The sequence below is a fragment of the Sulfitobacter aestuariivivens genome (genome assembly GCF_014763045.1).
GTDB classification, from domain to species: Bacteria; Pseudomonadota; Alphaproteobacteria; order Rhodobacterales; family Rhodobacteraceae; genus Sulfitobacter; species Sulfitobacter aestuariivivens.
Window position 1 is genome coordinate 56,637 of sequence record NZ_JACTAG010000001.1, and the last position, 895,824, is coordinate 952,460.

865 protein-coding genes, 11 tRNA genes, 2 other RNA genes and 9 pseudogenes (2 of these 887 running past the window's edge) are annotated in these 895,824 nt (G+C 59.4%); 487 read left to right on the plus strand and 400 right to left on the minus strand.

Annotated elements, in window-relative coordinates:
• The 5 genes from hisD to H9Q16_RS00280 all read right to left on the minus strand — a co-directional run.
• Nucleotides 1–423, minus strand: partial view of a histidinol dehydrogenase gene (gene hisD / locus H9Q16_RS00260; protein WP_191073391.1) — the start only. It extends 885 nt beyond the left edge of the window; 423 of the gene's 1,308 nt are visible here — the first part of the coding sequence; the start codon lies at nucleotides 421–423; its stop codon lies off the left edge, out of view.
• Nucleotides 424–435: 12 nt separating this feature from the next.
• Complete coding sequence (locus H9Q16_RS00265; protein WP_191073392.1) at nucleotides 436–1,764, minus strand: TRAP transporter large permease; 1,329 nt, start codon at nucleotides 1,762–1,764, stop codon at nucleotides 436–438.
• A 12-nt stretch (nucleotides 1,765–1,776) separates the two neighbouring features.
• Nucleotides 1,777–2,289 (minus strand): TRAP transporter small permease, encoded by a 513-nt coding sequence (locus H9Q16_RS00270; protein ID WP_191073393.1) that lies wholly within the window; start codon nucleotides 2,287–2,289, stop codon nucleotides 1,777–1,779.
• Nucleotides 2,290–2,405: 116 nt separating this feature from the next.
• A complete protein-coding gene (locus H9Q16_RS00275; protein WP_191073394.1) occupies nucleotides 2,406–3,557 on the minus strand; it encodes a TRAP transporter substrate-binding protein in 1,152 nt (383 codons plus the stop codon).
• Between the two features lie 23 nt (nucleotides 3,558–3,580).
• Nucleotides 3,581–3,769 carry a hypothetical protein gene (locus H9Q16_RS00280; protein WP_191073395.1) on the minus strand — a complete coding sequence of 63 codons (189 nt, stop codon included), beginning with the start codon at nucleotides 3,767–3,769 and terminating at the stop codon, nucleotides 3,581–3,583.
• 141 nt (nucleotides 3,770–3,910) lie between these two features.
• Between H9Q16_RS00280 and H9Q16_RS00285 the strand changes: the two genes are divergently transcribed.
• Both H9Q16_RS00285 and H9Q16_RS00290 read left to right on the plus strand, forming a co-directional pair.
• The gene (locus H9Q16_RS00285) at nucleotides 3,911–4,936 is read left to right on the plus strand and encodes a LacI family DNA-binding transcriptional regulator (RefSeq protein ID WP_191073396.1); all 1,026 of its coding nucleotides are present in this window, start codon (nucleotides 3,911–3,913) and stop codon (nucleotides 4,934–4,936) included.
• Between the two features lie 373 nt (nucleotides 4,937–5,309).
• A complete protein-coding gene (locus tag H9Q16_RS00290; RefSeq protein ID WP_191073397.1) occupies nucleotides 5,310–5,795 on the plus strand; it encodes a GNAT family N-acetyltransferase in 486 nt (161 codons plus the stop codon).
• Between the two features lie 689 nt (nucleotides 5,796–6,484).
• Here the strand turns inward: H9Q16_RS00290 and H9Q16_RS00295 are convergent.
• Nucleotides 6,485–7,300 carry a GntR family transcriptional regulator gene (locus H9Q16_RS00295; protein WP_191073398.1) on the minus strand — a complete coding sequence of 272 codons (816 nt, stop codon included), beginning with the start codon at nucleotides 7,298–7,300 and terminating at the stop codon, nucleotides 6,485–6,487.
• Nucleotides 7,301–7,386: 86 nt separating this feature from the next.
• Between H9Q16_RS00295 and H9Q16_RS00300 the strand changes: the two genes are divergently transcribed.
• The 11 genes and pseudogenes from H9Q16_RS00300 to H9Q16_RS00350 all read left to right on the plus strand — a co-directional run bounded on the left by H9Q16_RS00300 (nucleotide 7,387) and on the right by H9Q16_RS00350 (nucleotide 17,985).
• Nucleotides 7,387–8,565, plus strand: coding sequence for an FAD-dependent oxidoreductase (locus H9Q16_RS00300; protein ID WP_343067716.1), 1,179 nt, complete (start codon nucleotides 7,387–7,389; stop codon nucleotides 8,563–8,565).
• Nucleotides 8,562–9,284 carry an SDR family NAD(P)-dependent oxidoreductase gene (locus H9Q16_RS00305; protein WP_191073399.1) on the plus strand — a complete coding sequence of 241 codons (723 nt, stop codon included), beginning with the start codon at nucleotides 8,562–8,564 and terminating at the stop codon, nucleotides 9,282–9,284. Before H9Q16_RS00300 ends, H9Q16_RS00305 begins: the two co-directional genes overlap by 4 nt.
• Entirely contained in the window at nucleotides 9,281–10,792 is a 1,512-nt protein-coding gene (locus H9Q16_RS00310) for an aldehyde dehydrogenase (protein ID WP_191073400.1), read from the plus strand. The genes H9Q16_RS00305 and H9Q16_RS00310 overlap by 4 nt, the downstream gene beginning before the upstream one ends.
• Nucleotides 10,793–10,810: 18 nt before the next feature.
• On the plus strand, nucleotides 10,811–11,806 hold the full coding sequence (locus tag H9Q16_RS00315) for a TRAP transporter substrate-binding protein (RefSeq protein WP_191073401.1): 996 nt from the start codon (nucleotides 10,811–10,813) through the stop codon (nucleotides 11,804–11,806).
• A 53-nt stretch (nucleotides 11,807–11,859) separates the two neighbouring features.
• Entirely contained in the window at nucleotides 11,860–12,366 is a 507-nt protein-coding gene (locus H9Q16_RS00320; protein WP_191073402.1) for a TRAP transporter small permease subunit, read from the plus strand.
• Nucleotides 12,366–13,679: a TRAP transporter large permease gene (locus tag H9Q16_RS00325; protein ID WP_191073403.1), complete on the plus strand. Its 1,314-nt coding sequence runs from the start codon at nucleotides 12,366–12,368 to the stop codon at nucleotides 13,677–13,679. The genes H9Q16_RS00320 and H9Q16_RS00325 overlap by 1 nt, the downstream gene beginning before the upstream one ends.
• Nucleotides 13,679–14,449 carry a maleate cis-trans isomerase family protein gene (locus H9Q16_RS00330; protein WP_191073404.1) on the plus strand — a complete coding sequence of 257 codons (771 nt, stop codon included), beginning with the start codon at nucleotides 13,679–13,681 and terminating at the stop codon, nucleotides 14,447–14,449. Before H9Q16_RS00325 ends, H9Q16_RS00330 begins: the two co-directional genes overlap by 1 nt.
• A gap of 179 nt (nucleotides 14,450–14,628) precedes the next feature.
• Nucleotides 14,629–15,120 (plus strand): annotated as a pseudogene (locus tag H9Q16_RS00335) (IS5 family transposase); the annotation flags it as partial.
• Nucleotides 15,060–15,674 carry a LysR substrate-binding domain-containing protein gene (locus H9Q16_RS00340; protein ID WP_191073405.1) on the plus strand — a complete coding sequence of 205 codons (615 nt, stop codon included), beginning with the start codon at nucleotides 15,060–15,062 and terminating at the stop codon, nucleotides 15,672–15,674. The pseudogene H9Q16_RS00335 and the gene H9Q16_RS00340, both read left to right, overlap by 61 nt.
• 375 nt (nucleotides 15,675–16,049) lie before the next feature.
• A complete protein-coding gene (locus tag H9Q16_RS00345) occupies nucleotides 16,050–16,832 on the plus strand; it encodes a lysophospholipid acyltransferase family protein (protein ID WP_191073406.1) in 783 nt (260 codons plus the stop codon).
• A gap of 256 nt (nucleotides 16,833–17,088) precedes the next feature.
• Complete coding sequence (locus H9Q16_RS00350) at nucleotides 17,089–17,985, plus strand: methyltransferase domain-containing protein (RefSeq protein WP_191073407.1); 897 nt, start codon at nucleotides 17,089–17,091, stop codon at nucleotides 17,983–17,985.
• A 256-nt stretch (nucleotides 17,986–18,241) separates the two neighbouring features.
• On the opposite strand, the gene H9Q16_RS00355 is transcribed toward H9Q16_RS00350, so the two are convergent.
• The 5 genes and pseudogenes from H9Q16_RS00355 to secG all read right to left on the minus strand — a co-directional run bounded on the left by H9Q16_RS00355 (nucleotide 18,242) and on the right by secG (nucleotide 23,915).
• Nucleotides 18,242–19,876, minus strand: a complete 1,635-nt coding sequence (locus H9Q16_RS00355) for a hypothetical protein (RefSeq protein ID WP_191073408.1) — start codon at nucleotides 19,874–19,876, stop codon at nucleotides 18,242–18,244.
• A 3-nt stretch (nucleotides 19,877–19,879) separates the two neighbouring features.
• Entirely contained in the window at nucleotides 19,880–20,620 is a 741-nt protein-coding gene (locus H9Q16_RS00360; RefSeq protein WP_191073409.1) for an ABC transporter ATP-binding protein, read from the minus strand.
• Nucleotides 20,621–20,760: 140 nt separating this feature from the next.
• Nucleotides 20,761–21,481: pseudogene (locus H9Q16_RS00365) on the minus strand (IS3 family transposase); the annotation flags it as partial.
• A 242-nt stretch (nucleotides 21,482–21,723) separates the two neighbouring features.
• Nucleotides 21,724–23,370 carry a CTP synthase gene (gene pyrG, locus H9Q16_RS00375; protein ID WP_191073412.1) on the minus strand — a complete coding sequence of 549 codons (1,647 nt, stop codon included), beginning with the start codon at nucleotides 23,368–23,370 and terminating at the stop codon, nucleotides 21,724–21,726.
• Nucleotides 23,371–23,552: 182 nt separating this feature from the next.
• The gene (gene secG, locus H9Q16_RS00380; protein ID WP_191073413.1) at nucleotides 23,553–23,915 is read right to left on the minus strand and encodes a preprotein translocase subunit SecG; all 363 of its coding nucleotides are present in this window, start codon (nucleotides 23,913–23,915) and stop codon (nucleotides 23,553–23,555) included.
• Nucleotides 23,916–24,213: 298 nt separating this feature from the next.
• Here secG and nthA point away from each other — a divergent pair, with 298 nt between their 5' ends.
• The 3 genes from nthA to H9Q16_RS00395 all read left to right on the plus strand — a co-directional run bounded on the left by nthA (nucleotide 24,214) and on the right by H9Q16_RS00395 (nucleotide 25,917).
• A complete protein-coding gene (gene nthA, locus H9Q16_RS00385) occupies nucleotides 24,214–24,831 on the plus strand; it encodes a nitrile hydratase subunit alpha (protein ID WP_191073414.1) in 618 nt (205 codons plus the stop codon).
• Between the two features lie 85 nt (nucleotides 24,832–24,916).
• Nucleotides 24,917–25,591, plus strand: a complete 675-nt coding sequence (nthB, locus tag H9Q16_RS00390) for a nitrile hydratase subunit beta (RefSeq protein WP_191073415.1) — start codon at nucleotides 24,917–24,919, stop codon at nucleotides 25,589–25,591.
• Nucleotides 25,588–25,917: a nitrile hydratase accessory protein gene (locus tag H9Q16_RS00395; protein ID WP_191073416.1), complete on the plus strand. Its 330-nt coding sequence runs from the start codon at nucleotides 25,588–25,590 to the stop codon at nucleotides 25,915–25,917. Before nthB ends, H9Q16_RS00395 begins: the two co-directional genes overlap by 4 nt.
• Nucleotides 25,918–25,944: 27 nt before the next feature.
• Here H9Q16_RS00395 and H9Q16_RS00400 read toward each other — a convergent pair whose 3' ends face one another.
• The gene (locus H9Q16_RS00400) at nucleotides 25,945–26,157 is read right to left on the minus strand and encodes a hypothetical protein (protein WP_216859271.1); all 213 of its coding nucleotides are present in this window, start codon (nucleotides 26,155–26,157) and stop codon (nucleotides 25,945–25,947) included.
• 12 nt (nucleotides 26,158–26,169) lie between these two features.
• Nucleotides 26,170–26,565, minus strand: coding sequence for a DUF6524 family protein (locus tag H9Q16_RS00405; protein ID WP_191073417.1), 396 nt, complete (start codon nucleotides 26,563–26,565; stop codon nucleotides 26,170–26,172).
• Between the two features lie 184 nt (nucleotides 26,566–26,749).
• Between H9Q16_RS00405 and H9Q16_RS00410 the strand changes: the two genes are divergently transcribed.
• Nucleotides 26,750–28,045, plus strand: coding sequence for an adenylosuccinate synthase (locus H9Q16_RS00410; protein ID WP_191073418.1), 1,296 nt, complete (start codon nucleotides 26,750–26,752; stop codon nucleotides 28,043–28,045).
• A gap of 9 nt (nucleotides 28,046–28,054) precedes the next feature.
• Entirely contained in the window at nucleotides 28,055–28,276 is a 222-nt protein-coding gene (locus H9Q16_RS00415; RefSeq protein WP_191073419.1) for a DUF2842 domain-containing protein, read from the plus strand.
• Between the two features lie 90 nt (nucleotides 28,277–28,366).
• On the opposite strand, the gene H9Q16_RS00420 is transcribed toward H9Q16_RS00415, so the two are convergent.
• A complete protein-coding gene (locus H9Q16_RS00420; protein WP_216859272.1) occupies nucleotides 28,367–30,976 on the minus strand; it encodes a prolipoprotein diacylglyceryl transferase in 2,610 nt (869 codons plus the stop codon).
• A gap of 138 nt (nucleotides 30,977–31,114) precedes the next feature.
• On the opposite strand from H9Q16_RS00420, the gene H9Q16_RS00425 reads away from it, so the two are divergent.
• Nucleotides 31,115–31,807: a thiamine diphosphokinase gene (locus H9Q16_RS00425; protein WP_191073421.1), complete on the plus strand. Its 693-nt coding sequence runs from the start codon at nucleotides 31,115–31,117 to the stop codon at nucleotides 31,805–31,807.
• On the opposite strand, the gene H9Q16_RS00430 is transcribed toward H9Q16_RS00425, so the two are convergent.
• Together H9Q16_RS00430 and H9Q16_RS00435 are read right to left on the minus strand one after the other, a co-directional pair.
• A complete protein-coding gene (locus H9Q16_RS00430) occupies nucleotides 31,740–32,666 on the minus strand; it encodes a DMT family transporter (protein ID WP_191073422.1) in 927 nt (308 codons plus the stop codon). The two genes, H9Q16_RS00425 and H9Q16_RS00430, sit on opposite strands and share 68 nt — an antisense overlap.
• 209 nt (nucleotides 32,667–32,875) lie before the next feature.
• Nucleotides 32,876–34,279: a diguanylate cyclase gene (locus tag H9Q16_RS00435; RefSeq protein WP_191073423.1), complete on the minus strand. Its 1,404-nt coding sequence runs from the start codon at nucleotides 34,277–34,279 to the stop codon at nucleotides 32,876–32,878.
• A 99-nt stretch (nucleotides 34,280–34,378) separates the two neighbouring features.
• Here H9Q16_RS00435 and H9Q16_RS00440 point away from each other — a divergent pair, with 99 nt between their 5' ends.
• The 12 genes from H9Q16_RS00440 to H9Q16_RS00495 all read left to right on the plus strand — a co-directional run bounded on the left by H9Q16_RS00440 (nucleotide 34,379) and on the right by H9Q16_RS00495 (nucleotide 46,088).
• Nucleotides 34,379–34,663, plus strand: coding sequence for a DUF3572 domain-containing protein (locus H9Q16_RS00440; protein ID WP_191073424.1), 285 nt, complete (start codon nucleotides 34,379–34,381; stop codon nucleotides 34,661–34,663).
• Nucleotides 34,660–35,364: an HAD family hydrolase gene (locus H9Q16_RS00445; RefSeq protein ID WP_191073425.1), complete on the plus strand. Its 705-nt coding sequence runs from the start codon at nucleotides 34,660–34,662 to the stop codon at nucleotides 35,362–35,364. The genes H9Q16_RS00440 and H9Q16_RS00445 overlap by 4 nt, the downstream gene beginning before the upstream one ends.
• Before the next feature lie 101 nt (nucleotides 35,365–35,465).
• Nucleotides 35,466–37,025 carry a trimethylamine methyltransferase family protein gene (locus H9Q16_RS00450; RefSeq protein ID WP_191073426.1) on the plus strand — a complete coding sequence of 520 codons (1,560 nt, stop codon included), beginning with the start codon at nucleotides 35,466–35,468 and terminating at the stop codon, nucleotides 37,023–37,025.
• Nucleotides 37,026–37,145: 120 nt separating this feature from the next.
• Nucleotides 37,146–37,733: a heme NO-binding domain-containing protein gene (locus tag H9Q16_RS00455; RefSeq protein WP_191073427.1), complete on the plus strand. Its 588-nt coding sequence runs from the start codon at nucleotides 37,146–37,148 to the stop codon at nucleotides 37,731–37,733.
• Nucleotides 37,733–38,764, plus strand: coding sequence for a diguanylate cyclase domain-containing protein (locus H9Q16_RS00460; RefSeq protein WP_246455393.1), 1,032 nt, complete (start codon nucleotides 37,733–37,735; stop codon nucleotides 38,762–38,764). Before H9Q16_RS00455 ends, H9Q16_RS00460 begins: the two co-directional genes overlap by 1 nt.
• 85 nt (nucleotides 38,765–38,849) lie before the next feature.
• The gene (locus H9Q16_RS00465) at nucleotides 38,850–39,563 is read left to right on the plus strand and encodes a GntR family transcriptional regulator (protein WP_191073428.1); all 714 of its coding nucleotides are present in this window, start codon (nucleotides 38,850–38,852) and stop codon (nucleotides 39,561–39,563) included.
• A complete protein-coding gene (locus H9Q16_RS00470) occupies nucleotides 39,560–40,477 on the plus strand; it encodes a dihydrodipicolinate synthase family protein (protein WP_191073429.1) in 918 nt (305 codons plus the stop codon). Before H9Q16_RS00465 ends, H9Q16_RS00470 begins: the two co-directional genes overlap by 4 nt.
• Nucleotides 40,478–40,481: 4 nt before the next feature.
• Nucleotides 40,482–41,978 (plus strand): aldehyde dehydrogenase, encoded by a 1,497-nt coding sequence (locus tag H9Q16_RS00475; protein ID WP_191073430.1) that lies wholly within the window; start codon nucleotides 40,482–40,484, stop codon nucleotides 41,976–41,978.
• Complete coding sequence (locus H9Q16_RS00480; protein ID WP_191073431.1) at nucleotides 41,978–42,733, plus strand: NAD(P)-binding domain-containing protein; 756 nt, start codon at nucleotides 41,978–41,980, stop codon at nucleotides 42,731–42,733. The genes H9Q16_RS00475 and H9Q16_RS00480 overlap by 1 nt, the downstream gene beginning before the upstream one ends.
• On the plus strand, nucleotides 42,733–44,067 hold the full coding sequence (locus tag H9Q16_RS00485; protein ID WP_191073432.1) for an NAD(P)/FAD-dependent oxidoreductase: 1,335 nt from the start codon (nucleotides 42,733–42,735) through the stop codon (nucleotides 44,065–44,067). The genes H9Q16_RS00480 and H9Q16_RS00485 overlap by 1 nt, the downstream gene beginning before the upstream one ends.
• A gap of 36 nt (nucleotides 44,068–44,103) precedes the next feature.
• Nucleotides 44,104–45,147 (plus strand): glycosyltransferase family 2 protein, encoded by a 1,044-nt coding sequence (locus H9Q16_RS00490; protein ID WP_191073433.1) that lies wholly within the window; start codon nucleotides 44,104–44,106, stop codon nucleotides 45,145–45,147.
• Complete coding sequence (locus H9Q16_RS00495; protein ID WP_191073434.1) at nucleotides 45,144–46,088, plus strand: glycosyltransferase family 2 protein; 945 nt, start codon at nucleotides 45,144–45,146, stop codon at nucleotides 46,086–46,088. Before H9Q16_RS00490 ends, H9Q16_RS00495 begins: the two co-directional genes overlap by 4 nt.
• 42 nt (nucleotides 46,089–46,130) lie before the next feature.
• Here the strand turns inward: H9Q16_RS00495 and H9Q16_RS00500 are convergent, their stop codons facing one another.
• Nucleotides 46,131–46,883: a WecB/TagA/CpsF family glycosyltransferase gene (locus H9Q16_RS00500; protein WP_191073435.1), complete on the minus strand. Its 753-nt coding sequence runs from the start codon at nucleotides 46,881–46,883 to the stop codon at nucleotides 46,131–46,133.
• Nucleotides 46,884–47,080: 197 nt separating this feature from the next.
• On the opposite strand from H9Q16_RS00500, the gene H9Q16_RS00505 reads away from it, so the two are divergent.
• The 8 genes from H9Q16_RS00505 (at nucleotide 47,081) to H9Q16_RS00540 (ending at nucleotide 65,753) form a co-directional block, all read left to right on the plus strand.
• Entirely contained in the window at nucleotides 47,081–48,538 is a 1,458-nt protein-coding gene (locus H9Q16_RS00505) for a hypothetical protein (RefSeq protein ID WP_191073436.1), read from the plus strand.
• A 268-nt stretch (nucleotides 48,539–48,806) separates the two neighbouring features.
• Entirely contained in the window at nucleotides 48,807–55,211 is a 6,405-nt protein-coding gene (locus H9Q16_RS00510) for a type I polyketide synthase (protein ID WP_191073437.1), read from the plus strand.
• Nucleotides 55,212–55,213: 2 nt separating this feature from the next.
• On the plus strand, nucleotides 55,214–56,215 hold the full coding sequence (locus H9Q16_RS00515; RefSeq protein WP_191073438.1) for a glycosyltransferase family 2 protein: 1,002 nt from the start codon (nucleotides 55,214–55,216) through the stop codon (nucleotides 56,213–56,215).
• Nucleotides 56,212–60,816 (plus strand): MupA/Atu3671 family FMN-dependent luciferase-like monooxygenase, encoded by a 4,605-nt coding sequence (locus H9Q16_RS00520; protein WP_191073439.1) that lies wholly within the window; start codon nucleotides 56,212–56,214, stop codon nucleotides 60,814–60,816. The genes H9Q16_RS00515 and H9Q16_RS00520 overlap by 4 nt, the downstream gene beginning before the upstream one ends.
• Entirely contained in the window at nucleotides 60,809–61,483 is a 675-nt protein-coding gene (locus H9Q16_RS00525) for a 4'-phosphopantetheinyl transferase family protein (RefSeq protein WP_191073440.1), read from the plus strand. The genes H9Q16_RS00520 and H9Q16_RS00525 overlap by 8 nt, the downstream gene beginning before the upstream one ends.
• A gap of 3 nt (nucleotides 61,484–61,486) precedes the next feature.
• On the plus strand, nucleotides 61,487–62,413 hold the full coding sequence (locus tag H9Q16_RS00530) for a hypothetical protein (protein ID WP_191073441.1): 927 nt from the start codon (nucleotides 61,487–61,489) through the stop codon (nucleotides 62,411–62,413).
• Nucleotides 62,410–64,926: a hypothetical protein gene (locus H9Q16_RS00535; protein ID WP_191073442.1), complete on the plus strand. Its 2,517-nt coding sequence runs from the start codon at nucleotides 62,410–62,412 to the stop codon at nucleotides 64,924–64,926. The genes H9Q16_RS00530 and H9Q16_RS00535 overlap by 4 nt, the downstream gene beginning before the upstream one ends.
• Nucleotides 64,923–65,753, plus strand: coding sequence for a glycosyltransferase family 2 protein (locus tag H9Q16_RS00540; protein WP_191073443.1), 831 nt, complete (start codon nucleotides 64,923–64,925; stop codon nucleotides 65,751–65,753). Before H9Q16_RS00535 ends, H9Q16_RS00540 begins: the two co-directional genes overlap by 4 nt.
• A 28-nt stretch (nucleotides 65,754–65,781) precedes the next feature.
• On the opposite strand, the gene H9Q16_RS00545 is transcribed toward H9Q16_RS00540, so the two are convergent.
• A complete protein-coding gene (locus tag H9Q16_RS00545) occupies nucleotides 65,782–66,969 on the minus strand; it encodes a glycosyltransferase (protein WP_191073444.1) in 1,188 nt (395 codons plus the stop codon).
• A 163-nt stretch (nucleotides 66,970–67,132) separates the two neighbouring features.
• On the opposite strand from H9Q16_RS00545, the gene H9Q16_RS00550 reads away from it, so the two are divergent.
• Nucleotides 67,133–68,428 carry an oligosaccharide flippase family protein gene (locus tag H9Q16_RS00550; RefSeq protein ID WP_191075097.1) on the plus strand — a complete coding sequence of 432 codons (1,296 nt, stop codon included), beginning with the start codon at nucleotides 67,133–67,135 and terminating at the stop codon, nucleotides 68,426–68,428.
• A 34-nt stretch (nucleotides 68,429–68,462) separates the two neighbouring features.
• Here H9Q16_RS00550 and H9Q16_RS00555 read toward each other — a convergent pair whose 3' ends face one another.
• From H9Q16_RS00555 to H9Q16_RS00565, 3 genes are all read right to left on the minus strand, one after another.
• Nucleotides 68,463–69,779, minus strand: coding sequence for a GumC family protein (locus tag H9Q16_RS00555; RefSeq protein WP_191073445.1), 1,317 nt, complete (start codon nucleotides 69,777–69,779; stop codon nucleotides 68,463–68,465).
• Nucleotides 69,780–69,875: 96 nt separating this feature from the next.
• Nucleotides 69,876–70,769, minus strand: a complete 894-nt coding sequence (locus tag H9Q16_RS00560) for a CpsD/CapB family tyrosine-protein kinase (protein WP_191073446.1) — start codon at nucleotides 70,767–70,769, stop codon at nucleotides 69,876–69,878.
• 74 nt (nucleotides 70,770–70,843) lie between these two features.
• Nucleotides 70,844–71,614, minus strand: a complete 771-nt coding sequence (locus tag H9Q16_RS00565) for a sugar transferase (protein WP_246455394.1) — start codon at nucleotides 71,612–71,614, stop codon at nucleotides 70,844–70,846.
• Between the two features lie 570 nt (nucleotides 71,615–72,184).
• On the opposite strand from H9Q16_RS00565, the gene H9Q16_RS00570 reads away from it, so the two are divergent.
• Nucleotides 72,185–73,303, plus strand: a complete 1,119-nt coding sequence (locus tag H9Q16_RS00570) for a GSCFA domain-containing protein (RefSeq protein WP_191073447.1) — start codon at nucleotides 72,185–72,187, stop codon at nucleotides 73,301–73,303.
• On the plus strand, nucleotides 73,287–74,057 hold the full coding sequence (locus H9Q16_RS00575) for a hypothetical protein (RefSeq protein WP_191073448.1): 771 nt from the start codon (nucleotides 73,287–73,289) through the stop codon (nucleotides 74,055–74,057). Before H9Q16_RS00570 ends, H9Q16_RS00575 begins: the two co-directional genes overlap by 17 nt.
• Here the strand turns inward: H9Q16_RS00575 and ugpC are convergent.
• Genes ugpC through ugpB form a run of 4 tightly spaced genes read right to left on the minus strand, consistent with a single transcriptional unit; the run spans nucleotide 74,054 to nucleotide 78,210 of the window.
• Nucleotides 74,054–75,100, minus strand: a complete 1,047-nt coding sequence (gene ugpC, locus H9Q16_RS00580) for a sn-glycerol-3-phosphate ABC transporter ATP-binding protein UgpC (RefSeq protein ID WP_191073449.1) — start codon at nucleotides 75,098–75,100, stop codon at nucleotides 74,054–74,056. The two genes, H9Q16_RS00575 and ugpC, sit on opposite strands and share 4 nt — an antisense overlap.
• Before the next feature lie 2 nt (nucleotides 75,101–75,102).
• The gene (ugpE, locus tag H9Q16_RS00585) at nucleotides 75,103–75,939 is read right to left on the minus strand and encodes a sn-glycerol-3-phosphate ABC transporter permease UgpE (protein ID WP_191075099.1); all 837 of its coding nucleotides are present in this window, start codon (nucleotides 75,937–75,939) and stop codon (nucleotides 75,103–75,105) included.
• Between the two features lie 20 nt (nucleotides 75,940–75,959).
• On the minus strand, nucleotides 75,960–76,841 hold the full coding sequence (gene ugpA, locus H9Q16_RS00590; RefSeq protein WP_191073450.1) for a sn-glycerol-3-phosphate ABC transporter permease UgpA: 882 nt from the start codon (nucleotides 76,839–76,841) through the stop codon (nucleotides 75,960–75,962).
• A gap of 55 nt (nucleotides 76,842–76,896) precedes the next feature.
• Nucleotides 76,897–78,210 (minus strand): sn-glycerol-3-phosphate ABC transporter substrate-binding protein UgpB, encoded by a 1,314-nt coding sequence (ugpB, locus tag H9Q16_RS00595; RefSeq protein ID WP_191073451.1) that lies wholly within the window; start codon nucleotides 78,208–78,210, stop codon nucleotides 76,897–76,899.
• Between the two features lie 245 nt (nucleotides 78,211–78,455).
• Between ugpB and H9Q16_RS00600 the strand changes: the two genes are divergently transcribed.
• The 4 genes from H9Q16_RS00600 to H9Q16_RS00615 are packed head-to-tail and all read left to right on the plus strand — an operon-like array spanning nucleotide 78,456 to nucleotide 81,090.
• Complete coding sequence (locus tag H9Q16_RS00600) at nucleotides 78,456–79,805, plus strand: selenium-binding family protein (protein WP_191073452.1); 1,350 nt, start codon at nucleotides 78,456–78,458, stop codon at nucleotides 79,803–79,805.
• A 32-nt stretch (nucleotides 79,806–79,837) separates the two neighbouring features.
• A complete protein-coding gene (locus H9Q16_RS00605; RefSeq protein WP_191073453.1) occupies nucleotides 79,838–80,251 on the plus strand; it encodes an ester cyclase in 414 nt (137 codons plus the stop codon).
• A gap of 20 nt (nucleotides 80,252–80,271) precedes the next feature.
• Nucleotides 80,272–80,622 carry a 2Fe-2S iron-sulfur cluster-binding protein gene (locus tag H9Q16_RS00610; protein ID WP_343067723.1) on the plus strand — a complete coding sequence of 117 codons (351 nt, stop codon included), beginning with the start codon at nucleotides 80,272–80,274 and terminating at the stop codon, nucleotides 80,620–80,622.
• A gap of 3 nt (nucleotides 80,623–80,625) precedes the next feature.
• Nucleotides 80,626–81,090 (plus strand): CoA-binding protein, encoded by a 465-nt coding sequence (locus H9Q16_RS00615; RefSeq protein WP_191073455.1) that lies wholly within the window; start codon nucleotides 80,626–80,628, stop codon nucleotides 81,088–81,090.
• A gap of 51 nt (nucleotides 81,091–81,141) precedes the next feature.
• Here the strand turns inward: H9Q16_RS00615 and H9Q16_RS00620 are convergent, their stop codons facing one another.
• The 3 genes from H9Q16_RS00620 to H9Q16_RS00630 form a co-directional block, all read right to left on the minus strand.
• Nucleotides 81,142–82,905 carry an adenylate/guanylate cyclase domain-containing protein gene (locus H9Q16_RS00620; RefSeq protein ID WP_191073456.1) on the minus strand — a complete coding sequence of 588 codons (1,764 nt, stop codon included), beginning with the start codon at nucleotides 82,903–82,905 and terminating at the stop codon, nucleotides 81,142–81,144.
• Nucleotides 82,906–82,948: 43 nt separating this feature from the next.
• Nucleotides 82,949–87,760, minus strand: a complete 4,812-nt coding sequence (locus tag H9Q16_RS00625; RefSeq protein WP_246455604.1) for a PKD domain-containing protein — start codon at nucleotides 87,758–87,760, stop codon at nucleotides 82,949–82,951.
• 98 nt (nucleotides 87,761–87,858) lie between these two features.
• Nucleotides 87,859–90,195, minus strand: coding sequence for a FecR domain-containing protein (locus H9Q16_RS00630; protein WP_191073458.1), 2,337 nt, complete (start codon nucleotides 90,193–90,195; stop codon nucleotides 87,859–87,861).
• 873 nt (nucleotides 90,196–91,068) lie between these two features.
• Here H9Q16_RS00630 and H9Q16_RS00635 point away from each other — a divergent pair.
• Together H9Q16_RS00635 and H9Q16_RS00640 are read left to right on the plus strand one after the other, a co-directional pair.
• Complete coding sequence (locus H9Q16_RS00635) at nucleotides 91,069–92,856, plus strand: autotransporter assembly complex protein TamA (protein ID WP_191075100.1); 1,788 nt, start codon at nucleotides 91,069–91,071, stop codon at nucleotides 92,854–92,856.
• Entirely contained in the window at nucleotides 92,856–97,025 is a 4,170-nt protein-coding gene (locus H9Q16_RS00640) for a translocation/assembly module TamB domain-containing protein (protein WP_191073459.1), read from the plus strand. Before H9Q16_RS00635 ends, H9Q16_RS00640 begins: the two co-directional genes overlap by 1 nt.
• A gap of 44 nt (nucleotides 97,026–97,069) precedes the next feature.
• Here the strand turns inward: H9Q16_RS00640 and H9Q16_RS00645 are convergent, their stop codons facing one another.
• Entirely contained in the window at nucleotides 97,070–97,651 is a 582-nt protein-coding gene (locus H9Q16_RS00645) for a flavin reductase family protein (RefSeq protein ID WP_343067725.1), read from the minus strand.
• A 208-nt stretch (nucleotides 97,652–97,859) separates the two neighbouring features.
• Between H9Q16_RS00645 and H9Q16_RS00650 the strand changes: the two genes are divergently transcribed.
• A complete protein-coding gene (locus H9Q16_RS00650) occupies nucleotides 97,860–98,363 on the plus strand; it encodes a DUF992 domain-containing protein (RefSeq protein ID WP_191073460.1) in 504 nt (167 codons plus the stop codon).
• Between the two features lie 53 nt (nucleotides 98,364–98,416).
• Here the strand turns inward: H9Q16_RS00650 and acs are convergent, their stop codons facing one another.
• Nucleotides 98,417–100,366: an acetate--CoA ligase gene (acs, locus tag H9Q16_RS00655; RefSeq protein ID WP_191073461.1), complete on the minus strand. Its 1,950-nt coding sequence runs from the start codon at nucleotides 100,364–100,366 to the stop codon at nucleotides 98,417–98,419.
• Nucleotides 100,367–100,686: 320 nt separating this feature from the next.
• On the opposite strand from acs, the gene H9Q16_RS00660 reads away from it, so the two are divergent.
• The 4 genes from H9Q16_RS00660 to H9Q16_RS00675 all read left to right on the plus strand — a co-directional run bounded on the left by H9Q16_RS00660 (nucleotide 100,687) and on the right by H9Q16_RS00675 (nucleotide 105,300).
• Nucleotides 100,687–101,784, plus strand: coding sequence for an alcohol dehydrogenase family protein (locus H9Q16_RS00660; RefSeq protein ID WP_191075102.1), 1,098 nt, complete (start codon nucleotides 100,687–100,689; stop codon nucleotides 101,782–101,784).
• Between the two features lie 361 nt (nucleotides 101,785–102,145).
• Entirely contained in the window at nucleotides 102,146–103,162 is a 1,017-nt protein-coding gene (locus H9Q16_RS00665; protein ID WP_191073462.1) for a C4-dicarboxylate TRAP transporter substrate-binding protein, read from the plus strand.
• A 102-nt stretch (nucleotides 103,163–103,264) separates the two neighbouring features.
• A complete protein-coding gene (locus tag H9Q16_RS00670) occupies nucleotides 103,265–103,900 on the plus strand; it encodes a TRAP transporter small permease subunit (RefSeq protein WP_191073463.1) in 636 nt (211 codons plus the stop codon).
• Nucleotides 103,900–105,300: a TRAP transporter large permease gene (locus H9Q16_RS00675; RefSeq protein WP_191073464.1), complete on the plus strand. Its 1,401-nt coding sequence runs from the start codon at nucleotides 103,900–103,902 to the stop codon at nucleotides 105,298–105,300. The genes H9Q16_RS00670 and H9Q16_RS00675 overlap by 1 nt, the downstream gene beginning before the upstream one ends.
• On the opposite strand, the gene H9Q16_RS00680 is transcribed toward H9Q16_RS00675, so the two are convergent.
• Nucleotides 105,286–106,389: an AI-2E family transporter gene (locus H9Q16_RS00680; RefSeq protein ID WP_191073465.1), complete on the minus strand. Its 1,104-nt coding sequence runs from the start codon at nucleotides 106,387–106,389 to the stop codon at nucleotides 105,286–105,288. The genes H9Q16_RS00675 and H9Q16_RS00680 overlap by 15 nt on opposite strands.
• Nucleotides 106,390–106,597: 208 nt before the next feature.
• Nucleotides 106,598–110,263, minus strand: a complete 3,666-nt coding sequence (putA, locus tag H9Q16_RS00685) for a bifunctional proline dehydrogenase/L-glutamate gamma-semialdehyde dehydrogenase PutA (protein ID WP_191073466.1) — start codon at nucleotides 110,261–110,263, stop codon at nucleotides 106,598–106,600.
• A 393-nt stretch (nucleotides 110,264–110,656) separates the two neighbouring features.
• Here putA and dusA point away from each other — a divergent pair, with 393 nt between their 5' ends.
• The 4 genes from dusA to H9Q16_RS00705 all read left to right on the plus strand — a co-directional run bounded on the left by dusA (nucleotide 110,657) and on the right by H9Q16_RS00705 (nucleotide 113,700).
• Nucleotides 110,657–111,640, plus strand: coding sequence for a tRNA dihydrouridine(20/20a) synthase DusA (gene dusA, locus H9Q16_RS00690; protein WP_191073467.1), 984 nt, complete (start codon nucleotides 110,657–110,659; stop codon nucleotides 111,638–111,640).
• Nucleotides 111,641–111,706: 66 nt separating this feature from the next.
• Nucleotides 111,707–112,084, plus strand: a complete 378-nt coding sequence (locus H9Q16_RS00695) for a hypothetical protein (protein ID WP_191073468.1) — start codon at nucleotides 111,707–111,709, stop codon at nucleotides 112,082–112,084.
• Nucleotides 112,085–112,105: 21 nt separating this feature from the next.
• The gene (locus tag H9Q16_RS00700; RefSeq protein ID WP_191073469.1) at nucleotides 112,106–112,927 is read left to right on the plus strand and encodes a sulfite exporter TauE/SafE family protein; all 822 of its coding nucleotides are present in this window, start codon (nucleotides 112,106–112,108) and stop codon (nucleotides 112,925–112,927) included.
• Nucleotides 112,924–113,700: a hypothetical protein gene (locus H9Q16_RS00705; protein WP_191073470.1), complete on the plus strand. Its 777-nt coding sequence runs from the start codon at nucleotides 112,924–112,926 to the stop codon at nucleotides 113,698–113,700. The genes H9Q16_RS00700 and H9Q16_RS00705 overlap by 4 nt, the downstream gene beginning before the upstream one ends.
• Before the next feature lie 270 nt (nucleotides 113,701–113,970).
• Here H9Q16_RS00705 and H9Q16_RS00710 read toward each other — a convergent pair whose 3' ends face one another.
• Genes H9Q16_RS00710 through ccmI form a run of 3 tightly spaced genes read right to left on the minus strand, consistent with a single transcriptional unit; the run spans nucleotide 113,971 to nucleotide 115,902 of the window.
• Nucleotides 113,971–114,207, minus strand: a complete 237-nt coding sequence (locus H9Q16_RS00710; RefSeq protein WP_191073471.1) for a DUF1289 domain-containing protein — start codon at nucleotides 114,205–114,207, stop codon at nucleotides 113,971–113,973.
• Nucleotides 114,197–114,679, minus strand: coding sequence for a Holliday junction resolvase RuvX (gene ruvX / locus H9Q16_RS00715; protein ID WP_191073472.1), 483 nt, complete (start codon nucleotides 114,677–114,679; stop codon nucleotides 114,197–114,199). The genes H9Q16_RS00710 and ruvX overlap by 11 nt, the downstream gene beginning before the upstream one ends.
• Nucleotides 114,676–115,902: a c-type cytochrome biogenesis protein CcmI gene (gene ccmI / locus H9Q16_RS00720; RefSeq protein ID WP_191073473.1), complete on the minus strand. Its 1,227-nt coding sequence runs from the start codon at nucleotides 115,900–115,902 to the stop codon at nucleotides 114,676–114,678. Before ccmI ends, ruvX begins: the two co-directional genes overlap by 4 nt.
• A 197-nt stretch (nucleotides 115,903–116,099) precedes the next feature.
• Between ccmI and H9Q16_RS00725 the strand changes: the two genes are divergently transcribed.
• From H9Q16_RS00725 to rarD, 10 genes are all read left to right on the plus strand, one after another.
• A complete protein-coding gene (locus tag H9Q16_RS00725) occupies nucleotides 116,100–117,344 on the plus strand; it encodes a sarcosine oxidase subunit beta family protein (RefSeq protein WP_191073474.1) in 1,245 nt (414 codons plus the stop codon).
• Nucleotides 117,345–117,438: 94 nt separating this feature from the next.
• A complete protein-coding gene (locus H9Q16_RS00730) occupies nucleotides 117,439–117,723 on the plus strand; it encodes a hypothetical protein (protein WP_191073475.1) in 285 nt (94 codons plus the stop codon).
• Between the two features lie 156 nt (nucleotides 117,724–117,879).
• Nucleotides 117,880–118,041 carry a hypothetical protein gene (locus H9Q16_RS00735; protein ID WP_191073476.1) on the plus strand — a complete coding sequence of 54 codons (162 nt, stop codon included), beginning with the start codon at nucleotides 117,880–117,882 and terminating at the stop codon, nucleotides 118,039–118,041.
• Between the two features lie 171 nt (nucleotides 118,042–118,212).
• The gene (locus H9Q16_RS00740; RefSeq protein ID WP_191073477.1) at nucleotides 118,213–118,536 is read left to right on the plus strand and encodes a sarcosine oxidase subunit delta; all 324 of its coding nucleotides are present in this window, start codon (nucleotides 118,213–118,215) and stop codon (nucleotides 118,534–118,536) included.
• A gap of 63 nt (nucleotides 118,537–118,599) precedes the next feature.
• The gene (locus tag H9Q16_RS00745) at nucleotides 118,600–121,617 is read left to right on the plus strand and encodes a sarcosine oxidase subunit alpha family protein (RefSeq protein ID WP_191073478.1); all 3,018 of its coding nucleotides are present in this window, start codon (nucleotides 118,600–118,602) and stop codon (nucleotides 121,615–121,617) included.
• Nucleotides 121,610–122,179 carry a sarcosine oxidase subunit gamma gene (locus H9Q16_RS00750; RefSeq protein ID WP_191073479.1) on the plus strand — a complete coding sequence of 190 codons (570 nt, stop codon included), beginning with the start codon at nucleotides 121,610–121,612 and terminating at the stop codon, nucleotides 122,177–122,179. The genes H9Q16_RS00745 and H9Q16_RS00750 overlap by 8 nt, the downstream gene beginning before the upstream one ends.
• Before the next feature lie 115 nt (nucleotides 122,180–122,294).
• Entirely contained in the window at nucleotides 122,295–122,741 is a 447-nt protein-coding gene (locus H9Q16_RS00755) for a hypothetical protein (RefSeq protein ID WP_191073480.1), read from the plus strand.
• Between the two features lie 138 nt (nucleotides 122,742–122,879).
• Nucleotides 122,880–123,479: a superoxide dismutase gene (locus tag H9Q16_RS00760; protein ID WP_191073481.1), complete on the plus strand. Its 600-nt coding sequence runs from the start codon at nucleotides 122,880–122,882 to the stop codon at nucleotides 123,477–123,479.
• 280 nt (nucleotides 123,480–123,759) lie between these two features.
• The gene (locus tag H9Q16_RS00765) at nucleotides 123,760–124,215 is read left to right on the plus strand and encodes a host attachment family protein (RefSeq protein WP_191073482.1); all 456 of its coding nucleotides are present in this window, start codon (nucleotides 123,760–123,762) and stop codon (nucleotides 124,213–124,215) included.
• A 68-nt stretch (nucleotides 124,216–124,283) separates the two neighbouring features.
• The gene (gene rarD, locus H9Q16_RS00770) at nucleotides 124,284–125,204 is read left to right on the plus strand and encodes an EamA family transporter RarD (RefSeq protein ID WP_191073483.1); all 921 of its coding nucleotides are present in this window, start codon (nucleotides 124,284–124,286) and stop codon (nucleotides 125,202–125,204) included.
• Here rarD and H9Q16_RS00775 read toward each other — a convergent pair.
• Complete coding sequence (locus H9Q16_RS00775) at nucleotides 125,135–125,692, minus strand: LOG family protein (RefSeq protein WP_191073484.1); 558 nt, start codon at nucleotides 125,690–125,692, stop codon at nucleotides 125,135–125,137. The two genes, rarD and H9Q16_RS00775, sit on opposite strands and share 70 nt — an antisense overlap.
• 106 nt (nucleotides 125,693–125,798) lie before the next feature.
• Between H9Q16_RS00775 and H9Q16_RS00780 the strand changes: the two genes are divergently transcribed.
• The 3 genes from H9Q16_RS00780 (at nucleotide 125,799) to H9Q16_RS00790 (ending at nucleotide 129,549) form a co-directional block, all read left to right on the plus strand.
• Nucleotides 125,799–127,262, plus strand: a complete 1,464-nt coding sequence (locus tag H9Q16_RS00780; protein ID WP_246455399.1) for a LysM peptidoglycan-binding domain-containing protein — start codon at nucleotides 125,799–125,801, stop codon at nucleotides 127,260–127,262.
• Nucleotides 127,263–127,345: 83 nt separating this feature from the next.
• Nucleotides 127,346–129,202, plus strand: coding sequence for an ABCB family ABC transporter ATP-binding protein/permease (locus H9Q16_RS00785; protein ID WP_191073485.1), 1,857 nt, complete (start codon nucleotides 127,346–127,348; stop codon nucleotides 129,200–129,202).
• Entirely contained in the window at nucleotides 129,202–129,549 is a 348-nt protein-coding gene (locus H9Q16_RS00790) for a hypothetical protein (protein WP_191073486.1), read from the plus strand. The genes H9Q16_RS00785 and H9Q16_RS00790 overlap by 1 nt, the downstream gene beginning before the upstream one ends.
• Here the strand turns inward: H9Q16_RS00790 and H9Q16_RS00795 are convergent.
• Together H9Q16_RS00795 and H9Q16_RS00800 are read right to left on the minus strand one after the other, a co-directional pair.
• The gene (locus H9Q16_RS00795) at nucleotides 129,546–129,866 is read right to left on the minus strand and encodes a hypothetical protein (protein WP_191073487.1); all 321 of its coding nucleotides are present in this window, start codon (nucleotides 129,864–129,866) and stop codon (nucleotides 129,546–129,548) included. The two genes, H9Q16_RS00790 and H9Q16_RS00795, sit on opposite strands and share 4 nt — an antisense overlap.
• A 75-nt stretch (nucleotides 129,867–129,941) precedes the next feature.
• The gene (locus tag H9Q16_RS00800) at nucleotides 129,942–130,295 is read right to left on the minus strand and encodes a helix-turn-helix domain-containing protein (RefSeq protein WP_191073488.1); all 354 of its coding nucleotides are present in this window, start codon (nucleotides 130,293–130,295) and stop codon (nucleotides 129,942–129,944) included.
• 111 nt (nucleotides 130,296–130,406) lie between these two features.
• Here H9Q16_RS00800 and H9Q16_RS00805 point away from each other — a divergent pair, with 111 nt between their 5' ends.
• Nucleotides 130,407–130,748 (plus strand): hypothetical protein, encoded by a 342-nt coding sequence (locus H9Q16_RS00805; RefSeq protein WP_191073489.1) that lies wholly within the window; start codon nucleotides 130,407–130,409, stop codon nucleotides 130,746–130,748.
• Nucleotides 130,749–130,870: 122 nt separating this feature from the next.
• Here H9Q16_RS00805 and H9Q16_RS00810 read toward each other — a convergent pair whose 3' ends face one another.
• From H9Q16_RS00810 to H9Q16_RS00820, 3 genes are all read right to left on the minus strand, one after another.
• Nucleotides 130,871–131,323 carry a DUF302 domain-containing protein gene (locus H9Q16_RS00810; RefSeq protein ID WP_191073490.1) on the minus strand — a complete coding sequence of 151 codons (453 nt, stop codon included), beginning with the start codon at nucleotides 131,321–131,323 and terminating at the stop codon, nucleotides 130,871–130,873.
• A gap of 87 nt (nucleotides 131,324–131,410) precedes the next feature.
• The gene (locus H9Q16_RS00815; RefSeq protein ID WP_191073491.1) at nucleotides 131,411–135,280 is read right to left on the minus strand and encodes an efflux RND transporter permease subunit; all 3,870 of its coding nucleotides are present in this window, start codon (nucleotides 135,278–135,280) and stop codon (nucleotides 131,411–131,413) included.
• Nucleotides 135,277–136,542, minus strand: a complete 1,266-nt coding sequence (locus H9Q16_RS00820; RefSeq protein ID WP_191073492.1) for an efflux RND transporter periplasmic adaptor subunit — start codon at nucleotides 136,540–136,542, stop codon at nucleotides 135,277–135,279. Before H9Q16_RS00820 ends, H9Q16_RS00815 begins: the two co-directional genes overlap by 4 nt.
• A 229-nt stretch (nucleotides 136,543–136,771) precedes the next feature.
• Between H9Q16_RS00820 and H9Q16_RS00825 the strand changes: the two genes are divergently transcribed.
• The 3 genes from H9Q16_RS00825 to der are packed head-to-tail and all read left to right on the plus strand — an operon-like array spanning nucleotide 136,772 to nucleotide 140,381.
• Nucleotides 136,772–137,473, plus strand: coding sequence for a tetratricopeptide repeat protein (locus H9Q16_RS00825; RefSeq protein ID WP_191073493.1), 702 nt, complete (start codon nucleotides 136,772–136,774; stop codon nucleotides 137,471–137,473).
• Between the two features lie 52 nt (nucleotides 137,474–137,525).
• Complete coding sequence (locus H9Q16_RS00830; RefSeq protein ID WP_246455401.1) at nucleotides 137,526–138,878, plus strand: PQQ-like beta-propeller repeat protein; 1,353 nt, start codon at nucleotides 137,526–137,528, stop codon at nucleotides 138,876–138,878.
• Between the two features lie 39 nt (nucleotides 138,879–138,917).
• Nucleotides 138,918–140,381 (plus strand): ribosome biogenesis GTPase Der, encoded by a 1,464-nt coding sequence (gene der / locus H9Q16_RS00835; protein WP_191073494.1) that lies wholly within the window; start codon nucleotides 138,918–138,920, stop codon nucleotides 140,379–140,381.
• A gap of 58 nt (nucleotides 140,382–140,439) precedes the next feature.
• Here der and H9Q16_RS00840 read toward each other — a convergent pair whose 3' ends face one another.
• Entirely contained in the window at nucleotides 140,440–141,156 is a 717-nt protein-coding gene (locus H9Q16_RS00840) for a tryptophan-rich sensory protein (protein WP_191073495.1), read from the minus strand.
• A 323-nt stretch (nucleotides 141,157–141,479) separates the two neighbouring features.
• A complete protein-coding gene (gene serS, locus H9Q16_RS00845) occupies nucleotides 141,480–142,772 on the minus strand; it encodes a serine--tRNA ligase (protein ID WP_191073496.1) in 1,293 nt (430 codons plus the stop codon).
• Nucleotides 142,773–142,968: 196 nt separating this feature from the next.
• Here serS and yajC point away from each other — a divergent pair, with 196 nt between their 5' ends.
• The 11 genes from yajC (at nucleotide 142,969) to H9Q16_RS00900 (ending at nucleotide 151,229) form a co-directional block, all read left to right on the plus strand.
• Complete coding sequence (yajC, locus tag H9Q16_RS00850) at nucleotides 142,969–143,247, plus strand: preprotein translocase subunit YajC (RefSeq protein ID WP_191073497.1); 279 nt, start codon at nucleotides 142,969–142,971, stop codon at nucleotides 143,245–143,247.
• A 34-nt stretch (nucleotides 143,248–143,281) separates the two neighbouring features.
• Complete coding sequence (gene secD / locus H9Q16_RS00855) at nucleotides 143,282–144,931, plus strand: protein translocase subunit SecD (RefSeq protein ID WP_191073498.1); 1,650 nt, start codon at nucleotides 143,282–143,284, stop codon at nucleotides 144,929–144,931.
• A 4-nt stretch (nucleotides 144,932–144,935) separates the two neighbouring features.
• Nucleotides 144,936–145,904 carry a protein translocase subunit SecF gene (gene secF / locus H9Q16_RS00860; protein WP_191073499.1) on the plus strand — a complete coding sequence of 323 codons (969 nt, stop codon included), beginning with the start codon at nucleotides 144,936–144,938 and terminating at the stop codon, nucleotides 145,902–145,904.
• On the plus strand, nucleotides 145,897–146,652 hold the full coding sequence (locus tag H9Q16_RS00865) for a sulfite exporter TauE/SafE family protein (RefSeq protein WP_191073500.1): 756 nt from the start codon (nucleotides 145,897–145,899) through the stop codon (nucleotides 146,650–146,652). Before secF ends, H9Q16_RS00865 begins: the two co-directional genes overlap by 8 nt.
• Nucleotides 146,653–146,655: 3 nt before the next feature.
• Complete coding sequence (locus H9Q16_RS00870; protein WP_191073501.1) at nucleotides 146,656–147,009, plus strand: Mth938-like domain-containing protein; 354 nt, start codon at nucleotides 146,656–146,658, stop codon at nucleotides 147,007–147,009.
• Between the two features lie 190 nt (nucleotides 147,010–147,199).
• On the plus strand, nucleotides 147,200–147,820 hold the full coding sequence (gene ccmA, locus H9Q16_RS00875) for a heme ABC exporter ATP-binding protein CcmA (protein WP_191073502.1): 621 nt from the start codon (nucleotides 147,200–147,202) through the stop codon (nucleotides 147,818–147,820).
• Nucleotides 147,817–148,473, plus strand: a complete 657-nt coding sequence (gene ccmB, locus H9Q16_RS00880; RefSeq protein WP_191073503.1) for a heme exporter protein CcmB — start codon at nucleotides 147,817–147,819, stop codon at nucleotides 148,471–148,473. Before ccmA ends, ccmB begins: the two co-directional genes overlap by 4 nt.
• Nucleotides 148,474–148,525: 52 nt before the next feature.
• Entirely contained in the window at nucleotides 148,526–149,260 is a 735-nt protein-coding gene (locus H9Q16_RS00885; protein ID WP_191073504.1) for a heme ABC transporter permease, read from the plus strand.
• A 1-nt stretch (nucleotide 149,261) separates the two neighbouring features.
• On the plus strand, nucleotides 149,262–149,417 hold the full coding sequence (gene ccmD, locus H9Q16_RS00890) for a heme exporter protein CcmD (RefSeq protein ID WP_191073505.1): 156 nt from the start codon (nucleotides 149,262–149,264) through the stop codon (nucleotides 149,415–149,417).
• Nucleotides 149,410–149,952 (plus strand): DsbE family thiol:disulfide interchange protein, encoded by a 543-nt coding sequence (locus H9Q16_RS00895; protein ID WP_191073506.1) that lies wholly within the window; start codon nucleotides 149,410–149,412, stop codon nucleotides 149,950–149,952. Before ccmD ends, H9Q16_RS00895 begins: the two co-directional genes overlap by 8 nt.
• 332 nt (nucleotides 149,953–150,284) lie before the next feature.
• On the plus strand, nucleotides 150,285–151,229 hold the full coding sequence (locus H9Q16_RS00900; protein WP_191073507.1) for an NAD(P)-dependent oxidoreductase: 945 nt from the start codon (nucleotides 150,285–150,287) through the stop codon (nucleotides 151,227–151,229).
• A 507-nt stretch (nucleotides 151,230–151,736) separates the two neighbouring features.
• Here the strand turns inward: H9Q16_RS00900 and H9Q16_RS00905 are convergent.
• Nucleotides 151,737–153,110, minus strand: coding sequence for an L-serine ammonia-lyase (locus H9Q16_RS00905; protein ID WP_191073508.1), 1,374 nt, complete (start codon nucleotides 153,108–153,110; stop codon nucleotides 151,737–151,739).
• Nucleotides 153,110–153,805, minus strand: coding sequence for a glutathione S-transferase family protein (locus H9Q16_RS00910; RefSeq protein ID WP_191073509.1), 696 nt, complete (start codon nucleotides 153,803–153,805; stop codon nucleotides 153,110–153,112). Before H9Q16_RS00910 ends, H9Q16_RS00905 begins: the two co-directional genes overlap by 1 nt.
• 224 nt (nucleotides 153,806–154,029) lie before the next feature.
• Here H9Q16_RS00910 and rpiA point away from each other — a divergent pair, with 224 nt between their 5' ends.
• The 6 genes from rpiA (at nucleotide 154,030) to H9Q16_RS00940 (ending at nucleotide 160,447) form a co-directional block, all read left to right on the plus strand.
• Nucleotides 154,030–154,818 carry a ribose-5-phosphate isomerase RpiA gene (gene rpiA, locus H9Q16_RS00915; protein WP_191073510.1) on the plus strand — a complete coding sequence of 263 codons (789 nt, stop codon included), beginning with the start codon at nucleotides 154,030–154,032 and terminating at the stop codon, nucleotides 154,816–154,818.
• Between the two features lie 91 nt (nucleotides 154,819–154,909).
• Nucleotides 154,910–156,388 carry an FAD-dependent oxidoreductase gene (locus tag H9Q16_RS00920; protein ID WP_191073511.1) on the plus strand — a complete coding sequence of 493 codons (1,479 nt, stop codon included), beginning with the start codon at nucleotides 154,910–154,912 and terminating at the stop codon, nucleotides 156,386–156,388.
• Between the two features lie 74 nt (nucleotides 156,389–156,462).
• Nucleotides 156,463–157,683: an FtsH protease activity modulator HflK gene (gene hflK, locus H9Q16_RS00925; protein WP_191073512.1), complete on the plus strand. Its 1,221-nt coding sequence runs from the start codon at nucleotides 156,463–156,465 to the stop codon at nucleotides 157,681–157,683.
• Nucleotides 157,683–158,582, plus strand: a complete 900-nt coding sequence (hflC, locus tag H9Q16_RS00930; protein ID WP_191073513.1) for a protease modulator HflC — start codon at nucleotides 157,683–157,685, stop codon at nucleotides 158,580–158,582. The genes hflK and hflC overlap by 1 nt, the downstream gene beginning before the upstream one ends.
• Nucleotides 158,579–158,773 (plus strand): DUF2065 domain-containing protein, encoded by a 195-nt coding sequence (locus H9Q16_RS00935; RefSeq protein ID WP_191073514.1) that lies wholly within the window; start codon nucleotides 158,579–158,581, stop codon nucleotides 158,771–158,773. Before hflC ends, H9Q16_RS00935 begins: the two co-directional genes overlap by 4 nt.
• 189 nt (nucleotides 158,774–158,962) lie before the next feature.
• Nucleotides 158,963–160,447 (plus strand): DegQ family serine endoprotease, encoded by a 1,485-nt coding sequence (locus tag H9Q16_RS00940; RefSeq protein WP_191073515.1) that lies wholly within the window; start codon nucleotides 158,963–158,965, stop codon nucleotides 160,445–160,447.
• 65 nt (nucleotides 160,448–160,512) lie between these two features.
• Here H9Q16_RS00940 and H9Q16_RS00945 read toward each other — a convergent pair whose 3' ends face one another.
• Entirely contained in the window at nucleotides 160,513–161,067 is a 555-nt protein-coding gene (locus tag H9Q16_RS00945; RefSeq protein ID WP_246455403.1) for a peptidoglycan-binding domain-containing protein, read from the minus strand.
• Between the two features lie 173 nt (nucleotides 161,068–161,240).
• Here H9Q16_RS00945 and H9Q16_RS00950 point away from each other — a divergent pair, with 173 nt between their 5' ends.
• The 4 genes from H9Q16_RS00950 to H9Q16_RS00965 all read left to right on the plus strand — a co-directional run bounded on the left by H9Q16_RS00950 (nucleotide 161,241) and on the right by H9Q16_RS00965 (nucleotide 165,359).
• Nucleotides 161,241–161,564, plus strand: a complete 324-nt coding sequence (locus tag H9Q16_RS00950) for a 2Fe-2S iron-sulfur cluster-binding protein (protein ID WP_191073516.1) — start codon at nucleotides 161,241–161,243, stop codon at nucleotides 161,562–161,564.
• Nucleotides 161,564–162,268: an FG-GAP repeat domain-containing protein gene (locus H9Q16_RS00955; protein ID WP_191073517.1), complete on the plus strand. Its 705-nt coding sequence runs from the start codon at nucleotides 161,564–161,566 to the stop codon at nucleotides 162,266–162,268. Before H9Q16_RS00950 ends, H9Q16_RS00955 begins: the two co-directional genes overlap by 1 nt.
• The gene (locus H9Q16_RS00960; RefSeq protein ID WP_191073518.1) at nucleotides 162,262–162,660 is read left to right on the plus strand and encodes a hypothetical protein; all 399 of its coding nucleotides are present in this window, start codon (nucleotides 162,262–162,264) and stop codon (nucleotides 162,658–162,660) included. Before H9Q16_RS00955 ends, H9Q16_RS00960 begins: the two co-directional genes overlap by 7 nt.
• A 107-nt stretch (nucleotides 162,661–162,767) precedes the next feature.
• Nucleotides 162,768–165,359: a methyl-accepting chemotaxis protein gene (locus tag H9Q16_RS00965; RefSeq protein ID WP_191073519.1), complete on the plus strand. Its 2,592-nt coding sequence runs from the start codon at nucleotides 162,768–162,770 to the stop codon at nucleotides 165,357–165,359.
• A gap of 236 nt (nucleotides 165,360–165,595) precedes the next feature.
• On the opposite strand, the gene metG is transcribed toward H9Q16_RS00965, so the two are convergent.
• Nucleotides 165,596–167,308 carry a methionine--tRNA ligase gene (gene metG, locus H9Q16_RS00970; protein ID WP_191073520.1) on the minus strand — a complete coding sequence of 571 codons (1,713 nt, stop codon included), beginning with the start codon at nucleotides 167,306–167,308 and terminating at the stop codon, nucleotides 165,596–165,598.
• Nucleotides 167,309–167,384: 76 nt separating this feature from the next.
• The gene (locus H9Q16_RS00975) at nucleotides 167,385–168,605 is read right to left on the minus strand and encodes an MFS transporter (RefSeq protein WP_191073521.1); all 1,221 of its coding nucleotides are present in this window, start codon (nucleotides 168,603–168,605) and stop codon (nucleotides 167,385–167,387) included.
• A gap of 134 nt (nucleotides 168,606–168,739) precedes the next feature.
• Between H9Q16_RS00975 and H9Q16_RS00980 the strand changes: the two genes are divergently transcribed.
• From H9Q16_RS00980 to H9Q16_RS01000, 5 genes are all read left to right on the plus strand, one after another.
• Entirely contained in the window at nucleotides 168,740–169,783 is a 1,044-nt protein-coding gene (locus tag H9Q16_RS00980; protein WP_191073522.1) for an aldo/keto reductase, read from the plus strand.
• 128 nt (nucleotides 169,784–169,911) lie between these two features.
• Nucleotides 169,912–170,826: a 3-dehydrocarnitine:acetyl-CoA trimethylamine transferase BcoG gene (gene bcoG, locus H9Q16_RS00985; protein WP_191073523.1), complete on the plus strand. Its 915-nt coding sequence runs from the start codon at nucleotides 169,912–169,914 to the stop codon at nucleotides 170,824–170,826.
• A complete protein-coding gene (locus H9Q16_RS00990) occupies nucleotides 170,823–171,386 on the plus strand; it encodes a lipocalin family protein (RefSeq protein ID WP_343067736.1) in 564 nt (187 codons plus the stop codon). Before bcoG ends, H9Q16_RS00990 begins: the two co-directional genes overlap by 4 nt.
• Nucleotides 171,383–172,852, plus strand: coding sequence for a carnitine 3-dehydrogenase (locus H9Q16_RS00995; RefSeq protein WP_191073524.1), 1,470 nt, complete (start codon nucleotides 171,383–171,385; stop codon nucleotides 172,850–172,852). The genes H9Q16_RS00990 and H9Q16_RS00995 overlap by 4 nt, the downstream gene beginning before the upstream one ends.
• Nucleotides 172,849–173,595 (plus strand): SDR family oxidoreductase, encoded by a 747-nt coding sequence (locus tag H9Q16_RS01000; RefSeq protein WP_191073525.1) that lies wholly within the window; start codon nucleotides 172,849–172,851, stop codon nucleotides 173,593–173,595. Before H9Q16_RS00995 ends, H9Q16_RS01000 begins: the two co-directional genes overlap by 4 nt.
• 10 nt (nucleotides 173,596–173,605) lie before the next feature.
• Here the strand turns inward: H9Q16_RS01000 and H9Q16_RS01005 are convergent, their stop codons facing one another.
• On the minus strand, nucleotides 173,606–174,466 hold the full coding sequence (locus H9Q16_RS01005; protein ID WP_191073526.1) for a helix-turn-helix domain-containing protein: 861 nt from the start codon (nucleotides 174,464–174,466) through the stop codon (nucleotides 173,606–173,608).
• Between the two features lie 101 nt (nucleotides 174,467–174,567).
• On the opposite strand from H9Q16_RS01005, the gene H9Q16_RS01010 reads away from it, so the two are divergent.
• The 3 genes from H9Q16_RS01010 to H9Q16_RS01020 all read left to right on the plus strand — a co-directional run bounded on the left by H9Q16_RS01010 (nucleotide 174,568) and on the right by H9Q16_RS01020 (nucleotide 177,442).
• Nucleotides 174,568–175,527, plus strand: a complete 960-nt coding sequence (locus H9Q16_RS01010) for a fatty acid desaturase (RefSeq protein WP_343067737.1) — start codon at nucleotides 174,568–174,570, stop codon at nucleotides 175,525–175,527.
• A gap of 15 nt (nucleotides 175,528–175,542) precedes the next feature.
• Nucleotides 175,543–176,457: a DMT family transporter gene (locus tag H9Q16_RS01015; protein ID WP_191073527.1), complete on the plus strand. Its 915-nt coding sequence runs from the start codon at nucleotides 175,543–175,545 to the stop codon at nucleotides 176,455–176,457.
• A 121-nt stretch (nucleotides 176,458–176,578) separates the two neighbouring features.
• Complete coding sequence (locus tag H9Q16_RS01020) at nucleotides 176,579–177,442, plus strand: metal-dependent phosphohydrolase (RefSeq protein ID WP_191073528.1); 864 nt, start codon at nucleotides 176,579–176,581, stop codon at nucleotides 177,440–177,442.
• Nucleotides 177,443–177,458: 16 nt separating this feature from the next.
• On the opposite strand, the gene H9Q16_RS01025 is transcribed toward H9Q16_RS01020, so the two are convergent.
• Nucleotides 177,459–178,154, minus strand: coding sequence for an NUDIX hydrolase (locus H9Q16_RS01025; RefSeq protein ID WP_191073529.1), 696 nt, complete (start codon nucleotides 178,152–178,154; stop codon nucleotides 177,459–177,461).
• Between the two features lie 33 nt (nucleotides 178,155–178,187).
• Complete coding sequence (locus tag H9Q16_RS01030; RefSeq protein ID WP_191073530.1) at nucleotides 178,188–178,595, minus strand: DUF983 domain-containing protein; 408 nt, start codon at nucleotides 178,593–178,595, stop codon at nucleotides 178,188–178,190.
• Nucleotides 178,596–178,788: 193 nt separating this feature from the next.
• On the opposite strand from H9Q16_RS01030, the gene H9Q16_RS01035 reads away from it, so the two are divergent.
• The 5 genes from H9Q16_RS01035 (at nucleotide 178,789) to H9Q16_RS01055 (ending at nucleotide 181,365) form a co-directional block, all read left to right on the plus strand.
• Nucleotides 178,789–179,334, plus strand: coding sequence for an EF-hand domain-containing protein (locus H9Q16_RS01035; protein ID WP_191073531.1), 546 nt, complete (start codon nucleotides 178,789–178,791; stop codon nucleotides 179,332–179,334).
• Between the two features lie 55 nt (nucleotides 179,335–179,389).
• Entirely contained in the window at nucleotides 179,390–179,965 is a 576-nt protein-coding gene (locus H9Q16_RS01040; protein ID WP_191073532.1) for an RNA polymerase sigma factor, read from the plus strand.
• Complete coding sequence (locus H9Q16_RS01045; RefSeq protein ID WP_191073533.1) at nucleotides 179,958–180,302, plus strand: hypothetical protein; 345 nt, start codon at nucleotides 179,958–179,960, stop codon at nucleotides 180,300–180,302. The genes H9Q16_RS01040 and H9Q16_RS01045 overlap by 8 nt, the downstream gene beginning before the upstream one ends.
• Nucleotides 180,303–180,306: 4 nt before the next feature.
• Nucleotides 180,307–180,807: a periplasmic heavy metal sensor gene (locus tag H9Q16_RS01050; RefSeq protein ID WP_191073534.1), complete on the plus strand. Its 501-nt coding sequence runs from the start codon at nucleotides 180,307–180,309 to the stop codon at nucleotides 180,805–180,807.
• A 63-nt stretch (nucleotides 180,808–180,870) separates the two neighbouring features.
• Entirely contained in the window at nucleotides 180,871–181,365 is a 495-nt protein-coding gene (locus tag H9Q16_RS01055; RefSeq protein ID WP_191073535.1) for a hypothetical protein, read from the plus strand.
• A gap of 61 nt (nucleotides 181,366–181,426) precedes the next feature.
• Here the strand turns inward: H9Q16_RS01055 and H9Q16_RS01060 are convergent, their stop codons facing one another.
• From H9Q16_RS01060 to H9Q16_RS01070, 3 genes are read right to left on the minus strand one after another with little or no spacing between them, the layout of a single operon-like run.
• A complete protein-coding gene (locus H9Q16_RS01060; protein ID WP_246455405.1) occupies nucleotides 181,427–181,999 on the minus strand; it encodes a TadE/TadG family type IV pilus assembly protein in 573 nt (190 codons plus the stop codon).
• Nucleotides 181,999–182,538 (minus strand): TadE/TadG family type IV pilus assembly protein, encoded by a 540-nt coding sequence (locus H9Q16_RS01065; RefSeq protein WP_191073536.1) that lies wholly within the window; start codon nucleotides 182,536–182,538, stop codon nucleotides 181,999–182,001. Before H9Q16_RS01065 ends, H9Q16_RS01060 begins: the two co-directional genes overlap by 1 nt.
• The gene (locus H9Q16_RS01070) at nucleotides 182,535–184,358 is read right to left on the minus strand and encodes a TadE/TadG family type IV pilus assembly protein (protein WP_246455409.1); all 1,824 of its coding nucleotides are present in this window, start codon (nucleotides 184,356–184,358) and stop codon (nucleotides 182,535–182,537) included. Before H9Q16_RS01070 ends, H9Q16_RS01065 begins: the two co-directional genes overlap by 4 nt.
• A 338-nt stretch (nucleotides 184,359–184,696) precedes the next feature.
• Between H9Q16_RS01070 and H9Q16_RS01075 the strand changes: the two genes are divergently transcribed.
• Nucleotides 184,697–186,127 carry a Glu/Leu/Phe/Val family dehydrogenase gene (locus H9Q16_RS01075; protein WP_191073537.1) on the plus strand — a complete coding sequence of 477 codons (1,431 nt, stop codon included), beginning with the start codon at nucleotides 184,697–184,699 and terminating at the stop codon, nucleotides 186,125–186,127.
• 21 nt (nucleotides 186,128–186,148) lie between these two features.
• On the opposite strand, the gene H9Q16_RS01080 is transcribed toward H9Q16_RS01075, so the two are convergent.
• The gene (locus H9Q16_RS01080; RefSeq protein ID WP_191073538.1) at nucleotides 186,149–187,825 is read right to left on the minus strand and encodes an adenylate/guanylate cyclase domain-containing protein; all 1,677 of its coding nucleotides are present in this window, start codon (nucleotides 187,823–187,825) and stop codon (nucleotides 186,149–186,151) included.
• Between the two features lie 128 nt (nucleotides 187,826–187,953).
• On the opposite strand from H9Q16_RS01080, the gene H9Q16_RS01085 reads away from it, so the two are divergent.
• The gene (locus H9Q16_RS01085) at nucleotides 187,954–189,021 is read left to right on the plus strand and encodes a bifunctional transcriptional activator/DNA repair enzyme AdaA (protein ID WP_191073539.1); all 1,068 of its coding nucleotides are present in this window, start codon (nucleotides 187,954–187,956) and stop codon (nucleotides 189,019–189,021) included.
• Nucleotides 189,022–189,023: 2 nt separating this feature from the next.
• Nucleotides 189,024–189,782 carry an isocitrate lyase/PEP mutase family protein gene (locus H9Q16_RS01090; protein WP_191073540.1) on the plus strand — a complete coding sequence of 253 codons (759 nt, stop codon included), beginning with the start codon at nucleotides 189,024–189,026 and terminating at the stop codon, nucleotides 189,780–189,782.
• Here H9Q16_RS01090 and H9Q16_RS01095 read toward each other — a convergent pair.
• Together H9Q16_RS01095 and H9Q16_RS01100 are read right to left on the minus strand one after the other, a co-directional pair.
• Nucleotides 189,776–191,119, minus strand: a complete 1,344-nt coding sequence (locus tag H9Q16_RS01095) for a TadE/TadG family type IV pilus assembly protein (protein WP_191073541.1) — start codon at nucleotides 191,117–191,119, stop codon at nucleotides 189,776–189,778. The genes H9Q16_RS01090 and H9Q16_RS01095 overlap by 7 nt on opposite strands.
• A 9-nt stretch (nucleotides 191,120–191,128) precedes the next feature.
• Complete coding sequence (locus tag H9Q16_RS01100; protein WP_191073542.1) at nucleotides 191,129–191,539, minus strand: TadE/TadG family type IV pilus assembly protein; 411 nt, start codon at nucleotides 191,537–191,539, stop codon at nucleotides 191,129–191,131.
• 276 nt (nucleotides 191,540–191,815) lie between these two features.
• On the opposite strand from H9Q16_RS01100, the gene H9Q16_RS01105 reads away from it, so the two are divergent.
• The 11 genes from H9Q16_RS01105 to H9Q16_RS01155 all read left to right on the plus strand — a co-directional run bounded on the left by H9Q16_RS01105 (nucleotide 191,816) and on the right by H9Q16_RS01155 (nucleotide 203,467).
• On the plus strand, nucleotides 191,816–193,072 hold the full coding sequence (locus H9Q16_RS01105) for a sarcosine oxidase subunit beta family protein (protein WP_191075110.1): 1,257 nt from the start codon (nucleotides 191,816–191,818) through the stop codon (nucleotides 193,070–193,072).
• Nucleotides 193,073–193,219: 147 nt separating this feature from the next.
• Nucleotides 193,220–193,492 carry a sarcosine oxidase subunit delta gene (locus tag H9Q16_RS01110; protein ID WP_191073543.1) on the plus strand — a complete coding sequence of 91 codons (273 nt, stop codon included), beginning with the start codon at nucleotides 193,220–193,222 and terminating at the stop codon, nucleotides 193,490–193,492.
• Nucleotides 193,489–196,425 carry a sarcosine oxidase subunit alpha family protein gene (locus tag H9Q16_RS01115; protein WP_191073544.1) on the plus strand — a complete coding sequence of 979 codons (2,937 nt, stop codon included), beginning with the start codon at nucleotides 193,489–193,491 and terminating at the stop codon, nucleotides 196,423–196,425. Before H9Q16_RS01110 ends, H9Q16_RS01115 begins: the two co-directional genes overlap by 4 nt.
• Before the next feature lie 37 nt (nucleotides 196,426–196,462).
• Nucleotides 196,463–196,960: a sarcosine oxidase subunit gamma gene (locus tag H9Q16_RS01120; protein ID WP_246455410.1), complete on the plus strand. Its 498-nt coding sequence runs from the start codon at nucleotides 196,463–196,465 to the stop codon at nucleotides 196,958–196,960.
• A gap of 55 nt (nucleotides 196,961–197,015) precedes the next feature.
• The gene (locus tag H9Q16_RS01125; RefSeq protein WP_191073546.1) at nucleotides 197,016–197,330 is read left to right on the plus strand and encodes a hypothetical protein; all 315 of its coding nucleotides are present in this window, start codon (nucleotides 197,016–197,018) and stop codon (nucleotides 197,328–197,330) included.
• Nucleotides 197,331–197,448: 118 nt separating this feature from the next.
• Nucleotides 197,449–199,413, plus strand: a complete 1,965-nt coding sequence (gene dnaG / locus H9Q16_RS01130; protein ID WP_191075111.1) for a DNA primase — start codon at nucleotides 197,449–197,451, stop codon at nucleotides 199,411–199,413.
• Nucleotides 199,414–199,551: 138 nt separating this feature from the next.
• Complete coding sequence (rpoD, locus tag H9Q16_RS01135) at nucleotides 199,552–201,531, plus strand: RNA polymerase sigma factor RpoD (RefSeq protein ID WP_191073547.1); 1,980 nt, start codon at nucleotides 199,552–199,554, stop codon at nucleotides 201,529–201,531.
• A 245-nt stretch (nucleotides 201,532–201,776) separates the two neighbouring features.
• A complete protein-coding gene (locus H9Q16_RS01140) occupies nucleotides 201,777–202,190 on the plus strand; it encodes a hypothetical protein (protein WP_191073548.1) in 414 nt (137 codons plus the stop codon).
• Between the two features lie 12 nt (nucleotides 202,191–202,202).
• Entirely contained in the window at nucleotides 202,203–202,598 is a 396-nt protein-coding gene (locus H9Q16_RS01145; RefSeq protein ID WP_191073549.1) for a hypothetical protein, read from the plus strand.
• Nucleotides 202,595–203,002, plus strand: coding sequence for a hypothetical protein (locus H9Q16_RS01150; protein ID WP_191073550.1), 408 nt, complete (start codon nucleotides 202,595–202,597; stop codon nucleotides 203,000–203,002). Before H9Q16_RS01145 ends, H9Q16_RS01150 begins: the two co-directional genes overlap by 4 nt.
• Nucleotides 203,003–203,044: 42 nt before the next feature.
• Nucleotides 203,045–203,467: a secondary thiamine-phosphate synthase enzyme YjbQ gene (locus H9Q16_RS01155; RefSeq protein WP_191073551.1), complete on the plus strand. Its 423-nt coding sequence runs from the start codon at nucleotides 203,045–203,047 to the stop codon at nucleotides 203,465–203,467.
• Nucleotides 203,468–203,475: 8 nt separating this feature from the next.
• Here the strand turns inward: H9Q16_RS01155 and H9Q16_RS01160 are convergent, their stop codons facing one another.
• Both H9Q16_RS01160 and H9Q16_RS01165 read right to left on the minus strand, forming a co-directional pair.
• Nucleotides 203,476–203,679: a dodecin family protein gene (locus H9Q16_RS01160; RefSeq protein WP_191073552.1), complete on the minus strand. Its 204-nt coding sequence runs from the start codon at nucleotides 203,677–203,679 to the stop codon at nucleotides 203,476–203,478.
• Between the two features lie 71 nt (nucleotides 203,680–203,750).
• Nucleotides 203,751–204,422, minus strand: a complete 672-nt coding sequence (locus tag H9Q16_RS01165) for an SDR family oxidoreductase (RefSeq protein ID WP_191073553.1) — start codon at nucleotides 204,420–204,422, stop codon at nucleotides 203,751–203,753.
• Between the two features lie 190 nt (nucleotides 204,423–204,612).
• Between H9Q16_RS01165 and nrdR the strand changes: the two genes are divergently transcribed.
• Both nrdR and ribD read left to right on the plus strand, forming a co-directional pair.
• Nucleotides 204,613–205,080 carry a transcriptional regulator NrdR gene (gene nrdR, locus H9Q16_RS01170; RefSeq protein ID WP_191073554.1) on the plus strand — a complete coding sequence of 156 codons (468 nt, stop codon included), beginning with the start codon at nucleotides 204,613–204,615 and terminating at the stop codon, nucleotides 205,078–205,080.
• 14 nt (nucleotides 205,081–205,094) lie between these two features.
• Nucleotides 205,095–206,165: a bifunctional diaminohydroxyphosphoribosylaminopyrimidine deaminase/5-amino-6-(5-phosphoribosylamino)uracil reductase RibD gene (gene ribD, locus H9Q16_RS01175; protein WP_191075112.1), complete on the plus strand. Its 1,071-nt coding sequence runs from the start codon at nucleotides 205,095–205,097 to the stop codon at nucleotides 206,163–206,165.
• Here ribD and H9Q16_RS01180 read toward each other — a convergent pair.
• The 3 genes from H9Q16_RS01180 to H9Q16_RS01190 all read right to left on the minus strand — a co-directional run bounded on the left by H9Q16_RS01180 (nucleotide 206,162) and on the right by H9Q16_RS01190 (nucleotide 210,742).
• Nucleotides 206,162–208,198, minus strand: coding sequence for a capsular polysaccharide biosynthesis protein (locus H9Q16_RS01180; protein WP_191073555.1), 2,037 nt, complete (start codon nucleotides 208,196–208,198; stop codon nucleotides 206,162–206,164). The two genes, ribD and H9Q16_RS01180, sit on opposite strands and share 4 nt — an antisense overlap.
• A 4-nt stretch (nucleotides 208,199–208,202) precedes the next feature.
• Nucleotides 208,203–209,333, minus strand: a complete 1,131-nt coding sequence (locus H9Q16_RS01185; RefSeq protein WP_191073556.1) for a polysaccharide biosynthesis/export family protein — start codon at nucleotides 209,331–209,333, stop codon at nucleotides 208,203–208,205.
• 116 nt (nucleotides 209,334–209,449) lie between these two features.
• The gene (locus H9Q16_RS01190; RefSeq protein ID WP_191073557.1) at nucleotides 209,450–210,742 is read right to left on the minus strand and encodes a capsule biosynthesis protein; all 1,293 of its coding nucleotides are present in this window, start codon (nucleotides 210,740–210,742) and stop codon (nucleotides 209,450–209,452) included.
• A 130-nt stretch (nucleotides 210,743–210,872) separates the two neighbouring features.
• Here H9Q16_RS01190 and H9Q16_RS01195 point away from each other — a divergent pair, with 130 nt between their 5' ends.
• The 5 genes from H9Q16_RS01195 to H9Q16_RS01215 all read left to right on the plus strand — a co-directional run bounded on the left by H9Q16_RS01195 (nucleotide 210,873) and on the right by H9Q16_RS01215 (nucleotide 214,244).
• Nucleotides 210,873–211,460 (plus strand): riboflavin synthase, encoded by a 588-nt coding sequence (locus H9Q16_RS01195; protein ID WP_191073558.1) that lies wholly within the window; start codon nucleotides 210,873–210,875, stop codon nucleotides 211,458–211,460.
• Nucleotides 211,461–211,738: 278 nt separating this feature from the next.
• Entirely contained in the window at nucleotides 211,739–212,863 is a 1,125-nt protein-coding gene (ribB, locus tag H9Q16_RS01200) for a 3,4-dihydroxy-2-butanone-4-phosphate synthase (RefSeq protein ID WP_191073559.1), read from the plus strand.
• 4 nt (nucleotides 212,864–212,867) lie between these two features.
• Nucleotides 212,868–213,419, plus strand: a complete 552-nt coding sequence (locus H9Q16_RS01205) for a 6,7-dimethyl-8-ribityllumazine synthase (RefSeq protein WP_191073560.1) — start codon at nucleotides 212,868–212,870, stop codon at nucleotides 213,417–213,419.
• Nucleotides 213,416–213,883: a transcription antitermination factor NusB gene (nusB, locus tag H9Q16_RS01210; RefSeq protein WP_191073561.1), complete on the plus strand. Its 468-nt coding sequence runs from the start codon at nucleotides 213,416–213,418 to the stop codon at nucleotides 213,881–213,883. The genes H9Q16_RS01205 and nusB overlap by 4 nt, the downstream gene beginning before the upstream one ends.
• A 52-nt stretch (nucleotides 213,884–213,935) precedes the next feature.
• A complete protein-coding gene (locus H9Q16_RS01215) occupies nucleotides 213,936–214,244 on the plus strand; it encodes a hypothetical protein (RefSeq protein WP_191073562.1) in 309 nt (102 codons plus the stop codon).
• A gap of 303 nt (nucleotides 214,245–214,547) precedes the next feature.
• Here the strand turns inward: H9Q16_RS01215 and H9Q16_RS01220 are convergent, their stop codons facing one another.
• From H9Q16_RS01220 to H9Q16_RS01235, 4 genes are all read right to left on the minus strand, one after another.
• Nucleotides 214,548–214,964, minus strand: coding sequence for an SRPBCC family protein (locus tag H9Q16_RS01220; protein ID WP_191073563.1), 417 nt, complete (start codon nucleotides 214,962–214,964; stop codon nucleotides 214,548–214,550).
• Nucleotides 214,961–215,281 (minus strand): ArsR/SmtB family transcription factor, encoded by a 321-nt coding sequence (locus H9Q16_RS01225; RefSeq protein WP_191073564.1) that lies wholly within the window; start codon nucleotides 215,279–215,281, stop codon nucleotides 214,961–214,963. The genes H9Q16_RS01220 and H9Q16_RS01225 overlap by 4 nt, the downstream gene beginning before the upstream one ends.
• 92 nt (nucleotides 215,282–215,373) lie before the next feature.
• Nucleotides 215,374–216,126 (minus strand): COG3904 family protein, encoded by a 753-nt coding sequence (locus H9Q16_RS01230; protein WP_191073565.1) that lies wholly within the window; start codon nucleotides 216,124–216,126, stop codon nucleotides 215,374–215,376.
• The gene (locus tag H9Q16_RS01235; RefSeq protein WP_191073566.1) at nucleotides 216,123–217,418 is read right to left on the minus strand and encodes a hypothetical protein; all 1,296 of its coding nucleotides are present in this window, start codon (nucleotides 217,416–217,418) and stop codon (nucleotides 216,123–216,125) included. Before H9Q16_RS01235 ends, H9Q16_RS01230 begins: the two co-directional genes overlap by 4 nt.
• 106 nt (nucleotides 217,419–217,524) lie before the next feature.
• On the opposite strand from H9Q16_RS01235, the gene H9Q16_RS01240 reads away from it, so the two are divergent.
• A complete protein-coding gene (locus H9Q16_RS01240) occupies nucleotides 217,525–217,986 on the plus strand; it encodes an MmcB family DNA repair protein (protein WP_191073567.1) in 462 nt (153 codons plus the stop codon).
• A gap of 85 nt (nucleotides 217,987–218,071) precedes the next feature.
• Here the strand turns inward: H9Q16_RS01240 and H9Q16_RS01245 are convergent, their stop codons facing one another.
• Nucleotides 218,072–218,269: a DUF6324 family protein gene (locus H9Q16_RS01245; RefSeq protein WP_191073568.1), complete on the minus strand. Its 198-nt coding sequence runs from the start codon at nucleotides 218,267–218,269 to the stop codon at nucleotides 218,072–218,074.
• A gap of 79 nt (nucleotides 218,270–218,348) precedes the next feature.
• Here H9Q16_RS01245 and H9Q16_RS01250 point away from each other — a divergent pair, with 79 nt between their 5' ends.
• Both H9Q16_RS01250 and H9Q16_RS01255 read left to right on the plus strand, forming a co-directional pair.
• On the plus strand, nucleotides 218,349–218,831 hold the full coding sequence (locus H9Q16_RS01250) for a GNAT family N-acetyltransferase (RefSeq protein ID WP_191073569.1): 483 nt from the start codon (nucleotides 218,349–218,351) through the stop codon (nucleotides 218,829–218,831).
• A gap of 52 nt (nucleotides 218,832–218,883) precedes the next feature.
• Nucleotides 218,884–218,960: transfer RNA gene (locus tag H9Q16_RS01255), tRNA-His, on the plus strand.
• A gap of 103 nt (nucleotides 218,961–219,063) precedes the next feature.
• Here the strand turns inward: H9Q16_RS01255 and H9Q16_RS01260 are convergent.
• Nucleotides 219,064–219,348, minus strand: a complete 285-nt coding sequence (locus H9Q16_RS01260; protein ID WP_191073570.1) for a DUF6476 family protein — start codon at nucleotides 219,346–219,348, stop codon at nucleotides 219,064–219,066.
• Between H9Q16_RS01260 and H9Q16_RS01265 the strand changes: the two genes are divergently transcribed.
• From H9Q16_RS01265 to H9Q16_RS01275, 3 genes are all read left to right on the plus strand, one after another.
• Nucleotides 219,347–220,378, plus strand: coding sequence for an RluA family pseudouridine synthase (locus H9Q16_RS01265; RefSeq protein WP_191073571.1), 1,032 nt, complete (start codon nucleotides 219,347–219,349; stop codon nucleotides 220,376–220,378). The two genes, H9Q16_RS01260 and H9Q16_RS01265, sit on opposite strands and share 2 nt — an antisense overlap.
• 164 nt (nucleotides 220,379–220,542) lie before the next feature.
• The gene (gene rpoH, locus H9Q16_RS01270; RefSeq protein ID WP_191073572.1) at nucleotides 220,543–221,439 is read left to right on the plus strand and encodes an RNA polymerase sigma factor RpoH; all 897 of its coding nucleotides are present in this window, start codon (nucleotides 220,543–220,545) and stop codon (nucleotides 221,437–221,439) included.
• 74 nt (nucleotides 221,440–221,513) lie between these two features.
• A complete protein-coding gene (locus tag H9Q16_RS01275) occupies nucleotides 221,514–221,783 on the plus strand; it encodes a DksA/TraR family C4-type zinc finger protein (protein WP_191073573.1) in 270 nt (89 codons plus the stop codon).
• A 62-nt stretch (nucleotides 221,784–221,845) separates the two neighbouring features.
• On the opposite strand, the gene H9Q16_RS01280 is transcribed toward H9Q16_RS01275, so the two are convergent.
• Nucleotides 221,846–222,328 (minus strand): fasciclin domain-containing protein, encoded by a 483-nt coding sequence (locus tag H9Q16_RS01280; protein ID WP_191073574.1) that lies wholly within the window; start codon nucleotides 222,326–222,328, stop codon nucleotides 221,846–221,848.
• A gap of 217 nt (nucleotides 222,329–222,545) precedes the next feature.
• Here H9Q16_RS01280 and H9Q16_RS01285 point away from each other — a divergent pair, with 217 nt between their 5' ends.
• The gene (locus H9Q16_RS01285) at nucleotides 222,546–222,788 is read left to right on the plus strand and encodes a CDGSH iron-sulfur domain-containing protein (RefSeq protein ID WP_191073575.1); all 243 of its coding nucleotides are present in this window, start codon (nucleotides 222,546–222,548) and stop codon (nucleotides 222,786–222,788) included.
• Here the strand turns inward: H9Q16_RS01285 and H9Q16_RS01290 are convergent.
• From H9Q16_RS01290 to H9Q16_RS01315, 6 genes are all read right to left on the minus strand, one after another.
• The gene (locus tag H9Q16_RS01290) at nucleotides 222,783–223,262 is read right to left on the minus strand and encodes a GNAT family N-acetyltransferase (RefSeq protein ID WP_191073576.1); all 480 of its coding nucleotides are present in this window, start codon (nucleotides 223,260–223,262) and stop codon (nucleotides 222,783–222,785) included. The two genes, H9Q16_RS01285 and H9Q16_RS01290, sit on opposite strands and share 6 nt — an antisense overlap.
• Complete coding sequence (locus H9Q16_RS01295; RefSeq protein ID WP_191073577.1) at nucleotides 223,259–225,079, minus strand: M3 family oligoendopeptidase; 1,821 nt, start codon at nucleotides 225,077–225,079, stop codon at nucleotides 223,259–223,261. Before H9Q16_RS01295 ends, H9Q16_RS01290 begins: the two co-directional genes overlap by 4 nt.
• Nucleotides 225,080–225,205: 126 nt before the next feature.
• Nucleotides 225,206–226,804: an ATP-dependent DNA ligase gene (locus tag H9Q16_RS01300; RefSeq protein ID WP_191073578.1), complete on the minus strand. Its 1,599-nt coding sequence runs from the start codon at nucleotides 226,802–226,804 to the stop codon at nucleotides 225,206–225,208.
• Nucleotides 226,801–227,814 carry a ligase-associated DNA damage response exonuclease gene (locus H9Q16_RS01305; protein ID WP_191073579.1) on the minus strand — a complete coding sequence of 338 codons (1,014 nt, stop codon included), beginning with the start codon at nucleotides 227,812–227,814 and terminating at the stop codon, nucleotides 226,801–226,803. The genes H9Q16_RS01300 and H9Q16_RS01305 overlap by 4 nt, the downstream gene beginning before the upstream one ends.
• Nucleotides 227,815–227,855: 41 nt before the next feature.
• The gene (locus H9Q16_RS01310; protein WP_191073580.1) at nucleotides 227,856–228,803 is read right to left on the minus strand and encodes an alpha/beta fold hydrolase; all 948 of its coding nucleotides are present in this window, start codon (nucleotides 228,801–228,803) and stop codon (nucleotides 227,856–227,858) included.
• Complete coding sequence (locus H9Q16_RS01315) at nucleotides 228,803–229,093, minus strand: SCP2 sterol-binding domain-containing protein (protein WP_191073581.1); 291 nt, start codon at nucleotides 229,091–229,093, stop codon at nucleotides 228,803–228,805. Before H9Q16_RS01315 ends, H9Q16_RS01310 begins: the two co-directional genes overlap by 1 nt.
• An 84-nt stretch (nucleotides 229,094–229,177) precedes the next feature.
• Between H9Q16_RS01315 and H9Q16_RS01320 the strand changes: the two genes are divergently transcribed.
• The 5 genes from H9Q16_RS01320 to H9Q16_RS01340 all read left to right on the plus strand — a co-directional run bounded on the left by H9Q16_RS01320 (nucleotide 229,178) and on the right by H9Q16_RS01340 (nucleotide 234,240).
• Nucleotides 229,178–229,735 carry a tetratricopeptide repeat protein gene (locus tag H9Q16_RS01320; protein WP_191075113.1) on the plus strand — a complete coding sequence of 186 codons (558 nt, stop codon included), beginning with the start codon at nucleotides 229,178–229,180 and terminating at the stop codon, nucleotides 229,733–229,735.
• Between the two features lie 15 nt (nucleotides 229,736–229,750).
• Nucleotides 229,751–232,654, plus strand: a complete 2,904-nt coding sequence (locus H9Q16_RS01325) for a helicase-related protein (protein ID WP_425507681.1) — start codon at nucleotides 229,751–229,753, stop codon at nucleotides 232,652–232,654.
• Nucleotides 232,654–233,040 carry a S4 domain-containing protein gene (locus H9Q16_RS01330; protein WP_191073582.1) on the plus strand — a complete coding sequence of 129 codons (387 nt, stop codon included), beginning with the start codon at nucleotides 232,654–232,656 and terminating at the stop codon, nucleotides 233,038–233,040. The genes H9Q16_RS01325 and H9Q16_RS01330 overlap by 1 nt, the downstream gene beginning before the upstream one ends.
• 52 nt (nucleotides 233,041–233,092) lie before the next feature.
• The gene (gene fdxA, locus H9Q16_RS01335; RefSeq protein ID WP_191073583.1) at nucleotides 233,093–233,431 is read left to right on the plus strand and encodes a ferredoxin FdxA; all 339 of its coding nucleotides are present in this window, start codon (nucleotides 233,093–233,095) and stop codon (nucleotides 233,429–233,431) included.
• Between the two features lie 296 nt (nucleotides 233,432–233,727).
• A complete protein-coding gene (locus tag H9Q16_RS01340) occupies nucleotides 233,728–234,240 on the plus strand; it encodes a CarD family transcriptional regulator (protein WP_191073584.1) in 513 nt (170 codons plus the stop codon).
• 11 nt (nucleotides 234,241–234,251) lie between these two features.
• Here H9Q16_RS01340 and H9Q16_RS01345 read toward each other — a convergent pair.
• Together H9Q16_RS01345 and H9Q16_RS20555 are read right to left on the minus strand one after the other, a co-directional pair.
• A pseudogene (locus tag H9Q16_RS01345) lies at nucleotides 234,252–234,662 on the minus strand (integrase core domain-containing protein); the annotation flags it as partial.
• A gap of 21 nt (nucleotides 234,663–234,683) precedes the next feature.
• A pseudogene (locus H9Q16_RS20555) lies at nucleotides 234,684–235,577 on the minus strand (IS3 family transposase); the annotation flags it as partial.
• 200 nt (nucleotides 235,578–235,777) lie between these two features.
• Here H9Q16_RS20555 and H9Q16_RS01360 point away from each other — a divergent pair.
• Nucleotides 235,778–236,071 carry a hypothetical protein gene (locus H9Q16_RS01360; RefSeq protein ID WP_191073587.1) on the plus strand — a complete coding sequence of 98 codons (294 nt, stop codon included), beginning with the start codon at nucleotides 235,778–235,780 and terminating at the stop codon, nucleotides 236,069–236,071.
• Nucleotides 236,072–236,130: 59 nt separating this feature from the next.
• Here the strand turns inward: H9Q16_RS01360 and H9Q16_RS01365 are convergent, their stop codons facing one another.
• The 3 genes from H9Q16_RS01365 to H9Q16_RS01375 are packed head-to-tail and all read right to left on the minus strand — an operon-like array spanning nucleotide 236,131 to nucleotide 240,420.
• Complete coding sequence (locus tag H9Q16_RS01365) at nucleotides 236,131–237,885, minus strand: adenylate/guanylate cyclase domain-containing protein (RefSeq protein ID WP_191073588.1); 1,755 nt, start codon at nucleotides 237,883–237,885, stop codon at nucleotides 236,131–236,133.
• Between the two features lie 16 nt (nucleotides 237,886–237,901).
• Nucleotides 237,902–239,293, minus strand: coding sequence for a pyridoxal phosphate-dependent decarboxylase family protein (locus H9Q16_RS01370; protein WP_343067744.1), 1,392 nt, complete (start codon nucleotides 239,291–239,293; stop codon nucleotides 237,902–237,904).
• Between the two features lie 44 nt (nucleotides 239,294–239,337).
• Nucleotides 239,338–240,420, minus strand: coding sequence for a PLP-dependent cysteine synthase family protein (locus tag H9Q16_RS01375; RefSeq protein ID WP_191073590.1), 1,083 nt, complete (start codon nucleotides 240,418–240,420; stop codon nucleotides 239,338–239,340).
• Between the two features lie 208 nt (nucleotides 240,421–240,628).
• On the opposite strand from H9Q16_RS01375, the gene H9Q16_RS01380 reads away from it, so the two are divergent.
• The gene (locus H9Q16_RS01380) at nucleotides 240,629–242,167 is read left to right on the plus strand and encodes a winged helix-turn-helix domain-containing tetratricopeptide repeat protein (RefSeq protein WP_191073591.1); all 1,539 of its coding nucleotides are present in this window, start codon (nucleotides 240,629–240,631) and stop codon (nucleotides 242,165–242,167) included.
• A gap of 311 nt (nucleotides 242,168–242,478) precedes the next feature.
• Here the strand turns inward: H9Q16_RS01380 and H9Q16_RS01385 are convergent, their stop codons facing one another.
• The 5 genes from H9Q16_RS01385 to H9Q16_RS01405 form a co-directional block, all read right to left on the minus strand.
• Nucleotides 242,479–242,952, minus strand: coding sequence for a GNAT family N-acetyltransferase (locus H9Q16_RS01385; RefSeq protein WP_191073592.1), 474 nt, complete (start codon nucleotides 242,950–242,952; stop codon nucleotides 242,479–242,481).
• Between the two features lie 252 nt (nucleotides 242,953–243,204).
• Entirely contained in the window at nucleotides 243,205–243,861 is a 657-nt protein-coding gene (locus tag H9Q16_RS01390) for a methyltransferase domain-containing protein (protein WP_191073593.1), read from the minus strand.
• Nucleotides 243,862–243,911: 50 nt separating this feature from the next.
• Nucleotides 243,912–244,331, minus strand: coding sequence for a DUF6326 family protein (locus H9Q16_RS01395; protein WP_191073594.1), 420 nt, complete (start codon nucleotides 244,329–244,331; stop codon nucleotides 243,912–243,914).
• 62 nt (nucleotides 244,332–244,393) lie between these two features.
• On the minus strand, nucleotides 244,394–245,050 hold the full coding sequence (locus tag H9Q16_RS01400) for a DUF2306 domain-containing protein (RefSeq protein WP_191073595.1): 657 nt from the start codon (nucleotides 245,048–245,050) through the stop codon (nucleotides 244,394–244,396).
• 34 nt (nucleotides 245,051–245,084) lie between these two features.
• On the minus strand, nucleotides 245,085–245,705 hold the full coding sequence (locus H9Q16_RS01405; protein ID WP_191073596.1) for a class I SAM-dependent DNA methyltransferase: 621 nt from the start codon (nucleotides 245,703–245,705) through the stop codon (nucleotides 245,085–245,087).
• Nucleotides 245,706–245,894: 189 nt separating this feature from the next.
• On the opposite strand from H9Q16_RS01405, the gene H9Q16_RS01410 reads away from it, so the two are divergent.
• Both H9Q16_RS01410 and H9Q16_RS20840 read left to right on the plus strand, forming a co-directional pair.
• Nucleotides 245,895–246,809, plus strand: a complete 915-nt coding sequence (locus H9Q16_RS01410) for a LysR family transcriptional regulator (protein WP_191073597.1) — start codon at nucleotides 245,895–245,897, stop codon at nucleotides 246,807–246,809.
• 627 nt (nucleotides 246,810–247,436) lie between these two features.
• Entirely contained in the window at nucleotides 247,437–248,801 is a 1,365-nt protein-coding gene (locus H9Q16_RS20840; RefSeq protein WP_191073599.1) for a GMC family oxidoreductase N-terminal domain-containing protein, read from the plus strand.
• 427 nt (nucleotides 248,802–249,228) lie between these two features.
• On the opposite strand, the gene H9Q16_RS01425 is transcribed toward H9Q16_RS20840, so the two are convergent.
• On the minus strand, nucleotides 249,229–249,777 hold the full coding sequence (locus H9Q16_RS01425; RefSeq protein WP_191073600.1) for a Crp/Fnr family transcriptional regulator: 549 nt from the start codon (nucleotides 249,775–249,777) through the stop codon (nucleotides 249,229–249,231).
• Nucleotides 249,778–249,854: 77 nt separating this feature from the next.
• On the opposite strand from H9Q16_RS01425, the gene H9Q16_RS01430 reads away from it, so the two are divergent.
• From H9Q16_RS01430 to H9Q16_RS01455, 6 genes are all read left to right on the plus strand, one after another.
• A complete protein-coding gene (locus H9Q16_RS01430; RefSeq protein WP_191073601.1) occupies nucleotides 249,855–250,451 on the plus strand; it encodes a Spy/CpxP family protein refolding chaperone in 597 nt (198 codons plus the stop codon).
• Between the two features lie 64 nt (nucleotides 250,452–250,515).
• Nucleotides 250,516–250,851 (plus strand): hypothetical protein, encoded by a 336-nt coding sequence (locus tag H9Q16_RS01435; RefSeq protein WP_191073602.1) that lies wholly within the window; start codon nucleotides 250,516–250,518, stop codon nucleotides 250,849–250,851.
• A 58-nt stretch (nucleotides 250,852–250,909) separates the two neighbouring features.
• Nucleotides 250,910–251,377 carry a DUF411 domain-containing protein gene (locus H9Q16_RS01440; RefSeq protein WP_216859275.1) on the plus strand — a complete coding sequence of 156 codons (468 nt, stop codon included), beginning with the start codon at nucleotides 250,910–250,912 and terminating at the stop codon, nucleotides 251,375–251,377.
• Nucleotides 251,378–251,475: 98 nt separating this feature from the next.
• Nucleotides 251,476–251,841 (plus strand): c-type cytochrome, encoded by a 366-nt coding sequence (locus H9Q16_RS01445; protein WP_246455414.1) that lies wholly within the window; start codon nucleotides 251,476–251,478, stop codon nucleotides 251,839–251,841.
• Between the two features lie 12 nt (nucleotides 251,842–251,853).
• The gene (locus tag H9Q16_RS01450) at nucleotides 251,854–252,198 is read left to right on the plus strand and encodes a copper resistance CopC family protein (protein WP_191073604.1); all 345 of its coding nucleotides are present in this window, start codon (nucleotides 251,854–251,856) and stop codon (nucleotides 252,196–252,198) included.
• Between the two features lie 41 nt (nucleotides 252,199–252,239).
• Nucleotides 252,240–253,073 carry a CopD family protein gene (locus tag H9Q16_RS01455; protein ID WP_343067745.1) on the plus strand — a complete coding sequence of 278 codons (834 nt, stop codon included), beginning with the start codon at nucleotides 252,240–252,242 and terminating at the stop codon, nucleotides 253,071–253,073.
• Between the two features lie 4 nt (nucleotides 253,074–253,077).
• Here the strand turns inward: H9Q16_RS01455 and H9Q16_RS01460 are convergent, their stop codons facing one another.
• Nucleotides 253,078–253,365, minus strand: a complete 288-nt coding sequence (locus H9Q16_RS01460) for a metal-sensitive transcriptional regulator (protein WP_246455416.1) — start codon at nucleotides 253,363–253,365, stop codon at nucleotides 253,078–253,080.
• A 117-nt stretch (nucleotides 253,366–253,482) separates the two neighbouring features.
• On the opposite strand from H9Q16_RS01460, the gene H9Q16_RS01465 reads away from it, so the two are divergent.
• Together H9Q16_RS01465 and H9Q16_RS01470 are read left to right on the plus strand one after the other, a co-directional pair.
• Entirely contained in the window at nucleotides 253,483–254,268 is a 786-nt protein-coding gene (locus H9Q16_RS01465) for a MauE/DoxX family redox-associated membrane protein (RefSeq protein WP_191073606.1), read from the plus strand.
• Between the two features lie 127 nt (nucleotides 254,269–254,395).
• On the plus strand, nucleotides 254,396–255,028 hold the full coding sequence (locus H9Q16_RS01470; RefSeq protein WP_191073607.1) for a tyrosine-type recombinase/integrase: 633 nt from the start codon (nucleotides 254,396–254,398) through the stop codon (nucleotides 255,026–255,028).
• A gap of 404 nt (nucleotides 255,029–255,432) precedes the next feature.
• Here the strand turns inward: H9Q16_RS01470 and H9Q16_RS01475 are convergent, their stop codons facing one another.
• The 4 genes from H9Q16_RS01475 to H9Q16_RS01490 form a co-directional block, all read right to left on the minus strand.
• Nucleotides 255,433–256,038: a CBU_0592 family membrane protein gene (locus H9Q16_RS01475; RefSeq protein ID WP_191073608.1), complete on the minus strand. Its 606-nt coding sequence runs from the start codon at nucleotides 256,036–256,038 to the stop codon at nucleotides 255,433–255,435.
• A 564-nt stretch (nucleotides 256,039–256,602) separates the two neighbouring features.
• A complete protein-coding gene (locus H9Q16_RS01480; RefSeq protein ID WP_191073609.1) occupies nucleotides 256,603–258,132 on the minus strand; it encodes an alpha/beta hydrolase in 1,530 nt (509 codons plus the stop codon).
• A gap of 1,392 nt (nucleotides 258,133–259,524) precedes the next feature.
• A complete protein-coding gene (locus tag H9Q16_RS01485) occupies nucleotides 259,525–259,929 on the minus strand; it encodes a hypothetical protein (RefSeq protein ID WP_191073610.1) in 405 nt (134 codons plus the stop codon).
• On the minus strand, nucleotides 259,926–260,558 hold the full coding sequence (locus H9Q16_RS01490) for a TetR/AcrR family transcriptional regulator (RefSeq protein WP_191073611.1): 633 nt from the start codon (nucleotides 260,556–260,558) through the stop codon (nucleotides 259,926–259,928). Before H9Q16_RS01490 ends, H9Q16_RS01485 begins: the two co-directional genes overlap by 4 nt.
• Nucleotides 260,559–260,690: 132 nt before the next feature.
• Between H9Q16_RS01490 and H9Q16_RS01495 the strand changes: the two genes are divergently transcribed.
• From H9Q16_RS01495 to H9Q16_RS01515, 5 genes are all read left to right on the plus strand, one after another.
• Nucleotides 260,691–261,155: an MAPEG family protein gene (locus H9Q16_RS01495; protein WP_191073612.1), complete on the plus strand. Its 465-nt coding sequence runs from the start codon at nucleotides 260,691–260,693 to the stop codon at nucleotides 261,153–261,155.
• Nucleotides 261,156–261,612: 457 nt separating this feature from the next.
• Entirely contained in the window at nucleotides 261,613–262,026 is a 414-nt protein-coding gene (locus H9Q16_RS01500) for a DUF7282 domain-containing protein (RefSeq protein ID WP_191073613.1), read from the plus strand.
• Between the two features lie 157 nt (nucleotides 262,027–262,183).
• A complete protein-coding gene (locus tag H9Q16_RS01505; protein ID WP_191075117.1) occupies nucleotides 262,184–262,699 on the plus strand; it encodes a sigma-70 family RNA polymerase sigma factor in 516 nt (171 codons plus the stop codon).
• Nucleotides 262,696–263,382, plus strand: a complete 687-nt coding sequence (locus H9Q16_RS01510; RefSeq protein WP_191073614.1) for an anti-sigma factor — start codon at nucleotides 262,696–262,698, stop codon at nucleotides 263,380–263,382. Before H9Q16_RS01505 ends, H9Q16_RS01510 begins: the two co-directional genes overlap by 4 nt.
• A 60-nt stretch (nucleotides 263,383–263,442) precedes the next feature.
• Nucleotides 263,443–264,282, plus strand: a complete 840-nt coding sequence (locus tag H9Q16_RS01515; protein WP_191073615.1) for a DUF4198 domain-containing protein — start codon at nucleotides 263,443–263,445, stop codon at nucleotides 264,280–264,282.
• A gap of 52 nt (nucleotides 264,283–264,334) precedes the next feature.
• On the opposite strand, the gene H9Q16_RS01520 is transcribed toward H9Q16_RS01515, so the two are convergent.
• Complete coding sequence (locus H9Q16_RS01520) at nucleotides 264,335–264,553, minus strand: hypothetical protein (RefSeq protein WP_191073616.1); 219 nt, start codon at nucleotides 264,551–264,553, stop codon at nucleotides 264,335–264,337.
• 440 nt (nucleotides 264,554–264,993) lie between these two features.
• Between H9Q16_RS01520 and H9Q16_RS01525 the strand changes: the two genes are divergently transcribed.
• Nucleotides 264,994–265,470 carry a hypothetical protein gene (locus tag H9Q16_RS01525; RefSeq protein ID WP_191073617.1) on the plus strand — a complete coding sequence of 159 codons (477 nt, stop codon included), beginning with the start codon at nucleotides 264,994–264,996 and terminating at the stop codon, nucleotides 265,468–265,470.
• A 661-nt stretch (nucleotides 265,471–266,131) separates the two neighbouring features.
• Here H9Q16_RS01525 and H9Q16_RS01530 read toward each other — a convergent pair.
• Nucleotides 266,132–269,491, minus strand: a complete 3,360-nt coding sequence (locus tag H9Q16_RS01530) for an ATP-binding protein (RefSeq protein ID WP_191073618.1) — start codon at nucleotides 269,489–269,491, stop codon at nucleotides 266,132–266,134.
• Between the two features lie 753 nt (nucleotides 269,492–270,244).
• Here H9Q16_RS01530 and H9Q16_RS01535 point away from each other — a divergent pair.
• The 4 genes from H9Q16_RS01535 (at nucleotide 270,245) to H9Q16_RS01550 (ending at nucleotide 276,633) form a co-directional block, all read left to right on the plus strand.
• On the plus strand, nucleotides 270,245–270,559 hold the full coding sequence (locus tag H9Q16_RS01535) for a hypothetical protein (RefSeq protein WP_191073619.1): 315 nt from the start codon (nucleotides 270,245–270,247) through the stop codon (nucleotides 270,557–270,559).
• Nucleotides 270,560–271,257: 698 nt separating this feature from the next.
• Nucleotides 271,258–274,488, plus strand: a complete 3,231-nt coding sequence (locus H9Q16_RS01540) for a CHASE domain-containing protein (protein ID WP_191073620.1) — start codon at nucleotides 271,258–271,260, stop codon at nucleotides 274,486–274,488.
• Between the two features lie 106 nt (nucleotides 274,489–274,594).
• The gene (locus tag H9Q16_RS01545; RefSeq protein ID WP_246455419.1) at nucleotides 274,595–276,256 is read left to right on the plus strand and encodes a sensor histidine kinase; all 1,662 of its coding nucleotides are present in this window, start codon (nucleotides 274,595–274,597) and stop codon (nucleotides 276,254–276,256) included.
• A gap of 11 nt (nucleotides 276,257–276,267) precedes the next feature.
• Complete coding sequence (locus tag H9Q16_RS01550; protein ID WP_191073621.1) at nucleotides 276,268–276,633, plus strand: response regulator; 366 nt, start codon at nucleotides 276,268–276,270, stop codon at nucleotides 276,631–276,633.
• 36 nt (nucleotides 276,634–276,669) lie between these two features.
• On the opposite strand, the gene H9Q16_RS01555 is transcribed toward H9Q16_RS01550, so the two are convergent.
• The 4 genes from H9Q16_RS01555 to H9Q16_RS01575 all read right to left on the minus strand — a co-directional run bounded on the left by H9Q16_RS01555 (nucleotide 276,670) and on the right by H9Q16_RS01575 (nucleotide 281,194).
• Entirely contained in the window at nucleotides 276,670–277,029 is a 360-nt protein-coding gene (locus H9Q16_RS01555) for an Hpt domain-containing protein (protein WP_191073622.1), read from the minus strand.
• Nucleotides 277,029–278,030: a response regulator gene (locus H9Q16_RS01560; RefSeq protein WP_246455420.1), complete on the minus strand. Its 1,002-nt coding sequence runs from the start codon at nucleotides 278,028–278,030 to the stop codon at nucleotides 277,029–277,031. The genes H9Q16_RS01555 and H9Q16_RS01560 overlap by 1 nt, the downstream gene beginning before the upstream one ends.
• 144 nt (nucleotides 278,031–278,174) lie before the next feature.
• The gene (locus tag H9Q16_RS01565; RefSeq protein ID WP_191073623.1) at nucleotides 278,175–279,152 is read right to left on the minus strand and encodes a response regulator; all 978 of its coding nucleotides are present in this window, start codon (nucleotides 279,150–279,152) and stop codon (nucleotides 278,175–278,177) included.
• A gap of 1,223 nt (nucleotides 279,153–280,375) precedes the next feature.
• Complete coding sequence (locus tag H9Q16_RS01575; protein ID WP_191073624.1) at nucleotides 280,376–281,194, minus strand: alpha/beta fold hydrolase; 819 nt, start codon at nucleotides 281,192–281,194, stop codon at nucleotides 280,376–280,378.
• Nucleotides 281,195–281,658: 464 nt separating this feature from the next.
• On the opposite strand from H9Q16_RS01575, the gene H9Q16_RS01580 reads away from it, so the two are divergent.
• The 9 genes from H9Q16_RS01580 (at nucleotide 281,659) to H9Q16_RS01620 (ending at nucleotide 289,836) form a co-directional block, all read left to right on the plus strand.
• Nucleotides 281,659–282,174 carry a DUF805 domain-containing protein gene (locus H9Q16_RS01580; protein ID WP_191073625.1) on the plus strand — a complete coding sequence of 172 codons (516 nt, stop codon included), beginning with the start codon at nucleotides 281,659–281,661 and terminating at the stop codon, nucleotides 282,172–282,174.
• 73 nt (nucleotides 282,175–282,247) lie between these two features.
• Nucleotides 282,248–283,018, plus strand: a complete 771-nt coding sequence (locus H9Q16_RS01585) for a hypothetical protein (protein WP_191073626.1) — start codon at nucleotides 282,248–282,250, stop codon at nucleotides 283,016–283,018.
• A gap of 31 nt (nucleotides 283,019–283,049) precedes the next feature.
• Nucleotides 283,050–283,562, plus strand: a complete 513-nt coding sequence (locus H9Q16_RS01590) for a hypothetical protein (RefSeq protein ID WP_191073627.1) — start codon at nucleotides 283,050–283,052, stop codon at nucleotides 283,560–283,562.
• A gap of 11 nt (nucleotides 283,563–283,573) precedes the next feature.
• Nucleotides 283,574–283,900 (plus strand): hypothetical protein, encoded by a 327-nt coding sequence (locus H9Q16_RS01595; RefSeq protein ID WP_191073628.1) that lies wholly within the window; start codon nucleotides 283,574–283,576, stop codon nucleotides 283,898–283,900.
• A gap of 518 nt (nucleotides 283,901–284,418) precedes the next feature.
• Complete coding sequence (locus H9Q16_RS01600; protein ID WP_191073629.1) at nucleotides 284,419–286,881, plus strand: zinc-dependent metalloprotease; 2,463 nt, start codon at nucleotides 284,419–284,421, stop codon at nucleotides 286,879–286,881.
• A complete protein-coding gene (locus tag H9Q16_RS01605; RefSeq protein WP_191073630.1) occupies nucleotides 286,878–287,270 on the plus strand; it encodes a hypothetical protein in 393 nt (130 codons plus the stop codon). The genes H9Q16_RS01600 and H9Q16_RS01605 overlap by 4 nt, the downstream gene beginning before the upstream one ends.
• Before the next feature lie 13 nt (nucleotides 287,271–287,283).
• Entirely contained in the window at nucleotides 287,284–287,580 is a 297-nt protein-coding gene (locus tag H9Q16_RS01610; RefSeq protein ID WP_191073631.1) for a hypothetical protein, read from the plus strand.
• The gene (locus tag H9Q16_RS01615) at nucleotides 287,567–288,790 is read left to right on the plus strand and encodes an MFS transporter (RefSeq protein ID WP_191073632.1); all 1,224 of its coding nucleotides are present in this window, start codon (nucleotides 287,567–287,569) and stop codon (nucleotides 288,788–288,790) included. The genes H9Q16_RS01610 and H9Q16_RS01615 overlap by 14 nt, the downstream gene beginning before the upstream one ends.
• Nucleotides 288,787–289,836: a hypothetical protein gene (locus H9Q16_RS01620; protein WP_191073633.1), complete on the plus strand. Its 1,050-nt coding sequence runs from the start codon at nucleotides 288,787–288,789 to the stop codon at nucleotides 289,834–289,836. The genes H9Q16_RS01615 and H9Q16_RS01620 overlap by 4 nt, the downstream gene beginning before the upstream one ends.
• A gap of 1,529 nt (nucleotides 289,837–291,365) precedes the next feature.
• Here H9Q16_RS01620 and H9Q16_RS01625 read toward each other — a convergent pair.
• Nucleotides 291,366–292,817 (minus strand): ShlB/FhaC/HecB family hemolysin secretion/activation protein, encoded by a 1,452-nt coding sequence (locus H9Q16_RS01625; protein WP_191073634.1) that lies wholly within the window; start codon nucleotides 292,815–292,817, stop codon nucleotides 291,366–291,368.
• A gap of 261 nt (nucleotides 292,818–293,078) precedes the next feature.
• A pseudogene (locus tag H9Q16_RS01630) lies at nucleotides 293,079–294,105 on the minus strand (IS3 family transposase); the annotation flags it as partial.
• 192 nt (nucleotides 294,106–294,297) lie between these two features.
• On the opposite strand from H9Q16_RS01630, the gene H9Q16_RS01635 reads away from it, so the two are divergent.
• A tRNA-Gly gene (locus H9Q16_RS01635) sits at nucleotides 294,298–294,371 on the plus strand.
• Nucleotides 294,372–294,730: 359 nt separating this feature from the next.
• Nucleotides 294,731–296,533, plus strand: coding sequence for an ABC transporter transmembrane domain-containing protein (locus tag H9Q16_RS01640; RefSeq protein ID WP_191073635.1), 1,803 nt, complete (start codon nucleotides 294,731–294,733; stop codon nucleotides 296,531–296,533).
• A gap of 30 nt (nucleotides 296,534–296,563) precedes the next feature.
• On the opposite strand, the gene H9Q16_RS01645 is transcribed toward H9Q16_RS01640, so the two are convergent.
• On the minus strand, nucleotides 296,564–297,448 hold the full coding sequence (locus H9Q16_RS01645) for a LysR substrate-binding domain-containing protein (RefSeq protein WP_191073636.1): 885 nt from the start codon (nucleotides 297,446–297,448) through the stop codon (nucleotides 296,564–296,566).
• A 106-nt stretch (nucleotides 297,449–297,554) separates the two neighbouring features.
• Here H9Q16_RS01645 and H9Q16_RS01650 point away from each other — a divergent pair, with 106 nt between their 5' ends.
• The 4 genes from H9Q16_RS01650 (at nucleotide 297,555) to H9Q16_RS01665 (ending at nucleotide 301,321) form a co-directional block, all read left to right on the plus strand.
• Complete coding sequence (locus tag H9Q16_RS01650) at nucleotides 297,555–297,779, plus strand: hypothetical protein (protein WP_191073637.1); 225 nt, start codon at nucleotides 297,555–297,557, stop codon at nucleotides 297,777–297,779.
• Nucleotides 297,780–297,905: 126 nt separating this feature from the next.
• Complete coding sequence (lysM, locus tag H9Q16_RS01655; protein WP_191073638.1) at nucleotides 297,906–298,337, plus strand: peptidoglycan-binding protein LysM; 432 nt, start codon at nucleotides 297,906–297,908, stop codon at nucleotides 298,335–298,337.
• 183 nt (nucleotides 298,338–298,520) lie between these two features.
• Entirely contained in the window at nucleotides 298,521–300,386 is a 1,866-nt protein-coding gene (locus H9Q16_RS01660) for an acyl-CoA synthetase (protein WP_191073639.1), read from the plus strand.
• Nucleotides 300,383–301,321: an alpha/beta hydrolase gene (locus tag H9Q16_RS01665; RefSeq protein WP_246455421.1), complete on the plus strand. Its 939-nt coding sequence runs from the start codon at nucleotides 300,383–300,385 to the stop codon at nucleotides 301,319–301,321. Before H9Q16_RS01660 ends, H9Q16_RS01665 begins: the two co-directional genes overlap by 4 nt.
• A gap of 21 nt (nucleotides 301,322–301,342) precedes the next feature.
• On the opposite strand, the gene H9Q16_RS01670 is transcribed toward H9Q16_RS01665, so the two are convergent.
• Together H9Q16_RS01670 and H9Q16_RS01675 are read right to left on the minus strand one after the other, a co-directional pair.
• The gene (locus H9Q16_RS01670; RefSeq protein WP_191073640.1) at nucleotides 301,343–302,179 is read right to left on the minus strand and encodes an alkaline phosphatase family protein; all 837 of its coding nucleotides are present in this window, start codon (nucleotides 302,177–302,179) and stop codon (nucleotides 301,343–301,345) included.
• Nucleotides 302,180–302,235: 56 nt separating this feature from the next.
• Nucleotides 302,236–303,192: an NAD(P)H-binding protein gene (locus H9Q16_RS01675; RefSeq protein WP_216859277.1), complete on the minus strand. Its 957-nt coding sequence runs from the start codon at nucleotides 303,190–303,192 to the stop codon at nucleotides 302,236–302,238.
• 147 nt (nucleotides 303,193–303,339) lie between these two features.
• Between H9Q16_RS01675 and H9Q16_RS01680 the strand changes: the two genes are divergently transcribed.
• The gene (locus tag H9Q16_RS01680) at nucleotides 303,340–303,843 is read left to right on the plus strand and encodes a thioredoxin domain-containing protein (RefSeq protein WP_191073641.1); all 504 of its coding nucleotides are present in this window, start codon (nucleotides 303,340–303,342) and stop codon (nucleotides 303,841–303,843) included.
• A gap of 117 nt (nucleotides 303,844–303,960) precedes the next feature.
• Here the strand turns inward: H9Q16_RS01680 and H9Q16_RS01685 are convergent, their stop codons facing one another.
• From H9Q16_RS01685 to H9Q16_RS01705, 5 genes are all read right to left on the minus strand, one after another.
• Nucleotides 303,961–305,601, minus strand: a complete 1,641-nt coding sequence (locus tag H9Q16_RS01685) for an ABC transporter ATP-binding protein (protein ID WP_191073642.1) — start codon at nucleotides 305,599–305,601, stop codon at nucleotides 303,961–303,963.
• Nucleotides 305,602–305,671: 70 nt separating this feature from the next.
• A complete protein-coding gene (locus H9Q16_RS01690; RefSeq protein ID WP_191073643.1) occupies nucleotides 305,672–306,487 on the minus strand; it encodes an ABC transporter permease in 816 nt (271 codons plus the stop codon).
• Nucleotides 306,484–307,503, minus strand: a complete 1,020-nt coding sequence (locus tag H9Q16_RS01695) for an ABC transporter permease subunit (protein WP_191073644.1) — start codon at nucleotides 307,501–307,503, stop codon at nucleotides 306,484–306,486. Before H9Q16_RS01695 ends, H9Q16_RS01690 begins: the two co-directional genes overlap by 4 nt.
• Before the next feature lie 10 nt (nucleotides 307,504–307,513).
• Complete coding sequence (locus H9Q16_RS01700) at nucleotides 307,514–309,121, minus strand: ABC transporter substrate-binding protein (protein WP_191073645.1); 1,608 nt, start codon at nucleotides 309,119–309,121, stop codon at nucleotides 307,514–307,516.
• 118 nt (nucleotides 309,122–309,239) lie between these two features.
• Entirely contained in the window at nucleotides 309,240–311,234 is a 1,995-nt protein-coding gene (locus H9Q16_RS01705) for a CocE/NonD family hydrolase (RefSeq protein WP_191073646.1), read from the minus strand.
• A 313-nt stretch (nucleotides 311,235–311,547) separates the two neighbouring features.
• On the opposite strand from H9Q16_RS01705, the gene H9Q16_RS01710 reads away from it, so the two are divergent.
• The 4 genes from H9Q16_RS01710 (at nucleotide 311,548) to H9Q16_RS01725 (ending at nucleotide 319,519) form a co-directional block, all read left to right on the plus strand.
• Nucleotides 311,548–314,715, plus strand: a complete 3,168-nt coding sequence (locus H9Q16_RS01710; RefSeq protein ID WP_191073647.1) for a BapA prefix-like domain-containing protein — start codon at nucleotides 311,548–311,550, stop codon at nucleotides 314,713–314,715.
• A 117-nt stretch (nucleotides 314,716–314,832) separates the two neighbouring features.
• Nucleotides 314,833–316,119: a TolC family protein gene (locus H9Q16_RS01715; protein WP_343067750.1), complete on the plus strand. Its 1,287-nt coding sequence runs from the start codon at nucleotides 314,833–314,835 to the stop codon at nucleotides 316,117–316,119.
• A complete protein-coding gene (locus H9Q16_RS01720; RefSeq protein ID WP_191073649.1) occupies nucleotides 316,116–318,332 on the plus strand; it encodes an ATP-binding cassette domain-containing protein in 2,217 nt (738 codons plus the stop codon). Before H9Q16_RS01715 ends, H9Q16_RS01720 begins: the two co-directional genes overlap by 4 nt.
• On the plus strand, nucleotides 318,329–319,519 hold the full coding sequence (locus H9Q16_RS01725; RefSeq protein WP_191073650.1) for a beta-barrel domain-containing protein: 1,191 nt from the start codon (nucleotides 318,329–318,331) through the stop codon (nucleotides 319,517–319,519). The genes H9Q16_RS01720 and H9Q16_RS01725 overlap by 4 nt, the downstream gene beginning before the upstream one ends.
• Nucleotides 319,520–319,557: 38 nt before the next feature.
• Here H9Q16_RS01725 and dtd read toward each other — a convergent pair whose 3' ends face one another.
• From dtd to H9Q16_RS01790, 13 genes are all read right to left on the minus strand, one after another.
• Nucleotides 319,558–320,004 (minus strand): D-aminoacyl-tRNA deacylase, encoded by a 447-nt coding sequence (gene dtd / locus H9Q16_RS01730; RefSeq protein WP_191073651.1) that lies wholly within the window; start codon nucleotides 320,002–320,004, stop codon nucleotides 319,558–319,560.
• Nucleotides 320,001–320,678 (minus strand): nitroreductase, encoded by a 678-nt coding sequence (locus H9Q16_RS01735; RefSeq protein ID WP_191073652.1) that lies wholly within the window; start codon nucleotides 320,676–320,678, stop codon nucleotides 320,001–320,003. Before H9Q16_RS01735 ends, dtd begins: the two co-directional genes overlap by 4 nt.
• Entirely contained in the window at nucleotides 320,675–321,808 is a 1,134-nt protein-coding gene (locus tag H9Q16_RS01740) for a TFIIB-type zinc finger domain-containing protein (RefSeq protein WP_246455423.1), read from the minus strand. The genes H9Q16_RS01735 and H9Q16_RS01740 overlap by 4 nt, the downstream gene beginning before the upstream one ends.
• A gap of 31 nt (nucleotides 321,809–321,839) precedes the next feature.
• Nucleotides 321,840–322,391 (minus strand): cytochrome b/b6 domain-containing protein, encoded by a 552-nt coding sequence (locus H9Q16_RS01745; RefSeq protein WP_191073654.1) that lies wholly within the window; start codon nucleotides 322,389–322,391, stop codon nucleotides 321,840–321,842.
• A complete protein-coding gene (locus tag H9Q16_RS01750; protein WP_191073655.1) occupies nucleotides 322,391–322,852 on the minus strand; it encodes a hypothetical protein in 462 nt (153 codons plus the stop codon). Before H9Q16_RS01750 ends, H9Q16_RS01745 begins: the two co-directional genes overlap by 1 nt.
• Nucleotides 322,853–323,014: 162 nt before the next feature.
• Nucleotides 323,015–324,136, minus strand: coding sequence for an SPFH domain-containing protein (locus H9Q16_RS01755; RefSeq protein WP_191073656.1), 1,122 nt, complete (start codon nucleotides 324,134–324,136; stop codon nucleotides 323,015–323,017).
• A 93-nt stretch (nucleotides 324,137–324,229) separates the two neighbouring features.
• Nucleotides 324,230–325,249 (minus strand): radical SAM protein, encoded by a 1,020-nt coding sequence (locus H9Q16_RS01760; RefSeq protein WP_191073657.1) that lies wholly within the window; start codon nucleotides 325,247–325,249, stop codon nucleotides 324,230–324,232.
• Between the two features lie 12 nt (nucleotides 325,250–325,261).
• Nucleotides 325,262–325,582, minus strand: a complete 321-nt coding sequence (locus tag H9Q16_RS01765) for a hypothetical protein (RefSeq protein ID WP_191073658.1) — start codon at nucleotides 325,580–325,582, stop codon at nucleotides 325,262–325,264.
• A gap of 189 nt (nucleotides 325,583–325,771) precedes the next feature.
• A complete protein-coding gene (locus H9Q16_RS01770) occupies nucleotides 325,772–326,650 on the minus strand; it encodes a DUF2927 domain-containing protein (protein WP_246455616.1) in 879 nt (292 codons plus the stop codon).
• 90 nt (nucleotides 326,651–326,740) lie between these two features.
• Nucleotides 326,741–327,937 (minus strand): toxic anion resistance protein, encoded by a 1,197-nt coding sequence (locus tag H9Q16_RS01775; protein WP_191073660.1) that lies wholly within the window; start codon nucleotides 327,935–327,937, stop codon nucleotides 326,741–326,743.
• A 38-nt stretch (nucleotides 327,938–327,975) separates the two neighbouring features.
• Complete coding sequence (locus H9Q16_RS01780) at nucleotides 327,976–328,860, minus strand: 5-bromo-4-chloroindolyl phosphate hydrolysis family protein (protein ID WP_191073661.1); 885 nt, start codon at nucleotides 328,858–328,860, stop codon at nucleotides 327,976–327,978.
• 4 nt (nucleotides 328,861–328,864) lie between these two features.
• On the minus strand, nucleotides 328,865–329,095 hold the full coding sequence (locus H9Q16_RS01785; protein ID WP_191073662.1) for a hypothetical protein: 231 nt from the start codon (nucleotides 329,093–329,095) through the stop codon (nucleotides 328,865–328,867).
• Between the two features lie 48 nt (nucleotides 329,096–329,143).
• On the minus strand, nucleotides 329,144–329,962 hold the full coding sequence (locus H9Q16_RS01790) for a TerC family protein (protein ID WP_191073663.1): 819 nt from the start codon (nucleotides 329,960–329,962) through the stop codon (nucleotides 329,144–329,146).
• A 136-nt stretch (nucleotides 329,963–330,098) separates the two neighbouring features.
• Between H9Q16_RS01790 and H9Q16_RS01795 the strand changes: the two genes are divergently transcribed.
• A complete protein-coding gene (locus H9Q16_RS01795; RefSeq protein WP_191073664.1) occupies nucleotides 330,099–330,620 on the plus strand; it encodes a hypothetical protein in 522 nt (173 codons plus the stop codon).
• Between the two features lie 19 nt (nucleotides 330,621–330,639).
• Here H9Q16_RS01795 and H9Q16_RS01800 read toward each other — a convergent pair whose 3' ends face one another.
• Complete coding sequence (locus H9Q16_RS01800) at nucleotides 330,640–331,476, minus strand: pseudouridine synthase (RefSeq protein ID WP_191073665.1); 837 nt, start codon at nucleotides 331,474–331,476, stop codon at nucleotides 330,640–330,642.
• 62 nt (nucleotides 331,477–331,538) lie between these two features.
• On the opposite strand from H9Q16_RS01800, the gene H9Q16_RS01805 reads away from it, so the two are divergent.
• Entirely contained in the window at nucleotides 331,539–331,994 is a 456-nt protein-coding gene (locus H9Q16_RS01805) for a nucleoside deaminase (RefSeq protein WP_191073666.1), read from the plus strand.
• Nucleotides 331,995–332,095: 101 nt separating this feature from the next.
• Here H9Q16_RS01805 and H9Q16_RS01810 read toward each other — a convergent pair whose 3' ends face one another.
• Together H9Q16_RS01810 and H9Q16_RS01815 are read right to left on the minus strand one after the other, a co-directional pair.
• The gene (locus tag H9Q16_RS01810; RefSeq protein WP_191073667.1) at nucleotides 332,096–333,067 is read right to left on the minus strand and encodes an adenylate/guanylate cyclase domain-containing protein; all 972 of its coding nucleotides are present in this window, start codon (nucleotides 333,065–333,067) and stop codon (nucleotides 332,096–332,098) included.
• Between the two features lie 4 nt (nucleotides 333,068–333,071).
• Nucleotides 333,072–333,764, minus strand: a complete 693-nt coding sequence (locus H9Q16_RS01815; RefSeq protein WP_191073668.1) for a metal-dependent hydrolase — start codon at nucleotides 333,762–333,764, stop codon at nucleotides 333,072–333,074.
• Nucleotides 333,765–333,912: 148 nt separating this feature from the next.
• On the opposite strand from H9Q16_RS01815, the gene gatC reads away from it, so the two are divergent.
• The 5 genes from gatC (at nucleotide 333,913) to rnpB (ending at nucleotide 337,610) form a co-directional block, all read left to right on the plus strand.
• The gene (gene gatC, locus H9Q16_RS01820) at nucleotides 333,913–334,200 is read left to right on the plus strand and encodes an Asp-tRNA(Asn)/Glu-tRNA(Gln) amidotransferase subunit GatC (protein WP_191073669.1); all 288 of its coding nucleotides are present in this window, start codon (nucleotides 333,913–333,915) and stop codon (nucleotides 334,198–334,200) included.
• Nucleotides 334,200–335,687, plus strand: a complete 1,488-nt coding sequence (gatA, locus tag H9Q16_RS01825) for an Asp-tRNA(Asn)/Glu-tRNA(Gln) amidotransferase subunit GatA (RefSeq protein WP_191073670.1) — start codon at nucleotides 334,200–334,202, stop codon at nucleotides 335,685–335,687. The genes gatC and gatA overlap by 1 nt, the downstream gene beginning before the upstream one ends.
• A 41-nt stretch (nucleotides 335,688–335,728) precedes the next feature.
• Nucleotides 335,729–336,532 carry a hypothetical protein gene (locus tag H9Q16_RS01830; protein WP_246455425.1) on the plus strand — a complete coding sequence of 268 codons (804 nt, stop codon included), beginning with the start codon at nucleotides 335,729–335,731 and terminating at the stop codon, nucleotides 336,530–336,532.
• Nucleotides 336,533–336,543: 11 nt separating this feature from the next.
• A complete protein-coding gene (locus tag H9Q16_RS01835) occupies nucleotides 336,544–337,191 on the plus strand; it encodes an N-acetylmuramoyl-L-alanine amidase (RefSeq protein ID WP_191073671.1) in 648 nt (215 codons plus the stop codon).
• A 48-nt stretch (nucleotides 337,192–337,239) separates the two neighbouring features.
• An RNA gene (gene rnpB / locus H9Q16_RS01840) (RNase P RNA component class A) lies at nucleotides 337,240–337,610 on the plus strand.
• 92 nt (nucleotides 337,611–337,702) lie between these two features.
• Here rnpB and H9Q16_RS20895 read toward each other — a convergent pair.
• A pseudogene (locus tag H9Q16_RS20895) lies at nucleotides 337,703–339,121 on the minus strand (adenylate/guanylate cyclase domain-containing protein); the annotation flags it as partial.
• 262 nt (nucleotides 339,122–339,383) lie between these two features.
• Here H9Q16_RS20895 and rpmG point away from each other — a divergent pair.
• From rpmG to H9Q16_RS01865, 3 genes are all read left to right on the plus strand, one after another.
• Nucleotides 339,384–339,551, plus strand: coding sequence for a 50S ribosomal protein L33 (gene rpmG, locus H9Q16_RS01855; RefSeq protein ID WP_007119221.1), 168 nt, complete (start codon nucleotides 339,384–339,386; stop codon nucleotides 339,549–339,551).
• Nucleotides 339,552–339,628: 77 nt separating this feature from the next.
• The gene (locus H9Q16_RS01860) at nucleotides 339,629–340,132 is read left to right on the plus strand and encodes a GNAT family N-acetyltransferase (protein ID WP_191073672.1); all 504 of its coding nucleotides are present in this window, start codon (nucleotides 339,629–339,631) and stop codon (nucleotides 340,130–340,132) included.
• Between the two features lie 229 nt (nucleotides 340,133–340,361).
• On the plus strand, nucleotides 340,362–340,511 hold the full coding sequence (locus H9Q16_RS01865; protein ID WP_191073673.1) for a hypothetical protein: 150 nt from the start codon (nucleotides 340,362–340,364) through the stop codon (nucleotides 340,509–340,511).
• Here the strand turns inward: H9Q16_RS01865 and H9Q16_RS01870 are convergent.
• From H9Q16_RS01870 to H9Q16_RS01880, 3 genes are all read right to left on the minus strand, one after another.
• Entirely contained in the window at nucleotides 340,508–340,789 is a 282-nt protein-coding gene (locus H9Q16_RS01870) for a DUF1272 domain-containing protein (protein ID WP_246455428.1), read from the minus strand. The genes H9Q16_RS01865 and H9Q16_RS01870 overlap by 4 nt on opposite strands.
• A gap of 91 nt (nucleotides 340,790–340,880) precedes the next feature.
• A complete protein-coding gene (locus H9Q16_RS01875; protein WP_191073675.1) occupies nucleotides 340,881–341,657 on the minus strand; it encodes a Bax inhibitor-1/YccA family protein in 777 nt (258 codons plus the stop codon).
• Between the two features lie 141 nt (nucleotides 341,658–341,798).
• Nucleotides 341,799–342,026, minus strand: a complete 228-nt coding sequence (locus H9Q16_RS01880) for a DUF1127 domain-containing protein (protein ID WP_191073676.1) — start codon at nucleotides 342,024–342,026, stop codon at nucleotides 341,799–341,801.
• Nucleotides 342,027–342,150: 124 nt separating this feature from the next.
• Here H9Q16_RS01880 and H9Q16_RS01885 point away from each other — a divergent pair, with 124 nt between their 5' ends.
• The 5 genes from H9Q16_RS01885 to H9Q16_RS01905 all read left to right on the plus strand — a co-directional run bounded on the left by H9Q16_RS01885 (nucleotide 342,151) and on the right by H9Q16_RS01905 (nucleotide 346,551).
• On the plus strand, nucleotides 342,151–343,026 hold the full coding sequence (locus tag H9Q16_RS01885; RefSeq protein ID WP_191073677.1) for a LysR family transcriptional regulator: 876 nt from the start codon (nucleotides 342,151–342,153) through the stop codon (nucleotides 343,024–343,026).
• A 441-nt stretch (nucleotides 343,027–343,467) separates the two neighbouring features.
• Nucleotides 343,468–343,842 carry a helix-turn-helix domain-containing protein gene (locus H9Q16_RS01890; RefSeq protein WP_191073678.1) on the plus strand — a complete coding sequence of 125 codons (375 nt, stop codon included), beginning with the start codon at nucleotides 343,468–343,470 and terminating at the stop codon, nucleotides 343,840–343,842.
• 41 nt (nucleotides 343,843–343,883) lie between these two features.
• Entirely contained in the window at nucleotides 343,884–344,684 is an 801-nt protein-coding gene (gene hisN / locus H9Q16_RS01895) for a histidinol-phosphatase (RefSeq protein ID WP_191073679.1), read from the plus strand.
• A 98-nt stretch (nucleotides 344,685–344,782) separates the two neighbouring features.
• Entirely contained in the window at nucleotides 344,783–346,123 is a 1,341-nt protein-coding gene (locus H9Q16_RS01900) for an 8-oxoguanine deaminase (RefSeq protein WP_191073680.1), read from the plus strand.
• On the plus strand, nucleotides 346,123–346,551 hold the full coding sequence (locus H9Q16_RS01905; RefSeq protein ID WP_191073681.1) for a CAP domain-containing protein: 429 nt from the start codon (nucleotides 346,123–346,125) through the stop codon (nucleotides 346,549–346,551). The genes H9Q16_RS01900 and H9Q16_RS01905 overlap by 1 nt, the downstream gene beginning before the upstream one ends.
• On the opposite strand, the gene guaD is transcribed toward H9Q16_RS01905, so the two are convergent.
• Entirely contained in the window at nucleotides 346,548–347,876 is a 1,329-nt protein-coding gene (gene guaD, locus H9Q16_RS01910; RefSeq protein ID WP_191073682.1) for a guanine deaminase, read from the minus strand. The genes H9Q16_RS01905 and guaD overlap by 4 nt on opposite strands.
• A 113-nt stretch (nucleotides 347,877–347,989) precedes the next feature.
• Between guaD and mgtE the strand changes: the two genes are divergently transcribed.
• On the plus strand, nucleotides 347,990–349,399 hold the full coding sequence (gene mgtE / locus H9Q16_RS01915; protein ID WP_191073683.1) for a magnesium transporter: 1,410 nt from the start codon (nucleotides 347,990–347,992) through the stop codon (nucleotides 349,397–349,399).
• Nucleotides 349,396–349,950, plus strand: a complete 555-nt coding sequence (locus tag H9Q16_RS01920) for a 5-formyltetrahydrofolate cyclo-ligase (RefSeq protein WP_191073684.1) — start codon at nucleotides 349,396–349,398, stop codon at nucleotides 349,948–349,950. Before mgtE ends, H9Q16_RS01920 begins: the two co-directional genes overlap by 4 nt.
• A 61-nt stretch (nucleotides 349,951–350,011) precedes the next feature.
• On the opposite strand, the gene H9Q16_RS01925 is transcribed toward H9Q16_RS01920, so the two are convergent.
• On the minus strand, nucleotides 350,012–350,845 hold the full coding sequence (locus H9Q16_RS01925; protein WP_191073685.1) for an SDR family NAD(P)-dependent oxidoreductase: 834 nt from the start codon (nucleotides 350,843–350,845) through the stop codon (nucleotides 350,012–350,014).
• Nucleotides 350,846–350,948: 103 nt separating this feature from the next.
• On the opposite strand from H9Q16_RS01925, the gene H9Q16_RS01930 reads away from it, so the two are divergent.
• The 3 genes from H9Q16_RS01930 to H9Q16_RS01940 all read left to right on the plus strand — a co-directional run bounded on the left by H9Q16_RS01930 (nucleotide 350,949) and on the right by H9Q16_RS01940 (nucleotide 354,506).
• Complete coding sequence (locus tag H9Q16_RS01930) at nucleotides 350,949–351,761, plus strand: TIGR00282 family metallophosphoesterase (RefSeq protein WP_191073686.1); 813 nt, start codon at nucleotides 350,949–350,951, stop codon at nucleotides 351,759–351,761.
• Nucleotides 351,758–352,666 carry a DMT family transporter gene (locus tag H9Q16_RS01935; RefSeq protein WP_191073687.1) on the plus strand — a complete coding sequence of 303 codons (909 nt, stop codon included), beginning with the start codon at nucleotides 351,758–351,760 and terminating at the stop codon, nucleotides 352,664–352,666. The genes H9Q16_RS01930 and H9Q16_RS01935 overlap by 4 nt, the downstream gene beginning before the upstream one ends.
• A 61-nt stretch (nucleotides 352,667–352,727) precedes the next feature.
• On the plus strand, nucleotides 352,728–354,506 hold the full coding sequence (locus H9Q16_RS01940) for an SLC13 family permease (RefSeq protein ID WP_191073688.1): 1,779 nt from the start codon (nucleotides 352,728–352,730) through the stop codon (nucleotides 354,504–354,506).
• Nucleotides 354,507–354,602: 96 nt separating this feature from the next.
• Here the strand turns inward: H9Q16_RS01940 and H9Q16_RS01945 are convergent, their stop codons facing one another.
• The 4 genes from H9Q16_RS01945 to H9Q16_RS01960 all read right to left on the minus strand — a co-directional run bounded on the left by H9Q16_RS01945 (nucleotide 354,603) and on the right by H9Q16_RS01960 (nucleotide 358,527).
• Nucleotides 354,603–355,460: a bile acid:sodium symporter family protein gene (locus H9Q16_RS01945; protein ID WP_191073689.1), complete on the minus strand. Its 858-nt coding sequence runs from the start codon at nucleotides 355,458–355,460 to the stop codon at nucleotides 354,603–354,605.
• Between the two features lie 42 nt (nucleotides 355,461–355,502).
• Nucleotides 355,503–355,934 carry an ion channel gene (locus H9Q16_RS01950; RefSeq protein WP_191073690.1) on the minus strand — a complete coding sequence of 144 codons (432 nt, stop codon included), beginning with the start codon at nucleotides 355,932–355,934 and terminating at the stop codon, nucleotides 355,503–355,505.
• Complete coding sequence (locus H9Q16_RS01955; RefSeq protein WP_191073691.1) at nucleotides 355,934–357,706, minus strand: SLC13 family permease; 1,773 nt, start codon at nucleotides 357,704–357,706, stop codon at nucleotides 355,934–355,936. The genes H9Q16_RS01950 and H9Q16_RS01955 overlap by 1 nt, the downstream gene beginning before the upstream one ends.
• Nucleotides 357,707–357,780: 74 nt before the next feature.
• Complete coding sequence (locus tag H9Q16_RS01960; protein ID WP_191073692.1) at nucleotides 357,781–358,527, minus strand: 1-(5-phosphoribosyl)-5-[(5-phosphoribosylamino)methylideneamino]imidazole-4-carboxamide isomerase; 747 nt, start codon at nucleotides 358,525–358,527, stop codon at nucleotides 357,781–357,783.
• Nucleotides 358,528–358,694: 167 nt separating this feature from the next.
• On the opposite strand from H9Q16_RS01960, the gene H9Q16_RS01965 reads away from it, so the two are divergent.
• Nucleotides 358,695–359,435 (plus strand): YebC/PmpR family DNA-binding transcriptional regulator, encoded by a 741-nt coding sequence (locus H9Q16_RS01965; protein WP_191073693.1) that lies wholly within the window; start codon nucleotides 358,695–358,697, stop codon nucleotides 359,433–359,435.
• Between the two features lie 103 nt (nucleotides 359,436–359,538).
• Here H9Q16_RS01965 and H9Q16_RS01970 read toward each other — a convergent pair whose 3' ends face one another.
• The gene (locus H9Q16_RS01970; protein WP_191073694.1) at nucleotides 359,539–359,781 is read right to left on the minus strand and encodes a hypothetical protein; all 243 of its coding nucleotides are present in this window, start codon (nucleotides 359,779–359,781) and stop codon (nucleotides 359,539–359,541) included.
• A 317-nt stretch (nucleotides 359,782–360,098) separates the two neighbouring features.
• Between H9Q16_RS01970 and H9Q16_RS01975 the strand changes: the two genes are divergently transcribed.
• The 7 genes from H9Q16_RS01975 to H9Q16_RS02005 all read left to right on the plus strand — a co-directional run bounded on the left by H9Q16_RS01975 (nucleotide 360,099) and on the right by H9Q16_RS02005 (nucleotide 368,465).
• Nucleotides 360,099–361,001 (plus strand): DMT family transporter, encoded by a 903-nt coding sequence (locus tag H9Q16_RS01975; protein WP_191073695.1) that lies wholly within the window; start codon nucleotides 360,099–360,101, stop codon nucleotides 360,999–361,001.
• A gap of 96 nt (nucleotides 361,002–361,097) precedes the next feature.
• Nucleotides 361,098–361,673, plus strand: coding sequence for a choline-binding transcriptional repressor BetI (gene betI / locus H9Q16_RS01980; RefSeq protein ID WP_191073696.1), 576 nt, complete (start codon nucleotides 361,098–361,100; stop codon nucleotides 361,671–361,673).
• The gene (betC, locus tag H9Q16_RS01985) at nucleotides 361,670–363,178 is read left to right on the plus strand and encodes a choline-sulfatase (RefSeq protein ID WP_191073697.1); all 1,509 of its coding nucleotides are present in this window, start codon (nucleotides 361,670–361,672) and stop codon (nucleotides 363,176–363,178) included. Before betI ends, betC begins: the two co-directional genes overlap by 4 nt.
• A gap of 75 nt (nucleotides 363,179–363,253) precedes the next feature.
• Nucleotides 363,254–364,435, plus strand: a complete 1,182-nt coding sequence (locus tag H9Q16_RS01990) for a BCCT family transporter (RefSeq protein ID WP_191073698.1) — start codon at nucleotides 363,254–363,256, stop codon at nucleotides 364,433–364,435.
• Nucleotides 364,436–364,499: 64 nt separating this feature from the next.
• Nucleotides 364,500–365,954, plus strand: coding sequence for a betaine-aldehyde dehydrogenase (gene betB / locus H9Q16_RS01995; RefSeq protein ID WP_191073699.1), 1,455 nt, complete (start codon nucleotides 364,500–364,502; stop codon nucleotides 365,952–365,954).
• Nucleotides 365,955–366,040: 86 nt separating this feature from the next.
• Nucleotides 366,041–367,699 (plus strand): choline dehydrogenase, encoded by a 1,659-nt coding sequence (betA, locus tag H9Q16_RS02000; protein ID WP_191073700.1) that lies wholly within the window; start codon nucleotides 366,041–366,043, stop codon nucleotides 367,697–367,699.
• 61 nt (nucleotides 367,700–367,760) lie between these two features.
• A complete protein-coding gene (locus tag H9Q16_RS02005) occupies nucleotides 367,761–368,465 on the plus strand; it encodes a thermonuclease family protein (protein WP_191073701.1) in 705 nt (234 codons plus the stop codon).
• Here H9Q16_RS02005 and H9Q16_RS02010 read toward each other — a convergent pair whose 3' ends face one another.
• Nucleotides 368,466–369,866, minus strand: a complete 1,401-nt coding sequence (locus H9Q16_RS02010; protein ID WP_191073702.1) for a helix-turn-helix domain-containing protein — start codon at nucleotides 369,864–369,866, stop codon at nucleotides 368,466–368,468.
• Between the two features lie 64 nt (nucleotides 369,867–369,930).
• Complete coding sequence (locus H9Q16_RS02015) at nucleotides 369,931–371,148, minus strand: multidrug effflux MFS transporter (RefSeq protein ID WP_191073703.1); 1,218 nt, start codon at nucleotides 371,146–371,148, stop codon at nucleotides 369,931–369,933.
• A gap of 169 nt (nucleotides 371,149–371,317) precedes the next feature.
• On the opposite strand from H9Q16_RS02015, the gene H9Q16_RS02020 reads away from it, so the two are divergent.
• The 9 genes from H9Q16_RS02020 to H9Q16_RS02060 all read left to right on the plus strand — a co-directional run bounded on the left by H9Q16_RS02020 (nucleotide 371,318) and on the right by H9Q16_RS02060 (nucleotide 378,657).
• Complete coding sequence (locus H9Q16_RS02020; protein ID WP_191073704.1) at nucleotides 371,318–372,850, plus strand: acyl-CoA carboxylase subunit beta; 1,533 nt, start codon at nucleotides 371,318–371,320, stop codon at nucleotides 372,848–372,850.
• Nucleotides 372,851–372,858: 8 nt separating this feature from the next.
• Complete coding sequence (locus tag H9Q16_RS02025) at nucleotides 372,859–373,275, plus strand: hypothetical protein (RefSeq protein WP_191073705.1); 417 nt, start codon at nucleotides 372,859–372,861, stop codon at nucleotides 373,273–373,275.
• Between the two features lie 303 nt (nucleotides 373,276–373,578).
• Nucleotides 373,579–373,974 carry a cupin domain-containing protein gene (locus H9Q16_RS02030; RefSeq protein ID WP_191073706.1) on the plus strand — a complete coding sequence of 132 codons (396 nt, stop codon included), beginning with the start codon at nucleotides 373,579–373,581 and terminating at the stop codon, nucleotides 373,972–373,974.
• Entirely contained in the window at nucleotides 373,971–374,393 is a 423-nt protein-coding gene (locus H9Q16_RS02035) for a DUF6497 family protein (protein ID WP_343067757.1), read from the plus strand. The genes H9Q16_RS02030 and H9Q16_RS02035 overlap by 4 nt, the downstream gene beginning before the upstream one ends.
• Before the next feature lie 214 nt (nucleotides 374,394–374,607).
• A complete protein-coding gene (locus H9Q16_RS02040; RefSeq protein WP_191073707.1) occupies nucleotides 374,608–374,748 on the plus strand; it encodes a hypothetical protein in 141 nt (46 codons plus the stop codon).
• A gap of 78 nt (nucleotides 374,749–374,826) precedes the next feature.
• Complete coding sequence (locus H9Q16_RS02045) at nucleotides 374,827–375,171, plus strand: hypothetical protein (protein ID WP_191075124.1); 345 nt, start codon at nucleotides 374,827–374,829, stop codon at nucleotides 375,169–375,171.
• A 325-nt stretch (nucleotides 375,172–375,496) separates the two neighbouring features.
• Nucleotides 375,497–375,709 carry a hypothetical protein gene (locus H9Q16_RS02050; protein WP_191073708.1) on the plus strand — a complete coding sequence of 71 codons (213 nt, stop codon included), beginning with the start codon at nucleotides 375,497–375,499 and terminating at the stop codon, nucleotides 375,707–375,709.
• A gap of 117 nt (nucleotides 375,710–375,826) precedes the next feature.
• Entirely contained in the window at nucleotides 375,827–377,872 is a 2,046-nt protein-coding gene (locus H9Q16_RS02055; protein WP_191073709.1) for an acetyl-CoA carboxylase biotin carboxylase subunit, read from the plus strand.
• A gap of 5 nt (nucleotides 377,873–377,877) precedes the next feature.
• Nucleotides 377,878–378,657: a hypothetical protein gene (locus tag H9Q16_RS02060; RefSeq protein WP_191073710.1), complete on the plus strand. Its 780-nt coding sequence runs from the start codon at nucleotides 377,878–377,880 to the stop codon at nucleotides 378,655–378,657.
• Between the two features lie 85 nt (nucleotides 378,658–378,742).
• Here the strand turns inward: H9Q16_RS02060 and H9Q16_RS02065 are convergent, their stop codons facing one another.
• Nucleotides 378,743–379,204 (minus strand): DUF4174 domain-containing protein, encoded by a 462-nt coding sequence (locus tag H9Q16_RS02065; RefSeq protein WP_191073711.1) that lies wholly within the window; start codon nucleotides 379,202–379,204, stop codon nucleotides 378,743–378,745.
• A 99-nt stretch (nucleotides 379,205–379,303) separates the two neighbouring features.
• Between H9Q16_RS02065 and H9Q16_RS02070 the strand changes: the two genes are divergently transcribed.
• Nucleotides 379,304–380,317, plus strand: a complete 1,014-nt coding sequence (locus H9Q16_RS02070) for a hypothetical protein (protein ID WP_246455429.1) — start codon at nucleotides 379,304–379,306, stop codon at nucleotides 380,315–380,317.
• Complete coding sequence (gene scpA, locus H9Q16_RS02075) at nucleotides 380,280–382,409, plus strand: methylmalonyl-CoA mutase (protein WP_191073712.1); 2,130 nt, start codon at nucleotides 380,280–380,282, stop codon at nucleotides 382,407–382,409. The genes H9Q16_RS02070 and scpA overlap by 38 nt, the downstream gene beginning before the upstream one ends.
• Nucleotides 382,410–382,457: 48 nt before the next feature.
• Here scpA and H9Q16_RS02080 read toward each other — a convergent pair whose 3' ends face one another.
• Both H9Q16_RS02080 and H9Q16_RS02085 read right to left on the minus strand, forming a co-directional pair.
• Entirely contained in the window at nucleotides 382,458–383,087 is a 630-nt protein-coding gene (locus H9Q16_RS02080) for a phage tail protein (protein ID WP_191073713.1), read from the minus strand.
• 75 nt (nucleotides 383,088–383,162) lie between these two features.
• Nucleotides 383,163–383,795, minus strand: a complete 633-nt coding sequence (locus H9Q16_RS02085) for a phage tail protein (protein ID WP_191073714.1) — start codon at nucleotides 383,793–383,795, stop codon at nucleotides 383,163–383,165.
• 220 nt (nucleotides 383,796–384,015) lie between these two features.
• Here H9Q16_RS02085 and H9Q16_RS02090 point away from each other — a divergent pair, with 220 nt between their 5' ends.
• The 6 genes from H9Q16_RS02090 (at nucleotide 384,016) to H9Q16_RS02115 (ending at nucleotide 387,648) form a co-directional block, all read left to right on the plus strand.
• Nucleotides 384,016–384,627 carry a VOC family protein gene (locus H9Q16_RS02090; RefSeq protein WP_191073715.1) on the plus strand — a complete coding sequence of 204 codons (612 nt, stop codon included), beginning with the start codon at nucleotides 384,016–384,018 and terminating at the stop codon, nucleotides 384,625–384,627.
• Nucleotides 384,624–385,109: a GNAT family N-acetyltransferase gene (locus H9Q16_RS02095; protein WP_191073716.1), complete on the plus strand. Its 486-nt coding sequence runs from the start codon at nucleotides 384,624–384,626 to the stop codon at nucleotides 385,107–385,109. Before H9Q16_RS02090 ends, H9Q16_RS02095 begins: the two co-directional genes overlap by 4 nt.
• A 31-nt stretch (nucleotides 385,110–385,140) precedes the next feature.
• Nucleotides 385,141–385,821, plus strand: coding sequence for a molecular chaperone DjiA (locus tag H9Q16_RS02100; RefSeq protein WP_191073717.1), 681 nt, complete (start codon nucleotides 385,141–385,143; stop codon nucleotides 385,819–385,821).
• Entirely contained in the window at nucleotides 385,821–386,846 is a 1,026-nt protein-coding gene (locus tag H9Q16_RS02105) for an endonuclease/exonuclease/phosphatase family protein (RefSeq protein ID WP_191073718.1), read from the plus strand. Before H9Q16_RS02100 ends, H9Q16_RS02105 begins: the two co-directional genes overlap by 1 nt.
• A 47-nt stretch (nucleotides 386,847–386,893) precedes the next feature.
• Nucleotides 386,894–387,259 carry a hypothetical protein gene (locus H9Q16_RS02110; RefSeq protein WP_191073719.1) on the plus strand — a complete coding sequence of 122 codons (366 nt, stop codon included), beginning with the start codon at nucleotides 386,894–386,896 and terminating at the stop codon, nucleotides 387,257–387,259.
• Nucleotides 387,260–387,348: 89 nt separating this feature from the next.
• Nucleotides 387,349–387,648 carry a VOC family protein gene (locus tag H9Q16_RS02115; protein WP_343067816.1) on the plus strand — a complete coding sequence of 100 codons (300 nt, stop codon included), beginning with the start codon at nucleotides 387,349–387,351 and terminating at the stop codon, nucleotides 387,646–387,648.
• On the opposite strand, the gene H9Q16_RS02120 is transcribed toward H9Q16_RS02115, so the two are convergent.
• The 5 genes from H9Q16_RS02120 to H9Q16_RS02140 all read right to left on the minus strand — a co-directional run bounded on the left by H9Q16_RS02120 (nucleotide 387,633) and on the right by H9Q16_RS02140 (nucleotide 394,161).
• Nucleotides 387,633–389,231 (minus strand): Ppx/GppA family phosphatase, encoded by a 1,599-nt coding sequence (locus tag H9Q16_RS02120; RefSeq protein WP_191073720.1) that lies wholly within the window; start codon nucleotides 389,229–389,231, stop codon nucleotides 387,633–387,635. The two genes, H9Q16_RS02115 and H9Q16_RS02120, sit on opposite strands and share 16 nt — an antisense overlap.
• A 186-nt stretch (nucleotides 389,232–389,417) precedes the next feature.
• A complete protein-coding gene (locus tag H9Q16_RS02125; RefSeq protein WP_191073721.1) occupies nucleotides 389,418–391,592 on the minus strand; it encodes an RNA degradosome polyphosphate kinase in 2,175 nt (724 codons plus the stop codon).
• A gap of 66 nt (nucleotides 391,593–391,658) precedes the next feature.
• Entirely contained in the window at nucleotides 391,659–392,342 is a 684-nt protein-coding gene (locus tag H9Q16_RS02130) for a P-loop NTPase family protein (RefSeq protein ID WP_191073722.1), read from the minus strand.
• A 1-nt stretch (nucleotide 392,343) separates the two neighbouring features.
• Complete coding sequence (locus H9Q16_RS02135) at nucleotides 392,344–393,426, minus strand: AI-2E family transporter (protein WP_191075126.1); 1,083 nt, start codon at nucleotides 393,424–393,426, stop codon at nucleotides 392,344–392,346.
• 219 nt (nucleotides 393,427–393,645) lie between these two features.
• A complete protein-coding gene (locus H9Q16_RS02140; protein ID WP_191073723.1) occupies nucleotides 393,646–394,161 on the minus strand; it encodes a fasciclin domain-containing protein in 516 nt (171 codons plus the stop codon).
• Nucleotides 394,162–394,307: 146 nt separating this feature from the next.
• On the opposite strand from H9Q16_RS02140, the gene pepT reads away from it, so the two are divergent.
• The 5 genes from pepT to H9Q16_RS02165 all read left to right on the plus strand — a co-directional run bounded on the left by pepT (nucleotide 394,308) and on the right by H9Q16_RS02165 (nucleotide 400,238).
• Complete coding sequence (gene pepT / locus H9Q16_RS02145; protein ID WP_191073724.1) at nucleotides 394,308–395,549, plus strand: peptidase T; 1,242 nt, start codon at nucleotides 394,308–394,310, stop codon at nucleotides 395,547–395,549.
• Between the two features lie 166 nt (nucleotides 395,550–395,715).
• Nucleotides 395,716–397,056, plus strand: a complete 1,341-nt coding sequence (gene proS / locus H9Q16_RS02150) for a proline--tRNA ligase (protein ID WP_191073725.1) — start codon at nucleotides 395,716–395,718, stop codon at nucleotides 397,054–397,056.
• Between the two features lie 214 nt (nucleotides 397,057–397,270).
• Entirely contained in the window at nucleotides 397,271–398,563 is a 1,293-nt protein-coding gene (locus H9Q16_RS02155) for a lipoprotein-releasing ABC transporter permease subunit (RefSeq protein ID WP_246455435.1), read from the plus strand.
• Nucleotides 398,556–399,245 (plus strand): ABC transporter ATP-binding protein, encoded by a 690-nt coding sequence (locus tag H9Q16_RS02160; RefSeq protein WP_191073726.1) that lies wholly within the window; start codon nucleotides 398,556–398,558, stop codon nucleotides 399,243–399,245. Before H9Q16_RS02155 ends, H9Q16_RS02160 begins: the two co-directional genes overlap by 8 nt.
• A 12-nt stretch (nucleotides 399,246–399,257) precedes the next feature.
• Nucleotides 399,258–400,238 (plus strand): Ldh family oxidoreductase, encoded by a 981-nt coding sequence (locus H9Q16_RS02165; protein ID WP_191073727.1) that lies wholly within the window; start codon nucleotides 399,258–399,260, stop codon nucleotides 400,236–400,238.
• A 55-nt stretch (nucleotides 400,239–400,293) separates the two neighbouring features.
• Here H9Q16_RS02165 and H9Q16_RS02170 read toward each other — a convergent pair whose 3' ends face one another.
• Entirely contained in the window at nucleotides 400,294–400,728 is a 435-nt protein-coding gene (locus tag H9Q16_RS02170; protein ID WP_191073728.1) for a DMT family transporter, read from the minus strand.
• A gap of 100 nt (nucleotides 400,729–400,828) precedes the next feature.
• Here H9Q16_RS02170 and H9Q16_RS02175 point away from each other — a divergent pair, with 100 nt between their 5' ends.
• Nucleotides 400,829–401,239, plus strand: a complete 411-nt coding sequence (locus H9Q16_RS02175; protein ID WP_246455437.1) for a c-type cytochrome — start codon at nucleotides 400,829–400,831, stop codon at nucleotides 401,237–401,239.
• Here H9Q16_RS02175 and H9Q16_RS02180 read toward each other — a convergent pair.
• From H9Q16_RS02180 to H9Q16_RS02200, 5 genes are all read right to left on the minus strand, one after another.
• Complete coding sequence (locus H9Q16_RS02180; protein WP_191073729.1) at nucleotides 401,236–401,898, minus strand: DNA-3-methyladenine glycosylase I; 663 nt, start codon at nucleotides 401,896–401,898, stop codon at nucleotides 401,236–401,238. The genes H9Q16_RS02175 and H9Q16_RS02180 overlap by 4 nt on opposite strands.
• The gene (locus tag H9Q16_RS02185) at nucleotides 401,898–402,575 is read right to left on the minus strand and encodes a hypothetical protein (protein ID WP_191073730.1); all 678 of its coding nucleotides are present in this window, start codon (nucleotides 402,573–402,575) and stop codon (nucleotides 401,898–401,900) included. Before H9Q16_RS02185 ends, H9Q16_RS02180 begins: the two co-directional genes overlap by 1 nt.
• Nucleotides 402,576–402,616: 41 nt before the next feature.
• Nucleotides 402,617–403,090: a YybH family protein gene (locus tag H9Q16_RS02190; protein WP_191073731.1), complete on the minus strand. Its 474-nt coding sequence runs from the start codon at nucleotides 403,088–403,090 to the stop codon at nucleotides 402,617–402,619.
• Nucleotides 403,087–403,488: a PaaI family thioesterase gene (locus H9Q16_RS02195; protein ID WP_191073732.1), complete on the minus strand. Its 402-nt coding sequence runs from the start codon at nucleotides 403,486–403,488 to the stop codon at nucleotides 403,087–403,089. Before H9Q16_RS02195 ends, H9Q16_RS02190 begins: the two co-directional genes overlap by 4 nt.
• Before the next feature lie 157 nt (nucleotides 403,489–403,645).
• Entirely contained in the window at nucleotides 403,646–403,849 is a 204-nt protein-coding gene (locus tag H9Q16_RS02200) for a hypothetical protein (protein ID WP_191073733.1), read from the minus strand.
• Nucleotides 403,850–404,438: 589 nt separating this feature from the next.
• On the opposite strand from H9Q16_RS02200, the gene H9Q16_RS02205 reads away from it, so the two are divergent.
• Entirely contained in the window at nucleotides 404,439–404,837 is a 399-nt protein-coding gene (locus H9Q16_RS02205; RefSeq protein WP_191073734.1) for a cytochrome c, read from the plus strand.
• Between the two features lie 17 nt (nucleotides 404,838–404,854).
• Here the strand turns inward: H9Q16_RS02205 and parE are convergent, their stop codons facing one another.
• On the minus strand, nucleotides 404,855–406,819 hold the full coding sequence (gene parE / locus H9Q16_RS02210; protein WP_191073735.1) for a DNA topoisomerase IV subunit B: 1,965 nt from the start codon (nucleotides 406,817–406,819) through the stop codon (nucleotides 404,855–404,857).
• Nucleotides 406,820–407,046: 227 nt separating this feature from the next.
• A complete protein-coding gene (locus H9Q16_RS20720; RefSeq protein WP_281403085.1) occupies nucleotides 407,047–407,178 on the minus strand; it encodes a hypothetical protein in 132 nt (43 codons plus the stop codon).
• Between the two features lie 153 nt (nucleotides 407,179–407,331).
• On the opposite strand from H9Q16_RS20720, the gene H9Q16_RS02215 reads away from it, so the two are divergent.
• On the plus strand, nucleotides 407,332–409,062 hold the full coding sequence (locus H9Q16_RS02215) for an adenylate/guanylate cyclase domain-containing protein (RefSeq protein WP_191073736.1): 1,731 nt from the start codon (nucleotides 407,332–407,334) through the stop codon (nucleotides 409,060–409,062).
• A 4-nt stretch (nucleotides 409,063–409,066) separates the two neighbouring features.
• Entirely contained in the window at nucleotides 409,067–409,675 is a 609-nt protein-coding gene (locus H9Q16_RS02220; protein WP_191073737.1) for a carboxymuconolactone decarboxylase family protein, read from the plus strand.
• A gap of 114 nt (nucleotides 409,676–409,789) precedes the next feature.
• Here the strand turns inward: H9Q16_RS02220 and H9Q16_RS02225 are convergent, their stop codons facing one another.
• From H9Q16_RS02225 to H9Q16_RS02245, 5 genes are all read right to left on the minus strand, one after another.
• A complete protein-coding gene (locus H9Q16_RS02225; protein ID WP_191073738.1) occupies nucleotides 409,790–411,079 on the minus strand; it encodes an adenylate/guanylate cyclase domain-containing protein in 1,290 nt (429 codons plus the stop codon).
• Nucleotides 411,076–411,369 carry a nitrate/nitrite transporter NrtS gene (gene nrtS, locus H9Q16_RS02230; RefSeq protein ID WP_191073739.1) on the minus strand — a complete coding sequence of 98 codons (294 nt, stop codon included), beginning with the start codon at nucleotides 411,367–411,369 and terminating at the stop codon, nucleotides 411,076–411,078. The genes H9Q16_RS02225 and nrtS overlap by 4 nt, the downstream gene beginning before the upstream one ends.
• A gap of 133 nt (nucleotides 411,370–411,502) precedes the next feature.
• Nucleotides 411,503–412,378 carry an alpha/beta fold hydrolase gene (locus H9Q16_RS02235; RefSeq protein WP_191073740.1) on the minus strand — a complete coding sequence of 292 codons (876 nt, stop codon included), beginning with the start codon at nucleotides 412,376–412,378 and terminating at the stop codon, nucleotides 411,503–411,505.
• A 1-nt stretch (nucleotide 412,379) separates the two neighbouring features.
• Nucleotides 412,380–413,519 (minus strand): alpha/beta hydrolase family protein, encoded by a 1,140-nt coding sequence (locus H9Q16_RS02240; protein WP_191073741.1) that lies wholly within the window; start codon nucleotides 413,517–413,519, stop codon nucleotides 412,380–412,382.
• Between the two features lie 40 nt (nucleotides 413,520–413,559).
• Nucleotides 413,560–414,426 (minus strand): LysR family transcriptional regulator, encoded by an 867-nt coding sequence (locus H9Q16_RS02245; protein WP_191073742.1) that lies wholly within the window; start codon nucleotides 414,424–414,426, stop codon nucleotides 413,560–413,562.
• A gap of 87 nt (nucleotides 414,427–414,513) precedes the next feature.
• On the opposite strand from H9Q16_RS02245, the gene H9Q16_RS02250 reads away from it, so the two are divergent.
• On the plus strand, nucleotides 414,514–414,903 hold the full coding sequence (locus H9Q16_RS02250; RefSeq protein WP_191073743.1) for a DUF4260 domain-containing protein: 390 nt from the start codon (nucleotides 414,514–414,516) through the stop codon (nucleotides 414,901–414,903).
• Between the two features lie 45 nt (nucleotides 414,904–414,948).
• Complete coding sequence (locus tag H9Q16_RS02255; protein WP_191073744.1) at nucleotides 414,949–416,331, plus strand: MATE family efflux transporter; 1,383 nt, start codon at nucleotides 414,949–414,951, stop codon at nucleotides 416,329–416,331.
• Nucleotides 416,332–416,416: 85 nt separating this feature from the next.
• Here H9Q16_RS02255 and H9Q16_RS02260 read toward each other — a convergent pair whose 3' ends face one another.
• From H9Q16_RS02260 to H9Q16_RS02270, 3 genes and pseudogenes are all read right to left on the minus strand, one after another.
• Nucleotides 416,417–416,818, minus strand: a complete 402-nt coding sequence (locus H9Q16_RS02260; RefSeq protein WP_191073745.1) for a hypothetical protein — start codon at nucleotides 416,816–416,818, stop codon at nucleotides 416,417–416,419.
• Nucleotides 416,819–416,981: 163 nt separating this feature from the next.
• Nucleotides 416,982–417,183 (minus strand): annotated as a pseudogene (locus H9Q16_RS20900) (VOC family protein); the annotation flags it as partial.
• Between the two features lie 10 nt (nucleotides 417,184–417,193).
• Nucleotides 417,194–418,396: a pyridoxal phosphate-dependent aminotransferase gene (locus H9Q16_RS02270; protein WP_191073747.1), complete on the minus strand. Its 1,203-nt coding sequence runs from the start codon at nucleotides 418,394–418,396 to the stop codon at nucleotides 417,194–417,196.
• A gap of 93 nt (nucleotides 418,397–418,489) precedes the next feature.
• Here H9Q16_RS02270 and H9Q16_RS02275 point away from each other — a divergent pair, with 93 nt between their 5' ends.
• The 3 genes from H9Q16_RS02275 to H9Q16_RS02285 all read left to right on the plus strand — a co-directional run bounded on the left by H9Q16_RS02275 (nucleotide 418,490) and on the right by H9Q16_RS02285 (nucleotide 420,069).
• A complete protein-coding gene (locus tag H9Q16_RS02275) occupies nucleotides 418,490–418,882 on the plus strand; it encodes a helix-turn-helix domain-containing protein (protein WP_191073748.1) in 393 nt (130 codons plus the stop codon).
• Complete coding sequence (locus H9Q16_RS02280; RefSeq protein WP_191073749.1) at nucleotides 418,875–419,132, plus strand: succinate dehydrogenase assembly factor 2; 258 nt, start codon at nucleotides 418,875–418,877, stop codon at nucleotides 419,130–419,132. Before H9Q16_RS02275 ends, H9Q16_RS02280 begins: the two co-directional genes overlap by 8 nt.
• Before the next feature lie 484 nt (nucleotides 419,133–419,616).
• Complete coding sequence (locus H9Q16_RS02285) at nucleotides 419,617–420,069, plus strand: MarR family winged helix-turn-helix transcriptional regulator (RefSeq protein WP_191075129.1); 453 nt, start codon at nucleotides 419,617–419,619, stop codon at nucleotides 420,067–420,069.
• Between the two features lie 105 nt (nucleotides 420,070–420,174).
• Here the strand turns inward: H9Q16_RS02285 and H9Q16_RS02290 are convergent, their stop codons facing one another.
• The 6 genes from H9Q16_RS02290 to H9Q16_RS02315 all read right to left on the minus strand — a co-directional run bounded on the left by H9Q16_RS02290 (nucleotide 420,175) and on the right by H9Q16_RS02315 (nucleotide 424,950).
• Nucleotides 420,175–420,624, minus strand: a complete 450-nt coding sequence (locus H9Q16_RS02290; RefSeq protein ID WP_191073750.1) for a YHS domain-containing (seleno)protein — start codon at nucleotides 420,622–420,624, stop codon at nucleotides 420,175–420,177.
• A gap of 79 nt (nucleotides 420,625–420,703) precedes the next feature.
• Nucleotides 420,704–421,411, minus strand: coding sequence for a DUF1194 domain-containing protein (locus H9Q16_RS02295; RefSeq protein ID WP_191073751.1), 708 nt, complete (start codon nucleotides 421,409–421,411; stop codon nucleotides 420,704–420,706).
• Nucleotides 421,408–422,121: a DUF1194 domain-containing protein gene (locus H9Q16_RS02300; protein ID WP_386260220.1), complete on the minus strand. Its 714-nt coding sequence runs from the start codon at nucleotides 422,119–422,121 to the stop codon at nucleotides 421,408–421,410. Before H9Q16_RS02300 ends, H9Q16_RS02295 begins: the two co-directional genes overlap by 4 nt.
• Nucleotides 422,115–422,549, minus strand: coding sequence for a VOC family protein (locus H9Q16_RS02305; RefSeq protein ID WP_191073753.1), 435 nt, complete (start codon nucleotides 422,547–422,549; stop codon nucleotides 422,115–422,117). Before H9Q16_RS02305 ends, H9Q16_RS02300 begins: the two co-directional genes overlap by 7 nt.
• 65 nt (nucleotides 422,550–422,614) lie before the next feature.
• Nucleotides 422,615–423,943, minus strand: a complete 1,329-nt coding sequence (locus H9Q16_RS02310) for a tetratricopeptide repeat protein (protein WP_343067760.1) — start codon at nucleotides 423,941–423,943, stop codon at nucleotides 422,615–422,617.
• Between the two features lie 101 nt (nucleotides 423,944–424,044).
• Nucleotides 424,045–424,950 carry a HupA family protein gene (locus tag H9Q16_RS02315; protein ID WP_343067761.1) on the minus strand — a complete coding sequence of 302 codons (906 nt, stop codon included), beginning with the start codon at nucleotides 424,948–424,950 and terminating at the stop codon, nucleotides 424,045–424,047.
• Between the two features lie 206 nt (nucleotides 424,951–425,156).
• On the opposite strand from H9Q16_RS02315, the gene thyX reads away from it, so the two are divergent.
• From thyX to H9Q16_RS02340, 5 genes are all read left to right on the plus strand, one after another.
• Nucleotides 425,157–426,068 carry an FAD-dependent thymidylate synthase gene (gene thyX, locus H9Q16_RS02320; protein WP_191073754.1) on the plus strand — a complete coding sequence of 304 codons (912 nt, stop codon included), beginning with the start codon at nucleotides 425,157–425,159 and terminating at the stop codon, nucleotides 426,066–426,068.
• An 18-nt stretch (nucleotides 426,069–426,086) separates the two neighbouring features.
• Nucleotides 426,087–427,592, plus strand: a complete 1,506-nt coding sequence (locus H9Q16_RS02325; protein WP_216859280.1) for an RNA-directed DNA polymerase — start codon at nucleotides 426,087–426,089, stop codon at nucleotides 427,590–427,592.
• A 75-nt stretch (nucleotides 427,593–427,667) separates the two neighbouring features.
• A complete protein-coding gene (locus H9Q16_RS02330; protein ID WP_191073756.1) occupies nucleotides 427,668–427,994 on the plus strand; it encodes an arsenate reductase family protein in 327 nt (108 codons plus the stop codon).
• 67 nt (nucleotides 427,995–428,061) lie between these two features.
• A complete protein-coding gene (locus H9Q16_RS02335) occupies nucleotides 428,062–428,421 on the plus strand; it encodes a putative quinol monooxygenase (RefSeq protein WP_191073757.1) in 360 nt (119 codons plus the stop codon).
• A 1-nt stretch (nucleotide 428,422) separates the two neighbouring features.
• Entirely contained in the window at nucleotides 428,423–428,752 is a 330-nt protein-coding gene (locus H9Q16_RS02340; protein WP_343067763.1) for a TraR/DksA family transcriptional regulator, read from the plus strand.
• A gap of 48 nt (nucleotides 428,753–428,800) precedes the next feature.
• Here H9Q16_RS02340 and H9Q16_RS02345 read toward each other — a convergent pair whose 3' ends face one another.
• Entirely contained in the window at nucleotides 428,801–429,007 is a 207-nt protein-coding gene (locus H9Q16_RS02345) for a cold-shock protein (protein ID WP_191073758.1), read from the minus strand.
• Between the two features lie 156 nt (nucleotides 429,008–429,163).
• Between H9Q16_RS02345 and H9Q16_RS02350 the strand changes: the two genes are divergently transcribed.
• Nucleotides 429,164–429,487 carry an ArsC/Spx/MgsR family protein gene (locus H9Q16_RS02350; protein ID WP_191073759.1) on the plus strand — a complete coding sequence of 108 codons (324 nt, stop codon included), beginning with the start codon at nucleotides 429,164–429,166 and terminating at the stop codon, nucleotides 429,485–429,487.
• 7 nt (nucleotides 429,488–429,494) lie between these two features.
• Here the strand turns inward: H9Q16_RS02350 and H9Q16_RS02355 are convergent, their stop codons facing one another.
• From H9Q16_RS02355 to thrS, 5 genes are all read right to left on the minus strand, one after another.
• Entirely contained in the window at nucleotides 429,495–430,034 is a 540-nt protein-coding gene (locus tag H9Q16_RS02355; RefSeq protein WP_191073760.1) for a DoxX family protein, read from the minus strand.
• Nucleotides 430,031–430,789: an HvfC/BufC N-terminal domain-containing protein gene (locus H9Q16_RS02360; RefSeq protein WP_191073761.1), complete on the minus strand. Its 759-nt coding sequence runs from the start codon at nucleotides 430,787–430,789 to the stop codon at nucleotides 430,031–430,033. The genes H9Q16_RS02355 and H9Q16_RS02360 overlap by 4 nt, the downstream gene beginning before the upstream one ends.
• Nucleotides 430,786–431,634 (minus strand): MNIO family bufferin maturase, encoded by an 849-nt coding sequence (bufB, locus tag H9Q16_RS02365; RefSeq protein WP_191073762.1) that lies wholly within the window; start codon nucleotides 431,632–431,634, stop codon nucleotides 430,786–430,788. Before bufB ends, H9Q16_RS02360 begins: the two co-directional genes overlap by 4 nt.
• 65 nt (nucleotides 431,635–431,699) lie before the next feature.
• On the minus strand, nucleotides 431,700–432,005 hold the full coding sequence (locus tag H9Q16_RS02370) for a BufA1 family periplasmic bufferin-type metallophore (protein ID WP_191073763.1): 306 nt from the start codon (nucleotides 432,003–432,005) through the stop codon (nucleotides 431,700–431,702).
• Nucleotides 432,006–432,226: 221 nt separating this feature from the next.
• A complete protein-coding gene (gene thrS, locus H9Q16_RS02375) occupies nucleotides 432,227–434,173 on the minus strand; it encodes a threonine--tRNA ligase (RefSeq protein WP_191073764.1) in 1,947 nt (648 codons plus the stop codon).
• A gap of 139 nt (nucleotides 434,174–434,312) precedes the next feature.
• On the opposite strand from thrS, the gene H9Q16_RS02380 reads away from it, so the two are divergent.
• From H9Q16_RS02380 to H9Q16_RS02390, 3 genes are read left to right on the plus strand one after another with little or no spacing between them, the layout of a single operon-like run.
• Nucleotides 434,313–435,128 (plus strand): creatininase family protein, encoded by an 816-nt coding sequence (locus H9Q16_RS02380; RefSeq protein ID WP_191073765.1) that lies wholly within the window; start codon nucleotides 434,313–434,315, stop codon nucleotides 435,126–435,128.
• 50 nt (nucleotides 435,129–435,178) lie between these two features.
• On the plus strand, nucleotides 435,179–436,453 hold the full coding sequence (locus H9Q16_RS02385; RefSeq protein ID WP_191073766.1) for an MFS transporter: 1,275 nt from the start codon (nucleotides 435,179–435,181) through the stop codon (nucleotides 436,451–436,453).
• Nucleotides 436,454–436,801 (plus strand): hypothetical protein, encoded by a 348-nt coding sequence (locus H9Q16_RS02390; RefSeq protein WP_246455441.1) that lies wholly within the window; start codon nucleotides 436,454–436,456, stop codon nucleotides 436,799–436,801.
• Nucleotides 436,802–436,879: 78 nt separating this feature from the next.
• On the opposite strand, the gene H9Q16_RS02395 is transcribed toward H9Q16_RS02390, so the two are convergent.
• Together H9Q16_RS02395 and H9Q16_RS02400 are read right to left on the minus strand one after the other, a co-directional pair.
• Nucleotides 436,880–437,314, minus strand: coding sequence for an MAPEG family protein (locus H9Q16_RS02395; protein ID WP_191073767.1), 435 nt, complete (start codon nucleotides 437,312–437,314; stop codon nucleotides 436,880–436,882).
• 11 nt (nucleotides 437,315–437,325) lie between these two features.
• Nucleotides 437,326–438,075 carry an ArsR/SmtB family transcription factor gene (locus H9Q16_RS02400; RefSeq protein WP_191073768.1) on the minus strand — a complete coding sequence of 250 codons (750 nt, stop codon included), beginning with the start codon at nucleotides 438,073–438,075 and terminating at the stop codon, nucleotides 437,326–437,328.
• Between the two features lie 110 nt (nucleotides 438,076–438,185).
• On the opposite strand from H9Q16_RS02400, the gene H9Q16_RS02405 reads away from it, so the two are divergent.
• The 5 genes from H9Q16_RS02405 to H9Q16_RS02425 all read left to right on the plus strand — a co-directional run bounded on the left by H9Q16_RS02405 (nucleotide 438,186) and on the right by H9Q16_RS02425 (nucleotide 441,785).
• Entirely contained in the window at nucleotides 438,186–438,938 is a 753-nt protein-coding gene (locus tag H9Q16_RS02405; protein WP_191073769.1) for an alpha/beta hydrolase, read from the plus strand.
• Nucleotides 438,935–439,915, plus strand: a complete 981-nt coding sequence (locus tag H9Q16_RS02410) for an alpha/beta hydrolase (protein WP_246455442.1) — start codon at nucleotides 438,935–438,937, stop codon at nucleotides 439,913–439,915. Before H9Q16_RS02405 ends, H9Q16_RS02410 begins: the two co-directional genes overlap by 4 nt.
• The gene (locus tag H9Q16_RS02415; RefSeq protein ID WP_191073770.1) at nucleotides 439,915–440,340 is read left to right on the plus strand and encodes a VOC family protein; all 426 of its coding nucleotides are present in this window, start codon (nucleotides 439,915–439,917) and stop codon (nucleotides 440,338–440,340) included. The genes H9Q16_RS02410 and H9Q16_RS02415 overlap by 1 nt, the downstream gene beginning before the upstream one ends.
• 17 nt (nucleotides 440,341–440,357) lie before the next feature.
• A complete protein-coding gene (locus H9Q16_RS02420; protein ID WP_191075135.1) occupies nucleotides 440,358–440,972 on the plus strand; it encodes a hypothetical protein in 615 nt (204 codons plus the stop codon).
• Nucleotides 440,973–441,074: 102 nt separating this feature from the next.
• Complete coding sequence (locus H9Q16_RS02425; RefSeq protein WP_191073771.1) at nucleotides 441,075–441,785, plus strand: alpha/beta fold hydrolase; 711 nt, start codon at nucleotides 441,075–441,077, stop codon at nucleotides 441,783–441,785.
• A 2-nt stretch (nucleotides 441,786–441,787) separates the two neighbouring features.
• On the opposite strand, the gene H9Q16_RS02430 is transcribed toward H9Q16_RS02425, so the two are convergent.
• Together H9Q16_RS02430 and phaZ are read right to left on the minus strand one after the other, a co-directional pair.
• Nucleotides 441,788–442,360 (minus strand): DUF6151 family protein, encoded by a 573-nt coding sequence (locus tag H9Q16_RS02430; protein WP_191073772.1) that lies wholly within the window; start codon nucleotides 442,358–442,360, stop codon nucleotides 441,788–441,790.
• Between the two features lie 2 nt (nucleotides 442,361–442,362).
• Nucleotides 442,363–443,661, minus strand: coding sequence for a polyhydroxyalkanoate depolymerase (gene phaZ, locus H9Q16_RS02435; RefSeq protein WP_191073773.1), 1,299 nt, complete (start codon nucleotides 443,659–443,661; stop codon nucleotides 442,363–442,365).
• Nucleotides 443,662–443,767: 106 nt separating this feature from the next.
• Between phaZ and H9Q16_RS02440 the strand changes: the two genes are divergently transcribed.
• The 3 genes from H9Q16_RS02440 to phaR all read left to right on the plus strand — a co-directional run bounded on the left by H9Q16_RS02440 (nucleotide 443,768) and on the right by phaR (nucleotide 446,983).
• Nucleotides 443,768–445,573: a PHA/PHB synthase family protein gene (locus H9Q16_RS02440; protein WP_191073774.1), complete on the plus strand. Its 1,806-nt coding sequence runs from the start codon at nucleotides 443,768–443,770 to the stop codon at nucleotides 445,571–445,573.
• Between the two features lie 142 nt (nucleotides 445,574–445,715).
• Nucleotides 445,716–446,159, plus strand: coding sequence for a phasin family protein (locus tag H9Q16_RS02445; protein ID WP_191073775.1), 444 nt, complete (start codon nucleotides 445,716–445,718; stop codon nucleotides 446,157–446,159).
• A gap of 260 nt (nucleotides 446,160–446,419) precedes the next feature.
• Nucleotides 446,420–446,983 carry a polyhydroxyalkanoate synthesis repressor PhaR gene (phaR, locus tag H9Q16_RS02450; protein WP_191073776.1) on the plus strand — a complete coding sequence of 188 codons (564 nt, stop codon included), beginning with the start codon at nucleotides 446,420–446,422 and terminating at the stop codon, nucleotides 446,981–446,983.
• A 3-nt stretch (nucleotides 446,984–446,986) separates the two neighbouring features.
• Here phaR and H9Q16_RS02455 read toward each other — a convergent pair whose 3' ends face one another.
• The 13 genes from H9Q16_RS02455 to H9Q16_RS02515 form a co-directional block, all read right to left on the minus strand.
• Nucleotides 446,987–448,165, minus strand: coding sequence for a DegT/DnrJ/EryC1/StrS family aminotransferase (locus H9Q16_RS02455; RefSeq protein WP_191073777.1), 1,179 nt, complete (start codon nucleotides 448,163–448,165; stop codon nucleotides 446,987–446,989).
• A gap of 105 nt (nucleotides 448,166–448,270) precedes the next feature.
• Nucleotides 448,271–449,575, minus strand: coding sequence for an NAD(P)/FAD-dependent oxidoreductase (locus H9Q16_RS02460; RefSeq protein WP_191073778.1), 1,305 nt, complete (start codon nucleotides 449,573–449,575; stop codon nucleotides 448,271–448,273).
• On the minus strand, nucleotides 449,572–450,930 hold the full coding sequence (locus H9Q16_RS02465) for a glutamine synthetase family protein (protein ID WP_191073779.1): 1,359 nt from the start codon (nucleotides 450,928–450,930) through the stop codon (nucleotides 449,572–449,574). Before H9Q16_RS02465 ends, H9Q16_RS02460 begins: the two co-directional genes overlap by 4 nt.
• Nucleotides 450,930–451,607 (minus strand): type 1 glutamine amidotransferase, encoded by a 678-nt coding sequence (locus H9Q16_RS02470; protein ID WP_191073780.1) that lies wholly within the window; start codon nucleotides 451,605–451,607, stop codon nucleotides 450,930–450,932. Before H9Q16_RS02470 ends, H9Q16_RS02465 begins: the two co-directional genes overlap by 1 nt.
• 11 nt (nucleotides 451,608–451,618) lie before the next feature.
• A complete protein-coding gene (locus tag H9Q16_RS02475; protein WP_191073781.1) occupies nucleotides 451,619–452,953 on the minus strand; it encodes a glutamine synthetase family protein in 1,335 nt (444 codons plus the stop codon).
• Nucleotides 452,954–452,986: 33 nt separating this feature from the next.
• Complete coding sequence (locus tag H9Q16_RS02480; protein WP_191073782.1) at nucleotides 452,987–453,793, minus strand: ABC transporter permease subunit; 807 nt, start codon at nucleotides 453,791–453,793, stop codon at nucleotides 452,987–452,989.
• Between the two features lies 1 nt (nucleotide 453,794).
• Nucleotides 453,795–454,676, minus strand: coding sequence for an ABC transporter permease subunit (locus tag H9Q16_RS02485; protein WP_191075136.1), 882 nt, complete (start codon nucleotides 454,674–454,676; stop codon nucleotides 453,795–453,797).
• Between the two features lie 84 nt (nucleotides 454,677–454,760).
• Complete coding sequence (locus H9Q16_RS02490) at nucleotides 454,761–455,495, minus strand: transporter substrate-binding domain-containing protein (protein WP_191073783.1); 735 nt, start codon at nucleotides 455,493–455,495, stop codon at nucleotides 454,761–454,763.
• A 30-nt stretch (nucleotides 455,496–455,525) separates the two neighbouring features.
• The gene (locus H9Q16_RS02495; protein ID WP_191073784.1) at nucleotides 455,526–456,302 is read right to left on the minus strand and encodes an ATP-binding cassette domain-containing protein; all 777 of its coding nucleotides are present in this window, start codon (nucleotides 456,300–456,302) and stop codon (nucleotides 455,526–455,528) included.
• Between the two features lie 113 nt (nucleotides 456,303–456,415).
• Nucleotides 456,416–456,856, minus strand: coding sequence for a tellurite resistance TerB family protein (locus tag H9Q16_RS02500; protein WP_191073785.1), 441 nt, complete (start codon nucleotides 456,854–456,856; stop codon nucleotides 456,416–456,418).
• A gap of 36 nt (nucleotides 456,857–456,892) precedes the next feature.
• Complete coding sequence (locus H9Q16_RS02505; protein WP_191073786.1) at nucleotides 456,893–457,330, minus strand: tellurite resistance TerB family protein; 438 nt, start codon at nucleotides 457,328–457,330, stop codon at nucleotides 456,893–456,895.
• Nucleotides 457,331–457,339: 9 nt separating this feature from the next.
• Nucleotides 457,340–457,990, minus strand: a complete 651-nt coding sequence (locus H9Q16_RS02510; protein ID WP_191073787.1) for a hypothetical protein — start codon at nucleotides 457,988–457,990, stop codon at nucleotides 457,340–457,342.
• Nucleotides 457,991–458,047: 57 nt separating this feature from the next.
• On the minus strand, nucleotides 458,048–458,824 hold the full coding sequence (locus tag H9Q16_RS02515) for a 23S rRNA (adenine(2030)-N(6))-methyltransferase RlmJ (RefSeq protein WP_191075137.1): 777 nt from the start codon (nucleotides 458,822–458,824) through the stop codon (nucleotides 458,048–458,050).
• Nucleotides 458,825–459,284: 460 nt separating this feature from the next.
• Here H9Q16_RS02515 and H9Q16_RS02520 point away from each other — a divergent pair.
• Nucleotides 459,285–459,530: pseudogene (locus H9Q16_RS02520) on the plus strand (transposase); the annotation flags it as partial.
• Nucleotides 459,531–459,788: 258 nt separating this feature from the next.
• On the opposite strand, the gene H9Q16_RS02525 reads toward H9Q16_RS02520, so the two are convergent.
• Nucleotides 459,789–459,862 (minus strand) — tRNA-Cys (locus H9Q16_RS02525).
• 143 nt (nucleotides 459,863–460,005) lie between these two features.
• Here H9Q16_RS02525 and H9Q16_RS02530 point away from each other — a divergent pair.
• From H9Q16_RS02530 to H9Q16_RS02540, 3 genes are all read left to right on the plus strand, one after another.
• Nucleotides 460,006–460,659: a protein-L-isoaspartate O-methyltransferase family protein gene (locus tag H9Q16_RS02530; protein WP_191073789.1), complete on the plus strand. Its 654-nt coding sequence runs from the start codon at nucleotides 460,006–460,008 to the stop codon at nucleotides 460,657–460,659.
• Nucleotides 460,660–460,727: 68 nt separating this feature from the next.
• Nucleotides 460,728–462,125, plus strand: coding sequence for a TolC family outer membrane protein (locus H9Q16_RS02535; protein WP_191073790.1), 1,398 nt, complete (start codon nucleotides 460,728–460,730; stop codon nucleotides 462,123–462,125).
• Nucleotides 462,126–462,199: 74 nt separating this feature from the next.
• Nucleotides 462,200–463,249, plus strand: coding sequence for a hypothetical protein (locus H9Q16_RS02540; protein WP_191073791.1), 1,050 nt, complete (start codon nucleotides 462,200–462,202; stop codon nucleotides 463,247–463,249).
• Between the two features lie 13 nt (nucleotides 463,250–463,262).
• Here the strand turns inward: H9Q16_RS02540 and H9Q16_RS02545 are convergent, their stop codons facing one another.
• Nucleotides 463,263–464,729: a cobyric acid synthase gene (locus H9Q16_RS02545; RefSeq protein WP_191073792.1), complete on the minus strand. Its 1,467-nt coding sequence runs from the start codon at nucleotides 464,727–464,729 to the stop codon at nucleotides 463,263–463,265.
• Nucleotides 464,730–464,795: 66 nt separating this feature from the next.
• Between H9Q16_RS02545 and H9Q16_RS02550 the strand changes: the two genes are divergently transcribed.
• A complete protein-coding gene (locus H9Q16_RS02550; RefSeq protein ID WP_191073793.1) occupies nucleotides 464,796–465,371 on the plus strand; it encodes a cobalamin biosynthesis protein CobQ in 576 nt (191 codons plus the stop codon).
• 55 nt (nucleotides 465,372–465,426) lie between these two features.
• On the opposite strand, the gene H9Q16_RS02555 is transcribed toward H9Q16_RS02550, so the two are convergent.
• Nucleotides 465,427–465,750, minus strand: coding sequence for a DUF6280 family protein (locus H9Q16_RS02555; protein WP_191073794.1), 324 nt, complete (start codon nucleotides 465,748–465,750; stop codon nucleotides 465,427–465,429).
• Nucleotides 465,751–465,971: 221 nt separating this feature from the next.
• On the opposite strand from H9Q16_RS02555, the gene efp reads away from it, so the two are divergent.
• Nucleotides 465,972–466,535, plus strand: a complete 564-nt coding sequence (efp, locus tag H9Q16_RS02560; protein WP_191073795.1) for an elongation factor P — start codon at nucleotides 465,972–465,974, stop codon at nucleotides 466,533–466,535.
• 117 nt (nucleotides 466,536–466,652) lie between these two features.
• Here the strand turns inward: efp and ygfZ are convergent, their stop codons facing one another.
• Nucleotides 466,653–467,399 carry a CAF17-like 4Fe-4S cluster assembly/insertion protein YgfZ gene (gene ygfZ, locus H9Q16_RS02565; protein ID WP_191073796.1) on the minus strand — a complete coding sequence of 249 codons (747 nt, stop codon included), beginning with the start codon at nucleotides 467,397–467,399 and terminating at the stop codon, nucleotides 466,653–466,655.
• 68 nt (nucleotides 467,400–467,467) lie between these two features.
• Here ygfZ and H9Q16_RS02570 point away from each other — a divergent pair, with 68 nt between their 5' ends.
• Nucleotides 467,468–468,154 carry a TIGR04283 family arsenosugar biosynthesis glycosyltransferase gene (locus H9Q16_RS02570; protein ID WP_191073797.1) on the plus strand — a complete coding sequence of 229 codons (687 nt, stop codon included), beginning with the start codon at nucleotides 467,468–467,470 and terminating at the stop codon, nucleotides 468,152–468,154.
• Here the strand turns inward: H9Q16_RS02570 and H9Q16_RS02575 are convergent, their stop codons facing one another.
• Complete coding sequence (locus tag H9Q16_RS02575) at nucleotides 468,155–470,011, minus strand: ABC transporter ATP-binding protein (RefSeq protein ID WP_191073798.1); 1,857 nt, start codon at nucleotides 470,009–470,011, stop codon at nucleotides 468,155–468,157. It lies immediately after the preceding gene.
• Nucleotides 470,012–470,147: 136 nt separating this feature from the next.
• Between H9Q16_RS02575 and H9Q16_RS02580 the strand changes: the two genes are divergently transcribed.
• Nucleotides 470,148–471,356: a pyridoxal-phosphate-dependent aminotransferase family protein gene (locus tag H9Q16_RS02580; RefSeq protein ID WP_191073799.1), complete on the plus strand. Its 1,209-nt coding sequence runs from the start codon at nucleotides 470,148–470,150 to the stop codon at nucleotides 471,354–471,356.
• Nucleotides 471,357–471,363: 7 nt separating this feature from the next.
• Here the strand turns inward: H9Q16_RS02580 and H9Q16_RS02585 are convergent, their stop codons facing one another.
• Both H9Q16_RS02585 and H9Q16_RS02590 read right to left on the minus strand, forming a co-directional pair.
• The gene (locus H9Q16_RS02585) at nucleotides 471,364–471,546 is read right to left on the minus strand and encodes a hypothetical protein (RefSeq protein ID WP_191073800.1); all 183 of its coding nucleotides are present in this window, start codon (nucleotides 471,544–471,546) and stop codon (nucleotides 471,364–471,366) included.
• 52 nt (nucleotides 471,547–471,598) lie between these two features.
• On the minus strand, nucleotides 471,599–472,702 hold the full coding sequence (locus tag H9Q16_RS02590; protein ID WP_191073801.1) for a pyridoxal phosphate-dependent aminotransferase: 1,104 nt from the start codon (nucleotides 472,700–472,702) through the stop codon (nucleotides 471,599–471,601).
• A gap of 99 nt (nucleotides 472,703–472,801) precedes the next feature.
• On the opposite strand from H9Q16_RS02590, the gene H9Q16_RS02595 reads away from it, so the two are divergent.
• On the plus strand, nucleotides 472,802–472,966 hold the full coding sequence (locus H9Q16_RS02595) for a Tat pathway signal protein (RefSeq protein WP_191073802.1): 165 nt from the start codon (nucleotides 472,802–472,804) through the stop codon (nucleotides 472,964–472,966).
• 62 nt (nucleotides 472,967–473,028) lie between these two features.
• A complete protein-coding gene (locus tag H9Q16_RS02600) occupies nucleotides 473,029–473,817 on the plus strand; it encodes a crotonase/enoyl-CoA hydratase family protein (RefSeq protein ID WP_191073803.1) in 789 nt (262 codons plus the stop codon).
• Between the two features lie 123 nt (nucleotides 473,818–473,940).
• Here the strand turns inward: H9Q16_RS02600 and H9Q16_RS02605 are convergent, their stop codons facing one another.
• The 6 genes from H9Q16_RS02605 to H9Q16_RS02630 all read right to left on the minus strand — a co-directional run bounded on the left by H9Q16_RS02605 (nucleotide 473,941) and on the right by H9Q16_RS02630 (nucleotide 480,082).
• Entirely contained in the window at nucleotides 473,941–474,270 is a 330-nt protein-coding gene (locus H9Q16_RS02605; protein WP_191073804.1) for a DnaJ family domain-containing protein, read from the minus strand.
• A gap of 10 nt (nucleotides 474,271–474,280) precedes the next feature.
• On the minus strand, nucleotides 474,281–477,214 hold the full coding sequence (locus H9Q16_RS02610; RefSeq protein WP_191073805.1) for a valine--tRNA ligase: 2,934 nt from the start codon (nucleotides 477,212–477,214) through the stop codon (nucleotides 474,281–474,283).
• A gap of 92 nt (nucleotides 477,215–477,306) precedes the next feature.
• The gene (locus H9Q16_RS02615) at nucleotides 477,307–477,720 is read right to left on the minus strand and encodes a response regulator (RefSeq protein ID WP_191073806.1); all 414 of its coding nucleotides are present in this window, start codon (nucleotides 477,718–477,720) and stop codon (nucleotides 477,307–477,309) included.
• Nucleotides 477,721–478,081: 361 nt separating this feature from the next.
• The gene (locus tag H9Q16_RS02620; protein ID WP_191073807.1) at nucleotides 478,082–478,687 is read right to left on the minus strand and encodes an HD domain-containing protein; all 606 of its coding nucleotides are present in this window, start codon (nucleotides 478,685–478,687) and stop codon (nucleotides 478,082–478,084) included.
• On the minus strand, nucleotides 478,687–479,568 hold the full coding sequence (locus H9Q16_RS02625; protein WP_191073808.1) for a phytanoyl-CoA dioxygenase family protein: 882 nt from the start codon (nucleotides 479,566–479,568) through the stop codon (nucleotides 478,687–478,689). The genes H9Q16_RS02620 and H9Q16_RS02625 overlap by 1 nt, the downstream gene beginning before the upstream one ends.
• A gap of 79 nt (nucleotides 479,569–479,647) precedes the next feature.
• A complete protein-coding gene (locus H9Q16_RS02630) occupies nucleotides 479,648–480,082 on the minus strand; it encodes an Lrp/AsnC family transcriptional regulator (RefSeq protein WP_191073809.1) in 435 nt (144 codons plus the stop codon).
• 111 nt (nucleotides 480,083–480,193) lie between these two features.
• On the opposite strand from H9Q16_RS02630, the gene H9Q16_RS02635 reads away from it, so the two are divergent.
• The 3 genes from H9Q16_RS02635 to H9Q16_RS02645 all read left to right on the plus strand — a co-directional run bounded on the left by H9Q16_RS02635 (nucleotide 480,194) and on the right by H9Q16_RS02645 (nucleotide 484,767).
• Nucleotides 480,194–481,324, plus strand: a complete 1,131-nt coding sequence (locus H9Q16_RS02635) for a type III PLP-dependent enzyme domain-containing protein (protein WP_191073810.1) — start codon at nucleotides 480,194–480,196, stop codon at nucleotides 481,322–481,324.
• 76 nt (nucleotides 481,325–481,400) lie between these two features.
• Nucleotides 481,401–483,701, plus strand: a complete 2,301-nt coding sequence (locus H9Q16_RS02640; RefSeq protein ID WP_191073811.1) for a xanthine dehydrogenase family protein molybdopterin-binding subunit — start codon at nucleotides 481,401–481,403, stop codon at nucleotides 483,699–483,701.
• Nucleotides 483,676–484,767 (plus strand): DUF2235 domain-containing protein, encoded by a 1,092-nt coding sequence (locus tag H9Q16_RS02645; RefSeq protein ID WP_191073812.1) that lies wholly within the window; start codon nucleotides 483,676–483,678, stop codon nucleotides 484,765–484,767. Before H9Q16_RS02640 ends, H9Q16_RS02645 begins: the two co-directional genes overlap by 26 nt.
• Before the next feature lie 54 nt (nucleotides 484,768–484,821).
• Here the strand turns inward: H9Q16_RS02645 and H9Q16_RS02650 are convergent, their stop codons facing one another.
• Nucleotides 484,822–485,304, minus strand: coding sequence for a PaaI family thioesterase (locus H9Q16_RS02650; RefSeq protein WP_191073813.1), 483 nt, complete (start codon nucleotides 485,302–485,304; stop codon nucleotides 484,822–484,824).
• 61 nt (nucleotides 485,305–485,365) lie between these two features.
• A complete protein-coding gene (metF, locus tag H9Q16_RS02655) occupies nucleotides 485,366–486,232 on the minus strand; it encodes a methylenetetrahydrofolate reductase [NAD(P)H] (protein WP_191073814.1) in 867 nt (288 codons plus the stop codon).
• Between the two features lie 95 nt (nucleotides 486,233–486,327).
• Between metF and H9Q16_RS02660 the strand changes: the two genes are divergently transcribed.
• The 3 genes from H9Q16_RS02660 (at nucleotide 486,328) to H9Q16_RS02670 (ending at nucleotide 489,504) form a co-directional block, all read left to right on the plus strand.
• Nucleotides 486,328–487,233, plus strand: a complete 906-nt coding sequence (locus H9Q16_RS02660; protein WP_191073815.1) for a LysR family transcriptional regulator — start codon at nucleotides 486,328–486,330, stop codon at nucleotides 487,231–487,233.
• A gap of 279 nt (nucleotides 487,234–487,512) precedes the next feature.
• Nucleotides 487,513–488,325: a class I SAM-dependent methyltransferase gene (locus H9Q16_RS02665; RefSeq protein WP_191073816.1), complete on the plus strand. Its 813-nt coding sequence runs from the start codon at nucleotides 487,513–487,515 to the stop codon at nucleotides 488,323–488,325.
• A gap of 393 nt (nucleotides 488,326–488,718) precedes the next feature.
• Nucleotides 488,719–489,504: an inositol monophosphatase family protein gene (locus H9Q16_RS02670; RefSeq protein WP_191073817.1), complete on the plus strand. Its 786-nt coding sequence runs from the start codon at nucleotides 488,719–488,721 to the stop codon at nucleotides 489,502–489,504.
• A gap of 82 nt (nucleotides 489,505–489,586) precedes the next feature.
• Here H9Q16_RS02670 and H9Q16_RS02675 read toward each other — a convergent pair whose 3' ends face one another.
• From H9Q16_RS02675 to H9Q16_RS02685, 3 genes are read right to left on the minus strand one after another with little or no spacing between them, the layout of a single operon-like run.
• Nucleotides 489,587–489,970 (minus strand): GFA family protein, encoded by a 384-nt coding sequence (locus tag H9Q16_RS02675; RefSeq protein ID WP_191073818.1) that lies wholly within the window; start codon nucleotides 489,968–489,970, stop codon nucleotides 489,587–489,589.
• Complete coding sequence (locus tag H9Q16_RS02680; protein WP_191073819.1) at nucleotides 489,967–490,710, minus strand: rhomboid family intramembrane serine protease; 744 nt, start codon at nucleotides 490,708–490,710, stop codon at nucleotides 489,967–489,969. Before H9Q16_RS02680 ends, H9Q16_RS02675 begins: the two co-directional genes overlap by 4 nt.
• 49 nt (nucleotides 490,711–490,759) lie before the next feature.
• Complete coding sequence (locus H9Q16_RS02685) at nucleotides 490,760–491,251, minus strand: cupin domain-containing protein (protein ID WP_191073820.1); 492 nt, start codon at nucleotides 491,249–491,251, stop codon at nucleotides 490,760–490,762.
• A gap of 106 nt (nucleotides 491,252–491,357) precedes the next feature.
• Between H9Q16_RS02685 and H9Q16_RS02690 the strand changes: the two genes are divergently transcribed.
• Both H9Q16_RS02690 and H9Q16_RS02695 read left to right on the plus strand, forming a co-directional pair.
• The gene (locus H9Q16_RS02690; protein ID WP_343067767.1) at nucleotides 491,358–491,915 is read left to right on the plus strand and encodes a tetratricopeptide repeat protein; all 558 of its coding nucleotides are present in this window, start codon (nucleotides 491,358–491,360) and stop codon (nucleotides 491,913–491,915) included.
• A gap of 39 nt (nucleotides 491,916–491,954) precedes the next feature.
• Nucleotides 491,955–492,041 (plus strand) — tRNA-Leu (locus H9Q16_RS02695).
• Nucleotides 492,042–492,311: 270 nt separating this feature from the next.
• Here the strand turns inward: H9Q16_RS02695 and H9Q16_RS02700 are convergent.
• The 7 genes from H9Q16_RS02700 to H9Q16_RS02730 form a co-directional block, all read right to left on the minus strand.
• A complete protein-coding gene (locus H9Q16_RS02700; RefSeq protein WP_191073821.1) occupies nucleotides 492,312–492,986 on the minus strand; it encodes an ankyrin repeat domain-containing protein in 675 nt (224 codons plus the stop codon).
• A 170-nt stretch (nucleotides 492,987–493,156) separates the two neighbouring features.
• A complete protein-coding gene (locus tag H9Q16_RS02705; RefSeq protein ID WP_246455445.1) occupies nucleotides 493,157–494,089 on the minus strand; it encodes a formylglycine-generating enzyme family protein in 933 nt (310 codons plus the stop codon).
• A 15-nt stretch (nucleotides 494,090–494,104) separates the two neighbouring features.
• The gene (locus H9Q16_RS02710) at nucleotides 494,105–495,034 is read right to left on the minus strand and encodes an AEC family transporter (protein WP_191073823.1); all 930 of its coding nucleotides are present in this window, start codon (nucleotides 495,032–495,034) and stop codon (nucleotides 494,105–494,107) included.
• 77 nt (nucleotides 495,035–495,111) lie between these two features.
• Nucleotides 495,112–495,912, minus strand: a complete 801-nt coding sequence (locus tag H9Q16_RS02715; RefSeq protein WP_191073824.1) for an MBL fold metallo-hydrolase — start codon at nucleotides 495,910–495,912, stop codon at nucleotides 495,112–495,114.
• Complete coding sequence (locus tag H9Q16_RS02720) at nucleotides 495,912–496,718, minus strand: TatD family hydrolase (protein ID WP_191073825.1); 807 nt, start codon at nucleotides 496,716–496,718, stop codon at nucleotides 495,912–495,914. The genes H9Q16_RS02715 and H9Q16_RS02720 overlap by 1 nt, the downstream gene beginning before the upstream one ends.
• A 6-nt stretch (nucleotides 496,719–496,724) precedes the next feature.
• Entirely contained in the window at nucleotides 496,725–497,837 is a 1,113-nt protein-coding gene (locus H9Q16_RS02725) for a DNA polymerase III subunit delta' (protein ID WP_191073826.1), read from the minus strand.
• 127 nt (nucleotides 497,838–497,964) lie between these two features.
• Nucleotides 497,965–498,978, minus strand: coding sequence for a LysR family transcriptional regulator (locus H9Q16_RS02730; protein ID WP_191073827.1), 1,014 nt, complete (start codon nucleotides 498,976–498,978; stop codon nucleotides 497,965–497,967).
• A gap of 139 nt (nucleotides 498,979–499,117) precedes the next feature.
• Between H9Q16_RS02730 and H9Q16_RS02735 the strand changes: the two genes are divergently transcribed.
• A complete protein-coding gene (locus H9Q16_RS02735; RefSeq protein WP_191073828.1) occupies nucleotides 499,118–499,402 on the plus strand; it encodes a DUF4242 domain-containing protein in 285 nt (94 codons plus the stop codon).
• Between the two features lie 84 nt (nucleotides 499,403–499,486).
• On the opposite strand, the gene H9Q16_RS02740 is transcribed toward H9Q16_RS02735, so the two are convergent.
• From H9Q16_RS02740 to H9Q16_RS02755, 4 genes are all read right to left on the minus strand, one after another.
• Nucleotides 499,487–499,939 (minus strand): DUF4304 domain-containing protein, encoded by a 453-nt coding sequence (locus H9Q16_RS02740; protein ID WP_191073829.1) that lies wholly within the window; start codon nucleotides 499,937–499,939, stop codon nucleotides 499,487–499,489.
• 64 nt (nucleotides 499,940–500,003) lie between these two features.
• Nucleotides 500,004–500,639: a dTMP kinase gene (gene tmk / locus H9Q16_RS02745; protein WP_191073830.1), complete on the minus strand. Its 636-nt coding sequence runs from the start codon at nucleotides 500,637–500,639 to the stop codon at nucleotides 500,004–500,006.
• The gene (locus tag H9Q16_RS02750; protein ID WP_191073831.1) at nucleotides 500,636–501,790 is read right to left on the minus strand and encodes a D-alanyl-D-alanine carboxypeptidase family protein; all 1,155 of its coding nucleotides are present in this window, start codon (nucleotides 501,788–501,790) and stop codon (nucleotides 500,636–500,638) included. Before H9Q16_RS02750 ends, tmk begins: the two co-directional genes overlap by 4 nt.
• A 16-nt stretch (nucleotides 501,791–501,806) precedes the next feature.
• Nucleotides 501,807–502,691 (minus strand): SPOR domain-containing protein, encoded by an 885-nt coding sequence (locus tag H9Q16_RS02755; protein ID WP_191073832.1) that lies wholly within the window; start codon nucleotides 502,689–502,691, stop codon nucleotides 501,807–501,809.
• A gap of 231 nt (nucleotides 502,692–502,922) precedes the next feature.
• Between H9Q16_RS02755 and H9Q16_RS02760 the strand changes: the two genes are divergently transcribed.
• Together H9Q16_RS02760 and H9Q16_RS02765 are read left to right on the plus strand one after the other, a co-directional pair.
• Nucleotides 502,923–503,012, plus strand: a tRNA-Ser gene (locus tag H9Q16_RS02760).
• A gap of 142 nt (nucleotides 503,013–503,154) precedes the next feature.
• Nucleotides 503,155–504,378 (plus strand): MFS transporter, encoded by a 1,224-nt coding sequence (locus H9Q16_RS02765; RefSeq protein ID WP_191073833.1) that lies wholly within the window; start codon nucleotides 503,155–503,157, stop codon nucleotides 504,376–504,378.
• Between the two features lie 34 nt (nucleotides 504,379–504,412).
• Here the strand turns inward: H9Q16_RS02765 and H9Q16_RS02770 are convergent, their stop codons facing one another.
• Nucleotides 504,413–504,724: a hypothetical protein gene (locus tag H9Q16_RS02770; RefSeq protein ID WP_191073834.1), complete on the minus strand. Its 312-nt coding sequence runs from the start codon at nucleotides 504,722–504,724 to the stop codon at nucleotides 504,413–504,415.
• Between the two features lie 197 nt (nucleotides 504,725–504,921).
• Here H9Q16_RS02770 and H9Q16_RS02775 point away from each other — a divergent pair, with 197 nt between their 5' ends.
• The 4 genes from H9Q16_RS02775 to H9Q16_RS02790 all read left to right on the plus strand — a co-directional run bounded on the left by H9Q16_RS02775 (nucleotide 504,922) and on the right by H9Q16_RS02790 (nucleotide 510,749).
• Entirely contained in the window at nucleotides 504,922–505,434 is a 513-nt protein-coding gene (locus H9Q16_RS02775; protein WP_216859282.1) for a MarR family winged helix-turn-helix transcriptional regulator, read from the plus strand.
• Between the two features lie 68 nt (nucleotides 505,435–505,502).
• A complete protein-coding gene (locus H9Q16_RS02780) occupies nucleotides 505,503–506,552 on the plus strand; it encodes a TAXI family TRAP transporter solute-binding subunit (RefSeq protein ID WP_246455447.1) in 1,050 nt (349 codons plus the stop codon).
• Between the two features lie 74 nt (nucleotides 506,553–506,626).
• Nucleotides 506,627–508,963 (plus strand): TRAP transporter permease, encoded by a 2,337-nt coding sequence (locus H9Q16_RS02785; protein ID WP_191073836.1) that lies wholly within the window; start codon nucleotides 506,627–506,629, stop codon nucleotides 508,961–508,963.
• Nucleotides 508,964–509,186: 223 nt separating this feature from the next.
• Nucleotides 509,187–510,749 (plus strand): sulfatase-like hydrolase/transferase, encoded by a 1,563-nt coding sequence (locus tag H9Q16_RS02790; protein WP_191073837.1) that lies wholly within the window; start codon nucleotides 509,187–509,189, stop codon nucleotides 510,747–510,749.
• A 2-nt stretch (nucleotides 510,750–510,751) separates the two neighbouring features.
• Here the strand turns inward: H9Q16_RS02790 and H9Q16_RS02795 are convergent, their stop codons facing one another.
• The 3 genes from H9Q16_RS02795 to H9Q16_RS02805 form a co-directional block, all read right to left on the minus strand.
• Nucleotides 510,752–512,992, minus strand: a complete 2,241-nt coding sequence (locus H9Q16_RS02795) for a mechanosensitive ion channel family protein (protein ID WP_191073838.1) — start codon at nucleotides 512,990–512,992, stop codon at nucleotides 510,752–510,754.
• Nucleotides 512,989–514,080, minus strand: a complete 1,092-nt coding sequence (locus H9Q16_RS02800; RefSeq protein ID WP_191073839.1) for a 2Fe-2S iron-sulfur cluster-binding protein — start codon at nucleotides 514,078–514,080, stop codon at nucleotides 512,989–512,991. The genes H9Q16_RS02795 and H9Q16_RS02800 overlap by 4 nt, the downstream gene beginning before the upstream one ends.
• A gap of 164 nt (nucleotides 514,081–514,244) precedes the next feature.
• Nucleotides 514,245–514,320 (minus strand) — tRNA-Thr (locus H9Q16_RS02805).
• Between the two features lie 287 nt (nucleotides 514,321–514,607).
• Between H9Q16_RS02805 and H9Q16_RS02810 the strand changes: the two genes are divergently transcribed.
• The gene (locus tag H9Q16_RS02810) at nucleotides 514,608–515,483 is read left to right on the plus strand and encodes a hypothetical protein (RefSeq protein ID WP_191073840.1); all 876 of its coding nucleotides are present in this window, start codon (nucleotides 514,608–514,610) and stop codon (nucleotides 515,481–515,483) included.
• A gap of 57 nt (nucleotides 515,484–515,540) precedes the next feature.
• Here H9Q16_RS02810 and hpaH read toward each other — a convergent pair whose 3' ends face one another.
• The 6 genes from hpaH to H9Q16_RS02840 all read right to left on the minus strand — a co-directional run bounded on the left by hpaH (nucleotide 515,541) and on the right by H9Q16_RS02840 (nucleotide 521,585).
• Nucleotides 515,541–516,341: a 2-oxo-hept-4-ene-1,7-dioate hydratase gene (hpaH, locus tag H9Q16_RS02815; RefSeq protein ID WP_191073841.1), complete on the minus strand. Its 801-nt coding sequence runs from the start codon at nucleotides 516,339–516,341 to the stop codon at nucleotides 515,541–515,543.
• On the minus strand, nucleotides 516,338–517,186 hold the full coding sequence (locus H9Q16_RS02820) for a fumarylacetoacetate hydrolase family protein (protein ID WP_191073842.1): 849 nt from the start codon (nucleotides 517,184–517,186) through the stop codon (nucleotides 516,338–516,340). Before H9Q16_RS02820 ends, hpaH begins: the two co-directional genes overlap by 4 nt.
• Nucleotides 517,183–518,580: a pyridoxal phosphate-dependent decarboxylase family protein gene (locus H9Q16_RS02825; RefSeq protein ID WP_191073843.1), complete on the minus strand. Its 1,398-nt coding sequence runs from the start codon at nucleotides 518,578–518,580 to the stop codon at nucleotides 517,183–517,185. The genes H9Q16_RS02820 and H9Q16_RS02825 overlap by 4 nt, the downstream gene beginning before the upstream one ends.
• Nucleotides 518,581–518,704: 124 nt before the next feature.
• A complete protein-coding gene (gene hpaD, locus H9Q16_RS02830) occupies nucleotides 518,705–519,685 on the minus strand; it encodes a 3,4-dihydroxyphenylacetate 2,3-dioxygenase (protein WP_191073844.1) in 981 nt (326 codons plus the stop codon).
• A complete protein-coding gene (gene hpaE / locus H9Q16_RS02835; protein WP_191073845.1) occupies nucleotides 519,685–521,196 on the minus strand; it encodes a 5-carboxymethyl-2-hydroxymuconate semialdehyde dehydrogenase in 1,512 nt (503 codons plus the stop codon). Before hpaE ends, hpaD begins: the two co-directional genes overlap by 1 nt.
• Complete coding sequence (locus H9Q16_RS02840) at nucleotides 521,193–521,585, minus strand: 5-carboxymethyl-2-hydroxymuconate isomerase (RefSeq protein ID WP_191073846.1); 393 nt, start codon at nucleotides 521,583–521,585, stop codon at nucleotides 521,193–521,195. The genes hpaE and H9Q16_RS02840 overlap by 4 nt, the downstream gene beginning before the upstream one ends.
• Before the next feature lie 71 nt (nucleotides 521,586–521,656).
• Between H9Q16_RS02840 and hpaR the strand changes: the two genes are divergently transcribed.
• Complete coding sequence (hpaR, locus tag H9Q16_RS02845; RefSeq protein WP_191073847.1) at nucleotides 521,657–522,085, plus strand: homoprotocatechuate degradation operon regulator HpaR; 429 nt, start codon at nucleotides 521,657–521,659, stop codon at nucleotides 522,083–522,085.
• A 54-nt stretch (nucleotides 522,086–522,139) separates the two neighbouring features.
• Here the strand turns inward: hpaR and H9Q16_RS02850 are convergent, their stop codons facing one another.
• The 9 genes from H9Q16_RS02850 to H9Q16_RS02890 all read right to left on the minus strand — a co-directional run bounded on the left by H9Q16_RS02850 (nucleotide 522,140) and on the right by H9Q16_RS02890 (nucleotide 532,483).
• Entirely contained in the window at nucleotides 522,140–524,029 is a 1,890-nt protein-coding gene (locus H9Q16_RS02850; RefSeq protein ID WP_191073848.1) for a beta-galactosidase, read from the minus strand.
• Nucleotides 524,026–524,883 (minus strand): SMP-30/gluconolactonase/LRE family protein, encoded by an 858-nt coding sequence (locus tag H9Q16_RS02855; RefSeq protein WP_191073849.1) that lies wholly within the window; start codon nucleotides 524,881–524,883, stop codon nucleotides 524,026–524,028. Before H9Q16_RS02855 ends, H9Q16_RS02850 begins: the two co-directional genes overlap by 4 nt.
• Nucleotides 524,880–525,485, minus strand: coding sequence for a 2-dehydro-3-deoxy-6-phosphogalactonate aldolase (locus tag H9Q16_RS02860; protein WP_191073850.1), 606 nt, complete (start codon nucleotides 525,483–525,485; stop codon nucleotides 524,880–524,882). The genes H9Q16_RS02855 and H9Q16_RS02860 overlap by 4 nt, the downstream gene beginning before the upstream one ends.
• The gene (locus tag H9Q16_RS02865; protein WP_191073851.1) at nucleotides 525,482–526,384 is read right to left on the minus strand and encodes a 2-dehydro-3-deoxygalactonokinase; all 903 of its coding nucleotides are present in this window, start codon (nucleotides 526,382–526,384) and stop codon (nucleotides 525,482–525,484) included. Before H9Q16_RS02865 ends, H9Q16_RS02860 begins: the two co-directional genes overlap by 4 nt.
• A 1-nt stretch (nucleotide 526,385) precedes the next feature.
• The gene (locus H9Q16_RS02870; RefSeq protein ID WP_191073852.1) at nucleotides 526,386–527,156 is read right to left on the minus strand and encodes an SDR family NAD(P)-dependent oxidoreductase; all 771 of its coding nucleotides are present in this window, start codon (nucleotides 527,154–527,156) and stop codon (nucleotides 526,386–526,388) included.
• Nucleotides 527,157–527,244: 88 nt separating this feature from the next.
• On the minus strand, nucleotides 527,245–529,326 hold the full coding sequence (locus H9Q16_RS02875) for an alpha-galactosidase (RefSeq protein WP_191073853.1): 2,082 nt from the start codon (nucleotides 529,324–529,326) through the stop codon (nucleotides 527,245–527,247).
• A complete protein-coding gene (locus tag H9Q16_RS02880; RefSeq protein WP_191073854.1) occupies nucleotides 529,326–530,174 on the minus strand; it encodes a carbohydrate ABC transporter permease in 849 nt (282 codons plus the stop codon). Before H9Q16_RS02880 ends, H9Q16_RS02875 begins: the two co-directional genes overlap by 1 nt.
• Nucleotides 530,174–531,106, minus strand: coding sequence for a carbohydrate ABC transporter permease (locus tag H9Q16_RS02885; protein WP_191073855.1), 933 nt, complete (start codon nucleotides 531,104–531,106; stop codon nucleotides 530,174–530,176). Before H9Q16_RS02885 ends, H9Q16_RS02880 begins: the two co-directional genes overlap by 1 nt.
• Nucleotides 531,107–531,217: 111 nt before the next feature.
• Nucleotides 531,218–532,483 carry an ABC transporter substrate-binding protein gene (locus H9Q16_RS02890; RefSeq protein WP_191073856.1) on the minus strand — a complete coding sequence of 422 codons (1,266 nt, stop codon included), beginning with the start codon at nucleotides 532,481–532,483 and terminating at the stop codon, nucleotides 531,218–531,220.
• A gap of 145 nt (nucleotides 532,484–532,628) precedes the next feature.
• Between H9Q16_RS02890 and H9Q16_RS02895 the strand changes: the two genes are divergently transcribed.
• The 17 genes from H9Q16_RS02895 to H9Q16_RS02975 all read left to right on the plus strand — a co-directional run bounded on the left by H9Q16_RS02895 (nucleotide 532,629) and on the right by H9Q16_RS02975 (nucleotide 549,662).
• On the plus strand, nucleotides 532,629–533,423 hold the full coding sequence (locus H9Q16_RS02895) for an IclR family transcriptional regulator (protein ID WP_191073857.1): 795 nt from the start codon (nucleotides 532,629–532,631) through the stop codon (nucleotides 533,421–533,423).
• A gap of 4 nt (nucleotides 533,424–533,427) precedes the next feature.
• Complete coding sequence (locus H9Q16_RS02900) at nucleotides 533,428–534,486, plus strand: ABC transporter ATP-binding protein (RefSeq protein WP_191073858.1); 1,059 nt, start codon at nucleotides 533,428–533,430, stop codon at nucleotides 534,484–534,486.
• Between the two features lie 173 nt (nucleotides 534,487–534,659).
• Nucleotides 534,660–535,988, plus strand: a complete 1,329-nt coding sequence (locus tag H9Q16_RS02905) for an adenylate/guanylate cyclase domain-containing protein (RefSeq protein WP_191073859.1) — start codon at nucleotides 534,660–534,662, stop codon at nucleotides 535,986–535,988.
• Between the two features lie 180 nt (nucleotides 535,989–536,168).
• Nucleotides 536,169–538,460, plus strand: a complete 2,292-nt coding sequence (locus H9Q16_RS02910) for a bifunctional salicylyl-CoA 5-hydroxylase/oxidoreductase (RefSeq protein WP_191073860.1) — start codon at nucleotides 536,169–536,171, stop codon at nucleotides 538,458–538,460.
• Nucleotides 538,457–539,176 carry an SDR family NAD(P)-dependent oxidoreductase gene (locus H9Q16_RS02915; protein WP_191073861.1) on the plus strand — a complete coding sequence of 240 codons (720 nt, stop codon included), beginning with the start codon at nucleotides 538,457–538,459 and terminating at the stop codon, nucleotides 539,174–539,176. The genes H9Q16_RS02910 and H9Q16_RS02915 overlap by 4 nt, the downstream gene beginning before the upstream one ends.
• On the plus strand, nucleotides 539,173–539,631 hold the full coding sequence (locus H9Q16_RS02920) for a MarR family winged helix-turn-helix transcriptional regulator (protein WP_191073862.1): 459 nt from the start codon (nucleotides 539,173–539,175) through the stop codon (nucleotides 539,629–539,631). Before H9Q16_RS02915 ends, H9Q16_RS02920 begins: the two co-directional genes overlap by 4 nt.
• Nucleotides 539,621–540,421, plus strand: a complete 801-nt coding sequence (locus H9Q16_RS02925) for an enoyl-CoA hydratase family protein (RefSeq protein WP_191073863.1) — start codon at nucleotides 539,621–539,623, stop codon at nucleotides 540,419–540,421. Before H9Q16_RS02920 ends, H9Q16_RS02925 begins: the two co-directional genes overlap by 11 nt.
• A gap of 57 nt (nucleotides 540,422–540,478) precedes the next feature.
• On the plus strand, nucleotides 540,479–541,624 hold the full coding sequence (locus H9Q16_RS02930) for an acyl-CoA dehydrogenase family protein (protein WP_191073864.1): 1,146 nt from the start codon (nucleotides 540,479–540,481) through the stop codon (nucleotides 541,622–541,624).
• A gap of 3 nt (nucleotides 541,625–541,627) precedes the next feature.
• A complete protein-coding gene (locus H9Q16_RS02935) occupies nucleotides 541,628–543,244 on the plus strand; it encodes an AMP-binding protein (protein WP_191073865.1) in 1,617 nt (538 codons plus the stop codon).
• Complete coding sequence (locus H9Q16_RS02940) at nucleotides 543,241–544,068, plus strand: tryptophan 2,3-dioxygenase (RefSeq protein WP_191073866.1); 828 nt, start codon at nucleotides 543,241–543,243, stop codon at nucleotides 544,066–544,068. The genes H9Q16_RS02935 and H9Q16_RS02940 overlap by 4 nt, the downstream gene beginning before the upstream one ends.
• A gap of 70 nt (nucleotides 544,069–544,138) precedes the next feature.
• Complete coding sequence (locus H9Q16_RS02945; RefSeq protein ID WP_191073867.1) at nucleotides 544,139–545,284, plus strand: ABC transporter substrate-binding protein; 1,146 nt, start codon at nucleotides 544,139–544,141, stop codon at nucleotides 545,282–545,284.
• Complete coding sequence (locus H9Q16_RS02950; protein ID WP_216859285.1) at nucleotides 545,272–545,904, plus strand: LysE family translocator; 633 nt, start codon at nucleotides 545,272–545,274, stop codon at nucleotides 545,902–545,904. Before H9Q16_RS02945 ends, H9Q16_RS02950 begins: the two co-directional genes overlap by 13 nt.
• Nucleotides 545,901–546,818 (plus strand): branched-chain amino acid ABC transporter permease, encoded by a 918-nt coding sequence (locus H9Q16_RS02955; protein ID WP_191073868.1) that lies wholly within the window; start codon nucleotides 545,901–545,903, stop codon nucleotides 546,816–546,818. Before H9Q16_RS02950 ends, H9Q16_RS02955 begins: the two co-directional genes overlap by 4 nt.
• Nucleotide 546,819: 1 nt before the next feature.
• Nucleotides 546,820–547,803 carry a branched-chain amino acid ABC transporter permease gene (locus H9Q16_RS02960; protein ID WP_191073869.1) on the plus strand — a complete coding sequence of 328 codons (984 nt, stop codon included), beginning with the start codon at nucleotides 546,820–546,822 and terminating at the stop codon, nucleotides 547,801–547,803.
• Entirely contained in the window at nucleotides 547,796–548,548 is a 753-nt protein-coding gene (locus H9Q16_RS02965; protein WP_191073870.1) for an ABC transporter ATP-binding protein, read from the plus strand. The genes H9Q16_RS02960 and H9Q16_RS02965 overlap by 8 nt, the downstream gene beginning before the upstream one ends.
• Entirely contained in the window at nucleotides 548,545–549,234 is a 690-nt protein-coding gene (locus H9Q16_RS02970; RefSeq protein WP_191073871.1) for an ABC transporter ATP-binding protein, read from the plus strand. Before H9Q16_RS02965 ends, H9Q16_RS02970 begins: the two co-directional genes overlap by 4 nt.
• Nucleotides 549,235–549,260: 26 nt before the next feature.
• Nucleotides 549,261–549,662, plus strand: coding sequence for a RidA family protein (locus H9Q16_RS02975; protein WP_191073872.1), 402 nt, complete (start codon nucleotides 549,261–549,263; stop codon nucleotides 549,660–549,662).
• Here the strand turns inward: H9Q16_RS02975 and H9Q16_RS02980 are convergent.
• Genes H9Q16_RS02980 through H9Q16_RS02990 form a run of 3 tightly spaced genes read right to left on the minus strand, consistent with a single transcriptional unit; the run spans nucleotide 549,659 to nucleotide 551,654 of the window.
• Nucleotides 549,659–550,447: a metal ABC transporter permease gene (locus tag H9Q16_RS02980; RefSeq protein WP_191073873.1), complete on the minus strand. Its 789-nt coding sequence runs from the start codon at nucleotides 550,445–550,447 to the stop codon at nucleotides 549,659–549,661. The two genes, H9Q16_RS02975 and H9Q16_RS02980, sit on opposite strands and share 4 nt — an antisense overlap.
• Nucleotides 550,447–551,181 (minus strand): metal ABC transporter ATP-binding protein, encoded by a 735-nt coding sequence (locus H9Q16_RS02985; RefSeq protein WP_191073874.1) that lies wholly within the window; start codon nucleotides 551,179–551,181, stop codon nucleotides 550,447–550,449. Before H9Q16_RS02985 ends, H9Q16_RS02980 begins: the two co-directional genes overlap by 1 nt.
• A complete protein-coding gene (locus H9Q16_RS02990; RefSeq protein WP_191073875.1) occupies nucleotides 551,178–551,654 on the minus strand; it encodes a transcriptional repressor in 477 nt (158 codons plus the stop codon). The genes H9Q16_RS02985 and H9Q16_RS02990 overlap by 4 nt, the downstream gene beginning before the upstream one ends.
• A gap of 79 nt (nucleotides 551,655–551,733) precedes the next feature.
• Here H9Q16_RS02990 and H9Q16_RS02995 point away from each other — a divergent pair, with 79 nt between their 5' ends.
• Nucleotides 551,734–552,789, plus strand: coding sequence for a zinc ABC transporter substrate-binding protein (locus H9Q16_RS02995; RefSeq protein ID WP_191073876.1), 1,056 nt, complete (start codon nucleotides 551,734–551,736; stop codon nucleotides 552,787–552,789).
• Between the two features lie 61 nt (nucleotides 552,790–552,850).
• Here H9Q16_RS02995 and H9Q16_RS03000 read toward each other — a convergent pair whose 3' ends face one another.
• Both H9Q16_RS03000 and H9Q16_RS03005 read right to left on the minus strand, forming a co-directional pair.
• Nucleotides 552,851–554,878, minus strand: coding sequence for a PhoX family protein (locus tag H9Q16_RS03000; protein ID WP_191073877.1), 2,028 nt, complete (start codon nucleotides 554,876–554,878; stop codon nucleotides 552,851–552,853).
• A gap of 126 nt (nucleotides 554,879–555,004) precedes the next feature.
• Nucleotides 555,005–555,301 (minus strand): ArsR/SmtB family transcription factor, encoded by a 297-nt coding sequence (locus H9Q16_RS03005; RefSeq protein WP_191075141.1) that lies wholly within the window; start codon nucleotides 555,299–555,301, stop codon nucleotides 555,005–555,007.
• A 417-nt stretch (nucleotides 555,302–555,718) separates the two neighbouring features.
• On the opposite strand from H9Q16_RS03005, the gene H9Q16_RS03010 reads away from it, so the two are divergent.
• From H9Q16_RS03010 to H9Q16_RS03020, 3 genes are all read left to right on the plus strand, one after another.
• A complete protein-coding gene (locus H9Q16_RS03010) occupies nucleotides 555,719–556,363 on the plus strand; it encodes an ATP-dependent Clp protease proteolytic subunit (RefSeq protein ID WP_191073878.1) in 645 nt (214 codons plus the stop codon).
• A gap of 135 nt (nucleotides 556,364–556,498) precedes the next feature.
• Nucleotides 556,499–557,764 carry an ATP-dependent Clp protease ATP-binding subunit ClpX gene (gene clpX, locus H9Q16_RS03015; RefSeq protein ID WP_191073879.1) on the plus strand — a complete coding sequence of 422 codons (1,266 nt, stop codon included), beginning with the start codon at nucleotides 556,499–556,501 and terminating at the stop codon, nucleotides 557,762–557,764.
• 75 nt (nucleotides 557,765–557,839) lie between these two features.
• The gene (locus H9Q16_RS03020; RefSeq protein ID WP_191073880.1) at nucleotides 557,840–558,196 is read left to right on the plus strand and encodes a RidA family protein; all 357 of its coding nucleotides are present in this window, start codon (nucleotides 557,840–557,842) and stop codon (nucleotides 558,194–558,196) included.
• Here the strand turns inward: H9Q16_RS03020 and H9Q16_RS03025 are convergent.
• Nucleotides 558,193–559,950 (minus strand): FkbM family methyltransferase, encoded by a 1,758-nt coding sequence (locus tag H9Q16_RS03025; protein ID WP_191073881.1) that lies wholly within the window; start codon nucleotides 559,948–559,950, stop codon nucleotides 558,193–558,195. The two genes, H9Q16_RS03020 and H9Q16_RS03025, sit on opposite strands and share 4 nt — an antisense overlap.
• Before the next feature lie 165 nt (nucleotides 559,951–560,115).
• Between H9Q16_RS03025 and H9Q16_RS03030 the strand changes: the two genes are divergently transcribed.
• Together H9Q16_RS03030 and H9Q16_RS03035 are read left to right on the plus strand one after the other, a co-directional pair.
• Nucleotides 560,116–560,499 (plus strand): NADH:ubiquinone oxidoreductase subunit NDUFA12, encoded by a 384-nt coding sequence (locus tag H9Q16_RS03030; RefSeq protein WP_191073882.1) that lies wholly within the window; start codon nucleotides 560,116–560,118, stop codon nucleotides 560,497–560,499.
• A gap of 31 nt (nucleotides 560,500–560,530) precedes the next feature.
• Complete coding sequence (locus tag H9Q16_RS03035; protein WP_191073883.1) at nucleotides 560,531–560,884, plus strand: DUF2155 domain-containing protein; 354 nt, start codon at nucleotides 560,531–560,533, stop codon at nucleotides 560,882–560,884.
• Here the strand turns inward: H9Q16_RS03035 and aat are convergent.
• Genes aat through accB form a run of 3 tightly spaced genes read right to left on the minus strand, consistent with a single transcriptional unit; the run spans nucleotide 560,848 to nucleotide 563,348 of the window.
• Nucleotides 560,848–561,483: a leucyl/phenylalanyl-tRNA--protein transferase gene (gene aat, locus H9Q16_RS03040; protein ID WP_191073884.1), complete on the minus strand. Its 636-nt coding sequence runs from the start codon at nucleotides 561,481–561,483 to the stop codon at nucleotides 560,848–560,850. The two genes, H9Q16_RS03035 and aat, sit on opposite strands and share 37 nt — an antisense overlap.
• On the minus strand, nucleotides 561,476–562,828 hold the full coding sequence (gene accC / locus H9Q16_RS03045) for an acetyl-CoA carboxylase biotin carboxylase subunit (RefSeq protein WP_191073885.1): 1,353 nt from the start codon (nucleotides 562,826–562,828) through the stop codon (nucleotides 561,476–561,478). The genes aat and accC overlap by 8 nt, the downstream gene beginning before the upstream one ends.
• A 10-nt stretch (nucleotides 562,829–562,838) precedes the next feature.
• Nucleotides 562,839–563,348: an acetyl-CoA carboxylase biotin carboxyl carrier protein gene (gene accB / locus H9Q16_RS03050; protein WP_191073886.1), complete on the minus strand. Its 510-nt coding sequence runs from the start codon at nucleotides 563,346–563,348 to the stop codon at nucleotides 562,839–562,841.
• Between the two features lie 141 nt (nucleotides 563,349–563,489).
• Here accB and H9Q16_RS03055 point away from each other — a divergent pair, with 141 nt between their 5' ends.
• On the plus strand, nucleotides 563,490–564,986 hold the full coding sequence (locus H9Q16_RS03055; protein ID WP_191073887.1) for a class I adenylate-forming enzyme family protein: 1,497 nt from the start codon (nucleotides 563,490–563,492) through the stop codon (nucleotides 564,984–564,986).
• 241 nt (nucleotides 564,987–565,227) lie between these two features.
• Here H9Q16_RS03055 and H9Q16_RS03060 read toward each other — a convergent pair whose 3' ends face one another.
• The 5 genes from H9Q16_RS03060 to H9Q16_RS03080 form a co-directional block, all read right to left on the minus strand.
• Complete coding sequence (locus tag H9Q16_RS03060; protein WP_191073888.1) at nucleotides 565,228–565,980, minus strand: ABC transporter ATP-binding protein; 753 nt, start codon at nucleotides 565,978–565,980, stop codon at nucleotides 565,228–565,230.
• 73 nt (nucleotides 565,981–566,053) lie between these two features.
• On the minus strand, nucleotides 566,054–566,818 hold the full coding sequence (locus H9Q16_RS03065; protein ID WP_191073889.1) for an ABC transporter ATP-binding protein: 765 nt from the start codon (nucleotides 566,816–566,818) through the stop codon (nucleotides 566,054–566,056).
• 11 nt (nucleotides 566,819–566,829) lie between these two features.
• Nucleotides 566,830–568,041 carry a branched-chain amino acid ABC transporter permease gene (locus H9Q16_RS03070; RefSeq protein WP_191073890.1) on the minus strand — a complete coding sequence of 404 codons (1,212 nt, stop codon included), beginning with the start codon at nucleotides 568,039–568,041 and terminating at the stop codon, nucleotides 566,830–566,832.
• A 3-nt stretch (nucleotides 568,042–568,044) separates the two neighbouring features.
• Nucleotides 568,045–569,076, minus strand: coding sequence for a branched-chain amino acid ABC transporter permease (locus tag H9Q16_RS03075; RefSeq protein ID WP_191073891.1), 1,032 nt, complete (start codon nucleotides 569,074–569,076; stop codon nucleotides 568,045–568,047).
• Nucleotides 569,077–569,184: 108 nt separating this feature from the next.
• Entirely contained in the window at nucleotides 569,185–570,525 is a 1,341-nt protein-coding gene (locus tag H9Q16_RS03080; protein ID WP_191073892.1) for a substrate-binding protein, read from the minus strand.
• 228 nt (nucleotides 570,526–570,753) lie between these two features.
• Here H9Q16_RS03080 and H9Q16_RS03085 point away from each other — a divergent pair, with 228 nt between their 5' ends.
• The 5 genes from H9Q16_RS03085 to H9Q16_RS03105 all read left to right on the plus strand — a co-directional run bounded on the left by H9Q16_RS03085 (nucleotide 570,754) and on the right by H9Q16_RS03105 (nucleotide 576,814).
• The gene (locus H9Q16_RS03085) at nucleotides 570,754–572,052 is read left to right on the plus strand and encodes a short-chain fatty acyl-CoA regulator family protein (RefSeq protein WP_191073893.1); all 1,299 of its coding nucleotides are present in this window, start codon (nucleotides 570,754–570,756) and stop codon (nucleotides 572,050–572,052) included.
• 107 nt (nucleotides 572,053–572,159) lie between these two features.
• Complete coding sequence (locus H9Q16_RS03090; protein ID WP_191073894.1) at nucleotides 572,160–572,528, plus strand: response regulator transcription factor; 369 nt, start codon at nucleotides 572,160–572,162, stop codon at nucleotides 572,526–572,528.
• Between the two features lie 13 nt (nucleotides 572,529–572,541).
• The gene (locus H9Q16_RS03095; protein WP_191073895.1) at nucleotides 572,542–572,814 is read left to right on the plus strand and encodes a hypothetical protein; all 273 of its coding nucleotides are present in this window, start codon (nucleotides 572,542–572,544) and stop codon (nucleotides 572,812–572,814) included.
• On the plus strand, nucleotides 572,814–575,549 hold the full coding sequence (locus H9Q16_RS03100) for an ATP-binding protein (RefSeq protein ID WP_191073896.1): 2,736 nt from the start codon (nucleotides 572,814–572,816) through the stop codon (nucleotides 575,547–575,549). The genes H9Q16_RS03095 and H9Q16_RS03100 overlap by 1 nt, the downstream gene beginning before the upstream one ends.
• Nucleotides 575,550–575,584: 35 nt before the next feature.
• Entirely contained in the window at nucleotides 575,585–576,814 is a 1,230-nt protein-coding gene (locus H9Q16_RS03105) for a FliM/FliN family flagellar motor switch protein (protein ID WP_191073897.1), read from the plus strand.
• A gap of 2 nt (nucleotides 576,815–576,816) precedes the next feature.
• On the opposite strand, the gene H9Q16_RS03110 is transcribed toward H9Q16_RS03105, so the two are convergent.
• The 5 genes from H9Q16_RS03110 to H9Q16_RS03130 form a co-directional block, all read right to left on the minus strand.
• Entirely contained in the window at nucleotides 576,817–577,245 is a 429-nt protein-coding gene (locus H9Q16_RS03110) for a protein tyrosine phosphatase family protein (protein ID WP_191073898.1), read from the minus strand.
• Nucleotides 577,246–577,254: 9 nt separating this feature from the next.
• Complete coding sequence (locus H9Q16_RS03115) at nucleotides 577,255–577,686, minus strand: DUF6691 family protein (protein ID WP_191073899.1); 432 nt, start codon at nucleotides 577,684–577,686, stop codon at nucleotides 577,255–577,257.
• Nucleotide 577,687: 1 nt separating this feature from the next.
• A complete protein-coding gene (locus H9Q16_RS03120; protein WP_191073900.1) occupies nucleotides 577,688–578,116 on the minus strand; it encodes a YeeE/YedE family protein in 429 nt (142 codons plus the stop codon).
• Between the two features lie 10 nt (nucleotides 578,117–578,126).
• Nucleotides 578,127–579,011 (minus strand): MBL fold metallo-hydrolase, encoded by an 885-nt coding sequence (locus tag H9Q16_RS03125; RefSeq protein WP_191073901.1) that lies wholly within the window; start codon nucleotides 579,009–579,011, stop codon nucleotides 578,127–578,129.
• Nucleotides 579,012–579,086: 75 nt separating this feature from the next.
• Nucleotides 579,087–579,326, minus strand: coding sequence for a hypothetical protein (locus H9Q16_RS03130; protein WP_191073902.1), 240 nt, complete (start codon nucleotides 579,324–579,326; stop codon nucleotides 579,087–579,089).
• Nucleotides 579,327–579,427: 101 nt separating this feature from the next.
• Here H9Q16_RS03130 and H9Q16_RS03135 point away from each other — a divergent pair, with 101 nt between their 5' ends.
• Together H9Q16_RS03135 and tig are read left to right on the plus strand one after the other, a co-directional pair.
• Complete coding sequence (locus H9Q16_RS03135; protein WP_191073903.1) at nucleotides 579,428–579,712, plus strand: DUF2312 domain-containing protein; 285 nt, start codon at nucleotides 579,428–579,430, stop codon at nucleotides 579,710–579,712.
• Nucleotides 579,713–579,867: 155 nt separating this feature from the next.
• Nucleotides 579,868–581,199 carry a trigger factor gene (gene tig / locus H9Q16_RS03140; RefSeq protein WP_191073904.1) on the plus strand — a complete coding sequence of 444 codons (1,332 nt, stop codon included), beginning with the start codon at nucleotides 579,868–579,870 and terminating at the stop codon, nucleotides 581,197–581,199.
• A gap of 102 nt (nucleotides 581,200–581,301) precedes the next feature.
• Here tig and H9Q16_RS03145 read toward each other — a convergent pair whose 3' ends face one another.
• From H9Q16_RS03145 to H9Q16_RS03175, 7 genes are all read right to left on the minus strand, one after another.
• Nucleotides 581,302–581,778 carry a transglycosylase SLT domain-containing protein gene (locus H9Q16_RS03145; RefSeq protein ID WP_191073905.1) on the minus strand — a complete coding sequence of 159 codons (477 nt, stop codon included), beginning with the start codon at nucleotides 581,776–581,778 and terminating at the stop codon, nucleotides 581,302–581,304.
• Nucleotides 581,779–581,918: 140 nt separating this feature from the next.
• On the minus strand, nucleotides 581,919–582,206 hold the full coding sequence (locus tag H9Q16_RS03150; RefSeq protein WP_191073906.1) for a hypothetical protein: 288 nt from the start codon (nucleotides 582,204–582,206) through the stop codon (nucleotides 581,919–581,921).
• Between the two features lie 130 nt (nucleotides 582,207–582,336).
• Complete coding sequence (locus tag H9Q16_RS03155; protein WP_191073907.1) at nucleotides 582,337–582,957, minus strand: hypothetical protein; 621 nt, start codon at nucleotides 582,955–582,957, stop codon at nucleotides 582,337–582,339.
• Between the two features lie 1,029 nt (nucleotides 582,958–583,986).
• Nucleotides 583,987–584,628 carry a 50S ribosomal protein L9 gene (gene rplI / locus H9Q16_RS03160; protein WP_191073908.1) on the minus strand — a complete coding sequence of 214 codons (642 nt, stop codon included), beginning with the start codon at nucleotides 584,626–584,628 and terminating at the stop codon, nucleotides 583,987–583,989.
• Between the two features lie 11 nt (nucleotides 584,629–584,639).
• A complete protein-coding gene (gene rpsR, locus H9Q16_RS03165) occupies nucleotides 584,640–584,867 on the minus strand; it encodes a 30S ribosomal protein S18 (protein WP_005982441.1) in 228 nt (75 codons plus the stop codon).
• Nucleotides 584,868–584,896: 29 nt separating this feature from the next.
• Nucleotides 584,897–585,250, minus strand: coding sequence for a 30S ribosomal protein S6 (rpsF, locus tag H9Q16_RS03170; protein ID WP_191073909.1), 354 nt, complete (start codon nucleotides 585,248–585,250; stop codon nucleotides 584,897–584,899).
• A gap of 154 nt (nucleotides 585,251–585,404) precedes the next feature.
• Nucleotides 585,405–586,799: an MATE family efflux transporter gene (locus tag H9Q16_RS03175; protein ID WP_191073910.1), complete on the minus strand. Its 1,395-nt coding sequence runs from the start codon at nucleotides 586,797–586,799 to the stop codon at nucleotides 585,405–585,407.
• 302 nt (nucleotides 586,800–587,101) lie between these two features.
• Between H9Q16_RS03175 and H9Q16_RS03180 the strand changes: the two genes are divergently transcribed.
• Nucleotides 587,102–587,695 (plus strand): YceI family protein, encoded by a 594-nt coding sequence (locus H9Q16_RS03180; protein WP_191073911.1) that lies wholly within the window; start codon nucleotides 587,102–587,104, stop codon nucleotides 587,693–587,695.
• Nucleotides 587,696–587,754: 59 nt separating this feature from the next.
• Here the strand turns inward: H9Q16_RS03180 and H9Q16_RS03185 are convergent, their stop codons facing one another.
• Complete coding sequence (locus H9Q16_RS03185) at nucleotides 587,755–588,954, minus strand: cytochrome b/b6 domain-containing protein (RefSeq protein WP_191073912.1); 1,200 nt, start codon at nucleotides 588,952–588,954, stop codon at nucleotides 587,755–587,757.
• 144 nt (nucleotides 588,955–589,098) lie between these two features.
• Here H9Q16_RS03185 and fabD point away from each other — a divergent pair, with 144 nt between their 5' ends.
• The 25 genes from fabD (at nucleotide 589,099) to cysE (ending at nucleotide 610,547) form a co-directional block, all read left to right on the plus strand.
• Nucleotides 589,099–590,031 (plus strand): ACP S-malonyltransferase, encoded by a 933-nt coding sequence (fabD, locus tag H9Q16_RS03190; RefSeq protein ID WP_191073913.1) that lies wholly within the window; start codon nucleotides 589,099–589,101, stop codon nucleotides 590,029–590,031.
• Entirely contained in the window at nucleotides 590,031–590,606 is a 576-nt protein-coding gene (locus H9Q16_RS03195; RefSeq protein ID WP_191073914.1) for an alpha/beta hydrolase, read from the plus strand. Before fabD ends, H9Q16_RS03195 begins: the two co-directional genes overlap by 1 nt.
• Before the next feature lie 18 nt (nucleotides 590,607–590,624).
• Entirely contained in the window at nucleotides 590,625–591,362 is a 738-nt protein-coding gene (fabG, locus tag H9Q16_RS03200) for a 3-oxoacyl-ACP reductase FabG (protein ID WP_191073915.1), read from the plus strand.
• Nucleotides 591,363–591,567: 205 nt separating this feature from the next.
• A complete protein-coding gene (locus H9Q16_RS03205; protein WP_025048350.1) occupies nucleotides 591,568–591,801 on the plus strand; it encodes an acyl carrier protein in 234 nt (77 codons plus the stop codon).
• 180 nt (nucleotides 591,802–591,981) lie between these two features.
• Entirely contained in the window at nucleotides 591,982–592,515 is a 534-nt protein-coding gene (locus tag H9Q16_RS03210; RefSeq protein ID WP_191073916.1) for a GNAT family N-acetyltransferase, read from the plus strand.
• Between the two features lie 101 nt (nucleotides 592,516–592,616).
• Nucleotides 592,617–593,876, plus strand: coding sequence for a beta-ketoacyl-ACP synthase II (fabF, locus tag H9Q16_RS03215; RefSeq protein WP_191073917.1), 1,260 nt, complete (start codon nucleotides 592,617–592,619; stop codon nucleotides 593,874–593,876).
• Complete coding sequence (mltG, locus tag H9Q16_RS03220) at nucleotides 593,876–595,060, plus strand: endolytic transglycosylase MltG (protein WP_191073918.1); 1,185 nt, start codon at nucleotides 593,876–593,878, stop codon at nucleotides 595,058–595,060. Before fabF ends, mltG begins: the two co-directional genes overlap by 1 nt.
• Nucleotides 595,061–595,493: 433 nt before the next feature.
• Nucleotides 595,494–596,873: a DNA-packaging protein gene (locus H9Q16_RS03225; protein ID WP_484600466.1), complete on the plus strand. Its 1,380-nt coding sequence runs from the start codon at nucleotides 595,494–595,496 to the stop codon at nucleotides 596,871–596,873.
• 154 nt (nucleotides 596,874–597,027) lie between these two features.
• The gene (locus tag H9Q16_RS03230; RefSeq protein WP_191073919.1) at nucleotides 597,028–598,200 is read left to right on the plus strand and encodes a phage portal protein; all 1,173 of its coding nucleotides are present in this window, start codon (nucleotides 597,028–597,030) and stop codon (nucleotides 598,198–598,200) included.
• Nucleotides 598,193–598,417: a GTA head formation protein, RCAP_rcc01685 family gene (locus H9Q16_RS03235; RefSeq protein ID WP_191073920.1), complete on the plus strand. Its 225-nt coding sequence runs from the start codon at nucleotides 598,193–598,195 to the stop codon at nucleotides 598,415–598,417. Before H9Q16_RS03230 ends, H9Q16_RS03235 begins: the two co-directional genes overlap by 8 nt.
• Before the next feature lie 28 nt (nucleotides 598,418–598,445).
• Complete coding sequence (locus tag H9Q16_RS03240) at nucleotides 598,446–599,066, plus strand: HK97 family phage prohead protease (protein WP_191073921.1); 621 nt, start codon at nucleotides 598,446–598,448, stop codon at nucleotides 599,064–599,066.
• Between the two features lie 35 nt (nucleotides 599,067–599,101).
• Nucleotides 599,102–600,268, plus strand: coding sequence for a phage major capsid protein (locus tag H9Q16_RS03245; protein ID WP_191073922.1), 1,167 nt, complete (start codon nucleotides 599,102–599,104; stop codon nucleotides 600,266–600,268).
• 171 nt (nucleotides 600,269–600,439) lie between these two features.
• Nucleotides 600,440–601,039: a head-tail connector protein gene (locus tag H9Q16_RS03250; RefSeq protein ID WP_191073923.1), complete on the plus strand. Its 600-nt coding sequence runs from the start codon at nucleotides 600,440–600,442 to the stop codon at nucleotides 601,037–601,039.
• Nucleotides 601,036–601,374 carry a head-tail adaptor protein gene (locus H9Q16_RS03255; protein ID WP_191073924.1) on the plus strand — a complete coding sequence of 113 codons (339 nt, stop codon included), beginning with the start codon at nucleotides 601,036–601,038 and terminating at the stop codon, nucleotides 601,372–601,374. The genes H9Q16_RS03250 and H9Q16_RS03255 overlap by 4 nt, the downstream gene beginning before the upstream one ends.
• Nucleotides 601,371–601,787: a DUF3168 domain-containing protein gene (locus tag H9Q16_RS03260; protein WP_191073925.1), complete on the plus strand. Its 417-nt coding sequence runs from the start codon at nucleotides 601,371–601,373 to the stop codon at nucleotides 601,785–601,787. The genes H9Q16_RS03255 and H9Q16_RS03260 overlap by 4 nt, the downstream gene beginning before the upstream one ends.
• Before the next feature lie 34 nt (nucleotides 601,788–601,821).
• Entirely contained in the window at nucleotides 601,822–602,244 is a 423-nt protein-coding gene (locus H9Q16_RS03265) for a phage major tail protein, TP901-1 family (protein WP_191073926.1), read from the plus strand.
• Between the two features lies 1 nt (nucleotide 602,245).
• Nucleotides 602,246–602,560, plus strand: a complete 315-nt coding sequence (locus H9Q16_RS03270) for a gene transfer agent family protein (RefSeq protein WP_191073927.1) — start codon at nucleotides 602,246–602,248, stop codon at nucleotides 602,558–602,560.
• A complete protein-coding gene (locus tag H9Q16_RS03275) occupies nucleotides 602,557–602,769 on the plus strand; it encodes a rcc01693 family protein (protein WP_343067774.1) in 213 nt (70 codons plus the stop codon). The genes H9Q16_RS03270 and H9Q16_RS03275 overlap by 4 nt, the downstream gene beginning before the upstream one ends.
• Nucleotides 602,762–603,421, plus strand: coding sequence for a phage tail tape measure protein (locus tag H9Q16_RS03280; protein WP_191073928.1), 660 nt, complete (start codon nucleotides 602,762–602,764; stop codon nucleotides 603,419–603,421). Before H9Q16_RS03275 ends, H9Q16_RS03280 begins: the two co-directional genes overlap by 8 nt.
• Nucleotides 603,422–603,434: 13 nt before the next feature.
• Entirely contained in the window at nucleotides 603,435–604,070 is a 636-nt protein-coding gene (locus H9Q16_RS03285; RefSeq protein WP_191073929.1) for a DUF2460 domain-containing protein, read from the plus strand.
• The gene (locus H9Q16_RS03290; RefSeq protein WP_191073930.1) at nucleotides 604,070–604,957 is read left to right on the plus strand and encodes a DUF2163 domain-containing protein; all 888 of its coding nucleotides are present in this window, start codon (nucleotides 604,070–604,072) and stop codon (nucleotides 604,955–604,957) included. Before H9Q16_RS03285 ends, H9Q16_RS03290 begins: the two co-directional genes overlap by 1 nt.
• The gene (locus H9Q16_RS03295) at nucleotides 604,954–605,400 is read left to right on the plus strand and encodes an NlpC/P60 family protein (protein ID WP_191073931.1); all 447 of its coding nucleotides are present in this window, start codon (nucleotides 604,954–604,956) and stop codon (nucleotides 605,398–605,400) included. Before H9Q16_RS03290 ends, H9Q16_RS03295 begins: the two co-directional genes overlap by 4 nt.
• On the plus strand, nucleotides 605,400–609,332 hold the full coding sequence (locus tag H9Q16_RS03300) for a baseplate multidomain protein megatron (protein WP_191073932.1): 3,933 nt from the start codon (nucleotides 605,400–605,402) through the stop codon (nucleotides 609,330–609,332). Before H9Q16_RS03295 ends, H9Q16_RS03300 begins: the two co-directional genes overlap by 1 nt.
• Nucleotides 609,332–609,625 carry a DUF7742 family protein gene (locus H9Q16_RS03305; RefSeq protein WP_191073933.1) on the plus strand — a complete coding sequence of 98 codons (294 nt, stop codon included), beginning with the start codon at nucleotides 609,332–609,334 and terminating at the stop codon, nucleotides 609,623–609,625. Before H9Q16_RS03300 ends, H9Q16_RS03305 begins: the two co-directional genes overlap by 1 nt.
• Before the next feature lie 103 nt (nucleotides 609,626–609,728).
• The gene (gene cysE, locus H9Q16_RS03310; protein WP_191073934.1) at nucleotides 609,729–610,547 is read left to right on the plus strand and encodes a serine O-acetyltransferase; all 819 of its coding nucleotides are present in this window, start codon (nucleotides 609,729–609,731) and stop codon (nucleotides 610,545–610,547) included.
• Nucleotides 610,548–610,664: 117 nt separating this feature from the next.
• Here cysE and H9Q16_RS03315 read toward each other — a convergent pair whose 3' ends face one another.
• Genes H9Q16_RS03315 through pdhA form a run of 5 tightly spaced genes read right to left on the minus strand, consistent with a single transcriptional unit; the run spans nucleotide 610,665 to nucleotide 615,270 of the window.
• Complete coding sequence (locus H9Q16_RS03315) at nucleotides 610,665–611,987, minus strand: pyruvate dehydrogenase complex dihydrolipoamide acetyltransferase (RefSeq protein WP_191073935.1); 1,323 nt, start codon at nucleotides 611,985–611,987, stop codon at nucleotides 610,665–610,667.
• Between the two features lie 12 nt (nucleotides 611,988–611,999).
• On the minus strand, nucleotides 612,000–613,379 hold the full coding sequence (locus tag H9Q16_RS03320) for a pyruvate dehydrogenase complex E1 component subunit beta (RefSeq protein ID WP_191073936.1): 1,380 nt from the start codon (nucleotides 613,377–613,379) through the stop codon (nucleotides 612,000–612,002).
• 1 nt (nucleotide 613,380) lies between these two features.
• Nucleotides 613,381–613,767 (minus strand): VOC family protein, encoded by a 387-nt coding sequence (locus tag H9Q16_RS03325; RefSeq protein ID WP_191073937.1) that lies wholly within the window; start codon nucleotides 613,765–613,767, stop codon nucleotides 613,381–613,383.
• A 34-nt stretch (nucleotides 613,768–613,801) separates the two neighbouring features.
• Nucleotides 613,802–614,236: a hypothetical protein gene (locus tag H9Q16_RS03330; RefSeq protein ID WP_191073938.1), complete on the minus strand. Its 435-nt coding sequence runs from the start codon at nucleotides 614,234–614,236 to the stop codon at nucleotides 613,802–613,804.
• A 14-nt stretch (nucleotides 614,237–614,250) separates the two neighbouring features.
• Nucleotides 614,251–615,270 (minus strand): pyruvate dehydrogenase (acetyl-transferring) E1 component subunit alpha, encoded by a 1,020-nt coding sequence (gene pdhA, locus H9Q16_RS03335; protein WP_191073939.1) that lies wholly within the window; start codon nucleotides 615,268–615,270, stop codon nucleotides 614,251–614,253.
• 688 nt (nucleotides 615,271–615,958) lie between these two features.
• On the opposite strand from pdhA, the gene H9Q16_RS03340 reads away from it, so the two are divergent.
• Nucleotides 615,959–616,564, plus strand: coding sequence for a PIN domain-containing protein (locus H9Q16_RS03340; RefSeq protein WP_191073940.1), 606 nt, complete (start codon nucleotides 615,959–615,961; stop codon nucleotides 616,562–616,564).
• A 393-nt stretch (nucleotides 616,565–616,957) separates the two neighbouring features.
• Here the strand turns inward: H9Q16_RS03340 and H9Q16_RS03345 are convergent, their stop codons facing one another.
• The 3 genes from H9Q16_RS03345 to H9Q16_RS03355 form a co-directional block, all read right to left on the minus strand.
• Complete coding sequence (locus H9Q16_RS03345; protein ID WP_191073941.1) at nucleotides 616,958–617,257, minus strand: FtsB family cell division protein; 300 nt, start codon at nucleotides 617,255–617,257, stop codon at nucleotides 616,958–616,960.
• Nucleotides 617,258–617,410: 153 nt separating this feature from the next.
• A complete protein-coding gene (locus H9Q16_RS03350; RefSeq protein WP_191073942.1) occupies nucleotides 617,411–619,021 on the minus strand; it encodes a hypothetical protein in 1,611 nt (536 codons plus the stop codon).
• 81 nt (nucleotides 619,022–619,102) lie between these two features.
• Nucleotides 619,103–620,299, minus strand: coding sequence for a phosphoglycerate kinase (locus H9Q16_RS03355; RefSeq protein ID WP_191073943.1), 1,197 nt, complete (start codon nucleotides 620,297–620,299; stop codon nucleotides 619,103–619,105).
• A 131-nt stretch (nucleotides 620,300–620,430) separates the two neighbouring features.
• Between H9Q16_RS03355 and H9Q16_RS03360 the strand changes: the two genes are divergently transcribed.
• From H9Q16_RS03360 to H9Q16_RS03370, 3 genes are all read left to right on the plus strand, one after another.
• Nucleotides 620,431–620,937 carry a peptidylprolyl isomerase gene (locus tag H9Q16_RS03360; RefSeq protein ID WP_191073944.1) on the plus strand — a complete coding sequence of 169 codons (507 nt, stop codon included), beginning with the start codon at nucleotides 620,431–620,433 and terminating at the stop codon, nucleotides 620,935–620,937.
• On the plus strand, nucleotides 620,930–621,484 hold the full coding sequence (locus tag H9Q16_RS03365) for a peptidylprolyl isomerase (RefSeq protein WP_191073945.1): 555 nt from the start codon (nucleotides 620,930–620,932) through the stop codon (nucleotides 621,482–621,484). Before H9Q16_RS03360 ends, H9Q16_RS03365 begins: the two co-directional genes overlap by 8 nt.
• A gap of 62 nt (nucleotides 621,485–621,546) precedes the next feature.
• On the plus strand, nucleotides 621,547–622,515 hold the full coding sequence (locus H9Q16_RS03370; protein ID WP_191073946.1) for a DUF3179 domain-containing protein: 969 nt from the start codon (nucleotides 621,547–621,549) through the stop codon (nucleotides 622,513–622,515).
• A gap of 54 nt (nucleotides 622,516–622,569) precedes the next feature.
• Here the strand turns inward: H9Q16_RS03370 and H9Q16_RS03375 are convergent, their stop codons facing one another.
• From H9Q16_RS03375 to H9Q16_RS03395, 5 genes are all read right to left on the minus strand, one after another.
• Nucleotides 622,570–624,030 (minus strand): MFS transporter, encoded by a 1,461-nt coding sequence (locus H9Q16_RS03375; protein ID WP_191073947.1) that lies wholly within the window; start codon nucleotides 624,028–624,030, stop codon nucleotides 622,570–622,572.
• Nucleotides 624,031–624,042: 12 nt separating this feature from the next.
• The gene (locus tag H9Q16_RS03380) at nucleotides 624,043–624,564 is read right to left on the minus strand and encodes a bactofilin family protein (RefSeq protein WP_191073948.1); all 522 of its coding nucleotides are present in this window, start codon (nucleotides 624,562–624,564) and stop codon (nucleotides 624,043–624,045) included.
• A complete protein-coding gene (locus tag H9Q16_RS03385; RefSeq protein ID WP_191073949.1) occupies nucleotides 624,554–625,882 on the minus strand; it encodes a DUF5930 domain-containing protein in 1,329 nt (442 codons plus the stop codon). The genes H9Q16_RS03380 and H9Q16_RS03385 overlap by 11 nt, the downstream gene beginning before the upstream one ends.
• A 198-nt stretch (nucleotides 625,883–626,080) precedes the next feature.
• Nucleotides 626,081–626,872, minus strand: coding sequence for a ferritin-like domain-containing protein (locus tag H9Q16_RS03390; RefSeq protein ID WP_216859344.1), 792 nt, complete (start codon nucleotides 626,870–626,872; stop codon nucleotides 626,081–626,083).
• Nucleotides 626,873–626,886: 14 nt separating this feature from the next.
• On the minus strand, nucleotides 626,887–627,348 hold the full coding sequence (locus H9Q16_RS03395; protein ID WP_191073951.1) for a peroxiredoxin: 462 nt from the start codon (nucleotides 627,346–627,348) through the stop codon (nucleotides 626,887–626,889).
• 95 nt (nucleotides 627,349–627,443) lie between these two features.
• On the opposite strand from H9Q16_RS03395, the gene H9Q16_RS03400 reads away from it, so the two are divergent.
• The 8 genes from H9Q16_RS03400 (at nucleotide 627,444) to uvrA (ending at nucleotide 640,162) form a co-directional block, all read left to right on the plus strand.
• Nucleotides 627,444–630,812 (plus strand): YhdP family protein, encoded by a 3,369-nt coding sequence (locus tag H9Q16_RS03400; RefSeq protein WP_191073952.1) that lies wholly within the window; start codon nucleotides 627,444–627,446, stop codon nucleotides 630,810–630,812.
• Nucleotides 630,813–630,822: 10 nt separating this feature from the next.
• Nucleotides 630,823–631,875 (plus strand): tRNA preQ1(34) S-adenosylmethionine ribosyltransferase-isomerase QueA, encoded by a 1,053-nt coding sequence (gene queA, locus H9Q16_RS03405; protein WP_191073953.1) that lies wholly within the window; start codon nucleotides 630,823–630,825, stop codon nucleotides 631,873–631,875.
• 85 nt (nucleotides 631,876–631,960) lie between these two features.
• Entirely contained in the window at nucleotides 631,961–633,220 is a 1,260-nt protein-coding gene (locus H9Q16_RS03410; RefSeq protein ID WP_191073954.1) for an MFS transporter, read from the plus strand.
• A 105-nt stretch (nucleotides 633,221–633,325) separates the two neighbouring features.
• Nucleotides 633,326–633,913: a DUF924 family protein gene (locus H9Q16_RS03415; protein ID WP_191075144.1), complete on the plus strand. Its 588-nt coding sequence runs from the start codon at nucleotides 633,326–633,328 to the stop codon at nucleotides 633,911–633,913.
• An 88-nt stretch (nucleotides 633,914–634,001) separates the two neighbouring features.
• Entirely contained in the window at nucleotides 634,002–635,396 is a 1,395-nt protein-coding gene (gene lpdA / locus H9Q16_RS03420) for a dihydrolipoyl dehydrogenase (RefSeq protein WP_191073955.1), read from the plus strand.
• A 54-nt stretch (nucleotides 635,397–635,450) separates the two neighbouring features.
• Nucleotides 635,451–636,014 carry a methyltransferase domain-containing protein gene (locus H9Q16_RS03425; RefSeq protein WP_191073956.1) on the plus strand — a complete coding sequence of 188 codons (564 nt, stop codon included), beginning with the start codon at nucleotides 635,451–635,453 and terminating at the stop codon, nucleotides 636,012–636,014.
• Nucleotides 636,015–636,047: 33 nt separating this feature from the next.
• Nucleotides 636,048–637,211 (plus strand): MFS transporter, encoded by a 1,164-nt coding sequence (locus H9Q16_RS03430; protein ID WP_191073957.1) that lies wholly within the window; start codon nucleotides 636,048–636,050, stop codon nucleotides 637,209–637,211.
• Between the two features lie 77 nt (nucleotides 637,212–637,288).
• On the plus strand, nucleotides 637,289–640,162 hold the full coding sequence (gene uvrA / locus H9Q16_RS03435) for an excinuclease ABC subunit UvrA (protein ID WP_191073958.1): 2,874 nt from the start codon (nucleotides 637,289–637,291) through the stop codon (nucleotides 640,160–640,162).
• Between the two features lie 27 nt (nucleotides 640,163–640,189).
• On the opposite strand, the gene H9Q16_RS03440 is transcribed toward uvrA, so the two are convergent.
• The 7 genes from H9Q16_RS03440 to H9Q16_RS03470 form a co-directional block, all read right to left on the minus strand.
• Nucleotides 640,190–641,194 (minus strand): transketolase, encoded by a 1,005-nt coding sequence (locus H9Q16_RS03440; RefSeq protein WP_191073959.1) that lies wholly within the window; start codon nucleotides 641,192–641,194, stop codon nucleotides 640,190–640,192.
• Between the two features lie 83 nt (nucleotides 641,195–641,277).
• Complete coding sequence (locus H9Q16_RS03445; protein ID WP_191073960.1) at nucleotides 641,278–642,615, minus strand: MmgE/PrpD family protein; 1,338 nt, start codon at nucleotides 642,613–642,615, stop codon at nucleotides 641,278–641,280.
• A 67-nt stretch (nucleotides 642,616–642,682) separates the two neighbouring features.
• Nucleotides 642,683–643,558, minus strand: a complete 876-nt coding sequence (gene mmsB / locus H9Q16_RS03450) for a 3-hydroxyisobutyrate dehydrogenase (protein ID WP_191073961.1) — start codon at nucleotides 643,556–643,558, stop codon at nucleotides 642,683–642,685.
• The gene (locus H9Q16_RS03455) at nucleotides 643,555–644,598 is read right to left on the minus strand and encodes an enoyl-CoA hydratase/isomerase family protein (RefSeq protein WP_191073962.1); all 1,044 of its coding nucleotides are present in this window, start codon (nucleotides 644,596–644,598) and stop codon (nucleotides 643,555–643,557) included. The genes mmsB and H9Q16_RS03455 overlap by 4 nt, the downstream gene beginning before the upstream one ends.
• A complete protein-coding gene (locus H9Q16_RS03460) occupies nucleotides 644,595–645,737 on the minus strand; it encodes an acyl-CoA dehydrogenase family protein (RefSeq protein ID WP_191073963.1) in 1,143 nt (380 codons plus the stop codon). Before H9Q16_RS03460 ends, H9Q16_RS03455 begins: the two co-directional genes overlap by 4 nt.
• A gap of 70 nt (nucleotides 645,738–645,807) precedes the next feature.
• Nucleotides 645,808–646,905, minus strand: coding sequence for a carboxylate-amine ligase (locus H9Q16_RS03465; protein ID WP_191073964.1), 1,098 nt, complete (start codon nucleotides 646,903–646,905; stop codon nucleotides 645,808–645,810).
• Nucleotides 646,906–647,009: 104 nt separating this feature from the next.
• A complete protein-coding gene (locus H9Q16_RS03470) occupies nucleotides 647,010–648,509 on the minus strand; it encodes a CoA-acylating methylmalonate-semialdehyde dehydrogenase (protein WP_191073965.1) in 1,500 nt (499 codons plus the stop codon).
• Between the two features lie 150 nt (nucleotides 648,510–648,659).
• On the opposite strand from H9Q16_RS03470, the gene H9Q16_RS03475 reads away from it, so the two are divergent.
• From H9Q16_RS03475 to H9Q16_RS03490, 4 genes are all read left to right on the plus strand, one after another.
• Nucleotides 648,660–649,556, plus strand: a complete 897-nt coding sequence (locus H9Q16_RS03475) for a LysR substrate-binding domain-containing protein (protein WP_191073966.1) — start codon at nucleotides 648,660–648,662, stop codon at nucleotides 649,554–649,556.
• Nucleotides 649,557–649,620: 64 nt separating this feature from the next.
• Nucleotides 649,621–650,055 (plus strand): CBS domain-containing protein, encoded by a 435-nt coding sequence (locus tag H9Q16_RS03480; protein ID WP_191073967.1) that lies wholly within the window; start codon nucleotides 649,621–649,623, stop codon nucleotides 650,053–650,055.
• Between the two features lie 98 nt (nucleotides 650,056–650,153).
• Nucleotides 650,154–650,645: a pantetheine-phosphate adenylyltransferase gene (coaD, locus tag H9Q16_RS03485; RefSeq protein ID WP_191073968.1), complete on the plus strand. Its 492-nt coding sequence runs from the start codon at nucleotides 650,154–650,156 to the stop codon at nucleotides 650,643–650,645.
• Nucleotides 650,642–651,451: an alpha/beta hydrolase gene (locus H9Q16_RS03490; protein ID WP_191073969.1), complete on the plus strand. Its 810-nt coding sequence runs from the start codon at nucleotides 650,642–650,644 to the stop codon at nucleotides 651,449–651,451. The genes coaD and H9Q16_RS03490 overlap by 4 nt, the downstream gene beginning before the upstream one ends.
• A gap of 23 nt (nucleotides 651,452–651,474) precedes the next feature.
• Here the strand turns inward: H9Q16_RS03490 and gap (H9Q16_RS03495) are convergent, their stop codons facing one another.
• The 3 genes from gap (H9Q16_RS03495) to gap (H9Q16_RS03505) all read right to left on the minus strand — a co-directional run bounded on the left by gap (H9Q16_RS03495) (nucleotide 651,475) and on the right by gap (H9Q16_RS03505) (nucleotide 653,823).
• Nucleotides 651,475–652,473: a type I glyceraldehyde-3-phosphate dehydrogenase gene (gene gap / locus H9Q16_RS03495; protein WP_191073970.1), complete on the minus strand. Its 999-nt coding sequence runs from the start codon at nucleotides 652,471–652,473 to the stop codon at nucleotides 651,475–651,477.
• A 120-nt stretch (nucleotides 652,474–652,593) separates the two neighbouring features.
• Nucleotides 652,594–652,737, minus strand: a complete 144-nt coding sequence (locus H9Q16_RS03500) for a hypothetical protein (protein WP_191073971.1) — start codon at nucleotides 652,735–652,737, stop codon at nucleotides 652,594–652,596.
• A gap of 78 nt (nucleotides 652,738–652,815) precedes the next feature.
• Nucleotides 652,816–653,823 (minus strand): type I glyceraldehyde-3-phosphate dehydrogenase, encoded by a 1,008-nt coding sequence (gene gap, locus H9Q16_RS03505; protein ID WP_191073972.1) that lies wholly within the window; start codon nucleotides 653,821–653,823, stop codon nucleotides 652,816–652,818.
• A 183-nt stretch (nucleotides 653,824–654,006) separates the two neighbouring features.
• Between gap (H9Q16_RS03505) and H9Q16_RS03510 the strand changes: the two genes are divergently transcribed.
• On the plus strand, nucleotides 654,007–654,987 hold the full coding sequence (locus H9Q16_RS03510; RefSeq protein ID WP_191073973.1) for a DUF808 domain-containing protein: 981 nt from the start codon (nucleotides 654,007–654,009) through the stop codon (nucleotides 654,985–654,987).
• Nucleotides 654,988–654,989: 2 nt separating this feature from the next.
• On the opposite strand, the gene H9Q16_RS03515 is transcribed toward H9Q16_RS03510, so the two are convergent.
• The gene (locus H9Q16_RS03515) at nucleotides 654,990–655,178 is read right to left on the minus strand and encodes a hypothetical protein (RefSeq protein WP_191073974.1); all 189 of its coding nucleotides are present in this window, start codon (nucleotides 655,176–655,178) and stop codon (nucleotides 654,990–654,992) included.
• Between the two features lie 215 nt (nucleotides 655,179–655,393).
• Entirely contained in the window at nucleotides 655,394–657,412 is a 2,019-nt protein-coding gene (gene tkt, locus H9Q16_RS03520) for a transketolase (RefSeq protein ID WP_191073975.1), read from the minus strand.
• A gap of 259 nt (nucleotides 657,413–657,671) precedes the next feature.
• Between tkt and H9Q16_RS03525 the strand changes: the two genes are divergently transcribed.
• Both H9Q16_RS03525 and H9Q16_RS03530 read left to right on the plus strand, forming a co-directional pair.
• Nucleotides 657,672–658,169, plus strand: coding sequence for a hypothetical protein (locus H9Q16_RS03525; protein WP_191073976.1), 498 nt, complete (start codon nucleotides 657,672–657,674; stop codon nucleotides 658,167–658,169).
• Nucleotides 658,169–658,558, plus strand: a complete 390-nt coding sequence (locus H9Q16_RS03530) for a cell division protein ZapA (RefSeq protein ID WP_191073977.1) — start codon at nucleotides 658,169–658,171, stop codon at nucleotides 658,556–658,558. The genes H9Q16_RS03525 and H9Q16_RS03530 overlap by 1 nt, the downstream gene beginning before the upstream one ends.
• Nucleotides 658,559–658,757: 199 nt before the next feature.
• On the opposite strand, the gene grxD is transcribed toward H9Q16_RS03530, so the two are convergent.
• Genes grxD through H9Q16_RS03545 form a run of 3 tightly spaced genes read right to left on the minus strand, consistent with a single transcriptional unit; the run spans nucleotide 658,758 to nucleotide 659,700 of the window.
• On the minus strand, nucleotides 658,758–659,120 hold the full coding sequence (grxD, locus tag H9Q16_RS03535; RefSeq protein WP_191073978.1) for a Grx4 family monothiol glutaredoxin: 363 nt from the start codon (nucleotides 659,118–659,120) through the stop codon (nucleotides 658,758–658,760).
• Nucleotides 659,117–659,464, minus strand: coding sequence for a hypothetical protein (locus H9Q16_RS03540; RefSeq protein ID WP_191073979.1), 348 nt, complete (start codon nucleotides 659,462–659,464; stop codon nucleotides 659,117–659,119). The genes grxD and H9Q16_RS03540 overlap by 4 nt, the downstream gene beginning before the upstream one ends.
• On the minus strand, nucleotides 659,464–659,700 hold the full coding sequence (locus H9Q16_RS03545) for a BolA family protein (RefSeq protein ID WP_191073980.1): 237 nt from the start codon (nucleotides 659,698–659,700) through the stop codon (nucleotides 659,464–659,466). Before H9Q16_RS03545 ends, H9Q16_RS03540 begins: the two co-directional genes overlap by 1 nt.
• Nucleotides 659,701–659,932: 232 nt before the next feature.
• Here H9Q16_RS03545 and H9Q16_RS03550 point away from each other — a divergent pair, with 232 nt between their 5' ends.
• The 8 genes from H9Q16_RS03550 (at nucleotide 659,933) to H9Q16_RS03585 (ending at nucleotide 668,150) form a co-directional block, all read left to right on the plus strand.
• Nucleotides 659,933–660,901: an XdhC family protein gene (locus H9Q16_RS03550; RefSeq protein ID WP_191073981.1), complete on the plus strand. Its 969-nt coding sequence runs from the start codon at nucleotides 659,933–659,935 to the stop codon at nucleotides 660,899–660,901.
• Nucleotides 660,898–661,887, plus strand: coding sequence for a molybdopterin-binding protein (locus H9Q16_RS03555; protein WP_191073982.1), 990 nt, complete (start codon nucleotides 660,898–660,900; stop codon nucleotides 661,885–661,887). The genes H9Q16_RS03550 and H9Q16_RS03555 overlap by 4 nt, the downstream gene beginning before the upstream one ends.
• Nucleotides 661,888–662,040: 153 nt before the next feature.
• A complete protein-coding gene (locus tag H9Q16_RS03560; RefSeq protein WP_191073983.1) occupies nucleotides 662,041–662,526 on the plus strand; it encodes a (2Fe-2S)-binding protein in 486 nt (161 codons plus the stop codon).
• Nucleotides 662,527–662,856 (plus strand): VOC family protein, encoded by a 330-nt coding sequence (locus H9Q16_RS03565; RefSeq protein WP_191073984.1) that lies wholly within the window; start codon nucleotides 662,527–662,529, stop codon nucleotides 662,854–662,856.
• A 65-nt stretch (nucleotides 662,857–662,921) separates the two neighbouring features.
• Nucleotides 662,922–665,342, plus strand: a complete 2,421-nt coding sequence (locus tag H9Q16_RS03570; protein ID WP_191073985.1) for a xanthine dehydrogenase family protein molybdopterin-binding subunit — start codon at nucleotides 662,922–662,924, stop codon at nucleotides 665,340–665,342.
• Between the two features lie 97 nt (nucleotides 665,343–665,439).
• Nucleotides 665,440–666,228 carry an FAD binding domain-containing protein gene (locus H9Q16_RS03575; RefSeq protein WP_191073986.1) on the plus strand — a complete coding sequence of 263 codons (789 nt, stop codon included), beginning with the start codon at nucleotides 665,440–665,442 and terminating at the stop codon, nucleotides 666,226–666,228.
• A 245-nt stretch (nucleotides 666,229–666,473) separates the two neighbouring features.
• Nucleotides 666,474–666,641, plus strand: coding sequence for a hypothetical protein (locus H9Q16_RS03580; protein ID WP_191073987.1), 168 nt, complete (start codon nucleotides 666,474–666,476; stop codon nucleotides 666,639–666,641).
• Nucleotides 666,642–666,749: 108 nt separating this feature from the next.
• Nucleotides 666,750–668,150, plus strand: a complete 1,401-nt coding sequence (locus tag H9Q16_RS03585) for an OmpA family protein (RefSeq protein WP_191073988.1) — start codon at nucleotides 666,750–666,752, stop codon at nucleotides 668,148–668,150.
• Nucleotides 668,151–668,240: 90 nt separating this feature from the next.
• On the opposite strand, the gene H9Q16_RS03590 is transcribed toward H9Q16_RS03585, so the two are convergent.
• Nucleotides 668,241–669,077, minus strand: a complete 837-nt coding sequence (locus H9Q16_RS03590) for a class I SAM-dependent methyltransferase (RefSeq protein WP_191073989.1) — start codon at nucleotides 669,075–669,077, stop codon at nucleotides 668,241–668,243.
• Between the two features lie 64 nt (nucleotides 669,078–669,141).
• Nucleotides 669,142–669,723: a translation initiation factor IF-3 gene (gene infC / locus H9Q16_RS03595; RefSeq protein WP_191075145.1), complete on the minus strand. Its 582-nt coding sequence runs from the start codon at nucleotides 669,721–669,723 to the stop codon at nucleotides 669,142–669,144.
• A gap of 173 nt (nucleotides 669,724–669,896) precedes the next feature.
• Between infC and H9Q16_RS03600 the strand changes: the two genes are divergently transcribed.
• Together H9Q16_RS03600 and H9Q16_RS03605 are read left to right on the plus strand one after the other, a co-directional pair.
• A complete protein-coding gene (locus H9Q16_RS03600; RefSeq protein ID WP_191073990.1) occupies nucleotides 669,897–670,889 on the plus strand; it encodes a translation initiation factor 3 in 993 nt (330 codons plus the stop codon).
• 95 nt (nucleotides 670,890–670,984) lie between these two features.
• Nucleotides 670,985–671,821: a TauD/TfdA dioxygenase family protein gene (locus H9Q16_RS03605; RefSeq protein ID WP_191073991.1), complete on the plus strand. Its 837-nt coding sequence runs from the start codon at nucleotides 670,985–670,987 to the stop codon at nucleotides 671,819–671,821.
• 74 nt (nucleotides 671,822–671,895) lie between these two features.
• On the opposite strand, the gene H9Q16_RS03610 is transcribed toward H9Q16_RS03605, so the two are convergent.
• The 6 genes from H9Q16_RS03610 to cysG form a co-directional block, all read right to left on the minus strand.
• Entirely contained in the window at nucleotides 671,896–672,744 is an 849-nt protein-coding gene (locus tag H9Q16_RS03610; protein ID WP_191073992.1) for a ferredoxin--NADP reductase, read from the minus strand.
• A 67-nt stretch (nucleotides 672,745–672,811) separates the two neighbouring features.
• Nucleotides 672,812–673,225 carry a DUF934 domain-containing protein gene (locus tag H9Q16_RS03615; protein WP_191073993.1) on the minus strand — a complete coding sequence of 138 codons (414 nt, stop codon included), beginning with the start codon at nucleotides 673,223–673,225 and terminating at the stop codon, nucleotides 672,812–672,814.
• The gene (locus tag H9Q16_RS03620; RefSeq protein ID WP_191073994.1) at nucleotides 673,222–674,010 is read right to left on the minus strand and encodes a phosphoadenylyl-sulfate reductase; all 789 of its coding nucleotides are present in this window, start codon (nucleotides 674,008–674,010) and stop codon (nucleotides 673,222–673,224) included. Before H9Q16_RS03620 ends, H9Q16_RS03615 begins: the two co-directional genes overlap by 4 nt.
• Nucleotides 674,000–675,664, minus strand: coding sequence for a nitrite/sulfite reductase (locus H9Q16_RS03625; RefSeq protein WP_191073995.1), 1,665 nt, complete (start codon nucleotides 675,662–675,664; stop codon nucleotides 674,000–674,002). The genes H9Q16_RS03620 and H9Q16_RS03625 overlap by 11 nt, the downstream gene beginning before the upstream one ends.
• A complete protein-coding gene (locus H9Q16_RS03630; protein WP_191073996.1) occupies nucleotides 675,664–675,960 on the minus strand; it encodes a DUF2849 domain-containing protein in 297 nt (98 codons plus the stop codon). Before H9Q16_RS03630 ends, H9Q16_RS03625 begins: the two co-directional genes overlap by 1 nt.
• Complete coding sequence (gene cysG, locus H9Q16_RS03635) at nucleotides 675,911–677,365, minus strand: siroheme synthase CysG (protein ID WP_191073997.1); 1,455 nt, start codon at nucleotides 677,363–677,365, stop codon at nucleotides 675,911–675,913. Before cysG ends, H9Q16_RS03630 begins: the two co-directional genes overlap by 50 nt.
• A 142-nt stretch (nucleotides 677,366–677,507) precedes the next feature.
• On the opposite strand from cysG, the gene H9Q16_RS03640 reads away from it, so the two are divergent.
• Nucleotides 677,508–677,969, plus strand: a complete 462-nt coding sequence (locus H9Q16_RS03640; RefSeq protein WP_191073998.1) for an Lrp/AsnC family transcriptional regulator — start codon at nucleotides 677,508–677,510, stop codon at nucleotides 677,967–677,969.
• 238 nt (nucleotides 677,970–678,207) lie between these two features.
• Here the strand turns inward: H9Q16_RS03640 and H9Q16_RS03645 are convergent, their stop codons facing one another.
• The gene (locus H9Q16_RS03645; RefSeq protein WP_191073999.1) at nucleotides 678,208–679,383 is read right to left on the minus strand and encodes a cytochrome P450; all 1,176 of its coding nucleotides are present in this window, start codon (nucleotides 679,381–679,383) and stop codon (nucleotides 678,208–678,210) included.
• A gap of 71 nt (nucleotides 679,384–679,454) precedes the next feature.
• On the opposite strand from H9Q16_RS03645, the gene H9Q16_RS03650 reads away from it, so the two are divergent.
• The 5 genes from H9Q16_RS03650 to H9Q16_RS03670 all read left to right on the plus strand — a co-directional run bounded on the left by H9Q16_RS03650 (nucleotide 679,455) and on the right by H9Q16_RS03670 (nucleotide 685,924).
• Nucleotides 679,455–681,197 (plus strand): sensor histidine kinase, encoded by a 1,743-nt coding sequence (locus H9Q16_RS03650; RefSeq protein WP_191075146.1) that lies wholly within the window; start codon nucleotides 679,455–679,457, stop codon nucleotides 681,195–681,197.
• The gene (locus H9Q16_RS03655) at nucleotides 681,194–682,423 is read left to right on the plus strand and encodes a sigma-54-dependent transcriptional regulator (protein WP_191074000.1); all 1,230 of its coding nucleotides are present in this window, start codon (nucleotides 681,194–681,196) and stop codon (nucleotides 682,421–682,423) included. The genes H9Q16_RS03650 and H9Q16_RS03655 overlap by 4 nt, the downstream gene beginning before the upstream one ends.
• Nucleotides 682,424–682,784: 361 nt before the next feature.
• A complete protein-coding gene (locus tag H9Q16_RS03660; RefSeq protein ID WP_191074001.1) occupies nucleotides 682,785–683,789 on the plus strand; it encodes a DctP family TRAP transporter solute-binding subunit in 1,005 nt (334 codons plus the stop codon).
• Between the two features lie 73 nt (nucleotides 683,790–683,862).
• Nucleotides 683,863–684,543 carry a TRAP transporter small permease gene (locus H9Q16_RS03665; RefSeq protein WP_191074002.1) on the plus strand — a complete coding sequence of 227 codons (681 nt, stop codon included), beginning with the start codon at nucleotides 683,863–683,865 and terminating at the stop codon, nucleotides 684,541–684,543.
• 4 nt (nucleotides 684,544–684,547) lie between these two features.
• Nucleotides 684,548–685,924 (plus strand): TRAP transporter large permease, encoded by a 1,377-nt coding sequence (locus H9Q16_RS03670; protein ID WP_191074003.1) that lies wholly within the window; start codon nucleotides 684,548–684,550, stop codon nucleotides 685,922–685,924.
• A gap of 201 nt (nucleotides 685,925–686,125) precedes the next feature.
• Here H9Q16_RS03670 and tpiA read toward each other — a convergent pair whose 3' ends face one another.
• Complete coding sequence (gene tpiA / locus H9Q16_RS03675; RefSeq protein ID WP_191074004.1) at nucleotides 686,126–686,875, minus strand: triose-phosphate isomerase; 750 nt, start codon at nucleotides 686,873–686,875, stop codon at nucleotides 686,126–686,128.
• 123 nt (nucleotides 686,876–686,998) lie between these two features.
• On the opposite strand from tpiA, the gene H9Q16_RS03680 reads away from it, so the two are divergent.
• Nucleotides 686,999–687,904 carry an isopenicillin N synthase family dioxygenase gene (locus H9Q16_RS03680; RefSeq protein ID WP_191074005.1) on the plus strand — a complete coding sequence of 302 codons (906 nt, stop codon included), beginning with the start codon at nucleotides 686,999–687,001 and terminating at the stop codon, nucleotides 687,902–687,904.
• Entirely contained in the window at nucleotides 687,901–688,533 is a 633-nt protein-coding gene (locus H9Q16_RS03685; protein ID WP_191074006.1) for an HD domain-containing protein, read from the plus strand. Before H9Q16_RS03680 ends, H9Q16_RS03685 begins: the two co-directional genes overlap by 4 nt.
• On the opposite strand, the gene H9Q16_RS03690 is transcribed toward H9Q16_RS03685, so the two are convergent.
• The 8 genes from H9Q16_RS03690 to H9Q16_RS03725 all read right to left on the minus strand — a co-directional run bounded on the left by H9Q16_RS03690 (nucleotide 688,526) and on the right by H9Q16_RS03725 (nucleotide 695,544).
• Nucleotides 688,526–688,855: a TfoX/Sxy family protein gene (locus H9Q16_RS03690; protein ID WP_191074007.1), complete on the minus strand. Its 330-nt coding sequence runs from the start codon at nucleotides 688,853–688,855 to the stop codon at nucleotides 688,526–688,528. The two genes, H9Q16_RS03685 and H9Q16_RS03690, sit on opposite strands and share 8 nt — an antisense overlap.
• Entirely contained in the window at nucleotides 688,852–689,214 is a 363-nt protein-coding gene (locus H9Q16_RS03695; RefSeq protein WP_191074008.1) for a HesB/IscA family protein, read from the minus strand. The genes H9Q16_RS03690 and H9Q16_RS03695 overlap by 4 nt, the downstream gene beginning before the upstream one ends.
• 56 nt (nucleotides 689,215–689,270) lie before the next feature.
• Nucleotides 689,271–689,633, minus strand: coding sequence for an SUF system Fe-S cluster assembly protein (locus H9Q16_RS03700; RefSeq protein WP_191074009.1), 363 nt, complete (start codon nucleotides 689,631–689,633; stop codon nucleotides 689,271–689,273).
• Nucleotides 689,634–689,841: 208 nt separating this feature from the next.
• Entirely contained in the window at nucleotides 689,842–691,221 is a 1,380-nt protein-coding gene (gene rimK, locus H9Q16_RS03705; RefSeq protein WP_191074010.1) for a 30S ribosomal protein S6--L-glutamate ligase, read from the minus strand.
• A 105-nt stretch (nucleotides 691,222–691,326) separates the two neighbouring features.
• Nucleotides 691,327–692,481 carry a hypothetical protein gene (locus H9Q16_RS03710; RefSeq protein WP_191074011.1) on the minus strand — a complete coding sequence of 385 codons (1,155 nt, stop codon included), beginning with the start codon at nucleotides 692,479–692,481 and terminating at the stop codon, nucleotides 691,327–691,329.
• A 212-nt stretch (nucleotides 692,482–692,693) separates the two neighbouring features.
• Nucleotides 692,694–694,340, minus strand: coding sequence for a mechanosensitive ion channel family protein (locus H9Q16_RS03715; RefSeq protein WP_191074012.1), 1,647 nt, complete (start codon nucleotides 694,338–694,340; stop codon nucleotides 692,694–692,696).
• 35 nt (nucleotides 694,341–694,375) lie between these two features.
• The gene (locus H9Q16_RS03720) at nucleotides 694,376–694,654 is read right to left on the minus strand and encodes an NfeD family protein (protein WP_343067781.1); all 279 of its coding nucleotides are present in this window, start codon (nucleotides 694,652–694,654) and stop codon (nucleotides 694,376–694,378) included.
• The gene (locus tag H9Q16_RS03725; RefSeq protein ID WP_191074013.1) at nucleotides 694,651–695,544 is read right to left on the minus strand and encodes an SPFH domain-containing protein; all 894 of its coding nucleotides are present in this window, start codon (nucleotides 695,542–695,544) and stop codon (nucleotides 694,651–694,653) included. Before H9Q16_RS03725 ends, H9Q16_RS03720 begins: the two co-directional genes overlap by 4 nt.
• A gap of 113 nt (nucleotides 695,545–695,657) precedes the next feature.
• Between H9Q16_RS03725 and tgt the strand changes: the two genes are divergently transcribed.
• Complete coding sequence (gene tgt / locus H9Q16_RS03730) at nucleotides 695,658–696,785, plus strand: tRNA guanosine(34) transglycosylase Tgt (RefSeq protein WP_191074014.1); 1,128 nt, start codon at nucleotides 695,658–695,660, stop codon at nucleotides 696,783–696,785.
• 57 nt (nucleotides 696,786–696,842) lie between these two features.
• On the opposite strand, the gene H9Q16_RS03735 is transcribed toward tgt, so the two are convergent.
• Nucleotides 696,843–697,736 (minus strand): hypothetical protein, encoded by an 894-nt coding sequence (locus H9Q16_RS03735; RefSeq protein ID WP_191074015.1) that lies wholly within the window; start codon nucleotides 697,734–697,736, stop codon nucleotides 696,843–696,845.
• Between the two features lie 100 nt (nucleotides 697,737–697,836).
• Complete coding sequence (locus H9Q16_RS03740; protein ID WP_191074016.1) at nucleotides 697,837–698,490, minus strand: isochorismatase family protein; 654 nt, start codon at nucleotides 698,488–698,490, stop codon at nucleotides 697,837–697,839.
• 292 nt (nucleotides 698,491–698,782) lie between these two features.
• Here H9Q16_RS03740 and lon point away from each other — a divergent pair.
• A pseudogene (gene lon, locus H9Q16_RS03745) lies at nucleotides 698,783–701,214 on the plus strand (endopeptidase La).
• Nucleotides 701,215–701,293: 79 nt separating this feature from the next.
• Here the strand turns inward: lon and H9Q16_RS03750 are convergent.
• Nucleotides 701,294–701,482: a hypothetical protein gene (locus H9Q16_RS03750; protein ID WP_191074017.1), complete on the minus strand. Its 189-nt coding sequence runs from the start codon at nucleotides 701,480–701,482 to the stop codon at nucleotides 701,294–701,296.
• Between the two features lie 294 nt (nucleotides 701,483–701,776).
• Here H9Q16_RS03750 and H9Q16_RS03755 point away from each other — a divergent pair.
• The 7 genes from H9Q16_RS03755 to H9Q16_RS03785 all read left to right on the plus strand — a co-directional run bounded on the left by H9Q16_RS03755 (nucleotide 701,777) and on the right by H9Q16_RS03785 (nucleotide 705,110).
• Nucleotides 701,777–701,851, plus strand: a tRNA-Val gene (locus H9Q16_RS03755).
• Between the two features lie 86 nt (nucleotides 701,852–701,937).
• Nucleotides 701,938–702,405: a YybH family protein gene (locus H9Q16_RS03760; protein WP_191074018.1), complete on the plus strand. Its 468-nt coding sequence runs from the start codon at nucleotides 701,938–701,940 to the stop codon at nucleotides 702,403–702,405.
• 103 nt (nucleotides 702,406–702,508) lie between these two features.
• On the plus strand, nucleotides 702,509–703,090 hold the full coding sequence (locus tag H9Q16_RS03765; protein ID WP_191074019.1) for a histidine phosphatase family protein: 582 nt from the start codon (nucleotides 702,509–702,511) through the stop codon (nucleotides 703,088–703,090).
• A complete protein-coding gene (locus H9Q16_RS03770; protein ID WP_191074020.1) occupies nucleotides 703,087–703,644 on the plus strand; it encodes a histidine phosphatase family protein in 558 nt (185 codons plus the stop codon). The genes H9Q16_RS03765 and H9Q16_RS03770 overlap by 4 nt, the downstream gene beginning before the upstream one ends.
• Nucleotides 703,645–703,687: 43 nt before the next feature.
• Nucleotides 703,688–703,763 (plus strand) — tRNA-Val (locus H9Q16_RS03775).
• A 231-nt stretch (nucleotides 703,764–703,994) separates the two neighbouring features.
• On the plus strand, nucleotides 703,995–704,933 hold the full coding sequence (locus H9Q16_RS03780; RefSeq protein ID WP_191074021.1) for a pirin family protein: 939 nt from the start codon (nucleotides 703,995–703,997) through the stop codon (nucleotides 704,931–704,933).
• Between the two features lie 100 nt (nucleotides 704,934–705,033).
• Nucleotides 705,034–705,110 (plus strand) — tRNA-Asp (locus H9Q16_RS03785).
• 252 nt (nucleotides 705,111–705,362) lie between these two features.
• Here H9Q16_RS03785 and H9Q16_RS03790 read toward each other — a convergent pair.
• Nucleotides 705,363–706,355 (minus strand): NAD(P)H-dependent flavin oxidoreductase, encoded by a 993-nt coding sequence (locus H9Q16_RS03790; RefSeq protein ID WP_191074022.1) that lies wholly within the window; start codon nucleotides 706,353–706,355, stop codon nucleotides 705,363–705,365.
• Between the two features lie 102 nt (nucleotides 706,356–706,457).
• Nucleotides 706,458–707,327 carry an alpha/beta fold hydrolase gene (locus H9Q16_RS03795; protein ID WP_343067784.1) on the minus strand — a complete coding sequence of 290 codons (870 nt, stop codon included), beginning with the start codon at nucleotides 707,325–707,327 and terminating at the stop codon, nucleotides 706,458–706,460.
• Nucleotides 707,328–707,398: 71 nt separating this feature from the next.
• On the opposite strand from H9Q16_RS03795, the gene H9Q16_RS03800 reads away from it, so the two are divergent.
• Both H9Q16_RS03800 and H9Q16_RS03805 read left to right on the plus strand, forming a co-directional pair.
• Nucleotides 707,399–708,346, plus strand: coding sequence for a DMT family transporter (locus tag H9Q16_RS03800; protein WP_191074023.1), 948 nt, complete (start codon nucleotides 707,399–707,401; stop codon nucleotides 708,344–708,346).
• 101 nt (nucleotides 708,347–708,447) lie between these two features.
• On the plus strand, nucleotides 708,448–710,124 hold the full coding sequence (locus H9Q16_RS03805; RefSeq protein ID WP_191074024.1) for an alkaline phosphatase PhoX: 1,677 nt from the start codon (nucleotides 708,448–708,450) through the stop codon (nucleotides 710,122–710,124).
• Here H9Q16_RS03805 and H9Q16_RS03810 read toward each other — a convergent pair.
• Nucleotides 710,121–711,011 (minus strand): LysR family transcriptional regulator, encoded by an 891-nt coding sequence (locus H9Q16_RS03810; RefSeq protein WP_191074025.1) that lies wholly within the window; start codon nucleotides 711,009–711,011, stop codon nucleotides 710,121–710,123. The two genes, H9Q16_RS03805 and H9Q16_RS03810, sit on opposite strands and share 4 nt — an antisense overlap.
• A 481-nt stretch (nucleotides 711,012–711,492) precedes the next feature.
• Between H9Q16_RS03810 and H9Q16_RS03815 the strand changes: the two genes are divergently transcribed.
• Both H9Q16_RS03815 and H9Q16_RS03820 read left to right on the plus strand, forming a co-directional pair.
• Nucleotides 711,493–712,278 (plus strand): class I SAM-dependent methyltransferase, encoded by a 786-nt coding sequence (locus H9Q16_RS03815; protein ID WP_191074026.1) that lies wholly within the window; start codon nucleotides 711,493–711,495, stop codon nucleotides 712,276–712,278.
• 173 nt (nucleotides 712,279–712,451) lie between these two features.
• Nucleotides 712,452–713,312: a glycosyltransferase family 17 protein gene (locus tag H9Q16_RS03820; RefSeq protein WP_191074027.1), complete on the plus strand. Its 861-nt coding sequence runs from the start codon at nucleotides 712,452–712,454 to the stop codon at nucleotides 713,310–713,312.
• Between the two features lie 69 nt (nucleotides 713,313–713,381).
• Here the strand turns inward: H9Q16_RS03820 and H9Q16_RS03825 are convergent, their stop codons facing one another.
• Complete coding sequence (locus H9Q16_RS03825) at nucleotides 713,382–714,752, minus strand: M20/M25/M40 family metallo-hydrolase (RefSeq protein WP_191074028.1); 1,371 nt, start codon at nucleotides 714,750–714,752, stop codon at nucleotides 713,382–713,384.
• A gap of 222 nt (nucleotides 714,753–714,974) precedes the next feature.
• Here H9Q16_RS03825 and H9Q16_RS03830 point away from each other — a divergent pair, with 222 nt between their 5' ends.
• The 4 genes from H9Q16_RS03830 (at nucleotide 714,975) to ispG (ending at nucleotide 719,557) form a co-directional block, all read left to right on the plus strand.
• Nucleotides 714,975–715,565, plus strand: a complete 591-nt coding sequence (locus tag H9Q16_RS03830; protein ID WP_191074029.1) for a cytochrome P460 family protein — start codon at nucleotides 714,975–714,977, stop codon at nucleotides 715,563–715,565.
• Between the two features lie 195 nt (nucleotides 715,566–715,760).
• Nucleotides 715,761–716,984 (plus strand): 5-aminolevulinate synthase, encoded by a 1,224-nt coding sequence (hemA, locus tag H9Q16_RS03835; protein WP_191074030.1) that lies wholly within the window; start codon nucleotides 715,761–715,763, stop codon nucleotides 716,982–716,984.
• 121 nt (nucleotides 716,985–717,105) lie between these two features.
• Entirely contained in the window at nucleotides 717,106–718,365 is a 1,260-nt protein-coding gene (locus tag H9Q16_RS03840) for a helix-turn-helix domain-containing protein (protein WP_191074031.1), read from the plus strand.
• A gap of 64 nt (nucleotides 718,366–718,429) precedes the next feature.
• The gene (ispG, locus tag H9Q16_RS03845) at nucleotides 718,430–719,557 is read left to right on the plus strand and encodes a flavodoxin-dependent (E)-4-hydroxy-3-methylbut-2-enyl-diphosphate synthase (RefSeq protein WP_191074032.1); all 1,128 of its coding nucleotides are present in this window, start codon (nucleotides 718,430–718,432) and stop codon (nucleotides 719,555–719,557) included.
• 45 nt (nucleotides 719,558–719,602) lie between these two features.
• Here the strand turns inward: ispG and H9Q16_RS03850 are convergent, their stop codons facing one another.
• A complete protein-coding gene (locus tag H9Q16_RS03850) occupies nucleotides 719,603–720,346 on the minus strand; it encodes a DsbA family protein (RefSeq protein WP_191074033.1) in 744 nt (247 codons plus the stop codon).
• Between the two features lie 86 nt (nucleotides 720,347–720,432).
• Here H9Q16_RS03850 and H9Q16_RS03855 point away from each other — a divergent pair, with 86 nt between their 5' ends.
• From H9Q16_RS03855 to H9Q16_RS03880, 6 genes are all read left to right on the plus strand, one after another.
• Nucleotides 720,433–721,575: a pyridoxal phosphate-dependent aminotransferase gene (locus H9Q16_RS03855; RefSeq protein ID WP_191074034.1), complete on the plus strand. Its 1,143-nt coding sequence runs from the start codon at nucleotides 720,433–720,435 to the stop codon at nucleotides 721,573–721,575.
• Between the two features lie 65 nt (nucleotides 721,576–721,640).
• The gene (locus H9Q16_RS03860; RefSeq protein ID WP_191074035.1) at nucleotides 721,641–722,852 is read left to right on the plus strand and encodes an N-acetylmuramoyl-L-alanine amidase; all 1,212 of its coding nucleotides are present in this window, start codon (nucleotides 721,641–721,643) and stop codon (nucleotides 722,850–722,852) included.
• Nucleotides 722,853–722,957: 105 nt separating this feature from the next.
• Complete coding sequence (locus H9Q16_RS03865) at nucleotides 722,958–725,510, plus strand: PBP1A family penicillin-binding protein (RefSeq protein WP_191074036.1); 2,553 nt, start codon at nucleotides 722,958–722,960, stop codon at nucleotides 725,508–725,510.
• A 143-nt stretch (nucleotides 725,511–725,653) separates the two neighbouring features.
• Entirely contained in the window at nucleotides 725,654–726,778 is a 1,125-nt protein-coding gene (prfB, locus tag H9Q16_RS03870; RefSeq protein WP_191074037.1) for a peptide chain release factor 2, read from the plus strand.
• 124 nt (nucleotides 726,779–726,902) lie between these two features.
• Entirely contained in the window at nucleotides 726,903–728,321 is a 1,419-nt protein-coding gene (locus tag H9Q16_RS03875) for an amidase (protein ID WP_191074038.1), read from the plus strand.
• A gap of 32 nt (nucleotides 728,322–728,353) precedes the next feature.
• Nucleotides 728,354–729,142, plus strand: a complete 789-nt coding sequence (locus H9Q16_RS03880; protein WP_191074039.1) for a DUF2189 domain-containing protein — start codon at nucleotides 728,354–728,356, stop codon at nucleotides 729,140–729,142.
• A gap of 10 nt (nucleotides 729,143–729,152) precedes the next feature.
• Here H9Q16_RS03880 and H9Q16_RS03885 read toward each other — a convergent pair whose 3' ends face one another.
• From H9Q16_RS03885 to H9Q16_RS03895, 3 genes are all read right to left on the minus strand, one after another.
• Nucleotides 729,153–729,383, minus strand: coding sequence for a hypothetical protein (locus tag H9Q16_RS03885; RefSeq protein WP_191074040.1), 231 nt, complete (start codon nucleotides 729,381–729,383; stop codon nucleotides 729,153–729,155).
• A complete protein-coding gene (locus tag H9Q16_RS03890; RefSeq protein ID WP_191074041.1) occupies nucleotides 729,380–730,543 on the minus strand; it encodes an aromatic ring-hydroxylating oxygenase subunit alpha in 1,164 nt (387 codons plus the stop codon). The genes H9Q16_RS03885 and H9Q16_RS03890 overlap by 4 nt, the downstream gene beginning before the upstream one ends.
• Before the next feature lie 96 nt (nucleotides 730,544–730,639).
• Nucleotides 730,640–731,398, minus strand: a complete 759-nt coding sequence (locus tag H9Q16_RS03895) for a helix-turn-helix domain-containing protein (protein WP_246455453.1) — start codon at nucleotides 731,396–731,398, stop codon at nucleotides 730,640–730,642.
• Nucleotides 731,399–731,666: 268 nt separating this feature from the next.
• Here H9Q16_RS03895 and H9Q16_RS03900 point away from each other — a divergent pair, with 268 nt between their 5' ends.
• Nucleotides 731,667–732,023, plus strand: a complete 357-nt coding sequence (locus H9Q16_RS03900; RefSeq protein ID WP_191074043.1) for a hypothetical protein — start codon at nucleotides 731,667–731,669, stop codon at nucleotides 732,021–732,023.
• A gap of 9 nt (nucleotides 732,024–732,032) precedes the next feature.
• Here H9Q16_RS03900 and ilvN read toward each other — a convergent pair whose 3' ends face one another.
• The 5 genes from ilvN to H9Q16_RS03925 form a co-directional block, all read right to left on the minus strand.
• The gene (gene ilvN, locus H9Q16_RS03905; protein ID WP_191074044.1) at nucleotides 732,033–732,593 is read right to left on the minus strand and encodes an acetolactate synthase small subunit; all 561 of its coding nucleotides are present in this window, start codon (nucleotides 732,591–732,593) and stop codon (nucleotides 732,033–732,035) included.
• Between the two features lie 71 nt (nucleotides 732,594–732,664).
• Nucleotides 732,665–734,407: an acetolactate synthase 3 large subunit gene (locus H9Q16_RS03910; RefSeq protein WP_191074045.1), complete on the minus strand. Its 1,743-nt coding sequence runs from the start codon at nucleotides 734,405–734,407 to the stop codon at nucleotides 732,665–732,667.
• Nucleotides 734,408–734,684: 277 nt separating this feature from the next.
• Nucleotides 734,685–735,431 carry a methyl-accepting chemotaxis protein gene (locus H9Q16_RS20730; protein ID WP_191074046.1) on the minus strand — a complete coding sequence of 249 codons (747 nt, stop codon included), beginning with the start codon at nucleotides 735,429–735,431 and terminating at the stop codon, nucleotides 734,685–734,687.
• A gap of 43 nt (nucleotides 735,432–735,474) precedes the next feature.
• Nucleotides 735,475–736,113: a response regulator transcription factor gene (locus H9Q16_RS03920; protein ID WP_191074047.1), complete on the minus strand. Its 639-nt coding sequence runs from the start codon at nucleotides 736,111–736,113 to the stop codon at nucleotides 735,475–735,477.
• Nucleotides 736,110–737,534: a cache domain-containing protein gene (locus H9Q16_RS03925; protein WP_191074048.1), complete on the minus strand. Its 1,425-nt coding sequence runs from the start codon at nucleotides 737,532–737,534 to the stop codon at nucleotides 736,110–736,112. Before H9Q16_RS03925 ends, H9Q16_RS03920 begins: the two co-directional genes overlap by 4 nt.
• Nucleotides 737,535–737,786: 252 nt before the next feature.
• On the opposite strand from H9Q16_RS03925, the gene H9Q16_RS03930 reads away from it, so the two are divergent.
• From H9Q16_RS03930 to H9Q16_RS03940, 3 genes are all read left to right on the plus strand, one after another.
• Complete coding sequence (locus H9Q16_RS03930; RefSeq protein ID WP_191074049.1) at nucleotides 737,787–738,869, plus strand: TRAP transporter substrate-binding protein; 1,083 nt, start codon at nucleotides 737,787–737,789, stop codon at nucleotides 738,867–738,869.
• Nucleotides 738,870–738,972: 103 nt separating this feature from the next.
• Nucleotides 738,973–739,860, plus strand: coding sequence for a TRAP transporter small permease subunit (locus H9Q16_RS03935; RefSeq protein ID WP_191074050.1), 888 nt, complete (start codon nucleotides 738,973–738,975; stop codon nucleotides 739,858–739,860).
• Nucleotides 739,860–742,214, plus strand: coding sequence for a TRAP transporter large permease (locus H9Q16_RS03940; protein ID WP_191074051.1), 2,355 nt, complete (start codon nucleotides 739,860–739,862; stop codon nucleotides 742,212–742,214). The genes H9Q16_RS03935 and H9Q16_RS03940 overlap by 1 nt, the downstream gene beginning before the upstream one ends.
• Nucleotides 742,215–742,332: 118 nt before the next feature.
• On the opposite strand, the gene H9Q16_RS03945 is transcribed toward H9Q16_RS03940, so the two are convergent.
• From H9Q16_RS03945 to H9Q16_RS03960, 4 genes are all read right to left on the minus strand, one after another.
• Nucleotides 742,333–743,154 (minus strand): arginyltransferase, encoded by an 822-nt coding sequence (locus H9Q16_RS03945; protein ID WP_191074052.1) that lies wholly within the window; start codon nucleotides 743,152–743,154, stop codon nucleotides 742,333–742,335.
• Nucleotides 743,155–743,227: 73 nt separating this feature from the next.
• Complete coding sequence (locus tag H9Q16_RS03950) at nucleotides 743,228–743,659, minus strand: RDD family protein (protein WP_191074053.1); 432 nt, start codon at nucleotides 743,657–743,659, stop codon at nucleotides 743,228–743,230.
• Between the two features lie 73 nt (nucleotides 743,660–743,732).
• A complete protein-coding gene (locus H9Q16_RS03955) occupies nucleotides 743,733–744,149 on the minus strand; it encodes a DUF2852 domain-containing protein (RefSeq protein WP_191074054.1) in 417 nt (138 codons plus the stop codon).
• Between the two features lie 136 nt (nucleotides 744,150–744,285).
• On the minus strand, nucleotides 744,286–744,762 hold the full coding sequence (locus H9Q16_RS03960; protein WP_191074055.1) for a YbaK/EbsC family protein: 477 nt from the start codon (nucleotides 744,760–744,762) through the stop codon (nucleotides 744,286–744,288).
• A gap of 28 nt (nucleotides 744,763–744,790) precedes the next feature.
• Here H9Q16_RS03960 and H9Q16_RS03965 point away from each other — a divergent pair, with 28 nt between their 5' ends.
• Genes H9Q16_RS03965 through H9Q16_RS03980 form a run of 4 tightly spaced genes read left to right on the plus strand, consistent with a single transcriptional unit; the run spans nucleotide 744,791 to nucleotide 749,676 of the window.
• Nucleotides 744,791–747,613 (plus strand): [protein-PII] uridylyltransferase family protein, encoded by a 2,823-nt coding sequence (locus H9Q16_RS03965; protein WP_191074056.1) that lies wholly within the window; start codon nucleotides 744,791–744,793, stop codon nucleotides 747,611–747,613.
• Nucleotides 747,600–747,869, plus strand: a complete 270-nt coding sequence (locus H9Q16_RS03970; RefSeq protein ID WP_191074057.1) for a hypothetical protein — start codon at nucleotides 747,600–747,602, stop codon at nucleotides 747,867–747,869. The genes H9Q16_RS03965 and H9Q16_RS03970 overlap by 14 nt, the downstream gene beginning before the upstream one ends.
• Before the next feature lie 50 nt (nucleotides 747,870–747,919).
• Nucleotides 747,920–749,131, plus strand: coding sequence for an RSP_2647 family RNA methyltransferase (locus H9Q16_RS03975; protein ID WP_191074058.1), 1,212 nt, complete (start codon nucleotides 747,920–747,922; stop codon nucleotides 749,129–749,131).
• Nucleotides 749,128–749,676: an RSP_2648 family PIN domain-containing protein gene (locus tag H9Q16_RS03980; protein WP_343067787.1), complete on the plus strand. Its 549-nt coding sequence runs from the start codon at nucleotides 749,128–749,130 to the stop codon at nucleotides 749,674–749,676. Before H9Q16_RS03975 ends, H9Q16_RS03980 begins: the two co-directional genes overlap by 4 nt.
• A 103-nt stretch (nucleotides 749,677–749,779) precedes the next feature.
• Here the strand turns inward: H9Q16_RS03980 and H9Q16_RS03985 are convergent, their stop codons facing one another.
• Both H9Q16_RS03985 and H9Q16_RS03990 read right to left on the minus strand, forming a co-directional pair.
• Nucleotides 749,780–750,463, minus strand: a complete 684-nt coding sequence (locus tag H9Q16_RS03985; RefSeq protein WP_191074059.1) for a M48 family metalloprotease — start codon at nucleotides 750,461–750,463, stop codon at nucleotides 749,780–749,782.
• A gap of 78 nt (nucleotides 750,464–750,541) precedes the next feature.
• Nucleotides 750,542–751,693, minus strand: a complete 1,152-nt coding sequence (locus H9Q16_RS03990) for a cytochrome P450 (RefSeq protein WP_191074060.1) — start codon at nucleotides 751,691–751,693, stop codon at nucleotides 750,542–750,544.
• Nucleotides 751,694–751,746: 53 nt separating this feature from the next.
• On the opposite strand from H9Q16_RS03990, the gene H9Q16_RS03995 reads away from it, so the two are divergent.
• The gene (locus H9Q16_RS03995; RefSeq protein WP_191074061.1) at nucleotides 751,747–752,253 is read left to right on the plus strand and encodes a DUF421 domain-containing protein; all 507 of its coding nucleotides are present in this window, start codon (nucleotides 751,747–751,749) and stop codon (nucleotides 752,251–752,253) included.
• Here the strand turns inward: H9Q16_RS03995 and H9Q16_RS04000 are convergent.
• From H9Q16_RS04000 to H9Q16_RS04025, 6 genes are all read right to left on the minus strand, one after another.
• A complete protein-coding gene (locus H9Q16_RS04000; protein ID WP_191074062.1) occupies nucleotides 752,250–753,437 on the minus strand; it encodes a VWA domain-containing protein in 1,188 nt (395 codons plus the stop codon). The two genes, H9Q16_RS03995 and H9Q16_RS04000, sit on opposite strands and share 4 nt — an antisense overlap.
• A gap of 5 nt (nucleotides 753,438–753,442) precedes the next feature.
• Nucleotides 753,443–753,613, minus strand: coding sequence for an apolipoprotein acyltransferase (locus H9Q16_RS04005; protein ID WP_191074063.1), 171 nt, complete (start codon nucleotides 753,611–753,613; stop codon nucleotides 753,443–753,445).
• Nucleotides 753,614–753,628: 15 nt separating this feature from the next.
• The gene (locus H9Q16_RS04010) at nucleotides 753,629–754,993 is read right to left on the minus strand and encodes a DUF2927 domain-containing protein (protein ID WP_191074064.1); all 1,365 of its coding nucleotides are present in this window, start codon (nucleotides 754,991–754,993) and stop codon (nucleotides 753,629–753,631) included.
• 317 nt (nucleotides 754,994–755,310) lie between these two features.
• Nucleotides 755,311–756,867 carry an alanine/glycine:cation symporter family protein gene (locus H9Q16_RS04015; protein WP_191074065.1) on the minus strand — a complete coding sequence of 519 codons (1,557 nt, stop codon included), beginning with the start codon at nucleotides 756,865–756,867 and terminating at the stop codon, nucleotides 755,311–755,313.
• An 11-nt stretch (nucleotides 756,868–756,878) separates the two neighbouring features.
• A complete protein-coding gene (locus tag H9Q16_RS04020) occupies nucleotides 756,879–757,310 on the minus strand; it encodes a universal stress protein (protein WP_191074066.1) in 432 nt (143 codons plus the stop codon).
• Nucleotides 757,311–757,622: 312 nt separating this feature from the next.
• Complete coding sequence (locus H9Q16_RS04025) at nucleotides 757,623–758,462, minus strand: AAA family ATPase (RefSeq protein WP_191074067.1); 840 nt, start codon at nucleotides 758,460–758,462, stop codon at nucleotides 757,623–757,625.
• A gap of 173 nt (nucleotides 758,463–758,635) precedes the next feature.
• Here H9Q16_RS04025 and dksA point away from each other — a divergent pair, with 173 nt between their 5' ends.
• Complete coding sequence (dksA, locus tag H9Q16_RS04030; protein ID WP_191074068.1) at nucleotides 758,636–759,058, plus strand: RNA polymerase-binding protein DksA; 423 nt, start codon at nucleotides 758,636–758,638, stop codon at nucleotides 759,056–759,058.
• A 68-nt stretch (nucleotides 759,059–759,126) separates the two neighbouring features.
• Complete coding sequence (locus tag H9Q16_RS04035; RefSeq protein WP_191074069.1) at nucleotides 759,127–760,305, plus strand: FAD-dependent monooxygenase; 1,179 nt, start codon at nucleotides 759,127–759,129, stop codon at nucleotides 760,303–760,305.
• A 3-nt stretch (nucleotides 760,306–760,308) separates the two neighbouring features.
• Here the strand turns inward: H9Q16_RS04035 and H9Q16_RS04040 are convergent, their stop codons facing one another.
• Both H9Q16_RS04040 and rocF read right to left on the minus strand, forming a co-directional pair.
• The gene (locus H9Q16_RS04040; RefSeq protein ID WP_191074070.1) at nucleotides 760,309–761,361 is read right to left on the minus strand and encodes an ornithine cyclodeaminase; all 1,053 of its coding nucleotides are present in this window, start codon (nucleotides 761,359–761,361) and stop codon (nucleotides 760,309–760,311) included.
• Nucleotides 761,362–761,372: 11 nt separating this feature from the next.
• On the minus strand, nucleotides 761,373–762,293 hold the full coding sequence (rocF, locus tag H9Q16_RS04045; protein ID WP_191074071.1) for an arginase: 921 nt from the start codon (nucleotides 762,291–762,293) through the stop codon (nucleotides 761,373–761,375).
• Between the two features lie 107 nt (nucleotides 762,294–762,400).
• Between rocF and H9Q16_RS04050 the strand changes: the two genes are divergently transcribed.
• Nucleotides 762,401–762,826: an Lrp/AsnC family transcriptional regulator gene (locus H9Q16_RS04050; RefSeq protein ID WP_191074072.1), complete on the plus strand. Its 426-nt coding sequence runs from the start codon at nucleotides 762,401–762,403 to the stop codon at nucleotides 762,824–762,826.
• A 77-nt stretch (nucleotides 762,827–762,903) separates the two neighbouring features.
• Here the strand turns inward: H9Q16_RS04050 and H9Q16_RS04055 are convergent, their stop codons facing one another.
• From H9Q16_RS04055 to H9Q16_RS04065, 3 genes are read right to left on the minus strand one after another with little or no spacing between them, the layout of a single operon-like run.
• Nucleotides 762,904–763,713, minus strand: coding sequence for an isocitrate lyase/PEP mutase family protein (locus tag H9Q16_RS04055; protein ID WP_191074073.1), 810 nt, complete (start codon nucleotides 763,711–763,713; stop codon nucleotides 762,904–762,906).
• Between the two features lie 33 nt (nucleotides 763,714–763,746).
• On the minus strand, nucleotides 763,747–764,208 hold the full coding sequence (locus tag H9Q16_RS04060; RefSeq protein WP_191074074.1) for a disulfide bond formation protein B: 462 nt from the start codon (nucleotides 764,206–764,208) through the stop codon (nucleotides 763,747–763,749).
• Nucleotides 764,205–764,783 (minus strand): VTT domain-containing protein, encoded by a 579-nt coding sequence (locus H9Q16_RS04065; protein WP_191074075.1) that lies wholly within the window; start codon nucleotides 764,781–764,783, stop codon nucleotides 764,205–764,207. Before H9Q16_RS04065 ends, H9Q16_RS04060 begins: the two co-directional genes overlap by 4 nt.
• A gap of 136 nt (nucleotides 764,784–764,919) precedes the next feature.
• Between H9Q16_RS04065 and H9Q16_RS04070 the strand changes: the two genes are divergently transcribed.
• Together H9Q16_RS04070 and H9Q16_RS04075 are read left to right on the plus strand one after the other, a co-directional pair.
• A tRNA-Leu gene (locus H9Q16_RS04070) sits at nucleotides 764,920–765,003 on the plus strand.
• 423 nt (nucleotides 765,004–765,426) lie between these two features.
• Nucleotides 765,427–766,521 carry a Hint domain-containing protein gene (locus H9Q16_RS04075; RefSeq protein ID WP_191074076.1) on the plus strand — a complete coding sequence of 365 codons (1,095 nt, stop codon included), beginning with the start codon at nucleotides 765,427–765,429 and terminating at the stop codon, nucleotides 766,519–766,521.
• Here the strand turns inward: H9Q16_RS04075 and H9Q16_RS04080 are convergent.
• The 3 genes from H9Q16_RS04080 to H9Q16_RS04090 all read right to left on the minus strand — a co-directional run bounded on the left by H9Q16_RS04080 (nucleotide 766,514) and on the right by H9Q16_RS04090 (nucleotide 770,462).
• Nucleotides 766,514–767,140 carry a nucleotidyltransferase family protein gene (locus H9Q16_RS04080; protein WP_191074077.1) on the minus strand — a complete coding sequence of 209 codons (627 nt, stop codon included), beginning with the start codon at nucleotides 767,138–767,140 and terminating at the stop codon, nucleotides 766,514–766,516. The genes H9Q16_RS04075 and H9Q16_RS04080 overlap by 8 nt on opposite strands.
• 57 nt (nucleotides 767,141–767,197) lie before the next feature.
• Nucleotides 767,198–769,615 carry a GcvT family protein gene (locus tag H9Q16_RS04085; RefSeq protein ID WP_191074078.1) on the minus strand — a complete coding sequence of 806 codons (2,418 nt, stop codon included), beginning with the start codon at nucleotides 769,613–769,615 and terminating at the stop codon, nucleotides 767,198–767,200.
• A gap of 91 nt (nucleotides 769,616–769,706) precedes the next feature.
• On the minus strand, nucleotides 769,707–770,462 hold the full coding sequence (locus H9Q16_RS04090; RefSeq protein ID WP_191074079.1) for an HpcH/HpaI aldolase family protein: 756 nt from the start codon (nucleotides 770,460–770,462) through the stop codon (nucleotides 769,707–769,709).
• Nucleotides 770,463–770,580: 118 nt separating this feature from the next.
• On the opposite strand from H9Q16_RS04090, the gene H9Q16_RS04095 reads away from it, so the two are divergent.
• Both H9Q16_RS04095 and H9Q16_RS04100 read left to right on the plus strand, forming a co-directional pair.
• Complete coding sequence (locus tag H9Q16_RS04095) at nucleotides 770,581–771,927, plus strand: DUF2254 domain-containing protein (RefSeq protein WP_191074080.1); 1,347 nt, start codon at nucleotides 770,581–770,583, stop codon at nucleotides 771,925–771,927.
• 93 nt (nucleotides 771,928–772,020) lie between these two features.
• On the plus strand, nucleotides 772,021–774,444 hold the full coding sequence (locus H9Q16_RS04100; protein ID WP_191074081.1) for a GcvT family protein: 2,424 nt from the start codon (nucleotides 772,021–772,023) through the stop codon (nucleotides 774,442–774,444).
• 163 nt (nucleotides 774,445–774,607) lie between these two features.
• On the opposite strand, the gene H9Q16_RS04105 is transcribed toward H9Q16_RS04100, so the two are convergent.
• Nucleotides 774,608–775,915, minus strand: coding sequence for an HlyC/CorC family transporter (locus H9Q16_RS04105; protein WP_191074082.1), 1,308 nt, complete (start codon nucleotides 775,913–775,915; stop codon nucleotides 774,608–774,610).
• Between the two features lie 100 nt (nucleotides 775,916–776,015).
• Between H9Q16_RS04105 and H9Q16_RS04110 the strand changes: the two genes are divergently transcribed.
• Entirely contained in the window at nucleotides 776,016–776,843 is an 828-nt protein-coding gene (locus H9Q16_RS04110) for a metallophosphoesterase family protein (RefSeq protein ID WP_191074083.1), read from the plus strand.
• On the opposite strand, the gene H9Q16_RS04115 is transcribed toward H9Q16_RS04110, so the two are convergent.
• Genes H9Q16_RS04115 through H9Q16_RS04125 form a run of 3 tightly spaced genes read right to left on the minus strand, consistent with a single transcriptional unit; the run spans nucleotide 776,780 to nucleotide 779,484 of the window.
• Nucleotides 776,780–777,766, minus strand: coding sequence for a site-specific tyrosine recombinase XerD (locus tag H9Q16_RS04115; protein ID WP_191074084.1), 987 nt, complete (start codon nucleotides 777,764–777,766; stop codon nucleotides 776,780–776,782). The two genes, H9Q16_RS04110 and H9Q16_RS04115, sit on opposite strands and share 64 nt — an antisense overlap.
• The gene (locus H9Q16_RS04120) at nucleotides 777,759–779,327 is read right to left on the minus strand and encodes a hypothetical protein (protein ID WP_246455454.1); all 1,569 of its coding nucleotides are present in this window, start codon (nucleotides 779,325–779,327) and stop codon (nucleotides 777,759–777,761) included. The genes H9Q16_RS04115 and H9Q16_RS04120 overlap by 8 nt, the downstream gene beginning before the upstream one ends.
• A gap of 4 nt (nucleotides 779,328–779,331) precedes the next feature.
• Nucleotides 779,332–779,484 (minus strand): hypothetical protein, encoded by a 153-nt coding sequence (locus H9Q16_RS04125; protein WP_191074085.1) that lies wholly within the window; start codon nucleotides 779,482–779,484, stop codon nucleotides 779,332–779,334.
• 76 nt (nucleotides 779,485–779,560) lie between these two features.
• Between H9Q16_RS04125 and H9Q16_RS04130 the strand changes: the two genes are divergently transcribed.
• Entirely contained in the window at nucleotides 779,561–780,157 is a 597-nt protein-coding gene (locus H9Q16_RS04130; protein WP_191074086.1) for a shikimate kinase, read from the plus strand.
• Nucleotides 780,150–781,262: a 3-dehydroquinate synthase gene (gene aroB, locus H9Q16_RS04135; RefSeq protein WP_191074087.1), complete on the plus strand. Its 1,113-nt coding sequence runs from the start codon at nucleotides 780,150–780,152 to the stop codon at nucleotides 781,260–781,262. Before H9Q16_RS04130 ends, aroB begins: the two co-directional genes overlap by 8 nt.
• Nucleotides 781,263–781,356: 94 nt before the next feature.
• On the opposite strand, the gene H9Q16_RS04140 is transcribed toward aroB, so the two are convergent.
• Nucleotides 781,357–781,863: a single-stranded DNA-binding protein gene (locus H9Q16_RS04140; protein ID WP_216859288.1), complete on the minus strand. Its 507-nt coding sequence runs from the start codon at nucleotides 781,861–781,863 to the stop codon at nucleotides 781,357–781,359.
• Between the two features lie 235 nt (nucleotides 781,864–782,098).
• Between H9Q16_RS04140 and H9Q16_RS04145 the strand changes: the two genes are divergently transcribed.
• Entirely contained in the window at nucleotides 782,099–782,707 is a 609-nt protein-coding gene (locus H9Q16_RS04145; RefSeq protein WP_191074088.1) for a lytic transglycosylase domain-containing protein, read from the plus strand.
• Nucleotides 782,708–782,910: 203 nt separating this feature from the next.
• Here H9Q16_RS04145 and H9Q16_RS04150 read toward each other — a convergent pair whose 3' ends face one another.
• From H9Q16_RS04150 to miaA, 5 genes are all read right to left on the minus strand, one after another.
• Nucleotides 782,911–785,001, minus strand: coding sequence for a dipeptide ABC transporter ATP-binding protein (locus tag H9Q16_RS04150; RefSeq protein ID WP_191074089.1), 2,091 nt, complete (start codon nucleotides 784,999–785,001; stop codon nucleotides 782,911–782,913).
• Nucleotides 785,002–785,078: 77 nt separating this feature from the next.
• Entirely contained in the window at nucleotides 785,079–786,545 is a 1,467-nt protein-coding gene (locus H9Q16_RS04155; protein ID WP_191074090.1) for an ABC transporter permease, read from the minus strand.
• A 12-nt stretch (nucleotides 786,546–786,557) separates the two neighbouring features.
• The gene (locus tag H9Q16_RS04160; RefSeq protein WP_191074091.1) at nucleotides 786,558–787,667 is read right to left on the minus strand and encodes an ABC transporter permease; all 1,110 of its coding nucleotides are present in this window, start codon (nucleotides 787,665–787,667) and stop codon (nucleotides 786,558–786,560) included.
• A gap of 305 nt (nucleotides 787,668–787,972) precedes the next feature.
• Nucleotides 787,973–788,761 carry a helix-turn-helix domain-containing protein gene (locus H9Q16_RS04165; protein WP_191074092.1) on the minus strand — a complete coding sequence of 263 codons (789 nt, stop codon included), beginning with the start codon at nucleotides 788,759–788,761 and terminating at the stop codon, nucleotides 787,973–787,975.
• Nucleotides 788,762–788,838: 77 nt separating this feature from the next.
• Nucleotides 788,839–789,723, minus strand: a complete 885-nt coding sequence (miaA, locus tag H9Q16_RS04170) for a tRNA (adenosine(37)-N6)-dimethylallyltransferase MiaA (protein WP_191074093.1) — start codon at nucleotides 789,721–789,723, stop codon at nucleotides 788,839–788,841.
• A 99-nt stretch (nucleotides 789,724–789,822) separates the two neighbouring features.
• Here miaA and pyrH point away from each other — a divergent pair, with 99 nt between their 5' ends.
• From pyrH to lpxB, 14 genes are all read left to right on the plus strand, one after another.
• The gene (gene pyrH, locus H9Q16_RS04175; RefSeq protein WP_191074094.1) at nucleotides 789,823–790,551 is read left to right on the plus strand and encodes a UMP kinase; all 729 of its coding nucleotides are present in this window, start codon (nucleotides 789,823–789,825) and stop codon (nucleotides 790,549–790,551) included.
• 7 nt (nucleotides 790,552–790,558) lie between these two features.
• Nucleotides 790,559–791,722, plus strand: coding sequence for a DUF3095 domain-containing protein (locus H9Q16_RS04180; RefSeq protein ID WP_246455458.1), 1,164 nt, complete (start codon nucleotides 790,559–790,561; stop codon nucleotides 791,720–791,722).
• Nucleotides 791,723–791,811: 89 nt separating this feature from the next.
• Complete coding sequence (gene frr, locus H9Q16_RS04185) at nucleotides 791,812–792,375, plus strand: ribosome recycling factor (RefSeq protein WP_191074096.1); 564 nt, start codon at nucleotides 791,812–791,814, stop codon at nucleotides 792,373–792,375.
• 105 nt (nucleotides 792,376–792,480) lie between these two features.
• On the plus strand, nucleotides 792,481–793,227 hold the full coding sequence (gene uppS / locus H9Q16_RS04190; RefSeq protein ID WP_191074097.1) for a polyprenyl diphosphate synthase: 747 nt from the start codon (nucleotides 792,481–792,483) through the stop codon (nucleotides 793,225–793,227).
• 17 nt (nucleotides 793,228–793,244) lie between these two features.
• Nucleotides 793,245–794,036: a phosphatidate cytidylyltransferase gene (locus H9Q16_RS04195; RefSeq protein ID WP_191074098.1), complete on the plus strand. Its 792-nt coding sequence runs from the start codon at nucleotides 793,245–793,247 to the stop codon at nucleotides 794,034–794,036.
• A 10-nt stretch (nucleotides 794,037–794,046) separates the two neighbouring features.
• The gene (gene dxr, locus H9Q16_RS04200) at nucleotides 794,047–795,219 is read left to right on the plus strand and encodes a 1-deoxy-D-xylulose-5-phosphate reductoisomerase (RefSeq protein WP_191074099.1); all 1,173 of its coding nucleotides are present in this window, start codon (nucleotides 794,047–794,049) and stop codon (nucleotides 795,217–795,219) included.
• Nucleotides 795,220–795,223: 4 nt separating this feature from the next.
• Nucleotides 795,224–796,579, plus strand: coding sequence for an RIP metalloprotease RseP (gene rseP / locus H9Q16_RS04205; protein ID WP_191074100.1), 1,356 nt, complete (start codon nucleotides 795,224–795,226; stop codon nucleotides 796,577–796,579).
• Between the two features lie 93 nt (nucleotides 796,580–796,672).
• Entirely contained in the window at nucleotides 796,673–796,798 is a 126-nt protein-coding gene (locus tag H9Q16_RS20735; protein WP_281403087.1) for a hypothetical protein, read from the plus strand.
• A gap of 234 nt (nucleotides 796,799–797,032) precedes the next feature.
• Nucleotides 797,033–799,297: an outer membrane protein assembly factor BamA gene (gene bamA / locus H9Q16_RS04210; protein ID WP_246455460.1), complete on the plus strand. Its 2,265-nt coding sequence runs from the start codon at nucleotides 797,033–797,035 to the stop codon at nucleotides 799,295–799,297.
• Between the two features lie 4 nt (nucleotides 799,298–799,301).
• A complete protein-coding gene (locus H9Q16_RS04215) occupies nucleotides 799,302–799,874 on the plus strand; it encodes an OmpH/Skp family outer membrane protein (protein ID WP_191074101.1) in 573 nt (190 codons plus the stop codon).
• Nucleotides 799,875–799,942: 68 nt separating this feature from the next.
• Nucleotides 799,943–800,413 (plus strand): 3-hydroxyacyl-ACP dehydratase FabZ, encoded by a 471-nt coding sequence (fabZ, locus tag H9Q16_RS04220; protein WP_191074102.1) that lies wholly within the window; start codon nucleotides 799,943–799,945, stop codon nucleotides 800,411–800,413.
• The gene (gene lpxA, locus H9Q16_RS04225) at nucleotides 800,410–801,192 is read left to right on the plus strand and encodes an acyl-ACP--UDP-N-acetylglucosamine O-acyltransferase (RefSeq protein ID WP_191074103.1); all 783 of its coding nucleotides are present in this window, start codon (nucleotides 800,410–800,412) and stop codon (nucleotides 801,190–801,192) included. The genes fabZ and lpxA overlap by 4 nt, the downstream gene beginning before the upstream one ends.
• Nucleotides 801,189–801,983, plus strand: coding sequence for an LpxI family protein (locus H9Q16_RS04230; protein WP_191074104.1), 795 nt, complete (start codon nucleotides 801,189–801,191; stop codon nucleotides 801,981–801,983). Before lpxA ends, H9Q16_RS04230 begins: the two co-directional genes overlap by 4 nt.
• Complete coding sequence (lpxB, locus tag H9Q16_RS04235) at nucleotides 801,980–803,125, plus strand: lipid-A-disaccharide synthase (RefSeq protein ID WP_191074105.1); 1,146 nt, start codon at nucleotides 801,980–801,982, stop codon at nucleotides 803,123–803,125. Before H9Q16_RS04230 ends, lpxB begins: the two co-directional genes overlap by 4 nt.
• 111 nt (nucleotides 803,126–803,236) lie before the next feature.
• On the opposite strand, the gene mnmA is transcribed toward lpxB, so the two are convergent.
• The gene (mnmA, locus tag H9Q16_RS04240; protein WP_191074106.1) at nucleotides 803,237–804,379 is read right to left on the minus strand and encodes a tRNA 2-thiouridine(34) synthase MnmA; all 1,143 of its coding nucleotides are present in this window, start codon (nucleotides 804,377–804,379) and stop codon (nucleotides 803,237–803,239) included.
• Between the two features lie 123 nt (nucleotides 804,380–804,502).
• Here mnmA and sciP point away from each other — a divergent pair, with 123 nt between their 5' ends.
• From sciP to H9Q16_RS20740, 5 genes are all read left to right on the plus strand, one after another.
• Complete coding sequence (gene sciP, locus H9Q16_RS04245) at nucleotides 804,503–804,781, plus strand: CtrA inhibitor SciP (RefSeq protein WP_191074107.1); 279 nt, start codon at nucleotides 804,503–804,505, stop codon at nucleotides 804,779–804,781.
• 95 nt (nucleotides 804,782–804,876) lie between these two features.
• Nucleotides 804,877–805,584 (plus strand): response regulator transcription factor CtrA, encoded by a 708-nt coding sequence (gene ctrA / locus H9Q16_RS04250; protein ID WP_191074108.1) that lies wholly within the window; start codon nucleotides 804,877–804,879, stop codon nucleotides 805,582–805,584.
• Nucleotides 805,585–805,722: 138 nt separating this feature from the next.
• Nucleotides 805,723–807,816, plus strand: coding sequence for an NAD-dependent DNA ligase LigA (ligA, locus tag H9Q16_RS04255; protein WP_425507682.1), 2,094 nt, complete (start codon nucleotides 805,723–805,725; stop codon nucleotides 807,814–807,816).
• The gene (gene recG / locus H9Q16_RS04260) at nucleotides 807,813–809,903 is read left to right on the plus strand and encodes an ATP-dependent DNA helicase RecG (protein WP_191074110.1); all 2,091 of its coding nucleotides are present in this window, start codon (nucleotides 807,813–807,815) and stop codon (nucleotides 809,901–809,903) included. Before ligA ends, recG begins: the two co-directional genes overlap by 4 nt.
• A gap of 97 nt (nucleotides 809,904–810,000) precedes the next feature.
• The gene (locus tag H9Q16_RS20740) at nucleotides 810,001–810,129 is read left to right on the plus strand and encodes a hypothetical protein (protein ID WP_281403088.1); all 129 of its coding nucleotides are present in this window, start codon (nucleotides 810,001–810,003) and stop codon (nucleotides 810,127–810,129) included.
• Nucleotides 810,130–810,375: 246 nt separating this feature from the next.
• Here H9Q16_RS20740 and H9Q16_RS04265 read toward each other — a convergent pair whose 3' ends face one another.
• Nucleotides 810,376–810,837, minus strand: a complete 462-nt coding sequence (locus tag H9Q16_RS04265; protein ID WP_191074111.1) for an iron-sulfur cluster assembly scaffold protein — start codon at nucleotides 810,835–810,837, stop codon at nucleotides 810,376–810,378.
• A 75-nt stretch (nucleotides 810,838–810,912) separates the two neighbouring features.
• Between H9Q16_RS04265 and hisI the strand changes: the two genes are divergently transcribed.
• Nucleotides 810,913–811,269, plus strand: coding sequence for a phosphoribosyl-AMP cyclohydrolase (gene hisI / locus H9Q16_RS04270; RefSeq protein WP_191074112.1), 357 nt, complete (start codon nucleotides 810,913–810,915; stop codon nucleotides 811,267–811,269).
• Between the two features lie 71 nt (nucleotides 811,270–811,340).
• Entirely contained in the window at nucleotides 811,341–812,105 is a 765-nt protein-coding gene (locus H9Q16_RS04275) for a hypothetical protein (protein WP_191074113.1), read from the plus strand.
• A gap of 9 nt (nucleotides 812,106–812,114) precedes the next feature.
• On the opposite strand, the gene gluQRS is transcribed toward H9Q16_RS04275, so the two are convergent.
• The 4 genes from gluQRS to H9Q16_RS04295 all read right to left on the minus strand — a co-directional run bounded on the left by gluQRS (nucleotide 812,115) and on the right by H9Q16_RS04295 (nucleotide 816,165).
• Nucleotides 812,115–812,954: a tRNA glutamyl-Q(34) synthetase GluQRS gene (gene gluQRS / locus H9Q16_RS04280; protein ID WP_191074114.1), complete on the minus strand. Its 840-nt coding sequence runs from the start codon at nucleotides 812,952–812,954 to the stop codon at nucleotides 812,115–812,117.
• Nucleotides 812,951–813,565, minus strand: a complete 615-nt coding sequence (locus H9Q16_RS04285) for a class I SAM-dependent DNA methyltransferase (protein ID WP_191074115.1) — start codon at nucleotides 813,563–813,565, stop codon at nucleotides 812,951–812,953. The genes gluQRS and H9Q16_RS04285 overlap by 4 nt, the downstream gene beginning before the upstream one ends.
• 39 nt (nucleotides 813,566–813,604) lie before the next feature.
• Entirely contained in the window at nucleotides 813,605–814,942 is a 1,338-nt protein-coding gene (gene trmFO, locus H9Q16_RS04290) for a methylenetetrahydrofolate--tRNA-(uracil(54)-C(5))-methyltransferase (FADH(2)-oxidizing) TrmFO (protein WP_191074116.1), read from the minus strand.
• A 437-nt stretch (nucleotides 814,943–815,379) separates the two neighbouring features.
• Nucleotides 815,380–816,165 (minus strand): enoyl-CoA hydratase, encoded by a 786-nt coding sequence (locus H9Q16_RS04295; RefSeq protein WP_191074117.1) that lies wholly within the window; start codon nucleotides 816,163–816,165, stop codon nucleotides 815,380–815,382.
• Nucleotides 816,166–816,224: 59 nt separating this feature from the next.
• Here H9Q16_RS04295 and H9Q16_RS04300 point away from each other — a divergent pair, with 59 nt between their 5' ends.
• Complete coding sequence (locus H9Q16_RS04300) at nucleotides 816,225–816,653, plus strand: PaaI family thioesterase (protein WP_191074118.1); 429 nt, start codon at nucleotides 816,225–816,227, stop codon at nucleotides 816,651–816,653.
• A 66-nt stretch (nucleotides 816,654–816,719) separates the two neighbouring features.
• On the opposite strand, the gene H9Q16_RS04305 is transcribed toward H9Q16_RS04300, so the two are convergent.
• Nucleotides 816,720–816,950, minus strand: a complete 231-nt coding sequence (locus tag H9Q16_RS04305; protein ID WP_191074119.1) for a YjiS-like domain-containing protein — start codon at nucleotides 816,948–816,950, stop codon at nucleotides 816,720–816,722.
• A gap of 96 nt (nucleotides 816,951–817,046) precedes the next feature.
• On the opposite strand from H9Q16_RS04305, the gene H9Q16_RS04310 reads away from it, so the two are divergent.
• Nucleotides 817,047–818,459, plus strand: coding sequence for an aminotransferase-like domain-containing protein (locus H9Q16_RS04310; RefSeq protein WP_191074120.1), 1,413 nt, complete (start codon nucleotides 817,047–817,049; stop codon nucleotides 818,457–818,459).
• On the opposite strand, the gene H9Q16_RS04315 is transcribed toward H9Q16_RS04310, so the two are convergent.
• Nucleotides 818,456–818,599 carry a hypothetical protein gene (locus tag H9Q16_RS04315; RefSeq protein ID WP_191074121.1) on the minus strand — a complete coding sequence of 48 codons (144 nt, stop codon included), beginning with the start codon at nucleotides 818,597–818,599 and terminating at the stop codon, nucleotides 818,456–818,458. The two genes, H9Q16_RS04310 and H9Q16_RS04315, sit on opposite strands and share 4 nt — an antisense overlap.
• 203 nt (nucleotides 818,600–818,802) lie before the next feature.
• Between H9Q16_RS04315 and rplM the strand changes: the two genes are divergently transcribed.
• Complete coding sequence (rplM, locus tag H9Q16_RS04320; RefSeq protein WP_191074122.1) at nucleotides 818,803–819,264, plus strand: 50S ribosomal protein L13; 462 nt, start codon at nucleotides 818,803–818,805, stop codon at nucleotides 819,262–819,264.
• Nucleotides 819,265–819,266: 2 nt separating this feature from the next.
• Nucleotides 819,267–819,773, plus strand: a complete 507-nt coding sequence (gene rpsI / locus H9Q16_RS04325) for a 30S ribosomal protein S9 (protein WP_191074123.1) — start codon at nucleotides 819,267–819,269, stop codon at nucleotides 819,771–819,773.
• Nucleotides 819,774–820,115: 342 nt separating this feature from the next.
• Here rpsI and H9Q16_RS04330 read toward each other — a convergent pair whose 3' ends face one another.
• The 10 genes from H9Q16_RS04330 to guaA form a co-directional block, all read right to left on the minus strand.
• On the minus strand, nucleotides 820,116–820,484 hold the full coding sequence (locus H9Q16_RS04330; RefSeq protein WP_191074124.1) for a hypothetical protein: 369 nt from the start codon (nucleotides 820,482–820,484) through the stop codon (nucleotides 820,116–820,118).
• Nucleotides 820,477–821,094 (minus strand): TetR/AcrR family transcriptional regulator, encoded by a 618-nt coding sequence (locus H9Q16_RS04335; RefSeq protein ID WP_191074125.1) that lies wholly within the window; start codon nucleotides 821,092–821,094, stop codon nucleotides 820,477–820,479. The genes H9Q16_RS04330 and H9Q16_RS04335 overlap by 8 nt, the downstream gene beginning before the upstream one ends.
• Nucleotides 821,087–821,956 (minus strand): polyphosphate kinase 2, encoded by an 870-nt coding sequence (gene ppk2 / locus H9Q16_RS04340; RefSeq protein WP_191074126.1) that lies wholly within the window; start codon nucleotides 821,954–821,956, stop codon nucleotides 821,087–821,089. Before ppk2 ends, H9Q16_RS04335 begins: the two co-directional genes overlap by 8 nt.
• Nucleotides 821,957–822,005: 49 nt before the next feature.
• Nucleotides 822,006–823,016 carry an alpha/beta fold hydrolase gene (locus tag H9Q16_RS04345; RefSeq protein ID WP_191074127.1) on the minus strand — a complete coding sequence of 337 codons (1,011 nt, stop codon included), beginning with the start codon at nucleotides 823,014–823,016 and terminating at the stop codon, nucleotides 822,006–822,008.
• A complete protein-coding gene (gene metA / locus H9Q16_RS04350; RefSeq protein ID WP_191074128.1) occupies nucleotides 822,967–823,884 on the minus strand; it encodes a homoserine O-acetyltransferase MetA in 918 nt (305 codons plus the stop codon). The genes H9Q16_RS04345 and metA overlap by 50 nt, the downstream gene beginning before the upstream one ends.
• Before the next feature lie 78 nt (nucleotides 823,885–823,962).
• Nucleotides 823,963–824,820, minus strand: a complete 858-nt coding sequence (locus H9Q16_RS04355; RefSeq protein ID WP_191074129.1) for an ATPase — start codon at nucleotides 824,818–824,820, stop codon at nucleotides 823,963–823,965.
• A gap of 27 nt (nucleotides 824,821–824,847) precedes the next feature.
• Nucleotides 824,848–825,762, minus strand: a complete 915-nt coding sequence (locus tag H9Q16_RS04360; protein ID WP_191074130.1) for a DMT family transporter — start codon at nucleotides 825,760–825,762, stop codon at nucleotides 824,848–824,850.
• A gap of 51 nt (nucleotides 825,763–825,813) precedes the next feature.
• The gene (locus tag H9Q16_RS04365; protein WP_191074131.1) at nucleotides 825,814–826,683 is read right to left on the minus strand and encodes a DMT family transporter; all 870 of its coding nucleotides are present in this window, start codon (nucleotides 826,681–826,683) and stop codon (nucleotides 825,814–825,816) included.
• Nucleotides 826,684–826,852: 169 nt separating this feature from the next.
• Nucleotides 826,853–827,074 (minus strand): hypothetical protein, encoded by a 222-nt coding sequence (locus tag H9Q16_RS04370; protein WP_191074132.1) that lies wholly within the window; start codon nucleotides 827,072–827,074, stop codon nucleotides 826,853–826,855.
• A gap of 389 nt (nucleotides 827,075–827,463) precedes the next feature.
• Nucleotides 827,464–829,038: a glutamine-hydrolyzing GMP synthase gene (gene guaA / locus H9Q16_RS04375; protein ID WP_191074133.1), complete on the minus strand. Its 1,575-nt coding sequence runs from the start codon at nucleotides 829,036–829,038 to the stop codon at nucleotides 827,464–827,466.
• Nucleotides 829,039–829,244: 206 nt separating this feature from the next.
• Between guaA and H9Q16_RS04380 the strand changes: the two genes are divergently transcribed.
• Complete coding sequence (locus H9Q16_RS04380) at nucleotides 829,245–830,783, plus strand: trimethylamine methyltransferase family protein (protein ID WP_191074134.1); 1,539 nt, start codon at nucleotides 829,245–829,247, stop codon at nucleotides 830,781–830,783.
• Here the strand turns inward: H9Q16_RS04380 and H9Q16_RS04385 are convergent.
• Entirely contained in the window at nucleotides 830,776–831,075 is a 300-nt protein-coding gene (locus H9Q16_RS04385; protein WP_191074135.1) for a DUF6477 family protein, read from the minus strand. The two genes, H9Q16_RS04380 and H9Q16_RS04385, sit on opposite strands and share 8 nt — an antisense overlap.
• Before the next feature lie 243 nt (nucleotides 831,076–831,318).
• Between H9Q16_RS04385 and H9Q16_RS04390 the strand changes: the two genes are divergently transcribed.
• Nucleotides 831,319–832,440 carry a DUF6456 domain-containing protein gene (locus H9Q16_RS04390; protein ID WP_246455464.1) on the plus strand — a complete coding sequence of 374 codons (1,122 nt, stop codon included), beginning with the start codon at nucleotides 831,319–831,321 and terminating at the stop codon, nucleotides 832,438–832,440.
• 91 nt (nucleotides 832,441–832,531) lie between these two features.
• On the opposite strand, the gene H9Q16_RS04395 is transcribed toward H9Q16_RS04390, so the two are convergent.
• Entirely contained in the window at nucleotides 832,532–833,350 is an 819-nt protein-coding gene (locus tag H9Q16_RS04395) for a cyclase family protein (RefSeq protein WP_191074136.1), read from the minus strand.
• A 210-nt stretch (nucleotides 833,351–833,560) separates the two neighbouring features.
• On the opposite strand from H9Q16_RS04395, the gene lipA reads away from it, so the two are divergent.
• Both lipA and H9Q16_RS04405 read left to right on the plus strand, forming a co-directional pair.
• On the plus strand, nucleotides 833,561–834,511 hold the full coding sequence (lipA, locus tag H9Q16_RS04400) for a lipoyl synthase (protein WP_191074137.1): 951 nt from the start codon (nucleotides 833,561–833,563) through the stop codon (nucleotides 834,509–834,511).
• Between the two features lie 52 nt (nucleotides 834,512–834,563).
• Nucleotides 834,564–835,430 (plus strand): endonuclease/exonuclease/phosphatase family protein, encoded by an 867-nt coding sequence (locus H9Q16_RS04405; RefSeq protein WP_191074138.1) that lies wholly within the window; start codon nucleotides 834,564–834,566, stop codon nucleotides 835,428–835,430.
• Here the strand turns inward: H9Q16_RS04405 and H9Q16_RS04410 are convergent.
• The 4 genes from H9Q16_RS04410 to hpt form a co-directional block, all read right to left on the minus strand.
• Nucleotides 835,427–836,317, minus strand: coding sequence for a c-type cytochrome (locus H9Q16_RS04410; protein WP_191074139.1), 891 nt, complete (start codon nucleotides 836,315–836,317; stop codon nucleotides 835,427–835,429). The genes H9Q16_RS04405 and H9Q16_RS04410 overlap by 4 nt on opposite strands.
• 3 nt (nucleotides 836,318–836,320) lie before the next feature.
• On the minus strand, nucleotides 836,321–836,797 hold the full coding sequence (locus tag H9Q16_RS04415; RefSeq protein ID WP_191074140.1) for a c-type cytochrome: 477 nt from the start codon (nucleotides 836,795–836,797) through the stop codon (nucleotides 836,321–836,323).
• A gap of 114 nt (nucleotides 836,798–836,911) precedes the next feature.
• Nucleotides 836,912–837,085 carry a hypothetical protein gene (locus tag H9Q16_RS04420; protein ID WP_191074141.1) on the minus strand — a complete coding sequence of 58 codons (174 nt, stop codon included), beginning with the start codon at nucleotides 837,083–837,085 and terminating at the stop codon, nucleotides 836,912–836,914.
• Nucleotides 837,082–837,615, minus strand: coding sequence for a hypoxanthine phosphoribosyltransferase (gene hpt, locus H9Q16_RS04425; RefSeq protein WP_191074142.1), 534 nt, complete (start codon nucleotides 837,613–837,615; stop codon nucleotides 837,082–837,084). Before hpt ends, H9Q16_RS04420 begins: the two co-directional genes overlap by 4 nt.
• 99 nt (nucleotides 837,616–837,714) lie before the next feature.
• On the opposite strand from hpt, the gene H9Q16_RS04430 reads away from it, so the two are divergent.
• Genes H9Q16_RS04430 through H9Q16_RS04440 form a run of 3 tightly spaced genes read left to right on the plus strand, consistent with a single transcriptional unit; the run spans nucleotide 837,715 to nucleotide 840,406 of the window.
• Entirely contained in the window at nucleotides 837,715–838,626 is a 912-nt protein-coding gene (locus H9Q16_RS04430; protein ID WP_191074143.1) for a tetratricopeptide repeat protein, read from the plus strand.
• Between the two features lie 56 nt (nucleotides 838,627–838,682).
• On the plus strand, nucleotides 838,683–839,135 hold the full coding sequence (locus H9Q16_RS04435; protein ID WP_191074144.1) for a type II toxin-antitoxin system RatA family toxin: 453 nt from the start codon (nucleotides 838,683–838,685) through the stop codon (nucleotides 839,133–839,135).
• On the plus strand, nucleotides 839,132–840,406 hold the full coding sequence (locus tag H9Q16_RS04440) for an MmgE/PrpD family protein (RefSeq protein ID WP_191074145.1): 1,275 nt from the start codon (nucleotides 839,132–839,134) through the stop codon (nucleotides 840,404–840,406). The genes H9Q16_RS04435 and H9Q16_RS04440 overlap by 4 nt, the downstream gene beginning before the upstream one ends.
• On the opposite strand, the gene H9Q16_RS04445 is transcribed toward H9Q16_RS04440, so the two are convergent.
• The 4 genes from H9Q16_RS04445 to H9Q16_RS04460 all read right to left on the minus strand — a co-directional run bounded on the left by H9Q16_RS04445 (nucleotide 840,388) and on the right by H9Q16_RS04460 (nucleotide 843,808).
• Entirely contained in the window at nucleotides 840,388–841,569 is a 1,182-nt protein-coding gene (locus tag H9Q16_RS04445) for an ammonium transporter (RefSeq protein WP_191075154.1), read from the minus strand. The genes H9Q16_RS04440 and H9Q16_RS04445 overlap by 19 nt on opposite strands.
• A gap of 136 nt (nucleotides 841,570–841,705) precedes the next feature.
• Nucleotides 841,706–842,203 (minus strand): CinA family protein, encoded by a 498-nt coding sequence (locus tag H9Q16_RS04450; protein ID WP_191074146.1) that lies wholly within the window; start codon nucleotides 842,201–842,203, stop codon nucleotides 841,706–841,708.
• Entirely contained in the window at nucleotides 842,193–842,681 is a 489-nt protein-coding gene (locus H9Q16_RS04455) for a phosphatidylglycerophosphatase A (protein WP_191075155.1), read from the minus strand. The genes H9Q16_RS04450 and H9Q16_RS04455 overlap by 11 nt, the downstream gene beginning before the upstream one ends.
• A complete protein-coding gene (locus H9Q16_RS04460; RefSeq protein ID WP_191074147.1) occupies nucleotides 842,678–843,808 on the minus strand; it encodes a bifunctional 2-C-methyl-D-erythritol 4-phosphate cytidylyltransferase/2-C-methyl-D-erythritol 2,4-cyclodiphosphate synthase in 1,131 nt (376 codons plus the stop codon). Before H9Q16_RS04460 ends, H9Q16_RS04455 begins: the two co-directional genes overlap by 4 nt.
• Before the next feature lie 178 nt (nucleotides 843,809–843,986).
• Between H9Q16_RS04460 and dusB the strand changes: the two genes are divergently transcribed.
• From dusB to H9Q16_RS04490, 6 genes are all read left to right on the plus strand, one after another.
• A complete protein-coding gene (gene dusB, locus H9Q16_RS04465; RefSeq protein ID WP_191074148.1) occupies nucleotides 843,987–844,973 on the plus strand; it encodes a tRNA dihydrouridine synthase DusB in 987 nt (328 codons plus the stop codon).
• A complete protein-coding gene (locus H9Q16_RS04470) occupies nucleotides 844,970–846,034 on the plus strand; it encodes a two-component system sensor histidine kinase NtrB (protein WP_191074149.1) in 1,065 nt (354 codons plus the stop codon). The genes dusB and H9Q16_RS04470 overlap by 4 nt, the downstream gene beginning before the upstream one ends.
• Before the next feature lie 39 nt (nucleotides 846,035–846,073).
• Nucleotides 846,074–847,435, plus strand: coding sequence for a response regulator (locus tag H9Q16_RS04475; RefSeq protein ID WP_191074150.1), 1,362 nt, complete (start codon nucleotides 846,074–846,076; stop codon nucleotides 847,433–847,435).
• Between the two features lie 101 nt (nucleotides 847,436–847,536).
• The gene (locus H9Q16_RS04480) at nucleotides 847,537–849,786 is read left to right on the plus strand and encodes a sensor histidine kinase NtrY-like (RefSeq protein WP_343067789.1); all 2,250 of its coding nucleotides are present in this window, start codon (nucleotides 847,537–847,539) and stop codon (nucleotides 849,784–849,786) included.
• Nucleotides 849,779–851,191: a nitrogen assimilation response regulator NtrX gene (gene ntrX, locus H9Q16_RS04485; protein WP_191074152.1), complete on the plus strand. Its 1,413-nt coding sequence runs from the start codon at nucleotides 849,779–849,781 to the stop codon at nucleotides 851,189–851,191. Before H9Q16_RS04480 ends, ntrX begins: the two co-directional genes overlap by 8 nt.
• Nucleotides 851,192–851,216: 25 nt before the next feature.
• On the plus strand, nucleotides 851,217–851,999 hold the full coding sequence (locus tag H9Q16_RS04490; protein ID WP_191074153.1) for a class I SAM-dependent methyltransferase: 783 nt from the start codon (nucleotides 851,217–851,219) through the stop codon (nucleotides 851,997–851,999).
• 26 nt (nucleotides 852,000–852,025) lie between these two features.
• On the opposite strand, the gene H9Q16_RS04495 is transcribed toward H9Q16_RS04490, so the two are convergent.
• On the minus strand, nucleotides 852,026–853,030 hold the full coding sequence (locus H9Q16_RS04495) for an ester cyclase (RefSeq protein ID WP_191074154.1): 1,005 nt from the start codon (nucleotides 853,028–853,030) through the stop codon (nucleotides 852,026–852,028).
• Nucleotides 853,031–853,116: 86 nt separating this feature from the next.
• On the minus strand, nucleotides 853,117–853,593 hold the full coding sequence (locus tag H9Q16_RS04500; protein ID WP_191074155.1) for a hypothetical protein: 477 nt from the start codon (nucleotides 853,591–853,593) through the stop codon (nucleotides 853,117–853,119).
• A 128-nt stretch (nucleotides 853,594–853,721) separates the two neighbouring features.
• On the opposite strand from H9Q16_RS04500, the gene trkA reads away from it, so the two are divergent.
• The gene (gene trkA, locus H9Q16_RS04505) at nucleotides 853,722–855,098 is read left to right on the plus strand and encodes a Trk system potassium transporter TrkA (RefSeq protein WP_191074156.1); all 1,377 of its coding nucleotides are present in this window, start codon (nucleotides 853,722–853,724) and stop codon (nucleotides 855,096–855,098) included.
• A gap of 99 nt (nucleotides 855,099–855,197) precedes the next feature.
• Here the strand turns inward: trkA and H9Q16_RS04510 are convergent, their stop codons facing one another.
• On the minus strand, nucleotides 855,198–856,007 hold the full coding sequence (locus H9Q16_RS04510) for a M90 family metallopeptidase (RefSeq protein ID WP_191074157.1): 810 nt from the start codon (nucleotides 856,005–856,007) through the stop codon (nucleotides 855,198–855,200).
• Between the two features lie 165 nt (nucleotides 856,008–856,172).
• On the opposite strand from H9Q16_RS04510, the gene H9Q16_RS04515 reads away from it, so the two are divergent.
• From H9Q16_RS04515 to H9Q16_RS04530, 4 genes are all read left to right on the plus strand, one after another.
• Nucleotides 856,173–857,711: a TrkH family potassium uptake protein gene (locus H9Q16_RS04515; protein WP_343067790.1), complete on the plus strand. Its 1,539-nt coding sequence runs from the start codon at nucleotides 856,173–856,175 to the stop codon at nucleotides 857,709–857,711.
• 152 nt (nucleotides 857,712–857,863) lie between these two features.
• Nucleotides 857,864–858,103 carry an RNA chaperone Hfq gene (hfq, locus tag H9Q16_RS04520; protein ID WP_007119530.1) on the plus strand — a complete coding sequence of 80 codons (240 nt, stop codon included), beginning with the start codon at nucleotides 857,864–857,866 and terminating at the stop codon, nucleotides 858,101–858,103.
• Nucleotides 858,100–859,398 carry a GTPase HflX gene (gene hflX, locus H9Q16_RS04525; RefSeq protein WP_216859290.1) on the plus strand — a complete coding sequence of 433 codons (1,299 nt, stop codon included), beginning with the start codon at nucleotides 858,100–858,102 and terminating at the stop codon, nucleotides 859,396–859,398. Before hfq ends, hflX begins: the two co-directional genes overlap by 4 nt.
• Nucleotides 859,399–859,470: 72 nt before the next feature.
• Nucleotides 859,471–859,872 (plus strand): DUF2177 family protein, encoded by a 402-nt coding sequence (locus H9Q16_RS04530; RefSeq protein WP_191074158.1) that lies wholly within the window; start codon nucleotides 859,471–859,473, stop codon nucleotides 859,870–859,872.
• Between the two features lie 98 nt (nucleotides 859,873–859,970).
• Here the strand turns inward: H9Q16_RS04530 and H9Q16_RS04535 are convergent, their stop codons facing one another.
• On the minus strand, nucleotides 859,971–860,549 hold the full coding sequence (locus H9Q16_RS04535) for a pseudouridine synthase (protein WP_191074159.1): 579 nt from the start codon (nucleotides 860,547–860,549) through the stop codon (nucleotides 859,971–859,973).
• Nucleotides 860,549–863,014, minus strand: a complete 2,466-nt coding sequence (locus H9Q16_RS04540; protein ID WP_191074160.1) for a penicillin acylase family protein — start codon at nucleotides 863,012–863,014, stop codon at nucleotides 860,549–860,551. The genes H9Q16_RS04535 and H9Q16_RS04540 overlap by 1 nt, the downstream gene beginning before the upstream one ends.
• Nucleotides 863,015–863,074: 60 nt before the next feature.
• Here H9Q16_RS04540 and H9Q16_RS04545 point away from each other — a divergent pair, with 60 nt between their 5' ends.
• Complete coding sequence (locus tag H9Q16_RS04545; protein WP_281403089.1) at nucleotides 863,075–863,983, plus strand: NAD(P)-dependent oxidoreductase; 909 nt, start codon at nucleotides 863,075–863,077, stop codon at nucleotides 863,981–863,983.
• A gap of 152 nt (nucleotides 863,984–864,135) precedes the next feature.
• Here H9Q16_RS04545 and H9Q16_RS04550 read toward each other — a convergent pair whose 3' ends face one another.
• The 3 genes from H9Q16_RS04550 to hemB form a co-directional block, all read right to left on the minus strand.
• Entirely contained in the window at nucleotides 864,136–864,702 is a 567-nt protein-coding gene (locus tag H9Q16_RS04550) for a lipid-binding SYLF domain-containing protein (RefSeq protein WP_191074161.1), read from the minus strand.
• 129 nt (nucleotides 864,703–864,831) lie between these two features.
• The gene (locus tag H9Q16_RS04555) at nucleotides 864,832–865,632 is read right to left on the minus strand and encodes an endonuclease/exonuclease/phosphatase family protein (protein ID WP_191074162.1); all 801 of its coding nucleotides are present in this window, start codon (nucleotides 865,630–865,632) and stop codon (nucleotides 864,832–864,834) included.
• Nucleotides 865,633–865,639: 7 nt separating this feature from the next.
• Entirely contained in the window at nucleotides 865,640–866,635 is a 996-nt protein-coding gene (gene hemB, locus H9Q16_RS04560) for a porphobilinogen synthase (protein ID WP_191074163.1), read from the minus strand.
• Between the two features lie 123 nt (nucleotides 866,636–866,758).
• Between hemB and H9Q16_RS04565 the strand changes: the two genes are divergently transcribed.
• Both H9Q16_RS04565 and H9Q16_RS04570 read left to right on the plus strand, forming a co-directional pair.
• Nucleotides 866,759–867,286, plus strand: coding sequence for a component of SufBCD complex (locus H9Q16_RS04565; RefSeq protein ID WP_191074164.1), 528 nt, complete (start codon nucleotides 866,759–866,761; stop codon nucleotides 867,284–867,286).
• A gap of 315 nt (nucleotides 867,287–867,601) precedes the next feature.
• A complete protein-coding gene (locus tag H9Q16_RS04570; RefSeq protein ID WP_191074165.1) occupies nucleotides 867,602–867,946 on the plus strand; it encodes a hypothetical protein in 345 nt (114 codons plus the stop codon).
• Between the two features lie 85 nt (nucleotides 867,947–868,031).
• Here the strand turns inward: H9Q16_RS04570 and ssrA are convergent.
• Nucleotides 868,032–868,379: a transfer-messenger RNA gene (gene ssrA / locus H9Q16_RS04575) on the minus strand.
• A gap of 233 nt (nucleotides 868,380–868,612) precedes the next feature.
• Nucleotides 868,613–869,344, minus strand: coding sequence for a FadR/GntR family transcriptional regulator (locus H9Q16_RS04580; protein ID WP_191074166.1), 732 nt, complete (start codon nucleotides 869,342–869,344; stop codon nucleotides 868,613–868,615).
• A gap of 90 nt (nucleotides 869,345–869,434) precedes the next feature.
• Here H9Q16_RS04580 and H9Q16_RS04585 point away from each other — a divergent pair, with 90 nt between their 5' ends.
• From H9Q16_RS04585 to H9Q16_RS04615, 7 genes are all read left to right on the plus strand, one after another.
• Nucleotides 869,435–870,220, plus strand: coding sequence for a DUF2182 domain-containing protein (locus H9Q16_RS04585; RefSeq protein WP_191074167.1), 786 nt, complete (start codon nucleotides 869,435–869,437; stop codon nucleotides 870,218–870,220).
• A gap of 16 nt (nucleotides 870,221–870,236) precedes the next feature.
• Nucleotides 870,237–870,947 (plus strand): DUF1326 domain-containing protein, encoded by a 711-nt coding sequence (locus H9Q16_RS04590; protein WP_191074168.1) that lies wholly within the window; start codon nucleotides 870,237–870,239, stop codon nucleotides 870,945–870,947.
• On the plus strand, nucleotides 870,944–871,453 hold the full coding sequence (locus H9Q16_RS04595; RefSeq protein ID WP_191074169.1) for a DinB family protein: 510 nt from the start codon (nucleotides 870,944–870,946) through the stop codon (nucleotides 871,451–871,453). The genes H9Q16_RS04590 and H9Q16_RS04595 overlap by 4 nt, the downstream gene beginning before the upstream one ends.
• Nucleotides 871,453–872,556, plus strand: coding sequence for a dimethylsulfoniopropionate demethylase (locus H9Q16_RS04600; RefSeq protein ID WP_191074170.1), 1,104 nt, complete (start codon nucleotides 871,453–871,455; stop codon nucleotides 872,554–872,556). The genes H9Q16_RS04595 and H9Q16_RS04600 overlap by 1 nt, the downstream gene beginning before the upstream one ends.
• Before the next feature lie 78 nt (nucleotides 872,557–872,634).
• On the plus strand, nucleotides 872,635–873,621 hold the full coding sequence (acuI, locus tag H9Q16_RS04605; RefSeq protein ID WP_191074171.1) for an acryloyl-CoA reductase: 987 nt from the start codon (nucleotides 872,635–872,637) through the stop codon (nucleotides 873,619–873,621).
• The gene (locus H9Q16_RS04610; RefSeq protein WP_191074172.1) at nucleotides 873,618–874,106 is read left to right on the plus strand and encodes a hypothetical protein; all 489 of its coding nucleotides are present in this window, start codon (nucleotides 873,618–873,620) and stop codon (nucleotides 874,104–874,106) included. Before acuI ends, H9Q16_RS04610 begins: the two co-directional genes overlap by 4 nt.
• Before the next feature lie 40 nt (nucleotides 874,107–874,146).
• Entirely contained in the window at nucleotides 874,147–874,566 is a 420-nt protein-coding gene (locus H9Q16_RS04615; protein WP_191074173.1) for an HIT family protein, read from the plus strand.
• A 115-nt stretch (nucleotides 874,567–874,681) separates the two neighbouring features.
• Here the strand turns inward: H9Q16_RS04615 and H9Q16_RS04620 are convergent, their stop codons facing one another.
• A complete protein-coding gene (locus H9Q16_RS04620; RefSeq protein WP_191074174.1) occupies nucleotides 874,682–876,535 on the minus strand; it encodes a BCCT family transporter in 1,854 nt (617 codons plus the stop codon).
• 370 nt (nucleotides 876,536–876,905) lie between these two features.
• Here H9Q16_RS04620 and H9Q16_RS04625 point away from each other — a divergent pair, with 370 nt between their 5' ends.
• From H9Q16_RS04625 to H9Q16_RS04670, 10 genes are all read left to right on the plus strand, one after another.
• Entirely contained in the window at nucleotides 876,906–878,582 is a 1,677-nt protein-coding gene (locus H9Q16_RS04625) for a BCCT family transporter (protein WP_191074175.1), read from the plus strand.
• A 73-nt stretch (nucleotides 878,583–878,655) separates the two neighbouring features.
• Nucleotides 878,656–879,879 carry an aminotransferase class V-fold PLP-dependent enzyme gene (locus H9Q16_RS04630; RefSeq protein WP_191074176.1) on the plus strand — a complete coding sequence of 408 codons (1,224 nt, stop codon included), beginning with the start codon at nucleotides 878,656–878,658 and terminating at the stop codon, nucleotides 879,877–879,879.
• 83 nt (nucleotides 879,880–879,962) lie between these two features.
• Complete coding sequence (locus H9Q16_RS04635) at nucleotides 879,963–881,387, plus strand: FAD-binding domain-containing protein (RefSeq protein WP_191074177.1); 1,425 nt, start codon at nucleotides 879,963–879,965, stop codon at nucleotides 881,385–881,387.
• Nucleotides 881,388–881,454: 67 nt separating this feature from the next.
• Nucleotides 881,455–882,663: an SAM-dependent methyltransferase gene (locus tag H9Q16_RS04640; RefSeq protein WP_191074178.1), complete on the plus strand. Its 1,209-nt coding sequence runs from the start codon at nucleotides 881,455–881,457 to the stop codon at nucleotides 882,661–882,663.
• Nucleotides 882,664–882,694: 31 nt separating this feature from the next.
• Nucleotides 882,695–883,135: a TrgA family protein gene (locus H9Q16_RS04645; protein ID WP_191074179.1), complete on the plus strand. Its 441-nt coding sequence runs from the start codon at nucleotides 882,695–882,697 to the stop codon at nucleotides 883,133–883,135.
• A 1-nt stretch (nucleotide 883,136) separates the two neighbouring features.
• Nucleotides 883,137–884,243 carry an NUDIX domain-containing protein gene (locus H9Q16_RS04650; protein ID WP_191074180.1) on the plus strand — a complete coding sequence of 369 codons (1,107 nt, stop codon included), beginning with the start codon at nucleotides 883,137–883,139 and terminating at the stop codon, nucleotides 884,241–884,243.
• A 41-nt stretch (nucleotides 884,244–884,284) separates the two neighbouring features.
• On the plus strand, nucleotides 884,285–885,319 hold the full coding sequence (locus H9Q16_RS04655) for a cysteine synthase A (RefSeq protein WP_191074181.1): 1,035 nt from the start codon (nucleotides 884,285–884,287) through the stop codon (nucleotides 885,317–885,319).
• Nucleotides 885,319–887,652, plus strand: a complete 2,334-nt coding sequence (locus H9Q16_RS04660) for a DUF3772 domain-containing protein (protein WP_191074182.1) — start codon at nucleotides 885,319–885,321, stop codon at nucleotides 887,650–887,652. Before H9Q16_RS04655 ends, H9Q16_RS04660 begins: the two co-directional genes overlap by 1 nt.
• On the plus strand, nucleotides 887,649–888,368 hold the full coding sequence (locus H9Q16_RS04665) for an alanyl-tRNA editing protein (protein WP_191074183.1): 720 nt from the start codon (nucleotides 887,649–887,651) through the stop codon (nucleotides 888,366–888,368). The genes H9Q16_RS04660 and H9Q16_RS04665 overlap by 4 nt, the downstream gene beginning before the upstream one ends.
• Before the next feature lie 59 nt (nucleotides 888,369–888,427).
• Nucleotides 888,428–888,517: transfer RNA gene (locus H9Q16_RS04670), tRNA-Ser, on the plus strand.
• 21 nt (nucleotides 888,518–888,538) lie between these two features.
• Here the strand turns inward: H9Q16_RS04670 and H9Q16_RS04675 are convergent.
• The 5 genes from H9Q16_RS04675 to H9Q16_RS04695 all read right to left on the minus strand — a co-directional run bounded on the left by H9Q16_RS04675 (nucleotide 888,539) and on the right by H9Q16_RS04695 (nucleotide 894,526).
• Entirely contained in the window at nucleotides 888,539–889,363 is an 825-nt protein-coding gene (locus tag H9Q16_RS04675; protein ID WP_191074184.1) for a class I SAM-dependent methyltransferase, read from the minus strand.
• Nucleotides 889,364–889,434: 71 nt separating this feature from the next.
• Nucleotides 889,435–890,001, minus strand: coding sequence for a sarcosine oxidase subunit gamma (locus H9Q16_RS04680; RefSeq protein WP_191074185.1), 567 nt, complete (start codon nucleotides 889,999–890,001; stop codon nucleotides 889,435–889,437).
• Nucleotides 889,994–892,939, minus strand: coding sequence for a sarcosine oxidase subunit alpha family protein (locus H9Q16_RS04685; protein WP_191074186.1), 2,946 nt, complete (start codon nucleotides 892,937–892,939; stop codon nucleotides 889,994–889,996). The genes H9Q16_RS04680 and H9Q16_RS04685 overlap by 8 nt, the downstream gene beginning before the upstream one ends.
• Nucleotides 892,936–893,214, minus strand: a complete 279-nt coding sequence (locus H9Q16_RS04690) for a sarcosine oxidase subunit delta (RefSeq protein WP_191074187.1) — start codon at nucleotides 893,212–893,214, stop codon at nucleotides 892,936–892,938. Before H9Q16_RS04690 ends, H9Q16_RS04685 begins: the two co-directional genes overlap by 4 nt.
• A gap of 61 nt (nucleotides 893,215–893,275) precedes the next feature.
• On the minus strand, nucleotides 893,276–894,526 hold the full coding sequence (locus H9Q16_RS04695; protein WP_191074188.1) for a sarcosine oxidase subunit beta family protein: 1,251 nt from the start codon (nucleotides 894,524–894,526) through the stop codon (nucleotides 893,276–893,278).
• 173 nt (nucleotides 894,527–894,699) lie between these two features.
• Between H9Q16_RS04695 and nagA the strand changes: the two genes are divergently transcribed.
• Nucleotides 894,700–895,824, plus strand: the 5' portion of a protein-coding gene (gene nagA, locus H9Q16_RS04700; RefSeq protein ID WP_191074189.1) for an N-acetylglucosamine-6-phosphate deacetylase. 12 nt of this gene lie beyond the right edge of the window; only the first 1,125 of its 1,137 coding nucleotides appear in the window; its start codon is at nucleotides 894,700–894,702; its stop codon lies off the right edge, out of view.

Here is an 895,824-nt window from a genome sequence, read left to right on the forward strand (position 1 = left end):
CGCGACCTTGGCGGTGGTGACGGTCATGATGGCGCTGGCGATGTGGCTGTAGCGCCCGCCGGGCACATAACAGCCCGCCGCATCGACAGGAATTGCCTTTTGACCTGCGACATAGCCCGGCTGGATCTCCATCTCGACATCCGCGACGGTGCTTTTCTGCAGTTCGGCAAACCGCTTGACGTTGTCATGCGCAAACCGAATGTCGGCCTTGAGTTTTTCCGGTACCAACGCGCAGGCGGCGTCGATTTCGTCGGCCGTCAGCAGGACGTTGCCTTCGTATTTGTCGAACTTGGCGGCATACTCCCTGGCCTTTGCGTCGCCTCCGGCCTTGATATCGTCAAGGATCGAAACAACGGTTTCATGCACATCCGACGCGCCGGAGGCGGACGTCAGCGTTGCTTTCTTGAGATAGTCGCGAGTCATGTAGGGGGTGTCCTATTTATAGATATCTGGAAGAAGGGTTGTCGACACAGCCGGAACGTAAGCGATGAACAACACGATCACAAACATACACAGCACGAAGGGAACCGCGCGCACCGCAATTTTGAGGATCGATTCACCGGTGATGCCCGACACGACGAAGAGGTTGAGCCCAAGGGGCGGTGTAATGAAGCCCACGCCCAGGGCGGTGATCATCATGATGCAGAACTGGATCTCGTTCATCCCGATGTTTTCGGCCAGGGGCTGAAGGATCGGTGCAAGGATCACGATATTGGGCGTTGTTTCCATCACGCAGCCCGCTGCAACGAGGATCCCGATCATCAGGAGGATAAGGACCCAGGGTTCGTTCGTCAGGCCTGTGACAGAGGTCACGAAACCTTGCGGTACCCCCATGATCGCGAGTGCTTCGGCCAGGGGGGCCGAAAAGGCGATGATGGGGAGGATCACACCGTTGACCTTGGCCGAACTGACCAGCATCGCCGGGAAATCCGCCCACTTGAGCGTGCGCAGGATGAACCCCATGCCGATCGTGACGACAACGGCTGTCGCGCCGGCCTCTGTCGGGGTCAATCGGCCCGAGAAGATGCCGTAAAAGATGATGCCGGGCACGATAAAGGCATACCAACCGGATTTCAGAGAACGGCCCAGATTGCCCAACCACTCGCCCATGGTCAGATTGCCGCCGCCCTCATAGGCATAGATGCGGTTCACGACGAGGTTTGTGATCAGGATTGCAAAAAGAATGCACAGGCCCGGGATCAGCGCGGCCAGAAACAGTGTCGAGGCGGATATGCCCAGCACAAGGCCAATAATGATGTAGGCAATGGACGGTGGGATCAGGATGCCGGTACAGGCACCAGCAGCCACAAGGGCGCAGGCGTAGGGCCGGGGGTAGCCCGCCTCTACCAGACGCGCGATGGTCATGCGGCCCACGGCAGCAGCACCCGCCGCGTCCGATCCTGAAATGGCCGCGAACATGCCGCACACCAGTACGGTGGCAGAGCCAAAGCCGCCCTTGGTAAAGCAGGTTAGCGCCTCGGCCACGTCCAGAAACTTGCGACTGAGACCGGTTCGGACCAGCACGTCACCGGTGAGGATGAAGAGCGGGATCGCGGTCAGAGCGAAGGCGTCGATGCCGGTGAAGAGCCGTTCACCAACCAGCGACAGCGGCAGATCGCCCGACATGAGAAGCATCAGGATCGCGGAGGATCCGATGGCGGCCCAGACAGGAACGGCCAGGGCGATGAGGCCGATGAAGATGAGCACCGGCAGGTAGAAATCCCACCCAAGCTCAACCGTTTGCGCGACAGTATTCCAAAGCATAACTCGCGCTCCCTAGTCGAACAGAGTGTCACCCTCGTAGACGGGCTTGCCCGTCCGGAGGGAAGTGAAATCACGGCGCATTGATTGCAGCAGGCGCCATATCATGAGACCGAACCCGGTTGGCACGGCCATCAGGAACCACACCTTGGAGATGCGCAGACCATCGGTGACAGAGCCGAACTTGGCCGAGACATGCACGGATTCGTATGACCAATAGAGCGCGATCACAGCAACGAGCATCATCACGACGTCGCCGAAGATGTAGAGCAGCGCCTTGGGCCGTGGTGGCAGGTAATGCATGATCACGTCGATGCGGATATGCGCGCGTTCCTTGACGGCGGCAGCAGCACCGATCCAGGCAAGGTAGATGAACGCATAGCGCACGATCTCTTCACCCCAGATAGAGGAGTAGGCGAATATCTCGCGGCGCAGCACTTCGACGGCCATCGTGATGACCAGCATCACGTAAAAGGTCAAAAGCAGCCAGCGCTCGGCGTTTTGGTCAAGTTTGCGTAGCAATGTCATGACGGGGCCCGTTTGGCTTGCACAACTAAAGAGGGCGCTTGCCGCGCGCGGTCCTTGGTCGTGTTCAAAAGAGAATGTCGGGCGCCCCCGGAAAGGGAACGCCCCAAAAGTTATATTTAGGCGTCGTGGACGTAGTACTTGCCCTGGGTGCCCGCGGCCTCTTCCATCTGGGCGAAGGCATCCATGGAGCCCGCAAGTTCGACCTTGAACTCGTCCCATTCGGAGCGCTGGAAGCCGCCTGCGTCTTTCCACTCTGCCAGCTGATCGTCGCTGAGGCTGTGGAATTCGACGCCTGCCTTGGTCAACTCTGCCATAGCGTAGGCACGTGCGGACGGTACTTTGGCCAGGTTCTGGTGCGCCGTCATTTCGGAGCCCCACATGATGCCTTCCTGAACGTCGGCGGGCATGGAGTTGAACCATTCGAGGTTGCACGAGTAGACTTGGCTGTCCGGGACGGCCTGCGTGAAGGTCACATGGGACAGGATGTCCTTGAAACCGAACACATAAAGCGCGCCGACGGAGGGGTCGAGCGCATCGGCCACACCCTGCTGGATCGCCGAAGGTGTTTCACCCCAGGCGACCGGCGTCGGGTTGGCACCGACCAGGCGGTAGTATTGTTGCAGCATCGCCGAACCCGGCACGCGGAACTTGACTCCGCTCAGATCGCCGGGCGTGATAACAGCACCTGCGCCGCCCTTGCGGACCGCGACAACGCGCGGGTCGATGTTGACGTAGAACAGAGGTTTGAAACCATTTTCCTCGATCTTGGGCGTCACGTTGCTGTTCCAGAAGTCGGAATTCACAAGGTTGGTGAACCGCTGGTTTGAACCACACAGATACGGCATGTTGATCAGGTCAACGGTGGAGGCAAAGGGGGCGAAGTTGGACAGCGAATGCTGAGCCGCCTGAATTGTGCCGCCTTGTACAGCCTGCACCAGCGCGCCGCCGGCACCAAGCTGACCACCGGGGGCCAGTTTTACGTAGACTTTACCGTTGGTGGCGTTCTGGATGTTTTCCTTGAGGTCCAGCTGCATGATCGGATAGCTGCGCGATGCACCCAGCACATAAGCTGTGGCAAGCGTCATCGTGTGCTCTGCTGCTTTTTCGCGCTCGCGCTCTTCGTTTGCGGATTGAGCTGCGGCTTCCGTGGACCACAGCGTGCCAGCAGCACCGGCCACGACCGCGGCTGTAAAGCCAGCTGTCGATGCGATCTTCAGGAAATTCCGGCGTTCTGCCGACGCAATTTCATTGCGGTCTTTATTATCCATGTGGTGTTCCTCCCGTTAGGACTTTAGTTGCTGTCGTCGTTTTTCGAGCGATCAGCTTCTTTCTTCAGAATGGCGACGACGAACAACACCGACGCTAAAAACAGAACCAACATTTCTCCGACATCCCCAAGGAATGCGCTGTTTGCGAACGCCCCCAAAGCGACGTTGAGAAAGAAAACCGCAAAAACAATGAATGAGCTGATGAGGAACATGGAGCCTCCACGGTGACTGGTTCACTTACCTGTGTAAGCGCTTACAGTTGATTCGTGCAAGCCCTTACATTTTTTCAATGCGATTTTTTGAAATGGCCGTATGATGCAAGGCAACCAAACAAACACGGGTTTGCCACATTCATGTCCGACACGACCCATATTCCAACGCTGGACGATGTTGCGCGCGTGGCAGGGGTGTCGACCGCAACGGTTTCACGGTGTCTGAACGAACAGCAAAAGGTCTCTGCCAAGACCCTTGAGCGGGTCATGAAGACCATCAACGATCTTGGATACACGCCAAACTTCAACGCACGCGCTATGGCGGCCAAGCGGACGCATACGATCGGTGCGATCATTCCGACGATGGAAAACGCGATCTTTGCGCGGGGCCTGCAGGCGTTTCAGGAAACCCTTCATGCGTCGGGGTATAACCTGTTGGTCTCAAGCAGTGCATATCAACCCGACCTGGAGGCTGAACAGATCCGCGCGCTGGTTGCACGCGGCGCGGATGGGCTGCTGCTGATCGGGTACGAGCGCGGTCAGGACATCTATGATTACCTCCAGCGCCGTGGCGTTCCGACGGTGCTTGCATGGACCTCTCATCCTGATGGGGGCCATGCGTCGGTGGGGTTCGATAACTGCGCAGCGATGCGCATGCTCGCGGACCGCGTGCTTGCGATGGGGCACAGAAGAATTGCCGTCATTTCGGGGATCGTGGAGGGGAATGACCGTGCAGAGGGCCGTTTGCGGGGGATTAGGGAAAGCCTCGTGGCACACGGTCAGGATCCGGACGCGCTGCCTGTCATCCAAACGGCCTATGAGATTGAAAACGGGGCAGCCGCCTTTGAAACGCTGATGGCGCAGGACCCCAGACCGACGGTGGTGATGTGCGGCAACGATGTTCTTGCGGCAGGCGCGATCAGTCGCGCGAAACACCTTGGTCTGGCTGTCCCTGAGGACGTGTCGATCACCGGTTTTGACGACATTGAATTGGCCAGCATCCTGCATCCCACCCTCACGACGGTGCATGTTCCGCATCGGGACATGGGCTGTATTGCTGCGCAAGAATTGATCGACATGGTCGAAAAGCGCAGCATGGGGGCCACGCGCAAACTCGAAGTCTCGCTTGCGATGCGCGAGTCACTGAGGCCGGTCGTCGAGCCCTAGGATCAGATCGCCAATGGGAGGGCAGGGGGAGTGAGCGCTGAGCGCGGTCTTGTCGCTCTGTATGGTTCACCCGCGCAAAAGTTGATCCCGTCTCGCGCAATGTTTGGTCCGGATTGTCGTGAATTGGCTTTCCCGGATGACTGTCGACAGACATGATGCGTGTTGATGCCAAATCGCCGCGGATGTCCGACCGGAATTCAAGCCGCGCCTGCGCCTCCCCCTTTGAAGTGGGCCGCCTACAATCTGCTTGGGATAGCGCGGGTAACACATGCTGTGTTGCCCGGGCGGTCCGCAGTGAGCGCTCAGTATCCAATTCTGCGACGAGTACGAACGGCGGCTTTGCAACTCGATCCATCCCGGATAACTTAGGTAGATGATTGAGTTTCGCAACGCTAAACCTCCCGACGCAACGCGCTGCTTTGAAATAGAGATTGATGCCTACCAAGGCGACGAGGCAGCAACGCTCGAAAAGATTTCCAAAAGGATTGAGGTCTATCCTGATGGCTTCCTAATTCTATTGATGGAAGGCGAGATAGTTGGCTTTATAAATTGCGGATGTGCTCATGAGGTCGAAATGTCTGACGAAGAGTTCAAAGAGCTCGTCGGCCATGACCCCGACGCCCCAAATGTTGTAATACTGTCTGTTGTTGTCGATCCCGCGCATCAGGGCAAGGGCCTATCCCGGGCATTGATGACCGAGTTCGTGGGACGCATGAAAAGGTTGGGTAAATCCACAATCCATCTCATGTGCAAAGAGCATCACGTCCCACTCTACGAGAGATTTGGATACAGCTACTTACAGCCATCCGCTTCCAACCACGGTGGAATGACTTGGCAGGAAATGTCCATGAAACTTTGAACTGCCCGATTAGGGTCAGGACCCATTAATCTTGCACCTCTGGTTTGACAGATTTTTCTCGTGACAAGAAGCATCTGCGCAGGAACTCTCGTTGAATTTCAAGCAGATACGCCGCAGCTCACGGGGAAAATCTGTCAAATCCGAAGGACGACAAAACCGCTTCATTTCAACGGCTTGAGCCATTTGCAATTAACCCGTTAGTCGCTGCATGTCTCAAACCGCTGAACTTTCGCGGTTTTGTCGCCAGCGGCGCAAGATTAATGGGTCCTGACCCTAGCTTAGCCGTGCAGACAGCCACCCGGCAATTAGATAGCCGCAGGCGATGGCCCGGCGCAGGTCGGGATGGTTTGCACGGGCATCAGAACGTTGATTTGTGCATCACGCGCTTGCCAGGGCGGAATTGCCTACGCAATTGTCACTGGGCGCAACGACAGTCGCTCCCCGACCGAGCGTGAAGTTCAGTCGATTGACGTAAAAACTACACCAAGGGCGGCAAGTGGAAGTCCGCGGCGGAGTGGCAGTATACCCGTCCGCATCCCCATAGCTGACGCTCAGCCCCATCAACGTGTGCGTTACTTTCTGAGCTTTGGGGGCTGACCGCCCTCCGCCTTTTGGCACTAAACCGGCTTACTCCATTGGGGATACAAGCAGTTTATGCCTGTTTCCGCCCTGCCTTAGGCGGTCGGGCCTTAAAGGCTGCGCAGGTGATCCGGTGCCTCGGATTCCCAGGTGCGGCCGGTCTCGGCGGTGACACGGCGCATGGTAATCTCGAACCGATAAAGTTCAGGTCGATATAGGACGCGGATCATTTCGACTGGGCGGTTGTCCGCGTCACGCACAAGCCTGTTCACCTCGATCAGGGGAGACCCCGCAGGGACAGTGAGCGCGTGGGCGACTTCGGCATCGGCGACTGTCGCACTGATTGTTTGCGTGGCAGATGCCACCTGAACGCCTGCTTCTTCAAGCAACAGCAGGAGGGGCGTCCGCGACAGATCCTGTCCCTCAATTTGTGTGGCGATTTGTTTAGGTACAATGGTGACTAGGTATGACATCGGCGCATCGGCCAATGCCCGCACCCGCACCGCGCGTTGCACGACTGCGCCCTCTTCAAGCTCCAGCATTTCCGCAACCTCAGCCGTCGCAGGAATGTTGCGTGTCTCCAGGACCTTTACCGTCGTGACGCGCCCCATGTGTCCGACGTTCTCCAACAAACCGTCAAGCGACGCTTTCATCGCAGCAGGTGAGGCTTCGAACGGAAGCACGCGCGTGCCTTTGCCGCGCTCTCTGACAACACGACCCATCGCCGCCAATTCATTCAGCGCCCGCCGTGCCGTGATCCGAGAGACACCGAATTCAGCGCAGACGGCCGCCTCGCCGGGGACCACATCTCCGGGGCGCAGGGTGCCTGCGTTCAGTCGGTTGGTCAGGATGACAACGATCTGCCGGTAAAGCGGCATGCCGCTGGTGGTATCAAGCGGCATCGGCGTGGTTTGGGGCATCGACATCGGTTACATCGCCAGCTTGGGACAAAGTCTATTGCTATAATGATATACTATAATAACATTATGGGACACCGAAAGGGGATCGCAGGGTGAATGTGACGCGGGAGCCGCTATTGATTGTCGGCGCAGGGCCGGTTGGGCTGGCCCTTGCGTGGCGGCTTTCGCAGGCGGGCTTTTCGGTTCAAGTCTTTGAAGCGGAAGACACAATTCCCGATCAGTTGCGGGCGTCGACGTTTCATCCGCCAACGCTTGATTACTTCGACGAAGGCGGGATCACCGCCGAACTGATCGCTGCCGGCCGGATCACGCCGACTTGGCAGATTCGCATGCATACGACCGGAGAGCGTGCCGAGTTTGACCTGGCCGTACTGAGCGAGGACACGGGTCATCCCTATCGCTTGCAATGTCCACAGGCGATGCTGAGCCGTGCGTTGGCGGCGCGTTTGCCACAGGGGACAGTCCATTTCGGCGCTGCGGTCACGGCAGTGGCGCAAGATGATGCCGGTGTGTCTGTCACGGTAGACGGAGAGACCATTCGCGGCAGTCTGTTGATCGGCTGCGATGGCGCGCGCAGTCTGGTGCGCAAGGCGATTGGGGCAGAGTTCGAAGGGGCCACCTATCCCGAGAACACGATCCTTGTGACCACTCAGTTTCCATTCGAAGAGCATCTGAGTGGGCTTTCCGGGGTGAATTACATCTGGAAACCCGGAGGGACCTATTCGTTATTGCGCCTGCCTGATCTTTGGCGGATCTCGCTGCATCCGACAGAAGGGCAGACACCAGAAGACGCCTTGGAAGATACGTCTATCCGCGATCAGACAAGGGAGGTTCTGCCGCAGGCCGGTGACATCAACATCGTTGAAAAGCGCATCTACCGCATTCATCGGCGGGTCGCGACGCGGTATCGCAAGGATCGCATGTTCATCGCAGGGGATGCGGCGCATCTTAACAGTCCGAAAGGTGGGATGGGCATGAACGGGGGCATTCATGATGCCTGGTGTCTGGCCGACCTGCTGATTGAGGTGGCAAATGGGGGTGATCCTGCACGGCTTGAGCGCTATGAGGCGCAGCGCAGGCCGATTGCGCGGGATGACATCGTGGCGCAAGCAGACAAGAACCGCGCGCGCATGAACACCACGGACGAGGCCGAGCGTCACGCTTATCTGAAAAGCCTGCAGGAGATCGCAGCGGACCCCGTCAAGGCGCGGGAGTTCCTGTTGCGCTCTTCGATGATCGAAGGACTGCGGCGGGCGGAGGCTTTGGCATGAGTGGCACTTTGGCCATCCTTGGCGGGTGCGGCGGCATCGGGCGCGTTCTGGTGGCTGAGGCCGCTGGCGCAGGCTACGACGTGCAGGTGATTGACCTGCCGCAGTCAATCGAGGCGCATCCGCCCGATGTGCCTGCGCTGGCCGCAGATGCGACGTCGGTCGCGGACCTTGAGCGCGCCGCACGTGCGTTGCCGGATGGTCTGGTGGGTCTGGTCAATTTGTCGGGCTTTATGGCTGATAACCGGCCGGTAATAGAGACAGATTCGGATACGTGGAACGACGTGTTGACGGGCAACCTGACGGCAAGCTACAACGCGGCGCGCATTTTCCGTGCCAAGTTGGGCAAGGGGGCGTCAATGGTCATGACAGGATCGGGCCTGGGCCATTTTGCGCGTCCTGGCTATGGGCCCTATGCCATTGCAAAGGCGGGGATCGCGGCGCTGACGCGACAGTTGGCGCTGGAATGGGCACCCGATGTCCGTGTGAACGCGGTGGCGCCTTCGGCTGTGGATACGGCCTTTCTGCGTGGTGGCACCGGGCGGTCGGATGAGAACGGCGACGTGCGGTTGGATCTTGAGGCTTATGCCCAGGCCATCCCCCTTGGCCGGATCGCGGAACCGAGGGACGTGACCGGCCCCATCCTTTTCCTTTTGTCGGCGGCGTCCCGGTACATGACCGGGCAGGTTCTGCACGTGAACGGAGGCACGTACATGCCATGACCGAGATACCCCGTTTTGAACTGCCCATTGTCCCGCCTGAACGGGTTACCGGCTGGGCCGGTGACAGCGCCACGCCGGGCGGTGGGCCAGAATTGCCGGTGTTCTATCCGGCGACGGGGCAGCAGGTATCGGTGCTGGTCGAGGATAACGCGGCGGCGGTGGATGTGGCCGTGCAGGCGGCGCGCCGGGCGTTTGACGACGGACCATGGCCCCATCTTTCCACGCCCGAGCGGATCGCGGTGCTGGAACGCTGCGGTCAGGTGATCCGGGAGAATGCGGATGAACTTGCGCGGCTGGAATGTGCGGCCACGGGCCTGCTGCTACGCGAATTGAAAGAGCGGCACATGGCGCGTGCCACCCATAATTTCCGTTTCTTTGCCGACTACATTAGTCAGCGCCGCGGCGAACGCTATGACCAGATGCCGGGATATCTGACCACGGTCGTACGCGAACCTGTGGGCGTTGCGGCCCTGATCGCGCCGTGGAACGCGCCTGTTGCGCTGGCGACAATGAAGCTGTCTGCGGCACTGGCGTTCGGGAACGCATGCGTTCTCAAACCGTCGGAGCAGACGCCGCTGGCGCTGGCCCGGCTGGTTGGATTGTTACAGGAGGTTCTGCCCGAGGGCGTGCTGAACCTCGTGAACGGGCGCGGGCCGGTGACGGGGGCGGCACTGGTCGCGCATCCGGGGGTCGATCTGGTCAGCTTTACCGGGGGGACGGAAACCGGGCGCGCGATCATGTCGGCTGCAGGCCAGCGGCTGGTGCCATGCACGATGGAACTGGGTGGCAAATCGGCGAACGTGATTTTCGCCAGCGCCGATCCTGAACGCGCGCTTGATGGCGCGCTCTTGGGGATCTTTTCTAACAATGGGCAGCAGTGCCTTGCCGGATCTCGCATTCTGGTCGAAAGGCCGATTTTCGACGATTTCGTGGATCGCTTCGTCGATCGCGCGCAACGCATTCGCGTGGGCGATCCGATGCTGGCGGAAACGGAGCTTGGGCCGCTGGCCTCGCATCCACACATGCAGCGTGTTCTGGCGTTTGTCGAGACCGCGCGTGCCGATGGCGGATCGCTTTTGACCGGTGGCGTTCGGCGGGAGGATTTGGGCAAAGGCTATTTCGTGGCGCCGACTGCAGTCAGCGTGCCGGGCAACGACGCGCGCACGGCGCAAGATGAAATTTTCGGGCCTTTTGCGACCTTCCTGCCTTTCGACTCCGCAGAAGAGGCCGCCGCAATTGCCAATGACACGCAGTTCGGGCTGGTCTCTTATGTCTGGTCCGATCACCTGCCCACGGTCATGACAATGACCGAGCGCCTGCGCTCAGGCGTCGTTTGGGTCAACACGCCGATGGTGCGCGAACTGCGCGCGCCCTTTGGCGGATACAAGAACTCGGGAGTGGGCCGCGAAGGCGGCGCGGCCTGCGAAGCATTCTATACCGAGGAAAAAACCGTCACCCTGCCCAAAGTCCCTCCGCCGCTGCGGCGGCTTGGGGACACCGGCGGATAACCCGACAAGGAGTATGAAATGAAACACTTCAAGACCCTATTGGCCGCGACAGCGGTTGCCCTCGCGGGGCTGCCGGCAAGTGCGCAGGACCTTGTGAAGATCGGCACCTTTGTGCCTGAGAAATCGGTGGGCGTGGCCCGCGTGATCAAACCCTGGATGGAGGCCGTCAGCGGTGAGACCGACAGCGTCACGCTGCAGGGTTTCTGGGGCGGTACGCTGGGCAAATCGCCGTTCAAGCAGTTCGAACTGGTGCAAAACGGCGTGATGGATGTCAGCTGGGTCTTGCCCAGTTACACCGCCGGACAGTTCCCCGAGATGGGTGTGTTTGAGTTGCCGTTCCTGTTTCGCACTGCCGATGAGGCCAGTATTGTTGGCTGGAAACTGCACGAACAGGGACTGCTGACCGGATTTGATGGTGTGCATGTTCTCGGTTTTTTCGCCGCCGAGCCAAACGCGCTGTTCATGAAAACCAAGGTTGATGATCTTTCCGGGCTACAGAACATGAAAATCCGGGCGGTGGGCGGCATCCATGCCTCCTGGCTCGAAAGCCTTGGCGCTGCCTCAGAGACGCTCAGCTCTGCCGAGATGAACGAAGCCCTGAACCGCGGCACGCTTGATGGTGCTGTGCAGGGCTGGACGGGCATGCGGACCTTCAAATCCCTTCCGCTGGTTGATCAGGCGCATGCTGTTCCTGCGGGTGCGATCCCGTTCCTGCTGCTGATGAACAAGGGCAAGTGGGATGCCCTCCCGGCTGAGGCGCAGGAAAAGATGATGGCGCATGGCGGCATGGCGATGGCCGAGATGGGCGGCGGTGCCTATACCGCCGTGGGCGAGGAGATCCGCGCCGGTGTGGTTGATGAGGGCCGGATTGAGATCATCGACTATTCGGATGAGCAATTGGCGCAGTGGGCCGAAGCCGCACAAGGCGTGCATCAGGCCTGGATCGAAGCGACGCCAAATGGGCAGGCCGTTTATGACGCGGCTGTCGCGGCGCTGGCTGAGCTGCGCGGCTGAACGTGACGGAACCCACGGCCACGGCCCGGCGGCTTGACCGCATAACTCAAGCAGTGGCTCTGATCGGCTTTGCCGGGTTGGTGGTCGTGGCGTTCCTCATCTTTTATGACGGCGGGGCGCGCTATCTTAACGCGCCCCGTATACACGGGCTCAAGGACTACGGAGAGGTGGTCTATCCGCTGGTCATCGCCAGTTGCTTTCCGGCAGTCCTGCTGCGCCAGACCAACGTGACCGTGCGCGTCTTTGGCAAGGTTGGGGGCGGTCGGCTGAACGCATGGCTTGAGACGTTCGCCGCCCTTGTGGTGCTGGCTTTCTTTGCCATCCTCGCCTGGCAGTTCGTCAATCTGACCGGCAAATACGCCGACGCGGGCCGAACAACCCGCACCATCGGTATTGCCTTGGCACCGTGGTGGTGGATCACGACGGCGATCATGGCCATCTGCGTACCGGTTCAGTTCTATGTCTTTGTCAGCTGGCTTCGCGCCGCGCTGTCGAACAGCCCTGCTGATCACGAAGGGCTGTCACAGGCCGAAATCGACACATTGGGCGGGGCAAGCTGATGGTCGCCGATCCTCTGACGACTGGACTCCTGGGTCTGGCGGCGATGTTTGTGCTTATTGTCCTGCAGGTCCCTGTCGGCATTGCGATGGGCGTTGTTGGTGTGGCGGGCACGGGGTTGATTATCGGGTTTGAGCCGGCTTTGACGCTGTTGGCGACCGAGCCCTCCTCGGCCATGTCCGCCGAAGGACTTGCGGTGATTGCGCTTTTCCTGCTGATGGGCAATCTGGCGCATGCAGGCGGATTGTCGGATGAACTTTACCGGCTTGCCAATGCCTTTCTGGGCCATCGCAAGGGCGGTCTGATCTTTGCCACCATTGGGGCCTGCGCGGGCTTTGGTGCCATCTGCGGATCATCAGTGGCGACGGCGGCGACCATGGCGCGGATCGCTCTGCCGCAGATGATCGAACGCGGCTATGCGACATCGCTGGCGGCGGGGGCCATCGCGTCGGGCGGCACGCTGGGCATGATCATCCCGCCTTCGGTCGTGATGATCCTATATGCGATCCTGACCGAAAACTCGATCATCACCCTGTTTCTGGCAGCCGTTGTGCCGGGGCTGCTGGCGGTTGTCTTTTACTTTGTCGCCATCGCAATCGTCGTTCGGATTTTTCCCGAAACCGCCCCCCAGGGAGAGCGGACAAGCTGGCCGGAGCGTCGCCGCGAGGTCCGTGCGAGTTGGGCTGTCGTGTTGCTGGCGGTGTCCGTGTCGGGCGGTATCTACACGGGCATTTTCACCGTCACCGAGGCCGCTGCGGTAGGTGCGTCGATGGCCCTCATCATCTCGCTGGTACGCCGCCGCCTGACCGGGCGGAGCTTTCTTGCAAGCCTTGGCGACACGGCCTCAAATACCGGGCTGATCTTTGTCATCATCATTGGCGCATCGGTGTTTTCCTATTTCGCCACGCTCTCCGGTCTGCCGGCCGCCATCGTGGCCTGGATCGAAGCGCTGGGCCTGCCGCCGCTGGCGGTCATCGCCTTGCTGATGGTGTTCTTTATAATCCTCGGATCGATCTTCGACACAATTGCCGCGATGGTGCTGACGCTGCCCTTTGTCTATCCGCTGGTGATCGGGCTTGGCTATGATCCGATCTGGTGGGGTGTCGTCAATATCGTGGTGATCGAACTGGGCATGATCACGCCCCCCATCGGGATCAACGTCTTCGTGCTGCATGGCATGGCGCGCGATCTGCCGCTGCGGACGATCTTTCGCGGGGTCACGCCCTTTCTTCTGGCCGACCTGGTGCGGCTCATCGTATTGATCCTCTTTCCGGCGCTCAGCCTCTGGCTACCGGGCGTGCTTGGGTGGCTGTGATGGCGGTGGAATATGGACCGAACGGGCTTTGGGGGGTGCTGACGCCGCAGGCCAACACCACCGTCGAGCCAGAGCTTTGGGCATTGCTGCCCCCGGGGCAGTCGCTGATCAACGCGCGGCTGGTTTCAGAGCAAGATACCATCGAGGAGCGATTGGTCGACTACACCACGCGGTTTGGCGAGACAGCCGCGCGGTTTGCGAATGCCCCGGTCAGTTGCATCGCGGCGGCCTGCACCGGAGCATCCTATCTGATTGGTGCCAGACGCGAGGCTGAGATCGTGGAGGAGATGCAGGCGCGTTTTGGCGTCCCCTTTCTGACCGCAGCATTGGCAACAGTCGCGGCGTTGCGCGCGCTGGGCGCAGCGCGGATCGCACTGCTGACCCCTTATCCCGAGACGCTAAACAAAGCCTGCACACCCTATTGGGAGAGCTTTGGGTTTGAGGTCGTGGCCAAGGCCGGTCCCGCGCTGGAGGACACCGCCTTTCACCCGATCTATGCGATGGCGGGGTCAGGTGTTCTGGCCTCCTACCGCGAGTTATCAGCCACAAGCGCAGATGCGGTCTTGATGCTGGGCACGGGGATGGCGACGCTTGAGCCGATCCTGACCGGGTTGGAAGAGGGCCTGAAGCCGGCGGTGTCGTGCAATCTAGCACTGGCCTGGGCGGCATCGCAGGCGGTGCCCTGGGATGCTTTGAATGAGACGACATTCGAAGACTGGCGACAGGCGACACATTGGAAGCGGCGGTACAACGCGCTGTTTGGCAGCTAGGGTCAGGGCCCATTGATTTCCGCTTGGCTGCTTGATTCACGGCTCGAAAACCGAGCGGTGACCATGTCTGATCTTTTCTGGTTGACCACTGCCCGGCAGTGCAATGCGCAGCAATGTCACGGGAGGGGATGCGCAGATGGCGCGTCATGAGCCCTTCTTCCCCAAGTCCCACGGCAAGCCACGCGTTGATGATCGACGCCACCTACCTGAAGGCCCACCTCGATCAGTTTGGGCGTCAAAAAGGGGGCCGTGGACGCCTGATTGGCCGGACCAAGGGCGGCATGAACACCAAGCTGCACGCCATCTGCGAAAGCCAAGGACGCCCGTTGAGCTTGTTCGTGACCGCAGGACAGGCCAGTGATCACATCGGTGCCCGTGCATTGATGAGCAGTTTGCCCAAAATGGACTGGTCCCTTGGAGATCGTGGCTATGACGCCGATTGGTTCCGGGAAGCATTGAAAGACAAAGGGATGCGCGCCTGCATCCATGACCGGAAACAGCGTTAGAAGCCGGTGAAGTACCACAAGCGTCGCTACAAACGGCGCAACCGGATTGAGATGATGTTCGGCAGATTGAAGGATTGGCGGCGTGTGGCAACCCGTCACGATAGATGCCCGAAAGTCTTCCTCTGTGCCATCGCCCTCGCAGCACTCGTCATTTATTGGCTATGAGTCCTGACCCTAGCGTCGCGCCAGGGTTGAAAGTGGTCGTTCAGAGTTTTCTTGGCGAACTCGGCGTTTCTGATAAACGGTTGAGCGGTGTCGATCTCGTCCTGACCGTGCCCGAACTGATGCCACGTCAGCTGCACACAAAAACGCTGTTTTCTGATCGCTACATCGTCACAATGCGGCGCGATCACCCGCTTGCGGGAAATCGCGTGCCGCTCGATGATTTCTGCACAGCGGAACACCTGTTGGTATATCCCCACGAGGCGGTTAGTTTTGGAGTGACGGACGCGGCACTGGCCACACTTGGCCGATCCAGAAGAGTGCGGCTGGTTGTGCCGACGTTTTCGCTAGTGCCCAAAGTCCTTTTGGAAACCGATTTGGTCGCGGTCTTGCCAGAGCGGTTGGTTCAGGATTACCCCGAAACGCTCGTCGTTCAAGAACCGCTCCTCGACCTCGATCCCTTTGAAATTGCAGCTGGCTGGCCTGACCGTTTGAATCAATCGGACATGCACAGATGGATCCGCGAAATCCGTCGCGTAAACGTTGGGGACCGCTAAACAGAGTTGCGTTGTGGCGGGCGTGTCCGGTGTCCAGACAGACACCGATGCCCAAAGCGAGCAGGTGCGACGAACGACAGCGATGAGGGCTGCGATTGCAGCATTCGACAATCTCGCCAACCTCTGGTCAGGGGGGTGTGAGCAATGGCCGAAATATCCTGTTACGATCGCACACAGCACTCAGCATCGAGCTCGACCAGTCATTGTGGTCAATCACCTGTGTCAGACTTTCTATTGATGCGCTGCGCCCATTGCCCCATAGAGACAGAGCGCAGGGTGCTTGTCGGGCCACGCGTCGAGAGGCCGGGCAGCAATAAGCCCAACTAGTAATCCTCGTGAACATCCCCCGGCAGACAGCATTTGCGACGGGGAACCATGTCACTTCAACCTCTGAGCGGACGGGCCGCTCCAGCGGCCATCGACCCGGCTTTCCGGCGCACCAAAAAGCGCGCCGTGCTGTTTGTGCTGGGACCTTTCTATTTCCTCTACATAGCGTTTGTGCCCCTGTTTTGTGGTAAACGGCAGGGGTTTCGCGGCTGGTACTGGCCGCTGATCAAACAGGCCTGTTCGCGCCTGCTGTGGCTGCTGAGCATACGAACAGAAATGACAAATGCCGACAGGACCACGCTGGCCGCTGACACGGGCAGTATCATCGTCATCAACCATCGCAGTCATCTGGATGGCTTTGCTCTGATGGACGTGATGCCTGACGCCAAGTGGATCACCTTCGCCGCCAAGAAGGAGCTGTGCGACGCGGCGCTATTGCGAAGCGGGTTCAAGGCTGCAGGCCTGGTTGAGATTGACCGCAAGAGCGGCACGGTTGCGCTTGAGACCATTACCGCTGCTGTTCAGGCAATGCCGGCGCGCCGCTCCGTCGTGCTTTTTCCCGAAGGGACGCGCACCGGATCCGAAAGCCTTGGCGCGTTCAAGGCAGGTGCGGTCATTGTCGCCCGGACTACCGGCCGGACAATACGGCCCATCGTCATTCACGCCTCTGACAGCCTGCTGCCGCGCGGCAAGTATCTTCCTAAAAGCGGAACGATCCTGGTCGAGGTATTGCCGTCCTTCGAGTGCGATCTTTCCGCATCTGTTGACAACGATGTTGCCCGCCTGAGAGGCGCCATGATGGCTGTTTTTGATGAACAGGCAGATCGGTAAGTCGGGAAGACACATGTTGAGCCATACGAGAAGGCGGGCTGGAGCAATTCCCCCATTTTCCAATCCATCTGTGCTGTGTGATTTCGAGCGGCTTCAGATTTTGAATGCGCGGCAACTTCTCAGGCAAAAACCGTCACATCCTCTGCGTAATTGTATCAGCATTGCAGCTGAAGTCGCTGAGGCTGTCGTTGAACCCCACCAGAAGATATCAAACCTAAATCGCTCTCACACTGCGGTCGGTTTTTGCCATTAAGACGTGGAAAATGCTGACATTCTGGTTTCCTGCGTGTATCCTAACAGCGTCGAACGGGGAGGCTTCGAGATGACTGATCAAAAGCAAGTCGCGCACCATTATCATTCCGGACAATTGCTCAGGAGGATCGCCGATGGTTGCGCCGCACTAGACTTGACCCCACCAATCTCTCACGACGCTTTAGCACCTGTTGATGAGTTTCATATCGGCGGGCGGCTCGCGACCGAACCTTTTGTAAAGGCTCTCGGGCTCTCGCCTGAAAGCCGGGTTGTTGATTTTGGATGCGGCCTCGGCGGGCCAGCTCGGTATGTCGCGTCAGCCACCGGCGCGCACGTGACTGGCGTCGATTTGACTGCCGAGTTTGTGGAAACTGGGCGCGCCCTTACCGAATGGACAGGTTTGTCGGATCGGGTTCAACTCATCGAAGGCAGCGTGCTCGATTTGCCGCTGGAAGCTGGTTCTATGGACGCCGCGTATATGATCCACGTTGGCATGAACGTCGCGGACAAGCTCGGCATTGCTCGTGAGGCAAAGCGGGTGCTCAGGCCAGGGGGCATCTTTGCAATTTACGATGTGATGCAAGTCGGAGAAGGGCACATGGACTATCCGGCACCTTGGGCTTCTACTTCAGATCAGAGCGCGCTTGAAACGCCGCAGACATATGAAGCGGCGCTGAGATCCGCGGGTTTCGAGGTGAGTGATCGGATAGACCGTACTGAATTTGCTAAGCAGTTCTTTGCAGATCTGGCCGCTGCACAAAGCCGTGCGGAAGGTCCCCCACCATTGGGTCTGCATCTGGTCATGGGCGATGACACGGCGCTGAAGGTACGACACATGGTTCAAAATGTCGAAAAAGGGTTGATTGCCCCGATTGAAATCCACGCCCGTCTCGCAGTTTAGCTTTGCATAGGTTTCCGGTTGCCCCAAGGCGACCTGATTGGTTTTGATGAGCTGAACCAACACGGATCAGCACTAGCATAATACGCATTTTTTGTATCACCGTCGACACGGCGCTTGTGAGAAGTATAGGGTTCGCTGAGGTCACCTCGCTTTCGATCAAGGGCCACGATGACGGGATCTCCGTTCACTATTCCTACGTCAAAGGACCTTTAGAAACCGCCATTTCCGTCTCAGCTTGGTTCGTTTGGAAGTCGCTCTACTCGAAGGTCTCCGCCACTGCGAACCGATTGTAGGCGTATCGCAACGCTACAGTCGTCAGCATCCCGATGATCGCCATCGTCATCCAACTGATTATCCCAGAATGAAACCAGCTGTTCGTAATCTTGGCAAATGTGAAAATTCCTGCGCCAATCGCGGCCAGTGAAGCACCCAGAATGATCACCGTCTTGACTATGAATTCGACGATCGCACGACCGAGAAATTCAAAATCCGCCCGCCCCATGGGAACGAGTTTTGTTGGAAAAAGCAGAAAGATCGTATTCTCGACCGTGTAGATCAGGACGCTAATCGGAAGCGCAAAGATCGCCAGGATCAGCGCGATGTCGGCGGTGACGCCATCTGCAAAGAACAAAATGCTGGCAATCATCGTCAATGCGATGACATAGGCCAGACCCACTTGAACCAAGAGTTGGCTGACGCAAATGCGCCATGGCGCAATGGGGAGAGTCTTGTAGATTTCCATCCGGCTCAGGTCGCCGCGAAAGTCGCAAATCAGCGTGCGCGGCACGATGAAAGTGAAGAAGAAATATATGACCGCCAATACTCTGGTGTCTGTAACCGTTAACTCAAGTATTGAATAAAGCGGCCCGGTGCATGCGGCGATTACAACGAAAACGGCAACGACCTTGGCGGCGTTGCGCCTCGCGTTAATGACCTGTCGCCAGGCAATGGGCCCCAGGCCGCCGAGCACCGGCGGATGACGGAGCGAGCGGACCTCGTTCCGCTCCGTTGCCCAGAACGAACCGTCCTGCTTCATCCGGTCCCAGCGGGCGTTTTGTCGACTGTTTTCCGCCAGAGAGCTGTCGGTTGTACGACCGTCGAGCTTGATAATGGCCTGCAACAGCGCAGCATTGATCACGACTGCGAGCGTTGCCCAAGCGATCATGTTTGGGAATAAAGGGTGCGGCACAAAAAGCTGAGCAAACACGATGTAGGGTGCCAAGATGACGGTACCGATCCAGGAATGGCGGAAATCAGCGAGACTGTCGAAAATGCTGTGGCCAGCTACTACCCAGACGGAGAACGCTATGGCGACGGCCAACGTGAATAGCATCGCAACGGCGAGCCGTCGCATCCGGGCTCGTCTGTTTCCGCCAAATGCCTGCCATGCCATCCCTGCGGCTGCGCTGTTCAGTTGAATGAACACCAGCATCAGAAAAGTGGCGACAAAAGCCGACAGCGCCGTACCCGTTTGCTCAAGCGCAAAGGGAGTGACGATTGCCGCGGTCAGAAAGGCGCCTGCGAGGTAGGCAGTAAATTTGTAGACCATCAAATCTCGGCGGCTGAACGGCCCGACAAAAAGAAAATTGATCTCGTTTGGCGAGAAATGGAACGAGGGGCCCGTCGTCAACAATACTGTAAACAATGTCATCCCGAGGAGCCCGAGAGGCATGAATGTGTCGACATTTTCGCGAACGGTCTGCGCGTCAAAGATTGCGTCGCCAAACAGGGCAAGGTCCGGGGATGACCTGCCTCCGACGACCAGCAGCCAAATGATCCCGCCGATGGCGAGCAGAAAAAGCGCGCCACGCAGGCTTGCCAGCTGCGTCAGCCGCAGGCGAACGCCGCCGCGCAGTCGCAGGATAAGCAAGCGAACCAGAGCTGCATCCATCGTTCAGGCCTCACCCTGCGCATCATCTTTGGTCATCGTGAAGTAAGCCGCTTCAAGGGACGAGTTCCCGTCAGTATGGCCAACGTCACCGAGCACCTCGCTCATCGTGCCAAAGCGGCGGCACTCGCCGAGGTTCAGCACCAGCAGATGCGTGCACAAGGCCTCGACGAGGCTCAAAAGGTGCGAACTAATGATGATCGCAGCACCGGCGCGTGCGCGCTCGCGTATCGCCTGTTGGATGTTGCGGATGCCCTGCGGATCAAGACCGGTCAGCGGTTCATCAAACAGGATCACCGTCGGATCATGCAGGAAGGCGCATGCGATCGCTACCTTCTGGCGCATGCCGCGTGACAAATTATGCGCGAGCGTGTCGCGCTTGTTTGTTAGGTCGAACGCCTCAAGAAGTGCTTCGGCGCTGCGCTCGAAATCTGAGACCCTGTAGGCGGCGGCGGTAAACGCCAGATGTTCCCAAACCGTCATCGTGTCGAAGAGCCGCGGATCATCGGGAATATAGCCAAGGCTTCGTTTGGCGGCGATCGGTGCCTTCACGATGTCATGGGTCGCGATAGACAGCTGCCCCGAGGACGGAGGAATGATGCCGCATAGTGTACGCAAGGTTGTCGTCTTGCCCGCGCCATTCGGCCCGACCAGCCCAAGGATTTGCCCAGGCGCAACCGTGAAGCTGAGATCCCTCACGGCCGTGAAATCGTTGTAGCGTTTGGTGAAATTCGTGACTGTGATCATGTGGAGTTTGCCTGAAGACTTATCGGGCTTGTAAGGTTCGCCCTCATTGCGGTTTCCGTGATGTCTAGCACGTCGTGAATGCCAATAGCTGAGGTGCCCCTTATTTCCCAGACACCTTGCCCCATTCAGTTTCTGCTGTCTTACTGCGAAGTCAACCATTGCCAGCTACACATGCAAAGCATGTGTAAGAGGGGCGACAGCATTCCGTTGTTCATGTGCTTGCGCCTTTGGTTGTGGAACAGCTCGATGTGTTCCAACACATCCTGTCTGGCGGCATCGCGGGTCGGATAGGGCCGAGGCCGAATGCGCTCGCGCTTGAGTTGTGGGAAGAAGCTCTGAGCCACGGCATTGTCATGGTAGGTGTCGCGCCGGCTCATGCTGGGTTTGAGGGTGTGTTGGCGCAGGAATGTCTGCCACTCACGGCTGGTGAAATGCGAACCCTGATCGGAATGCATCTTGATCTGGCCAACGGGCTTTCGTGACCAAACGGCCATCAACAGGGCCTGCAGGGCTAGGTTCGTGGTCATGCGGTATTTTGTTGACCAACCAACCACGCGGCGCGAGAACAAGTCGATGACGACGCAAGGGCACAGCCAGCCTTCATAGGTCTTGATACTCGTGATGTCGGTCACCAAGACCTGGTCGGGCTGAGACGTCTCGAACCGCTGCTCCAGCCTATTCTCGGCCACCACGGCGGGCTTGCGACCATATCGGTCAGGACGGCGCCTGTAGCCCATCTGCAGCGATCCCGACCAGCGAAGGTCGCCGGGCAACACGGTTTTTAGAAACGCATTCGCCTTGATCGCGTAAATCGTTCGTTAGCTTGCGATACCCATAGATCCTGCCGCTCTCGGACCAGGCCAGGACAATCTTGATCTTCTTCTCGGGTGAGTAGTGATTGCGGGTCTTGCGTTTGATGCCTCTGACCAACTTGTCAGCGGCGTCTTTCGATGTTCCGGGTTTCTTGCGCGCCTTTGCTCCATATTGGCTTCGATGAACCAGAAACCCTTCGTTACTCAAACCCTTAAATCTGTCCGCTAGGCGCTGGCGTCAGACAACACCTGCGATTTACCGCTCAATCCCAACACGCGCGCGGCGGGCAGTCAGACCAGGCGTGACATTTCCTTGGCGGCGCGCACGAAGTCCTTGAACAGGGGATGGGGCGCGAAGGGTTTGGATTTAAGTTCGGGGTGAAACTGCACGCCGATGAACCACGGGTGGTCTGTCCATTCGACAATTTCGGGCAGCTTGCCATCCGGTGACATGCCGGAAAAGCGCAACCCTGCTTCTTCCAGCTTGTCGCGGTATTTTATGTCGACCTCATAACGGTGACGGTGCCGTTCATCGATTGTGGTGGTGCCATAGGCCTCTGCCACCTTGGAACCGGGGGTGAGCGTGGCGTCATAGGCGCCAAGCCGCATGGTGCCGCCCTTGTCGTCGCCCACCTTGCGCTCGACCTTGTGATTGCCCTGTACCCATTCCTTGAGGTGGTAGACCACCGGTTCGAAGCGCTTTCTTCCTGCTTCGTGGTCGAATTCCTCTGATCCGGCGGCTTTGACGCCTGCGACGTTGCGCGCGGCCTCGATCACGGCCATCTGCATGCCCAGACAAATGCCCAGATAGGGTACTTTGTGTTCGCGGGCGTATTGCGCGGCCTTGATCTTGCCCTCGGTGCCGCGTTCGCCAAAGCCGCCGGGCACGAGGATCGCATGGAAGCCTTCGAGATGCGGGCCGACATCATCGGCGGTATCGAAGATTTCTGCATCGACCCAGTCGACGTTGACCTTGACCCGGTTGGCCATACCGCCGTGGGTCAGCGCCTCTTTGATGGACTTATAGGCGTCTTCAAGCTGGGTGTACTTGCCGACGATGGCGACAGATACCTCGCCTTCGGGGTTATGGATGCGGTCATAGACATCGCGCCAGACGCTGAGATCGGGTTTGGGGGCCGGCGAGATGTCAAAGGCATCCAGAACGGCCTGATCGAGACCCTGCTTGTGATAGGCCAGCGGGGCCTCGTAAATGGATTTGAGGTCATAGGCGGCGACAACGGCCTCTTTGCGGACGTTGCAGAAGAGCGCGATCTTTGCACGTTCCTTTTCGGGGATCTCATGTTCGGAGCGGCAGACCAGAATGTCGGGCGCGATGCCGATGCTTTGGAGTTCCTTGACGGAGTGTTGGGTGGGTTTGGTTTTTAATTCGCCTGATGCCGCCAGATAGGGCAGGAGCGTCAGGTGCATGAAGATACACTGGCCGCGCGGTTTATCGTGGCTGAACTGGCGGATGGCCTCGAAAAACGGGAGGCCTTCGATGTCGCCCACGGTGCCGCCGATTTCACAGAGCATGAAATCGACCTCGTCTTCGCCGATGTGCAGGAAGTCCTTGATTTCATTGGTCACGTGGGGGACGACCTGGATCGTTTTTCCCAGATAATCGCCGCGCCGTTCTTTTTCGAGCACGTTGGAATAGACGCGGCCTGATGAGACAGAGTCGGTCATGCGCGCAGGCACGCCGGTGAAACGTTCGTAATGGCCCAGATCAAGGTCGGTTTCCGCGCCGTCGTCGGTGACGAAGACCTCGCCGTGTTCAAAGGGGGACATCGTGCCGGGATCGACATTGAGGTAGGGATCAAGCTTGCGCAGGCGCACCGAAAAGCCGCGCGCCTGCAACAGCGCGCCAAGAGCGGCAGATGCCAGGCCCTTGCCAAGGCTGGAAACCACACCGCCGGTGATAAAAATATAACGCGCCATATGTGTCGAAAGACCCCCGTGAATTCCTATGCAGCCAAAGCAGACTCAGCCAAACGCGCAGTGGAAAACCACAGCACCACGGGATTTAAGCCTATCAGGATTCGGCGCGCCAAGGCAAGGTTCCACCGCAACATGATGTTGCAAAAAAGCGCCTGCCCTCAAAGTTTAGTGTTATTACGTCCTTAGTCCGCCGCAGGCACCAGTGGTGCGTTGTCATCTGCGGTGGGTGGCAACAGGTTGTCGCCCAGTGGGGCATCATCGCTTGCCGGTGCAGATCGTGTCGCGGGTGCATCTGTCAGGCGGTCCAGTACGGAGGCACCTGCCGATTGCTGGGCCACGATGATGGTCAGCGTGATCGAGGTGATCAGAAACCCGACGCCCAGGATCCAGGTCAGTTTACCCAGTGCGGTCGCAGCCGAGCGGCCTGACACGGCGCCGCCGCCACCGCCCATGCCCAGACCACCCCCTTCGGAGCGCTGCATCAGCACCACGGCGATCAGGGCCAGAGCCAGAATCAGGTGGATGATCAGTACGACGTTTTCCATGGGGCAGGTCCGTTTGGGCTTTTGATTGGGGGTATCTAGGCATCTTTGCGCGTCGGGGCAAGGGAGGATTGCAGACCGCCTTCAAGCACGAACCGCCGCGTAATTGCGACGGTTCGAGGTGCAAACGGTACTCTACCACGCCATGTAAGAGGGCTATCCTGGAATTGAGGTGGATCAGACTCGTTTCGCGTCTTGAGTGTACCACAAAAAGGGGCAGATTTCGCGCCCTTTGTTTTCAGTGTTTCGAGGGGGTTGGCGGGGAATGGACATGGCGGGCTGGCTGAGGCAGTCTGCGGTCATGCCTCATGATCATTCAGACCACGACCATCCCCACAGCCTGCTGCCGCCCGAGCCTGCGCTGCGCCTGAAGGCGCTTGAGACCTTGCTGGTGCGCAAGGGGCTGGTCGACCCGGCGGCGATGGATGCCATCATCGACACCTATGAAAACCGCATCGGGCCGCGCAACGGGGCGCGGGTGGTGGCCAAGGCGTGGGTGGACCCGGCGTTTCATGCGGCCCTGATGGAGGATGCGACGGCGGCGGTGTCTGAGCTGGGATACTATGGGCGGCAGGGCGAACATATGGTCGCGGTGGAGAATACCGCCAAGGTGCACAACATGGTCGTGTGTACCCTGTGCAGTTGTTACCCTTGGCCGCTTTTGGGGATACCGCCCGGCTGGTACAAATCCGATGCCTACCGCGCCCGTGCGGTGCGGGAGCCGCGCAAGGTATTGGCCGACTTTGGTGTCATCCTGCCGCAGGACACGGCTGTGCGGGTTTGGGATTCGACCGCCGAGGTGCGGTACTTGGTCATTCCGCAACGACCCGATGGGACGGAAGGTCTGGACGAAGAGACACTGGCCGCACTGGTCACCCGCGACAGTATGATCGGCACCGGGTTGGTGGTGAGCGCATGATGCAGCACGCAAACTCAACCAGGGCCGAACGCGCAAGGCAGACATGCGCTGCCTCGGCCGCGCCGCTGATGACGGAGCGTTTGACATGAGCCGGGTGCATGACATGGGCGGGCGGTTTGGCGACGGGCGCGTGGTGCCTGAACCGGAGGCGGAGGTGTTCCACGAAGAGTGGCACGGGCGGGCTTTGGCGGTGGTGCTGGCGGCGGGATTTCTGGGCAAGTGGAACATCGATGTGTCGCGCCATGCGCGCGAGTGTCTGGCACCGACGGATTATGCGCGGTTTTCCTATTATGAAAAGTGGATGGCAGGACTGGCTGATCTGCTGGTCGCCAAGGGTATCGTGACGCCTGCTGAACTGGCGGGCCACGCGGATGCGGGCCTGAGCGCGCTGGCAGAGAAAAAGCGCGGTGCAGCAGAGGTGCCGGGCGTTCTGGCCACGGGCGGGCCCTCAGAGCGCGACAGCACCATCGCGCCGCGGTTTGGCCCCGGTGATGAAGTTGTGACACGCGCGATTGCCGAAAATACCCTCGTTGAGGGGGGGCATACGCGTTTGCCACAATATGCTGCTGGCGCGCGGGGGCGCATTTTGCGGCTGCACGGGAGCCACGTCTTGCCCGACAGCAGCGCGCATGGGCTGGGCGACGCGGCAGAGCCGCTTTATGCGGTGGTCTTTCCGGCCGCCGCGCTGTGGGCACATCCTGAGCATCCCGGCGACGAGGTGGTGCTGGATCTGTGGCAAAGCTATCTGTCGCCCGCATGAGTGCCGCGCCCGAACCCGTTTTTGAGGCGCCCTGGCACGCGCAGGTCTTTGCCATGACCGTGCACCTTAATGAGACCGGGCTTTTTGCTTGGGATCAGTGGGCGCAACGGTTCGGAGCGACGCTGGCCCGGCACAGGGTCGACCGGGATCTAGACGGAGGCGAGGATTACTTTGTCGCCTGGCTTGAGACGCTGGAGGGGTTTCTGGCGGAGCTTTCGGTGGCCGATGCGGCCCAAGTGGAAAAGCTGCGCGCGGCCTGGGAAGAGGCCTATCTGTCTACGCCGCATGGGGCGCCTGTGCGGCTGGCGGACGGCGCTGTTGGCTGACGCCAAGGCGTCCCGCCCACCATCCCGTTAAGATCTGGAATAAAGACCGGCCTTGCGCAGGAAACGTCTTGTTGCGCCTTTGCGCGGGAGCCAGCCGGTGACCAGACGAGAGGCCCCCGCAAGGCGGTTGAATTCGTGCGTGTCGATGATCCGTTCGGCACAGCCGCAGCCTTCACCGGTGGCGACCTTGTCGAAGTAGAATTTCTGGAAGTCTTCTGGTTTTTTGATCCCTCGGGGCATGGCCGTCCTTTCCTATTCGTCGACGTCATCCATGTCGGACTGGCCCGAGAGGGCGCGGCGGACATGGCTCCAGCTGAGGCCGATGCCCAGCACGAAGCTGAGGGCGGCAAGGCCCAGCCAGACATTGAAGCTGGTATTCTCGAGCCTCAATACACCAAAATCGTAGAGAACCCAAAGCAGCGCGGCCACGACTGCCCCTACCAGCAGCATGCCGAAAGGGCCGATCGAGCGCAGGGTGGCGCGCAGGTAGATGATGTAGCCGATCAGCAGGACAAGACCTGCGAGAACGGCGATCGACATGTTGTTGCCACCGTAGGTGCGCACCCAGTCCGTGTAATTGTATTGGGTCGGGTTGAATGTGGCGGCGAGCAGCAAGAAGGCGAAAAGCCAGCGCATGACAAATCCCATGTGCAGTCTCCGTGAATTTTTACCAACGCTAGCGGCTGGGTCGGGGCAGGTAAATGGGGGGCCGGCCCCCCAGACCCCCCGGGATATTTGGGCCAGAAGATGAACGTGCGCGGTTTTCGTGGTTTCCTGTGCCGCGCGGGACCGTTAAGAGGGGCGCGGTTCAATCTCTGAAAGGAAGCGCGTCATGGCCAATGTCGTTGTTGTCGGGGCTCAGTGGGGTGACGAGGGAAAAGGCAAGATTGTCGACTGGCTTTCGGAGCGGGCGGATGTAATTGCGCGGTTCCAGGGCGGGCACAATGCCGGTCATACGCTGGTGATCGACGGCAAGGTCTACAAGCTGAATGCGCTGCCGTCCGGTGTTGTGCGAGGCGGCAAGTTGTCGGTCATCGGCAATGGCGTGGTGCTGGACCCTTGGCATCTGCTGGGCGAGATCGAGACGATTCGCGCGCAGGGGGTCGAGATTAGCCCCGATGTGCTGATGATCGCCGAGAACACGCCGTTGATCCTGCCCATTCACGGAGAGCTGGACCGCGCACGCGAGGAAGCGGCCAGCAAGGGAACCAAGATTGGCACCACCGGGCGTGGCATTGGGCCGGCCTATGAGGACAAGGTGGGCCGCCGGTCTGTCCGGGTTGCTGATCTTGCAGATGAGGCGACGCTTGAAGCGCGCGTGGATCGCGCTTTGCAGCACCACGATCCGTTGCGCCGGGGGCTGGGGATCGAACCGATTGACCGGGATGAACTGCTGGCGAAGCTGCGTGCCATTGCGCCGGGGATCCTGGCCTATGCGGCGCCGGTGTGGAAGGTGCTGAACGAAAAGCGCAAGGCGGGCAAGCGGATCCTGTTTGAGGGCGCGCAGGGCGCGCTGCTGGACATTGATTTTGGCACCTATCCGTTTGTGACGTCATCCAACGTGATTGCGGGGCAGGCCGCGACCGGCGTCGGGATCGGGCCGGGGTCGATTGATTATGTGCTGGGCATTGTGAAGGCCTATACAACGCGCGTTGGCGAGGGACCGTTTCCGGCAGAGCTGGAGGATGAGGATGGTCAGCGGCTGGGAGAGCGCGGCCATGAATTTGGCACCGTGACCGGGCGCAAGCGGCGATGCGGCTGGTTTGACGCGGTGCTGGTGCGACAGACCTGCGCGACGTCGGGGATGAATGGGATCGCCTTTACCAAGCTTGATGTGCTGGACGGGTTCGAGACGCTGAAGATCTGTGTTGCCTACGATCTGGATGGGGAGCGTTTGGAGTATCTGCCGACAGCGGCCGACAGCCAGGCGCGCTGTACGCCCATTTACGAAGAGATGCCGGGCTGGTCGCAGTCTACCGAAGGCGCGCGCAGCTGGGCGGATCTGCCGGCCGAGGCGATCAAGTATGTGCGGCGTGTGGAAGAGTTGATCGATTGCCCTGTGGCGCTACTTTCCACATCACCGGAGCGGGAGGATACCATTCTGGTCACCGACCCGTTTGCCGACTGAGGAGAATATATGGCGCTGAGTTACAAGGCACGCCGGCGATGGGCACTGGTGATCCTGCTGGTGGGATTGCCGCTGTATATCATTCTGGCTGTCAATTTGGTTGCGCTGATCGACCGGCCCTCGATCCTGGTTGAGCTGGCGATTTACATCGGGCTTGGCATTGTCTGGGCTATTCCTTTCAAGGCAGTTTTCAAGGGTGTCGGACAGGCGGATCCTGACGCCGAAGACTGAACGTGCCTGCGGGCCGGGCTGGCCGCGCGGACGCGAAAAAGGCGACGCGGGGCACACGTCGCCTTTTCCTTCCGGGCAGTGTTAATCTTTTTAGCCGGCGGCGCGGGCGTCGGGGCGAAAGCCGATGTCGTCCGAGACGGTAAAGCGACCGCCTTTGATCTTTTCGATTTTCCCGGCACGCAAAAGCTGGCCAAAGGAGCGCAGGCCGTCTTCGCGGCTGAAGCCTTCGGGGCCGACCTGGCGCACCTTGGTCATCAGCTGCGGACGGGAGAACTGTTCGCGGCCTTCGACAAAGGACATGTAGGCGGCGGCCGCTTCAAGCAGTTCGGGCAGCTTGGTCGCGCCCATTTCTGCGGCGAATTCGGCAAAGCTTTCGGCGTCCGAGTTTGGGGCAGGCGTGTCATCGTCAAGGGCTGCGACACGGCGCGGCTGAACCGGGACGCTGGGGCGTTCCACATCGATGCGCTGTTCTGCGACCAGTTTCAGAGGGGCAGGGCGCCCTTCGCCGGGGCGTTGGGTGCGGGTGCTGCCTGAAACGGGACGGCGCGGGCGCACCACGTCGGCCAGATCGCTGCGGTAAGCGTCATCTGCGACTTCGTCGTCGGCATCGCTGCCAAGGGCCTCGTCCGCCTTTTTGGCGGCGACGGCGGCGCGCAGGTGGGCAAAGGCATCGCGGCGGGTCGCGCTTTCGGGTTCATCCATCTGCTGCTCTGCTTCGGCCAGCAGACGGTCCACGTCATCGCTGCTGTCCTCGCCCAGTGGCTGAAGCTTGGCGCGGCGCGGGGCGTCGGCGTCTTCCGGCATGTCTTCGGCTGCGTCGGATTCGTCTGCGGTGACAGAGATCTCATCCTGGCTGATTTCTTCGATCTGGGGGTCTTCCTGGGCTTCGTCCAGTGCGGTCTCGGCCTGCGCCAGCTCTTCGGTCGCCGTCGCGAGGTGCTCTTGCGCGTCTTCAAGGGGATCCGATGTCGGGTCGGCGACTTCTGAATCCGCGCTCTGGTCGGCGTCTTGCGGTTCATCCCGGCTGGCGTCGTCGTGATCTTGTGCAATATCTGCTTCGAGATCGGCCAGTTCACGGGCGAGGTCGGCCTCTTCCTCGGCTGAAAGCGAGGACGTCGCGACCCGGGCCGGGGCCAGATCGTCAAGTGCGGGGGTGCTGGCGGCGGTGTCGTCGTCAGCGTCGTCGTCATCGTATTCCTCAAGTTCGCCACGTTCGATTGCGGCTTCGAGGTCGGCGCGTTTGACCTTGATCACCCGGGCGCGTGGCATTTGCGGCTGAATGGCGTCCTCGTCCTCGTCCATGTCCGCATCGTCGGATGCTTCGCTGGGGTCGACAGACAGATCTTCGGATGCGTCGGTTTCCGCCATGCCGGCGAAGTCGTCGGCGTCTGCGTCGGTTGGCGCATCATCCTCTTGCGCCATCACGGCGGCGATGTCCGCGATTTCGGGCGCGTCCTGGTCAAAGAGGTTTTCGACCGCGGCGGCGTCCTGCTCTTCGATCATCTCGGCAGCGGCGATATCTGCGATCAGGGTTTCGGCGTCTTGCTGTTCGGCCTCGGCTTCAGCTTCGACTGTTTCTGACGCATCAAGGCGGGACAGGATATCGGTGATATCGTCTGCTTCGGCCTCTGCGTCAGCTTCAGACATATCATCGAGGGCCGCTGCGTCATCGGCGGAAAGCGCCTCTTCGAGGTCTGTGCGGGCTTCGGCGATGACGTCGGATGGCGCCATGACGGGGGCCGGCGTGTGCTCTGCAAAGGTGTCCTCAGCGGGCATGTCGGACATGTCGTCGTCAAATGACACATCATCGACCAGGGCATCGTGAAGGTCCTGAGAAGGCTCGGACGATTCTGCGTGTTCGTCTTCGGTGTAATCAGTTTCGGCAGCTTCCGCATCGTCATGTTGTGCCACAACGGCACGGATACGCTGGAGCTTTGCGGCGATGCTGTCTGCGGCGATCTGAGCGGGCTGCGGGATGGGGTCTGTCGCGACCTCGTAGTCGGCCACGTATTCAGATCCATACTCGGCGACGTCATCGTATGTGTCGGCTTCGGCAGATTCGGGGATTGCGAAGAAGGCCTCGACCTCGGCATCGGGTTGGCCGGGGACGATGTCGTTTTCGTCTTCGGCCATCAGGGGCTGGTCCGCGACGGCCTGTGCCAGTGCGTCGGCGGTGCCTTCGACCACTTCCGCAGCAACGGCGTCGGCGTCGTCAGTCGGTGCTGTGTCCTCGGCGTGGTCTTCGTCGTGCTGGATTTCCTGCTGAGTGGACGTGTCTGTTGTCTGGTGGTCGGCCTGCAGGCCGATCTCCGCTTTGGCAACGTCTTCCATGTCCTGTGCAGGAACCTCCGCATTGTCGGCGGGCTCTTGCAGGGTTTCGGTTGCGGCAACGGCGGCCACGGCTGCGCCGGGCGCGTCCAGTGCGCGGGGTGTTTCGGCCTGTTCGTTTGTGGCACTGAGCACGATCTTGCCTTCGTGTTCGCGCGCCTCGACCCGGCGGGAAATTTCGTTCTGCGCAATCCGGGCGAGCATTTCGGCATCCGGCTGCGGGGGTTCTGCACCGAAGTAACGGTCATCTGCGGCCAGATCGCGGAAATACTCCGCAATTGCCTTCATTGTACCGAAGGAATCATCAAAGCCTTCCAGCGTGCACGAAAATGTGCCGTAGGAAACGGTCAGGATCTTGTTATTATTCATCATCGGATGCTCGTCCTCTGCGATTTTGTGATCTACCGTTTACCATGATGTCCGAGACCAAAGCGGCCCGAATCTGTGAAATCCACCGTATCATTTCAAGGCGAAGTTGTGATCCGTTTCCGGAATGGGCACTAATTGGCCATGATTGAAAGCATTGTTGATTGTCTGGAACCAGTAACGTTGATTGGTGGGGGGCAGGCTACCCCAGAGGATTTGGAGATTGCGTTAACGCTGGCGCCGACCTGTATCGCGGCAGACAGCGGTGCCCATTTTGCCCGGGAGGCCGGGGTGTCGCTGGCGGCTGTGATCGGAGATTTCGATTCCGTCTCGCCCGATGTGCTGGCCGGGATCGCGGCGCACCGGCAACATCGCATCGCGGAACAGGACAGCACCGATTTTGAAAAGGCCTTAACGCGGATCACGGCGCCGGTGGTTGTAGGCGTTGGGTTCACCGGTGGGCGGGTGGATCACCAGCTGGCGGCGTTCCATACGTTGGCGGCCTATCCCGCACGGCGCTGCGTGTTGTTGGGACCAAGCGAAATTGTGTTGCTGTCGCCGCCAAGGCTGGCCCTGCCAACGCAAGCGGGGGATGTAATATCGCTTTTTCCGCTGGGGCCGGTGCAGGGGGGCAGCACGGGTCTGGAGTGGCCCATTGACGGGCTGGCGTTTGATCCGCTGCGTCAGATCGGCACGTCCAATCGGGCGACGGGCGCTTGCGAGATTACCATGCAGACCCCGGACATGCTGATGATCTTGCCGCGGCGCCTTATTCAGCCGGTTGTGGCGCAGTTGTTGCGGCCAGATGCTGCGCAGTGGTCCGCTCGCGCAGGATGATGTAGAGGCCGGCGCCCATGGTGACCCCGATGCCAAGCGTGGCCAACGGATCGGGCAGGTCGCGGAAGACGACAAAGCCAAGGGCGGTTGCAAAGGGGATTTCGAGATATTGCATGGGGGCCAATGTGGTCGAAGGGGCGTAGCGCAACGACCAGGTCATCAGCAGGTGTGCCACTGTGCCCAAGAGGCCGATCGCCAGCAACAGCGACCAGTCCTGGGCCGTGGGCGTGATCAGCTCAAGCGCCGCGATCTGGGTCGTGCTGCCCCACCACAGGATCGGGGCCATCAGGACAACGGCCATCACGCCGCTGACCGCCTGCAGGCCGATGGGGTCGGTTTCCTTTGCGATCTGGCGTGTGACCAGCATGAAGACCGAGAAATTCGCGGCGACAAAGACCGGCAACAGCGCAGGCCAGCCGACGGTGGCGAAGCTGGGCTGGACGATCATCAGCGTGCCCAGAAATCCGACAGAACACGCGATGAGGCGGCGCGGGCCGACCTCCTCGTGCAGGACATAGTGGCCCAGTACCAGCATGAAGAAGGGCATGACAAATACGATGGCCACCGCGTCGGCAAGGGGCAGGAATTTGAGCGCTGTGAACATGGCGGCAATGCCAAGGACATGCAGGACCGTGCGCAGGGCCGTCAGCGCCAGCACCCGCCCGCGCATGCGCCACATCCGGCCCGACCACCACACCAGCGGGATCAGCACGATGGCCTGGACGGCAAAGCGGATGGCGACCACCATACCCAGGGGCACAGACGCGCCCAGCACCTTTGCCACGGCGTCGCCGATAGGGGCGACGATGCAAAAGCCAAGCATCAGGGCGATGCCAAGAATGGGACGGTCCAGGGTCATGGATGGACGTTAATCTGGGCCTCTGAAGATTGCAACCAAGGGTTGCGATGGATCAGTGGTTTTTTGCTGTTAGGGCGGAGCGTCACGTAAGCCTGAGTCAAACCGCCAAAAGTTTGACTTGTTCTTTGGTGCGCCCTCGCTTTTTTCGTTGGAAGTTAGGGTGCCATGCGCCCCGAACCTGTCAGCGCGTCACACAACTTTAGCGAGTATCATGCGGCGGGACGGCTGAAGGTGACACGGTTACGGCCGCGCATCTTGGCCGAATACAGCGCCTTGTCGGCCTGATCCATCAACTTGGCCCCTTGTTCCATCGCCGTGGTGTCGCGTGGGGTCGCGGTGTCGCCGATTGCCATGCCGATGCTGATGGTCATTTGCACAGGCGATGCGCCGCCCGCTAGTTCGAACGGCTTTAGGGCGATATCGTTGCACAGCCGCACGGCGGCTTCCCGGGCTTCTGCCGGGGTGGTGCCGGGCATGACGATCATGAATTCTTCGCCCCCGATCCGCGCCACGACGTCGGACGCGCGGACGGCGGCGCGCAGGCGGCTGGCAACCTCAACCAGGACCGCATCGCCAGAGGCATGACCATAGAGATCGTTAATTCGTTTGAAGTGGTCCAGATCGGCAACCATGACCGCAAACGGGCGGCCCGAGGCCTGTGCGTGCTGTGCCACGCGGTTGAGATACGGGATGGCGTAGCGTCTGTTGTGCAGCCCGGTCAGCGGATCGCGCACCGAGGCTTTCACGCCCGACCGGATGCTGTCGCGCAGCCGCGCATCCATCCGCTTGCGGCGCATCAGCATAGTGAGGCGCAGGGTCAGTTCGGCGGCGTCAAAGCCGTCAGTCATCAGGTCATCTGCGCCAAGATCGAGGGCGTCTGCGGCAAGACCGGCGTCGGGGCGTGTCTGCAGCACCAGCACACCGGCGTGGCGCGTCAGCGCGTCGGCCCGCAGGGCGCAGATCAGCCGCAGGGTCGGGATTGCCGCAACCCGGTCTTCGGGCAGGATCAACACAAAGACATCGGCCGCCTTGCCACCCGGTGCGTCACGCATGACGTTGGTGACATTTGCCAGCGTCAGGCGGGACCGCAGCAAGGGGCGCAGTTCCATGATCCAGAGCTGGGCGCGGCCGCTGTCGGTGCTGACCAGCATGCAATGGCTGGCGGGCACAAATTCAAGCGCCGGTTCGGCAAGGCCCAAAGCCTGACTTGTGTCCTCGCGCATGCGCCATTCCGCCGTTGCATTCTGGGCCCGGATCAGGCTGCGCACCCGCCCCAAAAGCAGCTGGTCATCCACAGGTTTCATCAGCACGTCCTGTACCCCCGCCTCAAGCGCGGCCATGCGGGCCTGAGCGTCGGGACGGCATCCGATGGCCATCAGCGGCGTGTGGCGGGTTTCCGGGGTGGATTTCAGGGCGGCACATAGTTCTGACGCGTCCATATCCGGTAGCGTAAGGGCGCAGACGATCAGGTCCGGCGCTTCTTGGCGGGCGAGGGCTGCGGCCTGTGCGCCCGTGGCGGCCTGCACCACCTGATAATAGGCCGAGGCCAGCTTGACCTTCAGCACGATACGGTTGGTTGCAATGGCATCCACGATGAGGATCTTGCCAGTCACGGTCAGACGGGCTCCGTTCTTGTTTTTGATTTCTCCTCCTCGTTTTTGCGCCTATTGGTTAACAAAGCGTTTCCAGGTTTTCTAAAAGAGTGGGTATCGATGGGCTTTACGCAAGAAACCGCCGAGGTCATCGCGCTCAAGGCGTTGGCGTGGCTGGCGGGCAACGATGATCTGCTGCCCGCGTTTCTGGGCAGCACAGGCGCGTCCGAGGGCGATCTGAAAGCGCGCGCAGCCGATCCGGTGTTTCTGGGTGCTGTTCTTGATTTCCTGATGATGGATGACGCGTGGGTGGTTTCCTTTTGTGATGCCAATGCGCTGCCCTATGACCAGATCATGCCGGCCCGTGCCGCATTACCGGGCGGGCAGGAGGTAAGTTGGACATGACACCTGCGCGCGACATTAAGGCGTTGATCTTTGATAAGGATGGGACCCTTTTCGATTTCGCCGCGACTTGGGAGGCCTGGGCGCAGGCATTCTTATTGCGGCTTTGTGATCAGGACCGGGCCAAGGCCGTGCGCATGGGCGCGCAGATTGGATTTGATCTGGAGGCGGCAAAGTTTGCGCGCGACAGTGTCGTCATCGCCGGAACGCCCTTTGCCATTGCAGAGACGCTGCATCCTTTCTTTCCCGAGATGTCCCTGGCGGACCTCATGCGGGTTCTGAATGACGAGGCGGAACAGGCGCCCCAGCAAGAAGCGGTGCCGCTTGTGCCGTTCCTGACAGACTTGCGGGCGCGGCATTACAGGGTCGGCGTTGCCACCAATGATGCCGAAGCCCCGGCGCGCGCGCATCTGGGGCAGGCGGGGGTGACGCACCTTTTTGACTTTATTGCAGGCTTTGACAGCGGCCATGGTGGGAAACCCGAACCGGGGCAGTTGCTGGCCTTTGCGGCCAAGACCGGGGTGGCGCCTGCGCAGACGGTCATGGTGGGCGATAGTCTGCATGATCTGCACGCGGGGCGCGCGGCAGGGATGGCGACTGTGGGTGTGCTGACGGGGATGGCCACACAAGACGAACTGGCCCCCCATGCCGACATTGTTCTGCCCGATATCGGGCATATTCCGGCTTGGCTCGGGCACAGCTAACGACTTTCCTGCAAGGAAAACGACATAGATCGTCGCGAACGGGACGGATGCGGCGCGCCGGCTGAGGCCTTCTTCTTGCAACATCAAGGGGAGAGTCTCACATGGCACGATCATCCACACGCAGAACCCGAAGTGGTGGACGTGCAGGCGCACAGGACCGCCGCGGGTCGGCTGTTATTGAGCAGATGCCGTGGAAGCCGCCGGTCAACATTGACCGCCCGACAGAGCCCCTGGGGCCTGAAGGGGTAGAGGCGATCCACGACGGGGCCATGCGCATTCTCGAAGAGATCGGCATCGAGTTTCTTAATGATGAGGCGTGCACCATCCTCAAGAAGGCGGGCTGTACCGTGGACGGGCAAAACGTGCGCATGGGCCGCGATTTTGTGATGGAGTGGATCGGCAAGGCCCCGTCGGAATTCACGCTGACCCCGCGCAACCCCGATCGCAAGATCGAGATCGGCGGCAAGAACCTTGTCTTTGGCAATGTCTCTTCGCCGCCCAACTATTTTGACATGGCGATTGGCAAGAAAGTCCCCGGTACGCGCGAGATGTGCAAGGACCTGCTGCGGCTGACGCAGTACTTCAACTGTATCCATTTCGCGGGCGGCTATCCGGTGGAGCCGGTGGATATACACGCCTCTGTGCGGCATCTGGACGTGCTTTATGACAAGCTGACGCTGACGGACAAGGTCATGCACGCCTATAGCCTTGGCAAGGAACGGGTCGAGGACGTGATGGAGATGGTGCGGATCAGCCAGGGGATCTCTCACGAGGAATTTGACGCCTCGCCGCGCATGTACACCAACATCAATTCGACCTCGCCGCTGAAGCATGACCATCCAATGATGGATGGCTGGATGCGGATGGCCAAGCGGGGGCAGGGGCTGGTGGTGACCCCGTTCACGCTGGCCGGGGCGATGGCACCTGTCACCATGTCGGGTGCTGTGGCCCAATCGCTGGCCGAGGCGCTGTGCGCCGTGGTGCTGGCGCAGATCATCCGGCCCGGCTGCCCGGTGGCGATCGGGACTTTTACATCGAACGTGGACATGAAATCGGGCGCGCCCGCGTTTGGCACGCCGGAATACATGCGGGCCACACAGATGACAGGGCAGATGGCGCGGTATTACAAACTGCCGATGCGGTCGTCGGGCGTTTGCGCGGCCAATGTGCCGGACGGGCAGGCAATGTGGGAGACGTCCAATTCGCTTTGGGCGGCGGTGCAATCGGGCACCAACATGGTCTATCACGCGGCGGGCTGGCTGGAGGGCGGGCTGATCGCGAGCCCTGAGAAATTTATCATGGATTGCGAGGTGCTTCAGCAGATCCAGCGGTATATGGAGCCAGAGATTTGCGCGACCGGCCCCGATGAGATCGCGCTGGACGCGATCAAGTCGGTGGGCAATCAGGGGCACTTCTTTGGCATTCAGCATACGCAGGACCGCTATACCACCGCGTTTTACCAGCCTTTCCTAAGCGACTGGCGCAATTTCGAAGGCTGGGAGGTCGCGGGCGGCATCTGGACGGCGGAGCGGGCGCATCACATGTTCAAGGAGATCGTCAGCAGCTTTGAGCCGCCCGCGATGGATGACGCGATCCGCGAGGAACTGGCGGATTTCGTGGCACGTCGCAAAAGCGAGGGCGGCGCGCCGACGGATTTCTGAACCCGGTGCCCGCGCTGTGGCTGATCAACGCGCCGGAATATCCGTAAAATCCTATATGTCAGCACGGCATTAACCTGTCGTCAGGCAAGGTATGCCGAACCGCAAGGCAGTGAGGGACCCATGCACGGGCTGATCAATCGCAGTATCCAGCGCTTTGTTTGCGATGGATACGGCACCGAAACCTGGGAAGAAGTTGCCGCGCGCGCGGACCTTGGATTGTCCGGGTTTGAATCGATGCTGACCTATGAGGACGCCCTGACCCCACGGGTTCTGGATGCGATGGCGCAGGTGGTGGGGCGCCCGCGCGAAGAGCTGATGGAGGACTTGGGCACCTATCTGGTAACCAATCCCGACTTTGAAGCCGTGCGCCGATTGCTGCGCTTTGGGGGGGTGGATTTTCAGGATTTTCTGTTTTCGCTCGACGATCTGCCGGATCGCGCACGGCTTGCGGTGTCGGACCTGCATCTGCCCGGGATCGAACTGCGTGAACATGCAGCAGCGCGGTTCAGCCTGATTTGTGAGGCGCCCGTTGTCGGGTTCGGCCACGTGATGATGGGTGTATTGCGGGTGATGGCGGATGACTATGGCACCCTCGCGCTGTTGGAACATACCGGCAGCGGGCAGGGTTTCGAGACGCTGACTATTCAGCTCGTGATGACCGACTTTGCTGAGGGGCGCCATTTTGAGTTGGGCGCGCAGGTGGGGTGATGGACAACGCCATTGTGGATGTACTGGATGTGTTGTGCCCGATGCACCTGCTCGTAGGGCCGACGGGCCATATCACCCACGCGGGTCCGACGATTGCGAAACTGCGCGCGGAGCAATCTTTGATAGGGCAGCGGTTTCTTGAGGTGTTTGCGATCAACCGCCCCCGCGCGGTCGCCTCGATGCAGGATCTGGCAGCAAACGTCCGCAAAAAGCTGCATCTTGAGTTGCGCGATGCGCGGCGGACGTCGCTTAAGGGGATCATGGTGCCCCTTCCGGAAGACCCGGACAGCATGATCCTCAACCTGTCTTTCGGCATCTCCATCGTAGACGCGGTGCGCGATTACTCCCTGACCAATGCAGATTTTGCCGCCACCGATCTTGCCATTGAAATGCTCTATCTGGTGGAGGCGAAAACCGCGGCCATGGCGGCCTCGCGCCGTTTGAACATGTCGCTGCAGGGGGCCAAGATCGCGGCGGAGGAACAGGCCTTTACCGACACGCTGACCGGGCTCAAGAACCGGCGTGCGATGGATACCGTGCTGGCGCGGATGATCGCTGGCGGGGGAAGTTTTGCGGTGATGCATATCGATCTTGACTACTTCAAGGCGGTCAATGACACGCTTGGCCATGCCGCAGGTGACCACGTGCTGCAGGAAGTGGCGCGCATCATGGTCGACGAGACCCGCGAGAGTGACACGGTCGCCCGCGTGGGCGGCGACGAATTCACGGTGATCCTGCCAAACATCGCTGGATACCAGACCCTGCAGCGCGTGGGCGAGCGGATCATCGAACGGCTTGAAGTGCCAGTGCCGTTCCAGGGGCAGGAATGCCGTATCTCGGCCAGTATCGGCACTGTCTGGATCCGGGCCGGCACCCCGGCACAGGCCGAAGAGGTCCTCGCGGATGCGGATGTCGCGCTTTACGCGTCAAAGCGTGCCGGGCGGGCGCAGCAGACCTTTTATGCGCCGGAATTGCGGCGTGCGGCTAACGCAGAGGGTCCGCCGGCGGGACGGGACAGCCGGGCCGGCTGACGCCGCGGGAAATAATTGTACACAAATTGTATTCAATGCTAAAGCTGCGGATGACCGTGAGGGAATCGTTTCGGAGCACAGCATCATGGCGGGCACGTCAAAACCGACCAAGACGGACGTTCTGGACGCGCTGCGGCATCTGATCCTGGTTCAGGAGCTGGCACCGGGTGCCGATCTGGACGAGGCATCGCTGGCGGCGCGCTACCAGTTGTCCCGCACACCGCTGCGCGATGTGCTGCGGCAACTGGCGGGGGAAGGCTATGTCGAGATCCGCGAAAACCGTGGCGCCCGCGTCGCCGCAATGAGCCATACCACGTTGCGGGACTTTTTCCTCGCGGCACCAATGGTTTATGGCGCGATCCTGCGGCTGGCCGCACGCAACGCGCGGCCCTTGCAGATCGCTGCATTGAAAGAGGCGCAAAAAACCTTCCGGGCCAGCCTGCGCAGCGGAGATATCGCGGCGCGGGCACTGGCCAACAACCATTTTCACGATGTCACCGGCCAGATGGCCGCCAACATCTATCTGCAGCCGAGTTTTCAGCGGCTTTTGATCGACCACGCGCGGATTTCGATGACCTTTTTCCGGCCCGCTGACCCCGAAATGGCAGAAAATCTGGACAAGGCCAGCCAACAGCATGACGCCATCATCGCGGCCATCGAGGCCGGTGACGAAGCCGCCGCCGCAGCACTGGCAATTGATCACTGGAACCTGTCGCGCGACCGGATCGAGCAATTTGTCATGCCTGCCGCACTTGACATGACCCTGGGCGACGCCGCCCCGCAGACGAGGACCCTATGACCCCTATTTTCACCTTCGAGGGGATCTACACCCCCATTGTCACGCCGCTGCGCCTTGACGGCAGTTTCAACCGTGATGCGCTTGCCGATCAGGTGGAACATCTGGTCGACGCAGGTGTGCATGGCATCATATCCGGCGGGTCGACGGGCGAAAACTATGCCCAGACGGTCGAGGAACGTCTGTCGCTTGCGACATTTACCAAAGAGTGCCTGAAAGGCCGTCTGCCGCTGATCGTCGGGACGGGCACGATGCGCACGCCGGATTCCATTGCCCTAGCTAGTGGCGCGCGCGAGATGAAGGCGGATGCGATTTTGTTGGGCACACCGCCCTATGCGGTGCCGACGGCGCGCGAAAATGCCTTGAATGCGCTGGCCATTGACCGGGCGGCAAATCTGCCGGTCATTCTGTACAACTATCCCGGTCGCATGGGTGTTTCGATGGATGAGGAATTCCTCGACCGGGTGGGGCGGTCGCGGAATTTCTGCGCGATCAAGGAATCATCGGGGGATATCAACCGTGTGCATCTGCTGGCGCGGGACTATCCGCATATCCAGATGTCATGTGGCATGGACGATCAGGCGCTGGAGTTCTTTGCCTGGGGCGCGCGCAGCTGGGTCTGTGCGGGGTCGAATTTTCTGCCCCGTGAACACGTCGCCCTTTACGAGGCATGCGCCGTTGAGGGCAATTTTGACAAGGGTCGCCGGATCATGTCAGCGATGATGCCGCTGATGCGTGTGCTGGAGCAGGGCGGCAAATTCGTGGCTTGCGTCAAACACGGCACGACGATGGCGGGCATTGACACGGGCGGCATGATGCCGCCGCTCAAACCGCTGAACAAGGATGACAAGCGTGCGCTTGAGCAGGTCATTCGCGTGCTCAAGACCACCATCAGCAACATTCAGGCAGAAGGGTAAGATTATGGGATTGCTTACAAAAGAAGAATACGCCGCGATTGCCGCAGAGCTTGAGTTGCCCACCGCCGCCTTTATTGACGGCAGCTATCGCCCGGCGGCGTCCGGCAAGACGTTTGCGACTGTGAACCCCGCCACCGACACACCGCTGGCCGAGATTGCCGCCTGTGGCTCGGAGGATGTTGATTTCGCCGTCGCCAAGGCGCGGGATGCGTTCGAGGATGGGCGGTGGTCGCGGTTGCATCCCAGCGCGCGCAAGGACGTGTTGATCCGGCTGGCCAAGCTGCTGACCCGCAACGCCCGCGAACTGGCCGTGATGGAGAGCATCGACAGCGGCAAGACCATTTTCGATTGCGAGACGGTGGATATTCCGGAGGCGATCAACTGCATCAAGTGGCACGCGGAAGCCATTGACAAGATTTACGATTATACCGCACCAGCATCGGATGATCACATCGCCATGGTGGTTCGGGAACCGGTTGGTGTGGTCGGGCTGGTGCTGCCGTGGAACTTTCCGTTGCTGATGCTGGCGTGGAAGATTGCGCCGGCGCTGGCGTCGGGGTGTTCGGTGATCGTGAAACCCGCCGAAGAGACATCGCTGACCGCGCTGCGGGTGGCCGAGCTGGCGCATGAAGCGGGCGTGCCGCGCGGGGTGTTCAATGTGCTGCCGGGGTCGGGACCTGAGGTTGGCGAACCCCTGGGACGGCACATGGATGTAGACATGGTCAGCTTCACCGGCTCGACCGTGACGGGCAAACGGTTCTTGACCTATGCGGGCGAAAGCAATGCCAAGGAGGTGGTCCTTGAGATGGGTGGCAAAAATCCCTGCGTGGTGATGGACGATGCCGAAAACCTCGACCGGGTTGCGGCGCATGTGGTCAACGGGGCGTTTTGGAACATGGGGGAAAACTGTTCAGCCATCAGTCGGTTGATCGTGCACAAGGCGGTCAAAGCCGAGCTGTTGGACAAGATCGAAGCGCATGTGCGCGAATGGCCGCTTGGCGACCCGCTGGATCCCGAGACACGGCTGGGGGCAATGGTGTCGAAAGCGCATTTTGCGAAGGTTTCCGGGTATTTGAAAGATGCGCCTAACGTCCGGGTTGGCGGCGGTGCCGAGGGCGGGTTTGTTGAAGCGACCGTGTTGGAACTACCTGACAATGCCCACAGGCTGGCGCGCGATGAAATCTTTGGCCCGGTCCTGAGCGTGATCGATGTGTCGAGCTTTGATGAGGCGATTTCAGTGGCGAACGACACGGATTACGGTCTGTGCGCGTCGCTTTTCACCAGCCATGCCAAACGCGCAATGCGCGGCGCGCGGATGCTGCGCGCGGGTACGGTCACGGTGAACAGCTATGGGGAGGGCGATATCACGACACCCTTTGGCGGGTACAAGCAATCCGGGTTCGGAGGGCGCGATAACGGCATCTTTGCCCATGACCAATATACCCAGCTCAAGACCATATGGCTGGATCTGGCGGATGATGCGGATGAGGCGGTGGTCTGATGCGCATTGGCTTTATCGGGACCGGAGAGATTGCCGGTTACATGGTGCGCGGCCTTGCCGGGCGGGGGCATCAGATCCGGGTGTCTGCCCGCAACGCGCAAAAGGCGGCCGCGCTGGCAAAGGAAGTCGCGGGTGTCGAGGTGGCCGAGAATGCGGAGATTGTGGCCCGTTCGGACGTGGTGTTCTTGTGCCTGATGGCGGGCGTGGCGCGCGATGTCCTGCCAACGTTACCGTTTCGCGCGGATCAGGCCGTGGTGTCGGTGATGACGGACATGCCGCTGGCCGCACTGCACGAGCTTTGTGCGCCGGCGGTGGACATTGCCTGCACAATCCCGCTGTCGGCGATTGCGACGGGGGGGGGGTCGATGTTGCCGGTTTATCCGCAATCGGCCGCGCTGGAGGCGCTTTTTGGTCAAACCGACACCCTGGTGCCGGTGGCATCCGAGGCAGCGCTTAACGCGCATTTCGGAGGCTCGGCGCTGTCTGCGCCATTGATCGCGTTGATGCAGACGGGGGCCGCGTGGCTGGCCCGGCAGACCGGTGACAAGCAGGCTGCCGAATCCTATGTGGCGGGTGTGTTTGCGGGGTTCCTGCGACAGATGCAGGAGACCGGCGCAGATTTCGAGACGCTTTTGCAAGGGTTGGCCACGGAAGGCGGTCTTAATGCCTCGCTCAAGGCGCATATGGCGCAAGCGGGGGCGCATGACGCGCTGACGGACGGGCTGGATGCGCTCAAACTGCGGCTTGGCCTTTGATGTACCGCGCGGCGTGCACGCCTCATTTCGATACGCCTGCGGCCTGGGCGGAAATTCTTGGGCCCTACCCGGCGGTGCAATCGCTTGAGGCGGACGCCACGGCGGATGTCACGGTGATCGGTGCGGGGTTTGCCGGGCTGTCTGCGGCGTGGCGGTTGCATCAGCTTGATCCCACCCTTGATATCATCGTGCTGGACGCCCAGCGGATTGCCGAAGGGTCGGCGGGGCGCAATTCGGGGTTCATGATTGATCTGCCGCATGATCTGGCCTCGGATGATTATGCGGGGTCGGGGGATGATCGGGCGCTGACGGCTCTTAATCGTGGGGCGATCCGGTTTGCGCGCGACGCGGTCGAGGCTTTGGAGATAGATGCGGCCTATGCCGATCCGGCGGGCAAGGTGAACGGGGCGGCGTCTGCGGCGGGGGATGCGCACAACCAAAGCTATGCGCGGCATCTGGCGGGCCTTGGTGAGGCTTTCGAGATGCTGGATGCGCGGGCGATGCGGGAGCTTACCGGCAGCGCATATTATACCTCGGGTCTTTACACGCCGGGCACGATGATCCTGCAACCGGCGGGCTATGTGCGCGGGCTTGCCGCAGGGCTGCGACGCAACGGCGTGCGGGTTCTTGAGCGCACGCCTGTGCGCGCGTTTGACCGGGCGGGAGATGGCTGGCAGATCACGACGCCCGGGGGCAGGATCAGCACCAACCGGATCATTCTGGCCAATAACGGCCATCTGGAAAGCTTTGGCGTGGCCAAGGGCCGGTTGATGCAGCTTTTCCTCTATGCCTCGATGACGCCGGAGCTGTCGGCGGATCAGATAAAGGCGCTGGGGGGCGCGCCGCGCTGGGGTGTGACCCCGGCTGATCCGATGGGCACGACCATGCGGCGGATTGATACCGCACAGGGGGGCAACCGGATCATCACGCGCACCTGTGCGACGCTGCGACCGGGGATGCGCGCGTCGGCGCGGGATGTGGCCCGGGCGGCGGCCACCCAACAAAGAAAGTTTGACGCGCGTTTTCCGCAGTTTGCTGGGATGTCGATGGCATATGCCTGGGCCGGCCACCTGTGCCTGAGCCTGAATGGCGTGTCGGTCACGCGGCAGATTGATCACAACCTGCGCGCGGCCTGCGTACAGAACGGGTTGGGCACCGCGCGGGGCACGCTGAGCGGGATTGCCGCGGCTGAGGCGACGCTGGGTCGCAGCAGCGATATCACCCGCTTTTTCGAAGCGCAGGACGCGCCCCGGCGGCTGCCGCCGCAGCCCTTTGCCACCTGGGGCGCAAATGCCTATCTGCGCTGGAAAGAGTGGCGCGCCGGGGCAGAATAGTGGACGTGCCCAGACCGCTGGCGTACACCGCAGCGCATGAAAGACCCGGTTCATATCATCCGTCGCCTGTGGCAGCGCAGCAAAGAGCATCGCCGCCGCGCCCGATTTGCCGCGTCGCTAAGGCATGTTCATGGTGCGGAGACGCTTGAGACCGGCCCGGATGATGTGATCGCCATCGTTCTGGTGCGCAATGGAAGCTACTATTTGGATGCGTTTCTGGATTATTACCGCGCTATGGGGATCCGGCATTTTGCGGTGATGGATAATGGATCGACCGACGACACGATCGCGCGCCTGTCGCGCGAACCGGGGGTTGTGATCGACCAGTGCAGCTTGCCCCTGGCTGGTTATGAGCATTTGTTGCGCGCATACCCTGCACAGACCTACGGGCGCGACCGATGGTGTCTCTATGTCGACATGGACGAGATGCTGGATTTCGAGGGCCGCAAGACCCACGGGATATCTGCGTTGACCAGCTATATGCAGGCGCAGGGCCACACCGCGCTGGTGGCGCAGATGCTGGAAATGTTTCCCAAGGGTCCGCTGTCACAGGCGGCAGGGATGACGTTTCAGAAGGCGCTGGACTCCTTCCTCTATTACGATATCTCTGCGCTTGAGCGGTTTGGCTACCACAGCCAAGCCATTGAATTTTCGGCCCTGCTGGCGGCAAATGAAACCGCAAATCCGGATATTCCGTTTCTGTTTGGCGGTGTGCGCGGCAAGGTTTTCGGAGAAGCCTGCTGTCTGACGAAACATCCGCTGATATTCAACGGCGACGGGGTGCAGCCGGCCCCGCATCCGCATCTGTCGATGGGTGTTGTGTGTTCAGACGCCACGGCGGTGCTCAAGCACTACAAGTTTGCCAATGATACCTTGGCGCGCGATGCGGCAAGCCTGAGGAGCGGTGCGGTTGCGCATGGCGAAGATGAGGCGCGGGCGAAAGTCATGCAGGTGCGCCCCGATGTTTCGCTGTTTTCGCTTGATGCGCAACGGTGGGGTCGGGTGGAGCAATTGTACAAGGCTGATTTTTTGCAACGCGCGCCCACCTACACGGCACATCTTGAGGCGACAGCGCGATGAAACCTGCCGCAGTTGTCATTGGTCGCAATGAAGGGGCCCGGCTTGTCGCCTGTCTGGCATCGCTGGAAGGCGAGGTGGGGCAGGTGATCTATGTCGATTCAGGGTCCACCGATGGGTCCATCGCGGCCGCACGCGCGCACGGGGCCCGGGTTGTTCTGTTGGATCAGGACGCTCCTTTCACTGCCGCGCGGGCGCGCAATGCGGGCTTTGCCGCCATCGATCCGGGCACCGAATATGTTCAGTTTCTGGACGGAGACTGTGCCTTGCGCGCAGGCTGGATTAGCAAGGCTGCAGCGTTTCTGGACGCGCATGCGGATGTGGCCGTGGTGTGTGGGCGGCGGCGCGAGCGCGCACCAGGGGCATCGATCTACAACGCGTTGATTGATCGGGAATGGGATACGCCCATGGGCGCGGCTTTGGCCTGTGGCGGGGATGCCTTGGTGCGGGTTGACGCACTTGCGGATGTGGGCGGGTACCGCGATGACCTGATCGCGGGGGAAGAGCCCGAGCTTTGTGTGCGGTTGCGCGCGGCGGGGTGGCGCATCTGGCGGCTGGATGCAGAAATGACCTGGCACGATGCTGCGCTGACGCGGTTTGATCAATGGTGGCAGCGCTGCCGTCGTGCAGGGCATGCCTTTGCCGAAGGTGCCGCTCTGCACGGTGCGCCGCCGGAACGCCACTGGGTGACAGAGACACGCCGCGCAATTGTCTGGGGGGCGGTCTTGCCACTTGCGATTATTCTGGCCGCGCTGCTGTTCGGCCCCTGGGCGTTGGTCGGGTTGGGGGTCTATCCGGCGCAGGTTGTGCGGTTGTCATCGCGCATGGGGTGGATGCAGGCTTTCTTCACAACGTTGGGGCGGTTTCCGGAAGCCTTGGGTGCGCTTGGATATTGGAAAAACCGGCTTTTGGGCAGGCGTAGACACTTGATCGAGTATAAGTGAAGAAGATCTGTTAATGCTTTGATTTCAAATCCTATGGGGCTTTCAGCCAATCCGCTGCCGCAGGGCCTGTGCTACAAGCCGGGGCAGGATCGCAAAGCATTTGGCGTAGCGCGGCACCATCCGGCGGGGGTTTTCCGCGGCGCGCCATAACCATTCAAGCGCGAGAACGCGCAGGATCTTCGGCGCGCGGACCTGATGGCCCGATAAGAAATCGAGACCCGCCCCGATGGAGGCAAACCCGACCCGGGGCGCCTTGTCGCGGCCAAAGGCTGCAAAGATTTCCTGCTTTGGCGCCCCCAACGCAATGAAGCACAGGCCAGCGCCACTGGCGGCAAGTTCGGAGAGGATGGCGGTTGCCTCGGCCCCTTCGGGATCAAATCCATAGGGCGGGGCAGAGACATAGGCGACGGCCAGACCCGGAACCCGCGTCGTCAGCGCCTTAGACGCGCCGGCCAGCGCCGCGTCACTGCTGCCGACAAGTGCCACGGGCACCTGCAGTTCTGCACAAAGCGCGCACAGCGGGACGATCAGTTCAGAGCCCGGCATCAGGTCGACCGGCGTGCCTGCCAGCCGTGCCAGCCAGACGATGGGGCGTCCGTCAGCCACTACCAGATTATGCGCCTTGTAGGCCTTCAGAAACGCGGGATCGACGGGCAGTTTGGTCAAGTGATCCAGATTGATAGTGGCCAGCGCGAATCCGTCGCGGCGGTTCAGCCTGTCGCGCAGGGTGTGAAACAATGCCGAACGGGTGGGAACATTGACCGCAATTTCACTGGAACCCGTGCCAAATTTCACACGGCACCTGTGCAAGTCAGGGGCAGCATCGCCGTCTCGAGAGAGGTCTTGCGGTGTGGTATTTGCAGTAATTCTCGCATCTTACAGGAAAGACTTCACCCATCACGCCGCCATCTGGGGAAAATCTAGCGGGATGACAGCGCCAGTACCAGATGATAATTTCCGGCCACCGCCCGGTGCCATCCAAAAGGACGTCCATGCCCAACGGTATCGCATATCTGATGCTGCTCTTGTGGCCGCTGGTCTGCCTGATCCTGTTTCGCACCCAGAAGCTGGAGCGCGCGCTGATCTGGTCGATCCTTGGGGGGTATCTTTTCCTGCCGCCCCTGACGGAGTTTAACCTGCCGCTGGTTCCCGCGATGGACAAGGTATCCATACCGAACCTGAGCGTGCTGCTGATCCTGCTATTCGCAATGAAGGAGAAAGTCAGGCTGATCCCGGCGTCGCGTCTGGCGATTTGGCTGGCGGTCGGGCTTATTCTGTCTGCGGTTCCGACGGTGTTGACCAACGGCGATCCGATCATTTTCGAGGTCTTGCGCGATGCGGACCCGATTGTGTTCATGATTGATGCGCTGCCCGGCCAGTCGGTGCGCGATATCGGGTCGGTGCTGATTGCGCAGGTGCTGACGCTGGTGCCCTTCCTGCTGGCGCGGCAGTTCCTGAGCTCTGAAGACGGGTTGCGGGAAATTCTGCTGGCGCTGGTGGTTGGCGGGCTGATCTATTCGATCCCGTCACTGATTGAAATCCGGTTCAGCCCGCAGATCAACATCTGGGTCTACGGGTTCTTCCAGCATTCCTTTGAGCAGATGATGCGGGGGGGCGGGTTCCGGCCGATCGTGTTCCTGCCGCATGGGCTGTGGCTGGCGTTGTTCATGTGCACGGCGCTGTTGGCGGCGGCGGCCCTGACGCGGACGGTGTCGTTGGTCGACCGCTGGAAGATGGTCCTGATCGTGGGCTATCTGGCGGTGGTGCTGGTGCTGTGCAAGAGCCTCGCGTCGCTGGCCTACGGGATCGTGCTGACACCGCTTGTTCTTTTTGTACCCGCGCGCTGGCAGATCCGTCTGGCCGTGGTGTTTGCGGTTGTTGCGGTTGGCTACCCAATGCTGCGCAATGCGGGTGTCATTCCAACTGATGACATTGTGGCCTGGGTTGCCTCGTTCAATCCCGAGCGGGCCCAATCGCTGGGATATCGGTTCAACAACGAAGAGCAACTTCTTGTTCGCGCGGCAGAAAAGCCTCTGTTTGGCTGGGGGGGCTGGGGCCGCAGCCTGATCCGGCATACAGAGACCGGTGAAATCCTGTCGATCCCGGATGGCCGCTGGATCATCGTCTTCGGGACGTTTGGCTGGTTGGGCTACGTCTGCGAGTTCGGACTGCTGGCGCTGCCGCTGGTGCTGATGGGGCTCTATGTGTTTCGGCAGGGGGATCGGCATCTGTCGCCCTATGTTGCGCCGCTGACGCTGATCCTGGGGATCACCATGATGGACATGCTGCTGAATGCGACGCTGACGCCGATGACATGGCTGACTGCGGGGGCTATTCTGGGGCATGCGGAGAAACTGATGCCGCGCAAGGTGGCCATGCCGCATCGCCTTGAGATGCAGGCGGCGATGGGCGGGCAGGACGGTGCCAAGGGCAAGCGAACGGTGATGTGACGCGCGCCCGTGGCCGGGGCCACAGCACGGCAATTCAGGCAAAAGTGTTGCGACAGAGGGAAAAGTCCCCGCAAAAACACCGTTGTGATGTGTTAGAATACTCTTTGAAAGGTTGCCGGATACGCAACAATCGGCTGCAAACCAGCCCATTTGGCGATCTTCTACCTGGGGTTAGGCGGGATTCCATCTTTTCGTCATAGTTGACACATATGAAAAGCTGCAAGTGACCACCCTTTGACGAGTAGAATAGTAAGAAGACGTTGATGCAATGAACGAAACAGGCAAAGCAGCACCCTCGGGCGATATCGCCATTGTCGGCATGTCCGTGGATGTCCCGGGCGCGCGTGGCGTTGAGGCCTATTGGGCCAATTTGCGCGACGGTGTTGAGTCTATTCGGCGTCTTTCCCAAGACGAGCTGCTGGCCCAGGGCGAAAAGCTCGAGACGATCGCCCGCAAGAACTATGTGCCTGCCGCTGCCGATCTGGCCGGGTTCGCCGATTTCGATGCCGACTTCTTTGGTTTTTCGCCCAAAGACGCCGCCATTCTGGACCCGCAGCATCGCAAGTTCCTTGAAGTGTGCTGGACCGCGATGGAGCAGGCGGGCCATCCGCCGGAAAGCATCGCCGGCCCTGTGGGCGTCTATGGAGGCTGCGGGATGGGCAGCTATTTCTATTTCAACATCTGCTCCAATCCCGATCTGGTTGACGATGTGGGCATGTTCCTGCTGCGCCATACCGGAAACGACAAGGATTTTCTGACCACGCGGGTCAGTCACGTTTTTGATCTGCAGGGGCCTTCGGTTAGTGTTCAGACCGCCTGTTCGACATCGCTGGTGGCGATCCATTATGCCTGCGAAGCGCTGCGCAGGGGCGAGATCGATATGGGCCTTGCCGGGGGGGTGACGATCGAACTGCCGCAGGGTCGGGGGTATCTTTTCAAGGAAAACGAGATCCTTTCGCCTGATGGTCATTGCCATGCATTTGATCACCGGGCGCAGGGCACTGTCTTTGGGTCGGGGGCAGGGGTTGTTGCGCTGCGCCGTCTGGAAGATGCCATCGCGGATGGGGATCATATCTGGGCCGTGATAAAGGGCTCGGCCATCAACAACGACGGGGCTGCCAAAGCGGGCTATCTGGCGCCCTCTGTCGACGGGCAGACCGATGCCATCGCAAAGGCGCTGGATGCCGCAGGGGTCGCGGCACAAAGCATCGGCATGGTTGAATGCCATGGCACCGGCACCTATCTGGGCGATCCGATCGAGGTTGCGGCGCTGACAGAGGCTTACCGGTCGGAGACGGAGGCGACGGATTTTTGCCGCATCGGTTCGGTGAAGACCAACATCGGGCATCTGGATACGGCGGCTGGTGTGGCGGGCTTTGCCAAGGCCGCGCTGGCGCTGCATCATGGCCAGATACCGCCTTCGCTGGGGTTTGAGGCGCCGAACCCCGCGATCCCGTTTAAGGGCAGCCCGTTTCGGGTGAATGACGCACTGCATGACTGGGTGTCGGACACCCCGCGCCGGGCTGCGGTCAATGCGCTTGGTGTAGGGGGGACGAACGCGCATATCATCCTCGAAGAGGCGCCCGCGCGTGCCGCATCGGACGAGAGTGACTGGCCGTTTCAGCCGCTGGTGATCTCGGCCCATTCCAAGGCCGCCCTTGAGGCCAACACTGCGGCCCTTGCGGCCCATTTGCGGGCCCATCCGGAGCAACCCCTGGCCGATGTCGCCTATACACTGAAGGAAGGCCGCCGGGCCTTTGCCCACCGCAGGGTTGTCGTGGCCGAAAGCCATGCAGAAGCTGCCGATCTGCTGGAGGCGGCGGACACCCGCCGTGTCTTTACACACGAGGCTTTGGGCGCCGACCCCGACGTGGTCTTTATGTTCCCGGGCGGTGGGGCGCAATATGCGGGCATGGCGCGGGACCTCTATACAACCGAGCCGGTGTTTGCCGACTGGATGGACCGGGGCATTGCGCATCTGCAGCCGCAGCTTACCTATGACATTCGCGCGCTCTGGCTGCCTGAGGCCGGGCAAAGCGGCGCTGCGGACGCGGCCCTCAAGCAGCCGTCGGTTCAGTTGCCGCTGATTGCAATTACAGAATACGCGCTGGCCCGGTTATGGCTGAGCTGGGGTGTCACACCTGCTGCCATGGTGGGGCATTCGATGGGGGAAAACGTTGCGGCCTGCCTTGCGGGTGTGATGCGTTTTGAAGATCTGATCGACCTGGTGCTGCTGCGGGGGCAATTGTTCGATGAAGTTCCCGCAGGGGGCATGCTGTCGATTTCTGCCAGCATGGACCAGATCGCGCCACTTTTGGGTGACGATCTGGACATTGCCAGCATCAACGCGCCCGAGCTGATTGCCGTGTCCGGCCCGCAAGCCGCGCTGGATGCAATGCAGCGCCGGTTGGAAGCCGCCGAAATTGACAGCCAGCGCGTTGCGATCGACATCGCTGCCCATTCGCGGATGCTGGAAGGTATTCTGGACCGCTATCGCGCCTTCCTTGCCACGCTGGATTTGCAGGCGCCGAAGATGACATTTGTATCCAACCGATCTGGCGCGACGATCACGGCCGAAGAGGCCACGGATCCTGACTATTGGGTGGGGCAGTTGCGCAACACGGTGCATTTTGCCGAGTGCATCAAGACGCTGAGCGCGGCGAGCCCACGGGTTTTCCTTGAGGTCGGGCCGGGCAAGGCGTTGTCGGCCCTTGCGTCGATGAACCCAGGCGTGCGGCCGGGGCAGGTGATGTCCACCTTGCGCCACCCCGAGCAGGACGTGGCCGATGATGTCTATTTCATGAGCGTGATCGCGCGCCTCTGGGCCTGTGGCTGCGCGGCGGACTGGTCTCAGATCTGGGGGACTGCGCGCCGCAACCGCGTGCTGCTGCCTAGCTATCAATTCCAGCGCAACACCTATTTCATTGAGCCGGGCAAGGCAGCAGCGCAGGGTGATGCCCCTGCACTGGCGCGGCGCGACGACATGGCAGACTGGGGATATGCGCCCACGTGGAAGCCCGCTTTTGCCGATACCGACGCCGATGCGCTTGCCACGTTGGCGGACCGCCCGCAGACCTGGCTGATTTTTGCGGACGACGCGGGCCTTGCCGCTCCGGTCAAGCAGCGGTTGCGGGTTGCGGGCCACAGGGTGATTGCAGTGCGCGCGGGCGATGCCTTTGCGCAGATTGATGAGGATCGCTACACGATTGCTGCCGAACAGGGGCGCGCAGGTTATGACCAGTTGATCGCGGCCCTTGGCGCGCGCGGGGTGATGCCGGACCGGATTGCGCATTTCTGGCTGACCGATGATCATGTGGCCCCGCGCCCCGGCTCATCTGTTTTTGATCGTAACATCGAACAGGGGTTCTGGAGCCTGACGTGGCTTGCACAGGCATTGACCGAAGCGGGGCTGGAAGGTGACCTGCATCTGGATGTCTTCACAACCGGCGCAGCACAGGTGGCGGAAGAGGCGTTGACCCATCCTGAAAAGGCGCTGATAGCCGGGCCTGTTGGTGTGTTTGCGCGCGAGATGCCCGGTGTGAGCGCTGCGCAGATCGACGTTGAGGAATGGGTGGAACCACCTGCGGAACGCAGGCTGTTTGCACGGGCTGCCCCGGCACCACAACGACCTGACATCACGGACCGGTTGCTGGAGGATATGCTGGCCACGCCCGCCAATACGGTCGCTGCGCATCGCGGCGATCGGCGTTATGTTCTGGGCTACAAGTCCATTGATCTGCCATCTGATACCGATCCTGCGTTTCGCGACGGAGGTATCTATCTGATCACGGGAGGTTTCGGCGGGATCGGTCTGACGCTGGCGGCTGACATCCTGCAGCGCCATGACGCCACGGTCGTTCTGCTGACCCGGGACGGGCTGCCGGACCGCAAGACCTGGAAAGCCTACCTTGACCGCAATGGCACCACCGACCCCATCGCGCGGCGCATTCAGGCGGCCATACGACTGGAAGACCTGGGCCGTGTCGAGGTGGCCGGGGCCGATGTGGCCAACCTTGCCAAGATGCGACGCGTTGTGCAGGACCTGACCGACCGCCATGGGAGGATCACGGGCGTGATCCATGCGGCTGGCGTGCTGGACGATGGTCCGCTGCTGGGCAAGACAGACGCCCAGATGGATGCGGTGCTGTCCCCCAAGGTGCAGGGGCTGCGCGTGCTGGATCATCTGTTGCCCGATGGCACCTGCGAGATGATGGTTCTGTTTTCATCGACCTCAACCGCGACCCGGGCGGCGGGGCAGGTGGATTATGTCGCCGCGAACGCCTGGCTCAACGCGTTTGCCGCGTCACGGAAGGGCGGCAAGACCCGTGTGACAGCTGTCAACTGGGGGATATGGGCGGATGTCGGCATGGCCACCAAGGCGCTGCCGGGAGCGGCGAGTGACGTGATGCCCGCCCGCCCGCTGGATGCCGCCCTGTTGGAAACTGCGGGGGTGGATGATGGCGGGGACCCGATCTTTGCCACGACGCTCAGCACGGATGACTGGGTACTTGATCAGCATCGCACGAAGAACAATCAGGCGCTGATGCCCGGCACGGGCTACCTTGAATTGCTTGCCGAAGCGGCGGCGACGCAAGGTCTGGCGCAATTTGAGATCAAAGACCTGTATTTCCTGCGTGCGATGCCGGTGGCTGATGGCGCCAGGCGCCAGGTTCAGCTGACCCTCAAGAGGGACGGCACAGGCTATGCCGCAGAGGTGCGCAGTGATTGCATGTTGGATGGCCGGACGGGGTGGCAGTTGCACGCCCAGGCCACGCTAAGCGGGCATGTTGAGACACCCGTATCGCTGGATCTGCGTGCGATTGGCGCAGACTGCAGCCCCCCGACAAAATCTGCCGAGGGCCGCCTGCGGTCGTCACAGGAAACACACCTGAATTTTGGTCCCGAATGGCACGTTCTGCGGGAAACCGCCTTTGGCAAGCGGCAGGGCATAGCAACGCTGCGCCTGCCTGAAGACCATGTTCTTGGCACTGTCCTGCATCCTGGGCTGATGGATCTTGCGACAGGCTGGGCGATGGAACTGATCCCTGAATACGGGGCTGCGCATCTTTGGGTGCCGGTGTCCTATGGTCGCGTGCGTGTGCATGAGGCCTTGCCCGCCGATATCCGGTCTGTTGTGAGGCTGGTAAGCCATGGCGATGGCTTTGCCGAATTTGACGTTACTCTTTGTGCACCCGATGGCTGCGTGCTGGTCGAGGTCAGCCGATTTGCGATGAAGCGGCTGGAGGGTGGGTTTGCCAACCCCGCGCCGCTGGACGTGCGCGAAGTCCGCTTTGATGAAGATGCTGAGCAGGTGGTGCTGAGCCCTGCCGAAGAGCGCTTTGCCTATCTGGTCTCGCAGGGCATTCGCGCGGCCGAAGGGCCCGAGGCCTTGCGGCGCGCGCTTGGGTCGGATCGTGCGCAGGTGCTGGTGTCTTCGATGCCGCTGGAGGCGCTGATCGCGCAGGCCGATACGGCGGTGGTTGAACAGGCCAGTGGCGGTCAAAGTTTCGAACGGACGGATCTGGAAGGTTTCGTCGCTCCGGAGGGGCCTGTCCAGACACGGCTTGCTGAAATGTGGGAAAACCTGCTGGGCGTGAGCCCGGTCGGTGCCGAGGACAGCTTTTTCGATCTGGGGGGTCATTCGCTTATTGCGGTGCGCCTTTTTGCGACAGTGAAGCGTGAATTCAAGGTCGAATTTCCAATATCTGTCCTGTTCGAGGCACCGACGATCGCCAAGTGCGCGGCCCTGATCGCGGCAGAGGTGGGTGAGAGTGATGCGGATGCCGAGAGCAGCGCGGCACCAGCCCGAAAATTCGACTATTTGGTACCGCTCAATCAGTCAGACCAGAAGGACGCACCACCACTCTTTGTGATTGCGGGCATGTTTGGCAATGTGCTGAACCTGCGCCATCTGGCGCTGCCGTTTTCGTGTGAAAGGCGCGTCTTTGGCGTGCAGGCGCGCGGGCTGATCGGCGACACCGCGCCGCACACCGATGTGGCGACGGCGGCGGCTGACTATCTGGCTGAGATTCGCGCGGTCCAGCCGCATGGGCCCTATCTGCTGTCTGGTTATTCCGGCGGCGGCATCACGGCCTATGAAATGGCGCAACAGTTGCGCGCGGCAGATGAAGAAGTGGCTGTGCTGGCGATGCTTGATACCCCGTTGCCCGTCAGGCCCACCTTAACGCGGGCCGACAAGACCTTGATAAAAATGGCTGAGTTGCGGTCAAAGGGTCCGGCATATCTGGTTGAGTGGGCGCGCAATCGCTGGGCATGGGAAAAGGAAAAGCGCGCAGGACTGCATATGGATGGTGGCAATGCGCCGGGTGCGGAATTCAACAATCAGAAGATTCAGCAGGCGTTCCTGACAGCTGTCGGTGCCTATGATACCCCCCCCTGGGACGGCCCGCTGACCCTGTTCCGCCCCGCCCTTGACCGGCACTGGAAAGTTTCTGACGGGCGCTGGGTGTCTTCGGAACGCGAATATGTTTTCGAAGACAATGACTGGCGGAAATATGCGCCCGACATGGAGGTGGTCGAGGTGCCGGGCGATCATGTATCGATGGTGCTGGCCCCCAATGTGACCGCGCTGGCGCAGGAACTGCGCGAAGTGATCGCAGCGGCGCTTGACGACAACAGCATGGGATGGCCGCGGGCCACGGCGGCGGAATGAGCATGTCGGACACCCCCCGCCTGCTGGTGATTATCCTCAATTACCGCACCGCAGAGATGACGCTGCGCGCGGCAGAAGCGGCATTGGCCGACATGCCCGAAGGCGCGGAACTGGTGCTTATCGACAATGCGTCGGGTGACGGGTCAGCGCGCGTGTTGCAAGAGGCACTTAGTGCGCGGGGTTGGGATGCTGAGGGCCGAGTGCGCCTGATCTTGTCGAATGAAAATGGTGGCTTTGGGGCGGGCAACAACCTGGGCCTGCGGGCTGCGATGTCAGATGGCACCCGGCCCGATTACTTTTATGTCCTGAATTCAGATGCCTTTCCGGATCGCGGTTGTATCGGGACATTGCTGGACCACCTGCAAGTCCATCCCACAGCGGGCTTTGCCGCCTCGCATGTGCGGGGAGAGGACGGGGTCGATCACACCACGGCGTTTCGGTTTCCCAGTATCGCGGGAGAATTTGAAGGCGCGGCCCGCATCGGCCCGATCTCAAAGCTGCTGTCGAAAGCTGTGGTGGCGCCCCCCTTGCCAACGACACCGACGCAGGTCGACTGGGCTGCCGGGGCCAGCATTCTGATCCGTGCAGAAACACTGCGTGATGTCGGACTTTTTGACGAAACCTTCTTTCTCTACTTTGAGGAAACAGATCTGATCCTGCGTGCCGCCCGCACAGGCTGGACCTGCTGGTTCGTGCCGGATGCGCGTGTGGTTCATGTGGGCTCTGTGTCGACGGGCATGCGGGAATGGGCGCGGATGCCGGACTATTGGTTCGCCTCACGTCGGCATTACTTTGTGAAAAACCACGGGCGTGTCTATGCAGCCCTTGCGTGGTGTGCCCGGATTTCAGGGGCCACGATCCATGCTGTGCGATGCCGTGTCACGGGTCAGCCGTCACAGGATGCGCCGCATTTCCTGCCAGATTTGTTCCGATTTGGTTTGGGCCTTGGCCCTGCCGGACGCCGCCAGATCACCCCCCGCTCCCCTTCGGAGGATACCTTATGACCGCCGCTTTCAGACCTGCGCCCGTTTCAGCCATCTTGATCGGAGACGAGAGCCTGACGATAGCCTGTGGGGACACGATGATAGCGGGCGGCCATGCGATTGTGGCCGTGGTGACCCGCGACGAGGCGGTGCGCGACTGGGCCGCAGATCGAAAGCTGCGCGTCTTTGCAGCACCTGGTGATCTGCCGGGGGCTGGCGTGCAGGCCGATTGGTTGCTGAGCATTGCCAACCTGCGGATCATTCCGGATGCGGTTCTGGCGATCCCTGCCAAGGGCGCGATCAATTTCCATGATGGTCCGTTGCCACGGTACGCGGGCTTGAATACGCCAGCCTGGGCGATCATCAATGGTGAGACGACCCATGGCGTCAGCTGGCATCTGATCGAAGGCGGCGTGGACGAGGGCGATCTGCTGGCGCAAAAGCTGGTGGAGGTGTCGCCGGATGAAACGGCATTCAGCCTGAACGCCAAATGCTATGCCGCCGGGCTGGAAAGCTTTGCCGGCGTATTGGCGCAACTGGAAGCCGGGACCCTCAACCGTCGCCCGCAGGACCTTTCGCAGCGCAGCTATTTCGCCCGAGATGACAGGCCTGCACACATGGGCGTCCTGGACTTTGATCACGAGGCCGAAGTGCTTTCGGCGCTGGTGCGCGGACTGGAGTTTGGCGGGTACTGGAACCCTCTGGGCATCGCGAAAGTGCAGGCTGGGGATAAGCTTTTCCACCTGTCCGGGCTTGAGCTGTCGGCGGCGGCGTCGGGCGAACCGGGGCTGATCATCGAGGTCACTGCGGATGCGGTGACAGTGGGCACCAGAACCAGTGACGTCATCCTGCGCGGTGTGACAGACCTTGGCGGGACAGCGGTCGATCTGACCACGATTTTCACGGTGGGCGAGACATTGCCGTGTCCGGATATCGCAGCTTTGCCCGTGTCGGATGAGGCTCGGTGGCGCGGTGCCTTGCGGCAAGACATGCTTGCGCTGCCGCTGTTGAAGGCATCGGATCGCGCGCCGGCAACTCTTACCTTGCCCATTGATATCAATGGCTTGAAGCTTGAGGCTCAGGCCGTTGCAGCGGCTTTGGTGCTTTGTCGTTCCGCAGATCCTGAGGCGGGATGCCGTATCGCCCTGGCGAAGGTGACCGATCATCCGCTTGCTGCTGACACCGTTCCGTTGCTCTTGCCGGAAGGACCGCTTGATACCGTTCTGGCCGGGATGGGCAAGGCGATTGACGCGGCCAATGCCTCCGCTGGGATGGCCCGCGATTTGCCGTTGCGCGACCCGCTGATCAACGCGGGCGCGGTCGAGTGTGCGATCAGCCTGGATGGATCGATCCCTCAGGAGGCCGCGATCACCGTTGCGCTGGCTGAAAATGGTGCCGCGCTCCACTATGATGCTGCGCGCCTGACCCTTTCTGCGGCGAAACTGCTGCAAGTACGCCTGAATGCGGCGTTTGCGGCCTATCCCAATGCGAAGACACGTGACGACATTGCTGCCCTGCCGCAAACCGAAGAACATATGTTGCGTGAAACCTGGAATGACACGCAGCGCGGGTACGAGCGGGTTACCATCCATGCAGCCTTTGAAGCGCAGGTTGCAGCAACGCCTGACGCGGTGGCGTTGGTCTTTGAAAACCAGTCGCTGAGCTATGCGCAGCTTAATGCCAGGGCCAATCGTGTGGCGCATACCCTGCGCGGCATGGGCGCGGGGCCCGACACGCCCATTGGCCTCTACACTGCGCGCGGTATCGACCTTTTGGTGGCCACATTGGGCATTCTCAAGGCGGGCGGGGCCTATGTGCCGCTTGATCCGGCGTATCCTGCGGACCGCATTGCACACTACATCGCCGACAGTGATGCGCCGATTATCGTCACGCAAGCTGCACTGCGCGCGCATCTGCCGCCACACGCAGCCGAGGTGCTTGAGATCGACAGCGATCCGCGCTGTGCACAGGCCCCGGAGACCAATCCAGAACCCTCGGCGGGCATGGATGATCTGGCCTATCTGATCTACACTTCAGGTTCCACGGGGACGCCGAAGGGTGTGATGGTTACCCATGGCAATGTGGCGAATTTCTTTGCCGGGATGGACGACCGGATCGATTTTGAGGCGGGCGCGGTCTGGCTTGCGGTGACCTCGCTCAGCTTTGATATCTCGGTGTTGGAGCTTTTCTGGACGCTATCGCGCGGTTTCAAGCTGGTGCTGGCGGGCGACGAGAGCCGCACGATGATGTCCAATGGCCCTGTTACGTCGGACCGGGCCATTGATTTCAATCTGTTTTACTGGGGCAATGACGACGGTGTTGGCCCCAAGAAGTACGAGCTTTTGCTGGAAGGGGCCAAGTTTGCTGACGCGCATGGGTTCAATGCGGTCTGGACGCCCGAGCGGCACTTTCACGCCTTTGGTGGGCCCTATCCAAATCCATCGGTGACCGGGGCTGCCGTAGCAGCGGTGACGCAGAACCTCGATATTCGCGCCGGATCCTGTGTGGCGCCGCTGCACCATCCTGCGCGCATCGCCGAAGAATGGGCGGTTATCGACAACCTGACGAACGGGCGTGTGGGGCTTGCGATTGCCAGTGGCTGGCAGCCCGATGACTTTGTGTTGCGGCCTGAAAACACACCGCCTGAGAACAAGCCGGCGATGTATGCGACAATTGATCAACTGCGCCAGCTTTGGGCGGGAGAGGCTGTGGCGTTTCCCAAAAAGGACGGCACGCCCCATGCGGTTCTGACCCAGCCACGCCCAGTTTCAAAGGAATTGCCCATTTGGGTGACGACCGCCGGCAATCCGCAAACCTGGAAAGAAGCCGGGGAGATCGGGGCGAATGTGCTGACGCATCTTCTGGGACAAACGGTCGAGGAGGTCGCGGGCAAGATCGAGATCTACCATGCGGCCCTGCGTGAGGCGGGTCATGATCCGGCGGACTTTAAGGTGACTGTGATGCTGCACACCTATCTGGCCGGGACCCGGGAAGAGGCGGAAGAGATCGCGCGCGCCCCGATGAAGGATTACCTTCGGTCTGCGGCGGGTCTGATCAAACAATATGCCTGGGCGTTTCCTGCCTTCAAGAAACCTCACGGGGCGACCAACCCGTTCGAGATCGATCTGGAGGGTCTGTCGGCCGAGGAAATGGACGCGATTCTGGAGTTTGCGTTTCAGCGGTATTTCAATGACAGCGGTCTTTTTGGCACCATCGATGATGGCGTGGCGCGCACGGAAGAGCTGAAGGCGATCGGGGTGGATGAGGTTGCCTGTCTGATCGATTATGGCATCGCGCCGGATGTCGTGATGGAAGGTCTCAAACCTCTGGCCGAGGTGTTGCGCCTTGCAAATGAGGGGGCGGTTGTGGCGCAGGATGATTTTTCGCTTGCCGCGCAGCTGATCCGCCATGATGTGACCCATCTGCAGTGCACGCCGTCGATGGCGCAGATGCTGGTGACGAACGATGACGCGCGCCGCGCGCTGGGCGGGCTGTCGCACCTGATGGTGGGCGGCGAGTCATTGCCGGGATCGCTGGTTGCCGCAATGCGCGACGCGACGCAGGCGCAGATACACAATATGTATGGCCCGACCGAGACGACGATCTGGTCCACGACGCAGCCCGTTATGAAAACGCCAGCGGCGACCGCCCCACTGGGCACCCCCATTGCCAATACGAAGGTCTTCATCCTGGATGAGAAGAAATCGCTGCAACCTGTTGGTGTTGCAGGGGAGTTGTGGATTGGCGGCGCGGGAGTCACGCGCGGCTATTGGCGGCGCGAAACATTGACCGCAGAGCGGTATATCGACAACCCCTATGGGCCGGGACGACTGTATCAGACCGGGGATCTGGCGGCCTGGGGCGCGGACGGCACCTTGCATTTCATGGGGCGCGCTGACGCGCAGGTCAAGATACGTGGCCACCGGATTGAGCTGGGCGAGATCGAGGCGTGCCTGTCGGCGCTGCCCGGCGTGACGCAGGCAGTTGTCATCGCGCGCGATGCACCGGGCGGGGCGCAGTTGGTCGGCTATGTCACGGCTAGTACGGCGTTTGACCCGGATGCGGCGCGCCGAGCATTGGCTGCCGATCTGCCCGCCATCATGGTACCCACGGCGATTATCAGGCTGGATGCGATGCCGCTGACGCCTAACAAGAAAATTAATCGTAAGGCACTGCCCGCACCGCAGGTGGCAAGGCCCGTGCGCGCCGCTCCCAAGGTGCAGGCGGCGGCAGAGGACGCTCCGCAGGCACGCGAGGAAACGCGCGCGCGCATTTCCGAGATCTGGCAGGGGATTCTTGGGGTCGCCGACATTCAGGGCGACGATAATTTCTTTGATCTTGGGGGGCATTCGCTGCTGGCTGTGCAGGCGCATCGTGACATCAAGGCGGCGCTGGGCGCGGCGAAACTGTCGATCACGGATATCTTCCGCTTTCCGGTCCTGAATGCGCTGGCCGCACATATCGACAGCAGGCAGGGCCGTGTGGCCGTGAGACCCGCCCGACAAGAACGCGGCACGGCGATTGCGCCAACCCGGTCGGTGCGGTCGATAGATCCTGAGACCGCCGATCTGATTGAGCGTCGGCGTGCGATGCGCACCGCGCGCATGCAGGCCCATGCCTGACAATGCGCAGATTGCACAGGCGATACGGCGCCTGTTTGACGTGCCAGTGGGCGTGGTACTGACGGACCCGCGTCAGCCCCAGCCCGATCTCTGGCCGGGTGAGGATGCCGGGCAAGGGCGGGTGACCCCGAAGCGCGCGCAGGAATTCGCGGCAGGTCGAGCAGCCGCGCGTGCCGCGATGACGCAACTGGGGTGCGCCCCGGCGGCGATCCCGGCGGCGGTGTCCCGGGCGCCGGTCTGGCCCGCCGGTGTCCACGGAAGCATTTCGCACAGCGCAACGCTGTGCCTTGCTGTTGTGTGTCGGCGCCCGTGTCTGTTGGGCGTGGACATTGAACCGGCGCAACCGATGGAGTCTGCGCTTATTCCGCATGTGCTGGGCCATGACGCGCCTGTCGGCCTGAACAAGCCCGGTACCGGGTTGGTTGCCACCTACAAGTTTTCGGCCAAAGAAGCGGTTTTCAAGGCTGTCTTTCCCCAATGCGAGCAGGTGTTTGGCTTTGACGTGGTGCGGATTGCGCTGCTGGCGCAGGCGGGCCACTTTCAGGCGAGGTTTCAGTCCCGGATTGGGCCGTATGACGTTGGCGACACGCTGCGGGGACGCTATCTTGAGATTGCGGGTCATATCGTGACCGCCGTGACGGTCGATCCGACCCTATCGGGACATTGAAAAATGCAGATTTCACGCCGCATGACGCTTGCCGGATTGGCCCTGGGTGGGGCTGGTGCAGCATATTGGTGGCGCAATCGTTTGCCGGAAGGCGTGCCCAATCATGCCGTGAGCGCCCATTTCGAAACGCCGCTTACGCCGCCCGCGGCGCCGCTTAGCGTGTATCATCTGGGGCATTCGCTGGTCGGACGTGACATGCCCGCGATGCTGGCGCAACTGGCGGGGCACCCCTATAACAGCCAGTTGGGCTGGGGCACCTCGTTGCGGGATCACTGGGAGCCGGATGTGCCGATCAATGGCTTTGATGTCGAGAATGATCACCCCCGGTTCAGGCCCGCCAAAGAGGCGTTGGGGTCGGGACGCTACGATGCGGTCGTTCTGACCGAGATGGTCGAGATCCGCGACGCGATCCAATATCATGCCAGCCCGGAATACCTTGTCCGGTGGGCGGCCCTGGCGCGGGCCGCGAACCCCGACACCCGACTGTATCTTTATGAGACCTGGCACCATACCGATGATGGCAATGGCTGGTTGACCCGCATCGACCGCGATCTGGAGGCGTATTGGCAAGAGCTGGTGAAAAACCCCGCGATCACGCAACTGGGCGCGCCGGTTTACCTCATTCCGGCAGGTCAGGCGATGGCGGCCGTGGTGCGGACGGTATCAGATGGCAAGGATCCTGACATGCTTTTCTCCCGGCATGCGGATGGCAGCAGCGACACGATCCATTTCAACGATCTGGGGGCCTATGTGGTCGCCCTGACGCATTATGCGGTGCTGTATCATCGCTCGCCCCTTGGTGTTCCACATGATCTTGAGCGGGCAGACGGGACGCGGGCTGAGGGCCTGGATGCAGCACTGGCGCGTCAGATGCAGCAGGTCGTCTGGGATGTCGTTACGCGCCATCCCGAGACCGGGGTCGCGGTATGAGCGGGCTGGGCACGGTCTTTTCGATTTTGATGGTTGGCCACAGCCTGTTTGGCACTGACGGTCCCGACATGTTGCAGGAAGTTTTGCGCGCGGGCACCGGGGAAGGCACGGTGCGCGCGCAGATCATCAATGGGGCACCGCTGCGCTACAATTGGGACCACAGCGGTTCCGCCGAAGGTGTCGATGCCCGCACGGTACTTGCTGAAGGGGGCACGACCCACCTTATACTGACCGAGGCGATCCCGCTTGACGGGCATCTGCAGTGGTCCGAGACATCCCTTTTCGCACAGGCCTTTGCGGGGCTTGCGCTGTCGGCGCGCCCGGACGCACGGGTTTATGTGCAGGAAACCTGGCACAGTCTGAAAAGCGGCACAGGCGTTGCTGTTGAGCACGATCCAGGCGCGGATGTGGCGTGGCGTATCAGGTTGGATCGCGACCTGCCCAAGTGGGAGCATCTGGTCGCGCAGGTCGCGGCGGTGCGCGGGGCGAATGAAGATCGGGTCGGGCTGATCCCTGCAGGTCAGGCGATGGCGCGTCTCTACGATCAGATCGCAGCGGGCGAGGTGGCCGGGCTAACGGATATCGCGGCGCTGTTCTCTGACGACATTCACCTGAGCGACCTTGGACACTACTTCGTCGCGATGGTGCAATACGCGACCCTCACGGGGCAAAGCCCGCTGGGCCTGCCGACGGATTTCAGTGACCGGTGGGGCACGGCATTTGATGCGCCCGATCCGGATCTTGCGCGGGCATTGCAGCGCATCGCCTGGGAGGCGGTGCAGGCCTATGGCGGTGCTGTACCAGCGCCGCCACCGGTCGCAACACAGCCCGCCCGCGCAGTCACCGCACCCGCCGTGCCAACGGGACCGCCGGTTATTCCTGTGCAAGGGCAGGCAGTTGCGGTCGACGGGACGCCCGCGATAGGCATCGGCCTTGCCGCTGTGACGGATTGGAGCACGCAGCAGCCATTCATCGATGTTATGAAGACCGCGCGGCCCTGGATCGGGCACAAGCCCGGCCAGTTCGGCGGCATGGAACTGGAGGCGTTGCGGGCGGAGGGATATCTGGATGACGCTGGTTGGCCCGTCAGAATGCCACCCGAATTGTCGAGCATCGGCACCTTGATTCTGACGGATATGCCACCCGACGCCGTTTCCCTGAAGGGGCGCTATGTGCTGCGGTATGAGGGCACCGGTGTGATTGAAGTTGCCGGCCGCGCAGAGCGGGTGCGGTATGGCAAGAACGAGGTCACGTTCGATTATGCCCCCGGTGCCGGTGGGGTGGAAATACGCATCCAGCGCATCAACACCACTGATCCCCCGCGCAACATCAGCGTGGTGCATGCCGACAATCTGGACCGTTTGCGTGAAGGTGTCGTGTTCAATCCTGCGTGGACCGCGAAGGTCGGCCAATTGCGGCTGTTGCGTTTTATGGATTGGATGCAGACGAACAATTCCACCCAATCGGTCTGGGCGGATCGCCCGAGGCCCGCAGATGTGACGTATCAGGGAGGCGTGCCTGCCGAGGTCATGATTGCGCTGGCCAATGAGCTGGAAAAAGACGTCTGGTTCAACATGCCGCATCTGGCAGATGACGCATATGTCCGTGCCTTTGCCACGCTGGTGCGCGATACGCTCGATCCGGAACTGGAAGCCTATGTCGAGTTTTCAAACGAGGTCTGGAACTGGCAATTCGGGCAGGCTCGGTGGGCCGATGTCACAGCTCGTGCGCGCTGGAGTCAGAAGGACAAATGGATGCAGGCCTATGGTCTTCGGGCGGCCCGGGTCGCGCAGATCTGGTCCGAGGTTTTCGGCGACGAGGCCGAGGCCCGGCTGGTCAATGTAGTCTCTTCCCAGACTGGCTGGCCTGGGCTTGAAAGTGAGGCGCTGAACGCGCCATTGGCCGTCGCTGAGGGGGAGCCAAAGCCGGTGGAGAGCTTTGATGCCTATGCGGTGACAGGGTATTTCGGCGGCGTTCTGGGCCGCGAGGACCGCGAGGGGCTGGTCATGGGCTGGCTTGAGGAAAGCCAGCGCGATGCCGAAGCGGCGGCACAGGCGCAGGGCCTTGAGGGGCAGGCGGCCAGTGCGTACATCGCGGCGCATCGCTATGACACTGCTGTTGAATTGGCAGAACGCGAACTGCGCGACGGCGCACTGAGCGGCGACCGTTCTGATACGCTGGCCGATCTAGTGGGCCGTGTCTGGCCTTATCACGCAGGGGTGGCGCAGGCGCATGGGCTGGACCTGGTCGTATACGAGGGGGGCAGTCATATCGTTGGCATCGGCGGTCAGGTCGAGGATGAAGAGCTCACCGCGTTCTTCCAGCATTTCAATTATACGCCTCAGATGGGGGCGCTTTACCAGACGTTGCTGGAAGGCTGGACCGCCGTGGGTGGGCAGCTTTTTACGCATTACTCCGATGTCTACAATCCGACCAAATGGGGCTCATGGGGCGCGCTGCGGCATCTGGATGATACGACTGCGCGCTGGGATGCACTGGTGGGAACGCCATGAGCACGTCGGTTTTGATCCCGGCACATAATGAGGCCGCTTATCTGCCTGCTTGCCTTGGGGCCCTGTTGGCCTCGGACCCGGTTGATGGCGCGGTCGAGTTAATCGTGATCGCCAATGGCTGCAGCGATGACACGGCCCGCATCGCACGCAGTTTTGAGGAACAGGTGCTGCTGAAAGGCTGGTCGTTGACAGTGCTGGACCTGCCTGAGGGCGGCAAGTTGCGCGCCTGGAACGCAGGCGAGGCGCGGGCAACGGGGGACGTCTTGATCTATGTCGATGCGGATACCAACGTGTCGCCTGCGCTGATCGGGCAATTGGCAGAGGTGTTGCACGTGCGCGTGCCGCGCTATGCCAGCGGCACGCCGGTGGTCACGGTGGGCGCGGATGCCTTGACGCGCGCCTATACCCGCTTTTGGAAAACCACGCCCTTCATGGTTCACGGAGTGCCGGGATTTGGTGTTTTTGCCATGAACCGGGTGGGCCGGGCGCGCTGGGGAGAGTGGCCGGATATCATTTCTGACGACACCTTTGCACGGCTCAACTTCACCCCCGAAGAGCGGTTCGACGTACCGGCGACGTACGACTGGCCGATGATCGAGGGGTTTGCGCAACTGGTGCGCGTGCGCCGGCGTCAGGACATCGGCGTGGCGGAGGTGGCAGAGCAGTTTCCGCATCTGATGCAGAACGATGATCTGCACGACAAGACCGTGCCGGTCTGGCAGCGGGCGTTGCGCGACCCTGTCGCGTTTCTGGCCTTTGCCACCGTGCGCGCCGCCATTCGGCTGCCGGTTCTGCGCAGCAAGAGCCGCTGGGTGCGCGGGCGTTGATACCGCACCGCGGGCATCGGGACCGGATCTAGCCCTGCATATGCGCAGCCAGCCTGGCGGTTTCGGCGGCCACATCGTGGCGTTGCAGGACGCGCGCGCGCCCTGCAGTGCCCATGCGTGTCAACTTGGACAAGGGTGCGCGTGCAAATGCATCCATCGCTTCGGCCAGCGCATGGACATCGCCCGCCGGGACCAGCCAGCCGGTCTTGCCGTCCTGCACCAGTTCGGGCGTGCCTGCGATGTAGGTGGCGATGACAGGGCGGGCGGCGGCCATGGCTTCCATGACGACCATGGGCAGACCTTCTGCAAAGCTGGGCATCACGAGCGCATGCGCGGTTTCCAATTCCTGCATGATCCGGGTCTCGTCCACCCAACCGGTCAGGGTAACGCGCTCTTTGAGCGATCTGTGCGCTATAAGCGCTTCGATCGCGCTGCGCATCTCACCGTCGCCGATCAGGGTGAGGTGTATGTCCTCCTGAACCTCGGCCATGGCCTGCACGAGTGCCAGCTGACCCTTTTGTTCCACCAGTCGTCCGATGGCGACCAGTCGGCGCGGACCTTTAGGCAGCGGCGCGGGGGTATCAAATTTTGCGGGTTCAATGCCACAATGGACGACGTGAATGCGCCCCCAGTCGTCGGGGGCCGCCCAGCGGCAAAGCTGGCTGCGTCCGAATTGGCTGATGGCAACGGTAAAGTCGGCCGCCGCCATTTTCTGGCCCAGAGATAGCGCGCGCGGCGCGTCGAATTCTTCGGGCCCGTGCACGGTAAAGGAAAACTTTGGCCCGCCGATCCGTGCGGCCAGCAGGGCGACTGTAGCGGCATTGGTGCCGAAATGGGCATGGGCATGGGTCACCGCCTCTTCGCGGCAGCGTTCCGCGACAAACGCCGCTTCGGCCAGATAGATGAGATGCCGCAGGCGACCCACGTCAGAGACGCCCCCCATCTGCCATGCGATTTTGACCGCGCCCCACAAATCGCCCGCGTCCCGGCGCAGGCTGCGCCAGCTGGCCCCGAGCAGGGCGCGCGGACCGGCGGCCAGCACATATTCCGTCTTGTCCTTTTCCGCGCGGTCCTGAGGGTCTGTCAAAGGCAGATCGGATGCGCGCATGGCAAACCTGAGCACATCGTGCCCGTCGTCTTCCAGCGCCCGGATTTCGCGCCGGATGAAGCTGTGGCTGGGCTGTGGATAGGTATTGAGGATATACGCGATCTTCAAAACAAGCCTCCGAGGGGAGAATTACCGTCACCTTCCCATTGCCTTGTTGCGGCCCATGGGGCAATCCCGTTTGTGAAGTTTGACCATGGCATGAGTGAGGCGGTTTTTGGTGTTTGCGCGGCTATCACACGCCCTTGAAGGCAACGCGCTGGGCGCGCGGGTGATGCGCTCGGCCTCGTGGATCGTGCTGGGATACGGTGCGTCACAGGCCATTCGGTTGGCTTCGAACCTGATCCTGACGCGGCTGCTGTTCCCTGAAGCCTTTGGTCTGATGGCATTGATTTCGGTCATCACGGTGGGGCTGACATTGTTTTCGGACGTGGGCATCGCGCCATCCATCGCGCAAAGCAAACGGGGGGATGATCCGCCCTTTCTGAACACAGCCTGGACGATCCAAGTGGCGCGCGGCTTTCTGCTTTGGGGGTTGGCCTGGCTGCTGGCTGCACCTGTTGCCGCATTCTACGGGCAGGCCGATCTTGCGGTATATCTGCCAATAGCGGCGATGGCACTTGCGATACAGGGTTTCAGCCCCACGCGAATTGAGACGGCGCATCGACATTTGCTGATGGGCCGGGTGACAGCGCTTGATCTGATCAGTCAGGTGATCGGCATTGCGGTGATGATTGTTCTTGCGGTGATCTGGCAGTCGGTAGCCGCGCTCGTTGTCGGCGGTGTTGTGCAAGCGGTTGCCCGGTTGGTGCTGATGCACTTTGGCCTGCCCGGCGTGCGCAACCGGTTCGGATGGGAGCCCGCCGCGGGCCGCGAGCTGGTCAGTTTTGGCAAATGGATCTTTCTGTCGACGTTGTTCTGGTTCTTTGCAAGCCAGGGGGACAAGGCGATCCTTGGCAAGTTCCTGACGCTTGAGAGCTTGGGCATCTACAACATTGGCTATTTTCTGGCCAGCTTTCCTTTGCTGCTGGGCCTTAATGTGACCGGGCGGGTGATGATCCCGGTTTACCGTGAGGGGGCAGCACCCGCGCGGGTCAGCCGGTTGCGGTATGCGCTTTCAGCCGGGGTGATTGGCCTGCTGATGGTCATGGCGCTGCTGGGCCCTTGGCTGACGGACCTGCTTTATGATGCGCGGTATGGCCATGCGGGGGGCATCATCGTGATCCTGTCCGTGGCGCTGATCCCGCAGGTGATTGGCATGACCTATGATCAGGCCGCGCTGGCCGCAGGGGATTCGCGCCGTTTCTTTATGTCTTCAGCGGCCCGGTCGAGCCTGCAGGTGGGGTTCTTGCTGATCGGGGCCGCGCAGGCGGGCGTGTTGGGGGCGATGATCGGTATGGGGCTGGCGCTACTGATTTCGCACGCCGTGCTGATCTGGCTGGCGCGGGTGCATGGGGTCTGGGACGCACCGCATGATCTGGTCTGGGCGGTGCTTGGGCTGAGTGTCGGCATGCTGGCGCTGTGGCTGCACTGGGATGCAATTGCCGCGATGGCCGCGGCGACTGTTTGAGATCGGATAGCCCGGCACCAGGCGCCGTGATCGTTCAGCTTTTGGTCATATCCGGGCCCCGTGCCAGCCGTGCTGCACGCCCGCGTTGCCCTGACAGACGCCTGTCTTCCCAAATTTTTGCAAACCCCTTTTTGGGGCGCATCTGGCGCGGGCGCATTTCAGGGATGGAAACCACGGGCCGCAGGCCGGTTTCGCGCTCCATTTGACGGGCGGTACGCAGTACCGGGCGACGCAGTTCCAGCAGGAAGGCGATCACCAGCCCCAGAGCAAGCGCGCCTGTGGTGCCCAGAAAGACACGGCTTTTGCGGCTGGTGGTGATTGGGTAGTCGGGCAGGGAGGCTTCTTCGATGGTGATCAGGCGCTCGCCCCGCGCAGCGGTTTCGAGGGAATTGCCAACCTCGGCCTCATTTCGGCGGGTCGAGATGACGTCAAGCTGGCCCTGCAGCAGTTCCATGCGCCGCTCGAACTCAGCCAGCGTCCGCTCGACCTCGGGTGTGGTCCGGATGCTGGCGCTGAGGGTGTTGCGCCGGTCCTGCAGCAAGCTGCGCTGTGTGGTGAGGCTTTCGAGCGTTGCGTCCAGTTCGGTCTCGAGCCGGCGGACGGTGTCTGCGCGCTGGTTGGGATCGATACGGGTTCGGGCAAGTTGCGCGGCGATGATTTCGCGGTCCAGCGCCAGCAGGGCGGTGTTGAGGCTGGCGATTTCGTCGCGGCGGAAATCGAGGCTGCCTTCGATGCTGAGATCGTTTTCTGAGCGGAAGGCGGCCAATTCCACCTCAAGCGCTGCGATGTCGCGTTCCAGGTTCTCTTCTTGTTGCGTGAAGAATGCCAGGGTCTCAGCGGTTTGTTCCTGCCGCTGGGCGGCGGAAAGGGCCCGGGTGCGGTCGGCGAATTCCTGTGCGACCGCCTGGGCAAGGGCCGCTGTCTCCATCTCAGCCGAGATGGTCAGGACAGAGATGGTGCCGTCGTCGGCAAACCCTTCGCGCACCGCTGCCACACCGGCAATGCTGACCGATTGGCGCAGCAGATCGACCTTTTCAGATGGGCGCAACGCGTCGAGATGGTCGTAGAGGCCGAATTGGTCGATGATATCCGTCAGACTGTTGCGCGACATCAATTGCTGTTCAATAAGTTGCAGGCGGCGCGCCGAAGATCCGGCGACCGTGGTCGGTGCCAGCTCACTGTCGATTTTGGGCTGCTCAATCTGGATCACTTCGGCTGAGCGGTAGAGATGCGGGATCGAGAGCGCCCAGATCACTGAGGCAAAGCACCCGGAAATCACGACAAACGAAATCACCCCCACCCGACGGCGAAGCATGTCCAGAAAATCAGCAAGCGAATAGATCGGACCCATATCCGTTCTTTCCTAATCCTTCGGGCGGAGTGACGAAAGAGCTCGCCCTGTCAAATCCGGTCAAATCAGAACAATTGGGCGATTATGCGGCGTTTTTCACCGATATGACGGGACTGAGTCCTTGCGGGCACGGTTGAGAACAACGCCAAGCAGCGGCACCTGTCCGTCAAGCATGCGTTCGCATTCCACCAGTTCGCGCGCCATCGTCTGGGTGCCGTCACTGACCAGCAGAACCCCATCCAGCTGCGGCAGGAATGCCGTCAGATCATCGTTGGCAAGCATTGCCGGCATGTCATAGATGACCAGTTCGGGCCGCAAGGACGCGCGCATGCGTTCCAGCGTCAGGGCGGTTGCAGGATCCTGCAGCGTCTCTGAGGGGTTCTCGTGCACATCCTCATTCAGGGCCAATGCCAGAGTGTCGCCGACGCGCACGATCGCATCCCCTAGCGGGATGGTCCCGTCGAGATAATCGCGCATGGTGCTAGGCGCCTTCATGTCAAACGCGCGTGCGACGCCGGGGCGGCGCAGATTGAGATCCATCAGCACCGTGCGGGAGCCTGCGATGCGGCTGAGGCTGAGGGCAAGGTTCACGGCTGTGAAGGTGTTGCCGCAGCCTGAGGTCGGTGCGGTGACGGCGATATTGCGCCAGCCGTGTTCCTGTGTGGTCTGGCGCAGACGTGTGCGCAGTAGATCGAAGGCCCGCACAGACGGGGTGTCGCGGCCCGCATCGACAACCGGCATCGCAGAGCTGAGCGCGCGGCGGGTGCCGGGGTCCGCCAAGGGCAGGTCGTCCCAGCGTGATGATCCGGCATCTGCAACAACGCGGCTGTCAAAGGGGGTATCGAAGGCCTGTGCCATCGCACGTTTCTGCGCCTGCTCCACCACCGCGCGGCGGGGCCGGATCGAGTGGCGAAAACCGGTGCCGGTCTGCACTACGTCCGCATGACTGATTTGATCGGAGGAATCGTCAAAAAGATACGAATCGCGCATCACATCCCCCTTCGGTTTCTTGGGCATGGTGCGATACTATCGCTCTGCACGATTGAGGAACAGCATGTCATCATTCAGTACCCCGTGCCGCGAAGGACGACGCCGATTGTCCGGAATACGATCCGTAAGTCCGCGCCGAAACTCAGTGTGATTTCGTAGGTGGCGTCGACGGTGTTGCGATGGGAAAACCGGTTTCCATTGCGTGCCGATACCTGCCACAGCCCCGTGATCCCCGGGCGCAGGGCCTCGTAGGCCGCCATATCGCCGTAAAGCGGTGCCTGCTCGGGCATCATGGGGCGGGGTCCGACCAGGCTCATGTCGCCTTTCAAGACGTTCCAAAGCTGCGGCAGCTCATCAAGGGAGGTGACGCGCAGGACCTGTCCCACACGGGTCACCCGCGGGTCTGCCTTCAGCTTTTGCAGGGCATCCCATTCGCGACGCTTTGCAGGATCTCTGTCCAGGATATCCTTGAGCACGCTGTCGGCGTCCCGCACCATGGTGCGCAGTTTGAGGATCGAGAACCGATCCCCGCGACGGCCGATGCGCTGCTGTGTATAGAAGGGGCGGCCCCCTTCGATCCAGAGCGCCAGCGCACAAAGGGCGATGACAGGCAGGACAAACGGTGCGCTGGCAAGAACCAGCAGGATATCAAAGGCCCGTTTGACGAAAACGCGGTAGAATTGGTTGCCGATCCGTCTGGGCGCGAGATCATCGTCATCCCAGACGGACGGAGCCATTGTCACGATCGGTGCATTGCCGTTTTCGAATGCGAGCCCCAAATTTCGTTTTGGTTCCACAAGATCGAAAAGGCCGTACTCAGGCCCTTCGGCATTGAACTTCTTCATACAAACCCTCCAAGGGCCTAGAACTCGTTAAACCTGTGCCAACATGGCGCAGGGCCGTGTCGATCTCGGCCCGCGAAACCCACCGGTTTGTTGGTACGGCCGCGGCCTGAACAGGACGGACACAGCCGATGATCCTGTACCAAGCCCCGTCGCCTATCCGAACCCTGAAAAAGCGACGCAGATCATTCGTAATTATTTCCGCCATATCCCTAACAGATTTTCGCCACAGTTGAGCGAATTTTTCTGAAACAGATTGTTTCTGCATCCGAGGCGGTTATGGACCTGGGCAATTGCCAGTTTAGGGGGAAATTTTTCGAAAAAAGGAGCCGTTTTGGCGGGTTCGGGGCCTGCATATCGTGAAGCGAAGCATTTTGAACGTCACGCTTTTGCCTCATTTGGGCTGTGCCAGCGTGGAGATTCGGCCCTAGTTTCGGCGCGATCCCGCAGTTGGCACAACTGCCGCAGGTGTCGGGATATTGCACAAATCCGCTCTGAATTGCTTGTCAAATGGCAACGGCCGCTTCACAAAATGATGCTAAAACACTCAATAACAATTGAGAGCAGGTGACGATGTCAGGCAAGACCCCCAACGCGCGCACGCGAGCGGCGCCTCAACCCAATCCGTATACCGACTTGGATGACAAGGCGTTCTGGAAAACGGCAGTGGCTGGTCGATCGGCCTTTGACATTGAAGGGCTGTGGCAGCCGAAATTCCGCATTTTGCCAAAACATCGGATCGTCACGGCGGGGTCCTGTTTTGCGCAGCATATCGGGCGGGCACTTGCGGCGCGGCGGTATCATTGGGTCGATGCGGAGCCTGCGCCTTTGGCTCTTTCTGCCGAAAGCCGTAAACACTTCAACTACGGTGTATTCAGTTTTCGGACCGGCAATATCTACACCGCCACTGCGTTGCTGCAATGGGTCAGCTGGGCCTTTGGCGAGGCCACGCCGCCAACAGAGGTGTGGGAGAAAGACGGCCGCTTTTATGATCCCTTCCGTCCCGCAATCGAACCGGGCGGGTTTGAAAATGCGCAAGAGCTTTTTGCATCGCGCGAAGTGACCCTTGCGGCCATCCGGCGGGCAGTGCGGGAAAGCGACATTTTTGTCTTTACGATGGGTCTGACGGAAGCATGGTACAATCTGGCGGCGGGCCATGAATATGCCATGTGCCCCGGCACGCTGGCCGGGACCTTCGATCCGGCGGAACATGCGTTCCGTAACCAGCCGTTCAATCAAATCCGGCGTGATCTGCGGGCAGCGCTGAACATCATGCGCGGGCACAACAGGGGGTTGCGGTTCCTGTTGACGGTGTCGCCTGTGCCGCTGACGGCGACGGCGTCGGGAGAGCACGTGCTGACGGCGACGACGCTGTCAAAGTCGACCCTGCGCGCCGTTGCCGGTGACATGGTCAGCAGAAGCCGTTTCACGGACTACTTCCCCTCATACGAGATCATCACCTCATGCCCTTATCGGGGAATGTTCTACGAGCCCAATATGCGTAGCGTTTCCCCCCATGGTGTGGCGCATGTGATGAACACTTTCTTTGCGGATCAGGCCGCGAAATTCGGCGCGCAGCGTTATGCTGATAATCCGCAGACGGAGGGTCACGAGACAAGCAAAGATACCCCGCCGCCCTCGGTGGAAGATCTGGTTTGCGAAGAGGAAATGCTGAATGCCTTCCAGCGCTAGACCCCGCAGGATATGCGTTTTCGGTGACAGCCATATCGGATGCATCAAGCGTGCCGTGACGGAGGCGCTCTTTGAGCCGCCCGGTGGCATCGAGATTGAATTCTGGGGGGCGGAGGGACCACTGTTTCGCCAGTTGGCCTATAGGGATGGGAAGGTGGTGCCCAGCGACGAGGCATTGCCGTCTGTTCTGGCCGTGAACGACGCGGGGCGCCCGGCGCTGGACCCGGATGATTTTGACGTGATCCTGTTCATGGGCGCGCGCATCCGGTCGCTGAATATTTTTGAGCCCGAATTGAGGCGATTTCAGCAACCGGAGGCATTCACATCGCAGGCGGTTTTCGCGCAGACCTGTGCGGACTGGCTGCGCCGTCAGAGATTCTACGGTGTTGCGCGCGCATTTGCGAAAACGACGGGCTGTGACATTCTTGTGGCGCCCAGCACCTTCCTTGCAGAAGGGTCAGCCCCGCAGAAGGGTCCTGAGTATACGCTCGCCCAGAAACCGAACCGGGAAGGGGTGGATCGGATCTGGACAGCATTAGAGCAGGCGGCGGCAGAGGATGGCATCACGTTGATCCGCCAGCCGCCGGAAACCTGTGGTGACGGTTGTACCAGCAAACCCGAATACAGCCGCCGCGCCGCTGATGACACCATCGATCCCGTGCACCGCAATCCGGCCTACGGTGCGCTGATCCTTGAGCGCGCGCTGTGCGCGCTGGCCTCGCGGCAGGGTAGAGAGCATGTGCCCGCAGGCTAGGTCCTGCGCACGCCTGTGGCCGCATCAAAGACGTGGGACTGGCCCTTTTGCACGGCAAAGCGCATCTCGGTTTTCGGCAACGCATGAACGCCGGGCAGGCTGATGGTGAAACTGTCATGATGGCCCGGCAACTTGCCATGGAGCAGCGTATTTGCCCCTAGGGGTTCGGTCATTTGCACCGCAACCACGAGGGGGCCTGCATCATCCGGCAGCATATGTTCTGGCCGGATGCCAAACTTGACCGGGCCATCGGGACCGTTGGCCCGCGCGACCGCGACACCTTGCAGCATGACCTGTCCGTTCTCGACCACTGCATCGAGTATGTTCATCGCCGGGCTGCCGATGAACTGAGCGGCAAAAAGAGTGCGCGGTGTTTCATATACCTCAAGCGGTGTGCCGATCTGTTCGGCGATGCCCGCGTTCATCACGATCATGCGGTCGGCCATTGTCATGGCTTCGACCTGATCGTGGGTGACATAAAGCGATGTGATACCCAGCTTGGCCTGCAGTTCGCGGATCTCAAGCCGCATTTGCACGCGTAGCTTTGCGTCGAGGTTCGACAGGGGTTCGTCAAACAGGAACACCGCCGGTTCGCGCACGATGGCGCGCCCCATGGCGACACGCTGACGTTGCCCTCCGGAGAGTTGCCGGGGCTTGCGGTCCAGCAGCGGTTCAAGCTGCAACAGGCGGGCGGCCTCTTCCACCTTGGCATTGATCTCGTCTTTAGGCAGTTTGGCGATCTTCAGCCCGTAGCCCATGTTCTGGCGCACCGACATATGCGGATAGAGCGCGTAATTCTGGAAAACCATGGCGATGTCGCGGTCCATCGGTTCAAGGTCGTTGGCCCGTGTGCCGCCGATCAGCACGTCGCCCGCCGAGACGGTTTCCAACCCTGCGACCATGCGCAGCAGAGTTGACTTGCCGCAGCCCGATGGGCCAACGATCACGATGAATTCTCCATCCGCGATCGCCACGTCGATGCCATGAATGACATCGGTGGGGCCAAAGCTTTTCTTGACGCCTGCTAGCGTGACTGTCGCCATGATTATTTCTCGCTGTCTACAAGGCCGCGGATAAAGAGCCGCTGCATCCCCACCACCACGATCACCGGCGGGATCATCGCAAGGATGGAGGTCGCCATGATCGTGGGCCAATGGGCAAAGTCGTCACCGCTGGGGAACATCTGTTTGATGCCCATCACGATGGTGTTCATTTCGGGGTCCGTCGTGATCAGAAGCGGCCAGAGGTATTGGTTCCAGCCGTAGATGAAGAGGATCACAAAAAGGGCGGCGACGTTCGTGCGGCTCATCGGGACGACGATGTCCCAGAAAAACCGCATTGGCCGTGCGCCATCCACGCGGGCGGCTTCGGCCAATTCGTCCGGTATGGTGAGGAAGAACTGGCGGAAGAGAAAGGTGGCCGTGGCTGAGGCGATCAACGGGAAGATCAGCCCGGAGTAGCTGTTGAGCATGCCAAAGCCTGCGACGACTTCGTACGTGGGCACGATGCGCACTTCGACGGGCAGCATCAGGGTGAGGAAGATCATCCAGAAGAAAATCATCTTGCCCGGAAACTTGAAGTAAACGATGGCAAAGGCGCTGAGCAAAGAGATGATGATCTTGCCCACGGCAATGCCGATGGCCATGACCAGTGAATTGAAGAGCATGGTTGCCACCGGCACGTTCACACCGGAAAAGAGGGCATTCTTGTAATTGATCCAGAACTGATCGCCCGGCATCACCGGCATGGGAGGCTGGATAATATCCTGTTGGGTGACCGTGGAGGCAACGAAGGCCAGCCAGATCGGAAAGAAGATCACCAGCACGCCGATGATCATGAACGCATGCGTCAGCCACAGGCCCGCGCCGCGCTTTTCCACCATGCCATGTACTTCGCGGGCCATCAGTAGTGCACCCGCTTTTCAATGAATTTGAACTGGATCACGGTCAGCAGGCCCACGACGAACAGCAAGATCACTGACTGTGCGGAAGAGGAGCCAAGATCCTGACCGACAAAGCCGTCCGAAAAGACCTTGTAGACCAGAATGGTGGTCGATTGCTGGGGGCCACCGGCAGTGATCGTGTGGATCACACCGAATGTTTCAAAGAAGGCATAGACCACGTTCACGACCAGCAGGAAGAACGTGGTGGGCGACAGGAGCGGCAGCACGATGGTCCAGAACCGGCGCCAGAAGCGGGCACCGTCGATGGCGGCCGCTTCGATCACTGATCTGGGCACCGCCTGCAGGGCGGCAAAGAAGAACAGGAAGTTGTAGCTGATCCGCCCCCAGGCTGAGGCGACCACGACAAGCCCCATCGCCTCGCTGCCGTTGAGTACGTGGTTCCAGTCATAGCCCAGCGTGCCAAGATACCACGAGATCACGCCAACGCGGGTGTTGAACATGAAGAGCCACAGCACGCCCGCGACGGCAGGGGCCACGGCATAGGGCCAGATGAGCAGGGTGCGATAGACGCCTGAGCCCTTGATCAGGCGGTCGGCGATGACGGCAAGAAACAACGCCGGAACCATTGAGCACAATGTAACGAGGATCGAAAATACCGCCGTTGTCAGGAATGATGCGCGGTAGAATGGGTCGCTCAGCAGATAGTCGAAATTGCCAAGTCCGACATATTGAGACGACAGGCCAAAGGGATCGGGAATGAACAGAGATTGCCAGATCGCCTGTCCCGCAGGGTAAAAGAAGAAGACGGCAGATATTACGACCTGAGGTGCGATCAACAGCAGGGGCAGCATCCAGCCGCGAAACGTGACGCGCTTTTCCATCTCTCAAGCCCCCCGTCAGAAAACGGGCAGGCCACGTGGACCTGCCCGATGTCGCTTACTTGTTTGCGCTTTCAAAACGGCGCAGCAGTGCGTCACCGCGTTCCTTGGCGCTGTCCATGGCTTCCTGCGCAGACTTGTCACCCGCCCAGATCGCTTCCAGCTCTTCGTCGATGATGCCGCGGATCTGATCAAAGGAGCCCAGGCGCAGGCCTTTGGAGTTGGCCGTGGGTTCTTTGGCGGTCATCTGGATTACGGCGATATCGGTGCCGGGATTTTCATCATAGAAACCGGCTGCGCGCGTGGCGTCGCCTGCTTCGGAGGTGATTGGCAGATAGCCGGTGTCCTGGTGCCATTGGGCCTGCACGTCTGACGACGACAGGTAGGCCAGAAACTCGCCCACGCCTTTGTATTCTTCGGCTTCATGACCTTCGAGCACCCACAGCGAAGCACCGCCGATGATGGTGTTTTGCGGGCTGTTGCCGACGCCTTCCCAATAGGGCAGCGGGCGGACGTCAAAGTCGAATTGTGCCTCGGCCTTGATGCCTGCATAGCCCGCAGAGCTTTCGGTAAAGAGCGCGCATTCGCCTGAGCGGAAGTTGGCGCCGCCTTCGTTGCGGCGGCCGGTATAGATGAACTTGCCGTCCTGCGCCCACTGACCCATCGCCGTCAGATGCGCGACCTGCGCCTCGCCGTTCAGCATCAGTTCGGTGTCGGTCCCGGCAAAGCCGTTGTCCTTGGAGGCAAAGGGCACGTCATGATAGGCCGAGAAGTTTTCAAGGTGGATCCAGCTTTGCCATGCGGTCACCAGCGGGCAGTCTTCGCCCCCGGCCTTGAGCGCGTCCAGCGTCTCGCCCACTTTCTGCCAAGTGGACAGATCCGTGTCGGGATCAACGCCTGCAGCCTCGAACGCATCGCGGTTCACCCAGAGAACGGGGGTGGATGAGTTGAAAGGCAGGGACAGCATTTCGCCGTCGGTGGAGGTGTAATAGCCCTTGACCGAGCCGATGTAGGCGTCCGGGTCGAAGGTGGCGCCGCTTTCGGCCATGACCTCGAAGACCGGCTTGGTCGCGCCCGTGGCGGACATCATCGTGGCTGTGCCGACTTCGAACACCATCAGGATGTGGGGTTGTTCACCCGCGCGGAACGCGGCGATGCCTGCGTTCAGGGTTTCCGAATAGTTCCCTTTATGGCTTTGCACGACGACGTAATCGTCCTGGCTGGCGTTGAAATCCTCGACCTGCGCGGCGACAAGCTCACCCAGGCGCCCGGTAAAGGCGTGCCAGAACTGAACTTCGGTTTCGGCATAAGCCGAGAGGGGCGACAGAGCCGTTCCTGAAGCCAAGATCGCGCCAAAAAGTGATTTTTTCATAGTTCCTCCCATGCACAGATGTTTGTGCTTTTCCATCGCGCGACTTAGGTCGCTTCATTTTCTTAGAAGTCAGACGATACAATTGTGTGACGGCAATGCAAGTGCCACGGGAATTCCGACTGTCCGATGGTCAGTGATGCCGATGGGGTCCATCAGATCGTTATGGATGGCAGGCTGGCGCGAAAACTTGTAATGAGGACCGTAGGGCAGATCGCTGCCATAGCTGATTTAGGGAGGACCAGCGCATGGAGTGTTGCGGACCGGGATATGCATCGCCTGCCGACGCGATCAAAGCGCCGCGCGAAAAGCTGCTTTACACGATTGCGATCTACACCGGCACCGGCATCCAAAAGCCGGATTATCTGGCGACCATCGATGTGGACCCCGACAGTCCGACCTATAGCCAGGTCATCCACCGACTGGAAATGCCCGGGATCGGGGATGAGCTGCATCACATGGGGTGGAATGCGTGTTCGTCGTGTTTCGACGATGGCTCAATGAGCCGCAAATACCTGATCCTGCCGGGGGTGCGGTCAAACAATCTGCATATCGTGGATACGGCGACAGACCCGCGCGCGCCACGCCTGCACAAGGTGATTGATGGAGCGGACATCAAGGCGAAGGCGGATCTGAGCGGGCCGCACACCGTGCATTGTCTGGGATCAGAGATCATCATTTCGTTTTTGGGCAATGCAAAGGGAGAGGCGCCGGGCGGCTATCTGCATCTCAACAAGGAATTTGAAATCCAGGGTCGCTGGGAAAGCTCAATGGGTGACATCAAGTTCGGCTATGATTTCTGGTACCAGCCCCGCCACAATGTAATGGTCAGCAGCGAATGGGCCGCGCCCAATACCTTCATGCCGGGCTTTGATCTGGAAGAGGTGGGTCACTTGAAATACGGGCGGGAACTGCATTTTTGGGATTTCGAGAAACGGGAACCGATCCAGAGCATGTACCTGGGCGAGGACGGTCTGATCCCGCTTGAGGTCAAGTTTCACCACGATCCCGACAGCACCCACGGCTTTTGTGGTGCAGCGCTGAGCGCGAATGTCATTCACTGGTGGAAGGACGATGGCGGTGAATGGCGTTGGGAAAAGATCATCGACGTGGAGAACGAACCGCACCCTGAATGGCCTATCCCGGTGCCCGGCGTCATGTCGGCCATTCTGGTGTCGATGGATGACAAGTATCTTTACCTGAACAACTGGCTGCATGGCGACATGCGCCAGTACGATATTTCAGATCCGCATCATCCGGTGCTGACCGGGCAGGTGTGGATGGGTGGGTTACTTGGCAAGGCGACGCATGTGAACGGCGTAGAGATGGCAGGCGGGCCGCAGATGTTTCAGCTCAGCCTTGATGGCAAGCGGCTTTATGTGACGACCTCGCTGTTCTCGACCTGGGACAATCAATTCTATCCGGAAATCCGCGAGAAAGGTGGGGTGATGGTGATGATCGACTGTGATCCGGTCAATGGCGGCATGAAGATCAACGAAGACTTCATTGTCGATTTCGGCAAGGAACCCAACGGGCCCAGTCGCTGCCATGAGGCGCGGTATCCGGGGGGCGATTGTACGAGTGATATCTGGTTATGACGATTTGAATTCAAAACTTGGGAGATTCTTTTATGTCTATTACTGAGACGGCACATGCCTTTTTTGATGCCTGTGAAACCGGACAGGGGTGGGAAGTTTGCGCGCAGTACTGCCACGCCGACGCCAGCTTTGCCGCACAATCCGAAGCCATCGCCGAGATCACTACGCTGGAAGGCTATTGCGACTGGATGAAAGGCCTCTTGACCATTCTCGAGGATGGATCCTATGAGCTGAAGTCCTTTGGCACAGACACAGAGCGCGCTTGCGTTGTTGCCTATGCGGTATTCACGGGGTCGCATTCCGGCGACGGCGGACCGGTGCCTCCGACGGGCAAGACCACGTCGAGCGACTATGTCTATCACATGGCGTTTCGGGACGGGAAAGTGGCGCATATGACCAAGATCTGGAATGCGCCCTGGGCCCTGCGGGAGCTTGGGTGGGGGTGAGTGCGGGCCAGACGTATACCGTGACCCTCGCCAATCGCGGGAATGAGACGTACCGCGTGGATGCGCGCCGCGCCTTGCTGGACAGTCTGCGCGATCAGGGCGTCGATCTACCCTTTGGCTGTCAGTACGGCGGCTGCATCACCTGCGCGGCCAAGTTGACGGCGGGGGCTGTGGATCAGCGCCGTCAGGTCGCCCTGAACAATCGCCAGATCAACGACGGCTATGTCATTCTGTGCGTGGCGCGCCCGGTCAGTGACATCACCTTGCAGATCGGGGTTGAGGCGCACGACAGGCTTTATCGTAACCCGTTTCTCGATCCGCTCAAAGCCCACGAACTCAAGGCAGATATCGCCACTCCGAAGGAGGTCTGACCCATGCCTGCCACCGCGCTTGATGATCTTTATGACTATAACCAGAAGTACCTTGCGGACATTCTGAAGTCCGTGAAGTCGATTGCCATGGTGGGGGCCAGCGCGGACAAGACCAAGTTCAGTTACGGGGTACTGCGGGTGCTTCACGAGACCGGATATGACATGATCCCGATCAATCCCAATCCTGCATTGAAAGAGATCCGGGGCATCAAGGTCTTTCATTCGTTGGCGGAGGTGGATCGCCCAGTCGACATGGTTGAGGTCTTTCGGCCCAAGGAAGAGTTCTACGGGTTTGCCGAACAGGCAATTGAGATAGGGGCCAAGGTCTTGTGGGGTCAGATCGGCGTTTACGACGATGCTGCCGCCAAACTGGCAGAGGATGCAGGCCTTAAAGTGGTGATGAACCGTTGCCCCAAGATCGAGCTGTTCCGGCCGTTCTGGAAGCCGCGTCTTGATCTGGAAATCTAACGTGACGAACGGATTGAAGGTCTGTGGTTGCGGCAGACTGGCGCAGCGCGCTTATTCACCAACCTTGGCTGGCTGCTTGTCCGGCTGGGGCGGTGATGCGGACGTCTTTATCTGCGTGGCTGCGAATGTCGGGACCGGGTCGGCGTAGCCTTTGAGTTCAATGGCGTCCAGTTTCTCGAACGCCACATTATCAAGGCCTGCGCAGGCGTCTTTGGTCGCGGTGTCGATCAGCACCTGATCCGGTTCGGCCTTTGAGCACAGGCGTGCTGAGAGGTTTACGGTTGACCCCAGGACGGTGTAATCCATCCGGCTGGCGGCCCCCATCGCCCCCATCACGACTGCGCCGGAGGCGACGCCGATGCCCACATGCAGGTTGTAGTCCGGAAAACGTTCAAGCAGGACGTTCATCGCGTCAGTGATGTGCACGGCGCATTCGACGGCGCGCTCTTCCATTCTGTCGCCCTCAAATACGGCCACAAGGGCGTCGCCGATGAACTTGTCAACGTCGCCCTCGTATTCTTCGACGATGCGGGTCTGTTCTTCGAAGTATTCATTCAGCGCTTCGATAACGACCTCTGGCGCAACCCTTTCAGAAAATTCAGTGTAGCCGCGGATATCGGTAAAGATGACGGATACGTTTTTGCGGATGCCCCCGCGAGACATGCCCTCATCCGCGCTTTGGATGGCTTCGACTGTGCCGTGACTGACAAATTTCATCAGTTCGATGCGTTCGCGTAACTCGTCGATCATTTCGTTGACGCGGCGGGCCAGGTGCCCGATTTCGTCGCGCGACTTGACGCCCTCAACCCTGACAGAGAGTTCGCCGGATCCGATCTGGTTGACGACGGAACTGATCTTGAGAATGGGGCCCGTCAGTTGGCGGGCGAAAAACAGCGCGCCGATGCTTGCAAGGGTGAAACCCAACCCACCGACGATCAGGATCTGCCGGGTGATCGCATTGACCACGGCATAGGCTTTGGCCTCGGTCAGCTCTGTCACGACGGCCCAGGGAAACCAGTCGGGAAAAGCCAGAGCGCCCAGAACATCTGTTCCATCCGGGCGGGTGTAGGCCTGAAGGGTGTTGGCCCGCACACCGGCAACGATCAGGGGCAGGGCGGCCTGAACGATCTCTCGTTCAATGATGAGGTCCTGTTCATCCACCAGAACCGTGCGCCCGGCAGGGTCGATGATCGTGATATTGCCGCGCTGGGCGAAGGGGTGCCGTTCGACCAGTCGCGCCAGAGAGGAAAGTTCGATCCGTGCTGCAAGGGTTACCTGCCGCCCGGCAATGGTCGTGTTCAAGGGCAAAGCAAGCGTTGCAATCCACTCTCCCGTTTGGGGAAGCTGTGAAATCAACGGCCGGCCGAATTGATCGGTCGCCTCAATTGACTGAATCAGCTCATTTGGAACGGTCAGGATCGCGACGGGATCAAGGCCAACGCTTTCCAGTTTTTGAGAAAACGCCTGGTCTGTCGCCATGATCGGCAGATTAGACCCAGCCACAGCAAGCTGCAGCGACAGGACGTCAGGAAGTTCCTGCAGCCCCAGCGTCAGCAGCGATACCTTCTGGGGCACGTCCAGCTCATCGCTGTCGATTCCGTTTCGGATGACCATCAACGGCGAGAGCCAGCGACCCTGATAGGTGGCGTCGAACTGGTTCTGGACCTGTGCGGCGACGGTGGTGAGGTCTTCGTTTGCTGCCGACTTCAGCTCATCGCGGGTCAGTTGGGTCAGATTTTGCCCGACAATGACCAAAGGGGCCACGGCCAGAAGCGTGGCAAAGAAGAAGAACTTCAGGCGCAGGGGGAACCACATGTGTAATGTTACCTTGGCATGGGTGCGTCTAGGTTCTTTCGTTTCAATTACCACGCGGTTGCGCGACGACAGTAACCGTATCCGAACTGACCCCGCTGGCCAAACCGGTTGTATCGCGTGCGGTGACGGTCACCTCGTAGGTGCCGGGGCTGCCATACGCATGGCGCACGATGCTGCCCGATGCGGTGCTGCCGTCACCGAAATTCCAGGCAAAGGTCAGGCCGTGTCCGTCTGCATCCGTCGCATTGCTGACGTCAAAGACGACCACGTCATGGGCCGCACCAACACGCACTTCCCTGTCCGGCCCTGCGTCCACCTGCGGGGTTGAGTTGACCAGCACGCTCAGTGTGTCGGTCCCTTCTGCACAGGCGGATCCGCTGTCATCGCGCACGCTTAGTGTGACGTCGACGGGTCCGCTGGTGTCGAACTGGCGTTCGACGATCGGCCCCTGAAGGGTTTCGCCGTCGCTGAATTGCCACGTGTAGGACAGGATCTCGCCGTCCAGATCGCTGGAGGCTGTCGCATCAAAGGTGACTGGCGCGCCGGGATCAACCGTGCGGCTGGGTCCTGCAATTGCCTTTGGCACTGCGTTGATGCGTGCATAAACCTCTTCCACACGCTGGCTGTTCAGCAGCCCCTTGCCGTCATCGAGCGCCACGGTGATCGGGTAGAGGCCTGCTTTGGCATAAGAGTGGCTGACAGAGGCGCCCGACGATGTGTTGCCGTCCCCGAATGTCCACGCGACCTGCGTGTCTGGTCCGACGTCCACCGACAGCGGCAGTTCAGCCCCCGTACAATACTGCTGCGCCATCTGGAGGTCCGCCTTGGGCGCGGGGTTCACCATAATCTGTTGGCTGCTTCCCGTGACGGAGTTTTCGACCCCCGCTTCATCCCTGACCGCAAGTCGGACAGTGTACGTACCTGCCGACGCATAGGTGTGCGACGCCACAACACCGCGCGCAGAATTGCCATCGCCGAAATCCCAGGTGAAACCTGTGATTGCGCCATCAGGGTCGCTGGAGGCAGAGGCATCAAAGACCACTGCCGTGCCGGCGGCCGCGACATCCGGGCCTTCGAACGCGGCCTTTGGTGGGGCATTTACGATCACCTTGCGGCGGCTCTCGATCTTGTCGAGGCCGGTTTCGGTGCCGGTCAGACGTGTCACGAGGATCGCGCTATGGACGCCGGGTTCGTCGAAGCTGTGCATCACCTCTGCACCGGTGGCGGTGCCGCCGTCCGAGAAAGTCCATTCATGACTGACCACTTCGCCGGTATCAAGATCTGTCAGCGATACTGCATAGGGGGCTTCGGTACCCGCAGCGGCCCTGTCGGCTGCGATGATATCCTGAGAGGGGCCTGCCAGCACGGTGATTGTCGCTGTGTCCGTATCTAGCGGGCTGCAACTGCCGACCGCCTCGCCCTGAATGGTCAGGGTGACCTCATAGGTGCCGGGCTTTCTGAACCGGTATTCTGGCTGCTCGCCACTGGCGGTGCCGCCGTCACCCATTGTCCAACTGAAGGCGTTGACGGCGCCGTCGGCATCGGTTGATCCCGATCCGTCAAGGCGAATGGCCTGATTGGTATACACGGTCAGGTCGGGCCCCGCGCTGGCAATGGGGCCCTCTTGTACAAGCACGGCCACCCGGTCTACATCGCGGCCCCATTCGGAGCTTTTGCCGTTGCGTACCCGCAGCGTCACCGAATAGGCACCTGGCTGTTCGTAGATCATCGTGGGGTTCACGAGGTCAGATGTAGACCCTTCCCCAAAGTCCCATTGATAGAGCAGCAGCCCGCCATCCGGATCAACGCTGTTGGATGCATCAAACAGGAGCGGGGCGCCAGAGCACACATCGCGGTTGCCGCCGGCATCCGCGACAGGGCGCGCGTTTACAACAACAACTGTTGCGTCAATGGCGCGGGCGTTGCGCAGGCCGGTGCCGTCGTCAACCCGCAGCGTGACCGGAAACGTGCCGGACTTTGGGTAGACATGCGTGATGATCTGGCCCGAGCGGGGTGGCGTGCCATCGCCAAAGTCCCAAGTGTAGATCAGCGCATCACCATCCGCATCGGCAGAGGCAGAGGCATCCAGTGTGACCTGAAGAACATCTGTTTCTATCGCGGGTCCGGCCTCGGCCACGGGGGCGGCGTTCACCCGCACCGACACCACGTCCGATACTGTGGAATTGGCCACACTCGCGTCATCCGTCACCACAAGCTGTGCCGTCCAGGTGCCCGGTGTATCGTAGCTGCGTGAAACCTGTGCCGCGCTTTGCGCGGGCAAACCGTCATCAAATTCCCACTGGTAGCTGACAATCCGGCCGTCGGGGTCATAGCTTGCGCTGGCATCCAGTTGAACGGGATCGCCCGGGGCGACCAGCAGATCAGGACCGGCCTCTGCGACCGGGGCCGCGTTTACGGTCACGAGAACATCATCGTCATCGCGCGCGGCACCGCCCCTGAAGCTGTCATAAACGCTGAGCCCGATGCGGTAGGTGCCTGGCGTGTCAAAGCTGTGTGCAAGGCGTTCACGGTCGCGAACGTCTCCGCCCGGCAAGCGCCATTCGTATCGGCCGATTGCACCATCGGGATCAACCGAGGCGCCCGCGCTTAGCACGAATTCCTCGCCGGGGGCGACTGTCACTGACGGACCCGCGTCGGCGATCGGGGCGGTGTTCACGGTCACCAGCATCGTGTCACGATGGACATTAAGAGGGGCACCACTGGCGTCCCGTACCACCAATGCGACCTCATAGACGCCCGGGCGCGCATAGGCGTGTTGCGGGCGCGGTCCGGTGGCGCTGCTGCCATCGCCAAAGGTCCATTCGTATGAGGAAATCGTGCCATCGGTATCAACGGAGCCGGTGCCGTCAAATTGCACATCCGACACGGTCACAAACTGGTCGGGACCAGCGTTGGATACCGGTGCCGCGTCCACGACGATATTGCGTGTGGTGCGCTGCACGGCAGAGGCGGTTCCGCTGTCATCGGTCACGGTCAGGGAAACGGTATAGACACCCGGTGCTGTCCAAGCGTAGCTGACGGTTTCGCCCTCGCCGATTGCGCCATCCCCGAATTCCCAGAGATAAGAGAGGATTTCGCCATCCGCGTCGGTACTGCCGCTGCCGTCAAGCTGCGCGGCCTCGGACACAGATACCGGACGTTCAGGAATCACGATCGCGGGTTCGGGTGGGGCATTTACCGCAATGGAAAGCGTGTCATTAGACCGCGCATTCGCCACGCCACTGTCGTCGGTGACGGTCAGGGTCACGGTATAGGTACCCGGTTCGGTATATTCATGCGCGACCTTCGCGCCATCAAGCACGGTGCCGTCGCCCATATTCCAGGCATAGGTCGATACGGTGCCGTCAACGTCATAGCTGGCACTGCCGTCAAGGGTCACCACCTGATCCACCTTGGCAGTCTGATCGGTTCCGGCCTCAGCCACGGGGGGGAAGTTGACCTGGACCACGCGCGTGGCCACGCCGAAGTTACAAGGATGATCGCTGTCGTCTGCCACACGCAAGGCGACGCGGTAGAGACCGGGTGCGTCGTAGGCTTTCTGAGCCTGCGGTCCATCCACGATTGTCCCGTCCCCCAGGGTCCAGCGGTGGCTGGTGATCGGACTGTCGGAAGGCTGCGAGGTTGAGCCATCAAAGGAGATTACCTCACCAGGGGCGACGACGATGTCATCGCCGGGCATTGCGATGGGTGCGCGGCGGACGTGTACGGGCACCTCTATGGCGTCTCCTGCGCCTGGGCGCGTGCCCTCTTCGCGCACTTTCAGCATCGCGGTATAGCGGCCCGGTGTGCGATAAAGGTGGGCGATGACAGGTTCGGTCGAGCTGTTGCCGTCACCGAATTCCCAGAGAAAGCTCAGCGGCTTGCCGCCCCGGCTGGTGCTGCCGTCAAAGGCGACCGACTGGCAGTTCGCCAGCGGGCGACCGGTGCCTATGGCCTCGGGTCTCGATGGGCTCGGTGCGCGGGTCGGAGGCATGTTCAGGGCAACCGGGGCACCGCTGTTGTCAAAGAGCGCCAGTGTGACGTCGTTGGGGGTCTCAAAGCCTTCTTTTAGGCGCAGGGCCAGATTGGTGTCACTGGTGTCGACCGTGTCGACGGACCAGAAATTCTGGCCTGAGGCCCGCACCGGGATATCGGCGTAATCCGTCACAACTGCAATGTCGCCGTTGGCTGCATCAAAGCTTTGAACGGTGTAGGGACCTGCCGTGCCGTCAAAGGTAAGCTGCGTCGCGGTCCCGCCGGACGTCCAGCGGATCGTCGGCTGATATGAGAACATTTCAAGCCCGTCGGGCGCGCGCGCGCGATCCCGGGCCCGGCTTACGCCAACCGAATAGCCGTTTCCGTCGTTGCCCCGGGTGCCCTCGATGTCGAGCCTGAAGTACACCCGGTCGCCGATGGGTTCCCCCTGCCGGGCGGTCAATGTGCCCAACGTGACCCAACGCCCATCCGTGGCGCGATCAGAGTCAAAGACGCGTTCATTCACCATGCGGCCCGGGCCGGTCACGGGGAAATCAGGCACGTCATCACTCGCGGCAGCCAGATCCTCGACTGCGACGGGTCTGTCTGCCGCGCTGTACGCGCCTTCGCCGCCAAACACCCGGAACGTTGTTACAGCATCTCCGGAACCCGCATAGATAAAGTCATCCGAGCCAAAGGTTTCGGGATCGAAAAGCCGCACATAAAAGCGACCTTCAGTACTGGCGGGAACGGAAAAGAAGATCTGCTCGCGATTGTCCACGTCCCCTTCACGGGTCGGGGATTGCGCGCCGTAAATGACCAAAAGTCCTTCGTCGTCAGCCGCATGCGCCTGTATCGGCGCCGCCGCAAGAGCAACCATCACGGCCAGGCACTTTTTCAAACTGGTTTGCAGAAATATCTTCATCATCACTTTTCCCCCAACGGCATGACCGCTTTACGCGGCAATTCCGGTCTTCATTATTGCAGGCTCACATTGCCCGCATAGTCTTCGACAACAACTTCGATCAATCGTAACTGCCCCGGCTCTGGCGGCAGGCTGGCACGGCAGATGCCCGCCTCTGTTTCGCAGCGCAGGAAACCTTCGCGTTCTGTATCGCCAATGCGCAGCACAAAGGATGCCGCTTGCCGCAACCCGCTTTCATCACTGGCGCGCAGTGTGATCTCAATGGGGCCGCCGTCCCCCTCGGGGCGTCCCAGATCCACAGAAAGGATCTCCGGCGGGTCCACATCATAAAGCGTCTGGACGCGCGTCTTTTGCACGTTGCCCACCGCGTCGGTCGCGACAATATCAATGATGTTCGCGCCCGGAACGATGGCTAAGGCATGGGCAAAGCTGCCATTGCTTAACACGATATCCTGTCCATTGACCGTCAGCGTTTGCGCCCCGTCAACGCTGCCCTCGAGCAAGATTTCATCAAGGTCAGTTGCGCGTGGCGGCGGTACATCAAGTGTAATCTGCGGCGGTACCTCATCGCGCACCGCAAGAAAATCAACCGTGCCCTCGACCGCGCCTGTCGGGCTAAGCACAGCAATTTTGAAGGCATGCGGTGATGTGGTGACGGGCACCGAGAAGGAGATCGCGCCATCCGCATCTACGCGCGTTTGCAGCGGTTCTTGTCCATCGGCCGATACGATTACGGTGGCACCCGGTGCTGCGGTCGACTGGGCAAAGACAGGCAATTCTTCTGATCGGGTGGCCAGCGCGTCGCCGTCTCGTGGCAGGTCAGCGTCTAGGGTAATCTCGATCTGGGCCGTCGGGCGATAGACCACTGTTTGCGTCAATGTGCTTTCGTTGCCTGCAGGATCAACCGCTTTGAGGACCAGCACGTTTTCGCCAGGCTGCAACGGGGTCTCGAAAATAAAGCTGCCGTCGTCGCCCAGCACGACAGGCGTTTCATTCAAAGCAACGGTTGCCAGCGGTTCGGAAATGCCGAAAATCTCTGTAGTTGGTGTGCTTACGATCACACCGTTTGCAGGCCCCAGAAGGGTCAGGAAGGGCGGGGCGTTGTCGGTGCGGACCTCAAAGGAACGCGCCGTGCTCCACTGACCTGGCAATCCCAGACGATCCAACGCGGCCACGCGCCAGTGATAGGTGCGCGGTGCGAGTTGTGGCGTGTCAAAGCGGGTGTCACGCAGACCCCATTCGGATATCTGCATCTGATTGAAGCCCGCGTCTGCGGCCACTTCAACCCAATAGCCTTCGGCGCCTTCGAAGGACGACCATGTAAGCGGTGCGGTGCCATCATACATGATGGAACTGGCGGTCGGTTCGATCAGACTGGGTGAATTCAGGATTTCAGATTTTTCCACCTCGCCGTTACTGAGCAAGACACCCTCGTCTTCGGCCACTTCAATAACCTGATTTCCGTCGGATACCTCTAGAACGGGCGTATCGTAGTTCACAAACCGGGCACCGGTCACATCGTTCTTGATCCAGAAATCGGATGAATTGGTCTTGGTTTCGAGGCCAGGTACTTCTACCTCGAAACTGGTTTTGTCAGAGAGCTGGTTCAGAAGCGCGTAAAAGTCGCCGTTGACCAGGCTGACCTTGGTCACCTCGTCGCCGGTCAGAGGATCGGCACGCATACGCTGGATCGTTGCGTTGGAATTGGCGTTCAGTCGTAGGCGGCTGAGATCACGGAATGTCACTTGTGTGGTGCTGCCGGACAAGGTGCGGACCCGTTCGAACTCGACAAGTACATCATTCTGATCGCGGCCCGTCCAGCGCGCCTCTTTCGGGGATCGCCCCTCAACCCGGCCATGAACGTCCGAGACGACGGCTTCGGCGGACCGGTCGCGCTGAGCGATGGAAATTTCCAGCGCTTCCAGCGCCAGCACGGTCGCAATATCGGAAAGATCGACGACCTCTACCCAACTCCCGATGCTGCGCTTTTCGACAGCCCCTTCACGATTTTCGATTGCGGCGCTGATTTGGATCGGCGCAAAGACCTGCGCGCCTTCCGCGTTTGCCTTCTGAATCGCCTCAAGCGAAGCGGCCAGAGCGGCATCAGCCGCGCGCACCTGCTTTATGGGCAATCGCAGCTCTGTGTTCGGCACCACATCTGCAGGCGATGTGATTGCGTTAAGTTCCAGCACGTAGGGCCAAAGATCGGGGTCTTTCAGGTGTGTTTCAACGACGCCCCGCAACGTGTCATTTTCCTGGAAAACGACAACTTCGAGAGGCGCATCCAAATCACTGCGCGACTGAGCATAAAGAGCAGAGGCACATAGGACAGCAAATGCAGCTATCGCTGCTGATCGCACCCGAAATAAGGCGCGTTTTGAGAGGGTCATCGGTGGTTTCCTACCGTTGAACAAAAAAAAACATCTAAAAGGACAGCTAATTCTTCCGCGCCGGACATATTATTGCAAGCCCCGTGTGTCCTTGAAAAATGGCGCTTTCAGGCGATTCAGGGCATTTTGAAGCGTTGAATGCCTGTCCTTGGGCAAGTTAAACAGTGCTTTGGTCCAGGGATGCGTCGGGTTGGTTTTTTGGGGCGGCCGCGCGACTACTAATTTGATTCAAAAGTAAAATTCTTTCTTCTGACGAAACTTCAAAACCGAATTGTCCGAGTTTTCTCGCTATTCCTGAATGCTGAGGTGGTTTGTGTCAAAATGGGAAACGGGTCGCGGCGAGACTTTGTTAACTTTTATTTCCGGAATTTACGTTTCTACCTGAGGGTAGTTGTAAATTCTACCTGAGCGCGAATATTGCGATTGAGCCCGCCGAAGTGGTGGCGGTTATTCGTTTCCGAAATTGCAACAATCGGCAATAAGTGCCCCGTTTGTCGACGAATTTGAAGGTGCCATGCAAAAACAGCTGTATTGGCGCACAACGGATCACCACAGCGTATTGTCGCACGTTCTCGAAGATCGAATGGCTTAGTTTGACGACCTTTGCGAGGTGTGGATCTGCTCCTGATCACACATCGCGTGAGCCTCGATTTGACCGGATCAGCAAGGGGTCGATCCGGCTTTAAATTCCGTATCTGTGATCACAATCTCGCCGTTCCACAAGATGTGGATTGCGGGGACGCTGGAAAAGCCGCTAAAACAGCTACATTGCACCTAAGAAAACCCGGCGCACAGACGCATTTTCAAGGGTTGTGCAGGCGGTAGAGTAAGGGGGCGCGTGTGGCGTTTTTTCAGGCACGATTTCAGTGGAAGATGGCAGGGGCTCGGGCGCTCACGGCAGCGGTTTTGAGCGTGGGCGCTGCGCTGGCCAACGCAGCGGAGTTGCGGCTGACAGGAATTGGGCCGGATGACCCGCTCTATGACACCGTGCTGGGTGGCTCCTTGCTTGCTGAGCAAACAGACGACGATGCGACGCCGACGACCCAAGAACTGGTCGCTGCTGCGCAGGCTGACTATGCCCGGCTGCTGGCCGTGCTCTACGACAATGGGTATTACGGACCGGTGGTTCGGATCACGCTGGATGGCATAGACGCCGCGCGCATTCCGCCGGTTTCGCCGCCTGCGAAAATCGACTTGGCCGTGATCAACATCGATTCCGGCCCACAGTTCCGCTTTGGGTCGACGCGCATCGATCCGGTTGCCCGCGGTACTGAATTGCCGGAAGGGTTTGCCCCCGGCCAGATCGCGGAACTTGGTGTGTTGAAGCAGACTGTTGCTGCCGGGATCACTGGATGGCGCGATCAGGGCCATGCCAAGGCGGAATTGGCTGGGCAAGACGTTACGGCCCGTCATACCGACCGCACGATCATCGCGGAATTGCAGCTGGCCCCCGGCCCACGCCTGCGGTTTGGTGCGTTGCGCGTGACCGGCAATCAAAACGTGCGCACGCAGCGGATCATCGAGATCGCGGGCTTGCCAACCGGAGAGGTCTTTTCCCCTGAAGAGCTGCGTCTGGCGCAACGTCGATTGCGCAGAACCGGGGCGTTTGAATCCGTCGCGTTGATTGAGGCTGATCAGGCGACGGGCGATACCCTGCCCATCACGGCGCAGATGTCAGAAGCAACGCCGCGTCGCTTTGGGTTTGGCGCCGAATTGTCATCGCTTGAGGGGCTGACACTGTCCACGTTCTGGTTGCACCGGAACCTCTTGGGCGGGGCGGAACGGTTGCGCCTTGAGGCCGAGGTGAGCGGGATCGGCGGCAACTCAGGGGGCGAAGACTATACGTTGGCCGCGCGGTTTGATCGTCCCGCGACCTTCAATGAAGACACGAACTTCTATGCGCTGGCAAAGCTCGAACAGCTTGATGAGGTAAACTTCTTTTCCCGCCAGCTGGATATCGAGGTCGGCATCGAGCGCTTTGCGAATGAAAACCGGACCTATGCGCTGGGCGTTGGTCTGCGCACCGCTGAAACCCGCGACGCATTCGGAGAGAACAAGTACACCCTTTTGACCCTGCCGCTGAGCGCCGAGTTCGACTATCGCAACAACTCTCTTGATGCGACGGACGGGTATTATGCCCGGGCAGGGTTCATACCGTTCGTGGCCATCGACGGGTCAGATACCGGCATGCGCAGCTATGTGGATACGCGCCTTTACCGCACGTTCGGTACAGCGCGGCCAATTACGTTGGCGCTGCGAGGGCAGATGGGATCGGTGTTTGGGCCGGAACTGAGCACGGCACCGGCTGACTATCTTTTCTATTCGGGCGGGGGCGGCACTGTGCGGGGTCAGCCCTATCAGGCGCTGGGGGTGGATCTGCCCAGCGGCGAGACCGTCGGTGGTCGGAGTTTTGTCGGTCTTTCGGCTGAGGCGCGGCTCAAGATCACCGACACGATCGGCGTCGTGGGATTTGTTGATGCAGGCTATATCGGAGCCGAGGAGTTTTATGACGGGTCCGGTGAATGGCATTCCGGCGCCGGGCTGGGGCTGAGGTACAACACCGGGATCGGGCCGATCCGGCTGGATGTTGCCGTGCCGACATCGGGGCCTGAAACAGATGAGGATGTGCAGGTCTACATCGGCATCGGGCAGTCGTTCTGATGCGTGCGCCGAGATATATCGTAACCGCCTTTTTGATCTGGCTTGCAAGTCTGGTCGGTGTCGCCGCCCAGGAAGATGACAAGGGGTTTCTGACGCGCACCATCCAGGATGCGCTGAGCGGGACAGGGCGGACCGTGTCCATCGACGGTTTTGCAGGCGCGCTGAGTTCAGAGGCGTCATTTGACCGCATGACGATTGCGGACAAGGACGGGATATGGCTGACGCTCGAGGACGTGGTGCTGGTGTGGAACAGATCGGCGTTGCTGCGCGGCCGTCTTGAAGTAGAGAGGCTGCGGGCGGGCCGACTGGATTTGCCGCGGCTGCCGGTCAGCGAAGATGACGCCTTGCCAGATGCAGAAGCCACGCCGTTCAGTCTGCCGGATTTGCCGGTCTCTATCGACATTGCCGAATTTGCCATTGATCAGATCAATCTGGGCGCACCGTTGCTGGGCGAGGACGCGCAACTGAGCATCAATGCGCAGGCGCGTTACACCGATGCCGAGGCCTTTGCCGATTTCACAGCAGAGCGTACCGACGGAAAGCGCGGCGCGTTCGAGGTCAAGGCGGATCTGAACCGCAGTGACGATGTACTCTCCCTTCTCATCAAGCTGAGCGAGGAAGAGGAGGGGCTTGCGGCACGGCTGTTGAACCTGCCCGGTCAGCCGTCGGTTGACATGACCGTCGCGGGCGACGGGCTGTTGGACGATTTCACGTCTGACGTCACCATTGCCACAGACGGCCAGGAACGTCTTGCGGGGCAGATCGTGCTTTCCACGCAGGCTCCGAGACGCGCGTCGGATCATCCGGACCGGCGGGTGCAGGCAGACATTGGCGGCGATATCACGGCGTTGCTTGCGCCCCGCTTTCGCGCGTTTTTCGGCGAGGATGTACAACTGACGCTTGATGCACTGCGCGAGGGGTCGGGTGCCTTTGAAATCAGCGATTTTGCCCTGACTGCGCAGGCCGCGCAATTGCAGGGAAAGGCGAATATCAATCAGGAGGGTTGGCCCACGCTGCTGGACATCACCGGGAGCATCCGCAACCCAGACGGCACGCCGATCTTGCTGCCTGTCGGAGGGGAGGGCACGACGGTCGAGGCCGTGCAATTGCGCGTGGATTACGACGCGGGCGACGGAGAGGTCTTTGACGCTGATTTCACCATTGATGCGCTTGCCACCCAAGGGATCACCATCACACAGACGCAGCTGGCGCTCGACGGTACATTGCAGGGCAATCTGGGATCGGTCGGACAGTTTTTGGGGGATGTCACTTTTGCCGCGGAAGGTCTTGCACTGACAGACCCCGCGCAAGCCGAAGCCATCGGTGATGCAATCACAGGGCGCGCGAACATCAACTATATCGAGGGACAGCCTACACGGATCAGCAACCTTGATCTGTCCGGTACGGATTACAGCCTTGCAGGTCAGGTTATCATCAATGGTCTGGAGCAAGGGTTCCTGACCCGGTTGGATGTCGCCTTGCAGGCAAGCGATCTGAGCCGGTTCTCGGCCCTGATCGGTCGAGAAATCGATGGCCAGACGGGGTTGGCGCTGAAGGGATCTGTGACGCCGCTTGGCGGGCTTTTTGATCTGCAGGCATCGGGGACGACGCAGGATTTACGGGTTGGCATTGCGCAGGCCGATGCAGTTCTGGCCGGTCGCACAGAGGTGTCGGTCGCGGCGCAGCGCAACGAAACCGGGACCTTCTTGCGCGATCTGGCGCTGGAAAATGACGCGATATCGCTGACCGGTTCGGCGGAATTGCGGACCGATGACAGCCGGGCGCAGGCGCGCTTTACCCTTGCAGATGTCGGGTTGGTCGTGCCGGAGTACAGCGGCCCTGTGACGGTGACGGCCACCGCCACGCAGGACAACCGCGGCTGGACAATTGATGCTGCAACTGACGGACCCTACGGCGCGCAATTGACTGCCAAGGGGCTGGCCACGGGGCCTAACGCTGCGCTGACAATTACCGCTGATGCGCCCAACGTGACTCCTTTTGCAGCGCCTTTCGATCAGGATATCAGCGGGCCTTTGCGGGCCGAGGGTGTATTGCGTAACAGTGCCGACGGGTGGTTGCTGCGGGCCGATGGGAGTGGGCCATTCGGCGGTGAAGTGTCGGTAGATGGCCAGATCACACCCAGGGTTGATATGCAGTTTGATGTCTCCCTGCCCGACATACAGCCGCTGGTGCCGCAGGTGAAAGGCCCGCTGTCTGCAGAGGGACGGGTGCGGCAGGAGCCGCAGGGATTCTTTATCGACGCGACGGCCAGTGGACCTTACCGCGGGCGCGCGGCCGTCGAAGGGCTGGCAACCGGACCAGATATGCAGTTGACCTTCGAGGTGTTACTGCCCGATGTGCGCCCGGTTGTGCCCGGCGTGTCCGGGCCGCTCAATGCCAGCGGGGTGGTGCGCCAGACACCGGACGGGATTGCCGTCGACACCAATGCCAGTGGACCTTATGGGGCGCAGGCAAACGTCGCCGGGATCGCAACCGGACCGCAAATGCGGCTGACATTCGATCTGGCCCTGCCCAATGTGAACCCCGTCGTGCCGGGCATGTCCGGTCCGCTGAATGCGACGGGCGTTGTACGGCAGACCCCGGACGGGATCGCGGTTGATACCAATGCGACCGGGCCTTACGCATCTCGCGGGTCCTTGCAGGGTGTGGTGACCGGGCCCAATGCCAACGTGGATTTCACGCTGGCAATGGCTAACATCGGGGCTTTGGTTGAAAAGGTATCTGGTCCGCTGGATGTGACCGGCTCGGCCGCGAAAAGCGGCGGGGGATGGCAGGTAAGCACCCAGGCACAGGGCCCGTCAGGCACTCAGGCAACGATCACCGGACAGGTCAGCGAGGCCGGAACAGCGGCACTAGATATTGTCGGCACGGCGCCTTTGGGTCTTAGTCGTCCGTTCATTGCCCCGCGGAACCTGCAAGGTCAGGCCCGGTTCGATTTGCGCCTGGACGGGCCGCTTGCCCTGTCATCGCTGAGCGGGACAATTCAGACAACCGGTGCAAGTCTGAGTGCGCCAAATCTGCGGGTCGCCGTCACCGGGATCAACGGAAACGTGCAACTTGCGCAAAACCGCGCGCAGGTTGATCTGACAGGCGAGGCAACCAATGGCGGGCGGGTGCGTGTCGGCGGCGGCATCACGCTGACCGGGGCCTTGCCGGCTGATTTGCGGGTTGGTCTGCAAGATGTCGTGTTGATTGATCCGCGTCTCTATCGCACGTCCGTGTCGGGAGATTTGAGGGTTGCAGGGCCGTTGACCGGGGGCGCTGTGATTGCGGGGCGTGTCAATGTTGCGGAGACGACTGTCAACGTGCCCTCGACGGGATTGACCAGTATAGGTGACATCCCCCCGATCACCCATATCGGCGCGCGCCCAGGTGTCGCGGCGACACGTCAACGGGCCGGTCTGACAGGGGCGGGCGCGGGCGATGATCCCGCGTCAGGCGGAGACGGGCCGGGCTTTGGGCTGGATGTCAGAGTCAATGCGCCCAATCGCATTTTCGTGCGGGGGCGGGGCCTTGATGCGGAGCTGGGCGGTGCATTGACCCTGACGGGCACAACCAACCGGATCATTTCGACGGGGCGGTTTGAACTGCTGCGCGGGCGGTTGGATATCTTGGGCAAGCGCTTCAATCTCGTTGAAGGGTTCATCCAGTTTCAGGGTGACCTTATACCGTTCATCCGGTTTGTATCCGTCACGGACAGCGCGACAGGCGAAGTGCGCATTATTGTCGAAGGGCCTGCAGACGCACCCGAGGTCAAGTTCGAGGCCACGCCCGAGGCACCAGAAGACGAGGTGCTGGCACAGCTCCTTTTCGGGCGCAGCATCAGCGACATCTCTGCCTTTCAGGCGCTGCAACTGGCAAGCGCGGTTGCCACGCTGGCCGGGCGCGGTGGTGGGGGGCTGATCGGGAACCTGCGCGAGGGATTTGGGCTCGACGATCTGGATGTGACGACGACCGAGGATGGCGCAACGGCGTTGCGGGTTGGGAAATACATCAGCGACAACATTTATACGGATGTGACCGCGGCCTCGGACGGGACCGGGGAAGTCTCGCTGAACCTTGATATCTCAAAGAACCTGACGGCACGGGGCACGCTGGAATCCGATGGGAACACCAGCATTGGTATCTTCTTTGAAAAAGACTATTAGCGCGCCGGGACCGGGCAAGATCGCGGATTGACCGCCGCGTCTTCTTAGGCGTCGGGTTTGAATTGCCCGAACTGACCCTCATTAAACAGCAGGGCCTTTGCCGTGCCGGGTGTCTCAGCGGCGTGTTTGACGTGACCAAGGATCAGCGAATGATCACCAGCCGGGTGCACCGCGTAGGTCGTGCAATGGAAGGTGGCAAGGCAACCGCGAAACGTTGGCACGCCATCTGGTCCTTCGATCCAGTCAAACCCGGCGAAATCATGGCCTTGCTTTGCAAAGTGCTGTGCCAGCATTAGTTGATCGGCTGCCAGCACATGGATGCAAAAGGTTGAAGCCGCCGCGAAAGCATCGTGGCGCAACGAGGATTTTGCCGGCGACCAGAGCACCAGCGGCGGATCGAGCGAGACAGAAGAGAATGAATTGGCTGTCATGCCAAGCGGCCGGTCATCAGACAGCACTGTCACGACAGTCACACCCGTGCCGAACCGTCCAAAGGCGCGGCGCAGATCGTGGGCTGTGTCCGAGCCCGGCGTGAAGGTTTTCATGTTCTGATCCATCCCGCGCAGCGGTGCCACGGCGGGTCGGGATTGTCCAGCGGTCGGCTTGAGCCTGAGATCACGCGACATGTTGAAAAGGCCGCGCTGAGATCGTGCCCCGAGTCGTGTAGTGTGGCGCGGCAGACGCATGGGCTGACGGGATTGGCTGCCTTCCGTTCCGTCACCGGAACTCGACCGTCCGCCAGAGCGTTTTGACAGTGATCGCCAGCGCGGCCCGAAACGTGGTCGGCATCACTCTTGAAACCAGAGGTACCGATGAGTGCCGGAGGAGAAAAGTATGACCAATACGCTGAAAACCACGTTTGCTGCCGCGTTTGTCTCGGGTATTGCCCTTGGAGGGATGGCGATGGCCGACGGTGAAACCGTTGACCACATAGAGGTCGGCTCATTGAGCTGTGATGTCGGGGCCGGGACAGGGTTTGTCTTTGGGTCCACCAAGACCCTCGATTGCACGTTCAATCCAACCCAAGAGGGTCTTGCGGATGAACGCTACGTTGGTCGGATCGACAAATATGGCATCGATATCGGCCGCACCGAAGGGGGTAAGCTGTCCTGGTTGGTCTGGGCGCCGACCGAGCAGGAGTTTGTTGAAGGGGGTCTGAACGGTACTTACGGCGGTCTTTCCGCCGAAGCGACTATTGTCGGCGGTCTGGGTGCGAACGTGATGACTGGCGGTTCAGAGAATACACTGGCACTGCAGCCCGTAAGCCTGAGTACGTCGGAAGGGCTGAACATTGCACTGGGCGTTGGTGCCATTACGCTCGAGCGCGTCGACGGCTAACCCTGCGACGCTAAATTGCGGAACGGGCGGCCCTCGGGGCCGCCCGTCTGTTTTTAACGGTTCATCCGGTTTTTGATGAGGTCATCCACTACCGACGGATCGGCCAGCGTAGACGTGTCCCCCAAGGCGCCATAATCGTTCTCGGCGATCTTGCGCAGGATGCGGCGCATGATCTTTCCCGAACGTGTCTTGGGCAGGCCCGGCGCCCATTGAATGAGGTCAGGTTTGGCAATGGGGCCGATCTCAGCACGGACCCATGCCTCCAGTTCCTTGCGCAACTCTTCGGAGGGCTCTTCGCCGCCCATGAGGGTGACGTAGCTATAGATACCTTGCCCCTTGATTTCATGGGGGTAGCCCACAACCGCACTTTCGGCGACCTTGGGGTGTGCGACCAGCGCGCTTTCCACCTCGGCGGTGCCCATTCTGTGGCCCGAGACATTGATCACGTCATCGACGCGGCCTGTGATCCAATAATCGGCGTCAGCGTCCCGCTTGGCGCCGTCACCGGTGAAGTAGTAACCCGGATAGTCTGCGAAATACGTCTTTTCAAAGCGTTCGTGGTCACCCCAGACGGTGCGCATCTGGCCCGGCCAGCTGTCGGCGATGCAAAGCACCCCTTCTGCCGGGTTCTCGGTGATGACTTCCGCTGTTGTCGGCTCGAGAATGACGGGCTGGATGCCAAAGAAGGGCTTCATCGCCGATCCCGGTTTCATCGCATGCGCGCCGGGCAGGGGGGTCATCAGGTGGCCGCCCGTCTCGGTTTGCCACCAGGTATCCACGATGGGGCAGGTGCCACCGCCGACAACCTCATTGTACCAGTTCCATGCTTCGGGGTTGATCGGCTCTCCCACGGTCCCCAGAACCTTGATGCTGCTCAGATCGCATTTGGTGACAAAATCCTTGCCCTGACCCATCAGCGCGCGGATGGCGGTGGGGGCGGTATAGAACTGGGTGACCTTGTGCTTTTCGCACACTTGCCAGAAGCGCGAGGCGTCCGGGTAGGTGGGGACGCCTTCGAACATCAGCGTTGTGGCCCCGTTGGCCAGCGGTCCGTAGACGATATAACTGTGGCCGGTGACCCAGCCCACATCTGCCGTGCACCAGTAGATATCCCCGTCATGGTAATCAAAGGTGATTTCATGGGTCATGGCGGCGTAGACCAGATATCCGCCCGTGGTGTGAACGACGCCCTTGGGCTGCCCGGTGGAGCCTGACGTGTAGAGGATAAAAAGCGGGTCTTCGGCGTCCATGGTTTCAGGCGGGCAGTCGTCCGAGACTTTGTCGAGTTCTTCGTGCAGCCAGAAGTCGAGATCGCCGCGCCAGGCAACCTGCTGATCTGTGTGCTTGACCACGAGGCATTTCACCTCGTCGAAGTCATTGAGCAGCGCCTGATTCACGTTGTCCTTGAGGTTGGTCACCCGTCCCCCGCGTGGGGCACCGTCTGACGTTATGACCACCTTTGCGTTGCAACCGTTGACCCGGGCACCTAGCGCGTCGGGTGAAAAGCCGGCAAAGACAATGGAATGGATCGCGCCGATGCGCGCGCAGGCCAACATAGCATAGGCGGCTTCGGGGATCATCGGCAGGTAGATGACAACACGATCCCCTTTGCCGACACCCAGCGATCGCAGCACATTGGCCATCTTGCATGTCTCGGCGTGCAACTGCGTGTAGGTAATGTGTTTCGTGTCATCGTCCGGGTTGTCGGGCTCCCAGATGATGGCGGTCTGATCGCCGCGAGTCTCAAGGTGACGATCGGTGCAATTGGCAGAAACGTTGAGTTGTCCGTCAGCGTACCAATTGATTTTCACATTGCCGAGGGTGAAGTCGACGTCTTTTACCTGTGTAAAGGGCTTGATCCAGTCCACGCGTTTGCCTTGTTCGGCCCAGAACCCGTCAGGATCATCAAGCGAAGCCTGGTACATCTTTTCGTAGGCGTCGGCGTTCACGTGGGCATTGGCGATCATATCATCGGATGGCGGATATGTTTTGGCGTCGGACATCTTTGTTCCCCCCTATCAATATTGTTGGCGCGATCATAACGCGGTCTGAAAAGAAGGGAATAAGCAACTCAATATCAAGGGCTTCAGTGTAAAGATTTTTCTCATAGCCCAAGCATTTTGTAAATTTCTGCAGGTGGACGTGATGAATCCCCACGGTTTGGAACGGATTGCCTGTCAAAGAGAAAGGCCATGGCGTTTGCAAAAGCTTTTGCGCCTGTCACTTGGGGCCAAAATCAAGGTATCCTTGCGCCGCAACCCGCACTTCACTGTGGGTTGGCGTTGCCAAAAGGATCTACTCAGTGACTGAGATACCCACCACCATGAGTGCCGTTGTCCTGCATGCCCACGGTGGCATGGAGGCCTTGCAGTACCACACCGATTGGCCTGTCCCAAAGCCCGGGCACCGGCAAGTGTTGATCCGTGTCGGGGCTTGCGGGCTGAACAATACCGATGTGAATACCCGGACAGGCTGGTATTCCAAGGCGGTGACAGGGGGCACCGACAGCAACGCCGGTGCGGCGGCAGATGACGCCGACCCTGCATGGGGCGGCGCCCCGGTGGGTTTGCCCCGGATTCAGGGAGCGGACGCCGTTGGTCTGGTCGTCGCCGCAGGGGCGGAGGCCGATCCATCGCTAGTCGGCAAGCGCGTGATGATCGACTGCTGGATGCGGAACTGGGACGATCCGCTGAACCGTGAAACGACCGGCTACTTCGGTTCCGAGATCGATGGCGGTTTTGCGCAATACACCGTCGTTGATCACCGCAACGTGGCTGCTGTTGACAGCCCGTTAAGTGATGCGGAACTGGCGACGTTCTCGTGTTCTTATTCTACCGCCGAAGGGATGTTGTGGCGTGCGGGCGTGCATGCGGATGACAGGGTGCTGATCACAGGTGCGTCCGGCGGGGTCGGGTCGGCCCTGGTGCAGCTGGCCAAGCGGCGCGGCGCCTTTGTGATCGCGCTGGCAAGCCCCGCCAAGCATGAGGTTCTGCGTGATCTGGGCGCTGACCTGGTGCTGGAGCGCGCCCCGGCCGATTTGCCTGTCGCGCTGAAGGAAAACACAGGTCACGACAAGGTCACTGTCGTCGCGGATGTAGTCGGCGGTGACTATTGGCCCCACCTGATCGACACATTGGTACGAGGCGGACGCTATGTGACGTCCGGTGCAATCGCCGGGCCGATTGTCGCGCTGGATCTGCGCACCCTTTATCTTCAGGATTTGACCCTGCACGGCTCAACCGTGATCCCGCCGCAGATATTTGCGGACCTCGTGGGCTATATCGAGAGGGGTGAGGTTAGGCCGTTATTGGCTGCGACCTACCCATTGCAGGACCTCAAACAGGCGCAAACCGCCTTTATCGAAAAACGGCATGTGGGCAACATTGTTGTCGTGCCGGAATTGCCCGTAGAACCGGAATAACTGAAGGCGGAGTTGATGGAGAGGCGTTGTCACGGTGGTCCGCCCGCAGGACCATCCTGCGTCGGCTGTGCGAAAAACCGCACAATCGCGGGCGTTACCATCTTCCTGAAATCGGCAGCGCTTTCTGGTAATCTTTTGAAGTAAAATAATAAAATGAGATGGCGTCACTTGCGGCGACATAAGGCGTTGCAACCCGCCAGAGCTTGGGTTTTCTTATGCGCAGGGGTCCGGCTGCCACTGGATCGGGAGGGGAGCAGAGCATGGCCATCCAACGCGATGCCTGTGATGTCCTGATTTCGCACGCAGCCGGATATGAACCGAAAACGAGATGCGGACCAATAACCGCAAAGGGAGAAGATCAATGACCAAGTATCTATCAGGCGCCGCAGTCTGCGCCATCAGCTTTGCCTTCGTCACTGAGGCCGCTGCAACCGAATGGAATGTCTCTGTCTGGGGCAAGCGCCGCGCGTTTACGGAGCATGTTGAGAAGATCGCTGAACTGGTGTCTGAAAAGACCGGCGGCGAATTTACAATGAACGTGAGCTACGGTGGCCTGTCAAAGAACCGCGAGAACCTTGATGGCATTTCCATCGGTGCCTTTGAAATGGCGCAGTTCTGCGCCGGGTATCACCGCGACAAGAACCGGGTGATCACGGTGCTTGAGCTGCCGTTCCTCGGGGTTGAAAACCTGGAACAGGAAGTTGCCGTATCCAAGGCCGTTTATGCGCACCCCGCTGCGGCCGAGGAAATGGCACAGTGGAACGCCAAGCTGCTGATGACCTCGCCGATGCCGCAGTACAACCTTGTTGGCACAGGCGAACCGCGCGACACGCTGGACAAGTTTGACGGCATGCGTGTGCGTGCGACCGGCGGTCTGGGACAGGCGTTTGAGGCTGTGGGTGGCGTGCCCACGTCCGTGACAGCCACCGAGGCCTATCAGGCCATGGAAAGCGGCGTGGTTGACACGGTCGCCTTTGCACAGCATGCGCACTTGTCCTTTGGCACAATCAACCAGGCGGACTGGTGGACAGCCAACCTGAACCCCGGCACAGTCAACTGCCCGGTTGTGGTCAATATCGATGCCTACGAAAGCCTCAGCGATGCCGAGCGTGAAGCGCTTGACAGTTCCGTGGACGAAGCGCTGGAGCACTATCTGGCCAACTACGGCGAGCTTCTCAAGAAATGGGACAGCGTGTTGGAGGAAAAGGGCGTGCAGAAGGTCGAGATTGCGCCCGCAGTGATCGACGAATTCCGCGCCAAGGCGGCTGATCCGATCCGGGATGCGTGGATCAAGGACATGGAAGCGCAGGGCCTGCCTGGCCAGGAGCTGTATGATCTGGTGGTCAAAACACTGGACGAAGCCAAAGGCGGCAGCTGAACCACCTAACAAGGTGCAGGCGAGGGGTGGGCGGATTGCCCACCCTACCAGCGCCCGTAGGGTGGGCAATCTGCCCACCTTTTCCATGCCGGGGGGAATATCATGGCAGGCTCTGCTGCGGTTCTGGAAGATTCCAGTCTGTTATCAAAACTTGACCGGGCTCTGCTGCCGTTGGAACGATTTTGCGCGCTTCTGTCGGGACTTGCGATCTTTTCCCTGATGTTTTTGGCGGCCTATTCGGTCACCGGGCGTAAATTTTTTGCCTCTCCGCTTGCTGGCTACGTCGATTACATCGAAGCGGCGATGCCGATCATAGCGATCATGGGCGTGTCCTACGTCCAGCGCGACGGCACACACATTCGCATGGATATGCTGGTCGGCGCGCTCAAGGGACGTTTGCTTTGGCTCTTCGAACTTGTTTCCGTCCTCTTGATGCTGCTTCTTATCGTGGCATTGACCTGGGGCGCGTGGGAGCATTTTGATCGTTCGTTTGACTGCAGTCGACCGTTTTGCAGTCGCGATAGTTCCATCGACATCGGCATTCCCATCTGGCCCTCAAAACTTGTCGTGCCCATCGCCTTTGGTGTGCTTGTCTTGCGCCTGATCCTGCAGGCTTGGGGGTATGGTCGCGCCTTGGTTCTTGGGCTGGAAAACCCTGTCGCGGTGCCACTCACCCTGTCTATCGAAGAGCAAGCCATGGCCGAAGCCGCCATCCTTGATGACGAGGAAGCACGCTGATGGAACCCATCGACATCGGCTTGTGGGTCTCGGGCGGGATGCTCGTTATGGTCGTTCTGGGCATGCGCGTGGCTTTTGCCGCCGGATTGGCAGGATTTATTGGATTGGTCTGGCTGCGGTGGAACGGCTTTGACTATGATCCCGAACGTTTTTGGAAAGCGGTGGAAATCAGCGTCAAGGTTGCAGGGCTGACGCCGCATTCAAAGGTTTCCGCCCAGGTGCTGAGCCTCATTCCTGTTTTTATCATGATCGGCTATCTGGCCTATTACGCAAAGCTGACCACAGCGCTTTTTGAGGCCGCAAAGCGCTGGATTGCCTGGGTGCCGGGAGGCCTCGCAGTCTCAACCGTTTTTGCCACCGCAGGCTTTGCCGCCGTTTCCGGCGCGTCGGTGGCTACTGCCGCCGTTTTTGCCCGCATTGCCATTCCTGAGATGCTCAAGATCGGGTACAACAAGCAGTTCGCCGCTGGTGTGGTTGCGGCGGGCGGCACGCTGGCATCGCTGATCCCGCCCTCTGCCATTCTGGTGATCTATGCGATCATCGTGGAACAGGACGTGGGCAAGCTGTTGCTGGCGGGCTTTATTCCCGGCATGTTCAGCGCCATTGTCTATGCCACCATGATCATCGGCATTGCGATGATCTGGAAGAACGTCGGGCCCCCCGTCGGTGGTTTCACCTGGCGCGAGAAATTCGAGAGCCTGCCCCCCGCATTGCCCATCGTGGCGGTGGTCGTGATCATCATCTTCTTTGTCTACAACCCCTTCGGAGATGCCTGGGGCACCCCGACAGAAGGCGGGGCAGTTGGTGCCTTTATCGTGTTCCTGATGGCGCTCTGGCGCGGGATGCGCTGGGGACAACTGAAAGAGGCGTTGCTGGAAACGGCCAAACTGACGGTGATGATCTTTACCATTATCTGGGGTGTGCTGATCTATGTGCGCTTTTTGGGTTTTGCAGAACTGCCCGATGCCTTTGCCGACTGGATCACAGCGCTTGAGATGTCGCCGTTGCTGATCCTGGTCTGCATCTTGCTGGCTTACGCGGTGCTTGGCATGTTTATGGACGCCATCGGAATGCTGCTGTTGACCCTGCCTGTGGTCTATCCGGCGGTGATGGCGCTCAACGGAGGCGAGGCGGTTGCCGCGGCTGACAGCGCGTTTGGTATGTCGGGACCGATGTGCGCGATCTGGTTCGGCATTCTGGTGGTCAAGATGGCAGAGTTTTGTCTGATCACACCGCCGATCGGTCTGAACTGTTTTGTCGTGGCGGGCGTGCGGGACGACCTGTCAGTGCAGGATGTTTTTAAGGGTGTGACCCCGTTCTTTGTTGCTGACGCAATCACAATTGCGCTTTTGGTGGCCTTTCCGGGAATTGTGCTTTGGTTGCCGTCACTGGCTGGCTGAGGCGGGCTGGGAGTCATCGTTGCCCTTCGCCTCGTTCAGGGGGCCCTCATCGCCAGAGAGGAAAAAGCCGATGGTCTTGAGCGGCTCGAAGTTTTCACAGATGACCTTGAAAACCACCAGAACCGGCACCGCGACCAAGGCACCGGGCACACCCCAAAGCCAGCCCCAGAAAACCACTGTGATAAAGACAGCAACGGTGTTCATCGCCAGGCGACGACCCACCAACCACGGCGTGACCAACTGACCTTCGATTGAGGTGATCACAAGGTAACCCAGGGGGGCAAGCAGGGCATATCCGACGCTGTCAAATTCGGTGATCGCCAATACTGACACCAGCAGGGCGCCAAAGAAGCCGCCGATGTAGGGCAGGAAATTGAGCAAAAAGGCCAGGACCCCCCAGACAAGCGCATTTGGCATTCCCAGCAGCGCCAGGTAGGTTCCGATCACAACGCCAAGGCCGGCGTTGATCACCGTGATCGTCAGAAGATAATGCGACACACGCCGTTCGATTGCGTAAACAGTCGAAAGTGCGCGCTTTTTACCTGTCATGGTCGGAAAGACCTGCACCAGTTTGCGATAGAAGAGGTCGCCTGATGCCAGCAACAGCATGGCAAGGATGAGGGTGACGGCAACGGTGGCACCGACCCGTGTCAACGTGTCAAAGGCGGAACTGACAATGCCGGGCTGCTCTACCGCGACGGTTTGCGTCTTGTTGGGGCCGTCGCCGATGGCTTCGACCTCTTCAGTGACGGACCGCACCTGTTCGACCGCATCATTCATGCCGCTCATCTTGTGCCGGATATCTGAGATGATGCGGGGGAGTTCATCGCTCCACAGAGCCAGCGTGCCAGCCGTTCCGCCTGCAACCAGCAGAATGCCAACGGCGGCGGAGGTAATCAGGATCGCTGCAGAAAGGATCGCCGGAATGCCAACGCGCGTCATCCCGCGCGAAAGGGGGCTGAGGGTCAATGCCAGCAAAAAACCAAGTATGAGGGGCAAAATGAGATCCCGGGCAAAGTACGCTGTCACAAACAGGGCAATCAGTACCAGAAACCGGAGCGAGTATTTGATAGATGTCGTGTCGTCCACGAAGTATTCCCCTTCAGGCGCGAAACAGGCCCGTCAAGCCTAACGCTCAAAAGGCTGATTGGTTCATTTGTCTGCCCGAATGAGCAAGGCTTTCGACGCACCATACGCCTTTGGGCCAGATGGGGTCCGACCATCCTGCCTGCACCCATGCTACCTTCGAATTGGCACAACTGACATGAGGATCTGTATCACTATCCCCGCTGGCGCCTCACGAGGACGACGCAAGTAAACTGGCGTTACCTCCTGCGGCCGTCGTGTCGATACACAAGTGGCGCTCAAGCACGTATCGTTCGGGCGCGATCGGATCGGTCACGAAGGGAATGATCGGCCCGTCACGTTCGGACAGGGCCACGCGCAGGTCCCGTGACCAATCCGATGCGCCAGCAGCACTGACAACTGCGATGCCATCCACTGTCTTCAGCGTGTCAGCCGACACAGTTCCATCAAGCGATACAATCGGGGCACCGACCGCAGCAAATGCCTCTGCCATTTGCGCCGCGCCCGACACAGCAACGACGGCACCGCATCCGGCGCCGAGCGCTTGGACGGCCTGGGCAATCGCAAGGTCGGGCGTCGGCCCAAGGCACAGAACATTGCCTCGTGGATACATGCGCAGCCGGTTGCTTTCGCCAGTGGGACCCGGCAACGTTTGTGGCGACATGTCGAAGGCGGCCGTTTCCGCCAGCGCTTTGCGAATGACGCCTTTGAGGCCGCTCGCGGCCGTGCGCAGAACATGCACCCGGTCCGCGCGTGCCGCCCAGTTTCTGGCATCAATCGAAGACAAGGCCTTTTCAAGCGCGGCCCCGCCCACATTGGCCCCCTCTGGTGCCGAATGATCCCCGACTTTCCCGACACGCCGAAAGCGCGTGAGATAAAGGGGCCCACCAGCCTTGGGTCCGGTGCCTGACAGACCTTCACCGCCAAAAGGCTGGCTGCCGACGATCGCGCCGATCTGATTGCGGTTCACATAAGCGTTGCCAACCTCGATACGTTCCACGATCTGTTCGACGCGGTCGTCAATCCGGGTGTGCAGGCCGAAGGTCAGGCCATAGCCGCGCGCATTGATGTCATCGACGATACTGTCGATATCGCGCGCCTTGAAGGTCGCAACGTGCAGCACCGGCCCAAAGATTTCCCGTTCCATATCGGCGATACCATCCACCTTGACGATCGCGGGCGTGACATAGGTGCCCGTGTCGGGAGCAGGCAGGGTTTTCTGGAGCGCACCTGCCCGTCGATGGGCGTCGATGTAAGCCATGATGTCTCTCTGTGCATCGGCATCGATGACCGGAGATACATCCACATCCGGTTGCCATGGATCTCCGATGACTAGCGCATCCAAGGCCCCGGAGAGCATGTGCATCAAGCGGTCGTGCACTTCCTTTTGCACATAAAGCAGGCGCAGGGCCGAACACCTTTGTCCGGCAGATTGAAATGAGGAGATCAAGATGTCGCGTACCGCCTGTTCCGGCAGCGCGGTTGAATCCACGATCATCGCGTTCAGGCCGCCCGTTTCGGCAATCAGCACGGCGTCCGGGCCCGCGTTGCGCGCCAGCGCCTTGTGGATAATCTGCGCCACCTCAGTAGAGCCGGTAAAGCAGACACCGGCGATGCGCCGGTCGCTGGTCAGCGGGCCGCCGACTGTTGGGCCGTCCCCGGGCAGTAGTTGCAGCGCGGCGTCTGGAAGACCTGCCTCGCGCATCAGTGCTACGGCACGGGCTGCAATCATCGGCGTCTGCTCAGCCGGTTTGGCGATCACGACATTGCCTACGGCCAGGGCTGCTGCGATCTGGCCAGAGAAGATGGCCAGAGGGAAATTCCAGGGGCTAATGCACACGAAGATGCCGCGCGGGGAACCTGGCTCTTCGTCTTCCAGCCGTTCAGCTTCGTTGGCATAATAGCGTAGGAAATCAACCGCTTCGCGCACTTCCGCAATCCCATCGAGCACAGTCTTGCCCGCCTCGCGGGTTGTGATTGCGGTCAGCTCTGCGATGTTGTCTTCATAAAGATCGGCAACCTTGCGCAGGATGTCGGCACGTGCCGTAACGGGGTGGGCGGACCAATCTGCAAAGCCGGTCTCTGCGGCCTTGAGGGCGGCTTCCACATCAACGGCGGACGCTTCGCGCACCTCGCCCACGACCCTGTCACTGTCGGCTGGTGAATAAAGAGTGCGCAGTTTGCCGTCGGACTGCGGGTTGCCCGATATCATCGGGCCAGCCGACCACGTTGTGTTGTGGAAGTCCTGGCGGGCCGCCAGCAGCGGCAGAATGGACGCCGGTTCATTGACACGGAAACCTTTTGAATTGCGACGTTCCGGTGCGAACAGCGCCGCCGGTTGACGGATCGTCGGGTTCGCAATGTCCGCCCCCAGCTTTTTCATCTCGGCCACCGGATCGGCAGATATATCCTCTGCCGGGATGTCGGGATCCACGATCTGGTTCACGAAAGAGGAGTTCGCGCCATTTTCCAGCAGACGTCGGACAAGATAGGCCAGCAAATCCTGATGCGCCCCGACCGGCGCATAGATGCGGCACCGAGTGCCTTCTGACTGTTTGACGATTTCGTGTAGGGATTCGCCCATTCCATGCAGTCGCTGAAATTCAAAGCTGTCCTTCTGGTTGCCTGCCATTGCCGTTACGGCCGCACAGGTATGCGCGTTGTGGGTGGCGAACTGGGGATAAATGCGGTCGCGCCGGTCCATCAGCATCTGTGCGCAGGCCATATAACTGACGTCGGTGTTGTTTTTGCGGGTGAAGACAGGGAAGCGTTCAACACCTAATTCCTGCGCGAGCTTGATTTCTGTGTCCCAGTAAGCGCCCTTGACCAGCCGGACCATGATCTTGCGATTATATCGTTTGGCCATGTCGTAGAGTGTCTCGATCACCGGTGACGCGCGGCGGCCATAAGCTTGTACCACCACGCCAAAGCCGTCCCAGCCGGCTAGTTCAGGGTCAGATAACATCGCCTCGATCACGTCGAGTGATAGATCAAGCCGGTCTTGTTCTTCAGCGTCGATGTTGAAGCCGATATTGGCTTTCGCGGCCTGCCGTACCAGTTCCTGTGCGCGCGGCAGCAGTTCGGCCATCACGGTTTCGCGGTGGGTGTATTCATAGCGCGGATGCAGGGCCGAAAGCTTGACCGAAATCCCGGGGCTGGAACGCACGTCTCCGGTTGCCTGCTTGGCAATGGCGCTGATTGCTTGGGCATAGGCCTTTTGATAGCGCACAGCGTCTTCATCTGTGCGGGCCGCTTCACCAAGCATATCGTAGGAATAGGTATATCCCTTCTTTTCAAGCTCGCGCGCGTTTTTGATGCCTTCCTCTATGGTCTGACCCAGCACGAACTGACGCCCAAGGATTTTCATCGACTGACCAACCGCAGTGCGGACCACAGGCTCGCCCAGGCGTTTGACAAGGCTGCGCAATGCGCGCGCGGGCCCTTTTGGGTCGTCATCCAGTACCTTGCCCGTCAGCATTAAAGCCCAGGTAGATGCATTGACCAGCGAAGAGGCAGAATGCCCCAGATGGGCCCCCCAGTTTGACGGTGCGACCTTGTCCTCGATCAGGTCGTCAATGGTTTCTGCATCTGGTACGCGCAACAGCGCTTCGGCCAGACACATCAGGCCCACGCCTTCTGCCGTTGAAAGACCGTATTCGGCGAGAAACGCTTCCATCATCGATGGCGAGGTCTCATCGCGCACCCGTTTGACGTATTGTGCCCCGGCGGCGGCGGCCTTCGCGCGATCGGCCTCTGACAGTTTTATCTGTTCCGCGAGGGATCTGATCAGCTCGGCCTCATCCGCGAAATAATTCTCGCGGACCCGAAGGCGCAGTGGATCGGCATGGGTCTGAAACGCTGCTGTGGCCTTGGTCATGTTGGTATTCTCCCTGGGTCGATCTTGCCCTGCGGGGCGTGTCTGCCGTGATTATCCTGCCGAATGGGTGGCGTCTATCATGCACTTGGGTTTTTCAATGTGTAAACACCGGGGGCAGGGCGCTGTACCGGGCGCCTTACCTAAGCTGATGAGTGAGCCGTAGGCCAACGGGCAATTTCACCCGGCTGACGGTATCGCACCTGCAATGCCAGACCGGGTGATCCAGAGTGGCCCGCGTCTTGGCGGTGGCGCGTGGTGCTGTCAGGACCGCGCGCCAATGCCGCATCGAAAGTCGCCGCCAAATCGTTGCAGCTCTGGACGACCATCGCGGCTCTGGAGTAAGCGTGCCTTATCCTCGATCAGGACGGCGGCATTCAATGCAGGAGAAACCCGATGCCAAACAATGCGGCTGCCCTGGCATCCCGGTTATCCGTCGCGCCCATGATGGATTGGACAGATCGGCATTGCCGCTATCTGCACCGGCTGCTTAGCACGCGAACTTTGCTTTATACTGAAATGGTGACCGCACCTGCGTTGGTGCGCGGTGGCGCCCTGCATCTGCTTGACTATAATGTGCAAGAGCATCCCGTGGCGTTGCAGCTTGGGGGGGCCGATCCAGTTGAACTGGCCGAGGCTGCGCGGATGGGCGCAGAGGCAGGCTATGATGAGATCAATCTGAACGTCGGCTGCCCGTCAGATCGGGTCCAATCGGGCACCTTTGGTGCGGTGCTCATGAAAAACCCGGCACTTGTCGCGCAATGTGTGCGCGCTATGCGCCACGCCGTCGATGTGGATGTGACGGTTAAGTGCCGCATCGGTGTGGATGATCAGGACCCGGACGTGGTCCTGCCGGAATTCCTGTCCCAGATGGTTGGTGCGGGCTGCACACGGGTCATTGTTCATGCGCGCAAGGCCTGGCTGCAAGGGCTAAGCCCTAAGGAAAATCGCGATATCCCGCCGCTGGACTACGCTTTGGTGCAGCGAATGAAAGAGATTTTTCCGAACCTGCATTTGTCGATCAACGGCGGGGTCACATCGCTTGATCAGGCCGAGGCCTTGCTGGACAGCGGGCTTGACGGCGTCATGATCGGGCGCAGCGCATATCACCAGCCTACGGATATCTTGTGCGCAGCGGATCGCAGGATGTTCGGGGCAGGGCATGACACGACGGCCGAGGAGGTGGTTCATGCGATATTGCCCTATATCGAAGCGCATGTGGCCTCTGGTGGCAAGCTGGGCCAGATCACGCGCCACATGCTGGGGCTTTTCGCTGGGCAGCCCGGTGCGCGGCTTTGGCGGCGCACCTTGTCCGAAGGCGCGCATCGCCCCGGTGCGGGCACGTCATTGGTTCTGGAGGCACTGGACGCGGTGGCCTAGGCCAAAGAAGCGACGGCGGTCGGATAACCTGATCTGGCCGGCAACACAGAGACGGGAAAGCGCTTGATGCACCACATCCCCTACATCTTGAATATCCTCATTCTTTTGCCTGTTCTGGCGCAGTTGCTGAGGCATCGGGCAGGGACGCCCTTGGTGGCCTTCGGCGGCGTGCCGGACGTGCCGGTATTGCGGATGCTGGTGGTCAGTCTTTGGGGGGGTGTCCTTATCATGTCGGTGATTGCTTTGGCCGCACCACTGACCTTCTGGCCACTGCTGCTTTTCCAGGTCATCTATAAAACCCTCTTTCTGGCCGTCTTTTGCGGACCAATCTGGCTTGGCAGGAGCAACGGGGTGATACCAGTTGGTCCGGTCGTGGTCTTTATCTTCATCATCGCGGTCTGGCCCTTTTTCATTGTGACCGCATTGCAATCGGGGCAAGTGTAGGCAAAACGCCAGAGAACCATCATGCCTGAAATGTCCTTGTTGTTGATGATGGCCGCTTTGCTTGCGGCGATCGGTGCGTTTGCGGGGGTGCTGGCCGGGCTGCTCGGAGTGGGGGGCGGCATCGTCCTGGTGCCCGCGTTCTTTTATGCCTTTCAAACGCTTGGCTATGACGGTCCGCAGTTGATGCAGATGTGTCTGGCCACGTCGCTTGCGACGATCATCATCACCTCACTGCGGTCGGTGAACGCCCATAACAAGAAGGGCGCGGTGGATTGGGACATCCTGCGCAGCTGGGCGCCGGGGATTGTCGTTGGGGCGATCATCGGCGTTGCATTGGTCTCACAGCTGCGGTCGACAACCCTGCAGGGCATTTTCGGCGTGCTGGCGTTGATCGTTGGGCTCTACATGGGGTTTGGCCGGATGGAATGGCGGCTGGGGCAGGCCATGCCTTGGGGCATTCTGCGGGCCGTCCTGTCGCCAGCCGTCGGGTTTCTGTCCGTCCTGATGGGAATTGGCGGGGGCAGCTTTGGCGTGCCGCTGATGAGTCTCTTCAACACCCCCATTCATCGCGCGGTTGCGACGGCGGCTGGATTTGGCGTGCTCATTGCGGTGCCCTCAGTAATCGGATTTCTGTTTGTCGAAATCGATGCCGGCAGGCCACCACTCACCATAGGGGCGATCAACCTTGTGGCGTTCGTGATCGTCATTGCCATGACGCTGATCACCACGCCCTGGGGTGTGAAGCTGGCCCATGCGATGGATCCCAAACCATTGAAGCGCGTCTTTGCGGTGTTTTTGGTGCTGGTGGCCCTTAACATGTTGCGCAAGGCGCTGGGGGGGTGACAGGGGCGGATGGGTTCAGGGTCTTTGAGCCTGACGCGCAGACGCTGGTATGGGCCCAATCGGCACATGCGCAAGCGCTCAGAATTTCCGCCGATCCGGGGATGCGCGCAGCGAACCTGCGTCACGGAGAAACATGGTTTGTTGGTGTCGATGCCCTGCCCAACGCGGCAGATGGCAGTATTGCAGGTGCTGCTCTGCAAGGACCATGGAGCGCACATGTTCCGACCGTGGATCACTGGCACCCTGCACAAGTGTCGATCGTCTTTCCCGGCTATCCGAAGCAGGACAGGGGCGAGAGCGATGCAAATCATCGCTACCGGATCACACGGTTTGCAGCCCACGTGGACGGGCTGTTGCCGGAAGGTCCGGCGCGCCGCCGGTACCTGCGCGAGCCGCACGCATTCATCCTGGGGCTGCCGCTGAACGTCTCAAACGCCGCGCCACTGACGGTATGGCCGCGCAGTCAACGGATAATGGGACAGGCATTTCGGGACGTGACAGCAAACAAAGACCCTAGCCAGGTCGATCTGACCCAGGCCTATCAAGCGGCGCGGCGCAGGTGTTTTGAGCAGATTGCGCCGCTGACCATCACGGCGGCACCCGGTCAGGCTATCTTGCTACACCGGCATCTTCTACACGGCGTCGCACCATGGGCTGAGGATCATACTGCCCCGCCGGAGGGGCGCATGATTGCCTATTTCCGACCGCAATACTCAGCGGCGCGTTGGCTCATTGATGATGATCTGGAAACAAGGAATTTTGGAAACGCGTAAAAATAGCCGTGATATTCCCGCTATAGTAGCAAATTTCAAACAAGGACCCTGCTCGCGCCCCATTGTTGCCACTTCAGACACAATACTGTTTCTCATCGACGTTAAGTTATCGAGGCAGAAAATGGTGATCACAGGCATCAACAGCGTAAGACAATGCGGGGGCACCGTCCTTGTCGCAAGCGCAAACGCCAATGAAGCACCATCAGGTCTAGACCGGGCAGTCAAACCTGAACAATCGCTGGTGCTTTTGCACCGGATCGTCGATTCCTCCTAACCCCTCCGGGACAACCGAGCGGCGCGGCCTCCGCGCCGCTTGGAAAACGCCCCGGAGCGGGTGGGAAGCTCTGCCATCACCGCGCGACGTTCCTCTGGTGTCATGCGGGACCAGCGACCGATTTCATCGATGGAACGCAGGCAGCCGGTGCACAACCGCGCCTCCGGATGGACGACGCAGATCTTGATACAGGGGCTTTCCACCTCTGCGCGTTTCCAGACCTCATCCGACATCGGCTTCCCTTATGACCCGCAAACGATCCAGCACGCCTTGCAGGATATACCCTGCAGCGACGTGGTCGATCACCTCTGCGCGACGTTTGCGTGACGTATCCGCCTCTAGCAAGGCCCTTTCGGCAGCGACTGTGGACAAACGTTCATCCCAGAAGGTGATCGGGAGCGCCTCCAGCCGTTCAAAGTTGCGCGCAAAGGCGCGCGTCGACTGGCAGCGCGGCCCTTCGGTGCCGTCCATGTTGCGCGGCAATCCCAGCACCAATCCGCCAATTTGTCGTTCCGCGATGATTTCTGACAGACGCGCAGCATCCAGTCCGAACTTGCGCCGCTTGATTGTCTCAAGCGGTGTTGCAACGGATAAGAAATTGTCGCTGACCGCGATGCCAATTGTCTTTTCGCCAAGATCGAGGCCCACAAGCGCGCGCAGTGGCGGCAAAGCGGCTGCGAATGCTGGGGTATCCTCAAGGATCATTCAGCCACCCCGGCCTGCTGACCCGCCCGCCGGATGATATCCACGGCGCTGGGGCTGTCCGCGAAAACCTGCATCGCATTGTCGTAGATCGCGCGTGCCTGGCCGCGCTGACCCAGCACGCCAAGCGATGTGATCAGCCGGGCCCAATCCTCGGGCGGTCCCCCGTCGGTCGCCAGCCGATCAGAAAGGCCCGCGACCATGCCACCGATCATGTCCATACGCTCTTCGGGCGTCATGTCGCCTGCGGCCTCGATGTCGTCGGCCGATGGTCCGGCAGCTGCGCGGGTGCCGGCACGGGGCAGGGTGTAGTCAACCCCAGCAAGCTGCGCAACAGCCATGATCTGTGCGCGAATGGGATCATTCCATGCCGCATCCGGATCGCCCCGGCGCAAGAGTTCGTCCCAGATGCGAAATGCAAGATCGGGTCGCCCGGTTTGCGCCATCATCAGACCAAGATAATACCGTGCCCGTCCATCTGTCGGTGTCTCTTCAAGCACTGCGCGCAAGGCGACTTCTGCCTCTGGCGACACATAGCCCCCAGCGGACAGAACCAGCAATTCGCCATAATCGCCCAGATCCTTTGGCGTCACTTCCGCGCCCTTTATCCGCAGCACGGTTTCTTGCGCGCGGGCAGCCGCTGCAAAATTGCCGACGTTGGCCTCGTTTTCCGCCAGCAGGACGTGACCCTGCAGATCGTCAGGGCGTTCTGCGACCGTGGCACGCAATTGCTCAAGCAAGCGCGCATACCGCGGCTCGATCTGTGCGGCTTCGGTGGGCGCGGGCAGGCTGTCGATGGCTGCTTGCTGACTGGGGCGGGTCTCGCGCACCTGTTGCGCAAAGGCGATCCGATCTTCCAGGGCAAGATCACCATATCCCGGCTGCCCCAACCACGCATAAAGACCAAGCGATCCTGCGCCCAAAAGTGCCACCAGCAATACAAGGGCCACGGGGCGCGGGCCGGTATCTGACGGTGAGTCGTCGCTGGCCTTGGCGTCGGCCGACAGGATACGGCGCGATATCTCTGTGCGGACACGCTTGGCATCCTCGTGTGGCACAACGCCGCGGGCGACGTCGCGGTCCACCTCTGCCAACTGGTCGCGATAGACCTGCATGTCGAGTTCCGCCGCGCCGGGCAGGGCGCTATCCGCCCCACGCCAAAGCGCACGTGCCAGCAAAAGCGTGACAATGGCGGCCATGGCGATGGTGATGATCCAGAAACTCATATCCCCCTACTTAGTCGTCCTGCCGGGTGTGCAAAAGAGGTCATATGGGCGCGTGGCCCCCGTGACTTTCGCCAATTGCGGCCCATGTCGCAAAATTGATAGAGAGTGCCGTGGGGAGTATCCTTTTTTCTGCCCATCACTCCAGAACGGACCCAACGCCGGTTGTCTGCGGCGAATCCTTGGCCAGAGGTCATAGAATGAAGAAATATTCAGTATTTGCCGTCGCGCGCGAAGCGATGCGCCATCATACCGGCTGGAACCGCGCATGGCGCGATGCGCAGCCCAAGAAGCGCTATGATGTGATCATCGTCGGCGCTGGTGGGCATGGACTGGCGACAGCCTATTATCTGGGTAAGAATTTCGGCATCACAAATGTTGCGATCATTGAAAAGGGCTGGCTGGGTGGCGGCAATACAGGCCGCAACACGACCATCATCCGGAGCAACTATCTGCAGGACCCCTCGGCGGCAATCTACGAAAAGGCCCGGAGCCTGTACGAGACAATGTCGCAGGACCTGAACTACAACGTTATGTTCTCGCCCCGTGGGGTGATCATGCTGGCACAGACAGAGCATGAGGTGCGCGGGTATAAACGAACAGCCCATGCGAACGCGTTGCAGGGGGTCACGACCGAGTTCATCGGTCCTGAGCGCGTGAAGCAGCTGGTGCCGATTATCAACCTTGATGGTCCACGCTATCCGGTGCTGGGTGGGCTTTGGCAGGCGCGCGGCGGTACCGCGCGGCATGATGCGGTGGCCTGGGGCTATGCGCGGGCGTGCTCTGACATGGGCATGGATGTCATCCAGAAATGCGAAGTCACCGGCGTGCGCTCAGAAGGCGGCAAGGTCACGGGCGTCAGCACAAACCGCGGCGATATCGATTGCGACAAGCTGGGCATTGTTGTCGCGGGCCATTCCGGACATCTGGCCGACATGGCCGGTTTCCGGCTGCCGATTGAAAGCGTTGCCCTGCAGGCTCTGGTGAGCGAGCCGATCAAGCCCTGCATGGACGTGGTTGTCATGGCCAACACGGTGCATGGCTACATGAGCCAGTCTGACAAAGGCGAAATGGTTATCGGTGGCGGCACAGATGGCTACAACAATTATACCCAGCGCGGGTCCTTTCACCATATCGAGGAAACCGTGCGGGCGCTGGTCGAAACCTTTCCGATGGTGTCGCGCCTCAAGATGCTGCGGCAGTGGGGTGGGATTGTGGATGTGACGGGAGACCGCTCTCCGATCCTGTCGAAAACACCGGTCGAGAATGTTTTTATCAATTGCGGCTGGGGTACGGGCGGGTTCAAGGCGATCCCTGGATCGGGCTGGGGCTTTGCCGAACTGATGGCGAAAGGGCAGTCACCATTGACCGATGCCTTTGGGCTGAACCGATTCCAGGAAGGCCGCTTTATCGACGAAAGCGTTGCTGCGGGTGTGGCACACTGATGCATCAGGATGATCTGATAACAGTGGAACGGCGGAACCGGCAAATGAACTCGTGCGTTGTCTGTGCAGAAATACCATGCACAGGAGATGCAACATGGCCGAATCTGATCAGACCCGTTCGGAGCATACGACGACCACAACAACAACGACCACTGGCGGTGGCGCCGGAATGGGGTTCATCATCGGTGCCCTTGTCGTTGTTGTGGCAGGAATTGCCTACTTCATGTTTGCCGGCGGCAACGTCGCGAACGAAGGAGGCGGTGATGTCAATGTCACCATCGAAGGTGCCGGCGACGCGGTCCAGGACGCTGGGGAAGCCGTTGAAGGCGCTGCCGAAGCTGTCGAACAGGAAGCGGAAAGCGCCACAGAAGGCAACTGAACTATATAAAACCACAGGGTCTGGCCCCCGGCAGGAGGCCGGGCCTTCGGGCAGTACGTCGGCTCGATTTGGCCGATTGGACGCGAATTTCGCCCCGAATTTTGAGAATCTGCGCAATCATGGCATCCTGACGTCCTCTGAGACGGAGGACAGATCATGTCAGAGGAAACCTTCCAAAGCGGCAGAGGCAGCCAACGCGGGATCATCATTGCGGTTGTCGCCCTTGCAATTTTCGTCATCGGGGTCGCCATGCTGGGCAATGGATCAACCCCAGACGACGCCGCGACGGCAACCGGTAGCGCGACCTCAACAGACTGACGGCGCGCTTACAGCCTGCGGGCCTACCGCTGGCCCCCGACGCGGGGCCGCAGGCGCGGTTGTGACCGGCGTCAGGCAAACACTTCACCCCAACCCCATACGATCTTTGCTCAAAAGCCGAACCGCAACCGCGCGATCGGTCACCTTTTTGCCCATGACTGGAGCGCATCCATGCTGGTCCTGACCTGTCACGCCTGCGGGGTCACCGCAGAGGAAACCGAATTCCACGCCGGTGGTGAGGCGCATCTCAAGCGTTTCGGACCCGGGTCGTCAGATGAAGACTTTGAAGAGTACTTGTTCATGCGCGCCAACCCAAAGGGTGTGCATTTCGAACGGTGGCGTCATGCAAACGGGTGCGGGAAATGGTTCCATGTGGCCCGCGACACCATGACCCTCGAAGTATTTGGCAGCTACAGCGCACAGGCCTTCGCCCCACCTGAGGAACTTCTTTCCCGGATCGAGGACAGGCGTCCCGGCTGGCGCGGTCAGGACTGATCCGATGCTTTCTTTTGCCCATAAAATCATTCGCCACCCCCACGCACACGAAGGCCCGCACTCATGAGCACCAGACTTGCCACAGGCGGCCGCCTGCTGAACAAAGCCAAACCGGTCAACTTCACCTTCAACGGCAAGAACCTGCGCGGCTACGAGGGCGACACCCTTGCTTCGGCGTTGTTGGCCAATGATCAGATGCTGGTTGGCCGGTCCTTCAAGTATCACCGCCCGCGCGGGATCGTTGCGGCTGGCCCGGAAGAACCGAATGCCCTTGTTAATCTTGGCGCAGAGGGTCGGTTCGAGCCCAATGCCCGCGCCACGACCACGCCGTTGTTTGACGGGTTGCAGGCGGCAAGCCAGAACCACTGGCCGAGCCTCGAATTTGACGTTGGTGCGATCAACAAACACCTCAGCCGTTTTCTGCCTGCGGGCTTTTACTACAAGATGTTCATGTATCCGCGTGCCGCCTGGAAACATGTCTACGAGCCCTTCATTCGCCAATCGGCGGGACTTGGCAAAGCGCCCAAGGCCACGGATGTGGACACGTACGAACATTTCTACGCGTTCTGTGATGTGTTGATCATCGGTGGTGGCGTTGCCGGACTGCATGCGGCGCTGACCGCCGGCAAAAGCGGTGCGCGCGTCATTGTTATGGAACAATCAGATCACTGGGGGGGACGCGCCCCTGTTGACGGTGGTACTGTCGATGGTCAGCCTGTGGATAAGTTCGTGGACGGAATGGTCACGGAACTGGAAACACTGGAAAACGTGACCCTGCGCCGAAACTGTATGGGGGCAGGAGTTTATGACCACGGCTATGTGCTGGGTTATGAGCGCCTGCGCGATGACAGCCCTCACGTGCAGGGCCCAAGGCACCGCCTGTGGCGGGTGCGGGCGGCACATATCATTACCGCCACCGGGGCCATCGAACGCCCCCTCAGCTTTGCCGGAAACGACATTCCGGGCGTGATGCTGGCGGCAGCTGTGCGCGACTACCTGGTGAACCATGGGGTTTCGGTCGGTGACCGTACTGTTGTCGTCACCAACAACGACAATGCTTACCTTACGGCAATTGCGCTCAAGCATGCTGGGCTGGACGTGCCTGCAATCGTCGACGCGCGGGTCTTGCCACAAGACAGCCAGTTGATGGAGCAAGCCAAGGCGCTGGGTATCCGCGTCATGATGGGTCATGGCATTGCAAGCGTCAAAGGCGGCAAGCGGGTCACGGGTGTCGAGATCTGCGCACAGGCCGGTGAAGGGGCCGTGCTGGAGGAAATCAGCTGTGACGCGGTCGCGATGTCCGGGGGCTGGTCTCCGGTCGTGCATTTGTGGTCTCACTGTGGTGGCAAGTTGCGATGGGATACGACCCAGGCGTGTTTCAGCCCTGATGTGGATAACCCTCCGCTGGGCGCAGATGGGATGGGCTTTGTGACACCTGCGGGTGCCGCCTCTGGGGTCTTTGCGCTGGATGACGTGCTCAACGATGCGTTTGCGGCAGCTGATGGTGTGATGACTTCGCTGGGCTTTGATGTGCCACGTGACCTGAAATCGCCCGAGGCTGAGCGACGGCAGGATGCCCCAATGATGCCGGTCTGGCTGATGCCGCAAGGCGCATCGGTCAAGCTGCGTGAAAAGGCGTGGCTGGACTATCAGAACGATGTCAAGGTGTCGGACGTGCGACTGGCGGCACAGGAGGGATTTGTCAGTGTCGAGCACGCCAAACGCTACACCACGCTAGGGATGGCGACCGATCAGGGCAAGCTGAGCAATATCAACGGTCTGGCCACGCTCGCCGGCGCATTGGATGCAGATATCCCATCGGTCGGCACGACGACCTTTCGGCCCCCCTATCATCCGATTTCGATGGCCTCGATCGCCGGCGAGGCCCGGGGTACCGTGTTCCAGCCGATCCGTCGCACGCCGATGCATGACTGGCATGACACCCACGGCGCAGAGTGGGAGCCGGTAGGCCACTGGCGGCGTCCCTATGCCTATAAGCAAGGCGGTGAGAGCACGTATGATGCCGTGATGCGTGAGGTGACCAACACGCGTGAGAAGATGGGTCTTCTGGATGCATCGACGCTGGGCAAGCTTATTGTCAAAGGTCCGGATGCGGGGCGTTTCCTAGACATGATGTACACCAACATGATGTCCACACTGAAGGTAGGGAAATGCCGCTACGGGCTGATGTGTTCGGAAAACGGCTTTCTGATTGATGATGGTGTTGTGGCCCGCTTTGATGAGGACACGTGGCTTTGTCACACGACCACCGGTGGTGCTGAACGCATTCACGGGCATATGGAAGAGTGGTTGCAGACCGAATGGTGGGACTGGCAGGTCTACGTCGCGAACGTGACAGAGCAATATGCCCAGGTGGCCGTTGTTGGCCCCAATGCGCGCAAGGCGCTGGAAAAGCTTGGCGGCATGGACGTTTCCAAAGAGGCGCTTGGGTTCATGGACTGGGCCGACGGCGAACTGGGCGGCTTCAAGGTGCGCGTATATCGCATCTCTTTCTCTGGCGAATTGTCCTATGAAATTGCTGTTGATGCCAGCCATGGGCAGGCCTTTTGGGATGCGCTGATGGTCGCGGGCCATGATCTGGGCGTGATGCCATATGGCACGGAATGTTTGCACATTCTGCGTGCTGAAAAGGGCTTTATCATGATCGGGGATGAAAGCGACGGCACGATTATCCCGCAGGATCTGGGACTGCACTGGGCGATTTCCAAGAAGAAGGAAGACTATCTGGGGAAACGTGCGCAGGAACGCTCGCATATGACTGACCCCAACCGCTGGCAGTTGGTGGGGCTCGAGACAACTGACGGCTCTGTCTTGCCAGACGGGGCCTATGCGGTGGCTGAAGGTGAGAACGAGAACGGACAACGCAATATGCAAGGCCGCGTGACCTCGACCTACCATTCTCCCACATTGGGCAAAGGGATTGCCATGGGGTTGGTCTTGAATGGGCCCGACCGGATGGGCGAGACGCTGATCTTCCCCGGAACTGACGGCAAAGAGTATCAGGCCAAGATCGTGAACCCGGTTTTTTACGACCCGAAAGGGGAGAAGCAAAATGTCTGAACCCGTGAGCGCGCTTAAAAACATCAGTGACCTTAACGGCATCGCGGCTATTCGAGAGATTGGGCCCCTTGGCATGATCACCCTGCGCGGTGATTTGTCCGATCGTGCTGTGCAGGACGCCGCAAAGACCGCTGGTGGGGCCAATGCCCCGGATCAACGGAAGATCAACGCTGAGGGAGACGGCGGTGTCGCCTGGATGTCCCCGGATGAACTGCTGATCCTTTGTCGCTATGACGAAGTGCCCTTGCGGATGACCAATCTGCAGGCGGGCCTGTCGAAGGGGCATGCGCTGGCGGCCAATGTCTCGGACGCGCGGGCAGTATTCGAAGTTTCCGGACCGCGCGCCCGGGAGGTGCTGGCAAAGCTCGCACCAGTTGATCTGACACCGGGCCAGTTTGAGCCGGGCATGATGCGGCGCACGCGCCTAGCACAGGTTCCGGCCGCTTTCTGGATGACCGATGCTGAGACGTTTCGGATCGTCTGTTTCCGCTCTGTTGCTCAGTATGTCTTTGATTTGCTGAAAATCGCAGCGCAGCCCGGATCGGAAGTCGATTTCTTCTGACCCTGTGCCATAAAGACGCAAGCTGCGTTGATGCGCTCTCGTAAGGGTTGTGGCCGTTTGGTGATGCGATATAGCATCGAATGCCAGAGAGGCGCAGCACTTAGGAGAATGTGACGTGAAGAGCAGTTTGGTTGGCCTTGTAATGGCAACGATCATTTCAGGGCATGCCCTCGTAACGCAAGCAGCGGCACAGGACGGCGTGTTTTACGAATGCGATATGAACGTGAAGCTGCCCAATGGCTGGGTCTCGCCCAAGATCGGCATCGTGATTGATGTGGCGGGCAAGGTGCGCGTGATTGACAGCGTGACGCTGAATTTCCTGAAAGCGCCGGCAAAGGCAGGTCGCATGGACAAGGGCAACAAGATGCGTCTGACGTGGTCCATACCCGCGGCGACCGACAGCAGAGGTCAACGTATCCCAACGTTTCGGTATGTCGCCAATCTTGACCGTGACACCGGGGCGATCCGTGTGATCGCCAAGCCGACAGGCGCGCCTCAAAGCTGGCGGGGCAAGGGAACCTGCAAGACCCGCTCAGGCCCGCCGCCCAAAATCCTGCGATAGCGCTGCCGTGATCCGCCATCCGAATAAGGGCGGCCAAAGCGCATATTTCATAGTCTATCGTTCCCGAATGACTTGACCTTCTGCTCTTACGGGCTTTCTTGTGCGTCATGCTCACTGAAATACAAGGAGGGCCCCAGAATGGCTTTTGAACTTCCCGATCTTCCATATGCACACGACGCGCTGGCATCCAAAGGGATGTCCAAGGAAACGCTCGAGTATCATCACGACAAGCACCACAATGCCTATGTCACAAATGGCAACAAGGCGATCGAAGGCACCGAGTGGGAAGGTAAATCCCTCGAAGAGATCATCAAGGGCACATATGATGCCGGTGCTGTTGCGCAAAGCGGCATCTTCAACAACATCTCGCAGCTGTGGAACCACAACCAGTTTTGGGAGATGATGGGCCCCGGCGATGCGGGCATGCCCGGTGAACTGGAGAAGGCGATCGTCGAAAGCTTTGGCTCTGTCGACAAGATGAAGGACGAGTTCAAGGCAGCAGGCGCGGGCCAGTTCGGCTCTGGCTGGGCGTGGCTGGTCAAGGATACCGACGGCGGTCTGAAAGTCACCAACACGGAGAACGGTGTCAATCCGGTCTGCTTTGGTCAAACGGCGCTGCTGGGCTGTGATGTATGGGAGCACTCCTATTACATCGATTTCCGTAATGCGCGGCCGGATTACCTCAGCAATTTCCTCGACAACCTGGTCAACTGGGAAAATGTCGCTTCGCGGATGTAAACCCGTATGCACGTCGCGCTCATGCGCTAGAGATTGGCCCCGCGATTAAGTCTCGCGGGGCTTTTCTGTTGGAACTGTCCTGATCCCCAAGGCGTTGATCCGGGGACGGTAGGTTGCCGGGAGGTCGATCAGGCCAAACGATCCTGCGCATGGTCTGGCCAGGCACTATGACGCGACAATCCTAAAGGCAATGACGCAGGTCAGCCAGATGGGTTCTGCGTTTCAAAGGCTCGCACCTTGAATGTGTGCGCACGAAAATCCACAGCATGGGAGAAACTGAATGACACATTTGAGAAACGGCACGTGGGTGTTGGTTGCAGACGGTGAAAAGGCCCTGTTCCTTGTGAACCAGACCGATGGCGAAAACCCGTTTCTGGATGTGATGCGCCGAGAAGAACAGGAAAATCCTCCGAACCGAGAACAGGCTGCGAATGAGCGGGGCAGGTTCAGTGATGGCCCGTCCGGGCATCGGTCGGCTGTGGAGGATACGGACTGGCATCAGCTTGCGAAAGACCGCTTTGCCAAGGATATGGCCGATATCCTTTACAAGGAAGCGCATGCGGGCAATTTCGATCATATCGTGCTGGTGGCCGACCCCGGCACGCTGGGCGAGTTGCGCGCGGAATTGCATCAGGTTGTTACTGAAAAAGTGATCGGCGAAGTGCCAAAGACCCTTACAAACCACCCAATCGACGAGATTGAAAAGATCGTTGCAAAGGACCTGCAAGTTACCTGATGTTGCGAGGGTAGGGACAAGCGGCTACGCTTTGCCGTCTGGTTCCTCTTTTCAGTACTGGTGCTTTCATGTCCGACGCGACCAAAGGCCTGATCGCGATGATCGGCGCCTGCATCATATGGGGTTTGTCTCCCATCGCTTTCCGGGCCATGACAGGCATCCCGCCGCTCGAAGTGCTTGCGCACAGAGGTATCTGGTCATTGGTCATCTTTGCCGTTGTTTTGCTTTTGCAGGGCCGGATCTTCGAGCTTTGGACAGCCCTGACGCATCGTCAAAATCTGCTGCTGATTTCGACGGCTGCCTGCCTGATCATGGGGGGGTGGTGGTTGTTTATCTGGGCCGTTCAGACCGGAAAGACCACACAGACCGCGCTGGGATTCTACATTTTCCCTCTTGTGGCAGTTTTGTTTGGCAGGGTGATCTTTGGGGAGCGTTTGTCACCGCTGAGATGGGCTGCTGTGGCCATGGTGGGGCTTGCCGCGCTATTGCTAACCTACGGAGCCGGTACTGCACCTTGGATTGCGCTGATCCTGGCGACAAATTTTGCCCTCTATGGCGTGATCAAGAAACGGCTGGACATGGGGCCTGTGGTATCTGTCACCGCCGAGGTGCTGATCATGGCGCCAGTTTTGGTGCTGATATTGTGGCAATCGAGCCACAATAGTGCGGGGCATTTTGGCGGCTGGAATAGCGATACCGCGCTGCTGATCTTTGCCGGGCCGCTCACCGCCATACCGCTTATCCTGTTTAGCTACGCCACGCGCCGACTGACAATGACGAGCACGGGGCTGATCAGCTATATCAATCCGACGCTGCAGTTTTTCTGCGCGGTCGCCTTGTTCATGGAGCCTTTCACGACCTGGCACGGGGTCGCATTCGCGCTGATCTGGGCCGCGCTGGCGCTCTATTCCTGGGCAAGCTATGGGGCGGAAAACGCGGCCACCAGGCCCGCCAGTGCTGCGTCCGCATCCGGCACAAGGTCAAGATAATCCAGCAGTGTCACGTCAGCGAATTCCTGCGTCACCACGTGGTTCATCAGGTCCATTAATGGGTCCCAATATCCGTTTGTATTCACAAGAAAAACCGGCTTTTTGTGCAGGCCAAGCTGGCGCCATGTCAGGACCTCAAAGAGCTCATCCAGTGACCCGGCGCCGCCCGGCAGCACGACCACGGCATCACTGTTCATGAACATCACTTTTTTGCGCTCGTGCATTGTTTCAGTGATGATGTAAGAGGTCAGATCGGTCTTGCCGACCTCCCAATCCACCAGATGCTTGGGGATTACGCCAAAGGTATCCGCACCGGCTTTCTGGGCGCTGCGCGCAACGCTTCCCATGAGCCCGACATCGCCTGCGCCGTAGACCAGCCGCCAGCCGTGTGCGGCAAGGCCCGCGCCCACAGCCTCGGCATCGACGGTATATGCAGGATCTGTGCCGGGTCTCGAACCGCAGTAAACGCAAACCGATTTTGCCGTCATGACAGGGCCTTTCAGGATCGAGGAAAAAATACAGGCGTGATGTGCTGTGTTTTGACCCGTGTTATCGCGCTTGTTAAAGAGGCTCAACCAGGGGGGACGCAATCGGATGAGCATATTCTCAGGCAGACTGGGAGTTTTCCTTGCTGCTGTTGCGGGCGCCGTCGTCGTGACAGCTGCCGCATATTTCGAATTTGGCCGCACGGCTGAGACGCCGCCGGCGCCGTTGGTCGCCGTAGCCCCCGAGGTCAACGCGCCGCAAAGCGCTGTCGAAGAAGAGACCACCGAGCCGGTCATCGCAACAGCCGAGCCGGAAGAAGTGGTCATAGACGACGCGACACCACCTGATAGAAAGGAAGCTGCAAGCGCAGCTGATGATGCCGCAGATCCGGCGGTTGATGAAGCCAGCATTGCGGCGCAAATCCAGCACCCCAGCTTTGACGAAGTGCGGCGCGAAGCGGATGGAATGACCGTCATCGCGGGGCAGGGCGCGCCGGGCGCGGATGTGCAGATATTGCTGGATGGCACAGAGGTGTCCCGCACACAAACTGATGGTTCGGGAAAATTTGCGACGCTCGTCATGATTGCGCCGGATGGGCAAGGTCACGTGTTGTCTTTGCGCCAGTCGGTGGACGGGGAAGAGCAAGCCTCGGTTGATCAGATCATTCTGGCACCGCTGGACCCGCCGGTGATTGTTGCCGAAGCGAGTACGGAGGACCCTGCGCAACCGGTAACGGCACAGGCTGACGCTGTGGAAGAAACGAATGCAGCTGAGCCAGTAGTGGTGGCGTCAGAGACCAAGCAGGAAGAAGCGGAAAGCGTGCAGACTGCGCAGGCAACGCAGGTACCGGCACCTGTTACCGATGAAGCAGTGCAGACGCCAGTTGATGAAGACAGGGCTGCTGCTCCGGTCCAGACCGCAGAGCCTGTCGCGGAAGAAACCGTCGCAGCAACCCAAGACACGTCCGCGCAGGTCGTGCAGACAGACGAAAACGACGAAGCGGAACCGCAATTGGCTGACGCGGAGACTTCAGCGAACCAAGAGGTTGCGGTCTTGAAGACCGGTGAGGACGGGGTGGAGTTGCTCAACACCGCCCCACCAGAAGTCATGGCCAATGTCGAGCTTGATACAATCAGCTATACTGATGTTGGCGAAGTCCAGCTATCGGGGCGGGCGCAACCGGATACGAAAACCGTCCGAGTCTACCTCGACAACGCTTCTATTGTGAACCTGGCAGTGGATAGTGCCGGACGCTGGCGGGGCGATCTGCCCGACGTGGACGAAGGCATTTATACGCTGCGGGTCGATGAAGTGGCTGCCGACGGTCGTGTCACCAGTCGCGTGGAAACACCATTCAAGCGCGAGTCGCCTGCGGTGCTGGCAAGTGCAGCAGCTGAGCAAGCAGGGCCGCTCAAGAAAATCACGGTTCAGAAGGGGGCAACCCTCTGGGCCATCGCAAACGAGCGCTATGGCGACGGGCTGCTCTATGTGCGGGTTTTTGACGCCAACAAGAGTGATATCCGCGATCCTGATCTCATCTACCCCGGGCAGGTTTTCGATTTACCGGACTGATCTATCTGTGTGGAATTCTGCGCCATCGCTGGCAAGTCCCGATTGGTCGACCTATGTAAGGGTCCAAGCGAATTGGAACATGCATGCCCGCCGATACGACCTCTGCGCAACCTGCGCAAAATCCTGAGAACAAGCAGACCCTGACCGAAGAACAGTTGGCCGACCAGGCCGAGCGCCAGTCGGCGCTGATTGTTCTGCGTAAAGTCGCGCCGTATCTGTGGCCCGCCGACATGGCGTGGGTCAAGCGCCGCGTGGTTTGGGCGATGATTGCGCTCTTGGCGTCGAAACTGATCACCGTGGCCACGCCCTTTTTCTACAAGGGCGCGGTTGATGCGCTGGCAGAGGAAGGCGTGCCCATGCTGGCCCTGGGGGCCGTAGGGCTTACGGTGGCCTACGGCGTGGCGCGTCTGATGGGCGTCGGTTTCCAGCAATTGCGTGATGCGATCTTTGCACGCGTGGGTCAGCGCGCGTTGCGCATGCTGGCGCTTGAGACGTTTGAGCATATTCACAGGCTGTCTATGCGCTATCACATTACGCGCAAAACGGGTGGCCTGAGCCGCATCATCGAGCGCGGTGTGAAGGGCGTGGATTTTCTGCTGCGGTTCTTGTTGTTCTCAATCGGGCCGCTGATACTTGAATTGTTGCTGATCGGTATCGTCCTCGCCGTGGTGTTCGACATTTGGTATCTGGCCGCCGTTGCCGTGACGATTGCCCTTTATGTCTGGTTCACGTTCGCGATCACGGAATGGCGCGTAAAGCTACGCCGTCAGATGAATGATCAGGACACCGATGCAAACCAAAAGGCGATAGACAGCCTGCTGAATTATGAGACCGTGAAATATTTCGGCGCCGAGGGCCGGGAAGCGGCGCGGTATGACGCCGCTATGGAAGGGTACGAAGCCGCCGCGATCAAAACCAACTACTCGCTTGCCTTTTTGAACTTTGGTCAGTCGTTGATCATTACTTGTGGTTTGGTGGCCGTGATGGTGATGGCGGCTTACGGTGTACAATCTGGTTCGCTGACGGTGGGTGATTTTGTCATGGTCAACGCGTACATGATCCAGATAACCGTGCCACTGAACTTTCTGGGCACTGTCTACCGTGAAATCCGGCAGGCGCTTGTCGATATGGGCCAGATGTTCGGCCTGCTGGAACAACCGGCAGAGATTGCAGACAAACCCGACGCACCCGCGCTTGAAGTGACGGGCGGGCAGGTGGTGCTTGAGAATGTGACTTTTGGTTATGATTCCGACCGCGTTATCCTTCGCGATGCCACGATCACGGCTGAGCCGGGTCAGACCGTGGCCATTGTCGGCTCTACCGGGTCTGGGAAGTCGACCATTGGGCGACTGCTGTTTCGGTTTTATGATGTTCAGGAAGGTGCCGTGAAAATCGACGGACAGGATGTGCGCGACGTCACGCAATTGAGCCTTCATCAGGCCATAGGCGTGGTGCCGCAGGACACGGTCTTGTTCAACGATACCATTGGGTACAATATTGCGTACGGGCGTGACGGGGCGACGCGGGCCGATATCGAAGCGGCCGCGCGGGATGCACAGATACATGATTTCATCATGACACTGCCGAACGGTTACGAGACAACGGTGGGCGAGCGCGGGTTGAAACTTTCGGGCGGCGAAAAGCAGCGCGTCGGTATCGCGCGCACGTTGCTCAAGGACCCACCGATCCTGTTATTGGATGAAGCCACATCGGCGCTGGATTCTGATACAGAACATGAAATTCAGGACGCTCTGAACCGGGCCGGTCAGGGACGCACGGTGCTGACCATCGCACACCGGCTCAGCACCATTGCCGATGCGGACAAGATCGTCGTGTTGGAAAAGGGCCGTATCGTCGAACAGGGCAACCATGAGACCCTGCTGGCACAGGATGGGCGTTATGCCCAGCTATGGCACCGCCAGCAGGCCGAAGAGAGCTGATGCCGCGCAAGGACTATCCGACCACCCCCGACGGTCGCTATTTTGTAGCAAAATCGCGATTGTGGCGGTGTACGGATCCGGGCCTGGGCGAGAGTGAACGACGCGCAGCCATCAAAGCGCTGATGCAGGCGCGTTTGCGCGTAAAACATGCCACGGACGAAGCCGAAACACGCGCGGCACGGTCCGCCGTAGACATCGCGAAACGCGCATTGGGCGAACGTGGGCCGGTCTGGTGGGACGATGGCGCGCCAGATGAGGGTGGTAAGCACCCCAAGAATTCGGGTTACGCGCATTGGTGGCGGTCGCTGGACAAGGCGATGCAGGCCAAGGGCGAGGGGCGAAATTAAGCCGCAGCATCCTCCAGAAACCTGCGCGTGGCCTCGTCCGTCGGGAAAAATAGCTCAATCTTCAACGCGTCCAGCAAAACATCTTCGGGCGTGCCGAACTGTGCAATTGTTCCAAAGAGTGACAGATGCTGATCGCCCAGACAAAGGATCAGGGGCACAACCGCGCCCGCAGCTTGTCCGGTTGGCTTGCCAACTTTTGCGAGATCGGCTGCGACCCTATCAAATGCCGGAATGCCACCTTGAGCGGCGCTCTCGGTGCGCAGGCGCAAGGCGCTGTGATGGGCAACCTCGGCCCAGTTCTCGACAACCTGCGGCATCACGTCTGACGTGAGCAGGTCCAGCAGGCTGTCTCCTTCTCTGAGGCCCAGAAGTCCGTATAGATGCGCCGCCGGTCAATTTAGCTGCAGAATGCGCCACGAGGCATCAAGGGCAAGGGCGGGGTAGGGCGCATGAACCTGAAGCGTATGAGAGATTGCCGCCCGTATCGGTGCCATATCGGCGTCTTCCCAAGCACGTGCGGGAAATCTCGGCGCAAACCCCGCATGTGTCAGCAGCGTATTGCGCGCAGTCAGCGGCAGATCCATCGCGTCACCAAGACGGCGGATCATATCCCGGCTGGGTTGCGCACGCCCTGTCTCCAGAAACGAGATATGCCGGGCGGAAACATCAGCCTCCAGTGATAAATCAAGCTGGCTGAAACGTCGTGACTGGCGCCAGTCACGCAGGGTCTGGGCAAACTGCGTCATGGCATCACCCTACCTGCGGAAACTCGCGTTGCCCATTACCTGCGAAGTAATTGCGAGGATGACCTTAGCCGGTCTAGGCAACGCAATGTTCATTCAAAAGAAAGTGAAGTCATGACATATCTACGCACTGGTCTGATCGCGATGTGCGCGCTATTGGCGACATACACGCTGATCGTTGTTTTCCGTGAGGGTACGGGCCTTGTCGCAGTCTTCTTCGGCGATCTGATTTCCGTCACGTGGCGTGGTCAGTTCAATCTGGACTTTGCATGCTACCTTATGCTGTCTGCGCTCTGGGTGGCATGGCGCAGCGGTTTTAAGGCCGCAGGCATTTTCACCGCCCTTATCGCATCGGTCGTGGGTATGCTGTTCTTTGCGCCCCTTGTGCTGGTCTACGCATCGCGCGCAAGCGGGGACCTGAAGAAACTCCTCTTGGGTGTTCACGCCAGTTCGTGAGGGTGGCATTGCCTGCCATGCGACTGTTTTCCAAAGGGCCTCAACGATAACGCCGACACCAGCTTTGGCCCGGTCTATCCAAACAATGGGACGATTTTGGCCCGCCGCCGCCCGGTCAGGGTTCATTCTTCCGCAATGGCCTTTGACGTCAGCTTGTCCAACGCGCCGGTCATCTTGGCGATGTATTCCGCATCCGCGGGCAGGCCATGGGCGGCAGCCAGATCAACAGGCGCGTGGTATGTCAGATGCACAACGCCCTCTCCGTCTGCGTAGGCCAGGACACGCAGCGGTAAATCAAGGCCAGCCGTCTGGTTGCCCTGCATCGCGGGGGTCCCCAGCTTGGGATTGCCAAAGATCAGAAGCTGCGTGGGCCGCAGTTCCATCTCTACCTTTGCTGCTCCGGCTGCATGATCGACGCGGGCAAAGACTGTGGCACCTGCGCCTTCAACGGCGCTTGCAAGACGGTCGATGGTCTCCGAGACAGAATGCGGGCTGACTTTCTCGATCATCTCTGCTGAGGCGGGCAGGGCAAGCGTGGCTGCGGTGACGGCGGCAACAAGGGCTGCACGTTTCATAGGTGTCTCCTTTTATCGCATGACCCAAGGATAGAGCGTTGGCGCAAAAGAACGAGGGCACGGCCCCTCACAAGCGCTTGATCAGCCCTATTCCGCCGGTTTCAGTGCGACGGGCGCAGGCCCCGCCAGGTCTTCGTCCCAGATGATTTCCTGTGCCTTGGACCGCCGGGCGTCGCGCTGCAGCGCCCAGTCACGTGCGGCCTTGCTGGCCCGTCCCATGGACATGCGTGCCAGCAGGCGCGCAAACCAGCGCACATATGTCGTGGCCCAGATCCGGATCGCCAGCATTGACGGGGTCACCATGAGCGTCAGCACCGTGGCGATGCCAAGGCCAAAAACCACTGCCGTCGCCAGCTGCTTCCACCAAAGTGCGGTGGGGCTGTCGATGGTATAGCCGCCTTCTGCGAAATTCAGCGAGAGGCCGAACATCATCGGAGCGAGCCCCGCCATTGTGGTGATCGTGGTCAACAGAACGGGTCGGATCCGCGCCTGTGCGGTGCGGATGATCGCCTCGATCCGGGGCATGTATCGCTCGTATTCCTGGTACGTATCGATCAGAATGATGTTGTTGTTCACCACAATCCCCGCAAGAGCGACGATCCCAGTTCCGGTCATAATGATCGAGAACGTCTGATCCATCACCAACATGCCTATCAGTACGCCGGTGGTGCTGAGAACCACGGCCAAAAGCACCAGGATCGCATTGTAGAAGCTGTTGAACTGGGCCAGCAGAATAATGAACATTAGCCCCAACGCTGCTGAAAAGGCGGAGGAGAGGAATGCCTGGCTTTCTGCCTGATCTTCCTGATCACCGGTCCATTCAGTCGTCACGCCAAGGTCGAAAGGCTTGGTGTCGAGCCACTTATCCAGTTCCGCGATACGTTCGTTGGCATTGACGGGAACCATGCGGATGCTTCCCTCGGTCCTGACTGCATCCCACAGATCCATCCCTTCTGCCGCCGCTTCACGATCAATGATCTTGTAGGCAATACCATCGTCCGACGTGAATTCAGCATCCGCGCCTGCGGGCCTGGCGGTGCCAAGCGTTTCAAGGGTTTCTACGCCGTCTTGGCGCGTGGCCCGAACGATCTTCATCAGGCCGGGAATCACATCTGCCTTCACGTCCAGATACCGCTTTTGATCCACGCGACTGATCTCGGCCAGTTTGGGCACTGGTGTGCGCGTGATGAAATTGCTGAGCGGTATGAGCCCGTCCGGGGTGCGGACCTTGAGCGTGTCCAGCGTGGACAACACCCGGTCTTCCTCAGGCAGGCGCACACGGATTTCGATCTCTTCGTCAGAGGTATCGACCCGCATCGTGTCAAGCAACAAACCACGTGTGACCAACTGCACCATCGCACCGACTGTCAGAACATCGGCACCGTATCGGCCCGCTTTTTCGACATCGACGTCGATCTGCCAGTCGATGCCGGGCAGGGGGCGGGTGTCTTCGATCAGGGTCAGACCCGGCGTGCGCTCAAACTGTTCGCGCGCCATACTGGCAGAGGCAACAAGGTCCTCCCAACTGTCTGATTTCAAGCGCAAATGCACGGGCTTGCCCGAGGCAGGTCCGCGCGAGAGGTTCAGGATCTCTGTGCGAATGCCGGGGATAACCTCTAACTGCTCCAACAGGTCCGCAAGAACCACATCGCCATCAAAGGCCGGGTCCTGCACGTCTCGGGTCACCTCGAAGTTTATGAACGGTATGGTAAACAGCACGCTGGATTGGTTGGGACGATCTTCCCAGGGTATCGTTTCAAGCTGTATCTGCCCCACGGTATCCTTTGGCGCCTGCGCGCCACCGGTGTTGGAGTCCAACCCGCCTTCGCCGGCAAAGGCAAAGGCTGTCTGTATACCGGGATGTGCGCGGACGATATCCTCGGCTTGCTGGAGCAGGCTATCCTTTTCCTCCAGGCTCAGGTTGCCGCGCGCCAGCACATAGACGATCGCCTGTTCGGGCTCTGATTCAACAAAGAATTCGACCCCTTTCGAATTGCTCGAAAAGTAGATAAGGACCGTGCCCACAAAAGTGAAAACCACACCAGCCAGAACCAGTGGCATCACCGGATTGCCCACAATACCTTCAATCAGCCGCCCGAAAAAGTTTCGGCGATAGCCTGCATGGATGCGGTCGGGTTCCTTGCGAAAAAGCCGCGATGCCAGCCAGCGACCACCCCGCCCAAGGCGCAGCAACTCAGCGAAAAGCGCAATAAGCAGCAACAGGAAGCCCGACAGCAGGCAGGCGATCAGGACTGCGGCCAGCAGCACCAATGCAAAAACAACGACAAAGGTCGGGATCACTGACCCAAGGATGTTGGCCGTATCCATCTGAGCGAATTGCGCGCCCATACCGCCAAACACAGGCTGCAAGAACATCATAGGCAAGATAAAGAGCACGAGCGCAGGTACAAAGATCAGCTGATGCAGATACCATTTGAGGTTTGCGAAGGCCTTCATTTGTGCGGCGATCCACTGCTCAAGACGTCCTGTCACACCCCCCAGAACAGGAAGATAAATCAGGGCCACGACCAGAGAAGCTGACAGCACGAAGATCAGCGTGACAGGAAGCATCCCCATGAATTCGCCTGGCACACCGGGCCAGAAGAGCATCGGCAGAAAGGCGCAGAGCGTCGTCGCAGTAGAGCTCACGATGGGCCAGAACATGCGCTTTGCGCTTTCGACATAGGCGTGCATGGGCCCCACGCCCTCTTGCTGCCGTGCGTCGGCGTATTCGACCACGACGATCGCGCTGTCGACCAACATCCCCACGGCAAGGATCAGTCCGAACATCACGATGTTACTGACAGAAATGCCCATCAGCGCAAGGAACGCGAAACACAACAGGAACGATGTGGGGATTGCAAAACCAACCAGCAAAGCTGCCCGGATGCCCAAGGCGGCCAGGACCACGATCATCACCAGCGCAATCGCGGTAAAGACGGATCCCAACAACTGCTGAACCATGGAATTGACCACACGGCTTTGGTCGTTCGATGTGCCAACGGTCACCGCTGCCTGCAATCCTTCCGGCCAGTCGGCTGCGCGTTCCTCGACGATTTGTTTTACCGTCTCAGCGGTGTCGATCAGGTTGAAGCCCTTGCGCTTGACCACCTGCAAAGCCAACGTTTTTTCACCGTTGAACCGCGCAGTTCCTTCGCGGTCTTCGAAGGTCAGATTGATCTCTGCCAGATCGCCCAGCGTCACAACCCGGTCGCCATTGGTCTTGACCGGTAAGGCGTAGACATCCCGCGCTTCATCAAAGGACGAGGGGATCTTTACTGCAAAGGCACCTTGCGCCGTTTCGACCACACCCGCAGCGATCAGCTGGTTGTTGTTTTGTACCACATTGATCAATTCGCCGGCGGTGACGTTGTAGGCTTCAAGCCGCAATGGATCGATCAACACCTCGAGCATTTCGTCGCGGTCACCCGCGAGGGCCGCCTCAAGCACAGCGTCCAGCCCTTCAATATCGTCCTGCAGGTCGCGGGCAACGCGTGCGATTGTGCGTTCGGGCACGGGGCCGGTCAGATTGACGATGATGATGGGAAATTCGGAAAAGTTGATTTCATTGATGGTGTAGGTTTCAGCGCCTTCTGGAAATTTCGATTCTGCTGTACCCATGGCATCGCGCACATCGGCCATGACTTTCGTCTTGTCCCAGCCGAACTCGAATTCCAAGGCAATACCGGCGTAGTTCTCGGCGGCGGTACCCGACATGGTTTTCAGCCCGTCGAGGTCGGCCAGTTCGGCTTCCATGGGTTTGACCAGAAGGGTTTCACTGTCTGCAGCAGAAATGCCCGGGAACTGGACCGATACGAAAAGTGCCGGAATCTCGATGTCCGGCTCACCTTCCTTGGGCAAGGTTGAATAGGCGTACCCGCCGACCACAAGGCTGAGCAGGATAAACGCCATGACCATCCGGGCACGGCCGGCGGCCCAATCTACAATGCCGCTCATTGAGTGACCTCACGCCAGGTCGGGGCCACGGTGACGCCAGCGGTGACGAATTCCTGTCCCACCACGATCACGTTTGCCTCAGCGGGCAAGTCTGTCACCCAGATCCCCGCGTCGGTATCGCGCATGACACCAACGGGCGCAAAGGACACAAGGTTCTTATCGCCGACCAGCCGGACGCCCAGCGCCCCGTCATCGTTCAGGGTCAGTGCAGATTGCGGTATCAGGTGCGCCGAAACCCCTGCGGAGGCGATTGCGATTTCCGCCGTCTGACCGTCCCGGATCGCGAAATCGTCGTTGGCAACCTCGATTTCGACGCGAAAAGTACGGGTCGCGGGATCGGCAGAGCGGGAAATGAAGGTGACCTTACCACCAACATCGTTGCCACCAGCCGCCAGCCGTGCCCCTGCCATGGCCCCGAGGCTGACCCGGTTCACTTCGGTCTCGGGCACAAAGGCCACTAGCTTGATCGGATTCAGCTGGATAATCGTCGCGCAAAGTGCGCCGGGCTGCAGCAGGCTGCCAAGCTCGGCCGTATCGCTTTCCAGCAGCCCAGAGAAAGGCGCCTTGATGGTCAGCCGGTCGATTTCCGTTTCCGCACCGGCGACTGCCGCTGTCGCCGCTTCAATACCGGAGCGGGCCGCGCGCAGGCCAGCGGTCGCCGATGTGACACCCGCCTTTGCGGCCTCCACAGAGGCATTCGCGCTTGCCAGGCGGGTTTGCGATGCAAAACCATCTTCGCTCAATTTTGAGGCAGCGTTTTGATTGATCTCGGCCTCTTTCAGGCGGGCCTCGGCCTCGCTGACGCGAGCCTCCGCTTCGGGAACACGCGATTCAGCCTCGGTCAGGCGCGCGCGTGCTTCTTCAAGCGCCGCGCCGCGCGTGCCCGGATCAAGCACACAAAGTGCATCGCCGTTCTCAATCTGTGCACCTTTGCGCAGCGGTTCAGAGGTCACCACAGCCGAGGTTTCGGCCCGAACATCGACCTGCCGTACTGCCGAAGTCTGACCGCGCAGGATGACGGCGCTGTCAACCTGCTGGGCTGTAAAGCGTTCAACCATCACCTTGACCAATGCGGACGTGTCTGGCGCATCCGCTGTTGCAGTTTCGCTGTCGGCATTAATGCTGCTTTGTGCGTTTTCAGGCTGGGCCGCCTCTGCGGGCGAATTCATGCCCAGAAGGGCCATCAGTTGCGGACGAGCCAAGATGGACATGGCCAATACAATCGAGACCACAACTGCGGCCAGAATGGAGAATATGCGCATGGCGCGACCTCTTCTTATTCACTTTCCGCCAAGCATGACGTGGCGGCATATGCGCAGTATATAGGGAAGGACAAGTGAACTGACCAGTTCAGATAGCACCTTTTTTCTGAACCCCGTGCGGTATGCCCAGGATTTGGACACAATACGGGGCGCATCCTGCTCTTGGCTTGGTCCGACGTGCACGCTATGAGGGGCAAAATTCATCCCCATGGGTGAGGGAGCCACCGCAATGAGCGACACCGACAGTTTTATCGACGAGGTCAATGAGGAGGTCCGCCGCGACCGCCTTTATGGCTATTTGCGGCGCTATGGATGGATTGCAATTCTCGCCATCGTGCTGATTGTCGGGGGCGCGGCTTGGTCAGAATACCAAAAGGCGCAGGCCCGGGCGCAGGCAGAAGCGCTTGGTGACGCGATGTTGGCGGCACTGGCAAACGACGAAGGCGTCTCGCGGGTGGATGCGCTGGAGGCGATTGATGCACCGGATAGGGCGACAGGGGCGGTCTTGCGGCTTTTGACGGCGGCAGAACAGGCCGATGCGGGCCGGACGGAAGACGCCGTCGCAACGCTTGACGCCATTGCGAGCGACGGAGACGTATCCGCCATCTATCGGCAAATCGCGCAATTCAAGTCTCTGACCCTGCAAAGCGACCAGACACCTGTCGAAGATCGCCTTCTTGCATTCGAATCCATGGCGCAGCCGGGTAACCCGATGCGCTTATTGGCGGAAGAGCAGATTGCCTTGATTGAGATCGCGCAGGGCAAGGATACCGAAGCGATTGCGCGGTATCAGGCAATTCAGGAGGACGCTGAGGTATCCTCGGACTTGCAACAGCGCGCGCTACAGGTGATTGTGGCGCTGGGGGGCGAACCTGAATTGGCCGATGATGAAACATCGGACGCAGGTACGGTTTCCGGGAGCGATAACTGAGGCACAGGCCAGGCTTGTGCCACACGGGCAAAAGACAAGAGTGAGCAGCGCCATGATCAAGCAAATGGGTGTCTCTTTCAGGGGATGGACCGCAGGGCTGATGACTGGTGTGTTGGTCCTCGGCGCTTGCGCCGAAGACCAGACATATCTGCCGGGCGAACGCGAAGACATCAGGTCCGTCTTGCAAAATCCCGATCTCGCGCTTCCCCTTGATGGGCCGACGCCGCAAAATCAGTCGCGCGCCATTGCACTCGGCGCAGCAACGAACAACGCGAGCTGGACCCACAGCATTGGAACGGCACAATACCGCATAGCCCATCCGGCCCTTGGCAGCGTGCCGCAGTTGGCATGGTCGGCCGATATCGGAGCAGGCGACAGCCGTCGCCAGAGGATCACGGCTGATCCCGTTGTCGCGGCGGGCCGCGTCTTTACCTTGGATGCGGATGCGCGCGTCACAGCAACATCGACCAGCGGCGCAACCTTGTGGACGCGCGATCTGACGCCAGCAAGCGACCGACAGGGCCAAAGCAGCGGCGGCGGCCTCGCGGTGGAAGGGGACACGCTTTATGTCAGCGTGGGCTACGGCGTTCTGGCGGCCCTTGATGTGGCAAGTGGAGGCGTTCGATGGGAGCAAAAGCTAGAAGCGACAGGCACTGGCACGCCCACAGTCTTCGGTGACCTGATCTATCTCACTTCGGGCGATGACACCGGCTGGGCCGTGCGAAAATCAGATGGCCGGGTTGAGTGGCAAACCGCAGCGACGGCAAGCATCAACAATGTGCTGGGAGCCCCGGCGCCCGCGATCACATCGCAGTTTGCAATCTTTGCCTTTGGGTCTGGCGAAGTGCAAGGCGTCTTTCGGCGCGGAGGCGTCAACCGGTGGAATTCCGCTGTTGTCGGGCGCAGACCGGGGCGCGCGTCTTCCTTGATATCGGACGTGACAAGCGCGCCGGTCGTATCCGGCGATCGGGTCTATGTTGGCAACCAGTCGGGACGTCTGGCTGCGCTGTCCATCGATTCCGGTGTACGGCTTTGGACCGCGCGTGATGGGGCGATGGGCCCGGTGTGGCCGGCAGGTGGCAGTATATTTGCGATGACGGACCTGAATGAACTTGTGCGGCTCGACGCCTCAGACGGTAGTCGCATCTGGGGCGCGCGTCTGCCAAATTTTGTCAAAGACAAGCCCAAGCGTCAGTCCGAAGTCTTTGCTCACTATGGACCCGTCATTGCAGGCGGTCGGGTGATCATCGCGTCGAATGACGGGCTTTTGCGCAGTTACAGCCCGGTGGACGGCACGTTGATCAGCAGTGTCGAGATCCCGGGCGGGGCCACCACGGCACCGGTTGTTGCGGGTGGCACGCTTTATGTGGTTTCCGCCAAGGGCCAATTGCACGCCTATCGCTAATGGGCTAAAGCGCGGATCTGCCTTTGGAGCCATTGTGCCATGTCCTTTACCCTCGCCATCGTGGGGCGCCCGAATGTGGGCAAGTCCACGCTGTTCAATCGCCTTGTCGGCAAACGGCTGGCGTTGGTCGATGACCAGCCCGGCGTGACGCGCGATTTGCGCGAAGGCGCCGCACGGTTGGCAGATCTCAAATTCACAGTGATCGACACGGCCGGACTGGAAGAAGTCACTGATGACAGCCTTCAGGGCCGAATGCGGCGGCTGACCGAACGGGCGGTCGACATGGCCGATGTCTGCCTCTTCATGATTGACGCGCGTGTGGGGGTGACACCCTCTGACCTGGTCTTTGCCGATATCCTGCGTAAACGGTCGGCGCATGTGATCCTTGCGGCCAACAAGGCCGAAGGGAAGGCCGCGGACGCGGGCGTGATCGAGGCCTATTCGCTGGGGCTGGGAGAGCCTATACGCATGTCAGCCGAACATGGAGAAGGTCTTAATGACCTCTACACGTCTCTGATGCCGATCTCGGACGGTTTTGCCGAAAAGGCGATGGAAGATACGCCGGAAACGGACGTTGATCTGACAGAGGAAGACGCAGCGGAAGGTGACGTCGTTCCCCAACCCACAGACGCCAAACCTCTGCAGGTAGCCGTGGTCGGGCGGCCCAATGCGGGCAAATCCACACTGATCAATCAGATAATGGGCGAAGACCGGCTTCTCACGGGGCCAGAGGCCGGCATCACCCGGGACGCGATTTCGCTGCGGATGGACTGGAATGGCGTGCCAATGCGCATCTTTGATACCGCCGGCATGCGCAAAAAAGCCAAGGTTCAGGAAAAACTCGAGAAGTTGTCGGTCTCTGACGGGCTGCGCGCTGTAAAGTTTGCTGAGGTCGTTGTGGTACTATTGGATGCCGAGATTCCGTTTGAGCAGCAGGATTTGCGCATCGCTGACCTGGCCGAGCGTGAAGGCCGCGCAGTGGTTGTGGCGGTGAATAAGTGGGACGTCGAAGACGACAGACAAGCCAAACTGAAGTCTCTGAAAGAGAGCTTTGAGCGGCTCTTGCCGCAACTGCGCGGCGCGCCGCTGATTACCGTTTCAGCCAAGACGGGCAGGGGGCTTGACCGTCTGCATGATGCAATCATGCGGGCCTATGACGTCTGGAACCGTCGCGTCAGCACGGCGCAGCTGAACCGTTGGCTGACGGGCATGCTGGAACAACATCCGCCACCTGCACCGCAAGGCAAGCGGATCAAGCTGCGTTACATGACGCAGGCCAAAACGCGTCCCCCCGGCTTTGTTGTGATGTGTAGCCATCCTGACAAGGTGCCTGACAGCTATAATCGCTATCTGGTCAACGGCCTGCGTCTGGACTTCGACATGCCGGGCACACCGATCCGGCTTTGGATGCGCGGTCAGAACGACGCCAACCCGTTCAAAGGACGCAAGAAAGCGCCCCCATCGAAACTGCGCAAACACACGTCCAAGCGACGTCGCGATTAGATCGACGGATCCGGGCTTTTGAGAAGTTCGGACCGGTTTTGTTACAAGAGAACGGCGGCTACCCGGTGCGCAGGGTGCGGAGTGTCGCAAGGGCGACGATTACGGCTCCGGCCAGCGCGACATAGGCCACGTCGCGTGCGTCGGTCCAATTGGCGACAATCACGGCGATCAACGCCCAGATCACCGCGATGCCATAGGTTGGCGTGCGCCCCAGTGCGGCCTGAACCGCCGCACCGATCAGGGCGGCGAGGGCCACAAAGATCAGTCCTGCGATGTTTTCATCCAGATACCCGTAGCCCGCGGCAAGCAGGCCCAGTGACACACAGGACGCAGCGGACAGCCAGCCTGCATAGAGCCCAACCGGGTAGGCCGCCCACGCCCGGTCCCGGACAGGCGCGACAAAAAGCGCACCGAGCGCGCTGAGCAGCATCACCCAGATCAGCACTGCCGCCCATACCGGGCTTTGTGTTGCGACCCATAACCACGTGGACCCGACGGCCAATGAAAGGCAGAGCGGCAGGCGCATGTCGTGCCATTGCCCGTCCTGTCGCGCTTTGAACAGTCCCCAGGCCGCGCCGAGGATCAACCATAGATAAATCGCTCCCCAGATCGCAAAGGCGTAGCCCGCGGGCTGTACGGGTGGATTATCCTGCGGCACCGGGAACTGGTTGGGATCAAACCCGTTGAAGCTGTCCACAAAGTAAGGAGAAGCGGCAAAGGCGATCGCCAGCAAAAGTGTGAGGATAGCAACCGCAGGGCGCAAGGGACCGGACATTCGTGGCTCCTGTTGATCGTTCATGTCACACCGCATTTGGGGCGATGGCAGGAGGGTAGCGGGATCCGGCGGGGTTTCAACCGATGGGGCCGTGATCCAATTGCCGCGCCATGCGGCGCGATCGTTCTTGCGGGTGTCCGGGTCAGCCGTGAGCCCAATATCGCGGCCCGTCAAAGAGGCCGCGCAGGTTTCCCTGATTGCCGAGAAGCGCTTGAGGGCGCATTACGTCCTCATGGCGCCTTCTCAAGGGGCAGGGCGATTCTATCTGGCCTCAGGGCCTGGTGCCTGCAGCAGTCTTGACCCCGGAGCAAATCCCCGTGGTGTCAGATCAGCGTACCGTCCGTGCTAAGTGTTGATTTCCCACGCAGATAGGGGCCGAGCGCCTTGGGCAGCGTCACGGAGCCGTCCGCCTGCTGACCATTTTCCAATACCGCGATCAGGCAACGGCCTACGGCCAACCCCGACCCGTTCAGCGTATGCAGAAACTGCGGTTTGCCCCCATCAGCGGGCTTGAACCGCGCATTCATGCGCCGCGCCTGAAAGTCACCTGTGTTCGAAACAGAAGAGATTTCGCGGTACGTATTCTGGCCTGGCACCCAGGCTTCGATATCGAAGGTGCGGCGTGCCCCAAAGCCCATGTCGCCCGTGCAAAGAATGACTGTTCTGTAAGGTATTTCAAGGCGTTCCAGCAAATCTTCGGCACACCGCAGCATGCGCTTTTGTTCCGCATCGCTGTTATCGGGATGTGTGACACTGACCATCTCGACCTTCTCGAACTGGTGCTGGCGCAGCATGCCCGCGGTGTCGCGGCCAGCGGATCCGGCCTCTGATCTGAAGCAGAGGGTATGCGCGGTGTAGCGTCGCGGCAGATAGCTTTCTTCGACGACGTGACCAGCCACGATGTAGGTCAGGGGTACCTCGGACGTTGGCACCATCCACCAGCCGTTTGTTGTCTGATAGCTGTCCTCGCCGAACTTCGGCAACTTGTCCGTGCCGTACATCGCGTCATTATTGACGAGGACAGGCGGGTTCACTTCTGTCAGGCCGTTTTCATCCACATGGGTGTCGATCATGAACTGTGCCAGCGCGCGGTGAATGCGGGCAACGGCACCCGAGAGCAGCACGAAACGGCTGCCGGACATCTTTGCGGCGGTCTCAAAGTCCATGCCATGGGCGACGCCTTTGATCTCAAAGTGTTCCTTCGGCTCGAAATCAAACGATTTGGGTTCACCCCAGCGGCTGACCTCGACGTTGTCGTTCTCATCTGCCCCATCTGGCACATCATCCGCCGGAGTGTTGGGAATGCGCGCAAGCATGTCGGTCAGTTGAGCGTCCAGCTCTTTGGCCTCGGTCTGCATCGCCGCAACTTCGGCCTTTTTCTCGCCCACCAAGGCGCGCAGGCGTTCAAATTCAGCCTCATCCCCGCTGGCCTTGGCAGCGCCGACCTGCTTGGAGGCTTTGTTTTGCTCTGCCTGGGCCGCTTCGGCGGCTGTAATGCATGCGCGTCTGGCGGTATCCAGCTTGAGGACCTGTGATGACATTGGCGCATCCCCGCGGCGCGCCAGAGCGGCGTCAAGGTGGTCGGGATTTTCGCGGATGGCGCGGATGTCGTGCATGAGAGGCATTCCTCGGCAAGAGTGAGTCGTGTGGTGGCGGTTATGCCCCAAACCTTTGAGGGAGTGTAGGGGGCGCCCAAAGGGCGAAATCGCCCCTTTGCACCTTGCGCCCCACCCCTGCCACGCATAGGTTCTGCCAAACTTTGCGGACCGGGGCCAAGGCACCCCTGAGCGCTCTCAGAAAAAGGACCCTCCCATGGAAGGCATCGGCCAATTCATTCCTCTCATCCTGATCTTTGCGATCATGTATTTCCTGCTGATCCGCCCGCAGCAGAAAAAGGTGAAAGAGCATCAGGCGATGGTTGCGGCACTGCGCCGGGGCGATCAGGTTGTCACCCAGGGCGGTGTGATCGGCAAGGTCGTCAAGGTCAAGGATGACGGCGAGGTCGAGGTCGAGATTGCTGATGGCGTCAAGGTGCGCATCGTGCAATCCACCATTGCAACGGTTGTGTCCAAGACCGAACCCGCAAAGTAAGCGCATCCGCGCACCTTCAGCATAAGGCGGACCCATGCTTCATATCGATATGTGGAAACGTATCCTGATCGTGCTCGTTTGTGCGACAGGATTGGGTCTGGCGCTGCCCAACGCGTTTTATGGACCGGTCGAGCAGCACAACGACGCCGTTGCAGCAATCGAATTGCGCGGCAGCACGGCCGAGCTGGAGGCACAAAAGGCGCTTTGGCCTGAGTGGATGCCGTCAGGGCTGGTTAATCTTGGCCTTGATTTGCGCGGTGGCGCGCATTTGCTGGCAGAAGTCCAGGTCGAAGATGTCTACGCCAGCCGGATGGAAGCCACATGGCCCGAAGTCCGCGATGCGCTGCGCAGTCTGACACCAGTACGCCGTCAGCAATCACCGGCCGATGAATTGCGCGTTCGCCTGAATGACCCCGAAAAGATGGCCGAGGCGCTGCAGATCGTCCGCGGGCTGGCCCGTCCGGTGGTGACCCTGACCGGGGCTGGTGCGGATGACATCGACGTCTCGGGCGCCGAAGGTGTGATCACCGTCACCCTGTCAGATGCTGAGCGGATGTCCACGGACGAGCGCACAATGCAGCAATCGCTGGAGATCATTCGCCGCCGGATCGACGAGGTTGGCACGCGGGAGCCGACAATTCAGCGGCAGGGCGCTGAGCGTATTCTCATTCAGGTCCCGGGCATCGGATCGGCGGCAGAACTGAAAGACATTATTGGCACCACGGCCCAGCTGACTTTCAATCCGGTTATCAGCCGGGGAGCGGATGAAAATGCGAACCCCGGTATTGGCAATATGCTGGTGCCGTCGCTCGACGAACCGGGCGCATTCTATACGATTGAAGCCGCCCCTGTGGTTACGGGTGAGGAACTGGTCGATGCGCAGCCCAGTTTTGACCAGAATGGCAACCCGGCGGTGAACTTCAGATTCAACACCACGGGCGCCCGTAAGTTCGGCGATTACACGGCTGAAAATATTGGTGCGCCCTTTGCCATTGTGCTGGATGACGAGGTCATCAGCGCGCCGACGATTCAAAGCCATATTCCCGGCGGTTCGGGGATCATCACGGGCAATTTCACGGTTGAGGAAAGCACCAATCTGGCGGTGCTGCTCCGCGCAGGTGCCTTGCCTGCAGGGCTGACGTTTGTCGAAGAACGGACCGTTGGTCCGGAACTAGGCCAAGACAGCATCGATGCCGGCAAGGTGGCCACATTGGTGGCGTTCGTCGCAGTCCTTTTCTTTATGTTCGCCAGCTATGGCCTTTTCGGGATCTTCGCCAATGTCGCGTTGATTATCAACGTCGGCTTGATCTTTGGCTTGCTCAGTCTCATTGGGGCCACGCTCACGCTTCCCGGTATTGCAGGCATTGTTCTGACCGTGGGTATGGCGGTGGATGCCAACGTGCTGATTTTCGAACGTATCCGAGAAGAGCTCAAGACGGCCAAGGGGCCTGCGCGCGCGATTGAGCTGGGTTATGAAAAAGCGCTCAGCGCCATTCTGGACGCCAATATCACCACCTTCATCACCGCCGTGATCCTTTTCGCCATGGGCTCCGGTCCGGTGCGTGGCTTTGCGATCACGCTGGGGCTGGGCATCCTCACATCCGTTTTCACCGCGATCTTTGTCACCCGTTTGTTCGTGGTGATCTGGTTCGAACGCCGTCGCCCCAAAACGATCGAGGTCTGAGCATATGCGTCTACGTCTGGTTAAGCAGGATACGAGCTTTGATTTCTTCAGCCGCTGGAAGATGTGGCTGGGCATCTCTGGCATTCTTATGGTGATCGCATTTGTCAGCTTCATGCTGCAGGGGTTGAACTTTGGCATCGATTTTCGCGGCGGCACTACGATCCGCACAGAAAGCCCGGTCGTCGTGGACGTGGCGGGGTACCGCGAGGCGCTGGCGCCGCTGGAGCTTGGTGACATTTCGATCACGGAGGTCTTTGACCCCAATTTTAGGGATGATCAGAATGTCGCGATGATCCGGATTCAGGCGCAGGAAGGGCAAGAGGCGGTGACCTCGGAAACCACCAAGGCCATCGAAGCAGCCATGAAAGGTTACGAGCCGGGGATCAAGTTCACTTCTGTTGAATCCGTCGGTCCCAAGGTGTCAGGCGAATTGATACAGACTGCTGTGATTGCGGTGGTTCTCGCCATCGGGGCGGTGCTGATCTACATCTGGTTGCGGTTTGAATGGCAGTTTGCAGCAGGCGCGGTGCTGGCACTGGTGCATGACGTGTTGCTGACCATCGGGATATTCTCGGAACTGCAGATCAAGTTCGATCTGGCGATTATCGCAGCACTTCTGACCATCGTTGGCTATTCGCTGAATGACACCGTCGTCGTCTTTGACCGGGTGCGCGAGAACCTGCGCAAGTACAAGAAACGGCCGCTGAACGAAGTGCTCAATATCTCGATTAACGAAACGCTGAGCCGGACGTTTATGACTTCGGTCACGACCTTGTTGGCGCTTATTGCACTGTTCGTTCTGGGCGGTGATGTGATCCGGGGGTTCGTCTTCGCGATGATCTGGGGCGTGATCGTGGGGACGTATTCATCGATCTTCGTGGCCAGCGCCATTCTGCTTTACCTCGGGGTCAAACGGGACTGGTCCAAACCCGACGCCAATGCGGGTAATCAATACGCAAACATCGATGCCTGATATCATCCTTGAGGCCTTCGCGATCGAGGGTCTGGGATGGCTGGTACTGGCGGTAATTGCCGCAGGCCTTGTCCGCGGATTTTCCGGATTTGGGTCGGCCATGATTATCATGCCGGTCGCCTCGTCCGTTCTGAGCCCGGTGGAAGCGGTCATCTTTCTGGTCGCGACCGAACTCTTGGGTCCGCTGCCCAACCTGCGTGGTGCGTTGCGCGAAGGTGAGGTGCGTGATGTGGGGCTTTTGATGCTGGGGGTGGTGATCGCGCTGCCGTTCGGGCTTTGGTACCTTTCAAGTGTTGATCCGGTCATTTTCGGCTGGATGGTGTCGTGTTGCGTGATCGGGCTGTTGGTGCTTGTGATGATGGGGTGGCGCTTCAAGGGGGAGTTGACCCGGGCGATGACCGTGGGCGCGGGCGCTGTCGGCGGATTCATGATGGGCATTGCAGGCATACCGGGGCCGCCGGTGATCATGCTTTATATGGCCAGCAAACTGCCCGTGTCGGTCATCCGGGCGAATTTCCTGCTTTATCTTGTCGCGATTGACCTCCTGCTTTTTCCATTGTTGTGGTTGGCGGACATGCTGGTCTGGAAGATCGTGGTGCTGGGCCTGCTGATTGGCGTGCCCAACCTGATTGCGAATTATGTCGGTGCTTTGTTGTTCAAACCGGGCGCTGAGAAAGTTTTTCGCGCCGTGGCCTACAGTGTTATCGCCGCATCCGCTATCATCGGTCTGCCGGTCTGGAAGGGATAAGCCATGCGCCTTAATGAGATTGTCTTTACCGATGCAAGTCCGATCGAAAGCTACGGGCCGGGGTTCTTTCGTGTGGGCGGCGCGGTGATCGAGGGTCCCATGATCACAAGCCCTAACGGGACGCAGCCCTGGGCGGGCTATGAGGACACCGAAAGCCTGCTGGCGCTTGCAGGCAAGGTGGATGTGATCTTCTTGGGCACCGGTGCAGATGTCGCGCACCTGCCAGATGTACTGCAATCGCAGTTGGATGACGCAGGCGTCGGGGTTGAAGCGATGGCCTCACCGGCGGCCTGCCGCACTTACAATATCCTGCTGAGCGAAGGCCGACGGATTGCGCTTGCCGCACTGCCGGTATGAGCGGTCACTCTCTGCGCCAAGGAGAAATCAAGGATGAGTTTAAGAGAAAGATGAAGGAAAACGGTGCGTGCTTCATCTTTCCAATAAACTCATTTTGACAGAGCAGACCGGGTCGAAACCTTCGTTATGGAGGTGTGCTGTGGGCCAAAGATGCTTTTGCCCGCCCTATCAATAGGCTACGGCTGACGGTATGGAACTGCACGTCGAAAATCTAAGCCTTGCGCGTGGCGGTGTGCCGGTGCTGACGGATGTCTCCTTTGTTCTGCGATCCGGACAAGCGCTGATCCTGCGCGGGCCCAACGGATCGGGTAAGACCACGCTTTTGCGTACCATTGCCGGGTTGCAACCTGCCTTGCGGGGTCAGATCATCGGGGCCGAAGATCAGATCGGATATGCGGGTCACGCGGACGGATTGAAGGCGATGCTGACCGTCGCCGAAAATCTGACATTCTGGGCGGAGGTCTTTGGACAGACTGACATTACCGCTGCACTTGATGCCTATGCGCTGCATCCTCTGGCCGACCGTCTGGCGGGCACTTTGTCTGCCGGACAGAAACGGCGGTTGGGCCTCGCACGGCTGCTTGTCACTGGTCGCCCGCTCTGGGTTCTGGATGAGCCCACCGTTTCTTTGGATACCGACGCTGTGGGTCTTTTCGCCGCAGCGGTTGAGCGACATATGGCGGAGGGTGGCGCGGCATTGATGGCCACCCATATCGATCTTGGACTAACCGCTGCCGATGTGCTGGACATTACGCCGTTCCGCGCAGTGTCAGGCACCCGTGCCGGGGCGAGTGACGAGGCCTTCCTGTGACGGCGCTGCTGATCCGCGATCTGCGTCTTGCGATGCGCGCGGGCGGAGGTTTCGGCCTGGCGCTTGCCTTCTTTCTTATTGTGGTCGTCTTGATACCTTTCAGCGTCGGCCCGGAGGCCTCGTTACTGAGCGTCATCGCGCCGGGGGTCCTTTGGTTGGGAGCACTGTTATCCTGTCTGCTGTCCTTAGACCGCTTGCTGGCAATAGATTTCGAAGACGGAACCCTTGACGTGCTTGCAACCGCGCCACTGCCATTGGAGGCCGCACTGAGCATCAAGGCGCTGGCGCACTGGCTGACGACTGGTTTGCCTTTGGTGCTGGCCGCGCCGGTTTTGGGGGTTTTGCTGAACTTACCCGGTCAGGGGTACCTTTGGTTGGTTGCATCACTCGCGCTGGGTACGCCTGCGCTGTCGGTCATCGGCACATTCGGCGCAGCGCTGACCGTAGGCATCAAGCGGGGTGGTTTGTTGCTGTCGCTGTTGGTGCTGCCTCTCTACATCCCCACTTTAATTTTCGGGGCCGAAGTCGCGCGTCGAGGCGCCCAAGGCACGGACGCGACAACACCGCTGCTGATGCTGGCCGGGATCACGCTGGCCACCATCGCGTTGCTGCCCTTTGCGTCAGCCTCGGTATTGCGGCGCGGTCTGCGATGAGTTCACGCGTTTCTGCATTGAGGTCGCCCGACGAGGAGACTAGATAGCCTGCATGTCGATCTGGACCTATGCAAACCCGGTCAAATTTCTGGCCCTCAGCACCCGCGTGCAGCCCTGGCTCTGGGCGGCTGCGTCGATTGCAATCGGCGTCGGGTTGGTCTGGGGCTTTTTCGGAACACCCGACGACTTTCGGCAGGGTTCCACGGTCAAGATCATCTATCTGCATGTGCCTTCAGCGCTGATGGCCATTAACGCGTGGTTCATGATGCTGGTCACATCGCTGATCTGGCTGATCCGCCGCCACCACGTCAGCGCACTTGCCGCCAAGGCGGCGGCACCTGTGGGTGTGGTGATGACACTGATTGCGCTTGTAACAGGCGCGATATGGGGACAGCCGATGTGGGGTACGTGGTGGGCATGGGATCCGCGCCTGACCTCCTTTTTGATCTTGTTCCTGTTTTACTTGGGCTACATCGCCCTGTGGGAAGCCATCGAGGATCCCGATACCGCCGCTGATCTGACCTCTATCCTGTGCCTTGTCGGGTCTGTCTTTGCCGTCCTCAGCCGCTATGCAGTGCAGTTTTGGAACCAGGGTTTGCATCAGGGTACCTCTGTCCCGGTTGCCACGGGAGGGCGCACAGTGGCGGACGTTTTCTGGTATCCGCTCTTATTGTCGATGATCGGCTTTGCGTTGCTTTTTGTTGCTTTGGTTTTCTATCGCACAGGCACCGAGATCCGGATCCGCCGGGCCGCGGCGTTGCGGGCCCGCGCGGGCAGAGGGCTTTAGAATGCCGGAGCTTGGCAAGTATGCAGTTGAGGTGCTGTCGGCCTATGCCGCATCGCTCGCTCTTTTGGCCGTGCTGATCCTGTTGACGCTGCGCCGTGGGCGCGCCGCACGTGCAGATCTGCGGCGTGCGGAAGCCGAAGGAAACAGCGATGCCTAAAGTCTCTCCGATGATGGTTGCGCCACCGCTTATCTTCGCAGCCTTCGTGGCCCTGGCAGCGGTTGGCATGTTTCGTGACGACCCTGACGGTTTGCCGTCGACGCTGGTCGGGCTACCCGCCCCCGGGGTGCCGGAAAAGGCGCTGGAAGGGTTTCCGCCCGCGACGGCAGAAATGCTCGCGTCGGGCGATGTGACACTTGTCAACTTCTGGGCCAGCTGGTGCCCACCCTGCCGCGCGGAACATCCTAAGTTGCTCGAGATGCAAGCCGCCGGCATCCCGATCATCGGGATCAATTTCAAGGACAAGGCATCCGCGGCAGCCGGGTATCTGATCGAAGATGACAATCCGTTCATTGGCGTCGGCTTTGACCCGCAGGGCCGCACCGCTATTGACTGGGGCGTAACAGCGCCCCCTGAGACATTCATTCTGGCAGGCGACGGCACGGTTCTTTATCGGTTTGCGGGCCCATTGGTGGGCAGTGATTATGAGCAGCGGTTTTTGCCAGAACTGAAGGCAGCGTCGGGTCAGGATTAAAGTCCTGCAGGCCGGTATCTGGCCCCTATCCTTGATAGTGTTGATCCTGCTCTGGGCTGAAGGTCGTCGTGCAAAAGCGATCTGAAATTGGCGGCAGAATATCTGAATTCTCAGGAACATGTGCGCGCACCTGGCATGGCCAGACCTTCAGCATTTGGACCTTGGCTGGACTGATGCTGGGCTTTGTGTGCGAACCATCCCTGTGGGTCTGTGTCCTATGCAGGTCAATCGGGCCCTCTCTGAGCCTTTTTGGCGTTGGATCCGGTCGCATTTAAGCGCGACATGTCGTGGACTGCCGCTGCACATGATGCAAACAGGATCAGGAGATGCAGATGAAGGTCGGATTTATTGGGCTTGGCAACGTGGGTGGAAAGCTGGCGGGGTCGTTGCTCAGGAATGGCGTGGATCTTTATGTCCATGATCTAAATGCGGATTTCGTGACCACAAAGGTCGCGGATGGCGCGAAGGACGGGCTGAGCTCTGCACACATGATGCAGACGTGTGATGCCGTGATCACCTGCCTGCCGTCGCCCGCCGCCTGTGCTGCGGTTGTCGCGGAACTGTTGCCACATGTGGGGCCGGGCAGGGTCTGGATGGAAATGTCCACGACGGATGCGGATCAGATCAAGGAACACGCGAACGCGGTGATCGCGCGCGGGGGCGAAGCCGTGGACTGCCCGGTTTCCGGTGGGTGCCATCGGGCGGATACGGGGAATATCTCGATCTACGCGGGCTGCACGCGGGATACGTTTGAAAAAGTGCTGCCGATCCTCACCCACATGGGGCGACGGATCTTGCATGTAGGGGATGTGGGGGCCTCCAGCACGCTCAAGGTGATGACCAATTATCTGGCCACCATCAATCTGCTGTCGCTTTGCGAGGCGTTGACGGTGATGAGAGCCGCGGGAATGGATCTGGGTGTCACCTATGAGGCGATTGCAGCGTCGTCAGGGAATTCCTTTGTGCATGAAACGGAAAGCCAGTTGATCCTGTCCGGGTCTCGCGATGTCAACTTCACGCTGGATCTTGTGCAAAAGGACGTCGGGCTGTTCCAGAAACTGGCGGACGATCATGGCGTGCCGCTTGAGATGTCGCCTCTGATGATCGAGATGCTGAGCGACGGGCAAAGGCGCTATGGGGACCGCGCGCAGTCCGATCGGATGATCGAACGGCTTGAGGAGGCGACGGGCCTTAGCATCACGGCACCCGGTTTCCCCACCGAACTGGTCGACGACGAACCCGAAGAGCGTGGCTATGAGGTGCCAGTACGGCGTTGAGCGTTTGGGCGAAGATGCATCGATGGCAGGCACACCTGCAGCCTCTCAAACGCCGCACCGGCCCATTGTCTGCGACTTGAGGATAGGTTTAGGGCAATTTTGGAATGGCAGGTTTGAGCCCATTGTGTTGAATGCTGCGGATTGTTCGAATGTCTGCTAAACGGTGGAGCAAAGAAGTTGTAAGGGCATGAAAGTTGCTGAGTTGGAACTCTGAAGATGGATGGCAGTTTAGCATTTTCGGCGCAGTTTTAGTCGCTGCCGTTGTCGCCTTTACAGTCTATCGCAATCGTGTCCGTCGCAAATCACTACGGAAACGCGAAGATGGAATGTACGTTTGGGTCGAGTGGCACGGAGGTGAACGAATTTCACACCGAGACCCTTCCGAACCGGGTGGCGAGTGGGACAGCGATGGCGATGGAGACGGCGGCGACTGAATAGCGGTCATTCAAAGCCCAACACTGGAAGGCGGCAATGTCCCGCGATCCAGTCCTTCAAACCGCCCCACGCTCAGCAGTTCGGTACGTTCACCGCCAATCCACCCAGCGAGGTTTCCTTGTATTTTTCGCTCATGTCCGCGCCCGTTTGACGCATGGTTTCAATACAGGCGTCGAGGGGGACAAGGTGGGTACCGTCGCCTCTGAGCGAAAGGGAAGCTGCCGAGACGGCTTTGATTGCGCCCAATCCGTTGCGCTCGATGCAAGGGACCTGCACAAGGCCTTTAACCGGGTCGCAGGTCATCCCGAGATGGTGCTCCAGCGCGATTTCAGCCGCGTTTTCCACCTGTTCCGGCGTACCGCCCATCACAGCGCAGAGACCGGCGGCGGACATCGCGGCGGCGGAGCCTACTTCGGCCTGGCAGCCTGCTTCGGCGCCTGAGATTGACGCGTTGAATTTGACCAAGCCGCCGATGGCGGCAGCGGTCAGCAGAAAATCCTCGACATGGGCCTCGGACGCGCCGGGCACGTGATCAAGATAGTAGCGCAAGGTCGCTGGCAGGACGCCAGCAGCCCCGTTGGTGGGGGCGGTCACGACCTGCCCGCCAGCAGCGTTTTCTTCGTTCACCGCCATTGCGTAGACACTCATCCAGTCGTTGATTGTGTGCGGGGCGTTCAGGTTCATGCCGCGTTCGGCTTGCAAGGCATCATGGATGCCTTTGGCGCGGCGCTTTACGTTTAGTCCGCCGGGCAGGATGCCGTCGGTCGTCAGGCCGCGGTCAATGCAGTCATTCATCACTTCCCAAAGGCGTCTGGTCCCGGTCTTGAGGCGTACCTCGCCGTTGCGGGATACTTCGTTATCGCGCTTCATGGCGGCGATGGTTTTGCCAGAGGTTTTTGCCATCGCAAGCATTTCAGCGGCGGACTTGAAGGGGAAGGGCACCGGGGCGCCCTCGTCTGTATCCTTGCCGGCGGCCAGCTCCGCTTCGGTCATCACAAAGCCACCGCCGATGGAATAATACGTCTCCCGCAGGGTCACGTCGCCTTGGGCATCTGTGGCCATCAGCATCATGCCATTGGCGTGGCCTTCCAGGCGGGTGTCATAGTCAAAGATCAGGTCGGTCTTGGGATCGAAAGACAGTGTCGGCAGACCGTCGACCGAGAGTGTCCGGTTGTCATGGATCTCTTTAAGCGTATCTTCTGCGCGTTCGGCGTCGTAGGTCTCTGGCGTAAAACCTGCCAACCCCAATATCGTTGCCCTGTCCGTGGCATGTCCGACGCCAGTGAAGGCCAGCGACCCATGCAAAGAGGCGCGCAGTCCTGAGAACTGGAAGGGTGAGGCACGCATCAGGTCGAGAAAGCGCGCGGCGGCCACCATCGGTCCCATCGTGTGGGAAGAAGAGGGGCCGATGCCCACTTTGAACATGTCGAAAACCGAGAGAAACATCAGGTTGCACTGCCTTCCGGTGGATTTGGGGGTTTGGGGGCCGTAAAGGGCGTCATGCCCAGCCCTTCAGCTTTTTGCAAGGCTGCGGTACAGGGCAAGGATTCCAGCCGCGCACATAGATCGTGGAGTGCAGGGTAATTGGTCAGGCGAAACCACCCGCGATTACGATCCTTGGGATAAAGCGCGGGCCAACGCAAGGTTCCTGCGCTGTAAAAATCCAGCACGGTCGGATGGTGCGCACCGAGAAACGGAGGGTTTTCGGCGGCGACCGCGTCAAGGGTTTTGAAGCTTTGATGCACGCCTGCCTCTGCGCCCACGCTCAGTGCTTCTTTGTGGTCGGGGGCGATGTATTTGTCCGGGTAGAACAGCATGCGCAGCGCTGGGTGAATGGTGTTTGAGAGAAAGAACAGCCACTTCAGAAAGGCGCCTCGGTCTGGGTCATGTGGGCCCGGGCCAAGCTGTCCATGTTTATCCGCCAACCACAGCAGGATCGCGCCTGTTTCAAACAGCGGGCCTTGCGGGGTTTGCAGCACCGGGATCAGCCCGTTGGGATTGAGCGCGCGATATGTGGCGCTTTCCTGCGCACGGGATGCGCGGTCAACCAGTTGGCCGGTGTAGGGGATGCCGCGATGCTCCAGCGCCAGTCGGATCACCAGCGAGGCATTGTCGGGCGCGTAATGGAGGACATACGTCATGGGGGTGTCCTAGCGCAGCGGTATGATCCTGCGTGCCTCATTGCGACCTGTTACGGTACGAAGTGGACGTGGTCTGATTGGTCGCGTTTCGCACATTGATCTGCCGCGTCATGTGCATTCGGTTCAGCATACCCTCCGCGGAAACCGGAAAAATACCATTGCGGGTATCGCCCCGTAAACGTTCGGGGGCTATAAGCGCACAACCAAAGATCAGGAGCGCGACAATGTCAGGAGATCTCTCACCCATCGACAGGGCCAAATTTGTGGCTGCCAAACGCGCGACAGATTTCGTCGATGATGGCATGCGTGTCGGGCTTGGAACCGGTTCAACCGCAGCCTGGCTGGTGCGTTGCCTTGGAGAAATGGTGCGCGATGATGGCCTGCGGATAAAGGGCGTGCCGACATCAACCCGTACCGCCGAACTGGCGCGGGACGTGGGGATCGACGTCATTTCGCTTGATGAAGCCAAGTGGCTCGACATCACCATTGATGGCGCGGATGAGTTCGATGGCGATCTCAATCTCATCAAGGGCGGAGGTGGGGCGCTCTTGCAGGAAAAAATCGTTGCGACGGCGTCGGATCAGATGATCGTTATTGCAGATGCGGCCAAGGAAGTGGAACATCTGGGCGCATTCCCTCTGCCGGTCGAGGTGATCCCATTTGGTTGGCAGACTACGCAGGCCCTGATCGAGGAAACGCTGATCAGCATGGATGTGATGGGGCGGACGTCAAGCCTTCGGATGAACGGTCAGGTGCCTTTCATCACCGATGAAGGCAATCACATTCTCGATTTGCATCTTGGCCGGATTGGCAATGCGCGACAACTGGCATTGGTGTTGAACCAGATGCCCGGCGTTGTGGAAAACGGGTTGTTCATCGATGTTTGTGACATCGTGATCATCGGCTATGGCAGTGGCAAGGTTGAAGTGCGCGATATCAACGAGGGCACCGTCTCATCCCAGCAGATAGATTTCGTGGAAAATGACAATCTTTTTGCCGATCTGGCGGATTGAGCTCCGCCAGACCCACAAATCTGCGCTGTCCTGTGGTCTTTGCGAAATCACGCCCATATAGAAGAGGGCGCAACATCAGCCGGAGCCTGTGATGAGCAACGACACTTTCGACTACGACCTTTTCGTGATTGGCGGCGGCTCAGGCGGCGTGCGTGCAGCACGCGTCGCAGCAGGAGAGCACGGTGCAAAGGTCGCGTTGGCAGAGGATGATCGCTATGGGGGGACCTGCGTCATTCGGGGCTGCGTGCCCAAGAAGCTGATGGTCTTTGCCTCCAGCTACAGCGGGATCGTGGAAGAAGCCAAGGCCTATGGCTGGGACCATTCAAAAGGTCCGTTTGACTGGCATGGATTTCGCGACCGTCTGAACAATGAACTGGACAGGCTGGAAGGCGTTTATCGCAACCTTTTGAAGGGCAGCGGGGTAGAGACCTTTGACATGCGTGCCCGTCTCAAGGATGCCCACACGGTCGAGCTCTCTGACGGAACCACAAAGACCGCCAAGCACATTCTTGTCGCAACAGGCGGACGGCCTGTGAGGCCCGATCTGCCTAATGCCGACCTTGGGATCGTGTCGGATGATATTTTCCACCTCGAACAATTGCCAAAGTCCCTGCTGATTATTGGCGGGGGGTATATCGCCTGCGAATTCGCCTGCATCATGAAAGGTCTGGGCGTCGAGGTGACGCAATATTATCGCGGCGCTCAGATCCTTCGCGGATTTGATGAAGAAGCCCGCGGGCTGGTTGCGGAAAGCATGCGTGAGAACGGCATCGATCTGCACGTCGGCACCAACATTGTCGAAATGCAGCTTGCGGGCGATCAGGAAGACGGCTCGATGCCGACGCAGTCTGATGCCGCCATGGGGGCATCGGCCCAGCAACGCGCGCAGATGCGCAAAGACAGCGACGGTGCTGCGGCAGGTCAGTCCGGCCCGATCTGGGTCAAGTCGACCAATGGCGGGCAAAAGGTCTTTGACATGGTGCTGTTCGCCACGGGCCGCGTGCCGAATACCGATGACATGGGTCTGGAAGACGCAGGTGTGAAAATCGGCCGACGGGGCGAGATAGAAGTGGACGAATTCAGCCAGACGGCAGTGCCGTCGATCTATGCCATCGGCGATGTCACAAACCGGGTAAACCTTACGCCCGTCGCAATCCGGGAGGGCATGGCCTTTGTTCAGACCGTCTTTGGCGGGGAGCCGACGCCAGTTGATCACGACCTGATTGCCAGCGCGATTTTCACGCAGCCCGAAATGGGGACTGTAGGCATGTCAGAGGAAGATGCACGCGACGCGGAAGAGGTCGAGGTGTATTGCACCTCTTTCAGACCCATGCAGACGGCCTTTGCTGACAAACCAAACCGCGTGCTGATGAAACTGGTGGTTTCAAAGAAGACACGGGTGGTACTGGGCTGTCACATTGTCGCTCCTGCGGCCGGGGAACTCATCCAGATGGCAGGTATCGCGATCAAGGCAAAGCTGACCAAGGAACAATTTGATGCCACCTGCGCGGTGCATCCCACGATGTCCGAAGAGCTTGTAACCATGCGTTCACCGATGCGGACAGCTTGATTTTCGGACCAAAGACACACATTTGAAGCACAACGGGTTCTCATGGCGGGAACCACTTAGGGGAAAGGCAATCGATGGCTGGGAATTCAGGCGGCCCATGGGGCGGCGGCGGCGGAAACAAAGGCGGGGACAGGGGGCAGGATGACGGCCCTCGTGAACCGCGCGGTCCAAATGGCGGCGGGCGTGGTCCCGGCGGTGATGGTCCACAAATTCCTGAAATCGATGAACTTGTCAAAAAGGGGCAGGAGCAGCTGCGCGTCCTGATGGGCGGCGGTGGTCGCAAACGTGATCGCCCCAATGGCGGCGGTGGCGGCGGTGGCACGGGCCCTGCGATTACCGGCGGCACGATTGGTCTTGGACTTGTTGCAGCAGCGGTGCTTTGGGGCTTTGCAAGCTTCTACACGGTTCGCACGGAACAGCAGTCCATCGAATTGTTCCTTGGCGAATTTTCCGAGATCGGCACCGAAGGTCTGAACTTTGCACCCTGGCCTTTGGTCACGGCAGAAGTGTTCGACGTGACCACCAACCGCACGGAAGAGCTCGGCATTCGTCGGGGCAATGACGGCAACGAGGGTCTGATGTTGACCACGGATGAAAACATTGTGGACATCGACTTTCAGGTGGTCTGGAACATCAAAGATGCCAAGGACTTTAAATTCTCTCTGCGTGACCCGGATGCGTCTGTACGTGCGATTGCAGAATCTGCGATGCGCGAAGTTGTGGCGCAATCTGAACTGGCTCCAATCCTGAACCGGGATCGTGGCGTGGTTGAAGAGCGCGTCAAGGAACTGACCCAGTCGACGCTGGACAAGCGCGACAGCGGTATCAACATCCTGCGTGTCAACGTGAACAAGGTCGATCCGCCATCGGAATCTGTGCAGGTCACAGATGCCTCCGGCAACACGACGACGGTGTCGGTCGTGGACGCCTTCCGCGACGTTCAGGCCGCAGAACAGGAACGTGACCGGGTGGAACGTCAGGCTGACGCCTACGCCAACCAGCGTACCGCCGAAGCGCGCGGTGAAAGCGCAAGATTGCTTGAGGCTGCGGAAGGTTACCGTGCGCGTGTGGTCAATGATGCCATCGGTGAAGCCAGCCGTTTCGAGGCGGTCCTTGAAGAGTATACCGCCGCACCGGAAGTGACTCGCAAGCGTCTTTACCTTGAAACCATGCAGAAGGTGCTGGGCGACGTGGACAAGATTATCCTTGAAAACAATACCGGCGGAAATGGCGGGCAAGGTGTCGTACCTTATCTGCCGCTGAATGAGCTTCGGCGCAATGGAGGGTCAAACTGATGCGTGCAACAAGATTCCTGATCCCCATTTTGGTGGTCGCCGTCGTCGCTGTTCTGATGGCCATTTACGTGGTCGATGAACGCGAAAAAGTGCTCGTGGTCCGTTTTGGTCAAATTGAACAGGTCCGCACGGAACCTGGTATCGGCTTTAAAGTGCCTCTTCTTGATGAGGTGCTGCGGTTCGAGGACCGGGTCCTGTCGCTTGAAACCGAAGTGATCGAAGTTACGCCAGCCGATGATCGTCGCTTGCGTATTGACGCTTTCGTTCTCTACCGGATCGACGACATCGTGCAGTATCGTCAGGCGATTGGTACCGGCGGTCAGGGGCGTGCCACGGCTGAACTGAGCGGTATTCTGGAATCCCAGATCCGCGCCGTGCTTGGTGCGCAGGGTGTCACGTCCAACACCATCCTGTCCCCGGAACGGGCTGATCTGATGGATCAGATCAGGGTGCGGTCTGACAGCCGCGCCTCGGCGCTGGGCCTTGAGGTTGTGGATGTGCGTCTGCGCCAGACCAACCTTCCCGACCAGAACTTTGACGCAACCTTGCAGAGGATGATTGCGGAACGTGAACGTGAAGCAACCGACGAACGCGCCCGGGGCCGCGAGGCCGCACAGCGTGTAACGGCGCTTGCCGACCGGACCTATGAAGAGATCCTGTCGGAAGCCAATCGGGACGCGCGCATCATCGAAGGTGAAGCGGACGCGGAGCGGAACCGCATCTTTGCCCAAGCCTATGGCAAAGATCAGGAATTCTTTGAATTCTACCGCTCGCTTTCGGCTTACGAGGAAGCGCTTCAGGGGAAGAATTCCACGATGGTGCTGTCACCGGATTCCGAATTCTTCAACTACCTGCGCTCTGATCAGGGCAGCCGGTCGGAAGAAGGCGAACTTCGTTGAGCCTGCTGCTGCTGGCCTTCGGGCTGGTCATGATACTTGAGGGGCTGGTCTATGCGCTGGCCCCTCAGCTTTTGGAGCGTATGCTGGAAGCCATGCGCGCCATGCCCGAAGCCGCCATCCGCCAGATTGGTGCGCTGGTCGTGGTAGGAGGTCTGATCCTTGTCTGGGGTGCGTTTCAGATCGGTTTGTGACCAGATCCTGCATGAGGGCACCAATTGTTGATCCCGCCGGTTTTGGAAATGCCGGGTAAGACGGGAAAGCTTGTGTTGAAAACACCGTGATAAAGCACATCTTTGATGTTGCGATAGAAGGCGCGACAGCGCACTCTTGCGCGGGAAAGCAAAGACAGGACCTTTTGTGGTCTGATTGAGGAGAAAGCGATGCAGCCAAGGGCACGCACGAAAGCCAGAAAATTTCACGAAAGCAAAACCTTCCGCGCAGGAATGGTGACGCTGCTGGCCATGGCTCTGGTTGTGGCGATGGCGCTGCAAGCCTTTGCCAAGCCCGAGAGCCTTGCCCCGCTGGCCGAGCAGATCAGCCCTTCGGTTGTCAACATCACCACCTCGACCGTGGTCGAAGGCCGCACCGGACCGCGCGGTATCGTGCCCGAAGGATCACCGTTCGAGGATTTCTTCCGCGAATTTCAGGACCGCAACAACGATGGTGAAGGCCCGCGTCCGCGCCGGTCCTCTGCGTTGGGTTCAGGCTTTGTGATTTCCGAAGATGGCTTTGTCGTGACCAACAACCACGTGATTGACGGTGCGGACGAAATCACGATCGAATTCTTCTCCGGACAGGAATTGAAGGCCAAGGTGATCGGGACCGACCCCAATACCGATATCGCGCTCTTGAAGGTCGAGGCGGAAGAGCCATTGTCCTTTGTGAACTTTGGCGACAGCAACGAGGCACGGGTGGGCGACTGGGTTATCGCCATGGGCAACCCACTGGGGCAGGGGTTTTCCGTTTCTGCGGGCATCGTGTCTGCACGTAACCGCGCGCTTAGCGGTACCTATGACGACTACATTCAGACTGATGCCGCGATCAACCGGGGCAATTCCGGGGGTCCGCTGTTCAATATGGACGGTGATGTAATTGGCGTGAATACCGCAATCCTCAGCCCCAATGGCGGCTCGATCGGGATCGGTTTTTCCATGGCCTCCAACGTTGTGACCCGGGTTGTTGATCAGCTCAAGGAATTTGGCGAAACCCGTCGCGGGTGGCTGGGCGTGCGTATTCAGGACCTGAACGAAGATCTGGCGGAAAGCATCGAAGGTCTGACAACAGCCAAGGGCGCTTTGATCACCGATGTGCCTGAAGGGCCTGCCAAAGAAGCGGGTCTTGAGACCGGAGACGTTATCCTTCAATTCGATGGCGTGGACGTAGAAGATACCCGCGGCCTGGTGCGTCAGGTGGGGAACAGTCCCGTCGGTGCCGTGATCCGTGTCACTGTTTTGCGGGACGGGAAAAGCCAGACTTTCAAGGTCACTCTGGGACGTCGCGAAGATGCGGACAGCGACGCAACGCCAGAGGCCACGGATGAAGACGAGGCAGATGAGGGCGCGCAAACCTCAGAAATGCTTGGCCTGACCCTGACCCCGCTGACCGATGCCCTGCGCGAGGAGTTGGGCGCGGACAGCAAGATGGTTGGCCTTGCCGTGACGGCGGTAGACGAGAGCAGCGAGGCTTATGAGAAGGGCTTGCGCACGGGCGATATCATCACCGAAGCCGGCCAGCAGAAGATCACCAGCTTCGACGACTTGCAAAAGCGTCTGGCCGCGGCCAAGGACGCCGGGCGCAAATCATTGTTGCTGTTGGTACGCCGGGCAGGCGATCCACGTTTTGTGGCGCTGACCTTGACCGACTGATCGTAAGGTCTGATTGGCACAGAACGGCCCCTTGCGGGGCCGTTTTGGTTTTGAGGGTGCTGATCTTAGCTGCGCGGAACGGCGACTAACCCCAGAAGGCGGGCTGTCGCAAGGGCCAAAACCGGGCTGTCAGGGCCGCCGTTCTCACGCTGATAATTGCGCATGGCAGCCCGCGTGGGTGGGTCGAATACGCCTGTCGCCGTCCCGCCATAGTAGCCGCGCGCGGCCAGTGCCCGTTGCAGTGAGGCATAAAACTCAGGCGTCAGGACGTTTCCACAGGGCGTTTCAAACCAGTTATCGACACGCGGCGTGACGATCTCTTGGCGTTCTTCGGTGCGGTATTTGGGCGGTGCGGCAACGGTGCCATCGGGATTTACCTGTGCGGGCTTCACCTGCACCTGTTTCACGACCGTCTGAACCACAGCGGGGCTAACGGTGCGTCCCCAGCACGTCCCCTCGGCTGCACCCGGCGGACCGTCGCGTGTGGCAGCCATAACGCCCGGTTCTTTGCGCGTGGGTGCGACAGGGTCGCTGACAGGATCGCATCCGGTCAGCACCACGGCAAGTGTGATGATCAGGGAGGCGGCATAGCGCTTTGAGTTCATTTTTGCCTGCGTCATGGCCCAATGCCTTTGGGTCTGGTCTTTCGCGCACCCTAGCGGCTTTCCAGCAGCAAGGATAGCAGCCTGTGGCATTTGTGATCCCGGTGAATGCGATGGGGAAAAAGGGGGGTGGCATGGCTTTGCCATCGCTACTAGATATGGCGAAGCGGATCACGGAAAGGGGCTTACGAATGGCCAAAATTACTTATGTCGAACACGGCGGTACCGAACACGTCGTAGAGGTGGCAAACGGCCTGACGGTCATGGAAGGCGCACGCGACAATAACATACCAGGCATCGAAGCCGATTGCGGCGGCGCCTGCGCCTGTTCGACATGTCATGTCTATGTTGACCCCGCCTGGGTCGACAAGCTGCCGTCCAAGGACGACATGGAAGAAGACATGCTTGATTTCGCGTACGAGCCCGATCCCGAGCGGTCCCGTTTGACCTGCCAGCTCAAGGTCACGGATGCGTTGGACGGATTGCGCGTTCAGATGCCCGAAAAGCAAATCTGATGCGGCTTGCGGCGATGCTGATTTGCCTTTTGGCAAGCAGCGCCTTCGCCGAGACAATCGTGGGCGCGCGTTTTATTGCGCCCACTCAGCACTACGCCCATGGCATTCTTGGGGACACCACCGAATACGGCGGCATGATGGTCGAACTGTCTAGCGGACAGGATTTTCTGGTGGGGTTTCCACCGCGCTCGCGTGTTTTCGAAGACATCGCACCCAGACTTTGGGACCTGACAGGCGATAGCTCCCCCGAGGTTGTGGTCATTGAGACCAACCCACCGGAAGGCGCACAATTGGCGGTTTACGGTGTCCGGGAAGGGGCGGTGTTCAAAATCGCGGCAACCCCTCACATTGGACGCACTAACCGCTGGCTCGCCCCCATAGGTGCGGCTGACCTTGACGGTGACGGACACATCGAAGTCGCCTATATCGACCGCCCGCATCTGGCCAAGACCTTGCGCGTCTGGCGTTTCAAGGACCAGATGCTGGAACCTGTTGCCGATCTTCCGGGCTTTACCAATCACCGCATTGGCGAAACTGATATTGCAGGTGGCATACGCGTCTGTGGCGGTGTGCCTGAAATGATCGTAGCCCGCAGCGATTGGGCGCGGGTGATGGCCATCACCTTTCAGAACGGTACGTTCGCCGCCCGGGACCTGGGCCCGCACAAGGGTCGCGAGAGTTTCGCGCACGCGCTAAAATGCTGAGCCGCGCCTTCGCTCTGTCAGCGCTGTGCATCTGCGCCGGGGCGGCTGTGGCACAACAGCAGATATCGCCTGAGGCATTTCTTGACCGGGCAGAAGGCAAAACGTTCACGTTCCGGCAATATCAGGGCAATGCTTACGTCGGGACAGAGCAGTTTCTGCGCCGCGATCTGTCGGTCTGGGCCACGTCAACAGGGCGCTGTACATACGGCACGATCACTGTCCGCGGGCCGCAGGTATGCTTTCTCTACGATGATTTTCCGGATCCTGAAAATTGCTGGCTCCCGTTTGAATATAACGGTGACTTGGTCGTCATGGCGCCCACGGGGGAAGTTCAGCGCGTCACGAAGATTACAGAACGCCCCATCAGCTGCGAAGGTGCGCCCGTCTCCTGAGGGAAGATCAGTCTCTGCTTGCACGTTAATCAGGATGTAAGACCTGTCGACCTAGTGTCATCCGAGGGTTCGGCATTGGGCCGTTTTCATCCCGGAGGAATGGCAAAATGGCGCGAGAGACTGCACAGTTCAGTGAGGTGCATCCACTGCGCAGTCTGTTCATTGCCTGTACACTAGTGGTCGCGTGCTGTGTCGTTGTCGTGGCATTTACCATCGAAACCAAAAGCTATCTCAACGAAGAAAGATACGTGAAGCAATCGGTGGCAGAGCGGGCCGCCGAAGTGACAAATCTGCTATCGATGCAGTTGGGCGGTTCCGTTCAATTTGAGAACAACGAAGCGCTGGACCGGATAGTTGGGAATGTGATGGCCCAGGCGGGACAGGATGCGCTGGGTGCTGTGGTCTATGACGCGCAGGCTAACAAGCTCTATCAGACACCGCTTAAGGGTAAAGATGCTGCCGTGATTGACCAAATCGCGCTGCAGGTTCTGGAGAGCGGCGCCAATGTGCTCTCTGAAAGCGGCAATGCTAAAGGCGTGCCGATCACATTCGGTGAAAACAATCAGGTCGTTGGTGTTGTCGTCACCGAATGGACGGAGCAATTCCGCCTTGAGGGAATGTTTGCGCGAAGATTGCAGTCTCTGGCCGCAGGGGCCGGTGTTCTGGCGCTCGCACTTGTCGCCGCAGCGTTGTTTTTGCGATGGCACATGTCACAGCCTTTGACACGCCTTCAGAGTGCCCTGTCGACCATTGCCAGAGGCGATTATGGTGGAACAGTGACCGAAACCCATCGCCCGGATGAAATCGGCACAATGGCGATCGGTCTGGAGCACGTCCGCATTGCGCTTGCTCAGTCGCAGGACCTTGCCCGCGAGACGGATTTCAAAAGCACGGCTTTTGTCAGCTCATCGGCCCCCATGATGATGGTGAACGAAGATTTTGAGGTGATCTTTGTCAATCCGGCTTGCGAAGCGCTGATCGGCAAAATCATGACTTCGCTTGTGGAAGTCTGGCCGGCAATTTCCCCCCAAAATCTGGTCGGATGCAACATGTCCGATCTTGATGGGATCGAGGACTGTATCGCCGCAATCAAAAGATCTGACGCGGGAAATCCGATGGGGCGGCGGTCGGTCGAAAAGGATCTGAGGCTTGACGGGCGTATCGTTCAGATCCGACTTAGCCCTGCCGTCGACAATACCGGCGAGATGATTGGCTGTGTGATCGAATGGAAGGATCGGACCGAAGACCAGCGCAACGCGGCCCTCATCGCGGCAATCAATGCCAACCAAGTGCGGATAGAATACGATCTGGACGGCAGGATCGTCGACGCAAATGACAACTTCCGGAAACTGATCAAGGGACAATTCTCTGATGCATCTCTTTGTTCGATTGCAACCATGTTTGCAGGAAACCTGGAGGGGGATGAAACAGGAGAGACGTTTGCCGCAAAAGTGATTGGCGGCGTAATTCAGCGTGGCCGGTTTACCCTCAATATCCGACAAGCCCCAGAAGGGTTTGTCATGGACGGCAGCTTTGCGCTGCTCAAAAACGAGGACGCACAAACCGAAGGCGTTATCTTCCTGGCCAACGATGTCACAGAACAGGCAACAAACATCGCCGCCGCAAAAGCGGAGCGATTGAAGAATGCGCGCGGGCAGGAGCATGTCGTCGCCATCCTGGGGCAGGCGCTAACGACACTGTCGCAGGGTGATTTGAACGCGCGCATCACCCAGGACGTGCCAGAAGCCTATGAGAAACTGCGCAGAGACTTTAACGCAACCGTCGAAGCGCTGCGCGGTGCAATCGTCGCCGTTGTTGAGAACAGCGATTCGATCCGCAATGAAACGGCTGAAATCACCTCCGCTGCGGACGACCTGTCGTTCAGGACAGAAAAGCAAGCCGCGACATTGGAAGAAACGGCGGCGGCGCTGGATGAGTTGACGGTGTCCGTCAAGTCAGCGGCAGAGGGTGCCGACGAAGCCAGCAGCATGTCTGCGGATGCGCAAAAGAACGCAGAGCAGGGCGGCGATGTGGCGCGCAAGGCTGTCGCCGCCATGGACAGCATCAAGGCGTCGTCGCTGGAAATCTCCAAAATCACGACAGTTATCGACGACATTGCCTTTCAGACAAATCTGCTCGCGCTTAACGCCGGGGTAGAGGCGGCGCGTGCGGGCGAGGCGGGGCGGGGGTTTGCCGTAGTCGCCACCGAAGTGCGCGCTTTGGCCCAGCGCTCGTCCGATGCAGCCAGGGAAATAAACGCGCTGATTTCCTGTAGCGGTGAACAGGTGCAGCAGGGCGTTGAACTGGTTGACCGCACCGGGGCGGCGCTGGCCTCAATTGTGACGTCGGTTTCGGAGATTTCCAATCGGGTTTCCGCCATCGCCGTCTCCGCACGCGAGCAATCGAGCGGACTGGCTGAAATCAACGCCGCTGTGAATGAATTGGATCATGTCACCCAACAAAACGCAGCCATGTTTCAGGAAACGACAGCCGCAAGTCACGCGTTGACATCGGAGGCCGATGCGCTTGCCAATGCCGTTTCGCGCTTCAAGCTTGATGGAATATCAGCAACACCAAAAACCGCTGCCCCGACCGCATTTTCCACGCCCGTGACGTCTGCATCAGGGCCATTCTTGGAAGGAAGTGCTGCGCTCGAACTATCGGAGTATCCTGAATCGGACGGATGGGAAGAATTCTAAACCCGGTTCGTGGATTGCGAGTACAATTCGGGTCAGGTTTTTGGTGAGAATTGCCAGCTTTTTCCGCCGGACCCCGACAAAATCACCACATGCCAGATTGGATCAATGGCACGTCAATCGCAGCGAAGGGATTAAGGTGGTCTGCTCGGTTTCTGAAACCAAAAGTTGCATCGCTAAACGAAGGGCCGCGGACGATGTTCGCCCGCGCCGGATCTCATACAGCAATGCTTGGCCTATCAGGTCCTGTCGCCAGCAAACCGTTCAGCCCATGCTTCGCGATTGTCGTCACTGATTTTGGCGAACAAGACTTCGGGCACCTCGAATTCATGGCCCGGCGAGAGGGTCGCGAGTGCCGCTTCAACGCTGTCGGGCCAGCCGGCATCGGGCACTTTCATCGCGTCCAGCATCCGCGCCGCAGCTGTCGGAATGAAAGGCGCGGACAAGACCGCGTAGAGCGGAATGAGATTGAGCGCCAGCCGCACCTGAGCGGCAGCCTTGTCGGGATCGGATTTCACCGTGGTCCAGGGCGCCTCGGCTTGCAGATATTCGTTGCCTGCAGCCCAGATCGCGCGCAGTTCAGCCGCGGATTTGCGCACTTCCATTGCGTCCATCTGGGCCTCATAGCGTGCGACCCGCTGCGCCAGATCGGCGATCAGCGCGTGTTCGGCCTCTCCGTATTCCCCCGCAGCGGGCACGGCCTCACCAAACTTGGAACGGCAGAACTTGGTAATCCGGCTGACGAAATTGCCCAACACATCCGCAAGGTCCTTGTTCACGGATGCTTGGAAGTTCTCCCAGGAAAACTCTGCGTCCTGCGTTTCCGGCGCATGGCTCAAAAGCCACCACCGCCAATAGTCGGCGGGCAGAATGTCGAGCGCCTGATCCATGAAGACCCCCCGCCTGCGGGAAGTGGAGAACTGCCCGCCATCGTAGTTCAGAAAATTGAACGACTTGATGTAGTCCACCAGCTTCCATGGCTCGCCCGAACCCATGATCGTGGAGGGAAAGCTGAGCGTGTGGAAGGGGACGTTATCCTTGCCCATGAATTGGGTATAGGTCACGTCGTCCGCCCCCTTGTCGGTGCGCCACCATCGTTCCCAATCGGTCCCCTTGCCCGCGTCCACCCACTCCTGCGCGCAGGCGATGTATTCAATCGGCGCGTCGAACCAGACATAGAACACCTTGCCTTCCATGCCCGGCCAATCAACATCGCCCCGCTTGACCGGGACACCCCAGTCAAGATCGCGGGTGATCCCACGATCCTGCAAGCCATCCCCGTCATGCAGCCATTTCTTCGCAATGGATGTGGTCAGGACCGGCCAATCGGTTTTGCTGTCGATCCATTCGTCGAGCGTGTCCTTCATCGCTGACTGGCGCAGCATCAGGTGTTTGGTCGCGCGCATCTCAAGGTCGGTGGCGCCAGAGATGGTCGAGCGCGGGTTGATCAGGTCTTCGGGATCCAGCTGCTTGGTGCAATTGTCGCACTGATCGCCGCGCGCGTCTTCAAAACCGCAGTTGGGGCACGTGCCTTCGACATAACGATCGGGCAGAAAGCGCCCATCGGTGGGCGAGTATATCTGGCGCTGGTCAACTTCATCGATCAGACCCTGATCGGCCAGCACACCCGCGAAATGCTGTGTCAGCGTGTGATTCTGCGCACTCGAAGAGCGCCCGAAATGATCAAAGCTGAGGCCAAAGCCTTCGGCGATGCGCGCCTGAACTTCGTGCATTTCGGCGCAGTATTGGGCGACAGGTTTGCCCGCCTTGGCAGCGGCCAATTCGGCGGGTGTGCCATGTTCGTCAGTGGCGCACAGAAACAGCACCTCATGCCCGCGCATGCGCAGATACCGCGCATAGAGGTCCGCAGGCAGTTGGCTGCCCACGAGATTGCCCAGGTGTTTGACCCCGTTGATGTAGGGGATCGCCGAAGTGATGAGATGTCGCGCCATGGTGCCGTCTTTGGTCTGGAATGAAGCACCGCTTTAGCAGGGGCGGGTACGGTTCACCAGTCTTTAGCGCGGCCGCTTATTCATCGCGCGACCGGCCCAGCAATCGGCCAACGATGAAACTGGTGCGCGGGGCATAGACGTAGCGGGTGCGATCGGGTCGGGTCGACCGGGCACGCATGCGTATGAGGCCAAAGACAACCAACCCGCCATGCGCCACGCTGATCATCAAGAAAAGGGCGGAGGGACCAAAATTCTCAATCAGGACGGAGGCGAGATACGGCGCAAATATTGCGCCCAAGGCAAAGTAGAACATCAGGGCTGCCGATAGTTCGACCCGTTCCTCGGAGCTGGCAAAGTCATGGGCGTGAGCGGCGGCAACAGAGTAGATCGGAAAGGTTGTCAGGCCGAAAAGGGCTGCGGTAAGCATGATCCCGGTGGTGCCCAGTCCGCTGCTCATCATTGTGATCCCGCAGCTGATCATCGCCGCAATCGACAGCCAAATCAGCACCCAGCGGCGGTCATATTTATCGGCCAGCCAACCGATTGGAAACTGGGCAACCGCCCCCCCCAGCACAAACGCAGACAAAAACCAGGCGATCTGTCCTGCGGTCAACCCGACCTCCTGACCATAGATCGGGCCCACCATGCGGAAAGAGGCGCTTGATACGGCGGCAACAACGACGCCAGCCGCGGCAAGAGGCGAGCGTTCAACCGCCAGTCTTGGGCGCAAACGAGGTGAGGCCGGCGTTTCGGGCTGGGCGACTTTGGTCAGCGTGATGGGCAGAAGGGCCGCGATGCATCCGATAGCCAGCAGGTTGTATGAGACGTAGGACGCCGGAGCGAGAATGCCGATGATCATTTGCGCGCCCAGTGATCCGGTCATGTCGACGACGCGGTAGATGCCCATGGCTCTGCCGCGCGTTTCGTTGGTGACTTTGGCTTGCAGCCAGGCCTCTATCACCGTGTAGCAACCCGCGACGCACAGACCCGAACCCACGCGCATCACCGTCCAGGCGTAGGGGTCCAATACCAGCATATGTGCCATCAGGCTGATCGCCCCCACTGCTGTGAAGGCGGCAAAGGCACGGCTATGGCCAATTGACCCCATTAGACGCGGGGCCCACCAGCACCCGATGAAAAAGCCAAAGAAATGGGCGGACCCCAACAGGCCGATCTGCTGTCGTGAAAAGCCCAGTTGGGTGCCGGAGAGCACATCGAGAGGTCCAACGCCGCCAGAGCTTAGCTGCAACAGGATGACAGAGAAAAACAGGGCGGCAAAGGAAACCAAGAGGCGCATGAGACCGCTCTACGCCTCTTTGCGGGCCGTCCCGCGCGGGAATGCGACGGCAGCAGCGTCGTTTTTGCCTCTTTGGGTTGCGGTCGTGTGCCATGCGGCTAGGTTGCCCGGAACCACCATTGGAGCCGTGCGAGATGAAAATGAAGACTCTTGGCCGTAGTGATCTAACCGTGTCCGAGTTTTGCCTCGGGTCGATGACTTGGGGCAGTCAGAACAGCTTTGCCGAAGGACATGCGCAGATTGATGCGGCTCTGCAGGCGGGAATCAACTTTGTCGATACCGCAGAGATGTATCCGGTCAACCCGGTCAGCGCAGAAACGACCGGGCGTACGGAAGAGGTGATTGGCGACTGGTTTGCTACCCGCAAGGGGCGTGACCGGATGGTGTTGGCGACAAAACATTCCGGGGAGGGCATGATGCATGTGCGAGACGGTGCGCCGATATCATCGGCAACGATCCCCGAAACCATTCAGGGGTCGCTGAGACGTTTGAAAACGGACTATATCGACCTCTACCAATTTCACTGGCCCAATCGCGGCAGCTATATGTTTCGGAAGAATTGGACCTTTGACCCTTCTGATCAAAGCCGTGCAGATACGATCGCCCATATGGAAGATGCGCTGGGCGCATTGCAGCGCGAAGTCGAAAAAGGCACGATCCGCGCCTTTGGGTTGTCCAACGAAAGCGCCTGGGGGTTGGCGCAATGGGCGGCGGTGGCGGACCGGGTTGGGGGCCCTCGACCGGTGTCCGTACAGAACGAATATTCGTTAATGTGTCGTATGGCAGATACGGATGTTTCAGAGGCTTGCATCAATGAAGACATTGATATGTTGGCATTTTCGCCGCTCGCTGCGGGATTGCTAAGTGGCAAATACCGTGGTGGGGCGATACCCGACGGATCCCGCGCGACCTATGTGGCGGATTTGGGCGGGCGCAAAACCGAACGCGCGGCAGAGGCGGTTTCGGCCTATCATGCGGTGGCCAACGAACACGGGCTTGATCCGATTCACATGGCATTGGCATGGTGCACCACCCGACCCTTTATGGGGTCGGTAATATTCGGGGCAACGTCGCAGGCGCAGCTGGAGCACATCCTTTCGGGCTGCGATCTGATCCTGAGCGATGAGGTTCTGGCGGCGCTGGATGAAACGCATCGGGCGCACCCCATGCCATACTGAGGACCGCAGGAAATCGGCGGCCAACCGGCCCCGATGATCTGTTTGCGGCATGCGCCTTCGTTTTTTGCTTGGCGCGCCGGTAATCCTCGCGCCAAGGTGCCTCGAAAGCCACAAAAGGATTCCCACCCATGCCGCTGTCCATGAACAAAGACGTCTTCATCACCTGTGCCGTCACAGGCTCCGGCGGCACGCAGGACCGCAGCCCGCTGGTGCCGCGCAGCCCTCAGCAGATCGCGGACAGCGCCATCGCGGCGGCCAAGGCAGGGGCGGCAATTGTGCATTGTCACGTGCGTGATCCTGAGACGGGCAAGCCTAGCCGGGATCCGTTGATGTTTCGTGAAGTCACCGAACGGATCCGCGACAGCGACACCGACGTTGTGCTGAACCTGACTGCGGGCATGGGAGGGGACATGGTTTTTGGCCCTACCGAAAACCCCATGGCGCTCAGTCAGGAAGGGACTGATATGGTCGGCGCCTCAGAGCGGGTACAGCATGTTGCCGAGTGCCTGCCTGAGATCTGCACGCTGGATTGCGGGACGATGAATTTTGCCGAGGCCGATTACGTCATGACCAACACGCCCGGAATGCTGACGGCCATGGGGCGGATGATGACGGATCTGGGTGTAAAGCCAGAGATCGAGGCATTTGATACAGGCCATTTATGGTATGCAAAACAATTGGTTGCCGACGGGGTGCTGGAAAGCCCAGCCTTGGTGCAGCTCTGCATGGGGGTGCCTTGGGGCGCGCCGGATGATCTGAACACCTTTATGGCGATGGTGAACAATGTGCCCAATGACTGGTGTTTTTCGGCCTTTGGGTTGGGGCGCAATCAGATGGCGTATGTGGCTGCTGCGGTGCTGGCGGGGGGAAATGTCCGTGTGGGGCTAGAGGACAACCTTTGGCTGGACAAAGGGGTTTTGGCAGAGAACTGGCAGTTGGTCGAACGGGCGCAGAACATTATTGAAAACATGGGCGCACGGGTCATTGGGCCTGGGGAAGTGCGCGCGAAACTGGGGCTGGAAAAGCGGGCCCCGAAGGGGTGAAAAGGCGGGTCGGTATCACGTCGGTATCACGTCGGTATTACGTCGGTATTTTTCTGATTTTGGCACTGGCTGCCTGCGACGCGCGCCGTGACACAGCCCAAAGTGGTGCAAGCTACCGCGACCAGGATGTTTTGATCGGCGTGACCTCGCGGTATGACGAAGCCCGGTTTTTGGGGCAATGGTATATGCGCGCGGCGTTACCGGCGAACGAACGGATCGAACGGGTCAGATTTGAAAACCGGGCCACCGGCCTGCAGATGCAGATGGCGCAATATGGGTGTGATCCGGGCGGCACCTGCGGCACAATCAGCGACACGCTGAAAGTCGAACGCGAAGGTGTGGGGCGCTATGCGATCGACATGGCCGATGGCACGACCCGGACCTTATGGGTGCTGTGGGTGGATGAGAGCTTTCGCACAGCACTTGTCGGAAATCCGGAAGGAGCCTTTGCCTGGATACTCGATCGGCAGCCCACGGGGGGCGCTGACCGGATCGCAGCGGCGCGCGAAATACTCGATTTCAACGGCTACGATGTGAGCCAACTGAGGATGAACGAATGACAAGAACGGCGGCAATCATTGGGGGTGGGATTATCGGCGGCGGCTGGGCCGCGCGGTTCCTCCTGAATGGCTGGGATGTGCGGGTCTATGACCCGGATCCAGAGGCGGAGCGCAAGATCACTGAAGTGCTTGTCAACGCGCGGCGGTCCCTGCCGGGGTTGACGGATGTTGCTTTGCCCGCGGAAGGGTGCCTGAGTTTTGGCGCAAGCCTTGCCGAGGTGGTGGCGGATGCCGAGTTGATCGTAGAGGCCGTGCCTGAGCGGCTGGATGTTAAGCGCGCGGTCTATGCAGAGATTGAGGCCGCAAATACGGATGGCATCATCGCCTCTTCCACCTCGGGCATCATGCCAAGCGATCTGCAGGCAGAGCTTGCCTATCCGGGGCGGTTGATCGTGGCGCATCCATTTAACCCGGTTTACCTGCTGCCGCTCGTTGAACTGGTGGGCGGCGCGCAAACAGATGCGGCCCATATCGAGAAAGCCAAGGGCATCTACAGCGATCTGGGCATGTATCCGTTGCATTGCCGGGTTGAGATCGAAGGGTTCCTGTCGGACCGACTGCAGGAGGCGCTGTGGCGCGAGGCCTTGTGGTTGCTCAAAGATGAGGTCGCCACGGCAGAGGAGATCGACGCGGCGGTTGCCTACGGTCCGGGCCTGCGCTGGGCGCAGATGGGCACGATGCAGACCTTTCATCTGGCGGGCGGTGAAGGCGGCATGCGCGCTATGCTGGCGATGTTTGGCCCCTGTCTGAAATGGCCCTGGACCAAGCTGATGGATGTCCCCGAGCTTACCGATGATTTTGTCGAGATGGTCGGGGATCAGTGCGACACTCAGGCCGGGGCATTAAGCCCGCGCGATCTGGAGGTCATCCGCGATGACAACCTTGTCGGGATCATCCGGTCGCTGAAGGCCCAGAACTGGGGTGCAGGGGCGGTGGCGCAGGCGCATGACCGAAGGCTGCGCGCCGGCACCGTGCAGGCCGCGCGTGCCGCCGACCTGCCTGCTGACCAGCCGGTGCTGACGGCGCGGCGTGTGGTGCCGCTGGACTGGACAGATTACAACGGACACATGACCGAAAGCCGCTATCTGCACGCCTTTGCAGACGCCACCGACAGGTTCATGGAGATTATCGGCTGCGATGCCGACTATATCGCCTCTGGCGGCAGCTATTTCACCGCTGAAACTCACATTCGGCATCTCGATGAAGTGCATGCAGGTGCCCGGATCGACATCACGACGCGTGTTATTCTTGGAGAAGGCAAGAAAATGCACCTTTGGCACGAAATGCGCGAAGGTGATCGGTTGCTGGCCAGCGGAGAGCATTTTCTGCTGCATGTCTCGCTAGAAACACGCAAGCCGACGCCGCCGTCCGAGGCCATTGCGGCCGCACTTGTGCGCTTTGCGGCGGGGCATGCGGATCTGCCTGCGCCGGAGGGGCTGGGCAGAGCCATCGGCGGGCCGAGGTGAAACGTGTTTTGATCACTGCCGGGGCAGGCGGCATTGGGCGGGCGATGGCCGAAGCCTTTGAGGTGGCTGGCTATGAGGTCTGGGTGACAGATGTAGACGCCGATGCGCTGTCGGGGTGCCCGGCAGGGTGGCAGTGTCATCAGGCAAGTGCGGCAGATGAGGATCAGATGGCAGCGGTCTTTGCGCAGATCGACCGCCTGGATGTGTTGTGTGCCAATGCGGGTGTGGCAGGGCCGACAGCACTGGTCGAAGATATTGAATTGGCAGATTGGCGCAGTTGCGTCAGCGTCAATCTTGAAGGGGCCTTTCTGGCGGCGAAATACGCGGCCCCCCTGATGAAAGAGGCGGGACGGGGCGCGATCACGCTGACGTCCTCGACTGCGGGGCTGTTCGGGTACCCGAACCGCGCGCCTTATGCGGCGGCGAAATGGGCGGTTATCGGATTGATGAAGACCCTCGCGATGGAGTTGGGGCCTTTCGGCGTGCGCGCCAATGCGATCTGCCCCGGCGCGGTGGAAGGTCCGCGCATGGAAGGCGTGCTGGCCCGCGAAGCCGATGCCAAGGGGATGACCCGTGATGAGGTGTATCGCGGCTATGCTGCCGGCACCTCGATGCGGTCTTTTGTAGAGGCCTCCGATATTGCCGATATGGCTGTCTTCCTGGCCTCGGATCAGGCGCGGATGGTATCGGGTCAGGTCATTGCCGTGGATGGGCATACGGAAAACCCCGACCCCAGGATCTGACCCGCGCCGCTTAGCGGATGAGGGCGCGCATGTCTGACAGGTAATCCGGGAAATCACGGGCGGTGCGGCTGGCTTCGACCACAAGGACGTCAAAGTCGGTCATGAGGGTATCGATCCGGTTGCGGTCGCGAAAAGCCATGTAGTGTCCGCCCGTATAAATCACGGCCAGAAGGCGGCCAAAAACCGTTACCGGTGCGGAATAGAGGCGGCGGGCGTCGAACTGGTAGATCCGCATGCGGGGATACAATTGACGACTGAGCGTGATCAGATGGTCGGTCTGGGCGATGCGCAGGGGGGCGGGCAGACCGGCGTAGTACCCTGCGCCGCGAATGAAGCAGGTGATTTCGTAAAGCGGCATGGCGATTTCATATTCGGAACCGACCTGACGCATCCAGTCCAGGCGGTCACGGCTGGCGTTGATGGCCTGTTGCGTCGTGCGGCCCAGATGCGGGCCATATTCCCACTCAAGCATCTCATCGGTTTTCAACATGTCGGGCAGGGTCGCAGGAACATGCCGGATCTTCGATCCTGCCGCTTCGCGATGCCAAGCAAAGATCTGTTCGTCCACAAGCGCGCGGGGGGCGTGGGAGACCTCGAAACTGTTGGACAGCAGATCGGCGGCGGATTCCGGTCGGTCTGACAGGCCCAGCAACCAGTCGCTGGAGACACCCAGCACCGAGGCGCATGCCCCGATCACATGCGCACCGGGCATGCGCGCGCCGCTATCCGTAAGGGCTTGGGACAGGGTCGAGCGGTCGGCCCCGATGCTGCGCGCAAGCGCACTTTGGGTCATGCCAGAGGCGTTGATCGCTTCGGCCAATCGGGTGCGGAACAGAGTTGCGCGGGCATGTTTGTCAATAAAAGAAACCATTGGTGATTTTTATCACGTTTTGGGGTGAAAGTTAATCATTATCTGAATGGGCGCACGTCCCGAGACCTGTCACGAAAGTGTCATAAAGAGGGACACACATCGTGACGGCACTACCGCCAGAGGTGCAGGGCACACCGCCGGCCAAGACAATTGGACAAACTATCATTGGGCGGATCGCCCATTGGGACTGGCCGACGCTTTGGCTTTTCGCCGGTGCGGTATTGGTCTTGGGCATTGCTTTGCTGCTGCCCGAGGGGTGGGGGGCGCTGGGCTTCGTGTTGCTGGTGCTGGGTCTTGTATTGCATTCGTCCCTAAGCCACGAAATTCTGCATGGCCATCCATTTGCGTCTGAGCGGGCGGGCACTCTGTTGGGGCTTGTTCAGCCGGGACTGGCCATTCCCTACCTGAGATTCAAACGTCTGCATCTGGATCACCATATGGATGCGCGGCTGACCGACCCTTATGATGATCCTGAATCCAATTATCTGGATCCGGCAGTCTGGGCGGGGCTGTCGCGATTTTCAAAGATCACGCTGCAGTTCAACAACACGCTGCTGGGCCGGATGCTGATTGGGCCGTTGATTGCGCAATGGGCGTTCATGCGCGGTGATCTGGCGCGGATCCTAAAGGGCGACCGGCAGGTGCTGTGGGACTGGGTCTTACATATGCCGGGCGCGGTTTTGGTGGTCTGGCTGGTCACGCTGTCTGCCGTACCGCTGTGGCTTTATCTGTTAGCGTGTTACGTGGCCCTGTCGGTTCTGAAGATCCGGACGTTTCTTGAGCATCAGGCTCATGAACATTGTGCCGGGCGTACGGTGATCATCGAAGACCGCGGATTGTTGGCGCTTTTGTTTCTGAACAATAATCTGCATGTGGTGCATCACATGCATCCGACTGTCGCATGGTACCGTCTGCCGGACCTCTACCGAAGCCAGAAACAGCGGTTTCAGGCGCGCAATGACGGGTATGTCTACCAGTCATACAGCCAGATATTTCGTCGTTTCTTTTTGCGCCGCAAGGACCCGGTGGCGCATCCACTCTGGCGGGGCCCGTCGGAGTAGGGCACAAGACGGGTCATGAGCGCCCTTTTCGAGCTTTGGATCATCGTCACGCTGCTGGCCGCTACGTTCCAGACAGTGCGGTTCATGCTGCAAAAGCAATTGGCCACGGCCACGCTGAGTGCTGCGGGGGCGACGTTTTCACGCTTTGTCTATTCGGCACCATTCATCCTTGTCTTGTTGCTTGTCTATATGGCCGCAACTGGAGTCGCACTGCCCGCGATTGCGCCATCTTTCTGGGCATATGGATTGGCAGGAGGCACGGCACAGATCACGGCGACAGTGTGCGTCGTGCTGCTGTTCAAACAGCGCAACTTTGCGGTGGGGATCACGTTCAAGAAGACCGAAGTGATCCAGACCGTGCTGGTCGGGTTTGTGGTCCTGGGCGAGGGGGTTTCGGCCATGGGATTTGTCGCGATTGCATTGGGGGTTGCAGGCCTGTTGCTGTTGTCGGGCGGGCCGGAGGCCAAGGGGCTGCATTTAAGCGACTTTCGCAATCGTGCGGCGGGCCTGGGCATCGCGTCGGGCTTTCTTTTTGCGATTTCGGCGGTCTGTTATCGCGGGGCGACCCAAGGCGTTGCGGCAGAAGATCCGATCCTGCGCGCGGGCGTGACGCTGGCGGTTGTGGTGCTGATGCAGACGCTGATCATGTTGGTCTGGCTTCGGGCACGCGAACCGGGTGAGATCGCGCGTGTCTGGGATGCCCGCAAGGTCGCGGTATGGATCGGGCTGACGTCCATGGGGGGGTCGTTTTGCTGGTTCGTGGCCTTTGCTGTTCAGAATGCGGCCTACGTCAAGGCGCTGGGACAGGTGGAACTGATCCTGAGCGTGGCCGCGTCCACCCTGTTTTTCCATGAAAAGATCAGCAACAGGGAATGGGCGGGGATCGTGGTTTTGATGGCGTCGATCGTGCTGCTGGTTTTGGTGGCGTGATGATCACTTTGGTGCGGTACGCGGCGCGCCGGGCGCGCGCATCAGCGGATTGTGCAAAAAGCTGACATTTTGATTTCAAACGGATACTATCCCGACGGGTATCCTGAATTGCGAGATGATCATGTTCAATCCTACCGCTGTCGTTGCTACAGAATTCGGCGATCATCTGGCAGAGACCTACTTGCAGTATTTTTCCGGACGGAAGGCCGAATACGCGGCTTTCATCAGCGGCAGTGCGCGCATGATACTTGAGCGGCTCGGCAATTCGGATGCGCTTTATCACAACGCCGAACATACGATGATGGTGACGCTGGTGGGTCAGCAGATCATTCGGGGCCAGTTGGTGACGCGCGCGGTCCAGCCGGAAGACTGGCTGCATTTCATTGTGTCTCTGCTGGTGCACGACATCGGGTACTCGCGCAACATCTGTGAAGGGGATTCCGATACAGAGGTTGTGATCAACGAAGCCGGAGACAAGATCTGTCCGCCGCGCGGGGCGTCAGATGCGTTTCTTGCGCCGTATCATATCGAGCGTGGGAAGATTTACGCCCGCCAACGCTTTGAGGGGTCCGGGCTGATTGACGAAGAGCGGATCGCCGATGCCATCGAATACACGCGTTTCCCGGTTCCTGATGACAAGGCCTATGCACAGACAACGACGGAGGCGGCTTTGGTGCGCGCGGCTGACCTAATCGGGCAGATCGCAGATCCGTTCTATCACAGGAAGATCACTGCGCTTTATTATGAGTTTGACGAGACCGGGTTTGCGGAGAAGCTGGGCTATGAAACGCCAATGGACCTGATGGAGCAATTTCCGCAGTTCTTCTGGCGACAGGTGCAACCCCTGATCGGCCCCGCGCTGACGCATCTGGAGCAGACGATGGAGGGCAAGCAGTGGGTGGCGCAGCTTTATAACCACGTCTTTCAGGCGTCCCATCGTGCAAGTTGTCTTGGGCCCTTTCCCGGTGCCGTGGATACCAAGTAGCCGGACCGGGTGGCGCTTAGTCGGGCTGTGGAAAGCCGCGCAGGCGCAGGAACAGGCTTTCTTCATCGTTGTTCTTGAAAAAGGGAACGGACGCAGGCGGGGCGGTGTCGCCGGCGCGTGCCTCGATTTCGGCGAGCACGACTTCGGTGATGAAGGGCATGTCAAAGGCGCGTGCCTCAGAAAGTTTCACCCATTGCAGATGCGAAAGTTCATCGCTCGCGGCTGAAAAATCATCAAGATCGCCTGCAATGTCCGCGGCATCCACCAGAAAAAAGCGCGCGTCGAACCGGCGTGGGCGACCCGGGGGTGTGAGCGCGCGAAAGACAAACTGCAGCGGCGCGGCATGGGGCAGGTGACCGGTTGCGGCATAGCTTTCCCAATCGGCGGGTGGATGTGCGGCCCATCGACCGGGATGCCCCAGCACGAGGCCGGTTTCCTCCCACAGTTCGCGGATGGCCGCAGCCGCCAGCGCGTGGGCCAGTGATGGGTCGGCATCCTCTGCAAGACGCGCAGCGCATGTCCCCGTCAGGGCGGTTGCCAGCGGGATATCGGCATCACCTGCATCGACCGCACCGCCGGGAAAGACGAATTTGTTGGGCATGAACACCGCCTTTGCGCCGCGCTGGCCCATCAATATGTGCGGTTCTTCAAATCGGTTGCGCAGCACGATGACCGTGGCTGCGTTCCGGATTTGTGATTTGTCGATACTCATGCGGCTCTCCGGTATGACGAAAAGGCGCGCCGGTCAGGTGGAAGGGGCAAACCCGCCCATACCCTTGGCCCATTGAAAGCCGATCATGGCCCCCTTCAGTCTGGGCAGAAGGTAAAGCGACAACCCGGTACAGCCAACCGCAAAAATGGTGAACAGGGTCAGCGGCTCTGGACGCCAGGTCACAAAGACCCAATGCAGCAGCGGCGCCATCAGATGGCCCACGAAAAGGATGGTCAGATAGGCAGGCCCATCGTCGGCACGATGATGATGCAATTCCTGCCTGCAAACAGCGCAGTCGTGGTTCACCTTGAGGTAGCCATTGAGCAGCGGACCACTGCCGCAGCGTGGGCATTTGCCGCGCCATCCGCGCACAATCGATCCCCACCGCGGCCGGTCTTCATCGGCGTTCTCGATCTGCTGCGCCAGGGTGATGGGGGACATAGAGTGCTCCTTTGCGTCCCGTCTCAAATGCGCTTTCTGGCGGGAAATTGGAAGGGTCTTGCGCCCCGCCGCGTCGCGATGTCGCGCAGGCGGATGCGGCTGCTGAACTTTTTTCGACGGAAGTCGGAATGTGCTGCGTTGAAAGGTGGACCGGGCCAAGAAGGAGCCGGGCAGAGCAAAGAGGAAAGATGTTATGAAACTACGGGAAAATCTGCATATCGCGACGCTGGTCAGCTTGATTGCGCTCGGGGCGGGAGCGGCGCATGCCAAATCCGGCAACCACGCGGAACGCTTTGGAGAAATCGACGCCGACGGCAACGGTGAGATCACCCAGGCTGAGCTGAAAGCCCATGCAGAGGCGCGGTTTGCCAGTGCCGATACGAATGGTGACGGCCTGCTGGACAACGCGGAAATGGCCGCTGCACGGGCAGAGCGGGGCGGAAAGCGCGCGCAGAAAATGCTGGAAAAGTTCGACGCGGACGGCAGTGGCGCACTTGATGCCGCAGAGTTGCAAGAGGCCGCCAAGGGCCGCCATGGCAAGCGTGGCGATCGGATGATGAAGCGTCTGGATGCCAACAATGACGGCAAATTGTCGATGGCAGAGATGACCGGCCGCCGCGACCCTGCAAAGATGTTCGAGCGGCTGGATGCGGATGAGAATGGCACGCTGAGTGCTGAGGAATTCGCCAAGGCGGGCGAGCGCATGCGGCATCGCCACGGCAAGAAATCCCGCGACTGAGACTGTTTGCGGGCGTGGTTGTCTTCTGCGCCCGCAGACCCTAGCCAAGACCGTGATGCATGAAAGAAACGAGCCAGACGCCGATGCCGCGCTGTTGGCGCGATATGCTGCCGGGGATCCGGCGGCGGCGGCGCTGTTGGCGCAGCGTTTGGGGCCGCGCGTCTACGCGCAGGCCAGTCGCATTCTGGGCGATGCAACCGAGGCCGAGGATGTGACCCAGGATGCAATGATGCGGCTGTGGCGCGTGGCGCCTGACTGGCAGACCGGGCAGGCAAAGGTGACGACATGGCTTTACCGTGTGGTTGCAAATCTGTGCACCGACCGCCTGCGCAAGCGGCCTGCGACGTCGCTGGACGCAATTGCTGAACCTGCCGATCCCGCGCCTTCTGCGGCGCAACACCTGCAGAACGTGGCGCGTGCAGACGCGCTTCAGACGGCGCTTGATACCTTGCCAGAGCGGCAGCGGATGGCCGTGGTTCTGCGGCATATCGAAGGCTTGGCCAATCCGGAAATTGCGGCCATTCTTGATGTTGGCGTTGAAGCGGTGGAAAGCCTGACCGCGCGTGGAAAAAAGGCTTTGAAGGGGGCGCTGGCGGGTCAGCGCGATGCATTGGGGTACGACGATGAGTGATGTGGACAAGACAATCAGCGATGACGCCCTGGAAGCCTGTTTCGAGCAGGCCCGTGTGACGCAGGCCCCTCTGCCAGAGGCTGCAATGGCGCGCATTCTGGCCGATGCCGCGGCGGTTCAGCCACGCGCCCCTCGGATGGCGTGGCGCGCTTGGGTGCGTGCATTGGGAGGGGCCCCGGGGATCGGTGGCCTGATCACGGCGACCTGCGTTGGCTTCTGGATCGGGATTGCACCGCCCCAGATGCTGCCCGATGTGGGCGGTATCGTTCTGGGGGCTGAGGTGTCTGCCTTTGATCTTGATGCCGATGGATTTGGCTGGGATCTTGAGGAAGGATGATAAAATGACAACCACGCCCCCGACCGCGCGGCCGCGCCGCCTTTTCAAGATTGCGCTTGTTGTCTCGCTTGCACTGAATCTGCTGTTTGTGGGGCTGGTGGCGGGTGCCGCGTGGCGGTTTGGGGGCGGGGGTCCATCCCGCGACCATGGCGGACCCGACTGGCAGGGGTTTGCGGCGCCATACGTTTGGGCCTTGCCCAAGGCAGAGCGGCGCGCGCTTTTTGGTGAGTTGCGCCGCGTGCATCCGCGACGCGACAGGGACGCGCGGCGCATGACGTACGATCAGATGCTTGCCGCCCTGCGGTCCGATCCCTACGACGCGGCGCGTGTCGAGGCGATCCTGACAGAGCAGCAGTCCGGGATTGTCGCGCTGCAGTCGGCGGCGCGAGATCGGTGGCTTGGCACCATCTCTGAAATGTCGGATGCGGACAGGGTTGCCTATGCAGACCGGTTGGAAAAGATCATCGAACGCGGTCCGCGCAGGCGCAACAAGGATCGGCGCTGATGCGTGCGCTTGTCAGCACATGGCCCGCAGGATAGACCCCGGCCAGCAGCATGCGGGGGCGACGTGGCAACAGAAGATCACAAAGATGAGGTGCTTGCCGTCGTTCAGGCGTCCCGGGGCAGACGCTTTCTGGGGATGACATCGCTGACGTTGCTTGGTGTTTTGCTGATTTATGTCGCCATCGCTCAGCCTCCGACGCCGGTTTGGCAAGTTTTCCTGATTGTTGTGGGGCTTGCCGCATTGTGGTGTGCGGATGCGATGCGCAAGGCGACCGCAAGTCAGGTTGTTCTTACAGAAACCGAACTGCGCGATGGTGACGGGACGCTGATTGCACCGCTGGAAGATGTGATTGGCGTCGATCGCGGCTTTTTCGCGTTCAAACCGTCGAACGGGTTTCTGCTGAAGACACGGTCCCGGGCACCGCGACGGTGGCGACCGGGATTGTGGTGGCGGATTGGCAACCGTGTGGGCGTGGGCGGCATGACGGCGGCGCATCAGGCCAAGAACATGTCCGAGATCCTGGCGATCATTCTGGCCCGCCGCGATATGTCGCCGTAGGCCACGTGGCACGAAAAAAGGCGCGCCCCGGGGGCGCGACTTTCAGAGCAAAGGCATCAAATCAGTTGCAGGCGTCAAAGCAGACCGCAGGCGCATAGCGCGGGCTGGTAAAGACATATGTCCTGATCTCGTCCGCCGTGAGACCGGTCTCGAAAGGCGTGTCGTAATTGCTCCAGGTTTCGAGAAGCACGATCCGTTCATTGTCGGGCATGACCGGCAGCTTGTCGTGCCAGTTAGACACCTGCGCGTCCGACAGGGGCGAGATCGAGCCGCGCACTTCGGACCAGTCAGCGCGGTAGCTGTCGTTGTCCTCGTCGTACCAGATCTGGCTGACACGCATGCTGGTCTGGCCCTGGCTGCGCGACAGGTATTCAAACAGATCGTGGGTGCCGTCCAGATAGTCATCGTCGATCGGCATCGTTTCGCGCGAGATTGCATCGCTGATGGTAAAGGCTGCCTTCTGGTGCACGCTGAACATCCGGTAGGCGTCATATATGGCGAACATGCACAGGTAGGCCCAGAAAATCACCGGCAGGATGATCATGGCCTCAACGGCCACAGACCCGTCTTCACGGCGCAGAAAAGAGCCGCGCATCCAGTCCTTGCCGGTTTGGAGAAGGTGTTTGATATACATTAGCTTGGCTCCTGTACAAAGGCGGCGGACGAGATCATGCGTACCCGGCCTGAGCCGTCGTCGTCGAATGCATACCCAAGGCCCGTTGTCGCAAAGACCGGCTTGAACTTGACGCAGGCGCGCAAGATCATCAGCTCGTGGGACTCCCCCAGGGTAAAGCCGCGCTCTGGCTCGACCGGTTGGCTGAGATCGATGCAATCGGGTTGAGGGTCGAATGCCGCAAAGGCACGTGGGTTCAGGGGCTGCATTTCAAGCCGCAGGGTCGTGTCGCAGTCGTCGATGAAGCCCGCGTTGCGGCAGATCATGTCCTTGAGCTGCGGATGCGTCATCGGCGTATTGGTGTTGAGCCGCACATAACGCACTGTCAGATCAAGACCACGGTCGAGGAACATGTGCCGCATGGAGTACAAACCCATTTCCACGCCCATCAGGAAACAGCCGATGATCAGCGGTGTGAAGATCACGAATTCGACCACGAGGGCGCTGCCGTCTTCGTCGCGGCGAAACTGCCGCAGGTATGATGTGAGTGTGCGTATCATTGGGTCAACCTCAGCTGATTGATTTGCCCGGCGATGGCGCCGAAGGCCTCCTTAATCTGTTCGCTTCCGGCGACGCGGAAGAAATGGCTAGGCGATGAGGCGCAATCCTCCATCACTGTGGCGCCGTGATCGAGCACCTCAAAACCGATGGTCCAGACGATGATCTCTCTGGCTTTGGCAGCGTCGCAGATGTTCTTAAGGAGCGCGTCGCCTTTGGCCTCAGTGTATTTGTTGTAGTAGTATTGCGTGTGATTACTGGAGCTTACGTTGTTCCACAGGTAATATTGCAGGTTGTACTCTTCCCAATGGGTGTAGTGTCGGGGTGTGCCGATGTCCGCGTCATTGGTGGTGTAATACGCATCATAAATGCGGTTGGCTTTTGAATTCTGGCCATCGGTCATCAGGACGACCGTCTTGAGCGTTTCATCATCGGTATAGGCGGCGGGTCTGTCACTGAAGGCGGCATCTACGTGGCCAGCGGTGGACAGATCTGCTGTCATGGACCTGAACGAGGGATCCAGCATCGAAGCCGCCCATTTCATGCCGATGAAGATTTGCGTGCCTGCGCGGGGTTTCATCGCATTGATCTGCGCCTTGAGCTGGCTGGCGTTCTGGCTGAAAGGCCGGATTTCCTCATAATCGTTACGCGGGCAGACCGTGTCGTACACCGTGTTCAGTTGCGACCCGGATTCGATGGAGTACCAGTTCCACTGATAATGCTGCATCTGAGCATAGGTCTTGTTGCGCTCGAAGTTTGCCGTCTGAAAGTCCGCATCGGTAAATTCAACGCAATGGGAATAATCATGTGTCGTCACGATGTTCGGCATCTGGTCATAGATCTTCGGGCCGGCATTGACGTGCTGGGAGTAGGGGATCAGCGAAACAGAGACCAGATCCCGGTTTTTGGGTTTCAACACTTCGTCAATGAATTCGCCAGCCGCGGCCTGCATGTCGGCCATCTTGGTGCCGTTCTTCATGGAGCCTGAAACGTCAAGCACCAGCGAGATTTCGACCTTGTTCACCTTTTCCTGCGCCTGGGAGGCCGCAGGGACGACAAGCGTATCAACACCCACCATGTTCATGAACTGGGTGTTCATTGTGGTGGTTGCGTCCACATTCACCGTTCGAAAATTGAGCCCTTCGACGACAGTGACGTTTGAGACATAGTCGCCCATGCCGGATTTGACGAAATAGTCCCGTACGACCGCTTCTGGATCGAGGGTCTGGTCGAGATCGGCTGCTGCGAGCACGGCACGGTCAGACACGGCCTGAAGGCGGGTGCGCTCCATTTCGTTGCGCATCAGGTCAACGCCGATACCACCCACCATCAACATCATGAGGATCATGAAACAGGCGAAGATGGTCATCGTCCCGTTTTCATTTCTGGCAAAGATTTTTAGGAATCTTTCTTCATCGCGAATACGATCGCGATGGCACAACGTGCCACAGTTTACCATAGTCTTACCTTTCACTCCGGTGACCGAACACTCGGCCACCGGTACAATAGTCGTCAGTACCCAATGTTTACCTCTGCGCTTGAAATCGGGCTTAATTGGGGCTTGAGCGTGGCACGCCGAAAAATTTCCTAAAATGTTCAATAACACTGAGTTTTGCCGTTTCTGGTCCACGCGCTTGACGCTGATCAATCTGACGCGGTTTGCGGCCGGGGTCGGGCATTTGCGGGTGCTGTTTATAAGATGAGAAAGCGCGCGCAAAGCACTCTTAAATATGAAAGAAAGTGGGATGGAGATGCTTTCGCCACCCCCGGTTGTGCCAGGGGATGGATGGCCGCGAAGCTTTGGTTCGCGATTGTTGGTCATCTGATTTGTCATGTCGCGCTCTCAGCAGCAGGCCCCCAAGCCAGCTCGGATCGGGCATGAACAACGATCCGTGGCGCATAATATGCGGTATAAATGCGGCCAAACTGAGGCAAATGGTTCAAAATTGAGGAAACCCATGGCTTTTTCGCGGCGGTTGGTTTCGCGTTTGGAAACGGTCGGCGCGATCCATGCGGATTGGATATCTAGCTATAAAATGAAGCGCCGAGCTAAATAAAGTCGCACGTTTGAAACATGATCGTTAGGGTGGTGTGAGTTCAACTGATTGAAGTGAGTCGTGCCCGGCAAGGGTGACCACAAATTGCCAACAGGAGAAATCTATGTCCCCAGCCAATGAACCAAGCTTTCGCGAAAGTGTGGATATCATGTTCAACAGGGCGGTTGCCCTGATGGATCTGCCGCCCGGTCTGGAAGAAAAGATCAGGGTGTGTAATGCCACCTATACCGTGCGGTTTGGGGTGCGCCTGCGCGGCAAGATCCATACGTTCACCGGCTACCGGTCCGTGCATTCGGAACATATGGAACCGGTGAAGGGCGGCATCCGCTATTCGCTTGGCGTCAATCAGGATGAGGTTGAGGCGCTCGCGGCGCTGATGACCTACAAGTGTTCATTGGTGGAGGCCCCCTTTGGCGGCTCCAAGGGCGGGTTATGCATCGACCCACGTGAATACGATGATCACGAAATGGAACTGATCACGCGCCGTTTTGCCTATGAGCTGATCAAGCGCGACCTGATCAACCCCGCGCAGAACGTGCCCGCGCCCGACATGGGCACCGGTGAGCGCGAAATGGCCTGGATCGCCGATCAGTACAAACGCATGAACACGACGGAATTGAATGGTGTGGCCTGCGTGACCGGCAAACCGATCAACGCAGGCGGCATTCAGGGCCGCACGGAGGCCACGGGCCGCGGCGTGCAATATGCCCTTCACGCGTTCTTCAACGATGAAGAGGGCATGAAGAAAGCCGGGATGACCGGGACCATGAAAGGCAAGCGCGTGGTCGTGCAGGGCCTTGGCAACGTGGGCTATCACGCGGCCAAGTTCTTGCAGGAAGAGGATGGCTGCAAAATCACGGCCATTATCGAACGAGACGGCGCGTTGCACAACGAAGACGGGCTTGATGTTGAGGCCGTACACCAGTGGATTGCCAAGCACGGGACCATCACCGGCTATCCTGACACCCATTGTGAGGAAGACGGGGCAAAATTGCTGGAAGCGGAGTGCGATATCCTGATCCCGGCGGCCCTAGAGGGGGTGATCAACCTGTCAAACGCCGCGAACGTCAAAGCACCGCTGATCATTGAGGCCGCAAATGGTCCGGTCACCGCTGGTGCGGATGAGATCCTGCGCAAGAAAGGCTGCGTGATCATCCCTGACATGTATGCCAACGCTGGTGGTGTGACTGTCTCATATTTTGAGTGGGTCAAGAACCTGAGCCACATCCGCTTTGGCCGGATGCAACGCCGCCAGGAAGAGGCCCGGCACCAATTGGTGGTGGATGAACTGGAACGGCTTGACCGCTACATGGGCGATGCCTGGTCGATGACGCCGGACTTCAAGGAGAAGTATCTGCGCGGCGCGGGAGAGCTGGAACTGGTCCGGTCGGGTCTCGATGACACGATGCAGACGGCCTATCAGTCGATGGCCCGGGTCTGGCATGACCGTGATGACGTGGATGATCTGCGCACTGCGGCCTATCTGGTGTCGATCGAAAAGGTTGCGGCCAGCTATCGCGCCAAAGGGCTGTAGCGTTAGCGGCGGGGATTTCTTTCAAGGCATCCCCGCCATCTTCATACCCTCGAAATAGCGCTTGCCGCCTTCTGAGCCGCCGTAGTTATTGGTGGCCGCCCAGTTCGCCAATGTGCGTTCCGGTTCGAGTTTGCGGTATTCTTCCAGCGCGATGCGCGCTTCATCCAGCCGACCCAGATGCGCCAGTGCGGCAGTGCGCACCATGTAGAAGGTGGGATAAAGGTCTGACAGGGCCAGACCCTTATCGACCAGCGCCAGCGCCTTCTCATCTTTGCCCAGTTGCAAGCTGGCGCTTGCGGCCCCACCCAGCGAGGCAACATAGAACGGGCCCAACCGCCCAAATTCCAGAGACTTGTGAAAGCAGTCGTAGGCGTCTTGGGTCTGCCCTGACCACAGGTTCGCCCAGCCGCAAAAGCTGAGAACGCGGGCATCGAAGGGGGCAAGGCGCAGGGTTTGTGCGATGGCCTCCTTGAGCGGGATAACTTTCTTTTCTTGGGCGTATGTGGCGACGGCAATAGCAAGGGTCAGCATGGCATGTCCGGGTGCCAGGGGGCGCGCAGCTTCGATCCAAGCAGGTATCTTGTCAAAGTATTCTTGCAAAATATCGCTACTGGTGACGGTACGCCCGGCCTGTAGCACGATAAGTGCCTCAGCATAGGCGTCAGCCATGTCGGGCTTTGCGATCATGGCGCGTTCGTGAAATTGGACTGATCGGATGTAGGAGTCTCTTCCAAAGTCGCGCCAGGTGATGATACCCATCAACAGGCACTGTTCGGCGGTCAGGTCTTCGTCAGGTAGAGCCATGATGCGGGTGGTTTCGGCCTCTAGAATCAAACCAATGCAATGATCCGCGATTTCGGCGATGACGCTATCCTGCCAGTCAAATGCTTCATCCAGCGTGGTATCAGATTTGTGGGTCCACAGTGTATCGCCCGCCGGACTGTAGAGCCGCGTTTCCAGCCGTATCCTTTCCCCGCGCGCGCGCAGGACGGGGCGCAACGCATAGGCATCGGGGATGGGTGTGCTTTTGATGTTCGCCTGCAGCCAGTTGATACTGCTGAAATAGGTGTCAAAGTCAGCCGAGAGGGCATCGGCGGTGTCGCGCAATTCTGCGCGCGGGTCGCTGTTGGCGGTCGGTTCAATCCTGAGACGCGGGAGGGCAGAGACGACGTCTTGGGCCGGCGTGCGCTGTTGTATCGCGCCGCCGCTGGGAGTGCGCACCCAGGTAATGATCGGGCGGTCGATGTTCTTGAGCTTTTGCGCGCCTGCCGCCTCGAAAGAAGGCGAGAGTGTGCCATCAAGGCTGGAGTAGACGGCGTCAGAGATGGTGATCCCGCCTTTGGGCGCAATGCTTTCCAGACGTGCGGCGATATTGATGCCGTCGCCGTAGAGGTCGTGTTCATTGTGGACAACATCACCGATGTGGATCCCGATGCGCAGGGTGATGGTGGGGTGATCTGTCAGCCTGTCTTGCACCTGCATTGCGGCATTGACGGCTGCTACCGCGCTTTCAAAGGCAACCAGCCAGCCATCGCCCATGCTTTTGACGATCGTCCCATGGTGATCGGTGAAGACGGGGCCGAAAACCTCGGCGCGCAAGGTGTCGAGGGCATCAAGCGTCGCTGTCTCGTTCGCGGCGATCATGCGCGAATAGCCCACGACATCGGCGGCAAGGATGGCGGCAAGTTTGCGGGGCATGGGGGGCGCGGGTCTCCTGTCGACGCGTTCATCTTAGGGGGGCATCACGTCCTGTGCCAGACATGAAAATCGAATAGACGCCCGATACGAGGCGGACAAGGGCGCGGGCAGCGGGTATGCCTGTGCGCATGTTACTTGACCTGCCCGACGAAGACAGCCTTTACGCCGCCTTGCTGGCGCGCGATGCGTCGTTTGACGGTCGCGCTTTTGTTGGGGTGACTTCGACCGGGGTGTTTTGCAGATTGACCTGCCCTGCACGCAAGCCAAAGCGCGAAAATTGCGTATTCTTCGACCGCATAGGGGCATGCATCGACGCTGGCTATCGTCCCTGCAAGCGCTGTCATCCGATGGCACCGGCAGCGCAGGCCGATCCGGTCATAATGCACCTGCTGAAAGCGCTTGAAGCTGATCCGGTGCGGGTGTGGCATGAGCGGGACATCATCGCGCTGGGTCTGGATGCGTCGACGGTTCGACGGGCCTTCAAGCGGCATTTTGGCACGACCTTTCTCGACATGGCGCGCCAGATGCGGCTGCGTACGGCGGCCGCTGAATTGCCGCAGGGAGCCAAGGTCATCGACGCGCAGATGGTCGCGGGATATGACAGCCCTTCGGCATTTCGCGCGGCCTTTGGGCGGATCATGGGGCTGGCGCCGGGTGCATTTGTGAAAGACGCCTTGCTGAGGGCAGATTGGATCGAGACACGGCTTGGCGCGATGATCGCGGTCAGTTCTGCCAGTCATCTGCATCTGCTGGAGTTCGTGGAGCGAAAGGCGCTGCCGGCTGAGCTACGGCGGTTGCACACCGCGGCAAAGGGGAGCCTTGGATTTGGTCGGTTTGATCCGACAGATCAGATCGAGGCGGAGATGACAGCATTTCTGCGCTTGGAGCAGGATCACTTTGCGACGCCAATCGCGCCGCATGGCACGCCCTTTTCCCAGTCTGTCTGGCGTGCACTTCGCGACATTCCCGCAGGCGAGACGCGTAGCTATTCCGATCTTGCGCGGTCTATGGGCAGACCAGATGCCACGCGCGCAGTGGCGCGCGCGAACGGGGCAAACCCCATCGCGATTGTTGTGCCATGTCACCGTGTGCTGGCTGCGGATGGCGCGCTGACGGGATATGGTGGTGGGCTTTGGCGCAAGCAGGCTTTGATTGAACTTGAACAGGGCTTTGCAGCCCGCAGACAGGAGAGTTGAGGATGGATCAGATCGGCAAGGCGAAGGCGTTCAAAGCGTTGCATGTGAAGGGGCGACCGCTGGTTCTTTACAATATCTGGGATGCCGGATCAGCAGGCGCGGTGGCCAAGGCCGGGGCACCTGCACTAGCCACTGGCAGTTGGTCGGTAGCGGCGGCGCAGGGTTTTGCCGATGGCGAGCAGTTGCCTTTGGTGGCCGCCCTGCGCACGGCACGCGAGATCGTGCAGGCCGTTGATGTGCCGGTGAGCGTGGATTTCGAAGGCGGATATGCCGAAGACCCCGCGCGCGTCGGGGAAAATGCGGTTGCTTTGATTGAAACGGGCGCCGTGGGTCTGAACATGGAGGACCGGATTGTAGGCGGCAAAGGGTTGCACGCACCGGATGTGCAGGCCGCCCGTCTTGCGGCAATCCGCGCGCGTTCAGATGCAGCGGGCGTTCCGTTTTTCATCAACGCGCGGACAGATGTCTTCTTTTCGGGGTACGAGGGCGATGCCGTCGATCTTGTGCCGGAAGCGATTGCGCGGGCCAAGGCCTATGCCGATGCCGGGGCGGATGGGGTGTTTTTGCCGGGGCTGGATGATCTGGCGTTGATCGCGCAGCTCTGCGAGGCGATTGATCTACCGGTGAATGTCATGCGCCTGAGTGAGGCGCATGACATTGAGGAGATCGCCAAAACCGGTGTGGCCCGGATCAGCCATGGCCCCGCACCTTATCGCGCGGCCATGAAAGCGCTGGGCGCTGCCGCCCAGGCGCTTTACTGAACCATACGGAAGTAGGGGGCGCGATAGGCGTTTTCCATGCCATCGCCGTTGCAAAAGCCCATGTTCATGTTGCTGGTGCCGTCGATTTGGCCATAAGACACAAATGACGCGCCCTGGATGCCATTTGCCTCCGCTGCGAATTCAATATCGCCGATGGCCAGGATCTGGCCGTTATAGACGCTGAGCGATGCAGCGGCATTAAAGCCACCCAAAGTCATCAGCGTGGCACCGCCACCTTCGGCGCAATTGTCATTGCGGCCGATCTGCAGCCCGGCAGGTGTGTTGAACGATGTGGCGCCTGTATGTGTGGTGGCGACAACAACGTCTTCAAGAACCACGCCGTTCGCGAACTTCACTTCGCAATCGCTGACGAACAGCATTTGCGAATAGACGCCCGCGTTCATGGTCATTTTGCCGGAGCCGGAGCAGGTGAGGTAGTTCACCGCATTGGGCACAAAATCAACAGGGTCAAGCGTTTTGCCGTCGGGTCCATTGCTCAGGCTGTTTGACAGATCGTACAAGCTGGAACCTGAGATGTACGGCGGCAAATGCTTTGGATCGGCGGACCAGAAGCTGTCGATCATATCGGGCAGCTTGTTGAGAAGCCGCATGCGGTATTCGCCCTGACGCAGAGCGGTCTGGAGACCTTCGTTGGTTTCAAACCCGGAGTTGGGGATATCCAGCTGGTCCAGGTTTGGCATCGAAACGACGGTGCCGGGTTCGAAGAAGTTATTCGAGTTCAGGCTCACGTAGTCGTTGGAATGGATGCAGAACCCGTTGAAGAAGTTGTTGTTCGACTGGATGTCCACAGGTTCCTGCGCCACGAACCCTTCGGTAAGACAGGGAGGATAGTATGTGGAATAGATCGATTCAGCTGTCACATCGAATGTGTCCTGGCCCACCATGCTGAGCAGGATGGTATTGGATGGATTGCTGCGGGTCTCGTTCATCTGGGCATAGACCCGCACCGCCTTGTTGGAGGTGCTGTCAGCGGTAAAGAGGTTGAGATCAAAATCCCAGGTGCCGAAGGTCACATCAGCAACCGTCACAGGATTGGCGCCGAACTGGTGTTCAGGCAGGAACCCGTCAATGGTGTTCATCGCGGCAGTTTTGGACGTCGACACGTCTTCATCTTCGCGGGTGTAGAGCGCGGCATGCGCGGCGGTGTCTGCGGCGATCTGCAGATGGGTCCGTTCGGACATCACCTTGTTAAAGTCGACAGCCAGGCCACCCATCACGAGGAAAATCATGGCGAAAAGCACAGCGAGGATTGTCGCTGAGCCATCTTCTTTTTCGATGAACCGACGTGCGGCCCGCGGGACGAGTTTGATGATCATGGTTCTCTCCTAGAACTCGATGATGTGCTGGGCGTTGACGCCGACCTGGATGCCACTAAAGGCACCGGTCATAAAATTGAGGGGCATCAGTTCTGAAGCGGCCACAGTCAGATCAGTTTCGATCAACCCGCCAGCGACAGCAGAAGTCACGTTCAGGTTGACGTCTAAATAGCTTAACTCGGTAAGGATGTATTGCTCGACCTCTGCTGCACTATCAAGGCGGCCCAGGGAAAACGCGCGATTGCCGTCCTGGACGACCCGCAGCATCTGAGATTCATTGAAGAAGACCATCGAGATATTCATGATGAAAGCGAGGAGGATCGCGAAGATCGGAAACCAGATTACCGATTCAATGGTAACGCTTCCGTTCTCGTCCTTTACAAACGCGCCAAGGCGTTTTTTTGTAAGGCTCTTTTTCATAACTCTGGGATCCATCACTCTGGGCACATTGATAGCGGCGAGGTTCCTTTTCGCACGCAATGATGGAATGACTTGGACTCGAATGTGTTGGATCAAAGGTCTTTTTCTGCACTTTTGCCACAATTGGGTAGAATTGCGGACGATTTTTGCCACAATTGAAAGCAGTCTGTGCAGATGCTTTTCCGCGCTTTGAAACATTGGGCTTGCGTCTGGTGTCCGTTGCCTGTCAGCATTGAAACTGCTTAGATGGACAGACCTGTCCAATTGGGGGAGACGATGCGTTTTTCAGGGCTGCGCATTCTGCGCGAAGGCTTGACCGGCAACAAAGGCTGGACGCCCCATTGGCGTGATCCCGAACCCAAGGCCGAATATGATGCCATCATCATCGGGGGCGGCGGGCACGGTCTGGCCACGGCGTACTATCTGGCGAAGAACCATGGACTTACCAATATTGCGGTTCTGGAAAAGGGATATCTTGGCGGGGGTAATGTGGGGCGCAATACCACCATCGTGCGCGCCAATTACATGCTGGACGGCAACAGCCAGTTCTATTCGCATTCGCTGAAGCTGTGGGAGAACCTGGAGCAGGAACTGAACTACAATGTCATGCTGTCCCAGCGTGGGCATCTGATGTTGTGTCATTCGGACGGCCAGCGCGACGCCTATGCGCGCCGGGGCAACATGATGCACAGCCAGGGCGATACGGATGCCGAACTGTTGGACCGAGACGGCGTGCGCCGCATTCTGCCCTATCTGGATTACGACAACACCCGGTTTCCGATCTATGGGGGGCTGATGCACTGGCGCGCGGGGTCGGCGCGTCACGATGCTGTCGCATGGGGATTTGCGCGCGGGGCGGATGCGCGGGGCGTGGATCTGATCCAGCAGTGTGAAGTCACGGGCATCGACATTGAGGACGGCAAGGTCACGGGTGTGCAAACCACCCGCGGGGCCATCCGGTCCCGAAAGGTCGGCATTGTGGTGGCGGGCCGGTCCGGTCAGGTGGCCGCCATGGCGGGGATGACACTGCCGATTGAAAGCCATGTGTTGCAGGCCTTTGTGACCGAGGGGCTGAAACCGGTCATCAACCATGTGGTCAGCTTTGGCATGGGGCACTTCTATATCAGCCAGTCCGACAAGGGCGGATTGGTCTTTGGCGGGGATCTCGATTTCTATGCCTCGTATGCCCAACGCGGCAACATGCCGATGATGGAACATGTGATGGAGGCGGGCATGACGCTGATGCCGATGATCGGCAAGTCGAAGGTTCTACGCAGTTGGGGCGGCATCATGGACATGACGCCCGACGGATCACCGATCATCGACAAGACAGAGACAGAGGGGCTCTTTATCAACTGCGGTTGGTGTTACGGCGGGTTCAAGGCGGTGCCTGGGTCGGGCTATTCCTTTGCGCATCTGATGGCCAGGGATGAGCATCACGCCCCGGCGGCGAAGTTCCGGATGGACCGGTTCCGAACCGGCTATGGGTTGATGGACGAGGAGGCGACCGGTGCGCAGCATAATCTTCACTAGCACTTGGCCGCAGGAGTGCGCGGGGCCTTCGCGGCATGCCTCAGCCGGGCTTTGCTTGTCTAAGGCGCTGGTGGGTGCGGCGGGATCACCGCAGAGGTATTTGAAAAAGGGTGAAACAGGGGATGCGCCCCTGCACGGAGGTGTGGCGTGAGAATTGAGTGCCCGATCTGTGGATCGCGAGAGCGGCGCGAGTTTTATTATCAGGGGGCGGACGGGATGATTGCGCGGCCCGACCCGGATGCGGGCGGAGAGGTGTGGCATGCGTATCTGCACCTGCGCGACAATCCCGCGGGAGAAACCCGTGATCTTTGGTATCACGAGGGCGGGTGCGGCGCGTGGATCGTGGTGACCCGCAATACCGTGACGCATGAGGTTCTTGGCACCAGGCTTGCTTCGGACGCCCGGGAAGCGGCGTCATGAGGGTCGCGGGAAAAGGCATCATTGACCGCAGCGCGCCTGTGACCTTTCGCTTTGATGGGGCGTCTTATCAGGGCTACGCGGGCGATACGGTGGCATCTGCGCTTTTGGCGAATAACGTGCGGCTGATGGGCCGGTCGTTCAAGTATCACCGGCCGCGCGGCGTGCTGACGGCTGGCTCTGAAGAGCCTAATGCGCTGATCACCACCGGGACGGGTGCCGGGGCTGAGCCGAATGTGCGCGCGACAGTGCAAGAGATTTTCGACGGGTTGGTGACCACGTCGCAAAACGCCTGGCCTTCGCTTGAGTTTGACGTGATGGCTGTAAATGATCTGGCGGCACCCTTTCTTGGGGCGGGGTTCTATTACAAGACCTTCATGTGGCCTAAACGCTTTTGGGAAGCGATTTACGAGCCGGTGATCCGCAATGCGGCGGGTCTGGGCGCGCTGAGCGGCCAGACCAACCCGGACACCTATGAAAAGGCCTTTGCCTTTTGCGATGTGCTGGTGATCGGCGCAGGACCTGCGGGTCTGATGGCCGCCTGGGCTGCGGCTGAGGCCGGGGCGGATGTTATCCTGGCGGACGAGGACGCGATAATGGGGGGGCGGCTTTTGGCCGAGACCCATGAGATTGACGGGCGCCCGGCGTCGGTCTGGGCGGCCGGAATGGTCGACAGGCTGGCCGAGATGGAGAATGTCCGGCTGATGACCCGCACGACCATCACGGGCGCTTATGATGGCGGGATGTTCGGGGCACTGGAACGGGTGAACCAGCATCGGGCGCCAAGCGCGGATAGTGCCCCGCTGGAGTGCTTTTGGCGTATTCATGCAAAGGCATCGGTGTTGGCTGCTGGCGCGTTGGAGCGGCCGGTGGCGTTTCAGAACAACGACCGGCCCGGGGTGATGATGGCGAGTGCGGTGCGGGCCTATCTCAATCGCTGGGGCGTTAGCCCCGGTCAGAGGGTCACGGTCTTTGGCAACAATGACGACGCGCATCGTACGGCGCGGGACTTGCACGCGGCGGGTGTGCATGTGGCCGCCCTGATCGACAGTCGGTACGACGCGGAGGTGGGCGATGTTGATTATCCGGTCTATCGCGGCGCGCAGGTCTGCAATGCGAGCGGGCGCAAGGAACTTGAGGCGATCACCATTCGATCCGCGAGCGGCGAGCAGGCGATCCAGACAGACTGTCTGGCAGTGTCAGGCGGCTGGAACCCCTCTGTGCATCTGACCTGTCATATGAACGGGCGGCCTGCGTGGCATGCGGATCTGCAGGCCTTTGTGCCCACCCCGGGGGCTATCCCGGGGATGATTGCCGCCGGTGCGTGCAACGGCAGCTTTTCGACGCAGGCCTGTCTGGAGGCAGGGGTGTCGGCGGCAAGAGAGGCACTGGATGCGCTTGGCAAGACCGTTGCGGACGTGCCGCTGCCTGAGGCCGAGGATGCGCCCTATCGCCTGACGCCGCTTTGGGCGGTGGCGGGTAAGGGGCGCGCATGGCTTGATTTTCAGAACGATGTGAGCGTGAAGGACATCAAACAGGCTGCGGTCGAAAACTTCCGCTCGGTTGAGCATATGAAGCGCTATACCACACAAGGGATGGCGACCGATCAGGGGAAGAATTCCAACGTTGCCGCCCTGGCGGTACTTGCCGACGCCACCGGACGCGGTATTCCGGAGACGGGGACAACGACGTTCCGGCCGCCCTACAGCCCTGTGGCTATTGCGGCGATGGGAGCCGGCGCACAGGGCAAGGGGTTTGCGCCGGAGCGGTTGACGACCAGCCACGCCCGGAGCCTTGCCATGGGCGCGCCGATGATCGAAGCGGGGCTTTGGTATCGGCCCAGCTATTTCCCCAAGGCTGGTGAGACAACATGGCGGCAGTCGTGCGACCGCGAAGTGGGGTATGTCCGGCAGAAGGTTGGGGTCTGTGACGTGTCCACGCTGGGCAAAATAGACATTCAGGGGCGCGACGCCGCGAAGCTGCTTGATTTCGCCTATACGAACACCTTTTCGACGCTGAAAGTCGGTCGGGTGCGGTATGGGCTGATGCTGCGCGAGGATGGGCATGTCATGGATGACGGCACCTGCGCGCGGCTTGGTGAAACGCAGTATCTGATGACGACAACGACGGCTGCGGCGGGGCTGGTAATGCGGCATCTGGAGTGGATCACTCAGGCGCTGCATCCGGAGTGGGAGGTATCGTTCACCTCTGTCACCGAACACTGGGCGCAGTTTGCCGTGGCAGGCCCGGAGGCGCGCACGCTGTTGAATGGTCTATTGGACGCGCCCATCGACAACGACAGCTGGCCCTTCATGGCCTGCGGCGCGGTGGGTGTCGCGGGCGTGCCGGGGCGGCTTTTTCGGATCTCGTTCTCGGGGGAGCACGCCTACGAGGTTGCCGTGCCCGCGCGATATGGTGCGAGCCTGTTTGATCTGCTGGTGCAGAAGGCCGAGGGGCTGGGCGGCGGGGCCTACGGCATGGAGGCGCTGAACGTGCTGCGTATCGAAAAGGGCTTTATCACGCACGCTGAGATCGACGGGCGCGTTACGGCATTTGATATTGGCATGCAGCGGATGGTGTCGGACAAGAAGGATTGCATCGGCAAGACGATGTCAGAGCGGCCCGGTCTGATGGACCCGGATCGCCCGCAACTGGTCGGCCTAAAGCCTGCGGGCGCGGTCAAGCAACTGACGGCGGGTGCGCATCTTTACGATGCGGGCGCTGAGGCCGCGCGGGCCAACATGCAGGGCTATGTTACCTCGGTCGGGTTTTCACCCGAGCACGACAGCATGCTGGCTTTGGGCTTTGTGGCGCGGGGGCCAGACCGGATGGGCGAGGTCATTCGCATGGTGGATGCCGTGCGCGGGATCGAGGCGGAGGTCGAGATTTGCAGCCCGGTCTTTGTGGATCCTGAAGGAGGGCGGGTGCGTGGTTGAATTGAAAGCACAGACGCCCTGCGCTGGACTGCTGCCGATGACGATCGGGTCGGTCACGGTGGTGGAGGCCGACCTGGGGGTGCTGACATCGCTGTCACCAGTCGGGGACGGCAAGGACTTTGCCGCTGCCCTCAAAGCCGCACATGGGCTGGGCGCACCCAAACCCGGGCGTGCGACCGGACGCGACGGCCAGCGTTGTTTGTGGTTTGCACGCTCTGAGGTGCTGCTGGCGGGGCCCGTGCCGGACAAGACGCTGGAGGCTCATGCCGCGGTGGTGGATCAGTCTGATGGCTGGGCCTGCGTCACTTTGAGCGGGGCAGGGGCGGTGGATGTTCTGGCGCGGCTGGTGCCGGTTGATTTCCGCGAAAGCATTTTCAAGCGCGGCCACACCGCGCGCACGCTGGTGCAGCACATGAGCGCATCGATCACGCGCACGGGTGCAGATACGTTTCTGATCCTTGTCTTCCGGTCGATGGCAGGCACGCTGGTGCACGAGCTAAAGGTGGCTATGGAAGCTGTTGCATCGCGCGGGTAATCTGGCGAATGAGGACCCGAATCCTCTTTTTGTGACACGCAATGGAGCACGTTCAATGTTCAGGACAACGATCATGGCAGCCGCCGCTGCCGCACTTGTGGCCACGTCGGGTCCGGGCCTTGCGGCCTCGAAAAAGGAAACCGATTGCACGCATCAGGCTGCCGTGGTGGCCGCCGTGCAAAAGGCGCGCCTTGACCGGGTGCGGGAAAGACAGGTGAAGGAAACGGTGCTGGCAGGTGAGGTCACCTGGCCCGAGCGGTACAACGCCGCGATCCCATTGTTCACCGCCGAGGTGTACAAGCTGAAGATGAAGGATGTGAAAAACACCGACATCAGCGCGCAATGGATGGACGTCTGCATGGCAAACTGAGCGGCTTTGCGGCGGGGCTCCTTGGGGGACCAGTCCCCCAATCCCCCTGGGATATTTGGGCCTGCAAAAGAAGATGGGGTGGGATGCGCTTGGAGGATTGCTGGTCTATGATGCACGCATGAGCCTGCCACCCGGATTCTTGGATGAACTGCGGACCCGTTCCAGCCTCTCGCAGGTGGTCGGGCGCAAGGTCATGTGGGACAACCGCAAGTCCAATCAGGGCAAGGGGGATATGTGGGCCCCGTGCCCGTTTCACCACGAGAAGACGGCCAGCTTTCACGTCGATGACCGCAAGGGATATTATTACTGCTTTGGATGTCACGCCAAGGGGGATGCGATTTCGTTTGTGCGTGAGACGGAGAATGTGAGCTTTATCGAAGCGGTCGAGATTCTGGCCCGTGAGGCCGGGATGGAAGTGCCCAAGCAGGACCCGCGCGCGCAGGAGAAAGCGGACAGGCGCACGCAACTGGCCGAGGTCACAGAAATGGCGGTGCGTTGGTTCCGATTGCAACTGCAGACCGGGGCGGCGGGCGAGGCACGCGATTATCTGGCGCAGCGCGGGCTGTCAGAGGCGGCATTGGAGCGATGGGAGATCGGTTTTGCGCCTGACAGTTGGCAGGGATTGTGGGATGCGCTGAAAGGCAAGGGGGTCGAGGACGATCTGATACTGGGTGCCGGGCTGGCCAAGCCGTCGGCCAAGGGCGGCAAGCCCTATGATACCTTTCGGGGGCGTATCATGTTTCCCATACGCGATGCGCGGGGCCGGGCGATTGCCTTTGGCGGCCGCGCGATGGACCCAAATGACAACGCCAAATATCTGAATTCGCCCGAGACGGAGCTTTTTGACAAAGGCCGCAGTCTTTATAATGTGCGCGAGGCGCGCACGGCGGCCGGCAAAGGGCAGCCATTGCTGGTGGCCGAAGGGTACATGGACGTCATCGCCCTGGTGGAGGCCGGGTTTGAGGCCGCTGTTGCCCCCTTGGGCACTGCCATTACCGAAAGCCAATTGCAGATGTTGTGGCGTATCGCGCCCGAGCCGATCATCACGCTTGACGGGGACACGGCCGGACAGCGCGCCGCAATGCGGCTGGTCGACCTGGCTTTGCCACAGTTGGAGGCGGGGCAAAGCCTGCGCTTTGCGGTTATGCCCGAGGGGCAGGACCCTGATGATGTGCTCAAGACGCAAGGGGCAGGCGCGGTCCAGAAGCTGCTGGATGCGGCGATGCCAATGGTCAGATTGCTTTGGCAGCGCGAGACGGAAGGAAAGGTTTTTGACAGCCCCGAACGCAAGGCGGCGCTCGACAAGGCGCTGCGCGAAAAGATCACCCTGATCAAGGACCCGTCGATCCGCGGCCATTATGGGCAAGAGATCAAGGATCTGCGGTGGCATTTGTTTCGCCCCGCAGCAAAGTCGCGCGGGCAACAAGGCGCGCGCCGTGTCTGGGGCAATGCGGCGCCACAGGCGCCGATGCCCAGCACCAAGGCCTCTGTTCTGGTGACGGATACGGAGGGGCGGTCAGCACAGCACCTGCGCGAAGCGGTGATTCTGGCGGCCTGTTTTCAATGCCCCGAGGTTGTGGAGGATTTTGAAAGCGGGCTGGAACAGATGATCTGTGCTGATCCTGCACATCGGGGCCTGCGTGATATCCTGTTGCGCCATGCCGATGACGGGGCTGCAGCGTTGCGTGAAAAAGTTTCCGCAGTTCTGGGGCCTGATGCCCTTGAAAACCTCACGGCACAGCGCCATGTCGCCATCACACCGTGCATCCGCAATCCCGGCAACCGGGAAATGGCACAAATGACGGTGGCCGAAGAGTTGGCCAAGCTGGAGGCAATGCGCGGGCTGGATGCCGAGATTGCCGAGGCGGTGGAAGACCTTAGTGGCGTGCCGGACGAGGGCGTTACCTGGCGACTGAGCGAAGCTGCACGCGCCGCAGATCGCGCCCGGCGCACCGGGCAGGAAGACAAGGCTGAATACGAGGTGGGTGACAATGGTGCCCGCATCAGCCGCGACGAACGCAGCGCACTGGACGCGCTGCTTGGAACGATTAAGTACGAAAAGAAGAAAGGCCACGGCAGATAGACGGCGTGGCATTTTCGCAGAGAATTTAGGAAAAATAAGGGTATCGCCTTTAAGAATCACTGCGGAACCCGCATGATTCGGAAAAACGAATCACTTTCGCGGGTGATTCGTTCAGGGACCCGCTTGAGGAGCATCATCATGGCTGCGAAAGACACCAACGAAGACGCCAAGCAGGAAGGCGACGGTCACTCGCTTGATATGAGCCAGGCGGCGGTCAAAAAGATGATCTCCGAGGCGCGCGAGAAGGGCTATATCACGTACGATCAGCTGAATTCGGTCCTGCCGCCGGATCAGGTGAGCTCCGAACAGATTGAAGATGTCATGTCGATGCTGTCGGAGATGGGCATCAACATCATCGAAGATGAGGAAGCCGAAGAGGAAGAGCAGAAAGGCTCGACCGAAATTGCGACCACTGACAGCGCCAAGGAAGTGGCGCTTTCCTCCGGCACCTCCGAAAAACTGGACCGTACCGATGACCCGGTGCGCATGTACCTGCGCGAGATGGGCAGTGTCGAACTGCTGAGCCGCGAAGGCGAAATCGCGATTGCCAAGCGCATCGAGGCTGGCCGCAACACGATGATTGCCGGCCTTTGTGAAAGCCCGCTGACCTTTCAGGCGATCACCATCTGGCGCGACGAATTGTTAAGCGAAGACATTCTGTTGCGCGACGTTATTGATCTGGAAGCCACCTTTGGCAACCAGCTTGGCGAGGAAGAGGAAACCACACCTGTTGTCGCCCCGGGGGGCGAGGCTAAGAAGGCCGATGGTGAGGAAAAGCAAGAGCTGGACGCAGACGGCAACCCGATCACAACCGATGATGACGACGACGACGAGGATGATCAGGCCAATATGTCGCTTGCCGCGATGGAGGCCGCGCTGAAGCCGCAGGTGCTTGAGGCGCTGGATATCATCGCAGACGATTATGCCAAGCTGAGCGACATGCAGGACAGCCGCATTTCCGCGACGTTGAATGAAGACAATTCGTTCAGCAACAAGCAGGAAGACAAGTATCAAAAGCTGCGCGCCGAGATCGTGTTGCTGGTGAATGAACTGCACCTGCACAACAACCGGATCGAAGCGTTGATCGACCAGCTTTACGGGATCAACCGCCGGATCATGCAGATCGATTCCGCGATGGTCAAACTTGCCGATCAGGCACGGATAAATCGTCGCGAATTCGTGACCGAGTATCGCGGGTATGAGCTTGACCCGAACTGGCTTGAGCGGATGGGCGAAAAGTCTGGTCGTGGATGGCAGATGTTCATCGAACGCTCGACCGACAAGGTCGAAGAACTGCGCGCCGACATGGCACAGGTAGGTCAGTACGTTGGTCTTGATATTTCTGAATTCCGCCGCATCGTGCAGCAGGTTCAGAAGGGCGAAAAGGAAGCGCGTCAGGCCAAGAAAGAAATGGTCGAGGCGAACCTGCGTCTGGTGATTTCCATCGCCAAGAAATACACGAACCGCGGCTTGCAATTCCTTGATCTTATTCAGGAAGGTAACATCGGCCTGATGAAGGCGGTGGACAAGTTCGAATATCGTCGCGGCTACAAGTTCTCGACCTATGCCACATGGTGGATCCGGCAGGCGATCACGCGGTCGATTGCGGATCAGGCGCGTACCATCCGTATTCCGGTGCACATGATCGAGACGATCAACAAGCTGGTGCGCACGGGCCGCCAGATGCTGCACGAGATCGGTCGCGAGCCGACGCCAGAAGAACTGGCCGAAAAGCTGCAAATGCCGCTGGAGAAGGTCCGCAAGGTGATGAAGATCGCCAAGGAGCCGATTTCACTGGAAACACCGATCGGCGACGAAGAAGACAGCCAGCTGGGTGATTTCATCGAGGACAAGAATGCCGTGCTGCCATTGGACAGCGCCATTCAGGAAAACCTCAAGGAGACCACGACGCGGGTACTGGCCAGCCTTACCCCGCGCGAAGAGCGGGTCCTGCGGATGCGCTTTGGCATCGGCATGAACACCGATCACACGCTCGAAGAGGTCGGACAGCAGTTTTCGGTCACGCGCGAACGCATCCGGCAGATCGAGGCGAAGGCGCTGCGCAAGCTCAAGCACCCAAGCCGCAGCCGCAAGTTGCGTAGTTTCCTCGATCAGTGATCTTTACTTATTGATGCATTCTTATAAGGCCGCCCACTGGGCGGCCTTGGCTTTTGGAAACCCTGATTTTGCTGGGGGTCCTTCGGGCTGTTGCGCGGGCAATTCATAACCTGTGCCGGCCAGCGGATTGGCGCGTCCGGCAGCGGTTCCCATCGCAGTGGAGTCACCCCAAGTGACGCGGACGTGATTTTGACGTGGGTCGGTGACGACCTATCTTGAGGGTAACTGAAAAAGTGGTCCCCAAGATGCGTTTTTTGATCCTTGCTTTGATGCTGCTGCTGTTGCCGCTGACCTCTGCGCAGGCGCAGGCCTACCGCGCGGAGAATCTGCTGATCGTGGTGCCATTGGGAGGCACAACTTTCGAAGTGATCGAAAGCCGTGGCGAAGGTCCGCGCGGCATTTGGTGTGCTGCGGCGAGTTTCGCCATCCATGCCTTGCGCACGCCGCGCGCCGAGCGGTTGTATGTCAAGACGCCGCGCGGCCCATCTGTCAGTGGTGTTGGCCGCACCTCTGTTGTCTTTACAACTGACCCTGCAGGCATTGTGGCACGTGACACCTATTCCCCGAGTTTGCGTCAGGCGGGGCAGACCCTGCCGGTGCACCACGCATACCAGTTCTGTAAGGATTACCAGTTCGAGCTTGAAGACATTTTTCCGTAGAAAGGGATTTCCATGAAACATTCAATCTTTCTGATATCAGCGCTGGCCTTGTTGGCAGCACCACTGTCGGCGCAAAGCTTGCGCGTCGAAAACCGCATCAATGTGAGCGCTGTCGCCGGCGGGTTTTCTGTTGCGACTGGCGGCGGATTTGGTGCGCGTGGCATGTGGTGTGGGGCAGGCGAATACGCGGCACGGGTCCAAGGTGCCTCTGGCACGACCCGGGTCTATGTGGCACAGCCACGCACCTCGGCCAATCGCGACGCGGTTGTCTTTACCACTGACCCGGCCGGTCTGACGCCAGTGCGGGTCTTCTCTGTCGGGGCCTCCATCCGGGATGCGGGCGCAAACCTGTCTGTGGATCACGCGCGATCGTTCTGCCACGATTTCCGACTGTCGAGCGGACGATGATGCGATTTGTCTGCGCACTGTGCTTTGGCATTCTGCCGGGTGTCCTGCCTGCCGCAACATTGGGAGAGGAAGACGGGATCACGGTCAACCGTTTGAATCAGAACGATTTTGAGGTGATTGACGGCAGCTTTTCCGGCGTGGCTGAGTATTTCTGGTGCGGTGCCGCGACCTTTGTCGAGCGTCGTAGTGGATTGCCCGGTCTGACAGAGATTTACATCAAGCAACCCATTGGCCCGAGCGTGACCACGCCGGGGCGCAAGGGAGTGGTGTATTCCTTGTCCGATGCCGGTTTGCCGCCCGGACAAGACAGTTTGACGCTGTCGCTGGATCGTGCCGGTGCGATGATGACGGCTGTGAAAGCGCGCAGTTATTGCCGTGATGCCTTTACGCGGTCGACCAAATAGCGGCCTTGCCGGACAGTCGACAGATCGGGCACCATCACACACATGCAGACGTCCTTTCGCATTCGTACCACAGGCCAGGGCCTATATGAGTTTACCCGTGACGCCGCAACGTGGGTTGGAGGGCAGGGGACCGGTCTGCTGACGCTGATGGTGCGGCATACCTCGGCGTCCTTGCTCATACAGGAGAATGCCGACCAGGATGTGCAGCGCGATTTGAAAAGCTATTTCGGGCGGCTGGTGCCGCCTGCGACGGATCCATCCATGTCGTATTTGCGGCACACGATGGAGGGGCCCGACGATATGCCTGCACACATCAAGGCCGCGATGATGCCGGTCAGCCTTTCGATACCTGTGCAGGGCGGTCAGATGCAGTTGGGTACCTGGCAGGGGATCTATCTGTTTGAGCACCGCGATGCGCCGCACACCCGTCAGGTGGCGGCGCACTTTTCAGTGGATCGGCTGTAATCGTGTGATTAGTCGTCCAGCATGAAAGTGACCATCAGGTTCACCTGATAGTGCGAGATTTTGCCGTCTTCGATCTTGCACCGCTGTTCTTTAACCCACGCGCTGGTCACATTGCGCAGGGTCTTGTTGGCCCGGTCAATGCCTTCCTTGACGGCGGCATCAAAGCTGTCGGGGGACGTTGCGGAAATCTCTGTTACACGTGCGACGCTCATGGTGGTCTCCTTTGTTGGTGGGTTATTCAGGGATGCCGTGCCGCGCCCACCGCGCGGCCTGGCGATGGGTGTTAGCCTGTGGGCATGAGATGAATCTCACGGATGCTGGCCCGGTCGGGCGCATCGAGCGCGTGCATCACAGCACTTGCGACATCTTCGGGCTGCAGCTTTTCAGGCTTGGCCTCATCGAAAAAGCCGGTGTTGACCATACCGGGCGACACGACCATGCAGCGGCCCCCCCATTCTGCCATCTCGTCCGCAAGGTTGCCGGCGAAACCGTGGATGAACCATTTGGTCGCGCCATAGATCGACCCCTTGATGTGCCGCCGCCCCGCAGCAGAGCCGGTGACGACATATTGTCCCTTGTTTTTTCGCAGGTGAGGCATTGCTGCGTGGGCCGTATAGAGCGCGCCCATGATGTTGATGTCGACCATGCCTTTCCAGTCTTCGGGGTCGCCCTTTTCCGTGCCCGGTTTGTCCGTCCCGCGCCCGGCATTGGCAAAGGCGGCATCGACGCCACCGAAGGTATCGGCCAACTGGTCGAGCGCCTTTTTCTGATCTCTGTAGTTTGTCGCGTCACCCGGCAGGACAACCGCCTGCGCACCGATATCTTTGGCAAGGCCTTCGAGGACATCCTTGCTGCGCGAGAAAAGCCCGACGTTCCAGCCTGCGGTGACGGCGGCACGTGCGGTTGCAGCGCCAATTCCGCTGGAGGCGCCGGTGATGAAAAGCGTTCTGGCCATGATCTTCCTGTCCGTTTGAGAGTGTCAAAAGGGTAACGCGCGAACAGACCGTTGGGTTCAGGTCACATTTTCACACGCAAGATGTAGAGCCGCATTTCGCCTCTACCCAAAACCTAGAGAACCCCCTATAAGTCTGCGCAAGAGGGCGGTACGCCCCACAAGCGAGGCAGGATAGAAAAGGGGAACGGCTATGCGCTGCCCATTTTGCGGAAATATTGACACCCAGGTAAAAGATAGCCGACCCGCGGAAGACCACGTGTCTATTCGCCGTCGTCGCTTTTGTCCGGCGTGTGGCGGAAGGTTTACCACCTACGAACGCGTCCAGTTGCGTGATCTGGTGGTGATCAAGACCAGCGGCAAACGCGAAGACTTTGATCGTGACAAGTTGGAGCGATCGATCCGCATCTCGATGCAAAAGCGGCCGATTGAGCCAGATCGTATCGACCAGATGATTTCGGGCATTGTCCGGCGACTTGAAAGCATGGGCGAGACGGATATCAACTCCAAGCAGATCGGTGAGATCGTGATGGAGGCTCTGGCCCGGATCGATACGGTTGCCTATGTTCGTTTTGCCAGTGTTTACAAGAACTTCCAGGCGGCTGACGATTTCGACAAGTTCGTGCAGGAACTGCGGCCCGAACAGCCCAACGAGGAGTGAGCGACAGCCGCTTCATGACGCTGGCCCTGTCTTTGGGCCAGCGCGGGCAGGGCCGCACATGGCCCAACCCGGCAGTCGGATGTGTCATTGTCAAAGAGGGTCGGATCATCGGGCGCGGCTGGACCCAGCCCGGTGGCAGGCCGCACGCGGAAACCCAGGCATTGGCGCAAGCCGGGCAAGGTGCGTATGGGGCTACGGCCTATGTCACGCTTGAACCCTGTGCCCATCACGGCCAGACCCCCCCCTGTGCAGAGGCATTGATCACCGCAGGCGTCGCGCGCGTTGTTGTGGCCCTGACGGATCCGGATCCGCGGGTCAGTGGTAAAGGGCTGACGATGTTGCGCGATGCAGGGATCGCGATCACCACCGAGGTTTGTGCGGCGCGCGCGCGCCGGGATCTGTTGGGGTTTTTGCTGCGCAACGAGGTTGGGCGGCCTGCGCTGACGCTCAAGCTCGCCGCGTCCTTTGACGGCCGGATTGCGACCGGAAGCGGAGAGAGCCAGTGGATCACAGGGCCAGAGGCCCGTCGACTAGTGCACGCCATGCGCGCCAGTCATGACGCGGTGATGGTCGGCGGAGGGACAGCGCGCAAGGACGATCCCAGCCTGACGGTTCGTGATATGGGGATCAGCCACCAGCCCGCGCGGGTTGTGATTTCTCGTCGGTTGGACTTGCCGTTGATGGGGAAACTGGCCCGCACCGCATCTGACACGCCGGTGATCCTGTGTTGTGGCCATGATGCGGACAAGACGTTGATGCGGACATGGACCGATTTGGGGGCCACCTTGCTGCCCTGTGCGGCCACGGCGGGCCAACTTGATGCAACTGATGTCATGCATCAATTGGCCAGTCACGGTTTGACACGGGTGTTTTGTGAAGGCGGTGGCGCGCTGGCGGCGTCTTTAATCGAAGCCGATCTGGTCGATCATCTTATCGGATTTACCGCAGGAGTGGTGATCGGGGCAGAGGGGCGGCCGGGGATCGGTGCGCTGGGTATCGCCAACCTGTCACAGGCGCCGCGATTTGATTTGCGCGAGACGCGAACTGTGGGCGCAGATACCCTGCACGTCTGGGACCGCCTTTAGCCACGGCGCCAGAGGTGGGCCTGACTGGCAAAGACACCCTGAAGTTTCGAAAGCAGGCGGTTGCCAGTGTCGGGGTGGGGGACATCGCCCGTTGCCAGCCGATCCACCACAACCTCTACCGGACAGGCCAGCCCGGTTCGGGGATCCAGATAGCGCGGGTAGTCGATCAGCGCTGCATGCACCAGCCCGTCGAGCGTGGGCTGAGCACGCCTGCGGGGGGGCACGTCGCCCAGATCTTCGGTCAGGCCCCATCCCGCGTAAAACGGCACGCCGAGGGTGGTGACCGAGACACCGCGCAGCAGTGCTTCAAAGCCAAGGAGCGATGTCATGGTCCAGACGGCATCGACCTTGCCTAGCAGTGCCACCGGGTCGGCCCGTTCCACCACATGATCGGCCATCTGCGTGGCATCGATGGCTCCTTTGCGCAGACCTGCCTCCACATCCGGATGGGGTTTGTAAAGGATCACAGCGTCGGGGTTGGCGGCGCGTGCCGCCTGCAGCAAGGCAAGGTTTGTCGACACCGCATCGGTGCCCTTGAGGATAGACGCATCGTCTTCAACCTGCCCGGGGACCAGAATGCGCCTGCCTGCCCGGAGTCCGTCAAGTTCAGGATCGCCGCCAAGATTGTATTTGCTGACCCCTTGGGCCGACAGCGTCTCGATCAAGTGGCGGGCGCGTCTTTGCTGGTCGGGGCGCAGGGTGGCGCGGGCTGCGATCCACTTTTCCAAACGGCTGGGCGTGCCGGGGTCGTAGTAAATGCCCAGATCGTCACACACCAGTGACAGGGGGGGGACCAGCTCTGCCCCGAGCCCTTTCGAGCGCAAAAATCCATCCTCGACACGCAGGGCATCGGCATGACCGACGTCGGCCTTGCCAGCCCAGACCATCCAGGGTTTTTCCTTTGCGCGCGCTTTTGCGGGGTGGTCCTCAAAAACGATGGGCTTCACGCTGCCAAAGAAGCGTTGCAATGGCTTGCGCTTCCAAAGCCGCATGTCAGAGGCGACCCAGCCATGGCGATCTTCGCGCCAGGCCCGGGCCTGCGCGGCGAACCCTTCGATGGCATCCTCAAGCGGGCACAATTGGTCCCGGTAGGGATCATGCCACGTAGGATAAAGGATCATTGCAGCCGCAAACAACTGCGCGCGCGTGAGCGTGCGCTGGCGGCGCTGGACGGGGAATTCATCTGCTGTCAGCCCCCATCCCGCATAAAATGGCTGCCCAAAGACCCGTGGCTTGTGGCCTGCGAAAATCGCCTCGAACCCAAGTTGAGAAGAGACAGTGTAGACACCGACGGCGCCATCAAACAATGTCCAAGGACTGATCGGATCACTGAGAAGTGAAATTCGGTCATTGACCACTTCCGCGCCTAAATGCCCGTCGCGAAAGCCCTTGGCGGTTTCGGGGTGTGTCTTGATGATAACCCGTGCGCCGGGGTGCTCTTCCTGAGCAAAGACCAGCATTTCAAGAAACCGGCCCAGATCTGCCCCCGATGCGGTGACAGACGCATCGCCCAGCGTCTGATCGATGACCAGCACATAGCCGGGCTCTGGCGCGGGCGCCAGCGTGTCGACGGCGGCGTATTTGGTCAGGTGCGCCTCAGCCATGCGCGCGATGGCGCCGCGCGCACGGTTCAGGAGGGCCGTGTCATCCAGCGGATGTTCAGCCAACAGGATTTCGAGGTCAGAGGGTTGGGCAGGGTCAAAATGGACCCCACGGTGATCAATCAGCAGACCAAGCGGTGGCGCGCCGCTGCGGCCGGGATGCAGGGAGCGCAAAAATGCGTCCTCGACGCGGACCACTGGCACCTCGCGCTGTGCGGCGACCTTCAGCCCCCGGTGTGCGGTGGGTGAGTTGCCCCAGACGGCGACGGCGTCCCCGATCTTGGGCATGCCGAGATGAAGCGAATAGCCCGCAAGCTGCAGGATCCGGCGCACGCGGCGTTGGGTCAGAAAACCGCCGTTATACGTAAAAAGCCGCCGGACCTTCTCAGGACCGGCGGCGGGGGTGTCATATATCTCAGGCCCTAAGCCCATGCGCCTATTCGGTCACCGCGGTGATGCTGGCAGCCGAGCTTGCGGTGCCGGTGATGGCAGTGATGACCTTGCTCCATTGGGTGAAGGGGGCTTCGGTCACATACAGCGTGTCGCCATCACGAATGACGAAATCGCGCGCCATGAACATGCCGTTGGGCTGCGTCAGGTCCAGCACGTAAACCATGCGCTGTGCGCCTACCAGATCGGCACGGCCGAGCACCTGATTGGCAATATCCTGCGGTTCATTGCGGAAAACAAACACGCCCGTGGGATCCGCGCTGCTGGCGCTAAGCCCGCCAACCTGTGCGATCCCCTCAATAGCGGAAAGCGTCTGGGTTTCGAACGGCACCAGGGCCTGCCCGCCTGTCGCGCCAAGGGCGGTGAAGGACCGGGTGTCTTCCTCGACCAGAATTTGATCGCCGCCGCGCAGGGCGATGTCCAATTGCGGGTTCTTGTACAGATCGTTGAACCAGATCTTGTCGCGCATGTTGCCGCGCACAACGGTGACCTGGGCGATTTCCGGCTCAATCGTTACGCCGCCCGCGCGCGCCAGCATCGTGCCAAGCGTGCGGGTGGGGCGTTCGATGGGATAGACACCGGCGGCACCTACCGACCCGATCAGCGCCACGGTTGACCCGTCACCCGCCGCGCGGCGCACTTCGACCTGAGGGTCTGGCGTTTGCTCGCCCAATTTATCGGTGATGATGCGACGGATGCCGTTTGGTGTATTGCCCGCAGCCTTGATACGGCCAGCGTAGGGGATGAAGATGAACCCGGCGCCATCGACCTGTACTTCCTCCAGGAGCGTCGCAGGCGCGCCTTCGACACCCAAAAGCGGATCATCGACATTCTCATAAACGGTGATGCCCAGCACGTCGCCGGGGCGGATCACATCCGACCCCAATTGTGCGGCATTCTTGAAGCTGTCGGAAAATCCAAGGGCGGGGACCACGGCGGTTGCGCGAGTGACCCTGTCATTGACCGAGACAACAAAAGCGTCGCCCTGCTGCTGGACCGAGCCTGAATATATCTGACGTTTGTTGGGACCCACCTGCGGCAATCCACATGAGGATATGACGGCCAACGCCGCCACTGCTGCGATGGGGCGCGCCCACCGGAAAACTAGGGATTTCACTGCCCGGTCTCCTCGACCTGTTCAACTCTGCCTCGGTATTCGCCGATTTTTCCGGCGTATTTTGTCGAACGCTATCGCAGGTTTTGTAGAAAATCCAGCGTTTTGCGCGGGCAAGCTCAGGTCACGACGCGCAACTGTTGCCTTGGGGCCGCGGTGCCTGTGGCGAAGGCATCATAGGGATCTTCCGCACTTAGCATCATGTCCACCACGTGTCGCAACAGCTGTCTGCGCCCGCGTGCGGCATAATACCCGCCGGGAAGCTGCGAGGTTTCAAGCAGATAACGGCGATAGTCTTTGTAGGCGCGATTGTCGGGACGGCTGGGGGTTGCAAAGAATTCTGCCAGGGGCTGGTCGGAGACAAATTCAGGTTGCGCATAGACGGCCCGCCCGAAAACCTTGAGCGGGATGCCGCGCCAGAGCACCTGTTGGCCTGCGGTAGAGTTCACGGTGACGGCTGTGCGCGCGTCGTTGAGAAGCTGCGCCAGCTTGCCGCCGCGCACATAATGGACCCGGTCGGCCACGCCGTGCTGGCGCGCCAGACGGCGCAGGTCACGGCGGACCGGCACGCGGCCGTCTTCCAGCGGGTGCGCCTTGACCACCAGATGGTGGTGGCGCGGGGCACCTTGTGCAAAACCCTCGATTACCACTTCCAGAAAATCGGACATCGTCTTGAACGGCGAATGCATCTGGAAAGAGCTGTCGTGCTCTAGCTGCAAAAGGGCAAGATGGTAGGGGAACCCCCCCAACCTGATGCGCAGCGTGGAAATGATACGATCCGCGGCAAGGGCGGGTCCCAAGAACAGGCGTTTGACGTAAAGCTGAAATTCCTTGCTGACGCTCAATGATCGATGCGGGCGAAAGTTGCGATAATCGCCGTTCCGGAACATCACGAACCAGTGGTAGAGCGCGCCGTAGAACACATGATGGCGCATGTCGCCCCAATGGGCCGGGGGCAGGGGCGCTTCCATATCTGATTGCGCCAGGGCGTGCTGCATCTGCGGGATGCTCATCTCCATCAGGCGCGAGTTGCCGTTGGAGCCGTCCCTTTCGTAGGTGACCCAATAGGGGCGCATGTAGCCCTCTTCGAACACATGCACAGACAATCCTTGTTCTTGTGCTTCTTTTATGGCCTCGGCATGGATCGGCCGGGTATCGCCATAAAGAACGATGTCGGTGATGCCCTTGTCGGTGATCAGGTTCAGAAAGGTTTCGCGCCACTCTGATGCCGTGCCGCGAAAGGGTATGTAGCTGCGCGGATGGAACCAGAAGGCCCGGTCGCCCGCGTTAAAGCCCACACGCCACACTTCGGCCCCTGCCAGCCGCAGCATCTTGCCCAGCCGGTTGAAGAAGGGTCCATGTGGCCCTTGCAGGAACAAAAACACCCGCTCTTCTGGGGGCCGTGTGGTCATCGGTGTCCTTTGTTGGCGTGTCTTTGCAGGTACAGGACCATAAAAGCTGGGCGAAATTGTGGCCCATGCCCCTCTTGTCAGAGGCGCGGGCGAGGGGTACGTCCCTATGAGGATAGGGGAAAAGACGCTTATGTTCACGGGGATAATCACCGATATCGGCACCGTCTTGGCGGTTGAACAGGAAGGCGATCTGCGGGCGCGTATCCGGACAGGGTATGACACGGCCAGCATCGATATGGGCGCCTCCATTGCCAGCGATGGCGTGTGTCTGACCGTCGTGGGCCTAGGCGAGGACTGGTACGAGGTCCAGATCAGCGCGGAAACGGTTGAAAAGACGAACCTGGATGGCTGGGTTGCCGGCACACGGCTAAACCTTGAGCGCGCGCTCAAAGTTGGGGACGAATTGGGCGGTCACATCGTATCGGGCCATGTCGATGGCGTGGCAGAGGTTGTGGCCATGCAGGATGAAGGCGACAGCACCCGCGTCACCTTGCGCGCGCCCGAAGCACTGGCGCGGTTTATCGCACCCAAAGGATCAGTGGCGCTGAACGGGACCTCCCTCACCGTGAACGCGGTCGAGGGCTGCGACTTTGGCATCAATTTCATTCCGCACACCAAGGAAGTCACCACATGGGGTGATGTGGCGGTAGGTGATCGGATCAATCTGGAGATTGACACGCTGGCCCGTTACGTCGCGCGTCTGGCAGAGATGTCATGACACCGGCGGTGTGGACCTGTTGGAAAGATATCTCTGGCTGCCGTTGCGATCACATTCAGGGGCGTTCTGACACCACTTCATTTCACCCTTTTGAAAATACCTGATCCGACGCGTGCGGCCGGAAAACGGCATAACTTATAGATGCGCAGCACCCGCAACCTGCGCCACTAACAGCACCCTGCCTTTGCGCTGCCCGGCAGGGGCAATCCCTATCACGAGGTCTGGCCTTCCCCCATGCCCTGCGATATCAGCGCGTCAAAGCCAAAGGGATAGGCCCCATGAACTTTGAAACGCCAGGCGCGGTCGAGACAAGCCTTTCTGACGCGATTTCACCGATTGCGGACATTATCGCGGATGCCAAGGCCGGGCGCATGTTTATTCTGGTTGATCATGAAGACCGTGAGAACGAAGGCGATCTGGTGATTGCCGCGGAATTCGCCGACGCCGATGCGATCAATTTCATGGCGACCCATGGGCGCGGTCTGATCTGTTTGCCGATGACGTCCGAGCGCATTGATCATCTGGGTCTGCCCATGATGGCTGTGAACAACTCCTCGCGGCATGAAACCGCCTTTACCGTCTCCATTGAGGCCCGCGAAGGCGTGTCCACAGGCATTTCCGCTGCGGACCGGGCGCTGACCATTGGCACGGCGATCTCAAGCCAGTCCGGACCGCAGGACATCGCGACGCCCGGCCACGTCTTTCCGCTGCGTGCGCGCGATGGCGGTGTGTTGGTCCGTGCTGGGCACACCGAGGCGGCGGTGGATATCTCGCGGCTTGCGGGCCTCCATCCGTCTGGCGTGATCTGCGAGATCATGAAGGAAGACGGCACCATGGCGCGGCTGCCCGATCTGGTGGCTTTTGGCAAAGTGCACGGCCTCAAGATCGGTACGATCAGCGATCTGATTGCCTACCGCCATAAACATGACAACCTGCTGGTGGAACGTGACAGCCGCACGGTGACATCGGCCTATGGTGGCGAGTGGCTGATGCGGATTTTCTCGGATCAGATCACGGGGACAGACCACGTTGTTCTGAGCAAGGGGGATCTGACCACCGGTGACCCTGTGCTGGTTCGCACCCACGCCATAAACGCATTGGAAGATATCCTTGGTCTGGGTCCCAGCCCGGCGGATGAGTTGCCCCGAGCGATGCAAATCGTTGCAGATGAGGGGCGCGGCGCGGTTGTGCTGTTCCGCGATCCCTTTCCCCGCCTGCGTCTCGAAGAAGATGAAGACGAGGGTCCGCGCACAATCAAGCGGACAGGACTGGGCGCGCAAATTCTGTCGTCCATGGGACTGAGCGAACTTGTGCTGCTGACGGACAATCCCGAAACCCGCTATCTGGGGCTGGACGCTTACGGTCTCGAGATCGTCGGTACCCGGCCCATCACATCGGAGTAGAGACATGGCATCAGCAGAAGCACACACCGTCCTGCCGCGCCCGACCTTTGACAAGCCTGTAAAAGTGCTGATCGTGGTTTCGCCCTATTACAGTGATATTGCTAAGGGGTTGCTGACCGGCGCCAAGGCCGAGCTTGACGCGGCTGGGGCCACCTATGATGTGGTCGAAATGCCCGGCGCGCTGGAAATCCCCACCGCTATTGGTATTTCGGACCGGCGCAGCAATTTCGATGGCTATGTGGCATTGGGCTGCGTGATCCGGGGCGAGACCACGCATTATGAGACCGTCTGCAATGACAGCAGCCGCGCACTGCAACTGCTTGGTTTGCAAGGGCTTTGTATCGGAAACGGTATCCTGACCGTTGAAAACAAGGGCCAGGCCGATGTACGCGCCGACCCGGCAGGCCAGAACAAGGGCGGAGGGGCCGCAGCGGCAGCCTTGCATCTGATCGCGCTGGCCCGTAAGTGGTCGCGCGAAACAAAGGGTATCGGTTTCATGCCACGTGGCGAAGATACGCTGATGGCAGGTAACCCGGGCGGAAACACGACCACATGAGCCTTTCCGGCAATCAAAAGCGCAAGATGAAATCCGCCGCCCGGCTTTATGCCGTGCAGGCGCTTTTTCAGATGGAGCATTCCAGTCAGACCATTGATCAGGTCCGCCTGGAATTTCTCGACCACCGCTTTGGCGCGACATATGAAGGTTCCGAAATGCAGGAGGGCGATATCGACCTCTTCAGCCGCGTGCTGGAACAGGCCGTGAATTATCAGGCCCCAATTGACCAGCAAACCGACCGCGCTTTGGTGGCGAAATGGCCGATCGCCCGCATCGATCCCACGCTGCGTGCCCTTTTCCGCGCGGCCGGGGCAGAATTTCGCGAAACCGGCACGCCGCCCAAGGTTGTGATCAGCGAATATGTTGACGTGGCACGTGCGTTCTTTCCGGAAGGGAAAGAACCCAGTTTCGTCAACGCCGTACTGGATCATATGGCGCGCGAGGCGCGGCCAGAGGCGTTTTGACCGCTTGAGTGGCGACAATAGGCTGCTATCTTGAAGGCAGGAGGGACTTATCATGCCCCGCATCGTCCGATTTTACATCATGCACTGTATCATTGGGTTCGCGATAGCGGCCGCTTTCGTCGCTGCGTTATTGTGGACCAACACCGCCAATCTTTGGCACCTTATCAGCACTTCTGATATTGGCGTCATGGCCGTCGTGGTATTCTGGGTTCTGAATGGCATCGTCTTTGCCGGCGTGCAGTCTGCCATAGCGATCATGCTACTGGCAGAGCGCAAGGACAAAGGCCCGAAAGGTGGCGCCGGGATATCAGCAGCGGTTCCTGCCAAGGCACAGGTCGCAGATATTCAAGGTTCACGGTGACCCGCGTTTAGGTCCACTGCAACCAACGGTCTGGCCTGCGCTAGTGGTTCAGGAACGACCTGCAAAATATTGTTATAAAAGAAAAATGTGTGATGGGACCGCGCTTGCCGGTCGGTTTTGATTCCCGAGGACCTGTATATACAGGTGGGCGCCGGGTAAACGAACCAGGGCTCGGACAGAGCCAGCTCCCTCGGATTTGCTTAAGGCCACTGGAATGCTACGTCACACGCGCAAGGCAGAACCCATCACACGACTCCATTTAAGACGACATGGCGCGCCCGACAATGGGCGCGCGCATGTTTGTCAGTCATTGATGTCGTCGCGCATCCGACCCAGGTGACCGTCCCACCCTTTGTCGAGCGCCATCATCAGACCGAAGGCTTCGGCGCCTTCCGGCAGACCCTCATGCTCCAGTGACAGCTGTGTGCCGCCCGGGACCTCGGTAAGGGTCCATTTTACGCGGCTTACGGTGTCCCCCATAGGTTTAATGGTAAACGTGTATTCCAGATAGCTGGGCGGCGTTGCTTTCAGCACCTCACCCCAGATCAGCAGGTCACCTGAATCGGTGCCGTACATCTCAAGCTTCTTGCCTTCCTCCAGCGGGATCTTGGGCGCATGGAACCAGACAGCCAGCTTTTCGGGCTGGGTCAGGTAGGCCCACACCTCCGCGCGCGGGGCGGCCAGCATAATGGATTTGCGCAGAATGGTCTTTGTGGTCATGTCTTGTCCTTTTCAATGGTCGTTTTGAGGGTCGACAGGCGGTCATCCCAAAATTGGTCGAAGAATTCGAGCCAGCTGAGCACGGGCGCAAAGCCCGCAGGGTTGATCCGGTTGATGCGTTCGCGTCCGCGTGCCTCGACGGTGATCAGGCCGCCATCGCTAAGGACGGTCAGATGCTTTTTGACAGCCGCGCGGGTCATGTCGAAGTGCGATGATACATCGGCGATTGTCATTTCATCCCGCGCCAGCATCCTCAGGATGTCGCGACGGGTCGGATCCGCCAGCGCGCGGAAACTGTTCTGATCAGAGCGGTTCATATGATGTAATACCTTTCGGTATCATTTATATGAAACCATATGGTACTATGTCAAGGCTAACCTGAAATGATCGAGATCGCGCGAGAAGCTCCTCAATTCTCTGGAATAAAACCGTAAGCCCTCAGTTCTTCGGGAAGCAGAATGTAGATTTCATCAGGCGGTGTGACCAGAGCGTGCTGCATGACCATTGGATCGATTCCCATGCGGTCGAGGTACTGCATGACCTGTCCCTGACGGCGCTGTATGTCCTCTACCGCGACAAAGGCGGGCAGAAGCGTGTTTTCCCCAAAGAAGTGTTGGTGCACGCCGACCGAGGCCGTTTCCGGGATGTTCCGCACGGCTCCGCCCGCCAGAATGTACGGACAGGCGGAATAGCAGATGTCGCCATCGCGCATCGTCGTTTCCATCTCTGCATCACGGATAAACCGGCCCAGATCCAGTGCGTCCTGCACGGAACCGCCGGGCGAGTTGAGGATGATGCGGCCCGGAGACGTGTTGAGACCTTCAAGTACACTCACGATCCGAGCGGCATCTCCGACGGAGATGCGACCTTCCAGCAGCGCTGACTGGCCCGCCTCCACCGGGGTGAGCACCAAACGTTCGGGTAGGGGGCTGGTGGGCATCGGTTGACCCGGTGCGGGTGCACGGTCAGTGCGAAAGCGGCGGGTCTGGTCGCCTGGGCGGATCGGTTCAGTCAGGGCTGGCGCCTTGGGCGCAAAAGACGGCAGGCGCAGACCATCGCGCAGATCACCCCAAAAGAGGAGTACCGCCAGCCCAAGCTGGAAGATCAGGACGCCCATCAGCACCCGGCCGACCGTGCCACGTTTTTGCGAGGCTGCGGTCATGAGGACTTCAACGGGGTGATTTGGGCTGGTGCTTCGGTTGGTTCGTCCGGGCTGTCTTTTGAGGGGCGCTCAAGCGCGCCGTCGATATCGCGCATGACCGCGACAGCGGCGCGCAGTTCGGCGAGGGTAAGCGTGTCTTCTATCGAGGCACCTTCGCGGCCTGACCGGATGGCGCCATGGGTGATCGCCAGAATGAAGACCAGAACACCCGGCAGAAGATCGATGGCAATCGCGCCGGCCCAGGATGGCACGAAATTGCGCGCATAGAGGATCACCGCGTCCGCGCTGGAGATCGGCGTGTAGGTTGTATCGCTTGGCGATGGCATGCCCATGACCGTCTGAGCGGCGCGCTCAAGCGTTGTCGCGCGTTGGGCAAGGACATCGAGCACGGATGTGATCGTGGCCCCCTGAGCGGTGCGGTCTGCGGCGTTGCTCGCATCCAGCTCTGGCAGGACGACGGAGGCGGCCAGGTCCTGTGCGGCGCGTTCCACAAGGGGGGCAACGGACAGTTGGCGCAATTGGGTGATCAGCCCAGCCAGACGGACGGCCTGCTCGGAAAATTCGACTGATCGTGCCTCAACCGGGCCCGGTTCCACCGTCAGGGCGCGCATTCGGCTCAGGATCTGGTTGCCTTCTGCAAACGCGGCGTTGACGAGCGGCGTTTGCGTGGCAATCTGCGCTTCCAACCCGCTGAGTTCGCTGGCTTTTTGCCGCAAGACCCGAAAGACCGCGCCGCGCCCTGCGAGGCCTGAAAGATTACCTGTGGCTTCCTGTTCACTGAGATCTTCAAAAGACTGCCGTACGCGGGCGACATCCCGCTCCAGCCCTTGCGCAGAGAGCGCAATTTCATGGGCGCGCTCAAGGGAAGATTGGTAGTCCTGCACGGTTTCTGCCAGATGCTGCTCTACCGCGGCAGAGCCCGCGAGTGCTGCGGCATTCAGCCAGCTGGACATGGCGACGATGGCCAATGAGCCCAGGCCCATCGTGCCCAGCAACCCCATGCGCGCGCGCGGCGACCGAACTGCAGGAAAGAGCCGTAACATATAGGACCAAAAGACAAATACCCCGACGGACACAGCGACAGAATAGGCAATAGCGGCAAAGGCCGACATCGCGCCGTTATCATCAAGCAACGACTGAACGCCGAGGTACGTGTAGATGCCGGAGGCCACGGCGAGCACGCCCAGGGCGGTGCCGGAAAACGTGTCGAGCCAGCCAAGGTGCCCTTCGAGCTCACGGGCATATCGCACGCCGCGTGCCTCTGCCTGGGTCAGTTTATGCGGATTGTCCATCTCGTTCCCCTTGCTCGCTTGCTTTCAAGATAGGGGTGATGCGTGTTTTCGCCAGCGGTCCGCTGTCGGGCTTGCAAATGTTCACGAAATGTTCATAAACTTTGGGATGCTTCATGATGATGTCCGATCGCCGCTCGCGGCCTTGCAGCCTGGTCAGCTTTTGGCCCGGGGTGTGGCGCGGCATCTGGCCAGCTATGGCTTCGCCTGTGTTGAAGAACTGGTGCCCAGCAGGGGTATGCGTGTCGACGTAATGGCACTTGGACCCAAGGGCGAAATCTGGGTGATTGAATGCAAATCATCGCGGGCTGATTTTACCTCGGATGCGAAGTGGCAGGGATATCTGGAGTGGGCGGACCGTTTCTTCTGGGCGGTAGACGAACATTTCCCGACAGATCTTTTGCCTGATGAGTCTGGTCTCATCATCGGCGACGCCTATGGGGCAGAGATCATCAGAATGCCGGATGAAACCAAACTGGCACCTGCGCGGCGCAAGGTGATCATACAGAAATTCGCCGTGCACGCCGCGCGCCGGCTGCATGCACTGCGTGATCCGGAAATGCTGTTGTAAGGTCAGGTCGGGTGCGATCGCCGGATCGGGCGTGGCGCCGCCGCGCTTATGGCCCTGCGGCGTTTTCTGTCAGCCGGTGCGATGGCTACTTTCGGCCCGCACGGCCGCCCCCGACGCGGTGGGCTGCCGCAGTAATCTCCTCGGCGATTTCCAGCGCTTCCTCAACTGTGAAATCCATAGGGATTTCAAAGCCTTGTCCTTCGATATAAAGGCGCACCATACCTTTGTCGGTTGGTCCGATCTGAAGGTTGGCTTCAATGTCACGTTCGTCGTTGATGCCCATGGGGGTGTCTCCGGTGTTGAGGGCTTTCGCTAACCTGCGCGGTCTTGAAAAGCAAGATGCACGGGGCGATGGTACGGTCATGGCTGATATCGAGATCAAGTCTTTCACCGCCGCTGACCGTGATTGGCTGGTGGCACAACATGAAGTGCTTTACGCGCGCGACGAGGGTTTCGACGGGACATTTGGCCCGCTGGTGGCGGGGATACTGGACGAATTCCTGGCAACCAATGATCCCGCCTGCGAGGCGGGCTGGATCGCCTGGGACGGGGAACGGCGGCTGGGCAGTATCTTTTGCGTGCGGCTGGATGAGGCGACGGCCAAGCTGCGGTTGCTCCTGCTGGTGCCAGAAGCGCGGGGCAAGGGATTGGGTCTTCGATTGCTCAGGCAGTGCATGGGCTTTGCAAAAGACCGGGGATACGAGGGCATGCAGTTGTGGACCCATCAAGAACATCGGGCGGCAGGCGCGCTTTATGCAAAGAATGGCTGGGAATGCGTGGATGAAAGACCCGTCACCTCCTTTGGCAAACACCTGATCGAACAGACCTGGGTGATCTCGTTTTGAGCGCTTCCGGGGTCTTGCATTCTGCGCGGCCCTTGGCTAAATCCCCCCCAGTGCCGCCTTAGCTCAGTTGGTTAGAGCGCTTGATTGTGGATCAAGAGGTCCCTGGTTCGAGACCAGGAGGTGGTACCACTTCTGTCAGACTGCCTTTTGCTGCAATGGTCAGCCATATGCGCGGCTGATTGGAGGCTCTGCCTCCAGATCTCCGGGATATTCTTCGCCAGAAGATAGAGGGCTATTCGATTGTGATTGTCTGGCGCACTGCGCCCGACGCGCGGTCGTAGATCAGAATGGTGTCATCGGTTGTGACGATGGCATACCAATCGCTTCCCACCGTATAGGCGGAGGCCTTGGTTCCGTCGGGAAGGGTGATGTTGGGTGGCATGACGGTTTGGGTTGGGCCCAGACGCGTGACAAAGAGACCTATGATCACTAGAAGACCGCAAATCATCACGGCGGTCAGTACCGTCACCAATCGCCGCAGGAACCGCAGGTTCGCAGGCTCTACCGGGTTTTCCATGATGCACCGCCTTGTCACATTTACCATTGCGGACGCGCCGCCATCGCGCCTTGATAAGGCGCTGGCGCGTGATGTTCCAGAGGGTGCCGCCTTGTCGCGGACACGGCTTGCCCGGTTGATTGCGGAAGGGGCGGTGTGTGTTGGGGGCAAGATTGAGAACGATCCCAAGGCGAAAGTCCCTGCTGGATGCCTGATCGAGATATCGGTCGAGGAGGCGGAGGACAGTCATATCCTGCCTGAGGATATCCCGTTGGATGTCGTGTTTGAGGACGAGGATCTGGTTGTTGTGAACAAGCCCGCGGGAATGGTTGTGCATCCGGCGCCCGGCACGCCGTCGGGGACGCTGGTCAATGCCTTGCTGCACCATTGCGGGGATACGCTGTCGGGTGTCGGAGGAAAGAAACGCCCGGGTATCGTGCACCGGATAGATAAGGAAACCAGTGGCTTACTGGTTGTTGCTAAATCTGACGCGGCGCATCATGGACTGGCAGAACAATTTGCGAAGCACAGTGTTGAGCGGTACTATCAGGCGCTGGTCTACGGCGTGCCTGATGCCAACGATCCGCGTTTGCGGGGTATCAAGGGGGCCTCGTTCGAACCAGGCAATATCCTAAAGCTGACCACCCAACTTGCGCGCCACAAGACGGATCGTCAGCGGCAGGCGGTCTTGTTTCATGGTGGGCGCCATGCCGTCACCCGTGCGCGGATCGTTGCACGGTTCGGCACGCCACCAGTGCTTGCCCTGATGGAGTGCTGGTTGGAGACGGGACGGACGCACCAGATCAGGGTGCATATGGCGCACGCCGGTCATGGGCTGGTCGGCGATCCCACCTATGGCGGGAAGCGCAAACTGGCGAAACGTGCGTTGTCTGAAGTAGCTTCCGAGGCGGTACAGCGCTTTCCGCGACAGGCGCTGCATGCCGCAGTGCTGGGATTTCGACATCCTATAAGTGCGGAAATGGTGCGTTTTGAGGCCCCGCTGCCGCAGGATATGGCGGATTTGCTGGAAAAACTGCACAGATCGGGATGAAATAAATCGCACAAAGGCGAGATATCACGGACCCGTGCCTCGCCCTTTACCGCTTGTTAGCTATTATGAACTAAACGACACCGTTTAGCTCTTGAAACGAGCGCGCTTGCTGACCATATCTATGTTAATCCCGTAAACATCGGGTGACAGGAAGGGACTTTAAGATGGCAAATTATGCAAATCTGCCGGCACCAACCCCGGAAGGCGGTCTGAACCGCTATATGCAGGAAATTCGTAAATTTCCTCTGCTTGAGCCAGAGGAAGAGTACATGCTGGCCAAGGCATGGGTTGAGCAGGAAGACACCGAGGCGGCCCATAAGATGGTCACGTCGCATCTGCGTCTGGCCGCCAAGATTGCCATGGGATACCGCGGATACGGCTTGCCGCAGGCGGAAGTGATTTCCGAGGCCAATGTGGGCCTGATGCAGGCTGTAAAACGCTTTGATCCTGAAAAGGGATTTCGCCTCGCGACCTATGCGATGTGGTGGATCCGCGCATCTATTCAGGAATACATCCTGCGCTCTTGGTCGCTGGTCAAACTGGGCACGACGTCTGGCCAGAAGAAGCTGTTTTTCAACCTGCGCAAGGCAAAGAACAAGATTGGCGCGTTGGAAGAGGGCGATCTGCGGCCGGAAAATGTCAAGACGATTGCCACGCAGCTGGGCGTGACCGAGGAGGAAGTGATTTCCATGAACCGACGTATGTCCGGTGGAGATGCGTCCTTGAATGCGCAGGTCGGCTCTGAAGGTGAAGGCACCATGCAGTGGCAGGACTGGCTGGAGGACGAGGACGCTGATCAGGCCGGGGATTACGCTGAAAAGGATGAGCTCGAAACCCGCCGGGAAATGCTGGCTGAGGCACTTGAGGTGCTGAACGACCGGGAAAAGGACATCCTGACCCAGCGCCGGTTGAGTGATGAGACAATCACGCTTGAAGATCTCAGTGGTCAGTATGATGTCAGCCGCGAACGTATCCGCCAGATCGAGGTGCGCGCGTTTGAAAAGCTGCAAAAGCGCATGCGTGAGCTGGCGAAAGAGAAGGGCATGCGGGTCGACGCCTGATCTGCAAGCGACTTGACGCAACAAAAGCCCTGCCCACATGATGGGCAGGGCTTATTTCATGCGGGAGACCCTTGATGGCTGGCGGGTGGGCAAAGGACGGCGCGGTTTCGGAACAAATCGAAGCGTCGATCAGCGACGAATTGGCGCGTATGAAGGCACGCAAGCAGCCGCAGGGCGAAAGCCTGACCAATTGTGCTGAATGTGAAGAGCCGATCCCGGAGGCACGTCGTCAGGCGCTGCCCGGCGTGAAGCTGTGCGTTGACTGTATGTCCGAGCGTGATGCCACGTTCAAAAGGCGCGGAGGGATCAATCGGCGGGGGTCAAAGGACAGTCAGCTTAAATAGATCCCAAAGCAAGAGAGCCCCGGCTGTGAGGCCGAGGCTCTGGTCTTTCGGTTCCATTCCGATCAGGGCAGCAGCACCGTGTCGATAGCGTGGATGACGCCATTGGACGCGGCCACATCGGGAATGATCACCGTTGCGCCATTCACTTTGACACCGTCAGTGCCGTCGACGTTCAGCCGGCCACCCTGTGCGGTGTTAAGCGACCCGGTCTGGCCAATAAGAGCAGAAGCAGGATAGACACCCGGTACGACGTGATATGTCAGGATGCTGATCAGCTGGTCCTTGTTCTCAGGCAGCAGCAGGCTGTCGACCGTGCCCGCTGGCAGTGCGGCAAACGCATCGTTGGTCGGGGCAAACACGGTAAACGGGCCGGGACCGGCCAGCGTGTCAACCAGACCTGCGGCAGTGACGGCGGCCACGAGTGTGGTGAAAGCGTCGTTGCCTGCAGCGACATCAACGATGGACCCACCGTTTGCTGTGGCGCAGCCGGCAAGGCCAAGTAGGCCGACGGCGGCGGTGGATTTAAGGACAAATCTGCGGTTCATGAGGAAGCTCCCTGTTAGTGATACCATGTGCAATACGCATCAGAGCTAGGGCTGGATCAGTCTTAGGCAAATTTAGTTTTATATGGGCCGCCCTTTGCACTGGAAACCGACGGCTGAGGCGCATCTACGTTTGGGGCATCACGATCAGTGCACAATGGCCTTGCCGATCTGAAGTTGCAGTGGTCTGATTGCACCCTATTCCCTAAGGAGGGTTCTGATGGCAGATACGCCCAAAAACATGCGCAAGAAGCCTTATGCGATGGAAGTGGAGGCGGGCAAGTCTTATTTCTGGTGCGCCTGTGGCAAGTCTTCGACCCAACCGCTGTGCGATGGATCACACAAGGGTACGGAGTTTGCGCCGCACAAATTCGAGGCCACCAAAGACGGCAAGATGATGTTCTGCGGGTGCAAGAAATCGACGACGCCGCCGTTGTGCGATGGAACGCACGGAAAGCTATGAGGCAAGCACCATCCGCATGATGTTTTGCGGCCCTGCGTCGCCTTTCGGCCATTCCTGCCCGGTATCCGCGAAACCGCCACCGAGGTATGCGGCATAAGCTGCCGGATTGCTCTTGTTCACTGTCAGCCAGAGTGCCTTGGCGTGCAGATAGCGGGTCGTCAGGTACGGGGGCAGGGCAAGGACGGCCTGGGTCGCAATGCCCTGGCCCTGGCAAACCAGATCAATGATGAACGCTCTGAGCCCCAAATCACCGTTTGAAGCAAAGGGATATTTGCGGCCATAGGTCGTATCGATCTTGAAGAAACCCACCGCGGTCTGCCCCCGGAAGATGCCGTGAAAATCCACGCCATCCTCTGCTGCCTCAAAAGCCTCTGCGACGGTTCCCGAGAACTTTTTCTGGTGCTCTGAAACCGTGATATGAGAGACGCGGTCAAAGTCGGCGGGGCCAATGGGGGCAAGCCGCAGGGGCGTCACCCCTCCATTGCTTCCAATTCATCGATAAAGCCTGAAATCATGCTGAGGCCCTTGTCCCAGAACGCGGGATCCGAGGCATCCAGCCCAAAGGGGGCGAGCAGTTCTTTGTGATGCTTGGAGCCACCGGCCTTGAGCATGTCGAAATACTTCTCTTCGAATCCCTCTTCGCCCTCGGCGTAGACCGCATAGAGGGCGTTCACCAGCCCGTCGCCAAAGGCATAGGCGTAGACGTAGAAGGGCGAATGCACAAAGTGCGGGATATAGGCCCAGAAGGTTTCATATCCGTCCATGAACTCAAACGCCGGGCCCAATGATTCTGCCTGTACAGACATCCACAGCGCGTTGATGTCTTCTGGTGTCAATTCTCCGCTACGGCGGGCTGCGTGCAGTTTGCATTCGAAATCGTAGAACGCGATCTGGCGGACGACGGTGTTGATCATGTCCTCGACCTTGCCGGCCAACAGTACCTTGCGTTGCGCGTCGTCTTTGGCCCCGTCCAGCATTTTGCGGAAGGTCAGCATTTCGCCGAACACGCTTGCAGTTTCAGCCAATGTGAGAGGGGTAGAGGACAGCATCTCGCCCTGTTCTGCTGCGAGAACCTGATGGACACCGTGACCCAGTTCATGAGCCAACGTCATCACGTCGCGGGGTTTGCCCAGATAGTTGAGCATCACGTAAGGATGGACGTTCGTAACCGTGGGGTGGGCGAAGGCCCCGGGCGCCTTGCCCGGTTTCACGCCCGCATCAATCCACCCTTTGGAAAAGAAGGGGGCGGCAATCTCTCCCATACGCGGATCAAACGCGTTGTAGGCATCCATCACGGTCTTTTCAGCGGCGGCCCAGTCAACGACCCGGGGGTCTTCCATGGGCAGGGGCGCATTGCGGTCCCAGACCTGCATCTTGTCCAGCCCAAGCCACTTGCGCTTGAGCTCGTAGTACCGGTGGCTGAGCTTGGGGTATGCCTTGACCACCGCGTTACGCAGCGCCTCGACCACCTCGGGCTCTACCTGATTGCTCAGATGGCGGCCGGTCTGTGCCGTTGGCATTCCCCGCCAACGGTCGATGATTTCCTTTTCCTTTGCCTGCGTGTTATGAACGCGCGCGAATGTCTTGATATTGCTCTGGAAAACCTCTGCCAGCTCACGCGCCCCCGCTTCACGGTTGTCCCGCTCCGGGTCGGTCAGCAGATTAAGCGTCCCTTCGATATTCAGCGTTTCACCGTTCACCTCAAAGCTGAGGCCGGCGATGGTTTCATCAAACATCCGTTCCCAGGCGTCACCCACCACGCCAAGGTCATGGAGGAACTTTTCCAGTTCATTGCTTAGCTGGTAGGGCTTCATCGCGCGAATACGGTCAAAGACAGGCTTGTAACGCGCCAGATCAGCATTGCGGGCAAAAAGGCCGTCCAGGTGGTCGTCTTCCAGCTGGTTCAGCTCGAGCGTGAAGAACACCAACGGCGTGGTGTAGTTGGTGATCTTTTCCTGGCAATCGGACATGAACTTGGCGCGTCCTGCGTCCGTGGTTTGCTGGTAATAGCGCAGCCCCGCAAACGACATGATCCGGCCCGCGATGTTGTTGATCTTTTCATTGCGCAGGACGCATTCGAGAAAGCCAGCCGCGTCGAGTTCTGCCAGTTTGCCTTCGTAATCGGTCGCAAAGGACCCGCAGGCCTGCTCGAGCCAATCCAGATCGCGCTTGAGTTCGGGGGCGTCCTCGCCCGTATAGAGATCATCCAGATCCCATTCAGGCAGATCGCCCAGGTCCTTGGTGCCAGACCCGGCATTGGCGTCGCGGACGGGGAAGGGGAGTTGGAACATCGCGGAACCTCTTTGCACTGTTTCGCCTTACCTATGATGCGCAGCACTTCAGGGCAAGGCGGGGGAGGCTGCCTGCCTCCCCCGAGCCCCCACCGGGGATATCTCCGGCCAGAAGAGGCAGGGACGTCAGCCGTAGATGCGAAGCATTTCGTTCAGATCTGCGAGGGTATTTGCCTCTTGCAGGGGTTTGTCCTTGCGCCAGCGGCTCATGCGGGGAAACCGCAGGGCGACACCGGATTTATGGCGGGAAGAGGCCTGAATGCCTTCGAAGGCAATCTCGAAAACGTGGTGCGGGGTGACCTGGCGCACGGGGCCAAAGCGCTGGAGCGTGTTTTTGCGGACCCAGGCGGTGATTGATTTGAATTCCGCGTCGGTCAGGCCGGAATACGCTTTGGTGAACGGCACCAGATCATTGCCGTTCCAGACCGCAAAGGTGAAGTCGGTGAAAAGGTTTGCGCGTCGTCCGGACCCTGCCTGCGCATAGATCATCACCGCGTCGATGGTCAGCGGATCGAGCTTCCATTTCCACCAGTCGCCCTTTTTCCGGCCTGCCAGATAGGGGCTGTCAGCCCGTTTGAGCATCACGCCTTCTGCCTGCACCTCGCGGGCCGCATCGCGGTAGTCGCCCAGGGCGCTCCAACTGTCGAAACGCAACTGGGGGGATAGCCTGACCGGGACATCACCCGGCAGATTGTGAAGGGCATTTTCAAGCAGGGCGCGTCTCTCTCCGAAGGGGGTGTCGCGCATGTCTTTGCCCTGCCATTCCAGCAGATCATAGGCGTGCAGAACGACGGGGGCCTCTGACAGTAGCTTTTTGGGGACGGTTTTGCGCCCGATGCGGGGTTGCAGGGCGTTAAAGCTGGAGGGGTGATCGGCCTCAGCCTGCCAGACCAGCAATTCCCCGTCGAGCACTGTCCCGGGCGGGATATGGTCAATTGCGCGTGCAAGCTCGGGAAAGCGATCCGTCATCAGCTCTTCGCCACGCGACCAGACGTAGTAGGCACCATCCCGCAGGATAAGCTGACCGCGAATGCCGTCCCACTTCCACTCCGCCCGCCAATCGTCTGGGTTATCAAGGCTTTCTGGTCCGTCCTCCAAGGCGTAGGCGAGATAGAACGGATAGGGCCGTGATGCATCGGCTGAGGCGTCTTCGGCCTCAATTAGCGCGTGCCAGCTGATGTCGTCCGGGTGCCAGTTCCCCATCAGGCGGTGAGCAAGCTCAGGCTCAGGCTTGCCGGTGGCCTTGGAAAGGGCACGTGTCATCAGTTTTTGGCTGATCCCTACACGAAAGCCACCGGTGATCAGCTTGTTGAACAAAAACCGCTCTGTGCCGCCAAGCTGTTGCCACGCATCGAGGACAAATGTCTTTCGCGCGGGCTCTTCTACATCCGATAGGGCGCGTAAGGCGTTGATCCAATGTGACAGGGTCAGATCTGACGTGGTTGTGTTCGCGGGCAGGACAAGGGCAATGGTTTCGGCCAGGTCGCCAACGATCGGATAGGCCTCTTCAAAAAGCCACAGCGGGATGCCGGCGGCTTCGGCACCCCATTCACGCAGCCGGGTCGTAGTAACCGCGCGCTTGGGTCTGCGGCCCGAAAACAGAGCGATGGTCCAAAGCTTGTCGTCTTCGTTGGCGTCGCTGAAATAGGCCGCCAGCGCCTCTACCTTGACGGTGGTCTTGTTGCTTTGGTCAATGGCGTTGAAGAGCGCGGCAAACCGTTTCATGCCGCATCTCCGGCATCGAGCGTCTCACCTTCGAATTCCGTTGGAACGACTTGCGCGTTCCACCCATTCTCATTCAGGTATCGCGTAAAGATATCCGTGTAACCATGTGTTACATAAATGTTTTCAGCACCTGTTTCGCGGATGGCCCAGAGCAACCCACCCCAGTCCGCGTGATCGGAAATCACGAAACCTCGGTCCCCCGCGCGCCGTCTGCGCACCCCGCGCAGGGCCATCCAGCCCGAGGCGAAAGCACTTTCCTGTGGACCGAAACGCCGCGCCCATTTGCTGCCCAGGGCAGACGGGGGCGACAGGACCAGCGCGCCGGAAAAGTCCTTGGGCGTAAGCTCAGCCGTTACAGGGACGGTTTCGGGCAGGGGGATGCCCTGATCACGCAGCACAGCATTGGTGTTTTCCACTGCACCATGGGTCAGGATCGGACCGATATCGGGGTCCAGCATGGTCATCAGGCGCTGCGCCTTGCCCAACGCGTATGCGCCCAGAAACGCCGTCTTTCCAGCCGCGGCGCATCCGCGCCACCACGCATTCAGGTCTGCAGCCACATCGGATTGTTCCGTCCAGCGGAATACCGGCAGTCCAAACGTGCTTTCAGTGATGAAGTGATGACATTGCACAGGCTCGAAAGGTTCAGACAGCCCATCGTCAATCACTTTGTAGTCGCCCGAGGCAACCCAGACCTCGCCCGCGACTTCGATCCTGATTTGGGCAGAACCCGGTACATGACCTGCGGGGTGAAACGAAACTTTGGCGTCGCCTATCTGGCGGATCTCTCCGAAACTTATGCCTTCGGCAGTGATATCGCCCAGGCGGTGGCGCATGACGGGCAGGGCGGCGTGAGTGGCCAGATAGCTGCCCATGCCGTCGCGGGCGTGATCCGCGTGACCATGTGTGATGAGCGCGCGCGTAACGGGCCGCCACGGATCGATGTAGAAATCGCCTGCCGGGCAGTAGATCCCTTTGTCAGTAAAGCGGAGAACCGGGTCGCGTGTCATGCGCAGAGTGTAGGGTGGCGCGCAGCCTTCTCAACCTCGGATCAGGAGATTACCGGGGCCAGAAAGAGTTTTTCCAGACCATCGAAGATCGGATCGCGCATGCTCTCAATCTCCATCAGGACTTCGTGTTCGCCGCCTTTTACGGTCTCAAGCTTGCCGCCTTTCCAGCTTTCCATGCGGGCATGGATGCGGGGCACATCTACGATGCGTTCATTGCTGCCGACCCAGGTTGCGGCAGGCAGGTTGGGGGCGGACCGGCTTGCCAGATGCTTGGTCTCTGCAATCGCTTCACGCAGCCACACAAAACTGGGGCCGCCAAGGGACAATTCCGGATGCGCGGCAAGCTGATCGCGCATCATGTCGTACATCTGGGCATCCGTGGTCAGCATGTTGTCTTCAAAAGGCTGTACTTGCACGTACGGGGTGGTCACTGACCCCGGAGGCAGCAGATGCCCACGCCCAACACGCGGCATCACCTTGGACAGCACATTGGCGACAATGCGCAGATGCGGCGCGATGTAGATGCCCCACATCGGCCCGGTGAACGCGGCGGCCTGTACCGGCAACCCCTCCATCACAGCGCGCAGCCCGATGCAGCCGCCCATGGAATGTGCCAGCAGGTAATAGGGACGCGGCAGGCCAAGTTTCCGCGCCGCACGCAGCAGCGTTGCCACGTCTTTCTGGTAATCGGTAAAATTGTCTACATGGCCTACCAGGGGGTCATCCAACAGACGGTCGGCCAGTCCTTGTCCACGCCAGTCGATGGCCATGCTGGACAGGCCGCGACGTGCCAGTTCAGCCGCCGTCACGCCGTATTTTTCAATATATTCGGTGCGGCCGGGAAAGATCAGGACCGTTCCCTTGGCCCCATCAACCGGCCAATGGCCAACCCTGATCCGCTTACCATCGGACGTCTGCGCCCAATGCGCTTCCCCCCCGGCGGGGCCGGGGTGGATGTCGGTGAAAAACGGGGCTGGCGCCAGTTGCATCAGGACAGAACAGTCGCCAATTTCATCGCGGTGCCCATGTCGCCGTCAACCTTGAGCTTGCCGCTCATGAAGGCGGCGGTTGAATTGGTCTCGCCGTCCATGATGGACTGAAAGGTGTCGACATCCGCCGTCAGGGTGACGTCGGTGTCTTCATCGCCGGCATGTGCGCCGTTGCTGTCGATGACAACACTGCCTTCGCCTTCGATGTCAAACTTGGCTGTGCCATCAAAGGATTCGCCTGCCAGTTTTTCGTTCAATGCGGCTACCGCTTCGTTCACAATATCGCTCATGATCTGTTCCTCCCTGCCGAATTCGGCAAAATGGCCCCGTCACGTCTGGAATTGCGGCGGCAGCCTGTTACATTGAGTTTTGTTATGCGTCTGATTAGCGTCAACCTCAAACGTCACCTTACGGCACTTGGGCTCACAGTGTTGCTGTGCGGCACGGCTATGGCTGAAACCGCCCCGCCTGAGATGATCGAAAAACTGCGCAGTGCAAGCGAGGGTGAAGCGCCGCGTGTCGCGCGCGAGCTTGAGCGTGTCTGGGCGCGTTCGGGATCTGCGGCGATGGATTTGCTGCTCAAGCGGGGCCGCGACGCGTTGGAGGCAAAGGAATTTGGCAAGGCGATCGAGCATCTGACGGCGCTGACCGATCATGCGCCGGATTTTGCCGAAGGGTTCCATGCCCGCGCCGAAGCTTATTTTCGAGCTGATCTTTACGGCCCGGCGCTCGACGATCTGCAAACGGCGCTTGAGCTGAACCCGCTTAATTACAACGCGATCTTTGGCCTGGGGGTTATGATGCAGGAATTTGGCGACACCCGCCGCGCCGCCGATCTGTATCGCCGTGCGCTTGCGATCCACCCGCACCACAAGGATGCGCGCACCGCGCTCGATTATCTCAAACGCGACGGCATCGGACGCGAACTTTAGGTCGGGAAAACAATCGTGACACGCAAGGGTAATGTGGTCGCCGTTCTTGGCCCCACCAATACCGGCAAGACCACTTATGCCATTGAGCGTATGCTGGCTCACCGTACAGGGGTGATCGGTCTGCCGCTGCGCCTCTTGGCGCGCGAGGTTTACGACCGGATCGTTGACTTGCGCGGGCCGTCGGTCGTGGCGCTTGTCACGGGCGAGGAACGCATCGTTCCTCCGCGCACGCAGTATTGGGTTTGCACGGTAGAGGCGATGCCGCAAGGCATGGGTGCCGACCTTGTCGCGGTCGATGAAATCCAGCTTTGCGCTGATCCGGAGCGCGGGCACGTCTTTACCGACCGGTTGCTGCGCGAGCGGGGCCAGCACGAGACGCTTTTTCTGGGCTCAGACACGATGCGGGGGACCATTGCAGCCCTTGTTCCCGAAGCCCAGTTCATGCGTCGGGAACGAATGTCCGAATTGACCTATTCTGGTCAGAAAAAGATAAGCCGAATGCGACCTCGCAGTGCAATTGTCGGTTTTTCGGTTGAAAATGTATATGCGATCGCAGAGCTTATTCGCCGCCAAAAGGGCGGGGCAGCCGTTGTCATGGGCGCATTGAGCCCCCGGACGCGGAATGCTCAGGTAGAAATGTATCAGTCGGGTGATGTGGATTTTCTGGTGGCGACGGATGCCATCGGTATGGGGCTCAATCTGGATGTGGATCACGTTGCCTTCTCCGCGCTTAGCAAGTTCGACGGTCGCCGGATGCGACCGCTTGCGCCGAATGAACTTGCGCAGATCGCCGGCCGGGCCGGGCGCGGGATGAAATCGGGCACCTTTGGCGTGACCGGAGATGCACCGCCGTTGCAAGACGATGTCGCGCGCGCGATTATGGATCATTCCTTTACGCCGCAGAATAAGATCAACTGGCGCAACCCAGCGCTGCAATTCGGCAGCATCGACAGGCTGATTGCCACGCTTGAGTTAAAGCCCGACGATGAGCGCCTTATGAAAGCGCGTGAGGCGGACGATTTACGCGCTCTCAAGGCCTTGGGTGAGATCACAGAGGTTCACGCGCGTTGCTCGGACGGCAATTCGGTGAAACTGCTGTGGGATGTGTGTCGTATTCCGGATTTTCGGGGTATCAGCCATGCCGAACATGCCAGCCTGCTGGAGGACATTTTCATTGATCTTCATCAGCATGGCGAGGTCCGCGAAGACTGGCTGGCACAGCATATTAGGCGCATAGACCGAACCGATGGCGACATTGACGCGTTATCAAAACGATTGGCGTTTATCCGCACTTGGACTTACGTTGCGCAGCGCAAAGGCTGGACACGTGACGAAAGCCATTGGCGTGGGGCGACCCGTGTCGTAGAAGACCGCCTGTCAGACGCGTTGCACGAGCGTTTGACCCAAAGATTTGTAGATCGGCGCACATCCGTGCTTTTGCGCCGGCTAGGACAGAAGGAAGCCATGGTGGCCGAAGTAAGCGAAACCGGTGAAGTCACCGTTGAGGGTGAATATGTAGGCAAGCTGGACGGTTTCCGTTTCCGCGCTGACAAGGGCGCTGGCGGGGCCGAGGAAAAGGCGATCAAGTCTGCGTCTTTGCAGGCATTGGCACCTCAGTTCCATCTGCGCGCGGATCGGTTCTATAACGCCCCCGATACCGAAATTGATTTTACGGAACAGGGCGGCTTGATGTGGGGCTCTTCTGCTGTCGGCAAACTGGTTGCAGGGGCGGATGCCCTGAAACCGAAGGTCGAGGTTTTCGTCGACGATGTGGCCGGTGCAGAGGTTGCCCAGAAGGTGGAGCGGCGGCTGCAGCATTTCATCGACCGCAAGGTTGCGGCCCTTTTTGAGCCCTTGATTGCGCTGTCGCGCGATGAAGAGCTTGGCGGCCTGGCCAAGGGCTTTGCCTTTCGCATGCTCGAAGCCTTTGGCATTCTGCCCCGCGGGGATGTGGCAGAAGAGGTGAAGGCGCTGGATCAAGATGCGCGCGGGGCCCTGCGCAAGCATGGTATTCGCTTTGGTCAGTTCACTATTTTCATGCCGCTTTTACTGAAACCTGCCCCGACACGTTTGCGGTTGGTGTTGTGGTCCCTCTCCAAGGGCCTGTCGGAATTTCCTGAATCCCCCCCCCCGGGGCTGGTGACCGTCCCCGTAGCCGCGGACGCGCCCGAAGGGGCGGACACGATGTCAGGATATCGCAACGCGGGCACCCGGGCCATTCGCATCGACATGCTGGAACGCCTTGCGGATATGCTGCGCGCGGAGGATTCGCGCGGCGGTTTCGAGGCCAAGGCGGATATGTTGTCGATCACCGGCATGACGTTGGATCAATTCGCCGATCTTCTGCAAGGTCTTGGGTACAAAGCCGAAAAAGGTGAGCGCGCCAAGGTCAAGACAGTGACTGAGGTGATGCCGGAAGCCCCAAAGGACGTCGCTGAAGACACGCCTGTCATGGATCTGGCTGACACTCCGCCAGAAGGCGGGATCATCGAAAAACCTGAACCGCCGCAAGCCGCAGACACGCCCAAAGACGTGGCTGAGATCATCGACGAGGGGCTGGCCCCGATCATCGAAGAGCCCGAAGAAGCCGCTCAGGTGCCAGAAACGATGGAAGGCATGGACCCGGCGGAAAATCCGCAAGGCACCGCGCCGGATGCCGAGATCGCCGGTGCGGAAATGGAAATCTTCTACACCTTCACCTGGGGCGGAAACCGGGGTGCGCGCGGCAAACCGCAAGGTAAGCCTTACGACCGGACAAAGGCCAAGCGCGGCCCGCGCCACGATAGTGGCAAGGGCGGCAAAGGCCCGAAGGGGAGCAAGCCACAGAACTTCTCTGCCAAGCCGCCGCGCCGCGAAAAGCAGATCGACCCCGACAATCCCTTTGCTGCCGCCCTTATGGGGCTCAAAGACAACAAATAGTGTCGGACCGGGCCGAGAAACTGCGGCTCGACAAATGGCTGTGGTATGCCCGGTTCTTTAAGACCCGCTCTTTAGCGTCGACAATTGTCGGCGACGGAAAGGTGCGTATCAACGGCACGCCCACGTCGAAACGCAGTGTCACAATCAGCGTCGGTGACGTGCTGACTTTTCCGAAAGAAGATGACATTCGCGTGATCCAGATCGATGCGCTTGCGACGCGACGAGGCCCGGCATCCGAAGCGCAGGGGCTTTACACGGACCTGCACCCCCCCGAACGCAAGCCACGCGAGAAGATCGCGCGCAATCCGGCCTTTGAGGGCAAGGGGCGGCCGACCAAGAAAGACCGTCGGGTGATGGATGAATCAAGGCAGCGCCATCTTGAATGATCCTGCCCCCTGATTTAGCTACACCTCGAACTCAAGCGCATAAAGAGCCCACATGACCTATATCGTCAACGACAGCTGCATCGCCTGCAAATACACCGACTGCGTCGAAGTCTGCCCGGTGGATTGCTTTTATGAAGGCGAGAACATGTTGGTCATCCACCCAGACGAATGCATCGACTGTGGCGTTTGCGAACCGGAATGCCCGGCTGATGCCATCCGGCCGGATACCGAACCGGACATGGAAAAATGGGTCGAGTTCAACCGTAAGTATTCCGAGCTTTGGCCCGTCATCATCACCAAGAAAGACCCGTTGCCGGATGCGGATGAACGCGATGGCGAAGCGGGAAAGATGGAAAAGTATTTCTCGGAAAATCCGGGCGAGGGGGGCTGATTCGCGCGTGTTGACCGGGCGGAACGCGGGATTTGGGCCATAAATCGCTGACCAAAAACGATTTTGGTGCGACTTACCTAGCGACAACTTTCAGCAAGGTCGTTTTTGTGATATAGTTCGCCCAAAGCTGAACCAGTCGTTGATTGAGAAATGCAAACCCGCCTTTCGGGTTTGACGTGAAAATTCAAACAGATCGCAGCCGGACGCGAGCCACCAGCGCTTCGCCCGCCTGTGATCTTTACGGTCTGGCAAAGTATCATTTTATGCGGGGCGACCCGCGCTACAGGAGCTACTCTATGTCCAAGTCGAAAAAGCTCGATTTTCGTCCCAACGAATTTGTTGTCTACCCTGCCCACGGGGTCGGGCAGATCGTATCCGTTGAGGAGCAGGAAGTCGCCGGCATCACGCTGGAGCTCTTCGTCATATCCTTTGAGAAAGACAAGATGACCTTGCGGGTCCCCACGCACAAGGCGACCGAGATCGGGATGCGTGCCCTGTCATCCCCTGATGTCATCAGCCACGCGATGAAGACGCTCAAAGGCAAAGCCAAGGTCAAGCGGGCCATGTGGTCTCGTCGCGCACAGGAATATGAGCAAAAGATCAACTCTGGTGACCTGATTGCGATTGCCGAGGTTGTGCGCGACCTGCACCGCACCGATGACCAGCGTGAACAAAGCTATTCCGAGCGCCAGCTTTATGAGGCGGCGCTGGAGCGGTTGACGCGTGAAGTCGCTGCGGTCGGCGGGGGCGATGAGATCGCTGCTGCCAAACAGGTGGGTGACGTGCTGGAAAGCCGCGTGGCAGCGTAGGCCGTGTCCCATTACTGACCGGAAAGCCGCCCCAAGGGGCGGCTTTTTTGTGTTATGGCCCGGACTCTGGGCCCTTGAACTGTTCCCCATTGAGTCCGTTGATTTCGGTTAACTCTGTTCAGGATTTGGTCTTCTTTTGATCGGTTCACATATTCAGCAGGCGTCAGGCCAGCGAGGCTTGTGTGCGGGCGGAAATGGTTAAAATCGTCGCGCCAGGCTGCGATGAGATTGCGTGCGTGATGGATGTTGTCCAACAGGTGCTCGTTCAGATATTCTTCGCTCATACGCTCATTGAAGCTTTCTACGAACCCATTTTGCAGCGGCTTGCCGGGTGCGATGTAATGCCAGTCAACCTGCCGGTCTTCCTGCCACTTCAGGATCGCATTGGACGTCAGTTCCGTGTCGTTGCCTGAGACTACCAGTTCCCCCGGTTTCGTGGCCGGTTATGGGCTTAGAGATTCCAGCCCTTCAGCGGCGGCCCTTTCGTAGTTGATTGGTGACCTATATCCCAAAGCCGAATGTCGGCGAGAGGGGTTGTACCATCCTTCGATGAACTCGAAGCAAGCGACACGGGCCTCTGCTTTCGTCGCGAACTTGCGGCGATCCAGCAACTCACATTCGAGGGTGGCAAAGAAGCTCTCAAACACGGCGTTGTCAAAGCAGTCACCAACCGATCCCATCAACGGCCGCACACCCATTTCCTTATATCGCAGACCAAAGGCCACGGATGTGTATTGGGAGCCCTGGTCGCTAGGGTGAATGACGCTTTCCGGTTTGCGATGCGTGATCGCCATATTCATCGCATCGATGACCAGTTGCGCCTGCTGATTGTTGCCCATTGCCCATCCGATGATACGGCGGCTGTAGGCGTCCAGCACGACCGCCAGATATAGAATGCCCACCCAAGTCGGCACATAAGTGATGTCTGCACCCCAGAGCACATTTGGCGCATCCATTGCCCGGCAGGCGATTTGCACAGCAATTCTGCCGAGAGGGGGCATAAAAGTTGCGGTCCACCAAATCTGTGGCCGGTCGCATGCGCGGGTCGCGCTGTGTCGTGATCACGAACTTACGGCGGCTGACGCCTCGCAAATCCTTGGCTTTCATAAGGCGCTCAACAGGCTGCGACCCACACTGACACCCTTATCAGCCAGTTCAGTGTGAATGCGGGGCGCACCATAGGTTTCTTTCGAGGCCTTGTGGATCTTGGCGATGCGGTCGCCCAAGGCTTCATCCGCAACTGATCGGGCACTGGGCGGACGGCTGTGATGGGCATAAAAACCACGACGCGATACACCCAGTGTGCGTGACATCAACTGGATGGAATAATCGGCCTCCCCTCTCGGCAGATTTGGCTTTGCCAAATCGCCTGCCGGGCAACGGTATCGCGGTCATGAACTGGAAGACCTCCGCGATGTCACGTCGAGTTGTGCAAACCAGGCGTCGCCTGTGGTTTCTCGAACCAGTGGCGCAACCACTGGCAACCCTATGACAGGATATCACGCTCCTGACGAAGCTGCTTAACCTCCCGTCGAAGATGGCGCAGCTCTTCGCGTTCCTCGCTGCTCAGGCCATCCTGGCGGTCGTCATCGTCGACCTCGACCTGCTTAACCTAGCCATAATGTTCGCGGCACAGGGCTCAAACTCCCGCGCCAAGCTTTCGACACTGCGCCCAGCTCGCGCCAGCGCAACAATCCGATCCTTGTATTCCGTCGGGTACGGGTTCCTCGTTCTCGGCATGAAAAACACTCTCCTTCATCAAGTGAAAAGTGTCCGTCAAACCGGGGGAACTCCAGTCGGTCGCATGGTCTTCATTGCTTTCGGTGCGTGATGTTGTTCTGCGCTAGTTTTTGGTCCTAACTCAGGCGATGTCTGGCATTGCGTAAAAGTCTATTCTTCCGGAATACCAAGCTTGCGCATGTAGATGGCGACGTCCTCCAACGCCGTTGACGAAAATACCATCGCCTCCTTGTAACGCTTGATGGTCAGGTCGGGGTAGGCCTCTAACATCGCAGCCTTGGAAACGTCCGCCTCGTCGGCGCGTCCAGCGGCCAATAGTACTGGGGCAAGATTGCGGTGTATCCAAAGGGCATTGGGTCGCTCCATCAAAGCGCGTAGAAACAGATCGGCAGCGGCGTCGAAGTCGCCGGAAATCTGATGCGCAGAGGCTATTCCAACAAGGTTATTGAAATTCATCGGATCAAGCGGGCTCAGGCGCATCGCATGTTCGAAATGGCCGAATGCTGCAGCAGGACGGTCTGCATAGACCTCCAGCCAACCCAATCTGCTGAGTGCCCAAGCGGAATTGGGATCAAGCGCGATTGCCCGCTCCAGCAGAATGCGTGCGGTACCGTGGTTGCGGGCAAAGGTATGCACAACACCCAGCACTGACAAGATCAGCGGATCATCCCCTGAAAGCCCCGCAGCCCGTTCCGCCATCTCTAACGCGCGGTCCCTGATCGCCACAATATCATCGGACCAATTGTAGACAGAATGCTGCGACCAGCACCAAGCGGACAATGCCAACGCCAGAGGATAATCAGGATCAATCTTTAAAGCGTTATCCAGCAAGCTCAGCGCTTTGGTCGATGCATCCTGATCTTGCATCCAGACATGTCGCATGGCTCGCATGGCATAGTCATAGGCCCCCATATCGTGGGGGCGTTTGCGTGCTGCGCGGTCTATTTCGGCGCGCTGGATTGACGGCTGCAATGCGCCGGCAACCTGTTCGATAATCCGGTCCTGCAGATCGAATAGCTCGCTATCTGCACCATCGTATTTTTCAGCCCAAAGGTGGGCACCGGTTGTCGTCTCAATCAACTGAACAGTGATCCGCAACTTGCCGCCTGCACGCTGCACCGATCCTTCAAGAACATAGCCGACGCCCAATTCACGTCCGATGTCGATGACGTTCATGTGCCGCCCTTTGTAGGCAAAGGAGGAATTACGGGCGATCACAAAAAATGATCGGATGCGCGACAGAGCAGCGGTCAGCCCTTCGACCACGCCATCCGCAAAGTATTCCTGGTCTGGATCGCTCGACATATTGTCGAACGGCAGCACCGCGATGGAGGGCTTGTCGGGCAAAACCAATCTTTGGGCACTGTCGTGGGCTTGCGTATCTGGCCATCGGAACACGCGCACCTTGCGCACAATATTTTTCAAGACCCGTTCGCCCACATCGGCAAACTCTGCATCAATCTTGCCGTTCACGTGTTCATAAGCCGTAGCACTGAGGGCCACTCCGCCGGGGGTGCAGACCTCTTGGATCCGCGTGGCAACGTTCACGCCGTCGCCAAAGATGTCTGTTCCTTCAAGGATCACATCGCCCAAATTAATCCCGATGCGCAGGGCAATTGCCTTTTCGGGCGGGACACCCTCATTAAAACTGCGCATCTGCTCCTGAATAGCAATGGCAGCACCCACCGCATCAACAACACTGGAAAAGATGATGATCGCCCCATCCCCCATCAGCTTGGCAATACGCCCTTGATGCTGCATCACCTGTGGCGAGACGATGGTTTTTTGCAGCCGCTTCAGGGTCGCCAGCGTGCCGTCCTCATCCGCCCCCATCAAACGGGAAAAGCCCACAACATCGACCGAGATGATCGCCGCGAGTTGCCGCTGCGTGCGCCGTGGGGACATCAGATTTGGCTCCTTTTCATCGACTTACTGCAGTTTCAGAAGGCGCATTGCCCAAGACATGTGTCCAAGCCGCGCGGATCGCCCCTGTTGTAATCGCGACGTCCTCATCAGAGATAGCTCCCGAGATCACGGAGATCCGCATAACCCATTCACCGCGCCAAGCAGCGCCAGCAACAAAGATGGTACCGTCTGCAACCACGCGATCCATGACAGCCGTAGCCAAGGCCTTGCGTTGCTCAGCGCTATCGGTGTCATCGCCAAACCGCAGAATGACCTGATTGAGGACCACGTCGTTCATCACCGATATGCCCGGCACCTGTGCCAAGTCCGCTGCAATCTGCCTGGCCAGCCCACAGTGCTGACGTACCATGGCCGTAACGCCACTGCGCCCCAGCGACTTCAAGGCAGCCCAGGTCGGCAACCCGCGTGCTTTGCGCGACAATTCCGGCACTAAATAAGACGGGGGCCTGTCGCTAACGCCTTGAGGGGGCAGATAGCTGGCGCAGATTGCCATACTGCGCTGAAGCGCATCTGCATCGCGGACAATCGCATAACCGGAATCAAAGGGCACCTGCAGCCATTTATGTCCGTCCACGACCCAGGAATCTGCTCTCTCGATACCTTCTGTCAGGGATCGCAGTTCAGGTACCGCCCGCGCCCAAAGTCCAAAAGCGGCATCAACATGGAGCCAGGCATCATTTTCATGGGCGATATCCGCGAGCCTCGCAAAAGGATCAAAGGCACCCGTGTTGATCTGCCCTGCCTGCGCAATGATAAGCTTTGGGCCATCGCAGCCAGCGCAATGGCGCGCGAGGTCATCCGCCAACATCCGGCCTTCGCTGTCTGTGTCCACGCGTATCACGCGGCGTTCCCCAAAGCCCAGATAGCGCAGGGCCGACAAAACCGACGCATGCAGATCGTCACTGATAAAGACATGTACCTCAGGCGCGCCAAAAAGCCCGTCAGCTTCGCAGTCCCACCCGCTCCGCCGGAGTAATGCGCCGCGCGCAGCGGCGAGCGCTGCAAAGCTGCCTGCGGTGGCCCCGGTGACAAATCCTACAGCGGCTTCACGCGGCAGATCCAAAACTTCTAGCAACCAACCTGCCGCAGTTTCTTCTACGGCTGCGGCTGTCGGCGTTGCCGAATGCATCGCTGCATTTTGTCCCCAGGCCGCAGCCAGCCAATCAGCTGCCACACTCACCGGGGCAGAGGCACCCATCACCCATCCAAAGAACCGAGGGTGGGTGATTGGCATCAGGCCTGCTTCGCCACGGTCGGCAAGTTCATTGATCACCGCACAGTCAGGAATACCCGTTTCCGGCAAGGGCTCCGCAAAGCGTGCACGCATTTGGTGATAGTCAAGCTGTGGCTTTACCGGATGATTGGCAACCTCAGATCTGTACGCCACGGCCCGCTGACAGGCGGTTTCAAAAACATCCATGATCGCTCTAGTCACCCCATCTGCGCGTCAGGTGTCGACAATGAAATGGCGACCTCTTCGGCATCCATGTCCTCAGCAATGTTCTCAAACATCGGCGTGCTCAGGTACCGCTCTCCGGTATCGGGCAACATGCACAAGATGACTGAGCCCGTTGGTGCCTTTTCGGCAAGCGCCAAAGCTACGGCAAAAGTGCTCCCGCCGGAAATACCAGTAAAAATTCCCTCTTTTTGGGCAAGATCTTGTGCGCATTTGATCCCATCAGGACCCGCTACAGGGATCAGCTCATCATAATATTCACCATCAACTGCCTCTTGCAGGACTGCCGGAATGAAGTCAGGCGTCCATCCCTGTATGGGATGTGGCTCAAATGCCGGGTGACTGACAGCAGGCGCACCGTTGGCATCACGTTCCTGCGCATGGCCACTACCCACCAGCTGCGCGTTGGCAGGCTCCGTCAGGACAATCCTGGTCTCGGGCCGTTCTTTGCGCAGCACCCGTCCGATGCCGGAAATCGTTCCACCTGAACCATAGCCAGTGACGAAATAATCCAACGCTGAACCGGCGAAGTCGGCAATAATCTCGCGGCCTGTGGTTGTTTCATGGATGTCAGCATTGGCGTCAGTCTCAAACTGTGACGCCAGAAACCAGCCATGTTGCTTGGCCAAGGCAGCGGCCTTTTTGTACATGCCAACACCCTTCAAAGCACGCGGGGTCAAGACCACTTTTGCCCCCAGCATCCGCATCAGCCGCCGCCGCTCAACGGAAAAGCTATCTGCCATGGTCACGACAAGTGGGTAGCCTTTTTGGGCGCAAACCATTGCCAACCCAATCCCGGTGTTCCCGCTGGTGGCTTCCACGACTGTTTGACCGGGTTTAAGCGCACCAGACCGCTCTGCCGCCTCAATGATGTTGACTGCCAGCCGGTCCTTGACCGACCCACCGGGATTAAAAGCTTCAGCCTTTACATAGATTGTCGCGCCTTTTGTGGGGATGTTGTTGACGCGTATCGCCGGCGTGTCGCCAATTGTGTCCAAAACGCTGTCAAAGAGTCGACCGCGTCCATGCGTTGTTCGGATACCTTGATCGTTTCCCATTAATCATTTCCCTGTTGTTGAATGGTCTGTCGTTAAATCGATGCGTTTTTTTCTTCGTGGCTCGAACCAAGAGTGAGGCAAAGAGGTGCATGATGAATGTCTGACAGATCGCTGCACACGCTGCTTGAGGAAAACTTGAGTTTTTCTTGGTGTTTCCCTCAGGCGGCATTAGTCTTTGCGGATGCGATATCACTTTGACCCTTTCACATTGGACGCCACCCGGGGTCTGCTCCAGGTTGCCGGTCAGGACATCGCAATTGAGCCGCGCGGATTTGCACTTTTGGTACTCTTGGTCACGCACCACGATAGGATGGTGACAAAGGACGAGATCGTCGAGGCGGTTTGGGACGGCCGGATCGTGTCAGATGCCGCAATTGCCACAGTGATCAAGACAACGCGAAAAGCCCTTGGTGACACTGGAGTGACGCAAAAGTACATTCGCACGGTGCGTGGACGGGGTGTGCGTTTTGTCGGGACACTTGCGCCAGTTATCCCTGCTGAGGTGGGCCGTCCTGCAACGGTAGCTGAACCCTCTTCGCTGGTAACATCCAAATCGCGCCCCTCCATCGCCATCCTGCCCTTTCGTATGGTTGGGTATTCACAAACTTTCAGCGCAATTTCTGATGCCATCCCTGCAGAGCTGATTTCATGCCTATCGCGCCTGCGCTGGCTGACGGTCGTGTCGCGCGGATCAACCTTTCGTTTTCGCGACAGTGAAACTGATCTCGAAGCGGTTCATTCCGCTCTTGGGACTAAGTACTGCCTCACGGGGTTGGTCGAGATTTTCGGCGCTGTCATCGCGGTTTCGGTCGAATTGTCAGACACCCGCAGCAAGGCTGTCGTCTGGAGTGAACGATTCTCAGGCACTGTCAGTGACGTAAATGAGACCCGAAATGACATTGTGACTCATGTGATCTCAGCACTTGAACTTCACGTTCCGCTGAACGAGGCAAAACGGGCGCGCTTGCGTCCTCCCGAAAATCTGGATGCATGGAGCATGTATCATCTGGGCCTTCAGCACATGTACCGGTTCAACAAGGCCGATAATCTGGTCGCCGCCAGCCATTTTGAACGGGCCACACACCTCGATCCTGACTTTGCCCGAGCCTACGCTGCACAGTCTTTTACCAGCTTTCAAAACGCCTTTCTTAAATACAATGCCAATGCTGTGGCGGAAATTGACAACGCGCGCCGGTTCGCTGAGAAGGCAGTTGAGCTAGACCCGATTGACCCATTTGCAAATTTCACGCTTGGCCGCGCGCACTGGCTCAAAAGCGACCCTGAAGCGGGAATGCCCTGGATCGACCGCGCAATTGAGCTTAGCCCCAATTTTGCGCAAGGTTTCTATGCGCATGGCTGGGGCGACGTCATGGCGGGGCGCGGTGCAGAGGCCTTGGAGCAGCTTCAAAAGGCCATTGCCCTCAGTCCGTTGGATCCGTTCTTGTACGCAATGCAGAGTGCCTGTGGTTTGGCCTGCCTGCAATTGGAAGACTACGATAACGCTGTGCTCTGGGCGGAAAAGGGTGCACGCGCCCCGGGTTCGCATTTTCTGATCGGAGCTATTGCCGCAGTGATCTGCAAAATCAACGGTGACGAAGAAAAGGCCGCCCATTGGGCAATGACAACGAAAACCCGCAGACCCGACGCCTCTGTGGCGATGTTTTTCGATGCCTTTCCCTTTCAAGATCAACACATGCGTTCGCAGATGACTTCTGCTTTGGTCTCAGTTGGGTTCCAAGCCGACTAAACTTTGATGATCAAAACCTTTAGCTGTTAGCAGATGCACATTGAGGGGACGGATACCATATTCTTGATCCAGACAGCCCTAAATCAAAACATCAAATCTTGAATGGAGATAGCTTCCATTGCAGGAAGTGAAGCGAAATGCCAATTGATCCGCTGACCGACGTTTAAGCGTTCAGAATGCGGAAATATGTACGAATAGGCCCGGTGCAAAAGCTGAACCGTCGCGTTCGATAGTACGTCCAAAGTCCGCTTTCGGCCGCGCGCTACGACATATTCTGAAGCTGGCGATGTGCCAGAAATCGGACAATGCTGTCACTCTGTCGCAAGTTGAAATTTGAGAAAGGTCGCCCCGTCATAATCGACTTCGCCAACCCGCCAAGCACCAAGTCTGTCGAGTGCCCGCAAGTTCGTTCGTGACGGTGGTAAAAGGAAGGTTACATACGGGATGCGTCTATCGGAAATCGCAAAGTCGATCGCCTTTCGCGCGATGCGCGGCCCGAGGCCAAACGTGTCGGGCCGCAAGACGAGTCCGAAATCCCACTCGGCCCCTTCTTTTTGAAATCCACCCCAGCCGACATATCGATCATCAGACAAAAATGCCCAATGTCCAAGTCCGTCACGGTGCCAACACTCCTCCTTTTTGGCGACAAACTGCGCCACTGTCTCGGCATTCCAAGCAAATTTCAGAAGCGGCATATGCTCGGCCACACGAGGGTCGGACATGTGCGCCAAGATTTCGGCTGGGTCGATTTCCGACAATCGGACGAATCTAATTTCAGATCTCATTGCGACGACTTTCCATGTGTTCGTCGCCCATTGTCCGCTGGGCGCGCTATTTCAACAGTTAACTCATTGTCTGGCATCGTGCTGGGACATATGCATTCAATTTGTTGCTATCCAGATCCCGGAAATACCCTCCGTAGAAACCATGATTTCCGCGTGGGCCGGGGTGGCCTCATCTGATCGGCCAAGTTCGAGGCTCCTGACGTGAAGTGTATCGAAGGCCTCTATGTTGGTCACTTTCAACTCCAAGCTCGGCTACCAAGACGCCCGGGTTACTGCGCCAGACCGCCTTGCAAGTAAGGTCGAGGCCGGACCATGGCTTGGAATTGCCCGCACTTCAAAACCGTCGAAACGCTCGATTGCCTGCATCAATCGGGGACGGGACATAAACCGACCGGTCCCGCGAAACAAAAGCGCCTGGCGCATTAGGCTGTCGGCAAGGCCGCGGGCAGGCTCATCCGCGCAAAACGCGAGACACAGCGCGCCGCCGACCCGAACAACCCTGCAAAGCTCAGTCAAGGCCAGATAGGGATCGGGGACGGTTTCCAAAGCCCAAGCACAGGTTACAAGATCGAAGGTGCCATCCTCAAAAGGCAAGGACTCCAACCGTCCGTTTACCTTTGGCACAGGGATGTCGGCGCAACGTGCAAGCATCGCTGCGGACGGGTCGAGAAGGGTCATCAAATTCGGGGGCATTCCCTCCGCAATCAATGCACGTGCCAGATTGCCGGTGCCGCAGCCAGCATCCAAAAATTTCGAATTCGGCGTCGCAAGTGCACGCACCAGGCCTTCCAGGGCGGCCTGCGCCTCGCCGCCTGCATGACGCAGCCAGCGATGATGAAGTTTGTCATAATGCGGTGCGAGTTTGTCATAAAGATCAACCGCATCGCTCACAGGCGTTTCTGCCAACATCTCTTTGGTCCTATTACTCGATGATAGTGACTGCGATGCGCGCACGTTTTTTACGAAGAACTTGCGTCGGATTGCGGCGCGGTGTGTTTGTGCTCGGGCCACCTCCATGCGGTCCAGAGAATTGCCATTAGTGCCGCGATCTCGATGATGAGGTGAAAGGTGTCATCCATGTCGGTTGGAGACGAGGAAAGGAGTGTCCCCGTCGTGACGATCGCTGCAAGAACGGTGACAGGGCGGCAGATCCTGCGTTTCAGCAGGAGCGAAAAGAGCACCATCGCAATTGGCACTTGGACGAGGAAACCGCCCAGAAGCATCAGCCCTTCGGTAATCTCGATGCCGTTGTAGTAGCCAGTCATCAGCATCTCGATATGGGACGCGAGGACAAACTGGTGAATGTCGCGAAAGATGATGTTGAGCAGTATGAACAGCCACAGGGCCGACAGAAGAATATGGGGATCGAGCTGTCTCATTTCGGTGTCTTCTTTCAGTGTTTCAGGAGTTTGCCGGTATCAGGCCGGGAGCACGGTTGGGTTCAGATCACGGCGCCTGATGTGCGCGTTGCGAAAGCGCGGCGTATCAGGAGTTCCGCAATCGCAAGGTTGATGGCCCAGGCCCCAACCATCAGGACGTCTCGCGAAAATCCCTGCAGTTCAGTGTCAAAAAGGGCCATTGCGACCAGAAAGAGCGCGGTCTGCGTTGAGGCCCCTTGGCCGATGGCATAGGCGCGCAGCATTGCAGCGCGGTGCGCGGCGACGTCTCGCGATCGGATCGCAATGATGGCCCACGCGATGAGGGCGACCATTGCAAGGCTAAGCGTGACCCTCGCCCCGTAAAGCAGTGGTCCCTGCAGGGCTTCGGGAAATGCGAAAGCTACCGTCATCCAGAGCCCGGTAAGCGCGCTGACGCATCCCGCTACCGCTACGACCCGCCCGAGAGTCCGGTGCAGGGCGGGACGGTAGCGCCTCAGGCTCGGCAGGAACTGCACAGCCCCCACAAGGCAGAAAACTGAACTGCCGAGGATATGCAATGTGATCGGGAGGGGCTCGATCACCGCACGCGGGTTCGGCGGTATGATCGCCGGAGCGCCGAAAAGTTCCGGAAGCCGGACCAGCCCGACGACTGCCGGAATGAATGAGTAGAGGAACACGAGGGCAAGGAACGCCCATTCGCGACGGCTGATAAAGTACATGCTTTGGTCTTTCAGTATAAGGTGGCGGTCTGCCTCAAGCTGGCTTGCGCGCGACGATAAAGGGGTTCAGTTGGTTCTTTCCGAAGTACCGCGTCTGCTCTATTTCGAAGCCGGCCCGGATCAGGTGCCGAGTCAATTCAGCACGGCTCAAGATGATCACATTAGGCGCGATCCGCACGGCCATGAGCACACGAACCATGGCGCGCATCCAGCGCGGCGCGTCCTTCAGACAAACCGTCTTGGATATGAAGTAACCGCCAGGTTTCACTTGGCGGAATACTGCATCCAGCACGGTGGGTATGTCATCCACCAGATGAAGCATGCTGAACGCGCAAATGACCTCGAACGGTTGGCCGGGAAGGTGTTGCGCCGCCTCCGCCTGAAGAAATTCTGGTGATACTGCGGCATCGCCGCCTGATCGTGACCGGGCGATTCGGATCATCTCGGCAGAGAGGTCGGTTGCTGTCACATGAGCGACGACAGGCGCGATCTTTCTCGCTGTGCCGCCGGTCCCGCAGCCGATTTCAAGAACGCGATCGGTCGATCGAAGAAGCGCCGTGACGCAATCCAGCTTTTCTTCGTAGGCGGTGACATCGGCGATGGGCCTTTTTGCGTACTTGGGCGCATGCCGGTCCCAGAAGGCTTGGGCAGTCATGTCGGTTTCCTTTGCGTGTTAAACGTCGTGTTTGAAGCCGCGCGGATGCGCCAGCCGTAAGAAATTGCGGAATACATTGTGTCGCTTTCGATTGCCGAGACCGGGCCGATCTCGTTTCGCAGCCGGTATCATCCATGCGCCAGTGAAAGGTCGATTGTCTAAATTTGTCCATCTGCTATACGCTCATGAATGAACTGGCAGGCCATCTCCTTCGATTGGAACCAGGTGCGCGCCTTCCTCGCGACGGCTGAGGAGGGCTCGTTCAGCGGTGCTGCGCGCGTGCTGAAGACAACACAGCCGACGATAGGGCGGCAGATTGGTGCGTTGGAGGAGGCACTTGGCGTCACGCTGGTAGAACGCAGCGTCCGTGGACTTACCTTGACGGAAGCAGGGCGCGATCTGATTGATCACATGCGCTCGATGGGCGAGGCTGCGACGCTCATCTCGATGGTGGCCGATGGTAAATCTCAGGATGTCACCGGCGAAGTCACCGTTACGGGAACGGACCTCTTGTCTGCAGCGATCCTGCCTGGTGTGCTCAAGCCGTTGCGACAGATGGCGCCAGGCATCCGCGTGCGCATTCTTGCGTCGAGCGAGATGCAGAATTTGACGCAGCGCGAGGCGGACATCGCGATACGCCACGTCCGCCCAGATCAGCCGGACCTGATCGCACGGCACTTGGGCGACTTTCGCGCCAACCTCTATGCCGCGACCGACTATCTCGATCGTGCAAGCCGCCCACGGACACCGCGCGATGTGGCCGCACTCGATTTCGTCGGCAATGCCGACCCAGAGCGGCTAATGGCCCCACTGCACAACATGGGTGTGCCCGTACGCGCAGAAAGCTTCGTGATGTCGAGCGAGAGCGGTGTCGTCGCATGGGAATTGGTGAAAGCGGGCTACGGCGTCTCGATGCAGCCCGAAACGTTGGGCGAGGCTGAACCTGGCATAGAGAAGGTCTTGCCGGATTTCCCTTCGCTTGAGTTTCCAATCTGGCTGGTCACCCATCGGGAGTTACAGACCAGCCGTCGTATCCGGATCGTATTCGACCTGCTGGCCCGAGGTCTGACTGACGTTGCGAAGCGCCGAGGTGTTGGCGACTGACAGGTCCAAAAGCGCCGAACCCGGAACAAGTGAGGTCGCGTGGCAATAATGAAGCTGCGGTTGCACGAGTTCGTTTTGCCCGATTAGTGTACGTTGATGTTGGAAATGCTGCGCAATCGATCAACGTTCTCTTTGGGGAAGCTGCAACGCGGCAAAGTATCTCGCCATGAACGTCCGGTTAGGGCCGTCCTTGCTGGCGCAGCTTTGTCCTGAAGTTCGACATGCCGCGTGCGATCTAATGACCGCGAAGAGACCAGAGTGACGGATGCTGCGTCGTTCACGAATGCTGGGTGTTATGGGGTGCCGTTCAGGCACACGAGATTTAGCAAAGAGTATAAGTGTGCGGTTGTACCGTTTTCTATCCACGACTTAGCTTAAGTGCTACGTTCAAATGAGCTTTCTGAAATTTGGGGGATTAACATGACGGCCTTTGATTTTGTGATTTGTGGCGCGGGCACGGCAGGGTGCATTTTGGCCAATAGGCTTTCGGCTGATCCTACCAACAAGGTCCTCTTGCTTGAAGCCGGGCGTGAAATGAAAGGACCGCTTTTAGAAGCGTATGGAGCGTCCGTGGATCAATGGGACACACCGCTAGATTGGGCATTTCGTTCAGAGCCTTAAAGACATTTGGACAACAGGCGCATCCTGCTAAATCGCGGCAAGGGCCTTGGAGGATCAAGCGGCATCAATTGGGGCATGTATGTACGCGGCAATCGCGGCGACTTCGACCACTGGGCGCAACTTGGAAACACGGGTTGGTCCTATGGTGACGTACTGCCGTTCATGAAACGGTCAGAGGCCAGCAGCGTATTTGACGACGATTTTCATGGCACCGATGGCGCTATCTCTATCGAGATGCCGCACAACCTGCATCCACTTCAAGAGATGTGCTTTAAAGTCTATGAAGACCTCGGAGTGCCACGAAATCCAGATTACAATGGCAGGACGCAGGAAGGATGTTTTCACTATCAATTCACGACCAAAGACGGACTACGCGTCAGTGCGGCTGATGGTTTTTTGAAACCTGTCAGACAGCGTCCCAATCTGACCGTTGTTACTGGGGCATTGATTACAGGGGTAACTTTTGATGGCAAACGCGCTCTGGGCGTGAGCTATGCCAAGGGCCGCGAAGCTGCGTTTGTGTCAGCGGGCGAAGTCATTCTTTCGATGGGAACAATTGGATCACCTCAACTGTTGATGCTGTCGGGTGTTGGACCTGAGGCGCATTTGGAAGAGCACGGCATTCAATACATTCATGACCTTGCAGGCGTCGGGCAAAACTTGCTTGATCACTTCGCCGGGCCGGGTGTCGGGTTTAGACTAAAGGAGCCTGAGAAGTTTGGGTTTCCGATCCCAGATGAGGCGGCGAGTTTGCGAGAGTTTGAGTCCAAGCGGACTGGACCGCTTGCCACCACAGGTGTGGATGCCGGAGCCTTTGTAAGATTGAGAGACAGCGATGAATACCCGAGTGCTCAGTCTATTTGTTTTGTTGCCAATACGCATTTGGACCGTGCGATGGAAACACCTCCCGGCGTGAGGTTCGGAGGTTACGTATGCAGGACAGTTTCGCGAGGGAGTGTTCGGCTTGCTTCGGCCAGCCCATTTGATCGACCTTTCGTTGATCCGAACTATTTGTCGGACCAAATAGATCTTGATACCCATGTTGAACTCATACGTTTTCATCAGCGTGTTGCGGAGCATCCGGTCTTTGAGAGCATCAGGGATCAGGTCGACGGACCCGGGTATGACAAGGACGCCATCATCGCCGCAACTCGAGCCGAGGCGAGAACCACCTGGCACCTAACCTCGACATGCCGGATGGGCTCAGATCAGACGGCCGTTGTGGGTCCAGATTTGAAAGTACGCGGGATCGAGAACCTGCGCGTGGTGGATGCATCTGTGTTTCCAACGATGACTAGCGGCAACACCAATGCCCCGACGATGATGGTCGCTGAAAAGGGTGCTTCACTAATTCTGGGTGAAACCGTCTAGGCAATTGGCAAAGCGGTTTTGTCAAATCTGATACTTTTCCGTCGCCGGTTTTAACCATCGTTCTTGGCGCAAACACTGAAAGCCGCCATTGGTTTAGCAGCAGTGAAAGGCAGCAAAGTCCCGCGACTTGATCCTTGCCTCCAATATATTCGCTGCATCCTGAACGAATGGCCGGTATCTGTGCTGCCGCGCGGCGCCGCGAAGTGAGCACATGAAGCGATTTCCGCGCTGCGAGCGCACGCAGCAAGAATATCAAATTCACAGGTTGGGCTCTCACCCGCCGTTAGATCGGTCGCAGCATATTCAAACGAAGGATCGTGTCGTGCCAGCAAGCACGGCCCAAACCAGACACTCTTCTTGGCAACTGATGCTGCGGTGCGGCTTCCCGAAAGCAGACATTAGAAATTTCCAACTTCCTTCTAGTCAATCAAATGCGACCAGGATTGTTCGTCCGCCGTTCCGCTAGCTCTCGATAGAGCGCTGGAGGCGACACTCCGATCCAATCAGCGACACGCACCCACCCGCCTAATTCCGGCGGACCGTAAAGCTCGAGATAGGCATCAAGGCGATCTGCCACCTTCCGCAAACGCATGATCTCAATGCGGGTCCGGAGGTTCTGCAGCTCTCTCGCGGTACGTTCAAAGGCTTTGACCGAAAGTCGCTTTGATGTGGCAGAGTTCTCAAGGCTCGCCTTCAACTCGGTCTTTGAAATCAGAGAGACCTTTGTCGGCATTTCGGTGACAGCATCGCAATGATAGCGATCCGCAAAGAGGGATGCTTCGGCAACTAGTTCTGTTGCCTCGGCCGTGTGCAGGGTCAAGAGCCCGCCGTCTTGCAGCGTACGCCTAAGGGAAATCTGCCCTTCACGGACCAAGAAGGCCCATTCAACTTCATCGTCCCGACGAAAAAGCGTTTCGCCTTCGTCCAGCGTGCGTTCTGGCGCGCCATCAAAACAGTTGAGCCAATGATCCGACATGATTTCTATCATGCCCTTGGAGGCGCAGATTGTGCAACAACTTCGGGCCAATCCCGGATCAATCAAGGACTTCACTCATGGAAACAAAACACGTCGCAATGTTGATGGTTCTCATCCCCACCGCAGTCTTTGCCCAAACACACGATGAAAACCATAGCACATCGCCGTCAGCTTACGCGGGTGAGGAAACACGCTTAATCAAGTCTCTTTCGGAGCAAGACTTAGAGGAAATCGCACGTGGCGGCGGATGGGGGCTTGCGCGTGCTGCCGAACTCAATGGTGTGCCGGGGCCGACGCATCTGCTTGAGCTTGCCGAAGAGATCGCTCTGACTGAGCAGCAGCGCGACGACATCGAGGCGATCCGAGCGCAGATGCAGGCAGACGCCATAACTGCCGGGGAGCGGTTCGTCGCAGCTGAACAAGCGCTGGACGCAGCCTTTCAAAACGGTGCGCCTGGTGCTGAGGCGCTTGAACGGCTGGTTACTGAAGCGGGGCAAGCGCGGGCAGCCCTCCGCCTCGTTCATCTGAATGCTCATCTGTTGACATTGCCACTGCTGACTGATGCCCAAGTCAGCCAGTACGCGGTGTTGCGTGGTTATTCAGATGATCCATGCGCCTCTGTACCAGACGGGCACGACCCGGACATGTGGCGCAGTCATAACGGATGCAACTAAGCTCGATCGCGGCGACACATCCTCGTGACTTGTCAAAGCCATATACCCCCAGTAGGTATTGGGGATGTTTCGCTTGGTTCTGTCAATCATTCTTGTTGTTGCATTCTCTGGTGCATCAGCCGCATCTGTAATGCATGGCTTGAACCATGGATCGGATCATGCAGACAACCACGCCCAAATGTCTGAAAGCGATCCTTTGACTGATACTGAGAAGGCGCTCGCGGACTGCTGCGACGCCACCAGCGGCATGGGATCAATGCCCTGTTTTGGCGATCTCGCGGCCACTTCTGTTATTTTGCAGGTCATTCCCGCGAGCAGATCGGTTGTTAGTGTTCTGTACGCTGATTTCGACTTTGCAAATCTGACGCTCGCTGTCCCAACCGGTCCTCCGAAAGTCTGAGCGGCAACGGGCGCTGGCCCGCAGTCCAATCAACTTTCAAATCAAAGGACCGACAGACATGATCACACGTCGTTACTTCATTACCCTATCCGCAACTGCTCTTGTCATGGCTGCTCTGCCTGCGCGTGCAGGCACGCCTATGCGCGTTCTCGCCTCACCGGGCTGCGGGTGCTGTCACGCCTGGGCTGACCTAGCTCGCGCACGCGGCTACGCCGTCACCGTCGAGGAACTGACCGATCCCGAGGCGCAAAAGTCAGAGCGCGGCATTCCGCTTGAGCTCGCCTCCTGCCACACCATTGAAGCGGATGGTTATGTCTTCGAAGGGCATGTGCCGTTCGAAGCATTGGAAGCAGTCTTGCAGGATCGCCCAGACATCACTGGGCTTGCTGTTCCGGGCATGCCGATGGGCTCTCCTGGCATGGGCGACGACCCGTCCGCCCGCTACGATGTCATTGCATTTGGTGGAGAGGCTGGCACCGGCACGGTATACTACCGCGCTGGCACGGCGCAGCCGTTCGACACCTGATGGTAAGTCCAAAAGCAGTTTTGCTATCCGGCGGGCTCGCGCTCGCCGGTTTCGCCGCCGCATTTGTTCTGGCTCAACCTTCTGAAGCGGTTGGTATTTTGACACCTGATGACGCCGAAGTGGTCGCCATGGGCCAAGACATCTACGCGACTCAATGCGCCGCTTGCCATGGCGCGCGCCTGGAGGGGCAGCCAAACTGGCGGATGCGTGGCGAGGATGGTTTGCTACCTGCGCCGCCGCATGACGCCACCGGGCATACCTGGCACCATGATGACGAAACGCTTTTCACCCTGACCAAATACGGACTTGCCGGTCTGATGGAGAACGCGCCACCATCTGGCATGCCTGTCTACGAGGGCGTGCTCAGCGATGATGAGGTCATTGCGGTGCTGTCCTTCATCAAGTCAACTTGGCCTGATGACCTTCGTCAGTATCACGATGAACTGAATGCCCAGTCCGAATAGAGGAAAATTCAGATGATCAAACAAACTCTTCTCGGCTTGGCCGTTGTAGTTGCTCCCGCTCTTGCCTTTGCGCATTCGAAATCTGAGGCCACAACACCCGCCAACGGTGCGACAGTCACGGAAGTGCCCGAGCTTTCAATGCGCTTCGATGATCCGATGCGCATCATTTCAGTCACGCTTACCTCTCCAGATGGCGATGTCGAAATCGAACGCGAGACAGGTATGGACCCCTCTACGGAGTTCCGGGCTTTGCCATTGGAAGAGCTTGCGCCTGGAAGCTATCGCTTCGACTGGCGCGGTATGGCGTCGGACGGTCACCCTATGCAGGGTAGCTTCTCCTTCACGGTCGCTGAGTGACCGGACTCGCCCACATCGACGGCCTTGTCGTTTTGGCCATCGTGGCCAAAGCGCTTGGCTATAGCGCGGCACTGCTCGCGATGGGGGGCGTGCTCTTTGCAGCTGTCTTTTCTCAGAGGGCTGAAGCATCGGTCCTGCGCCTTGCGAGGCAACTTGCAGTCGGTGCGGCACTTGTCGGTCTCGCCGTGCTGGCCGTACGGTTCGGCATCCGCGCGGCACGGATTTCCGGGATGGGCATTGAGGGCGCGACTGACGCAATGATGCTTGGCTTTGTATGGGAGAGCCCTCTAGGCACCGCTGCGATTTGGCGAGGGTTAGGAGAAGTCGCGATACTAGCACTTTTGATCCCCCGTTTCGGACAATGGATCGCCATGGCGGGGACCGTTGCTGTAGCAATATCCTTTGCTCAGGTGGGCCACGCTCTTGGAGAACCAAGAGCGGCGCTGGCCGTCTTGCTGGTACTGCATCTATTAGCCGCTGCTTTCTGGGTTGGTGCGCTTGTGCCATTGTACAAGGCGGCGCGTGATCCTGCGGGCGCTGAACTGTTGCACCACTTTGGAAACGTCGCCGCTTTTGGTGTCGCCATCGTGATTTTTGCAGGCACATCGCTCGCCTGGCTGCTTTCAGGCTCCGTCACTGCGCTACTCGGGACAGCCTACGGTTTGGCGCTCTTACTGAAAGTCGCGATTGTTGCAGTTCTCTTGTGCTTTGCTGCTTTCAATAAAATGAGGCTGGTTCCGGCGTTACGTACCAAGAAATCTGGAGCAATACGTGCCCTGCAACGGTCTATTTCCCTAGAGATGCTAGCCGTCACCGTGATCCTTTTAGCAACAGCAATAATCACCAGTGTAACCGCGCCACCCGTGAATCTGTGACAGCTTAGCCGCGCGCCTTGTCGAGCAATTCAAGGAGTTCGGTGAACTTCACCCGCTGGTCCTCCCGATTGCCGGATTCAAGCGCATCTTCGATGCAATGGGATGCGTGATCATCGATCACGAGCTTTTCGACACCTTTTAACGCTGCGCGTACAGCCGCAATCTGTGTCAGGACATCAACGCAATAGCGGTCCTCTTCCACCATCCGGGCGATCCCGCGGACCTGACCCTCAAGGCGTTTCAGACGTTTCAAAGTGGCTTCGCGGTTTTCGTGCATGGTCTCTTTTCGCATGGTGGCAGACAAAAAGTCGAGTGAGTGCGGAACCAAAGCTCGCACTCTTGATTATATACCCCATGGGGGTATATAGAAATGAGATATGCCCACGCAATTAAATCGTCGGAGAAGCCAATGCCCAAAGACAGACGCGACGTTGCAGACATTGATACAAACCCGGCCGACGTGGCGGTGGGCAAGACAGCTGTGCTTTACCGGATGGCTCTAACAGATCATCTGTGCCCATCCGGTCAAAAGGCGCGCTGGCTGCTGGAACGTCAGGGATATGATGTCGATGACCGGCTTTTCCGAACCCGTACTGAAGTTGACGCTTTTAAGGCCGAGCACGACGTCAAGACGACGCCCCAAGCATGGATCGAAGGCGAACGCGTTGGCGGCTATACGGACCTGCGCGAAAGGCTGACTGGCTGGGACCCGAAGGCAACCACCTACCGGCCAGTGCTTTATCTCTTCGCCGTAGCTGCGCTCACCGCCATCGCGCTCTCCATTGGGTTCCTTGGCGCAATTACATGGCAGACACTCGGTTGGTTCATCTCTGTCTCGATGATCCTTCTCGGCATGCAGAAACTACGCGATATCGAGGGCTTCTCCACGATGTTCCTCAACTACGACCTTCTCGCGCGGAAATGGGTGCCTTACGCCTACATCTATCCGTTCGTGGAAACAGGCGCAGGCATCCTCATGACCGGCATGATGCTGACCTGGGTGTCAGCTCCCGCAGCGCTTTTCATCGCGAGTATCGGAGCCATCAGCGTCTTCAAGGCCGTCTACATCGATAAACGTGAGCTCAAATGCGCCTGCGTCGGTGGAAATTCAAACGTCCCGCTTGGGTTTGTGAGCCTCACCGAAAACCTGATGATGGTCGGAATGGCGGTCGTGATGCTTTGGCTGATGGTTTGAACCAAAGCGGCTCATCTTTCTGACTGGTCATCTAGGCGCCAAGACGGGAATTGGTGTTCTATGTTATTCTTCTGTGTCAACAAAGGGTTGTCGTTTCGGGAGGGCATGGCGGATCGGAGGATCAGTCATGGAAACACCAAACCTACCAGCCATTCGCGCACTTCGCCCTGCATGGAACAAAGGTCGCATCGTCGGTCAGAAACGACCTCTAAAACCCAAGCATGTCTGGGCGATCCGTGTCCGCCTTGAATTGGCAGAAAACCATCGCGACCTCGCTCTCTTCAACATGGCGATCGACAGCAAGTTGCGCGGTTGCGATTTGGTCAAGATGAAGGTCGTCGACGTCATGGCATCTGGCCAGGTCAAAGAACGTGCATCGGTGTTGCAAAGCAAGACGAAGAAACCTGTGCGCTTTGAAATTTCCGAAGGCACCCGGGCCTCGGTCGAGAAGTGGATGGAGGACGAGCTCATGGTCGGCTCCGAATATCTATGGCCTGGCCGCTTCCACGAGCGCCTGCATATCTCGACACGCCAGTATGCACGGATCGTCCGCGATTGGGTCATATCCATCGGTTTAGAAGCGAGCGCATACGGCACGCATTCGATGAGGCGAACGAAGGTGACCCAGATCTACAAGAAGACCGGCAACCTGCGCGCCGTTCAACTTTTGCTCGGCCACACGAAGATGGACAGCACGGTGCGATACCTAGGCGTCGAGCTTGAAGATGCGCTAGCCATTGCGGAGGCCATTGAAATCTGAGCCTACCGGGCCGTCTTCACTGGCGGCCCTGAGCTGCCTTTCATTGGGTTAGGCCACGCCGCAATGCAGCGTCTCGGAACTTACCATCAGCAGCGCCAGCGAGATCGATGCTGCTGTGCAAACAGAAGCTTCCCCGTTCGGGGCTAGTTTTTTCGCACTATAGTTTCAGAGACAGTCTGGATGCGTTCGGCAATATCATGATCGCTGCCGGGTCCTTGTTCCCGAATGCGAAACAGGAAGGTCGATAATGCGATTGGAGATGGCCATCCTTAGCGCTGGCGAGAAGACGCATCTCGCAGGGTTAGGCAATCAGGTGAGGGCAGCTTCATAGAACTAGGTAAGGCCTCTGCGCCGCTGCAATCGTCATGAATCTGAAACCCGCGACGGCGCCCAACTCGGAGCGGTCAGATGTTTGCGGAAAGCCAGTGAACTTTACCCACCCCACCTTTCACAGCCCGCGGCACCAGGCGTATCTGCTCTGGCTCCAATCGTTTCACATGTAGCGCATGGGCGATCAGTGCGCCATCCACTCGAATGTCGATCCCACACCCGTCAGGACCACTAGCCAGGTCGATTGCGCGATGCAGAGCCTCGTTGTTGTCTACTTCCACTTCGATACAAATCGAGTCATGCGCATCAATTATTGCATCTATGATCGGCACATCGCTGGGCCGCTGATATTTGCCAAAATTCTTGCGAGTTTCAGGAGATGTCGCCACCGTGATTTTCAGTGGCTGCGACGGTTTAACAACAGCCACTACGATCCCAACAACAGAAATTCCTATCCAGAATGTCTGGATCATGGCTGAGGGAAGGTTAAAACTGGCGGTCAAGCTGATCAGAACCAAAGTCGCAGCAACAAGATTAATCGTGAAATGCGCTATCGAGCCACCGGTCAGCCTCCGTAGCGCGATCAAGAGATAACCCACCACATACAAAACGAATCCTAGCAAGCCGATGACTTCAAGAAACGGAAGGCTTCCCGGATTGTTAGAAAATGACTCAAGCATCTGTCTCAACCGGCTGCACGCTGTATGCAGTCTCGGTTCCTACGACTGCATGACGTAGTGGATTAACCATTGCCGCTACCTTTGAATATTCGGACTGAGTCGAATATTGCCGGATCAAGCAAATCGCTTCATGGTGCAATTGCCCTATGACCTGACTGGCGATAGCGGCCCGTCCTCTAGCCTGCTGAGCGCGAAAAGCTGGGCCTTTGTGTCCACTAGGTGACTATGCACGCGCGGATCCAACCGCGACACGCAGAGGATCCAGCCGAGTCGACAACGCTGGATCGAGAACATCGCCACCAGACTCCAGCCGCCGAAAACGCCCAATGATAACTTGGCTCTCTATCCAAGAATGCTTCAGCGCTGCGAAGTGACCTGCATTGTGGCCACAAGAGCCTTTTTGGATTTTAGGAGCCCGCAACTGTAGCAAGGGGGCAAATCTGAAACCTCTGCCCAAAGCCATCGAGACAACAAATGGCGGATCGAGAGACGGGCTGGAGCTACGGCATCAAAACCAGGCAGGTCTGCGACGGTGCTGGCAATCTTGGTGGCTGCCAAAAAGCGTTAGGTGCCAAGAGTGGACGTGAGAATTTGGCCAACATCCCGCCACCACGTCAGATTGCCCCTATTTTCCAGGACATTGAGCCGTGCCTGCGGCAAAGATTGGGCGAGCCTCTCGATGACCTGCAACCGTGTAATTTGATCCTCTTTACCATGAATGAAATGTATCGGCACATCCAATCCTGCGAGGTAGGTCTCCCACGGATGGAGCACCACACGCATATCCGCATCCAGACCGCCGATGCTTTCGCGCAAGCTCAAAGGGGGGACAGCCAGCGCGAGCCCTTGCTGTGCAGTAGACTCAACGACCGAGAGGTCTGCGGGGCAATTCTTGTAGGTTTTGTGGAGGGTTTTGATACATGTATCGATGTCATGGACCCGGGCTGCATGCAACTGCGCAATCGGTTTTGAAAGCCAAGGCGCCTTTTTGACGATGCCAGCCAACGAATGAAGGAACGACGCCGTGCGCGCCTCGGTCTGCCACTGGCTGCTGGGATGTGGCGGCGAGAACATAACCATGCTCTGCACGCGCTCGGAATAGCGACGCGCAAAGTCAGTTGCCCAAACTGCGGCGTAGTTGATACTCGCGACATGTACTCTGTCGAAGTTTAGAAATGTCAGGAGCGCGTCACATCGTTCCGACCAAACCGCCAGCATTTCCTCAGAGTTTGCTCTGCCGCGCCATTCGGGCGCGTCAAAGAAGCCTGGGCGAAACGGTACGATGACCCGGAAACCAGCCTTGATTACTTCCGCGATCGCCGTTGGAGGCAAGCCGCATGGAAATAGCATCATGTGGTGCAATAGTATCGGCTGTCCTCTCGGGTCGCCGTATTCGACCACGCGGATAGGGGGGTGCCCTGACAAGTGGATCCAGTGAAACCGGACGTCTTCACCATGTAACTCCGCGAGTTTTGAGATCCCTGCTCCGGGAGCGTCAGCTTCGCCCAAAGCCAACAAGAGCCTGTCGACCATCGTGACAAAAACGAGCCGAATAGCCTCCAACTGCGAGTGGACACCCAACTTTCCAAGAAGAGTTTCAGTCTGCCGACGACGGGTGTTGTAGGACACCCCGTCAGCATCCGAGATATCGCGCAAGCTGTGACCGTTCATAAGCCCAGCTAAAACGGTAAATTCTGCTTGGGTCAGACGGGTGGTTTCGGGGAGTACGACATGCAGATGCTCGGCATCAAGGCCCATGCACAGCTTGCACGCCATTCCCTCTAAAACGATTGGCTGGAAAAACAAAAGTTCTCCGCGCGCTCCCACGTAGGTCTTTGTCGATAAACCGCGCGGCAAGGACACATTTTCAGGAAAGCCGTCGGGGCCAAGGATACGGGAACCATTCTCATCATAAATGGCGGCCGGTAAACCGACACACTCCAAGGATTTTTTCTGGGGTACCGCAGACACCAAACTGGCTGCGTTGATCAGGTGGTCCGGATCTTGGCCATCTACGGGCATGCCCGGCATATCTGCTATGATCTCGGTCGCCTTATCCCAGATATCTGGTTTGATTTCTCGATCTACAGGCATTGGTGTACTAGCTCTAAATGGCTGATTTCGCTCGACCTGATTAAGTTCGACTAGATTCTGTCACAGAGTTTCCCTTTAGCCAAACGATAATCCTTCAGGCTTGGCATTGGAAACGATAGCGCACTGCGCCTTCCACCAACCGCTGATGCCTATGCAAGCGTGTCAATGTCCTTGATTCATTGTGATTTTTTTTTCGAGCGGGCCGACTGGCTGAACCGATTTGGCCTCGCGGCTATCTTGATTTGCCCTTGCCACAAAGGTCCGCTTCCCTGAAGAACTGAGCAAAAACAAGACAACACAAAGACCTCGGTGACGATGGTCCGTTTTCGCGACTGCTCAGATTCCCGCTGCATTGCAGCGAATTCACACTTTCCGCCGAACTTGCCGGCCCGATCAAAGCACCTACTCTTTGGTCACCGTTTGAAGTTGGCCTGTTCCCCCACTGATGAAGTAGAATTCAAATATAGCGCGCTCATTTCGCATTAAAGTGGAGCGGCTTGGTTCGGAGCCTGGAAAAAAATTTGATGGAGCGTTGGCTTTTCAAACGTCCAAAGGGAAAAATGATCTCTGAAATCGTGTACAGACTGTGGAACTGAACGAACTAAGGCAACCCATGGCAACGCTCCAGTGTGAGCTTCCTCAACTCATTGTTATAATGTGATAAATTATAAACTCTAGCAAAAACAATAGAAGACTTCTACCCGCAAGAGGAAAGTCGCAGTCTACTCAGCGCGTCTAAGATAAACGGAGGTTCACGGGAAAAAAATTCTGCGCGTGCTAGGGAGACGGGTTTGAACGTCGCGCCGTTTGAGGGATATGGCCCCCCCTCCCTTATTAAATCGCCAGAGGATCCTCCAAATGTTCGAGCAGTCTTGGCAAGGTGATCAACAACAACCCCAATCTCAACCCTGACCGAATTCGACATAGACCGATAACACGGGGTGCGAATTACCAGCATGAAGGAACGCCTTTGGAAGGACCCGAACGACAAACAAGCGAGACCAGGCTACTCAGGTGGATGCGGGCCGTTGTGAGACATCGGACGCAGTCAGAACGAGTGGCCGGTGTTGGCATAAAGCGGGCGTTGCGGCGGCGCGAGCCAATCATGAGTGACCGGTTACGCTGGCTAAGCGGTCATCTGAGAGAAACACTCAGATGTCGGCTTCGGGCCGTGCGTGTCGCCAGCCGGAGTAGGGTCTGAGCCGATGCTGCAATGCATCCAATGGCCGGAATGAGCCCATGCCGCCCTGATTGCTATTGTGCAGCGAACGTCCGCTTCTGCCAACATCCCATGCTGGCAGCAGTTCTGGGCACTGATAAGTTCACACAGGCTCCAGCAGGTTGAGCTTTACGGGCAGGCGCAAGATTGACATGCAGACGGGAGCTATGGGTCTAGTTTTCCTGTCCATCTGTCTTGGCGGCGACAAATGGCCCGACGCCATAACGCACAATCGTAAAAGCAAAGAGCGCCATAGATAGGATCGCTAAAAGTGACCCGATTTGGGCTAACAACTCTCCGCGATCCGTAATTGCAATAACGATCCCCGGCGCCAGTAATACAACTGCCGCCGTTGCTATCCAAAAATGCAACTTGGCCAATGGCCTATCCGCAGCGCGCGGCGTCAATGCATAGTAGGTGCCGAAGATGGACATTGTGACAAATCCGATGAGATTGAGATGACCGTGTGCAGGTGAAAGCGTGTAGTCGTGACTGGCGGACATTTGAATGCCCCAGATCATTCCGAAGAGCGCCGCGACTGCTGCTAGGGCAAGAAATCTTGTCGGAATTTCTTTCATATGACGTCTCCTTTTGTGTATGTATCTCCATGCCTTGTTTGATTTTGCTCGGCGGTGAGACTCCCAATCAGCGCGTCTACTAAATCTGTCTCGGAATGCTTCAGTGGATCGCCGACCGCGTCAGCCAGAGCAAACATAAGAATAACCCCAAGGACAGCAGAGTGGATTGCTACAGCTTTCTTTCGGGCACCCCTTTGGTCGCCAGACAAGCGACTGGCAAGCGCACCGTAAAGCCGGTTTGTGATCTGATGGATGCTATCATCGGGCGTAATCTTGGATCGATGTTTAAGTTTGGCACTGATGGTCTGTGGCAAAAGGTACATCATGCGGAACCGGTTCAGGTCATCGAAGTGAAACATAGCCATGCCGCTGACAAACGATGCGATAGCTTCATCGCTATTTGTGGCGTTAGAGACCGCAGCTTCAGCCGCGTCTGCTTCGGCTGAAAGCCATGGTACGAACATAGCGTTCAATAGGGCGTGTTTGTTTGGATACCAGTACAAAACGGCCTGTTTGGAGTAGCCGATCCGCCGCGCAATTGCGTCAAACGAGACTGCATCAAGCCCATCCTTTGCGAGTATCTGCCGCGCTACGGACAAGATTTGCGCTTTTGTATCCTTGTCTTGCATGCGGGCGATCCTTGACTGCTTACCATTGGTAATGGTAGATCACTTACCAATGGTAAGTAAATGGTTATCTCAAGATTTTCGCCTCGACGTTGGCGATAAGAATAAGAGCCAGTCCCAACATAAGGACAGACAATGAACCTGCTGAATTTGGATAACCCGGTCTTTGAAGTCTATGCGATTGCTGCCGCGCTCATGGTATTGAAAGTGATGCTGCAAGGCTGGATGACAGTCTACCGAATGCTGAAAATCGGCTCCGGTTGGGCCAGCCCCGAAGACTTGCGCAAAGGCCCTATCAACAAACATCCCAGTCCGGAACAACTAGACTCCAACGAATATGTCGAACGATCACGCCGGTTGCATCGCAACGACCTTGAGAACATTCCAGCGTTTCTGGCTGCTGGCTTGCTATTTGTGGTCATCGACCCGATTTTGTGGGTCGCACAAGTGCTGATGTATGGATTCGTGTTGGCACGGACAGCACATTTCATTGCCTACGCCACTCAACAATCTCATGAGCTTAGGGCTACGTTCTACTCTGTCGGCTCGCTCATTGTTATCTATATGGCCTTTCACGTCATGTGGTCGGTGATGTTTTAGCGGCAATCGCTTCACGACACGTTCTTCCCAGAGTTTGTTGGAAAGGTCGCGTTCCGAAATACTAAATGTTCCGATTTGGTCCACACGATCCGAAGACGGCGGGATTCCGGACCTTCGCCGCAAGTGCGATATCTCATGATGCAATCAGATACAGCCGACATTCAGAAGACCTCAAAAGCTCGCTTTTCTCCGCACTGCCGCAAGGCAGCTTCGAGTCATAAAGCAGCAATTGACGCCGGGACCCGTTAACAGGTCCAGAGCCTAGCGATGTGCAGCGAACAATACTTGTGCCGATTAGTGACAAGTAGCTGAGAGTACAAAATGTAGCTTAACCTTGGATCCAAGGAGCCACGACACCGGCATTGCTGGTTTCCGAGCTTCGTCCTTTTTCAATGTTGGTGAAACTTTTTCGGCGCCTACCGCGTGGCTTTCTGCGTACAAAAAGGAGAAATGTCACATGAAATACGTCATTCTTGCAGCATTAATCGGAACGATGGGTGGCGCCGCTCTTGCCGATGGGCACGCCGCGAAGCCGATGGTGCTCGCCATGGATCAATCAGTTGCAAACGGAATTGTCAGCGCGGAAATGATCGCTGCGAATGAGAACGGCTGGATGGTTGTGCACCGCACCGACGCAAATATGAAACCGGGGCCGGTTGTTGGATACGCACCGTTGCGTGCGGGCGACAATGCAGACGTGGCAGCCATCCTGATGGAAGCCGTTGCGCCGGGCGACATGCTCATGCTGATGGTCCATGGCGAAGCTGGCGGGAACTCCACCGGCGTTTTCGAATACACGCTTGGGGCCAAGGAAGACGGGCCAATCAAGATTGACGGCAAACTTGTCATGCGTGTGATCACCGCGATGTGAGGGTAACGGCGGCAAGCCTTTGTTCGCGACTGCGTCCCCGATACGATTTCCCGGGGACGCGGTACCCTTTTGTTTGACATTGGCTGGCGGCTGGCAAACTCTCGACCGAGGGGGGGGGTGGCAGAACGTGGCGACGACAAGAGCACAGATCGAAGACATGATCGCGCGCATTAAGTTGCGCGACCGAGACGCGTTTGCATTGCTCTACGACGCGACGAGCACAAAGCTCTTTGGCGTGTGCCTGCGTATCTTGAAAGACCGCGGCGAAGCCGAAGAGGTGTTGCACGACGTGTTTCTGAGGGTTTGGCACAAGGCCGACACTTACGCCATCACGGGCCACAGCCCTATGACCTGGCTCATCACGGTTGCGCGCAACATGTCCATCGACCGATTGCGCAAGCGGCGGCCCGATGGTGGGTCAGATGCTGTGATCGCACGTCTCACTGATACCGCTCCGGGGCCCGAGGCAATTGCCATTGCGCGATCTGAGCGGGCGAGGATTGACGCCTGCCTTGAAGAACTGGAGCCGGAAAAGGCGGCGTCAGTACGCGGTGCGTATCTGGATGGCGAGACCTACAAATCCTTGGCGGCGCGCCACGACGTTCCGTTGAACACCATGAGAACCTGGTTGCGGCGCAGCCTGATGAACCTGAAAGACTGTCTGACGCGATGAGCGAACCCGAAGACGCATATGATGACGACACCCGCGCCGCGGAGTATGTCTTGCGTCTGCTCGAAGACGACATGGAGCGGGCCTTTGAGGCGCGCCTGGCGAATGACCGCGATTTGCAATCCCTGGTCCAGTCCTGGGAATACTATCTTGCGGATTTGGCCGTCGACATAGAGGAGGTAGAACCGCCGAAGGCTGTCAGGTCGCGCGTGCTGGCGTCCGTCGCGGACCGTGCCGGGCATAGGTCGTGGTCCCCAATCTGGTCATGGCTCGCCGGTGGTCTGGTTGCGGCCGGTGTCATGGTCGCGGTTGTCCTGGGAGGACTGTTCGACGGGTCAGACGACCTCACGCCGTCTTTCCGCGCTGAATTGATCTCAGAAGACCGGTCGGTCATCCTGACGGCGGGGGTCATACCTGCCACGCATGAAATTGTTGTTGAACGCGTTGCAGGCGCGCCGCCGGCGGAGCAAATCCACGAATTGTGGTTGATTGCCGACGGGGCTGACGCTCCGGTGTCGCTTGGCCTGCTGCAAAATGAAGGTACGACGCGCATTCGGGTCCCCGATGAGATCGCGCCCGGCGTGCGGACAGGAACGATAGCGATATCAATTGAGCCGCCGGGCGGTTCGCCAACCGGCGCGCCCACCGGACCTGTGGTGGCTGCAGCGCAATTCTCTGACCTGTAATTTCAACGAAACTATTTGACCGTCCGCTGCGTGGTTTCTGAAAGATCAGGAGAACCCGCAATGAAGACCGGACCCAAAGCAACCTTGGCCCTCGCGGCGATACTCACATTCGCGTTTGTTCAATCGCCGCAAGCACATGAGTTCTGGATTGATGTGGGCGCGGACATTGTTGAAATCGGCGACACGCTTTCAGCACATCTTCGCGTCGGCCAGGATCTTTCCGGATCATCGATCCCGTATCTGGACTCCACAATGAAGTCGATGAAACTGCACGCGCCGGGCGGCACACAGGCGATTGAGGCCCGGTTGGGAGACCGCCCGGCAATCGCCGATCTGCCAATTGTGGATGAAGGGCTGCACATTCTGACGGTGGAAACAAACCCGTCCTACATCGAGTTTGACACGATGTATGAGTTTGAGGACTACCTTGACTATGAAGGTCTGGGCCACATCGTGGAGGCGCATGGCGAACGTGCACTGCCCGATACCGATATCGCCGAAGCGTACATTCGCAATGCCCGCGCACTCATTCAAATCGGCGCCCCCACCGCACATGAGTCGGACCGGCGGACGGGACTGCCATTCGAGATACGCGTTGACGGGTCACCATTTGATCCTGACGTCACCGAGCTCAGCGTCGTTCTCGAATGGCGCGGTGAGCCGCTCGCCGATGCGCAGATTGCCATGTTTCACGCGCCCATTGGTGCCAATGCTCCGCAAGATACGGTGCGGACATTGGCTCGAACAGGCGAACATGGTCGCGGTCGATTTCGGATCGCTGCTGCAGGGGACTACATGTTCAACGCCGTTTACATGGCACCGGTAGAGGGACCAGGCAGTGTTGTGTGGGAAAGCCACTGGGCCTCACTGACCTTTGTCAGAAACGAACCCCAAAAATAACAAGGCCCGGTTGGGGAACCGGGCCTGAGTTACTCGTTAACAACCCCCAGAATTAACGGCCGGCTTTGTCTGATGCCGGGTTATCTGCCGACGGACCTTTGCCGCCCGGCCGTTCTCCGACGGCTCCGCCAAGCGATTGGGCAGAACTCACGGTGCCCGACCCAACATTGTCAGCACCCGGAACGTCTGTGCGGCCCTGGTCGTGTTCCTTTGCAAACGCGCCACCTGCCACCAGGCACAGCGTCACACATGTCATGGTCATGAATTTCATAATCCGTCCTCCTATTGGTTCAGTTTAGGAGCCACGTAAGAAGTCGCGAAAAAGTTTCACCCAAACTTGCGCGCATTCGATTTTCTCAGCTTACAGCCGGTTCCGAGTTGTGCAACTGCAGCGAATGGCGGAATTGCGGGCTGCGACTGCGGCATCTGGACAAGCGGGTGGACGGCAACTCAGGGCCGCTCACGTCGCTGAAGAACGGCCTGATAGGGGCGATGCTGCGCTGCATCCGAGGTCGGTTGTGAGCCCTAATTGACTGATGTTGCAGACCTAACTGTCGGCGAAAAGTGACAAATTGCAGCCATCTCTCATGGGGGCACAACTTTTTGCTATGACGATAATCATAATTAAACATGCCTTCGCTTGTGGTCAAAGACGTTAGGGTACTTCCAGCCTACTTTAAGACCTACTCAACGCGCTTAAGGAGAAATAATTTGAAAACCGCACTTTGCTCACTCGCTGCCCTGCACCTGCTGTCGGGACCAATTCTGGCACAGTCGTATGACGTAGATTTCGTCGGATATGGGCAAGCGGAAAACTTCTTTGAGCCCCTGTCTGGAGACTTGATGGTGGTAAGGAGCGGTTCGACAATGGATCGCTTTGAGGGGCTGGAGGAAACTCCGCTTGAGGGCATGACAATGCGGTGTTTTGGGGCAACGACGATCCTGAATGGAATGACTGGCGGCTCTGGAAACTGTGTTTTGACGGATATCAATGGCGACAAGATTTTGCAGGCATGGACAGTAGATGAAGTCGGAACAGGCAGCGCTTATGGAACATGGCATTTTGTAGGCGGGACAGGCAGGCACGAAGGCGTTCGAGGCAGAGGACACTATTCGCAGTTGACTGTGGCGACCACAGGATCGAAGGAAATGTCTATCGTTGGCATAGCAAGCTGGCCGGAAAAGTAGTTAGATTCTCGCAAGACCACTCCCACGTCACACGGAGGCTTTGCCCGCACTGTACGAATTCGCCCATCGCAGATTTCGCAGTTGCAGCGAATTGCCGGAATGGCGTGCCGCACCGTAGCATTGGTAAGGCTTGGTCAAAGCCCGCTTAGGGCCGTCCTTGCCGGGGCGGAAATGCTTGGCGAACCGATATGCTGCGACTGATCTAATGACGGCAACGAGCCCAACCGGTGAATTTGATATTCTTGCTGCGTGCGCTCGCAGCGCGGAAATCGCTTCATGTGCTCACTTCGCGGCGCCGCGCGGCAGCACAGATACCGGCCATTCGTTCAGGATGCAGCGAATATATTGGAGGCAAGGATCAAGTCGCGGGACTTACCGGACATTCGACTGCGGGCAAGTTCAGTAAGTCGTCGTCCTGAAAGCCGTCATTGGTGGAAGGTGCAGCATTTTGGTTTGAGCGGGCGACTGCATCGCGGAACTTTCTTGCCTTTCGCTGCAACCGCATCATCCCGGATTTCGGAATTGTGTTCGCGATTAAGTGAAATCGGCCTCGGCTGATAGCGAATTGAAAACTCAAAATCGATAAAGCGGCCGTCCGAAGAGGTCATTGGCTGACACCACAGCCGAAACGCGTCGCGACTGTAATCCGTCGGCATTAGATTTACGCCGCCAATTCGGCGAGCAGTTTGCGGGCCGTTGCCTGATCTTCGGGGCAATTTCCTTCGACGATGCTGTTGTGGATGGGGTCGAGAAGGGTAATGGCCTCATTTATCCGACCCTGCTCCTGCATATGGTGAGCGAGGTCGATGGCTGCGCGCAGTTCCCAAAGTTTCGCCCCCTGTTGTCTGGCGACATCCAGGGCCGTGCCTAAGTGTCTTTCCGCAGCCTCTGTATCATCATCCGCTCTTGCTATTGCCGCGTTCAACCGGTGGAGGTCGGGCAGAGCGTAAGTCTCACCTGTTTCATTGATTAACTTTTCCGCCATCATGGCCAGTTCGGCCGCATCTTCGCGAAGGCCCATCGCTAAGGCTGACCAGCTTACACTTATGCGCATGTGGGGCACAAAGAATGTGCAGTTTATCGAGACAAGGTCTGCGTCTCTTAATTTGTATCGCTCGACGCTGTTTGTATCGCCATATTCAGCAGCGATGACCTCGCTGAACATTGCCACATATGCGAGCCAGAGCGTCAGATTATGTTCTTTAGCAATTGGCTCCAGTTCGGACATACAGCGTCGAACATCGGCCTTGTCACCACTCAAATGACTGGCAACGCCGCCTCGCATCACCTTTAAATAGCAAATTGTTGGAACGTGCCCTGATTTTTGTGCAATGCGTTCAGCCTCCTTGGCGTGCGTCCTAGCGCGTTTTGTCCGCCCTAATAGCACTGAATTACACGCCTCGAATATGTGAACCGTTACACCGATATCCTGTCCAAACTTGTTGGCGAGGCCCGCGTGCTTGACAGGGTCAAAACGACTTAGCGCAATTTCCAGATGACTCTCAGCCAACGCAAAATTTCCCATGAACCAGTGCGAAGCTGCTGCGACCCGATTGGCGACAACAAGCGAGGCAGAATCTGAGGACTTACCCGCCAGCTTGACTAGCGCCTCAGCGGTTCTCAAGGCTTCTACGTGCTGCCCCCTGATCGCCGTGCTCACCCACAACCCATAAAGAATTGAGTAACGCATCGGCGTTTCGCCAACCCTATCAGCCAAAGCCAGCGCGTATTCAAACGCAGACACAGTTTCGTCAGCACCGTAGCCCCTGCGTGTCAGCAATGCCATGCCGAGAGGTACCTGCAGAGCAAGTGCACGTTCAAACGGGGGGATGTTGTGGGTTTCCAGTTGGGGCTTGATCAGTTCAATCGCCCGGCCAAGGTGAGAGATCGCTTCATCGAACGCCGGTCGCGCAATGGCGGTTTTGCTCGCCGCTTCCCAAAGGTCGATAGCGCGGTCAGTTAGCCCGGCTGCCTCGGCATGTACGGCGAGGACTTCCGGGGCAACGTCAGCGTCGGCCTCCAGCGCCGTTTGGATTCGCGCGTGGATTGCGCGGCTCTTTTCCTTGAGCAGGCTTTCGTAGGCGGCGTCGCGCACCAGCGCGTGCTTGAACAGATAGGTCGCCTCGGGTGGCAGACCCCGGCGGTAGATCAGTTCCGCCTCGATAAGGCCTTCCAGAGCGGCGGCCAGTTCGACTTCGGGCAATAAAGAGATCTGCGCCAGCAGGCTGTGGCTGAACTCGCGTCCAATACAGGCAGCCGTCTGCGCCACTTCCTTGATCGGTTGCAGACGGTCGAGCCGCGCCATCAGGCTGTCATGCAGTGTGGTAGGGATGGCAATGGTGCTGAGCGGTCCATTCAGAACCAGCCGGTCACCGTCCTCTTTCAACGTGTCGGATTCAAGGATTGTCTTGGTTAGTTCCTCGACAAACAACGGCACACCATCCGTGCGGTGCGCGATGATCGCCATGATCTCGTCCGGCATCGCCTTGCCGCCAGTCAGCTTAGAGACGATGTCTCCGATTTGATCCTTGCCCAGCCGGTTTAGAGCAAAGCGCGTCACGATGGGATGACCGCCAAAACCATACCCAAAGCTGGGACGCGCCGTGGCCAGGATCATGATCTTCTGATTGGCAACAGTATCCAACAGCAGGTCGAGCAATTCCAGCGAGGTCGGGTCGATCCAGTGCAGGTCTTCGTAAACCAGCAGTACAGGCTTGTCCCTGCTTTGCTGAACCAGCAGCTTGGCCAGCGACTGCATCGTGTGCGCCCGTTGTTGCGCCGGCGTCAAATCAAGCGCACCGTATCGCGCTGTACCGTCGAGACCCACCATCGGCGTGATCAGCTTCAGCATCTCGGAGTCCTGACCGAGCAGCGCCTCCAGCTTGTCCAGCCGGGTATCCAGCCCGTCCGCCGATGTGAACCCGGAGGCGAAAGCGATCTGCTGAACGACCGGATAGAACGCTGAATCAGCGTGATAGGGCGAGCATTGATAGGTGATGCGGGTGTGGTCATCCTTCCCAACCTCGTCGATGACCGCTCTGGTGATGCGCGACTTTCCGATGCCGGCCTCGCCGCTCACAATGACCATCTGGCCTTGGCCGGATTTGGCAAGCGCCCAGCGTTCCAGCATAAGCTCGATCTCACGGTCGCGCCCGACGATAGGGGTCAGGGCGCCGGACTGGCGCGCCGCAAAGCGGCTCTCGACGGATGTCTCTCCTACAACAACGAACGCCTCTAGAGGCGTGCTCATGCCCTTCAGTTCCTGTTCGCCAATTGACGTCAGCTTGTACGTGCTGCCCAGCAGACGACGTGTTTCGCTGGGTAGGACAAGCTGGTTCGGCCCTGCAACGCCTTGCAGTCGCGCAGCCAAGTTGGGCGTCTCTCCGACAACGGCTGCCTCCTGAGTTGCGCCGCTGCCGATCAGGTCTCCAACGATCACGACACCCGTCGCGACACCGATGCGGGTTGCCAGCGCTGAACCGTCGGGCGCTTTTGTCGCTCTGACGCTGTCGATGATTGCCAGGCCAGCGCGAACCGCGCGTTCTGCATCGTCTTCATCTGCGCGGGGCCAGCCGAAGTAGCACATCACGCCGTCGCCCATGAACTTAGCCACAAACCCCTCATAGCGGCTCACCACACCAGCGACCGTGTTCTGGTAGCCCGTGATGACATTCCGCATATCTTCGGCATCCAGGCGGGTTGCCATCTCGGTCGAGCCCACAAGGTCGACGAACATGACTGTCAGGTGGCGGCGTTCGGCGTCGGAGGAAGGTGCCGCTGTGTCAGCGACGACCTCTTGTGGCGCGTTGTCTTTCGCTGCGCCTCCTGGGGAGGCGGGCGGGTCTCCAAGGCGTTGGATGGCGGCCCAGATTTTGCGACGCGGCCCGATGGGCAAACCCAGCTCTCTTAGGTCATCTTCGACTAAATCGGCCAAAACCTCAGAGTCGATCTCTGCCTCGGCAAAAGCTGGGGCATACTTCTCCAAGCCAAGTTCAGCGAGCCAGCTTTGAATGTCCTGCAACTTGATCCCCCACGGATGCCGGTGTCAGCAACCGACACTTCCCAAAAACCCGACAGTAACTCATTTTTGTTTTATGTCATGCTTTGATAGTACGCGATTAATCTGACCGTTTGACGGCTGATCAGCCCGTCGGCGACAAATGAATCTAGTTAATCCAGCCAGTTGGACTGACCTCTGATGGTCGGAAAAGCTGCGGATTAAATGAGCGTACGTAAAGCGAAAACGGTATAGAAAATGCAAGATGCAACTGACCGGCAGGTCTGGTCTGGCCGTGGATTTGCAGGTCGTACTGCAACCGCCAAATGAACGTATTCCTGCGCGACCGTTTTGAGCTCACAACCGCCCTTAGATCGGTTGCGGCATGTACGACAGACAGGTCATCCATTCACAGTAGGTCGGCCCAGACCCGACATTGGGCACCCAGCCTGAATGCTGCAGCTGCAGCCCCTTTCAAGACATTCGCTGCCGGCGCAAAATTCAATGCCGGTCGAAATTTCAGATAGCGGACGAAGCGGAACCAACCTTCAGAAAGTTGAATTTCCGCCAACCTACCAGCGATTCAAAGTTCCATCGATATCGCATGCCAAGTCATTCCGCCATGGTCAGAAGTCGATGGATGTAGATATCTGTACCCAAATCCCTCATAGCGCGGGACGTGATGTTCTTTGCACATTAGGTAGATTGTAGATTTCCCCATCTTTTTCATGCGTTCTACGAACTCGACCATCAACGCCCTTGATAGGCCCTTTCCTGTTGAGCCGGATCAACGACAACAGACATAATTACGACATTTGGTACGTTGGGGTCATGCCCTGCAAGCTCTTTGAACTATTCATCAGAAATTTCGACGCCCTACGCACATCCGCGATTCAAAAAAATAACGATCTCGCCTTCGACCTCAAGAATCAGGAAGCCATCAGGATAGATCTCTATCCTCTTGGAAATCCTTTCCAAGGTCGCTGCTTCATCGCCTTCACAGGCAGCCGCCTCGATCTTAAAGCATCAAACTGCGTCAGAGTGCTGGGCTTCTCGAAATTCGCTCATACACAAAAAACTATGCGTCAATGAACAATTTGCAAAAGCCAGTTGTCGAAGATGGCCGTAGCCACTGCTTAGGAAAAGAAGGCAACAGTAGCGAGGGCCAACACAACCAAGCCGATACCAGTAAACACACACATCCGAAGACTGTTTTCCATACCGTCCGCCATCTCTTCGATTGCAGGGTTGGTTGCGCTGTAGGACTTGCAGAGTTTCATTTCGTTTCCAGTTCATTCATCTAGTGGTGTGCTCCGGGTATCTCGTCGAATGCAGAGCTGATTACTTGTTGGTTACGTTTTGCCATTCCAATCAATCTTTTCCAATTGATTGAATATTCAAACTTCGGGAACACGAATACGACCAAGACCGGTGATTGCTTTAGCATTACATCTGGAAACAGTGGGCGCTCAATGTCGCATCAGATGCGATACTGTTTCCGAAGCGATAGGTAATCGCGTTTCTCAGTGATCTGAAGTGAAAGCACACTTTCGATAACGCCGCCCAGGGGTTTCAATCGATGGACGAAGAAGCCTACCGAACGAAACGCTGATTCTTTGACCAATCAATGGGCAAAATTGCCACAACCTGTGGTTTGGTTTCCTCTGGATCGATCGCGTCTATGGTAACGGATGTCACAACAACTTAACGTTGATGAGAAGTAATAATGGCCTACTGAGGGTGGGGCATAAAACCCGTCGTAAGGCCACACATTTGTTGAATGGACAGGCATGAAGCGTCTGGAATTAGTGTTGGTGGTTCTATGCTTGCTTCTGGTCGGTAGCCTCGTTGCTCTGAGCAACAAGCTTAACACAAACTATGCTGCCAGTGAATTTACCCGATTGGCTGAAGATGGCGTGCAAGGCCTCGATTCCCGAATAGAAACTTATGTCCAAAGCCTGCGCGGCACGCTGGCCTTCCTTAACGGCAATTCCAACGTCTCAAAGGAACAATTCAGCAGGTTCGTGGAAGACCTGAAGCTCGCGGAGTTTCTTCCAGGTATAAACGGCATCGGCTTTATTGAGCCGGTGATGGAAAGCGATCTGGTCGCTTATGCCGAAGAGGCGCGCGCGTCCGGGTACCCGGAATTCCAGATCAAGCCGGACACACCCTTTGAGGAAAACTTCGTTATCCGTCATGTTTTTCCAGAGGAGCCGAACGCCAAGGCGATCGGGTTGAATGTAACTTTCGAGAGCGGGCGCCGAAACGCCGCGCTGAAAGCGCGCGAGACCGGGAGCCCGCAGCTGACGCCCAAGATCAACTTGGTTCAGGACGAAATGCAGGAAGCGGGTTTCCTTCTTTTGTTGCCGCAATATGCAGAGGCCGGCGATCAGGAGGGAATGCAAGGTCAGTTCTTGAGGTGGGTCTATGCGCCGTTCGTTGCGCGGAACCTCCTTGCGGACCTGACACCAAGTCTGTCGCGGGACTACGACCTTGAAGTATTTGATGGTCGATCTGCGGTAACGGATGCCCTGATTTTTGAAAGTGCGTCGGAGCAGGATCGCACCGGAGACTACATAGCGAGTTTTACAACTGAAATGTATGGTCGGCCTTGGACCCTGCGGTTTACGAGCACGCGCAATTTCGACGTCGCATTCGCGACATTTACACCGCAGGTCATTCTGGTAGTCGGACTGATTTCCACCGCTTTTCTTGGTTACCTGCTCAAGAGCATGCGGCTGCGTGCCGAAAACCTGCGCAAGATCGCGAATACCCGCGCGCGCCAGATCGCCGAACGGGAGGACGAAACGCGGTCGCTGATCGAGAACGCGATCACGCCGGTTTTCCTGCTGGATGAAGCGGACCGTATCATTTTGGCGAACGAGGCGGCACGGAACTGCTTCGACATCGGAACGCGCAAAATCGAAGGGACCTCATTCAGCGCCTTTGTGGAGCAAGTCCCAGATACCTCGCCAAAAGATAGTAATAATGCGGTCGGGCTAACGACAGATGGTAGGCGATTGGCGCTCAACCTGCAGCGCAACGAGTGGATCACCCATGATGGCACCCGGCGCACCACTGCGATAGTGCGGGATATCTCTGCGGAAATAGCAGCCGTGCATGAGCTTTCACGGACCAAGACGCTTTACGACCAGGCACTGCAGGGGGCGCGTATCGGGGTCTTCGATATCGACATTTCGTCGGGTCAGTCGGATGTGTCCGATACTTGGTGCTCGATCATGGGCCTCAAGGCCGGATGCAATGAGATTGACACGCAGAGCAACTTCATGTCCCGCATACATCCCGAAGACAAATCGGTGCTGGAGCAGGCCGATAAGGACTGCATTAGCGGAAAAACTAGCCGTTCGATCTCGGAGTTCAGGCTGCGTTTCGGCGCCGAGGAATGGCGATGGATGCGGTCTGATGCCGTGATCGTTGAGCGGGCAAAGGACGGTACCGCGCTTCGTCTTATCGGCACGCAACAGGACATCACCGAAGAGCGGCATGCCCGCAATGCGCTGGAGGCGAGTGAAAGCCAATTCCGGCAGGTCATCTCCGCGGCGCCGATCGGCATGGCGCTGATGGACTCAAGCGGAAAGTTCGCCGTGGTAAATCATGCATTCTGCGAGCTTTGCGGCCTCAATGAAAAAGAAATTGTCGAGGAAAAGACGCTGCCAGACCTCATGCCGACGGAGGACATGAAGAACATCGTCAGAGCGGTCGATGGTATGATCAAGAATGGGGACAGTACAACCTACGAAGGAGAGCATCGGCTTCTGCGTTCGGATCGGACGACGCGGGAATGTCTGTTCCACGTGTCCTGGACCTATAACCGAAACACCGACAGTAACCTCTTTATCGCGCAGATCATCGACATCTCTGAGCAAAAGCGGGTCGATCGGATCAAGGATGAATTTGTCTCTACCGTCAGTCACGAGCTGCGCACGCCGCTGACGTCCATCAAGGGCGCACTCGGGCTGATAAAGGCAACGGCGGAGGGCAGCATGAGCGCGTCCTTCAGTCGGCTTTTGGACATTGCAAGCACCAACGCCGAGCGGTTGACAACAATCGTTAACGATATCCTCGATCTGGAAAAGATTTCCTCTGGCGAAGTCAACTTCGATTTCCAGCCGGTCGATCTGGGGTCACTCATCTCTGAAGCCATCGGCGAGCTGACGCCATTTGCCCTGCAGCACCAGAACGAACTGAGAACCTCGCTTGCGGAAGAGGCCCTTGTCGTCGACGCGGACCCGACGCGCCTGCGACAAGTACTTGCAAACCTGATTTCGAATGCTTGCAAGTACTCCACCCCGAACACTGAGGTAAACCTCCTTGTAGAACGGATCGACGATGTCGCCATCGTCTATGTCCAGAACGTCGGGCCTGGCGTGCCTGAGGCGTTCCGGCCACACATCTTCGAGGCCTTCTCGCAAGCCGATGCTTCAGATACCCGCGCGCGGGGTGGTACAGGCCTTGGGCTAAATATTTCGAGGCAGATCGTTAAACGGCACAATGGCAAGATCGGGTTCGAAAGCGTGGCGGACGGAGTTACTGTGTTCTGGTTCACTTGTCCAATGTCGGTTCGCGCCAGCCAACCATCCGATCGGACAGCCGACGAAGGCACGGAACATCCCAAGCGCAGAAAGACTGTTCTGCACGTAGAGAACGATCTGGATTTTGCGGAGGTCATCGCATCGGGGCTGGTAAGCAAGGCGAGAGTTCTTCAGGCCACGACAGTCGCAGAGGCACGAAAACTCATCGCAAGCAAGAACATAGACGTCGTGCTTTTGGATTGGCTGCTACCTGATGGAGACGGCCTGGAACTGATTGGCGAGATCACGGCAAAGCTGCCCGAAGCACGCATCGTCAGTTTGTCGGCAGACAGTGATCGTAAGCCCGATCCTAGAGTGGCAGTAAACCTCATCAAGTCACGCTCCGCGATCAGCACTATCGCCGAAAAAGTTTTGGGAATTGGGCATAACGATCCAAAAATGCGACACTATCAGAATAATCTGACCTAGAGGCGCACGACATAATTTGGCCAGAATACTCAGGCATGCATAGTAAATCGAAGCAGCGCCAAGATCGAAAAACAAGGATACATCTGAATATCCACCGGATCCTGGCTTGAAGGAACTGAATGTGAGGAAAGGGCGGTCATTGACCAGTGCAGGCACGTCGTTCGCTATTGGATCAATTTTTTCCGGCGTAACCTACGCAACGTTGGCACAGTTGCTTGGCGGTACCGGCATAGTTCCCGTGGCTGGCGCAATTGCTGTTGCAGGCCTCGCCCCTTTACTGCTGTCTGCAAGGATATTCCCTGCGCGTCCGTCGAGCGTGCAATTCGAGACCGCGCAGCGCCTCGTTGCGCTGGACCAGCACGCGATGGTCAATATCGTCGATAAGAACAACATACTGACCGAAGTGAACCAGCAGTTTCTCGATCTGACGGGGTATGCCCGCGAAGATGTGATTGGGAAGCCTGTTGCGGTCCTCTATGACGACAACAGCAAATCGCTGGCTTTGGACATTCGCGGCCATCTTGCCCGAGGGGAAACCTGGCAAGGGGAAACGCCGTTGCGGCATGCGGATGGTAGCATGTTCTACACTCAGGCCACCATCATGCCGCTCTACGATGAGCAGGGGAACTGGTCGGGGTCCATCAGCGCAAGAACAGATGTTACCCATACGAATGAGCTTGTAGCCCAACGGGATACCGCACAGACGTTGCACGAACTGCGCGACGACATCTGGATTGTTGACGCTCGGTCAGAGCAACTTGTCTACATGAACAAGGCGGCGAAATCCCGATTTGGCTGGAGGCCCGAGGACATCGCCGGGAAGTTCGCAAAAGACATTGGCGAGGCTGCGGAAGGAAGCATGATCCTCGAGGCCTGCCGCAATCTCATTGAAAAAGGCGAGAGCTTTTCGAGTTTTGAGATGACATATCTCGGCTTGCCGTTCCAGATCAGTGTCAAATACCTTGCAGATCGGAACCGTAGCGGTCGTTTTCTGGTCCTGTTGTGCGATATCTCCGAGCAAGTCGAGCAGGAACGTCGCAAGTCGGAATTCATCTCGACGGTCAGCCATGAATTGCGCTCCCCGCTTACGGCGATCAAGGGGTCGATGGGCCTGCTGCTTTCCAATGCCGTCGGAGAATTGCCGTCCAAGGCGCACGAACTCCTCGAGATCGCACATCGGAATGCGGATCGTCTTGTCCTGATCATCAATGACATACTCGACCTGGAAAAGATTTCGAGTGGTAACATGGATTTCGACAGCCAGGCAGTCGATATCTGCGCACTTGTGCGCGAAAGCAACGCCGCGAATGCACTTATTCAGAACCGGTTCTCCCTAGATGTCCAGACGACCGGTATCGGGACGCCGATCATTCTTCACACGGATCCAGATCGGATCATTCAGGTTCTTAACAATTTCCTGTCGAACGCCTGTAAGTTTTCCAAGCCGTCCGGACGGATCGAGATCGCGGTGGCAGACACCGATGATCATGTGCGTGTCTCCGTCAAGGACGAAGGCGCCGGCATCCCAATTGAGGATCAGCAGAAAGTCTTTGCGCGCTTCGCCGACATGGCCAACTCCGACCGTTCCAAGAAGGGCGGAACTGGCCTTGGTCTGAGCATCTGCAAGGCGATCATCGATGGGCTAGGCGGTACGATCGGGTTCGACACCCAAGAAGGGATCGGCACGACCTTTTACTTCGTGCTTCCGAAAAATGCTGAAGAAACAAGGGCTGCTCCGTCAGGAGACGGTCTAGCCCAAGTTAGTTGAACGGGGGTGCGATGATCAAGATCCTGCACGTAGAAGACGACGCCGATATACGTGAAATTGCGCAGCTTTCGCTTGAGCTTTCCGGGGAATTTGAACTGGTTCAGTGTGAATCGGGCGAAAAGGCGCTGGAAGCAGTCAATTCATTCACTCCTGACGTACTACTGCTAGACATGATGATGCCCGGCATGACGGGCAGGCAGACACTTGAGCTGATGCGCCAGATCCCGGCCCTGTCGGAAACCCCCGCGATCTTTATGACCGCCCGCGCGCAGCACGCCGAGATTGAGGAGTTGCGATTTGCCGGGGCTGCGCACGTGATCAGCAAGCCTTTCGATCCGGTGTCCCTGGGGTCAGAGATCATGGAAGTTCTCGGCTAAAGACTGGCCTGTGAGGTTGTCTGCCAATACGTCCAACTAACCGGTTCGATCACTTTTCACAGTCAGCAGATCGCCACACATCCCGACAAACACATCCAACTGTTCGATCAGGGGCAAAAGGTTTGCACTGCTGAAGTTTTGCAGCGTCGCGATGATCGCTTCCTCTGAGGCGCGCGCCTCATTGCCGAGGGTGTCGAATCCTAGCGACCCTGCGGTGCCCGCGATTTTGTGAAGTATGTTCTGGGCCTCCAGCAATTCCGCTTCAGTCTCGGCCGGGCTGTGGGCGTCAAGCGCCGCAAGTGTATGCAAAGCGATGGCCGACCGCCGTTCGGCCAAGAGCCCGAGAAACTTTTCCCTCACACGCTCAAGGCCCGGCATCGCGAGGACGCCCTCCATCAACCGTATTCCCTCACCATCCAGATATTGCCGAGATCCTGTTCTTTTCGGACGGCGGCTTCCTCGGCGCTCGAATGTGCATCGGCTAGAGACTGCAGGATGGAACTGCCGACTTTCCATACCAGTCGGATAGGTTTGCCGGTGACTACGCGCGGTTGAAGGCGTTCGCCGCTGTTGTCGTAGATCTCCGTCTGGGCAAGTGCGAGGTTTACGGCATCCTTCAGCTTTTCCATATCGGGCCGCCAGCCGCTTTCGGTCACGACGACGAAAATGCCGTTTCCAGCATAGGACATGAGAAATTGGTGCCCTTGCATCGTATTGGAGATCACCTCGGCGGTGTCAGCGAGGAGCCCTCGGAATTCGAAGCCGCTCAAGGCGTCGTAGAAGCTTTCGATCCGGCGAACAGAGAAGGCGAATATCGTCGACCCGAAAAGAGAATTGCGCGAGAGCTGCGTCACGTAGTTCTCGAGCGCGGTATGGCGGATAACGTTGTCGACATCTGGTATGGAAATCGGCTCGAAGAGTGCGATCTCCTGCTCCTGTGTGGGCAGGGGGGCCGCTTCTGTCTGCGGGGTCGCCGCGAAAATCTTCTTCGTGGAAGGTTGAGCAGCCGGAACAAGCCGTTGGACAAGACCCAACCGCGTCTTGAGTTCGGTCACTTCGAAGGGTTTGGTGACATAATCCGTAGCACCGGCGGCGAATGCTGAGTCGATATAGCGCTTTTCCGACATAGCCGTCAGCATGATCGCGGGCGTGTGTGCGTGGGCCTTGAGCGCACGAATGGCCCGTACCAGTTCAACACCGTCCATCCCTGGCATCTGTATGTCGAGAAGGAAGCATTCGAACGGCGCCATCGCGTGCTGCTCGATTACCTCAAGCGCCTCGGCTCCGGATTCCGCAGTGACCAGTTCATGACCGCCAACTGCGTCCATGAATTGCGTCAGCAATTCCAGAATAATTGGATCATCATCAACCGCCAGTATTTTCATTTTGGCTTCCATGACTAAGGGCCTCCATCTTAGATTACGCACCGCTCTTGGCGATCAACCTTATGGCGAAATGTGGCGAAAATTCGGCATCTCATTACAATTCGGTCGATTTTTTTCAATTGTTTCCTAGACGTAACGTAAAGGTTCTTCCGCTGGTCACGACTTTTTCCGGATCATCCTGTCTTCGGGGCCGGCAAAAAGATTTCGCTCCTCGTCTATGCCGATGGAGGCAAGAAGATCCAGGTTTTGCGCCTGCTGTCGGAGGAACAGGCTTGCTGAGTAGCCAGACCAGAACCGTTGATGTGAAAGTTCATCGATGTACAGCGATGGCCGCCTTGGTGCCTTACCGACGGCGTCATACCACGTAGTCTCAAGAACGGCTTCGATTTCGCCGATTAGCTCAGACGGTTTCAGCCGCCCGCGCCCAAAGGCGATGCAGACAAAACGGCCGAAACCGGCGTAGCCCAACTTCATGCGGCCATTGGAGTTATGATGGACGATTGCCTCGGCGACCAGTTCCATGCTCTTGCGAAAGAGCGTGGGCGAGACAATGTGGTGGATATCCCTTGCACCTTCGACCTGGACGGCAAAGAAATGCATCGCAAAACAGCCAGTTTCCAACCGCAAGAGCCAGTTCTCGATTGCTGCCAGTGTTTCGGTCCCTTCCACACGCAATGCGAAGGGCTCCTCGAGCCCCAGCATCATTGAATCCGTCATGTCGATCAGTGACTGACGCGCTTCGATCTCCCGGGCGATGCTCTTGCTGAGTAAAGAGGCCGAACGGACGCGTGCCATGAGTTCGATCTGGTGAAGTGGCTTTGAAATGAAGTCAGTCGCGCCGGCCTGAAAAGCCTTTTCCATAAGCCCAAATTCACGACTTGCAGTTATCATGATGATGGGCACGGCACGGTAGGCTGTGATATCGCGCATTTTCCTACACAATTCTATTCCGCCACCACCCGGCAGAACGATGTCGAGAAGAATGCAGTCGTATTGTACGCCCTCATTCTGGACCGCGTTGGTAGCTTCTTCAAAACTGCTCGCGCAGGTGAGATAGAATCCATTCGCGGCGCTGAGGCAGACCTTGAGAAGGTCGAGGACCAATGGATCATCGTCAACAGCCAGAATTCGCATACAATCACCTTTTGGTTGAGATCACCCTTTTGGATGAACCGATATGTTTTACAGAGAAGCACACGCATAGCTGGCAATATTGTGGAAAGTTGAAGGTTATTTGTTGTGGCGGATGTGTGTTGCGTGACAGAGTTGGCCTAATTAGAACTTGTGGTTCTTCACCGCCAAGCGAACCCATACAAGGGTCCTCGCTGTGCCGTCGTCTCCTCGCGCATACGCAGTCTCATCAGGCGACGTTTCCAGCATAGTAGCCATCGCTGCATTGACGTAATTGTATAATTGCGCTGAATTATGCGTTGGTTAAGACTTGAATTTGTGAAGGTTCCTAGAACTGCCATTTAACGTTGCGAGGTCGTTTAACAACTGCGAGAGAAGACCTCGGAACTAGCGAGGATAAGTGAACAACAAGCAACGGCCCAGAGCTGCCGTTGAAGAAGAAGGCCTTCGCTGCAGTGCGGCCCGTGAAGGCTTTGTTGCAGAGATCCAAATCCGTATCGCAGTCCTCAACCGCTATACCGCCCTTGGCATTCCCATCACGAAAGCCGTGGGCTAAATCCGTCCGGAAAAGGGGGAAGTCCGATCCTCACAGGATTTGTGCAACAAAGCCACTATCGAAACAAGAATGGTGGAAGGTTGATTTGTGCCGTTTGCGATTTTGATTTCGCCGCCTTCTATGGCTCCCTAGGCGAAGGTTTCATGCACGTTCATCACCTAGATCCCATCTCGGAAGCGCGCTCTTCGCGGATCGTATCCCCTGAGTTTGAACTTGTTCCAGTTTGCCCAAACTGTCACTCAATGATCCATCGAAGAGGCAAGAATAGATCAATCGCTGATATGCGCCGGATTCTGGTTCGAACCTGATGCCTTATAGCAAGCGGCCCATCAGAGACATTCACCGCCAATCAGAAATGCTGCGGTTGCGGCCCGCATAGCGGAAATTGACCTTTGAGCGTAGCACTGCAGCAAGTTGGATAACTGCATCGCGGGACTTTGCTGCCTTTTGTAGACGCAGCTAATGCTCATGCAGCATTTCCTCGCACTCGCGGCAGCATATTTTCGGTGGTGCAGTGGAATTCACCGAACTGGGCCTTCAACGGTGTCAATTTCGGAAAATTTCAAACCGCCGATTCGCTGCGGTAAGATTCGACAATCGAGACGCAGACGAAGCGGTCGCCTTGTGGCATCGCGAGCTAAGGCTCGGGGCGGCTGTTCGGATTTTGTGATTATCGAGGTGACAACTGCTCTCCTGCCCGAAGCCGTCGAGCGAAGGCTGCAACAAAAGCCGCGATCTCTCTCGGTTTTTCGGTGCAAAGGGCGTGACCTGCTCCGTCAAGGTCAACTATCTGAACGCGGTCGGGGAACTTGGCTTTAAGAAGATAACCGTTGGCGGGGGGAGCGATACGATCCTGCAAGCCTTGAATGGCCAATATCGGGCAGCTTCCACCCGCCCACCAATCGCCCACCGGAGTGGCTGCCAGAGCAGCTGAAAATGCCCGCCCGAATTCAGCCGAACGGTCTGGTACCTCGAAATACTCATCCGGAATCTTACTGTCGGGCGCAAAGAGCGCGGTGCGGTATAGCTTGTGTCTCTCAGCCTTTTCGACACTACCTGACATAATTTGAGATAAAGCTGCTTGCGCCTCCTCGTCTGGCGGGACCATCCCACCCGCGGCCAGCAGAACAACTGCCGTGATCAGATCAGGCCTCATGCTAGCGGCCATACGCGCCACTCTATTCCCTCCAGCATGTCCGATAAGGAGTGCAGGTGCGTCGCAAAGGACGCTCAAAACCTCAATTACGTCTCCAGCCAAATCCCGTAGTGTGACGTTTTCGAGAGATGCCTGGCTGCCTCCGCACCCTCTGGGATTCATGCCCGCAACTCCCAGTCCAAGGGACTGGAGTTCGGCACCCAGCGCACCATAACCGCGAATACCGCCCGTAGCTCCCGGCAATAGAAGCGCTTCTGGAATATCTGAGGACCAACGGATAATCTCGAAACGGTGGCCGTTCGATTGGACGATCTGGATAGTCGGTCCAGTCATTTTGTGCCCCTTGGAGATGGTGCTGGCCTACCGGAAAACCGCGACTCGATGTCCGGCACGCTAGTTGCGAAGTGCATTTCAAAGCATACTACAGAAATGCCGAGCAACGAGCCAATGGGTGAGGGCCGGCCGGCGTCGCGTGAGGACAGGTTCCTATCGGACCAACGTCCACAAAGGGCTCCAAGCCGCCCTTAGATCGAGTGCAGCAATTTCTCGGGACTGCCCAGTCCGTCTTGTCATGGACGGCCCAGAGCTGCCGTCCAACAACGACCCTGGTTTCTGCAATCGCAGCCCGCTTTCCGGCCATTCGCTGCATGAGTAAAACTGGTGGATGGATGAACTCACTGTTTGCGGGACGAAGCAGCCGATTGCAGGTGCCGCATCTGAGTAGGTTCACCAATGGTTGCAAAATGTCTTCTCGTGGTAGATGATTTTTTGGCAATCTTTTCAGGGAGTGAGCAAACATGGGTTTGGTTGAAGCCATCAAGACGTGCCTCGCAAAGTACTTTGTCTTTTCGGGGCGCGCGGTGCGGTCCGAGTACTGGTGGTTTGTGTTGTTCGTAGTTGTCGTGAGCCTCGTCTTGGCAGTCATTGACGCCTCCCTGTTTGGCATGGACCCGGAAACTGGAGAGAGCAGCCAAGTCCTCACCCCGATATTCCAACTTGCCGTTGTCGTACCCATGCTTGCCGCTGGATGGCGTCGACTTCATGACACCGGAAGACCAGGCTGGTACTTGCTTTTGCCTGCAGCACTAAGCATCGCAACCATGTTCATGCTGTTCAGTGGCGTCGCTGTATTCTCAGTGCTCGAGCAAGGCGCGGGCGACCCTGAAGCGTTGAGAGGCCCAGCGGCACTACTTGGCGTCACCGGCGTGATGGTTGTGGGTGTCCTTCAACTTATACTCTCGGTGCTGATGATCTGGTGGCTAAGCCGACCGTCACAGCAAGGTACAAATGAATATGGTCCACCCGCAGCTTGAACTTATGACGTGGGTCATCATTGCTTTCGCAGCGACATTGCGAAACATGGCTAAACTGCCAAGGGGGTTATATATGAAGACGCATCTAGTCGCCGGCACGGTCCTTACATTCATGCTGTCAACACCTGCGACGGCTGACTGGAACTTCAGTGGGCCTCCGAATGCCAACGCCTTCATCCAGACAGACAACATGACGCTGGAGTTGCAATGTGATTGGGTCCGTTTTGCGCCAGCAGGTTACGAGGACTCGCAAGACATCGTTTCCAAGCAAGGCCTGTCCTTTCGGTTCATGAAAGATGGTTCGACCGAGGTGGGTGCGTTTCAGGCAGGATCAGTGAATGCGGATATCTCGCTCGTCGACAACTATCCTGTTGAGGTCCGTTTCTTCGATCAGGGCGACTATGATTTCGTTTTGGATCAGATCGCGCAGAACGCCGTTCTGAACCTTTCGATGGCTGACCAGGATGTCTCTTATGGCATCTTTACACTCAAAGGATCATCTGCAGCGGTGAGATCCCTGCGCGCGGCCTGCGGCTCTAACGCGTCGACATCACAGAGCATGGAGGCGCCAGAAGGCATTGTGTATTGCGGTGGCGGTGCGGTGCAGAGGGTCATCGAATACGCGATAGTAGGTCAATCAGGTGACCAGTGGGATGCCGTTGTGACCGTCAATGGTGAGACCGTACGCGCGATGACCTCATACAGCTTCTTCGGAAACTCCGAACCACCGGCAGGCTTCCAGGTGGCGCTCTTGGGTGAAGATCGGTCAGAGTTCCTCGTCTTCAGCGATGGGGGCCGGAACTGGATCGAGTTTGGCGATTACACCTACGATCAGTGCAATTGAGCCGCATGAGAAGGCCGGAAATACAGACATGGTGAGCCGACTAGTTGAAAAGGGAGAACGCGCTGGTGCCGGCACAGGATTGGTTGTTTTCTGTGTGATCTCCGCAGCTTTCAACACTGCTTCGGCTCATGCGCAGGACTTGTCTGGTCTGCCCACACAGTTGCTTGAGAAAGTCGAGGCCGCGCAGCAGGCATGCTCCGATTTCGAAAATGGACAGTTCGCCCTTGAATTGGGATCTATTCACCGCATCGATCTCGATGGAGACATCCAACGGGGCTGGGTTCTGGACGAGGCGGGTTTCGCCTGTTCCACCGCTGTGTCGCTCTATTGCGGGACAGGCGGTTGCATGTCTCACTTCTTGGTCGAAGAACATTTGTTCTCGCTTCTCAATCAGGGATGGGACATGGCGAACATTAGCCCATTGCGCGTGCTTTTGGCGGATGTGCATGGCTCGCAATGTGGTGGGATCAACCCAACGCCCTGTGTCGTGGCCAGTGTTTGGGATTCAGATGAAATGGTCTGGCGCAGCACGGGTGCAGAGTAAGAGTAGAATATATGGAAAGGCACCTCGAAAAGGTCATGCGTGCCATCTGTGCCTGCGCTTTGGCGCTGACGGTGACGGGATGCGTCGAAACCGCTCCAAAGGTCGCGATCAGCGAACCTGACCCGGAACTGAACTTCGTTCGCGGTTACCGAAGTGTTGCGGACGAGTGCCAGCTTGTCGGCGAAACGGCGTTCACTGTCGATTTCTTAGACGACGCGTCTGATCTCGTGGCCTGTCCGACGGGAAGCGCGGCAATGGCTAGCCTATTGGCGGAAACGGGAGCGGCCGTAGTCACCCAGACGAACAGCTTCACGTTCTTTCGCTTTCCATATCGCTGAACCAGATAATTGCAGAATTTGGCACGAGCAAACCTCGGTTCCGCTTTGGTGCCTGACGGCTTGGCTGGAAGGCTTGGTGCATTGCTGCATCTCCCAGCATTATCAGTCGACCACTTCCGGTTTCGGCCCAAAGCGGACACCACGCCGCTCAACTTGGCTGCGATGCGGCGTTTTCTGGAGCAGACATTCGCTGCGGTAGCGATATCGAACGGAGAGTGAAATAAGCAGTCGAAGGCTATCCGCCTTTTGCGACTTCGCTACAATTGACTGCATGACTTTTCATCTGTGATCGCCCTTCGAGTCCATTGAGCATGCCTCAATTGTTTGCATTTGATTGCTGGCAGAGGGCAAACTTAAAGCAATCATTATTGCTCCAACCAAAGATACCTCGGGAAGTGATCTTGTAAGTCACGAGAAGAACACTTTGCGGATCACCAGCATGCCCGCATTTTCGACTTGTGGATGTGTGAAACTCATGTTCGATTTGTCTTATGAGCATTTGGTCTGAAAGGAATTCTATGCGAATTGCATTCGCAGTCGCTATCCTTATCTGTCATCTTGTTCCTTTGCCCACGTCAGCGCGTGACACTGAGGATTATCAGCAGATCGTCGCGGGTGCGAAGTTGAGCGATGGACCGGTCCAGATTTTCGCAAAGGACGCGCACCATTATCTATCACTCCCGCCTGACATCTTCGACCGGACCCTGATTTGGTCCGCGGAGGTGGCGCGATATCCGGCGGATGCGATTTCATTGGCCGGTACGGAGATTGCAACCCGAGCCATAAAACTGGAACGACAAGGCAACCGCGTGCTTGTGCGGTCTCTTTCATCGGGGTCGATCCGCGCAAGCGGTACGGCAGGGTTTCCGACCGAAAGCCTGAAGATGACCCCAATCAATATTGCTTTCGCGAATGCCCAGATCGGTCCGGTTCTGCTCTCGTTCGACATTCTGGCAGAGAATTCGGACGGCCGGATCCTTCTGGAAACGACGGGGCCGTTCACATCCGATATCGCAGACTACTCGGTGAAGGGCCAATTGAGCAGCACGGGGATGACATCGATTGCGGTCGATCCTGCGAGGTCCTACATTGCACGCGCCTCTGCCCATCCAACGAACATCTTCCTCGTCTCGCATCTGACGTTCATGGCACAGGATCAACTGGGGCAGGATCGCGCGCTATCAATCGAAGTTGCCCATACCATCACGATGCTGCCTAAGGACCCGATGGAGCGTCGGCCATTTGATCCGCGCGTGGGATATTTCGCGACAGAAGTGCTCAACTTCGAAGGCGATGACGGATCGCCAGCAAGTATCCTTCAACTCGCTTTGCGACACCGTCTTACACACGCCGATCCGGACGCCCCGCGCCCGTCTGATCCGGTTGAGCCGTTGGTCTACTATCTCTCGCCGGAAATCCCCAAAAGATGGCGTTCCTACATCCGCGCCGCCATTGAAGACTGGCAACCGGCCTTCGAAGCGGCAGGTTTTTCCAATGCTATTGTAGCACGAGACGCTCCGACACAGGAAGAAGACCCCGATTGGTCAATCAACGACGCCAGCAACAATGTCATCCGGTGGCTCACACAACCGATTGCCAATGCACTTGGACCAAACGTCCATGACCCCCGCACGGGCGAGATCATTTCTGCACACATTCTGGTTTGGCCTGATGTACTGAACACCTTCTCAGACTATTACTATTTGCTGATGTCGGACATTGATCCCCGGGCGCAGTCGCTGCCGCTTCCCGAAGAAGTTCAGGGCCGCATTCTTCGCTATGCGGTCAGCCACGAAGTGGGCCATACGCTTGGGCTACGCCACAATCACCATGCCTCAACTGCATGGAGCACAGATCAGCTACGTGACGCGGCCTTCGTGGCTGAACAAGGATCGACATCATCAATTATGGCCTACGGTCGGTTCAACTATGTCGCGCGGCCCGAAGACGGCATTGATCAGTTTTTTCCGTTGATCGGCAGCTACGATTCTCATGCGATTGAATGGGGCTACACACCAAACCTCGACGCCGCAGAGCTGGACACAATTGCATCCGCGTCGACCGAGAAACACGAGCTTGTTTGGGGTGCGGGTGAGTTGCCATCCGAGGGCTATGGACGGCTCGATCCAAAAATCCTCACCGAAAACATCGGTGCAAATCGTATCGAGGCCACCCGCGCGGGCGTGGCCGCCCTTCAAAGCTCTCTTGCCCGATTACCGGACGCCATTGCGCCATCACCTGCGAAAGCCGACATCATGGGCCGCGTCTTTGATCAGGCCAAGGAGCGTTACCTGGGTTTCATGGATAGCGTGGTCCAGATGGTTGGCGGTTTGACGTCGACCGCATCGGATGGTCTGCCGACCGGATACTCACGCGTTGAGGATTCAAAGGCCGCCTTGAATTATCTGATCTCCGAAGGCGTTTCCGGCCTCGACATGTTTGCCGATCCGAAGCTGTTGGCAGAGTTCCGACCTGTTGGCGGATTGGAAGGGGCCGACGCCATGGCGCGAAAACTCCTATCGGATATACTCGAGCCGTCCAAAATTCGGTTGGTCTACACGCAGAATGAGCTGCGCCCTGATCGAAATTTTGGCGTGGCTGAAATGCTCGCAATCATCACTGATGCCTTTTTGCAGGATGCGGAAGCGATTGAGAATATGGCCTCGCCTAAACGTGCAGCGCTGGCGCAGTATGTCGAACTGCTGCGAACCTTACCCTCATATGAGGGGGATCCATCGGTCGAAGTACTGGCAGTCCTTGGTTTCCCGCAAGGTCTTGTCGATCTGAGCGCTGCGGGCTTGACCGACACAGGTCTTGATGCAGCGGCGGCGCGGGAGTTGGAACGACTGGTCGCAGCGCTGGCACCCCAGGGAGACGGGTTGGCAACCCGGTTATTCAAAGATGTTGAGCGTCTAATTGGGATCGATCCGGATGCGGAGAAAACAACAGCGACACCCCCCTCTGGAGGAAATGGCCCATGAAACCAATCGTCTCATTGCTCGGAGGCCTGGCACTTGCTGCATGTAGCGTGTCCCAATCCAGCGAAGAAACCCTGCGTCAGCATGGATATTCGGCAACTTATGTTGCGGGTTACCACGACGGCTGCCCTAGCGGGAAACGCGCGGGCGGGGACATGTTTTCCCAACGGATGCAAAACGCTTCAGCCTATGCTGCCGATGGCGACTACAAAACCGGTTGGGATTTTGGATTTGTGCAGTGCCGTGAGATCGAGGCACGTAATGAAGCAATAGCAGGGGCAATCGGTACTGCCATTGCATCAGGGGCGGGGCGTAGCCATGGCGCAGATGGCGTTGATGTGCGTAAGATCATGTCGGGGATTGATACCTCGGGCCTCGAAAACCTCAATTGAATAGGAAAGAAACATGACTTTACTCCTTCGCACAATTTCGCTCGTCGGCATTGCCGTCGTCTCGATGTCTTCGGCCGTTCTCGCTTTTGACCGAGAGACGACAGATGCTCTCAAGGCCTGCCATGACCACCTTTGGGAGGTATCGGAATTCGCCGACCTGCCAAATGCCGCGCTGTCTGTGTGGCCCGCCTCATCCAATGACGGCGTGACAAAAATCTATTGGGTGGTGGACTGGTCCGACCCGGACATCCGCGCTGCCGGTCAGTGTGAATATAGCGGGGATGAAGTCACCGGCTATGAGCGCTTCTGATCGCGTCGGCACGACTGGTGCGCTGATCGCCCTTGTTCTTGTTGCGGCATTCTTTCTGTTTGAATTCGTTGCCCGCATTTTGCCAAGCTTGGCCATCGACCAGATCGCATCCGACTTCGGGCTGTCGAATGCGCGTTTTGGCACCTTGTCTAGCGTCTTTTTCTGGGTCTACGCGCCGATGCAGCTTGTTGTCGGGGCGCTTCTTGACCGTTTCGGCGCCAAGCGGCTAGTTTTCCCCGCCTGTGCGATTTGCGCACTCGGCGTACTTCTGTTTGGCGTTGCTGATGCGCCTATGCTGGCCACTATAGGTCGTTTCCTGACAGGCCTCGGTGCCTCATTCGCTTTCGTGTCCGCCCTGTTTGTCGTTACACATCAATTCCCGGCGGAACGATTTGCCATGCTCTCGGGCGTAGTGAACATGGTTGGTATGATCGGCGCGGCGATCGGGGCCGTTGTGCTGACTGACATGATGGTTACGACGGGCTGGCGGATCGCCTTTGTTGCAACAGGCGCAATTGGTCTGCTCATTGCAGCCTTGATGGTTGTGTTCGTTCCTGGAGTGGCCCCAGCCACCCGTGAGGCATCTGCGCCTCCATTAGTTTCGGGCTTCGCATCGATTTTTCGCAATCGGCGTCTTTGGATCATCGCGCTTTGTGGTGCGCTTTATTACATGCCCATCAATGTATTCGGCGGGCTTTGGGGGCAAAGCGACCTGATGCAGGACCATGGCCTGTCGCAGGTCTCGGCTGAATTCGCGGTCTCAATGGTCTTTTGGGGTATGGCTTTGGGAAGCGTCGTCGCTGGTATTGTCGCCGACCGCTCCGGGCGTCCACGCGTTATCATTGTCAGCAATGCCTGCCTTGCCGCCATCTGCTTTGGCTTTGCAATCTATTCGGCCACTTCGTCCGTCGCACTCTTGAGTGCAGCGCTTTTTCTGGGCGGTGCTTTTTCGGGTGCACAGATTCTGACATTCGCCATGGCCAAGGAAGGGGCGGAAGCAACCGAAACTGGCAAGATTATCGCCTTCGTGAATATGATCGGCATTGCGTCAGCCGTTATCTTCCAGCCACTAATTGGTGAAATGCTCGATCAGTCCAGCGGCAACTATCGTATCGCTTTGTCGCTCGTTCCAGCCTGTCTGGTCTTGTCGGCCTGTCTGATGTGGGTGGGCGTCAAAAGTAACGGTCCAAAAGCGGTGAAGAAACCGTGAAGTCGCTTCTCGGTGTTGCGCTCTGCGCCGTTGCCGCAGTTGCGGTCGCAGTGTTCTTGGTGCAACGCGAGATCATCGACGTTACAACCGATCCGCCCCGTTCCCTCGAACCGCGTTCAACGCTTGTTGGCGATGATGCGACGCCGGACACTGTCCGTCGCGCGCTCCTTGAGGCTGGCCTGAATGACACGCCGGTATTGGGCGACACGGGTGTGACCGCGCATCTCGCACGACTGGAACGTGGGCAAGTGAGTTCCGCATCGCTTTTGGAATATGCAGAGGACCTGAACACTCTGTCACGTCTGTCTGCCGTGCAAGGCAGATCAATCCCCAGCGCATTCTGGGACGTAGAGACGCCTGCCTTGATCAAAGACGGTTGGACACCCCACGCGATTGTCGCGCATCTGGCGGATGATCGCGGCCGTCCCTATGTTGATGTGCTCTCAAGAGCTTATGGGCGTTTCTATGAGTATCGCGCGGGGGCCAATCCCGATGACACGGCATTAAACGCCGCCTTCGACATTCTGGATGTATCGCACAGCTATATCCTCTCGTTGCCAGAAGACCGTCGATTGCAACACGGGCCAAAGCTCCGCTCGGTCGAAGCAGCCACGCTGATGTCCTGGCAGACGCTCGTCGCTGGCACGACGCGACGCATCCCGGGACTTGGCCGACCGATATTCGACCATGGATTTGTCGGACGGTTTAGCGTCAAGACGATCTACCAATATGATGTCAAAACCCCAATGTCGGTTGGCGAGGTTTGGGGAACGAGTGGTTTCAAGGAGCGATTTGTGGGGCCCGCTGAGAACAACAACCAAGTAGAACATTTGACCATCAGCGCACTGCTCCAAGCCGTCGCAGGAACGCCCGCAGCCGTTCTCAACGCAGTGGAGTTGGAGAAAGCCGCTTCCGCTCAGGCCAGCCCGGGAGAAGCGCGGGCCGACATGAGGCTCAACAATGCAATCAGGCAGTTCTTTGTGCCAACAGTGTTCGACGACTTAGGGATTGCTTCACGCAATCTCAAGGCGGCGTTGCAGGACTGATGGAATACAGACTGTTGTTGGGTCAGGATTGGGGCGAGGAATTGTAGCGGGCAGCCAATATCAAAGGACAAAGACGAGCCGGCTAGAGACCGCGTACATTCGGGTAAGCCTTCAGCTTGCAACGTCCAAGCAATCCCAACCGCAAAGACAATCGGCAAGGGTCTAACACGCTACTGTTTTCGCCGCTTAACCGACACAATGCAGTGCGAGTGCCGTGGGTGCAAAGCTGGAAGATCGCGCCCAAGCACGTCAACCGATCCCACATGGCGTAGCGCACCCGATGAAACGACTTTTCCATTCCGCACAGATTTGCGCTTACCGTGACCGCTTGCCAAACAGTTCCAGGTTTCCCCGTCTGCTTTGCCTCGGAACGCCGGAGGATTATGCGCGGGTTGGCGTCCTGGCGTTGCGGTGATCAACTCGCGTCCGATGCCGTCTGGCCTCGGTTTCGGCCTATGCACGATCTTGGGCACTGCGGTCGGGACCATTTGAGGAATCGTTTGCGGTCTGGCTTGGGGCCGCGCGTTCGGAACGATTTGTGGGATCATCAGCGGAACGGATACGGGTACAGTGACCTTGGCAGGCACAGTCTGTGGCACGTTCGGTAAGACAGGTTGCCCGGTTTGAACTGTACCGGAAGGAACACTCACGGTTTGACCGAGGGGCAAGGGAACGCGGTTGGGCACCACTGGTTTTGGTCTGGGAAGTACAAGAACCGTTTGCGGAACTTGGCCTGGCACTCTCCCTGGCACCGCGACTGGGACTTGACCAGGGCCCGGCTGCGGCACCTGGTTCGGTACGGCCAGCGGCGTCGGAACCTGACTCGGGATCGGCTGCGGCACCTGGTTAGGCACGGCCAGCGGCGTCGGAACCTGACTCGGGATCGGCTGCGGCACTTGGTTAGGCACGGCCAAAGGGGTCGGAACCTGACCCGGGATCGGCTGCGGCACCTGGTTCGGTACGGCCAGCGGCGTCGGAACCCGACCCGGGATCGGCTGCGGCACCTGGTTAGGCACGGCCAGCGGCGTCGGAACCTGACTCGGGATCGGCTGCGGCACTTGGTTAGGCACGGCCAAAGGGGTCGGAACCTGACCCGGGATCGGCTGCGGCACCTGGTTCGGTACGGCCAGCGGCGTCGGAACCCGACCCGGGATCGGCTGCGGCACTTGGTTAGGCACGGCCAGAGGGGTCGGAACCTGCCCCGGAATGGCCTGTGGGACCTGATTGGGCACAGCAATCGGTACTTGGCCGGGAACAGCATTCGGAGCAATCGACGGCACGAGAACAGGCGCTACCGAAGGCGTCGGAACGCTTCCTTCTGTGGTAGGTAAGGGGTTCGCTGTGGGAACTTCGCTTGGAGACATAGTTGGCCCTGGGGTGTTTGCTGACCCTCCGCTCGAACCACCACATTGTGTGCTGGCGTGTGGGTTCCCTCGGCCATTGCACCATCCGTAATGACTGCCAGCCGCGATCGCGGTAGTTCCGCAGGACAATCCGATAAGAAATGTGACAGCGGCCAAATGTTTCACTTACCAGCTCCTTGTCAGACCAATATAGAGAGATGGGTCGTGTTCATTCGTCGTTGGACCATCAGTCAGAGGTACGGCTACATGCGTGGTCGCGAACAAATTGTTGGTAAAGTGCGTATCTAGGCCGACACCCAGAGATGCGAACGTGTCATCCCCGTCATCGCTATTTCTTACCACGTATCCCACATCCGCAAATATGAAGGGACGCATGCGTTCGACAGCAGCCGAATTCGGAAATAAGTCTCGTCCGATTGAGACGGTCGCTGAAAGGCCACTGTCGCCCTGCGCTTCCGCAAAGCGATATCCCCGCTCATCAAAGCGTCCGCCGATGTAGAACTGTTCCGCTGAGGGGAGTTCATTGTTGGTCACCTGCCCCCAGAATTCGGCATGCAGATAACTGTGTTCACCCAGCCAATTATTCGGAACGTTGACCCCGGCACCAAAACGCAGATGCGTGAAGCTTTCATCACCATCGGTGAATCCATCCAAATCGGATGCGCGCGCTCCGTAGGTCAATGACGCCGCATATTCCCATGCGGCCCCATTTTCGAACGCTTTACCGTAAATCCATGTTGCCGAAATTGCATTGATCTCACTGTCGAATTCCTCTCCAGCGACATCAATCTCTGTGCTGGAATGGCGAAATTCTAACAACCCGTAGCCATAAGTATCGATGTCCCGGAGCACGGGGTATCCCAATGCGAAGATCGCAGTTCGCCCGGCGATATCTGTTTCCTGCAAGGCACCATCAACATCACGGCGCGCCCCGACGTTGCCGAGATATGTCTCTGCATAGGCCCCACTACCACCCAAAGGTAGGCGGTATCGTAGTGCCCCAAACAATGTATCATCACCTGAAAAGTCACTCGTCCCGGAGAGTTCGATCCCCAAAAGGTCGCCGGGTGTGAACGCACTCAGGAAGGTTTGGCCGAAAGTTAAGGTCGCTTCGTTGCCAAGTTCGCGCGCCGGATGGTCCAGCGTGATGAAACCGCTGGACCTCTGTTCATCGATCGCAACAACGCGAAGCTCTGCAGGACCATTCGGATCAGGATAAGCGACCTCTGCTGTAACAGAAACGGACCCAATGTCATCAGAAAGCATCAAAGCCCGCTCGAAATCAGTGAGTGTCGTTGGCCGTGTCTCAAGGAGAGGTTGCATATACCGCATTATCAGCGATGCCGCATCAGCGTCAGAGCCCTCAATAACAACGCTGCCAATGGAGCCCTCATCGACGAACAAGGATGTCCCATTGGGCTCCAGGAAAACTTCGGCAAGAAAATACCCATCTTCGCGATAAATGACCTCAATCACGTCGATCAACGTGGATACATCAACCACGCCGTACCGCGAAAGTGAAACCTGTGTGGCGAACTCAAGAAGCGCTTGCGGATCATACGCCGTCACACCGTCCAGCGAAACGGACCGCGACTGCGCACCAGCTGACGTGGACATCGCGCCGATGAAAACGGCCAATAAAATGCGAGCAAGCATTGGAGCACTTTCTTTCTACAGCTTTAGGGTGAGTAATACATACTCTTTCAGCACCCGACCAGACTTGCATAAATGGCACATGCGAAACGATCCGCCTGACGTATTTTGGTAACGGTCCGACCTTGATGGCGGGTCGCAAGATCCTCCAACAATTCTTGTGTATCTAAGACTGTCCCAGATGGATTGGACCTGTCCCGCTTTTGTGCCGCCCCAAGTGCTCGTTTAGGCCACTTTCCGTTCGAAGGCGACCGGGCTTTTCCATCCCAAGGCTGAATGCCGTCTTCGTGGATTATGGAAGCCGTTGATGTACTGGAAGATCGCCGCTTCGGCCTGCCGTCTGGTTTCCCACGAACGCCGCCAGATCAATTCTACTTTGATCGTTTTGAAGAAGGTTTCGACGGCGGAGTTGTCGTAGCAATTTCCTTTGCCAGACATCGATACTTTGAAGCCGTGCTGGCGCAGGATTTTTTTATAGTCATGCGAACAGTATTGCGACCCACGATCTGTGTGTTGAATGCAGCCTTTGGGCGGTTGCCGCAGTGCCACAGCCATCTTCAATGCCCGGATCGCCAGGTCACGCTTCATCCTGTTGCTGACCGCCCAGCCGATCACGCGGCGAGAATGAAGGTCAAGGATCACTGCCAGATACAGCCACCCTTCTCGGGTCCAGACATAGCTGATGTCGCCTGCCCATTTCTGATTGGGGCCATCAGCATAGAAGTCTCGGTTCAGCAGGTTCGGCGCGATGTTGAAGGCATTGTTGCTGTCCGTCGTGACCTTGTACTTCTTCGACCGCTCAACGCGGATGCCATTCTCACGCATCAGCCGACCGACACGACGATGCCCCACGCTCAGGCCTAGCTCCTTCAGTTCTTCGGTCATCCTTGGACGACCGTAGCTGCCTAGACTGAGACGAGATTGTTCCTTGATATGCGCCAAGACAACCATGTCAGTCCGTTGCCTTTGGCTGGCCGGGCGACTGCGATATGCGCATAGGCCGCGTTCGCTGACATCCAGCAAGACACACATCCGATTGGCGCAAAACGCATCGCGGTGTTCTTCAATGAACTTAAACCTCATGGTTTTTGGCCCGCGAAGAACTGCGTTGCTTTTTTAAGATCTCCCTCTCCTCCTTGAGAATGCAGTTCTCGCGTCGAAGCCGTTCATTCTCGCGGGCAAGGTCGAGGTCCTTATCAGACACGACATCCGTGTCACGATGTGCCGTCACCCATTTGTTCAGCGTCGACAGGTCATTGTCGACCAATGTCCGTTTTGACCTTGCAATTGAGCTCATGTGGCACTCGCAGAGAAGTTCCGCTTTCCGCCCTTGTTACAATTTCCCGACTACGACGGATGCGCAGCAAAGATCGCTATTTCTTGGTGTTATTGGCTGGTTCGCTTGACGCTGCTACAGCCATCAAATACTACCAGATTCTGTCGAGCGGGCGTTGTGTAATGGTAAGACCCTTGCCTTCCAAGCAAGAGATGCGGGTTCGATTCCCGCCGCCCGCTCCAGAAATTCTCCACCGACACACCACCTACAAAATGGATTGTGTAGTTGGCATAAGCAATATGCTAACATGAGGTTATATTCATTTTAAAGCATTGCCTTCCAAGCTGATGACGCGGGTTCGATTCCCGCCGCCCGCTCCAGGAACCCATTTTCCCGCCCGTTGGTGAAAATGGCTCGGATGGAGCCAGGTAAATCGTGAGCAGCGCTGCTTTATTGCGGATGTGTGGGTTTTCGCGCCAAGCGTGAGGTGCGGGCTCGGCCCTAGCCGTCTGCGACACGTATACTTAAACCCTGACACTCTGCCGCCTTGACCCCGCGGCGCGTGCGGTCCATCACACGGGCGATCAGACAAGGACACGCCATGGCGCAGGCTCCAACACCGGCAAATGCAGCATCCGAAGAGCGCGAAAAGTCACGCGAGATCCGTGCATTGCGCGCGCTGTTGCCATTCATGTTTCCCTATCGTGGTCTGATGGCCGCAGCCGTTCTGGCGCTGGTCATGACGGCCGTGATCTCGCTCACGTTGCCGCTGGCGGTACGGCGGGTGATCGATAATTTTGGGACAAAAGATGTCGGGCTGCTGGATCTGTATTTCATGGCCGCCTTGGGTATTGCGGCGCTTTTGGCCATTGGTACCGGCTTGCGGTACGCGCTGGTAACCCGGTTGGGGGAGCAGGTCGTGGCGGATATCCGCAAGGCGGTCTTTGACCGTGTGATCGGGATGAGCCCGGCCTTTTATGAAAAGATCATGACCGGCGAAGTCCTAAGCCGGATCACGACGGACACCACTTTGATCCTCAGCGTGATCGGATCATCGGTGTCCATTGCGCTGCGGAACGTGCTGATCTTTGCGGGCGGGCTGGTGCTGATGATGCTGACCTCGGCCAAGCTCACTGGGCTGGTGCTGCTTATTGTACCTGCGGTGGTCATCCCGATCTTAACACTGGGTCGCCGTTTGCGGGTGATTTCGCGCGAAAACCAAGACTGGATCGCGGCCAGTTCCGGCAACGCTTCGGAAAGTCTGAGCGCGGTACAAACCGTTCAGGCCTTTACCCATGAAATTGCCAGCCGGGGGCAGTTTGCGCAGATGACTGAGGCGTCCCTTGACGCGGCCCGCCGCCGTATCTTTACCCGAGCGTTGATGACGGTGATCGTGATCTTTCTGGTGTTTTCCGGTGTTGTCGGCGTTCTGTGGATCGGTGCACGCGACGTGCGGGCAGGGGACATGAGCGCCGGCGCGTTGGTTCAGTTTGTGATCTATGCCGTCATGGTCGCCGGTGCCGTCGCAGCCCTGTCGGAAATCTGGAGCGAATTGCAGCGCGCTGCGGGAGCCACCGAACGTTTGGTGGAGCTTTTGCAGTCCAGGGACAGCGTCCAGGATCCTGATACCGGCGCCCCTTTGCCCGATCCTGTTACGGGCCGTATCACCTTTGAGGATGTACATTTTTCCTATCCCGCGCGCCCCGACATGCCCGCGCTTGCCGGTGTGGACCTAGAAATCAGGCCGGGCGAAACAGTTGCCTTTGTCGGGCCCTCAGGGGCCGGCAAAACGACGATCATCCAGCTGATCCTGCGCTTCTACGACCCTTCGGCGGGACGTATCATGCTTGATGGTATGGATCTGCGCGACATGGCCCGAAATGCGTTTCGCAAGGCCATCGCGCTTGTCCCGCAGGACCCGGTGATCTTTGCCGCTTCCGCATCGGAAAACATCCGCTTTGGCCGCCCCGACGCCACCGACGCCGAAGTGCAGGCCGCAGCCCGCGCGGCTGCGGCGCATGACTTTATCACTGCATTGCCGGAAGGATATGACAGCTATCTTGGCGAACGTGGCGTGATGTTGTCAGGCGGGCAAAAACAACGCATCGCCATCGCCCGCGCAATCTTGCGCGATGCCCCCGTGCTGCTGCTGGACGAAGCGACCAGCGCACTGGACGCAGAAAGCGAACGTGCGGTTCAGCAGGCGGTGGATCAGCTTAGCGCAGACCGCACGACACTGATCGTCGCGCACCGTCTGGCGACGGTCAAAAAGGCGGATCGGATCGTGGTGTTGGAGGCCGGACAGGTTGTGGCCGTTGGCACCCATGATGCACTCGTGGCCAAGGGCGGGCTTTATGCGCGGCTGGCACGGCTTCAGTTCACGGATGGGATCGCGGCAGAGTGAGCGGTTCACTTTGGTTCCTCGTCGCCGCGCTCAATTGACAGTCGGTTGGCTCTCATCCAGTAGCCACTGCCGCACGGCCCGCACAGATTTGCGCCGCCGCGCCTGGCTGTTTATGGCCAGATAATACCCGCCATAGCGGATCGAGACAGGGGACAGGGGAACAAGCGCACCTGATTGGACTTCCGGCTCACAGAGGTGCTTGTCCATCAGCACGGCCCCAAGGCCGGAAACCGCGGACTGAATGGCAAGCAGCGCAGTGAGCGGATGGGGCAGATCAAGGGGACCAACGGAAGCTAGGCCCGTCCGCGCGAACCACTCCGGCCAAAGGCGAAATGTCGCATCTTGAATCAAGGGCCCCTCAGCCAAGGCACGCAGATCCACCTGACCGTCAATCATTGTAATGAACCCCGGTGCGGCAAACGCCTGAACGGTCGAGGGGAACAGCAGATCATGATCCTGCGGCGGCTCCGTCCGCAAATATCTGATTCCGATGTCAAATTCATGGGCCTCGACGTCCATGACCTGCGGGTTCACCGAAAGCTTGAGGTCGATGTTCTCGTGTGCCTGCTTGAGTCTGGCCAATCGCGGGACCAGCCACTTCTGCGCGAGCGTGCTCTCTGTGGTCAGGGTTACTGTGCCCTTGGACGGCGCGGCAAGCGCCTCAGTCGCCAGTGCAATCCCGTCAAAAAGCGGCGTGATCTCTGCCAGATACCTCTGGCCCACCTCGGTCAACTCAACGCCTGTGTTTTTGGTTCTGAAGAACAGCACATCCAAGCGTTTTTCCAATCCACGCACATGCCGCGATATGGCCGAATGGGACACATTCAACTCTTCTGCCGCCTTTGAGAAGCTGCCAAGCCGGCCAGCGGCCTCAAAGGCGCGCAGCGCATTCAGCGGGGGAAGGGTACGTGGCATGCCCCTTTGTGACTTTTTGGAACAATTGATGTCAAGGAACGGCGTTTGATGCAGATCGGGGCCAGGGCCACGTTGTGTGCAAGGAAGCCATCAAAGGAAAGATTACATGCACACCTCAAGAAAGACCGCTTTTACGGCTATCGGGGGCCTGACACACCGGGGCAAGACAGTTCTGGCCCGAGGTGCCTCTAAATGTCGCGACTTGGTTCGGCTGTCATTCCAGCAAGAGGCAGACCTTGATCGGCTGAGCGAAAGACTGCAACGCGATGCGGGGCTGGATGCGCAAAATCTTGAGATGTCTCGCATTAGCCGCGCGCCACTCATTCGCTGACGACAAAGACTGCCGGCCATCGGCGCAGGGTAAGAATTTAAAGGGGAATTGTCGCGGGATTGTAGCCTTGTGGGGGAACGAAAGACTCTTCAGATCGTTGTTCTCTTAACCTTAAGGAGGTCAATCATGGGTTTGTGGAGTTTCGTAAAAGACGCCGGCAAGAAAGTCTTCGGTGGCGGTGGTGACGATGAAGTATCGGGCGGCGCGCTGAAAGACGAATTGAAAGAACTCGGACTTGATTCCGACGATATCCAAATTTCTGTCGAAGGGGACAAGGTTAAGGTATCGGGAAAGGCTGCAAGCCAAGAGGCCAAGGAGAAAGTGATACTCGCGGTGGGTAACGTTGAAGGCGTCGCCGAAGTCGAGGACGATGTTGAGGGTGGCGAGGGTGAGCCGGTTTTCCATACGGTGGAAAGCGGTGATACCTTGTGGGCCGTGGCGGAAAAGGCTCTTGGCAACGGCGCGCGCTACACAGAGATTTTTGAGGCCAACAAGCCGATGCTCAGCGACCCTGACAAGATTTATCCCGGTCAGGTTCTGCGGATCCCAACCGCCTGAAACAACATCCACGGGAGAACTGGGTGGGGCGCTTGCGGAGGCATGCGCCCCGTTTTATTTGGCGGCCCGATTTGACGCCACGTCGCTCCGCCCCATGTTTCCTTGTGTATTGCGACATTACAACGCATGCTTAACGGCACTTAAAACATCGCTGGTCAAACCGGCGCTCATGGGAGGATGAAGATGGCGTACAGTGGGCTCGCTGACAAGCTGGCGATTGAGAATGAAAAACCGTGGGCGGACAGAGATGTCCCTGTCACGTTATATGGCCAGCTAAGCCAGACTGCAGGCAAGTTTCCTGACTACAAGGCGATGAGTTTTCAGTTGTTGTCGGGTGCGACAGACAAGGCCGAAACACTGAGCTGGAAGGATCTGCACGGCAAGGTATCTCAGGCGGCAAACCTGTTCCGCTCTTTGGGTATCGGGCCCACCGATGTTGTGGCCTATGTGCTGCCCAACTGTAACGAGACACTGCTGACGCTGTTGGGCGGAGCCGTTGCCGGCATTTCCAACCCGATCAACCCGCTGCTGGAACCCGAGCAAATCGGTTCGATCCTGCGCGAGACCGGTGCGTCTGTGGTTGTCACACTGCGCCCCTTCCCAAAGACGGATGTGGCGGAAAAAACCGCTGCCGCGGTCAAGCTCGCGCCCGGCGTCCATACCGTTCTTGAGGTTGATCTTGTCCGCTACCTGACGCCGCCAAAATCATGGATCGTGCCCTTCATCAGGCCCAAGAACAATACGCAAAATCAAGCCAAATACCTGAATTTTAACGCGGAACTGGCCAAGCATAACACCACGCTCGACTTCGAAGACGTGCAGGAAGACCGCGTTGGCTTCTATTTCCACACCGGCGGCACCACGGGCATGCCAAAGGTGGCACAACACACATATGGCGGCTCAATCTACAATGGTTGGGTCGGCACAACGACGCTTCTCAGCGAAGACGACGTGCTGCTGTGCCCCTTGCCGCTCTTTCACGTGATGGCCTGTCAGGTGATGGTCATGGGGGCGTTGGCCTCTGGTGCCCATGTCGTATTCCCGACGCCGCAAGGCTACCGCGGCGAAGGCGTTTTTGACAACATCTGGAAGCTGGTGGAGCGGTGGAAAGTGACCTTTGTGGTCTCTGTGCCGACGGCGCTGGCCGCAACTATGCAGGTGCCGGTGAATGCCGATATCTCGTCGGTCAAGACGGCGTTCTCTGGATCCGCGCCACTTCCGCTCGAGCTGTTCAAGCGGTTTGAAGACAAGACCGGCATGACCATCGTCGAAGGTTACGGCATGACCGAGGCAACTTGCCTTGTTTCCGGCAACCCGATTGATGGTGAAAAGAAGGTCGGTTCGATCGGTATTCCGTTCCCCTACACAGACATCAAGATCATCAAGAACGGTGAAGAAGCCGGGGTTGATGAGATTGGCGAGATTTGTGTGTCCAACCCGGGTGTATATGTCGGCAATACCTATACAGAAGCAGAAAAGAACGCGAACCTTTACCACGATGGAAAGTATCTGCGCACAGGTGATCTGGGCCGGGTCGACGCCGACGGTTACATGTGGATTACGGGCCGCTCCAAAGACCTGATCATTCGCGGCGGTCACAACATTGACCCCGCCGAAATCGAAGAGGCGCTTTTGGGGCATGAGGCCGTGGGCTTTGCCGGGGCCATTGGCCAGCCCGATGCCCATGCAGGTGAATTGCCCTGTGTGTACGTCGAACTGGTGGAAGGTGCATCAGCAACCCCCGAAGAGTTGATGGCGTTCTGCAAGGAGAAAGTGACGGAACGTGCCGCACATCCCAAGCATGTCACGATCATGGACGAACTGCCCAAGACGGCTGTCGGCAAGATATTCAAGCCCGATCTGCGCAAACAGGCCATCACTCGGATCTTCAACGCCGACCTGGAGACCAAGGGCCATGCCGCCCGCGTAACCAACGTGATCGACGACAAAAAGCGCGGTCTGGTGGCACAGGTGACCATGAACGGGTCCAGCAAGGCGGATGTTGACGGCGCACTTGGATCCTACACTCAACCTTGGGAAGAAGCTTGAGCGCACCGGACTACCGCACTCTCATAGATGCTGACATGTGGGCGTTCATCGACAAGGTGAACGCCCTCTATCCGCCTGGTGCGGTCGACTTTTCCATCGAAGAACAGCGTGCGCTTTACAACGACGTGTGTCGGGTCTTCTATCAGGGTCGACCCGCGGGTGTGTCCAGCTGGGATGAAGATCACGGCGGTGTCCCTTGCCGCCGTTACGAGCTGTGCGAAAGCGACGTGACCCTCATTTATCTGCATGGCGGTGGCAACGTTGTCGGCGATTTGGACTCGCACGATGATGTCTGCGCAGAAATCTGTGACCGCACCGGATACCGCGTCATTGCGGTGGACTACGGGCTTGCACCAGAGGTGGTTTACCCGGGCTGCTTCAATGATGGCTGGTCGGCGTTTACAGCCGTGGCAGAGGCCTTTGACGGTCACTTGATGTTGGCAGGTGACAGCGCTGGCGGCACCCTGGCAGCCGCAATTGTCCACCACGCACGCAGACGGGTCGCGGGCCGCATTATCGGTCAGATCCTGATTTATCCAAGTCTGGGCGGCGACATGACGCGCGGCAGCTTTGTCCGGTATGCCAACGCGCCACATCTTACCACCCAGGACGTGATCTATTTCATCGACCAGCGTTTGGGCGGGGCGGAACCGCCCAAGGGTGACGGGTGCTTTGCGCCGCTGCAGGACGCGGAATTCTCTGGTTTGCCCCCGACAGTCTGCATCTCCGCGCAATGCGATCCTCTGGCGGGTGAGGGGGAAACCTACTGCGACAAACTCCGCGCAGCCGGTGGGCGTGCAGAATGGATCAATGTGCCTGGCATGGTGCACGGATGCCTGCGCGCGAGGGGCATATCTCCGGCCGCTGCGGGGTTCTTTGACACGGTGGTTGAGGCGATAGATGCGCTCGGACAGGGCAGGTGGCCCTATCAGTAGGATCCGGGGCAGGCGGTTACTCTAGCTCAGAAAGCTATCGGCCTTCATCGAACCGGCGATCGGTGCGCCAAGCCTGTTGAGGATCGTCGGGGCCAGCTGCAACTGATCAATGACCACGTCTTCCGCTGGTCCCTCTGCAGGCCCGAAGTAGTAGAGGGCTGCCTCCTGCTGCAGCGCGCCGCGTCCGCCGTGATGACCGCGCTCGTCCTGCCCGTGATCCGCTGTCACGATCACTTCATAGCCCGCCGCAAGCCACTTAGGAATAAAGGGGGCCAGCATCTCGTCCATGACGGCACAGGCGTGGTCCATTTCCTGACAATCATGAAAGAACCGATGGCCCATGCTGTCGAGCGTACAGGTGTGCAACATTCCGTAGTTCAGCCCGAACCGCTGGCACAGGTTTGTCAGCGTGCCGAAAAGATCAACATCAGAGGGGGTCATCTGGTTGATCATCCCGTAGCCCGTCATCGTATGAAAGCGGCCATGATTGATAGTGTCACTGTCTGGCTCATCATATTCGATATCGCGGACATAATCGAAAGGATGGCGGTTGAAAAATTCAGACCAGAAGGAATGTGCGACCGCGCCCGTGACCCCACCGCCTGCTCGGACCTGGGCAAAGACATCCTTTTCCTTCAGGCGAAAGACGTTGCCATTGCCCGTGCAGCCATGCACCGCCGGTGAGACACCAGTATGGATCGATGCATAACATGAGGCCGAGATGGATGGCAGCACCGCGCGCAGTTTCCAAACCCGCGCATCGCCGCTGTCTACCCAGCCTTCCAGATTGCCGAAAAGCCTGCGCCAGTTGCGCCACGGCACTCCATCAAGAATGATCAGCAGCAGTTTTCGATTCATGAGCGTTGTCCTTTTATTGAGAGCACGCTGTGACAGGACAGGTGATTTTGCAAGTCTTAGAAAACCGCGTGATCGCCGCGCTCTGGGGTTGCCGTGCCGTTGATCAGACTTTCGTAATGATCAAACAGCCGATCGCTGCCAAATTCAGGTGTGGCGTCCGCGTCGTAGCGGCGTGATTCCGGGTCCCAGACCAGCATGGATTCCGTCGCGTAATACTTGCCGATCTGCGCCAATGCGGCCTTGGCGCGCAGCGGCGGGAGGATCCGGCCCCCGACACGCAGGGCGCTTTCGATCCCCGAAAGCAGGCCTATCGGCACATGCCGGAATTTCTGAGGCTGACCGGTGAGCTCAAACAACCGGTTGCCCATGTCCAACGGTGTCAGGGCCGGGCCGGGCCCGCCGATGGGCAGGGTGCGGCTCTGCCGGGTGGTATCTTGCAGGCAGGACACCAGATAAGCGGCGAGGTCACGGTCAGAAATCGGTTTACAGGCCGTCAGCTTTCCGTCCTCAAACACTACATAGGGCCGACCGGCCTGTACGCGGCCAACCTGCCCGGAAAGCGATTTGAAAAGGGCTGTAGGGCGCACGATAGTATGGGTCAGGGAAGACGCGGCGAGCGCGGCCTCAAAAGCCAGTTTGGCGTGCTGAAAGGCAAGCCGCGGTTTTTGTACGCAAATCGCAGACAGCAGAACGAAGTTTTCAACACCGGCTGCTTCGGATGCCCCCAGAATGGTGACGTGCGCATCGTAATCGATGGCCCAGGCATCCTGCGGAACGCCGGTGCGGGACGCAAGGCACGACAATACGCCACGCACGCGATGGGCGATCATGGCCTTGGTTGCAGCCGCCCGGTCGGTGATGTCCAGCGCCACGAACCGCACGCCCGGGACGGCAGGATCGCGTCGGCCTGCCGCAATCACCGGGTAGCCTTCATCGCGCAGCCGAAGAGCTGCGGCTCGGCCCGCCGTTCCGGTCCCCCCCAGTAGCATGATGGTGTCATTTGTGGTGTGCATTTGCGTCCTTCATTCCCCCCACTATAGCCTCAGCCAGTGGCCGTGCGAAACCACTGTCATCGCGGGTTTGTGAGAGGCGCGTGACGAACTGTCATGAGGTCATGCTGCGATCCCGGGTTAAGGTGGCGCAATTGCAAGGAGAGGCAGATGGCCCGGAAAACGAGCAAACGCAAATCGGCGCAGGCCGCGCAAGTCTCACGGGCGGTGGGATGGTCTCGGCGCGATATGCTGCGGATGGGACGCAATGGGGCAATCGCAACGGTGCTGCTTGCCGGTGCGGGCTATGCCGGAAGCCGCTGGTTCGCGGCCTATCAGCATGAGCATGACCTTGCGCGCATCGGTCAGGGCAAACCTGCGGTTGTGCAGGTACATGACCCACTGTGCCCCACATGCACCGCGCTGCAGCGCGAAACCAAAAAGGCAATGAAGCGATTTGGCGAATGTGATCTGCTTTATCTTGTGGCCGATATCCGGCAGGATACCGGTGCCGCCTTTGCCGCCGTTCATAATGTCCCGCATGTGACACTCGTCCTGCTGGATGGGGCCGGAGAGGTCACGCAGGTGTTGCAGGGAATGCGCTATCATGACGAGATAGAACCCATTCTCGCGGGTCATTTTGCAGCCCATGGGAACGGCGCGCAGCGCTCCTGAGCCTGAGGGCTCAGATCGCCCCGCCCGCCGTCCCGATTGCGCCACGCCAATGACCGGTGTGTCTGCACCCGGCGCGCCGAGGTATTTTCAAAAGGGTGAATAGGATGTGGAGGCGCCCTAGTTGCCAGCGCTTTCCATTTTGCGGTGTTCCAGCACCTCTTCGAGCCATCCAAGCTTCATTTCCGGCACCGAGCTCAGCAAAAGATCCGTGTAGTCGTCGAATGGCGGCGACAGGACCTGCGATTTCGGGCCGTAACGGACAACCTCGCCCTGAAACATGACCGCAATGCTATCTGCGATCGCTTTCACAGTGGCCAGATCGTGGGTGATGAACAGATAGGCTACATCTTCGATCTTTTGCAGTTCCAGCAGGAGCTTGAGAATGCCATCGGCCACCAGCGGGTCAAGAGCTGAGGTGACTTCGTCGCAGATGATCATCTTGGGCTTGGCAGCCAGCGCCCGGGCGATACACACGCGTTGTTTCTGCCCGCCGGACAGTTCCGCCGGATAGCGGTCCTGAAACCCGTCACCCAGTTCGATTTCATCGAGCAGTTCCTGAATGCGTTTTTGTTTTTCAGCGCCCTTCAGCCCGAAATAAAATTCGAGAGGCCGTCCGATGATGGTCCCAACCGTCTGCCGGGGGTTCATCGCGGTGTCCGCCATCTGATAGATCATCTGCAGCTCGCGCAGGTCTTCAAGCGGGCGTGTTGGCTGGTCAGGTGTCAGCGTGCGACCGTCAAACGTGATCTGGCCCGCCGAAGGCGGCAGCAGACCCGTGATGACGCGTGCCAGCGTTGATTTGCCCGAGCCGGATTCGCCAACGACGGCGAGGGTCTGGCCGCGGTACATCTCAACGCTGATATCCTTGAGAACATCAAAGTCTGTGCCCTTGTAGCGCGCCGTGATGTTTTCGACCTTGAGAATGGGCGTATCGCCCGGCTGCTTTTCTTCGTGCCGGATGGATCTTACCGACACCAGCGCCTTAGTATAGTCCTCTTGCGGGTCGTTGATGATCTGATCAACGGTGCCGTATTCCACCATCTCGCCCATTCTGAGGACCATGATGTGGTCTGATACCTGTGCCACGACTGCAAGATCGTGCGTAATATAGAGGGCGGCGACACCCGTGTCGCGGATGGCGTCCTTGATCGCTGCCAGCACGTCGATCTGGGTCGTCACGTCAAGCGCCGTGGTCGGTTCGTCAAAGACCACGAGGTCGGGTTCCGGGCATAGCGCCAGTGCGGTCATGCAGCGTTGCAGCTGACCGCCGGAAACCTGATGCGGATACCGCGAGCCAATATTTTCCGGGTCCGGAAGGCCCAGTTTGCGGAAAAGTTCGACGGCGCGGGCTTCGGCGTCTGATTTGTTGAATTTCTTTTGCAGCACGGCGGCTTCGATCACTTGTTCCATGATCTTCTTGGCCGGGTTGAAGGACGCGGCAGCCGATTGCGATACATAGGTCACTTCCGCGCCGCGCAGACGGCGCACGTCGCGCACGCCCGTCTGGAGAATGTCGCGGCCGTTTACATGGACTTCGCCACCAGTCAGTTCCACGCCGCCGCGACCATAGGCCATGGCCGCAAGGCCGATGGTTGATTTTCCGGCCCCGGATTCACCGATCAGGCCCAGAACCTTGCCTGGGGCGAGATCGAAGTCCACGCCGTGCACGATTTCGATGTCTTTGGGGCGTTCGCCGGGGGGGTAAATCGTGGCACCAATCTTGAGGCCGCGGACTTTGAGAAGGGGGGTGTCGGTCATCTCGGGCTCCGGTGCCCGGATGCGGGCGTTGGATGTGCATATTTTTGGAACATTGAAAGGCGCGTGTGCATCATCCCCGGCCGCCTTTCAGCGATGTGGTGCGGTTGAGGATCCAGTCGGCCACGAGATTGATGGAGATACACAAGGTGGCGATGGCGTAGGCCGGATAGAGGGCCGCCTGGATGCCGTAGTTGATCCCTTCCTTGTTCTCTTTCACGATACCGCCCCAGTCTGCTTGCGGGGGTTGGACGCCCAGGCCCAGGAACGAGAGGGTGGAGATGAAAAGCACCATGAAGATAAAGCGCAGTCCGACCTCGGCCACCAATGGGCTGAGCGCGTTGGGCAGGATCTCACGGAAGATGATCCAAGCCGTTTTCTCACCGCGCAGGCGGGCGGCTTCGACATAGTCCATTACCGTGATGTCCACTGCCACCGCGCGTGAGAGGCGGTAGACACGGGTAGAATCCAGCAGGCCCATAAGAATTATCAGCGTAATCATGTTCGTCGGCATCACCGAGAGGACCACGAGGGCGAAGATAAGCGAAGGGATCGACATGATGAGATCTACGAACCGGCTGAGCACCTGATCTACCCAGCCCCCGGAGACGGCTGCAAAAAAGCCAAGGACCGCGCCGGTCACAAAGCTGAGGGCCGTGGCGGCGGTAGCGATGAAGATTGTCGTGCGGCCGCCGTAGATGAGACGGGTCAGCAGGTCGCGGCCAATACTGTCGGTGCCCAGAAGATGCTCTGACGACGAGGGTTCCCACACATCGCCGACAACTTCGGCCATGCCGTAGGGGGCGATGAGGGGTGCGAAGATCGCGGCGAGAAAATAGATGCCCGTAAAAAACAGGCCAATCATGGCTGAGATGGGTATGTTCTTCATTTGGGATGCCTCAACCGCGGATTGGCCAAGATTGAGACGACGTCGGCAATCAGGTTCAGGCCGATGTAGACCGCCGCAAATATCAAACCGCAGGCCTGCACAACGGGCACGTCTCGTTTGCTGACGTGGTCCACAAGGTACTGCCCCATGCCTGGATAGGCAAAGACGACCTCGACCACCACAACGCCCACGACCAGATAGGCCATGTTGATCATCACCACGTTGACGATAGGCGCGATGGCGTTCGGGAAGGCGTGTTTGCGGATGATCTTGAGCATCGCCATGCCCTTGAGCTCTGCGGTTTCAATATAGGCGGACTGCATCACATTGAGGATCGCAGCGCGCGTCATACGCATCATATGCGCCAGCACCACCAGCGTCAGTACCATGATCGGGATGGTTATCGACTTGATCTTGTCGATCAGGCTCATGGAGTCGTTGATCAGCGCGACGGACGAGAACCGGAAGTTCGAAAGCAGCCATTGCTGCATCGGGTCGCCCAGGAATTCGGCGGCATTGATCCAAGCGGGCAACTGGATGGCCAGCACGAAAATCAGGATATAGCCGATCATAAATTCAGGGATCGAAATGGTTGTGAGGGTCACGGCCGAGATCAGCTTGTCCGGCCAGCGGTTCTTGTAGCGGACCGCGACAAGCCCCAGTGTGATGGCCAGCGGGACCGAGATCACGGCCGCCCAGAAGGCCAGGAACAGCGTGTTCTTCAGGCGCGTGCCGACACTATCGGCAATGTCGCGGCCATTCGTAAGTGCGGTGCCAAGGTCACCTTGCAGGAACCCACCAAGCCATTGGAAATAACGGGTCACAGGCGGGTCGTTCAGACCCAGCTCTGCACGGAGGTTGGCCAGCGACTCAGGCGTGGCCGACTGGCCAAGGATCTGCTGTGCCACGTCCCCGGGCAGCATCATCGTGCCCGCGAAGATCAGTATGGAGGCTGCAAAGAGCAGCAGGATGCCCAGCGCAATGCGCTGGGCAACCAGTTTGATGACGGGATGCACGCGCTACCCCTTAGGCCGCTTTCCAAGTCTTCTTGAAGGCGTACCAGTTCATCTGCGGGCCATTGGGATCGCCTTCAAAGCCAAGAACGTCATTCGACACAGCGTCGATGAAGTCATTGAACATCGGCAGGATCAGGCCGCCTTCTTCACGGAGCATGCGGCCCATCTTGGAGTAGATCTCCTTGCGCTTGGCCTCGTCCAGCTCGGCGCGTGCCTCCAGCAGCATCGCGTCGAACTCGTCGCGCTTCCAGCGGGTATCGTTCCAGTCGGCGGTGGACAGATACGCGGTGGCGTACATCTGATCCTGAACCGGACGACCGCCCCAGTAAGAGCAGCAGAAGGGCTGCACGTTCCACACTTCGGACCAATAACCGTCGTTGGGCTCACGCTTGACTTCCAGCGGGATACCCGCCGCCTGGCAGGACTGCTGGAAAAGCGCGGCAGCATCGACCGCACCGGGGAAGGCACCATCCGCAGTACGCAGAATGATGGGGCTGCCATCATGGCCGGATTTCTTGTAATGCTCGGCCGCTTTCTCAAGCGAGAATTCGCGCTGCGGGATCGTGTCATCAAACAGCGGATAGGCCGCGTTGATGGGCATGTCATTGCCGACACCACCATAGCCCTGAAGGATCTTGTCCACCATTTCCTGGCGGTTCATGGCGTATTTCAGCGCAAGACGCAGGTCGTTGTTGTCAAACGGCGCCGTGTCGATATGCGCGATGAATACATAATGGCCCCGGCCTGAAACGTTCTGCACGCTCAGTGTTGGTGCGCGGTCAAGGAGCTTGGCGATCTTGGGTTCAACGCGGTTGATGGTGTCAACCTGACCGGACTGCAACGCCGCAGTACGTGCAGTGGCGTCGTTCAGAACGATCACTTCGACACGGTCATAGTGTGCGGTTTGGGTCTGGTCCCCGCCCCAATAGTCGTCGCGGCGCGTCGCCGTGGCGCGCACGCCGGGCTCGAAATCTTCCATGACGTAGGCACCGGTGCCAATCGCCGCCGCAGGATCGTCCATGCCGCCACCGGGCTGGATCATCAGGTGATAATCAGCCATCAGATAGGGCAGGTCAGCGTTGCCGGTTTCCAGTTCAACGACGAAGTTCATACCGTCGACGGACATCGCCTTGATGCCCTTCATGATGCCAAGCGCACCGGATTTGGAATCTTCGTTCGAGTGCCGCTCCATTGTTTGCATCACGTCTTCGGCGGTCACGGCATTGCCGTTTGAGAACATGCAGTTCTCACGGATCTTGAAGGTCCAGGTGGAGGCATCGGCGGAGCCTTCCCAGCTTTCGGCGACCAGACCGGTGAGCGAGCCGTCGGCCTCAACCTCGACCAGGGTTTCGCCCCAGAGCTGACCGATGGCAATCGGCACGTCGGAAGCCCATGTCGCGGGGTCTTGCGTATTGGTGGATTCACCGCCCTGCACACCCATGCGGAAGGTGCCGCCAGCTACGGGTGTCGCGTGGCCATCGGCCTGCGCCTGCTTGGCCAGCATGGAATTGGCAACCGCAGCCGTCACGCCGAGTGCCGCCGCGCGCGCAACGAATTCACGGCGGGTCATGTTGCCCGCGGCAACCTCACCTGTGAGGTGCTTCAAGTCGTTCTTCATCTAGGTTCTCCCAATTGGAATCATGCGCTTTTGCGCTTGTTTATTGATTGATGGGCCAAGTTTGCGCATCCCGCGCTATATCGCAAGTATTAATGCGCCCTTTTGTACGACGCCTGTGTCACGTTCCGAAACGCTCAATCCTGTCTTCAATCTCACGTTGGTAGATCAGCGCGTCGTTTTCGTAGGCTTCCAGTGTTGCGGTAAGGTGAAAATGTGTGGCGTCAGACCACATCTGGCTGCGGGTCTCGGTGCGTAGCCTGATGTCATCTCGCTCCAACTCATCGGTCCAGTGACAGATGCCGCGGGCGCTCAATGGATCGTCTGGACAAATGTCCCAGCGTTCGCGCGCGACAGAGCCGTTGATCAATCCGTGATCGCTGTCTCGGACCTTGCCAAAGTCATCCTCGATGATCAGCGATACCCTACCGGTTGCCATATCGACCTCTTGGCGGCGGACATGGATTTCATCGCGCAGCGTTTCGGTTTCCCACGCAGGCGCGGCATCGGGCGGTGGAAAGGATACCTCATCCCGCGTTCCCGAAGGACGTTGGGGCAGGGTGATCTGACCCTCCTGCAGGGTCAGGGTGGCTGCTGTCGGTGCGGGCCAGATCAGGGGCCAGTACGCCGTTGAAATTGCGATGCGCAGCCGGTGCCCCTTCGGCACACGGTAGGCAATGTGATCGAGGGCAAGTGCCACATCTGTCTGAGATCCTGCAACCATAGGTTCTGGCGCAGCGTGGTCTTTGCGGTGGCTCAGGTTGAGAACTCCGTAAGTGATCCGTGTGGATGCCCCATCCGGATGGATATGGTTCAGCCGAACGGCAATCTGTCCATGCGGCTGGTCACTGGTCACCTTGAGCGCGATACGCGGGGCCCCGACGATATCCATGTCCTGCGCCAATGGCCCGCTGTCAAAGCAGGCCGAAAGCGCATCGTCTTCCCGCTGATCCCCGGGCAGCTCCGGCCCCAACCAGATCGCGCAGTACTCACCACCTCCCGCACCGCAATGGGCGGGCGAGGCGACCGAGACAGCAAGCGGATCCTGCTGGGGATGCAACCCCTGATCCGTCAGATAAAGCGTCTCGAGATCCAGATGCGATGTGGCGCCGGTTTCTTCTGCAATCCAGAGTCCCGGCCGTTCCGCATACCACCGTTTCGGGCGCACACCGTCCATAAGGTATGCGCGATAGTCCGGATCGTCTTCAACACCGGTGTCGATGTCCTTGAGCCAGCGATCCCACCATCTGAGCGCCTCTTGCAAAAAGCCAATACGCGGCTCTGGCACGGCAAAATGCGGATACTTGTGCACCCACGGTCCCACAATCCCCTTGGCACCGGGCAGCGCCTCGACCAGTTGCGGCACCGCGTTTTTATAGGCATCGCCCCAGCCGCCGACGGCCAGCACCTTGGCCTTGATCGTGTCGTAGCTCTCGATGACAGAGCCGTGTTTCCAATAGGCGTCCCGGGTCTGATGGCGCAGCCAGACCGACGGCAGAAAGGGCTCATTCTCCAACCGATCGAGCCAGATCGCGCGCCAATCGTCACGCAGCGCCGGATCCGGCGCGCGGCTGGAGTAGGACCACATTGTCGCCCCCCAGCCAAGATTTTCGTTTAGCAGGCAACCGCCCTTGTAGTGAATGTCATCCGCATAGCGATCCACGGTAGAGCAAAGCGTCACCACCGCTTTCAACGCATCGGGAGCCATCGCGGCCACCTGCAATCCGTTAAAACCTCCCCAGCTGATCCCCATCATCCCGACGCGCCCGTTGCACCACGGCTGGGCCGCGAGGTGCGCGATGACTTCGACGGCATCGTCGAGCTCTTGTTGGGTGTATTCATCCTCCATCAGGCCGTGGCTATCCCCATTACCGCGCATGTCGACCCGCACGCAGGCATAGCCGCGCGCGGCAAACCACGGATGGGTCAGCGCATCACGGGCTGTTGTGCCGTCGCGCTTGCGGTAAGGCAGGTATTCCAGAATGACCGACACCGGGTCATCACCCGCGTCCTGTGGCATCCAGACCCGGGCCGACAACCGGCATCCGTCCGACATCACGATGCCCCTATCCGGGTCTTCGATCACGTCACGTAAGGTGTTGGAAGAAGTATGCATGTGCGGAACGTCCCGACCGCCAGAAGATTTGTCAACTGCTGTATCGCGGTCTGTGCGTCCGAAAGCGACCATTAGTCCTTTGAAATGAATCGCATAACCCCGGTCTGGCATCGACCAGCGGACCGGCACGCAACACATCTGCAGGTTTAGGGGAACGATAGAAATAAAAAGACTCTAGCCTTGTGAAGGCTTTAGCGGTATCCAAGTCCCACGAACACGAATGCACGGCGCGCTCGAACGGGCCGGCTTTGTCAAAAAAGAAAACATAAGAAGGTCCGCATAGAACGGGCCTTTGAGGTAGAGTGGTGGTGTTATGAAGGCGATTGATTTCGTCGTCCGCGATGGTGCGGGCGGACTGGAACGTGGTACGGTATCGAGTGATGCAAGGTCCTACGTGATCACGGCCGAGACGGGCCAGGAAATTTCCCTAAATCTGCGACAGACGGACCTGCAAGGACAGGTGCGCTCGGGCAATGATCTGGTGATCACGCTGGCGGACGGCAGGGTCATCACCATTGATAACTTTTTTGACGGTGGCGCAAATCCCAATCGGCTGTTTGTGTCTTCCGATGGCTACCTCAATGAGGTGACCCTGGTCGATCAGGGCACCGGAGAGCTTTACGCACAGTTCGGACCGACCGAGCAGTGGGGCAAATGGAGCCCGTCAGACGACCTTATCTATCTTGGCGGAACAGAAGTGGCGAATGTCGGCGCGGACAACGAAGTGTCCATGCTGGGCGCACCTTTGCTGGGCGGCCTTCTGGGCGGCGGCGCGGGTGTCGCAGCGGCGGTTGTGGGCGGCGCTGGTGTCATCGCCGGCGTTGGCGGCGGCAGCGGCGGCGACGGCGCCCCGGGACCAGTCGCGCCCTTCGTTGACGATCCTGACAGCAATACGAACATCGGCGGCGACGATACGGCGCCGCATGCCATCACTGTCACCGGTGGGGGGGCACCCGGCGATGCGGTGCTCATCATGATCGGGGATGCCCAGGTCGAAACAAGCATCGGCGATGACGGGACGTTTGAAGCCATCTTTGAAGGCGACAATTTCCCTGCCGATGGCATCTATGAGACCATTGTCGTGGTGACCACCGCAACCGGGGATGAAACGCTTGATGGCCCGGGTTATCACATCGATACAACACCGCCCGACGTGGCCGTGTCCTCAGGCACTGATTCAGTTGGGGACTTTTTCAACGCGGCGGCCTTTGAGGACGGCGTGTTGCTTACCGGCACAGGTGAGGCGGGTGCGACCCTGTCGCTGACAATTTCCGGGGTCACACAGACCACAGTGATCGATGCAGACGGCAAATGGTCTGCACTCTGGGCAAACGGCACGCTTGATGCAGGCGAATACACCTCCGGTGTTACCATTGTGGCTGCGGATGCCTTCGGCAACACGACCACGATCACCGATACAGTCGTGATCGACACCGTAAGCAACGTCACCATCGATACCGAAAACGTTGAGACCGACGGCATCGTCAATGCGGATGAACGCGAAGATGGCGTGACCCTGACCGGCACCGCGCAGGCCGGATCGAGCGTTTTGGTCACTTTTGGCACGGGGTCGCATCAGGCCACGGTCGATGCGAATGGGAACTGGTCGGCTGACTTTGCCATGAGCGAAATACCAACCGGAGAGCTTGCCGCGACGGTGACCGCCGTGGCGACTGACAGCTTTGGCAATACGTCGACAGCCAGCGGCGAGGTTGATATCGACACATTGGTGCGCGACTTTGGCTTTACCGGAACTACCGGTGGCGCAGATGGTGTGATCAACATTGCCGAGGCCGCCAGCGGGTTCACAATGACAGGGACAACCGAACCGGGTGCGACCGTTTCGGTAACCATGAACGGGTTCACTCACCAGGCCACGGTGGCCGCGAATGGCACCTGGTCGGCGGATTTCGCCGCAAGCGAGATTCCCACTGGCGAACAGACGGTTGTCATGTCGGCGACCGCCACAGACATCGCCGGCAACACCGAGACAATCACCCAAAACGTGATTGTGGACCGCGATGCTGGTGTGCTGACCATCGACAGCCCGATCGAAGGCGATGACATCGTCAGCGCCGCAGAGGCCAGCGATGGCGTCATTCTGACAGGCACCACAAATCCCGGTGCAACTGTCACCGTGACCATGGGCGGCTTTACTCACGAAGTGCTTGCCAATCCCAGCGGACAATGGGCCGCGAATTTCGCAGCAAGCGAAGTCGCACCGGGCGACTACATCGCCAATATTCTTGCCACGACTGTGGACAGTGCGGGTAACCCGCTGAATGCGACCTCCTCTGTGCGCGTAGATACGCGCGTCGACAACCTCAGCATCGATACCGGCGCGGTCGGGGGCGGCGACAATATTCTGAATGCGGCTGAGCGGCTTGCAGGTGGCGGTGTTCAGATCACCGGCACGACCGAAGTCGGTTCGACTTCTGTCATCGTGGATCTGGGCGGGCAGCAGGTGAATGCGGCTGTGGATGCGGCAGGGAACTGGACGGCTGTCTTCAGCGCGGCGCAACTGGCACGGGGCACCTACGAGGCGCCGATCACGGTCACCGCGACGGATCATGTCGGCAACGTCGACAGCGTCAGCGGCACGATTCAGGTAGATACCGAAGTTGTGCCGTTCTCTATGACCGAAACAGGCGGCGGCGCGGATGACTTTGCCAACGCGGCGGAGGCTGCAACAGGTATCGATCTTGGCGGACAGGTCGAAGCGGGATCAACTGTGGTCGTGAACTTTGACGGCACGGATCACGCGGCGAGCGTGGATGCGGCGGGCAACTGGTCGCTGACAATCCCACCGGTCGCTATCAGGCCCGGCACCTATGCGGCAGCGATCAGCGTGACAGCGACAGATGCGGCAGGCAATGTCGCGACGATCAATGACACGCTGGGCATCGACACCGAAGCGCCCGAAGGGCCGGTCATCGCCTCGTACACACGTGACGGCGACGGTATCAGGGGCATCTCGACCGAGATGAGCGAAGATGATCTTGGCGTCTATCAGGTGACCGATGCGGGTGCCGTAAATGCGATCAACGCCCTTCAGGCGGATATCCCCGTGCTGGGCGAAACCGCGTTCCAATTCAACAGCGAGGTGCCGGATGGCTCTCATCTGGTGATCACCGCAACGGATGATGCGGGTAACTCTTCGGGCACGTATGTCGTGCTGGACGACGAGGCCGCAGCGACCCAAGTTACGCTGGACGCCAGCGCGCTGGGTAGTTTCAACATCGAAACGCTGGATCTGAGCTTTGCGGAAGAAGGCAATCTGACGATAGACGCGGCAACGCTGCTTGCACTGTCATCGAACACCAACGAATTGCAGATCAATGGTGGTGCGGATGACACGGTCACGATCTCCGACGCAGTCGCCGCAGGAAGCGAGGTACGCGATGGCCAGACCTATACGATCTACACGTTGGGTGATGAAGGCACGCTGATCATCGATGATAACGTCAACGTCGTCATCTAGGCACTGAAGAAAAGACTGGTAGGCGCGGGCACCAAACGATCCGGGCCACCACAAAAAACATAATAATCCGCACGTTAGAGGCAGGACATGGGGCACGGTGTAACAAGGGCAGGATTGGTGTGCGCAACTGCGTTCATCCTGACAGGTTGTCTGTCGGATATGGGTGGCAATGGCGAAGGCTTTGTGTCGCGGTTGATGACCACGGACCACACAAAGGTCGGCAAACCTACACATGCTGAGAAGGTGAATGCTGAAAGCGTAATCATTCAGGGGCTCACCGCGCGCCGCTCTGCACTGCCGGATGGCAGCACCTTTGATCAGGTCGCCACCTCAGTTCTGGCCGCGTATTCGCGCGCCGCAGAAGCCGAATTACGCGCCGCGCGCCTGCGGTCCGAGGCCGCCTCCAAGAATTGGCTGCCCAAAATCGGGCCCAGCATTTCCCTGACATCGCTCAGCTCTGTTGTGGCCAATCTGGTCGTGGATCAGGTGCTCTTTGACAATGGTCGCCTGAAAGGCGAACGCGCGTTTGCCATTGCGGACGTTGAAGTTGCCGCTGTGTCGCTGGCACAAGATACCAATGCGCGGGTCCATTCGGCACTTGGCCTTTACACTGACGCGGTTGAAGCACGCGAGAAAGCAGCCCTGGCTCAGACTGCCCTGCAGGACATGGGCCATTTCGCCTGGATCATGGAAGAACGTGTGAAAGGCGGCGTGTCAGATTTGTCTGAGTACAATGTCATGATCCAGAAACTTGATGAAATCAAAGCGGAAAACCGTGCCAATGCCGAACACGCGGCGACCTCATTGGCCGAACTGAATGCCATGTCGATCCAGCCGTTGGATGACCTGCGCGGTGTGCCGCGCTTTGCGGTTTCACCCGATGCCGCCCAACCATTGACAGTCACCCTGGCCGAGGCTGAAAAGACGCGCGCCATCGCCGCCGCCAAGGTGGAGCGTGCTAGCAATCTGCCCGGACTTTCCGCCGGAGGAACTGTGGGAGAGGAGGCGACCTTTGGGCTGCAGGTGAAATCCGAGAAACTGCTGGGTCTGGGCACCGGGGCATCATTGGAGGCCATCGAAGCTGCCAGCGAAGCAGCCGGGCGTCGCGTCAGTCAGGCCAACGAAGATGCCAACCGCACCTTGCGCAAACTCGAGGGTCAGATTGCAGCCAAGCAGCGCCAGTCCGATGAAGCGGCGCAACTGACCATCAAGGCCAAGGAAAACCTGCGGGTCTTCCGCGCACAGTTCGACGCGGGCCAGCGGCAGGTGCTGGATGTGGTCGGGGTCTATGAAATCTATGCCCGTCAACAACAGGCCGAGGTCACGCTCAAGTACGAGGCTGTGCGCATGCGCCTTGAGATGGCCGAACTGTTGGGCGTTCTCGCGGATGGGGATGCAATTTGACCAACACACCTGCGTTCACTTTAACCATTGCCAACGGAAATCAGGGGCGGATCGTTCCGGTCAACAAGGAAGCCAGCGCAAACAGCGCGTCCAATCGCTTTGCCAATCGCATTCACGCCCGCGCCACCCTTGCCGCGACCTATGCCGGGATCTTGGGTGTGGAGGCCGTACCACGCGATCTGGTTGAGAGCATCGGCAGCGCAATCCGTGAAGGGGCCTCTGCTGGCGAAGATGCCCGGGCAATCGCACAGGGTCTTACCGGTCTGGGACTGTCTGCGGAAACGGTTCGGGTTGATGGTTTGCGCGCCGAATTCTGGCCCGCTCTCGCCTATATGACCTCTGGTCAGGTACTGCTGGTGCTGGGGCAATCGCGTGGCGACCTGATTGTTTTCGACAAGACCTGTCCCGATAACCGCGCCTATGTACCCCTGCGCGACTTTGAGCCGTTCTTTGCGGGCATTCTCGTGCGGGCGGAAACACCGCTGGAAAAAGTGGCAGAAACCCACAAGACCGAAAGCGCCGCGCCGCATTGGTTCTGGGGGCAATTCACCCGTTTTCGCCGCCAGCTGGGCGAGGTCGCGCTTGGGTCATTCGTGGCAAACCTTCTGGCCGTCGCCGTGGCGCTTTTCTCATTGCAGGTCTACGACCGCGTCATTCCCCACCAATCCGAGGCGACCCTGTGGGTGCTCGCCGCCGGTGCAGCGCTGGCGCTGTTGATGGAGGCCTTCATCAAAATCGCCCGGGCGCAGATGATGGACGGGGCGGGGCGGCAAATTGAACTGTCCGTGCTGCACATTCTGATGAACCGCATCCTTGGCATGCGCTCTGACACCAAAGACCGCGCCCCAAATGAAGTCTTCTCGGCGATGCGCGAATTCGGATCTGTGCGGGAATTTTTCACCGCCTCGACGATCGGCACGATTGCCGACATTCCCTTTATCTTCGTGTTCCTGTTTCTCGTGGCCTCCATCGCGGGCAACGTGGTGTGGGTCTTGGTGCTGGGCGGCATCCTGATGGTGGTGCCGGGGTTCTTCTTGCAGCGCAAGATGATCCGCCTGACCCAAGAGACCCAAGGGGCCTCAGCCAAATCCTCGCGCCTGTTGCACGAGGCGATTTTCGAACTCGATACGCTCAAGACACAGCGCGGCGAAGATCGCGTGCTGCGCCTTTGGAACGAACTGAACACCTTGTCCGCCCTGAAATCATCGGAACAGCGTCGGCTCGCCTCCACACTGACCTTCTGGTCACAAGGCGTCCAGCAAGCCACCTATGTTGCCGCCGTAATCGCGGGCACCTATCTGGTCTTTGCTGGCCAATTCACCGTGGGCTCGATCATCGCGACAGGCATCCTGACCGGCCGCACGCTGGCCCCGCTGACCCAGCTTGCCGGCACCATGGCGCGCTGGGGTAACGTCAAATCCGCTCTTGACGGTTTGGAAAGCATCGCTGGCGGGGCACAGGACGCGGACGATACGCGCACCTATCTGCGCCGCGAAACGCTCACAGGCCATTTTGAGCTGCGCGATGTGACCTTCCGCTATGAAAACGACGGCCCGCCGACGCTGGACATCAAAGGCATGGCGATCAAGCCGGGTCAGACGGTGGCGGTTCTGGGGGCAAACGGTTCCGGCAAATCCTCGCTCTTGAAAGTGCTGAGCGGGCTTTACGCCCCAGAGACCGGCCGCGTGATGATAGATGGCGCAGAAATGAGCCAGATTGAACCGCGCGATCTGCGCCGCCTGATCGGATATCTGGGACAGGACGTCCGGCTCTTTTCTGGCACGCTGCGCGACAATCTGAACCTCACGATGCTGGAACGCGATGATGACCGACTGCATGCGGCCCTCGATTTTGCGGGATTGGGGCCATTTGTCAGGGCCCACCACAAAGGGCTGGACCTGGAAATCAAGGATAACGGCGCGGGGCTTTCCATAGGGCAGCGCCAGTCCATCGGCTGGGCCCGGCTGTGGTTGCAGGACCCCAAGATTTGCCTGCTCGATGAACCCACAGCGGCCTTGGATCAAATGCTGGAGGCCACGTTGGTTTCCCGGTTGGAGAAATGGATGGCTGGTCGGACCGCCGTGATTGCCACGCACCGCGCGCCGATCCTTGCGCTGTGCGAACGGACGATGCTGATCCAGAACGGACGTATGACCATCGACGGTCCCAAGGACAAGGTCCTGAGCCATATCGCCGGGGGTCGTGCGGCATGAGTTTTGCAACCCCCCACGACTTCGACGCCCAATTGGGTAAGCACCTCCGCAGACCTTCGATGGTCATCTGGCTTTCAGGCGGTGCGGTGCTGGTGTTCGTGATCTGGGCGGCATTCGCATGGGTCGATGAAATCGTGCGTGCCGAAGGGTCGATGATCTCATCATCACGGCCCCAGATCATCCAGAACCTGGAGGGCGGTATTCTCGCCGAACTGGCGGTTGCCGAAGGTGATATTGTTGAAACTGGCGCCGTGCTGGCCCGCCTGCATGGCACGCAGTTCCAATCGTCCGTCGATGATCTGCAGGATCAGATCGCCGCATTTGATATCCGCCGCTTGCGTCTTGAAGCTGAACTTGCCGGCCAGTTCGATTTCGATGTGCCGACGGATCTGGCCGCCCGCACGCCCGGCATCGTCGCATCCGAGCGGGCGCTGTTACAGGCACGCCAGTCCGACTTCGTGTCCCGCACCGAGGGCGCGCAGCGTGTGCTTGCCGAGGCGGCTGAGGAACGGCGTCTCTTGGAGAATCTCCTAGAACGCAAGATCGTTGCGCTGATCGAGGTGACCCGCGCGCGCAAGGTCCACGCGGACGCACGGATCAAATATGACGAGATCGTCACCCAGACCGAACTGGACCGCGCGCAGGAATTTTCTGACGTGCTCAAGGAACTGGCCACACTGCGGCAGAACCTCAAGGCCAGCACGGATCAGCTGAACCGTACCATTTTGGTCAGTCCGCTGCGCGGCATCGTCAATAACCTGTCCGTCACGACCATCGGCGGCGTGGTCCGGCCCGGTGAGGAAATCCTGCAAATCATCCCGCTGGACGAGGAATTGTTCGTTGAGGCCCGCGTCAAGCCCGAGAACATTGCCGGGGTGCGCCCGGGACAAGAGGCAAGCATCAAGCTTAGCGCTTATGACTACACCGTTTTTGGATCACTGAAAGGCACCGTCAAACTGATTTCAGCCGACACCTTCAAAGACGACCGCGCCCGTGATCCAGATGGCGATCCGCACTACAAGGTGACGCTGCAGGTCGACACCGACAACCTTACGGACAGGCAGGCATCTCTGGAAATTCGCCCCGGTATGCAGGCTTCCGTCGAATTGCACACCGGGTCCAAGACTGTGCTGCAATACCTGCTCAAGCCGCTTTACAAATCCAAGGAAGCGTTTCGAGAGCCGTAGTGTGATCTGGCTGAACGGCTGCTCCGTACACTTGAAACTCAGGCTTTGGCGGTATCAAGCCAGATCGTGACCGGCCCGTCATTGGTTAAGGCCACCGACATGTCCGCGCCAAACTGACCGGTCTCGACGGTATGACCAAGTTCTATGAGTTGGGCCGCGAAATGCTCATAAAGCGCTTTGGCCAAGTCAGGTTTGGCCGCATAGGAAAAGCCGGGACGGGTTCCGCGCGACGTGTCTGCGGCCAGGGTGAACTGGCTGACCACCAAGGCTGCTGCGCCCGCTTGGGCAAGGTTAAGGTTCATCTTGCCATTCCCATCCTTGAAAAGACGCAGCTTGGAAACCTTGGCTGCAAGGGCGTTGACGGCCGCTTCATCGTCATCTGGCATGGCGCAAACGAAGATCAGCAAACCGGGGCCGATCTGACCGATGACATCCCCTTCCACCGTTACAGAGGCTTGGGTGACCCGTTGCAGCAGCGCTTTCATTCGTCGTGCCAGCGAATGATGTCGTCTGAGGCGGCGCGTTCCGTGCGGAATTGGTTTACCGGCGCATCCTCGTCCGCATAACCAAATGAAATTGCACACAAAACAATCCGATCATCCGTAATGTCCAGATGATCGCGTACCAGCGGCGCATAAGCGGCGATGGCCGCCTGGGGGATCGTGGCGACACCAAGGGCCGTAGCGGCCAACGTGAAGGCGGTGACGAAACCGCCCGTGTCCATTGCGCCGTAAGGTCCAAGTTCATCCGGCGCATGCAGGATCGCTACATGGGGCGCATCAAACAGTGCGTAGTTGCGCAGCATCTGTGCCGCGCGCGCGGCCCGGTCCGATTTTTCAATTCCGGCAGCATCGTAAAGCTGAAAACCACAGGTCCGGCGCCGTTCGGCGTATTCCCCGGAATACCCTTTGGGCCAGGGCAGATCCGGCGCGGGTGGTTTGCCAGACATCGCGGCATCAGTCAGGGCTGTGCGAAAGGTGTCCGTGGCGGCACCGCGGGTGATCTCTACCTGCCAGGGTTGGGCATTGCACCAGCTCGGCACGTGGCGCGCGGCATCCACGATTTTTGTGATGATCGCATCGGGCACAGGATCTGGCTTGAAGGCTCGGCAGGAATAGCGTGCGGCCAGCGTGTCTTTCAGGGTGTCGTATTCAGTCATTGGTTAAGCGCCACTCCGTATCCGATTCCTGCCGCCAAGATCAGGCCGATCACTACCGCGATGGTGATCTTGATGGCGGAATAGGGCCGTTCGCCCTGGACCCGACCGGTACGGCCATTCACCACAAAGCGAAAGGTCCGCCCCCGATATTTGTAGGCCGCCAGCCATACCGGCAACAAGATGTGCTTGAACGTCAGCCCATCCATCTGGGTTTGGATGTCATGCACACGCTGGCGGTCACCACCGATATCGAACTTCACGTCGCGTTCGATGACGCGGTCCATATAGCCGCGCGCCTCGACAAATCCATCCTCCAACGACACCTGATAGGCTTCGGCCCGGAACCCGGCGAGGAATTCGGGCGTGTAAGGTTCTAGCGCAGACAAGTCCCACGGCTCCAGCGCATCGGTAAAGGTCTTGGGCAAGGACGTAGACGCCAGCACCAATACGTCGTCAAAAAACCTCGCGACACGGCCACTTGCACCGCGCCACCGCACCTTCGGCACCTTAACCTGCCGCTGCTTGCCGTCCCGCACGACGGTGCGTGTCACATAGTATACCGTGCCGCGCTCCCCTCTGTAGGCCGATTGCGTATCCGCATCAAAAGTCCAATAGGGCACATAGATACCCTGCATCCGGCGGCCCCTTCTGGCGTACTCCTGCAACCCGTTCGGCGCAAACCACAAACGACCCAGCCAGTTACTCATTGCATCGCGCGCGACTTCTTCGGTCAGCGCAAATGGCAGGACGGCCCGCGGCTTGATATGCCGGTTGGTGCCCGTATCCACCACCAGAGGCGTGGCACAAAAGGGGCATTCGGTCGCGTGTTCGCCGTCGCCGATTTCAACCTGAGCGGCGCAGTTCGGGCATGACGTGACACGCGTCTCCTCCATCTGATCCTCAGAGAGATCGGCCGCCAGGCCTTTTCGCAGATCAAGCTCCCGAATGGGCTGCAGGTGGCGCCCGCTGCCCGCGATTGTCTCGACATTTCCGCAATGATCGCAGACCAGTTGCCCCGCCGTCGGGTCAAACCGCAGATCCGACCCGCAGGTGTCGCAGGGAAATCGGTGTTCGTCCTGCGGTGCAGCGGGTAGGTCAGGTATCGAAGTGTCGGTCATGCGCCAAGACATAGCGCGGTGATGCGCACTCTGCCAGATGCTCTCAGAGAAACCGGTGCAGTGCTTTTGGCGCCATGATCCTGAGCGCGTTGTCACGCAGGCGCAGATGCCGCCAGATGTGAAAGACAGCGTGAATACCCGCCAGAACGGCGACCAGGTAGAATTCATAGATGTGCAGGGTGCCGATGATTTCGTTCGCCTCCCGCAGGTTCATCGGCGGGGCGATGGGCAGGAACCCACCGGCCTTCAGCAATCGCGGCGATGTCAGACCCAACGCGAAACCGCCCACCGCAACCAAAAACAGCCCCCAGACAAGCGCGATATGCAGCCAGCGGTGTACGCGCCGGGCCCAGGGCGGCAACTTGGGCCCCGGTCGACTGGCCAGACCGCGGCGCAAAGTGTCAGCCGCCCACAACAGGCAAATCGTGACAAAGACCAGCGCGAGGATCGAATGCGCCTGAAAGGCCTTGGGTCCGAAGGGCAGCACATCATCGGGCGTCACCAGTATGAACCAGATCAGCAGCGGCACCATCGACCAGTGCATCACCTTCAGCACGGTGCGTCGACGGGGAAGGGAAGCGGAAATGCGTCCCATCACAGCCACTTGTGCATGAAGCGCGGTGTGATGAGGCGCAACGCCCCATCATAAAGTGCGGTATGCCGCCAGAAGTGAAACATTGCGTGGAAGGTGCCCGCACAGAGCGTGACCAGCAACAGGATCCACGCATCGAGCCACGCGAGCGGGTGGCCAATAAGCCGAAGGGCGATCGCACCAGCGGTCAGTCCCAGCAGCAGGTGCAGCAACCGGTGAATCCAGGGGTAGGCACGGCGCATCGGCGCGGACAGCTTTGGTCCGGGGCGACCCAGCAGTCCGCACGTCACCGTGATCGCAGACCACAGCGCGATGACGGCGACAAAGATCGACAGAACCCATGGCGCAGAAATCCCGCCCTTGACCATGGTCAGGATCAGCATGACCGCTGACCAGTGCAGGCAAATCACGACTGTGCGGCGGTGTGCTGTCAATCGGTGCAAGGCGGGCGTTTGCGTGGGCATGTCATTCTCATTGGGCAGCAAAATGCAAAATATCAGACCTGCGCTGGACAGATTCAAGAGCCGGCAAGCGGCACCATTTCGAGTGCCCGACGCCTTATCCACCGCTCCCGTCCACGGGATCGGTACTTGGCTTGCTGAAGGTCTCCTAAGCGCCCTGCTGCATCAGCTTCCCGGTGGCGGCGGCGGCAAGACGGTGAAAAGCTGCGCCAGTTCCATCACATCTTCCGCGCGTTGCCAGCCGTCCTGACCAGGGGTCCAGACATAGCTTTCGCGTGTCAGCGATCCGTCAGCGGCCATGCGACCCAGCTTGGCTTTTGAGTAGGGGCCAGAGGTCTGCCCGCCTTCCGCCACATGCCAGACATGTTCAATTGGGGGGGGCGGAGGGGCGATCTGCGCAGGGGCAGGGGCGCCCCCTTGAGATCGTGCGCCCCAGGGTCCCGCCGCCGCAGCGGCCTGATGCCCGATCTGCATGCCAAGGCCTGCGCCCAAACCCGCCTGAATAGCCGCAGCGCCGCCGCCGTCACGCCCCAGCGCTTCGGCAGCCTGAAACTGCATGTACTCGTTGAGGTTGCCGATCACCCCCATTGAGGACCGCTTGTCCATCACGTCTTCGACCGCAGGGGGCAGCGAGATATTCTCAATGTAGAGTTCGGGCATCGCCAGACCGTACTCGGCAATGGTCGCGGCAATCTCGCCTCCGACCAACTGACCCAACTCGCGCGTGTTGGCGGCCATATCAAGCACCGGGATTCCGGCGCGTGCGATGGTGCGCGAAAACTCCTGCACGATGATGTTGCGGATCTGATAGCTGATCTCGTCCATGGTGAACTCACCATCCGTGCCAACAATCTCAACCAGAAACTTGGCCGGGTCCGCGACCTTGACGCTGTACGTCCCAAAGGCGCGCAACCGCACCGGTCCGAATTCAGGATCCCGCACGATAATCGGGTTCTTGGTTCCCCATTTCAGATCATTGAACCGTGTCGTGTTGACGAAGTAAATCTCGGATTTGAAGGGGCTTTTGAACCCATGATCCCAGTGCTGCAATGTCGTCATGATGGGCATGTTGTTGGTCTCAAGCATGTAGAGGCCCGGCGTGAAAACATCCGCCAGCTGACCCTCATGCACAAAGACCGCTGCCTGACCCTCGCGCACCGTCAGCTTGGCACCGTACTTGATTTCATGGTCCTCCCGCTCGAACCGCCAGACCATTGTGTCGCGGCTGTCGTCAGTCCAGTGGATGACGTCGATAAATTCGCCGGAGAGGAAATCGAAAATGCCCATGGGTGTGCGTCCTTCGTTAAGCTTCCGACAAAGCCTATTGTGCCGCCGGGCGGTTATCAAGGCGGGCAGGTGGCACCGCCCGGTCAGGCGTGTTCACACCAGCGCCGCATCCACCAGTTCGCGCGCGTGATCACGGGTGTGCGCGAACCAGTCGATGAAATCGTCGCGCCCCTCAAGTTCCTCAAAGACTGAGTGCAACAGGTCTTTTAACTTTGGGGCTGATTGGGTGATGGCACCGATAGAGCCTTGGGCCAGCTCGCTGATGTGCCCAAGTGTGAACTCTTGAGGAAAGTCGTAGGTATAGGGCAGCATCCGGCCCTGCGGAGTAATGACCAGCGGATTGACCAAATCAGAAAGCGTGGGCGAACATCCGTTCAGCACAGCATCGAACGCACTTCGATTGGCGACAATATTGCGCGCATGGGCAAGATCAGTGTGCACCGCAATCTCGCCTTCGTAGGCTGAGGCAAGCGCCTCGCCAATCAACCACAAGCGATGGCGGTCCGCCTTGTTCAGCGCAAAATCGGTGTAATCGTCGGTGGCACGCCCCGCCATCACCAGGGGGCGCAACTGTACCGCACGCACGCCAAGGCGCGCGGCGTCATCGACAAAAGCGGGAATGTCCTGCACGGATTCCTTTGACACCGTATAGGCCGCCGCCACCGGCTTGCCGATGCCCGTCAGATATTCGAGACCCTTCATGGCCATGTCGTATGCACGCGGATTGCAGCGCACCTTGTTGTGCACGTCGCGGCCCCCGTCAAAACTGATGGCAAGACCATCAAATCCGTCGATCAAATGCTGAAACCGCGCGTTCAGGCGAAATCCGTTGCTGATTGCCACAACGCGAAAACCGAGAGACCGGGCATGAGATGTCAGTGCGCCCAACTCCGGGTAAAGCATCGGCTCTCCGCCAGACAGGCTCAGCACCTCATAGCCCTCAGCCCGCAAGCGCGCCAATGCGGGGGCCAGAACCTTCATATCCAGCAAATCGGACGCCTGAGGATTCGAGTGGGAATAGCAATGCTTGCAGGCCAGATTGCAGCGCGCCAGCGGGTGAAGATGCACAGTGCGGTCGGGCAAATAGCCCGACCTTGACTGTGGTGCAGCCATTTTCACCATGGCTCAGCCCCGCAGGCCATGTTGGGCCAATTCGGGTACGTGCATCTCGACCTGAACGCGGAAGAGATCGTCAACCAGAATGCCATACGGGAACAGCTTGACCACCCGGTACTTTTCCTTGACCAGCAGCTCGTCAATCGACAGCTCCTTTTCGCAGAAATAATCGATACAGATGCCGTAGGGGCAGAAATCGACGCCCCCGACCTTCAGTCCGTTGCGCGCCACGCGTGCAGATACCTTCTCAAGCACGTCGTCGCGAATATCGAACCGGGCCAATCGCGTCGCAATGGCCTTGTGGACTTCTTTCTCGGAAGTGGCTTCCATCTTATCCTCCAATTTTATTGATTGAAAATATACAGTTACAAGTGAACTGCAGGATAAGAATATGATAAATATTCTACCCCAGGTAGTCTGGAATTCCCTACCTGAGGTTGAATTGCGCGCACGGCGCCGACTGGCCTGCGCACATCAGCGCGGATTACGTTCGAAAAAGCCGGCCAAAAACCGCGCGTTTTAGAGAGGGCCGCCGGTCAATTCACGCGCGATAATGCGCGTGATCGGCCGTGCCTCTGCTGCGGTCATTCCCGGGCGCAGACGGTCATCATAAAGCATCTGCAAAAGCAGTTCGTCATGATTGGTCAACAGCGCGAATTCGTCGTCGTCATTAAAGATCGAAGGCCGCGCGGCGGGGCTGTCATTAGCCAGCCCAAGTCCCTGCGCCAATTCTTCGTGAATGCATGACAGGCGCAGCAGATCGGGGTTTTCGCCACGGATCACTGCAACGGCAGCCGTATATGTGTTTGCTTTCGTGCCCGACGCATAGGCCGCGACGGCGCAATAAGTGTCACGCCGCATCGAATCAAGCGCGCGCAAAGATGCGGGTGATATATTGGGAATACGGTTTGCCGCTTCTGCCAGTGCCGCACTGCGGTCGTCTTCACCGGCGATGATGACGATGAAATTCGGCGTGCCGATGGTTGAGACAGGATGGCCAGTGACGCGGCTCAGCCGGTTGGCATATCTGCGCACGTCGAAACTGTCGCTCTTGCGTTGCGAAGGCGGGATGCCGGCGCCAAAGATCACTTCCATACGCACCGGGTCGGCCCATCGGCGCAGCGGGCTTGCCCCGCCGCGACGCGAAAAGCTGCCGTCGTATTCGTTGAAAAACGCAATTTGCTCAAAATTGGTGGTAAGCATGTCGGCAGTAAACGGCGTGTCTGCCCCACCACCATCACGGCGCAGCAACCCTTGGGTCAGCTGCGCCACTTCGACCTGGCTCAGATAGCTGCGCAGGCTCGCGCTTTTCTGGCTTGTCGGCTGTGCCACCGTCGGTTCGGGCAGGGCGGCCTGCGTCGGCCGGTCGGGTGGTTTGAGCGTTGGCTCAACTGGCATCAGCCCGTCACAGGCCGCAAGGGTCAGCGCCGCTGCCAATGCGACCCAGAGTGATCCAAATTCATACCGCACCCCGGCGATCATTTCCGGCTACCCCGGCACCGCACCGCCAGCGGTATCGCCCAGCCCGGTCTTGCGCGCCTTGGCCGAGGCCAGCGTATCGCGCAGATTAGCTTCCATCTCCTGCAGGTCTTTTTCAGCAGCAGCGCGGCGCGCCTTGCCTTCGTCAGCAATCTGCAGGCTCTCTTCGATGGTGCCGATCAGGTCCGCATTGGCTTGTTTGACGGCTTCGATGTCAAAGACACCCCGCTCCATTTCCTCGCGGATGATCTTGTTGCTGTCGCGCAGGTTCTTCGCATTCGAGGTCAACAGCTCGTTGGTCAGGTCATTGGCCTCGCGCACGGCCGTCGCCGCCTCAGCCGAACGCTGAATTGTCACAGCCTGCGCCAACTGGGTTTCCCACAGGGGGACTGTGTTGACGAGCGTCGAGTTGATCTTGGTGACCAGCGATTTGTCGTTCTCCTGAACCAGCCGGATGGAGGGCAGGGACTGCATCGTCACCTGTCGGGTCAGCTTGAGATCATGCACCCTGCGTTCCAAGTCATCGCGCGCTGCACGGATGTCGCGAAGCTCTTGTGCAACCATGACCTGATCGTTCTCAGCAGCGGCTTGCACGTCCTTTTCCTTGGCCGGAATGACGGTCTTATCCAGGTCCTTCAGCTTGGCCTCGCCTGCGGCGATGTAAAGCGCCAGCTCATCGTAAAACTGCAGCGTCTTTTCATATAGCAAATCCAGCGACTTGATATCTTTGAGCAGGGTATGCTCGTGGTTCAGCAAATTGTCGGTAATCCGGTCAATCTGCCCCTGAACTTCTTCGAACTGTGCCGTGAACTTGGCAAACGGGGCCGCGCGACCCAGCAGCTTTTCCCACCAGCTGCGCTTGCGCCGCACGTCGAGTTCCGAAACAGAGAAGCCGCGAATGGTGGTCACGATGTTGCGCAGACTGTCGCCCGCAGGACCGACGTCCTTGTTGCGCACGTCAGCCAGCATGGACTGCGAAATCTCCTGCAATTCGGCCTGAGCAGCAGACCCGAAAGAGACGATGGATTGCGTGTCTTCCATGTCTATCTCGGCCATGCGCCGGGTGATCTCTGCTGAAAGCGGCGCATCGGCCTGCTCCAACGGGACGATGGCACCAGCGTCGATAGGTTCGGGCAGGACAACGGCGTTGACCTCTTCCACAAGGGCGACAGATTCAGCGGCCTTTTGGCGGACAGTTTCAGACATAGATTTTGGTCCTTGGTACTAGTGTTACTCTGGCGGGCCTAATCAAGGCGCACGCCTTCTCGTGAAAGCCGCTCGCGCAGCACTTCGATTTCAACGGTGAGATCACCGCGGTCGTCCAGCAGCGATTTGCGGGTGCGGGCGGCAAAGTTCTGATCCAGATCCTTGAGCAGCGCGAGATAGTCATCGCGCGCCTGAACATCCTGCGTGCGGCTGTAGATATCGGCAAATTTGACCGTCGCATCCCGCGCACCGCGCAGGTAGACACCCAGATATTTCCGCGCAGCAGTCAGGTCGCGCGGGTCCTCTTCGACGGTCCGGATCAGGGTGCGGGCGGTCTGTTGAAACTTGCCAAGCCCCTCGGCCGCGCGGCGATCATTAGCGCGTCTGATGGCATCAGACATGGCGGCAAGATGTTTCTCAGCCTCATCCACAACCCGCGCAACGCGGTCTTGCTGGAAGGTGTCGATGCCCTCCATCCCCTTGGATTTCAACGGATCAATGCCAAAGGCTGCCACATGCAGGCCCGCGGCACACAGTCCAAAAAGCAGGGGTGCCAGGATATCGGCAAAAGAATTGAGATGCGCCAGCACGGCAAAGACCGTCCCAATGCCCGTCAGCGCAGAGGACAGGATCTTGCGCGGAACTGCGGGGCGACGGGCCACCTTGCGCGCATGGTATTCCGCTTCGGCCTGCAACCCTTCGCGTAGCATCCAGGCGGCCAGCGTCCAGACGCCCGCACCAATCAACCCCGCCGTCAGGCCAAGCGCACCGCCGCTGAATGACGTCGCAACCAGCACGACGGCCGGGATAAACAGCACATTCGCGCGCCCGCCCACAGGATCGACCTCAACCCGTTCCAAATGAGAGGTTTGCGGCCCGGCGTCCGTATCTGGGCTGTATTTGCCGCCAAAGCGTTTCGCCATGCTCTCAAAGGCCTCCCAGCCAACCTGTAGCCACGCCAAAAAGCACAACGATCAATGCGACATAGGCCGCTTTCTGTAGTCCTGTCGGCGCCATCACACCGTCCTTTCCAAAGCCACCATAGGTCCTCAGACCATCCCGGCCTGCGGCGAAAATCGTGTTCCAGACTGATACCAGAATGGCAACAAAGGCAACGATAACTGCCAACAGTGCAAAGATAAGAAACAATCGTCCCATCAGGTCTCCTTTGCCGTTAACATAGGCATTCGTTGGCTTTCTTGCCAGTTAATGCCGCGATGCAGTGCGCCTTTCAGCGTTCAGTTTACGGGTATAGCCCGACTGGATGATCTCAACCGCGACCAGCACAACTACCGAGAAATAGAAGGTGGTCTTGGACATCGGAATAACCTCATATCCAAAGAACCGCAGCGCCAGATCATCGTCGTGCATGGCATGCGCGGCGGCCTGACCGGCCTCCCCCAGCAGAACGATGCCAACAATCAGCAGGATAAACAGCCCCAGCACCTCATACATTCGGTTCCTTTCCAGAAACTCCGTCACCCGATCTGCAAGCAGCAACATTGCCAGCCCCGACAGGATGATCGCCGTGGCCAGAATGATAAACACATCCGTAATCGCAAGCGCGGAAAGTACTGAATCAAAAGAGAAAATCAGATTCATGAAGACAATCAGCATGACAACCTGCGCCGCTGACTTGCCTGACTTTCCGTCCACATCCGTATGCAGATCCTCGATGGCCAGCATATGGCCGATCTCTTTGACCGCAGTGTAGATGATAAAGACACCGCCGATGATAAAGACCAGCGTGGCAAAGTTTACACCGCCAGTCAGCACGCCTTCCCAATTGAGAATAAAGAAGGGTTCGGCCATCGCATCGATCAACTGGATCATGGTGAAAAGCAAAACGATGCGCAGTGCGACCGCGATAATAATACCCCATCGCCGCACGGCGGCTTGCTGGGCCACTGGCGCGCGCTGGCTCTCGATCGAGATGTAAAGCAGGTTGTCAAACCCCAGCACGGCTTGCAAAAAGCACAGCATGATAAGGTTGCCAAGATTTTCGAATGTGAGCAGGTCAGCCATCAGATCCCCCAATTTATGTCTTGGCCCAACGTCTTAGGGCGATAGTGGTTCAATGTGAATTGGCTGTGACGGGGAAAACCGTTGAATTTGGATCATGTCTTGGCCAAGCTGAGCCAACTTTAGGGGGATATTTCGCATGATCGCCGCAATGAAAGTAATCTCTGCGTCGCTGGTCGCCCTTGTGATCAGCCTGCAATGCGCCGTCGCACAGGACGGCCCCCCGACATTTCCCACATTCGGTCCCGATGACCCACAACGTATCAGCTTTGTATCAAGGCTCAGTCCAGAACGTCGCGCGGCGCTGGCCGCTGCCATCGACCAGGCGGACACTGTGGGGTTTTTCCCACCAGACGTCGAAGGGCGTGGGAATGTTGATGTCGGAATGGTGCTCTACCTGCTGCCCACATGGGAGGAAGCTGACGAAATCCCGGATCAGGTGTTGCCGCCTGTCGCCAAGGATCGGCTCGAGACCATCAATCCGGCCTATTTCCGATATGCGATGCCTGTGCGCAACAAGAGCGGCAAAACCTATGTATTGATGTTCTACATCATCGGATCGGATGACGACGCGACCCTGACATGCCTCGCACAGGATCTTGTGATCGTCCTGATCGCCGGATTTGACTCCGGTCGTATGGCAGAATGCGTGCGCGGCTGACGCAATCCCGGAAGTTTCTTCAGGACGTGCGGCGGGTGCGCACAGGCCGACGCTTGGAAGATCGTGCAACGCTTTTGGGCTTCTTGGTTGCGGTGCCTACTGGGGTTTCGATGTCCAGTCCCAATTGATCCCGCACGATCTTGCGGCGCACTTCTTCGACCGCTCCGGACTTTAGCTCGCCCAGCTGGAAGGGGCCGTAAGACACCCGGATCAAACGGTTGACGCTTAACCCCACGGCCTCCATCGCACGCCGGATTTCGCGGTTCTTGCCTTCGCGCAGGCCAATTGTCAGCCAGGCGTTCGCCCCCTGCTGTCGGTCCAGCGAGACCTCCATCGGTTGAAACCGCTCCCCGTCGATTGTGAGCCCCCGGCGCAGCGGCTCCAGCGTCTTGTCTTCGGGCCGTCCGTTCACGCGGCAGCGATACCGCCGCAGCCAACCGGTCGAGGGCAACTCAAGCTTGCGTTTGACGCCGCCATCATTAGTCAGCAGCAGCAATCCTTCTGAATTGATATCAAGCCGCCCCACCGACATCACACGTGGCATGTCGCCGGGCAGGTCATCGTAAATTGTGCCGCGCCCTTTTTCATCGCGTGTCGTCGTCACCAGACCGGTCGACTTGTGATACAGCCACAGCCGCGGTGGTTCGGGCTCAGACACGCGCTTGCCATCGACCGTAATCTCGTCGGCCGGGGTCACGTTCAGCGCGGGCGACAGGATCTGATCGCCATTGACACGGACGCGACCCGCTTCGATCATCCGCTCGGCCTCGCGACGCGAGGCGATACCGGCGCGGGCCAGCACCTTGGCAATGCGGTCACCGGGCGGGGGCGTGTCAGAAGGGGGTGTTTCGCTCATAGGCGGCACTTACCCGCTTTGCAGCGCTTGCGAAAGGGGGGCGATTGGGTGCTAGTGGGGCCATGACGTTTCGATCTTACATGGATGTCGCATTGCAAGAGGCGCGCGCCGCCGGGGCGCGGGGCGAGGTGCCGGTAGGCGCTGCAATCGCCGACGCAACAGGAACGCTGGTCGCAAAAGCGGGCAACCGAACGCGCGAATTGAACGATCCTACCGCCCATGCCGAAGTGCTGGCAATCCGCGCCGCCTGTGCCGCCGCGGGTTCTGAACGCCTTGTCGGTCACGCATTGTACGTCACGCTGGAGCCTTGCGCGATGTGTGCCGCGGCGATCTCGGCGGCACGGATCGCGCGGCTTTATTATGGCGCGGCTGATCCGAAATCCGGTGGCGTTGCCCAGGGCGCAAAGGTTTTTTCGCATCCGCAATGCCACCATGTTCCCGAGGTATTTGACGGCATCGCCGGGGCCGAGGCCGAGAGCCTTCTCAAGACATTTTTTGCACAGAAAAGAGAAGGCTAAGGATGCCTATCCAGAGGGCCCATGAATAAACGCATTCACCAATCCCGAATGCCTCGCCCCGCGGCGCTGCCTCATGGCCGTCGACTTTGGATCGGGGTGAGCTACGATTGCCATTCCAGCCGGTGGACCAGATGATCGCCCTCCAGACCCTTAAGCGGCACGGTCACGGGATCCACGAACTGGAATTCCGTACTGGCCGACACCATGACACGGGTGGCATCCGACACGGTGATCTGGCCCGGACCTGCCAGTGACATCAGGCGCGCGGCCTTGTTCACGACCGTGCCAAAAAAGTCGTCCTTTGATTTGACCACATCGCCCGTATGAACACCCACTCGCAGCAGCAGATCAGGTCCGTCCGCGTCTTCCGAGACGGCAGTCTGCATCGCTTTTGCCGCCCGCAGCGCCTGACGGGCCGATGCAAACCGGCTAAGCGTACCGTCCCCCATGGATTTGACCAATTTGCCATCTGCCCGTTCGATATGGACTCGCAGCATGGCAAAGTGATCTTCCATCGTCGCCGACCACAGCCGGTCTCCCAGCACCTCGGCCATTCGTGCCGAGCCCACGATATCGGTGAAGACGACCGATGCCAGCCCCTCGGTCTGGTCGTGAACGTAGCTGTCTCTTGCCGCCTCGATCAGGGCGGTCAGGCTGACTACCTCGAGGCCAAGAGAGTCTGAATTGGCAACGGGGATCGACCCGTGCCGATGAACGATTTTCCACTGACCTTCTTCCGGCGCAAAAATCAATGTGGTGCGATAAACCACTGGCGGCCGGGTTGCCATAGGAAACTGAATAGCATGGGTAAGGAAGGACCAGCCGACGCTGCCGTCCTCGAATGCTTCGCTGTTTTCCTCTATGAAGGTCGATCCTTCGGGAATGACGTCAAAATAGGTGCCGATGGCCTGATTGATATCTGCGCTGCTCCAGTTTTCCGCCTCGGCGCTGCCCAGAAATCTGACGTACGCACGCGCGGAGACGAAATTTTTCAATTCCTTCAATCGTTTGTGTTCGATGGTTGAAAACCAGCGACGCGAGATGGCCAGCAACTCTGGTGACGCACGTACCAAGTGCTCAGACCTCAATCGGGATCATCACCTGAGGTTCGATCACGTCGACCCCCGGCAGGCCGTCGGCCAATACCGTGGCCGATTGTTCAAGGGCGGGAAAGGTGCGGTAATGGCAGGGGATAACAGTCTTGAAATCAAAATAGCGTTTGGCGGCATAGGCCGCACCTGCCATGTCCATCGTGTAAAACCCTCCCGCTGACAGAATGCCGATGTCTGGCTTGAAGTAGTCCCCCATCCACTCCATGTCGGCCATGATGTCGGTATCGCCCGAATGATAGAGCGTCCTGCCCCCGGCCTGGATCATGAACCCTGTCTCCTGCCCGGTGTAGACGGGCCCGGCATCCCCCGCCACGGATGAGGAATGCGACGCCGGTACCATCGTGATCTTCACATTGCCCGCCATGATGCTGCCGCCCTTGTTGAAGCCCGTGGGCGCGTTTACGCCTTGGGTTTCAAACCAGTTCATCAACTCGTACATGCCTGCCACCGGGGCACCGGTTTTCTGCGCGATCATCGCAATGTCGGTGGTGTGGTCAAAGTGCCCATGTGTGACCATGATCTGCGTGGCCCCGGCGATGGCCGCATCGTGCTGATCTTCGTCCAGCATCGGATTGCCGTTCAGCCAGGGGTCCATCAGGATCACCTGATCTTCGATTTCAAAGCGGAACGAGCCGTGGCCAAGCCAGATGATTTTCATGATAGGTCTCTCCTTTTTGGTGGATGATAGCGTGCTTGGCCCGCGCTGGAACAGGTATTTTCAAAAGGGTGAAATGGACAAGCGTCCCGTGCTCTTGCGAGGCGCGGCGCGGGGCGGTAAGGGACGGGCAGGAAAACGGAGACAGCCCATGTCAATTGACGAGAGCACAGCCGCGCGCGTCGCCAAGCTGGCGCGGATCAAGGTGGAACCCGAAGCGCTGGGCGCTTTGGCGCAGGAATTCAATGGTATTCTGGGGTTCATCGAACAATTGAACGAGGTGGACGTCGAGGGTGTTGAGCCGATGACATCTGTCACCCCTCAGCGTTTGAAGCGCCGTGAGGATGTGGTCACGGACGGCGATCAGCAGGACAAAGTTCTGAAGAATGCGCCAGACGCCCGCGAAGGGTTTTTTGCCGTTCCGAAGGTGGTGGAATAATGTCTGATCTGAACAAGCTTGGTCTTGCCGAGGCGCGCGATGCGCTGCGTGCCCGTGAGACATCATCAAAAGAGCTGACCAACGCCTGCCTTGCGGCGATTGATGGGGCAGGGGCGCTTAACGCCTTTGTGCACCATACGCCCGAAAAGGCGCTGGAACAGGCCGCGCAGGCGGATGCACGGTTGAAAGATGCAGATGCCCCCGCAATGTGCGGTCTGCCGATCGGGATCAAGGATCTGTTCTGCACCAAAGACGTTCCCAGCCAGGCGGGCAGTCGCATCCTCGAAGGGTTCCTGCCACAATACGAAAGCACGGTTTCCCAAAACCTCTTTGATGCAGGGGCCGTGATGTTGGGGAAACTCAACATGGATGAATTCGCCATGGGCTCGTCCAACGAGACGTCTGTCTACGGAAATGCCGTGAACCCGTGGCGGCGGGGCAATGATGCCGCACAGCTGACACCGGGCGGGTCCTCTGGTGGCTCTGCCGCAGCTGTTGCTGCCGATCTTTGCCTTGCGGCGACCGGGACGGATACGGGCGGATCCATTCGCCAGCCAGCAGCTTTCACCGGGATCACGGGCATCAAGCCAACCTATGGCCGGTGCTCGCGCTGGGGCATCGTGGCCTTTGCCTCAAGTCTTGATCAGGCGGGTCCGATGACCAAATCGGTGCGCGATGCGGCGATCATGCTGGAAGCGATGTGCGGGCATGACCCAAAGGATTCCACCTCTGCCGATCTGGCGGTCCCTGATTTCGAAGCAGCGCTGACCGGGGACGTGCGCGGCAAGAAAATCGGCATCCCGAAAGAATACCGCATGGATGGCATGCCCGAAGAGATCGAAACGCTTTGGCAGGACGGTATCGCGATGATGCGCGATGCCGGGGCTGAGATCGTGGATATCTCGTTGCCGCATACCAAATACGCGCTGCCCGCCTATTACGTGATTGCACCTGCCGAGGCATCGTCAAACCTCGCGCGGTATGACGGGGTGCGCTACGGCCACCGTGCCAAGCTCGATCAGGGCGACGGCATCACCGAGATGTACGAGAAAACCCGGGCCGAAGGGTTCGGGCCCGAGGTCCAGCGGCGCGTGATGATCGGCACCTACGTGCTGTCAGCAGGGTTTTATGACGCCTACTACAACCGCGCCCGCAAGGTACGCACGCTGATCAAGAAAGATTTCGAGGATGTTTTTGCGCAAGGCATCGACAGTATCCTCACGCCTGCCACACCTTCCGCGGCCTTCGGGCTGGGCGAAATGGCCGATGCGGATCCGGTACAGATGTACCTTAACGATGTCTTCACCGTGACGGTGAACCTTGCCGGGCTGCCCGGCATTGCGGTGCCTACCGGGCAAGACCGCCAGGGGCTGCCGCTGGGCCTGCAACTGATCGGGCGCCCTTGGGAAGAAGCCGATCTGCTGTCTTCCGCCTATGCGCTGGAACAGGCCGCCGGGTTTGTGGCCAAGGCCGATAAATGGTGGTAAGGCCGGGGGCAATTCAGCAGTCCGTAGACAAAGCAGGTCTTATGATACCACGTGTTTTCCTTGTGCTGGCCGCAAGCGCGGCCCTGTCGGCCTGTCAGCCTGCGGTCCCGGATTCGGGCGCAGGTGTGGGGTTTGACGACAACTTCGCCCGCCAGCAAGCTCAGCGCGATGCCGCATTGGCCGCCTCTGTGCCGCCGCCCCCTCCGGTGACGACCGACCCTCTGACGACACCAATCGACACCTCGGTTGATGCCTCTACCGCAGCAACCATCGCAGAGACACAACGCGTTCTGGCGGCGACCGATCCCAATCGTACCGCTGTGCCCACACCCCCTGCATCCACCGTTGCAGCGGTGACGCCAGCGGCAACAACAGCCGCCACGGCGCCTGCGGTTCTGAACAGCGACGGGATCAGCCAGGAAAACAACTTTGACGCCGTATCGGCCCAGCGCGGCATTCAAAGCGATGCTCAGCGGCTGGCCGCGGCACGCGCCCAGTATCAGGTCGTGCAACCTGAAGCCCTGCCAAATCGCGGTGCGACGGGACCCAATATTGTCGCCTTTGCGTTGTCCAGCAATCATCCGATCGGCACAAAGGTCTACAGCCGCTTCGGTTTTGGCGGTCAGTCCAAATACACCCGCGCGTGCAATCGATATAACAGTGCGGATCAGGCGCAGATCGATTTTCTTGCTCGAGGGGGGCCCGAACGGGACCGTGCGGGCGTCGATCCTGACGGTGACGGGTACGCCTGCGCCTGGGACCCAACCCCGTTCCGCAACGCCCGGTCTGCGGCTGAACCTGCAGCGGTGGCGGTCGATCCGCTTGCTATCTCCGACGAGGGCTAGCATTGGCAGCGATGCAGGTCGCACAGCACCTTTCAGCGAATTGCGGGCCGCGCCGGGATGGTTTGCGGCCCGAATTGGTTGTCATCCATTACACGGCAATGCAGACCGCAGCCGCCGCAATCGCGCGGCTGTGTGACCCGGCAGCAGAAGTTTCGGCGCATTACGTGATCAGCCGTCATGGCGCAATCACCCAGCTGGTGGATGAATCCATGCGCGCCTGGCATGCAGGCGCGGGTTCCTGGGGCGGGCGCGGGGATGTGAATTCCCGCTCCATCGGGATTGAGCTGGATCATCGCGGGACCCATCCTTTTGCCGCGCCCCAGATAGACGCTCTTGAAGAGATGCTGCACGCGATCATGGCGCGATGGGACATCGCGGCTGAGGGAATCATTGGTCATTCTGACATGGCGCCGGGTCGCAAGAGCGACCCCGGCCCCCGGTTTGACTGGCGGCGTCTGGAACGGCAGGGCCTGGCGCGGCGGCGCGGACAAGGAGCCGCAACCGGGACAGTCACGCCCGAGACCTTTCAGGCCGCCGCTGTGGCCGTCGGATATCCGGCGGACGTGTCGCACGAGGCGTTGCTTGAGGCAGTGCGCCATCGCTACCGCCCCGGGGGCTGCGGGCCAGTAAGCACGGCAGATATCATCCCGCTGTTGTAGCAATTCCCATTGACCGCGCCCCCGCCAAGCCGCTAGGGCAAAACCTGCGCGGAAGGCTGGATGGCCGCGGCCCAGCCTTGGGTCGAGGAAAGTCCGGACTCCATCAAGCAACGGTGCCGGGTAACGCCCGGGCGGGGCAACCCGACGGACAGCGCCACAGAAATCAGACTACCCTGCATGCAGGGTAAAGGTGAAAAGGTGGGGTAAGAGCCCACCGCGCCGCTGGCAACAGGGGCGGCATGGCAAGCCCCACCGGGAGCAATGCCAAATAGGAACCGCGTGCCGTAAGGCGGGGTGGCTTTGCCCCAGCGGTTCGGGTTGGCAGCTATAGCCTGTGTGGCAACGCACAGGTCAGATGAATGGTCATCCATGGAAGGCAACTTCCGGGACAGAATCCGGCTTACAGGCCTTCCGCGCGCCTAATCGCCTGAAACGCCGTCACATCCGGACCAATCCCTTTCAGCTCGAAAGGGCCCACCGGTGCCAATTCGTTTTCGACTTGCCATGCCGTGGCGTGCGATACAAGGATTTGCCCGGCCGCGGCCTTGTCACAAAGACGCGCTGCCAAATTGGGCGCAGGTCCGATAGCCGAATAATCCTGCCGACCCTCAAAGCCGATCTGGCCCAGGGTCGCCACACCGCTGCCAATCCCGATGCCCAGACCCATGGAGGCCCCGCCCGGCGCTGAGGCAAATGCCGCAAGCGCCGCTTCCACGGCATCCATCATGGAAAGTGCTGTGTCGAGAGCGCGTTGTGCGGCGTCGTCCATGGCGACAGGAGCACCAAATAGCACCATCACGCCATCTCCCAGAAATCTCTCTATTGTGCCGCCGTGTGCGTCGATGATTGGTCCGGCACTTGCGTGAAAGGCGTTCAGCGCGCCGATCACCTGCTTTGGTGGCATGGCGTTGGAAAAGGACGTGAACCCACGAAGATCTGCAAACAATACGGTGATCTCGCCGCGCCGCACGCCCAAGGGGTCGTCGCTGCCATCCCCTTCTACGATCAGGTCGGCAACCTGTGTCGGCAAAAAGCGGCGCAGACGGTTGGTGCGCTCGATCTCGTCCACCTGCTTGGCGACCTTGCCTTCGAGAGACGCATTCCAACTCTGCAACTCGGCCTTTTGGGCCTCGACCTCTTCGTAAAGCGCACCAAGTTGATCGCTCATGGAATTGACGCCTGCCGCCAGATCACCCAGCTCGTCACGGTTCGGTACGGCGACCTGTGCATTGAATTTACCAAGCGCGATCGTCTGTAATGTGCTGCCGATCCTCCGCACGGGCCAGATCAGGGCCGAGGACATGGCAAAGCCCGTTAGCAATGCCAGCCCGATCGCGATAAGTGCGCTGGCAATGACCTGCTGGCGCGACGCCAGAAAAGCTTGCGCGGTGATCCTAGCGGTCTGGGCCATCTCCTTTTCGATGGACTGGATAGTGGTATAGGCCTGACCCCGAACACTGAAGATAATGGGCAGGACCTGCTCCAGCACGATGTTACTGATCGCTTCCAGGTCGCCCGCCCGTCTTAGCTCCAGAATGGTCGAAGCATGCGGCCTGAGTCCCCTGATATCCGCAATGAAATCAGTCAGTCTTTCGGTGTCTTCTTCATCCGCCAGGCGGCGGCGTATCCGCGCGATGTCGCCTTCGGCCGCGCCAACCCTGCTGGCAAAGATCGCACTGGGGTTTCGGGTCAGATTTGACTGGCCGTATTCCTTGTTCGGGTCAAAGGCCGCAGCCGACAGGGCAAAAGTAACCAAGTCCCCCATATAGCCCTGGATATCGCTGTAGGCCGACAGGCGTTCCTGATGTCGGATAAGCGCTTCGGTGCGTTCATTTGCTTTTTGCAGCGCCGTCAATCCAAAGAGCGCCAGACCTGCCATCAAAAGGGTGATACCCAGAAAGGCAATCAGCAGCTTGGATCGGATCGACATACCCGCCCGCGCGACCAGCCGCGACAAGGGATTCAGCGGCCGAGCAGTTTTCTGTGATGGGTTGTCCTGGGGCACGTTACCTCTCTTGTCGCAGGTCAGGGTGAAGAGGAAAGGGGGCTTGGGCAAGAAAAATCCACCACTGAGCGGTGTTGTGACCCTTTATCGCCCACTTTGCCGTTGACTCTGTCTGCTGGCCAATTAGAAGCCGAGTTTCAGAATTCACGCGGGGCGCCAGTGGCATCCTTGCAGCAGGAGACATCTCATGGCGAAGCCAACCACGATCAAGATCCGTCTGAACTCGTCCGCGGGCACAGGCCATTTCTACGTCACAAAGAAAAATGCACGCACCATGACCGAAAAGATGGTCATCAAGAAATACGACCCGGTGGCGCGCAAGCACGTGGAATACAAGGAAGGCAAGATCAAGTAAGATCGCCTTTCGCTTGAGTTTCAAAGGCCGCGCCATCGGGCGCGGCCTTTTGCGTTCTATATCGGAGACATGTACCCATGTCCGACATCGTCATCAGACCCGGCGAACATCGAGACATCGCGCCGCTGGATGCGCTCTTTGCGCGGGCCTATCCCAAACTTCTGGCACCTGACTATCCGCCCTCCGTTCTTGTCACGGCGATCCCGCTGATATCGCGCGCGCAGCCCCGGCTGGTGACCTGTGGCACCTTTCAGGTCGCTATTATCGGCGACACGTTGGTGGGTGCGGGCGGTTGGACGCAGGCCGGGCCCGGTGGCCGTGGTGCGGGTCAGCGTGGCAAGGGCAACATCCGCCACTTCGTGACCGACCCCGATCACACACGCCGTGGGGTCGCCCGCGCCGTGATGACCCGTGTCTTGCAGGACGCAGCCGCCCGGGGCGTGCGTGACATGGCATGCATGTCGACCCATACAGCTGTGCCGTTCTATGAAAGCATGGGGTTCAGGGCCATGGGGGCCATCATGATCCCGCTGGCGCCCGGGATTGATTTCCCGGCCCAGCGCATGCAGCGCAGATTGTAAGTGCGCCCAGTCTGAGCTGTTTCGATGAGCCCATACCCGATACGGACGCGCAGTCAGGAAAGACCAACGCACTGGTTGCGTGGATCAGTCTTGCGCAGTCATTTAACCCGAGTATGTCGCTCTGATGACATCTTTGCATTGAGGGTCAGGTCTCGCGGCCACAAGACGCGCTTGCGCCCTGCCAGCGCTGCGGCAATACTCGCATTATCCTAGCTGCCAAGGAATGATCATGACTGCCAAGATTCTCGCGCTGTTTTGCGCCGCTGCTCTGCTCTCTGCTTGCGGGGGGCGCTTTGTCGGACCGCCGCCGCAGCCGGGGATGAGCGATGCCTATTCCAACAGTGTTGGCTTTACCGGGGTCAGCACCACAAACTCCTAACGATCCGCAGGGGGAATATTACGCGTCGCTTCGACCAGTTCAGCGATGCTTTCCCGGTCATGCTTCAATGCGCGCCGTTTGGTGCCGGCAGGCTGATGTGTCAGGCTGACACCGGCCCGGCGCGCTGTGGCAGGCCGGATCGGGCGCGGCACAAAGCCGCCAGCGCAGTTCGGGCAGACGTTGTGCAGCACATCGTCAACGCAGGCGGCGCAAAATGTGCATTCATAGGTGCAGATCCGGGCGTTTTCCGCATCAGGCGGCAAGTCCGTGTCGCACATTTCACAGTTAGGTCTGAGTTCCAGCATCGCGTGCTCCAAAGAAAAAGGGCCGGTCAGTTGACCGGCCCCAATAGTACGTATCAGTGCCTGCTTACTCGCGGTTACCGAGCAGTTGAAGCAGCAGTATGAACATATTGATGAAGTCGAGGTAGAGGTTCAGCGCGCCCATGATGGCCGCCTTGCCCAGCCACTCGGTATCACCGGTATGTGCATGTGCCAGATAGTCGGTCTTGATCTTCTGGGTGTCGTAGGCGGTCAGGCCTGCAAAGATCAGAACACCAATCATGGAGATGGCGAACATCAGCGCCGAAGAGGCGAGAAAAATGTTCACGATCGACGCCACGATCAGGCCGATCACACCCATGATCAGGAAGCTCCCCCAACCTGAGATGTCCTTTTTGGTGGTGTAGCCCCACAAGGACAGACCAGCAAAGGCAATCGCGGTGATCAGAAAGACCTGCGCGATGGAGTAGCCGGTGAACACCAGGAAGATGGAGCTGATCGAGATGCCCATCACAGCCGCAAAGGCGTAGAACACTGTCTGTGCAGTGGCCGCCGACATGCGGTTGATCATGGCACTAAAGCCAAAGACAAAGACCAGCGGCGCAAACATCACAACCCATTTCAGGGGCGAGGCGTAAAGCGTGTAACCGAACTGCGTCAGATACTCGCTCGCGCTCAACTGGGCGACACCAGCGGCGGGATCAGTTGTCACTGCAAGGCCAGAGATGGCCCAGGCAGCGGCGAAGGTGATCAGCATGCCCACGGACATGGTGCCGTACACCTTGTTCATATGTGCGCGCAGACCCTCGTCGATTGCGGCGGCGCGGGTTCCGGCGGTTGTCCGGATTGTATTCACGTCAGCCATTAAAAGTGACCCTCCAATTGGCAAATGGTTCCGCGCAGGCGACTGCCCACGCGGTATTGCCTTGAATATCGGTGCAGACCCGCGCCATTTCAAGGGTTTTCGTCAGGAATTCCGACCGATTTGATCTGCTTTATGGCTGACTTAGCGCATCCAGTAGTCTGGAACGTCCCAGACCGGGCGGCGCGCCTCGCGCTGGGCAGCGTCAGCTGTCAGGCCAATATCCTTCAGCTCCGCATCGCTGAGCGCTGCAAGCGCCCTGCGGGACCGATAGAGTGCGATCAACTGATGGAATGTGTGCAGCAGGCTGCTGCGCCGGGGAATGTGCCGGATAGCCGGTGTGTGCGTGCAGGTGGAGGAGGGGGAATGCATCAGATGTATCCTTTCCATTCTGTGATGTGTTGTCGTTCTTGTATACTGATGCTTGATATATCGGTTTTTCGGAGGCATAATGAAAACGAATGTTTGTTATGTGTCACATCAAGGATATTGATCTATGCGAAACCTCGACATCACCACCTTGCGATCCTTCGTCGCGGTTGCGGATTCCGGTGGCGTGACCCGCGCGGCGGGTTTTCTGCACCTGACGCAATCGGCTGTTTCAATGCAGCTTAAACGGCTTGAGGAGTTGCTGGGGCTCGATCTGCTGGACCGCAGCGGGCGCACGATTGCGCTCACCGCTTCCGGAGAACAATTGCTCACCTACGCGCGCCGGATGATTTCCCTGAACGACGAGGTTGTCACTCGCCTGACCCACCAGGCCTACGAGGGTGAGATTACGCTCGGCGTCCCGCACGATATCGTTTATCCGGCCATCCCGATGGTCCTCAAACAGTTCCACGCCGCCTATCCACGGGTGAAGGTCAACCTTGAGGCGTCCAACACGCGCGAACTGAAAGAACGCTTCGGCAAAGGGGACTGCGATCTGATCCTGACCACAGAGACCGGCCAGCACAACGGCGCAGAGGCACTGGTCAGCAAGGCATTGATCTGGGTCGGTGCCCCCGATGGCTCTGCCTGGCGGCAGCGACCCGTGCGGCTGGCGTTTTGCCGCCTCTGCACGTTCCGGCCACACGTCATAAATGCGCTCGATACGGCGGATGTGTCTTGGGAAATGGGGCTTGAAACCGACAGCGACCGCACAATCGAAGCCGCCGTGGCCGCCGATCTGGCAATTCATGCCCTCATCGAGGGCACGGAACCGCCCTATCTCGAACGCATCGACCACGGGGGTGCGCTGCCTGATCTGCCGCGTCAGCAGATCAACCTTTACGGTGCCGCCGCCGGCGCGGGCGAATTACAGGATCAGTTGGCGATTCTCTTGCGCAACGCGTTTACCGATGGAAAAACAGCCCGTTTACGCGCTGTGTGACGGTCTGAATGCAGATCATGGGCGGAATTTACACGCTTATGGGATTTACATCGGCGGAAAACAGCTTATGCGTGTGCTATGCAGAGGCTGGTCGCGGGGAAACCGACTTGAATTTTCCCCGGTGGCGCGTTTCTGCTACCTATGCGTGCATTTTTTCATGTTTAAACATAAGTTATATGGGAACTTTTCGTTCAGGATCAGCAAATTTCGCGCATAACCGGGCAATTATCCGGATGAACGCGCCCCAACGTTAGGGCTTAAATAACACCTAAGGTTGTAGATCTTCCGCATATCATGAAATGCGGCCCGGCGAATACTAATTGCCGTGTGGTAAATATTCCTTATGTTGAATGCTGTGTTGCTTTGCGAAAATGTTGCGCGGCAGACGGGAAGCGAAACAAATGGCATGGAGTACGTGCCGAGACTTGAGGAAAGATAAAAATGGCCCACAAGGTTGATGTACATGTCGGCAAGCGCATCCGCCAGCGCCGCTGGCTCACCGGAATGACGCAACAAAAACTTGCCGAATTGGTCGGGATCAAGTTCCAGCAAATTCAGAAATATGAAACAGGGGCCAACCGTGTCAGCGCTTCGCGGTTGTGGGACATCGCTGATGCCCTGGACGTGCAGGTGTCGTTTTTTTTCGAGGGCCTGAAGACGGAAGGCGTTGAAGAGGGTGCGGCAAACGATCCCATCCCTGTTGATCTGATGAGCGACAAGGAAGCGATGGATCTGGTGCGCTCCTATTATTCTATCCCCGAAAATCAGCGGCGTCGGTTGTTTGAACTGGCACGTGTGCTTAGTGACGTCGCCTAAGCCACCTTGCAAAGGCCTGCTCAAGCTGGCAGGCCGACTGCATGACCCATCAAGAACCGTTTGATCCCGATATCGCCCGCGTTGCCCATCTGTTAGCGGAGGCAGCGCGCAGGGCGATTTTGCCGCTCTTTCGCAGTGCGTCCCTTTCCGACGACAACAAAGAAGACGGCGGATATGACCCCGTGACCGAAGCAGATCGCGCGGCAGAGCGTGCGATGCGGGACATTCTTGGCCGCGAACGTCCCCACGATGCTATTTTGGGCGAAGAATACGGCGCTGAGCCCGGCACCTCCGGCCTTACCTGGGTGCTGGACCCCATCGACGGCACCCGCGGCTTTGTCAGCGGCACGCCGACGTGGGGCGTGCTCATCGCCGTCTCGGATGCCGCCGGGCCGTTCTATGGAATCATCGACCAGCCCTATATTGATGAGCGGTTCGAAGGAACGCCCCATGGCGCGGAAGTCGTCTGGCAGCAACAGCGCCGACCCCTGCGCACTCGCACCGCCCGCGATCTGAGTGAAGCTATTGTCTTTACGACCTTCCCCGAGGTGGGCAGCACAGAGGAAGGTCAGGCCTTTCATGCTGTGGCCCAGCACGCCAAGCTCACACGCTATGGTATGGATTGTTATGCCTATGCGCTGGTGGCCAGCGGTCAGGTGGATCTGGTGATCGAGGCAGGCCTTGCCGCCTATGACATTCAGGCGCCCATTGCGGTCGTTCAGGCTGCAGGTGGCATTGTGACCGACTGGCAAGGTGGCCCTGCCCACGAAGGCGGACGGGCCATCGCCGCCGCGAACGCCCAAGTTCATGCGCAGGCACTCGAGATTCTCAAGGCGTATTGACGCCCAAGCAGTCCCCATCGTAGGCCTTTGATGCCGGTTCTTGGCCCGCTTTCCACCGGCACCTCTCACAATCCGCAGGCGGGCAGGAGGCCTGTGAGATGCAAGATATCGTCATCAAGAATGCCCGACACGTCCTGACAATGGATAACACGCGCCGCGAATTGCACGGGGTTGACCTGCATCTGCGTGACGGTGTGATTGCCGCCATCGGTGCTGGTCTCACCCCAGACGGGGCTGACATCATTGACGCCCGGACCTGCGTTGTCACGCCCGGACTGGTCAACACCCATCACCACCTCTACCAGACTCTGACCCGCGCGGTGCCTGCCGGTCAGAATGCGTTGCTCTTTGGCTGGCTGCAGACGCTCTACCCGATCTGGGGGCACCTGACGCCGGACCATTTTCATGTCTCGACGCAGATCGGGCTGGCGGAACTGGCCCTATCTGGCTGCACGCTCAGCTCTGACCACCTTTACCTCTATCCGAACGGCGCACGGCTTGAAGACACCATTCATGCCGCTGCGGAACTGGGCCTGCGGTTCCATCCGACTCGCGGCGCTATGAGCATCGGCGAAAGCGAAGGCGGCTTGCCCCCGGACGCGCTGGTCGAAAAAGAGGACGCGATCCTGCGGGATTGCATGCGCGTCATCGACGCCTTCCACGATGCCGCCGAAGGATCCATGTGCCGCGTAGGTATCGCCCCCTGTTCGCCGTTTTCCGTCAGCCGCGATCTGATGCGCGAGGCCGCTCTGCTCGCGCGCGACAAGGGCGTGATGCTGCACACCCATTTGGCCGAAAACGAAGAAGACATTGCCTATTCGCTGGAAATGTTCGGCTGCCGCCCCGGTCAATACGCCCAGGACCTCGGGTGGGTAGGCCGCGATGTGTGGCATGCCCATTGTGTCAAACTTGACCCCGCCGAGATCGCCCTTTTCGCCGAGACCGGCACAGGTGTAGCGCACTGCCCCTGCTCAAACTGTCGGCTTGGGTCGGGCATCGCACCGGTGCGGGCGATGCGGGATGCAGGCGTGCGGGTCGGTCTGGGCGTGGATGGCTCTGCCTCCAACGACGCGGGCAATCTGGTTGCCGAGGCCCGTCAGGCGATGCTGCTGCAACGCGTCGCCCGCGGCGCTGATGCCATGTCCGCCCGCGAAGCGCTTGAAATCGCAACCCGCAGCGGCGCTGACGTATTGGGCCGCGCTGATTGCGGGCGTCTTGAGGTTGGCAAGCGGGCCGATATCGCCCTTTGGGACGTCTCCGGGCTGTCTTCCGCCGGCAGCTGGGATCCCGCTGCGCTGCTTCTTGCCGGTCCCACAGTGGTGCGCGATCTCTTTGTTGAAGGCCGCCAGATTGTGCGCGATGGACAGATCACAACGCTTGACCTGGGCGCGCTTGTGGCGCGGCAAAACCAGATGGCAGTGGATTTGGGGAATGCGTGATGAAACGCGGCCTTGCAATATTCGTCCTTTCGGCAGCCCTTTGCGGCGCGCCCCTGCTGGCCAATGAAACGGCCACACGGGCGCTGAACGGCATTCGCGCAGAACGCGGACTTGCCCCGGTGACGTATTCCCCGCTTTTGGAAAAAGCGGCCATGCGCCACGCCAGCGACATGGCGCGCAAGGGCTTCTTCTCCCATCGCGGCAGCGATGGATCACGCATGATTCAGCGCATCCAGGCAACAGGGTATCCTGCGTGCTATATGTCTGAAAACATTGCCAAAGGGACGCAGACTATCGCCAAAACCATGGCCGCCTGGACGGCCTCGCCCCCACACTTGCGCAACATGGTAAACCGCAAGGCGCGCGAATTCGGGATTGCACGCGGGCAGGGGGATTATTGGGTCATCGTGCTCGCCGCACCCTGCTAGCGCCAACCCTCCGACACGAGTTGTGCGTCGGCCCGGCGTTGCACCCCTGCCACCCACACATCCTCTACCGCGCGATCATCGCCCATCATGAGAGTGGCAAAAACCGCCTCCCATATATCGCCCGCATTCTCCACCCTCTGTGCAATGGCTGGTGTCGAGGCAAGATCAAGCACGGTGATATCCGCCTCCATCTCCGCCGCCAACGTGCCGATGCAATCGCCCAAATGCAACGAACGCGCCGATCCCGCCGTCGCCAACCACATCAATTGCGCAGCATGCAACGGCGCATGACGCAGCTGCCCGATCTCATAGGCCGCCGCCATGGTCCGCAACATCGAAAATGACGATCCGCCGCCGGTGTCCGTGGCCAGCCCGACCGGAATGCGCCGTGCTGTGAGGCCCGCCATGTCAAACAGGCCGGATCCGATAAAGGTGTTGGACGTGGGGCAATGCACCAATGCCGCCCCCACTTCTGCCAGCTTGTCCACCTCGCGGGGCTCCAGATGAATCGCATGGCCGTAAACCCCGCGCGCCCCAAGCAAACCATGTGCCTCATAGGTATCAAGATAATCCCGCGCTTGCGGATAAAGCCCTTTGACCCAGGCAATCTCATCAATCTGTTCGCTCAGGTGGGTCTGCATCAGGCAGTCGGGATACTCTGCCCAAAGTGCGCCAAGCGCCGCCAGTTGATCGGGCGTTGAGGTTGGCGAAAACCGCGGCGTGATCGCATAGCCCGCACGGCCCTGTCCGTGCCAGCGCGCGATCATTGCCTTGCTGTCGTCATATGCCGACTGCGCTGTGTCCAACAGACCCTCCGGTGCATTTCGGTCCATGCAGGTCTTGCCCGCCACGATCCGCTGACCGCGCGCTGCGGCTGCCTCAAAAAGCGCGTCGACGCTGTGCGGATGAATGGTGCAATAAGAGGCCACCGTGGTGGTGCCATGCGCCAGCGTCAGATCAAGATAACGTGCAGCAATGCTGGCTGCATACGCGGGATCCGCCAGCCGCATCTCTTCGGGAAAAGTGTAGTCGTTCAACCAGTCAATCAGGCGTTTGCCCCATGACGCAATCATCGCGGTCTGCGGGTAATGCGCATGGGCATCGATGAAACCGGGGCAGATCAGCGTGGTCTTACCATACCGTGTCACCGCTGCCTCCGGATGTGCCTTCAGCAACGTCGCCCCGCTGCCAACCTCCACGATACGCCCGCTCGCCATCAGCACGCCGCCGTCGGTATCAATGCGTACCGCATCGTCCCATGGCTGCTGCATAGGGTCGCCATCAAAGCGCAACGTCGGGCCGATCAATAAGGTCATTTCGGTCATGCGCTGACATTAGAAGCGCAGGCCACCGGCGACAATCGCAAAGACCGGCCCGCCTGCCATTGTCAGGCCCGCACACCCTGCCTATGGTCCGCGCAATAGGGGAGGACGCCCGCATGGCCGATCAAATAGAAGAATTGGATGTCCCGCCCGAAGAGGACGCGGAAGAGGGCGAGGTTTACGAACTGGGCCGCCGCCAGGTCGACGGCATCCTTTATGCCGTCGAAATCGATGACCGCGACAAGCTGACCGAGCTGATGGACCCGCTGCACGCAGCCGACATCGCCGACCTTCTGGAACAAATTACCCCCTATGACCGCGCTCACCTGATTCGGCTCTATGACCGCGAATTTGACGGCGAAATCCTGTCCGAACTTGACGAAAGCATCCGCGAAGAGGTCATCGGCGTTCTCAAGCCGCAAGTGCTGGCGCAGGCCGTGCGTGACATGGACAGCGACGATGTCGTCGATCTGGTCGAAGACCTGGAGGACCACCAGCAAGAGGCGATCCTCGACGCACTGGAAGACGCAGACCGCGCCGCCGTAGAGCAATCGCTGGCCTGGCCCGAGTACTCCGCCGGTCGCCTGATGCAACGCGAGGTCGTGATGGCCCCCGAGCACTGGAACGTTGGTCAGGCGATCGACCACTTGCGCGGCACGCCCGAAGACGCATTGCCCGCGCAATTCTACCACATCGTGATGGTCGACCCGCGCCTGCACCCGGTGGGCAACATCACGTTGGGCAAGCTGATGCGCTCGCGCCGCGAGGTGCCGCTCAGTGACCTGCTGGAAGAAACCTTTCAGATCATGCCCGCCACGCTGGACGAGGGCGATGTGGCCTATGCGTTCAACCAGTATCACCTGATCTCTGCACCCGTGGTCGATGCCGAAGGGCGTCTGATCGGTGTGATCACCATCGATGACGCCATGGTGGTGCTTGATGAAGAACACGAAGAAGACATCCTGCGCCTTGCGGGCGTTGACGGCGAATCCACACTGTCGGATTCGATCCGCGCCACGACCCGGCGACGTCTGCCGTGGCTGGCGGTCAATCTGGTCACCGCGATTGCCGCCTCCCTCGTGATCGCGCAATTCGAATTGGCCATCGCCCAGATTGTGGCATTGGCCGTGTTGATGCCCATCGTCGCCTCCATGGGCGGTAATGCAGGTACGCAAAGCCTGACCGTGGCCGTGCGGGCCATCGCAACCAAGGACCTCACCGGCTCCAACGTCTGGCGCGTGATCCGCCGCGAATGCGCCGTGGGGCTGATCAACGGTCTGGTCTTTGCTGTGGTCATGGGGATCGTCGGCGTGATCTGGTTTGGCTCGCCCGCGCTGGGCTACGTGATCGCGGTGGCGATGGTGATCAACATGGTGGTCGCGGGGCTTGCGGGCACCGGCATTCCCATCGTGCTGGAACGCATCGGGGTGGATCCGGCGTTGGCCTCCGGCGCCTTTGTCACGACTGTCACGGACATCGTTGGTTTCTTTGCCTTTCTGGGGCTGGCAGCTTTGGTATTGCTGTGAGCCTCTCCGAGATCAAAACCGCCGCGCGCAAGGCCGCCTTCGCGCGCCGCAAACCCTTGTTTGACACCGCCAATGAGGCTCAGGCCGGATACCTCAGCGAAGTGCTTGCAGGCTACCGTGGCGTGCCGCTGTCAGGCTTTATGCCCATCCGGACAGAGATCGACCCGACGCCCGCCATGGCCGAAGCCAGCGCCTACGGCCCCGTCGGCGTGCCGGTCATCATCGCCGAAGGGCAGCCGCTGAACTTCGCCGCCTGGACGCCGGATACTGAAATGGTTTCCGGCGCATTTGGCGCAGCGGTTCCCGTCGATCCGCAGTTTTTCGAGCCGGAAATCGTGATCGTACCTTTGCTCGCCTTCACCCGCGCCGGGGCGCGATTGGGCTACGGAGGGGGTTTTTATGACCGCACGCTGCAAGGGCTGCGTGCCAAGCGCCCGACGCTGGCCATCGGTTTTGCCTTTGCCGGTCAAGAGGCCGACGTGCCGCTGGAGCCAACAGATCAACCACTGGACCTGATTGTGACCGAAGCAGGCGTCATCGAAGTCGGATAGGACAGGTACTCGGCCCCGATCACCGTCAAGGTCGGCAGACTGACCAGCCTATGCCCTGATCTCAGTCCGCCGCTTCAAACGCTGCAAACGCATCCGCCCAATCCGGATGCCAGCGCGACAGGGGCGGACGGTTCTCCACAATATCCCCGGCTGACCACGCGACCCTTTTGCGATCGGTCACCTCATCCACCATGTTATCCGGGCACAGAACATAAAACTGGCCCTCACCAACCTTCTCAAACAGGTAATCAACCGTCTCTTCGCTGGTCCACGCGCCATCCGGCTTCTCCGGCATGAACCGCGCGACCATCCCCGTATAGGTAAACCCCGGCACAAACAGGTGCACCGCAATCTGCGCCCCGTCTTCGCGCAATTCATGGGCCAATTGCTCGCTCAACACTTTGACTGCGGCCTTTGAGGCATTGTAGCCCGGATTACCCGGCGGGCATGTGATCCCCTGTTTTGAACCGGTATTGATCACCACCGAAGCGTTTCCTGCCGCCTTCATGCGGGGCACAAAGGCCTGCACGCCGTTGAGGATCCCAAAAAAGTTTACCTCCATCATCTGTCGCCAGGTGTCGCCGATGTCCAACGTGCTGGACTGCAGGCCGATGCCCGCATTGTTCATCAGAACCGCGACCGGACCCAGCGCGAACGCTTTGTCGGCAAGCGCCCAAACCGCCGCTGGATCGGCAACATCTGTGGCGTGCGTGTGTACGTTGATTCCTGCCGCGCGCAATGCGTCTGCTGCCGCATCAAGCGCCGCGGCCGCGACATCCGCGATCAGGACAGTGAACCCCAATCCACCGAGGTGATGCGCTGACGCAAGCCCCACGCCGCTGGCGCCGCCGGTGATGACCGCAACGCCCTTGTCCGCTTTGATTTGATCCCACATGGTGCACTCCCTTCTGATCCCGCCACAGCCTGCGCTTTTGGCATTCAATTCACAAGCCATCCGCCCTTGCACTGCCGGGCCACTCGGCCTAACGCTTGGGCGCATGAAAATACTCTTTCTCGGCGATGTCATGGGCCGTGCGGGGCGCCGTGCGATCACCGAAAACCTCGCAACACTGCGCAGCGACTGGAAGCTCGACTTCATCGTCGTGAATGGTGAAAATGCCAGCGCTGGTATGGGCCTGACCGGTGCACACGCCAAGACATTGCTGGACGCAGGCGCCGATTGCCTGACTCTGGGGGACCACGCCTTTGACCAAAAGGACATGCTCAGCTTCATCGAACAGGAACCGCGCATCATCCGGCCTCTGAACTTTTCCAAAAACGCTCCGGGCAGGGGGGCTCGACTATTTACCGCGCAAAACGGCAAGAAGGTGCTGGTCACTCAGGCACTGGGACAAGTGTTCATGAAGCGCCCCTTTGATGATCCATTTTCAGCCCTCGATCCGGTGCTCAAAGCCCACCCTTTAGGGGGAATGGCCCAGGCGGTGATCGTTGACATGCATTGCGAAGCCACGTCCGAGAAGATGGCCATGGGCCACTGGTGCGATGGTCGTGCCAGTCTTGTTGTGGGCACACATACCCACGTTCCCACAAGCGACGCCATGATCCTGCCCGGCGGAACGGCCTACCTTACCGACGCGGGCATGTGTGGTGATTACATTTCGGTCATCGGCATGGAAAAGACAGAGCCGATGCGCCGTTTCATCACCGGCATGCCAAAGGAACGCTTTACCCCTGCCAACGGCGAGGCGACGGTGTCAGGCGTTTATATTGAAACCGACGATCGCACCGGTCGGGCGACGCGCGTTGTCCCCGTCCGGCAGGGCGGTGTCTTGCAGAGCGCCGCACCTTGAGCGGACGCGATGTCCTTTTCTACACCGGCATCCTTGTCCTGATGGGCGCAGGCTGGGGCATGACCCAGCCGCTGACCAAGATCGCCGTCAGCACCGGTTACGGCCACTACGGACTGGTTTTCTGGCAACTGGTGCTGGGGGCGACCCTGATGGCGGCAATTTGCGGGATCAGGCGATTGGCCGTTCCCTTTACCGCGCCGGCACTTCGCCTCTATCTGGTGATCGCCCTGACCGGCACCGTCTTTCCCAACACATTATCCTATCAGGCAGCGGTCCACCTCCCGGCAGGCATCATGTCTTTGTTGCTCAGTGTGATCCCCATGTTCGCCTTTGCCATTGCGTTGCTGATGGGCAATGACCGCTTTGCCCTGCGCCGCCTGATCGGGCTTATCGTGGGGCTGATCGGCGTTCTTATGATCATCGCCCCTTCCGTCGATCTGGGGCAGCCCATCCCGGTGTTCTGGGCCGTGATCTATCTGATCACCGCACTGTTTTATGCCTTCGAAGGCAACTACGTGGCCAAGTTCGGCACGCAGGGGCTGGGACCGTTCCAAGTGATGCTGGGGTCTTCGCTGGTGGGCCTGGCAGTGATCACACCCTTCATGATTGGCGCCGGCCACTACATCCATCCTGTCTGGCCCCTGCCACAGGCCCAGCAGGCGCTGGTGGGCGCCTCAGTCGTGCATGTTCTGGTCTATGCCACATACGTCTGGCTGGTCGGCCGCGCTGGCGCTGTCTTTACCGCGCAAGTGAGCTATCTGGTCACAGGCTTTGGTCTCCTGTGGGCCTGGCTACTCCTGAGCGAAGCCTATGCTGCCAGTCTCTGGCTGGCACTTGGGGCGATGTTCGTGGGAATGTATCTGGTGCAGCCAACACGGTCCAAGACGTCCACAGCGACGGCATGACCGCTTGCCGCAGCCCGGGACCTGAGACAGAATTGACCTATCCCGCCCGAAAAGGTGCACCATGCTTGACTACCTCGATCTGACCGATACGACCCGCGCGCTGGTGACCCTGGGCGTGGTGGCGGTGATGTTTGCGCTCTTTGTACGCGAAAGCTACCCGACCGAGGTCGTCGCCCTGATGGGGGCGGCGCTGATGCTGGTGCTGGGCGTGCTGCCCTATGCGGACGCGCAGGCCGTGCTCAGCAATTCGGCCCCCTGGACCATCGCCGCGATGTTCATCGTGATGGGGGCGCTGGTGCGCACAGGCGCGCTGGATGTGCTTACACGTCTGGCCGAACGCTATGCGCGCACCAATCCGCGCTTGGCCGTGGTCGGCGTGATCCTGTCGGTGATGGGCGCAAGTGCCATTATGAACAACACACCGGTGGTCGTGGTGATGATCCCGGTTGTCGTGCAACTCAGCAAGACATTGGGAACAAAGGCTTCCAAGCTGTTGATCCCGCTCAGCTATGCCGCGATTATGGGCGGCTCGCTGACACTGCTGGGGACCTCGACCAACCTGCTGGTGGATGGCGTGGCGCGCACGCAGGGCCTCGCACCTTTCGGTATTTTTGAAATCCTGCCCGTCGGGCTTGTGGTCTGTGCCTGGGGGCTGACTTACATGGCGCTTTTTGCACCCAAACTCTTGCCCGAACGCGACAGCATGGCCGGAATGCTGGGTGGCACAGGCAGCAAGAAAAAATTCTTCACCGAAACCGCCATTCCCGAAGGATCGAACCTGATCGGCGAACGGGCATCAGAGGTGCCGCTTTTCACGCGCGACGGTGTGCGGCTGGTAGACGTGGTGCGCGGCGACAGATCCCTGCGCCGTGCCCTAAAAGAGGTCGAGCTGAAACAGGGCGATCGCGTCATCCTGCGGACTGACATGGCGGAACTTCTGGGCCTGCAAAGCAGCAAGGACCTGCGCCCGGTCGATCAATTGTCATCGGTGGAAACCACCACCGTCGAGGTCCTGATCACCCCCGCCTGCCGCATGGTCGGGCGCACACTGGGCGAGTTGCGCCTGCGCCGCCGATACGGTGTTTACGCACTGGCCGCGCACCGCCGCAACCAGAACATCAGCGGCCAGCTTGACGAACTCACGGTCAAGGTCGGCGATACGCTGCTGCTCGAAGGTGCGGCCGAAGACATCCAGCGCCTGGCAGCAGAGATGGACCTTGGCAATGTCAGCCACCCCTCGGACCGCGCCTACCGCCGCAGTCACGCCCCCATCGCGATCATCGCCCTGCTGGGCATCGTCACGCTTGCCGCCTTCAATGTCGCGCCCATTCTGATGTTGGCCGTGATTGCCGTGGCCCTTGTGCTGGTCACCGGCTGCATCGACGCGGAAGAGGCGTTCTCGTTTGTCGATGGCCGCCTGCTGGCCCTGATCTTTTCCATGCTCGCGGTCGGCGCCGCCTTGCAGGATTCCGGTGCCGTGGCTCTGATCGTTGACAGCATCTCGCCCACGCTGGGTACGATGCCACCCACCGTCGTGATCTTCTGTGTGTTCCTGCTGACGACGATCTTCACTGAAATCGTTTCAAACAACGCCGTTGCGGTGATCATGACGCCCATCGCCATCAGCCTTGCCGCAGCCCTTGGCATGGATGCACGGCCCTTGGTGGTCGCCGTGATGATCGCTGCGTCCTGTGCCTTTGCCACGCCCATTGGCTACCAAACCAACACGCTTGTCTATGGCCCCGGCGGGTACAAATTCACCGACTTCATGAAAATCGGCATCCCTCTCAACCTTAGCATGTCCCTGCTGGCCTCAGCCACAATTCCGTTCTTCTTCTAGGCCCGGCACCGCAAAGGCACCAATCCCTTCATCTTTCCGATTAAACTCATCCAACCGTGGTTCCGCACGGTTTGCGCTGATCAGGCCAGACCAATTCTACCGACTGCGAAACCACGCAACAAAGGGCAGGGCCACAAAGTACATCGTGATCCCATAGATCGCCGAAGGCAGCGCCATGGGTGAAAACCCCTCGGGCTGGCCTGTGATCAAAGCTGCCAGCGTGATCCCCAGGGTGGCATTCTGAATGCCCGTCTCGACAGAGATCGTCTTGCGCGCCTGCCACGCCAGCCCGGCAAGAGCGGCCAGCACGAAACCGATGATCATCAGGCCTGCATTCAGGGTGATCAGGGCAGGACCCAGCAAGGGCAGGTTTTCGACGAAGGTCGACCAGTTCCCGGCCAGCGCTGCAATGACGATAACGACAAACAAGACCGTGGCGAGGGTGGACAACACCGGCTCGACCCGATCCGCAAAAACAGGCGCTAAATGCCGAATGGCCACGCCGATAAGGACTGGCAGCGTGGTGATCAGGAACATCGCAATCGCCAATGAGGTCACGGAAACATCCGGTGCCGCATCCCCCATGAACCTACTCACCGCCCAGGCGGCAAGCACCGGCACCGTCAGGATGCTGAGCAGGGAAATCACCGCCGTCAGGGATACGGACAGGGCCACATCCCCCCGCGATAGCTTGGATATCATGTTTGACGTCACACCTCCGGGGCAAAAGCTGATCAGCATAAAGCCCACCGCCAGTTCACCCGGCAATCCAAACAGCGTCACAACCAGCAAGGCCGCCAGCGGCACCAGTACGACCTGACTGACTGCACCCACCGCAAAGGCACGCGGGTATCGCGCAACGCGTGCGAAATCGGCCCACGTCAGGCCGATGCCCAGGCTCAGCATGATAATTGCCAGCGACAGCGGCAGCACGACGTTGATCAGAAAATCCATGAATCCCCCCGACTTTCAGGCACGCTAGTGGGGAAGGGCGCGCTAGTGCAAGCCTTTCGGCAGCACCCGCCCGATGATACCCACCAGATAAGCCGTGCTGACACCAAAGATCAGCATCCCGTTCACGGACGCAAACGCCCCGAACAGCCGCAGATCTTCGCCCAGCACCAGATCGCCGTAGCCCAGCGTGGTGTAGTTCGACAGCGAGAAGTAAAGCGCCGGTTCCAGCCCCCGCATCGCCTCCAGCCACAGATAGGACACCGCCCAAAGCCAGACCTGAATCACATGACCCGTCAGCACGATCACAAAGGCAAATCCGATGACCCTGGCCGCCCGCCGTCTGCTGAACCGCGCCCGCTGTGCCTCGGCGATCTTGTTGAGATAGGGCAGCGAAAAAATGATCAGGCCCAGATGGATCGCAGAACACAACGCCAGAATGATCGATCCGTAGGCGATTTGCTCCCAAAGCCCCATCAGAGCGGCCAGAAAACCAGAATGGCCGGGATCGAAACCGCCACCACGATAATCTCAAGCGGCAGACCCATCCGCCAGTAATCCCCGAACTTGTAACCCCCCGGGCCAAGGATCAGCGTGTTGTTTTTGTGCCCGATCGGGGTAAGAAACGCGCTTGATGCCGCGACGGCCACAGCCATCAAAAAGGGATCCGGGTTCACATTCATCGTCTGCGCCATCTGAATGCCCACAGGAGCGGCGACTATGGTCGTGGCCGTGTTGTTCAGCACATCCGACAGCGTCATTGTCACCACCATAAGCACTGTCAGCACGATCCACGGGGCCATCCCCTCGGTCAGCCCGACAAGCGCCCCGGCGATCAGTTCCGTCCCCCCCGAGGTCTCCAGCGCCGCCCCCAGCGGGATCATTGACCCCAGCAGGACCACCACAGGCCATTCGATGTGGGTATAGAGCTCTGACAGGGGAACGATCTTGGCCAGCACATAGGCCACGACTACGATTCCCAGTGCGATGGGCAGATAGATCAGTCCAACGGAGGCGGCCACAACAGCCGCGCCAAACAGACCAATGGCAAGCCAGACCTTCGAGTTCTCCGTCACCGCCAGACCCCGATCCGCAAGCGGGAGTACGCCAAGCCAATCCGTCACATGGCTGGCCGTGTCGCGCGGCACCAGCAACAATAGAATATCGCCTGCTTTCAATGGGGTCGTGCGCAGATGTGAGGTGATCTTGCGGCCCTGCCGCGAGATGCCCAGCAACACCGTACGCTGACGCCATGCCAGCCCGACTGTTTGCGCTGTGCGCCCATCCAGACGCGAACCATCCGGGATGACAACTTCAATAATCTCAACGCCTTCGCCGCTGGCCTTGAGTTTCTCTTCGCGGTCGCTGTCTGATAGGGCCAGATCCAGGGTCGAGCGGAATTCATCCAGCGCATCCGGTGCCGCCTCCAGCACCAGCGCATCGCCCGCCTGCAGCGTCACGTTGCGCGCCGTCCCATACCGTCGCTTGCCGTCACGGATCAGCCCAAGGATCGCCACATCGGACTTCTCCGCCGCCTCGGTGAGTTCCGACAACCGTTTGCCAATGTGCTTACTATTTTCGGGCACCGTCAGCTCGGCAATATATTGCGAGATATCTTCGGTACTTATCACCGCATCTTCACGCGCCGGAATCAAACGCCAGCCAACCAACGCCACAAATGCCAGACCCGCAATGGCCGCCACGCCGCCCACAGGCGCGAAATCAAACATGCGAAACGGCTCACCCAGCGATTCCTGCCGGATCGAGGCGATGATGATGTTGGGCGGCGTTCCGATCAGCGTCACCATGCCCCCCAGAATCGTCGCGAACGACAGCGGCATCAGGCTCAGCCCCGGTTGACGTCCTGCCTTGCGTGCCGTTTGGATATCCACCGGCATCAGCAATGCCAGCGCCGCGACATTGTTCATGAAGGCCGACAGAATGCCGCCCACGGCCCCCATCAATGTGATATGCGCCCCAAGCGAACGGGATGCATCCACCAGCGTGCGCGTGATCAGCAACACCGCCCCCGATCGTACCAGACCGGCTGAGACCACCAGCACCAGCGCCACCACCAGCGTGGCTGGGTGACCAAATCCGTCAAAGGCGTTCTTGCTGTCGACCACGCCCAGCAACACCCCCGCCATAAGGGCCGAAAAGGCGACGATGTCATAGCGGAACCGCCCCCACAGCAACAACCCAAAGACCGCCGCAAAGAGAGAGAAAAGGATAATCTGATCAGTCGTCACAAGGCCTGCTCCGCTTTTTGCCAGAGGTTAGGCCGGGCGGAGGGCAATGTCATGCCCTCCGTTTCGTCACGCGGTCAGAGGAATTCCGCCTCGTCCTCGCGCGGGGCGGCAGCCACGGCGACTGCATCCCCCAGCGACAGGCTGCGATCAAACAGGGCACGACTGACCAGCGCGCCCGCCACGTGCGGCACGTATTTCAGCCGCGCCACGTCATCCAGCCCGCGAATGGTGCCGCGCGCGATGACGGGCGCCTCGGCCTCTGCCGCCAGTTGCGTGACCAGCGCAAGCGAGGCATCGCTGTCTTCAATGTCCGCGTCAATGTCCGTCACGATCACAGCCGCCAGCGGATCGCCATTGAAATGGCGGATAAAGGTATCGGGCTCGAACGCCGATTGCTGTTGCCAGCCGCCCGCCATGACCTTGCCCTGATAGACGTCCACCGCCAGGGCAATCCGGTCGGGCCACTGGGCGGCGGCCTGTTTGACAAGTTCAGGCTGATGCACGGCGGCAGAGCTAAGAACGATGCGGTCAGCCCCGGCATCAATCCAGTGACGGATGGCGTCCATGCTGTGCAGGCCGCCACCGAACTGTACCGGTAGCCCAGCGTTCTTGATGATGTCGGTGATCAACGCGCGATTGGTGTCAGGGCGTCCTGCCACCGCGTCAAAGTCGGTCAGATGCAGGCGCTCTGCACCGGCTTCGGTCCAGGCCTTTGCACGCTTTATCGGATCCACATGCCAGATCTGCGGCTCATCCAGGCGACCCCGGTTCAGGCTGACGCAGCGACCGTTTTGAATTTCAATGGCAGGAATGACGAACATGGGCGGTGTCCTTTTGGCTGAAATGCCCACCTGCTATTGCAGATTCGCCGCGCCCCCGGAGGTAGAAAAACGGCATTTCAGGACGCCATGGGGTCAACACGCGGGATTGCGCCTGCCCGCAGCCCTGTCTTATAGAGGCTCCCGCAGTCATCGCGCAGGAGACCACCATGGCAGGCCATTCCAAATGGGCAAATATCCAGCACCGCAAAGGGCGGCAGGACAAGATCCGCGCCAAGATATTCTCCAAGCTCAGCAAGGAAATCACCATCGCTGCCAAGATGGGCGACCCGGACCCGGACAAGAACCCGCGCCTGCGGCTCGCCGTCAAGGAAGCCAAGGGGCAGTCCATGCCCAAGGACAACATAGAACGCGCCATCAACAAGGCTACAGGCGGCGACAGCGAGGATTACGAGGAAATCCGCTACGAGGGATATGGCCCCAACGGGGTCGCGGTGATTGTCGAAGCGATGACCGACAACCGCAACCGCACCGCGTCAACCGTGCGCTCAACCTTTACCAAGAATGGCGGCAATCTGGGCGAAACGGGCAGCGTCGGTTTCATGTTCGAACGCAAGGGTGAGGTCACCTATCCGGCAGAGGTTGGCGATGCCGATACGGTCATGATGGCCGCGATCGAGGCCGGGGCAGAAGACGTCGAAAGCTCTGAGGATGGCCATACCATCTGGTCCGCCGATACGGACCTGAACGAGGTGTCCACCGCGCTTGAAGCTGAACTGGGCGAATCTGAGCACACCCGCCTCACTTGGCGCCCGACCACCACGACAGAAATGGATCTGGAAAGCATGCAAAAGCTGATGCGCCTGATCGAAGCTCTGGAAGACGACGACGACGTCCAGCGCGTCACCGCCAATTTCGAGGCCTCGGACGAGGTAATGGAACAGCTTTGATTGACCGTGATCGAAAGCCTGTCCCGGCTTTCATAAGGCGCCTATAGAAAAGGCCCCCTGCGATCATCGCAGGCGGCCTTTAACAAAAAAAACAGCGCCCAGTTCAGGCCGATGGGCGCACCCGCCAGATCCAGCCGAAACCACGACGCAGTTCCTGCGTCTCTTCAGGGGCCTTCTGCTGAGAGAAACGCGCCAACACCCGCTTGACCTCATTCAGACGTCGCCGTGCGCCGCTGCCGCCCGCGCTTGCCTGAACGGTCAGAATCTTCGCTTGCGTTTCCAATGCCGCCTCAATCACGGTGAATTCCTCAGCCGTCATTTCTATCTTTTGCTGGCGGTCAAACATCTCCGGCTCCTTAAACTTTCCTACATCAAATAGGGTCGATGCATGGGTTACGCCAGAACCTCGGGATTGGATCACTGACAATTGTACGTGCCGTGAATGCCGCAAACCTATTTTTGCGATTTTTTCCTTGGGCGCATCGCGAATAAAACATTTATAATACAATGAATTACAGTGTATTGTGCAAGCACTTGTTGACCAAGGTAACCTCGCGGAATAAACGGGCCAACTTTTCGAAAAAATCGACGTGATTGCCACCAATCCGCATCTCGCGGCCAATCGGCCTTGCCCTTGCCCGTCCCTTGGCACAGGGTCTGCGCATGACCACAGCGCTCCCTCATCGCCCCCTCACGGGTATCTTCTGGATGCTTGTGACGGGGCTGTGCTTTGTCGCCGTAACAGCGCTGGTCAAATATATGGGACCGCGTCTGCCGGCGGCTGAATCGGCCTTTCTGCGCTATGCCATCGGGCTGGTGTTTTTCCTGCCAGCGCTGCGTGCGTTTGAACTTTCAAGCGTCACACGCCGCCAGTTCACAATGTGCGGTCTGCGCGGGGCCCTGCATGCGGTAGGGGTCAGCTTGTGGTTTTTTGCCATGACCCGCATCACCATAGCTGAAGTCACGGCGATGAACTATCTCGCGCCCATCTATGTCAGCATCGGTGCGGCGATATTTCTGGGCGAGAAACTGGCCCTGCGTCGCATCGTGGCGGTTATCCTGGGCTTGCTGGGCGCCGTGATCATCCTGCGCCCCGGTTTCCGAGAGGTCAGTCCGGGCCATATTGCCATGCTGATCGCGGCAGTGGTCTTTGCCGGGTCCTACCTGCTGGCCAAGTTGCTCGCGGATGAGATGAAGCCGGGCGTGGTTGTGCTGATGCTGTCGATTTTTGTGACCATTGGTCTTGCCCCCATCGCACTGCCCGTCTGGATCATGCCGACAATGCGCGAGATCCTGATCCTCACCGCCGTGGCCGTCTTTGCCACCGCAGGTCACTACACCATGACGCTTGCCCTTGCGGCGGCCCCCGTCACCGTGACGCAGCCCATCACCTTTCTGCAATTGATCTGGGCCACGCTTCTGGGCACGGTCGTATTCCTTGAGCCGGTGGACATCTGGGTCATCATCGGTGGCCTTGTGATTCTGGGGTCCGTGACCTTCATCACCTGGCGCGAGGCCACGCTCAAACGTCAGATCACCCCCATCTCCAACGCCACAAAACTCTGACATATCAGCACCTTCGCCCCCGAATTCTTTATTGATTGACGGATCAATAAAGAAACCCCTAGGATGCTCCATCCAAAGGGGGGAGCCTGCACAACCATGCCCAAACTCGGAATGGAACCGATCCGCCGCTCGGCGTTGGTGCAGGCCACGATTGCCGAAATCGGCGAAGCGCATTCGCTCGACGTTACTGTCGGTCAGATCGCAAAACGGGCAGGCATGTCGACCGCCCTGGCGCACCATTACTTCGGCGGCAAGGATCAGATTTTCCTGGCGGCCATGCGCCACATCCTGAACGAATACGGTGCCGAAGTGCGCGCCCGCCTGTCCGAGGCGCGCAGCCCCCGTGACAGGGCCGCCGCGATCATCATCGCAAGTTTCGACGAAACCTGCTTTGCCCCCGCCACGATCAACGCCTGGATGACGCTTTATGCTGCGGCCCCCAACAACGCAGATACCAAGCGCCTGCTGGTTCTTTATCAGAACCGGCTGCGCTCAAACCTGACCCATGCCTTGCGCGGCATTAGTGCCAGTCCAGCCGTTGACGCCGAAACGCTCGCGGCACTGATCGACGGCCTCTACCTGCGCGCAGCACTGAGCGAAAAGGCATCTGCCAACGCCGCACGCGTCTCTGCGCTCTCCACGCTTGATCTGCTGCTGAAAGACCCTGCATGACCTCCCCCAACATCCTGATCTTGATGGTCGACCAGCTGAATGGCACCTTGTTCCCCGACGGTCCGGCTGAATGGCTGCACACGCCGAACCTGCGCAAGCTGGCGCAACACTCCACCCGGTTTCGCAACGCCTACACCGCGTCGCCCCTGTGCGCGCCGGGCCGGGCCGCGTTCATGTCCGGGCAACTCCCGTCCGCCACCGGCGTCTATGACAACGCCGCCGAATTCCCCTCGGCGGTGCCCACGTATGCGCATCATTTGCGCCGCGCAGGCTATCACACCTGCCTGTCGGGCAAGATGCATTTTGTCGGCCCCGACCAACTCCACGGGTTCGAGGAACGCCTGACCACAGATATCTACCCGGCTGATTTCGGCTGGACCCCGGACTACCGCAAACCGGGCGAACGCATCGACTGGTGGTATCACAACATGGGCTCCGTCACGGGCGCTGGTGTGGCTGAGATTTCCAACCAGATGGAATATGACGACGAGGTTGCCTACAATGCGACCCGCAAGCTTTACGACCTGTCACGCGGACAGGACGACAGGCCGTGGTGCCTGACGGTCAGCTTCACACACCCGCATGATCCTTATGTTGCGCGCAAGAAATATTGGGACATCTACGCCGATTGCGATCATCTGCAACCGCGCGTACCGGCCATGGACTACGACGATCACGACCCCCATTCCCAGCGCATCTTTGACGCCAACGACTGGCGCAACTTCGACATCACGGATGCCGACATCCACCGTTCGCGCCGCGCCTATTTCGCCAATATCAGCTATCTCGACGACAAGATCGGAGAGATCCTGCAAACCCTTGAAGATACCCGGCAGGAAGCGATCATTGTCTTTGTCTCTGACCACGGTGACATGCTGGGTGAACGGGGGCTTTGGTTCAAGATGTCCTTCCTCGAAGGTTCGTCCCGCGTGCCCCTGATGATCAGCGCCCCGAACATGGAGCCGGGTCTGCACACCACACCCGTCAGCACCATCGATGTGTGCCCGACGCTGTGCGATCTTGCAGGTGTCAGCATGTCCGACGTGATGGAATGGACCACCGGCACCTCGCTTGTCTCTATGGGGCAGGGGGTGGAACGCACCGCACCCGTCGCCATGGAATACGCAGCAGAGGCATCCTACAGCCCGCTGGTGTCGCTGCGCTATGGAAAATGGAAATACAACCGATGCCTTCTGGACCCGGATCAGCTTTTTGATCTTGAAGCCGACCCAGACGAGTTGAAGAACCTCGCCGAAGTCCCTGAACATGCTGGTACCTTAAAACAGCTGCAGGCCAAGTCCGAAGCCCGTTGGGATCTGACATCCTTTGACGCGGACGTGCGCAAATCACAGGCCGCGCGCTGGGTTGTCTACGAGGCGCTGCGCGAGGGGGGCTATTACCCGTGGGACTACCAGCCGCTGCGCGATGCCTCTCAACAGTACATGCGCAACCACATGGATCTCAACGTGCTGGAAGAAAGCAAACGCTTCCCAAGGGGCGAATAACCAATCATCGTAGCCGCGAGGGTGCCGCCACACGATGCGAACAATATGCACTCAAAACAACAAACGAGGGACAAAATGCTAACGTCAATTATTTCATTCGGGGTCATCATGGCATTCGTGCTGGTGATCTTCTGCGTGATCAAATGGTGGGATTTGCCGCTGACGGGTGTGACGCCCGTGCCGCTATTCACCTTTATCGCGATCCTGTTCACGTCCGGCCTTGATGTGGGACTGATCATGTTCCCCTTGGCCTTTGACTATCCGCTTTATGCCGATACGGCCACGGAACCGGCTTATGCCTTTACCAACCCGCTGGCGCTTGAGTTCGGGTTCTGGGGCTTCCTGATCTGGGCGTTCTACTTCCTGACCACATTCTATTTCTGCGCCATCGAACCGCGCGTGCGGTTCTTTGAAATCCCTTTCGTAAAGGTGCTGAATAACATCGTCATCATCACGACATGTGCCTTCACCGGCGCATTGTTCCTGATCTACATGCCATACTACATCGCCGAAGTGGGCGACGGTGAAACGATCCTGCCGGTCTTCTACCTGATCTGCTTCCTGGTCATTCTGGTCGCGGCGTTCAGCTCCACGGATCTTAAGTTCGTGAAGGTCCTGTCGGTCAGCTCAACCGTGCTGTTCTTCTTGCTGATTGCCTATATGTGGGCCAACGCGGGCATGGGACTGGGCGAATTCGCCTCCACTGCAGGCAACATCGGCGGCTATTTTGCCAATATCCACAAGTTCATTGTCCCATTGACGGAATACCACGAATTCTACCTTTTCTGGTGGTTCGCCTGGTCGATCATGATCGGCCAGTTCGTCAGCCGCTTTGTTGGTGGCCTCAAGACATGGCAACTGCTGGCAGCCCTGCTCATCTTCCCGTCCATCCCGCTCGCGATGTGGTTCTCGGTACTTTACTATTACCACCTCAATGGCATTGGCACGGCAGGTTTCCCGAACTGGGCCATGACGATCGTGGGCATCGTGTTTGTGATCAACTCGTTTGACTCGCTCATTCGCCTTTACACCGACAACCTGAACCTGACGCCAGCGCGTTTTGGAACGGTGGTTTATGTGCTGGGCAATGCGATTGGACTGTTTGTCCTGACGCTGCTCTTTCAGTCGCAGTGGCTACAGATCCAGTGGGTCGGCACAGTGGTGATCGTGATCTATCTGCTGGCACTTGCCTACATCTTCTTCATGAAGCGCGACAAGCTGTCAAAGCTCGATGGTCAGCCGATCCCGGCTGAATAACACCTTGAAAAACGGCCCCGCCCGATGCGTCGGGCGGGGCCTTAAGAAAGACGAAAGAACCCCCATGAAAACCCAGCCTACCGCCAGTCATTTCATTGACGGCGCCTACGTCGAGGACGCAACCGGTGCGCCCATCGACGTGATCTACCCGGCCACAGGCAAGGTCATCGCGACCGTGCACGAAGCAACGCCCGCAATCGTGGCGCAGGCAATTGACGCGGCACGACGCGCGCAGCCGGTCTGGGCCACTCTCAGCGGCACCGAACGCGGGCGGATCCTGCGCCGGGCGGCGGATATGATCCGCGACCGCAATCACGATCTCAGCGTGCTGGAGACTTACGACACAGGCAAACCCTATCAGGAAACCTCCGTGGCGGATGCCACATCCGGTGCGGACGCGCTGGAATACTTCGGCGGTATTGCGGCAACGCTCACAGGCGAACACATCCCGCTGGGCGGGGACAACTGGGTCTACACGCGCCGCGAACCATTGGGAATTTGTGTAGGGATCGGCGCGTGGAACTACCCCACCCAGATCGCCTGCTGGAAAGGTGCACCCGCGCTGGCCTGCGGCAATGCGATGATTTTCAAACCCTCCGAGACAACGCCGCTCTGCGCGCTCAAAGTGGCCGAGATCCTGCACGAGGCGGGGCTGCCAGCCGGTCTCTATAACGTTGTTCAGGGCAAGGGCGCGGTGGGCGCCGCGCTGGTGACAGACCCGCGCGTCGACAAGGTATCACTGACCGGATCGGTGCCCACGGGGCGCAAGGTCTATGCGGCGGCCGCCGAAGGGATCAAACATGTGACCATGGAACTGGGCGGCAAATCCCCGCTGGTGATCTTCGAGGATGCCGACATCGAAAACGCAGTCAGCGGCGCGATCATGGGCAATTTCTACAGCTCCGGCCAGGTCTGCTCAAATGGCACGCGCGTGTTCGTGCACCGCGCCATCAAAGAGGCGTTTCTGGAACGGCTTTCAGCCCGCCTTGGCAACGCTGTGATCGGCGACCCGATGGCGCCAGAGACCAGCTTTGGGCCCATGGTATCCGAACAGCAGCTCAACATCGTGCTCTCCTATATCGAGAAGGGCCGGGCAGAAGGCGCGCGACTGGTCCACGGTGGCGCGCGGCTGGATCGGGAAGGGTACTATGTTCAGCCATCGGTCTTTGCCGATGTCACCGACGACATGGCAATCGCCCGCGAAGAAATCTTTGGCCCTGTCATGGCGGTGCTGGATTTCGAAGATGAGGACGACGTCATCGCCCGTGCAAATGCCACTGAATTCGGGCTTGCCGCAGGCGTCTTCACCCGCGATCTGGCCCGCGCGCATCGCGTTGCCGCCCGGTTCGAGGCCGGGACCTGTTACATCAACTCCTACAACGACGCGCCGGTCGAAGCGCCCTTTGGCGGCTCAAAGCTATCGGGCGTCGGGCGCGAGAATTCCAAGGAAGCCATCGCCCACTACAGCCAGGTCAAATCCGTCTTCGTGCGCATGGACGATATGGAGGCCCCGTTCTGAGATGACGCTGTCAAAAGGCGCGCTTACGCGCATTACATTTCTGGTGCCCATCGCGGGGCTGAGCCCATCACCACAAGGGGGGCACCATGCAGGCTGAATTCGTCATCGTGGGCGCCGGTTCTGCTGGCTGCGCCATGGCCTACCGTCTGGCCCACGCCGGGCGGCGTGTGATCGTCATTGAATACGGTGGCACGGATGCGGGCCCCTTCATCCAGATGCCCGCCGCCCTCAGTTATCCGATGAACATGAAGCGCTACGACTGGGGATACACCTCAGAGCCTGAGCCGCATCTGGGCGGGCGCAGGCTTGCCTGCCCGCGCGGCAAGGTCATCGGCGGATCATCGTCGATCAACGGCATGGTCTACGTGCGCGGACACGCGATGGACTTTGACCATTGGGAAGAAAGCGGCGCACACGGCTGGGCCTATGCCGACGTGCTGCCCTATTTCAAGCGGATGGAGAACTGGCACGACAGCGGACACGGCGGCGATCCATCCTGGCGGGGCACCGACGGGCCACTGCACGTTAGTCGCGGCCCGCGTGAAAACCCGCTTTTCAACGCTTTCGTCGAGGCGGGCAAACAGGCCGGATACGAGGCCACCGACGACTACAATGGCCGCAAACAAGAGGGTTTCGGCCCGATGGAACAGACCGTCTGGCAGGGGCGGCGCTGGTCAGCGGCCAATGCCTATCTGCGTCCGGCCCAGAAAACCGGCAATGTCCAGATCGTCAGGGCACTGGCGCAGCGCGTTCTTATCGAAGACGGGCGCGCCACGGGTGTCGAGGTGCTGCGCAGCGGCACCACCCAGATTATCCGGGCTGAGAACGAGGTCGTGCTCGCCGCCTCGTCCATCAACTCCCCAAAGCTGTTGATGCTCTCGGGTATCGGCCCCGCCGCCCACCTCAGGGAACACGGCATTGACGTGGTTGCTGATCGCCCCGGGGTCGGGGAAAACCTGCAAGACCATCTTGAACTTTATATCCAGATGGCCGCGTCGCAGCCCATCACGCTTTACAAGCACTGGAACCTCTTTTCCAAGGCGATGATCGGCGCGCAGTGGCTCTTTACCAAAACCGGCATGGGCGCGTCGAACCAGTTCGAAAGCGCCGCTTTCATCCGCTCAGCCCCCGGCGTGCCCTATCCGGACATCCAGTATCACTTCCTGCCCATCGCCGTGCGCTATGACGGCAAGGTTGCCGCCGAAGGGCATGGGTTTCAGGCCCACACCGGGCCGATGCGCTCAAAATCGCGCGGCTCGGTCACCTTGCGGTCGAACCGCGCTGCGGATGACCCGGTGATCCGGTTCAACTACATGTCCCACGACGATGACTGGGACGAGTTTCGCACCTGCATCCGCCTCACCCGCGAGGTCTTTGCCCAAGACGCCTTCAAGCCCTTCATCAAACATGAAATCCAACCCGGTGCAGCGGTGCAGTCGGATGCCGAGCTTGATGCCTTCATCGTGGAACATGCCGAAAGCGCCTATCACCCCTGCGGCACCTGCAAGATGGGCAGCACGGATGACCCCATGGCGGTGGTCGACCCCGAGGCACGCGTGATCGGCGTCGATGGGTTGCGCGTGGCAGACAGTTCGATCTTCCCGCGTATCACCAACGGCAATCTGAACGCACCGTCGATCATGGTGGGCGAAAAAGTATCGGATCATTTGCTGGGTCTTGACCCATTGGCACGGGCCAATGACGAGCCCTGGATTCACCCGAACTGGCAAATCGCACAGCGCTAGATCTTAACCTTTCTTAACAAATTGGCTTGGTAGGGACGGCGGGCACAGTTATCTTAACCAAATGTTAAGAATTGCTTCATGGTGCGTCCTTTGCCTGTGCCTCGCTTTACCGGCGCGGGCGGACATCACGGGTCCGGTCCGGGTGATCGACGGGGATACCATCGACGTGGGCGATACCCGCATCCGGTTGCATGGCATTGATGCGCCGGAACGCGAACAGACCTGCACCACCAAAACCGGTCAGGCCTGGGGCTGCGGCGACTGGGCCACGCGACAGGTGCGCGACCATTTCGAAGGGCTACCCGCCCGCTGCGAGGCGCTGGATACCGACCGCTATGGGCGCACGGTCGCGCGCTGCACTGTGGCTGGGCATGACATGGGGCGGGTGCTGGTTCAGGCCGGTTTCGCGTTGGCCTATCGCAAATACTCTCTGGACTACGATCTGGATGAGAAGGCCGCGCTCGTGAGCCAGCGCGGGGTGCATGGGTTCGACATGCAGGCCCCGGCCCGCTACCGCGAAGTAAGACGGGCCGAAATGGTCAGCCGCGACCGTCAGTCCGGCCTAAAGAAAAAAGATACGCCGCCGGCCCTTCAAGGTGCGACCTGCCGGATCAAGGGCAACATCAGCCGGGATGGCAAGCGCATCTACCACATGCCGGGTCAACAGTATTATACGCGCACCCGGATCAATCGCCTGAAAGGCGAACGGTGGTTCTGCACCGAGGCTGAGGCGCGCGGGGCGGGTTGGCGACGCTCAAAAGTGTAGCTATTCCACTCTGTAAGGCAGCACATCGCGCCGGTCAGGGTCGACGACCAAGCGCCGCTCCAAGGGGGGCACCGCGCGTTGATGGCATCCTTTGCGCTCACAAATCCGACAGGAGATCCCGATCGGCTCGAACGCCGCATCGGCCCCGGTGTCCATGTCGTCGGCATAGACCAATGCGCTCGCATGGCGTACCTCGCAACCCAATGCGATCGCATAGCGCCGCACGGGCGCGCCATAGCGCCCGGCAGGTTTCGTAATGTCGCGCGCCAGACTGATGTAGCGCACCCCATCGGGCGTTTCGGCAAGCTGGCGCAGAAATATGCCCGGTGTCTCAAACGCCCGATGCACATTCCATAGCGGACAGGCCCCGCCAAACCGCGCAAACTGAAGGCGCGTGGCAGAGTGCCGCTTGGTAATTGTGCCCGCGCGATCCACCCTTACAAAGAAGAACGGAATGCCCTTGGCACCGGGCCGCTGCAACGTTGACAGCCGGTGCGCAACCTGTTCGATCGAGGCGCCGAAATGCCCGCCCAACAGTTCCAGGTCATGCCGCCATTCCTGCGCCTTGCCGTGAAACGCCGTATAGGGCATCAGGGCCGCGCCTGCGAAGTAATTGGCCAGCCCGATCTTGGCGATCCCCCGCGCGGCATCACTGTGAAAGCGGGCAAGATCAAGCGTTGCTTCCAACAAGGCATCCTGCCGGGTCAGCGCTACCTGCAGCAGCATCTGAAACGTCTGGGTTTCCGGGGCCGCACGGTTTGACAAAAACAACGTGCCAGCCTCGGCATCCAGACGGCGCAGACTGTCGCTATCGGCAAATTCAACCGCAATTCCGGCATTTGCGAGCGCCGCGACGGCCGCCACGCGAATACTGCCGGGTCCGCCCTCGCGGGTCGCGAAATGCTCCGCAGCGCGGTCGACCGCGTCGATGTAGTTGTCGCAATAATGAAAGAAATCCCGCACTTCCTCCCAGGGGCTGGGGGCGGCCCGCGCATCTTCGCGCCCCAGCGCCTCATCCAGCGAGGCGAGCCGCTCGTGGGTTTGCCGGTAGCTTTGATGCAAATCCAGAAACGCGCGCACCAGCGCAGGCGCGTTCGAGGCGGCAAGCCGCAGATCAGCCAGCGGGGGCAGATCGCCTGCAAAGACCGGGTCGGCCAGCGCCTCGCGCATGTCACTGACCAGCCGCTCCCCATCGCCACTGCCCAGCTCTGTCACATCCATCCCGAATTCCGAGGCCATCGCCAGCACGACGGTCGTACTGACCGGGCGCTTGTTGTTTTCCATCTGGTTAAGATAGGGCAGGGACACCCCAAGCCGTGCGGCAAAGTCCTTTTGGGTCAGCCCCACCCGCGTGCGCAATTCGCGCAGCTTGGCACCGGCATAAAGTTTCTGGGGGGGCATGGGCGGCCTTTGCAAATTTGCAGTTAGCCCCAGCGTACCTTTGCAAAGTCAGTGTCGCAATGGGTCAGCGCAGCCCAAGCGTATATTCGCGGTGGATCACCAGCATAATCGAGGCAACCCCTGCAAACGCGGTCAGCAGCATCAGCCACAACAAGGGGTAGGCGCCTGACTCAACAGACAGCAATGCACCGGCCAGCGCCGCAAGCCCCGCACCGCCGCCAATCATGATCGCACCGCCAAGGCCCGATGCGGTCCCTGCCAGATGCGGCCGCACCGACAACATCCCCGCCGTCGCATTGGGAATGCACAGCCCGTTCCCGACCCCGACAAACGTCATCATCCCAAAGAACGTCAGCGCTGAGCCATAACCGCTCATGAAGATCAGCAACGAGATGGAGCTGCCCACGGCGTTGAACACACAGCCCGCCAGAACCAGCGAATTGATACCAAAGCGCGTCGCATAGCGCCCGGTCAGGAAGTTCCCCAGAAAATACCCCACCGCAGGCGCGCCAAAGATCAGACCCAGCCAGAAGGGATCCAACCCAAACACCACGCTGCCCACAAAAGGCGCGCCCCCCAGATAGGCAAAAAACGCCCCCGAACAGAACCCGGCCGCCATCGCATATCCCCAGAACCGGGGCGAGGTCAGCAACTCAGGATATTCCTTGAACTGCGCCAACATGGAATTGGAGGTCTTGGGCGCGGTCTCACCCATGTCGCGCAATACCAGCATCAGCATGCCAAGGCCCAACAGGAACATCAGCCAGAAGGTCGCCTTCCAGTCAAAGAGCTGCTCCAGCGCGCCACCAACCAATGGGCTGACCATCGGCACCACGGACATTCCCATCGTGACATAGCCAATGACAGACGCGGATTTGTCCTGCTCATAGATATCCCGGATGACCGCCCGGCTCAGGACCATCGCCGTGGCCACGATCGCCTGCGCCATGCGGAAAAACAGGAAAACCGACGTGTTGGGCGCAAAAATACAGCCCAGCGTGGCGATCATGTAAAGTACCAGCGCATAAATCATGACCTGCCGCCGCCCCAGATTGTCTGATATCGGTCCGACAAACAGCTGGATCACCGCGCTGAACCCAAGATACAGCGGGACACTCAGCTGCATCACTGCATAGCTTGTGCCAAAATACTCGGCCATGCGCGGCAGGCTGGGCAGAAAGATGTTCATCACCATGGCCCCGATCCCGGCAAGCAGGATCAGCGTGGCGATATGGGGTGGGGTGGTCTGATCGAGAAACCGAATGACCGGCGTTTTTTTCATGAAAGTTTGCTATGCCCGTGTCGCAAAGATGTCCATCGCAGGTTGGGACATTTGCAAGTTTGCAATTAGCTGTCCTTTGTGTGTCATGAATTTGCAAATTTGCATCATTCACCTTGGGTCCTTGCGCGCGCTCGATTAGACTGCGGCAAATTCAACGCAGGGGACAGCCATGAAAGACATTCTGACAGAGCTTGAGCAGCGCCGCGAAACGGCCCGCCTTGGTGGCGGACAGGCCCGCATCGAGGCCCAGCACGGACGCGGTAAGCTCACGGCCCGGGAACGGATCGATCTGCTGCTGGACGAAGGCTCTTTTGAAGAATTCGATATGTTCGTGGCCCACCGCTGCACTGACTTTGGCATGGAAAAACAACGCCCTGCGGGCGATGGCGTCGTTACAGGCTGGGGCACGATCAATGGCCGCCTTGTCTATGTGTTCTCACAGGACTTTACGGTATTCGGCGGGTCCCTTTCAGAAACCCACGCCCAGAAGATCTGCAAGATCCAGGACATGGCCGTGCAGAACGGTGCGCCCGTCATCGGCATCAACGATTCCGGTGGCGCGCGTATTCAGGAAGGTGTGGCCTCCCTTGCCGGATACGCCGAAGTCTTCCAGCGCAACATCGAAGCCTCTGGCGTGATCCCGCAAATCAGCGTGATCATGGGGCCTTGCGCAGGCGGTGCCGTCTATTCCCCGGCGATGACCGACTTCATCTTCATGGTCAAGGAAACCTCCTATATGTTCGTGACCGGCCCCGACGTGGTCAAAACTGTGACCAACGAGGTTGTCACAGCCGAAGAACTGGGCGGTGCCTCCACCCACACCCGCAAATCCTCCGTCGCCGATGCCGCATTTGAAAACGATGTCGAGGCCTTGGCCGAGGTTCGCCGTCTCGTCGATTTTCTGCCCGCCAACAACCGCGAAAAACCACCGGTGCGCCCCTTCTTTGATGCACCCGACCGGTTGGAAATGTCATTGGACACGCTGGTGCCCGCCAACCCGAACACGCCTTACGACATGAAAGAACTGATCCACAAAACCGCCGACGAAGGCGACTTTTATGAGATTCAGGAAGATTTTGCCAAGAACATCATCACCGGCTTCATCCGTCTTGAGGGGCGCACCGTGGGCGTCGTGGCCAATCAACCAATGGTGCTGGCCGGGTGCCTTGATATCGACAGTTCCCGCAAGGCCGCGCGGTTCGTGCGCTTCTGCGATGCGTTCGAGATCCCGCTCCTGACCCTCGTGGACGTCCCCGGCTTCCTGCCCGGGACGTCACAGGAATACGGCGGCGTGATCAAACACGGCGCCAAGCTGCTCTTTGCCTATGGCGAGGCGACGGTGCCCATGGTCACAGTCATCACCCGCAAGGCCTATGGCGGGGCGTATGACGTGATGGCGTCAAAGCATCTGCGGTCCGATTTCAATTACGCCTGGCCCACAGCCGAGGTCGCGGTCATGGGCGCGAAAGGCGCCACCGAGATCATCCACCGTAAAGATTTGGGCGACGCCGAGAAAATCGCCCAGCACACGGCGGATTACGAAGACCGTTTCGCGAACCCGTTTGTGGCCGCCGAGCGGGGGTTCATCGACGAGGTGATCATGCCGCATTCGACGCGGAAACGGGTCGCGCGGGCGTTTGCCTCATTGAGGAATAAGAAGGTGCAGATGCCGTGGAAAAAGCACGATAATATTCCGTTGTGAGGTGTGCAATGAAATCCATCTGTTTCTATTTAGCGGCACTCATCTTCATGGGATTGGCGTCCAGCGCCGATGCAGCAAACCCCTGTAGAGGGAAGGATACATTTAAGCTCTCCGACGGTACCGTGATGTGTTTCGAAAAGTTTGGCGTATTGGCATTTACAAGCGGCGATCGTGCTGTATCCGCGCGTTTCCTCATTCAGAAAGCAGCGGATCTTTCCGAAAGTGCGTTTCGGCAACGGGGAATTGGGCTGTGCCGGGCGTTTCAGGAGCAGATGCAAGGTGTAGCCCAGCAGTCTGGGCAAAAGGTTTCAACTTTTGTGATTATTCAGAGCGCGCCCTCAAGCGGCACAGTTGTAAACGGTCTGAAGATCACGGGGCAAAGCTACAATGTTGTGACCGACAGTCGTTGTCGGGAGCAGCGTTGAGTATGTTCCATTCGTGTTTGGTATGCCGCTCTTTTTTATGAAATATGCGGAGAACAATATCATGCAAAAAGCGCTGGGCCATACGCTTGAGAGATGCACCAAGGGCACGGAACAAGGCCGCTTGCGGCCGCCGTGCCCATCGCCTGCCCCCCGGATGGGCAGGCGATTGAGCGCCGCATATACTCCGTTCAATCGTCGCGGTAACGCCGCATCCATAAAGTGGCAAAGCGCTGTCGTCGGATCGCCTCCCCGGGGCAGTCGATGGGCACAGCGCGCGTTTCATCTGGTCGAGAGGGCCTCACAATGACACTTTGGAAAAATCAGGCCTTCACCATTGCCCACGCCGATGATGGCAAATTCGAAGGACAGGGCCTGCGCCCCTTCTTCGAATACCGCGACCTTGGCATCAAGGATGCCACCAAGGGCCAATATGGTGCCCACGTCATCCGCGCTGTCCCCGGCATGGAAAGCCCCGGCGCGTGGCATTCCCACGACCTCGATTTCCAGATGGTCTATGTCACTAAAGGCTGGGTCGTCTTTGAATACGAAGGCGAGGGGGAGCAAACCCTCCGCGCCGGGTCCTGCGTCCTGCAGCCCCCCGGCATCAAGCACCGCGAGGTCCGCCATTCCGATGACATGGAACTGATCGAGATTATATCTCCTGCCGAGTTTGACACCGCAGAGGAAGCCGCGCCGTGAAAATACCGGCGCGATACCGATGTAATACCGACGTGATACCGACGTTGGTTTTGGCCGGTATGCTGGCCTTGACCTCGCCCGCGCTGGCGGTTGATGTGCCTTCCGGTCAGCCGGTGGAACTGCAAGAAGTGCTGGTCGACAATCTGGGAACGGAGACCTGGCTGCGCTTTCGGTTCATCGCCCCGCGCATTGCCCGCGAATGGGGTGAGATCGGCTTTGCCGACGCCGAGCCGGACATGGTGCATCTGTGTGAAACGCTGGCGCTTCCGTATATTGCCGAATACGGACTGAAAGGTGAGGTGATTGTCATTTCGCTGGCCGACCGCGCCACCGAATTTGGTGTCGCCGACCCCGACGCAACCCAGTTCTTTGAGGCATATCGCCCTGTGGATAACACCTGCATTTGGGAGGGATTATGATGGAACCACAACATCTTGCGCCCGGATGTTCACCTGTGGATGGTTTTGAGGCTTTACCGTCACAGACCCGCCGATTGCCGCGCTTGCGGTATCAATCCTGCGCGCTAGCTTCTATGCTGGGTTTCGGAAATGTCGAGGCATTTCTAACCTCAACAAGGGGGTGTGCGCAGTCATTAAGCCTGCCGCGCCCTGTAACGCGTATCAGGAGAACCAGATGTCCAAGAGCCTCAAACTCGTGGCGATGTTTGGCATGGTTGCGGCAATCGCAGCCTGCACAAGCGGCCAAACCGAAGAAGAATTCGTGGTGGTCGAGCCGATCTCCACTGAGCCTGTGTTCACAGGTAAGTACGACTAATGTACTGACGGGGCAGGCGTTTATGCCTGTCCCACCCCAAACCGCCACCCTTCGGGAGGGCGTATGATGCCAGCCTACATGCTGAAACATCGCGGGTTTCCCGGGCGTTTGCCCGGCACCGATTTCCAATTCACCATCCGCCGGCCGAACCCCAAGGGGGTCACGCCGCTGACCCGTCGCGAACGTCGTCATGACCGTCGCGTGCCAGACCGTCGCGCGGACGTGGCCTTTATGAAAGCACTTTGGGACCAATTTGGCGACCAGCCTTTTGAACGTGGCAATCTGGATGCGGGGCGATTGTCGTGGCTCTTTGGCCGCGAAGTGCTGCCAGCAACCGATCCCTTCGATCCGGCCCATTACGAATCTCTGCTTGTGATTGACGAAGCGGTGGCACGGGCCGCTTTTCCGGAGGCTTTTGAATGACTTTCGGCAGAATACCGCCCGTAAAGCGGCCCGATCAGCGACGGATGGCCGATTTTGATCTCTCGCAATACGTGTACTTGGCGCAATGGGATTCTGCTGGGAAGCTCGCAAATGACACTGGCGCACCTTTCCCGGTTTCGCCCGTGACACACCAAGACCATACCCCTTCCCCTCATGGGCAGCATGTCGCGCAAGCGGTCATGCTGCCCCCCTTTTTCAATGGTCGGGGAATGGTGTATGGTGCGACAGATAAGGGTGTCGGATCAAAATCAGCCATCAGAGCAGATGCCGGACAGCCCCGAAATAAGACCAAAGGAGCAGGTCCATGTCATTCAAATCCATCGCCCTTGTGGCGGTTCTATGCGGCACCCTTGCCGCGTGCGGCGATACCATCAGCGAACAGGCCCTTGCAGGTGGCGCCATCGGGGCGGGCACAGCCGTTCTCGTCAACGGTAGCCTTGCCAAGGGTGCGGCGATCGGGGCGGCAGGCAACCTTGCCTATTGCCAACTCAACCCAGGCAAATGTCGCGGCTACTGACACCACTGATCTTTCACGCCTGACCCACCCTCGGGTCTCTCACCACTCAATCCCCCCGCGCAGCTCCCGCTGCGACGGGTTTTTCGTGCTTCAATCAAGACCCATAAAGGACTGCGCATGTTCGACAAAATTCTGATCGCCAACCGCGGCGAAATCGCCTGCCGCGTCATCAAGACCGCCCGCAAAATGGGGATTGGCACCGTGGCCATCTATTCAGATGCCGACGCGCAGGCGCTGCATGTGCAAATGGCGGACGAGGCCATTCACATCGGCCCACCCCCTGCCAACCAGTCCTACATCGTTATCGAAAAGGTGATGGAGGCAATCAAGGCGTCTGGCGTGCAAGCCGTGCATCCAGGCTATGGTTTTCTTAGCGAAAACAGCAAGTTCGCCGAGGCGCTGGCAGCCGAAGGGGTCGCCTTTGTTGGCCCGCCCGTAGGTGCGATTGAAAAGATGGGAGACAAGATCACTTCGAAAAAGATCGCGCAGGAGGCCGGTGTCAGCACGGTACCGGGCTACATGGGGTTGATCGAGGACGCCGATGAGGCGGTCAAGATCTCCAACGAAATTGGCTATCCGGTGATGATCAAGGCCTCTGCCGGGGGCGGCGGCAAAGGCATGCGAATTGCATGGAACGATGATGAGGCCCGCGAGGGGTTTCAGTCCTCCAAGAACGAGGCCGCGAGCAGTTTTGGTGATGACCGGATTTTCATTGAGAAATTTGTCACCCAGCCGCGCCACATCGAAATTCAGGTGCTCTGCGACAGTCACGGCAACGGTATTTATCTGGGCGAACGTGAATGCTCGATCCAGCGCCGGAATCAAAAGGTCGTTGAAGAAGCGCCCAGCCCGTTTCTGGATGAAGCCACACGCAAGGCAATGGGTGAACAGGCCGTGGCACTTGCGCAGGCGGTGGATTATGCCAGCGCCGGGACGGTCGAATTCATCGTTGATGGCGACAAGAACTTTTATTTCCTTGAGATGAACACGCGTCTCCAGGTGGAACACCCGGTGACAGAGCTGATCACCGGCGTTGATCTGGTTGAGCAGATGATCCGCGTTGCCAATGGCGAGAAGCTGAGCATTGCCCAAAGCGATGTCACACTGACAGGCTGGGCCATCGAGAATCGCCTCTATGCCGAAGACCCCTATCGCGGCTTTCTGCCCTCCATTGGCCGTCTGACCCGCTATCGTCCGCCGATGGAGGTGGCAGCAGGCCCCATGCAGGACGCTGGCACCTGGCACGGTGACGCGCCCGTAGGCACCACTGCAGTGCGCAACGACACCGGCGTCTATGAAGGCGGTGAGATCAGCATGTACTACGACCCGATGATTGCCAAGCTGTGTACTTGGGGGCCCGATCGCGCGACGGCCATCGAGGCGATGCGCGTGGCGCTCGACAGTTTTGAAGTTGAGGGGATTGGCCACAATCTGCCCTTCGTCGCGGCCGTCATGGATCACCCAAAGTTTGTCTCAGGCGATATGACCACTGCATTTATCGAAGAGGAATATCCCGATGGTTTCCAAGGGGTTGATCTGGGTGACGACGCCCTGCGGCGCATCGCGGCTGCCACGGCCGCCATGCACCGCGTCGCAGAGATCCGGCGTGCACGGGTATCAGGACGGATGGATAACCACGAACGCAAGGTGGGCAGCGATTGGGATGTTACGCTGCAGGGTCAGTCTTTCAACGTGGTAACCAGCGCTGATCGTGAGGGGACAACAGTCACCTTCGCGGACGGTGAGGCGCTACGGGTCACTGGCGACTGGACACCGGGCGATCAACTTGCCGAAATGAGCGTGGGCGACGCACCACTGGTGATGAAGGTCGGCAAGATTTCAGGCGGGTTCCGCATCCGGTCACGCGGAGCGGATGTGCGCGTTCACGTCCGTACGCCTCGGCAGGCTGAACTGGCTCGGCTGATGCCTGAAAAGGTGGGGCCGGATACCTCCAAGATGCTGCTCTGCCCGATGCCGGGCCTTGTGGTCAATCTTGCTGTGACTGAGGGCGACGAGGTACAGGAGGGACAGGCCCTGTGCACCATCGAGGCCATGAAGATGGAGAACATCCTGCGCGCCGAAAAGAAGGGTACTGTAACCAAGATAAACGCAGCAACAGGCGACAGCCTGGCTGTTGACGATGTCATCATGGAGTTCGAATAGGCGCGATGGTTCACGCGGTCCCCCCCTCATTGGTGATGCTGCTGATCGGTGCGAGCCTTTGCGCCGGGCTCTTCGCACTTTGGGGCGAGGCGCGCACGGCCGGTCGTGTGATTGCGCAATTTTTTCTTACCATTGCGCTGCCGGTGTCACTGGTGGGCGCTGGGCTGGCTCTGGCGGCCCGACCCTTTATGGGAGAGGTGGATGCGCGTATTGGACAAGCGCTTATCGCAGGTTTGGTGATCGCCATCGGCTGGCTGACGACAGCGATTTTTGCTGAGCTTGGCAAGCGTCGCGCGCGCGCCGAAAAACTGCGGGATTACCACAAGGCGATCTACGCAGAGATCGGCAACACCCTTGAATCGCTTTGGGTGCCAAATGAATCAGAGGCTTACGTTGCGAAGCTCATCAAAAAGATGAAACAGGACGAAAGTTATGTCCCCTTCATTCCGCGTGAGCAGCACGACCATGTCTATGACGCCGTCATCGCCGAGATCGATGTGCTGCCGCGTCAGACCATCGATGCGATCGTGGCCTATTACAGCCTCACCAAATCGTTGTCTGCGCTGGCGGATGATATGCGTGGTGAGACATTTCGCGGCCTCGAAGCTGAACGGCGCGTCGCAATGTATTCAGATTATGTAGGGATGCGTAAGCAGGCATTCGTGTTCGGAAAATACGCTTTGCGCAGGATCAAGGCCTATTCAGACGGCGGCCCTAAGGCCGCAGAACGCGTCGTCAATACCCAGGGCGCGGGCCCGTCCGCCATGTCACCGGAATCGGCGTGAACGGAATGTCGGGATCTCTTTCCATCATAAGCCTTTCAGGCTGCTGCAGTCTAAATATAAGACCTGAAGTGGCATTTCACAAGGATCAGTCGACCGCATCGCGCTGGGCATCCTTGGCATCCCGGATCTCGCGTTGGCGCATTGGCATCTTGTCGATGCTGCGTGAAATCTCTCGGACATCCCATGGAAAAGGCTTGCGCAGCTTGACGCCACCGTCCTTGCCGACAAGGACCAGCATGAACCCACGCGGGCGCATTTTCAGCCGCAACGGGCTGCGCGCGTCCGGGTCGGTATCGGTCAGGACAACAACGTCGCGTTCCTGCAAAGCCTCGATACGCGCTTCCAGCAATTCGATCTGTTCGATGAAGGCGGGATCATTTTCGCTGTCTGCAAAGACCAGAACCGGCCTTTTTTTCCAGCGAAATTCGCTCAAATCTGCCATATCGGCGGTGAGAAACAGCGCAGGCTCCGCGGCTTGCACATCGGATTGGGCACCAGCGCTGCTTGCAAAAATTGCAGCAAAAACAAGGGGTATAAGGTTTTTCATTCAGGCTCCTGTTGATCAGAATATAGGGGCCAATTGGCGTTTTGCGAGAGGCATTTGGGCGCATTTCGCGTTTAAGCACAATGCAAGGGAATGCGCGCAATGATCCGGGCATTCCCCGCATCAGGGCCGAACGGGGCGGTCGCACTGACCAGAATGGGCACGCCTTCAATGAATATCACGTTACACATCGGCGCACATCGCACCGCAACCACGACATTTCAGCATTATCTGGGCACCCGAACGGACATGCTGACCCAGCAGAGCGCCCTTTTGTGGGGGCCGGGGCGGACGCGTAAGGGCCTGATCAACGGGCTTTATCATGCGGCACCACAAGGGTGGAAAGCGCGCAAAGACGCGCGCAAGGCCAGAGGGCGGGTACGCCTGCAGGTTCGACAAGCGGCGATGAGTGGCATCGAACACCTGATTGTCAGCGATGAAAACATGATCGGAAGCACGTGGCAGTGTATCCGCAGTGGCAGGCTTTATCCCTCTATTGGCGAACGTCTTGCGCGACTTGGGGATGCTTTTGGGCAAGACATAAATCGGGTGGTTTTGTCGATCCGGTCACAAGAGCTTTGGTGGGCCTCGGCGATGGCTTATGCGGTGTCGCGCGGACATCCCGTACCGTCCGGACAGACAATGACCAAGATTGCCGATGACACACGAAGCTGGCGCGATGTTATCACCGATGTGTCTTGCGCGATTCCGGATGCGGATCTGCGTGTCATCACGTTCGAGGAATTCGCAGGGCAGCCGCACCAGACATTGGCCGTTGCCGCAGATGTCGATGCCCCGTTGGACCCAACTGTACCTTGGCTCAACCGCAGCCCCGACCGCCGTGCCTTGCGCATCTTGCTGCAAGAGCGGGGGGAGGACGTTGACCTGATCCCGGACGGCGTTGGCCGCTGGCAACCCTTTACTGACGCGCAGGCCGCCTGTCTGCGCGAACAATACGCAGACGATTTGCACTGGCTGATCGCCGGGGCCGATGGTCTGGCAACACTGATACAAGACCCGGCCCGCATCGAGACAGGCACAAGCCTGCAAGTGGGCGCACTGACAGAAGGACATGGGAATGACAACGGACAAGAAAGACTGGCGCGACCTGGCTGAGGCGGAACTGCGCGGCCGGTCGCTGGACGATCTGACATGGGCGACCCTTGAGGGCATCCAGGTGCAACCGCTTTATACAGCCGATGATCTGGAAAGCGTCGATCATCTGGGCACGGTACCGGGCGCTGCGCCCTTCACGCGCGGTGTCAAGGCAACAATGTACGCAGGGCGCCCCTGGACCATCCGCCAGTACGCCGGCTTTTCCACGGCCGAGGAATCCAATGCATTCTACCGACGGGGGCTCGCGGCGGGGCAGCAGGGTGTCTCGGTTGCGTTCGATTTGGCAACGCACCGTGGGTACGACAGCGATCACCCCCGCGTCGAAGGCGATGTAGGCAAGGCAGGCGTGGCCATCGACAGCGTTGAGGACATGAAAATCCTGTTCGATGGGATACCACTGGACAAAGTCAGCGTGTCGATGACGATGAACGGTGCCGTGATCCCGATCCTTGCCAGTTTCATTGTCGCTGGAGAAGAGCAGGGGCATGATAAGAGCGTGCTTGCCGGGACCATCCAGAACGACATTCTGAAAGAGTTCATGGTGCGCAACACGTATATCTATCCGCCAGAACCCTCGATGCGGATTGTCGGTGATATCATCGAATTCACTGCCGATCACATGCCGAAATTCAACAGTATCTCGATTTCGGGCTACCACATGCAGGAGGCTGGCGCGAACCTGGTGCAGGAGCTGGCCTTTACCCTGGCCGATGGTCGCGAATACGTCCGCACGGCGATTGCCGCCGGCATGGATGTGGATCGCTTTGCGCCCCGCCTCAGCTTTTTCTTCGCCATTGGCATGAACTTCTTCATGGAAGCGGCAAAGCTGCGCGCCGCGCGGCTGCTGTGGCACCGCATCATGTCAGAGTTTGAGCCCAAGAACCCCAAGTCCAGCATGCTGCGTACTCATTGCCAGACGTCGGGCGTTAGCCTTGCCGAACAGGACCCTTACAACAACGTCGTGCGCACCGCTTTTGAGGCGATGAGCGCGGTTCTGGGCGGCACTCAATCGCTGCACACAAATTCGCTGGACGAGGCCATCGGCCTGCCCACTGACCATTCCGCGCGCATTGCGCGCAATACACAGTTGATACTGCAGGAGGAAACCGGCGTGACCAATGTGGTGGATCCATTGGCCGGTTCATATTACGTGGAAAAGCTTACCCATGACCTGGCTGAGGCGGCCTGGAAGCTCATCGGCGAGGTTGAAGAGATGGGCGGTATGACCAAGGCCGTTGCCTCAGGCATGCCCAAGCTGCGCATTGAAGAGGCCGCCGCGACCCGGCAGGCCATGATCGACCGCGGCGAAGAAGTCATAGTGGGGGTCAACAAGTACCGCCGCGACAAGGAAGAGCCCATCGACATTCTGGATGTGGACAATGTCAAAGTTCGCGATGGTCAGATTGCGCGGCTGGAACAGATCCGGAGCACGCGCGATGAGGGGGCTTGCAACGAAGCGCTCGACGAACTGACGCGCCGCGCGCGCGACGGCGGCAATCTTTTGGAAGGGGCCGTGGCAGCGGCACGCGCACGCGCCACAGTCGGGGAAATCAGCATGGCGATGGAAAAGGAATTCGGACGGCACCGGGCAGAGGTCAAGACCCTTGCTGGGGTTTATGGCGCTGCCTACGAGGGCGATGCGGGCTTTGCTGATATCCAGAACTCGGTTGAGGCCTTTGCCGAAGAGGAAGGCCGCCGTCCGCGCATGCTGGTTGTCAAGATGGGGCAGGACGGGCACGACCGCGGGGCCAAGGTGATAGCGACAGCTTTCGCCGACATCGGCTTTGACGTCGATGTGGGCCCTTTGTTTCAGACCCCTGCTGAGGCCGCGCAGGATGCGGTGGACAACGATGTTCATGTCATCGGTATCAGCTCGCAAGCCGCTGGCCACAAGACATTGGCGCCGCAACTTGTGCAGGCCCTCAAGGATGCGGGCGCCGGGGATATTCTGGTGATCTGCGGCGGTGTGATCCCGCAACAGGACTACCAGTTCCTCTATGATGCTGGCGTCAAAGCGATTTTTGGCCCGGGCACGAATATCCCTGCGGCGGCTCAGGACATTCTGAAGCTGATCCGCGCGTCACGCACCTGACTGGAAAAAGGGGCCGTCGCCAATCGCGGCGGCGGCCAAGCACACAGTTCAGTTGCGAGAGGGGTACAGCCCGTCTAGGGCGACACACCAGCGCATCACTAGTGTCGGCGACATGTTGTCATGGCTTTGGTTGCCACCGGCGAAAGCGATCATATTGGGATCCATAGTGCGGTCTGGCGGGCCGTTGTGATAGATGTCCAGATCGTCATATTTGGTGCCGGTTGCCGCGTCGCTGGGCACCGCGAGAAAATCGCTGCCAGGACCGTTCTTGTCACCGTCAGCGAAGGTCGAATTCACGATGTGACGGTGTTGCGGCATCTCGGCTTCGCTCAGGGTTACGCGTTCCTGCCCGATCTCCTGACCAATCGAACGAGGGGTCAGGCCAGGTCCGGCGCCGGCGTGCATCGGAACCCGCCCACGCAGATCAGGCAGGGCGAAGGTCGTGCGCCCATCGCCGCCAAAATTTGTCCCTAAAAGGGAAAACAGCGGGGTATTCGACGAGATCGCCAGAAGTTGCCCATTGGCTTCAGCCCAGCCACGGGGACAGAACGTATTACCGACCAGCATTAATTGTCCGATAAACGGGGTGGCTTGTGCCTGCGCCTGTTGCGGGACAGAAAGACCCAAAGTGACAACAATTGGTGCCGCCAAGGCCGTAAGTTTCTTTGATAAAGTCATGGTGTTTCCTTTTGATTCAGGCAGGTTGGCAATATCCAACTTTGCCTTTTGAAATTTTCGGTTTCGGCAGTCGGATCAATTCCGTGAAGGAAAAATCCCGGTCAGGGCGACACACCAGCGCATCACTAGTGTCGGCGACATGTTGTCATGGCTTTGGTTGCCACCGGCGAAAGCGATCATATTGGGATCCATCGTGCGGTCTGGCGGGCCGTTGTGATAGATGTCCAGATCATCATATTTAGTGCCGGTTGCCGCGTCGCTAGGCACCGCGAGGAAATCGCTGCCAGGACCGTTCTTGTCACCGTCAGCGAAGGTCGAATTCACGATGTGACGGTGTTGCGGCATCTCGGCTTCGCTCAGGGTTACGCGTTCCTGCCCGATCTTCTGACCAATCGAACGAGGGGTCAGGCCAGGTCCGGCGCCGGCGTGCATCGGAACCCGCCCACGCAGATCAGGCAGGGCGAAGGTCGTGCGCCCATCGCCGCCAAAACTTGTCCCTAAAAGGGAATACAACGAGGGGTATTGCGAGATCGGCAGAAACGTCCCATTGGCTTCAGCCCATTCGCGGGGACAGAACGTAAAGCCGACCAGCATTAATTGTCCGATAAACTGGTCTCCTCCTTGGGCGTTAGCAGGCGTCGGCCCTGACAGGCCCACCGCCAGTGCGGCAGGTAGCGCCAACGTTGAAAATACTTTGGATTTAAACATATCGGTCATCCTCAAATGCGACATTGTGCCGATGAAAGACTGATAATCGTCGTCTAATTCGAACGCATCGGCCCCACGATAGTGCGAAATTCAGGATGATCCGTCAAATCACAATGGCCAGTTAGGGTTTCGTTTTGTTCTTCGCCTGCTGGATGCCATGTGTGGTTCTCGCTAGGGTGATGGGAACGGCTCATGTATCCCTTAAGGACAGGAGTGCCTCATGGAACTCGACCATATTGCGATCTCCGCACTGACGCGCGCGGCGGCAACAGCCCATGTAGAGGACACCTTGGGTGTTTCGCTGCAGCAGGGGGGCGAGCATGCGGTCTTTCATACACACAACATGCTCTTGGGACTTGAAGACGGCCTTTACCTTGAAGCGATTTCGACCAATCCCGATGCGCCCCGCCCAGGCCGCCCGCGCTGGTTTGATCTGGACCGGTTTGATGGACCGCCACGGTTCAGCAACTGGATATGTCGATGTGCGGACCTAGAGGCGACATTGTCTGTTTTACCCGATGCTTTCGGAAAACCGGTGTCGCTGCAACGCGGAGATTTGCGCTGGCGGATGGCAGTGCCGGCGAACGGTATCCTGCCGTTTGACGGATGCGCGCCGGCGCTGATGCAATGGGACGGCGACGCCCATCCTGCCGCGCGGCTTACCCCGTCTCGTTGCCGCCTGACAGCACTTCAAGTGGCCCATCCCGAAGCCGAAGCGCTGGCCATGTTACTGGCCCCGCATCTTCAGGATGCCAGGGTCTCATTTGATAGCGGGCCCGCCAGGTTGGTGGCGCGGTTTGATACCCCGACCGGCGAACGGGTTCTGGTGTGACGATCCGTCCTGCAGTGACGGGCGACGCGGCGTGCATTTGCAGCCTTTGGAATGCCATGATCCGCGATACCCTGGCCACCTTCACCACCGAGCAAAAGACACCGGAGGAAATCGCGGATCTGATTGCCCAGCGACATGATGCCTTTTGGGTGGTGGGTGCAGACAAGATCACCGGCTTTGTAACATATGGCGCTTTTCGCAGCGGCCCCGGTTATCTAGCAACCGTAGAACACACAATCATCCTGTCACCCAAGGCTCAGGGGCAAGGAACCGGGCGGGCGCTGATGGAACGCGCACAGATTACTGCTACTGCACAAGGAAAACACATCATGGTGGCGGGCATTTCGTCGGCAAACCCCGATGCCGTCGCTTTTCACGAAAAGATTGGCTTTACCCAAACCGCCCGGATGCCAGAGGTCGGGCGCAAGGCGGGTCAGTGGCTTGACCTGATTTTGATGCAGAAAACGCTTGCAACACGCTGACTTCCCCGGCGCCAACGCCTAAAGTCCCCTCATGTCGATCTGGACCCGCATAACCGAGGCGCTGTCAGCGCTTTCATCTGGCGAAAGCCTCGCACTGGTTTTTGACCGGTTGCGCAGCCCACCGGAGCGTTCAGTGGCCTTTACCATTGCCGTGATTGCGCTGGGGGCAAAGATGGCAAAGGCGGACGGGCTGGTCACCCGCGATGAGGTGACTGCCTTTCGCGAAGTGTTCCAGATCGCGGATGATGACACGGCCGGAGCGGCCAGGGTCTTTGACCTTGCACGTCAGGATGTGGCGGGATTTGATGACTACGCGCGGCGGATCACCGCGATGTTTCAGGGCCAGCCCGAAATGCTGCATGACCTGATGGAGGGTCTTTTTCACATTGCGATGGCTGACGGGATATATCACCCGAACGAAAACGCGTTTCTTGAAGAAGTGGCCGGGATTTTCGCCCTGTCAGACGATGAATTTGCCGCGCTTAAGGTTCGGTTTGTACCAGATGCATCCCCCCTGCCGCACACGGTATTGGGCGTGCCGGCTGATGCTTCGCTGGAAGAGGCGCGGCACGCGTGGCGCAAACTGGTGCGGGCAAATCATCCCGATGCGCTGGTCGCGCGTGGCCTGCCGGAAGAAGCGATCAGCATGGCGCAAAAGCGCATGATCGATATCAATCGTGCGTGGGAAACCCTGTCTGGCAAACACAGCTGATGCGGATTGCAACCTATAACGTCGAATGGTTTGCCGCCCTTTTTGACCAGCACAATCAGCTATTCGATGATGGGGAATGGTCCGCCCGCTACAAGGTTACGCGGGCTGAGCAGACAGCGGCACTGGGTATCGTGTTTCAGGCGTTGGATGCTGACGCGGTGATGGTGGTAGAGGCACCAGATCAGAGTAAAAACCAGTCCACCGTCCAATCGCTTGAGCATTTTGCCGAGCGATTTTCGCTCAGGGCCCGGCATGCGGTGATGGGTTTCTCAAACGACACGCAGCAGGAAATCGCGCTGCTGTACGATCCTGACGTTTTGACGGCCACCCATGCCCCCCAAGGTGTCTTCAGCGGATCAGACGGGGCACCGGGCGCGCCACGCTTTGACGGGGCGCTGCGGATTGATCTCGACATCGACAATACCGAAGACCTTGTGGCGTTTTCCAAGCCGCCGCTGGAACTGAATTTGCAAACGGTGAATGGCCTCGCGTTTCATATGATCGGTGTGCACCTGAAGTCCAAAGCACCTCATGGCGCGCGCTCACCGGCAGAGGCGCTGCGTTTTGGCATTGCGAACCGGCGCAAGCAATTGGCGCAGGCAATCTGGCTTCGAGGCCGCGTTGAGGAACATTTGCAGGCGGGCACACCGCTGATCGTGGCCGGGGACATGAACGACGGACCGGGCCTTGATGAATTTGAAAACCTCTTTGGCCGATCTTCGGTTGAGATCGTTCTGGGCAATGACGGACCAGACATGTTGTTTGATCCGCATGCAAAACAGGCGCTCAGCCGCAATCTTGCGGCCATGCCCACGACGTCCAGATTTTGGATCCGGCAGGAAAAGCGGTACTTACAGGCACTGTTGGATTACATCATGGTAACACCGCATTTCCGACAACGGGGTGCCCGTTGGACCATCTGGCACCCTCTGGATGACCCCGATTGCTGGCGGCAACCCACGTTGCGTGATGCGCTGATCACAGCATCGGATCATTTCCCGGTAACCATCGATTTTGACGATTGACCGGGCAAACCTCGAAATCTGAGCGCGGGACTGCTATATTGAAGGGTATGAAACCTATTATCGCCGCCATTATTGCTATCGCGCTTCTCGCTCCTGCTGCGCGGGCGCAGGCAGAGGGTCCGTCATTGATGGAGCGGGGTGCCGAGTTGTTTCTTGAGGGGCTGCTGAAAGAAATGCAGCCGGCCATTGAAGAGTTTGAAGGGCTGGCCGATCAGATGGGCCCCGCGCTGCGGCTTTTTGCTGATGAGATGGGCCCAAAGCTGGCTGAGATCCTGGAGGAGGTGGAAGATTGGAGCGCGTATCAGGCACCCGAGATTCTGCCAAATGGCGATATTATCATTCGACGAAAGCCGGATCATCCGTTGACGCCACCTGCGGAAAAGACCGAACCTGAGCCGCAGATCGAATTGTGAAAAACCCTTTCGATGCGATCAGTTCGATTGATTATACGGTCATCATTGTCCGCGACATGGCCGCGATGCGGGCCTTCTAGGAAGGTTTCCTGAACTTTAATCTCACGCGGCAATTGTCTGATAACTGGTTCGAATATGAGATTGGCGGAAATACGCTGGCGTTGTCTGCACCGGGATTGACGGCGGCGGATACCCCTGTCCCCTATGGGACAGCCGGGTTGCAGCTGGCGTTCTGTGTTTCAGTCGACGATGTCGATGCCTGTCATGAGGTGCTGACCACGCAGGGGGTGGATGTCGTATCGCCGCCAACGGATCGGGATTTTGGCCACCGCACGCTTTTCTTTTGCGACCCCGATGGCAATCTGCTGGAGATTTACGCCGAAATCTGATCTGGGACGCGTTTGCCGCGCTTACGGGTTTTTACTGTCACGTTCGCCCCGAGCGAGCTGGCCAGCGAACTGAGCCGCGCCTCTGCCACTTCGCCAAAAAGCGGTACCATGTCGGGCGTCAGCCATAACTCAAGCTGTTTCTTCTGAGGAAACCAGCGCAGTTCGCCGCGTTCTTCATCCTTATTCATCCACAACATCGCCCCGAAACGCATGGCTTTGCCCAGCACTTCGGCCTCGAGCCGCGTCCGTTCGTCGATCATCCCGTAAAGGTCTTCGAAGCGCGTGTTTTCGCGCTTGTTCGAATACCGATGCAGCAGCGCCAGTCCCAGAAATATGCGCTCAGAGTGTTTCAGACCGCCAAGGTTGGCGCGTGTGGCGTTGTCGAAACAGACCTCGGCGCGGTAGTCGGGATGCGCGCGCCAGCTGACATCGTGAAGAAGGCAGGCCGCCTTGACCATGCGTTTGCGCGGGCCGGAGGCGGATTTGTAGAGCGGCGCGATGAAGGAATTGAGAGCCTTGCCAAAGCCTGGCATGCGGGCGTCCTTGGCTTCGGCAAAGCGGCAGGCCTCGATCAGAGGGTCGCGGTCGCGCAGGCGCTGTGGCATCTGTTCGTAGAGCATCCCTTCACGGATACCATAGCTCGAGATCGCGATGTCCTTTGGCTTGAAGGTCTTGATCAGGCGGCCCAAGACTTCGGCGGCATAGGGCACAAGCGCGGCACGGGTGGCAGAGACCCCGGCGAGCGTGCGCAGGTCTTCGACGTCGTTCTTGCGGATATACTCGACCGTTGCAGAAACGGATTTTCGGGTCATGCGGTATTCATGAAGCACATGCAGCGGATAGCCGCGCCGCAACATGTCGATGCGCGCGATAGCCCGCCAGGAGCCGCCCACCAGAAACAGACGGTCGCGTTGACTGCCCATGCGGTCTTCGAGCGTTTCCATGACCTCTTTGATGTGGGCCTTGCGCGCCTTGGCGCCGCCCTTGATATCGCGCAGTTTCAGCGGGCCAAGCTGGCTGGTCACGCGGCGGCCCACGCGGCCACCCGAGATCTCGGCAAGCTCCATCGAAGAGCCGCCGATGTCACAGACCAGCCCATAGGCCCCGGGCCAGCCCAGCAGCACACCTTGTGCGGAAAGCCGGGCCTCTTCTTCGCCGTCGATGACCCAGATGCGAAGGCCAGTCGCTTGCCGCACCTCTTCGCAGAACGCCTTGCCGTCGGTTGCATCGCGGACGGCTGCTGTTGCCACGCAGGTCAGTTCGCTTAACCCCATACCATCGGCCAACTTTTTGAAGCGCTTCATGGCCGACAGGGCCCGGGCGCGGCCCTCGATGCTGAGGTGCCCTGTGTCGGCCATGTCGGCCCCCAAGGCGCACATGATTTTTTCATTATAGAAATAGGCAGGCGACCGGGCGGCACCATCAAAGACCACCAGCCGGACGGAATTTGAGCCGACGTCGACCACGCCCACGCGGGCAAGTTTGCGCGCACTTGGGTCTTCGAACAGCGGCTTTGAGAAAGGCCCCAAATCGGCAACCCCGGTTTCGGGGACGGGGGGTGAGTGTTCGGTCAACTGGGCCATGCCGTCTCCTGCCGGTTGATGGGGTGCAAGATGGGGCAGGGGGTGGGGGAGGTCAATCGTGATCCGAAAGAGAGGGCCCATGGGCCCTCAAGACATATCGGTTTTTGTGGCGTGTCTGAGCCCCCGCTTTCGACGGAGCGTGCGCGTTTGGCGTTGTGCAGAGGTATTTGAGAAAAGGGTGAAACATCAGTCTTCGGTGTGCGTCAGCTTGGGTACATCAGAGGCGCCCGCCGACCCACGACCGGAAAGGGACGGGTTTTCCATGAAAAAGCGGTGGCAGTTGAAGGCAAAGCGTCCTTCTTCGAGGGCAGGGCGTTGAAAGCTTCCGTCTGGCCCCATGACCCAGCTTTGAGCCACATCGGCCAGGTTGGCGGCCATGATCTGACTGGTGATCTGCGCTTTGACGGTGGGGTTCTCGATCTCCACCAGGGTCTCGACCCGCCGGTTGAGGTTACGCCCCATCCAGTCTGCGGACGAGATAAAGACACGGGCTTTCTTGTGAGGCAGGCCCTTGCCGTTGCCAAAACAGACGATACGGGAGTGTTCGAGAAACCGGCCGACGATCGATTTGACACGGATGTTGTCGCTAAGCCCCTGCACGCCCGGCCGCAGACCGCAGATGCCACGGATGATAAGGCTGATATTCACGCCCGCCTGAGAGGCCGCGTAAAGCGCGTCGATGACCTCGCTGTCGATCAGGCTGTTCATTTTGGCCCATATTTCCGCCGGGCGACCTGCCGCTGCGTGATCTGCCTCGGCCCGGATCATTTCCAGCAGGCGGGGTTTCAGTGTGGTGGGTGAGATGGCCAGATTGGCCAGCGCTTCTGGTTGTGCATAGCCTGAAAGGTAGTTGAAGACTTTGGTTGCATCGCGTCCGAGCGTCTGATCGCAAGTGAAGAGGCTCAGATCTGTGTAGATGCGGGCCGTGATCGGGTGATAGTTGCCGGTGCCGTAGTGGGTGTATGTGACCAGCTGACTGCCTTCCCGCCGCACCACGGTTGATATCTTGGCGTGGGTCTTGAGATCGATAAAGCCATAGACCACATGCGCGCCCGCGCGTTCCAGACGGCGGGACTGCCGGATGTTGGCGGCCTCATCGAAGCGGGCCTTGAGCTCTACCAATGCGGTGACGGATTTGCCATCTTCGGCAGCTTCACAGAGGGCCTCGACGATGGGGCTGTCACGTGACGTGCGATAAAGGGTTTGTTTTATCGCCACGACGTTCGGGTCACGGGCGGCTTGATTGAGAAAGCGCACTACCATATCGAAGGTTTCATAGGGGTGGTGCAGTAGCATGTCCTTTTGGCGGATCGCCTCGAACATGTCGCCGTCATGGTCCATCACACGCTCTGGCACACGCGGGGTGAACTGAGGCCAAAGCAGGTCAGGGCGCGCATCGGTCACCAGTTCTGACAGATCATCAACACCGATCATGCCATCGATTTCGATCACGTCACGGGGTTGAACGCCCAGTTCGTCCATTACCACCGCTTTGAGCTTTTCCGGCGCGCCGGAGGAATGGGTCAGACGAACGACCTCTCCCCGGCGACGGCGTTTTAGCGCGACCTCGAATTCGCGCACGAGGTCTTCGGCCTCATCCTCCACTTCCAGATCGCTGTCGCGCAGGACGCGGAATTCGAAGTGGGATTTCAGCACATACCCCGGGAAGAGGTCCGGGATATGAAGAACCAGCAGGTCTTCGAGCGGCAGATACCGCAACACGCCCTCTGGTGCGGGCAGGGGCATGAAACGATCGATCTGGGCAGGGATCGGCAGCAGCGCCTGCAGCGGGCGTTTATCGCTGGTGCGTTCAAGTTGCAGTGCCAGCGCGTAGCCAGTGTTGGGGATAAAGGGAAAGGGGTGCGCGGGATCGATCGCCAGTGGCGACAGAACTGCGAAAACCTGATTGAGAAAGACCTCGGCCATGGCAGCACGGTCTTCGCTGGTCAGGTCCGCGTTGCGTTCCAGCATGATGTTTTGCGCGTCCATCTCAGCCATCAGATCGACGAGTACACGCTGTTGCGTCATCATCAGATTGCGCGCGTTTTCGTTAATCAGCACCAGTTGTTCGGCAGGGGTCAGCCCGTCAGCCGCGGGCGTGGTGTTGCCTGCCTGCGCCAACTCGCGCAGGCCCGCGACGCGTACGGTATAGAATTCATCAAGGTTATCGGCCGAGATCGACAGGAAGCGCAGGCGTTCCAGAAGTGGCACGCGGGGGTTTTCGGCTTCCTCCACCACGCGCCAGTTGAACGCGAGCCAGCTCAGCTCTCGATTGAAGAACCGGCCCGGACCGTGGATGTCGAGGTCTTGCAGATGCGCGGCCTTCGGAAACGGGGCCTTGAGGAAATCGGCTTGGTTCATTGAGGCCTTGTGGCGTTGGATTATGACAGTTTTACGAAAGGTTGGCGGATGCGACCAAGGCTGGCATTATTCCTCGGGGGCATCGCCTTTGTCCAGCACTTGAGCCGCCAGCGCCCGGGTAACGGGCCGTTTGAGCGCGATGGAGGCGGAATCAAGCTGTTCAATCACCGCAATTGCTGCGGCAAAAGAGCGGTCTATACGGGGCAGCAGATAGGGGACCAGATCCGGCTTGGGTGTCAGTTGACGGTCCGCGAGGAGTTTGACCAGCAGAGCGGACAATAGTACATCATCGGGTGGCTCCAGTGCGACAGCAGTTGCGCCGCGCAGGCGGCTGACAAGATCAGGCAGCGTGAGGCCCCAGTGCTGCACCGGGCCCGTGCCCGTCAGCAAAAGCGTATGTTCCTCAGCCAGAACGAGATTGTGGAGGTGAAACAGGGCGACCTGCGCGCTTTCATCTGATGCGATGTCGGGGATATCTTCCACCGCCAAGGCACTGCGGCCCAAGGTCGGGATATCGGTTGCTGAAAGGTCGCGGGCGGATAGGATCGTGGCCTTTGCCCTTTCGGCCCAGACGTGGGTCAGGTGTGTCTTGCCCGATCCTGCAGGCCCGGTGAGGGCCAGCTTTCCGCCTGCCCAGTCGGGCCAGGCGTCGATCATTGCCATCGCCATCGCGTTTGACGGGGCAACAAAGAAAGCGTCGCGCCCCAGCGCAGTGCGGCTGGGCAGGTCAAGGCCAAGCTGTTCGATCATGTCAGCGTTTGTCCGGCGTTTCGGTTGGGCCAGCGTCGACCCCGCGATAGAGCAGGCTTTGTTGATACCGGTCCACTGCGAAACGCGCGATCACACCAATTGCGGCCGCAACCGGTACGGCAACCAGCATGCCGATAAATCCAAAGAGCGTGCCGAAGACCGAAAGCGAAAGGATGAGCCAGACCGGATGCAGCCCAACCGAGCTGCCGACCAGTTTGGGGGTCAGCACATTGCCTTCGACCACCTGACCAAGTCCGAAAATGCCCGCGACCATCCCGATGGACACCCAATCGCCCCAGAACTGGAATAGCGCCAGCCCGATGGCCAGCGCACCCCCCAGCAGGGCGCCCAGATAGGGGATAAAGGTGACGAGACCCGCGATAAATCCGACGACCAGGCCAAAGTTGAGCCCCACCAGCATCAGCGCGATCGCATAGTAGGTCCCAAGGATCAGACAGACCGTGCCCATGCCCCTGATGAACGACGCCAGCGTGCCGTCGATTTCCCGCGCCAGGTGGCGGATCGTTGGCGCGTGATCGCGTGGAAGCATGTCGTCGATGGCGGCCACCATGCGGTCCCAATCCAGCAGAAGGTAGACTGCGACAACCGGAACAATGACGAAAAGCAGAATGATATTGAGAATTGAAGAGACAGAGGCCAGCGCCGCCTCAAGCACCTGCCCGCCGCGTTCCTGAATGGTGGCGCCGATCGAATTGATCGACGAGCGCAAGGTAGACCCCTCTTCAAGGATGGAGGGGAAGCGCGTCGTCAGGAAATCGGTGAAATCGCGGGTAAGCTGTGGGGCGGTTTCTATCAGATTGGCTGTCTGATTCACCAATGTCGGCACTACCAGCAAGGCCATGATCACGAATATCAAAATAGCCACGACCGTAATCACCGCCGTCGCCAGTGCACGGCTTAGTCCCATGCGCTCAAGCCGGTCGGCAACTGGGTCTAGGAAATAGGCAATTGCGCCACCCAGAACAAACGGCAGCAGGACATCTCCCAGAAACCACAAGATCACCGCGAAAACGGCAGCGGTCAGGCCCCAGTATTTCAATTGATCCTTGATCGGCAATGCCATGCGCAGCTTCCGTGATTGCTCCACTTTGACATCGCCCATGCAGCGGCCCGTTTCAAGGGTTTGCAGGGAAATGGGTGGTTAGGAAGTCAAACAAGGGATAGAACCGCCGGCCAGTGTGGGGGTATTTGCCACCTAGGGCTGGTCCATCGTGGGCGTGCTAAACTCATCCGGTCAGGGTGCGATGGCGTACCGCACCCTGCATGTCTGTGTCGGGAAGGGTCAGTGGCAGGCCGGACGAGTGCCGGGCAAAAGGACCTTGTCAATCACATGGATCACGCCGTTGTCGGCCTGAATATTGGCGATCACCACATTGGCTGTGTCACCGGACCCATCTGCGATGGACACGCCTTCGGCATTCTTTGTGATGCACAACCGCTCTGATGCAAGTACCGGCTTGAAATAGTTGGAGCCTTCGGGGATCGCTTCAGCTTGCAGGTTCCGGTCGTCGACGTGATACAGCAAGATGTTGGTGAGTTGATCTTTGTTCTCGGGCTTCAACAATGTTTCGACAGTGGCGTCAGGCAACGCGGCAAAGGCGTCATTTACTGGGGCATAGACAGTAAAGGGGCCGGGTCCCTGTAGAGTGTCGGCGAGGCCGGCTGCCCCCAAAGCTGCGACGAGTGTGGAAAAGCGATCATCACCTGCGGCGATTTCTACAATGTTGGCGGCCTGAGCCGTGGAGCTGAGTGTGAGTGCGGCTGCTGTCGCGGCGGCCATCATGTGAAGTTTCGTCATCTTCTATTCCTTCCTTGTACGTACCTGTCATGCCGTGTTGACATGCAGGAGGGATACGCCAGTGAAAGCCGCCTGGATCACGGTGCTCGCAAAGCTGTCATGTCCCTGAAATGTTTGATCCGACGAGCACGGAAGGGAGTACGCGCGTGCGGACATCTTTTGATGATGAACTTGAGGACAGACTGGTGCGCTATGCTGCCGTCGATACCCAGAGCGATGAAACATCTGCGGATAAGCCCAGCACGGACATTCAGCTTGTTCTGTCGCGCATGCTTGTTGCGGAGCTTGAAGAGATGGGTGCCAGTGACGTCTCTCTGACAGATTATGGCGTGGTCCTTGCGACAATCCCGGGGACTGTCGATGGGCCCACAATGGGGTGGCTGGCCCACGTAGATACCGCGCCACAGTTCCATGCCGCAGGGGTAAAGCCTGTGGTGCACCGACACTATAACGGTGGAGACATAACCTTTGCTGATGCGCCCGATCTGAAGCTATCGCCGGAAAACGCGCCTTATCTGGCGGACAAGGTGGGTGACGACATCATAACCGCATCTGGCCAGACGTTGCTGGGAGCGGATGACAAGGCGGGTATCGCCATTGCGATGACAGCGGCCCGGCATCTTATTGCGAACCCGGATATCCGGCACGGACCGATCCGGTTGGCATTTACCCCCGATGAAGAGATCGGCCGCGGTGTTGATGCCCGCCTGCCGGCTGAACTGGGCGCGGATTTTGCCTATACATTTGACGGCGGGCGCCCGGGTGAGATCGAGTATGAGACGTTCTCGGCGGATCGTGCAGTGGTCGAGATCACGGGTGTTTCTGCCCATCCCGGCTTTGCGACCGGGAAGATGGTGAACGCATTGCATCTTGCTGCGCGGATCCTGATGACCCTTCCACAGGCTACAATGACACCGGACACAACCAAAGGCATGGAAGGTTTCATTCACGCGACGGATCTGAACGGAGGATCGACGGAGGCGGAGTTGAAGTTCATCCTGCGTGATTTCGAAGTTGAGGGCTTGGCGCAGAAAGGGGAGTTGTTGCAGTCAGTGTGTGACACGGTGGCTTTGACAGAACCGCGCGCAGAGATCACCTGCACCATCACGCCGCAATACCGCAATATGCGGTATTGGCTGGAAAACGACATGACGCCAGTGGAATTGGCGCGCAAGGCGGTGGCCGCAGTGGGGCTGGAGCCTGTTAGCGTTCCCATTCGCGGTGGAACGGATGGGTCGCGCCTGACCGAGATGGGGGTGCCATGCCCCAATATCTTTACCGGCATGCAAGAAATACATGGCCCACTGGAATGGATTTCGGTGCAGGATATGGCGCTGGCAACACGTGTTGCACTGGAATTGGCTAAGGCCGCGGTGACAGCGGGCTGAGCGCTGGCGCGCCTTCGACTTTATTGATTTGTCTGCGACAAATCGCTGTGCGAGACGCTGTCTCGCGCTCTGGGAATATTCTGGCCAGAGAAAGAACAGGTTTGTGTCGGGCGGTGGTTTGACATAGCAACGGCCTCGCACCGTCAATACCAAGGAGAGTGCCCCCATGCGTCTGTCGAGATATTTCCTGCCTGTGCTCAAGGAAAACCCAGCAGAGGCACAGATTGTCAGCCATCGGTTGATGTTGCGTGCCGGTATGATCAAGCAGGCCTCAGCGGGCATCTATTCCTGGCTGCCGCTGGGGTTCAAGGTGTTGCGCCGGATTGAGAATATCGTACACGAAGAACAGGCCAGGGCCGGACACATGGCAATGTTGATGCCGACTATTCAGTCGGCTGATCTATGGCGTGAAAGCGGGCGCTATGATGCCTATGGTGACGAAATGCTGCGCATCACAGACCGGGGTGGGCGGGATATGCTGTTTACGCCTACCGCTGAGGAACTGATAACAGACATTTTTCGCGCACATGTCAGCAGTTACAAGGACTTGCCGCTGACAATGTATCAGATCCAGTGGAAATTTCGGGATGAAATCCGGCCGCGTTTTGGTGTGATGCGAGGGCGCGAGTTCCTGATGAAGGACGGCTACAATTTTGATCTGAGCAAAGAAGACGCGTTGCATGCCTACAATCGGCATCTGGTCAGCTATCTGCGGACCTATGAACGCATGGGATTGCAGGCTATTCCGATGCGCGCCGACAGCGGGCCTATCGGTGGGGACGACACGCATGAATTTCTGGTGCTGGCCGAAACCGGTGAATCCGAGGTGTTTTATGACAGCGCGGTGACCGATCTGACATTTGGCGATCGCGACATCGACTTTGACGATGTGGCGCAATGTGCGGCGATCATGGAAGAATTCACAACCAGATACGCCCGGACCGACGAGACCCATGATGAGGCGCTGTTTGCCGAGGTGCCCGAAGAGCGCCGGCGCACCGCGCGTGGGATCGAGGTCGGACAGATATTCTATTTTGGTACCAAATATTCAGAACCATTGGGCGCTACTGTCCAAGGGTCAGACGGCAAGCCGGTGCCTGTGCACATGGGCAGCCACGGAATTGGTGTCAGCCGTCTTTTGGGCGCGATTATCGAGGCAAGCCATGATGACAAGGGCATTATCTGGCCTGAAGGAGTCACTCCGTTTCATGCGGGGATCGTAAACTTGCGCCAAGGCGATGCAGAGGCCGATGTAGCCTGTCAGGCGCTTTATGACAGCCTGACCGCTTTGGGACTTGAACCGCTTTATGACGATCGCAAAGAAGGTGCGGGAAGCAAGTTCGCAACCATGGATCTGATTGGCTTGCCGTGGCGGATCACCGTAGGGCCGCGCGGGTTGAAAAATGGCGTGGTTGAGCTGACATCGCGCCGCAGCGGAACAAGCGAAGAAATGGCGCCTGAAGAGGCGGTTCAGCGCATTGCGCAAATATATGCCGGGATCGCCTGAGAGAGTTGGCTGATCGGCCGAGAAAACGGCACAATTCTGCACAGGCAACCACAAGAGCGGTCTGCGGCAGATCGTGATGCGACGCAGAGCTTGAGTTTTAAGGCAGTGCCCAGCGGCAGATGGCCGGGTTGTTGCGGTGCAGCGCATTCGCAAAGGCCGCTTGACGCGCCTGCGCCAAAACAGCAGTTTGCGCGCGATCCAAGGGAGCTTTTTCATGGCCACGACCACCCGCACAGCGCCATTCGCCCCCTTTGAGTGGATGATCGCCTGGCGTTATCTGCGTGCACGCCGCGCGGAGGGCGGGGTCAGTGTGATGACGTGGATCAGCCTGATCGGAATAACGCTGGCGGTCTTTGCATTGATCGCCACGCTGGCAGTGCGATCAGGGTTTCGAGCGGAGTTTGTGGATACGATCCTGGGGGCGAATGCCCACGTGACGATTTATCAGTTCGGCGAAGTTCAGGCGAGCGGGCGGGTCGACCGCTCGATCTCCGAGTACGAGGCCATGGCAGCTTCTGTTGCGCAGGTGCCGGGTGTGACGCGTGTTGCGCCGCTTGTTCGGGGGCAGGTCATGGCGAACAAGTCTCAGGCGAACGCAGGGGTGGAAATCTATGGGATCACGCTGGAAAACCTCAAGACGATCCCCCGCGTTGCCGGATCGGATCAGGCACTGGGTGAGATTGATCGGTTCGAAGAGGGGATTGCCGTGGGCATCGGTGTGGCGCGCACATTGGGCGTCAGCGTCGGCGATACCATCAAGCTGATCTCCCCCAATGGGGTGCGTACCGCCCTTGGCACAAGCCCGAGGGTCAAAGCCTATGAGATCGTCTATGTCTTTGCTGCCGGGCGGTATGACATTGATCGGACGCGCATCTACATGCCATTCTTGGAAGCGCAATCCTTCTTTAATCGTGACGGGATAGCGGATGAACTTGAGGTCATGGTCGAAGAACCCGAAAGGGTTGATGACATGGCGCCTGATCTTTTGCAGGCGGCAGGTGAACGGGGGCAGGTCTGGACGTGGCGAGATGCGTCGGGATCGTTTCTCAATGCGCTGGACATCGAGGATCGCGTGATGTTCGTGATCCTCAGTGTGCTGGTTCTGATTGCAGCGATGAACATCGTGTCGGGCCTGATCATGCTGGTCAAAAACAAGGGCCGCGATATAGGCATCCTACGCACAATGGGCCTGTCGGAAGGGTCCGTTCTGCGCGTGTTCTTCATCTGCGGTGCTTTCACGGGCATCATCGGGACGGTGTTGGGTGTGATCCTTGGCTGTTTCTTTGCGATTTACGTCGACCAGATCTTTGGTTTTGTGAATTACCTCTCTGGGGGAACAGCCTGGGATGCTTCGATTCGCGGCATATACTTTCTGCCGGCCAAACTGCAATTCGCCGACGTGATGTCGGCGGTGGCGCTTTCGCTCGGGCTCAGTTTTGTCGTCACGATCTTCCCGGCACGGCGAGCCGCCCGAATGAACCCGGTGGAGGCGCTGCGCTATGAGTAAACCGGTGCTGCGTCTTGCAGGGATCGCCAAATCCTACAACCACGGCAAACCAAATGAAATCAATGTCTTGCGCGGTGTTGATCTGGAAATTGCCACCGGAGAAATCGTTGCGCTAGTTGCACCCTCCGGGGCCGGTAAATCGACGTTGCTTCATATCGCAGGGCTGTTGGACACGCCGGATCAAGGCACCGTTCACGTCTCAGGCGACGACATGACCGGTCAGTCCGATCGCATACGCACGCGGGTTAGGCGGGGAGATGTGGGGTTCATCTATCAGTTTCACCATCTGTTGCCAGAGTTCACGGCGTTGGAAAACATCACGCTGCCGCAACTGGCCAACGGAGTGGGCAAAAGCACCGCAGAGGCGCGTGCGCGCGATCTTCTGAGGGAAGTCGGTGTGGAGGACCGTGCCGGTCATCGTCCCGCCGCACTGTCGGGGGGCGAACAGCAGCGTGTGGCTTTTTGCCGGGCGCTGGCAAACCAACCACAATTGCTGCTGGCAGATGAACCGACGGGCAATCTTGATCCCGCGACCGCCGATCAGGTCTTTGCGACCTTGATGGGTCTGGTGCGCGGCACCGGGCTGTCGGCGTTGATTGCGACGCATAACCTTGAACTGGCTGCGCGGATGGATCGACAAATCAGGCTTGAGGCGGGGCAGTTGGTGCCCATGGTTTCTTAGAAAGGACACATCATGGTTCAAGTTTCAGTCCCTGAGATTGAGAAGACGACACGATCTGCGCTGATAACGCATGGTGCGGATGATTTTGTTGCCGCCGAAGTTGCTCGGGCCGTGGCTGTTGCAGAATCTGTCGGCAATCGCATTTGCGGCCTGTACTACGTGGAAAGCTATTGCCAGCAATTGCGCACAGGCCGGGTGAACGGCACCGTCACGCCATTGGTCAGTACCCCGCGCCCAGGATTGGTGCAGGTCGATGCGAAATTCGGCTTTGCCCAGCCGGCATTCACCCGTGGCCTGCCCGACGCTTTGGACGCCGCGCGCGCCTGTGGTGTTGCCACGCTGGCGGTTGCTCATGCGCATACCTGCACGTCCCTGGGGTTCTTCACAGAGCAGATTGCACGCGGCGGAATGGTTGGGATCGGGTTCACCAACGCCTCTCCCATTGTGGCGGCACCGGGAGGAAAAACGCGAGTAATCGGCACCAATCCGATCGCCTTTTCAGTGCCGGATGGCCAAGGCGGCGTTGCCATGCAGTTTGATCAGTCCACCACAACCGTGGCGCTTGGAAAGATCACAATGGCCAAGGCTGCTGGCACGCGCATCCCTGAAGGATGGGCCGTCGATGCGGACGGCAATCCAACGACCGACCCTGAGGCAGCACTTGGTGGCTCACTTGTGTCCATGGGCGGATACAAGGGCTGGGGTTTTGGGCTGATGGGTGAAATCCTCGCTGCGGGCATGACAGGCGGTGTGCTTTCACGCGATGTCAAACCGCTCAAGGCCCCCGAAGGACCGCCGCATGATCTGGGACAATACTACATTCTGATCGATCCTTCGGCCTCGCCTGATTTTGGCGAACGGCTTCATGCGCTGGCGGCCGCAGCATCTGTCGACGAAGGCGCGCGAATGCCAGGTCAGGGCAAGGTGCCGCAGGATGTGGTTGCGGTGGACGATGCTGTGTGGGCAATGCTCAAGCGTTTCGCCGACGGTTGATGGGGGTTAATTCCTGGAGGGAGTCCGAGAAGCAGTATCCGTCCATCCCTATGCTTCAGGCAAGTTGGGTCAACCAGACACCTGCTGCCATCACGGCAATGCCTGCTGCGCGGGTCAGTCCAATGGGCGTGACCTGTGCGCCGAAAAGTCCAAAGTGATCAATGGCGGCAGCCGACATCAACTGTCCCAGCAACACAAAGAACACCGCGTTACCGACCCCGAAATGAGGTGCAATAAATGTGATTGTCAGCACGTAGAACGCAATCAATACCCCCGCAAGAAACAGATGCTTTGGCACTCCTGCAAGTCGCGCAAACCCCTGGGGTCCTGCGACAACCGCCACGATCAGACTGCTTAGAAAGGCCACCACGAACAGCACAGTTGCAGCCGCCGCAGGTGATCCGATCCGTACGCCCAACGCGGCGTTGAGCGCTGCAAGGATCGGAATGCCGACACCCGCCACCAGCATGATCAGCGCGTAATGGGCCATTGGACGTCTCCGTTGTGTTGCGGCACTTGATCTGGATCATGGCCGCTGTCATGCAAAGGGGCAAGGCTGCTGCTGACCCGTCAATTTAACGGAGACTTCCATGATCAGACTGATCTTCACCCTTTCTGCCGCATCTGGTTTGGCAGTTCTTGTGGCGTGCACTGCTCCTTCCATGCCCGAGCCAGAGGAGGGCGCGCTGTTTTTCGTTGATAACTGCCAGTCCTGCCACGGTCCGACCGGGAAGGGGGATGGCCCCTTGGCGGCTGACCTGGCCGTCAAACCGCGCGATCTGACCCAGCTTGCCCGTGAGAATGGCGGCGTCTTTCCCACCGCCCGGGCGCTAAGCTATATTTACGGTGACCCGGGCAACAGCCACCTGTCGCGTGTGATGCCGGAATTCGGCGGCGCGATGGCAGATGATTTGGTGCCGCTGGAAGTAGACGGTATCGACACCCCAACGCCGCGCGCGTTGGCCGCGTTATTGGCCTATATGGAGGCCATTCAGCGCTAAACGCTCATGGCCAGAACACGGCTGATCTCAGTCAGACTACGTCCGGACTGGTCCATCCAAGTATTGAATGCATTCTGCGTTGCCCTCAGCGCCTTCTTTGAGGTTGGTGCTTTGTCGATGATGCCCTCAGCAATGAGCCGCGCTGTCACATCCCGGCTGAGGATGAAGCTGTCGCGCCCCATGAACCGCATGGCGTATTGCCCGGTGGCCGCACCCAGGCGGGATCCGTCTGCTTTCAAGCGCTCCAGCAATCCGATGAAGTCGGTAGAGGGCCAGCCACCCAGAACCTCACCCGCGCCGCCTTGTGCACGTAACTCCAACAGGAATGCCGCGTTGTCGCGCACGGTGGCGATCTTGGTACCATTGCGCACGATCGCAACATCAGTCAGCAGGCGGTCAAACCATTCATCATCCATGAAGGCGCATTTGCCCACGTCGAACCCTTTGAACGCGGTCTCGAAGCCGTCCCACTTGTTTTCGATGACTTTCCAGTTGAATCCGGCCTGAAAGATCGACTTCGTCATCTGAGCCAGCCATCGGTCTTCGGGCACCTGAGCAAGTGCAGTGGCCGTCAGGGGTGCGGTAAGCATGCTTTCCAACGCTCCCGGTCCGCCCTTACGTTCTGCCGCTATCGCAAAAATCTCAGAGAAATCCCGCATCAGCCGCAAATGCCTTCAATCTTGACGCCATCCCAAGGCAAAAGCACATCAGACTGGCGCCCCTGTGTCAGCGGCGCGACTGGCATCACCTGCCCGATAAGGGCATGCAGGCGCTGCGTGCGCGGCGCAGTTGGTGCCAACGCGCGGCAACAGACGAATTCCTCAACGATGGATCCCTGTTGCTCATACCCGTAGTCAAAGAAATTGGGCGTGCTGGAGATATCGAACAGATATGGGTCTTCTGTCACAAATTGTTCAGACGCGGCGCGCAATGGCGAATAGCCCGTGCGCGCGCGGTTTTGCCACTGCCAGACATGGGTCATTTCGTGCGCAAACAGCATGGCGGCGATCAGTCCAACCTTGTCGGGGTAGTCGGGCAAGTAATCCTCGACGTACCAGTCCTTGTCGAAAAGCACGGCGTTATAGATGGCAATTGCCGCCGGTTTCGTGGTCACGATCGCCTCTTCGGATGGCGGCAGGATCAGCTCTCGACAGGTTGTGCGGGGACGCGGCTTGCGTCTGAAAGTGACCGCACGGGTCGGTGCTCCATCAATCACCCGCACCCGGTCCAGATTAAGCGTGTCCCCATGGATCGTGTCCAGAAACGCGCGTTCGTTCACCGTCAGGGGGCGGCCACAAGAGGCCAACAACAAAACCAAGAGCAACGCGCGGATCATTTGCGCATTAGGGGGCGACCATGGCCGAGGCGCAAGCGAAATCAGTTCACTTTCAGGATATGATACATGTCCCGGGTCAGCAGCAGCGAGCCATCTATCACCTGCCACAAATGCATGTATCGCCCGACGATGCGATCACGCCCTACCATGACAACCGTTTCGCCGATTTCAGTCGCGGCCGTGTCGCTGTGTGGGCGAATGTCGAAGGTCTTGAACTGCAGTTCCCGAGCGCCCGCTTTAAAGGCGGCCGCGTAGTGCGCCGCAATCGCTTCAGAGCCGAGTATTGCCTTTTGTCCCGGTGGTAGCAGAATGCCGTCTTTCGCATAAAAGCTGGCGACTGCCTGCGCGTCCTGTGCGTTGTAGGCGGCGACCAACTCGGCCATGCGTGCGATGATGGGGTTGTCCTCGGCCATGGCAGAGATCGGTAGCTGCAGAAAGCAAAGAAGGGCCAGCAGACGCACAAGCTTTCCTATGGGCCTGAAAAGCGGTTTGCTGACATGCTTCGCAGTCATCATCGCGCAAATGTCGCCGTTGCCAACGCTACGGGTTTTTCCGATGGCTCCGCAATCAATGTGCAGCGTGTGAATATCATCGAGCGACCAGCTCGGGTGACCTCGGCTTCGGCCCGGATCGCGTCACCTGTACCGGGGCGCAGGAACTGCGTGTCGAGCGTGACTGTCCCAACCGGCATCATCTCGCCTGCGTGACCGCCACAGGCGAGAACCATTGCGGTATCCGCCAAAGCGGTCAGGGCTTGACCTGAAATGATGCCCCCGGTTCGGTTAAGGGCATCCGTGATCGGCATGCGCAGCGCCGTCTTTTCTGGCGTCACCTCACTGACGCAGATGTCAAGCGCGCGGACCCAAGGGGCGAAATTATCATCAAGAAAGGTCTGGGCGTCCGCAGGTGTCATTGCAATTTCTCTTGGTGGATTCCTTTACCCTAAGGGCATTGACGCCCTTTGGGTAGGTCGGGATTCACCAGAGATGAGGTGCTTTAATCGGATAATTATGGCCGTTCGGAATACCGATGGGCATGCACCCTAAGCCGCCCCATTGCGCTTGACCAGACTAGCCCTGCGCGCTTGGCGGACCAAGGGACAAACTGATCCAGGCGGACCACTCTGTCCAGCTCTCTCCGAATGTCAGACCGACGACGACAGCCGATAGGACAATGGCCGCTAGCACGAATGCGGACAAAATCAGAGTTTCAGTGGCGGGAAGGCGGGTAACGTCATCACGGTATGGACCGGTCTGCGAGTGGAAATAATCCATCTGGGCACTCTCTAACAATACAAAACGAAGGTTCAAATGTCAGGAAATTGTGGTGGTTTCATGGCGGTTTTGTGGTGGGATTGGTGCCTTTGCAAGGCGCTCGCATGCCATTTTGCCGATGGCTGTGGAGGCGTGCTTTTGATCCAAAGGCGGATACCCCTTTACGACAGAGCGGGGTCCAAGTGCCGGCAAGGGCCTTGCAACGTTCTGATACAGAATAATTTTCCCATAAACGCGCCATACTGTTTCAGGATGATGCCGGGGAGGTTACCATTGGTGACCGGCCGGTCCCTTTTCAATTCACCGCTGCGCCCATATCTCTTCCACAGATCGCAGGGGCAAGCAGCTTTTGCGGCACGCACCGCAGCCCAAGGGTTGCCCGGAAAGGAAAAACAATCATCAAAGTCATCCTCCCTACCGCCGTTGGTTTTAGCGCAATGATGACCGTCTGGGTTTTGACGGCGGCGACATACATGATGTAATCCCGTGATCCCGCGGCGGCCTGCTGTCGGTGCGGGATTGATCCAGATCAGGGAATGTGCGCAAGGGCTCCGGTATCTTTTGACTGAACAGCCAAAGGAGACGCCGCATGAAGCCTACCCTCATCGCCCTCACATGCCTTTTCGCCTTGACCGGAGCCGCCCACGCCCAAGGCGCGGGTCGGGGGCAGGACCTTTTTGAAACCCACTGTGCCACCTGCCACGGTCTCGAAGGGACGGGCAAAGGCCCTATGGCCCCTGTCCTGTTGCTGCAACCAACAAATTTGCGCGAACTTGCCGCGCGCAACGATGGGATCTTTCCTACCGCCCGCGTGGTTATGCGCATCGACGGGCGTGATCCCTTGGTAAGCCATGGCTCGCCAATGCCGATCTACGGGGATTTCTTCGAAGGTGACGATACACCTTTGAAGGCGGAGACCGGTCAGCCGATCATGACCAGCCGCGCGATTGTTGATTTGGTGGACTATCTTGAAAGGTTGCAGCAATAGAGGCGCCAATCCGGCCCTCAAACATCCATCTCGTCCAGATCCACGAACTTCGCGTTTTCCTGGATGTATTGAAACCGCAGTTCGGGTTTTTTGCCCATCAACCGCTCGACCAAATCGCCGGTCTCTCCGGGGGTATCCTCTTCCACTGTCACCCGGATGAGTTTGCGGGTAGCGGGGTCCATCGTGGTTTCTTTGAGGTCCTTGGCGTCCATTTCTCCCAGGCCTTTAAAGCGCTGCATGTCGATCTTGCCTTTGCCGCCCAGGCCCTTCTCCATCAGGCGATTTTTTTCGGCGTCGTCAGCGACATAAACGCGTCTTGCTCCTTGCGTCAGACGGTAGAGCGGCGGGCAGGCAAGGTAGAGGTGGCCGCCATCAATCAAGGGGCGCATCTGGGTAAAGAAAAAGGTCATCAGCAGCGAAGCGATATGCGCGCCGTCAACATCTGCGTCCGTCATGATGATGATCTTTTCGTACCGCAAATCATCAAGATTGAATTTGGTGCCCATGCCGACACCAAGCGCCTCGCAAAGGTCCGAGATTTCGGCGTTTGAGCCCAGTTTGGAAGACGCCGCCCCCAGCACGTTCAGGATTTTGCCCTTAAGCGGCAACAACGCCTGCGTCTCGCGATTACGTGCGCCCTTGCCGGAGCCGCCCGCCGAGTCCCCCTCAACGATGAACAACTCCGTGCCCACACGGTCCTTAGACGTGCAGTCAGTCAGCTTGCCGGGCAGCCGCAGTTTTTTGGTGGCAGACTTGCGGGCGGTTTCCTTTTCCTGCCGACGGCGCAGGCGCTCTTCGGCGCGCAGAACGAGAAAATCGAGGATTGCGCCCGCCGATTTCGTATCAGAGGCAAGCCAATTGTCGAAATGATCCCGAACGGAGTTCTCGACCATCCGTTGTGCGTCGACCGTGGCCAAGCGGTCTTTGGTCTGGCCGACGAACTCGGGCTCGCGGATGAAGCACGATACCAGTGCGCAGCCCCCGGTGATCAGATCTTCACGCGTGATTGAACCGGCTTTTCTGTTGCCCACCAGTTCGCCGTAAGCCTTGATACCCTTGAGGATTGCAGCCCAGAACCCAGCCTCATGTGTACCGCCTTCGGGGGTTGGGATGGTGTTGCAGTAGGACTGGATGAAGCCGTCGCGCGATGGCGTCCAGTTGATCGCCCATTCGACCTTGCCAGGCGTGTTGAACTTGTCCTTGAAATCGACCAACCCACCGAACGGTGCCTCGGCATAGGTCGTGGCGCCGCCAAGGGTTTCGTTCAGGTAGTCGCTGAGCCCACCGGGGAAGTGGAAAGTTGCTTCTTGCGGGGTTTCGCCGTCCTGCTGGGTGGTCTTCCAGCGGATTTCGACGCCGGAGAAAAGATACGCCTTGGACCGCGCCATCTTGAAAAGCCGCGCTGGCTTGAGTTTGAGCGCACCAAAAATTTCAGGATCGGGGTGGAAGGTAACAGCCGTGCCGCGTCTGTTGGGGGCTGCGCCGATCTTGGCCAGTGGTCCCTTTGCGATACCTTGGGAAAAGGTCATGGCATAAAGTTCGCGATTGCGCGCTACCTCGACGTGCAGGTGATCTGAAAGCGCGTTCACAACTGACGATCCGACGCCGTGCAATCCGCCTGAGGTCTCATAATTGTCGCCAGAAAACTTGCCACCTGCATTCAGGGTGCAGAAAATGATTTCCAATGCCGATTTGGAGGGATCCTTGGGATGTGGATCTATGGGGATCCCGCGCCCATTGTCACGCACGGTGACGTGCCCGTTGTCATGGAGCTCAAGCTCGATCCAGGTCGCATGGCCTGCAACGGCTTCGTCCATCGAGTTATCGATGATCTCTGCCACCATATGATGCAATGCACGGTCATCCTTGCCCCCGATGTACATGCCCGGGCGCAGGCGAACATGTTCCATGTCCTCCAACACTTCGATGGAGGATGCATCATAGTCCTTAACGGGCTTTGCTCCGGCCAGAAGATCGTTCATTGCACTGCACTGCTCTTTTGTTGTTTGCCGCGCATTTTGGCAGGGTGGGTGCCATTCGGCAATCACCAGATGGGTTTCATCCACAGTATTTTGCGTCGCCAAGGTCCGTAGCCCCAGCCAATGGTGGCCAGTCTACGGATTTCATCATTCCCAGAGCACCCCGGCGTCCCCCTCGCGACATCGTCGATATAGAAGACGGCCGCGTTCGCAAGCCGCTTTGGCGACTGTCAAAGCCACCCGCGCGCTGTGTGTGCAGGGGCATTAAGGCCATCCTGAGAGTAGGGCCGCCAATCCGCAGCAAAGAGCAGGGCAAGTATGGTGATGATGACGGCGGTCAGGGGGATAATGCGCAGCAACATTGTAATAACCTTCATATTAAATACTGAAAGCCTGCCGTGGCTGCGCATTTGGCACAAGTCAGGTTTTCCTGACCGCCAGCACCGGTGCCGGGCACGGCGCGCGTCGGTAAATTTGCTCTGTTCAGGATCGGATACCGCCGTTAACCTTGCGTTATGTCCGCTCCCCCTGCCACCAGACGTCTCGCCGCCGTGCTTGCAGCGGATGTGGTCGGCTATTCGCGCCTCATGGGAGAGGATGAAGCCGGTACGCAACGCAAGATGACAGACTGGATCGCGCAAACGGTGCGGCCGCTGATCACATCGCACAATGGCAGAATATTCAAACTGATGGGTGACGGCGTGCTGGCGGAATTCGGCAGTGTGGTTGATGCGGTGCAATGCGCACTTGAGTGGCAACGCCTGCCCACACCAGCCTTCGCCGTGCGCATCGGCGTCAATCTGGGTGACATTATTGTCGAAGGAGATGATATTTTTGGCGAGGGCGTGAACATTGCCGCCCGGCTTGAAGCGCAGGCCGATCCTGGTACCATTTGTATCTCTGACGTCGTGCATGGCCAGATTAAGAACAAGGTGGACGTTCGGATGGACGATCTTGGGTCCCTGTCGCTCAAGAACATCGCAGACCCCGTGCGTACCTGGCAGATCGCGCCGGAGGACGATGCAGCGCCCACCGCCGCTTTTGAGCTACCGGAAAAACCATCGATTGCGGTCCTTCCGTTCGACAATATGTCGACGGACCCAGAGTATGCCTTCCTCGCTGATGGTATCTCCGAAGACCTGATAACGGCATTGTCCAAGGTCCGCTGGTTCTTTGTGATCGCACGCAACAGTACGTTCACCTACAAGGGCCAAGCCGTTGATATCAAACGGGTAGGGCGCGAACTGGGCGTCAGATACGTCATGGAAGGCAGCGTCCGCAAAGCGGGCAACCGGGTGCGCGTCACCGCTCAGCTGATCGAGGCCGCCACCGGGCATCATGTCTGGGCGGAACGCTATGACCGCGAGATCGAGGACATCTTCGATCTGCAGGACGAAATGACCCAGACGATCATCGGTGCGGTGGAGCCGGAAATCTCTGCTGTCGAACGTGCCGCAGTATCTTCCAAGGCGCCTGAGACGCTGGATGCCTGGGAGATATTCCAGCGCGGCGTTTTTCACATGTGGTCCTATAGCCAAGAGGACCATGCTAACGCTTTGAAATTTCTGACCCGCGCAAGCGAGCTTGACCCGAACTTTGGCCCGGCTCATGCCTATCGCGCCTATGTGCACTATCAGGGCGTTGTGATGCACTGGTCTGATAATTTTGAGGCTAGCCTGCGCGAAGGCATGATCGCGGCGCGCAAGGCCTTGGCGGCAGACCCCCGAGATGCGGTTGCCTTCTTCGCCATTGGTCGCATCCACATGATGCAAGGCAATCAGGCCGATTCAATTGCTGCACTTGAGAACTCGGTCAAGCTGAACCCGAGCTTTGCACAGGCCTATCATGGGCTGAGCATGTCGCTGGCACTGGATGGACGGTACGACGACGCCACCGCTGCCGGGCAGCAGGCTGAACGGTTGAGCCCACGCGACCCGATCATGTGGGCGACATTTGCCGTCCAGGCCTTTACCTACCTTTTGGCCGAAGATTTTGAGAATGCGCTGGATTGGGCGCAAAGAACACTACGTCACCCCAATGCGGCAGGGTATTGGCCAAGTGCTATGATGGCAGCGTCTCTTGCCAATCTGGGCCGGATCGAAGATGCCCAAAGATACGCCAGAGATGTGTTGGAAGAGGTGCCTCATCTCACCGTCAGCGAACTTTCTGGCCTGTACAGAACAACCAAGCCCGGCGCATTGGAGCCCTACCTAAAAGGTTTGCGGATCGCGGGCATACCGGAGTAACCCCATGCCTTGGATCAAGACCATTCCGTTTGCTGCCGCCACCGGACATCTGAAAACCCTCTATGAGCGGGTGACGGGCCCGGGCAACAATGTCGACAACATCATGATGATGCATTCCCTGCGCCCCCACACGATGGAAGGGCACATGGCAATCTACAAATACGTGCTGCATCATCGGGATAACGAGATCCCAAAATGGTTTCTGGAGCTCTTGGGCGTCTGGGTATCTTCGCTCAATCACTGCGACTATTGTGTCGAGCATCACTTCGCCGGGATGAAACGCTTGATGCGCGACGACGCGCGCGCAGACGACATCCGCACCGCGATCGAGGCGCGGGATATCTCAGCGACGCCGCTGAATGGCGGCCAGCAGGCTGCCATGCGCTACGCGCAACAACTCACCGAAGCCCCGGATGAGATGGTCGCCACGGACGTGGATGCATTGCGTGCAGCTGGATGGGACGATGGCGAAATCCTCGAAATCAATCAGGTCAGCGCGTATTTCTCCTATGCCAACCGCACGGTTCTGGGGCTGGGATGTTCGACAAAAGGGGATATCATCGGCTTGTCGCCTGGCAACAACGAGGACCCTGATGACTGGGGGCACCACTGACGAACGGTGCGTCTATCCCCTCAACCGACTTATCAAGAGCAACCTCTCGATAGTTGCAGGGTCAGCTACAAGGCGGGCCTTCGCGCAGTTCATTCAGGCCGCTTGGCTTCGTGGCTATTTCTCATTTGTTGAGTTAATGAGTTGCTTTTCGAACCGCTTTTGAATTTCGGCAAGTTCTTCGATTGCTGCGCGGATATCCGAGCTGTCGAGCACATTTACCTCGACGCGTTCACCGACGTGGGACAACTCCCGCTCTCTTTTTCGTGTCGTTGTCTCTGCCAGATCGCTGATCTCGAAATAGCTGACTTCACGCGCAAATCCCTTTGGGATGAATGCGCCTTTCAGTTCGCTGCGGACGTGTTTGTTGATGAGTGAGAGCGTGTTCTGATCGGTAAGTATCTTGCCGGGTTCAGCAAGCTCCTGCAACCGGGCGGCGAGATTCACAGGCCGTCCCAGTACGGTGTAGTCCAGCCGTTGGTCCGATCCAAAGTTGCCGACCGTACAATATCCCGTCGCAACGCCCATCCGAACCCGCAAACCGTTGGGGACACCATTCTTCTTCCAATAACCCTGGAGCGCGGTAATGCGTTCCTGCATCCTAAGCGCCATTTCCACACAGCGCAGAGCATCCTCAAAGTCGCCTTGAGATTCTGGATCTCCGAAGAACACAAGAACCGCATCCCCGATAAACTTGTCGATGGTTCCGCCAAACTCCAAAGCGACATTCGTCATTTCAGAGAGGTAGGAGTTGATCACGACCGCAAGCCGCTCGGGCTCCAATGTGTCGCTGAGATCTGTGAACTGCACGATATCGGAGAAGAAAACGGTCAGGTTCTTTCGCTTGTGGGTATGCGAGGAATCTTCGGTCTCGGAAAAGATGCTGCTGTAGATTTGCGGCGAGAGGTACTTTGCAAGCCTGTTGGCAAGGCTCTCTAGCTGCCTGCTTTTCTCCTCGATCAGCTCGCGGTCCTTGACCTTCTGACTGAGCAACGCGTCATGCTGGCGGCGCAGTTCCCACTCGACTGTGCGGTCCACAAACTGCCCTTGCACGCCGTTGAGATAGCTGAAGTCTTTGTCTGACGTATGTGCCGACAATAGCGAGAAAATGCGTGTTGCACCGTCAACTGAAATTTCTACCTTCGGCAGCAGTACGGAACCTTTGGTGTTCAGCTCATCCCGGTACAGGTCGATCTGATCGCCGGACACACCCAGTTGCTCCAGCACGTCTGGCATTGATGCATTCGTGACATTGCCCAGGATCGGAAAGAACTTGCGGAAGTTCTCGTTTACTCGTTGGATTTGCAGATCGCGGTTTGCGAAATACGCGGCTGTTATGGCATTCCGGAAGTTGAAAAAGCTTAGATCCAGAATTGTTTTCTGATTGAAGAACTGTTCGGCATTCATTGATGTATGACCTTTTTTGCGCCGTTCGGCGCTTTTGCGGCCCGAGCGCGCCGGATTTGCGCACGCTTGCCTGTATAGGCGCCCCAGGATGTCACGCAATATGGCACGCAGTAGGTCAGTGCCACCTTCCAAAAAGGCGGAAGTTCACCGGCCAGCACACCGTCACCATGGTTGATGATTGTCAGGACGGTTCCAACAATAATAGCTGTAAGAAAAGCCTTCTTAGGCGTGCCGTCGCCGAACAATAGCTCTGCGACCGAGGGGGCGTGTTCCTCTTGAGAGGATGTCATGGCATTCAATCAGGATGTCTTAAGTTAACCCTTAGTGTCACTTCTTGGAAAAAAGAGCAACTCGGACAAGGTTTTGAACCCACGGTTGCAGGGCTTGCCAGTGGTCTGGGTGTTCTGTTTTTCGGACGCTATGTCAGGAACGCGCTGTGACCCACCCGTGAATGGCCTGCGCAACCTCGCGAGGTTTCTGGTGATGAAGCCAATGGTCCGCCCCTTGAATTTCTATGCGCGTGAGATCAGCGGCAAAGTCCTCCAATCCGTGCGTTGCTTCTGGCAGTAGGGCGGTGTCGTCCTTGCCCCAGATCAGCAGGTGTGGGCAGTGCACCTGCAGTTTCTCTACCCGAAACTGCGGAATGTCTGTCAACGGCACTCCGGGCAACGCGACGCGAAGAGGCGAGGCGCGATACCAATTCAGCATCCCCCTAAGCCGCCCGTCGCGCGCCCATTCGCGCAGGTACGCAACACGGGTTTCGCCTGCCAGCCACGACATATCCATGTGTGCCGAGAACAGTGAGAGCAGCTTGGCAAAGCCATCTGCAGCCAACTTTTCTTCGGCGTCGTCGCTGCGCAGGAAATGAATGTATTGTGAGGCGCTGGTTTGCGCGCCCCCTGTGGCGAGGGCCCGCTGAAACGGCACGGGATGCACCCCGTTCATGATGATCAACCTTTCGACCAGCTGCGGCTGGAACATGGCCAGACCATAGGCCACTGCGGCCCCCCAGTCATGACCTACAACGGTCAGGGCCTCGTTTCCGACCAAAGTGGCCATATCACCGACGAGGGCAGATGTGGTATAGTCAGATACCTCGGGCGGTGCCCAGCTTTGACCAAAACCGCGCTGGTCGGGGGCGATGCAATGATAGTTGGCCGCAAGGCGGTGCGCCAGATCTCCCCATGCACCGCCGAATTCGGGAAAGCCGTGCAATAACAAGAGTTTTGGCAAAGATGGATCACCCCACCTGCGCACATAAAAGGGGCGGCCATTCAGGGGGACAAAACCGGCTTCCATCTTATTTTCCTTGCCCCGCAGCCCGTCGCTCAAGGCGCAGGCCAGGTGCGCCGGCCTCACCGAACCCGGGCCAATCGTCGGTTTCGAGAAAAGGGATCATGGTGTCGTCCTCGTGCAAATATTTACCCAAAAAGGCAGTGGCAAAGTGTTGAGAGATGTTGTTCATCCGAACCGTGTCCCAAACCGGATCGGCATAGTGACGGAATGGTGCCCAGCCCAGATGCGCCGAGTGCGCCCAGCTTTCTTCTGGGGCACGGATGGGGGCGGCGGCGTTGTGCCCGGCGCCTTCAAAGCTTAGCAGATATCTTTGAATGTGTGTCGCACCCTCAAAAAGCGACCGCATGCCGACGTAACCTGAAATTCTGTCCTCGGTGCCTGCCATCAGCAGCATGGGCACTTTAAGGCGTTCAAGTCCTGCGGCGTCCCAAATTGCCGCCGCGCCGCCCCACGGGCCGATGGGGATCACCGCTTTGACGCGCGGATCTAACAACGCATCATGCGTGGGCGTTCCGGCAAGATGTCGTGACAGTGCATTCCCCTTCGGCGCACGTGCGTGACCCAAGGCGGAGTGCGCCAGCCCCGCGCCTGCCAGTATCAACGCCCCGTAGCCGCCCATGGAATAGCCGATAACGCCGATCCGGTTGAGATCCAGCAGGTCGCCCAGATCGCCGTCGACCCCTTCCAAAGCCTCGATCACGCCGCGTTGGTCCAGAGGACGGTACAACAGGGTTTCCCCGAAAGGCTGCTGATTGTCATAGGTGCTGCCAACGTGGTCAGGTGCCGCCACTGCAAACCCATGCGAGGCGAGGTGTTCGGCCAGATGCACCATGAGAAAGCGGTTTCCGGGATATCCGTGCGATAGAACAACGAGCGGCGCGCGCACGTCGGGTGCGACGTCGGCGCCCCGGCACGCGGCCCCGTGATAGGTCACGGGCGTGCGCCCATCGCGCAATAGGGTGTTGTAAGCCGTTCCGGGCTTGCTACCGGCCTTTGCAGGATACCAAAGTTCAACATCCAGCATCCGTTCCGGCAGATCCTTTGCCCAACTGGCATCGCATTTCAGGTGCCTGACGCCGACGGGGTGCGGTTTTCGCGTAGCCAGGGCGGGGGCGTCCGGGCGGATACAGTCAATACGGTTCATGGGGTGAGCGTGGCAGGCAGCCGACGGCAACGCAAGAGCGCTACATCTGCCTGGGCAGGCGCGCTTTCAGCAGATCAAAGACGTGGCGAATGCGAGCGATCTGTGCCTGATCCTCGTGCACCACTATCCAGGCCGGCATGCGGTGTTCGAACACCGGCAGGACCCGCCGCAGACCTAACCGGTCGGCCAGTCTGACCTGGCAAACGCCGATGCCAACCCCTGCACAGATTGCGCCAATCTGTGCCAACGCATCATCACATCGCAGCACGACATTCTGCGGTGACGGTACGCCGATAGCCGCCAATGCCGGGCCGATCCGGCCCTCCCGATCATCCAGTATCAGCGGCGCATCCCGCAATGCTGCAAGCCCGTCGATGTCAGCAAGGCCCGGCACCGCAAAGAGCCCGAGCGCCACATCCGGTAGTTTTTGCGCCACAAGCGCCTGTTGGGTGGGTGGCGTGAACCGGATGGCAATGTCCGCTGCCCGCCGTGCAAGGTTTTCGGGCCTATCCGTCGCCGCGATTTCTGTTGTGATGGCAGGTGCGCTTTGCCGCAGGGCCGCTAGAACAGGCGGCAGAACATGTGTGGCCACAACCCGGCTGCTGGTCACACGCACAACGCCCTCCAGGGCGTCGCGGTGTGCGGTCGCGACACGCCCCAGCGCGCGGGCTTCCTCCAACACAGCCTCGGCAATCGGCATCAGGGTGTGTGCCATTGCAGTCGGTGTCAGCCCGTTGGCTGCGCGGGTAAAAAGTGCTGTCTCAAGATTGCTTTCCATAGCCTCGATATGGCGCCGCACCGTCGGCTGCGCGAGCCCCAATACGCGGGCGGCACCACTCAGGCTGCCGTGGGTCATGACTGAGTGAAAGGCAGGAATATGATCCAACGGAGGCAGCGAAATGCTCATCAAAATATGTTAGCTGATTATACGCCTTTGATCAATTTCTTTCAGGTTGGGGTCATGGCAACCTGCGCAGAACCAAGGAGGAATACCATGACATCATCATACACAGATCAAATCACAAGCTCTCTGGGGGGCGTTCGATTCACGCTGAGAGCAGAAGGAATCGCGCTGGCAGCGATCTGTATCGCGGCCTATACGCAATTGGGAGGAAGTTGGGGCTTCTTTGCTCTCCTGATTCTTGCCCCAGACGTGTTTATGATCGGATACCTTCTAGGAAATCGTTTGGGCGCTTTGGTCTACAATATCGGACACAGCACTTTGATCCCTGCAGCGCTGGGAATTCTTGGGTTCTCGATGGATGCGCAGGCGATGATCGGGCTGGCACTGATCTGGGGCGCGCACATCGGGATCGACCGGGCACTGGGCTATGGTCTGAAATACGCCGCCGGGTTCAAGGAAACCCATCTGGAAAGGGTCTGAAGATCGCCCCTTTTCACCGCGCAGGTCCAGGCGTAAGGCTGGGCCATGTTCAAGCAAATGTCATACGCAGGCCATGGCCGCGCCATCCTGACTTTGGGCCTGCCACTGATTGGCGGGCACCTGGGTCAGACGGCTATCGGAGTGACCGACACTGTGATGCTGGGCTGGTACTCGGTTGAGGCACTGGCAGCCGTCACCTTGGCAAGCAGCTATTTCTTCGTGATTTTCCTGTTTGGGTCCGGCTTTGCCATGGCGGTCATGCCGATGGTTGCGTCCTATGATGCGGAAGGGGATGAGACGTCAATCCGGCGCGCGACACGTATGGGGATGTGGCTGTCTCTGGGTTTCGCGGTGATCAGCCTTCCACTGATGATCTGGTCAGGGCCGATTCTGTTGCTAATGGGGCAGGGCGACAGCATTGCTGCAGACGCAGCGCGCTATCTGCGCATCGCGGCCTGGGGGATCGTGCCTGCGTTGATGGTCATGGTGTTGAAAAGTTATCTGGCGGCATTGGAGCGCACTCAGATTGTCTTTTGGATCACCGCTGGGGCAGCGATTTGCAACTTTTTGGCAAACTACGCGCTGATTTTTGGCAATTGGGGCGCGCCGGAGCTGGGACTGCAAGGTGCCGCGCTCGCGTCCGTTATTACCCAGCTTGTGTCGCTGATTTTTGTTGTGCTTTACCTCATTTTTGTTGTGCCACAGCATAGGCTTTTCAAACGGTTCTGGCGCAGTGACACAGCGATGCTGGTCGAGGTCTTTCGGCTGGGCTGGCCCATCGGCCTGACGATGCTGGCAGAGGTCGGCCTGTTTGCGGCATCAGCACTGATGATGGGCTGGCTGGGAACGATACCTCTTGCGGCACACGGCATCGCCGTGCAACTCGCCTCAATCACATTCATGGTGCACCTGGGGCTGAGCAATGTCGCCACGATCCGGGCTGGCAATGCCTATGGGCGGCGTGATGTTCCGCATCTGGCACGCGGGGCCGGAGTGACGTTAATGATGTCACTGGGGTTTGCGGTGCTGACGATTATTGCCTTTGTCACCTTCCCTGAACCCCTTATCTCGCTTTTCATGCAAACGGACGAACCTGCGCGGGCCGAAATCTTGGCAATCGGTGTCGGACTGCTGGTCGTGGCCGCCCTGTTCCAGCTGGTGGACGGTGCGCAGGCGATTGGATTGGGACTGTTGCGCGGGGTTCTGGACACCAAGGTGCCGATGGTATTGGCCGCGATCAGCTATTGGATCGTCGGCATTCCGTGTTCGTATCTGCTGGGCTTTACGCTGGGCTTTGGCGGCATCGGGGTCTGGATGGGTCTGGTGATCGGTCTTTGCCTTGCCGCAGTGCTGCTGAATGGACGTTTCTGGGGAATAACCCTGAAGCGTTTGCGCAGCGGTGACTTGCAGATTGAAGCGCCCGGTTGAATAGAACTGGCGTGACACGCGACTATTCCTCGTCATTTCGCGGTTTCGCAAACAAGAAAGCCCACGAATGCAATGAAAAGCAGCGCTACTTTTTCACCAACCGATCCGCCTTTTTGCGAACCAGCGTGCTGCGCAGATCGTGCATGGCCAGCAGCAAGTGATCTGTCACAGCCTCAAGCTGCGTTTCGGTAGCCTTTGATTGCACCCATTGGGTCGTGAGGTTCAAGTGATCTATTGACCGAAAGATATCGTCCAGGTCGCGCTGTGCCAGCAACTTCTGGCGCGCGTCGATCCAGTCACGGATTGCGGTTTCGTCCGCAGGGCTAAGCGTGCGATCACCTTGCGGTTTGATGTCACCTTTGCGGATGTTTACAACCGCAATCTGATCCATCTCGATCCGGCGTTGTCGGTTCTCGGTGTCTACACGGAACACAGCCGCCCCGTTTTCGCGCACACGGAAATAGTACTCAGGCAAGGCATCTGTCATTGCAGGCTCCCGTTCTCGATGCAGCGTAGCAGACTGCCATCGCAGTCAATGAGGGTAAAAAACCGGACCGGCCCGCCGTCTTCGATGATCCGCTGGTCGCGCGACCGTCCCATCGGATCATCTGGCAGGTTCAGGGCCTGCCAGACGGTCTGCAGGGCCGTGATGTCATCGACACGGATGCACGCAGAATGCCAACTTTCAAATGGGTCGAGCTTGGGGTGTGCAAAGAATTCAATCTCAAGCTTTTTGCGCCGCAGGATCAGCCATCCCTCGTCCCGGTACTGCGTGGCAAATCCCAGCTGCCCGTAAAAGGCGACCGTCGTATCGAAATTGCGGCTGGGCAGGTTTGCGGTGATCCGGTCCATGCCTGTCCCTTTAGCTCAACCCGGCACAGAAGGTCTGGATGCGCGTGCAGGCCTCCTTGAGGGCATCATCGGATGTGGCATAGCTGACCCGAAAGTTGGGCGAGAGGCCAAAGGCTGCGCCAAAGACAACCGCCACCCCTGTTTCCTCGAGCAGTGCCGTGGCAAATGTTTCATCATCGGTGATCGTGGTACCGGCGGGGGACGTTTTGCCGATGCAGCCCGAGATTGAGGGGTAGACATAGAACGCTCCCTCCGGCGTTGGGCAGGATACCCCTTCGGCAGCGTTCAGCATGTCCACGACCAGATTGCGGCGGCGGACAAACATTTCGTTGTTGGGCGCAATGAAGTCTTGCGTACCGTTCAGCGCCTCGACGGCGGCCCATTGGCTGATCGAGCACGGATTAGATGTGGATTGCGACTGGACCTTTCTCATCGCCGCGATCAATTTCTCGGGTCCTGCGGCATAGCCAATGCGCCAGCCGGTCATGGCGTATGCCTTGCTGACGCCATTGACCGTTAGCGTACGGTCATAAAGTTGCGGTTCTACTTCAGCCGGAGTGCAGAACGTGAAATCATCATAGGCCAGATGTTCGTACATGTCGTCTGTCATGACCCAAACCTGCGGGTGGCGCAGCAGAACGTCGGTCAGTTCTTTCAATTCCGACCGGCTGTAGCCCGCGCCTGTGGGGTTGGAGGGAGAATTGAAGATCAACCATTTGGTGTTGGGCGTGATCGCCGCTTCCAACTGATCTGCAGTCAGCTTGTACCCGGTCTGGATCGACGCTTCTGCCACGACAGGCGTGCCGCCTGCCAGCAGCACCATGTCGGGGTAGCTGACCCAATAGGGCGCGGGTATGACAACCTCGTCGCCTTCGTTCAGCGTTGCCATCAAGGCATTGTAAAGGATTTGTTTACCACCCGTGCCCACACTGACCTGCGATGGGATGTACTCTAGACCATTGTCGCGTTTGAACTTGGCGCAGATCGCTTTTTTTAGTTCCGGGATGCCGTCGACGGCGGTGTATTTCGTTCTACCTTCATGGATTGCAGCAATAGCGGCGTCCTTGATGTTCTGGGGCGTGTCGAAATCAGGCTCGCCGGCGCCCAGACCGATGATGTCATGACCTGCAGCCTTGAGTTCGGCAGCCTTGTTGGTCACTGCGATGGTGGGTGACGGTTTGACGCGGGCAAGTGTCGCGGAGAGCAGTTCCATCGGGTATCCCTTGGCGTTATGTGTGCCGCATACTCATAGGGGTCCCCCCAACAGCGATCAAGCACGATTGGCGCAAACGAGGAGAGCGATAATATGATGGATGATATGGATTGGTACGGGCCCGATGCCGCAACCTTCGGTGACCGTGTCGCGGCAGCGCGTGAACAAGCGAACATGACGCAGGAAGCGCTGGCAAAGCGGCTGGGCATCAAAGTGAGCACGTTGCGCGGTTGGGAAGACGACCACTCTGAACCCCGCGCCAACAGGCTTTCGATGCTTGCCGGGGTGCTGAATGTCTCGATGATGTGGCTGATCAACGGTGAGGGCGAGGGTATCAGTGGCCCGGATGAAGTGATTGATGGTGATCTCAGCGACGTTCTGGCGGAAATGCGTGCCTTGCGCAGTGATATGCTGAAGAAGGCAGAGGCAATGGGCCGTCTGGAAAAACAGATGCGCCGCCTGCTTGCCAAGCCGGTCGATGCCTGAAACCACCGAACACCGGATCAAGCGGCTGCAGATGCGTTCCATGCGCCGCGGGATCAAGGAAATGGACCTCATCCTGTCGTCCTTTGCAGCGGCACATCTTCCGCAGCTGAGCGAGGCCGATCTTGTTCTGTACGACCAATTGCTTAATGAGAACGATCACGATATTTATCAATGGGTTACAAGACAGGTTGATGCGCCTGACCGATACCGCTTGTTGGTAGCGGCAATTCAGAACCATATGGACGCGTAACCGGCATTCCGGACCTGCTTTCGGACGTCGGGATGATCAAACTCAACGAGAACCCGGATCAGGGTTTCTGCGTCGAGCCTGACGGTTTCCAGCAGTCTACGTCTTAGGTGACTTTCCTTATAAACGCGCCGCCTTTGATGGCGATCGCGACCGTTAAGCGCGTAGGCGCGCCAACATCTGCGGCGCTCGCATCAAAGGTCTCACAATGCGATAATTTCGCAAGCAGATGCCGCCAGATCGAATCGTTTCATGAGCGAAAAGATACGATCAGGTGTCAGCTACGAAAAGCCTTTCCACCCGTCAGCAGCGCCAGTGAGAGCATCAGCGGATATCACTCCTTTCCGCGTTTAACGAAATATTCTGTTTTATTCATCAGTTTCCGAACAGCAGAACCGATCGGAGTATGAAGATGAACATTCAAGAACAGCCCATTGCTGACCACCCATCCGCCAATGGCGCGATCGTCGCGCGAGATCAAAGTTTCATGACCGGCTATCTGGAGGCGCTGTCGCTGGTGGAACGGTTGCACAGGTTGCTTCTGGACGTGATCAAGGACGAATTCGAACGTGTCGGTGTACTTGAAATCAACGCGGTGCAGGCGCTGCTCTTGTTCAACATCGGTGACAATGAAGTAACTGCGGGTGAGTTGAAAAGCCGTGGCTATTACCAGGGATCAAATGTCAGCTACAATCTGAAAAAGCTGGTGGAAATGGGTTATATGCACCACCAAAGATGCGAGATCGACCGCCGCTCGGTGCGGGTACGTTTGACGCAGAAGGGCCGCGAGATCCGAGATGTGGTTGCGGGGTTGTTTGAGCGTCATGCTGATGGTTTGGAACACAAAGGGGTGCTTGGCCCTGAAGGTATCTCTGACATCACCGGATCGCTAAAGCGGATGGAACGCTACTGGTCCGATCAGATCCGCTATATCTATTAGTGGGTGCTTTGGCATCTGCGGACGCAATGCAGCGCAACGTATCGAAAGAAAACAGTCAACACTGCGTATCGCACACAGTTGCTTCTGGAAGGGCGTTAAATGCGTTCAATCCAGCGCATCCCAAAATTTTTGCGCCTTGGCGATCATGGCCTCTGGGCCCTTGTCAAAGTGCTTTCCCCCAATGGGTCGTGCAAACAGATAAAGCTTGTCCTTGTGGATGCGCCAGACCTCCGGATCGCCATCAACAACCTTGCCCAGCGACATCGCGCGGGTGCAGAAAGCGCCAAAACCTGGTGCATAGGCGTCCGGATCTGCACGGAAAATCTCGGCGTCCTGGGCCGTTGCGAAATGCCAGGGGACACCGCGCCATTGCACGACAAATGCCTCACTGCCTGGACGTGCAGATTGGGTGATCCAATACGCATGGGTATCATAGCCTTGCATCGCGATGCCGTTGCGACCCACCGAGACGCGGTCGGACGCTGCCCGGGCCAAATGGGCAAAAGGCAATGTCATCATGGCCGTCAAGACAGTGCGGCGGGTCAAAGTAGTCATCTGAAATTCTCCAAACATCAATTTGCCCTACTTTATCAGAGGGGTCGGGATCAGAAGATGCACATTCGCGTGACGCAGATCACAGTCGCGATAACACGAGCCCTTCCAATTCGCGCAAGAGCTTTTGCTTCATGGCCCGCGCATAATCCGCGAATCCGATCGCTGTCAGAACAAATGCGTCGGCCCCCAGTATCACTTCTGCATTGAAGTACGAAGAAAGCTCCCCAATCTCAGCCTGCCGCACATCGCCGGTGTTGGGATTATCAGCGCCGATAACCAGGGCATTTATCGTAATGTCCCTGTCTTCAAGCATTGGTTTGACCTCGCGCGGGCGCGGCCCGAGGTTCGATTTTCCATCACCGGAAATGTCCAAAGTCATTTTCCAGCAATCGGACTGCTGGTCCAGATAATGCGCACCCAACGTCATTGCTGTACCCAATGCGGTGCCGGGTGTCGCAGGCCGCCGCGCAGTCTGGCGCAGCGTATCGATGACAATGTCTATGGCGGCCTGATCGGCGATCACTGTCCAAGGCACAAGCACGGCTTGATCAGCTGGACCGCTCCATTCAAAAATCATCAGCCGCACAGGCGCGCCGGGCATCGCCAAGAGCTTTTCGCGCACCTCAGGCGCATCAAGCGCCTGCGCGACGCCCCCCAGTTGAAGCCGGTACTCGCGCGCGTCGACCGAACCCGAAACATCCAGCGCAAGGGCCAGCGCCTGGCGACAATTGGCATGTGCCGCACCGGACAACACGATCAATGCCATAACGAGTGCTGCACGGATCATCCGGCGCTGCCCGTCTCAACCGGCAACGCGCCTATGGCAGGGGGTGTCAACTCGCGCTCCAGCTTGCGGCGCATGGCATCCTCATAGTCCTCAAAACCTTCTGCAATGACCAAGAACGCGCCGGGCCCATGCAGCACCTCTCCGCGATAATAGGCGATCAGTCCGACCTCGCTTTGGGATCCGGCTTCATTCACCACCAAACCGTTGACAGTGACATCGGCAAAGGCAAATTCGCGATAGGCGGCCGCTGGCCCAAACCCATCATTGTTCTGCCCGTCCCCGGCCACATCGAGCGTTTGACGCAGGCAAGGTGGTGCTTTTCGGAAAAGATTAGCCCCGAAGCCAAGTGAATGACCCATCGCTGTGGGGAAATCACTATGGCTGCGCTTGCTGGCAGCGATGACTTCGGCTGCCTTAATCAAGGCGGCCCGCCCATCAATCAATGTCCAGTCAAGCAGGACAGACTGATTGTAGCGTCCTGACCATTCATACACTGCAAGTGCAACAGGCTGGTCTGCGGCAAAAAAGGCTGCCTCGACTTCCGGGGCAATCAGTGCAGACACCAGTCCGCCCCGTTGAAGCTGGTCTTCGGCAGCATCGACCGAACTGGAAACATCCAGCGCCAGCAGCAGAGCGAGGCGGCACTCAGCCGCCTGTGCCGATGCGCCCGCCCAGAACAGCGCGCTGATCGCTAGCCAGCGCTTTACCAATGGCCTGTGTTTTCCATGCTGGACCAAGGCTCAGCTGGTTCAAGCGCATCTCCCTCTTGCAACAATTCCACAGAAATGTTGTCCGGGCTGCGCACGAATGCCATCCGTCCGTCGCGGGGCGGGCGGTTGATGACCACGCCGTTATTTCTAAGGTGGCGACAGGTATCATAGATGTTTTCAACGGTGTAGGCGAGGTGGCCGAAATGGCGGCTGTCACTGGGCAGGTCGTCGTCGCCGTCCCAGTTGTAGGTCAGTTCAATGTCGGCGTGACCATCATCCATGCCGGGCGGGCACAGAAACACCAATGTGAAGCGCCCGTTCTCATGTTCGACGCGGCGCCGTTCGACCAAACCCAAAAGTTCGTAAAAGGCGATGGATTTTTCCAAATCCAGCACACGAACCATAGTGTGGAGATATTTGATGGGCATCTGCTATCCTTTGTTGTGCTTTTGACGGCAAAGGTAGCATGCGCGCACAAAGACTCCACCCGCTCTCAGAATTTTGACTGAATGCCGAAAGAGACCGAGACCTCGCGCGTGTCAAAGCGGCTTACGTTGGAAAACTTGCGTCCTGCGGCAATCCGCAAGGTCGGGGCAAAACCTGCGTAGTCGACATCGGGAAAGAACAGGTTGAGATTGGCATAGATCGATTTATCCTGCCGCCCCCCCGGCACTGCAAAAACAACGACATAGTCAGGATAGTCAGAATAGCCTGCAACCAGGCCCGCAGAAACTTTGACTGGTCCCATCTGCTGTCCAAAGCTGTAGCTCGTACTCAGCGTGGCTGATCGGGTCCGGGCATTTACGAAATCGCTTTCTGTGTGCCGAAGGTTCAGCGCAAAGGACATACTGTCGCCATTGCCGCGTGCCTGTGAGACCCCCGCCACGAACGCCAGCGATGTGCTGTCGAACGGCGCATCGCGCGCTGACTGCCGCTGCTCTGCCGCAGCATCAAGCCGAAACTTGGTTGCTTTGCTCAAAGCCCAGTCGCGCCCCGCCTCAAGCCGAGCGAAATCGTAACTTCGCTCACCTCCAAACCAGAACTGCCCAAATGCGCCTGTAATGTAGGCCTGATTGCCGGTCTGCCCCAGCAGGAAGTCGTGCCTCAGGCTTGCTTCGCCATAGGTTGTACCGAGATCGCTGTTGCGCACGGAAGGGGCCAGAGCTTGGGCATTGCTGTCCAGCGCCACGCGCTTGACGAAAAGGCGCCCGCCGATGGTCGTTCGGCTGGTCGCATTACCTTGCAAGCGGTACCCCAGAGAGGCATCCATGGTGGCGACAGTGCCGGACAAGGCAAGCGCGCTGCCACTGAGTGTGCCGGTAAAGGGCAGCCCGTCGATGATTTGAACCGTGGTGTCGGACCCGTTGTTGACATTGTTGGACGGGCGCAGCCCGCCACGAAGCGAAAATGACACCGGATTTTGTGCGCGCACCGTGCCATAGTCGCGGCCCAACCGCGCCTCTATCTCCTTGTTAGGCGCATGCTGCACGGCCCGGCGCAGCCAGAGCTGTGTCAGCGTGGGGCGCTGCTCTGCATAGGATAGTCGGGCCGCCAGCTCAGCCGCCTCAAACCGATTGAGAGTGGTATTCGCGTACCGATACGATTTGGCTGCCGACTTTCGTGCCGCGCGGGGCTGGCCCAAAAGGGCTTGCGCGTTCGCCCTCGTGAAGTAGGCAAAGGAGGACGTGGGATCGGCCTTCAGCAACCCTTGTGCCAGCGTGTAAGCCAGTTCGGGCCGCCCCGCCTGCAAAGCCTGCACGGCCACCTGCCGAACCTGCGGCAGGGTCAGTTCGATCCCGGGCGTCGTTGCCGGCGGGGGCACCGATTGTGCCAACGCGGCTGTGGGAAGAAGACAGAAAAACGCAAGGGCCGCAGGGGCCCTTGCTATCATATTCCATCTGGAAAGCGCCACGCGCCCGCCCCCTACGGGACAGGCTGATTACACAGCGGATCGGCTCCCTCAGTACCACATTGCGCCAGCACGAAAAGACCGTATTCCTCTTCGTTTTGCAGCGTGGCGATGTGCTCTTGGGCGTGGACCACACCGGCGATCTCGGTGGCATCCGGGCCGCCAAAGATGCCGCCGTATTCACCGCGTACCTGATTGCCCACTGTGGCTTGGCCAAAGAAGGTGCCGTCCGCCTCGATACCTGTAGGCGCCAGATCAAGGTCGGCCACATCGATGGACGGAATATCCACGATCACGCGGTCCGTAATCGTGCCGTTGACTGTGCCGTCAGAAAAGCTCGCGTTGACCAGAATGGTGCCGGTAATCTCAGCGGCCTGTGTGGGCCGGATGCCTTCTGGCGTGCCGGGCGTGACCGGGATCAGATCCTCGCCGCTGCCCTCGACATTCAGCATCCCAATGTAGTTGCCCGCATAGCTGACCAGCCCGCCTTCAATCTGCGACCCGGGCAGCACCGGGGCCGTATAGCTTTGATTGGCATAAGACCCGCCGGCGAAAATATATGTGAACTGACCGCCGGTCACCGCAATCGCGGCACGTGTTCCGCGAATGTCACGCACATAAGCGGTGGAGTGGCGATCAAGCGATCCGTCCTGCGCCGTGTAGGCCTCGTAATCGCCCCGATCCAACGCGGGACGACGGCGATAAACGTCTTCAAAACGGCCATCCTCCAGGTTGATCCCGCGAATGGTCAGCGTCTGGTTGTCGGGGTTATACGTGAAACTCTCCAGATCCGACGCCAGCTCTTCGGGGATGCCCGCTGTATCGGTTTCATCGCCGGGCGCCTGACCAAAGGGCGCATCGCCCCCGCCACAGGCGACAAGGCCCAGCCCCAGCATCAGGCTGATAAATACACGTTTCACGATGGCTGCCCTCAATTTGTTATATTTGCGCTACAGTGTCCGCGCGGCGCGGTCCTTGTCAACGTGCCGCTCTGCCCGGTGGCGATTTTCCACCCTGACTGCTACCAAAAAACAATACCGCATATTGCGGTTCCTGCATTGGATCGGGGCAGATATAGTGGTTCGCGAATCCTGACCCTAAAATCTCACCAAACGGAAACCCGTCCATGTCGCTGACCCCTGAACAACGTGCCGAAATCGATGACCTGCGCAGCCAGGAACACACCACGCTCCGCGCCACCGTCGCGGGGATGGAAGCGCATCTGTACAAGGCGCACGAGGTGCTGGATCACGGGTTCATCCGGGTCATCGACTACATGGGCGATGACGCCGCGATCTGCCAGGCCGCGCGGGTGTCGTATGGCAAGGGCACCAAAAGCGTCCAGAACGACGCGGGCCTGATCCGCTACCTGATGCGCCACTGGCACTCGACCCCGTTCGAGATGTGCGAGATCAAGCTGCACGTGAAACTGCCCGTCTTTGTCGCCCGCCAATGGATCCGCCACCGCACCGCCAACGTCAACGAATACTCCGCCCGCTATTCGATCCTGGACCGCGAATTCTACATCCCCGCGCCCGAACACATCAACGCGCAATCCGTGGTGAACAATCAGGGCAGGGGAGGTGTACTGGAAGGCGAGGAAGCCGCCCGCGTCCTTGAAATCCTGAAAGCAGACTCCAACCGCTGCTATGACAACTACGAACAGATGATCAGCCAGGACGGTCAGGACGGCCTGGCCCGAGAGCTCGCCCGCATGAACCTGCCTGCCAATGTCTACACCCAATGGTACTGGAAGGTTGACCTGCACAACCTCTTCCACTTCCTGCGCCTGCGCGCGGATGCCCACGCCCAATACGAAATCCGCGTCTACGCCGACGCCATCTGTTCGGTAGTCGCCGACTGGGTTCCCGCGGCCTACGGCGCCTTCGAAGACTACCGCCTGGGCGGCGCAACTTTATCGGGTAAAGCGCTGGACTGTATCAAGCGTATGTTGAAAGGTGAAGAGGTCACGCAGGAGACTTCGGGGATGTCTGTTGGCGAGTGGCGGGAGTTTGAGGGGGTTTTAGATCGAAGCTAAATGTGAATAGTATGTAGCATGTCATTTAATTCAGTTTGTTTGTTTGATCTCAACGCAGATGCTGCAAGAGAGCACATGTTGAAGTCAGCATCTTATTTCGATATTACCTTGCCTCCCTATTTTAACTTCGGGCCGATCTTGAACGCAGCATTTGAGATTGCAAAGCACACTGGTCTGAAAGAAATCCGCAATTGGAAGCCCCAAGACTGTTCTGGAGTAAACTACACATTCTTAAGCAACAAGGATGGAAAGTTCTCTTGGCGCCCCTTTGAGCTAATTAACCCTCTCATATATGCGAAGTCTGTTCACTTATTGACTGAGCCAAACGCTTGGAAATTGACTCAAAACCGACTAAAGTCATTTTCGGGCGGGATTGTAGAGTGTTGTTCGCTCCCAGTCGTTGCGACGGGCGTCATGAGCGACATCGCTGAGCAAATTTTGATGTGGTGGCACAAAATTGAACAACGTTCTTTAGAGCTTTCCTTTGAATATTCTCATGTGGCAGTGACGGACGTTACTAATTGCTATCCTTCGATCTATACGCACTCTATATCTTGGGCTTTCCATGACAGGCCGTTCATTAAATCAGGAAATAACCGCAACAAAGACAACTTGATCGGAAATCGTCTTGATCGGCTCATTCAAATTTCAAGAGAGGGACAAACGAACGGAATCCCTCAAGCATCTATCTTGAGCCATGTTCTTGCTGAACTCATAATGGGTTACTGTGACAAGGGTATCAATGAGCGGTTGAAGGACAGCAATATCAGTATTCTGCGTTATAGAGATGACTATCGAATTTTTGGTATGTCTGATGCAGACTGCAATGAAGCACTCAAAGTTGTCTCTGAAGAATTATTGATTTTTGGTATGCGGCTTGGTGCCGCTAAAACAAGTGAATCCAGTAATTTGGTATCGGCAGCTGTGAAGCGAGAAAAAGTAGACGCACTAGGTTTGCAAGTCGCGCAAAAAACACTCCAAAAGGAACTCTTGGTAATACACAATTTTGCACTTGAAAACCCAAACACTGGCGCACTCAAGGTTCTCTTGAAGACTCATATCTTGGAGATTGAACGACAAATAAAGAAGGACCGATATGAGTTTGAGAACAAGAAGGTTCTAGTTGCGATCCTTCTGGATCTTGCAGCAATTTCACCTAACGTCTTGCCTGCGATTGCGCGGGCCGTGAGTCTGATTTTGGACAAGATGCAGCCCGAGGAAAGGAATGAACTTTTCAGACTTGTTTTGAAGAAGGCCGAGCGAATACCAAATAGTGGATATTTTGAAATTTGGCTGCAAAGGATGGCTCTACCTAACGGAATAGCTTTCCAACCGACGGATGCGCTTTGCAACTCTGTATTGGCTGATAGCGCAAACCTCTGGAACTTTGACTGGATTGAAGACGAGAAAGTGAAAGCAACTCTGTCCAACTTTTCTGTCGTTGATAGATCGCAGGTTGATGAAGTCACGCCCGTGATCAAAGAGGAAGAGATTGATGATTTTTGGAAAGACAATCCAAGCTGAACAATCGTCACTAGGCTGGGCCTACCCCGCCTGCTCCAACCGTGGGACAAATCCCACCCAACCGAAAGTCCCCCAATGATCCTCTACGGCCTGCCCACCTGCACCACCTGCAAACGCGCTCTGAAAGATCTCGAAGCCGCAGGCCTCAAAATCACCTTCCGCGACATCCGCGCCGACCGCCTCACCGAAGCTGAATGGGCCCCCCTCATCGCTGAATTCGGCGACAATATCATCGACCGCACATCCCAAACCTACCGCAACCTCAACGCATGGATGCGCGAATCCGAGGCCGAGGCGCAATTGCTCGACCAACCCGCCCTCATGGCGCGCCCCATCCTCACCGACGGCGCCAGATACACGCTGGGCTGGGACGATGCCGCGCAGGCTGTCTGGCTGTCCTGACCCCGCCGCCATTGCCAGCCCACACCCCCTCCACTACGCTTTGCCCTTTGAAAGGGAGGGACGGCATATGAGCGACGTGATTGAATGGGTGCTGGAGATGGACGTGCAGGACGGGCAATGGGACAATGTGGGCCCGCTGCTGGACGACATGGTCGCCGCCACCAAGGCGGATGAGCCCGGTGCGATGCATTACGAGTATTACACCGATGCCGAACACACCAAGGTCACGGTTCTTGAGCGCTATGCCGATAACGCCGCCGCGATGATCCATCTGGGCAATTTCGGTGCAAAGTTCGCTGAACGGTTCCTCGCCGTATTCGCGCCCACGCGCATCGTGGTCTACGGCCCCGCCGAAGACGATCTGCGCGCCGGCATGGCCGGGTTCGGGGCCATGCATATGGATTACCTCAAGGGCTTTGCCCGGTAGCGTGGATATCACCGCCGCCCGTGCCGCGCTGACCGCGCGCCTTGCTGCGCTGGAGGCAGAGGATGCCGCAGGCGACGCGGCCACCAAAACGGTAGAGCTTGATCAGCAGGCCGTCGGGCGCTTGTCCCGAATGGACGCCTTGCAAAATCAGGCGATGGCGCAGGCGCAGGTTCGGCGGCGACAGGCCGAGCGTCAGAAAGTCCGCGCGGCGCTGTTGCGGATCGAAGAGGGCGAATACGGGTTTTGTACCGACTGCGGGGAAGAGATCGCGGCAGAACGGCGCGCGGCAGATCCCGCCATCGCGCGCTGTCTGGATTGCACGCGTGGTTGAAAACGTCGCTTGGGTGGTTGCCCGGTGCGACAGCGCCGGGCAAGTCTGTTAGAGCAGTTGCAGATCAGACGCCATCTGGCGCCCGTCGCGGCCCTCTGTCAGTTCAAAACTGACCTTCTGGTCGTCGGCAAGCCCGGTCAGACCTGATCGTTCCACGGCAGAGATGTGCACGAACACATCATTCCCGCCGTCTTCAGGGGCAATAAAGCCGTAGCCTTTGGTGGTGTTGAACCATTTCACGGTGCCATTCGGCATAATTTCCGCGCCTCCTTTGTCTTGTCAGTACCTGCGCATGCAGGGTGAGGCGGAGCGTGAACTTACCACCTGCACGCCCTAAGAGATTGATCTATTCTGTAGAATATCAAGGCTCGGAATCAGAAATCTGCACCCCGATATATCATAGGACATATCATGTACGTTTACGGACTTAAGAACTGCGATAGCTGCCGCAAGGCGATGAAGGCCTTTCCACAAGCGATCCTTGTCGATGTCCGGCAAGAAGGCGTGCCCGACGCGGTGCTGGATCAGGCGTCAGAGGTTTTTGGGGACGCGCTGGTCAATACCCGATCCACCACCTGGCGGGGGCTGGATGCGTCAGAACGCGAAAAGCCGCGAAAGATACTGCTACAGTCCCATCCGACGCTGATGAAACGCCCGTTGATCGCCGTGGAGGGGCAGCTGTTCTTGTCCTGGAACAAGGATACCGAAGCGGCCCTTCAGTCGACTTTGGGCTGATCTGCGGTCATCGCGTGGGCCTGATCGCCCGGTCGAACGACAGGGGCCCCGCGCCCTTGATCACCAGAACAACGAACAGGAAGACCCACAACGCCCGCTGATCCAACATGATCGCGTCCGGAAAGCGGTCGAACCATGCGCCGATCTCGCCAGTCTGTCCATGGCCGTAAACGTCCGTCAGTGACTGGACGACGACAAAACCGATCATGCCAAGCGCCGCGAGCCGTGTAAGCAAGCCCAGTACGATCAACGCCGGCAAGACAAACTCGGCCCATGTCCCCAGCACCACCACCACGCGATGCCACAGGGACAGCGCCTCGGCATCATAGCCGACGGCCTCGAAGGCTTTGGGAAAGATCTGGGCATAAGCGCCGGTTGAGGGCGTCCAGAGGCCTGCAAACCCATCGCCAAGCTTGGTCATCCCGGCGTTGAGGAAGTAGACCAAGAGGATCGCCGCGAAGAGAACTCTTGCCAGCGTCGGAATGAGCCAGTCCAGATGTTCAAGGCGCGCAGCGACTGCGGCATGTGCAGAGGTCAAAGAATTCATGTGTGGTCCTTATTTGTCGTCATCGTCAATGCGCCCGTCTCAAGCGCGAGGGCCAAGGCGGCGGTCAGGTCAAAAGTGTCGCACGCGGTCAGCGTGCGCTCGTGCGCCTCGCCAAATGGTATGCCGTCTTGCAGCGCGGCGAACCATGTTGCGGCCCCCAGCGGAAGTGCGTGCGGCACGGGATCAAAGGCGGGCCGGGTGACCAGGACATTCTGCGCGGTATCGCGCGGCTTTGCCGTGTCGTCCTCAAAATTGAAGCGCCAGATATCATAAAGTGGCCACCGCGATCGAAGAATGCGTGTCGCAGGTGCCAGCGCAAAGGTCGCGGTCAGCAGGCGCTCTTCAGACAATGCTTGGAGCTCATAAGCGGTCAACGCTTTCGCGTCTGCGGCATGGTAGGCGGCTCGGATCGCCAGATCCAATCTTGCAGCATCGGGCAGATAGCCGAGGTGCGATAAAGGGGAAAAGTTCTCAAGAAATGCGGGGAATTCGGCGCCATAGAACATCATCAGCGGAGAGGAAGGGGGATGGTTTCGAACGAACACCGCAGCCAGGTTGTCAAAGTTCGGGGTGCCGATCAGCTTAACTATCAAGGGAAATGCGGTGTGCATCGCCTGGATCAGCGAATGCGTCACATTGTTGCGATAGACATCATACCGCTTGCCTGCGGCCAGATCGCCCGCACCTTTCAGGCCATCCGGGGCAGGCACCGCCGCGTCCAGCAAACCGGCACGAAAGGCAGTTTGCGAGATCATGCGGCAAGCACGTTTGCAGCGCGCGCGGCCTCGTGTCGCAGCACGGGCCAGTCAGGCACGTCGTTGTCCCATTCAACCAAGACGGGCCGGGGCCCTGACCTTGCGAGCGTATAGTCTAACAGCTGCCACACCGGGTCGGCCACCGGCTTGCCATGGCTGTCGATCAGCAACGCGGCACCTTGGTCGTCTTCGTCTTCATCGTGGCCACCGATGTGGATCTCACCAATTGCGTCAACGGGAAAGGCATCGATATAGGCTTGGGGTGAAACCTGCAGGTTCGTGGCTGAAATAAACACGTTGTTCACATCCAGCAAAAGACCGCAGCCGGTCTGGTGAACCAATGCACCAAGAAAATCCGTTTCAGAAAGAGTGGAGTCTTCAAACCGCAGGTAGCTTGATGGGTTCTCGAGCAGCATCTGTCGCCCAAGAGATTCCTGCACCTGTTTAATATGATCGGCGACGCCAGCCAGTGTTGCAGGCGTATAGGGCAAAGGCAGGAGATCGTTGAGGAATTCGGCCCCGTGTGTCGACCACGCCAGATGTTCCGAAAAGCTGGCAGGGTTCAACCAGTCGCACAACTTTTTCAGTCTTGCCAGATGGTCTCGGTCAAGGGGGCCTTCACCACCAATGCTCAGGCCGACGCCGTGTACAGAAATGGCGAATTCTTCGCTGAGGGTGCGCAGTTGAGCAATCGGTCGCCCCCCATCCCCCATATAGTTTTCGGCGTGTATCTCCAACCACTCCACAGGGCCGGGATCCGCGCGTAAGCTGCTGAAGTGCTGAGGCTTATATCCCACGCCCACAGCAGGCGGCAGGCGGTCAAATCGGCGGGATGTATCAAGCATGTTGACCCTCTAGCCTAAAGCGTCAGCGGGTGTCCCGGGCAAGGGCGCTGCCCGGGACAAGGACGTTATGCAGGAAGGTCGCGATCAAGCGCTTCCAGAGAGCCTTGGCGATCTGTGCCGTCTGCCATTTTGGGCAGATCGATGCTTTCGCAGGTGCCGGCATCCACAAGGGTCCAGGCATTGCCCTGATAGTCGGTCACAGATGTGCCGGCGCATGTGGTGCCGGGGCCCGCGGCACAATCATTTTCGCCCGCCAGGGAAACGCCATAGCATTTTTCCTTGGACGCGGCAGAGGCTGTTGTCGTTGTGTGTGCGGTCATCGCGGCAGCTACGGCCGAAACGATGGCGACTGTTTTCAGTGTGTTGGACATTTTCATTCCCTTTAACTGGTTCTGTTTGAACAGGTAATGAGGCATATAGACCACCCGTCCGAGCATTACACCATTCACGAGCCTGTGTGTCACGCATCCGTCAGGAATTCAGCCGAAAGTTACAAGTTTGCGTGGGTCAGGGCCGATAATTGCCTGCCACTTGTAACAAATCGCGCCGGAATTGCGGTGCGCAAATGGTAGCACACCGCAAATGTTTCAATTCAGCGCAGGTCTGGCGGCGTTGCCTCAATGCCCAAAGCATCGGCGACGTCACTCAAGGGCTGTACAGACGTGCGCTTGTCGCCCAGACGACGTACGGACACTGTCTTTTCTTCCACCTCGCGCGCGCCAACCGCCAGGATGACCGGCACTTTTCCTACCGAATGCTCGCGCACCTTGTAGTTGATTTTCTCGTTGCGCATGTCCGCTTCGGCGCGCACGCCGGCTGCGGTCAGGGTATCCACAACTTCCTGCACATAGGCATCGGCCTCTGACGTGATCGAGGCGACAACCACCTGACGGGGGGCAAGCCAAAACGGCAGCTTACCTGCATGTTCCTCGATCAGGATGCCGATGAACCGCTCGAAAGAGCCAAGGCAGGCGCGGTGCAGCATATAGGGACGATGCTTTGCGCCATCCTCACCAATATACGTCGCACCCAACCGTTCCGGGGTGTTGTTGTCGACCTGGAACGTGCCGCACTGCCAGACCCGGCCAATGGCGTCGGTAAGGTAGAAGTCCAGTTTGGGACCGTAAAAGGCACCATCGCCCGGCTCCAGCTCAAAGCTGCGCCCCGTCGCCTCGATGGCTTTTTCCAAGGCCCCTTCAACGATATCCCAGCTTTCATCTGAGCCCACGCGCATTTCGGGTCGGGTCGCAAACTTGATATCGAATTTCTCGAACCCAAGGTCAGCGTAGACGCCTGCAAGGAAGTTGATGAACTTGGCGCATTCGGCCTCAATCTGGTCTTCAGCACAAAATATGTGAGCGTCATCCTGAGTAAACCCGCGCACGCGCATGATGCCGTGCAATGCGCCGGAGGGTTCATATCGCGAACAAGAGCCGAATTCGGCAAGCCGCAGGGGCAGATCGCGGTAGGACTTGAGGCCTTGGTTGAACACCTGCACGTGGCAGGGGCAATTCATTGGCTTCAGCGCGTTGATCGCCTTTTCCTTGGCGTGTTCTTCCTCCACCTCGACGATGAACATGTGCTCCTGGTACTTGTCCCAGTGGCCCGAGGCCTCCCACAGCTTGCGATCCACAACCTGCGGTGTGTTGATCTCCTTGTAGCCATCTGCACGCTGCTTGCGGCGCATGTAATCCTGCAACTCTGTATAGATGGTCCAGCCATTGGGGTGCCAGAAGACCTGCCCGGGGGCTTCTTCCTGCATGTGGAATAGATTCATCTCGCGACCGAGCTTGCGGTGGTCGCGCTTGGCGGCTTCCTCCAGCATGTTGAGATGCGCACGCAGCTTTTCCTTGCCGGTGAACGCCACGCCGTAGATGCGTTGCAGCATCGCGCGATTGGAATCCCCGCGCCAGTAGGCACCCGCAATAGACATCAGTTTGAAGGCGTCGCCGGGAACCTGGCCGGTGTGCTGAAGATGCGGGCCGCGACACAGGTCCTGCCAGTCACCATGCCAATACATGCGCAGGGGCTCGTCGCCCGGAATGGCCTCGATCAGTTCGACCTTGTAGGGCTCATTGAGGTCCTCGTAATGCTTGATCGCGCGCGCGCGTTCCCAAACCTCAGTACGTACTTCATCTCGCTTGTTGATGATGTCTTTCATCTTTTTCTCGATGAGGGCCAGATCCTCGGGCACAAAGGGTTCGGCACGGTCAAAGTCGTAGTACCAGCCGTCCTTGATCACTGGTCCGATTGTGACCTGGGTATCGGGCCAAATCTCCTGAACCGCACGGGCCATGATGTGCGCCAGATCGTGGCGCACCAATTCATTGGCTTGCTCTTGGTCACCCATGGTATGAATGGCGATGGAAGCGTCCGCCTCGATTGGCCAGGCCAGATCGTAATGCGCGCCGTTCACAGTGGCTGAGATGGCTTTCTTGCCGAGGGATTTTGAGATGTCAGCCGCCACTTCGCCGGCAGTGATACCTGCAGGGAAATCGCGCGCATTGCCATCGGGGAAAGTCAGGGAAATCTGGGCCATTGTCGGCTCCTCGTCAGTTTGGCGCCCACGGAACGCCCGGTTGCGGGTTATGTCGTGTGGGTATTTGGCCTTGGAACCGTCGCTTGTCAATTGCCTGCGCGGGTGAAAGGCTGCAGCGGCACAATTGGGAGACAGGGCAATGTCCGAAGTGGAATGGCAGCGAATGAAGGCGCATGAGGTGCGCGCGTGCGCCGAACTGGATGCGGTGGTGATCTTGCCAATCGCGTCGATAGAACAGCACGGGCCGCATTTGCCCACCATGACAGATACGAGGTTGGGCCAAGAGGTGGCGGTTCGGGCGGCGCGTGTTGCAAGTTCGCCGGTAATCGTCGCGCCAGTAATGTGGGCAGGGCTTTCAGAGCATCATATGCCCTTCGGCGGCACCCTCACGCTCAGCCATGTGACGTTCCGCGCAGTGTTGCATGATCTGGTAGCCGCGACTGTGCGCAATGGCTTCAAGCGCATCGTCATCAGCAACTCGCACGGCGGCAATGACCTTGCGATGCAGCAGTTTTGTGATGAGATCTCGGCCAGCACGCCCGCCACGCTGGTTGCCACGACCTATCCGGCAGAGGCGAGCGAGGAAATCGCTGCGCTGTTGGAAGATCAGAAGGGTGTGATGCACGCAGGCGAGGCCGAAACATCGATGATGATGGCCTGCGAGGGGGATCTGGTGGATACCACCGATCTTGCTGGCATTGCCCAGATGGAAGCCGATGCTCCCAGTTTTCTCAAGGCAGGAAAAGGATCCTATCGCTGGCGGCCGTTTTCGCATCTGACCGCAAATGGGCTTGCAGGCAATCCGGCGCGGTCAACGCCCGATAAGGGCGAGGCGCTGCTGAAAGTCAGCGCAGACGCCATTGCCGCGTTGATCGATGACCCCGATACCTGGGCCTCCCCCCAGGACCAGCGCGGTGACGGCATTGGTGGTGTGCCGTTTCTTCGCGACAGTTGAGCCTGCGCGCCTGCGCCCTATGTCGCGGGGTCTGAAAGAGGACCCGCACCATGCAAGACGACATTGCCGAACAGGCCTTTGCCAAGATCTCCGGCAAAGAGCAACCTGCCGAGACCCTGAACGATACCGCACAAGAGGCAGAGGCGCGCAACGGTTTGCGGCACATCATTTCGCTGTCGATGACAAAAGTGGCAGATGGGCTGATTGACCCAAAGCTGGTGCTGGCATGGTTGCTCACATCATTGGGCGCGCCTGCAGTTTATGCAGGCGCGCTGGTTCCGATCCGCGAAGCGGGCGCGCTGTTGCCTCAAATTGCCCTTGCGGGTCTGGTGCAGCGCATGACGCGCCGCAAGTGGGTATGGGTCATGGGGAGCGCGGGGCAGGGTGGCTTTGCGGCACTGATTGCGTTCTTTGCCTTTACGTTGAACGGCGCTGCGGCGGGAATGGCCATCTGTGCGGCGCTTGCCGGGCTGGCGCTTTGTCGGGCGGCATGTTCGGTCAGCTATAAGGACATTCTGGGCAAAACTGTTGGCAAGGCCCGGCGAGGATCAGTTACCGGGGCGGCGGGGTCCGTGTCTTCGGTTGGCGTGCTGGTGTTTGCAGCGCTCTTGATGTCGGGATTGCTACAGAACCGGCTTGCGGTAATTGCTGCGATCGGTCTGGCGGCCTGCCTTTGGATACTGTCGGCCTTCCTGTTTTCGCGCTTGGAAGAAACCAAAAGCGAAACAACAGATGCCGCAGGAGCCAACTTTGAAATCTTAAAAAGCAACCGCGACCTTTGGCGGTTCATCATCGTACGCGGTCTGTTGGTTTCCACGGCCCTTGCCCCGCCCTATCTCGTGGTGCTCGCAGGCTCGGACACGTCCGACGCACTGGGCCGACTGGGCGCCTTGGTACTTGCCTCGGCATTGGCGTCGTTGATCAGTTCCTACGTCTGGGGTCGTCTCGCGGATCGCTCAAGCCGTAAAGTGCTCTTGCTGACCGGCTTGGTGGGTGCGGCGGCGATGGTTCTGGCCGTGGTCCTTTGGGTGTTCGATTTGGCGCAGACCGTCTGGGCCATGCCTGCGGTCCTCTTCATCCTGATGATAGCCTATCACGGTGTTCGGCAGGGGCGGTCGACCTATCTGGTGGATATGGCCCCTGAAGATCAGCGTGCGGCGTATGCTGCGGTCAGCAATACCATTATTGGCGTGATCCTGCTTGGTGCTGGTGTTTTGGGCGGGGGCGCGGCGCTGTTGGGCGCACAAACGACACTTGTTGTGTTTGCCGCCATGGCGCTTGCTGCCAGCGCAGTGGCTTATGGCCTGCCAGAGGTCGAGCGATAATTGTATACCGAAGAATACGTTGACTACGACGTTTCCATGTCTATTTACGACGTATCCCCGCAGGTTTGCGGTGGGCCGACATCAATCAATCCGGAGACTGCCATGCCGACCTACAACCGCAATTTTCAGCTGACCATCAATGACGTCGACCAGATCGAGGAAGCGTTGCGCGCCCGGGGGCGCGAACTTTGCACCATGCGTCGGGCGCTGAGTGAGGCCAACCCGGCGGACATGGAATCGATCCGCGTCATCGAACGTGACCAGCGCGCGGGCGAAGAGCTCTTGGGTCGGCTTCATGACCAGAAAATTTTCTACCGGCCGCAAGGTGCTGTTTACGTCAGCGGCTGAGACCCGTCACGAACCGTAGCCAATACGACAGAACGCCTCGGGAAAACCCGAGGCGTTTTTGTGGTATTGACTGATTGTTCAGCCAGTACGCGCCGCAAAGACAGCATAGGCCATCAGTAGGCAACACACCCATCCCAGCACGAAAATGATGGGGCGCAAGGGCAAGCGGGCGCCAGCGGTGATGTAGCCGACCGCATGGGCCACGCGCAACCAGAAGAACGCGATGGCAGTCCAATAGGTCAGGGCGGTGAAACCGTCCAGGCGATCTACCAACAGCACAAGTATCGCAAAGGGAACGCCCTGCTCAAGCAAGTTCAGATGCGCCCTGTAGGCGCGCTGAACCCACGGACGGTGTAACGACGGGTTGGAGATACGCACGAACCCATCCGGTGCGTCTGCAGGCAGCGATCCGTCAGGGGCGGTGTTCACTCCGATGATGTAGGGTATCCACAGCGATGCCGCGAGGATCATCAGGCAGGTGAGAACGCCAAGTTCTGTCGGGAAAGTTTCCATGATCACGCTCCTTACATCGCCGCCTTGAGAGGTGTGCCGGTTTCAAGCCAGGATTTGAGCGACGAAGTCATCCGCGCCCACCCTTCGGCCACGCCTTCCTGACCCGCAGGCAGATCGTAGTGTTCCACAGTCAATTTGCATTGATCGCCTTGGGCTTCGATAAAATAAGCGATGCGTGATGCTGGCGCGTCTGGGCCAAAGAAGTGCGGCTCGAACGTTGTCTCGATCCGGCTCTTGGGGTCTGCCTCAATAACCTGCTGGCTCAGCATTTTGCTGCCGTCAGGGCGGATGTAAGTGAACCGCTCACCTGCGCGCGCGCTGCCTTCAACGCGATCACACATGAAATGGTAGGCGGCCATGCTTTGAGGATCAGTCAACGCATCCCACAAAGCGTCCTGGGTGCATCGGATAAAGGTCTGCATGACAAAATCGGGTTTACTCATAGTCTGGGTCCTTTCGAGGGTTGATTTGAGATCAAGCACCGCTCGGGCCACCGGTTTCGCGCGCATCGGCTCGATCCAGCGGTCAATGGTTTGTTGAAGGGGAAGGGCGTTCAGATAGTGATGTTTGAACCTTCCTTTCTTGAGGGGCACGACCAATCCGGCATCTTCAAGCACGCGCACGTGCTTCATGACGCCAAAGCGGGTCATCTCCAGAAGTTCCGTCAGCTCTTGCAACGTCTGTCCGTCCCGCTTGCGCAATGCGTCCAGCAAGGTGCGGCGGGCCGGATCAGCAAGGGCCCTAAAAATCGAATCGTCCATGAGTATCTTATAGGTGACTCAATAGTCACGTGACAAGTTGGTCACGTAATAAAGTTGCAGTTGCGTCGTTTTTCCTCCCCGCGCATGATCCGCCGCACAAGGGGGGCATTATGGCTGCGACATCATTTCTGGAGACGCAAGAGGGTCGCAGACTGGCGTATCACCGGACCGAAGGGCGCGGACCCTGCGTGGTATTTCTGGGCGGGCTCAAGTCGGACATGGAAGGCACCAAGGCCATTTTCTTAGAAGATTGGGCGCGGAAGGAAGGCCGGGCGTTCTTGCGGTTCGATTATTCCGGGCATGGGGAATCTTCGGGCTCTTTCACGCAAGGGTGCATCGGCGATTGGGCGCAGGATACGCGGTCGGTGGTTGAGGCGCTGACCGATGGACCGATCGTGCCGGTTGGATCATCGATGGGCGGGTGGCAGGCGTTGTTGCTGGCCAGCTCGCTGCCCGGTCGCATCGCCGGATTGGTCACCATTGCAGCGGCCCCTGACTTTACCGAAGATGGCTATTGGGCCACTTTCACAGACACGCAAAAGCAACAGCTGGCTGATATCGGGCAGGTTGAATTGCCGTCCGATTACATGGAACCTTACGTTGTTACTACGCGCATGATCGAGGACGGCCGCCAGCAATTGGTGCTGCGTGCCCCCCTTGATTTGCCATTTCCGGTGCGATTTCTGCAAGGCACCGCGGACACGGCCGTCAGCGTCGCAACGGCGGTTCGGCTTTTGGAACATGCGACAGGGCCGGATATGCAGCTGAAGTTGGTAAAGGACGCTGATCATCGGTTTTCCGATGGTCCCTGTCTGGACCTTATCCTTCAGGCAATAGGCGACGTCATGGGGGCAACTGAATGAGAAAAGTAAGAAAATTCATGCGACGGGTACTTCTCTTCGTGATCCTTATTGGTGTCGGGCTGTGGTACTTCGGCCCCTATGAGCCGGTTGATCTAAGTGCGGAGTTTGATGAAGCGTTGCTCGATCAAGGCGTTGATCCGTATCTGGCCGCCCAGGAAGCCCGGTTTGTCGGCATCACCGAAGGCGTGCAGAAACAGGTTATCTGGGCAACAGCACCCGAGGTGCGCGCGCCCTGGTCGGTACTCTATATTCATGGCTTCTCAGCGACCGCGCAGGAAATTCGCCCGGTGCCGGATATGGTTGCAAAAGAGCTGGGTGCGAACCTTGTTTTCACGCGACTTGCTGGCCACGGGCGGTCTGGAGACGCGCTGGCATCGGCCCGCGTCACTGACTGGATGAACGATGTGGCCGAGGGGCTTGCCATCGCGCGAAAAACGGGGGACCGCGTGTTGATCATGGCGACATCCACGGGCGGTACTCTGGCAGCGGCGGCGGCGGTGGATGACGCGTTAATGCAAGACGTTGCGGGGATCGTGATGATTTCGCCCAATTTCGGGATCAAGAACCCGATGTCACCGCTTTTGACGTGGCCTGCGGCGCGCTATTGGCTGCCGCAACTTGCGGGCGACACCCGCAGCTTTACCCCTCAGAATGAAGAACATGGGAGGTACTGGACAACGTCTTACCCCAGCGTTGCAACTTTACCGATGGGGGCACTGGTCAAGGCTGTGCGGGCATTGGATCTGGGGCAGGCAAAAGTACCGGCGCTGTTCATCTTTTCGCGTAAAGACACCGTGGTCCGCCCGCAGATGACCCGCGAGACAGCAGAAGAATGGGGCGGGCCAAGCCAGATCGTGAATCCCAAGCTGACGGATCGGGACGACCCGGATGCGCACGTCATTGCGGGCGATATCCTGTCTCCAAGCCAGAACGGGCCCACGACAAACGCCATCGTTACCTGGGCGCGAGGGCTTTGATGGATCAGCGGGTAACGCTCATCACTCTGGGTGCGCATGATCCCCAAAGGCTTGCGGAATTCTATGATGCATTGGGCTGGCAGCGGGTCGATACCCCTGACGGAGTTATTGCCTATGATCTGATCGGCCAGTGTCTGGGGATCTATCCGCTGGACAAGCTGGCAGAGGATATCGGCGTTGCGCCCGATACGCTTGGCCACGGGGCCGCAACGTTTTCTTACAATGTCTCGGCAAAAGAGGATGTGTCTGCGGTCATGGATGGCGCCGAGGCGGCAGGTGGGCGCATCCTGAAAGCCCCGCATGACATCTTCTGGGGCGGGCATATCGGCTGTTTTGCGGACCCCGAGGGTCATATCTGGGAAGTTGCGCACAATCCGTTCTCGCCCCTTGGTCCCGATGGTGCCTTCCGCTGGAATGGCTACTGATGCGCAAACCTGCCAGCATGTGGTCGCTGGAAACATTCGGGCGGCAACGGCTGTCCAAACATTTCTTCATGCGCGATTTCATGTATTCGGAAATCAACGGTTTTCACGGCGTGCCAAATGTGCCCGAGACCCCCGATCTGGTGCTGGAAAACGGGCGTGCTTTCTGCACGGAACTCCTCGACCCGCTTGAAGAAACCTTTGGCCGGGTCGCCGTGCGGTCTGGCTACCGGGCGCCCGATCTCAACCGTTATGGCAATGAAAACAAGCTGAACTGCGCGCGCAACGGCAATCCTCTGGAATGCCATATCTGGGACCGTGCGGCAGGCGCTGAGGCAATTGCGGGCGCATCTATTGTCATCCCATGGTTCGCGGACCGCTATGCAGACGGGCGGGACTGGCGAGATCTGGCATGGTGGATACATGATCATCTGCCCTATTCGGACATCTGGTTTTTTCCAAAGCTTGCGGCGTTCAACCTTGTCTGGCGGGCGTCACCGCTGCGCACCATCTCAAGCTATATTGCGCCGCGTGGCACATTGCTGCGTACCGGGGTAGAACCTGATGTCCCGCTCTGCCAACGACAGGCATTGTACGCGGATTTCCCCCCCTTCCGCGGTATCCGCTATCCCTGAATGTCGGTGCGTATTGCAGACGCTTGCGCGCGTGCTATAGACGGGGAAATCCACCGGACAGGGCAGGCATGAGACATCCCATGGACAGCAGGAATTCGGCGCATGCATGAGCCCCTCGTCCTGCTGCCGGGCATGATGTGCGATGCGCGGCTGTTTGGCCCCCAGATCGCCGAGATGTCGGCTGATACCGCCGTGATGGCCGCCCCCATCACCCAAGGCGAGCGGATTGAAGAGATTGCCTCGGGCCTTCTGGATCTATTGCCAAAACGCTTTGCGGTTGCCGGATTGTCCATGGGCGGCATCGTCGCGATGGAACTGCTGCGGCGGGCACCCGATCGCATCACGCGGCTGGCGCTGATGGACACCAACCCGTTGGCCGAAACGCCCGTTGTTGCTGCCAACCGCGAGCCGCAGATCGTCAAGGCGCGCTCAGGCAGGCTTCTTGAGGTGATGCGCGACGAGATGAAGCCGAACTACCTGGCACCCGGGCCGCAAAGGTCCGATGTGCTGGATCTGGTCATGGATATGGCCGAAACGCTGGGGCCAGAGGTTTTCATCCGGCAATCGCGTGCCTTGCAACGGCGGCGGGACCAGCAGGCGGTGCTGCGAAAATGCAAAGCGCCCACCTTGATTTTGTGCGGGGCACATGACCAGCTGTGCCCGGTCAAACGGCACACGTTCATGGCAGAGCTGATCCCCAACGCCGAGCTTGTGGTGCTAAAAGATGCAGGCCACCTTCCTACATTGGAACAACCTGCCCAGACCACTGCCGCGCTGCGCAACTGGATGCAACAGCCGCTGGTCTTGCGCTAGGCTCACGCGTTCAGCAGTTCACTGCGCCGTGATTTCGGAAGTACCTCAATGGTCGCGACCGGCTGGCCAGACGCAGCATCGAACAGAGGCGTCTGTTTCCACCGACCCGTGATTCGCCCCATCGCTATTCGCTGTGCGGCACCCCATATGAAGGTCATCAGCCCTTCGTGCTTGGTCTTGCCATTTTTGGCCAGCTTGAACGCATGCCCGGCCACCGGTCCAACAACATCAACACTGTCAAACCCTGTGGCCCGGACCCCGACGAAAGCGGTGCGCGGATTGCGCGGTGTCGTGAACAGCGGGGCACCACAACAAGAGGCGTACCACCGCAACAAGTTATTTGGGCCAAAAGAAAATACCGCCAGATGATCCGCGCCCTTGGTTATCTTCAGCCGATGGGGCGAAATCTGGAAAATATGCACGCCATCTTCACCCGGGTCTGGCGCGCCGCACTGCAATTCACCCGCGCGGCAGGACCGGCAGTGGCAGACGGCATGGGTTCCCATTGATGGGGTGAAATCCGTCAGGTGGCCTTCGATCTTGCCACAAGTGCAGCGCAGAGGAAGGTCCGCCACCCTCAGACCGCGACGTTGTAGTTTGCCGGATCAGGCTGATGTGGTCCGCGTTTACGATGCGGCTTTTTGCCCGGCGTGTTGGCGTCGATGAAATCCAGCACAAGCGGCCTGATGTTGTTGCGCCAGCTGCGGCCCGCAAAAATGCCGTAGTGTCCGGCGCCTTCTTCCAGATGACTGGCCTTCTTGCTGTCAGGCAAGCCTGTCAGCAGATCGAGCGCTGCCACGCACTGACCGGGGGCGGAGATATCATCGTTCGAGCCCTCGACCGTCTTGACGGCAACCGTTGTGATCTTGCCGATATCGACGTGACGGCCACCAACGACAAAGGCGTTTTTGGCGATCTCACCGTTCTTGAAGATGCGTTCCACCGTGGACAGATAAAACTCTGCCGTCATGTCCATGACAGCGAGGTATTCGTCGTAGAACTTGTTGTGCTTGTCATGCTCGTGCGCTTCGCCTTGGGCGACGCGCGTGATCTGGTTCTGAAACGCTTCTGTATGGGTCTCGCTGTTCATCGAAATGAATGACGCCAGCTGCAGCAGACCGGGATAAACCATGCGGCCCACGCCTGCGTATTTGAAGCCGACACGCTGGATCATCATTTCTTCGAGCTGGCCCATGGTGACACGGCGGCCAAAGTCGGTGACCTCGGTCGGTGTGGCATCGGGGTCAATCGGCCCGCCAATCAGCGTAAGTGAGCGCGGCTGCGCCTTCGGGTCTTCCTCTGCCAGGTATGCCGTTGCCGCCAGGGTCAGCGGCGCAGGCTGACAAACAGCGATGACATGCGTTTCCGGCCCCAGGTGCTTCATGAAGTCGACAAGATACAGCGTATAGTCTTCGACATCGAACTTGCCTGCGCTGACCGGAATGTCGCGCGCGTTATGCCAATCGGTAACGTAAAGGTCACAATCCGGCAGCAGCGAGATCACGGTCGATCTCAGCAAGGTGGCATAGTGGCCGGACATCGGGGCAACCAGCAAGACCTTGCGCTTGGGTTCGGTTCGTCCCTGAACCTTGAAGTGGATCAGATCGCCAAAATCACGCGCGATTTCCTTTTCCACGCTGACCAGCCGGTCCTGACCGTTGGACCCGACAAATGGCGGGATGTTCCAGTCCGGTTTCATGACCATGCGGCTGAACGTGCGCTCTGTGACTTCGCCCCAAGCGGCCAGCCATTGCATCGCAGGGTTTGGAAACATCGCAAAGGCCGGGTAGGATGCCATTGCAAGTGCTGATGCGCCAAGGAACTGATTGGTGTTCCTGATGGTTTCCATCATGTCGTATGTTGCCATATAGCGCATCGCGAGGGTCTCCTGTATGGGCCCGATTGCCGGGTTGATTGCCGCTCCTCCCCCGAGTGTGGGCGGCATTATGCTGCAGGTGCGAAGATAGAAGGTAAAAGTTAAGATGACAACTGAATCTGCCGAAAGTGACGTGCCGACCGAGGCTTCAATGTCCCGAATGGCTGAGAATATGAAGAAAGTTGAGCAGCTGACCCAACGTCTCACGCAGGTCATGACGAACCGCCAAACCCACCATCAAGCGCTGGATGGGCCGAATCAGGAACTATTTACCAAGGCTGCAAATGCCTATTGGACTGACGCGATCAATAACCCCGCCAAGCTGATGGAGCAGCAGATGGGTTATTGGACAAAGACGCTGGGCCAATTTGTCGAATTGCAAAAGACAATGGCGCAGGCCGGGGCAGAGGCCTCTGCCGATCGCAAGGTCACGGATCGGCGATTTGCCAATCCGATGTGGGAAACGCACCCCTATTTCAGCTTTGTCAGACAGCAATACCTGATCAATGCCGAGACGCTGACCGAAGCGGTCGAGGGCGTCGAAGACATGGACCCGAAAGAGAAAGACCGCCTTAAATACTTCAGCCAGCAGATAATCGACCTGATGAGCCCAACAAATTTTCTGGCGACAAATCCCGACGCGCTGGAACGCGCGGTTCAGACCGAAGGTGAAAGCCTGATCAAGGGGCTGGAAAACCTCATCAAGGACCTTGAGGCGAACAATGGCGAACTGATCGTCAAACTGGCCGATGAAGATGCCTTTGAGCTGGGCCGCAACATAGCCACAAGCCCCGGCAAAGTGGTCTTTCGCAACAAGATGTTCGAGCTTATCCAATATACGCCCAGCACCGAAAAGGTGCATGCAACACCGGTTTTAATCTTTCCGCCCTGGATCAACAAATTCTACATCCTTGATCTCAAGGCCCAGAACAGCCTTGTGAAGTACATCGTCGATCAGGGCTACACACTGTTTATGGTTTCCTGGGTCAATCCAGATGGTGCCTTTCATGACGTCGGCATGGAAGATTACGTCGAGGACGGATACTTGGCCGCGATCAGCGAGGTAAAGGAAATCACAGGCGAAAAGCAGATCAATGCTGTGGGCTACTGCATCGCCGGCACAACGCTTTCGATGACACTGTCGCTGCTCAAGCAAAGGGGTGACAAGTCGCTAAAGTCCGCGACCTTTTTCACAGCCCTCACTGATTTTTCGGACCAGGGAGAGTTTCGCCCGTTCCTGACGGATGATTTCATTGACGGGATCGAGGCTGAGACAAAGGATAAAGGCGTCCTGCCATCTGTGATCATGGCGCGCACGTTTTCATTCCTGCGGTCCAATGATCTGGTCTATGGACCTGCCGTCAAAAGCTACATGATGGGCGAAACCCCACCGGCCTTTGATCTGCTCTACTGGAATGGCGACGGGGCCAACCTGCCTGCGAAAATGGCGATGCAGTACCTGCGTGGCCTATGCCAGCGCAATGAACTGGCGGATGGCGGGTTCGATCTGATGGGACATCATCTTGAGCTGGACGACATTGACGTGCCGCTTTGTGCCATCGCGTGCGAGACCGATCACATCGCTCCTTGGAAGGACAGCTACCGCGGGATCCAGATGATGGGATCCAAAGACAAGACCTTTATAATGACCCAGTCGGGCCATATCGCAGGCATCGTGAACCCGCCCAGCAAGAAGAAGTATGGCCACTACACCAACGATGATCTGAAACTGGGCTACAAGGAATGGCTGAAGAGCGCTGATTTTCACGAAGGATCGTGGTGGCCGCGTTGGGAAAAGTGGCTGAAAAAGCGATCGGGCAAGAAGATCGATGCGCGATTCCCCGGTGATGACGGTCGGAAAATGCTGGGCGATGCCCCCGGTGACTACGTCGCAAAGAAAGCAAAGCTCTGATTTCTAAGGGGTTTCCCTAACGTCAATAATTTCTGCTGCAGCGCAGAAAAACTCTTGAAATGCCGCATTGCAGCATGTATATCCTTGTGCAGACGCAGAAACGCGGGACGACCCGCAAGACACGCTTCAAAGGATAAAAGACATGGCCAAGACCGTAGACATGACCGCAATGTTCAAAGACGTAATGGGTTCGTTCCCCGTGGACACATCCGCGATGGAAGGCTCCTTCAAGACAGTTGCCACGCTGAACGAGAAACTCTCCGGCGTTGCGCTGAGCGCTGCAGAAAAATCCGCAGACATTTCCTCCAAGTGGACCAAAGACACCCTCGCCAAGCTGGCCGAGATGTCCAAAGCCAAGTCAGAGCCTGCTGACTACGCTAAGGCGATGACAGATTTCGCATCTGCAAACGCTGAAGCTGCAGCCGAGCATATGGCCGCCTACGCCGAAATCGCCAAGAAAGTACAGATGGACACCGTCGAGCTTCTTATGGCTGCCGGCAAAGACATGCAGGACGACGCAACTAAAGCCGTCAAGAAAGCATCTGACGACGTTCAGTCCGCTGCCAAGAAGGCAACAGCGAAGTAATCACTGTATTTCTCACGTCCACTCCTCCCCGGATGGGTGAGAAAAGAATGGCAGGCCTGTTGTGGGCCTGCCATTTTTGTTTTCCAAATGTCTGACGCATGTCAGTCGCCCATTGGTTCCTTGGCTCATCCCAGGCCTGAGGAATGCACGGTCGCATTTGTACGTACCAGCCCTCTGAGATTGTCTGCTCATGGGTGCTTTCTTTTTGGCAACGCAGCGCCTAAGCTGCAATGCAGCACGCACTTCTGGGGAGGACACCCGTGGCTGATGAACCAAAGCCCTTGTTGATCAAGCGCTATGCCTCGCGGCGGTTATATAATACAGAAACCAGCGATTATGTGACGCTGGAAGACATTTCTGGCTTCATCCGGGATGGCCGGGAAGTGCAGATTGTCGATCTGAAATCCGGCGACGACCTGACCCGCCAGTACTTGCTGCAAATCATTGCTGAGCATGAAAGCCGCGGTGAATCGGTTTTGCCGGTCTCCGTGCTGAATGATCTGGTGCGCAGTTACATGTCTGGCAATGTCAGCGTGGTGCCACAGTTCTTGCAGACCTCTTTTGACATGCTGCGCGACGGACAGGCACGGGTGATGGAGAACATGAATGCCATGAACCCCATGGCCAAGATGCCCGGAATGAAGGTGATGCAAGCCCAGCAAGAAGCCTTCATGAAGGCGATGACGGGCGGCTGGGGCGGCGGCGGCGGTAAACAGGTGCAAGAACCCGCACAGGCAGATCCCGAACCCGAACAGAATGAAAATCTGGACGAGATCAAACAGCAACTCGCCGAATTGCAGGACAAGCTGTCCAAGCTAAAATAGCGTTCAGGCTTCTGCGGGCTCTGTCACTGAATTCAACGCTTGCAGCAGCGCGGCTGCGATCTGATCACAGTCTGCAAGGCTCAGATGAACCGGCAGACGCACATCACAGGCCGACATCAACATGGCGCGTGTGCGGGGCAGTTCTGGCAGATCCGGAATGAACCGCCAGTTCCAGAAGGCCCGCGCATTATCCGTGCTTTGCCCAAAGACCTGAACCTTGACGCCGATCTGATCAGCCGCGGACCCAAAGGCGCGGATTTGCCCGTCATTGAGGCCCTTGAGATTGAACTGGATCGAATCTGGCGCGCGGACTTCGCCGGGCAAGGGCGCTGGCACGTCGATGTTCGGATGCGCTGCCAGCTGCTCTGCCAGGTGATCGTGATTGCGTCTGCCATCACGTACACGGCGGTCCAGTTCCGGTAATTGCGGGCGGATCAGGGCGGCTGAAAGGTTGTTCATGCGCAAATTGTAAAGCGGCAGCTTGTTTTGGTGCTGTGCGAAGGCATCCTGCAACACCGGGTGCTTTTTCCAGTTATGCTCGTACGCGCCAGACATGATGATGGCGCGTGCCACCAGATCCGCATCGTCCGTGATCAGGATGCCACCTTCGCCTGCATTGACCATCTTGTAGGACTGAAACGAAAAACAGCCCACGCGGCCCAATGTACCGATCTTGCGACCGTTCCACAGCGTGCCCAGCGAATGCGCGGCGTCCTCAATGACCGGCAAACCTGCCGCGTCGCAAAGTGCCATGATCGCGTCCATGTCTGAGGTATGGCCCCGCATGTGGCTGACGATAACAGCATCGGCCTGGGTCAGCTTGGACTCGAAATCGGCCAGATCAATACGGTAGTTTTCCCCGACCTCGCACAGGATGGGTCTCATACCGGCGTGAACCACTGATGACGGGACGGCAGCAAAGGTGAATCCCGGGATCAGCACGCGCGCGTCTTTTGGCAGATCCAACGCCATCAGCGACAAAAACAGCGCAGCAGAACATGAAGAAACCGCCAGCGCGTAACGGCTGCCCATCCTTTCCGCAAACTCTGCCTCCAGAAGCGCTACAGGCGCATCCGCCGCGGCGGTATAGCGAAACAGATCACCGCTTTGCAGCATGCGCTCTATCTCTGCGCGGGCAGGGGCCGGTATCGGTTCAGCCTGATGGATATCGGGGAGCGTCATCGGGGTCACCTTTCTGAGCCAAACGATAGAACAATCATACGGGAACGGGCGGCGGCCACCAAGCCCCCATCGCCCCAGCAGCGCATGACCTTGCGCGATCAGCGGTCAGATGCCTAATCGGTCCCGCATCGAATACCAGGTCATCGCCAGCACCAATAGTGGGTTGCGAAAGGCCGACCCGCCGGGGAACGCATTGGTAGGAACGCGCGACATCACGTCAAAGCCGTCAGTGTCGCCCTCAATCGCCTTGGCCATCAGGTAGCCCGCATGCGTGGCCGTACCAACGCCATGACCCGAATACCCTGACGCAGAAAGCACCCTGGTGTTCACCCGCGCAATATAGGGCAAACGGCGCATGGTGATCGCCAGCGTACCGCCCCAAGCGTATTCAAATTTGACATCATCCAGATCCGGAAAGATTGGCCGCATCCGGCGGCGCACAAGAGCGCCGATATCCCTGGGGAATTTGTAGCCATAGGTTTCGCCCCCGCCAAAAAGCAGCCGCTGGTCATGGCTCAGCCGAAAGTAATTGACCACAAAGCGGCTGTCGGCCACGGCGACGTCGCGCGGCAACACGTCTTTGACCCGCTCGCCCAAAGGCTCCGTTGCGGCGATGAAGTTGTTGATTGGCATGACCCGCGCGGCAACCTTGCGATTGAGCCCACCAAGATAGCCGTTGCAGGCAAGGACGGCATGCTCGGCCTCCACCCGGCCGGCATCGGTTTGAACGGTTACCTTGTCGCGCTCATCAATGTGATGGACAGGCGAAGTTTCAAAGATCCGCACGCCCGCGTCGCGCGCTGCCCGCGCCAAACCCAGCGCATAGTTCAACGGATGCAGATGCGCCGCCCCCATGTCCAGCACGCCGCCCACGTAGTCTGGCGATGGGCAGACCGATTGCAACGCGTCACGATCCAGCTTTTCAAGCTGATCATATCCATAGGCGTCGTGCAGGTGATCCGCGTATTTAAATGCGTGTTTCAGGTCGCTGTTGGTCGACACCGTATGGGCGACACCGGGCTTGAGATGGCAGTCGATCTGATGTGTCGCAATCAGGGATTTGACCAGCGTCTTGGCCTCTTCGCCCATCTCCCACAGGCGTTTGGCGTGCGCCGGGCCCACCATCTTTTCCAGATCGTCTTGCTCAACACGCTGACCGCTACCAAGCTGCCCACCGTTGCGGCCAGAGGCACCAAACCCCACGCGCTGCGCATCGAGCAACACCACATCCCGGCCCGCCAGCGCCAGATGCAGTGCTGCAGAAAGGCCGGTGTACCCGCCGCCGACCACACAGACGTCTGCCGTCTTCGCGCCTTTCAGCGTCGGAAAGCGATCCAGCGGCGTGGCGGTCGCCGCGTACCAGCTATTGGGGTACTGGCCGCGTCTGTCATTGGCATAGAGCAGGTTCATACGTTCAGCAAAAGATGCTCGCGCTCCCAGGGGGAGATCACCTGCAGGAATTCCTCGTATTCGGCCCGCTTAACGATCGAGTAGACCCGTGCGAATTCGGGGTGGACGACCTCGTGCAACCTTGTGGCTTGGTCAAACATATCGAGCGCCTGATTGGGGCTGCGGGGAATATCGCCCTCGCCGTCATACGCCTCGCCCTTGTATTCTGCCGCGGGTTTCTTGCCATCAATAAGTCCAAGATAGCCACAGGCCAGCGACGCGGCGATTCCGAGGTATGGGTTGCAATCCATCCCCGCCATGCGGTTTTCCACACGCCGCGCCTTGGGGGCCGATATCGGCACCCGAATGCCGGTGGTGCGGTTGTCGTGGCCCCACTGCAGGTTGATCGGCGCGGCATTGTCTTTGACATAACGCCGGTAGCTGTTGACGTAGGGCGCGATCATCGCAAGGGCCGCAGGCATGTGAGTTTGAAGGCCTGCGATGAAGTGAAAGAAGGCCGGTGTTTCCTTACCCTTGGCGTCGGAAAAGATGTTCTCGCCCGTTTTCGTGTCCAAAATCGAATGATGCACATGCATAGCCGAGCCCGGCTCTTCGGCAATTGGCTTGGCCATGAACGTCGCATGGGCGTCATGACGCATCGCCGCCTCGCGGATAAGTCGTTTGAAATAGAAAACCTCGTCCGCCAGTTTGACAGGATCGCCGTGCAACAGGTTGATCTCCAACTGGCCCGCGCCGCCTTCCTGCGTAATGCCGTCGATCTCGAACCCCTGCGCCTCGGCGAAATCGTAAATGTCGTCAATGACGGGCCCGAACTCATCCACCGCTGTCATGGAATAGGCCTGCCGCGCCGCTGCCGGGCGACCTGATCGGCCCATCATCGGTCGGATTTCCTGCTTGGGGTCCAGATTCCGTCCGACAAGAAAGAACTCCATCTCAGGGGCCACGACAGGCTCCCATCCCTTGTCTCGGTATAGTTGCACGACATGCTTGAGCACATTGCGCGGCGAAAAGGGCACCGGGTTGTCTTCGCGATCAAACGCATCGTGGATCACCTGAAGCGTCCAGTCGCCCGTCCACGGCGCCGCGGTGGCTGTCGCCATGTCGGGTCTTAGCGTCATGTCCTTTTCGATGAATCCATCCTCACCTGCCGCTTCGCCCCAGTTGCCAGTAATGGTCTGGTAAAAGATGCTGTCGGGAAGGTGAAAGAAATCCTGACGCGCGAACTTCGATGCAGGCACCGCTTTGCCGCGCGCAATGCCCGGCAGGTCGGGGATGATGCATTCCACCTCATCCAGGCGTTTGCCGTTGAGATACGCGCGCGCCGCGCCGGGCAGGTCAGACATCCAATCGGCCATCAGGCCCTCTCTTTCTTGAAAAACGCAGTCATGCGTTGGGCAAACTCATGTCGCTGACTGGGCTTGCCGAATTCGGTGCGCGCGGCCTCAAGCAATGCGGGATCGACCAGCCCCTTGCCACGGTGTTCGATCAGGGCATCAATGAAATCATCGCCGTATTCGGGGTGCGGCTGAATGGTCAGGAAAAGATCACCGTACAGCATCGCGGCATTCGCGCAAAAATCGCTCGAGCCGATGACCTGCGCGCCATCGGGCACCGTCACGACCTGATCCTGATGCCATGCATTGATCGCAAAAGTTTCGCCGTTGATGCGATACTCCTTGCGGCCCACAGACCAGCCACCGTCATATTTGACCACCGTGCCGCCCATCGCCTGCGCGATGATCTGATGGCCAAAGCAGACGCCGATCATCGGGCTCTTGGCCGCGTAACACGCGCGAATGAACTGTTCCAATGGGGGGATCCATGGATGATCTTCGTAAGCCCCATGACGGGAACCGGTGATCAGCCAGCCGTCACAGACGTCCGGGCTGGGGGGGAAAACGCCGTCGACTACTGCAAAAGCCTCGTAGTCGAACGTGTCCTCACCCAAAAGCCTTCGGAAATAGGCGTCATACCGTTCGCCGTTCGCGATTTCTTCGGGCGGGTGGCCGGTCAGGAGGATGCCGATTTTCATAGAGATAACTGTTACACCGTATCAAGATAGATTTCGACCTGCTCTTCACGCGAAAGCTCTGCCATGGAGGCATGCTCCTGCCGCTTGGTCAGCATCAGGTTCCGGATCAGATCGGCGCTGAAGATGCGTTTGATGCAGGCATCTTGTTCAAAGAGGTCGATAGCGTCTGCCCAGTTAGAGGGAATTTGAGGCACCTTCGCATCATAGGCGTTGCCCGTGACCGGGGCAGGGGGAGTGTTGCCGTCTTCCAGCCCGTTCATCGCCGCGCCCAGGACGGCGGCAAGCATCAGATAAGGGTTTACATCGCCTCCGGCCACACGGTGCTCAATGCGGCGCGCCTTTGGATTTCCCGACGGGATACGGATCGACGCGGTGCGGTTTTCATAGGCCCACGCGACGCCCGTAGGCGCGTGGTTGCCCGGCACCAGACGGTCATAGCTGTTGGCATGGGGGGCAAAGATAAGGGCCGAGGCCTGCATCGCCTGCATCAGTCCCGCAACAGCATGTTGCATGGCCTCTGTCCCCTCCGGGCCACCATTGTCAAAGACGTTGCGGCCCTGCGCATCCAGGATCGAGAAATGAGTATGCAGGCCCGAGCCGGGATAATCCTCGTAGGGCTTGGCCATGAACGACGCGGCAAAGCCATGGCGGCGCGCAAGGCCCTTGACCAGCAGCTTGAAAAGCCACGCGTCGTCTGCCGCCTTCAGCGCGTCTTCGCCGTGCATCAGGTTGATCTCGAACTGACCCATCCCGGCCTCTGAGGTGGCGGTGTCGGCAGGGATATCCATCGCTTCGCAAGCGTCATAGAGGTCGGTAAAGAAGGCGTCGAACTGATCCAGCGCCCGGATCGACAGGGTCTCTGCCATCACCCGGCGCTTGCCCGAACGGGGCGAGGGCGGAACCTGCAATTCCCGGCCTGAATCGTCGATCAGGAAAAATTCAAGCTCTACCGCGCAAACAGGTGTCAGGCCCCGTGCGCGGTAGCGTTCAAGCACGGAATTGAGCGCATGCCGCGGGTCCCCCGCAAACGGTCGACCATCGTCATGAAACATCCAGATCGGCAGCAAGGCAGAGGGATTATCCAACCACGGGATGGGCATGAACCCGCGCTCTGTCGGGCGCAGCACCCCGTCTGCATCGCCGGTCTCGAATACCAGCGGACTGTCTTCGATATCTGCGCCCCAGATGTCGAGGTTGAGCACGGAAAAGGGAAATCGCGTGCCGTCCGTCGCGATCTTGTCGGCATAGCGCACAGGAATCCGCTTGCCGCGCGGCTGTCCGTTCAGGTCACAGGCGGCGACGCGGATGGTCTTGATATGCGGGTTGTCGCGCAACCAGTCGTGCATGGGGCACCGAATAATTTGATCAAATTACCGATACTACCGGATCAGATTGGGACGCAAGCGCAATTTTTGCCGCGCATCCTGTGGCAGGTGACGGTTCAGCCGTTTGTTGATCACGCCAAAGACCCAGATGATCACAAGCGTCAGCAAGATGAAATAAAAGGCCAGAATGGGATAGGGGACGAAGGGATTGAACGTCTTGTCGGCAAAGTAGGAGGCGTAATAAAGCGCATCGCCGCGCTGTTGCAGCGCCGGAAAGCCAGAGAAGTAAACCAGTGTCGTGGCGTGGAAGAGGAAGATCGCTTCGTTGGTGTAGGCGGGCCATGCCAGCCGTAGTGTGGTGGGCCAGATCACGTGCTTGAAGCGCGTCCAGCCGGACAGACCATAGGCGTCGGCGGCCTCTACATCGCCCTTGGGAACAGAGCGCAGCGCACCATAAAAAATCTCGCCGGAGTAGGCAGCGGTGTTCAGAAAGAGCACCACAAGGGCGCCAAGCCAGGCGGATGAAAAAGGATCAAAGATCGGGGCGACCTGTTTGAGAGAGAGAAACAGAAAGTAGCCAAAGAAGAACTGGATAAAGAGCGGTGAGCCCCGGAAGAGGAAGATGAACCATTCCGCCGGCTTGCGGAAAAAGGGGTTGGACGACGCCTTGCCGACGCCGAGGGCTGTGGCAAAGAGAAAGCCTGTGGAAAGGGCCAAGACGCCAAAGTAGACATTCCAGATCATGCCTGAGCCGATCAATGTGAACTGATCACACAGCGTAAAGTCGCTGCGGGGCAGCAGGCGTTCGCCGTATCCCAGGCTGCGGAAGGCGTAGTTCTGGATTGTGTCCCAACAGCTCACGTCATGCCGCCTTTCGCTGGGCTTCACCGCCCAGCGTGGCCTGGCCCCGCGTGAGGCGGATCATGAGCCGTTCGAGCACGATTTCAGAGACGCGCGTAAATGCGAGGTAGAAAACCAGAAGCGCCAGGAAGTACCACACGCGCCAGTCGCCATGAGGGTAATCCGAAAAGCGTGGGGTTTTCGACGACCCCAGATCGCGTGCCCAATAGACGATGTCTTCGACGCCGAGCAGAAACAAAAGCGGCGTGGCCTTGATCAGAACCATCCATAGGTTGCTGAGACCGGGCAGCGCGAAAACCCACATTTGCGGGACAAGAATGCGCCAGAAAGTCTGGCGCGGGGACATGCCGTAAGCTTCGGCGGTTTCCAACTGCGCGCGAGGCACCGCGCGCATGGCCCCAAAGAGAACATTGGCGGCAAAGGCGCCAAAGACGATGGCAAAGGTGAAAACCGCCAGGGCAAATCCGTAAGTTTCATGCACCCACTGCGGAGAGTTGCCCAGCGGCATCTTGGCTGCCTGACAGACCAGAAAGTCGCTGCCCTGGCGGATCGGCTCGTCCCAGTCGGGGCACTTCCATTTGTGGCGCAGGTATTCCAGCCCCTGATCCAGGGCGATTACGAAGAACATGAAAAAGGCAATGTCAGGCACGCCGCGTACGATGGCTATGTAGCCTTTACCGAACCAGCTGAGCGGCAGGATGCGACTGCGGGCGGCCATGGCCCCGCCAAAGCCGAACGCGAGCGCTGTGGGGGCGGTAATCGCCAGAAGCAGCAGCACCGTGCCAAACGCGGTATAGAAAGCGAGATGCTTGCCCGTTGTCAGGTAGCAGCTGAGCCATGTGAGGCCCTCTAGCGTGGCAGGATCGGTGCAATATTGGAAAATAGTGGTGCTCTTGGCGGGCGAAGGATTCAGGTATTTTCAAAAGGGTGAAGGGGAGGGCAGTGTGCACTCCCCTTCGAGGGTTTCTTAGTAGGTGGCGGCGCCTTCGCCGAACCATTTGACGATCAGCTCATTGAGGCTGCCGTCTTCTTTCATGGAGGTGATCGCCGCGTCGAACTTGGCACGCAGCTCGCCATCGCTTTCGCGCAGGCCCATGCCGACACCGCCGCCCAGGGGCACATCGTCGCCCGCGACGACCAGTTCACCGCCCGATTCCTCTACCGTCGGAAGCAGCGCGTCCTTGTCTGCGAATACTGCATCCGCTTCGCCGGACATCACCGCCGCAATGGTTTCGTCATAGGTCGCGAATTCCAGCAAGGTGGCACCGGATTCGGCGATGTAGGCCGATTGAATCGTGCTGGTCTGGGCTGCCACGATACCGCCGGTCAGATCTGCGTCAGCAGATTTGGCAACATAGGCAGACGCGGATGGCGGGAAGTAGTCTTGAGTGAAATCAATGACTTCATCGCGCTCATCGGTGATCGACATGCCGGCAATGATGGTGTCGTAGTTGCCGGAGGTCAGGTTGGGAATGATGCTGTCCCAGTCGTTGGTGACCCATTCGCATGTCAGCTCAGCGCGCTTGCACAGCTCATCACCTACGTCGCGCTCAAATCCGTCCACTTCGCCGGCGTCATTGAGGAAGTTATAAGGGGCATAGGCGCCTTCGGTCCCCATGCGGATCGTCTTGGCGTGGCCGTCGGCCATCGCAAGTGTGGCGGTCATCGCAAGCGCCGCAGCGCCGAGAATGATCTTTTTCATGTGGTTTCTCCCGTTTTTGGTTTTCTTGGTTTACGCAGCGTGGGTTGCAGACAGAAACCCGCGCAGTCGTTCTGATTTGGGTGCGCCAAAGAGCGTCTGTGGCGGCCCTTGTTCTTCGATCAGGCCCTGATGCAGAAAGACGACGTGGTCAGACACATCAGCGGCCAGTTTCATATCATGGGTGACGATCATCATGGTGCGGCCCTCGGCGGCCAAATCCTTGATAACCTTGACGACTTCTTGTTCCAGCTCGGGATCGAGCGCGCTGGTGGGTTCGTCAAACAAGAGCGCTTCGGGCTCCATGCAGAGCGCACGTGCAATGGCCGCGCGTTGTTGCTGGCCGCCGGAAAGCTGGGCGGGATAGGCGTCGCACTTGTCGCCGATACCCACCTTGTCGAGATAGCCGCGGGCGGAGGCTTCGACGTCTGCCCGGTCGCGGCCCAGCACTGTCAACGGCGCTTCCATGACGTTCTGCAGGATCGACATATGCGCCCAGAGGTTGAACTGCTGAAAGACCATCGACAGATTGGTGCGCACGCGCAGCACCTGTTTGGGGTCAGAGGGGCGGCGCGCATGGCCGGAGCCCTTCCAGCTGATCGGTTCGCCCTTGAAGATGACGTCCCCCTGCTGGCTGTCTTCCAGCAGGTTGCAACATCGCAGCAACGTCGACTTGCCTGAACCAGATGATCCGATAAGCGAAACCACATGCCCCTTGGGGGCGGTGACATCGACGCCCTTGAGCACTTCCAAAGACCCATAGGCCTTGTGCAGATCCGTGATCTGAATAACCGGCGTGTCTGAGGTCACGTGTGGGCGTCACTCTTGTCGTTTCAGCGCGCCATAAATAGGTGAATTGTGCCTGATTGCAAACACTCAGTTTGGCCTGTCGCGGCAAAGGGGGGCTGACCCCACGGAAAGGATCAACTCTGCGCTTCAACCTTTTGACGCGCTTCGGCGGAATCCATGTCGGATATGCCCAGCAGATTGGTCACCAGACGCAAGAGCGCATCTTCTTCCTTGGCGCGCGTGCCATCGGCAAGCACCACTTTCCACAGTGCTTCGATCACTTTGAGGCGATCCTCATACGCAATAGCGTCTTTGATCGCACGCGTAAAGCGCACTGTATCGGGGGCCTCTGATTCCAGTCCTTCCGCGTCGCCGCGCAGGCGGGCCGCGTCGGTTGCATCCAGACCATACCGGTCCATGGTTAACTGATCGATAAGAGCCCGTTCTTCGGGCGCATAGTGGTGGTCAGATCGGGCGATCCGCACCAACAGGGCTGTCAGCGCAAGGCGGGCATCGGTATCGGCCAGCGGTTCCGGGTCGGGCTGTGTCAGCCGCTTGAGAAAATCACCAAACATGAGAGGGATATAGGCCGCCTGTCGCGCCGCGCCAAGTCAAAGCGACTTGAGGGCGGTTTCCCGGGCCGCCTGCATATCGAGATCTGTCAGACCCAGCGCGATTTCGATGGCGTTAAGCTGGATTTCTTCCTTTTCGTCGCGGTGGCCGTCCGCAAGGGCCACGGACCACATCGCATCGCCCAGTGCCTTGCGGTCGGCGTAATCGACCTCTTCGCGCAGGATCTGGGCAAATTCTTCGGTGCTTTCGGCGTGCCGTTCGAGTTTTTCGCACACGGCGCGCAGCTTGGCGGCCTCGATCGGGCCAAGGTCGAAGGTTTGGGCCAGGATACGGTCGATCTGGCCAATCTCCGAAGCGCGGTAGTCGTCGTCGGCAAAGGCGACACGTACCAACAATGCACCAAGGGCCAGTTGCGCGTTGGGTTGTGGCAAAGGCTCTGGCTGGGGCTTGCGGCGCGGAAAGAGGCGTTCAAACATGCTAGAGCCTTAGCTTAGTTCCGGTGGCTTTCCAAAGCGTAAAGTGTCGATGGCCAGCCCCTGTGGGTCGGTGTTGGTGATCACAAAGCCCGCAATGTCGTCTTCACCGGTGGCCCTGATAAACCCAACCGCGAACTCGCCCGTTGGTTCCACAGGAACCGATCCGATGACGCCGCCGTCCCGGCGCATGAAGGTGACAAGGGCGGCCCCCGCTTCGCCGCCGCGCAGATCAAAGGCCAGCGCGCTTTGGTCGATGTCGAAAAGAACCGCGATGGCGCCTTCGCCCTGGGCCTCGCGGCGCGGAAAACCAGCGACACCCCAGCCGTTGATCAGGGTGTTTCCCGAAAACTGAACCACCGAAAGGTTCTGCCCGTCCGCGCCGGGCATGAGGGTGAGCGGCGCGAAGGCGGCGCCGGTGATCTGGTCGTAGGTGTCAAGGCTGGCGACGGTCTGTCCGGCAAAGTGTTCGCCGAAGCTGGCGCCGGGCATGGGCAGGACACTGTCTATCTCGATACCCGGGCCCCAACCGCTGGCAATGTCTTCGAAATCAATGATTTGCGGCAACAGGAGGCTGTCGGGGTCAACCAGACAGACAGGGCCGCCGCAGGCGAGCGCTGAGGTCGGAGCAAGGGCAAGTGCTATCGTGCGCAAGAGTCTCATGCGACCAATCTAGCACAGAATTTCGCAGCTTGTCAGCGGCCGTCACGGGAGGGGCGATCACAGCTTTGCGAACGCGTTTTTGAGCCCTGCGGCCTGTTCGTGCAGGCCGTAGGGCGGATTGAGCACGAAGAGGCCTGAGCCAATCATGCCATGCCCGGGCCGGGCAGGGGCAAAGCCGACTTCGTGGCAGAGCGCGTCGGGGTAGGTGCCGACAAGAGTATCGCGCATGTCGCGATGTGCACCACCGGTCAGGATCGGATACCACAGGGCAATGATGCCGACATTCCATGCGCGGTGCCATTGGGCGATGTGGCGCGGTAAGTCGTTGTAATCGCTTTTGATCTCATAGGAGGGATCGATCAGTATCAGCCCCCGGCGCGGGGTCGGCGGGACCAGCGCATGGGCCAGTTCGAACCCGTCGCGCAGGTGACATTTGACGTCATAGGGCGACATGGCGAGGTCAAGCGCACTGTGTTCCTGGGGGTGCAGCTCGGACAGATGCAGCGTGTCGATACCGCGAAGCAAGGTCGCAGCAATCAGCGGTGAGCCGGGATAACTGCGGGGGCCATGGGTGGCGCGAACGGTGCTGAGCGCGCGACCGAAAGGGTGGGTTTCATCAAACCAATGCGCAACCTTTTCAATGCCTTGTGCGGCTTCGTTTGTCTTGGCCGCGGCGTCATCGGACAGATCATAAAGGCCACGGCCCGCGTGCGTTTCTATGTAGGTCAGCGGTTTGTCCTTGCGGGTCAGATAGTCAAGCATCCACGCCAGAAGGCTGTGTTTGTGGACGTCGGCAAGGTTGCCTGCGTGATAGATGTGTTGGTAGCTGAGCATATGGCCGGTGTAGCGCAACACAGCGCACGCGCAACGGGTTTTGTGGACGCAACACCACTGCGGGGCGAATCATGTGTTTAGGCAAGCGAAACAGGGGTTTTGGCGCGTCGGTTCTGCGTCGGTATCACGTCGGTATGACGTCAGTGTTGGAGCGGTAAATGGTGGGGTTAACAGGGCGTCCGGTCTTGAGTGTGAAGAAGAGTTAAGATCTTTGGATCGCGGGCTGCTCTTTTTGCTCAGGGTGTGTACGGGTGGCGTCGAATGCAGTGCGACGTGACGTGTGTGCATCTCGCGTGATGCGGCATTGGATGTCGGATTTGCGGAAAACAGCGGCATTCAGTTCGGTCGTGCTCCCCCTTTAAAAGTCCTGCGTGCTGTTCGGGAGTGAAGCGCCAATGACCCAGCCCCCTGAAATAAGGCCCCTGGGGTGTTGGCAATCCGTCCCAAGAGAGGATGGACTATGAAACGTAGATTTAGTGACGAACAGATCACTGGAATGACCAAAGAGTATGCGGCTGGCGTGAAAGCGCAGGAGCAGTGCCGTGAGTACGGTCTCAGCGATGCCACGTTCTACAAATACAAAGCCAAGTTTGGCGACATGAACGTGTCTGGTACGAAGAAACTGCGGGCGCTTGAGGATGAGAACAATCCGCTGAAGCAGATGTTTGCAGATGCGATGCTCGACAATGTGGCCCTAAAGGATCTCGCAACAAGAAACTGCTGACGCTGATGTCAAAGGGCGGACTGTGTCGGACGTGATGGATCGGCAGGGTTTGTCCGAGCGTCCGTCGCCCGGCAGGCGATTTGCAAAGCAAATCTGCCGATACAGTCATTCGCCTCTTAATATCTCTGGTCGTCGACCGCGTTCGTGGTCGCAACTGTTCCCCGCTCTCGGCAGATCGGCCACTCACAGTTCTGCCGACCACAGTTGGTGTGTATTCTACGTTAAGTACCTGAAATTAAATGGAGGCGAGTACCGGAATCGAACCGGTGTACACGGATTTGCAATCCGCTGCGTAACCACTCCGCCAACTCGCCTGCCGGTGGTGTCGCACTGCTAGCGGATCATTTGCGGCCCTGCAAGTGTTTCTGATTTCGGAAAATGCGGCTCAGCCGTTGCTGCGCTTGGCGCGATGTGCGACATTTTGCGAAACGAGAATCTGAACGGATGAGTTTAGCAGATGAGTGATTTTTTCGCGCGCCGGACAATGATGGTCGACAACCAGGTTCGGCCTTCCGATGTCACCAAGTTTCCGATCATCGACGCCATGCTGAACGTGGCCCGTGAAGACTTTGTCCCGGCGACAAAGAGGGAAGCGGCCTATCTGGGCGAGAACCTTGATCTGGGCGACGGGCGTGTGCTGCTTGAACCCCGGACGTTGGCCAAGATGCTGGATGCTTTGGCCATCGGTACCGATGAACTGATTCTCGATGTGGGATGCGCGATGGGGTATTCGGCTGCTGTCATCGCCCACATGGCCGAGGCCGTTGTCGCAGTGGAAGAGGATGAGGCAATGGCGACAGAAGCCCAGGAAGCGCTGAGCCAGTCAGGCGTTGACAACGCCATGGTCCATATTGGGCCGCTGACCGAAGGGGCGCCGGGGCAGGGGCCCTATGACGCGATCATCGTGCAAGGCGGCGTGGCGCAGGTCCCGCAGGCGCTTTGTGATCAGTTGAAGGAGGGCGGCCACATTGCCTGCCTCTTTATGGAAGGGGCTTTGGGTGAAGTGCGCATCGGCCACAAACAAGGCGATCAAATCACCTGGCGCCGCGCGTTCAATGCCAGTGCCCCTGTGCTGGATGGATTTGACAGACAACCAGAGTTTCAATTGTGAGAGCGCCGCAGTGTGAGGCTGGCGTTGAGCGGGGGCAGGGTGTGAGCGTTAGGGGTCTTGGGCAGGGTATGAAACGATTTTTGGCGGCTATTCTGTTGCTCTTGGTCACGGGGCTGCCGCGGGCGGGTGGTGCGGAAACGCTCGCCGATGCGCTCGTAAGTGCTTACAATCATTCGGGTCTTTTGGACCAAAATCGGGCCCTTCTGCGGGCGGCTGATGAAGACGTTGCGGCCGCGCAGGCGGCATTGAAGCCCGTTCTGCGATGGTCTGGCAGTGTGACACGTACATTCGGCACGCGTCAGGTTTCCGGATCAGGGTTTTCCAGCAGCGTCAATGGCACCAGCGTTGATCTTGGTCTGATTGCCGAGCTTTTGTTGTACGACGGCGGCAACAGCAAGTTGCAGATCGAAGCGACCAAGGAAACGGTTCTGGCGACGCGCGACACGTTGATCAATATCGAACAGCAAGTGCTGTTTCGCGCGGTTGCCGCCTACATGGGCGTGATCGAAGCCTCTGAATCCGTGGCGTTGCGCAATAATAACCTGCGGCTGTTGACCCAGGAACTGCGCGCCGCCCGGGACCGGTTCGAAGTGGGTGAGGTGACCCGCACGGATGTTGCCCTTGCCGAGGCGCAGCTGGCGCAGGCGCGCAGCGGGCTTGCCGGGGCGCAAGGGGCGCTGCTGCAGGCAACAGAGGAATTCCGCAATGTGGTCGGGCGTGCCCCGGGCCGCTTGCAGCCTCCGCCTCGATTGCCGGACGTCGGTCGGGATTTGAATGCTTCCAAGGCGCTGGCAGTGCGCACGCATCCCTCAATGCGGGCCGCGCAACATCAGGTGGCTGCCGCTGACCTATTGGTTCTGGCAGCAGAAGCTGCGATGCAACCCACGGTAACGCTGCGTGGGCAATACGGTGTGACCGAAAACTTCAATTCACCATCGTACAGCCACACCGGATCTGTCGGTATTGATGTCGGGCAAACGATCTATAATGGCGGTCGTCTGTCATCCAATGCGCGTCGTGCAATGGCACAACGTGATGCACAGCGCGCCAATTTGCACATTGTCCGCCATGATGTGCAACAAGATGTGGGCAATGCTTACGCCAATCTCTTGTCCGCACGCGCGCAACTTGAAGCGTCAGAGCGGCAGATTCGCGCCGCCCGCATCGCCTTTCGCGGCGTCCGGGAAGAGGCGACTTTGGGCGCACGTACAACCCTCGACGTTCTTGACGCCGAGCAATCCCTGCTTGACGCGCAATCAACCCAGGTTTCCGCCCGGGCCAATCTGTACATTGCCGCATACAACTTGCTGGCTGCCACGGGCCGCCTGACGGTTGCCGATCTGAAACTGCCGGTACAGACCTATGATCCGGCTGCATATTACAATCTGGTCAAGGACGGCCCCGCCAAGCGGTCAAAGCAAGGACAGCAGTTGGACAGGGTGCTGCGGGCGCTGCAAAAAGACTGACAATTTTCACGGCCCCATTGTGAGAATCTGCCGCAGGGGTTACACTGCCGCTTGAGGAAAGAGTGGTAATAGATATGTCCGACCCCGTCAAAAATGCCGAGGTAGAGGATGTTCTGTCTTCAATTCGCCGGTTGGTGTCCGAAGACAAACGCCCGCTATCATCGCCGCAAAAAACCCCGCCGATCGACCGTTTGGTGCTGACGCCGGATCACCGTGTGGCCGAAGATCAGTCATCTGATGGGTCAGAGCAGGATCAGCCAGACACGGCTGTCAGCGATCCCCCGGAAGAAGCACTTGTCCAGACCGCCGATACGCGTGATGCGGGACCAGATCCGCTGACGTTTAAGCCGGAAGAAAGTAGCGTCGACCTGGGGGTCGATGAATTCGAATTGGTCGAAAACACAGCCAAGCTGTCGGAGGATACCTCCAATACGCTGGCCCCTGAGGACGATTATCAGGATGACCCTTACGGTTTTGCCGATGACGAGGGGGACCACGAAACCGCAGGCAACACTGTGCCTGAGATCCGTTTTCAGCATCATGCACATCGCGAAAAGGCCGGTAAGAACGACGCGCCATCAGAGTTGAGCGCCAAGATCGAAGCACTGGAAACGGCGATCGGAAAAATATCGGACAATTGGGAGCCCGACGGCACCGATAGCGATGACAACGCCGCAACGCCTTTGCCTGCAATGGCATGGGAAGACGAAGAGACCGAAGATGAGCCGCCCGAGGCGCTCACTTGGCCGGATGATGAGCCACGGGACGAGACTGCGGATGCCACGGTTGCGCAAAGCGCCGAAGAACAGCGCGTGGCGCTGGAGGACGATATGCCTGCTGAAGCGACGATCGCGCAGCGCATCGAAGAACAGCCCTTGGTCGTCGATGATGACATGCCTGCGCATCAAGACGAGGCAGTCGCGCCGCGTTCCGCAGACCCTGATGATCACATTGATCTGTCGCCCGAAGATCAGCTTATTGACGAGGATGGTCTGCGCGATTTGATCAGTGATATCGTCCGTGAAGAGTTGCAAGGCGCCTTGGGGGAACGGATCACGCGCAATGTGCGCAAGTTGGTCCGCCGGGAAATTCACCGCGCCCTGACGGCGCGCGACTTGGACTAGGCCGTTTAAGCTGCTAGTTCTGCCTTATTTCTTCTGCGAGCGATAGCAGAAGGTCGAGGTCAATATATGTTTCAACGTGATCCGCGAGCGCGTCCAGTGCCGCATCTACGCCAGCCTCGAAAGCGACGGATGATCCCGCCCCGAGTTCTGCCAGATAGGCCTTTCTGAAACCGTCTGCGTTGAAAATGCCGTGCATGTAGCAGCCCTTTACCCGCCCATCTGGTGACGCGGCGCCCTCTGGGGTGCCGTCGACCTCTAGCCAGGCACGGTCACAGTCGGGGCCTGACGTTTCACCGATGTGGATCTCATACCCCTCCAGCGACGTGCCGCTTGCGGGATGGAGCGCATCTTTGAGTGCGAGGTGCTTTTTGGGCGCCATCACTGTTTCGATGTTCATATGACCCAGACCGGGCACGATGCCGGGCGGGCCCTCAATCCCGTGTGGATCCGCGATGGTCTGACCCAGCATCTGATACCCCCCGCACAAGCCCAGCACATGCCCGCCGCGTCGAATATGCGCAGCAAGATCTATGTCCCACCCTTCGGCGCGCAGGGCCGCGAGATCTGCAATGGTCGCCTTGCTGCCGGTCAACAGCACAAGATCGGCGTCTGCGGGCAGGGGGCTGCCAGGTGTGATGAGGCGCAGATCGACGTCAGGCTCAGCGGCGAGTGGATCAAGGTCGTCAAAGTTGGAGATACGCGGCAATCGCGGCACGGCTATGACACAGCCTCCGTCAGACGTGCCAGCACGAGCGGGCAGGTCCATCACATCTTCGGCAGGCAGGCGATGCGCCTGATCAAACCACGGTATCACCCCCAGCGATGGCCAGCCGGTGCGCGCCGCGATGTCATCCCGGCCCGCATCAAAAAGCGTGCGATCCCCGCGAAACTTGTTCACCGCGAAACCGCGCACCATGGCGGTATCTGCGGCGTCCAGAACGGCCTTGGTACCGACAATCTGCGCGATGACACCACCCCGGTCGATGTCTCCCATCAGGATCACCGGGCATCCGGCGGCGGTGGCGAACCCCATATTCGCAATATCCCCCGCACGCAGATTGGTCTCAGCAGGCGATCCGGCACCTTCAACCACGACCAGATCACATCCCCGTGCAAGTCGCTGGAATGATTGCATAACAGCTGGCATCAACGCGGCCTTGTTCTGGCCAAAAGCTGCCGCCTCCTGGTGGCCTGCAATCTGTCCTTGCACAATCACCTGCGCACCTGTCGCACTTTGAGGTTTCAAAAGGATCGGGTTCATGTCCGTGTGCGGCGCCACGCCTGCTGCACGCGCCTGCAATGCCTGCGCACGGCCAATCTCCCCTCCGTCTTCGGTCACGGCAGCATTGTTGGACATGTTTTGCGGTTTGAACGGTCTGGTGGTGATGCCCCGCCGTTCACAGGCGCGCAAAATCCCCGCAACGATCATGGATTTTCCGACATTGCTGCCGGTGCCTTGTATCATGATCGCTTTTGTCATCTGGTGCTCGGGTCTGGGGTCGCGGGCAAATTGACGGATTTCCGGGGCTGCGAAAAGAGGCAATTGATGAACACACCGGCACATCTGCTTATTGGCGCGGCGGCAATGGGTCGAAACGGGGACAGGTTGCTGATCTGGGCTGCCATGACGGGCGCGTTGTTGCCTGATCTGTCGCTGTACCTGTTGGCGGGGGCGTCACTATTCATCTTTCAGATTCCGCCTGACGTCGTGTTCGATACGCTCTATTTCTCGGACACCTGGCAAACGATTTTTGCCATCGATAATTCTTTCATCCTGTGGGGCGCGCTTTTTGGTCTGGCGCTGTGGTACCGCGTGGGGTGGGCCATTGCCCTGACCGGGGCGGCATTGCTGCATCTCGCGCTGGATTTTCCGTTGCACCATGACGACGGGCGGCCTCATTTTTGGCCGCTGTCAGGCTGGATCTTCGAAAGCCCTGTCAGCTATTGGGATAATCGGCGGGGCGCATTGTGGGTCGGTCCGATCGAGGTCGCGTTGGCAGGCGTCTGCGCGTTCGTACTGTGGCGCAGGCGTCCGGGATGGGTCCTGTCGGTTCTTTTGGCCGCATTGTTGGCGGCAGAATTGATGGTCGCACGGGTCTGGATGTTCGTTTTTACCGCCTGAACGGAAAACGCAGCCCCAAAAGGCTGCGTTCCCTCATAACTCTTGTGGCAGAAACCTAGGCGGCTTCGGCCTGTTGCGCGGCGGCATTGCGGCGCTCTGACTCTTCGCGGCTAAGCGCAACGGAGGTCCGCACACCCTTGCCAACAAAGTCCATCAAGCCGGTCACGACCCGCTCATTTGGGTCGATGCCTGCACAGCTCAACACTTCGCGGCCATCGCGCGAACGTGCCCAACGGGCAATCTGCTCCGGCCCGTTTCCGTATTTCTTGTCATCGGCGATTGCATCGTCGAGAGCAGCCAGTACCACGGCTGCGAAAAGTTTGCGTGCACGATTGCCTTGTTCGTTATTGAAGGCCGTGCCATCAACGAAATCTTTCATTCGTCGTCCTTTCCATTATTCTTGCTCTTGTCATTTCCGGCGTGGAGTTCGTTATGACGGATAACCCCCGATTCGGATAGAACTTTTTTGCATAGCTCCCATGCGCGTTCTGCATGTCTTGCCGCCGATACGGCACAACATCTCGGTTACTTGCAGGGACCCAGCCACCCAGATATAGACCGCGTCAATAATTCATCAACCTTTTGCCAAAGATTTGCCTTATGCCAAAAATCAACGGAAATGAGATTCGCCCCGGTAACGTTCTGGAGCATAACGACGGTCTGTGGGCGGCGGTGAAAGTCGACCACGTCAAGCCCGGTAAAGGCGGTGCCTTTGCTCAGGTTGAGCTGCGTAATCTGCGAAACGGATCGAAACTGAACGAGCGGTTTCGGTCCGCAGACAAGGTCGAGCGCGTGCGGCTGGAGCAGAAAGATCAGCAATTTCTCTATGAAGACAGTGGGATGCTGGTCTTGATGGACACCGACACCTACGATCAGGTGCAACTGCCGTCCGAGCTTTTGGGCGACCGACGCCCGTTTCTTCAGGACGGCATGATGGTGGTGGTTGAATACTATGACGAAGAAGCGCTGAACGCGTCGCTGCCCCAGAAAGTAACCTGCAAGGTTGTCGAAACCGAGCCTGTCGTGAAGGGTCAGACTGCCGCAAATTCTTTCAAACCGGCGGTGCTGGACAATGGCGTCAAGGTCAGCGTGCCGCCGTTTGTCGGTCAGGATGAGGATATCATCGTTAACACCGAGACCTTCGAGTACGTGGAACGCGCCTGACCGGCTGACGCGAGGTCATTCAAGTCTTAGACAGTTAAATGTGGTCGGCGGGAACTTTCGACGACCGTCAGATGTCGATTCAGAGGGCCTGAGCCGGCAGGTGGAACGCGCTGATCGTTAGGGCGTCTCTTCATCCCACACGATCTGTGCGTCGCCTGCACGCATGTCACCCTTCGCACGGTCGAAGCGCAGGTAAGCAAGCGCCCGGTCGCCGGAAACAGTCATGAGTGTTCCGACCGACTTTCCATCGGTCAGAATTTCAGTGCCAACTTCTGCGGGGCCCGCCACCCGCACCTGCGCCAAACCCTTGCGCAATGCGGTTTTGTGCTTCATGCGCGCAGTCACTTCCTGACCAACATAGCAGCCTTTGCGGAAGTCCACGCCACTCAAGCGTTCAAAGCCCACCTCAAGGATGAATGTGTCGGGCGTCAGCTCTATACCCGTCTGCGGCACCTTTTGCGCCACATAAAGTGCGTCCCAATCCACGTTGTCATCGGTCTGTGGCATGTCACGGTAAGCACGCCACCCCAAGGCTGCGTCGCGGGGATCGGGGTGCCCGTCTGGTGGGACGTCACCGACACCGCGGTGCATATGCAGCGCAGCGGTCTCGATCTGCACATCTGCACGCAGCTTATACATCATCAGTCGCTGGCTTAGCATGTCGCCAAGACTGTCATCCACATCCAGCAAGACAGCATCATGATCAGCGACAAGAAAGAAATCCGCCAGATATTTTCCTTGTGGGGTCAGCATCGCCGCATAGACCAGCCCCTGGTCCAGCTTGGTGACATCATTGGTGACCAGACCTTGCAGGAAATCGCGGGTGTCGGTTCCGATCAGGCGCAGGATGCGGCGGTTTGGCATGGGTCATATCCTTTGCAACACTCTGCATCACATATATGACTGCGCCACCGGACCAAAAGAGGCAAAAGATGCGCGCCCCGATCTCAGTGATCATTCCAACCCTGAATGCCGTGGACGCATTGCCCGGTTGCCTTGGTGCATTGATGGAAGGGCTTGACGCCGGTCTGATCCGCGAAGTGATTGTGAGCGACGGCGGCTCGCGCGATGCGACGGGGGCGACGGCGCAGGCCTGGGGGGCCGAGGTGCTGCATGGTCCGGCCTCGCGCGGCGGGCAATTGCGGCGCGGGTGTGCCGCGGCAAAGGGCGACTGGCTGCTGATCCTGCATGCCGATACGCAGCTGGGCGAAGGCTGGCCAAAGGCAGTCCGGCCCCATCTGGAGGGCGAATTGGCTGGCTGGTTCCGGCTTTCCTTTGCCGGGGGCGGACTGGCGGCGGCGCTGGTCGCGGCATGGGCCAATCTGCGCAGCAGATTTGGGTTGCCCTACGGAGATCAGGGGCTGCTGATCCCGCGCCGTCTTTATGACGTCGTCGGCGGGTACTGTGATCAGCCGCTGATGGAGGATGTGGCCCTTGCCCGCACTCTGCGCGGCAAGTTGACGGGGCTGCCTGCAACAGCCATCACCAGCGCAGAAAAATATCGCACGCAAGGCTGGATGCGCCGCGGTACTCGAAACCTCTGGACGCTGGCGCGATATTTTGCCGGGGCCTCGCCAGAGCAACTGGCCGCACGATACGACCGTCCGACGCAATCGTGATCACCCGAACAGGGCTTGCCCCAAACGTTGCAGGATTGTCGGTTTTTCGCCGTCATCGCTGCGCTGGCGCCCCCTGAGCGCGCGCAACCCGTGCGCGTCTGAGACTGTCTTGCCTTCCTGAAACTGCAGGCGGTAAAGGTCGGCGTATATGCCGCCGCGCTCAAGCAGTTCTTCGTGGGTGCCTTCGTCCATGACGCGGCCCCGGTCCATTACGATAATTTTGTCCGCACTGCGGATTGTGGACAGGCGGTGTGCGATCACAAGTGTTGTGCGCCCTTCGGACAGACGATCAAGGGCATCCTGCACCATCTGTTCCGATTGGGCATCAAGCGCGCTCGTGGCTTCGTCCAATAGCAGGATCGGCGTATCGCGCAGCAGGGCGCGGGCGATGACCACACGCTGGCGCTGGCCACCGGAAAGGGCAGAACCGCGCGGTCCCACGCGCGTGTCGAGCCCATGCTCCAGACTGGGAAGGAAGTCTGAAACGTGCGCGGCGTCCAGAACGCCTTGCAACTGCGCGTCGCTGACGTCTTCGCGGCCAAGCACGATGTTTTCCCGCAGGGTTTCATCAAACAGCAACGCCTCTTGCGTGACCACGGAAAACAGCCCGCGCAGATCCCGCAGCCGCAGTGACGTGGCAGGCTGATCTCCGATCAGCACAACGCCGGCCTGCGGGTCAATAAGTCGCGTCAACAGATTGAAAACAGTCGACTTACCGGCGCCCGACGCGCCGACCAAGGCGGTTGTTTGACCCGGTTCAGCGTGCAATGTCAGCCCGTCCAGCACCTTGGCCTCGCCATAGGCCAGATCCACACCCTCAAGCACCACGCCCGGCGTGCCAGCGGGTAGCGCGACTGGGGTCTTGGGATCTTTCAGACGCAGGGGGGCATCCATCAGTTCCTTGATCCGTTCAAGCGCGGCTGCCGCGACCTGCCACAAACCGCTGATCGCCCCCAACCGGCGCAGCGGGCTAAAGGCAAATCCCATGGCTGTAAAGAAGGTCATGAACTGGCCGATGGTCTTATCGCCCGAGATGATCTCGGCCCCGCCATAGAGAATGACAGCCATGAACCCCAGACCCGACATGATGTCGATCAGTCCGGGGATTGCCGAGTTGCCAAAGGCGGCACGTACTTCGGTCTTGATAAATGTTCCGGTCATGTCGCGGTACTGGCGCGCCTGATACTGCTCAAGCGCGTTGAGCTTGATCTGAACGATGCCGTGAAACACTTCGTCCAGCCGCGTGGCCAAGCCAGCCCCTAGATCACGCGCCTCGCGCGAACGGCGACGCACGAAACGCTGGGCGGCGGCAGCGGGGAGCACCATCAGGGGGATACCGACACAGGCCAGCAATGCCCAAATCGGATCAATGGCGATGGCAACGCCCAAAAGAACCAGCAAACCGATAAAATCGCGGCCTGCGCCGGTGATGACCGCGCGCCAGACATCGCCCACGGCATTCACATCCGATTGAACCCGCTGCACCAGAAATCCGGGCGGGTGGGTCTGATGAAACGCCCCGTCCTGCCGCATCATGCGATCCAGCAGGTCGATGCGCATATCGGCCGCGGTTTTCTGCGCCACGCGGGTCAGCAGCACCTTCTGGATGACCCCGGCAAAGGCCCGCAGGATGAAGATGCCCATCAGGACGACCCCAACCCAGACCAGCGCGTCATCGCGACCGCCGACAAAGACGAGATCGAACATCGGTTCCATCAGACGCGCCAGTGCGCCCAGCGTCGCCCCTTCGATGGCCATAAAGAAAACGGCCACCAGCATGGTTGGTGAATGCTTCTTGAGGTAGGCCCCCCAGATCCAGCGCAGCAATTGCCCGGACGTATAGGTCTGGTCGTTCATAACCGTTTCAAACTTCCCTTGGGCCCGTAGTCTCAACGATTTACGCGGGAGTGCGGGGCAGGGCAAGCGCTCTGCGGTGTTGACGCTGCACGCGGGCGGGCTAGTGTCCCGACAATCCCGCACAGAAAGCAGTTACATGACCACTGAGACTTCGCTTGCGCACGGGCGCTCTTATCTCGCCATTCCCGGACCTTCGGTGATGCCGGATGAGGTGCTGCGCGCCATGCACCGGGCGGCCCCCAATATCTATTCGGGCGCGCTGATCGACATGATGCCGGGGCTGCTGGCGGATGTGCGACGCGTTGCCCGGACGAAACATCATGTAGCGATGTACATCGGCAATGGTCATGCCGTGTGGGAGGCCTCACTGGCCAATGTTGTCGGGCCGGGGGATAGCGTGCTGGTCCCGTCGACGGGCCACTTTGGAACAAGCTGGGCCGGCATGGCGGAAAGCCTTGGGGTCACCGCGCACGTTCTTGATTTTGGCAAGCGCGCGCCGATGGATCTGGAGCGAGTGGCAGACACCCTTGCCGCAGACAAAGCGCATGAAATCAAGGCTGTGCTGGCCGTACACGTGGATACGTCGACCTCAGTGCGCAACGATATTGCCGGGTTGCGTCAAGTACTCGATGCGGCGGATCACCCCGCCTTGCTGATGGTGGATTGCATTGCCTCGATGGGATGCGATGCATTCGAGATGGACGCCTGGGGGGTCGATGTGGCGATGACGGCATGCCAGAAGGGGCTGATGGTGCCGCCCGGCGTCGGTTTTGTTTTTTTCAACGATCGCGCTGCTGCGCGGCGCGCCGAGATGGCGCGGGTCAGCTCGTATTGGGACTGGACGCCGCGCGCGCACGCTGACAGCTTTTGGCAATACCACTGCGGAACCGCCCCGACGCAGCACATGTATGGCTTGCGAACCGCCTTAGATATGATCCACGCCGAGGGGATCGAGAATGTCTGGCACCGGCACGAGGTGCTTGCAGAGGCCATTTGGGTGGCCTGTGAAGCCTGGGGGAAGACAGGACCATTCGAGCTCAACATTATTGAGCGTGCGCACCGTAGCAGAGCGGTGACAGCCCTGCGATTGCAGGCCCCTTACGCCACAGCACTGCGGGAGTGGACACAAAGCCGGATCGGCCTGACGCTGGGTATCGGCCTGGGCATGGTCGCCTCCGATGATCCCAATTGGCACGGGTTCTTCCGGCTGGGGCACATGGGACATGTCAACGGCCAGATGATCATGGGGTTGTTGGGTGGCATGCAGGCGGGGCTGCGGGCCCTTGATATCCCCCACGGGGAAGGGGCGCTGGATGCCGCAGCTGAGGTGATTGCCAGAGGTTAGCGGCGCGCTAGGCGCGGGTTTGCTCAATTCGCCGGATAAGCCAGTTTACACCCCAGCCCAGAGCGGCAGCAGCAATCAGCCCCCAGATGGCCCAGATCACCATCAGGATCCATGTCAGGTTCACGCCAAACATGACGATGCAGGCTGACGTGTAATTCGGGGCAGCGGGGCGGTCTGATGTATCGCGCATCTTGGGTCTCGGTCTCTGAATGACGATAAGTCTAGCATGTCATTCCGCGCCGTCAGCCCTTTTTTGCGGCCTCCAATGCGCCGGGCAAGGCGGCGGCAAAAGCAGCAAGATCGCTTGGTGTGCCGCAACTGATGCGGATGCACCGGTTTTGTGGGGCGACAAAAGGCATGCGCACAAAGATGCCGCGTGCGACCAATTCATCAAGCACGGCTTTCGCGAAAGCCCCGTCCGCACCGCAATCAATTGTCACAAAGTTCGCGGCTGACGGGAGCGGGGACAGCCCATTGTCGATGGCAATCTGGGCAATTTGATTTTGGGAGTGTGCAATTTTCTCAAGCACCTGTGACAGATACGACTGATCGGCCAGGGCGGCCTCCGCGCCCGCCTGAGCGGCGCGGTTCATGCCGAAATGATTGCGCACTTTGTGGAATGCAGAGATCAGGTCAGGATGCCCCATCCCATAGCCGACACGGGCTCCGGCCATGCCATAGGCCTTGGAAAAGGTGCGAAACCGGATGATCCGTGGATCATCCAATGGCAGTCGCAAGGCGGTGCCGTCGGGCGCGGTATCAACATACGCCTCATCCAGCACCAGCAAGGTTCCCTCTGGCAGAGAGGCCATTGCTGCTGCGAGGTCTGCACCAGTGTGCCAACTGCCCATCGGATTGTCGGGATTGGCCAGATAGACCAGTTTTGCATCCACTTCTGCGGCTTTGGCAAAAAGGGTCGCGGGGTCTTCGTGATCATCGACATAAGGCACCTTGTGCAAGGTGCCGCCATATCCCGCCACGTGGTAGTTGAATGTCGGATAGGCCCCGTCAGAGGTGACTACCGCATCGCCCGGACCCACAAAAAGGCGCACAAGATAGCCCAACAGCCCATCTATGCCCTCGCCCACAATGATGTGGTCCGGCGTTGTCCCATGGTGCGCGGCAAGGGCCATTCGCAATGTGTGGCTTTCCGGATCGCCGTACATCCAGTGCCCTGTTTCAGCCATCGCCGCGATGGCCCTGGGCGATGGCCCGAACACGTTCTCGTTGGCGCCCAGCCGCGCCGCAAAAGGACGGCCTCTGCTACGCTCCTGCGTCTCGGGGCCGACAAAGGGCACGGTGGCGGGCAGGGATTGGGCGAGCGGGGTCAGGCGAATATGGGTCATGGCGGTTGTGATAGGGTCGGTCTGCCGGGGGGGCAAGTGGTTGGCAACGGGCAAAGTCGTTCTTATATGAGAATCGTTCGCAACAACAGAGGCGATATCATGCCCAAATTCACCCGACGTGGTTTTATCGCGGCGACGGCCGCCGCCGGAACGCTGCGCATCGCGCCGTCCATGGCCACAAAGCCGCCGGTCCGGCGGGTATTGACCCTTGTCTATGACAAGTCACTTGGCATGATGCGGGCGGTCGACCGGCTGGTGCCGTGACGTAGTACTGGTCAGTCGCTAGGTGATGCGGTGTTATGGTGCTGCCCAATCAGGAGGTTTCCATGTCCCGCGTATCTGTCACCTACGAAAATCACATCGCACATGTGCGCCTGACCCGCGCTGACAAGCTGAATGCCGTGGATCAGGATATGATTGATGCGATCATTGCAGCAGGGCAGGAGGTTGCCGGTTCCGATGCCCGGGTGGTGGTGCTGTCCGGAGAGGGCAAGGCGTTTTGCGCGGGCATTGATATTACAGGCCTGTCGGGGATGATGGGCAAGGACCCAGCGGATCTGCTGATGCCGCGTACCCACGGTGAAGAGACCACCAACCAATGGCAGGAAGTCGCCATGATCTGGGCACGGCTTGAGATCCCCGTTGTCGCAGCGCTGCATGGCGCGGTCTACGGCGCGGGGCTGCAACTGGCGCTGGGTGCCGATATGCGCATTGCCAGCCCTGACGCACGCCTTGCTGTGATGGAGATGAAGTGGGGCATTGTACCGGATATGGGTGGGATGGTCCTGCTGCCCCGGTTGGTGCGCTCTGATGTTCTGCGTGTGCTGACCTATACGGCCACCCCCATTTCGGCCGAGCAGGCCGAAAGATGGGGCATGGTCACGGAGCTGTCTGATGATCCGCTAACACGCGCCATGGAAATGGCGGGTGTGATCGCAGGCAAAAGCCCATCGGCAATAAGGGCTGCCAAGCGGTTGATTTCATTTGCAGAGGCGTCGGATGCAGACGCAATTCTGGAAGCGGAATCCCGTGAGCAGGCGGACCTGATCGGCAAGCCGCACCAGATGGAAGTGATTGCCGCGGAGTTTGGCAAGCGACCGGCGGTCTTCAAATAGGCAGGCCTGATCCAAGTGACGCGCTGGCGCGCGATTCCGCTTATTGGTGCCCGCCGCGGGCCTGAGCCCGTCTGTTTCAGACAAGCCGCTTGCCGCCATCGCAGGATCCGGTCCTTGCTTGTGTCAGCGCATAAATTTGCGACGCGCTTCGACAGCGATGTTGTAGCGCAGTTCAAGATCCGCAATTTGCCTTGAAGCTTCAGTGCGGGTGGCCTCGGTCGTGGCGGCAGTGAAGGCCTGGCGGGCCTGCTTGAGCTTTTCCTTCAGCGCGAATTCTTCGGGAACAACACCGGCTTCGGCCATGATCCGGTATCCTGCAGAGGTCGCTGCTTCGGCGTCGGTTTCAGCACGGCGCGGGGGCAGGGGCTTGCCCTCACCCTGCAGGCCGCTCAGCCCACCAGAGGCGCGGGATTTGGCGATCTGCTGTTCGATAAGTTGTCGAAAGCTGCGCATAATCCCAAGTCTACTCCATTTCGGTGAGGCGGTCCAATGCGGCCTGCAATTGCGCGGCCTCTTCGAGGCGCGCGTCCAGATTGGATTGTGCTTCGGCGACCACCTCTTCGGGGGCGGAGGCGGCAAATTTTGGATTGTTCAGCCGTCCCTTGAGACCACCGATTTCCTTTTGCAGCTTGTCCATGGATTTGCGCAGCCGCGCCTTTTCCTCGGCGATGTCGATGAGGCCCGCCAGTGGCAGGCCAAAGGTTGCGCCGGGCGCAGGGATAGAGACGGTCCCTTTTGGGAAACTGTCAACCTTTTCAAGGCTCTCCACACGGGCGAGGCGTTTGATCATCGTCTCGTTGTTGTCCCATGCCGTTTGTGCATTGGCGCTCATTGAGCTGAAGACCATCGGTACCTGCAACCCGGCAGGCACATGCATTTGCGCGCGGGCAGACCGGATGTTTTCGATCAGGCCGATCACCCAGTTAAGTTCTGCATCGGCATTCGCGTCGAGCAGCGCGTCGGTCGTGTAGTCGGGCCACGGGGCGTGAACCAGCATTTTGTCCCTGTTTCCAGTGGTTTGCCACAGCTCTTCGGTGATGAAGGGCATGATGGGATGCAGGAGGATCAGGCATTGATCCAGCACCCAGCCAAGGGTCTTGCGGGTCTCTTCTGAACCCTCAGCGCCGTCCTGCAGCAGCGGTTTTGACAGCTCCACATACCAGTCGCAGACCTTGCCCCAGACAAAGGCATAAAGCGTGTTGGCTGCATCATTGAAACGGTAGTTTTTCAGTGCTTCATCAACGGCTTCGCGGGTGCGCGCGGTCTCTCCGATGATCCATTTATTGAGCGTCTGTGTAACGTCGGTATCACGTCGGTGTTGCGTCGGTATGTCGAACACACCGTTCATTTCGGCAAAACGGTGAGCGTTCCACAGCTTAGTGCCAAAATTGCGGTATCCCGCGATGCGCTGCGTGCTGAGTTTCAGATCGCGCCCCATGGCGGCCATGGCTGTCAGCGTGAAACGCACAGCGTCGGCCCCGTATTCGTCGATCAGTTCCAGCGGGTCGAGCACGTTGCCGGTGCTCTTGGACATTTTCTTGCCCTTCTCATCCCGGACGAGGGCGTGGACGTAGACTGTATCGAAAGGTTTTTGCCCCACGACTGCATATTGCATCATCATCATTCGGGCGACCCAGAAGAAGATGATGTCGAACCCGGTGATCAGTACAGAGGTTGGAAAGTACTTTTGCAGTTCGGGCGTGTTTTCGGGCCAGCCGAGCGTGCCGATGGGCCAGAGGCCGGAGGAGAACCAGGTGTCGAGGACGTCGGGGTCGCGCGTTAACGACTTTCCGGGCGCTTTGGCCTGTGCCTCAGCTTCTGTAGGCGCGCAGTACTCGTTGCCTTCCTTGTCAAACCACACTGGTATCTGATGCCCCCACCACAACTGGCGAGAGATGCACCAGGGTTCGATATTCTCAAGCCAGTGGAAATAGACCTTCTTGTCCTGCTCGGGGAAAATGGCGACCTCGCCTGAGCGGACCGCGTCAATCGCAGGGCCGACGATCTTGTCGGTGGCCACGAACCATTGGTCGGTCAGCATCGGCTCAATGACCACTTTGGAGCGGTCGCCAAAGGGCTGCATGATCTTTTTTGCCTCGACCAGCGGGACAAGCGTGTCTTCGCGCGCTTCGCCCCCCTCTTCGGGGGCGAGGGGTTTTGCGGCGGCCTTCCCTAGACGGGGGTCGTGTCCTTGGGTCATCACGGCGAGGCCTTCGGCGGTGATGTCAGCGACCACGGCCTTGCGCGCCTCGAACCGGTCCATGCCACGATACGCCTCGGGGACCATGTTCATGGCGGAAATCTTGGCCTCGTCAAAGTCCTCCTCGCCATTGACAATGCGTTGCGCCACGGCCGCTTCCTGGGCATAGGGGTTGCCATCGCTGCGCATCGCGCCGCGCGTGTCCATGAGATTGTACATCGGGATGCCACCTCGCTTGGCGACTTCGTAGTCGTTGAAGTCATGCGCCCCGGTGATCTTCACCGCGCCCGAACCAAAGGTGGGGTCGGGGTAGTCATCGGTGATGATCGGGATCATGCGCCGATGTTTTTTCGGGCCGACAGGGATTTCACATAGTTTACCGATGATTGGAGCGTAGCGTTCATCTGATGGATGAACGGCGACTGCGCCATCGCCCAGCATCGTTTCTGGTCGCGTGGTGGCGATAGAGATGTAATCGCGCTCTTCTTCAAAGAGCACCTCCCCATCTTCACCCTTTTCCAAATACCTATATGTCTCGCCATCCGCCAAGGGGTACTTGAAGTGCCACATGTGACCGTCGGTCTCAATATTCTCCACTTCCAAGTCCGAGATCGCTGTCTCGAAATGGGGGTCCCAGTTGACGAGCCGCTTTCCGCGATAGATCAGGCCCTTGTCGTACATATCGACAAAGACCTTGATGACCGCGTCATGAAAATTGCCCTCTTCGCCCTGCGGCGCATTGGGGGCGCCCGACATGGTGAAGGCATTGCGTGACCAGTCACAGGAGGCGCCAAGGCGCTTGAGCTGCTCAATAATCGTGTCGCCGGACTCGGACTTCCATTCCCAGACCTTTTCCAGAAATGCCTCGCGCCCCAGTTCGCGGCGCCCGGGCTGCTGGGTTTCGGCTAATTTGCGTTCGACCACCATCTGGGTGGCAATCCCGGCATGGTCCTGACCGGGTTGCCACAGCGTGTCAAACCCGCGCATCCGGTGCCAGCGCATCAGGATATCCTGCAGCGTGTTATTGAATGCGTGACCCATGTGCAGAACGCCTGTCACGTTGGGCGGCGGGATCATGATGCAAAAGGTGTCGTCGCGGCTTGCATTGGCCCCGGCCTTGAAGGCACCGGCCTGTTCCCAGGCCGCATAAAGCCGTGCTTCGGCTTCGGCTGCGTCAAATGTCTTGTCGAGTGCCATCGGGCGATCCCCTCTTGCGGTTTGAGGGGTGATCTAGCCGAGGATGACAGGGAGGGAAAGGCCCACGCGGCATGCGTTCGGGCGTGGTGATTTCAGGCCAGCTCTGATTGGTTCAATTTGCTGACAAGATCGGTGAACTTCTCGGCTGTCAGGGGTTTCTGAAAATAGTCGTGGATCACCGAGAAGCTTTTGGCACGGGACTGGTCACGCGGGTTCAGGGAGGTGGTCAGCATCACCACCACCGATGGCATGAACGCTTCGCCGAATTCGGCGACAGAGGCGTCCAGCATCTCAAACCCGTTCATACGCGGCATATTGATGTCCAGCAGGATCAGGTCAGCCGGGATGGCCCCGGGTTTGCGCATGTGGGCAATCGCGTCTTCGGCCATGGGAAAGCACAGCACCTGTCTGGCCAGACCCGTACGGTCGATGGCGCGCGCGTGCAGTCTGTTGTCGATTTCGCTGTCATCGACAAGAAGGACGGTATCAATCGGCTTGAGCGGCATCGATGATCTCCGATGAGAGTGGGATGATGGATGCGGCGCGGGTTGCCTGGCCACGCATCATCGTCGGAAAGCACGTGGCCCGCGGGGGTGTGCTACCAATTCTGCGAGGGTACCTTTGCCAGGGATGGCCAGCAGGTACGCGATGATCATAAACGGATACAGCAAGATCAGCGGATCGGCGCCCGTAGTGTCGCACAAGGTCAGGCCAGTTGAGGCGAAAAGCACGCCAACAATCAGTGTCTCAATGCGACTAGGCAGGAAGTTGCAGATGCGATCCATGATCGATGCCTCCATTCCCGCTGCGGGTGCGGGCGGGTATGGCAGGATTACGGGCAAATAGTTAAGGGGGCGTGTAGACCGTCTATTCGGCTTGCGGGATGACCAGTGGTTCGCGATGGCCTTGGCGGATGACGTTGGGATCGTAGGGCGTGCGGGCAAAGACTTCGTTGACCATTGGTCGGAAAAAGTCGAGCGGCAAGGTGTCGTAGGCGGGATCAAAGCTGGACTGGTCCCAGCGTTCGCAAAATGCGACGCAATCGTCAAAATAGATGTTGCCCTTGTGGTGGTCGCGTTTGTGGGGGTTTCCGCCCACGTGGTGGCCGTAATAGACCATCTGGAAATCACCATGGGTCGCGACGCACCATGTGCATTGTTCCCGCACGAAAGGACGCAGGATCGCGGCGGCGTATTCGTCGTGATTGTAGGGGGCATAGATGTCGCCGATGTCATGTAGCAGGGTCGAAACGATCCAGTCGATATCGGCCCCGTCGCGAAAGGCGCGGGTGGCGGATTGCAGGGAATGGCCCAGTCGTGTGATCTGGTAGCCTGACAGGCCTTCATCCAGATCCACCAGTGCTTTGAGCAAGCGGTCTGCGGTCCCTTTGGTGTGCTCAACCTCGTGGCGGGTGAGGAATTCGTACTCTTCCTTAGTCCCGTCTTTCATCTGGGTGAATGCGACCTTGTCCATCAGACGTACATGCCTTTGCTGTTGACCTTTGCGCCCGCCATCATGGCCTGCGATTGTGCCGTGCGGACTTCATCGTAGATCGCGAGGCTGGCGGGCGTAAAGGGCTGCGTGGGCGCGGCGACGTTGATGAAGTTGCCGACCCGGTCTGCGCCGCGCACCAGCATGGCGTAATCCTTGTCCGCAACCTGCTGGGCGATTTCGGGTGTGCAGTAGCGGATCACTGCACCGATGCGGCGGTCATTCGTGGTATTGGCGCCCGAGCCATGGATCGTCAGCCCGTGATGCAAGGAAATCTGACCGGGGTGTAGTTCAATGGGCACTTTGTCGCCTTCGGCCACATCCACCTGCACTTCCTGACCGCGGCTCAAAAGGTTGTCGGGATCATCGCTGTCGGCATGGGGCAGGATCGCGTTCTTGTGGCTGCTGCGTACAAAGTCCATGCACCCCGAGGCAGGGGTCGCGGGCGAGAGGGCCAGCCATGCCGTCACCAGCCCGTCAATGGCGCCGAGGCCCCAATAGGTAAGATCCTGATGCATAGTGACCTTGTGGGTGGTGCGGGGTTCCTTGATGAAAAACTCGACGGCGTAGATCAGGATGTCAGGGCCCAGAATGCCCTCGACGACATCAAGGATACGCGGGTCCGCGCCAATCTTGTAGGCAAGGGGCAGGACGTATTGAGCGTTCACCCTTTTGTAGGTGCTCAGCGGAAGGAGCAGACCATTGTCGAGCCATGTCTGTTCGATCTCTTCAAGCTCAGCCCGCAGGGATGCTGCGTCTTGCGGGGGCATGACCTGCAACGGGAAGAGAAAGCCGTCATCCCAATAGGCCGCTTGCTGATCGGCGGTGAGATGACCATCGGGCAGGGGTTGCGTGTCGCGCATGGGAACCTCCGTCTTTCCGGTTCAGAGTGACTGCAAACGGTCGCGATTCTAGCGCTTTTTCGACAAACGCACTTCGCTTTCAGACCCGGCGGTCGATCTTTGTGCTGAGATGGATCAGGCTTTCGGAGGATTTTACGCCGCGCGCCTCACCGATGCGATCCAGGGTCTCGTCCAGCTCTTGCGTGGTGTTGGCCGCAATTTGCACCATCAGATCAAAGCGTCCGGATGTGGTGTGAACCAGTTGCACGCCCGGCAGGCTTTTGAGCCGGGCGAGAACCGCAGCCCCTGAGCGGGGTTCGATACTGACAAGGGCCGTTGCTGCCAGCGGCGCCCGGGCGCTGGCCCCCAGACGCAGGGTATAGCCCTCAATCATGCCGCTGCGTTCCAATCGCTCAAGCCGGGCCTGAACCGTGGTCCGCGCGAGCCCCAGCATCCGCGCCAGGTCAGCGATGGGTTTGCGGGCGTTTTCCTGCAGGGCCGCGATGAGGGCCTGATCTTTTTCGTCTAATTGCATGGTCGTTCCGTCATTTCGATTCTTTAGTGGCGCTTTTTCGTCAGCTTGACGCATGAAATCGTCCGTGTTCAAGGGCAGAGTCATGCAAAAGATGAAATCTGGAGGCTTCCGATGCAGCATAGCGCCCCCCTGTCGACCTCTCCGCAGTCCTATCTTCAGCGTCACCGCCCGGATCATCCGATCCTGTTTCTTGCACCTGCCGTCCTGCAAAAGACCGTGCGGGCGTTCCAGCAAGGGTTTGATGGGTTGGTGACCTATGCGGTCAAGGCCAATGACCGGCCCGAGGTCCTGAGCAATCTGGCCGCAGCCGGATTGACGTGCTTTGACGTCGCCTCGCCCGCTGAGATGGCAGCGGCGCGCGCGGCCTGTCCTGACGCAGTGCTGCATTACAACAACCCGATGCGGTCGGCAGCCGAAGTGGCCGCAGGGATAGACGCAGGCGTGGCCAGTTGGTCGGTGGATGATCCGGGTGGGTTGTCCAAGCTGCGTGCTGTGCCTCGCAGTACAGAGGTGGCGGTACGTTTCGCATTGCCTGTTGCCGGGGCGGCTTATGATTTCGGCGCCAAGTTCGGTGCGACGCCCGAAGGTGCTGCAGATCTGCTGCGGCAGGTCGCGGCGATGGGGTTCACCCCCGCACTAAGCTTTCATCCGGGCACACAGTGCACCGACCCGAAGGCATGGTGCGCGTATCTGGCAGAGGCCGCGCGGATTGCAGCCATAGCAGGGGTGCGCCCGGCGCGGATCAACATTGGCGGTGGTTTTGCGGCGGATCGAGGGGACGGTGCACCAGATCACGCTGCCGTCTTTGCGGCGGTACACGGTACCCTTGCGGCATGCTTTGATGGGGAGGTGCCGACGCTGGTCTGTGAACCCGGCAGGGCGATGGTGGCGTCTGCCTGTGTTCTGGCGACGCGGATCAAGGGATTGCGGGGCAAAACGGTTTTTCTCAATGACGGGATCTATGGCGGATTGGTGGACTTGCGTGACATGGGACCAACCGGCCTGGTATCGGTGTTGGGGCCCGATGGGCCGCGCATCGGGCCGCGCAGACCCCACACCGTCTTTGGGCCAACGTGCGATTCACTGGACCGGTTGCCCGATGGATTGCGGCTGCCGGAAGACATGCAGGAAGGGGACTATGTTCTTTTTGGCGCCATGGGGGCCTATTCGATCGCCATGAGCACTGCGTTCAACGGCTACGGCGTCCATCAGTTGGAAATGGTGGCTGGGCTCGGGGCATGATGTGACTGTGCTCTGGACACCGGTCGCAGTCAGGCTAGTGTCCGCATCAGAATTCTGATGCAAGGGGCACTGCTTCATGGAAAAATTCGGTAAGAGCCAGCCGGTCAAACGTACAGAAGACGTGCGCTTTCTGACGGGGCATGGGCGATATGTGGACGATGTGGCCCCGGTGGAGGCGCTGCACGCCTATTTCTTCCGCTCCCCCGTCGCGCACGGAGAAATCACCGAGCTGGATATCACGGACGCGGCAGAGGCTGACGGCGTCCACGCGGTGTTGACGGTGGCGGATCTTGAGGCGGCAGGTGTCAAGATCGCGATGGCCGGAGCTGTGGTGGATAACCGCGATGGCACCAAGGGGGCGGCCCCGGTGCGTCCGGCGCTGGCAAAGGGGCGCGTCCGCTATGTGGGCGAACCGGTGGCGGCGATCATTGCTGAAACGCTGGCACAGGCGCGGGATGCGGCGGAATTGATTATGTTCGACGTGGACGATCTGGATGCCAAGACCGATCTGGGGCCGGGTGGCCCGACCGTGCATGAAGAAGCCCCGGACAACCGCGCGTTTGACTGGGGCATGGGGGACGAAGCCGCGACACAAGCCGCTTTTGAGGCCGCAGCGCGCGTAGTCTCTCTGGATGTGGATGACAACCGGATCATCGTCAACGCGATGGAGCCGCGAGGCTGCTATGCGGAATGGAGCGATGAAGGGCGGCTGCACATTGCGATCAACGGGCAGGGGGTCTGGGCACACAAGGGACATATGCAGCGGGCCTTTGGGCTTGAGCCCGATCAGGTGCGGGTGACTAACCCGGACGTGGGCGGTGGTTTCGGCATGAAGGCGATGTCTTATCCTGAGCATTATGCGGTGGCTCAGGCGGCCCGCGCGCTGGGCCGACCAGTGCGCTGGATGTCCGAGCGGACCGAAGCGATGCTGAGCGACAATGGCGGGCGTGATCTGACCTCGCTGGCGGAATTTGCCTTTGATGCGGACAACAGGATCACGGCGTACCGGGTGCACACCAAATGTAATCTGGGGGCGTATAATTCGGGCTTTGGTCAGCCCATTCAGACGATGCTGTTCAGCAAAGTCCTGATGGGGGTTTATGACGTGCAGACCACCTATCTGCATGTGGAAGGCTATTACACCAACACCGTGCAGGTGGATGCCTATCGCGGGGCCGGGCGGCCCGAGGCGATCTATGTGCTGGAACGGCTGATGGACCGGGCGGCGCGTGAGCTGGGCGTGGATCCGTGGGAATTGCGCCGCATCAACTTTATCAAGCCCGACCAGTTTCCCTATACAACCGCGACGGGCGAGTTGTACGACGTGGGCGACTTTGGCCGTCTGGTAACCCGGGTACGGCAGGTCGCCGACACTGACGGTTTTGCGGCGCGACGCGCGGCGGATGCCAAGCGGGGTCTGCTGCGGGGCCTGGGCATTTGCTACTACATCGAAAGCATTCTGGGGGATCCTTCGGAAGCCGCGCACGTGGTCTTTGAGGCGGATGGCACCGTGAAAATCTATGTCGGCACACAGTCGAACGGGCAGGGGCACGAGACGGTCTATGCCGCCTTTCTGAGCGACCAGACGGGCATACCGCTAGAGGCGATCACCGTTGTGCAGGGCGACAGCGATCTGATTGCCAAGGGCGGCGGGACAGGCGGATCACGCTCTGTCACGACGCAAAACACGGCCACGCTGGCCACGGTAGACAAGATGAAAGAGGTGTTCACCGCCTTTCTGGCCGATGAGATGGGGGTGCCCGCCGCAGAGATCAGCTTTGACGATGAACGGTTCCGTGCGGATGGGTCGAACCTGACCCCGACGATGCTGGACGTGGCAGAGATGGCGCGCGAGAAGGGCCGGGATGACCTGCTGAGCCATAAGGAACGGTCCACGCTGCCCGGACGCAGTTATCCCAATGGGGTGCATGTTACAGAGGTGACCGTTGACCCTGAGACCGGGCATGTGGTGACGGACCGCTACACAGTGGTTGACGATTTCGGTAACCTTATCAATCCGATGCTAGCCGAAGGTCAGGTGCATGGCGGGGTCGCGCAGGGCATCGGCCAAGCCGTTCAGGAGCGGGTTGTCTACGATGAGGATGGTCAATTGCTCACGGCATCGTTCATGGACTATGCCTTGCCCCGGGCCACTGACCTTCCCCATATTTCATTTACCAGTGAACCGGTGCCGTCCACTGCAAATGCGATGGGCATGAAAGGCTGCGGGGAAGCGGGCACCGTCGGCGCACTGGCTGCGGTTGCCAATGCAGTGCAGGATGCGCTGTGGGACCACGACGTGCGGCAGGCGGATATGCCATTCACCCCGCACCGGGTTTGGGAGATGATCAATGGCGGGCAGCGCGCCGCAGAATGAGACGCTCTTTACCCGCCTGTTCGGGCGGCTATGGCAACGTCCGGCCGATGACTTCGGACCGCAGCGGGGGGCGCAGACCCATGTGATCATTCTGGACGGCACGATGTCGTCGCTGGCGCCGGAATGTCAGACCAATGTGGGCCGCGCCTACATGCTGATGCGCGAGATGGGGAGCGACCTGTCACTGTATTATGAGCCCGGCCTGCAATGGCGGGACTGGCGCAGCACGCTGAGCGTGATCATGGGCCACGGCATTGATGGACAGATCAAGCGCGCCTACGGCTATCTTGCGTCGCGGTATCGGCCCGGAGACAGAATCTTTATGCTGGGGTATTCCCGCGGGGCCTATGCGGTGCGCAGTCTTGCCGGGGTCATCGATGAGGTCGGCCTGCTGCGCGCCGATGCTGCGACAGAGCGCAACATCCGCGATGCCTATCGCCACTATGAATGCTCTGATGGCAGTGATGCGGCGCAAGCGTTTCGTGCGGCCCATTGCCACGACAGCATCGAGATTGAGGCAATCGGTGTCTGGGACACGGTAAAGTCGCTTGGCATCAACGCGCCGGTGCTGTGGCGCATTTCCGAGAAATGGCACGCGTTTCACAACCACGATCTGAGCAGCATCGTGAAGAACGGCTTTCACGCCATGGCCCTGCATGAAAGCCGCGTGGCCTATAAGGTTGTGCCCTGGACCACCCATGAAGGCTATGGCGGTCACGTGGCGCAGGGGTGGTTTCCGGGCACGCATGGGGATGTGGGCGGACAACTGGGCGGCCACGAAGTGGCGCGGCCCTTGGCGAACATTCCGCTGGTGTGGCTCTTGTCGCGGATGGAGGAATGCGGACTGTCCCTGCCGCCGGGTTGGAATCTGCGTTTTCCACAGGACCCGCTTGCGCCGTCAGTCGGTACATGGCGCGGCTATGGTCGCATTTTCATGACGCGCCGAAAACGTGTGGTGATGGCGGACCCGTCCGAGTTTCTGCATGAAAGCGTCGCCGCGCGTGCAGAGGGGATGGAAGATGCGCCGGGCGGCTTTTGGTTCTTTCCGACGCGCCCTTCGGCGTAGTGCCTCTTGGTACGGATCCGATTTTTAGACGGGTGTCAAAATGAGCGGTGGGGGTCAGGCCAGTTGCATCACGATGCAGGTGGTTGAGCCTGTCGCATAGAGCTTACCGTCGTCCACGCCTCTGATTTCGCCACGGGCGATGCCGGTGGATCGGCCCACATGGTCGGTGGTGCCAATGCAATCGACTGTCATGTCGATCGGGATCGCGCGCAGGATATTGATCTTGTATTCCAGCGTTGTGTAGACCGCGCCCTTTGGAACTTTTGTCATGACCGCGCAGGCCATCGCTGAATCCAGCAGGGTGCCGTACCAGCCGCCGTGCACGGTGCCCATCGGGTTTGTCATCTGGAAACTGGGCGCGCCGCGAAAGACAGCGCGGCCCGGTTCGATCTTGTGCAGGCCGTAGCCCATGGCGCCGCTGATTGGCGGGCCGGGGTGATCTCCGTCCAGAATGCCTTGCATGAATTCCAGACCGCTGAGCTTTAGCACCTCAGATTGGCTGAGAAGGTCTTCGGGGTTTTGGGCGATGCGTGGCATGGGGGTCTCCGCCGGATGGGTTGACAGAGGCTAGGCGTCAAAACACCGCGATGACAAGATATTACGCCACGTCGGACAGGGCGACCTGCGGGGTCACGCCAAGCGCGCGACACACGTCGCGGTTCAGATCAGCGCGGTTGAGCGTATAAAAGTGCAGGTCTTCCACGCCCTCATCCATCAGATCGCTGCACAACTCTGTGCACAATGATATCGCCAGCAGATCGTGGCGATCATCGCGCAGGGCGGCCGCAAAGGCGTCGGCCACCCAGTCGGGAACATGCGCGCCGCAGCTTTTGGCGAAATTCGCGGCAGATTTCCAGTTTGTCACAGGCAGGATGCCCGGTGTGATCGGCTTGTCGATGCCCGCTTTGGCGCAGGCGTCGCGGAAGCGCAGAAAGCTTTCGGCCTCAAAAAAGAACTGGGTGATCGCCTCGTCCGCGCCCGCGTCGAATTTCTGCTTGAGCCAGGTGATGTTGGCCTCTTGCGAGGCGGCGTCGGGGTGCGAATCCGGGTAGGCGCCGACACGGATGTTAAATTTACCGGTTTGCGCCAGGGCTTCGATCAGCTCGCAGCTGTCGCGGAACCCGTAGGGATGCGGTTCAAACTGGTCAGCACCGTCTTCGGGGTCGCCACGCAGGGCCACGATGTCGCGCACGCCGGCGTCTGCAAAGCCTTGCGCCACATCGAGGGTTTCGGCACGGCTGGCCCCAACGCAGGTGAGGTGGGCCGCCACTGGCAGCCCCGAGGTGCGGCGCAACACGGCGGCAGCGTCGGTGGTCAGATCGCGGGTGGACCCACCTGCGCCATAAGTTACCGAAAAGAACCGTGGTGCCAGTGGTGCCAGTGCCTGGGCGGTGTCCCAAAGCCTAAAGGCCGCATCGACGTTACGGGGCGGGAAGACTTCGAAAGAGACGGCGGGCGTGGGCATAAGGACTGTCCTTTTTGGCATTTGATCCCTTGTTTCACGGATATGGATGTGAGACAAATTCATAACTTTCAACTTCAACATGAGTTCCACCTCATATGCATATCGAGTTTCGCCATCTGCGTACCATTCAGGCCATTCACGAGGCCGGGGGGCTGGCGCGTGCCGCTGAAAAGATGAACATCACGCAGTCGGCGCTGAGCCATCAGGTCAAGGGGCTGGAGGATCAGGCAGGGGTGGAATTGTTTGTGCGCAGATCCAAGCCGCTGAAACTGTCGCCCGCGGGGCAGCGTTTGCTGAAGCTGGCGCAGCAGGTGTTGCCACAGATCGAGGCGTTGCAGGATGAGTTTTCGGGGCTGCGGGAGGGCAGCACAGGCCGGATGCATATCGCCATCGAGTGCCACGCCTGTTTTGAGTGGCTGTTCCCGGTGCTGGAACATTTCCGCCGCAGCTGGCCGGATGTGGACGTTGATATCCGCCCGGGTCTGGCCTTTGATGCCTTGCCTGCACTGCTGCGCGAGGAAGTGGATCTGGTGGTGTCGTCTGATCCGGAGGATCTTGCGGGGGTGACATTTGTAGAACTATTTGATTACAAAGCTGTTTTTGTGGCCGCTTCAAATCATCCGCTGGCAGAGAAACCTTACGTTGAGGCCGCGGATTTTCGCGGCGAGACATTGATTACCTACCCCGTAGAGCGGTCGCGGCTGGATGTATTCAGCCAATTGCTGATCCCCGCCAAGGTGGAGCCTGCCGCGATCCGGCAGGTGGAGCTGACGGCGGTGATCCTTCTGCTTGTGGCCTCCAATCGCGGGGTGTCAGTGTTGCCTGACTGGGTGGTGCGCGAGGTGAAGTATTCCTCGGATTATGTGACGCGCCCGCTGACTAGGAATGGGGTAACCCGCAGGCTTTACGCGGCGGTCCGCACGGATGATCTGGACAAGCCGTTCATGGATCAGTTGCTGAAATTGGCGGGCGATGAGGCGCGCAAATTGCAGGCGGTGTGAGGGGGCATTGATGCCCCGCGCATGAATGGCTGTTTGCGTAAGAGCGACAGAAGGCCAGAATTGTGCTAAGGATGTAGCCCAATTGACCCTGCAGGTCTGACGCCATGCGCCACATGCGGGCGGCCCGGAGACGTTCATATCTATGGTGTTCCGAAGGTGCTTGGGGTCTTGCTGGGGCTTTGTCGGCGAATGCCATCTCGGGGCGAACATGGGTTCGGCAATACCTGAATGGGTCAAAGCGCGCACACTCAAAAGCGATCAACTGGTGGAGTATCGCAGATGGCAACGCAAGCAACCGAAGAAGAACTTGCAGCAGGTCGCGGGTATGAGGCGCTTTTTGTTCCCGCCCTTTTTGCGCCGTGGAGCGGGCATCTGGTCAACAGCGTGGCGGTTCATGCGGGGGCGCAGGTGCTGGATATTGCCTGTGGTTCGGGGGTATTGGCGCGAACGGCCTTGGACCGAGTTGGCCCGTCTGGTCGGGTGGTGGGGCTTGACCCTGCTCCGGGCATGATCGGTGCCGCCAAGGAAGTCGAACCCCGGATCGACTGGGTTTTGGGAGGTGCGGAGCACTTGCCGTTCGGGGACGCCACGTTTGATTACGTGCTCTCGCAATTTGGCATGATGTTTTTCAATGACCGGGCGCAGGCATGCAGCGAAATGTTCCGCGTGACCCGACCGGGCGGCAAGGTGGCCCTTGCGATCTGGCATGGGGTCGAGGAAAACCCGGCCTATCGCGACATCGCGGCGGTATTGGAGGATCACGTCTCAGCTAAGGCCGCAGAGTCCGTGCGGATACCATTCTGTCTTGGAAATCCGGACCCGGTCGCGGGCCTGCTGTCGGATGCGGGCTTTGGCGACGTCACTTTTGAGACATTGAGCAAGCAGGCGACGTTTCCCAGCCCGCGTATGATGGTCGAGGTCGAGTTGCGCGGCTGGTTGCCTATGTTTGGCATTCATCTGAATGAAGAAGAGATCGCTGAGGTTCTGGCGTCTGCGGACACAAGGCTGTCACGCTATGCGACCACGACAGGCGAAGCTGTTTTTCAAACCTCGGCCTATGTCATAACGGCACAAAAACCGGGTGCAGCCTAGGGTCAGGACCCATTAATCTTGCACCGCTGGTTTGACAGATTTTTCTCGTGACAAGAAGCATCTGCGCAGGAACTCTCGTTGAATTTCAAGCAGATACGCCGCAGCTCACGGGGAAAATCTGTCAAATCCGAAGGACGACAAAACCGCTTCATTTCAACGGCTTGAGCCATTTGCAATTAACCCGTTAATCGCTGCATGTCTCAAACCGGTGAACTTTCGCGGTTTTGACGCCAGCGGCGCAAGATTAATGGGTCCTGACCCTAGCAATTGAGTTCTTAACCGGCGCTGGTGGATGCTTCTGTTCCGGTCGTCGTGCGCTGCGGGTCGGGCCCCCTTCACATTCCGTGCGCGCGCGCCTATACGCCGCATCTGATCCAGCGATAGGGGCCCCCAATGGTCGGAAGTGCAAATCTCAACATCATGATCAAGGCTGCCCGCAAGGCGGGGCGGGGTTTGGTCAAGGATTTTCGGGAAGTGGAGAACCTGCAGGTGTCCGTCAAAGGCGCGGGGGACTTTGTGTCGCGCGCGGATCTCAACGCTGAAAAGATCCTCAAGGAAGAGCTGATGGGCGCGCGTCCGACCTATGGCTGGTGTGCTGAGGAAAGTGCCGAGGAAGAGGGGCAGGACCCCACACGGCGCTGGATCGTTGATCCGCTGGACGGGACGACAAATTTTCTGCACGGGTTGCCGCATTGGGCGATATCCATCGCGTTGGAGCACAAGGGGCAGGTGGTTGCTGGCGTGATCTTTGACCCGGCAAAGGACGAGATGTTCTATGCTGAGAAGGGCGCGGGGGCGTGGATGAACGATACGCGTCTGCGCGTGTCGGGACGCAGCCGGATGATCGAGAGCATATTTGCCACGGGACTACCCTTTGGTGGGCGTGCCGATTTGCCAGAGACACTCAAGGACCTTGGGCGATTGTTGCCAGCCTGCGCGGGCGTGCGACGCTTTGGAGCAGCGGCGCTTGATCTGGCCTATGTCGCGGCTGGACGGTACGACGGATTCTGGGAACGGCGGCTCAATGCCTGGGACATGGCGGCCGGGATGATCATCGTGAAAGAGGCGGGCGGGCTGGTTGAGCCGCTGGCACCCGGTGGCGATATCCTGAGCGATGGCGAGGTGATCTGCGCCAATGACGCAATCTTTTCGAACTTTTCCAAGGTAATCCGGGGCTGACCAGACCGGCTTTTGTTGCCGGGCGAGCGCCTGCGTCAGATGGCGTGATCTGAGGTCAATCGTTCAAAAGAAGAGGGCGGCGTCAGTTTTCTCTGTCAGAGGGGTGGTTGATCCCATCGGTCCATTTTACCGGCTCGAATTCCCAGGGTTTCACGCCTTCGATGCAGCCCAGGTTGATGCCGCAGGTGGACGGATCGGCACGGCGCTTGTGATGGGTGTAGATGCCGCAGGTCTTGCAAAAATAGTGCTGCGCGGTGTTGGTCCCCCAGGTGTAAAGGCTCAGATTGTCCTGTCCTTTCGTGACCACCACCGAAGCCGCTGTTGCGGTGACGGCAGGGGCTTGCCTGCGCGAACAGAACGAGCAGGTGCAGCGTCCCACGTCGCCCAGCCCGTTGGGTAGGGTCGCAGTCAGCGCAACGGCACCGCAGTGGCAGGTGGCGGTGATGTCGATCGATTTGTCGGTCATTTGCGTTTTACCCTTGGGATGCGGCTTTCGATTACCGGATAGGTGGCGGCGGGGTGCGGCGGGTGACCTTCGGTGCGTTCCCAATAGGCCGTGGCACCACGCCGCATCCAAAACGGGATTGCCAGCAGCATGCCCGCGACAAAGCCCCCTGCATGGGCCCAATAGGCCACACCGCCTTCGTCCGGGTTGGCCGCCGCGCCACCGAGGAACTGCATGCCCAGCCAGAGCATCAGCATGATCCATGCCGGGATCGGGAAGATGCGGAAGAAAACGATGAAAAAGACAAAGATATCCACCTTTGCTTTTGGAAAGAGCAGCAAATATGCACCCATGACGCCTGCGATGGCGCCGGATGCACCCACCATGGGTACCTGCGACAAGGGGGCGGTGATCACTTGGGCCAACCCTGCCAGCACGCCGCAGGCCAGGTAGAAGAGCAGGTACATCACGTGACCCAGCTCTTCTTCGATATTGTCGCCGAAGATGTAGAGAAAAAGCATGTTGCCAGCCAGATGCAGCCAGCCGCCGTGCAGGAACATCGAGGTAAAGAGCGTGTGCAGATCAACCCCGTTGGCCAAACGGATCGGCACCAGCGCCCAGGTATTGTAAAACTCATATTCGAGCACGGGATCGCTCAGCCGCCAGAAGTAGCTCAGAAAAATCACGATGTTGAGCACCATCAGGACGTAGGTGACATAAGGTGTGCGGCCTGAGGGGTTATGATCGCGGATTGGAAACATGGCGCCACGCTGGGCGAATGTGCCAGCAGGGTCAAGGGCTTGGCCGGGTCTATTTCGACCCCACGGTACCGCCGGGTTTTACCAGATGATCGTGGTCAACCAGATCCCATTCCAACCCGTCATTACGGAAAATGCGTTTGCCCTGATCGGGGTAATCGCCGACATCATGCGCCCGGCGTTCACCCACAACGATGCAGCGCAGCGTGGTATCGCCGGTGTTGGTGATCGTGTGCGCCAGCCCGCCCTTGCGGTAGCCAATGAAGTCGCCGGGCCCAATGGCATGTTCCGCATCCCCAATGCGGGCCGTAGCCTGGCCGGACAGGACGTAGACGCATTCATCTTCGTGGTGGTGCAGATGGTATTCCGTTGTCTCGCAGCCCGGCGCGACCTCGATGATGTGAAACCCCAGTGCAGTCAGTCCGGTCGCATCCCCCAGCGATTTGTTTACCCGACGGGCGTTTGAATTCAGGAAATGAGTCTTGTCGGTGCCCTGCATCGCGGCGATCTGGGATGCGGTGATGAGATAGGTTTCTTCTGACATCTGATGTCCTTTCCACGTTTCGCGCAATCTATCGGTAAAGCCCCGGTAGCGGAAGTCGGCCCAGGGTGCGGGGAACCTTGACGCGCGGCAACTTTGCGTCATTCTGATGCACATGAGATATGCGATGATCCTGATGCTGCTGGCTGCACCTGCCTTTGCGGAGTGCCCTCTTCCCGAAGATACCTCCCGCGAAATGCTGAACCTCATTGCGCGCGCCAACGATACGGACAACCGCAATGAGGGACGGCGCATTGCGGGGCAGATGTGGCAGGTCTGGCTGCGTGCACCTGACGCGACGGCGCAGGAGACCTTGGATGCCGGGATGCGGCGGCGCGACTCGTATGATTTTGCAGGGGCCCTGAAGGAATTCGACCGACTGGCAGCCTATTGTCCTGATTACGCGGAAGGGTTCAACCAACGCGCCTACATCCATTTCCTGCAAGAGAACTATGAAAAGGCTCTGATTGACCTCGACATCGCGCTGGGCCTCAGCCCCTATCACATCGCCGCACAGGCGGGCCGCGCTCTGACGCTGATGAACCTTGGCCGTCTCAAGGAGGCGCGCGCGCAGTTGCTGATTGCAGTGGATAACAATCCGTGGCTGTCAGAGCGGGCGTTGCTGGCCGAGGGCGCTCCGCTGGGTCCGGTGGGCAAGGACATCTGACATTTACACCGCGCCCGCGTCGGCTATTGTGCGCCTCATGCGGGCGTGATGGAATGGTAGACATACCAGACTTAAAATCTGTTGGGGCGTAGCCCCGTGTGGGTTCGAGTCCCACCGCCCGCACCAGTCTCCTTCCGTAGTATACATTAGATTCAGTGGGTTAAGGGGGCGGCTCTGTTCGCAACTCACGACTCATTCATCAGGTTCTCTTGATCTGAGTGACAATTGTTCCCCAGATACAACTTGCTTTGAGAATGGTGATGATCTGATCGCCGTACTTTCTGGCCGAAATTGGTGCGAATGAAGCGATTGCAGGAAACCTCCTTTTGCCTGGCTGACAATCAGCTGCCAAGGATTGGTGAAGGAGAGGACAAGTTGCGCAGGTGGCCTGCGCCGTCAGTCACGTTGTCTGAGCCGTGCTGCCATTTCGCTATAGCCCCGGTTTTCAGCGTGCTCCAGCGGGGTGACGCCCGCGCGGTCTGCCAGGCTTCGGTCTGCGCCAGCGGAAAGCAGGGCGTCCAAAACCGCCTGATGATCCGGTCCGCCATCGCCCAGCACGACCGCTTCGATGACGGCGGTCCAGTGCAGATTGTTGACATGATCAAGCGGCGCCCCCGCGGCAATCAAGCGCCGCACTACCTCCACGTGACCGAGGTGCGCGGCGGCAATCAGCGCGGTGCCGTCATAGGGGCTGGTGATGAGGCCGGGATCATTACCCAGCGATATTGCCAGTGACATCAACGCCGGATCGTCAGCAACGGCGGCGATCGTGACCACATCATAGGCCTGGCCCTCGAGCGCGTTCATGTCAGCGCCGCCCTGAGCCAGCGCGCGCACTGCGTCATCCTGCGAGGCAAAGGCGGCGACATGGAGGGGGGTGCGGCCCTGCGTATCGCGCGCGTCGATCTCGGCACCCTCTGAGAGCAGTTCACGGATCGCGGCCACGTCACCAGCGTGCGCAGCCTTGAAGAGGCCCTCGTAGGCCGACAGCACGCGATCCGACGGCGCCGTTTGCGCCGTGAGAGGCGCGCCCGCTGCGATGAGGCATGCAATGAGGGCAAATCTTATCATAGGTTTCTTCCTCAGTCTGGACCGGGTGGTGACGGCCGAGGGTCGAAGGGCGCGTTGTGCGCTATGTCCGCCCCTGTCCGGTGCAAAGCGTATGGCGGGTGTGGCTGTCAAAAAGATGCGTGAAAAAACGGATTGGGGCAAGTTGGCGGCGCGGCGCCTGCAGATCGGTGTTATACGGTGTCAAAGACCAGCCGAAATCCCTGATGGTTTGTCGTGGTATCGGGGGTGGTGAAGGTACGCGCCGGGATGCGGTAGCGAAAGCAATAGCTTTTGTGGCACAAAAATGAGCCGCCTTTCAGAAGTTTGGCTCCTTTCAGGCTGCGCATGCGTTCCCTGGCCGCCTTGCTGAGCGAGCGCAGTTTCATCGGTTCGGATGTCCATTCCCAGACGTTGCCGCACATGTTGAAGAGCCCATAGCCATTGGGCGCAAAGCTGCGGGCAGGGGCGGTTGTCAGATACCCATCCTGCGCCGTGTTGTGATCGGGAAAGACACCTTGCCAGATGTTGCAGGGAAAGTGGCCGGTGTCGTCCGGCTCTTTCGTGCCCCAGGGGAAAGGCACGTCGCCCAGACCACCCCGCGCGGCGTGCTCCCATTCTGCTTCTGTCGGCAGGCGGCCACCGGCCCATGCTGCAAAGGCCCGTCCATCGCGCCATGACACATGGGTGACAGGGTGATCGGCGTCCCAGTCGCCTTGTGATCCCGGACCGTTGATCACGCGCCAGTCAGCGCCGTCGACCTTGCGCCACCATGTGGTGCCAACCGCGCCTTGTGTGGCAGGCACATCCGGGGAAATGTTGCGATAAAAGACGAAAGACCAGCCGTATTCTTCGGCCTCAGTCCTATAACCGGTGTCATCCACAAAGGCTGCGAACATCGCATTTGTGACGGTGGTCTGCATCATATGGAAGGCTTTGATCGGCCTTTTGCGGGCGGGGCCTTCTTCGTCCTCGGGAAGGGCAGGGTGATCGGTGCCTTTAAGGGCAGTCCCTGCGGGAATCGTGACGACGGGGATGTCAGGGGCCGTGTCGGCCTTTGGGACCGTGCTGTCTGCGGCCTTTGACGTGCGAAGGGTGGCCGGGGTGCAGCAAGAGTGTTTGCTCATGTCCATTACGCTAAACTAGCCCAACAGCGACAGCCAGACCCAGATTGTAAGGATTGAACTTGCCGTTGCCATCAGCACCGAAGAGGCCGCCACGCGCCGTGCACGCCCGTACATGTTGGCAAAGATATAGGCGTTGAACCCCGGGGCCATGGCCGCTGTCAGCACGCCCGAGCGAAAGGCGTCCTGTGGCAGGTTGAGCGCGCTACCAAAGATCCAGACCAGCGCAGGGTGCACCAGAAGCGCTATGGCGCAGACCATGCCGATGGCACGCAGATCGCCTTCGGGCCGGTATTGGATCAGCACGCCCCCCAGCGCAAAGAGCGCGGCGGGCAGCGCCGCGCGGACCATCATGGAGAGCGCATCATCCAGGACGGTCGGCATGGAGAGGCCCAATAGGTTGACTGCGAACCCCGCGAGGATCGCCAGCACCAGCGCGTTGCGGAACATTGCGGCACTGACGTTACGCACAAGGGTAAGCCCGGACTGGCCGCGGTTGCGCACGAATTCCATCACGGTGATGCCCAGGCCGTAGCAAAAGGGCGCATGGAAGCTGACGATCGCAAAATTGCCAGCGAGGGCGGAGGTGCCATAGGCGCGTTCCGTGATGGGCAGGCCCAGCAGGATGGAATTCGAGAAGAGGCAGCAAAATCCGATGGCGACGCAGTCTTCCCAGTCGCGTTTGAAGAGCGCGCGCGCGCCGAAGATCCCCAAGGCAAAGCTAATCGCCGCGCCACCGTAGAAACTGGCCATCAGGCGAGGATCAAACGAAGTGCTCAGATCCAGTTTGGCGATGGCCTGAAACAGCAGGCAGGGAATGGCGAAATTCTGGGTGAATTTCATCACCCCGTCGATGCCTGAGACCGGGAAGTATCCGCGCCAGACGGCGACATAGCCAAAGCCGATAACCAGAAAGACGGGAAGAATGACGTCGAGAAGGGTTTGCAAGCGAGCGGCTTTCGGGGCGGGCCGGAGAATTGGGGGCCGGCCCCCAAACCCCCGAGGTATTTGTCAAAAGGGTGAAATCAGGGGAGCGGGAAGGTCAAGGTCAGGCCGTCGTAGGCGGGTTGGATGTGGTCCGGTGTTTCAGCGGAAACGGTCGCGTAGTCGAGATCGTTGTGCATGTTCGTCAGGACCGCCGATTTTGGCGCGGCACGGGTAATCCATTCCAGTGTCTGGGACAGATGGCTGTGGGTGGGATGCGGCTCGCGGCGCAGGGCGTCCACGATCCAGCAGGTGAGGTTTTCCAGGTGCGGCCAGACCGGGGCAGGGATGCTGGCCACGTCGGGCAGGTAGGCCACATCGTTAAACCGGAACCCCAGCGCGTCCATGCCGCCGTGCGGGACCAGAAACGGCGAGAACGTCAGCGTGCCGCCGGGCCCGTCAATTGTCACATCGCCGTCGATGTCGTTCATGTCCAGAATGGGCGGGTACATCGACCCTTCGGGCCGGATGAACGCATAGCCAAAGCGGTCCAGCAGAGCAGCCTTGGTTGGCGCATCGGCCCAGACGGGCAGGCGGGCGCGCATGTTGATCACGATCATGCGCAGATCGTCGAGACCGTGAACATGATCGGCGTGCGAATGGGTATAGATCACGCCATCCAGCCGCCCCACGCCCGCGTCCAGCAATTGGCTGCGCATGTCAGGGGAGGTATCGATCAGAATGGTGGTTGTACCGCTGGCGCTGACACGTTCCACCAGCAGCGAGCAGCGGCGCCGGGCGTTCTTGGGATTTGCCGGATCGCAGGCACCCCAGTGGCCACCAAGGCGCGGCACGCCACCGGAAGAGCCGCAGCCCAGGACGGTGAGGCGCAGCTCGGCCATCAGGCGGCGGCCTTGTACCGGGCGGCCTTGGAAAAGAGCCGGTCGAAGTTTGCCTGGGTCTGAGCGGCGAAATCCGAATAATCCATCTGGAATGTTTCAGCGGCCCGACGTGCGGTGTGGGCCGTAAAGGCTGGTTCATTGCGTTTGCCACGCTGGGGTGGCGGGGCAAGGTAGGGTGCATCGGTTTCCACAAGGATGCGGTCTAGCGGTGCTGCGGCGAAGATGTCGCGCAGGGCATCCGATTTGGGGAAGGCAGTGATGCCGGACATGGAGAGATAAAACCCAAGTTCCAGCGCGGTATGGGCCAATGCCGGACCGGAGGAAAAACAGTGCATGACGCATTGATAGGCGCCATTGCTGTATTCCTCGGCAAGAATGCGGGCCATGTCGGCGTCCGCGTCGCGGGCGTGGATGATCAGCGGAAGACCCGTCTGGCGTGCCGCATCGATATGGATACGCAGGGAGGTCTTTTGTATCTCGGCACTTTCAGAAGTGTAGTGGTAATCGAGGCCGGTCTCTCCGATGCCGACCATCTTGGGGTGCCTCGTGAGCGCGATGAGTTCTTCGGTGCTTGCCAGCGGCTCTGCGGCGGCGGACATCGGGTGGGTGCCCGCCGCGTAGAACACAGGCGCGTGGGCCTCAGCGATGGCGCGGACCGTGGGTTCTGCGCGTAGCTTGGTGCAGATCGTGACCATGCGCGTCACGCCCGCATCCGCTGCCCGTGCAATCACTGCTTCAAGCTGTCCCTCAAAGTCGGGAAAGTCCAGATGGCAGTGGCTGTCTGTGATTTCAGGCGTGTCGGTCATCGGGTCCTATCGCGGCGCGTGTTGGGCCAGTTTGAAAAGGGTATCCAGCACCAGTGCGGCAGGGTCAAGGTTGACCGCCAGCCCGTGCCGGGCGCGGGCGGAAATCTCTTGCTGGGTATCGGCCCAGATGCGCCCCTGATGGGGGCTGGGCGAGAGGCGGCTCAGGATTTGGGCCTCGTTCGGGGCGGCCTCGGTCGCGGGGGGCCTGCCGGTGGCCCCGGTACGAGCGAGGCGCGCAAGCAGCAGGTCGATGAGATCAAAGAAGAGGGCGAGCCTGGCTTCGGCCCCGCGCTGGGCGGCGATCTCTGATAGTTTCAGCGCGCGGGCACGATCAAGACGCGGCAGCGTGTCCATCAACGCGACGATCTCGGCGTAGGTCGCTAGGCCGCCTGTGAGCGAGAGGCGCAACGCGCCACCGACAGAGCCGCCGGAAAGCTCGGCCAGAGCCTGCGGGTTGCCAGTAATCTCGGCTTCAGACGCGCGCAGGACGTCGGACATCTGGTCAGGCGCAAGCGGGCTAAGCCGAAGGGTGCGACAGCGTGAGCGGATCGTGGGCAGAAGCGATGAGGGCTGATGGCTGATCAGTAGAAGGGTGGCGCGTTCCGGGGGCTCTTCGAGCATTTTCAGAAGGGCGTTTGCGGCGTTTATGTTCATCTCGTCGGCGTCATCTATGATGACCACGCGGCGCCCGCCATCGGCCGCGGACATCTGGAAAAAGCCGTTCAGCGCGCGAATGTCATCGACGACGATCTGCTTGCGCATGCGCTTGGTGTCGGGATTGATCGTACGGGTCACGGACCTGAGGCCGCCTTCACCACCCGAGGCGATGCGGCGCGCGACCGGATGGTCGGGAGAGATATCGAGCGTCTGCGGTGCCGGGGCGTCGAACATGCCGCCGTCGCTTTCGGGTGTCGCCAGCAGGAACCGTGCAATGCGCCACGCCAGCGTTGCCTTGCCAATGCCGCGAGGGCCGGTCAGCAGCCAGGCATGGTGCAGTTTTCCGGAATTGAATGCGTCAAGAAAGGCCGCCTCGGCCGCGCCTTGGCCGATCAAAGGATCGGTATCACGCGGGTGTCTGGCACCGTCGATCTGGTCCGGGGCGGGGGCGTCATCGCTCATGAGGGCGGTTTAGTGTGTTTCGGGCAGGGAGGGAATGGGGTGCGCCGCCTCTAGGGCTTCTGAACGCGCATTAAAGGCGTTCGGTCCATCGGGTCTGCTTTCAGATTATCCGTGGGATCTGCGCAGGTCAGTATCGCTCCAGCGCCATGTCCATTTGTGTTCGGGTTCTGGCCGCTTCTTCGGTCAACCAGTCTATGAACCGCGTCACCTGGGGGCGCGCGCTGATTTCACGGCGCACTGTGAAGCGGTAAGGGTGTTGTGCCTTGAGGCTTTCGTGTGCGGGAAAGGGCAGGCGCAGCGTGCCTTGGGTAAGGCCGTCAAGCAGGCATGATAGACCGCAAACCAGCAACCCGGCATCAGATTTGACCCCGTCCAAAGCGTTGCGCACCAGCGCATATTTCACGCCCCTGTCCGGGGCCGTGCGCTCATAAGGGTAGGTGCCAAGCCAGTCGCGCCACGTAGGGGTATCGGGCGCGTCGGGGCGCGGAGAGATGTGCAGCAAGGGAAACCCTTCAAGGCTGCCTTCCTGAGAATGCCGCCAGACTTGATCGCCTTTGTGCAATGTGCCGACGGGCAGATATCGAGGTGTCCCATCGTTTTCCTTTGTCAGGAAGGGGTTGGAGATACGGCCTGCATTTTCGGGCGATCCGACTGGCAGAAACACCTCATGATAGAGGATCTCACCGCCTTGTGCGCGTCCGTGGGGATCTCTGTCAATTGTCACATCCGCACTGCCCAGTCTGATCGGCACATCGCCTTCGCCGTTGACGTTGAAAAGGATGTTGGGGTGTGCGCTGCGGAATGCCACCAGCCGCGGGGTCAGCCATAGGTCACACCAGTCGGGGTCGGCGACGATATGGATCTCTGCTGTTCTTTGAAAATCGAGACTGTCGGACACCCGGTCAAGTGCTGCAAAGGCGGCGCGCAGGTCCTCGAGCGCAGCTTGGAGGGCTGGTGTTGGTTGCAGGCCAGAACGCCCACGCAAAATCAGATCGGTGTCAAGAAAACGCTCCAACGTCCTGATCCTTTGGCCGACCGCAGCTGGGGTGATCCCAAGACGAACCGCCGCCGCTTGCAATGATCCTTCGCGGATCGCCATTTCGAGTGCCTGGAGGGAATTGAGATGTGTCGTGCGGGACATTTGCTAAAGGTTTTCTTTCGTTCGATCAAAAACTATCAGAAAAACTACACACAACCTTTAGCTCCCGCAAATTTATTTGGTTATGCGGCCGGGCGTTCGGCGTGCACACTGGCGTCATATTAACTCAAGGGAGGTAAGAATGACCCAGCTTAAGAGATACATCATTGAACGCGAAATCCCGGCCATCGGGCAGATGTCGGTGACCGAATTGTGCGGCGCGGCCCGAGCATCAAATCAGGCGCTCGAAAAAATTGGCCCCAGCATTCAATGGGTGCACAGCTATGTGGCGGGCGACAAGACCTTTTGCATCTACCTTGCTGACGGTGAAGAGGCGATCCGCAAGCATTCGGAGATGTCGGGTATCCCGGTATCCGCGATCACCGAGGTGCCGCAGGTGATTGACCCGCTGACGGCGAACAACTGAGGCTGTTTGGATGCGATGAGATCACGGGGAGGGTTGGGCTTTTGTGACGTCTTTGGCGCCAATTCTCCCCACCCTTCGAGCGGCTCAGGGGCCCGGGGTCATCTTCGTCCGCCACCAGGCTTCCCCTTCGGACATGATTAGGTCGGCGCATTTTTCGGCAATGTCTTCCGGCGGTTCAGGTGTGCCGCGAAACACGCCGTAACTGGTCAAACCGTAGCTGAACCAATGATCACCACCGCCGGATGGTTGGCCAAGCCTGCGTTGGTCACGCGTCGCATTGACGCGCAATTTCGGGACGGCCGTTTCCGGCTTGAAGGTGACATTTTTGCGCGCCGGATCGGCATAGCCAAGGTTGATGCAAAAGCTTCCTCCCGAACTGAAGAACTGAAAGGTGATCAGTGCGACAAAGCTGTCGTCACTGCGGTAAAGGTGGGGGTAGGCGCCCCTGAACCCCTGAGCCCTCAACGTCGGGATGCAGTGCTTCTTGAGGGTTGCTTCCATTGTCGCGCGGTTCACGCCTTGGCCGGAATGCTCCATGCTGTGCTCCTGTTCTTACGAGGCCAGCAGTCGCGCTCGATGTGGGGTGAGCATGATCATCCGATCAGGTGATCCCACCTGTTTTTGCACTCAACGCCTGCGCGACATCTGCCGCGACAGCGTCAATATCGCGTCCGCCATCGATCACGACGAAGCGGTCCGGGTACTCTTGTGAAAGGGCGAGAAAGCCTGCCCGCATCTCGCGTTGCAGATCCTCGCCGAAGTCCTCGAAACGTTCTTCGATCCCTTGCCGGGACAGGGCGCGGTCAAGCCCTTTGGCCGGGTCCATGTCGATGAGGACGGTCACATCAGGCTCAAGGCCGATCATCAGATCATGCAGGGCATCGACCACGCCGCGCAGATCGCCACGCGACAAGCCCTGATACATCCGGGTGGAATCGGCAAATCGGTCGCAGATCACGACCTTGCCAGCCGCGAGCGCAGGACGGATGGTGCGTTCCAGATGATCGCGACGGGCGGCGGTGAAAAGCAGGATCTCGGTCTCTGCGGACCAGCGGTCAGGATCGCCTTGCAGCACCAGTGCGCGGATTTCTTCGGCCCCCGGAGAGCCGCCGGGTTCGCGGGTCAGCACAACTTCGCGGCCTTCCGCCTCCAGCCGCTCAGCCAGCAGTCGGGCCTGCGTTGATTTGCCCGACCCATCGATGCCTTCAAAGCTGATGAAGAGCCCCCGCTGGCTCACGTAGCGCTCTGGGGGCCTGCGTTGAGGCGCTCCAGCAGGTGGAGGGCTGCTGCGGTGATGCGCACCATGAACCCGCCGGGGGCCACGGCATCAGATGCGACCAGCGGTACGCGTACTTCGGGCAGACCCTCCCGAGTGACGATCATCTCACCCAATTGCGCGCCTTTTTCGATGGGGGCACGGAACGGGCCCTTGTAGACAACCTGGGCTGATACGCCTTCGCCGCCGGTCGTAAAGGGGGTGAGCAAGGTGAAATCCTCTGCCAGTTCCAGCCCGACGGTCTGCGCGTTGCCCAATGCCACCGGAGCTTGTGTGATCTGCGTGCCTGCCGTGCCCAGGGTACGTTCTGAGAATTGGCGGAAGGCCCAGTTGACGATCGCTTCGGATTCTTGCGCACGCGATTCGGCGGTGTCCAGACCCGAGATCACGAAGATCACCCGTCGGTTGCCCTGTTTGGCTGAGCCCACAAGGCCATATCCCGCCTCGGACGTATGGCCGGTCTTGAGCCCGTCCGCCCCGATCCCCAGTGTCAGTAGCGGATTGCGGTTGTAACGGTTGGCGGCCTCTTTTTCATCGAAAAGAAATTCTTTTTCAGCGAACATCGGATAGAACTGTGGGAAATCGGTGATCAGCCGATTGGCGAGCAACCCAAGGTCGCGCATGGACATGCGGTGCCCGGGCTTGGGCCAGCCATTCGAGTTCATGAAGGTCGAATTGGTCATGCCCAATTGCTGGGCGCGCATTGTCATGTCGCGGGCAAACTTGGCCTCGGTACCAGAAAGCGCTTCGGCCAGAACCACGCAGGCGTCATTGCCCGACAGCACGATGATGCCACGCAGAAGATCTTCGACGCTGACCCGTTCGCCCTGCTGCAAGAACATGGTTGATCCGCCATAGCGTGCCGCGTCGGCAGAGACCGGTAGTTTCTCATCCAGCGTCAGACGGCCATTCTGCAAGGCCTCGAAAGTCATGTACAATGTCATCAGCTTGGACATGGACGCAGGCGGCAATGGTTCGTCCGCGTTCTTGGCCAGAAGCACCGTGCCGGTGGTCTGATCAATCACGTAGGCCGCAGTTGCCTTGGTCTCAAAGGCGTAAACGGGAAGGCTGAGAAGGATCAGCGACAGGCAGGCGGCAGCAAGGCGTGTCATGGATGCTCCAGTAAGATCAGTTGGTCACGGCATAGGCGTCAGAGAACCCTTCGGCCTTGATCTTTGAGATCAGACCATTGAGTTCAGCGCGGTTTGTGGCAGGCCCGACCACGACACGCCAGAACGGTTTGCCGTTGATTTCGGATTTCTTGATCGACGGGATCATACCCGCGCTTCGCATCTGGTTGGCGGTGCGTTCGGCGTTGGCCTCGATGCTGAAAATGCCAATCTGAACAAAGGGCTTGGCAAGACTGGATGCCTTGGGCTTTGGGGCTGGGGGTGTTGGTTCGGGTGCCGGGGCGGCAGCGGTCGTGGCGGGGGCCGTTTCGATTGCGGCGCCGGCTGCGGCAATCGGATCAAGCGATGTCTCTGACACCTCCGCCGGGGCCGCAACGGTGTCTGCCCCGGTCGGGGCAGGGGCCGCTTCGGCGGGCGCCTGTTCGCGCCGCAGCGCGGTCACGTTGAGCGGCGCAGGTGCGCCTGCCAGAATACCAAGGGCTGCTGCTGCATCCGACGAAATCTGCAATTTCGGCCCCGGCAGATCGCGCTCTTTGCGAAAGAGAGCGCCAATGACGAACTTGCCGTTCGCCTCGTTGCGGATGATCACACGTTCCGGATCGGTCACATCCGGGTGCGCGACCCAGACGCCGCCAAGGGACGGGCGACCGTCCCAGAGGCCCTGATCGGTGACCGAGAACACTTCGGGTGCTTCGACATCACGCTCGACCAACTCTGTGGATTGGGTGCTGCCTCCCGTGCTTTCGGTCTGCGCCTTGGGTGTCCCGAAAGAGAAGCCGCCGACATCGTCACAGCCCGCCAGCAGCAATAGTGTGGCGGCAGTACTTGCCAGCAACGTGGTGGTCCGGTGCGGTGCACCCTTTCGGGTGAGAGCCCTGCTCATGACATTTATTCCTTGCCTGCTGACCCTTCTGGGCCCCTTGTTCTGCCGGGTGTACGGCATGTCTGATGGTCCCCTTGAGGGGGCTCTTTCAGCGCACTCTAACGTGGTGCGGCGCACCTGAAAAGACTGGCGCGTCACAATCGGCAAATTTCCTCTTTGGCGCAGGTGTGGCCCGGAGTGACTTTTGCACATTGAGGAATCATTTCGAGCCCCTTAGGAGGGATGTGCTGCGGAGGTTTGGCAGAGTGGTCGAATGCACCGGTCTTGAAAACCGGCGGGCGTGAAAGCGTCCCCAGGGTTCGAATCCCTGAGCCTCCGCCAGCATTATCCCTTGATCTGCGGCATTCTTGCGCACGCCTGATGCGGATCGCTGGCTGTAGATCGTTGGGACTGTTTTTCGTCACGGAATGTGATCTAGGTGGCCTGCGGTGCACCTGAATGCGCGTTGCGCGGAAATTTTGAAATGAAACTGAACGGCCCTTTCCTCTTCATCCTTGTCACGCTCATGATCGATGCCATCGGCATCGGCATTGTCTTTCCGATCATGCCCGACCTGATGGAGCGGGTGGGTGCGGACAGTACAGCGGAAGGCGCGCTGCTGAGCGGGATCATGATGTCGGCCTATGCGGCGGCGATGTTTTTGTTCGGCCCGGTAATCGGCAGTTTGTCGGACGCCTACGGGCGCAGGCCGATCCTGATACTGGCCCTTGTGACCCTGACCGTTGACTACGTGATCATGGCGCTGGCCACGACCTATTGGCTGCTGCTGGTGGGCCGGGTGATCGCGGGGGTCGCCGGGGCCACTTACATCACTGCGACGGCCTATATCTCTGACATTGCAAAGCCGCACGAACGCGGCGCTGCGTTCGGAATGATCGGCGCGGCCTTTGGGATCGGTTTCGTGCTGGGGCCGGCCATTGGGGGCATTGCGGCGGGCTGGCATATCAGCACGCCGTTCTGGATCGCGGCCATCCTCTCGGCGCTCAACGTACTTTTTGGGCTGATCATCCTGCCAGAGTCACTCAAGCCCCAAAACCGCAGACCGTTCGGCAGGCGTGATCTGAATCCGTTCGGCAGCATTTTTCGGGCCTTCGTCGTGCCGGGACTGGCCGTACCTCTGATCTGCATTTTCGTCTTTGAGTTCGCCAACCTGGTCTACGCGACCCTTTGGGCGTTCTGGGGACGCGAGGTTTTTGGCTGGGATGCCTTTACGATCGGGCTGACCCTTTCGGCCTACGGGGTTTTGATTGCTGCGGTGCAGGCGGGTGTACTGCCCCGCCTGACAAAACGGCTGGGCGATTACAGGACATTGATCATTGCCATGGTCAGTGCGCTTTTGGGCTTTGTGGGCTTTGGGTTTGCAAATACCGTCTGGATGGTTGCCGTTGTGATGTTGGCCGCCGCGCTGGCAGATATGGCGCCGCCGCTGATGACGGCTTTTGCCGCCAATCGGGTGGGGGAAGATCAGCAGGGTCTGGTGCAGGGGGTCATTGCGTCCCTGTCCTCTATCGCGGCGGTTGCTGCGCCGCTGGTGCTGACAGGTGTGTTCGAACACTATGTAGATGGTGAAGGTGTGTACCTGCCAGGCGCGCCGTATCTTTTTGCAGGGGTGCTTGTGGTGGCAATTGTACCGCTGGTCATGCGATTGAAATCATATGACCCCGCAAGCCGTCCCGACACCGGGTAAACATCGTCGGCGTGTCTTTGGGGCGCCTTTCCGGCTAGGAAAGGCGCGTTGGATTCCAGGCCCAGTTCAGGCCCTCTGCGTCTGGCCAGCGCCAGGCGATGGCGGCCAGGTAGTTGCCGGTCTCGGTGGCGTTCACGGTTGTACGGGCGGGGCCATATCCATCAGCCTTGCGACCGCCACGACTTGACTTGCGGCTGCGGGCCAATCTGACCAGACCGGACAGGGTCAGCACCAGAAATTCGCCTTCGCCCTTGAGCGGGATCGTCTCGATGGGGTTCCATCCGTCAGAGAGGGCGGAGCCCTGCATTGCGAAGGGGTCGCGGCGGCGTGGGATATCGTGCTTCAATTGGATTCTTTCTTCAGCGCAGCAAACTCGCACGTGTTGCTGGTCTGCTCTTTAACAAATGACATAGGCGGGGTCACGGGGGAAAATCGGGTCACATTGTCCACGCGGGTAAACATTGCGATTGCCATATATTGCAACTGCCATCTATTGTTCCCTGACGCAACGCGATTCTGGGGGAGTGGGCTTTGCACGACGCTTTGATACCAATCGAAGATGTAGATGATTTCATCATCCTGCGGGCGCGTGCATTCACCAGCAAGATCCGGCGGGCGGTGATGCGCGATGTCTTGCAAGATGAGGATCTGGCGCTTCTTGAATGGCAACTGCTGTTTTCGATCGCGCGTTTCGGTACCTGCCATCTGGCCTACATTACGCAGCACACCTCGCTGGATCCTGCCCATGGCAGCCGGGCTGCGACTGCTTTGGAAAAGGCGGGGCTGATCGAGCGGCATGATGATCCGGATAACCGGCGTCGCAAGCTGATATCGTTGACGCCACAGGGGATCACCACGGTTGAACGTGTCTGGCCGCGTGCGCAAAGGTTGATCAGATCGGTGACCGATACGCTGGACGCGACTGATTTTAATGAGCTCAAGCGTCTTTTTGATCTGCTGAATGCGGCTGCCACGCGGATCGGTGAAGGCGGCGCGCTGGGCGATGAGCAAAAGCAACAAGAGGTATCGAGAACGAAAGTATCTGCCCGGGCCTGAATGCGCAGGACGTGCCATCAGGACAAGGCAAACAGACAAAAGGACCGGTTTTTATCAGGGAGGATAAGATGAAACCAATGAAAATGATGGTGGCTGCCGCCGCCGCAATTACACTGGCCACCGGCGCGCATGCGCAGGCCAATCTCACGGCAGAGACTGCCAGTCCCGGTGGGGCGGTGCACCTGTCACCGGCGCACCTGACCGAGATTGCCGGCACGAAGGGTATTGCCAATATTCAGCTGGCAGACGGTCAGACGCTGACCAACTCAATCCAGAACGTCGCCGAAGGCAAAACCGATATCGCAGGCACACCCTACATCTTGCCCTTTCTGATGAGCCGGGGCGTGGGGCCATATGGCTCTCTTGGGGCCGAGAAAGGGGCCGAACTGGCCGGCAACCTGCGGGCCATCACGCCCGTGACATTGGGGATCTTCTTTCTGTTTGCGTATGACGCCAAGGGCATCGGGGGCTGGGATGATATCGAAGGCCGCACGATCTACAACGGTCCGCCGCGGGGCGGGGCGCTGACCAATGCGCGCAGCATGATCCAGATCATCACGGGCCTGAAAGACGGCGAAGGCTACACCGGTATCCAGACCAACTGGGGCCAGTCGGGCGCATTGATCGCCAGCGGAGAGCCTGACGCAATCGTGCTGCCCGAACTTTTTCCCGGCAGCCGTCTGACCACCGCAGCGGCCGCGGGCAAAATGACCGGCTGGTCCATGCCCAAGGAGATCTACGAAGGTGAGGCCATGCAGAAATACATGGTCGCCCCCGGCAGCGCGCCCTTTACGATGAATGTCGATGAACTGAGCGAAACCATGGGCGACGACTGGAGCTTTGTGTCCGAAGACGACACGTTCCGGGCCTTTGCCACCATCGGCGGCAATGTGGTGCACAAGGATATGGACGACACGTTGGTCTATGATCTGGTGTCGGCCTATGTCGCGACCATGGACGATCTCAAGGCAAAAGCGCCCTTTGGCAACAGCGTCGGGTTCGACGCACCGATGCAGGGCATGTGCGGCGCGAATCCGGTCAAGTATCACCCCGCAGCGGCCCGTGCTTGGCGCGACGCAGGTTATGAGGTTGATGACTGTGCTGTGGCCGACGGCTAAGCCGAACTGACAATCGGAAGCCGCCGCCCCTGCGGCGGCTTCCCACCCAAGACGCCTTTCACAGCAGGTAAGCAATGTCCGAGACGCCGGAACTCTCACCGACGGAGACCGTCTTTCCCAACCATGCCGTTTATGCTCTTGCCCTGATCTTTGTCATCATGGGGGTGGTTAACAGCACCCCGGTGATCCCGGGGTGGGACACGTTGTGGCAGGGTATCACGGGGATTGAAAAGCTAAAGACCCGCGCCTTTGCGACCGAATGGTTTTACCCGATCGTCTTTTTCCTGATGATGCTGATTGTGGCACTCAAACACTCGATGTGGCGCGACTGGCGGGGCACGGCACGTGCGCCGCTTGGGGCCTTTATGGACATCGCGCTGGTCGTGGCGGCGGCGGCGATCTCATTGACCTATCTGGTCGAGATCGACAGCGTTTGCCTGATTGATAGCCTCAACGGGGAACGCGCGCGGATCATGGCCCAGACACTGGCCGCCGAGATCGAGTTTGCCGAGACCATGGGTCTGCCCGTGCCCGATACGGTCGAGGACCCCAAGTGTGTGAACACCACGGGCGTCTGGCTTGTGGCAATCATGGGCATCTCGATGCTGGTATTCCTGGGCTACAATATCAAGGTCTGGGGTCTGCCACTGGTTGCTGTGGCGCTGGGTATCGCGCTTTATACAATCGTGACCGTTCTGGTGTGGTACTTCCATGGGCCGGACGACGTGAACAAATATCTCATGACCAAGTTGGGGGGCGAGCCGCGCACCTTCCTTGATGGTGTTCCCAACGTGCATGACGCGCTGGTCAACACCGCCTCAGGCATTCTGGGACGGTTCATGAACGTGATCATGAATGTGGTCTTTCCCTATATCATTCTGGGCGCACTTTTCGGCAAATCTGCCGGGGGGGCGACGCTGATCAAGCTGGCGTTCCGCTGGACGCGCCGCCTGCGGGGAGGGCCTGCCCACGCGGCCATCGTCAGCTCAGCGATGTTTGGCACGATCACGGGCGGGCCGGTGGTCAATGTCCTGTCCACCGGGGTGCTGACCATCCCGATGATGATCAAAAGGGGCTTTTCGCGCGTATTCGCTGGCGGGATGGAGGCGGCGGCGTCGTCTGGCGGCTCTATCATGCCGCCTGTCATGGGGGTCGCGGCCTTTATTCTCGCAGCAATGACGGGCGTGCCGTATCGCGATGTGATCATCGCGGCAACGCTACCTGCCATCGCCTATTTCCTCTGCCTGTTTCTGAGCGCGTCGTTTCAGTCGCGCAAACAGGGGATTGAGGCTTTTGGCGCGCTGACAGAGGATATGCATGTCACCCGCGAAGACCTCTTGCATCTGTGTCAGATCTTCCTGCCGATCCTGCTGATCCTGTTTTTGCTTCTGACGCCCAAGGATATGGTGGGGTGCGGTCCGATTGGCTGGATCCTGGGGGCGGATGCGGCGATGCAGGGGGACCGATGTGTGGTGACATCGTTGCCCTGGGTGTTGCAGATTTTCCAGAACGCGGCAGGTGACGCGGGGGCGACCGGCTGGTGGGCTGCGCTGTTGGTTGTCGTGCTGATGTTTCTCGACAAGGACTTTCGCGCCAGACCACGCAAGCTGCTGGACGCCCTTTCAGAGGCCGGGATCACGATTGCGACGCTTTATCTGATGCTGCTAGCCGTGACCGTGATCGACGTCTGTCTGAACTTTACAGGGCTGTCGCGGTTCGTGGCGATTGATGTGCTGCGTTTCCTGCTGTCGTTTGATCTGGGCGGTGGCGGCTCTGCCTTTTTTCAGTTCATTGCCCTTGCCATCACGATGCTGTTGGCGGTGCTGCTGGGGATGGGGATGCCTGCGGTCCCAGCGTATCTGAACGTGGCACTGTTGATGGGGCCGCTGCTGATCGGGCTGGGGATCGCCAATTTCACAGCGCATATGTTCATCTTCTACTTTGCCATCGCAAGCGCCATCACACCGCCAGTGGCGTTGGCAGCCTTTGCGGCGTCTACCATCACCAAGGCTGAACCCATGGCGACAGGTTTCAGTGCGGTGCGCTCGGGGATTGTGATGTTCGTCATCCCGTTCATCTTCGCGTTTTATCCTGAGATCCTGCTGGTTGATCAGGCACTGATCGACCCTTCTAGTCCGTCACGTGCCCCGCTGCCGGGATATGAAAATGGGGTTTCGGTCGTCGGGCTGATGTGGTTGCTGATGCGGCTGATCTTAGCGCTTTACCTTGTTGCAAGTGCGCTGGCGGCCTTTGATGCGGCGCGGCTGACAGTGATATGGATAGCGGTGCGTCTGGCAACCGCTGTCGCGCTGATGATGCAGCCAGAGATGATCCAACTGAGCGCGCTTGCCTTCGCCGTGGGGCTGTTGGCGCTTCACCATTTGGGCGCGCGTCGCGCACAGATGGTATAGCGCGTGGCAAAGTTTGTTCTTGTTTACGGTGCATGGTGCTTTGCGCAACATAGCCGACCCCTTCGCTGCCGCTTACGCGGAGCACCAGAGCCCGCCCGGGCCGGACCCACGAAACAATCCCGACACTGCATGATGCTATGTTCGAGGATACCGAAGTGCTGGCCCATATGCTGACTGGCGATGCCGTCTCATTGAACAAACATCAGACACCCGGAGCACTCCCGTGAGCAAACGCCCGAACTTCCTCTTTTTCATCACCGATCAACAGCGCGCTGACTGGCTGGGCTGTTACGGGCACCCGGTGCTCAAGACGCCCAACATCGATGCCATTGCGGGGCAGGGCACCCGGTTTGAGAACTTCCACACGGCATCGCCCGTCTGCATGCCCAACCGTGCCTCGTTGCTGACGGGGCGTTACCCTACGCTTCATGGTCTGCGCTACAATGGCTGCGTGCTGCCTGAGACGGCCAATACCTTTGTCGATGTGCTGGCCGGAGCGGGGTATCACACGGCGGCTATTGGGAAGAGCCATTTGCAACCGTTCACCGGCATGGCGCCCATGGGCAAGACCATGGACCAGATTGCAGACATGTCCGAAGCCTGGAAGCTGGAACGGCCCGTGGACTATGAAGAAGAGCCAGCGCAATACACGCAAGACGACCGGTACGCGATCAAAACGCCCTATTATGGCTATCAGCACGTGGACATGGTCACATCACACGGGGACCGTTGTGGCGGGCATTATCACCAGTGGTTTCGGCAAGCGGCCCCCAACTGGAAGGCGCTGCATGATCCTGCCAATCAACTGCCGCACACGTATTCATGCCCGCAGGCCTACCGCACACCTATCCCGGAGGATCTATATCCCACTGCCTATGTGCGGGACCGGGCCATCGATTATCTGACATCGCGTGAAGACGAGGACGCGCCTTTCTTTGCCTTTGTCAGTTTTCCTGATCCGCACCATCCCTTCAATCCGCCGGGCAAATACTGGGACATGTATAGTCCTGAGGATTTCGAGGTGGCCTTGCCTTACGAGGCGCATCAGAATCCGACGCCGCCGATGCAGTGGCTGCGCAAGAACTGGGAAGAGGGCGGTGGCCAGACCACGCCGCAGACCGCAATGATGCTTGATGACCACCAGATCAAGGAAGCAATGGCGCTGACAGCGGGCATGATGGCCTTTGTCGATGATGCCGTTGGCGATGTGATGGCCGCGTTGGAAAGCAGCGGCCAGCGGGACAACACCGTGGTCTGCTACAATGCGGATCATGGGGATTACATGGGCGATTTCAATATGATGCTGAAAGGCGCCTTGCCTTTTAACGGGATCACGCGGGTGCCATTTATCTGGTCGGACCCTGAGACAGCGGGCGGCGACACCAGTGATGCCTTATGTTCAACGGTTGATCTGTCGGCAACGATCCTCGATCGGGCGGGCCTGGCACCGTTCAATGGCAATCAGGGCCAAAGCTTTCTGCAGGCCACCCGCGGCGGTGAGGGGCCGCGCAGTGAGGCGCTGATTGAATACAATGACGGGGGTAACCGGCTGGGGTTCGAGAGCCCCGCGCGGGTGCGGTCGCTGATCACGGATCGCTGGAGGTACACCGTCTACCGAGATCAGGACTGGGGCGAGCTTTACGACCTCAAGGAAGACCCGCGAGAGACACATAACCTGTGGCAGAGTGCCGATCACGGACACATCCGCGCCCATCTGTCAGAGCGGTTGACGCACCATCTTATTGCGCAGATGGACGACAGCCCTCAGGCGGATCGCATTGCCTGAAATCAAGGCTCGTCCGGGATGGGTTTAGGCGGGCCTGCCTGTGCTTCGGCCGCCTGCTGGGCAGCGCCTGCGACAGCGGCGCGTTCCTCGGGGGTCATATCTTCGACATTGGCCACTTCGACCTTCACGTTGCGCTCTGCCATGCGGATGCCGTTGGCCTCGAAGGCGTCACGCACCAGCATATACGCATCCCGGCGTACCAGCCATTGTTCACCAGGTTTGGTCATGAATTTGACCGCGACAACCATGTTGAATTCTTCCATTCGGCGCACGCCCTGCGACTTGAGCGTCTGAATGATGCCGTCCCCGTAAAATTCGTTCGCCTTGAGCTGCTCACCCACCTTCTTGACCAGCTTTTTGACCAGCTTGAGGTCGGTATCGAACGGCACGCGGAATTCCAGCTTCATGATCACCCAGTCGCGCGAATGATTGGTCAGGTGGCGTAACTCTCCATACGGAAGGGTGTGAATCGCACCCCGATGGTGGCGCAGCTGAAGAGACCGGATCGAGATCCGTTCGACCGTGCCGCGCAGCTGATCGATCTCGACGTATTCGCCTACGCGGAAGGCGTCGTCGATCAGGAAGAAAATGCCTGATACGACGTCTTTGACCAGTGATTGCGCGCCAAAGCCAATGGCGATGCCAACCACGCCCGCGCCGGCCAGAATGGGGGCGATGTTCACGCCCATCGATGACAGGATCGACATCGTCACCATCGCCAGAAGCGTCACCATCAGCGTCACGCGCAGCAGGGGCAGAAGCGTCGCCATGCGCGCCTCGGGTCCCGGGGCGGTGCCGGGTTCGGGTGGCACATAGGCGTCCATGCGCCGGTCGATGGCAGACCGCGCCCAGACCCAGATCAGATCGGCAATCAGCAACGCAACTGCGCTGTCGATCAACACGCGCACCAAGCGACCTGAGAATGTCGGCGCGGCGGCGCGTTCAAACAGGCGTAGATCCCAGATCAGGGCAAGGGCGATGCCCACCGCAAAGATCGAGATGAAGCGGACGATCCGCTGGGCCAGCGGACGATAGCTTTCGTAGGGATGCTGGGGCGGCGACTGCGGAAGGTCATCGCCATATTCGGATAGGTCTGCGTCGGTTTCGGCATCGTCAGGGATGCTGTCATCCGCCGGTTCCAGCGCCATGGCCTCTGCCTTGGCGCGATCAAACGCACCATCCACCCAATCACGCAGCAGAACCAGACCTGGCACCAATAGCCCCAGCAGAACGATGGTCCACATCAGTGCTGGCCGATCCAGGACCAGTGCAAGGTAGGCAAGCGTCAAAACGACCAGCAGATCGACCCGCCACAATCGCGCCCGCCGCGTCATCGTCTGGCCATTCATCGCGGCAACGCGCCTGAAGCTGTAAAAGAGGACCGCATAGGAGGCAACAAGACACACCGTCGCCAACGCCACAGAAAAGGCCAACGCGTGTACGCTTTGCATGGTCAGACGGGCGTAGATGTCGGAAAGGGAAGCAGACAGCACATAGAGGCCAGTCAGCCCCAGCACCGTTAAGCTGAGATGTCGGGCCAGCCGGTTCCCAAAGGGCAAAAGCCGCAGTTCTTGGACATTGGGTGCCAGAAACAACACCAGCAGCGTTCTGATGGCGCGGACCGTAAAGATGACGACCAGCAGATTGAGCACCAGCGTTTCCAGCATCGGCGGCCAGCTGAAGGCGGCAAAGGCACCGATACTGCCCAGGGCAAAGATTGCCAGCCCGCCAACCGTGATGAGGGCTCTCAGCGCCCCGGCGGTAACGCGCTGACGCACGGTGGTGACGGGGTTCAGTTCGACCCGCAGTTTCAGCGGATTAGTGTACTGACGGTAGAGCCATTCAAGTCCCGCGCCGACAAAGAGGAAAATCATTACAAAAGTCAGGCCGCGCAGTTGCTGCGGCGGGGACAGGGCTGCGCGCCATCGGTCTGCAAACACCTTGCCGATCTGCGGCAAGGCCCGCCAGGCTGCGGCCAGTTCGACCAGCCGGCCCCGGGTTTCGTCAACCGCGCGCACCAGGTCCTCGCGCAGGTCGGGGGGCTGGGATCTGTCCACGACCTCTGCCGTGTTGGCCTGATCCGCGATCCACTTCTGGATGCGAGGATCGGCCAGCAGACGGGTGAATTCATGCAGATCGTTTGCCGATGGGGCGGGCGTCGGTGCGGGCGCCTCTTGCGCGGCCATTGACCCTGCGATCAGTGAAGCGACCAGCGCGCCGATTGCCAACAAGCCGAGCCTCATGCCGATGCCTTTATGGGACGTTCAATCGCCCCTTCTGTGCCGTGTTCAAAGGTGTAGTCTGGCGGAAAGAGCGGTGCCACCTCGATCGTGCCCGACTGATGCAGTGGCAGTTGGCAGGCCAGCCGGATGCCCGGCTCAGCGGTTGTCCGGTCTAGCGTGGCCTGCTCCAATGGGCTGATGGGGGGGAGATCCACGTCAGAGCTGAGCACCCGCACCGCGCAGGTTCCGCACCTTCCCCGGCCTGAACACAGGCTCGCATGGCTTTGATTTTCCGCGCGAAACGCGTCCAGCATGGACTGTCCCGTCTGCACCGTAATCCGGCCAATACCGAGGGTTTCGATATCGACTTGTCCGGGCCGTGCCAGCCAACTTCGCAGCGCACGCGCCAGCAATACCAGTGCGGCAAGCGCAACCGACCCCCACAGCACACCAAAAGTGATTTGCTGAATCCGGGCGTAGGGCACCACATCGGGTAACGTGCCGTCCAGATTTGGCACTTGTTCGTAAACCGGCTCCAGACCCTCGGCCAGAACGATCCGCCCGGCCTGCGTATATCCCAGCAAGGCAATCACCGGCACCGCGACCGCGATCGGATAGAGCCACGGCAGCACATTGACCATCCCCGGACGCGCGCGCAGGGCAATGAAGAAACCCGCGCACCCATGGACCCAGACAACCGAAATCAGCATGACCTGAACCAGCCCGATACCCGGATTGGTTAGCCAGAACAGACGGTTGAGCGTTTCGTAGTCGACGACAACCCCCGACAGCTTGAGCATGCTGACGCCCACCGCATGGATCGCCAGCAGCGGGATCACAAAAAGCCCGGACAGAGCCTGCACAAGGTCCTGCGATGTGCCCGTCAGGCTGGGGCGACAATAGGTTGCCCAAAGTCCGAGTACATAGTGGATCAGCAGCATCAACAGCAGCAGATTACCCGTGACCGGCCCGGTCCAGACCCCCGAGAGATAGGGACGCGCGGCATCCATCGCATCAATCGATATGAGGCCAAGCGACAGGTTGAGAAGGTGCATCGTCACATAGGCGAGCAGATAAAGCCCTGAAATTGCGCGCAATTGTCGGATCAATTGGGCGCGGGATCGGGCAGGAGAGGAGGAAGTCAAAAGGCCGCGCCCTTCGTGGAATTGCTGTGCTGTTGCAAGCTTAGGTCAGTCGCCCCCACCGCCGCAATGCTCTTGGTCAAATGGGTGTGTCTTATGGGGCTCATCGACACGCGTTGATAGGTGGATGATGGTGCCCCCACACGGACTCGAACCGCGGACCTACTGATTACAAATCAGTTGCTCTACCAGCTGAGCTATAGGGGCCGACGCCTGATCGGCGTGCGCGTTCATTAGTGGATGATTTGCACCATTGCAAGAGGTCGGAACAGACCGGATTGCAAAAACTTCGCAGGGCATGGGCGCGCTGCATCAAGTGGGCGGCAGATGGGAAATGCCAGGCGCAAAATCTGATCCGGAAGCAGCGCAATCATCGGTCAAAAGCCCCCAAAGGGTCATGGCAAAGCCTTACATTGCGCGCGATTTCCGGTTTTACACGTCAAAAGGATCGGGATAGTCACGTCACGCAACTGACGCTGCTGGGAAGGGCAACCATGCAATTGGTATTGCAGACAGGCGCGCATTACACGGAACAGGATCGGCTGATCCAAACGTTGCTGCGCAACGCAGAAGGGTTTGCTCAGCGCGGCGTCGCCGTGCCGGCACCCGAGAGATATCGCGGTCTGATCCGCGACACTCTGAATGCGATGCACCGCGAGCCTGCGGCCCCAGATGCGCGGGATGTTCTGCTTGATGCCATACTGGAGCAGGGCCAGCCGGAACGCGTATTACTGTCCGACCCGAACTTTTTTCGCACGGCGGGCACTGCGGTGCAAAAGGGTGTTCTCTACCCCGCCGCCCCGCAACGCATGGCTTACATGGCGCAGCTTTTTCCGGAAGATGCGCTTGAGATGTACCTTATCATCCGCAATCCCGCCGCCCTGTTGCCAATCTTTCACAGTGTCGCGCAGGATCCCGAAGACGCGGCATTCTGGGGCGGGCGGAACCCGCAGGACCTGCGGTGGTCCGAAACTGTCGCCAGTATCCGGAGCGCCGCGCCTGAAATGCCCATTACCGTGTGTTGCAACGAGGATCTGCCACTGACATGGGCGCAGCTGATCCGCGACATGGCTGGTCTGGGACCGCATGAAAAGCTGGTCGGCGGGTTTGATCTGTTGCACACCATCATGTCCTCAGAGGGCATGCAGAGGTTTCGCGCCTATCTGGGCAACCAAACCCAGATCTCCGAAGAGCAGAGACGCCGCGTGATCGTCGCGTTTCTGGACAAGTTCGCGCTGGAGGACGAGATCGAAGAAGAACTCGATATGCCCGGCTGGACTGAGGATACCGTCGATTATCTGACAGAGATCTATGATCAGGACGTTGAAGTGATCAAGGGCATTCCAGGTGTGACCGTACTGGCCCCCTGAGAGCCTTTTTGCGTGTCGCATTTCAGGCGTTCCGTCAGGCATCTGGGCGGTTCAGGATCAGGCAAAGCGCAGGTCGATATGGCCGAAGGGGCCAAAATCAGCCTCGAATGTGCTGCCGGACGGGGCTTCGAGTGGGCGAATAAAGGACCCGGAGAGCACGATATCCCCAGCCGAAAGGCCAGAGCCGTATTGTGCAAGCCGCTGACACAACCAGACGAGTCCTGTGGGCGGGTCATTCAGCACGCCAGCGCCAAGGCCGGTCTCTTCGACAATACCGTCACGCTTGACGATTGCACCCGTCCAGCGCAGATCAAAGGCCTCGGGGGCGTGCTTGTCTGCGCCTAGCACCACGCCGGCGTTGGCGGCGTTGTCGGAAATTGTATCCGTGATTACGCGGGTTTGGCCGGTTTCGGGGTCGGCGCGCAGGATGCGGGTGTCGAGAATTTCAAGCGACGGGGCGACGTATTCGGTGGCGGCAAGCACGTCGTCGCGAGTGATGGTGTTGCCAGAAAGGTCAGATTTCAGAATAAAGGCAATTTCGGCCTCGATCCGGGGTTGGATGAAGCGTCCCGCCGGAACGGTGTCCCCTGAGTGGAACAACATGTCGGACAAAAGCACGCCGGAATCCGGAGTCGTGATGTTGAGGGCCTGCTGCATCGCGCGGGAGGTGAGACCGATTTTCCAGCCGATCTGGGCGAGGCCCGTCGCACGTTTGGCAGCGACAAACGCGTCTTGAACCGCATAGGCGTGATCCAGTGTCATGCCGGGGTTGGCACGGCTGATCAGGCCGCACTGAACGCCGGTTTGTTCTGCATTTAAAAGAGCTTGTGCGGCGGTGTTGATCTGTTCGGGGGTCATTCGTCACGCACCCCGTTGATCAGGGTGCCGATGCCCTGCGCGATCACTTTGATCTCGTCGCCGGGCTTAAGGAACCGCGGCGGATCAAAGCGGGCGCCGGCACCTGTGGGTGTCCCGGTGACTATGATGTCGCCGGGAACCAGCGTGGTGAAGGTCGAGATATAGGCGATCTGGCGGGCGATGGGAAAAAGCATGCGGGAGGTGCGGTCTTGTTGTCGCAGTTCTCCGTTTACTTCGGTTGTTAGTTCAATATCAGTGAGTTGTGTGTCGCTCTTAAACGGGATCAACCAAGGCCCCATGGCGCCGGATCCGTCCCAGTTCTTGCCTTGGGTGACGTTGAATTTGGCGTGGCGGACCCAGTCGCGGATGGTCCCTTCGTTGCACAAGGTCAGGCCTGCGATATGGCTCAGCGCGCTGTCTTGGGGGATGCGGCGTCCGCCGGTGCCGACGACAATGGCGATTTCGCCCTCGTAGTCGAGTTTTTCGGATTCAGGGGGGCGGGTCAGGGGGTGCCCGTGTCCCACGAAAGATCGGGGGAAACGGGGGAAGAGGGACATGTTGGGCGGCGCGTCCTGCCCGTCCTTGTACTCGGCGTTTCGGTCGGGAAAGTTGACGCCGACACAGATGATCTTCTCAGGGTTCGGGACCGGAATTTCATAGGAAAATCCACGTCGGTATAACGTCGGTATTTCGTCGGTATCGGGTATGTGCGATAGCGCCCCTGCGGCGATCACGTCGCGCAGGGTCGGCCACTGGGGGTGCATCGCGCCCAAATCATGGAAACCTTCATCCGTAATGTGGCCCCAGGCAGTGCGCCCTTCGATGCTGACGGTCGCGAACTTCATGACTGGGCCTTCCAGATTTCGGTGATGACATCCGCGGCCATCATCACGTCGTCGCGGGTGCAATCGAACTGGCCGACGCTGAAGCGGATCATCTTGCGGCCTTGATACATGCCTTGCGTGAGATAAATGCGGCCGTCGTTGTTGAGCGCGTCAACAAGACGTTGTTGGGCGGCGTCGTCGCCCGGCACGCGGAAAGAGAAGAGGCTGAGCATGGGCTCTGTGACGATCTCGATATGGTCTTGGGCGCGCAGGATGTCGCAAAGCGCATGGGCCCAGGCCACGTGGTTGCGGATGCGGTCGCGCAACCCTTCCAACCCGTAGGCGCGCATCAGGAACCAAAGCTTGAGGGCGCGGAAGCGGCGGCCAAGCGGAATGGTCCATTCGGAATAGTTGGTGACGGCCTGACCGGAGGTTTTGAGGTATTCCGGTTCAATCTTCAGGGTATTCAGCTGCTGGGATGGGTCGCGGAGAAACTGCACAGAGCAATCGAATTGCGCGCCCAGCCATTTGTGGGGGTTGAAGACGATGCTGTCGAAATCACCCGCACCGTGCCAGAACGGATCGCGGAATTCGGGGCAGATCATCGCGGAGCCTGCCCAGGCAGCATCGAGATGGGCGTAAAGGTCGTGAGTTTTGGCCACCTCGATGACGGCGCTGAGGTCATCGCAGGCGCCGATGCTGGTGCCGCCGGTGATGGCGATGATGCCTGCGGGCGTGTGGCCTGCGTCAATGTCGGATGTGACCGCGGCGGTCAATGCGGCGGTGTCCATGGCGTGGTGGGGGCCTTGGGTGGGGATTTTGACCAGATTTTCCTGACCGATGCCCGCGACCCAGCAAGCGCGGTCAATGGAAGAGTGGACTTCCTCAGAGCAGTAGATGCGCAGGCGGCCCATGGCGCTGAGGCCCTCGCGATTGCCGCGCCATCCGGTGGCGCGTTCGCGCATGGTGAGCACGGCAGAGAGCGTGGCGGACGACGCGCTGTCCTGAATGCATCCCGATGTGCCGTCGGGCAGCCCCAGAGCCTGGCGCAGCCAGTCGACCATCACGCCTTCCATTTCGGTCGCGGCGGGGGAAGTTTGCCAGAGCATGCATTGCGCGGCCACCGTGGTGGTCAGCATGTCGGCCAGCATGGACGGGGGGGCGGCATTCGATGGGAAGTAGGCGAAGAAACGCGGGTGCTGCCAGTGGGTGATCCCCGGCATCACGATGCGCTCGAAATCGGCCATGATGGTGTCCATCGCATCGGCGGTCTCTGGCGGGGTGCTGGAGAGCAGGGCGGCGATGTCGCCCGGTTTGGTCTGGGCGCGGACGGGCAGATCGCGGATGCCCTTGTGGTAGTCCGCAGCCCATTGGGAGATTTTGGCTCCCCAGTCGGAGAAGTCGTCCCAGTTCATGGTTTTGCTCCTTTCGGACCGCTGGCGCGGTCCGATCGCGTTGGGGGACCAGCCCCCCAAACCCCCCGGGATACTTCTGGCCAGAAGATGCAGGGGTACGGCTGTGGGGTGGGGGTGTGTAGGATCATGGGGCGACGATGGGTTGGGCTTTGAGATCGCTTTCGGCGAGGGTTGCACCGTTGAACGCAGAGCCTTCTTCGAACCATGTGCGCGGGGCTGGTGCGCCCCAGAGGGTCTGGCGCTGGGGATCCTTGAGATCCCATTTGATGGGTTCGTGATCGGGGTCGATGGTCTGGTAGTCCGAGCAATAGATTTCGGTGCGGTGGCCGTCGCGGTCGCGGATATACAGGAAGAAGGCGTTGGAGATGCCGTGGCGGCCGGGGCCGCGTTCGATGTTTTCGACGTAGCCTGTGGTGCTCATCAGATCCAGCAGGTCGATGATATTGAGCGGTGTTGGCACCCAGAAAGCGACGTGATGCAGGCGCGGGCCAGTGCCATTGGTGAAGGCGATGTCGTGCACGCCGCCTTTGCGGTGCATCCAGGCGGCCCAGGAGCGTCCGGTTTCTTCGTCTGCTGTGTATTCAGTGACGCGAAAGCCCATGTCGGAGTAGAACTGCACCGCGCCGTCGACATCCGGCGCGAAGAGGTTGAAGTGGTCGATCCGGAGTGGCTTGACCCCACGGTAGAGGGTGTAGTGCTGCATGATCGAGGGCAGGCGGTCCATCTCGCGATAGAATTCCAGCGGGGTGCCCCAGGGATCGCGGGTTTGCAGGACGCGGCCCATGAAGGGGCGCTCTATCCATGCCGTGGGGAGGTCGCGGGATCTGAACCAGCTTTCCGCCTTGTCGAGTTGTTCTTCGTCCCAGACTTTGAATCCCAGCACGCCGACGTCGCCCGTGTCCGCCTGTTTCAGGATCACACAGTGGTGGCCGCGTTCTTCCATGGCGCGCAGGTAGATGTGGGCCTTGTCCTCGTGGGTGATTTGCAGGCCGAGGGTGTCGACATAGTAAGCCCGGGCCCATTGCAGATCGGTGACCCGCAATTCGACGTGGGAAAGCCGCACGATGTTGAAGGGCGGGTAGAGGTTGGGTTGCGGTATCGGCATCAGCCCATCCCCAGTTGGGTAATTTTGTGGGTCCCCATAGCGAAGGCGATATTCCTGGTTTCCATGTAGAAGTCAAAGCTCCAATGACCGCCGTCACGGCCGATGCCTGAGGCTTTGACGCCGCCAAAGGGGGTTGGCAGGTGGCGGACGTTTTCGGAGTTGACCCAGATCATGCCAGCCTCCATCGCGTTTGAAAAGCGCAGGGCGCGGGTGAGGTCATTTGTCCAGAGGTATCCGGCAAGGCCGTAGGCAACATTGTTGGCGATGTTGAGCGCGTCGGCTTCGTCGTCAAAGGGGATGACCGTCAAGACGGGGCCGAAGATTTCCTCCTGCGCGATGCGCATATCGAGTGTGGCATCCGTGAAGAGGGTGGGCTGAACATAGCAGCCGGGGCCTTCGGGGGCGGAGCCGCCTGCGGCGATGGTGGCGCCTTCGTCTGCGGCGACCTTGAAGTAGCTGGTGACCTTGTCGAGGTGGGTTTTGTGAATGAGCGGGCCGATTTCAGTTTTGGGGTCGAGGGGGTGGCCCACGCGGATGTTGTTGACCCGTTCGACCAGTTTTTGCTGGAAGTCTGTCGCGATGGATTGCTGGACCAGCAGGCGGGACGACGAGGTGCAACGTTCGCCGTTGAGTGAGTAGATCATGAAAACAGCGGCGTCCAATGCGCGGTCCAGATCTGCGTCTTCGAAGACCACGACCGGGTTCTTGCCGCCAAGTTCAAAATGGGTGCGTTTGAGGGTGTCGGCACCCTGTTTCATGATCGCGGAGCCGGTTTTGCTTTCGCCGACAAAGGCAATGGCCTTGATGTCGGGGTGTTCGGTCAGGGCGCGGCCTGCGTCTTCGCCCATGCCGTTGACGAGGTTCAGGACACCGTCGGGCAGGCCCGCGTCATGGCAGATCTCGGCCAACAGGCGGGCGGTGAGCGGGGAAAACTCGGCAGGCTTGTGGACCACGGTGCAGCCTGCGGCCAGTGCCGGGGCGATCTTCCATGTGGAAAGCATGAAGGGCGTGTTCCACGGCGTGATCACACCCACCGGGCCCATAGGCACGCGGGAGGTGACGTTCATGTGCATGTGTGTGGGCAGCGATTGGCCATCGCGGGCGGCGGGGGCCATGTCAGCAAAGAAGCGGAAGTTTTCGGCGCCACGCAGGGCGGCCTTGGACATGAACTTGAAGGCTTGTCCTGTGTCCCAGCATTCGCAAAGTGCGATTTCCTCAGCGCGTTCGACAATCAGGTCAGCGATTTTGTGCAGCAGTTTCTTGCGCGCCGCACCCGGCATGGCGGCCCAGGCGGGGAAGGCGGCCTTGGCGGCCTGGGCTGCGGCGTCGATGTCTTGCGCGCCGGAACGGGCGACATCGGCGATATGGCTATCATCGACGGGCGATGTCGTGGCAAAGGTCTTGCCCGATTGGGCGGGGACCGACGTGCCGCCAATCAGGTTTTCGATGCCGCCCTGGCGACGCGCGAGCACACGCGCGAGCTTTGACTTGTTGGTTTCAAGATCGCTCATGACGGGGCTCCTGCGATGTAGCGGCGGATTGAGCTGGTTTTTGGCGATAGCGCGGGGTCGATGTCGCGCATTTCAAGCGACAACATGAAAGAGGAATTGGCAAGGACGTCCGCGCAAAATTCTTCGGCGGCGGCAAAGATCAGGGCGGTGGCCTTTTCCTTGTCATCCTGCGCACGGCCTGCGCGCAGGCGGATCGACAGATCAAGGTAGGCGTGGTCCGGGTTGCCATCGGCCATCACCACGTGATCGGCGCGCAGCGCACGTATGCGGATGCCTGCCAGCGGGAAAAGGCCAGTGTCGATCGCGGCAAGGCGCACGGTTTCGCAGAACGCGGCAATATCCATACGCTCTTCAAGATTGGGGGAATAGTCGATATGAAAATGGGGCATATGTCGTTTCTGAATGAATTTACTTGTCTTGTTAAGTAATATCGATGCGATTGTCAAGGATGGATTAAAGTATGAGCCTGCGCCGCACGGATCGTTCGTTGCCCATTGCGCTGTTGCGTGCCCGAGAAACGGTGATGGCACCGGTGCGGGTCATGTTGTCCAATAGCGGGATATCAGAACAAAAGTGGCGCGTCATCCGGGTGCTGGATGAAAGCGGGCCGATGGAGCAGACCGCGCTTGCGCATGCGGCGTGTCTGTTGTTGCCCAGCCTCACGCGGATGTTGCGATCGATGGAGGAAGAAGGATTGCTGACCCGGACTGTGGGCACAGATGACAAGCGCAAGTCCATCGTCAGTATCACAGAGGCGGGTCGCAAGGTGCTGCGGGATCATGCGGGCGCCAGTGCGGCGATTGCCGCGGATCTGGAAGCGCGGTTCGGGGCGGAGAGGTTGGAAGAGCTTTTGGATTTGCTTGAAGCATTGACCGATCAGGAGACGTAGAGACGGAATTTTTCAAAATTCCGACCCGCATTTTTTTGAAAAAATGCGACGCCGTCAGAGCGGCCACCACACCACATCTGCCGCAGCGATGCTGGTGCCGTTCCAGGTAACGGTGTCAGGGCTGTAGTTGAAAGCGAAGCGGTGCGTCGCCGTATCGCGCAAGCGCAGGCCGTCCGGCAGGTCTTCCAACGTCAAATCAAGGCCCAGCAGATCGATCACCCGGTCCCACAGCGCGGCATCCGGCCAGCCTGCCAGATAGTGCAGGCCATCCTTGCCCACCATGAGTGGTGCCCCGTCTGCCATCTCAAGCGCCGTTTCGGCATCCCCTTCAAGCGTTTCGTGCCAATGAAGTACCGCACCGCCACCTGTCACAGGGCGCGCGGTGCCGGGGGGCAGGCTTTCGACGCAGGAGACAGTAGTCTTCAGGCCGGGCAGGTTCGGGCCCATTGGCATGGGAATGCTCAGCTCGTCCGTGATCAAATTGGCACGCGGACCCAGCAAGCATGTAGTTTGGCCGATTGCGGCCCGCAGGGGGTCGGGCAGGGTGCCAAGGCCGGGGGCGAGCACAAGCTTGTAGGCACTCAGGTCGGAGGTCTCTGCGGGCAGAATATCTACCGACAGGCCGCGACGGCGCAGGGCGCGGTAGGCGTCAAAAATCAGGCGAAAATAGTCGAAATCTGCGCCTTGGGGCAGGACATTCCACGCCCAAGACGACGGGTAATCAAAGATCAGGGCGACGGGTGCGGCAGCGATGCCGACGTCCGGCATGTCGCGCAGTTCTGCGGCCACGGCAGCGGCTTCTGCTGTGCCGGGGGCGGGCGCGTCATCCGGGCGTTTGAGGCCTGCGTGCATCTGTTCTTGCGCAAACGGGGCCTGCCGCCACCGGAAATAGCTGACGATTTCGGCACCGTGGGCAAACGCCTCCCACGTCCACAGGCGGACCATGCCCGGCAGAGGTGCAGGATTATAGGGGGCCCAGTTTACCGGACCGGGTTGCTGTTCCATCACCCACCAGCGGCCCGCGTTCATGGCGCGGTAAAGGTCATGGTGAAAGGCCTGCATGTCCGGATCGCCCTGGCGCAGGTAGCGGGCCTTGTATTCGGGGCTGGCTTCGAGCCGGTCAGAGAGAAAGCCAATTGGGTAGCTGTCCCAAGAGGCGATATCGAGGTCGCGGGCGACAGCGAAATGATCGAACTCCAGCACCCGGCCCATGTAGTTGTGGATCAGCGGTTTGTCGGTGTGTTTGCGCAGGGCGGCGGCCTGCGCGGCGTTCCATTGCACCACCTGATCAGAGGCGAAGCGGCGAAAAGCCAGTTCGTGGCTGGGGTTAGGCTGCGTTACGGTGAGGTTGGGCAGGTCGATATCATTGAAATCGCTGTATTCCATCGACCAGAACACGTTGCCCCATGCGCGGTTCAAAGCATCCGGGCTTTGATACTTCTGGGCCAGCCAGTTGCGAAAGGCGTCTTTGGCCGCAGCCGAATAGCTCAGAACCGTGTCGTGGCAGCCGTATTCATTGTCAATCTGCCAGGCGGCGACATGCGGGTTCTTGCCATAGCGCTCTGCCAGGCGCGCAGCCATTGCGGCAGCAGCGTCGCGGTATCCGTCGTGGCTGTGGCAGTAGTGGCGGCGGGAGCCAAAGGTGCGCGGATGGCCCGTAGCGTCGACCGCCAGCATGTCCGGGAAACGGTCCAGCATCCAGCGGGGCGGGGTGGCGGACGGGGTGCCGAGGATGACCCGCAGGCCCGCACCGCCCAGCGTTTCTATGGCGCGGTCGAGCCAGTCAAAATCAAACTGGCCCGGGTCAGGTTCAAGCCGCGACCAGGCGAATTCGCCGATGCGGACCCATGAGAGGCCAACAGAGACCATCTCTGCCGCATCGCGTGCCCACATCTCTTCGGGCCAGTGTTCGGGGTAGTAGCAGACCCCGAGGGCGCGCTTCACAGGATCACCTGAGGTTCGGGCAGGCCTTGCGCCACGTTCAGGGCGACATGGGTGCGGCCATTGCCGGGATGGCGTGCAAGGTTTTCGGCGGCGATCCCTTCGGTGGCCGAGGTCACATAAAGATCGCGCAGGTCGGGTCCGCCGAACGCGGGGCATGTGACCTGCAGGGCGGGCACGGAGATGTCGCGCAAGTGCGTGCGGTCAGGGGCAAAGCACGAGACGCAGGCACCACCCCAACGGGCGAGCCAGAGATTGCCATCGGTGTCGGTGACAGCCCCGTCGGGTGCGCCGTCCTCATCGCGCAGGTCGATGAATACCGTCGGGGGGCCGTCGGGCCAGCCGTTTTCCTGTTCAAGCGGTTGTCGCATCACAATGCCAAGCTCCACCCCGGTGTAGTAGGCGCAAGAGCGGTCGGGCGCAAAACAGATGGCGTTGGGAATGTCGGCTGTGGGGATCAGCTGACGCAGATCGCCCCTGTAGTAGCGGTAGAATGCGCCGGCGCCGGTTTCTGCTGCCTTGCCCATGGTGCCGATCCAGAAGCCGCCCCATGGGTCAGCGCGCCCATCGTTGGAGCGGGTGACGGGTTTGTCGGCCTCCAGCGCTATCACGTGGTCGCGGGTGCCGGTGGTCAGATCAAAGCGCCAGAGCGCCGTTTCCGAGGCGATCAGCAGGGTGGTTTCATCGACCCAGCCTGCCGCTGAATAATGTTCGTCGAACTGCCATTCGCGCGGACCCGCGTCAGTCAGGCCAAACATCTTTTTCTCTACGATGTCAAACCAGTAGAGTGTGTTGTTCAATGGATGCCAGAGGGGACCTTCGCCCAGTGTGCAGATGCGGTGGTCGTAAAGTTTCATCCTGCAGCCTCCTTGTAGGCGGCCACGATGTCACGGGCGCGCTGGGCGACGTCTTCGCCGCTGAGGCCGGGTTTGTAGAGGGCAGAGCCGATGCCAAAACCATCCGCGCTGGCGGCGATCCAGTCGCCGAAATTGTCGGGGCCAGCGCCACCGACGGCGTAGACCTTAGTACCCTTTGGCAGGATGGCACGCATAGCAGCAAGTCCTGCCGGGCCTGCCATGGTTCCGGGGAATAGCTTGAGGCCGTCGGCCCCGGCGTCAAGGGCCATGAAGGCTTCGGTGGGGCTGAAGATGCCCGGCCAGCTTTGCAGGCCGCGATCTTTGGTGTGTCTGATCACTGCCGGATTGCAGTTGGGCGAGACGATGAGCTGGCCGCCTGCGTCGGCCACGGCGTCAACCTCATCCACGGTCAGGACGGTGCCTGCGCCTACAAGGGCCGCGCCGCCAAAGGCGTTCGCCATCAGGGTGATGCTTTGCAGCGGATCGGGGGAGTTCAGGGGCACTTCGATGGTGGAAAAACCCGCGTTGACCAACGTGCCGCCGATATCGAGGACGTCGTCAGGTGTAATGCCGCGCAGGATGGCGATGAGGGGAAGGCTCATGAAGGATCCTTGAGGCTGCGGTAGGCGGCGGTGAGGCCTGCCAGCGTCATGCGTTCGGCGTCGGCCACGGTGGCAGGGACGCCCTGTGCGGCCAATGCTGCGGCGTAGTGTTGCGACTGGGTGACCCCACCGATCAGGGCAATCTGGCGGCCAAGCCAGTAAGGTCGGGCGGCAGCAAGCTCCGCGCCGATCAGCAGGCCTGACAGCCGCGCGCGGGATGTGGCGGGGGAGATACCTGCCAGCAAATCGCTGGCACGGATACCAAAGAGAGCGGCGGCAAGCTTTTCAGGGCGGGAAAGTGCGTCGGCGACGGCAGTCTCAAAGGCTGCAGCGTCCCAATCGTTGGTCGCGACAGAGTGGCGCAGCACAGATTGGTCGCAGAGCAGCGCATACATCTCGCCGCTCATGTAGGTTTGGAAGCTGATCACCTCGCCGGCGCTGACTTCGGCCCATTTGGTATGGGTGCCGGGCAGGCAAAGGATACCGTCCCAGCCGGGGTTAAGGGCGAGGAAACCCGCGATCTGGGTTTCTTCGCCGCGCATCACATCGGCGGGGCTGTCTTGTTTGAGGCCCGCGATGATGTGAACGGGGTTGGTGCCGCAGGTGGTTTCGGCAAAGCTGTCGCCAAGCGGAGGTGTCGGGACTGTGCGATAGGGGGCCTCGACCCAGCCTTGCCTTGAGCCGACCATGCCGCAGGCGATGATGGGCGTGCCGTCTGGCGTATTCCAGTCGGCAATGAGGTTTTGCAGCGCGGGCCCAAAGCCGTCGCGGCTGAGCGTGCCCATGCCATCGTTCGATTGCGCCCTGACCTCGACCGATCCGCCCTGCATGCCCCAGACGCGCAGGTTGGAGGTGCCCCAGTCAACGGCAATCCAGGTGATATGCGGTGATGGTGCCATGTCAGCCTGTTGAAACAACGCCGCCGTCGACAACAAGGCATTGCCCGGTCATCATGCGGCTGGTGCCTGAGGCCAGAAACAGTACCGCATCGACAATATCTTGCGGGACAAGGTGGGTCTTGAGGCACTGGCGGTCCAGATGCGCCGCCAACCCTTCGGGCGTTGCCCATTTTTCCAGTTGTTTTTCCGTCAGTACCCAGCCCGGCGCCAGCGCGTTCACGCGCACGCCCGCAGGCCCCATTTCGCGCGCCAGCGTGTGGCTGAGCGAGGTGATGGCTGCATTGGCCGCCGTGTAGGCCGGATAGCCGACATTGCCCATCATATAGCTGATCGAGGAGAAATTGATAATGGAGCCTGACCCGCGTTTGATCATCATCTTGCCTGCGGCCTGTGCCGCAAAGAAGTAGGCCTTGAGGTTGATGGATTGCAAGCGGTCCCATTCGTCTGGCGTGATGTCTTGCCAGTTGTGGCGTTGATCATTGGCCGCGTTCGAGACCAGCACATCTAAAGGGCCATGTGCCTCTGCCGCACCCTCTATCGAGGCTTGCAGGGCAGCGGTGTCGGTGATGTCGCCCTGGATGAACATCGGCGCGCGCCCATGTTTTTCGGTCATTTCATCTACAAAGGCGCTGGCATCGGAGCGGCCGATGAAGGCCACCTTTGCGCCCTGCGCCAAAAAGCCGTCGGTCAGCGAGGCCCCGATGCCGGAACCACCGCCGGTGATGTAGACAGAAGCGCCTTCGAGGTCGTGAAAGGTTGCGGTCGGGGTCATGGGCGGCATCCTTGGTTGACGGGACAAAAGTCTTTCAAAGACTTTTGTCCGGAATTTTTCAAAAATTCCGGTGTGGCAGGTGCGGCGGTCACAGGCGTTTTCCTTCGATCACCCACATGGTTTCGGGAAAGCTCCATGGCAGGGTCAGGCCATTGTGCATCAGCGCCGTGCCCGTCAGGGTGACAGGCCCGTCTTTCAGGGTCAGCGTACCACGTGACAACGCGCCCGCATCCCCCCGATTGCGCAGATTGATCTCATAGCGTGCCGCCGGGTTGAGACGGGTCAGTCGCAGCGGCCTTGGCGCAATCTGGGCTGACGTGGCCGCCTTGCCCGCGAACAGGACGAACCGGTGGCCGTCGCGTGCGGACTGTTGTTCGGCGATGACCGATGGGTCAGCGGAATCAAGGCGTTGGATGTCGGCGTTCATCATCCAGTCGCGGTTTGCCTTCCACCAGTCCGTCACCTCGCGCAGCACGCGGGCTTCGCGGTCGTCCAGTTCGCGGGGGTCCATCTCGAAGCCCATGTGACGCTGGGCCGCGACCCAGGCGCGAAACGAGATATCCAGTATCCGGCCTGATGTGTGGCACCGGCGCGGGCCCACGTGGCTGCCGGTGACGGCTGCAGGCAGGAAGAGAGCTGCGTTGTGTTGCATTGCCAGACGTTCCAGCGCGTCGTTGCTGTCGGACAGCCAGACGCGCTGGGTGCGGGCAAGGATACCAAAGTCGATGCGGCCACCGCCGCTGGCGCAGCTTTCAATCTCCAGATGCGGAAAGTCGGCGCGCAGCCGGTCGATCAGGGCATAGGAGCCGCGCGTCTGTTCTGCGTCGGGTTGCGGCAGGACGCGGTTGTGGTCCCATTTGATGTATTCGATCTCGTGCGCGCTGAGCAGGGCGGCGATGCGGTCATAGAGAAAGTCGCGCACTTCGGGCAGGGCCATGTTGAGCGCTTTTTGCTGGCGCCCCAGGATCTGGTCTTCGGCCCCCAGCGCCCAATCGGGGTGCGCGCGGTGCAGGTTGCTGTCGGGGTTGATCATCTCGGGTTCGAACCAGATGCCGAAGGTCATTCCGCAGGCGTGCACGTGATCAATCAGCGGGCCCAGCCCGTCGGGGTATTTGCGCGGGTCCACTTCCCAGTCCGAAAGGGACGAGGTGTCGTCATCGCGCTGACCGAACCAGCCGTCGTCCAGCACGAAGCGTTCTGCGCCCAAGGCGGCGGCGCGGGTCGCAATGTCTTTGAGCTTGGGGACGTCATGGTCGAAATAGACGGCCTCCCAGCAGTTGTAGTGTACCGGGCGCGGGGTGTCGGGCTTGGGCCATGTCACGACGCGGTCGCGCAGGTGGCGCTGGAACGAAATCGCGCAGCCATTCAACCCGTCAGAGCTGTAGCAGGCATAAAGCGGCGCGGTGCGGAATTCTGTTGACGGGGCGGTTTCCATGCGGGCGGCATGGCCGAACTGGATCTGGCGGCGACCATCGGGCAGTTCTTCGGCGATCATCCGGTGGCCGCCGGACCAGCCGTAGTGAAACGCGAACGCCTCGCCTGTTGTGTTGGTGGCCCCGCGGCAGGGTACGATCAGGCCCGGGAAGTGTTCGTGCCCAGTGCGACCTGTGCGGTTTTCGCGGTACCGGATGCCGGGGGACCAGGCGGTGCGGTTCAGCTGAAATTCGCCGCACCAGCGGCCTGCCACGTCAATCATTTCGTCTGATTGCTGCGGTGCAGGCAGAACCGGGGCGGCCAGCCAGTGCAGGTGCATCGGCGTCTGTGCCTTCAGGCGGGCCTGCATTTCGATCACATGGGTTTCTGGATCAATGCGCAGGACGGCCAGATAGGTCAGCACATGTACCGGGTCCTCGCAGGTGACGGTCAGGCTGTCGTCTGACTGGGTCACGTGGCGCAGGGTGAACTTTGGGATGATCCGTTCGCCGTCCGCTCGGCGCACGATCATGCCGGGCTGGCCGGGAAAACTGCGTGCCGCTTCGGGGCACAAGGACAGGTCCGGGTTGGCGTCCAGCATGCCGCCGGTCACATCCAGTTGGCTGACCTGCGCGACCGCCTGCAAGTCCTCGTCGGGCGGCAGGGGCGGGCCCCAGTAGATCACCGTGGGGCAGCGACCGCCCGTGCTGGCAAGTGCCAGCGTCTGGCGCCTATCGTCCAGTCTCCAGCAATCCATTACTTGACGGCGCCCAGTGTCAGGCCCGCGATGAAGTGCTTTTGCATCAGAAAGAACATTGCAACCGGGGGCAGTGCGGCCACGATGCTGCCCGCGCTCATCAGGTGGTACATCGCGCGGAACTGGCTGTTGAAAGCGGTGATGCCCGCGGTGACGGGCTGGCTTTCGGGGCCCTGGGTCAGCACCACAGCCCAGAAGTAGTCGTTCCAGATGAAGGTGAAGATCAGCACGGCAAGCGCTGCAAGGGCGGGCTTCATCAGGGGCAGGACCACGTACCAGAAGATGCGGATTTCCGAGATGCCTTCGACGCGTGCGGCCTCGATCAGCTCATAGGGCAGGGCCTTGATGAAATTGCGCATGAAAAGGGTACAGAAGCCTGTCTGGAAGGCGATGTGGAAGAGCACGAGCCCGGTCTTGGTATTGTAAAGACCAAGATCCAGCGTCAGGTCGCGCACCGGGACCATCAGGATCTGGAAAGGGACAAAGTTGCCCGCCACGAACATGAAGAAGATCCAGATGTTGGCCTTGAACTTGTAGACGCCCAGCGCAAAGCCCGCCATCGCCGACAGGGCGACCGCACCGATCACCGTGGGGACGGTGATCAGAAAGGAATTCAGCAGATAGCGCGGCATGTCGGAGTTGAAGAAAACCTGCCCGTAATTTTCGAAAAAGTCGAAGGATGACGGCATGCCCCAGTAGTTGGCATTGGTGAAATCAGCACCAGGCTTGATGGAGAAGACCGCGACGGCGATCAGCGGCAAAAGCCACATGATCAGCGCCAAGGGCAGGAACGTCTGATAGGTGATGCGCGCCGAAGGAGGGCGTTTTTCAAGCGGTGTGGGGAACATCAGCGGCGCTCCTCTCGGTACATCGACCACAGGAAGTAGCAGATAAAGACCATCATGATCGCAAAGAGCACCACGGCGATGGCCGCCCCATAGCCCATGCGGAAGCCATATTCAGAGAGGGCAACTTCGAACATGTAGTAGGCCAGCACGCGGCTTGAGCCGAAGGGACCGCCGCCGGTCATGATTGAGATCAGGTCGAAAGAGCGCAGCGCGCCGATGATCGTCACCACAAAGGCAATGAAGGTTGCGGGTTTGAGTTGTGGCAGCACCACGTGCCATAGCATCCGCCAGCCTTTGGCCCCGTCAAGCCGACCGGCCTCGATCTGTTCGGGGTTCACGGCATTCAGGCCCGTGAGATAGAGGATCATGCAATAGGCGGTCTGGGGCCACAGGCCTGCAAGGATAATCCCGTAGGTAACCGTGTATTCATTGCCTAAGATGTTGACCGGGCCCAGACCGACCCAGCCGAGCACGACATTCAGGATGCCAAAAGCAGGGTCGTAAAACCATGTGAAAACAAGGCCGACGACAACCTGAGAGATCACGAAGGGAAAGAAAAACAACGACTTGTAAAGGCGAATGCCCGTCACCGTCTGATTGAGAAACAGCGCGATGAACAGCCCGGCTGGGATTGCCAGAAGGTACATCACCAGCCAGATGATGTTGTTCTTGAGCGAGGTATAGAACGCGTCGCGGTCGATGAATTCGTAATAGAGATCTTCGTAGTTGCGCAGGCCGATGTATTCGGCTTCGCCCAGCCCATCCCATTCGTAAAGTGACAGGTTAAACGACTGGAAGACCGGGAAGATGACGTAGAAGGCGAAGAACAAGATAGCGGGGGCCAGAAACAGCCAGGGTGCCCAGGTTTGTTGGTTGCGCTGCCAGAAGCTGCGGTCGGGGATGCTGTTGTTGGGCAGGGCGGCTGTGGTCATGGCGTCTGTCCTTGCAGGCATGCCGGGCTGAAGCCCGGCCTACGTGGCCCTTGATGGTGTGCGGGCACCGGTAGAAAAAGGGCGCGCCGGTCATGGCGCGCCCCGTTTGGCTTATTCGTAGATGCGGCCCCGGGCGCGCTCCAGCTTGCTCAGAATACGGTCAAGGTTGTCCGGCTTGACCATGAATTCCTGAAAGCCCTCCATCGCGACCTTGGCCATTTCGGCAGGCGCGTCGCGGTCAAAGAACTGCGCGACACCACCGGGTGAATTTGATGACAGCATTTCGAAACCCTGATTGAGGAATTCGTCATCATCCACAGAGGACTGGGCGTTGACGGGCAACTGCCCCAGCGCGTCGCCTGCGTTGATGATGGTTTGCTCCTCAGCCGAGACCACGTGGCGCAGGAAAGCGCGCGCGGCGTCCTTGTTGGCGGCATTGGCCGGGATGTGGAATGTGTCTGTTGGCGCGTCTTCGGCCAATTCGACATCCGGGTTGATCGCCGGGAACTGATAGAAGTCGATCTGATCGTCTGACAGACCTGCCTCGCGCAGCGGTGCCACAGCGAAGTTGCCCATCAGGTAAGCGGCGGCTTCCCCGTTGACCATAAAGGGCAGGGCTTCCTGCCAGCTGTAGGTCTGGTGGTTTTCCAAGAACCCGCCCATGTCGATCAGCTCGCGCCAGTTGGCGAAGGTCGCGCGGACCTCTTCGCTTTCCCAGCTTGCATCGCCTTGCAGCAGCTGCATGTGGAAATCGAACCCGTTGGTGCGCATGTTGAGGTAGTCAAACCAGCCGCCGGCCGTCCACAGGAACTTGGTCCCGATGGTATAGCAGGCGCGGCCCGATGCGACGATCTTGGCACAGTTGGCTTTCTCTTCTTCCCAGTTGGTGGGCTCTGAAAGGCCAAGCTCTTTGAAGATGTCTTCGCGGTAATAGACGCCCCACTGGTAGTAGGTATAGGGCACGCCCCACTGCTTGCCGTCGATGGTCATCGCACCCTTGGTGGAGGCAAGGTTTTCAGCGATTTCAGGCTCTTGCCAGAGGTCGCTCACGTCTTCGAAGAGGCCAGCCTCAACATAAGGACGCATGCGGTTGGCGGCGTACCATGTGGCCACATCGGGCGCGTCGGCGGTTAGAAAGTTGCGAATTTGCGTCTTGTAGGCCTCGCGGTCGATCACCGTTGTCTCGATGTTGAGATCAGGGTGCTGTTCGCCAAATCGCGCAATGGAGGCTTCCATCGCCGCGCGGGGGGCGGGGTTGGATGTATCGAGGAAGATCTTAAGATCGCCCGACAGCGCATGACCGTCTGCAAAGGCAGCGCCCGCCAGCATGGTTGAACCTGCCAGCGCCGCCAGCAGTGTGGATTTCAGTGATGTCATCGTGATCCTCCCAGATGAGCTTCTATTTCAGTTCCATTATTTGGAACTCGGTTTTATATATTGAAAACTACAGCGCAGTCTGACAGGCTTGTCAAGCCGCTAGATTCTCGCAAGACGGGCGTCGCGGCACAGGGAGGAGGCCCTCATGTCCGGCGACGGTACGGTGGGAAAAGCATTGGATGTCCTTGATCAGGTGGCAGAATTTGGCCGCCCCGTGCGCTTTGGCACATTGCTTGAGGCAAGCCCGTTTCCCAAGGCCACGCTCTATCGTTTTTTGCAGACGCTGACGAATCAGCGGATGCTTGAGTACGACGCAGAGCGGCAGACCTATGCCTTGGGTGTGCGGCTGGTGCGCCTTGCTCATGCGGCCTGGACCCAGTCGAGCCTTGCGCCACTTGCGCGCCCGCATCTGGATGCGCTGAGCGCCAAGATCGGCCTGACAGTGCATCTGGCACAGCTGGACAGCGGTCAGGTGCTTTACATCGACAAGCGCAACGCCGCACAGCCCGTGGATATGTACAGCCAGGCGGGCAAGATCGGCCCGGCTTATTGCACCGGCGTGGGCAAGGCGATGCTGGCTTTTCTGCCAGACGCAGAGCAGGCCCGCGCGTTGACGCAGCAAAGCTTTCATGTGTTCACCAAGCAGACGCTGGCCAGCAAGACCGCGTTGAAGGCCGAGCTTAAGAACATCGTCACCCGGGGCCACGCCTTTGACCGGGAGGAACATGAACCCGGTATCATCTGCGTGGCCGTGCCGATCCTGAGTGCCGGTGCGCGCGTGCTGGGGGGGCTGTCGATCACCGGATCGACCAAGGATACCGATTACGGACAGCTCGACACGCATGTGCCCGACCTCAAATCCACCGCCGCCGCGATTGCGCGGGCCGCGCAGGACTGGCGCTTTCCGGGTGCCGACCCCCTTCAACAGACAGGAACGTGACCTTATGACCGGTGTGACGCTGAAGAATGCCATCAAACGCTATGGCGATGTGCAGGTGATCCATGGGATCGACCTTGAAGTGCAGGACGGGGAGTTCTGTGTCTTTGTCGGTCCTTCGGGATGCGGAAAATCCACCCTGCTGCGGATGATCGCGGGGTTGGAGGAAACCTCGGACGGGACCATCCAGATTGGCGCGCGGGATGTGACACGCGCCGACCCGTCTGAGCGTGGTGTGGCGATGGTGTTCCAGACCTACGCGCTTTATCCGCACATGACGGTTGGCGAAAACATGGGCTTCGGCCTCAAGATGAACGGTGTGCCCAAGGCAGAAATCGCCGAGAAGGTCAAAATGGCCTCGGATATTCTCAAGCTGGACGACTATCTCAAGCGCAAACCTGCAAATCTGTCTGGCGGGCAGCGTCAGCGGGTGGCGATTGGCCGCGCGATTGTGCGCGGGCCGGAGGTGTTTCTGTTTGATGAACCGCTGTCGAACCTTGATGCGGAATTGCGCGTCGAGATGCGGGTGGAAATTGCACGCCTGCACAAGGAAATCGGGGCCACGATGATCTATGTGACCCACGATCAGGTCGAGGCGATGACGCTGGCGGACAAGATCGTGGTGCTGCGGGCCGGGGTGATCGAACAGGTTGGCGCGCCGCTGGAATTGTACCGTAATCCGGACAATCGGTTTGTGGCGGGTTTCATTGGCTCACCTGCGATGAATTTCCTGAATGGGGTTGTGAAAAGCGGGGGGGTCGAAGTGCCTGCGCTGGGGCGTAGTGTTGCGGTGACTGCCAAGCTTCCGGCGGATGGCACATCGGTGATCCTGGGGATCCGACCTGAACACATCGAGGTTCAGCAGGGGGCCGGAGCGCTGAAGGCGGATCTGAGCGAAGCGCTGGGCGGGGTGAGTTATCTGCACCTTGAGACCCTCACAGGCGAGCGGATCATCTGCGAGGAACGGGGTGATGATCGGGCCAGCGAAGGGGATACCGTCGATATCACGTTCGAGCCGCGCCGGGCTTACGTCTTTGATGCGGCCAGCGAGATGCGGATCAGATAGGGTACGCTAAGGCCTTGTGGGTCTTGGTGGTGGTGCGGGCATCAGCTGCCGGATGCTGCGGCCTGAATAGGTGTTCCGCCAAACCCCGAAGTTGATCCTGTTGATCTTGTCTGTCATCAATTCAGACGGGGACCGGTTGCCAGCATCGGCCCTCAGACTTTTGCCGGGCGGACATGAAACAGCCTCAGACCCAATACGCCTTTGTGGATGATCTTGCCATCGCGTACCAAGTGATCGGGGACGGACCGATTGACGTCGTCTATAGCCAAGGCTGGCTGACACATATCGAATATGCCTGGCAAAGCCCTGAATATGCGCGTTTCCTGACCAAACTCAGCCGGTTTTGCCGGCTGATTTTCTATGACAAGCGGGGAACCGGGCTTTCTGAGCGCAACGTGGGCTTTCCGACATTGGAGCAACGCGCAGAGGACATCACGGCAGTACTTGACGCCATCGGATCGGAAGAAGCCGTTTTGCTTGGCGTGTCGGAAGGGGCCAATATGTGCGCGCTCTTTGCTGCGACCTATCCCGAACGCACCCGCGCTGTTGTGCTAAGCGGCACGTCGGCCAAGGGCTGTTGGGCACCGGATTACCCCTGGGCACCGACGGGGCAGGATACCGAAGACGCGATCAGCTATCTGCGCGAAAACTGGGGCAGCGCATTCGAACTGGATCAGGCGGCGCCGAGCATGGCACGAAACGCGGGAGCGCGTGAGTGGTGGGGCGCCTACATGCGCAATTCCGCAAGCCCCAAGACAGCCGAGGTCATCACGCGCCTGAATGCGGAACTTGATATTCGTGAGTTGCTGCCGCTGATCGACGCGCCCACCCTTGTGGTGAACAGGGAAGGCGACCGCTGGCATCCACAGGAAGAGGCGCGGTTCATCGCGGATCTCATTCCCAATGCTGTTCTGAAGTTTGTTCCTGGGACGGATCATCTGGTCTGGTACGGTGATCACGACCGGTTAATCGACGAAATCGAAGAATTCGTGACCGGCCAAAAGACCATCGTCGCCAGTGACCGGGTCCTGCTGACGATCCTGATGACGGACATTGTCGGCTCAACCGAACTTGCCGCTGATCTTGGCGACCACCGGTGGCGGGCCATTTTGGATGAACATGACAGCATTGTCCGGCGCCAGCTGAAGAATTTTGGCGGAACAGAAGTCAATACCACCGGGGATGGCTTTATTACCGCCTTTACTGGACCCACACGCGCCATCCAATGCGCGCGTGCGATCACCTCTGAATTGGCCTCCATCCAGCTTAGGGTCAAAGCGGGCATCCATATCGGGGAATGTGAACGGCGGGGCGATGATCTTGGCGGGCTGGCGGTGCACATCGCCTCGCGCATTCTGGATACGACAGCGGCAGACCAGATACGGGTTTCAAGCACCGTCAAGGATATGGTTGTCGGATCAGATCTTGAGCTTGCATATGTCGAAGCGCGCCCGCTGAAGGGGGTGCCGGGGGAGTGGTCCCTTTACGAAGTATGTGCGTAAGGGTTCTTGGTTGGATCAGGCAGCGACATTGAGACACGTGCAGCGCCACTTATTTTCGCAGGACAGGGCAGGGGCACTTTGGCCAGCTTCCGCAATACTTCAAACTTAAAATATTCTATCTTGAAATAAAAAGAGACTCACCCTAACCTGCCCACAATAGCCACATGAGGAGAGAAGCATATGCGCGCGATTTGTCTGGGCGGTGGTCCTGCGGGTCTCTACTTTGCGATCTCTCTCAAGCTAAGGCAGCCGGACGCGGATGTCACCGTGTTGGAGCGCAACAAGCCAGACGATACATTTGGATGGGGCGTGGTGCTATCGGATGAAACGCTTGATAATCTGGAAATCAACGATCCGGTTTCGGCCGCGACGATCCGCACCCATTTCGCCTATTGGGATGACATCGCGCTGCATCACAAAGGGCACAAGATCGTGTCCTCAGGGCACGGGTTTTGCGGCATCGGGCGGCACCGCCTGCTGGAGATCCTGCAAGGGCGGGCGCGCGAGCTGGGCGTGAACCTGCAGTTTGAGACCGAAGTACACGCCGCGTCGCACTACATGGATGACTATGATCTGGTGGTGGCCTGCGATGGGCTGAATTCCAAGACACGTAGCGAATTTGAAGACGCGTTCAAGCCGGACATCGATGTGCGCCGTTGTCCTTTTGTCTGGCTGGGCACGCATCAGAAATTCGATGACGCCTTTACCTTCATCTTCGAGAAGACCGACAAGGGCTGGATCTGGGTCCATGCCTATCAGTTTGACGATGACACCGCGACGTTCCTTGTGGAATGCACGCAGGAAACCTTCGACAACTACGGCTTTGGCGATATCTCGCAGCAAGAGACGATCGCGATCTGCGAAGAGATTTTCAAAGATCATCTGGGCGGTCACAAGCTGATGACCAACGCCAATCATATTCGCGGCTCGTCCTGGATCCATTTCCCGCGCGTGCTGTGCGAACACTGGAGTCACAAGAACGTGGTGCTGTTGGGGGATGCATCGGCGACCGCGCATTTCTCTATCGGGTCGGGGACCAAGCTGGCGATGGAATCCGCGATTTCGCTGGCCAAACATGTGACGGATGATCCCAATCTTGAGACAGCATTCCAGAAGTATGAGGACAGCCGACGGCTTGAAGTTCTGCGCCTGCAATCTGCCGCGCGCAATTCGGTGGAATGGTTCGAGGACGTGGAACGCTATCTGGATCTGGATCCGGTGCAGCTGAACTATTCGATGCTGACCCGGTCCCAGCGGATCAGCCACGAAAACCTGCGCACGCGGGACCCTGCGTGGCTTGAAGGGGCGGAAAAGTGGTTCATGGAACAGGCAGGGGCGGGCGCCAACGGCCCCGTACGCGCGCCGATGTTTGCGCCCTTCAAGTTGCGCGGGATGGATCTGATCAACCGCGTCGTAGTGTCCCCCATGGCGCAGTACAAGGCGGTCGATGGCACACCCACGGACTGGCATCTGATACACTACGGTGAGCGTGCCAAGGGCGGGGCGGGCCTGGTGTACACCGAGATGACCTGTGTTTCGCCCGAGGGGCGGATCACACCGGGCTGCCCCGGGCTCTACGCGCCCGAGCATGAGGCCGCGTGGCTGCGGCTGACGGAATTTGTGCATGCAGAGACCGAGGCCAAGATTTGCTGCCAGATCGGGCATTCAGGGCGCAAGGGGTCGACCCGCGTCGGCTGGGAAGGCATGGATCAGCCGCTGACAAAGGGCAACTGGGAGATCGTCAGTGCCTCGGCGATCCCGTGGTCTGTTGAGAATGCCACGCCGCGTGCGGCCACGCGGGAGGACATGGATACGGTGCGCGATCAGTTTGTCGCAGCGGCAAAAATGGCCGATCGTGCGGGGTTCGACATGATCGAATTGCATGCCGCACATGGCTATTTCATCTCAAGCTTCATCTCGCCGCTGAGCAATTCGCGTGAGGATGACTATGGCGGGTCGCTTGAGAACCGGATGCGGTATCCGCTGGAGGTGTTCCGCGCCATGCGCGATGTCTGGCCTGCGGACAAGCCGATGTCGGTGCGGATTTCCGCGAACGACTGGGCGGGGGATGACGGTGTGACGCCGGAAGACGCGGTGGAGATTGCCGCGATGTTTGCGGATGCGGGTGCAGATATTATCGACGTTTCCGCGGGGCAGACCTCAACCGAAGCGCAGCCGGTCTATGGCCGGATGTTCCAGACGCCGTTCAGCGACCGGATCCGTAACGACGGCGGGATCAAGACAATGGCGGTGGGCAACATCTATGAGCCCGATCACGTAAATTCGATCCTGATGGCGGGGCGCGCCGATCTGGTGTGTCTTGCACGGCCGCATCTGAGCGATCCGTACTGGACATTGCATGCCGGGGCGGAAATCGGTGATCGTCATGCCAAATGGCCGATGCCCTACGAGGCAGGCCGGGATCAAGCATGGCGGCTGGCCGATCGCGCCGCAGAAATGGAGCAGGTATGAGACAGGTATTGGTCACAGGCGGCGGGTCCGGCATCGGGCGCGGGATTGCGCAGCATTTCGCAGCAGCGGGCGATCAGGTGACGATCACCGGGCGGCGCATGGCCGCGCTGGAAGAGACCAAGGGAGACAGCAACATGATCTGCCGCGCCTTGGATGTGACGGACGAGGCAGCGGTGAAAGAGCTGTTTGATCAGCGCTTTGATGTGGTCATTGCCAATGCGGGTGCCGGGGCGTCTGGAAAGGTTAAAGATCTTTCGCTAAACGACTGGAATTCTGTCATTAATGTCAATCTGACCGGCGTCTTTCTGACCTTTCGGGAGGCGCTTCAAAGTATGCAGGGGGGGGGGCGGCTGGTGGCCATTGCCTCGACCGCTAGTTTGCAGGGCGGCAGCACGATTTCTGCCTATTCCGCCTCAAAGCACGGTGTGCTGGGGTTGGTGCGGTCGCTGGCGATTGAGGTTGCGCGGTCCGGGATCACCTGTAATGCCGTTTGCCCCGGCTTTGTGGAAACGCCAATGGCCGAGGCGGCTGTCGAAGGCGTGATGGCCAAGTTCGACGTGCCGCGCGACAAGGCGGCGGCGATGATCACGGGAAACAACCCGATGAAACGCATGATCGACGTCCAGGAAGTGGTAGCGGCGGTGGCCTTTCTGGCCTCGGAAGGGGCGTCTTCGGTTAATGGTCATGCGCTGAGCGTCTCCGGGGGGGAGATATGAGTGGCTCAAAAGACCGGCTGCGTCTTTGGTTGCGGCTGTTGAAAGTCGTACGGGGCATTGAAGCAGAGGTGCGCGACCGGCTGCGACGTGAATTTGACACGACCCTGCCGCGTTTTGACATGCTGGCGGCGCTGTCGCGCCATCCGGACGGGCTGAAGATGAGCCATCTGTCCGGGGTGCTGCGGGTGTCGAACGGGAATGTCACGGGCCTCGCTGACAGGTTGACGGACGAGGGGCTGGTCAAGCGCGTGCCGGTGCCGGGGGACAGGCGGGCGATGATTTTGCAGATCACCACTGCGGGGCAGCGTGAATTTTACCGACAGGCGGCCGCGCATGAGGATTGGATCGATCAGATGTTGGGGGATGTGCCCGCCGCAGAAGCGCGCGCCATGGCCGAACGCCTGACTGCCTTTGCAGCAGGCAAGGAAGAAAAGGAAGCCGCCCATGCGCAGTGATGTGACACATTTCCAGTGCGAAATCGCAGAGCGGATTGCGACCGTGCGGCTGGACCGGCCGGATCGGAAGAACCCGCTGACCTTTGACAGCTATGCGGAGTTGCGCGACTGGTTTCGCGATCTGGTCTATGCCGATGACGTGGATGTTGTGATTTTTGCCTCTAACGGTGGCAACTTCAGCTCTGGCGGGGATGTGCATGATATCATTGGGCCTTTGACCCGCATGAACATGAAAGAGTTGCTGCAGTTCACGCGGATGACCGGCGATCTGGTCAAGGCGATCGTGAATTGCGGCAAGCCGGTGATTGCAGCGGTGGACGGCATTTGCGTGGGCGCGGGGGCAATCATTGCGATGGCGTCAGATTTACGGATTGCGACACCCGAGGCGAAGACGGCGTTCTTGTTCACCCGCGTCGGCCTGGCGGGCTGCGATATGGGGGCCTGCGCGATCCTGCCACGGATCATCGGACAGACACGCGCGGCAGAGCTTTTGTATACGGGTCGGTCGATGTCGGCGGATGAAGGGGAAAGGTGGGGGTTTTTCAATCAGTTGGTGCCCTCAGCTGATCTGGATGCACGTGCGCTAGAGATGGCCGAGCGCATTCAAGCGGGTCCGAATTTTGCGCATATGATGACCAAGACCATGCTGGCGCAGGAGTGGTCCATGTCCATCGAACAAGCCATCGAGGCTGAGGCACAGGCGCAGGCCATCTGCATGCAGACCGGGGATTTTGAACGGGCGTATAAGGCGTTTGTGGCCAAGGAACGCCCGGTTTTCGAGGGGGATTGAGCGCGGGCATGTCGGGATTTGCATATTTTTGGAACATTGAAACGGGTGGGTGCCCAGGTGGCTGATCGCAGTTTTTTGAGCTGGCCGTTTTTTGAGGATCGGCATCGTGCATTGGCAGACGCGTTGGACGCCTGGGCTGCGGCACATTTGGGGAATGTGGATCATGCCGACACCGATTCGGCCTGCCGGTCGATTGTCGCGATGTTGGGGGACGGCGGCTGGCTGCGGCATTCGGGTGCCGAGGGTGACGAGGTATTGGATGTACGCACCTTGTGCCTGATCCGGGAGACCTTGGCGCGCCATGATGGGTTGGCGGATTTTTCCTTTGCGATGCAGGGTCTGGGGACCGGGGCGATTTCCTTGTTCGGAAGCGCGGAGCAGCAGGCGACCTGGTTGCCCAAGACGCGGACGGGACAGGCGATTTCAGCCTTTGCGCTGACGGAGCCGCAGTCAGGATCGGACGTTGCCAATTCCACGATGGCCGCTGACGGGGAGGGGAACGGTTTTGTGCTGAACGGGCGCAAGACGTGGATTTCCAATGGCGGGATTGCGGATGTCTATACCGTTTTTGCGCGTACCGGGGAGGCGCCGGGGGCCAAGGGGCTGTCGGCGTTTGTCGTGCCGGCCGATACGCCCGGACTGATAGTTGAGGAGCGGTTGGACGTGATGGCGCCGCATCCATTGGCGACCCTTCACTTTGATGGGGTGCGGGTGCCGGGTGACGCGCTTTTGGGCGCGCGCGGGCAGGGGTTTGCAATTGCGATGTCGGTGCTGGATGTGTTTCGTTCTACCGTGGCGGCGGCTGCACTTGGATTTGCGCGGCGGGCGTTGGATGAGGCATGTGCGCGGGTCAAGGAACGGCAGGTACAGGGGCGGCCCTTGGCGGACTTGCAGCTGGTTCAGGGGCATATTGCGGATATGGCGCTGGATATTGATGCGGCGGCTTTGCTGATCTACCGCGCGGCCTGGACCAAGGATTCCGGCGCGCCGCGTGTCACGCGCGAGGCCGCGATGGCCAAGCTTTTCGCCACGGATCAGGCCCAGAAGGTGATCGACAAGGCCGTGCAGTTGCACGGTGGTGACGGCGTGCGTCATGGGAGCACGGTAGAGCGGCTTTATCGCGAAATTCGCGCCCTACGGATCTATGAGGGCGCATCGGATGTTCAGCGGGTTATCATCGCGCGACAGACCTTGGGGGGATAGGGCATGTATTCATCAGGGCATATCGACATGTTTGCGCGGGATAATCTGCCGCCACAGGACCGGTGGCCGGATTTTTTACTGGACGGGTTTGACTATCCCGAGCGCTTGAATGTCGGTGTGGAACTGACGGATAAGATGGTGGAAAAGGGGTTTGGCGACCACACCGCTTTGATTGGGAACGGGCGACGACGTACCTACAAGGAGCTGAGCGACTGGACCAACAAGCTGGCCGCGGCACTGGTCGAGAACCTGCATGTTAAGCCGGGCAATCGGGTGTTGATCCGGTCGGCCAATAACCCGGCGATGGTGGCCTGCTGGCTGGCGGCGACGAAGGCGGGGGCGGTGGTTGTGAACACCATGCCGATGCTGCGGGCGTCAGAACTGACCGCAATCGTCGACAAGGCCGAGATTACCCATGCGCTGTGTGATACGCGCCTGATGGATGAAATGGCGGCCTGTGCAAAGGTATCGGCCACGTTGACGACGGTGGTCGGGTTTGACGGGACGTCGAACCATGATGCGGAGCTGGATCGGTTGGCATTGGAAAAGCCGGTACAGTTTGACGCGATTGAGACTGCGCAGGACGATGTGGCTTTGCTGGGATTTACGTCAGGAACGACGGGTAACCCTAAGGCAACAATGCATTTTCATCGTGATCTTCTGATCATTGCAGATGGCTATGCGCGCGAGGTGTTGCAGGTCACCCCGGAAGATATCTTTATCGGGTCGCCGCCGCTGGCGTTTACCTTTGGATTGGGGGGATTGGCTGTGTTCCCGCTGCGGTTTGGGGCGGCTGCGACGCTGCTTGAGACGGCAAGCCCGCCTAACATGATCGAGATTATCGAGAAATTCAAAGCGACGGTTTGTTTCACAGCGCCAACGGCTTACAGGGCGATGTTGCAAGCGATGGAGGAGGGAGCGGACCTGTCGTCGCTGCGCGCAGCAGTCAGCGCCGGAGAGACCCTGCCGCCGCCCGTTTACCACGATTGGCAGGAAAAGACGGGCAAGCCGATGCTGGACGGGATCGGGGCGACGGAGATGCTGCATATCTTCATTACGAACAGGTTTGATGACCACATGGCGGGCAGTACGGGCAAGCCTGTGACCGGATACGAGGCCAGGGTTATCGATGATTTGGGTAACGAGGTCCCGGACGGCGAAGTCGGCAAACTGGCGGTGCGGGGGCCGACGGGGTGTCGGTACCTCGCTGATGATCGGCAGGATGTTTATGTCAAGGATGGGTGGAACATCACCGGAGACAGCTTTTCGCGCGATGCGCAGGGGTACTTCCACTTTGCCGCACGCAATGACGATATGATCATCTCATCCGGGTACAATATTGCCGGGCCAGAAGTGGAAGCAGCGTTGCTGAGCCATCCGATGGTCAGTGAATGTGGTGTTGTCGGCAAGCCGGATGAGGATCGCGGGGCGATCGTGCAGGCCCATGTGGTGTTGATGGAGGGGGCGGAAGCCTCTGATCTGACGCGGAAAATCCTGCAGGATCATGTAAAGGCGACGATTGCGCCCTACAAGTATCCACGCGACGTGCAATTCATTGACGCGCTGCCCAAGACGGCGACCGGCAAAATCCAGCGATTTGCCCTGAGGGAAAACAAATGAGTACATTTGGAGACGCGTCCAAAGGGGCCAAGATGGATTTTGCCAAGGACAAGTCCTATGGCGATTATCTGGGCCTTGATAAGATCCTGACGGTCGAAAACCCGTTGGATATGGCGCATGATGGACTGCTGTTCATCATTCAGCATCAGACATCCGAGTTGTGGATGAAGCTTGCGATCCATGAGTTATCAACCGCGCGGCAGTACATTCAGAAGGGTGATTTGCAGCCTGCGTTCAAGATGCTGAGCCGGGTCGCGCGTATTTTTGAGCAGCTCAATTCCGCCTGGGATGTGCTGCGCACGATGACACCAAGCGAGTATACGGCGTTTCGCCCGCATCTGGGTGCCTCGTCTGGGTTTCAATCTTATCAGTATCGATTGATCGAATACCTTTTGGGGAACCGCAATCGGGCGCTGACCAAGCTGCACGCACATACACCCGCGCCGCATCAGGCGCTGGTGGATGAGATCGCGCAGCAAAGCCTGTATCAGGCGGCGATCGATCTTTTGTGCGACCGGATGGGGGTGGAGACGCTTTCAGGGGTGCCCGGGACAACTGCCTGGGAGGCCAAACACGAAGTTCAGGCGCTTTGGCAGAAGGTATACGAAGCGCCTTCGGAGCATTGGGAGCTATACGAACTGGCGGAAAAGCTGGTCGATCTGGAGGACTATTTTCGACGTTGGCGGTTCAATCATGTGACCACGGTCGAGCGCATCATCGGGTTCAAACGCGGCACGGGCGGCACATCCGGGGTGGCGTACTTGCGCAAAATGCTGGAAGTTGAACTGTTCCCTGAACTTTGGCACGTGAGGGGTGCGCTGTAAGGCGCTGATACGAAAGATATTTAACAATGAACGGACCCACAAGAGAGGTCCAAAACCAAGGGAGAAGACAATGAAATTCACTTCACTTGTAATGGCGGCGGGCTTTGCCGCGCTGGCAGCGGGGGGTGTCCAGGCGGACGGCCACGGAGGCAAGGTCAAGGTGGGCATGATTACCACGCTTTCGGGCGGCGGTGCGGGTCTTGGGCTGGATGTGCGTGACGGTTTCATGCTGGCGGTCAAGGGCAATGAGGCGATTGAATTGGTGGTCGAGGATGACCAGCGCAAGCCTGAGATTGCCGTGCAGCTTGCCGACAAGATGATCCAATCCGAGAAAGTTGACGTGCTGACGGGCATCATCTGGTCGAACCTCGCGATGGCCGTGGTCCCTGCCGCGACCGCGCAGGGTAAATTCTATCTGTCGCCCAATGCGGGGCCGTCTGCCTTGGCGGGTAAGGGCTGTAATCCTTTGTATTTCAACGTCTCCTGGCAGAACGACGCCTTTAACGAGGCAGCGGGTGCCTGGTCCAACGAGAACGGAATTGAAAAGGTGTTCCTGATGGCGCCGAATTATCCGGCGGGTCAGGACATGATCGCGGGGTTCAAGCGGACCTATGAAGGCACCGTGACCGAAGAGGTTTATACCAAGCTGGGTCAGACCGATTATGCCGCAGAGATTGCGCAGATCCGTGCGTCTGATGCGGATACGGTCTATTTCTTCCTGCCCGGTGGCATGGGGATTTCCTTTATGAAGCAATATGCAGGCTCTGGCGTCGACAAGAACGTCATGGGCCCGGCGTTCAGCTTTGATCAGGGGATTCTGGGTGCAATTGGCGACGCAGCATTGGGCGTAAAGAACACCTCGCATTGGTCCAAGGATCTGGATGTCCCGGGCAATGCCGAATTTGTAGAGGCGTTTCAGGCCGAATATGACCGTCTTCCGTCGCTTTATGCAGCACAGGGGTATGACACAGGTCTGTTGTTGGCATCCGCTGCGGCAAAGGCGGATGTGAAAGACGCAGATGCGTTCCGCGCTGCACTGGCCGAGGCTGATTTCCAATCGGTGCGGGGCAAGTTCAGCTTTGGCGCCAATCAGCATCCCGTGCAGGACATCTACATGCGTGAAGTGGTCAAGGAAGGCGATGTTGTGACGAACAAATCGCTGGGTGTGGCCGCGTCTGATCACACGGATGTCTACGGCGCTGAGTGCTCCATGTAATCATGGACGTGCTTGCAAGCCTTCCTGCGATCCTGTTGGTCGCCCTTGTCGCCTCAGCCTCGCCCGGGCCTGCAACCCTTGCCATTGCCACGACGGCAATGGCGCGGGGCGCAGGGCCTGCGATGCGGCTGGCTGCAGGGGTGCTGACTGGGTCGCTGTTTTGGTCGATCTCGGCAGCGGCAGGGCTGGCGGCGCTTGCGCTGCAATACGGCTGGATGATCGAAACGGTTCGCGTGATTGGCGGCCTTTATCTGCTGTGGCTTGCATTCAAAGCCGCGCGCGCAGCTTGGCGTGGCGGCATGACACAAACAGGCATCGCGGTTGATCGCGGTGCCTATCGACGGGGGTTGCTGCTGCATTTGACCAACCCCAAGGCGTATCTATTCTTTGGCGCGCTATACGCGATGATCCTTTCGCCCGAAACCCAAGCCGGCGGGCTTGCGATCGTGGTTGCGGCAGTGGGGGCGCAAAGCGCGGTGGTTTTCCTGGGGTATGCAGTGCTCTTTTCGCGCGCCGGACCGCGCGCTTTTTATCGCAGGGCGGCGCGAACCATTCACGGGGTCAGCGCGCTGGCCTTTGCCGGGCTTGGTTTTAGCGTCTTGGCGCAGCGCCTGACATGAGCACAATCCTACTGATCGAACAGGTGCTGAACGGCCTGCAGTCGGGGATCATGCTGTTTCTGATGGCGGCGGGTCTGACGCTGATTTTTGGCGTGATGGGGCTGATCAACCTCGCCCATGGGTCGCTTTACATGGTGGGCGCGTTTGCAGCGGCAGCGGTCGCAGCGGCAACGGGGTCGTTTGTGCTGGCGCTGGTTGCAGCATTGGTTGCGGCGGCGGCGGCGGGTGCCATTATCGAGCTGGTGGTGATCCGACGGCTTTATGACCGGGATCATCTGGACCAGGTATTGGCGACCTTTGCGCTGATCCTGATCTTTTCGGAAGGCACAAGGTGGGTGTTCGGGTCTTTCCCGCTGTATCTGGATGTGCCTGCGGCGCTTTCTGGTCCGGTGACGCTGCCGGGGGGCATTCTGTATCCGGCGTACCGGCTGCTGATCATAGCGGTCGGGCTGGTGATTGCCGCTGGTCTTTTTGCGCTGATCGCCAAGACCCGGATCGGCATTCAGATACGGGCAGGCGAGGCGGACCGCGAGATGATCGCGGCCCTTGGTGTCGACATCTCCAAGCTCTACACGATGGTGTTTGCCCTTGGAGCGGCGCTCGCCGGGTTGGCTGGCGCGCTGGTGGGGGCCATTCAGTCGGTCCAGGTGGGCATGGGCGAGCCGGTTCTGATCCTTGCCTTTGTTGTCATCGTGATCGGCGGGATCGGATCCATCAAGGGCGCGCTGGTGGGCGCGCTGCTGGTGGGACTGACGGATACGTTGGGATCGGTGTTGCTGCCGATCTTCTTTGCCAGCTTCATGGATCAATCCAGTGCCACGGCGGTGGGCTCTGCGTTGGCGACGATGTCGATCTACATCCTGATGGCGGGGGTGTTGTTGTTCAAACCCACCGGCTTGTTCGGAAAGGCCTGAGATGATTTCCGAACGTACCGTCAACATTTTCCTCTTTGCCTTGCTGCCGGTGACGGTGCTGGCGGCCTGGCTGCTGGATGAGCCCTTCATCATCACGCTGGCCACCAAGGCCGCGATCCTGGCGCTGGCGGGGGTAGGGCTGAACATCGCACTTGGACTGGGCGGGTTGGTCAGCTTTGGCCATGCGGCCTTCTTTGGGCTGGGGGGGTATGCGATGGGCATTCTCGCCTCTCATGCGCAAAGCTATGCGCCACTGATGGAGGTGCCGTTTCTGATCGAGGGTACCAAGTCGATGCCGGTGATCTGGCTGGTGGCACTTGTGACGTCTGCGTTGGCGGCCTTGGCGATTGGGGCGCTGTCGCTGCGCACCTCTGGCGTCTACTTCATCATGGTCACCTTGGCGTTCGGTCAGATGCTGTATTACTTCGCGATCTCATGGCCCGCTTATGGTGGCGAAGACGGGCTGTCGATCTATGTGCGTAACGGCTTTCCGGGTCTGAATACGCTGGACCCGGTGCAGTTTTTCCTGATTGCCTTTGCGGTGCTGACGGTGGGTATTTTTCTGGCGTGGCGGCTGGCACGGTCGGCCTTTGGGCTGGCGCTGTCTGCAGCGCGACAGAACGCGGAACGGGTCGAGACAGTGGGCCTTGGCCCCTATCGGATCCGACTGGTCGCTTTCGTGATTTCCGGTGCAATGACAGGGCTGGCCGGTGCGCTTTTTGCCGATCTCAACCGCTTTGTCAGCCCGACGATGTTCAGCTGGCATCTATCGGGCGAGTTGATCGTTTTCTGCATTCTTGGCGGGGTTGGGCGTCTTTATGGGCCAGTGGCGGGGGCGATGCTGTATGTGTTGCTTGAGCATGTGCTCGGCGGCCTCAGCGCCTATTGGCACATCTATCTGGGCCTCTTGCTGTTGCTGGTCGTGCTGTTTGCGCGGGGCGGGTTGATCGGGCTGCTGTCGGGCCGCGAGGTGGCGCATGAGTGATCTGCTGGACATCCGCAACCTGAAGAAAAGCTTTGGCGCGCTCAAGGCGACGGATGATGTGTCGCTGACCCTGCGCGCTGGCGAAATCCACGCGCTGATCGGGCCAAACGGCGCGGGCAAGTCCACGCTGATCAAGCAGATCGCGGGCGGGCTGCGGTCTGATGCGGGCAGCGTGCATTTTGCGGGGCGCGATGTGACGCCGCTGTCGACCGTGGCGCGGGCGCGCGCAGGGCTGGGGCGAACTTTTCAGATCTCGTCGCTGGCGATGGAATATACGGTGCTGCAAAATGTCCTGCTGGGCGCGCTGGGGCAGGACGGGGGGGTAATGCGTTTTTTCCGCCCCATCATGGCGCGCAATGATTTGCGGGACAGGGCGATGACGGCCCTCACCCGGGTGGGCCTTGAATCGCATGCCGCCAAACGCACGGCGGATCTGAGCCATGGACAACGGCGGCAGTTAGAAGTGGCTGTCGCACTGACGCTGTCGCCCAAGGTATTCCTGATGGATGAACCCATGGCGGGGCTGGGTGCATCGGGATCACAACGGATGACCGGTTTTCTGGATGGTTTGCGCAGCGAGGCGCCCATTTTGCTGGTAGAGCATGACATGGATGCGGTTTTTGCGCTGGCGGACCGGATCAGTGTGCTGGTCTACGGGCGCGTCATCGCCACCGGCACAGCAGACGAGATCAAGGCGGACCCGGCGGTGCGCGAGGCCTATCTGGGCGAGGAGGAAGAGGCATGAGCTTTCTGAGCCTCACCGGGATCACCGCCGCCTATGGTCCAAGCCAGGCGCTTTTCGGCGTTGATCTGGCGTTGGAGGCCGGCGAGGTGCTGGCGCTGATGGGGCGCAACGGGATGGGCAAATCCTCGACTATCAAGGTGATCTGCCGGTTGCTGAAGCACTCCGGCGGTACCGTGCAGTTTGATGGGCGTGACATTGGCAATTTGCCACCACACAAGGCGGCGCAGGCGGGCTTGGGGCTGGTGCCAGAAGGGCGGCGATGTTTTGGCCCGCTGACGGTACATGAGAATCTGCATGCCGCAGCGCGGCCGGGCGCATGGGATTATGCAGCAGTCTGCGACTTGTTCCCGCGGTTGGGCGAACGTCGAGATCAGGTTGCGGCCTCGCTGTCTGGCGGCGAGCAGCAGATGCTCGCCATCGGGCGCGCGCTGATGACCAACCCGACGCTGCTGATGCTGGACGAGGCGACAGAGGGGCTTGCCCCCGTGGTGCGGCAGGAAATCTGGGCCGCTGTGGCGACCCTCAAGCGTGATACCGGTCTGGCGCTGCTGGTTGTTGATAAATCCCTCGCCGAGTTGCGTCGCGTCGCAGACAAGGCTGTCATTCTTGAGCGTGGCCGGACGGTCTGGTCGGGTGGCATAGATGCGCTGGATCGCGTCGTCGCGGATCAATTTCTGGGGGTCTGAGGCCCCGCATGACAAGGAGGTGCCCCATGGCACATCGTATCATTCAACCCGAGGGCTGGTTGCCTGCCAAGGGCTATGCCAATGGCGTGCTGAGCAAGGATGGGCATCTCTATGTCGGCGGCCAGATCGGCTGGACCGCACAGCAGGTTTTTGAGGCCCATGACTTTATCGGGCAGATGCGGCAGGCGCTGATGAACATCCGCGAAGTCGTTGAGGCCGCCGGGGGCACGCCCGAAGATATCACCCGCCTGACGTGGTATGTGACGGACAAGAAGGAATACCTTGCCGCGCAGGCGGATGTGGGACGCGCCTACCGCGAGGTGATGGGGCGCCATTTTCCGGCCATGGCGATGGTCGTCGTCGCCGGGCTGGTCGAGGACGAGGCCAGGGTCGAGATTGAGGCGACAGCGCATATCGCTCAAGCCTAGCGCCGCAGAGCTGCCAAAGCGGTTGTGGTGACAAAAAACACCGCTGCCAGTGAGACGATGCTGGGCCCGGTTGGCGTGTCAAAAAGAAACGACAGTTGCAGGCCGCCAAGGGCTGCACCTGCGCCCAGAATCACGGCCCAGATCGCCATCCATTCGGGCGTACGTGCAAGGGGGCGTGCCGCTGCCGCCGGAATGATCAGCAAAGCGGCTATCAGCAGTGCCCCCACGACCTTGATCGCGACGGCGACGACGATCGCCAGAGTGAGGGTCAGCACAAGCTGTTCGCGCCGGGGATTGCCGCCCGCCGCATGGGCCAGATCGGGGTTCAGTGTTGCGGTCAGCAGGGCCTGCCAGCGCCATGCCAGAAGGCCCACGACCACGCAGGCACCCCCCCAGATCAAGGCCAGATCGGCCCGCGTGACCGCGAGGATTTCACCAAAGAGATAGACGCTCAGATCAACCGCGCGCCCGGGCAGGAACGAGAGGGAAACGAGGCCGAAGGCCAGCGCTGCATGGGCCAGCACGCCCAGCAGCGCGTCGGTGCTGACATGGCGTTCCGCCAGTGCACTGACCACCAGCGCCATGCTAAGCGCGACAATCAGCACCCCGGCAAAAATGGGCAGTTCAAGGGCCAGCGCCAGTGCAACGCCCAGCAAGGCCGCGTGACTGGTGGCATCCCCGAAATAGGCCATGCGCCGCCAGACCACGAAACACCCCAAGGGGGCCGCCGCCAGGGCAACTCCAAGGCCTGCGAGGGCCGCGCGGACAACAAAATCATCCAGCATCAGTCGTGATCGTGGTGATGGTGATGATCATGCCCGTGGTCATGATCGTGACGATAAAGCGCCAGCGTGCCCTGCGTGCCGGTTCCAAAGAGCGCCCGGTACTCGGGTGCATCCGCCACCACCTTTGGCGTGCCCTCGCAACAGACGTGGCCATTAAGGCAAATCACCCGATCCGAGGCCGCCATGACGACGTGCAGATCATGGCTGACCATCAGCACCGCGCAGCCCAGATCGCGGCGCACTTCCTCAATGCGGGCGTAAAAGGCCGCGGCGCCGGGTTGGTCAAGGCCCTGGGTGGCTTCATCCAGAATGAGGATGTGAGGGTCATTGAGAAGCGCACGTGCCAGCAAAACGCGCTGAAACTGCCCCCCGGAAAGCGCTGTCATCTGCCGATCTGCCAGGGCATCGACGCCTGCGCGGGTCAGGGCCTTGTGCACCGTCGCCTCGCTTTGCCGCTTTGGCAGGTTCAGAAAACGCCGCACCGTCAGGGGCAGGGTGGCGTCGATCTGCAGGCGCTGCGGTACATAGCCGATGCGCAGACCACTTTTGCGGGTCACCGACCCACGCGCCACAGGCATCGCGCCCACCAGAGCGCGCAAGAAACTGGATTTTCCAGAACCGTTTGGGCCGACGATCGTCACGATCTCGCCTGCGTGGATACTGAAATTGACGTCGTGCAGGATGACCTGCCCGGCATGGCGCAGTTCAAGGCCGCTGGTGGCGATCAGGCTCATGCGGCGTCCTGACAGCTGGGGCAGAGGCCTGTTGCCTCGATCACCGTGCGCTCGATCTCAAACCCGGCGGCGCGGGCCGCCTCGCCAAGGCGGCCCTTGGCTGGCGCCGTATCAGTTTCCGCGACAGAGCGGCAGGTGCGACAGATCAGAAAGGCGGGCGCATGATCGGCGCCCAGATGCGCGCAGGCAATATAGGCGTTCAGTGCTTCGATCTTGTGGGCAAACCCCGCCGAGACCAGAAAATCCAGCGCCCGGTAGGCCACCGGGGGCTGCGCGCCCAGGCCTTCCTTTGCCAGCACTGCCAGCAGATCGTAGGCCCCCAGCGCGCGGTGTTCAGCCAGCAGGATCTCAAGCGCGCGCCGTCGGACCGGTGTCAACCGCAGGCCTGCATTCGCGCAATGCGTTTCTGCCTTGGCAAGCGTTGATGTCACGCACTGTCGGTGGTCGTGGTGTTCAAATCCGAGGGCGGTCATGGTTTCTCCTTGTCACCATATTGATATGTTATAACATTCACGCTAGCAAGTGACCTGACTCGTTATAGAAGGAATTCCCATGCTGCGAAATGTCATTGCCCTGTTGTGCCTTTCCGGCGCGGCTTTAGCCGAAACACCAAAAGTGGCGACTGATATCGCGCCGGTACATGCGCTTGTCAGCGAAGTGATGGCAGGCATTGGCACGCCCGATCTTGTGGTGCCCGCGACCGCCTCTCCGCATCACCACGCCATGCGCCCGTCCGAGGCGCGGATGCTGTCAGAGGCTGACATCGTGATCTGGATGGGGCCGGGGCTGACACCGTGGCTGGAAGAACCGATCACGTCGCTGGCCTCGGATGCGCGGGACATAAGGCTGCAGGATCTGCCCGGAACCCTTGCATTGGCCATTCGCGAGGGTGCGTTTTTTGACAGTCACGACCACGGGCATGATCACGGGCAGGACAAAGACCATGCGCACGAAGAGGAGGGTCACGCCGAGCATGCCGATGAAGGCCACGATCACGAAGGTCACGAACACGAAGAACACGACCACAAGGCGGAAGACCACGCAGACCATGCCCACGAGGAAGACGGGCATCACGACCATGCCGCCAGTGGTGGGATCGATCCGCATCAGTGGCTGGATGCAAGCAATGCCATTTTTTGGATGACGCAAATCGCTGTCGCGTTGGGTCAGCAGGACCCCGACAATGCAGAGCGCTATCTGGCAAATGCCCAAGCCGCCGGTGAAAGCCTGTCGGCGGTGGACGCACAAATCGAGGCACAATTGGCCCCGGTAAGGGATGCGCCGTTCCTGATCCTGCATGACGGTCTGCAGTATTTCGAAGCCCGTTATGGTCTTGCGGCGCAGGGTGCGGTCAGTGACAGCGAAGATGATGCGCCCGGTCCGGCCCGTGTCGCGGACTTGCGCGCTGCATTGCAGGAAAGCGACGTTCACTGCGCTCTTGTTGAGCCGCAGTCAGACCTGCGACTGCTGGAAACGGTGATTGAAGGGCTTGATATAAAGATTGTCGAGATTGATTTGATCGGGGCGCATACTGTTGGTGTGCCAAAGGGTTACGAACATCTTTTAACAGAGCTTTCGAATAACATCGCGCACTGTCTTTCGCGCTAAATAGAGCGGGGCCGTGCGTATTGCACGGCCCCGGTTGAGAATGGGCATCTCTGTTTCCGGGTCAGACCGCAATCTTGCCGCCGCCCTTTTTCGTGACCACCAGAACGGAGGGACGCGGCGGCATGGCGTCATCGAAATCGGGCCAGCGGGTCGCGGGATCTTCGAAGGTCGAGTTGCGCTCGAACCCAGCGAAATTCTTGGTGCCGTCGGTACCGGGGTGCTGGACCGCCAGGAAAAGCGTTTCGTTGTTGTCGGTGAAGTAGGGCCCGCAAAGCTCTCCTCCCACCGGGCAGCGGAAGAACAGCTTGGACGTGCCGCGCGCATCACCTTCTGTTTCAAGCGCATAAAGCCCGTCAGACTTGCCGGTCTTGCCCCAATTGGATCCCTGGTCTGTGGAAATCCAAAGCCGCCCGTCAGCGTCGATCGCGCAATTGTCCGGTGAGGCAAACCAGCCGTTTTCAGACGTGTCAGGATTCCAGGCCGCGCCGACCGCCGCGATATTCGGATCGCCGCATTTCACCAGGATCGACCATGTGCCGCTGGTTGCTGCGTGATTACCACCATCTTCCTTGATTTCGATGATGTGGCCAAAACTGCTGTCTGCACGCGGATTGGCGGCGTTGGGTTCTTTACGGCGGGTGTTGTTGGTCAGCATGATATAGGCTGTGCCGTCGCCACGCGGTTCCGCGTCTTCAGGACGGTCCATCGGAGTGGCGCCCAACAGATCCGCCGCGAGGCGGGTATCGATCATCACGTCGCCCTGATCCGCAAAACCATTTTCAGGTGTCAGCGGCCCCTGACCATGCACCAGCGGCAACCACGCGATTGTCCCGTCTGCATCAAAGCGCGCGACGTAAAGCGTTCCGTTCACAAGCAGGTCACTATTCGCGGAATTGTCTTCCGAAACAATGCCATCCGAGACGTATTTGTACTGATAGTCGAACCTGTTGTCGTCACCCATGTAAACCACCAGCCTGCCGTCGGACGCGATGGTCGTCTCGGCCCCTTCGTGCCGGAACCTGCCAAGTGCGGTGTGTTTCACGGGGGTTGAGGTAGGGTCTTTGGGGTCGACCTCGACCACCCAACCCCATTTGTTAGGCATGTTGGGTTCGCGGTCGACGTTCCAGCGGTCATAGAATTTACCCCAGGCATACCAGCGGCCCGGGACGCCGTAGCGGCGGTAGGAGCGCGCCTCGTCGCTGAGTTCGTCGATCACTGGTTTGCCGTCAGCATCGACATTGTCAGACCAGAAATAACCGTGAAAGTTTTCTTCGGCCATCAACCATGTGCCCCAGGGGGTCATGCCACCGGCGCAATTGTTGACAGTGCCAATGACGGTCATGCCGTCGGGATCGTCGTTTGTTTTCAGGCGGTCGTGACCGGCGGCGGGACCGCTGAAAGTCATTTTCGTATCAAACGGTTGGATGCGCCGGTTCATCTGACCATTCCGGATCACCGCCCATTGGCCATCGACGCCTCTGGCAATTTCAACCACTGTCCCGCCGTGGGCTGCCATTTCGATATCGACGAGTTCCTGCGTCATCCCTTCGAACCCGGCGCGATCCTGCCGGCCAAGGCCGGGGAACATGACCTCTTCGTTGGTGTATTCGTGGTTCACACAGAGCAACCCTCGCGTGCTGTCTGCGTTCAACGGGACAAAGCCGACATAGTCGTTGTTATAGCCAAACTGTTTGAGCTGTGCGGCAGTGGTCTGGTTCATCACGTCAAAGTCCGGGGCATCGGCCAGCACCGGATCCCCCCAGCGGATCAGGACCTGCGCGTCATACCCATCAGCGATGTGGTGGGTGGTGTCATTGCCCCAGGGCAGTTCGTCAAATTTGTAGCGGCTTGGCGTCTGCCCATCTGCCGCGGCGGGTTGAGGCGCGATCATCGCCGCCGTGCCAAAGAGCGCCGTCGTGGCCGAGACGCCCAGCATTCCGCGCAGCACGTCACGGCGGCCATACCGTGCGTTGATCACATCGCCGATCGTGCGGCCAAGGTTCGGATTTGTCGGAATGTCGTCAAAGGCTTCATAGGCCTCAGCCTTGTTGCCGATGGCAGGATCAAAGATGATGCGGTCACGTGTCATGGTCTGTCCTTGATGAATAACAATGGGTGGCACTGAAGTGCACTGATTCTGTCACAGTGGTATGACAGGTCACCCCCATAATCCGCATCGGCGACTGGCTGCCGATGCGGCTTGTGACCAGCCAAGTCAGTCGGAAGGAGCGCAGAAAAGGCCATGGACCGTCTCGAGCATTTTGCGCGGGCGATCACCGGACAAGGAGTAGTAAACCGTCTTGCCCTGGCGCCGCGTGGACACCAGACCTTCGCGGCGCAGACGTGACAATTGCTGGCTGACGGCTGCTTGTCGGGCTGCAAGAAGGTCCTCAAGCTCTGACACGGATTTTTCGCCATCAACCAGGTAACACAGGATCATCAGCCGCCCCTCATGGCTGATGGCCTTGAGGAAATTGGCCGCTTCCAGCGCCTTTGACCGCATCTCGCCCATGTCGGATGGGGGGGTGATTGGCGTGCTCTCAGGATCGCGACCCATGCGGAGGTCCTTGGAAAAAACTTTGCGTTCTGCTGGCGGGCAGACCGTGAAAAAATGCCGGAAACCCGGCGGTGACAGCCTGATACTGTTGCAGGCAGCCGGGCAGAAAATGGGCTGCCGGGCGATTGTGGTGTTGGCAATGGTCACTTGCCTAATGTGATCGGTTGGCTTTTTCAAGCGTCGGGGTGGGGAGTGTTCAGGATCAACGCGCGGGCTGTCGCGCCAAACCGGCACGCAGATCTGGTGTGATGCTTCTTTCCCGAAACCCGCAATCGGCCCACTGACCCCCCTTGAAGCCCCCAAGGGGGACCACTAATCTCTGAGTAATGGTTCGCTGGTATTCTCCGGCGAACGCACATTGAGGCAGGCCTAATGAACGATCCCATCGACACCTATATGAATACGCTTGTCCCCATGGTGGTGGAACAAACCAGCCGTGGCGAACGCGCCTACGACATCTTTTCCCGCCTGCTGAAAGAGCGGATCATCTTTCTGTCCGGTCCGGTGCATGACGGCATGTCATCGCTGATTGTGGCACAGCTTTTGCACCTTGAGGCGGAAAACCCGTCCAAAGAAATATCCATGTATATCAATAGCCCAGGCGGCGTTGTTACATCAGGATTGTCGATCTATGACACCATGCAGTACATCCGTCCCAAGGTGTCTACGCTGGTGATCGGTCAGGCGGCATCGATGGGCTCGCTGTTGCTGACCGCGGGTGAGGCCGGTATGCGCTTTTCGCTGCCCAACAGCCGCGTGATGGTGCACCAGCCGTCGGGCGGATATCAGGGACAGGCGACCGATATCATGATCCACGCGCAGGAAACCCAGAAACTCAAGACGCGCCTCAATGAAATTTACGTCAAGCACACCGGGCAAACCCTCAAGAAAGTTGAAGAAGCGTTGGAGCGGGACAACTTCATGTCGCCTGACGAGGCCAAGGAATGGGGTCTGATTGACGAGATCGTGGAAAGCCGCGGCAAAGAAGACGACCCTGACGCCGAAAAGGGCAAATAAGCATCCGTCCCCGCGCGATCTGACTGATCGCTGATTTTGCGATTGTGGCTGCGGGGGCTCTGTCCTAGAATTGCGCGTGAACCTGCTGTGACGCAGCACGCGGCACGAAACACACGAAGACCTGAAAGGGTTGAGATGTCTAATAAATCAGGCGGCGATGGCAAGAACACCCTCTATTGCAGCTTCTGCGGCAAAAGCCAGCATGAGGTGCGCAAGCTGATTGCGGGGCCGACGGTCTTCATCTGTGATGAATGCGTTGAGCTGTGCATGGATATTATCCGTGAGGAAACAAAGGCTTCGGGCCTCAAGGCTACAGACGGCGTGCCAACGCCCAAGGATATCTGCGAGGTGCTGGACGATTATGTGATCGGGCAGGCCACGGCAAAACGCGTTTTGTCGGTTGCCGTGCACAACCACTATAAGCGCCTTAACCACGCCCAGAAGGGCGGGGATATCGAACTGGCCAAATCCAACATCCTGCTGATCGGACCCACCGGGTGCGGCAAGACATTGCTGGCGCAGACTTTGGCGCGGATCCTGGATGTGCCCTTTACCATGGCGGATGCAACGACGTTGACCGAAGCCGGGTACGTGGGCGAGGACGTTGAGAACATCATTCTCAAGCTTTTGCAGGCCTCGGAATACAATGTTGAACGCGCTCAACGCGGGATCGTCTATATTGACGAGGTCGACAAGATCACGCGCAAGTCTGAAAACCCGTCAATCACCCGCGATGTATCGGGCGAGGGGGTGCAGCAGGCGCTTTTGAAGCTGATGGAAGGGACGGTTGCATCTGTTCCGCCACAGGGGGGGCGCAAGCATCCGCAGCAGGAATTCCTGCAGGTTGATACGACCAACATCCTGTTTATCTGTGGTGGTGCCTTTGCGGGCCTCGACAAGATCATCGCGGCACGCGGCAAGGGTTCTGCGATGGGCTTTGGCGCGGATGTGCGCGGCAATGACGAGCGCGGCGTGGGCGAGATTTTCACCGATCTTGAACCAGAGGATCTGCTGCGCTTTGGCCTGATCCCGGAGTTTGTCGGACGTCTGCCAGTGCTGGCAACGCTTGAAGATCTGGATGAGGATGCGCTGGTCACGATCCTGACCCAGCCCAAGAACGCATTGGTCAAGCAGTACCAGCGCCTGTTCGAGTTGGAGGATACCGCGCTCAGCTTTACAGACGATGCGCTGGCGGCCATTGCCAAACGGGCCATTGAACGCAAGACGGGTGCGCGCGGTCTGCGGTCCATCCTTGAAGACATCTTGCTGGACACGATGTTTGACCTGCCTGGCATGGACAGCGTGACCGAGGTTGTGGTCAACGAAGAGGCGGTCGTTTCGGATGCCGCACCGTTGATGATTCACGCGGAAGCAGAAAAAGAGCCGGCATCCGCTGGATAAGCGATGTCTGTGTGATGGGTTTTTGACGGGGCGCGCCATGGGTGCGCCCTGATCACGTTCAGGGAGGCGCAAAAGATGAAACGGATACATTCAGGTGGTGAATTCGAGCCCAAGATTGGCTATTGCCGTGCAGTGGTGGCCGGGGACTGGGTGCATGTCGCGGGCACCTGCGGCAAAGGCGACACAACAGTCGCGCAATGTGCGGACGCCCTTCGCATCATTGGTGCAGCGTTGGAAGAAGTCGGCGCGTCGTTTGCGGACGTGGTGCGCGTGACCTACATGCTGCCGGACCGTTCGGAGTTTGAGGCCTGCTGGCCATTGCTGCGCGAAGCATTTGCAGATCACCCACCGGTCGCCACCATGATTGAATGCGGGTTGATCACCCCTGAAGACCTGATCGAGATTGAAGTGACGGCCTATAAGCCGTCCTAGGCGACTTCCTCGAACTTGTCGCCAAGGCGGGACTGCACGTCGGATGGGTCAAGCGGATCCCACGTTGTCTTCGACGCCCCGATAAATCCGGCCGCGATCAAATCCTGTTGCAGGGCGGGCATGTCCAGTTCCCCTTTCCAAAGCCGCGGTTTGGCAGCCCCGAGGGGTTTCCATGACCGGGTGAGTTGGGACAGCGTGACCGGGGTAATCCCGGCAAACGACTGCAAATGCTGCTCCAGATTGCGGGTGGCCCCTGACGGGCGCCTGACGATAATTGCCACATGCTGTGTCGGTCGCGCGACCATTGCCAGCAGGTGCAGCGCCGATCCTTCGGCGGCGATGATATGCTTTGCCGCCTTGTAGGTGGCGATCTGGTTGGTCAGGCTGTGGTTCTGGGGGTGATAGATCGCATAACCCTGCGCGCTAAGATGGGCCTCCAATTCAGTCTCGCCGATCAGATTGCCCCGACCAGCAGGCAAACCGCTGCGGCTGATGTAAAGCTTTTCGGGCCCGTCGGGAGCAATATCCGTTGCGAAATCTGCAGTGATCGCGGCGCGAAAGGCATCCGTTCCGGCAATCATTTTGCCCAAACCAAATCCCTGTCCGGGCACAATCAACCGCTCGACTTTGGTGGGCTCGGCAATGCATTCCACGGGCATATCGGGCGCGAGCAGTGAGATAAACTCTTTTTGAAATTCATGTACTTCCGTGCCGTTCCTCGGGCGTTTTGGCACGAACAATACGCCGTCGATCTGATCTTGCAGGGTGTTGAGGGCCCAAAGCCTTGAGGTGCTTTCAACAAGAAAATGACCAAAATGCATCCATAACACACCGCCCCATAGCCACGTGCCTTCTCGCGTGGCGGTTGCGTTCGCGGGTGGGTCCGGGGCAATGGTCAGGGCACGCCCGTTGCGCCACAGCGCCCCGGCGGCGTGGTACTTGCCGTCCGCGCGCAGTACGCCCGCGGGTTGCACAAATTTCTGTTCTGTCGGGGGAACAATAAGGGCGTTCTCCAGTGTGCTTGTTTCAACCGCCCAACCCGCATCTGGCTGCGGCGGCTGAACTTCGGCATCAAAGGTGCAGGTCCAGACGTGGCGGGTGCAATGTGCGGGCACCTTTGCAAACCCGGCGCGCTCAAGGATGGCTTTGCAGGTGCGCATGCCGTCCTTGCCATAGGCCTCTGGGTGGAATTCGATGACGATGGCGCGAATACCGTCAAGGTTGGCATGGCGCAGAAAGTCGAGCTCACCGCCTTCGATATCCATCAACAGGACCGTTGGCGCAAAGCCTTCGCGCACGTCCTCATAGGCGGCTGTTGGTACCTCAACCCGGGTCGTTGCGCGTTTATCGCTGTCGATAAGCGATGAGCCAAGGTAGGAATTCCGAATGTGGAACGGCAGGTATTCGGGCGCGTCCGGCGCGCTGATCAACACCTCGTTGCGAACCTCGATAATATGCTGAAGATCGTTCAGCGCATAAAGCGCGTTGATGTGCTGGATGAGGCCAGGATTAGCTTCGAATGATAACACCTTCGCAGGGCGCGCCTTTTTCGCGGCGATAGCCCCTACCAGGCCGATACCTGCGCCCAACTCAAGTACATGATCACCGGGCCGGATCACATCGAGCGCACCAGCGATTTCCTGCCCTTCATAGCGCGCCGCATTGATCCGCGCGGCACGTTCCGGCGTGATCATCGGACTGTCGGGTACTTTGACACCGTGGCATTCTGCGGCCACGCGTGACGCGTTTTCCATCTGCTTCGCCTCTGCTTTTCATCACATTACAGCGTTGCAGGTTAACAGGCCACGTCGACGCGCCTGCCACGTTCAACTCAGTTCAGGCTCGGAGTCTTTGGTGCAACACTGGACGCGGTTTGCGCGCTAGTGCATAAGGCGGGTAACCGAGAGCGGAGGCCGATCATGGGCATTCTCAACACCATTTTTCGCGGACTGACCTGGTGGGAGGGACAGACCCTGAACACGCAGCTGTTCACATGGCGCCGCGGCAACAAGGTGGGCGAGGATGATCAGGGCAACATTTATTACCGCAACGCCGACGACAGCCGCCGCTGGGTGATCTACAACGGCGATATGGAAGCCAGCCGGGTGAGCCCCGATTGGCATGGCTGGCTGCACCGAACGTGGGATGAAACGCCTACGGACAAGCCTTTGGTCAAGAAGGATTGGGAGAAACCCCATCTTGAGAACCTGACCGGGACACCGCTGGCGTATGCGCCTGCCGGGTCAATTCGACGACGCGATCCGGCGGATCGGTCGGACTACGAGGCCTGGACGCCCGAGTAACATTCGCCCGCGCGATGAAAGATCAACTGTGATGTGGAAGTATCTGATACCGCTTGTTTTTGTGGGGTGCGCAGCAAGTGCGCAGCAGGTTGTGAGCGCCGCTGGCGGGGTGCTGAGGGCGCTCGACAAGACCTCGGGCCAGACCACCGATATCGAGATTCCAGCCGGATCGGTTGCGCAGTTGGGTCCTCTTGAGATTGTGCTGAATGACTGCCGCTATCCCGAAGGAAACCCATCGGGAAATGCCTATGCTGCGCTTGAGATCTCTGAAACGGGGCGGGCCGGGACTATTTTTTCGGGGTGGATGATCGCGTCCGCGCCAGCGCTATCCGCGATGGAACATCCGCGCTACGACGTCTGGGTGATGCGCTGCACGACCTCCTGAAGTGTGGCGTCAGGCGGGCGGGTAAACTGTGCCTGTCGCGCCGTGGCTGTCTCAAGTCGTGCGTGATAAGTGGCGCGGCTGATTTCCTGAGCCCCCAGTGACGCCAGATGGTCGGTCAGAAACTGCGTATCGAACAGTGTAAACCCGGCGCAGTTCAGTCGGTCAACGAGTGCGGCAAGCGCCATCTTTGATGCGTTGGTGCGACGCGAGAACATGCTTTCACCGAAAAAGGCTGCTCCAAGCGTCACGCCATAAACGCCGCCCACCAGCGCGTCTCCGTCCCAGATCTCCACGGAATGTGCGTGACCTTTGTCATGCAGGTCTTTGTAAAGACTTGCGATTTCATCGTTGATCCAGGTGTCTATGCGGTCTGCGCACGCGGTCACCACGCCCACAAAGTCGCGGTCGATGCTGGCGGTGAAGGAGGTTTTGCGCATCGCCTTTGCGGTCGAGCGGGACAGGTGGAAGCCGTCTAGCGGCATGACGCCACGGCGGCGCGGATCGACCCAGAAGACCTCCGGGTCGTGGCGATGTTCGGCCATCGGGAAAATACCGATGGAATAGCCATGCAGCAGCAGTTCCGGCGTCAGCTCAGCCATCACCCAGGTTTGTTTCCAGCCAGTGTTCCAGCCAGTGAATGTTGTAATCACCGGTCTGAATGGCCTCTTCGGCGAGCAGCGCATGGAAGAGCGGCACCGTGGTGTCGATACCATCGATGATCAATTCGCCCAAGGCGCGCCCCAGACGCGCAAGCGCTTCGGGACGGTCGCGGCCATGGACGATCAGTTTGCCAATCAGGCTGTCGTAGTAGGGCGGGATCGAATAGCCATCATAAAGGGCTGAGTCCATGCGCACACCAAGGCCACCCGGCGCGTGATACTGGCTGATACGGCCCGGCGAGGGCCGGAAGTTCGGCAGTTTCTCGGCATTCAGGCGAACTTCAATCGCGTGGCCGTTGATCTTGAGATCTTCCTGTGTGAATTCCATTGGCAGGCCTGCTGCCACGCGGATCTGTTCGCGCACGAGGTCAACTCCGAAAATCCCTTCGGTAACAGGATGTTCCACCTGCAACCTTGTGTTCATTTCAATGAAGTAGAACTCGCCTTTTTCATAAAGGAACTCGATCGTGCCCGCGCCAATGTAGTTGATGTCGGCCATGGCATCGGCGCAGGTCTTGCCAATGCGCGCGCGCTCTTCTTCGCTGATCGCGGGGCCGGGGGCTTCTTCAAAGACCTTCTGGTGGCGGCGTTGCAGCGAACAGTCGCGTTCGCCCAGATGCACGGCGCGACCTTTGCCATCGCCAAAGACCTGAATTTCGATGTGGCGCGGGGTCGTCAGGTATTTTTCGATGTAGACTTCATCATTGCCAAAGTTTGACTTGCCTTCGGCGCGCGCGGTCATAAAGGCGCGCTCCATTTCTGCGGCGGAATTCGCGACCTTCATGCCTTTGCCGCCGCCGCCTGCAGTGGCTTTGATGATGACGGGATAGCCCATCTCTTCGCCCAAAGCTTTAGCCTCTTCCAGCGATGCCACTCCGCCTTCGGATCCGGGCACGCACGGCACGCCGAGCTTTTTCATGGTGTCCTTGGCGGTGATCTTGTCGCCCATGACGCGGATGTGTTCGGCCGTGGGGCCGATAAAGGTCAGGTCGTGATCCTGGATCACCTGCACGAAGTTGGCGTTTTCGGAGAGGAACCCGTATCCGGGGTGGATCGCCTCGGCCCCGGTGATTTCACAGGCGGCGATGATGGCAGGGATCGACAGGTAGGACTGGGTGGAGGAGGGCGGGCCGATGCACACGCTTTCATCAGCCATGCGCACATGCATCGCATCGCTGTCTGCGGTGGAATGCACCGCGACCGATTGGATGCCCATCTCGCGCGCCGCACGGATCACGCGCAACGCAATCTCGCCCCGGTTCGCAACAAGGATTTTGTTGAACATTATCCGCGCCTTATTCGATGATCACAAGCGGGGCGCCAAACTCCACCGCGTCGCCGTCGCCCACCAGGATACGCTTGATCGTGCCTGCGCGCGGCGCGGGGATGTGGTTCATCGTTTTCATCGCCTCGACGATCAGCAGCGTGTCGCCTTCGGCGATCTTGGCCCCAACCGAGATAAAGGCGGGCGAGCCCGGTTCAGCCTGCATGTAGACCGTGCCCACCATGGGCGAGGTAACGGCACCTGGGTGATCTGCCGGGTCATCGCCGGCGGCCTCTGTGGCGGGGACGGCGGCCGCGGCGGGGGCCGCAGACGGTGCGGCGGCGGGTGCCGGGGCGGCCATTTGGGCTGCGGGCATGTGGCCCATGATCTGCTGTGGAGGTTTGCGGCTGACGCGGACATTCAGGCTGTCGTCTTCGGCGTAGTCGCGCTTGACCTGCAATTCTGTCAGGTCGTTTTCATTCAGCAATTCCGCCAGCGCCTTGATAAAGGCGACGTCTGCGTCGTGGGTATTTTTTGTCATTTAGTCCTCGACCGTTCGGGGGCAGACGGTTCGTTGCCGTCTTGGTGCTCTGCTTGGTTATAGGACAACGGCGATTACATGGAAAGCCGCCAGTTGCCCGGGGGTTAAAGGCTTGGCATGGTGGTCAAAAGGGGACGCTGTATGAACCTAGCGACATGGCTTGCGCGTCGGGCGGCGCTGTCACCGGAAGCGCCGGCGCTTTTTGAGGGAACCGAGCAGGTTGCCGACTATGCGGCCTTTGCGGATCAGGCGGCACGCGTGGCGGGGTGGCTGACCGCGCAGGCAGTGCAGCCGGGGGACCGGGTGGCGATCTTTATGGGCAATTGCCCCGACTATCTGGTTGTTTTCTATGGCGTTTGGATGGCCGGGGCGGTCGTCGTGCCGATCAACGCCAAACTGCACGGGCGTGAGGCGGTGTTCATTCTGGAAAATGCGGAAGTGGCATGCGTCTTTGCGTCCGCGTCGCTGGCAAGTGCTTTGGTGGATGCCGGGTTCAAGGGGGCGGTTGTCGAGGCGCCGGGCGCGGAGCTGGAGGCTATCAAGGCCTTTACATCGTTGGAAAATATGGTTCATCGGCGGGACGACGATCTGGCGTGGTTGTTTTATACATCGGGTACCACGGGCAAGCCCAAGGGGGTGATGATCACCCATGGTATGCTGAGGGCTATGGCGCTGTGTTACGAGGCGGATGTGGAGCCTGTCCGGGCACAGGATGCGGCCCTTTATGCAGCCCCGATGAGCCACGGCGCGGGGATCTACAACCTGATGCACGTGCGGGCGGGCGCGCGCCATGTGTGCCCCGCGTCCGGTGGGTTTGATGCGGCGGAAATAGCAGAGCTTTCAACGTATTACGGCGCGGTGCACATGTTTGCGGCCCCCACAATGGTCAAACGGATGACTCAGTTCGCCAAGGCGGTGGGCTGGGCCGGAGAGGGGCTGCGCACGATCGTTTATGCGGGCGGGCCGATGTATAACGCCGATATCATCGAGGCGGTCGACACCTTCGGGGATGTCTTTGCGCAGATCTATGGGCAGGGCGAATGCCCGATGGGGATAACCGTGATGCCGCATGCCGTCGTCAGTGACCGTGCCCATCCGCGCTGGAGCGAAAGGCTGGCCTCAGTCGGGGTGGCGCAGGCGGCGGTTGAGGTGCGGATCGGGGGCGCAGATGGGCACCCATTGCCCGTTGGGGCGCATGGCGAAATTATGGTTCGGGGTCAGACGGTTATGCCCGGTTATTGGCGCAATCCACAGGCGACGGAGAAGACAATTCAGGACGGTTGGCTGATGACCGGAGACATGGGCTGGATGGACGCGGAAGGCTTTGTGACCCTGCAGGATCGCAGCAAGGACATGATCATCTCGGGCGGCTCAAACGTCTATCCGCGCGAGGTGGAAGAGGTGCTGATGCAGCATCCGCAGGTGGTTGAAGCCTCTGTTGTGGGGCGGCCCCATCCTGAGTGGGGGGAGGAGGTTGTCGCCTTTATTGTGGGCGACGCGGCGGAGGGTGACCTTGATGCGCTTTGTCTGGAAAACATCGCGCGGTTCAAGCGGCCAAAGGGCTATGTGCGGCTGGAGGAGTTGCCGAAAAATAACTACGGGAAGGTCCTGAAGACCGCGTTGCGCGAGATGTTGTAGCGCGCGCGGTGACCACAGCGTTGCGCAGTTGCGAATCGTAGGCGTGGCCCCTGATTAACAAGGGTTTCGGGGCGCAAAATCACGTCGGTATCTTGTCGGTATAGCGTCGGTATCCCGTCGGTTCAGCAGGGGTATTGAGGCCGGTTAACATGGCGTGCGGCGCAGAAGGGTTGCCAGCCGGTTAACGCCGAAGGTGCGCGCCGGGGGTCGTGGTTCTGGCTTGGCTGAGACCGTTTGCGGATCAGATCGCCAGATATTCCGCGCGCAGCTCGTCGTTCTCCAACACTTCCCTAGCGGTGCCGTCAAAGACGATGCCGCCGGTGTCGAGGATCACGGCACGGTCGGCCAGTTGCAGGGCGCGCAGGGCGTTCTGTTCGACCAGAATGGTGGTCAGGCCCTGATCGCGGATGATGTTCAGGGTCTTTTCGATTTCGTCCACGATCACCGGGGCCAGACCTTCGTAGGGTTCATCGAGCAGCAGAACCTTGATGTCGCGCGCCAGGGCGCGGGCGATGGAGAGCATTTGCTGTTCGCCGCCTGAAAGCGTGACGCCGTCCTGCGTGCGGCGTTCCTTGAGGCGGGGAAAGAGGTCATAGATGCGGTCCAGCGACCAGCCGATGGGCGGGGCGATCTGGGCGAGCTTGAGGTTTTCCTCGACCGTGAGGCCGGGGATGATGCGGCGGTCTTCGGGCACAAGGCCGAGGCCTGCCCGCGAGGCTTCGTGGCTGGACATCTTATGCAACGCCTGGTGGTCGAGCCAGATCTCGCCCTTGCGGGCCTCTGGTTCGGCCATGCGCGCGATGGCGCGCAGCGTCGAGGTTTTACCTGCGCCGTTGCGGCCCAGAAGTGCGAGGATTTCACCTTCGTGGACGTTAAAGCTGATGCCCTGCACGATATAGCTTTCGCCGTAGTAGGCGTGCAAATCCCAGACCGACAGATAGGCCGGGGCGGTGGCGGCGTGGTTGGCGTTTTTGTCCAGTGCGGCGGTGTTCATGGCGGGTGTCCTTGGTAGCAAGGGGGTGGCGGGGTGAACCCCGCCCTACGAGGTGGTTTGCGTGACCTGTCGGTCAGGCGGCGGTTTGGGTTTCGCCCAGGTAGGCTTCGCGGACCTTGGGGTGGCCCTTGATGTTGTCAGGCGTGTCTTCGACCAGCGGCGTGCCCTGCGCCAGCACGGTGATGCGTTCGGCGAGGCTGAAGACCACGTGCATGTCGTGTTCGATGATCGCGATGGTGATGTCGCGTTCGTCCTTGATGCGTTTGAGCAGGTCGATGGTGTTGTTGGTATCCGCGCGGGCCATGCCGGCGGTAGGTTCATCCAGCAACAGCAGGCGCGGGTCCTGGGCCAGGCACATGGCAATCTCAAGCCGGCGCTTGTCGCCGCGCGACATGGAGGCGGCGTGCATGTCGCGGTGATCCGACAGGTTCATGTCTTCCAGCATGTGCTCGGCTTTTGCGATGATGTCCTTTTCGTTCGGAATGCTTTCGATGGCGTGCATCCGAAAGGCGCCGTCACGCTTGGCAAAGCAGGGGATCATCATGTTTTCCATGACCGTGAGGTCGGCGAAGATCTCGGGTGTCTGGAACACGCGGGAGATGCCCATCTGGTTGATCTCATAGGGTTTGCGGCCCAGGACCGACTGACCATCAAACATGACTGATCCGGTGTCAGGAATCAGCTTGCCGACAAAGCAGTTCAGCAGGGTGGATTTGCCCGCCCCGTTGGGGCCGATGATTGCGTGGACCGAGTTTTCCGCCACGCTGAGGTTGACGTCATTGAGCGCCTGCAACCCGCCGAAGCGCTTGCCGACATTTTTGACTTCGAGAATGCCCATGATGCGGCTCCTTATTCGGCAGGGGTGTTGCGCTGTTTGGCGGCGTCCGCCTCGGCGTGTTCGGATTTGCGGTCGCGGCGGCGGAAGACACGGCCAATGCGCTGTCCGCCCTCGACGAGGCCGCCGGGCAGGAAGATCACCACGGCCATGAACATCAGGCCCAGCGTCAGGTGCCAGCCCTTGCCCACGAAGGGGTAGACGAGGGTGATCAGCAGGTCTTCGATGCCATCGGGCATGAAGGCGAACCATTGCTCAAGGATGCCCTTGTTGATCTTGGAGATGATGTTTTCCATGTACTTGATGAAGCCTGCGCCCAGCACCGGCCCGATCAGGGTGCCTGCACCGCCGAGGATTGTCATCAGCACGACCTCGCCGCTGGCGGTCCAGAACATGCGTTCGGGGCCCACCTGGGTATCCATGGCGACCATCAGGCCACCGGCGAGGCCCGCGTACATGCCTGAGATCACGAAGACCGCCAATGTGTAGGGGCGCGCGTTGAGGCCGGTGTAGTTCAGGCGCTGCTGGTTGGATTTGATTGCGCGCAGCATCATGCCGAAAGGCGAGCGGGTGATACGGATCGCGAGGTAAAAGGCCAGGATCATCACGATGCCGGCAAGGTAGTAGCCGGTGTTGAAGGTGAAGAGCCAGTCGCCCATCTCGATCTCGAAGCTGGAGCGCATGTCGAGGCCAAAGAGGCTGGCGCGTCCGATCTCGCCGGGTTCGAGGTTGGACAGCAGGGGGCTGTCGGTTGATTTGATCTGCAGGCCGGTTTCACCGCCCGTGATCGGTGTCAGCACCGAGTAGGCCAGCGCATAGGACATCTGGGCAAAGGCCAGTGTCAGGATCGAAAAGTAGATGCCCGAGCGGCGCAGCGACACAAAGCCCACCGCCAGCGCGAAGATACCCGCCACGATCACACCCATGATGATCGAGGGGATCACGTTGAGCGAAAAGAGCTTGAGCATCCAGATCGCCCCGTATGAGCCCACCCCGAGAAACGCGGCGTGTCCGAAGCTGAGGTAGCCTGTGAGGCCGAAGAGCAGGTTGAAACCGATGGCGAAGATGCCGAAGATCACGAAGCGCTGCATCAGGTCGGGGTAGCCTGCGTTGAACTGCGCCATCGCCGACCCTTCGGGGAAGGGGTTGAGGATGAAGGGGGCGAGGATGACCAGAACGGTCACGATCGCGATCAGGCCGGTGTCTCTCTTGTTCAGTCCAAACATGGTCTATTCCTCCATCACGCCTTTGCGGCCCATCAGGCCACGGGGGCGGGTCAGCAGAATGATGATCGCCACCAGGTAGATGATGATCTGGTTGATCCCGGGCAGCAGCTCGAGCACTTCTTTCATGGAGGCAAAGCTTTCCAGGATGCCAAGCAGGAAGCCTGCCAGCACAGCGCCGGGCAGAGAGCCCATGCCGCCCACCACGACCACCACGAAACTGAGCACCAGAAAGTCCATGCCCATGTGATAGTTCGGCGAGTTGATCGGCGTGTACATCACCCCAGCGAGGCCTGCCACCGCGGCTGCGATGCCGAACATCATGGTAAAGCGCTTGTCGATGTCGATGCCCAGAAGCTGCACGGTTTCGCGATCTGCCATGCCGGCGCGGACGACCATGCCGTACGTGGTGAATTGCAAGAAGGCAAAGACCGCGCCGATGATGAGGGCCGCGAAGGCAAAGTAGATGATGCGCCAGTAGGGATAGATGATCGTATTGGGGTCAAATCCGAGGGCTGCGCCGAAGTCGAACGAGCCGGTAAAGGCCGCCGGGGCCGGTGTCGGGATCGGGTTTGCGCCGTAGTAATACTTGATGACTTCCTGCAGCACGATCGCAAGGCCGAAGGTCACGAGGATCTGGTCTGCGTGAGGGCGTTTGTAGAAATGGCGGATCAGGCCGCGTTCCATGATGATGCCGATCAGCAGCATGATCGGGATCGCGAAGAGGATCGAGAGCGGCACCGCCCAGTCTATGATGGCGCTGCCGCCTGCCTCTCCGAACCAGTCATAGACGTAGGGCACGTCCACCTGGAGAGGATTGCCGAGGAAGTCCTTGCGGGTTTCATCGACGACCTGGTGGCTGAGCGTCAGGATGCGGCTGAGGGTGACGGCGCAGAAGGCCCCGATCATGAAGAGCGCCCCATGGGCGAAGTTCACCACGCCAAGGGTGCCGAAGATCAGGGTCAGGCCGAGGGCGATCAGCGCATATGCGGAGCCCTTGTCCAAGCCGTTGAGAATTTGCAGAAGGATTGCGTCCATTGTCGCCACCTCGAACCGTTCCGCTTACGCGCTGCCTGGCGTAACCGGGTTGTTGGGGGGCAGGGCGCACAAGCGCGCCCTGCCAATTCATTTGGCTGTCGCGGGCGTTTAGGCGCCCGGGTTGCACTCGCCCAGATCGCCACCAAAGATGGAGGCATCGTAGGTGACCTGTGCGGCCGGAGTGACTTCGACGATTTCGAGAAGGTCGAATTCGGACTCGGGGTTTTCCTTGCCCTTCACGACCAGCACGTCTTTGAAGCACTGGTGGTCTTCGCCGCGATAGAGCGTTGGGCCGTTGCCCATGCCATCGAACTGGAAGTCCTTGAGCGCTTCGCCCACGGCGCAGGGGTTGAAGGACCCGCCGCGTTCCACCGCATCCGCATAAAGCAGCGCCTGCACGTAGCAGGTGTGCGCCGCCTGGGAGGGGGGGAAGCCGTATTTGGTGCCGAAGGATTTCACAAAGGCCTTTGAACCTTCGTCCTGCAGCGACCAGTGCCAGTTGGTAGAGCCGAAGATGCCTTTCACGTTGGCACCCGCACCCTTGGCCATCAGGCGGCTGTAGAGCGGCACGATGATCTCGAAGTTCTTGCCGTTGACCTGCTTGTCGCGCAGGCCGAACTGGACCGCGTTGGTCAGCGAGTTCACCATGTTGCCACCGTAGTGGTTCAGCACCAGCACGTCGGCACCCGATTGCAGGACCGGCGCGATGTAGGAGCTGAAGTCGGTTTGCGTCAGCGGTGTCTTCACAGCGGCGACGGTTTCCCAACCCAGAGCTTCTGTCGAGGTGCGGACCGCTTCCTCGGTGGTGTAGCCCCAGTTGTAGTCAGCAGTCAGGTGATAGGCCTTGCGGTCATTGCCGTAGTTTGCCGACAGGATCGGCGCGAGGGCCGCACCGGACATGTAGGAGTTGAAGAAGTGGCGGAAGCCATTGGCCTTCTTGTCCTTGCCTGTGGTGTCGTTGGAGTGCGTGAGGCCCGCCATGAAGATCACGCCTGCCTCTTGGCAAAGCGCCTGTACGGCCACGGCCACACCCGAAGACGACCCGCCGGTGATCATCACCGCGCCGTCTTTTTCGATCATGGACTTGGCGGATGCGCGTGCGGCGTCAGACTTGGTCTGGGTATCGCCGGTTACGTACTCAACTTTCTTGCCCATGATGCCGTTACCCTGCAGCGCCTTGGAGCTGAAGGTGTTCATCATGCCGCCGTCGCCGCCGCCATTGAGGTGCTCGACCGCCAGTTCATAGGCGCGCAGTTCATCCGCGCCTTCTTCGGCGTAGGGGCCGGACTGGGGCACGTTGAAGCCCAGCGTGACCGTGTCGCCTGTTGGTGCGTTGGTAAAGCCCGAATGGCCGTCCGCACGCAGGTACGTCGGCAGCGCAAGACCGGCACCAGCAGCGATTGCGCTGGTTTTGATCAAGCCACGACGTGTCAGTTTTGAAGATGACATGTATTCCTCCCAATTGATAAAGACGTGCAGCGCTTCTTATTCGGGCGCTCGCACGGCGCATTGAATGCAAACCTGTTATCGCGCTATTTCTGAAAACTGTTCAATAAGCCCCTTGATCTACAGCGAAATTCTGTAAATATCTTCGCAATAGGTATCGAATTCTTGTAAAGAAAGTGATGTTGCGGTGCAGAAAGCCGTTGATTCAACACAAGTTTGCTGGTGGGGGCGATGACCGCCACGGATGCGTTGACCGGCAGCCGCATTCGCGAGCGGCGCGTGATGGCGGGCCAGAAGCAGGCGGAGCTGGCCCGCCAGATCGGGATCTCGGCGAGTTACCTCAATCTGATCGAGCACAACCGTCGCCGGATCGGCGGCAAGCTGCTGCTGGACATTGCCGGGGCGCTGGGGGTCGAGCCGCAGGCGCTGACCGTGGGTGCAGAGGCCGCGTTGATCGCGACCCTGCGCGAAGCAGCGGACGAGGCGGGCCTGAGCGGCCCCGAGGCGGACCGCGCCGATGAGTTCGCGGGGCGGTTTCCCGGCTGGGCCGATGTTCTGGCGGGTACGCGCCAGCGGGTGACGGCGCTGGAGCAGACGGTGGAGGCGCTGACCGACCGGCTGGCACATGATCCCTATCTGGCAGCGTCGATGCATGAACTGCTGACGACCGCGGCGGCGATCCGGTCTACTGCTGCGATCCTGAATGAAAACAAGGCGTTGGAGCCTGAATGGCGCAACAGGTTTCACGCCAACATCAATGAGGACAGTCAGCGGCTGTCCGACAGCGCGCAGGCCCTCGTGGCGCATCTGGATGCGGATGAGGGGGGTGGCGACGCGGCCAGTTCGCCGCAGGAAGAGGTCGAGGCGTTTCTGAGCGCGCATGGATTTCATTTCCCGTCCCTTGAGGCACCCGGGGCGACATCTGCGGATGTCGCTGCCCTGACCGAGGCGTCGCCGGAGCTGAAGACTGCCGCCGCGCGCTATATCGCGTCGGGCGTTCTGGAGCAGGTCGCGGTCGATGCCGCGCATGTGTCGCTGGAGGTCTTGCGCGGCGCGATTGCAGAGCGGGGGGCGGACCCTATCGCGCTGTCGCATCAGCTGGGTCAGGGTGTGCCGCGGATCCTGCGCCGGATGGCGGCATTGGCAGAGCTTGGGGCAGGGCTGGTGGTGTGCGATCGCTCTGGCACGGTGATTTTCCGCAAGTCTGTCGAGGGCTTTATCGTGCCCCGGCACGGGTCGTGTTGCCCGCTGTGGCCGATCTTTTCCGTACTGGGGCAGCCCGGTCTGGTGGTATCGCAGCGCATTGCGCAGTTGGGGCGCGCGCAGACGCCGTTCACGGCCTATGCCGTCAGTGAAACGCGCCGCGCGGCCCAGTACAACGAAGGCCCATTGACCCAGGCCGCGATGCTGCTTTTGCCTGCCGCAGAGGGCAGCGGCCGGGATCATGCAGTGGGATCAACCTGCCGCATTTGCCCCAACACCAAATGTGCGGCCCGACGGGAGCCGTCGATTTTGCTGGCCGGGGCCTGAGCGTCCTTGCATGCTTTGACAGACAGGGTGTCTATAAGGCACTCTGAATGTCGGTGACACAGACCCCGCGCAGACGGGGCGGTGGGCCAAACGGGAGGACTTGTCCGATGGACAAACACGTGGTGCTTGTCGAAGACGAGCTCAATATCGCCGAGGCGATCCGGTTCTTGTTGTCGCAAGATGGCTGGCGGGTGCAGACGCTTGCGAACGGGGACAGCGCGATGGAGGTGATCCGCAACAATGCTCCGGATCTGGTGATGCTGGATGTGATGTTGCCGGGCAAGAGCGGTTTCGAGATTCTGCATGATCTGCGGTCTGATCCGGCGTTCGAAAACCTGCCGGTGCTGATGCTGACTGCGCGCGGGCAAAGCCGCGACCGGGAGATGGCCGAAAAGGCCGGGGTCAGCCGGTTCATGACCAAGCCTTTTTCAAATGCCGAGATGCTTGACGCTGTGCGCGAGCTGACCGCGTCGTGATCGGGACGGTGTGATGGCAGAGCGGGCCCCGGTCTTTCTGGAGCGGCGCAGATACCGCGCGCGACGCATGATGGATGCGGTGCGATTGCTGGCATTTTTGGGCATTGCGCTGTGGATGGTGCCGCTGATGTGGGGGGTGCCCGGAGACGGCGGTGCACCGATGCCGATGAGTGCGGCGTTGCGCTATATCTTCGGGGTCTGGGTTGTGATGGTTGTGGTGGGGCTGGTGCTGTACCGCCGCACCCCGATGCAGGCGGATGACAGACCGACCGATGGGGGCAGTTGATGGCGTCGCTCAATCAGCTGGTTGCGGTGTGTCTGCTGTATGTGGCGGGGCTTTTTCTGATCGCTTTTCTGGCCGAACGGGCAGCGCAGCGGGGGCAAAGCCGGTGGCTGCTGCGGTCACCGCTGGTCTATACCCTGTCGCTGTCGATTTACTGCACGGGGTGGACATTTTACGGGGCGGTCGGGTTCGCCGCGCGCTCTGGGCTGGAATATGTCACCATCTATCTGGGCCCGTCGCTGGTCATGATCGGCTGGTGGTGGGTGCTGCGCCGTCTGGTGCAGGTTGGGCGCAGTCAGCGCGTCACCTCTATTGCTGACCTGATTTCGTCGCGCTATGGCAAGTCGAACGCGCTGGCGATCGCCGTAACGGTCATGGCTGTCATTGGTGTGACGCCGTATATTGCCTTGCAATTGCAATCGGTTGTGTTGTCCCTCTCTGCCTTTGCAGACCCTGCACCGGGCCAGCAGCCGCCGCAGGCAGGGCAGATCAACAGCGCGTCAGCCGCACTTTGGGTGGCGGCGGGGCTGGCGCTGTTCACGGTCCTGTTCGGCACGCGCAATCTGAACGTCAATGAACGCCACCCCGGCGTGGTCATCGCCGTTGCGGTTGAGGCGGTGGTCAAGCTTTTCGCTCTGTTGGCCGTGGGTGTCTTTGTTGTCTGGGGATTGATGGGCGGGGTGAGCGAGACCTTTGCCCGCATTGATGCCTCTGCCATCGGCACGTGGCAGGTGCAGGGGGATCGGTGGCTGGCCCTGACGATGCTGTCGGGGGCGGCGTTTTTGTGTTTGCCGCGCATGTTTCAGGTCATGGTGGTCGAAAGCGAAGGCGAGCGGCATCTGCAATTCGCGTCCTGGGCGTTTCCGCTGTACCTGATGTTGATGAGCCTCTTTGTGGTGCCGATTGCGGTTGTGGGTCTGGATCTGCTGCCGGCGGGGTCGAATCCGGATCTGTTCGTGGTGAACCTGCCGCTGAGCCAGGGCCAGAACGGGGTTGCGATGCTGGCGTTTCTGGGCGGCTTTTCGTCGGCAACATCAATGGTGATTGTGGCCACGCTGGCGCTGTCGACGATGGTGTCGAACCATATCGTGATGCCGATCTGGCTGGCCACGCATCAGGGTCGGGCGACGCAATCGGGCGACGTGCGCAACGTGGTGATCCTGTCGCGGCGCCTGTCGATCATGGTGATCATGGCGTTTGGGTACCTCTACTACCGGGCCTCTGGAGGCAGTGGCGCGCTGGCGGCAATTGGCACCATTTCCTTTGGCGGTGTGGCGCAGTTCCTGCCCGCGATGCTGGGCGGTATTTTCTGGCGCGGGGCGACACGCATCGGGGCGCTTTGCGGTCTTGGCGTCGGCTTTGCGGTCTGGGTCTTTACGATGTTGCTGCCCAGCTTTGGCACCGATGGCGTGTTATCACAGGATATCTTTGATCAGGGGTTAATGGGACTGGCGTGGCTGCGCCCGCAGGCGTTTTTTGGGGTGGAGGGTCTGGACCCGACCGTGCACGCGGTGGTGTGGAGCCTGTCGCTCAATGCGTTCAGCTTTGTTGTCGTGTCGTTGCTGAGCTTTCCCAGCCCGATTGAGCGGTTGCAGGCAGCACACTTTGTCAATGTCTTGGATGGCGGTACGGGGTCGGCGCGCCGCTGGTCCGCGGCCGGGGCGGGCAGTGAAGAATTGATGATCATGACCCAGCGCATATTGGGCGCGCAGGATGCGCAGGCGTTTTTTCGCAAAGAGGCAGAGGCGCAAGGGCTGCGTGATGGTTTGCCGGACCCGTCGCCGAAGTTTGTTCAGGCGCTGGAACGGGAACTGTCCGGGTCGGTGGGCGCGGCCACGGCACATGCGATGGTGTCGCAGATTTCCGGCGGTGCGGCGGTTTCGGTCGAAGATCTGATGGCGGTGGCCGACGAATCTGCGCAGATGCTGGAATACTCCAATCAGCTTGAGACCAAGTCGCGCGAGCTGACGGAAACCGCCGCGCAGTTGCGGCGGGCGAATGAAAAGCTGACTGAATTGTCGCGGCAGAAAGACACCTTTCTGAGCCAGATCAGCCATGAATTGCGCACGCCTATGACCTCTATTCGGTCGTTCTCGGAGATTTTGCGGGATGCGGAAGGGATGTCTGCGGATGACAAATCGAAATACGCATCAATCATCCACGGCGAGACGATCCGCCTGACGCGGCTGCTGGATGATCTGCTGGATCTGTCGGTGCTGGAAAATGGGCAGGTGACGCTGAATATCCGGTCCGGGACCGTTGGCGACGTGTTGGACCGGGCGGTCACAACGGCGTTGGCGGGGGCGGAGGCGCCCTTGCGCATCCGGCGTCAGCCCCGGCGCGAGAACGTGGTTTTGCGCACGGATCTGGATCGGCTGGCACAGGTGTTCATCAATCTGGTGTCAAATGCGCAGAAATACTGCGACGCCGACGCCCCAGAGCTGCGCATTGACGTGCGCGAAACCGAGACCGGGACGTGGATTGATTTCATTGACAACGGGCAGGGGATCTCGCCCGATGCGCGGAACGTCATTTTCGAGAAATTCCATCGGCTTGAAGGTGCCGGCGGAGAGGGCGCGGGCCTTGGGCTGGCGATTTGCAGCGAGATCATGTCACGGCTTGGCGGGCGGCTTTTTTATCTGGAAGACGGGCCCGGCACCGGGTTCCGGGTTGAGCTTCCTGACCGGCTGAGTGCGGCAGAGGATATCGCTGCGCGCCGTTCTGCCGAGGTGGCCTGACGGCGTCTAAAGCGGTTGGTAACCAAATCTGCGGTATGCCTGTGCGTGAACAGGTATTCGCGGTGGATGGCATGGCCCCAGCAAATCAGCAGCACCCCGGTCACAGGACGGGGGGGGCGCATCCCGCGCTCAGGCGCAAGGCCCGCGCCGGGCTGGAGGAACGCGCCGCGCGCATTGTCAGCCTGCCCAAGGCGCTGCGGCTGACACTGGCCAGGGTCGCGGATGATCTGCTTGATATGGCGATGGCGGTGATCGGCATTCGCCGTGAGGAACGAACGGGCGATGCGCTGGAAGACCTGTTTGATCCGTCTCATCTGCTGATGCTGCTGGACGGGCCGCAGCGACGTCGCGCCGCGATTGCCTTTGATCCGGCGCTGGTGGGCGGACTGATCCAGCAGGAGACCATGGGCAGGGTCGCGGCCTTGCAGGACAGTGACAGCCGCGCGATGACGGACACGGATGGCGCGATCTGTGCGCCGCTGATCGATGCGCTGCTGGCGCGCGCGGCCCCGATGATCGAATTGCCGGATGAGCAGGGATTGATCGATGGATATGCCTTTGGGGCGCGGGTCAACGACCCGCGGCTGATGGTGATGGCCTTGGAAGCGTCACACTATCAGGTGCTGCATCTGACGGTTGATCTGGCCGGGGGGGTGCGTCAGGGGGCGATCATGCTGTGCCTGCCTGAACCAGAGGCGGGGGAAGAGGCGGCACCGATCGGCGCAGGCGCCGATGAGAAGGACGTGTCCGCCGCCGCAGAGCCGCCGCTGGGTAAGACGGTGCTGTCGCTGAGCGTTGTGCTGAACGTGGCGCTGACGCGTCTGCGGATGCCTGTACGGGCGTTGCAGGCGCTTGAGGTCGGGGATGTGCTGGACCTTGAGACAACCGCATTCGATCAATGCCGTGTGCAAACCCGGGGCGGGCGGGCGCTGAGCCGGGGGACGCTGGGGCAGATCGACGGGGTGCGGGCCCTGCAATTGGAGCATGCGTCGTCGGGGGTCAGAGAGCCACGCCGCCGCAAATCGGATCGCGGGGATCTGGACCTGCCGGATGTGGCCGGTGACGGCACCGGCACGGGCGCGGCGAAGAAGATACCGGAGGCAGGGTCTGTGGGTGCGGATGACGCCGCACCAGCGGCCTTTTTGCCCGCACTTGTGGACACGGACGGTGCCGTTGCGGCCCTTGATACCCTTCCAGACATGAGCGACCTGCCCGGATTTGAGGAAACAGAGGCAGACACCTTGCCCGCGCTGGAGGCGGGATAACGTCAGCCGGGCGCGAAGTCTTCGCCCAGCATCGGGCGGATCTGTTCGATATCGTACCCGCCACCACGGGCGGCCGCGAGAATATCGTTGGGTGCCATCCGACCGGCCTGACCCAGTGCCCAGGCGATGGTCGACCGGGTGCCGGAGGCGCAATAGGCCAAGACGGTTTCGCCGCTCTCTGCGCCCAGCTGGCGGTTCTCGGCGATGACATCGGGCACCATGGTCTGATGCGTCAGGGGGCAGACGGCAAAACGCAGTCCGGCCGCGGTGGCCGCTTTTTCGATGGCATCCGCCTGGTGGGATGGGGGCACCTCGGCGTCGGGGCGGTTGCACAGGATACAGTCAATCCCGGCAGATTTAAGGGCTTCCATATCGCCCGGATCGATTTGCGGGCTGACGAAATAGGTCGGGGTCAGTTGGCGGATATCCATCTGGATCATTTACGCTGCAGCTGTGCGGCTGTCCAGCAACCGCTTGGCGGGCGGGGCCGCGCGCATGCCGGCCACCATGGCCACCAGGAAGATCAGCCCGCCCAGGCCGCCGTAGCTGATCGAGGCGATGGCGGGCCCCGGGCAAAGGCCTACAAGACCCCAGCCCGCACCGAACAGCATCGCGCCAATGCTGAGTTTGCGGTCGATCACCGGGTCGGGCCGCTGTGGGAACTCACCACCCAGAACCGGCTGGCGCTTGCGGGTGAGGCTCCAAGCGATGGCCATGGGAACGATTGCGCCGCCCATCACGAAGGCCAGCGTGGGATCCCAGGCGCCGAAAAAGTCCAGAAAACCCTGGACCTTGTTGGTGTCTGTCATGCCCGAGATGTGCAGGCCCGCGCCGAATATCGCACCGACGATCAAAGCAAGGATGATCCGCATCTCAGAGCCCTCCGACAAGGCTGCGCAACGCGACCACGACAACGGCCCCTGCCGCGATATAGATCAGCGTCGCCACGATGCCGCGGGGGCTGAGCCGCGAAATGCCGCAGACCCCGTGCCCGGAGGTGCAGCCATTGCCAATACGGGTGCCAAGCCCCACCAGCAGACCACCGGCGATGATCAGAGCGATATTGGAGGTGATATGCGTGGCAACCGGGATGGCACCTGAAAGATGCAAAAGCGCGGGCAGGGCGATGAGCCCGGCCAGAAAGGCCAGCCCTTCGGCCCGTGCGCTGCGCGATGATCCGTCGATCAGGCCGCCGGCGATGCCGCTGACGCCCATGATCCTGCCGTTGCCCAGGAGATAGAGTGCGCCTGCGCCGCCAATCATCAGGCCGCCAAGCAGGCCCCAAATCCAATCCATTTCCATGCGGTGTCTCTCAGAGTTTGTTGATAGGAAGTTTCAGCATGACCGTGCCGCTGTCGTCGGGTTCAGGCATGTTGCCAGCGCGCATGTTGACCTGCAGTGAAGGCACGATCAGCTTGGGCATGGCGAGGGTCGCATCGCGGGTCTGGCGCATATCGACAAAGGTTTCCTCGTCCGTGCCGCCGCCCACATGCACGTTCTTGGCCTTTTGCGCGCCTACGGTGGTTTCCCAGGCAAATTCATCGCGGCCCGGGGCCTTGTAGTCGTGGCCGACAAAGATCCGGGTCTCTTCGGGCAGGCTGAGAATGCGCTGAATGGAATTGTAGAGATCATTGGCCGACCCACCCGGGAAATCGCAGCGCGCGGTGCCGAAATCGGGCATGAAAAGCGTGTCACCGACAAAGGCCGCATCGCCGATGACATAGGTCAGGCAGGCTGGTGTGTGGCCGGGCGTGTGCATCACATCTGCACGCAGCTGGCCGATATGAAAGGTATCGCCATCCTTGAAAAGCGCGTCGAACTGGCTGCCGTCCCGCTGGAATTCGGTGCCTTCGTTGAAGACCTTGCCAAAGGTGTCCTGAATGGTGGTGATCTGGGATCCGATGCCAATCTTGCCGCCCAGTTTTTCCTGCAGGTAGGGTGCTGCAGACAGGTGATCGGCGTGCACGTGGCTTTCCAGGATCCACTGGGTTTGCAGGTTCTCATCCTTGATAAACGCGACGATCTTGTCGGCGGAAGTCGTATCGGTGCGGCCTGCTGCATGATCGAAATCAAGCACCGAATCGACAATTGCACAGGCCGATCCGGACGGGTCCTGCACCACGTAGCTGACGGTGTTTGTTGCGCCATCGAAGAAAGCGGTGACAATCGGGGCTGCGGCGGTGATATCAGTTGGCATCGGGGCGTCCTTTCTGCTGACATACATATAGCAATTTATGCATATGTTGCAAGTGGACTTTGTTGCAGGGCAGGGTCAGCCGAGCAAGATGCCCACGACCACCATCATGAGACCAATGACGCTGAGAAACAATGCGCCAAGGTTCAGCGGCATGACGGCCTGCAGTGCTGCGCGCATGGCGTCGTCATCAAGTTGCGCGCGTTTGGCGCGGCTGACTTTCAGAATGCAAACGATCAGACCGACGAGGCCCACCACTGACACGGCGGCGCCTGCCCAGATCAACCAGTCCAGTGTTGCGGCATCTGCGTTTTCCATGGGCAGACCGCTAAGCCAATCTTTGCGGTGAGGCAAGACCTGCTTGCGGGTCGCGGGGCCTGCGCGTAACAGGTCAGCAAATCAGCGATCAGGAGCCTGCCATGAGTGACACCAGCACCAACCCCGATGTGATCGAAGGCGCCGGCGACGCGACCTACCGCGTCACGGCCAACGAGTTGCGCCAGTTCGTTGAGCGGGTCGAGCGGCTGGACGCCGAAAAGAAGGATCTGGCAGAGCAGCAAAAGGAAGTCATGGCTGAGGCCAAGGCGCGCGGATATGACACCAAGGTCATGCGCAAACTGATCGCCCTGCGCAAGCGCGACAAGGATGACATCGCCGAGGAAGAGGCGGTGTTGGAGATGTACAAGGAAGCGTTGGGCATGTAGCGCGACGGGGGCCGCAACAAGGCCCCCGGATTACTGTGTGGGCGATTGCCGGTGGATTGTCGCGCTGCCCCCCTTGCACACCGATGCACACGCCAATAGAAGGGCGGAAATTTGCACCCGCGCGCCACGCGCGGCCTTATTCTTATGGAGCACACATGCAGGTCAACGAGACGCTGAACGAAGGTTTGAAGCGCGGCTACAATATCACCGTGACCGCCGACGAGCTGGATGCCAAGGTAAACGAAAAGCTGGTCGAAGCGCAGCCCGAGGTCGAGATGAAGGGCTTCCGCAAGGGCAAGGTGCCGATGGCGCTGTTGAAAAAGCAATTTGGCCAGCGCGTCATGGGCGAAGCCATGCAGGAAGCCATTGATGGCGCCATGGGCGAGCACTTTGAGAAATCCGGCGATCGCCCCGCGATGCAGCCTGATGTCAAGATGACCAACGAAGACTGGAAAGAAGGCGACGACGTCGAGGTTTCCATGACCTACGAAGCGCTGCCGGATATTCCTGAAGTTGACGCTTCGAAGGTCAAGCTGGAAAAGCTGGTGGTCAAGGCCGATGACGCGGCCATCGAGGAAGCGCTGGGCAATCTGGCAGAGACCGCGCAGGATTTCGCACCGCGCAAGAAGGGGGCCAAGGCAAAGGACGGCGATCAGGTTGTGATGGACTTTGTCGGCAAGGTCGATGGCGAGGCCTTTGAAGGTGGTTCAGCCGAGGATTATCCGCTGGTGCTGGGCTCCAATTCCTTCATCCCGGGTTTCGAAGAGCAACTGGTCGGCGTGAAAACTGGCGAAGAAAAAGCCGTGACCGTGTCTTTCCCCGATGATTACCAGGCCGAGCATCTGAAGGGCAAAGAGGCTGTGTTCGATTGCACCATCAAGGACGTCAAAGAACCCGTCGCAGCCAAAATCGATGACGAATTGGCCAAGAAGTTCGGGTCTGACGATCTGGACGCGCTGAAAGCCCAGATCGCAGAGCGGCTGGAGGCGGAGTATTCCGGGGCGTCCCGCGCGGTTATGAAGCGCAGCTTGCTGGATCAGCTCGACAAGATGGTCAGCTTTGAACTGCCCCCGTCGCTGGTCGACGCCGAAGCGGGCCAGATCGCGCACCAGTTGTGGCACGAGGAAAACCCGGACGTCGAAGGCCATGATCACCCCGAGATCGAGGCGACGGACGAGCACAAGTCGCTGGCCGAACGCCGCGTGCGTCTGGGTCTGCTGCTGGCAGAGCTGGGTCAGAAGGCCGAGGTTGAAGTGTCGGATGCCGAGATGACGCAGGCGATCATGAACCAGGCGCGTCAGTACCCCGGTCAGGAACGCGAGTTCTTTGAGTTTGTGCAGAAGAACCAGCAGATGCAGCAGCAGATGCGCGCGCCGATCTTTGAAGACAAGGTTGTCGACCACATCGTCGAAAGCGCCAAGGTGACAGAGAAAGAAGTGTCCAAAGAGGAGCTTCAGAAAGCTGTCGAGGCGCTTGAGGACGAGTAACCCTTGAGTGATGAATTTCGAAAAGGCCGCGCAGGTTTGCGCGGCCTTTTTTATTGCGTTGTCAGCTTTCGATGGGGGATGGCTTGGGGCGGGTGGCGCAAATCATGCCGGTCTCAGGCCGGTTTCCACAAGCATCCCGCGTCGCTTTGCTTCGTAGTAGTAGCCGCGCGCATACCATTTGATCGCTGTGGCGTGATCGCCATCCGACAAAAGCCAAGCGCCGCGCAGGTATTTGAGCGCGTATCGCAGGTTAGTATCCGCATCCAGCAGATCCTTGGGTTTGCCCCTGAAGCCCATGCCGCGTGCCGTGGCGGGCAGGATCTGAAGTAAGCCATAGTAAGGGCCGTTGCGGGCCTTGGGGTTGTGGGTGCTTTCGCGGATTGCAAGGCGGTGTACCAACGGGCGGGGCAGGTCATAGTGATCTGCCCAAAAGTTGATCTTGTTGCGCAACTCGGGCGTCTCATTGGGGTAAAGAGGCGGCCCAACCGGCTTGGGCGGGGGTGCTGGCGTTTTCGAACATGCGCAAAGCGCAGCGGCAGCGATGAGGGCAATGGCGGTGCGGCGGGTAGGCTGGGGCATCGGTGACTGCTTGTTATGAAGGATAGAGGTTCATCGCCGAGAAGGTCTGCCGCAGCAAGTATGGGAAAAAGAATGCGCGGGGAATTGCGCACCGGGAGCAGTGTTGTGATTTTTGCCGGGTAAAGGGCCACTCTGCGAAATTACTCGGTGTAAGGATTCCAGGTCTCGTGCGCCTTGGTATCGCTTCCAAATCCGGCGGATACCAGTAAATCCCGAAAATCGAGATGGTACATCGCGACCGCGTCTTCCAAACCGGAAATCGTACCACCACTTACCTTTAGTGCCGCTGTTTCACAGCGATCCGGACCTTGGTTGCCGCTGCCGCTTGCGGTGATTTCCAACAGCAGCGCTCTCGCACGCGCTTGCGCATGCGGCGCAAACATCTGCTCGACATGACCGTTTACAATCTCTGAGAGTCTACGCGCCATTTTTTCAGTTTACGGCAATCCGCCGAAACCGGTAAAGCCCACAAAGCAATGGTCGCTGCGACAGTCGCGGCTACTAAACTCCAACGCATGCGTCAAATGTTCGTTTTTGAGCCCTGAACGCGCATCAAATCTACGCATCCCAGTGATAGATTTTAACGCCCTTCTCTAGCCAGCGAAACGCTTCGGGCCAAACCACGACATTGAAACTGGCGGTATTTTTGGGGGCCGTGAACTCAAGTCCAGTGTCGTCGCGGGAATTTGGGATGTCCCACGAGTTAACCTTTTCGCCATTGCGACGCAGCAAGGCCTCAATAGAGCTGAACATCTTTGCGTACGCTGGCGTGAAGTCTCTTCTGGTGGTGCGCGTAGAACCCAGGCGGCTTGGCACGATCCACTGCCGATTACCCTGGTACCAGCGCGGGCGGGTCCAGGAAACGATCGGCGTGGTTTCCAGATCAATTGCGGTGCCTTCCAATTTTGCGTCGCGGTTCAGTATTCTCACAACGCGGGCAACCCCGTCCTTCGGACCAGAACCGTCACCTATGCGTGTGATCGGACCGTGATCTTTGGCCCAGAAGATATAGTCTAAGTCATCGTTTGATGAAGCTGCTCCCGGTGAGGGACTCGCACAGATTTCAAGCGCTCCTGGAAAGTCATGACTGTCCGAAGGGGTCAGCGGAACGAGCTGGAACTCCCTCTTCAATCGTCGGAGAAAATTGAATTCCTCATTTGGCGACAACAAGTAACGCATGGGCCCATCTGACAGTAACGTACGACGTTCAGGATCGCATAGTCCTTTGCGTGGTCGCTAAGATCAATAGGCGCTTATGGCTGTAATGCCGATGTTCCCAATGTTCCGCACAGCCGCTATTGACACAGCGCTCGTGGCTGCGGAGTCTGATCGAATGCGTCAGACTCTCGGTTAGAGCCCAGGCCGTCGAATGCTGCATTTTGCGCCACTGTCTGGTTACCGGGATTAATCCGAGTAAGACATAAGGACGGATGATCTTGCTCGGACCAGAAACTGTAATTTCATCGTGACTTTGGGCAGGTAGTGACCAAAATTATAGGAGCATTGAGCGCTTTTGAAAACGTTTGACGATAGGACAATTCGGTGGATCGTCGCCCTCTTTGTGGCAGCCACACAAAATGGCGCCGCGCTTTTTGCGGTGTATTCTTCAAGCCAAAATCGTCTCTCCGACGCAGCCTGCCTCGGAGGTGGGTTCGGAATGTTTGCCAGCTTGGTAATTCTGGGTGCTGTTATCTTATGGGGAATCATTCTTGCTGCGAGATCGTCCCGCGGAACAACATGGCATGCAGCACTGAAACCCCTTTGTTTTGTCGCATTATCGAGCGCAATCGCAATTGTCATCGGACTGAATGCTGTGCAGTACTGCACCGTGTAGAGCGTCGAATGCCGTGATGCTGCAACATCCGCCTCGATTTGATGCAAAGTCATCATCATGACATCTTTGATGCGCCATGTTTATCGGATCGTCGGGTTCCTTTGTGCAGTCATTCCGATGTGCCAGAAATTCGCCCTTATAAAATCACCCTAAACTGTCTTATTGGCGCTGACGTCAGACATGACGGTCCTGATCTTGCTTTTTACAGTGGCCGCTAAGAGTTCAGTCGTGTTCCCAAGCGACTACACATCAGTCATTCAGGATTGTCATCGGACGGCTGCAAAAGATTGCAAAGGTGTTATTGCCCGTTTCACACAAAAAAACCGCCGCGCAAGTTCATGCGCGGCGGTTCAAATTTTGACCGGCAACCCGGTTTAGGTGCTTGGTGTCTCTTCGTCAGAGGATGCGTCCTCGTCGGAGGCGACACCGGCGACTTCGGCCAGTTCTTCGTCTTCGGACGCGGCGGCACCGATGTCGTCAAAGAGTTCCTGGATCTCGAAATCAGCGGCTGCTTCTTCCTCGGCGGCGAGTTCCTGAATGGACTTGCCGGAGGCCTGAAGTTCGGCCTCTTCAGGGGAACGGGCGACGTTCAGCTGAATGGTGGCTTCCACTTCGGGGTGCAGCACGATCTGCACGTCATGCAGGCCGAGATACTTGATGGGGCTGCCCAGTACGACCTGCTTGCGGTCGACAGTGAAGCCTTCTTCGGTCGTGGCGTCGGCGGCGTCACGGGTGGTGACGGAGCCATAAAGGGCGCCTGCGTCGGACGCGGAGCGAATCACGATGAACTGCTGACCGTTCAGCTTTTCAGCCATCTGTTCGGCTTCTTTCTTGGTCTCGAGGTTTTGGGCCTCAAGCTGGGCCTTGCGGCCCTCGAAAGCTTCGATGTTGGCTTTGGACGCGCTGAGCGCCTTGCCCTGTGGCAGCAGGTAATTGCGCGCGTAGCCGGGCTTGACGTCCACGACTTCGCCCATCTGACCCAGCTTGGCCACACGTTCCAGAAGGATAACTTGCATGTGCTTTCTCCTTACTTGACGGCGTAGGGCAGCAGGGCGAGGAAACGGGCGCGTTTGATGGCACGGGCCAGCTCACGCTGTTTCTTCGCGGATACCGCGGTGATACGGGACGGAACGATCTTGCCACGCTCAGAGATGTAGCGCTGCAGCAGACGGGTGTCTTTGTAATCGATCTTGGGTGCATTGTCGCCCGAGAAGGGGCAGACCTTGCGGCGGCGGAAAAATGGTTTAGCGGCCATGGTTTAAAGTCCTTTCTTCAAGCTTTGGATCAACGGCGTTCGCGACGGGTGTCGCGTTCGTCGCGCTTTTGCATCTGCACGGAGGGCAGTTCGGCATGATCATCAACCTTGATGGTCAGCACGCGCATCACGTCATCATGCAGGCGCATCAGGCGTTCCATTTCCTGCACTGCAGGTGCCGGGGCATCCGAGCGCAGGAAGGCGTAATGGCCCTTGCGGTTCTTGTTGATCTTGTAGGCCATCGTTTTGACGCCCCAGTACTCATGGTCGACCATTTTGCCGCCATTGTCCGACAGGACTGTACCAAAGTGTTCGATGAGGCCTTCGGCTTGCGTGTTGGACAAGTCCTGACGCGCAATCATCACGTGCTCATAAAGTGGCATGAGCTCTCCTATTTATATCAAGGCGCATTTCATAGGCAGGGCATTCATCCTTGCGGCCCCACCACGAGAGACTGCGCGGTTCAAGTGTTGTGCAAGGAAGGTGCCGTATACACGGTTTGTGGCGCGGGGCAAGCACCCCGCGCTGCTTTCTGCCTCAGGCGGTCTGTGGCCCCGATGGCGCTGTAAAGAGCCCACGGCGCAGGCCCAGCCCCGACACGGTTTGATAGAGCACGATGGCCGTGAGCAGGGCCATCAGCACCTCGGCCAGGGGGCCTGCATACCAGATGCCCCATTCGCCCCAGATCAGCGGCAAAAGGAAGATAAGCGGCAATCCGAAGGCGTAGGATTTGGTCAGGCCCAGCAGGGCGGCCCGCGTGGCGTTGCCGATGGCCTGAAAATAGGTCGCAATCACGATCAGGGGGCCTGCGAGCCACAGCATCGCCGAGTTGACCGGCAGGATGCGGGCAAATTCAGCGATCACGCCGGGATCAGACACAAAGAGCCGCGCGATGGGTTCCGGCAGCATGACAAAGGCCAGCTGCATCAGCGTGCAGTAGACAAGCGCGATCCAGATGCCGATCCGCAGACTTTGATCGGATCGGTCCCACGCCTGTGCGCCAAAGTTGTTGCCGACGATGGATTGCATGGCATGTGTCAGCCCGAGCAGTGGCAGGAACACGAACGTCATGACCCGTGTCATGATGCCGAAGGCGGCAACGGTGGACTCGTATTTGGGCGTATTGACCATTTGCAGCGCAACAATCACCGCCGCTGAACTGAGGGCGATGCCGATGAAGCTGAGGCTTTGGGGGGCACCAAGGGCGAGGATACGTGTCCAGTTCGCCCGCCAGTCATGCGCAAGAAGCATGGAGGGCTGCAGGGTGGCTTTGCGCGTGATGCGAAAGCCGATGATAATGCTGAGTGCCAGCAGTTGAGCAAGTGCGGTGCCCCATGCCGAGCCCGCAACGCCGAGGCCCATTATGGCAATGAGCAGATAGTTGAAGCCGATATTAGAGAGCGAGACGAGCAAGCTCATCGCCGCCATGAAGCCCACGTGCCCTTCGTTGCGCAGCGCATCGGAGTTCACGGCGAGAATGAACGCGAGCGGGGCCATGAATGCGGTGATCGCGAGATAGACCTGGCCCATTTCGGCAAGGGGCTCGGAACCCGAGGCCAGCGCCAGCGTCACGCTGCGACCAAAGACGAGGTAGCCTGCGATGAGCACGCCGCTCATCAGCAGAGCCATGCCGTGGGCGCCGACAAAGACACGGGCGGCGGCGGTATGGTCATTGGCCCCCAGGTGGCGGGCCAGAATGCTGGACATGCCGTTTGACACCAGTGTCGCCAGCGCCACGATGACCATGTAGAGCGGAAAGATCAGGGTGACGGCCCCAAGTGCATCGGGGCCGACGTAGCGGCCGAGAAAGATCGCATCGACGACTGTGAGCAGGCCGTTCATGCCCATCACAAAGATGATCGGCAACGCGGTTTTTGCAAAAATCAGGCCAAGTGGCCCATGGGTAAAGGTATTGGCAGGGGTGTGTGCCATCTGTCGGTCCTCGCAAGCTAGATCGCATGGGGGGAGGCGCTCGCTTTGCCGACCTGCGATGTGCATGTGAGGTCGTTGGGTGTGCGCGACCTTCACCGTGACAAATGTCTGCGAGCGGCAGGCGGCCGGAACCTTGCGCCTGAGTACTGCGCGTCTGCCTACACCGCAAGCCAAATGTGCGGCGCCTGCGCGTCCGTGATCCGTCTGTTCATTTACGCGCAGAGACTGTGGAGGCGTGGTGAATTGCGCACAGGCAAGGAAGTCCCACATTTGAGCGATCTTGAAACAACGGAGCACACACAATGAAATCGATCTTTTTCGCAGCAGCTTTGACCCTTGGTGCGACAGGTGCCATGGCGTCAGATGACACCACTAATCAGGCAAGCGGTAATTATGTCCTTGATGCCAGCCACAGCCAGGTCGTGTTCAGCTATGATCACCTTGGGTTTTCGACCACCTATGGCATGTTCTCGGGTTTCGAAGGTGAGATCACTTTTGACGCTGAAAACCCCGCTGCGTCTTCGGTAAACGTCTCGATGCCCGTGATGTCGATGTTCACAGGCTGGGAGCAGCGCGAGGGGCATTTCATGTCGGATGATTTCTTTGGCGCACAAGAGGGTGACATGATCACCTTTACCTCCACCGCGATCGAGGTGACAGGCGATGACACAGCGAAGATCACCGGCGATCTGAGCATGAATGATGTGACCAAATCGGTGACGCTGGATGCGACGCTGAACAAGGCGGGCGATCATCCGCAGGCTGGCAAGCCCTGGGCGGGCTTTGATGCCACGACAACCCTGCTGCGGTCGGATTTCGATCTGGGCATGTTCGCGCCCTTTGTCAGCGACGAAGTTGAGGTCATGATTTCCATCGAAGCGATGAAGGCGGACTAAGCGCCGACCCGATCCCCGGACCGATGAGGCCGCCCGCGCAGATGCGCAGGCGGCCTTTCTTATGGCGCGCGGTTGGCGGTCAGCGTGATCAGCACGTCCACGGCAAAGCCGAGGTTCTGTTCATCGGCCATGTTGGCACCGATCTGAAAGCTACGCCTGTCAAGGGTCAGCGCGCCACGCATCTCCGCGCTGTCGTCTGTAATGGCCAGCGCAAACGGCATGCTGACTGGCACAGCGGTGCCCTTGATAGTGAGCGTTCCCGTGGCCTCGTACCCGTCGCTTGCCGCCATCAGGTCGGCGGCGAAGGTCGCCGTCGGGTGGTTGGTCGCGTCAAAGAAATCCGCGCCGAGGGCCTGCTGGGTGACCGAACCAAGGGTCAGGGAGGGGATGGAGATGGTCGCGACGACGTCCCCTTTCTTTCTGTCCGTGGTCGTTTCGTCGAATGTGATCTGGGCAGTCCAGTCTGAGAAGCTGCCGGTGACGCTGTTGCCAAACTGGGTGACGGTGATTTCGATTGTGCCGTCCTGAACCTGCCAGTCGGAGGTGACTTCGGCCAAGGCGTCGGCTTGGGGGGCATGGGTCTTGGCCTCTTGCAGGGCGAAGGTGGCGCCGGTTGCGATCGCAGCAAGCCAGAGCGCGGCTGCGGTCACCAGTGGCGCGGCGCTGTGGGACTGCGACGGCAGGGGGCCGACGACGGCCTCGCCGGGCAACATTCGGCGCAGCGTCGCGTCACGGTCAATGATGTGGTGCTTGATCGCGCCTGCAAAGTGCAGCAGAAGCGCGAGGATGAGCAGGCGGGCGGAAACCCAGTGGATTGCAGCAAAGAAGTGTTCGACCTGAGGGCTTTTGGGCACGAGAGGCAAACCTTGACCAAAGGGCCAGAGGATGGGGGCGAAACCTTCGGCGGCGGCATGGGATATCCACCCGGACAGGGGCAGGATCACCAGCGCGCCATAGAGCAGCCAGTGCATCATTTCAGCGGCAAAGCTTTCGACCTTGTGATCGGCGTTCAGCAGGCCGGGTTTGGGTTGTGAGAGTGCCCAGCCGATGCGGGCGAGGGCCACAAAGAACGCCGTGACGCCAAGCGTCTTGTGCAGGGAATAGAGCTGGGCCTTGCGGGCCAGCTCTGCCGAGGTTTCATAGGGCAGTTGGCCTGCGTACCAACCCAGGGGGATCAGCGTCAGGATGAGCAGCGCCATCAGCCAGTGAAAGGTCTTGGTGACGCCGCCATAGCGTTGGCGGGTATTGGTGAGGGCCATGTGTGCTGCTCCTTCTTGGTGGTCTGTGCCAACTTATGCCGTAGCTGCCCGGGGGCAATGGCGGGTGGTGCACAGGCGGTGTGCAGACTTGTTTGCCTCTCGGGGACGCGATAGTCCTTGGAAAACAACACATCGGGGGGCTTCATGAGCATCGCATTCGTATTTCCCGGGCAGGGCGCCCAGACCATTGGCATGGGTAAGGAACTGGCAGATGCCTATCCGGCGGCGCGCGCCGTTTTTGACGAGGTCGACGACGCGCTGGGTGAAAAGCTGTCAGCGACGATCTGGGAGGGTGAGATCGAAGAATTGACGCTGACGCAGAACGCGCAGCCTGCGTTGATGGCGACGTCTATGGCGGCGTTTCGGGCATTGGAGGCTGAAGGGATCGGCATGGACCGCGCGTCTTTTGTGGCGGGGCATTCGCTGGGCGAATATGCGGCGCTGTGTGCGGCGGGTGCGTTTTCAGTGACGGATGCGGCGCGGTTGTTGCGCACGAGAGGATTGGCGATGCAGTCGGCGGTGCCTGTCGGGCAAGGGGCGATGGCGGCCTTGCTGGGGCTGGATGTGGCGCAGGCCGACGCGGTTGCCGAAGAGGCCGCACAGGGCGAGGTCTGTCAGGTCGCCAATGAAAACGATCCCGCGCAGAATGTGGTTTCCGGGACCAAGGCGGCGGTGGAGCGTGCTGTTGATCTGGCCAAGGCGGCCGGGGCGAAACGGGCCTTGCTGCTGCCCGTCTCGGCCCCGTTCCATTGTGCGTTGATGGCGCCCGCTGCCGATGAGATGGCCAAGGCGCTGGCAGAGGTCGAGATTGCCGACCCACAGGTGCCGGTTGTGGCCAATGTTCTGGCAGAGGCGGTGCAGGATGGCGATAAGATCCGCGACTTGCTGGTGCAGCAGGTCACCGGTCGGGTGCGCTGGAAAAGCTCGGTTGAATGGATGGTGGCGCAGGGGGTGACAGAATTCTGGGAGATCGGGGCAGGCAAGGCGCTGTCTGGGATGATCCGGCGCATTCACCGCGACGCTGTGGTGCGCAATGTGGGCGCGCCGGGCGATATTGCCGCGATCAAAGAGGCCTGATGCGGCTTTTCCTTCTTCTGGGCGGCCTGCTGGCGCTGATGTCCTGTGCTATTGCGGACAATGCGGTGGACCGTGCGACGTTTGACGTGCAGGGGCAGAGGTTGCTGATGGGGGGTGAGATCACATCGCGCACGCCAGCGACGTTTGAACGCCTATTGGCGGAAAACCCGCAGATCACGACAATTGTGCAGACATATATGCCTGGGTCGCTGGATGACGAGGCCGTCACCCGGATGGGATATGCGCTGCGCAATGCCGGATTGAACACCCACTTGACGGCGCAAAGCGAGATTTATTCCGGTGCGGTGGATCTGTTTCTGGCGGGAAACCGGCGCAGCATGGCACGGGGCGCGGTGATTGGCGTTCATTCCTGGGCGGATGGGTTTGGCGAAGGGGCCGCCTATCCGCGTGACGCACGCGAGCATCGGGGCAACGTGGCTTATACACGCGATATGCTGGGCAGTGCGGCCTTCTATTGGTTTAGCTTGCAGGCGGCACCGTCGAGCGGGATACATGAGATGACGCAAGCTGAGATTGCGCGGTATGGTTTGTTGACCGAGCCGATCCGAAATTGACTGAACAAGGACTGGAATATGTTTGATCTGACAGGGAAAAATGCGTTGGTGACCGGGGCATCCGGTGGCATTGGGGCCGAAATTGCACGCCAATTGCATGCGCAGGGCGCAACCGTAGGGTTGTCCGGCACCCGGACCGAGCCGCTTGAGGCGCTGAAGGCAGAATTGGGCGACCGCGCGCATGTGCTCCCGTGTAACCTGAGTGATCCGGAGGCGGTTGATGCGCTGCCCAAGCAGGCGGCGGAAGCGATGGGATCGGTTGATATTCTGGTCAATAACGCCGGCATCACGCGGGATAATCTGTTCATGCGGATGAGCGATGAAGAATGGAATTCGGTGCTGGCTGTGAACCTCACGTCGACATTCAAGCTGTGCAAGGGCGTGATGCGCGGCATGATGAAAGCGCGCTGGGGGCGGATCATCAACATCTCGAGCATCGTGGGGGCGACGGGAAATCCCGGTCAGGCGAACTATGCGGCGTCAAAGGCCGGAATGGTGGGCATGTCCAAGTCCCTGGCCTATGAGGTGGCCAGCCGCGGCATCACAGTGAATGCGGTCGCGCCAGGCTTCATTGAAACGGCGATGACCGACAAGCTGAATGACGACCAAAAGTCTGGAATCATGGGACAAATTCCTGCCGGGCGCATGGGCACGCCTGCAGAAATTGCGGCCTCTGTCGTGTTTCTGGCCAGTGCCGAAGCGGGCTATTTGACGGGCACAACCTTGCATGTGAATGGCGGTATGGCCATGTTGTAGCGTGCCGCGCAATTAGATTTGCGTGCAATGCGTCTTATGCTAAAGGGGGCGCAGATTCGACCAAAAGGGTGCTTGATTGCCCCCTGATCCTTGTGCGAACAAGGGAAAGAGCCGCCTCCGGTTGAGGCAACCTCCAACTGCCGATCATCGGTGGGCGGTACTGAAAATAGGGACCTTTGCGGGTCCGAAGACATGAGGAAGTATTATGAGCGACGTCGCAGACCGCGTGAAGAAAATCGTTGTGGAGCACCTGGGTGTAGAAGAGGACAAAGTGACCGAGAATGCGTCGTTCATCGACGATCTTGGCGCAGACAGCCTTGATACCGTTGAACTGGTGATGGCGTTCGAAGAAGAGTTCGGCATCGAAATCCCCGATGATGCGGCTGAAAACATCCAGACGTTCGGCGATGCGGTGAAGTTCATCAAAGAAGCTTCCTGATCATCCGGTTGCCGTGGCCCCTGTGGGGCGATCGGCGGTAATTTTCTGAAACGGCGTTGTTCCAAAGCGGAATGACGCCGTTTTCTGTTTAAAATCCGATTGAAGGGCTTGTTTCGACCCGGCCTGTCGCGCAATGGTGTGTGCAGAGCATACTACCAGAGCGTGAAAGACGACCATAGAATGTCGCGCACCATCCCGACCATCAACACCCCCCGTACCACCTTGCGTGCGATGCGGTCCGAGGATTTCAGCCGGTTTGCTGAGATCTGGGCCAAGCCGCAGGTCGTGACCCACATTTCCGGCAAGCCTTGGCCCAAGGCCCGGTCCTGGGATGCGTTTTTGCGCAACGCAGGTCATTGGCAGATCGTTGGGTTTGGCCAATGGGCGATTCAGGTGCGCGGCGAGCAGACGATGGCCGGGCAGACGGGCTTTTTCTTTGGATCGCGTGGACTGGGCGAGGATTTTGATCCGTTTCCCGAAGCCGGATGGGTGCTGGACCCGTCGGCGCAAGGCCAGGGTCTGGGGCTGGAGGCCGCGAGTGCCGCGCATGACTGGTTTGACCGCGTGGTGCCGGGCCGCACAGTCTGCATGATCACGCCTGACAACCACGGGTCGCTCAGGATTGCGCAGAACCTTGGGTATGCCCCGTTGCGTGACGTCGAGGTCGAAGGTGAGGTTGTGCAGTTGCTGTCCCGAAAAGGTCCGCCGCAGTAGCCCGTGAGGGGGCGCAAACCGATGATACCTGCGCCCTTGAACAGAGGGGCGTGGCCAAGGTATAGGCCTGATAAAGGGACAAAAGACCAAGGGGCTTGGACATGCGCAGAGTGGTAATCACGGGATTGGGTTTGGTAACTCCCCTGGCAGACGGGGTCGAGGCCAGCTGGAGCCGAATTCTGGACGGCCAATCGGGTGCGGGCCCAATCACGCAGTTTGATGCGTCGCGGGTGACCACGAAGTACGCTTGCGAAGTGCCACGCGGCGATGGCAGCGACGGGACATTCAATGCGGACGCCTACATGGAGCCCAAGGAGCAGCGCAAGGTCGATACCTTCATTATGTTCGGCATGGCTGCGGCCCAACAGGCTGTTGAAGATGCAGGATGGATGCCTGACGATACCGAGAGCCTTGAGCGCACAGGTGTTTTGATTGGGTCGGGTATTGGCGGGCTGAATTCTATCGCGAACACCGCGATCATGATGCACGAAAAAGGCCCGCGGCGCGTCAGCCCGTTCTTTGTGCCGGGTGCGTTGATCAATCTGATTTCGGGGCAGGTGTCCATACGCTATGGCTTCAAGGGACCGAACCATTCGGTCGTAACCGCCTGTTCGACAGGTGCGCACGCGATCGGGGATGCCAGTCGGCTGATCCAGCATGGCGACGCGGATGTAATGATCGCCGGCGGCGCAGAAGCCGCGATCTGCGAGATTGGCATTGCGGGTTTCAACGCCTGCAAGGCGCTGAGCACCAAGCGCGAAGACACGCCCCAAGAGGCCAGCCGTCCTTATGACGCGGACCGCGACGGGTTTGTCATGGGCGAGGGTGCCGGCATTGTGGTGCTTGAGGAGTACGAGCACGCCAAGGCGCGTGGTGCCAAGATTTACGCCGAGGTTCTGGGCTACGGATTGTCGGGAGATGCCTATCACATCACGGCACCGTCCGAGGATGGCGAAGGCGGTGAGCGGTCGATGCGCGCGGCCCTGAAGGGGGCCGGGTTGGAGCCGTCGGATGTGGATTACATCAATGCGCATGGCACATCGACCATGGCCGATGTGATCGAATTGGGCGCGGTCGAGCGGTTGATGGGGGATCACGCGGCAAATGTGACCATGTCATCGACCAAATCGGCAACGGGGCATTTGCTGGGTGCGGCGGGTGCGATCGAAGCAATCTTTTCGATCCTGGCAATCCGCGATCAGGTCGCCCCGCCAACCATCAATCTGGAAAACCCTGCCGTGGAGACCAAAATTGATCTTGCGCCCAACAAGAAAGTTGAGCGGAAGGTGGATGTGGCCCTGTCCAATTCGTTTGGATTTGGCGGCACAAATGCCAGCGTTATCTTCGGGAAAGTCAGCTGATGTGGCGACATATTGCGTCTAACGCAGTGTCTTTCCTGCTGGTCGGCTTGTTTCTGGCCGGTGGGGTGATCCTGTGGGGCAAGGGGCAGTACACGGCCGAAGGCCCGTTGGCTGAGCCGATCTGCCTGCAGGTTGAACGGGGATCGAATATCCGAGATGTGTCGCAGGATCTGGAAGAGCAGGGCGCGGTGAGTTCTGCGGCGATTTTTCGGATCGGGGCGGATTACACGGACAAGGCGGGACAGTTGAAGGCAGGGAGCTTTCTGGTGCAGCCGGGCACATCGATGGAAGGCATCGTTGATGTCGTGACCAAGGGCGGTGCGAGCACGTGCGGGACGGAAGTTGTGTACCGGATTGGGGTCAACCGGATTTCGGTGCAAGTGCGCGAACTTGATCCCGGCACGGGGCGGTTTGTCGAGCGGGCGCAGTTCACGCCTGCTGAAGACGAGGTTCCGGCGCTCTATGAAGATACCAAAGCCAAGGGCGATACGCGGTTTCGGATCGCTTTGGCGGAAGGCGTGACCAGTTGGCAAATTGTCGAAGGCCTTAAAGCGGTTGAGGTTCTGGACGGCGAGATTGCGGGTGTGCCTGCCGAAGGGACGCTTGCGCCGGACAGCTATGAGGTGCGGCCGGGCGACAGCCGCGAAGAATTGCTGGCCCAGATGGCTGATGCACAGGATGTGCTGGTTGCTGCGGCCTGGGAATCGCGTGATCCCGGCATTCCGATTGAGACACCAGAGGATCTGGTGATCCTTGCGTCCATCATCGAAAAGGAAACCGGGGTGGCAGAGGAACGCGGGCAGGTGGCCAGCGTGTTCGTGAACCGCCTTAATCAGGGCATGCGCCTGCAGACGGACCCAACGGTGATTTACGGGATCACGCAGGGCGAGGGTGTTTTGGGACGCGGGCTGCGGCGGTCTGAGTTGCGGCGCGAAACCCCTTGGAATACTTATGTTATTCCGGCCTTGCCCCCCACGCCCATTGCCAACCCCGGGCGCGCCAGTCTGCTGGCGGCAGCGCAACCTGAAGAGACGGATTACATCTTTTTCGTAGCGGATGGGACGGGCGGACACGCCTTTGCAGAGACGCTGGATGCGCATAACCAGAACGTCGCACGTTGGCGTCAGATCGAGGCCGAGCGCGGCTCTGAAGCCGCTGGCAATGCCTCTACGGGTGGCAACTAACCCCGCATAGACGCCTTGTGTTGCGCGGCGCGTTTTCTGAGCGTGCTTTGGCGTGGGGATATGTTCAGGCATCCCCTGTAAATTCCAATGAATGCTAGAGGACATGGGCGGCGGCCCCGGCGTTTTGCCGGTGGCCACCTTTTCTGTCCGCTCGGTTGGGGGAACCAAGCGAGAGGTAAGACGGAGAACATGACATTTAAGGCCCCGGACGCGGACATCACGTACCAGCAGGACCTGGTCAGGTCCCTGGTGGATACAATCAAGGATTTGCGACACGATATCGAGGCCTTGAAGGACAAGGCCAAGACCGGGGGGGACATTGACAGCAAGGCAGTCGCGACATTGTTGGGCGAGCTCAACAAGGCCGTCATCGCCTGTGCAAATGCGGAGACCAGATTGAATGAAAGCAGGAGCAAGCAGGCAGGCATCGCCCATGGCGGATATGCCCTCGATATGGGGCGACTCCGGACTGAGATTGGGTGCAAGCTGGATCGGCTCAGGCGATGCGGCGCGCCAGGAGAAGTTTCTGAATGAGCTGGATGAGGGAGAGCTGCTGGCTCTCCCTTATCTGTTCGAATTCTGGGCCATGCTGCATCAATTGCCCCCCGAGGGGAACTGGCGCGCGTGGGTCGTGATGGGCGGACGTGGTGCCGGCAAGACGCGGGCCGGTGCGGAATGGGTGCGCGCGCGCGTCGAAGGGGATCTGCCGCTGGATCCGGGTGCCTGCAAGCGGGTCGCGCTGGTCGGTGAAACCGTCGAGCAGGTGCGCGAGGTGATGATCTTTGGCGATAGCGGCATTCTGGCGTGTTCGCCGCCTGACAGGCGGCCCACATGGGAGGCGTCCAGAAAGCGACTGGTCTGGCCGAACGGGGCAATCGCGACCATTCACACGGCGCATGACCCCGAAAGCCTGCGCGGGCCACAGTTTGACGCGGCCTGGGTGGATGAGCTGGCCAAGTGGAAGAAGGGGCAGGAAACCTGGGATCAGTTGCAGTTTGCCCTGAGGCTTGGCGCGCAGCCGCAGGTCTGCGTGACCACGACACCGCGCAATGTGCCGGTGCTGCGCAAATTGCTTGCCTCGCCCTCGACCGTGACGACGCATGCGCCGACTGAGGCAAATGCCGCCAATCTTGCCAGCTCCTTTCTGCAAGAGGTGCGGGCGCGGTATCAGGGATCGCGGCTGGGACGGCAGGAATTGGATGGGGTGCTGTTGGCGGAAGCCGAAGGCGCGCTGTGGACGATGGCGGCACTTGAGGCGGCGCGGATCACGAAGCTGCCCGACTTTGACCGCATCGTTGTGGGGCTGGATCCGGCGACGACCAATGGGGCGGGGTCGGATGAATGCGGGATTGTCGTTGTGGGCGCGCAGACGCGCGGGCCAGTGCAGGACTGGCGCGCGGTGGTGCTGGCCGATTGCACGGTACAGGGTGCCACGCCCCACCAATGGGCCCGGGCCGCGATCCGTGCGATGGAACACTATGGCGGTGACCGGCTGATTGCCGAGGTCAATCAGGGCGGGCAGATGGTGGCCGAGGTCCTGCGCGGCGTGGACCCATTGGTGCCGATCAAATCCGTCCATGCCTCGCGCGGGAAAGTGGCGCGGGCCGAGCCTGTGGCCGCCCTTTATGAGCAGGGGCGGGTGCGGCACGTGGCGGGGCTTGATGCGCTGGAGGACCAGATGTGCCGGATGACGGCGCAAGGGTTCGAGGGCGGTGGCAGCCCGGACCGGGTTGATGCGCTGGTCTGGGCCCTGCACGAGCTGATCATTGAACCGTCGGTGAAGTGGCGCGCGCCTGCTGTGCGCGGGCTCTAAGGCGCTGTGGGGCCTTGCGCGTGGGTGTTGCGCCTGGGGCGCACGGTCTGGTGTCGCGACCTTAAGGCATAAATGAGAGATTGTTTTTGCGCCGGTTGGAGCGGGTCAGGGACGGCCTCTTGGACACCGGACGCAAGATTGAGGAGCGACACACATGGCATTTGATTTTCTGCGACGCGGGGGCCATCAGCCTGAGCAGAAGGCCTCGGCCACGGGGCCGGTGGTGGCCTATCAGACGTCTGGCCGTGTGGCCTGGAGCCCGCGCGATACCGTGAGCCTGACCAAGGTCGGCTTTTGCGGCAATCCGGTGGTGTTTCGCGCGGTCAAGCTGATTGCGGAGGCCGCGGCGGCGTTGCCGCTGGTGGCACAGGATGCCACAGCGCGCTATGACACGCATCCGCTGATGGCGCTGCTGAGCCGCCCGAATGGTGCCCAAGGACGGGCCGAGTTGCTGGAGGCGCTTTATGCGCAGCTGCTGCTGAGCGGGAACGGGTATGTCGAGGCTGTGGGCGGTGACGCGGGGCTGCCGGTTGAGTTGCACGTGCTGCGCTCTGACCGGATGTCGGTGGTGCCGGGGGCGGATGGCTGGCCGGTGGCGTTCGAATATGCGGTGGGCGGGCGCAAGCACCGGTTTGCCGCGACGGATGCCGCGCCGATCTGCCATATCAGAAATTTCCATCCGCAGGATGATCATTACGGGTTCAGCCCGTTGCAGGCTGCTGCCATGGCGATGGACGTGCATAACAGCGCATCGCGGTGGTCCAAGGCGCTTTTGGACAATGCCGCGCGGCCATCGGGGGCGATTGTCTACAAAGGGTCCGAGGGGCAGGCCAAGCTGAGCGAGGATCAGTATGACCGATTGGTTTCCGAGATGGAGAGTCATCATCAGGGCGCGCGCAATGCCGGGCGACCGATGCTGCTGGAAGGCGGGCTGGACTGGAAGCCGATGGGTTTCTCGCCCTCGGACATGGAGTTCCAGAAGACCAAGGAATCTGCCGCGCGCGAGGTTGCGCTGGCCTTTGGGGTGCCGCCGATGCTGATCGGGGTACAGGGGGACGCGACCTATGCCAACTATCAGGAGGCACATCGCGCATTTTACCGTCTGACGGTGCTGCCTCTGGCGACGCGGGTAACGGCGGCCCTTGCGCACTGGTTGTCGGCGTTTGATGCGGGTGCTGCGGTGGAGATCAAGCCGGATCTGGATCAGGTCACAGCCCTTGCGGCGGAACGCGATGGACAGTGGGCGCGTGTGGCGCGGGCCGATTTCCTGACGGATGCGGAGAAGCGCAGTTTGCTGGGGCTGCCACCGGTGGCTGCGGATGAGTGATGTCGCGGCCTACGAGAAGTTTCTGTGTGCGCCAGGTCTGAAATTGCAGGCGCATGAGAGGATCAGCGCGATCCATCACGAGAACATGCTGCGCCGTCTGGAGCGGATCGAGCAGATGATGGAGCGGTTGGAAAAGCGTCTGTGGCTGAGCGTTTACGGCGTTGCCGCCATGATCCTGGCGCAGGCGATACAGAGTTTTCTGGTGGTGACACCCTAGCGCTGCAAAATTCAAAGGAGTTGTCGTGATGAACAACATCAATGATCTCGGCCAAGCGTCGGGGACCAATAGAGATTTGTCTGATGCCACCACGGGTTTGGAGCGCAAGTTCGCCCGCTTTGGTGAGGCCATCGAGGTTGATGCCGACACCACGGAAGGGATGCAGATCAGCGGCTATGCCAGCCTGTTCGGCGATGTGGATCAGGGTGGTGACGTGGTTCAGCGCGGGGCGTATGGCGCATCCTTGAAGGCCGTCGCGGATGCCGGGCGCAGCATCAAGATGCTGTGGCAGCATGACCCCGCCCAGCCCATCGGGATCTGGGATGAGGTGCGCGAGGACGACAAGGGTCTTTGGGTCAAGGGGCGCATTCTGTCTCAGGTCGAGAAAGGCCGCGAGGCGGCGGCATTGATCGGGGCGGGCGCCATTGATGGGCTGTCCATCGGCTATCGCACCATCAAGGCCACGAAAAACGACAAGGGCCAGCGGCTGTTGTCAGAGCTGGAGCTTTGGGAGGTGTCGCTGGTGACCTTTCCGATGCTGCCCAGTGCGCGGGTGGGATCCAAGAGTGACGTTGTCGCGATTGGGGACGTGCTGCGCGAGATGGCGGCGGCCTTTGAGGGCGCGCGCGCTGAGATGGCGCGCGGATGAACCGCGGGCTGCATGAGACACATTGAGGACATGTGATGAGCAAGAGTGAAGATCGGGGTGCGACCTCCCCGGCAGAGGAAGTCCGCGCGGCGGTGACGGGATTTGTCACTGACTTCAAGGGCTTTCAGGCAGAAATTGAGACCAAACTTCAACAAACGGAAGAGCGAATGACCATGCTGGATCGCAAGATGACGACGCCTGTGCGCACCCCCCTTGGCGGTGCCATGGATACCGTGGCCCCCCACCAAAAGGCGTTCAATGCCTATCTGCGCAACGGGGATGACGATGCCCTGCGCGGGCTTGAGCTGGAGGGCAAATCGCTGTCTACGGCGGTGAATTCCGATGGCGGATACCTGGTGGATCCGCAGACCTCTGCGCAGGTGCAATCGGTGCTGAAGGCAGCGCCCTCGATCCGGTCCATCGCGTCCGTGGTCACGGTTGAGGCGACGTCATATGACGTGCTGGTGGACCATACCGACGTCGGCGCGGGCTGGGCGACCGAGACAGATGCGACGGCTGAGACCGATACGCCGCAGATTGATCGCATCACCATTGCGCTGAATGAATTGTCGGCCTTGCCCAAGGCGTCGCAGCGTTTGCTGGATGACAGCGCGTTTGACATCGAAGGCTGGCTGGCGGGCCGGATCGCCGACAAGTTCGCGCGGGCCGAGGCGACCGCGTTTATCAATGGCGATGGTGTGGACAAGCCCAAGGGCTTTTTGAACCACGCATCGGTGGATAATGACGTCTGGGCCTGGGGTAATCTGGGCTATGTGCCCAGCACCCAGGACGGGGATGTTGCCGCTGAAGCGGTGATTGATCTGGTCTATGCGCTGGCCGCGCAGTACCGCGCCAATGCGACGTTTGTGATGAACTCCAAGACTGTGGCGCTGGTGCGCAAGCTCAAGGACGGCGATGGCCGGTTCCTGTGGTCAGATGGTCTACATGCGGGCGAGCCTGCGCAGCTGTTGGGTTATCCGGTGGTTGTGGCCGAGGATATGCCTGATCCGGCGTCTGATTCCATGTCGATCGCTTTTGGTGACTTCAACGCCGGCTACACGATTGCCGAGCGCCCCGATCTGCGCATCCTGCGTGATCCCTTCAGCGCCAAACCGCATGTGCTGTTTTACGCCACCAAACGTGTGGGCGGTGACGTGAGCGATTTTGCGGCGATCAAACTGATGAAATTCGGCGCGGCGTAAATCCGCCCCGTCGATAGCCGGGGCCGGGGCAACTTGGCCCCGGTCCGGGCGCGTGACCAACCATAGGTCTGAACTGTCTAGCTGCTCCCCTCCGACCGGGCGGTACAGGCTGGCGCGCGTCCGGGTCTTATGACCCACCCTTGGGAGGGCCTAGAATTTTGGAGACGTCTCATGATGTTGATCGAAGAAACCTCTGTTCCGGACGCGGCGTTGCCTGTGGATGCGTTCAAGGCGCATTTGCGGTTGGGCAGTGGCTTTGGTCAGGAGGACGTGCAGGACGCCGTTGTGCGGTCTTTTCTGCGCGCGGCCATCGCTGCCATCGAGGCGCGCACGGGCAAGGTATTGATTGCGCGGGCCTTTAGCTGGACGCTGACCTATTGGCGCGACCGTGCGGCCCAGCGGTTGCCGGTGGCGCCGGTGTCGGGCATCACCCGCGTCGCGATTGTGGCCGGTGACGGCAGCCAGACGGATGTGGCGGCGGATGCGTATTGGCTGGAAGCGGATGCGCAGCGCCCTGCGCTGCGGGCCTCCGGGGCGGTGTTGCCTGCGATCCCCAAGGCGGGTTCCGTGACCGTTGAGTTTGACGCCGGTTTCGGGGCCGATTGGGCCGACCTGCCTGCGGATTTGCAACAAGCGGTGCTGATGCTGGCCGCGCATTACTATGAATACCGCAACGACACCGGCCTCAGTGATGGCTGCATGCCTTTTGGCGTGAGCAGCCTGATCGAGCGGTTCAAGGGCGTGCGTATCGGTTTTGGGGCGGGCACATGAACGCGCCCAATCTCAACCGGGCCTTGATCCTGGAGGCGCCTGTACATGCAAGTGACGGGGCCGGGGGATATGCCCGCGACTGGATCGCGCTGGGGACGCTGTGGGGTGAGATCACCGTGCGCAGTGGCCGCGAGATCGGGCGCAGTGGTGCGGCGGTCAGCCGTGTCACCTGCAAGATCGTGGTGCGCGGTGCCCCATGGGGCACGCCAGAGCGCCCGATGCCGCAGCAGCGGTTCCGTGATGGCACCCGGATTTTCACCATCGAAGCGGTCACCGAGCGGGACCCGCAGGCCAAATATCTGACCTGCTTTGCAAAAGAAGAGGTGGCGGTATGACATTTGCGCTTTCGGGACCCTTGCAGGCCGCCGTTTACGCGGCGCTGTCGGCGGATGCCGCTTTGGCGGCGCTTGTGGGTGGGGACGTCTTTGACGCGGTGCCTTCGGGCACGGTGCCTGCCCGTTATGTTCTGCTGGGCAGTGAAACGGTCACGGATGCTTCTGATCTGAGTGCATCGGGGGCGATGCATCGTTTCACCGTTTCCGTGATCACCAGCGATCCAGGTTTTTCCGGTGCAAAGGCGATTGCCGGCCAGGTGAGCGATGTGCTGCACGATGCCGATCTGTCCCTGACGCGCGGATCGCTGGTCGCGCTGCGTTTTGAGCGGGCGACGGCGAAACGGACCAACGGCGGGGCCACACGACAGATCGATCTGCGGTTTCGCGCGCGTGTCGATGACACTGCCGCCTAACGCGGATCAACGGATTTAACTCAGGAGACGACAGATGGCTGTTCAAGCAGGCAAGGACCTTTTGGTCAAAGTGGATATGACAAGCGATGGCCAGTTCGAGACCATTGCAGGGCTGCGCGCCACGCGCGTGAGCTTCAATGCGGAGACGGTCGACGTGACCTCGCTGGATAGCGAAGGCGGCTGGCGCGAGTTGCTGGTGGGGGCCGGTGTGCGGTCAGCAGCAATCAGCGGGTCGGGTGTGTTTCGCGATGAAGGTACAGATGAGCGTGCGCGCCAGTTGTTTTTTGACGGTGAGACGCCGGACTTTCAGATCGTCATTCCCGATTTTGGGGTGGTCGAGGGGCCATTTCAGGTCACCGGGCTGGAATACGGCGGATCGCTGAATGGTGAAGCCACCTATGAGCTGAGCCTGATGTCAGCCGGCAGCCTTGATTTCACCCCGGCGGCAGTGGCTTAGGATGGCCAATCCGTGGAGGGGAGATGTGGCCGTTGTCATCGACGGAGAGCGCCTTGCCGCGCGCCTGACGTTGGGCGCGTTGGCCGAGCTGGAGGAGGATCTGGGCGAGTCGTCATTGCTGGCCCTGGTCGAACGGTTCGAAAGCAACCGGTTCTCTACCCGCGATGTACTGGCGCTGTTGAACGCGGGATTGCGGGGCGGCGGGCATGTGATTGATCCCGAACGCCTGCAAAGCGGTGATTTCGAAGGTGGGCCCATGGCGGCGGCAAAGGCGGCTGCAGAGTTGCTGGCCCGCGCCTTTGTGGTGCCGTCGTGAGCCACGGTGGCGGTTTGGATTGGCCCGCACTGATGCGGGCGGGTTTGCAGGGGCTGAAGTTGGCGCCGGACCAGTTCTGGGCGCTGTCACCGGCAGAGCTTCAGCTGATGCTGGGTGCGGGCAGCGGTCGCGCACCGCTGCTCAGGGACGGGTTGGAGGCGTTGATGAACGCCTATCCAGATGCGGGAAAGGACACGACAGATGAGTGATTTTGCGGATGACGGCGGTCTTGAGAGCCATGCTGAGGGCCTGAATGCCACGCTGGCACAGACCAGCGTTTTGGTGTCGGGGTTCGACAGCGAATTGCGGCGCATGAAAACGTCGCTTGCGGCAACCAACAAGGATGTGGCGACGCTTGAAAAAGGGTTGAGCCGTGGGTTGCGCAAGGCATTTGACGGTGTGGTTTTCGATGGGCTGAAACTGTCGGATGCGATGCGGACAGTGGCGCAGTCGCTGGTCAATACGACCTACAACGCCGCGATGCGCCCTGTCACGGATCACTTTGGTGGTCTGATCAGCCAGGGGGTGGGCAACATCGTACAAGGTATTTTGCCCTTCGCGAACGGCGCGCCGTTCAGCCAAGGCAAAGTCACCCCCTTTGCGCAAGGCGGGGTTGTCAGCAGTGCCACGACCTTTCCCATGCGCGGTGGTACCGGCGTCATGGGTGAGGCCGGGCCAGAGGCGATCATGCCGCTGGCGCGGGGTCCGGATGGCAAGTTGGGCGTACGTGGCGAGATGCAGCGCGCGCCCACCGTCGTGATGAATATCAGCACGCCGGATGTGCGCGGGTTCCAGCGCTCTCAGAGCCAGATCGCCGCTCAGATGAGCCGCGCGCTCTCCTCCGGCAACCGCAATCGATAAGGCAGGAACAGACATGACCGCATTTCACGAGATCAGATTCCCCACGACACTTAGCTTTGGGTCCATTGGCGGGCCACAGAGGCGAACGGACGTGGTCACGCTGGCCAATGGATTTGAAGAGCGCAACACGCCCTGGGCGCATTCGCGGCGCGTCTATGATGCGGGGCTGGGGATGCGGTCGATTGATGATTTGCAGCAACTGATCGGGTTCTTCGAGGCGCGGATGGGGCAGATGTATGCGTTTCGCTGGAAAGATTGGTCGGATTACAAATCTGGTCTGGCGTCGGCCGAGGTGGCATTTGAGGACCAGAGCATCGCGATTGGTGATGGCGTGACGGACGCTTTTCAGATCGTCAAAAATTATCGGTCCGGGGATCAGACGTATCAGCGGCCGATTATGAAACCCGTGGCCGGGACAGTGCGCGTCGGCGTTGAGCAGACTGAGTACCGAGAGGGGATTGAGTACGAGGTGGATGTGACCCGTGGCATCGTCACCTTTGCGGAACCGCCTGATGAGGGTTTGGAGATCAAGGCCGGGTTTGAGTTTGATGTGCCGGTGCGCTTCGATACGGACCGGATCCTGACATCTGTCGCGAGTTTTCAGGCCGGTCAGGTACCCGATGTGCCCGTGATCGAGGTGCGCATTTGATGGCCGGGTTCAATGCAGCGCTTGAGGCGCATCTGGCCACGGGTCACACGACGCTGGCGCATGCCTGGCAGATCAACCGCACAGACGGGGTACGCTTTGCCTTTACCGATCATGATGTTGATCTGACGTTCGAGGGCGTGACGTTTGCGGCTGACAGCGGCCTTGGCGCCAAGGCGCTGGCGCAGACCACCGGGCTTTCGGTCGACAACACCGAGGCGCTGGGCGCGCTGAGCGATGCGTCGCTGCGCGAGGACGAGATTGAGCAGGGGCGCTTTGACGGGGCCGAGGTGATTGCCTGGCTGGTGAACTGGGCCGATGTGGATCAGCGCTGGATGCAGTTCCGTGGCTCTATCGGAGAAATGTCGCGCAGTGGGGGTGCCTTCAAGGCCGAGCTACGAGGGCTGACAGAGGCGTTGAACCAGCCGCAGGGCCGCGCCTATCAAAAACCCTGCACAGCTGTTCTGGGGGATGGTCAGTGCCGGTTTGATCTGGGCACAGCAGGCTATGCCAGCACGCAAAGTGTCGAGGTCCAGACCGACGGTCGGACTTTCGTGTGGGATGATTTGCCGGGGTTCGAGGCCGGGTGGTTCACCAGAGGCCGGCTTGAGGTGCTTGACGGGGCTGCCGCGGGCCTTTGGTCGATGATCAAGCATGACCGGTTGGACGGAAGTCAGCGCACTGTCGAGCTTTGGGAGCCCATTCGCGGAGCGGTTCCATTGGGCACCTCTGTTCGGCTGGTGGCAGGATGCGACAAGCGGCTGGAGACCTGTCGGTTGAAGTTCAACAATATTCTGAACTTTCAGGGTTTCCCGGATTTGCCGGGGGAAGACTGGGTCGTTGCGGTGCCCCGTTCGACCGGGACGAATTCGGGCGGGTCGCTGCGATGAGCGGGCAAGGTGGGCGTATTGTCAGCGCCGCACGGGGCTGGATTGGGACGCCGTATGTGCATCAGGCGGCTGCAAAGGGCGCGGGGTGTGATTGCCTTGGTTTGGTGCGCGGTCTTTGGCGAGACCTGAAGGGGCAAGAGCCTGAAGTGGTGCCTGCCTACACGGTGGATTGGTCAGAACCGCAGGGCGACGAGCGGCTGTGGGCGGCTGCAGCGCGGCATCTGAAGGCCAAGACGGTACAGGATGAGGCCCCAGGTGATGTGATCCTGATTCGGATGCGGCAGGGTGGTGTGGCCAAGCATCTGGGCGTGCAAGCTCGGGTGGGGCCCACGGCCAGTTTCATACATGCCTACGTGCGTCACGGCGTGGTTGAGAGCCCGCTGAGCGCCCCCTGGCGGCGACGGATCGTCGCCAGATTTGAATTTCCCGAGGAGACTTCCTGATGGCTACAGTACTTCTATCTGCAGCGGGTGCCGCTGTTGGCGGCACTGTCGGGGGCACGCTGGCGGGCCTGTCGTCGGTCGCCATTGGACGCGCGGTTGGGGCCACGCTGGGGCGTATGGTCGATCAACGTTTGCTGGGGCAGGGCGGACAGGCGGTCGAGACCGGCAAGGTCGATCGGTTTCGGCTGACCCGTGCCGGCGAAGGCGAAGCGATCGCGCAGCTGTATGGCCGGATGCGGCTGGGTGGTCAGGTGATCTGGGCGTCTGACTTTCAGGAAAGCGTGACGGTCTCGGGCGGCGGAAAGGGCAGTAGGCCAACGCCTGAGACGACCGAGTACAGCTATGCTGTGTCGCTTGCGATTGCGTTGTGTGAGGGTGAGATTACCTCGGTTGGGCGGATCTGGGCGGACGGGGAAGAGATCGCGCCCAATGATCTGAACCTCAGGGTCTATAATGGCACCCCGTTCCAGCAGCCCGACCCGACGATGGAAGCCATTGAGGGCGTGGGCCAGGTGCCTGCCTATCGCGGCACCGCCTATGTGGTGATGGAAAACCTGTCGCTTGAGCGTTTTGGCAACCGAGTGCCGCAGTTTTCCTTCGAAGTGATGCGGCCTGAGCAGCCGCAGGTCGCTGGACGCGAGGCCATGCCGGCATTTGGGATTGAAGGCGTCGCGCTGATCCCCGGTACGGGTGAATACAGCCTTGCTACCACGCCAGTTACTTACGTCGAACCCGGTCAGGACGCGCGGTGGAGTGCCAATGTCAACACGCCCACCGGGCAATCCGATTTCACGGTCTCACTGGAGGCGATGAACGAGGAAATGCAGAACCTCAAGGCCGCCTCGCTGGTGGTGTCGTGGTTTGGTGATGATCTGCGATGTGGCGAATGCACGGTACGCCCCAAGGTCGAGGACGCGGTGATCGAGGGCGAGAACATGCCCTGGCAGGTCGCGGGGATTGCGCGCGGGCAGGCCGAAGTGATTGTCAGGCAGGATGAGCGGCCCATCTATGGGGGTACGCCGACGGATCAATCGGTGATCGAGGCCATTGAGGCCATGCATGCTGCTGGCACGGCGGTGATGTTCTATCCCTTCATCCTGATGGACCAGCTTGAGGGCAATGACCTTGCGGATCCTTACAGCGATGCGGACACACAGCCGCATTTGCCATGGCGCGGGCGCATGACGCTGTCTGAGGCACCGGGCCGTCCGGGCAGCCCGGATGGCACGGCGGCAGCCGACGCCGAAGTTGATGCCTTTTTTGGCACGGTCGTGGCGACGGATTTCGCTGTGGGTGCGGGTGAGGTGGCCTATACCGGCCCGCAGGAATGGAGCCTGTCGCGGTTCATTCTGCATTACGCGGCCCTGTGTGCTGCGGCGGGGGGGGTCGACAGCTTTTGCATCAGCTCAGAAATGCGCGGTCTGACCCAGATCAGGGGTGCCGGGGGCGGCTTTGTTGCGGTGGCGCGGCTTCGCGGGCTTGCCGCCCAGGTGCGCGCACTGGTCGGGCCGGGAACGAAAATCAGCTATGCCGCTGATTGGTCGGAGTATTTTGGCTATCAGCCGCAGGACGGCAGCGGCGATCGCTATTTCCATCTTGATCCGCTTTGGGCGGATGAGAATGTCGATTTCATCGGGATCGACAACTATATGCCTTTGTCGGATTGGCGTGAGGAAGACGGCCACATTGATGGCGAAAGCCATGATGCGATCTATGATCTTGCGTACCTCAAGTCCAATATCGAAGGCGGAGAGGGCTATGACTGGTATTACCATTCTGTCGACGCGCGGGCGGCGCAGATCCGCACCGAGATTACCGATGGCGCGCATGACGAGCCGTGGATCTACCGCTACAAGGACATTCGCAACTGGTGGGCAAATGCGCATCATGAGCGGATCAACGGTGTGCGACAGGCTGCGCCAACGGATTGGGTGCCTGAGTCCAAGCCGATCTGGTTCACGGAATACGGCTGTGCGGCGATCGATAAGGGGACCAATCAGCCGAACAAGTTTCTGGATGTAAAGAGCTCTGAAAGTGCGCTGCCGCGGTATTCGACAGGTGCGCGGGATGATCTGATGCAGATGCAGTATCTGCGCGCGATGGCAGAATACTGGAATGATCCGGCCAACAACCCGGTGTCACCTGAATACGGGGGTCGTATGCTGGATATGGCGCGGGCCTTTGTCTGGGCCTGGGATGTGCGACCCTTTCCGGCGTTTCCGAACAACCACGATCTTTGGAATGATGGTGCGAACTATGGGCGCGGGCATTGGGTTAACGGGCGCACATCGGCGCGGCCCTTGGCGTCAGTCGTGGGCGAGATTTGCCGGCGGGCCGGATTGGAGGCATTCAGCACGGAAGGTCTTTATGGCTATGTGCGCGGCTATGCTGTGGAGCAGGTCACGGATGCGCGCGCGGCACTGCAGCCGCTGATGATCCGGTATGGGTTCGACGCGATTGAGCGGGATGGCGTGTTGCAGTTTCGGATGCGGGACGGGCAGGAGGAGACGGTTCTGGATCCTGAAACATTCGCAATCAGTGGTGATCTGGATGGGGTCACCGAGCAGGTACGTGAGGCCGACGCGGAAATCTCTGGCCGGGTGCGGCTGCGGTTTGTGCAGGCCGATGGCAATTTTGACACCATTGCTGAAGAAGCGGTGTTGGCCGATGAGGCGACCCATGCGGTGTCGGCCTCGGAACTGAACATGGCGCTGACGCGCGCCGAAGGGCGACAGGTGGTGGAACGCTGGCTGACAGAGGCGCGGGTGTCGCGTGAACGTATCCGGCTGGCCCTGCCGCCATCGCGGCTGGCGTTGGGCGCGGGCGATGTGATCGAGGTACCGGGCGAGGGCAATGAGGGCCCGGGCCGATATCGCATTGACCGGGTTGAGCAGACCGAGCTGCAACTGATCGAGGCCGTGCGGATCGAGCCGGAAGTCTTTGAACCGGCTGATATTGAGGAAGATCTGGCCAGCCTGCGCCCCTTTGTGCCCCCGGTGCCGGTGGTGCCATTCTTTCTGGATCTGCCTCTGCTTCGGGGGGATGAGGTGCCGCATGCGCCCTATATCGCTGCAACAGCGGCGCCATGGCCGGGAGCGGTGGCGGTGTATCAATCCAGTACCGACGAGAATTATGCGCTGAATACGATCCTGCCCCGGCCATCCATCGTAGGGCGCACGCAGAATGCGATGACTGCAGCCAGCGCTGGCGTCTGGGATCGGGGCGCAGCGCTGGAGGTCAAGATCATCAGCGGAGCCCTGTCGTCAGTAACCGAAGAGGCATTATTGAGCGGTGCCAATCTGGCAGCGATCGGAGACGGGGCGTCAGATATCTGGGAAGTGTTTCAGTTTGCCGAGGCGGAGCTTGTGGCACCGGGGACGTATTGGCTGCGCACGCGGCTGCGGGGACAGGCCGGAACAGATGGGGTCATGCCGGCGGCCTGGCCTGCCGGATCGGTTTTCGTATTGTTGGACGGCACACCGTCGCAAATCACCCAAAGCCCGAACTTGCGCCGTGTTGCACAGAATTACCGTATCGGACCGGCCCGACGGGGATATGATGACCCCTCTTACCGGCACCTGACACGCGCATTTGATGGCATCGGGTTGCGGCCTTATAGCCCCTGCCAGGTTCAGGCGAATCCGCTGCCGAATGGCTCGGTTGATCTGCAGTGGGTCAGGCGGACGCGCCGTGACGGCGATGCCTGGGACGGGCTCGACGTGCCGCTTGGAGAGGAAAGCGAGCACTATCTGGTGCGGGTGATGGTGGGCAGCGAAATCCTGCGCGAGACCAGTGTGAATGCCCCTCACTGGCGCTATGAGGCGAGCGCGCGCGCAGCGGATGGCACACCGGAGACGGTGACCTTTGCGGTGGCGCAGGTATCGGCCAGTTTTGGCGCTGGGCCTTTTGCGACCCTAGGGTACCACTTCTGATGCGGTCAGTGCGACACAGCGATGTCGTCACAGCCGCCCGTGCCCTGCTGGCGGTGCCTGCAGCGCGCCGCGGGGCCCTGTGCGGGCGGATCTTGCGGGAAGCGGATTGGGCAGACAGATTTACCCGGCGATTGGGCAAGCCGCATCCGTTGTGGGGCAATGGGACCCTTTTGGCTGCAGCGCGGCAGTACATGCTGGCGCCGGAGCCCACCTTTGATGACTGGGCTTATTGCAGCGCCTTCGAAATGGTTCTGACCCAGCTGATGGCACATCGTCGGTGTCAGGCCTTGTAAGGTCAGCTTACAGGCGTACATATGAATTGTGATGCCGATCCGGTTTGCTTTTGGTTTAATGTTGCGGCATGACGTGACCTGAGACTTGCAAAGGAGCCGGACCATGGCGGACCCGCAACGAAAACTTGCCCAGATCGACCCGGTGTGGGATCGGATCATGACAGAAGCACAGGCTGCTGTTTCTGATGAGCCCTTGATGGGCGGATTTATCCACGCCTGTATTCTGCACCACAAATCCATTGAACGCGCGCTATCCTACCGGATTGCGGCCAAGCTTGCGTCGAACGAGATGTCGATGGTGGTGATCCGTGAGATCGTGGAGGAAGCCTATGCCAATGAGCCCGCTTTGATCGAAGCGGCGCGGGCCGATCTGGTTGCTGTTTACGAGCGCGATCCGGCCTGTCACCGGTTTTTGCAACCGATCCTGTTCTTCAAGGGATATCAGGCGGTTCAGGCCTATCGGGTGGGCAACTACCTGTTTCGGACAGGCAAGCGAGATCTGGCGTATTTCGTGCAGATGCGGGTGTCGGAGATATTTGGGGTTGATATTCATCCCGGCGCGACACTGGGCAAGGGCATCATGATTGACCATGCCCATTCGATCGTCATTGGCGAGACTGCTGTGGTGGGAGACAACGTTTCGATGCTGCATTCTGTCACGCTTGGGGGGACCGGCAAAGAGGAAGAGGATCGCCATCCAAAGATCGCGGATGGTGTGCTGATTGGGGCCGGTGCCAAGGTTCTGGGGAATATTAAGGTGGGCAAGTGCAGTCGCATTGCGGCCGGTTCGGTTGTTCTGGAGGAGGTCCCTGCGTGCAAGACCGTGGCGGGTATCCCGGCGCGGATCGTCGGCGAGGCGGGATGCGATCAGCCAGCGGTTTCGATGAACCACATGCTGGGACCGTGGGACATTGACGGGTGATTTCGCCTGACGGCGACGTGGCGCCGCCGAGCCGGGGCTCGGCGGGTGAGGGTTCTACCCTCACACACCCGGGATATTTTCCGCCAGAAGATTTGCGTGTTTGGTCTGACCGGCAGGTCAGGCCAGCATTGTCATCGGTGCTTCGAGATTTTCCTTGATGGCCTGCAGCAGTTCTGCCCCCAAGGCACCGTCAATGACGCGGTGATCGACAGAGAGCGTGACCGACATTACCGTCGCCACATCGACCGCGCCTTCGGCGTTGACGACAGGTTTTTTGACGCCTGCGCCCACGGCCAGGATCGCCCCATGCGGCGGGTTGATCACCGCATCAAAGTTGTCGATGCCGAACATACCCAGGTTTGAAATGGCAAAGCTGCCGCCCTGATACTCATGCGGGGCCAGCTTTCGGTCGCGAGCGCGGCCGGCAAGGTCCTTCATCTCTGACGAGAGGGCGGAGAGTGATTTTTGGTGTGCATCCTTCAGGACCGGTGTGAAAAGGCCTCCTTCGATCGCGACGGCCACGGCCACGTCTGAGGGCGTGAGTTTGAGGATCCGGTCACCGGCCCAGACCGCATTGGCGTCAGGCACCTGCTGCAGGGCCAGGGCGCAGGCCTTGATGATGAAGTCATTGACCGAAAGCTTGATGCCGCGCGGTTCGAGCTGCTTGTTGAGCTGACCGCGGAAGGACAGCAGCGCGTCCAGATGGATGTCGCGCCGCAGGTAAAAATGCGGAATGCTTTGTTTGGCTTCGGTCAGGCGGGCGGCGATTGTTTTGCGCATGCCATCGAGTTTGATATCTTCGTATTCGCGATCTTCATACATCCGGGCGACGACATCTGCCGATGGACCGGTGGCCGGAGCCGCCGCCTTGGCAGGCTCGGCCTGAGGGGCCTCTTTGGCAGGTGCATCCGACGTGCTGAGCCCTTCGACGTCGGCCTTCACGATCCGGCCATGCGGTCCGGAACCGCTGATGTTTGCAAGGTCGAGCCCTTTGTCTGCTGCGATGCGCCGCGCCAGTGGTGAGGCGAAGATGCGCTCCCCATCCTTGCGCTCTGGACTAGCGGCGGGTGTCGCGTCTGTCGCGCCTCGGCCATGGCCCTTGGCCGGTTCGGTCGCGTGAGATGCGTCAGCCGGTGCCGCGTTGGAGGAGGCGTCCGCCTTGGGTGCAGAGACCTCGCCTATATCGTCGGCGCTTTCGCCTTCTTCCAGCAGGATCGCGATGGGTTGATTGACCTTCACGCCCTCTGTGCCTTCCGCGACGAGGATCTTGCCAATGGTGCCTTCATCGACCGCTTCGAATTCCATCGTGGCCTTGTCGGTTTCGATCTCGCACATCACATCGCCGGAAGCGACGTCATCGCCTTCTTTGACCAGCCATTTGGCCAGCGTGCCTTCTTCCATTGTAGGCGACAGGGCGGGCATCAGAATTTCTGTAGGCATGGCTTCCGCTCTCTATTTGTAGGTGACTTTGTGCACAGCTTCGATCACTTCGTCGGTCGTGACCAGCGCGTGTTTTTCCAGATTGGCAGCATAGGGCATTGGCACGTCCTTACCGGTGCAATTGATCACCGGGGCGTCCAGGTAATCAAATGCTTCCTGCATGATCACGCCAGAGATGAAGCTGCCGACCGAAGGCTGGGGCCAGCCTTCTTCGACGGTGACGCAGCGATTGGTTTTCATCACCGATTTGAGAATACTGTCGGTGTCCATCGGGCGCAGGGTGCGCAGATCGATGACTTCGGCGTCGATCCCGTCTTCGGCCAGCTTTTCGGCGGCTTCCAACGCATAGCTCATCCCGATGCCAAAGCTGACGATGGTCACGTCAGAACCCTCACGCCAGATACGGGCCTTGCCGAAGGGAACGGTATAATCGTCGACCTCGGGCACGTCGAAGCTGCGGCCATAGAGGATTTCGTTCTCGAGAAAGATGACCGGGTTGGGATCGCGGATCGCGGTCTTGATCAGACCTTTGTAGTCCGACGCGGAGTAGGGCATGGCCACCTTCAGCCCCGGAATTTGCATGTACCAGGCAGCATAGTCTTGCGAGTGCTGCGCGCCGACACGTGCCGCAGCACCGTTTGGCCCCCGAAAGACCATCGGTGCGCCCATCTGTCCGCCGGACATATAGAGCGTCTTTGCAGCCGAATTGATAATGTGATCAATGGCCTGCATGGCAAAGTTGAATGTCATGAATTCCACGATGGGGCGCAACCCGCCGAAGGCCGCGCCAACGCCGATGCCAGCAAATCCATGTTCCGTGATTGGCGTGTCGATCACCCGCTTGGACCCGAATTCATCCAGCATGCCTTGGGTGATTTTGTAGGCGCCCTGATACTCCGCGACCTCCTCGCCCATGACGAAGACGCTGTCGTCGCGGCGCATCTCTTCGGACATGCCATCGCGCAGCGCCTCACGGACGGTCTGCTGCTTGAGGGTGGTGCCATCAGGCCAGTCAGGGGTCAGATCAGGTTTGGGCTGCGTGTGGCCTTCTGCGGGCGTGTCGTCCTTTTTGGCCTCGGCGGGCGCGGATTGCTCTGCCTTTGGCTCTTGCTTGGAGGCAGGGGCGCTTTCGATATCATCAGCGCTTTCGCCCTCCTCCAGCAGAATGGCAATGGCGGTGTTGACCTTGACCCCTTCGGTGCCTTCCTCAATCAGGATCTTGCCGATGGTGCCTTCGTCGACGGCCTCGAATTCCATGGTAGCCTTGTCGGTCTCGATCTCGGCCATGATGTCGCCGGAACTGACCGTATCGCCTTCCTTGACCAGCCATTTGGCCAGTGTGCCTTCTTCCATGGTGGGCGACAGGGCGGGCATGAGAATTTCGGTTGCCATATCAGGTGCTCTCCGCTGGGGTAATCATTCCGACCACGTTGCCCTGGCCGTCTTCGACATAGGCGCAACGGCCGATGCCGGGGTAATCCTGTGGTGGCAGTGCCTCTGCACCACCGTTTGCGAGCGCCCAGTCATAGCGGGCGTCGCAGTCGTCTACGTCAAAGGTCATTGTGCCGCCACGGATCGGGCCGCCGGGGGCGGGCGCGCTGTCCATGCGTTTCATAATGCCGCCGGTCACACCTTTGCCCGTTCCAATGTCGGCGCCTTCGATCAGGTGATAGGCGACATCTTCGGCTCCTGGCATCGGGTCAAACTGCCAGCCGAACAGGCCCTGATAGAAGGTTTTGGCGGCGTCCACATCGGATGCGTGTATCTCGAAATGAGGCATCAGTTCATGACCTCCGGACGGGTGCGTAATGGTCTCATGCGGCTGCCACAGCGAAGAGAACAAAGGCCAGAGCCATGCTGAACAGGATGTAGAGGATAAATTGGACGACGAGCACGATCAGCCATTTCCACAGGGCAACCGCATCGCCGTCCGTGTCGTGTGCAAATAGCGTCAGCATCGTTGCCTGCAACAGATAGCTGGCAAAGCCCAGCAGCAGGCTGGGGCCTGCGGGGATGTCGCGTTCGGCCATCAAGGGTGCCAGCAGATCCAGCCAGAACAGAATGAAGATCGAGATCAGGATCGTGATGGTCGATATCATCAGGATCAGAAAATACGATACTTGCTGGCCAAATATGAGCGAGACCAGCCATTTGCTGACCGCTGAGGGGATCACAGAGCCAAGGAAGGCCGCGATCACAAGATACGGGCCGATAGCGCTTAGAGTTTCTAGAGTGATTTCCTGTTCCATGAGGCGCGATCACATCAGGCTTCCTGCGGCACTTCTTTGGCATAAATGTCTGTCCAAAGTTCGCTCAGATCCGGTTCGGGGCTTTCCTTGGAGAATTCGGCGCTTTCGTTCACGATGCCCTTGATTTCCTTGTCGATGGCTTTGAGGTCGTCCTCGCTTGCGTGCTTGCCTTGCAGCAGCATGTTGCGCACAGCTTCGATCGGGTCGCGTTCGTCGCGCATTTTCTGCACTTCTTCGCGGGTGCGATACTTGGCCGGGTCCGACATGGAGTGGCCGCGATACCGGTAAGTCTTGATTTCAAGAATGTAGGGGCCCTTGCCCGCGCGGCAGTGGCCAACGGCGGTTTCGCCTGCTGCCTTTACCGCCAGCACATCCATCCCGTCGACGGCTTCGCCGGGGATGCCAAACGCTTTGCCACGTTCCCAGATTTCCGCGCTGGAGGTGGAGCGTTGCTGGGACGTGCCCATGGCGTACTGGTTGTTTTCGATGACAAAAACCACCGGTAGCTTCCACAACGCAGCCATGTTGAATGTCTCGTACACCTGGCCCTGATTGGCGGCACCATCACCGAAGTACGTAAAGGTGACGCGACCGTTTTCCTTGTACTTGTCCGCAAAGGCGAGGCCCGCCCCAAGCGGCACCTGCGCTGCAACAATGCCGTGGCCGCCGTAGAAATGCTTCTCTTTCGAGAACATGTGCATGGAGCCGCCCTTGCCCTTGGAATAGCCCCCTTCACGGCCCGTCAATTCGGCCATGACACCGTTGGGGTCCATGCCGCAGGCCAGCATATGCCCGTGATCGCGGTAGGACGTGATGCGCTTGTCGCCTTCCTCGGCGGCCGCTTCCAATCCGACAACAACGGCTTCCTGGCCGATATAAAGGTGACAGAACCCGCCGATCAGACCCATGCCGTAAAGCTGACCCGCCTTTTCCTCGAACCGCCTGATCAGCAGCATGTCCTTGTAGTAGGCCTTGAGTTCATCCGCTGACACGTTGGATTTGTCAGCTTTCTTGGTCACTTTCTTGGCAGCCACGGGCGTCTCCTTTGTCGGGGTCCCTAGATAGTTTAGCGTTAAACTATCTTTTATAACATTCCTTCGCGGAAGTGTAGAGGCAATTAAACGTTGTCTTGTAACGGACAAGATAGGTCTGTTGTGGCGAAGGCAAAATGCCTTTTTTAGATCTTATGATTGCCCCCTTGAACACCATCATCCACGCCGTTGCGCAGGCAGTCGATGCAACGCGCGGTGGGGTGATCGGGGGATTTGTGGGGAATCACTTTGTTAAGTCCTATTTATATGGAAATTGCGGCATCGGTTTTGCGTCGGTATCACGTCGGTATTGCGACGGTGTCCGGTCGGTAAATTGGCGTGGTTTAGGGACCGGACTGTGCGTTGTGACTATGTTTGGAGGTTCGGATGGAGGCCCTTGCGGACATCCACAACGCGCGCCGGGTTATCGCCTACCCGAGGGGCGGGCAGGCGATGGCACGGCGGCTACGCCTTAGAGCCGTGCTGAGACGCGCGCCATCAATCGGCGGCTTCGTCCGCACACCCGTCACTGCAAGTGCCGATCGCCCGATTTTGCTGCGCCGCGCTGCCGCACGTCCGGTAGGAGCCCAAAGCGGACGCTGGGGCTTCCTTAAAGGTCGGCAGGGAACCCAGCGACCTTGACTTGACCCGAAGTTCTGTTTTGCATCGGTGTTGAATTGGAGCACGCCCCTTGAAGAACAATTATATTCTGATCGACTTTGAGAATATTCAACCAAAGAATCTGGAGCTCCTCCGTGGACATACTTTCAATTTGGTTGTGTTCGTCGGTGCCAACCAAAAGACTGTACCATTTGATTTCGCCGAGGCGCTGCAAGCTTTGGGAGAAAACGCTGGCTACCAGAAGATAACTGGGAATGGCTCAAATGCCTTGGACTTTCATATCGCGTTCTACTTGGGAGAACTCGCAGCCAAAGATGCCAATGCGTACTTTCACATCATTTCCCGCGACAAGGGCTTCGACCCGCTAGTTGCGCATTTACGACAAAGAAAGATCGCCGCTCTCCGTCATGTTGACCTAACCGAGATCCCATTCGTCAAAATCTCGAACGCAAGCTCGCTGGATCAAAAAATCGAAGCGATTGTTGAAAGCTTGAGGTCCAGAGGAACCTCGCGTCCAAGAAAGGTCAAAACCCTCAGGGGAACAGTGAACGCACTTTTCAAGAAGTCTCTGGACCAAGATGATCTGGAAACTTTAGTTGATGAGTTGAAGACACGTGGTCACGTTGTTCTTTCCGACCAGTCCGTAAGTTATGGCCCTGAAATTGTCCGACGTTGACCGATTTTTGTCTCAGAGTTGGCGGGTGACGGATGACCGCTTCGTCCCGCAAACCCGTCACTCATAGTTTCAAACACCCGATTTACTGCGCTGCATTGCCGCACGTCCGGTGTGAGCCCTTTGGGGACGTTGAAGTTGAGTACCCCAGCACGGATTCAAGGCCCGCTTGCGGGCCGCCGTGCCGTCGCCTGTCCGCCCCACCGGGCAGGCGGTTTGGTGGATCTTGGTGCTTCATAAAATGGTCACACCAAGGTCGATGGATAAAGTGCCGGGCAACTGCGGTTAGCTCGCCTTCCCGCGGACAGGCGACGGCACGGCTTCGCACCAACGTCTGCTGCGTCCCGCCCAGCGGACCGACGCCTAGGTTATCAAAAGCGTCTGTCTGGTGAATCGTCAGCGGATGACAATTTCATCCGCGCGGACCATGCCCAGCACAGTGCGGGCGCGTTCGTCTAGCAGATCGAGATCGAGGTAATCGTCCGACAGACGTTTGGTCAGGTTTTCCATGCGCAACACATCAGCACGCACCTGGGCAAGCTGCACTCTGAGGTCCCGGCTTTCAGCGACGATTTCCGCGCGGCGGAAGAGGCCGAAGTCACCCTGAACGGCGGCGAATGTGAAATAGAGGCTCAGCGCGAACGCAATCGCGAAAAACAGCAAGGTGCCGAATGCAGGTCGTGCGGTGCGGGTCATCTCTGGTCTGCCTCAGATCGCCTCTTGGTGGGCGTGCAAAGACTATGTCACACCTGATTCGCCTTGTGAATCCCTTTTATTGCCGCAGCTTACGACTTTCTTCCAAAGGTGCTGTAATCATCGGGTTGCGGCCGTGCGGGCACTTCCCCGTGCTTATGGGGTCAGGTAGCGGTCCGCGAGGCCACCGTCGATCCAATCTTTTAAGGCCCGGGCCTGTAGTGCGGCGCTTTGTGCGTCCCACGCGGCGGTGACGGCATCGCCGCGCGCGCTGAACCTGCCTTCGATTTCCTGTTTCAGCGCAGTGGCCCCGATATCGCCGGCGGCTTCTGCCAGTAAGGCAAAGTAATAGGCCTGCGCATAGGATCGCGTCGCACCCGAACCGGTGAAATGCGCAAGCGCCAGCGCCCGCAGGCGGCGCGGATCGTCGCTGTCACCAACGGCGTCCAGTACATTTGTCGGTGCGCCTAGATCTGCAAGGGTGTCGGCTTGCGCCGAGAGCACCTCGGGCGTTGAAATCTGGTTCTCGAGCTGGTCCATCAGCGATACGGCCTTACGAATGCCCCCGGCTGCAGCCGCAAGTGCATAGGGGTAGGCGGCCGCAGGGTCGCGATCTTGCAGGGCGGCGGCGATGAGCGCTGAGGCTTCGGCACCGGCGCCCGGATCATCCACCAAGCGTTCGAGCAAATCTGGCACTAGTGCAGGGGTCTGCGGCACACCGTTGCCGTCCAGCAGGGCACGCCCGAGCACAAGCAGGCGATCTGCATCCAGCGCGGATGGATCGGTCAGTGCGCTCAGCTCATCATTGGCGAGGATGCGTGTGCGCGACAGCGGCGTCGCGCGCGCCTCCAGCGCCAGGGCGGCGATCAGGGCCTGCGGTTCGGTGTTGTAGGTCTCGGGCTCCACCACGATGCCGGTCTCGGGCAGGTTCGCCTCTATTGTGATCTCGCCAGGATCTGTGACAAAGGCCTCGACCCGCGCCATCAGTTCGGTCACGAAGTTTCGTTCGACGGCGCTGACCTGTCGCTGACCGTTGTTGCTGAGAAATTGCGTCACGGCTTCGGTGCCGATATCGCGGATGGTTGCAGGGTCACGGAACGTGGGGGGCAGGATGGCGCTGACTTTTTGCCATCCGCCCTGATCCTTGAGGCTGACCACCGCGCGCATCACCCGAAACGCCGGTTCCCCCGGCCCGAACTGACCCAGACGCGGCAGGATCATGCCGCTGGCGGACGCATCGAGGGTCGCAAAGTCATTGACCGCCAGTGTCACATCTGCCGACGTCTCACCGGTCGTATAGATGTATGCCGCACGGATCTTGAACTGATCCAGATCGATTTCCCGGATACCAGCCGCCCGCAGGCCCATCGCGACATCGCGCGGCAGGCAGGCTGCGGTCGCCTTGGCGCCGATCAGGTTCACGTTGAGTTCCGAGGCCACTTCGAAAGGTTTGGCGACATCGGTGTTGATGACCGCGCGGTCGACGGTGACGACGCATTGGCGGGCCTGGTCGTAGGCCAGCAACGGACGTGCCGTGACACCGGAAATCGACACGGATCCCCGCATCAGGTCGGTGGCCAGATATTCGTATTCCACTTCCATTTGCGTACGCAGGGCAGCGATTGCGCCGTTGGCCAGAAAGGTTCCGATACGGTTGGGTGACAGGAACTCCATGATCCCCGGTTGCGGGTCGGGTTCAGCGGCGAGCGGGCTGGCGATCAAGGTCGAGAGGGCGGCGATACGGGCAATTCTGGCAATGCGGGTCATCAAATGTCCTTTCTGGTTTACACAAGGTTGGGACGATGGCGGGCGTTTGACAAGGTCGGGAAATCCGGACTTCTACGTGCCTCAGCGCCCCTCGAGCGCGGCAACACCCGGCAGTGTCTTGCCTTCCATCCACTCAAGAAACGCCCCTCCGGCGGTGGAGATATAGGTGAAATCGTCAGCCGCACCCGCCTGATTGAGCGCCGCAACCGTATCGCCGCCACCGGCAACCGAGATCAGCGTGCCGTCGCGTGTTTGTCTGGCTGCAGCACGGGCCGCGGCCACTGTGGCGGTGTCGAAGGGGGCAATTTCGAACGCGCCCAGCGGGCCGTTCCAGATCAGTGTTTTCAGCCCCTCGATGGCCAGTCGGATGTGGGCGATACTGTCGGGGCCTGCGTCGAGGACCATCTGATCGTCATCAAGTCTTGTTTGGGGGCCCAGTTGGCAGACCTTGTGCGCGGCACCCGCCGCAAATTCGCGCGCCACCAGCCCATCAGAGGGCAACAGGATCCGGCATCCGGCCTCGCGTGCCTGGGCCATGATATCCCTGGCGGTGTCGAAAAAGTCGGGTTCCTGCAGTGATTTGCCGAGATTGGCCCCGAGGGCTGCAAGAAACGTATTGGCCATGCCGCCACCGATAATCAGCACATCAAGCCGTTTGACGAGGTTTTCCAGCAATTCGATCTTGGTCGACACCTTGGCCCCGCCCACAACGGCACCGACCGGGCGTTGCGGAGACGACAGGGCCTTTTCCAAAGCCTGCAATTCGGCCTGCATCAGGCGGCCTGCACTTGCGGGTAACATTCGGGCAAGCGCCTCTGTCGAGGCGTGGGCGCGGTGTGCTGCCGAAAAAGCGTCGTTGCAGTAGATATCGCCAAGGGCGGAAAGGCGGCGGGCAAATGCGGGGTCGTTGGCCTCTTCGCCGGGATAAAAGCGGATATTCTCGAGCAGGATCACATCGGCGGAGAGCGCTTCGGCGGTCAGATTTTCAGCGCCTTCCAGCGTTTCGACCAGCACAACATCAAGGCCCAGTGCCGACTGCAGGGCCGGTTGAACCTGCGCGAGGCTCATGTCGAGGTTCACCTTGCCTTTGGGACGCCCGAAGTGGGCAATAAGGATGGGTTTGCCACCGCGCGCGACAATGTCCCGGACGGTGGGCACGATCCGTTCGATCCGCGTGGCGTCCGTCACACGCCCGTCCTCGACCGGCACGTTGATGTCCACCCGAACCAACACCCGCTTGCCGCGCAGTTCCATCTGATCCAGCGTCTTCCAGCCCATGGTCCGCCCCTTCTGCCCCGTCATCGCTGGGCCGTGTTTTGCCGTTCTTAGCGGTGGCGTCAATGCACCTGCTTGGCAATTCGTGCCACACCGCCTAGTTAGCTGAGCAACGTAATACGCAGGAGCATACCATGGCCGATATCAAAGATCCCGAAAACACCATCCTGATGGAACTGCCCGCCGGCACGGTTACCATCGAACTGCTGCCCGACGTGGCACCGGCACATTGTGCACGCATGAAAGAACTGGCGCGCGCTGGCAAATATGACAACGTGGCCTTTCACCGTGTCATCGACGGTTTCATGGCCCAGACCGGCGACGTGCAGCACGGCAACATGGAAGACGGCTTTAACCTGCAGCGTGCGGGCACGGGCGCATCGGACATGCCGGATGTACCAGCTGAATTTTCGAAGGTGCCGCATGCCCGTGGGTCGCTTGGTGCAGCGCGCTCGGCCAATCCGAATTCTGCCAACAGCCAGTTCTTCATCAACTTCAAGGATAATGATTTTCTGAATGGCCAGTACACTGTTTACGGTCAGGTTGTCGAAGGGATGGAGCATGTGGATGCGATCACCCGTGGCGAGCCGCCCGCGCAGCCCGATCGGATGATCAGCGTCAAGGTTGCCGCTGATGCGTAATCTGGTTCTTTGCGCCGCAGTCGCGGGGTGCGCCGCGACAGGCGCCTTGGCGACCGGTCTGGAGATTGAGATTGCGGGTGAAGCGAACGGCACCGTCAAGATCGATCTTTTGGAAGATATCGCGCCGCAGCACGTGGCCCGGATCACCGACCTCGCAGCTGCTGGCGCCTATGACGGCGTGGTCTTTCACCGCGTGATTGACGGTTTCATGGCGCAGACGGGCGACGTGAAATTCGGCAAGGTCGGTGGTGATCTGAGCCAGGCCGGCTTTGGTGACAGCGGCCAGCCCGACCTGCCGGCTGAATTCTCGGACATCGCCTATGAGAAGGGCATCGTTGGCATGGGCCGCAAGCAGAGCATCAATTCTGCCAACAGCCAGTTCTTTATCATGTTCGACGATGCGCCCTTTCTGAATGGTCAATACACGGTTGTTGGCAGGGTCACCGATGGACAGGACGTGGTTGACGCCATCAAGCGCGGCACAGGTGGCAACGGTGCCATCGTGGGCGCGCCGGATGTGATGACCAAGGTCACAGTGACCGACTGACGTACGTTCAAGATTGCGTGGGGCGGCTGGACCGTGCCGCCCTTCGCAGGCCAATATGGGGCATGACCCGTTTTGTCCTTATGCTTTCTGCACTGCTGCTTTGGGCGGTCGCCGCTTTAGCTGATCCCAATTTGTGGCGGCACGAATGGCCGCAGACTGATTTCTCCAAGACGACGGTACCCGACTGGACCGAGATCATGTCGGGCGGCCCACCCAAGGACGGCATCCCCGCAATCGATAAGCCGGCGTTTCGAAGCGCCAGTGATGAGCGGCGGATCGGTGCACGTGAGCCGGTGATCGCGGTCGAGATCGACGGCGCAGCGCCGCGCGCCTATCCAATCCGCTATCTGACATGGCATGAAATCGTCAATGACACCGTCGCGGGCGTGCCCATCGCCGTCACGTTCTGCCCACTGTGTAATTCGGCCATCACCTTTGACCGCCGGGTGCGGGGCAGGGTGCTCAGCTTTGGGGTCAGCGGCAAGTTGCGCAACTCGGACATGATCATGTACGACCGCGAAACCCAAAGCTGGTGGCAGCAAGCGATTGGTCAGGGCATCGTGGGGCAGATGAATGGTGTCGAGCTGGACCAGTTGCCAACGTGGATGGAGAGCTGGGACGAATTCATCGCGCGCAATCCCGACGGTCTGGTGATGGAGGAACCGGCGTACAACCGCGATTACGGGCGCAATCCCTACCGGGGGTACGACACATTGGCCAAACCGTTTCTCTATAACGGCGAAAACCCACCCTACGGCATCGATCCGCTGGCGCGTGTCATACGGGTCGGCGACAACGCCTGGCCGTTGACACGCCTGTCCGCGGCAGAAGTGGTGACAGAGGCAGGCGTCACGATCAGTTGGCGCCCCGGCCAGGCCTCAGCGCTTGACAGCGGACAGATTGGCAAAGGGCGCGATGTCGGCAGTATCCGCGTGAAAGATACGCAGGGGCGTGATGTGCCTCATGATGTGATGTTTGCTTTTGCTTTTCATGCGTTTTGGCCGGAAGGCACCTGGATGTTGGGCCGCTGACACGCGGTGGTGTCACCATGGGGCGCTTGGATGGTGACGGATCGCGGATCGGAGTTATTTCCTGAGAAACAGCATGCCAATGATCGCTGTGAGCGCGCTGAGCCCTGCTGCCACGTAGACCACGCCGGCAAAGGCCGCATTCATCGCCTCGGAATGGCCCGGCGCGTCTGATGGGATACCAAAGCTCGCAATGCCACCGTTGCTTGTGTAGAGCAGGCTCACCAGCCCCCCGGTGGCCGCGACCGAGATCAGGCCCGCCATGCGGCTGATGGCGTTGTTCACACCTGACGCGATGCCGGACTGGGCCTCGCTCACCGCGCCCATCACGACCGTTGACAGGGGGGCGACGACCAAGGCCATGCCGATACCGACCACGCACATGGCAGGCACAATGTGCCGCCACAGATCCTGCGCGGGCGCCAGCCATCCCATCGCAAAATATCCCAGCCCGGTCAGAAGGCTCCCGACAATGAGCAGTGGGGCAGGTCCGATCTTGTCAGCCAAGCGCCCGGCGCGCGAAGACAACAGCGCAATGAAGATGGACATCGGGGCAAAGGGGGCGGAGGCTTCGATCTCGGAATAGCCCCAGCCGGCGATGAAGGTCATGGGCATAAAGAAAAATACCATCCCCAATGCTGCGTAGAGCGTGAAGGACATCGCATTAGCGGCTGAAAACGCGGGGCTTTCGAATAGCGTCAGGGGCATCATTGGATGTGAACTGCGCGCCTGTGCCCAGAGAAAAAGCGCGAGGGTCGCGACGCCAAGCGCAATCCATACCGTGCAGTTGCCGTCCTCGTGGCCAAGCTGGGTCAGCCCCCACGCCATGGCAAGCAGCCCCGCCGTGGCGAGTGTTGCCCCGGGCAGATCGATCCGTGCTGCACCACCCGCGGTGTCCCGGCCTACTTTCGCCCAGAGCATCCAAAGCGCGAGCGCCCCAAGCGGCAGGTTGATCGCAAAGATGATGCGCCAGGTGTTTTCCGTGCCGAAAGTAAGCAGCAGCCCCCCGAGTATCGGCCCCAGTGCCGTGGTAAGCGCCGAAGCTGCCGCCCAGATGCCGATGGCGCGCCCGCGCTCCTCGGCCGGGTAGGCACGCGCGATGATTGCCAGCGATCCTGGCACCATGACCGCAGCCCCGATCCCCTGAATGGTGCGCGCAAGGATCATGACTGCGGGCGTCGGGGCCAACGCGCATGCGCATGAGGCGACGACAAAAAGCGCGATACCCGCGCCAAAGGCCCGTGCCAACCCGATCCGGTCACCCAGCGCGCCCCCGACCAGAATGAGGGCTGCGAGGGTCAGCATATAGGCATTGTGAAACCACTGTCCCTGCACCAGCGACGCATCCAGCGACAGCCGCATGGCGGGCAGGGCGATCGACACAACAAAGCTGTCGATAAATCCCAGCGCCGACGCGAGGATTGCCGCCATCAATACATAAGGACGCGCCGCGGGTGCACAGAAGCTTTCACGAAAAACAGGCGCCGCAGCACCCTGCGACGCCCGTTCATCTGTCATCGGTCCGGCGTCTTAGGACGCTGGGTTCGGCTTTTGCACCGGTGCTGACTTCGCACCGGGGTTCAGCGGGTCGTCCTGACGCTGAACGGAGCCTTCGAAATGCGCGCCGCTTTCGATCGCGATGGTTTTATGGATGATGTCGCCCTCGACCCGCGCGGTCGATGTCAGGCGCACCTTGAGGCCGCGCACGCGGCCCACGATACGGCCATTGATGACCACGTCATCGGCAGTGACTTCGCCCTTGATGGTGGCGCTCTCGCCGATGGTGAGGAGATGCGCCCGGATGTCACCTTCGACGGTGCCTTCGACATTGATGTCGCCGGTCGTCTTCATGTTGCCTGTGACATGCAGGTCGGGAGACAGCAGCGAGGCAGGCGGTTTCGCCTTGGGCGCGCTGGCCTTGAATTCATTCTGCGCCGGTGCCGCAGGTGCGGACGATGAGGGCGTGGAAGAAGACGCCGCGGGTGTTGCGGGCCGGGAAGTGCCGTCTTCGGAAGACGACGAAGGATCGTTGATTTTGCTTTTAGAAAACATCGTTTGCAGCCTTGATATAGATCATCGGGTTCACAGCTTTGCCACCGACCCGAACTTCGTAGTGCAGATGTACGCCGGTGACACGTCCAGAGGCTCCCATATCACCAATACGTTCCCCGCGCGAGACCCTTTCACCCACTTTAACGCGCAGTCGCGACAGGTGCGCATATCGGGTCTCAATGCCAAATTCATGCTGGATTTTGACGAGCCTACCATATCCTGATTGCCAGCCGGCGTGGGTCACAACACCGTCTGCAGTCGCGTAAAGCGGCGTCCCGCTGCTGGCGGCGAAATCAACGCCTGAATGCATCCGACGGCCGCCCGTCTTGGGATCGCGCCGATACCCGAAGGGGCTGGTAAAGCGGAACGAACTTTTGACCGGCGTTGCGAAGGGCGCCTTTTGGGCTGCAATGCGGTAGAGATTCAGGCGGTCCATCTGGTTCAGCAACCGGTTGGCACGCAACGTATCGCCCGTGGGGGGCTCGCCCCGCGTTGAAAAGCTCAGCGGAGACATCGGGCCACCCTGGCCGGAATATCCACGTCGGACGGTTTCAAGGATGCGATCGGTGGGCATCCCGGCGTTGCGGAACATCTTGTCGAGTGGCGCGACTGAAACAGTCATCGCCTCTTCCAGCTGGCGGAAGATCGTATCGTTCTGATCCTGCATCAGCTCAATGCGCTGCGCCATTTCGTCGGCCTCAAGCAGGGCGGTTTGCGCATCAGCAATGACCTGATCCCGTTCAGCGGCAGTGCGCGCAAGCGCTTCGGCCAGAAAATCGACAGGTGCATTTGAACTTGCGGTGCGCACCAGTTCTACTCCGCCTTCCTCAAGCGAGCCTTCCAAGGCTGCGACCTGCTGGCGTGCTTCTTTGCGTTCTTTCATCGTGTCCCGCAAAGTGGTCTGGATGACTTCGATCCCCGTCTCAAGCTCAAGCCGGCGGGTCTCTGATTCAAGCAGTTCGGACTGCATCACAGAGATCTGTTTCAGCGCGGCGTTGAAACGGTTTTGAGCGGCCAGCGCTTCTTCGGCACGGGTGTCGCGTTGGGCAGAAAGATCGTTCAGGCGTGCCTGATAGGTGCGCTGATCGCGCTTGGCCTGTTCCCGAAAATTGCCCGATCCGATGCTGTCCATCAGGATGATCGCGGTCGCCACGATCGCCCAAGCCACCAGCAACGCGGATCCTGCAAAAGCAATCACCTGCGTTTCGGGTCGCAGGCGGATGAAACGGGTGTCGTTGTCAGATTTCAGAAAAACCCGGCGCTCCGGGAAGTAGTGCTCCATGATCGCATGAACTTTTATCGCAAGCCTTGTGCGCACGTATATTCCTCACCCTGTTCTTCATCTTCCCTGGCAAGCCGCTCCTCCCCGAAGAATGCTTGCGCCTGCCGTGCTTAGCCAGTGGGTCTCTTGTGGGCAACCCTGCTGCTGTCGGACAGGCGGGGTTTGGTCGCTATTGGGCCACATGGGCAATAATCCGCCGACCCGAGTCGCGGTGTCGGGACGCGAAGTCCGCGCTCAGTCCTGCGCCGTCAACGGCCAGTAGAAATCTGGCGGAATGCCAGCTTCGGCGCGCTTTTCTTCGTTGAACGGGGGCTTGAGGTCACCGTGGAAGTAGTGCCGTACAAGGGCGTGAAACCGTTCCTTCGGGTCCTCGTCAAAACGCCCACACAGAAAATGGAACCACTTGCTGCCATAGGCGACGTGGGCGACCTCTTCTGCATAGATGGTTTCCAGCGCCGCCACGACGCCGCTGTCTTTTGCGCGCTTGAATACCTCGATCATGCCAGGTGTCACATCCAGCCCGCGCGCTTCAAGCACCATGGGTACCACGGCCAGCCGACCCATCAGATCGTCAACGGTGTCTTCGGCGGCCCGCCACATACCTGCGTGGGCAGGCAGCGCGCCGTAAAAACTGCCAGCTGCCTCAAGACAGTCGCACATCAGGTTGAAATGCTTGGATTCCTCATCAGCCGCCTTGACCCAGTCGTCATAGAATCCCATCGGCAGTTTCGTATCGGTAAAGCGCGCGATGATATCCCAGTGCAGGTCAACCGCGTTCAGCTCGATATGTGCGACGGCATGCAAAAGCGCGATCCTGCCTTCTGGCGTGCCGGGTCTGCGGCGTGGCACATCCCGTGGGCTGAGCAACTCGGGCGCGTCCGGCCGGGCCGGATGCAGGGGCGGGCTGGCAGTGCCGATCTGAGGCGTTTCGCCTGCTTTGCGCGCAGCCTGCCAACGGGCAGCAAAGCCACGTGACAGTGCCGTCTTTTCGCGACCATCGGCGCAGCGCAAGACCGCGTCGGCCATCTCAGCGAGCGGTTTCACGCGGCGCGAACCGCATCCAGCACCTCTTCGACGTGGCCCGGCACTTTCACCTTGCGCCAGATCTGCGCGATATTGCCTTCATCATCGATCAGATACGTTGCGCGTTCGATGCCCATGCTCTTTTTGCCGTACATGTTCTTTTCAACCCAGACACCATAGGCCTCGCAGACGGTTCCGTCTTCGTCCGTCAACAGCGGCACGGTCAGGTCATGTTTGGCCGTGAATTTGTCGTGCTTGGCCATTGTGTCGCGGGAGATACCAAAGACCTTTGCACCGGCGTCTGCGAAAGCATCCAGATGTTCGGAAAATCCGATCGCTTCCTTGGTGCAACCCGGTGTGTCATCGCGCGGATAGAAATATAGCACCACCTTGTGACCCTTCAGATCCGACAGGGTCACGTCACCTCCTCCGGTCACGGGCATTGTAAAATCGGGGGCGGGTTGAGAAATCTCTGGCATGGATCACATCCTATTTGGTTGGAGGGGCGGGTCAGGCCTGACATACTAGCGCTGAGCCGACAAAGTCAAAGCGACCGAAGGTCTTCCGAGGCAGAATGAGCGACGCCGCACCAGAACCACAGAGCAAGCCAAAGCGCAGTTTCGCGCGGCGGTTGGCCGTTTTGGGCATCGGCGTGCTCATGGTGGCCCTTCTTGTGGTTGCGGGGCTTGGATTTTATGTCACGACCCGGCCCATCAAGGCCCCCGATTGGGTGCAATCCCGGATCGAAGCGCGCATTGCAGAGGAACTGCCGCTGGCCCGGGTGACCTTTGGCGAGATGGTATTTGTCATGGACGAAGGCTGGGTGCCTCGGGTGCGCCTGCGCGATGTCGCTGTGTCGACCACAGACAGTGTCGAGATCGTGAGCTTCTCTGAGATCAAGGCGAGCTTTGCGTTGCGCCCGTTGCTGGAAGGGGTGGTTCAACCACGTGAGATCGCGCTTTCGGGCATCTTTGCGACGCTCAATCGCGGCGCGGATGGCAGTGTATCGTTGACGGCGTCATCCGGCACCGCTGCCCCTGCGCGACAGGCGGCAACCTTGCCTCAGCTCATTGGTCAGGTTGACGAAATTTTGGAAACCCCGTCGTTGCGAGGCCTTTCCAACGTGGATATCCGCGCGCTGACGCTCCGCTACGAGGACAGCAGGGCGGATCGCTTTTGGATCGTGGATGGCGGGCGGATGCGGCTGACCCGTGACGAGGATAACCTGGCGCTGTCCGCTGATCTCGCCGTGCTGAGCGGCGGCGCAGGGGCGGCGACCCTCGCGGCAAATTATTCCAGCGTCATCGGGGATACGGCGGCCACCTTTGGTGTCAGTTTCGACGGTGTTCCCGCGCAGGACATCGCGGCACAGGGGCCTGCGTTTGCCTGGTTAGGGGTTTTGCAGGCTCCCATCTCTGGCTCGGTCCGTTCCAGTCTTGAGCCATCCGGCACTTTTGGCCCCCTCTATGCCACGCTGCAGATTGATGCCGGTGCCGTGCAGCCCAATCCGCAGACGCAACCGATCCCCTTTGAGGGCGCGCGCAGTTACTTCAGCTATGATCCCGCCGAGGGGCTGTTGCGCTTTGACGAATTGTCGGTGCAAAGCAAATGGGTCAGCGGTCAGGCCAGCGGCACGGCGATGTTAACCGAATTGGGCCATGGCGCCGGGTTTGGTGAACTGGTCGGTCAGTTCAGTCTGCGCGAGATGACGGCCAACCCGCGCGACCTTTACCCTGAACCCATCGCATTGGCTGAGGCTGATGTCGACTTTCAGCTTAAACTCGATCCTTTCCGGGTCAAATTGGGGCGGCTGCAAATCACCGACGAGGGAAAGACCCTGCATATCGATGGGAATCTGGAAGCGGACAGCGATGGATGGCACGTGGCAGTGGATGGCCGGATGGATGCAATCACGCCGGATCGCCTGCTGGCGCTCTGGCCAGACAGGCTGATCCCGAAAACCCGAAGCTGGCTTGTAGAGAATCTCAAACAAGGCAAGGTCGAGAACATTGATCTGGCCTTGCGCCTGCAACCGGAGGAGCGGCCCCACACCTACGTGGCCTTTGATTACCGCGAGGCCGAGGTCAAATTCATGAAAAATATGCCGCCCATCACCGGGGGGCAGGGGCATTTCAGCCTGATCGACAACCGACTTGTCATCACAGTGGATGAGGGGGGGGTCACCGCACCTCAGGGCGGGCGGATAGATGCGCGCGGGTCATCTTTTATCCTGCCGGATGTCGCGGTCAGGGATGGCGTCCCGGCGGTGATCCGGCTGGAGACACGGTCGACGGTCACGGCAGTTTTGTCGCTGATCGACGTCGCCCCGCTAAGTGTCATGGAAAAAGCGAAGTTGCCGGTCACACTGGTCGATGGTCGAGCAGATCTAAGCGGGACAGTTTCGCTGCCGTTGCGTCGGGGGACCGAACCAAAAGATATCACCTATTATTTTGACGGCACGCTGCGGGGGCTGACAAACACGACACTGGTCAAGGATCGAACGTTGACATCGGATCGGTTGCGGATCGAAGTCGATCCCGAAAACCTGATCCTGACCGGCAAGGGCGCACTGGATGGTGTGGCGTTCGACGGCACCTTTGCCCAGCCTATCGGACAGGCGGCTGCGCAAAGCACGCTGCGGGGCGAGGTCCGCCTGAACCAGCGGGCGCTTGATACATTTGATATCGCCCTTCCGGATGGCATGATTTCAGGCGAAGGCAGCGCGCGTCTGGCGCTAGATCTGGCGCGCGGTGCGCCACCGAAATTCGCCCTTGGGTCAGATCTGCGCGGCATCCGGGTGCGTGTGCCTGAGGTGTCCTGGAACAAACCCGCCGGGGCGAGCGGACGATTGCAGGTATCCGGTACGCTGGGAGACACGCCGCAGATCGACACACTGGAAGTATCCGGTCAGGGGCTATCGGCCAAGGGCAGTGTCGCGTTGAGACCCGGTGGCGGGCTGGACCGCATCCGGTTTGATCAGGTGCAGGTTGGCAACTGGCTGGATGTGCCGCTTGATCTTGTGGGGCAGGGCACCGGCAAGGCCGTCAAGGTCAACCTGCGCGGTGGACGTCTGGACCTGCGCCGCGCGAATTTCGGTGCGTCACAATCCAGCGGGCCCCCCGGTCCGCCGATGGATGTCGCATTGGATCGGTTGCAGATCACCGACACGATTGCGCTGACCGGCATGCGTGGACGTTTTGCGACGGCAGGCGGCCTGGACGGCAGTTTTGAGGCGCGCCTCAATGGTGGCACCCAAGTGCGGGGCAGCGTCGTGCCGCAGAACGGGCGCAGCGCGGTGCGGATCACATCTGCCGATGCGGGCGGTGTGCTGCGCTCAGCAGGATTGCTGCAGCAGGTGGTCGGGGGTGATTTGTCGCTGACGCTGTTGCCAGTAGGCTCAGGGGGGGCATTTGATGGTCGCGTGACGGCCAAGGCCGTGCGGATCAAGGACGCACCGGGAATCGCTGCTTTGCTGAATGCGATCTCCGTAATCGGTTTGATCAATGAGCTGAATGGAGACGGCATTTATTTCGAAGACGTCGAGGGCGATTTTCGCCTGACGTCGGACCGCATTACCCTGACCAAGGGCAGTGCGGTCGGGGCGTCGATGGGGCTGTCGATGGATGGTGTCTATGGCCTGCAATCGGGGAACATGAGCATGCAGGGTGTGATTTCCCCGGTCTATCTGCTGAATGGTATCGGCGCGATCCTGACACGCCCGGGCGAGGGTTTGATTGGTTTCAACTACAGCCTGACCGGACCGGCCAAGCAACCTGCCGTGTCGGTCAACCCGCTGTCGGCCCTGACGCCCGGGATGTTCCGCGACCTGTTCCGCGCGCCGCCGCCCAAGGTGCCCGAGGTTGAGGGCATCGCGGGCACGACCCTGCCGACACCGGAGCCGCAGCAAGATAAACCGGTTGTGCGGGAATACATAGGGCGTTAGGGCGCGGCCCATGAAACTCTCCGATTTTGATTTTGACCTGCCTGAGCACCTTATCGCCACGCGTCCCGCCGTGCCGCGTTCTGCTGCGCGGATGCTGGTGGCACAAGGCGCTTCGTTGCACGATGGTCGGGTAGCGGATCTGGTGGATTGGCTGAACCCCGGCGATCGTCTGGTTCTGAACGATACCAAGGTGATCCCGGCGCGCCTGACGGGTGTTCGGCACCGCGACAGCGCGCAAGGGCATGTGCAGGCGAAGATCGAGATCACGTTGCTTGAGCCGCGCGGCGATGGCACCTGGGCCGCGCTCATCAAACCTCTGCGCAAGCTGAGACTAGGGGAACAGGTTGTCTTTTCCGAGGATTTAAACGCGACGCTTGAAGGGACGGCAGAGGGTCAGGGCCATCTGCGGTTCAACTGTGCTGGTGATGATTTTGATGCAGCGCTTAACGCTGCGGGGGCCATGCCACTGCCACCTTATATCGCGTCCAAACGGCCTGCAGATGCGCAGGATGCGACGGATTATCAAACGGTATTTGCCCGCAATGCGGGCGCGGTCGCTGCCCCGACAGCCTCGCTGCACTTTGATGATGCTCTTTTGCAGGCACTGTCAGAAAAGGGCGTGGCCTTTACCCACGTGACATTGCATGTGGGGGCGGGCACCTTTTTGCCAGTGAAGGTGGACGATATCGCGGATCACAAGATGCACGCCGAATGGGGCAAGGTCAGCGCGCAGGCTGCGTCAGAGATTGCCGAGACCAAGGCCGCAGGCGGGCGGATCATCCCTGTTGGCACCACGGCGCTGCGGCTGATCGAAACGGCGGCACGGAGTGGCATGATCACGGCATGGGAAGGCGACACCGATATTTTCATCACGCCCGGATTTTCCTTCAATGTCGCCGATGGGCTGATGACCAATTTTCACCTGCCCAAGTCGACGTTGATGATGCTGGTCTCGGCGTTGATGGGGGTGCAGGGCATTCGCGACATCTATTCCCACGCAATTGAACAGAAATATCGGTTCTTTTCCTATGGGGACGCATCCCTTTTGCTGCCCCAAGCCTGAAAGCGGCACGATTTTGTCGCGCGTTGCGCTGACGCAGCTAAACGAAACCTTCAGGGGTGAGTGAGGCCCCATTCGGAGACGATCGATGATTCAGGTACTTTCCAGCGCTTGGGCCCTGTTGCTGGGCATGGGGTTGCTGATGGTGGGCAACGGGATGCAGGGCACGTTGCTGGGCATCCGGGGTGCGATCGAGGATTTCTCGACCTTCGAGATGTCGATTGTCATGTCAGCGTACTTTGTGGGTTTCCTGGGTGGATCCCGCATGGCGCCGGGCATGATCCGGCGCGTGGGGCACGTCCGCGTCTTCGCAGCATTGGCATCGCTGATCTCGGCGGTGATGATCCTGTATCCGACGTTTCCGAATGTGGTGATCTGGTCGCTGGGCCGGGTGCTGATCGGATTCTGTTTTTCTGCAGTCTATGTGACCGCTGAAAGCTGGTTGAACAATGCGGCGGACAATTCCAATCGCGGTCAGGCGCTGTCGCTTTATATGATCGTGCAGACACTGGGCATCGTGCTGGCACAGGCGCTGCTTCTGACGGCGGACCCTTCGGGGTTTATCCTTTTTGTCATTCCGTCCGTCTTGGTCAGCATCGCGGTCACACCGATCCTGCTGTCAATCAGCCCGACACCTGCGTTTGATGCCACAAAACCCATGAGCCTGCGCGAATTGGTGCGGTTTTCGCCGCTTGGGTCTGTCGGCATGTTTTTGTTGGGCGGTGTCTTTGCCGCGCAATTTGGCATGGCGGCGGTTTATGGTGCCGAAGCGGGACTGAGTGTTGCGCAAATCTCACTCTATGTGGCGATGTTCTTTGTCGGGGCTGTGATCCTGCAATATCCCATTGGCTGGATTTCGGACCGTATGGACCGACGCACGCTGATCGTCTTTGTATCGGCAATAGGCGGCGCCGGGTCCGTGCTGGGCATGGTGCTGGGACAGAACTATATCCTGCTGCTGGTGTCTGCCTTCGTGATGGGGGGAATGTCGAACCCGCTTTATTCACTGCTGATTGCCCATACCAACGATTTTCTCGAGCATGAGGATATGGCCGCCGCTTCGGGCGGGATGGTGTTTATCAATGGCTTAGGCGCCATTCTGGGGCCCATCATCACCGGCTGGCTGATGGGGACTGCGCTGGGCCCGCCGGGCTTTTACCTCTTCACGACGATCCTTTTCGCGGCCCTTGCCGCCTATGCGGCTTGGCGGTCAACCCGTCGTCCTTCCGTGCCAGTGGAGGAGACCGGCAATTACGTGCCGATCTACCCTTCGGCGACCTCTACAGCCGTTGAATACGCTCAGGAATATGCCATTGAGGCCGAACTTGAGGACGAGCAATCACAATGAGAGCGCTAACTGTATCATACGGATACAAATCGTGAGTAGGCATTGGCGCCAAACCCGTCATAACGTTGAATTATTGCGTGCAAGCACATGAAAAAGGAACGCAGCATGGCAGGCCCCGAAGAGATACTGAATTTCTGGCTGGATGAGATCGGACCAAAGGGATGGTATGACTCCTCCGACGACCTGGATCAGCAGATCCGCGACACATTCCAGTCCACCTGGGAGGCGGCATGTGACGGCACTTTTTCTCTCTGGTTGACCTATCCGACCGGGGCGCTGGCCTACATCGTCCTGATGGATCAATTCCCGCGCAATATGTTCCGGGGGACCGGCAAGGCTTTCGCCTCGGACAGGGCTGCCCTGGCAGCGGCAAAGCAGGCCATCGAACGCGGCTGGGACATGAAGATAGATGAACCCGCGCGCCAGTTCTTCTATATGCCGCTGATGCATTCAGAGAACTTGTGTGATCAGGACCGCTGCGTGAGGCTGATGTGCGAGCGGATGCCCGAAAGCCGCGAGAACAACCTTCTGCATGCTCGGGCACATCGCGAAGTTATCCGTCAGTTCGGGCGTTTTCCCTATCGCAACGATGCGCTTGCACGCGAAACGACCGCGCTTGAAAAGGCTTATGTCGAAGGGGGCGGGTATGGGCTGACCGTGCGCAGCCTTCAGGCGGCGACGCAAGCTGCATAGCAGGGTTGCGAAAAAACCCCTCGCCCTTCCGAACGGGTCCACTATAGTTTAACGGTAAACCAATTACCGTGACTGTAGGGGGCACTTCATGGCTGCTAAATCCTTTGATCTGATTGTCATCGGGGCGGGGCCGGGCGGCTATGTCGCCGCTATCCGGGGTGCCCAGTTGGGCATGAATGTCGCGATCGTGGAGCGGGAGCATCTGGGCGGCATTTGTCTGAACTGGGGCTGTATCCCGACCAAGGCGCTTTTGCGGTCTTCCGAAGTGTTCCACCTGATGCATCGCGCCAAGGAATTCGGTCTTAAAGCTGACAACATCGGCTATGATCTGGACGCCGTGGTGAAACGGTCGCGCAAGGTCGCGGGGCAGTTGTCGGGCGGCATCGGCCATTTGATGAAGAAGAATAAGATCACCGTTGTCATGGGCGAGGCGACGATCCCCGCCAAGGGCAAGGTCACGGTCAAGACGGACAAGGGCACCGAAGACCTGACCGCCAAGAACATCGTGCTGGCCACGGGTGCCCGTGCGCGCGAGTTGCCGGGGCTTGAGGCAGATGGCAAGCGTGTCTGGACCTACAAACACGCGTTGCAGCCGCCGCATGAGCCCAAGAAGCTGCTGGTGATCGGGTCGGGGGCCATTGGCATCGAATTTGCCAGCTTTTACAACACGCTGGGGGCCGACACGACGGTGGTCGAGGTCATGGACCGTGTGCTCCCGGTCGAGGACGAAGAGATTTCCGCCTTTGCCAAGAAAGCCTTTGAAAAGCAGGGCATGAAGATCATGCAAAAGGCCATGGTCAAACAGTTGGATCGCGGCAAGGACAAGGTGACAGCGCATATCGAGGTCGGCGGCAAAGTCGAAAAACAGGATTTTGATACGGTTATTTCGGCCGTCGGCATTGTCGGGAACGTCGAGAACCTTGGTCTGGAGGAACTGGGCGTGAAGGTTGATCGCACCCATGTGGTCACCGATGAATTCTGTCGGACCGGTGTTGATGGGCTTTATGCCATTGGCGATATCGCGGGCGCGCCCTGGCTGGCCCACAAAGCATCGCACGAGGGTGTGATGGTCGCCGATCTGATTGGAGGCAAACACGCGCACCCGGTGAAACCCGAAAGTATCGCGGGATGTACCTATTGCCATCCGCAAGTGGCATCGGTCGGCTATTCCGAAGCCAAGGCCAAGGAACTGGGGTACGAGATCAAGGTCGGGCGTTTCCCTTTTATCGGGAACGGCAAAGCCATCGCTCTTGGAGAAGAGAGCGGCATGATCAAGACCATTTTTGATGCCAAAACCGGTGAATTGCTGGGCGCGCATATGGTCGGCGCGGAAGTGACTGAGCTGATTCAGGGATATGTGGTTGGGCGCCAGTTGGAGACCACCGAAGAAGACCTGATGAACACCGTTTTCCCGCATCCCACATTGAGCGAGATGATGCATGAGGCCGTGCTGGATGCCTACGGGCGCGTGATCCACATGTAGCTTGGTGAACTGGACGGGCTGGACGGGTATGCGGCACTCTGCCATAAGTTGCATATGGTCAGCATCAATCGCGTTGTCATGCAGCCCGCCAGCCGCCGGATCATTAAGGCTTTGGGGCCGAAAGATCTGGAGGTTGCAGAGGTTTCAGGCCATTGGGGCCGGGAGTTCGATTTCAAAAGCTATGACATCTTTCGCTATCCCCGCTGGGACATCTGCGAAGGGCCATACCGCGACAAGGTGACCGGCGAGATGCGGACCTTTGACCTTGTTCTGGCAAACCAGGTCTGGGAGCATCTTGACCGCCCCTATGCGGCCACGCGGCATGTTTACCAGATGCTGCGCACCGGCGGTCACTTCTGGTTGGCCGTACCGTTTTTCGTCCCCTTCCATGCTGCACCTCAGGACAATTCCCGCTGGTCGGCGCGCGGGTTGAAAAATCTGCTGATCGAAGGCGGCTTTCCGGAAGAAACGATCCATTCGGAGCAGTGGGGCAACCGCCATGTTGCGCTGCGCAACATGGAAAAGGAGTGGCCCCCGGAATACGACGAAAAGACGGATAGCATTAAAAACGATCCGATGATGCCGATCTGCGCTTGGGCTTTGGCGCAGAAGGTTTAGGGTGCAGGCGAGATCTGCAAGAAAGCCAATCCCTTGTCTGAAAAAACACCCTTTGCGCTGATTTTCGCCCTGTGGGGTGCCGGGCTGGGCGCTGCGGCGCAATACGGCAAGGTAAGCGTGATTTTTGATCTGTTGCCGCAGGTCTATCCCGATGCGGGGGCCGCCATTGGGTTCATCGTGTCGCTGGTGGGTTTCGTGGGCATCCTCTTTGGTGTCGCGGCGGGGCTTCTGGTGGCCCGTATCCGGTACCGGCGCGCCCTGCTGGGTGCGCTCTGGATCGGGGCGGGTGTATCCGCGTTTCAGGCGGTGTTGCCTGCCTTGCCCCTGATGCTGGCGGCCCGCATGCTTGAAGGGGTATCCCACCTTGCCATTGTGGTTGCGGCCCCGACGCTGATCGCTCAGATCAGCGCGCCACGTGACCGGGGGCTGACACTGACATTATGGGGCACCTTCTTTGGCGTGGCCTTTGCGGTGTTGGCCTGGGCGGGCAGGCCGCTGGCGCTGTCTTTGGGAGTGCCAGCTCTTTTTATGGCGCATGCCGCCTATATGGCTGTCTTCGCACTTTACCTGTCCGCGCGCCTGCGGGCGCTGCCAGAGGAGGGGGCGCAGCAGCCGTTTTCCTGGAGGCAAGTCCTGCGGGATCACGGTACAATCTACCGTTCCCCTCGCATTTCCGCGGCTGCGGCAGGCTGGCTCTTCTACACGTTCAGCTTCGTGTCTATCCTGACCGTACTACCGCCCTTTATTGATCCCGAACAACGCGGTCTGATCATGGGCGCAATGCCGCTGATGAGCATTGCCAGTTCGATGACCCTGGGCGTTTGGATGTTGCGCCATGTCAGCGCCGTGCGGGTGGTCGAGAGTGGCTTTGCCTTGTCGTTTCTCTGCGTCATTTGGCTTTGGTCCAGCCCGGGGGCACCGCTGGCCTGTCTGGCGCTTGCGGCAAGTATGGGGCTGATCCAGGGGGCGAGCTTTGCCGCGGTGCCACAGCTGAACGAGACCCCATCGACGCAGGCACAGGCCAATGGCGCGCTTGCTCAGATGGGTAACATCGGCAACACCATTGGCACGCCGATCATGGCGGCCGCGCTGGTGGGTATGGGATACACCGCGCTGCCGCTCTTGGCGGGTATCGCGTTTCTAAGCGGGCTGATTGTGCACCTATGGTTGGGACGATTGCGTCGCCCTCAGGCATAGTTCACTTTTTGTTCTCATTTTTTCATTGGAGAATCCTGCGCCACCACCTATGTACAAAGCGTTAACAGGGGCATGTGATGGCAGAGCTGAAAAATATCGAGGTCCGGGGCGCGCGAGAGCACAATCTGAAGAACATTGATGTAGACATCCCGCGCGACCAACTTGTTGTGATCACAGGGCTTTCCGGGTCAGGCAAATCCAGCCTCGCGTTCGACACGATTTATGCAGAGGGGCAACGGCGCTACGTCGAATCGTTGTCGGCCTATGCGCGCCAATTCCTTGACATGATGCAAAAGCCGGATGTGGATCACATCAGCGGATTATCCCCGGCCATTTCGATTGAACAGAAGACGACGTCCAAGAACCCCCGGTCGACCGTCGGAACGGTGACGGAAATCTACGACTACATGCGTCTGCTGTTTGCGCGTGTGGGGACACCCTACAGCCCCGCGACAGGCAAACCGATCGAGGCGCAGCAAGTGCAGGACATGGTCGACCGGATCATGACGATGGGGGAGGGTACGCGCGCCTATCTGCTTGCCCCGATTATCCGTGACCGGAAAGGCGAATACCGCAAGGAATTTCTGGAGCTCAGAAAACAGGGGTTTCAGAGGGTCAAGGTTGATGGTGCGTTCTACGAACTGGATGAACCGCCCACTCTCGACAAGAAATTTCGGCATGACATTGACGTAGTGGTTGACCGGATCGTCATCCGCGAAGGGCTGGAAACCCGGCTGGCCGACAGTCTGCGCACGGCACTTGATCTGGCAGACGGGATCGCGATCCTTGAGACCGCGCCCGCTGAGGGCGAACCGGAGCGTACGACATTTTCCGAAAAATTTGCCTGCCCTGTCAGTGGCTTCACCATTTCCGAGATCGAGCCACGATTGTTTTCCTTCAACGCTCCGTTCGGTGCGTGTCCGTCCTGCGATGGATTGGGCGTGGAGTTGTTTTTTGACGAACGCCTCGTGGTGCCGGATCAGAACCTCAAGGTTTACGATGGTGCGCTGGCACCATGGCGCAAGGGCAAATCGCCCTATTTCCGGCAAACGATTGAGGCGATTGCGAAGCACTACCAGTTCAACCAGAACACCAAATGGAAAGACCTTCCCGAGACAGTACAGCAGGTTTTCCTGTATGGGTCCGGCAAGGAAGAGATCAAGTTTCGCTACGATGAAGGCGGGCGCGTCTATGAAGTGACCCGCGTTTTCGAAGGCGTCATCCCCAATATGGAACGCCGGTATCGCGAGACCGACAGCAATTGGATCCGCGAAGAATTCGAACGCTATCAGAACAATCGTCCCTGCGGCACTTGCGACGGATTTAGATTGAGGCCCGAAGCGCTGGCAGTGAAGATCGGCAGCGGCAAGGATCTGCTGCACGTTGGCCAGGTTGTGCAGATGTCAATTCGTGAGGCCTATGACTGGTGCAAGGAGGTGCCTCAGCATCTGTCAGACCAAAACAATGAGATTGCGCGCGCCATTCTGAAGGAGATCAGAGAGCGTTTGGGATTCTTGAATAATGTGGGTTTAGAATATCTTACGCTCTCACGCGCAAGTGGCACGTTAAGTGGCGGCGAAAGCCAGCGCATTCGATTGGCCTCGCAAATCGGGTCGGGCCTGACGGGGGTGCTGTACGTGCTCGACGAACCCTCTATCGGGCTGCATCAGCGCGACAATGATCGTTTGTTGCAAACGCTGAAGAACCTGCGCGATCAGGGGAACACCGTGATCGTGGTTGAGCACGACGAGGAAGCCATCCGCGAGGCGGACTATGTGTTCGACATTGGTCCCGGCGCCGGTGTGCATGGTGGTCAGGTTGTCAGCCATGGCACGCCGGATCAGGTGGCGGCGGATGCCGCGTCGATCACGGGGCAATTCCTTGTCGGCAAACGGGAAATACCGATACCGTCAACCCGGCGGAAGGGGAAAAAGAAGGCCGTGAAAGTGGTCAAGGCCACTGGTAACAACCTGCAAGAGGTCACGGTGGAGTTTCCGCTGGGCAAATTTGTCTGCGTTACCGGTGTGTCTGGCGGGGGTAAATCCACGCTGACGATTGAAACCTTGTTCAAGACGGCATCGATGAACCTGAACGGCGCGCGGCAAACACCTGCGCCTTGTGAAACCATCAAGGGGCTGGAACATCTCGACAAGGTCATCGACATTGACCAACGACCGATTGGCCGAACGCCGCGTTCTAATCCAGCGACTTACACCGGGGCCTTCACCCCGATCCGTGACTGGTTCGCTGGCCTGCCAGAGGCCAAGGCGCGCGGCTACAAGCCCGGGCGCTTCAGTTTCAACGTCAAGGGTGGGCGCTGCGAGGCGTGTCAGGGTGACGGGGTCATCAAGATCGAGATGCACTTTTTGCCGGACGTCTATGTTGAATGCGAAACCTGCAAGGGCGCGCGATATAACCGCGAAACGCTTGAGATCAAGTTCAAGGGCAAGAGCATCGCCGACGTCCTTGGCATGACAGTTGAGGACGCGCAGGCCTTCTTTGCAGCCGTGCCGTCCATTCGTGAAAAGATGGACGCGTTGATGCGGGTGGGTCTTGGCTATATCAAGGTCGGTCAGCAGGCGACGACCCTTTCGGGCGGCGAGGCGCAGCGGGTAAAGCTGTCAAAAGAGTTGAGCAAGCGGTCGACGGGTCGCACGCTCTATATTCTGGATGAGCCGACAACAGGTCTACACTTTGAGGATGTTCGCAAGCTGTTGGAAGTGTTGCATGAATTGGTCGATCAGGGCAATTCTGTAATTGTGATCGAACATAACCTCGACGTTGTCAAAACGGCTGACCATATCATCGATATCGGTCCCGAAGGCGGCGATGGTGGCGGCAAGGTGGTCGCGACGGGCACGCCCGAGCAAGTTGCGGAAGTAGACGCAAGCTACACCGGGAGATATCTCAAGCCTATGCTGGAAAAGCGTACGAAAGTGGCGGCGGAATAGGGTTCTGCCGCCACAAGGTCGCAGCCCTTAGAGAATGGCGCGGGCGATCCTGATCAGTTGCAATGTCTCGTACTGGCTGTCGCTAAGCCGCACGATCTGACCATTCAGAACCGCATAGTTTTCACCAGGTGTCAGTGGTGGCAGACGGTAGAACCGCTGCAGTTCGGTCTGATTGAGCGCGGCTGTAGGGGCGATTGTCGTTAAGGGATCAACCTGCGTGACCTGAGCCAGTTCGTTGACAAGCAGGAGAGAGGTATAATCGTTCTCATCCAGCAGAACCGGCATTCCGTCGATCACAGCGTAACGCTGACCGCGTGGGGCCGTGGGCAGGCCGAAAAGCTCCGCGATCTGATCGGACTGCAGTAACAGCCCATCCCGCGTTGGACGTACATCAGTGTTCAGCAAGCCGGATCGCCGATCAAGCCATAGCCGATCCCAATCCTGCTGCCCGTAGCCGGCCCATTCATCGTAGGTGACACCCTTTTTTGCCAGTCCCGGGGGGACGCAAGGCGGGTCCTTTTTCGCCAGTCCGGGCGGGCAATTGCGGTATGTGATGATTTCGCTGTCGGACACCTCGCCGATCGACACACCCGGCGCCAGAGCAAGCAGGCTAGCAGTGCCCAGAAGCCCACGGATGTCGCGGTCGGCGGGCGCTTCGCTACGTAGCATGCGATCAACTCTCACGGCGCGGTCCTGCGCCGACGCGTTGGCCTGATTGGTCGTTTGTTTTTTGGCCTGGCCGGGGGCCACTTTGGCCTTTTCCTTTTTCTGCGCCTTGTTGCCGGTGTTTTTGGCCTTGTTGCTGGCTTTTTGAGGTTTCTTCTTTTGCCCGGCGGCCTTGGCTTTCCCGTTGCCCTTTGCCTTGTCGTTCTTTGCCTGCCAGACCAACGCGGATATCTGCGGGTCGGCGAAGGTAATCGACGCATCGCGCATGTTTGGCACACTACCCAGCGCCGGTGGTGACACAGCTGCATGCGCAGAGGTGCCGATAAGCACTCCACAGGTGGTGAAAATAGCGATGGCCTTGTTCATGGTACTTGTCCTGAATAGTGGCGATACCAATGAAACCCTTGAGAGTGGCGTGAGGTTCCAATCGCAGGGACGCGGGTTTTGGCCTAAGGGGCCGACAGGCACAGATCGCGCAGCCGCGCAAATTCGCTGGCTGACAGGTGATCAAAGTTGCCGCTCAGGCTGGCCAGCTCCTGCGCGCGTGGCTCACCCAGAACGGGATCTGCAAAGAGGTGAAACTTTGCTTCGATGTCATTTGCCGAAAGGGGCATATCGACATCCCCCCGGGGGGTGCGCGGCGCCGCGCTGACGCGGCGGCCGTCCTGCAGGAGGAGTGACACCTCGGCCCAGCGTTTGCCGTCAGAGATGGATGTCAGATGAGGATCGTCAATGAGCGTTGTCGCTGAACTGATGCGCTGAATGTCGGGGTCGCGCAGCGTGTCCTCGTGCAATTCAGCAACCCCGACCTGTCCCCTGACGATAAGTGCAGCGACAGGAAAGGCGATGGAGTAGGCGAATTCGTCAGGCGTGGCGGGGCTGTGCCCTGCAAGCCGGGTGGCGTTGTGGAAGGTCTTGATCTCGACTGCGGCGACATCCGTGTGGTGCAAGGCATGTTCCCGCATCAGATCTGCTGCTGCGTCCATGCTGGGATGGGCCCAGCGGCAACAGGGATATGGCTTGTAATGGGTGTCTTCGACCAGCCGCCAGTTGGTGCCCAAATCGGCCCAGAAGGATGGCGCGTCTTCGCACGTCAGGGCAGGGGCGCCGGTGAAGCCTTCGCAGGCGAGATAGGCGGCCGTCACACCGGAAGGCGCGCCCCAACCCACGCCATCGCGCACCATGGTCGGGTGGTCGATGCAGCGCATCATCTGGCTGCGCGGCCCGTGGTATTCGCCGATGCCAGCGGCATGTCTGATCTGCTCCGGCGTGGCACCCAGGCCGCGCGCACAGGCCGTTGCCACGCCCACGGCTGTCCATGCGCCCGACGTGTGATAGTCAGCGCAAGTGGCGTGCTGGGCCAGCCCGGCGCGGTAGCTGACCTCGTAGGCGATGGCCAGCAGGGTCGCAAATTCCGCTCCGTTTACGGGTTCCGGCATCGCATCGGTCAATGCAAGCAGGGCCGGGAACACAGCCGATCCGGCGTGACCCTTGCAAGGTGATGTGCCGTCATGTGCATCGACGGCATCGACGGTAAAGGCCCCGGCCATGGCCGCCCCCGCTGGGCTGACGCGGGCGCCGTGCATCAAAATCCGGGATCCGCCCGCCCCACCGACCCCAAACAGCGCCAGCGCCCCGCGCCGGGCGATGTCGGCCATCTGGGTGGTGGAGGCCACAGCGGCCACGCCCATCGTGTCGGTGAATGACCGCCTGAGCACGCGCAGGACATCCTCGGGCAGGTCACCGGAGGTCAGAGTATGGGCAAAGTCATGAAAAGCCGGCGCCATGGCGGTGTACCTTTGGTTTTCCCGCAGCTTAGGCGATTATCTTGTGTCCGATAGCCCTTTTGCGACCTTAGGTGTCGCGGCTTCGCGCCTCAAACCGGGGCAGCATGGCGGAAAAGTCCTTGCCCAGCCCGTCCTCGTTTTCGACGAACTGCTTGTAGAGTGCCAGCGCCAGCGCGCCCATGGGTGTGTCGGCGTCGGCACCTTCTGCCGCTTGTTGGCTGAGCCCAAGGTCTTTGACCATCAGTTCTGAGGCGAAACCGGGGGTGTAGTCGTTGTCGGCCGGGGACTGCGGGCCGACCCCGGGGGCCGGGCAGTAGGCATTCATGCTCCAGGAATAACCGGACGAGGTGCTGACCACATCGAACATCTTTTGCCGGTCCAGACCCAGTTTGTCGGCCATGGCAAAGGCTTCGCAGGTGGCAATCATTGTGACGCCGAGGATCATGTTGTTGCAGATTTTGGCGGCCTGACCTGCGCCGGCGTCACCGCAATGCACCGCCTTCTGCCCCATGATGTCAAACAGCGGCGCGGCTTTTTCAAAGGCACTGTCACTGCCGCCCGCCATGAAGGTCAACGTACCCGCCGCGGCCCCGCCGATCCCGCCTGAGACAGGCGCATCAACGAACAGTACGCCCGCAGCGTCTGCCTGTGATGCGGTGTCGCGCGCGCTTTCCACATCGACGGTCGAGCAATCGATCAGCAGGCTGCCTGCGGTCATGCGGGGCAGGGCGCTGTCCGCCACATCGCGCAGGATCGCCCCGTTGGGCAGCATGGTTATGACAACCTCTGCACCGTCGACGGCCGTTGCGATATCTGAGGCAACTGTGACACCCTGTGCTGTCGTGCTGGCCACGTCATAGCCTGATACGTCGTGGCCTGCCGCCGCAAGGTTCGCAGCCATGGGGGCCCCCATGTTGCCCAATCCGATAAAACCGATCTTCATGCTGTTCCCTCCAGTTTCAGTGCGTGCTCTCCCAGTGGCTGCAGCATCTGCGCCACCTTTTCCTGAGGCACCTTCATGTCCGCGTATTGCCACCTTGGCTGGCGATCTTTATCGATGATTGCCGCCCGGATACCTTCAAGAAAATCGCCGTGTTCCATGGCGCGGAAGGTAAAGCGGTACTCAAGATCCAGTGCGCGGGTCATGTCCGGAGCTCCGCCACGCAGGCGCTGCATCATCTCGATGGTGCAGGCCATCGACAGGGGGCACATGCGACCCATCTTTTTCAGCGTATCGGCAGCGAATGCGTCGTGTTCCGATTCCAGCGCCGTCAGGACCTCGCCAAGCGTACGACCCGCAAAGCAGCGATCCACCGCCGCTTGCCGTGCGGACAATTGGCCGCCCTCCGGCGTTTCCAGATAAGGGTTCAGCACATCTACATCACCGCTTTTTTCCAGCTCTTGGGTCGCCTCTGGCCACTTTAGCTCTGGTATGTAGAGGTCTGCAAAACCGGCATAAATGGCATCTTGCGCATTCATGCGGGTGCCAGTGCACCCCATATAGGCACCAAGCGATCCGGCCGCTTGGGCAAGCATGTAAGACCCACCAACATCCGGCACCAACCCGATGCCGCATTCCGGCATGGCAATCTGGCTGCTTTCGCCCACAATCCGGTGAGAGCCATGGCAGCCAATGCCCACGCCGCCGCCCATGGTAAATCCCTGCAAGAACGAGACGACGGATTTTGGGTAGGTGAAAATCTTGTGGTTCAGGCGATACTCATCCGCCCAAAACTTTTGCCCATAGGCGTAGTCGCCGTTTGTACCGGTCTCATACAGTTCGGCAATATCCCCGCCAGAGCAAAACGCCCGATCACCTTCGGCATCCAGAATGATCAACGCCACAGCATCGTCGTTGGCCCAGGCATCAAACGCGGCATCAATGGCCAGGCACATCTCGTAGGTCATGGCATTGAGCGCTTTCGGGCGTGTCAGCGTAATGCGACCGGCGCGGCCGGTCTTGCGGATGCTGATGTCGCTCATTTGTTCTTGATCATATCGCGTGAAATGATCACGCGCATGATCTCGTTGGTGCCTTCAAGAATTTGGTGGACGCGCAGGTCGCGTACCAGTTTTTCGATCCCGTAGTCTGCGAGATAGCCGTAGCCGCCGTGCAGTTGCAGGCATTGATCCACGATGCGGCTTCCGGCCTCGGTCCCGAACTTCTTGGCCATGGCGCAAAACCGCGTGGCATCTGGCGCGCCTTGATCCAGTTTCCAGGCGGCTTGCCGAAGCAGCACGCGGGCTGCCTGAAGGTCGGTTTCCATATCTGCAAGACGAAACTGAAGCCCCTGAAAATCTTCGATCTTTTTGCCAAAGGCGCTTCGGTCGCCCATGTATCCGATCGTGGTCTTCATCGCCGCTTGTGCCGCGCCTATCGAACACGCCGTAATGTTCAACCGACCGCCATCAAGTCCCGCCATCGCGTATTTGAAGCCTTTGCCTTCTTCCCCCACCAGATTGGCAGAGGGCACAACGCAATTGTCGAACTGCACCTGTGCTGTGGGTTGGCTGCGCCAGCCCATCTTGTCTTCCAGGGCGCCAAAGGACAGCCCGTCCGATCCATCTTCAACCAACACACAGGAAACACCGCCAGGTCCTTCATCGCCGGTGCGCACCATGGTGACATAGGCATCTGAATAACCGCCGCCCGAGATGAAAGCCTTGGAGCCCGTCAGCAGATATCCGTCGTTGGTTCGCTCCGCCTTGGTTTTCAGCGCCGCCGCATCAGAACCAGATCCTGGTTCTGTCAGACAGTAGCTCAGGAATGTCTCCATGCTGCAGACACCCGGCAGCACCCTGTCTTTCAGCGCGTCATCGCCAAAACTGTCAATCATCCGCGCGCACATATTGTGAATGGACAAGAACGCGGCGACTGAAGGGCAGGCCATGGACAGGGCCTCGAAAATCAGCGTTGCATCCAATCGGGACAAGCCCGAGCCACCGGCCTGTTCTGAGACATAAATGCCTCCAAAACCCAGTGCGCCGACCTCTGGCCAGAATGATTTCGGGATGGTGCCCTCTGTTTCCCATTGGCGGGCATGAGGGGCGATATGTTCCTGACCGAACCCATAGGCCATATCAAAGATGGCGGTCTGTTCTTCACTCAGTGCGAAATCCATGGGGCAGTCCTTTGGCCTGAATTATTTGAACGCACGTTAAATTCCAATCTTTGCAAGAGTTTTGCAAGCCTCAAAGATCGGCGTGAAATTCGTCGATCAGGTGGCGCACGACCGCTTCTTGTCCACCTTCCTTGAAGACCGCCCGCTGGCGTGTGGCGCTGGTGCCATGCGCCACCGTGTCACGCAGACGGGTGATATCATCAAGCACGCCAAGCGCTTCGGCGTCTTCGGCCAGCAACATGATCAGTTCATTGAGCAGATCATCGAAGGGTCGGATCTTTTTCTCACCGAAGTCGATCAGCCCCTCGGTCACCCCGTAGCGTTGCGCCCGCCAGCGATTTTCGGAAATCAGGAACCGGTCATATTCCCGCCAGCGCAGATTGCGGTCGCGCAGGCGCATCAGCATCCGGGTGATGGCTTGCAAGAGCCCTGCCAGCGCAAGGGCATCCTCCATCCGTGGCTGGACGTCGAAGATACGGGTTTCAAGGGTCGGGTAGTGGTCGGAGGGGCGTAGATCCCACCAGATCTTGGTCGTGTCTTCGATGACGCCCAGATCAATGAGCGTCCCGGTGGTGCGTTCATATTCGCCCCAGCTGGCAAAGATGGGCGGCAAACCGGTGCGCGGCATATTGTCAAAGACCGACAGCCGGTATGAGGCAAGCCCGGTGTCATCGCCCTGCCAGAAGGGCGAGGACGTGGACAGTGCCAGCAGGTGGGGCAGGAAATAGGCGAGTTGTGGCATCAGGTCGATGCGCAGGTTCTGTTCTTCGATCCCGACGTGAACATGCATTCCGCAGATCAGCATCCTGCGCGCGACGCCTTCAAGCTCTTTCTCGAGGGTGGCGTAGCGGTCTTTTTCGGTGAAGGTCTGGTGTTTCCAATCCGAAAACGGATGGCAGGACACAGCAATGGGGGCAAGGTTGTGGTCGGCGGCATGTTTGCTGATCGTGCTGCGAAGGCGTTTGAGGTCTGCGCGCGCCTCTTGCACCGTTTCGCACACGCAGGTGCCGACCTCGATCTGGCATTTGAGAAACTCGGGACTGACCTGATCCTGCAGCTCACCCTGACAGGCCGCCATCAAACCGTCGGGCATCGGTGCCAGCGCAAGGCTGTCACGGTCAACCATCAGGTATTCTTCTTCGATGCCGATGGTAAATTTGTCTTGCATGACACGTCCCTCCCCGCAGAACCGGCTGAAAAGCGCGGCCCTGATCAGGAAGGTAGCGCAAGGTGGGCGTATCGCCCACCCTGCGTTTCAGAATGGCCGAAAGCCTATTCCATGACGGGGATCGAGAATTCGCCACCTTCCTTGATGCCCGAAGGCCAGCGCGCGGTCACGGTTTTGGTCCGGGTGTAGAATTTGAAGGCATCCGGCCCGTGTTGGTTCAGGTCGCCAAAGACCGATTTTTTCCAGCCGCCAAAGGTATGGTACGCAAGCGGAACAGGGATGGGCACGTTGATACCGACCATGCCGATATTGATACGGTTGGCAAAGTCACGTGCCGCGTCTCCGTCGCGCGTAAAGATCGCGGTGCCATTGCCGTATTCGTGGTCCATGGCAAGGCCAATTGCCTCTTCGTAGGTCTGTGCACGTACGCAGGTCAGGACAGGGCCGAAGATTTCGTGCTTGTAGATGTCCATGTCCTTGGTGGCTTTGTCGAAGAGATGCGGGCCGACGAAATAACCCTCCTCGTAGCCCTGCAGGCTGAAGTCGCGGCCATCGACCACCAGATCGGCACCCTGATCGATGCCGGTTTGCACCAGACGTTCGATATTGGCCTTTGCCGCTGCGGTGACAACAGGGCCGTAGTCCACGTCGTTGCCAGCGGTGTAGGGGCCGACCTTGAGCTTTTCGATGCGCGGCACCAGTTTTTCGATCAGCCGATCTGCGGTTTCGTCGCCCACAGGAACCGCGACGGAAATTGCCATGCAGCGTTCGCCCGCGGCCCCGTAGCCAGCCCCGACCAGCGCATCTGCCGCCTGATCCATATCCGCATCAGGCATAACGATCATGTGGTTCTTGGCCCCGCCGAAACACTGCACGCGCTTACCCTGCGCGCATCCGGTGGCGTAAATGTATTCGGCAATCGGGGTCGAGCCGACAAACCCGATGGACTGGATCACGTCGTGATGAAGAATCGCATCGACCGCTTCCTTATCGCCGTTGACGACCTGAAGAATGCCCTTTGGCAACCCTGCTTCTTCCATCAGTTCGGCCAGCATCAGTGGCACAGAGGGATCACGCTCAGACGGTTTGAGGATAAAGGCATTGCCGCAGGCAATCGCAGGCGCAAACATCCACATCGGGATCATCGCGGGAAAGTTGAAAGGGGTTATTCCAGCCGTTACCCCAAGGGCCTGGCGCATGGAATACATATCAATGCCAGGGCCTGCTGAATCGGTGTATTCACCTTTCAGAAGCTGCGGCGCACCGATGCAGTATTCAACCACTTCCAAGCCGCGCTGCACGTCGCCTGCGGCATCGGGCAAGGTCTTGCCATGCTCACGGCTGAGGGCTTCGGCAAGTTTGTCCATGTCCCGGTTGAGAAGATCGACGAATTTCATCATGACCCGTGCGCGGCGCTGCGGATTGGTGGCAGCCCAGGCGGGCTGGGCCGCAGTGGCGTAGGCGACGGCCTGATCCATCTCGTCGCCATTGGCCAGCGGGACCTTTGCCTGCACTTCGCCGGTGGCCGGGTTCATGACATCAGCAAAGCGCCCGGATGTGCCTTTGACGTGGGCGCCATTGATATAATGGGTGAGTTCTTGCATGGATCGTCTCCCTTTGAGTTTGGATGCAGGATAGGCTTGCAAAAACGTGGGGAAAAGGGGCAGTTTGGCAAAGTAGTTTTGCAAAATTGCAAAGCATGCGCGGTGTATCGACGGTGCGCTGAGGTATTTATGAAAGGGTGAAACACTCAGGTGGAGCACAATTGGGATGATTTGCGGCTTTTTCTGGCGGTCGCGCGGGAACAAAGCCTGAGCGGCGCAGGCCGCGTGCTGCGATTGGATCCGGCTACGCTTGGCAGGCGGGTCGGGCGGTTGGAAAAAACACTTGGGGCTGTCTTATTCGTCAAGTCACCGCAAGGATATGCGCTGACCGATGCCGGGGCGCAGTTGCTGGAGCGCGCCGAGGCAGCCGAACAGGCGATGCGCCGGGCGACCGCAGGCATGGAAGAGCAAAGTGACCAATTGCGGGGTCAGATCCGTATCGGGGCGCCGGATGGCTGTGCAAATTATCTGCTGCCGCAGGTTTGTGCACGGATCGTTGCAAAGAACCCTGCGCTTGATGTTCAGATCGTCGCCTTGCCGCGCGTCTTCAACCTGTCGCGCCGCGAAGCGGATATGGCGATCGGGGTCAGCGCGCCAACCGCAGGTCGCCTGATTGTGCAGAAAATCACCGACTATCGTCTGCACCTTGCCGCCGCAGAGAGTTATCTGGCGGCGCATGATCCTTTGAATTCTCTTGAGGATCTGCGGGGCCATCGCGTGGTGGGCTATATCCCTGATATGATCTTTGACCGCGAGCTGGATTACCTGACGGACATCGGCATTGACCGGGTGCCGCTTGCGTCCAATTCGGTGTCAGTTCAGCTGCAGATGATCCGGCAGGGCGCCGGAATTGGCGTGACCCACGACTTTGCATTGCCGCAGGCGCCGGGTGTTCGGCGTGTGATGACGCAGGCTGTCAGCCTGCGCCGCGCCTTTTATCTGATCCGCCACGCGGACGACCGCCGGAACCGGCGATTGCGGCTGTTTGCCGACGCGCTGAGCAGCGGATTGCGCGCAGAAGTGGCGACGCTGGAGGCAAAAGCTTGACATCAAACGGCTATCCGGTGGACGCTAAGGGTCCGGGGGATGTTCACAAAAAGGAGAGCTGTCCATGCTGGTGTCTCAAATTCTGAAGTCAAAGTCGGATGATGCGGTGGTCACCTCTCCGCCAGACATGTTGATTTCAGCCGCTGCGAGGATGTTGTCGGAAAAACGCATCGGCACCCTGGTGATCTCCAAGGACGGGAAAACACCGAATGGGATCCTTTCAGAGCGCGACATTGTGCGGGAACTTGGCCGTCAGGGCGCCGGGTGCCTGACACACACGGTCGAATCCATGATGACCACCAAGCTGGTGACCTGCGGGTCGGATGATCGTGCGGATCAGGTTCTCCAGAAGATGACCGACGGCCGTTTTCGGCACATGCCTGTGTTGGAGAACGGTGAAATGGTTGGCCTGATTTCGCTTGGTGACGTCGTCAAGGCGCGCCTGACAGAGTTGGCGATGGAGAAAAACGCGCTTGAAGGCATGATCATGGGACATTGAACCCGCAGTTCAGCCTGACCGAATGACCCTCCAATCGGCTTGCATGCCATTGGCACACATGTTGACCTGTCCCAAACTTCTCAGCAGGAGCGCGGCCCATGCGTATTGGCCTTTATCCCGGCACTTTCGACCCGATCACCCTTGGTCATATCGATATCATTCGACGCGCAGCCACCCTGGTGGACAAGTTGGTCATCGGTGTTGCGATCAATCGCGACAAGGGGCCGCTCTTTGATCTGGAAGAACGGGTGGCGATGATCACGGCGGAATGTGCCGAACTGGCTGCCCAGACCGGGATCGAAGTTGACGTGCATCCCTTTGAGAACCTGCTGATCGATTGCGCCCGTGACGTTGGTGCACAAATGATTGTCCGCGGGCTGCGTGCGGTCGCCGATTTCGAATATGAGTATCAGATGGTGGGGATGAACCGGCAGCTGGACGACAGTATTGAGACCGTATTCCTGATGGCCGAAGCCCAACATCAGGCAATTGCGAGCAAGCTGGTCAAGGAAATTGCCCGACTAAACGGCGATGTGAGCAAATTCGTCACCCCGCGCGTGAACAAGGCCCTGTTGGCCCGTTTCGGTTGACGCGGCGCAGGCGATACCGTTTCGACAAGGCGATCATCGCCCTCATTTGCGCTGCTTTACTTTATGCCGGGCTGATGATCTGGCTGCACCCCCGGATTCTGTATCCGTTTCGCTCAGATCGGTTTTCCGCGCCTGAGTTTGAGGCTCGACTGGTGCAGGTGCAGGGCGCGGAACCAATTGAAATTCAACTTTCCGAGGGGCGAAAGGGCGCCCCGGTTGTTCTCTACTTCATGGGAAATGTAGGGTCCCTTGTCTATTTCGAACCCATGCTAGCGCATCACGTGTCGCGAGACCGGACAGTAGTTGGCATGACGTTTCGCGGTGCAGGTGGCGTTCCCGGGCAATCCTCGGAAAGAACACTGAAGCGCGATGCGCTGGCAGTCGCAGATCATGTCCGGGCGCTTTATCCCGATGCGCCGCTGGTTGTGCAGGGATATTCGTTAGGAACGGGACTGGCTGTGCATGTGGCTGCGCGCCGCGCGGTTGATGGTGTGATCCTGTCAGCGCCTTTCGATGCGCTTTGCCGGCTGATGGCAAAGCGGTCGGGGCTGCCGGCCTGTCTGCTGCCTGTTCAACGCTGGCGCACGGACCGCGACGCACCGATGGTGCGCGCGCCAGTGCTGGTGCAGCACGGCACGGGGGATCGCGTCATTCCTTTTGTGAGCGGGATGCGGTTGGTGGGACATTTTGAGGACGCCGGTGTGCCACTGACATTCGGGGCGCTGCAGGGTGCGCGACATGGGGATATGATGTCCTTTCCGGAACACCAGACGCGCATCGACAACTTTATCTTCGGACTGCGCTGACGGGCAGTCCCCACACCCGGTCGCTATTGGGCCGCGGCCATCGCCTCTGCCGTGTCAAGCATCCGGTTGGAAAAGCCCCATTCGTTGTCGTACCAGGCCAGCACGCGGATCAGATTGCCCTGCTGAATGGCCGTTTGGTCGCTGGCAAATATTGCGCTGCGGGGGTCGTGGTTGAAATCCATCGACACCAGTTTGCGGTCGGTCACCCCCAGCACACCGTGCAACGAACCGACAGCAGCTTCGAAAGCCGCGTTCACTTCTGCCTCTGTCGTGGTTTTTTCGGTTTCCACCACAAGATCCACGCAGGACACGTTGGGTGTCGGGACACGGATCGCGGTGCCGGTGATCAGCCCGTCAAGCTGTGGCAGCACGCGCCCCATTGTCCCCGCGGCACCTGTGGTGGTCGGGATCATCGACAGGGCCGCAGCGCGGGCACGGTAGAGGTCCTTGTGGGCGCGGTCGTGGACAGGCTGGCTGCCGGTATAGCTGTGCACGGTGGTCATATGGCCACGGATGATACCGAAGGCTTCGTGCAGGACATGGGCCACAGGCACCAGGCAATTGGTGGTACATGATGCATTGCTGATGATGGTATCGGTGGCTTCGATCAGATGGTGGTTCACACCATAGACGATGGTTTTCACATCGGCCTTGCCAGGGGCAGATATCAGCACCTTCCCTGAGCCGTTCTTGTGGTGCAGTGCGGCCTTTTCCGGGGACCGGAAAAAGCCGGTACATTCAAGCGCGATGTCCACATCGGCCCAAGGCAGCCGATCCGGTTCGCGCTCAGCTGTCACGCGGATCGGGCCACGACCAACGTCAATGGTGTCGTTCCCCAATGTGACGGGATGGCCATATCGCCCGTGCACGGAATCGAATTCAAAGAGGTGCGCGTTGGTTTCCAGCGGGGCCAGATCGTTGATCGCCACAACCTCAAGATCACTGTCCGCGCGATCCATAAGGGCGCGCAGCACGTTGCGCCCGATGCGTCCAAAGCCGTTGATCCCAAGCTTGATGGTCATCACGATACCCTTTTGATCAAATTTCGGATGACCCCAGAAATGCGCGTTGATCAATGCGTGTCAACGGCGAATGCGTACCGATACAATTGCTGCCAGTGCTGTCTTTTCAGCAGACTGGGCTCAGCGCCAGAACGCGATCCACTCGATCAGCTCCAGCATCTTCTTGCTGAGAAAGATCAGGTGCTGCGTTCCGTAAAGGGATACGTCCACCACCAGGGCTGCGATCACCAGAAAGCCGAGGGCAAGGGCAATACGGTTGGTCATTTGGCGTAGGCGTCTCCGATGGGCGTGCCCCGATATGGCAGGGGCAGAGGCTGCGCGCAAGCGCGCGCCTGCGGTCCCTCAGCCCATGTTGCCCATTGCCACAGCCACGTCCGCCATGCGCACCGAAAACGCCCATTCATTGTCGTACCAGCCCAGTACCCGCACTGTGCGACCCGCGACGACGATGGTCTGATCCGGGGCAAAAATGCAGCTCTCTTCGGTATGGTTAAAGTCGATGCTGACCTTCTGCTCGGGATCATACCCCAGCACGCCCTTCATCGGGCCCTCGGCCGCAGCTTTTGCGGCGGCGTTCACCTCTTCAACCGTTACATCGCGCGACGCCGTAAAGGTCAGATCAACAGCAGAGACATTGGGTGTCGGCACGCGCATCGCGGTGCCGTCCAGCTTGCCCTTAAGCGCCGGGAGCACTTCGCCCAGGGCTTTGGCCGCGCCTGTCGACGTCGGGATAATCGCCATAGCCGCAGCGCGCGCGCGGTAGAGATCCTTGTGCCGGCGATCCAGCGTGGGCTGATCGCCTGTGTAGCTGTGGATCGTGGTCATCAGGCCGCTTTCAATGCCGATGGCCTCGTGCATGACCTTGGCCATGGGGGCAAGACAGTTTGTGGTACACGACCCGTTCGAAATCATCCGATCCGAGGCCTGAAGCGTGTCGTGGTTCACACCGTAGACCACGGTGCGGTCGACGTTTTTGCCCGGCGCTGACAAAAGAACCCGTTTCGCGCCGTTCTCAATATGGACGTTCGCCTTGTTGCCATCGTTGAACTTGCCGGTGCATTCCAGCACCACGTCACAGCCACTCCAGTCCAGATCTTCGAGGGCGTAGGTTGACATCACCTCGATATCGTTGCGGCCCAAGTTGATGTAGGCCTCGTTCGGATCCACGGTGATCTCATTGGGAAAGCGGCCATGAACGGAATCGTATTTGATCAGATGCGCGGCGGTCGAAAGTGGCCCCGTCGCGTTGATCTTGACCACCTCGATATCGTCCCGGCCCGAGGCTGCGATGTGGCTAAGCGTGCAGCGCCCGATGCGCCCAAACCCGTTGATCCCGACTTTGATAACCATTTGTCTGTCCCTCTGGCTGCCCCGAATGGTCGCTCTATATCCGCCTGCATGCTCCGGGCGAAAGAGGAAAATCCGCCGTATTTCGGTATGTTAGCGTTAAACGTCGATGTTAGCGGTAAAGGTGATCCCTTGCCTGACGCGGTGCACACGCTAGGTGTCCTGTAAGCTTTGAAAGGAACGGACATGAGCGGCCTGATTGCACTTCTTGATGATGTGGCCTCTATCGCCAAGGTCGCGGCCTCATCGATTGATGATGTCATCGGGCAGGCTGCGAAAGCCGGGTCCAAAGCCGCAGGGGCGGTCATCGATGATGCGGCGGTCACGCCAAAGTATGTGCAAGGGTTCGAGGCCAGCCGCGAACTGCCAATCATCTGGCGCATCACCAAAGGCAGTTTGCGCAACAAGTTGGTGTTCCTGCTGCCTGCCGGGCTGTTGCTTGCCAATTTTGCCCCCTGGCTGATCCCGCCGCTTTTGATGCTGGGCGGTGCCTACCTTTGTTTTGAAGGGGCGGAGAAGGTGGCCCATGCGCTTGGCCTCAGCGATGGCCACGCTGATTACCCCGGCGAGGCGGAAACCATCGAAGACCCCGCGCATCTCGAAGAGAAGAAAGCCGCAGGTGCCATCAAGACAGACTTTATTCTTTCCGCAGAGATTATGACCATTGCGCTGGCCGCCATCCCGCCCAGCAATTTCTGGATGGAGGCGGCAACCCTTGCCGCTGTTGCCATCATGATCACCGTCGCGGTCTACGGTTCGGTGGCGCTTATCGTCAAGATGGATGACATCGGTCTTGTGATGTCAAAGAAAGGTCGGCTGGGGCTGACACGCTCGCTGGGTCGCGGCATTGTCAAAGGCATGCCGGGGTTTCTGAAGCTACTGACGATTGTCGGCACGGCAGCGATGCTCTGGGTCGGGGGGTCGATCATCCTGCACGGCGCCAAGGAAATGGGCTTTTCGCTGCCGTATGACACTATTCACGACATCGCTGTCTGGGTCGCACATCTGGTGCCAGCCACCATAGAGGGCGCGACAGAGTGGCTGGCGACTGCGGCAATGGACGGTGTTCTTGGGCTTGTGATTGGCCTGTTGCTGATCCCTGTCGGAGAAAAGATCATCACGCCCCTATGGCGGGGTATCTTTCATCGTGATGTGCAAGCCGCCTGACGTCAGCGGCGACCGACTGCCCTGAGGCAGTCGCGTCGGCAGGCAGTGACCGCCACGAGGCTGAGCAATGCGGCCTGACCCGACACGACATAGGCTGCAAGGACACCCGACATTGAGGCGCCCAGAAGAAAACAGACGATGCTGCAGATCGCTGCGAAACCCGTTGCACCGATGATATAGGCGACCATCATCGCACCCTCCCGAATTGCTATCTGCAACCATAGGTTATGTCGGGCGCACTTCACACCGTAAATATCAGAATTGCTACCGTAGGCATGTATCAGCCCATCCGACGATCGGGCCAACCGAACTGCAGATAGACACACCGATCAGTGCGCGACCGGCGCCGGGCACCTCACCCGCCGCCTGATCCTCAAGAAATGCCACAAGGAATTGGTGGGTCTTGTCAGAGCAAGGCTTTTGCCTTGGCGGCCAGATTCTCTGCGGTAAATCCGAATTTGTCGAACAGTTCCTCAGCAGGCGCCGAGGCGCCAAAGCGGTCCATGCCGACGAAATCGGCCTTGCCAAATTTGCCGCGTTCCCCCAGCAGCCACCGGTCCCAGCCCTGACGGACACCCGCCTCAATGCCGACACGCACAGATCCGCCGGGCAGAACGCGCTTGCGATAGGCATCATCCTGCTCTGCAAACAATTCCATGCAGGGCATCGACACGACGCGCACGCCAATTCCCTCAGCTTGCAGCTGCTCGCGCGCGGCCATGGCCACATGTACTTCGGATCCGCTGGCGATCAGGATCACCCGCCGCTTGGACCCTTCGGCATCCGCCAGCACATAGGCACCCCTGGCTGTCAGGTTCGTGTTCTTGTGCTCGTGGCGTTGATGTGGCAGCCCCTGCCGCGTCAAGGACAGGACGGAAGGGCTTTCCTTCATCGTCAGCGCCAGTTCCCAGCTTTCCGCCGTTTCAACCGTGTCGCAGGGGCGGAAAACATAGGTGTTTGGTGTCGCGCGGCTGATGGCCAGATGCTCAACCGGCTGGTGCGTGGGGCCATCTTCGCCCAAACCGATGCTGTCATGCGTCATGACAAAGACGGTCGGCACTTTCATCAGGGCGGCCAGACGCATGGCAGGACGCGCATAATCTGTAAAACACATGAATGTGCCGCCGTAGGGGCGGATGCCGCCATGCAGTGCCATCCCGTTCATCGCAGAGGCCATACCGTGTTCTCGGATGCCCCAGTATATATAGCGACCCTTGCGGTTGTCGGTGTCAAAGACGCCCAGATCCGCTGTCTTGGTGTTGTTGGAGCCGGTCAGGTCGGCCGACCCGCCAACTGTCTCGGGCAAAACCGGGTTCAGCACCTCAAGCACTTTTTCGGAACTCGCACGCGTGGCAAGCTTTGGTGCGGCCTCTGACATCTGGCGTTTGAACGCCTTGACGGTGGCGCTCAGCTTTCTGGGGGCGTCGAGCGCCAGCGCGCGGTTGAAGGTCTCGCGCTTGGATCGGGGCAGAGTGTCAAATCGCTCTTCCCAGGCTTCGCGGTCAGCGACACCACGCTTGCCGATTTCTTCCCAAGCTGATTTCACGTCCTGGGGTATCTCGAACGGGCCGGTTTTCCAGCCATAGGCCTCTTTTGCCGCGATCAGTTGCTCAGGGTCGGTCAAGGCACCGTGTCCCTTGGAGGTATCCTGAGCCGCGTGCCCAAGGGCGATATGGGTCTTGCAGGCGATCATTGTGGGTTTGTCGGATTTCCGGGCCTCGGTGAGGGCCGCGTCGATTTCATCGGGGTTGTGCCCGTCGATCTCGATCGTGTGCCACTGCGCTGCCTGAAAACGTGCCACCTGGTCGGTGTGATCGGACAGGGTGACAGGGCCATCGATGGTGATGTTGTTGTTGTCCCACATCACAATCAGCTTGCTCAGGTCATGCCGCCCGGCCAGCGTGATCGCTTCCTGGCTGACCCCTTCCATCAGGCAACCGTCTCCGGCGATCACATAGGTGTGGTGATCGACGACCTTCTTGCCATAGTGCGCGCGCAGGATTTCCTCGGCCATGGCGAAACCAACCGCGTTCGCGATGCCCTGTCCCAGCGGACCTGTGGTTGTCTCGATGGCATCGGCAAGGAAATTTTCCGGGTGACCGGCCGTGCGGGCACCCATCTGGCGGAAATTCTTGAGCTCTTCAATGGGGAACTGGGTGTCGCCCGTCAAATGCAACAGCGCATAGAGCAGCATCGATCCGTGACCCGCCGACAGGATGAACCGGTCGCGGTCGGGCCAAAGCGGGTTGGCAGCATCAAACTTCAGGTGCTTTTCAAAAAGGACAGTTGCCACATCGGCCATGCCCATCGGCATCCCGGAATGGCCAGAGTTTGCAGCCGCAACCGCGTCTAGCGTGAGTGCGCGGATGCCAGTGGCCTTGGACCAGTGATCGGGATGGGCAGAGGCGAGGGCAGTGAGATCCATGGGGCGCAGGTGTCCTTATAGGGCAAAGCAGATTTTGCCCACGCATACCAGCCAACTCCGAAAGTTCAAGCCAAAGTGGGTTGGTACGCGTCCGCCACGGGTGGCGTAGGATCAACTTCGCCGCCCAAGATGCTGAATTGAAAGGGGGGGCGCATTTGGATAGGTCTTTGGGTAGGATCAGACCAAATGCCGCTCCAAAGCGATTCGTAAAGCGCGGTAGGACGGCTCGAAAAAAGATGCATGGGGGACCTCAGAGGTCATGAGTAACATAGACGAATTGCAAGGTCGTATCACCGCAGCCATGGACCGTATCGCCCAGGGCGTGGACCGTCTCGGTGGCGCATCTGCAGGGCCGGACCCTGAGATGGTGCAAGCCCTGGAGGACGAACGCACGGCCAACGCCCAACTGACTGCGCGGGTCCGCGCGCTGAAAACCAAGTCCGACGTCGAGATGGCCGATATGCGCGCCCAGGTCGAGGAAAGCGAAGCGCGCATGGCGCAATTTGATATAGAACTGCAGCGGGTGCGTCGGGCCAACCAGCAATTGATTCAGGCCTGCGCTGATCTGCGCGCCGCGAACGCCGAAGGGGTCGGCGATTCTGACGCAATCAATCAGGCGATGCTGGCCGAGCTTGAGGGGCTGCGCGCAGCCAGAGCCGTCGATATTGCGGAATCCAGCGCGATCCTTTCTGCCCTGACCCCCTTGGTTGACGGGGCAGGTCGCGCACCGGAACACATCTCAGAGGAGGACGCCTGATGCCCGAAGTACAAATTAACATCGGCGGACGCCAATTCGATGTCGCCTGCCAGGAGGGCGAAGAGGTCTATTTGCACACCGCAGCCAAGATGCTTGATGACGAGGCACAGGTGCTCTCCGATCAGGTGGGCCGGATGCCGGAGTCGCGGATGCTGTTGATGGCGGGTCTGCTGCTTGCCGACAAAACCGCTAGCGTCGAGGACAAGATATCCGAAGTGCGGGCCGAGTTGGCCGAACGCGAGGCAGAGCTGGCAGGCCTGCGCAACGCGGCGGTCGAACCGGAACGGATCGAAGTGCCCGTTGTACCGCAGTCGGTGACGGACACGCTGGCCGAGGTCGCGGCGCGCGCAGAGGCGCTGGCCGCTGAGGTTGAAGAAAAGGCCGGCTAAGGCCGATGCTGTGATCCCAATCGGGCGCGGACTTTTTGTGAAAAGTCCGACCGTTTTCTTTCAAAGAAAACGCGCCGCACCAAAACGATCCGGCGCGTTCACCATTCTGTGTGCATGATCAATCAAATCCGGGTGGCGCTAAGCCGCACCCGGATCGCATCAGCCTTGTGCCGTAGTGGTCGCCGACATTCCGTTATGATCAACCGTTCGCTTCACGAATTTTGTCTGCGGCGTCCTTGTCATAGGTCACCTGGTTCTCATCAAAAAGCGTGTCCAACTCTCCCGACAGGGTCATTTCGGTGATGATGTCACATCCCCCCACGAATTCACCTTTCACATACAGCTGCGGAATGGTGGGCCAGTCAGAAAAATCCTTGATCCCTTGTCGGATTACCTCGTCAGACAGAACATTCACGTCGGCAAATTCGACGCCCATGTAGTTCAGCACACCGGCCACACGGCTGGAGAACCCGCACTGGGGCATTTCCTTGGTGCCTTTCATGTAAAGCACCACGTCATTGGCCTGGATCGTCTCTTTGATTTGTGTTGCAGCGTCGCTCATTGCTCACGTCCTTTGTTTTTCATGAAAGCGGCGTGGAACCGCGTGGCATAGGTTTCATCATCAGCCAATGGCTGGATATCGGTTTCCGCGACATCGGTCTGCGTGCTGGACTTGCGCGTCCAGTTGGTATGGCCGCGCTCCAGCGCCTCGTTGCGACGGGTCACTTTGTTCACGGCGGCTATATCCATGGCCTCCATGCCCAGCGGCGTGTCGGGGGTTGCGCGGCGGGCGGGCTGGCGGCTTGTAAGGGGGCGGTACGTTCGGCTGTGGGTGCGATACTGCGCAACGCTGATCGCCACCACAGCGCCGATCCCGGCGCAGAGTATCCAGCCCCAAAGCGGCATCAGTCCGGGACGCGCGTGGTCAGCGCCAGCGCGTGCAAATCGCCATTAGCCCCGTCCATCTTGCCTTTGAGGGCGGCATAGACCGCGCGCTGTTGCTGCACCCGGTTCTTGCCCCGGAAACTTTCATCCACCACCATGGCCGCCATGTGCACCCCATCGCTGCCTTCCACGGTGATCTGGGCGTCAGGAAAACTTTGACGCAGAAGGTCTTCGATTTCTTGGGCTTGCATGGGCATGATATGCGGTCCGTCACAAAAGGGGTATTGGTGCAGATGTAGTGGGCGACGGCGTTCTGTGCAAGCGCTGACAGGCGCTGTGGGCCCCACGAATTCATCTGGTTTGTCAGAGCAAATGCAGCATTGCAGAGCTGGCACACAATGGCCCGGCGTTTCCGCTTGGCAATTGGTCATCGCTCCGTCACCCTTGTGACCACGGATAGGCTGATTTGAGCCAGAGGATTGATGCATCATGACAAAAGCCATGGGTGAATCGGAGCAGGCTCTGGCCTGGGTTGAGGTCGGGCAGGGCGCTGCTCTGGCCACGGTAATCGAGACCTGGGGGTCCGCACCGCGCCGCGTCGGCGCGCAATTGGTCGTATCCGGCAAAGGGGAGATGCAGGGCTCTGTCTCAGGTGGCTGTGTCGAAGGGGCCGTGGTGGTTGAAGCCATGGAAGTTCTTGAGGATGGTGGTACGCGCGTCCTGGAGTACGGCGTCAGTGACGGCGATGCCTTTGCCGTTGGGCTGGCGTGTGGCGGCACCATCCGCATTCTGGTGGAACCTGTTGGTCCACAGGGGATGCCGGTCGACATGCTGCGTGATCTGGTTGCAGCGCGGGCCGCGCGCGTGGCCGTCGCCTATGAGGTTGCACTGGACGGTAGTGCGCGCGCGCTGGCCTACGAAGGTCATGAAGATCGCCATCGCATGGATCGGTCAGGTGTGACGGAAGATGGGAGTACTTTTATTGCCGTTCATAACCCGCCGCTGCGCCTTGCGATTGTGGGCGGCGTGCACATCGCGCAGGCGCTGGTGGTCATGGCCCGCACCGCGGGGTTTGACACCATCGTCATCGACCCGCGAGAGGCGTTCGGGTCACCGGCGCGGTTCCCTGACACCCGTCTGATCAACGATTGGCCGGATGTGGCACTCAAGGATCTGGGTCTCGATCTGCGGACCGCACTTGTTTTGCTGACACATGACCCAAAGCTGGACGATCCTGCCATCCATGCCGCAGTGCAATCCGACACGTTTTACATCGGGGCACTGGGCAGTACGCGCACTCACGCCAAACGCATCGAACGCTTGCGCGCTGCGGGTGTTTCTGAAGAGAATATCGCGCGCATTCATGGGCCGGTCGGTCTGAACATCGGCGCGTCAGGTCCTGCGGAAATCGCGGTCTCGATCCTTGCGCAAATTCTTCAGGTTCTGAGGCAGGGATGAAATTCGGTCCTCACCCTGTCGCTGAGGCTGTCGACGCGATCCTGGCCCATTCCGTGGCGTTGCCTGAGGGACGTTTGCGCAAGGGCCATCGATTGACGATTGAAGATGTGGAGGCTCTTGCTGCCGCAGGGCATGATGATGTCATCGTCGCCATTCTGGGAACGGATGACGTAAGTGAGAATCATGCCGCCTTGCAGCTTGCCCAGGCCGTGGCCGGTCACGCCGATGGGATCAGGCTGGGCCCGCCATTCACCGGTCGGGTGAACCTGCTGGCACAATCAAGCGGTGTGGTGATGCTGGATGTACCCGCCCTTGAGGCGGTCAACGCGGTGCACCCCATGATCACCATTGCGACGGTGCCCGATCTGCAGCAACTCAGCGAGGGCGGGATGATTGCGACGATCAAGATTATCTCTTACGGGGTGCCGCGCGACGCGTTGCAAGTGGCCTGCGCGGCAGCGGGCGGGGGGGCGATCACGTTGCGTCCTCCGGTTTTGCGCACGGCGACACTGATCATTACCGAGATTGACGGCGGCGCAGGCGACAAGGGGCGCGCTGCCATAGAAGGGCGCCTTGAGGCGCTGAATGTGACGCTGGCGGATGTCGTGATGATCCCCCATGAGAAAAAGGCGCTGGCGCACGCCATATCCGCCGCGCGCAGTGATCTGGTGCTGATCCTCACCGGGTCAGCGACGTCTGACCCCGACGATGTGGCCCCCACGGCGCTTCGCATGGCGGGTGGTCAGGTAGAGCGTTTCGGCATGCCGGTCGATCCTGGTAACCTTTTGTTTCTGGGCACAGTTAAGGCCACGCCGGTTATTGGACTGCCGGGATGTGCGCGCTCGCCTGCGCTGAATGGGGCGGACTGGGTGCTAAGCCGTGTGGTGTGCGGGATCCCGGTCACTGCGAGAGACATTGCAGGCATGGGCGTCGGCGGATTGCTCAAGGAAATTCCATCCCGCCCGCAACCACGCCGCGGCAGATAAGACCGGGGCAAAAGCGGACGCGCCGCCAGACGTCGCGCCGCATTGATCATGCACGATACTGCCAAACTGCCGGGTTTACACATTTTTCCGGTTCTCAAGCGGCGTGGCGCGTGCTTAACTCTCTCCAAACGCGAATATAAAAGGGAGGAAATCATGACACAGGTCTCAATGACCGTGAACGGGAAAGCTGCGTCCGGGGAAGTCGAAGGTCGTACGCTGCTGGTTCAGTTCTTGCGCGAGGATATGGGGCTCACCGGGACCCACGTGGGCTGTGACACCAGCCAGTGCGGGGCCTGCGTGGTCCATGTGAATGGCGAAGCTGTAAAGGCCTGCACCATGTTTGCTATCGAAGCGGACGGGGCTGAGGTCGCAACCATCGAAGGGCAGGCCAATGCAGATGGCTCTCTTAATGTGATCCAGCAGGCCTTTCAGGACCATCATGGCCTTCAGTGCGGGTTCTGCACGCCGGGCATGGTGATGTCAGCCGCAGCGCTTCTCAAGGACAACCCCAAGCCCACCGAGGCCGAGGTGCGTCACTATCTGGATGGCAACATCTGCCGCTGTACGGGCTATCATAACATCGTGAAGGCGATCATGGCCGCCTCTGGCCAAGATGTCGCTGCTTTAGCCGCCGAATAGATGTCTACGCCCGACTTCATTGAGATCGGTACGTCCGATACCGCCAGTACCACCGCCTTTTTCGAGGCGGTCATGGGCTGGACCTGGGAGGAGATGCCAGGTGGTCGGGGCGGACATTTTACAGATGGCACGCGCAAGGTCGGCATGCACCAAGAGGGAACCCCCTGCATGGTGCCGTATCTGAGCGTTGAAAACATCGAAGTGGCGGTTGCCAAGGTCAAATCCGCAGGGGGCGCGTTGATGGGAGAGATCGCTGACGCCCCCGGCTATGGCCGGTTTGCCACCTGCACCGATCCGCAAGGCGTGCGGTTCGGATTGCATCAGGAATAACCCGCCAGACGCGGGACCAACACAGTGTGCGCAGTTGCTGTGCACCATCATAGGGAGGAATACCAATGCCAAAGGACGGCGGAATTGGCGCCAGCAGCAAGCGGCGCGAGGACGTACGGTTTCTGACAGGGGTCGGAAATTATACCGATGATATCAATATTCGCGGGCAAGCTTATGTGCATTTCCTACGCTCGGATATTGCACACGGCACGCTCACCAGCGTGGATGTAGATGCGGCAGCCGGCATGGCCGGTGTTGTGCGCATCTTTACCGGTGCCGATTTTGAAGGCGTTGGCGGCATACCTTGCGGCTGGCAGGTAACGGACAAGCACGGCGAGCCAATGCAGGAACCCGCGCACCCGATCCTGGCGCAGGGAAAGGTGCGCCATGTGGGCGAGCCGATAGCCGCCGTGGTTGCCGAGAGCCCCGAACAGGCGCGGGACGCGGCAGAGGCAATCGTGGTCGATATCGCAGAGCTCCCTGCGGTCGTGAACATGAAGGATGCGGTCAAGGACGGGGCCACCAAGGTCCATGACGATCTGACCAGCAACCTGTGCTATGACTGGGGTTTTGTCGAAGAAAACAAGGACGCGGTGACCAAGGCATTTGAAGACGCCGCGCATGTCACCTCGCTGGAGCTGGTCAACAACCGGCTGGTTGCCAACCCGATGGAGCCGCGTGTCGCAGTTGGCGACTATGCCCGTGGCACGGACAACAGCACACTCTATACAACGTCGCAGAACCCCCATGTGATCCGCCTGTTGATGGGCGCATTTGTGCTTGGCATTCCGGAGCACAAACTGCGTGTCGTTGCCCCCGACGTGGGCGGCGGGTTCGGCACCAAGATTTTCCACTATCAGGAAGAGGCGTTCTGCACCTTTGCGGCCAAGGCGTGCAATCGTCCGGTCAAATGGACATCCAGTCGCGCCGAGGCGTTCATGTCGGATGCGCATGGTCGCGATCACGTGACCAAGATCGAACTGGCCCTGGACGGCGACAACAACTTTACCGCTTTGCGCACCGATACCTATGCCAACATGGGGGCCTATCTGTCGACCTTTGCCCCATCGGTCCCAACATGGTTGCACGGCACGCTGATGGCGGGGAACTACAAGACGCCGCTCATCTACGTGAACGTAAAGGCAGTGTTTACCAACACCGTGCCGGTGGATGCCTATCGCGGCGCTGGCCGGCCCGAAGCCACATTCCAGCTGGAGCGGCTGGTCGACAAGGCTGCGCATGAGTTGGGTGTCGATCCGATTGCCCTGCGGCGGCAGAACTTTATCACCGAATTCCCTTATGCCACTCCCGTGGCAGTGGAATACGACACCGGTGATTATAACGCCACGATGGACAAACTGGAGGAGATGGCAGACCGGGCGGGCTTTGATGCCCGTCGCAAAGAGAGCGAAGCCAACGGCAAACTGCGCGGTTTCGGCGTCAACGCCTATATCGAGGCCTGCGGCATCGCGCCTTCGAACCTTGTGGGTCAGTTGGGCGCACGAGCGGGTCTGTACGAATCTGCCACTGTGCGCGTGAATGCCACAGGTGGACTGGTGGTCATGACCGGCTCTCACAGCCATGGGCAGGGGCACGAGACGTCTTTTGCGCAAGTGGTCGCCGAGATGATCGGTATCGATGAAAACATGATCGAAATCGTCCATGGTGACACTGCCAACACGCCTATGGGCATGGGCACATATGGGTCCCGCTCGATTGCCGTGGGCGGTTCTGCCATGGTGCGGGCAACGGAAAAGATCATCGCCAAAGCCAAGAAGATAGCGAGCCATCTGCTGGAAGCCTCAGAAGGGGACATCGAGCTTAAGGATGGGGCGTTCAGCGTGGCAGGCACGGACAAATCCGTCGCCTGGGGTGATGTGACGCTTGCCGCCTATGTGCCGCACAACTATCCGCTTGAGGATCTGGAACCCGGACTGGAAGAGACCGCGTTTTATGATCCGGCCAACTTTACCTATCCCGCCGGGGCCTATGCCTGTGAGGTCGAGGTGGACCCGGATACCGGCGAGGTGACAATCGAAAGATTTGCTGCGGCGGATGATTTCGGGAATGTGATCAATCCGATGATCGTCTCGGGCCAGGTTCATGGTGGATTGGCGCAGGGGATCGGTCAGGCGCTGATGGAATCCTGCGTGTATGACGACGACGGTCAATTGCTGAGCGCGTCTTATATGGATTACGCCATGCCGCGATCATCTGACCTGCCGATGTATCAGGTGGATCATTCGTGCCAGACCCCCTGTACGCACAACCCTCTGGGGGTAAAGGGCTGTGGTGAGGCCGGGGCCATTGGCTCTCCGCCGTCTGTGGTCAATGCGGTGCTGGATGCGCTGCGGTCCGGCGGACATGATGTGGCGCATATCGACATGCCGGTGTCTCCGAACAGGGTCTGGGCTGCGATGCATGGCGGGGATGCGGCCAAGAAGGCCGTTGGCGTTGTCGCCGCGAATGCCAAGCATAATGGATAAAGCGGGATTTCGGGGCTCTGCCCCGGACCCCGAGGTATTTGACAAAGGGTGAATGAGATGGACGGCGCTGCCGTCCCGCCACCTGGAAAGGAAAACGATGTATAACTTTGATATCGAGAAACCGACCACCGTTGCCGATGCCGTCCAGGCATTGGGCGCGGACGAAGCACAGCCGTTGAGCGGCGGGCAGACCCTGATCCCGACGCTGAAAGCGCGGCTGGCCGCACCATCAAAACTGGTCTCGCTTGCCGGCATCGATGAGATGAAGGGGATTTGCATGGACGATGAGGGACGTCTTTGCATCGGCGGGGCAACCACCCATGCGACCGTGATGCGCGAGGCCGAAGCGCATTACCCGGCCCTTGCGTCCCTCGCTGCGCGCATCGGCGATCCTGCTGTGCGCAACCGTGGCACGATTGGCGGCAGCCTGGCCAACAATGATCCCTCTGCCTGTTATCCGGCCGGCGCGCTGGCGAGCGGTGCAACGATTGTCACCAACACGCGCGAGATCGCTGCTGATGACTATTTTCAAGGCATGTTCACCACTGCACTTGAAGAAGGCGAGCTCGTCACGGAAGTGAAGTTCCCTGTGCCGCAGGCGGCGCATTACGAGAAGATGATTCAACCCGCCTCTCGCTTTCCGCTGGTGGCGGCCTTTGTCGCAAAGTTCAGCGACGGGGTTCGGGTCGCCATTACCGGCGCGTCGAATGACGGCGTGTTCCGCTGGACACAGGCCGAAGAGGCGCTCAGCAACACCTTCTCAGCGGAGGCGCTTGAGGGCATGCAGGCGGACGGCGATATGATTGCTGATCTGCATGGATCTGCCGAGTACCGCGCGCATTTGACGGGGGTGATGACCCGCCGCGCGGTTGCTGCTATCGCCTAGCCCGGTTCGGAGCATTCCGAAAAAGCCGCGCCTTCTTGCGAAAGAAGGGGCGGCTTTGCGCTGATATTGGATAACACGGTGGTGTTGGGGCAGTCTGTACTCACTTCACACGGGGAGGAGTGTTTGTGCCCAGGTTGTCGTTTGTTCTTTGTTGTGCGCTTTTGCCAATTGCGTCGCCGGTCTGGTCACGCGGCAAGCTGAGCCCGTGCCGTCCGCTTGGGATTGAAACCAACTATCCTTGCGAAGTGACCCAGACCGACGCCGTTGCGCGCGACCCCTATGAGCATGCCATCAGTTTGCATCCCTACAGTTCCGGCCGATATCGCCCCCAGATTGTGCCCGCCTATGATGTCTGGAGCGATTGGGGGTATCGCGCCCCATCGCCCGAACGGTCGAGGGACATGGATCACTAGAGGCAGGAATTTGCCATCTTGCAACGCCCGGCGGAACGTCTTTGCCGGGCCGTGCGTTAACCTACAACGCTGCCCGAACGGCGTACATTGAACCGTGAGGACGAGACCATGAAAAAGTTACTGAATTCAACCGCATCGCTGACATTGAGTCTTGCGTTGGCAATACCGACAGGCGGGTTTGCGCAAAGCGAGCTGCCAAACTGCGCTGGTACGGATGTACAAGAGGTATTTCCGTGCAAGCTGGTCGTTGGTGGCGTAGTCGGCTCGCGCGATGTGTTGCGGCAGGTGCGTCTGAACGTGCAAGAGGCCAAGGTGCGTGCAGAGAACGAAGGCCGCGCTTTCACACCCGCGGACGTGCGCGCTATCGTTGATGGGACGCCGGGCGTTGTTGCAGGGCCCGCACCGGCACCGCAGGCGACGGCACAGGCCCCTCAGCCACAGGCACCAGCGGCGCAACCCCGGTCTCAACAACAAGCGCCTGCCGCTGCCGCCTCGAGTGAAGGCAGAGACAGTGCACAGATCGAAACAGAGCAGGTCACCGAAGAGGGGGTTCGGGGATCGGACGAGGAATTTGCAACCGCCGTGACCGGCGAAGGGCGGACAGAGACGCAAGCCACGGATGGCGATGACGGTCTGAGCAAGTTCGAGAAAGCCTTGCTGTTGGGTCTTGGTGCTGTGGCCGTGGGATCGGTTCTGAAAAACGGTGACCGGATCGTCAGCCGGACCGGGGACCGGGTGGTTGTTGAGAACCCGAATGGCGAATTGCGCGTTCTCAAGAACGATGACGCGCTCATCCGGCGTCCGGGAGACGAGGTGCAGACCGAAACCTATCGAGATGGTTCCACCCGGACAATCGTGACGAAATCGGATGGATCGCAGGTCATCACCATTCGCGCGGGCAATGGCGCGGTGATCCGCCGCGTCAATGTGGACGCGCAAGGCAACCGCGTGGTGCTGTTTGATGACACGGTGCAGGAACAAGAGGTCATCGTGTCTGAGCTGCCGCAGATCCAGCAACAGACGCAGACCTTTGGCACGAGCACCGAAGAGGAACTCCGTGCCGCTCTGGCCTCCCAGATGTTGGGCGATCAGAACCGTCAGTTCTCCCTGCGCCAGATCCGGGATATCCAGCAGGTTCGTGCGCTGGCCCCCGAGGTCGAACTGGATGCTGTGCAATTTGCCACCGGCAGTGCGGCGATCCTGCCCGAACAGGCCCGTTCTCTGGCCCGCATTGGCACGGCGCTGAGCGATCTGGTCGCGCGTGATCCGCGAACGGTCATTCTGGTCGAAGGTCACACCGATGCGGTAGGCGATGCGACCTATAACCTTGCCCTGTCAGACCGCCGGGCTGAAACCGTGGCATTGGCCCTGACGGAGTACTTCAACGTGCCGCCAGAGAACATGATCACGCAAGGATACGGTGAAAGTTCCCTGAAAGTTCCGACACTGGACGCTGAAGTGGCGAACCGTCGGGCGGTGGTCCGCAATATCACAGGGCTTTTGCGCTAAGAGCACCCTGCCAACAAAGAAAAAGCGCCACGGGTTCCCGTGGCGCTTTTTTCGTTTCCTGGCCAGCGGTTTGCGTGGCCATGGCCAAGGTTACCGCTTGCGCAGCCCCAATGTTTCCAGTGTTTGCGCCAGTGCCCGACGCGCCGCAAATGCAGCGCGCGCCGGTACGGAAACACGGTAGGTTTCTTGGCATTCGCGAAATTCGGCCCGCAGATGGGGGCTGTAATGGGCCTCAAGGATTTCTTCAAAGCGCGCAATCTCTGTCGCCGTCAGGGACGGGCGGGCAGTCCAGGGCATGCTGAGAGATCCAATCGCAACCTCTTCGAAAATCGCAGGCTCCAGCGTCAGATCGATAGAAAAGATGTTCCAGTCTCCGGCGATGTCCGCATGCCGATGGCTATCGGGCATCTCGTTGAACAGCACGCGCGGCCCGACACCGCGCAGGTACTTGAACCGCCGGTAAAGCTGTAAATCGTGATGCACGACAATCTTGGGGCCGGTCAGGTGCGGGGCAAGGGCGAGGGTGTCCACCATCGGCCAGGGATGTTGGTGGTTGGCATCTATGAATGCCATGTCCCAGGGTCCACCCAGATCACCAAGATCCAACGCCGATTTGCGCGGGAGGATATCGATCTTGACGCTGTCACCGCGATAGATATCCCGCGCCAAGTAGCCAACCGGCTGGCCCGGCGCGCCAAAGAACTTTGCGGACAGATCAATTGACGTGACGCTTTGGCCGCCGTTCTCTTCGAGAAAGCGCGCGATAAAACCGGTGCTGAGGCCTGACGCGGTCCCGATCTCAACAAACCGCTTGGGTTTGTGCGTGGCAATCAGACGTTGGATGTAATCAAGTTCATCTGGCGTGGTTGTGCCAAAACCGGGACGCAGATGTTGCGCGTGAAGGGTTTCGATATCGTTCAGGTGCATGGGGGCGTCCCGAAAAGGTGGGCAGGGGCGCGCACCCGGTAGATGCGCGACCCCTAAGGCGGGCTTAGCCCTTTTGCGGCAAGGGGCCGATCAGCATGACCATCTGACGGCCTTCCATTTTGGGGAAGTTTTCCACTTTGCCATGCTCTTTGGTATCTTCTGCCACACGTTCCAGCAATTCGCGGCCCAGGTTCTGGTGCGCCATTTCGCGGCCACGAAAGCGCAGGGTGACTTTGACCTTGTCGCCGTTCTCCAGGAATTTGAAGACGTTGCGCATTTTGACGTCATAGTCGTTCGTATCCGTGTTGGGACGGAACTTCACTTCCTTGATCTCGATGATCTTCTGCTTTTTGCGGGCCTCGGATTCGCGCTTTTGCTGTTCGTATTTGAACTTGCCGAAATCCATAATCTTGCACACAGGCGGATTGGCATTTGGCGAAATTTCAACAAGGTCCAGCCCGGCTTCTTCGGCCATGTCCATGGCGCGGGCGGGGGTGACAACGCCGACGTTCTCTCCGTCAGCTCCGATTAGGCGAATTTCTGTTGATCGGATTTTGTCATTGACGCGCGGGCCAGTATCTCTTTGGGGCGGCGCGTTGTGTGGTCTGCGAGCGATGATGATCGTCCTTTGATTGTTGTCTTGTATCGAGTGAGCAAACTAGACCCGCCCCCCACCATCTTCAAGCCGCAAAATGCCGCCCATGGTGCGTGTTGCGTGAAATTCCCCTTGAACAATGGCCCATTGAAGATCATTTCACCGCTCAATGAGCCAAGGGTGTGTCATGGGATGTACCGGGCCTGAAATTGAGGGGAACAGATATGCGAAATGTTATCTGGATTGTTGTCGCTGCCATCATCGCGATCGGCGGCTATATGTTGTATTCCGGCAAGTCCGCGACGGAGTTGGCCACGGAAGCCTCCAGCGCTGCCAGCGAGACGGCAACAGCTGCAACTGAAGCGGCAAGCGACGCGGTGGATGCGGTGACCGAGACGGCAGAAGAAGCCACCGACGCAGCGTCGCAGACAGCAACCGAAGCCGCTGAGGCGGTAACTGAGGCCGCAGAAGGCGCGGTTGATGCCGTGAGCGAAGCTGCCGAAGGTGTGGCCGCTGCCGCAAGCGACGCGGTTGATGCGGCTGCAGAGGCTGCCTCTGACGCCGTCGATGCGGTCACTGAGGGAACCGATGATGCCGCGGACGCAGTCGCCGCTGCCACCGACAGCGCCGCTGAGGCAGCAGACGGGGCCGTAGACGCGACAGCCGAGGCCGCAAGCGATGCCGCAGACGCGACAGCCGAGGCCGCAAGTGATGCCGCAGATGCAACAGCCGAAGCTGCGAGCGACGCTGTCGACGCCACGCAGGAAGCGGCGAGCGATGCCGCCCAGGCGACCACGGAAGCGGCAAGCGACGCAGTCGATGCCACTGCTGACGCCACGGAAGAGGCCGCCGAGGCAACTGAAACTGCCGCAGAGGCTGCAACAGACGCAGTCTCGGATACTGCTGCCGAGGCTACTGACGAGACGGCTGAGGCTGCAACCGAAGCGACCGAGGAAACCGCAGAAGCCCCAACTGACGCTGCCGTGGATGAGGCGGCTGAGGCGGCAACCGAGGGTACCGAAGAAAACGCAACCATGCTTTCTGAGCTGCTGACTGTCGACGGTTTCGATCTGGAGAAAGTGACAGAAATGGTCGAGGGATCTGATCTGGGCGCATTGCAGAAAACCACGCTGACCCAAGGGCTGGAGCTGGCGAAGGACAATCCTGAACTGCTCAAGACTGCGCTTGAAAAAGTGCGTGAGGCGCTGGACCTCTGATCGCGCCCCGCGCCTGAGGTATGGCCACGCCCCTGAGCTGATTGGGGGCGTGGTTTTTTATTGCGAATTGGACGGCCCATCGGCAGTGTTGAAAGATGGGTTGGGAGATCACCAGAATAAGCGGCCATCTGGGGGCCACACTGCGCGGCGTCCTGCTGAAGAACGCAGACAGCGCAGCGCTGAAGGCCGTTGAGGACGCTCTTTATGCATACGGCGTCGTTGTGCTGCCTGACCAGCACCTGGCACCAGAGGATCATATCAGGGTTGCGCGACAGTTTGGGGATATTGACGTAAACCGCTTTTTCACGCCTGTGGCCAGCCATCCCATGATCGCAGAGGTGCGCACGCAGCCTGAACAGACCGCCGTTATCGGCGGAACGTGGCACACCGATCACAGCTATGATGCCGCTCCGGCCATGTGTTCCATCCTCAGCGCGCGGGAATTGCCCACTGTGGGAGGAGATACGCATTTCGCGTCGATGACGGCAGCATATCAAGCGCTGTCGTCCGGTCTTCAGGCCATGCTTTGCGGTTTGAAAGCCGAACATTCTGACAGCAGCTTTGCCGATCCGGCAGGATTGGGGCTGGGCACTGATCCGGATGCCTTCCGGCCGCCTGTGCTACATCCGGTCGTAATTCGCCATCCGGTGACGGGTGCGCCCTGCGTCTATGTGAACGGGGATTTCACCACACGGTTCGACGGTTGGACCGTGGTGGAGAGTGCGCCACTGCTGCGCTACCTCTATCGCTTTGTCACGCAGCCGATCTTTACGGCGCGGGTGGTTTGGAAGGAAGGGATGGTGGCGATCTGGGACAACCGTCTGGTGCAGCACTACGCCACTGCCGATTATCCCGGCGAAAGCCGCCTGATGCACCGGATCACGGTAAAAGGCGTGCCGCTGGAGCCCTATAGCCAGCCGTCATCCAATTGAGCGCGCTGGCGCGCGCATCACATTCTTGATTTGGCGCGCCGCCGCTGAGGGTGGCGCTCTCATCTGTGATCCGGTCAGCCGACGAAGGCTTTTTCCACCACGAAGGTCTTGGGGTCGGAGTTTGCCCCTTCTTCCAGACCAAACCCTTCGAGGATCGCCTTGATATCGGTGTTAAAATCAAGGCTGCCACAGACCATCGCACGATCAACGTCGGGATGGATGCGGTCGATGCCGAGGTCCTTGAAGACCGTACCGTTCTCCAAAAGCGTCGTGATACGGCCCATTCTCGGGCTCTCTTCGCGGGTTGTTGTCGGGTAGTACCGGATCTTGTCCAGATGATCTGCGCCGATCAGTTCCTGCATCATCTCGTCTGATTTCAGATCTTCGATCAGCTTGCGGCCATAGTCGAGCTCTGCCACGTCGCGGCAAGTGTGCGTGATCACGACCTCTTCGAACTTCTCGTAGGTTTCGGGTTCGCGCAAAAGCGAAGCAAAAGGGGCAAACCCGGTGCCGGTCGCAAAGAACCAGATGCGTTTGCCGGGCAGCAGGGCGTCATGCACCAATGTGCCAACGGGTTTGGGGCGCAGAATGATCTGATCACCGGGCTGGATGTGCTGCAGGCGTGACGTCAGCGGCCCGTCTGGCACCTTTATGGAATAAAATTCAAGCTCATCATCCCAGGCCGGCGATGCGATGGAATAGGCGCGCAGAAGCGGCTTTTGCTTGCCTGTCGTCGGGTCCGGATCGCCCATGAGGCCGATCATCACAAATTCGCCAGACCTGAACCGCAGGGAGGCAGGTCGCGTCACCCGAAACGAAAAAAGCCGGTCCGTCCAGTGCCGGACAGAAGTTACCGTCTGCGCGTCAGGCAGGGTAGGAACGGGTTTGGCGGTTTGTTGGTCCACGGGGCTATGCTCGGTCATGTATCAATCGCGCGTGAGTTCCGCGCGCCTTGTCTTAGAAGATGAAGGGGGAAGGGGCAATCGGGCGTCAGGTCGCAGGGGCGCCTTTGAGCCGGGATTGATAATCGTGGTCCTGCCAGTTGGCGCGAAATAGCCATTGATCCTGCGGCTGGCGCGCGGCGATCTCGCTGTTCACCTCAACATCGTCAAAACCTGCGCGTCGCGCCATGGCGTATTGATCCGCGAGCAGGTGTCCCCTGGCGCGCAAACGCCCCTGATAGCCCCGCAGCCGCAGCGCGCGCGCAATTGTAAAGCCGCGCCCGTCAGCCGAAGACGGAAAATCAATGCGGATCATCAATAAGCTGTCGGTCAGGTCGATCTGTGCCGGATCGGCGTCCGAAGGCAGATCGAGTGCGAGACAGTCATTGGCGGCGCCTTGCGCGCAGAAACCATGCGCCCAGTCTTCAGGGACAAAGCCGGTGTCATTGATCAGTTGTGTCATGATGATGTTCCTTGGCGGATCGCTTTGCCATCCACAAAGTGAATGCCGCATTCCTCTTTTGTCGTGTCTCTCCAACGACCTGCGCGCGGGTTTTCACCCTGTGTGATCGGTGAGGTACAGGGCGCGCAGCCAATTGACGGATAGCCCTGTGCGACAAGCGGATGGCGCGGCAGGCGGTTTTCTTCCATGTAGGCGGTCACGTCATCGCGAGACCAATAGGCCAACGGGTTGACCTTGAGCCGCGGGGGCGCATCGCTGCGTGCCTCGCACTCGAAGTGTTCGAGCGCCGCGCGCGCGCCGGACTGAAAGCGTTTGCGACCCGTGAGCCAGCCATCAAAACCATGCAATGCGGCCTGAAGCGGCTGGGTTTTGCGCAGGGCACAACAGGCGTTGGGGTTTCGCTGATGTAAAGTACCGTCCGGGTCTGTGCCTGCGCTATGGCCAGACCGCAGGAGGGTGACGTTGGTCAGCTGCAGGCGTTCCGCCACCTCCTGCTGATAGACCAGCGTTTCGGTGAAAAGCATTTCGGTATCAATGAAGAGCACCGGCAGGTCACGCTTGACCATGGATGCAAGGTGCAGAAGCACCACCGATTCCGCGCCAAAGGAAGAGACCAAGGCGAGATTTGGGGCTTCGTGCAATGCCGCACCGATGACATCCGCAGCGCTGTGATAGCGCAAGGATGTGTTCAGCGTGTACACCCGGGATTTCAGCACCTCCGTTTGGCGCAGCCGCTGCGCAGAGGTATTTGAAAAAGGGTGAAAATCTGGGTGATCAAGCGGCATCGGCACGGGTTTCCGGATAAAGGGCGGCCTTGAACGGGTGCAGCCCGAGACGGCGGTAGGTTTGCAGGAAAGTTTCGGACGGTTCTGCGCGCAGGTCCAGGTAAGCCAGAACCAGACGCTCAACGGCGGGAATGATCTCATCTGCGGAGAAACCCGGGCCCGCCCGTTCGCCGATTGCGGCGTCCTGCGTACCATCGCCACCGAGGGTGATCTGGTAGTTTTCCACGCCTGCGCGGTCGAGGCCAAGGATGCCGATGTGGCCAACGTGATGGTGGCCGCAGGCGTTGATGCAACCTGAGATCTTGATCTTGAGGGGGCCCACGTCGTGCTCCAGCTTCAACTCATCAAAACGGGTGGCAATGTCCTGTGCGATGGGGATGGAGCGCGCGGTGGCGAGCGCGCAATAATCCATCCCGGGGCAGGCGATGATGTCAGAGATCAGACCGATATTGGCAGTGCCGAGGCCTTCGGCTTTGAGGGCGGCATAGATCGAGGGCAGGTCTGCCTTGTGGACATGGGGCAGGATCACGTTCTGCTCGTGGCTGATGCGCAGCTCGTCATGGCCGTATCTTTCGGCGAGCGCGGCCATCAACCGCATCTGGCGCGCGGTGGCGTCGCCCGGTGTTTTTCCATGTGCTTTCAGTGAGATGGAAACGATTGCATAACCTGGCGCACGGTGCGCGGAAAGGTTGGTGTCGGCCCAGCTGCGGAAAAGCGGATCATGCTGGTATGCGTTCTGGTACGGTGCTTCGTCTGCCGGCCGAAAGGGGGGGGCTGCAAAATCGGCCTCGATGCGGGCGAGCATCTGTTGATCGACGCCTGTGAAAGTGGGCCTGATCTGGGCGAAGCGTGCGTTCACCCGTTGGCGGATGTCATCGATGCCGTTCTCGTGCACGGTGATCTTGATGCGGGCCTTGTATTTGTTGTCGCGACGCCCCAGCAGGTTGTAGACGCTCACGATGGCTTCGAGATAGGGCAGCAGGTCTTTTTGAGGCAGGAAATCGTGCAGAACCTTGCCAATCATTGGCGTGCGGCCAAGGCCACCGCCCACGATGACCTTGTAGCCGATTTCACCCTTGTTCTCAACGATTTGCAGGCCAATGTCATGCGTCTTTATCACCGCGCGGTCGTTCTGTGAACCGCTGACCGCGACCTTGAATTTGCGCGGCAGGAACTGGAACTCGGGGTGGTCGGTGGACCATTGGCGGATGAGCTCAGCCACGGGGCGGGGGTCGGCGACCTCGTCTGCTGCAGCCCCCGCAAAGTGGTCGGCGGTGACGTTTCGGATCGTGTTGCCGGAGGTCTGGATGGCATGCAGGTTCACCTTGGCCAGTTCGTCCAGCATATCGGGCACATCGCGCAGTTCAGGCCAGTTATACTGGATGTTCTGACGGGTGGTGAAATGGCCATAGCCCTTGTCGAATTTCTCAGCAATGTCAGCGAGTTTACGCATCTGTGCAGCGTTCAGCGTCCCATAGGGAATGGCGACCCGGAGCATGTAAGCGTGGAGCTGAAGATAGAGACCGTTCATCAGGCGTAGCGGCTTGAATTCGTCCTCTTTCAAAGAGCCGTCGATGCGGCGTTCGACCTGGGCGCGGAACTGGGCGTTGCGTTCTTTCAGAAAGGCGTGATCGAAGTCGGTGTAATGGTACATCAGATGTGCTCCTGCTTGCCGTGCGGGTAGTTCGAGGGGCCGCGTGCGCGAAAATCTTCGCGGAAGTGAGCGGGGTGGGGGATGCCATTTTTGACAGTGACATCAGCAAGATAGACGCCAACCACGTGATCGGTCTGGGCCGAGGCCTCGATCAGGCGCAGGTCGGCGTCGGCCTCATCTGTGAGGACGTCGGCCTGTGCCAGATCGCGGGTCCAGCCGGTGGCGGTGAGGTAGATCACATCGCCCTCAAGAAGGGCATTGGCGGTGATGACTTTGGGGGTAAATGGCTTGGGCATTCAGAGCGCCTCCATTGCGGAATTTGGCTGTCGGTACGACGTCGGTATTACGTCGGTGCGCGGCAGCCTCACGCGGGGCGAGGCCCCAGAACATCAGCGCGGGGCCGGACAGGGCTGCTGTGGTCAGATCGTCCGCCAGCCGGTCAAGCGTAGTGGCGAGGATGCGTTCGTTGCCGCGCGAGGCGTTCTCGACCACCGTGATCGGGGTGGCGCGGTCGGCGCCGTGCATGATCAGGCGGCCCTGTATGAAGCGGGCAGATTTCTTGCCCATGTAGATTGCCGCGACCTCGTTCGGGCGGGCCAGTGCGGCCCAGTCGTGATCGGCAAACCCTTTCATGTCGTGGCCCGTGAGGTAGCGGACAGAAGCATTGCGGCCCCGGCGCGTCAGGCTTTGGCCAATAGTCGCCACGGCGGCGGAGGCCGCGGTGATGCCGGGGACGATGGAGTAGGCGATGTCGGCCTCTGTCACAGCCTCGACTTCCTCATCAAGGCGGCCATAGATCGTGGCATCGCCGGATTTCAGGCGGACGATCTGGGCACCTTTTAACCCATGCTCGACCAGCAGGGCGTTGATGTGGTCCTGGGGAGTTGAGGGGCCAAATCCTTTCTTGCCGACGTCGATCATCGTGGCCTCGCGGCGCGCGAGTTCGAGGATTTCCGGGCTGATCAGGCGGTCATGGATGATCACATCCGCCTCATCAATGGCTTTGCGCGCCTTGAGGGTCAGGAGTTCGGGATCGCCCGGTCCCGCGCCGACAAAGGCGACGTGACCGGGGCGGGCGGTTCTGGATTTGTGCTGGCTGAGAAGCGTGTCGAGCGCGGCTTGGGCGCTTTCTTCGGTTTTGGCATGTGTGTCTAAGTAATAGGCGCGCCAGAAATCGCGGCGGGCGCGACCGAAGGGCAGGGCTTCGGCCATTTTGCGGAAGGATTTTCCGACACGGGCCAGCATGCCAAGATCAGGCGCCAGCCTTTCCTCAAGGTCTGCCTTGATGGCGCGGGCCAGCACGGGTGCCGCCCCTTCGGTGCCGATCGCGACGGTCACCGGGTCCCGGTCGACAATGGCGGGGGTGATAAAGGCGCTGTCGGCGAGGTTGTCCACGATGTTGACAAGCGCACCTTCGCGGCGGGCGATGGCGGCGGTGCGGGCGTCTTCGGCTGAGTCTTCGTCTGCCGCATAGAAAAGGGCCGCGCAGAGGGTGTCGCCGTGAGTGAGGGTGCGGCGGTGCAGTGTCAGTTTGCCTGCTGTGGCCCACTCCTCGATCTCAGGCGCGGGAGTGTGGGCATAGACGGTGATGCGGGCCTGCGTCTTGAGCAGCAGCCGCAGCTTTGCAAGGGCCGCATCGCCGCCGCCGGACAGGACGATCCGCTGGCCCTTGGTGGCGAGAAAGATGGGGAAGTGATCCATGAGGGCGTCCTTGATTGGCATTTCTGAGGCTCAACATAGGAAATATTCCCGATAATGTGCCATATGTCTGGGCAGATAAGAACAATTGTTCTAAAAGAATGGCGGCGTAGAACGTCTGGCCCAGAGATGAGGAAATTGCAGAATGAATGTCCGAATTGATGACACCGACCGGAAAATCCTGGCGGCCCTGCAGCGGGATGCCAGCCAGTCGCTGGATGAAATTGCCCGCGATGTGGGGTCGTCCAAGACGCCCGTATGGAACCGGATTCGCAAAATGCGCGAGGCGGGGATCATCGGTCAGCAGACCGTGATGCTCGATGCCGAGGCGCTGGGTTTCGAGGCCTGCTTCTTTGTGTTGATCCGGACGTCAGAGCATGAGGCGGACTGGCAGGCGCGCTTTCTCAAGGCGCTGAAGGATCGGCCCGAGGTGCAGGAGGCGCATCGGCTGGCGGGGGATATCGATTATATTCTCAAGGTGCGTGTTCAGAATGCGCGCGCCTATGATGCCTTCTATCAGGCGCTGATTTCTGAGGTGAGGGTTCATAACGTGACGGCGCTGCTGTCGATGGAGGAGATCAAATCGACCGTGGCCCTGCCGCTGTAGGGGGCGTGATCTGAAGGCCGCGCTGACGCGCGATTGCTTTTCCGGGTTGGCTGGGCGGGTGTGAGCCCGGCCTTTCGGGCGCTGCGGGGATGAGAGGTTTTCCCATGTGCTGAGAAGCGATTCAGGGTCAGGTGTGCCCTGAATGCGCGTCCGTTCAGGGTGGTGCGAGTCGCTGCCGCGTCAAGGACAGGCCAATCGGAGATTGGTCGCGTGCCGCGATCCTTGACCCGGCATCGACTCACGGGGTGATCATCAGGCGATCGAGTTTGTGAAAGTGATAGGTGTCGGCGTATTGCGGCGGCGCGTGCATGCGCATATCGGGCAGGGCGGAAAAGAGCGCGGGTAGCGCCAGTTGCAGTTCCAGCCGGGCCAGCGGGGCCCCGACACAAAAGTGCAGGCCGCCGCCGAATGCAGCGTGGGGTTTTGCGGGGCGCAAGGGGTCAAAGGTGTCTGGCGTGTCCCATATGGCCGGATCGCGGCCCGCCGCCCCCAGAACAAGGGCGATTTCCTCGCCGCGTTTCAGGGTGGCTCCGTCCAGCTCAATGTCCGCGTAGGCGAAGCGCGTGAAGACGTGCAGGGGCGGATCATAGCGCAGCAGTTCTTCGACGGTGGCGGCGATTTGATCAGGTTCTAGGACCTGTGGCGATGTTTCGTGCTCCAGCAGGCATTTTACGGCGTTGCCAAGGCTGTGCACGGTGGCTTCGTGGCCTGCGTTGAGCAGCAGGATACAGGTACTGATGAGTTCATCGGTGCTTAGTTTTTCCCCGGCTTCTTCGGCGGCGATGAGTTCGGTGATCAGGTCGTCGCGCGGGTCATGGCGGCGTTTCTTGACGTAGTCGCGCAGAAAGGTGGTGAACTCGGCGGCGGCGGTGTTTGCGGCGGCTTCGACCGCGTGTGTGCGGCCGGTTTGATACATCGCCACCATGTCCCGCGACCAGCGCAACAGGTCTGGCCAGATCTCTTCCGGCACGCCGAGCAGGCGCGCAATGATGCGCACGGGAAGTTGGGTGCAATAGGCGGGGATGAGGTCGAAGGGGGTGTCCGGGAAGGCGTCAATGAGGTCTTGGCAAATCTCGGTGATGTCGGGGGCCAGTGCGCCGATGCGGCGTGAGGTGAAGGCGCGCAGGACCAGACCGCGCAGGCGGGTGTGGCGGGGGGGTTCAAGTTCGAGCATGGAATGGGTTTCGAGGGCGATCCAGTCGGCCATGTGGGGGCCGTAGGGGCGCGGGTTCACAGGTTCGCGGCCCAAGCGGCGGTCGCGCAGCAGGGCATTCACGGTGGCGGCATCAAAAGCGGCCAGCATGCCCATGTCGTCCCAATAGAGTACCGGGCCGCGCCTGCGGGCGTCAGCGTAGACCTGATAGGGGTTCTGCACAAAGGCCGGATCGGTGAGGGATTGAGAGAGGCGTTTCATGCGTGCCAGACAATCCGGCGGGGCTGGTCATTGCAAGGGGGGTCATGCAGTCTGGGGATATGAAGAACGGCATGCGTCAGCGGTTGGCCTTAGTGCTGGCCTTTCTCGGGATTGTGCTGCTGCTGGCAGGCGCGGTCTGGCGATATGGGTATGCGCAAGGGATTGATCAGTTGGCGGCGCGGGGTCAGGCGGATCTGGCGCTGGCGGGCGACCGGCTGGTGGGGCAGTTGCAGCGCTATCGGGATCTGGCAGTGACCATGGCCGATCATCCCCATGTGCGCGATGTACTGGCGGGCACAAACACGGGTGATGTGGATGCGCTGCTGCTGGAAGTGGCGGACAAGTCTGCCACGCTGGATTTGCTGGTGCTGGACCTTGAGGGCCGGGTTGCCGCAGCCGCACAGGGCGCGCTTGACCGAAAGCTTGCAGCGCAACCGCACGTGCAGCGGGCCTTGCGGGGTGCGTTGGGGTGGGGGCATGGACCTGCACTGCCGCTGACGGACCGTGCGTTTTTCCATGCAGCCCCGGTGTTTGCCGAGGATGGCGGCGTGCAGGGTGTCGTTCTGGTGGTCACGGATCTCAACGGGATCGACTACAACTGGCGCGGCACCAACCCGGCGGCGTTTTTTACCGACAGCGATGGCGTGGTCTATATTTCGAACCGGACCGAGATCCTGTTCTGGCAGCGGCCTGAGGGCGAGGCAGGGTTGGTGACGCCGGAGGGCGCGCAGCCCCCCTTCAGCGCCACCTACATCGGTCCCCATGAGATCTGGCAGCTGGGTTGGGGGCGCTATCTTCCGGGCGAGGCGTTGCATCTGACGCAGGCGCTGCCGGTGATCGGCATGACGGGCGAAGTGCTGTTGAGCGTGGCCGAGGCCAAACAGTTGGCGCTGGCACAGGCGGCGGCGGTTGCGGCGCTGTGTCTGGCGTTTGGATCATTGCTGTACCTTGCGGCAGAGCGGCGGCGAGCCTTGTCGCAGGCCAATGTGCAATTGGAGGCACGGGTGGCGGCGCGGACAACTGCATTGCGCGAGACGAACGAACAGTTGCGGCGCGAGGCGGCAGAGCGTGAAGAGGCGCAGGCCGCCCTGCGGCGCGCGCAGGACGATCTTGTGCAGGCGGGCAAGCTCAGCGCTTTGGGCCAGATGTCAGCAGGGATCAGCCACGAATTGAACCAGCCGCTGATGGCAATCCGATCCTTTGCGGAAAACGCCGTGCAGTTCATGGAACGGGACAGGCCGGAGCGGGCGGCAGAGAACCTTGGCCGGATTTCGGATATGGCGCGGCGCATGGGGCGGATCATCCAGAACCTGCGCGCCTTTGCGCGGCAGGAAACTGGCCCGCAGGAACGGGTAGAGCTTGGGGCCGTGCTGACCGCTGCGATCGATTTGACGCGAAGCCATGTGGAGGATGCGGGCGTCAGGCTGATCTATGATGCACCTCAACGCGACGTCTGGGTGCGTGGTGGCGAGGTCCGTCTGGGACAGGTGTTCGTCAATCTGATCACCAACGCGGTGGATGCTATGGCCGCGGCTGAGGAAAAGCAGTTGGATATTGCCGTTGTGAAAGAGGGGACCGTTGCCGTGCGCTTTGCAGACACCGGGCCAGGGATTGAGATGCCCGACAAAGTGTTTGATCCCTTCTACACCACCAAGTCCGTGGGCGAGACGGCAGGCATGGGGCTGGGCCTGTCGATCAGCTATGGCATCGTGCAAAGCTTTGGCGGGCAGATAAAGGGCAGCAACCTTGAGGGCGGTGGCGCCCTGTTTGTGGTGACCTTGGAACCGGCGGCGGAAAAGGCGGTAGCGGCATGAGCAATACGGTTCTTTTGGTGGATGACGATGCGGCGGTGCGCGAGGCGCTGGCACAGACGCTGGAGTTGGCCGAGATCACGGCGATCACGGCCAACTCCTTTGTGGCCGCAAAAGACCGCATCACGGCACAGTTTGATGGTGTCATCCTGTCAGACATTCGCATGCCAGGTCGGGATGGATTTCATTTGCTGGAATACACTCTGGCGCAGGATCCTGATTTGCCTGTGATCCTGTTGACCGGCGAGGGTGATATTCCAATGGCGGTTCAGGCGATGGGGCAGGGCGCCTTTGGATTTCTGGAAAAACCCTGTGCGCCTGCTGATCTTCTGGGAGTGTTGGAACGTGCCTTGAAGACCCGAACTCTGGTGCTGGACAACCGGCGGCTTCGGCGGCTGGTGGAAACAGGTGATCCTGCGGCGCGGATGCTGTTTGGCACCTCTGATCTGGCCGAAGGTCTGCGCAAGCGGGTGCGGCTGGTGGCGCAGGCGGAAGGGGCCGCGCTGATCACCGGGGCCCCGGGCACGGGAATTTCGAAGGTCGCCGAAGTTGTGCATCTCAGCTCTGCGCGGTCCAAGGCGCCTTTTGTCAAACGCGCCGCATCCGGATTTTCCGCCGAAGGGCTTGAGGCAGCACTGATCGAAGGCGAAGGCGGAAGCCTTTTTATCGACGAGATCACCCAGCTGTCGCCGCAACTGCAACTGATCCTCTCTGAGGCGGTCGAGGGGAAGAGCCCCACGCGGTTGATCGCGGGCAGCACACGCGATCTGGCCCGCGAGGTCGAGGCCGGGCGGTTCAACGCCGATCTCTATTACCGTCTTGATGTGCTGACGGTGCGCATTCCATCGCTTGCAGAGCGGCCGGAGGATATTCCGGTCATGTTCCGGCGCTATGTGGATCAGGCGGCGGAACAGGCCGGCCTGACGCCGCCCGAGGTGATGCCGGAAGTGATTGCAGGGTTGATGGCACGCGACTGGCCCGGTAACGCCCGCGCGCTGATGTCGGTTGCCATGCGATTTGTGATGGGCATGCCCGAAGATGGCGCGCCGGATGCCGGTCTGGGGCTGGCAGATCAGATGGCACAGGTGGAACAATCGCTGCTCGAAGCTGCGCTGCGCCGGGCCGGGGGGCAGGCGTCTGCCGCCGCAGAGGCGCTCAAGCTGCCGCGCAAGACGTTTTATGATAAGCTGGCGCGCTATGGCATCAAGCCAGAGGCGTTCCGCGGATAACTGATGTGGCGCAGCCGGATAGGGTGTGCTCTGTGCTCAGCAGCAGAGATAGTTCCCGTGCGCTGCCCGACTTCCCACGTGGTTGCCGCGAGGGCTTACCCGTTGGTCCTGCTGCTGTGGTTGTGTGAGATTCCGCACATATCGTAATCTGCTCTGTGCGGGTTTTCGCACAACGTGACGGGATTTGTGCAAGTGAAACGTGAGGATTGCAATGCAACATTATGAATTTTAGGATTTTAAATTGATCCACACCTCTTGCCAAACTTCAGCTTGTGGCTGGTGGCGGGTGTGCTGTTTCATTGTGACAAGGCATTCACCGAGGAATGCCAGAAACCGATGAAACTCTCTGGGAGGAGACACCATGAAATTTCTGACCGCTGCCGCTGTGGCACTGACGATGAGCGTATCTGCGGGGGCCGTGCAGGCCGCCTGTGATGACGGGGAAGTCGTGATCAAGTTCAGCCACGTGACCAACACCGACAAGCACCCGAAGGGCATCGCCGCATCGCTGCTGGAAAAGCGCGTGAACGAGGAGATGAACGGCAAGGCCTGTATGGAGGTGTTCCCGAACTCCACGCTCTACAATGACGACCAGGTGCTGGAAGCGCTGCTGCAGGGTGACGTGCAACTCGCCGCCCCGTCGCTGTCCAAATTTGAGCAGTTCACCAAGAAGTTCCGCATCTTCGATTTGCCCTTCATGTTCGAGGACATTAACGCTGTGGATGCCTTCCAAAGCTCTGAGACGGGTCAGGCCATGAAAGAAAGCATGACGCGTCGCGGTTTGCTTGGTCTTGCGTTCTGGCACAACGGGATGAAGCAGATGTCGGCCAACAAGCCGTTGCTGTCGCCCTCTGACGCAGCGGGGCTGAAGTTCCGTGTTCAGAACTCTGACGTGTTGAAGGCGCAGATGGCCGCGATGGGCGGCTCGCCCCAGCCGATGGCGTTCTCCGAAGTATATGGCGCGTTGCAGACCGGCGTTGTGGACGGGCAGGAAAACACCTGGTCCAACATCTATGGCCGCAAGTTCTTTGAAGTGCAGGATGGCGTGACCGAGACCAACCACGGCATCATCGACTACCTGCTGGTGACCTCAACCGACTGGCTTGACAGTCTGGACGCGGACGTGCGCGATCAGTTCATGACCATCGTGGCGGAAGTGACCGAGGCGCGGAACTCTGAATCCAGCAAGGTGAATGCAGAGGCCAAGCAGGCGATCATCGATGCCGGTGGTGTGGTGCGCGAACTGACGCCTGAACAGCGCCAGGAATGGGTCGACGTGATGGCCCCTGTCTGGGACCAGTTCCGTGACGATGTAGGTCAGGAAAACATTGACGCTGCGCAAAAGTTCAACGGCTCAAGCTCTTAAATAATCTACGATCAGCCCCCGCCACTGCGCGGGGGCTGGCGTTTTAGATACCAGACATTTTCGGGGGACGGGCATGTCATCGCATTATCAGGCGGCGACGCCGCTGGGGCGCATTGTCAGCGAAATCGAGGAAACGGCGATCGCCATTATCCTGGGGCTGATGACGATCATCACCTTTATCAACGTGGTGCTGAGATACGGGTTTAACACCGGGATCATCTGGGGCCTTGAGATGGTGACGTTTCTGTTCGCCTGGCTGGTGCTGTTCGGGGTGAGCTATGCCGTCAAGGTAACGGCGCATTTGGGCGTCGATGCGGTGATCAATCTTTTCTCCCGCGGACCCCGCCGTGTGCTGGCGATTGTCGCCGGGCTGGTTTGCGTGATTTACGCGGCCTTGCTCTTTAAGGGGGCGTGGGATTATTGGGCGCCTTTTGCGGGGCTTGATGCCACCAGCGGGCGCTGGTTTCCGACGGGGTTTGAAAACAGCCGCGATCAGGCCTGGTACGAGGTAATCGATACACCGATCCCCGACTGGTTGCGCTTTATCGAGCCATTGATGAACGAAGGAGAGGCTTATGAAAAGCTGCCCCGGTTCATCCCCTATGCCATGCTGCCCTTTGGGGCATTCCTGCTGCTGTTGCGGTTTGTGCAGGCCACGTTGCGGGTGGTCCAAGGACGTCAGGACAGCCTGATTGTCAGCCACGAGGCTGAAGACGCAGTCGAAGACGTGCGTCACATGAACGAAGGGGCATAAGATCATGGAAGTTGTCATTCTTTTCGCCATGGTTGTCGGCCTGATGCTGATCGGTGTGCCGATTGCTGTGTCGCTTGGCACGTCCTCTATCGTGTTCCTGCTGGCGCTCAGCGACACGTCGCTGGCCTCTATCGCGCAGACCTTCTTTCAGGCGATGGCGGGGCATTACACGCTGCTGGCCATTCCGTTCTTCATTCTTGCCTCCAGCTTCATGTCCACGGGTGGGGTGGCGAAACGGATCATCCGGTTCTCCATCGCGCTGGTGGGGCATTTGCCGGGGGGGCTTGCCATTGCGGGCGTCTTTGCCTGCATGCTTTTTGCCGCCCTCAGTGGTTCATCGCCGGCCACGGTGGTTGCGATTGGCAGCATCGTCATCGTCGGCATGCGTCAGGTAGGCTACACCAAGGATTTTGCGGCCGGTGTCATTGCTGTCGCAGGCACGTTGGGGATTCTCATCCCGCCGTCGATTGTGATGGTGGTCTACGCGTCTGCAACGGATGTCTCCGTCGGGCGGATGTTTCTTGCCGGTGTCATTCCCGGTCTGCTGGCGGGACTGATGCTGATGGCGACGATCTATATCATTGCCAAGATCCGGGATCTGCCCAAGGGCGAGTGGCGCGGGTGGGGCGAGGTGCTGGAAAGCGGTGTGGAGGCGGGATGGGGCCTTTTTCTCATCGTGATCATCCTTGGCGGCATCTATGGCGGGATATTCACCCCCACTGAGGCAGCGGCGGTCGCGGCAGTCTATGCTTTTATCATCTCGACCTTCATCTACCGCGACATGGGGCCGCTTCATGTCGAAGGCGAAGGGCGTAACCTGAGCCTGCTGCAAAAGCCGCTGTCTCTGATCACTGTCTTCTTCCACCGGGACACAAAGAATACGCTGTTCGAGGCGGGCAAGCTGACTGTAACCCTGATGTTCATCATCGCCAATGCGCTGATCCTCAAGCACGTGTTGACTGATGAACAGATCCCGCAACAGATCTCAGCCGCGATGCTGAACGCAGGCTTCGGCCCGATCATGTTCCTGGTGATCGTCAACATCATCCTGTTGATTGGCGGTCAGTTCATGGAACCTTCGGGGTTGCTTGTGATCGTTGCACCGCTGGTGTTTCCGATCGCCATCGAACTTGGGATCGACCCCATTCATCTTGGCATCATCATGGTGGTCAACATGGAGATCGGGATGATCACCCCGCCGGTGGGCCTAAACCTTTTTGTCACTTCGGGCGTGGCGAACATGCCGATGATGTCCGTCGTGCGCGCCGCATTGCCGTTCCTTGCCGTGCTCTTCGTCTTTCTGATCATGGTGACCTACATCCCCTTCCTCAGTACATGGCTGCCGACGCTGATGATGGGCCCGGAAATCATTACCAAATAGAGCAGGCTGCGCCTGCATGACATTCAAAGACGCGTACCTAGAGGCGCCGCATCCTATCGGACGCGGCGCCTTTTGCGTGTGCAGTGCAGAGGTATTTGAAAAAGGGTGAAGCAAAGAGGGCCGGTGCGACACAGGCAGGGCGTTGACTGTTTCACCCTTTTGAAAATACCTAAATCCCGGGTTTAGCGTAAAGCGCAGGCCTCAGGATTGGGACAATGCCGTTATGATCGGCGCGAAATCCGATGCTTTGAGAGACGCGCCACCCACCAGTGCGCCATCCACATTCGCCGCCTTGAAGATGGTCCGGGCATTATCGGGCTTGACCGAGCCGCCATAGAGCAGGGGGATGCCGTCACCCTCTGTGGCGCCGCATCGGGCGCAAAGACGGGTGCGGATGAAATCGTGCACGTCGATGATTTCTGCCAGCGTGGGCACCTTGCCCGTGCCGATCGCCCAGATCGGTTCATAGGCGATCACGGTGTTGGTGGCGGTTGCCCCGTCTGGCAGAGAACCGGCAAGCTGGCCTGCAATGATGTCCAGGGTGTTGTTGGCCGCGCGGTCGTCGCCGGATTCTCCGATGCAGATAATGGCCGTGAGACCCGCCGCCCAGGCCTGACGGGCCTTGGCGCGCACGTCTGAATTGGTTTCTTCATGCGCGTCCCGGCGTTCAGAGTGGCCGACGATCACGTGGGACGCACCGGTATCTGCAACCATCGTGGCAGAGATGTCGCCGGTGAAGGGGCCGCTGGCGTCCATGTGGCAGTCCTGTGCGCCGATGGCGATGCCATGGGCGCGGGCAGCTTCCGAGGCGCGATAGAGCAGTGGCGCGGGCGGGCACAGGACAACCGTAGGCGGCGTCGCGGGCAACAGGGCGGCAAGTGCGTCCAGTTCTGACAGGGCCGCGGCGGTGCCGTTCATTTTCCAGTTTCCGGCGGCAATTTTGGCGCGCATGTGCTGAGGCTCCTTTGCGGTATGGTTGTTGTTAGCACTGCCGTTCTCCTGCAGCAACGCATGGGGGTGTTGTCTGCGCCCACGCTGCGTTAGGAGGGCCAGAGCAGCAAGAGGACGGACACGATGATACCGCGTATTGACTTACAGGCGCTGATTGCCGGCAAGGCCGAGGCCGTGGAGGCGATGCGCCTTGCGGCGACCGATATAGGGTTTGCGATCGTTTACAATACCGCACTTGGACCCAATCGTGTCGCGCAAACCATTGATATGTATCGCGCATTTTTCAGGCTGCCCGCGGCGGAAAAGCGCCCGTATGACATGGCACAGACGGGGTCGAACCGTGGCTGGGGTGCGGCTGGATCAGAGCAGGTGAACCCGGAGGCGAATGCGGATTACAAGCAGTTCTTTGATTGCGGTGTGTCCTTGCCTGCGGGGGACCCGCTGCGCGAGATGCCGTTTTATGCGCCCAACCTCTGGCCGGATAAACCCGACGGCTTTGAAGAGACGCTCCGGGGGTACTACCGCGATGCCTGTTCGGTTGCCATGCAGGTGTTGCGCGGCGTGGCCCAGTCGATTGGGCGGCCCCGGGACAGCTTTGATACCGCGTTTTATCTGCCGATGGCGCTTTTGCGGGGCAACTATTATCCGGCGCGGCCCGACTGGGCAGGTGAGAAGGACTTCGGCATTGCCACGCATACGGATTATGGCTGTCTGACGTTGCTGGCGACGGACGGCTCGCCCGGGCTGGAGGTGCGCAAGCGGGGCGGGGGCTGGATCCCTGTGAGCGCGCCGCCGGGCGAATTCATCATCAATTTCGGCGAAATGATCTCGTTCTGGAGCGGTGGAGAGATCCAGGCAACGCCGCATCGGGTGGTGGGCGGCACGGCAGAGCGCATTTCGGTGCCGCTGTTCTTCAATCCGGCCTATGAAACCAATGTCGCCCCTGACGGTGCAGATGAGGTGGTGAAGGCGGGCGATCATCTGACCAAGCGGTACACCGAAACGTACGTGCATCTGCAGAAGAAATGAGTTTGCAGGCGGCATGCGAGGCAGAGGTGACGCGGGTCCGGGCCGGGCAAACTGACGGCGCGCATGATCTGGCGCATTTGCGACGGGTCTGGTCAACCGCTCAGCTGATTTCCGGGGCGCTCGGGCAGGGGAACCTGCGCGTGATCGAGGCCGCAGCCTTTTTGCACGACATCGTCAATCCACCAAAGGACAGTCCGACGCGGGGGCAGGCCGCTGCGGCTTCGGCTGCGCATGCAGCTGCTTTTCTGAAGGGGTTGGATTGGGCAGATGCTGACATCAAAGCGGTCGCACATGCCATTGAAGCGCATAGTTTTTCGGGCGGTGTGCCGGCGGAGACGATTGAGGCGCAGATCGTTCAGGATGCGGATCGACTTGACGCTTTGGGGGCGCTTGGGATTGCGCGGTGTTTCAACGTGTCGGGCCAAATGGGGCGTGCGTTATTCGACCCGGAGGATCCGTTGGCGGAAGGACGGGCTTTGGACGATCGGGCCTTTGCGCTGGATCATTTCGAGACCAAGCTCTTTGCGATTGCACAGACTCTCAATACTGCGCCGGCACGGCTTTTGGCGCAAGAACGGGTTGCCTTCATGAAAGCGTTTCGGGAACAGTTGATGCGCGAAGTTACCTGAGCGCTGCCAGCGCGTCCTGCGCCAGCGCGCAGGCTTCAGCCGGGTCATCCAGTGCCGCGTCGGGCATGTTCCAGTAGGGCATGGAGGATGCGGCACCGTCCTTGCGGGTGTAGGTCCATTTCTCGCAGCCCATAGACGCCAGACGATCTGCAAACGGGCCGTCCTGCGCCTTGATCATGAAACGGCTGTCGGACATCAGCAGGGCAAAGATCGTGCCTTGGGAATAGATGCCGAGTCCGCCGAACATCTTGCGGGTGGACAGGTCCGGCATGTCGGCAAAGAGTTCACGTGCAAAGGCGATATCCGCCTCTGAAAGGCTCACTTGGCGAACAGGCTGTCGTCGAACTTGATGGATTCGCCGCAGCCGCAGGCCTCGGAAACATTGGGGTTATTGAATTTGAAACCGGATTCCAGCAGCGTGGTTTCATAGTCGATTTCAGTGCCGAACAGGAACATCTGCGCCATGGGGGCGATCATCACACGCGCGCCGTCGTGTTCGACGACTTCGTCATTGGGGTCTGCGGTGTCCACGTAGTCCATGGTGTATTCCATGCCCGCGCAGCCGCCTTTCTTGACGCCGATGCGCAGCCCGTGATGGCCTTTGGCCGCCATCAGCTTAACAATCTGTGCGGTCGCCTTGGGGGTTATGGTCACGGCTTGTTTGCCGGGGATGCCGAACATTGCGTTGCTCCTTTGTGCCCAAGGTAATGGCTTGGGCGCCTCATCTCAACCTTGGGCTACATGAACCCCAGTTCCAGTCTCGCCTCGTCTGACATCATTTCCATGCCCCAGGGGGGCTCCCACACCAGTTCGACGTCAACCTGTTTCACACCCGGCAGCGGTTCGACCGCGTCGGCGACCCAGCCCGGCATCTCACCGGCCACCGGGCAACCCGGTGCGGTGAGCGACATTTTGATGTTCACCTCGTTTTCGTCGTTGATCAGGATCGTGTAGATCAGGCCCAGTTCATAGATATTGACGGGGATTTCAGGGTCATAGACAGAGCGGCACGCCTCGACAATCGCCTCGTGCAGGGGATGGTCCGTAGAAGAGGGCACGATCAGCGGTGTGCCTTCTAGCGGTTGGCTCTGTTCGGTCATGACGCCCTCGGGGTTGGTTCCTGAGTGTTTATATAGGGTTTGTGGCAGGGGGCGTCCAGAGGTGCGGCGCAGTCACGTAGAGTGTTGCGATTGACTTGCCCAGCAGACCGGGCTTTTTCAGGGCGTCCATGACGGTATGGCTGACGGGGATGCGGAGCAGGTTGAGTTGGATGTGAGGCAGGGCGCAAAGCGCGTCCGGGGCGCAGGGCTATTTGCGCCGCCGCCGGACCGGTTGTGGTTTCACGCGCGCCTCGATCACGTCGTAAAGCTTGCCCGTGATATCCTTGCCCGTCGCTTTCTCGATCCCCTCAAGACCGGGGGAGGAATTGACCTCAAGCACCTTGGGTCCGTCAGAGGATCGCAACAGATCCACACCCGCCAGCCCCAGATTAAACGCACGGGCCGCGCGCACGGCGGTTTCGCGTTCCTCGCGGGTGATGCGCACAACCTTGGCTGATCCGCCCCGGTGCAGGTTGGACCTAAAATCGCCCTCGGCCCCGGTGCGTTTCATGGCGGCCACGACCTTGCCCGCAACCACCAGACAGCGGATGTCTTCTCCCGCGGCTTCCTTGACGAAGTCCTGCACCAGAAAGTTTGCCTTGAGACCCCGGAAGGCGTCGATCACGCTTTCGGCGGCCTTTTTGGTTTCGGCCAGCACAACACCTTTGCCCTGTGTGCTTTCCAGCAGTTTCACGATCAGGGGCGCGGTGCCCACAAGGGCCATCAGGTTTGACGTGTCCTTGGGCGAGGCGGCAAATGCGGTCGTGGGCATGCCGATGCGTTTGGCGGCCAGGACCTGATGGGCGTGCAGCTTATCGCGGCTGGACAGGATGCCGTCAGAGCCGTTGACGCAGTAGGTGCCGATGGTTTCGAACTGGCGAATGACCGCGCAGCCGTAGGGGGTGATCGATGCGCCGATGCGCGGGATCACGGCATCGTAGCGCGGCAGGCGCTTGCCATCGTAGTGCACCTCGGGTGCGATAGTGTTGATGGCCATGTAGCAGCGGGTAGTGTCGATCACCTCGACCGTGTGACCGCGTGCCTCGCCCACCTCGACCAGACGCCCGGTGGAATAATTCGCCTCGCGGCTGAGGACGGCGATGCGCAGCGCGCGTTGGGGGGCCTGACTGCGCAGGCGGGTGTCATGGTAGACGTCATAGCTGAGGTCGGGCTGCAGCCGTTTTTCGGTGGGAGAGATGGATATGTGATCTGACAGGGCCTGACGGCCCAGCAACATGCGGCTGGTCAGCCCGTCGCGGTTCGTCAAAGTCACCTCGATGGGCCAGGTTTCGCCGCCGACCTCCAGCGTGGTGGAGATGACGTAACGGCTTTCGGCCTCACCGTTGGACGAGGTCACTTCGCGCCGGTCCACCAGGGGGGCAGAGCAGGTGATCGAGATATCGCGCCGTCCCGGAATAGGATGCACGTTGAACCGCACCTTCGGTTTGCTGGCAGAACCAAAGGTTTCGATATCATTGGCATGCAGCGCCGAAGTGCGCGCACCGGTGTCTACCTTGGCCTTGATCGCGGGCAGGCCCAGATCGGGCAGGGCGACCCATTCCTCCCAACCGAATGTCAGTTCTTTCATGTGTGACGATCCCCCTGCGCCTGAGTGGTGTCGGGCTAACAGGCGATGGCCGCGATCACAAGACGATGGGTCAAATGCCCGCTTGAATCGTCTGGGGTGCCGGTGTCAGACCAGATCCGCTTCGGTGGGGCCATCAAGTGGGACGTCGTCTTCGATCACCATATGCTCGTCCGGCACCTCGACCGTGAAAAGGGCCATCACGTCGCTGAGCGCATATTGGTCATCGCAAACCGGCGGGGGCGGATCGTCGGGGCATTCCCCGGTCAACTTGAGAGAGCCGTTGCGCGGCCCGTCCTCTTCGCCGACAGAGGTCAGGCGGATGCCGAATTCTTCGCCGGTGAAGTCGTCGATGGACAGGCCATCGGGATGGCTAAGGATGAAGGAGGTTTCCTGGATATCGTCATTGCCGCGCAGGCCCTGCCGCCCGATTTCGACCCCGCCGTCAAACGGGCTGCGGCCGCCGCCATTCATGTTGGCACCATTGCCAAGATTGCTGACGCTGTTGGCGTCAAATTCGGAATCCGTGACATCGGCACCTGTGACGCTGATCGCGTCGAGCAGGCCATCGTTGCCGGTGTTAAAGAAAAAGCCACGCAGGTCACCGATTGCGCCGGTGCCGTTTTCGTCGTCCGCACCCAGCACTGACAGATCGACCTGCAGTTCGCCATTTGCAAGCTCTGTCAGGGTGACTGTGACATTGACCTCGCCTTCGATGAGAAATTCGCAGACGCCATCATCGGGGTCGTCCGGGGTGTCGGGGCCTCCTTTACCGTCTTTTCCGTCCTCATTGACCAGCAGGACCTGCCCGTCGGAGGTATCTGAATCGACCACGGTGGCGAGGCTGTCGAGATCGAGATCGGACAGCGACAGCGGGCTGCCGTCATTGGTGAAGACGACAAAAGACACCTCTTCAAGGCTTCCTTCGGTTGAATCGTTCACGGTCCCGAATTGCAGTTTGACGTCGTAAGGATCGGCAGTCTGTGCGCCGTTGGCCAGCGTGTCTTCGCTGTCTGCCGTGGCACTGAAATCAGTCAGACCCAGCGTGTTGATGCCGGGAAAGACATTGAGATTGTCAGCCTCGCTGTCGTCGCTGAGATCAAAGAAGAAGCCGTCGATGTCCGCCGGCTCTCCGTCCGCTGAGGTGATGTGGAAAAAGAGCGCGCCATTGGATTTCTCGTCGATGGTGACGCAGACCTGCGGGTCGCAGCCAAGCAGAAGTTCAATGGTGTCGATAACAATAGGGTCATTTGAACCAGACATGGGGGTCTCCGGAAATTGGATGTGTCTAAATTGTGGAAATTTTGGGGCAGTTAAGCCGGCAGGTCTACAAAAACAGGTGGAATTGGCGGAAATACAATCTGAGGTAGAAAATGTGTCACCGCGTGCGAAACGCTGATGCACTCATAGCGTGATTGTATCGCGAGCAGAGATTGTGCGTGGGGTCAATTGTGGCACACCGAAAGGCCCATTCTTCAGTTTTCGGGCATGTCATCCGGCTTGGGGGGCAGAATGGACGTGCCTTCGGACTGCAGTTTGCGCGCCGCTTTCTGCAAACCTTCGCGCACGCGGCATTCGATGTCCCAGCCGGTGGCCGGATTGGCTGCTGGAAGCTCGAACCGGACCTTTAGGCCAAAAACATCCTGGTCGATCACGCGCACCGCTGCGCGTTCTTTTGGGTGGACGTCTTCGTCATCTTCGCGCTCAAGCAAATCAAGGAAAACCTTGCGCATTGCGTCAACGTCCGCGTCCTGTGCAAGCGTCATCAAAATGGGGCGTACCATCTTGGGGTCCTCCAGCGACCAGTTTTCAAAGGCGTCAGAGACGAAATAGCTGACCGGCACGATCAGCCGAGTGCCATTCCAGATCATCAGTTGCACATAAGTGAAATGGATGCGTTCGACCGTGCAGAAATGCCCCTCGAAAATCAGCTGGTCGCCGATCCGAGCAGACCGGTTGAGCGCGATTTGCACCGAAGAGAGGATATTGCCCAGCACCTCGCGGGCGGCAAAACCAAGGACGATCGTCAGCGCACCGGCTGAGGCCAGCAGCGAGAGGCCGAGGTTCGGGAAGGTATCGACCGACGTGAGGACAACGCCGGTCCCCACCAATGTGGCGATAACGATCAAGAACTTGCGGGCTGCTGAGATGGTCGTGGCCATCGAACGCAGGTGCGAATTTTCCGGATCGGCCAGTTCATTGGGGTTGCTCTTGCTGATCCGGTCGAAAACCTCGTCGATGATGAGCACAAGGGCGAGGGTCGCCGCAAAGACATAGGCGATCACCAGCACCGGGTTAAGGATGGCATCCAGCACGCCGGATACGACCAGCACTTCGCGGGTGCCGGTGCCCAATACTGCAGCAAAAAGAGCAATTGCGGCGGGCCAGCGAAACGATCGGCCCAGAAACCGCATCCAGCGTTGCGGGGCTTTTTCGCCCATCTCTTTGAGGAAACCAAAGGCGAGGAACGAGAGGATCGATGCCACGATCAGCAGAAGCGGAAGGAACAGTACCTCCCAGACATACATGCCCCAAAAGCCTTCGGCGCGGGCCCACAGGGGCAGCTTCTTTTCCAGTTCAGTCGGGCCGTAAAGTTCATGCAGGCGGGGGATGTTGTCGACAGTCTGGGGCGAAAAGACCCAGACAGGATCGGCGTTTTCACCCGCTTTGATGCGGTTGAGCCGTAAGGGGACAAAGTGGTCATCAAGCTCCATCCGGTCGATAAGAAGCGACCGGCGCACACGGCCCGAGGCCTGATCATCGTTTGATCCGGCAAGCCAGCCATCGGGGCGGTCGGCCAGCGAGCCCCAGGGAATGACCACCTTGCGCTCTAACACGACGCTGAGTTCTCTGGCGCGTTTGGCCCCTTCGGTCGCCTGATCGGCACGGGGCAGATCCGTCAGATCCAACAGGTGCGCGGCATCCGAGAAGTGACCGCGCGCGGTCAGGTAAAGAAAGCTTTCCACGCTCGACATGGGCGTGCTGCGATCCATGCTGGAAGGCGGGGGGCCAAGGCCCGGGTTCAGGGCGTCGGTTTCAAACCAACGCTCTTCGGCATGGGCCAGCGTGACAAGCACGAGCAGCGCAGCGGCTGCGCCAAGACATCTGCGCAAAAGTAACATTGAGCCTAAGATAGCGCGGGCGCGCAGGCGTCAAGTCAGCCGTCGTTGATATCACGTTTCACGATGCGCGCGCCGCTTGACTGGCGGCGAAACATCATGCGCAAAACGACCCAGCCGATCAGCGACAGGATGGCGAACATCGCGATCAGTGCTGCGACATTGGTGGCGGGCATGACAAAGACGAAGACTGCCATGGAGAGTGCCCCGATGGCGAAACCGAGGAAAATGAAACCGGGGGCGAGCAGTTCGACGACCCCCAGCGCCAGGGCGACGCAGATCCAGACCCACCAAAGGGAGAAATAGGCCGCCATCATCCTCTTCCTTTCAGCAGTTTGAACGCGTCATTGAAGGCGGTCAGCGCTTCGGCAGGCAGGACGATGGTCTGGTTGCCCTGACCGGCGCCCAGCGCATTGAGCGCCTCGACCTGTTTGAGCGCGATCTGGTACTGCGCGGCCTCCAGCCCGTTTTCGTTGATCGCCTTGGCGACGGTCTGGGTTGCATAGGCCTCGGCATCGGCCAGAATACGGCGGGCCTTGGCGGTCTGTTCTGAGGCATAAAGCTCAGCATCCGCCGAGAGTTCGACCGCGCGTTTGGCTCCTTCGGCTTCGGTCACCTGCGCGCGGCGGGCGCGTTCGGCGTTAAGCTGTTGCATCATCGCGTTGCGGGTGGCCTGATCGAGGTTCACATCAAGAATTTCAGCACGTGTTACTTCGATCCCCCAGTTGTCCACCGCGTCTTCGACGTTGGCCTTGATGGTGTTGATCAGCTGCGAGCGGTTCGCCTGGACCTCATCAAGGTCCATCTTGCCAATCTCGGCGCGCACGATACCCGCGACGGTGGTCGAGATCGCGCTGTCCACGTCGCGGATACGGTAGACGGTCTTTTCTGGTTCGGTGATGCGATAAAAGACGGATGTATCAACCTGGGTGAGCACGTTATCGCGGGTGATTGCGTCCTGGCTGGCGGTGGGCAATTGGCGTTCCAGGATCGACACCTTGTGCGCGATCTTGTCGATGAAAGGCACGATCATGTTGATGCCCGGGCCCAGCACACTGCGCAGGCGGCCAAAGCGTTCGACCACGTGCTGTTCTGACTGGGGGACGATCTTGACCCCTTTGAAGATCAGAATGAAGATGAGGAGGGCCAGCAAAAGCCAGATCAGATTGTTTTGCAGGGTGTCGATCAAAAACTGTTCAATATCCACTAAAATACGTCCCTTGGCAGTGTTGTTTAACAATATCTGGGGGTTTTGCGACTGATTTGCAAGTTTTCATGGCAGGGTGTAACGCCACTCACAAGCATCTGAGAGGCGTATCCATGACGGGTTTTTCCTTTGAAAAGCTGGGCCAGGACGGCAAGGCACGCACGGGCGTGATCCACACGCCGCGCGGCGACATTCGGACACCGGCGTTCATGCCAGTGGGTACGGCAGCAACCGTCAAGGCGATGATGCCCGAGAGCGTTGCCGCGACGGGCGCGGATATCCTGTTGGGCAATACCTATCATCTGATGCTGCGGCCCACGGCTGAGCGGATTGACGCGCTTGGCGGGCTGCATCGGTTCATGAACTGGGATAAACCGATTCTGACCGACAGTGGCGGCTTTCAGGTGATGAGCCTTGCGGGCCTGCGCAAGCTGACGGAAGAGGGCGTGACCTTCAAGAGCCACATCGACGGGTCCAAACATGCGCTGACGCCGGAACGGTCGATGGAGATCCAGCGGTTGCTGGGGTCGGACATCGTGATGTGTTTCGATGAATGCCCCGCGCTGCCCGCCGACAAGGCGCGGATCGCGGACAGCATGCGGTTGTCGATGCGATGGGCGGCGCGGTCGCGGGATGCATTCGGGGATCGGCCGGGGCATGCGCTGTTCGGGATCCAGCAGGGCGGTCTGGAAGAGGATTTGCGCGCGGAGAGTGCGCAGGCGCTGACAGAGATCGGGTTTGAAGGCTACGCCGTCGGGGGACTGGCGGTGGGCGAGGGGCAGGAGGCGATGTTCGGGTGTCTGGATTTTGCGCCGGATCAGCTGCCTGCGGATAAACCGCGGTATCTAATGGGTGTGGGCAAGCCAGATGACATCGTGGGTGCGGTAGCGCGGGGCATCGACATGATGGACTGCGTGCTGCCGTCGCGGTCAGGCCGCACCGGTCAGGTCTTTACCCGCCACGGCGTTCTGAACATCAAGAACGCGCGGCATCAGGACGATCCGCGCCCGCTGGACGAGGCCTGTGGCTGTCCGGCGTGCCGGGGGTATTCACGCGCCTATCTGCACCATGTGTTCCGCAGTCAGGAGATCATCAGCTCAATGCTGCTGACATGGCATAACCTGCAGTATTATCAGGACATTATGTCAGGCATGCGCGCCGCGATTGCTGCCGGCGGGTTTGAAGCGTGGCAGGCGACATTCCACGCCGCGCGCGCGCAGGGCGATATCGATCCATTGTGATGGCGTATGGCGCGCGTCTGCGACGACGCCCCGCCCGCCATCCCTTCCTGTGACGTCTCAGACGTAGCGTCGGACCTTGCGCCGGAAGATGCCGCTCATGCTCCAGTCCCGTTTGCCCAGTTCCTGAGCGCGCATGAGGTCGGTCTGGTCCCCCAGGGCGTCGTCAAACCACATGGCAAACCCTTCTCTGGGCAAGAGCGCATTTCGGTGGGTTTCGATCAGCACATCGCAGCCGTCCCCATTCTCGCGGGGGGTGATGGTGACCTCGTAGGTGCCTTCCACCAATGCGCGGTTTTTTGGATCAACCTCGCCCACATGATGATACCGCGCATGATGAGGGGCGGACAGGTCGAGATAGGTGATGGTTTGCAGCTCGTAGAGGGAGCCGCCCATCGCATAGCGCACGTCGTAGGTGTCGCGCGCCTCTGGATCGGGAGTGATTTCATGCAAGAGCGGATCCCAGTGGCGGTCAGCCGTTTCAGGGAGCGGAACGAGACGATCCCACAGCGCTTGGGCCCATAGGGGAGACACAAAGTGACGGCGCTGGTGATGATCGAGCCAGATCGGAAACCGATCCAGCGTGGTGCCATACATCAGACTGAAAATGCCGATGTAGAGAAAGAACGGAAGGACACCGCCGACATAAGCGATGTCATACATCTGCGGGATCAGAGACTTGGTAACGGCAATGACAAAGAGGAAGATCGCCAGAACTTCAAGAAGTTGCCTCCAGGTCGGCAGGACCAGCAGCACGAGGACCCCAATCGCCATCGCCGACAGCACCAGCACAAAAAAGACGATGCTGAAGGTCGCGATCCCGATCCACGGCACCGTGAAGAAGGACGCCATTTCAAGCGGATGGGTGGTCCAGACCAGAAGCAGGAGCGACAGCGCGGCGGTCAGGCTGGTAAACAGCAGGCGACGACGTTGGCGAAAGATCAGTCTGAACATGGAAGGCCCATATAAGGAGCACGGATCAATCTTAACCTTTCGGGCAACCGAGGCCGTTTTGCGGCACGGTTACGACATTTTTCAGAAATCCCTCCTGATATCAGGCAATTCGCACCGCTGGCCGGGGCGATGTCGGTTCGTTGCCCTGAGCGCGGCTTAGGTGCGTGGCGTCAGCCTTGAGCAGGCCAAGCACGTCCGCGGTGGGCAGTGCCGTACAGAATTCACCATGCATGGAGGCGATCGCAAGATCGTGCACAAGCTCAGGATCGTGATCGGTGCCGTCAAGCGCCACCCGGTTGCAGGTCGCGCAACCATCATGGACCAGATAGACGTCGTAGTTCATGTTGCCTGCCATGCGCACGGTTGTCTCTACGCAAAAGTTGGTGAAGTAGCCCGCAACCACCAGTCGGGTGATCCCGGCGCGACGCAGATCGACCTCAAGCGACGTGCCGATAAAGCCCGCATTTGTGTGTTTCTCGACAACGATATCCTGCGGTGCAGGCACCAGCCCGTCCAGTTGCGCCCCGCCTGGAAGGTCGAATTTCAGCGGACTGTCAGGCTCAAGACTGTCATGTCGCGTAAAGGCACACCTCAGCCCGGCCTCCCTAAATCCTGTCAGAAGGGCGCGCAGGTTATCAAGGCACTCAGGGTTGTTCATGCGCCCCGTGGCACCGCCCCAATGGCCAAGATCATGTACGCCCCGCTGAACATCGATCAGCAGCAGCGCGGTTTGGTCATCAAATTTGGCAATCATTGCGGGCCCCTCTTGCAGATTTTGCTGTTTTCAGCGCTGAAACTACCAGCTTGTTCGCGCAATAATGCCCCGAAAACGGCAAAACGCGTCGCGGGCAGCCCGCGTTAATTTCTGTCAAAGGCGAGGAAAAGCCGTATTGCCCTGAGGGGCTGGAACAGCGATGATGCCCCAAACCCCATCAGAAGGGATTGAAACGGGCGGGTCGGGTACACAGATACCTTATCCAGACAAGGAGACGACAGCGGCTGCCGCATCGGGGCCCGGCGCGTCTTGCTAAAACAAGGAATTGAGCATGTTAGAACCTTTGAACGCGTCTTATCCGGTCTTGCCTTTGCGCGACATCGTGGTGTTTCCGCACATGATTGTCCCGCTTTTCGTGGGCCGCGATAAATCCGTGCGCGCGTTGGAAGAAGTGATGTCGGACGACAAGCAGATTCTGCTGTCCAGCCAGATTGACCCGGCAGAGGACGACCCTGAGGCTGAGGGTATTTTCAAGGCTGGTGTGCTGGCCAATGTGTTGCAACTGCTGAAACTGCCCGATGGCACCGTCAAGGTGCTGGTCGAGGGGCAGGCGCGGGTGCGCATCACCGAATACCTGGAGAATGATAACTTCTTTGAAGCCCGCGCAGAGTATTTGAAGCCCGCGCAGAGTATCTGACCGAGATGCCCGGCGATGAGGCCACGACACAGGCGCTGATCAAGACGGTTGGAGATGAGTTTGAGCGTTACGCCAAAGTGAAGAAAAACGTGCCGGATGAGGCGCTTGCCGCAGTCGGTGAAAGCGCGGAGCCGGCCCGTCTGGCGGATCTGGTCGCAGGTCATCTGGGCATCGAGGTTGAGCAAAAGCAGGAGTTGCTTGAAACTCTTAGCGTGAGCGAACGGCTTGAGAAGGTCTATGGCCTGATGCAGGGCGAAATGTCCGTGCTGCAGGTCGAGAAAAAGATCAAAACGCGCGTCAAATCGCAGATGGAGCGGACCCAGCGCGAATATTACCTCAACGAGCAAATGAAAGCCATTCAGCAAGAGCTGGGCGATGGCGAAGACGGCAAGAACGAAGTTGTCGAGCTTGAAGAGAAAATTGCCGAGACCAAACTTTCGAAAGAGGCCAAGGAAAAGGCCGAAGCCGAGGTCAAAAAGCTCAAGAACATGTCGCCCATGTCAGCGGAAGCGACTGTCGTGCGCAACTACCTTGACTGGATGCTGTCTATCCCGTGGGGCAAGAAGTCACGCGTGAAAAAGGACCTCTCCAAGGCGCAGGAGATTCTTGATAACGACCACTATGGTCTTGAAAAGGTGAAAGAACGCATTGTCGAGTACCTTGCGGTGCAGCAGCGTTCGTCCAAGATGAAAGGCCCGATCATGTGCCTTGTCGGCCCTCCGGGTGTGGGCAAGACATCATTGGGCAAGTCTGTTGCCAAAGCCACGGGGCGCGAGTTCATTCGCATCTCGCTGGGCGGCGTGCGCGATGAAAGCGAAATTCGCGGTCACCGCCGGACGTACATTGGCTCCATGCCGGGCAAGATCATTCAGGCGCTGAAAAAGGCGAAAACGACCAATCCGCTGATCCTCTTGGATGAGATTGACAAGATGGGTCAGGATTTCCGGGGTGATCCGGCGTCGGCCATGCTTGAGGTGCTGGATCCGGAGCAGAACTCGACCTTTGTCGATCACTATCTGGAGGTCGAATATGACCTTTCGAACGTGATGTTTTTGACCACGTCGAACTCCTACAACATGCCCGGCCCCTTGCTGGACCGGATGGAGATCATTCCGCTGTCGGGATACACCGAGGACGAAAAGCGCGAGATTGCCAAGCAGCATCTGGTCGACAAGCAGATCAAGAACCACGGTCTGAAGGGCAAGGAATTTGCCATTGAAGACAGTGCTTTGACGGGCATGATACGGTACTACACCCGCGAGGCGGGCGTACGAAACCTGGAGCGGGAAATCGCCAAGGTGGCGCGCAAGTCGCTGACCAAGATCATCAAGAAGGAAGCGGAAGAGATCACCGTCACCGGTGACAACCTCGAAGACTTCCTTGGTGTGCGCAAATTCCGCTACGGTCTTGCAGAAAAAGAGGATCAGGTCGGGGTGGTGACCGGATTGGCCTATACGTCCGTCGGCGGTGAATTGCTGTCGATCGAAGCGTTGCGCCTGCCGGGCAAGGGCCGGATGAAGACCACCGGCAAGCTTGGCGATGTGATGAAGGAATCCATCGATGCCGCGTCGAGCTATGTGCGGTCGATCAGCCCCAGGATCGGGGTGAAGCCGCCGAAGTTCGACACAGTGGATATCCATGTGCACGTGCCCGATGGTGCGACGCCCAAGGACGGTCCCTCAGCGGGGCTTGCCATGGTAACCGCCATAGTATCGGTGCTCACGCAGATCCCGGTGCGCAAGGACATCGCCATGACCGGTGAGGTCACACTGCGCGGGAATGCGTCGGCCATCGGTGGTCTGAAGGAAAAGCTGTTGGCAGCCCTGCGTGGGGGCATCACCACCGTACTGATCCCGGAAGAAAATGAGAAGGATTTGCCTGAAATTCCCGATAACGTGAAAGAAGGGCTGACCATCATTCCGGTGTCTCATGTGTCGGAAGTGTTGAAACATGCGCTGGTGTCAACGCCTGAGGCGATCGAGTGGGATCAGGAAGCCGAAGACGCGGCAGCCGCCGCGGCCCTCGCAGCGAAATCGGGCTCAGGAGATGGCGCCACCGCGCACTGATCCGGCCGCCCGGCATCTGGTAAAAGAAACGCCCCGCAAGTTGCGGGGCGTTTTCGTTTAATGGGGTCCGGATCCGGGGTTAGTCGGTGAGAACCGGAACGCTCATCAACAGAGCCAGGGCAAGAACCAGTGAGGTGCCTGTACTGCTGCTGGTGGCATCTTCGACGATAACCGGCGCTTCGATGACGGGATCTGCGACTGAGCCTGCAAAGGTCCCGGTTGCAAAGAACGCGGCAGAAACGGCAATCGCCAACGTAGATTTTTTCATGAGAGTCTCCACTATAATTCGACAGCGCCACTATATGTAGCGGCGTGTCGGGGGCAAGTGCGATGGATTGTGCGCCAAAAAACGCCTCCACTTAGCGGCAATTCGGCATCAAGTATGCCTCGGCGCGGGGGGCGCGGGCCGAAACTGAGCCTTCGGCAAGGCATTGAAAACGCGGCGCGATCAACCCTATGATATCGACCGCGACGCGACCGCAAGTATGATGCGGCCCCAAGCGGGAATTTCATACGGCAAGGTCTTGCACGGCATCACGCATTTGGGTACTTCCTCCACGGCGGGTGATTAGCTCAGTGGTAGAGCGCTTCGTTCACATCGAAGATGTCAGGAGTTCAAATCTCTTATCACCCACCACTCCAACCGGTTAGTGTAGATAAAATTCGGCCCGTTCCGGTGCTGCGGCGACGTATCTTTTTTACTGCGGCACTGGCAAGGTGTGAATGAACGCCGAACTGTCGTCGTTTGGCGTGATGTTAGGACGGGAGGATATTGCAGTGTCTGAAAAGGAAATCGTCAATCTGGTCGAAACCTATCGACTGGCCTGGAACGCGCGTGATTTCGAAGGGATGGCGGCGCTCTTTTCAGAGCCCGCCATGTACATCGTTCCGGAAGGTGTTCTGCACATCCCCGATAAGGCCGCGCTTGTATCGAAGTTGCAGCTACAATTTGTAGACTTGGAAGCCGAAGGTTTTGATCGCACCGAGATTGGTGACGTCGTTTTCACTATGGTTACTGAGTATTCTGGATTGGCAGAACTCAGACACTTGCGGCGGCTCAGGACTGACGGATCGGAAATTTCTGCGATTGATGTCCTGTACATTTGCGTCCTTGAAGAAGGAAACTGGCGTTTAAGTGTTGCGATGGCTGGACCTTGTGGGTGGAACGATAAGGCTGGGCCAACCTCCTGAGTGCGCGCATCGGCTGCATTGTGGTGTGATGCTCCGGGTCCCGCAGGTTTTTGGGCGTGCCGGCAGTTGACCTCTGCCATCCTATGCCGCACATCGCTGATCGATGCGTATCTATCCTCCCATATGGTTTCTGCGGCATGGTCAGACCGTGTGGAACAAGGCGTACCGGCTGCAGGGGCAGCTTGATTCCCCGCTCACCGATCAGGGCATTGCCGAGGCGCGCCGGCAGGCGGTCGTGATCGCGCCGGTGCTGAAAGAAGCCCCCGCGATCTGGGTATCGCCGCTTGGGCGCGCGCGCCAGACGGCGGATATTGCGTTGGACGGCGCATCCTATCAGACGGATCCGCGCCTGATGGAGATCCACGCAGGTCGCTGGCAGGGCATGTTGCGGACCGAAATCATGGATGCACAACCTGATTGGGCGGCGTGCGCGCCCTCAGCGCTTGAGATTTACGAGGCCGCCGAGGGCGGCGAGGGGATTGCGGCATTTGAGGCGCGCATTCTTGCTTTCTTGCGTGATCTGAGCGGCCCCACGGTGATCGTCGCACATGGTTTATTGGGACAGGTGCTGCGCGCGCATGTGCTGGGCGCTGATGTGGGGCAGGCCGGGGCACTCAGCAACCTCCAGGGGGTCGTGTATCATTTGCGCGACGGGCAGGAGTACGTGCTGGAGGCGCCGGAATGATCCCGCCGCTTTACATCCTGCGCCATGGAGAAACGGAGTGGAATGCCCAGGGGCGTCTGCAGGGCAGTTTTGACAGCCCGCTGACCTCCCGTGGTCGGGCGCAGGCGCGGGCGCAAAACCGCATTCTTGCGCAACGGGATCTGTCGGCGTCAACCGCACTGAGCAGCCCGCAGGGCCGTGCGTTTCAAACCGCCGCCATCGCGCTGGAAGGGTTGGTGGCTGATATCGTGACCCACGCCGCTCTGCGTGAGATCGGGTTGGGCGATTGGGCGGGGCAGGACCGTGCGGCGCTGATCGCAGAAACCAATGCGCAAGACGCATTCGACCTTTATGAGCTTGCCCCCGGGGGCGAGGGGTTTGCGGCCCTGCACGCCCGGTGCGGCGCGTTTCTTGACCAGATCACCGCCCCGTCTGTTCTGGTCACACATGGGATCACCTCGCGGATGCTGCGCCTGATCCTGACCGGTCAACCCATCACGGCACTGCGTGATATCGCGGGGGGGCAGGGCATCGTGTTCTATCTTGAGAACGGCATCCAGCATCAACTCAGATGAGGGCTTGAAGCCCGCCCCCGCCTTGCGCTAAGAGGCGTGCAGCGGGTCGTTAGCTCAGTTGGTAGAGCGCTTCGTTTACACCGAAGATGTCGGGAGTTCGAGCCTCTCACGACCCACCAGATCCCTTTAGTTTGATGAGACCGGTTTCGAGCTGGATGGCCCGGTTGCCCGCACGCTATGCGGTCAGGCTGGGTCGGGGGTATGCGCCTTTCAGAAACCTTGATCGCAGCCCGTATTCGCAAAGATGTCCCGCTCTGCACAGCCGCTCCGCATGTCCGCACAGGACAGGCTATTGTGGGAAAGCAAAATTGGTCTACGTTTGAGGAGATACGCCCAAAAGGAGACCACCCATGAGCTGGAACCCCGCCCTTGATCCCGATTGCCCAACCGGTGATGCTGTGGACGCCATTGAGACTGTTATTGTGCCGCGGGCGCGTGATCTGGGGGGGTTTGAGGTGCGGCGGGCCTTGCCGGCGCAGGCGCGGCAGATGGTGGGGCCATTCATCTTTTTTGATCAGATGGGGCCGGCGGAGTTTCTGACGGGGCAGGGGATTGATGTGCGTCCGCATCCGCATATCGGGCTGGCAACAGTGACCTATCTTTACAAGGGCAAGATCCACCACCGGGACAGTCTGGGGACCGATCAGTGGATTGAACCGGGTGCCGTGAACTGGATGGTGGCGGGCCATGGGATCACCCATTCTGAGCGCGCCGACGGGGATATGGTCAAGAAACCTCACAGTCTTTTTGGATTGCAGACCTGGGTGGCGTTGCCCGAGAAGCACGAAGACGCTGCTGCGCAATTCGAACATGCGCCAAAGGACACCTTGCCGATGCTTGAGGGGGAGGGCAAAGAGGTGCGCCTGATCCTTGGCACGGCTTACGGAGAGACCGCGCCGGTCAAGGTCTATTCCGAGACGTTTTATGCCGATGCCTTGCTGGAGGCGGGCGCGTCCATCCCCTTGCCGGACGATCATGAAGACCGGGGGCTTTATGTGCTGCAGGGAAAAATTATCGTTTCAGGGCAAGAGTTTGAGGCCGGGCGGATGCTGGTTTTCCGCCCCGGCGACCGGATCAGCGCCAAGGCCGGAGACACGGGCGCGCGCCTGATGCTGCTCGGCGGGGCAACGATGGACGGGCCACGCCATATCTGGTGGAACTTCGTCGCTTCGAGCCGCGACCGCATTGATGCGGCCAAGGAAGCCTGGCGTGCGGGCGACTGGGCGCATGGGCGGTTTTCGCTGCCGCCGGGCGACGATCAGGAATTTATTCCGGCCCCTGAGCGGTGAGGTGTCAGAAAAACCGGGGTTGGTGCAAAATCCCGCTTGACGGGGCGGGGCCACGGCCATATCAGACCCGAACACCGCGCGTCAGCACGGTGAGCAGTGGGCGGTTGTAGCTCAGTTGGTTAGAGTACCGGCCTGTCACGCCGGGGGTCGCGGGTTCGAGCCCCGTCAACCGCGCCACCGCTGCATTTCCTTCAGGTTAACACAAATCGGAAGCAACGTTTTGCGGCGCTCCTGCGCGCGGCAACGCGAATCGTCCGTTAATGCTGCGTTTGCTGGCTTTTTCGCTGTCGGTATCACGTCGGTATTGCGTCGGTACCGCGTCGGTGACAGGCACCGACAGGGCCAGATTAACAGGGCGCGCGGCGGGGAAGTGTGAAGGATGGGTTACAATGGGACCTAGTTAGATGCCCGGACCACCTGTAGCATCTGTCACAGCCTGTCGGGTGCTGCGCGGAGGATCTGCCGGGCACCTGCGTAGATTTCATCGACAATCTCGGACGCGGATTGGATCTTGCGCACCAGTCCGACGCCTTGCCCGGCCCACAGGGACATGGCGGCGACATCGCCGGTGGTTTCGGGCAGCGGCGTATAGCTTTGATACCTGACAACCGGTGTGCCATCAGGGCGGTGTCCGATCACCTGATCTTCGTTGGGCCGTTTGCCGGGGTTTGCCGCCCCGTCCGCCTGCCAGTCGGCAGAGGTATCATTCCTGAGCGCCCGGTGCGGTGCATCCGGCCAGGCAACATCATAAAGGTCGCGATACCATTCGGTTTGGGTCTCAGCGGCGTTCAGGATACGGGTGCGGTAGGTGTCGTGGATTGTGGCCTCTTTGCTGGCCAGAAAGCGGGTGCCGATCCAGACGCCTGACGCCCCCAGCATGAGCGCTGCTGCCATGCCGCGTCCGTCGGCGATGCCGCCTGCTGCCACGACGGGGATATCCACCGCGTCCGCCACCGCAGGCACGAGGGCCAAAGTCGACACCTCGCCCCAGACGTGGCCGCCAGCCTCCCATCCCTGCGCCACGATGATGTCGGCGCCTGCTGCCTCGGCGGCTTTGGCCTCCGTCACGCTGCCGACGCTAGACAGGACGACCAGACCGGCAGATTTGGCGGTCGAGATGGCATCGCTGTCCATACCCCAGAACAGGGAAACGGCATGAATCTTGTGGTCGATGCAGGTTTGCAGTTGGTCGCCAAAGGGAAAGGACAGGTTGAGGTTCACCGCAAAGGGGCGGTCCGTGATGGCCCGGACCTGCGCGATGCCTTGGGCGACGTCAGCAGCAGATTTGCCCCAGAGCGGGATCACCCCATAGCCGCCTGCGTTGCAGACCGCCGCCACCAGATCAGGACCCGCAGCGCCGCCCATCGGGGCGGACAGGATCGGTTTTTCGATGTCGAGTATTCGGCGCAGATCGGATGTCATGGCGGTAATCTCCTTTGGCGGTCGGGTGCGGCAAATCGGGCAAAAGCCGGGTCTTAAGTCAATGTGGGGGTGTTGGGCAAAGGTGCGCAGTCAATGCGCACCCTACGGGAGGAAGTCGAGGAGGGCGGTTGCGGTCTGTGTCGGGTATTGGTCGACGAAGAAATGGCCGCCGGGCAGGGGTGTGCTGCGCATGTTGCTCAGCCGATCTGCCCATGTATCCGCCACCTCGTACATCTTGCCCATAGCGCCGTCTGTGCCCCACATCACAAGGGATGGGCAGTCGATGGTGCGGTGCAGATCGGCGGCGTCGAGGTCAAAGTCGATGTCGAGGGCGGCGCGGTAGTCGTTGCACATGCCCCGGATCGCCTCTGGTGTGCGCCACGCGGCGCGATAGGCGGCAAGTGCGAGTGGATCAAAGTCGGACAGCGGGGTGCTGCCCCAGGCCATCAGGCTGGCCTCAAAATAGGTATCCGGATCGTGGCCGATCAGGGTTTCGGGGAAGGGGGTGGGTTGGGCCAGAAAGAACCAGTGATAATAGGCGCGGGCGACGTCCTGGCGCAGATCGCTGAGCAGCAGGTGAGTTGGGATGATGTCCATCACGGTGAGCGTGTCGATGCGGGCAGGCGCGTCGAGCGCCATGCGGTGCGCGGTGCGCCCGCCCCGGTCGTGGCCCACGAGATGGAAGGTGTCAAAGCCAAGATGGGTCATCAGGGCCAGTTGATCGGTGCCCATTTCACGAAAGGAATACTGGGCCGTGTCCTGCGGTTTCGAGCTGGCGCCATAGCCGCGCAGATCAGGCGCAATGACGGTGAACCGCTGCGCCAGTGCGGGGGCCACGGCGTGCCACATGGCGTGGGTTTGGGGAAAGCCGTGCAGCAACATCACAGGCGGGCCGCTGCCGCCACGGGCATAAAAGATCTGCTGGCCGTTCACATCTGCCACGTCGGTTTGAAAGTCGGGGAGGAGGGTCACGGGGGCAAAACCTTTCGCTGCTGGGTTGAGTGCAGCTTAACAATCTCGGCATGGGAAGTGTAAGAGGGGGGATGACCGCGCCCGCATCCTCACGCCTTGGTATCTATTGCATGTTGGGGGGGATGTTTCTCATTTCCATCAATGACATGCTGATCAAGTCGCTGTCGGGGGGCTATTCGCTGCATCAACTGGTGCTGATGCGGTCGTTGGTGGGGGTCTTCTTTACGCTGTTCATGCTGAAGATGGAGGGCGGGTTTGCGGTGCTGCGTACGGGGCGCCCGGGGTTGCATCTGCTGCGCGCGCTGCTGATCGTTTTTGCCAATACGTCGTTATATGCAGCAATCGTGTCGATGCCTTTGGCCACGGCGACGGCGCTTTACTTTGCCTCACCGCTGTTTGTGACGCTGTTGTCGATCCCGGTGCTGGGGGAACGGGTGGGCCCGCGCCGGTTTGCGGCAGTGGGGATCGGGTTTGCCGGGGTGCTGACGATGATGGCCCCGCAACTGGCGGGCAAGGGGGACATTGGTTGGGTGATGATCCTGCCGGTGATGGCGGCGGCGGGCTATGCGTGCATGGCGGTGCTGACGCGCAAACTGGGAGCGACCAGCCGCGCCTCGGCGCTGGCGATACATTTGCAGGTGGCGTTTGTGATCGTGAGCCTTGGTGTCTGGGCGGTTGCCGGTGATGGGCGGTTTGCGGAAGGGACGGACAATGAGAGCGTGCGGTTCCTGTTGCGGGCATGGGTCTGGCCTGAGACGGGGGATCTGGCGGCCATCGCGGGGCTTGGGGTGATGTCGGCTGTTGTGGGCTATCTGATGACGCAGGCCTACCGGTTGAGCCGCGCCTCAACCGTGGCGCCGTTTGAATACGTGCTGCTGCTGTATTCGCTGTTCTGGGGGTGGAGCATTTTTGGCGAATGGCCGGAGCCGACGGTCTTTATCGGTGCTGCGGTGATCATCGCGGCAGGTGTCTATGTGTTCATGCGCGAGGACCGGGTGAAGGCCACGCGGCGCACCTGAGCGGTTGGCACTGATCTGCACGTCTTGCGAGAATTTTGCCGGACCGCGCGCGATTGCCCTTAGACTGAGACGGGAATCATAGCGTCTTGGGGGACACCATCATGAAAAAGTATCTATTCGCAACGGTCGCAGCCATCGCCCTTTTGCCCGGCGTCTCCCGGGCTGAGATGTCGCTGGTGCGCATTGCAACGATGCCGGACGGGGCGGAGGTGACCGGGATTTCCACCAACGCGATTGGGGATCTTTTCCTTAATGCGCAGCATCCGGGTGGCAAGAACACCTTTAAGGACGACGCACCCGCCGCGCTTGTTGGATATGTGGCGCGGTTTGACGCCGCCAGCCCCGGCATGCCCATTCCGCCTGAAGATCAGCGCGCTGATCTGCAGGTGAATTCCGGCCAGTACGTCACCTTTGGCAAAGCTGGGGATGCGCTGGGGTCGGGTGAGGTTTTCGGGGGTGTCTATGACGCGGCGGGGGCGTTGATGTATGTCTCGAACGCGCCGGATTTCAACGGGTTTGTGCCGACGGGCGCCAACACTGCCTATCTCTACACGGGCTGGGAAGGTGCGGGCCGCGACGGGGCCAGCGCGATCTCAAAAGTGGCGCTCAGCCGCAGGGATGGGGTCTGGCAGGCGGATCTGTCGCAATCCAAGATGCTGGATCTCAGCTCGGTGCATGGGGGGGCGGTGCTGTGTTCGGGCACGATCACGCCCTGGGGGACGCCGCTGCTGGCGGAGGAATATTTCTTTTACAATTCTGCCACATGGAACCACCCGGACAACCATGATGAGGATGAACGCGCGGGTTTTGCGGGCGGCAATGACATCAACTACATCAAGCCCAAGAACATGTCGCAGTATCTGGGGAAGATGGCGAACCCGTATCGGTATGGCTACATGATCGAGATCAACAATGCGGCATCCGCGGATGATGAGCAGTTGGTCAAGCATTATGCGACCGGGCGGCTGAGCCATGAGACCGCAGCGATCATGCCGGATAACCGGACGATCTATATGACGGACGACGACAGTGCTGTGTACAGCCACGAGACCTATAACACCGCATCGGGTGGCGTGTTTTTCAAGTTCGTGGCGGATCATCCCGGTGATCTGAGCGCGGGGACGCTGTATGCCGCAAAGATGATGCAGGACGACACCGCCGATCCCGACAAGGCGGGGTTCGACATCACGTGGATCGAACTGGGGCACGGCAACAATGCACAGATTGAGGCCTGGGCGGCGGAGTATGATGACGTGACTGTTGCCGATTACGTTGACGGGCAGACCAGCTATCTGTCGGACGATGCGATCCGCGCCCATGCGGCCGGAACGGCACCGGATGCGCGCGCGGCTTTTCTTGAATCGCGGCGCACGGCGGCTGCCATGGGGGCGACCAATGAGTGGGACAAGCTGGAAGGGGTCACGACGCATGGTGACAAGGTCTATATCGCGGCGTCTGCACTGGCCTTTACGATGGACAAAAGCTGGGGGCACAAGGACTGGTCAACAGGCGAGATCGACACCAGCAATGGCGGCGATATCGCGTTGAATGCCGAAGGGTGCGGCGGAACCTACGTGTCGACCGTTGGGGCGGATTACAACATCACGCGGATTGAGCCTTATGTCATCGGTCAGACCGATGCCGAGGGGCGCTGTGTGGCGGATCTGCCGGCCAATCCCGACAACATCGTCACCCTCAACGATGGCACGTTGCTGATAGGCGAAGACGCCGGGCCCAAGCGGCATGACGTGGACATGCTGTGGATGGTCAAAGGCTAGCGCGCGGCAAAGCGGTTTGCCAGAAAGTCCACGAATGTCCTGATGCGGGGCGCCAGATTGCGGCGCTCTGCAAAAGTGACGGCGACGTCGGCATGGGCCTGAGCATAGGACGGAAAGAGGTGCACCAGATCGCCGGACGCGACCTTGTCAGCGACGATATAGGTTGACAGCCGCGCGATGCCCAGCCCGGCGAGGGCGGCTTTGAATACAGCGTCGGCGCTGTTGCCTTTGAAGCTGCCGGTGGCGTGCACGCGGGTGGGCGTGCCGTCCAGCGTTGCCTCCCAGGCGTTGCGGCCAAAGCTGTTTGAGGTCCGCAGGCAGTTGAAGTCAGCCAGATCTGCAAAGGTGCGGGGCGTGCCGTGGCGCGCCAGGAACGCAGGGGAGGCACACAGGATGCGTTCGTTGCGCATGATCTTGCGCACGATGACGTTGGGGTTGGTCAGTTGTTCGGCAAAGTTGATTGCGGCGTCGAATTGTTCTTCCTCCAGATCAATGGAGCGATCGGTCAGTTCAAGCGAGAGGGTGATGTCCGGGTTTTGCGCCAGAAAGTCGGGCAGGGCGGGGATCAGTTGGTATTTGCCAAAGGCGACGCTTGCGGCCACGCGCAATTCGCCCTTTGGGGCAACATCAACGGCTGAGATGTATTCTTCGGCCTCAAAGAACTTTTCCGCAACGGCCCGGCATTTTTCGAAAACCGCGCGCCCCTCCGGGGTGAGGGTCACGCCCGAACGGGAGCGGCGCAGCAAGCGTTGGCCCACGTGATCTTCGAGATGGCCGATCTGTTTGCTGACGGCGGAGGGCGTTTGCCCGCTGGCACGCGACGCGGCCGAGATGCTGCCCATCTCGACCACCCTGACAAAGGCGAGCATCTGGCTTGAGACATCCATCGTGTGACCCGTTCCTTTCCCTGCAGGCAAGGCCCCTATGCGTGGCAGAGGGCTTTCGTTCAGGGGACTGTTTGCGCTACCTCTGCAGTGCAGCATGAATACTGCAGCGCAGCAATGCACAAAAAGATGATCGCGTCCTGACCGTCGCGGGAACCCGCAAACTGACTATGAGACAGGCAGCTTCGCGCGCGGTTCGCCCAAGACTTGGGCAGTTGAAAGATGGTCCGTACGCCGCGTCGCCTAAGTGGCGGCACTGGAATTTGATATGCCCTGAGCGGGGATCTGACGCCGCTCAGTCCAACGATTTAACGGTCCTTCCTCCCGGAACCCGTTATGACTGGCCGGTTCGCCCATCCTCCTCCCGGGTGGACCGGCCCTTTTTTCCCAAATTACAGGCGCGGTTTGGTTGCTTTGCGGCCATTGCGGACAGATAGGCCGATTTGTGGTAGTGTGCTGCATTAATCATAAACTGGATTCCGGCATGCAGGACAAATGGACTGACGGCGACGCGTACGAGATGTATGTCGGGAGGTGGAGCAGAAAGACAGGGCGCAAGTTCTTGTCCTGGCTGGATCAGGACGCGGGATTGCGCTGGCTTGACCTGGGGTGTGGGACCGGTGCGCTGACGGCGCAGATCCTGCAGGAGTGCGCGCCAAGGTCGGTTGTTGGCGTCGAACCGTCAGAGGGTTTTTTGAAACTTGCGCGGCAGCACACGGATGATCCGCGCGCCGCGTTCCGGCAGGGGTCAGGTGATACCATTCCGCTGGAGGATGGCTCTGTTGATGTGGTCGTGTCGGGGCTGGTGCTGAATTTCATCCCGGACAAACCCAAGGCCCTGGCCGAGATGATGCGCGCCGTTGAAAAGGGCGGGACGGTGGCGGCTTATGTGTGGGATTATGCGGGCCACGTTCAGTTCATGCGCTACTTTTGGGACGCGGCAGTCGCGCTTGACCCTGCTGCCCGTGACAAGGATGAAGGCGTTCGATTTCCGATTTGCCGCCCCGATGCATTGGCCGCGTTGTTTTCAGACGCGGGACTCCGGGACGTCACGACTGCACCTATTGATGTCGTGACGCCATTCGCAGATTTCGAAGACTACTGGACACCTTTTCTGTCTGGTATCGCGCCTGCGCCGGGCTACTGCGCCTCTTTGGACGATGCAGCACGCGCGAAATTGAAAGAGCGCCTGATCGAGACCCTGCCCACGGACCCGGATGGGATGATCTTGATGGCCGCGCGCGCATGGGCCGTACGGGGGACGCGGTAGGCTGACATGTCCGCGATGCGGCAGGTGAGAGAAGTTTGAAGGGTCAGGATCGGCGCGGCGCCCGTCGATCATTTTCTATGAGGCGCGAAGGGCGTTTTACCAAATCGAGCGCAGGCTTTAGGTCTGGCAGGGCAGAGAACAGGCACATGGGGTCATCCGCTGGGGGAAGGGACATGCCTAAGATATTCGATTGCTTTACTTTTTATAACGAATTGAGATTGCTGGAACTCCGCTTGCAGCTGCATTGGGACAGCGTTGATCGTTTCGTCATCGCAGAGGCGACCCGGACGTTTCAGGGCCAGCGCAAGTCGCTGTTCCTGCTGGACGCGAAAGAGCGGTTTGCCCCGTACTGGCATAAGATCGAACATCTTATCATCGATGACATGCCCGAGACGCAAAACAGCTGGGATCGCGAATACCACCAGCGCAATGCGCTGGGGCGTGGTTTGGCGGCTGCATCATCCAGCGACATTGTTTTGTTGTCCGACGTTGACGAGCTGATCCGACCTGAGGTTCTGTCTGACCTCAAAACCCGACAGCTTGGGCCAAGAGATATCTTGTGTTTCGAGCTTGACTGGTACGCCTATTATCTGAATTTCAAGCGGGCTGAAAAATGGCTGCGCCAAAGTCCCAGAGGTATACTGAAAGGAAGCCTGTCGCGCTTTCAGTCCCTTCGGGAGGTGCGCGGCCCCGTCACGTCATTTACGCGCGACTTTGTGCGGGCGTGCAAGACAAACTGGTCGTTTGGCAAATTCATGAAACGGCGGCTTGTTCCTGATGCGGGCTGGCATTTGACGTGGCTTGGCGGAACAAGTGCGATTGTAGACAAAGCGCGGGCGATCTCTGTTCACAGCAGCATGACCAATAGCGGCGACGATCTGTCCGAGACCTTTTTGAAACAGCGCGGTGCAATAGAGCAAGGGCAGGGAACGGATGGGTTTTCGCCCGTCGCACTGGATGCGTCCTATCCACAGATCATTCTGGACAACACGCAGCAGTGGGAAGATTTGATCTTCAGGGGCGGCACCCCTTGATTGCGGGACGTTGAGACGAAAGGTTCGGCCCCCATCGCCTGACAAAACGATGGGGGGATGCACCCGTTTTCAGGTCACAGCGTCGAGGATGCGGGCCCAGCTGCGGATGCCTTTGTGAAAGCTTTCCATGTCATATTTTTCGTTTGGAGAATGGATGGCATCATCATCGCGGCCAAAGCCGATGAGCATGGGTTCGGTTTGCGTGATGCTTTGGAAATGGCCCGCGATGGGGATCGAACCGCCGCAGCCGATATAGGCCGCCGGGATGCCCCATTCCTCTGACAGGGCCTGACGGGCCTCTTCGAACATGGCGCCGGAGGTGTCGGCGCCTGAGGCCGCGGAGGCGCCGTGACCGGAGAATTCGACCGTGCAATCGGGCGGCAGCATGTCCTGCACCATCTTGCGAAAGCTTTCGCGGATTGCCAGCGGATCCTGCGTGCCGACGAGGCGGAAACTGATCTTGGCATGGGCCTGCGCGGGCAGGACGGTCTTGAACCCGTCGCCGGTATAGCCGCCCCAGATGCCGTTCACGTCGCAGGTGGGGCGCGACCAGATCATCTCGAGCGGGGTGCGGTCGTGTTCGCCGGCGGGATGCGACAGGCCGACATCGCCCAGAAAGCGGTCGTGGTCAAAGGCGAGGCCCTGCCACTGTGCTTCAAGCGCGTCGGGGAGTTCGGGGACACCGTCATAGAACCCCGGCACGGTGATGCGCCCGGTCTCATCATGCAGGGATGCGATGATGCGGCTGAGGACGCGGATGGGGTTGCGGGCGATGCCGCCGTACATGCCCGAATGCAGGTCGATATCGGGGGCGGTGATGGTCAGTTCCTCGCCCAGCAGACCGCGCAGCATCGTGGTGATGCCGGGGGTCTTGGATTGGAAAAGGCCGGTGTCGCAGATCATGGCGACGTCGGCTTTCAACTCTGCCGCGTTCTCCTGCATGAAGGGAACCAGCGAGGGGGAGCCGCTTTCTTCTTCGCCTTCGAGAAAGAAGGTGATCTTGCAGGGCCAGTCGCCTTTGACCGCTTTCCAGGCGCGCAGGGCCTCGACAAAGGTCATCAGCTGGCCCTTGTCGTCTGCCGCGCCGCGCCCGCGGATGACCTTGCCCTTTGGCGTGTCCTGTATTTCAGGATCGAACGGGTCACGGTCCCACAAGTCAAGCGGATCAACGGGTTGCACGTCATAGTGGCCGTAAAACAGCAGATGCGGATCCCCTTCGCCGACGTGGCCCACGACCATGGGATGCCCCGGTGTGGGACGCTTTTCGGCGGTGACACCCATCGTTGCGAGATCGGCGACCAGCCAGTCCGCCGCGCGGTCGCAGTCAGCCTTGAAGGCCGGATCGGTCGAGATGGAGGGAATTTTCAACAGGTCGATCAGCCTGTCGGTGGCGGCGGGTAGGTCGGCATCAATGCGGTCGAGGACGTCGGAGAGGGACATGGTGTGCTTTCATATCAGGAACGGGGGCCGCCAGCGCGGAGATTGGCGGCATATTGACCGCATCGGACGGCACAAGGCAATCGGATCGTGGCGCAAAACAGGTCTCATGCTCGCAGGGATGTGATGCAGCGCGATTAGGCCGGAGCCCCGTGCAGTGGTTAAGCAGGGGAAGGGTGCGACACCGCGCCGCAGCCCTGAAAACCAATACGGGAGGGAGACCCCATGAAATTTTTGATACCCGCCGCCGCCGGCACAGCGTTGGCTTTTGCTGCAATGGCAAGCACCGCCAGTGCGCAGGACTGCACCTTTGACAAAAAGGCCGTTGATTTTGAACAGGCTGACATTGATGCGCTTTATGCCTGTGTCAAAGACAAGTTGGCTGCGGGCTATGCCAAGGAAGGCCACGAGATCGGAAGTGTCTATCGCGACTGGCAGGCGACAAGCACCGGACCGGCGGCACCGGGGCCGCACGGGGATCGGTTTCTGTTCACCTACGCCAATGACGTGGGCTATGCGCAATACGTGAAATATGCCGATGAGGGTGGGTTTGCGATGCCTGTGGGGTCTGTCCTGGCCAAGGAAAGCTATAAGCTGTCCAAGAAGGGAAAGCCGCGCAATGGGCCGCTTTTCATCATGACCAAGGTCGACGCAGGCGAGGCAGATGAGTTTGGAAATTGGGTCTACTCAGCCGTGCAGCCCAACGGCAAGAACATGAAGATCAAGCAAAGCTTTTGCCACGATTGCCATGCGGCCTTTGCTGATCAGGATTCGCTGGGGTATCCGGATGTCGATGTCCGGTTCAGTGGTGACTGACACCGCAGCGTAGAAAATGCCGGGGTGCTGTGGATTTCCGCGTGCGCTGAAACATCTGTTGATCCAGATCAAGGCTGCGACAACAAGGCCTGCGGTATTTCATTGAAGCCAAGCGAGGCATTCTATAATTGTTCCAGGGAACTTGGGATCCGGGCCGCCGCGCGACCGGATCTTTCTGCCAGACGGAGAGGCGCGATGAACTATATCGACCAGCTGGATCGCGCGATTGCGCGTCTGCATGACGAGGGCCGTTACCGCACCTTCATCGACATCGAACGCCGCAAGGGTCAGTTTCCGCACGCGGTCTGGACCCGGCCCGATGGCACCGAGCAGGAGATCACGGTCTGGTGCGGCAACGATTATCTCGGCATGGGTCAGCATCCGGTTGTGTTGGAGGCGATGCAAGAAGCGCTGACAGCGACCGGTGCGGGGTCTGGCGGCACACGCAACATTTCCGGCACGACGGTGTATCACAAGCGGCTGGAGCGCGAGCTGGCCGATCTGCACGGCAAGGAAGCGGCGCTGCTGTTTACCTCGGCCTACATCGCCAATGACGCAACACTGTCGACGCTGCCGAAGCTTTTTCCCGGTTTGATCATCTATTCCGATGCGCTGAACCATGCCTCGATGATCGAGGGCGTGCGGCGCAATGGCGGTGCCAAGCGGATTTTCCGCCACAATGACGTCGCGCACCTGCGCGAATTGCTGGAAGCGGACGATCCTGCGGCGCCCAAGTTGATTGCATTTGAATCGATTTATTCGATGGATGGTGACTTTGGGCCGATCGAGGCGATCTGTGATCTGGCGGATGAATTCAATGCGCTGACCTATATCGACGAGGTGCACGCGGTGGGCATGTACGGCCCGCGCGGGGCCGGGGTCGCCGAGCGGGATCGCCTGATGCACCGGCTGGACATCATCAACGGGACGCTGGCCAAGGCGTACGGCGTCATGGGCGGCTATATCGCGGCGTCGGACAAGATGTGCGATGCGATCCGGTCCTATGCGCCCGGATTCATCTTTACCACGTCGTTGCCGCCAGCGGTCGCGGCGGGCGCTGCAGCCAGTGTGGCATACCTCAAACGCGCACCGGAGTTGCGCCAGAAGCACCAAGAACAGGCCCGCGCGCTGAAGCTGCGCCTCAAGGGACTGGGCCTGCCGATCATCGATCACGGCAGCCATATCGTGCCGGTGATGGTCGGCAATCCGGTGCATACCAAGATGCTGAGCGACATGTTGTTGGAAGAGCACGGCATCTATGCCCAGCCCATCAATTTCCCGACAGTGCCCCGTGGTACAGAACGTCTGCGGTTCACCCCCTCCCCGGTACACGGCCCGGATGAAATGGATGCTTTGGTGCGTGCGATGGACAATCTTTGGTCGCACTGTGCGCTGAATCGTGCCGAAGCGGCGGGCTGATTACCCGCTATTCGTGTTTTACGTTGCCTTATGCTAGACTTAGGGAAACAAAAGGCTACATCCGAATCGCGTAGACGAAATTGGATGAAGGCAGCGGGCAGCAAGAACACGGGGCATTGGCATGATCGGGCGTTGGTCCTCCAAGAGCGCAGACACGGAAGTGGTAGCGGAAGAGCCGAAGGGCTTTGACGCTTTTGAACTGCGTTTGGGCGATGTCATGCGGGGCGAACGGGCCACGCTGGGCAAGTCGTTGTTGGATGTTCAGCGCGAGCTGCGGATCAAGGCCTCGTACATTGCCGCCATCGAAAATGCCAATCCGGATGCGTTTGACACCCCCGGTTTTATCGCAGGCTACGTGCGGTCCTATGCGCGCTATCTGGGAATGGATCCTGACAAGGCGTTTGCCGCTTTTTGCACCGAATCCGGGTTTGAGGTTGCGCACGGCATGTCTGCCAACGCGTCTGTCATCAAGAAGCCGAGCTTTGAGGATCGCGCGAAGACACGCAGCCAAGACGCTGATTTCTTTGCCAAACCAATGCTGCCGTTCACGCCCCAGGGCGATAGCCTGATCAGCCGGATTGAGCCGGCAGCGGTCGGATCGATGATGGTTTTGGTCGGGTTGATCGGGGCCATCGGGTTTGGCGGCTGGACGGTGCTGCAGGAAGTGCAGCGCGTACAGGTCGCACCGGTCGATGAAACGCCTGTGGTGCTGTCGGATCTAGATCCGCTGGATGGGGCGCTTGCCTCGGCCCCGGAGGCGACTTCAGATTCAGCGGCACCGCGCCTTGTGGCAGATGCGCCGCGCGCGGATGCGCTGGACCGTCTTTACCGTCCGCAGGCGCTGGATGTGCCGCGTCTGACGCCGCGGGATGCACCGATCGCATCGATTGACCCGCGGTCGATCGGGAATTTCCAGTCGCCGGAGCCGGGTGGTTTGCGCGGTGCCGAGGTTCAGACCGCGTTGCTGGGTGCCGATTTGCCGGCGCCGGACACCGCGGCCTCTGTTCCGCAGGTCGTCGAAGGGGTGCCGGACACGCTGCGGATGGTGGCGGTTGAACCATCCTGGGTGCAGGTCAAGGCGGCGGATGGGTCCGTAATTTTTGAAACAACGATGAGCACCGGCGACACGTGGGACATTCCTGCGACCGAAGAACCACCGATGCTGCGGACCGGCCAGTCGGGGGCGATCTATTTCGCGATGGACAATGCCTATTATGGTCCGGTGGGGCCGCGCGGGGCTGTGACGTCGAACGTGCCGCTGAACCGTGAGGCGCTTGCAGAGTTGTACGACCCGGCCGTAGTGGAAGAAAACACACGGCTGGCGACATTGGTCTCTGAGCTTCAGAATGCCGCAGACACTGACGAAGGCGCGGACGACTAGTTGCGCGCAGCCCGCGTGGTGCTTAGGTTGAGCGCACCCGCGTATCCTGCCAAAGGCTTCCCTCATGTCGCTCAATCACATCCGCCCCTGGCGTAATATCTATCGGCGCAAGTCGCGGCAGATCATGGTGGGGTCGGTGCCTGTCGGGGGCGATGCGCCCATTACCGTGCAGACCATGACCAATACGCTGACCACGGATGTGGCGGCCACCATTGCACAGGTCAATGCAGCGGCTGACGCGGGCGCGGATATCGTGCGGATTTCCGTTCCGGACGAGGCGTCATCAAAGGCGCTGCGCCAGATCGTGCCAGAGGTCAGCGTGCCAATCGTGGCGGATATTCATTTTCACTATAAGCGCGGGATCGAGGCGGCAGAGGCGGGCGCGGCCTGTTTGCGGATCAATCCGGGCAATATCGGGGATGAGACGCGGGTGCGCGAAGTGATCAAGGCCGCGCGGGATCATAATTGTTCGATCCGGATCGGGGTGAATGCCGGATCGTTGGAAAAACACCTGTTGGAAAAGTATGGCGAACCTTGCCCCGATGCGATGGTTGAAAGCGGGCTGGATCACATCAAGATACTGCAGGACAACGACTTTCACGAGTTCAAGATCAGCTGCAAGGCGTCGGATGTCTTTATGGCGGCGGCCGCCTATCAGCAATTGGCCGAGGCCACGGATGCGCCGATTCACCTTGGCATTACCGAGGCGGGCGGGCTGGTCAGCGGCACGATCAAATCCGCCATCGGGCTTGGCAATCTGCTGTGGATGGGGATCGGTGATACGATCCGCGTGTCGCTGTCGGCAGATCCTGTGGAAGAGGTAAAGGTTGGCTATGAGATTCTAAAGTCGCTTGGATTGCGGCACCGTGGGGTGAACATCATCTCGTGCCCGTCCTGCGCGCGGCAGGGATTTGACGTGATCAAGACGGTCGAGGCGCTGGAAAAGCGGTTGGAGCATATCAAGACGCCCATGAGCCTGAGCATCATTGGCTGTGTGGTCAACGGGCCGGGTGAGGCGCTGATGACGGATGTAGGCTTTACCGGCGGTGGCGCGGGGTCGGGAATGGTCTATCTGGCGGGCAAGCAAAGCCACAAGCAAAGCAATGACGACATGATCGAACATATCGTTGAGCAGGTGGAAAAGAAAGCCGCAGAGATTGATGCGGAAACCGTGAAAGAGGCGGCAGAATAAGAACTTAGCCGGCGTCCCTCGTGCAATAGCTGAAGGTGTTCGGCCTTAGCTGCGCTTGTTGTCGACCAAGGCCAGCATCGCATCAAGCGGCAGATACCCCCGCAGCAGTTCATCCTGCATCACGAAGGTCGGGGTGCCGGTGATCTGCATTTTCTGGGCCAGGGCGCGCGTCTTGTTGATTTCTTCTGTCACTTCGGGTGCATCCATACGCGCCTCGATCGCGTCGGCGTCCAGACCGAATGTTTCGGCCACACGGCGCAGTGCGGGCACGGTGAAATCGCCCGGAAAGGTCATCAGCGCGTCATTCATGTCCTTGTAGGCGTCATCGCCGGCCACCTGTTTGGTTGCCACGGCCCAGCGCGACGCCAGGACGGATTGTTCGCCGAGGATCGGGAATTCCTTGACGATCAGTTTGATATTGCCATCGGTTTCCAGCAGTTGCGCCACCTCATCGTGGGCCCGGCGACAATAGCCGCAGCGATAATCAAGAAATTCAACCAGCACGATGTCGCCATCGGGGTTGCCGCCAACCCAGGAATAGCCGTCGTTGAAGAGTTCGTCGGTATTGTCCGCGACAAGATCGAGGTCAGCGCGTGCCTTGGCTTCGGCTTCGCGGGTCTGCAGGACCTGCACGGCGTCCATTATGACCTGGGGGTTGTCCATGAGGTAGGCGCGCACTTCGGCGCGGAACAATTCGCGTTCGGCTTCGGTCATGGCGCCAAGGTCCAGCGCGACGGCGGGCAGCGCGATGGCGGAGGCCAGAACGGGGGCAATCAGGCGGTGCAACATATGTCAGAGCCTTTTGTCAGGGGTGCCGGGGTTGACGGCGTGCGTTTGGCACGGTGAAAGCATGAACCAAGCCTAGGAGCAAGCCCATGCGCATATCAACCCGATCTGCTGTTGATCCCTTTATTGTGATGGATGTAATGCAAGCCGCCACGGATGCCGAAGCGGCGGGGCGGCATATCATCCACATGGAGGTGGGCCAGCCCGGTACAGGGGCACCGAGGGAGGCCACGCAGGCCTTGGCCCGCGCGATGGAGGAGGGGGCGCTGGGGTACACGGTCGCCTTGGGGCTGCGGGCGTTGCGCGAACGGATCGCGCGGATGTATGGCGATTGGTACAACGTCGATCTGGATCCGGCGCGCGTGGTGATTACGCCGGGATCGTCGGGCGGGTTCATTCTGGCGTTTACCGCTTTGTTCGACACGGGTGATCGCGTCGGGATCGGCGCGCCGGGGTATCCGAGCTATCGGCAGATCCTCAGGGCGCTGGATCTGGTGCCGGTTGATCTGCCCACGGCTGCGCAGAACCGCTATCAGCCGGTGCCGGGTGATTTTGACGGGCAGGATCTGACGGGGTTGCTGGTGGCTTCGCCCGCCAATCCGACAGGCACAATGCTGGACCGTGAGGCGATGCGCGGGCTGGTGGATCGCTGTGCTGCGCGCAGTATGTCGTTCATTTCAGACGAAATTTACCACGGCATCGAGTATGACAAGAAAGCTGTCACCGCGCTGGAAGTGACGGATGAGTGCTATGTGATCAATTCGTTTTCCAAGTATTTTTCCATGACCGGATGGCGCGTTGGCTGGATGGTGGTGCCGGAAAATCACGTGCGGGTGGTGGAACGGATTGCCCAGAACATATTCATTTGTGCCCCCCATGCAAGTCAGGTTGCGGCGCTTGCAGCGCTGGAGTGCGACGGGGAATTGCAGGCCAATATGGATGTTTACCGCGCCAACCGCGCGCTGATGCTGACGGGGCTGGCAGAGGCGGGCTTTACCGATATCGCGCCGCCTGACGGGGCGTTTTACGTCTATGCGGATGTATCGGCCTTCACCGATGACAGCCGCGCCTTTGCGGCGGAGATACTCGAGCGGGCCGGGGTTGCGGTGACGCCCGGGCTGGATTTCGATCCGGCGCGGGGTCATGCCACGTTGCGGTTTTCCTACGCGCGCAGCACGGCGGATATCGAAGAGGGGCTGGGGCGGCTCAAAACCTTTATGGCGGCGCGCTGAGGCGCTGGCGTGGCGGGGTCATTGATGCTAATTTGCCCGCAACGACACACCGAATGGTGGGGCATATGCGGGCGATCCTGAACACATTTCTGGCTTTTATGCTGTGTGCCGGCGGCGCGTTGGCGCAGGAGCTGACGGCATTGGCGCGGGTTGAACCGGAGCGCAGCCTGATTGAGGACGGCTGGTTCGGCAAGACTGAGCTGCGCATCGGGCTGAGTCAGGGCGTGCCGTTTCGGGTGTTCTTGTTGGATAATCCGGCGCGCGTTGTGGTTGATTTTCGCGAGGCAGACTGGTCCGGCGTTGCCTCATCGGAGATTTTGACCGAGCCGGGGCGCATCACGGGCCTGCGATTTGGCGCATTCCAGCCTGGCTGGTCGCGGCTGGTTGCCGATCTGGGCGAGCCGATGGTGCCAAAGGAAATCGGGATGCCGGTGGATGATGCCAGCGGGGCCGCGGTGCTGGAGATCTGGCTTGAAACGGCGACGCCAGAGGCCTTTGCACAAGCCGCCGGCGCGCCGGTTGATCCGGCCTGGACGGTCGCGTTGGTCGAAAAACCCAAGGGGCCTGAGGCCAAGGATGGGTTTCTGGTCATGCTGGATCCGGGGCATGGCGGCATTGATCCCGGTGCTGAGCGGGACGGGGTCTCTGAAAAAGAGCTGATGCTGAATTTTGCCCGTGCCCTGGCCGATACCTTGCGCCGGTCAGGGGTCGCGACGGAATTGACGCGGGACGCGGATATATTTGTCGCGCTCGAGACCCGGGTGGCCATGGCGCATCAGGCGCGCGCGGATCTGTTCATTTCGCTGCACGCCGATAGCCTGAGCCAGGGCGGGGCCAAGGGAGCGACGGTCTATACCCTTTCGGACGAGGCCAGCGATGCGGCGTCCGCGCATCTGGCGGCGCGGCATAACCGGGCCGATATCATTGCGGGGGCGGATTTGACCGGATCAGATGATCAGGTCGCCTCTGTCCTGCTGGATCTGGCGCGGCAGGAAACCGAGCCGCGCTCGGACGCGCTGGCCCAATCGCTGATCGCGTCGATGACCGAAGCGGGCGGGCCGATGAACCGCCGACCTGCGCGCGAGGCGGGGTTTTCCGTGTTGAAATCGGCGGATATTCCGTCGGTTCTTGTCGAGGTCGGCTTTCTGAGTTCGGCGCGCGATCTGGCAAACCTGCGCGATCCGGTGTGGCGCGCGGTCATGGTTGAGGCGCTGGCCGACGGGATCCGTGCGTGGCGCGATCAGGATGAGGCCCTCAAGCCCTTGATCCGCAAATAATTCTGGTGGGCGGGTTTCCGCCCTGACGGTCAAATCCGGGCTTTTGACCATCTTAACCTGCCAGTGTATATCTGACAGGCACAACACGAGATTTGGTGGCCCGCAGTGTTCCGATTTATCCTCTCTTTTCTGGGTGGTATCTTTACGACCCTGACCATGAGCCTTGCCATGGTGGCGCTGACCATTGGGGCGGTGTTCTGGATGTATGGCCGGGACCTGCCCAGTCACGAATCGCTGGCGCAGTATACGCCGCCCACCATCAGCCGGATTTATTCCGGTCAGGGGCGTCTGATCGACGAGTTTGCGAAGGAACGGCGGCTGTTTGTTTCGGCCGAAACGATCCCCGATCTGGTCAAACAGGCCTTCATTTCTGCCGAGGACAAGAATTTCTACCAGCACGATGGTTATGATCTGCGCGGGATTGGTGCGGCGGCCTTTGATGCGGTCAAATCGCGCGGGCGCGACGTGCGTGGTGCGTCGACCATCACGCAGCAGGTGATGAAGAATTTTTTGCTGTCGGGGGACCGTCGGGCAGAACGCAAGATCAAGGAAATCATCCTGGCCGCGCGCATTGAGCAGACGCTGAGCAAGGAAAAGATCCTTGAGCTTTACATGAACGAGATCTTTCTGGGGCAGAATTCCTATGGTGTCGCGGCTGCGTCGCAGACGTATTTCAACAAGACGCTAAGTGATCTGGCCCCGCATGAGGCCGCCTTTCTGGCGTCTCTGCCGAAGGCACCGTCTGATTATCACCCCGTACGCCAGAAAGATCGCCTGATGGCGCGGCGCAATTTCGTGCTGCGTGAGATGAACGAGAACGGGTACATCTCTGACACGGAATACGCGCGCGAACGGGATATGCCGTTGCGGTCGGTGCAGAATGGCGATTTCGAGAGCTTCAAAGCGGACCTGCCACCGCGTGATTACTTTACCGATGAGATCCGCCGCCAGCTGAGCCGGGATTTCGGTGAAGGCGAATTCTTTACCGGCGGGCTGACGGTGCGGGCGACCATCGACAACGAGATGCAGCCGATTGCCGCAAATTCCCTGCGCTTGCAGCTGGAGCAATATGATCGCGGGCGCGGTATCTGGAACGGCACCGGTGAAGTGATCCCGCGTGAGCAGCGGACCAGTGAGGAAAGCTGGCGCGCAGCCCTTGCGGATCTGCGCGTGCCGCGCGACATCGATCTGGAAAGTCAGTGGTATCCGGCAGTCGTGCTTGAGGTCGGCGAGACCGATGCCCGGATCGGTATCGAGGGCGTGGCGGAAGACGCCGATGGTCACTGGATCCCGGCCAAGGACGTGCAGTGGGCGCGCAAGCGGCTGGAGGATGGATCGCTTGCGCGCAAGGCGCAGGTTGCAGGTGATCTGGTCAGTGTCGGCGATGTGGTTCTGGTGCGCCGGATGACGGCGGATGCGGATGGATCCTTTATCCGGTGGACGTTGCGGCAGGTGCCCGAAGTGCAGGGTGGGTTTGTCGCCATGGACGTCGACACAGGCCGGGTGATCGCGATGCAGGGCGGGTTCTCTTATCAGGCATCCGTATTCAACCGGGCCACGCAGGCCAAGCGGCAGCCCGGATCCAGTTTCAAACCTTTTGTCTATGCATCCGCGCTGGACAGCGGCTATTCGCCCGCCACGATTGTGGTTGACGCCCCGATCGAGATCAACACACCGCAAGGCGTCTGGCGGCCCAAGAACGCATCGAACCGCTATTATGGCCCGACGCCTTTGCGAACCGGGATCGAACAGTCGCGCAATCTGATGACCATTCGTCTTGCCCAGGAAGTGGGCATGGATGTCGTGGGGTCTTATGCGGAGCGGTTTGGGGTTTATGACGATCTGAGCCCGGTTCTGGCCAATGCCCTGGGATCGCAGGAAACCACGCTTTATCAGATGGTCAGCGCCTATGCGATGTTCGCCAACGGGGGTGAACGGGTGCAGCCGACGCTGGTGGACCGGGTGCAGGACCGCTATGGCCGGACCGTCTATCAGCACGACCAGCGGATTTGTAATGACTGTCGGCTGGCCAGCCTTGATCCCGGTCGGGCGCCGCGGGTGATCTCGAACCGCGAACGGGTCATGGACCCGGTGACGGCCTATCAGCTAACGTCGATGATGCGCGGTGTGGTTGAGCGTGGCACGGCGCGCAAGGCGGTCGATCTGGGTGTGCCTACCGCCGGCAAGACCGGCACGACCAACGATGCCAAGGATGTCTGGTTCATCGGTTTTACGTCGAACATCGTAGCGGGCTGCTATATTGGGTTTGACCAGCCCCGGGCGATGGGGCGCGGTGCGTCGGGCGGTGGCATGTGCGGCCCGGTGTTTCAGCGGTTCATGAGCGAGGCGGTCAAGAAATACGGCGGCGGCAAGTTCGCTGTGCCCTCGGCGTGTCAGTTCATCAAGATCGACCGGTTCTCGGGCGCGCGTCTGAGCGACGGGGCATCGGGGCCCAATGTGGTGTCTGAGTGTTTCCGCGATGGCGAAGAGCCGATCTTTGGTATCACCTTTGACGGTGGTTTTGCCATGGGCGCGGATTTGCCCTTGGTCGAAGAGATCGGGCGCACATCGCGGCAGGTCACGACGTCAACGGGCCGCAAGGCGGTTGTGGGACCGAAGGCCAGCTTTGGCACGCTGTCCTCGGGTGGATTGTACTGATCTGAGCGGGCGCGTTTTCTTGTAAAGAAAACGGGGCGGAAACTTTGGAAGTTTCCGGTCCGGAATTTTTGAAAAATTCCGGGGGCGGTTGTGGCTGTCGGTGGGCTGGTCTATCTCAGGCAGACGAATTTGAGGGCAGGGCAATGCGCGCAGAAGCACAGAATTTCGCGGATGAGATCAACAAGTCGCTTGAACTGCTTGCGCAGCGTCTTGATGTGGAGACCGCACAACATCGTCTGGAAGAATTCAATGCCCGGGTCGAAGATCCCAACCTGTGGGACGATGCGGAGGCTGCGCAAAAGCTGATGCGCGACCGTCAGGCGCTGGTGGACGCCATGGCGACCTACGAGGGCATCCGGACCGAGTTGCAGGACAATGTCGATCTCATTGAATTGGGCGAAATGGAGGAAGACACCGAGGTTGTTGCCGAGGCCGAAGCGGCGTTGAAAAAGCTGGCTGCCACTGCGGCCCAAAAAGAGCTTGAGGCGCTGCTGGACGGGGAAGCGGATGCCAACGATACGTTTCTTGAAATCAATTCAGGCGCCGGCGGGACCGAGAGCTGTGACTGGGCGTCTATGCTGGCGCGCATGTATGTCCGCTGGGCCGAGCGCAAGGGATACAAGGTTGAACTGCAGGCCGAGAGTGCGGGCGAAGAGGCCGGGATCAAATCCGCAACCTACAAGGTCAGTGGACATAACGCGTATGGCTGGATGAAGTCGGAAAGCGGGGTACACCGGCTGGTGCGGATATCGCCTTTCGATTCAGCCGCCAAGCGGCACACGTCGTTCACCTCCGTCAAGGTCTATCCGGTGGTGGATGACAATATCGAGATTGAGGTGAACCCGGCGGATATCCGTATCGATACTTACAGGTCCTCTGGCGCGGGGGGACAGCACGTGAACACCACTGATTCCGCTGTGCGCATCACGCACCATCCTACGGGGATCGTCGTGACCTCGTCAGAGAAATCGCAGCACCAGAACCGCGATATCGCGATGAAGGCCCTGAAGTCGCGGTTGTATCAGATGGAACTGGATAAGCGGTCTGCATTGGTGAACGAAGCGCACGAGAGTGCGGGCGACGCGGGCTGGGGCAATCAGATCCGGTCGTATGTGTTGCAGCCCTATCAGATGGTCAAGGATCTGCGCACCAACTACGAGACATCCGATACCAAAGGTGTGCTGGACGGGGATCTGGATGGGCTGATGGCCGCCACGCTGGCGCTTGCGGTCAGCGGCAAGAGCCGCGCGGAGGCGCAGGAGGGGTAGGCTCAACGCGGGCCTCAGTGTTCGGGCGGAGCGTGGTACGAGAGATTTTGGCCCTCCGGGGGGGAATATTCTGGCCAGAAAAAGACACCATGGGGCTGTGACATCAGGGGGGAGGCAATATCAGATGGATATTTTGGAGATGGATGCCTGCGCGCAATCAGAGGCCCTGGCTGCGGGGACGCTGTCGGCGGTTGAGCTGATGCAGCCGACCCTTGCGCGCATCGCGGCGGTAAATGGGACGGTAAACGCGATTGTTTCACTGCGCGACAGCGACGCGTTGATGGCAGAGGCGCGCGCGGCGGATGCGGCCCCGCGCAGGGGGTGGCTGCATGGCATCCCATTTGCGGTCAAGGATCTGGCCAATGTTGCGGGGCTGCCCACGTCCATGGGGTCACCGGTTTTTGCCGGGCAAGTGGCGGCGGCGGACGATCTGGTTGTCGCGCGGATCAGGCAGGCGGGGGCGATTTTCATCGGCAAGACAAACACCCCGGAATTCGGGATGGGGAGCCACACATTCAATCCGGTGCACGGGGCCACGCGCAATCCGTACGATCCGACAAAATCGGCGGGCGGATCCTCTGGCGGGACGGCGGCGGGCCTTGCGTCGCGGATGCTGAGCGTTGCCGATGGGTCAGACATGATGGGGTCGCTGCGCAATCCGGCGGGGTGGAACAATGTTTACGGGATGCGCCCGACCTGGGGGACGGTGCCGTCAGAGCCGGTGGGCGACATGTTTATGCATCAGCTGGCAACGTCGGGGCCGATGGCGCGCTGTCCGCGTGACCTTGCCGCGTTGCTGGATACGATGACCGGGGCTGATCCGCGTCAGCCGCATGGGATTTCGCCCGCTGACACAGTGCCACACCTGGACGCGGCCCTGCCGCGCCAGCGCGTGGGCTGGTTGGGAGACTGGGGTGGTGCGCTGCCTTTTGAAGACGGCATCATGGCGATCAGCGAAAGCGCGATCACCCAGATGCAGGGGCAGGGGCATTCGGTGAGCCGGATGGCGGCTCCCTTTGATGCGGATCTGATGTGGGAAAGCTGGACCACGCTGCGGTCTTTTACTGTCGCGGCAGGTTTGGGTGACATCCATGCCGATCCTGAGCGACGCGCCCTGCTGAAGGAGGCGGTGCAGTGGGAGGTGGAACGCGGGTTGGCCCAGCAGGCGATGACCCTGCATCGGGCCAGCGTGATCCGATCAGATTGGTATCGGCGGGTGCTGACCCTTTTTGATGAGGTCGATGTGCTGGTGCTGCCGTCGGCGCAGATGTGGCCCTTTGATGTCGATTGGGTACATCCCACGCAGATCGCGGGCGTGGCGATGGACACCTATCATCGCTGGATGCAGGTCACTGTCCCGGCGGGGCTGATCGGTCTGCCGGTGGTGAATTTGCCCATTGGTTTTGGGGCAAACGGATTGCCCGCCGGGTTGCAGATCATCGGGCCGCGGGGGTCGGATGCCAAGCTTTTGCAGTTCGCGCAAGCCTGGCATCAGGAGACTGATTGGCCGGGGCAAAAACCGCCCAAGCTGCCTGCCGCTTGACGCGCGCGCGCTTGAGGGCGCATCCTATGGAGATGACGACCCTTGCACGTGTCCACGGCGCCCCTGCATTCAAGGCCCCCACTGCCGCTCTGATGCGCCACGCGCTGAGCGCGGGATGGCGTGATTTCCTTGCCGCGCCGACATTTGGTCTGATGATGGGGGCGGTCTGTGTCGCTGCGGGGTGGGCTTTGGCCGGGCTGACGATGTGGTCAGGCCATACCTTTTGGCTGGTGTTGGCGGTTTTTGGCTTTCCGCTTGTCGCCCCCTTTGCAGCCATCGGCACCTACGAGGTATCGCGCCGGCGCGCGCATGGGGCTGCGGGCGATCTGCGCAGCATTGTGCATGTGTTATGGGCGGAACGCGCGCGGCAATTACCCTGGCTTTCGGCGCTGATGGTCTTTGTGCTGCTGTTCTGGTTCTTTCTGGGCCATATGATTTTTGCCCTGTTTCTGGGCCTCAAGCCGATGACCAACATCATGACCTCTACCGACGTCTTTCTCAGTGCGGACGGGCTGCTGATGATGCTGATCGGCAGTGTTGTCGGCGGTGGCTTTGCGCTGTTGATCTATGCGGTCTGCGTGGTGGGTGTGCCGATGCTGCTGGAGCGGGAGGTTGATTACGTCACCGCCTTGCTGCGCTCTATCGGGTTGGTGGCAGCGCACCCCAAGGTCATGCTGGGGTGGGCGTTGGTGATTGCGGCATTGCTTTTTCTAGGAATGGTGCCGGGTTTTCTGGGGTTGCTGTTCATCCTGCCCTGGCTGGGGCATGCGTCCTGGCATGTCTATGATGGGCTGGTCGTGCGCGAAGGGCCGGCAGACTAGCGGGTGCGTGTCAGGATGGGGGCTGAAGCGGCTCTTCACACCCCATGTCGACCAGCCGCTGACGCAGGTGAGGTGCTTGCGCGTCCCCCATTTCCAAGGCGAACACATAGGCATGGGTGAGAAAGAAAGCCTGCGCGATGGGGTCGTCGGCAGCATCGGCTGCCTGCTGGTAGAGCGTAATCAGGGCGTCCCGGTCATCAGCGGCATGGGCCGCGAGAAGCCGGGTATTCAGGTCCGTCATTCTGCGGCGTGCGGCACAGCGCGATGGCGCTCAACCTGGCTGGCGACCCATTTGTGAAACAGATGCGTCGGACCATCCATTGCCGGTGAGAAACGTCCGCCGTCAAACGCCACGCCGTGTCGGCCGCGCTGCATGCTTTCAACCGCCATGATGTCTTCGACGAAAACGACCCGCCACTGTTCGGTATTGCGCGCGCGCAGTGTCGCTGAGGTGTCCGGCTCAGCATAATAGAGGTGCGCGGTTTCGATGGTTTGATCCACGGCAACGGGATCAAGGATGATGACGAAGATGTGGTCGCGTTGTACGCCGACCATGACATTCGGGAGGAAGGTCAGATATTCGCCCGCTGCATCCCACTTTTCGGACAGTCCGGGGAAGTCGGGAAAGACGGTGCCGTCGTCGTCCTTGATCTGGCGATAGACATGTGTGCCCTGACCGGAGAATTTGCCCTCCATCTCGATATGGTAGTGGTCTTCCAGTCGCGAATAGGAGTTCAGGCCGGGGTGGACCCAGGGCAGATGGTAACTTTCACAATAGTTCTCGACCACCAGTTTCCAGTTGGTCTTGAGCGATAGCTGGATGCGGCTGTCCTTGCCGCCGTGATACATCGGCACGTCGAATTCCGTCCACCGCGCCAGCAAGTCTGCGTGGACCACTTCAAAAGGATCCGCGGTGCCGGTGATGTTGACAAAGATCACATCCATCCAGATGTGGCTTCGGATTTCCACCAGGCCAAGCAGCGATCTGTCGATGCCGTCGTGGGTGTTCTGGCCCGGACCGCCGACATGCGGGGTCGAGACAAGGCGCCCGTCCGTGGCATAGCACCAGCTGTGATAGGGACAGCGGATGGCGCCTTCGATCTTGCGGGGTTCTTCGACGAGGATCATGCCCCGGTGGCGGCAGGTGTTCTGGAAAACCCGCACCTTATTCTGTTTGTCGCGTACGATCAGCAGCGGCATGTCGAGAAACGTCACCGGAATCGCGTCCCCGATTTCGGGTACGTCGGCGGCGACGGCCAGACCGGCCCAGTTGTCAAAGAGAACGGCGGTGCGTTCCTCGGCGTGGATGGCCGGATCGATATAGTGCGCGTTGGGCAGCCCTTGCGCATGTTCGATGGGTCGACGGACATTGCTGAGATCGGTGATGGGGTGTTGATCCATGAGGGGCCTCCTGACGCTGGACTGATCATAGGCGCGGTTGGAGCGGCTTAGGAACGCATCAGCGACCAGACTTTGTCAGGGGCGACATTCCGACAGTCAGGTGAAGGGCTGATCAGGTTGAAGCAGGCGCCGATGAAAGGGTGGCAGTGCGTCACGGTTGCAGAACCCGGCGGCGCGGGCGGCGGGAAGGGCCTGGGCCAGACCGGTGCCCAGATATTCGTATACCAGTCGCGAGGCCCGCATGCCGCCGACGCTTTCAGGCACGGTGCGGGTGACATAGCCGACCCAGTAATTGTTCTCGAACGACGCGACCCGGCTGAGGTAATTGAACGAGCAGGTCATCGCATTGCTGCGTGCGGCAATGACCGCAATGCCGTCTTCCTGTTGCATGACGATGCCCCGAAATTCGCGCGCGCGTCCATCCGTTGGCAGATCCTGCATCTGCATGGCCGCCCGGCTTTCGAAGCCCCTTAGAAAGGTGTTGGTGCCATCGCGGCGCACATGCACCAACCCGACGACAAAGACGTCATGATCGATAAAGCTGCGGCGCGAGAACCGGTAAAAGCCGCTTGGGAAGACGTCGTGCGGAATGTCATGTGCGCCCGACCCGACGAAGTTGCGCAGAAAGGGGTTTGCGATGGGATCCTGGCCCGCGCCGATCTCGTCCACGGGTTCCAGCAGCACGCGGGCGTCGACCTCGAAAAAGCTGCAGATGCGTGACAGGACGTCCGGACGAGGGAAGCTTTCGCCCGCGAGGTAGCGGTTGAATTGTGTCCGATTGATACCCAATTGTCGCGATAGATCCGAGATGGACACATACGACGCGGAAAGCTTGCGCAGGTTCGCACCGAACATTGCTCTAAGTTGTGCGGGAGATTTGCTGTGTTTCGCCATTTATCTCTCTGTAAGACGCGCCGGAATTGACTTTCTGTGCTGTCTGACACGCAGGTTCCTAAGCAAATACAGACATGTGACGCGCAACAGCATCACCATAGGCGCTAATCCGCTACAAAAGACTAATGTGGCAGACACAAAAAGCAAGCCGCTCTGGCAGAATTAACTATGTCGCCCTAGATGCACGTATTGGTAGCAATGCTACAGGGACGTTGGGCAAGGAAGAGTTATGATTGGTGTAGTGTTGTGGTGCGATGCTGAGGCAGGAAAAGCTGTGTTTTGGTGCGAAGATCAGGGGGATCTGGCATATTTCGAAGATCCGGCCCTGCCGGGCATTGCGTCAGAGGTATTTTTTGATGCAGGCGACATGGTGCAGTTTGACGTCACAAACGAGAGCCGGCAAAGGCGCGCGCGTAATCCGCGGCTTTTGCAGGAGCAGGGATATGCCACCCTGCCAGAGCGCTTGCGCGAGGATGCGGCAAAACCACCGGTCGCTGCGTGCACGGCCACATCGGCCAAGATCATCCCGTTTCAGGCGGCTGCGCGTGCCGTGCGGCGTCGCCAGAACAGCCTGCAGCAGGCCTAGCAGCGCTGGCTATTCGCCGCGTGACAGGGCCGCGACACCTGTGCGAGCCACATCCGTCAATCCAAGCGGGCGCATCAGGTCGGCGAAGGCGTCGATCTTGTCGGGTGCGCCGGTAATTTCAAAGACAAAGCTTTCCAGGGTGCTGTCGACGACATTGGCGCGAAAGATATCCGCAAGCCGCAGCGCTTCGACCCGTTTTTCGCCGGTGCCCGTCACCTTGAACATGGCCAGTTCGCGTTCGACCGATCGCCCCTCAACGGTGAGGTCATTCACGGCGCGCACGCTGACGATGCGGCCCAGCTGTGCCTTGATCTGTTCGATGATCTGCGGTTTGCCGGAGGTCACGATTGTGACGCGGCTGAGGTGTCCGGTATGATCCACCTCGGCCACGGTCAGGCTGTCGATGTTGTACCCCCGGCCAGAGAAAAGCCCGATCACGCGGGCCAGCACGCCGGGTTCGTTTTCCACCAGAACCGCCAAAGTGTGGCTTTCCACCTTGTCGGAAAAGGTGGGGCGCAGGTTGTAGGCGGAATGGCTCGTGGCGCCTTTTTTCAGTTTTAGCGGGGACATGACGACTTCCTTTATCAATTGCATCGGAAACTTTGAAAGTTTCCGTCCGTTTTCTTTGCAAGAAAACGTTTCTACACCAGCACAGAGCCCTTTGCGTCGATGACGCCTTGGGTTTCCGCCTCGCCGAGGAGCATTTCGTTGTGGGCCTTGCCCGAGGGGATCATGGGGAAGCAGTTTTCATGCTTTTCAACCAGACAATCGACGATCACCGGGCCGTCATGGTCCAGCATCTCCTGAATGGCATCATCGACCTTGTCCGGGTCCTTTACCAGAATGCCCTTGGCGCCGAAGGCATCGGCAAGTTTTACGAAATCGGGCAGGGCTTCGGACCAGGACTGCGAGTAGCGTTCGCCGTGCAGCAGTTCCTGCCACTGGCGCACCATGCCCAGGCGTTCATTGTTGAGAATGAACTGTTTGACCGGCAGGTTGTACTGCACAGCTGTGCCCATTTCCTGCATGTTCATCAGCCAGGACGCCTCGCCTGCCACATTGATCACAAGGCTGTCAGGATGCGCCATTTGCACGCCGATTGACGCCGGAAAGCCGTAACCCATGGTGCCCAGGCCGCCGGAAGTCATCCAGCGGTTGGGGTCTTCAAAACCCATGTATTGCGCAGCCCACATCTGGTGCTGGCCGACCTCTGTACAGATATAGCGGTCATGACCCTTGGTCAGGGCTTCAAGTCGTTCCAGCGCGTATTGCGGGCGGATGACCTTCCCCTTTTGCTCGAATTTCAGGCAGTCAACCGCCTGCCATTCCTTGATTTTTGTCCACCATGTCTCAAGTGCGGCACCATTGGTCTTGCGCCCGCGTGATTTCCAGATCTTCAGCAGGTCTTCCAGCACATGGCCCACGTCACCGACAATGGGCACATCTGCCTTGATCACCTTGTTGATCGAGGAGGGATCAATGTCGATATGGGCCTTTTTGGATTTCGGGCTGAAGTCGGGGATGGTGCCGGTGATGCGGTCGTCAAAGCGCGCGCCGATGTTGATCATCAGATCGCAGTCGTGCATCGCCATGTTGGCCTCGTACAGCCCGTGCATGCCCAGCCAGTTTTTGCCCGACGCAGGGTAAGCGCCGAGGCCCATCAGCGTTGACGTGATGGGGAACCCGGTGGCATCCACCAGTTCGCGCAAAAGCTGTGACGCGCCGGGGCCGGAGTTGATCACGCCGCCGCCGGTGTAGAACACCGGGCGCTTTGCTTTTTCGATCAGGGCAACCAGTTCGGTGATCTCTTCCAGATCGCCTTTGACCTGCGGCTGGTAGTGCGAATTGGAAGGTTTCGGGCCCTCGTATTTGCCGGTGGCAAACTGCACGTCCTTGGGGATGTCCACGAGCACCGGGCCGGGACGGCCCGAGGTTGCCACGTGGAATGCCTCGTGCAGGACGCCGGACAGCCGGTCGGTTTCCTTGACCAGCCAGTTATGTTTGGTGCAGGGGCGGGTGATGCCGACGGTGTCCGCTTCCTGAAAGGCGTCGGAGCCGATCATGAAGGTGGGCACCTGACCGGTGAGCACGACGATCGGGATCGAATCGAGCAGCGCATCCGTCAGGCCCGTGACTGCGTTGGTGGCCCCGGGGCCGGACGTGACCAGCACAACACCCGGTTTCCCGGTTGAGCGCGCATAGCCTTCTGCCGCGTGGACGGCACCCTGTTCGTGACGCACGAGAATGTGCTTGATGCTGTTTTGCTGAAACACCTCGTCATAGATGGGTAGGACGGCGCCGCCCGGATACCCAAATACGGTATCGACACCCTGATCTATCAGGGCTTGAACGATCATCTTCGCTCCGGTCATCTGGCGTGTCATCTGCTTGGCTCCATCTAAAGCAGTTATCGTTGCGCATAAAAAAGCCCCCGAGTGTGTCGGGGGCGCATGGGGTCAGAAAGGGTCTACCGTTACCGGCCCATGCGCTTTCTTCCTACAATGACGACTAGTGCTGCCATGTGCGGCTGCTCCTTCATGCTGCGCGGGACATTAGGAGGGGTTGGCAGGGGCGTCAACAGGCAAATCGCGAAATTTGTGTCGCCAAAGGTGATTTCCACGACATATTCTTGCGCTCACGGGCGCAGGCGCGCAATTTTGCCTAATTCCCGGTGCGATATGCCTCATTCACATCGTCATGGGCATCCTTCGCGAGTTGTTGAATTTCCTCGGCCAGTGACCGGAATTCATGCGCGACAACCATCAGCCCCTTTCCGGCGTCACCCGCGCGCGCAGCTTCGACGCTTGCGTTCAGCGAGACAAGGCGCACGTGTTTTCCAATGTGTTGCAGCCGTGCGAGGCGATGGGCAAGCTGATCTGCTGCGTGGCGCGCGGTTTCCAGTTGCGATTTGTGTTCGCGGGCGAGGTCGTCCCAGAACCCATCGCAAATTGATGTGACAGCGCCAAAGTATCCCCCGCGCCCAAGTTTGAAATGCCGGGCAAGGACGGTGTGTTGGTCCGGGCTGTTTGTTCTGACAGCCCTCAGAAGGTCCACAGAGAGGGTTTTCAGTCGCAGGATCATCGCGAGGTTTTCCGGCTGCTGTTGCGCAATGCTGTAGATCCAGTTGCACAGGTCAGGTGGCGTATCCTCCAGCGGAACCCCGTTGCTGAGGGTGTTGCAGACGCCGGTGATGATATCGATTTGTCGGGCCAGTATTTCAAGGTAATGCGCCCGCTCTGTCGGCGAATTGGGCGCCTGTGGGTTTGGCCGGCAGATCATCGCCGCAAAAAGCGCGATCCGGATGTTGCGCGCGCGCATTGTTGCCACGCGGTCGATGACGCGGCGGATGTCCTCGAACGGGTGGTTTTGCAGGACGTCACCCGGACAGGGCGGGGAATGCTGGTTCATTCAGCCAGTCTTGCCGGGAAACCCTAATATTCGATGAGTTGGATCAGAAGGCGACGCCGGTGCCCTGCAGCACACCGTGTTCCAGCGCATATCGGGTCAGCCCGGCGGTGGAGGATATGCCCAATTTGCGTTTGATGTTCTTGCGATGCGTCTCGACCGTCCGGACGGAGATGTCGAGGTCGTAGGCCACCTGTTTGTTCGACTTGCCCTGTGCAAGTTGCAGCAGGATGGTCTGTTCGCGTTCGGTCAGCGCCTCGCGGGCGCCGCCGGGCTTGGGGGCAAGGCTGCCCTGGGCGCCGGTGCACAGATAACGATCTCCCGCCATAACAGTGTCGATGGCCTGCTTGATTTCGTCCGTGGGCACGTCTTTTAGAAGATACCCCATGGCACCGTGGCTGAGCGCGCTGTCGATGTATTCGGCATTGTCGTGCATGGACAGGATCACGACGCGGGTTTCGGGACGGCGTTCGAGCACGATTTCGGTCGCGGAGAGGCCACCGATTTCGGGCATGTTGAGATCCATCAGGATCACGTCCGGTGTCAGCCTGTCGAGTTGATCGATGATGGCGCGGCCGTGAGGCAGGGTGCCGACAACCTCCACATCATCATAGCTTTCGAGAATGGACTGGATGCCTTCGGCCACCATGGGGTGGTCATCAACAATGGCGACACGGATGGTCATTCGGCGGCGACTTTCTGGACGGGTGATGCACTTTCAGGGGTCAGCATATGGCTGAGTGGGACGGTGGCTTCAATAGAGGTGCCGCCGCCGGCTGCTTCGCGGATGGTCAGCGTGCCGCCGAGCTGGTCCATGCGTTCCTGCATGTTGCGCAGGCCGAGGCCCGGATTGCCACCCCGTTGCGATGTCGGCAATCCGCATCCGTTGTCAGTGATCCTGAGAGACGCGCCGCGTCGGTGGCCGCGGATGTCAATCTCAACCTCGGTGGCCCCTGAATGTCGCTCGACGTTGGTCAGGGCTTCTTGCGCAATGCGGTAGAGGGCGATCTTGGCGTCGTTATCCAGACGATTGCGGAAGACCACCGTATCAAAGTGGCAGGTGATGCCAGTGCGGGCCTGAAAGTCGCTTGTGAGCGTTTTGAGCGCCGGACCAAGGCCCAGATCATCCAACACGCCGGGGCGCAGGTCGCGGCTGATGCGCCGGACTTCGGTAATAGCCTCGCCCAGAGATTCTATCCCTTTTCCAAGGGGTTCTTCGGCGTTCTTCGCGCCTCTTTCAAGCCGACGACGGGCATTGTCGAGGGCATACCGCACGCCGACAAGGATCTGGCTGATGCCGTCGTGCAATTCACGGGCCACGCGGCCGCGTTCTTCTTCCTGTGCGTCAAAAACCCGCTGGGTCAGCTTTTTCAGCTTGGCATCGGCCAGCCTGCGTTCGCGCAGGTTGATCAGCATGCCGGTGCCAAAGACCGCCAGAAGTGCCGCCAGTGCAATGGCACCGATGTAGACAAACGTCCGTTCGACCCGCGCCTCGACATCGGCGCGGGCGATGGCGACGGAGCCCACGACATCATCGATAAAGACGCTGGTGCCAACTGCCCACCGCCAATCCTGCAGGCCGACCACATAGGAAATCATCCGCGCGTCTTCACCCGTCGAGAGCTTTGGCCACATATAGGTGTGATAGCCCGCACCGTTACGGGCGATGCGGATCAGCTCATCGACAATGGGTGTGCCTTCGGCGTCGGTATCGCCAGCCCAGTTGCGGGTGATTCTGTGGGTGTGACGCGGGGAGACAAGGGCGGTGCCGTCATAGTCATAGACAAAAAACTGCCCTTCGTCGCCATAGATCATCGCCGCGAGGATCTGGCTGACGCGGGCCTTGGCGTCTTCGTCGTCAGGCGGGGCAGATCCGTAGATGAAATAGAAACCGTTACGGGCCTGTGTCACGTAGTTGCGCAGCTCGGCCTTCTTGGCCTCGATCAACTGGCCCTCGAGGGTGGAAATCTCGCGTTCGGCCAGCGCACGGGCCTGCCAGGCCACCACGCCCGCGATCGCGGCCACAGCCAGGATCAGCGGAACGGCAGCCAGCAGGGTCAGTTTCTGACCATAGCTGGGCATGAATTGGGACAAGCGGCGCGCCATGGGCGATTCGTATGCGAAGTGCCGCGCGAATCAAAGGGATTAGCGATCGTGAAGGCGAAACAATCCTGTTGTCCGACCGGTAGCCGGACCCCGAAAACATGCAAATTGCCCAATATTTCAGCGATTTCGGCGCAGGCTACGCAGTAGTAGGTATTTCATATTCTGACCTGCTCGTTAGTGTGGCGCTACTTGTAACGACCTGCGGGCGAAAAATGCATCGTGGGCAATCCAAATTCGGGAGGAGTATCCTATATGGACCGTCGTTCATTTTTGAAGACATCCGCAGTAGGCGGTGCCGCCGCTGCAACCACCACACTGGCAGCCCCGGCCTACGCCGCTGGCCACCGCACGTTGACCATGGTCACATCCTGGGGCCGCGGCCTTGCAGGCGTGTTTGACGCCGCACAGCGCGTTGCCGACAGCATCAATGCCATGTCCGATGGTTCTTTGACCATTGAGATCAAAGCGGCTGGCGAACTTGTTGGTGCGTTTGAAGTATTCGACGCCGTGACCGCCGGTCAGGCTGACATGTATCACGCTGCTGACTATTACTTCGGGGGTCAGCATCCGGGCTATTTCTACTATACATCCGTTCCCTTCGGCATGACCGCACAGGAACTGGCAAACTGGTACTACCATGGCGACGGTATGGCGCTGCATGACGAGCTGGGTCAGATCTTTGGTCTGAAGTCCTTCCTTGCGGGCAACACCGGCGCGCAGGCTGGCGGCTGGTTCCGCAATGAGATCAGCGGCCCGGAAGACTTTAACGGTCTGAAGTTCCGTATGCCCGGTATGGGCGGTGAAGTGCTGGGCAAGATGGGCGCCTCCGTTCAGAACCTTCCTGGTGCAGAAGTGTATCAGGCGCTGGCATCTGGTGCGCTGGACGGTACCGAGTGGATCGGCCCCTGGGCTGACGAAAAGGCCGGTTTCCAGGAGATCACCAAGATCTACTACACCGCCGGCATGCACGAGCCGGGCGCGGGTCTGTCCCTTGCCACCAACCGCGATGTCTTTGACAGCCTGACACCCGCCCAGCAGAAGATCATCGAGATCGCGGCGGGCGAGTGTCACCAGTGGAACCTGGCACAGTTCCTGAACAACAACGGTGCGGCGCTGCAGCGTCTGCAGTCCGGCGGTGTGAAGGTTCTGGAATTCCCCGACACTGTCTGGGATGCAATGGGTGCTGCGGCGGCCGAGACCAAGGACCAGTACAATGGCGACGAGATCTATGACAAGATCCGCACCTCCTACGAGGCCTCCATGTCCGCGTCGTCTGGCTGGCTGACAAAGTCCGAAGGGGCCTACCGCGCACAGCGTGACCGGATTACCGGCTAACCCTTTGAGGTGACACAATAATGGGGAGGGCCTGCTGCAGCGCAGGCCCTTGCCCGCGCAGGACCCGCGACAAGCGGGCCGCATCTGACAGGGGGGCTTTGGTATGGAAGTGATTGGGTCGTTTTTGACCAATGTGGTCATGGCGTTCTACAATCTGGCCTATGCGATCACGCATCCGGGTTTGTGGCTTGACTGGACTGACAAGGAAGCGCTGTCGCGCTTTGTCTATTACGGCGGGTCATCAGAGCTTTTCTACGTCATCTTCGTTATTTTATTGATCGTAACAGCCATCGGGCTGTGGCGGCATTCGTTCCTGTGGAAGGTCACGATTGGCCTTGAAGCAGTCTCCAACACGGTAGGCCGCATTGCGGCCTGGGCCGGTTTGCTGATGGTCCTGCAACAGATCATTATTGTGCTTTTGCAGCGGGTGTTTACGGCCGCTGATATTTCAATCGGATTCGGCAAGGTTTTCACCTTCGATGTAAGCTGGTGGGCGGAAGAGCTGAAGCTCTATAACGCGATCGTCGTGTGCCTGTGCTGTGCCTATACGTTCGTGCAGGGCAGTCACGTCCGCGTTGACCTCTTTTATGCCGGTGCCAAGTGGCGCACTAAAAAGATCGTCGATATGTTCGGCGCGGTGTTTTTTATGATGCCTTTGGCAATTCTTACATGGATTTACGGCTGGTACTTCATGTGGCGGCACCTGATCGTGCCGAAGCCTTCGGCGTCGGATGCGCTGGACCGGATGCTGATGAAGTCCCGCGCGCTGCGCTGGAATGTCGAAACCATTGGGTTTTCGCCCAACGGGTTCAACGCCTACTTCCTGTTCAAGGTGCTGTTGTGCCTCTTCTGCCTGATGGTGTTTTTGCAAGCCATTGCAACGCTTTATCGGTCGTACCTCGAGTTGCGCGAAGGACCGAAGAGCAAGGACAAGTATCTTGACAAAGACAGCCTTGGTGAAGGCGAAGAAGCCTACGAGGGGACGCACTGATGCTGTTTGGTCTGGATGGGGTCGAAATTGGCCTGATCATCGTCTTTGTCTGCCTGTTTGGCGGTATTCTGAGCGGCTTTCCGGTGGCCTTTGCCATTGGCGGAGCGGGCATCATCTCTTTCGGGATCATTGCGGCACTCGACAGTGCCGGGCTGTTGATCCATCAGGCCGTTGACACCGGCAGTCAGGCATTCCGCGATCTGGTGGCCAGCGGCGTAAAGCCGGACGCGATATCCCAGTTCCGATACCCTGATTTACCGCGCGTCGGTGAACCGGTGTTCCCGCAGGGTTGGGAAGTGGCGCTGGACCGCAACGTCAGCTTTATCGTCAACCGCATCAACGAACGTGTGCTGGCCGGTCAGTCCATCGAGACGCTGCTGGCGGTGCTGATGTTCGTGCTGATGGGGATCACGCTGGAGCGTTCGAAGATTGCCAATGATCTGCTGACGACGATGGCGCGTGTCTTTGGCCCGTTGCCGGGCGGTCTGGCTGTGTCCATTGTTGTGGTGGGTGCGTTTCTTGCGGCCTCTACAGGGATCGTTGGCGCCACGGTTGTGACGATGGGGCTGCTCGCGCTGCCAACGATGCTGCGCAACAATTATTCGCCTGAAATTGCCACCGGGGTCATTGCGGCTTCGGGTACGCTGGGGCAGATTATTCCGCCCTCTATCGTGATTGTTCTGTTGGGAACGCTGGCGGGGGATCTGTATTCCGCGGCACAGGAACAGCGCGCGGCGGCCGCTGGCTGTACCGATGCGCTGACGTTCCTCGGAGAGCCTGCGGTTGTGTCCGTGGGCACGCTTTTCCAGGCGGCATTGCTGCCGGGGATCATGCTGGCGCTGCTTTATGCGCTTTATGCCTTTGGCTATGCGTTGCTGAACCCCGAAAAGGCGCCGGCGGTGCCGATGGGGTCCACGAATTCAGAGCCCGTGACCCGCAATGAGGCCTTCACATGGTTCCTGGGTGTGCCTGCCGCACTGATCATCGGTGTTGTCGTACTGGGCAATCTTGGGCTGGTGGGTAGTCAATCGACGACCATTTCCAGCTTTTCGGACAGTGGACAGACGGCGTCGCTGCGCACGAACGTGGGGCCTGAATGTGCGGCCTCCATGATTGAGTTGCACGGGCAGGACGCGTGGGATGCCGCCCTTGCCCAGCAGTCGGCGATTGACGACGCGGGCGGCGTGGCGCAGTCGGAGCGACTGACGGAAGAAGAACTGGTTGCGGCCCTTGACGCAAAGGTGGCCGCAGCGGCCCCCATCGGAACGGGCATCGCGGTCTTTCTCGTGCTCTTTGGTCTGATCCTTGCGGTGGGCCGGGGTGTGTCGCCGTCCGCCAGCAGCCGGCCTTTCCTGATCGGGGGTGTCGGGCTGGTGCTTGCCGCATTGACAGACATTGTGCTGGTGGGGCCGCTGACCTCGCCAGGTATGACCGTGGTGCTGATGGCGATCCCCTTTGCACTGGTGCTCTACGGGGTCACTCATGCGATTGGCCATTGTGCCAAGAACGAGCTCATTCGTGTGGTCTTTCCGCCGCTGGTGCTGATCATCGCGGTGCTGGGATCGATCCTTGGTGGAATCACCAACCCGACGCCCGCAGCGGCGCTGGGGGCGGGTGGTGCGATCATGCTGGCGGCCTACCGCAAGCTGAAAGATCTGGACCGCAGCCCTAAGGTGATCATCTGGTCCACGCTGGCGATCATCATCTGTATCCTGATCGGTGTGAATTTTGATCTGCGGATCAATCAGGAGAACGTGGGCTTTGAAAACTGGATCGCCTTCATTGCGGCCTACGCGGCCTATCTTTATGCGCTCTTCGGGCTCTTCTTTTCGTGCTGGATCCTCTACAGCTCGGGTGTGCTGACGCCGGTGGTGCGTGAGACTGCCAAGGTGACGTCGATGGTCTTTACCATCCTCATCGGCTCGCAATTGCTGAACCTGGTGGTGATCTCGTTCGGGGGGGAGCATTACATCCAGCAGTTCCTCAAGAGTTTTGACAACGAGCTGACGGTGTTCCTCATCGTGATGCTGGTGCTGTTCATCCTTGGATTTGTGCTGGATTTCCTTGAGATCATCTACATCGTGATCCCGATTGTGGGCCCGGTGATTTATGGCGGGACGTTCGACCCCAAGTGGGTCACGATCATGATCGCGGTGAACCTGCAGACGTCGTTCCTGACACCACCCTTCGGGTTTGCGCTGTTCTATCTGCGCGGTGTGGCACCGCCGCAGGTGACGACGGGGCACATCTACCGCGGGATCATTCCGTTTGTGCTGATCCAGGTGTTGGGGCTGGCGATCTTGTGGCTGTTCCCGTCAATTGTGACGATTGTGCCGGATCTGATCCCGAACTGATGAAACGCAGATCGGAAACTTTCAAAGTTTCCGACCGTTTTCTTTCAAAGAAAACGATGGCTCGTGCGATGGTGTGCAAGGATATCGAATTCGGGCCGATCTTACTCAAAAGATCGTCTTAGTCGCGGGTGCGGGCCATATCTGGCAGCGCGATATTCGCGACCTGCTCCGCAATGGGATCATTGCTTAAAGGGTGCGTATCAGGCTCAAAGCTTTCGGGATCCTTCAGCTTTTGCCAACTGCCGCCCAGATACACTTCCAATCCCGAAAAGCGGGCCTTGTAGCCCATTTTCTGACTGCCGGGCACCCAGTAGCCCAGATAGACATAGGGCAGACCCGCCTCACGGGCGATGTCGATATGATCGAGGATGATGTAGTTGCCAAGCCCGTCTCTGGGCCGGTCCGGGGTGTAGAAGGAATAGACCATGCTGACCCCGTCCCCCAGAACATCTGTCAGGCACACACCGATAAGCGCGTCCGTGTCGGGATCGGTGTATTCGATCACGCGACTGCGGATCGGCGTTTCCTCGATCATGGCTGCGAATTCAAAGACATCCATATCTGCCATGCCGCCATCGGCATGGCGACTGTCCAGATAGCGTCGAAAGAGCGCGTATTGGTCTTCGGTGGCCCAGGGCGACGTGGCGCGCCGTTCCAGTTTTGAGCTGCGGCGCAGTATGCGGCGCTGGCTGCGGCTGGGTGTAAAGGCGGCCACGTCGATCCGTGCAGAAAGACAGGCCGCGCAGTCCGCGCAGGAAGGTCGGTAGAGCACATTTTGTGAGCGGCGAAACCCCTGCGCTGACAGGCTGTCGTTCAGCTCTGCTGCGTTTTCGCCTTGCAGGGCCGTGAACAACTTACGCTCCATCCGGCCCTCAAGGTAGGGACACGGCTGCGGCGCTGTCACATAGAACTGCGGCGTCAGAGGGAGGGTGTGGCGCATGGGATTCCCGGTGGTTTGGGTTGATGATATCAACCCCCCTCAGCAGGGCCAAGTCCCGTTTTCCGGGGAAGTCTTACCGGCGTCTGTTCAGCGCTGTTGCGGACAGGACCATGTCGGTCAGTCCCTGTCCCCGCGCGGTGGTGGCCATCAACACCACCGAGATCAGCTGCAAGGGCGGCATGGCCACGCTTACCGTATAGCCCAGGGTGTGGGCAAAGGCCTGGCCAAGGTCAAATTTCTGGTCCCGGCCATCGCGCAGTTCGATCGCCATCAGGCGCATGCCCCAGGTTGCCGATGAATTGGCAATCGTCATCACCCGGTAGACAAACCCCACGACGAGCATCAGGAGCGGAAAGAAGAAAATGCCGGTGAAGGCCGTGAAGGGTACGATGAGCACGCAGATCACCGCGATCAGCACGATGTCCACCACCCATGCGATCAGACGCTTGAGCGGGACGCCCTCATAGAATTGCGGTTGTATGTCGGGATCAGGCAGGCGGGTCATTGGGGGTTCTCGTGTCAAACTGGAAGGTGCCCCCCGGACAGGTCCGGGAGGCGGGGGGAGGATGGTTTGGGTCTTATGCCTCGGCTGTGCCGTCGTCGCGGGTCCGGCTGGCGCGTTCGTCCATGAACTGGTCGAACTCTGCCTTGTCCTTGGCTTCGCGCAGACGCTCGAGGAAGGCCTCGAAGTTGGTCTGCTCTTCTTCCAGGCGGCGCAGCGTGTCGGCCTTGTAGGCGTCAAAAGCGGCGTTGCCGGTGTTGCGTGTGGGCAGTGAGAAGGATTTGCCGCGGCGGGCGCAGGATTTGCCGGAAAACATGCGTTTGCTCCAGATCATGTACATCAGAAGGGCGAGGCCAACGGGCCAGAAGAGAATGAAACCAAGGACCATAGCGGCAATCCACGCGCCTTTGCCCTTGTCATCCAGCCAGTTCTCGGCACGCGCAAACCAGGAGGGCTGCGAGGAGTAACCGGCATCGGAGGTGATGGTGTTCATATGATCAAGCCTTTCGTATCAAGAGGCCATGTTGCGGCCCTGTTGCGGTGGAAGGTCTTATGTGAATGCCTTTCACATTACCAAGATTGGGATTCGATCTCTGTGTTGCAAGAGTAAATGTGAAAGGTTTTTACATTTATTTGGATAAAGACGTAAAATCAGCGACTTGTGCACCGGAAAGTTCCACGATTTTGGCCGGGCTCAGACAAAAGACATGGTGCGGCGTGCCTGCAGCGGCCCAGATCATGTCGAATTCCAGCAGCCGCGGATCGACCCAGGCGCGGGGTGGGGTCAGGTGCCCGACAGGGGCCACGCCGCCAATTGCAAAGCCGGTTTGGGCGCGGATCAGGGCGGCGTCTGCCTTGCCCAGGGGCTCTTGTGCAAGATCGGCGGCGCGCGTGGCATCCACCTGATTGCCCCCGGCGGTGATAAACAACAGGGCTGCCCCGCTGTGCTGGCCGCAAAAGATGATCGACTTGGCGATCTGATCGACCTCGCAATTCACGGCATGTGCCGCGTCCGCCGCCGTGCGTGCCAGCGCCGTTTCGCGGATGTCGACGTCGACGCCTGCGTCGGTCAATGCTTTGCGCACGCGCGCGAGGCTCTTGCTCATGGCCCGGTTGTGCCGCAATGCTGGACGCATGACAACTGCTTCGCTTTCCACGTTAATGACCCGCATGCCGCGCCGCTATCATGCGGGCCGGGCAGAGGACGCGGAGGCGTTGGTGGCGGCACTGGACAGGGACGCCAGAACACTGGCCGTGAACGCGGCCTCGACGGCGCCCTATCTGTTGGGGCTTCTTGAGAAAGAGGCGTCATGGCTGCAGCAGGCCGCTGAGGATCCGCACGGCGCTGTCGCCCGGGTGATTGGCACAGCCGCCGCGCATCCGCCCGAAGGCATCGCGGCACATCTGCGGCAGGCCAAGCGTCGCGTGGCGCTGATGACAGCGCTAGCCGATCTTGGGGGGGCATGGGGCCTTGAAGAGGTGACCCGTGCGCTGACGGATTTCGCCGATGCCGCTTGCCAGTCGGCCTTGCGGGCCGGTCTTACCCCGCAGATCCGGCGTGGAAAAGTGCCGGGGATGACAGAGGATGACCTGCACGATGCCGCTGGCATGGTGGTGCTGGCGATGGGCAAGATGGGCGCGGGAGAGCTGAATTATTCCTCCGATATCGACCTGATTTGTCTTTTTGACGAAACCCGGTTTGATCGGGATGACTTTCACGCGGCCCGCAGTGCCTTTGTCCGCGCCACCCGCACGATGAGCGGTCTGCTGAATGACCGCACCGCTGATGGCTATGTCTTTCGCACGGATCTGCGGCTTAGGCCGGACCCCGCGGTGACCCCGGTCTGCATGGCGATGGCGGCCGCCGAGAACTATTACGAAAGCCTGGGACGTACCTGGGAGCGTGCCGCCTATATCAAGGCGCGGCCCTGCGCGGGCGATCTGGAGGCGGGCGCACGTTTTCTTGAAACGCTGCGTCCGTTTGTCTGGCGCAAACACCTTGATTTTGCCGCCATTCAGGATGCCCACGACATGCGGCTGGCCATTCGCGAACATAAAGGGCTGGGCGGGGCGATCACATTGCCCGGTCATGACATGAAACTGGGCCGGGGCGGCATTCGGGAGATCGAGTTTTTCACTCAGACCCGTCAGTTGATTTCAGGCGGGCGCGACCCTGACCTGCGGGTGCGCGACACCTGCGGGGGCCTTGATGCGCTGGCCGAAAAGGGGTGGGTCCCCAGTCATGCCGCTGAGGCGCTGCAGGACCACTATCGGGCGCACCGGATGATCGAGCACCGCCAGCAGATGGTGCAGGACGCCCAGACCCATCTGCTGCCCCAGTCGGATGCAGGATTTGATCGGCTGGCCTGCATGGTTGATATGGACACCCATGACCTCAAGGCCGATCTGCGCACCCGGCTTGGCGCAGTGCATGAGATCACCGAAGGCTTCTTTGCCGCCTCGCGCGCGCCTGCACCGGCGCGGGACGTGCCCGCAGCACATATCTTTGACGCCAAGGTACTGGACCGCTGGCCAAGCTATCCGGCACTGCGCAGTGAAAGGGGCTCTGAAATATTCAAGCGGCTCAAGCCCGATTTGCTGGCGCGTCTTGCTGCGGCGGGCAAGCCGGATGAGGCGCTGCTTGCCTTTGACGGGTTTCTTGCGGGACTGCCTGCGGGGGTTCAGCTGTTTTCGCTGCTCAAGGCGAATCCGCAGCTGGCGGATCTGCTGATTGATATCGTTAGCACCTCGCCCGCGCTGGCGGCCCATCTGTCGCGCAATGCGGGCGTGTTTGATGCGGTGATCGGGGGGGATTTCTTTTCCGACTGGCCTGGCGAAGACGCGTTGGCCGCGATGCTGCAGGCCGAGCTTTCCCGCGAGCCGGATTACGAGGCCCGGCTTGACGGCACGCGCCGATGGGCGCGCGAATGGCATTTTCGCATCGGCGTGCATTTGCTGCGCGGGCTGATCGCGCCCGAGGTTGCGGGCGCGCAATACGCTGATCTGGCGCGATCGGTCCTGCGCGCGCTTTGGCCGGTGGTGGGCGATCAGTTTGCAACACGGCACGGGCCGCCGCCGGGGCGCGGTGCGGTGTTGCTGGGCATGGGGTCGCTGGGGGCGGGTCGGCTCAACGCGACCTCCGATCTCGACATGATCGTGATCTATGACGCGCAGGGCGTCGAAAGCTCTGACGGGAAACGCCCGCTGGCGGCCCGGCTTTACTATGCACGGCTGACGCAGGCCATGATCACTGCGATGACCGCACCCATGGCGCAGGGGCGGCTTTATGAGATCGACATGCGATTGCGGCCTTCGGGCAATCAGGGCCCTGTGGCCACCAGTCTTGGCAGTTTTGAAAGCTACCAGAAAACGCAGGCCTGGGTTTGGGAGCATCTGGCGCTGACGCGGGCTGCGGTTGTCGCGGGGCCCCACGATCTGGTCCGGGACGTGGAACAGTTGCGGCGCGAGATATTGGGATCTGGGCAAAGCAGGGCGCATGTCATGGGCGAGGTTGCCGCGATGCGGGCCCGGATCGCGGCGGCCAAGGCCCCCGAGGACATCTGGGATGCCAAGATCGGACCTGGCCGGTTGCAGGACATTGAGTTGTTGGCGCAAGGGGCCACGTTGAGTGCCGGTCAGGCGGACCGCGCCATCGCGTCGGGCCTTGCGCTGGCCGAAGCGCAGGATATCGTCAGATCAGGTGAGGCCGCAACTTTGCAAGCTGCCTATAGGCTGGCCTGGGCGCTGCAATGCGCCACACGGTTGCTTTCTGCCGGTCCCTTGGCGGTGCGTGATCTGGGACAGGCAGGCACAGCATTTCTGTGCCGGACACTGGAAAGCGACACGCTGGCTGAACTTGAGACGCAGATGCAGCAGAGCTATGCGCAGGCGGCGGGTATCATCGACCGCGCGCTTGGCGCGTATCAGGGCAGGGAGGACAGCAATGAAGAAAGGTGACGCGTCGGACCCCAAGGGTCTGATCTACGAATCCTACCGCATTGACGGGATCAGCAAGCCGGAGTGCCGCACCATTTTTCTCGACTGGGCGCTCAGCCTGCCGGTGGAAGAAGATACCGGTGCTGCGATCCGCGCGTTGCTGGCGCGGTACCGCGATCAGGGGCCGCATCCGATGACAGAGGTGCTGACCGAAGGGTTGGCGGGCATGGCCGCCCCCCGCAGGCGCGGCGGATGGCGGGGGCGTGCGCGGAACTAGCGGCGTCTTTGGGCTTTCGGTCATCGGGCGAGACGCGTAGAGGGGGCGCCATGACATCCGATATCTCCCCCCCCGCAGAGCGCCCGACAGTCCGATTGTTGCCCAAGGCGAATGCCCGTGCCATTCGGCATGGATTTCCCTGGGTCTATGCAAATGAAATGGTGCTGGACCGGCGCACCAAGAAGCTTGAGCCGGGGACCCTTGCCGTGCTGGAAGACAGCGCGCGGCAGGTGATGGGGCTGGTTGCGGTCAACCCGTCCTCGAAAATCGCGGCGCGGATGCTGGATACGGATGCCTCGGCGGCGCTGGATGCGGCGTGGTTCGAGGTGCGCATCGCCAAAGCGCTTGATCTGCGCGCACGGCTCTTCGATGCGCCGTTTTACCGGCTCATTCATGCCGAAGCGGATGGATTGCCGGGGGTGGTCATTGATCGCTTTGGCGATACCTGTGTGCTGCAACCCAATGCGGCCTGGGCCGAGGCGCTGATTGCGCCGCTGTGTGCCGCGTTGGTCAAGGTCACCGGCGTGTCGGTGGTGATCAAGAACGCCGCGGGACGCACGCGGGCGCTGGAAGGGCTCGATGATGTGTCCGGCGTTTTGGCAGGTGCTGCCCCGCAAGGCCCAATCGCCGTTTCGATGAACGGGGCCACCTATTTGGCGGACGTGATGGGGGGACAGAAGACCGGCCTTTTCTACGATCAGCGGCCCAATCATGCCTTTGCCGCATCGCTGTCGCGCGGCGCGCGGGTGCTGGATGTTTTTGCCCATGTGGGCGGGTTCTCACTGGCCGCGCTGGCAGCGGGCGCACAGGAGGCACTGGCCGTTGACGCCTCTGCGCCGGCGCTGGAGCTTGCAGCACAGGGTGCAGCGGCGATGGGTGCCGAAGAACGCTTTGCCACGCGACAGGGCGATGCCTTTGACACGCTGGCTGCCTTGCGCAGCGAAGGGGCGCAGTTCGACGTGGTGATCTGTGATCCACCGGCCTTTGCCCCATCACGCAACGCGCTGGAGGCAGGCTTGCGTGCCTATGAGCGGATTGCGCGGCTGGCGGCACCCCTTGTGGCGGATAACGGCATTCTCGGGCTGTGCTCGTGTTCTCACGCGGCTGATCTGGCGCAGTTCCGCAACGCCAGCGTCCGGGGCATTGGCCGTGCAGGGCGGCGCGCGACGCTGTTGCATACAGGCTTTGCCGGGCCGGACCATCCGCAACTGCCGCAGCTGGCCGAAAGCGGATACCTCAAATCCCTCTTCTTTGGCCTGTGAGTACGCCGCGCATCCTGATTGATGCCTGCGTGCTATACCCCACGGTGATGCGCGAAGTGGTTCTGGGGGCCGCGCGCGCAGGTCTGTTCGAGCCCATCTGGTCGGGTCGGATCTTGGAAGAATGGGCGCGCGCGGCGCGCAAGCTGGGGCCCACAGGCGAGGCGCAGGCCCGCGCCGAGATCGCGATGCTGCAGGCGGCCTGGCCGGATGCTGAACAAGCACCGGCACCGGGCCTTGAAGCGCGGCTGTGGTTGCCGGACGAGAATGACATCCACGTGCTCGCCGTCGCGGTATCGGCCAGCGCGGACAGTATCATGACCCTGAATGCAAAGGATTTTCCGCGCGGTATTCTTGGTGAAGAGGGGCTGACGCGGATCGACCCGGACAGCTACCTGATGCAGGTCTGGCCCGCCCATGACACTGTCCTTCGGCAGGTTGCTGGGCGTGTTCTGGATCAGGCGCGGGCGCTATCGGGCGACGACTGGCAGATGCGCGCCTTGATGAAAAAAGCGCGATTGCCGCGATTTGGCAAAGCCCTGAGCTGACTTTCTCTGGCCAGAACATTCCTCGGGAGTATGAGGGTCCGAGGACCCTCATCCGCCAAGCCCCGTCTTGGCGGCACCCCCTTTGCAGAAAAGCGCCGCAGGTCTATTGGTGCCACTTCGCCTCAAGACCCCTCAGATGCGCGATGCGTTCTTCTGTCTTGGGGTGGCTCAGCAGCCAGGCCGGGGCGGTGCCATGGTTGGTCTGGGTCAGAGCTTCGAGTTTCTGGAACAGTGAAATCTGCGGCGCGACGCCGATACCGGCCTTGGTCAACAGGGCGGCGGCATAGGCATCCGCCTCGTATTCATCAGACCGCGAAAGTTTTGCGGCCAAAAGGGTGGTGATCATATTGGCAATCCAGACCCCGACAAAGGGAATGAACCGGCCCAGTACCATGGCCAGTACCGTGCGCATGGCGTTTTGGCCGGAAAAGTCGATCATGCGGCGGCGTGAATGGCCAAGGGCGACGTGCCCCAATTCATGGGCGATGACCGAGGCCAGCTCTTCGGCCGTGACCTCGCCGGACTTGAAGCGGTTATAGAACCCGCGGGTGATGAAAATGCGCCCGTCCGGAGCGGCAAGGCCGTTGACCGGTTCAATCTCATAGATGTTCACCTTGATGCGGGGCAGGTCCAGCGCGCGCGCCATCCGGGCGCTCATGTCCTTGAGCGCGGGATCCATCAGCTCGGTTGATTTGGCATCCAGTTCGCGCGCTGTGCGCCAGGCGGAAAAGCGATACATGGCAAGCCCGTAGAGGACCGCCAGCAGAATGGGCAGGACGCGGATCATAAGGTTAATATGGGGAGCATTGCGCCCGGGGCAAGCGGCGCGCAGAGGTATTTGAAAAAGGGTGAAAGACCCAAGGTGTCACGACCACGCAACGGGCACGGATGTGGGACCGCGGAAGGCCCACCCCGTAAAGGGGGCGGTGCCTGTCAGCCGCAGGTTGGGCAGGGCGTCAAAAAGCATGGGCAATGCAATTTCGGTGATCAGGCAGCGTGAGGCCGCGGCACCGGCGCAGAAATGGGGGCCTGCGCCAAATGGGATGGCAGGGGACGTATCGCGGGTGATGTCGTATCGGTCAGGGGCGTCGAAATGTGTCTCATCCCGGCCCGCTGATGAAAACATCAGGAACACGCGGTCACCGGCGTCAAATGTGACGTCACTTACGGTTTCTGCGCGGGCCACGACGCGTGGGGACATCCCGATAGGCGAGATCCAGCGGACGTATTCGCCAAAGGCCTCTGCCCAGGTCGATTGCTGGTCATGGATGCGGCGCAGTTGGTCGGGGTGGTTGAGAAGGGCCCAGACGGTGCCCGCGATGGCATCGCGCGGTTCATTCTGGCCCCCGGAGATGACCAGCTTGACGTTGGCGCGCAGACTGTGTTCGGGCACTCCGGCCGCTTGCTGGACGGCAATCGCACTTTTCGCCGGCGGACCTGCCAGCATGCGGTCAATATGATCATCGATCAGCGCTGTTGCGGCGTGGCAGCGTGCCTCAATCTGCGGATCGCCTGCGTAGTTTGCGCAGCCGTCGATCATGTGCTGGCTCACCCGGTCCATTTCGCGTGGTTGCATCTGGCTGAGGCCGGTGATGGCGATGAGCGCTGCAGCTGAGACGGGCATGGCATAGTCTGTCACCAGATCGCCGGCCCCTTTTGGTGCCAGATCGTTCAGGATCTTTTGCGTTGCCGCCCTGAACATCGGTTTCCAGTGGTCTGCAACGGTGCGCGGGCTGAGCGCGGGAAAAAGCGCGCGCCGCTCTAGTGCATGCGCGTCACCGTCCTTGCGCATCATGTTTTCACCCATCAGCTTTGTCATCAGCCCATCCGGTTGGAGGGATGAGAAGACATCGATCCGCTTTTCTTGCACGTGAATGTCGTTGCGGCGGGTGATCAGGGTGGCATCGAGCTGGGGCACGTAGGTGATCGGCGCCTGGCGGCGCATGGTCGCAAGGGTCGGGTAGGGGTCGGCCGCAAAAGCGGCGGGATCAATTTGTGTGACTGGCGCGTTGGACATGTACCAAGAGTAATCGCGCGCGTCGCTGCCGCCTAGCCCTGATCGGAAACATCATGCCGACTTTGTCCGCCCTGCTCTGGCCCTTTTTCGATGCTGTCGTGATGGTGGTGGCGCTGATCGCACTGACGCGGTTTGCCGGATTGCGGTCGTTCTCGAAGATGTCGGGTTATGATTTTGCCATCACTGTTGCGATGGGCAGCGTTCTGGCCTCGGTTATCGTGACCAAGAGCACCGGGCCGCTGGTCGGGATCGCCGCGCTTGCGGCCCTTTTTGCGGTGCAGGCAGTGTTGTCCCATCTGCGGGTCGGATCGGAGCGCGCGGCGGATGCGATGGACAATGCGCCCCTGCTGATCATGCGGGGGTCTCAGGTGCTGGAGGACAATTTGGCTGCGGCCAAGATGACCCGGGCTGATCTGATGGCCAAGCTGCGCGAGGCGAATGTGCTGCAGCTTGAGACCGTGCAGGCCGTGATATTCGAGCAGACGGGCGATGTGTCAGTGATGCACGGGGAGTGCGCCATTGACGATGAAATCCTGCAGGGCGTCCGCGCGACGATTTAGCGAGTCAGCGTTTTCATGCCCCGGCTGAGGCCCTCGAGGGTCATGGGCACCATGGCGTCGGGGCCCAGTAGTTCCTGGATCATGGTGATGGACTGCGTATAGGGCCAGTACTTCTCGGGTACCGGGTTGATCCAGAGACTGGCGTTCCACTGATCGCGCGCGCGGGTCAGCCACGTCGCACCGCTTTCGGCGTTCCAGTGTTCATTGGCCCCGCCGGGGTAGGCGATTTCGTAGGGCGACATGGAGGCGTCACCGACGAATATGCATTTATAATCAGGCCCATAAGTGCGCAGGATTTCATGGGTCGAGGTCTGAGCGTCCCACCGGCGACGGTTGTCGCGCCAGACACCTTCGTAGAGGCAATTGTGAAAATAGAAGTGGTCGAAGTGTTTGAATTCGGCCTTTGCCGCGCTGAACAGTTCCTCGACGACTTTCACATGGGGGTCCATGGACCCGCCGATGTCGAGAAACAGCAATACCTTGACCGCGTTGCGGCGTTCGGGGCGGGTTTTGACGTCTAGATAGCCGTGTTCGGCCGTGGCGCGAATGGTGCCGTTCAGATCCAGTTCCTCATCGGCGCCATCGCGGGCCCAGCGGCGCAGGCGTTTGAGGGCGACCTTAATGTTGCGGGTGCCCAGTTCAACGGTGTCGTCCAGGTTCTTGAACTCGCGCTTGTCCCAGACTTTGGTGGCGCGCTGGTGGCGGCTTTCTTTTTGACCAATCCGCACGCCTTCGGGATTGTAGCCATAGGCGCCGAAGGGCGAGGTGCCAGCCGTGCCGATCCATTTGTTGCCGCCCTGATGCCGATCCTTTTGTTCCTCAAGGCGTTTCTTGAGCGTTTCCATGAGCTTGTCAAAGCCACCTAAGGCTTCGATTTCAGCTTTTTCCTCTGCGCTGAGATGCTTTTCAGCCATTTTCTCAAGCCAGTCGCGCGGGATTTCCACAGCTTCAAGAACGTCGTCCAGAGTTATGTTTTCCAAGCCTTTAAAGGTCGCTGCGAATGCGCGATCGAATTTGTCGATGTTGCGCTCGTCTTTCACCATCGCGACGCGGGCGAGATAATAGAAAGCCTCAACGTCGTAGGTTGCGATGCCGGCAGCCATCCCATCGAGAAACGCCAGAAATTCGCGCATGGACACCGGTACCTTGTGGGCGCGCAGCTGATCGAAGAAAGGCAGAAACACGCGGGCTAGCCCCCCATGATGCGGGTGATAAGGATCGACAACAGCAGGCCGCCCAAGGCAAAGAGGATCGCGAAGACAGCGGCATATTGGGCCAGATCTTTGCGGTTGCCACCGCGTTTTTTGGCCAGGTAACCGCCAATCAATGCGCCGATGACGGCGACAATTACAACATCCATGGAAACCCCGTCCGCCTATCCTTTGCGCGGGTTCAGCGATGCAATCTCGCGCATCTTGGCCCGCACAGCCCAGTCTGGGCCAAAGCCGTATCGCGCCCAGCCGATGCTGTCCAGCCTGACGCTGCGCGCTTCGGTTTGGCGGTCCTGAAGGTCCAGCGCTTCGGAGCGCAGCAGGAGCAGGGTCGAGAGCAGGGCGGCGTTTTCATTGGCTTGTGCGGTGGCGATATGGGGGTGGATCAGGGACAGGGCATCCGCGCCGCGCCCCTCGGAGATTGCAAATGCGCTGAGTTGGGTTGCGACGTAGGCGCGGTGCAAACTGGTGCCGGGGGTCCGGGCGTAGAAACGATCAGACAGAACGTATTGATGTTGCGCCGCTGCGGGGTCACTGGCTTGCAACACGCGTCCCATCGCATAGTGGGCAAAGGCGCGGCGGTGGTCCTGCCATCCCATTGCGGTCGCGATGCGGACGGCCTCACGTGCGGCCTGCAACCGGCTGGTGGCTGAAATCGACCGACCAAGGGCGGTCTTGATGGCCATGCTCCATGCGCGGGGGGTTCGGGTGGCATAGCGGCCCTGTCGCACGTCGCCCTGTGGATGGATGCGGGCCAGGACAGCAGGGAGCCTTGAGGCTACCTGGCTGCGGGTCATGCCGGACCGCAGCGCGGGATCGTAGTAGGCGCGCAGGATCAGCATGTCGAACCCTGTCAGCACAGTGTGCACGTTGTCGTCGTTAAAGACGGAATCCGGCAGGCGGTAGAGATCGTTGAGCGGCCCAAGGGCTTGTGCCACCTCTTCATGCAGGCAGTCGCGCACCTCTTGCGGGCTGGCGTCGTTGGGCAGGAAAATGGCGATCTTTGTGCGCTCTTTCAGGAGGCTCCAATTGGTTCGTGGGTGACGGCGTGCTTTGCGGTATTCAGAGAGCGACGATACGTTTGGCGCGACAAAGCAGGCGGCCTGAGGCAGGACCCGGCGGATGTCGGCGCGGCTGACTGCCTGGATGGTGAGATTGGCATCTGGACTTGTGGTATAGCCGATGTTGATCCGCGCCTCACTGCGCAGTCGGGCGATCAGGCGGCTGAGATCGTGGTTCAGGGTTGCAGGTGGTGCGCCTGTTACCCGGACGCTGATCGGTCCTTCAAAGCGGGTCAGGACGGGGAGGTCGCGGCCGCTTTCCATCTGGAACGACAGTTCAATGAAATCGAGCGCAAGATCATTGTTCGATAGGACCGGCGTGGCCGGTGTGCCGCCGGTGAAGGTTTTCATCGCGGGCAGTGTTGATTGTTGCGAGGGAGCAAAGCTGCGGGTTGCGACCTCGGGTTGGGATGCCGGAACACAGGCGTTCAACATCAATATAAGGGGGAGGACCGACCGCGCTTTCATAACAGGCGTGTGGCACGTGGCGCTTGGTGCGCGCGCATCGACGGCGCACGCGGGCGCTGCGCAGGATCTGTGGTGGAGTTTCGATTCATTGCCTGCCTGCCCTTTATCGAGCCTTCTTTGCGGGTCTTTTCGCCCGTCACTCTGATCTTGTTAGGGAGCAATTAAGGCAAATTTTGGGCAATTGGGGCGGCGCTGACTGACCGGCGCGAGGGTGATCTTTTGGCATCGGTTTTGCCGGCTGCGCCTGTCTTGGGAGGGTATCTGGCACAAAAAAGGGCCGCCCGGTGTGGGGCGGCCCTTGGCTTTTCCGTTTGAGATTAGTGCGAGAACTTCTTGATTTCGCCCGCCTTCAGGCGTGCGCTGTAGGAGTCCAGCTCTTTGCGGACCACTTTCATCAGGAAGTAGAGGCAGAAGATGTTGACCACCGCCATGGCGAAGATCGCCGCATCCGAGAAGTCGATGACCGGGCCAAGGCTTGCCGCCGCGCCAATCACGATAAAGACGCAGAAGATGATCTTGAAGACCAGTTCAGTCGTCTTGCCCTCACCAAAGAGATAGGTCCATGCCTTCAGGCCATAGTAGGACCAGGAGATCATGGTGGAGAAGGCGAAGAGGATCACCGCGATTGCCAGCACGAAGGGGAACCATGAGATGGCCGATCCGAAGGCGGCTGAGGTCAGGGCGACACCTGAATTGCCGTCAACCGTTGCGATGGCAGTGCCTGCTTCGTTCAGCACGTAGTTGCCTGTGGCCTGATCGACGATCAACTGCTGCGAGATGATGATCACCAATGCGGTCATCGTACAGATGACCACCGTGTCGATCAGCGGCTCAAGCAGGGACACAAAGCCTTCGGTAATCGGCTCTTTGGTTTTCACCGCAGAGTGCGCGATTGCCGCAGAGCCCACGCCCGCTTCGTTCGAGAAGGCGGCCCGCTTGAAGCCCTGGATCAGCGCGCCGACAAAACCGCCCGCAACGCCAAGCCCGGTAAAGGCACCGGCGAAGATCTGGCCGAAGGCCCATCCGATCATGTCAAAGTTGACAAGCAGGACGATCAGTGCGGCGCCGACGTACATGACGCCCATGAAGGGAACGACCTTTTCGGTCACTTTGGCGATGGATTTGATCCCGCCGACGATGACCGCGAACACCACGGCTGCAAAGATAAGGCCCGTGATCCAGCCCGGGAAATCGCCCGTGATCTGGGTGATCTGCACGTGGGCCTGGTTGGCCTGGAACATGTTCCCGCCGCCCAGCGCGCCTAGGATACAGAAGACCGAGAACAGCACGGCAAGGATTTTCCCGCCCGGTAGTCCCAGTTCATCAAAGCCCTTGGAGATATAGTACATCGGACCACCCGAAACGGTCCCGTCAGGGTATTCGTTGCGGTATTTCACGCCCAGCGTACATTCGGTGAATTTTGACGCCATGCCGAGGAGACCGGCAAGGATCATCCAGAATGTGGCGCCCGGACCGCCGATCCCGACAGCCACGGCCACACCGGCGATGTTGCCAAGGCCGACAGTACCCGACAGGGCTGTTGCGAGGGCCTGAAAGTGGCTGACCTCGCCTGCGTCGTTGGGGTCAGAATAATCACCCTTCACCAGACCGATGGCATGTCCGAAGAACCGGAACTGCACGGCGGCGAAGTAGACAGTAAATACCGTCGCACCGATGACCAGCCACATCACGATCCACGGAAAGGACGTGCCTGGAATGGGAGCAAAGATGAAACCGACGAAGGGGCCGGTGAAGTTTGCAAACGCCTCGTTCACGCGCGCATCAAGCGAGGGGGCGGCATCCTGTGCCTGTGCGGGCAAGGCCGAAGCCGCCACAGCACAGAGCATAAGGAACATGGAATAGATATTTTTCATTGTGATGGTCCTTATGCGACGACAGTGACGGGAACGCGGGCGTTCATCACGAGATTTGCGGTTGAGCTGCCAAAGATACGCGAGGTCAGGCCGCCGGCACTTGTCCGGGCGACGATGATCTGCTGTGCGCCTTCCTCTTGCGCGATCTGGTCAATCGTGTCGGCGACGTCGCCGTGACGCACGATGGCGCGCGCGGACAGTCCGGCCTCTTTGAGGGCGGCGACCGCCGGGTTCAGCACGCGGTCCTTGGCGACTGCTATCTCTTCCTCACGCCGCTTGTGTCGCTCAGCATTTTCTTCTGCCGTCTGGAAAGAGAACGGTGACCATTCGATCACATAGACCACGATCAATTCGCAATCCGACGTCTTTGACGCCAGATCCTTGGCGAAATCGAGGGCCTTATCCCCCGTGCTTTGGCCATCAAGGCCGATGACTAATTTCATGTTTTTGTCCCTATTATTGTTATTTTCTATCAGTTTTTAGGGCGATCGCGATGTCCGCTGGCACCCGTCTGATCTTGTTGATGTGTTGTCAGGCTATGAAATAAGTCCGGGCCGGTCCACTCTCTTGGTGGACCGAAGCGAATGTCAGCAGGGTCTGAGAGGGCGATGGCCGGGATGGGCCAAGCGGTTGAAAGCTGCCGTCTGGCCGCAAAGTTGCACAGCTAATGCGACCAGAAAGGTCATTGACCACATGGATGCCACAGCCTGCCCGCAAACAGGCAGATCGTGACAGCAATAGGCGTTTTGTGGCGCTTAGCGCTGTCCGCGCGCCATGAAAGCCAGCCGTTCGAACAGGTGCACGTCCTGTTCGTTCTTCAACAGTGCCCCGTGCAGCTTGGGCAGGGCTGATGTACCGTCCTTTTTGAGGTCTGCGGCTTCCATGTCTTCGGCCAACAGCAGCTTGAGCCAATCCAGAACTTCGGAGGTGGAGGGTTTTTTCTTGAGACCCTGCTGGTCGCGAATCTCATAAAACTGGGTCAGCGCGGTGGTGAGCAGCTGCTCCTTGATGCCCGGATGGTGAACCTCGACGATCTTTTTGAGCGTGTCCATGTCGGGGAACTGGATGTAGTGGAAAAAGCAGCGGCGCAAAAAGGCGTCGGGCAGTTCCTTTTCGTTGTTGGACGTGATGATCACAATAGGGCGCTGGCGCGCCTTGATGGTCTCGCCGGTCTCGTAGACGTAGAATTCCATCTTATCGAGTTCCTGCAACAGATCGTTGGGGAATTCGATGTCTGCCTTGTCGATCTCATCAATCAGCAGGACCACCTTTTCGTCCGCTTCAAAGGCGTCCCAAAGCTTGCCTTTGCGGATGTAATTCTTGACGTCGTGCACACGTTCTTCGCCCAGCTGGCTGTCGCGCAACCGGCTGACGGCATCGTATTCATAGAGACCCTGCTGCGCGCGTGTGGTCGACTTGATGTTCCATTCGATCATCTTCAGACCAAGGCTTGCGGAAACCTGTTTGGCCAGCTCGGTTTTGCCGGTTCCCGGTTCGCCCTTGACCAGAAGGGGCCGTTCCAGCGTTACAGCCGCGTTGACCGCAATGGTCAGATCATCTGTCGCGACATAGTCGGCGGTGCCTTGAAATTTCATATTGTTATCAACCTCTCACGCCTTGCGGCTCATGCCTGGGTCTTTAACCCCAAAACCTCAGGATTGTGTAGTGACAATCGCAGAATGCTGCGATAGACGCTGCGGCAGGGAGCGATCTCAGCCAAGAGAGAGGGCCTTTGGTGCCAGACGATACAGCCATTGAGGGGACAGAAATGAAACAGGAAGTATTCCTGCCGGATGACTATTCTCCGGCCGAAGATGAACCGTTCATGAACGATAAGCAGCTCGCATATTTTCGACGCAAGCTGCTGAACTGGAAAGCGGAGCTTTTGGCGGGCAGCCGCGACACGATTGAGGGATTGCAGGACGGCACACGTAACATTCCGGATGTTGCCGACCGTGCCTCCGAAGAAACCGATCGCGCGTTGGAGCTGCGTACCCGCGACCGCGCGCGCAAGCTGGTTGGCAAGATTGACGCCGCCCTGCGCCGGATCGACGAGGGCGAATTTGGCTTTTGCTCGGTTACGGGCGATCAGATTTCGCTTAAGCGTCTTGATGCGCGGCCCATTGCGACCATGAGCCTTGAAGCGCAGGAGCGTCACGAGCGCCGCGAAAAAGTGCACCGCGACGACTGACGCGGTCGCGGATATCATTGTCATTGCGCCGGGGCCCACGCTCCGGCGTTTTGCTGTAAGGGGTTCGAATGGCGATCTCGAATGCAATTGTCGTAGGGGGCGGTATTGGTGGCCTCGCGGTTGCCGCAGCCCTTGGGCAGCGTGGGGTTGCAGTCACGCTTTATGAGCAGGCACCGTCATTGGACGAAGTGGGGGCCGGTTTGCAGATCAGCCCCAATGGCCTTGCCGTATTGCGCGCGCTTGGGGTTGAGGCGGCGTTACGCCAGAAGGGGGCCGTGCGGGCCGGTGCCGTTCAATTGGCTGATCATAAGACGGGCCGTTCCGTCGCCCGGATGGATTTGGCGCGTCTGGGTGAAAAACACGGATACTTCTTTTTACACCGGGCCGATCTGGTCGATGTTCTGGCGGGGGCGGCAAAGCGCGCGAACGTCACATTTGCCCTTGGTCACACGGTTACTGCGATGCACGCCGACGTCTTGCCGCGCATTACATTGGCGGATGGCAGTACCCGGCAAGCCAAGTTGGTCGTGGCCGCAGACGGCCTGCATTCGGTCGCGCGAACACTGCTGAACGGTGAGGTCGACGCGGCCTTCTCCGGGCAGGTGGCCTGGCGCGCGATCGTGCCCAATGCTTTCGCACACGAGGATATTGCCATGGTGACCATGGGGCCGGGCCGGCATGTGGTCAGCTATCCGATCCGTGGCGGGCAATTGGTCAATCTGGTTGCGGTGGAAGAACGGGCTGAATGGGCCGCCGAAGGGTGGCAGCATCCAGGTGATCCGGACGATCTGCGCCATGCCTTCCGCATGTTTGGCGGGCAGGTGGGACAGATGCTGTCGGCGGTCAGGCGCACGGCGGTCTGGGGATTGCATCTGCACCCGGTTGCCCAAAACTGGAGCGCGCAGAACCTTGTGCTGCTGGGGGATGCGGCGCATCCGACGCTGCCGTTCCTTGCACAGGGCGCGAATATGGCGCTTGAGGACGCCTGGGTTCTGGCCGATGAGGTCGCCAAAGGGGGCGAAGACTGGGCAAGGCGTTATCAGTCCCTCCGTGAGGCGCGGGTGCGGCGGGTTGTCAAAGCGGCGCAGAACAATGCGTGGCGCTATCATCTGAAGCCCGGCCCCGTTCGCAGCCTTGCGCACCTTGGGTTGCGGGCGGGCAGTCAACTGCTGCCCGGTCGCATGATCGGGGCCTACGATTGGCTCTATCGCCATGACGTGACAAAAGGTGCGGCTCAGCGGTCTTGAAGATCACGCCTTGGCGCGCTGCAGCATCCCAAAGAGATCGCGCGGATCGTCCGGATCTGCCAGCAGGTCCAGCGGATGAAAGAATCCGGTATCGGCAATCTGGTCCCTGACGAAGCGCAGGGCTGAGAAATCTTCGATTGCAAAGCCGACGCTGTCGAAAAGCGTGATCTGTTTGTCGCTGGTGCGGCCCTTGGCCTTGGCTGTCAGCACTTCCCAGAATTCGGTGGCCGGATGGTCGGGGGCCATCTGCTGGATCTCCCCTTCGATGCGGGTCTGTTTGGGATACTCCACAAAGATATCAGAGCGTTGCAGGATCGCCGGGGCCAGTTCCGTTTTGCCCGGGCAGTCGCCGCCGATGGCGTTGATGTGGACGCCTGCGCCCACCATGTTGTCGGTCAGGATCGTGGCGTATTGCTTGTCGGCGGTGCAGGTCGTGATGATCTGCGCGCCCAGCATTGCGTCTTCGGCGGTGGTGCATTGGGTCACTTTCAGGCCCTGACCGGCGAGGTTTTCCGCACATTTCGCGGTGGCGGCGGGGTCGATATCGTAGAGGCGCACCTCGGTGATGCCGACGATCGCCTTCATGGCGAGGCTCTGGAATTCGGATTGCGCGCCGTTGCCGATCATGGCCATCACCGTGCTGCCTTTGGGAGCCAGAACGCGGGCCACGAGGGCAGAGGTCGCCGCCGTGCGTAACGCTGTCAGCATGGTCATTTCCGACAACAGCACCGGGTAGCCCGAGGCGACATCGGCCAGCAGGCCAAAGGCGGTCACAGTCTGCAGCCCCGCCTTGGTGTTCGACGGATGGCCGTTCACGTATTTGAAGCCGTAAACATCGCCGTCCGAGGTCGGCATCAGTTCGATGACGCCCTTGTCCGAGTGGCTGGCGACGCGAGGCGTCTTGTCAAAGAGTTCCCAGCGCTTGAAGTCGGCTTCGATATAGTCAGCCAGGCCGCGCAATGTCTCTTCCACCCCGATATGGTGGATGAGCTGCATCATGTGGTCGACGGAAACGAAAGGGACAAGGGCCTTGTCGGAGGGCAAAAGCTTGGTCATGTGCTGGTTCCTTAGTAAGCGCGGGTTGGCCGGTCAAAGACGCGGCGGCCAAGGGCAGACGCGGCGAGATCGACCATCAGGGTTGCGGTACGCCCGCGTTCATCCAGAAAGGGGTTGAGCTCAACCAGATCGAGCGAGGTCATCAGACCTGAGTCGTGCAGCATCTCCATGACCAGATGCCCTTCGCGCACGGTGGCGCCGCCCGGGACGGTTGTGCCCACGGCAGGTGCGACGGAGGGGTCGAGGAAATCAACGTCCAACGACACATGCAGCATGCCATTGGCGGCGGCGACCTTGTCAAGGAAAGCTGAGAGCGGCTTGGCGATACCGCTTTCGTCGATCTCGCGCATGTCCACGTATGTCATTGCGCTGCCTTGCATGGCTTCGCGTTCCGGCCGATCGACAGAGCGCAGGCCAATCAGGGCGATTTGTTCGTGCGGCAGCGGTGCGGACACCTCGGGAAAGCCGTCAAATCCGTCCCGGCCCGTCACATAGCCAAGCGGGGTGCCGTGCAGGTTGCCGCTGTCGGTGGTCTGCGGCGTGTGGAAATCGGTGTGGGCATCCAGCCAAAGCACAAAGAGCGGGCGGCCAACGGATTCTGCGTGGCGCATGGCGCCCAGTACCGTGCCAAGCGACAGCGCATGGTCGCCGCCCATGAAAATGGGCAGGCCCTTCTGTAGAGTGGATCGGGAGACCTCTGCCAGCGCGGTGGTCCAACCAATGGTTTCGTTCCGTCGGACCAGTTTTGGATGGGTCTCTTTGGCAAAGGCGTCCGGGGCGACATTGCCGGTATCCGTCACGTCATGTCCCAGATCGCGCAGGGCATCGGCCAGACCCGCCGTGCGGTAGGCATCAGGCCCCATAAGGCAACCCTGACGGCGCTTTCCGCTGTCCATCGGTATACCGACAAGAATGCAATTTTGCTGAGTCATCAGAGGATCCTCCATTTCTTGCGGTCAGATATAGTCACCGTTTTGCACATGGACAACTTGCCAAACTGATCATATTGTTTAGCCGATGATCGATATGGGTAGATGAAATGGACAATACGGATGAACGGCTCATCGCAGCGCTGCGGCAGGATGCGCGACAAGGCATTTCCGATCTTGCCGCGCTTCTCGGGCTGTCACGTACCACGGTCCGGGCGCGGATGGAGCGGTTGCAGGCCAGCGGCGAAATCATCGGCTTTACGGTGCTGACCCGCAGCGATGTGGCCAGCGACCCGGTGCGCGGGTTGATGATGATCGGGATCGAAGGGCGCGGGACCGAACGGGTCACCCGGCAGCTATCCGGCATGGCCGAAGTTCGGGCCGTGCACAGCACCAACGGGCGCTGGGATGTGATCGTGGAAATCGGAACTGCAACGTTAGAAGATTTCGATGCCGCCCTGACGCGGATCCGGCGGCTTGACGGGGTCGTTGCCTCGGAAACGTCGCTGCTGCTGAAGACTCGCAAAGCAGGGTAGCAAGGGACCGTGTGCTCGGGCGGATCACCTGAGGTGCGGGGTCACGTCTGGCACGGTTGCCGGGCGGACCGGCGGCCTTAATCTGGGCGGGTCGGCAGCCATTCCTCGATCTCGGCGAACCCCATGGCTTTTGCGGTTTCCCCGAAGGTGCCATGATCCGCAACTTCGCGCGCGGCATCTATGAAGGCGCCATAGGCACGTCGAGCAAAGGCAGAGCCCACGCTGATCCGGCGCACACCTGCGTCTGCAAGGGCTGTCACGTTCAGATCGACACCGGGGCTGCCCATGATCACATTGACAGGTTTGCTGAGCGCGCCGCAGACCGTGCGGATGGTCTCGATGTCGCGCAGGCCCGGGGCATAAAGCACGTCTGCGCCTGCCGCTTCGTAGGCCTGCAGGCGTTTGATCGTGTCGTCGATGTCGGGCCGGTCCCAGAGGAAGTTCTCGCATCGGGCGGTAAAGACGATGTCCTGGGACAGGTCGGCGACAGCCTTTGCGGCTGCAGCAATGCGCGCGACCGCCTGATCGAAGTCATAGATCGGGTGATCGGGATCGCCGGTATGATCCTCGAGCGAACAGCCCGCGACACCAGTTTCGGCGACGGCATAGATCGTTCTGGCGGCGTCTTCGGGGCTGTGCCCCAGCCCGTATTCCAGATCGGCGGACACCGGCAGGGGCGTTGCGGCCACGATCGCGCGGCAGTGGTCGAGCATTGCATCAAACGGGACCGAGCCTTCGGCGCGCCCCATGGCAAAGGCCATGCCGGCGCTGGTGGTGGCCAGCGCCTTGAAGCCCATGCGGTGCAGCATCACCGCGCTGCCCGGATCCCAGGGGTTGGGAATGACAAAGGCACCGGGGCCTTGGTGGAGATCTCTGAAACTGGTCATGTCGTGCAGAGTGGCAGGGCAGACGCGTTTTGGCTAGGTGCGGCGTGCGGCCGTGATCCAGAGAAGGACGAGGACAAAAGAGATGGCCGCATTCCAGCCGGCCATCGACAGGCCAAGGAACTGCCAGACAATCTCGTCACACATAACGACGTTTGTGGGGGTTTCAGTGGATAGCAGGTCTGCGCCGCTGAGCCCGGTCAGCCCCGCGCCCCCGCCGGAGCAGGTCGTGGGCCCTTCCCACCAGCGCCATTCGACCCCTGCGTGGTAGATACCGATGCCGCCCGTGGTGGCTGCCGCCGCTGCACCAAGCCATGCCAAAACGCGTGGACCACCCAGAAGGATCACAGTGCCGATCAGGACCGCTGCCGCATGCGGCCAGCGTTGCCACAGGCACATCTTGCACGGCGCATAGCCCAGCACCTGAAAGCCAAATGCGCCCAAGAGCAGCGCCGCGGAGCCAAGAGTGGCCAGAAGGATCAGACGGGGCGCGGTCATAGGTAGCGCACGGCGGCGAAACCCGCGATCAGCAGGGCGACCGCCAGAGTGAACATCAGCGGCAGGCGCTTTTCGATGAAATCGCGGATTGGCGCGCCAAATTTCCAGAGCAGTGCGGCCACGATGAAGAACCGCAGCCCGCGCGCCAGTATGGATGTGGTGACGAAGGTCGCAAGCGGCATGCCGGTCCAGCCCGACATGATCGTGATGACCTTGTAGGGAAAGGGGGTTACGCCTGCTGCCAGCACGGCCCAGAAGCCCATGTCGTTGAACCGTTCTGAGAATTCGGCCATGGCGTCAGCCTTGCCAAGCGAGGCAAGGATCGGCTCTCCTATCGTGTCAAAGGCAAAGGCACCGATGGCATACCCCAGCATCCCCCCAAGCACAGAGGCGACCAGGGCAACGCCCGCAATCACAAAGGCGCGGTTGGGGCGGGCAATGATCATGGGGATCATGAGAATATCAGGCGGGATCGGAAAGACAGAACTTTCGATAAATGCGATAAAGGCCAATGCCCACAGCGCGCGGGGATGCTGCGCGAGGCTGAGGGTCCAGTCGTAAAGGCGTTGGATCACGGGGCAGGGCATCCTGGCTGACATCACATGCGAGACCTGCAACACCACGGGCAGGCTGCGGGGTCAAGGGGACGGGGGGCGCAGGCGCAAAATTCCCTTGTCGTTGCGGCGGCTGCGCGTTATTGCACGGCCCAGTGCCCGAGTGGTGGAATGGTAGACACGACGGATTCAAAATCCGTTGCCGCAAGGCGTGCCGGTTCAAGTCCGGCCTCGGGTACCACGTCTTAAGATCTTGCATGGATTGGGGTGTGGTTTGGGCCACCGGACACGGCCGTTTTGCCTGCACCCGTGCACGTTGCCGTGTCAAAAATCCTGATCCCGAGCTGTTTCCGAAAGACGTGCAGGCCCGAATCGGGCGCCGGTTATTCGCGGATGTGCGGTGCTGGTCGCTGATTTCATGACAAGAAACCGGCGATTGGTTGAAACATTTTTGCGATCAATCGCAACCTTCGGGCGAGGTTGTTTCAAAAATGGAAACCGTATCCCGCAGTGGTTGTGGATTTGGGTGTGGAAATTAATTGTTTCCGCCAGACCCTAGATTTTCTTGCCCAGAATGTGACTAAATTATGGTAAGCGGTCGGCGTTACTGTGTAGTGAAATGCGCCGCGAGTTTCGGCGTATGTAAGTGGGATTAGGATTAGTCATGGCCAATTTGTTTGGGACGAGTGGAAACGATACGTTAAATGGTGAAGGCGAAGACGACCTGATCGATCTGGGCGCGGGCGATGATTTCGCAAATGGCGGCGCCGGCAACGACACAATCCTCGGCGGCGAGGGCAATGACGATCTTTTTGGCGGCGAAGGTGACGACACTGTTGATGGTGGCGCAGGCGATGACCTGATCACCGGCGGTGCGGGCGCTGACAGCCTGCTGGGCGGCGACGGCAATGATCAGTTTTATGGTCTGACAGTCGGCGATTTCATCAATGGCGGGGAAGGGGGCGACGATTTTGATCGCCTGTTCCTGACAGATCTCGTGCCACCGGGTGGTAGCTATGTGATCAACGCCGACCCCAATAACCCCGACAACCCGGAATTCGGTACGATTGATGTTTTTGATGCTGAGGACAACCTTCAGGGTTCGGTCACCTTCAAGAACATTGAAAAGATCGACCCGCCCAAAGAACCGCCAATTGATCCGCCGCCTCCGCCGCCCTGCTTTACCCCCGGCACACTGATTGCCACGCCCAAGGGCGAGCGCAAGGTTGAAGACCTGAAGGTTGGCGATCGTGTGATCACCCGCGACAATGGCATTCAGGAAATTCGTTGGGTCGGGTCACGCGAGATGACCGAGGCGGACCTGAAGCGCGCAACCCATCTGCGGCCTGTGCTGATCCAGCAAGGTGCGCTTGGCCATGGTCTGCCGGAGCGTGACATGCTGGTGTCGCCCAATCACCGGGTGTTGGTGGCGAACGACAAGACCGCGCTTTATTTTGAAGAGCGTGAGGTGCTGGTTGCGGCCAAGCATCTGACGGGTCTTGAGGGTGTGGACGTCGTGGATGTTTCAAACACCACCTACATCCACATCATGTTTGACCACCACGAGGTGATCCTGAGCGATGGTGCCTGGACCGAAAGCTTCCAGCCCGGCGACCAAAGCCTAATGGGTGTGGGCAATGCGCAGCGTCAGGAAATTCTTGAGATCTTTCCTGAACTGGCGACGGAAAAGGGCATTGATGCCTACGCGTCGGCCCGCAAATCCCTGAAAAAGCACGAAGCGGCGTTCCTGATTAAGTAACGGACGTGCCATCGGCGGTGCGACGGCGCCAGAGGTCCCAATCCTCTGGCGTGTCAAGATCCATGCGCGCACGGGTCCCTTCAAGGGGGACCAGGGTGACCTTGTCATCGGCCTGGATGACCACCTCGCGCCCGCCGCCATCCCCGGTGAGGTCAGCGAAGGCGGCAAACAGATCCGCTTTGAAGACAATCGGGTGACCCGGCGCGCCGTCGGATGTCGCCCCGCGCCAGATTAGCATGTTCGACGTCAGATCAACCGCTTCGGCGACTTTCTGAAGGTCACCCCGCTCAAGCGCGGGCAGGTCCGCGAGCAGCAGCATTGCGCAGGTCGCGTGCGGGGGCAGAGCGGCGAAGGCGGCCCTGAGGCTGGCATTCATGCCTTCGGCGGCGTCCGGCACTTCTATGCAAAGGACCTCCAACCCGGTCAGGTGCACGTAGCGGGGATGCGGTGCGGGGGGCAAGGCCACGATCACCGGCCCGTCTGTCGCTCCGCGCGCGAGTTCTGCCTGCCGGCGGAGCAGCGGCTGGCCGTCGACCTCTTCCAAAAGCTTATCGCGCCCCCGCATCCGGGAAGACGCCCCGGCTGCGAGAAGGATGATGGGAATATCTGCCTGCGTCATGCCGGGGATAGTATGCAAGGTCGGCGGCGAAGGTAAGCACCAGCATGCCGGGCGCACCTATCCGCGCATACGCGCACCGTCCGGATCAAAAAGAGGGGTAGTGATCAGGCGCGCGGGGCGCATCTGGCCCAGAATTTCGATCTCGACGTCGAGGCCGTCGTGCGCACGCTCGGTGGGTACGAAACCCTGGGCAACCGATTTGCCTGCGTAGTGTGAATAGCCGCCGGATGTGCAGAAGCCGACCACCTCGCCGTCAAGCCAGATTGGTTCGTAGCCTTGAACATCGGCGTCATCTGCGTCGACCTCGAAGACCACAAGCTTGCGCGCGGCACCTGTTGCGCGTTCCGCTTCAGCGGCGGCGCGCCCGATGAAATCGGTGTTCTTTTTCCACGAGATGAACCGGTCCAAGCCGGTTTCGGCCGCGGTGTAGTCTGGGCCGAATTCCAGCAACCACCCACCAAAGAACTTGTCGAGCCGCAGGGACATCATCGCGCGCATGCCAAAGGGCACCATATCGTGCGCCTGTCCGGCCTCCCACAAAGTCTGCCACAACTGGCGCTGTGCCATCGGATCGCAGTAAATTTCATATCCCAAATCGCCGGTAAAGCTGACGCGCTGGACCAGACAGTCGGTCATGCCGACCACCATCGGGCGGACATCCAGAAAGTTGAAATCGCTGATATCGTCGCGGGTGCACGCGGCCAGCACGTCGCGGGCGCGGGGGCCTGCTATCTGGAATCCGGTGCGCGTGTCAGAGATGTTTTCAACCTGTACGTCCTGGTCGAGATTTTGTTGAAACCAGCGCTGGTGAAAGGCCTGCGCGCCATAGGACGCCGTCAGTTGGAAGGTTTCGGACCCCAGACATGAAATGGTGAAGTCGCCAATCAGCTTGCCCTTGGGGCTCAGCATCGGGGTCAGGGAGAGGCGGCCCACCTGTGGCACCCGACCCGCCATGATACGGTCCAGCCAGTCACGTGCGCCGGGGCCCGTAACACGGTATTTGCCAAAGTTTTGCACTTCGTTGATGCCCACCCCGTCGCGGACGCCTGCCACTTCGCGGGCGGTGGCCTCAAAGGCGTCCGAGCGGCGGAAGGACGGGGTTTCATAGGTCGGTTCATTGCCTTGGGCAAAGTAGTTGGGCACCTCTAGCCCGTATTGCTGACCCCAGACTGCACCCATGTCGCTGAAGATGTCGTACATCGGTGTGGTGCGGTTGGGGCGTGCGGCAGGCAGTTCTTCGTTCGGATAGGCCACAGAGAACCGTTTCTGGTAGTTCTCAATCACCTTGGGCAGGGTGTAGCCAGGGGTGATCCAATCGCCAAAGCGGGCCACATCCATCGCCATCACATCGCGTTCCGGTTCGCCTTCGATCATCCATTGCGCAAGGGTCAGGCCAACGCCGCCACCCTGCGAAAAGCCTGCCATCACACCACAGGCGGACCAATAGTTGCGCATACTCGGCACCGGACCAACCAGCGGGTTACCGTCAGGGGCAAAGGTGAAGGGGCCGTGGATGACCGATCTGACACCCGCACGTTCCAGATCGGGGAACCTTTTGTAGGCGAAATTGATGCTGTCTTCGATCTTGTCGAAGTCATCGGGCAGCAGTTCCTGCCCGAAATCGTAGGATGTGCCGCCGACCGCCCAAGGGCGGCAGGTTTGCTCGTAAAAACCGATGCACAGGCCCAGCCGTTCCTGCCGCAGATAGGATTCGCCTGCAGGATCCATCACATGGGGATGTTCCTTCCCGTCTTGTGCCATTTCCTCGATCAGGGGCACATTTTCGGTGATCAGATACTGGTGCTCCATCGGGTGCAGCGGGAAGTAGACCCCGGCCATCGCCCCAACCTCGCGTGCCCAGAGACCGCCCGCGTTTACAACGTGTTCGGCGTGCACTGTGCCCTTGTCAGTCACGACGTCCCAGGTGCCATCAGCGCGCTGGGTGGTTTCGCGCACATGACAATGGGTTTCGATCACGGCCCCGCCCATCCGCGCGGCCTTGGCGTAGGCATGGGTGGTGCCGGAGGGATCAAGGTGGCCATCAAGCGGATCGTAAAGCCCGCCGATGATGCCGTCGGTGTTGGTCACTGGCGCGATCTTGGCAATCTCTTCGGGGCCCACGATTTCGGTTTCAAGCCCCATGAAGCGGTGCTTGGCGCGCTCTGCCAGCAGCATGTCAAAGCGGTCCTGATTATCTGCAAGCGTGACCCCGCCCACATGGTGCAGGCCGCAGGACAGTCCGGTGATTTCCTCCAACTCCTTGTAAAGCCGGATGGTATAGCCCTGGAGAGCGGCCATGTTGGTGTCACCATTAAGCGTGTGAAACCCGCCTGCCGCATGCCAGGTGGACCCGCTGGTCAATTCCGATCGCTCAATCAGCATCACGTCGGACCACCCCAGTTTGGTCAGGTGGTAGAGCACCGATGCGCCGACGACGCCCCCTCCGATGATGGCTACGCGGGTGGTGGTTTGCATGGCGGCCTCCGGCTTGATTTTGGGGTAAGGTGACGCTGAGCGGCGGATGGCTCTGGCCCGTTAACGACAGGATGTGTCGCAGCAGGCAAGATCACGTGGTCCAGGAGGTCAGTTCGTCTGCCTTGGCACGCAGCCAAAGCACGTCGAAGCCGGCGATCATGCGGTACCCTTTGTCACGCTGTGCTGTAACCTGTGAGTGCTGCAGGCCGACGCCGCTCATCGGCAGACCCGCCTTGGTGCAGACCTCTTCGAAACGCGTGACGGCGGCGACATACTCCGGATGGTCAAACTGACCCGAGATGCCCATGGTGGTAGACAGGTCAAACCCGGCGAGTACCATCAGATCGATGCCTTCGACGGCGCAGATGTCGTCCAAGTTTGCGATAGCTTGCGGCGTTTCGATCAGCAGGCAGCAGATCAGTTCATCCTCAATTTTTGCCTGATACCGCGGCAGGCTTGTGCCCCAACGCGATTGCGCAATGAAGGGGCCGAAGCCGCGGACGCCGCGCGGGGGATAGCGCAGAGATGCCACAGCATTCGCAGCATCCTGCGCGTCCTTGATCAGGGGAAAAACGATACCTTCTGCTCCAAGATCAAGGACGCGCCTTACCTGAGCCGGATCATTCTCTGTCACGCGCACCAGCGGCGCACAGTGAAACCCTTGTGTGGCCGCGATCATCGCGTGCGCTGACGCATGATCAACCGCACCGTGTTCCATATCGATGATCACGCTGTCGATGCCAGAGGCCGCCAGCGCCTGCGGAACGATGGGTGAAGGTATGGTGCAGATGACGCAGGTGAGCATGTCATCGCTTTCACGTAGCCGTGTTTTCAGGGTGGGCCGCATGGCGATGCTTTCTTGGACGACGAGAAATACATCACTGTTTAGGGACGCGGACCCATTTCGTCCAGCAATCGCGCTTTGTCGGACTGGACGTTGGCGCACGCGCCCTAGATGATGCGGCATGACATTGAATGATTTCATGCCGCAGACTTTGCTGCGCAAGGTGCGCCTTTTTACCCGCAAGCTTTGGGTGCGGGTTATCCTGATGGGGTTGCTGGCATTTGTAGCGCTGGGGCTGACGCAGCTTGCCGAAATATTTGTGCCGGAAAAGCTGGCGCGCAGCCTGAGTGGTGCCTCTGCTGATCGGTTGCTTGATATCATTGCGAACGCGATGCTGGCGGTCACGATCTTTTCGCTTACGATGATGGTAAGCGTCTATCGGTCGTCCTCGGCGCAGTTCACGCCGCGGTTTCACCGTCTGATCATTCAGGACCGCACCACCCAGAACACGCTCGCAACATTTATCGGTGCATATGTCTACGCGCTGTTGGGGATTATCCTGCGTGAAACGGGTGTGTATGTGGATGACCGGGCCTTTGTGCTTTTCGCCACGACTGTGTTGGTCCTGGCGATCATTGTGATTTATCTGGTGCGTTGGGTGCTGCACTTGCAGACTTTCGGCAGTCTGATCGAGACCACCCGCCAGATCGAAGAAGTCACCCGGCAGAATTTCGTGGAACGCTTGCAGACACCCTGTCTGGGTGCCGTGCCGCTGACCGATGGTATCCCGCAAGAGTGCACAACGGTTCTGGCCCCGGAAAGCGGGTATGTGCAGCATATCTATCCCGAAGCCTTGCAGGCTGCCGCCGAAGCCCATGGCATGGAAGTGTATCTTGTGAGCAATATTGGCAGTTTCGTGCATTTGAACGAACCGCTTGCACAGGTCCGCGAACGGGGGCCGCGCACTGAGAAAGAACAGGATTATGAGACGTTCGAAAAGGCAGTTCTTGCCAATGTGGTTCTGGGGGATGTGCGGACCTATGATCAGGATCCGCGTTTTGGGCTGATTGTGCTTGGTGAAATCGGCTCAAAGGCGCTTTCGCCGGGGGTCAATGACCCCGGTACGGCCATTGACGTGATCACGCGGGTGGGTCGCATCCTGTCGTGTTACAAGGACGAAACCCGTGCAGAAACCGCAGGCGACGTGCTGGACCGGCTGTTTGTGCCCCCGCTCGACCCCGGCGATTTGCTGGAGGATGGGTTTGGCGCTCTGACGCGGGACGGTCAGACGCTGGTTGAGGTGCAAGAACGCCTGCAATCGACGTTGGCCAGTCTGATGAAGCATCCGGACAGGAAGCTTGCAAAGGTGGCCCGCGTTGCGGCGAAGGTTGCGTTGCAGCGTGCCCTGTCTGCCATGGATTTCGAAAGAGACCGCGATCGGCTGGAAAACTCGGTGGAAGCTGCGCTTTTGCAAGAGACAGTAAAGGACAGGAATGTCGAACCGGGCGCACGTGCCGAGGCAACTTAACGATCTGCGACGAGAAGTGTCGCGTTCGGGCAATTCTGCACGGCAGCAGCGGTGCAGGAAGAAGACAGCGTAACAACCGCAGGACCAGACCCCATGCGTACCCATGCCCAGGCCGTTGTCATCGGAGGCGGTGTGATCGGCTGCTCGATCCTTTATCACCTGACCAAGGCGGGATGGACCGATGTTGTCCTGCTGGAGCGGAACGAGCTGACGTCAGGCTCTACCTGGCACGCGGCGGCCAACATTCACGGGTTACACGACAACAACAACATCACGCGCATTCAGAACTACACGATGGATCTGTACAACGCGCTGGAGGCCGAGACGGGCCAAAGTTGTGGCGTGTTCCAGCCCGGGTCGCTGTATCTGGCCCAGACCGAGGCGCGCGAGCATCAGTTGCGCCTGCAGGCGGCGAAGGCCAAGTACTACGGGCTGCCATTCCGTGAAGTCAGCCGCGCGGAGGCCGAAGCCCTGCACCCCATGGTCAATTACGATGGGATCCGGTGCATCATGTTCGAAGAGAACGGCGGCAACGTGGACCCGTCGGGTGTCACCAACGCCTATGCAGTGGGCGCACGCAACGCGGGCGCTGAGATCGTGCGGTTCTGCCCGGTCACCGGGACAGAGCAACAGCCGGACGGATCATGGATCGTCCGCACCGAAAAGGGCGATATTCACACGCAATGGGTGGTGAATGCCGCGGGGCTTTGGGGGCGCGAGGTGGCGGCGCTTGCGGGGTTGAGGTTGCCGTTGCAACCCACTGAACACCAATACTTTGTCACTGAAACCATTGCGGAAATCGCCGGAATGGATCGTCGTCTGCCATCGGTCGCGGATCGCGATGGGGAGTATTATTTGCGCCAGGAAGGTAAGGGCCTGCTGATTGGTGCGTATGAAAAGGCGCTCAAATACTGGGCCGAAGACGGCACGCCCTTGGATTTTGCCCACGACCTTTTCCCTGATGATCTGGAGCGGATCGAGGAAAACATGATGCGCGCCATTGACCGGGTGCCGGCTGTGGGCGAGGCGGGGATCAAGCGGGTGATCAACGGACCGATGATCTGGTCGCCCGACAGCAATGTGCTGTTTGGGCCAGTGCCGGAGTTGCGCAACTACTTTTGCTGCAACGGTATCATCCCGGGCTTCAGTCAATCTGGCGGCATGGGCCTGTTGGCTGCTGATTGGATCACCACAGGTGAGACACGCTATGACATGTTCGCCTGGGACATGGCGCGTTTTGGGTCCTGGGCGGACGAAGCCTTTACCAAGGCCAAGGTCGGCGACCAATACGCAAACCGCTTCAAGATCCACTTTCCCAACGAGGAACGCAGTGCGGGACGCCCGATGCGGCAGCGCCCGGCCTATGAAGCCCAGGCAGAGCTGGGCGCCGTTTTCGGGCTCAACTACGGATGGGAACATCCGCTTTACTATGGCTACCCCAAGGGCGCTGCGGACAAGACCGAAGGGTTCACCCGTCAGGGCTGGTGGGCCCAGGTTGGCAAGGAATGCCACATGCTGCGCGACAAGGCGGGCATCATCGACATATCGAACTTCGCGAAATACCGCGTCACAGGGGCAGGGGCCGAAAGCTGGCTGAACAGTATCTTTGCCAACAATATGCCCAGGTCGGTAGGCCGGTCTTGTCTGACGCCCCTTATCGGCGTGCGCGGGGGCATTGCTGGCGATTTCACGGTGACCCGCATGGCCGAGAATGAATTCTGGATCATCGGTTCCGGCATGGCAGAGCGGTATCATCTGCGGTTCTTTAACGCGGTGGCATTGCCAGAGGGGACAACGTTCGAAAGCCTTACCGAAGGCATGTGTGGCTTCAACGTTGCGGGCCCCAGATCGCGCGAGATGTTGCAGCGCATGACCAACGCCTCGCTGGCGACGCCTGATTTTCCCTTCATGCGCTCGCAATGGATCGACATATCGGGGGTCCGATGCCTTGCGCTGCGCGTCAGTTTCACAGGTGATCTGGGGTGGGAGCTGCATTGTGATATCGCTGATCAGGCGCGCCTTTTCGAGGCCCTCATTGCGGCGGGCAGCGAGGTGGGTGCAGGCCCGGTCGGGTCTCGTGCCTTGATGAGCCTGCGGGTGGAAAAGGGATACGGATCCTGGAGCCGTGAATATTCGCCTGAATACTGGCCGCAAGAGGTCGGGTTGGAGCGGCTTTGCAAGATGGACAAGGACTTCCTGAACAAGGAAGCGGTAGCCGAAACAATGGCCAAGCCTGCGCGCGAGCATCTTGTTCTGCTGGCGCTGGACGCAGGAGAAACGGACGCCTCGAACGCGGACGCCACGGGCGGCGAACCCATTTTCAAGGATGGCAGAGGGATCGGCCGGGTGACGTCAGGTGCTTATGGCTACACGGTCGGCCAGTCCCTTGCGCTGGGGTTTGTTAAGGGTGTTTCGGCGGGCGATGAGGTCGACGTCATGGTTTTGGGGCGGCCTCATAAGGCGGTCGTTCTGGCCGAACCGCCGTTTGATCCCAATGGGGAAAGACTGCGCGCCTGACGATTTTTATCGCAGGGGGCCGTGTCACCCGGACTGCGACGCCCGCTGGTTCTGAGGGATGAGTTTAAGAGAAAGATGAAGCCCGTTGATCCTTCATCTTTCCAGATAAACTCAATCCCGCAGGGGCAGCGTCAGCAGGTGCTGGCGATGGAAAAGAGCGTGTTCAAAGGGGTCTGATCTTGAGCTGGGTGATCCGGTTGCCATCCCGCTCCATCACTTCAAAGCGGAAGCCGTGAAAGCTGAAGACCTGGCCCATGGTGGGGATCATCTGGGCCTCATGAATAACGAGACCGGCCACGGTGTTGGCTTCGTCATCGGGCAAGGACCAGTCCGTTGCGCGGTTGAGGTCGCGGATGGTCATCGCACCATCGACAATCAGGTGGCCGTCTTCTGCAGCGGCGGGGATCTGGTCCCCGTCGGGATCAAATTCATCGGTGATTTCGCCGACGATTTCTTCGAGGATGTCCTCAAGCGTGATCAGGCCCTGAAGCGAGCCGTATTCATCCACCACAAGCGCAAAATGGGTCCGCCGATGCAGAAACTGGCGCATCTGTTCATCAAGGGTGGAGGTTTCGGGCACGAAATAGGGCGCCATCGCAACGGTGGAGACGTCAAAGTTCTTGAGCGCGCCTGCGTCGCCCTCCGGGCCGCCGATCAGCTTGTACATGGCGCGCAGCAGGTCTTTTGCGTGGATGACGCCGACGATGTTTTCCGGATCGTCGCGGTAAACCGGCAGGCGGGTGTGGTTCGACTGCAGGCATTGCTCAAGGATTTCTGAGGGGTCCGAGGCGGAGTCAATCATTTCGATGCCAGAGCGGTGCAGCATGATTTCCTCGACGGCCCGTTCATTGAGATCAAGCGCACCAAGAATACGGTCGCGATCTTCCTTTTGGACCACCCCTTCGGAGTGGCCCAGTTGAAGCGCACCGGCAATCTCCTCGCGGACGGCCAGGATGTTGCTGTCGGGATCGGTGGTGACGCCAAAGACCCGCAGAATGCCGCGCACAAAGAACCGCACCGCGCCCACCACGGGGGCGAATACGGTCACCACAACACTGATCGGGCCAGACACCAGCGCTGCGGCACGTTCGGCATTGGTTATGGCATAGGTCTTGGGCAGCACTTCGGCAAAGACCAACACCAACACGGTCATCACCAGCGTCGCTAGCGCGACACCGGATTCGCCAAAGAGCCGCGTAAAGAGGGCCGTCGCAAGCGAGGCCGCGAGGATATTGACCAGGTTGTTGCCAAGCAGGACGGATCCTATGAGGCGCTCATTGTCTTCGGTAATGCGCAGTGCGCGTGTCGCACCTCCCGATCCCTTGTCGGCCTGCGCGCGCAATTTACCGCGCGACGCCGCAGTCAATGCCGTTTCAGAGCCGGAAAAAAAACCTGACAGGACAAGCAGGAACAAAATCACCCCACTGCTGAACCAGAAGGCGCCATCAAGCATTGCGGTGCTCGTTTCCATTTGAAATGATCGATCCCTAGTTGAACTCTCTTTGGGTTATGGGTGCAGGAACGCGTATCTTCAAGGGTTTGGGCGGGGTCAGAGAAGGAACGTGCGTAAAATGCGGCACTTGCGGCATGTTGATCTGGGTGTGCTTGACGGGGCGGTTCTGCTGTTTGGCGGCCCCTATTCCAATGCGCATGCGGTGGACGCGCTGCTGTCTGAGGCGGCAGCGCGTGCCATTGTGCCGTCGCATATGATCTGTACCGGAGATGTGGTGGCCTATGCCGGACAGCCGACTGCGACAATCGCGGCGATGCGGGAGCAGGGAATCGCCGTTGTGGCGGGGAACTGCGAAATTCAGCTGGCGGCGGGGGCGACCGACTGTGGATGCGGTTTCGAGAGCGGATCCGCCTGCGACCTTTTGAGCATGCGTTGGTTTTGCTTTGCCTCACAGACCATTGCACCAAGTGACAAGATGTGGATGGCGGGATTGCCGGATGTCATCAGTTTTGTGCACCAAGGCGCGCGATACGGTGTGATTCATGGCGGCGTGACGGATGTTGCGCGTTTCGTCTGGCCGACGTCGCAAGCTGAGGTGTTTGAACTTGAGTGGCAGGCGTTGGAGTTGTCCATCGGACCTGTGGATCACATTATCGCGGGCCATTCGGGCATCCCTTTCATCCGCGATACGCCGCGCGGGCGCTGGATCAATGCGGGCGTTGTCGGCATGCCGCCACATGATGGACGCCAGCAAACCCGGTTTGCGGTTCTGGATGGCGGTGAGGTGCAGATCCACAGGCTTGACTACGATGCGCAAGCAGCGGCGCGGGCGATGGCGCAGGCTGGGCTGCCGCCCGATTATGCGCGCAGCATGATCAGTGGTTACTGGCCGTCTGAGGATATCTTGCCTGAGGGTTTACGAGCGCCGTCCTTGGCCAACGGGTGATGTTCCAGCACAAGCTCCGACAGGCGTTCCTGAAGGACGTGGGTGTATATCTCAGTGGTGGCGACGTCCGCATGGCCCAACATCGTCTGGATCGCCCGCAGGTCTGCCCCATTGGCAAGCAAATGGGTTGCAAACGCATGACGCAGGGTATGAGGTGTGACCTTGGTTGGATCAACTCCGCCGGCTGCCGCGAATTCCTTGATCAGCAGATAAAAACGATTTCGGGTGAGGTGACCAAGTTTGCCACGTGAGGGAAAGAGGAAGCGCGAGACGACCAAGCGCGCCTCTCGCGCGGCATCGTCCTGACGATCGCGCACCCCAAGCCAGGCGGCAAGGGACTCTCGTGCAGGCGGGGACAGGGGGACCATCCGCTCTTTGCCGCCTTTGCCGGTGATCAACAGCACCCTGGGATCGCCACGGGTTGCACTGATTGGCAGGCTGACCAGTTCGCTGACGCGCATGCCTGTGGCGTACAACAGCTCCATCAGGCAGGTGTTGCGCAGCCGATCTGCGTCGGTTCGACCAGAGGCGCGCGCCGCGTCGAGCAAAAGGTCGACTTCGGCCTCGCTGAGGATCTTTGGAAGGCGTTTATCCTGCCCGGGACCGCTGATCTGGATGGCCGGGTTGTCGGCGCGCAGGCCTTCTTCGAAGGCAAATCGATAGAGTTGCTTGATGGCCGACAGCCGCCTTGCGCGCGTCGATTTGGCCAGCCCCTGCGCATCGCAGTGCACCAGATAGTCCTCGACGTTTTCGCGGGTTGCTGTGACGAAATCGCGGGTCTGGCGCGCGAGATAGGCGTCAAAGTCTTTCAGGTCGCGGCCATAGGCAAGCAGCGTGTTTGTGGCGGCCCCCAATTCGGCGGCCTGAGCCTCAAGAAAAACGGAAATCCAGTGGGATGTCGGTGTCTGCCCCGGCTCAGACATCGAGCAGCAGGATCTGTAATGCAGCGCGACGGGCGGTGTCTTCCAGCCCCAGCGCGCGCAATGTGGCCAGCGCATCACGCAGCGCGTTTGCGTCGCCCTGTGCGCCGTCTTCCAGCAGATCGAGAAGGTGGAGCACAGCCTCACCCAATCGTTTGGTACGGGCCTTTTCCACCAGATCCGAGAGTGGAGGGGCATCTTTGAATGCGTCAAAGATCGCTGCCGCTACCGGTGTCTGGGGGCGGGTTGTCGACGCATCTCCAAAGGCTACGGCGCGCAGCAGGGCCGTTTGCGGATCGTCCGGTGCTGCTGCTGCGGTCGCTTCATAGCGCGGCGACAGCAGGCCGATTTCGAATGCGGTGCGCGCGGCGGGACCTTCAAGCGGTATCTCTGCCAGCCGCTCTGCGAAAAGGCTGGCGAAGGCGGTTTCGAGATCCGCATCCCGCATCGCGTCCCAAACAGCGGGCAGTGTCTTGGCCACCGCTTCGGCACTGTCGGTTTTCAGCGCTGTATCAAACCGCTGAAGGGTTGCGACGCGGTCCCAGATACCCCCGGACGCAGCGGGCTTTCGGTCCGTGTAGAGCCCCAGCAGATGGTTGTCTGGCAAGGCCCCGGCGCGGGTCAGGCGTTCTGCGGCTTCAAGCTGTGCTTTCCAGCCGGCCAGGTCGCGCAGGTCCGCGACGGCATAGGGGCGGGGCAGGGCGCCGGTGGGCAGGCGCTCTCCGATGGCTTCGAACAGCCGAAAGCTGAGCGGGTCCATCTTGCGCGGCACAGCGAGAGGCGCTGCCTCTTCATAGAGGTCCGGGTTCAGGAAGCGATCAAGCAGGTCAAGCCGATACTCGGGCATCAATCCCAGTGCCTGGGCAGAGCCGAATGTGAGTGCGGCGTTTTCCCATTCCCCACCGCGGGCAGAACACAGAATACGCGCGCCGTAGTCCCGGGTCAGGTGGGGGGATGCGGCAAGGACTGCGCAGGCCCTGTCTTCCGTGCCGGTCAGCAGGCTGATGCGCATCCATTGGTCAAAGTGATCGGGGGAAGTAGTGACACCCGCCTGTTCAATCAGCGACAGCGCCGGATCAAGAGCGCCGAGCTGAACAAGTTTATCCACCCGTGCCAGCGCCAGCGCGTCACCTGCCACAGCCTTGCCCTGCGGTGCGAGGGCATCTGCAAGCAACACCGTGTACAGCAGCGATTGCGCGGCGGGAAGCGTCATCTCTGGCAGGTTGGCGATGCGGGCGATAAGCGTATCGGGGTCACTGCCGACCCAAAGATCGGTTGGCAGCCCGGTGACTGATGGCGGAACGATGCCAATCTCGCGGGGACTGCCTTCGGCAAGTGGGGTGGTCAAGACGGCGGGTGCGGTACCGGTGCGCGCGACGGGGGGCTCGTTCGGGTTGGGATTGGCGCGGTCGCCCTGCGGTGGCTTTTGCTGGCCCAGCCAGTCGATTACCGACAAGGGCTGATCGGGCTGTACTGCGGTCTGCGCCCACGCAGCCCCAGGCGCAGAGAGACCGAAGGTTGCCAGTGCCGTGCAGCAGATCAGCCTGTGAGCCAGAGCGCGCATTACGTCACTCTGCCGGCAGACTGACGGGTTCGCGGGTCTCTGTCTGCGCTGGTGCGAAATCCGCGCCAAAGAAGGGGCCCACGTAGGCGTAGGCCACCAATGCGATGAACCCGATGATCAATAGATACATCAGCAACTTGAAGAGCTTGCCTAACATGTGTGCCTGCCGTCTTTGTTTGTTTTGTCCAATCTATATATGGCCTTTTCACCAAGATCACGTCATTCAGGAATAAATGAGCGAAATTAAGCAAACCATGGCCGATAATGCTGCAACATCCCCACGGTATCGTTTGAAAAAGACGGTCGTCATGGTGGGCATGATGGGTGCGGGAAAAACAGCAGTGGGGCGGGCGGTCGCGTCAAAACTGGGGGTCCGGTTTCTGGACAGCGATGCGGAGATCGAAACCGCCGCGAACCTGACCGTGCCAGAGATTTTCGAACGCGATGGCGAGCGGTTCTTTCGCAAGCGGGAATCAGAGGTGATCGCGCGCCTGCTGGACAATGAGCGCGGCATTCTGTCGACGGGCGGCGGGGCGTTTCTGGCAGAGGTGAACCGCCAGACCATTTCGGAGCGCGGTGTCTCGGTCTGGCTGAATGCCGATCTTGATCTGCTGTGGCAGCGTGTCAGGCACAAGGATACGCGGCCCCTGCTGCGCACCGCCAATCCACGCGAGACGCTGGCACAGCTTTATGCCGAGCGGGTGCCGGTATACGCATTGGCGGATATTTGTGTGCCTTGTGACCCCAAACTTACCATTGATGCGATGGCGTTGCGGGTCATCGAGGCGCTGAAGGCCCGGTCTGATGTGTTGGGGATTTGCGATGACTGAAACTGTCCACGTTGCCTTGCCTGGTCGCGCCTACGAGGTCGTGATCGGGCCACAGTTGCTGGCAGAGGCAGGTGCGCGCATTGCGCCTTTGCTGACCCGGCCGCGCGTTGCGGTGATTTCGGACCAGACCGTTGCCGGGCTGCATCTTGACGGGTTGCGGGCGGGACTGGACAGCGCAGGCATCGATATGGTGACGCTGAGCCTGCCGCCCGGCGAGGGCACGAAAAGCTGGGAGCACCTTCAGACCTGTGTGGGCTGGTTGCTGGATCAGAAGATTGAGCGGCGTGACGTGGTTGTTGCCTTCGGCGGTGGTGTGATCGGGGACCTTGTCGGTTTTGCCGCTGCCGTGCTGCGGCGTGGCGTAGCATTTGTGCAGATCCCGACATCGCTTTTGGCGCAGGTCGACAGTTCTGTAGGGGGCAAGACCGGGATCAATGCCACGCAGGGCAAAAATTTGATCGGTGCGTTTCATCAGCCAGCGCTGGTGCTGGCAGATACCGCCGTTCTTGGCACGCTCACCCCGCGTGATTTTCTCGCCGGGTACGGCGAGGTTGTGAAATACGGCTTGTTGGGGGATGCGGGCTTTTTCGACTGGCTGGAAAAGCAGGGGCCTGCCCTTGCGGCAGGGGACATGGATGCACGGATTGCCGCCGTCAAACGGTCTGTTGAGATGAAGGCCGGGATCGTCGTGCGGGACGAGACAGAGCAGGGGGATCGTGCGCTTTTGAACCTCGGCCATACCTTCTGTCATGCGCTGGAAGCTGCCACGGGGTATGGGGATCGTTTGCTTCATGGCGAAGGGGTTGCGATTGGCTGTGCCCTGGCGTTCGAGCTTTCCGCGCGTCTGGGTCTTTGCTCCCAGGAAGCGCCTAGCCGGGTGCGTGCGCATCTCAGAACCATGGGAATGAAGACGGATTTGTCGGATGTTCCGGGCGATTTGCCCGATGCCGACGCATTGCTGGCGCTGATGGGGCAGGACAAAAAAGTCGTCGACGGTCAGCTGAGGTTTGTTCTGGCGCGCGACATCGGTGCGGCTTTTGTCACCGGTGAGGTGCCTCGGGACGTAGTCCACACATTGCTGATGGATGCATTGCTGGCAAGGTAAGGCGGTCCGCTGACCGCAGCCGTCCCTTCATATCACCCGGCACTGCGCGATGCCTGTGGCCAAATCGGCCTGGCCACAGGAAGGGCGCGTCAGATCAGAACGGGATTTCGTCATCTAGGTCGCGCGAAGAGGACCCGCCGCCACTGCCACTTTGTGACGGGCCGCTGTCGTATCCGCCGCCGCCGTAATCGCCTTCACCGGACTGGCCACCGCCATATCCGCCGCCACCCGCGCCGCCGCCGCCTTCGCCACGACCGTCAAGCATGGTCAGTGTGCCGCCAAAGCCCTGCAAAACAACTTCGGTGGAATAGCGGTCATTGCCGGATTGATCCTGCCATTTGCGGGTCTGAAGCTGCCCCTCAATATAAACCTTTGATCCCTTGCGCAGATATTGCTCTGCAATGCGCACCAGACCTTCCTGGAAAATTGCCACCGAATGCCATTCGGTCTTTTCCCGACGCTCGCCGGTGTTGCGGTCTTTCCAGGTCTCGGACGTGGCGATGCGCAGGTTACACACCTTGCCGCCGTTGTTGAACGTGCGCACTTCAGGGTCGCGCCCCAGATTGCCGATAAGGATCACTTTGTTGACTGAGCCGGCCATGATGCCCCCCCTTTGGTACTTGGCTTTGTGCCGTCGCGCGAATCCACGCACGCGGAATTTCAGGTGTTATACCTTGGGCGCGGCATGGTTAACACAAGGTTTCGCGCATCAAACGGAATGGAAATGAAGCCCTACTTTGGCAAACACAAAAGCACGTGTGCAGGTGCCGAGGGGTGGCATGGACGTCTGCCTTTGGTATAGTGCCAGCAGGTAACAGGTGGGAGCGTCGGGCAGGATGCGAAGATCGATTGTATGTGTGATAAGTGGCTGTATTGCCGCAACTTTTCTAGCGTCTGCACCAGTTGCAGCAGACATTTTCTCTTCCAAGAATCGCAAAACGCTTTTTGCGGCGCAGAAAAACGTTCTGGATAACCGGGCGTCCAAACAATATTCGTCCTCCGTTCGGCTGAAACCTGCCACTGTGATCACCCCCACGAAATGGGATACGGGCGGCCCGCTTCCCAAGTATCGCGGACGCTACAAGGGTGTGTATCTGGCCATGGCAAAAGAGGCGGCGACCCGTCATGGCGTGCCGGTTGATCTTTTTCTGCGGCTGGTACAGCAGGAAAGCGGCTGGAACCCGCGCGCGCGGTCGCACAAAGGGGCCATGGGGCTGGCGCAGCTGATGCCCGGCACGGCGCGCAAACTGCGCGTGAATGCAGCGGATCCCAAGCAAAATCTGGAAGGTGGCGCGCGCTATCTGAAAGAACAGTATCGGACTTTCGGCACCTGGCGCCTTGCGCTGGCGGCTTACAATGCCGGGCCCGGCGCGGTGAAGAAATACGGCGGCGTGCCGCCCTACAAGGAAACCCGCAACTACGTCAAAGTGATCGCTGGCGGGTAATCCAAGTTTTTTCAATTTTTTTTCGCTGAGGCCGGAACCAATTGTATTCCGCGTGGTTTCACTATCGAAGCGTGTGAGACGGATCTGCCCATCTTTCCACCGCTCGCGCCGGGATTTTCGCTGTCCCTGAAATCACCGGCACATTTTAGGCGCGGACTGCTCCCTCGGTCCGCGCCTTTACTTTGTTCAGAGTATGATCTTGCCTATTCGGCAGCGACACCCACTTCGATCACCGGCTCCATCTCATCAAGCTTTTCGTCTGACAAGTGACACTTGATCTGGTGACCGTCCGCCATGGTGCGCTGTGGCGGAACTTCCTTTTCACAAAGGCCACCGGGAACCTCGGATTTCCAGCGGCATCTGGTCTGAAAGGGGCACCCTGGGGGTGGGTTCATCGCCGACGGAATGTCGCCCTCAAGCACGATGTGCTTTTTCTTGACGGAAGTGTCCGCGATGGGCACCGCCGACAACAGCGCTTCGGTATAGGGATGATAGGGCGGGGCAAAGACCTGATCGGTCGAGCCCAGTTCGACCACGTGTCCCAGATACATCACCATCACCCGGTCGCTGAGATAGCGCACGATGCTGAGGTCATGCGAGATAAACAGCAACGTTGTTTTCTGTTCCCGCTGGATTTCCATCAACAGATCGGTCACCGCCGCCTGCACCGATACGTCAAGCGCCGAGACGGGCTCATCCGCCACCACGATCCGCGCATCGCCCGCAAAGGCGCGGGCAATGCCAACGCGCTGTTTCTGGCCGCCAGAAAGCTGTCGTGGCATCCGGGTGGCAAATTCACGCGGCAGTTTAACCAGATCAAGCAGTTCCAGCATCCGCTGCTTCCGCTCTGCTTCGTTGTTGCCGACCTTGAATATCTCCAGCGCGCGGATGATCTGCCGCCCCACGGTCATCGAGGGATTGAGCGTGTCAAAGGGGTTCTGGAAAACCATTTGCACATCAGCGACATTTTTGGTGGTGCGCTCTTCGATCGGTACATTCCCGATGTTTTGATTATCGAGCAGGATTTCGCCTTCTGTGGCGGTCTCCAGCCCCATCAGGACTTTCGCGAAGGTCGATTTCCCACAACCGGATTCGCCGACAATCGCCAGTGTCTCAGATTCGCGTGCCTCGAACGAAAGCTCTTCATTGGCCTTGACCACCTTGGTCTCGCCGCCGCCGAACATGGCATTGGCCGCAACCTGATAATACTTCTTGAGCTTATCCATCTTGAGAACGACCTTGCCGATCTCGCCCTTCTGTTTCACGTCGGCCAGTTCAAGTGGCGCGTTCCAATCGATCTCCTGATAGCGCAGGCAGCGTGTGTGGTGCCGGTCATTGCCCGGCACGTTTTCCATCGGGATGACGCCCTGGTCACACCGTCCGGCTTCGAAATAATCGCAGCGCGGACCAAAATTACAGCCATCGGGGCGTTCGTGGGGCAGCGGGAAATTGCCGGGAATGGCGATCAGAGGCCGCGCGTTCTTGTCAGCGCCCGGCAGGGGGATCGACCGGAAAAGCGCCTGTGTATAGGGGTGCTGCATCTCATCGAACACGTCCTCGATCGACCCGCGCTCAACCGCTTCGCCTGAATACATCACACAAATGCGGTCGCAGGTTTCCAGCACCAGACCAAGGTTGTGGCTGATAAACAGCATCGACGTGCCGTATTTCTTGCCCAGATCCTTGACCAGTTCGACCACCGCCGCTTCCACGGTGACGTCAAGCGCAGTTGTCGGCTCATCCAGGATCAGCAGCGACGGCTCTGACATCAGCGCCATCGCGATCACGATGCGTTGCTGCTGGCCGCCCGACAGTTGGTGCGGATAGGCGTTCAGAATACGTTTGGGGTCGGGAAGCTTTACATCGGTGACCACCTGCAAAGCGCGCTCATGAGCATCTTTCTCATTCATGCCCGCGTGGATCATGGGCACTTCCATCAGCTGTCTGCCGATCTTCATCGCCGGGTTGAGCGAGGCCATGGGTTCTTGATAAATCATCGCGATCTCGGATCCGCGAATGTCGCGCAGTTCTTCATCCGACATCTCGCCCAGATCGCGGCCCTTGAACTTGATCGAGCCGCCAACGATGCGGCCGTTCTTGCCCAGATCCTGCATGACACCCAAGGCAACGGTTGATTTGCCACAACCGGATTCGCCGACAAGGCCCAGCGCCTCTCCGGGCATCACAGCGGCCGAAAAGTCCATCACCGCCGGGATCTCGCGCAACCGCGTGAAGAACGAGATCGACAGTTTGTCTATCTCCAGAATGGGCCCGTCGTAGTCCAACTTTGCCATGGTATCTCTCCCTGCCAGTATCTTCTGGCCATAAATATCCCTGGGGTCCGGGGGCAGCGCCCCCGAAACACATTTTCTTAATCGCGCAGGCTTTCCTCGCGCAGACCATCCGCCAGCAGGTTCAGACCCAGTACCAGTGTCAGCAACGACAGGGCTGGGGCGATGGCCGCATGAGGATAAAGCGACAACAGACGCCGGCCGGCGTTGATCGTGCTGCCCCAGTCCGGGCTCTCTGATTCAAGTCCCAGACCAAAGAAGCCCAGTGTACCCAGAAGAATGGTCGTGTACCCGATCCGCAGACAGAAATCGACGATCAGCGGACCCCGCGCATTTGGCAGGATCTCCCACAGCATGATGTACCAGGGCCCTTCACCGCGCGTCTGCGCCGCCGCCACGTAGTCACGCGTCTTGATGTCGAGGGCCAGACCCCGGACAATTCTGAAGACAGTAGGCGAGTTTACGAAGACAACCGACACGAACACCACAAGGATTTCCGATGGCATGGGTATCCAGTCCAGGAACGTGGGCAGTCCCGGGATTGTATAGCTCGCATTATCGATGATTGTTCCGTCATTCGAGATCATCGACAGATACGCCCAGGCCATGACGCCAAGCACCACTGCCAGCAAGGGTGTGCGGAACGAGGGCTGTGTATAGTATCGCGAGTTCAGCAGCACCGCGACGAAGATCAGCGGAAAGACAAATAGCACGGCGGCCATGTAGTTGGGAATACCTGTCAACACGATTTCCGGCGTCACCAGCAGGAAGAACAGCAGGATGACCGGGAACGCAAGGATCAGGTTGGCCACAAAGGACAGGATCGTATCGAGCTTGCCACCATAGTACCCTGCGGGCAGTCCCAGTGTGATCCCGACCATGAAGGCAAAGAGCGTTGCCAGAGGGGCAATCAGCACCACAACCCAGGACCCTTTGACCAGTCGGCTGAAGACGTCGCGCGCCAGGTTGTCACCGCCCAGCAGGTACCAGGCGTATTCGCCTTCTTCTGCGCCGCGCAGCGGCGTGCCTGGTAGCTTGTTTTTCATGCCCGATGCCTGGCTGAGGCTGTCATGGGTGACGATCAGATCAAAGATCCCGCCCAAAACTCCGGTAAAGACCCAGAACATCACAATGGCAAATCCGATCATCCCCACGGTGCTGTCGAACAGCTTGCCGTAAAGGCCCAGTTTGCGCTTGTAGGTGATCGAAAGTGCGAAGGTCACAATGAGGGCAATCCAGGTCGGCAAGAACTGTCTGCTCATGCCGCCAATGATCCCGGCGCCAGTTCCCATGAAGATCCCAAGGATGACGTAGATCAGAATAATCCCGACAACAGCGAAGAAAAACCAGTTTACAAGAGTACCGACAAAGCCGCTTATCCCAGTATTTGCCGACAATGTGCCGTCTGCGTTCACAGCGCGGCTATCCGCTGAGGGCACGAGCGAGATGAGGATTTGCACGATGATCCCGAGGATCAGCAATCCAAGTGCCAGTTGAAAGATGAGGTTGAGCCCGGAAAGTGAGCCCGTCCATGTCAATGGTTCCATGTCCTTGCTCCCTTATGAAATGCGAATGCGCGGGTTAAGATAAACGTAGCCGATATCTGATATCAGCTGCGTCAGCAGCACCACGGCGACCGAGACCACCGACACCGCCAGCAGCAGTTCGATGTCATTGTTGCCCGCCGCCTGTACCAGCAACCAGCCGAAACCCTTGTAGTTAAAGAGCGTCTCGACAATGACCACGCCGTTCAGCAACCACGGGATCTGCAACATGATGACCGTGAACGGTGCGATCAGGGCATTTCTCAGCGCGTGCTTGAGAACGATATCGCTGAACTTGACCCCCTTAAGACGTGCCGTTCGGATATACTGAGCCGTCATAACCTCGGTCATGGATGCGCGCGTCATCCGCGCGATATATCCCATCCCATAAAGCGAAATGGTCAGCACCGGCAGGAAGAAGTTCCAGAAAGTGGCGTCATCCATCGCCTTGGTGGCCGAGCCGAGGAACAAGGTGCGCCCCTCCCCGAAGAGAGCGCCTTCGGAGCCCAAAAGCCCCCATTGCGTCAACAGCGGCGACAGGCCGTAGTTCGAAGAGGCCAGAAGGGCGATGAAGATCACGCCCGACACATATTCAGGCGTCGCCGTTGTCGCAATCGAGAAGGTCGACAGGGACCGGTCCAGTTTGGACCCCTCGCGCATCCCGGCCAGCACCCCGACAATCAACGCCGAAGGCACCATCAGTATCAGAACCCACATCATCAGGAACCCGGTCTTGCCCAACCGTTCTGCAACAAGGCTGCCCACATTGTCCTTGAACACGGTGGAAAATCCCCAATCGCCCTGCAGGACACCACAGAACGTGCGCCGCTCTTCTTCGGGGGTACTGCTGGAAAAACACCGGCCAAAGGTTTCACCGTCCTCGCGCTCAGTCACGTAGCCGGGCCTCACGCCGAGCCATTCACCGAACTTGTCCCAGGTCGGTTGAAGGTATCCACGATCTTCCAGAAAGGACGCGACGGCCTCATCCGACATGCGGAAGTTTCCTTGAGTCTTGGCGAGCTTTTCAAGGTTTGGATAAAGATTGGTCAGCCAGAACACGATGAACGTCAGGCATAGAGCCGTCAGTAACATCACGCCCAATCGACGTAAGATAAATAGTCCCATGTGGTGCCCCTGTTGCGTGGCTGGGCAGGTATGTCCTGCCCGTATTAGTGCAGACCTGTGGCCTTGCTGTTGATCGATCGCCAACCGGTTTTCCGGAATCAGCGAACATGACGTGTGGTTCTTTGTCTCCCCCGATCCGGTCTGCGGCGGCCCATCGGGTCCATTTTCAACCGGATTTTCATTTCCCTTGCACCTATCAGGCACAATGCTAGCCGTCAGGTCAATCGCCAGTTAAGCCATTTCAAAGCAAATTTGCGACATCCGACTTGTCGTAAAACGGCATCGAAGAACAGGGTGTGGTTTGGTCAACGCCGCAGTTTGCTGGGGGGAGACCCTGTGTGCTGTTGCATGTACCGGGTGAAATATGCGGCGGACCCAAAGCCCAGATGGCGGGCAATATCCTGTGCCGTCTCATCCGTTTCGCGCAGCAATGTGCGCGCTGCGTGCAATATCCGCTCTGACAAGACATCTGCTGCCGTCTTTCCGGTTGTGGCCTTGACCGCGCGGGAGAGGTGGGTTGGTGTGACCCCCAGCAGGTCAGCAAATTCAGCCATTGTCGCCCCGGATGCATAGCGCTCAGCGACCAGATCACAAAAAGCGGCGCTCAGGCGGGCGCCGGCGTTTTGTTTGGGCGGTAGATGTTCTTCAAGGATAATTTGACGGCGCAGCCAGACTGAGATCAACGCCGCATGGGCCTCGAGCGCATCCTGTTGCAGGGGCCGACCGGCTTGTTCCTCGCGTTGGGCTGCTTCGATGATGCTGGTCAGTTCCGTTTGTACCGAAGCCTCACGGATGCGCAGCTGACGCGCCATTTGCGGTAGGCGCAGATCCATGCCTTCGGGAATCGACACCGCAAGCCCGGTGCATTGATAACCGGGTTCCAGCGCAAACAGATGGCCAGCGGGTATCCAGATGGCATTATGCGGGCCCAGCCCGCGGCGCTGGCCGTCAAGGTGAACTTTCCCCTGACCGCGCGTGGTCCAGATCAGCGTATGACCTGGCCGACCGTGCAACAGGCTGATTTGCCAACTGTGTCCACCGCTCAATTGAGACAGGGTTTGGACTTTGATGTCTGTAAGGTACCCGTGTGCCATGCGATTGTCGGAGATTGAAAAGAATGGCCCATGTTAACTGGAATTAACGGATAAATAAAGTCAGATTTTGAAAAGTGCTACGGACAGAAAATCGCGTTCCAGTCTGACATTTTGCTGCGCATCCACGTACGCTGTCGTTTGGCAAATTGTCGGGTGGCAATGATGGCGGCGCCTCTGGCGTCTTCTAGCGATGTCTCATTTTTCAGATACGAGACAAGCTCGGGCACGCCAATCGCACGATGCGCTGGCAGGGCCGGGTCATAATAAGGTGCGACCGCGCGGATCTCTTCAAGTGCACCTGCTTTCAGCATCAGGTCGAACCGGCGCGCGATACGGTCATTGAGCCAATCCTTTTCGACATCGAACACGATCGGATAGGTCCGTGATATTGGCAAGATTGGCGGACCGGTGTCGTCTTGCCAGTCTGCCAGACCCCGTCCTGTTGCCTGCTGGACTTCCCAGGCCCGCTGGACGCGGGCGCGGTTCTTCATGTCGATGCGGCTGATTGTTTTCGGATCGAGCGCCACTGCCAAATCCCCAACCGGTAAAAGATCAGCTTGCGCACGAACCTCTGTCGGGGTGGCGGGGATTTCTGCCAATCCTCGGGTCAGTGCGGAAAAATAGAGGCCCGTGCCGCCTGTGATGATGGGACGTACACCGGCGGTTAACACTGGCGTGACGTCGCGCAGCCAATGGCCCGTAGAATAGGGGCTTGTTGCCGCGATGTAGCCGTAAAGCGCATGGGGAGCGGCGGCCTCTTCCTCGGCTGAGGGGCGCGCGGTGATGACACGCCAACAATCATAGACCTGACTGGCATCTGCATTGACGATAACCCCGCCTTGCCGATCCGCAATCTCAAGAGCCAGCGCCGATTTGCCAGATGCGGTGGGCCCTGCAATCAACACAGGTTGTTCCGCGCTGAGATTGCGCAGGACGTTTTCAAAGGCTGCGGCGATAGGCATTTCTTTTCTCGCAGGCAAAGCATGGATTGAACCTGACAGCCATTTGCGACAGTTTGCGCAGGAAAGAAAACCCCTCCGCCCCGCATGAAAGGTTCACCCATGCCACAGGACGCCCCCCAAACCACCTTCAAACGCGTGATGCTGAAGATTTCGGGGGAGGCACTGATGGGGGATAAGGGGTTCGGGCTTAATCCGCCAACCGTCGAGCGGATCGCCCGCGAAGTGCAAACCGTTCATGAGATGGGTGTCGAGATCTGCATGGTCATCGGCGGCGGCAACATCTTTCGGGGGCTGCAAGGGTCTGCGCAGGGCATGGAACGAACCACAGCAGATTATATGGGGATGCTGGCCACAGTCATGAACGCGCTTGCGATGCAGTCGGCGCTTGAGGGCCTTGGCATTCATACCCGCGTGATTTCGGCCATCACGATGAACGAAGTCGCGGAACCCTACATCCGCCGCCGCGCCGTGCGGCACCTTGAGAAAAAGCGTGTCTGCATCTTCGCGGCAGGCACCGGGAACCCCTATTTCACGACCGATACTGCCGCCACCTTGCGCGCAAATGAGATGTCGTGCGAGGCCATTTTCAAGGGCACGAAGGTCGACGGGGTTTATGACAAGGATCCTGCGAAACACGCGGATGCCAAGCGCTATGACACCGTGAGCTATGACGATGTGTTGGCCAAGCGCCTGGGCGTGATGGATGCCTCGGCTATTGCGCTGGCGCGGGACAACAATCTGCCGATCATCGTCTTTTCACTGGATGAACCGGGCGGGTTCCGGGGCATTCTGGCGGGCGAGGGGACGTATACGCGGGTTCAGGGGTGACGACCCCTTGGGTGAGGTACCATTGACGACAGAAAGCTCGGACTTTTACACAAACCTTCCGCTCTACCCTGATTTCGCGCAACTGGCGCGCGATGACTACTATACCGCGCTGCCGGATGACTGGTGGGTAGGCACCTCTGACATTCTTGGCTCAACAAAATTGGTCGCCGAAGGGCGCTACAAGACGGTCAACATGGTCGGTGCGGCCGTGATTTCTGCCCAAATCAACGCACATGGTGGGACTGCTTTTCCGTTTGTTTTTGGCGGCGACGGGGCAAGCTTTGCCGTGCCCCCTGTGTGGCATGACGCGGCGGCCGATGCGCTTGCCGCAGTGCGCTTGTGGGCGCATGAGGCTTTCGGGGTTTCCCTGCGTGTGGGCCTTGTCCAGATGCGGGACCTTCGGGCTGCGGGTCACGATGTGAAAGTAGCCCGGTTTCATGCCGCGAATGCCGTGGATTATGCGATGTTTGCCGGCGGTGGGCTGAGTTGGGCAGAGACACAGATGAAAGCTGGTGCGCATGATTTGCCAAAGGCACCCCCGGGTTCAGAGCCGGACCTGACAGGGCTGTCGTGCAGATGGGGCCATATGCAAAGCCGCCATGGCACGGTTCTGTCCGTGGTCATTGTTCCACAAGAACGCACGACACCTGCGGAATTTTCGGATTTGGCTGAGCACGTGCTTGAGTTGGTGTCGAAACTTGACCGTGGGGGGCATCCAACGTCCGCGGACGGGCCCGCGGTAAAGTGGCCACCGACAGGGTCTTTGTTGGAAGCACACGCGCGTCGCGGCAAAGGATCCTTGCGTCGGGCGCGGATCGCAGCGCTTTTTGAGAGTTCCATGTACTGGTTTCTGTACAAGACCGGGATCAAATTAGCCGGATTTGACGCCCACCACTTTCGTGCCGTGGTGGGGGGCAACGCGGACTTTCGCAAGTTCGACGATGGGTTGAAGATGACGCTGGATTGCGATGCACAGACTGAGGCCAGTTTGCGCGCGCTGCTGCAAGAGGCCGAGGAAAATGGCACGATCCGCTATGGGTTGCACGCACAGTCCGAAGCGATGATGACCTGCATCGTGCCCTCAAGCCTTAGCGATGATCACATGCATTTCGTGGATGGCGCCGCAGGCGGCTACACCAGCGCTGCGCAAGCCATCAAGGCGCCGGGCTAGCGGGGCACGGACTGCGAAAGCCTACTGGTCATTCCATGACCTGATGCACTATACACCTGCAAAAGCTGAAAAAGGCCACAGGGGTAAACATGTCCGACGACTTTATGCTCGATACCGATGATCTTGAGCGGCGCATGAGCGGGGCCATTGGCTCTTTGCGTACTGAATTTGCTTCGCTGCGGACGGGTCGCGCTTCGGCGTCGATGCTGGAGCCGGTCATGGTGGATGCCTATGGTGCGATGACCCCCATCAATCAGGTTGGCACCGTGAACGTCCCCGAGCCGCGCATGGTGACGATCAATGTCTGGGACAAGGGGCTTGTCGGCAAGGTTGAGAAGGCCATTCGCGAGAGTGGGCTGGGGATCAATCCGCAGCTTAACGGTACAATTATCATGCTGCCTATTCCGGAGCTCAACGAAGAGCGCCGCCGGGATCTGACCAAAGTCGCAGGGCAATATGCTGAAAACGCCCGCGTCTCGATCCGCAATGTGCGGCGGGACGGGATGGACCAGATCAAAAAGGCCAAGGCCGATGGTATGTCCGAGGATGATCAGAAGTTCTGGGAGACCGAGGTACAGGACATCACCAACCGTTTCATCAGCCAGATCGATGAGCAGCTGGAGACCAAGCAAGCCGAGATCATGCAGGTTTGATCGATTATCCAGACGGCACTCCGGTCAATGGGTTTGATTGGCCGGAGGTAAAGGTATCAGGACGCAGAGCAGACAGGATAGAGTAATGATCACAAAGGCCGCAGTATGAAAGAGGACCGCGCGCTTGGCTCGGCCACGCCCGTCTTGCGCGGTGGACCGCGGCATGTGGCCATTATCATGGATGGCAACGGTCGTTGGGCTACGCAGCGCGGTCGCCCACGCCTTTTCGGGCATCACGCAGGGGCCAAAAGGGTGCGTGAAATTGTGGAAGCCTGCCCGGATTTTGGGGTCGAGTATCTTACCATCTTTGCGTTTTCCACGGAGAACTGGAAGCGCACACAGGTGGAAGTGGCTGGTCTGATGAACCTCTTTCGCCGCTACATAACCAAGGAAACACGATCCTTATCAGAATTCGGCGCACGGGTTCGGTTTATTGGCGACAGGGTGCGGCTTGATAACAAGCTGATCAAACTGATGAACGAGCTTGAAGAAGCGACAGCCCACAACACCCGGGTGAATTTGACTATCGCACTGAACTACGGCGGTCGGGACGAGGTTGCGCGCGCCACCAAACGGTTGGCCCAGGATGTGGCCAGCGGACGACTTGATCCAGACGATGTAGATGAAGAAACGCTGCCAAAGTACTTGGATACTTATGTTTTGCCTGATCCAGATCTTGTGATACGGACCAGCGGCGAAGCGCGAATTTCAAACTTTCTTCTGTGGCAATCAGCCTATGCAGAGTACGAGTTCATCGACACATTATGGCCTGATTTCGGGCGTGAGGAATTCGGCAGTCTTTGTGCTGCCTATGGTGGGCGCGACCGTCGCTTTGGTGCGGTCAGGACGTAACACACGGATGAGGTGACATGGCTGATACGCAAAAATGGTCAGATCTGACGGCACGCATGGGGTCGGGCGCCGCAATGGTGGCGATTGGCTTGTTGGGAATCTGGCTTGGGGGGCACATCTTTCATCTGCTGGTTGCCCTGATCTGCGGCCTCATGGTCTGGGAATTGGTGGGCATTTTGCGGCCCGGGGTGCGGCACGTGCAGCTCCAGATGGGGGTCCTTACAGGCCTTGCCGTTTTCCTCGCGATATATCTGCCAGTTGGGTTCGCGCTGCCGCTGCTGTTGGCCCCGGCGCTGATCGGTTTTGGTCATCTGACCGAAAACCGGACCATTTTCATGAGCTTTACGGTCATGATCCTGTTGGCAGGGTATGGCATGATGCAGGTACGCGACGACATGGGCTTTGGCTGGCTGATGTGGCTTGTGCTTGTGGTCGTGGTGACAGATGTTGTGGGGTACTTTGCCGGGCGCTATTTTGGCGGACCCAAGTTTTGGCCTGCGGTCAGTCCCAAGAAAACCTGGGCTGGCACCGGCGCAGGGTGGGCGGGTGCTGCGTTGGTCGGACTGCTGTTTTCGTTCAACACCGGCGTCGGGATCCAGCTAGTCGGTATTTCCGTCGCGATTTCAATGGCTTCACAGATGGGGGACATCGCGGAATCCGGGATGAAGCGACAGATGGGGGTCAAGGACAGTTCAAACCTGATCCCTGGCCATGGCGGGTTGATGGATCGCTTTGACGGGATGCTGGGCGCGTCGCTTTTCCTGCTAATCATAGGCCAGTTCATCGGCTTTCCCCCCGGGTTGGGCTGAGCGCCTGCCGATGCGGAAGGTCAGCATTCTGGGGGCAACAGGCTCCATCGGGCAAAACACGATTGACCTGATCCGGCGCAATCAGGATGCCTATGACGTCGTGGCGCTGACCGGGGCCAGCAATATTGCGCAGCTTGCTAAGGACGCGATGGCCTTGCGGGCAGACCTGGCGGTGACCGCAGATGCAGCACGTCTGGATGAACTACGCGACGCTCTTCGAGGGTCAGATGTTGAAGCCGCGGCCGGAGAGACGGCTTTGATTGACGCGGCGGCACGCCCGGCGGACTGGATCATGTCGGCCATTGTCGGTGCGGCAGGTCTGGCGCCGGGAATGGAGGCGCTCAAACACGGGACAACGCTGGCGCTGGCCAACAAGGAATCACTGGTCTGTGCGGGGTCGTTGCTGCTGAAGACGGCAGCGGCACACAAGGCCACGATCCTGCCCGTAGATTCAGAACATTCTGCAATTTTTCAGGCGCTGCAGGGCGAGGATATCCGAACAGTGGAGCGGATCATCATCACGGCAAGTGGGGGCGCATTCCGCGACTGGCCTGTCGAAGATCTTGCGCATGCCACGTTGGAGCAAGCCCAAAGTCATCCCAATTGGGACATGGGACAGCGGATCACCATCGATTCAGCAACGTTGTTTAACAAAGCGATGGAAGTCATTGAGACACGTGAGTTCTTTCAGGTAACGCCTGAGCAGATCGAGGTTCTTATCCACCCGCAATCGCTGGTGCATGCTCTGGTTGGTTTTCGCGACGGCGGCATGATGGCCCACGTCGGCCCGCATGACATGCGGCACGCGATCGGGTACGCGCTGCACCATCCCACGCGGGCGGATTTGCCGGTGGACCGCCTTGATCTCGCGGCGATCGGGCGGCTTGAATTTCGCGACCCGGACGACGCGCGGTGGCCTGCTTTAAGGCTCGCCCGAGAGGCCATGGCTGCAGGCGGCATGACCGGCGCGGTGTTCAATGCAGCCAAGGAAACCGCGCTGGATGGATTTATCGCTGGCGCGATTGCATTTCCGGAAATGGCCGACATCGTTGCGCAAACATTAACAGACATGTCAGGGCATAGTGGCCTTATTGGTGACACCATGACCCTTGATAACGTCGCGAAAGTGGACCATCTGGCACGCAAGGCCGCGCAAGCGGCTGTAGAAAAAAGAGCAGGTTAAAGACGTGGATATTTTTGGGCTGATACCGCAATTCGGCGGGCTGATCTGGACATTGGTTGCCTTTATCATCGCGTTGTCGGTGATCGTGGCGATCCACGAATATGGACACTACATCGTGGGCCGCTGGACAGGCATCAAAGCCGATGTTTTTAGCTTGGGATTTGGCCCTGTGCTATGGTCGCGGCCGGACAAACACGGGACGATCTGGCAGGTCGCCGCATTGCCTTTCGGCGGTTACGTGAAATTTGCGGGGGATGCCAACGCCGCGTCTGGCAAGGATGAAGCGGCGATGGCCGCCGTTGCCGATGACCCCAAGGCGTTGCGTCATACGATGCACGGCGCGCCGCTGTGGGCGCGCACGCTGACTGTTGCGGCGGGACCGTTTTTCAATTTTGCGCTGTCTATCCTCGTTTTCTTTGGCGTGGCGCTGTCGACCGGCGTTGCCAAGGATCCGTTGACTGTCGGGGAATTGCGCGCGCTTCCGATCACGATCGAGGACGGTTTACTGCCCGGGGATGAGATCAGAGCCATTCAGGGGATGGCGCTGCCCGAAAATTCTGTCTCAGACATTGACGATGCCTTTATTAACGCATTGCCGTTACAAGCGACCCTGGACTACGAGGTGCTGCGCAATAGCAACGTGCAGCAGGTGACGGGCCCCTATCTGATGCCGCCCTTGGTCAGCAATGTGGTGCCGCAGTCTGCTGCCTTTTCCGCAGGCCTGCGGCCCGATGATGTGATCGTGGGGCTCAACGGGCGCGATGTTGTGGCTTTCGGGCAGCTTAAAACCGCTGTTGAAGCCTCATCCGGCGCGCCGTTGGCGCTGCGGGTCTGGCGCGCTGGCGAGATCCTTGAGTTCACAATGACCCCAAAGGCCACCGATGAGCCGCAGGAGGATGGGACGTTCGTCCAGAATTACCGGATCGGCATTGTTGGCGGCATGGCGTTTGAGCCCGCAACCAACACGCCCGGTTTCGGCGAAGCGCTGAACCGGGGGGTGGAAAACACATGGCGGATCATCACCGGTTCCATTTCTGGCCTGAAACAGATGATCATCGGCAATATCAGCACCTGCAACCTGAGTGGTCCGGTTGGCATTGCGCAGACGTCCGGCGCCATGGCCAGCCAGGGCGCGCAATCATTTATCTATTTCATTGCCGTGCTCAGCACCGCTGTGGGTCTGCTGAACCTATTTCCCATTCCGGCGCTCGATGGGGGGCACCTTGTGTTCTATGCCTACGAGGCTGTGACGGGGAAGCCGCCCAGTGATGGCGCGCTGCGTATCCTGATGACCATTGGATTGGGATTGGTGCTGACGTTGATGGTATTCGCCTTGGGCAATGATCTGTTTTGCCCCTGAGAGGGGCTTGGCAATCGTCACAATCTTGCCCTTTTTTGTCCAAACACCTGCCTTGATCACCCGATACAACCGGAAGTATCCAAGGAGGATGACATGCAAGCGATTCAAAGTTCATACCGCGGTTTCCGCCTGCTGATGGATCTCAATTGGGATCGCGTCCTATATGTCTGCACGATTGCTTTCGCGCTTGCAGCCGGGGCCTTTGTCGGTTCGCTCTGATCCGCTCCTCACAACTCCATGATGTTACAGGGTGAAACACCTCTGCATCATGTAGCGAAAATCGACCCAGCTTCTTTTGACAAACAACGGCCCATTGCGTACTCAGGTGCGCAATAGATGTCGTAAGATTGGGTTTGAACCATGAGACTTTCAGGTGAGGGCGCAAAGCCTTCCGAGCAGGCAGAACAGAGCAAGATATCGAAATTACTGCAGGGGGCATCCTTTTGTGCCCTTATGTCAGTGGCTTGGATGGCGCCAGCCACCGATGCCGTTGCGCAGGAATATCGTTTCAATTCAGTTGTGATCGATGGAAACGAGCGGATTGGGGATGCCTCTATCCTGCGGCGGGCCGGAATCAGGCGGGGCCAGGTTGTTTCGGGCGGGCAGTTGAACGACGCCTACCAAAACCTTCAAAATTCAGGACTCTTCGAGACTGTGGCGATCGAGCCGCAGGGCGGCACCCTGGTGATCCGCGTCACCGAATTGCCGACGCTGAACCGCGTGCGCTTTGAGGGCAACCGGCGCATCAAGGATGACCGGCTGGAGCAGCTGGTGCAGTCGACTGAACGGCGCGTGTTCAATCCTGCGCAGGCAGAAGCAGACGCCGCCTTGATCGCCGAGGCATATGCCAACGAGGGTCGCATCGCCGCACGGGTCAATCCCAAGATCATCCGCCGCGATCAGAACCGCGTTGATCTGGTGTTTGAAATTTTCGAAGGCGACAATGTTGAGATCGAGCGTCTGAGCTTTGTCGGGAACCGGGTCTACTCTGACCGCCGTTTGCGCCGGGTTCTTGGCACAAAGCAAGCCGGGCTCTTTCGTCGCCTGGTGCGTCGCGACACCTTTGTCGAAGACAGGGTTGCGATTGATCGGCAGTTGCTGAGCGACTTTTATGTCTCGCGCGGGTATGTCGATTTCCGCACGCAGGCTGTCAATGCAGAGCTGACACAGGAACGCGATGGATATTTCGTACAATTCAACATTGTCGAGGGCCAGCAGTTCAAGTTCGGCGCGGTCACGGTAGAATCCGACATGCCGGGCGTAGAGTCCGAGGCCTATCAGAAAATCGTCAAGGTCAGGCCCGGCGTTGTCTATTCTCCGACGTTGGTGGAGCGTGATATTTCCCGGCTTGAACGGCAGGGTGTGCGCGACGGTATCGACTTTATGCGGGTAGAGCCGGTGATCTCGCGCAATGACCGCGATCTGACGCTGGATGTGACGTATCGCATCACGCGCGGCCCCCGCGTCTTTGTCGAACGCATCGATATCGAAGGCAATACCAGCACGCTGGACCGGGTGATCCGTCGTCAGTTCGACAGTGTTGAGGGCGATCCGTTCAATCCACGGGAAATCCGTGAAAGTGCCGAGCGTATCCGCGCGCTGGACTATTTCGAAACCGCAGAAGTCAACGCACGTGAAGGATCCAGCGGCGAGCAGGTCGTGGTGGATGTGGACGTCGTGGAAAAGCCGACGGGTGCCTTGAACTTCGGTGGCTCGTTCTCGAACAACGATGGCATCGGTGTCGCGGTAAGCTTTAGCGAGACCAACTTTCTTGGCCGCGGTCAGCAACTTACCCTCCAGATCTCAACCGCCGAAGAGGCGACGCGATACGGTATCAACTTTGTTGAGCCTGCGCTGCTGGGGCGTGATCTGGCACTTGGGCTGAACCTTGACTATGCCGAGACGAATTCGACCTTTAGTTCCTTCGATACCGAACGGTTCATCTTCCGACCCTCGCTGACCTTCCCGGTCAGTGAGAATGGGCGCTTGGCCCTGCGCTATACGGCAGAGGCGATCGAAATGGTCGAACGGGATCCGTCTGAAAACGGGGCCGTGGTCCAGAATGACATCGATGTTGGACGGCAGACGTCCTCGTCGATTGGCTATCAGTATACCTATGACACGCGGTTGACCGGTCTTGATCCGACGCGCGGTGTGCTGTTCCAGTTCAGTCAGGATTTTGCCGGTCTTGGTGGTGACAGCGAATATATCAAAACCGTGGCCAAGGTGGTGGGCGAGCGCAAAATCTTCAACGAAGACGTGACCTTGCGGGCAACGTTGGAAGGCGGCGCCTTATCGTGGCAAAGCGGCACTAACCGGGTTGTTGACCGATTCATTCTGGGCCCGCAGATCATGCGCGGATTTGAGCCCGGCGGTATCGGGCCACGTGATGTGGGCGGTACGACTGATGATCCGCTGGGCGGCAACCTTTATGCTGTTGCACGGTTCGAGGCTGAGTTCCCGTTGGGCCTGCCCGAAGAATATGGGATCAGCGGTGGTCTCTTTTACGACGTGGGCAATCTTTGGGATCTGTCGGATGTCAATCTGGCGGGCGGAACCATTGTGGGCGAAAGTGGCTCGTTCCGGCATGTGATCGGGATAAGCGTGTTTTGGGATACGCCAGTGGGTCCGTTGCAGTTCAACGTATCCAAAGCGCTCAAAAGCGAGACTTTCGACAAGGAGCAAAGTTTCGAAATTACGCTGCGCACAACCTTCTGATCGGATGAAGGGGGGGCGTTTCCTTGCGGTTCTGGCGTTGACCCTGATTGGGGTCGCGCCGGCCCATGCCCAGCAACAACCAAGTGTAAGTCAGCAGCTGGATCTGGGCCTGGTTGTAAGTGAGATCCTGACCATCGATTCTGATCGTCTGTTTCTGGAAAGCGCATTCGGGCAGCGGGTTTTGCGCGAGGCCGAAGCACGTGGTCAGGAACTGGCAGCAGAAAACAGCCAAATCCAAGCTGAACTGGAAGCGGAAGAAATGGCGTTGACCGAACAACGACCGACGCTGTCACCGGAGGAGTTCCGTGACCTTGCTGACGCTTTTGACACAAAGGTACAGGAAACCCGTGCCGCGCAAGCGTCGAAAAGTCGTGCAATCAGCATGGATATCGAGCGTGCGCGAGAGATTTTTCGAAATGCCTCAGCTCCTGTGCTTGAACAACTCATGCGCGATGCAGGTGCCGTTATCATTCTCGAGCGGCGATCCTATTACCTGAGTGTTTCCGAGATTGAAATCACTGACGTGGCCATTGCCTTGTTGAACGAGACGCTGGGCAGCGGTGTTGACGCGGACTAGCGCCAAGGGCATCCGCTTGCTCTGACCCTTTTGAATTGGTAGCCCTTTGGGAAACAAAGGAACCCAGCATGAGTGAAGAAATACGCAGCGCTGACATTCAACTGATCCAGCGCATTCTGCCGCACCGCTATCCCTTTTTGCTGGTCGATAAAGTTGAAGAGATTACCGGCACGCAAAGTGCGGTCGGCTACAAGAATGTCACCATGAACGAGCCGCATTTTCAGGGGCATTTCCCAGGGACGCCCATCATGCCCGGTGTGACCATCGTTGAGGCGATGGCCCAGACCGCAGGCGTGATGATCGGCACGGCTCTGGACATGGCCGACAAGGAAATGCTGATCTATTTTATGTCGATCGACAACTGCAAGTTCCGCCGCAAAGTGGTCCCCGGTGACGTGCTGCGGATGGATATGAAGACGCTGCGCGGCAAACCAGGCGGAAAAATCTGGAAATTCTCAGGCGTCGCCACAGTTGAAGGCGACATGGCCGCCGAGGCGGAATTTATGGCCATGCTCGATCTACCGAAAGAGGCTTCATGAGCAACATCCACGCGTCAGCCGTGATCGAAGATGGGGCGCAGATTGATGCAACTGCGACTGTCGGACCCTTTTGCGTGGTGGGCCCTGATGTCGTTCTGGGGCCCGACGTTGTGCTGAAAAGCCATGTCGTTGCGACAGGTCAGACCGAGGTGGGTGAAGGGACAACGGTTTTCCCGTTTGCCGTCATTGGTGAAATTCCTCAGGATCTAAAGTTCAAGGGCGAAGCCAGCCGGTTGGTCATCGGCAAGCGCAACCGCATTCGCGAGCATGTGACAATGAACTGCGGCACCGAAGGGGGCGGCGGTCTCACGAAAGTGGGCGATGACGGGCTTTTCATGGCCGGGTGCCATATCGCGCATGATGCGGTGGTGGGGGACCGGGTCATCGTCGTTAACTCAGCTGCCGTTGCCGGCCATTGTGTGATTGAAGACGATGTGATCATCGGCGGGCTCAGCGGCATCCACCAATGGGTGCGAATTGGTCACGGGGCGATCATCGGTGCCGTGACGATGGTTACCAATGACGTCATTCCCTATGGATTGGTGCAGGCTCCACGAGGCGAATTGGACGGGCTGAACCTTGTGGGGCTAAAACGGCGTGGTGTGGCCCGGTCGGATATCACGGCGCTTAGGGCCGCCTTTCAGATGCTGGCACAGGGCGAGGGTACGTTTCACGATCGGGCTCAGCGTCTGGGTGATGAAACCGGCAGCCAATATGTACATGAAATCGTTGACTTTATCATGGCGGATACAGGTCGACATTTCCTGACGCCGAAATGAGCCTTGCCCTGATCGCCGGGCGCGGACAATTGCCTGCCCTGGTCGCTGCCAGCCAGCAGACAAAACCCCTGATTTGCGCCTATGAGGACCATCTGCCGGAGGGGTTGGAGGTTGATTTGACGTTCCGGCTAGAGACGTTGGGGACGTTGCTGGTGCATCTGGGCCAGCGCGGCATAACCGAGGTATGTATGGCGGGCGGCATCAGCCGCCCAGAAATCGATGCCTCAAAGCTGGATGAGGAGACCGCACCGCTGGTGCCGCTGTTTCAGGAGGCTTTGGCAAAGGGCGATGATGGCGCGTTGAGGGTCGTCGTTGATCTCTTTGAAAAGACAGGTTTTGCGGTGCGTGGAGCGCATGATCTCGCACCGCATCTTTTGGCTGAAGGCGGTGTCTATTCCGATCAGTGGCCGACAGCGCGAACGCGCTCAGATGCTCAGGCGGGTGCTGAACATATAGCAGCGATCGGACCACAGGACATCGGGCAGGCCTGTATTGTCGTCAACGGTGCAGTCGTGGCCATGGAAGACAGCACCGGCACGGATGCCCTCATCAACAGCCGGGCGCCGTTCAGGAAATCGGACATGGCCGTGCTTTTCAAAGGTCCAAAACCGCAACAGAGCCGCCGGGTTGATCTGCCCACGATCGGACCGCAGACCATCGAAGCGGCGGCCGGGGCCGGTCTGACGGCGGTGGTCGTGGATGCAGGGGATGTTCTTGTTCTTGATAAAGACGCCTGTACGCGGTTGGCTGATCAGCACGGTATCGTCTTCTGGGCCCGTACAGGCGCATGACGCGGGTCTTCATTCTTGCGGGTGAGCCGTCGGGTGACAAGCTGGGCGGGGCATTGATGGCCGGGCTGAAACAGCTCAGGCCAGGGATATCGTTCGAAGGTATTGGCGGCCCCGAGATGATGGCGGAGGGTCTGCAGAGCCGCTTTGACATGTCAGAGCTCAGCGTGATGGGGTTGGCTGAGATATTGCCAAAGTATCGTCATTTAAAGCGGCGTATCGCTGAGACGGCACAGGCCGTTTTGCGGATGCAGCCCGATGTGTTGATCACCATCGATTCCCCGGATTTTTCCCTTCGCGTGGCAAAGCAGGTCAAAGCGGCCAGCGCAATCCGCACCGTGCATTATGTCGCGCCGACTGTCTGGGCATGGCGCCCGGGGCGCGCGGCAAAGATGGCGCGTTGGATCGACCATGTGCTGGCGTTGTTCCCTTTCGAGCCACCGTTGATGCAGGCCCACGGGATGGAGTGCGATTTTGTCGGCCATCCGGTTGTCGCGGAGGATGTTGCGACAAGAGCCGAGGCGGACGCTTTTCGGGCCGCGCGCGGTATCGCGAACGCACCAATGTTGCTTGTTTTGCCCGGCTCGCGTCGCGGTGAGGTCGCGCGTCTTGGGGACCGCTTTGGACAGGTCATCAAAAAGATCCGGTCCCGGATACCAGACGTGCGGATCGTGTTGCCTGCCGCGGCGCCGGTTGCCGATCAGGTTCGTGCAATGGTCAAAACATGGCCAGGTGAGATTCAGGTGCTGGATCCGCGGGATGAGGACTTCAAGAGCGAAAAGCGTGCGGCGTTCAGGGCGGCAGATGTCGCACTGGCCGCGTCTGGCACTGTTTCGCTGGAACTGGCGGCCGTAGGCACGCCAATGGTCATTGCCTACGATATGTCCTGGCTTAGCCGTCAGATCATCGGCCGGATGTTGCTGGTTGATACGGTAACATTGGTCAATCTCGTCTCGGAAACACGTGAGGTGCCGGAGTTTGTCGGAGACAGGTGCCAGCCGGGACCGATTGCGGATGCCATTGAGAAGGTTTTGGCCGACCCCAGAGCGCAGGAGGCCGCTATGGCGGTGACCATGCAGCGGTTGGGACTGGGTGGAGAAGCACCGGGCCTGCGTGCCGCCAAAGCAGTGCTTGCGCGCATGTGATCTGGTTGTGCGGGCAAGCCCGCATTCTATTCTATAAATTTTGGCCTGCCAAAATCGATTGCGAGACCAGTCTCGCGCTCTGGGAATATTCTGGCCAGAGAAAGACGTCTGTCAGCCCTTGTGAATCCAGCCACCGCCCAAGACGCGGGTGCTTTCAGGATCATAGAAAACACAGGCCTGTCCCGGGCTGATGCCCTCTTCCGGTGTCAGCAACTCCACCGTTGCCGTTGTGTCGCTGATGGGGCGCAGGATCGCGTCACGGGGCGGCCGGGTGGAGCGGACTTTGACGGAGATGTGCCATTCCGCCCGGGAGGTGAGGGGGATGTCGCCCAGCCAATTGATTTCACGGACCGGGACATTGCGGGTCGCCAACATGGATTTAGGTCCCACGACAACCTCTTTCCTGTCCGGATCCAGTTTGACAACATAGAGGGGATCGGCCAGTCCGCCGATCCCGAGTCCCCGGCGCTGGCCGATGGTGTAGTGAATCACGCCTTCATGATGTCCCAGCACCTTGCCTTCCAGATCCACGATGTTTCCGGGATTCGCAGCTTCGGGCCGCAGTTTGCGGATCACGGCGGCGTAGTCTCCGTCTGGCACAAAGCAGATGTCCTGGCTGTCAGGTTTCATCGCCACGCTGAGCCCGTATTTTTCCGCCAGCGCGCGGGTGTCGTCCTTGCTGGCCAAATGTCCGAGTGGGAACCGCAGGAAGTCCAGTTGTTCCGGGGTTGTGGAAAACAGGAAATAACTTTGATCGCGCGCAGCATCTGCGGCGACGTGCAGTTCTGCACCGGTAGGGCCCATGTGCCGCTGGATGTAATGTCCAGTTGCCATGCAGTCAGCCTCGAGATCTTTGGCCGTTTCCAGCAGATCCTTGAATTTGACCCTTTCGTTACAGCGGATGCAGGGCACCGGTGTGGCCCCTGCCAGATAGCTGTCGGCAAATTCGTCAATGACGGCATCTTTGAAGACGTTTTCGTAATCCAGCACGTAATGTGGGAAATTCATGTCTTCGGCCACCCGGCGTGCATCATGAATATCGATGCCCGCACAACAGGCCCCTTTTTTGGCCAGCGCTGCGCCGTGGTCGTAGAGCTGCAAAGTCACGCCCACCACGTCATAGCCTTCTTCGGCAAGCATCGCTGCCACGACAGAACTGTCTACGCCACCGGACATGGCGACGACAACACGTGTGTCTGCAGGCGGCTTGGCAAAGCCCATGGAATTGAGCGGATGTGGCTGATCTAGGGCCATGATTACGTCTCCGGGGGTATTGAGGGGCAATATAGGAAAATCCTACATACTCACAAGGGCTGGCTTCACACCGCCTTAACGCTCACAGACGCATGGTGTGGGAAACCAACACGGGATGGCCCCATGTATTTGAAAAAAGTGGATGGACCGCGGTCTGTTACCCTCTCTGACGGCACGATCATGTCGCGGGCAGACATGCCAAGCCCGCAAACCCGCCGGTGGGTTGCATCGCGCAAGGCGGCAGTGGTGCGCGGGGTGGTTTACGGATTGATGACACAGTCGGAGGCATTGGAGCGTTACCAGATCAGCGAGGATGAGTTTCTGGAGTGGGTGCGTGCGGTATCGGAGCATGGTGAAGTTGCCCTTAAGGCAACTATGGTGCAAAAATATAGACAACCTTAGGTTGTTCGCCTAGCATCGGTTTCACGGTAACGGGTGGTTAACCTTTTTTGTTCACGATCCGGTCCAAGGCCACAACGTTGACCCGGAGAACCCTAATGCGTGTATTGCTTGTAGAAGACGACCCGACCACATCCCGCAGCATCGAATTGATGCTGACCCATGCCAATCTGAATGTCTATGCGACCGACCTTGGGGAGGAAGGGATCGATCTGGCGAAGCTTTATGATTACGATCTGATCCTTCTGGATCTCGATCTGCCTGACATGAACGGACATGACGTGTTGCGTCAGCTTCGGCTTAGCCGCATTGAAACGCCCATCCTGATCCTGTCAGGTGCAGACGATACAGAAAGCAAGATCAAGGGATTTGGCTTTGGTGCGGACGATTATCTGACTAAGCCCTTCCATCGGGAGGAATTAGTGGCGCGAATTCACGCCATCATCCGCCGCTCCAAAGGGCATTCGCAATCGGTCATCGAGACCGGGCAGATCGCGGTAAACCTGGACGCAAAGACTGTCAGCGTTGACAATAATGCCGTTCACCTGACCGGGAAAGAGTACCAGATGCTGGAACTCCTGAGCCTGCGCAAGGGCACCACGCTGACAAAAGAAATGTTCCTGAACCATCTTTACGGGGGCATGGACGAGCCTGAATTGAAGATTATTGATGTGTTCATTTGTAAACTGCGCAAGAAACTCAGCACGGCAACAGGTGGGCAGAACTATATCGAAACGGTCTGGGGGCGCGGTTATGTATTGCGCGATCCGGAACCGGCTGAGGTGAACATGGCAGTCAGCGCCTGACGACAGCGGCGCAGGGCGCGTGGTGGGTACTCACGCTGCCTGAAACTGCTAGACCCGCCTGCCAAGGCCGCCTATCACATTACGGGACTGGTGGATTTGGGGGGCGGGTCTTTGACATCCCGGACAGATGTTTCCAAATTGACGGCGCGGGAAGCTGAAACAGAGTTGGCCCGGCTGGCTGAAGTGCTGTCAAAGGCGAATGCCGAGTATCATGGGCAAGACAACCCTAAGCTGAGCGATGCCGAGTATGACGCATTGAAACAGCGCAATGCGCAGATCGAATTCCGTTTTCCCGATCTGAAGCGCCCTGACAGCCCGTCCGATCAGGTTGGCGCCGCACCGGCAGAGGGGTTTTCGAAGGTTCGGCATGCGGTTGCGATGCTATCACTCAGCAATGCCTTTGATGATGCAGATGTACGTGAATTCGAAACGCGCATTCGAAAATATCTTGGCCTTGAGGAGGACGCAGCGCTTGAGTTCACCGCCGAGCCAAAGATTGATGGATTGTCGCTGTCCTTGAGATACGAAAAGGGCCATCTGGTGCAGGCGGCCACACGCGGGGACGGTTCGGTTGGCGAGAACGTCACCGCAAATGCCCGGACCGTCGACGACATTCCCACAGAAATCGAGAACGCGCCGGAGGTGTTGGAGGTGCGTGGCGAAGTGTACATGAGCCATGACGCCTTTGCCGCTCTTAATGAACGACAGAATGCTGCAGGCGGAAAAGCCTTTGCAAACCCGCGCAATGCCGCCGCAGGGTCGCTGAGGCAGCTGGATGCAGAGATCACCAGATCCCGACCGTTGCGATTCTTCGCCTATGCCTGGGGTGCACTGTCTGGCCCGCTGGCAGAGACGCAGAAGGACGCGATTGAAAGGCTGGCGCAGTTCGGGTTTTCAACCAATCCTTTGACCGTACTTTGCCAATCGAGCAAAGAGATGTTGGCGCATTATGCGCGCATTGAAACGCAGCGCGCGACGTTGGGCTATGATATCGACGGGGTTGTCTACAAGGTGAACGATCTTGGGCTGCAGGATCGTCTGGGCTTTCGGTCCACCACCCCGAGATGGGCCGTGGCGCATAAATTCCCGGCGGAGCTGGCCTGGACCACCCTGCTTGGAATTGACATTCAGGTAGGCCGGACCGGCGCGCTGTCGCCTGTGGCGCGCTTGCAGCCGGTGACGGTAGGCGGGGTCGTGGTTTCAAATGCGACCTTGCATAACGAGGATTATATCCAAGGCCGTGACAGCAAGGGCCAGCAGATCCGGGGTGGCAAGGACATTCGCGTCGGAGACTGGGTGCAGGTCTACCGCGCGGGCGATGTGATCCCGAAAGTGGCGGATGTAGATCTATCCAAACGCCCCGAAGACAGTGCCCCATTTATGTTCCCCGACCGCTGCCCGGAATGCGACAGTGATGCAATCCGAGAGCCGGGAGACGCCGTGCGGCGGTGTACCGGTGGCATGATCTGCCCGGCGCAGGCGGTTGAGAAGCTGAAACATTTTGTCTCTCGCGGGGCTTTCGACATCGAGGGGCTTGGTGCCAAACAGGTGGAGCAGTTCCATTCCGACGGTTGGATCGCCGAACCGGCGGACATCTTCACTTTGCAGGATCGGTATGGCAGCGGGGCGAAGCAACTCAAGAACCGCGAAGGGTGGGGCGATAAATCTGCGAGAAACCTGTTTCAAGCAATCGAGGAAAAACGCAGCATTCCGCTGGATCGGGTCATTTTTGCATTGGGTATCCGGCATGTCGGAGACGCCGCATCAAGCCTGATTGCGCTGCATTACGGGACGTGGGACGCATTTGAGACAGCGATGCGGGACGCTGCGGATCAGGCGGGGCCAGTCTGGGACGATCTGATCGGCATTGATGGTGTCGGCGCGGTGATGGCCGGATCATTGGTGAGTGCATTTGCGCAAGACCGCGAGCGCGCCTCGATCGACCGGCTTGTGGCTGAACTTGAGATTGCGCCGGTCGAAAGGCCAGATACAGACGGCAGCCCGGTTGCCGGAAAGACGGTGGTTTTCACGGGATCGCTGGAAAAGATGACCCGCGCAGAGGCAAAAGCGCGCGCTGAACGTCTGGGGGCCAAAGTTTCTGGCTCAGTAAGCGCAAAGACGGATCTTTTGGTTGCGGGCCCCGGTGCGGGCTCGAAGGCCAGGAAGGCGGCAGAGTTGGGGATTGAAACGCTGGACGAAGATGGCTGGCTTGCGCTTATTGACGCCACATGACAGGGCGGCCTGAGCCGCTATTCCCGCTGTTTGCAGGGCTTGAAACGCTTGAGGGGGTGGGTCCGAAAACCGCTCAACTGATGGCGCAACTGGGCGTCGACGCCCCGCGCGATCTGGTGTTCACCCTGCCGCATTCCGGGATTGACCGCGCGATGCGCGCTTCCGTCAAGGATGCCGCGTTGCCGGCGACCCTGACCGTTGCCGTCACTGTCGGCGCGCATCATCCACCGCGCACGCGCAGCGGTGCCTACCGCATTCATGTGGAGGATGCCGAAACCAGCTTTCAGCTCGTGTTTTTTCACGCGCGTGGTGATTACTGGAAAAAGCAGCTGCCCGAGGGTGCGCGGCGCGTGGTATCGGGCCGTGTGGAATTGTTTGACGGGATCCCCCAGATGGTCCATCCGGACTTTGCGGTCCCGGAGGAGGACGCCGCGGCGATTCCGGCCTTTGAGCCGGTTTATCCGCTGACGTCCGGGCTGACCCAAAAACAGATGTACAAGGCCACCCGCGCAGCCCTGGCCCGGGTGCCTGTGCTAGAGGAATGGATTGATCCAGCGCAAAGGGCCAAGGCTGACTGGCCGGGCTTTGCTGATGCGCTGAAAGCCGCCCATGATCCCGCCAACCTTGGTGATATCGCCGCCACAGCACCTGCGCGTGAACGTTTGGCCTATGATGAATTATTTGCCCATCAGGTCACACTGGCCCTGGCGCGGGCTCGTGACCGGCGGCAGAAAGGGCGACAGACCCAAGGGGATGGGCATCTGCTGGCCAAGGTGCTGGATCATCTGCCATACAATCCAACCGATGCGCAAACCCGCGCCATCGCCGAGATTACAGCAGACATGGCAATGTCGCAGCGGATGAACCGATTGCTGCAGGGCGATGTTGGGGCTGGCAAGACGTTGGTGGCATTCATGGCTTTGCTGCGGGCAGCTGAAGGGGGCGGGCAGGGGGTATTGATGGCCCCGACTGAGATTCTGGCCCGACAGCACCTTGCCGGGTTAAAGCCATTGGCGGAGCAGGCCGGGGTGGTGCTGGAAATTCTGACAGGCCGCGACAAGGGCGCAGAGCGACAGGCAAAACTCAGCGCACTTGAGCGCGGTGACATCCAGATATTGGTCGGCACCCATGCGGTTTTTCAGGCTGATGTGACGTTTCAGGATCTGCGTCTTGCCGTGGTGGACGAACAGCATCGCTTTGGGGTGCGCCAACGGCTTGAATTGGGGCGAAAGGGAGATCGTGCAGACGTGCTGGTGATGACGGCGACACCAATTCCGCGGTCGCTGGCGCTGGCGCAATATGGGGACATGGATGTGTCGGTCCTTGATGAAAAGCCGCCCGGCCGCAAGCCGATCAAGACCGCGCTGATCAGCACGGAACGGATGGATGAGGTGGTCGTGCGCCTGCAAACGGCAGTGGCGGAAGGGCGCCAGTGCTATTGGGTCTGCCCGCTTGTCGAGGAAAGCGAAGTGAGTGATCTGATTGCCGCTGAGGAGCGTTTCAAGCGGTTGCGCGCAGCACTTGGCGACGGCCTTGTCGGGCTGGTACACGGGCAAATGCCACCGTCTGAAAAGGACGCTGCCATGGCAGCGTTTCAGAATGGTCAGACAAAGGTTCTGGTGGCGACAACGGTGATCGAAGTAGGGGTGGATGTGCCCAACGCCACGATCATGGTCATCGAACGCGCCGAAACCTTTGGATTGGCGCAGCTGCACCAGTTGCGGGGCCGGGTGGGACGCGGTGCGGATGCCTCTACCTGTCTGCTGATGTATCAGCCACCGCTCAGCGAAACGGGGCAGAAACGGCTCGAAGTCCTGCGCGAGACAGAAGATGGCTTTGTCATTGCGGAAACTGACCTTGCCATGCGGGGCACCGGTGACTTGATTGGTACAGCGCAATCGGGCGTGCCGCGTTTTCGGGTCGCCGATCTGGAACGGCAGGCGGGATTAATGGCAATCGCGCAGACAGATGCCCGAAAACTACTGTCTGACGATGCCGGATTAACCAGCCCCCGGGGGACTGCGACGCGGGTTCTTTTATGGCTTATGCGGCAGGATGAGGCGATCCGTTTGATTTCAGTGGGTTAGGGGGTATCTCACGGTTTGTTCGCAAATGTTCTTAAAAAGTTCTTTACAGAGCTCAAAATAAATGAGAACAAAGGGGCAACAAAGATGGAGAGCAGCCATGACGACCTTCAAGACCCTCAAACTGATCGCGACCCGGTCGTCGGACACGTTGCTGCAAGATGCCGCTGGTGCGGCAGCGCTTGTCGTGATGTTGGTCATCAGTCTGCATCTGCCTGTGTTTGTTTGATATCTGCCTGCGCTCTCATGCCGGAACATCTTTGCATCCGTCCCAAATTGATGCCGCTGATTGACACTGCCTGTCTTTAATCAGCGCCGGGGCCTGCCGCCCCACAGGTGAACCGGGTCCCACATGAGAAACGCTTCTCTGCGCCGCCATCCAACTGGATGTGCGGCGCTTTTTTTGTCTGTTGCCATCGCGCGTGCTTTGAAAGCCTCTGCAAGATTGAGGATCGTCGGGGGAGCCGAAAGTGAACTAAAGCTCGCTTACCCTGTCTGCCTGATCCGCGTTTGCCATCGCCTCTGCAATGGATTCAATACTTAGCAAGATGGAGGCGTGTCGGTTCTTGTAGGATACCGCCGGGCTTAGCACCTCGAAACCATCGAAAGGCGCATCGGGCACCGGACCAGTGCCTTTGAGCATCGCACGCAGTTGATCGCGCCCTTTCTCTACCTGTGCCTGTGTGGCCCCCAAGGCCGCCCGGGCAGTGACCGCTGCCGCTGCCTGACCCAGCGCGCAGGCTTTGACGTCCTGACCAAGTGCGGTCAATACACCGTCTTTGGTTTCTACATCGGCGGTAACCGTTGATCCGCACAGCGGCGATCGGCGTTTGACGGTTGCGTCCGGCGTGCTTAGTCGGCCCAGATGAGGAATGTCTGCTGCCAGCGCAAGAATGCGGGCTGAATAGAGCTTGATGAGGTCTGCGTCCGCCGACATGGCTGTTTCCTTTGTCCGTCGATGACTACATAAGCGACCCAGCCACAGATTCAAACATTTCGAGTGAGAGGTGTCATGACCTTTGATCCCAACAACCTGACATTTAACGACGCGGGACTGATCCCGGCGATTGCACAGGATGCCACCAGTGGCGACGTGTTGATGCTTGCGTGGATGAACGCAGAAAGTGTCACCCAGACGCTGGAAACGGGCCGGGTCACATATTGGAGCCGGTCCCGAAAGTCCTTTTGGATCAAGGGCGAGACCAGCGGAAATCTGCAGGAACTTGTGGAAATGCGTTTGGACTGCGACCGTGATTGCCTGTTGGTGTTGGTCAACCAGACCGGTCCTGCGTGCCATACCGGCGCGCGCAGTTGCTTTTTTACAGCGATTGAAGACGGCAATGAAGTGACACGCCAGACGTCAGATTAAACCAATCTTTGCCAGACGCCGTTCGCTTCGCTAGCCTTGGCTCACGTTTTACTGAGAAAAGGTTTTTAAATATGAAGACTGCAAAGTGTGCTGCTGTGGCCAGCGTGATTTTGGCAGGTGCCGCAACGGCGGTGTCTGCACAAGGGTTTGACCCCCGGGCGAATTGTGGCGATGTGCTGCAATCCGCGACCGAAGTCGAGCAAACGATGATCGCTGCCTGGACGTTTGGCTATATCGCCGCCAACACCGCTAACGTGAGGCCCGTGGACGGGTCCAATAACGCCGTCGTGTTGCAGAATATTTTCAAGGTTTGCCAGGCCAATCCGACCGCCAGCTTGCTGGATCTTGTCAGTGCAAGCACTTCAACTGCGAAAGCCCCCGCTCCGGCCGACGTCACGCCCGGCAGTGAGGCGGACGCGCGCAGGCTGCTGACGGAATTTCTTGACCCCAACGCTGATCACCGTGCGTTGACCCAGGCTATTCTCCCGACCGAAGCTGAGATTAGCAAAGTCTATTCCGAACCGTTGGCCAGTGCCATGTGGGCCAGTTATTCAGGTCAGCTTGGGCCGGACGTCGCCTTTGCCCCAAAAACGGGCCAGACCGACCTGATTGTGGTCTACACAACGACGCGCGAACTTTTTGACCGCAAGCCGGTGTTGGGCAAGTTTCCGGGCGGATACAAAAAGGTGCTGCAGTACTTTAAGCTCGACGTCCCGATTGTCCGCTTCAAGTTTGTCAAACCAGGTGAAACATCCGGATTTGCATTTGACGGATTGATCTATCTGGATGGCCGCTGGGTCATCATGCCCAAGCCATGGCGTGCGATACCATCTTAGGAAAGGCTGCTAAATACCTGTCATCGCACGAATATCCTTGGGGTATAGGTTCTGTGCGCGATAGTAAGATATCGCGCGCGCGTCATCGCGTTTGGCAAGCCGCTTGCCCGCATCATCACGAATTAGACGATGATGAACATAGATCGGTGTGGGCAAACTCAGCAGCTCTTGCAGCAAAACCTGGAGAGGGGTCGTGTCAAAAAGATCGGCACCCCGAATGACATGTGTGATGTTTTGGGCCGCATCGTCGATAACGGCTGCCAGAACATAGGAGACTGTTTCAATCTCCTTGCGCCCAAGCACGGCGTCGCCGATCTGGCGCGTGAAATAGGGGGCGTCGAAGGTTGGCATGTTTTTCGCGCAAATGCCCATTTCGTCAAATTCAATTGGCAGCTGGACAGTCTCAAGGGCCGCTGAGACATTCAGCCGCAGGGCGTCACCGGGCTTGCGGTCAGACATGGAGCGATGACGGCATGTGCCGGGATAAACGGGTGGCGGTGTGACGCCTTCTTGTGGGGCGGACAATGCGGCACGGATGTCGCTGCGGCTGCAGCTGCAGGGATAGATCAACCCTCGGGCGGCCAGAGACATCAGAACGTCGTTGTAGCGTTGCAGGTGCTCTGATTGCCGCAGGACAGGCTCTGCCCAGGTGATGCCAAGCCACGCCAGATCGGCATAGATCAGGTCTTCCCAAGCAGGGCGCGCGCGGACCGTATCAGTGTCTTCGATACGTAGCAGAAAAGTGCCGTCGTGTGCCTGAGCCATGTCGAAGGCGAGCAACGCGGAATAGGCATGCCCCAGATGCAGAGGGCCTGTCGGGGACGGTGCGAACCGGGTGCAGAACGTCAATTCTTTTCAATCACATAGACGTTGGAGCCAATGTCGATACCTGGGATGTGATCGCCGTGCTCTCGAAAGAGAAGTGTCGCCGCGCCACAATCGAGCCATTCGTTCAACCGGGCTTCATGGCGCGGATCGTCCAATGCGTGATCATTGAAGGACAAAACCAAGTGCCCGCCGCGCGCCAAGCCACGCATCAGGGCGTCAAACGTCTCAATTGGTGCCGCACCCGCGCCGATCACGCCAATCGCGGCAATGGCTGCATAGGCGCCAGGCTTGTGGCTTAATCTTGATTTGGCTTCAATCACTTGCAGGTCACGGTAAATGTTCTTATCGCGCGCCCGGGCCAGCATGTCTGCGGACAGGTCCAGCCCGTCAATTGTTGAAAATCCCTCACGTTTGAGGGCAACGCCGGATAAACCGGTGCCGCATCCGAAATCAAGAACAGGGGCCGATTTGTTGTCGGAAAACTCAGCCAGCGCTTTGGCGCAGCGGGCCGGTGTGGCGTATCCGTTCTTCCCGAGCTCTTCCTCGTAACTCTCGGCCCAATCGTCATAAAGCTTGCGCGTTGAGCGCGCGTCTCGCGCGGAATAGGCCTTGTCCAGAAAAGTCTCGGTCATGCGGACCAATCTAAAAAGGCTGATCCGGGGCGTCCAGCATTAACTTTCCAGCCAGCTCTTCCAGTCCATCTTGGCTCTGTCGGTATAGGCCTTGTATCTGTCCTTGCGACCACGCCGTCCGCTTTTGAGGCCCTCAACCGGGGGAAACAGACCGAAGTTCACGTTCATCGGCTGGAACGTCTTGGCATCGGCCCCGCCGGTGATGTGGGTCATTAGCGCGCCCATCGCGGTGGTGTCGGGCGGGGCCTGAAGGGTTTTGCCGGTGATCTCGGCCACGGCCATCCGGGCGGCGACAAGGCCCATCGCTGCGCTTTCGACATAGCCTTCGACGCCGGTGATCTGGCCGGCGAAACGGATATTGGGCCGGGCGCGCAGACGCATCTGTGAATCCAGCAAAGTTGGTGAGTTGATGAACGAATTCCGGTGTATCCCGCCCAGCCGAGCAAACGCGGCATCTTCAAGTCCTGGAATCGTTTTGAAAACAGTGTTTTGCGCGCCATACTTCATCTTGGTCTGAAAGCCGACAATATTGTAGAGGGTTCCCAGCTTGTTATCCCGTCGCAATTGGACAACCGCGTAGGGTTTCACATCTGGTGCATGGGCATTCGTCAACCCCACGGGTTTCATTGGACCAAAGCGCAGCGTTTCACGACCCCGTTCTGCCATGACCTCAATCGGCAGGCAGCCATCAAAGTATTTTGCGGTTTCGCCCTCGTGGAATTCGGTTTTGTCTGCGGCCAGCAGCGCGTCAATGAAGGCCTCGTATTGATCGCGGTCCATTGGGCAGTTGAGGTAGGCTGTGCGCTCTTCCTCCGTGTCGCCCTTGTCGTAGCGTGACTGCATCCATGCTTTCGACATGTCGATGCTATCTGCATACACAATGGGCGCAATCGCATCGAAGAAAGCGAGCGCTTCCGCGCCTGTTTCGGCCGCAATGGCATCAGCCAAAGCACCTGACGTCAGCGGCCCTGTGGCGATGATCCAATGCCCGTCGTGCGGCAACTCAGTGATTTCCCCGTACTGCACCGTGACGTTGGGGTGCGCCATCAACGCGTCTGTCACCGATTGCGCAAAGGGATCGCGATCCACGGCAAGCGCGCCGCCTGCTGGCAGGCGATGTTTATCCGCAGTGGCCATGATCAGCCCGTCGGCTGCACGCATCTCCCAATGCAAAAGCCCGACCGCGTTCTGTTCACTGTCATCGGACCGGAAGGAATTGGAGCAGACCATTTCGCCCAACAGCCCGGTCTGATGGGCAAATGTCCCGACAGCGGGCCGCATTTCATGGAGAACCACAGGGATCCCGGCCTGCGCGGCCTGCCATGCGGCCTCTGATCCGGCCATGCCGCCGCCAACGATATGAAGCGTTTCAGTCATGGTCGCGATGTAGGGCAGGGCGGGTTCAGGCGCAACCGGGCACGGACACATCAGCGCCAGTAAAAATGTCTGAGATCTGGGGATTTGGGGTCGCCGCCGCGGGAATGGCCGATCAGTGAGAGCTGATCTGGAGGGACCTTCCGCCTACGGCGACCCAAATTACATAATCGATACCGTCTATGCCTAGGTTGTGCCCCAATTCCGCCAGATTTTCTAGGCCAAAAACAGCAACAATACCGTTGGATTTTGGAAACAATCTCGCGAGAACCAATGGGATACTTTCTCAAAGGGCACATCAATGAGCAGGAAGCGGTGCTAGCGCCGCATCTGACCCACCTTAACGCCGCTTCCTTCCCAACGCTTCTAAAACGCTCGGCAGGCGCCTCAGCGGTTTTCTTTCACATTTCATGAGCCGTTTTCTCTAAAGCGATGACATCTCACTGCGTCCAAGTTGGGTCGCGCTTGTCAAGAAACGCGTTGATGCCCTCTTCGGTGTCGCGATGCAGCATGTTCTCTACCATCACTTGCCCGGTATATTCATAGGCCTGCGCGGTCGGTAGCTGTAGCTGTTCATAGAAAGCCCTTTTGCCGATTTTGACAGCAACGCCAAGCTTGCCTGCAATCTGATCTGCAAGCTCCGATGTTTGCGACCCCAGCGCTTCGGGCGCAACAACCCTGTTGATCAACCCCAGCTCCTGCGCGCGCTCTGCATCTATGAAAGACCCTGTGGTGAGCATTTCGAACGCCTGTTTGCGGGGAATGTTGCGGCTGAGGGCCACCATGGGGGTTGAGCAGAACAAACCAACGTTTACACCGTTAACGCCGAACCGTGTGCCTGTCGCTGCCACAGCCAGGTCACAGGTCGCGACCAACTGGCACCCGGCGGCAGTCGCGATGCCATGTACCTGGGCGATGACCGGCTGCGGCATGGACTGAATACGCGCCATCACGGCAGAACAGCGATCGAACAGATCCTTGAAAGCGGCCGCGCCGCTGTCAGGATTCTGTCGCATGGCGGTCATCTGGCGCAGATCATGGCCCGCGCAAAAGGCCTTGCCGGTCCCGGCGAGGGTTATGACCCGGATATCGCGTGATTTGGCGAGCTTATTCAGCGACTCCTGTAGGGCGGCCAGCATTTCATCGGACAATGCGTTCAGCCTTTCGGGCGCATTCATTACCAGTTCAGCGACCGCACCACGTTGCGTCACTTCAAGAATTGCCATCTTGCCACTCCCATTCATTTCGGACCAATTCTAGGGCAGCCAGGAAGGGGAGAACAAGTATGCCTGTTGTCATGGACAAAGATCGCCTGAATGCGTTCATGCGCGACGTGTTTCAGCAGGTCGCGGATGACTTCAACGTTGACGCGGTGGACGACGATAGTGCGATACTGCGGCTCAAGGTTGGCGACAGGCATCTGCGGCCGGGAGGTACAATTTCAGGTCCGTCCATGTTCGGGCTCGCTGATGTGGCGGCCTATCTGGTGACACTTAGTCAAATCGGCCCTCGGGCATTGGCTGTGACGACCAATTGCTCCATCGATTTCATGCGAAAACCGGTGGCGGGCGTCGATCTTCTGGCCCATGCGCGGTTGCTTAAGCTCGGCAAGCAACTATCGGTCACCGATGTGCTGATATATTCTGAGGGGATGGACAAGCCGGTAGCCCGCGCCAGTCTCACCTATGCGATCCCGCCCCAGCCAAAGGGCTAACATTGCCAAAAAAAGGGGCCGGACAAGCCGGCCCCAGGAAGAGGTCTGCAAATCACCACAGGGATGTTATGATTTCCAGAACGCCCGCGCCGCCTCTGCTTTGGCCTGCGCGGGTGTCAGTCCCACATCGTGCAGTTGCCATGGCTCCAGTCGGGCCAGCGCGCTGCGCGTTCTGTGGCGGGTGCTCCATTTGGTGGCGCAAACAGCGACCTTTACGGCGACCAGCGCCAGTACAGGCAGGCCGCGCTGATTGAGGATGCCGAGGGCTTCGGTTGATAGTGTGAGCGCCTGTGCCATGGAGTGTCCTTTCCTGAATTGTATTGACACAATCAAACCTTGAGTTCAGAAATAAAGGTACAAACGAGGCGCGACATACACCAGAGAAACATTGTAATGGATACAATATGGCTACCCCAGATCGCACAAGGTGACGGCCCGAAATACAAGGCCGTGGCTCAGAGCATTCGAAGTGCCATCAGTTCGGGTGTCCTTCCGGAGGGTGAAAAGCTGCCCCCGGTGCGGGATCTGGCATGGAAGCTGGGCATTACGCCGGGGACGGTGGCGCGTGCCTACACGATCCTGACGGATGAGGGGGTGCTGACTGCAGAGGTCGGGCGCGGGACGTTCGTCGCGCCACAGACGGAACTCGCGGATGTCCCTTACGTCCCCCTCGAAATCGATGCTGTGCCGCATGGAACGGGCGGGCAGGCCTACCGCGTGAACCTGTTTTCGCCCGTGCTGCAGAGCATCGGGCAGGCAGAGCTGATCAAGTCACTCCTGCGCGAAGTGGCCGAGGATCCGCCTTCCGGCGTCATGCATTATCCGGGGCGTGCCGGGGCAGAAGCCGCTCGCGCCGCGGCGCTGCACTGGATGGCTGGTTGCCCCCTTGGGCCGGTTGACCAAGACGATGTGGTACTGACCCTTGGTGGCCAGCATGCAATCCTGACTGTGATGCAGGCCGTGCTGCATGGCCGCCGTCCCACAATACTGGTCGAAGAACTGTCGTACCCCGGCTTTCGGCGCGCCGCTGAGCTGCTCAGGGCCGATGTTGTTGCGGTCGAGATGGACGCGGACGGCCTGATCCCGGAAGCGCTGGCCGCAGCTGCGAAAAACAGTGATGCGCAGCTGCTGTGCACATCGCCCGAAGTGCATAACCCCACCGTTGGTTTCACACCGATTGCCCGGCGTGAAGAAATAGCGCGGGTCGCTGAAACCTGCGGATTTCAGATACTTGAGGACGATTGCTACCGTATGGGCGCTGAACGCGGCCCAACCTATCGCCAACTGGCGCCTGAGAGGGGGTGGTATGTGTCGTCAATTGCGAAAACAGTCACACCGGCCTTGCGAGTGGGATTTGCCATTGCGCCACACGGCAAGACAGCCGCGCTGCGGCGGACTGTTGAGCATGGCATGTTCGGTCTGCCAACGCCGATGATCGATCTGGCTGCCAAGCTGCTCAGCGATGCCCGCCTTCCGGCGCTGACTGCGCACGCGAGAGAGATATATGGTGAGTATGCCCGAACCGTGGCAACTGTGCTTGATGGCTACGATATTCGGTGGCGTGATGACGTGCCTTTTGTCTGGCTGACCCTTCCGTTGGGGTGGCGCGCCGGGGCGTTTGGTCAGGCGGCTGAGGCCGCTGACGTGCCGGTGCGCTCAGCCGAGGAATTCGCCGGCCGCGAGGCGCGCGCGCCGCACGCAGTCCGATTGGCGCTTAACGCTGGTGTTCAGTTGCAAGATTTCGGCGCTGCGATCGCCCGTCTGCGCCATCTGCTAGATAACCCGCCCGAACAGATCGGGGTCTAGATCAGGCCTATGGCGCCCCAGGCGATGCCAAGGGCCACGGGGATAGCCGACAGCGCAGCAGCGTAGGCCGCCAGCCTGATGGGTGACGATGGGTGCTCTCGCCACTGCCGGTCGTGTTCTTGGCCTGGCCTGATCAGCATGAGCAAGACGTCCTGCTTTTACGTGCTGCTGTGATAGGCATTGTTGTGGGGTAAAATAATACCGTATTTTTAAGCGACTGTTATTACATTGTTATTTCTTATTCATGCGGCTTGACGCGGGCGGCGCTGTCTCTATAACCCGTCCATCACATCGTGGGACGCAACATTTGTCCGCAGCCTACATCACCAAACGGGAAATTCCGATGAAAACCTTCTCTGCAACACCGGCAGACATCGACAAGAAATGGATCCTGATCGACGCCGAGGGCGTGGTTCTTGGCCGTCTTGCTTCGATCGTCGCGACCCGCCTTCGCGGCAAGCACAAACCCTCCTTCACGCCACACATGGATTGTGGCGATAACGTCATCATCATCAATGCTGACAAGATCCAGATGACCGGCAAGAAACGGGACGAAAAGTTCTACTGGCACACCGGGCACCCCGGCGGCATCAAGGAACGCACCAAGGAAATGATTCTGGAAGGCGATCACCCCGAGCGGATCGTGACCCGTGCGGTCAAGCGCATGCTGCCGGGCAACCGCCTGAGCCGTCAGATCATGACGAACTTGCGTGTCTATGCCGGCACCGATCATCCACATGAGGCGCAAAGCCCCGAAGTTCTGGACGTCAAGGCCATGAACAAGAAAAACACCCGGAGCGCATAAAGATGTCTGACGAAATCAAAACACTCGAAGACCTCGCAGAAGTCGTGACCGAGGATATCGGTGGCGTGCAGGGGGCAACCCCGCAGGAAGATGCGATTGTGCGCGAACCTGTTAAGGACGAACTGGGTCGCGCCTATGCGACCGGCAAGCGGAAAGATGCGGTAGCCCGCGTCTGGATCAAGCCAGGCTCAGGCAAAGTCACTGTGAACGGCAAAGAGCAGAATACCTATTTTGCACGGCCCGTGCTGCAGATGATCCTGGCTCAGCCGTTTGGCATCACCAACACCGACGGCCAGTTTGACGTCGTGGCGACGGTAAAGGGCGGTGGCCTCTCCGGTCAGGCCGGAGCGGTCAAGCACGGCATCTCAAAGGCGCTGCAGTTGTTTGATCCGTCCTTGCGCCCTGCGTTAAAGGCGGCGGGCTTCCTGACCCGCGACAGCCGTGTGGTCGAGCGGAAGAAATACGGCAAGGCCAAAGCGCGTAAGAGCTTCCAGTTCTCCAAGCGTTAAGGTTCTTACCTGTTAGTTATGGAGAGGGCCGCTGCGGGTGCAGCGGCCCTTTTTTTGTTTCGTCGCGCTGGCGCGCGTCGACCGGGGCGGGGACAGAGCCCCCGCGGACAGTGTCGTCGGGGTTGTGGCCCCAGACGCGGGTTTGCTGGGGGCCAGCCCCCAGGCGGGGGGTTTGCTGGGGGCCAGCCCCCAGACCCCCGGGAATATTTTGGCCAGAAAAAGAGAGGGGAGGGTTGGCGGGGTGGGGTGTCCGGAAACACGGGCGTGCGGCCTTGGTGTGGCGGTGCTGTGGGCGTTGGTTTCGCGATTGGTGCCGGGTTTGAATTTGGGATGGTGTTGGGTTCAGTCGGCACAGTTGCGTTGTGCCGTGAGCCGGTAGAACACATTCCCGCTTTCGCGCAGGCGCTGTTCAAGGCAGGGGGTGCCCACGAAGGCCTGCGCTTCAGCGATGGTGCCCGCACTGATGCGCGCGTATGTGCCATCTGGCAGGCGGACTGTGGCGGAGGCGCTATAGCCGCTGTCGCTGGCGTTTTCCATGGTCGACACCACCGTTGCTGTCACAAATCCGGCATGCTGATGCGGGTTGGGCTGTACCAGATATACATAGAGCGGGATAAACGCGGCGAAGACCATGGCCGCCAGCACAGCCCACCACCGGTTCAGCCAGAACGTCTGGGCACGTGGGGACAGGTACCGCAGAAGCCTAGTCATCCGGGCGCACGAGCCCCAGACCGCGCAGGTAAATGCCAATACCGGTTTCAAGCAGATCATCTGGCGGGAAGGGTGATGCGCGACCCGGGGAATTGCGCGCAAAGAGCTCTACCACGCCATGGCTCATCGCCCAGATATGGGCGGAGAACATCGAAGCCGGCGGTCGTTTGTCGGCTGGTATGTGTTCGCTGAGGTCCGTCGCGGCCTTTTCAAGCACGGCATTCGCCCTGGTGGAAACCGCTGCGAGGTCTGACGTGCGGTTGACCGAGATGCCACTTTCGAACATGGCGATGTAATGGCCGGGATATTTGCGCGCAAAGGCGAGATAGGCGCGTCCCGTAGCCTCGAACGCCTTGAGGGCAGATGGCTGCCCGGACTGGTAGGCATATTCCATCAGGTCCGCAAAGATTTCGTAGCCCTGCATCGCGGCTTCGGCAATCAGGTCTTCGCGACCCTCGAAATGACGATAGACCGCGGCGGGGGTCACCCCTGCCTGCTTGGCGGCCTCTGACAGAGTGAACCCCGTTGGGCCGCGCAGCTCGATCAGCTCCAGTGCTGCGTCGATAAGGGCCTGGCGCAGATTGCCATGGTGATACCCGCGTTTAGGCATCCCAGATGTCCGGACCGCCACAGATGCTGCGGTCGATGGGGCCAATCGCCTTTTCATTTTTCTGTGGATAATCAAAATGGTGCAGGATGACCCTCATGGCGTTCAGGCGCGCGCGCCGTTTGTCGTCGGACCGGATGATGGTCCAGGGTGCGACGTCTGTATGGCTGCGATCAAGGGTTTCGCGAATGGCGGCGGAATAAGCGTCCCATTTTGAAAGACCTTTGACGTCAATGCCGGACAGCTTCCACTGCTTCAAGGGATCACTTTCGCGCGCCAGCATGCGGCGGAGCTGTTCGGCCCGTCCGACATTGAGCCAGAACTTGAATAGATGGATTCCGTCATCCACCAACATTTCTTCGAACGGTTTGACCTGATGAAAGAAATGTTCGCGCTGCGCGTCGGTACAAAAGCCAAATACCTTTTCGACAACGCCACGATTGTACCAGCTGCGGTCGAAGAACACCATCTCGCCATCAGTCGGCAGGTGTTTGATATATCTTTGAAAATACCATTCCCCTTGCTCTTTTTCCGTTGGCTTTGACAACGCCACGACCCTTGCGGCGCGCGGGTTCAGATTAGCTCTCAATCGGCTGATCGTGCCCCCTTTGCCGGCTGCATCGCGCCCTTCAAAGACCATGGCGATGCGGGTGCCACTGTCGCGCACCCAAGACAGCAGTTTGACCAGCTCGATCTGGAGCTTTTCATGTTGCTTGTCATAGACCTTGCGCGCCAATCGTTCGCTGTGCGGGTAGCTGTCATTCAGGATATCGCCTTTTTCGGCGCGACTGATCGCCTGACGCACAGCTTTGGGCGCGTCATCCTTGAAGTAAGCGCTGATCGCGCCGTCAAAGGGCAGGTCCATGGGGCCTCCTAAAGCATTGTCTTTACATCTATATGGGATGTTAATGCGATTAACGCAAACCCGCACGTGCTGCGGCCCGGTCGATCGCCGCAATCGTGGCATCCGGGTCGGCATGGTGCGGCATATGCCCCACACCGTCCAGCATCACCAGATTGGCAGAGGGAACCTCGGCTGCGAAGACATTGGCGTGAATGTCTGCCGGAACGATGGTGTCAGCGGTGCCGTGAATCACCTCGATTGGCATTTTCAGCGTGTCATACTGCTTTTGCATTTCAACGACGAAGGGGCGCAATCCATTCACCTGCTGGGCATTTGCCCGGGCCGAGAAGCGGCGCACACTTAGGTCAGCACCCACATGTGTGTTGTATCCCGCAGGTGGGGATTGGGGGGCAAATATGATGTCAATGCTGCGTTCCAGATAGCTTTGCGGCAAAAAGGCCGTTGCCGGTGGGACCAGCAAGGCACCGCCCGCCGTTGAACTCAACACGTTGTAAAACCATCCAAGGCCGCCGGGCCAAGGTTCTGCCACCGCCCCAACCAGAACGACAGCCGGTGTGTCCTCGGGGTGCTGCAAAGCCCAGGCAAGAGCCACCGCACCCCCATAGGAATGTCCCAGAACGATCGGGGCATCGGCGCCCAGTTGGGCTGCTGCTTTTTGGAGCAATGCGGCCTGTTCTTGAGGTGACTCGAACGTCGTGTTCCAGGCGCCTGATTTGCCAGGCAACCGATCCGTATGCCCCATGCCGGGTCTGTCAAAGGCAATGACGCGATAGCGATCTTCAAGCCTTGGCACCAGGTCAAATGTAAAGTCCCTCAAGTTGCCGCTGGCCCCGTGCAAGAGAACAATATCCGGACCGGATCCGGACACGTGGGCATGTACATTGACACCATCGACTTCGATCATTTGACCCAGAGGCGGATGCGCATCATTTGCCGCCCGCTCGCGCGCCGCTGCACGCCATGCGACGACGACCACGAAAACCGTAATGCTCAGCAAGAATATCAAAGTCTTAACGCCCAATTTCAGCGAGCTCGAAGGGTGTTGACTGATAAATTTCATTGATCCAGTTTCCGTAGAGCAGATGCGCATGGCTACGCCAACGGTTGGTTGGCACATGGGCGGGATCATCGTCCGGATAATAATTGCATGGCACGTTTATCGGCGTACCGGCGGCAACGTCGCGGTCGTACTCCTGCTTCAGGGTTTCACTGTCATACTCAAAGTGATTGAACACATAGAGGGCGCGATGGGCAGGGTCTTCGATAAGGCATGGGCCAACCTCATCACTGCCCAGAAGCGTGTTGAGACCGGGAGCAGCGTCCACTTCTGCCTGCTTCATTTCCGTCCAGCGCGACACGGGCATCACGCAGTCGTCTGAGAAACCACGCAGATAGGGTGAAGCAGGCGCAAGATTCTGGTGCCTGAAGCAGCCAAAGGCCTTGGCATCAAGTAGGTGCTTCTTCACCCCGTGGAAATGATTGATCATCGCCATGCCGCCCCAGCAAACGCCAAAGGTGGAGTGAACATTCGTTTGAGTCCAGTCCATTACACGACGCAGCTCATCCCAATAGGTCACCTCGTCAAATTCCATGTGTTCGATTGGGGCGCCAGTGATAATCAGACCATCAAACTTTTCCTCCCAGATCTGGCTGACGGGCCGATAAAAACTTTTCATATGTTCGGCAGCGGTATTGCGCGTGCGGTGATCTGACATGCGCAACAGTGAAAGTTCGATCTGCAGTGGCGTTGCGCCGATCAGTCTTGCGAACTGGTTTTCGGTTTGGATTTTCTTGGGCATCAGGTTCAAGAGCGCAATCCGCAAGGGGCGAATGTCCTGCCGCGCCGCAAGGTCTTCGTCCACCACCATCACACCCTCGCGCTTGAGCACGTCATAGGCGGGCAGGGTTGCGGGGATCTTGATGGGCATGGGGTGGGTCCTGGCTGTTGAACGGCCTAGATAGATTGACTGCAACGCGGTGCCAAGGTCCGCCGGTTCACAGTCGCTTTAACCAGCGGGTAGGCAGGTTGCAATCAGATCGACGAAATCGTCCTGTGACGTCAGTTTCGACACCTGATCTGCAGTGACGGTGACGCCCCATTTCGCCATTGCTTTGTACCGGGGCTGGCGGTGATCTAGCGCGCGGGCGTAGGTCCAGCGGATAAACGTATCGGGATCAACTTCGCCTTCGGACATATTGTTTTCGTTCAGATATTCCTCCCACAAATTTTTGAGAAATGCGGGCTGATAGGCCATCGGCTTGGGCGATCTGTCGAAACGTTTGATAAGCTCCTCTTTGTGTGCCGCATCGCCTTTGATCCAGACCAGGAGACATTCATTCGAGAGGCTCGTTAACAAGGGGTCGTTTGGGTCGCCCGGATCAACCCATTCGCAGATCGACCCGCCGGTGTCGCAGATGAAATGATCATATCCATAAAGCCGCTTGGCCCGCGCGGCAAAGTGCGCCGTATCGTTCAGCGCCGCTACCTCTGCTTGCCGGAACGCTTCCTGGCGGGCGGCGTATTCCGCCATTGGCAATCCGGCCTTTTCCGGATCACCGGGCTTGCCAAGCCATGTTGCCACGGGGCTGAGGTTTTCGAAGGTGATATTGGAAGCCAGGTAAATGCTGTCCGTCATCAGGAGATCCCGAAGGAAAGGAACCTTCATCGCCTCGGCTTTGGCATTGTCCGTAATCCGTTCGCCCAGATAGCGGGTGCCGATGCGATAATCGATGGAGTAGTGAAACCAGTCGCCGGAGCCCCGCAGCAGGCCAGACAGATAGGTCTTGCCCAGACCGGACATCCCGAAAACAAGCACTTTGCGTCTCGGCGCATCGCGCCAGTCTTGAGCGGAGGAATAGAGCATGGGGTGGGTCCCGTCTTGTGTCGGGTCTTACCTAGCCCAGCCGCGATGCAGACGCCAGACACGCCCGTCAATGACCAGCATTCCAATCGCCAGCAGGGCAAAGCCAACATAGGCGGACGGCGTTAGTACTTCGCCCAGAATTATCGATCCCAGCAGAATGGCAATTGGCGCGACCATCAATGTCACAAGCATCAGGTTGCCGCTGCCTGCCATAGCAAGGACCCGATAATAAAGCAGATAGGCCAAAGCGGTCGCGCCGAGCGCAAAGTACATGATCGCGGCCAGTGTCTCTGGCGCAAGGTTAAGAGTGATCGGCCCCTCGGTGATCCAGGCGAGTGGAAGCATTATCAGCGTGGCGCCCGTTACCATCCCGGCTGCAGCAACCTGTGGTGGTTGATCACTTAGCATCTTTCGTGCCCAAACGCTTGCGATGGCGTATGAAATCGTTCCGCCAATCACGGCCAGTTGCGGCAGCGAACGGAGATCGAATGTGTACAGGTTTTCAATCCCGATGGCGGTTGCAACGCCCGCAAATCCCAAAGACACACCAATCGTCTTGCGGAGTGTGAGCTTTTCATCGGCGAAAAAGAGCGCGGCCATGAGCACGCCAAAAATCGCTGTTGACGCATTCAGGATGGAGGTAAGGCCGCTTTCAATATGTGTCTGACCCCAGGCCATCAGCCCAAAGGGGATCACGTTGTTGAGCAAACCCATCACCAAAAACGCCGCCCAAACCCGCGGCGCACGGGGGATCGGCAGTTTCATTGCGACGACGGCGATCCACAGCGCCACCGCAGCCCAGCCGACGCGATGTGCGACGACTGTCATCGGGCCGATTTCCCGCAGGGCAATGGCGATTGTCAGAAACGAGGCCCCCCAAATCAGGGCCAGCATTCCCATCTCCAACCAGGCACGTGTTGAGATTGTCTTTTGAACGTTCATTCGATTGCCATAGCAGTCATGCCCCAGGGGCGACGACCCGAATCCTGCGCATCAGGCAGCCGAGGTTTTGCGGTTTTCAGACCAGATATTGAGATAGTTGCCGCCGAAAATGATCAAGGCACCAACAAATACCCAGATATCCAGCGCTTCGTTGTACAGCACCATGCCGATAATCGCGATCACAGGCAGGCGCACAAAATCGATGGGGGCAACGATAGTTGCTGGCGCAAGGCTGAGCGCCTTTGCGATGCAGAAATGTGCAACCAGCCCACAGATCGCGATGACCAGCAAATAGGGGGACGCGGCAGCCGTTGGGAGACGGATATCACCATCGTATCCTGCACAAATCAGACCAAGGATCAGTTGAATGACGGTCAGGTAAAACATAATGCCTGTGATCGTCTGTCGGCTGGTCAGCTTTTTCGTCGTGATAAAGGTGAGTGCAAAGAATACCGCACACCCCGCGGCTGCGAGCATACCGATATTGACGCCCTCGACAGTGGGGCGCGCCACAATAAGGATCCCGACAAATCCCATCATCGCCGCAAGCGCCTTGACGCCGGTCAGACGTTCGCCAAGCAGCAGAGGTGACAGGATGATGACCCACAAGGGCGTGGTGAATTCAAAGGCGAACAACTGTGCGAGCGGAACCATGGTGAGTGCAAAGAACCACAGGTTCTGGCCGGTGAAATGCACGATGTTCCGCACGATCTGCAACCCAAACGCATCGCGGTTGATCTGGCCAATCGTTCCGACGCGCGCCGCCACCGCCAGCACGATGATCACGCCAAGAGCGCTGCGGTACATCATGATTTCGAAGGTGTCGTATTCGCCGCCCAATTGCCGACCGGAAATGGCCATCAGAGTGAACGAGCAAATCGCACCAATCATCCAGAGTGCGGCGCGGGTTGTTTCGCTCATGCGGGCTGCCTCACGCAATTGGCGCTGGCTGATCTGATCGTCACCATGAAGTTTATGCGCCTCTTACATCTCCCTGACTGATATCTTCCGATACCTGCTGGGTGTAAAGGGATGAAGGCACATGTGATCTATGGGTTTGTTCGCTGAATGATCCAGCGTCGGGAGTGGTTCAGAGGTGCTGTCGCTTGATGAAGAGGTACTTCTCTCCATCATCCTTCACGACGATCCGATCATGTAAGAACGCAACAAACATCTCTGAACATCCGGTTACGATACGGGCGCGCAGTTCCGCAAACACCACGTCAATCGCTTGTAGGGACGCGGCATCATGTGCCAGAAGATCCGTCTCACCGCCTTCGATATAGAGCTTTTTGAGACCGATATTGGCCACTGAAGGTTCAAGGATGATGAGTCGCGCTTCTGAAAAGAGATCGCGCAGGCCAGTGCGGATGTGCCAATGCACCCACCTGCATCGACGATCACGCCGTCATAGCTGTCGGGAAGGTAGCGGCGTAGGCTGTCAAATGCGCCACACAGAGTGCTGAGCGCAACGCCAATATCAGGCGTGCCTTTGCGCACAGTGATCGTCTTGCCGTCAATAGGAAGGGTCGGCGTGCTGCCGCGTGCAGCCTTGACATAGGAAAAGTAGGGGTGCGCTCTACCCGATCAACAGGCCGCAGGTGTCGGGGTTATGAGGATCAGGGCTGATCTCATCTAAAGCTGAACATCCTGTAGTTATCCACCCAAGTGTTGCGCGCAGGATGGACCCCTGGTTGACGCTTATTCCCATTCAATTGTGCCAGGGGGTTTGGAGGTGATATCATAGGTCACACGGTTGATGCCCGGTACCTCGTTGATGATCCGCGTGGCCGTTTCGCCCAGGAATTCATGGCTAAACGGATAGTAATCCGCGGTCATGCCATCGACAGACGTGACCGCCCTGAGGGCACAGGCAAAGTCGTAGGTGCGCCCATCGCCCATCACCCCCACGGTGCGCACCGGCAGGATCGCGCAGAACGCCTGCCAGATTTCGTCGTACAATCCATGCTTGCGAATTTGATCGATGTAGACAGCATCAGCTTCACGCAGAATGTCCAGCTTCTCACGGGTGATTTCGCCGGGGCACCGAATGGCCAGACCAGGGCCCGGGAATGGATGGCGACCAATGAAATGGCTGGGCAGTCCCAGTTCACGACCCAAGGCCCGCACTTCGTCCTTGAAGAGCTCACGCAGCGGTTCAACCAGTTTGAGACCCATCTTTTCAGGCAGGCCGCCAACGTTGTGATGGCTTTTGATGGTGACGGACGGACCGCCAGAGAAGGAAACGGATTCGATCACATCGGGGTAAAGCGTTCCCTGAGCGAGAAATGCCGCGCCCTCAATTTCATTCGCATATTTCTGAAACACGTCGATGAATAGTCGGCCGATGATCTTGCGCTTGGTTTCTGGATCGGACTGACCGTCCAATTCCCCCAGAAACAGCTCTGCTTCGTCGGCATGGATCACATGCAGGTTCATGTTGTCCCTGAACATTCCCACGACCTCTTCGGCTTCGTTCTTGCGCAGAAGGCCGTGATCGACAAAGACGCACGTAAGTTGATCGCCCACCGCCTCGTGGATCAGCGCCGCCGCGACAGAGGAATCTACACCGCCAGACAGGCCGCAGATCACCTTGGCGTCGCCCACTTGAGCGCGAATGGCCGCGACTGCCTCTTCGCGATAGGCGCTCATGGTCCAATCGCCCGAAAAGCCCGCAAGTCGGACAAAATTCTCATACAGGCGCGCGCCATTGGGCGTGTGGTGGACCTCCGGGTGGAACTGAACCGCGTAGAAATGGCGCGCGGGGTCGGCGGTAATCGCATAGGGCGCATTGGGTGAGGTGCCGTACACCTCGAATCCCGGGGCGATGCGGCTGACATGATCGCCGTGGCTCATCCAGACCTGTTCTTTGCCGTTCTCGAACCATCCCTCAAGCAGGTTCAGATCGCCCGATGGTTCAACGAAAGCACGACCGAACTCTGCTGTGCCACCGCCGCCGGTGATCTTGCCGCCCATGACTTTGCCGCCCAACTCTTCCATCATGACCTGTTGCCCATAACAGATCCCCAAGATCGGAACGCCCATGCTAAAAACGCCGGCGGGTGGTCGGGGGGAGCCTTGCCGGGTCACCGAATCCGGTCCGCCGGAAAAGATCACCGCCTTTGGGGCGAATTCCCTGAGGAAAGCGTCATCCACCAAATTGTAGGGATGGATTTCGCAGTAGACATTCAGTTCACGCAATCGACGCGCGATCAGTTGGGTCACCTGGCTGCCGAAATCAATGATAAGGAGGCGGTCGTGCTGGATCTGTGTCATGGCGCCTGATTATGCGCGCACCGTGCGCGTGGCAAGGGCGGACTGGGGCCAGCCCCAGACCCCGGGAATATTTTAGCCAGAGAAAGACCTCATGGTGACCTGCAGAGCCCAATGTCGCTTTTTTCCCTGTTGGGGCGTAATAGGCGCGGGGCCGCTGCGAGTGATGGGATAGCAGAAGGGCAGTAAACGTCGGGAAGGGGATTCTCATGGCAGAAACACGGCGCAGGGCACGCGGTGGTGGTGGCGCAGCACGGCGGGCGGAACGCTCTGCTGTTTCCTTCGATACAGTCAAGTACATCGAACGCAACATTCCCAATTTTGAAGTGCTGAATGAAGAAGCGCTGGCGATCATCGAGACCAATGCCGATACGGTGCTGGAGGAGATTGGTGTCAATTTCATCAACAATCCTGCGGCGCTCAAGCGGTGGAAGGATGCTGGTGCTGACATCGATGGCGAACGGGTCCGGATCCCGCGTGGGTTGGCGCGCAAACTTTGTGCCACTGCTCCCTCAGAATTCACGCAACATGCGCGTAACCCCGAACGCAATGTCGTTATGGGTGGGCGCAATCTGGTTCTGGCGCCCGTCTATGGCCCGCCCTTTGTGCGGGACGCGGAAGGCGGACGGCGCTATGCCACCATGGATGACTTCAACAAGTTCGTGAAGCTTGGCTATATGTCAAAGTGGTTGCACCATTCGGGTGGAACGGTGTGCGAACCCACTGATATCGCGGTGAACAAACGGCATCTCGATATGCTTCATGCGCATATGACGCTTAGCGACAAACCTTTTATGGGGTCCGTGACCGAACCAAGTCGCGCGCAAGATTCGGTGGATATGTGTGGTATCCTTTTTGGTAAGGATTTCGTGCAGCAAAACACCGTCATGACCTCGCTGATCAACATCAACTCGCCGATGACCTTTGACGACGTGATGATGGGTGCGCTTGAGGTCTATGCGCAGAACAATCAGGCCGCGATCATTTCTCCCTTCATTGTCGGCGGCGCGATGGCGCCGGTGTCAGTCGCAGGGACATTGACGCAGGTTCTGGCCGAAACCCTCGCCGGCATTGCCTATTCCCAGCTCATTCGCCCAGGGGCCCCGGTGATCTTGGGCGCTTTTGTGACCTCGATCGACATGAATTCGGGCGCACCTACTTTCGGCACCCCGGAGGCGGCGCATATCACGTATGGTGTGGGACAACTGGCCCGGCGTCTGAACCTGCCTTATCGTTCTGCCGGGTCATTCTGCGGGTCAAAGTTGCCCGATGCGCAGGCGGCGTATGAGACGGCCAATAGCCTGAACATGGGCTTGTTGGCGGGCGTCAACTTCATGCTGCATTCCTGCGGTTGGCTTGAGGGGGGGCTGGTCAGCTCTTTCGAAAAGTTTGTGATGGATGCGGATCAACTTGGCGCGCTCCATCATTTGGCCAAGGGCATCAGCGTGGACGAAAACGCGCAAGCCCTTGACGCGATCCGTGAAGTGGGGCCGGGAGGCCATTACCTGGGGTGCGCGCATACGCAAGCCAATTTCAAGGCGGCTTTCTGGAAGTCAGATCTTCTTGATTACAAGCCGTTTGAGACTTGGGCAGACGAAGGCGCGATGGACACCGAAGCGCTTGCCGCACGTCGGGTCCAGAAAATGCTGGCAGACTACCGCCAGCCCGAAATGGACATCGCGATTCGCGAAGCCCTCGATACATATGTCGCTGAAAAGAAAGCGGCGGAGCCTGACAGCTTCATGTAGAGCCCCGGTGCTGCGCGGCGCGTAGCACCCGCGCCTCGCCAACCAGTGCGATCAGCACGTCGAGATGACGGATCATGCTGTACCCGGCATCTGAAAGGGTGCGCTGTTCTTCCAGCGTTGCCTCAATCTCCATCAGGCGCATCAGGGCGGCACCGTGCCGCGGCAACACTCCGTAGCCCAACAACCGGGGAAGATGCGCGCCGCGCCGATATTGATCCGCGCCAATACGGGCGGCACGCATCATCAAGCGTGGGCGGTGAAGGTTTTGCAGCATCGTGATAACATCTTGCATGGTCATGACCTTGTGTCGGAAGCGGCCCAGAGCGGGCCTGATACGGCGACAAGATGACACAACCCACGCGGGTGTTGCGCGGACAGGCATTGGGCCGCACGGGGATTTCACCACTGTTTATCTTTTGGAAACAATGATTACCAAATCGAGGATTGTTAACGCTCAAGTAACAAAGACACCTTTAGGTTGTGCTTCGGGCTCGGCGGACAATTTTCACCAACGGCACGGGGAAGGCGCATGGCGATGACAATGGTGAACTTGGTACAGACCGGTAAAACTCTGCCCGATTGGGTGCCCGTGGGGGCGATCCATTATCTGGCTCACACAGAATTTGGGGAACCCATTCGGGCTTTGGCGCGCGCAGCGGGTTGCCACGCATCCACCATTCTACGGCAGGTGCGCAAATTCGAAACCCGGCGCGATGATCCGCTTGTGGATGCCGCATTGCGCCAGCTTGGTCCGGTCATGCAGATGCAGGCAGGACATACAGAAATTAATGGCGCCTCAGGCCCGGAAATGCCGATCACATGCACCAAAGACAGGTTGCCGGATGAGGACACACTTAACCGCGAAGCCATGCGCGTGTTGAGGCGGTTGTGTGAAACGGGTGCGGTTCTTGCCGTCGCCTCGGAAATGGAAAAAGCTGTTGTCGTGCGTGATAACAGCGAGGGCGGGACAACCCGCACGGCTGTCGTCGCCGCTTCGGTTGCGCAGGCCTTGGCGTTGAAGGAATGGATCGCTGCGGCCAACACGGGACGGATCGTGCGCTATCACATCACAGCGGCTGGGCGTGCCGCATTGATTGGGATGATGGATGATCCAGCATCCTGCGAAGCCGCAAACGACAGAGATAAGGATCTTGCGCCCTCGGTGGTCACCGAAGAGGGCATGCGCAACAGTTTGTCCGTCGAAGGCGCATCCCACAGTCGCCGCGTGCGTTATGCGCTGGCGGAAAGCCCACTGATTGCATTGTCCCGCAAAAAAGACGGTAAGGGAAAGCCGTTCCTGACAGAAGACCAGGTGCATGCTGGCGAGCGGTTGCGCGAGGATTTCGAATTGGCCCAAATGGACACGCACAAGCCATCCGATTTGGATCGTGACTTGGCGGGAAACAACCCGTCGCAGCGCCGCAGAGATGTCTCATCGGAGGCCCGGGCGCGTGTGGCTGCGGCACTGATGAAACTTGGGCCGGATCTGTCAGATGTGGCCTTGCGATGCTGCTGCTACCTTGAAGGATTGGAAACCGCAGAGCGTCGGCTGGGATGGTCGGCGCGATCCGGTAAGATCGTTCTGCGCATCGCATTGACCCGTCTGAGCCGCCATTACGAGTCGACCATAGGACCAGGCGGGCCGATGATCGGTTGAACGACGCCCGTCCATCCCTGAAAGGAACGGCCTGGCAGTCCTCCCCCGCCAGGTCGTTTCCTTTCGACTTGCGTGGTTCCGATTTCGTTTCCTATACCATCGCAAAGATGCGGGCAGGCCCGCCGGAACCACCGACATGATTGGGTGCGCCGACAACCAGCGTGGCACCTGCTGCGGGCACATCGGCTAGTCCGGCGATGTTTTCTATGCCGTAACGGCCAGCCGGCAGCCAAGCATAGTGCGTTGCGAAATCCGCCGACTGTCCGAAATCAAGCGACAGGGTGTCGACCGCAATCGCAGCCGCTGAGGTTTCCTCGAGCAACATTTGCGTCGCTTCAATATGGAACCCCGGAAAATGCATCCCGTTGTCTGCGCGTCCCACATAGCTGGCATCTGCTGTCTTGTCGGCCCATCCGGAATGCATCGCGACGCAGGCGCGGTCAGGAATATCCCCGTTCGTCGCGATCCAGGATCTTAGATCGTCGGGTGTAACCTGGGCGTCTGGGTTTTCTGCGGCTTTGGCCGCGATATCCACGACGCACAAAGGCACCACCAGATCAGTCACCGGTATTTCATCCACGGAATTCCCATCGGCTGAGAAATGCAATGGGGCGTCAATGTGCGTTGCGGTGTGTTCGTTGATCGACAGATCGAACAGGTTGAACCCTTCCTTGGCGAACGAGAATTTTTGCGTCATCGCAATTCCCGGTTCGCCAAAAAATGTTGGGAAGTCCGGGCTGAGCTTGTGGGACATATCTCTGATTGAGCCATGCCCGCCCGCCAGTGACGCAGGTGCACTCGCGATCGTGCCCAAAGTTGCAGCGGCGCCAACCGCAGCGCTTGTCCGGAAAAAGTCGCGTCGCGACAGCATCCGGTCTTTTACGGTGTTCATCACACAAATATCGCACATGGTAATTCTCCCTTCAGGTTGAAATGATTGGCTTCAACCTAAGTGGCAAACATCGGGAACGCCAACCCCTGACAAAGAAAGGGTCCGTTTTCCGCCTGTCTTTCTTGACAAGAGCGCGGCGTCGCGTGGGCCGCATGGCTGCTTTGCGTGCCCTGGTCTTTTGTTACGCGCGCAATGTGTTACATAGGGATGAGTTAATCCGAGGTCCCCATGCGCGATCTGAAAATCCCTGAACAACGCCACCCTGAGAAGGCTCGCAAACCCGATAATCCGCAGCCGAAAAAGCCAAGCTGGATCAGGGTCAAGGCACCCGGTGGTCAGGGCTATGCCGATACCGCGCGGATCATGCGCGATCACAAATTGACCACTGTCTGCGAAGAGGCGGGATGTCCCAATGTAGGCGAATGCTGGAGTCAGGGCCACGCCACCATGATGATCATGGGCGAAGTCTGTACCCGGGCCTGCACATTCTGCAATATTGCCACGGGCAAACCCCCCGAAGCACTGGATGTGTTCGAGCCCGGCCGGGTTGCCGATGCGGTGCAAAAACTGGGGCTGAACCATGTAGTCATCACATCGGTTGACCGCGACGACATTGAGGACGGCGGCGCAGATCACTTTGCGCAGACGATCCGCGCCATTCGCCACCGCAGCCCGGGGACGACGATCGAGATCCTGACGCCGGACTTTATCAGGTGTGGACCGGAAGCCCTTGAAATGGTTGTTAAAGCACGCCCTGACGTCTTCAATCACAATCTTGAAACGGTGCCCGGCCTCTATCCTGAAGTCCGCCCCGGCGCGCGGTATTTCCATTCCCTGCGACTGTTGCAACGCGTCAAGGAACTGGACCCTACGATGTTTACCAAATCGGGCATCATGGTGGGGCTTGGCGAAGATCGTCAGTCTGTGATTCAGGTGATGGAAGATATGCGCGCCGCAGATATCGATTTTCTGACCATCGGGCAATACTTGCAGCCAACGCCCAAACATCATGCTGTCGACCGGTTCGTGCACCCCGATGAATTCGCGGCATACGAAAAGGCGGCCTATGGGAAGGGATTCCTGATGGTATCCGCCACACCGCTCACGCGCTCATCTTACCATGCGGGGGACGACTTTGCGCGCCTGCGTGACGCCCGGTTGAAAAAACTTGGGGCGTAGACGGCTCTGATTGTGCTAGACTCTGCGCATTCAAGAGGTGCGGGTAGAGTAGATGGATTTGAAAATACTGTCCTGGAACGTGCGTCACTTCAAAGGTCCGCGTGAGAACTGGCGGAATCTGCCCAACTCTGAAAAAGACCGCGCGCAGGCTGAGCGTGTCGCCCGCGTGGCCAAGGTTATCATTGATCAAGATCCCGACATATTCGCAGTGCTGGAGGTGGTCGGCGACCAAGGACCCTATAAGCTGGCCGAGGCTTTGCCCGACTATTCTTTCTTGCTCACCGAAGGCGATCAGACGCAGGAAATCCTGGTGGGGTACAAGCATGGACTGCGGGTGTTCTTTACCCAGAAGGGTGAATTCAAGGAGAACAACATCCATCTGCGCCCTGCGCCTGTGCTGACAGTCAAGCTGCCGGGGGCAGAACCGCTGGCGGTCCTGTTTGGCCATTTCAAAAGCATGACGTCGCCTGATGGCTGGGGCCTGCGCGCATCAATGTTTGAAAAGGTCGGGGATCTTAAGCGCGCGCTTGATCGGCACGCAGGAACGCGCGGCGCAGCAACAGCGCGCTTTGTTGTGATGGGTGATCTCAACACCATGGGGATGCGTCTGACGGACGCGCGTGGCGACATTACTGCTGCCGACGAAATTGCCCGGATCGACAAACGTCTGGCCCGTCGCAATCTGCGCCGACTTTCCAAAAGTCATTCAGCAACCTATTCCGGCGGGTCGACGTCAAGCTATCAAGATGCCGATCTGGATCATGTCTATGTGGACAAGGGATTGATCGTGCAGCCCGAGGGCGGACATGAATGTGTTGTGGGCGGCTGGACCCGGGAAAGCACAACCGAGGGCAAGGATCGCTGGATCAAGAAGCTTTCAGATCACGCCCCTATCTGGCTGACGTTGACGGACCTTTAGGGGATGGCAGGCACGGCCTTGAGATAAGCAGCAATCGCGGCCCGGTCGGATTCGGGCAACGACGCCAGGTTGCTGACCACCTCGGCCATTTCCCCGCCGACACTGTCGTAGTCAGGCGTGAAACCTGACGTGAAGTATTCTACTAAATCAGCCTCAGACCATTCCAGCTTGCCCGGGGTGATATTCGGGATCCGGCCCTTGCCAGATGGATTGGGCGCTCCGGCAAGCCAGGCGCTTCGATCCAGCGCGCCCAAGGCATTACGTGATGTATGGCATTCCCCGCAATGGGCCAGCCCCTCGGCCAGGTAACGCCCCCGCATGACCTGCGCGTCATGATCCCCTGCCAGCACATATTCATCGGTGCCAAACAGCCATTTCCACCCGCCCAAAGTCCGCCGGATGTTGAACGGAAAGCCGACGTCATGTGCCTTGGAAGGTGTGGCATCTGCAGGCAGGGTCTGCATGTAGGCGAAAAGATCGACGACATCCTGCGGCGCCATGTGTGTGTAGGCGGTATAGGGAAATGCCGGATAATAGTGCTGACCCTCAGGAGAGACGCCAGTGATCAACGCCCGCGCAAATTGTTCAAGACGCCAGGTCCCAATGCCCGCATCGGGATCGGGCGATATGTTGGGCGCATAGAAGGTGCCAAAATCGCTGGCGAAGGGCAGGCCGCCTGCCAAAATGAGTTTCGCTTCATCCTCAGCCCCCGGTGCCGCGTGGCACGATACACAGCCCCCTGCGGCGAAAACCAACGCACCATTTTCGGCATCAGGCGTTAGCTCGGCGCCGAAAGTTTCAGGAAACGGGGCAGGGCGCGTCAAAACCCAAAAAACGCCTGCGCCGATCACGGCGCAGACAAGAAGAAATGTCAGAGCCTTTTTCAAGGATCAGTTCTTGGGCCCGCGATAGCTTTCGTGGCAATCCTTGCAGGACTTACCCAGTGCGCCCATGCGGCTGCCAACCTCTTCTGCGCTGCCTGCACCGACCATCGCGTCTGCAGCATTTTGCAGATCAAGGAACTTGGCTGCAAAGCCATCGCTATCCTGCCAGATTGATGCTTTTGCGCGGGATCCGTCGACAGCACCTTGTTCTGTGCCCTCAATCCAGAGTGTTGCCCGCTCCATCTTGGCCAGCTCGCGCATGTTTTTTGCCGCCGCATCAACCATTGCGCTGTCATACTCCATCTCGCCCTTGGCAATCCCACCAAGCACGCCGATATGATATCCGATCATCTGCATCTGCGCGTGACGCGCAGCGACGGCCTTGTTGCTGGAGCTTGCTGAATGGCTCGCGGCAAACGTGGCAGTTGCTGCCACGGCAATCGCGAGGCCGGCGCCAATAGATTTTTTGGTAAGTGAAGACATGAACTTTCCTCCCAGTTACGTCTCGACGCTAACACGTAGAATGAAAGCGCCGGAAAACAATTCTGTGAAGATTTGCACAGACGACGTTCATTTTTGCAAGAACAGTCTCATTGCCTAGAATTTCCGCGGCATCCGCTCTGCTGTGGCCCAGTCTGGCCACCAGCCCATCTGCTCAATGGCGATGATCACCAATGCGGCGATGATGACGCCAAACACCAGTTTGACCCGCGCCGCCGAAGGCGGGCGGCGCGCCCGCTTGGACATCCGAAAAAGCCAGGCCGGGTTCATGTAAAACGGACCTTGCCGATGTAGGGTAGGTTACGGTTTCGTTGGGCAAAGTCGATCCCATAGCCGACCACAAATTCGTCAGGTATCTCGAATCCGGTCCAGTCGGCTTTCATGTCAACCTCGCGGCGACTTGGCTTGTCGAGCAGCGCTATGGTCTTGAGCCGCGCCGGCTCGCGCGATTTGAGCAGGCCGGTCACGTGATGCAGCGTATGGCCGGTATCCACAATGTCTTCGACGACCAGCACGTCACGACCTTCGATTGCGCCGCGTAAATCTTTGAGAATACGCACTTCCCTGCTGCTTTCCATGCCATCGCCATAGCTTGAAGCCTCAAGAAAATCGACTTCGATCGGCAGGTCCAGTTCCCGCACCAGATCAGCGATAAAGACAAAGGACCCGCGCAAAAGGCCAACGACTACCAGCTTGTCCGTGCCTTGAAATTCATCGTGAATCTCACGGCAAAGCTCCTCCAGCCGCGCGGCAATTGATTTGGCCGAAATCATCTCATCGATGACATAGGGTTTTTGCATGGTACGCCCCTTATCCCGGTGCTTTGTGCCAAATGTGGCAAATGGTTGCCAGTGATTTCGCAATGCCGCAGAATACCGGCACTTAAACGGGAGGATTTGATGAAGCGCTTTTTAGGTTTGATTGTTCTGGGGACATGTCTGGCCATGCAGGCGGCCGCCTATACGGAAGACGAAGTTGCCGCTGCCCGATTGCAGCATATCGAAGGCGATTTTGCCGGTGCTTTAGAAATTCTTTTGCCCGCTGCCGAAGCTGGCAACCCGGTTGCGCAGAACGTTCTGGGCGTAAGCTATGAGGACGGCATGGGTTTGCCCGTTGATCCGCAGGCTGCCTACGACTGGTACAAGCGCGCGGCTGATCAGGGGATGGGCAAGGCAATGCACAACCTGGGTCACCTGAAGTGGAAAGGTGCAGGTCCCGTTGCTGCAGATCCGGAAGAGGCGCGCGCGTGGTTTACGCAGGCGATCGCCGCAGGCTATGGGCCTGCGCATGCAAATCTCGGGCTAATGTGGAATGAGGGGATCGGCGGCCCCGAAGACCCTGAGCGCGCTGTTGAGATTTACCGGGCAGGCTTGGCCGCGGGTGATGCACATTCAGCCAACAATCTGGGCGATCTTTTGCGTCTGGGGCGCGGTGTGGCCGAAGATTTGGATGCCGCACGCGCGATGTTTGCGCGGGCCGGTCGAATGGGATTGCCCAACGGTCTGAACAACCTTGGTGCGCTCTATGAAATTGGGAGTGGCGTGCCTGTCGACTATGACACCGCCTTTGCCCTTTACAGCGCCTCGATGAAGCAGGGGTATGGCTTTGCCGCGTTCAACATCGCAGAGCTGATTGAAGCGGAATTGTTTTCAGAATATGGCCCCGTTGATGCCTACGCACACTGCCTTTGGGCGCTTGAGCGGGTGAGCGACAGGCATCGCGAGACAGTGGAAGAAGGGTGCTCACGCCTGTCCCAGGACATGAGCGCAACGGACCAGCAAGCTGCACGCGATCTTGCCCAGACGCTCTGACCCTTGCGGCCCCCTGTGGGGTCGTGGCAAGGGGGGACAGCGAAACGGAGCGCCCAATGCCGACCCATTCTGAGACGAGAAAGCTGCCTTATACAGCGCAGCAAATGTACGACCTTGTGGCGGACGTTGGAAAGTATCCCGAGTTTTTGCCATGGACGGCCGCGGCGCGGATCCGGTCAAATGAACTGCGTGGCGATCACCGTGTGATGGACGCCGATCTGGTGATCAGCTTCAAGGTCTTCCGTGAACGTTTCACCAGCCGTGTGGTGCTTTGGCCGAAACAGCACAAAATCGATACAGAATATCTGGACGGCCCCTTTAAAAAGATGATCTCGAACTGGCATTTCGAGGATGTCGAGGGCGGATGCGCCGTCCATTTCTATGTCGATTTCGAATTCAGAAACCGCATCCTTCAAGGCATCATTGGCGTCGTATTCAACGAAGCCATGCAGCGCGTTGTCCGTGCATTCGAGACCCGCGCGGCAAAGCTTTATGACCCTGTCGCATGACAATTACCGACCAGCTGATCACGTTTGCGAGGGTAACGCCACCAACTGATGCGCTGACGATGATGCGGCTGTCGTTGTTTGACTGGGCGGCTTGTGGGCTTGCCGGACGTGCCGAACAGGAACGGTCAGACTTCATTTCCGCCAGTCTGGCACAAGGGCAGGGCCCCGCGACGGTCTTTGGTGGTGGCAAGGCACCGCCCGCGACGGCGGCCCTGGTCAATGGCACTCTCAGCCATGCGCTTGACTATGATGATACCCACTTTGCCCACATCGGCCACCCGTCGGTTGCCGTGCTTCCCGCCGTGCTTGCGCTCGCCGAGGAGGTCGGCGCGACCATGGAGGAGGTCGTGGCGGCAGGGACCATCGGTATCGAGGCCTCTGTCCTGACGGGCCTCTGGTTGGGGCGCGACCACTATCAGATCGGCTATCATCAGACCGCGACGGCAGGTGCTTTCGGTGCCACGTTGGCGACTGCACGGCTTTTGGGATTGAGTGATGGCGAAATGCGCCACGCGCTTGGGCTTTGCGCGTCGATGGCGTCTGGGCTGAAAGCGCAGTTTGGCACGATGGGTAAACCGCTGAACGCGGGTCTGGCCGCCCGCACAGGGGTAGAAGCGACGCTTTGGGCCCAGGCCGGCATGACCGCGGCGCGCGATGGGATGGCAGGCCCGCTTGGCTTTGGCGACACCCATCATGGTGCGAACGAAAACGTAAGACCCGGTAAGGGCACATGGCATATCACATCAATCAGCCACAAGTTTCACGCGTGTTGCCATGGTCTGCATGCGACGCTCGAGGCGATTGGCGATTTGCGACTGGACGCCGAGAGCGTGAGCAAGCTGCATATCCGGACCCATCCCCGCTGGATGACAGTGTGCAATATCCCAGGCCCCAAAACCGGTTTGGCAGCCAAGTTCAGCTTTGCCCAAACCGCTGCCATGGCGCTTTTGGGACACGATACCGCCTCTATCGCGCAGTTCACGGACGCAATCACGCGCGATAACGACATCAGGAAGCTTAGGTCAAAAGTGCAGGTAACAGCGGATGAGCGGCTGAGCGAGACACAGGCAGAAGTATCAATCACGCGGGAAAATGGCGCGATGCAGCGGCTCAAACATGATCTGATGGCGCCGATGGCGCTGGAGGCTCGCGCCGCAAAACTGGGCGCCAAGGCAGTCAGCCTTGTTGGTGATGCAACTGCGGATAGCTTGTGGCAGGCCGCGCAGGGTGATTGCCTGCGCGACCTGACCGATCAGTTGCTCAGATCGTAGGCGCGTTCCCCATGCACCGTGATATCGAGCCCGTTATGCTCGGTCTCGGCATCCACCCTCAATGGGGTGACAGCGCGGCAAATCAAGGCGATGACAACTGTCATCACAACGGTGAAGACACCGACAATCAGCAACGATCCCAGTTGTGCGACCCATGATCCAAGGCCCAAGGCCGCGATCATGACGGTCCCGAAAATACCTCCCACGCCATGAACCGCAAAAACGTCCAGTGTATCGTCGATTTTGATCCGGTTGCGGATCATCACAACGGCCTCTTGGCACAAGATGCCCGCAACCGCGCCGATCAGCAGTGCAGCCCAGGGCCCCACAAAGCCTGATGCTGGCGTAATCGAGGCCAGCCCGGCGATGGTTCCGGTAACCAGACCAACCAACGAGAACTTTCCGAACTTGATCCGCTCCCATAGTGCCCAGGTCAGCGAGGCCGTTGCTGCCGAAATATGCGTGACCGTTATCGCCATCGCAGCCCCGCCGTCGGCGGCCAGCTGCGAGCCGCCGTTGAAACCGAACCAGCCAACCCACAGCATGGCTGCACCGACCATTACAAGGCCGGGATTGTGCGGCGGAGTGGTTTGATTCTCGCGCGCTCCCAGCATGATCGCCAGCACAAGAGCTGCAATCCCGGCAGTTTCATGAACCACAATGCCGCCGGCAAAGTCCTTTACCCCCGTTGCCCCAAAGATGCCCCCATCTGCCAGAATGCCGCCGCCCCAGACCCAATGCACAACCGGCGCATAGCACAGCAGCATCCAAAGGCCGGAAAAGAGCATGACAAATACAAATCCGATCCGTTCGACATAGGCACCGACAATCAGCGCCGGTGTGATGATGGCGAAGGTCATCTGAAACGCAAAGAACAGCACCTCCGGCAGCGTACCGCTCAGGCTTTGCGAAGTGACGCCATTCAGGCCGATCTTGCCCAGACCGCCCCATAGGCCACTTTCACCGGGCCCAAATGCAATGGAGTATCCTGCAAAGAACCAGAGAACTGACATCAGGCAGGCAATGGCATAGCAGTGCATGAAAACGCTCAGTACATTTCGAGACCGAACCAGCCCGCCATAGAACAAGGCGAGACCGGGAAGGGTCATGAAAAGAACGAGGGCTGTGGCAGTCATGATCCATGCGGTATCGGCGGCATCCATTGGAAGGTCTCCGGTTTGGGAATTATCTGGTTTGGGCAGATTGCGTGCGAGTTGCGCATGGAAAAGGGTCTCCATGCCTATTTTCTGGGCAAATTGAAGGGTGCCTAATTAGCGGGCGGCTTTTGCGGTCTACTGCCTAAATATGGGGCAGATCATGAACGGCGGTAAGCAGCATGTGCAGCGCATGGTCTCGTGCAGCTTGACGCACTGCGCTGCGGCCGATGGCGCCGAATTCCTGCGTTTCGGCCTTGCACCCTTTGGATGTTGCGAGAGCAAAGCAAACCCGCCCCTCTGGTTTGTGTTCAGATCCGCCGGGGCCTGCGATGCCGGTGATTGACAGCGCCAGATGCGCCTCTGACCGCGTCAGGGCACCAACCGCCATTTCTGAGGCGACGCTTTCAGAGACGGCACCATCCGCGTCCAGCGTGGCCTGCCGCACACCTAGCAGGGCGATCTTGGCGGCATTCGTATACGTCACAAACCCCCTGTCGAACATCGCCGATGATCCGGGCAGATCCGTCAGTGCAGCCGCCAGCATCCCACCTGTGCAGCTTTCTGCACAGGTCAGCATCACGCGCTTTTGTGCCGTGATGACAAGAAGTTCCGCCGCAAGGCTCAAGTGATCAGAGGCCATGATAGACCGCTGCCAGTACCAAAACGCCAACCGCCGCGAATGCGCCCGCAATAACGTCGTCCAGCATCACGCCGAGTGGGTCGCCGCGGCGGTCCGCCCAACCCACCAGCCATGGCTTCCAGATGTCGAAAAGTCGAAAGAGGACAAACGCAGCAATCCAACCTGGCCAAAGCGCGAGGACCGAGATGTCCATGGACCAGGCAGCATAGCTGAGCGGCAAGAGGGCGATCCACTGGCCGACTAGTTCATCTATCACAATCTCTGAAGGGTCATGATCGTCGCTGCCGGCTGTCATCTTTGCGGTCGCCCACCATCCCTTGAGAAAGGCCGCCACTACGCCGATGCAAAGAAGGGGGAAGCCACCAAGTACATGCACCAACCATCCCGCAGGCAGCGCTACCAATGATCCCCATGTGCCGGGCGCGGGGCGGATATTCCCAACACCCAGAACGGTGCCGATCAGTCGCGCCAGTGTCACGGTTTCACCAATGTCGCAGTTGCCAAGCATGCGATGCCTTCACCGCGACCGGTAAACCCCAGACGTTCCGAGGTTGTGGCCTTGACGGACACGCGATCAGGATCAATCCCTATGATGTCGGCCAGTGTCGCCTGCATATCGCCGGCATGGGGTCCGATCTTGGGGGTTTCGCAAATCAGCGTGCAATCGACGTTGGAAACTTCAAAACCCATGTCCCGTGCAAGCCCTGCTGCGTGACGCAGGAAGATGTCGCTTGCCGCCCCCTTCCATTGTGGGTCGGTGGGCGGAAAATGCTGCCCGATGTCACCCTTTGCAAGGGCACCATAGATGGCATCCGTCACCGTATGCATCCCCACATCCGCGTCGGAATGGCCCACAAGCCCTTGTGGATGCGGCACTTTTACGCCGCACAGCATCACGTGGTCACCGGGGCCGAAGGCATGTACGTCAAATCCGTTGCCGGTGCGAATGTCCATTTTTGGCTCCAGAGTACGCGCGGCGCGGGCAAAATCCGCAGCCGTGGTGATCTTCAGGTTATCCGCACTACCGGCCGTGATGGCAATGCGCATTCCAACCGCCCGGGCCACTGCGACGTCGTCTGCTGCCGGGCCGTCGTATCTATCATGTGCCGCAGTAATCGACGCAACGCCAAAACCCTGTGGCGTTTGGGCCGCAAAAAGACCTTCGCGGTCTTGGGTTCCAGTTACCTGCGCGCCGTCGCCTAGCCACAGGGCGTCTGACACGGCCAGTCCGGGCGCCGCGCCGTCATTGTGCGCCAGCGCATTAATCACACCGTCGATAACCGCACGTGACACACATGGCCGTGCAGCATCATGGATGAGCACACTGTCGCAATCCTGCACCGCGGCAAGGCCGTTGCGAACCGACGCGGCGCGATCCGCGCCACCGGTCACCAGCGTGATGCCAAGCGTTTCCAGACTGATTGCCTGCGCTCGGTCGTCGGGATGGATCACAACAACGATTCTGTTCACTGCCGGATGCCCTGTGAAGGCCGCCAGAGTGTGATCGATGACGCGTCTGCCACAAAGCGGCTGCCATTGCTTGGCAGTAGCGCCACCAGCGCGTGTGCCGCGCCCGGCTGCGACGATCAGAACAGCAAGGGTCATGAGCAAAGGCCTGAGATCATGCTGATTGTCTAGGCAATGCTTTGCGGCGACGCAATCCGTCCGTAGTTGCCTAATTTTCAGGCACCATCTGATTTAGGCGCTCTTTTCCGCGCCACAATACATTGAGGTTGACGCGCCCGGACGCTACATCCGTTCCAATTGCACAAGGATTAAGCACGTGAGCGTCCGCGCCTTTCCTCTCGATTTGGCCCCACCGGTGTTTCTTGCACCGATGGCCGGAATCACCGATCTGCCATTCCGCAACCTCGTGGCGCAGTTTGGCGCGGGCCTTGTCGTGTCTGAAATGGTTGCCAGCCAGGAATTGCTGGCCCGGCGTCCCGGCACCCGCGAAAAGGCGGAATTGGGGTTGGGGATCGAAGGCACCGCAGTGCAGATCGCAGGACGCGAAGCACATCCCATGGCCGAGGCCGCGCGGATGGTCGCCGATCAGGGCGCGCTCCTGATCGATATCAACATGGGATGCCCGGCAAAGAAGGTGACGCAGGGCGCCTCTGGATCTGCCCTGATGAAGACACCTGATCACGCGTTGCGGCTGATCGAAGCCGTGGTTGCGGCTGTTGACGTGCCGGTCACACTGAAAACGCGCCTTGGTTGGGACAATGGCCTTATGAACGCCCCTGAAATCGCCGCGCGTGCAGAGGCAGCTGGAATCAGCATGATCACCATCCATGGGCGGACGCGTTGCCAATTCTATAAGGGCCACGCAGACTGGGCCGCCATCCACCACGTCAAAGACGCAGTATCGATCCCCGTGATAGCAAACGGAGACATTCAAGACAGCACAACCGCACGCACAGCATTGCAGCGGTCTGGCGGCGATGGCGTCATGGTCGGGCGGGCGGCTCGGGGCAAGCCCTGGCTTTTGGCTGAAATCTCTCATGCGCTTTACGGCACACCCGCGCCAAACATCCCACAAGGCGAGAGATTTGCCGACATGGTGCGGGCGCATTATGAGGCCATGCTCAGTTTCTATGGTGCAACGCTGGGCCTGCGTGTCGCACGCAAGCACCTTGGCTGGTACATGGATACACACGCCACGCGGGCTGATCTGCGCCGGTTGGTTCTGACCGAAACGGATCCGACGCGCGTCAGTTCCTTGATTGAAAATGCCTTTTGCGACGCGCCATCTAGGGTGGCGGCATGAATTCGGACCGGGCGATCTGGGCTTCTTTGCCAGTTCCGGCGGTTATTATTGCGCCGGATACAACGATCAGCGACCTCAATCCCGCGGCCGAGGGGTTTTTGAATGCCTCTGCCAAGTCGATTATCGGCTCTCCGGTATGGGATATCATCGCCATTGATCACCCCCTCGAGGCCGCCTTTGAACGCGCCCGCGAGAATCAGACGCCATTATTTGTCAATGATGTCGATGTCGGCTCGGGCCAGCGCGCGCCATTGCAGTGCGGCGTGCAAATTGCGCCACTTGTCGGACACGAGGGCCGAATGCTGATGCTGATCACACCGCGTGAACTGGCAGGCCGCGTCACGCAAAACCGGGGCGTCAAATCCGCCGCCAAATCTGCCATCGGCATGGCAGAGATGTTGGCCCATGAAATCAAAAATCCACTGGCGGGCATCACCGGGGCTGCACAACTGCTGTCGATGAACCTGGGCGCTGAGGATCTGGAACTGACGGATCTTATCGTCGCTGAGAGCCGCCGCATCGTAAAGCTGCTTGAGCAGGTGGACCAGTTTGGCAATTTGACAGCACCGGAGCGTGCGCCGGTCAACCTGCATGACGTGCTGGACCGCGCCCGACGATCAGCCCTACTGGGGTTTGGCGGTCAGATGACCATTCAGGAGGTCTATGACCCGTCGTTGCCCTTTGCGCTGGGGGACAAGGATCAATTGCTGCAGGTGGTCTTGAATCTCTTGAAGAATGCGTCAGAGGCCGCAGGGGAGCGGGGAGGGACAATCCGGCTGCGCACCTATTTCGAGCATTCCTTTCGGCTGCGCCGCTCAGATGGTTCCGGCCATTCGCTGCCCTTGCAGATCGAGATCACCGATGACGGTCCCGGCTTGCCGGAAGGGATCAAGGACGATGTATTCGAACCCTTCGTCTCAGGCCGCGAAAACGGCACCGGGCTGGGGCTGGCCTTGGTCAGTAAGATCATTTCCGAACATGACGGCTGGATATCGGTCTCTTCGGTGCCTGGACAAACAACATTTCGCATTTCGTTGCCCCGCGCCGGGGGAACTGAATGACCCAAAAGCGCATCTAGCCGCAATACAAGGAGCAGACCCATGGATGGGACGATACTGGTTGCCGACGATGATCGCACGATCCGAACCGTTTTGACGCAGGCGCTGACACGGGCGGGGTGCAAAGTGCATGCAACCTCAAGCCTTACGACGCTCATGCGCTGGGTTGGCGAAGGCAAAGGTGATGTCGTCATCACGGATGTTGCCATGCCCGATGGCAATGGTCTGGAAATGCTGCCCAAGATCAGTATGGACCGGCCCGGGCTTCCGGTCATCGTCATTTCGGCGCAAAACACCATCATGACGGCAATCAAGGCCGCTGAGGCGGAAGCTTTTGATTATCTGCCCAAGCCATTTGATCTGCCGGACCTGATGAAGCGAACCTCTGCCGCGCTGGCCCGCAACGTGACGCAGCGTGCGACCGCCACACCGACAGACGAAGCGCGCGACGATCTGCCAATGGTCGGTCAGACGGCTGTGATGCAATCGCTCTACCGGATGGTTGCACGGCTGATGAACACTGACCTGCCGGTGCTGATCTGGGGCGAAAGCGGAACAGGGAAATCCCTGATCGCGCGGGCGATACATGACTTTTCCGACCGGCGCAGCCTGCCATTTGTCACCGTCACCGCTGCTGATCTGCATGACATCGAAGGCCCGGCGCGGGTTCTGGCGCGTGTGCGTGGGGGCACGCTTTTGATTGACGAGATTGGCGATATCCCCTCGGACACGCAGGCCCGCATCGCCCGGATGATGGATACCCCCGGCGAGCACACGCCACGGTTTCTCGCCACCAGCCAGTCGGATCTGTCAGCCGCCATGAAGAAAGGTGATCTGCGCAGAGATCTATACTATCGGCTGTCCGGGGCCACCTTGCATGTACCGGCATTGCGTGATCGCGCAGAGGACATTGTGCTGTTGGCCCATCATTTCCTGCAAAAGGCCGCGCCGTCGGATGCAGCGCGAACACTGTCAGACGACGCGACGCAACTGATGGTCAACTATCCCTGGTTGGGAAACGTGCGCCAGCTGGAACACGCAATGCGGCAGTTGGCATTGACCAGCCGCGCCGCTGAGATTTCTCTTGCTGAGGCCGAACAGGTGCTTGGCGCGCAGCCAGAAATTGAACCGCTGCACACATCGGCAAATACGGAACGGCTGGGCGCATCTGTCAAACGCCACCTGCGCCGGTACTTCGACCTGCATGGCAATATGCTGCCACCGCCCGGCCTGTATGGCCGCATTCTGCGCGAAGTGGAGGCACCGCTGATTGAAATTGCACTTGGGGCGACCGCCGGAAATCAGGCAAAATGTGCCGATTTGCTTGGCATCAATCGCAATACTTTGCGCAAGAAGATCACCGATCTCGATATTGAGGTGACACGGGGTCGCAAAATGATGTAAAAGCGCCACATAACCGTGGCCATCATGCTTCATGCGTGTTCAGGACCACAAAATATGGCGGTTGATGCAGCAATGCATCACATCATCGGTGAGGGCAGCGGGTGGCAACCCGGTCACGCTTTTTTTCTTTGGAACACCTGGGTCGTTTGCGACGACGCAGACGTGTGCGGAATCTCTTTACATTTGGGTTGGTGCTGCTGGCCCCGGTTCTGGCCTTCGCAACCTATCTGATTGTGGGCCCGCCCGGGCAAGCGACCAACACACCTAGCGTACGACTGATCCTGCTGGCCGATCTGGTCTACATCCTTTTGGTCGCCGCGCTGGTCATGAGCCAGGTTGCCCGCCAAATCGCCGCGCGCCGTGCCAAGTCTGCCGGGTCGCGCCTGCACCTTCGCTTGACCGGCGTCTTTGCGTTGATGGCGCTTATCCCAACTGTTTCTGTCGCAATTTTCGCCGGACTGACAGTGAATGTGGGCTTGGAAGGCTGGTTTTCGGACCGGGTCCGCAGCGTGGTGGAAAACTCACTAACCGCCGCAGAAGCTTATGAAAATGAGCAACGCATTGATTTGCTAGACGATGCGCGCGGGCTGGCGCGGTACATCGACAACAGCCGGCGTCAAAGCGTTCCGTTGTCAGACAGCGAGATTCTCAGCGATGGTCAGCGGCTGGTCCAGCGCGGGCTTCGCGAGGCCTATCTTATTGATGGAACGTCGCAAATCCGCGCGCGGGGGGAGCGGTCCTACCTGTTCGACTACGAGCCACCCACCCAAGAGCAGATCGCACTGGCCATCCGTGAAGGCGTATTGATCATCGAAGACTGGACCAACAATGAATTCCGGGCGCTGCGCCCGCTGGAAACATATGTTGACCGTTTTCTATACGTCAGCCGTGACGTGGATGGTGATATTCTGTCGCTGTTGGACGAAACAGAAGAGACGGCACGGCTCTACCAGCAGTTGGAGGCTGATCGCGGCCGATTGCTATTTGAATTTGGCCTGCTGTACATCGGATTTGCAGTCATCCTGATCCTCGCGGCTGTATGGCTTGGCCTGTGGTTTGCAGAGCGGCTGTCGGGCCCCGTCGGGCGTTTGACCGGTGCGGCACAGCGGGTTGGGGCAGGGGATCTGTCCGTCCAGGTCCGGGAGGAGGACGGCGACGACGAAATCGCCATGCTCGGCCGCTACTTCAACCAGATGACCACGCAGCTCAAAGGCCAGCGCGAAACCCTTCTGGACAATACCCGCCAGATTGAACGGCGTCGGCGGTTATTTGATTCCGTGCTCAGCTCCGTCACCTCAGGGGTGGTCGGGCTGGATCCAGAAGGGCGCGTGACTTTTGTTAACAGATCCGCGATGCGCTTGCTGGATTGGTCCGAAGACCAACAATCGCTGGCGCTGGCCGTCGCGGTTCCGGAGTTTGCGCCTTTGTTCGAGACGCTGACCAATGGCCCCGGCGAGGTGTCACAAGGCGAGGTCAAGGTGTCGCGCCAGGGCGCCATGGACAATCTGTTGGTACGCATGGCCACGCGGCGGGCCGATGATGGTCGCCTAGAGGGATATGTGGTTGCTTTTGATGATGTCACCGATCTGGTCAGTGCACAGCGTATGGCTGCCTGGGGCGATGTGGCGCGCAGGATTGCCCACGAGATCAAGAACCCCCTGACCCCGATCCAGTTAAGTGCCGAGCGCATCAAACGGAAGTTTGGCAGCAAGATGGAAGGTAAAGATGCCGAAGCGCTGGATCAAATGACCGGCGTGATTGTGCGCCAGACCGGAGATCTGCGGCGGATCGTGGATGAGTTCTCAAAGTTTGCGCGGATGCCGGAGCCTGAGACCAGTGAGCAGGATCTCGTTCAACTGGTGCGCGATGCAGTGTTCCTGCAGCAGGCCGGACAGCCTGACGTAGAAATCAAAGCGGCGCTACCGGATGAGGCATTGATGGCGCAAATTGACGGTACAATGATCTCTCAGGCTTTGACAAACTTGATCAAGAACGCAGGTGAAGCCATTGAAAGTCTGAAACAAAAAGAACCGCCCGATGATCTGAGGCCGCAGATACAAGTGTCGATGTCGCACAGTGAAAGCGGTGCGGAACTGACCATTGCCGACAATGGTATCGGTTTGCCTGAGGACCGTGCACGCCTCTTTGAACCCTATGTAACAACCCGCAGCGAAGGAACCGGCCTTGGGCTGCCGATCGTTAAGAAAATTATCGAGGAACACGGCGGCAGCCTGACCCTCACCGACGCGCCCGTCTTTGACGGGCAATCCCATTACGGGGCTATGGCTGTGATTACGCTTCCCGCCGCGCCCCAATCCACCCCCAGCACATTGGAGATTGCAGATGAGTGACATCCTGATCGTTGACGATGAACGTGATATCCGGGAACTGATTTCGGACATTCTGGAAGATGAGGGCTTTGCCACCCGTCTTGCCGGCAATTCGGACGATGCGATGGCAGCGATCAATACCGAACCGCCCGCACTGATGATCCTTGATATCTGGCTTAAAGACAGCCGCATGGACGGTATCGATATTCTCAAGGCCACCAAGCGCGACAACCCGGATGTGCCGGTGGTGATCATTTCCGGCCATGGTAACATCGAAATTGCTGTCGCTGCGATCAAGCAGGGGGCATATGATTTCATTGAAAAACCGTTCAATATTGACCAGTTGCTCGTGGTGATACGCCGCGCGATGGAGACCTCGCGTCTGCGCCGCGAGAACCAAAGCCTCAAACGACGCGATGTGACCTCTGCAGAGATGCTTGGCAATTCGGCAGCATTCCGGGCGTTGGTGGGGCAGCTTGACAAAGTCACCAAATCCAACGGCCGCGTGATGCTGACCGGTCCGGGTGGGGCGGGCAAGGAAGTCGCCGCCCGCTATATCCACGCCAACTCCAACCGGGCCGCAGCGCCCTTTGTAACCGTCAATTGCGCCGGGGTTGAGCCCGACAGGATGGAGGAGGTGCTCTTTGGCCGCGAAAGTGCTGACCGAGGCATTGAACCGGGGCTGTTGGAGCAAGCCCACGGCGGCGTCATCTATTTCGATGAGGTCGCTGACATGCCACTGGGCACACAGTCAAAAATCCTGCGGGTGCTGGTGGATCAGCAATTCACCCGGGTCGGTGGCAATGACAAGGTACGGGTCGATCTGAGAGTAGTTTCCAGTACAAACAAGGACCTGGAGGCTGCAATTAACAGCGAAACCTTCCGGCAGGAGTTGTTTCACCGCCTCAACGTTGTGCCAATCGCCGTCCCTTCGCTGGAAGAGCGCCGCGAAGACATTCCGCTTTTGGCCGAGCACTTCATTGCCGAATTCAACAAGTCCCAGGGTTTGCCTCAACGGGACCTGTCAGAAGACGCCGTCGCGCTAATGCAAACCATGGTTTGGCCTGGTAACGTGCGGCAGCTCAAGAACCTGATCGAGCGGGTCCTGATCCTGGGCGATGGTGCTGGTCCGATTGAGGCAAAGGAACTTCCCGGCGAGGAGGAGCATAGTGAAGAAGACGGCCGCGTCGTGCTCTCTGGCGCGTTGGCGACACTTCCTTTGCGCGAAGCACGCGAGGCGTTTGAGCGTGAATACCTGCTGACGCAGATCAACCGGTTTGGCGGCAACATTTCTCGTACCGCGAACTTTGTCGGCATGGAGCGATCCGCGCTCCACCGCAAGCTCAAGTCGCTGGGCGTCGTGACTTCTGCAAAGTCCGGGGTACGCGTGGCGCATGTAGATGAGGAAGCGGAGGCGGCAGGATAGAGCGCGAAGGTAGGGGCAGGCACCGATGTCGCGCGATCACGTCGCGATAAACCGCGCGGTTTGGGACGCGGACGCGGTCAACTGGACCAAAGCGGGTCGGCGGCTTTGGGCATCGCGCGCACCGGTGTGGGGTAACTGGGGGAGGTCGGAGACCGAGTTGAAGCTGCTCCCTACGGATATGTCCGGAAAGGACGCCGTCGAACTTGGTTGCGGGACAGGATATGTCGCCGCGTGGATGGCGCGGCGTGGTGCGACCGTCACGGCGATTGATGTCTCATCCAACCAGCTTGCGGTGGCCCGCGACCTGGCAAAAGAGCACCGTATCGACATCCGCTTTCTCGAAGCAAACGCTGAGCACACAGGGCTACCCGACGCCTCGTTCGATTTTGCGATTTCGGAATACGGGGCTGCAATCTGGTGTCCGCCAGAGATTTGGCTACGAGAGGCGTGGCGACTGTTGCGTCCCGGAGGCAAGCTTGTGTTTCTGGGAAACCATCCGATCTCTCTTATCTGCTCTCCGCTGAACGGCGCCCCCTGCGACACCTTGCTGCATCGTCCCTATGCGGGCATGTGGGGGGCTGACTGGACAGAGGTCGAAATCGATCCCAGCGGTGTCTGCTTCAATCTCACGGTGTCTGGCTGGATTGATCTCTTCGGACAAATCGGGTTCAGCATTGATAGCTATCAGGAGATTTTCGCCCCGGATCAAGCCGGCGGGACCCGCGGTTCCGTTCCCGCAGAATGGGCAAAAATCTACCCGGCAGAGCAGATTTGGCACCTTGAGAAACCACTGCAAGCGGATGCCTAGGGTATATCGGGTAGGGATTGCGCCTTTCAGCGGGTGGCAAGCTCTTCCAGCACGTCCACGCCCTGCATCTTCAGGAAATGTAACACGTCGATGAAGATCCAGTTTTCGGCCAGCTTCTCACCATCTCGTCGATAGATGTCCACCACGCGCATATCGGCGCGCACATTTGGATCCCCCTTGATCCCCATATAGGCCCCGGCGTTGGTCAGCGTGAGATTCGGCCAGCCAAAAAACCCACCATAGGTGCCTTCCGCCATCCGGCACACATGTCCGTTAAAGACACGGTCCGTAATGTTTTTCCGGAATGGGCCCTGATGTTGTTCGATATAGCGGTCAATGGTGTAGGTCGCACCAACGCCGTCCGGACCCCACCAGATCATGTCGTCATGCCAGTTTTCTTTTAGTTCTTCACGCGGGGTACGCGCAGATGGATCGTCGTTGGCGGCGCTTATGGCAAAAATCATGCGGTCAATGAGCGCCAGCGTCTTTGCGCCTTCGGCGGAATCGTTTTCGCCCATCAAGAGCCCATCATGGGTGCGGGGACCGGGTTGGATCATATGGACGGCGGTTTGTTGGGGAAACCGGTTTAATCCGGCCTGCGTCATCAGGTGCAAAACATCGCAGAACAACGCTGTTTCCACGATCTTTCCATTCTCGACCCGGTTGAATTCGGCGTAGCGCAGCATTGCCAGCTTCCGGGTCGCGGGAATGCCCAAAAAAGGCGCGTCGAACAAACCCATCAAATGTCCCATTGAGGTCGTCCAGACAGACGCTTCGTTGTCTATTTCATTGCGTCCCGCAAAGAAAATGTCTTCGCGCCGCTGCACATGGGCAAAGGCACTGAGAAACAGTTTCCAGAAAACGGCGGCACCTGCCGGCCCAACCTGTTCGTTCCACGGATGCACCCCACGCCACGTTGCATCTGCCGTCATCCGCTCTGAGAGAATTTGAGTAACTGTTTCGCTGTCTGCGCCTTCAAGTGCCGCGTAATGTGCCTGCACAAGGGATTTGGCGTCTTGTAGATCTGTCATGAGGGCTCTCGGATAAAGTGCTGTGCAAGAGTTAGCCGCTTGCACACGTTTGCACCAGCGCCAATTTGCCCCTCACCGAAATCAGGCTAGCCGCGTGTGACGATCTGGAACGTGCCGTTTTTATTGCGAATAACGCAGGAATTCGGCGTCAGGTCCGGCAATGTCTTGGTCGCGCGGGCAGGGACGGTGTTTACGACATTGCCGGGGCAGGGCGGAATGGAAACGGGCAGGTAGCCCTTGTCTGCCATGCATTGGTTTTCAACCCGTTTGCGCAAGGCGTCGTTTGGATCAAAGGTCACGATTTCGCCGGGAATGAAATAGCCCACCCGGACGACCGTGCAGACACCATCAGCGTCACATTCCTTGACGGGCGGAATGTATTCGGGCGGGTAACGGCGGACCTGCGTGGAAGGCGGGACATCGCGCAACGCCTTGACTTTGCAGGCATCGGTGTCCCGGTTCAGCGTGCTGACGCTGACGCCTGGGCGATAGTAGGTTTCGAGACCGCCGCAGGCAACGATACCAAATCCGACAAGTACTAGGAAAAGAGCCGACCGTTTCATGCACCTATATTGCGCAGACCTGATCGCGAATACAATCCGATTGACGCTTGCCAACCTCTCTGTCATGCCCTCTAACCTGATCTTGAACGGCCATTGCAAGGCGGCCTCATTCAACCTTAGGTGCTATGATGAAGGTGATCATTTGCGGCGCAGGACAGGTCGGCTGGCAGATCGCCCGCCACCTGAGTGGTGAACGCAATGACGTTACCGTTGTGGACAGCGACGCCGATCTGGTGCGCCGGGCGACGGAAACGCTGGATGTTCAGGGGGTTGCAGGCTTTGCCAGCTATCCAGATGTACTGGACCGGGCCGGCGCCCGCGACGCAGAGATGATCATCGCCGCGACGCATTCTGATGAGGTTAATATGGTTACCTGTCAGGTTGCCCATTCGGTGTTCGGCATCAATCGCAAGGTCGCCCGACTGCGCTCGCAAAGCTATCTCGATGCGATTTATTCGGATCTTTATCGTCGTGAACACATGCCGATCGATGTGGTTATCAGCCCAGAAAAGGAGGTTGCCTCAGCAGCACTGCAGCGCCTCTCGGCCCCAGCGAGCTTTGATACCGAAATTTTCATGGATGGTGAGGCGCACCTGCTCGGGATCACCATTGATACGGATTGTCCGGTGGTCAACACACCTTTGCGGCAGCTGACCGACCTCTTCTCGACATTGCGCGCGGTGGTGGTTGGGGTACGGCGCGACGGCTCCCTCTTTGCGCCAGAGGCGAAGGATCAGCTGTTCGTCGGGGATGATTGCTACGTGTTTACCCACCGCGACGATATTGCACGCACGTTGGAAATATTCGGCAAGAAGTCCAGCAAACAGGACCGGGTGGTACTTGTCGGAGGCGGCAATGTCGGTCTGGCGGTGGCCCAGGCGCTTGAGTCCGGCGAACGGCGGGTGCGCGCCAAGATGATTGAGAAAAGTCGCATCTGCGCCGAAAAGGCTGCTGAAGCGCTTGAACGGACGATTGTGCTGAATGGGGATGGGCTGGATGCAGCCTTGCTGGCCGAAGCGGGGATTGCTCGGGCAGATGCGATGCTCGCGGTTACGGATGATGACAAGACCAACATGCTTGCCTGTGTGCGGGCCAAGGCTGAAGGATGTGATTATGTCATCGCGCTGATCAACGATCCAACACTGGTGCCCCTGATGACCCCCTTGGGGATTGACGCGTACATCAATCCTCGGGCCACCACCGTCAGTTCGATATTGCGCCATATCCGTCATGGCCGGGTTCGCGCGGTCTATTCCATCGGGGACGCCGAAGCCGAGGTGATCGAAGCGGAGGTCCTGTCCACATCGCCCGTCGCTGGCAAACTGGTCAGCGAGATCGACTTCCCCGAAGGAGCGCTGATCGGCATGCTGCGCAAGGGCGACAAGGTGATGCGCCCTCTGGGCAGCACGCGCATTGATGAAGGCGACGTGATGGCCCTTTTTGTGCTGGCCGAAGACGTGCCGAACGTCGAGCAGTTGATGCAGGTTTCAATCGATTTTTTCTGATTGTGACGCGTCAGTTTAAGGGCGTCTCAGGCCCATGTTCACGCGGCCCAAGGCGCAGCTGCGGCACAAGGATGCGCTCGGCCCAGTGCGGCCTGGCAATCACCGCCAAACCCTGGGGTCAACCTGGAGCAGTTTTACAAGCTCTGCATAGACCTCCGGTTCTTCTGCGTGCAATGCGCTTGGTTTTTCAAAGAAGGTTTCGACAGCGACGGCAAAGAATTCCTGATGATTGGTCGCGCCATATGCATCGAGAGCTGTCTTGCGACCGTGTTCAACGTTGGCCTTGTGCCGCTCGAAAGCGGTCCGGATCACCCGCGACCAGGTTTCAAAGCTTTGCCCTTCTGCCATCATGGGGCCGCCATCAGTGTGGCCGGACATATCGTCAAGTTGATGCGCAAATTCATGCAACACAACATTGTGCCCGTCCTGCGCGTTAAGCGCGCCACGATGCGAATCCTCCCAAGACAGGATCACCGGACCGCGTGACCAGCTTTCGCCGCTGCGGATCACTTCTTCCTCGGTCACCACATACCCGTCATAGTCTTTGCGAAGCGATTTGAACGCGCCGGGATAGATCATGACGGTCGTCAGATTGTCGTACCAGGCATCGCTGTTTACCACGAGCAGACAGGCCTGCGCCGCAATGCTCAGTTCCATTTCCTCTGTTACTTCCAGACCGTTGCAGCCGATGAACCGGACCTGATCGAGAAAAAGATTGATCTTGCCTTCCAGCGGATCCCAAAGTGCGGCCGGCAACCTCTGAAGTATGGGGATTTGCGCTTTGAGCATCCTTTTTTCGTGGGGATGCAGCAGGCTGTCCAGCAGATCTGCGCGGTGTTGCCGCCTTTGCCAGGCTCTGTACACGAAAAATCCCGAAACAAAGATCGCAGCGAGCAAAAGGAACGTCATGTCAGCCCTTTCGGAGCGAGTTAGGTCAGTGTTGCAAGAGGCATCCAGGCAAGGTGTCGATGCCCGCATTGCATGTCGTTAGACCCCCTAACTGTTGACTTAGCGGTGCATCTTCAAGACACAACAATTCATGCCGCCTGACGGCCCCACTGCAAAGGCCCGCCCGTGAGCCGCAATCACTCCATCCGATCTTCCTTGCTGAAACTGCCGCTGTTTCTTCTGCTCTTCGGTATTTTTTCGGTCTCGATGATGGTGCCTGCCGTCTATGGGACTGCGGTGCGCGAGCTGGAAGCGGCGCGGGCATTCTTTTACGCCGGTTTGCTGGGCATGATCGTTTTCACGCTGGTGGCTGTCGCACACGCTGGCAGGATGCCGCGACATGGCGCGCTTGGGCCCCTCATGTCGCTGCTGTCGGCGTTTGTCGCGCTGCCTGTGATGCTGGCCTTACCCTTTTACGAAGCCTTGCCGACGACGCGGTTCATCAATGTCTATTTTGAGATGGTCAGTGCGATCACCACGACGGGCGCCACTGTTTTTGATGATCCCGAAAGGTTGGACCGGACATTGCATTTGTGGCGCGCGCAAGTGGGGTGGATGGGCGGACTGGTCATGTGGATCGCAGCTTCAGCTATTTTGGCCCCCCTGCACCTTGGTGGCTTTGAGGTCACCGCACAGGCAGAGCCGGGTCGCCGCGAATCTGGCAGCGGAGGACAGCGTGCCCACGCCGACCCGCGCGAAAGGCTGATCCGAGTGACGCGCGCGTTGCTGCCGATCTATTTTGCCCTGACGCTGTTGCTTTGGCTTTTGCAGCTTTTTGGCGGTGAGACACCCCTGATAGCCATCTGCCATGCGATGTCGATTATGGCGACATCGGGCATATCGCCGGTTGGCGGGATCGAAAATGCAAACATTGGCATCCCCGGCGAGGCGGTGATGTTTCTTTTCATGCTGTTCGCTCTTAGTCGTCTTACATTTTCGCAAGATACAGTGACCGCGACACAAGGTGGGCTGCTCACTGACCCTGAGTTCCGCATTGGACTGCTGGTCGTTTCGGTGGTTCCGCTTGTCTTGTTCGCGCGTCATTGGATCGGCGCTTATGATGTCGCAGAATTTGAAAACATATCCCAGGCGGCGCAGGCGCTTTGGGGTGCTGTGTTCACCGTTATGTCCTTTCTGACCACCACAGGCTTCGTGTCGGAGCATTGGGCGACAGCGCAAAGCTGGTCGGGGCTTTCGACGTCAGGGCTCATTTTGATGGGGCTAGCGCTTGTCGGGGGCGGTGTCGCGACCACTGCGGGAGGGGTCAAGCTGCTGAGGGTATTTGCGCTTTACTCCAACGGCGTGCGCGAAATGCAACGGCTGGTGCATCCCAGTTCGGTCAGCGGGGCGGGGGCCGTCGGACGGCGTTTGCAAAGCAACGGGGCATTCATCGCGTGGATCTTCTTCATGCTCTTTGCCATGTCGCTTGCGGCCATCACCCTTCTGCTGACACTTGCAGGTGCGGGTTTTGAAGAGGCGATGATCATGTCCGTGTCTGCCCTGTCGACGACCGGGCCCCTGATGCAACACGCTGCCGAAGCCCCGATTGCCGTCCTTGAGCTGGGCGTGGCGGCCAAGATTGTGCTGTGTGGTGCGATGGTATTGGGGCGTCTTGAGACGCTTGCAATCATTGCCTTGCTGACCCCTGACCTCTGGCGGTCATGATGCCATGTGGTTGCGCCTCTGACACACCTCAGCGCCAATTCTGAACACCCCCGTGAGATTGGGGGTGGAAAGTCCCATACGTGCGCGACATACTCGCCCCATTGGGGGAGTCCGATACGCGGACGCCAGCAAGAACAAAAGAAAGATTACTCATGGCGTCTGACAGACAGAACCTTCAGGATGCGTTTCTTAATCATGTGCGCAAGACCAAGGTCCCAGTCACCATCTTCTTGATAAATGGTGTAAAATTGCAGGGCGTTATCACCTGGTTTGACAACTTTTGTGTGCTGTTGCGTCGCGATGGCCAAAGCCAGCTGGTCTACAAGCACGCGATCTCCACGATCATGCCGAGCCAGCCAATTTCGCTGTATGAGGGCGAAGACGCTTCTTGAGCAAAGCGGCCTTCCAAATCGACAATACCGACGGACCCCGCGTGACGCGCGCGTGGGTGCTTCATCCTGACATCCGCACGAATGCAGATCGCAGAGACCCCGACGCTGCACTGGCAGAGGCGGTATCACTGGCACGCGCCTTGCCCGCGCTTGAGGTCGCTGGCGCGCAGGTCGTGCCGTCGCGCACCGTTGATGCAGGAAAGCTTTTCGGAAAAGGCAAGATTGATGAGCTCAAGGCCCTCATGCACAACGAAGAGATCGAGTTGGTGCTGGTGGACGGCCCGGTCAGTCCCGTGCAGCAACGAAACCTGGAAAAAGCCTGGGGCGTCAAGTTGCTGGACCGCACAGGCTTGATCCTGGAAATTTTCAGCGATCGCGCCGCCACCCGAGAAGGCGTGCTGCAGGTCGAGATGGCTGCCCTCAATTATCAGCGCACCCGGCTGGTACGCGCCTGGACGCACCTGGAACGTCAGCGCGGTGGTCTTGGTTTTGTCGGCGGGCCCGGCGAGACGCAGATCGAAGCGGACAGACGCGCCATTGATGAACAGCTTGTCCGTCTACGGCGCCAACTTGAAAAGGTCGTGAAAACCCGCGCCCTGCACCGGGCTGCCCGTGCCAAGGTGCCATTCCAGATTGTCGCGCTGGTGGGATATACCAACGCTGGCAAATCTACATTGTTCAACCGTCTGACCGGGGCGGAGGTAATGGCCAAGGACATGCTGTTTGCCACGCTTGACCCGACCATGCGTTCTCTCGTGCTGCCCGATGGACCTGAGATCATCCTGAGTGACACGGTGGGCTTCATCTCTGATCTGCCTACTGAACTGGTCGCGGCGTTTCGCGCGACACTGGAAGAGGTTCTGGCAGCAGACATCATCGTGCATGTCCGCGACATCAGCCACGCCGAGAGCGATGAACAGGCCGCCGATGTGCGCGATATCCTGACATCGCTTGGCGTCGACGATGGCATTCGCACGTTCGAGGTCTGGAACAAGCTTGATCTTCTGGATGAGGACGCGGCGGACGCGCTGCGGCAGCGCGCGGCACGCGATGAAGACACACTCGCTATTTCCGCCATCAGCGGCGAAGGGCTGGATACGTTGCAACGGGCGATAGCCGAAGCCCTGCAAGGTGCCACCCGCGTGGCCGATCTGACGCTTGGCTTTGCGGAAGGAAAAAAGCGCGCGTGGTTGTTTGATCAGGATGTTGTCACCGAAGAAGCGCAAACCGATGACGGATTTGCCCTCAAAGTGCGCTGGTCCGCCAAACAGGAAGCGCAATTTCAGCAGCTTTGAATCTGCTTGCGCTGGCTTTTCGAAAGACCCGCGCCATATCACTCAGCACACCCAATTGACGGAGCTGCGGCAGTGACCCTTGTAATTCTCTATATCGCCACCTTTGGCATCTTTCTGGCGATCGATTTTCTCGGCCTCAGTTACATCGTCAAACCGGTGTTTGACCGCCACGTCGGTGATCTCTTGCTGGAAGACATCCGCATGGTCCCGGCGTTTGCATTCTATGCCTTTTACGCGGCTGTGCTTTTGTGGTTCGTCTCTGTGCCTGCGCTCTCACAAGACAAGAGCCTGCTTTGGGTGATGGGCAATGCAGCGCTTTTCGGCGCGGCAGCCTATGGCACGTACGAGTTCACGTCGTTCGCGGTCATGAAAGACTGGTCTTGGGAGATGGTCGCGACCGATGTGACTTGGGGCACCTTCCTGACAGCGGTAAGCGCGGCTGGCGGGGTCTGGCTGGCGCGACTGATCGGGTGATTGGAATTGGGGCGTTTGGGTTGCTGCATGGGCCTCTCCGAGAAAGATTATCGGGCACAGATGTGACCCATCTGCCCTGCATACGGTTTCCTGCCTGGTCATGCTCCGCTTTCGGACGCCCACCGCCAGGCGCCCGGACGCAGCGCATTTAACGACCAATCTCCGACAGCGATACGGATAAGCCGCAGGGTTGGCAGGCCCACATGGGCCGTCATGCGCCGTACCTGGCGATTTCGCCCCTCGCGGATTGTGATCTGCAACCACGCATCCGGAACGGTCTTGCGAAAGCGCACCGGCGGGTCGCGCTCCCATAGATCAGCGGGGGGATCGAGCTGCGTGATTTGCGCGGGTGCGGTTTTACCATCTTTGAGGTCTACACCCTGACGCAAGGCATCCAGCGCGCCCGCGTCCGGGGCACCTTCAACCTGAACCAGATATGTCTTGGGGCGTTTGAACTTGGGATGGGCGATACGTGCCTGCAGCGCGCCGTTGTCGGTAAGCACCATCAGGCCTTCGCTGTCCCTGTCCAGCCGTCCCGCAGGGTAAAACCCAGGCACGTCAATATACGAAGACAGGGTAGGGCGGACAGAGCCTTGTGTGCCTTTGTCCCTGAATTGTGACAACACGCCAAAGGGCTTGTTGAACAAAATCACCCGCGCACCGCGCCCCTTGGCCATCAATCTGCCGGCATCAGCATGGTGATCCCGGTCGCCGCCGCCCGGGCCAGATCGGTATCCAGCGACATCGGGATGTATTCGCCGCGCCGCCAAAGCTGCGCCATGTCGTCGTAGTGCCGCGACAGGAAATGCCCAGACTGGCCCGTCGAGATCACGAAAACAGACGAATCCGGGTCCGCGAAGTCATAAACGCCACGATATCCGGCGCCATGCACATTGAAGAACGGATCGGGGCCACTGCCCTTGGTGCGACCGCGCAGCAAGGTGTTGTCGCCCCCCGATGTGCTTTGTCGGATGTTTACAAAGTAGCGCAGCACCGGCACCTCACCCAAGATCTGATGATCGTGGGTGGCCTGATGCGCATCACCCCAGCGCAGGCTTTCAAGGTTCGTACCCCATGTTTCGTTGATCCAAAGCAATGCGTCATCCAGCGCAAGCCGCGCCATGTCCGAACAGGTCTCATTCGGGGCTGACTGCAATACATCACACCAGGTTGCGGCGCCGTTCACGTCGCGAAAAACGCGTTCAATAAAAAGAGGCTGCACATGGGTGAATTCCTGAGCCAACGGCCCCAACTCATCCTGGATGAGCCGCGCCTGCAGGCTGCGCAGCCAAGCAGCATAGATCAGCGGTTCCGGCAAATGCTCGTTCATCTCGCCGGACCAGCCTGCAAGAAGTGTCAGTGCGCGCTGGCGTTGCCGTTCCGGGGTACCATCTGGCGCAGCCTCTCCGGTAAACCACAGTTCCGCCCCGATCAGCGGCAATAGCGAGCGGGCGGTAAAGCTGACGGTATCCTGTTGGGCTTCGATAAAGCTATCACGCGTATGTACCTCGCGTGCCTGCATCAGACGCTGCCAGCGTTGCACCCTTTGGGTGTCACCCCATAGGTAAGACACATGGTTCGGAAAGGGGCGATCGACGGTCTTGTTGTTTGTATTGCCCAGAATACCACCCGCCGGAGCTACAAATTCAGGATTTGCCGTGTAGGGCATCATCCCTTGCCAGCGATTTTCAGGGATCCATCCTGGGGTTGGCAGCCGGCCTTTGCTTTGGTGGTTTGCATCCCGCCGGGGCATGGCGCCAATCATCTTCATGGCGATGGTGCTTGTATCGACCAGCGTCAGGTTCTGGGCGGGCGCAATGTACTTTTCGCCCGCGGCGATCCCTTCCTCAACTGACTTGGCTTCCATCAGCGCCATGGCCGCCGAAAGCGAGGTGTCCTGCGCGCTGAGAACTGTCCAGTTCACGGTTGTGACATGCCCTTGCGGAGTGATGCTGGACAAATTGTAATGGCTGCCGGGCAAGACGGGTCCGTTGTCTGTCCAGCGCAATGTGACTGTAACCGGGTCGGCATCCTTGACCGTAATGATAGTGGCGCGCGACCGAAACTTCTTGAACCCCTCCGGTGTGCGGTACTCTTCGGGATCGTCCGGGTTTAGCTCTTCGATATAGACGTCCTGATCGTCGAGATAAGCCGACGTCAGGCCCCATCCCAGTTTTTCACTGCGTCCGGTCATGATCGCGGGAAGACCCGGGATGCTGGCGCCGATCACGCCACCGGATTCAAGCTCCAGCCGGGCAAGGTACCAGATCGCCGGTGCGGTAAACCCCAAATGCGGGTCATTGGCCATCAGCGTGCCCCCGGACGCGGACCGTGTCGGTGCCGCCGCCCATGCATTCGAGGCACCGGCAAACGGTAATCGCTTGAAAGGCGACAACGCATGCTGCGTCGGCATGGTATTTTCTGCATAGCGCGGGGAATCGGGCACAATCTGCGCATATTCCGGCAACGCCGCCACACCGGATCCCGGTGCATCGGGCAGGATATCCATCAATCGATCCGGATCAGGCAGGATCAATGATGTGCGCGCCCGTATCACCTCGGCGTCAAGGTGTCCGGACAATTGCAAGCCCATCAATTTCACAATTGCCAAAGAATCTGCCGGCCGCCAGGGGGCCATCGGCGCATTGAAAAGCAACATCTCCGGTGCGCCACGCCCCAATGCCTCTGAATTGATCTGATCAAGGCGCGTGTTGACGCCGGCGGCATAGGCCCGCAACGCGTTTTGCGTCTTGGCATCAAGGGTATCAACCGATTGACGCGCAAGCCCATGCAGATCAAAGCGACGCAACAGCTTGTCGATCTCAAGCGTGCGTGCCCCGAAAACCTCGCTCAACCGGCCTTGGGCGGTGCGCCGCAGCGTAATCATCTGCCACATCCGATCCTGCGCATGGGCAAACCCAAGTCCAAAGAATACATCCGCGTCACTTGACCCAAAGATATGCGGCACATTCGCGTTGTCGCGCACGATCTCAACCGGGGCGCTTAATCCGGGCACCTCCACGGTGTCGGTGTAGTCAGGCAATGACCGCGAGGCGAGCCAGTAAACCAGGCTGACTGCCAAAACAGTCAGGATGATCAGAAGGGCTGTCAGACGGACCATCCAGCGAAAAATCACGGCCATCAGGCGCTCCGAAACAAGGCGCGCCAATTGACCAAGGCGCGCAAGGTGATAGGTGTTCGCTTGGCAATACCGCAACGGATCGACGAGGAAAAGCAGATGGCAAAACTGGCGTTTTTGGGTTTGGGCGTGATGGGCAGCCCCATGGCAGGGCATCTGCACAAAGCGGGCCACGCGGTTACCGTTTACAACCGGACACATGAAAAAGCACTGGCTTGGGTCGAGACTTATGGCGGCGCGTCCGCAACCACACCTCGAGAGGCCGCGCAGGGCGCGGATATTGTGCTGGCCTGTGTTGGCAATGACGACGATCTGCGGTCTGTGTGTCTGGGCGATACGGGCGCGTTTGCGGGCATGAGCGACGGAACCATCTTTGTTGACCACACGACCGTTTCTGCCGATGTCACCCGTGCGCTTTATGAGGCCGCGGACGGCAACCAGATCAGTTTTGTCGATGCGCCGATTTCAGGCGGGCAGGCGGGGGCCGAAAATGGGGTGTTGTCGATCATGTGCGGTGGCGATCAGGGAGCCTACGATCGTGCGCTGCCCGTGATGGAAGCCTATTCAAAGATCTGTCGCCGGATCGGAGACAGCGGTGCGGGTCAAATGACCAAGATGTGCAACCAGATTGCCATTGCCGGATTGGTGCAAGGTCTCAGCGAAGCATTGCACTTTGCGGACAAAGCCGGTTTGGACGGTCGCGCGGTCGTCGAAGTGATCAGTCAGGGTGCTGCGGGATCTTGGCAAATGGACAATCGGCATGAGACGATGCTGGATGATCACTGGGAACACGGATTTGCAGTGGACTGGATGCGCAAAGACCTTGGCATCTGCCTTGACGCGGCAAATGAAACCGGGGCAAGCCTTCCGGTTACTGCGTTGGTCGATCAGTTTTACAAAGACGTTCAGAAGTTGGGCGGTGGCCGCTGGGATACGTCAAGCCTTTTCAAACGGTTGAAGTCTTTGGGGTGACTACAGTTTTGCTGGTCTTGGTGTTTTCGGCATCGCTGCATGTCTGATCAGTATCCCGCACCTAGTGGTAGGCCACCAGTTCAGGCGCAGTGCCTCGATCTGCACTGAAACTGCAACAGCAAGGAAGGTGCCCCTGTCGAGGCACCTTACATTCAGGGAATGATGCGGGTGTATTTCGTCCCTTCCAGGGTCGCGCCAACGCGCAGGCCTGCACGCCCAAAGACCGCCGCCAGCACCGGAGATAACACTGTCGTGGTGTCTGCTGCAACGCTGTCACCGCGATCCGAGATCACATATTCCAGATCGGCACCTGCTGCCCAGCCAGGAGAGCGGCGGAAACCGGTCAGTGCGTCTTCGGTCATGAAAAAGAGCACATGCGCGTACTGCTGCGCCCCGATTTGCAGCCCGCCTGAGCCCTTGACGACGGAATAGTAATCCACTGTCACATCGTTGACCCGCAAGGCCCCCCGCCCGTAAGCGCCGCCAAAACCGAGGCCCGCCTCGGTCACCAACGGCATGATCAGCATACCATTGGCCTTGGCAGCCAGGGTTTGAGTGTTGGGAAATGATGTGTACATCTGGTTGAGGGTCGCATCGACCCTTGCGTCAATGGTCTGTGAGCCGCGCCCGCCGATGCCATTGCCGCATGCTGCGGTAACACTGACCCCAGCCAATGCGCCCAAGGTAAACACACGCCGCGAAACTGTCGGTTTGTTCATGTTGAATCTGCCCGTATTGTTGCCTGATGCCGGTTTGCCCGACTTGAGCGCCACATTAATCATAATGCAGGCGGTTGTCATTGTTTTTCGTGAAAATTGGGCGGTTACTCGCTGTTTTGCTGGTGGAATTCAAAGGGACAGAACAAGCGGGCAGTGATCAGACACCTCAGGATCGTAAAGCACATCGAATTGATCAATCGCCCCTGGATCGTTGACCAGCATATAATCCGCAAAGCGCCCCGGCTTCTTGTAGTAAGTGTTGCGCGTGCCTTCAAAATCCTGCGTCGTCACCAGTTCGGTGAAACCGGCCTCTTGCATGATATGCAGTGTCTCACTACCCGGTTCTACATTGAAGTCGCCGCAAACCACAGCAAGGTCGCCTGTTTCCGTGATCGACTGCGACAACCCTAACAAACGATGAGCCTGCGCGGCACGCTCGGGCGTGTCCATTTTTCCTGCGAGATCCCTTAGCCCGTGCATATGGGTGATGCTGACCGCGCGGTCGGCCGCAAGGTCGTATAAACGAACACCATGCGCCGACCTTGATCGCGGATGATCGCCGTAGCCATCCGGCGTAAAGTGCTTGTGTACAAACCCTTGAACCTGCGCGATCACGGGCAAGTCCCGGCTCACAAAGGTTGCAAGCCCCCACTGGCTGGGAATGGCCTTGCTTTCATCCCACAAAACACCTTGGGCGGCGGGGCAGAACGTAGCAGCGTACCCCGGTAGTGCCTTACAGACATCACGAAAAAAGTTTGCACGTTGTGGCAGGACATGGTCCCCGTCGCGGTAGGTCAGCCAGTCTTTCTCAGTACCCGGGCTGTGCACAACTTCCTGAAGACACAATACATCCGGTTGTTCCGCTGCCACATATGAAACCAGCGCATCGTGCAGTTTGCCGCCCCAGCCGTTCAGGCAAATGATCTTCATGCAACTCTCAGGCCAACAGTTTGGCCGCAGCAGGCGCGAAATAGGTCAATACGCCGTCACAGCCTGCACGTTTAAATCCCATCAGGCTTTCCATCATGATCCGCTCTTCGTCGACCCACCCGTGGGCGGCGGCGGCCTTTATCATGCTGTATTCGCCGGAAACCTGATACGCGAATGTTGGTGCACCAAAGGCATCCTTCACCCGCCGACAGATATCAAGGTAGGGCTGGCCCGGCTTGACCATGACCATGTCGGCACCTTCCTTGAGGTCGCGCGCCACCAGCCGCAAGGCCTCATCCGAATTCGCCGGATCCATCTGATATGTTTTCTTGTCGCCGGTCAGAGCGCCGGACGCGCCGACGGCATCCCGGAAAGGGCCATAGAAGGCGGACGCATATTTTGCCGCGTAGCTGAGGATCATCACATCCGAATGGCCCGCGCCTTCGAGGGCGGAACGGATTGCCCCGATGCGACCGTCCATCATGTCTGAGGGTCCGATGATATCAGCACCTGCATCAGCCTGAGAGAGGGCCATTTTCACAAGCGCCTCGACAGTTCGGTCATTAACGATTTTGCCGTCTTCCACAAAGCCGTCATGCCCATTGATGTTGTAGGTGTCCAGCGCCACATCGCTCATGACCGCAATGCCCGGCGTGGCGTCTTTGATGGCGGCGATGGCCCGGTTGGCGGGATTGCCGGGATCCCATGCCCCGGCGCAATCTTCTGTACGGTCTTCCATCCCGGTGTAGGGAAAGACGCAGATCGCACCGATTCCCAAATCTGCAGCCTCGCGTGCGGCATCCGCCACCCGGTCGACCGATCGTCGCACGACACCGGGCATGGACGGCACCGGTTCTTCAATGCCCTCACCGGAACGCACGAAGATGGGCCAGATCAGATCACCAACCGCAAGGCTGTTTTCCCGTATCAGCGCGCGTCGGGCAGGAGTTGCACGCACGCGGCGCAGGCGGGTTGCAGGGAAGGGGGCCTGGACGGGCTGCATGGCAAAAAGTCCTCAGATGACGTTCCAATACGCTTGGCATGAAAAAACGGGCCTCTCAAGGGTAGGAATTATTCGCACGCCCGGTTATGAACTGCCGACTTGGCAGCGTGAGGCGACCCGGGCTTGGACTGGTACCAGACGATCAATGAACACATCGACTTGCGGTCGTTCTCGAACCTGTGGTTCTGGATCGTATTGGGCGTCGTGTGGTCGACCGCCAGCTATTATGTGCTGGGGGTCCCCTACGACATGGTGCAACGCGCGCGTCGCTTCGGTGGCGATGCGGCGGTCGACCTGGAAGATATGGTACGCATCAACGTGAACCGTCTGATATATATTGCTCAGGTATCGGGCCTGTGGGTTCTGGGATTTACCTGTTTTGCCTTCACATCGCTCGGACTTTTGGCGATCGCGTATAATGTGGAATTTGCCCAGGCGTTGATGCTGCTCGCCTTTCCGCTGTCGCTCGTCGGCTTGCTAAGCCTTCGCACGGCGCGCGTGATCCAGACTGAGGAAGCTTCAGGCGAACGCCTGCACAAACGCCTGATGCGCCATAGGCTCTACACCCAAATTATCGGCATGATTTCGATCTTCGTGACGGCGATGTGGGGGATGTATCAAAATCTGACTCTGGGCTCGCTTGGCGGCTGAGTAGGTGATCGTCAGATGCTGCCGTTCGGAGAGGGGTTCCAAGTCCAAACCGAAATTTTTGCGTGCCACATAAAGCAGTTCTATTGACTGGCTCATAGGCTTTCGGTGTGGCAGAAATAGCGTGTCGAGTTCGAAAACCGGATCAGGGCTACGGACGTTACTGGCACGTGGTCTTTTGCAAGATTTTCTGTATTCGGCTTCGAAGTTAAATTTGTCTTACTTGTGAGGATTGGAATGACCAGAATAGTTGGAAGTATAATTATCCTCGTTGCCCTGGGGCTTGTCGGATGGATGACATTGGGCACAAGCAGCGCAATGAGCGATGAAGAGGTGGCAGCTTATTTGTCCAGTGAAGCAGATGAAATCAACGTGGCGGATGGTATCAAATATGATGACTGGTCACGCCTGACCAAAGCCACGCACGTAGAAAAACAGATCACCATTCGTGGCGAAACCATTCAGGACATGGACCAGTTGGCCGAAAATTATTTTGCCAGCCGCGAAACGCAGGCAGCAACCAAGCTTTGCAATGACGACGTCGCAAAGGCCGCCCTGTCCGGAGGAGCACGCTACATCTACAACTGGTTCAGCGCTGACGGCAAGGAACTTGGCATGGTGCGCGCAGGTGGCGAAACCTGGTGTGCGGATCAGGGTTTTTAAAGCATTGGGGCGCGGTGCGCCGCGCCCAACTCTGCCACAGAACGGGACCGCCCCCGGGCGATGTATCAGTGTTGAATTGAATGAAAGCGCAGGTTTCTGTTGCCAGGTACCTGCAAACCCCGCCTAACACTGCAAAGCGCTAGGGCTTAATTTTCGGTTTTTCGGACTGCTTACGCAGCCAGAGCTACCGGAGCACGATTGTCATTTGCAATTGTACATTTTGTACCGATAACGGTGGTAACTCACCGAGACAAAGCAACACCTTTAGACGTTCGTCGATCCTATTTCGGCCCCATGATCCCCAAATGAAGGATGTTTGGTGGAGCCGCCGGGTACCGCCCCCGGGTCCGATCCGCTTATTACGAGCGCGTTTATGTCCATAGTCCCGAAGGACACTCCAAATGTAGGGCGTGCTGCCGGCCATTGCAATGGGTTGCACATCAAAGGCCAAAGGTCAGGATTTCCCGACTGTGCGGCAGGGTTCTGACATGAGAGGGTCAACTTGCACACGTCCGCCCACCAAATGCCTGGCGCCAACACGAGCGATACCGGCATACGGTGCTGTGAATGTGACGATTGCGGTTTTTAGGGGGTTCTTAAGGGTTATCGGCGCGGCGTGTGCATTTTGGCAAAGAGCCAGATACGTCTTTCGCATTTCATTCCAGCTCACCCTTTGGCGGCACGGGCCGCAAAGACATCCCGCGCGAGGGTCTGCGTTTCCCGCTCTAGCGCACTGAGCCCCTCTGAAGTCGCATCCCCGTCGCCGTCTTCAAGCGCATCCGCGATCCGTTCATGCAGTGCGATAATCTGCGCGCGGTCGCGGGCTGTGAAGGTGATCATGTTCATGAGTGGCTGCATGGCCTCTACTGCGCCTGCCAACTGGTAGCTGAGCACAGGATTGCCTGCGCCATCCACGAGCGCGCGGTGAAAAGTCACGTCAGAGGCGCAAAATGCCTCGTCGGTGAGACCGGGCTGTCCCTGACGATGGATTTCCGCGCGCATCGCCGCCAGATGATCCGCCGTGCGCCGTTTGGCTGATAGCGGGGCGCAGGCGCGTTCAAGCGAAAACCGCGCCTCACAGGCGGTCTCAAAGCTGACAGCGTTCATCGACAAGAGCAGAATGGAAGTGGTTATCTGCTGAACCTGCGCGGCCTCAAAGCTGATACGGTTTACAAACGCGCCGCCCGTCGCCCCCCGCTGGGTCCGGATAAGCGACTGCGCGGCCAGACGCTTGAGCGCCTCGCGCACAGTCGGACGCGAGACGTTGAAATGTTCCGCCAGTTCCGCCTCTGACGGCAGACGTTCATCGACGATAAGCCGCCCCTCGACGATGGAATCGCGTATCGCGGCGGCAATCTGGGCCGACAAGTCGGCAGGGCTGTCATGATCAATTTTCATATGTCTTACATTTACTGTTTGCCCGGAATCTAATTGTCTGACATTAAAACTGCAAGAATCGAGTCGTCTGCAAGATAGGACACTTCGCCCATGAACCCTGCACTGCGCTCTACCTGCTGGCTGGCCTTCTTTGCCGCTGTGCTGAGCGCGTGGTGGATGATGGTCATGATTTCCACGGATATGGACCTTGATTTGCTGGGCCGCCCCGGTGCCATGGGCGAGATGATGCGGCAGATGGATCCGCGCATGGACATGCGCATGCCCATGGCCGAATTCGGGCCGCTGTTTGTTATGTGGGCAGCGATGATGGCCGCAATGATGTTACCAACAATGGTTCCCACGCTACGCAGCTACGAAGACCTGATGGTCAGTGCCAATGGCAGTCGGGCAGGGTGGCTGGGGGTGCTGCTGGGCTATTTCATTGTCTGGGTCGCTTTTGCTGCACTGATCGCCGGCGTTCAGCTGGCACTGCTTTTCGGTGGTGTGATCGACATGCTGGGGATCGCCAAATCGCGTTGGTTTGCGGCAGCGCTGTTGCTGGCAGTTGGCCTTTTTCAGTTTACCCGCGCCAAGGAAATTTGCCACGGCGTCTGCCATTCGCCAATGATGTACTTCATGGGCAACTGGCGCACCGGCTTTCCGGGCGGGCTGCGCATGGGGCTGGGGTTGGGCGTCTTTTGCGTGGGATGTTGCTGGGGTTTCATGGCGCTGGGGTTTGCCGGTGGCGTAATGAATCTGGCGTGGATGGGGCTGGCCACACTCTTCATGGTGCTGGAAAAGCTACCTCAAATCGGACATCTTGTGACGAAACCAATGGGGATTGCCCTGATCTGCGGCGCGGGCGTCGTGGCGGCATGGCCCCTGATAACAACGTGATTTCAGGAGGAACATAATGCCACCCAAAAAGCGCCCCGACGCGGATCGCTTGCCGATCTCGCAACGCATCGACAGCCGTATGGAGAACCCGGGCCGTCGTCGAATGAACCCAACGAACTGGGAAATCAAAGGCGAGCTGTTCATGAACTGCTCGTGCGAGGTGGTCTGCCCTTGCGGTATTTCGCTTGGCCAGCATCCACCGACCTATGGCTATTGTCAGACTTGGTTTGCCATGCAGATCGACGAAGGCAATTTTGAGGGCGAAAGCCTGGACGGCCTGAACGTCGCTCTTTTGATCGACATTCCGGGGCGCATGGCCGAAGGCAACTGGAAAGTTGCCGCCTATGTCGATGAAAGTGCAAGTGGCAAAGCGTATAACGGTATACTGCAGATCCTGACGGGTGCCGCTGGCGGCAATACAGGCGTATTCAATTTCCTCGTTTCTGAGATTTTGGGCGCTGAGCGTGAAAAGGTCATCATCGAACGCGACGGTCGCCGCCGCCGAATCATTGTTGGTCGCAAGATCCAGGGTGAAATTGAGATGATTCCCGGGAAAGACCCCGAGACGCCGGTGTCCATGCAAAACACTCAGTACTGGATGGGCCCCACGATCTATCCTGCAGTTGGATTGAAATCCAAGGTGCGTGATTATGGCCGTGTCTGGGATTTCGAGGGCAAGTCCGGTGATATCATTCCCATTCATTGGGCTGGCCCCGGCCGGATATGATCACGGCGACGTATGTCCGGACCATGGCGCGCTATAATGCGTGGCAGAACAGTCAGTTGATGCCGGTTGTTGATGGTATGGATCAGGCGGAACTGGACCGCGACCGCGGTGCCTTCTTCGGGTCCATCCAAGGCACATTGAGCCATCTGTTGTGGGGGGATCTGTTGTGGATGTCGCGGTTCGATCCGCAGTGTCCCGCGCCCGAAGGGCCATTTGACCGCAGCCGCGGCAATTTTCCCACGCGCACCGACTGGCTCTCGGAACGCGCGGCTTGTGACAGCCGCATCCGTCGCTGGGCGGACGCGTTGCAGACGGGTGACCTTGATGGCGCGGTCAGTTGGTATTCCGAAGCAGCCGGTGAGGACTTTTCCAAGCCCCTGACCGATTGCATCGTTCACGTTTTCAACCACCAGATCCATCACCGGGGCCAGGTGCACGCCATGCTGACCGCAGCAGGTCAGAACGCGCCGGTGACCGATCTGCCCTTCATGCCGGAGCACCTTTGATGGCATTGATTACCCCCTCCCGCCGTTTGCGTCGCACGCCCTTTTCCGATGGTGTCGAAGCCGCCGGAGTTAAAGCCTATACCGTTTACAACAGGATGTTGCTGCCGACGGTTTTCGAAAGCGTTCAGGAAGACTACCATCACCTTAAATCCGCCGTGCAGGTATGGGATGTCTCGTGCGAGCGACAGGTTGAAATGCGCGGACCGGACAGCGCGCGCCTGATGCAGATGCTGACCCCGCGCGACCTGCGCGGCATGTTGCCGGGACGATGCTTTTACGTCCCCATCGTCGATGAGACGGGCGGCATGCTGAACGATCCGGTCGCGGTAAAATTGGCAGAAGATCGCTGGTGGGTCTCGATCGCAGACAGCGATCTGCTGTTGTGGATCAAGGGGATTGCAAATGGTTACCGGCTGGATGTGCTGGTGGACGAGCCAGACGTGAGCCCACTGGCTGTGCAGGGACCAAAAGCCGAAGATCTGATGGCGCGTGTATTTGGTGACGCGGTGCGCGAAGTGCGATTTTTCCGCTTTGGTATGTTTGACTTTCAGGGGCGGTCACTGGTCGTGGCGCGGTCTGGCTATTCGAAACAGGGTGGCTATGAGATCTATCTGGAAGGGGGCGATCTTGGGATGCCCCTGTGGAATGCACTCTTCGACGCAGGAGCAGATCTGGATGTGCGGGCGGGCTGTCCTAATGGTATCGAACGCATCGAGGGCGGTCTGCTGAGTTACGGCAATGACATGACCGACGACAATACGCCCCACGAATGTGGGCTGGGTCGGTTCTGTGACACGCAGACAGCGATTGGGTGCATCGGACGGGACGCCTTGCTTCGGGTTGCTAAAGAGGGGCCGGTTCAGCAGATTCGACCACTTGTGATTGACGGCGATCCCCTGCCGGGCAGTGATCGGCCCTGGGCGTTGACCGCAGGCGGGCGCAGCGTGGGGCAGGTGACCTCGGCCAATTATTCGCCTGACTTTGAGAGTAACATCGCGATCGGCATGGTGCGCATGACCCATTGGGACGCGGGCAATTCGATGGAGGTCCACACGCCCGACGGGACGCGTCAGGCGGTTGTACGGGACGCATTCTGGGCGTAAGCGCAGGGGGAGAACAACGGTTTTTCGGGGCGCTGCCCCGGACCCCGAGATATTTGAAAAAGGGTGAAGGAGAAGGTGATGGGATTCAACGCATTGTTGGTGCGCAAGGACGACGAGGGCAAGACATCCGCGGCGGTGGAGCAGATCACCGAAGACCAGCTTCCTGACGGGGATGTGACTGTCGCGGTTGAGTATTCCACAGTCAACTACAAGGATGGACTTTGCCTTGGTCCTGGTGGCGGTTTGGTGCGCAATTATCCGCATGTGCCGGGGATCGATTTTGCAGGGACAGTAGAGGCGTCGAATGATGATCGCTATGCGCCAGGCGACAAGGTTGTCCTGACCGGCTGGCGTGTCGGCGAAGCGCATTGGGGAGGCTATGCCCAAAAGGCGCGAGTCAAGGCCGATTGGCTGGTTCCACTGCCTGAGGGACTTGATACCCGCTTGGCAATGGCCGTGGGCACGGCCGGATTTACGGCCATGCTCGCGGTGATGGCACTCGAATATCACGGCATCAAGGGCGGGCCGGTATTGGTCACCGGAGCGGCCGGTGGAGTAGGCTCAGTCGCTGTAGCGATCCTGTCAGCTCTGGGGCATGAGGTTGCGGGCGTTACCGGACGACCGGAGACTGCGGATTATCTCAAGAGCCTTGGGGCCAGCCAGATCGTGGCCCGGGAAGACATCAACGAGACGACCAAACGCCCGTTAGAAGGCGAGACGTGGGGGGGATGTGTGGATGCGGTTGGCGGGCCGATGCTGGCGCGTGTTCTGGGACAGATGGAATACGGCGCCTCTGTCGCTGCCGTTGGTCTCGCGGGGGGTGCTGGTCTGCCAGCGACAGTTATACCTTTCCTGCTGCGGGGCGTGAACCTGCTCGGCATCGACAGCGTCATGCAGCCCTATGAAAACCGGCTGCGCGCCTGGGAACGGATTTCCCAGGATCTGCCGATGGACAAACTCGAAGCCATGGTGCAGCCCGCGACGCTGACGGATCTGCCTAAGTTGGGGGCGGACATCCTGAAAGGCCAGGTCAAAGGCCGCGTGGTCGTCGACGTCAACGCATGATTGCGCGCGCTGTCCCCGTGCCCCTCGATGCGCTCTTGCAGCGCTATGTGGGAAACGGGGATACCTATACCGATGCCTTTGAAGTGATGTCGCCCTATGCGGTTGATCTGGAGGCCTTTATCGAGGCCTTTTATACCACCTGGCTGTTCCGGCTGGAGCGGTGGGTGCTGACGCTGACCCTGCGGAGACGGATCAGAGACAGCGATGTCGTTGCATTGGCATCAGGGGCCGACCGTTTCGCAGCTTGGCGTGTAGAAGCGCGGGAGGCCGGGCAGATCCTGCTTTGCGATCACTCCGGTGCCACGCGGTCCTGGCTTGCGGTCTCGCCAAAGGATGGTGGGGCGACACGCCTGATTTTCGGATCAGCGGTGGTCGCCGCCGAAGGAAAAGGTTTGGGCCGTCTCGTTTGGCTGCTGATCCCGCTACACCGCTTGTATGCGCGCGCCCTTTTGCGGCTGGCCGAGCAGCGCTTGCGCTTTACCTGATCGCGGCCTTATCTATCGACACGATGCAAGGAGAGCACCGATGCCTGCCTACGATGATGACAATATCTTTGCCAAGATCCTGCGCGGTGAGATTCCCAGTTTCAAAGTCTACGAAGACGATGACACCTTTTGTTTCATGGACATCATGCCGCGTACCGATGGCCATTGTCTGGTGATCCCCAAGACACCTTGTCGCAATATTCTGGACGCCACGCCCGCGCAGCTAGCCGCGTGCATGGCAACGGTCAGCAAGGTCGCCAACGCCGCAAAGGCTGCGTTCGGGGCAGACGGAATAACGTTACAGCAGTTCAGCGAGGCCGCGGGCGGGCAGGAGGTGTTTCACCTGCACTTTCACATTCATCCGCGTCACGAGGGTGTGCCCATGCGGGCCCCAGGCACCATGGGTGATATGGACACGATCAAGGATCACGCAGCGCAGATTGCCGCGGCAATCTCTTAGGAACGTCTTTGCACCTGAGCGCGCAGTGCGGCCAGAAAAGACCAGACAGCAGTGTGTGAAAAAAAGTCGGCGCCCGGTTCCCCGGACGCCGTTTTACCTTCAAAAGCTTGCCTGATTACTCGGCAGGTACAGCGTCCGCGGCCGGCGCGGTCTCCATACCGGCCTTTTCGCGGCGATAATCATTCCACAGCGCCTTGCCCAGTGAAATCATCATCAGCACCATGATGATACAGAATGGCAGCGCCCCGATAATCATCGCGTTTTGAAGCGCACCCAGTCCGCCACCCCCTGCGACCAGCAGTGTGCCAATCAGGGCGGTCATGATCAGACCCCAGATGATCCGGTGGAAAACGCCCGTTTCTTCCGCACCGCCGGACATGATGGTGTTCATCACCAGAATGCCGGAGTCTGCCGATGTCACCAGGAAGGTCAGGATCAAAACAACGCACATGATCGTCAGCGCGCCGTAGAGCCATTCTGGCAACATCGCTTCCATGGTCACGAACAGCTTGGCAGAGTTGGACGCGGCGATGATTGCCCCATCGGCCACACCTTGCAGTTCAAGATCGATGGCAGAACCACCCAGAATGGTCATCCACGCCCAGCACACAAAGCTCGGCGCAATGACGGCACCCAGGATGAATTCACGTACGGTGCGACCCTTGGAGATCCGTGCCAGGAACAGGCCAACGAAGGGTGCAAAGGCAATCCACCAGGCCCAGTAGAACGTGGTCCATGCAGCCTGCCAGGCAAAGAGACGCCCTTCAGTCCCAGCTGCATAAATCGCGGCCAGCTTTTCGTCGCCAAGGGCGGCTGCTGCGGCGGGGGCGCTCTCTTTGAAGCTATCGAAAGAACCCCATGGGTTCGAGCTTGCTGCACCAAACAGCGCCTCCAGATCCTCTGCACCAAGACCTTGTACATCAGAAGGCAGTGCAGCGGTAAAGGCGGCCATGTCCTGCGTGCCATAGGCGGCAAAGCTCAACGAAAAGAAGTTGATGATGTAGTCGATCAACGCTGTGGCATAGGTCGTCATCGCAAAGAGGAAGCTGCCAAAGATGATGAAAGTCAGCAACAGGATCAATGACAGCACCAGGTTGATGTTGGACAGCCACTTGATGCCGCGCCCCACCCCTGAGACCGCCGAAAGGATCGACAGCGCCATGATGATGCAAAGGCCGGTAATTTGACCCACAGTTGAGGGCGACGGCGCACCATCGTCTGAGAAGGTCTGCAACCAAGCCATATCGGTGACCGAATAAACGCCGTCGACAAACTGCGCGACACCAAAGCCGATCGTGACCGACACACCAAGGATCGTTGCGACAACACCAAGCACATCAACAATATGGCCGAAGGCGCTGTTGACGAACTTGCCGAAAAGCGGTGTGAGCGCTGAACGGATCGTCAGGGGCATGCCCCGGCGATAGGCATAGTACGCAAGTGAAAGACCCACCATCACGTAGATGGCCCAGGCGTGAAATCCGTAATGCGCAAAGGTGTAGCGATACGCCGATTTCAGTGTTTCGGGCTGGTTGGGTGCAACCTCGCCAGAGACGGTCAGTGGGTTGGATCCCCAAAGGCCCACGGGTTCTGCCGTGGCAAAGGTCATCAGACCCACACCAAGGCCCGCGCCAAACATCATTGCAAACCATGAAAAATTGGCGAATTCCGGTTTTTGTCCGGGTGCGCCAAGCAGTTGTTTGCCGGTGGTTGGAATGATCGCAATGATGAACAGGAAAAAGGCGAACAACCCGACCGATATGACATAGAAGGAGTTAAAGCTGTTCAGCAACGTGCTGTTGACGCTGGACAGCGTGGGTCCCGCGCTAAGAGGAAAGACAAGTGCCCAAAGTACAAGGCAGACAATACTGATTTTCGAAATCAGCGCGATCGGAAGGCTGTAGCCCTCATAAAATCCTTCATCTTGAGTATTGATCTCAAGATCCGTGAAAGGTGGTTTGACTGACATGTGTTCTCCGTCCCTGTTTCCGGACCGCGTTTTGCGATCTCTTCTGGATGTTACAGGGAACACTTAGAAACCTTTCATGCCCCCTGATCGCACGTGCAATACGTCGAATTGCCCGAACTGGTCTTATGGACCTTCATGGAATTGGCCATAGCGCAGTGGTTCTCGTCCGACGTTCACCCGCCAAATGCGACATTTCAGGGTCGCCAGCCGAGCCAGAAAGCTTCGTTTCGCACGTAATACGGTAGTCCACATACCAGAAAGCAGGGTTTGAGTAAAATTGGCCTGGCCATAGCTCTGGACTTATCCTTTTCGCTTTGTGCCAGCGGTGGATGGTCCTAGGCTTGCACCACATAAAAAAGGGACAACAGGAATGTCAATCAAACCTCCTCTCTCGGATCTTCCGATCAAAACGGCGGATTCCGGGTTCTATCGAGGCTTCAGCGTCAATGTGACGGTGGTCAGCAAGATCATCATCAGCGTGCTTGTGGTCTGGTGTATCGTATGGCCGACGCAGGCCGGGAACGTTCTGGGCAACTGGAACTCCGCCATTCTCGCAAGTTTTGCGGCGTGGTACATTTGGGTCGTAGCGGCTTTCGTCATTGTGTGCATCGGACTTGCGCTCTGGCCGGCAGGGGGCAGATTGAATCTTGGAGCCGACGGTGAAAAGCCGGAGTTCTCCAACTTTTCATGGTTCTCGATGATGTTTGGCGCCGGTATTGGTGTCGGCATGCTGACATGGGCGGTGGCTGAACCGGTTGCACACTTCAAGAACAACCCGGCAGTGATCCAAGGCGTAACTACCGCACTGGACGCCAACAACGTGCGCGAAGCCTATGTCTGGTCGTTCCTGCATTGGGGCCTTGGCGCATGGGCATGCTATGCTATTGCCGGTTTGTCTCTGGCCTTCTTCAGTTATCGCCGTGGATTGCCGTTGACGATCCGATCCTCCTTGACGCCGCTTTTTGGCAAAGCGCTCTCAGGTACCCTGGGGCATGTCATCGACATCGTTGCTGTGGTCGCGACCATTCTCGGCGTGGCACAGACCCTGGGCTTTGGTGTTGAACAGTTTGTGGCGGGCCTGACCCGCATTGGTATCGGCGGTTTGGCCAATGAAGATGGCACGGCGACATCCATGGGCATTGTTATCGCGCTTCTGGTCATCATGGGTGCCTCGACGCTGTCAGCACTTTCGGGCGTTGGAAAGGGCATCAAATGGCTGTCGAACATCAATATGGTGCTGTCGATTGTCCTCTTGGGCTTCTTTATCATTTTCGGTGCGACTTTCTTTGGCGCAACCGCGTTCTTTGTCGGCATCTGGGATTATCTGATTTCGCTGCCCTACCTGAGCTTCAATGTCTACAGCTCTGATGGTGTCGATGGATCGCAGTCCTTCCTGCTGACGCAGTGGCAGGGGTGGTGGCCCGTGTTTTACTGGGCATGGTGGATCGCTTTTGCACCCTTCGTAGGCCTTTTCCTCGCGCGGATCTCGCGGGGGCGGACCATTCGCGAATTTGTGCTGGGTGCCATGATCGTACCGTCGCTGATGTGCTTTGTCTGGTTCTCTTGGGCCGGCGGCACCGCGATTGATCTAGAGCTCAATGGTGATGCAGGTGGCGTGATCCTGGATGCGGCAAACGGCGACAAGATCTTTGCCATGACGGAATTCATGCTTGCACCGATTGCAGATGCGCTGGCATGGGGCATGGCGGTGTTGATTGTGGTTCTGTTGATGACGTTCCTTGTAACATCTGCTGACTCTGCCGTTCTGATCGTGAACACGATCAATGCGGCGGGCGATGAAGGTCCCAAGGCACGTCCGCACATCATGTTCTGGGGTGCGGCCCTTGCCCTTGTTGTGGGCGGCTTGCTGATCTCAGGCGGCACCGGTGCCATCCAGACAGCTATGGTGATCGGCGCCCTGCCGTTCTCTGTTGTGATGGCGCTGATGTGCGTCGCACTTGTAAAGGCGATCTGGAATGACGGGCGCCGAGAGGCTGCCGGGGTTCAATCAGTAACCGTTGATCCTGTGGTAGCGCCCGCCGAATGACGGCAGGTCAGGCCCTGTAATAAATGAGCCTTCGGCGCTTGCGCGCCGGAGGCTTTTTCGCAAGTGTCGCCACATGACACTTGATACAAACTGGGTGCGCTCCCAATTCCCCGCTTTTTCGGAACCATCCCTGCAGGGGCTTTCCTTCTTTGAGAACGCCGGGGGATCATACGCCTGTCAGCCCGTGATCCACCGGCTGACCCGCTTTTACACCGAGCGCAAGATGCAGCCCTACGGCTCCAGTCCGCCAAGCGAATTGGGCGGACAGGAGATGGACGAGGCGCGCGCGCGCATGTCTGCCATTCTGGGAGTTGAGCCAGATGAACTGAGCTTTGGCCCCTCAACCACGCAGAACACCTATGTGCTGGCTCAGGCGTTTGGTCAGATGATGCAGCCGGGCGAGGCGATCATCGTCACCAACCAGGATCACGAAGCGAACACCGGACCTTGGCGGCGATTGGTGGATCACGGGATAGAAATCCGCGAATGGCAAATCGATCCGGACACCGGTCACCTGGATCCCCAAGGTCTGGAACATTTGCTTGATGAAAACGTCCGCCTTGTATGCTTTCCGCATTGTTCAAATGTCGTGGGCGAAGTGAATCCGGTCGCGGAAATCACCGCCCTGGCGCATGCCGCGGGTGCGTTTGTCTGCGTCGATGGTGTCTCCTACGCGCCGCATGGCTTTGTGGACGTAGGTGCGCTGGGACCCGACATTTATCTCTTTTCCGCCTACAAGACCTACGGGCCACATCAGGGTTTAATGGTGATGCGCCGCACCTTGGGCGAACTGCTGCCCAATCAGGGGCATCACTTTAACGGCGGGACGCTCCACAAGCGCTTTACACCTGCCGGGCCGGATCATGCACAGATCGCTGCCTGTGCTGGAATGGCGGATTATATCGACGCGTTTTATGCCCATCACGTGGGCGGCGATGCGGGACCGGCGGCGCGGGCGGACGCGGTTCACGGGTTGATGCGCGCGCATGAAACCAGGCTGTTGCAGCCGCTCCTGGACGCAATGAAAGATCGCAATTCAGTCAGGTTGCTGGGCCCCGATACCGCGACCGACCGCGCGCCAACGGTTGCCCTTGCGCTGAACACACCCGGCGAAAAAGCGGCAGAAGACCTGGTCGCGCATGGCATCATCGCCGGCGGCGGAGACTTTTACGCGGGCCGTGCCTTGGATGGGATGGGCGTGGAAGAAAGCCGGGGGGTGCTGCGCCTTAGCTTTACGCATTACACAACTGCTGACGAGATCGATAAGTTGCTGAATGCCTTGGATGATGTCCTGTAGCGCAGACGAACTGTTTTGAAGTCAATGCCTTGATTGCACCTGTAACGGACTAGATTACGGCGCAACGAAGCAGGATTTGAAATGTGAGCGACACCTCCCCGATCATTCTATGGTTCCGCCGCGATCTGCGGCTCAGCGACCATGCAGCGCTCACGGCTGCCTGTTCAACGGCCAGACCCGTGATCCCGGTATTCATCCACGACGGTCTGGTCGAGGAATTAGGCGCGGCACCCAAGTGGCGTCTGGGATTGGGGTTGGCACATTTTGCCGATAGCCTTCGCGAAAAGGGCAGCCGCCTGATCCTGCGTGCCGGTCCAAAAGCGCTCACCGAACTGCAGGAGCTGGTCAAGCAGACCGGGGCATCTGCTGTTTACTGGACACGCGCGTATGATCCCGCCAGCAAGGCGCGCGATACCGCGATCAAGGATGCATTACGGTTGGACGGGATCGACGCGCGGTCCTTTGGCGGCCATCTGATGTTCGAGCCGTGGACGGTAGAAACCAAGACAGGCGGATACTACAAAGTCTATACGCCCTTTTGGAACGCGGTGAAGGGCAGGGGCGTCGATACCCCGCATGCCGCGCCGGGCAAGATACCAGCACCTGATGACTGGCCCGCGTCGGACACCTTGGATGACTGGCAGATGGGTGCGGCGATGAACCGTGGCTCTGAGGTGGTACGCGATTACGTCCAGTTGGGCGAGGACGCCGCACAAGCCCGGCTGGCGCATTTTTGCGATGAAATTATCGCGAATTACAAATCCCTGCGCGATATTCCGGCAGCGGACGGCACATCGAACCTTTCCGAAAACCTAACCTATGGTGAAATCAGTCCACACCAATGCTGGCATGCCGGCGTGCGTGCAATGGAAGAGGGCAAGGCCGGGGCAGAACATTTTCTCAAAGAACTCGTCTGGCGTGAGTTTGCCTATCACCTGATGCACCACACCCCCCATATCCTGGACACCTCCTGGCGCAAGGAGTGGGAAGCATTCCCCTGGAAGAAAGACCAGCGCGACGCCGACATCTGGGCATGGAAAAAAGGTCGGACAGGGATACACTTTGTCGACGCCGCCATGCGCGAACTTTACGTGACCGGCACGATGCACAACCGCTCGCGCATGATCGTGGCCAGCTACCTGACCAAACACATGATGACGGATTGGCGGGTTGGTCAGAAGTGGTTCGAGGACTGCCTGATCGACTGGGATCCGGCCAGCAACGCAATGGGCTGGCAATGGACGGCAGGCTCGGGCCCAGATGCGTCGCCTTACTTCCGGGTTTTCAACCCAGCGACGCAACTGGACAAATTTGATGCAGATGGGGCCTACGTGAACCGATGGCTGGCCGAGGGCTGCGAGAATCCGGGCAGGGATGCACTGGCCTTCTTTGACGCGATGCCGCGCCATTGGCGTCTGGCGCCGGACGATCCATACCCCGACCCGATCGTTGCGCTTGATGAGGGACGCAAGCGCGCCCTTGCGGCCTATGGTGACCGCGACTTTTAGTTATTGTTTCTCCGGCCTTAAGCGGTAAAGTTGTCGCGGCCATCAAAAATCCCAGGGGAGTGGGCATATGTTGACCGATACGCAGGGACAAGAGAACCTGCCACGATACTTTGCCCGCGTCTTTGCGATGGCAAGCGACATGAACCGGGGAAGAATTGAGTTTGTTCTCCCCGATGGGCGCCGTTTCCGTGCCGAAGGACGCAATCCGGGACCGGTTGCAGAACTGCACATCCATAACGATGATCTGTTCGCGCGTTTGATCCGTGAGGGGGATCTGGGATTTTGCGATGCCTATCTGGACGAATGGTGGTCCACGCCTGATCTACAGGCCTTCATGGATCTGGTACATGCCGGAAACGAAGACCTATATGACGGTTTTCCCGGTCAAGGACTGGTGCGCGCGTTCGAACGGTTCCGCTTTTGGCTCCAGCGCAATCACAAGGCGCAGGCAAAAAAGAACATCAGCTATCACTATGATCTGGGTAATGAATTTTACGGCCTATGGCTGGATGAAACCATGACGTATTCTTCGGCTCTCTTTCCGGAAGACGCGCAGCTGTCGCTCGAGGCCGCACAGATCGAAAAGTATAAAAGCATGGTCGATCAAATGGGCGTGGAGCCCGGCGATCATGTGCTTGAGATCGGGTGTGGCTGGGGCGGATTTGCGGAATATGCTGCAAAAGAGCGCGGGCTGCGAGTGACGGGGCTGACCATCAGCGAAGAGCAGTTCAAATACGCGAAAGAGCGCATTGATAAGGCAGGGCTTTCGGACAAGGTCGATTTCAAGCTGCAGGACTACCGTGATGAGCGTGGCACCTATGACGGGATCGCCAGCATCGAGATGTTCGAGGCGGTCGGCGAAAAGTATTGGCCGGTTTATTTCGACACCCTGCGTGAGCGGCTGAAACCGGGCAAGGCGGCCACACTGCAGATCATCACCGTCGATCATCGCCGTTGGGATGTTTACAAGCGCGGTGTGGACTTCATCCAAAAGTACATCTTTCCCGGCGGCATGCTGCCCAGTCCGGTCGTATTGCGCCAGCAGGTTGAAAAGGCGGGCCTGATTGTCGACAAATCCGTGGATTTCGGAAAATCTTACGACATCACGCTGCGCCGCTGGCATGAGACATTCAATGCCAAATGGGATCAGATCACCCAGATGGGCTTTGATGAGCGGTTCCGCCGTATGTGGAATTTTTACCTCACTTCCTGTGCGGCGACATTTGACAGTGGAAATTGTGACGTCACGCAGATTACGGTAAGGCGACCTGCCTGAGCACGCAGGTACGGGCAAAAAGGACAAACAAATGCCTACCGCTGCGCGATTGATGGCTGCCGTATGTCTGGCGGCTCTTGCTTTTTTGTTGTCGGGCGTGGTCATGCCATTGATGCCTGAAAGCACTGATTTCGGATATTTTGTACCTGTTAACATTGTCCTCGGGCTATTGGCTGGATGGTTCGTGATGGGCAAGCGGGCCGGACGGGGCACAACGGCGGCAATCAACAACGGGCTGACGGGGGTCTTCGTGCTGGTTCTTTGGGCGCTATTTGTCCAATCCTGCAACGAGATGACCCGCCTTGCCATGCGCAACCGCTATGACGACGCGTTTGAAGCCATTGTCGCGATATTCGAAATTGGCGCGGAATGGGCCTGGACGATTGCAACGTTCGATTTCATGGTCATCGCCATCATCGGTGCTGTGCTCAGCGGTCTTGCCACGGAATTTGCTGAGAACCGCTGGCGGTGAAATGACCCATCTGTTCTTTTACGGGACGTTGCAGCACATTCCCTTGCTTGAGATCGTGCTGGGGCGCAACGCTCATGAAATTGATTTCGCGCCCGCAACGCTGCCCGGCCACCGTGTCTATGCAGTTCACGAAGGCCCATTTCCAACCATTCTGATTAAGAATGGCGCCAGTGCAAAAGGTTTGCTGGTGCGTGGGCTGACGGCAGAAGATATCGGACGGCTCAACTTTTACGAGGGCAGTTTTGACTATGATCTGACGCCGGTCACTCTTACTGACGGTCAGTCAGCCCATGTCTACTTATCTGCGCCCGACAGGTGGACGGCGACAGATCCCTGGTCCCTTGCAGGCTGGATTGACGCACATGGCGCGATGACATTGCACGCCGCCCGCGAGGTGATGGGCTATTATGGCGTCAAGACGCAGGCTGAGGTTGCCCCACTTTTTCCGCGCATTCGCGCACGGGCAGCCGCGAAGGTACGGGCGGCCCAGACCCGGCATGGCGCAAGAACCTTGCAAGGCAAGGTCGAGATCGACACGTTGACGCGGGCCTATGCCGGGTTTTTCGCGCTTGACGAGATGACACTGCGCCATGCGCAATTTGATGGCACGATGTCGCGTGGGCAGGACCGCGCCGTATTTGTGGTGTCTGACGCGGCGATCCTGCTGCCATACGACCCGGACCGCGACAGGGTGTTGCTGGTCGAACAAATCCGAATGGGCCCTGTCTTGCGAGGAGATCGAAGGTGTTGGCAGTTGGAAGCAATCGCTGGCATGGTCGACGCGGGCGAGGAACCTGCCGACACCGCACGCCGCGAAGCGCAGGAAGAAGCAGGATTAACGTTAAAGAGCCTCGAACCCGTAGCAGAGGTTTACGCCTCTCCCGGCAACTCAACCGAATTTTACTATATATACGTTGGCCTTGCCGATCTTCCAGACGGCACTGAAGGCACTGGCGGTCTCGATAGCGAAGGCGAAGATATCCGCAGCCATCTGATGTCCTTTGACGATCTGATGGACTATGTGGATAACTTTCACGCGGCCAACACGCCATTGGTGTTGTCGGCCTATTGGCTGGCCCGGCATCGTGAACGCTTGAGGTCGGGCTAAGCCGCCGCTACACCAGAGGCAACGTTACTGCGGGGGATGACATGCACGTTGCGAAAGATATGGCTGATGCCATTGGGAATACACCGCTGATCCGCCTGAAAAAAGCCAGCGAAGAAACCGGCTGCGACATATTCGGCAAGGCCGAGTTCATGAATCCCGGCCAGTCGGTCAAAGATCGCGCTGCACTTTTTATCATCCGCGACGCAATCGCCACAGGGGCGCTCAAACCCGGTGGGACGATCGTAGAAGGAACCGCCGGGAATACCGGGATCGGTCTGGCATTGGTCGGGGCATCGATGGGCTTCAAGACCGTCATCGTCATTCCCGAAACCCAAAGTCAGGAAAAGAAGGACATGCTGCGCCTAGCGGGTGCGCAACTGGTTGAGGTGCCCGCCGCCCCATATCGCAATCAGAACAACTTCATTCGCTACTCCGAACGTCTGGCCAAGGAACTCGCGCGGACAACGAATGAAGGCGTGATCTGGGCCAACCAATTCGACAACGTCGCCAACAGACAGGCGCATATCGAAACAACGGGGCCGGAAATCTGGGAACAGACAAAGGGCAAGGTTGACGGTTTCTGCTGTGCAGTGGGATCGGGCGGGACACTTGCGGGAGTGGCAATGGCGCTGCAGCCCAAGGGTGTCAAAATCGCGTTGGCCGATCCGGATGGCGCGGCCCTGCACAGTTACTACAGCACGGGTGAATTAGCGAGCGAGGGGGGCTCCATCGCTGAAGGGATCGGGCAGGTACGGATCACCAAGAACCTCGAAGGGCTCAAGCCGGATTTCAGCTATAACATTCCCGATAGCGAAGCTTTGCCCGTCGTCTTTGACATGCTTGAGCACGAAGGTCTGTGTCTGGGGGCATCATCGGGCGTAAATGTCGCGGGGGCGATGCGTCTCGCCCGCGATCTGGGGCCAGGCCATACCATCGTGACTATCCTGTGTGATTTCGGGACACGCTATCAATCGAAACTCTTCAACCCTGACTTCCTGCGCGAAAAGGGCTTGCCGGTGCCTGGGTGGCTCGATCGGGCTCCGGCGTCGATCCCCGGGGTTTTTGAGGACGTCTGATGCGGATGGTCCGGCACTTCCTATGGATATTGGCACTGCTTGCCAGCATGTCGGGCCTTGCGGTGGCGCAAGACACCCTGCTCAAGGATATGGAGCGGTGGGATAATCTCGCGAACCGGACCGAGACTGCGGTGGATGCACCCGATGCGAACCGAATTGTTCTTGAAGCAATGCGGGTCGAAATCGTTGAGTTTCGTGAGGAATTCGACAGCGCACGCAATCTGAATGCAGGCCGGATCGCCACCTTGCGCGAACAGATCGCCGCTTTGGGTACGCCGCCCGAAGGCGAGGGGGCACAGCCTGAACCCGTCGAGGTGACGGCAAAACGCGATGAACTGACCAAGACGCTCAACACGCTGTTGGCCCCGGTTCAGCAGGCCGAAGCCGCCTATCTGCGCGCTGACAGTCTTGTCGCGCAGATCGACGACCGCTTGCGAAATGAACAGACCCAGCGCCTGTTATCCTTAAGCCCCTCACCACTGAACCCGGTGAACTGGCCCGTTGCGCTGCACGATATTCGCCAAAGCCTGGCAGCCGTTGCAACAGAAACCAAAGGCGTCAGCATAATGCCCGGCGGACAGGCCCGGGAAAACCTGCCCCTGGTTGTGGTGATGACACTTCTGGGGCTTGTGCTGATCATGCGCGGGCGCACCTGGTCGGCCCAGATCGTCAGGCGATTGCGCACAAATGCGACACGCGGATTCGGTATCTGGCAATTTGTGGCCTCACTGCTCCGTGTCATCCTGCCGGTTGCCGGTATCGCGTTATTGCTTGGTGCAGTTATCCAACTTGCTATCCTCGACAAACGTCTGACGGAACTGGCCTATGTGGTGGCAGGGCTGGCCGCATTGATGCTGTGTTTTCGATGGGTTTCGGAACGGGTGTTCCACCGCGACGAAGACATCGCGCTGATTTCCCTGCCGGACGAGACCCGCCGCCGCGCCCGGTTCTATGTCGCGTTTGTGACCATCGTGGTGGTGCTTAGTGGGTTGGCGCTGGGTCTTCTGCAAACCGGCGAGACCAATCCCGCGACACTGCCCGTCGTCGCCTTCCCGTTCTTTATCGCGATCAGTTTCGCACTTTTTCGGTTGGGGCAGTGCCTGCGCGGCTACCGCGAAGAGATCGAAACACCCGATCCCGATACCGAAAACCGCAGCTCTTCGCTCAGTCGGTTTGTGCGCGGATTGGGGACAGGCGCAATGGTCGTCGCCTGTATCGCGCCGCTGCTGATGGCGGCGGGCTATTTTGAACTCGCCTCCGCCATCCAGCGCCCCTATATTCTCAGTCTTGCGGTGCTGGGTCTCGTGCTGGCGCTGCAGCGCTTTTTGGCAGATATCTATGGCGCTATCACCGGGCAGGGGGCTGCGGCGCGGGATGCCTTGATGCCGGTCCTGCTGGGCATGTTACTGGTGTTGCTATCCCTGCCTGTGCTTGCGCTGATCTGGGGTGCGCGGATCACTGACCTGAGCGAGATCTGGACGTCGTTCAGCAGAGGATTCAGCATCGGCGACAGTCGAATATCGCCCACTGATTTTCTGTATTTCGTCGTCATATTCGCGGTCGGCTACGTGGTCACGCGTATCGTTCAGGGCACGCTGCGCACAAACGTCCTTCCGAAGACGAAGATCGATATCGGCGGGCAGAATGCAATCGTGTCCGGCCTTGGCTACGTCGGTATCTTCATTGCCGCGCTTCTGGCGATCACAGGGGCAGGCATCGACCTGAGTTCCCTGGCAATTGTTGCAGGCGCACTTTCCGTCGGCATCGGCTTTGGGCTTCAGAACATTGTCTCGAACTTTGTCTCTGGCATTATCCTGCTGATCGAGCGCCCGATTTCAGAAGGGGACTGGATCGAGGTCGGCGGGCAAATGGGGTATGTGCGCGATATCTCTGTTCGTTCCACACGCATCGAAACGTTTGACAGAACCGACGTCATCGTTCCCAACGCCGATCTGGTCAGCGGGACCGTCACAAACTACACGCGCGGCAATACGGTAGGGCGGGTCATTGTCGCCGTTGGCGTGGCCTACGGCACGGATACGCGGAAGGTTGAAAAGATCTTGCGCGAAATTGCCGAAGGTCAGCCCATGGTGCTTGCCACTCCTCCGCCAGGGATCCTGTTTGTCAATTTTGGCGCCGATGCCCTTGAGTTTGAGATCCGGGCCTACCTTCGTGACGTGAACTGGATGATGGTGGTCAAGAACGAGATCAACCACGCCATCGCCGCACGATTTGCCGAGGAAGGCATCGAAATACCTTTCGCGCAGCGGGATCTGTGGCTGCGCAATCCCGAAACGCTGCGACAAGATCCCGGATCGGAGGAGACCGAATGACCCGGATGTTATTCCGCGATGACCCTTACCTGCGCGATGCGTCGGCCATTGTTCAGGGCCACACTAACGAAGGGGGTGTTATCCTTGATGGCAGCGTCTTTTATCCAACAGGCGGCGGTCAGCCCGGCGATTCAGGTTGGCTTGACTGGGATGGGCAACGCTTGGTGGTCGCTACAGCGGTTAAAGGCACGGCTGATCAGATCGTGCTTGTTCCGGCCGAACCACGGTCTTTGCCGCCGATTGGTGCGCATGTGACGCAATCGCTCGATTGGGACCGCCGCCATCGCCATATGCGCCTGCACACGGCGCTGCACCTTTTGTCTGTTGTGATACCTTTTGGTGTGACTGGCGGGCAAATCTCAGCAACCCACGCGCGGCTCGACTTTGACATGCCTGAAGCGCCTGAGGACAAGCCGGCATTGGAAGCAGCACTGAATGACTACGTCGCGATGGATGCACGCGTGAGCGATGGCTGGATCACTGCCGCAGAACTGGAGGCCGCGCCGCAACTGGTCAAGACCATGGCGGTTCAGCCGCCCAAAGGTGTGGGCGACGTGCGATTGGTCCGCATCGGCGAGGAGGACGACTGGATCGATCTGCAGCCCTGCGGTGGCACTCATGTCGCGCGAACGGGTGAAATCGGTCAGGTGCGCCTAGGCAAGATCGAGAAAAAAGGGCGCCAGAACAGGCGCGTCTACGTGCATCTGGACGGCTGAAACAGCGGTACGATTTGCTCTTGCAAACGGCGCGCCGCGCGCGGTAAACCCGCGCTCACGGAGAGGTGGCCGAGTGGTCGAAGGCGCACGCCTGGAAAGTGTGTAGGCGGGAGACCGTCTCCAGGGTTCGAATCCCTGTCTCTCCGCCACCCACCCGTTGAGTGCTGTCGTTATCGCCGCCGTGCGGCATACCGCAGGCCCCCAACCAGACCGCGTGCCAGATACCCTGCCATTTTGTCATAAAAGACCTCGATCCCTTCGTAGGCCGTCGCACCATGAACCTGCTCGTACGCCATTCGATTGTCGCGAAAGGCGTCGAGACGCGCAGCAGTGAACGCAGTCCAATCGGTCGTCATATCGGTCATTTTCACAAGGTCAAAGCCTGCGGACTCAAGGGTGTCGCGATAGGTGTGCAAGTCGACCAGTGAGTTTGGAAAGAGATGCCGGTTAAAATCCGCCTGCTCTTCACCCGGCGGCGGCGTTATCTGATAGAGATCTTCGACGAAAAGGATGCCGCCGGATTTGACCGCATCCGCGAGCTTTGCCAGATAGTCTGCGCGCTTTGGAATATGAAAGAGCGCCAGCCAGCTGACCGCATAATCATAACTGTCAGGGGCAATCTCATGCTCGAGAAAGTCGGCATTCACATGGGTGACACGATCTGCCAGAGCCGCTCGCGCGGTCAGGTCCTGACCCACTGCATGATAATCCGCCTGCAACTCAACGGCTGTGATCTGCGCGCCGGTTCTATGCGCAAGATATCGCGCGCACCCACCCCAGCCTGAACCAACCTCCAGTACCTGATCGCCCTCGACCATGCCGATCGCATCGATGGCCACATCAAGCGCATCGGTCCCGTGGTAGTGCAGTTGATCGTATTGGCTCAAAACATCAACCGGAACAGGCGCACCGTCGGGGTAACCGAGACTTTGCAAATCTGCATAGATGCGCTGCGCGCGCGGGTAGAGCTGCATGCTTTTGATCGCGTCAGTCACGGCGGCTCTCCCTTCAATCCCCCAACTCCATTATGGCCCCATAGCAGGCGATCAGGCCAAGGAAATCTGCTTCAGAGGGCCGAATGCATCGCCGTTAGCAGCGCGTGATGCAACGATCCTGCGCTGGCGCGCGGTCCCAGAATCCGGACAAACGCATCCGGCTCTCCGCACACGACAAAGCATCCAAGATGATGGATTGAGGTGCGCGTTGCATCCCCTGGCTCCATCCGCCGGTGGTCAATATTGCACAGAAGCTCCATCACCATCTGAATGCCCGCTCCAGACAGATCAAAGCACACCCAGGCATCAGATTGCTCGGTGACTGATGCGCTGGACTTCAGCACGTCCTTGCAGGTCTGCGCCAGAGTTTCATGCGCTTGGTAGTCCGCACCGATCATCCATTGATCCGGGCCCATCCAAACTGCGGATAACGGATCAGACAACAGTGCCTTGCCGGGGGCAGGCGGGGCAGCGCCCAGTAACCTTGTCAGGTTTTCGGCGCAGGTTTCTTCTTGGCCGAGGCGCGCAGCGACGCTGGACAGCGCAAGGTCGCTGTTTTCCGCAAGCGTCACGCCGCCGTGCCTGTCAACTCGCGCCTCTGCGCCGCCAAGCGCTGTTATTGCTGTCAGATCATGCACGCAACCGCTCCCCCTTTGGATCGACAAAGTGGGCTGAGACCACTTCTACCGAAATGGTCAGATCGGTAAGGGGCGACACCAGCCGCAGCGTTTCGCCCAACCGCTCATCCCCTTGTTTCAACAGGGCCAGACCGATCATGCTGTTCATTGCAGGCGAGAACGCAGCCGACGTCACGTAGCCTTGATCATGCGCGGCATCCACGGGGCCATCCGCCCGCATCAAATGCCCTCCCGCCGTTATCTTGGTTTCCGGGTCGAGGGGTTTGAGACCGACCAGCTTGAGCGCGTCCGCCTCATTTAGGCCAGGGCGTCGTGACAAGGCCGCACCGATAGTGTCCTTGGCCGTGCTGACCATACGCCCCAGACCAAGGTTGAGTGCCGTTGTGGTGCCGTTCAGTTCGTTACCTGCGGCGTGGCCTTTTTCGATACGCATCACCCCCAAAGCCTCGGTTCCGTAGGGCGTTACACCGAATTCTTCACCTTGTTGCATCAGCTTGCGCATCAGCGAGTCGCCATAGCGTGAGGGCACCGCGATCTCAAAGGCCAGTTCACCCGAAAAGGAGATGCGGAAAAGCCGCGCGCGCAGGCCGCCGCAGACCGTGATGTTCGCGCAGGCCATGAAAGGAAACGCGTCGTTTGAGATGTCGTGGTCGGCATCGACAATCTTTTCCAGCAATTTCCGTGAGTTCGGCCCGGCAACGGCGTATTGTGCCCAAGCCTCGGTTGTGGAAATCAGCTGCACATCGGCATCCGGCATCAGACACTGGCGGACAAACTCCATGTGCTGATATACCTTGCCGGCGTTGGCTGTCGTGGTGGTGACCACAAAATGATCTTCCTCTAGGCGGGCGGCGGTACCGTCGTCCATGACAATTCCGTCTTCGCGCAGCATCAGACCATACCGGGTCTTGCCAACAGGCAGCTTCGCCATGCCGTTGGCATAGACAAAGTTGAGAAACCGTGCAGCATCAGTGCCTTGCACGTCAATCTTGCCAAGGGTCGTACAATCGCACACCCCCACCGACGCGCGGGTCTGTCGCACCTCACGGTCCACGCTTTGCCGCCAGTGCGTCTCGCCGGGGCGTGGAAACCATTGCGCACGGAGCCAGTTGCCAACCTCGACAAAGACTGCGCCCTGTTCCTTTGCCCAGTTGTGCGACGGCGTCAGTCGGGTGGGGTGAAACTCGGTCCCCCGCATCCGCCCGCCAAAGGTGCCAATAGGTACGGGCGTGTAGGGCGGACGAAAGATCGTGGTCCCTGTTTCGGGGATCGATTTTCCCGCAAGCTCGGCCATGATGGCAAGACCGCCCATGTTCGACGTCTTGCCCTGATCGGTCGCCATGCCCAGCGTGGTATAGCGTTTGAGATGCTCGACGCTGCGAAAGCCTTCCTGATGGCTGAGTTTCACGTCCTTGACGGTGACGTCGTTCTGCTGATCGAGCCAGCCGCGTGTGGTGCCTTTGACATACCAGAATGGGGTCATGTTTACGGGCATGTCTTCGGCGTCTGCCACCTTTGGCGCGCGGCCCTTGAGACCAAGCGCCTTGCGTGCGGCCTCTTTTCCCGTAACCAACGCCTGATGGGTCGACAACGCCCCCGTTGCAGCCCCCGCAACGCGCATTCCCATCGGCAGGATACCGCCCGGCACAAAGGCAGCAATGTCGTCTTGCCATGCCGGCCGTCCGCGTTGGTGACAGGTCAGATGAACGTTCGGATTCCATCCGCCAGACACCCCCAAAGCACCGCATTCCAATGTGCGTTCTGATCCATCCGCCAGCTTGACCTCGGCAAAGGTCAGGCCAAGACGGCCTTTGGTATCAATCACTTGAGCGCCGCGCAGCACTTGATAATCGGTGCTGAGGGCGGCGTCGGGGCGGGTGTCGACAACGGCGGCAATCTGGACGCCGCAGGCTTGCAGATCCCGCGCGGTGCGGTGCCCGTCGTCATTGTTGGTAAAGATCGCAATCCGCTTGGCGGGTGTGGCCGCAAAACGGTTGGCGTAGGTGCGCAGAGCGCTGGCCAGCATCACACCGGGACGGTCATTGTTGTCAAAGGCGATGGGTCGCTCGGTGGCACCGGCACACAGGATTGTTTGCCGGGTGGTGATCCGCCACAGGATCTGGCGCGGTTTGTCTGCATCGGGCATGTGCAGATGGTCGCTGATACGTTCCACAGCACCATAGATGCCGTGATCAAAGGCGCCGATGATCGTGGTGCGGGGCATCAGCCGCACGTTGGGCAGGGATGAGAGTTCGGCCACCGCAGACGCGGCCCAGTCCGCGCCGCTTTGCCCAGAAATTTCAAAGGTTTCCGCATTCAGGCGGCCGCCCATTCTGAAGTCTTCATCAGCCAAAATGACATCCGCGCCCGCGCGACCGGCGGTGAGCGCGGCCATCAGTCCCGCGGGGCCCGCACCGATGATCAGCAGGTCGCAATGGCGGAAACCCTTGTCATAGACATCAGGGTCTTCGCGGCCTGACAGTGCGCCCAGACCTGCCGCTCTGCGGATAATGGGCTCGTACAGCTTTTCCCAGAACGCTTTGGGCCACATGAATGTTTTGTAGTAGAACCCGGCGGTCAGGAAGTTTGAGAACCGGTCGTTGATCGCCATGGCATCAAAGGCAAGGCTGGGCCAACGGTTCTGGGAATGGGCGACAAGACCGTCATAGAGCTCTGCCGTGGTGGCGCGGGTGTTGGGCTCGCGCCTGGCGCCGCCGCGTAGCTCTACAATCGCGTTTGGTTCTTCTGAACCTGCGGTCAGCGGCCCACGCGGGCGGTGGTACTTGAACGACCGGCCCATAAGCCGCACATTGTTGGCCAAAAGGGCAGAGGCCAGGGTATCCCCTTCAAATCCCTGATAGAATTTTCCGTCGAACATGAACTTGAGCGGCCGATCTCGGTTGATCTGGCCGCCTTGCAAACGGTTGATCTGGGTCATTTTCGCCGCTCCAGTGCAACGTCGCGGGCAAGCGCGACATCGGTGATTTCATGCGTCGTTGTATCGCGGGTGACGACCAGCCAGGAGCGGTCGCCGCCCTCGTGGAACCACAATTCGCGATGCGGCCCCGCGGGGTTGTCACGCAGGTAGGCGTAGGCGTGCCAGTCGTCCGGTGTGGCCGTCTGTGGGTCAGGCCGATCAAGGAGCGTGGCAGCGCCCAGATAGACAAATTCAGAGGCGTCGCGGGGACCCAGAAGGGGGTGGTGGATGATCACGGAAAGACCCTCAAAATCAACGTCGGTATAACGTCGGTATCGTGTCGGTATTGCGTCGGTTTCAATGCAGATTGGGCTGATTGCCCACTCCCTTTTCGTCAATCATGTGTCCGGTGCGAAAACGGTCGAACCGATAAGCGGTGGCAACGTGATGCGGGGTGTCGGTGGCCAGCAGATGGGCGAAGGTATAGCCCGAGGCCGGCGTGGCCTTGAAGCCGCCGTAGCACCAGCCGCCGTTGAAGTAGAGCCCGTCGATATGAGTGCGGTCGATGATCGGCGAGCCGTCCATCGACATGTCCATGATCCCGCCCCACATGCGCAAAAGCCGGGCCCGCCCGATCATGGGCATGATCGCCATGCCCCCTTCGCAGACGTCTTCGACGACTGGCAGGTTCCCCCGTTGGGCGTAGGAGTTGTACCCGTCGATATCGCCGCCAAAGACCAGGCCACCCTTGTCCGACTGGCTGACGTAGAAGTGTCCCGCCCCGAAAGTGATGACGCCTGGTAGGATCGGTTTGAGCCCTTCGGAGACAAAGGCCTGCAGAACGTGAGATTCGATCGGCAAGCGCATATCGGCATGGGCCATCAGTCGACCGGAGGAACCGGCAACCGCGCAGCCTACCTTGGTGGCCCCGATAAATCCGCGCGAGGTTTCGACGCCGGTGCAGGTGCCGTCCTGAATGCGAAAACCCGTCACCTCGCAGTTCTGGATGATATCGACGCCGCGACTGTCGGCTGCACGTGCAAATCCCCAGGCGACCGCATCATGGCGCACGGTGCCGCCGCGTCGCTGGGCAAGGCCGCCCTTGATAGGAAAACGCGCGTCACGGAAGTTGAGATAGGGGTATTCACGGCGCACGGCGGCCTCATCCAGCAATTCGGCGTCCGCACCGTTGAGGATCATTGCGTTGCCGCGCCGGGTAAAGGCGTCGCGTTGCGCGTCTGAGTGGATCAGGTTGATGATCCCGCGCTGACTGACCATGGCGTTGTAGTTCAGATCCTGCTCCAGCCCCTCCCATAGCTTGAGGGAAAACTCGTAGAAGGGTTCATTACCGTCCAGCAGATAGTTGGAGCGGATGATGGTCGTGTTGCGGCCCACGTTGCCACCACCGATCCAGCCTTTTTCGAGCACAGCCACGGATTTTTGCTGATAGACCGACGCCAGATAATGCGCCGTTGCCAGACCGTGTCCGCCGCCACCAATCACGATGATGTCGTAGTGCGCCTTGGGCTCGGGCTCGCGCCAGGCCGGACCCCACCCGCGATGGCCTGTCAGTGCTTCCTTGATGATCCTGAATCCGGAGTACCGCATGATGATCCGCCTTTTGTCACCCGCATCCTGTCGCATCCCGGTGGGCTGGTCCCACCCGAATCCGACATCGGATCAGCAGCTTCGGACCTTTTTTGGCGTCGACCTGAGCGGATATGTGTTGGATAGTAGATTGCCGGAGGTTTCTGGTGCTGCAACGTGAAGGAATTGGCGAAATGACACCTCGCACGGCGGTCATCGGCGCACAGATCTTTGATGGAAGAAAGCTGCATGACGGGGCAGCCCTGATTGTTGCGCCCGATGGCACAGCTGACGTGGTTAAGGCCGCGGATGTGCCCACCGATCTGCATGTAGTCATCTTGAAGGGTGGCTTTATCTGCCCGGGATTTGTTGATCTGCAGGTCAATGGTGGTGGGGGCGTGATGTTCAATGATGCGCCCCGCGTTGACACGCTGGCGCGGATGGCAGAGGCGCATCAGACCCTTGGCACGCACGCGATGTTGCCGACATTGATTACCGACACCCCTACGCAGACGCGCGCGGCAATTGATGCTGTGATTCAGGCGATGGCACAGGGCGTTCCGGGGATTGTCGGGCTGCACCTTGAAGGACCTCATCTGGCGGTCGCTAAGAAGGGCGCACACGATGGTGCGCTGATCCGACCCATGGACGAGGCGGACCTCGCGATGCTGCTAGCGGCGTCAGAACATCTTGAAAATCTTGTGGTCACGCTTGCCCCCGAAGCGGTGAGCGTGCAGCAGATCAGTGCGTTGGCCAAGGCGGGCGTGATCGTTTCCATCGGTCACAGCAACGCGGGCTATGATGTTGCCATGCGCGCCTTTGATGCGGGTGCGACCATGGCCACCCATTTGTTCAATGCGATGAGCCAGATCACCGCGCGTGATCCCGGTGTCGCCGGTGCAGCGTTGCGCCATGGCAATGTGTCGGTCGGGCTTATTGCTGATGGCCTTCATGTGCATCCTGCGGTGATGCGGATGGCCTTGAGTGCCAAAGACGCCGGGGTTTTTGCCGTGACCGACGCCATGGCGCCGGCGGGTACTGGGATGTCCACGTTCCCCTTGGGTGGCAGGACCGTCACGCGGTCAGAGGGGCGGTTGACCTTGGATGACGGCACACTGGCAGGTGCTGATGTGGATTTTCCACGCGCCATCAACGTGTTGCTGCGGGATGTTGAGGTCCGCACGGCGCACGCGCTGGCGATGACCACGTCGACGCCCGCGTCGATCCTGCGTGGAGCGGATCGGTTGGGTCGGTTTCAAGGCAGGGTCGCGGGGCTGATCCATTTTGATCCCGAGGGTGGTACTGCACGGGATTTGACC

What these genes read in the sequence shown, in the direction of transcription:
- H9Q16_RS00265 (WP_191073392.1), bottom strand. Translation starts at nt 1,764, where the DNA reads ATGCTTTGGAATACTGTCGCGCAAACGGTTGAGCTTGGGTGGGATTTC.
- H9Q16_RS00270 (WP_191073393.1), bottom strand. Translation starts at nt 2,289, where the DNA reads ATGACATTGCTACGCAAACTTGACCAAAACGCCGAGCGCTGGCTGCTT.
- H9Q16_RS00275 (WP_191073394.1), bottom strand. Translation starts at nt 3,557, where the DNA reads ATGGATAATAAAGACCGCAATGAAATTGCGTCGGCAGAACGCCGGAAT.
- H9Q16_RS00280 (WP_191073395.1), bottom strand. Translation starts at nt 3,769, where the DNA reads ATGTTCCTCATCAGCTCATTCATTGTTTTTGCGGTTTTCTTTCTCAAC.
- H9Q16_RS00285 (WP_191073396.1), top strand. Translation starts at nt 3,911, where the DNA reads ATGTCCGACACGACCCATATTCCAACGCTGGACGATGTTGCGCGCGTG.
- H9Q16_RS00290 (WP_191073397.1), top strand. Translation starts at nt 5,310, where the DNA reads ATGATTGAGTTTCGCAACGCTAAACCTCCCGACGCAACGCGCTGCTTT.
- H9Q16_RS00295 (WP_191073398.1), bottom strand. Translation starts at nt 7,300, where the DNA reads ATGTCGATGCCCCAAACCACGCCGATGCCGCTTGATACCACCAGCGGC.
- H9Q16_RS00305 (WP_191073399.1), top strand. Translation starts at nt 8,562, where the DNA reads ATGAGTGGCACTTTGGCCATCCTTGGCGGGTGCGGCGGCATCGGGCGC.
- H9Q16_RS00310 (WP_191073400.1), top strand. Translation starts at nt 9,281, where the DNA reads ATGACCGAGATACCCCGTTTTGAACTGCCCATTGTCCCGCCTGAACGG.
- H9Q16_RS00315 (WP_191073401.1), top strand. Translation starts at nt 10,811, where the DNA reads ATGAAACACTTCAAGACCCTATTGGCCGCGACAGCGGTTGCCCTCGCG.
- H9Q16_RS00325 (WP_191073403.1), top strand. Translation starts at nt 12,366, where the DNA reads ATGGTCGCCGATCCTCTGACGACTGGACTCCTGGGTCTGGCGGCGATG.
- H9Q16_RS00330 (WP_191073404.1), top strand. Translation starts at nt 13,679, where the DNA reads ATGGCGGTGGAATATGGACCGAACGGGCTTTGGGGGGTGCTGACGCCG.
- H9Q16_RS00340 (WP_191073405.1), top strand. Translation starts at nt 15,060, where the DNA reads ATGCCCGAAAGTCTTCCTCTGTGCCATCGCCCTCGCAGCACTCGTCAT.
- H9Q16_RS00345 (WP_191073406.1), top strand. Translation starts at nt 16,050, where the DNA reads ATGTCACTTCAACCTCTGAGCGGACGGGCCGCTCCAGCGGCCATCGAC.
- H9Q16_RS00355 (WP_191073408.1), bottom strand. Translation starts at nt 19,876, where the DNA reads ATGGATGCAGCTCTGGTTCGCTTGCTTATCCTGCGACTGCGCGGCGGC.
- H9Q16_RS00360 (WP_191073409.1), bottom strand. Translation starts at nt 20,620, where the DNA reads ATGATCACAGTCACGAATTTCACCAAACGCTACAACGATTTCACGGCC.
- pyrG (WP_191073412.1), bottom strand. Translation starts at nt 23,370, where the DNA reads ATGGCGCGTTATATTTTTATCACCGGCGGTGTGGTTTCCAGCCTTGGC.
- secG (WP_191073413.1), bottom strand. Translation starts at nt 23,915, where the DNA reads ATGGAAAACGTCGTACTGATCATCCACCTGATTCTGGCTCTGGCCCTG.
- nthA (WP_191073414.1), top strand. Translation starts at nt 24,214, where the DNA reads ATGCCTCATGATCATTCAGACCACGACCATCCCCACAGCCTGCTGCCG.
- nthB (WP_191073415.1), top strand. Translation starts at nt 24,917, where the DNA reads ATGAGCCGGGTGCATGACATGGGCGGGCGGTTTGGCGACGGGCGCGTG.
- H9Q16_RS00395 (WP_191073416.1), top strand. Translation starts at nt 25,588, where the DNA reads ATGAGTGCCGCGCCCGAACCCGTTTTTGAGGCGCCCTGGCACGCGCAG.
- H9Q16_RS00400 (WP_216859271.1), bottom strand. Translation starts at nt 26,157, where the DNA reads ATGCCCCGAGGGATCAAAAAACCAGAAGACTTCCAGAAATTCTACTTC.
- H9Q16_RS00405 (WP_191073417.1), bottom strand. Translation starts at nt 26,565, where the DNA reads ATGGGATTTGTCATGCGCTGGCTTTTCGCCTTCTTGCTGCTCGCCGCC.
- H9Q16_RS00410 (WP_191073418.1), top strand. Translation starts at nt 26,750, where the DNA reads ATGGCCAATGTCGTTGTTGTCGGGGCTCAGTGGGGTGACGAGGGAAAA.
- H9Q16_RS00415 (WP_191073419.1), top strand. Translation starts at nt 28,055, where the DNA reads ATGGCGCTGAGTTACAAGGCACGCCGGCGATGGGCACTGGTGATCCTG.
- H9Q16_RS00420 (WP_216859272.1), bottom strand. Translation starts at nt 30,976, where the DNA reads ATGATGAATAATAACAAGATCCTGACCGTTTCCTACGGCACATTTTCG.
- H9Q16_RS00425 (WP_191073421.1), top strand. Translation starts at nt 31,115, where the DNA reads ATGATTGAAAGCATTGTTGATTGTCTGGAACCAGTAACGTTGATTGGT.
- H9Q16_RS00430 (WP_191073422.1), bottom strand. Translation starts at nt 32,666, where the DNA reads ATGACCCTGGACCGTCCCATTCTTGGCATCGCCCTGATGCTTGGCTTT.
- H9Q16_RS00440 (WP_191073424.1), top strand. Translation starts at nt 34,379, where the DNA reads ATGGGCTTTACGCAAGAAACCGCCGAGGTCATCGCGCTCAAGGCGTTG.
- H9Q16_RS00445 (WP_191073425.1), top strand. Translation starts at nt 34,660, where the DNA reads ATGACACCTGCGCGCGACATTAAGGCGTTGATCTTTGATAAGGATGGG.
- H9Q16_RS00450 (WP_191073426.1), top strand. Translation starts at nt 35,466, where the DNA reads ATGGCACGATCATCCACACGCAGAACCCGAAGTGGTGGACGTGCAGGC.
- H9Q16_RS00455 (WP_191073427.1), top strand. Translation starts at nt 37,146, where the DNA reads ATGCACGGGCTGATCAATCGCAGTATCCAGCGCTTTGTTTGCGATGGA.
- H9Q16_RS00460 (WP_246455393.1), top strand. Translation starts at nt 37,733, where the DNA reads ATGGACAACGCCATTGTGGATGTACTGGATGTGTTGTGCCCGATGCAC.
- H9Q16_RS00465 (WP_191073428.1), top strand. Translation starts at nt 38,850, where the DNA reads ATGGCGGGCACGTCAAAACCGACCAAGACGGACGTTCTGGACGCGCTG.
- H9Q16_RS00470 (WP_191073429.1), top strand. Translation starts at nt 39,560, where the DNA reads ATGACCCCTATTTTCACCTTCGAGGGGATCTACACCCCCATTGTCACG.
- H9Q16_RS00475 (WP_191073430.1), top strand. Translation starts at nt 40,482, where the DNA reads ATGGGATTGCTTACAAAAGAAGAATACGCCGCGATTGCCGCAGAGCTT.
- H9Q16_RS00480 (WP_191073431.1), top strand. Translation starts at nt 41,978, where the DNA reads ATGCGCATTGGCTTTATCGGGACCGGAGAGATTGCCGGTTACATGGTG.
- H9Q16_RS00485 (WP_191073432.1), top strand. Translation starts at nt 42,733, where the DNA reads ATGTACCGCGCGGCGTGCACGCCTCATTTCGATACGCCTGCGGCCTGG.
- H9Q16_RS00490 (WP_191073433.1), top strand. Translation starts at nt 44,104, where the DNA reads ATGAAAGACCCGGTTCATATCATCCGTCGCCTGTGGCAGCGCAGCAAA.
- H9Q16_RS00495 (WP_191073434.1), top strand. Translation starts at nt 45,144, where the DNA reads ATGAAACCTGCCGCAGTTGTCATTGGTCGCAATGAAGGGGCCCGGCTT.
- H9Q16_RS00505 (WP_191073436.1), top strand. Translation starts at nt 47,081, where the DNA reads ATGCCCAACGGTATCGCATATCTGATGCTGCTCTTGTGGCCGCTGGTC.
- H9Q16_RS00510 (WP_191073437.1), top strand. Translation starts at nt 48,807, where the DNA reads ATGAACGAAACAGGCAAAGCAGCACCCTCGGGCGATATCGCCATTGTC.
- H9Q16_RS00515 (WP_191073438.1), top strand. Translation starts at nt 55,214, where the DNA reads ATGTCGGACACCCCCCGCCTGCTGGTGATTATCCTCAATTACCGCACC.
- H9Q16_RS00520 (WP_191073439.1), top strand. Translation starts at nt 56,212, where the DNA reads ATGACCGCCGCTTTCAGACCTGCGCCCGTTTCAGCCATCTTGATCGGA.
- H9Q16_RS00525 (WP_191073440.1), top strand. Translation starts at nt 60,809, where the DNA reads ATGCCTGACAATGCGCAGATTGCACAGGCGATACGGCGCCTGTTTGAC.
- H9Q16_RS00530 (WP_191073441.1), top strand. Translation starts at nt 61,487, where the DNA reads ATGCAGATTTCACGCCGCATGACGCTTGCCGGATTGGCCCTGGGTGGG.
- H9Q16_RS00535 (WP_191073442.1), top strand. Translation starts at nt 62,410, where the DNA reads ATGAGCGGGCTGGGCACGGTCTTTTCGATTTTGATGGTTGGCCACAGC.
- H9Q16_RS00540 (WP_191073443.1), top strand. Translation starts at nt 64,923, where the DNA reads ATGAGCACGTCGGTTTTGATCCCGGCACATAATGAGGCCGCTTATCTG.
- H9Q16_RS00550 (WP_191075097.1), top strand. Translation starts at nt 67,133, where the DNA reads ATGCGCTCGGCCTCGTGGATCGTGCTGGGATACGGTGCGTCACAGGCC.
- H9Q16_RS00555 (WP_191073445.1), bottom strand. Translation starts at nt 69,779, where the DNA reads ATGGGTCCGATCTATTCGCTTGCTGATTTTCTGGACATGCTTCGCCGT.
- H9Q16_RS00560 (WP_191073446.1), bottom strand. Translation starts at nt 70,769, where the DNA reads ATGCGCGATTCGTATCTTTTTGACGATTCCTCCGATCAAATCAGTCAT.
- H9Q16_RS00565 (WP_246455394.1), bottom strand. Translation starts at nt 71,614, where the DNA reads ATGAAGAAGTTCAATGCCGAAGGGCCTGAGTACGGCCTTTTCGATCTT.
- H9Q16_RS00570 (WP_191073447.1), top strand. Translation starts at nt 72,185, where the DNA reads ATGTCAGGCAAGACCCCCAACGCGCGCACGCGAGCGGCGCCTCAACCC.
- H9Q16_RS00575 (WP_191073448.1), top strand. Translation starts at nt 73,287, where the DNA reads ATGCCTTCCAGCGCTAGACCCCGCAGGATATGCGTTTTCGGTGACAGC.
- ugpC (WP_191073449.1), bottom strand. Translation starts at nt 75,100, where the DNA reads ATGGCGACAGTCACGCTAGCAGGCGTCAAGAAAAGCTTTGGCCCCACC.
- ugpE (WP_191075099.1), bottom strand. Translation starts at nt 75,939, where the DNA reads ATGGTGGAAAAGCGCGGCGCGGGCCTGTGGCTGACGCATGCGTTCATG.
- ugpA (WP_191073450.1), bottom strand. Translation starts at nt 76,841, where the DNA reads ATGGAAAAGCGCGTCACGTTTCGCGGCTGGATGCTGCCCCTGCTGTTG.
- ugpB (WP_191073451.1), bottom strand. Translation starts at nt 78,210, where the DNA reads ATGAAAAAATCACTTTTTGGCGCGATCTTGGCTTCAGGAACGGCTCTG.
- H9Q16_RS00600 (WP_191073452.1), top strand. Translation starts at nt 78,456, where the DNA reads ATGGAGTGTTGCGGACCGGGATATGCATCGCCTGCCGACGCGATCAAA.
- H9Q16_RS00605 (WP_191073453.1), top strand. Translation starts at nt 79,838, where the DNA reads ATGTCTATTACTGAGACGGCACATGCCTTTTTTGATGCCTGTGAAACC.
- H9Q16_RS00615 (WP_191073455.1), top strand. Translation starts at nt 80,626, where the DNA reads ATGCCTGCCACCGCGCTTGATGATCTTTATGACTATAACCAGAAGTAC.
- H9Q16_RS00620 (WP_191073456.1), bottom strand. Translation starts at nt 82,905, where the DNA reads ATGTGGTTCCCCCTGCGCCTGAAGTTCTTCTTCTTTGCCACGCTTCTG.
- H9Q16_RS00625 (WP_246455604.1), bottom strand. Translation starts at nt 87,760, where the DNA reads ATGGTTGCTCTTGCGGCGGCGCCGATACAGGCGCATGCGGCTGACGAC.
- H9Q16_RS00630 (WP_191073458.1), bottom strand. Translation starts at nt 90,195, where the DNA reads ATGACCCTCTCAAAACGCGCCTTATTTCGGGTGCGATCAGCAGCGATA.
- H9Q16_RS00635 (WP_191075100.1), top strand. Translation starts at nt 91,069, where the DNA reads ATGGCAGGGGCTCGGGCGCTCACGGCAGCGGTTTTGAGCGTGGGCGCT.
- H9Q16_RS00640 (WP_191073459.1), top strand. Translation starts at nt 92,856, where the DNA reads ATGCGTGCGCCGAGATATATCGTAACCGCCTTTTTGATCTGGCTTGCA.
- H9Q16_RS00645 (WP_343067725.1), bottom strand. Translation starts at nt 97,651, where the DNA reads ATGTCGCGTGATCTCAGGCTCAAGCCGACCGCTGGACAATCCCGACCC.
- H9Q16_RS00650 (WP_191073460.1), top strand. Translation starts at nt 97,860, where the DNA reads ATGACCAATACGCTGAAAACCACGTTTGCTGCCGCGTTTGTCTCGGGT.
- acs (WP_191073461.1), bottom strand. Translation starts at nt 100,366, where the DNA reads ATGTCCGACGCCAAAACATATCCGCCATCCGATGATATGATCGCCAAT.
- H9Q16_RS00660 (WP_191075102.1), top strand. Translation starts at nt 100,687, where the DNA reads ATGAGTGCCGTTGTCCTGCATGCCCACGGTGGCATGGAGGCCTTGCAG.
- H9Q16_RS00665 (WP_191073462.1), top strand. Translation starts at nt 102,146, where the DNA reads ATGACCAAGTATCTATCAGGCGCCGCAGTCTGCGCCATCAGCTTTGCC.
- H9Q16_RS00670 (WP_191073463.1), top strand. Translation starts at nt 103,265, where the DNA reads ATGGCAGGCTCTGCTGCGGTTCTGGAAGATTCCAGTCTGTTATCAAAA.
- H9Q16_RS00675 (WP_191073464.1), top strand. Translation starts at nt 103,900, where the DNA reads ATGGAACCCATCGACATCGGCTTGTGGGTCTCGGGCGGGATGCTCGTT.
- putA (WP_191073466.1), bottom strand. Translation starts at nt 110,263, where the DNA reads ATGACCAAGGCCACAGCAGCGTTTCAGACCCATGCCGATCCACTGCGC.
- dusA (WP_191073467.1), top strand. Translation starts at nt 110,657, where the DNA reads ATGCCAAACAATGCGGCTGCCCTGGCATCCCGGTTATCCGTCGCGCCC.
- H9Q16_RS00695 (WP_191073468.1), top strand. Translation starts at nt 111,707, where the DNA reads ATGCACCACATCCCCTACATCTTGAATATCCTCATTCTTTTGCCTGTT.
- H9Q16_RS00700 (WP_191073469.1), top strand. Translation starts at nt 112,106, where the DNA reads ATGCCTGAAATGTCCTTGTTGTTGATGATGGCCGCTTTGCTTGCGGCG.
- H9Q16_RS00710 (WP_191073471.1), bottom strand. Translation starts at nt 114,207, where the DNA reads ATGTCGGATGAGGTCTGGAAACGCGCAGAGGTGGAAAGCCCCTGTATC.
- ruvX (WP_191073472.1), bottom strand. Translation starts at nt 114,679, where the DNA reads ATGATCCTTGAGGATACCCCAGCATTCGCAGCCGCTTTGCCGCCACTG.
- ccmI (WP_191073473.1), bottom strand. Translation starts at nt 115,902, where the DNA reads ATGAGTTTCTGGATCATCACCATCGCCATGGCCGCCATTGTCACGCTT.
- H9Q16_RS00725 (WP_191073474.1), top strand. Translation starts at nt 116,100, where the DNA reads ATGAAGAAATATTCAGTATTTGCCGTCGCGCGCGAAGCGATGCGCCAT.
- H9Q16_RS00730 (WP_191073475.1), top strand. Translation starts at nt 117,439, where the DNA reads ATGGCCGAATCTGATCAGACCCGTTCGGAGCATACGACGACCACAACA.
- H9Q16_RS00735 (WP_191073476.1), top strand. Translation starts at nt 117,880, where the DNA reads ATGTCAGAGGAAACCTTCCAAAGCGGCAGAGGCAGCCAACGCGGGATC.
- H9Q16_RS00740 (WP_191073477.1), top strand. Translation starts at nt 118,213, where the DNA reads ATGCTGGTCCTGACCTGTCACGCCTGCGGGGTCACCGCAGAGGAAACC.
- H9Q16_RS00745 (WP_191073478.1), top strand. Translation starts at nt 118,600, where the DNA reads ATGAGCACCAGACTTGCCACAGGCGGCCGCCTGCTGAACAAAGCCAAA.
- H9Q16_RS00750 (WP_191073479.1), top strand. Translation starts at nt 121,610, where the DNA reads ATGTCTGAACCCGTGAGCGCGCTTAAAAACATCAGTGACCTTAACGGC.
- H9Q16_RS00760 (WP_191073481.1), top strand. Translation starts at nt 122,880, where the DNA reads ATGGCTTTTGAACTTCCCGATCTTCCATATGCACACGACGCGCTGGCA.
- H9Q16_RS00765 (WP_191073482.1), top strand. Translation starts at nt 123,760, where the DNA reads ATGACACATTTGAGAAACGGCACGTGGGTGTTGGTTGCAGACGGTGAA.
- rarD (WP_191073483.1), top strand. Translation starts at nt 124,284, where the DNA reads ATGTCCGACGCGACCAAAGGCCTGATCGCGATGATCGGCGCCTGCATC.
- H9Q16_RS00775 (WP_191073484.1), bottom strand. Translation starts at nt 125,692, where the DNA reads ATGACGGCAAAATCGGTTTGCGTTTACTGCGGTTCGAGACCCGGCACA.
- H9Q16_RS00780 (WP_246455399.1), top strand. Translation starts at nt 125,799, where the DNA reads ATGAGCATATTCTCAGGCAGACTGGGAGTTTTCCTTGCTGCTGTTGCG.
- H9Q16_RS00785 (WP_191073485.1), top strand. Translation starts at nt 127,346, where the DNA reads ATGCCCGCCGATACGACCTCTGCGCAACCTGCGCAAAATCCTGAGAAC.
- H9Q16_RS00790 (WP_191073486.1), top strand. Translation starts at nt 129,202, where the DNA reads ATGCCGCGCAAGGACTATCCGACCACCCCCGACGGTCGCTATTTTGTA.
- H9Q16_RS00795 (WP_191073487.1), bottom strand. Translation starts at nt 129,866, where the DNA reads ATGCCGCAGGTTGTCGAGAACTGGGCCGAGGTTGCCCATCACAGCGCC.
- H9Q16_RS00800 (WP_191073488.1), bottom strand. Translation starts at nt 130,295, where the DNA reads ATGACGCAGTTTGCCCAGACCCTGCGTGACTGGCGCCAGTCACGACGT.
- H9Q16_RS00805 (WP_191073489.1), top strand. Translation starts at nt 130,407, where the DNA reads ATGACATATCTACGCACTGGTCTGATCGCGATGTGCGCGCTATTGGCG.
- H9Q16_RS00810 (WP_191073490.1), bottom strand. Translation starts at nt 131,323, where the DNA reads ATGAAACGTGCAGCCCTTGTTGCCGCCGTCACCGCAGCCACGCTTGCC.
- H9Q16_RS00815 (WP_191073491.1), bottom strand. Translation starts at nt 135,280, where the DNA reads ATGAGCGGCATTGTAGATTGGGCCGCCGGCCGTGCCCGGATGGTCATG.
- H9Q16_RS00820 (WP_191073492.1), bottom strand. Translation starts at nt 136,542, where the DNA reads ATGCGCATATTCTCCATTCTGGCCGCAGTTGTGGTCTCGATTGTATTG.
- H9Q16_RS00825 (WP_191073493.1), top strand. Translation starts at nt 136,772, where the DNA reads ATGAGCGACACCGACAGTTTTATCGACGAGGTCAATGAGGAGGTCCGC.
- H9Q16_RS00830 (WP_246455401.1), top strand. Translation starts at nt 137,526, where the DNA reads ATGATCAAGCAAATGGGTGTCTCTTTCAGGGGATGGACCGCAGGGCTG.
- der (WP_191073494.1), top strand. Translation starts at nt 138,918, where the DNA reads ATGTCCTTTACCCTCGCCATCGTGGGGCGCCCGAATGTGGGCAAGTCC.
- H9Q16_RS00840 (WP_191073495.1), bottom strand. Translation starts at nt 141,156, where the DNA reads ATGTCCGGTCCCTTGCGCCCTGCGGTTGCTATCCTCACACTTTTGCTG.
- serS (WP_191073496.1), bottom strand. Translation starts at nt 142,772, where the DNA reads ATGCACGACATCCGCGCCATCCGCGAAAATCCCGACCACCTTGACGCC.
- yajC (WP_191073497.1), top strand. Translation starts at nt 142,969, where the DNA reads ATGGAAGGCATCGGCCAATTCATTCCTCTCATCCTGATCTTTGCGATC.
- secD (WP_191073498.1), top strand. Translation starts at nt 143,282, where the DNA reads ATGCTTCATATCGATATGTGGAAACGTATCCTGATCGTGCTCGTTTGT.
- secF (WP_191073499.1), top strand. Translation starts at nt 144,936, where the DNA reads ATGCGTCTACGTCTGGTTAAGCAGGATACGAGCTTTGATTTCTTCAGC.
- H9Q16_RS00865 (WP_191073500.1), top strand. Translation starts at nt 145,897, where the DNA reads ATGCCTGATATCATCCTTGAGGCCTTCGCGATCGAGGGTCTGGGATGG.
- H9Q16_RS00870 (WP_191073501.1), top strand. Translation starts at nt 146,656, where the DNA reads ATGCGCCTTAATGAGATTGTCTTTACCGATGCAAGTCCGATCGAAAGC.
- ccmA (WP_191073502.1), top strand. Translation starts at nt 147,200, where the DNA reads ATGGAACTGCACGTCGAAAATCTAAGCCTTGCGCGTGGCGGTGTGCCG.
- H9Q16_RS00885 (WP_191073504.1), top strand. Translation starts at nt 148,526, where the DNA reads ATGTCGATCTGGACCTATGCAAACCCGGTCAAATTTCTGGCCCTCAGC.
- ccmD (WP_191073505.1), top strand. Translation starts at nt 149,262, where the DNA reads ATGCCGGAGCTTGGCAAGTATGCAGTTGAGGTGCTGTCGGCCTATGCC.
- H9Q16_RS00895 (WP_191073506.1), top strand. Translation starts at nt 149,410, where the DNA reads ATGCCTAAAGTCTCTCCGATGATGGTTGCGCCACCGCTTATCTTCGCA.
- H9Q16_RS00900 (WP_191073507.1), top strand. Translation starts at nt 150,285, where the DNA reads ATGAAGGTCGGATTTATTGGGCTTGGCAACGTGGGTGGAAAGCTGGCG.
- H9Q16_RS00905 (WP_191073508.1), bottom strand. Translation starts at nt 153,110, where the DNA reads ATGTTTCTCTCGGTTTTCGACATGTTCAAAGTGGGCATCGGCCCCTCT.
- H9Q16_RS00910 (WP_191073509.1), bottom strand. Translation starts at nt 153,805, where the DNA reads ATGACGTATGTCCTCCATTACGCGCCCGACAATGCCTCGCTGGTGATC.
- rpiA (WP_191073510.1), top strand. Translation starts at nt 154,030, where the DNA reads ATGTCAGGAGATCTCTCACCCATCGACAGGGCCAAATTTGTGGCTGCC.
- H9Q16_RS00920 (WP_191073511.1), top strand. Translation starts at nt 154,910, where the DNA reads ATGAGCAACGACACTTTCGACTACGACCTTTTCGTGATTGGCGGCGGC.
- hflK (WP_191073512.1), top strand. Translation starts at nt 156,463, where the DNA reads ATGGCTGGGAATTCAGGCGGCCCATGGGGCGGCGGCGGCGGAAACAAA.
- hflC (WP_191073513.1), top strand. Translation starts at nt 157,683, where the DNA reads ATGCGTGCAACAAGATTCCTGATCCCCATTTTGGTGGTCGCCGTCGTC.
- H9Q16_RS00940 (WP_191073515.1), top strand. Translation starts at nt 158,963, where the DNA reads ATGCAGCCAAGGGCACGCACGAAAGCCAGAAAATTTCACGAAAGCAAA.
- H9Q16_RS00945 (WP_246455403.1), bottom strand. Translation starts at nt 161,067, where the DNA reads ATGACGCAGGCAAAAATGAACTCAAAGCGCTATGCCGCCTCCCTGATC.
- H9Q16_RS00950 (WP_191073516.1), top strand. Translation starts at nt 161,241, where the DNA reads ATGGCCAAAATTACTTATGTCGAACACGGCGGTACCGAACACGTCGTA.
- H9Q16_RS00955 (WP_191073517.1), top strand. Translation starts at nt 161,564, where the DNA reads ATGCGGCTTGCGGCGATGCTGATTTGCCTTTTGGCAAGCAGCGCCTTC.
- H9Q16_RS00960 (WP_191073518.1), top strand. Translation starts at nt 162,262, where the DNA reads ATGCTGAGCCGCGCCTTCGCTCTGTCAGCGCTGTGCATCTGCGCCGGG.
- H9Q16_RS00965 (WP_191073519.1), top strand. Translation starts at nt 162,768, where the DNA reads ATGGCGCGAGAGACTGCACAGTTCAGTGAGGTGCATCCACTGCGCAGT.
- metG (WP_191073520.1), bottom strand. Translation starts at nt 167,308, where the DNA reads ATGGCGCGACATCTCATCACTTCGGCGATCCCCTACATCAACGGGGTC.
- H9Q16_RS00975 (WP_191073521.1), bottom strand. Translation starts at nt 168,605, where the DNA reads ATGCGCCTCTTGGTTTCCTTTGCCGCCCTGTTTTTCTCTGTCATCCTG.
- H9Q16_RS00980 (WP_191073522.1), top strand. Translation starts at nt 168,740, where the DNA reads ATGAAAATGAAGACTCTTGGCCGTAGTGATCTAACCGTGTCCGAGTTT.
- bcoG (WP_191073523.1), top strand. Translation starts at nt 169,912, where the DNA reads ATGCCGCTGTCCATGAACAAAGACGTCTTCATCACCTGTGCCGTCACA.
- H9Q16_RS00995 (WP_191073524.1), top strand. Translation starts at nt 171,383, where the DNA reads ATGACAAGAACGGCGGCAATCATTGGGGGTGGGATTATCGGCGGCGGC.
- H9Q16_RS01005 (WP_191073526.1), bottom strand. Translation starts at nt 174,466, where the DNA reads ATGGTTTCTTTTATTGACAAACATGCCCGCGCAACTCTGTTCCGCACC.
- H9Q16_RS01015 (WP_191073527.1), top strand. Translation starts at nt 175,543, where the DNA reads ATGAGCGCCCTTTTCGAGCTTTGGATCATCGTCACGCTGCTGGCCGCT.
- H9Q16_RS01020 (WP_191073528.1), top strand. Translation starts at nt 176,579, where the DNA reads ATGTTCAATCCTACCGCTGTCGTTGCTACAGAATTCGGCGATCATCTG.
- H9Q16_RS01025 (WP_191073529.1), bottom strand. Translation starts at nt 178,154, where the DNA reads ATGAGTATCGACAAATCACAAATCCGGAACGCAGCCACGGTCATCGTG.
- H9Q16_RS01030 (WP_191073530.1), bottom strand. Translation starts at nt 178,595, where the DNA reads ATGTCCCCCATCACCCTGGCGCAGCAGATCGAGAACGCCGATGAAGAC.
- H9Q16_RS01035 (WP_191073531.1), top strand. Translation starts at nt 178,789, where the DNA reads ATGAAACTACGGGAAAATCTGCATATCGCGACGCTGGTCAGCTTGATT.
- H9Q16_RS01040 (WP_191073532.1), top strand. Translation starts at nt 179,390, where the DNA reads ATGCATGAAAGAAACGAGCCAGACGCCGATGCCGCGCTGTTGGCGCGA.
- H9Q16_RS01045 (WP_191073533.1), top strand. Translation starts at nt 179,958, where the DNA reads ATGAGTGATGTGGACAAGACAATCAGCGATGACGCCCTGGAAGCCTGT.
- H9Q16_RS01050 (WP_191073534.1), top strand. Translation starts at nt 180,307, where the DNA reads ATGACAACCACGCCCCCGACCGCGCGGCCGCGCCGCCTTTTCAAGATT.
- H9Q16_RS01060 (WP_246455405.1), bottom strand. Translation starts at nt 181,999, where the DNA reads ATGTATATCAAACACCTTCTCCAAACCGGCAAGGACTGGATGCGCGGC.
- H9Q16_RS01065 (WP_191073536.1), bottom strand. Translation starts at nt 182,538, where the DNA reads ATGATACGCACACTCACATCATACCTGCGGCAGTTTCGCCGCGACGAA.
- H9Q16_RS01070 (WP_246455409.1), bottom strand. Translation starts at nt 184,358, where the DNA reads ATGACCAACAATCGCGAACCAAAGCTTCGCGGCCATCCATCCCCTGGC.
- H9Q16_RS01075 (WP_191073537.1), top strand. Translation starts at nt 184,697, where the DNA reads ATGTCCCCAGCCAATGAACCAAGCTTTCGCGAAAGTGTGGATATCATG.
- H9Q16_RS01080 (WP_191073538.1), bottom strand. Translation starts at nt 187,825, where the DNA reads ATGCCCCGCAAACTTGCCGCCATCCTTGCCGCCGATGTCGTGGGCTAT.
- H9Q16_RS01085 (WP_191073539.1), top strand. Translation starts at nt 187,954, where the DNA reads ATGTTACTTGACCTGCCCGACGAAGACAGCCTTTACGCCGCCTTGCTG.
- H9Q16_RS01090 (WP_191073540.1), top strand. Translation starts at nt 189,024, where the DNA reads ATGGATCAGATCGGCAAGGCGAAGGCGTTCAAAGCGTTGCATGTGAAG.
- H9Q16_RS01095 (WP_191073541.1), bottom strand. Translation starts at nt 191,119, where the DNA reads ATGATCATCAAACTCGTCCCGCGGGCCGCACGTCGGTTCATCGAAAAA.
- H9Q16_RS01100 (WP_191073542.1), bottom strand. Translation starts at nt 191,539, where the DNA reads ATGAAAAAGAGCCTTACAAAAAAACGCCTTGGCGCGTTTGTAAAGGAC.
- H9Q16_RS01105 (WP_191075110.1), top strand. Translation starts at nt 191,816, where the DNA reads ATGCGTTTTTCAGGGCTGCGCATTCTGCGCGAAGGCTTGACCGGCAAC.
- H9Q16_RS01115 (WP_191073544.1), top strand. Translation starts at nt 193,489, where the DNA reads ATGAGGGTCGCGGGAAAAGGCATCATTGACCGCAGCGCGCCTGTGACC.
- H9Q16_RS01120 (WP_246455410.1), top strand. Translation starts at nt 196,463, where the DNA reads ATGACGATCGGGTCGGTCACGGTGGTGGAGGCCGACCTGGGGGTGCTG.
- H9Q16_RS01125 (WP_191073546.1), top strand. Translation starts at nt 197,016, where the DNA reads ATGTTCAGGACAACGATCATGGCAGCCGCCGCTGCCGCACTTGTGGCC.
- dnaG (WP_191075111.1), top strand. Translation starts at nt 197,449, where the DNA reads ATGAGCCTGCCACCCGGATTCTTGGATGAACTGCGGACCCGTTCCAGC.
- rpoD (WP_191073547.1), top strand. Translation starts at nt 199,552, where the DNA reads ATGGCTGCGAAAGACACCAACGAAGACGCCAAGCAGGAAGGCGACGGT.
- H9Q16_RS01140 (WP_191073548.1), top strand. Translation starts at nt 201,777, where the DNA reads ATGCGTTTTTTGATCCTTGCTTTGATGCTGCTGCTGTTGCCGCTGACC.
- H9Q16_RS01145 (WP_191073549.1), top strand. Translation starts at nt 202,203, where the DNA reads ATGAAACATTCAATCTTTCTGATATCAGCGCTGGCCTTGTTGGCAGCA.
- H9Q16_RS01150 (WP_191073550.1), top strand. Translation starts at nt 202,595, where the DNA reads ATGATGCGATTTGTCTGCGCACTGTGCTTTGGCATTCTGCCGGGTGTC.
- H9Q16_RS01155 (WP_191073551.1), top strand. Translation starts at nt 203,045, where the DNA reads ATGCAGACGTCCTTTCGCATTCGTACCACAGGCCAGGGCCTATATGAG.
- H9Q16_RS01160 (WP_191073552.1), bottom strand. Translation starts at nt 203,679, where the DNA reads ATGAGCGTCGCACGTGTAACAGAGATTTCCGCAACGTCCCCCGACAGC.
- H9Q16_RS01165 (WP_191073553.1), bottom strand. Translation starts at nt 204,422, where the DNA reads ATGGCCAGAACGCTTTTCATCACCGGCGCCTCCAGCGGAATTGGCGCT.
- nrdR (WP_191073554.1), top strand. Translation starts at nt 204,613, where the DNA reads ATGCGCTGCCCATTTTGCGGAAATATTGACACCCAGGTAAAAGATAGC.
- ribD (WP_191075112.1), top strand. Translation starts at nt 205,095, where the DNA reads ATGACGCTGGCCCTGTCTTTGGGCCAGCGCGGGCAGGGCCGCACATGG.
- H9Q16_RS01180 (WP_191073555.1), bottom strand. Translation starts at nt 208,198, where the DNA reads ATGGGCTTAGGGCCTGAGATATATGACACCCCCGCCGCCGGTCCTGAG.
- H9Q16_RS01190 (WP_191073557.1), bottom strand. Translation starts at nt 210,742, where the DNA reads ATGACCACACGGCCCCCAGAAGAGCGGGTGTTTTTGTTCCTGCAAGGG.
- H9Q16_RS01195 (WP_191073558.1), top strand. Translation starts at nt 210,873, where the DNA reads ATGTTCACGGGGATAATCACCGATATCGGCACCGTCTTGGCGGTTGAA.
- ribB (WP_191073559.1), top strand. Translation starts at nt 211,739, where the DNA reads ATGAACTTTGAAACGCCAGGCGCGGTCGAGACAAGCCTTTCTGACGCG.
- H9Q16_RS01205 (WP_191073560.1), top strand. Translation starts at nt 212,868, where the DNA reads ATGGCATCAGCAGAAGCACACACCGTCCTGCCGCGCCCGACCTTTGAC.
- nusB (WP_191073561.1), top strand. Translation starts at nt 213,416, where the DNA reads ATGAGCCTTTCCGGCAATCAAAAGCGCAAGATGAAATCCGCCGCCCGG.
- H9Q16_RS01215 (WP_191073562.1), top strand. Translation starts at nt 213,936, where the DNA reads ATGCCCCGCATCGTCCGATTTTACATCATGCACTGTATCATTGGGTTC.
- H9Q16_RS01220 (WP_191073563.1), bottom strand. Translation starts at nt 214,964, where the DNA reads ATGACCACAAAGACCATTCTGCGCAAATCCATTATGCTGGCCGCCCCG.
- H9Q16_RS01225 (WP_191073564.1), bottom strand. Translation starts at nt 215,281, where the DNA reads ATGAACCGCTCTGATCAGAACAGTTTCCGCGCGCTGGCGGATCCGACC.
- H9Q16_RS01230 (WP_191073565.1), bottom strand. Translation starts at nt 216,126, where the DNA reads ATGACCGCAGCCTCGCAAAAACGTGGCACGGTCGGCCGGGTGCTGATG.
- H9Q16_RS01235 (WP_191073566.1), bottom strand. Translation starts at nt 217,418, where the DNA reads ATGGACAATCCGCATAAACTGACCCAGGCAGAGGCACGCGGCGTGCGA.
- H9Q16_RS01240 (WP_191073567.1), top strand. Translation starts at nt 217,525, where the DNA reads ATGCTTCATGATGATGTCCGATCGCCGCTCGCGGCCTTGCAGCCTGGT.
- H9Q16_RS01245 (WP_191073568.1), bottom strand. Translation starts at nt 218,269, where the DNA reads ATGGGCATCAACGACGAACGTGACATTGAAGCCAACCTTCAGATCGGA.
- H9Q16_RS01250 (WP_191073569.1), top strand. Translation starts at nt 218,349, where the DNA reads ATGGCTGATATCGAGATCAAGTCTTTCACCGCCGCTGACCGTGATTGG.
- H9Q16_RS01265 (WP_191073571.1), top strand. Translation starts at nt 219,347, where the DNA reads ATGATGCACCGCCTTGTCACATTTACCATTGCGGACGCGCCGCCATCG.
- H9Q16_RS01260 (WP_191073570.1), bottom strand. Translation starts at nt 219,348, where the DNA reads ATGGAAAACCCGGTAGAGCCTGCGAACCTGCGGTTCCTGCGGCGATTG.
- rpoH (WP_191073572.1), top strand. Translation starts at nt 220,543, where the DNA reads ATGGCAAATTATGCAAATCTGCCGGCACCAACCCCGGAAGGCGGTCTG.
- H9Q16_RS01275 (WP_191073573.1), top strand. Translation starts at nt 221,514, where the DNA reads ATGGCTGGCGGGTGGGCAAAGGACGGCGCGGTTTCGGAACAAATCGAA.
- H9Q16_RS01280 (WP_191073574.1), bottom strand. Translation starts at nt 222,328, where the DNA reads ATGAACCGCAGATTTGTCCTTAAATCCACCGCCGCCGTCGGCCTACTT.
- H9Q16_RS01285 (WP_191073575.1), top strand. Translation starts at nt 222,546, where the DNA reads ATGGCAGATACGCCCAAAAACATGCGCAAGAAGCCTTATGCGATGGAA.
- H9Q16_RS01295 (WP_191073577.1), bottom strand. Translation starts at nt 225,079, where the DNA reads ATGTTCCAACTCCCCTTCCCCGTCCGCGACGCCAATGCCGGGTCTGGC.
- H9Q16_RS01300 (WP_191073578.1), bottom strand. Translation starts at nt 226,804, where the DNA reads ATGAAACGGTTTGCCGCGCTCTTCAACGCCATTGACCAAAGCAACAAG.
- H9Q16_RS01305 (WP_191073579.1), bottom strand. Translation starts at nt 227,814, where the DNA reads ATGACACGCGACCCGGTTCTCCGCTTTACTGACAAAGGGATCTACTGC.
- H9Q16_RS01310 (WP_191073580.1), bottom strand. Translation starts at nt 228,803, where the DNA reads ATGCAACTGGCGCCAGCCCCGTTTTTCACCGACATCCACCCCGGCCCC.
- H9Q16_RS01315 (WP_191073581.1), bottom strand. Translation starts at nt 229,093, where the DNA reads ATGAGCGATATTGTGAACGAAGCGGTAGCCGCATTGAACGAAAAACTG.
- H9Q16_RS01320 (WP_191075113.1), top strand. Translation starts at nt 229,178, where the DNA reads ATGCGTCTGATTAGCGTCAACCTCAAACGTCACCTTACGGCACTTGGG.
- fdxA (WP_191073583.1), top strand. Translation starts at nt 233,093, where the DNA reads ATGACCTATATCGTCAACGACAGCTGCATCGCCTGCAAATACACCGAC.
- H9Q16_RS01340 (WP_191073584.1), top strand. Translation starts at nt 233,728, where the DNA reads ATGTCCAAGTCGAAAAAGCTCGATTTTCGTCCCAACGAATTTGTTGTC.
- H9Q16_RS01360 (WP_191073587.1), top strand. Translation starts at nt 235,778, where the DNA reads ATGGCGCAGCTCTTCGCGTTCCTCGCTGCTCAGGCCATCCTGGCGGTC.
- H9Q16_RS01365 (WP_191073588.1), bottom strand. Translation starts at nt 237,885, where the DNA reads ATGTCCCCACGGCGCACGCAGCGGCAACTCGCGGCGATCATCTCGGTC.
- H9Q16_RS01375 (WP_191073590.1), bottom strand. Translation starts at nt 240,420, where the DNA reads ATGGGAAACGATCAAGGTATCCGAACAACGCATGGACGCGGTCGACTC.
- H9Q16_RS01385 (WP_191073592.1), bottom strand. Translation starts at nt 242,952, where the DNA reads ATGAGATCTGAAATTAGATTCGTCCGATTGTCGGAAATCGACCCAGCC.
- H9Q16_RS01390 (WP_191073593.1), bottom strand. Translation starts at nt 243,861, where the DNA reads ATGTTGGCAGAAACGCCTGTGAGCGATGCGGTTGATCTTTATGACAAA.
- H9Q16_RS01395 (WP_191073594.1), bottom strand. Translation starts at nt 244,331, where the DNA reads ATGAGACAGCTCGATCCCCATATTCTTCTGTCGGCCCTGTGGCTGTTC.
- H9Q16_RS01400 (WP_191073595.1), bottom strand. Translation starts at nt 245,050, where the DNA reads ATGTACTTTATCAGCCGTCGCGAATGGGCGTTCCTTGCCCTCGTGTTC.
- H9Q16_RS01405 (WP_191073596.1), bottom strand. Translation starts at nt 245,705, where the DNA reads ATGACTGCCCAAGCCTTCTGGGACCGGCATGCGCCCAAGTACGCAAAA.
- H9Q16_RS01410 (WP_191073597.1), top strand. Translation starts at nt 245,895, where the DNA reads ATGAACTGGCAGGCCATCTCCTTCGATTGGAACCAGGTGCGCGCCTTC.
- H9Q16_RS01425 (WP_191073600.1), bottom strand. Translation starts at nt 249,777, where the DNA reads ATGTCGGATCATTGGCTCAACTGTTTTGATGGCGCGCCAGAACGCACG.
- H9Q16_RS01430 (WP_191073601.1), top strand. Translation starts at nt 249,855, where the DNA reads ATGGAAACAAAACACGTCGCAATGTTGATGGTTCTCATCCCCACCGCA.
- H9Q16_RS01435 (WP_191073602.1), top strand. Translation starts at nt 250,516, where the DNA reads ATGTTTCGCTTGGTTCTGTCAATCATTCTTGTTGTTGCATTCTCTGGT.
- H9Q16_RS01440 (WP_216859275.1), top strand. Translation starts at nt 250,910, where the DNA reads ATGATCACACGTCGTTACTTCATTACCCTATCCGCAACTGCTCTTGTC.
- H9Q16_RS01450 (WP_191073604.1), top strand. Translation starts at nt 251,854, where the DNA reads ATGATCAAACAAACTCTTCTCGGCTTGGCCGTTGTAGTTGCTCCCGCT.
- H9Q16_RS01460 (WP_246455416.1), bottom strand. Translation starts at nt 253,365, where the DNA reads ATGCGAAAAGAGACCATGCACGAAAACCGCGAAGCCACTTTGAAACGT.
- H9Q16_RS01465 (WP_191073606.1), top strand. Translation starts at nt 253,483, where the DNA reads ATGCCCAAAGACAGACGCGACGTTGCAGACATTGATACAAACCCGGCC.
- H9Q16_RS01470 (WP_191073607.1), top strand. Translation starts at nt 254,396, where the DNA reads ATGGAAACACCAAACCTACCAGCCATTCGCGCACTTCGCCCTGCATGG.
- H9Q16_RS01475 (WP_191073608.1), bottom strand. Translation starts at nt 256,038, where the DNA reads ATGCTTGAGTCATTTTCTAACAATCCGGGAAGCCTTCCGTTTCTTGAA.
- H9Q16_RS01480 (WP_191073609.1), bottom strand. Translation starts at nt 258,132, where the DNA reads ATGCCTGTAGATCGAGAAATCAAACCAGATATCTGGGATAAGGCGACC.
- H9Q16_RS01485 (WP_191073610.1), bottom strand. Translation starts at nt 259,929, where the DNA reads ATGAAAGAAATTCCGACAAGATTTCTTGCCCTAGCAGCAGTCGCGGCG.
- H9Q16_RS01490 (WP_191073611.1), bottom strand. Translation starts at nt 260,558, where the DNA reads ATGCAAGACAAGGATACAAAAGCGCAAATCTTGTCCGTAGCGCGGCAG.
- H9Q16_RS01495 (WP_191073612.1), top strand. Translation starts at nt 260,691, where the DNA reads ATGAACCTGCTGAATTTGGATAACCCGGTCTTTGAAGTCTATGCGATT.
- H9Q16_RS01500 (WP_191073613.1), top strand. Translation starts at nt 261,613, where the DNA reads ATGAAATACGTCATTCTTGCAGCATTAATCGGAACGATGGGTGGCGCC.
- H9Q16_RS01505 (WP_191075117.1), top strand. Translation starts at nt 262,184, where the DNA reads ATGATCGCGCGCATTAAGTTGCGCGACCGAGACGCGTTTGCATTGCTC.
- H9Q16_RS01510 (WP_191073614.1), top strand. Translation starts at nt 262,696, where the DNA reads ATGAGCGAACCCGAAGACGCATATGATGACGACACCCGCGCCGCGGAG.
- H9Q16_RS01515 (WP_191073615.1), top strand. Translation starts at nt 263,443, where the DNA reads ATGAAGACCGGACCCAAAGCAACCTTGGCCCTCGCGGCGATACTCACA.
- H9Q16_RS01520 (WP_191073616.1), bottom strand. Translation starts at nt 264,553, where the DNA reads ATGAAATTCATGACCATGACATGTGTGACGCTGTGCCTGGTGGCAGGT.
- H9Q16_RS01540 (WP_191073620.1), top strand. Translation starts at nt 271,258, where the DNA reads ATGAAGCGTCTGGAATTAGTGTTGGTGGTTCTATGCTTGCTTCTGGTC.
- H9Q16_RS01550 (WP_191073621.1), top strand. Translation starts at nt 276,268, where the DNA reads ATGATCAAGATCCTGCACGTAGAAGACGACGCCGATATACGTGAAATT.
- H9Q16_RS01555 (WP_191073622.1), bottom strand. Translation starts at nt 277,029, where the DNA reads ATGGAGGGCGTCCTCGCGATGCCGGGCCTTGAGCGTGTGAGGGAAAAG.
- H9Q16_RS01560 (WP_246455420.1), bottom strand. Translation starts at nt 278,030, where the DNA reads ATGGAAGCCAAAATGAAAATACTGGCGGTTGATGATGATCCAATTATT.
- H9Q16_RS01565 (WP_191073623.1), bottom strand. Translation starts at nt 279,152, where the DNA reads ATGCGAATTCTGGCTGTTGACGATGATCCATTGGTCCTCGACCTTCTC.
- H9Q16_RS01575 (WP_191073624.1), bottom strand. Translation starts at nt 281,194, where the DNA reads ATGACTGGACCGACTATCCAGATCGTCCAATCGAACGGCCACCGTTTC.
- H9Q16_RS01580 (WP_191073625.1), top strand. Translation starts at nt 281,659, where the DNA reads ATGGGTTTGGTTGAAGCCATCAAGACGTGCCTCGCAAAGTACTTTGTC.
- H9Q16_RS01585 (WP_191073626.1), top strand. Translation starts at nt 282,248, where the DNA reads ATGAAGACGCATCTAGTCGCCGGCACGGTCCTTACATTCATGCTGTCA.
- H9Q16_RS01595 (WP_191073628.1), top strand. Translation starts at nt 283,574, where the DNA reads ATGGAAAGGCACCTCGAAAAGGTCATGCGTGCCATCTGTGCCTGCGCT.
- H9Q16_RS01600 (WP_191073629.1), top strand. Translation starts at nt 284,419, where the DNA reads ATGCGAATTGCATTCGCAGTCGCTATCCTTATCTGTCATCTTGTTCCT.
- H9Q16_RS01605 (WP_191073630.1), top strand. Translation starts at nt 286,878, where the DNA reads ATGAAACCAATCGTCTCATTGCTCGGAGGCCTGGCACTTGCTGCATGT.
- H9Q16_RS01610 (WP_191073631.1), top strand. Translation starts at nt 287,284, where the DNA reads ATGACTTTACTCCTTCGCACAATTTCGCTCGTCGGCATTGCCGTCGTC.
- H9Q16_RS01615 (WP_191073632.1), top strand. Translation starts at nt 287,567, where the DNA reads ATGAGCGCTTCTGATCGCGTCGGCACGACTGGTGCGCTGATCGCCCTT.
- H9Q16_RS01625 (WP_191073634.1), bottom strand. Translation starts at nt 292,817, where the DNA reads ATGTCCACGTCAGCTGGTGCGCAGTCGCGGTCCGTTTCGCTGGACGGT.
- H9Q16_RS01640 (WP_191073635.1), top strand. Translation starts at nt 294,731, where the DNA reads ATGGCGCAGGCTCCAACACCGGCAAATGCAGCATCCGAAGAGCGCGAA.
- H9Q16_RS01645 (WP_191073636.1), bottom strand. Translation starts at nt 297,448, where the DNA reads ATGCCACGTACCCTTCCCCCGCTGAATGCGCTGCGCGCCTTTGAGGCC.
- H9Q16_RS01650 (WP_191073637.1), top strand. Translation starts at nt 297,555, where the DNA reads ATGCACACCTCAAGAAAGACCGCTTTTACGGCTATCGGGGGCCTGACA.
- lysM (WP_191073638.1), top strand. Translation starts at nt 297,906, where the DNA reads ATGGGTTTGTGGAGTTTCGTAAAAGACGCCGGCAAGAAAGTCTTCGGT.
- H9Q16_RS01660 (WP_191073639.1), top strand. Translation starts at nt 298,521, where the DNA reads ATGGCGTACAGTGGGCTCGCTGACAAGCTGGCGATTGAGAATGAAAAA.
- H9Q16_RS01670 (WP_191073640.1), bottom strand. Translation starts at nt 302,179, where the DNA reads ATGAATCGAAAACTGCTGCTGATCATTCTTGATGGAGTGCCGTGGCGC.
- H9Q16_RS01675 (WP_216859277.1), bottom strand. Translation starts at nt 303,192, where the DNA reads ATGCACACCACAAATGACACCATCATGCTACTGGGGGGGACCGGAACG.
- H9Q16_RS01680 (WP_191073641.1), top strand. Translation starts at nt 303,340, where the DNA reads ATGGCCCGGAAAACGAGCAAACGCAAATCGGCGCAGGCCGCGCAAGTC.
- H9Q16_RS01685 (WP_191073642.1), bottom strand. Translation starts at nt 305,601, where the DNA reads ATGACCGACACCCCCCTTCTCAAAGTCCGCGGCCTCAAGATTGGTGCC.
- H9Q16_RS01690 (WP_191073643.1), bottom strand. Translation starts at nt 306,487, where the DNA reads ATGAAGAACATACCCATCTCAGCCATGATTGGCCTGTTTTTTACGGGC.
- H9Q16_RS01700 (WP_191073645.1), bottom strand. Translation starts at nt 309,121, where the DNA reads ATGAAGAACGACTTGAAGCACCTCACAGGTGAGGTTGCCGCGGGCAAC.
- H9Q16_RS01705 (WP_191073646.1), bottom strand. Translation starts at nt 311,234, where the DNA reads ATGCATACTTCTTCCAACACCTTACGTGACGTGATCGAAGACCCGGAT.
- H9Q16_RS01710 (WP_191073647.1), top strand. Translation starts at nt 311,548, where the DNA reads ATGAAGGCGATTGATTTCGTCGTCCGCGATGGTGCGGGCGGACTGGAA.
- H9Q16_RS01725 (WP_191073650.1), top strand. Translation starts at nt 318,329, where the DNA reads ATGAGTTTTGCAACCCCCCACGACTTCGACGCCCAATTGGGTAAGCAC.
- dtd (WP_191073651.1), bottom strand. Translation starts at nt 320,004, where the DNA reads ATGAAAGCGCTGCTGCAACGGGTCACCCAAGCCTCTGTAACGGTGGAA.
- H9Q16_RS01735 (WP_191073652.1), bottom strand. Translation starts at nt 320,678, where the DNA reads ATGACTGAATACGACACCCTGAAAGACACGCTGGCCGCACGCTATTCC.
- H9Q16_RS01740 (WP_246455423.1), bottom strand. Translation starts at nt 321,808, where the DNA reads ATGTCTTGGCGCATGACCGACACTTCGATACCTGACCTACCCGCTGCA.
- H9Q16_RS01745 (WP_191073654.1), bottom strand. Translation starts at nt 322,391, where the DNA reads ATGGGACGCATTTCCGCTTCCCTTCCCCGTCGACGCACCGTGCTGAAG.
- H9Q16_RS01750 (WP_191073655.1), bottom strand. Translation starts at nt 322,852, where the DNA reads ATGCCCACGCAAACGCCCGCCTTGCACCGATTGACAGCACACCGCCGC.
- H9Q16_RS01755 (WP_191073656.1), bottom strand. Translation starts at nt 324,136, where the DNA reads ATGGGCATTTTCGATTTCCTCTCCGGCGAATTTATCGACGTCATCCAC.
- H9Q16_RS01760 (WP_191073657.1), bottom strand. Translation starts at nt 325,249, where the DNA reads ATGGCTGCACCACAGTCAAGGTCGGGCTATTTGCCCGACCGCACTGTG.
- H9Q16_RS01765 (WP_191073658.1), bottom strand. Translation starts at nt 325,582, where the DNA reads ATGGAAGCCACTTCCGAGAAAGAAGTCCACAAGGCCATTGCGACGCGA.
- H9Q16_RS01770 (WP_246455616.1), bottom strand. Translation starts at nt 326,650, where the DNA reads ATGCCAGTTGAGCCAACGCTCAAACCACCCGACCGGCCGACGCAGGCC.
- H9Q16_RS01775 (WP_191073660.1), bottom strand. Translation starts at nt 327,937, where the DNA reads ATGTCTGAAACTGTCCGCCAAAAGGCCGCTGAATCTGTCGCCCTTGTG.
- H9Q16_RS01780 (WP_191073661.1), bottom strand. Translation starts at nt 328,860, where the DNA reads ATGGCGAAACGCTTTGGCGGCAAATACAGCCCAGATACGGACGCCGGG.
- H9Q16_RS01785 (WP_191073662.1), bottom strand. Translation starts at nt 329,095, where the DNA reads ATGGGACGATTGTTTCTTATCTTTGCACTGTTGGCAGTTATCGTTGCC.
- H9Q16_RS01790 (WP_191073663.1), bottom strand. Translation starts at nt 329,962, where the DNA reads ATGGCTGACCTGCTCACATTCGAAAATCTTGGCAACCTTATCATGCTG.
- H9Q16_RS01795 (WP_191073664.1), top strand. Translation starts at nt 330,099, where the DNA reads ATGATCGCCGCAATGAAAGTAATCTCTGCGTCGCTGGTCGCCCTTGTG.
- H9Q16_RS01800 (WP_191073665.1), bottom strand. Translation starts at nt 331,476, where the DNA reads ATGAGCGAAACACCCCCTTCTGACACGCCCCCGCCCGGTGACCGCATT.
- H9Q16_RS01805 (WP_191073666.1), top strand. Translation starts at nt 331,539, where the DNA reads ATGACGTTTCGATCTTACATGGATGTCGCATTGCAAGAGGCGCGCGCC.
- H9Q16_RS01815 (WP_191073668.1), bottom strand. Translation starts at nt 333,764, where the DNA reads ATGAAAATCATCTGGCTTGGCCACGGCTCGTTCCGCTTTGAAATCGAA.
- gatC (WP_191073669.1), top strand. Translation starts at nt 333,913, where the DNA reads ATGTCAATTGACGAGAGCACAGCCGCGCGCGTCGCCAAGCTGGCGCGG.
- gatA (WP_191073670.1), top strand. Translation starts at nt 334,200, where the DNA reads ATGTCTGATCTGAACAAGCTTGGTCTTGCCGAGGCGCGCGATGCGCTG.
- H9Q16_RS01830 (WP_246455425.1), top strand. Translation starts at nt 335,729, where the DNA reads ATGATACCACGTGTTTTCCTTGTGCTGGCCGCAAGCGCGGCCCTGTCG.
- H9Q16_RS01835 (WP_191073671.1), top strand. Translation starts at nt 336,544, where the DNA reads ATGCAGGTCGCACAGCACCTTTCAGCGAATTGCGGGCCGCGCCGGGAT.
- rpmG (WP_007119221.1), top strand. Translation starts at nt 339,384, where the DNA reads ATGGCGAAGCCAACCACGATCAAGATCCGTCTGAACTCGTCCGCGGGC.
- H9Q16_RS01860 (WP_191073672.1), top strand. Translation starts at nt 339,629, where the DNA reads ATGTCCGACATCGTCATCAGACCCGGCGAACATCGAGACATCGCGCCG.
- H9Q16_RS01865 (WP_191073673.1), top strand. Translation starts at nt 340,362, where the DNA reads ATGACTGCCAAGATTCTCGCGCTGTTTTGCGCCGCTGCTCTGCTCTCT.
- H9Q16_RS01870 (WP_246455428.1), bottom strand. Translation starts at nt 340,789, where the DNA reads ATGTGCGACACGGACTTGCCGCCTGATGCGGAAAACGCCCGGATCTGC.
- H9Q16_RS01875 (WP_191073675.1), bottom strand. Translation starts at nt 341,657, where the DNA reads ATGGCTGACGTGAATACAATCCGGACAACCGCCGGAACCCGCGCCGCC.
- H9Q16_RS01880 (WP_191073676.1), bottom strand. Translation starts at nt 342,026, where the DNA reads ATGCATTCCCCCTCCTCCACCTGCACGCACACACCGGCTATCCGGCAC.
- H9Q16_RS01885 (WP_191073677.1), top strand. Translation starts at nt 342,151, where the DNA reads ATGCGAAACCTCGACATCACCACCTTGCGATCCTTCGTCGCGGTTGCG.
- H9Q16_RS01890 (WP_191073678.1), top strand. Translation starts at nt 343,468, where the DNA reads ATGGCCCACAAGGTTGATGTACATGTCGGCAAGCGCATCCGCCAGCGC.
- hisN (WP_191073679.1), top strand. Translation starts at nt 343,884, where the DNA reads ATGACCCATCAAGAACCGTTTGATCCCGATATCGCCCGCGTTGCCCAT.
- H9Q16_RS01900 (WP_191073680.1), top strand. Translation starts at nt 344,783, where the DNA reads ATGCAAGATATCGTCATCAAGAATGCCCGACACGTCCTGACAATGGAT.
- H9Q16_RS01905 (WP_191073681.1), top strand. Translation starts at nt 346,123, where the DNA reads ATGAAACGCGGCCTTGCAATATTCGTCCTTTCGGCAGCCCTTTGCGGC.
- guaD (WP_191073682.1), bottom strand. Translation starts at nt 347,876, where the DNA reads ATGACCGAAATGACCTTATTGATCGGCCCGACGTTGCGCTTTGATGGC.
- mgtE (WP_191073683.1), top strand. Translation starts at nt 347,990, where the DNA reads ATGGCCGATCAAATAGAAGAATTGGATGTCCCGCCCGAAGAGGACGCG.
- H9Q16_RS01925 (WP_191073685.1), bottom strand. Translation starts at nt 350,845, where the DNA reads ATGTGGGATCAAATCAAAGCGGACAAGGGCGTTGCGGTCATCACCGGC.
- H9Q16_RS01930 (WP_191073686.1), top strand. Translation starts at nt 350,949, where the DNA reads ATGAAAATACTCTTTCTCGGCGATGTCATGGGCCGTGCGGGGCGCCGT.
- H9Q16_RS01940 (WP_191073688.1), top strand. Translation starts at nt 352,728, where the DNA reads ATGCTTGACTACCTCGATCTGACCGATACGACCCGCGCGCTGGTGACC.
- H9Q16_RS01945 (WP_191073689.1), bottom strand. Translation starts at nt 355,460, where the DNA reads ATGGATTTTCTGATCAACGTCGTGCTGCCGCTGTCGCTGGCAATTATC.
- H9Q16_RS01950 (WP_191073690.1), bottom strand. Translation starts at nt 355,934, where the DNA reads ATGGGGCTTTGGGAGCAAATCGCCTACGGATCGATCATTCTGGCGTTG.
- H9Q16_RS01960 (WP_191073692.1), bottom strand. Translation starts at nt 358,527, where the DNA reads ATGTTCGTCATTCCTGCCATTGAAATTCAAAACGGTCGCTGCGTCAGC.
- H9Q16_RS01965 (WP_191073693.1), top strand. Translation starts at nt 358,695, where the DNA reads ATGGCAGGCCATTCCAAATGGGCAAATATCCAGCACCGCAAAGGGCGG.
- H9Q16_RS01970 (WP_191073694.1), bottom strand. Translation starts at nt 359,781, where the DNA reads ATGTTTGACCGCCAGCAAAAGATAGAAATGACGGCTGAGGAATTCACC.
- H9Q16_RS01975 (WP_191073695.1), top strand. Translation starts at nt 360,099, where the DNA reads ATGACCACAGCGCTCCCTCATCGCCCCCTCACGGGTATCTTCTGGATG.
- betI (WP_191073696.1), top strand. Translation starts at nt 361,098, where the DNA reads ATGCCCAAACTCGGAATGGAACCGATCCGCCGCTCGGCGTTGGTGCAG.
- betC (WP_191073697.1), top strand. Translation starts at nt 361,670, where the DNA reads ATGACCTCCCCCAACATCCTGATCTTGATGGTCGACCAGCTGAATGGC.
- H9Q16_RS01990 (WP_191073698.1), top strand. Translation starts at nt 363,254, where the DNA reads ATGCTAACGTCAATTATTTCATTCGGGGTCATCATGGCATTCGTGCTG.
- betB (WP_191073699.1), top strand. Translation starts at nt 364,500, where the DNA reads ATGAAAACCCAGCCTACCGCCAGTCATTTCATTGACGGCGCCTACGTC.
- betA (WP_191073700.1), top strand. Translation starts at nt 366,041, where the DNA reads ATGCAGGCTGAATTCGTCATCGTGGGCGCCGGTTCTGCTGGCTGCGCC.
- H9Q16_RS02005 (WP_191073701.1), top strand. Translation starts at nt 367,761, where the DNA reads ATGTTAAGAATTGCTTCATGGTGCGTCCTTTGCCTGTGCCTCGCTTTA.
- H9Q16_RS02010 (WP_191073702.1), bottom strand. Translation starts at nt 369,866, where the DNA reads ATGCCCCCCCAGAAACTTTATGCCGGTGCCAAGCTGCGCGAATTGCGC.
- H9Q16_RS02015 (WP_191073703.1), bottom strand. Translation starts at nt 371,148, where the DNA reads ATGAAAAAAACGCCGGTCATTCGGTTTCTCGATCAGACCACCCCACCC.
- H9Q16_RS02020 (WP_191073704.1), top strand. Translation starts at nt 371,318, where the DNA reads ATGAAAGACATTCTGACAGAGCTTGAGCAGCGCCGCGAAACGGCCCGC.
- H9Q16_RS02025 (WP_191073705.1), top strand. Translation starts at nt 372,859, where the DNA reads ATGAAATCCATCTGTTTCTATTTAGCGGCACTCATCTTCATGGGATTG.
- H9Q16_RS02030 (WP_191073706.1), top strand. Translation starts at nt 373,579, where the DNA reads ATGACACTTTGGAAAAATCAGGCCTTCACCATTGCCCACGCCGATGAT.
- H9Q16_RS02040 (WP_191073707.1), top strand. Translation starts at nt 374,608, where the DNA reads ATGTCCAAGAGCCTCAAACTCGTGGCGATGTTTGGCATGGTTGCGGCA.
- H9Q16_RS02045 (WP_191075124.1), top strand. Translation starts at nt 374,827, where the DNA reads ATGCTGAAACATCGCGGGTTTCCCGGGCGTTTGCCCGGCACCGATTTC.
- H9Q16_RS02050 (WP_191073708.1), top strand. Translation starts at nt 375,497, where the DNA reads ATGTCATTCAAATCCATCGCCCTTGTGGCGGTTCTATGCGGCACCCTT.
- H9Q16_RS02055 (WP_191073709.1), top strand. Translation starts at nt 375,827, where the DNA reads ATGTTCGACAAAATTCTGATCGCCAACCGCGGCGAAATCGCCTGCCGC.
- H9Q16_RS02060 (WP_191073710.1), top strand. Translation starts at nt 377,878, where the DNA reads ATGGTTCACGCGGTCCCCCCCTCATTGGTGATGCTGCTGATCGGTGCG.
- H9Q16_RS02065 (WP_191073711.1), bottom strand. Translation starts at nt 379,204, where the DNA reads ATGAAAAACCTTATACCCCTTGTTTTTGCTGCAATTTTTGCAAGCAGC.
- H9Q16_RS02070 (WP_246455429.1), top strand. Translation starts at nt 379,304, where the DNA reads ATGATCCGGGCATTCCCCGCATCAGGGCCGAACGGGGCGGTCGCACTG.
- scpA (WP_191073712.1), top strand. Translation starts at nt 380,280, where the DNA reads ATGACAACGGACAAGAAAGACTGGCGCGACCTGGCTGAGGCGGAACTG.
- H9Q16_RS02080 (WP_191073713.1), bottom strand. Translation starts at nt 383,087, where the DNA reads ATGACTTTATCAAAGAAACTTACGGCCTTGGCGGCACCAATTGTTGTC.
- H9Q16_RS02085 (WP_191073714.1), bottom strand. Translation starts at nt 383,795, where the DNA reads ATGTTTAAATCCAAAGTATTTTCAACGTTGGCGCTACCTGCCGCACTG.
- H9Q16_RS02090 (WP_191073715.1), top strand. Translation starts at nt 384,016, where the DNA reads ATGGAACTCGACCATATTGCGATCTCCGCACTGACGCGCGCGGCGGCA.
- H9Q16_RS02100 (WP_191073717.1), top strand. Translation starts at nt 385,141, where the DNA reads ATGTCGATCTGGACCCGCATAACCGAGGCGCTGTCAGCGCTTTCATCT.
- H9Q16_RS02105 (WP_191073718.1), top strand. Translation starts at nt 385,821, where the DNA reads ATGCGGATTGCAACCTATAACGTCGAATGGTTTGCCGCCCTTTTTGAC.
- H9Q16_RS02110 (WP_191073719.1), top strand. Translation starts at nt 386,894, where the DNA reads ATGAAACCTATTATCGCCGCCATTATTGCTATCGCGCTTCTCGCTCCT.
- H9Q16_RS02120 (WP_191073720.1), bottom strand. Translation starts at nt 389,231, where the DNA reads ATGGCCCAGTTGACCGAACACTCACCCCCCGTCCCCGAAACCGGGGTT.
- H9Q16_RS02125 (WP_191073721.1), bottom strand. Translation starts at nt 391,592, where the DNA reads ATGAACCAAGCCGATTTCCTCAAGGCCCCGTTTCCGAAGGCCGCGCAT.
- H9Q16_RS02130 (WP_191073722.1), bottom strand. Translation starts at nt 392,342, where the DNA reads ATGATCGAACAGCTTGGCCTTGACCTGCCCAGCCGCACTGCGCTGGGG.
- H9Q16_RS02135 (WP_191075126.1), bottom strand. Translation starts at nt 393,426, where the DNA reads ATGGCATTGCCGATCAAGGATCAATTGAAATACTGGGGCCTGACCGCT.
- H9Q16_RS02140 (WP_191073723.1), bottom strand. Translation starts at nt 394,161, where the DNA reads ATGACGAAACTTCACATGATGGCCGCCGCGACAGCAGCCGCACTCACA.
- proS (WP_191073725.1), top strand. Translation starts at nt 395,716, where the DNA reads ATGCGTCTGTCGAGATATTTCCTGCCTGTGCTCAAGGAAAACCCAGCA.
- H9Q16_RS02155 (WP_246455435.1), top strand. Translation starts at nt 397,271, where the DNA reads ATGGCCACGACCACCCGCACAGCGCCATTCGCCCCCTTTGAGTGGATG.
- H9Q16_RS02160 (WP_191073726.1), top strand. Translation starts at nt 398,556, where the DNA reads ATGAGTAAACCGGTGCTGCGTCTTGCAGGGATCGCCAAATCCTACAAC.
- H9Q16_RS02165 (WP_191073727.1), top strand. Translation starts at nt 399,258, where the DNA reads ATGGTTCAAGTTTCAGTCCCTGAGATTGAGAAGACGACACGATCTGCG.
- H9Q16_RS02170 (WP_191073728.1), bottom strand. Translation starts at nt 400,728, where the DNA reads ATGGCCCATTACGCGCTGATCATGCTGGTGGCGGGTGTCGGCATTCCG.
- H9Q16_RS02175 (WP_246455437.1), top strand. Translation starts at nt 400,829, where the DNA reads ATGATCAGACTGATCTTCACCCTTTCTGCCGCATCTGGTTTGGCAGTT.
- H9Q16_RS02180 (WP_191073729.1), bottom strand. Translation starts at nt 401,898, where the DNA reads ATGCGGGATTTCTCTGAGATTTTTGCGATAGCGGCAGAACGTAAGGGC.
- H9Q16_RS02185 (WP_191073730.1), bottom strand. Translation starts at nt 402,575, where the DNA reads ATGATCCGCGCGTTGCTCTTGGTTTTGTTGTTGGCCTCTTGTGGCCGC.
- H9Q16_RS02190 (WP_191073731.1), bottom strand. Translation starts at nt 403,090, where the DNA reads ATGATGACTGCGAAGCATGTCAGCAAACCGCTTTTCAGGCCCATAGGA.
- H9Q16_RS02195 (WP_191073732.1), bottom strand. Translation starts at nt 403,488, where the DNA reads ATGACACCTGCGGACGCCCAGACCTTTCTTGATGATAATTTCGCCCCT.
- H9Q16_RS02200 (WP_191073733.1), bottom strand. Translation starts at nt 403,849, where the DNA reads ATGGATTATTTCCACTCGCAGACCGGTCCATACCGTGATGACGTTACC.
- H9Q16_RS02205 (WP_191073734.1), top strand. Translation starts at nt 404,439, where the DNA reads ATGAAGCCTACCCTCATCGCCCTCACATGCCTTTTCGCCTTGACCGGA.
- parE (WP_191073735.1), bottom strand. Translation starts at nt 406,819, where the DNA reads ATGAACGATCTTCTGGCCGGAGCAAAGCCCGTTAAGGACTATGATGCA.
- H9Q16_RS20720 (WP_281403085.1), bottom strand. Translation starts at nt 407,178, where the DNA reads ATGTTGCTGCGCATTATCCCCCTGACCGCCGTCATCATCACCATACTT.
- H9Q16_RS02215 (WP_191073736.1), top strand. Translation starts at nt 407,332, where the DNA reads ATGTCCGCTCCCCCTGCCACCAGACGTCTCGCCGCCGTGCTTGCAGCG.
- H9Q16_RS02220 (WP_191073737.1), top strand. Translation starts at nt 409,067, where the DNA reads ATGCCTTGGATCAAGACCATTCCGTTTGCTGCCGCCACCGGACATCTG.
- H9Q16_RS02225 (WP_191073738.1), bottom strand. Translation starts at nt 411,079, where the DNA reads ATGAATGCCGAACAGTTCTTCAATCAGAAAACAATTCTGGATCTAAGC.
- nrtS (WP_191073739.1), bottom strand. Translation starts at nt 411,369, where the DNA reads ATGACATCCTCTCAAGAGGAACACGCCCCCTCGGTCGCAGAGCTATTG.
- H9Q16_RS02235 (WP_191073740.1), bottom strand. Translation starts at nt 412,378, where the DNA reads ATGGAAGCCGGTTTTGTCCCCCTGAATGGCCGCCCCTTTTATGTGCGC.
- H9Q16_RS02240 (WP_191073741.1), bottom strand. Translation starts at nt 413,519, where the DNA reads ATGAACCGTATTGACTGTATCCGCCCGGACGCCCCCGCCCTGGCTACG.
- H9Q16_RS02245 (WP_191073742.1), bottom strand. Translation starts at nt 414,426, where the DNA reads ATGAGCATTTCGCTGCCTCCGTTGGATCATATTCCTGCCTTTCACTCA.
- H9Q16_RS02250 (WP_191073743.1), top strand. Translation starts at nt 414,514, where the DNA reads ATGACATCATCATACACAGATCAAATCACAAGCTCTCTGGGGGGCGTT.
- H9Q16_RS02255 (WP_191073744.1), top strand. Translation starts at nt 414,949, where the DNA reads ATGTTCAAGCAAATGTCATACGCAGGCCATGGCCGCGCCATCCTGACT.
- H9Q16_RS02260 (WP_191073745.1), bottom strand. Translation starts at nt 416,818, where the DNA reads ATGACAGATGCCTTGCCTGAGTACTATTTCCGTGTGCGCGAAAACGGG.
- H9Q16_RS02270 (WP_191073747.1), bottom strand. Translation starts at nt 418,396, where the DNA reads ATGGAACTGCTCTCCGCGACACTTGCCCGCGTCAAACCGTCACCCACC.
- H9Q16_RS02275 (WP_191073748.1), top strand. Translation starts at nt 418,490, where the DNA reads ATGATGGATGATATGGATTGGTACGGGCCCGATGCCGCAACCTTCGGT.
- H9Q16_RS02280 (WP_191073749.1), top strand. Translation starts at nt 418,875, where the DNA reads ATGCCTGAAACCACCGAACACCGGATCAAGCGGCTGCAGATGCGTTCC.
- H9Q16_RS02285 (WP_191075129.1), top strand. Translation starts at nt 419,617, where the DNA reads ATGACCGGCTATCTGGAGGCGCTGTCGCTGGTGGAACGGTTGCACAGG.
- H9Q16_RS02290 (WP_191073750.1), bottom strand. Translation starts at nt 420,624, where the DNA reads ATGACTACTTTGACCCGCCGCACTGTCTTGACGGCCATGATGACATTG.
- H9Q16_RS02295 (WP_191073751.1), bottom strand. Translation starts at nt 421,411, where the DNA reads ATGATCCGTGCAGCACTCGTTATGGCATTGATCGTGTTGTCCGGTGCG.
- H9Q16_RS02305 (WP_191073753.1), bottom strand. Translation starts at nt 422,549, where the DNA reads ATGCCCATCAAATATCTCCACACTATGGTTCGTGTGCTGGATTTGGAA.
- thyX (WP_191073754.1), top strand. Translation starts at nt 425,157, where the DNA reads ATGTCGCTGACCCCTGAACAACGTGCCGAAATCGATGACCTGCGCAGC.
- H9Q16_RS02325 (WP_216859280.1), top strand. Translation starts at nt 426,087, where the DNA reads ATGTCATTTAATTCAGTTTGTTTGTTTGATCTCAACGCAGATGCTGCA.
- H9Q16_RS02330 (WP_191073756.1), top strand. Translation starts at nt 427,668, where the DNA reads ATGATCCTCTACGGCCTGCCCACCTGCACCACCTGCAAACGCGCTCTG.
- H9Q16_RS02335 (WP_191073757.1), top strand. Translation starts at nt 428,062, where the DNA reads ATGAGCGACGTGATTGAATGGGTGCTGGAGATGGACGTGCAGGACGGG.
- H9Q16_RS02345 (WP_191073758.1), bottom strand. Translation starts at nt 429,007, where the DNA reads ATGCCGAATGGCACCGTGAAATGGTTCAACACCACCAAAGGCTACGGC.
- H9Q16_RS02350 (WP_191073759.1), top strand. Translation starts at nt 429,164, where the DNA reads ATGTACGTTTACGGACTTAAGAACTGCGATAGCTGCCGCAAGGCGATG.
- H9Q16_RS02355 (WP_191073760.1), bottom strand. Translation starts at nt 430,034, where the DNA reads ATGAATTCTTTGACCTCTGCACATGCCGCAGTCGCTGCGCGCCTTGAA.
- H9Q16_RS02360 (WP_191073761.1), bottom strand. Translation starts at nt 430,789, where the DNA reads ATGATCTCGCAAACTGCCTTTCGTGCCGGTTTGCTGGACGCGGCGGTG.
- bufB (WP_191073762.1), bottom strand. Translation starts at nt 431,634, where the DNA reads ATGCTTGATACATCCCGCCGATTTGACCGCCTGCCGCCTGCTGTGGGC.
- H9Q16_RS02370 (WP_191073763.1), bottom strand. Translation starts at nt 432,005, where the DNA reads ATGTCCAACACACTGAAAACAGTCGCCATCGTTTCGGCCGTAGCTGCC.
- thrS (WP_191073764.1), bottom strand. Translation starts at nt 434,173, where the DNA reads ATGGCCCAGATTTCCCTGACTTTCCCCGATGGCAATGCGCGCGATTTC.
- H9Q16_RS02380 (WP_191073765.1), top strand. Translation starts at nt 434,313, where the DNA reads ATGTCCGAAGTGGAATGGCAGCGAATGAAGGCGCATGAGGTGCGCGCG.
- H9Q16_RS02385 (WP_191073766.1), top strand. Translation starts at nt 435,179, where the DNA reads ATGCAAGACGACATTGCCGAACAGGCCTTTGCCAAGATCTCCGGCAAA.
- H9Q16_RS02395 (WP_191073767.1), bottom strand. Translation starts at nt 437,314, where the DNA reads ATGGAAACTTTCCCGACAGAACTTGGCGTTCTCACCTGCCTGATGATC.
- H9Q16_RS02400 (WP_191073768.1), bottom strand. Translation starts at nt 438,075, where the DNA reads ATGGACGATTCGATTTTTAGGGCCCTTGCTGATCCGGCCCGCCGCACC.
- H9Q16_RS02405 (WP_191073769.1), top strand. Translation starts at nt 438,186, where the DNA reads ATGGCTGCGACATCATTTCTGGAGACGCAAGAGGGTCGCAGACTGGCG.
- H9Q16_RS02410 (WP_246455442.1), top strand. Translation starts at nt 438,935, where the DNA reads ATGAGAAAAGTAAGAAAATTCATGCGACGGGTACTTCTCTTCGTGATC.
- H9Q16_RS02415 (WP_191073770.1), top strand. Translation starts at nt 439,915, where the DNA reads ATGGATCAGCGGGTAACGCTCATCACTCTGGGTGCGCATGATCCCCAA.
- H9Q16_RS02420 (WP_191075135.1), top strand. Translation starts at nt 440,358, where the DNA reads ATGTGGTCGCTGGAAACATTCGGGCGGCAACGGCTGTCCAAACATTTC.
- H9Q16_RS02425 (WP_191073771.1), top strand. Translation starts at nt 441,075, where the DNA reads ATGCATGAGCCCCTCGTCCTGCTGCCGGGCATGATGTGCGATGCGCGG.
- phaZ (WP_191073773.1), bottom strand. Translation starts at nt 443,661, where the DNA reads ATGCGCTATATGGCAACATACGACATGATGGAAACCATCAGGAACACC.
- H9Q16_RS02440 (WP_191073774.1), top strand. Translation starts at nt 443,768, where the DNA reads ATGACAACTGAATCTGCCGAAAGTGACGTGCCGACCGAGGCTTCAATG.
- H9Q16_RS02445 (WP_191073775.1), top strand. Translation starts at nt 445,716, where the DNA reads ATGGCCAAGACCGTAGACATGACCGCAATGTTCAAAGACGTAATGGGT.
- H9Q16_RS02455 (WP_191073777.1), bottom strand. Translation starts at nt 448,165, where the DNA reads ATGACGCTCCCCGATATCCATCAGGCTGAACCGATACCGGCCCCTGCC.
- H9Q16_RS02460 (WP_191073778.1), bottom strand. Translation starts at nt 449,575, where the DNA reads ATGAACCTGCTCTATGCCAATGACAGACGCGGCCAGTACCCCAATAGC.
- H9Q16_RS02465 (WP_191073779.1), bottom strand. Translation starts at nt 450,930, where the DNA reads ATGGCCGATTGGATGTCTGACCTGCCCGGCGCGGCGCGCGCGTATCTC.
- H9Q16_RS02470 (WP_191073780.1), bottom strand. Translation starts at nt 451,607, where the DNA reads ATGAAAATCGGCATCCTCCTGACCGGCCACCCGCCCGAAGAAATCGCG.
- H9Q16_RS02475 (WP_191073781.1), bottom strand. Translation starts at nt 452,953, where the DNA reads ATGCACGACTGGTTGCGCGACAACCCGCATATCAAGACCATCCGCGTC.
- H9Q16_RS02490 (WP_191073783.1), bottom strand. Translation starts at nt 455,495, where the DNA reads ATGAAAAAGATCATTCTCGGCGCTGCGGCGCTTGCGATGACCGCCACA.
- H9Q16_RS02500 (WP_191073785.1), bottom strand. Translation starts at nt 456,856, where the DNA reads ATGTTTGGTGATTTTCTCAAGCGGCTGACACAGCCCGACCCGGAACCG.
- H9Q16_RS02505 (WP_191073786.1), bottom strand. Translation starts at nt 457,330, where the DNA reads ATGTTTGAACGCCTCTTTCCGCGCCGCAAGCCCCAGCCAGAGCCTTTG.
- H9Q16_RS02510 (WP_191073787.1), bottom strand. Translation starts at nt 457,990, where the DNA reads ATGAGACTCTTGCGCACGATAGCACTTGCCCTTGCTCCGACCTCAGCG.
- H9Q16_RS02515 (WP_191075137.1), bottom strand. Translation starts at nt 458,824, where the DNA reads ATGCTCAGCTACCAACACATCTATCACGCAGGCAACCTTGCCGACGTC.
- H9Q16_RS02530 (WP_191073789.1), top strand. Translation starts at nt 460,006, where the DNA reads ATGAGTGATTTTTTCGCGCGCCGGACAATGATGGTCGACAACCAGGTT.
- H9Q16_RS02535 (WP_191073790.1), top strand. Translation starts at nt 460,728, where the DNA reads ATGAAACGATTTTTGGCGGCTATTCTGTTGCTCTTGGTCACGGGGCTG.
- H9Q16_RS02540 (WP_191073791.1), top strand. Translation starts at nt 462,200, where the DNA reads ATGTCCGACCCCGTCAAAAATGCCGAGGTAGAGGATGTTCTGTCTTCA.
- H9Q16_RS02545 (WP_191073792.1), bottom strand. Translation starts at nt 464,729, where the DNA reads ATGACAAAAGCGATCATGATACAAGGCACCGGCAGCAATGTCGGAAAA.
- H9Q16_RS02550 (WP_191073793.1), top strand. Translation starts at nt 464,796, where the DNA reads ATGAACACACCGGCACATCTGCTTATTGGCGCGGCGGCAATGGGTCGA.
- H9Q16_RS02555 (WP_191073794.1), bottom strand. Translation starts at nt 465,750, where the DNA reads ATGAAAGATTTCGTTGATGGCACGGCCTTCAATAACGAACAAGGCAAT.
- efp (WP_191073795.1), top strand. Translation starts at nt 465,972, where the DNA reads ATGCCAAAAATCAACGGAAATGAGATTCGCCCCGGTAACGTTCTGGAG.
- ygfZ (WP_191073796.1), bottom strand. Translation starts at nt 467,399, where the DNA reads ATGCCAAACCGCCGCATCCTGCGCCTGATCGGAACCGACACCCGCGAT.
- H9Q16_RS02570 (WP_191073797.1), top strand. Translation starts at nt 467,468, where the DNA reads ATGCGCGCCCCGATCTCAGTGATCATTCCAACCCTGAATGCCGTGGAC.
- H9Q16_RS02575 (WP_191073798.1), bottom strand. Translation starts at nt 470,011, where the DNA reads ATGAACGACCAGACCTATACGTCCGGGCAATTGCTGCGCTGGATCTGG.
- H9Q16_RS02580 (WP_191073799.1), top strand. Translation starts at nt 470,148, where the DNA reads ATGACCACTGAGACTTCGCTTGCGCACGGGCGCTCTTATCTCGCCATT.
- H9Q16_RS02585 (WP_191073800.1), bottom strand. Translation starts at nt 471,546, where the DNA reads ATGCGCGATACATCAGACCGCCCCGCTGCCCCGAATTACACGTCAGCC.
- H9Q16_RS02590 (WP_191073801.1), bottom strand. Translation starts at nt 472,702, where the DNA reads ATGACCCATATTCGCCTGACCCCGCTCGCCCAATCCCTGCCCGCCACC.
- H9Q16_RS02595 (WP_191073802.1), top strand. Translation starts at nt 472,802, where the DNA reads ATGCCCAAATTCACCCGACGTGGTTTTATCGCGGCGACGGCCGCCGCC.
- H9Q16_RS02600 (WP_191073803.1), top strand. Translation starts at nt 473,029, where the DNA reads ATGTCCCGCGTATCTGTCACCTACGAAAATCACATCGCACATGTGCGC.
- H9Q16_RS02605 (WP_191073804.1), bottom strand. Translation starts at nt 474,270, where the DNA reads ATGCGCAGCTTTCGACAACTTATCGAACAGCAGATCGCCAAATCCCGC.
- H9Q16_RS02610 (WP_191073805.1), bottom strand. Translation starts at nt 477,214, where the DNA reads ATGGCACTCGACAAGACATTTGACGCAGCCGAAGCCGAAGCACGGCTT.
- H9Q16_RS02615 (WP_191073806.1), bottom strand. Translation starts at nt 477,720, where the DNA reads ATGCCGCTCAAGCCGATTGATACCGTCCTTCTTGTCGATGACAGCGAA.
- H9Q16_RS02620 (WP_191073807.1), bottom strand. Translation starts at nt 478,687, where the DNA reads ATGGACAAGGTCGCATTCACCCAGATGAAAGACGGGACTAAGGAAGAG.
- H9Q16_RS02625 (WP_191073808.1), bottom strand. Translation starts at nt 479,568, where the DNA reads ATGCGCGACACGCAACCCCTGCCCGATGGTCATCTCACCGCCGATCAG.
- H9Q16_RS02630 (WP_191073809.1), bottom strand. Translation starts at nt 480,082, where the DNA reads ATGCAATTAGACGAAAAAGATCAGGCCCTCATCGCGGCCCTGCAGGAA.
- H9Q16_RS02635 (WP_191073810.1), top strand. Translation starts at nt 480,194, where the DNA reads ATGCAGCATAGCGCCCCCCTGTCGACCTCTCCGCAGTCCTATCTTCAG.
- H9Q16_RS02640 (WP_191073811.1), top strand. Translation starts at nt 481,401, where the DNA reads ATGGAAAAATTCGGTAAGAGCCAGCCGGTCAAACGTACAGAAGACGTG.
- H9Q16_RS02645 (WP_191073812.1), top strand. Translation starts at nt 483,676, where the DNA reads ATGGCGGGCAGCGCGCCGCAGAATGAGACGCTCTTTACCCGCCTGTTC.
- H9Q16_RS02650 (WP_191073813.1), bottom strand. Translation starts at nt 485,304, where the DNA reads ATGCCACGCATCGCCCAAAACCCCGAAGACCTTCTCAGCCAATCTGAG.
- metF (WP_191073814.1), bottom strand. Translation starts at nt 486,232, where the DNA reads ATGCCCACGCCCGCCGTCTCTTTCGAAGTCTTCCCGCCCCGTAACGTC.
- H9Q16_RS02660 (WP_191073815.1), top strand. Translation starts at nt 486,328, where the DNA reads ATGCATATCGAGTTTCGCCATCTGCGTACCATTCAGGCCATTCACGAG.
- H9Q16_RS02665 (WP_191073816.1), top strand. Translation starts at nt 487,513, where the DNA reads ATGGCAACGCAAGCAACCGAAGAAGAACTTGCAGCAGGTCGCGGGTAT.
- H9Q16_RS02670 (WP_191073817.1), top strand. Translation starts at nt 488,719, where the DNA reads ATGGTCGGAAGTGCAAATCTCAACATCATGATCAAGGCTGCCCGCAAG.
- H9Q16_RS02675 (WP_191073818.1), bottom strand. Translation starts at nt 489,970, where the DNA reads ATGACCGACAAATCGATCGACATCACCGCCACCTGCCACTGCGGTGCC.
- H9Q16_RS02680 (WP_191073819.1), bottom strand. Translation starts at nt 490,710, where the DNA reads ATGTTTCCAATCCGCGATCATAACCCCTCAGGCCGCACACCTTATGTC.
- H9Q16_RS02685 (WP_191073820.1), bottom strand. Translation starts at nt 491,251, where the DNA reads ATGTCAGAAGAAACCTATCTCATCACCGCATCCCAGATCGCCGCGATG.
- H9Q16_RS02690 (WP_343067767.1), top strand. Translation starts at nt 491,358, where the DNA reads ATGCACATGAGATATGCGATGATCCTGATGCTGCTGGCTGCACCTGCC.
- H9Q16_RS02700 (WP_191073821.1), bottom strand. Translation starts at nt 492,986, where the DNA reads ATGATAAGATTTGCCCTCATTGCATGCCTCATCGCAGCGGGCGCGCCT.
- H9Q16_RS02705 (WP_246455445.1), bottom strand. Translation starts at nt 494,089, where the DNA reads ATGAGCAAACACTCTTGCTGCACCCCGGCCACCCTTCGCACGTCAAAG.
- H9Q16_RS02715 (WP_191073824.1), bottom strand. Translation starts at nt 495,912, where the DNA reads ATGGCCGAGCTGCGCCTCACCGTCCTGGGCTGCGGCTCTTCCGGTGGC.
- H9Q16_RS02720 (WP_191073825.1), bottom strand. Translation starts at nt 496,718, where the DNA reads ATGACCGACACGCCTGAAATCACAGACAGCCACTGCCATCTGGACTTT.
- H9Q16_RS02725 (WP_191073826.1), bottom strand. Translation starts at nt 497,837, where the DNA reads ATGAGCGATGACGCCCCCGCCCCGGACCAGATCGACGGTGCCAGACAC.
- H9Q16_RS02730 (WP_191073827.1), bottom strand. Translation starts at nt 498,978, where the DNA reads ATGTCCCGCACGACACATCTCAATTCCCTCCAGGCACTCGAAATGGCG.
- H9Q16_RS02735 (WP_191073828.1), top strand. Translation starts at nt 499,118, where the DNA reads ATGACCCAGCTTAAGAGATACATCATTGAACGCGAAATCCCGGCCATC.
- H9Q16_RS02740 (WP_191073829.1), bottom strand. Translation starts at nt 499,939, where the DNA reads ATGGAGCATTCCGGCCAAGGCGTGAACCGCGCGACAATGGAAGCAACC.
- H9Q16_RS02750 (WP_191073831.1), bottom strand. Translation starts at nt 501,790, where the DNA reads ATGACACGCCTTGCTGCCGCCTGCCTGTCGCTGATCCTTCTCAGCCTT.
- H9Q16_RS02755 (WP_191073832.1), bottom strand. Translation starts at nt 502,691, where the DNA reads ATGAGCAGGGCTCTCACCCGAAAGGGTGCACCGCACCGGACCACCACG.
- H9Q16_RS02765 (WP_191073833.1), top strand. Translation starts at nt 503,155, where the DNA reads ATGAAACTGAACGGCCCTTTCCTCTTCATCCTTGTCACGCTCATGATC.
- H9Q16_RS02780 (WP_246455447.1), top strand. Translation starts at nt 505,503, where the DNA reads ATGAAACCAATGAAAATGATGGTGGCTGCCGCCGCCGCAATTACACTG.
- H9Q16_RS02785 (WP_191073836.1), top strand. Translation starts at nt 506,627, where the DNA reads ATGTCCGAGACGCCGGAACTCTCACCGACGGAGACCGTCTTTCCCAAC.
- H9Q16_RS02795 (WP_191073838.1), bottom strand. Translation starts at nt 512,992, where the DNA reads ATGAGGCTCGGCTTGTTGGCAATCGGCGCGCTGGTCGCTTCACTGATC.
- H9Q16_RS02810 (WP_191073840.1), top strand. Translation starts at nt 514,608, where the DNA reads ATGCAATTGGTATTGCAGACAGGCGCGCATTACACGGAACAGGATCGG.
- hpaH (WP_191073841.1), bottom strand. Translation starts at nt 516,341, where the DNA reads ATGACCCCCGAACAGATCAACACCGCCGCACAAGCTCTTTTAAATGCA.
- H9Q16_RS02820 (WP_191073842.1), bottom strand. Translation starts at nt 517,186, where the DNA reads ATGAAGTTCGCGACCGTCAGCATCGAAGGGCGCACTGCCTGGGGCCAC.
- H9Q16_RS02825 (WP_191073843.1), bottom strand. Translation starts at nt 518,580, where the DNA reads ATGAACTGGGACGACTTCTCCGACTGGGGAGCCAAAATCTCCCAATGG.
- hpaD (WP_191073844.1), bottom strand. Translation starts at nt 519,685, where the DNA reads ATGCCGATACCGCAACCCAACCTCTACCCGCCCTTCAACATCGTGCGG.
- hpaE (WP_191073845.1), bottom strand. Translation starts at nt 521,196, where the DNA reads ATGAGCGATCTTGAAACCAACAAGTCAAAGCTCGCGCGTGTGCTCGCG.
- H9Q16_RS02840 (WP_191073846.1), bottom strand. Translation starts at nt 521,585, where the DNA reads ATGCCCCATTTTCATATCGACTATTCCCCCAATCTTGAAGAGCGTATG.
- hpaR (WP_191073847.1), top strand. Translation starts at nt 521,657, where the DNA reads ATGAGCCTGCGCCGCACGGATCGTTCGTTGCCCATTGCGCTGTTGCGT.
- H9Q16_RS02855 (WP_191073849.1), bottom strand. Translation starts at nt 524,883, where the DNA reads ATGAAACTTTACGACCACCGCATCTGCACACTGGGCGAAGGTCCCCTC.
- H9Q16_RS02860 (WP_191073850.1), bottom strand. Translation starts at nt 525,485, where the DNA reads ATGAGCCTTCCCCTCATCGCCATCCTGCGCGGCATTACACCTGACGAC.
- H9Q16_RS02865 (WP_191073851.1), bottom strand. Translation starts at nt 526,384, where the DNA reads ATGGCACCATCACCGCATATCACCTGGATTGCCGTTGACTGGGGCACC.
- H9Q16_RS02870 (WP_191073852.1), bottom strand. Translation starts at nt 527,156, where the DNA reads ATGACCCCGACCGCAACCTTTCACGACCTCGAAGGCGCTTCTGTCTAC.
- H9Q16_RS02875 (WP_191073853.1), bottom strand. Translation starts at nt 529,326, where the DNA reads ATGGATTGCTGGAGACTGGACGATAGGCGCCAGACGCTGGCACTTGCC.
- H9Q16_RS02880 (WP_191073854.1), bottom strand. Translation starts at nt 530,174, where the DNA reads ATGTTCCCCACACCGCTTGAAAAACGCCCTCCTTCGGCGCGCATCACC.
- H9Q16_RS02885 (WP_191073855.1), bottom strand. Translation starts at nt 531,106, where the DNA reads ATGACCACAGCCGCCCTGCCCAACAACAGCATCCCCGACCGCAGCTTC.
- H9Q16_RS02890 (WP_191073856.1), bottom strand. Translation starts at nt 532,483, where the DNA reads ATGACATCACTGAAATCCACACTGCTGGCGGCGCTGGCAGGTTCAACC.
- H9Q16_RS02895 (WP_191073857.1), top strand. Translation starts at nt 532,629, where the DNA reads ATGTCCGGCGACGGTACGGTGGGAAAAGCATTGGATGTCCTTGATCAG.
- H9Q16_RS02900 (WP_191073858.1), top strand. Translation starts at nt 533,428, where the DNA reads ATGACCGGTGTGACGCTGAAGAATGCCATCAAACGCTATGGCGATGTG.
- H9Q16_RS02905 (WP_191073859.1), top strand. Translation starts at nt 534,660, where the DNA reads ATGAAACAGCCTCAGACCCAATACGCCTTTGTGGATGATCTTGCCATC.
- H9Q16_RS02910 (WP_191073860.1), top strand. Translation starts at nt 536,169, where the DNA reads ATGCGCGCGATTTGTCTGGGCGGTGGTCCTGCGGGTCTCTACTTTGCG.
- H9Q16_RS02915 (WP_191073861.1), top strand. Translation starts at nt 538,457, where the DNA reads ATGAGACAGGTATTGGTCACAGGCGGCGGGTCCGGCATCGGGCGCGGG.
- H9Q16_RS02920 (WP_191073862.1), top strand. Translation starts at nt 539,173, where the DNA reads ATGAGTGGCTCAAAAGACCGGCTGCGTCTTTGGTTGCGGCTGTTGAAA.
- H9Q16_RS02925 (WP_191073863.1), top strand. Translation starts at nt 539,621, where the DNA reads ATGCGCAGTGATGTGACACATTTCCAGTGCGAAATCGCAGAGCGGATT.
- H9Q16_RS02935 (WP_191073865.1), top strand. Translation starts at nt 541,628, where the DNA reads ATGTATTCATCAGGGCATATCGACATGTTTGCGCGGGATAATCTGCCG.
- H9Q16_RS02940 (WP_191073866.1), top strand. Translation starts at nt 543,241, where the DNA reads ATGAGTACATTTGGAGACGCGTCCAAAGGGGCCAAGATGGATTTTGCC.
- H9Q16_RS02945 (WP_191073867.1), top strand. Translation starts at nt 544,139, where the DNA reads ATGAAATTCACTTCACTTGTAATGGCGGCGGGCTTTGCCGCGCTGGCA.
- H9Q16_RS02955 (WP_191073868.1), top strand. Translation starts at nt 545,901, where the DNA reads ATGAGCACAATCCTACTGATCGAACAGGTGCTGAACGGCCTGCAGTCG.
- H9Q16_RS02960 (WP_191073869.1), top strand. Translation starts at nt 546,820, where the DNA reads ATGATTTCCGAACGTACCGTCAACATTTTCCTCTTTGCCTTGCTGCCG.
- H9Q16_RS02965 (WP_191073870.1), top strand. Translation starts at nt 547,796, where the DNA reads ATGAGTGATCTGCTGGACATCCGCAACCTGAAGAAAAGCTTTGGCGCG.
- H9Q16_RS02970 (WP_191073871.1), top strand. Translation starts at nt 548,545, where the DNA reads ATGAGCTTTCTGAGCCTCACCGGGATCACCGCCGCCTATGGTCCAAGC.
- H9Q16_RS02975 (WP_191073872.1), top strand. Translation starts at nt 549,261, where the DNA reads ATGGCACATCGTATCATTCAACCCGAGGGCTGGTTGCCTGCCAAGGGC.
- H9Q16_RS02980 (WP_191073873.1), bottom strand. Translation starts at nt 550,447, where the DNA reads ATGCTGGATGATTTTGTTGTCCGCGCGGCCCTCGCAGGCCTTGGAGTT.
- H9Q16_RS02985 (WP_191073874.1), bottom strand. Translation starts at nt 551,181, where the DNA reads ATGAGCCTGATCGCCACCAGCGGCCTTGAACTGCGCCATGCCGGGCAG.
- H9Q16_RS02990 (WP_191073875.1), bottom strand. Translation starts at nt 551,654, where the DNA reads ATGACCGCCCTCGGATTTGAACACCACGACCACCGACAGTGCGTGACA.
- H9Q16_RS02995 (WP_191073876.1), top strand. Translation starts at nt 551,734, where the DNA reads ATGCTGCGAAATGTCATTGCCCTGTTGTGCCTTTCCGGCGCGGCTTTA.
- H9Q16_RS03000 (WP_191073877.1), bottom strand. Translation starts at nt 554,878, where the DNA reads ATGACACGTGACCGCATCATCTTTGATCCTGCCATCGGCAACAAGGCT.
- H9Q16_RS03005 (WP_191075141.1), bottom strand. Translation starts at nt 555,301, where the DNA reads ATGGGCGAGATGCGGTCAAAGGCGCTGGAAGCGGCCAATTTCCTCAAG.
- H9Q16_RS03010 (WP_191073878.1), top strand. Translation starts at nt 555,719, where the DNA reads ATGAACGATCCCATCGACACCTATATGAATACGCTTGTCCCCATGGTG.
- clpX (WP_191073879.1), top strand. Translation starts at nt 556,499, where the DNA reads ATGTCTAATAAATCAGGCGGCGATGGCAAGAACACCCTCTATTGCAGC.
- H9Q16_RS03020 (WP_191073880.1), top strand. Translation starts at nt 557,840, where the DNA reads ATGAAACGGATACATTCAGGTGGTGAATTCGAGCCCAAGATTGGCTAT.
- H9Q16_RS03025 (WP_191073881.1), bottom strand. Translation starts at nt 559,950, where the DNA reads ATGGAAAACGCGTCACGCGTGGCCGCAGAATGCCACGGTGTCAAAGTA.
- H9Q16_RS03030 (WP_191073882.1), top strand. Translation starts at nt 560,116, where the DNA reads ATGGGCATTCTCAACACCATTTTTCGCGGACTGACCTGGTGGGAGGGA.
- H9Q16_RS03035 (WP_191073883.1), top strand. Translation starts at nt 560,531, where the DNA reads ATGTGGAAGTATCTGATACCGCTTGTTTTTGTGGGGTGCGCAGCAAGT.
- aat (WP_191073884.1), bottom strand. Translation starts at nt 561,483, where the DNA reads ATGGCTGAGCTGACGCCGGAACTGCTGCTGCATGGCTATTCCATCGGT.
- accC (WP_191073885.1), bottom strand. Translation starts at nt 562,828, where the DNA reads ATGTTCAACAAAATCCTTGTTGCGAACCGGGGCGAGATTGCGTTGCGC.
- accB (WP_191073886.1), bottom strand. Translation starts at nt 563,348, where the DNA reads ATGACAAAAAATACCCACGACGCAGACGTCGCCTTTATCAAGGCGCTG.
- H9Q16_RS03055 (WP_191073887.1), top strand. Translation starts at nt 563,490, where the DNA reads ATGAACCTAGCGACATGGCTTGCGCGTCGGGCGGCGCTGTCACCGGAA.
- H9Q16_RS03060 (WP_191073888.1), bottom strand. Translation starts at nt 565,980, where the DNA reads ATGAACACCGCCGCACTGGACAAAAACGCCAACCACGCCGCCACCGCC.
- H9Q16_RS03065 (WP_191073889.1), bottom strand. Translation starts at nt 566,818, where the DNA reads ATGGGCATTCTCGAAGTCAAAAATGTCGGCAAGCGCTTCGGCGGGTTG.
- H9Q16_RS03070 (WP_191073890.1), bottom strand. Translation starts at nt 568,041, where the DNA reads ATGTTTGGACTGAACAAGAGAGACACCGGCCTGATCGCGATCGTGACC.
- H9Q16_RS03075 (WP_191073891.1), bottom strand. Translation starts at nt 569,076, where the DNA reads ATGGACGCAATCCTTCTGCAAATTCTCAACGGCTTGGACAAGGGCTCC.
- H9Q16_RS03080 (WP_191073892.1), bottom strand. Translation starts at nt 570,525, where the DNA reads ATGTCATCTTCAAAACTGACACGTCGTGGCTTGATCAAAACCAGCGCA.
- H9Q16_RS03085 (WP_191073893.1), top strand. Translation starts at nt 570,754, where the DNA reads ATGACCGCCACGGATGCGTTGACCGGCAGCCGCATTCGCGAGCGGCGC.
- H9Q16_RS03090 (WP_191073894.1), top strand. Translation starts at nt 572,160, where the DNA reads ATGGACAAACACGTGGTGCTTGTCGAAGACGAGCTCAATATCGCCGAG.
- H9Q16_RS03095 (WP_191073895.1), top strand. Translation starts at nt 572,542, where the DNA reads ATGGCAGAGCGGGCCCCGGTCTTTCTGGAGCGGCGCAGATACCGCGCG.
- H9Q16_RS03100 (WP_191073896.1), top strand. Translation starts at nt 572,814, where the DNA reads ATGGCGTCGCTCAATCAGCTGGTTGCGGTGTGTCTGCTGTATGTGGCG.
- H9Q16_RS03105 (WP_191073897.1), top strand. Translation starts at nt 575,585, where the DNA reads ATGCCTGTGCGTGAACAGGTATTCGCGGTGGATGGCATGGCCCCAGCA.
- H9Q16_RS03110 (WP_191073898.1), bottom strand. Translation starts at nt 577,245, where the DNA reads ATGGATATCCGCCAACTGACCCCGACCTATTTCGTCAGCCCGCAAATC.
- H9Q16_RS03115 (WP_191073899.1), bottom strand. Translation starts at nt 577,686, where the DNA reads ATGCGGATCATCCTTGCTTTGATCGTCGGTGCGATATTCGGCGCGGGC.
- H9Q16_RS03120 (WP_191073900.1), bottom strand. Translation starts at nt 578,116, where the DNA reads ATGGAAATGGATTGGATTTGGGGCCTGCTTGGCGGCCTGATGATTGGC.
- H9Q16_RS03125 (WP_191073901.1), bottom strand. Translation starts at nt 579,011, where the DNA reads ATGCCAACTGATATCACCGCCGCAGCCCCGATTGTCACCGCTTTCTTC.
- H9Q16_RS03130 (WP_191073902.1), bottom strand. Translation starts at nt 579,326, where the DNA reads ATGGAAAACGCAGATGCCGCAACACTGGACTGGTTGATCTGGGCAGGC.
- H9Q16_RS03135 (WP_191073903.1), top strand. Translation starts at nt 579,428, where the DNA reads ATGAGTGACACCAGCACCAACCCCGATGTGATCGAAGGCGCCGGCGAC.
- tig (WP_191073904.1), top strand. Translation starts at nt 579,868, where the DNA reads ATGCAGGTCAACGAGACGCTGAACGAAGGTTTGAAGCGCGGCTACAAT.
- H9Q16_RS03145 (WP_191073905.1), bottom strand. Translation starts at nt 581,778, where the DNA reads ATGCCCCAGCCTACCCGCCGCACCGCCATTGCCCTCATCGCTGCCGCT.
- H9Q16_RS03150 (WP_191073906.1), bottom strand. Translation starts at nt 582,206, where the DNA reads ATGGCGCGTAGACTCTCAGAGATTGTAAACGGTCATGTCGAGCAGATG.
- H9Q16_RS03155 (WP_191073907.1), bottom strand. Translation starts at nt 582,957, where the DNA reads ATGCGTTACTTGTTGTCGCCAAATGAGGAATTCAATTTTCTCCGACGA.
- rplI (WP_191073908.1), bottom strand. Translation starts at nt 584,628, where the DNA reads ATGCAAGTTATCCTTCTGGAACGTGTGGCCAAGCTGGGTCAGATGGGC.
- rpsR (WP_005982441.1), bottom strand. Translation starts at nt 584,867, where the DNA reads ATGGCCGCTAAACCATTTTTCCGCCGCCGCAAGGTCTGCCCCTTCTCG.
- rpsF (WP_191073909.1), bottom strand. Translation starts at nt 585,250, where the DNA reads ATGCCACTTTATGAGCACGTGATGATTGCGCGTCAGGACTTGTCCAAC.
- H9Q16_RS03175 (WP_191073910.1), bottom strand. Translation starts at nt 586,799, where the DNA reads ATGGCACACACCCCTGCCAATACCTTTACCCATGGGCCACTTGGCCTG.
- H9Q16_RS03180 (WP_191073911.1), top strand. Translation starts at nt 587,102, where the DNA reads ATGAAATCGATCTTTTTCGCAGCAGCTTTGACCCTTGGTGCGACAGGT.
- H9Q16_RS03185 (WP_191073912.1), bottom strand. Translation starts at nt 588,954, where the DNA reads ATGGCCCTCACCAATACCCGCCAACGCTATGGCGGCGTCACCAAGACC.
- fabD (WP_191073913.1), top strand. Translation starts at nt 589,099, where the DNA reads ATGAGCATCGCATTCGTATTTCCCGGGCAGGGCGCCCAGACCATTGGC.
- H9Q16_RS03195 (WP_191073914.1), top strand. Translation starts at nt 590,031, where the DNA reads ATGCGGCTTTTCCTTCTTCTGGGCGGCCTGCTGGCGCTGATGTCCTGT.
- fabG (WP_191073915.1), top strand. Translation starts at nt 590,625, where the DNA reads ATGTTTGATCTGACAGGGAAAAATGCGTTGGTGACCGGGGCATCCGGT.
- H9Q16_RS03205 (WP_025048350.1), top strand. Translation starts at nt 591,568, where the DNA reads ATGAGCGACGTCGCAGACCGCGTGAAGAAAATCGTTGTGGAGCACCTG.
- H9Q16_RS03210 (WP_191073916.1), top strand. Translation starts at nt 591,982, where the DNA reads ATGTCGCGCACCATCCCGACCATCAACACCCCCCGTACCACCTTGCGT.
- fabF (WP_191073917.1), top strand. Translation starts at nt 592,617, where the DNA reads ATGCGCAGAGTGGTAATCACGGGATTGGGTTTGGTAACTCCCCTGGCA.
- mltG (WP_191073918.1), top strand. Translation starts at nt 593,876, where the DNA reads ATGTGGCGACATATTGCGTCTAACGCAGTGTCTTTCCTGCTGGTCGGC.
- H9Q16_RS03225 (WP_484600466.1), top strand. Translation starts at nt 595,494, where the DNA reads ATGGCGGATATGCCCTCGATATGGGGCGACTCCGGACTGAGATTGGGT.
- H9Q16_RS03230 (WP_191073919.1), top strand. Translation starts at nt 597,028, where the DNA reads ATGGCATTTGATTTTCTGCGACGCGGGGGCCATCAGCCTGAGCAGAAG.
- H9Q16_RS03235 (WP_191073920.1), top strand. Translation starts at nt 598,193, where the DNA reads ATGAGTGATGTCGCGGCCTACGAGAAGTTTCTGTGTGCGCCAGGTCTG.
- H9Q16_RS03240 (WP_191073921.1), top strand. Translation starts at nt 598,446, where the DNA reads ATGAACAACATCAATGATCTCGGCCAAGCGTCGGGGACCAATAGAGAT.
- H9Q16_RS03245 (WP_191073922.1), top strand. Translation starts at nt 599,102, where the DNA reads ATGAGCAAGAGTGAAGATCGGGGTGCGACCTCCCCGGCAGAGGAAGTC.
- H9Q16_RS03250 (WP_191073923.1), top strand. Translation starts at nt 600,440, where the DNA reads ATGATGTTGATCGAAGAAACCTCTGTTCCGGACGCGGCGTTGCCTGTG.
- H9Q16_RS03255 (WP_191073924.1), top strand. Translation starts at nt 601,036, where the DNA reads ATGAACGCGCCCAATCTCAACCGGGCCTTGATCCTGGAGGCGCCTGTA.
- H9Q16_RS03260 (WP_191073925.1), top strand. Translation starts at nt 601,371, where the DNA reads ATGACATTTGCGCTTTCGGGACCCTTGCAGGCCGCCGTTTACGCGGCG.
- H9Q16_RS03265 (WP_191073926.1), top strand. Translation starts at nt 601,822, where the DNA reads ATGGCTGTTCAAGCAGGCAAGGACCTTTTGGTCAAAGTGGATATGACA.
- H9Q16_RS03270 (WP_191073927.1), top strand. Translation starts at nt 602,246, where the DNA reads ATGGCCAATCCGTGGAGGGGAGATGTGGCCGTTGTCATCGACGGAGAG.
- H9Q16_RS03280 (WP_191073928.1), top strand. Translation starts at nt 602,762, where the DNA reads ATGAGTGATTTTGCGGATGACGGCGGTCTTGAGAGCCATGCTGAGGGC.
- H9Q16_RS03285 (WP_191073929.1), top strand. Translation starts at nt 603,435, where the DNA reads ATGACCGCATTTCACGAGATCAGATTCCCCACGACACTTAGCTTTGGG.
- H9Q16_RS03290 (WP_191073930.1), top strand. Translation starts at nt 604,070, where the DNA reads ATGGCCGGGTTCAATGCAGCGCTTGAGGCGCATCTGGCCACGGGTCAC.
- H9Q16_RS03295 (WP_191073931.1), top strand. Translation starts at nt 604,954, where the DNA reads ATGAGCGGGCAAGGTGGGCGTATTGTCAGCGCCGCACGGGGCTGGATT.
- H9Q16_RS03300 (WP_191073932.1), top strand. Translation starts at nt 605,400, where the DNA reads ATGGCTACAGTACTTCTATCTGCAGCGGGTGCCGCTGTTGGCGGCACT.
- H9Q16_RS03305 (WP_191073933.1), top strand. Translation starts at nt 609,332, where the DNA reads ATGCGGTCAGTGCGACACAGCGATGTCGTCACAGCCGCCCGTGCCCTG.
- cysE (WP_191073934.1), top strand. Translation starts at nt 609,729, where the DNA reads ATGGCGGACCCGCAACGAAAACTTGCCCAGATCGACCCGGTGTGGGAT.
- H9Q16_RS03315 (WP_191073935.1), bottom strand. Translation starts at nt 611,987, where the DNA reads ATGCCTACAGAAATTCTGATGCCCGCCCTGTCGCCTACAATGGAAGAA.
- H9Q16_RS03320 (WP_191073936.1), bottom strand. Translation starts at nt 613,379, where the DNA reads ATGGCAACCGAAATTCTCATGCCCGCCCTGTCGCCCACCATGGAAGAA.
- H9Q16_RS03325 (WP_191073937.1), bottom strand. Translation starts at nt 613,767, where the DNA reads ATGCCTCATTTCGAGATACACGCATCCGATGTGGACGCCGCCAAAACC.
- H9Q16_RS03330 (WP_191073938.1), bottom strand. Translation starts at nt 614,236, where the DNA reads ATGGAACAGGAAATCACTCTAGAAACTCTAAGCGCTATCGGCCCGTAT.
- H9Q16_RS03345 (WP_191073941.1), bottom strand. Translation starts at nt 617,257, where the DNA reads ATGACCCGCACCGCACGACCTGCATTCGGCACCTTGCTGTTTTTCGCG.
- H9Q16_RS03350 (WP_191073942.1), bottom strand. Translation starts at nt 619,021, where the DNA reads ATGACCCGCATTGCCAGAATTGCCCGTATCGCCGCCCTCTCGACCTTG.
- H9Q16_RS03355 (WP_191073943.1), bottom strand. Translation starts at nt 620,299, where the DNA reads ATGGGCTGGAAGACGCTGGATCAGATGGAACTGCGCGGCAAGCGGGTG.
- H9Q16_RS03360 (WP_191073944.1), top strand. Translation starts at nt 620,431, where the DNA reads ATGGCCGATATCAAAGATCCCGAAAACACCATCCTGATGGAACTGCCC.
- H9Q16_RS03365 (WP_191073945.1), top strand. Translation starts at nt 620,930, where the DNA reads ATGCGTAATCTGGTTCTTTGCGCCGCAGTCGCGGGGTGCGCCGCGACA.
- H9Q16_RS03370 (WP_191073946.1), top strand. Translation starts at nt 621,547, where the DNA reads ATGACCCGTTTTGTCCTTATGCTTTCTGCACTGCTGCTTTGGGCGGTC.
- H9Q16_RS03375 (WP_191073947.1), bottom strand. Translation starts at nt 624,030, where the DNA reads ATGACAGATGAACGGGCGTCGCAGGGTGCTGCGGCGCCTGTTTTTCGT.
- H9Q16_RS03380 (WP_191073948.1), bottom strand. Translation starts at nt 624,564, where the DNA reads ATGTTTTCTAAAAGCAAAATCAACGATCCTTCGTCGTCTTCCGAAGAC.
- H9Q16_RS03390 (WP_216859344.1), bottom strand. Translation starts at nt 626,872, where the DNA reads ATGGCCGACGCGGTCTTGCGCTGCGCCGATGGTCGCGAAAAGACGGCA.
- H9Q16_RS03395 (WP_191073951.1), bottom strand. Translation starts at nt 627,348, where the DNA reads ATGCCAGAGATTTCTCAACCCGCCCCCGATTTTACAATGCCCGTGACC.
- H9Q16_RS03400 (WP_191073952.1), top strand. Translation starts at nt 627,444, where the DNA reads ATGAGCGACGCCGCACCAGAACCACAGAGCAAGCCAAAGCGCAGTTTC.
- queA (WP_191073953.1), top strand. Translation starts at nt 630,823, where the DNA reads ATGAAACTCTCCGATTTTGATTTTGACCTGCCTGAGCACCTTATCGCC.
- H9Q16_RS03410 (WP_191073954.1), top strand. Translation starts at nt 631,961, where the DNA reads ATGATTCAGGTACTTTCCAGCGCTTGGGCCCTGTTGCTGGGCATGGGG.
- H9Q16_RS03415 (WP_191075144.1), top strand. Translation starts at nt 633,326, where the DNA reads ATGGCAGGCCCCGAAGAGATACTGAATTTCTGGCTGGATGAGATCGGA.
- lpdA (WP_191073955.1), top strand. Translation starts at nt 634,002, where the DNA reads ATGGCTGCTAAATCCTTTGATCTGATTGTCATCGGGGCGGGGCCGGGC.
- H9Q16_RS03425 (WP_191073956.1), top strand. Translation starts at nt 635,451, where the DNA reads ATGGTCAGCATCAATCGCGTTGTCATGCAGCCCGCCAGCCGCCGGATC.
- uvrA (WP_191073958.1), top strand. Translation starts at nt 637,289, where the DNA reads ATGGCAGAGCTGAAAAATATCGAGGTCCGGGGCGCGCGAGAGCACAAT.
- H9Q16_RS03440 (WP_191073959.1), bottom strand. Translation starts at nt 641,194, where the DNA reads ATGAACAAGGCCATCGCTATTTTCACCACCTGTGGAGTGCTTATCGGC.
- H9Q16_RS03445 (WP_191073960.1), bottom strand. Translation starts at nt 642,615, where the DNA reads ATGGCGCCGGCTTTTCATGACTTTGCCCATACTCTGACCTCCGGTGAC.
- mmsB (WP_191073961.1), bottom strand. Translation starts at nt 643,558, where the DNA reads ATGAAGATCGGTTTTATCGGATTGGGCAACATGGGGGCCCCCATGGCT.
- H9Q16_RS03455 (WP_191073962.1), bottom strand. Translation starts at nt 644,598, where the DNA reads ATGAGCGACATCAGCATCCGCAAGACCGGCCGCGCCGGTCGCATTACG.
- H9Q16_RS03460 (WP_191073963.1), bottom strand. Translation starts at nt 645,737, where the DNA reads ATGGATTTCGCACTGAGTGAAGAACAGACCGCCATCTTTGATATGGCC.
- H9Q16_RS03465 (WP_191073964.1), bottom strand. Translation starts at nt 646,905, where the DNA reads ATGCAAGACAAATTTACCATCGGCATCGAAGAAGAATACCTGATGGTT.
- H9Q16_RS03470 (WP_191073965.1), bottom strand. Translation starts at nt 648,509, where the DNA reads ATGCAAGAACTCACCCATTATATCAATGGCGCCCACGTCAAAGGCACA.
- H9Q16_RS03480 (WP_191073967.1), top strand. Translation starts at nt 649,621, where the DNA reads ATGCTGGTGTCTCAAATTCTGAAGTCAAAGTCGGATGATGCGGTGGTC.
- coaD (WP_191073968.1), top strand. Translation starts at nt 650,154, where the DNA reads ATGCGTATTGGCCTTTATCCCGGCACTTTCGACCCGATCACCCTTGGT.
- gap (WP_191073970.1), bottom strand. Translation starts at nt 652,473, where the DNA reads ATGACCATCAAGCTTGGGATCAACGGCTTTGGACGCATCGGGCGCAAC.
- H9Q16_RS03500 (WP_191073971.1), bottom strand. Translation starts at nt 652,737, where the DNA reads ATGACCAACCGTATTGCCCTTGCCCTCGGCTTTCTGGTGATCGCAGCC.
- gap (WP_191073972.1), bottom strand. Translation starts at nt 653,823, where the DNA reads ATGGTTATCAAAGTCGGGATCAACGGGTTTGGGCGCATCGGGCGCTGC.
- H9Q16_RS03510 (WP_191073973.1), top strand. Translation starts at nt 654,007, where the DNA reads ATGAGCGGCCTGATTGCACTTCTTGATGATGTGGCCTCTATCGCCAAG.
- H9Q16_RS03515 (WP_191073974.1), bottom strand. Translation starts at nt 655,178, where the DNA reads ATGATGGTCGCCTATATCATCGGTGCAACGGGTTTCGCAGCGATCTGC.
- tkt (WP_191073975.1), bottom strand. Translation starts at nt 657,412, where the DNA reads ATGGATCTCACTGCCCTCGCCTCTGCCCATCCCGATCACTGGTCCAAG.
- H9Q16_RS03525 (WP_191073976.1), top strand. Translation starts at nt 657,672, where the DNA reads ATGAGTAACATAGACGAATTGCAAGGTCGTATCACCGCAGCCATGGAC.
- H9Q16_RS03530 (WP_191073977.1), top strand. Translation starts at nt 658,169, where the DNA reads ATGCCCGAAGTACAAATTAACATCGGCGGACGCCAATTCGATGTCGCC.
- grxD (WP_191073978.1), bottom strand. Translation starts at nt 659,120, where the DNA reads ATGAGCGACGCTGCAACACAAATCAAAGAGACGATCCAGGCCAATGAC.
- H9Q16_RS03540 (WP_191073979.1), bottom strand. Translation starts at nt 659,464, where the DNA reads ATGCCGCTTTGGGGCTGGATACTCTGCGCCGGGATCGGCGCTGTGGTG.
- H9Q16_RS03545 (WP_191073980.1), bottom strand. Translation starts at nt 659,700, where the DNA reads ATGCCCATGCAAGCCCAAGAAATCGAAGACCTTCTGCGTCAAAGTTTT.
- H9Q16_RS03550 (WP_191073981.1), top strand. Translation starts at nt 659,933, where the DNA reads ATGACAAAAGCCATGGGTGAATCGGAGCAGGCTCTGGCCTGGGTTGAG.
- H9Q16_RS03555 (WP_191073982.1), top strand. Translation starts at nt 660,898, where the DNA reads ATGAAATTCGGTCCTCACCCTGTCGCTGAGGCTGTCGACGCGATCCTG.
- H9Q16_RS03560 (WP_191073983.1), top strand. Translation starts at nt 662,041, where the DNA reads ATGACACAGGTCTCAATGACCGTGAACGGGAAAGCTGCGTCCGGGGAA.
- H9Q16_RS03565 (WP_191073984.1), top strand. Translation starts at nt 662,527, where the DNA reads ATGTCTACGCCCGACTTCATTGAGATCGGTACGTCCGATACCGCCAGT.
- H9Q16_RS03570 (WP_191073985.1), top strand. Translation starts at nt 662,922, where the DNA reads ATGCCAAAGGACGGCGGAATTGGCGCCAGCAGCAAGCGGCGCGAGGAC.
- H9Q16_RS03575 (WP_191073986.1), top strand. Translation starts at nt 665,440, where the DNA reads ATGTATAACTTTGATATCGAGAAACCGACCACCGTTGCCGATGCCGTC.
- H9Q16_RS03585 (WP_191073988.1), top strand. Translation starts at nt 666,750, where the DNA reads ATGAAAAAGTTACTGAATTCAACCGCATCGCTGACATTGAGTCTTGCG.
- H9Q16_RS03590 (WP_191073989.1), bottom strand. Translation starts at nt 669,077, where the DNA reads ATGCACCTGAACGATATCGAAACCCTTCACGCGCAACATCTGCGTCCC.
- H9Q16_RS03600 (WP_191073990.1), top strand. Translation starts at nt 669,897, where the DNA reads ATGCGAAATGTTATCTGGATTGTTGTCGCTGCCATCATCGCGATCGGC.
- H9Q16_RS03605 (WP_191073991.1), top strand. Translation starts at nt 670,985, where the DNA reads ATGGGTTGGGAGATCACCAGAATAAGCGGCCATCTGGGGGCCACACTG.
- H9Q16_RS03610 (WP_191073992.1), bottom strand. Translation starts at nt 672,744, where the DNA reads ATGACCGAGCATAGCCCCGTGGACCAACAAACCGCCAAACCCGTTCCT.
- H9Q16_RS03615 (WP_191073993.1), bottom strand. Translation starts at nt 673,225, where the DNA reads ATGACACAACTGATCAATGACACCGGCTTTGTCCCTGAAGACTGGGCG.
- H9Q16_RS03620 (WP_191073994.1), bottom strand. Translation starts at nt 674,010, where the DNA reads ATGCCGCTTGATCACCCAGATTTTCACCCTTTTTCAAATACCTCTGCG.
- H9Q16_RS03625 (WP_191073995.1), bottom strand. Translation starts at nt 675,664, where the DNA reads ATGTACCATTACACCGACTTCGATCACGCCTTTCTGAAAGAACGCAAC.
- H9Q16_RS03630 (WP_191073996.1), bottom strand. Translation starts at nt 675,960, where the DNA reads ATGCCCAAGCCATTTACCCCCAAAGTCATCACCGCCAATGCCCTTCTT.
- cysG (WP_191073997.1), bottom strand. Translation starts at nt 677,365, where the DNA reads ATGGATCACTTCCCCATCTTTCTCGCCACCAAGGGCCAGCGGATCGTC.
- H9Q16_RS03640 (WP_191073998.1), top strand. Translation starts at nt 677,508, where the DNA reads ATGAATGTCCGAATTGATGACACCGACCGGAAAATCCTGGCGGCCCTG.
- H9Q16_RS03645 (WP_191073999.1), bottom strand. Translation starts at nt 679,383, where the DNA reads ATGAAACGCCTCTCTCAATCCCTCACCGATCCGGCCTTTGTGCAGAAC.
- H9Q16_RS03650 (WP_191075146.1), top strand. Translation starts at nt 679,455, where the DNA reads ATGCGTCAGCGGTTGGCCTTAGTGCTGGCCTTTCTCGGGATTGTGCTG.
- H9Q16_RS03655 (WP_191074000.1), top strand. Translation starts at nt 681,194, where the DNA reads ATGAGCAATACGGTTCTTTTGGTGGATGACGATGCGGCGGTGCGCGAG.
- H9Q16_RS03660 (WP_191074001.1), top strand. Translation starts at nt 682,785, where the DNA reads ATGAAATTTCTGACCGCTGCCGCTGTGGCACTGACGATGAGCGTATCT.
- H9Q16_RS03665 (WP_191074002.1), top strand. Translation starts at nt 683,863, where the DNA reads ATGTCATCGCATTATCAGGCGGCGACGCCGCTGGGGCGCATTGTCAGC.
- H9Q16_RS03670 (WP_191074003.1), top strand. Translation starts at nt 684,548, where the DNA reads ATGGAAGTTGTCATTCTTTTCGCCATGGTTGTCGGCCTGATGCTGATC.
- tpiA (WP_191074004.1), bottom strand. Translation starts at nt 686,875, where the DNA reads ATGCGCGCCAAAATTGCCGCCGGAAACTGGAAAATGAACGGCACCGCC.
- H9Q16_RS03680 (WP_191074005.1), top strand. Translation starts at nt 686,999, where the DNA reads ATGATACCGCGTATTGACTTACAGGCGCTGATTGCCGGCAAGGCCGAG.
- H9Q16_RS03685 (WP_191074006.1), top strand. Translation starts at nt 687,901, where the DNA reads ATGAGTTTGCAGGCGGCATGCGAGGCAGAGGTGACGCGGGTCCGGGCC.
- H9Q16_RS03695 (WP_191074008.1), bottom strand. Translation starts at nt 689,214, where the DNA reads ATGTTCGGCATCCCCGGCAAACAAGCCGTGACCATAACCCCCAAGGCG.
- H9Q16_RS03700 (WP_191074009.1), bottom strand. Translation starts at nt 689,633, where the DNA reads ATGACCGAACAGAGCCAACCGCTAGAAGGCACACCGCTGATCGTGCCC.
- rimK (WP_191074010.1), bottom strand. Translation starts at nt 691,221, where the DNA reads ATGAAAGAACTGACATTCGGTTGGGAGGAATGGGTCGCCCTGCCCGAT.
- H9Q16_RS03710 (WP_191074011.1), bottom strand. Translation starts at nt 692,481, where the DNA reads ATGTCTGGTTCAAATGACCCTATTGTTATCGACACCATTGAACTTCTG.
- H9Q16_RS03715 (WP_191074012.1), bottom strand. Translation starts at nt 694,340, where the DNA reads ATGTTACTTTTGCGCAGATGTCTTGGCGCAGCCGCTGCGCTGCTCGTG.
- H9Q16_RS03720 (WP_343067781.1), bottom strand. Translation starts at nt 694,654, where the DNA reads ATGATGGCGGCCTATTTCTCCCTTTGGTGGGTCTGGATCTGCGTCGCC.
- tgt (WP_191074014.1), top strand. Translation starts at nt 695,658, where the DNA reads ATGACGGGTTTTTCCTTTGAAAAGCTGGGCCAGGACGGCAAGGCACGC.
- H9Q16_RS03735 (WP_191074015.1), bottom strand. Translation starts at nt 697,736, where the DNA reads ATGTTCAGACTGATCTTTCGCCAACGTCGTCGCCTGCTGTTTACCAGC.
- H9Q16_RS03740 (WP_191074016.1), bottom strand. Translation starts at nt 698,490, where the DNA reads ATGATTGCCAAATTTGATGACCAAACCGCGCTGCTGCTGATCGATGTT.
- H9Q16_RS03750 (WP_191074017.1), bottom strand. Translation starts at nt 701,482, where the DNA reads ATGAAAAAATCTACGTTGGCGATTGCCGTTTCTGCCGCGTTCTTTGCA.
- H9Q16_RS03760 (WP_191074018.1), top strand. Translation starts at nt 701,938, where the DNA reads ATGAACGCCGAACTGTCGTCGTTTGGCGTGATGTTAGGACGGGAGGAT.
- H9Q16_RS03765 (WP_191074019.1), top strand. Translation starts at nt 702,509, where the DNA reads ATGCGTATCTATCCTCCCATATGGTTTCTGCGGCATGGTCAGACCGTG.
- H9Q16_RS03770 (WP_191074020.1), top strand. Translation starts at nt 703,087, where the DNA reads ATGATCCCGCCGCTTTACATCCTGCGCCATGGAGAAACGGAGTGGAAT.
- H9Q16_RS03780 (WP_191074021.1), top strand. Translation starts at nt 703,995, where the DNA reads ATGAGCTGGAACCCCGCCCTTGATCCCGATTGCCCAACCGGTGATGCT.
- H9Q16_RS03790 (WP_191074022.1), bottom strand. Translation starts at nt 706,355, where the DNA reads ATGACATCCGATCTGCGCCGAATACTCGACATCGAAAAACCGATCCTG.
- H9Q16_RS03800 (WP_191074023.1), top strand. Translation starts at nt 707,399, where the DNA reads ATGACCGCGCCCGCATCCTCACGCCTTGGTATCTATTGCATGTTGGGG.
- H9Q16_RS03805 (WP_191074024.1), top strand. Translation starts at nt 708,448, where the DNA reads ATGAAAAAGTATCTATTCGCAACGGTCGCAGCCATCGCCCTTTTGCCC.
- H9Q16_RS03810 (WP_191074025.1), bottom strand. Translation starts at nt 711,011, where the DNA reads ATGGATGTCTCAAGCCAGATGCTCGCCTTTGTCAGGGTGGTCGAGATG.
- H9Q16_RS03815 (WP_191074026.1), top strand. Translation starts at nt 711,493, where the DNA reads ATGCAGGACAAATGGACTGACGGCGACGCGTACGAGATGTATGTCGGG.
- H9Q16_RS03820 (WP_191074027.1), top strand. Translation starts at nt 712,452, where the DNA reads ATGCCTAAGATATTCGATTGCTTTACTTTTTATAACGAATTGAGATTG.
- H9Q16_RS03825 (WP_191074028.1), bottom strand. Translation starts at nt 714,752, where the DNA reads ATGTCCCTCTCCGACGTCCTCGACCGCATTGATGCCGACCTACCCGCC.
- H9Q16_RS03830 (WP_191074029.1), top strand. Translation starts at nt 714,975, where the DNA reads ATGAAATTTTTGATACCCGCCGCCGCCGGCACAGCGTTGGCTTTTGCT.
- hemA (WP_191074030.1), top strand. Translation starts at nt 715,761, where the DNA reads ATGAACTATATCGACCAGCTGGATCGCGCGATTGCGCGTCTGCATGAC.
- H9Q16_RS03840 (WP_191074031.1), top strand. Translation starts at nt 717,106, where the DNA reads ATGATCGGGCGTTGGTCCTCCAAGAGCGCAGACACGGAAGTGGTAGCG.
- ispG (WP_191074032.1), top strand. Translation starts at nt 718,430, where the DNA reads ATGTCGCTCAATCACATCCGCCCCTGGCGTAATATCTATCGGCGCAAG.
- H9Q16_RS03850 (WP_191074033.1), bottom strand. Translation starts at nt 720,346, where the DNA reads ATGTTGCACCGCCTGATTGCCCCCGTTCTGGCCTCCGCCATCGCGCTG.
- H9Q16_RS03855 (WP_191074034.1), top strand. Translation starts at nt 720,433, where the DNA reads ATGCGCATATCAACCCGATCTGCTGTTGATCCCTTTATTGTGATGGAT.
- H9Q16_RS03860 (WP_191074035.1), top strand. Translation starts at nt 721,641, where the DNA reads ATGCGGGCGATCCTGAACACATTTCTGGCTTTTATGCTGTGTGCCGGC.
- prfB (WP_191074037.1), top strand. Translation starts at nt 725,654, where the DNA reads ATGCGCGCAGAAGCACAGAATTTCGCGGATGAGATCAACAAGTCGCTT.
- H9Q16_RS03875 (WP_191074038.1), top strand. Translation starts at nt 726,903, where the DNA reads ATGGATATTTTGGAGATGGATGCCTGCGCGCAATCAGAGGCCCTGGCT.
- H9Q16_RS03880 (WP_191074039.1), top strand. Translation starts at nt 728,354, where the DNA reads ATGACGACCCTTGCACGTGTCCACGGCGCCCCTGCATTCAAGGCCCCC.
- H9Q16_RS03885 (WP_191074040.1), bottom strand. Translation starts at nt 729,383, where the DNA reads ATGACGGACCTGAATACCCGGCTTCTCGCGGCCCATGCCGCTGATGAC.
- H9Q16_RS03890 (WP_191074041.1), bottom strand. Translation starts at nt 730,543, where the DNA reads ATGGATCAACACCCCATCACCGATCTCAGCAATGTCCGTCGACCCATC.
- H9Q16_RS03895 (WP_246455453.1), bottom strand. Translation starts at nt 731,398, where the DNA reads ATGTTCGGTGCGAACCTGCGCAAGCTTTCCGCGTCGTATGTGTCCATC.
- H9Q16_RS03900 (WP_191074043.1), top strand. Translation starts at nt 731,667, where the DNA reads ATGATTGGTGTAGTGTTGTGGTGCGATGCTGAGGCAGGAAAAGCTGTG.
- ilvN (WP_191074044.1), bottom strand. Translation starts at nt 732,593, where the DNA reads ATGTCCCCGCTAAAACTGAAAAAAGGCGCCACGAGCCATTCCGCCTAC.
- H9Q16_RS03910 (WP_191074045.1), bottom strand. Translation starts at nt 734,407, where the DNA reads ATGACACGCCAGATGACCGGAGCGAAGATGATCGTTCAAGCCCTGATA.
- H9Q16_RS20730 (WP_191074046.1), bottom strand. Translation starts at nt 735,431, where the DNA reads ATGAACCAGCATTCCCCGCCCTGTCCGGGTGACGTCCTGCAAAACCAC.
- H9Q16_RS03920 (WP_191074047.1), bottom strand. Translation starts at nt 736,113, where the DNA reads ATGACCATCCGTGTCGCCATTGTTGATGACCACCCCATGGTGGCCGAA.
- H9Q16_RS03925 (WP_191074048.1), bottom strand. Translation starts at nt 737,534, where the DNA reads ATGGCGCGCCGCTTGTCCCAATTCATGCCCAGCTATGGTCAGAAACTG.
- H9Q16_RS03930 (WP_191074049.1), top strand. Translation starts at nt 737,787, where the DNA reads ATGGACCGTCGTTCATTTTTGAAGACATCCGCAGTAGGCGGTGCCGCC.
- H9Q16_RS03935 (WP_191074050.1), top strand. Translation starts at nt 738,973, where the DNA reads ATGGAAGTGATTGGGTCGTTTTTGACCAATGTGGTCATGGCGTTCTAC.
- H9Q16_RS03940 (WP_191074051.1), top strand. Translation starts at nt 739,860, where the DNA reads ATGCTGTTTGGTCTGGATGGGGTCGAAATTGGCCTGATCATCGTCTTT.
- H9Q16_RS03945 (WP_191074052.1), bottom strand. Translation starts at nt 743,154, where the DNA reads ATGCGCCACACCCTCCCTCTGACGCCGCAGTTCTATGTGACAGCGCCG.
- H9Q16_RS03950 (WP_191074053.1), bottom strand. Translation starts at nt 743,659, where the DNA reads ATGACCCGCCTGCCTGATCCCGACATACAACCGCAATTCTATGAGGGC.
- H9Q16_RS03955 (WP_191074054.1), bottom strand. Translation starts at nt 744,149, where the DNA reads ATGAACACCATCACCTCCGATGCCGGTTACTCCTCGCAGCCCTCCTGG.
- H9Q16_RS03960 (WP_191074055.1), bottom strand. Translation starts at nt 744,762, where the DNA reads ATGAGCAAGAGCCTCGCGCGCGTGCGCAAAGCATTGACCGACGCAGGC.
- H9Q16_RS03965 (WP_191074056.1), top strand. Translation starts at nt 744,791, where the DNA reads ATGACAACTGCTTCGCTTTCCACGTTAATGACCCGCATGCCGCGCCGC.
- H9Q16_RS03970 (WP_191074057.1), top strand. Translation starts at nt 747,600, where the DNA reads ATGAAGAAAGGTGACGCGTCGGACCCCAAGGGTCTGATCTACGAATCC.
- H9Q16_RS03975 (WP_191074058.1), top strand. Translation starts at nt 747,920, where the DNA reads ATGACATCCGATATCTCCCCCCCCGCAGAGCGCCCGACAGTCCGATTG.
- H9Q16_RS03985 (WP_191074059.1), bottom strand. Translation starts at nt 750,463, where the DNA reads ATGATCCGCGTCCTGCCCATTCTGCTGGCGGTCCTCTACGGGCTTGCC.
- H9Q16_RS03990 (WP_191074060.1), bottom strand. Translation starts at nt 751,693, where the DNA reads ATGTCCAACGCGCCAGTCACACAAATTGATCCCGCCGCTTTTGCGGCC.
- H9Q16_RS03995 (WP_191074061.1), top strand. Translation starts at nt 751,747, where the DNA reads ATGCCGACTTTGTCCGCCCTGCTCTGGCCCTTTTTCGATGCTGTCGTG.
- H9Q16_RS04005 (WP_191074063.1), bottom strand. Translation starts at nt 753,613, where the DNA reads ATGGATGTTGTAATTGTCGCCGTCATCGGCGCATTGATTGGCGGTTAC.
- H9Q16_RS04010 (WP_191074064.1), bottom strand. Translation starts at nt 754,993, where the DNA reads ATGAAAGCGCGGTCGGTCCTCCCCCTTATATTGATGTTGAACGCCTGT.
- H9Q16_RS04015 (WP_191074065.1), bottom strand. Translation starts at nt 756,867, where the DNA reads ATGAAAAATATCTATTCCATGTTCCTTATGCTCTGTGCTGTGGCGGCT.
- H9Q16_RS04020 (WP_191074066.1), bottom strand. Translation starts at nt 757,310, where the DNA reads ATGAAATTAGTCATCGGCCTTGATGGCCAAAGCACGGGGGATAAGGCC.
- H9Q16_RS04025 (WP_191074067.1), bottom strand. Translation starts at nt 758,462, where the DNA reads ATGAAATTTCAAGGCACCGCCGACTATGTCGCGACAGATGATCTGACC.
- dksA (WP_191074068.1), top strand. Translation starts at nt 758,636, where the DNA reads ATGAAACAGGAAGTATTCCTGCCGGATGACTATTCTCCGGCCGAAGAT.
- H9Q16_RS04035 (WP_191074069.1), top strand. Translation starts at nt 759,127, where the DNA reads ATGGCGATCTCGAATGCAATTGTCGTAGGGGGCGGTATTGGTGGCCTC.
- H9Q16_RS04040 (WP_191074070.1), bottom strand. Translation starts at nt 761,361, where the DNA reads ATGACCAAGCTTTTGCCCTCCGACAAGGCCCTTGTCCCTTTCGTTTCC.
- rocF (WP_191074071.1), bottom strand. Translation starts at nt 762,293, where the DNA reads ATGACTCAGCAAAATTGCATTCTTGTCGGTATACCGATGGACAGCGGA.
- H9Q16_RS04050 (WP_191074072.1), top strand. Translation starts at nt 762,401, where the DNA reads ATGGACAATACGGATGAACGGCTCATCGCAGCGCTGCGGCAGGATGCG.
- H9Q16_RS04055 (WP_191074073.1), bottom strand. Translation starts at nt 763,713, where the DNA reads ATGACCAGTTTCAGAGATCTCCACCAAGGCCCCGGTGCCTTTGTCATT.
- H9Q16_RS04060 (WP_191074074.1), bottom strand. Translation starts at nt 764,208, where the DNA reads ATGACCGCGCCCCGTCTGATCCTTCTGGCCACTCTTGGCTCCGCGGCG.
- H9Q16_RS04075 (WP_191074076.1), top strand. Translation starts at nt 765,427, where the DNA reads ATGGCCAATTTGTTTGGGACGAGTGGAAACGATACGTTAAATGGTGAA.
- H9Q16_RS04080 (WP_191074077.1), bottom strand. Translation starts at nt 767,140, where the DNA reads ATGACGCAGGCAGATATTCCCATCATCCTTCTCGCAGCCGGGGCGTCT.
- H9Q16_RS04085 (WP_191074078.1), bottom strand. Translation starts at nt 769,615, where the DNA reads ATGCAAACCACCACCCGCGTAGCCATCATCGGAGGGGGCGTCGTCGGC.
- H9Q16_RS04090 (WP_191074079.1), bottom strand. Translation starts at nt 770,462, where the DNA reads ATGCGGCCCACCCTGAAAACACGGCTACGTGAAAGCGATGACATGCTC.
- H9Q16_RS04095 (WP_191074080.1), top strand. Translation starts at nt 770,581, where the DNA reads ATGACATTGAATGATTTCATGCCGCAGACTTTGCTGCGCAAGGTGCGC.
- H9Q16_RS04100 (WP_191074081.1), top strand. Translation starts at nt 772,021, where the DNA reads ATGCGTACCCATGCCCAGGCCGTTGTCATCGGAGGCGGTGTGATCGGC.
- H9Q16_RS04105 (WP_191074082.1), bottom strand. Translation starts at nt 775,915, where the DNA reads ATGGAAACGAGCACCGCAATGCTTGATGGCGCCTTCTGGTTCAGCAGT.
- H9Q16_RS04110 (WP_191074083.1), top strand. Translation starts at nt 776,016, where the DNA reads ATGCGGCACTTGCGGCATGTTGATCTGGGTGTGCTTGACGGGGCGGTT.
- H9Q16_RS04115 (WP_191074084.1), bottom strand. Translation starts at nt 777,766, where the DNA reads ATGTCTGAGCCGGGGCAGACACCGACATCCCACTGGATTTCCGTTTTT.
- H9Q16_RS04120 (WP_246455454.1), bottom strand. Translation starts at nt 779,327, where the DNA reads ATGCGCGCTCTGGCTCACAGGCTGATCTGCTGCACGGCACTGGCAACC.
- H9Q16_RS04125 (WP_191074085.1), bottom strand. Translation starts at nt 779,484, where the DNA reads ATGTTAGGCAAGCTCTTCAAGTTGCTGATGTATCTATTGATCATCGGG.
- H9Q16_RS04130 (WP_191074086.1), top strand. Translation starts at nt 779,561, where the DNA reads ATGAGCGAAATTAAGCAAACCATGGCCGATAATGCTGCAACATCCCCA.
- aroB (WP_191074087.1), top strand. Translation starts at nt 780,150, where the DNA reads ATGACTGAAACTGTCCACGTTGCCTTGCCTGGTCGCGCCTACGAGGTC.
- H9Q16_RS04140 (WP_216859288.1), bottom strand. Translation starts at nt 781,863, where the DNA reads ATGGCCGGCTCAGTCAACAAAGTGATCCTTATCGGCAATCTGGGGCGC.
- H9Q16_RS04145 (WP_191074088.1), top strand. Translation starts at nt 782,099, where the DNA reads ATGCGAAGATCGATTGTATGTGTGATAAGTGGCTGTATTGCCGCAACT.
- H9Q16_RS04150 (WP_191074089.1), bottom strand. Translation starts at nt 785,001, where the DNA reads ATGGCAAAGTTGGACTACGACGGGCCCATTCTGGAGATAGACAAACTG.
- H9Q16_RS04155 (WP_191074090.1), bottom strand. Translation starts at nt 786,545, where the DNA reads ATGGAACCATTGACATGGACGGGCTCACTTTCCGGGCTCAACCTCATC.
- H9Q16_RS04160 (WP_191074091.1), bottom strand. Translation starts at nt 787,667, where the DNA reads ATGGGACTATTTATCTTACGTCGATTGGGCGTGATGTTACTGACGGCT.
- H9Q16_RS04165 (WP_191074092.1), bottom strand. Translation starts at nt 788,761, where the DNA reads ATGGCACACGGGTACCTTACAGACATCAAAGTCCAAACCCTGTCTCAA.
- miaA (WP_191074093.1), bottom strand. Translation starts at nt 789,723, where the DNA reads ATGCCTATCGCCGCAGCCTTTGAAAACGTCCTGCGCAATCTCAGCGCG.
- pyrH (WP_191074094.1), top strand. Translation starts at nt 789,823, where the DNA reads ATGCCACAGGACGCCCCCCAAACCACCTTCAAACGCGTGATGCTGAAG.
- frr (WP_191074096.1), top strand. Translation starts at nt 791,812, where the DNA reads ATGTCCGACGACTTTATGCTCGATACCGATGATCTTGAGCGGCGCATG.
- uppS (WP_191074097.1), top strand. Translation starts at nt 792,481, where the DNA reads ATGAAAGAGGACCGCGCGCTTGGCTCGGCCACGCCCGTCTTGCGCGGT.
- H9Q16_RS04195 (WP_191074098.1), top strand. Translation starts at nt 793,245, where the DNA reads ATGGCTGATACGCAAAAATGGTCAGATCTGACGGCACGCATGGGGTCG.
- dxr (WP_191074099.1), top strand. Translation starts at nt 794,047, where the DNA reads ATGCGGAAGGTCAGCATTCTGGGGGCAACAGGCTCCATCGGGCAAAAC.
- H9Q16_RS20735 (WP_281403087.1), top strand. Translation starts at nt 796,673, where the DNA reads ATGCAAGCGATTCAAAGTTCATACCGCGGTTTCCGCCTGCTGATGGAT.
- bamA (WP_246455460.1), top strand. Translation starts at nt 797,033, where the DNA reads ATGTCAGTGGCTTGGATGGCGCCAGCCACCGATGCCGTTGCGCAGGAA.
- H9Q16_RS04215 (WP_191074101.1), top strand. Translation starts at nt 799,302, where the DNA reads ATGAAGGGGGGGCGTTTCCTTGCGGTTCTGGCGTTGACCCTGATTGGG.
- fabZ (WP_191074102.1), top strand. Translation starts at nt 799,943, where the DNA reads ATGAGTGAAGAAATACGCAGCGCTGACATTCAACTGATCCAGCGCATT.
- lpxA (WP_191074103.1), top strand. Translation starts at nt 800,410, where the DNA reads ATGAGCAACATCCACGCGTCAGCCGTGATCGAAGATGGGGCGCAGATT.
- H9Q16_RS04230 (WP_191074104.1), top strand. Translation starts at nt 801,189, where the DNA reads ATGAGCCTTGCCCTGATCGCCGGGCGCGGACAATTGCCTGCCCTGGTC.
- lpxB (WP_191074105.1), top strand. Translation starts at nt 801,980, where the DNA reads ATGACGCGGGTCTTCATTCTTGCGGGTGAGCCGTCGGGTGACAAGCTG.
- mnmA (WP_191074106.1), bottom strand. Translation starts at nt 804,379, where the DNA reads ATGGCCCTAGATCAGCCACATCCGCTCAATTCCATGGGCTTTGCCAAG.
- sciP (WP_191074107.1), top strand. Translation starts at nt 804,503, where the DNA reads ATGTATTTGAAAAAAGTGGATGGACCGCGGTCTGTTACCCTCTCTGAC.
- ctrA (WP_191074108.1), top strand. Translation starts at nt 804,877, where the DNA reads ATGCGTGTATTGCTTGTAGAAGACGACCCGACCACATCCCGCAGCATC.
- recG (WP_191074110.1), top strand. Translation starts at nt 807,813, where the DNA reads ATGACAGGGCGGCCTGAGCCGCTATTCCCGCTGTTTGCAGGGCTTGAA.
- H9Q16_RS20740 (WP_281403088.1), top strand. Translation starts at nt 810,001, where the DNA reads ATGACGACCTTCAAGACCCTCAAACTGATCGCGACCCGGTCGTCGGAC.
- H9Q16_RS04265 (WP_191074111.1), bottom strand. Translation starts at nt 810,837, where the DNA reads ATGTCGGCGGACGCAGACCTCATCAAGCTCTATTCAGCCCGCATTCTT.
- hisI (WP_191074112.1), top strand. Translation starts at nt 810,913, where the DNA reads ATGACCTTTGATCCCAACAACCTGACATTTAACGACGCGGGACTGATC.
- H9Q16_RS04275 (WP_191074113.1), top strand. Translation starts at nt 811,341, where the DNA reads ATGAAGACTGCAAAGTGTGCTGCTGTGGCCAGCGTGATTTTGGCAGGT.
- H9Q16_RS04285 (WP_191074115.1), bottom strand. Translation starts at nt 813,565, where the DNA reads ATGACCGAGACTTTTCTGGACAAGGCCTATTCCGCGCGAGACGCGCGC.
- trmFO (WP_191074116.1), bottom strand. Translation starts at nt 814,942, where the DNA reads ATGACTGAAACGCTTCATATCGTTGGCGGCGGCATGGCCGGATCAGAG.
- H9Q16_RS04295 (WP_191074117.1), bottom strand. Translation starts at nt 816,165, where the DNA reads ATGGCAATTCTTGAAGTGACGCAACGTGGTGCGGTCGCTGAACTGGTA.
- H9Q16_RS04300 (WP_191074118.1), top strand. Translation starts at nt 816,225, where the DNA reads ATGCCTGTTGTCATGGACAAAGATCGCCTGAATGCGTTCATGCGCGAC.
- H9Q16_RS04305 (WP_191074119.1), bottom strand. Translation starts at nt 816,950, where the DNA reads ATGGCACAGGCGCTCACACTATCAACCGAAGCCCTCGGCATCCTCAAT.
- H9Q16_RS04310 (WP_191074120.1), top strand. Translation starts at nt 817,047, where the DNA reads ATGGATACAATATGGCTACCCCAGATCGCACAAGGTGACGGCCCGAAA.
- H9Q16_RS04315 (WP_191074121.1), bottom strand. Translation starts at nt 818,599, where the DNA reads ATGCTGATCAGGCCAGGCCAAGAACACGACCGGCAGTGGCGAGAGCAC.
- rplM (WP_191074122.1), top strand. Translation starts at nt 818,803, where the DNA reads ATGAAAACCTTCTCTGCAACACCGGCAGACATCGACAAGAAATGGATC.
- rpsI (WP_191074123.1), top strand. Translation starts at nt 819,267, where the DNA reads ATGTCTGACGAAATCAAAACACTCGAAGACCTCGCAGAAGTCGTGACC.
- H9Q16_RS04330 (WP_191074124.1), bottom strand. Translation starts at nt 820,484, where the DNA reads ATGACTAGGCTTCTGCGGTACCTGTCCCCACGTGCCCAGACGTTCTGG.
- H9Q16_RS04335 (WP_191074125.1), bottom strand. Translation starts at nt 821,094, where the DNA reads ATGCCTAAACGCGGGTATCACCATGGCAATCTGCGCCAGGCCCTTATC.
- ppk2 (WP_191074126.1), bottom strand. Translation starts at nt 821,956, where the DNA reads ATGGACCTGCCCTTTGACGGCGCGATCAGCGCTTACTTCAAGGATGAC.
- H9Q16_RS04345 (WP_191074127.1), bottom strand. Translation starts at nt 823,016, where the DNA reads ATGAAATTTATCAGTCAACACCCTTCGAGCTCGCTGAAATTGGGCGTT.
- metA (WP_191074128.1), bottom strand. Translation starts at nt 823,884, where the DNA reads ATGCCCATCAAGATCCCCGCAACCCTGCCCGCCTATGACGTGCTCAAG.
- H9Q16_RS04355 (WP_191074129.1), bottom strand. Translation starts at nt 824,820, where the DNA reads ATGCTCTATTCCTCCGCTCAAGACTGGCGCGATGCGCCGAGACGCAAA.
- H9Q16_RS04360 (WP_191074130.1), bottom strand. Translation starts at nt 825,762, where the DNA reads ATGAACGTTCAAAAGACAATCTCAACACGTGCCTGGTTGGAGATGGGA.
- H9Q16_RS04365 (WP_191074131.1), bottom strand. Translation starts at nt 826,683, where the DNA reads ATGAGCGAAACAACCCGCGCCGCACTCTGGATGATTGGTGCGATTTGC.
- guaA (WP_191074133.1), bottom strand. Translation starts at nt 829,038, where the DNA reads ATGACACAGATCCAGCACGACCGCCTCCTTATCATTGATTTCGGCAGC.
- H9Q16_RS04380 (WP_191074134.1), top strand. Translation starts at nt 829,245, where the DNA reads ATGGCAGAAACACGGCGCAGGGCACGCGGTGGTGGTGGCGCAGCACGG.
- H9Q16_RS04385 (WP_191074135.1), bottom strand. Translation starts at nt 831,075, where the DNA reads ATGCAAGATGTTATCACGATGCTGCAAAACCTTCACCGCCCACGCTTG.
- H9Q16_RS04390 (WP_246455464.1), top strand. Translation starts at nt 831,319, where the DNA reads ATGACAATGGTGAACTTGGTACAGACCGGTAAAACTCTGCCCGATTGG.
- H9Q16_RS04395 (WP_191074136.1), bottom strand. Translation starts at nt 833,350, where the DNA reads ATGTGCGATATTTGTGTGATGAACACCGTAAAAGACCGGATGCTGTCG.
- lipA (WP_191074137.1), top strand. Translation starts at nt 833,561, where the DNA reads ATGCGCGATCTGAAAATCCCTGAACAACGCCACCCTGAGAAGGCTCGC.
- H9Q16_RS04405 (WP_191074138.1), top strand. Translation starts at nt 834,564, where the DNA reads ATGGATTTGAAAATACTGTCCTGGAACGTGCGTCACTTCAAAGGTCCG.
- H9Q16_RS04415 (WP_191074140.1), bottom strand. Translation starts at nt 836,797, where the DNA reads ATGTCTTCACTTACCAAAAAATCTATTGGCGCCGGCCTCGCGATTGCC.
- H9Q16_RS04420 (WP_191074141.1), bottom strand. Translation starts at nt 837,085, where the DNA reads ATGAACCCGGCCTGGCTTTTTCGGATGTCCAAGCGGGCGCGCCGCCCG.
- hpt (WP_191074142.1), bottom strand. Translation starts at nt 837,615, where the DNA reads ATGCAAAAACCCTATGTCATCGATGAGATGATTTCGGCCAAATCAATT.
- H9Q16_RS04430 (WP_191074143.1), top strand. Translation starts at nt 837,715, where the DNA reads ATGAAGCGCTTTTTAGGTTTGATTGTTCTGGGGACATGTCTGGCCATG.
- H9Q16_RS04435 (WP_191074144.1), top strand. Translation starts at nt 838,683, where the DNA reads ATGCCGACCCATTCTGAGACGAGAAAGCTGCCTTATACAGCGCAGCAA.
- H9Q16_RS04440 (WP_191074145.1), top strand. Translation starts at nt 839,132, where the DNA reads ATGACAATTACCGACCAGCTGATCACGTTTGCGAGGGTAACGCCACCA.
- H9Q16_RS04445 (WP_191075154.1), bottom strand. Translation starts at nt 841,569, where the DNA reads ATGGATGCCGCCGATACCGCATGGATCATGACTGCCACAGCCCTCGTT.
- H9Q16_RS04450 (WP_191074146.1), bottom strand. Translation starts at nt 842,203, where the DNA reads ATGGCCTCTGATCACTTGAGCCTTGCGGCGGAACTTCTTGTCATCACG.
- H9Q16_RS04460 (WP_191074147.1), bottom strand. Translation starts at nt 843,808, where the DNA reads ATGACCCTTGCTGTTCTGATCGTCGCAGCCGGGCGCGGCACACGCGCT.
- H9Q16_RS04470 (WP_191074149.1), top strand. Translation starts at nt 844,970, where the DNA reads ATGAATTCGGACCGGGCGATCTGGGCTTCTTTGCCAGTTCCGGCGGTT.
- H9Q16_RS04475 (WP_191074150.1), top strand. Translation starts at nt 846,074, where the DNA reads ATGGATGGGACGATACTGGTTGCCGACGATGATCGCACGATCCGAACC.
- ntrX (WP_191074152.1), top strand. Translation starts at nt 849,779, where the DNA reads ATGAGTGACATCCTGATCGTTGACGATGAACGTGATATCCGGGAACTG.
- H9Q16_RS04490 (WP_191074153.1), top strand. Translation starts at nt 851,217, where the DNA reads ATGTCGCGCGATCACGTCGCGATAAACCGCGCGGTTTGGGACGCGGAC.
- H9Q16_RS04495 (WP_191074154.1), bottom strand. Translation starts at nt 853,030, where the DNA reads ATGACAGATCTACAAGACGCCAAATCCCTTGTGCAGGCACATTACGCG.
- H9Q16_RS04500 (WP_191074155.1), bottom strand. Translation starts at nt 853,593, where the DNA reads ATGAAACGGTCGGCTCTTTTCCTAGTACTTGTCGGATTTGGTATCGTT.
- trkA (WP_191074156.1), top strand. Translation starts at nt 853,722, where the DNA reads ATGAAGGTGATCATTTGCGGCGCAGGACAGGTCGGCTGGCAGATCGCC.
- H9Q16_RS04510 (WP_191074157.1), bottom strand. Translation starts at nt 856,007, where the DNA reads ATGACGTTCCTTTTGCTCGCTGCGATCTTTGTTTCGGGATTTTTCGTG.
- hfq (WP_007119530.1), top strand. Translation starts at nt 857,864, where the DNA reads ATGGCGTCTGACAGACAGAACCTTCAGGATGCGTTTCTTAATCATGTG.
- H9Q16_RS04535 (WP_191074159.1), bottom strand. Translation starts at nt 860,549, where the DNA reads ATGGCCAAGGGGCGCGGTGCGCGGGTGATTTTGTTCAACAAGCCCTTT.
- H9Q16_RS04540 (WP_191074160.1), bottom strand. Translation starts at nt 863,014, where the DNA reads ATGGCCGTGATTTTTCGCTGGATGGTCCGTCTGACAGCCCTTCTGATC.
- H9Q16_RS04550 (WP_191074161.1), bottom strand. Translation starts at nt 864,702, where the DNA reads ATGAACAAACCGACAGTTTCGCGGCGTGTGTTTACCTTGGGCGCATTG.
- H9Q16_RS04555 (WP_191074162.1), bottom strand. Translation starts at nt 865,632, where the DNA reads ATGAAGATCATTTGCCTGAACGGCTGGGGCGGCAAACTGCACGATGCG.
- hemB (WP_191074163.1), bottom strand. Translation starts at nt 866,635, where the DNA reads ATGCAGCCCGTCCAGGCCCCCTTCCCTGCAACCCGCCTGCGCCGCGTG.
- H9Q16_RS04570 (WP_191074165.1), top strand. Translation starts at nt 867,602, where the DNA reads ATGAGCGATGAAGAGGTGGCAGCTTATTTGTCCAGTGAAGCAGATGAA.
- H9Q16_RS04580 (WP_191074166.1), bottom strand. Translation starts at nt 869,344, where the DNA reads ATGAAAATTGATCATGACAGCCCTGCCGACTTGTCGGCCCAGATTGCC.
- H9Q16_RS04585 (WP_191074167.1), top strand. Translation starts at nt 869,435, where the DNA reads ATGAACCCTGCACTGCGCTCTACCTGCTGGCTGGCCTTCTTTGCCGCT.
- H9Q16_RS04590 (WP_191074168.1), top strand. Translation starts at nt 870,237, where the DNA reads ATGCCACCCAAAAAGCGCCCCGACGCGGATCGCTTGCCGATCTCGCAA.
- H9Q16_RS04595 (WP_191074169.1), top strand. Translation starts at nt 870,944, where the DNA reads ATGATCACGGCGACGTATGTCCGGACCATGGCGCGCTATAATGCGTGG.
- H9Q16_RS04600 (WP_191074170.1), top strand. Translation starts at nt 871,453, where the DNA reads ATGGCATTGATTACCCCCTCCCGCCGTTTGCGTCGCACGCCCTTTTCC.
- acuI (WP_191074171.1), top strand. Translation starts at nt 872,635, where the DNA reads ATGGGATTCAACGCATTGTTGGTGCGCAAGGACGACGAGGGCAAGACA.
- H9Q16_RS04610 (WP_191074172.1), top strand. Translation starts at nt 873,618, where the DNA reads ATGATTGCGCGCGCTGTCCCCGTGCCCCTCGATGCGCTCTTGCAGCGC.
- H9Q16_RS04615 (WP_191074173.1), top strand. Translation starts at nt 874,147, where the DNA reads ATGCCTGCCTACGATGATGACAATATCTTTGCCAAGATCCTGCGCGGT.
- H9Q16_RS04620 (WP_191074174.1), bottom strand. Translation starts at nt 876,535, where the DNA reads ATGTCAGTCAAACCACCTTTCACGGATCTTGAGATCAATACTCAAGAT.
- H9Q16_RS04625 (WP_191074175.1), top strand. Translation starts at nt 876,906, where the DNA reads ATGTCAATCAAACCTCCTCTCTCGGATCTTCCGATCAAAACGGCGGAT.
- H9Q16_RS04630 (WP_191074176.1), top strand. Translation starts at nt 878,656, where the DNA reads ATGACACTTGATACAAACTGGGTGCGCTCCCAATTCCCCGCTTTTTCG.
- H9Q16_RS04640 (WP_191074178.1), top strand. Translation starts at nt 881,455, where the DNA reads ATGTTGACCGATACGCAGGGACAAGAGAACCTGCCACGATACTTTGCC.
- H9Q16_RS04645 (WP_191074179.1), top strand. Translation starts at nt 882,695, where the DNA reads ATGCCTACCGCTGCGCGATTGATGGCTGCCGTATGTCTGGCGGCTCTT.
- H9Q16_RS04650 (WP_191074180.1), top strand. Translation starts at nt 883,137, where the DNA reads ATGACCCATCTGTTCTTTTACGGGACGTTGCAGCACATTCCCTTGCTT.
- H9Q16_RS04655 (WP_191074181.1), top strand. Translation starts at nt 884,285, where the DNA reads ATGCACGTTGCGAAAGATATGGCTGATGCCATTGGGAATACACCGCTG.
- H9Q16_RS04660 (WP_191074182.1), top strand. Translation starts at nt 885,319, where the DNA reads ATGCGGATGGTCCGGCACTTCCTATGGATATTGGCACTGCTTGCCAGC.
- H9Q16_RS04665 (WP_191074183.1), top strand. Translation starts at nt 887,649, where the DNA reads ATGACCCGGATGTTATTCCGCGATGACCCTTACCTGCGCGATGCGTCG.
- H9Q16_RS04685 (WP_191074186.1), bottom strand. Translation starts at nt 892,939, where the DNA reads ATGACCCAGATCAACCGTTTGCAAGGCGGCCAGATCAACCGAGATCGG.
- H9Q16_RS04695 (WP_191074188.1), bottom strand. Translation starts at nt 894,526, where the DNA reads ATGCGGTACTCCGGATTCAGGATCATCAAGGAAGCACTGACAGGCCAT.